Raw genomic sequence first — 922,746 nt, forward strand, 5'->3', positions numbered from 1 at the left:
GTGTCACTTTCGCTTTGGCAGCAGTGTCTTGCCCGATTGCAGGATGAGTTACCAGCCACAGAATTCAGTATGTGGATCCGCCCGTTGCAGGCGGAACTGAGCGATAACACGCTGGCTTTGTATGCGCCAAACCGTTTTGTGCTCGATTGGGTAAGGGACAAGTACCTTAATAACATCAATGGACTGCTGAATGATTTCTGCGGGTCAGATGCCCCGCAGCTGCGCTTTGAAGTAGGCACAAAGCCGGTTACCCAGACGGTGCGCGAAACCGTAAACGTGGCAGCGCCTGCTCAGGCGGCACCCGCTCCGGCTCCTCGCGTTGCTCCTGCTGCACGTCCGGGTTGGGATAATGTGCCTGCCCCGGCAGAACCGACCTACCGCTCTAACGTTAACGTCAAACACACCTTCGATAACTTCGTGGAAGGTAAATCGAACCAGCTGGCACGCGCGGCGGCTCGCCAGGTGGCAGACAACCCCGGTGGAGCCTATAACCCGCTGTTCCTCTATGGCGGCACGGGTCTGGGTAAAACGCACCTTCTGCACGCGGTGGGTAACGGCATTATGGCGCGCAAGCCAAATGCGAAAGTGGTGTATATGCACTCCGAGCGCTTCGTTCAGGACATGGTAAAGGCCCTGCAAAACAATGCGATCGAAGAGTTTAAACGCTATTATCGTTCTGTTGATGCGCTACTGATCGATGACATTCAGTTCTTTGCGAATAAAGAACGATCGCAGGAGGAGTTTTTCCACACCTTCAATGCGCTGCTGGAAGGTAACCAGCAGATCATTTTGACCTCGGATCGTTATCCAAAAGAGATCAACGGTGTGGAAGATCGTCTGAAATCCCGCTTCGGCTGGGGCCTGACCGTGGCGATCGAGCCGCCGGAGCTGGAAACCCGCGTCGCGATCCTGATGAAAAAAGCCGATGAGAACGACATTCGCCTGCCGGGTGAAGTGGCGTTCTTTATTGCCAAGCGTCTGCGTTCCAACGTTCGTGAGCTGGAAGGGGCGCTGAACCGCGTCATCGCCAATGCCAACTTTACCGGCCGCGCGATCACCATCGATTTTGTGCGTGAAGCGCTGCGCGATCTGCTGGCACTGCAGGAAAAACTGGTCACTATCGACAACATTCAGAAGACGGTGGCCGAGTACTACAAAATCAAAGTGGCAGATTTACTGTCTAAACGTCGTTCCCGCTCGGTGGCGCGCCCGCGTCAGATGGCGATGGCGCTGGCAAAGGAGTTAACCAACCACAGTCTGCCGGAGATCGGCGATGCGTTTGGTGGCCGTGACCATACGACCGTGCTGCACGCTTGTCGCAAGATTGAGCAGTTACGCGAAGAAAGCCACGACATAAAAGAAGATTTTTCCAATTTAATCAGAACATTATCATCGTGACGCTATGAAATTTACCGTTGAACGTGAACATTTATTAAAACCGCTGCAACAGGTGAGTGGCCCATTAGGTGGCCGCCCAACGCTGCCTATTCTCGGAAACCTGCTGCTTCAGGTCGCGGACGGTACGCTGTCGCTGACCGGCACAGACCTGGAAATGGAAATGATCGCGCGCGTTACGCTGACTCAGCCGCATGACGCAGGCGCGACCACGGTTCCGGCACGTAAATTCTTTGATATCTGCCGCGGGCTGCCGGAAGGCGCAGAGATCGCGGTGCAGCTGGAAGGCGACCGCATGCTGGTGCGTTCTGGCCGCAGCCGTTTCTCCCTCTCCACGCTGCCTGCTGCGGACTTCCCGAACCTGGACGACTGGCAAAGTGAAGTCGAATTCACCCTGCCGCAGGCGACGATGAAGCGTCTGATTGAAGCCACGCAGTTCTCTATGGCGCACCAGGATGTTCGTTACTATTTAAACGGCATGCTGTTCGAAACCGAAGGGGAAGAGCTGCGTACCGTGGCCACCGACGGCCACCGTCTGGCGGTCTGTTCCATGCCAATTGGCGACTCACTACCTAACCATTCGGTGATCGTGCCGCGTAAAGGCGTAATTGAGCTGATGCGTATGCTCGACGGTGGCGACACGCCGCTGCGCGTGCAGATCGGCAGCAACAACATCCGCGCTCACGTGGGCGATTTCGTCTTCACATCCAAGCTGGTTGACGGTCGTTTCCCGGATTATCGCCGCGTATTGCCGAAGAACCCGGACAAAACGCTTGAAGCGGGTTGCGATAGCCTCAAGCAGGCGTTTGCCCGCGCGGCCATTCTCTCGAACGAGAAATTCCGCGGTGTGCGCCTGTACGTAAGTGAAAACCAGATCAAAATCACCGCCAACAACCCGGAGCAGGAAGAGGCAGAAGAGATTCTGGACGTCACCTACGCCGGGGCTGAGATGGAAATCGGGTTTAACGTCAGCTACGTGCTGGACGTGCTGAATGCACTGAAATGCGAGAACGTTCGCATTCTGCTGACTGACTCCGTTTCGAGCGTACAGATTGAAGATGCCGCATCACAGTCGGCTGCGTATGTTGTTATGCCAATGAGACTGTAATGTCGCTCACCCGTCTGTTGATCCGCGACTTTCGCAATATCGAAAGCGCGGATCTCGCTTTATCCCCTGGCTTTAACTTCCTGGTTGGCGCGAACGGCAGCGGCAAAACCAGCGTGCTTGAAGCCATCTATACGCTCGGCCATGGCCGGGCGTTTCGCAGTTTGCAGATTGGTCGCGTGATTCGCCACGAACAGGAATCCTTTGTCCTGCACGGGCGTTTGCAGGGTGAGGAGCGGGAAACCGCCATTGGCCTGACCAAAGACAAGCAGGGCGACAGCAAGGTGCGCATCGACGGTACCGACGGCCACAAAGTGGCGGAGCTGGCGCTGCTGATGCCGATGCAGCTGATCACGCCGGAGGGGTTTACTTTACTCAACGGCGGCCCCAAATACAGAAGAGCGTTCCTCGACTGGGGATGCTTTCACAACGAAGCCGGTTTCTTTAACGCCTGGAGCAACCTGAAGCGTCTGCTTAAGCAGCGTAACGCCGCATTGCGCCAGGTCACGCGCTACGCCCAGCTGCGCCCGTGGGACATGGAATTAATTCCTCTTGCGGAACAAATCAGCCGCTGGCGTGCCGAATACAGCGCAGGCATCGCCGAAGATATGGCCGACACCTGCAAACAGTTTTTACCTGAATTTTCTCTCACCTTCTCCTTCCAGCGCGGCTGGGAAAAAGAGACGGATTATGCCGAGGTGCTGGAGAGAAACTTCGAGCGCGACCGTATGTTGACCTACACCGCGCACGGCCCGCACAAGGCGGATTTCCGCATTCGTGCTGACGGTGCGCCGGTAGAAGACACCCTGTCGCGCGGGCAGCTCAAGCTCCTGATGTGCGCGCTGCGCCTGGCTCAGGGGGAGTTCCTCACCCGCGAAAGCGGGCGACGCTGCCTGTACCTGATAGATGATTTTGCCTCGGAACTTGACGACGCGCGGCGCGGGCTGCTTGCCAGCCGCCTGAAAGCCACGCAGTCGCAGGTTTTCGTCAGCGCCATTAGCGCTGAACACGTTATGGACATGTCGGACGAAAATTCGAAGATGTTTACCGTGGAAAAGGGTAAAATAACGGATTAACCCAAGTTGAAATGAGCGAGAAACGTTGATGTCGAATTCTTATGACTCCTCCAGTATCAAAGTCCTGAAAGGGCTGGATGCGGTGCGTAAGCGCCCGGGTATGTATATCGGCGATACGGATGACGGCACCGGTCTGCACCACATGGTATTCGAGGTGGTAGATAACGCTATCGACGAAGCGCTCGCGGGTCACTGTAAAGACATTATCGTCACCATCCACGCCGATAACTCCGTTTCCGTACAGGATGACGGTCGTGGTATCCCGACCGGTATCCATCCGGAAGAGGGCGTGTCTGCTGCAGAAGTGATCATGACCGTTCTGCACGCAGGCGGTAAATTTGACGATAACTCCTATAAAGTCTCCGGCGGCCTGCACGGCGTAGGTGTTTCCGTGGTAAACGCCCTGTCGCAGAAACTGGAACTGGTTATCCAGCGCGAAGGCAAAATTCACCGCCAGATCTATCAGCACGGTGTGCCTGAAGCGCCGCTGGCCGTGACCGGCGATACCGAAAAAACCGGTACCATGGTGCGTTTCTGGCCGAGCCTCGAAACCTTCACCAACGTCACCGAATTCGAGTACGACATCCTGGCAAAACGCCTGCGTGAACTGTCGTTCCTGAACTCCGGCGTCTCAATTCGTCTGCGTGACAAACGCGACAACAAAGAAGACCACTTCCACTATGAAGGTGGTATCAAAGCGTTCGTTGAATACCTGAACAAGAACAAAACGCCAATTCACCCAAATATCTTCTATTTCTCTACTGAAAAAGACGGTATCGGCGTGGAAGTGGCTCTGCAGTGGAACGACGGTTTCCAGGAAAACATCTACTGCTTCACCAACAACATTCCACAGCGTGACGGTGGTACGCACCTTGCGGGCTTCCGTGCGGCGATGACCCGTACCCTGAACGCCTACATGGACAAAGAAGGCTACAGCAAAAAAGCGAAAGTCAGCGCCACCGGTGATGACGCCCGTGAAGGCCTGATTGCTGTTGTCTCCGTGAAAGTGCCGGATCCGAAGTTCTCCTCACAGACCAAAGACAAGCTGGTCTCCTCTGAGGTGAAATCGGCGGTTGAACAGCAGATGAACGAACTGCTGAGCGACTACCTGCAGGAAAACCCGAACGACGCGAAAATTGTTGTCGGTAAAATTATCGATGCGGCGCGTGCCCGTGAAGCGGCGCGTAAAGCCCGTGAAATGACCCGCCGTAAAGGCGCGCTGGACTTAGCGGGTCTGCCGGGCAAACTGGCTGACTGCCAGGAACGCGACCCGGCGCTGTCCGAACTGTACCTTGTGGAAGGGGACTCCGCGGGCGGTTCTGCGAAGCAGGGCCGTAACCGTAAGAACCAGGCCATCCTGCCGTTGAAAGGTAAAATCCTCAACGTTGAGAAAGCGCGTTTCGACAAAATGCTCTCTTCTCAGGAAGTGGCGACGCTGATCACCGCGCTGGGCTGCGGCATTGGTCGTGACGAATACAACCCGGACAAGCTGCGCTATCACAGCATCATCATCATGACCGATGCGGACGTCGACGGCTCGCACATCCGTACGCTGCTGTTGACCTTCTTCTACCGTCAGATGCCGGAAATCGTTGAACGCGGCCACGTCTACATTGCACAGCCGCCGCTGTACAAAGTGAAGAAAGGCAAACAGGAACAGTACATCAAAGATGACGACGCGATGGATCAGTACCAAATCGCGATCGCACTTGATGGTGCGACCCTGCATGCGAACTCCAGCGCTCCGGCACTGGCAGGTGAGCCGCTGGAGCGTCTGGTATCTGAGTTCAACGCCACGCAGAAAATGATTGGTCGTATGGAGCGTCGCTATCCGAAAGCGCTGCTGAAGGAGCTGATCTATCAGCCAACCCTGACTGAAGCCGATCTGAGCAACGAGCAGGCGGTGACCCGCTGGGTGAACGCGCTGGTGAGCGAGCTGAACGAGAAAGAGCAGCACGGTAGCCAGTGGAAGTTCGACGTTCAGCAGAACGCGGCGCAGCAGTTTGAGCCGATTATTCGCGTGCGTACCCACGGCGTCGATACCGATTACCCGCTGGAGCACGAGTTTGTGACCGGCCCGGAATACCGTCGTATCTGCACTCTTGGCGAGAAGCTGCGTGGTCTGATTGAAGACGATGCGTTCATCGAACGTGGCGAACGTCGCCAGCCGGTGGCCAGCTTCGAACAGGCGCTGGAATGGCTGGTGAAAGAGTCCCGTCGCGGCCTCTCAATCCAGCGTTATAAAGGTCTGGGCGAAATGAACCCGGATCAGCTGTGGGAAACCACCATGGATCCGGAAAGCCGTCGCATGCTGCGCGTTACCGTTAAAGACGCGATTGCTGCCGACCAGTTGTTCACGACCCTGATGGGCGATGCGGTTGAACCTCGTCGTGCCTTCATCGAAGAGAACGCACTGAAAGCGGCGAATATCGATATTTAATCGTTGTTATACAGCACGACTCAGGCCGCGCATTTAGCGCGGCTTTTTTTTGGCTCAGGCATATCCAGCGACAGCACTGACGGTAAACGGCTGGCAAGCGTATCGATGGCAATTCTGACTCTGAGTGGCAGATGCGGCGTCTGTTGCCAGACTGCATGAACGTCGAAGCGTACGTCCGGCGCCTGCTTTAAAAGCGGGATGAGTTTCCCCTGCTGTATTTCTCTGCGGGCCATCCAGCAGGGCAACCATGCAATGCCGTATCCTGCCAGCGCTGCGTCGCAAATCGCCTGTAAATCATCCATATTGAGGGATGAGCGGGGAGTAAAGGTGTGCGATCTCCCTTCGTTATCCATCAGCTGCCAGGGTAACACTCTGCCTGCTCGCAGATAGTTAATGGCAGTATGGTGGGGTAAATCAGCAACGGTGTCTGGCTGACCGCTTTTTTGCAGATATTCTGGCGCAGCACAGAGCACCATGCGGTGTTCTCCCAGCCTTCTGGCGACCAGAACGCTACTGTCCTGCAGCGTGCCGTTGCGCACCGCCATATCAAACCCTTCCTCTACGAGATCCACCACGCGGTCGCTGAATGACATTTCCAGTTCAAGACCGGGATGTTCCTGCGCCAGTTCTATCAGCAGTGGCGCGACGCACTGGCGACCAAACAGCACCGGCATGGCCACACGCAGGCGGCCGCTGATCTGCTGCTTCCCCGTTTCCAGCAGCGACTCCGCGCCCCTAATCTCCTCCAGCGCACGCAGGCAGCGCTCGTAAAAAAGCGCCCCGTTATCGGTCAGGCTTTGGCTGCGGGTGGTGCGGTGAAACAGACGGACTCCCAGCCGCTCTTCCAGGCGAGCGATGCTTTTTCCCACCGCGGAGCGCGACAAATGCAGGCGGATCGCGGCCTGCGCAAAACTGCCCGCCTCCACGGCGGCCACGAAAACGGGAATATCCTTCAGCGTACTGGTCATGGATTGTTTCCATTATGGCGTCAATAGTGGGAAAAGTTATCGCCACTGGCAACAAGGAGTCAACGGTAGACTGTCGATACTGAAGCTTATTTAACGGCAGGAGAAAAAAGATGGCAGAGACAATGCAACGCTGGTCAATGAACGCTCTCGGACGGGAGAATCTTAAACTCACCCAGGAACCTGTTCCGAAGCCCGGTCCAGGCGAAGTGCGCGTGCGGGTGAATGCCGTTGCGCTCAACTATCGCGATAAAATGGTGATTGAAGGCATGATGCCGATCCCGCTTTCCTTCCCGTTCACACCGGCGTCTGACATGGCCGGCGTGGTGGACAGCATTGGTGAAGGCGTGACGCGTTTTCAACCCGGCGATCGCGTCATCTCGACGTTCTTCCCGGAGTGGATCGACGGCAGACCGCAGGCGGATGCCCGTCATTTGCCCTATAAAACGAGCGGAGGGTACTTCCCGGGGATGCTGGCTGAGTACGTGATCGTGAATGAAAACGGGCTGGTGGCCGCTCCGGAAACCCTGGATGACGTTGAGGCCAGCACATTACCTTGTGCAGGGCTAACCGCCTGGTTTGCGCTGGTGGAGCGCGGGAACTTGCGAGCCGGACAATCGGTGCTGGTACAAGGCACCGGCGGGGTGGCGATTTTCGCACTGCAAATTGCAAAAGCACTCGGTGCAGAGGTTTACGTGACCTCGGGGAGTGATGAAAAGCTGGCGCGGGCCAAAAAACTGGGAGCCGATCGGGGTATCAACCGGCTGAAAGGCGACTGGGCTGAAGCGCTTTTAACGCTGACTCAGGATCGCGGCATTGACCACATTATTGAAACCGTGGGGGGAGAAAACCTGCAGCACTCCCTGCGTGCCGTTGCCGTTCATGGACGCATCTCGGTGATTGGCGTGCTGGCCGGGAGCGAGATTACGCTATCAGCGGGTGAGTTGTTGCTGAAATCCCCGGTTATTCAGGGGATTGGTGTCGGGCATCGCCGTGCGCTGGAAGAGTTTGTCCGCGCCGTGGAGGTGACAGGGCTGAAACCGGTCATTGAGCAGCGCTACCGTTTTGACCAGCTGGAGCAGGCGCTGGAACACCTCGATCGCGGCGCGTTTGGTAAAATCGTCCTCACCCGCGAGTGAGTCAACGTTCCCCGGGATTGCGGAAAAAGGGGTTTTCTGTTGCGCAATGTAGCTCTATTTTTGTGTGCTTAATCGCGTTAGCATGAGGTAGCACTCATTTATCCCGGGGACCTCATGGCTATCAAACTCATTGCAATCGATATGGACGGCACGCTGCTGCTGCCAGACCACACTATCTCTCCAGCCGTTAAAAATGCAATCGCCGCGGCGCGCGCAAAGGGCGTGAATGTGGTACTGACCACCGGGCGTCCGTATGCGGGCGTGCACAGCTACCTCAAAGAGCTACACATGAATCAGCCGGGTGATTACTGCATCACCTATAACGGCGCGCTGGTGCAGAAAGCGGCGGACGGCAGCACGGTTGCGCAAACCGCGCTGAATTATGATGACTATCTGTTCCTGGAAAAACTGTCCCGTGAAGTCGGGTCCCACTTCCACGCGCTCGATCGTACAACGCTCTACACCGCTAACCGCGACATCAGCTATTACACCGTGCACGAATCGTATGTCGCCACCATTCCGCTGGTGTTCTGTGAAGCAGAAAAAATGGATCCGAACACTCAGTTCCTGAAAGTAATGATGATCGATGAGCCTGAGGTCCTCGATAAAGCCATTGCGCGCATCCCGGCGGAGGTCAAAGAGAAATACACCGTGCTGAAAAGCGCACCGTACTTCCTCGAAATCCTCGATAAACGCGTCAATAAGGGCACCGGCGTGAAGTCGCTTGCCGACGCGCTGGGCATTAAGCCTGAGGAGATCATGGCCTTGGGCGATCAGGAAAACGACATCGCAATGATTGAATACGCGGGTATGGGCGTGGCGATGGAAAACGCCATCCCGTCAGTGAAAGAAGTGGCGAACTTCGTTACCAAATCTAACCTGGAAGACGGCGTGGCTTACGCGATTGAGAAATTTGTCCTCTCCTAACAGTCGCCCTTAATCATCAGCCTCGGTTATCAACCGGGGCTTTTTTTGGCCCTGAGTTTATTGAATTGTTCTTTTTGTGATCTGGATTGTAGTACAACATTAACTGATTGTACTACATTATCACCACAGCAAAGGCGAAAGGCCTCACGTTTGTACTGCAAAAGTGAGGCGAAATTCAGCGGTCGCGGTAAAGTAGTGATGGACTTACAGAGCACAAGGACTCTCCATGAAACTCAATAAAACCGATCGCATTGTCATCACGCTGGGTACACAGATTGTGGGTGGCAAATATGTTCCCGGCTCGCCGCTGCCGGCAGAGGCAGAACTGTGTGAGGAGTTTGAAACCTCCCGCAACATCATCCGGGAAGTGTTCCGCTCGCTGATGGCGAAGCGGCTGATTGAAATGAAACGCTATCGCGGCGCGTTTGTTGCCCCGCGCAACCAGTGGAACTACCTCGATACCGATGTTCTGCAGTGGGTACTGGAAAACGATTACGACCCGCGGCTGATTGGCGCCATGAGCGAGGTACGAAACCTGGTAGAACCGGCTATCGCCCGCTGGGCGGCAGAGCGCGCCACCTCAGGTGACCTGGCGCAGATTGAGTCGGCGCTGAACGACATGATCGCCAATAACCAGAACCGTGAGGCATTTAACGAGGCGGATATTCGCTACCACGAGGCGGTACTGCAGTCGGTGCATAACCCGGTTTTACAGCAGCTTAGCGTGGCGATCAGCTCGCTACAGCGAGCAGTATTTGAACGTACCTGGATGGGTGATGAGGCCAATATGCCAAAAACGCTCCAGGAACATAAAGCGCTGTTCGATGCGATACGGCATCAGGACGGCGATGCGGCAGAGCAGTCGGCGCTCACCATGATTGCCAGCTCGACACGAAGGCTGAAGGAAATCACATGACATCACGCTACATCGCAATTGACTGGGGATCGACCAATCTGCGCGCCTGGCTGTACCAGGGCGAGCAGTGCCTGGAGAGCAGGCAATCAGAAGCAGGCGTGACGCGTCTGAACGGAAAATCCCCCGAGGCGGTGTTAGCAGAGGTGACACAAAACTGGCGCGACAGCGCCACGCCCGTGGTGATGGCGGGGATGGTGGGCAGCAACGTGGGCTGGAAAATCGCGCCTTATCTGCCTGTTCCTGCCCCTTTCTCCGCCATTGGCGAGCAGTTAACGTCCGTTGGCGACAATATCTGGATTGTTCCCGGTTTGTGCGTCTCGCGCGACGATAACCATAACGTGATGCGCGGTGAAGAGACACAGCTGCTCGGTGCGCGCACGCTTTCTCCTTCTTCTGTCTACGTCATGCCCGGCACGCACTGCAAGTGGGTCCAGGCAGATGCAGAGCATATCCACGATTTTCGCACCGTAATGACCGGCGAATTGCATCATTTGCTGCTCGCTCATTCGCTGGTAGGGGCGGGTCTGCCAGAGCAAGCGCCCTCGGCAGCGGCGTTTTCTGCCGGTCTGGCGCGTGGGATCGCTTCTCCTGATGTTTTGCCGCAACTTTTTGAGGTTCGCGCCTCGCACGTGCTGGGAAATCTCCCGCGCGAGCAGGTCAGCGAGTTTCTTTCTGGCCTGCTGATTGGCGCAGAAGTCGCCAGCATGCGTGAGTTCGTCGGGCGCGAGCAGGCTGTCACGATTGTCGCTGGTGCAGCGCTGACGTCGCGTTACGAGCAGGCGTTTCGCGCGATTGGCCGTGATGTATCAACGGTATCCGGCGACACGGCATTTCAGGCAGGAATAAGGAGCATCGCTCATGCAGTGGCAAACTAGTCTTCCCCTTATCGCAATCTTGCGCGGCATTACCCCCGATGAGGCGCTGGCGCACGTCGGTGCCGTTATTGACGCCGGATTCGACGCGGTGGAAATCCCGCTCAACTCTCCTGAGTGGGAAAAAAGTATTCCGACAGTGGTGGATGCCTTTGGTGATAAAGCGCTGATCGGCGCAGGAACCGTGTTACAGCCGGAGCAGGTGGAAAGGCTGGCGAAGATGGGCTGCAAACTCATCGTCACCCCCAACATCAACCCCGAGGTGATCCGCCGCGCGGTAAGCCATGGGATGACCGTTTGTCCGGGATGTGCGACGGCTACTGAAGCCTTTACCGCCCTCGATGCGGGTGCGCAGTCACTCAAAATTTTCCCGTCTTCAGCCTTTGGTCCTGACTATATCAAAGCACTGAAAGCAGTATTGCCTGCCAGGGTGCCGGTCTTTGCCGTGGGCGGCGTGACGCCAGAAAACCTGGCGCAGTGGATTAACGCAGGTTGTGTGGGTGCGGGGCTGGGCAGCGATCTCTATCGCGCCGGACAGTCCGTTGAGCGTACTGCGCAGCAGGCGGCAGCATTTGTGAAAGCGTATCGAGAGGCAGTGCAATGAAAATAACCAAACTCACCACGTACCGTTTACCCCCGCGCTGGATGTTCCTGAAAATTGAAACCGATGAAGGCGTGGTTGGCTGGGGCGAACCGGTGATAGAAGGGCGCGCGCGCACCGTGGAGGCCGCGGTGCATGAGCTGGGGGAATACCTGATTGGACAGGATCCGGCACGCATTAACGACCTGTGGCAGGTGATGTACCGGGCGGGCTTTTATCGCGGCGGTCCAATCCTGATGAGCGCCATCGCCGGTATTGACCAGGCGCTGTGGGATATCAAAGGCAAAGTGCTGAATGCCCCGGTCTGGCAGCTGATGGGCGGCCTGGTACGCGACAAAATCAAAGCCTACAGCTGGGTGGGTGGCGACCGCCCTGCGGAAGTGATCGACGGCATTACGCAGCTGCGCAATATCGGCTTCGATACTTTTAAGCTTAACGGCTGTGAAGAGATGGGCGTGATTGACAACTCGCGCGCGGTGGACCGGGCGGTGAATACCGTGGCGCAAATCCGTGAAGCTTTCGGTAACGAGATTGAGTTTGGTCTGGACTTCCACGGACGCGTCAGTGCGCCAATGGCCAAAGTGCTGATTAAAGAGCTGGAGCCCTATCGTCCGCTGTTTATTGAAGAGCCCGTCCTGGCCGAGCAGGCGGAGTACTATCCGAAACTGGCTGAACAGACCCATATTCCTATCGCCGCAGGTGAGCGTATGTTCTCGCGCTTCGAGTTCAAACGCGTGCTGGAAGCAGGCGGTATTGCCATCCTGCAACCGGATCTCTCCCATGCGGGCGGTATCACCGAATGCTACAAAATTGCCGGGATGGCAGAAGCCTACGATGTGGCGCTGGCACCGCACTGTCCGCTGGGGCCCGTTGCGCTGGCGGCCTGCCTGCACGTGGATTTTGTCTCCCGCAATGCCGTGTTCCAGGAACAGAGCATGGGTATTCACTATAACAAGGGCGCGGAATTGCTCGACTTTGTGAAAAACAAAGAAGACTTCAGCATGGAAGGCGGTTTCTTCAAACCATTAATGAAGCCGGGCCTTGGCGTAGACATTGACGAAGCCAAAGTCATTGAGCTCAGTAAAAATGCGCCGGACTGGCGTAACCCGCTGTGGCGCCTTGAGGACGGCTCCGTAGCCGAGTGGTAAATCGCCGGATGGCGCTACGCTTATCCGGCCTACTCTCCCGTAGGCCCGGTAAGCGAAGCGCCACCGGGCAAAAAAAACGTACATAGAAAAAATATAACCCTCTGTAAATTACAGGGCATGGTGAGCGGCTTCGCTATGCCCAAAATCTGGAGACAGATTGCGATGGATATTCCAGTTACTGCTACAAAGACCGGGCGTCGCCGCTACCTGACGCTAATCATGATCTTTATTACCGTGGTCATTTGCTATGTTGACCGCGCCAACCTTGCCGTGGCCTCGGCCCATATTCAGGAAGAGTTTGGGATCACCAAGGCGGAAATGGGCTACGTCTTCTCGGCGTTTGCCTGGCTCTATACGCTCTGCCAGATCCCGGGCGGCTGGTTCCTCGACCGCGTGGGGTCGCGTCTGACCTACTTCATCGCCATTTTAGGCTGGTCCGTGGCGACCCTGTTCCAGGGCTTCGCCACCGGGCTGATGTCGCTGATTGGCCTGCGTGCTATCACCGGCGTTTTCGAGGCACCCGCGTTCCCCACCAACAACCGTATGGTCACCAGCTGGTTCCCGGAGCATGAACGTGCCTCTGCGGTGGGCTTTTACACCTCCGGGCAGTTTGTCGGCCTGGCGTTCCTGACCCCGCTGTTAATCTGGATCCAGGAGCTGCTAAGCTGGCATTGGGTGTTTATCGTCACTGGTGGGATCGGCATTATCTGGTCCCTGATCTGGTTCAAGGTCTATCAACCGCCGCGTCTGACAAAAAATATCACCAAAGCGGAACTGGACTACATCCGCGACGGTGGCGGCCTGGTAGACGGCGATGCGCCAGTGAAAAAAGAGGCGCGTCAGCCGCTGACCCGCGCGGACTGGAAGCTGGTCTTCCATCGTAAGCTGGTGGGGGTTTATCTCGGTCAGTTTGCGGTTACGTCGACGCTGTGGTTCTTCCTGACCTGGTTCCCGAATTACCTCACCCAGGAAAAGGGGATTACCGCGCTGAAGGCGGGCTTTATGACCACCGTGCCGTTCCTTGCCGCATTCTTTGGCGTGCTGCTCTCGGGCTGGCTGGCGGATAAGCTGGTCAAAAAAGGCGTCTCATTAGGTGTTGCGCGTAAAACGCCGATTATCTGCGGGCTGCTGATCTCAACCTGTATCATGGGCGCCAACTACACCAACGATCCGGTGTGGATTATGACCCTGATGGCGCTCGCGTTCTTCGGCAACGGTTTTGCCTCTATCACCTGGTCGCTGGTGTCGTCTCTGGCGCCGATGCGTCTGATTGGCCTGACCGGTGGTGTGTTCAACTTCGTCGGTGGACTCGGCGGGATTACTGTGCCGCTGGTCATCGGCTACCTGGCGCAGGACTACGGCTTTGGCCCGGCCCTGGTCTACATCTCTGCCGTGGCGTTGATTGGCGCGCTCTCCTACATCCTGCTGGTCGGCGACGTGAAACGAGTAGGCTAATCCCTTCGGATGTTTTACCCTGATGCGATAACTGCGCATCAGGGTATCCCATGAAACAAATCACCTTTGCTTCCCGCAACCACCAGCTCACCAATACCAATACCTGGACACCGGACAGCCAGTGGCTGGTCTACGATGTGCGCCCGTCCGGGGCATCGTTCACCGGCGAAACCATTGAGCGGGTAAACGTCAGTACGGGCGAGGTTGAGGTGATTTATCGTGCCACGCACGGCGCGCATGTTGGGGTGGTGACCGTTCATCCTGCACAAGACAAATACGTCTTTATCCACGGCCCGAAAAACCCGGATGCAGACTGGCAATACGATTTTCACCATCGCCAGGGCGTGATTGTCCATAACGGCCAGGCGAGCAACCTCGATGCCATGGATATCACCGCGCCCTATACCGCAGGCGCACTCCGTGGCGGTAGCCATGTACACGTCTTTAGCCCGAACGGGCAGTTCGTCAGCTTCACCTATAACGACCATGTGTTGCATGAGCGCGATCCAAAGCTCGATTTACGTAACGTTGGCGTCGCCGCACCCTTTGGCCCGGTCATCCCGCAGGGCAACCATCCTCATGAATATCCGGGCACCTTCTGGAGCGTGCTGGTAAGCCGCACGACGCTGAACCCACAGCCGGGCAGCGATGAGATCAACCGCGCCTATGAAGAGGGCTGGGTGGGCAACGGCAGGCTGGCGTTTATTGGCGATACCCTGTCTGTGAAAGGCGAAAAAGTGCCTGAACTGTTTATTGTCGATCTGCCCAAAGACGAGCAGGGCTGGAAACAGGCAGGCGATGCGCCATTGCAGGGCACGCCAGAGACGATGCCAGCACCGCCTGCTGGCGTGCTGCAGCGCCGTCTGACTTTCACCCATCAAAAGGCGTATCCGGGGCTGGTGAACGTGCCGCGCCACTGGGTGCGCAGCAACCCGCAGGGTACGCAGATTGCTTTTCTGATGCGTGATGACAACGGCATTGTCCAGCTGTGGCTGATCTCACCGGAGGGGGGCGAGCCGCGTCAGTTAACGCATACCGAAAGCGGTATCCAGTCGGCATTCAACTGGCATCCTTCGGGCGACAGTCTGGGATTTGTGCTGGAAAATCGTATCGCCTGCTGCGATGCGCAGACCGGAGAGGTCACGTTTTTGACGTCCGATCACGGCAATCCGCCGTCTGCCGATGCGGTCGTCTTTTCCCCGGACGGGCGCGCTATTGCATGGATGGAGGAGAAAGAGGGTTTCCGCCAGCTGTGGCTAACGGAAACCGTACAGGATTAGCGTCGCGGCATCTCGGCGGGCGGGATAACGGCGTTGGTTGCCAGATTTTGCTGCTCGCTTTTCTCAACGCGCGAGCGTACGGAGCTGTCCGTGCGGAACATATCCCAGGGCAGCAAAAGCGTATCGGCCACTGCCGTGAACGGCATATCGAGGATCACCAGGGATTTGGTGCCCCAGTTCGTGTCATCATCGGAGATCATCGCCGCGCTGGCGCGCGTCCCCGGATATGTTCCTTCTTTACCGCCGGTGTGAGACATCACGCTCGAACACCCGCAAAGTAAAACCACCCCGCTGAACGTCGTCAGCTTAATCAGAACATTTTTCATCATCACTCAGTCATCGTTAATGGCACTGCATAGACCTGCAACTCTGGGTTATAGCGAGCCTTGTTGAAAATGAATAGCCCAATAACCCCGCACTGTGGCAGCCATCGCAATTTAACCCTTTGTGCTGTTGTCCCAGTCTAAGCGAGAAGCACAAAAGTGCAAAAAAAAGTGCGAACGTCGCGGTTGAAAACACCGGTTCCAGACCCATTTTAAGAATGTAACCCGATAACGAGCACGCCTGATGGGTGTTCGGGGGCGCAATGGCCTGTCCATGGTGGAAGGCTAAAATTTCTCGCTGATTTCAGGAGCTTTTATTTATGCGTAACTTCGATCTTTCCCCGCTATACCGTTCTGCAATTGGTTTTGACCGCCTGTTTAATCATTTAGAAAATAACCAAAGCCAGAGCAACGGCTACCCTCCATACAATGTTGAGCTGGTTGATGAAAACCACTACCGCATTGCGATTGCTGTCGCCGGTTTTGCAGAGAGCGAACTGGAGATCACCGCGCAGGACAACCTGCTGGTGGTGAAAGGTTCACATACGGCTGAGCAGAAAGAACGTACCTACCTTTACCAGGGCATTGCCGAGCGCAACTTTGAACGCAAGTTCCAGTTAGCGGAGAACATTCACGTTAAAGGCGCGAACCTGGTCAACGGTCTGCTGTTTATCGAGCTGGAACGTGTGATTCCGGAAGAGAAAAAACCGCGCCGTATCGAAATTAATTAATGCCGCGGGTCGCGTCAGCGGCCCACTCAGAATTGCTTGCCGAACCGGGAGCATATGCGAATCCACAAGGATTTGCAGGAACAACTGTGCACAAAAATAAACTGTGCCGAACTCGCTTCTCAGAAGGAGATTTAGTATGCGTAACTACGATTTATCCCCCCTGCTGCGTCAGTGGATTGGTTTTGACAAACTGGCTAACGCCCTGCAAAGCACCACTGAGCACCAGACGTTTCCGCCGTATAACATCGAAAAAAGCGACGATAACCACTATCGCATCACGCTGGCGCTGGCCGGGTTCCGCCAGGACGATCTGGATATCCAGCTCGAAGGCACGCGTCTGACCGTGAAAGGGTCGCCGGAAAAACAAGAAACCGAGACCAAATGGCTGCATCAGGGGCTGGTGACTCAGCCGTTTAGCCTGAGCTTTACCCTGGCAGATCATATGGAAGTCTCCGGCGCGACCTTTACCAACGGGTTGCTGCATATTGACCTGGTCCGTAACGTGCCGGAAGCCATCGCGCCACAGCGTATCGCCATTAGCGAGCGGCCGGCGCTGAACAGCTAATGCTGTGCGGGCTGGTGCCCTCACCCCCAGCCCTCTCCCACAGGGAGAGGGTGAAAAGATAAAGCCCTGCCCCGGCAGGGCTTTTTTGTGCGCCATCACCCATACAACGCCCTTCACCTCTGAGAGAATCCTTAACATAACTAAGGTTATGCAAGGAAGTGGATCATGAGTGATATCGCGTTAACCGTCAGCGTGTTGGCCCTGGTCGCTGTTGTTGGATTATGGATTGGCAACATCAAAATCCGTGGCGTCGGGTTTGGGATCGGTGGGGTGCTGTTTGGCGGCATTTTTGTCGGGCACTTTGCTGACAAACTCGGGCTGGTTCTCAGCGCCGATATGCTCCACTTTACGCAGGAATTCGGCCTGATCCTCTTCGTCTATACCATCGGCATTCAGGTCGGGCCGGGCTTTTTTGCTTCCCTGCGGGTTTCCGGATTACGCCTCAATCTGTTTGCCCTCGGCATCGTCGTAATGGGCGGGCTGGTCACCGCTATCCTGCATAAACTCTTCGCCATTCCGCTGCCCGTGGTGCTGGGCATTTTCTCCGGGGCCGTGACTAACACGCCCGCGTTGGGGGCGGGCCAGCAAATTCTGCGCGATTTAGGTATCGAACCCGGCATTGTCGACCAGATGGGGATGAGCTATGCGATGGCTTATCCGTTCGGGATTTGCGGCATTCTGCTCTCCATGTGGCTGGTTCGGGTGCTCTTTCGCATTAACGTCGACAAAGAGGCGAAGGACCACGAAACCACGCTCACCAACGGCCATATGCCGATCAAAACCATCAACATTCGCGTCGATAACCCCAATCTGAACAACATGGCGATTCAGGACGTGCCGATCCTGAACAGCGCCAATATCATCTGCTCGCGCCTTAAACGTGACGAGATGCTGATGGTGCCCGCGCCTGGCACCATTATCCGGCAAGGCGATCTGCTGCACCTTGTCGGGCAGCCCGGGGATTTAAACAACGCGCGGCTGGTGATTGGTCAGGAAGTGGATACCTCGCTCTCTACCCGCGGCACCGACATGCGCGTGGAGCGTGTGGTGGTAACTAACGAGCACGTTCTGGGCAAGAAAATACGCGATTTGCAGGTAAAAGAACGTTACGACGTGGTTATCTCTCGTCTCAATCGCGCCGGTGTTGAACTGGTCGCCAGCCCGGAAGCCAGCCTGCAGTTCGGCGATATTCTTAACCTGGTCGGGCGTCCGTCGTCCATTGACGCCGTGGCGGATATGGTCGGTAACGCTCAGCAAAAACTGCAGCAGGTCCAAATGCTGCCGGTGTTTATCGGTATCGGGCTGGGCGTGCTGCTTGGCTCCATTCCGCTGTATATACCGGGGTTCCCGGTGGCCCTCAAGCTGGGTCTGGCGGGCGGGCCGCTGATTATGGCGCTGATCCTTGGGCGAATCGGCTGTGTCGGTAAGCTCTACTGGTTTATGCCGCCGAGCGCCAACCTGGCGCTGCGCGAGCTGGGCATTGTGCTGTTTCTGGCGGTCGTCGGGCTAAAATCCGGTGGCGATTTTGTCGATACCCTGGTCAGGGGGGAAGGGATGAGTTGGGTCGGCTACGGCATCTTCATCACCGCGATCCCGCTGCTGACGGTCGGCATACTGGCGCGAATGTTCGCGAAAATGAACTATCTGACGCTCTGCGGCATGCTGGCGGGGTCAATGACGGATCCACCGGCGCTGGCCTTTGCCAATAGCCTGCACGCCACCAGCGGCGCGGCGGCGCTGTCGTACGCTACGGTCTATCCGCTGGTCATGTTCCTGCGCATCATCACCCCGCAGCTACTGGCGGTGCTGTTCTGGGGGATGAGTTAGCAGGTCGTCCGGGTGGATGCGCCGCAGATGGTAGTCCACCTGGTAATCACTGGTATTTCGGAACATCACGGAATAGTTAAGGAACTCGCCGCTGTCGCTGTAGGAGAGAGAGGTAATGCGCAGCAGCGGCGTTTGCTCCGGCAGGTTCATGTAACCAGCGAGTTGTTTATCGGCCAGTACCGGCGTCAGGCTCTCGTAATTGCCGCTGATTGTAATTCCGCACTCCTTCTCGATGTAATCAAACTTTGACCCTTCCAGATGCGCCAGCGAGAGGTTGCGAAACAGCTTCACGGGCATAAAGCTGTCCTCCAGCATCAGCGGTTTTCCGTCCACGTAGCGCACCCGGCGGGAAAAGTAGATCCGCTCATCCACCTGGATCCGCAGCTGGCTGGCGATGGCGGGCGGGGCGGGCATCACTTCAAACTGCAACACCTTGCTCTGTACCTCTTTGCCCTGCTGACGCAGTACCTCCACCAGCCCGGTGAGGTTGGTGGTTTCATGGTGCACATCTTTGCGTGCTACAAACGTCCCGCTGCCGTGCCGCCGCTCAACCAGCCCCCAACTCACCAGCAGATCCAGCGCCTTGCGAATGGTCATGCGCGCCACGCCAAACTCCTGCGCCAGCGCTTTCTCACCCGGAATGGGGCTGCCGATGTTGTAGTCCGATGAATTCAGCCGTAGCCGTAATCGGTCGGCAATGGATTTGTAGATCACCAGTAGACCTCTCTGCCCGTATCAGGGCGTGGATTGCATCCTGACATGTCCATATTTACAGCGAAAAGTAGACTTGATTGGTCAAAATAAAACCATGAATGCGATCACGAATCGCAGCGGCACGCCATGTTCGCGCATCAGTAACTTCTTATGCTCACCTCAGGCCAGCACAAAACCATAAAGGCCTCTCTCCCCTACAGGTTGTTACGTGAGGATTTAAAGATGCTCAGTCAAATACAACGTTTTGGTGGTGCCATGTTTACCCCGGTGTTGCTGTTTCCCTTTGCCGGGATCGTGGTGGGAATCGCCATCATGCTTCGCAATCCGCTTTTCGTGGGCGAAGCCTTAACGGCTCCTGATAATCTGTTCGCGCAGATCGTGCACATCATTGAAGAGGGCGGCTGGGCGGTATTCCGCAATATGCCGTTGATTTTTGCCGTTGGCTTACCGATTGGTCTGGCGAAACAGGCGCAGGGCCGCGCCTGTCTGGCGGTGCTGATCAGCTTCCTGACCTGGAACTACTTCATCAACGCGATGGGGATGACCTGGGGCCACTTCTTTGGCGTCGACTTTTCCGCCGAACCGACGGCGGGAAGCGGGCTGGCGATGATTGCCGGGATCAAAACCCTTGATACCAGCATTATTGGGGCGATTGCGATTTCCGGTATTGTCACTGCGATCCATAACCGCTTTTTCGAGAAACCACTGCCGGTTTTCCTGGGCATTTTCCAGGGCACCTCGTTTGTGGTGATTATCGCGTTTTTCGTCATGATCCCCTGCGCCTGGCTGACGCTGCTGGGCTGGCCGAAAGTGCAGATGGGCATTGAGTCCCTGCAGGCGTTCTTACGCTCCGCCGGTGCGCTCGGTGTCTGGGTGTATACCTTCCTGGAACGCATTCTGATCCCAACCGGGCTGCACCACTTCGTCTACGGTCCGTTTATCTTTGGCCCGGCCGCCGTTGAGGGCGGGATTCAGGTCTACTGGGCGCAGCATCTTCAGGCGTTCAGCCAGAGCACGCTGCCGCTGAAAACCCTGTTCCCGGAAGGTGGTTTCGCGCTGCACGGTAACGCTAAGGTGTTTGGATCGGTCGGGATTGCGCTGGCGATCTGGTACACCGCCTCACCAGAAAACCGCGTCAAGGTCGCGGGCCTGCTGATCCCGGCCACGCTTACCGCCGTGCTGGTGGGGATTACCGAACCACTGGAGTTTACTTTCCTGTTTATCTCGCCGTTGCTGTTTGCCATTCACGCCGTGCTGGCGGCCACCATGGCGACGGTGATGTACACCTTTGGCGTGGTGGGCAACATGGGCGGTGGCCTGCTGGACCAGTTCCTGCCGCAAAACTGGATCCCCATGTTCCATAACCACGCTTCAACGGTATTCACCCAGATCGGCATCGGCGTCTGCTTTACCGGCCTTTACTTCGTGGTCTTCAAAACGCTGATTGAGCGTCTGAACCTCAAAACCCCGGGTCGTGAAGAGAGTGAAATCAAACTCTACAGCAAGGCGGACTATAAGGCGGCGCGCGGACAAACCACCGCCCCGGCTGCCGCCAGCCAGCAGGTCGGCCAAGCCGCCGGATTCCTGCAGGCGCTGGGCGGCGCGGCCAACATCGAAAGCATCAACAACTGCGCCACCCGCTTGCGTATCGCGCTGGTCGACATGGCGCAAACCCAAAGCGATGAGGTGTTCAAAGCCCTCGGCGCACACGGCGTAGTGCGACGCGGCAACGGCATACAGGTGATCGTTGGCCTGCACGTTCCGCAGGTGCGCGACCAGCTGGAATCGCTGATGAAAACCCCTTTAACGAATGAACAAACCACCCTGACAGAGGCTATATCATGAAAAAATTCTCAGTTGTCATTGCAGGCGGCGGCAGCACCTTTACGCCTGGTATCGTCCTGATGCTGTTAGCCAACCGTGACCGTTTCCCGCTGCGTGCCCTGAAGTTTTATGACAACGATGGCGCACGTCAGGAAACCATCGCCGAGGCGTGCAAAATTATCCTTAAGGAACAGGCACCGGAGATTGAGTTTAGCTACACCACCGATCCAAAAGCGGCGTTTACCGATGTGGATTTCGTGATGGCGCACATCCGCGTGGGCAAATACCCGATGCGCGAAAAAGACGAGAAAATTCCGCTGCGTCACGGTGTGCTGGGTCAGGAAACCTGCGGCCCGGGTGGGATCTCTTACGGCATGCGCTCCATCGGCGGCGTACTGGAACTGGTGGATTATATGGAGCAGTACTCCCCGAACGCGTGGATGCTGAACTACTCCAACCCGGCGGCGATTGTGGCGGAAGCGACGCGCCGCCTGCGTCCGCATGCCAAAATTCTCAACATCTGCGATATGCCAATCGGTATTGAAGGGCGCATGGCGCAGATTGTGGGCCTGAAAGACCGCAAACAGATGCGCGTGCGTTACTACGGCCTGAACCACTTCGGCTGGTGGACATCGATTGAAGATCTGAACGGTAACGATCTGATGCCGAAACTGCGCGAATACGTGGCGAAACACGGCTATGTTCCGCCTTCGGAAGATGCGCATACCGAAGCGAGCTGGAACGATACCTTCGCCAAAGCCAAAGACGTGCAGGCGCTCGATCCAGATACCATGCCAAACACCTATCTGAAGTATTACCTGTTCCCGGACTACGTGGTCGCGCACGCCAACCCGGAGCGGACCCGCGCCAATGAAGTTATGGATCACCGTGAGAAGCATGTATTCAGTTCGTGCCGGGCGATTATAGAAGCCGGAAAATCCTCTGCCGGGGAGCTGGAGATCGACGAACATGCCTCCTACATCGTCGATCTGGCGACGGCGATTGCCTTTAATACCCAGGAGCGGATGCTGCTGATTGTGCCAAACAACGGGGCCATTCATAACTTTGATGCCGACGCGATGGTGGAAATTCCGTGTCTGGTGGGCCATAACGGGCCGGAGCCGCTCACCGTGGGCGATATCCCGCACTTCCAGAAAGGGCTGATGAGCCAGCAGGTGGCGGTGGAAAAACTGGTGGTGGATGCCTGGGAGCAACGCTCGTACCAGAAACTCTGGCAGGCAATCACCCTGTCAAAAACCGTACCGAGCGCGTCGGTCGCGAAAGCGATTCTGGATGACCTGATCGAGGCCAATAAGGATTACTGGCCAGAGCTGCATTAACCCTCCTGACCGGCATCGCCTGATGCCGGTCTCCTTGTCCTGGCCGATTTACGCTATGCTGAAGCCTGCCTGCAGCATGACAAGGAGCCTTCATGAAAATTTCCCGCCTCGGTGAAGCCCCGGACTACCGCTTCTCGCTGGCCAATGAACGTACATATCTGGCGTGGATCCGTACCGCGCTGGGCTTTCTGGCCGCCGGCGTCGGTCTTGATCAGCTCGCGCCCGATTTCGCCACGCCGTTGATTCGTGAAGTGCTGGCACTGTTGCTGTGCCTGTTTGCGGGCGTACTGGCGATTTACGGCTATCTGCGCTGGCTGCGTAACGAAAAGGCGATGCGCCTGAAGCAGGATCTGCCCTATACGCGTGGGTTACTGATCATCAGTGCGATTTTGCTGACAGTGGCGGGCGTGGTGATGGTGCTGGTGGTGTATGGCGGATAGTCGCAAAGCGCGGCGCGAAGCGGACCCCGGCCTGCAGCCGGAGCGGACGTCGCTGGCGTGGCTGCGCACGCTGCTGGGGTATGGCGCGCTGATTGCCCTGGCGATTAAGCACAACTGGCACCGCACGGGGCTACCCTTCTGGATCTCACTGGTTGTGCTGGCGCTGGTGGCCATCATTTTATGGCGCTATACCCGCAGCCGTAACGTGATGGACGTGGCGCAGGACGATTTTGTGCAGCCGAAGGCGGTGCGGGATAAGTTCCTCATCGCCCTGGCCGTGCTGTCGCTATCACTGCTGTTTGCGGTAACCCACATTCAACAAATTGTGCACCTGTAGGCCGGGTAAGGCGCAGCCGCCACCCGGCATAATTACTTCCCTTTCGCCAGATACTTCGCCATCTCGTCTTCCGGCACCATGCCGCCGCCGGTCGCCCACACCAGATGGGTGACGTTGGCATCAGCCTGAACACGCAGCGGCCCGGCCATGCCCGCCAGCGCCGATGGCTCCAGACGAATCCCTTCCTCCTGCGCCAGCCAGCCGAGCATGTCGTACATGCTTTGATCGGAAAGGGTATAGAACCCGTCGAGCAGACGTTCCATCGCGCGGCCGACGAAGCCCGACGCGCGTCCGACCGCCAGCCCGTCCGCTGCCGTCACGTTGTCGATACCCAGATCCTGCACGGCAATCTCATCGTGCAGGCCGGTATAAACCCCCAGCAGCATGCACGGGGAGTGCGTGGGCTCGGCAAAGAAGCAGTGAACGTTGTCGCCAAACGCCAGCTTCAGACCAAACGCCACACCGCCAGGACCCCCGCCAACGCCGCACGGCAGATAGACATACAGCGGGTGCTCTGCATCCACCACACGGCCCTGTTCGGCAAACTGCGCCTTCAGGCGCTCGCCGGCAACGGCATAGCCCAGGAACAGGGTGCGGGAGTTTTCATCGTCGATAAAGAAGCAGTTCGGGTCGTTTTCCGCCGCTTTTCGCCCTTGTTCCACCGCCACGCCATAATCCTGCTCATATTCCACGACGGTAACGCCATGGCTGCGCAGTTTGGCTTTCTTCCACTCGCGGGCGTCGGCGGACATATGTACCGTCACCTTAAAGCCGATGCGTGCGCTCATGATGCCGATGGACATCCCCAGGTTGCCGGTTGAACCCACCGCAATGCTGTACTGGCTAAAGAAGTCTTTAAAGCGCGGTTCCAGCAGGATGCTGTAGTCATCTTCAGTGCTCAGCAATCCCGCTTCCAGCGCCAGTTTTTCCGCGTGGGTCAGCACCTCGTAGATGCCGCCGCGCGCTTTAATCGAGCCGGAGATGGGCAGATGACTGTCTTTTTTCAGCAGCAGCGTTCCGGGAAGAGCCTTGCCAGATTCTCTCTCCAGCCGTTTTTTCATGGCCGGAATAGCAACCAGCTCAGATTCGATAATCCCGCCCGTTGCCGCGGTTTCCGGGAAGGCTTTCGCCAGATACGGCGCGAAGCGGTTGAGGCGCGCATGCGCGTCGTCCACGTCGGCTTTGGTCAGCCCGACATAGGGCAGCCCTTCTGCAAGCGAAGTGGTTCGCGGGTTAAGCCACGTTGTCTCTTTCAGAGCCATCAGATCCTCAACCAGAGGAAACTGTGCGGTTAAAGCAGTGATAGTTGCGTTTTCCATAATACGTCTCGTCGCGCTCAGATAATGAAAGAAAGCAGGAATGTGCCGCCAAGTGCAAGCACCGAGGCGATAAACGTCGCCGTCGTATAGTATTTGAAGGTCTCATTCAGGGTCGCGCCGCAGTATTGCTTGACCAGCCAGAAGAGCGAATCGGTCACGATCGTGCAGCCAATAGCGCCGGAACCGATGGCAATGGTGATGATCTCCGGGCTTACGTTCGGGTAGAGCGGCAGCATCGGCGCCACTATTGCGGTCGCACCCATCATCGCGACCGTAGCGGAGCCTACAGCGGCATGCAGCACCAGCGCCACCAGCCAGGCGAGCAGGATCGGATGCATGTGCAGGTTCGAGAGAATATGCGCCAGCGAATCTGCCAGCCCGCTGGTTTTGAGAATAGCGTTGAACGCGCCACCGGCACCAATAATCAACAATATGTTCGCGATAGAGCCAAAGCCGTGCTCCGTATGGGTCAGCATTGCGCCCATGCCCATATGCTGGCGGATCCCCAGCAGGTAGTAGGCGACAAATACAGCGATAAACATTGCCGTGATCGGGTTGCCGATAAACTCCAGCAGGGTATACAGCGTGCCTTCCTTCGCCATATTGAGCTCAGCGAGGGTCTTCACCAGCATCAGAACAATCGGCAGCAGCACCGTAAACAGCGTTGCCCCCAGCGACGGCAGGGTATGCTCCTCCCGCACCTTCAGGTCGGAAAATTCTGCCGGAACCGGTTTATACGGCAGACGGTTGCCGAGCAGTTTCAGGAACAGCGGGCCACCAACCAGAGATGCCACCAGACCCACCAGCAGGCCGTAAACAATCACCGTTCCGACGTCCGCACCTAATTTGTTGGTGACAAACAACGCAGCCGGATGCGGCGGTACCACGCAGTGCACCGCCATCAGTGCAGTACAGAGCGGAATGGCAAGCTTAAGCAGCGACGTATTCGTCTTTTTGGCGATGGAAAACGCCAGTGGGATCAGCAGTACCACGCCCACTTCCACGAACAGCGTAATACCGCAGATAAGACCCACCAGCACCATAATGACGTCCGCTGACAGCCAGCGGCAGCGCTGTAGGGTGATCCCGATGCGCTCCGCCGCACCGGAGACTTCCATCATCTTACCCAGAATGGTACCCAGGCCGATGACTGCTGCCAGGAAGCCCAGCGTACCGCCAATCCCGCTTTCAATGGCATTCACCATATCCAGCGGGCTCATCCCCATCATCGCGCCGACGAAAAAGCTCGCCAGCAGCAGCGCAAGGAACGGGTGAAACTTCAGTTTTACGATGGTTAAAACAATCAACACAATGCTGACAAGCAGCGTTACCACAACCCAGACCGGCGATCCCATATCTCACCTCACCCTTATGTCATCTGTGGGTATTGGACGAAAAAACGGCGTGAGCTGACAAACGATAAAAATTGCCGTTCAGGTGAGCCAGATTGGATCAACTGAGTGACTGAACTCAAAAAAGCGCACTTATTTCGCTGTTGGTTCACATAAATTCATGCCTGGGCGGTATGCTGGGCGCAGAAATAACGTGTGAGAATTGTGATGACCGATGCGAATGAAGTCAGAAACCGGCTGCTAAATGGCTGGCAACTGTCAAAAATGTACACTTTTGAAGTGGCTGCCCGGCATGAATCCTTCGCGCTGGCGGCGGCGGAACTGTCGCTCAGCCCCAGCGCGGTGAGCCACCGCATCAACCTGCTGGAAGAGGAACTGGGCATTCAGCTGTTTGTCCGCTCGCACCGTAAAGTTGAGCTGACGCAGGAGGGAAAGCGCGTTTACTGGACCCTAAAATCATCCCTCGACACCCTGAATCAGGAGATCCTGGATATTAAAAACCAGGCGCTGTCCGGTACGCTGACGGTGTATTCCCGGCCGTCAATCGCCCAGTGCTGGCTCGTCCCCATGCTGGGGGATTTTACCCGCCGCTATCCGTCGATATCTCTCACCATTCTCACCGGTAATGAGTACGTCAATATGCAGCGAACCGGCATCGATTTAGCCATCTATTTCGACGATACGCCGCCAAACTACCTTTCTCATCATTTCTTGATGGACGAGGAGATTTTGCCCGTCTGCTCGCCCGCATATGCCCGCGAGCATGCGCTGTTGAAAAACCCCGATAACCTCAGCCACTGCACGTTACTGCACGACCGTCAGGCCTGGAGTAATGATTCCGGTACGGATGAGTGGCTCTGCTGGGCGCAGCATTTTGCGATGAATATGCCGTCATCATCGGGTATTGGCTTCGATCGTTCCGATTTAGCGATAGTGGCAGCCATGAATCATGTGGGCGTGGCGATGGGGAGAAAGCGGTTGGTGCAAAAGCGCCTTGAGCGGGGCGAGCTCATCGCCCCGTTTGGCAACAAGACCCTCAAATGCCATCAGCACTATTACATCTCAACGCTTACCGGCCGTCAGTGGCCGAAAATTGACGCCTTTATTGGCTGGCTAAGAGAACTGGCAGGCTGAAGAATTATTACGCTTTGACGCTACACCAAATGCGAGAAAGCGTGCTAAATACAGGTAATGCTTTTGATTTATCCAGGGTAAGCCGTGTTAAAGCCTCTTATTGCGACCGCGTTACTTCTCTCTTCCGGCTGGGCGATAGCCGCCGAGCCGCCGCTGACGGCTGCGCTTTATGCGCAAAAGCTGGGTGTGGGTATGGACGTGGACTGGGCGCGCACCGAGCGCGGGATACGGGAATTCGACCCGCTGGTGGTACGCGACTTTCGCGCGAAAGGCATCAGCCATGTGCGTATTCGTGTGGCCGATGAGCCGACCGAAGCACGGCTGATCCACCTGCGCAAGCTGGTGGAAGCCTGCGAGCAGTACGGCGTGATCCCGATTATCGCGTATCAGGCGGACAGCTATAAAAACGATCCGAAAGCCGATAACGAAAAAGAGGTTACCGACTGGTGGATTGCCGTGGCGCACTATTTCGGCAAACGTTCGCCGCTGCTGGGCTTTGACCTGATTTATGAGCCTGCGGACAAGCTCAACCACAACGCAGCCTCGCTCAACCGGGTGTATGAAAAAACCATCAAGGTCATCCACAGCATTGATGCGGACCGGATGATCTTCATCGCTCCCCGCCTGCGTGCGGCCCCCGAAGATCTTCCCAGCCTCAAGCTGCCTGCGCACAGCCAAAACTTCCTGCTGGCGGAGTGGCATATCTTTCCGTGGGGGCCGCTGAAAAATAACGGCAAATACCCGTGGACCTCCGGTACGGCGGCGGAGAAAGCGGCGATTCACAATCGCATCGCGACGGCGCTGCGCTGGCAACAAAAAACCGGACACGTCAGCTGGGTCGGGGGCTGGGGCGTGGGGGAGTCAAACCGTTTTACACCCACCGCGTCGCAAATGGCCTTTGCCACGTTTATGGCCTGCGAGCTGCAAAAGGCGAAAATACCCTACGCGATTAACGCCGATTTCCAGTTTTATGACGGAGAGGAGGGGGCCTGGCGGCCAGCGCCAGAGCCGCTGCTGGAGGCGATGATTGCCCCGGCGTGTGAAAAGCCCGGCGAGAAGCCGGGCCATCATGCGGTTAAACAGGCTGCTCGTGGTGGGGAACACGCGACGCCAGCGGCAGCCAGCACAGCAAAATCAGTAGCCCCATCAGCGTCATCAGTAAACCCAAACTAGCCTGCCCGGTTTGCGGCATCATGGCGGAGAGCCAGGCCAGCGCGCCGGAACCGATGTTTTGCAAACCGCCCACCAGTGCACCCGCCGTACCCGCGAGGAACGGGAACGGCTCCATGGCGCCGCTGGTGGCAAGCGGGAACAGCATCCCCGCGCCGAAGAAGAACAGCGCCGCCGGGATCAGCAGCGTCCAGACGGTCATTATGCCAAACAGACCCGGGATCCACATCATCAGGCCAGCCAGCAGGCAGCTGATAACAGACTGCCACATCAGCGTTGAGAAGCGTTTGTTCTGACGTCCGGCGAACCAGGCCCCAAAGAACGCCGCCGGGATCGGCAGGATAAACAGAATACTTACCACCATGCTGCTCAGGCCAAGCCCCGCTCCCAGCAGTACGCCGGAGCAGGCTTCGAACACCGCAATGCCCGCCAGACCGCCGATCAGCATCAGCAGGTAACAGGTAAAAGCCCCGTTGCCGAACAGCGTTTTGTAGCTGGCGAGAAGCTTCGTGCGCGGTGCGTCCTGGGGACGGGTTTCCGGCATCCAGCGCGCCATGCTGAAGGTGACAATCACGCACAGCACCAGCAGGAAGGCATAGCAGGCGCGCCAGGACCACATTGTGTCCAGCAGGCCGCCAATCAGCGGTGCCAGCAGCGGGCTGACCAGAATACCCATATTCAACAGGCTGTTGGCATGGCGGAGTTGCGTGCCCTGATACATATCGCGCGGTAAGGTACGCGCCATCACCCCACCGACGCCCGTGCCTACCCCCTGCAGCGCGCTGGCGGCAATCAGTACGGTCAGGCTATGGGTGGTAATAGCAATCACCGTCGCGACCATGAAAATGCACATGCCGGTCAGAATGACCGGACGGCGGCCAATGCGGTCGGATAATGGCCCGTAGAACAGCTGCGAAACGCCATAGGTCAGCAGGTAGGCGGCCATCACGCTTTGTACCGCGCCCTCGCGGACGTTAAGTTCCTTTGCCATGTCGGCAATCGCCGGAATGTAGATGGTTTGCGCCATCTGACCGACGGCCACCAGTAACACCAGCATCAACAATAAGTTAACGTTCCTTTGTTTTTTCATGTCGCTGAATACTTTTGCCAAAAGAGAAAAATGAAGAATAAGTGACTACGCATTCCCATAAATGCGCGAGGAATCTACCACAAAGAGATGACAAATTAAGCATTGTCATGATGAATGAAGAAGAGGATTAAGGCAGGTTTTGTAAACAAGAACGGCAACTAATGTTGCCAGTGAATTACGCCAGACGCAGCAGGATCGCACCGGCTGCAATACCCAACGCGGCAGCGATACGCAGACCGGCAACCTTTTCTTTTAAAAGCACAAAAGCGATCAGCGCACCGAAGAGTATGGAGGTTTCACGTAGCGCAGCGACAACCGCCAGCGGAGCCTGCGTCATCGCCCATAAGGCCAGGCCATACGAGCCCATGGTTCCCACCCCGCCGAGCAACCCCTTTTTCCAGTGCAAACGCAGGTAGCTGGAAGCTTCGCGGCGTCTCGCCACCATTGCCCAGCACAGCAGGCAGAAGCCGTTCATAAAGAAGGTCCACAGCGTATAGCCCAGCGCGGTATCCGATAAACGTACGCCCGTTCCGTCCACCAGCGTATAACCGGCGATAAAGCAGGCGTTCAGCAGTGCCAGCCAGATCCCTTTGCGGGACTGCAGTCGGCCATTTATCGCCATCGCGAGGATCGACAGGCAGATTACTCCGATGCCCGCCCAGGCGAGCCAGGAGAGGCTATCCCCGAGCACCAGCACGCTGATCAGCGCCACCAGCAGTGGGGCTGTTCCGCGCATCAGCGGATAGGTCTGGCTCATGTCTGAGACCTGATACGTCTTCGCCACCAGTACCGTATACACCACCTGCAGCGCGCAGGAGACCACTAAAAATGGCCAGCTGGCTACAGAGGGTTGAGGAGAAAATGGCAATAAAACCAGTGCAATGAGTGTGGCGGAGCCGCTAACGCTGATCGCCGAGTAAAGCTTATCCGTTCCGGCTTTGACAATGGCGTTCCAGCTGGCGTGCAGCAGTGCGGCGAACAGCAAAATACAGAAAACGGAGAGGGTCATGGCGTCTTTGGCGGTGAATTGTCACTCAACTGTAACATTCACGACCTGATGTCGCCAGCCAGCTACACCGCGCAAAAGAGACGATGGGTAACCCGTGGCTCGTCTGACACCAGTCTGAAGCCTGCCCGACGGTAGAAGCCGCAGGCCGTATCGGGGGCATGGGTATTGAGGAAATCAAACCAGATGCTGGCATCGGCCATCACCACCGTTAACAGCTGTTTACCAATGCCCAGACCGCGGCACTTCTCGCTGACATAAAGATGGCGAATACGTCCGGCACGCGGCTGCTGGCTGAACGGATCGCGGTTAAGGCCGCAGACGCCCACCAGCTTGCCGTTTAAAAAGGCACCCAGCAGCTTTTCACCCGGCGCGTTAAAGCGGTTTTCACCACGCTGCCAGTTCTCTTCCAGCCTGCGCAGCATATTGAAATTCGCCGCGATGCTTTCGGCTTTCAGCGCTATATACCCGGGCTCTTCCGGCGTGATGGGTTCAATTAACAGACGCGACATAGCATTCCCTCGTTATTAAAGAGGGGCGGTTGCCCGCCCCTCTCAGGTGCGACTTGAACCTGAATCACCGAAGGTATTTCAGGACAGCATCAAGCAGTTGCAGAACAGCAACAATGAGTTTGAGGATAAGTATCACCATATCCACTACGCTCATACGCGTCTCCTTTTGGTAAAAAGGAGCACGATGCTGGCGTACCTTTCCGCCGCCTGTTGCCAGCACCTCGATTGACGTAACACAGTGTGCTCACTTCAGAGGGTTAAGGCACTGACGGCACCACCCGTTTCAGCCAGGACTTCGTTGCGCCGGTAGAACTGCGGCCCCCTCGCTCACTGCGAACATCCTCAGTATAGATAAATACTGTATGCATGAACAGTATTTTGTGGACAAAATTCGAAACCCATTCCATACTCAAAAACGTCAAAATCCGTGCCGGAATTGCGCGTTCGTCTTCGATCGCATATACTTCGTGCGTTGACGTAACACAGTGTGTTCTGCGGCAACCAACCGCAAAACCCTGAAAAAACCTCGCTCCGGCGGGGTTTTTTGTTTTCTGCTTTCTGTACCGAACGGGATGTTTGTTGACTTATTGGCAACGTACCCGGCAGAAATAAGGTACATATTAATGTTTCAGTTAATAATCCTTAAATATAGATTATTTAAATAAAATTAAGTCTGTTTATTTTTAACGTGAATGAGTATTTAAATAAAATTAACGGATTTGAATTGCCCGGTTTTTCAACGTATATTCACATAACCATAAAAACAGTATGGATACGTTATGCAAGCATCTGATTACTTGAAGATGAAGTTCCAGAGCGACAGGCAGTTAGCTATTTATGGACAACAAGGCGTTGCTGGGACATGGAAAGCATTAAAGGGGATCGGTTCTGATATTTACTCAGGAATGGAGCGTGTTAGTTGGTATTCATCATGCTTAATCCCCAGCTATCATGATGTGTGTGAAGAGTTACTCTCAGAAGAAAAAAGGATGTATCTCTCAATTGTGTCTATTTACCGTTATCGCAATGTAATAGCACACATGCTCTATCTTTATTTTGAAAGCATTATGACTGATTCTGAAAATGGGAATGAAAAAAATCGCGTTCGCAAGACGGATTCAAACGTAACCGGCCTTGTTAAAAACATCCCGGCAAGCAAGGCAGCGCGTTTAGCGATAGCATGGACGCTGGCCAAATCCCTTTCGGAATCCGGCTTACTTTCAGAGATCGTCGTCGAACGGCTTGCGCGCCGTGTACCCAATGTTGTTATGGCTCTGCAGCTGATGGGTACGGACCAGAAGTGCGCTCTTGCTGCCCGTCGTCTGAAAGTGTTGGATCCTAATTATTACGCCACCCTTTATGCCGCACAACTGGAGATGCTTTACTACTTTTTTGAACCATTCCTGGCTGAAATCATTAAGAAAGTGCAAACGGGATTCTACAAGGATTTTGATGCGATCTATAACGACTTAAAGGATAAGTAGCATGTTTAAGAGTCTGCTATCCATTCTTTTTACAGATGTTTTATTCCCCGTTTATATTTTTGCTTGCGCCTCTTTGTTTCTCTGGCTGGTGCCCAACCACTGGGTATTATTAACATTCATTGCTATCGTCGTATTTATTATTGTTCATCCGATAATTTTCGGCCGCTTTGATAAGTACGATTGAGTTTTATAAAAAGGAGTTTGTATGTCAAATCCGGCTTATTTGTTTCTGACAGATGAAAATGGTTCGCCAATGGTAGGGCCCTGCCTGGTGTCAGGGCGTGAAGGCGCAATTGAACTTAAATCGTTCACTCATAATGTCAATATCCCGGTCGACGGGAATACCGGGAAATTGACGGGCACGCGCATACATATGCCCGTCATGTTCCAGAAGGAATTTGATCGTGTCACTCCGTTTTTATTTCGGGCGTTGAGTACGGGGAGAACGCTTCAGTCAGCCACCATAAAGATGTATCAGATTAATGAGGCTGGTTTAGAGCAGGAGTATTTTAATATCATTATGGAGAATGTAAAAATAACTTCTATTACACCCGATTTGTATCCAGGTGCCAACACCGGAACACACCTCGAAACGGTTCTCATACGCTATGAGAAAATCACCTGGAAGCATTGCGACGGAAATGTCATCTATAGTGACGCCTGGAATGAGCGAGCAACATACTAAAACGTGATCCCTGACGCATTTTTGCGCAGATGAAAATATTTCCATTGTCACGCCCGAAAACCTGTGTTTGTATAAATTCAATCAATGATTCCAAACACAGGTCCCCCATGACTGCATCCATGAACACCGCGACCCTACTAAAAACTGCGCAACCAGCCGCAGTGGTCGTCGTGCGTGTGGTGGTGGTCGTCGGCAATGCGCCGTAGGGACTGGATCAACACACGAATCCAAAACCCCGCCGGCGCAAACCGGGCGGGGTTTTTCGTTTAGGACCCCTCCCCGGAAAGTCGGCCCATAAAAGGACTGGAGCATGGCAAGTTCGGGCACAACATCCACCAAGACGCGTTTTACGGGCGCGCAGCTGATTGTTCATTTACTGGAACGACAGGGCATCACCACGGTTGCGGGTATTCCGGGCGGTACGGTGCTGCCGCTGTATGACGCATTAAGCCAAAGCACGCAGATCCGCCACGTGCTGGCGCGTCACGAGCAGGGAGCGGGTTTTATCGCTCAGGGCATGGCACGTACGCAGGGTAAACCGGCAGTCTGTATGGCCTGTAGCGGTCCGGGGGCGACCAACCTGGTAACCGCCATCGCCGACGCGCGTCTCGACTCCATTCCGCTGATTTGCATTACCGGCCAAGTGCCGTCCTCAATGATCGGTACCGATGCGTTCCAGGAAGTGGATACCTACGGCATCTCTATCCCCATCACCAAACATAACTATTTAGTTCGCGATATTACCGAGCTTCCTCAGGTTATCAGCGATGCGTTCCGCATTGCGCAGTCCGGTCGCCCAGGCCCGGTGTGGATAGACATTCCTAAGGATGTCCAGACCGCAGAAATTGAGATCGACGTCCTGCCGGAGCCGGGCGAGCGGGCACCTGCGCCAGAATTCAGCGCTGAGAGCGTGCGCGATGCCGCGGCCATGATCAACGCCGCGAAACGTCCGGTGCTCTATCTGGGCGGCGGGGCAATCAATGCCGCAGATGAAATCCGTCAGTTCGCTGAAAAAGCCAACCTGCCTACCACCATGACCCTGATGGCGCTTGGCATGCTGCCCAAAGCGCATCCGCTGTCATTAGGAATGCTGGGCATGCACGGCGCACGCAGCACCAACTACATCCTGCAAGAGGCGGATTTGCTGATTGTGATGGGCGCGCGTTTTGATGACCGGGCGATTGGTAAAACCGAGCAGTTCTGCCCGAACGCAAAAATCATTCACGTGGATATCGACCGCGCCGAGCTGGGTAAAATCAAACAACCGCACGTGGCGATTCAGGGAGACGTGGCCGACGTGCTGGCACAGCTGATCCCGCAAACGGACGCAACTGACCGCGCCGACTGGCGTCAGATGGTGGCGGATCTGCAACGCGAGTTCCCGGGCGCGATCCCAACCGAAGGCGACCCGCTGAGCCACTACGGGCTGATTAACGCCGTGGCCGCCTGCGTGGACGACAGCGCGATTATTACCACCGACGTTGGGCAGCACCAGATGTGGACCGCCCAGGCCTATCCGCTGAACCGTCCGCGTCAGTGGCTGACCTCCGGTGGCCTGGGAACCATGGGCTTTGGTCTGCCTGCGGCAGTTGGTGCGGCGCTGGCGAACCCGGACCGCAAGGTGATTTGTTTCTCCGGTGACGGCAGCCTGATGATGAACATTCAGGAGATGGCCACCGCGGCCGAAAATCAATTAGACGTTAAAATCATCCTGATGAACAACGAGGCGCTGGGGCTGGTACATCAGCAGCAGAGCCTGTTCTACAAGCAGGGGGTGTTTGCGGCGACCTATCCGGGGATGATTAACTTCATGCAAATTGCCGCCGGTTTTGGCCTGCATACCTGCGATCTGAACGCAGAAGAGGACGCCCACGCAGCGCTGCAGGCGGCGATCTCTCGTCCGGGCCCGGCGCTGATCCACGTCCGTATCGACCCTGAACAAAAAGTGTATCCGATGGTGCCGCCGGGTGCGGCAAATACTGAGATGGTGGGGGAATAAGCCATGCAGAAACAACATGAAAACGTCATTCTGGAACTCACCGTCCGCAACCACCCTGGCGTCATGACCCACGTCTGCGGGCTGTTTGCCCGTCGCGCGTTTAACGTCGAAGGCATTCTCTGTCTGCCGATTCAGGGCAGCGAGCACAGCCGCATCTGGCTACTGGTCAATGACGATCAGCGTCTGGAGCAGATGATGGCCCAGATCGACAAGCTGGAAGACGTCACCAGAGTGGCGCGCAACCAGTCCGATCCCACCATGTTTAACAAAATTGCGGTGTTCTTCGAATAGATCGCTTAAGGTAAGCGTCTTTCGCTCTTGTAGGCCGGATAAGCGCAGCGCCATCCGGCGTTTTCAGACCGCAGGAACAGACATGACCACCATCGCTCTCATCGACGACCACCTTATCGTTCGCTCCGGCTTTGCCCAGCTTCTAAACCTCGAACCGGATTTTCAGGTGGTGGCAGAGTTCGGCTCGGGGCGCGAGGCGCTGGCAGGCCTGCCGGGGCGTGGCGTACAGGTCTGTATCTGTGACATCTCAATGCCGGATCTCTCCGGGCTGGAGCTGCTAAGTCAGTTACCGAAAGGGATGGCGATTATCATGCTCTCGGTTCATGACAGCCCGGCGCTGGTGGAGCAGGCGCTCAACGCGGGGGCGCGCGGGTTTCTCTCTAAACGCTGTAGCCCGGACGAGCTGATTGCCGCCGTGCGTACCGTCTCGACGGGCGGCTGCTACCTGACGCCGGATATCGCCCTCAAGCTGGCGGCCGGACGTCAGGATCCGCTTACCCGGCGTGAGCGTCAGGTGGCAGAAAAACTCGCTCAGGGGATGGCGGTGAAAGAGATTGCCGCCGAACTGGGTTTGTCGCCCAAAACCGTGCACGTTCACCGCGCTAACCTGATGGAAAAACTTGGCGTCAGCAACGATGTCGAGCTGGCGCGCCGTATGTTCGATAGCTGGCAATGAACCCGTTGATTTCGCGGCTGATCGCCGTTGTTGCCAGCTTTTTTATCTTCTCTGCCGCCTGGTTCTGCCTGTGGAGCATCAGCCTGCATCTGGTGGAACGCCCGGAGCTGGCGGTGCTGCTGTTTCCCTTTGGCCTGCGTCTGGGGCTGATGTTGCAATGCCCGCGCGGCTACTGGCCGGTTTTGTTGGGCGCAGAGTGGTTGATGCTGATCTGGTTGTCGCAGGAAGTCGCCCTCGCGCATCTGCCCTTATTGATGACCGGAAGCCTGCTCACGCTCCTCCCGGTTGCGTTGATTTCCCGCTATCGTCACCAGCGCGACTGGCGCACGCTGCTGCGCCAGGGGGCGGCGCTGATTGCCGCCGCGCTGCTGCAATCCCTGCCGTGGGTAGGCGAAAAGGAGATGCTTAACGCCCTGCTGCTGACCCTGACCGGCGGCCTGACGCTGGCACCCACCTGTCTGGTTTTCTGGCACTATCTCACCAGCACTGTCTGGCAGCCGCTCGGGCCATCGCTGGTCTCCCAGCCGGTTAACTGGCGCGCCCGGCATCTCATCTGGTATCTGCTGCTGTTTGTGGTGAGCCTGTGGCTGCAGCTTGGCCTGCCTGCTGAGCTTTCCCGTTTTACCCCGTTTTGTCTGGCGCTGCCGATCATTGCTCTCGCCTGGCATTACGGCTGGCAGGGGGCGCTGATCGCCACGCTGATGAACGCCATCGCGCTGATTGCCAGCCAGACCTGGCACGATCACCCGGTCGATTTACTGCTCTCTCTGCTGGCGCAGAGCCTGACCGGGCTGCTGCTCGGGGCAGGTATTCAGCGCCTGCGTGAGCTGAACCAGTCCCTGCAAACCGAACTGTCGCGCAATCGCCGCCTGGCAGAACGCCTGCTGGAGACCGAAGAGAGCGTGCGCCAGGAGGTAGCGCGCGAACTGCACGACGACATCGGCCAGACCATTACCGCCATTCGCACCCAGGCGGGTATCGTCCAGCGCCTGGCGGCGGATAACGCCGGGGTGAAGCAGGGCGGGGCGCATATCGAACAGCTCTCTCTTGGCGTGTACGATTCGGTGCGTCGCCTGCTGGGCAGGCTCCGTCCGCGCCAGCTGGACGATCTCTCTCTGGAACAGGCTGTGCGCTCCCTGATGCGCGAGATGGAGCTGGAAAGCCGCGGAATTGTCAGCCATCTCGACTGGCGCATTGATGAATCATTGCTGAGTGAAGGCCAGCGCGTCACGCTGTTCCGCGTCTGTCAGGAAGGGCTGAACAATATCGTCAAACACGCCAACGCCAGCGCGGTGACGCTGCAGGGCTGGCAGCAGGATGAAAGCCTCAGGCTGGTGATTGAGGACGACGGCTGCGGCCTGCCGCCGGGCTCGGGGCAGCAGGGGTTTGGCCTGGCGGGCATGCGCGAGCGCGTGAAGGCGCTGGGCGGCACGCTGAATATCTCCTGCACCCACGGGACGCGCGTCAGCGTCAGCCTGCCGCTAAGGAGCCATCATGTTTAAAACCCCCGCAAACGCCGCGCCGATAGGCAACAAAGCGGAGATCGACGCCCGCTACCGCTACTGGCGTCGTCATATCCTGATCACTATCTGGCTCGGCTACGCGTTGTTCTACTTTACCCGCAAAAGTTTCAACGCCGCCGCGCCGGAAATCCTTGCCAGCGGCGTGATGACGCGCACCGATATCGGCCTGCTGGCGACGCTGTTCTACATCACCTACGGCCTGTCGAAGTTCTTCTCCGGCATCGTCAGCGACCGCTCCAATGCCCGCTATTTTATGGGTTTTGGGCTAATCGCCACCGGCGTGGTGAACATTCTGTTTGGCTTTTCCACCTCGCTCTGGGCCTTTGCCCTGCTGTGGGCGCTGAACGCCTTTTTCCAGGGCTGGGGCGCGCCGGTCTGCGCCCGCCTGCTCACGGCGTGGTATTCGCGCAACGAGCGCGGCGGCTGGTGGGCTATCTGGAACACCGCGCATAACGTCGGTGGCGCGCTGATCCCGATGGTGGTCGGTGCCGCGGCGCTGCACTACGGCTGGCGCGCGGGGATGATGATTGCCGGTGGCCTGGCGATCCTGGCCGGGTTGTTCCTCTGCTGGCGGCTGCGCGACAGGCCACAAACCGTGGGGCTGCCCGCGGTGGGCGACTGGCGGCACGATGAAATGGAAGTGGCGCAACAGCTTGAGGGGGCGGGGCTGACGCGCAAAGAGATCCTCACCAAATACGTGCTGTTAAACCCGTATATCTGGCTGCTGTCGCTTTGCTACGTGCTGGTCTACGTGGTGCGCGCGGCCATCAACGACTGGGGTAACCTGTACATGTCCGAGACGCTGGGGGTGGACCTGGTGACCGCCAACTCGGCGGTGACGATGTTCGAGCTGGGCGGGTTTATCGGCGCGCTGGTGGCGGGCTGGGGTTCGGATAAGCTCTTCAACGGCAACCGTGGCCCAATGAACCTCATCTTTGCGGCAGGAATTTTACTCTCCGTCGGTTCGCTATGGCTGATGCCGTTCGCCAGCTACGTGATGCAGGCGGCGTGCTTCTTTACCATCGGCTTCTTCGTGTTTGGCCCGCAGATGCTGATCGGCATGGCGGCGGCAGAATGCTCGCATAAAGAGGCGGCGGGTGCGGCGACGGGCTTCGTCGGGTTGTTCGCCTACCTGGGCGCGTCCCTCTCCGGCTGGCCGCTGGCGCGGGTGATCGACATCTGGCACTGGAGCGGTTTCTTTGCCGTGATCGCCATCGCGGCGGGGATATCGGCCCTGCTGCTGCTGCCGTTTTTGCATGCGCAGGCGCCGCGTGAAGCCAGTGTGATGTGATGCGCCTCACCTTTTCACCCCGAGTGGCGCAAAACTAAGAAATTTTCCCGGTTTTACCTGGACGCTGTCTCAGGCATCTCTCCTGGCTGATTTTTACAATGCCTGCCATTCGCAGGTAAAAATCAGCTCAGGAGCAAACCATGCTGGCCTTCCTTAATCAGGTGCGCAAGCCGACCCTGGATCTGCCGCTCGACGTGCGGCGCAAAATGTGGTTCAAACCGTTCATGCAGTCCTATCTGGTGGTCTTTATCGGCTACCTGACCATGTACCTGATCCGCAAAAACTTTAACATCGCGCAGAACGACATGATCTCCACCTACGGGCTGAGCATGACGCAGTTGGGGATGATTGGCCTGGGCTTCTCCATCACCTACGGCGTGGGCAAAACCGTTGTCTCGTACTATGCAGACGGCAAAAACACCAAGCAGTTCCTGCCGTTTATGCTGATCCTCTCCGCCATCTGTATGCTCGGCTTCAGCGCCAGCATGGGCGCGGGCTCCGTCAGCCTGTTCCTGATGATCGCCTTCTACGCCCTGAGCGGTTTCTTCCAGAGTACCGGTGGGTCGTGCAGCTACTCCACCATCACCAAATGGACCCCGCGCCGTAAGCGTGGTTCATACCTTGGTATGTGGAACATCTCCCACAACCTCGGCGGGGCGGGTGCGGCAGGGGTGGCGCTGTTCGGTGCTAACTACCTGTTTGACGGTCACGTCATCGGCATGTTTATCTTCCCGTCGATTATCGCCCTGATTGTCGGCTTTATCGGTCTGCGTTTCGGCAGCGACTCTCCGGAATCTTATGGCCTCGGCAAAGCCGAAGAGCTGTTCGGCGAGGCGATCAGCGAAGAGGACAAAGAGACCGAAGAGAACGAGATGACAAAATGGCAGATCTTTGTTGAGTACGTGCTGAAAAACAAAGTGATCTGGCTGCTCTGCTTCTCCAACATTTTCCTGTACGTGGTGCGCATCGGTATTGACCAGTGGTCGACCGTGTATGCCTTCCAGGAGCTGAAGCTCTCTAAAGAAGTCGCGATTCAGGGCTTCACCCTGTTTGAAGTGGGTGCGCTGGTCGGTACGCTGCTGTGGGGCTGGCTCTCTGACCTCGCCAACGGTCGTCGTGCGCTGGTGGCCTGCGTCGCGCTGGCGCTGATTATCGCTACCCTGGGCGTCTACCAGCACGCCAGCAACCAGTACGTTTACCTGGCGTCTCTGTTTGCGCTCGGCTTTCTGGTGTTTGGTCCGCAGCTGTTGATCGGCGTAGCGGCGGTAGGTTTTGTACCGAAAAAAGCGATCGGCGCCGCCGATGGGATTAAAGGCACCTTCGCTTACCTGATCGGTGACAGCTTCGCCAAGCTGGGTCTGGGGATGATTGCCGACGGCACGCCGATTTTCGGCCTCACCGGCTGGGCAGGCACCTTTGCGGCGCTGGATGCCGCCGCCATCGGCTGTATCGTCCTGATGGCAATGGTTGCGGTGCTCGAAGAACGTAAAATTCGCCGTGAAAATCGTGTGCAGAAATTAAAAGCAGCCTGAGTGTGCAGGTGACTTCTTTGCCCGGTGTGTGATGCCGGGCTTTTTTGTTTTAAATTCCAGTTTTTACCCCGCTTTACACAATCGCCCCTCTCCTTGCTCTACAGTTTTTTTGCTGCCGCCTTTCGCGCAGCCTTATTCCTTTTGCTATGGGAGAGCTTGCATGTTGACCCGACGATTATCCTGCCTGGCGCTGTTGATGGCGCTGGCAACTCCCGCAATGGCTACGGATGCGCCCACCTACAGCGAGAAGCTGGAAGGTTTCGACTACGGCTGGCCGGTAAAACACTTTACGTTTACCTCCCAGGAACAGTCTCTGGATATGGCTTATCTGGACGTGAAGCCGGAAAAACCCAACGGCCGCACCGTGGTGCTGATGCACGGCAAAAACTTCTGCGCCGGTACCTGGGACGGCACTATCCGTGCGCTCTCAGCCAGCGGTTATCGGGTGATCGCTCCCGACCAGATTGGCTTTTGTAAATCCACCAAACCGGAGCACTATCAGTACACCTTTCAGCAGCTGGCGGATAACACCCACGCCTTGCTGAAAACGCTCGGCGTCGATCGCGTGACGGTTATCGGCCACTCGACCGGAGGGATGCTGGCGACCCGCTACGCGCTGATGTGGCCGCAGCAGGTGGAGCAGCTGGTGATGGTCAACCCAATTGGTCTGGAAGACTGGAAAGCACGCGGTGTGCCGCATATTACGGTCGATCAGTGGTACCAGCGCGAGCTGAAGGTCAGCGCCGACGGCATTCGTCAGTACGAGAAAAATACCTACTACGCCGGAGAGTGGAAGCCGGAGTACGAGCGTTGGGTCACCATGCTTGCCGGGCTGAACAACGGGCCGGGAAAAGAACGTGTGGCCTGGAACTCGGCGCTGCTTTACGACATGATTTACACCCAGCCGGTGATCTACGAATTTAGTGAACTAAAGATGCCGGTATTATTGATGATCGGCACGAAGGACAACACCGCCATCGGGAAAGATCTCGCCCCGCCTGAGATCCGCAAAACGCTCGGCAACTATGCGGTGCTGGGGAAGGAGACGGCGAAACGCATCCCGCACGCGACGCTGGTCGAGTTCAACGACATGGGGCACGCGCCGCAGATGCAGGATCCTGCACGCTTCCACGAGGCACTGCTGAAAGGGCTTCAGGCGCGCTGACAGGTTTCCAGCAACAACCCGCGCAGCCACATCTGCGCGGGATTACGGTGTGTTCTGGCGTGCCAGGCCATGCACTTGGTGAAACCCGGCACCGGAACCGGTGTGTCGCAGACAAACATTCCTGTCTGGTTTTCCGCTATCCGTGACGGTACCACGGCGATCATATCGCTTATCGCCAGTACATCCGGCAGTACCAGGAAGTTGCTCACCGATAACCCCACGTGCCGCGTCCGGCCCATTTTTTCCAGCGCGCCATCCGTCACGCCGCGAAAACTGTCACCCTCATAAGAGACCAGCACGTGCTCAAGGGCGCAAAAGCGCGCCAGAGAGAGCGGTTTGCCCGCGTCCGGGTGGTCGGCACGCATCATGCAAACGTACCGTTCATCATAAAGCGCCCGGCTGTGCAGGTCGTCTGGCGTGGTGTGGGGCGTGATCAGCGCCACGTCAACGTTCCCGCGTTCAAGCTGGTTCATCATCCGCTCGGAATCGACAGGTATAACCCGCACGCGTATTGCCGGTGCCCGCACCTTCAGTGCCGCGATAAACGGCACCGCGATCGCGCGGAGCGCGTAATCGGTGGCAGCAAGCGTGAAGGTGAGGGTGGCCTGCAATGGGTCAAACGCCACCGGCTGCAGCAGGAGATCGATATCTGCCAGGATGCGCTTCACCGGCGCGGCCAGCTCTTCCGCACGCGTCGTGGGTACGATGCCGTGGGGCGCACGGATAAACAGCGGGTCGTCGAAGTAATCCCGCAGGCGGTTCAGCATGCCGCTGACTGCCGGCTGGGTCAGGGCCAGACGCGCCGCCGCGCGGGTGACGCTGCGTTCATCCAGCAGGGCGTCGAGCGTTTTCAGCAGGTTAAGATCCAGCGTGCGCAGATCCGTTTTCATGACGATGTTCTACCTTTTTTCAGTTCACTATTATGGCCGTGCCCGCTGTCGATACCCTGCGTTTCCCGCTATGATGAGCGGCTATTCAAAGGAGAACGCATGGTCTGGATAATGCTGGCAACGCTTGCCGTGGTGTTTGTGGTTGGGTTTCGTGTCCTGACCTCGGATTCCCGCCGCGCCATCAAACGCTTGAGCGAACGGCTGGGTATCACCCCGATGCCGGTCGAGTCGATGATCGACCAGTTCGGTAAAACGCCCGGCAATGAGTTTATCCGCTATCTTGAACGCCCGGACGAGGCGCATCTGCAAAACGCTGCCCAGGTGCTGCTCATCTGGCAGGTCTGTATCGTCGACGGTAGCGAAGAGAATCTCCACACCTGGCACCGCATGCTTCGTAAAGCCCGTCTGGCCGCGCCGATCACCGATGCGCAAATCCGCCTCGCCCTCGGCTTTATGCGCGAGATGGAGCCTGATCCGCAGGAGCTGAACGCTTTCCAGCTGCGTTACAACCAGCTTTTTCTGCCGGAAGAGGGAGTGTTTTACCTGCACTGATATCACGAACCGTGATGATGAGTATAAGGCATCATCATTAGATTTATACCACTCACGGGCGCACCATCACCTCATCCACTCACGATGAGGTGAACCATGAAACAATCCGCCATTATCTGGCCAGACGATTACCTGCCAGGCACCACCGATAACTTTGCGTCCAACGAAATCATTGTCGCCGGGCTGAGCGCAAAAGAGATTTGGGCGCAGCTTAACGACACTACCCTGTGGCCGAACTACTACAGCAACGCCGAAGATATTCGTTTTCACGACGGCAGCGGTCCGGAACTGAGCGCCAACGCCCGCTTCCGCTTCACGACCTTTGGCTTTCCGGTTGAGGCGCAGGTGACGGAGTATGTTCCGCCGGTCGATGGCGAGGCGGCGCGTATCGCCTGGCACGGCTGGGTGGAAGGGGAGGAGAGCGCGCGTCTGGATGTGATCCACGCCTGGCTGTTTGAAGACTTACCGGGTAACCGCGTCCGTATTTTGACTCAGGAGTCGCAGAAAGGCGTTCCGGCACAGGAATTAGCACGTACCCTACCGAACCCGATGATCAACGGGCATCAGGAGTGGATCGTCGGACTGGCGAAGGCGGCGATGCAAGGAAAGTTGTCGAAACGTTAAATTCGTCACACTTTTGATGATAAACTGCGCGACTTTCCCGCACGTTTTTATCTCAGGTGACACCATGACAGAACATATCCAGCCCACGACCAGACCGCAGACCAAAGAGGTTTCTCGCCCCAACTGGTCGGCGGTTTTTTCCGTGGCGTTCTGTGTCGCCTGTCTTATTACCGTGGAGTTTTTACCGGTCAGCCTGCTGACGCCGATGGCGCAGGATCTGGGCATTTCCGAGGGCGTAGCAGGACAGTCCGTTACCGTGACCGCGTTTGTGGCGATGTTTGCCAGCCTGTTTATCACGCAGGTTATTGGCGCGATTGATCGCCGCAAAGTGGTCATTCTCTTCAGCGTGCTCCTGACGCTCTCCTGTCTGCTGGTCTCTTTCGCGGAGAGCTTCACCCTGCTGCTGCTCGGCCGCGCCTGTCTGGGTCTGGGGTTGGGCGGTTTCTGGGCAATGTCCGCCTCGCTCACCATGCGTCTGGTGCCGGCACGCACCGTGCCGAAAGCCCTCTCCGTTATCTTTGGCGCGGTCTCCATCGCGCTGGTGATTGCCGCGCCGCTGGGGAGTTTCCTTGGCGGAATCATCGGCTGGCGTAACGTCTTTAACGCCGCAGCGGTGATGGGTTTTCTCTGCATTCTGTGGGTTTGGAAAGCGCTGCCGTCCCTGCCGGGAGAAGCGGCGCACCACAAACAGAACATGTTCAGTCTGCTTAAGCGCCCCGGCGTGCTGGCGGGGATGACCGCCATCTTCATGGCCTTTGCCGGGCAGTTTGCCTTCTTTACCTATATACGCCCGGTCTTTATGACCATGGCGGGCTTTGACGTGGATGGCCTGACACTGGTGCTGCTCAGCTTCGGTATCGCCAGCTTTGTCGGCACCTCGCTGTCGTCTCAGTTCCTGAAGCGCTCCCTGAAAGTGGCGCTTGCTGGCGCCCCGCTGGTACTGGCTGTCAGTGCCGTCGTGCTCATTCTGTGGGGCAGCGACAAATGGGTTGCCTCGGCGATTGCGATTATCTGGGGCTTTGCCTTTGCGCTGGTGCCGGTGGGCTGGTCGACGTGGATCACCCGCTCGCTTGCCGATCAGGCTGAAAAAGCCGGGTCGATTCAGGTGGCGGTGATCCAGCTGGCGAACACCTGCGGCGCGGCGGTGGGCGGCGTGGCGCTCGACCACCTGGGGCTGACGTCGCCGCTGGTCATCTCCGGCACGCTGATGCTGCTGACCGCGCTGCTGGTGGCAGGGAAAGTGAAGACGAAGTAATGCTTTTCTCCCTCTCCCGTGGGAGAGGGCTGGGGTGAGGGCAACAGGCTACTCCGGGGCTTTCACCCGTTTTCTCGAATCCATCGAAATCAACACCACCGACGACACGATCAGCAGCGTGCCCAGCCAGTCCGGCAGGGTAAACGCCACGCCCAGTAAAATCACCGACAGTAACGCGCTGCTTAGCGGCTCGGCGCAGCTCAGAATGCTTGCCTTCGGCCCACCGATCATCTGCGCGCCTTTCAGGTACAGGCTGAAGGTCAGCGCCGTGCCGATCACCACCAGGTAGAAAAACGCCAGCAGCAGGCTGCCGTCAATGACAAACGCGGTGCCGCGTCCGGCGTAGAACGGCGTCAGCGTTAAGCCGGCGATCAACATACTCCAGCCGACAATCGGCAAGGTGCCGTAACGGGCGATCAGGGTTGACGGATACGTCGTGTAAAACGCCGCGGCAAAGGCCGAGGCAATGCCAAAGAACAAAGCCGCAGGCGAGATGGAGAGTGAAGTGGGGTCGCCGTGGGTGACCAGCAAAAATGTCCCCACCAGTGAGGTCAGGATCGCGGAAAGCACAAACAGACCCGGCCGCTTTTTCCGCGCCAGCGCAAACCACGCCACGATAATCGTCGGAGACAGAAACTGCAGCACGGTGGCCGTAGCCGCGTTGGATTTCTCGATTGTCACCAGGAAGGTGAGCTGCACTGTGAGCGCGCCAGCCAGGGAGAAAAACAGCAGGCTGAGGGCGTCTTTGCGATGTTTGATGACCGAGAAAATTTTGTCGCCGTGAACGAAGGAAAGCGTCAGCAGGATCAGGCCGGTAAACAGCAGGCGAACCATGGTCAGATACGGTGACGAGATCTGGCTTTTCTCCATGATGTACTGCGCGCAAACCCCTGAGCTGCCCCATAAAACGGCGGCAATCAGGACGTTCAGCATCCCTTTACGTGTGGAACCCATGTTCTCCCCTGCGATGTTGTCGTTAATTCGGTCAACAGCATAGCATGGTTGTGTGCGGCCTGACGCCCTCACCCTGACCCTCTCCCACGGGGCTGAGGGTTCCTCATAAATAATGCCTGCACAGACGGCCCCCTCTCCCTTTGGGAGAGGGCTGGGGTGAGGGGGAACATACGGCTGTGGAGGTCATTCCGTTCACTTTATGTTCCTTGCTATTCTGTAACGGCATGGCTTGTGAACGTGCCAGGGCGGCTCAATCGCCGCCGCCCTGGCGACCCGGGCTCCCGGCGGTAAATCGCCGCTTCGCGGTGCCTTCGGCTTATTCCTTCAGGCTTATCGGGGACGGGCGGATGTAACGTCCCTGTAAAGCCGCCCTCTCGGCGCATCCATGCGCCTCGCCCCGGCCTGCAGGAAACGCCTCAGCGATTTACAGCCGGACCAGGGCGTCGCTGTACGTCATTCATTTTCCTGAAGAAACATTCGTCGCTTTCGGTAAAAAAATTACTGGGGCCCCCTCTCCCACAGGGCTGAGGGATCCCCAGTAATATGGTCATGCCACCATGACCATATTACTGTACTCTTTTCCCAGCTTTTTCATCTCGTTAACTATATTCAGGCGACTTACTTTCCCGGGCTCATGCCGGATGACTTCTTCTGCCAGACTCAGGTATGACAGAACCCGTCTGTGCCTGATGCTGCTTGCCTGATAGTGCCAGTGTAAACACTGCCTTTCTGCCCTGTAACCTGCCAGCCACATCACCAGGCTTGCCATTGCCGCGACCATATTCAGCACTTCCAGTCGCCCTTTTCCCTGACTCCGGCTCAGCCTCAGACCGAACCCGAAGCGTGGACTTTTGTCGTCCCGGAAGTTTTGTTCTATCTGCATTCTGCGGCTGTACAGGGCCATTATCTGGTGCGGCTCCAGTCCCTCTGCATTACTGAACAGCAGCCAGGGCTCCCGCGCGCTACTGCGGTGTTCCCGCTGTGTTTTCGGCATCCCCCCTTTTCCCTGACGCCCTGCGTCAGGGCGCTTATGCAGATAGAACCGGCCGTAACAGGGCGTTCGTGGTTTACGGGACAGGACACCGTAACCCACGCAGACCGGTTGTCCGGTAGCCTCAAGCTCACTGATTTTCATCCACTTTTTATCTCCATCCAGCCGGAAGCTGATGCAGCCCCTGACCCTGCCGGTGAAGCTCCAGCCCAGCTGGCTGACATGCCGGAACCAGTCTGTCCGGAAGCCTGCATCCGTAATGATGGTGACGGCTTTATCTTTCGGGATGGCATCATGCAGGCGGTCAAGGAAGCGGCACTGTACATCGCTGTTCTGCGCCAGCTCTGCGGGGACAACCTCACTCATAAGCGGCAGTGAGCGACCATTACAGACCAGGCTTGCCCGCAGAAGATACCAGTTCCTGTCATGCCAGCCTGTCCAGTCGACAGCAATCACACAGAAGGGCATCAGGGAGGTGATGGTATGTGTGAGCAGGTGCTGAATACGGGGAATATCCCGGTGAAGGGCGGTATTACCCAGGGCACGGTCAACACGTTTAATTTTATTTTTGACGTGCGCCCTGCCGGGAAGAGTGCGACCAAGGCTGGTCAGGGTCAGATCCGCACCGTGCGTGAGGGCAACGGCCATGGAAACAAGGACATTAATCCGGAAGCTGTGAACGTCCGGTAAAGACGCGGAGAAAAATTTCTGGCAGACTGTCTGTAAAGGCACGATGAGGTCTCTTCTGATTTGTTAGCGCAACCAGTAGATCACACTTCATCGTGCTTTTCATTTTTCTGGGGAACCCTCAGCCCACAGGGAGAGGGAGCAAACACTAAAAACGGCAACTCTCGTTGCCGTTTTGCTTTTACCTTAGAACCACGCCTCCCACATCGCGCCGACGTTGAAGTCGTCCAGCGTTTCGTCTTTGGTATTGTTCACGCGGGCGGTGCGCTCGTTATCCACTTTGCCGCCGGTGACGTAGAAGCGCAGCATCGGACGGAACTCCGGCCCCATGGCGATAGACATGTTCTGCGACAGGGTCAGCTTCCAGCCCTTGTTGTCGCCGCCGTTGTCGTAATCCACATGCTGCCAGCCTGCTTCCAGCCAGGTGGAGTGAACGTCGTTCCACCAGTGCATCGGACGTACAATGGCGTTGTAGTTCTTACGGTTGTCGGTCTTATCACGGCTGTTGTCGTAGTCGTGGAAGGCGAGGATGTACTCCACCTGCGTGGCCTGGGTGAATTTGTACAGCCCTTCGAAGCTGGCATAGACCGTGGTCAGATCCTCGGTTTTATTGAACACGCTGTTGTCCGCGTTATCAGAGTAACGGGCAATCACCTTGTTCACGCCGCTGTCGTTGGTGTGGCTCAGCACCACGCCGCCCTGCCAGGCATTCAGACGCTCATCGCTCTCCACCGCTTTTGAATCAAAGCCGTAGTTGGCGTACAGCTCCAGATCCAGCGGACCGACCTTCATGCCGTGGATTTTCGAGGTGGCCGCGTAGTTACCTTTGTCGCCCGTGCCGGACCCGCCGGTACAGGTGATGCGTGACGGGTTGGCTTCATCCTCCATGACTTCCGGGCTACAGGATTCCACCGCCGCCACCGCGGCCACGTCAAACTGCACGCCGCCGATGTCGAAGTTCTTCACCCCGGCGCCCTGGCCGTCGTGGTTCATCCAGAAGTAATCGTTGATGCCCTGCTGCGGACGCTGGTGGAAGTCACGACCGGCCCAGAAGTAGGCGTTCGGGTTGGAGGCCATAATGTTGGTCACCCCCGCGTAGGCTTTTTTCAGGTTAACTTCATCGCCCCAGTGGTCGATCATCACGTTGATGTCCCAGATGGCGCCGTTGTCACCCTTGAAGGCCTTGGAGAGCTGGAATTCACCGCCGTTGCCTTCGTTACCCAGACGACCGATGGCAGATGCCCCGTTATAGGAACCGTCCACCGCCACGTATTTCTGGTCAGCGGCCTGGAAGTGCGCGCCGTAACGGGCATAACCGGTAAATTTAATGCCGAACGGAATAGCCATATCCGGGGATTGCGCCGCGCTTTGCGGCTCCGTCACCACGTCGGCTTTTTTCGCGACCGCGGCATCCATTTTGGCCTGACGCTCCGCGAGGGCTTTATCCACCGCTTTTGCCACAATGGCGTCGATTTGTTCCTGGGTAAATTCCTGTGCGAGTACAGAAATTGGGCAAAGCGCGGCGATAACCGCCATGGTTAATGGAAGTTTTTTTAGGGTAGTCATGGTTATCTCAATATAGTTTAATTTTATTCAGACAATAACCATCCCGCTCCGATCTGACAGAGTATGTCGCTATCATCAGAACAAGTGGATTTCTATTTAAGGTACAGAGGTATTACTCGTTATTTCGCCATAGATTATCTCTGATATAAATGAATAATTTCTTCGGATAATTCACGCGCCAGTAATGAATTCATTAAATGATCTTGCGCGTGCACCATAATTAACGTCATCGGCTGACGGGCTTCACCCGCATCCTGCTCAATGAGTTTGGTCTGCATCTTGTGCGCCTGGCGCGCGTAGCCATCGGCTTCGCGCAGCAGGCTTTTGGCTTCGTCAATGTTGCCCTGCCGCGCAGCGTGCAGTGCTTCAAAGCACAGGCTGCGCGACTGACCCGCATTGACGATGATTTCCATCACGGCTTCTTCCAAGGCAATCATCGTCTTTCTCTCTATTTCTCGAAACTATTATGTAAAGAGGTGGCAGCAAACCACTCTCCGCTCTTTTTAATGGTGCGCTGTTGCGTAGTTAAATCGAGCTGAATAAAGCCATAGCGGTTTTTATACGCATTACACCACGACCAGTTATCAATAAACGTCCACATATGGTAACCAAGACAGTGACACCCTTCGCTAATACCTTTATGCAGCCAGGCTAAATGTCCGGAAATAAAATCGATGCGGTATTGATCGTTGATTTGGCCATTTTCAATAAAACGCTGTTCATTTTCGACGCCCATTCCGTTTTCAGAAATAAAACAGCGTGGGTTGCCGTAATTGTCGCGCAGATTAACCAGAATATCGTAAATACCCGGCTCGTAAATTTCCCAGCCACGGTACGGGTTCATCTTGCGGCCCGGCATCTCGTAGTTATCAAAGAACCACTCCGGCATAAACGGCGCCTGCGGGTTCACCGCGCTGTCGCGACACTTCACGCGACGCGGCTGGTAATAGTTAATGCCGAGCAGGTCGATTTTCCCTTCCGCGATCAGGAAACTGTCCTCCGGTTTACAGGCGGGCAGCTGGTCGTAAGATTTCAGCAGCGCCACCAGATCGGCCGGGTATTCGCCGCGCAGAACCGGGTCCAGGAAGCTGCGGTTAAACATCAGATCCGCAATGTGCGCCGCCTTCACGTCCGCCGGGTTTTGCGAGCGCGGGTAGGACGGCGTCAGGTTGAGCACGATGCCGATCTCACCTGCGTAATGTCCGGCGCGGTAGGCCTGGACAGCCTTCGCGTGGGCCAGCACGGTGTGATACGCCACGGTGGCCGCCCGACGGAAATCCACCACGTTGGGGTAGTGGAAATCGTACAGATAACCGCCTTCAACCGGGACAATCGGCTCGTTGAAGGTAAACCAGTGCAGCACGCGGTCGCCAAACAGGTCGAAGCAAATCTGCGCATAGCGGGCGTAAGCGTCCACCACCTCCCGGTTTTCCCAGCCGCCAATCTCCTGCATCGCCATCGGCATGTCGAAATGGAACAGGGTGATAAACGGCGTAATGCCCTGCTCGATCAGCTCATCAATGACCTGGTTATAAAATTCGACCGCCTTTGGATTCACTTCACCGATACCGTCGGGGATCAGGCGCGCCCAGCTTATAGAAGTGCGAAAGCTGTTGTGGTTCAGCTGCTTTAACAGCTGAATGTCCGTTTTCCAGTGCCGATAAAACGTGGAGGTATGCTGCGGCCCCACGCCGTTGTGAAAACGGTTCGGCTCGCGGGCAAACCAGTAATCCCATGTGGTTTCACCCTCTCGTGTCCCTTCGGTCTGGAGAGCAGAGCTTGCGCTGCCCCACCAGAAATTATCGGGAAATGTATATTTCATGACGCTTCCTCTTTGACTTAATTGCTTGCGGTCTCAGCGGTACCGACGGTTGCCTGAGCTTTCTGCTCTTCGTTTTTCATCAACGTACGCTCGTAAGCACGCAGGAACGGCAGGTACATCAGCGCTGACATCACCATACAGATGAGACACATCACCACCGGGCTCAGCGCCCAGTTGGCGGCCCATGAGGCGCCAATTGGTGCGGGCGTGGTCCACGGCGTTAACGATACCACCTGTGCCAGCCAGCCCAGTTTGGTTGCCGCGTACGCCAGGCACGCATTCACCAGCGGAACACACACGAACGGGATAAACAGCATCGGGTTCATGATAATGGGGGCGCCGAACAGGATCGGTTCGTTGATGTTAAAGAAGCTTGGCACAACGCCCATTTTGCCGATGGTGCGTAAGTGCGTTACCCGGCTACGCAGCAGCAGGAAGGCCAGCGGCAGTGTGGAGCCTACGCCGCCAATCAGCAGGTAGTGATCCCAGAAGCCCTGCAGGTAGACGTGCGGCAGCGCCGCACCGGCCGCCAGAGCCGCCTGGTTTGCCGACAGGTTCGCCATCCAGAACGGGTTCATGATGCCGGTGACAATCAGCGAGCCGTGGATACCGGCGAACCAGAAGATCTGGCACAGCAGCACGGAGAGCAGAATGGCAGGCAGCGAGTCAGACGCAGAGACCAGCGGTTCCAGCAGGTGCATAATCGCCTGCGGGATGATCATGCCGGTCTGCGCCTCGATAAACAGGTTCAGCGGATGCAGGGTGCCAATCACCACCATCACCGGGATCAGGATCTCAAACGAACGCGCCACGCCGGTCGGAACTTCCTTCGGCAGACGAATGGTCACGTTGTTCTGCTTCAGCCACGCATAGACGCGGGTGGCGTAGATGGCGGTGATCAGCGCAGTAAAAATCCCCTGACCAGACAGATACTGGGTGGAGATCTTACCGTCCGCATATGGCGCGGCGACCAGCAGGAAGGCCATAAAGGCCAGCAGGCCGGACATCACCGGGTCGAGATTAAACTGACGCCCCAGGCTCGCCCCGATCCCCACCGAGATGAAGAAGGTCATCACGCCCATGCTGAGGTTAAATGGCAGCATCAGCTGTTCGCGATAAGTCTGGGAGAAATCCAGCCAGCCGCGGGCAAAGCTGTTGGTGGTATCCGCCGAGAACGGCGGGAAGATGAACACCAGCATAAACGAGCCGATGATCATAAACGGCAGCGCGGCAGTAAAGCCGTCGCGGATGGCAATCACATACTTTTGCTGGCCGAGCTTCGCGGCCAGCGGGGTAATTGACTGCTCAATCACCGCGACCATGGATTGATATAACGAACTCATGTGAACACCTTTTAGTGTGCCGCTTCGATGAGCGACAGAGCATAGTCCAGTACTTTATCGCCACGCTGCATGCCGTAGTCCATCATATCGATGGGCTGGACCGGAATGCCTTTTGTGGCCGCCTTGTCTGAGAGTGTCTGTAACATGTATTTCACTTGCGGTCCGAGAAGCACCACCTGATATTGCGGAAACTGCGTATCAAATTCGGAAACGCCGTACGCATCAATTTTTACCGCCAAACCGCGTTCTTTCGCCACATCGACCATTTTGCTGACCAGCAGGCTGGTGGACATCCCGGCAGAGCAGCAGAGCATAATCTTGAACATCGACAACCATCCTCAAAATGTAAATAGATATTGCGGTAATGATTGGATATCAGATGGAAACCGGTTTCCATTTATAAAAGACAGAAGTGTGACAACCATCAAGATCCCTTATATATGAGGCTAATTAACCCGATGTGCGTCACAGAATTTGGCTGTTTTGACATCATTTTGAGTGGAAACGGAAAATCGGTTTCCATGGAAAACGGAAACGGATATACTCCTTACTGGCTATAATGTGAGCCGTAGCGGTAATGGAATTTGCAGGCGCGAGGTAAGCCTGTCAGGGGAAAAAGATGTCGACAATCAATGATGTATCACGTCTTGCCGGGGTGTCGAAAGCCACGGTATCGCGAGTGTTGAGTGGGTCGCGTGGCGTAAAGGAAGCCAGCCGTCAGGCCGTTCTGAAAGCGGTAGATGAACTGAACTACCGGCCCAATGTGATTGCGCAGTCGCTGCTGAGCCAGTCGACGGGGTGTATCGGGGTGATTTGCGCGCAGGAGAATATTAACCAGACGACCGGTTATCTGTACGCGCTGGAAAAACAGCTCAGCCAGCATCAAAAACACCTGCTGCTGCGCTTCGCCCATAGTAAAGCGGACGTGCTGCACGCCCTGGAAGAGCTCTCCTGTGGGCTTTGCGATGACATTCTGGTGATTGGCGCGCGTTTTCCACTGGATATCGACATGGATAACGTCATCCTGGTTGACTGTATGGGCTCAGAAAATCCCAACAGCATCCAGTTCGATCACGCCTTCGCCGCCGAAACCGCCTGTAACTACCTTACCAGCCAGGGACGCCGCCAGATTGCCCTGATCCATCCGCACGGTAGCGGCTTTGCCGATCAGGTGCTGCTGGGCTACAAACATGCGCTGGAAAAAAATTTCCTGCCCTTCAACCGCAACCTCGTGTTTATGGACGCGACCTCCTCGTCCGTGGCGCTGCAGGAGCTGCTGAATAACGCCAGCACGCTGAATTTCAATGCATTACTGGTTGCGGACGAGCAGGAAGCGCAGCGGGTGATCCCGCAGTTGCAGGCGTTTAATAAATCGGTGCCGGAGGACATCATGGTCTTCAGCCTTGCCGGATCGCTGCATCTGCCAGGCATTCCGGTGATCCCGGCCATTGAGTATTCCATGGATGCCATGGCGGCGCGCATCGTGAGCTGGTTGACGGAAAAAACACAGATGCTCGGGTCGTACGTGCTGCGCGGGGATTTGATCATTCCGGATGTGCGTAAGCGTTAAAAATGTTGTGCAGGCCGGGTAAGGCACAGCCGCCACCCGGCGAGAAGCACGTTTCCAGCCCTCAATAATCCTCCATACAATCCACCTGACTCACCGCGTCCCAGTAGGCCTCCAGGTTGTCACGCTTCACGGCCGTGATGGCGTTTTTAATCAGCAACTGGTTGGCCTCGGACGATAAAATCATGGCCTGCCAGGCTTTATCGCTCTGTTTTTTCTGGGGTGTGCAGGCTTTTTTCACATCTTTGAGTACCTGCTGCTTGATTTGAGCCTCCCGCGCCGGGTCGTCCTTTTCCTGAGCATGGGCAAACGCGGCGAACAGCAGGCAGACCAGCAGACAAACCAGGTGTGCAGATTTCATCGAAACCTCCATTAAGAGACACATGCTTCCCCAGAAATATATCGTTACATTCAGTGTAGCGACGCCAGCCGAAAGTATGAATTTTCTCTTCACCGCATATCCGGATTGCCCCGCAAGCGTTACTCAATCCCACCCCCCAGCGACTGCCACAGGGTGATGCGGTTTTCCAGGTCGGTTTGCTGCAGCGATATCAGTGATTCCTGCGCCGACCACAGCGACCGCTGCGCGGTCAGTACCGTCAGATAATCCCCGGCACCCGCCTGATAGCTGCGGGTCGCCACATCAAGCGTTTTTTGCTCGGCCGCAACGTATTCACGCTGGGCATCAAGCTGCTCGCTGAGCGTTTCACGGCGTACCAGCGCATCGGCCACGTCTTTAAACGCGCTCTGGATGGTTTTCTCGTAGGTGGCGATCAATCCCTTCTTCTCCGCTTCCGCGTAGCGCAGCTGGGCCAGATTGTTGCCGCCGCTGAACAGCGGCAGGGTGATGGACGGTGCGAATGACCACACCTTCATCCCGTGGCTGAACAGGGACGAAAGCGAATCGCTGCCGACGCCCGCACTGGCGGTCAGTGAAATGGTCGGGAAGAAGTTGGCGCGCGCGGCACCGATATTGGCGTTGGCGCTCAGCAGGTTGTGCTCCGCCTCCTTAATATCCGGGCGACGCAGCAGCGCGCTGGAACTGACACCCGCCGGGATCAGCGTGATGGCGTTATCGCTCAGGCTCTCCAGCGTACCCGGCAGCAGAGTGTCCGGCACCGTGTCACCCGCCAGCAGATTAAGGGCGTTTTTGTCCTGCATTACCTGCGTTTGATAGCTCGCCACGCTGGCTCGCGCCTGCTGGTAAACCGCCATCGCCTCGCTGACGTCCGTAGCCGCCGCCACGCCGACCTGCTGCTGACGCTTCACTATCCTGAGCGAGCTGGCGGCGCTCTCCATCGTCGATTTTGCCAGCGCCAGGTTGCTGTTATCGGCCGCCAGGGTCACCCAGGCGGTGGTCAGTTCGCTGACCAGCGTCAGGCGCGTGTTCTGCGCGGTAAATTCACTGGCAAGCCAGGTTTCACGTGCTGCACGCGACAGGCTCTGGTTGCGGCCAAACAGATCCAGCTCGAAGCTGGAGACCGTGCCGTTGGCCTCATTGCTGGTCGCGACACCGCTTGCCAGCGTGCGGCTGCGGGTGTGGCTCAGCTCCGCGTCCACCGCCGGGAACAGGGACGATCGCGTTTCGCCGTACTGGGCGCGCGCGGCGTCAATATCGGCAATTGCTTTTTGCAGGTCGCGGTTGCTGTTGAGCGCCATCGTCACTACGCCTTTCAGGCGCGCATCGTTCATCACCTGTTGCCACTGACTCACCACGGCGGTGGCTTCGCCGTGCGCACCCGGTAACGTCGCCGGGACGGGCGCAGCCGGGCGCTGATACGTGGGATCTAAAGAGACGCAGCCCGCGCTCATCAGCGCTAACACGAAAACAGATAAACGAAACATTATGACCTCCGGTTGCTGTGTTTACCGGAGAACAGACGTTTCACCAGTACAAAGAATAACGGAACGAAGAAGATCGCCAGCAGCGTGGCGGCCAGCGTCCCACCAATAATGCCGGTACCGATCGCCACCCGGCTGTTGGCCCCTGCACCAGTGGCAATCGCCAGCGGCGTCACGCCTGCAATAAACGCCAGCGAGGTCATGATGATGGGGCGCAGACGCGTCTGGGCAGCACGCAGCGCCGCACGTGTCAGGGAGTAGCCTTCGGCGACTTTCGCCTCGGCAAATTCAACAATCAGAATGGCGTTCTTCGACGACAGGCCGATGGTGGTCAGCAATGCCACCTGGAAGTAGACATCATTGTTCAGGCCGCGCAGGGAGGCGGCAATCGCCGCGCCCAGCACCCCAAGCGGGATCACCAGGATGACGGAAATCGGTACTGACCAGCTCTCATAAAGCGCCGCCAGACACAGGAACACCACCAGGATCGAGAGGGCATACAGGCTCATGGCCTGGCCGCTCGCCAGTTTTTCCTGTAAGGACAACCCGCTCCACGCCCAGGTGCTGCCGGACGGCAAATTATTCGCCAGCTGCTCCATTTTGCTCATCGCCGTACCGGAACTGGCGCCACTGGCGTTCTCGCCCTGAATTTCATACGCCGCCGAGCCGTTGTAGCGCACCAGGCTTTCCGGGCCATACTCCCAGCGGGTGGTGGCAAAGGCGGAGAACGGGGTCATGGTGCTGTCGCTACCGCGCACATACCATTTGTTGAGATCGGACGGCACGGCGCGATAGTCGCTGTCGCCCTGGATATAGACCTTCTTCACGCGGCCGCGATCGATAAAGTCGTTCACATAGGTGCCGCCCCATGCGCTGGAGAGGGTGTCGGTGACGTCGCTCAGGGAGAGCCCCAGCGACACGGCTTTATTGTTGTCGATATCCACCTGAAGCTGCGGCATCTGCGGCAGATCGTTGGCGCGCACCGCGTGCAGGGAGGCATCCTGATTCGCCTCGCCAATCAGCTGGTTACGCAGCTTGAGCAGCGTGTCGCGGTCGGTGCCGCCGCTCGCCATCAGCTCAAAGGTAAAGCCATTGCTCTGGCCCAGGCCGTCCACCGCCGGTGGCGTCATGGCAAAGATGGTCGCATCGCGGATGGTGCTCAGCTCCTGCGTGGCGCGCAGGGCAATGGCCTGAGCGGTGTTTTCATCCCCCTTACGTTCGGACCAGTTTTTCAGGGAGACAAACGCCATCCCGGCGTTCTGGCCGCTGCCGCTAAAGCTGAAGCCCTCAATGGTGAAGATAACGTTGGTGTTGGCTTTCTCTTTGGTGAGGAACCACTCGCGCACCTGGCGGCTGACTTCGGCGGTGCGTGTCGATGTTGCGCCGGCTGGCAGGGTGTACTGCACCATGATTTCGCCCTGGTCTTCCGTCGGCAGGAAGCTGCCCGGCAGTTTCAGCATCGCGAACCCCATCGCGCCGCAGAGCAGGGCGTAGATGACCAGCATGCCGCCGGAACGGCGCAGGGCGCGCAGCACCTTGTTCTGGTAACCCTGCTCGGTCTTGCTGTAGAAGCGGTTAAACGCGCCGAAAAAGCCCTTCTTATGTGGGGCGGTGTGGCTCAGAATCGAGCCGCACAGCGCAGGCGTCAGGGTTAATGCCACCACCACGGAAAGGAGCATCGCCGAGATAATGGTGACCGAGAACTGACGGTAAATCACCCCGGTGGAGCCGCCAAAGAAGGCCATCGGCAGGAACACCGCAGAGAGCACCAGGGCAATCGCTACCAGCGCACCGGAAATTTCGCCCATCGATTTTTCCGTGGCTTCCCGGGCGGGCAGCCCTTCGTCACGCATAATACGTTCGACGTTTTCCACCACCACGATGGCATCATCCACCAGCAGCCCTATCGCCAGCACCATCGCAAACAGGGTCAGGGTGTTGATGGAGTAGCCGAACAGCGCCAGTACGCCAAAGGTGCCCAGCAGAACCACCGGGACGGCCAGCGCCGGGATCAGCGTGGCGCGGATGTTTTGCAGGAACAGGTACATCACCACGACCACGAGGATAATGGCTTCGAACAGAGTCTGAATGACATCCTCAACGGAGATTTTGATGAACTCGGTGCTGTCTTTCGGGTAGGCCACGTCGTAGCCTTCCGGCATCGACTTTTTGAACTCGGCGATTTTCTCTTTCACCGCCGTGGCGGTATTGAGCGCGTTAGCGCCCGGTGAAAGCATCACCGCCATCCCCGCGGCCGGGTGGCCGTTCAGCTTCGCGGTGGAGGTGTAATCTTCGCTGCCCATCTCCACGCGTGCAACATCGCTGATGTGTACCACCGCGCCGTTAGACTGGCTCTTAACGATGATATTTTTGAACTGATCCACCGTCTGCAGACGCGACTGGGCGCGCACGGTCGCGGTCAGCTGCTGGGCGTTCGACGAGGGCAGCGCGCCGATTTTACCGGCGGAAACCTGCACGTTCTGCGCTTCAATCGCACTTTGCACATCTGACGGCATCAGCGAGTAGGACGCCAGCTTCGCCGGGTCGAGCCAGATACGCATCGCGTATTCCGCGCCAAACACCTGCAGACTCCCGACGCCATCCACACGCGCCAGCGGATCCTGCATATTACTGACCAGCCAGTCGGCGATATCCGAGCTGCTGGCGGTGTCGGTTTTGTCGTACACCCCCATGATCAGCAGGAAGTTGCTCTGCGATTTCTCGACGGTGATCCCGGACTGCTGTACTTCAGTCGGCAGGCGTGATTCCGCCTGCTGGACTTTGTTCTGCACCTGGACCTGCGCGGTGTCCGGGTCGGTCCCCTGTTCAAAGGTGACGGTAATGCTCACCGAGCCGTCCGAACTGCTGGTGGAGGTGAAGTAGAGCAGGTTATCCAGCCCGGTGAGCTGCTGTTCGATCACCTGCGTCACGCTGTTTTCCAGCGTCTGCGCGGAGGCACCGGTGTAGGTGGCGGAGATCTTGATCGACGGCGGGGCGACGTCCGGGTACTGCGCAACCGGCAGCGTGCGGATCGCCAGTATCCCGGCGAGCATAATCAGAATGGCGATCACCCAGGCAAATACCGGGCGACGCACGAAGAAACGGGAAAACATCAGGCATTCCCTCCGCTGGATTTCATCTCTTCGGCCTTCACCTGTTGGCCGGCGGTGACTTTGTCAGTGCCTTCCACAATCAGCCTGTCACCCGCCTTCAGACCGCTCAGCACCAGCCATTTATCGCCGTAGGTGTCACCCGTTTCCAGCTGACGTTGCTCCACCTTGTTGCTGGCGTTCACCACCAGCGCGGTGGCTTTGCCTTTGGCATCGCGGGTAATGCCCTGCTGAGGGGCCAGGATCGCGTCATCCATGATGCCCTCGTCCACGCTGGCGCGGACAAACATCCCCGGCAAAAGCTGATGCTGTGGGTTCGGGAAGACGGCGCGCAGGGTGACCGAGCCGGTCGATTCATCCACCGCCACTTCGGTCAGCGCCAGACGACCCTTTTCGCTGTAGGTGCTGCCGTCTTCTAGCTGCAACGTGACGCTGAGCGTATCGCTGTTCGAGGCGAGGGTTTGTTTGCGTAATCGCAGCAGATCGGCACTCGAACGCGTTAAATCGACATACATGGTGTCCAGCCCGCGAATGGTGGCCAGCGCGGTGTCCTGCTGAGCGGTCACCAGCGCGCCGGGCGTGACGGAAGAGATGCCGATGCGTCCGGCAATCGGCGCGGTGACGGTAGTCCAGTTGAGATTAATGCGCGCGCTCTCCTGCGCGGCTTTCTTTGACTCGACGCTGGCCTTGTCCTGCGCGCAGGTGGATTTCGCGTCTTCCGCATCCTGGCGCGACACGCCGTCGTCTTTCACCAGCTGCGCATAGCGCCGGGCTTTCTGGCAGTCGGCCTGCACCAGCGCTTGCGCCTGTTTCAGCGCCGCGGCGGCTTCATCAAACGCGGCGCGGTAGCTGGAGGGATCGATCTGATACAGCGCTTGTCCGGCTTTCACGGTATCGCCTTCGGTGAACAGCCGCTTCTGAATAATGCCGCCCACCTGTGGGCGAACCTCGGCACTCATTGCGGCGGTGGTACGCCCGGTCAGTTCACTGACGACGGACACCGGCTGGCTCATGAGTGTGACAATCCCCACTTCCGGAAGAGGACGTTGGGGAGCAGATGTTTGCGCATTATCACACCCTGTCAGGAGGAGTAATGCGGCGATGGAGGTTGTTATCTTTTTCATCATCTTTTTCCAGGGTGAACGATGCCCGCCCTGTTAATGGCTTAACAAGGAGGAGGGCGTTTTAAAGGCACAGCGATACCGTATCTCTGGCAGAACCAGAAATGGTAAACCGGGAAATTACCTGTTCCCGTTAATTATTCACATGCGATTACTTCGCAGTGAAAAGCATATTTAAAATATTCTGATAAATCGGCTCTAATTGTTCTGACGGCACGTTTAAAGGCGTAAGCCGACGGTAAATTGTGCCTTCGATCATCACGGCGGTAATCTCCACGCAGCAGCGAATATGTTCATCACTTAAATGAGGAAACTGCTTTTTCAGGTGCGCACAGGCGTTGCTAAACATACGGGCCTCGGCTGCGGTTAACATGGCGGCCACCTGCGGATTACGCGTCGCCTCGGCGGACATTTCGAGCATCAGCGCATCGTCGTCTTCGTTAATCGTCTGACGCCAGGCGAGCGCATGCGGCATGCCTTCCACCACCGTTTTGTCCTGCATTCCCTCGATACGGGAATCGATAATACGGCGGATCATCTCTTCAATAATCGCATCTTTGTTACTGAAATAACGGTAAATTTGCCCGACGCTGAGTTTCGCCTCGCTGGCGATTTGCGACATACTGGCCGCATGAAATCCACTGGCGCGAAAGCAGCGGCGCGCGGCGGTGATGATCTCGTCCTGACGTTGTTTCTGCCGTTCTTCCAGCTTTGTGCTCATCGTCGATTACCGGGTAAAAAGTGAGAATGATCGTTCTCATTATACGTTTTGGGTGCGTATTGGAAAGGCTTTTTTTATTTACATATTGAATGAATATTTCAGGATTTAAAAAATGGAGGAAATAAGGAGTTTTTATGAAGGTTAACCTGTGAGATATTCAGATTGCGTGGAAAATAAGGAGAAGAATATGCACCTGAGCATAACAGAAAAAGTCACACCCGCAGAAAAAGAAGAGTTATTTGTGGGATTAAGAGCTTACAACGCCCAGTTTTTAGATATGACGAACTTTAGTGGTGATATTGGCGTTTACATGCGAGACGAAAAGGGCGTCATGCTGGGTGGATTAATCGGCGTGCGAAAAGGTGAATGGCTGAATATTGATTATCTCTGGGTGAGCGATACCGTGCGGGGAACCGGCGTGGGCAGCCAGCTTATCAAAACGGCGGAAGAAGAAGCCCGACGTAAAGGCTGCACACATGCCCTGGTCGACACGGTCAGCTTCCAGGCGCGTCCGTTTTATGAAAAACAGGGGTACCAGCTGCAGATGTCTTTGCAGGATTACCCGTATCCAGGCATGCAGCGTCATTATCTGACGAAAGCGCTTTAGGCCCGGCAAGCATCGAGATTCATCGCCCGGTGGCGCTACGCTTACCGGGCCTACACATCCTCCGTCAGGTAGGCCGGGTAAGCTCAGCGTCACCCGGCAATAGACCGCATATAACCTATCCTTCTTATTGATTCCTTTTCGGTTTTTATTTCACCGCCTCGTTGCCGATATAGTCACTGAAACGTTCATCAAAAGGATAGGTCTTGTGAAACTTCGATTGGGTGCTCTGGTTCTCGCGGGTCTGCTGCTGGCAGGATGCGATCAAAGTGGCAGCGATGCCAAACACATTAAAGTCGGCGTAATCAACGGCGCGGAGCAGGATGTGGCTGAAGTCGCTAAAAAAGTGGCAAAAGAGAAATACGGTCTGGATGTGGAGCTGGTCGGGTTTAGCGGTTCGCTGCTGCCCAACGATGCCACCAACCAGGGAGAACTGGATGCTAACGTCTTCCAGCATCGTCCGTTCCTTGCAGAAGATAACAAGGCGCATAACTACAAACTGGTTGCCGTAGCGAATACCTTCGTCTTCCCGATGGCCGGTTATTCCCGCAAAATCAAATCCGTGTCTGACCTGAAAGACGGGGCGACCATTGCCATCCCTAATGACCCCACCAACCTCGGTCGCGCGCTGCTCCTGCTGCAAAAAGAGAAACTGATTACCCTGAAACCGGACGTGGGCCTGCTGCCAACCGCGCTGGATATCACCGCTAACCCGAAAAAACTGAACATTATGGAGCTGGAAGGGGCGCAACTGCCGCGCGTGCTGGATGACCCGAAAGTGGATGTTGCCATCATCAGTACCACCTATATCCAGCAAACCGGGCTTTCCCCGGTGCATGACAGCGTCTTTATCGAAGATAAAAACTCGCCGTACGTGAACATCGTGGTGACGCGCGAAGACAATAAAGACGCAGAGAACGTAAAGGAATTTATCCAGTCCTATCAGTCACCGGAGGTGGCGAAGGCGGCGGAGACCATTTTTAACGGCGGAGCGGTGCCGGGCTGGTAATGCCCGCGGGATTTACACCGTCACGCTGGCATCTATCCGGCTTTCCGGCCAGAGGAAACCCTGGCCAAACCGTGCTCCTGAGACGCAGGCTCGCTGTAAGTCCTGCGCGGTTTCAATGCCTTCGACGACAACAGCCCGGGCAATCTTCTCTCTGACGAAGTGAACCAGTGCGTCAAAGCGGGCGGGAGAGCTCAGCTCTGAGCGGTCCAGCTTGATGCCATCTACCGGCAGAGCAAGACGCGCATAGTCGTCTGCCAGTTCCTGAGTCAGATCATCCAGCCAGATTTTCCAGCCCGCCGCCTTAAGCTGAAGCAGGGCGTGATGGATGCCGCGTTGCTCTGCGGCACTCATGCGGGTCACGGTTAACGGATCCTGAATTTCTATCGTTAAGCGCTGCTGGTGACGTAGCGCAAGCAACAGGTCGATGGCTTTAGCATCAAGCAGCTGGTCTGCCGGGAGATTAAGCCAGTACTGACCTTTGTCCGGCATCTGCAGCAGCGTATTGGCCTGCCAGAAAAAAATTTGCAGCGCGTTGCGGGTGGGCAGTGAAGCGAAGAGTGCGTCAAGATTCACGTTGTGGATCTCCACCAGAACCTCATGCGCCACCGCCTGGCCGGAATGCAAATCGACTAAAGGCTGAAACCGCAATCCGGTGATGGCATGCAGCAGGGGAGAGGGAAGCACGGTGTACATGACAAGACCTGCAGAAAAAAAGGTTCCCGCGGACACGGGAACAAAGGCAAACGACACACGGTCGGGAAGTTAATTCAGGATCCAGCGAATGCTCTGATAGAACGAGGGGCCCCGCACGGCCTTCAGCTTATTCATGGCATTGTTTTTGTAGAAATAAACCAGCCTGACGTTGCAGCCGAGCTGACGGGCAATTTGCTTGGTTTTCAGGTTACATGAGTAGCCCCGCAGCACGCTCGCTTCCTCGTTGGAGAGCCTTGCAGGGCGCTGCCGCGTCGTAATGCTCACGTTGTAATGGTTTAACGCTTTTGGCGTCTGGCTCATCAGGATTTGCCACATCGCCTTGATATCCCCCAGCGACACGCGCTTATTGATGACCCCATCCACATGCTTAAATTTCAGAAAACCGACGGATAACGAATAGATATAGATCCTCGCCGCTGGCTGTTTTTCTTTAATGCGCAGAATATCTTCATTGGGCGTAATCATAAAACTGCCGATATTCAGTGGATCATAAATGACGATGTCCCAGGTTCGTTCGCTGAGGAGAAAATCTTCAATATTGCTGAACCCATGGAAAATAACATCCCGATGCGCGTCAGGTTCACGGTTGCCAAGATATTGCAGGCCAATCATTGTGAACTCACAACTATCAATAACGGCCACATGTATTGTTTCTTTCATGGTCATTCTCCTTTAGTTGGGCACCCGGTCCGTGTAAGAGAAACAGTAATTTGAATCGTGCGGTCACCCATGCCTTTGTCGCGAGACATGGCATAAAATGTATGCCAGGAGAATGTATTGCGTAAAGCCAATCCCTTTTATTATCGAAAGATAAAATTCAAAAAATATTTTAAGGTGAGATCTAATGTTTTTAATCTTCTTATAATATTAGAGATAGATTTTTATCCTGAGAAATGGCGTTTGTTAAGGTTTGATATGGATAACACGCTCTTTTTATGGGGTTTTTAGGCGGGGTTTTAGCACGTTTTGGGTGTTGGTTCGCCACTTGTGTTGCTTCGCCAGGAATTTTAGCCACCCGGGCGTTAAAATCCTGGTGGGAATAAGTTGTGAGCATGGGCTTATTACACTACTATCAGTCTCCTTTTATCGTGTTAATAATGAAATAATATGATTTTTTCTGAATTCACTCTCAGGATTATTGTGTTTTATCGGGTTAATATTCTGCAGGAGATGATAAGCGATGCGCTGCGTAAATTACTGCCTGAATATTCTCTGCAAATATCAATAGTGGAATCAACAGAACAGCTCTTTGATGCCATTAGCGACGGTCAGGTCGATATTGTTATGGCCGAGTTCAGTTATCTGTTTAACCATAAATCGTGGAGCGTACAGACCAGTAACCGGCTCAATATGTTATGTCATACGCACCACGTTAAGCGTGTACTTTTTGTGCCTGAATTACAGTACGGATTATTAAAAAGGGTGCTGGAGATGAAATACGAGCTGACCCTTTCCCTGCAGGACGAGCCCGGCGAGCTGAAAAGAGAATTACAGGCGCTGCTCAGAGCAGAAGAGGCCAGGCCGCGTGTCTCATCGTATCTGAAGGGAATGATGCGCGCCGGCGCGCGCTCGCGTTCGGTGCTTTCTGCCCGGGAGTGGGAGGTGCTGCATCTTCTGGTGGAAGGCTACACCGTGACCGAAATTGCCCAGCTGCGAAGCCGCTCGGCCAGTACCATCGCCACCCAAAAGCACAATGCGATGAAAAAACTCAACCTCACCAACCACAGCGAACTCATCAAATACCTGCAGATGGCGGGCCGGATCGGGAGTTAAGCATCGATTCGCCGGAACGACAGCGTCCCGGCAGATGCGCATCAGGGGTAGATAATATTCAGCGTCGCCGTCGTATTGAGTTTGCCCTGACTGACCTTCGCCGGTGCCCAGACATAATAGGACGCCGCCATGGGCAGGGTGAACGTCTTGCTCAGTGCCCCGCCCGCCGCCACGTTGAACAGCAGCGTGGCATTTCCGCGGCTGGTGGTAGAGGTCGAGAAGATGACCGGCTGTTGCGGGTTATTCCGCTGAATCAGCCGCAGCCCCACGCCCTGTGCGGCACCGCTGCTGGTATCAACCAGTACGGAACTGTCGGTCGACAGCAGTTGCGTGCTGGAGAGGAACATCTCAATCGCCCGGTCAGACGTCCCGTTTGTCCCCAGATTCTGACAGCTCATATTGAGCGTAAAGGGCGTCAGCCCTGGCTGGGCAGAGGCACTCAACTGTGGGATACCCAACGTAGGTAAATGAACCGTCAGCCCCGCGTTGTCGAAAGAGCAGGTGGTCAGCTTCGGCGCATATTTGATGGTCATCGGCTGGCCAAACATATCCCGGTTATCGTATGGCCACTTAAAGCCGTTAAACAGCCACTGCACGATTTTCACCAGCTGATTGATCGGCCAGGTAATGATCTCCCAGAACGACATGCCGCTCATATCGCTGACGAACAAGACATCGCTCATGGTCGCCGTGTCCCCCGAGAGGGTCGTACCACTCTGATCAACCAGCGTAAAGCGCACGGTAAACGGCGTATTCAGTTCTGAAGCCGTATGGTTACCGCTCGCGCTCAGCGTCTTGTTGGGATGCGTGCTGGTGATCTCCGCCCGCACCCTGTATTTGTCATTGCTGAAGCCCAGAATGGTGGCGTACTTACTGTCGGTCGAGAGGATCGGCGTGTAAGAAAACTCGCTGTTGCCGGTTGAGCAGTTAAACGAGCCGCTGTACTGGGTGCTGAAGCTCCCGGTCCAGGTCGGCGTGGCGGGCGTCAGCTTATCCGACAGATCGACGCTGATTGGCGGGCCATAGGAAATACTGCCCCCGGAACAGGTGGCATAGCTTGCCCCGCTGACGCAGGCGAGAAACAGAAAGGTCAGTAACCGTATCATGTTGATGTTCCGTTAGTAATGGCAAACAGAGGACGGGCTTTCCAGCCCCCACGCCGGTGCGGCGATAGTGCAATTTCCACCACGCAAATGAACGCTAAGCTCACGTGGTGGTTGTTCCGCGCGAATGTAGAGCACGCTGGCCTGGCCGACATAACCCACCGACTCGCCGCGCTCGTTCAGCACTTCGGTACCAAACGGCAACGGTGCCCCGTCCGGGCGGGTGGCGCGCAGCATCCAGGACTGGCGCTGGTCGGTATCGAAGCGGATATAGTTCACCGCGCCATCGTAAGGGGCGACGTTAGCGATGTTGCCCAGCACTTCTGCCCCGCGGCTGTTCGCCGTTTCGGACAGGGTGATGGCATTTTTACGGTACGGCGTGGCGTAAGGGACTAGCGCCACGCCATCACGGTTGGTCACGATACTTTCGTCGCCGTTAACCATCAGCCCTTCCGCCTGCGGCGCATCGACAATGGTCATGGTGGAGCCGGTTTCGTTGGAGGCAAGCAGATGCCACGGCACGGCCACCAGGCTGCCGCGCCCGTTCAGCCCCATCTGGCGGTAGTCGGAGGATTCACTGTAGGAGCCGCCAAGCGTCGCGAAGTTTGCCCGGTATGCGGTGTTCACGCTGGCGGTGTTGTTCCCGCCCCGCGCATTGCTGCCGGAGAGCGTATAGCTCAGGCGGTTCGACGCCAGCGCGTTGCCGCTCATGCTGATATTGCTCTGTTCATAATGCGAGTCGCTGGCCGTCAGGCTGGAGGTGACCCACGCGTTGTTATCAAACAGCGAGAAGGGCAGGCTGAGGGAGAGGTAAAAACGCGTCTCTTCTTCACGCTCGCTGTTGCGCACCCGGCTGGCGGAGACGGTATAGCTGGCCCGGCCGATGGCGTTGGAGTAGCCGGCCTGATATTCGCGCGAGGTTTGGCGGGAATTCCAGTAGTCGCGCTGTGTACCCGAGATAAACACCGTGCCCCAGTTGTCGGGCAGACGCTGGTTCAGGTTAAGCGTGAAGGTGTTTTTAGGCTGTGCGGCGCGCAGGGCATCCCAGGTGCTCATCGTCATCTCCGGGGCGACCCCGAAGCGATCTTCATACTCGTCATACTGCGTTTTCAGGCGTTGATACCCTTCCCGGGAGTAAAGCGCGTCGCTAAAGCTGTAATAGCCTTTTGTGGAGTAGCGGTAGGCCGCCAGCGTGAAGTTGGTGGCTGTGGTATCGATAAATTTACTGTACGACACGCGAAAGCTTTGGCCGCTGTCGGTTCTGTCCTGCAGCGTGGTTTTGGCGTGGGTGACATCCACGGATACCGCGCCAAAGGGCAAATTCCAGCCGGTGCCGATAAGCCCCGCCTGATAATTATCGCTCACGATCGTGCCCGTATAGCCGGTCATCAGGTTATTAAAGCCATAGCGCAGCGTGGCCTGCAGGAACGCCGGGTCCGCCTCAAGGGTGTTTTGATGAACCTTTCCCGCCACCACGCTGTACTCGCTCACACCCTCTTTGAGCATGCCGGGCACGGCAGAGAAAGGCACCGTGAATGATTGCTGGGAACCGTCCGCTTCGCGCACGACCACCAGCAGGTCGCCCGCTGAACCGGTCGGCTGAATGCTGTCGAGGGTGAACTGGCCCGGCGGAACGTTTTCCTGATAGATGACGTTACCGTTCTGCATTACCTTCACCAAAGCGTTAGTGCGCGCCACGCCGTGTACCACCGGTGAAAAGCCCTGCTGCGAGTTAGGGCGCATTTTCATATCGGAGGCCAGCGACACGCCGCGCACACGAAGGGAATCAAACAGATCGCCGGGAATATAAAAGTCGCCCAGCGTCAGGTTGGATTTCAGCGCTGCCAGCGGGCGGCGCAGGTAGCGGGTGTTATTCTGCCAGCTGCTGTCACCGCTGGCGGATTTGCGCCAGGTACTGCTGTCGCGAAACTGCCAACCGAGCAGGTTGGCACCGGAATCCAGCCCGGCGTAAAAATCATCGTTGGTCTCTTTGGCGGAGCCTTTCGTTCGCGTGTTGTACCAGGTGGTGTTCCAGGAGAGCATCAGCGCCGGGATCCCTTCGTCCCAGAACTGAGGGGCAACATAGCCCTCTTCGGTACGTAAGACGGCCGCCTGTGGCACGGTGAGTGCCAGACTCAGCGTGCTGGTGTCCGTTTTTACCTCGCCTCCCTGAACCAGATCGTGCAGCTGCACCTGGCCGTCAGTAATGGCGGGGGCCGGAATCGCTTTGGTGTTGATCCCCAGCATAAGCGCGTCTTTCCAGGCAAGGCGAACGTCATCCTGTTGCTCGCCGTAGGTCACCGTATAGCGCCCCTTCCAGTCTCCGTTGACGTAAATATCCATCTCCTGGGGACCGGCTGGCATGGCGTTGTTTTCGTAAAAGCGTGACAGATCGGACTCACCGGATGCGCCAGCAAGCAGGGAGGTATCAAACGTTACCGCACCTGATTTATGCGAAAGCAGAAGCGAGCAGACAGCCAGCATGCAGAGCCTGTTTTGTTTCATTTTCATGGTGAGTCTTTCCGATCACTGGCTGGTGAGCGTGCGGGTTTTATACGCACCCAAATCATCCACATACATCAGCTGGTAGGTTTGGCCGTGTTTCACCGCGTTTTTTGTTGCGACGGTGAGTTGACCAAATGGCGCGACCATCGGTGATTCCTGCAGTAATTTGGTTTTGCCCTCGGAAATATTGGCAACCGTAATATGGAAAGGGCTGTCATTAACGATGCGGAACTGTTTACCGCTGGCAATCAGCGTCAGTTTCCCCGTTGCGTTATCCAGCGTGCCAGTTAACGAGGCCGGGCGATAAAACATTTTGATGCGTGATTTAATCGCCAGCTGAACGGTATTCTGGTTTTGTATATTTTCCGGCTTTGGCGGAATGTCGAGTACGTTCAGGAAAAAGACCGATTCGCGATCGCCCGGTAAATTCGCTGGCAACTTTTTTATCCGCAATTGCTGACCATTATGTTCGCTGACCTTCACCACCGGTGGCGATAACAGAAAAGGAACGTTTGCCGTTTCCGGGGTGGAGTTAATATTGCCGTCATCAATCCAGGATTGCACCAGCGCAGGGGCATCACCCGTATTGATTAACTGAACAATGACCTCTTTGTTATTCTCAGGATAAAGAACACGCGTGCCATTAATCACAATATTGGCCCATGCGTTGCCCGCGCTGAGCAGCAGAGATGCCAGCATAATAATCTTACGCATATTGGTAACCTTAAATACAGGCTTCGCCGGGACGAAGCCTGATTAACTGAAATTACAGGTAGGAAATGGTGTAGGTCACGTTAGAGCTCAACGCACCGACCGTTGCAGCAGCGGCGTTGGTTTTATAGTAATAAACGTCCAGCGTCAGCGTTTCTGAATCTGGCGCCGCTGAGGTACCCATAATGCTGGTGGTGTAAGCCTGGTTCAGCGTAACCGGTGTAGATTTACCTGGTTCAACTAAGGCGAAACCGACATTACGCGCCACGCTGGCGTCGTTTTCATTAACGCTGTTATTCAGCAGGTATTTGCCGTCGGTAGAAATATTATCGGCGCTGGAGAAATACACTTTCAGCGGCGTACCGGTCGTACCTGCTGCTGGCGTACAGCCAGAGAAGGTTAACGAAATGGATTTTTTATTTTTTGTAATCAGGCCAACCGTTGTTCCGGCATCCTTAACCGAAATGGGGGAGAGGGCGACGGTCATATCCGCGCTTTTCCCGCCATTAATCGTACAGGTGGTATCGGTAATAGCACCGGTAAAGTTAATTACGCCACCCGCTGAGTTATCTGCGGCAATGGCGTGAGTAGAGGCAATGGCTGCGCCAAGCACAGATACGGTCATGATCGTTTTGAACATGATAAACTCCATAATATTTTGTTTTATCTAAGAAAGAATGTTTCCCGGCTGCGCAACACACTGTGACAGGCTTACGCGCATCGCGACCTGAGTACGAGCCTTGACGATATTATGTTGCATCAAAAAGATACATAACAAAACATTATTCCGTTAATATTAAAATAATGAGATTATAATCTTGCTATAACGTTCTTTTAAGGATCATAACCTAAATGCCTTCATTCGAAGGTCTTAATTAATGAATTAATAATTGTTAATTTATGAAGTTTTCTATGCGGCGTGCTCAAATAATATTTGATGACTTGACCACACCCTCTTTAGACCTATTATTGCCAGGGAAATACAGTCGTTTATAACAGTGGTGTAACAATCATATGAAGTATCTTATTGATCTCGCAATGCTTTATGAAGTGGACTCCGGTGTGATCATGATAAATGGAGAAGAGGAATCTTCCATTAAGTTATCAAATCAGGCGGCACGTTTGTTATATGAACTCATCATTAATAATGGTAAAACCCTCGACAGGGACGACCTGATTAAGAAAGTCTGGGAAGACCGGGGTTTTTCCGGCTCCTCGGTCAGTCTTAATGTTGCCATAAGTGAAATTAGAAAAGCTTTTCGGAGTTTAGGACGTGACCCGCTACTGATTAAGACCATTCGTGGAAAAGGTTTTAGTCTGGCCGCGCATATTGAACATCATACCGTCAGGCCGCCCGTGGCCGCTCCGGAAAAAATGGTGGCGGAAACCGTTGATATTGTGACGCAGCAGCGAGACCCGCCTGAAGGTTTGCGTCGTCGGGACAGCGGCTTTACCACCCTGTTCGTGATGGCGCTGGTGGCAATAATGGGTATTGCCGCGCTGCTGTTCTATCAAAATATGCGCGTCGCCGATCGTCCGAAGGAGTCCGATATCTATCGGCTGGGCAAAATTGACCGCTGTACGGTTTATCTTATTGATAAGAACATGTATCAGCCGCTGCAGGTCTATCTTAACCGCGCTAAAGAGGCGATCGCCCGTCAGCATATCGACTGCGAACATCAGGACGCTGATGCCTATTATTCAAAATTTAAAAAGTCACAGCTGGAAAATGATTTTTTGGCCGTCTGTTATCTGCAGGATAGCGGCGATAGCTATAAAAATTGCATCTCTTACAGAAATCTGACAGGGAGTTAAGATCATGTCGAAGAGACAGATGGGTATATTATTGGGCGTGGTACTGCTGCTTTCCGTTATCGTCATTGTCTTGCTTTACCCGAAAAGAACCCAGGAAGAGGGATTTGGCTGTCAATCTGATACGGTTTCCAGGAAAAACTATTCCACGGGGGAGACGACCGGCCTGGCGTTAACCACGCTATTTCTGTTTAACAGCAGCGATATTGTCACCGTGATCCATAAAGGCGTATTCATCCGTGGCGACAAACGTTATTTAATTGACCGCAACTATGTCCTCAATGTAGAGAAAGTTGCAGGCAGTGATATTTACTATATTAAAGGAAAAAAGCTGCACAAATCTGATGATGATGTTGCTCCGGACGGCATTGTCAATGAACTGCTGCTGGATAATCTCGACTTCTTTTATGTCACTCGACTTAAGCATCGCGCATGGCTAATTAAAGGGCTAGTATTACCTGTAATGATGTGTCTGGCCGTGCCCACATCCTGATATTCATCAAACTAATAAGAATAGATATTTATCTATTCATCAAAAAGTCTCAATTTTATTCATTATGTAACAACAAGATGCAAAAGCAGGCGGAAATTTTTTCATCTTTTGCTTTAAAGGGAATGAAATTTTCTGTATTGCCTCGTTATTTTTCGGGTGACTATACTTCGCCCCGAAAAAGGGGCTCCCCTTTTTTAAACATCTGGATTCTTTTTTGAAGGACTAAATAAATGAATAAACTGAACGCTATCGTTCTGGGCTCACTGCTGTCTCTTTCTGCCCTGAGCGTTGCTCATGCAGCGGAAACTACCGCTTCTGCAACCTGGCAAGCTTCTGCAACGAAAGACAGCGATTCCGATCTGGTTGTCACGCCGACGCGTGCCCTTAACTTCGTTTATAGCGCAAGCTCGAAAGCCTTTAACACCGACACCGGTCTGTTTGATGTGGCTATTCGTGGTGACCACTCTTCAGCGACCAGCTTCAAACTGGAAGCGATTGTTGACGACTCTGACAACACCCTGTTCAGCGTTGGCGGCGAATCAACCAAGCTGAAAGTGGGCGCGCGCTTTGGCGGGACCGATCTGGGCTCAATCGGTGGCACAGTGGGTGCGAAATCAACGGCATGGACGACCCTGGTTGACTCTTCAAACAACACCGGCGTCTCTTCTGGCCTGTGGAACCTGACCACCAGCGCAGGCGCGGCGGCGAATACCGAAGTGACCGGCCAGGACAAATTTGTGTTCTACGTCGATTCTGCACAGGACAGCACCGGTGCGGCGAAAGAGTTCAAAGACCTGACCAACAGCCTGTGGGAAGGTACTGTGTCCGTTGCGTTCCGCGCAACCTGGGGCTAAGAGCTGACAGTTACAGGGGCGTAAGCCCCTGTTTAGGGAAATATCATGTTTAGCCTCAAACCCATCTTCTTCTTTTTACTCTTTGTCTCTTCCTCCGCGCTGGCAATTAATGTGGGCAAAGTCACCACCATTATTCCTGCCGATGCCGACTCCACCGCCAAGGAATTAAAAAACGAAGCGGACAGCGTGCGCATTATTTCCATCAGCGCCCAGCGTATCAGCAGCCCGATGGATGAAGGCATTGTCATTAACCCGGAGAAAATCGACGAACTGCTGCTGACGCCCACGCGCATGGTTATGCCCGCCGGCACCAGCAATATCGTCAAATTTTACTACCACGGCAAGGCCGATGACCGGGAGCGCTACTACCGCGTGACCTTCATTGATGAAGGGGTCAGCGAAGATCTTGATAACGGCTCGCAAAAGAATGGCAAAGGGATGACCCGCGCCGTGGTGAGCACCATTCTGGTGGTACAGCCCCGGAAGAAGAACGTCGATTACGTCTACGTGGCCGGAAAAATAACCAATAAAGGCAATACCGCGTTTCGCGTGAATGCGAGCGGGACGTGCCTGAAACCCAACCCGGAATCACCGACCACGCCGTGCGTTAAAAACTTCTACCTGATGCCGGGTACCTCACGCGCGATCGACGATATCAACGTTACGGACAGCCATTTTCATCTCGGAATTTGGGACCTGAAACAGTTCATTCCTGTTAAGTAAGGATGCATGGTGAAAAATAAATTAGTGTTGCCGGTGATGATGGCGTGCACATCCGGCCTCCTGCCCGCGTATGCGCATGCTGCCTCCAGCTCCGTGGTTATCGCTAATTACCGTTTTCCCGACTCGCTCTATGCTCTGCTGGAGCAGGGGATCAAAATCCCTGTTTATTTGGTCAATACCCGCCCGAATGCCGCGCAAACGGCGAGCGGCGCGCGTGACGTGAGCGAATATGTCCGTATTGGCGACGTGACGATTTACGCGAAAGATCGGCTGCTCGGGCTGCGCGACGTGCAGGTCCAGGAGTCTGATAACGGTATTCGTCTGTCGAAAGAGATGCGGACGTTGCTGCAAAGCATCAGCGGCAAACAGTTCGACGAGCAAATGCGTATTCCGGTGAGCGCCGGGTCGGCGTTTGAGCTGGACCAGAAAAAGATGCGTCTGCTGCTGAACCTCTCCCAGCGCGATTACGGGGTCAACATTCGTCCCCGTGAAGTGGATATCGATGCCCCTGAATCAGACGATCTGAGCGGTACGCTCTCCTATAACCTTGGCGCGTATCATACCGAGAGCGGCTACGGCGACAGCTGGTCGTCCGGCTATCTCAACGCCAAAAGCTGGATCTCGATGGGGGTCGATCACCTGCTGGTCGATGGCTCTGGCTACGTTAACGAAAGCAGCAGCGACACCCAGATGAACGCGGTGATGTGGGAACGTGACTATCAGGGCATGCGCTACGCCGCCGGGATGCTGAACGGCTGGGCGATGCAGTCGCTGGCCAGCGTCAGCGGTATTTCCGGTGGTGAAGTGTACGGCGTGTCGGTGGGCAACCAGGCTAACTCGCGCAAGCGGGACAATACCCTCTCCCTGACGCCGGTGGTGGTCTATTTCCCGACGGCCGGGGAAGCCCGTATTCGCCGCGACGGCCAGCTTATTGGCATTCAGCGCTTTGACGTGGGTAACCACGAAATCGATACCAGCGCGCTGCCCTACGGTATCTACAGCGTGGAAGTGGAAGTGGTCAGCGGCAGCCGCACCGTGTCGCGCAGCATGTACACGGTGAACAAACCCTTCAGCAATAACGTGTCGGAGTCTCTGCGCTGGCAGACGTGGGGCGGTATTTATAGCCGCGACAAATCCGTCGTCAACTACAAGAAGTATGCCAAACGGAAAAACGAGCAGGACAACAGCTACTACTACGATTACGACACTAAGCACAAAGACACCATGTCGCTGGTCGGCACCTCCTTCAGCAAGCGCAGCGGGATGGTCGACTGGAACGCGTCCGGCTACATGATGCGCGAACACGTGGTCAGCGAACTGTGGGCCTCCCTGAACCTGACCGGGTATTTCTCGGTGAACACCCAGACGATGGCCGCCTCGGACGGCACGTACCGCGCCAACTACGGGGCTAACGTCAGCCTGCCGTGGAATATCGGTTCGGTCTGGTACTCCCACGAGCAACTCTCCAGCGGCAAGTTCCTCGATATCTATGAAAACAAAGGCAACACGTGGGGCGCGTCGTTCAGCCTGCCGTCGTTTGGCCTGCCTTCCGCCGGTAACCTGAGCCTGATGCGGCAGGAAGACGACGTATACCGCTATAAACGCTATCAGATTGACTACTCCCAGGGGCTGTACGCCGGTCGTTACGGCACGGCGCGCCTGCGGGTGGGCATGTCGCGCAATAAGTACGAAGGGTACTACGAAGAGAAAGACCGCTACGTGATGCTCGATTTCTCGATCCCGCTGGGTAACACCGTCTCCGTGGGCGTGTCGCATAACCGCGATACCGGCACGGCGCTTAACGTCAGCGCCAGCCGCCAGTTCGAAGGGGATTACCTGAAGTCGGTCACCGCCAACGTCTCAAGAGCCTTCAGCAGCAACCAGGATCGCACGGTGAGCGGCGGCGGCAGCGTCAGCTTCGACACGCCGTGGAACAGCAACATCCTCAGCGTGCAGAGCGGCACCAGCAAGGGCTGGAACTCCACGCTGACCAGCGACGGCAGCGTCGGCTGGTCAAAAGAAGCGATAGCGGCAGGTAAAGGGACCGACAGCGCAGGGGTGATTGTCAGCACCGGACTGAAGTCCGACGAGTCGCTCACGCTGAAGCTGAACGGCCGCACGGAGCGCATTAAGGGCGATAAAACCTGGCTGTCGTTGCCGGCCTATCAGGCCTATGACCTGGAGGTGATGAACAGCGAAACCGGGACCGAAAGCTATGACATCGGCGCGAATGCCCGTCGGCATATCACGGTCTACCCGGGTAACACGGTGGTGATGAAGCCGCAGGTGAAAAAAATCGTCACCCTGTTTGGTCGCCTTGTCGATGCCAGCGGCAATCCGGTGAGCGCCACGCAAATCAAAAACCACGTCGGGCTGACCCGCACGGAAAACGACGGTCGCTTCGTGATTGACGTGGACAAGAATAATCCGGTGCTCAGTATTGCCACGCCGGACGACAGCGTCTGCGAGGTGCGTCTGGATATCGAGTCCAACCGCGGCGCGCTGTGGCTTGGGGACATCTCCTGCGATAAGGGCGATTTCGTCTGGCAGGAAGCAAAAGGAACGCGGGAACGTGAAGATGAAAAAGATATTCGCTCTTAATCTGCTGCTGATTAGCGCGGCTGCGCAGGCGCAGCAGATGCCCTATTTTGCGATCAACAACCCGGACAACAACGGGACGGGCAACACGGCGGCGCTGTTTAGCCTGAACAGCACCTCAACCGCGTTTTTACACGGATCGCGCGAGTGGCCGACCCTGAGCGCCAAAACCAACAACGGGATTGCCAGCTACATTCCGGACAACAGCTTTACCGGCCCTGCGGGCAGCGCGCTGACCATCAACTTCAGCGTCACCGGCTCCAGCGCCTCGCCGTTCTTTAAGGGCACCGCGTGCTCTTCAAGCTGCGGCACCACGGGCTATACCGCGGCGACAAGCTATACCGACACCGCTATGGTGGTAAAACCGCCAATCGTCGAACCCGGCACCTCCTATGGCCGCTGGGTGCTGGGGGATCCGTTCTTTAACTATCTGCTCAATGCGGCTCCCGGCAACGAGGTGACCATTACCTCCACGCCGCAGATCACCTCTATCAATAAGGTGACCACCACCAACACGCTGCACAAGGTGGGGACGTTGACCATGACCAACTCGCGGGCGCTGGATCTGGGGATAGACCCGATCAGCGGCGAGGTCACGATTGTGGATGGTTCCACCGGGGCGACCTGCACCAAATACACCCGCAATACGGTGTCGGGCGTGCTCTGTTCGCTGCTGGAATATACCTTCGTTGGCGAAGATATCACCGGCTATAACCCGGGCCTGGCGCTGACGTCATCCCGCGTAAACGGCGTGCTGCAGTCGCACATGAGCGGCGGAACGGGTCTGGCGGCGGAAATCACCTTCGACGAGAGCAACTGGTACAGCATCTCCGGCGGTATTTTGAGCGATACCCGCGTGCTGGCGAATACCTTCCTCGCCGCGCCGCAAAAAAACGGCGGCAAGGCCAACCTTAAAATCTTTTTACCGAAGGCGCTGATTTTGAGCGTGGCGCAGGCGGGGGATGGCAGCAACATTGGCAATATCGTCAGCCTGTGCCTGACGCCGGGCAACAGTTCGCTGGCGGCGGATTTCTGCTTCCAGCCGGGCGGAGGGCTGGTCATTAACCCTATCCAGCCAGGACTGGCGATTGTGCCGGATAGCCCGGACTACACCCTCGACCCTAACGGCCTTGGCGGCTCCGGAAAAGGAACAATTGGCGAGGCGCCGATTGAGATCCCCTACACCATTACCTACAGCGGCGCGCAGAAAGACGCGGCGATTGCGGTAACGGTGAAGGTCACCGGGCCGACGCAGAGTCTGAACGGCGTGGATTACTGCGCCTTTAGCGGCAACGGCTTCACCGTGCCGATCCCCGGCAACGTGCTGGTGGGCAAAAGCCAAACGCTGAAGGCGCATAACTGCAAGGGCGAAGCGCTGTCCATTCCCGCGCCCGCCACCCATGCGGAAGAGTGGGACAAGATAAGCTCCGGTGTGACGGACATGTGGCTGTGGAAAACGCCGCTGGTGTTGCAGTTTGTGATGAATAACCCGGTATCGAAAACCACCTATGACGGTAATAACTGGTTTGGCGAAGTGACGGCCCAGGGTCGAATTGATGTCAGCGCTTCCTGGAATTAAACGATGATGACTGGAAAATTCCTGGCTATTTTCGCAATAAATTGCTTCATTTCTGCAAGCGCAAATGCTTTAATTATTGAAAGTCTAAATATTGATTTTCTACCCGAAAAAGAAGTTGTTTTTCAGCCAATAAAAAACGATACCAGCGTTCGACAGAATTATACTGTTTCGCTTATTCAGGTCGATATTCCTAAAGAGCACGGAAAAGAGACTGAAATAAAAGACGGCGAGGTAATGTTCTCGCCTAAACAGTTAACGCTGGAGAGCGGCGAGCAGGCCGGTTTTAAGTTTTATTACACCGGTCCGCACGACAGCAAAGAGCGCTATTATCGCGTTAAATTCACCGAGACGCCGCTCCAGGCGCGGGTTGTGATGAGCAAAGGCCAACGCATCCAGTCGGATGTGGTGGTTTCGCTTGAGGCTATTTTAATTGTCCGCCCATGGACAAGACATTTTGATTATGCGTTTAGCAACGGGGTGGTGAGTAATACCGGGAATACCTGGTTTAAATATGTCTCCTCACAGGGGTGTAGCTCACAATATAACGATTCAAAATATCTTCCGCCGGGTCAACGGCTGGAAATAGATAATTACGCGCAGCCAGCAAGGCGGATGATTATTTATGGGAATAAAATCATTCCGCTTTCGAGCTGCCCGTAACAACCGCTTTCCTTCATAAAAGGAAATTAACCTTTGGCGCAAGCTAAAGATTTACAACTACAGGAGAATAAAATGAAAGCGATTTCATTCGTAGAAGCGAAAGACATTATCGGTGGTGCATTAAACCCGTTTGCTGGCCTCGTTAAGGGCGCACAGCTGGGTTACGACACCGGTGCAAGCATCATGGGCATGGTAGGCGGTGTGGTTGGCGGAATTCTGGGTGGCGCGATGGGCTTCCTGGGTGCGCTGGTTGGCAGCTACAACTAATTCAGATTAACAGGAAGACAATCATGCAAGTTATCGATTTCAAAAAAGCACAGGCCATCATCGGTGGTTGGGATCCGTTTGCTGCTGCCATTCAGGGCGCGAGCGCGGGCTATAACGCGGGCAGCCAGATGTTAGGCGCGCTGGGCGGCACCATCGGCGGCGTGTTTGGCCTGGTGGGCGGCTTCATCGGCGGCTTCTTCAGCGCATAAGTTATTGACCTATGCACCTATGGCCCGCATTGCCGGGCCATTTTTTTATTTCAGCCACGGATAATTATGTTTTCGCTTTTTCAGTATAAAAAAAAGGGTAAGACACCCGTTATTCGCCAGCATGAATTTACCGAATGTGGGCTGGCCTGCCTGGCGATGGTGCTGGGGCACTACGAACACCATGTCTCCGTCAGCCAGCTGCGCAGGGAGATTTCGGTTTCTGCCGACGCGGGAACCTCGATGGCGGAATTAATGACCCTCGCCAGCGATAAAAATATGACGGGCCGGGTGCTAAAGGGCGAAATCACTGAAATTGAAAGTGCCGAACTGCCGCTCATCGCCTTCTGGCGCGGCAATCACTTCGTGGTTATCGTGAAGGTCGACGGCCGCAGCGTGACGGTCCACGACCCGGCCAGCGGCGTGCGTCGCTACAGCCTCAAGGAGGCGCAAAAACTCTTTTCCGGCTACGTGCTGGAGCTCAAGCCAACGCCGCGCTTCGACAAAAAATCGCCCGACGAGACGCTCACGCTGGGGCGGCTGGCCAATAAATCCCCGAGCTTATTTCAGCGGCAGGTGCTGCTGTTTGTGCTCTCGATTTTTACCCTCATCACCATGCTGGCCAGCCCCACCTACGTGCAGCTGATCATGGACGAGGCCATCTCGCGCAACGACAACGATCTGGTGATCTTACTCACCGCCATTTTCGCTATCGTCTTTATTTTTGAAGTCATTGGTAAGTTCCTCAAGCAGCTGCTTGAGATCCTGATGCGTAACATTGCCTATGACGACCTCAGCCAGTCGGTTCGCCGCTATATGCTGCGTACCCAGACCGGCTGGTTCCGCAGCCGCCCGCCGGGCATTGTGCTGGCGATTGAAAAATCGCTGCATGCCTGTGCGGAGTTCATCAGCAATGGCTATGTGCAGATCCTCTTTTCCAGCCTGATCGCCTTCACCAGCCTGCTGTTTATGCTGCTGTATAACGTGAAAATCGCCGTGCTGACGATGCTGCTGATGGGGGTGTTCTTCCTGATCCGCTTTTCGCTGATCGGGCCTTACCAGCGCGCGGTGGACGACTCCATCGAGCGCACCGCAAAGTATGAGTCGCTGCTGGTGGAGACGCAGAAGGGGATCATCACCCTGAAGGCCAACAACATGGAGCAGGCCCGGGACGCGGTGATGGACAAATCCCAGCGTGAGCACATCGCCGGGCTGATGCGCAAAGAGCGCCTGCTGGCCCGCTTTGATGTTGCCTCGCTGCTGGTGATCAACGCCGAGCAGCTGCTGGTGGTCTGCTTTGGCGCGTGGCTTATCCTGGAAGGGCAGATGAGTATCGGGATGCTCTACGCCTACATCAGCTACAAACGCTATTTCTCCGACGCGATGGTACAGGTGGCGCAAAAGCTGCTGGACAAAAATGCGCTGAAAGGGCCGCTGGATCGCGTGGGCGACCTGCTATTTGCCCCCTCTGAAGCCAGCCAGTTTGGCCGGAAGATTGTGACCTCACCCGTCAGTCTGGCCTTTGAGGATGTCTCTTTTGCTTATCCGGGACGTGAGGCGACCCTGCAGCACATCAACATGACGCTCAAGCAGGGCGAAGAGGCGGTGATTGTCGGCCAGAGCGGCTCCGGGAAAACCACGCTGCTGCGTCTGATCTCCGGGATGTTGCTCTCCACATCGGGCAGTTTGCGGATCAATGCGATCCCGATCACCGAGTGCGATCTCTCCTCTTTGCGCCAGCATATTCGCATTGTGCATGCGGACGATATTCTCTTTACCGGCTCCATTCTGGATAACCTCTCCTGCTTTGATAGCGCGCCGGACAAAGAGCGGGTGATTGCTGCCTGCCGCCTGGCGGAGATTGACCACGTGGTTGCGCGTCTGCCGCACGGATACGAAACGGAGCTGCTGCCGGGAAATACCTTTTTCTCCGCCGGCGAGATGCAGCGTCTGGTGCTGGCGCGCGCGCTGTACAGCCAGCCGAAGCTGCTGCTGTGCGATGAAGTGACGGCAAACCTCGATAAAACCACGGCGCAGAAGGTGCTGGCGAACCTGCGTGGCCTGGGGATTGGTCTGGTGTTTGTCACCCACTCGCCGGAGGTGGTGGGCTGTCACGGACGGCTCTACACCATGGAAAACGGCACGCTGCGGGAGAGTGAGCAATGATGTTTCTGCCCCGTCTCTACGCCCGACTTTGCGCCCGGCAGGCCGGACGCACGCTGCTCGCAAGCCGGATCACGCAAAACTACAGCCAGTTTATGCGCTGCCCGGAGGCTGACGTCCCACCCGATTTTCTGCGCCAGAACGCCCTGGAGATGAGCGGCTTTCATTTTGTCGAGCAGATCTTCCCGCCCGCGCTGTGGCGGCGCAACGTGCGTTTCGATCTCCACGCCCGGGTGGCGGCATTTACCCGCGAGCAGGATTTCTATTCTCAGCCCCGCACCCTGCTGCTGGGCATGCGCTGGGCCGGATTTGGCCTGATCGCGGATGCGCTGCTCGCCACCGCGCCAGACGACGTGCGCTTTCAGTTTGTTACCCGCCTTCCCGCGCTGCACAAGCTGATGGCGGCGCACGAGGAGCGGCGGGCAGGGGTGTTTTTCGCCCCGCACCGGCTGGTGACCGTGCTGCTGGTGGATGAGCGCCTCCCGGATGCGCCGCTGTTCATGACCCAGGCGGGCGACCAGAAAGCGTGGTTAACGGACGTGTCGACGCGCTTTTTAACGCGCTATGGATATGTGATTCGTACGCTGCTGCCCGGCTGTTCGCTGCACTCGGCGGAATTTGCGCTGGAGAGCCAGACCTATGCCCCTGCGGAGTACCGTCAGGCCGCCACCGCCACGCTGAACGCGTTGCGTAAAACCCCCACGCTCTGGAGTGCATGGGACGATCTTTCAGTGATTTATCATGGATGACATGTCGTGAAATTAAGAAACCGAAACCGACAACGTCGGGCGCTGATCCCGCACCATTTTTCAAAGAGCTACGAGATCAACGCCCCGCGGCTGAAAGGCGTGTTAACGCTGTTTATCTCCTTTTTTCTCTGTCTGCTGGTCTTTTCGATCGTCTTTAACTTTTCGGAAACCACGCTGGCGCGCGGGGTGCTGATCCCGGCCCAGGGGGATGTGGAAGTGCGTGCCAGAGAGTCCGGCACCATCGTGGATTTTGCCGTACGTCCAGGCCAGTACGTGAAAGAGAATGACCCGCTTTTTACCGTGTCGCAGGACTACGGCGGCAAGCAGGGCTCGGTGGTGCAGTTCGATCGCCAGCAGATGGAGGCGGAGAAAAAGCGCAGCGAGCAGCGCGTGCAGACCATTGAAGATTCTATCGCCACCTACCGGAAAAACCTGGCGCAGCAGCTGGATATTGCCGACCGGCAGATTGTGGTGTCCCGCGACAAAGTGAAAAAGCTGCGTGCGTTGCTCAAAAACAGCACCGATACCTATGAGGCGTGGAAAGCGATATCCGGGAAAGGCTATGTGTCGAAGGTCGATCTGGATAAAAGCCACAACGACGTGCTCAACGCGCAGCTTAACCTGACGCTGGAGGAGAGCAGTATCCTCGATCTGGAGGCGCGCAAAACCAGCCTGACCGACAGCACTCAGTCGCAAATCGACTCCCTGAGCCAGGAGCTGCTGTACGTGAAAAACCGGATCAGCGAAATTGACCGCAACCTTTCCAGCCGGGGCAGCTCTACGATGGCCATGCTGGCCCCTGCCGATGGCTACGTGGTAGCGATCAACTTCCCGCCGGGCCGGGCCATTACGCAAAACAGCGAGGTGGTGGTGGTGATCCGTAAAAACACCGCCGCGTCGATGGAGGGGTACCTCTATGTGCCAGCTACGGGCGTGGGCCGGGTGGCGAAAGGGGATAAGGTGAAGCTGCGCTTTGACTCCTGGCCGGTGGATAAATATGGCTCGGTGGAGGCCACCCTGTCTGATTTTTACGAGGTGAATATTGATGCGCATTCGGCGCTTATCCCGCTCCAGGAGGGGCAGAACTACTATCTTGCCAAGGTGCGGGTGCCTTCCTGGTTTACCGATCCGGACAACAAAAAGCGTCTGCTGATGGGCGGGATGACGGTTAACGCCGATATCGTTATCGATCGCAAACCGCTTATCAATCTGCTGATTGCGCCGCTGGAGCGGGTGCGTAAACGGTTTATCGATTGACCCGATTTCATCGTTCATCGCCCATTAGCCCACAGGCTAACGCCGGGTCGCGGGCTATTCTCCTTATCACACGCACAGGAGAATAGCCCATGAACATCACTCATATTCGCAATGCCACCCAACTGATCACGTATGCCGGTAAACGCTTTTTGATCGACCCGATGCTGGCCGCAAAAGACGCTTATCCCGGTTTCCCCGGCACGGCGCGGGCCGAGATCCGTAACCCAATGGTTGAACTGCCCGTTGACGTCAGCACGCTGCTGGACGCCGATGCGGTGATCGTCACCCACACCCATGACGATCACTGGGATCGCGCGGCGGTGGAACTGATCGCCAAAGACAAACCGATCTATGTGCAAAACGATCGTGATGCCGCGCTGCTGCGAAGCCAGGGTTTTGATAACCTCACGGTTATGACCGACGAGACCACCTTCGGTGATATCCGCATCGCGAAAACCCACGGCGGCCAGCACGGTACCGATCGCGCGTACGCGGTGCCGGAGCTGGCAGAGCGTCTGGGCGAAGCCTGCGGTGTGGTTCTGCGCCACCCGGACGAGAAAACGCTCTACATCGCGGGCGATACCGTCTGGCGTGATGCGGTGGCGGCCGATCTGCAAAAACACCAGCCGGATGTGGTGGTGCTTAATGCCGGATACGCGCATGTGATCGGTTTCGGGCCCATCATTATGGGGGAACAGGATCTGCTCAACGTTCACTTCCTGCTGCCGCAGGCAAAAATTGTGGCGGTCCATATGGAAGCCATTAACCACTGCCTGCTGAGCCGCCGCGCGCTGCGGGAATACGTGGAAGCGAACCAGATCGGTGATGCGGTGAGCATTCCCCAGGACGGCGAAACCGTTATATTCTGAGCACCAAAAAGGGAAGGAGAGACAGATGCCACTTATCAACGTCGCGATTGTCGCGGTGGACGGGTTTAGCCCGTTCCACTACTCCGTTCCCTGTATTCTGTTTGGCGACGCGGTTTCCGGCGAAAAGCGCTTTAAGGTGACGATCTGCGCCGAAAAACCCGGCGTTCTCACCTCTAAAGAGGGCTTCGCCCTCAACGCGACGCAGGATTTTTCAGCCATCGCGCAGGCGGATATTGTGGTGGTGCCCTACTGGCAGCACGTGCTCGATCGCCCGCCTCAGGTGCTGCTCGATAGCCTGGTGCAGGCAAGAGACAACGGCGCGGAAATCGTCGGGCTGTGTCTGGGGTCGTTTGTGCTGGCGTATGCGGGCATTCTCGACGGCAAGCGCGCGGCCACCCACTGGGAGTTTGAACATCACTTCCAGTCGCTTTTTCCGCGCGTCCAGCTTGATATCAACGCCCTCTATGTGGATGACGACAATATTATTACCTCCGCCGGGACCGCCGCCGCGCTGGACTGCTGCCTGTATATCATCCGTCAGCGCTTTGGCAGCGTGGTTGCCAACCAGATCGCCCGTCGGATGATTGTGCCGCCGCACCGCGAAGGCGGTCAGGCGCAGTTTATTGCCCAGCCGGTGCCGAAGGACACCCGCGACGCGCGGATTAACTGCCTGATCGACTACCTGCAGCAACACATTACCGAGCCGCATAATCTCGACTCGCTGGCGAAGGTGGTCTCGATGAGCCGCCGCACGCTGACCCGCCATTTTGTCAACGCCACCGGCATGACCGTGGCCGACTGGCTCACCGCCGAGCGCCTGCGGCGCAGCCAGATCTTACTGGAAGCCGGCAATATGCCGGTTGAACGCGTGGCCGAGCTGGTGGGGTTTAACTCTGCGGTGACCTGGCGACAACAGTTTAAGGCGCGTTTTGGCGTCAGCCCGACGGAGTGGCGCAAGACGTTTCGTATTCAGCCGTCTGTAGCCAGGCATGATGCGACATGAAGTAACACCGTCTTTTAGGCCGGGAGACCCGGCCTGCGGATGCTTTTAACTCACAACACCTTACTGAACAATCACGCGGCCGTTCAGAGGCTGAAGCGGACGGTTATTGCTGTGCTCAAGCGCTTGCTTAAACATCTCCAGCTGCTTTTCTGACAGGGTGACGGTGTTTTTCATCACCAGCCAGCGCAGCCCTTCGGTGCACGGTGGGGTGGTCAGCGAGCCGCTGAAGCGATAGTAGTGCAGGTCAGCCGGGAACAGCGGACGAAGATCGAGGTGTTTATCAATCGAGATTTCGTGGTCCTTTTCCTTTGGAAGGCGCGCCAGCAGCGGGTTGAGTGCGCTGTTTTCCGGGCCGACCTCAAACATAACGGCAAGCACCGCGACGTCGCCCTCTTTGCTGGCATGAACAAAGTGCGCTTCCAGCGGGAAGGATTTGCCGTTGATCCGGTTTTCGCTCGGGGTGTGGAAATGGTACTGGCGCAGGGTAAAGGTCTGATCGTCCAGACGGAATTCATCTTCGTCGCTGGCGGTCACCTGCAGGGTGTGGCCGTTGTTCACCAGCTTTTCGGCGGCGGTATGGAAATTCATCTCCAGCGGCGGCAGCGTGGCGTTATAGGCGTTACGGATATCGATGGGCGACTGGAATTTGCCGGTATTGCAGGTGGCAAACTCGTCGCTGAGCTCGCCCCAGTTTTCCGGACCACTCTTGCCTTCATACGTCCAGTGTGGGGCAGACCCCGCAAAGACAGAGGCAGATAAGGCGAATAAGGATGCGGTCAGAATGTGTTTCATGTTGTGTCTCTCAGAATAAGAAATGCGCGTTAATATACTGATGGCATTGTACTCTTTTCCAAAAGACCAGTCTTATATTGTGGTTATTTGCGTTAAAGAAAATGAAAGCCCCTTCTTACCCCAGCTTCTCCATCTTCGTCTCTCCCTCCGTCATTGACAGCTGATACAACGAAAACGATCGGTGCTTCTCAATCAACGTCGCCAGCTCCGGCGAGTGGCTGGTAAGCCAGATCTGCGAGTAGCGACTGGCCTCGGCAATCAGGCTTGCCAGTGCGGGCAGCATCTGCGGATGCAGGCTGTTTTCCGGTTCGTTGAGGGCGATAAACGCCGGTGGGCGCGGGCTTAACAGTGCCACCGCCAGGCACAAAAAGCGCAGCGTGCCGTCAGAGAACTCCGCCGGTTCCAGCGGGCGGCTTAAGCCCTCACGCTGCATCATCATGCGAAAACGTCCGCCGGTGTTGTCGCTGTAAAACACGCAGCCGGGGAAAGCCTGATCAAGAATGCGCATCAGCAGCAGTTCATCGCCAATCTCGACAATGGTCTGGAATGCCGCCGCGAGGTTGGCGCCGTCGCTCGCCAGCACCGGAGAGCGGAAACCCACCTGCGGGGCACGCATCATGGAGCCGCTTGCAACGGAAAACTCATGATAAAATCGCCAGTTACGCAGGGACTCGCGCATCTGCGACACTTCCGGGTAAAGGTGCGGTTCGCCGAGCTGTCCGAATACCGATTCGTTCTCGTACAGCGTGCCGCTGTGGGTCACTTTCTCGTGATGGACGTTATTCAGGAAAACCGCCTGATTTCTGCGCTTCATCAGCTGAGCCGACGGGCGGCGGTGCTGGCCGCTCAGCCAGAGCGACTCTTCCTTGATCACCGGATCGAGCTGAAACTGCGAGGGATAGGGCAGCTTCTCAACAAAGCCTACCTGCAGCTCGTATTCGTAGGTTTCGGTTTCTACCGCCAGGTTCATCCGTCGCAGCTGGTCGCTGCGGGTTTTACCCGCCCAGAACACTTTCAAAATCCCGCCTTCATTCGCCAGAGCCTGAGAAAACTGCCCCTGCGCGGCGCTGTGCATCAGGTGTATCGCCTTGTAAATATTTGATTTTCCGGTGCCATTCGGGCCGAAGACAATGTTGAGCTGTTCCAGCTCCAGCGACATATCGCGAATTGAGCGGTAGTTTTGAATGTGCAGGGTGTTAATCACAGGCTGATCCCTTTTTTGCGTTATAACCTGTATATATTTACAGCCTTTCAGGCGAAATGCAAAAAAGAGACGACAGTGAGGATGTCGTCTAAACGGGCTACTGCTTCGGGCCCCTGAGGGTCAATGGGGGCCTTCGCCTTATTGATTATTTAACGGCCAGACGCAGACCCAAATCATCAGGATAGGGATCAAAGTAGTTTTGCGTCATCAGATACTGATCCGGGTATTCGGCCAGGTAATGTTTTAGCAGCGTGATCGGCGCAAGAATGGGCAGAAGCCCTTCGCGGTAATGCAGGATCACGTCACGAAGCTCACCCCGCTGGCGGCTGTTAAGCTGATTGCGAAAATAGCCCTGAATATGCATCAGCACGTTGGTATGATTTTTCCGCGAGGCGGGCTTTTTCAGGATGGTCATCAGTTTTTCGCGGTACGCCTCGAAGAACGCGTCCAGATCGTCCCATTCATGCAGCGAGGCGACAAACGGACCAATCTCACGGTAACCCGCCTGATGGTGTGCCAGCAGCTGCAGTTTGTAGCGGCTGTGAAAATCCAGCAGCGCGCGGCGCGTCAGGCCATTTTTACGCAGCGTGTTCAGTTCGTGCAGCGCAAAAACGCGCTCGACGAAGTTTTCCCGCAGCACCGGGTCGTGCAGACGGCCATCCTCTTCTACGGGCAGCCACGGCCAGGTTTCAAGGAGCGCGGCGGTGAACAGCCCGACGCCCTCCTTGCGGCCCCGGTTGCCGTTTTCATCGTACACGCGCACGCGTTCCATGCCACAGCTGGGGGATTTTGCACAGACGATAAACCCGGCGAGATCGCCGATCTTTGGCAGATAACTGGCCGTAAAGTCGGCCATTTTCTGCGTGACGTCATCATGCGGCGGATGGCTAAAACGCATCTGCGTGTCGCCGCCGGTCGTCATGATCAAACGCAGCGCAGGGCGTGGTGTAGGCAGGCCGATGGCCATTTCGGGGCAAACGGGTCGGAAATTCACCCACTGGGCCAGCTCATCCATGACGAAACCCATACGCTTATGCCCGCCGTCAAAGCGAACGGCGGACCCGGTCAAGCAGCCGCTAATACCCAGCACAGGTTTCGTTGTCATGGTATGTTCCTCCAGAGCCAATACTTAAAACTTACACAATCTTGCTTATTTGTCCAAGTATTGGCGGAGGTATTTTTTATTGCCGTTTAAAATCAACAGGTTTTAACTGCCCTTGTAGGTTGAATAACCGTACTGGCTCAGCAGAAGTGGAATGTGCAGTTTCTCGTTGGTCCGGGTGACGGTAAACAGCACCGGCACTTCCGGGAAGAATGTCTCCAGCTTTTTAGCGTGGAAATAGTCTGCGGTTTTGAAGGTCACTTTATACACGCCAGGCTGCATGTCCTGTTCCTGGGGATAGAGCGATTTGATACGTCCGTCATGGTCGGTTTTGCCGCTGGCAACCGGGATCCATTTGTCCTGCTGCTGCTTTTCCAGGGTAACGGTGACATCCGAAGGCGGCATGCCGGTTTGCTGGTCGAGAACGTGTACGCTCAGCGTGCCGGCAGGGGCACTGAAGGCGGCAGGGGCAAAAGCCATGGAGGCCAGGATCAGCAGAGGGGCAGTTTTTTTCATGTTGTTTTCCTGTGAAGTTGTCAGTCACAGGAAAACGTTAGCATCTGCGGCGCGGAAAAATATTCAACTTTTCGTGAAGATTCCCGCAGGAGAAAATCATTAGAGGATAATGACCTCAAGGGAAAGCTGCTGCTGCCACTGCGCCACCTGTTTTTTCCGCGCGGCGGTCAGTTTACCGCTGGTGACCAGCAACCATTTGCGATCGGGAAATATCTCCGGTGCCAGCGTGGCAGGGGGCGTGGGTAATACGTCGATGCGGTGACCCTGACCGGTCCGCGACAAGGCTTCGAGCCAGATTTCACACGGGTCGTTCAGATACCAGCCGCTGAGCAGAATGTTATCGCCCGGCGCTTTTTTATCGCCTTCGAGGCAAAACGAGGTGTAGGCGATGAGGATGCCGTCAAGGATCGCGCGCAGGGTCATGGCGGCGGCGACGTTGGCGGACACCTGGCTGCGCAGCGGACGCAGCACGTTGGTCACCAGCTCAGGTCTGGGGTATTCGCGGCCCGCGTCGTAAATCATCTGGCGCAGGGACTCGATTTTGCCCCCCTGCAGGCGTTCCAGCATGTTCTGCTGTAGCGTTTGCCAGTTGTTGGTCCGGCGGGGTACAGGGCGCTCAAGCAGGGGTTTTACCTGGCCAATGGGCACGCCTTTTTTCACCCAGTCGAGGATTTTCAGCGCCTGCTGAACGTCTTCATCGCTGTACTGGCGGTGGCCGCCCTCCGTGCGCTGTGGCTTGAGTAAACCATAACGACGCTGCCACGCCCGCAGCGTGGTGGCGGTGATGCCGCTAAGTCTGGCGAATTCGCCGATGGAGTAAGCCATGTCCATGTCCAGAGTGGAGGAATACTCTCAATATACTACGAATTTTTCAGAACGGGATGAAGCGCCGAAAGGGTGCACTACACTTAACATCCAACCGTGCAAATGAAAGGAATTCTCATGAAGCTATGGCCTGTTGTCACCGGGGTTGCCATTGCGCTGACCCTTGTAGCCTGTAAATCCCCCACGCCGCCGAAAGGCGTGCAGCCTATTTCCGGTTTTGATGCCAGCCGCTATCTCGGCAAGTGGTATGAAGTCGCCCGCCTGGAGAACCGCTTTGAACACGGGCTGGAGCAGGTGACGGCCACCTACGGCCAACGGAGCGATGGCGGAATCAGCGTGCTTAACCGGGGTTACGACCCGGTGAAGAACAAATGGAACGAGAGTGAAGGCAAAGCGTACTTTACCGGCGCGCCAACCACCGCCGCGCTGAAGGTTTCGTTCTTCGGCCCGTTCTACGGCGGCTATAACGTCATCAAGCTGGACGATAAGTACCAGTACGCGCTGGTCAGCGGCCCGAACCGCGACTACCTGTGGATTTTGTCGCGCACGCCAACCGTGCCGGACGCGGTGAAGCAGGATTACCTGAACACCGCGCGCAGTCTGGGCTTCCGGGTCGATCAGCTGGTGTGGGTAAAACATTAACCCCTACTGGTACGAGAACGTAATGCTTGCCAGCGCGTTCGCCGAGCCGGGGACAAGTTCGCCGGTTCGGATGTATTGCGCCTGGAACGGCAGCGACAGGGTTTGTGCCGCAGTGGTGCTCTGGATAAAGAACTGATTGGTTGTGCCCGCCGCCGAGCTGTCCGGCCCCATCATCAGCGGGCCGGTACCGTTATAGAAAAACTGCACCCCTACGCCGGACGCGGTGGAGTCGCCGGTCAGCGTCACCACCGACGAGGTGTTTGACGGCGTGGTCTGATCGGTCATCACCGCGCTCACCGCGACGTTCGCGTCACAGGTCAGGCTGACGTTAAACGCACCCGAAGGCGATGTACTGCCCACGGTGGCCAGCGTGCGGATATCGATCGTACCCAGATCGACGTTCGCGCTTTTGGTGCCCACCGTACAGCCGCTCGCCGTCACGGTGATGGTGGTGGGGTTAATGATGACCTTTGCCGTTTTGACCTCGTTGTTATAGGCGGTTAACACCGCGGCGTTGATAGTCGGAATTTGATATACGCCGGATTTCAGGGCGACGCCGGTTTTTATGAAGGTGACCTTTGCCGACCACCCCAGATCCTGGGTGCTTGTACTGGTGCCTTCTGCCGGATAGCTCTGCGTCACACCGGTTTGCAGGGGAATGTATTTGGTCCCATTAAAATCCTTCAGCCCGATGATATAACCCACGCCTGGAACGCCGGTTTCAAAAATGGTGTAGTTCACCCCGTCGACGGTGACCGTCATCCCGCTTGAGATCGCGCTGCTGCTCGGCTCCAGCGTGCTTTTGGTGCAGTGAAAAACAAACCCACACCAGAACACCTGTTGCACGCTGACGGAGGCGCTCCAGGTGGAGCCGATAATGCTCCCCGGCATAACTGAATCTGCCGGGCCGCTGTAGGTCATCGGCTGCGGGGAGAGGGTGATATCTGATTTCCATTCCATCGCCTGTGCGCTGGCGCAGAGCAGTAATCCGCTAATAAACAAGAATAAACGCATCATTGATACTCCGTAGTCCAGGTGGCAAAGGCGGAGACGTCTCCGGCATTCACCGGCGCGCCCGTGGCGGCCAGCCGAGCGTAGAAGGTCATCTCTACGCTGTCATCGCCCGGCGTGCCCCGGGCGGTGGTTTGCGTGTCGAGGGGGATCAGCCCGCCGTCTTTATCGAGGATCTGCACCGCCACGCCGGTGGCGCCGCCGTCGGCAATTTTCAGCAGCTGCGGGTTGTCGTTATCCGGCGTGCCGCTGAAGCGGATTTTGACCCCGGCAAAGGTTGGCCCGCACGCTTCAAGCCTGATTGTGAAGGGCGTTTTGATATTGCTGACCGCGCCTGCACGGGGGAATTGTTTAATCCCGATGGTGCCCAGCGGAACGTCCTGCTCTTTAGAGTCCGCCGCGACAACGCAGGTGTTGCCGATCAAATTCCCGGTGACGGAAACCAGCACGTCATAGCCGCGAACCGGGAACGTGAAGATCAGCAAAGCGATGCTGAACGTCCGAAGCGTTACTGACATACCACCTCCTGTGAATAGAGCCCGGTGCGGGCGTTATAGCTCTGCTTGTTCAACGCGTAGTTGATGGTGCAGCGCTGGTCGCTGTTGCGCCCCCATACGGCACTCAACGTGCCCTGCTCGGTTAACCCCGACAAATACAGGCTGCCGCCGTCGCCGACGATGCCGCTGGTTTTGTCATCGTTCAGTGAGACCAGCGTGCCGAAGGGCAGCACGTCGTTGCCGCGGCGCACGACAAACATCGCTTTTTTCCCCTGGCGTGTGACAAGGGTGGCGCGAACCAGCGCGCCGTCGGTCGGCGTTTTGTTGACGATGGCATTCTCCAGCTCCACGTCATTACCTGCGGTTGTGACATCCAGCGCGACCTGGTTCACGCGGTACGGCGTGGCGTAGGGGATCACCGCGTAGCCCCGGCTGTCGGTTTTGATACCCTTGTGGTTAAGCACGGCAACGTCGCTGGCGCCCGGGGCTTTCACCAGAATGTTGGTGTTGCCGAGCGGCTGGCTCAGCGTCAGACCATCTTCATGCAGCACCGCGCCGCCGCTCATCCCGTAGCTGAGGTTGCGGGAATCGCGGGTATAGCTGTAGCCCAGGTTGTAGTCTCCTTTTGCGCCTTCGTATTGCAGTGTGGCGTCGCCGCCGTAGTGCTGCTGCGCGCTATAGCGCTGGTTGACGCTGTAAAACAGGTTCTCCTGGCCCGGCAGATAACCGCTCACGCCGGTACTGGCCGTAGTGCCGGTAGAATCCGCATGGGTGGTGGTAAAGCGGGCGCGGGTCGACAGCGCCGGGTTGCCCAGCGGCACCGAAAGTGACATCGCCAGCACGTTATCTTTTTTGTCGTCATACAGGCTGGCGCTGCGCTGAACGCTGACGCCAAGCGACACGTGACGAAACGTGGCATTCCACGCGAACTGCAAACTTTGCGTGGTTTTCGACGTGTTCCAGTAGGTTTGCTGATCCCACGACAGCGACAGCGAACCGTATTGCCCCATCGGCTGTGACAGCAGCAGCTGGTTTTTGGCCTTACGCGACATGCGCAGGTTATATACCGTGTCGTAGTGGGTGGTGACGGTGCCATCGTCTTCCACAATCTGCTTTGGGGATCCGCCCGCCATGCCCTTGTACGTGGTATCGCTCAGGGTATAAAACCCTTTCGTTGAGTAGCGCAGCGAGAAAAAATTAACCCGCGTGCCGATATCATTCAGCAGCTTGCTGTAACGCAGGCGCACGGAATCGCCGGTGTAGTGCTGGTCGTCCGCCAGCTGGCTGCGGGCGTGGGTCAGGTCGATGGAATACGCGCCAAAGCGCCCCAGGTTCTGCCCAATCCCGAAGGCCAGACCGTTATAGCGATCGGCAAACTGCGCCCCACCGTAAAACGTCAGGCCATAACGCCAGCCGTAGAACAGCTCGCCCTGCGCGAAAGAGGGCGTATCCTGATGGCCCATCGGACGATATTTTCCTGCTCCCAGGGCATATTTCAGCTGTCCGTTACGCACCAGGTTTGGCACGCTGGCATACGGAAGCGTGTACTGCGTCTTGCTGCCGTCGTTCTCCTGGATTGTGACCGCGAGATCGCCCCCGGAAGAGGTCGGGTAGAGATCTTTCAGCACAAACGCCCCCGGCGGCACTGAGGTTTGATAAATGATGTTGCCGTTCTGGCGAACCGTCACCGTGGCGTTGCTGCGGGCGATGCCGCGCACTTCCGGCGCATAGCCGCTCAGGCTGGCAGGCAGCATATTGTCATCGGTTTTCAGGGCAATGCCGCGCAGGCCCACGGCGTCGAACACCTGGGCGGAGGTATACGTTTCCCCGGCGTAAACCTGCGCGTTCAGGGCGGGAATATCCCGCTGCAGCCAGGTCTGCACGTGGGTGAGTTCGTTAGTATCTTTGGTCCACGTGGTGAAATCACGCAGCCGCCACGCGCCGAGATTGATGCCGCTGTTCAGGCTCGCAAACAGCTGCTGGTCGCGCGTGCGCGTCTCGCCCTGATAGTCATTGTTCGAGCCGTTTACCACATAGTTCAGCCACGCGGCAGGAATGCCCGCTTCCCAGCTTTCCGGGCTGACATACCCGCGCGGCAAATTGCGCATCGCGCTCTGCGGTACGGTGAAGCTGAGGGAGAGCGTCTGCTGGTCAAAATCAAACCGGGTATCGGCAAACGCCTCCGTCAGAAAAATGCAGCGCTGCGCGAGCGGCAGTGCGCCGCCTTTCGCCTGCTGGCTGTCGATGCCCAGCGCCGCGATCTGTTCAGGCGTGAGGCATGGCAGGGCTTCCCCTGTATTTTCAGCGGTGCGGAACGTGACATTGCCGGTGAACGCATAGTTGTTATTGATATACACGTTGAGGTTGTGATCGCCCGGCGGCAATGCGCTCCCGGCGTTGACCCAGGCGAGATCGGCGCTGTTGGCGCTCTCACCGTTGAGGAACGCAGGGTTAAATTGCAACGCGCTTTCAGCCGCCATGGCCTGCCGAATTACCAGGGAGATCACCGTGGCACACAGGATTTTTCTTTTCACGTGGTCACGCCTCACAGTCGGGATTATTGGGACAATGCCGCGCGTGTCGCGGGCGTCCATGCGCCGTAATCGTTAATGGTCTGGTAGCTCACGCTGCTGGCGTGGCTGAAGGTTTCGCCCAGCGTTACGCTGGATTTCGGCGGCACCATCACCGGCTGTACCGGCATGCCATCGATTTTCAGGTTGATGGTGGTGAGGTAGTACGGCGTTGGGTTGCTGAGCGTGACCTTTCCGCCGCGATAGGCTCCGGTCAGGCTTTTCCAGGCGTCCCCTGCGCCTTGCCCAAGGCTCTCCGGGCGATAAAACACCTTGATGCGGTTTGCCGAAGCAAACTGCAGCGAATTGCCGGAACCGCTTTTGGTCTGCTGCGGGATGGCTTTCACCGTCATCCAGTAGAGCGTTTCGCGATCCTCTGGCAGGGCTTTACCGTTAAACATGATTTTCACCGCGCTTTCGCTGGCCGGTTTCATGACGAACAGTGGCGGCGTAATAACGAAGTCGTTGGTTTTTTGCCCTTTTTCGTTTTCCATCCATGACTGGATCAGGAACGTGGCGTCGGGATGCGTGTTCCTGACCTACAGCATGGACTGGTTGGTAGTGCTGGAGTAAACCATTCGCGTGGCGCCCAGCCCTACGCCGCCTGCATATGCGGCGGATGAACATAATGAAATAGCCAGACAGATCCCTGCTTTTGCGCGCATGGTGCGTCTCCTTAAAGCTGAGTCAGGCCCGGCCAGCGAACCGGGCCTGAAAATTACGAGTAGGTAACGGTGTAGGTTGCAACCGCGCTGGCATCACCCGCCGTGGCGTTGCCCTGCGGTGAGTAATATTTCGCGCTGAAGTTCAGGGTGTTGGCCCCCGCACGCAGAGGAATGGCGGCGGCAGGTTCACCCAGCTTCACCACTTTGCCCTGCTCGTCGTACAAGCGAATCGCAACGTGCTGCGCCGAGTTAGCGCCGCCGTTTGCGCCAACGGCCAGGCTGTTGGCATCGGCCGCATCCGGCGTACCGGTGAAGGTCACGGCCACGGTGGTGGCGGCAATCGGATTGTCTTCCGTTGAGGCGGAGGTATCGGCGATTTCGCAATCTTCCAGGGTGATGGAGAAGGCTTTCGCGGTGCTGGCTTCGCTGCCTGCCGCGGCCAGCGTGGCGGTACGCACTTCGCCCATGTCGACATCAATGTTGGCGCTGCCAGCACTGATGGCGCAGGCCGACGTCACCACCTTGCCGCTGAAGTTCACCGTACCGCCGCTGGTGGTTGCAGCGAACGCCGACCCTGCTGGCAGTACTGCCGCAACGGCGACGGCAAGCAGTGTTTTCGTTTTAAATTGAGCTTTCATTGTCCTGATTCCATGTTGTCGTTATGTCGGGTTGTGCTCTTGGTCGACAGATCTAACTGGTTAAAAAGACCAGCAAATCTGTCTTATTTCTGAGCCCAAGTTTTCTTATCGCTGAGCTTTTTAACGCGCTGACGCGGCGGTAAGAAAGCTGCTCTGTTTCGGCGATATAACGCATATCCAGACCTTTTCGCAGATCCTTCAATACTCGCCATTCGCCCGGCGTCAGCGATAACGCCGTGGGTTTCTTTTTTGGGCGATATCGGCTATCGACCATTTTTAATAAGCTGGCTCGCCAGTGATAAAGTGGCTCCTGCAGCGAGATATAGGCATCTATATCGCCGCGTATCCACAGCCAGGAATTGGCTGGCGCGGAATACATACAAATAAGGACGTCAGGCTGGCGGGATTTGATGTTTTTTATATATTTCAGGCAATCAAATCCCGCGTGATACTTTTCCGTGCCGGATAAAAAAATGACATCAACGGGGGTGGTTAAAAACACGGTTTCCATTAATGAATAATCATCGCTTGATGCTATTACCTGCATTTCAGGAACCATGTTTTTTAATACCGCGGCGATCCCCTGACGTGAAAAGTGATCGCCTCCCAACAGTGCGGTTGTTAAATGACGTTTATTTCCGGTTTTATTCGCCATGTTATTCCCTCGATTTATAATTGTAATGAGGCTCGCCCGTCTGGCAGAACGATGCCTGTATTTTCGAAGCAATTAAGCATTGCACGGTATGGAGTCACTATACGGATAGTGCGAAACAGGTAATCTGAATTAATCTTAATTTGTATTAAGTTGAGCTAAACGGATTTCTTCATTATCTCCCTGCCGTACCGGCTGCCTCATATTTGCCTGTAATTAATCATACCGACACTTTTTAATGAAAAGTTGGCTTTACTAAATGTTTTGTAAGGAAATTGTCTGGTGATGTCAGGTATTCCGCCTTGTTACTTACTTCTGATAACAATTTCAGGGTGAAACTGTTAATTATGACGGGGCTTTTAGACGAGTTTGAGATGACTGAAATTGCCTACAGGCCGCGTCTTGTCTGGTTTCCTCGGAAAAAGTGAATAAAGGTCTCTGAATAATTCAGACACGGATGGCCGAAGCGTTCAATTCGCCGTTTTGTCGAGTTTTGTCAGTGTCAAGTCCGCGTGGGGAAAGGTAGCATGAGGCATTTTCAGGTGCTTTGCCAGATCTCATATGGCCAAAAAGGCGGTTAAGAGAACTTCAGATAAGCGGTTAAGAAAAAATAAAAATAAGATTTTTCGCCAGGCGCCAGGATATACAGACGCGGGTTTATCGGTCACATTAATCCTTAAACCGGCGTTTACAGGAGGTATTTAACGAGTCTTATGCATAAGTATTATATCATTAATGGCATCGTCGAGTTTCATCCTGCGGCCAGCACATTACGCGACCTCAATAATCCTGAACAGGTGGTGGTATTAAACTCGCCTGCCGGACGTTGTTTGCTGTTATTGATTGAAAGAGCCGGGAGTATTGTCACTCAACAGGAGTGTATGGACATTGTCTGGCAACGTCGGGGAATGATGGTGTCGCCGAATACCTATTACCAGAATATCTCTATTCTGCGTAAGGGGCTGAAAAAAGCCGGGTTTGAAACCGATCCAATCGTCACGATCCCCCGTATTGGCCTGACGCTGGCAAGCGATACGCAAATTACGATTAAAGAGGCGCAGTTGCCCTCGGCAGAGCCAGAAGTACCGGTCCAGACCGTTCAGGAAGAGGCTGGCGTGCCGCAGCCCGTGGCTCCTGTCACTCCCGTTGCTCCGGTTGCGAAACGACGCTTCTGGCTGGGGGGCGCACTGCTGGCGCTGCTGTTAATCATTAGCGTGAGCGTCATCAGCTATAGCCGGCCGCATGACAACTATTTTGTGGACGGTTACCGCTTCACGACAATGATGGGAGAGTGTCGGCTCTATTTTGCCCGCGATATCGAGACGCCGCAGGACAGGGAAAAAGCGCTGGCCTATGCTGCGCCATTTAAAGATGAATGCAGCAGCTATCCCTGGATCTATATCAGTGGATATAGCCTGTTGCCGCGTGCTTCGGTGATCCGCTGCGACCGGGCAATGACGGAACCAAACCGTTGTATGTCAGATTACTTTATTCAGGATCATTAATATGGCTCGTTACCGTCAAACGCTGTTAACGCTCTGTTTGTGCCTGCTGGTGGGGGCGTTAGCCGCTGGTTATTATCTGTGGCAGCGTTATTACATTCACCCTTTTGCCTGTCAGGTGAACTTTATTCAGCACCATCCTGAAGAGACACTGACCCTGTGGCTAAATTATACGGTGGACGGTAACAACGGCACGCTCAGCATGAACGGTCGGGTGAAGAGCGATCCGGGTAAGACCTTTAATCGTAAAATATTCTTTCAGGTAGAGCGCAAAGATAATGTCTATTACATGCGATCTGTCCGCAATATCAAATTCCCCGATGATGACGTGAGCGACAGCTGGCTGGAGAAGTACGAACCGTTATTTTTCATCTACCCCAACGAGAGTATTTATATGCGAATTAAGAAACAGCAGAATGATAATTATTTATTCATTCTGGGGACGTTACCGACCTATGTGTGCCACCCCTCAAAAACGGAGGGCTGAACGGGAAAAGCGTTGCTGTTTTGTGGTCATCATTTATACTTTATTGAACCGCTAAGAAATATCTTAGAGTAATATAAGAGCAACACAATATGTTGCGATAATGTAATTAATATTTTTTGGCAAGGTAATGAAAACTTTAATTGATGACTCATGCAGGCGTGGTTCTGCGCGAAATAAACCCCTGCATATCGGTTTATTTCTGTGGCCCCATTTTTCGTTATTAGCCTTATCGGGGTTAATGGAGGCGTTACGTACGGCGTCCTGTGTACAAAAATCCAGACAGAAAATCGCGTTCAAACTCAGTCTGATAAGCACCCGGGCGGAATTGCCCATCACCAGCAGCGCCGGTATTAGCGTGCAGCCTGAAGCCGCGCATCTTACTCCGGGGGAATACGACTATATTGCCGTGATTGGCGGAAGCTTGGAGGATCTGGATAAGGGGCTCCAGGACGACCGGGCATTTCTTGCAGAGGCGCATCACAACGCCATTCCGCTGATCGGTATTGGCACCGGGAGCTTTATCCTGGCGGAAGAGGGGATCCTCAATGAACGGCGCGCCTCGATCCATCCTTATCATCATGACGTCTTCACGCAACGGTTTCCGCAGGTTTATGCCGAGCAGGGGCTGGATTTTATCGATGAAGGCGATGTGCTGACCTGCCCGGGCGGGATCTCGACGCTGACGCTAACCACGGCGCTGATTCGCGCCCATGCGGGCGACGATATTGCCGCCACCACGTCACGGCGTTTATCGCTCTCACCGCACGCTGTTACTACCCCGCGGCCTGCCAATATTGCGCTGATCCCGGACTCGCGGCTGCGCAGAGCGGTCATGATCATCGAACAGTACCTGACACGCCCGCTTAGCGCCGCCGGGCTGGCCCAGGACGTCAAGCTGAGCGAGCGTCAGCTTAATCGCCTGTTTCACGCCGAGTTTGGTAAAACGGCACGTGAATTTATCCGCAGCGCCAGACTGCGCTATGCCTGCTGGCTGTTGAAGAACTCGCAGCAAAGCGTCACGGACATTGCGCGGCGGATGGGCTTTAGCGACTGCGCCCATTTTATTCGTCATTTCCAGCTTGAGTACGGCTGTACGCCTGGGGTGTGGCGCACGTCGCAGAGCTAATGCCCCGATTTCGTGCTTTCTTCGTAGGGTATTACTGGTTTGCCTGGATACACTTCCGTTAAAAGCCCAACGGGGGGACGATGACATGAACTGGCAGCCTTTTCGCGGCAGCGCACCGGGGAATATGACTATTTTCAGCGCCTCATTTCCTGATGTCAGCGACCAGTGGCCGATGAAAGACGAGACTGCCCGGGAGATCAACGCGCTTAACCAGGCCCTGAAAGCCGACCCGGCGCTTCGCCCTCCGCTGATTGAATACGAAGAGGGCGGGCAGGCGGTGTTTGTCCCGCAGAACCGTCACTCCGAACAGGCTTTTCGCAACCGGCCTGCGCTTCTCGCGTGGCGTGCCCGGCTGGTTCCCACTGCGCTGGCGCTGTTTGTGGTGCAAAATCCGCTGGAGGAGCGCCTCCCCGAAGGCACGAAAATGGACAGCGACAGCCGCCAGTGGTTTATTCACGCTAACGACGCCATCGGCGTGCGCTCCCGCGCAAAAGTGCTGGCTGCGCTGGTAGAGAAGTACATCCATAACGAGAGCGAGAACAACTGGGTGAGCCTGGCCAGCGGGGCGGCCATTCCCGTGCTTGAGGCGCTGCGCAACGCAAAGCTCGACGGTCAGCAGGTGTACCTGACGCTGGTTGATAAAGACCCCGTCGCGCTGAGCTGGGCCGAGACCATGGCCGCGCAGGAGGGGCTGGTTGTGGGCGAACAGCTGACGCTGCTCAGGCGCAACCTGCTGCATACGCTGGTGCGTAACGACGATTTACTGCTGGAGCTGGGCGAGCATCAGGCCGAACTGGTCGACGCGCTGGGTATATTTGAGTACTTCGACGATACCGATGCGGTGACTTTCCTGCAGCGCGCGCTGCGGCTGGTGAAGCCCGGCGGGGCGGTGATTGTGTCGAATATGCTGACCAGCAGCCCGCAGATCGACTTTGTGCTGCGCGGTATTGGCTGGGAGGACATTCACCCCAGGTCGTTGCAGCAATTGCAGGATATCCACCTCGCGGCGGGCGTGCCGGTGGAGAATGTCACCGTGGTGGTGCCAAAGGATGGGGTGTACGCGGTGATGGAGGTGAAGGTTTAGCGCGATCGGTTCCCTCTCCTTTGGGTTGAGGGGGAGCAGCACGCACAGAGTGACTTGCATTAGTTCGGTTTTCCAAACATGATCCCCTCATGAAAATAGAAACCGCACATCCCTCACACTTCGAACGCCTGGTCGCAATCTGGGAATCCTCCGTTCGCGCCACCCATCACTTTTTACAGGAAAGCGATATCGCGGCTCTGCGCCCACTATTGCTCAACGCGTATCTGCCAAACCTCAACGTCGTGATAGCCCGCGATGATGCAGGTGTTATCCACGGCTTTTTAGGCGTGGATGAAAACCGCATTGAAATGCTGTTTGTTGATGATGCGAGCCGAGGAAAGGGCGTGGGGAAATTACTGCTGCACTATGCCATCGCAGAGTTTGGCGTAAACGAAGTGGATGTGAATGAGCAAAACCCGCAGGGCGTCGCGTTTTATCGCCATATGGGGTTTGTGCAGGTCGGCCGCTCAGAGGTTGATGGGCAGGGGAATCCGTTTCCGTTGCTGCATATGCGGTTGAATAGGGATTAGCGCTTAGCCTGCTTATCCCATTTTAATAAGCCGACAATATCTTTCTCTCCCTCGGCTTCTTTTAGCAGGCGCTGCTTCTTTTCATACTCAATGTATTCTGAGCACGCCTTTTCATCCGCCGCTTTTTTGCTGATTTTGCCTGCGCCTTCTAAAACGTCCCGGTCGTTAAATTGCAGGAACTGATCGAGTTTGGTTTGCCAGTCTCGTAAAAATACCTGCTTGCGGCGTTTGGCCTGATCTTCAGCAAAGTCGAGCCACATATTAACGACACGATTTAGTTCGCTGACTTCATCCTGAGACAGATAATTTTTTGCTGTGGTGACATCGCTTTTACGAACTTCTTCACCTTTATAGCTGGTCAGCCCCATATACGGTTGCGTGGCGTCCGCACGCTGGTGAATCAACTCAGCGGCGGTAAGGCCGGTGCAGGCAAAATGCAGTTTATTCTGGATGGTCTGGAAGAATTGCGTGGTTTCTTTGAGTGACGGCTGATAGTCAGCGGCTAATGCAAAAATCTCCCTCACACGGAGATAAACCCGGCGTTCGCTGGCCCGTATATCGCGAATGCGTTCCAGCATTTCATCGAAATAGTCAGGTACGGCGGATGATCCCACAGGCGGGTTTTTCAGGCGCTCGTCGTCCATAACGAAGCCTTTTACCAGATATTCCTGCAGCGTTTGGGTGGCCCACTGGCGGAACTGTATCCCTCGCGTGGAGCGGACGCGATAGCCGATGGCGAGAATGACGGGCAGGCTAAAATATTGAACGTTATATACTTTACCATCGCTGGCAGTTGTTCGGTAAAACCGAACAACTGAATTTTCGACCAGCTCACCCTCATCAAAAATATTCTTGATATGCCCACTGATCGTTGCTTTGGCTTTGCCGTATAACTCACAGATCGTAGCCTGTGAGAGCCACAAAGTATCGCTTTCGAAGCGGCATTCAATGCGAACTTTTCCATCCTTGCTGGCAAACATGACGAACTCACCGGCTGGTGAATTGATTAATTCTTCATATGTCATGCTGCCCCCACCCTATAAGGTTGATGTCGATAAGTTCGTAGTATGCCAGAAACAGCCGCTAAGCCAGGTGGTTTGTATTTGTTTTTGCGAGGCGCTTTCCAGCACGCGGAGTTTGGATGGCTGTAAGCGCGTTCTCTATCTCAATAAGCTTTGCTTTCGTCCGTTTATAATCATCCTGCAACCTCTGCTCCTGCTCGTTATACGCCACCAGAACGATGCATCCTTTCATGACTTTTATCGTGACCTGCTGCCCAGTATCAAAACCCGCCGCGCGCAGCCACTTGCCGGAAAGGATGATTTTCGGCGTGGATTTGTCGAAAACCTTCGGGCGGTATCCCACAATTAACGAACGCTCGGTTCCGGATTGGTCGGTGTCTGGGGTAGAATGCGAATCAGCCATAATCAACTCCTTGATAGTTGGTGAGGTTAGACGCCCTTTAGTGCTCCAACACTGCTGGGCGTTGTTAGAATTCCGAATCCATGTGGTAGGTACCACATGCGGATAAACTAACCGAAGTGGTACCTACCATGCAAGAGAAAAAGAAACCAAATTTTGACCGTACCAAGAGCACGATGAAGAACATCCGGTTTGAGGATGAGCTTTTGGAGCAGATTGAGAAGGCGGCGGGGAAAGGGAATTTTAGTAAGTGGGTGAAAGAGGCTTGTTTATTCCGTTTGAATAAAAAAAATGATCTTAGTTGACATAAAAATTATCTAAGAATATTTTGAGTATTGAAGTTCCGCTGGTTTAAATTTATTGATGTATATTGAAGTATTCATTCGGTGAATCATTCATAATCAACGATAATTGGCGTTAAAACAATGCAAGCTATTTTTCAATTGATTAAAGATCCTTATGAAAGAAAGGCCCGATTAATTCCTGGGCTTTTAGTCGCTCTGCCATTAATAGTACCTATGATTTGTGTGTATGGCGCTAAAAATCCGATACTTACGAGTGTTATTGGCTTATTAAGCAGTTGTGGTGCAATGTTCGCATTGGCGAATATATCTCGTGGTTTAGGTAAAAAACTTGAACAGAAGCTCATAGTCAGGTGGGGGGGAATGCCAACAACATTGGTATTAAGGCATCGTGATGATCACTATGATTTTGTAACAAAGAGTAGGTACCATCAAGCAATAACCGCAAAGTTAGGTATACAAATCCCGTCACCATCAGAGGAGATAGGTGATCCTAAAAAGGCAGATGAAATATATATAGGTATTTCCAGAAGATTAAGAGAGTTAACTAGAAATAAAAAAGTATTACTTTTTAATGAAAATATATCCTATGGATTTCATCGGAATATGACGGCAATGAAAATTATTGGATTATCAACAAGTTCATTAGGCATTATATACGGATTGATTATTGCTAAAGTATTAACAATAATACCACCGCATATAGAAATAATACATTTTGCTAATCCAGGATTACCAGCCTCATTGACTTTGATTATTTCCTGTATTCTCATTTTTTCTTGGGGTTTTTACTTTAACGAAGAATCTGTTAAGAGAATTGGTTATGTATATGCCGAACGTTTATATGAAAATTTACTTAGTGTGAAAGTAAGTACGTCAAAAAGAAGAGTAAACTCTGCTCAGTAACTTATTGGATTATCGAGCGATGTTATTAATAAAATGATTGTTTACTGGAGTAATATTAATGGCTATTGTCAAAAGCTTTTCCGTTGGTAATGGAGATATGTGTTACATTCAACATAACTCAGATAACTTTTCAATAATTGATTGCGATATTTCAAGTGAAAATCAACAGAGAATAATTTCTGAAATAAAAGAAAAGTCAGCTTCTAAACGGATTACAAGATTCATATGCACACATCCTGATGATGATCATTTTGGCGGGATTGAATATCTTGATGCAGTATTAGGTATTACTAATTTTTATGTGGTAAAAAATAAGGCTATAAAGAGTCATGAGACACAATCTTTTAAACATTACTGCCGCTTAAGAGATGATAAAAATAAAGCTTTTTATATATATAAAGATTGTAAAAGAAAATGGGCAACTCATGGTGATGATGTTAGAGGTAGTTCAGGTTTAGAGTTTTTATGGCCTGATACAGAAAATACCCACTTTAAATCAGCTTTATTAGAAGCGGAAATAGGATTAAGTTATAACAATACATCAGCTGTGATAAGATATAGTATTATAAATGGACCTAGTTTTCTTTGGATCGGTGATTTAGAAACCGATTTTATGGAAAACATTAGCAACGATATTGAGCTTAAAAAAACTACAATTGTTTTTGCTTCGCATCATGGAAGAGTATCAGGAAAGATACCGGATTCCTGGCTGGAAAAGCTAGATCCTCAAATAATAGTTATAGGTGAAGCACCTTCTCGCCATCTAACTTACTATACTGGCTATAAAACTATAACTCAAAATAGATGCGGGGATATAACTATGGAATGCGAAGGTAATAAGATTCATTTTTATTCTTCAAATGAAAATTATGTGAATACACATTTAGATGATGAACAAAAAAATACATTTTCTAATTATATAGGCACTATTACAGTAGAAGCTGAGTATACTATTGAATAGTTATTTTTCTGAGCCAGCTTTTTTAATGAGTAATTTTCTTAAGAAGAAAAATTAACTTATTTGAAGGGATGGATACTCCATTTGTAACTGACCATAACAATGTGGCTCGGTTTGGGATAGGATAGGAAAGCATTTTTGGCGGAAGATCACAGGAGTCGAACCTGCCCGGGAACGCTGGCGTCCCCAACTGGATTTGAAGTCCAGCCACCTCACCGGAGATGACGATCTTCCGCGCCTGCATTGCTACATGGAGGCGGGGCGCATTATAGCTACTTTCAGACATTTACCACATACCCCGACACACTTTTTTCACCTCTCTTTTGACCTGAACACCCCCATTTCAGTTAATTCTTAAGAAAATCCTCAGGTTAGCATTTCGTGCTCCGCGACATTTACCCCGATCACAAAAAACAAGAAACGTAATTTGCTAACCAGAAAACGCAATACTCGCTCCTGAAACAATGGTTTAAAACCTCTGTAACCGGTCTCAGTGCCCGTATCGCCACACGGCAGGCACCTGACGGCCAGCAAAGGATTACAGAACCAGGAGGACGAAAGTATGAAAATCAGTGATGGAAACTGGCTTATTCAACCTGGCCTGACCGTGACGTATCCGGTCCAGGTGTTCGATGTGGAGCAGCAGGGCAATGACCTGGTGGTGTATGTGGCACCGCGCGACGTCCGCGAACGCGCGTGGCAACTCGATACGTTGATGTTCACCGTCCGGCTCTTCGCACCGCAGGAAGGGATTGTCGGGGTGCGCATCGAGCACTTCCAGGGGGCGCAGGACAAAGGCCCGCACTATCCGCTCAACGTGCTGAAGGACGTAAGGGTCGAGACGGTAAATAACGCCGAATACGCCGAGCTGAAAAGCGGTAATCTCAGCGTGCGCGTCACCAAAGGCGAGTTCTGGGCGCTCGATTTTCTGCGTAACGGCCAGCGGATCACCGGCAGTGAACTGAAAAACAACGGCTACGTGCAGGACAGCAACACGAATCGCAACTATCTGTTCGAACGTCTGGATCTGGGCGTCGGGGAAACGGTTTATGGCCTCGGTGAGCGCTTTACCGCCCTGGTGCGCAACGGTCAGCAGGTCGATACCTGGAACCGCGACGGCGGCACCAGCACCGAGCAGTCCTACAAAAATATTCCGTTCTATCTCACCAACCGCGGCTACGGCGTGCTGGTCAACCATCCGGAAAATGTGTCGTTTGAAATCGGCTCGGAGAAGGTCTCCAAAGTGCAGTTCAGCGTCGAGGGCGAATATCTGGAGTATTTTGTGATCGACGGCCCGACGCCGAAAGCGGTCCTGGACCGCTACACGCAGTTCACCGGTCGTCCGGCGCTGCCGCCAGCGTGGTCCTTCGGCCTGTGGCTCACCACCTCGTTTACCACTAACTACGACGAAGCGACGGTGAACAGCTTCATCGACGGCATGGCCGAACGCGACCTGCCGCTGCACGTCTTCCATTTTGATTGCTTCTGGATGAAGGCCTTCCAGTGGTGTGATTTTGAGTGGGACCCGGTGACCTTCCCCGATCCAGAAGGGATGATCCGCCGCCTGAAAGAGAAAGGGCTGAAGGTCTGCGTGTGGATCAACCCGTACATCGGCCAGAAATCGCCGGTGTTTAACGAGCTGAAAGAGAAGGGCTATCTGCTGAAGCGCCCGGATGGCAGCGTGTGGCAGTGGGACAAATGGCAGCCCGGGCTGGCGATTTACGACTTCACTAATCCGGACGCGTGCCGGTGGTACGCCGACAAGCTGAAGGGCCTGGTGGAGATTGGCGTGGACTGCTTCAAAACCGATTTCGGCGAGCGTATCCCGACGGATGTGCAGTGGTTTGACGGTTCCGATCCGCAGAAGATGCACAACCATTACGCCTTCATCTATAACGCGCTGGTGTGGAACGTGCTGAAAGAGACGGTAGGCGAGGAGGAGGCGGTGCTGTTTGCGCGCTCGGCGTCCGTCGGCGCACAGCAGTTCCCGGTGCACTGGGGCGGCGACTGCTATGCCAACTATGAATCCATGGCGGAAAGCCTGCGCGGCGGCCTGTCGATTGGTCTGTCCGGCTTCGGGTTCTGGAGCCACGATATCGGCGGTTTCGAAAACACCGCCCCGGCGCACGTCTACAAACGCTGGTGCGCGTTCGGGCTGTTCTCCAGCCACAGCCGCCTGCATGGCAGCAAATCCTACCGGGTGCCGTGGGCGTACGATGATGAGTCCTGTGACGTGGTGCGTCACTTTACGCAGCTGAAATGCCAGCTGATGCCGTACCTCTATCGTCAGGCGGCACTGGCACGGGAGTGCGGCACGCCGATGCTGCGGGCGATGATGCTGGAGTTCCCGGACGATCCGGCGTGTGACTATCTCGACCGTCAGTACATGCTGGGGGATGCCTTGATGGTAGCACCGGTGTTCTCCGAGGCGGGTGAGGTGCAGTTTTACCTGCCGGAAGGTCGCTGGACGCACTTGTGGCACAACGATGAGGTTCAGGGCTGTCGCTGGCATAAGCAGCAGCACGATTTCATGAGCCTGCCGGTTTATGTGCGCGACAATACCCTGCTGGCGCTGGGTAACAACAAGCACAAACCGGACTACGCCTGGAATGAGGGCACGGCCTTCCAGCTGTTTAACCTGGATGAGGGCGCAACAGCGGTGAGTGTAGTGCCTGCGGCTGACGGTTCGGTGGCGTTTACGCTGAAGGCGTCACGCAAGGGCGACACCGTGACCCTTACCGGCGCGGGTGAAGCGCGGAACTGGTCGGTATGCTTGCGCAATGTGCAGAAGGTGAGTGGTGTGAAAGGTGGCTCATACGCGGGCAGCGAGTGGGGCGTGGTGGTGAACGCGGAGGGGGATGAGGTGGTGGTTCACCTTTAATTCCCCTCACCCTAACCCTCTCCCCATAGGGGCGAGGGAATGGTTTACTCCCTCTCCCTTTCAGGGAGAGGGCTGGGGTGAGGGTGGTGTTGAAACCACACCACCCGTCATGGTCTGCTGAACCTGCTGTTTATCCATATTTACCGCGCTCAGCTTGCCATTTACCGTTGGCTTCAGTGGGGCATTCGCCTGCACACTCCCGCTGGCAGTCAGCTGAATATTGCCGTCGCCGCTCACCGGCAGCGCGGGCCAGCCCCACTGCTGCAGGATGTTGAGCGGCACGCCGCGCCCGTTCAGGCTCACCGTGGTCTGTCGTTGCGCAAGCTGAGAAACCGTCGCGGTGGCTTCCAGAATGCCTTTCTCGGTAAAGGCGCTCAGATCGGTGATATTGACCGTGGCGGCGTTAGCGTTCAGCGCCAGCGACGGGCGTCGCACGTCCACGCGGTTAAAGGTGGCTGCTGCGCCGTTTAGCGTGGCGCTGCCGCCCCATACGCCCCATTTGTGGTCCTGCGCCAGCTGCAGGTTAGCCCCATAGCCATCAAGAGAAGTGATCTGCCACGGGAACGCGGGATCAATGTCGATCACCAGGTTGCGGCTCAGGCCGAATTTCTTCAGCGTCACGCTGTTCAGCCATTCCGGCAGCGGATCCATCCACAGCGTTTTCCAGTTCTGCGGCAGGGTGTACTCCAGCCCGGCGACGGCGACATCGTCCAGTACCAGCGCTTTACCGTCGCGCAGCCAGTTGCCGGAGGTGCGCACCATGCCCCCTTCCCAGCGGGAGGTGAACTGGCGCAGCGCCACGCCCTGCGGAGAGAATTCCGCATTCAGGATCGGGTCGAACAGATGCAGCGAGCCGTAAATTAATTCGCTGGCATTCATGGATAAACGCCCGTCCTGGCTCTGCCAGTCTCCTTTGCTCAGCGTCAGGTTGCGCAGGCTGAGATCCAGATCGGTTACGGCCCAGTCTGGCCCCTGCAGGCGCGCATCGGTGACCTCAAGGCGGCCAATCTGCAAGGAGGGGATGGTATTGAGCGGCGCGAAGAAATCCAGCAGCGATTTATCGCTCTGCAGGCGGATCTCGTTCAGGCGCATGGTGTCGATAACCCAGCTTCCGTCGGCGTTGCGCAGGGCGGAGCCGGTAAGCGAGCCGCGCGCCATATCGGCGCCGATGGTGTTCAGCACCACCTCCTTGCCGTTCAGCTGGCCCTGGATCAGCACGTTAGTGGCCGGTACCCCGTTCAGGGTGAGCGAACCCGCGCTCATCTGGATCTGCGCATTTTTGCCCAGCACGTTACCCGCTTCTGGCTGCCACGGACTGACGCCGCCCGTCACTTTTTGCGCGCTTAAATCCCACTCCGTGTTGGGGCTGTTGAAGGCCATGTTGTTTAGCTGCAGACGGTCTGCCTGGAAGGGCATCGGCGCGGTCTGCGGAGAGAGGTTCAGCGTGCCATCGACCAGGGTGATGGTGTCCATATGCAGTGGATCGGTGAGCTGTCGGCTGCCAAGACCAATATCGACTTTTTTAGCCACCAGCGTGGCGGGCTGACCGTCGCGGCCAAAGGTGACGTTTTCCAGAAGGATGTGGGAAGGCGACGAAAAGCGGTGGTCCATCAGGTCGAAACTGAGTTCGTAATCGGTGTTCACCGTTACCCAACTGCTGACCTGTGACGCACCCCAGCGGGTCTGAAGCAGAAAATAGAGTGCCAGCAGCACAAGGAGCAGGGCTACCAGAAGATAGACGAGCAGCTTTCCAATAAATTTCATGGTCTTCCTTCCCGCGAAACGTACATAAAGGAGTTATGCACGATTTATGCGCAATGCTCAAGGCGGGAATGGTGTAAAGAGATGTCACGGCAGGCATTGACAGCCTGCCGTGAGGACAATCAGTTTTTCTCTGGCGGGAAAACGAGGTTCAGCACGATAGCGGTGATACCGCCAGCGGCGATGCCGGAAGAGAGCAGGTTTTTCACCCAGTCCGGGGCAAACTGCAGGATCAACGGCTGCTGAGAAACGCCCAGACCCACGGCCAGCGACAGGGCAATAATCATGATCGCGCGGCGGTTCAGTGGCTCGCGGGAGACGATTCGCACGCCCGAGGCCGCGATAGTACCGAACATCACCAGCGTTGCTCCGCCCAGAACCGGCTCAGGGATGTGCTGTACAAAGCCACTCACGGCCGGGAACAGGCCAAGGATAATCAGCATCAGCGCCACCACAAACCCGACATAACGGCTGGCCACGCCGGTCAGCTGGATCACGCCGTTGTTCTGCCCGAAGCAGGAGTTCGGGAATGTATTAAACACGGCAGAGACAAAGGAGTTCAGACCGTTTGCCAGCACGCCGCCTTTCAGACGCTTCATGTACAGCGGGCCGGACACTGGCTGCTCCGAGACGTCGGAGGTGGCGGTGATATCGCCGATGGTCTCCAGGGAGGTGATCATAAAGACCAGCATCAGCGGCAGCAGCAGACCCCAGTCAATGCCCAGGCCGTAGTACAGTGGAGTAGGAACGGTGATCAGCGCGCTGTTGGTCGGCGCGGTGTTTTCCGGCAACATGCCCAGCGCCCACGCCAGCAGGTAACCGGCCGCCATGGCGATCACCAGCGAGGCCACGCGCAGATACGGGTTACGCTGACGGTTGAGCAGAATAATGATGGCCAGCACCACGCCAGCCAGCAGCAGGTTTTTTGGTGCGCCAAAGGTGTGGTCGCTCATTGCGGCATAACCTCCGCCGATGGAGGTCAGCCCCACCTGGATCAGCGACAGACCGATAATCATCACCACCACGCCCGAGACCAGCGGGGTGATGACGCGGCGAGCCAGATGCAGAACACGGGAGATCACCATCTCCGTGCAGCTGGCCAGCATCAGCGTGCCGAACAGCGCCGCCATCATGGTCGGGACATCCGCCCCGCCGGTTTTTAACGCCGTACCGCCCATGATCAGCGGTGCCACAAAGTTAAAACTGGTACCCTGAATCGACAGCAAGCCAGATCCCACCGGACCCCAGGCTTTAATTTGAATAATTGAGGCTACGCCAGAGGCAAAGAGGGACATGCTGATGATGTGCTGCGTATCCTGAGCCGGTAAACCCAGCGCCTGGCAGATCAACAGCGCCGGGGTGATCACCGCAACAAACATGGCCAGAAGATGCTGGCAGGCAGCGAAGAGCGTCTGCGGAAGCGGTGGGCGGTCTTCAAGACGGTAAATCAGTTCGCTATTTTGCTTCTGCGCAATCGGTTGCGCATCAGGAGACTCTATGCTGTTAACGGACATCGACGGTAATCCCACGGTGGAAAAGCGGGCATTTTATCTGACCACCTGGTAAAAGCAAACGATTGCCAGCAAAAAAAACAGAGAAAATCTGCCGGTATGAGCAGGTTTTCTACAACGTGGAGGAAAAAAAAATTACACTTTTCGCGCCGGTGGCTCATGACGAGCATAAGCCGGCCCAGGATAACGCCGCGTGTGTATGGAACACGCGCATAACAGGAGCCTCTTATGATTCATCTCGATACGTTGTCGACCCTTGTTGCCGCAACGCTGGTTCTTCTGCTTGGTCGCAAGCTGGTACACAGTGTTTCCTTTCTGAAAAAGTACACCATTCCTGAACCTGTTGCCGGTGGGTTGCTGGTGGCGCTGGCCCTGCTGGTGTTGAAAAAAAGCATGGGCTGGGAAATCGATTTCGATATGTCCCTCAAAGATCCGCTGATGCTGGCCTTCTTTGCCACTATCGGCCTGAACGCCAACCTGGCGAGCCTGCGCTCGGGCGGTAAGGTGCTGGGCGTGTTTCTGATTGTCGTGGTTGGTCTGCTGCTGATGCAAAACGCCATCGGCATCGGTATGGCGTCTCTGCTGGGGCTGGATCCGCTGATGGGTCTGCTGGCTGGCTCCATCACTCTGTCCGGCGGGCACGGTACCGGGGCGGCGTGGAGTAAGCTGTTTATCGAGCGCTATGGCTTTGAAAACGCAACGGAAGTGGCGATGGCCTGCGCGACCTTTGGTCTGGTACTTGGCGGTCTGATTGGCGGCCCGGTAGCGCGCTACCTGGTGAAGCACTCCACCACGCCAGACGGCAGACCGGACGATGAACTGGTCCCCACCGCGTTCGAAAAGCCGGACGTTGGCCGCACCATCACCTCGCTGGTGATGATTGAAACCATCGCCATGATCGCCATCTGTCTGACGCTGGGTAAAGTGGTTGCGCAATGGCTGGCGGGCACGGCCTTTGAACTGCCGACCTTTGTTTGTGTGCTGTTTATCGGGGTGATCCTGAGCAATGGTCTGGCCCTGATGGGCTTTTACCGCGTGTTTGAACGTGCGGTCTCGGTGCTGGGTAACGTCTGCCTGTCGCTGTTCCTGGCGATGGCCCTGATGAGCCTTAAGCTGTGGGAACTGGCGTCGCTGGCGCTGCCGATGGTGGCCATTCTGGCGGTGCAGGCGCTGTTTATGGCGCTCTATGCCATGTTCGTTACCTGGCGCATGATGGGCAAAAACTACGATGCCGCGGTGCTGGCGGCGGGGCACTGTGGGTTTGGTCTGGGTGCCACGCCAACGGCAATCGCCAATATGCAGGCAATCACCGAACGTTTCGGGCCTTCGCACATGGCGTTTCTGGTGGTACCGATGGTTGGGGCATTCTTTATTGATATCGTCAACGCGCTGGTGATCAAGCTGTACCTGATGCTTCCGATGTTCGCCTGAGATCAGGCGTTGGAGTAGCGCTCAGTTTCCGGCATCCAGCGCTCAATTAACGCTGCCGCCTGTTCGGGGTAGCGTTCATGAATATGGCGGGCAAGGCGCTGAACTTCAGGGATCATGGCCTGATCCCGCAGCAAATCTGCCACTTTGAATTCAGCATTCCCGGTCTGACGTGTGCCCAGGAGCTCGCCCGGGCCACGGATCTCCAGGTCTTTTTGCGCAATGACGAATCCGTCATTGCTGTCACGCAGTACCTGCAAACGCATCTGCGCGGTTTTTGAGAGCGGGGCTTTGTAGAGCAGAACGCAATGTGAGGCCACCGCACCACGGCCCACGCGGCCACGCAACTGGTGTAACTGCGCAAGCCCCAGACGTTCCGGGTTTTCGATGATCATCAGGCTGGAGTTTGGCACATCCACGCCCACTTCAATCACCGTTGTGGCGACCAGCAAATGCAGCTCGCCCTGTTTGAAGGATTGCATGACGGCCTGTTTTTCTGCGGGCTTCATGCGACCGTGCACCAGGCCCACCTTCAGTTCCGGTAGCGCCAGCTTCAGCTCTTCCCACGTTGCTTCTGCGGCCTGCGCTTCAAGCAGGTCAGACTCCTCAATCAGCGTGCAGACCCAGTACGCCTGACGTCCTTCATGGGTGCAGGCGTTGCGCACGCGATCGATGATGTCGCTGCGGCGGGTATCCGGGATGGCCACCGTCGTGACCGGCGTACGGCCCGGCGGCAGCTCGTCAATGGTGGAGGTGTCCAGATCGGCGTAGGCGGTCATCGCCAGGGTTCGCGGAATAGGCGTGGCGGTCATGATCAGCTGGTGCGGATGGAAGCCCTGCTGCAGCCCTTTTTCCCACAGCGCCAGGCGCTGATGCACGCCAAAGCGGTGCTGTTCATCGATGATCACCAGCGCGAGGCCGTTAAACTGCACCTGCTCCTGGAAGATGGCATGGGTGCCGACAATCATCTGCACCTCACCGCGAGCGATGGCGTCCTGTTGCGCAAGACGCGCTTTGCCCTTTTGTTTTCCGGCAAGCCAGCCCACCTCAATGCCCAGCGGGGCGAACCAGGCGCGGAAGTTATTCGCGTGCTGCTCCGCCAGCAGTTCCGTCGGCGCCATCAGCGCCACCTGCTTGCCGTGGGCAATGGCGCGCAGGGCTGCCAGGGCAGCAACCAGCGTTTTACCAGAGCCTACATCTCCCTGCACCAGGCGCATCATGGGCACATCAAGCGCCATATCGCGTTCGATCTCGGCGGTGACGCGCGCCTGGGCACCGGTAGGTTTAAACGGCAGGGAGGCCAGCAGCTTATCCTTGAGCTCATCACGCGGGCTTAAGGGCTGGGCATGAAAACGCTGCGCACCGGCGCGCAGCGCCAGCATGCTCAGGTTATGCGCCAGTAATTCCTCAAGGATAAGACGCCGTTGGGCAGGGTGTTTGCCGCTTTCTAAATCGCTGAGCTGCAGCGTGGGCGGCGGGCGATGCAGCGTACGCAGCGCTTCCGGCAGGCTCATCATTCCCTGCGCCAGCTCAGGCGGCAGCAGTTCGGTGATGGCGCAGGTATCGAGTAACTCCAGTGCCTGGTCGGTGAGCTTACGCAGCGTCGCCTGTTTGATACCTTCCGTTGTCGGGTAGACCGGAGTGAGCGTCTCCTGCAGCTCCGGCGTGCTGAGATCGCCCTGCACGCGGTACTCCGGGTGGATCATCTCTGCGCCATATTTCCCGCGTTTGGCTTCGCCATACGCCAGCACCCGGCGGCCTGTTGCAAGGCTGTTTTTCATCGCCGCGTTGAAGTTGAAAAAGCGCATGGTGAGAATGCCGGTCCCATCGCTGATTTGACAGGTCATCATCCGGCGGCCGCCAAAGGTGATGTTGCAGTTCAGCACCTCGCCCTCAACGGTGGCGTAAATCGCGGGCAGCAGATCGCCAATCTTATAAAGTTGCGTGCGGTCTTCATAACGCAGGGGGAGGTGGAGCAGGAGATCCTGCACGGTGTGCAGGCCAATTTTGCCCAGTTTACTGCGTTGTGCCGCGCCCACGCCCGTCAGGCTATTGAGCGGGATGGCATCCAGCAGGCGGCCTTTCATCGGTTACCCTGCGTACTGCATGGTGGCCCACCACCCGGCATCGGCTTCAATTTCGCCCTGCGCGTTGACGTGGGGGTAAGGCAATTTTTTCTGCTTTGCAACACGAGCCAGCACCGGGTAACCGCCTTCAAACAGCAGGCGCTGCTGTTCGTCTTCCGGCAGCATGCTGTTGCTGCGCTCGTACATCCCGGCGTTCTGACGCTGGCGCTGGGCTTCATACAGAATGAGCGCGGAGGCCACAGAGACATTCAGGGACTGTACCATGCCGATCATGGGGATGATGATGTCCTGATCCGCCAGATCCAGCGCTTCCTGAGTTATCCCGGTTTTCTCCTGACCCATCAAAATACAGGTCGGGCGGGTGTAGTCGATCTCGCGGAAATCGACCGCTTTGGCAGACAGGTTGGTGGCAAGAATCTGCATACCGCGACCTTTCAGGTGCGATACGGCTTCTCCGATGGTCTGATGGGTTTTGACGGACACCCAGCTGTTACTGCCTGCGGCTGTCGACGCCATGGTGCGCATGCGGGCACCGGGCCAGACGGCGTGCACTTCATGCACGCCGACGGCGTCTGCGGTACGGACAATGGCAGAGACGTTATGAGGTTTATGGACCTGCTCCATGCAGACCGTCAGATCAGGCTGACGCCTGGCGAGCATTTCGCAGATACGTGCATAACGTTGTGCATTCATAAAACTAGTTTCGGTTTCGGGTGACTTTAATGACGTCCGGCATGACGCGGATCTTGCGCATAATATTTGCCAGATGCACGCGGTCGCGGGCGGTCAGACGAATAAAGGCGCTGTACACGCGGCCATCTTTTTCTTCCGTATTCAGGCTCTGAATGTTGGAAGAGGCCGTGTTGATCGCTGCCGTCAGGTTCGCCAGGGCACCCTGGTGGTTGAACATATCCACCTTAATTTCGGTGATAAATTCCTGCGCCGTCTCTTTATCCCACTCGACCGCCATAAACTTCTCCGCCTCTTTTTGATAGCCGCGGATGTTACGACAGGATTCATGGTGGATAACCAGCCCTTTGCCCGGGCTGACGTGCGCAATAATCGGATCGCCAGGAATTGGACGGCAACACTTCGCAAAGGTGATAAGCACCCCGTCCGCGCCTTTGATCGGCAGATGCGCGTGGCCGGATGCGCCAGGTGCGGAAGGTATTGCTTCGCCCTGCTGCAGATTTTTGGCCACCACGACGCTCATGGCGTTACCCAGCCCAATTTCCGCCAGCAGATCGTCCAGAGAGGTGAGCTTCATCCGGTCGAGTTCACGCTGGATATGTTCTGGTGGGATCTCTGCCAGCTTACGGCTGCCACCCAACGCATGGTTGAGCAGACGACGCCCAAGGCTGACGGAGTCATCACGCTTGAGGTTTTTCAGCAGCTGACGGATTTTGGCGCGCGCTTTGGAGCTCACAACAAAGTTCAGCCAGGCCGCGTTTGGACGTGCGCCCGGTGCGGTGATGATTTCGACAGTCTGGCCGCTGGCGAGCGGTTGAGACAGCGGATAAGGCTGTCTGTCAACGCGTGCGCCTACGCAGGCGTGGCCGATATCGGTATGCACGGCATACGCGAAGTCGACCGGGGTCGCGCCCGCAGGCAGTTCGACAATACGCCCTTCAGGCGTGAAAACGTAAATCTCATCCGGGAAGAGATCGGATTTTACGCTCTCGATAAATTCAAACGAGCTACCCGCACTCTGCTGCAGCTCCAGCAGGCTCTGCATCCAGCGCTGGGCGCGGATTTGTGCCGTGGTGCTGCTTTCACCACCGTGCTCTTTATAGGCCCAGTGTGCGGCGACACCCATCTCCGCCATCTGGTCCATGTCTTCTGTGCGGATCTGCACTTCAACAGGGACGCCGTGCGGGCCGATCATCGAGGTATGCAAAGATTGATAGCCGTTCGCTTTTGGTATGGCGATGTAATCTTTCATGCGCCCTGGACGCGGCTTGTAGAGGCTGTGCATCTGCCCCAGAACGCGATAGCAGGTGTCGGCATCGTGGACGATCACGCGGAACGCGTAGATATCCATGATCGAGTGAAAACGCTGCTCTTTGAGCACCATTTTGCAGTAAATAGAGTACAGGTGTTTTTCGCGACCGCTCACGCGGCAGGGAATGCCCGCTTCCTGTAAACGTCCTTCAATTTCCGAGAGGATCTTTTGAATCATCTCTTTACGGTTACCGCGGGCGGCTTTCACCACCTCTTTAATGACGCGATAGCGGTTCGGGTACAACGCTTCAAAACCCAGCTCTTCCAGCTCGGTTTTAATGTGATGGATACCTAAACGGTGCGCCAGCGGACTGTAGATTTCGAGAGTTTCACGGGCAATGCGGCGACGTTTGTCCGGGCGGAGTGAGCCCAGCGTGCGCATGTTGTGGGTACGGTCAGCGAGTTTGATGAGAATGACGCGGATATCCTGCACCATCGCCATAATCATCTTGCGAAAGTTTTCGGCTTGCGCCTCTTTCTTGTCGCGGAAGTTCAGCTTATCAAGCTTGGACACCCCTTCCACCAGTTCGGCAACGCTTTTGCCAAACAGCTGTTCCATATCCTGGTAAGTGGCAGGGGTATCTTCGATCACGTCGTGCAGCAGAGCGGCCATCAGCGTTTCATAGTCGAGTTTCATCTCGGCCAGAATACAGGCCACCGCTACCGGGTGCGTGATATAGGGTTCACCGCTTGAACGTGTCTGGCCCTCGTGAGCGTCACGTGCAACGAGATAAGCCTGCTGAAGACGCTTAATCTGGTCTTCAGGCAGGTAGGTTTGAATCAGTTGATTCAGGCTTTCAAACAGATACAAGGGCGACCCGCAGGTTTAATTAACGACGACCTTCAGCAATGGCGGTTACGGCCTGCAGTTCTGCGGCTTCCTGCTCTTGCTGCTCCTGGCGCTCACGCACGTCGAGGATCTGGTTGTTGATCAGACCTTCTTCGATTTCGCGAAGTGCAATTACGGTGGTTTTATCGTTTTCTTCCGGTACCAGCGGATCTTTTCCGCCTACCTGCATCTGACGAGCGCGACGCGCGGCGACCAGCACCAGGTCAAAACGGTTACCAATTTTCTCTACAGCGTCCTGAACAGTTACGCGTGCCATACTTAAAATGCTCCACAGGTGAAGAAATGACTGGGCATAATACTGAAAGTGGGTTCAGTCTGCCAACAGTTTGGTGATTAATGCGTCATGTCGCTGCTTCTGGCGGCTCATACGCAGACGTTCTGCGCGAAGGATGGTTTTGAGATCGCTCAGTGCGGCATCAAAATCATCATTCACAATAAGGTAATCATATTCGGCGTAATGGCTCATTTCTGCAACTGCCTGTTCCATACGCTTTGCAATGACCTCTTCGCTGTCCTGACCGCGTCCACGCAGGCGGCGATCCAGCTCATCTTTCGACGGCGGTAAAATAAAGATACTGCGCGAATCAGGCATTTTCTTGCGAATTTGCTGTGCGCCCTGCCAGTCGATATCCAGGAACACATTCACGCCGGTTGCCAGAACCTGCTCAATGGTTTCACGCGAGGTACCGTAGTAGTTCCCGAAAACTTCTGCGTGTTCAAGAAACGCATCTCGGCCAATCATCGCTTTAAATTCGTCGTGATCGACAAAGAAATAGTGTTCACCGTGCACTTCACCCGGACGCGGTTTACGCGTGGTGTGTGAAACAGAAACCTGAGTGTCATACAACGGTTGGGTTTTTAACAGTGCCTGAATAAGGCTGGATTTACCCGCGCCACTAGGGGCAGAAACAATATAAAGCGTGCCTTGAGCCATGAGAGTCTTTTGTATGTGTTAACGAAGAAGTCCTACATACGGGCTTATTATACACGTCGCCGCTGTGTGACGTAGCCTTTGTCACACTTTTTCCCCTGGATTATTGCATTTTGCGTGTCGTTTTCAGGTTTTACCTGTGTTTTGCAGCAACATAAATTCACTCTGGATAGCGCCTCGCAAAGCGCAATGTTGCCATTAGCGTGGTTTTCGTCGCCGGGTTATACCTCCAGCAACGTAAAGGAGGGGTAGCGATGTGGCGATGGATAAGCGGCTTCATGCTGTTGTGGTGTGGTTCTGCGGCGGCGGTGTGCCCGGTGTGGTCTCAGGCGAGGGCGGAGAAAGAGATTGCGACGTTAAGTGCGCAAATCAAACGCTGGGATGACGCCTACTGGCAGCAGGGTATCAGCGAAGTGAACGATGAAGTGTATGACCAGCTCAACGGGCGGTTAAAACAGTGGCAGCACTGTTTTGGGCATGCATCACCTGACGCAGCACTTCCCGCCCTGACGGGACGTATCAAACACCCCGTCGCCCATACAGGGGTTCATAAGGTGAGCAGTAAAGAAGAGCTTGGCCAGTGGATACATGCCCGGCGCAATCTCTGGATACAACCCAAAGTTGACGGTGTAGCGGTAACGCTGGTGTATCGGGGGGGAACATTGGCTCAGGCCATTAGCCGTGGCGATGGGTTAAAAGGTGAAGACTGGACATCGCAGGTGCGTTTAATACCGTCGGTGCCACAACATCTTTCCGGCGCGCTGGCAAACAGCGTGTTACAGGGGGAGCTTTTTTGGCAGCGTGAAAATCACATTCAGCAGCAGATGGGCGGAATGAATGCACGCGCAAAAGTCGCAGGTGCGATGATGCGCCAGCAGGATAACGCGTTTTTGAGAGAGGTTGGGGTATTCATCTGGGCCTGGCCAGACGGGCCAAAAGAGATGAAAACCGCACTGGCGGAACTGTCTGACGCGGGGTTTACCCTGACGGCGCGCTATACCTTGCCCGTAGAGCATATTGAGGCCGTCGAAAAGCAGCGCTCAGCGTGGCACACCGCAGCATTACCCTTTGCCACGGACGGCATTGTGGTTCGCTCGGCGGATGAACTGCCGGGTGAAAACTGGCTGCCTGGAGAGGGCAGTTGGGTTGTTGCCTGGAAATATCCCCCTGTCGCGCAGGTTGCTGAAGTACGGGATATTCACTTCACTGTGGGCCGAACGGGGAAAATTGCCGTTGTGGCGGGGCTGGAGCCAGTACGGCTGGATGATAAACAGGTGCAGCGGGTTAGCCTGGGATCCGTTGGCCGCTGGCAAAGGCTGGATATCGCGCCGGGCGATCAGATCCAGGTAAGCCTGGCCGGACAGGGGATCCCCCGATTCGACAAAGTCGTCTGGCGAGGGACCGACCGGCAAAAACCAGAACCTCCAGTCCCGCAGTACCATTCTCTCAGCTGTTTTTACGCTTCACCGGAATGTATGGAGCAGTTCTTTGCCCGGCTGACGTGGCTCAGTTCTAAGCAGGGGCTGGATATTGCCGGTTTAGGCGAGTCAGGCTGGCGGGCGCTCTGGCAGGCACATCGCTTTGAACATATTTTCTCATGGCTGTTGTTAACCCAGGCGCAGCTGCAAACCACGCCGGGGTTTTCGGCTGCACGCGGACTGGCGCTCTGGCATCAGTTTAATCTGGTGCGAGAGCGTCCTTTTATTCGTTGGATCATGGCGATGGGTGTTCCGCTGGCTCAGGCGACCCTGAAAGCCGCCGGAGAGCTATCATGGCAGACCATGCACCAGCGTAGCGCTATGGACTGGCAGACCTTGCCGGGGACCGGAGAGGAGAAAGCGCGGCAAATCGTTAACTGGCTCCACGCGCCGGAGGTGGATGTGCTGGCAAAGTGGCTGGCTGAACAGCGCATCAAGGGATTCTGAAATTAGTGAGCGCTGTGTTTGTAGTGAAACACCGGCAGGCCGAGCTTAAGTCGCAACGCCAGCATGCGGGCCGTAAAGCCGAACAGCAGCGTGGAGATGACCACCACATCATGGTTCGAAACATAATGCTGCAGGGCAATATAGAGCACCGCTGCCGCGAAGGAGATGCCGGCATACAGCTCTTTTTGAAAGACCAGAGGAATACGTTTGCAGAACATATCGCGCAGCACGCCTCCAAACACCCCGGTCACCACGGCGGCAATGGTGGCGATAACTGGCCCTTCACCCATATCGAGCGCGATTTGTGCGCCAATGATGGAAAAGACAATCAGCCCGAGCGCATCAAGCACCAGAAACAGGCGACGCAGATGGGTCATAACGGGCGCGACAATGGTGGTTACTACGGCGGCGGTCGCCACAATAATCACGTACTCGGGGTTTTTCACCCAGCCCAGCGGGTAATGGCCCAGCAGAATATCGCGCACGGAACCGCCGCCCAGCGCGGTCGCTGTGGCAATAATGATCACGCCGAAGGTATCCATTCGGCGACGACCGGCTGCAAGCGCGCCAGTCATGGCTTCTGCAGTGATGCCAATGAGATAAAGAGTGTGAAGCAGCATATAACCTCCGGTGTGAAGCCGGGAAGGTTAACGTTTTGTGCGCACGATCACGATTGAGATTTTCTAAAGTGAGCAGGTTTGCCCTATAAAATTTTATCAACCCATAGTGGAGAAGGTTGATTGGTGTCGGCAAAGCGAGAAAAGACGGGTTAAAATGGATTAGAAATAATAATGGGTGACGTCGGTCGACGCCACCCGAATAGTATTACTCAATATTCTGGATCTGCTCGCGCATCTGCTCAATCAGTACCTTGAGCTCAATGGCGGAATTCGTCACGTCGGCATTGATTGATTTAGACGCCAGGGTATTCGACTCGCGGTTGAACTCCTGCATCATAAAGTCGAGACGACGACCAACGGCTTCTTTCTTCTTCAGAATGTTGTAGGTCTCTTTAACGTGTGCTTCCAGACGGTCCAGCTCTTCGGCCACGTCAACGCGCTGCGCCATCAATACCAGCTCTTGTTCCAGACGGTTATTTTCCAGCTGAACTTCCGCTTCTTCCAGTTTGGCAACCAGACGCTCGCGCTGCCACTGCAGCACTTCCGGCATATGGGTACGTACTTTTGCCACTTCGGCGCTGACGCCTTCAAGGCGCTGTTCAATCATCGCTTTCAGCGCCTGGCCTTCGGTTTCGCGAGCAACGATAAAGTCATCGAGCGTGCTGTCGAGGGCGGCAAGGATTTCAGCGGCAATTGCATCCAGATCCTGCTCTCCGGCAGCCATGACGCCAGGCCAGCGCAGAATATCAACCGGATTAATTTCGCCTTCGTCGCTTTGCATTTTGACCCAGTTCGCCGCATTGACGAGCTGTTTTGCCAGTTTTTCGTTGAGGATCAGTTCGCCCTGCGCGCTGGCATCCGGCTCAAAACGCAGGTTACATTCCACTTTGCCGCGCGTCAGACGCGTACGGATACGCTCACGCACCACAGGCTCAAGGCTGCGGAACTGCTCCGGCATACGGAAATAGGTTTCCAGATAGCGCTGGTTTACCGAACGCATTTCCCAGGTAGCGCTACCCCAGCTACCCTTGATTTCACGCCGGGCGTAGGCGGTCATACTGCGGATCATAGATATTCCCGTTTTTAAAGGAGAGATGGGGGGATTATAGCTTTCAGGGGCTTCTCAGGATAGGAATAAGCGTCCTTTATCCGTATAATGCGCAGCCACATTCGTTTCAAGCCGGAGAATTCATCATGCGTCCAGCAGGTCGTAGCGCCAATCAGGTGCGTCCCGTCACCCTGACCCGTAACTATACAAAACACGCTGAAGGCTCCGTTCTGGTTGAGTTTGGTGACACCAAAGTGCTGTGCACGGCTTCCATTGAAGAAGGCGTTCCGCGCTTCCTGAAAGGTCAGGGCCAGGGCTGGATCACGGCTGAATACGGCATGCTGCCGCGTGCAACGCATACCCGTAATGCCCGTGAAGCGGCAAAAGGTAAGCAGGGCGGCCGTACCATGGAAATTCAGCGCCTCATCGCGCGTGCTCTGCGCGCCGCTGTTGATCTGAAAACGCTGGGCGAATTCACCATTACTCTGGACTGCGACGTCATTCAGGCTGACGGTGGCACGCGTACCGCATCGATTACCGGTGCCTGTGTAGCGCTGGCTGATGCCCTGAATAAACTGGTTGCGGCCGGTAAGCTGAAAACAAACCCAATGAAAGGGATGGTTGCCGCGGTGTCCGTCGGTATCGTTAACGGTGAAGCGCTTTGCGATCTGGAATACGTAGAAGACTCCGCTGCCGAAACTGACATGAACGTGGTGATGACCGAAGACGGACGTATCATTGAGGTGCAGGGCACCGCAGAAGGCGAACCGTTTACCCACGAAGAACTTCTCACCTTGCTGGCTCTGGCCCGAGGGGGAATTGAATCTATTGTAACGACGCAGAAAGCGGCGTTAGAAAATTGATTTTAAAGGCGACCAATGAGTCGCCTTTTTTTTGCCTGTAAGACAGAAAAGACAAAGGAGCGAATCCATGAAACCGTATCAGCGCCAGTTTATTGAGTTTGCGCTTAACAAGCAGGTCCTCAAGTTTGGCGAGTTTACGCTGAAATCCGGGCGCAAGAGTCCCTATTTCTTCAATGCCGGGCTGTTCAATACCGGGCGCGATCTGGCGCTGTTAGGCCGTTTCTATGCCGAAGCGCTGGTGGATTCAGGGATTGATTTCGACCTGCTGTTTGGCCCGGCCTATAAGGGCATTCCGATTGCGACCACCACCGCGGTTGCGCTGGCAGAACACCATGACCGCGACGTGCCGTACTGCTTTAACCGTAAAGAGGCCAAAACCCACGGTGAAGGCGGCAACCTGGTCGGCAGCCCACTGCAGGGGCGCGTGATGCTGGTGGACGACGTCATCACCGCGGGTACCGCCATTCGCGAATCCATGGAGATTATCCAGGCCAACGGCGCGACGCTGGCTGGCGTGTTGATTTCTCTGGACCGCCAGGAACGGGGTCGTGGTGAAATCTCGGCCATTCAGGAAGTTGAACGTGATTACAGCTGCAAAGTGACGTCAATCATCAATCTGAAAGACCTGATTGCGTATCTGGAAGAGAAGCCAGAGATGGCGGATCATCTGGCTGCGGTGCGGGCATATCGCGAAGAGTTTGGCGTGTAATGGAATTGCCCGGTGGCGCGTCGCTTGCCGGGCCTGCGCAATTTGTGGGCCGGATAAGGCGTAGCCGCCATCCGGCAACGACGTTACTGCAACTGTGCCGCCACTAACGGCCAACGGGCGTCGAAATCGTCCGTTGGGCTGTATTTGAACTCACTGCGTACAAAACGGGAGAGCATCCCTTCGCAAAACGCCAGGATCTGGCTTGCCAGCAGCGTTTCATCCGTGCTGTAACCTTCGCCTTCACGCATTTTCTTTTCACGCAGTACCTGGCGCAGCTGCGCTTCAATACGTTCGAAAAGCTGGTTGATGCGACCCTGCAGTCTGTCCTGCTCAAACATCAGCGCATGGCCAGTCAGAATACGGGTCAGGCCCGGGTTACGTTCTCCAAATCCCAGAATCAACTGCACAATCAGACGCAGACGCGCGGTGGTGTCTTTTTCGTCTTTCAGAATCAGGTTGATGCGCGTGATCAGACTGTCTTCGATAAACTCGATCAGGCTGTCGAACATCCGGGTTTTGCTCGGGAAATGACGGTACAGCGCCGCTTCAGACACGCCTACAGAGGCGGCCAGTTTTGCGGTGGTGATGCGTTGACTGCCATCGCTGGATTCAAGCATCAGAGCCAGAGATTGAAGTATTTCTTCGCGACGGTTCCTTTTCGCGGTTTGTTTTTCTGCCATGTTGCAAAATACCCCTGAAAATAAGCACTTGTCAGGCTGGCATCCACACAGCGACCGCAAACTGGCGTTTGCGGTTTGTTATGACATTATGGCGCTGTGAGATGCGTGTCTGTCGGGCGGTTATTTGCGCCCGGAATGGCCGAAGCCGCCTTCGCCACGGTCGGTGGCATCAAAGTCTGCCACCAGGTTAAATTCTGCCTGCACCACAGGTACAAAGACCATCTGCGCGATACGCTCGCCCGGTTCAATGGTGAAGCTGTCCTGACCCCGGTTCCAGACGGAGACCATCAGCTGGCCCTGGTAGTCAGAGTCGATCAGGCCGACCAGGTTACCCAGCACGACACCATGCTTATGACCCAGGCCTGAACGTGGCAGGATCACCGCCGCCAGTGAAGGGTCAGCAATGTGAATCGCCAGGCCCGTTGGGATCAGGGTGGTCGCACCCGGAGCCAGTTCTACGGCGTCATCGAGACAGGCGCGCAGGTCAAGACCGGCAGAGCCGGAGGTGGCATAGGTTGGCAGCGGGAATTGCTCGCCAACACGCGGGTCCAGAATCTTAACGTCGATTTTTTTCATCATAACGGGTAACGATCTCGTCCAGTAATTGTTGGCCCAGGAGTTCCTTGCGCTCAAGCGGTAAGATTTTATCTCCATCCTGCCAGAAAAGGTGCAGTGCGTTGCTGTCGCTGTTAAATCCTTGCGTGGCCAGCGATACGTCATTCGCGCAAATCAAATCGAGGTTTTTGCGGGTACGTTTTTGCCGGGCATATTCTTCCACATTATTTGTTTCTGCGGCAAACCCAACAACGTAAGGACGATGGGTTTTCAGCGCGGCGACGCCAGCAACGATATCCGGGTTTTTCACCATTTTTAGTGTTAATTCATCGCCTTGCTTTTTGATTTTGGCATCAGAAATGGTCTCTGCGCGGTAGTCCGCGACGGCAGCACAACCGATAAAAATCTGCTGGTTTTGCGCATGGGCCTGTACCGCGGCCTCCATTTCCAGCGCGGTGGTGACATCAATACGCTGCACAAAAGGCGGCGTAGGTAAGGAGACCGGGCCACTGACCAGCGTGACGTTCGCGCCGCGTTTCGCCGCTGCGGCCGCAATCGCAAAGCCCATTTTACCGGAGCTGTGGTTGGTAATGTAACGTACCGGATCCAGCGGCTCGCGCGTTGGGCCGGCTGTAATCATGATGTTGAGATGTTGCAGGTCGTTGACAGGCGAAAAATGGGCCGCGGCCATATCGACAATAGTCAATGGATCAAGCATACGGCCTGGGCCAACATCGCCACAGGCCTGGCTCCCGCTGTCCGGCCCCCAGATCAGCAGGCCGCGTGAGGTCAGCGTCTGTAGATTATGCTGGGTCGCGGCATTGCGATACATCTGCTGATTCATGGCCGGCACAACGGCAACAGGGGCGGGCGTGGCCAGACAAATGGTCGAAACCAGATCGTTCGCCATCCCGGCGGCAACGCGGGCAATTAAATCGGCCGTGGCGGGGGCAAGGATAACCAGGTCTGCCCATTTCCCAAGCTCAATATGGCCCATCGCGGCTTCTGCGGCAGGGTCAAGCAGGCTGTCAGATACCGGGTATCCTGAAACGGCCTGCAGGCTCAGAGGAGTGATAAAGGCTTTTCCACCTTCGGTTATCGCGACCCGTACGTCGGCCCCGCGCTCGCGCAGACGGCGCACCAGTTCCGGTGTTTTATAAGCTGCAATGCCGCCGCTAACGCCAAGAACGATTTTTTTACCGGCCAGGCTCATCATGATTCTTTCCTGTTGGGTTTCACCAGAGAGCGGGCATTTTATCACAATCCCAAAAACGGGGTGATCTTGTCCTTCGGTCACTTTGCGAGGCGTTACGCAAGAACGAGACGCGAGAGTCAGGTACCTGAGTAGCCTATGGCAAGATGGGCAAAAAACAGGGAGAAAAAGCATGGAAGACGAGGATGAACTGCTCTTACCGCGCGAAAAATTGCTGCGCTATGGCGTCACTTTGCTAAAAGATGAGGAACTGCTGGCGCTTTTTTTGCGCACCGGTACGCCGGGCAAAACGGTCTTTACGCTGGCAAAAGATCTGATAGGCCATTTTGGCTCACTCTACGGTTTGATGACGGCGGAACTGGCGGAGTTTGCGCATGTGGAGGGTATCGGTGTGGCGAAATATGCCCAGCTCAAGGGGATTGCCGAACTGGCCCGCCGTTTTCAGTGTGTTCGTATGCAGGAAGAGGACCCGATACTGACTCCTGCGATGACGCGCGAGTTTCTGCAAAGTCAGTTAACCGATATTGAACGCGAGATCTTTATGGTGATCTTTCTCGATAACCGGAACCGGGTGCTCAAGCATAGCCACCTTTTCTCGGGCACGCTAAGCCATGTAGAGGTTCATCCGCGTGAAATTGTGCGCGAAGCAATAAAATTGAATGCAGCCGGCGTAATACTCGCGCATAATCACCCTTCTGGCTGTGCAGAACCAAGCAGAGCTGACAAAGAGATCACCGACCGCATTGTCAAATGCTGTCAATTCATGGACATTCGTGTGCTGGACCATCTGATAATTGGCCGCGGAGAGTACCTTTCTTTTGCAGAACATGGCTGGATTTAGGCTATTTCTCGCGATCCATCGGGATCTTTGTCTGTTCGGGACTTGAGCACACCGCCGAGTCAGCGTATACTACGCCACCTTTGAGAATCTCGGGTTTGGCATTTGGGCCTGGCAATCGAGAGTTCAATAGAACTATGCGATGACCGGGCTGTAAAGCCTGACGAGGCGCCGATACCCCATACGAAGCTCGAGCTAATTTGATTTTTGGAGAATAGACATGTCCCGAGTCTGCCAAGTTACTGGCAAGCGTCCGGTGACCGGTAACAACCGTTCCCACGCACTGAACGCGACTAAACGCCGTTTCCTGCCGAACCTGCACTCTCACCGTTTCTGGGTTGAGAGCGAGAAGCGTTTTGTCACCCTGCGCGTATCTGCTAAAGGTATGCGTGTAATTGATAAGAAAGGCATCGATACAGTTCTGTCCGAACTGCGTGCCCGTGGCGAAAAGTACTAAGTACTTAAAGAGGAAATAAATCATGGCTAAAGGTATTCGCGAGAAAATCAAGCTGGTTTCTTCTGCTGGTACAGGTCACTTCTACACCACCACGAAGAACAAACGTACTAAGCCGGAAAAACTGGAACTGAAAAAATTCGATCCAGTTGTACGCCAGCACGTAATGTACAAAGAAGCTAAAATCAAATAATTTTAGCCGCCTTGTATTGAAAAAACCCCGCAACTGCGGGGTTTTTTGCATTCTGCATCTTACTACGGAGGAATCATGCCTGAATTACCTGAGGTGGAGACCAGCCGCCGCGGTATTGAGCCGCATCTGGTCGGCGCGACTATTCTTCATGCTACCGTGCGTAACGGCCGCCTCCGTTGGCCGGTTTCTGATGAGATCCATGCGTTAAGCGATAAACCGATCCTCAGCGTCCAGCGCCGCGCGAAATATCTGCTCCTGGAGCTGCCCGATGGCTGGATCATCATCCATCTTGGCATGTCCGGCAGCCTGCGGATCCTCACTGAAGAGCTGCCTGCGGAAAAGCATGACCATGTCGATCTGGTGATGAGTAACGGCAAAGTGTTGCGTTATACCGATCCCCGCCGCTTTGGCGCATGGTTGTGGACCAAAGAACTGGAAGGACATAGCGTACTGGCACATCTGGGGCCAGAGCCGCTTTCAGAAGCGTTTAACGCGGAATACCTGAAAGCGAAGTGTGCGAAAAAGAAAACCCCGATTAAACCCTGGCTGATGGATAACAAACTGGTGGTCGGCGTGGGGAATATCTATGCCAGCGAATCGCTGTTTGCGGCCGGGATCCATCCCGATCGGTTGGCCTCTTCGCTGTCGGCGCAGGAGTGTGAGCTGCTGGTGCGAGTGATTAAAGCGGTACTGCTTCGCTCAATTGAGCAGGGGGGAACGACGCTGAAGGACTTCCTGCAAAGCGACGGTAAGCCAGGCTATTTTGCTCAGGAGCTACAGGTGTATGGCCGCAAAGGCGAGCCGTGCAGGGTGTGTGGAACGCCGATTATCGCAACAAAGCATGCCCAGCGCGCCACATTCTATTGCCGTCAGTGCCAGAAATAGCGCTACTTTAGCTTGTCCATCAACGCCTGGTGGACGTTAACCGGCAGGAAATGGGTAACGTCCCCGTGATGACGCGCCACCTCTTTCACCAGCGTGGAAGAGATGAACGACCACTCCTTGGATGGCATCAGAAATACGCTTTCCAGCTCCGGCATCAAATGACGGTTCATATGCGCCAGCTGCATCTCATACTCGAAGTCTGCCACCGCGCGTAAGCCACGGATCAGAATCGTCGCCTGCTGAGCGCGGGCAAAATTGGCCATCAGATCGCTGAAGCCCACCACCTCCACGTTCGGCAGGTGCGCAATGGCCTCGGTGGCAAGCGCGACACGCTCGTTCAGGTCAAACATCGGTTTTTTACTGGGGCTGGCAGCAATCGCCAGAATCACCTTGTCGAACATGCACGCCGCACGGGTGATGATATCAAGATGACCATTGGTGATCGGATCAAAGGTACCTGGATAAATCGCTTTTGTGCTCATGGCTCACGTTTTCTCTGAGTAGCCGCGGCTGAGCGCCCACAGCTCGGTGTATTTGTTGAAAGTATACTGGGCATTTACCACGGCCAGTAACCAGCCCTGTTTACCGTCCAGCACGCCGCCACGCAGCAGCAGCGTTTTCAGAAACGCCCCCAGCGTATGGGTGAAGATACCTGTCAGCGTGGCCTTCTTGCCGCGCTGATGGCGCTCCTGTGCCCAGGCGGTGGCATAGTTGAGCTGTTTACGCTGGAAGCTGGCGAAATCCCGGCAGGTCAGGTGCAAAAGATCGCCCGTCAGAGGGACGACAGGCGCACTGTCGCAGGCCAGGGATTCATGGACCAGATTAGCATTGTACTGATACCGCTCGCGCTCGTAGAGGCGCGTGACCCGGTCGGGGTACCAGCCGCTGTGACGCATAAAACGGCCAAGGAAATAGTTACGACGCGCAATGCTGTAGACCGTGCCCGGCGTTGGTGCGGCGAGCACCGCCTGAATGGCCTGACGCAGCTCCGGCGTGATGCGCTCGTCTGTGTCGAGCATCAGTACATAATCACCGGTGGCATATCCCTGCGCGCGCTGGCGCTGGATGCCATAACCTTGCCAGTCGGTGTTGGTATAGACTTTTGCACCCGCTGCGTGGGCAACGTCCGCCGTGTTGTCTTCACTGCCGGAGTCGAGCAGGATAATTTCGTCAGCCCAGGCAACGGAGGCCAGGCAATCCGGAAGCAGGTCGGCAGCGTTTTTGGCGATCAGAACGACCGACAGGCGCGTTGACATTAGTGGCTCCGCTGCGGCAGATAAGGTTGCAGAAGCTGCAGCAGACGGGTGAGGGCACCCTGGTTCTGATGCAGCACTTCGACGGCATGACGACCGTACCACAGGCGGTAATCTTCGTCGGTCAGCAGAGTCGAGACCTCTTTGACCACCGAATCCGCATCGGTCACGGTAATTAGCCCTTCCGCTTGCTGCAATTTCGCACAGATATCTTTGAAGTTGAAGGTATGTGGACCCATCAGCACGGGAATGGCATGGGCCGCTGGTTCCAGCGGGTTATGGCCACCACGCTCCACCAGGCTGCCGCCAACAAAGGCCAGGTCAGCAATGCCATACAGCAGCATCAGCTCACCCATGGTATCGCCAATAACCACCTGCGTGCTGGTGGAGGGGATCTCACCGCTGCTGCGCAGGGTGAAGCTGAAGCCGCCTTTTTGCACCATTTCACGGGCGTCTTTAAAACGCTCGGGATGGCGAGGTACCAGAATCAGCAGCAAATCGGGGAATTTCTCCAGCAGCTTACGATGCGCCTGCAGGATAATCGCCTCTTCGCCATCATGGGTGCTGGTCGCAATCCAGACCTGGCGACGCGGTGCCCACTGGCGGCGCAGCGTGATAGCACGGGCCGCAAGTTCAGGCGTGACGGAGATATCGAATTTCAGGCTGCCTGTCACCGCCAGCTGGTTGCGTTTCAGGCCAAGCGAGATAAAGCGCGCTGCGTCTTCTTCGTTTTGCGCAGCAATCAGTGTGATCTTGCTGAGCAGGCGGCGCATAAATTTCCCCAGCTTGCCGTAGCCTTTCGCCGACCGCTCAGACAGACGCGCGTTCGCGATCACCAGTGGAATCTTACGGGCATGCAGAGCGGAAATCATATTCGGCCACAGCTCGGTTTCCATCACGATCACCAGTTTAGGGCGAACGGTTTCCAGAAAACGGTTCATGGCGCAGGGAAGGTCGTAGGGCAGATAGACGTGATGCACGTCTTTACCGAAGGCGGACATCACGCGCTCAGAGCCGGTCGGGGTCATGGTCGTGACGGTGATCGGCAGTGACGGATAACGGTGACGCAGGGCGCGAACCAGCGGGATCGCTGCCAGCGTTTCGCCAACAGAAACGGAATGCAGCAAAATACCGTCCGGGGCAACTTTATTGCGACAGAAGCCATAGCGTTCAGCCCAGCGTTTTCGGTACGCAGGCGCTTTACGGCTACGAAGCAGCAGTCTCAGCCACACCAGTGGCTGAATGATATAGAGCAGGGCGGTATACAACAATTCCAAGCGATTATCCGTCTTTTTAGTTTCGGCGGGCAAATTCTAAGCATTTGGGCCAGGTAAAGCTATCTCTTATGCCACATAGCGCTTCAAACGGAAGTAACGACGGCCCAGTCGCCAGCGTAGTCGGGGACTTTTTGCATTTTTCCAGATGAGTTTCCAGATCCCTTTATCGAAAAACTCTTTGATAATAAATGCCTTTTTCTGCTCATCTTTCATGTTGTCGAAAGTATGAATGATGCCCAGCCCTTCTTTGGCAATTTGCCAGTGGCAAGCAGGGATCCCTTTCACTTTATCGGGGTAGCGCTGATTAATGGCATCGAGCATCTGCAGGATTTTCATGTAGTGACGCGCCGAGCGAATGAGCGTGTCGTCATTGTCCGGCATATGAGACACCGACGCAGAGTGAATGTAGTAGTCGTAGTAACGTTCACTGGTGTACTGCACCCGCTCCGCCGCCAGCAGTACTTCTGTGGTCCACGGAATATCCTGATGGCGCAGCCCCGGTTCAAAGTGAAAACCGTGCTCGCGAATAAAGTCATGACGATAGATGTTCAGCCAGGTCACGTGCAGGAACTTACGGGAGTCGAGCGCCATTTTGAGCCATGCAGGGCCGGACATGACGCCCGTTGATGCCAGTTTGTCTTCAGGGAAAATAGGGCGTGAAGGCTTCTTATTATTTTCCCAGACGTAGTTGCCGTTACAGGTAGCGACATCAAGACGTTGCGTAACAGCCATATCAAGCAGGTGCTGATACATGCCGGGTTTAAAGACATCATCAATATCAGGGAAAGAAAGATATTGGCCCGTCGCGACGGCCAGACCGGTATTACGCGCGATGGATACGCCCTGATTTTGCTGCTCAATAACCTGCATCTGCGGCAGCTTTTCGCGCCAGTTTTCGACGATCTGCATCGAACGGTCCGTGGAGCCGTCATTGACGATGATGACTTCCATGCTGTCGATGCGTTGATCCACAAGGCAGGTAAAGAACTGATCCAGGAACGCTTCACCGTTATAAACGGCTACCACCACGCTTAATAATGGCGCTGAATTTTGCATAAGAAACCTGATTATTTTTGATTGTCGACCAAAGCAATATATTGCTGGCAAATGGCCTTGATACCGAACGATGCAATGGTTGCGCGATCAACGACCGGTGGAGAGGTATAAATATCCGCCAGCGTTTTTGCCAGAGACTCGTCATTCATCTCTGCCAGACCGCGGGATAAGTCTCCCTTGAGGATTTCGGCGGGGCCACCTGGACAATGTGTACTGACGGGTGGCGTCTGGCAGATAATGGATTCAACCAGCACATTACCAAAACCTTCGCAGTCAGAACTTAACACTAAAAGGCGTGCCCCTTTAATCCAGGGATAAGGATTAGGTTCGAACGGACGGAAAACCGTTTTGTCTTCAATGCCCAGTTCGCGGGCAAGCTGCTTAAGCTTTTGAATTTTAGCCTCAGAGCCATTGCCCATCATAACCAGCGTGGTATTGAGCTGACTCAGCGCGAACGCCCGTAGCAGGCGATCGTGACGCTTGTGTTCATGGAAGCGTCCGACGTGAATGATGTAATCCTTTCCCTGCATCTCAAAGGGGGCGTCCGCCAGACGCTGGATTTCAGGAATATCAAAAGGATTATGGATTACCGCCGTGCGTCGGAGATTCAGGGCCAGCGTTTCTGAAAGATCTTTCAACACGGCGCCTGAGACGGCGACCACGTTGCGGTTTTCGTAGGTATGGCGAATCTTAGTGTGTTTAAACCAGCGTGAAAGCCCACGGCGATGGCGAAGGTAGGAGAATGAGAACATGCCATGCACGCAGAACCACACTTTATCGCGCTCCAGGGCGCGGCAGTGCGCCACGATGCGGTCAGTTTTGTGCAGATGCGAGAACACCACATCAAATTTGCCGCTGCGCTCCGCCCGCTCGATAGCCTGATCCAGCAGCCTGGCGCGGCGTGGGATCTCCGTTAGCTTCCGCCACGGTTTTTTGCAGGTATCCTGAACGACCTGATAATCGATGCCTTCCGGAATGGCGTAGTCGCACACTTTCCGCAGCGAGAAGAGAGAGACCTGATGCCCCATCTCTGTTAATCCGCTGGAGAGTGTAAGAACCGTTTTTTCAGCTCCTCCACCGGGTAAACCATCAATAATCATTAGGATGCGCATTTTTAATCCAGTAATTTTTGATAAAGCGAAATAAGCTGACTTGACAGTTTTTCGGGGGTGGCGTCTTTTACACGTTCACGTGCCGCTCGTCCCATATCGTTATTTTTTTCCAGCGAAGGGGTGGCCGCTACCGCCTCCTTCAGGGTGCTGATATCAAGTGCGTCACAGTAAAATCCGTTCTGGCCTTGCTGAATAAATTCTGCCCCACCGCAACTCTCTGATGTAATGACCGGCAAACCGCAGGCCATCGCTTCAAGAATGACGTTAGGGAAAGGATCATACAGCGTTGGTAGCAGTAAACCATCAGATAGCTGATAAAATGGCAGCGTCTCTTTTTGCATCCCCAGAAAACGGATTTGCCCCTCGCAGCCTAATGAACGGGCGAGGTCGCGATAGCGACGTTCTGCTTTATCCTGCCCAACCACAATCAGCCATGCCGCAGTACCCGCAACGGCGCGTATAGCGCTGGCCAATCCTTTTCGTTCAAATCCTGACCCTACGAAGCAGAAAATGACGGCATCGGTCGGCAAACCAAACTGCTGACGCAATGCAATACGTTGTGCCTCTTCTGCCGGAACGAAACGGGTGGAGTCAATTGAATTATAAATCACATGAATTTTTTTTGCGTCAATATCAAAGTCTTCGACGATTTCGCGCTTGATCATCTCCGCATTACAGATAACCGCCTTTAACTCCGGCGCCTGGTACATTTCACGTTCGGCATTCATCACGTAGCGGTGATAGCGATCATGCATCAGCAGTTTTGCACGCCAGGCAGGCAGAATGCGTGCGCGCTGCAGGAGCCAGCGTCGGTGTACGCCGTCGCCTGCACGATAAATGTCACAGCCCGGAATGCGCTCGTGGCTTTGCACAATATCAAACTGCTGCTGCTGCCAGAGCGCACGTGCGGCATGCGCAAATCCGCGCTCGCGGCTGATGCGGCCCCATTTGCGCGGATCGCAAATATGAATATGCCAGTCGTCCTGCTTCTCACCCTGCCACTCGCGCGTGATGACGTTGAGCTCGAGATTTTGGTTGCTCAGCGCGGTAAGGGCGCGAGACACGAAGCGTTCTGCCCCGCCATCCGGGCGATACTTTTGGCGAACAATCGCCAGGCGATGGTGTTTCATGACAGATATCTCCTTGCGGCGGAGACGACAGCATCAACGGGAATGGCGTCGAGATAGCGTTCTTTTGTTTTGGTATCAATGGCGTCTGGATCGGGCAGTGGGCCGTAATCACCTGCCCAGATGACTTCCCCATTAACCTGCCAGGGTGACCAGAAGGTAAGTTTTGATGGGCCAAACAATGCCACACAGGGGGTCTGAAGCGCAGCGGCCATATGCATCGGAACGGAGTCAACGCCAATAAACAGAGACGCATGATCGATAAGCGAAGCCAGTTGACGCAACGTGAGCTGACCTGCCAGCGAGACGACTCCCGTCGCTGGCGAGGCGGCGAGAATGCGATCGATCATCGCCAGCTCTTTTTTATCCGGCCCGGCGGTGAGGACGACAGTGTGGCCATCCTGCTGCAGCGCCGTGATGGTTTGCGCCATTTTGCCTTCGTCCCAGCATTTAAAGAACCAGCGCGACGTAGGCTGAATCACGATGAAGTTGTCTCCCACACCGTTTTGCATCAACTTTTGGTGAGCCTCGTGCCAGTCTTCAGCATGGTAGGCCATGGTCACGGCAGGTTGAGCGGTGACCGGTAATGGCGACAAAATAGAGAGGTTCTGTTCGACAGTGTGCAACGCGTTGTGCCCGGCCACAGAGACCAAATCGCTATGGCAAAACCGCCAGAATGCGTTGTTGCGCTTGTTAAAAGCGAACCCGAGTCGTACTGGTGCGCCGGTGAAACGGGTAACGATAGCGCTGCGCCACTGATCGGCAAGATTAATCACCAGGTGATAATGCTGTTTCCTTAACGCACAGAGCAACTGCCACTCTTTTTGCAGATGTTTCAGCGTGCCCAGCTGCTTCCATTTACGGTCGATCCCGTAAACAGTACCGATCGCCGGGTGTGCGGCGAGCATATCGCGGGTTTCTTCATACAACAGCACATCAATCTGTGCCTGCGGCCATTTTTGACGTAACGAATCAATGACGGGAGTGGTCAGTAACATGTCGCCATGATGGCGGAGTTTGATAAGTAAAATGCGCAAATCAGGCGTGTCAGGTAAGTTATTCATCATCATCTTATTGGCGTTGTACTGTTGGCAATTCTAATAGACCTGATAGCGACTTGCACTCTTTCTCCATAATCTCAGGAAATTCCCTGGAAGGGTTTACTCATGCTTCGGTGAGTGCGTAACATAGCGCTAACTTTCCTGTCTTGCGGACTCATTATGAAAAAACCAGCGTTTATCATCACGATTGATACTGAAGGCGATAATCTCTGGCAAAATCACCGCGTCATTAAAACGGAGAATGCGCGCTATCTGGCGCGATTCCAGACGCTTTGTGAGCGTTTCGGTTTCAAACCCGTATGGCTGACAAATTATGAGATGGCGATTGAGCCGGTTTTCATTGAGTTTGCCAAAGATGTGATCGCCCGCGGTCAGGGTGAAGTCGGGATGCACCTTCACGCGTGGAATAGCCCTCCTGAACACGATCTCACCGGAGATGACTGGCGCTGGCAGCCGTATTTGATTGAATTTTCAGATGAGGTGATGCGCGAGAAAGTAGTGTTCATGACCCGTCTGCTGGAAGAGACCTTCCAGACCAAAATGTTAAGCCATCGCGCCGGGCGCTGGGCCTTTGATAGCCGTTACGCCAGACTGCTGATCGAACTGGGCTACCAGGTTGATTGCTCTGTTACGCCGCGCGTGAACTGGCGTAACGCGAAAGGCGCACCGCAGGGGAATGGCGGAACCAATTATCAGCACTTTCCAGACCACGCCTACTTTATTGATACAGACGATATCTCACGAGCGGGCAATAGCCCCTTACTCGAAGTGCCGATGAGCATCCAGTATAAGCATCCGGCCTGGTTGAACACCGTCAAACAGGGCTACGATCGCCTGCGCGGTAAATATCGTTCACCGTCCGTAAACTGGTTGAGACCGTCCGGTGGTAATGCGTCGCAGATGATTCAGGTCGCACAGCAATGCCTGTCTCAGGGACATGACTACGTAGAGTTTATGCTGCATTCCTCGGAATTTATGCCGGGCGGAAGTCCTACGTTTAAAGATGAGGCGGCAATTGAAGGGTTGTATCAGGATCTGGAAGTGCTCTTTAGCTGGTTATCCGACAAGACGGTAGGGATGACGCTGGCGGAGTTTTATTCCCATAAAAAAAGCGCCGATTAATCGGCGCCTCTGGAATTATTTTTGCAGCGCGGTTTTTACCGGGGTGCTGAAAATAATGGCAAGTGGAAGCCAGAATAGCACCCAGTATTCTCGCGGATTGCTGATTACGAACATGCCCTGGGTAACATAGAACATCAGCGCAAAGACAATAACCGCAATCTCTGCTTTGTGATTAGCAGCAAGGTGGCGAAGACATTGTCTGCCCGCAAAGAGAATCATACTCAAAAGCAGCAGAAGCCCCACAATACCGCCCTTCAGGAAAGTCGCTAAATAAAGGCTATGCGTTGTGGTAACAGGTTGACCATAGCCGTTAATGAATTCAAGTTCTTTATTGAAACCCCAGCCGAAAATCATTTTTTGCTTCGCCACTTCAAAAGCATGCTGCCAGATGCCGAAACGGACAGAGCCTGCACGGGAAGATTCTTCCGCGCGTTTGATGAATATATCGAAGAAGCCGCTGAAATAGAGGATGGAGCCAATAACTATCAATACGATCAGCGAGCCCGCTAACAGCTTAAAATTCCATTTCGGTTTACACAGAAACGCAACGATAGCGGCGACAATCATCGAAAGGAAAGGCCCACGGCTTTGGGTCAGAATCAAGCAGACCAGCAGCAGGGGAACGGGAATATAGAACCAGTAGTTACGTGTTTCGCGAACCAGAATGGCGCTCAACAAAATACCCAGCGCCATGTATCCCCCAAGATCAATGACATTGTCCGGGGAGAACGGGAATGCACGCGATAGTCGGTTTTGAAATATGTGCTCTTTATTGACATAAACCAGCGTTAATATCGTCAGTGCCACGATACCGAGATAGGCTGCGCCAATGATGTATTTTTTTCTTTCCTGTAACTCACACTGACGATAAAGGCACAGGAAAATAAATAAATAAAAGGAATGGCTGATGGCTGAGCTAAGATGTGAAGATTCCGCCCACAAATTCGAGAGTGAAAAATAGAGCAAAAAAGCACCGGTCATCCCCAGTGCAGGAAGGAAGTCACGATCGTTGATAAAACGGGTGCGTGTCTCACTATTGATAATCATAGTGATGATAAACAGAGCCAGCGTGATATGGAATAAGATATTTACCCGTGAGACACCGCAAAAAATCATGCTCAAAAACATAAAGAGCACAAAAGGATAGAACAGGTAGCGTTGCAAATTAATTGAAGACATCACTAAAATCCTTTCTGGGAAAAACGGAGTCAGGGATAGCGCTTTGAGGAGAGAGATTGATAACTGAAATGTTATCATTTTTGAAAATGGTGCTTGCCAGCGTTAGCGCGGGGATCACAACATTATGCACTTTATCCTCAAGAAATGAGGGCAACATCGTATCGTTGCTTTCATAAAAACGTGGCTGGTTGAAATTATTCATATCAAGACCGGCAATGTAAATTTTTTTGAATCCCAGAAAGTAAATTATCTGGAGCGCCCAGTATACCACGGTGCCAGCATCCACCACTCCATGTCGCACATCACGACTAAAAGCAATATTCGGATGCGTATCAGAGAAAACGATTTCTGGTGTGTCTGTTAAAGCTTGTCGCAGATTATCCTGTTTAATTGAAGGTTTGTAGGTCTCATAACAAATATCTTCAATAATACAAATCTCGCACTGAATGTTTTCGTAGGAGAAACGCTTTATAAGCTTGACGATCCCCATAACGGTAGTAAATAAAATAACATTTTTACAGCCGGTTAATCGTTTCAAAAGCGCCGTTTGGCGGTCGATAAACGTCATGTCGACAATGAAATAAAGACTAAAATTGAGCTGGTGATTAAGATGCCAGGCGCCATTCACGCCAGCGGTCGCGACCGATGTCGGCAATTTTGAAAAATTAATATGTTTGATTGAGGGGCCTGTCGCCGCAATCAGAATCTCACCATTGAATCGGTGGTGAAGTGAGGATAAGGAAGTCAGTTTGATATCCAACCCCTTATATTTTAAATCACATATTTCACCGGTTTCATTGCGGGATAATTTAATAAATGGCCATAAATTCTCATTATGTCGCATATTACGCTTATGCGTATATCGATACAGTTGCTTGGTCAAAGAGCCCATTTCACGCCTCAAGTGATTCTTTTTTGTTTTTATTCACGGTCGTTAATAAACTGGCAATCTTATCCAGTTCGGTTTCACCTACGGCAAACAGCTCTTCTTTTGGTTGGCTGAAATAGTAACGTGTTTCAAATACGTATGAGTTAATATTTTCGTCATTGCCAATTAACAGAACATTGCCGAGAGGGCGTTGTTCGTAATGGCAGCACGGGCCAAACAACATGACGATAGGCACACCCACTGCATCGGCAATGTAAATATTCCCGGAATCAGACGCGATATAGCAATCCATCTTTGAAATAGCCCACGGGAGTTCTTCCAGCGTGATCTTCCCAATCAGACTGATCAAGTTAGGAATATCACCGTAAGCGCGGGTGATATCGTCCAGCCACGACTGTTCATCAGGGGCGCCAAACACATAAAACTCGCAGGGCAGGTCGGCGAGACGATCAATAATTCGCTTCCAGATGACCGGCGGCACCGTTTTGGCTTTATTACCTGCGGCAATGCTGATGCCGATGCGGATCACATCAGGTTTGTCGAGAATTGCCGGGTAGGTCGCCGGTTTGAACAGCGGCTTTGTGGCGTGCTTGGGCGAGTCCTGCCACGTCAACGAACGGTCGGCCAGCTTCAGGTAATTGGTCACTGATAGCGTTTTTTTGCCGTGCTCAACGGTACCGTCGGCGGTGAGATAGAAAATCCCGTGATACCATCTGCGGGTGTAAATGCTTAAAAATTGTTTGTTTTTGGCATTACAGACGGCGGCAAAAAAGAGATTTACGCTGTTGGGTTGCAGCAGATAGACGTTGTCGTAGCGGTTCATGATGCGGCAGGCAAAGCTGAGCTTACGCCACAGGCTACGCTTATGCTGCTCGATAAAAAAAATCTCTTCGATCGTTTCGTCATGCTTCGCCAGCGCACCTACGCTGCGACTGATAAGCACATCACTTTTTTGCAGGTATGCCAGCAGGGGCGTCGCATTAACAAAATCACCGATTTTGGCTGTCTGAATGACCAGGTTTTTACCTGTATCTTTGCGGAACAGCTTCCGGATAAGCTTCACCGGAAGGAGTAAAATCAGCAGAAATACGTAACTCATTCGTTAGATATCCCTGTCGGAAAGCCAGTGGCTGTTCTGTAAAAATGAAAAAATGGCATCTGCGCTAATGTCCCTCGTTTGTTGAGTCGGGCTGACCATTTGATGCTGGTTTTTACCGTAACCCCCAATCAAACCGGGATCGGTCGGGCCAAAAATCGTGATGTTTGGACGATCCAGCGCCGCGGTTAAATGGCTTAAACCCGTATCAACGGAAACGACAGCTTTAGCTCCGGCCAGCTCTGCAGCAACTTGCGCCAGCGTGAGTTTAGGTAAAACCTCGACGTGCGAAAAACCGGCTGCCAGACGTTCAGCACGCTGGCGCTCATGTTCAGCACCCCACGGCAGTTTAATATGGATGCCGGCAGGTTGCATTAGTTCAATGAGTCTTCGCCAGTGCGTTTCCGGCCAGTGCTTATCATCGCGCGTTGTGGCATGCAGGAAGACCAGCCAGGGCTGCGCAGGCTTCTCTGCATCACGCAGAAAATGCTGCGAAATCGCGTAATCACCCTGCGTTTCCGGCTTTGTGTAACCGAGACTTTTTGCGAACAGCTCGCGGGTGCGTTCCACTGCGTGCTGCTGCTTTGCAATATGGTGACGACGGTTATAGAACAGGCTGGCGAGTGGTTCGCGAGCGGTTTGCCAGTCCATGCCGTGCTTTACACCGTGTGCCAGGCGCGTGACCAGCGCGGCGCTTTTGACCAGCCCCTGCGCGTCGATAATGGCGTCGTAACGCTGCGCCTGCACCGCATCGCGGAAGGCTTTGCGCTCGGCTTTAATCGGTGTGGAAAACCACGCTTTACGCCAGCGGCGGATGGCCACCGGGATCACGCGGTCGACCGCTTCGTGCCAGGTAGGGATCTGCGCGAAGCCCTCTTCCACCACCCAGTCAAAACGAATGCCTGGAATGGCCCGCATGGCGTCCGTCAGCGACGGAAGCGTATGCAACACATCACCCATCGAAGAGGTTTTAACGATCAGTACCCGCATTCGTTATCCTTCTTCGCTCAGCAGCAGTTCGTTGAGTTCTTCGAGAACGCGCTGCGGCGTGATGTCGATCAGGCTCTGGTGATAACCTTGCGCGGCATCGCCTTTACGCACCTTATGGTAACCCGTGATCAGACGAATAACGCGCGCCTTATTTGAGAGCGGCGGCGTGAAGTCCGGGCTACTTGGACCGTACAACGCAACCAGCGGGCGGTTGAGCGCGGCGGCGACGTGCATCAGCCCGGAGTCGTTGGTGACTACGGCTTTACAGGCAGCAAGTAAAATCACCGCCTGCTCAAGCTGGGTTTCCCCGGCCAGGTTGCGGCACCAGGCCTGCTGTTCTGTGCTGAGGGCTGCAAGAATTTCGTTCCCCGCCTCGTGGTCTTTGGCCGAGCCGAACAGAACGATCTGATAACCTTCGTCAATCAACTGCTTTGCCAGCTCTGCGTAGTGATAGTGCGGCCAGCGTTTTGCCGGGCCGAATTCCGCGCCCGGGCAGAAGCCAATCATCGGCCGTTCAGAGGAAAGACCAAACGCGTTACAGGTCTGGGATTTTTCACCCTCGCTGACCTGTAGCTGTGGCCATAGCAGCGGCTGCGGCAGGTCTTTTGCGCTGCGCATCACGCCTTTGTCGTAGGCCAGCGCCACATAGCGCTCCACCATTAATGGCCAGGCCTCTTTATCCAGCACGCGTGCGTCATTCAGCAGACCGTAGCGCATCTCACCGCGCCAGCCGGTACGGTGCGGCACACCGGCGAAGAAGGGCACAAGCGCGGATTTAAACGAATTGGGTAACACGTAAGCGCGGTCATAACGCTTCTCGCGCAGACTGTGACCGAGTTTACGGCGTTCGCCAATTTCCAGCGCCCCGTGGCCGAGCGGCATTGGGATGGCTTCATTCACTTCCGGCATACGCGATAACAACGGACGGCACCATGCGGGTGCCATCACGTCGATTATCGCCTGGGGATAACGCGCCTTGAGCGTGCGATAGAGACTTTGCGACATCATCATGTCGCCCACCCATGACGGGCCGATCACCAGAATTCTCATACTTACGCGTCGCGGTTCAGCCAGGCCATATATTCCGTTACGCCTTCGGCAACGGTCTTGAACGGCTTGTCATAACCCGCTGCGCGCAGGTTGGTCAGATCGGCCTGGGTGAATGCCTGGTAGCGGCCTTTCAGTTTGTCCGGGAAAGGAATGTACTCAATGCTGCCTTTCTTGTGATACGCCAGCGTTGCGTCAGCCACGGCCTGGAAAGACTCCGCGCGGCCGGTGCCAAGGTTGAAAATACCGGATACCCCATTTTCCCAGAACCACAGGTTCACGGCGGCAACGTCGCCTACGTAGACGAAGTCACGCTTAAAGCCGTCGCTGCCTTCGAACAGTTTTGGACTTTCGCCGTTATTCAGCTGAGTGTTCAGATGGAACGCCACGCTCGCCATGCTGCCTTTGTGGCCTTCGCGCGGCCCGTAGACATTGAAGTAGCGGAAACCAACGATCTGGGAGTTCGCTTCTGGCAACACCTGACGCACATACTCGTCGAAAAGGAACTTGGAGTAACCGTAGACGTTCAACGGCTGCTCATATTCGCGGGATTCAATGAAATCAGAGGTACGTCCGCCGTAGGTGGCCGCCGAAGAGGCATACAGGAACGGAATTTCACGCTCCAGACAGTAGTGAAGCAGCTCTTTAGAGTACTGATAGTTGTTGTCCATCATGTACTTGCCGTCCCACTCTGTGGTGGAGGAGCATGCCCCTTCGTGGAAGATGGCTTCGATCTCGCCGAACTCTTCACCTGCCATAATCTGGATAAGGAAGTCTTCTTTATCCATGTAGTCAGCGATGTTCAGATCCACCAGGTTGACGAACTTGGTGCCGTCTTTCAGGTTGTCAACCACCAGGATGTCGGTGATGCCTTTGTCATTGAGAGCTTTAACAATATTGCTGCCGATAAAGCCCGCGCCGCCGGTAACGATGATCATAACTGTAACCTTTGAAGTGTGGAGTCCGGGGACAATCCCGGACGCTAATGGTTCTATCATATCATTAGTATGGCTGCCCTTCAGCCATTCACCGACATAGCGCAAGGGTACACGTGATTTATGCTGCAAAAACGAGAAGAGATAATGTGTCATCTCGTCATGAACTATAGGTTTGGGTAATATGTGCCGAAATTTGCCGAGTCTGGAGAATTGCAATGCGTGGTGATTTTTACAAACAGTTAAACAGCGACCTTGAGACCGCGCGTGCGGAAGGGTTGTTTAAAGAAGAGCGTATTATCACGTCTGCTCAGCAGGCGGACATCACCGTTGCCGATGGCAGCCATGTGATCAACTTTTGTGCGAACAACTACCTGGGTCTTGCGAATCACCCTGAGCTGATTGCTGCGGCGAAAAGCGGTATGGACACCCACGGTTTTGGTATGGCCTCCGTACGCTTTATCTGCGGCACGCAGGACAGTCACAAGCAGCTTGAGAAAAAGCTGGCGAACTTCTTAGGCATGGAAGACGCAATTCTGTACTCCTCCTGCTTCGACGCCAACGGCGGTCTGTTTGAGACGCTGCTGGGTGCAGAAGATGCCATTATCTCCGACGCCCTTAACCACGCTTCTATCATTGATGGTGTGCGCCTGTGTAAAGCGAAGCGTTTCCGCTATGCCAATAACGATATGGTTGAACTGGAAGCACGCCTGAAAGAGGCGCGTGAAGCGGGTGCTCGCCATGTGCTCATCGCCACCGACGGCGTGTTCTCTATGGACGGCGTGATCGCCAACCTGAAGGGTGTGTGCGACCTGGCGGATAAATACGATGCGCTGGTGATGGTCGATGACTCGCACGCGGTCGGTTTTGTGGGTGAAAACGGCCGTGGCTCGCATGAATACTGTGACGTGATGGGCCGCGTGGACATCATCACCGGTACGCTGGGTAAAGCGCTTGGTGGCGCGTCTGGCGGTTATACCGCTGCGCGTAAAGAGGTGGTGGAGTGGCTGCGCCAGCGCTCCCGTCCGTACCTGTTCTCCAACTCCCTCGCGCCGGCCATTGTTGCCGCCTCCATCAAAGTGCTGGAGATGGTGGAATCCGGGGCTGAACTGCGCGACCGTCTGTGGTCCAACGCGCGCCTGTTCCGCGAAAAAATGAGTGCGGCAGGGTTTACCCTGGCCGGTGCTGACCACGCCATTATCCCGGTCATGCTGGGTGATGCCGTCGTGGCGCAGAACTTTGCCCGTGAGCTGCAAAAAGAAGGCATTTACGTGACCGGGTTCTTCTTCCCGGTCGTACCAAAAGGCCAGGCGCGTATCCGCACCCAGATGTCCGCGGCGCATTCGCCTGAACAAATTGAACGTGCGGTGGAAGCCTTTACCCGCATCGGTAAACAGCTGGGCGTAATTGCCTGAGGACGTGTGATGAAAGCGTTATCCAAACTGAAAGCGGAAGAAGGGATTTGGATGACCGACGTGCCGGAGCCGGAAGTCGGTCATAACGATCTGCTGATCAAAATTCGTAAAACCGCCATTTGCGGCACTGACGTTCATATCTACAACTGGGATCAGTGGTCGCAAAAAACCATTCCGGTACCCATGGTTGTCGGCCACGAATACGTTGGTGAAGTGGTTGGGATTGGTCAGGAAGTGAAAGGTTTTAACATTGGCGACCGCGTCTCGGGTGAAGGACACATCACCTGCGGCCACTGCCGTAACTGCCGCGGTGGGCGTACGCACCTGTGCCGTAATACCATTGGCGTGGGCGTGAATCGTCCGGGTTGCTTTGCCGAGTACCTGGTGATCCCGGCCTTTAACGCGTTCAAAATTCCGGACAACATTTCTGACGATCTGGCCTCCATCTTTGACCCGTTCGGCAACGCGGTACATACGGCGCTCTCTTTCGACCTGGTCGGCGAGGATGTGCTGGTCTCCGGCGCGGGCCCTATCGGGATTATGGCCGCAGCGGTGGCGAAGCACGTGGGTGCACGTAATGTGGTGATTACCGACGTGAACGAATACCGTCTGTCGCTGGCCCGCAAGATGGGCGTCACCCGTGCGGTGGATGTCTCTAAAGAGAGCCTGGCCGATGTGATGGAAGAGCTGGGCATGACCGAAGGGTTTGACGTGGGTCTGGAGATGTCCGGCGCACCACCGGCGTTCCGTACCATGCTGGATACCATGAACCACGGCGGTCGTATTGCGATGCTGGGTATTCCGCCGTCGGATATGTCTATCGACTGGAATAAAGTTATCTTCAAAGGGCTGTTCATTAAAGGCATCTATGGCCGTGAAATGTTTGAAACCTGGTATAAGATGGCGGCATTAATTCAGTCAGGTTTGGATCTGTCCCCGATTATTACACATCGTTTCTCCGTTGATGATTTCCAGAAAGGCTTTGACGCGATGCGTTCGGGCCAGTCCGGGAAAGTTATTTTGAGCTGGGATTAAACCTGCCAGCTGGCACCCGTATAAACGGGTGCCAGTGCTAATTATGGTAGTTTGACTTTTCGGAATTTTCTTGTTACTTTTCAATAAGATACCAATCTTTCTTCTCCACGCGTTTATTAATAATAATTACGTCAGGAAGACACTGTCAGGCTTGTCAAAACATTATGTCCACGCACCTTTCGCTGAAGCTGGTTGATACAACTTCACGGTTTACCTCTTTTTTAAATCTGGCGATTTCTCTTTTAATACTTATGGCTGTAAATATTTTACATGCCCGATATAATTTGGTAATTAACAGAGCGTTTGTTTTTTTATTGATGTTGTTGATGCTCAAGTGCATAGACAATAAATTAATACGCAATGTACTGGCGATTGTACTCCTCATTCCAGTTGCGGCAGATATTTCTCTCCAGCTCCACGCATGGAGAAATTTCGATTCTGCGTTTAGTTATGGGTTTGCAATGAGCATAATCCACTCTACACCGGATGAAGCAAGTTCAATGCTCAGCGTGTACTGGCGTGAATGCATTATTTTTATCACACTCTCTGCTTTTTTTATTTATACCGCAAATACGGGTGCATGGCCCGTTGCACCGCGATTTCGTCGCTGGCCTGCCATTGTGCTTGGTGTGACGTTGTTGGCTTTCTATGGTCAGGCACTACAGCACCAGCTCAGGAAAAGCAGCGTCGAAAGTCTGGCGCAGCGCGTGGTTCAGGCGACACCAGTCAGTACGGCAAAAGTTTTCATGCAGGCTATTGAAGATAACGCGGTCATTGCCAATATCGGTAACAACATTCCTGATTACAAACTCACGCTTTCGGATACCGGTATTGAGAACTACGTGCTGATTATCGGTGAGTCTGAGCGAGCGGCGAATATGGGCATCTATGGTTATCAACGAGATACTACGCCGGAGCTGGAAAAGCAGAAATCGCAGCTCTTGCTGTTCCGTAATGCTGTAGCGCCAGCGCCGGTCACGATTATGGCCGTACCGTTGGCCATGACCGCTGATAAAGTGAATATTCGCGATCCAAAAAAATATGGTGATAATGTTATTAATATTGCCAATAAAGCAGGCTATGAAACTTATTGGTTTAGTCATCAGGGTAAAGGCGGGGCGCATAACAACGTCATCACCGGGATTGCGATGAATACGAAACAGCATGAATGGCTCGAAGGCGGTTACGATGAAGATCTTCTACCTCTGTTGCAAAATGCATTAAAAGCCCCGGGTAAAAAAGTGATCGTCTTGCATTTATACGGCAGCCATGAACCATCCTGTACGCGCTTTCCGGCAAACCAGGCGGTGTTACATGGTACCAATGAGGCCGATGACTGTTATGACAACTCGGTACGGTATACAGACACATTGATGGGCAAGATGTTTAGTATGCTGGCCAACTCGCGTTCTTCGGTTATGTATTTTTCCGATCATGGTTTGATTCGTGATCCGCAACGCGCTGTCGTTTACTCTCACGGTAATGTGAACCCTCCACGAGAGGCTCTGCACATCCCTGTGTTTATCTGGTATGGGCAACAGGTTGATAAAGCCAGGCAATATACAGGAGACTATTACACCGTCTGGTCTGCTGATGATGTTAATACGCTTGCTGAATTGTGGTTGGGGATCCATCGTCAGGGTCAACCTGTCCAGTCGGTAAACTCATGGCTTGCCGGTTACGATAAAAATGTTTCAGTACTGGATACCACAGGTAAGACCTATTACTGGAGTAATATACGTTAGCCCGGACGTGTGATATCTACTGCACATCAAGGTAACGTAAAGTAATAAAAGGGTTTGAGGCTTGAGGGCTCTCCAGAAACATCGGTAATACATCAACATGATGTATCGATAGGCCCTCGCCATATCTGTGTATATCCTGTGCCCTTTTTTACTGTTTATTTTTCGTCAGTCAGATAAAGCACTTTACGCGAGTCATCCTGACCTTCGATTAATAGCGTATCATCAGTTCACGGCAGATACGTGTGCCATTTCGACAGGAGGAAAACGTCTGGGAGATTTTAACATCCTGTTCTGATTAGGTTATTGCGCGCCAAGCACGGCTTCGACACCGCTGACATAATTTTCAATGGCATAGTTACGACAAACATTTTGCCTGGCTGCTGCAGCCAGTCGAGCCCGCAGGTCAGCATCCGTCCAGATACTATCCAGATGTTGCGCTAGTTGTGAAACATCGCTCCAGGGGAAAAGCAATCCGGTAGAGGCATGGTCAATGAGTTCAGCTGTGCCGGTCACCTGGGATCCAATAACGGGGATATTGAGCAGCATCGCTTCCAGCACTACGCGAGGAAGGCCTTCACTTTTAGAGGCGAGGATAAATGCGTCAAACGTGGCGAGGTAATCAAAAGGGGTATTCTGAAAACCAGTGAAGATCACGTGACTTGCAATACCCAGGTTTTGGGCCTGTGCTGCTAACGCATCACGCTCAGGGCCTTCACCGACCAGCACCATTTTCCACTTCGCTTCGGGATGCTTCAGACTGAACTGCGCCAGTGCTTCAAGCGTATGGTGGTTAGCTTTACGTGGGATCAATGAGCCAATGCTGCCAAACACAAAGGTCTCGTCATCTATGCCCAGTCGCTGACGCATTGCGCGGCGATCCGGTAAAGGCTGGTAGATGTCGATGGCATTGTTAACGGTCGTACACAGATCGGGTCGGATACCATGCTGCAGCAGCACCTGTTCAACGCCATGCGAGACCGCGATGATCTTTGTGGCATGCGCATTGACCAGTTTCACCAGTGGTGGGGACAGAACAGGTTCAATACGGCAGTGCTGAATTAATCGCGCCTGTAGTTTCGCCGCCGCGAGATAACCTTCCTCGTTCGAGCCAGGTTGGTTATTCATATAGAGCGTATCGAAACCACCATGCGAGAAAAGCGTTTCGATTTTGCTGACATTGGGCCTGATACGCCACAGAGTATCGACGTGTCGTGTAAACGCTTTACGGGCATTGCGCGAGAAAAACAGCAGACCACGTCCTGCTTCTTTCAACAATTTTGCCCATGCCGGTTGCTTATGTTGAGGAATGACGATCAGCGGGATCCCAATGCTGTTTAGCACCTGGCCTATGGTTTGACCACCAGCACGACTATAATCGTTGTAAAAACAACAAGTAATGTCGAATTTGTCGCGATCAATTCGCTTCAGAAGCTCAAGCATACTGTTGGTGCCTCCCCCCCATTCTTTGCCTGTGTCCAGGAGGAGGATTTTACGTTTTTGCGGCATGTCTGAATCCATGTGCTACCCTTGATCTGACCGCATTATAAAGAATCTGTTGAAATAAAATAGATTTTTCTATTGTGATAGTTTTTTCTGTAAGATAAATTTTCAAACACGATTATTTTAAAAGTGTGATTTAAGACTTTAATCGTCTCTTCTCATTTAGATAGTATTAATGAAAAAATTTATGCTGTTATTGAGTGAGTGGAAAAATGTTTAAAATAACGGTCTGCTTATTAACTTTCAACTCAGAAAGGTTGTTACGTGACGTAATTCCGCCTCTTTTAAAAATAGCGGATGAAATCGTCATTGTTGATTCCGGAAGCACAGATAATACACTACATATTTGCCAGAGTTATGGTTTGTCGCCGGTCTACAAAAAATATGGCTGGCATGGCGAGCAGATGAACCATGCCGTGTCATTAGCGAGTCATGACTGGGTCCTGTGCATCGACAGTGATGAAATTCTCGATTCAGACACTGTTGATGCTATTTTAAAATTAAAAAGGGGTGACGAACCCGATCCTGCAATGGCATGGCGGATATGTCGTCACTGGTATGTTTTGGGCGAAAAAGTCCGAACATTATATCCTGTCTCTTCTCCTGATTTCCCGGTACGACTTTTTAACCGTAAGCAGGCACGATTTAATAACAGACCCGTAGACGATAAGGTAGAAGGTTTTCGCCACTCTGAACGCATTCCCGGTTACGTCAGACATGATACATTTCACACATTGCATGAACTTTTTAGCAAATTGAATGGTTATACAACCCGCCTGGTTCAATATCAAACGATACGCCCCTCTATCGGTCGAGGTGTGATCAGCGCCATCGGCGCCTTTTTCAAATGGTATCTGTTCAGTGGTGCCTGGCGTCAGGGAAGAGTGGGGGCAGCAACAGGCTTGTATGCCACGGCCTACAGTTTTTTGAAGTATTTCAAAGCCTGGTATCAATATCAGGAAAGAAAAGAGCCCGTTACAAAAGAGCAAACGGACTCTCACATTACAGAATAAGCGTTAGCCGATCAGGCTTTCTTACCCCAGCCCTGCCACTGATGTTGAAAATATTGCACCAGCGTACTCTGGCTGATGCTTTCACCAATCACAGAGAAGAACCGGGTCGCATAAACCGGTTCAGGGGCATGTTTCGGCACACAGCGTTTTACGCCGCGGAACGGGTTACGCGGCGTTGATAACCCTGGTTTCCCCTGGTTCGGCGTCGACGTATCAACCTGTGGTTCGTTCAGGAGATCGCTCGGGCGGACCAGCGTGATATCCGAAGGCAGTGTCGGCAGCATTTGCTGCAGGACGCGAACGGTCGACGGATGCGGGTGGCCGATGGCAATCGCGGAGCCATTGCGGCGGGCCAGCTGCACAGCGCGATTAAACTGCACGCGAATGTCTGCTTCGTTCTGCGTATCGTCAAGGAACACCTTGCGCTTAATCACCTTCACCCCCGTTCCCTGCGCGGCACGCATCGCCTGACTGTTGCCGATGGTCATGCTATCGAGGAAGTAGAGGTTGTAACGCTCCAGCGCCTGCATCACTTTGAGCATCCCGTACAGGCTGGATGTCATCGCGCTGCCCATATGGTTGTTTAACCCCACGGCATACGGCACTTTGTTGTAAGCGTCGCGGATAATGCGATCGATCTCATCGCTGCTCATCTCAGGGCGCAGAGTATCTTTTTCCAGCGGTTGTTTGCTGATGGGGGCCATCGGCAGATGGATCAAAACCTGGTGGCCGCTGTTGTGGGCCTTGGTCGCCATCTCACGCGCGTGTGGTGCATTGGGGAGGACGGCGACAGAAATGGCTGCCGGCATCGCCAGCACCTGATTTTCATAGTGCGGACGATAACCGAAGTCATCAATCACAATGGCGAGTTTACCGGCGTATACCGGTGCGACCAGCGCCAGTGCGCTGGCGACGGAGAGAACAATTCGACGAAATTGAAGCAAAACTTATCTTCCCAACCACGGCTGTGGATTGACCGCCTGACCCTGGCGACGAATTTCGAAATAGAGTGACGGGCGGCCCTGACCGCCACTGCTGCCCACAAGGGCGATGGGTTGACCGGCGCGCACCTGAGTGCCAACGCTGACCAGTGCGCTCTGGTTGTAACCGTAGAGGCTCATGTCGCCTTTACCGTGTTCAACCACTACCACAAGCCCGTAACCCTGCAGCCAGTCGGCCAGGATCACGCGGCCATCGGCGATGGCTTTCACTTCGCTACCTTCAGACGCACCGATAACTATCCCTTTCCAACGTAGTTCACCCTGCAGCTGTTCGCCATAACGATGCAGAATTGAACCGCGAACGGGCCAGTAAGCCTGACCGCGCGGGGAGCCCAGGCCACCGGTTCGTGACATCAATGAGCGTTCGCTTTCGCTTGGTTTATAGGTCGTGCCTTTACGGGAGGCTTCCTGCTGCTTATCGCGAACGGCCTGCGCCTCGCGAGCCTCTTTTTCGGCGCGGGCTTTTGCCGCGGCCTCCGCTCGGGCGATGCTGTTACGCAGCTTCGATTCGTTGGCGCGCATTTCGCTCAACTGGCTCTGACCAGCCTGAATGGAGGATTCAAGCCCGGAAAGGGTTTTCTTACGTTCGTTGCGAGCCTGCTCGAGCTTTGCCTGCTGGGCCTGCTGTTCGTAGAGCAGCGTCTGCTGCTGGCTCTGCTTCTCTTCCAGCTCGGCTTTTTGCGTGGTGACCTCTTCGCGCGTCTGTTTTAGCTGTGCGATAGTCTCCTGACGCGCCTGGTTCAGATAGCCGAAATAGGCCTGCAGGCGCTGACCGCGCTGGCTCTCTTCACCGCTGAGGATCAGCTGAAGGCCGGTGTGTTCACCCTGGCGGAATGCGGCATCAAGTTGCGCCGCAAGATTACGTTCCTGCGCATCGCGCTGACGTTCCAGCTTGGCAATTGACGCGTTCATCTCGTCGATCTGTTTATTCAACTGGGAGAGGGTGTTTTGTGTTTCGCGGAGCTTACGTGCGGCGGCGGAGATCGCCTCTTCCTGCTGCTTAAGCTGAGCAAGCAGCGACGCGCGTTGCTGTTGCTGCTGACGTACCGCACGCTCTTTGGCGGCGATATCGGCCTGAATGGATTTCAGCTGGTCGCGATCATCCGCGTGGGCGGATGCGGCGCACAGCAATACGCCAGCGCTGAGTGCGCTGGCGTAAAACAGAGGTCTGACTGATAACCTAAGCGGTTTCACGACCCATGTGATTGAAAAAATCGCCTTTCCCCTCATGGGGAGCGATTATTCCACGATGAACAGCGGCTTACCAGTCATCTCTTCAGGGATCGGCATACCCATCAGCGACAACATGGTTGGCGCGATGTCAGAAAGCTTGCCGCCTTCCACTGCTTTCAGTGCTTTATCACCTACATAAATCAGCGGAACCGGCAGGTTGGTGTGGGCGGTGTGCGCCTGTCCGGTTGCCGGGTCGCGCATCTGTTCTGCGTTACCGTGGTCAGCGGTAATCAGCAGCTGGCCGCCAACGGATTCAACCGCTTTGGCAACCTGCTCAACGCAGTGATCCAGCGCTTCAACCGCTTTAATAGCCGCTTCCATCACCCCGGTATGACCCACCATGTCACCGTTTGGATAGTTACAGATGATGGTGTCGTATTTGCCGCTAACGATCGCCGCAACCAGTTTTTCGGTCAATTCCGCAGAGCTCATCTCTGGCTGCAGGTCATAGGTAGCGACTTTTGGTGAATTAATCAGAATGCGATCTTCGCCTTTGAACGGCTCTTCTACACCGCCGTTAAAGAAGAAGGTGACGTGGGCATATTTCTCGGTTTCGGAGATACGCAACTGCGTCTTATCGTTTTTCGCCATCCACTCACCGAAGGTATTGGCCAGTGAAGCTGGTGGGTAAGCGCATGGGGCGTCGATGTCAGCGGCGTATTCGGTCAACTGGATGAAGTTGATGTTCACCGCTTTCTTACGGGCGAAACCGTCGAAATCGCTGTTAACGAATGCGCGGGTGATTTCACGCGCACGGTCAGCACGGAAGTTCATGAAGATCAGCGCGTCGCCATCTTCCATGGCGGCATCAGCCTGGCCTTCTGCGCGAATGACGGTCGCTTTCACGAATTCGTCGTTTTCATCGCGCGCGTACGCGGCTTCAAGGCCCTCAACGGCAGTCGCAAACTGGAACTCGCCTTTTGCCAGCGTCATCAGGTCATAGGCCTGTTCCACACGATCCCAGCGATTATCGCGATCCATGGCGTAGTAGCGACCAATAATAGATGCCACGCGGCCTTTGCCCAGTACGGCAAATTTCTCTTCGAAGGCTTCCAGCGAACCTTTAGCGCTACGCGGTGGCGTATCGCGGCCATCCAGGAACGCGTGCAGGTAGATTTTTTCCGCACCGCGCTCAGCGGCCAGTTCAACCATCGCCATAATATGATCTTCATGGCTATGAACGCCGCCGGCAGACAGCAGACCCATGATATGCACGGCTTTGCCTGCGGCAACGGCTTTATCCACCGCACCGCACAGCACAGGGTTGGCGAAGAAGGTGCGTTCTTTGATTTCAACATCCAGACGCGTCAGATCCTGATAGACAATGCGCCCGGCGCCCAGGTTGACGTGACCGACTTCAGAGTTACCCATCTGACGGTCCGGCAGACCCACTTCCAGGCCGGATGCGTCAATCAGAGTGTGGGGACGTTTCGCCCACAGCGCATCCATGACCGGGGTTTTAGCGTTGAAAATGGCGTTATCCTGTTGATCTTCACGGTAGCCATAGCCATCCAGAATCACCAGTACCATAGGTTTTTTAGAAACCGACATTGCGACAACCTCATGCTCAAGAGTCAAAAATTTGCGTAATTTTACTACAGCTGAATCGTTCAAATAGCCGCAGAAGATCAAAGAAAGGGCAGGGGCAAGATGCTTCTCCGACCATTTTGAGGCATTTTTTTAGGTGGCATGCCGCAGAAAATGGATTAGCTTAGGGTCGCTGGCTGTATTTGCCACAACGCACAGGTATACTCCTGTCCTGGTTTTTTTAATCACTAAGTCGGGAGTAGTTACCCTCCATGCAAGAAATTATGCAATTCGTTAGCCGCCATCCGGTTCTGAGCATCGCGTGGATTGGCCTGCTGGCCGCTGTGCTGTTCACCACATTTAAGGGCCTGACGTCTAAGATTAAGGTTATCACCCGTGGTGAAGCGACGCGTCTGATTAACAAAGAAGATGCCGTCGTGGTCGATCTGCGTCAGCGTGACGATTTCCGCAAAGGGCACATTGCAGGCGCTATCAACCTGCTGCCAGCTGAAATCAAAGCCAACAACGTGGGCGAGCTTGAGAAGCATAAAGCCCAGCCGATTATCGTTGTTGACGGTACCGGCATGCAGGCGCAGGAATCTGCTAGCCTGCTTCATAAAGCAGGCTTCGAAAACGTCTCTGTACTGAAAGAAGGTATTTCCGGCTGGAGCGGAGAAAACCTTCCTTTGGTGCGCGGTAAATAAGGAGTTCAGTGATGGCCAATATCGAGATCTACACCAAAGCGACCTGCCCGTTCTGTCACCGTGCGAAAGCGCTGCTGAACAGCAAAGGCGTAACGTTCCAGGAACTGCCGATCGATGGTGACGCGATAAAACGCGAAGAGATGATTCAACGTAGTGGTCGCACGACGGTTCCGCAGATTTTTATTGATGCGCAGCACATTGGCGGCTGTGATGACTTGTATGCGCTCGACGCCCGTGGTGGACTCGATCCCCTGCTGAGCTAAGAGACTTTAGGACAATTTAAAAAGGGTTTTTCCATGTCAGAACAAAACAACACCGAAATGACTTTCCAGATCCAGCGTATCTACACCAAGGATGTCTCTTTCGAAGCGCCAAATGCGCCACATGTTTTCCAGAAAGATTGGCAGCCAGAGGTTAAACTTGATCTGGATACCGCATCAACCCAGCTGGCTGATGACGTGTATGAAGTCGTACTGCGTGTGACCGTGACCGCCTCTCTGGGCGAAGAAACTGCATTCCTGTGTGAAGTTCAGCAGGGCGGTATCTTCTCCATCGGCGGTATTGAAGGCAACCAGATGGCGCATTGCCTGGGTGCATACTGCCCGAACATCCTGTTCCCGTATGCGCGTGAATGCATCACCAGCCTGGTTTCTCGCGGTACATTCCCGCAACTGAACCTTGCGCCAGTTAACTTTGATGCGCTGTTCATGAACTATCTGCAGCAGCAGGCTGGCGAAGGTGCTGAACAACATCAGGATGCCTGATGAGCACTGTTAATGCGTCAATGACTGTGATCGGTGCCGGCTCTTACGGCACCGCTCTTGCCATCACGCTGGCAAGAAATGGTCACGAGGTGGTCCTGTGGGGCCACGACCCAAAACATATCGCAACGCTGCAGCACGACCGCTGCAACGTGGCGTTCCTTCCTGACGTTCCGTTCCCTGACTCCCTGCACCTGGAAAGCGACCTTGCGACCGCGCTGGCAGCCAGCCGCAATATTTTGATTGTGGTGCCGAGCCATGTGTTTGGCGACGTGCTACAGCAGATCAAGCCGCTGATGCGCCCGGATGCACGCATTGTGTGGGCAACGAAGGGGCTGGAAGCCGAAACTGGTCGTCTGTTGCAGGACGTTGCCCGCGAAGTGCTGGGTACCGAGATCCCGCTGGCGGTTATCTCCGGCCCAACGTTTGCCAAAGAGCTGGCCGCTGGCCTGCCAACGGCAATCTCGCTGGCCTCTACGGATCCTGTTTTTGCGGACGATCTTCAGCACCTGCTGCACTGCGGCAAGAGTTTCCGCGTCTACAGCAATCCCGATTTTATCGGCGTGCAGCTGGGCGGTGCGGTGAAGAACGTCATCGCCATTGGCGCCGGGATGTCCGACGGCATTGGCTTTGGTGCCAATGCACGTACTGCGCTGATTACCCGTGGGTTAACCGAGATGTCCCGTCTCGGGGCGGCACTGGGTGCCGATCCGGCCACCTTTATGGGGATGGCGGGTTTAGGCGATCTGGTGCTGACCTGTACCGACAACCAGTCGCGTAACCGCCGCTTTGGCATGATGCTCGGTCAGGGCATGGATGTAAAAGGCGCGCAGGAGAAGATTGGTCAGGTGGTTGAAGGCTACCGCAATACCAAAGAAGTCCGCGAATTGGCGCACCGTTTTGGTGTCGAAATGCCAATAACCGAGGAAATTTATCAGGTATTGTATTGCGGAAAAAATGCGCGCGAGGCAGCATTGACCTTATTAGGTCGTGCGCGCAAGGACGAGCGCAGCAGTAACTAGTCGGAACCATTGTCACCTGAATGACCCAGCCAGCGCAGAACTGGCTGGTCATTATACTATCGTCTGGAGTAAGCAATGCCGTGTGAAGAACTGGATATCGTCTGGAATAATATTAAAGCCGAAGCCCGGGCGTTGGCCGACTGTGAGCCGATGCTGGCCAGTTTCTACCATGCAACGTTACTCAAGCACGAAAACCTCGGTAGTGCCCTGAGCTATATGCTCGCCAACAAGCTGGCGTCTTCAATCATGCCCGCCATCGCCATTCGTGAAGTGGTGGAAGAGGCCTACGCCGCAGACCCGGAAATGATCGCCTCTGCCGCCTGTGATATTCAGGCCGTGCGCACGCGTGATCCAGCGGTCGATAAATATTCTACGCCGCTGCTGTACCTGAAGGGTTTTCATGCCTTACAGGCGTACCGCATCGGCCACTGGTTATGGAAGGAAGGCCGCCGCGCGCTGGCAATTTTCCTGCAAAACCAGGTTTCTGTGACCTTCCAGGTTGATATTCACCCGGCGGCCAAAATTGGCCGGGGGATCATGCTCGACCATGCCACCGGGATTGTTGTCGGTGAGACGGCGGTCATTGAAGATGACGTGTCGATCCTGCAGTCGGTTACCCTGGGCGGTACCGGCAAAACCAGCGGCGATCGCCATCCGAAAATTCGTGAAGGGGTGATGATTGGCGCGGGTGCCAAAATCCTCGGCAATATCGAAGTGGGCCGCGGCGCGAAAATCGGCGCGGGCTCTGTGGTGCTGCAGCCCGTGCCGCCGCACACCACCGCCGCTGGCGTACCGGCGCGCATCGTCGGTAAGCCAGACAGTGATAAACCATCGATGGACATGGATCAGCACTTCAACGGCATTCACCATACGTTTGAGTATGGTGACGGCATTTAACTTCTGAGAATGGCGCCCGGATACCCCAGCTGGCGCCAGGCTTCATACACCACCACGGACACCGCGTTCGACAGGTTCATGCTGCGGCTGTCCGGCATCATCGGAATACGGATTTTCTGCTCAGCGGGCAGGGCGTCCAGAATCGTGGCCGGCAGGCCGCGGGTTTCCGGGCCAAACATCAGATAGTCACCTGCCTGGTAGCTCACGGCGCTGTGCGCGGGCGTGCCTTTGGTCGTCAGGGCAAACATGCGCTCTGGCTTTTCGCTTTCCAGAAACGCGGCGTAATCATGATGGCGAACCACCGCGGTAAATTCATGATAATCCAGCCCCGCACGACGCAGGCGTTTGTCATCCCACGTAAAACCCATCGGCTCGATAATATGCAGGCGAAACCCGGTGTTGGCGCACAGGCGGATAATGTTGCCGGTATTAGGCGGAATTTCTGGTTCGAATAAAACGATGTTAAGCATGCTGCCCCCTTAATTGCGGGGGCAGCATAGCAGAAATGACGGGCACTACGCGACGCCGGGTTCCTGTGGGCGGCAGCGCAGCATTTTATAGACGGTGGCACCTGCAGCCACCAGCGCGGGCAGGCTGAGGATCATCAAAATACTGTCTGCCTGCCACTGCATGGAGAGAAGCTGCGCGCTGGTCATGGTACCCGCCACGCCACCAAAACGGCCAATTCCCTGCATCCACGCGATACCCGTCGCGCGGCATTCGGTTGGGTAGAAGGTGGCGGCCAAAGTTTGCATCCCTGATTGCGCGCCGTTCATGGCGATCCCCATCAGGAAAATCAATCCGCCAAACAGGGCGATGTGATTATGCTCCATGCCGAGCAGCAGGATGAGCGCCATGGTCAGCATAAACCCACCTGCCACCACCCTGTGCGCCTCCCAGCGGTCCATCATCCACCCGGCGAGAAGAATGCCTGCGGTACCGCCGAAGGTGAACAGCGAGGTGAGCCAGGCAGATTCCGCCAGCGGATAACCCATCCCCAGCATCAGCGTCGGCATCCAGCTCAGCAGGACGTAATAAATCACCAGCCCCATAAAGTAGGTCACCCACAGCATCAGGGTGCCGGGCAGCCAGGGCATAGAAAACAGCTGTGCCACGCTCCCTTTCTTAGACGCGACCCGCTCCTCCGCCAGGAAAAAGCCGGTCACGCCATCCAGCGTGCCGCGGGCGAAGCGGCTGGCGATACGGCGGATCTGCATCACGTCTCTTCCACGCTGAACCAGAAACTTCACCGACTCCGGCAAAAACAGCGCCAGCAGCAGCGTCAGGATCAGCGGGGCAATTGCGCCGGTCAGCAGTACGCTTCGCCAGCCGTGGTGAGGAATCAGCCAGGAGGAGATTGCCCCACCCCCCGCCGCGCCCAGAGGAAAACCGCAGTACATGGTATTGATCGCCATGGCGCGACAGCGCTTAGGGGCAAACTCTGAGATCAGCGTGATGGCGTTAGGCATTGCCGCACCCAAACCCAGGCCGGTGAGAAATCGCCACAGCGTCAGGGTGTTCAGGGTTTGCGCCCAGGCGGCGCCCAGGCTTGCAAGACCAAAGAATAAACACGAAAAGACCAGCACGCGCTTGCGGCCCATCCGGTCCGATACCGGACCTGCGATCAGCGCACCCAGCGACAGTCCCAGCAGCGCGGCACTCAGTACCGGCCCCAGATCCTGTTTGTGGATCCCCCATTCTGCCGAGAGTGTCGGGGCAATATAGCCCATTGCCGCTGTATCGAAACCATCGATTGCCAGCACCAGAAAGCCCAGCACAATGAGTAGCCAGTGAAACCATGAAAAGGAACTGTCGTCGATTACCTGCTGAATATCCACCTTACCTGAATAGGCCATACGCTCCTCTCTGATGTGATGTTGTTTTTGTGTTCTTGTATTTGCTTGTCTATACAATTGCGTGTGGCAGGGGATGTCAAATATTCTTATCTAATATGTTATCTAGATGTTATTTGTGGCACAAAAACGCGCCCGATGGAGGAGATCGGACGCGTGAGTAAGGTTGGTTAAGGGGAGGGGGTCAGGCCGCGTCTCCGTGGGTAAGCGGTGCCAGTGCCGCAGGGATCTTGCTCAGCTCCTGCACCAGAGAATCCTTGCTGATCTCGCCGATTGTTTTCGCCCCGGTGAGAGTCATTGCAACCTTCATCTCTTTCTCAATCAGGTTGAGCAGGTTTGCTACCCCTGCCTGGCCGCTGGTGGCCAGCGCGTAAAGATAAGCGCGTCCCAGCAGTACGTTGTCGGCACCCAGCGCAATCATACGCACCACGTCCAGCCCGTTACGAATACCGCTATCGGCGAGGATAGCGATGTCGCCTTTAACCGCATCGGCAATCGCCGGAAGGGCGCGTGCGGATGAGAGCACGCCATCAAGCTGACGTCCGCCGTGGTTCGAGACCACTATCCCGTCTGCGCCAAAACGCACCGCGTCGCGGGCGTCGTCCGGGTCGAGGATCCCTTTGATCACCATTGGGCCGTCCCAGAATTCGCGGATCCACTCCAGGTCTTTCCAGGAGATGGACGGATCGAAATTGTTCGCCAGCCAGCCGATATAATCTTCCAGCCCGGTAGGTTTACCGAGATAAGCCGAGATGTTACCCAGATCGTGTGGACGGCCATTCAGGCCCACGTCCCACGCCCACTGCGGATGTGTTACCGCCTGCCAGTAACGACGCAGGGTAGCGTTCGGGCCGCTCATGCCGGAGTGGGCATCACGGTAGCGCGCGCCGGGGGTGGGCATATCAACGGTAAAGACCAGCGTGGAACAGCCCGCCGCTTTGGCGCGCTCCAGCGCGTTACGCATAAAGCCGCGATCGCGCAGGACGTATAGCTGGAACCACATCGGGCGCTTGATGGTCGGGGCCACCTCTTCAATCGGGCAGACAGACACGGTGGAGAGGGTAAACGGGATGCCTTTGGCATCCGCCGCCGCAGCGGCCTGCACTTCACCGCGACGGGCGTACATGCCACACAGCCCGACCGGGGCAAGCGCTACCGGCATGGAGAGCGTTTCGTTAAACAGTTTCGTCTCAAGGCTCAGATCCGACATATTCTTCAGCACGCGCTGACGCAGAGCCACCTCCGACAGATCTTCCACGTTACGGCGCAGGGTATATTCGGCATAGGCCCCGCCGTCGATATAGTGGAACAGGAACGGCGGCAAAATACGCTGCGCCGCGGCGCGGTAGTCACTGGCTGCTGAAATAATCATGCTTTGTTCTCCCTGGATATATCACTTTCGCCAGGCAGACGGGTAATACGCGCCTGTCGGGCCTGATCTTCATCAAATCGTTTAATGGTGGTGTGGACGAAGCCCAGATGCGCCATCATCGCCTTGCGTGCGGCCTCGGCATCACCGGCCAGAATGGCGTTGAGCACCGCCTCGTGCTGTTCGGTCAGTTGAGCAAAGACCGGCGGGACCAGATACATGCGCTGGCGGCTCTGCTTCACGGAGGATTGCAGCAGGTCGAAAAAACCGCGCATGGTCTGGAGCAGCACCACGTTGTGCGATGCCTCGGCAATCGCCAGGTGAAAGCGGACATCCGCCTGCGAAGCGATATCCGGGTCGCTGCTTTGCGTGGCGTCGAAGCAGGCCCTGAGCTTCTCTTTGTCGGCCTCGGTTGCCCGCATGGCAGCATGCCAGGCGGTACTGGTTTCGATGGCGTGACGGGCTTCGAGGATGTCGAAGCTGTAGTCCGGGTCATTCTCCATCAGGGTTTTGAGCGGCTGGACGATGTTTTGCTCGGACCAGTCGTCATGTTGCCAGCGCACAAAGGTGCCGCCGCCGCGACGGCTTACCAGTACTCCTTCGCTGACCAGCGTCGCCAGCGCTTCACGCAGGGAATTGCGCGACACGCCAAGCTGGGCGGCGAGTTGACGTTCGGCGGGCAATTTCATGCCTGCTTCCAGCTGTTGTTCTTCAATCAGCGCCCGCACGCGAGAGGCAATCTCGTCGGACAGGCGTCTGGGCATGACTATCATGGGATCATCCAGGTTAAGACATAGGCCTGCAGGGTGGTGATCACCCCGACCATGCAGGTGAATATCAGGCTGTGTTTCACGGTAAAACGGAACAGGTCGGACTCTTTACCCACCAGCCCTACCGCCGCACAGGCAATGGCGATGGACTGCGGAGAGATCATCTTCCCGGTCACGCCGCCGGTAGTATTCGCGGCCACCAGCAGCACGTCAGAGACGCCAATCTGCTGAGCCGCCGTCGCCTGCAGGGCGGCGAACAGGGCGTTAGACGAGGTATCTGAACCGGTCAGGAATACCCCCAGCCAGCCGAGGAACGGCGAGAAGAAGGTGAAGGCGTGGCCGGTATGGGCCAGCGCCAGTGCCAGCGTTGATGACAGACCAGAGTAGTTTGAGATAAACGCGAACGCCAGCACCATGCCGATGGAGTAGATCGGCAGCATCAATTCTTTAATGGTCGCCGCAAAGGTCTGTACCGCGGCGGCCGGTTTCATGCGCAGCCACACCACAGAAAGGAGTGCGGCAAACAGGATGGCCGTGCCGGTGGCGGAGAACCAGTCAAACTTAAACACTGCCGCGTACGGCGTGGCGTTGTGCACCACTGGCGGCATACGGGCGACCATCTTGTCGAGGAACGGCACGGAGATGTTAATCACCATGTCGTACAGCGCACCACCCGGGGCAAACAGGGCCTTAAACGGCGGGATGCTCCACAGCGTTACGGTGGCGGTCAGGAACAGGAACGGTGACCAGGCGCGAACGATCTGCCCTGCGCTGTAGCCGGTACGCGCCAGGGTTTGATCCACGTGCGACGCGCCCATATCGGCGAAGCGGAAAATACGTACCGGCTGCCAGCGTTTCAGGAACAGCGTCAGACAGACCAGCGACACCAGGGAAGAGATAATGTCCGGCAGCTCCGGGCCAAGGAAGTTCGAGCTGAGATACTGGGCAATCGCGAACGAACCGCCCGCCACCATCACCGCAGGCCAGGTCTCCTTCACGCCGCGCCAGCCGTCCATAATCGCCATGATCCAGAACAGCACGATAATGGTCAGGAACGGCAGCTGGCGGCCAACCATCTGACCAATTTCGAAGCTGTCCAGGCCAGTCACCTGGCCTGCGACCAGAATCGGAATACCCATCGCACCAAACGCCACCGGCGCGGTGTTGACGATCAGGCAAAGACCGGCGGCATAGAGCGGATTAAAGCCCAGCCCCACCAGCAGCGCGGCGGTGATTGCCACCGGCGCACCAAACCCTGCCGCCCCTTCCAGAAACGCCCCGAAGGAGAAGCCAACAATCAGCATCTGCAGGCGCTGGTCCGGCGTGATGGAGAGAATCGACGAGCGGATGATGTCGAACTGCCCGGTTTTGACTGAGATTTTATAGACAAACACTGCGGCAATGATGATCCACGCAATCGGCCACAGGCCGTAGAAGAAACCGTAGACAACGGATGCCAGCGCGCGATCGATCGGCATTTTGTAGAAGAACAGCGCCACCAGCAGCGCGATGGCGACGGTGTACGTCGCGGCGAGGTAGCCCTTCAGCTTGAGCTTAATCAGCGCAAAGAAGAAGAACAGGATCGGCAGCGATGCGATCAGGCTGGACAGCCAGATATTCCCGGCCGGGTCGTAGTTTTGTTGCCAGAGGCTCATGCAGGTCTCCTGGGGACCAGACAGCCTATGCTGCGGGTGAGTCTCCGCTCATCTCTGCGTCACAGTCTGTGTAAAAGTGGTCCTGCCAATGTTGTGTTGTAGGGGTAATGACAACAAATGGTTAACCAGATGTTATGGGCTGGCAATGGTTTTGTGAGCGGAAATAATGGATTTGTGAGCCACGGAAGAAAGAAAGGGGGGATTGGTTGGGCCAATTTTGAAGCGGGGCTGGCCGTGACCAAGCTAACCCCGCGTTCGTCAAACAACAGCCAACTGTTAAATGAGCCCTTTTTGGGAAAAAGTAATCAGAGTGGCCTCGTTTAAGTCCATGTTTTTAAGTTTATCAGGGCTAACCCAGGTTATTTCCTGAAATTCTTCATTGAAGGTAACATTCCGGTTAGCACTCATGCAGTCAAAGATAAGATAAATCATGTAAATTTCTTCGGTAGTGCCATCCTGATACGTTTTAGTACGGATATCGTCACGAAATGCCCATGGTTGAATGTCTGTGATATTAAGTTCTTCACCTAACTCTTCCATGATTTCTCGCCTCAGTGCGGTTTCCATCGTCTCACCCGGTTCAATACCGCCACCTGGTAGCGCCCACTGTCCTGGAAAAACTCCACGGTCCGGTGCCATTTTACAGAGCAGATACTCTCCGTTGTTTTGGATAACAGGGCACACAATTACTCTCTGGCGCATTTTATCTCCTTAAAAAAATAGCTTTCTGAATAATCATATCAGAAAAGACTTCAATATCATCAGGACGATTACAAACTAGTACGCGCTGGCGAAGATGATCTGGAAGATTTTCGATATAATTTTGGTATTCTGCATGCCAGCCTGTTATCCATTTAATTTTCATCTCCTCATCCGGAAACTCTTCTGGCCTTATACCATGCATTTCATCGTTCTTTAGGTGAGCAAGTGAATACTCTACTGGATAATCAATGAAAGCTATGATATCGGGTTCTGCTAGTAATTCACTTATTCTTTCCCAGAGTTGAATGTAAGAGTCGTGCTGAGTCCTATTAATATAGCCAGCTTTAAACATGAAATTAATAAAAATATAATCCTCAATATGGGAACGCTCCATTATTAGATTGTATCCCTTATCCAGCCATGATTTTATGATCAACGCTCGCTGTATCATAAAGTTGATCTGAATAAGATAGCCGTAGTTTTTTGTATCATTGAAAAGGTAAGGAAGAAGAGAATGGTGAACACTTTTTTCATCTACAGCGATTGTATATGAATCCTGCTTAAAAAGATGAGTAGACAATTTCTTCAGAAGCGTGCTTTTACCCACCCCTGAGTTACCTGATAAACATATATATAGAGGGCATCTGTCCTTGTTATATACTTGCTTATCTGCCGACCAGGGATCCATGTAAAGAAAATTATATCTCATGCAGTATATTCCCTATTCTCAAGCCAGAATCGGTTGTTCTCGCATTTCCTCATGATCTCTTTATTTCCAAAAATGGAATGAATGATTTTATCTGGTGAGTCGGTTAGCATATTCCCCAGCAAAGTATATTTTTCACCATCAGGTATGATGATGTCGAAATTGGGTTCCATAACAACATTTGCTTTATCTCTCTCTTCGAAAGTAGCCCAACTAATGGGCATATTAGGATGTTGCTTTTCAAGTATATTCATTTTATATAAAAACAATTCTGTGTTAATTTCTAATTTATCCCTTTTTTCTTTTCCTACACCCAAAGGGCAAAATTGATAAAATCTCCATGCTTGTATTTTATAGGGAAGATTTTCAACCCAATTAACGATGTCACCCAGTATGTTAATATTTGCTTGAGAAACTACAGTGGTAAGTTTGATATTAATCTGATTGTTATTTGGAAGCCATGATAATATATTTTTTACAACTCTGTGCTGATTACTCATTTTATCACTGCGAATATCTGCATTGACCAGTTTATCTATACCATCAATCGGTATCCCCACCCAGTCCAGAATCGAATTTAAACGCTCATGATCTATCGTAAAGCGATGTCCGACGGTTGAGAGATAGGTCATAAAACCCATCTGTTTCGCATATTCAATTAAATCAATGTAGTCCGCTCTTGACGTCGGTTCACCACCTGTAAAACCAATACGACGGAAACCTATTTTATACATACGTTCAATGACATTAAGGGCGCTGGAGAGAGGGGAGTCGTTAATTCCAGGGTTACGGAAGCATAGATCACATCCGAGATTGCAGTGTGAGGTTATCCTAAAATCCAGAAGCAATGTGCTAATGTCCATTATATTTCCTCAGATTTGTTGGTTGAAAGCCAATAACCACTCATATTGCATGGTTATTGGTAAGCATACTCTTTGGCTGGTTAAATTAAAAGCAAATCTGTCCATTTATTGCGGCTAGCCTTATCACCAATTTTGAGTTTTGTGGTTGCAATGCTTGTAATGGCTGTGCTTACTCATGGAAGGAGTTTGATATGACAGATAAACTTTATTCGAATCGAAAATGGAATGAGTTAGATAAAAACCCAATGCATTCTTGTTATGAATGCATTGGCCAAGATAATTTAGCTTCGGATTATCAGAACGCCGTCTTACAAAAACCCGTCATCTCTTTCAGGCCCATCTCGCGGCCAAGCTCGGTCATCGGGTGGACCACCACCAGACCCCGTACGCTTTTCTTCAGCTTGCCCATATCGGCCTGCTCTTTTTTGGTAATGGCGCGGCGGTGCGGCATATTCATCAGCTTCTGCGCTTCTTTACTCAGCTTCTGGCTTTTCACTTCGCGCAGGCGCTCGATCTCCGCTTCCAGCTTCGCGGTCTCTTTCTCAAGCTCGGCGTACTTCTCGGCGGAGTCTACCAGCGAGAGACCGGCCATCTGATGGCGGATCAGATCCAGGCGGTCGCTCAGGCGTTTAATTTCGTTCTTTTCGACTTCTTTCATGACAAATAACTCTGAAAACGGGGAATTTAGAGGGAAGGATACACCAATGTGAGCAGGCTTACTTCTGAAACGCTTTTTTTAAGCTGATTCGGGAAATCAGCTCAGTCAGGGAAAGAACCATCGTGGAACGGACAACCTGTTGATAACGCAGCTTTTGCATGGCGTACAGTTCCGGGTCGCTGTTATCAAAATGGGGGGCAGGGGGGAGCGCGGTAACGCAATGCAGCTCGCCGAAGGGGCCAAGGATCTCGTCATCGGTAAAGGTGTACTCATTACCGTCATGATTGAGCTCTTCGCGCAGCGCCATCAATAGCTCCGCATCTTCATACTCTTGCCGGTTCAGCACGCCAAGACCATAAATCAGCTTCAGACGCACGGATAAATCGCCCAGCGGTCCGTCGCCGTCCAGTAACGGTTCTACAGCATATTTTACCGCGTAGTCGTCTTTGCGAAACACCTGAAGTACCAGGATATTCACCGCCTCGGTTAACAACTCGACGGCGGTAATCAGGAAACTTCGTACGGTTTTGCCAGCATTCAGACGCTCAAGCACACGATTTTCAAAGGCCTGGGTTTGTTCCATTATTGCCTGCATATCTGACAATCTGTAATCAGGGCGCAGGATCACCTGCGCCTCACTGTGCATCATTTGGTTGCGTTATATGCGTTAACCGCCTCCGCAACCACGTCGCTGTTGGCGTCCAGACCGGAAATCTGCGCCAGCGCAGCCTGTGCGCCCTGGTCATCAATCAGCTGAGCCAGCTCCTGCGCCTGCGGATCCTGCTCGCTGCGGTAGTGCATCGCGGCGGCAATCCCTTTCACCAGGTTGGCGTGCGGCAGGCCGTATTCCAGCGTACCCAGCAGCGGCTTAATCAGGCGATCGCCCGCGCTCAGCTTACGCAATGGCTGGCGGCCCACGCGCTCAACGTCATCTTTCAGATACGGGTTTTCAAAACGACCGAGGATTTTCTGGATGTATGCTGCGTGTTTATCAGCATCAAAACCGTAGCGTTTGATCAGCACCGCGCCGCTCTCTTCCATTGCCCCTTTTACCACCGCGCGGATCTTCTCGTCGAGGATCGCATCACGAATAGTCTGATGACCGGCCAATTTTCCGAGGTACGCGGTTATAGCATGACCCGTGTTCAGCGTGAAGAGTTTACGTTCCACAAATGCCATCAGGTTATCCGTTAATTCCATACCTGGAATGGTCGGCAGCGCGCCTTTAAATTGGGTTTTGTCCACGATCCACTCGCTGAAAGTTTCTACCGTCACTTCCAGCGGGTCGTTAGTTGCAGATTCTGACGGCGGAACGATACGGTCAACGGCAGAATCCACGAAGCCAACGTGCGCTTCAACCCAGGCTTTGTCTTCGTCCGCAACGGCGGCCAGAACGTGGCCTTTCAACTGCGTGGTGCCACGCACCATATTTTCACAGGCAATGATGTTCAGCGGGGTATCGATGCCCTGCGCTTTACGTTTTGCCAGGCCTTTTGCGACCGCAGGCGCGATGCGCTCAAGTACCACCGGGCCCACTGCGGTGGTCACCAGGTCAACGCTGGCGATGAGGTCGATAACATCGTCGCCAATGCTGCTTACCGCGTTGACGCCAGAGACCGTTTCAACCTGCTCGTATTCTCCCACCACGTGTACCTGGTAGCTATGACGGGCATTCAGGGCATCCAGAACGACCTGATTCACATCGGCGAATGTCAGCGTAATGCCCGCGTCTGCCAGCAGTTTGCCGATAAAGCCACGACCGATATTACCTGCGCCAAAATGTAATGCTTTCATAGTGTTAACCTTTATCAATGTTTTTACCCGAGAGGGCTGGGGTGAGGAACGTATACCCCTCACCCTAGCCCTCTCCCTTAAGGGGAGAGGGAAGATACGCTGTTATTTGTTGAGGAGTGCCAGCACTTCTTCAACGCTTTCAGTCTGTGCCAGACGCTCGATGACGGACTCATCATCCAGCGCATTGGTCAGGCTGGTAATCACCTGGATGTGCTCGTTATTGCGAGCGGCGATACCAATCACCAGACGGGCAATGTCGTCTTCTTCTTCACCGAAGCGCACGCCATCAGGATACTGGCAGAACACAACGCCGGTTTTGAGCACGCGGTCTTTCGCTTCCACCGTACCGTGCGGCACCGCGATGGATTCGCCCAGGTAGGTTGGCGTCAGTTTTTCGCGTTCCAGCATCGCGTCGACATATTCAGGCTGAACGTAGCCGCCTTTCACCAGCTGCTCACCGGCAAAGCGAATTGCCTCTTCTTTGGTGCTCGCGGTACGACCGAGGAAGATATTCTCCGCGCCCAGCTTAAACAGGTGAGCATTGCTCTCGTCAAAGCTGTCCTGCAGGCTGGTCCGCACTTTCACTTCGTTGTCTTCGTGACGCTGTGCGGCCACCAGACGTTCAGTCAGGCTGGTGTACAGGCCGCTGTCGAGGAAGTTGGTCAGCGAAATATGCTGTGCCTGCGGTACCTGGCGCATGGCGCGTTCGGTCAGGTCACGGTGCGTAATCACCAGGTCAACATCCGGTGGCAGGCTGTTAATGGCGCTGTTGGTCACTGAGATATTGGTCAGGCCTGCATCCTGCACTTTCTTACGCAGCACGCCGGCACCCATTGCGCTGGAACCCATACCGGCATCACAGGCAACGATGATTTTACGCACGTGGCTCAGGTCGTTAGAAACATCACCCGCTGACAGCGGCGTTGCGCCTTTGGACTCGGCTTTCATGTCGTGCATACGACGGGTGGCCGCTTCGATATCGTCATCTTCTTTCACTTTGCTGGTTTTCAGCAGGATAGAAGCGACCACGAAGGAGACTGCCATTGCCGCACAGATAGCCGCGATGTTAGCAAAATAGGCACCTTTCGGCGTCATCGCCAGTACCGCCAGGATAGAGCCCGGAGACGCCGGAGAAACCAGACCACCGTTCAGCACGCTCAGAGTGAACACACCGGTCATACCGCCGAGGATAACGGCCAGGATCAGACGTGGGTTCATCAGCACGTACGGGAAGTAAATTTCGTGAATACCGCCCAGGAAGTGAATGATAGCCGCACCGCCAGCAGACTGCTTCGCGCTGCCGCGACCAAAGAACATGTACGCCAGCAGAACGCCCATACCCGGACCCGGGTTCGCTTCAATCAGGAAGAAGATGGACTTGCCGAGGTCATGAGACTGCTGAATACCCAGCGGTGAGAAGATACCGTGGTTAATGGCGTTGTTCAGGAACAGGATTTTCGCCGGTTCAACAAAGATAGACGCCAGAGGCAGCATGTCGTGCGCCACCATGAAGTTAACGCCCGCCGCCAGAATCTTGGACAGGACTTCAACTGCCGGGCCAATGCCGAGGAACGCCAGAATCGCGAGGATCATACCGATGATGCCCGCAGAGAAGTTGTTCACCAGCATCTCGAAGCCGGATTTGATTTTGCCATCAACCCAAACGTCGAATTTCTTAATCGCCCAGCCACCCAGAGGACCGGCGATCATCGCACCGAGGAACATCGGCATATCCGCACCGACGATAACACCCATGGTTGTGATGGCACCCACTACGCCACCACGGTCACCGCCCACCAGACGACCACCGGTATAACCGATGAGCAGCGGCAGCAGGTAAGTAATCATTGGGCCAACAAGTTTCGCCAGCGTTTCGTTAGGCAACCACCCTGTCGGAATGAATAATGCAGTGATGATGCCCCACGCGATAAACGCGCCGATATTTGGCATCACCATATTGCTGAGGAAACGACCAAAGCTTTGAACTTTGATCTTGAAATCGGATGACATAAAACACCCCTTCTTCTGTTTACGCTTAGGCTTGCGGCCCGAGGTTTATTGTTAATGAGGCGGCAGAGGTAGCCGGGCCCTGTTCTGATGCTGTGAAATCTGGCACTGAATCGTTCAACTGTCCAGACAGCGAAAAATTGTGTGATCACAATCACGTAAATGCAGGGGGTGTGGCGGGAAAAGAGGTGATCTGAATCACAAAACCACAGTCTAAAAAAAACACAATGGGGAGAAAATCGGCAAAACACCCCTGTTTTTGTGATATGTGTCACATTTAGTTGTCGCGAGTTTGTTTCTGAGTTGTGATTTAATTCACAAAAAATTTTTATACGGATTTCTCCGGCTGTGATCGGCGGCAAATTCTGCCTGACGAATGAGCGTCACGATGGCTCTGGGCAACGCGCAAAGCTAAAAAACCACTTTTCATGTGTGGTATGGCGAAAAGCGAAAACGTGGATTACGCTCATAATGTAAGGTTAAGTATATTATTATTCAGGATATATTTTGACACGTTTATAAACTTGCATGGAGATATTATAAAAACCGATACTCCCCGGCTCTGAAATAACCAGTCTACCTTTTATGTTTAAAAATAAATTAATTAGGTTGCGTACTGTTTTATTAATTTAATGAGTTGACGTTGTTTAAGTGAGGAGAATATGTTTCTCAACTATTTTGCGCTGGGCGTATTGATTTTTGTTTTTCTGGTTCTGTTTTACGGAATCATCGCCATTCATGACATCCCCTATAACATGGCCAAAAAGCGTAATCATCCCCATGCCGATGCAATCCACACGGCGGGCTGGATTAGCCTGTTTACGCTCCATGCCATCTGGCCGTTCCTGTGGATCTGGGCCACTCTGTACCGGGAAGATCGCGGTTGGGGCATGCAAAACCACATCACCAAACCTGATGAGGTGCCGGGTATGGATGCGCTGGCCAAACGCGTGGCCGAATTAGAACAAAAGCTGGCCGCGGTACAGCCCACTGCTGATACGAAAACGCTGGAGCGCTAATTATGGATCTGTTGATTATTTTGACCTACGTGGCGTTTGCCTGGGCGATTTTTAAAATATTCCGTATTCCGGTCAACCAGTGGACGCTCGCCACCGCCACATTAGGTGGGGTATTTATTGTGGCGGGCCTCATTTTATTAATGAACTATAACCACCCGTATACGTTTACGGCGCAAAAAGCGGTTATTTCCATTCCGATTACGCCGCAGGTGACCGGCGTGGTCAGCGAAGTCACTGATAAAAATAACCAGCTTATTAAAAAAGGCGAAGTGTTATTTAAACTTGACCCGGGCCGCTATCAGGCACGGGTCGACAGACTGCAGGCCGACCTGGTGACCGCGACGCACAATATCGACGTGCTCAAAGCGCAACTGTCGGAAGCAGTAGCCAACACCACGCGCGTGTCCGCCGAGCGGGACCGTCTGTATAAAGATTACCAGCGCTATCTCAAAGGCAGCCAGGCGAAGGTAAACCCGTTCTCTGAGAGCGATATCGACAACGCGCGGCAGAACTATCTGGCTCAGGACGCGCTGGTAAAAGGCTCAGTGGCGGAACAGACGCAGATCAAAAGCCAGTTAGACAGCATGGTGAACGGCGAACAGTCGCAGATTGCCTCTTTACGCGCCCAGCTGGCCGAAGCCAAATACAACCTGGATCAGACCGTGGTGCGTGCGCCGAGCAATGGCTACATCACCCAGGTGCTGATTCGCCCGGGAACGTATGCCGCCGCGCTGCCGCTGCGCCCGGTCATGGTCTTTATTCCTGAACAGAAACGCCAGATTGTGGCCCAGTTCCGTCAGAACTCGCTGCTGCGTCTGAAGCCGGGCGATGAAGCGGAAGTGGTGTTTAATGCCCTGCCGGGGCAGGTCTTCTCCGGCAAGCTCACCAGCATTCTGCCGGTGGTGCCAGGGGGCTCATATCAGGCGCAGGGGGCACTGCAATCGCTAACGGTAACACCGGGAACGGATGGCGTGCAGGCGCTGATAGAACTGGAGCCTAACGCCGACGTTGATGCGTTGCCGGACGGTATTTACGCGCAGGTGGCGGTCTATTCCGACCATTTCGCGCACGTCTCGGTGATGCGTAAAGTCCTGCTGCGCATGACCAGCTGGATGCACTATCTCTATCTTGATCATTAATCCTCGCCGGGCAGGAATGCGACATGCATACCTGCCCTTTTTTCAGCGCTTGATCCATACTGACTTTTTCTGGCATCAAGGATCAGGCAATGAAACTCATCGGCAGCTACACCAGTCCCTTCGTGCGAAAGATCTCGATTCTCCTGCTGGAGAAAGGGATTGAATTTGAATTCGTTAATGAACAGCCCTATAACGCCGAAAACGGCGTTGCGCAGTACAACCCGCTGGGGAAAGTCCCGGCGCTGGTAACGGACGAGGGCGAATACTGGTTTGATTCCCCGATTATCGCTGAGTACATCGAACTGCTCGGCGTTGTGCCAGCCATGTTACCGGCAGATCCGAAGGCGGCCCTGGCAGTGAAGCAAATTGAAGCGCTGGCCGATGGCATCATGGATGCGGCGTTAACTTCCGTGCGCGAGCAGGCAAGGCCCGTTGCTCAGCAGTCGGAAACGGAGCTGCTGCGCCAGCGTGAGAAAATCAGCCGCAGCCTGGACAGGTGCGAGCAGCTCATCCAGGAGGGCAAAATAGCAACGGATAGCCTGAATCTGGCGACGATCGCTATCGCCTGCGCCATTGGTTATCTCAACTTTCGTCGCGTCTCCCCTGGCTGGTGCGTCGACCGTCCGCTGCTGGTGAAGCTCGCCGAAACGCTCTTCCAGCGCGAGAGCTTCGCCCGTACCGAACCGCCAAAGGCTTGACGCGGGTTATAACACTTCGCGTCAGGAGGCGGTACAATCCCTCCACATGTTAACTCCCTCTCCCGTCGGGAGGGGGGATGATATTTACTCGCCAGGCGCTTTCATGACTACTCATCACTCCCTGTACAGCCAGATCCCCGCTACCGACCGACTCCTTCGTGAACCCCTTATTCATTCCGCTGTCGAGCGGTTCGGCCATACCGCGACGGTTGAGATGTTACGTCTGCTTCAGGACGAGGCCCGGCGCCATATTCAGGCAGAAAATGCCTTGCCCGGCTGGTGCGTGGCGTGGGAGCAGGAGCTGGAACAGAGGCTGGTTGAGAAAGGGCAAAGCGCGTTGCGCCCGGTGATTAACCTGACGGGGACTGTCCTGCATACCAATCTCGGGCGTGCGCAACAGGCGGAAGAGGCGGTAGATGCCGTAACGCAGGCCATGCGTTCGCCTGTCACGCTGGAGTACGATCTCGACGGTGCAGGACGCGGGCATCGTGATCGGGCCCTGGCGGATCTGCTTTGTCAGCTCACCGGTGCTGAAGATGCCTGCATTGTGAATAACAACGCGGCGGCGGTCCTGTTGATGCTGGCAGCGACCGCCAGCGGCAAAGAGGTGGTCGTCTCGCGCGGCGAACTGGTGGAGATTGGCGGCGCGTTTCGCATCCCGGACGTGATGCGCCAGGCGGGCTGTACCCTGCATGAAGTGGGTACCACTAACCGGACCCATGCGAAAGATTACCGTGCGGCGGTTAATGAAAACACCGCCCTGCTGATGAAGGTCCACACCAGTAATTATCATATCGAAGGGTTCACTAAAGCCGTTGAAGAGGCCGAGCTAGCGGCGATAGGCCAGGAGCTGAATGTGCCGGTCGTTGCCGATCTCGGCAGCGGCTCGCTGGTGGATCTGAGCCAGTATGGTCTGCCGAAAGAGCCGATGGTGCAGGAGATGATTGCGGCGGGCGTTAGCCTGGTCAGTTTTTCCGGTGATAAGCTGCTGGGCGGGCCGCAGGCCGGGATCATCGTCGGTAAGCGTGAATTGATTGCGAAACTGCAGCAGCATCCGCTGAAGCGCGCCCTGCGTGCCGATAAAATGACGCTTGCCGCGCTGGACGCGACGCTGCGGCTCTATCTCCACCCGGAGAAACTGGCGGAACGCCTGCCAACGCTGCGTCTGTTAACGCGTGATGCCGCCTCGATTCGCGCGCAGGCCGAGTTACTGTTGCCGAATGTCGCGTCGCATTACGCCGATTTCGACGTGCGCATTGAGCCCTGCCAGTCGCAAATTGGCAGTGGCTCGTTACCGGTGGATCGGCTGCCCAGCGCGGCCCTGACCTTCACCCCGCGCGATGGCCGCGGCAGCAGGCTTGACGCGCTCTCTGCGCGCTGGCGTGCCCTGCCAACGCCGGTTATCGGGCGAATTTACGATGGCCGAATGTGGCTGGATCTACGCTGTCTTGAAGATGAAGAGCGATTTCTGGAGATGCTGTTGAAATGATTATTGCCACCGCCGGTCATGTTGACCACGGAAAAACCACCTTGTTGCAGGCCATCACGGGCGTGAATGCCGATCGCCTGCCGGAAGAGAAAAAGCGCGGTATGACCATCGATCTGGGTTATGCCTACTGGCCGCAGCCCGATGGCCGCGTGCTGGGCTTTATTGACGTCCCCGGACACGAAAAGTTTCTTTCCAACATGCTGGCGGGGGTCGGAGGTATTGACCATGCCCTGCTGGTGGTGGCATGTGATGACGGCGTTATGGCGCAAACGCGTGAACACCTGGCGATCCTGCAGTTGACGGGCAACCCACAGCTAACCGTGGCGCTGACCAAAGCCGATCGTGTGGACGCGACGCGTATTAACGAAGTGCGCGAGGCGGTGCAGGCCACGTTGCGCGAATATGGCTTTACCGATGCTGCGCTGTTTGAAACAGTCGCCACAGAAGGGCGCGGGATCGACGCACTTCGCCACCATTTGCAGCAGCTTTCGTCGCGGGAACATGCCAGCCATCATCGCTTTCGTCTGGCCATCGACAGGGCGTTTACCGTTAAAGGTGCGGGTCTGGTGGTGACCGGTACTGCCCTGAGTGGAGAAGTGAAGGTGGGCGATACCGTATGGCTGACGGGTATTAACAAGCTGATGCGGGTGCGTGGGTTGCATGCACAAAACCAGCCCGTTGATCATGCCCATGCCGGGCAGCGTATCGCCCTCAATATTGCCGGCGATGCGGAGAAAGCGCAGCTAAACCGCGGCGACTGGCTGCTGTCTGAGGCGCCGCCAGAACCGTCTGAGCGGGTGATTGTCTCCCTGCAGACGCATATCCCGCTCAGTCAGTGGCAGCCGCTGCATATCCACCATGCGGCCAGCCATATCACCGGGCGCGTGTCGCTGCTGGAAAACGATCTCGCTGAACTGGTTTTCGATACGCCACTCTGGCTGGCAGATAATGACCGTCTGGTGCTGCGTGATATTTCGGCGCGAGAAACGCTGGCCGGGGCGCGGGTGGTGACGCTCAACCCGCCGCGTCGCGGGAAGCGTAAACCGGAGTATTTGCAGTGGCTGTCGGCACTGGCGCAGGCCAGTAACGACAAGGCTGCGCTGGAGGTGCATCTTGAACGCGGTGCGGTGAACCTGACCGACTTCGCCTGGGCACGACAGCTCAGCAACGAAGGCCTACTCCCGCTGACCCAGCAGCCGGGATTTATCCAGGCCGGTAATAACCTGCTGAACGCGCCGGTTGCGGCGTGCTGGCAGCGTAAGGTGTTAAACACGCTCGCCACCTACCATGAACAGCATCAGGATGAGCCTGGCCCGGGGCGCGAGCGCCTGCGTCGTATGGCGCTGCCAATGGAAGACGATGCGCTGGTGCTGTTGCTGATAGAAAACATGCGTGAAAGCGGCGTGATCAAAAGCCACCACGGCTGGCTGCATCTGCCGGAACACAAAGCCGGATTCACCGCAGAGCAAGAGGCAATCTGGCAAAAAGCGGCCCCTCTGTTTGGCGATGAGCCCTGGTGGGTTCGCGATCTCGCCCGTGAAACGAATACCGACGAGCAGGTGATGCGCCAGGTATTGCGCCATGCCGCGCAGCAGGGGCTCATCGTTGCGATCGTGAAAGATCGTTATTACCGCAACGATCGTATCGTCGCGTTTGCCAGCCTGATCCGCGAACTGGATCAGGCGCGAGGCTCCACCTGTGCGGCTGATTTCCGCGATCGTCTGAACGTGGGGCGAAAGCTTGCCATTCAGATCCTGGAATATTTCAACCGCATCGGTTTTACCCGCCGTCGCGGTAACGACCATTTATTACGGGATTCGTTGCTCTTTCCAGAAACAGCGTGACCCCTGTCGTAAACAACACTCCCGGCTGGCGATAAAATCACCAGCCGGTACTACCCTTGTTGTACACCAACAGCAAGGAGACGGTCATGACAAACAATCCTCCCTCTTCACGCATTCAGCCAGGCGAGTACGGTTTCCCTCTCAAGCTAAAACCCCGTTATGACAACTTTATTGGCGGCGACTGGGTGGCACCCGTCGACGGCGAATACTATTCCAACCTGACTCCCGTCACCGGCCAGCCGCTGTGCGAGATAGCCAGCTCAGGCAAGCGCGATATCGATCTGGCGCTGGATGCGGCGCATAAAGCCAAAGATAAATGGGGACAGACTTCCGTGCAGGACAGGGCGGCGATCCTGTTCAAAATTGCCGACCGGATGGAGCAAAATCTTGAGCTGCTGGCGACGGCAGAAACCTGGGATAACGGCAAGCCGATCCGTGAAACGATGGCGGCCGATGTGCCGCTGGCGATTGACCACTTTCGCTATTTTGCCTCCTGTATTCGTGCTCAGGAGGGGGGAATCAGTGAAGTCGATAGCGACACCGTGGCGTATCACTTCCACGAACCGCTGGGCGTGGTGGGGCAGATTATCCCGTGGAACTTCCCGTTGCTGATGGCGAGCTGGAAAATGGCGCCCGCGCTGGCGGCCGGGAACTGCATTGTGCTGAAACCGGCCCGCTTAACGCCGCTTTCAGTACTGCTGCTGATGGACATTATCGGTGACCTGCTGCCCCCGGGGGTGATTAACGTGGTCAACGGGGCCGGGGGGGAGATTGGGGAATATCTGGCGACCTCAAAACGCATCGCCAAAGTGGCGTTTACCGGCTCGACGGAAGTGGGTCAGCAGATCATGCAGTACGCCACCCAGAACATCATTCCGGTGACGCTGGAGCTGGGCGGAAAATCCCCAAACATCTTCTTCGAGGACGTAATGGCGGAAGAGGACGCCTTCTTCGATAAAGCGCTGGAAGGGTTTGCGCTGTTTGCCTTTAACCAGGGCGAAGTCTGCACCTGCCCAAGCCGCGCGCTGGTGCAGGAGTCCATCTATGAGCGCTTTATGGAACGGGCCATTCGCCGCGTGGAGTCGATCCGCAGCGGTAACCCGCTAGATAACGTGACGCAGATGGGCGCGCAGGTGTCGCATGGACAGCTGGAAACCATCCTTAATTACATTGATATCGGCAAAAAAGAAGGGGCGGATGTCCTGACCGGTGGACGCCGTAAAGTGCTCGGCGGCGATCTGCAGGAAGGGTATTACCTTGAGCCGACCATTCTGTCTGGCAAAAACAACATGCGCGTTTTCCAGGAGGAAATTTTCGGACCGGTGCTGGCCGTGACCACCTTCAAAACGATGGAGGAGGCGCTGGAGATTGCTAACGATACGCCGTATGGCCTGGGGGCGGGCGTCTGGAGCCGCAACGGCAATCTGGCGTATAAAATGGGCCGGGGGATCCAGGCCGGACGCGTATGGACCAACTGTTATCACGCCTACCCGGCGCACGCGGCCTTTGGGGGCTATAAGCAGTCAGGCATCGGGCGTGAAACGCACAAAATGATGCTGGAGCATTATCAGCAGACGAAATGCCTGCTGGTCAGCTACTCCGATAAACCGCTGGGGCTGTTCTAGTCATCCAGCTCAGGCCGTCCGTGGGCGGCCTGAGCTATTTGCTGGCGAAGATTATTCAGGACGCCATCCAGAACATATTGCACGCGCCATGGCTGGTATTCACGCTTGCGGAAGATGGCCGTCAGATCCAGCCACCACTCTTCCTGATGCGGGAAGCAGGGAACCAGTGAACCGTTTTTTAACTCTTTTCTCAGGCTCTCTTTCGGCGCAAAGACGATACCGAGATTATTCCTCGCCAGCTCCAGGGCAGTTTGCGTATTGTCGCAAATATAATTCCCGGTAACCCGGTAATCCTGTACATCATCACTGCCATGAACGCGGAACCGCCAGATGTTAGCATCATCCACCAGCATGGAGTCGATTAAAATACAGGAGTGATGAATTAAATCTTCCGGGCCGTTTAACGGGTGCTGATTTAAATACTCTTCGGTCGCGAAGGCGGTAACGGAATATTGGGTTAATACACTTGCGACCAGACTTTCATCTTTCGGCTGAGCATAGGTAATTAAAATATCGCAGTCATCCGGAAAGGTCACCCCCTCAGAAAATTCATTGCGATCCAGATTGTATGTTTTCAGCGAAATACGAATATCGCCAATATCTTTTATCTGGTGGATCACATGACGAGAGAGATAGGTCACGATGCCTGTCGGGGCGTAAATCGTCACCTTTCCACGCTTTTCATGCTTATAATCGGCAATAAAATTAATAAGCTGACTATTTTTATCCAGCGTGGCGTTCACGTAAGGAAGCAAGGCCTCACCAAACTGCGTTAGCGCAAGCTGACGGGTGGTGCGTTCAAAGACCTTGAGACCGACTCGTGTTTCAAAATCAGAGAGATATTTACTGACGTTGGCCTGTGCCATGCCCAGCAGGGCGGCGGCGTCGCCAATGCTGTGGGTGGCGGCGATGACGGAAATTATTTTTAATTCACGGGGTTTTAGTTGTAATTTATTCATCATGCCCACCCATCTATATGATTTTATATATAATATTATATAAACAGCGGCGTTGCATACGCAAATTTGTAACCATTATTATTCGCCTCGCTTGTTCGGCGTTTAAATGGATTACATGGAATGACTATTAAAAACAATTTACTCATCGCTGCCACGTTATTTGCGACCTCATCCGCAATGGCCGGTGACTTTTCACTTGGCGCGGGGGCTGTATTTAATGAGTCACCTTATAAAGGGTATAATGAAAATACCACCGCGGTTCCGTTAATTAGCTATGAAGGTGACCGATTCTATGTGCGCCAGACCACAGGTGGATGGATCCTGTGGAAAGACGAAAAAAATGAATTTAGCCTGACCGCGTCGTGGATGCCGCTGCATTTTGATCCCGACGATAACGACGACCCTCAGATGAAACATCTGGATGAGCGTAAAGCGTCTGCTTTCCTGGGGGGCGCCTATTACCGCCATGAAAATTGGGGCTCGCTGAAAGTGGCCGTTTCCGGCGATGCGATGGATGAAAGCGGTGGCGTAGTCGGTGAGATTTCGTACTTCCGCCCCATCCGCATGGAACGCCTCACGCTGACGCCATCTGTGGGCATTTTCTACAGTGACGAGAGCTATAACGACTACTACTACGGGGTTTCCGGCAGCGAGTCTCGCCGCTCGGGTCTGAATGAATACGCCGCCGGTGACAGCTGGACGCCATACGTGGGTCTGGCGGCAAAATATCAGTTAACCCAGAACCTGTTCCTTAACGCCAGCGCGGTTTATACCGTATTGCCTGACGACGTGAAGAACAGCCCGATGATCGACCGCGACGACAGCTTCGCGCTGATGACCGGGCTGAGCTGGCGCTTCTGATGCTGTAAAGCCGGGTGGCGGCTTAGCCTTACCCGGCCTACGTGGACTGCCATCTTAGTTTTACGTAGGCCCGTGCAAGCGAAGCGCCGCCGGGCATTATTTGATAGCACTGATTTACCGTTTTTCTTTACCGTAATGACTTCCTCATTAATATTTCTGATACGCTAACGTGATCCGATCCATCAAAAAGCGTGTGTATCATGTGTATAATTCTTAAAAGAAAATTAAACCCGGCACCCTCGCGCAAATCTGGCGGCAGGCGGGAATCAAACACTGGTATCAGGAGTAGTTATGTTTTATCCGGCTTACATTCATTCTGATCCCGACGGTAGCGCCAGCGGTTTTTTTCCTGACGTTCCTGGTTGTTTTTTTGCCGGCAATTCTCTGGATGATGCTTTTCAGGATGCACGTGATGCACTGACAGCTCACTTCGAAGCGCTATTTGAAATGGATGAAGAGTTACCTCTCCCTGGCAATGTTGAAGCACATCTTGAAGCCACACCGGGTGATTTTATCGGCGGACAATGGTTGCTTGTAGATATCAATATGAAGCAATTCGACGGTAAGGCCGAGCGTATCAATATCACCCTGCCTCGTCGATTGCTGGTGAAAATTGATTCTTTTGTGAATGAGCATCCGCAGTTTAGTAACCGAAGCGCTTTTCTTGCTGAGGCAGCGCGTCGCGTGCTGCCTTAACGATCCCTCTCCCGTGGGAGAGGGTTAGGGTGAGGGCATCAGGCCGCAGATATTCAGTCCTCATCCACCCAAATGCGCATTTCCCCTTCTCCCCGGTTAGCCCAGCTAAACCACGGAATAAAGGTCAACGTTTTGGGTTGACGTTGCACCGCAGGACGGTCGTATTGCCATAACGCCTCCGATCCCGCTTCTGCGGCGTCATGCGTGACACCTTCCGCCTGAATCAGCATCTTATGAGCGAAAATTCCTTTACCCTCGAAAACCCGGAATTCACTGTCGGCAGGCAGGGCAAGATTATGCAGGTTGGCGCCATTGTCGGCTTCTTCAAGGCAGTAGACCAGCGGACCGCGCTGCAGCGCGACCTTTCCGGCCTGCTGACGAACCTGTGGGTGACCGTACACGCGGCGGACCGGCATCGGTAAGGTTAGCGTGAGCGTATCGCCCTCCTGCCAGCGACGGGTGAGGTGAAGATAGCCCCGTGATACCTCGCCCGTCATGCCTTCTCCGTTCAGCGACACGTGAGGATTTGCGCACCAGTCCGGCAGTCGCAGGGCCAGGGTGTGCGTTACCGGTACGGGCGAGGCGATCTCAATGTTGACCTCTTCCTGCCACGGATAATTACCGCTGATCCGCAGCTTAAGCGTCTCATCGCCCACAGGGATGGTGACCTCATTCCCTACGTAGAGATTAATGAAAAGCGCATCCGGGCGAACGGTGTAAATGTAATGCCCCAGCGACGTCAGCACGCGGGCGATATTCGGCGGGCAACAGGCGCAGCCGAACCAGCGCTGACGAACCGGTTTGACGTGGTCGTAGATGTGGTTAAAGGCCAGCGTCCTGGGGTGCACTTCCAGCGGGTTAACATAGAAGAAATGCTTACCGTCCAGCGCCATGCCGCCCAGCACCGTGTTGTACAGGGCGCGCTCCATCACGTCGGCGTAGCGGCTATCCGCTTCCATCTCCAGCATCCGACGGGCAAACATCATCAGGCCAATCGAGGCGCAGCTTTCGGCATACACCGTATCGTTGGGCAGATCGTAATCGCTGCTGAAGGCTTCACCGCTACTTTGCGAACCAATCCCGCCGGTAATGTACAACTGGCGCTGCGCCATGTTGTTCCACAGGCGTAAGCAGTCCTGACGTTTTGCGTCGTCTTTGCTCAGACGGGCCAGGTGTGCCATACCCGCCATCAGGTAGACAAAACGCACTGCATGGCCAATCGCTGTTTGTTGTTCAGCAAGCGGTTGATGCGCCTGGCTGTAAGCTTTGTCCTTGACCATCCATGCCGGGCCGTAGGTGTGCCAGTACGATGTTCTGCCGCGCTTCTCGTATTCGATATCATAGAAGTGAGGCTGCGTACCGCGCGCCTCGATGAAGTATTTCACCAGGTTCAGGTAGCGTGGCTCCTGAGTAACGTCGTACAACCGCATCAGGGCCAGTTCGATTTCCGGGTGGCCCGGATAGCCGTGAAGCTGGCCTTCCCGGGGGCCGAAAACGGTGTCGATATGATCTGCCAGTTTACACACCACCTCCAGCAGTCGGCGTTTTCCGGTGCCCTGAAAATACGCCACGCCAGCTTCGATCATATGCCCCGCGCAGTAAAGCTCGTGGCACTCGGCCAGATTTGTCCAGCGTTCGTCGGGCGCTTTGACGGTGAAGTACGTATTGAGATACCCATCTTCACACTGCGCCGCGGCGATCAGTTCAATCACCTCATCGGCGGTTTTTTCCAGTTCAGCATCGGGTTTCTGACACAGCGACCACGCCACGGCTTCCAGCCATTTCGCCACGTCACTGTCCTGAAAGACCATGCCGTAGAACTCACCTTCTTCAAGACCTGCCGCAATGCGGAAGTTGGTGATGGCATGACTGGGCTCGGCTTCTGCCACGCGATCGTTGAGCGCATCCCACTGATAGGGGATGACCACATCACGCACCAGCCGCTGATACTGGCCAAGAAACGGATCGTTGATTTTCAGGTTATGCAGGTCGGCTTCCATTATGGACATCACGTTCTCCTCAGGACGGTACATGACGCTGGCGCAAATCGGTGGCAATGCGCGACATCATAGGATTGTTGAGTCTGCACCAGCGGATTGAGACCGCCAGCAGCAGGTGGAAAAGGGCAGGGAGCAGCGTCTCCATGGCGGTAATGCCCTGCAGCGAGGCGGGCGTCTGGTTACCCGCTCCCGGCTGATAGGCGACGGCGATAAACACCAGGCTGATGATCCCGGCGCTGGAGGCCCACGCCAGCTTGATGAAAAACAGGTTGAAGGCGAAGTTCATGCCCGACGATCGCACGCCGGTCTTCCACTCGCCGTAGTCGTCGGCAAAAGCCATCAGCGAGAAGTGCAGCGGCAGGGTAAAGCCCAGGATGACGCCGTTACTCAGAATTACGATCAGCCATAGCGTCTGATGCGCCGGGCCGCCGGGCAGGAACCACATGCCAGCCGCGATCGCGGCGAGCACCAGGTTGGTGTAGTAGTAGAGTTTGACCGTATCAATACGGCGAGAGAGGGGGCTGACGATCACCGCCCCAAGGATCGCTGCGAAGGTCACCATGGTGAAAAACAGCGAGGTGTAGGCGGTGCTGCCCTGAAGCACATAGGTGATGAAGTACATGTATCCGCCGCCACGGATATTGAAGACGTTGATCAGCAAAAACGACATCACCAGCATCAGCAGCAGCTGGTCATTTTTACGCAGCCCTGCCAGGTGTTCGCGCAGGGTGAATTTACCCATCAGCGCCAGTGGGACGCGTTCACGGACCCAGAAGAAGCAGCAGAGAAACATCACCACGGCGAGGGTGCACAGGACGCCAACGCCCAGCTGATAACCCCGGGCGGCGTTGCCTTGCCCCAGCGCTGCCACCAGCCACGGCAGGCCGACGGAGACCAAAAATCCCGCAACGCCGCACAGCACAAAGCGCCATGACTGGCAGGATATGACCTCGCTGTGGCGGGTGGTCATGGTGTTGATCAGCGCACAGTAGGGCACGTTGATGGCGGTATAGCCGACGGACAGCAGCAGGTAGGTGCCGAATGCCCACGCAATTTTCACGCCCATGCTGGCTTCAGGTACGGTGAAGGTCAGCACGCCGATAATGCCAATAGGGAATGCCACCCACAGCTGCCAGGGACGAAAACGCCCCCATCGGCTTTGGGTGCGGTCAGCAATCACGCCCATGACAGGGTCAGAAATCGCGTCAAATACGCGCAGGGCAATAAACAGCGTGCCGACAAGCGCCGGGGTCAGGCCAAAAATATCGGTATAGAAAAAGGTCAGGAAATTCATTATCAGACAGGTAATGACCGTGCCGCCCGCGTCGCCCAGGCCGTAGCCAATTTTTTCGCGAACGGACAAACGTTCTTCTCTCACCCGTTGTGCAACGTCAGACTCGGTAATCGGTGTGGAAGTCATGAGATAACTCCTCGGTAATCGATTTTTATCGTATTTGTGCAAGGTACCTCATTCATTCTGCACTGAACGAAAAGGGCAACAAGGGAAGGGAAAAGTATAAAAAGATGACGATTCCGACCTGATGAAGAAAGTGTGAGTTTGATCGGGCAGCTATAACGTTAATTGTTAATAATCAATGGATAAGTCAATTAAATGCGGCAATAAAAGCGGAATGGTGAATATCCATGCTCGAATTATCCATAGCGCTTCCGATTAAAGTGCAAAACGGCGGATTGTTTATTTCGCGGGGCGTGGGTCGCCACCCGGCGCGTAAATTAACGTCGTGGGAAATCATTTTCGTCGAAAAGGGGACATTAACGATCCAGGAGGAGAACCGTCTTTTTGAGGTGAAGGCGGGGGAGAGTTTATTGCTCTGGCCGAAGCGGCGGCATGTGGGTACAGAAGATTTTCCGGCCGATCTGCGATTCTACTGGCTGCATTTTGAGGTGAAACCTGGGCCTTCTGCTTTGCCGGAGGCTTCTCCGCTGACCATTGAACAACACTGCTGCGTGAGGGATGTCCCGTCGGTGATTGCGCTTTTTCGCCAGTTCCTCAGCGAGCAGGAAAAATTACAGCGCAGCGTAGCGCTGGAAATGCTTTTACTACTGATTTTGCAGCAAATATCCCTCTCAGCAGGGTATGAGGACCGCCCCGATGAGGCCGGTGCAGCTCTGGCCTGGAAGGCAAAACAGCTTATTCGCACGCAGTTTCATTTACCGCTCTCCACCTCGCTGCTGGCAAAATCGCTGCACTGTAATGCCGATTACCTCGGGCGCGTGTTTCGTCGGACATTTCATTTAACCCTGACGGAGGCGATTCATCGCCAGCGCGTCAGGGCGGCAGAAAAAATGCTGCTGAATGACTCAGCGTCATTAACGGAAGTGGCCACCCGCTGCGGTTTTAACGACGTGGGGTATTTCCGGCAGATATTTTCGAAGCATACCGGGTTAACGCCCGCCGTCTGGAAACGGCGGTACTGTAAAGAACACATTAATTCCGGTTGATCACTGCCCGTAATAGGCATGCGCACCGTGCTTGCGCAGATAATGTTTGTCGAGCAGTTCCTGCTGCATAACCGGAAGCTGGGGCGCAAGCTGGCGCGAAAACAGGCCCATGTACGCGCACTCTTCCAGCACCACGGCGTTGTGTACCGCATCGGCGGCATCTTTACCCCATGCGAACGGTCCGTGGGAGTGCACCAGCACTGCCGGGATCTGCATGGGGCTGATGTCGCGCTCTTCAAAGGTTTTGATGATCACTTCACCGGTCTGATACTCGTAGTCTCCTGCGATCTCCGCCGTGGTCATCCGCCGCGTGCAGGGGATCGCGCCGTAGAAGTAGTCCGCGTGCGTCGTGCCCCATGCGGGCAGATCCTGACCTGCCTGAGACCAGATGGTGGCATGGCGGGAATGGGTATGGACGATGCCGCCAATGTCCGGGTAGCGACGGTACAGCGCAAGATGGGTAGGCGTGTCTGACGACGGTTTCATGCTGCCCTCGACCACCTCACCGGTGGCGATATTCACCACCACCATATCCTCCGCCGTCATCACGTCATACTCCACGCCGGACGGTTTGATCACCATCAGACCGTTGACGCGATCCACCGCGCTGACGTTACCCCAGGTGAAGGTCACCAGCTGGTGGGCGGGCAGTGCCAGGTTGGCTGCCAGCACCTCGGCTTTGAGTTGTTCTAACATGTCATGCCTCCTTCCTGCATACGGGCTTCAATCCAGCGGCGCGCCTGGATAATCTCCAGCACCGGCTCTTTTGCTTTTTCGGTCCACATTTCAATCAGAAACGCGCCGCGGTAGTTCAGCTTATTGAGGGTATTAAACACGCCAACGAAATCGACGCAGCCCTCGCCAAACGGCACGTCGCGGAACTGTCCTGGGCTTTGTGCCGTGACGGGCTGGGTATCTTTCAGGTGAATTGCCGCGATGCGGTCAATGCCCAGCGTCAGTTCGGCGGCCACATCGTTACCCCACGCGCTGAGGTTGCCGACATCCGGGTAAACGCTAAACCACGGCGAGGCCAGCATCTCGTCCCACTTTTTCCATTTGCTGATGGAGTTCATAAACGCGGTGTCCATGATCTCAACGGCCACCATCACCTGCGCGGCGGCGGCCTGCTCGACTGCCCATGCCAGCCCTTCGGCGAAGCGTTGCCGGGTGCCTTCATCATGCTCTTCGTAATACACGTCATACCCGGCCAGCTGGATGGTGCGAATACCCAAATCACGCGCCAGTTTAATGGCGCTGGACATGATCTCCCGGGCGCGGGCGCGCACGGTTTCATCCCGGCTGCCAAACGGGAAGCGGCGGTGGGCAGACAGGCACATGGAGGGGATCGACACACCGGTCTCCAGCATCGCTTCCACCAGCGATGCACGCTGTGTGGTGCTCCACGCCAGGCGCGACAGGCGTTCGTCCGTTTCATCTACCGACATTTCAACAAAATCAAAGCCACAGCTTTTTGCCAGCACCAGGCGCTCCGGCCAGGTGAGGGATTTCGGCAGCGCTTTTTCGTAAATACCTAATGGATGCTGACGCATGATTACGCTCCCCAGATGTCGCGGATTTGCGAATGGAAGGCCTCGGCCACCTGCGGTGGATTGGCAGCGCCTGCCAGTGCGCGACCGGCGATAAAGGCTTTGACGTTGATCTGCTTAAACAGCGGCAGGTCGGCCGGGGTGATGCCGCCGGTGACGGACAGCTGCAAACCAATGTCGGAGAGCGCTTTCATTCGGGCGAGATCTGCCTCACCCCACTGCTGACCGCTGGCCTGCGCGTCGCGTCCCCGGTGGTAGATGGCCTGCTTCACACCGATGCGGTGCCAGGCGCGGGCATCGTCCAGCGTCCAGTTGCCAAACAGCTCCATCTGAATTTCCCCACCGCAGCGCAGCGCCACCGCGTGACCTTTTTCAACCGTGGCCAGCGGCGCGGCGCAGATGATGGTCATCCAGTTCGCGCCTGCGCCAAACGCCTGCTCTGCCAGCGTTTCTCCGGCATCGGCCACCTTCCAGTCCGCCACGAGGGTTTTCCCTGGACACTGCTCGCGCAGCGCACGCACGGCGTTAAGCCCTTCGGTCAGACATAAAATGGTGCCCGCTTCGATAATATCGACGTGATCGGAAAGCCTGGCGACATCGCGCTGGGCAGCCTGAAGTGAGGTGTGGTCGAGCGCCAGCTGCAGTAATGGTCGGCTCATAGGTCGTGCTCCTTAACACGGGCGTGATAACCCTGTAGTGCTGAAATCAGTAACTGGTAGCGCTGATACTTGCGCTGATAGGCCGCATGGGCGTGCATGTCGGGTTCAATGACCCGAATGTCGTGTCTGAGCGCGCACTGCGCTGCGTAAAAATCGGGATAAACGCCGGTGCCGACCAGGGCGGCCAGCGCCGCGCCGGAACAGCCAGTCTCTTCTACCTGCGGAAGCGCAATCGCCAGACCGCTGACATCCGCCAGCATCTGCATCCATACGTCAGAGTGGGTCGGGCCGCCGGTGACGCGCAGTGCCTGTACGTCGGTAAAGCGTTCGAGCATGCGGTTTAGATGGGTCATATGGCTGAACACCACGCCTTCGTAAACTGCCTGCAAAAGATGCGCGCGAGTATGCAGCGCCTGCATGCCGTAGAAGCCGCTCGTCATCTCCAGCCCGGCGTTGCTGCCATAGAGAAACGGCAGAAAGAACAGATCGCTTTCGGCTTTCGGCAGGCTGGCCACGGCGCGGTTGATCTCGCTGAAAGACATTTCTCCCCACTGGGCGGTCAACCACTCAAGGTTGCCGGAAGAGGTGGGGCTGGCTTCGTGGACAATGTACTGCTGCGGGTGGACGTAACGCCCATAGACATAGGGATGCGGTTCGTCGTCCCGAAGCGCATTGGCAATCCCGCTGGTGACGGCCCAGGTGCCCATGACGGCGTTCAGCGTATGTTCGTCGTGCAGTCCGGCACAGATCGCGGTGGAAACCACATCAAACAGCCCACCAACGACGGGGGTTCCCGCCGCGAGACCGGTAAGTGCGGCAGCCTGAGCGGTGATTTCCCCGCAGATTTCTGCTGAACCGACAACGGGTGGCAGAGCGTTGTCGACTTCACTGATACCCAGCCAGCGCGTGAGCTGCGGATCGTACTGGCCGGTGTTCATGTTGTAGAGATTGGATTCAGAGATGTTGCTCTCTTCGCAGCCTTTTACGCCGGTGAGGCACCAGCGAAGGTAGTCGTGCGCCATCATCACGCAGCCAATCTGCTGATAGCGTTGTGGCTCATTCTCTTTGACCCAGCGCAGAAGAGAGGCCGGATGCCCGGTCCAGAGCGTCTGACGCGTGTGCGGATAGAGCTTTTCGGGAATACCGTCCTGCTGCCAGCGCTGCACGATGTCCAGTGCCCGACGGTCTGAGGAGAGCATCGCATTGCCCAGAGGACGATCCTGTTTATCGAGAAGAAACAGCCCCTTGCCCTGCGCTGAAATGCCCACGCCTTTGATCTGCTCGCCGCTAACCCGGGCGTTGTTGAGCAGAAGAGCGACGGTGGTGTGACACTGCTGCCACAGCTGGTTCATGTCCCGCTCCGCATAGCCTGCTCGCGGGCTGAGCGTGGCAACCGTGCGGCGTTCAATACAGACCTCTTTGCCCTCGCGGGTGTATAAACCGGCTTTCAGATAAGTACCGCCACAATCGATACCCAGCCAGAAGGGTTCTTTTTCACTCATCTTTGACTCTCTCGTCTTGCTCCCTCTCCCCGTGGGAGAGGACTGGGGTTCTCGTCTTGCTCCCTCTCCCTGTGGGAGAGGGCCGGGGTGAGGGCATCAGGCCGCACGCTTATGCGAGTTCACCGTAGGATTAGGCTCCGCACCAGCATCGCACTTCGCCGGTAGAAGCAGGGCCAGCAGAGAGGCCAGTGCCAGTGACACCGCCAGGCAGTAAACTCCCGCATCTTTGCTGTACAAGGTGATCAGCACGCCGACCGCATAAGGGCCACAGAACCCGCCGAGGTTACCCAGGGCGTTAATTACCCCCCGCGCGCCGCCTGCCATCTCCGCGCTGAACAGGCGTGCCGGAATGGTCCAGAACACGCCCGCCGCCGACTGCAGGAAGAACCCACACCCCACCAGCGCGGCGTAGGCCAGCCAGGTATGCTCTTTCAGCGCCACGGAGAGGAACATGCAGAGCGCAAAACCAATCAGCGGCAGGGAGACAAACAGCTTGCGTTTACCGGTACGGTCAGAGAGCGAAGAGAAGAGGAACATACCCGCAATGGCCCCGATATAAGGCAGGATCGCGAGCACGCCTACCTGGCCGATGCTGGTGTGCGTGAGCTCTTTGAGAATGGTGGGTAGCCAGAGGGTGTAACCGTAAATGCCGGTCTGGTAGAAGAAGTTCAGGGCAATCAGCTGCCACATGGTTTTGTCGGACAGCACCGCGCTCAGCGAGGCGTTTTTCACCTCTTTACCGGCAATGGCCTGCTGTTCTGCGGCCAGGGTTTTGACCAGATAGTTTTTTTCCGCTTCAGAAATCCAGCGTGCTTCCTGCGGGCGGTCGTACACCGTGAAGGCCCACAGCACCAGTACAACGATGGACATCAGCCCTTCAATGATGAACAACCAGCGCCAGTCGAGTGCGGTAATAATCCAGCCCGACAGGGGCGCGGTGATGATCCCGGCAATGGGGACGAACATAATTACAATCGCATTGGCACGACCGCGTTCGGCGTCAGGGAACCAGTTACTGATCATCGTCAGCACAACCGGCAGCATCCCGCCTTCTGCTACCCCGAGTAAGAAACGCAGCACCAGCAGTTGATACTGGCTGGTGACGAGCCCGGTCAGGACCGAAATCACCGCCCAGGCGACCAGCGACCAGCCGATAAATTTCTTCCCGCTGCCATGAACGGCAATCTTGCCGCCAGGCACCTGCAAAAACAGATAGCCAATAAAGAAGATCCCACCCGCCAGGCCTGCCATGGTGGCAGAAATACCTAACTCTTCATCCATACCGCCGGGCATGGCAAAAGCAATATTCACACGGTCCATATAAGAAATAATGCAGGCGATAAGAATCGGGGGAATAATTCTTAGCCAGCGCTGGCGCGGAATGTCCGCATGTAGAGCTTGAGTAGACGTATTCATATTTAATATCTCAGTGTAGGTAACCGGAATAAGATTTTTTTATTGTTATTGCGTTGCTTTTTTCATTTGGCTAATGCCGTCTCGCAAAATAGCGATGCGATGGCTGATATCAGCATTAGCATTTATTTCCAGTAATTTAATACCGGAAAATTTCAATGTTGCGGCGCTCGCCGCAGTAAAGAGTGCTTTTGCATGTTCAGTGGTCATCAAACTGTCGGCACAGTACGATGAAAACGGTGCGTGCAGATCCTGCCATTCACCGTACTCTCCGCGGATGGTGGTGCCGGAGAACATCAGCGCGGCCAGTTTTCCGGCCTGAAGGGCGGTCTGAACGTGCTCAACCGGAAGCGTGGTGTTGCGCCCTTCAATGGCTGAGCGCGCCCAGTTAATACAGATGCTGATATCTGTCTCTTTTATCACCTCCAGCACCTGCTCTAAGGGTAAAAATCCCTTACGCGGTGCGGGACCGGTCATGGCATCGCAGTGTTCAAGCACCAGATCGCAGGACCAGTCCCAGCCCGCGATTTCACGAATGGAACGGGCGAACGCCTCGATAGCCTGCTCGACTGAAGCATTGCCCGCCTGCGGTGCGGCCTGCATCTCCAGGGCAATGACTTTCCCGGGATAACGGGCGTTAACCGCAGCAATCTTCTGCTGCAGATGGCGGTAATATTCCACGCACGCTTTACGCTGATCTTCATCGGCGGAGGCCAGGCCAAACGCACCGTTTGTGCCGCGGCGGCGCATGGTTTCCATCACGGCGGTCACCACGATTTGCCATTCACCCGGCGTATGGCGGAACAGCCATTCATCCCCATAAGGATGGATATGTTCAAGGCAGGGTTGTTCCAGCCCGCGAATGTGTGGCGTGTCAGAAAGTTCCCGCCAGAAGGTTTGTTCTTCTTGTTCCCCTTTCTGGTGAAACGAGGGTGCGCAGGGGTACGCACCAATAATAAAACCGGTGTTGGTCATTTCGCGTTCCTGTATTTATACCCGTCATACTTCAAGTTGCATGTGCGTTGGCTGCGCTCGTTCACCCCAGTCACTTACTTATGTAAGCTCCTGGAGATTCACTCTCTTGCCGCCTTCCTGCAACTCGAATTATTTAGGGTATATCAGAAAATTAATCTAATTCGCTGATTGCCACTTTCACCACAATTTTGCGAATTGCGGTTTCCTTGTTTTTAATACAGGCAGGACGGTGTACATCCTGCGGGAAAAATATGGCATAACTGCCAGGTACCATTTCAATGAACGACTCATTTTCACTGTTGTGATAAAAAATAATATCCCGTTGTTCCAGTAATGATTCGCTGATGTTGTTATTTCCGGTATCGATAGCAATACCGATTTTTTCTTCACCCCAGGCCAGAAATTGAATATCAAGATAGCGGCGATGTACTTCGGGGCGATTTTCGTGCTGTTCCCGGGTGGTGAGATCAAGCACCTGGGCAAAGATGGTGTGTCCCTCAATTTCAACGACACCCGGCTTTAGCATGCTGAAATCCGTGGTACGCAGAAAATCTAACGCTTTTTCAATCGCCCGCGGCAGGCGACACGGATTTGGCTGTGAAATATGTCCGAATATCATGGCCCACTCCTTACAGCGCCTGGATTTTCGCCCACACGCTGTCATCAATGGTGATGCCGTTGCGGCGGTTCTCTTCAAGCAGTCGCGTAAATTCATGCCCCGGCAGACGGACAGCGACGTTTTCGTCTGCCCGCTCGGCGGTGGTGATGAAGTCCATAATACGCTGCAGTTTGGCATCGCGGGTTGGGCCGTCGATCAGGCGGTCGACCTCGATGGCGATAAAGATCTGCGACACGCCATACTCGTCGCTGTTGTCCTGGGTAACTTCCGCCACGGAGGAGCCGTTAGAGAGCAGGGTGGCGATCATGTCGAGCACAATCGATAAGCCGGAACCTTTCCAGTAGCCCATCGGCAGAATGCGGCGGTTTTTCTCAATCACGCCAGGCTCTTTGGTCAGATTGCCCTCGTCGTCGAATCCGCCGTCGACCGGTAACGTGCGTCCGGCCAGTCGGTTCACTTCCAGCATGCCGTAGGAGAACATCGACATCGACATATCGACCATGGTAATTGGGGAGGAGGGGATCGCCACGATAAGTGGGTTGGTGCCGATGCAACATTCTTTTGACCCCCACGCGGGCATCACCGCAATAGAGTTGGTCCAGCAGATCCCGATGTAGCCCTTCTCTGCGGCTTGCCAGCCATAGCTCCCTCCGCGCATCCAGTGGTTAGCGTTACGCAGCGCAACCAGACCGATACCGTGATCGGAGGCCAGTTCGGTGGCGCGATCCATCATTTTTTTCGCCGTCAGGTTACCGATGGCGCGTTGGGCATCCCACTGTTCGATGGCCCCTAATGTGGTCACCCGTTTTGGCTGGGCATCAGGAATGATGTCGCCCGCGTCCAGTTGCTGAATAAAACGCGGGAAGCGGTTCACGCCGTGGGAATAGACGCCAGATTCCGTGGTGCGGGCAAACATCTCCGCGCAGGCATCCGCCGTTTCTGCTTTTACACCGCGATCGAGCAGAACCCGATTGAACGCTGCTTTCAACTCTTCGAATGTCACTTTCATCCCTGTTCTCCTGTTCTTCGTAGGGGCAAGTGCGAGTGCTTTTTTATCGCTAAATTTCACTATGCGAAATCTGATTTCAAATATAGCGATCAAATTTTGCCAGATCAACGACATTCATGATTTTCAAAATCGATTAAAATCAACTGGTTGTGTTTTTTCTGTTGAGATCGTGAACTGAACCACACTTTGCGCTACCATCAGGGCGCGATAAAAGGAGCCATGGGATGAGCATGAAAGAGAGCGACATGACGCAAGAAAAAGAGAGGCCAGCAGGTAGCCAGAGCTTGTTTCGCGGTCTGATGCTGATTGAGATCCTCAGTAACTATCCGAACGGCTGTCCTCTGGCCCATTTATCGGAACTGGCCGGGCTGAATAAAAGCACCGTGCACCGGTTACTGCAGGGATTGCAGTCGTGCGGGTACGTCACCCCGGCACCGGCGGCGGGCAGCTATCGCCTGACCACCAAATTTATCGCCGTCGGGCAAAAGGCGCTGTCGTCGCTGAATATCATCCACGTGGCTGCTCCGCATCTTGAGTCGCTGAATATCGCCACCGGCGAGACGGTGAACTTTTCCAGCCGCGAAGACGATCACGCGATCCTGATTTATAAGCTTGAGCCGACCACCGGTATGCTGCGCACGCGCGCCTATATCGGCCAGCATATGCCGCTTTACTGCTCGGCAATGGGCAAGATCTACATGGCATTCGGTCACCAGGACTATGTGGCGAGCTACTGGGAAAGCCACCAGGATCAGATCCAGCCGCTGACCCGCAACACCATCACTGAACTGAGCGCGATGTATGACGAGCTGGCGGAAATCCGCGAGCACAGCATGGCGATGGATAAAGAAGAGAACGAGTTGGGGGTCTCCTGTATCGCGGTGCCGGTGTTTGATATTCATGGCCGCGTGCCGTATGCGATCTCAATTTCGCTGTCGACCTCCCGCATGAAGCAGATTGGCGAAAAAAATCTGCTTAAACCTCTGCGTGAAACGGCGGACGCGATCTCCAGAGAGCTGGGTTTTAACGTGCGCGAGGGATAACAGATGAACCGGTTCATCATGGCGGATTCGGCAAAATGCATCGGCTGTCGCACCTGCGAAGTGGCGTGTGTCGTGTCGCATCAGGACGCCATCTCAACAGACGCCTTTACGCCCCGCATTCGGGTAGTCAAAGGGGACGCTTTCACCACGGCGGTGGGTTGCCATCAGTGTGAAGATGCCCCTTGCGCGAATGTCTGCCCAACGCAGGCGATTCGCCGTGGCGAGGGAGCCTGGCAGGTTGAGCAGGCGCGGTGTATTGGGTGTAAACGCTGTATGGTGGCGTGCCCGTTTGGGGCGATGCAGGTGCAATGGGCAGGAGATACGCTTCAGGCGCTGAAATGCGATTTATGCGCGCATCGCGCGGACGGACCGGCCTGTGTGGAAGCCTGCCCGACCCACGCGCTGAGCTGTGTCGATCCCGCCAGATTACGCACCGAGCGGTTGCGTCATCTGGCGTAGGTTCTTACTGGGCGTCTTCGCGCCAGGCGAATTCGATCTCTTCGGCGAGAATTTTTACCCCGGCTTCGATTTTTTCCGGATCGGGCACGTAGTTCATACGCATACATTGATGCGTATGCGGCCACGGCTTGTCCAGCCCCGGGAAGAAGTAATCTCCCGGCACCATCAATACGCCTCGCTTCTTCAGGCGCTGATAAAGCAGTTCGGTGGTGATCGGCAGATCTTTAAACCACAGCCACAGGAAAATTGCCCCTTCAGGTTTGTGGATCAGGCAGCGTTCTTCCGGTAAATAGCGGCGAAGTATGGCAATCGTCTCCTGAACGCGCTGATAGTAGAACGGCTTAATCACGTCATTAGACAGGCGCAGCAGATCGTTGCGTTTAATCATTTCGCACATCATCGCGGGGCCAATACCACCAGGAGAAAGGCTGATAATGCCGTTCATGTTGGTAATGGCGGTGATGATTTTTTCATTGGCGACGATGATCCCGCAGCGGCTGCCCGGTAGGCCGAGCTTGGAGAGGCTCATACACAGGACGATGTTCGGGTTCCACAGCGGACGTGCTTCGCTGAAGATAATGCCCGGGAACGGCACGCCATAGGCGTTATCGATCACCAGCGGGATGCCATGCTGATTTGCCAGCGCATCCAGTTTCATCAGCTCGTCGTCGGTGATGACGTTGCCCGTTGGGTTGGTTGGACGTGATACGCAGATCATGCCCGTCTCTTCACCAATGTGCAGATGTTCAAAATCGACGTGGTATTTGAACTGACCTTCCGGCAGCAGCTCAATGTTCGGGCGCGCGGAGACGAACAGATCCTCTTCCAGACCGGAATCGGCGTAGCCGATATACTCCGGTGCCAGCGGGAACAATACTTTTTTGGTGGTGCCGTCGGCGCGACGTCCTGCGAAAAGGTTAAACAAGTAGAAAAACGCGCTCTGACTGCCGTTTGTTAGTGCAATATTCTGCGGTTCGATATCCCAACCCAGCTCTTCACGCAGCATGTCGGCGAGGAGTTTCAGCAGTTCGGTTTTACCCTGAGGGCCGTCGTAATTGCAAAGCGCATCGGTTGCTTTGCCGTTTTCCAGCATCTGAGCGAGCAGCGTCTGGAAATAGGTATTCATCTCCGGGATTTGAGCCGGGTTTCCGCCGCCGAGCATGATGGCGCCCGGTGTGCGCAGCCCGTCGTTGAGGTCCTCCATCAGGCGGGTAATGCCTGAATGGCGGGTAAATTTGTCGCCGAAAAGTGAAAACGTCATAGCAGGTGATCTGTCGAGCTTGTTTTGAAAGTGGGTAACCATAACGCTAGCACCGTGCGGGTGCAAATCGGCTGGTGTGGTCGGATTTGTGGTTTTATGTGGTGGATGTGGATTTTTGTAGTGATTAGTTCTGGTGAGTGCCCCTCACCCCGGCCCTCTCCCTAAGGGTTGAGGGATCCCCATAAAATAATGCCTGCACGGAGGACCCCCTCTCCCTTGAGGGTGTACGGTCCGGGGACATAGTGAACACTTGTTCGGGGACATGGTAGACACTTACAACTAAGGCATAAGAACCCGTTTATGGAGTCGCTTATGCCCTGGGATGCGAGAGATACCATGTCATTACGTACTGAGTTTGTTTTGTTCGCCTCGCAGGACGGGGCGAACATCCGTTCCCTCTGCCGTCGCTTCGGCATTTCACCTGCCACCGGCTACAAGTGGCTTCGCCGCTGGAGGGAGGAAGGGGCCGCCGGCCTTCAGGACCACCCGCGCATACCGCACCATTCCCCGAACCGCTCGTCTGACGACATCACTGCCCTGCTGCGTATGGCCCATGACCGCCATGAACGCTGGGGCGCACGCAAGATAAAGCGCTGGCTCGAAGACCAGGGGCACCGTATGCCCGCCTTCAGCACCGTTCATAACCTGATGGCCCGTCACGGCCTGCTGCCGGGCACTTCTCCGGGCATTCCCGCCACGGGGCGGTTCGAACATGACGCGCCGAACCAGCTCTGGCAGATGGATTTTAAGGGCCACTTTCCCTTTGGCGGTGGCCGCTGCCATCCGCTCACCCTGCTGGATGACCACTCCCGTTTTTCCCTGTGCCTGGCGCACTGTACCGATGAACGGCGTGAGACCGTGCAGCAGCGGCTGGTCAGCGTGTTTGAGCGTTACGGCCTGCCGGACCAGATGACGATGGATAACGGCGCCCCGTGGGGAGACACCACCGGCACCTGGACGGCGCTGGAGCTGTGGCTGATGCGCCACGGTATCCGGGTGGGACACTCCCGGCCGTATCATCCGCAGACGCAGGGCAAGCTGGAGCGTTTTCACCGCAGCCTGAAGACGGAGGTGCTGCAGGGTAAGTGGTTCGCGAACGAGGGCGAACTGCAGCGCGCCTTCGACCACTGGCGGACGGTCTATAACCTTGAACGCCCGCATGAGGCGCTGGACATGGCGGTACCGGGCTCGCGGTATAAGCCGTCTGCACGGCAGTACAGCGGTAACATAACGCCCCCGGAATACGACGAGGGTGTGATGGTCAGGAAAGTGGATATCAGCGGAAAGCTGAGCGTGAAAGGGGTAAGTCTGAGCGCGGGCAAGGCGTTCAGGGGAGAACGGGTCGGGCTGAAGGAGATGCAGGAAGACGGCCGCTACGAGGTGTGGTGGTACAGCACAAAAGTGGGGGTGATCGACCTGAAGAAAAAGTCGATCACCATGGGTAAAGGATGTTAAAAAGTGTTCACCATGTCCCCGAACACCTGTCTACCATGTCCCCGGACTGTACAGAGGGAGAGGGCTGGGGTGAGGGGGAACATATGGCTGTAGAGGTCATTCCGTTCACTTTATGTTCCTTGCTACTCTGTAACGGCATGACTTGTGAACGTGCCAGGGCGGCTCAATCGCCGCTTCGCGGTGCCTTCGGCTTATTCCTTCCGGCTTATCGGGGACGGGCGGATGTAACGTCCCTGTAAAGCCGCCCTCTCGGCGCATCCATGCGCCTCGCCCCGGCCTGCAGGAAACGCCTCAGCGATTTACAGCCGGACCATGGCGTCGCTGTAAGTCATTTATTTTCCTAAACAACATTCATCGCTTCCGGTAAAAAATTACTGGGGATGCCTCAGCCCTAAGGGAGAGGGAGAAAACCGCGATGAGGGGGCTATTGGTTCCCCGCCCAGACGACCATGACTTTATCGCCATCATGTTCACGTACGAATCCATACCCCTCTTTCAGCGAAAGCGTGGTTTGCTTGCCTTCACCTATCGCCGGATGGCGGGCGCGGAACTGACCCAGCGTTTGCCAGTGGGCGACGGTTAACGCCTGTTTGCCCGTTACATCCTGCCAGTTCATATCCGAGCGTGTTCCCTGCAGAGGGTCGGAACCCGTCGGCCCGAACGGACGCTCTGATTCATCCCCATAATAGATTTGTACGCTGCCTGGCGCTAACAGCAGCAGTTCCGCCGCGCGCTGGCCCCCTTCGCGGAACAGGCGGGTGTCATGCGAGGAGAGATAGCTCAGGACGTTAAAGCTTTGCAGTTTTTCCGCCATCTGCTGCCAGGTCAGATCGATATCGGCCAGGCAGTTCACCGCTTTTGCCGCCTGCTCCTGATAATCGAAGTTAATCATCGCATCGAAGCCGTGGCGGTAATAATCGCTCTGCATGACCCCGTGGCCCCAGGATTCACCCGTCATCCAGAACGGCGCATTGTCGAGTTTTTTGTCCGGGTGAGCACCTTTCCAGGCCGCCAGCGCCTGGCTTGCCTGGTCCTTCAACTGCTGCCAGGCCGCCAGCTCCACGTGTTTTGCCGTATCAACACGGAAACCGTCAATGCCATACTCGCGTACCCACTGGCTGAGCCAGTGGGTCAGGTAATCGCGCGGGGTGTATCCCGGGATAGCTTTTGCCTGGGTATCGGGCTTGTGCTGATAAAAGTTTGGCAAACCGGACGGCGTGGTGGATTCCGTTTTCAGGTCGGGTAAAAACGCCAGTGACATGGTCAGGTCGTCAAAGCCCGGGTTGTCGTAATCGCCAATATCGGTGCGGATCCATTTTTTACCCCACCATTTTTCCCATGCGGCTTTATCGCTGAAGTTGATGTAATCATTAAAGCTGTGCCAGCTTTGTCCCGTCCCCGGTTTCCAGTCAGTCCAGCGTGCACCCAGCGTTTTCTTCAGCTCATCACCTTGCAGATAGAGCGCGCCAAACTGGTACTCCTGCATGTCGGCAAGCGTTGCGTAACCCACATGGTTCATGACGATATCGAACAGAATGCGGATGCCGCGCTTGTGCGCTTCATCGACGAGATGACGTAAATCATCTTCGGTGCCCATATTGGCATCAAGCCTGGTCCAGTCCTGCGTGTAGTAGCCATGGTAGGCATAGTGGGGGAAATCCCCTTTAGTGCCACCGCCGACCCAGCCATGGATCTGCTCCAGCGGGGAGCTTATCCAGAGCGCGTTTACCCCCAGTTGCTGCAGATAATCAAGCTTGCTCGCAAGCCCTTTCAGATCGCCGCCGTGGAAAGTGCCAATCTCCTGCATGCCGTCTTTGTGGCGGCCATAGCTATTGTCATTCGTGGGGTCACCATTCACGAAGCGGTCGGTCAGCACGAAATAGACCGTAGCGTTTTGCCAGCTAAACGGCGCGGGTTTGTCGGTTTCGGCGCGCTCAAGCAGCAGCAGGCCGTTGCTGTTGGCGGCAGGCTGAAGGGTAATTTTTCCCTGCTGCACCGTCGCGGTTTGTTTGCTGTAGAAGTCTCGCACCACGGAGCCTTCCGGGAAGGTGTTTCCTACCTCCAGCGTCAGGGGTTTTCCATCCCATTTTGGGCACTGGCGGATAACGTCTGCCACCGGTTGTTCTGCTGCGCTCTTGATGGTCAGCATCAGGGTTGGCGTGCCGGAACGGGTATCGACACGCATCTGGTACTCTCCGTCGCGGAACAGACGCCACTGCGGCGGCGTGCCGTCACACGGTTTGAGTGACAGCATCTCGTTGAGTTTTATCGCTTCTGTTGGCTGCCAGCACGTGTTGTCAAAACTCACTGTTAAAGGACGCGTACCCTTCGCAAGCTTTGCCTGGCTGGTGAACATTCCGGTGCCTTCGGCGCTGAACGCGTTAAATCCCGGCGATGACCAGTCAGCGTGTGCCAGTGCGGGTAACATCAGAAAAGCTACGGCGGTGCGTTTCATTCCATCTTCCTGTCGCGGCATTTTTGACCAGTGTGCCATCAGGTGAGGCGTAAAAACTCATCCCCCGGCGCTTTCTGCAAGGATGACGCGAGAGGATGAGTGATCCCGCGCAAAATTAGGCAGTTATCTGCGAGATCGCACACAAATTTTCAGAATTGATGCTTAAGTGAGCACGTTTCAGGTGACATAGTTTCGGAATTGGACTATTTCTATACGTGCTCTTGAAGTCTATTTTTGATATGATTTGAGATTCCGCTCTCAAATTTGTGAAAAAATAAGGTGTTGGAATGTTTATATCCGACCAGGAGACCTAATGATATCGACTCCCATTCGACGATATGGGGCCGCGATACTCATGTTACTCACCACGACATTTTCGGGTGGGGTGCTTGCAAAGACGCACACGGATACAACGAGTAAGAAAGCCCACGTAATAAAGACGACAAGCAGTAAGGTTAGCAGTAAACAAGAGTATTCTCGCAATAGTGCAAAGAGTAGTTCACTTCCTGATTTGCGAAAATACCCTTCCGGAACACCAAGGAAAAAAGCGTTTCTCCGGACAGTAATGCCTTACATCACAAGTCAAAACGCCGCGATTACGGCAGATCGTAACTGGTTGATCGCCAAACAGTACGATAGCCGCTGGACGCCGTCTGAGCGCGCGCGCCTGAAAGATATCGCAAAGCGCTACAAGGTAAGCTGGAACGGTAACACCCGTCGTGTGCCGTGGAACTCGCTCCTTGAGCGTGTCGACATCATCCCGGGCAGCATGGTTGCGACAATGGCTGCAGCCGAAAGTGGCTGGGGAACCTCGAAGCTGGCGCGCAACAACAACAACCTCTTCGGCATGAAGTGTGTGAAGGGACGTTGTAAAAATGCACCGGGCAAGGTGAAGGGCTACTCGCAGTTTGAATCGGTGAAAGATTCAGTAAATGCCTATGTGGTAAACCTGAACACCCATCCGGCCTACTCGTCGTTCCGTAAGTCACGCGCACAGCTGCGTAAAGCGGATCAGGAAGTGACGGCCAGTACGATGATCCACAAGCTGAAAGGTTATTCCACCCAGGGTCAGCGCTATAACAACTATCTGTTTGCGATGTACCAGGATAACCAGCGACTTATCGCCGCCCATATGTAATCCCAATAACGCCTTCCACTGGAAGGCGTTTTCTTTTCTACATCATGACTTCGCTGTGGCGTTCCCGATACTCTTTCGGTGTGTTGTCATACTCTTTACGGAACACCGAATAAAAATACTGCAGCGACGGGTAGCCGCACATCTGCGAGATTTCGTTGATCGACAGCGACGTGGAGATGAGCAAACTGCGCGCTTTCTCCAGCTTCTCTGCGTGAATGACCGCATGAATGGTTTCGCCCACTTCCTCTTTAAAACGCTTCTCCAGATTTGAACGGGAAATACCCACGGAATCCAGCACCTGATCGACCTTGATACCTTTGCAGGCGTGGTTGCGGATAAAGTGCATCGCCTGAATGACTGCCGGGTCGTTTAAGGAGCGGTAATCCGTTGAGCGACGTTCTACCACGCGGACCGGGGGAACCAGCAGGCGCTGAAGTGGCAGGGATTCGTTATCCAGCAGACGATGCAGTAATTTTGCGGCCTGATACCCCATCTGTCGGGTGCCCTGTGCCACAGAGGAGAGAGCCACGCGAGAAAGGTAGCGGGTGAGCTCTTCGTTATCGATGCCAATCACGCACAGCTTCTCCGGCACCGGAATGTGCAAATGTTCGCAGACCTGCAATACGTGGCGCGCACGGGCGTCCGTCACGGCAATAATGCCGGTTTGCGGCGGCAGCGTCTGCAGCCAGTCAGCCAGACGGTTTTGCGCGTGCTGCCAGTTTTCCGGCGCGGTTTCCAGCCCCTGATAGACCACGCCGCGGTATTTCTCCTGGGCGACAAGCTGACAAAAGGCGTGTTCGCGCTCAACGGCCCAGCGCTTGCCGCTGGAGGCTGGTAAACCATAGAACGCAAAGCGATGGACGCCTTTCTCCTTTAAATGCAGAAACGCGCTTTCGACCAGCGCATGGTTATCGGTGGCGATATAGTGGACGGGAGGATAGTGCTCGGGCGAATGGTAAGAGCCGCCGACGCCCACAATCGGGACGTCGACGTCAGTCAGTAATTGCTCAATGACCGGGTCGTCATAGTCAGCGATGACGCCATCGCCCAGCCAGTCTTTGATGTTCTCGAGTCGGGTGCGGAAATCCTCTTCGATAAAAATATCCCACTCAGATTGCGACGCCTGCAAATATTCACCAACGCCCTCTACCACCTGTCGGTCGTAAGCTTTGTTGGCATTGAATAACAACGTAATGCGGTGACGCTTTTCAAACATGGCTCGCTTCCCAAATAAGTCACAATACGGTTATCAGGTACGCCGCTTGGTGGCAGAGTCCATCCAGACTGCCAGCAAAAGAATGGCCCCCTTGACGATATACTGCCAAAACGTCGGGACGTCCATCATACTCATCCCGTTATCCAACGAAGCCATGATAAATGCCCCCATCACCGCGCCCGCCACGCTGCCGACACCGCCTGCGAGGCTGGTACCGCCAATGACGCAGGCGGCGATAGCATCCAGCTCGGCAATGTTCCCGGCAGACGGCGAACCCGCCCCGAGACGCGAGCTGAGGATCAACCCTGCGATAGCAACCATCAGGCCGTTAATGGCAAAGACCGCCAGTTTGGTGCGCTCTACGTTAATGCCTGACAGACGGGCGGCCTCAAGGTTACCGCCGATGGCGTAAATACGGCGGCCAAACGCGGTGCGCGTGGCCATAAACATGCCGCCCAGCAGCAGGAGGGCCAGCAGGAGAACTGGCGTAGGCACGCCGCGATAGTCATTCAGGAGCCAAATCGCGCCGAGCACGATCACCGCTGTCAGTGCCTGACGTCCCACCACGGATGTTGATGGGGAGGAGGCCAGCCCCAGCGACTGACGGCGCATACGGCCACGCCACTGCCAGGCCACGAACGCCAGCAGCCCGACCACGCCGATGGTAAAGCCCACGCTGTCGGAGAGGTAGCTCTGACCAATCTGTGACATGGCGGCGCTGGTGGGAGAGACGGTGGTGCCGTTGGTGATGCCAATCAATACGCCGCGGAAGGCCAGCATTCCTGCCAGAGTAACAATGAACGACGGGACCTTCCGGTAGGCAACCCACCAGCCGTTCCAGGCACCCAGCACCAGACCTAATACCAGCGTCACCGCCACGGTCAGCGGCAGCGGCCAGCCGAGCCAGACGTCAAAAATGGCCGCGACGCCGCCGAGCAGGCCCATCATCGACCCCACCGACAGGTCGATTTCCGCCGAAATAATGACGAAGACCATGCCCACGGCCAGAATGCCGGTGATGGCAGTCTGGCGCAGCAGGTTAGAGACGTTACGCGCGCTCAGGTAGGAGCCATCGGTCATCCAGGTAAAAAACAGCATGATGGCGATAATGGCCGCGATCATCACGAATACCTGCAGGTTCAGCGCTTTTAACCCCGCGAATGCACCGGGCGTCTGAACAGCGACTTTGATATCAGACGGATTGCTTTTCGACATGACGTTCGCTCCTTAAAGCGGCTTCCATCACCTGCTCCTGCGTCAGGTTCTGGTTAATCAGATTGGCTTTCAGTTTGCCCTCGTGCATGACCAGCACACGGTCGCTCAGGCCGAGCACTTCGGGTAATTCAGAGGAGATGACAATGACGGCGATCCCTTGCTGTACAAGCTGATTAATCAGTTTGTAGATTTCGTACTTTGCACCGATATCAATGCCGCGCGTCGGCTCATCCAGGATCAAGATGCGTGGATTGAGGAGCAGACAGCGCGCCAGAATGGCTTTTTGCTGGTTGCCTCCGCTCAGGCGTCCAATGGCCAGTTCCGGTGAGGTTGTTTTCACTTTGAGGCGGGCGAGAGATTGCAAAATGCACTGCTGCTCTGCGGCATCATCAAGGCTGCTCAGCGCGCCGGAGAACTGATCGAGTGCCGCGAGCGTGATGTTTTTACCCACCGCCATTACCGGCACGATGCCGTCTTTTTTGCGGTCTTCCGGCACCATGGCAATTCCGTGGGCAATTGCCTGCTGGCAGTTGTCGATTTTCACCGGCTTGCCATCAATATAAACCGTGCCTTCCCAGCGCCCTGGCCAGACGCCGAACAGGCACTGCACGGCTTCAGTACGTCCGGCGCCGACGAGCCCGGCAACACCGAGAATTTCACCCCGGTGCAGGGAAAAGGAGATGTTGTTTACGCGTTTGATATGGCGATTTACCGGGTGCCACGCGGTCAGGTTTTCTACGCGTAACACTTCATCACCCGTTGTGTGAGGTTCATTCGGGTAGAGCGCCGTCAGTTCGCGGCCCACCATCATGGTGATGATGTCATCCTCGCTCATGCCTTCGGCTTCGCGTGTGCCGATGTGTTGACCATCGCGGATCACGCAGATGGTGTCCGAAATGGCTTTGACCTCGTTGAGTTTGTGAGAAATGTAGATGCAGGCGATACCGTGGTTTTGCAGATCGCGGATGATATCCAGCAGGACGGCCGTTTCCTGTTCGGTGAGAGAGGCCGTGGGTTCGTCGAGGATCAGCAGCCTGACCTGTTTGTTCAGCGCCTTAGCGATTTCAACCAGCTGTTGCTGCCCCAGACCCAGGTCTCCCACGCGGGTATCCGGCGAAATGGCCAGACTGACCTGCGCCAGCAATTTTTCACAGCGTAGCGTCATGGTGTCGTAATCCAGCACGCCGTGGCGCGAAATTTCGGCCCCGAGGAAAATGTTCTCCAGCACGGTGAGATGCTTCACCAGCGCCAGCTCCTGGTGAATGATGGCGATACCCTTACGTTCAGTATCGCGAATGTGGGTGGCCTGAATGACCTCGCCGGCAAAGACAATTTCACCTTCGTAGCTGCCATGCGGATAGATCCCGCACAACACTTTCATCAGCGTCGACTTACCCGAACCGTTTTCGCCGCAGAGCGAAACCACTTCACCAGGATTTAGCCGCAGGCTCACGTTATCGACCGCTTTCACCGCGCCAAAACGCTTGGTGATGCTCTTCATTTCAAGTAAATAAGGCATAACTGCTCCACATGACCCGAGGTAAAAACAGTACAAGTCGATGCGCCCCCGCAGGGCAGGGGCTGCGCTGGATTACAGTTCACTCTTCTTGTGGAAACCGTCTTTGATAACGGTGGCGTCAATGTTCTCTTTATTGACTTCAATTGGCGTGAGCAGGCGTGCCGGTACATCTTTCAGACCGTTGTTCAGCGTCGCGTCGGCTTTCGGTTGTTTACCGTTCCCCAGCTCTACGGCGATCTCTGCAGCCGTGTTGGCCAGTTCAGTGATGGGCTTATACACCGTCATGGTCTGGGTGCCCGCAATGATGCGTTTTACACCGGCGAGATCCGCATCCTGGCCTGAAATGGCCACTTTCCCGGCCAGCCCCTGCGCGCTCAGCGCCTGAATGGCACCCCCGGCGGTGGCGTCGTTGGAGGCGACGACGGCATCAATTTTGTTATTATTCGCGGTTAGCGCGTTTTCCATAATTTTCAGCGCGTTTTCAGGCAACCAGCCGTCCGCCCACTGATCGCCAACCACTTTAATCTTGCCGCTGTCGATATACGGCTTGAGGACTTTCATCTGACCTTCGCGGAACAGTTTGGCGTTGTTATCCACCGGTGAGCCGCCCATCAGGAAATAATTGCCCTGCGGCACTTTATCGACCAGGCTTTTTGCCTGCAGTTCACCCACTTTTTCATTGTCGAACGAAATATAATAATCAATGTCCGCATTATTAATCATGCGATCATACGCCAGAACTTTAATCCCTTCTTGCTTCGCTTCTTTCACGACGTTACTTAATACCTGGCCGTTATAAGGGATAATGACCAGTACATCAACGCCACGGTTAATCATATTCTCAATTTGCGACATCTGCGTTTCTTCGTTGCCATTTGCAGACTGCACAAACACACTTGCGCCAAGTGATTCCGCTTTTTTAACAAAAATATCGCGATCTTTTTGCCAGCGCTCCAGACGCAGGTCGTCAATCGCCATGCCAATTTTGACCTCTTTGGCATGTCCTGCAAAGCTTGCTAGGAGGAGAGTAGTGCAGAGCGTTAGGGTCAGGTTCTTTATCTTCATAATTATTAGGCCTTTTGTAGGGGTATGTGTTGCTGAGATAAAAGAAACATTCACTGCTTAGACGCAGCAAATTTTTAACGCGGAAAGGCGGGCTGGCAATTACAGATTTTTATCTTCTCATTACGATATTTGGTTTATTTCTGAATTTATGACCGCGATCGGATTTTAAAATACGTAAGGTCTTAATTACATTTGATTATGGAATCTGCGCCGAAAAATAGTTTGCTTGCGCATTATTTTGCGAGCCAGCGCACAGTTGCGCATTCTCTCAATAGCAGTGTGAAATAACGTAATTGAGCAACCCAAAATGTCTATTCACTATTACTCCTGTATCAACGACTCGCCGCATACCCTGATTATGGAGCTCAATATGCAAGCTTATTTCGACCAACTCGATCGTGTTCGTTACGAAGGCCCGAAAACGACCAATCCTTTAGCATTTCGTCACTACAACCCGGATGAGCTGGTGCTGGGTAAGCGCATGGAAGATCATCTGCGCTTTGCCGCCTGTTACTGGCATACCTTCTGCTGGAACGGCGCCGATATGTTCGGTGTGGGTTCCTTTGACCGTCCGTGGCAACAGCCGGGAGAGGCTATCGAGCTGGCGAAGCGTAAAGCGGATGTGGCATTTGAATTCTTCCACAAGCTGAACGTGCCGTATTACTGCTTCCATGACGTGGATGTGTCGCCGGAAGGCGCATCGCTGAAAGAGTACCTGAACAACTTTGCGCAGATGGTGGATGTGCTGGCGGCGAAGCAGCAGCAAAGTGACGTGAAGCTGCTGTGGGGCACGGCCAACTGCTTCACGAACCCTCGCTATGGTGCCGGGGCAGCAACTAACCCGGATCCAGAAGTGTTTAGCTGGGCGGCCACGCAGGTCGTGACCGCAATGAACGCCACGCATCAGTTGGGCGGCGAGAACTATGTTCTGTGGGGCGGCCGTGAGGGTTATGAAACCCTGCTGAATACCGATCTGCGTCAGGAGCGCGAGCAGATTGGCCGCTTCATGCAGATGGTGGTTGAGCATAAGCATAAAATCGGTTTCCGCGGCACGCTGCTGATTGAACCGAAGCCACAGGAACCAACCAAGCACCAGTACGATTACGACGTCGCGACCGTGTACGGCTTCCTGAAGCAGTTCGGCCTGGAAAAAGAGATTAAAGTTAACATTGAAGCCAACCATGCCACCCTGGCGGGCCACTCTTTCCATCACGAAATTGCGTCTGCCATTGCGCTGGGCATCTTCGGCTCGGTCGATGCTAACCGTGGTGATGCGCAGCTGGGCTGGGATACCGACCAGTTCCCGAACAGCGTGGAAGAGAATGCGCTGGTGATGTATGAAATCATCAAAGCGGGTGGTTTCACTACCGGCGGCCTGAACTTTGACGCCAAAGTGCGTCGTCAGAGCACCGATAAATACGATCTGTTCTACGGCCACATTGGCGCGATGGATACCATGGCGCTGGCGCTAAAAGTCGCTGCGCGCATGATTGAAGACGGTGAGCTGGATAAACGTGTCGCGAAGCGTTATAGCGGCTGGAACAGTGAGCTGGGTCAGCAAATTTTGAAAGGCCAGTTATCGCTTGCGGAAATCGCGAAGTACGCTGAACAACATCAGCTGGCGCCGCAGCATCAGAGCGGACACCAGGAACTGCTGGAAAATCTGGTTAATCACTATTTGTTCGACAAGTAAAAACATAGGCCCGGTAAGCGGAAGCGCTACCGGGCATTTCTGTCAAAGGAGCCACCACAATGTATATCGGGATTGATCTTGGCACATCGGGTGTGAAAGCCATCCTCTTAAGCGAGCAGGGTGATGTGTTGGCAACGCAGACTGAAAAACTGCAGGTTTCGCGTCCGCATCCGTTATGGTCGGAACAGGATCCGGAGCAGTGGTGGCAAGCGACGGATCGCGCAATCAAGGGGTTAGGTGAACAGCACAGTTTGCGTGAGGTCACCGCGCTGGGTATCGCCGGACAGATGCACGGCGCTACGCTGCTGGACAGCCAGCATCGCGTGTTGCGCCCTGCGATCCTCTGGAACGATGGCCGCTGTGCGGAAGAGTGCGCGCTCCTGGAAGAGCGAGTGCCTGCGTCCCGTGACATCACCGGCAACCTGATGATGCCCGGCTTCACCGCGCCGAAGCTTCTCTGGGTGCAACGCCATGAGCCGGAGATTTTCCGTCAGGTGGCGAAGGTCTTACTGCCAAAAGATTATCTGCGTTTTCGCATGACGGGGGATTTTGCCAGCGACATGTCCGACGCCGCTGGCACCATGTGGCTCGACGTGGCGAAACGCGACTGGAGCGAGGCGATGCTGGATGCCTGTCATCTCACCCGTGAGCATATGCCCGCACTCTTTGAAGGCAGCGAAATTACCGGCACCTTACAGTCCGCCGTTGCGGAACGCTGGAACATGCCTGCTGTGCCGGTGGTGGCTGGCGGCGGGGATAACGCGGCGGGCGCCGTGGGTGTCGGCATGGTTGATGCGGGCCAGGCCATGCTGTCTCTCGGCACCTCTGGCGTCTATTTTGCCGTCAGCGACGGATATCGCAGCAACCCGGAAAGCGCGGTGCACAGTTTCTGCCATGCGCTGCCAGGAAAATGGCATTTGATGTCGGTGATGCTCAGTGCAGCTTCTTGCCTGGACTGGGCGGCGAAGCTGACCGGGATGGCCGATGTTCCGGCATTGATTACCGCAGCACAGCAGGCGGATGAAAACGCTGGTACCGTCTGGTTTTTACCGTATCTCTCCGGTGAGCGTACACCGCACAACAACCCGGAAGCGAAAGGGGTATTTTTTGGCTTAACCCATCAGCACGGTCCTGCGGAACTGGCGCGTGCGGTTCTGGAAGGCGTGGGCTATGCGCTGGCGGATGGAATGGACGTGGTCCATGACTGCGGCCTGAACCCAGCAAGCATCACCCTGATCGGCGGCGGCGCACGCAGCAACTACTGGCGCCAGATGCTCTCTGATATCAGTGGATTGCAGCTGGACTATCGTACCGGGGGCGATGTGGGCCCGGCGCTGGGTGCCGCGCGGCTGGCGCAGATAGCCATGAACCCGGACAAACCGCTTTCGCAACTGTTGCCACAGCTCACGCTGGAACAGGCCCATCTACCCGACGCAACTCGCCACGCGCGATATGCTGAAAGGCGCGATGTGTTCCGCAAAATCTATCAGCAGTTGCTGCCGCTGATGTCATAAGCGAGATTGTCTGTCAGAGGCATGAGGATGTCCTTTTTTGGTCTGTCCGCGTGCCTGTTTCCTCGCCAGTATGTATTTATACCCACTGGCGAGGAGCACCATCATGTCACGTATTGCATTAATCAACATCGATACCCAACAGTCTTTTCATCACCGCGATTACTGGCAGGAGCAAGATGTTCCGGCCTTTCAGCAGGCAATGCTGGGGCTGACAGAAGGCTGCCAGTCGCGCGGTATTCCTGTCGCCGATATTTTCCATGTGGATGAAAAAGGCCCTTTCTCACTGCAAAGCGGCTATGTCAAACCGATGGCCTTTTTACGTCATCAGCCGGATGTGGTTTTCCAGAAACATGTACATAATGCCTTCACCGATACGGGCCTGGATCGCTGGCTGCGCGAGCGTGATATCAACCAGCTGATCCTATGCGGTATTCGCACTGAACAGTGCGGCGAAACCACCGCACGGGTGGCATCCGATCTGGGTTATGCTGTGACCTTTGTTAGCGAGGCAATGCTCACGTTTCCTATGACGTACAAGGGCGTAACCCTTAGCGCTGCGGAAATTCGTCATCGTACCGAAACGGTACTGTCAGGGCGATTTGCCGCGATTAAAACGGTAGCGGAGACGCTGGAGTCACTGTAATGCGCATCGACGTTTGGTTCGTTATGTTGCCCGGGGTGTTGTCATTAGACATGACTGGCCCGGCAGAAACCTTTGTCCTGGCAGGCGATGCGTTTTGTCTGCATTACATTGGTCCGCAACCTGAGGTGCAAACGTCGATTGGTTTGATGATGAGCGGTATCGCGCCATTACCGGAAAGGCTTCCGGAAGGGAGCCTGCTGGTTCTGCCTGGTGTAAGCGACTCCCGCGTTCAGTTTTCTACGCCGCAGGCGATGCAGATCCAGCACTGGCTGATGCGCCTGCAGCCGGCTATTCAGCGTCAGGATATCACCGTGATGTGCGTCTGCTCAGGGGCTTTGCTGGCAGCAAAATCAGGGCTGCTGAACAACCGGCAGTGCACAACGCATCATGAGGTTATCGGCCGTTTACGCGTTGCCGCCCCCACGGCGACGATCAAAGAGAACCGGATATTCGTGCAGGATGAGAATGTCTGGACCAGCGCAGGGATCACCTCGGGTATCGACCTGGCGCTGCATATGATTAACCGTCTGTGCGGGCCAGAAAAGGCGCTGGCCGTGGCACGCGAGATGGTGGTCTGGTTCCGCCGGTCCGGGGACGATCCGCAGCTATCGCCATGGTTACGCTATCGCAATCATCTTCATCCGGCTATCCACCGTGCTCAGGATGCGCTAACCGCAGACCCGCAAAAAGCGTGGAACGTGCCGGATATTGCCGCGCTGGCGCATGTCAGCCCGCGCCATTTAACCCGTCTTTTCCAGACGCATTTGGGGATAAGCGTTCGCGATTACCTGGAGCAGTTGCGTCTGGCGGTGGCGGAGCAGTGGCTATTGCAGGGGCGCGGCGTGGAGCAGGCCTCACTGGCGGCAGGGTTTTCCTCCCCGCGCCAGTTTCATCGGGCCCGACAGCGCGTCGTTAACTGACGAAGCGGCGGGTGTCTAGCTTCTGTAGCAGCATCGACAGCAACAGGCTCACGACCAGTGTGGCGGAGAAAATCCAGACGATGTCCAGCACTGGCCAGCTTTTGAGTTCAACGCCTCTCGTGCGTAGTGCGTGGATCACCAGCGCGTGAAAACCATAAATCCCCAGCGAGTGCCGCGAGATAAAACCCAGCACGGGAAGAGGGCGCGCGTTCAGGGTGTTTTTAACGAGCGTCAGCAGGGAAACGGCACAAATGAAGACCATCGGCCCGCAGTACAGGTACCATGTATCGGCAAAATTGCCGCGCCATTGCAGCTCATGCAGCGTCCCGCGTGAAATGATAATCACCCCGATGATAAACAACGCGCCACATAGCCAGCTGATACCCCGCTTTTGGGTATCCATCATCCCGATGGCGCGCCCCAGCATGCCGTAGAGCACGTAGTAAAACGTATCGCCATTGATGTAGAGGTTTACCGGTAGCCACTCAAAACCGTCGATTTTCTGTGAGACGGTATTCGGATTGGCGATGATTCCTATCACCACCATCAGCGCCAGAAGCATCTTTCCGCTGACGTTTTTTACCTGAATCAACGGTGATACCAGGTAGATAACGATAATGGCGAAGAAAAACCACAGGTGGTAAAACACCGGCTTTTGCAGCAGATATTTGAGTGACAGACCGGGGCTAATGGAGGTAAACAGCGTGATGTAAATTAGCGCGACGGCGCTATAAAACCCGAGACACGCGGCGATACGAATAAAATGTCGCGGTTGCGCGCTACGCTCGCCAAAAAAGAGAAAGCCGGAAATCATAAAGAACAGCGGAACGCTGACACGCGACGCGGAGTTGAGAATATTCGCGACATCCCAGTTAACAGGGCTGATACTGTGTGCGTTCGTAACATACCAGGTCGTCGTGTGGATCATCACCACCATCAGACACGCTATTCCTCGCAGATTATCAATCCAGCTAATTTTTGACTGCATCAGTTCCTCTTTTTCCCTGTAAATAGAGTGTGACTGCTATTGTGTAAAAGTCTTTCCTTGGAAAAATCTGAGTTTTATAACGCGGACTTGTCTGGCCATCGCGAGATTCGCAGAATGCCAGACCGTAATCTATAAAAGCTTTGCTACTAAAAATAACAGCCACTGACCGGGTCGGTAATAAAAATGATGATGAAGCGTGTGGGGTCACTCTTTCTGCTGGTGGTACTGGCCGGATGCAGTACGCCTCAGGAAGCACCTGCGCAAAAAGCGCAGCAGGGCAAAATGAGCCCGGAACGTTCGTTGAATATGGAACAGCTGTGTAAAGATCAGGCGGCTCACCGCTATAACCTGGATACCCAGAAAATTGATGTCACCGGCTTTGAGCGTTTTCAGGGCAGCTATGAGCTTCGGGGCCATACCTCTCGTAAAGAGGGCTTTGTCTGCTCGTTTGATGCGGACGGCCAGTTTTTACATCTCTCCATGCGCTAATTTGCTCGCATAATCGACAGCCAGACGCTCGCCGCGTTCTGGCTCGAACGCTTATTTCCCAATTTTCCCTAAACAACCCCGTTTCGTACTGTATATCTTGCAGCCAGCGGGTATACTGGTCCCTTCCATTTAAAACCACACGTATCCAGCACGAAATACTATGCAAAAGTTTGATACCAAGACCTTCCAGGGCCTGATCCTGACCTTACAGGATTACTGGGCTCGCCAGGGCTGCACCATTGTTCAACCTTTGGACATGGAAGTCGGCGCAGGCACCTCACACCCGATGACCAGCTTACGCGCGTTGGGGCCAGAGCCAATGGCGACTGCTTATGTGCAGCCTTCCCGTCGTCCGACCGATGGCCGTTACGGCGAAAACCCAAACCGTCTGCAGCACTACTATCAGTTCCAGGTGGTCATTAAGCCATCGCCAGACAATATTCAGGAACTGTACCTTGGGTCACTGAAAGAGCTGGGTATGGATCCGACCATTCACGACATTCGTTTCGTGGAAGATAACTGGGAAAACCCAACGCTGGGTGCCTGGGGTCTGGGTTGGGAAGTGTGGCTTAACGGTATGGAAGTGACGCAGTTCACCTACTTCCAGCAGGTTGGCGGACTGGAATGTAAGCCGATCACCGGTGAAATCACCTACGGTCTGGAACGTCTGGCAATGTACATTCAGGGCGTAGATAGCGTTTACGACCTGGTCTGGAGCGACGGCCCGCTGGGTAAAACCACTTACGGCGACGTGTTCCATCAGAACGAAGTGGAACAATCCACCTATAACTTCGAATACGCGGACGTGGACTTCCTGTTCACCTGCTTCGAGCAGTACGAGAAAGAAGCGCAGCAACTGCTGGCGCTGGAGACTCCGCTGCCGCTGCCTGCCTACGAGCGTATTCTGAAGGCCGCCCACAGCTTCAACCTGCTGGACGCCCGCAAAGCGATCTCCGTGACTGAACGTCAGCGCTACATTCTGCGTATTCGTACCCTGACCAAAGCCGTTGCAGAAGCTTACTATGCGTCCCGTGAAGCCCTTGGCTTCCCGATGTGCAACCGAAACAAATAAGAGGCGGCCATGTCTGAGAAAACTTTCCTGGTGGAAATTGGCACCGAAGAGCTGCCACCAAAAGCCCTGCGCAGCCTGGCTGAATCTTTTGCTGCGAACGTGACTGCCGAGCTGGATAACGCTGGCCTGGCGCACGGTAAAATTGAGTGGTTTGCTGCTCCGCGTCGTCTGGCGCTGAAGGTAGCAAATCTGGCGGCATCTCAGCCGGATCGTGAAGTGGAAAAACGTGGCCCGGCGATTGCCCAGGCGTTCGATGCGGAAGGCAAGCCAAGCAAAGCGGCAGAAGGCTGGGCGCGTGGTTGCGGTATTACCGTTGACCAGGCCGAGCGTCTGACCACTGACAAAGGCGAATGGCTGCTGTATCGCGCTCACGTAAAAGGTGAACGCGTAGAAGCACTGCTGCCAAACATGATCGCCACTTCGCTGGCTAAGCTGCCCATTCCTAAGCTGATGCGCTGGGGCGCGTCCGACGTACACTTCGTGCGTCCGGTACACACCGTGACCCTGCTGCTGGGCGACACCGTTATTCCGGCGACCATTCTGGGCGTGGCGTCCGATCGCGTCATTCGCGGCCACCGCTTTATGGGCGAGCCAGAGTTCACCATCGACAATGCCGACCAGTATCCGCAGATCCTGCTGGAGCGCGGTAAAGTCATTGCTGACTACGAACAGCGTAAAGCCAAAATCAAAGCCGATGCAGAAGAGGCGGCGCGCAAGATTGGCGGTAACGCTGACCTGAGCGACAGCCTGCTGGAAGAGGTCACCTCGCTGGTGGAATGGCCGGTTGTGCTGACCGCGAAGTTCGAAGAGAAATTCCTCGCGGTTCCGGCAGAAGCGCTGGTGTACACCATGAAGGGTGACCAGAAATACTTCCCGGTTTATGCCAACGATGGCAAGCTGCTGCCAAACTTTATCTTCGTGGCGAACATCGAATCGAAAGATCCGCAGCAGATTATCTCCGGTAACGAGAAAGTGGTGCGTCCACGTCTGGCGGATGCGGAGTTCTTCTTCAATACCGACCGTAAAAAACGTCTGGAAGATAACCTGCCGCGCCTGCAGACCGTGCTGTTCCAGCAGCAGCTGGGTACGCTGCGCGACAAGACCGACCGTATCGCGGAGCTGTCCGGCTGGATCGCCCGTGAAATTGGCGCGGACGTTAACCATGCCACCCGTGCGGGTCTGCTCTCCAAGTGCGACCTGATGACCAACATGGTGTTCGAGTTTACCGACACCCAGGGCGTTATGGGTATGCACTACGCGCGTCACGATGGCGAAGCGGAAGATGTGGCGGTCGCCCTGAACGAACAGTATCAGCCGCGCTTTGCTGGCGATGAACTGCCGTCTAACCCGGTTGCCTGTGCGGTCGCGATTGCCGATAAAATGGATACCCTGGCGGGGATCTTCGGTATCGGCCAGCATCCGAAAGGGGATAAAGACCCGTTCGCGCTGCGTCGTGCGGCGCTGGGCGTGCTGCGTATCATCGTTGAGAAGAACCTGAACCTCGATCTGCAGACTCTGACTGAAGAAGCGGTGCGTCTGTACGGTGACAAGCTGACCAATGCCAACGTGGTGGATGACGTGATCGACTTTATGCTCGGTCGCTTCCGCGCGTGGTATCAGGACGAAGGTTACACCGTGGATACCATTCAGGCGGTGCTGGCGCGTCGTCCAACGCGTCCGGCTGACTTCGATGCGCGTATGAAGGCGGTTTCTCACTTCCGTACGCTTGAAGCGGCATCTGCCCTGGCGGCGGCGAACAAGCGTGTCTCCAACATTCTGGCGAAATCTGACGAAACGCTGAACGAGCGTGTGAACGCCGCGACGCTGAAAGAGCCGGAAGAGATCGCCCTGGCGATGCAGGTTGTGGTGCTGCGTGACAAGCTGGAGCCATACTTCGCAGAAGGCCGTTATCAGGAAGCGCTGGTAGAACTGGCGGAACTGCGTGACGTTATCGACGCCTTCTTCGAAAAAGTGATGGTCAACGTGGAAGATAAAGATCTGCGTATTAACCGTCTCTCTATGCTCGAAAAACTGCGCGAGCTGTTCCTGCGCGTGGCGGATATCTCGCTGCTGCAGTAATGGGCCCGCCGGGCATGTACAGGCTAAAAACCCGCTTCGGCGGGTTTTTTTATGGCGTGCGGGTGAAAATTTAATCTTGAAATGGTCAACATATTACCGCTATCCTTATCGGCGTTAACTTTCTCCCTCAGGAGCGCATTCCGAAAATGAACAAACACGACTGATGAATTTCGATCCTTGCTAAACGCGACCGCGTCGGCAGGGGATGTTTTGATTTCATTCAGGAGTGCTTATGGCTCATTTTGCGCAGTCCCCTTCTTTTATTTTGCATCAGGTCACCTGTCAGTTTGCGACGGGCGATATTCTTTTTGGCCCGCTGAACCTCTCTCTGGAGACATCCCTGTGTGCGCTCGTTGGTCGTAATGGCAGCGGGAAAACGCGTCTGCTGCGCATGCTGGCGGGGCTGGATGAACCTGCCAGTGGTCATATTGAGCGTTTTGCCTCACATGTCTATGTGGCACAACAGCAGGATATCTCCCCACAGACAACGCTTGCTGAACTGCTTGGTTATGACGCGATTTTTGCAGCGCGTAAGCGCATCGATCGCGGCGATTACCAGCCTGACGATCTGGATACGCTCGACGGCTACTGGGATTTAGCAGAACGCCTGAACGAGGCGTTTCTCCAGGCGAAACTGCCACCGTTTGACCCCGATAAACCTGCCGCCGAATTCAGCGGTGGCGAGCGGATCCGTGCCCTGTTGTGCGGTGCATTTACGGCTGAGGCGAATTTCCTGTTGCTGGATGAACCCACCAACCATCTGGATCGACAAGGCCGGGCGTGGTTTTACGACCAGTTGAGCCGTTATCAGGGCGGCGTGCTGGTTGCCTCTCACGATCGTGAGCTACTGGCGCAGGTGCCACGTATTCTTGAGCTGAGCGCCTCCGGGCTGCGCAGCTACGGCGGCAATTATGCAGACTATAAACAGCAACGGGATGCTGAACAGCAGGCTGCCCGCGCGGCGCTGGAGCATGCGGCAACGGAGCGCAAACGCATCCGCGCGCGAATGCAAAAAGAGCATGATGACAGCCAGCGGCGTTCGGCGAAGACCATACGCACGGTCGATACCCTGAATATCGCGTCGTTTGAGCGGGTCAAATATAAAGCGGCGGCAAAAGAGCGTATCGGCTCGTGGAAAAAACAGCACAGCGATCAAAACGATGCGCTGAATGCCGCGGTAAACAAGGCGCGGGAACGGGTTGAAGAGGACGCCCCGATCATGTTTACCCTGCCGGGAAGCCAGATTGCTGAGGGAAAACAGGTGCTGGTGCTGGAGGAACTGCAATTGCCGCATGTCTCACTTCCGCCAATGAACTGGCGGATGGACGGCCCGATGCGCGTGGCGCTCAGGGGGCCCAATGGCTGCGGTAAATCAACGCTGTTAAAAGTCATCCTCGGTGAAACCGCACCCCGTGCAGGCAGTTGTAAGGTATCGGTGACGTGTGCGTATCTCGATCAGCACCTGTCGCAGCTGGATCTGACGCAGTCGGTGATGGCACATCTCAATCTGAGCAATACGCCGCTGGAAGAGGGGACGCTGCGCACCCGCCTGGCACAGCTTCAACTGGGGGCGGATAAAGTCTCACTGCCGCTGGCAGAGTTGAGCGGAGGTGAGCGTCTGAAAGCCGCCCTGGCCTGCGTGTTGTGGCGCGAGCACGCCACGCAGCTTTTACTGCTTGATGAACCGACCAACCATCTGGACCTGGCATCGGTCCAGGCGATTGAAGCGGCGCTGGCCGGTTTCCCCGGAGCACTGCTGGTGGTGTCCCATGATGAAAGCTTTCTGCAAGGGTTGGCGTTAACGCATGAACTGGTGTGGGAGGAGACGGGCTGGCGTTGTGAAGGCCTTTAAAACACAAACCCCCGCAAAGGCGGGGGCGGTAATTCACGGTACTGCATCACGCTATCTGTTTGCTGAGTGCAGGGTTGGCCTGAATCAGGCGCATCAGCTTTAACTCGGTTGGCGTGGGTTTCTCTCGTTTCGACTCCCACTCCAGCACCATCGCTACGCTGACACCCATCGCTCTGGCGAATTCATCTGTTTTTAAACCTGTCCCTTTGCGCAATTGCTCATATTCTGTAAAGGGATTGGATTTCTGTTGCAGGGTCACTGTCTGCGGTACATCTTTAAAAATAATCTGTTCCAGGCTGCTCAGCAGCTCAAACTCAGGATCTTTATATTCCATTGAGAACTCCTCTTAAATCACACACCGGGATCAAGAACATCAGAGAGCCCATTAAGAATAGTCCCTAATACAAACGAAGGATCATCACGCTTGTGATTAATCGTGCGGTAACGATCGCTTTATCCGTTTCAGCTATGCGGATAGTTATGCTAATTACCTGATTAACCATATGTCGGCTTCGCCAGGTATTTTTTTGTAAAGAGTTAAGAAATAAAATGGCAATAGCCGTTTTGCATGAAAAGAGTATCTTGCAGCGCTGACCTGGACTATCCTTGTCAGCGTTGGGCACGCGTGTGCCGATGTGCGCTTTTTTGGGTGAAAGGAGTAATGAAATGGCGACAGGAAAGTCCTGCTCTCGCTGGTTTGCGCCTATTGCGGCGTTGTTGATGGTTGTTAGCCTGAGTGGGTGTTTTGATAAAGAAGGCGATCAGCGCAAAGCGTTTATCGATTTTCTGCAGAATACAGTGATGCGCAGCGGCGAGCGTTTGCCGACGCTGACTGCGGATCAGAAAAAACAGTTTGGCCCCTTCGTGTCTGATTACGCCATTCTGTATGGTTATTCACAGCAGGTAAGCCAGGCGATGGACTCCGGCATTCGTCCGGTTGTGGATAGCGTTAACGCCATCCGTGTCCCGCAGGATTATGTCACCCAACGTGAACCGCTTCGCCAGTCTAACGGTGCGCTCGGCGTGCTGAGCCAGCAATTGCAGAACGCGAAAATGCAGGCTGACGCGTCACGTTCCGCGCTGAAACAGGGCGACGATCTCAAACCGGTCTTCGACAAAGTGTATGAGAAAGTGGTGACCAAACCTTCGGATGCCCTGCAACCGCTGATCCCCGCCGCGCAGATCTTCACGCAGCAGCTGGTTCAGGTAGGGGATTTTATCTCCCAGCAGGGAACGCAGGTGAGCTTTGTTGCCAACGGTATTCAGTTCCCAACCTCGCAGCAGGCGAGTCAGTACAATACGCTGATTGGGCCGCTGGCCTCTCAGCACCAGGCCTTTAGTCAGGCATGGAGCGCAGCCGTCGCTGCCACAGAATAAACCGAAAAAACCCCGCTTCAGGCGGGGTTTTTTACTTATGACTAAAATAACGCTTGTCATTCCTCTACCACATCGGTATAACTGTTCACGTCGGTTTGTTACACAGACCTAAAGCAGTTTAGTAAAGCAGTCCAGATTGTTATCCATAGATACCCTTCGTAGTGACCCTTCCTTCATCGCTTAAAAATCTGTAACGCAACCCATCAAGCCGGAAGGCACAATATATTTGTTAATTAAGGTAATTCTATGTCTGCTAAAATGACTGGTCTGGTAAAATGGTTCAACGCTGATAAAGGTTTCGGCTTCATCACTCCTGACGATGGCTCTAAAGACGTGTTCGTACACTTCTCTGCTATCCAGAACGATGGCTACAAATCTCTGGACGAAGGTCAGAAAGTGTCCTTCACCATCGAAAGCGGCGCTAAAGGCCCAGCAGCTGGTAACGTTGTAAGCCTGTAAGCTTCCAACGCAGTAGCAAAGAATTTAAAAAAACCCGCCTTCTGGCGGGTTTTTTCGTTTCTACTGTTGAACCTGTGGATTGACGCAGTTTTTCTCCACGTTTCCGTTCAGCGCGGCGATCAGATTATCCACCGCGGTGGCCGCCATGTTGTAACGCGTCTCGTGCGTCGCAGAACCAATATGGGGCAGCGCGACCACGTTAGGCAGCGAAAGCAGCGGCGAATCCACCGGCAGCGGCTCCTGTTCAAACACGTCCAGACCGGCCGCATGGATCTCACCGTTTTGTAGCGCCTCAATTAACGCCTTCTCATCCACGACCGGGCCACGACCCGCATTGATGAAAATGGCGGATTTCTTCATCTTTTCAAACGCCGCTTTGCCAATCAGATGCCGGGTTTCGTCCGTCAGAGGCAGGATCAGACAGACAAAATCCGCTTCCTGCAACAGCGTATCCAACTCGCAATAGCGGGCGTTGAAGCGTTCTTCGGCTTCGCTGTGATGGCGACGTGCGTTATACAGAATCGGCATGTTAAAACCGAAATGCGCACGCTGCGCCAGCGCCAGGCCGATCCGGCCCATGCCAACAATCCCCAGCGTTTTGCCATGAACATCCACACCGAACCAGTCCGGGCCGATGCTTTTTGTCCACTCGCCCGCTTTGACGCGCTCGGCCACCTCCACCACGCGGCGGGCAGTGCTGAGCATCAGCGCCATCAGCGTGTCGGCCACGGTCTCCGTCAGGGCATGTGGCGTATGCATCAGCAGGATGTTGCGCGCGTTGAGGGCGTCCACGTCAAAATTGTCGTAACCCACGGAAACGGTTGAGGTAGCACGAAGCTTCGGCATTTTTTCCAGCAACGCGACATCCACTTTTTCGCTTGAACCCAGCAGGCCTTCGGCCCGGGCGAACGCCCCGGCGTGTTGTGCCACCGTCTCCGGGCTTAGATTCTTCACCTGCGTGACGGCGAAGTTTTCTTCCAGGCGTTTTTGCAGATCATCAGGCAGTGCTTTATACAAAATGACGGACGGCTTCATGCTTATCTCCGTTGATTTTTAATGATTCAGGCGTGGCGTGCGCCGACGGGGAGTTGTTGATTATTAGCAGGCTTAACAATCAGAGTAAGCCATACTGAGGCGAAAAGCGCCACTCCCATAAAGATGTATGAGGCTGACGGGCTGCCGGTTGCACCGTTCAGGTAACCGACGAACCAGGAGCCGCAGAACGAACCGAGCGCACCCATACTGTTAATCAGTGCCATCGCGCCGCCTGCCACATTACGCGGCAGCATCTCCGGGATGATGGCGAAGAAGGGACCATACGGGGCGTACATCGCCGCACCGGCAATCACCAGCAGCGTATAGGAGACCCAGAAGTGGTTTGCGCCCACGGCCCAGGAGCCGATGAAAGCAAAGGCAGCGATCAGCAGCAGTGGCCAGACAAACAGCTTACGATTTTGCAGTTTGTCCGATGCCCAGGAGACGATGATCATCGCGATAGTTGCCGCCAGATAGGGCACGGAGGAGAGCCAGCCGACTTCCACCATACCGAGATTTTCCCCGCCGCTGCGGATAATTGACGGCAACCACAGTACGAAACCGTACACGCCAATACTCCAGGTAAAATACTGCGCGCACAGCAGGATCACGTTGCGGGAGCGGAAGGCTTCGCCATAGTTACGCACCGCCTTCAGCCCTTGCTGCTCTTTATCCAGCTGCGCCTGCAGTGCGGCTTTTTCATCTTCGGAGAGCCATTTCGCCTGAGCAGGCTTATCTTTTACCAGCACCCACCAGCAGAAGGCCCAGATGATTGCCGGCACCCCTTCGATGATAAACATCTCACGCCAGCCGAAAGACTGGATCAGGTAGCCGGACACCACTGACATCCACAGTACGGTGACCGGGTTACCGAGGATCAGGAAGGTGTTCGCACGGGAACGTTCAGATTTGGTAAACCAGTTGCTGATGTAGATCAGCATTGCGGGCATCACCGCCGCCTCAACTACCCCAAGGATAAAGCGAATAGCGGCCAGGGCAGGGATATTATTGACCACGCCGGTAAGCGACGCGCAGGCGCCCCACAGGATCAGACAGACGAAGATCAGCTTACGCACGCTGCGGCGTTCGGCGTAGATCGCGCCGGGGATCTGGAAGAAGAAGTAGCCCAGGAAGAAAAGGGCGCCCAGCAGAGATGAAATACCTTTGGTGATCCCAAGGTCTTCGGTGATCCCCGCGGCGGATGCGAAACTGAAGTTGGCACGATCAAGGTACGCCAGGCTGTACGTGATAAACACGATTGGCATGATGTACCACCAGCGTTTTACTGCATTGGTCGAACTGTTCATAGGCTTGCCTCTGTTGTTGAGGTTGTTACCGCCGTTGTCTGTAGGGTACACGGTGGTTTAATTATATGTGCGGGTCGTTGCCCTCACCTTGGCCCTCTCCCACGGGAGAGGGGATTTACTCGTTAAGCTGCGCGCGCGTCGGCAATCCTTCACTGTCGCCCTGCACCTGAATGGCCAGCGAGCCGATCCAGTTGCCCCGGGCGATGGCCTGCGGTAGCAGCTTGCCTTCCAGCAGGGCGCTAATGACCCCGACAGCAAAGCCATCGCCCGCGCCGACGGTATCGACTACGTTCTCAACCTTCACGGCCGCGACCGCGCCCTGTTCACCATCCGCGGTTTTAAACCATGCGCCATCGGCACCTGTTTTCAGTACCACCGCTTTTACCCCTTTATTCAGGTAAAAATCGGCAATCCCTTCCGGCGTATTTTCACCGGTGAGGATCACGCCTTCTTTCACCCCCGGCAGAACCCAGTCCGCCTGGAATGCCAGACGGTTCAGCTTCTCGACCATCTCCGCCTCGCTTTTCCACAACACCGGGCGCAGGTTAGGATCGAAAGAGATCGTTTTCCCCTGAGCCTTCATGGTGGTCGCGGCATGATCGAGCAGCTCATACGAGCTGGCTGACAACGCGGCTGCCACACCGCTCAGGTGCAGATGGCGTGCACTCGCGAAGTAGTCGGCGTGATAATCTTCCACCGAGAGATGGCTTGCCGCCGACCCTTTGCGGAAGTATTCCACGATGGGATCGGTTCCATTTTCGACTTTAGATTTAAGCTGAAAGCCGGTCGGGAAGCGTCCATCGAGCGTTACGCCTGCGGCATCAATCCCCTCTTTTTTCAGCGAATCAAGAACGAAGTGACCAAAGCTGTCGTCACCCACGCGGCTGACCCAGCCTGTTTTCAGGCCGAGGCGTGCCAGCCCCGTTGCCACATTCAGCTCTGCGCCTGCCACGCGTTTGATAAAGTGCTCAACCGTGCTCAGCTCACCGGTTTCGGTAGCGACAAACATCCCCATGGCTTCACCGATAGTGATCACATCCAGTGTCTTGTGCATGGTTTACTCCTCGCGCAGCAGGTTAACGTAATGCCGTGTGACAGCGGTTAAGTCCGCCCCTTCCAGCGGGAACTCGATCCCGCGTGGGGCATCGGCAGGCAACTGACTGAGCAGGGCCAGCCAGCGCGCATCGGCGCGATCCGGCGCGACGGCGCGGAACTGTGCTTTATGCGGTACGGCGGCTTTCACATGGATATAGCTGACCGCCGGAGCCAGACGGGTTGCCGCTTCTTCCGGCGAGTCGCCGACCCACAGCCAGTTACCCATGTCGAAGGTCAGCGTGACGGGGAGCGCCATTTCCCGGCAGGCGGCCTGGAAGCGCTGCATCGGCGCAAGCTGGCCGCAGTCGGTCTGGTCGTTTTCCACCACCAGTGCCATGCCGCTCTCATTGAGCAAAGCGCGCAGGGCGGTAAGCGGCCGGGTGCCGCTGAAATGACCCAGGGATACCTTAAGCCACAGCGCGTTGAGCGTGCTGGCTTCGGAAAGGTAGCTGGGAAGGTCGGGGTTGAGGGTACCGTCGGGCATAAACAGGGGGGCGGGGGCGGAATAACACGCCAGCAGGCCCAGCAGCTCAATGGATTCACCCAGCGCAGGCAGCGCCTGTAGCTCTTCGCTGTTGAACAGCTCCCGGCGGATCTCTACGCCATCGGCACCCGCACCGGCAATCACGGGCAGCATCGCCCGTTGGCCGCCAGCCTGTCGCACCTGATCCGCACCATACGCGGCGGTGACCACCATTATTTTTCTGCCCATTCAGGAACTCCATCAAACGTACATCGATACTATTACGCTAGATGGAACCGGTTCCAAAGAAAAGTTCAGGATGTTGAATTTATGATCGTCATCACAAGGGGAAATTAACGGGCGGTGGAGCCGCGGACAATCAGCTCGCCAGAAAAGACCTGCTCGCGTACAGCATCGCTGATCCCTTCAATGCGACGAACCACTTGTTCAACAGCGGCATAGCCGATTTGCCAGGTCGGCTGTTTGAGCGTGGTGATGCCTACCCCGGCCAGTTCTGCCCACTCCAGTTCATCGAAGCCCAGCAGGCCGATATCGCTGCCCCAGTGCAGGCCAATGCGTTTGAGCGAGCGGGCGACCTGAAGCGTCAGCGCCCCATTGGCCGAAATCACAGCTTTGCGCATCCCGCGATGGCGCGTGTGGAACTGACGCAGGGTATTGTCGAGCTGGTCGGCTTCATGAAGCGGAGTTTCGGCGTTTTCGGCGATCACTCCGGGATAACGCTCCAGGGTGGCACGAAATGCATTCAGGCGCTCGCGACGGGTATTCACCATGCCCAGCGGCTCGCTCAGGAACAGAATTGCTTCGAAGCCCTGTTCGATCAGATGCTCGGTTGCAGTCGTGGCCGCCTGGGTATTATCCAGCCCGACGACGTCGCAGGCGAACTCCGGGATTTTACGATCGATGAGCACCATCGGCAGGGAAGACTGTTGCAGCCGGTTTAACCCTTCCTCACGCATACCTACGGCATTGACCACGATACCTTCCACCTGGTAGCTGCGCAGCAGATCGAGATAATGCAGCTCCTGGTCCACCTCGTTGTTGGTATTACAGACCAGCGGGGTAAAACCTTTCTCGCGACAGGCGGCTTCGATACCGCTCAGCACGTTTACCGAGTAGGGGTTGGTAATATCGGCGATGATAAGCCCAATAAGGCGGGTACGGCCACGTTTAAGTCCGCGCGCCATGATGCTGGGGCGGTAGTCGAGATCGGCAATGGCCTGCTCAATACGTGCCAGCAGCGCATCGGAAAGCAGGTGTTTCTCGCCGTTGAGATAGCGTGAAATACTGGTTTTACCGGTTCTGGCGGCTTTCGCCACGTCGCTGATGGTGGCCCGCGTTGGTTTGCTCATCGCTGAATTCCCTGACTTTAGTGAGAATACCTTAGCGGGAAAATCAACGATGGCAAGTGGTTCATGTCGGGGTGTGCGGTCTGATGCCCTCACCCCGACCCTCTCCCACTGTACGGTCCGGGGACATAGTGAACACTTGTTCGGGGACATGGTAGACACTTACAACTAAGGCATAAGAACCCGTTTATGGAGTCGCTTATGCCCTGGGATGCGAGAGATACCATGTCATTACGTACTGAGTTTGTTTTGTTCGCCTCGCAGGACGGGGCGAACATCCGTTCCCTCTGCCGTCGCTTCGGCATTTCACCTGCCACCGGCTACAAGTGGCTTCGCCGATGGGGGGAGGAAGGTGCCTCCGGCCTTCAGGACCGCCCGCGCATACCGCACCATTCCCCGAACCGCTCATCTGACGACATCACCGCCCTGCTGCGTATGGCCCATGACCGCCATGAACGCTGGGGCGCACGCAAGATAAAGCGCTGGCTGGAAGACCGGGGGCACCGTATGCCCGCCTTCAGCACCGTTCATAACCTGATGGCCCGTCACGGCCTGCTGCCCGGTACTTCTCCGGGCATTCCCGCCACGGGGCGGTTCGAACATGACGCGCCGAACCGGCTCTGGCAGATGGATTTTAAGGGCCACTTTCCCTTTGGCGGTGGCCGCTGCCATCCGCTCACCCTGCTGGATGACCACTCCCGTTTTTCCCTGTGCCTGGCGCACTGTACCGATGAACGGCGTGAGACCGTGCAGCAGCGGCTGGTCAGCGTGTTTGAGCGTTACGGCCTGCCGGACCAGATGACGATGGATAACGGCGCCCCGTGGGGAGACACCACCGGCACCTGGACGGCGCTGGAGCTGTGGCTGATGCGCCACGGTATCCGGGTGGGACACTCCCGGCCGTATCATCCGCAGACGCAGGGCAAGCTGGAGCGTTTTCACCGCAGCCTGAAGACGGAGGTGCTGCAGGGTAAGTGGTTCGCGAACGAGGGCGAACTGCAGCGCGCCTTCGACCACTGGCGGACGGTCTATAACCTTGAACGCCCGCATGAGGCGCTGGACATGGCGGTACCGGGCTCGCGGTATAAGCCGTCTGCACGGCAGTACAGCGGTAACATAACGCCCCCGGAATACGACGAGGGTGTGATGGTCAGGAAAGTGGATATCAGCGGAAAGCTGAGCGTGAAAGGGGTAAGTCTGAGCGCGGGCAAGGCGTTCAGGGGAGAACGGGTCGGGCTGAAGGAGATGCAGGAAGACGGCCGCTACGAGGTGTGGTGGTACAGCACAAAAGTGGGGGTGATCGACCTGAAGAAAAAGTCGATCACCATGGGTAAAGGATGTTAAAAAGTGTTCACCATGTCCCCGAACACCTGTCTACCATGTCCCCGGACCGTACACCCACGGGGAGAGGGGGAAATGCGATTACTGAATTGGACTCAACGTAATCTCAACGCGGCGGTTCTGCGCTTTGCCTTCCGCCGTGCTGTTGCTGGCGATAGGGTTTGCCGGGCCCATACCGCTGGTGCGGATACGGTTCGCTTCAACGCCCTGGGTGATCAGCGAGCTGGCCACGGAATCCGCACGCTGCTGAGACAGACGCATGTTCAGCTCCTGGCTGCCGGTGCTGTCGGTGTAGCCAATCACATTCACGGCGGTCTTGTTGTACTCTTTTAGCACCATCGCCACGCCGGTCAGGGTATTCGCACCGGCAGGTTTCAGCGTTGCGCTGCTGCTGTCGAAGGTCACATTGTTAGGCATATTCAGGATGATGTTGTCACCGCTGCGCGTGACGCTCACGCCTGTGCCTTTCATTTTGTCGCGCAGCTTCGCTTCCTGCACATCCATGTAATAACCCACGCCGCCGCCGAGTGCTGCGCCTGCCGCTGCGCCAATCAGCGCGCCTTTACCGCGGTCTTTTTTGGAGGAGGAGAGCGCACCTACACCCGCCCCGACCAGTGAACCGATACCCGCGCCGATGCCGGATTTACCCGCTTCGCGTTCACCGGTGTATGGGTTTGTTGTGCAGCCAGAAACCGCCAGTGCACCGCTCACCAGAGCGGCAATAACGAGTACGCGTTTTTTCATCTTCTTTCCTTAATCCTTTTTATTCTTTGCCACGACGGACGTGGCAGTTGATTATGACGTCCGGATACGGAGAAAATTCCGGGGATAACTCTGAAATTTGTGACAAACCATAAACGGCCTCAATAACAAGACCGTAAACCTGCACGCAACCAGGAGCGCACGCTTTGAGCACCTCAACAAAAACCATTCTGACCGCCGCCCACTGGGGGCCGATGCTGGTCGAAACCGACGGCGAAAATGTCCTGTCTTCCCGTGGGGCATTGCCAACACAACACCCTAACTCTTTACAGACCGTCGTTCGCGATCAGGTGCACAGCAAAACCCGTGTGCGCTGGCCGATGGTGCGTAAAGGATTTCTGGCTTCGCCGGACAAGCCGCAGGGCATTCGTGGTCAGGATGAGTTTGTGCGTGTGAGCTGGGATGACGCGCTGGCGCTGATCCACGCCCAGCACAAGCGCATCCGCGACAGCTATGGGCCTGCATCCATTTTTGCCGGCTCTTACGGCTGGCGTTCTAACGGCGTACTGCATAAAGCATCGACATTGCTGCAGCGCTACATGAGCCTGGCCGGCGGCTACACGGGTCATCTGGGGGATTACTCCACCGGCGCGGCGCAGGCGATCATGCCGTACGTCGTCGGCGGTAATGAGGTTTATCAGCAGCAGACCAGCTGGCCGCTGGTACTGGAGCATACCGAGGTGGTGGTGCTGTGGAGTGCCAACCCTCTCAACACGCTAAAAATTGCCTGGAATGCTTCCGACGAGCAGGGTATTGGCTATTTTGATGCGCTGCGCAAGAGCGGTAAGCGCATCATCTGTATTGACCCCATGCGCTCTGAAACCATGGATTTCTTTGGTGACAGTGCCGAATGGCTCGCCCCGCATATGGGTACTGACGTGGCGATGATGCTGGGTATCGCCCACACGCTGGTAGAGAAGGGCTGGCACGACGCCGACTTCCTCGCGCGTTGCACATCGGGCTTCGACAAATTCGCCGATTATCTGACGGGTAAAACGGATGGTGTTGCCAAAACGGCAGCGTGGGCAGCCGATATTTGTGGCATTCCGGCTGACAAGCTCCGTGAACTGGCCGCGTTGTTCCATGAAAACACCACGATGTTGATGTCCGGTTGGGGCATGCAGCGCCAGCAGTTTGGCGAGCAAAAACACTGGATGCTGGTAACGCTTGCCGCGATGCTTGGGCAAATTGGTACGCCGGGCGGCGGGTTTGGGCTCTCTTATCACTTCGCCAATGGCGGCAACCCCACCCGTAAAGCCGCCGTGCTGGCCTCCATGCAGGGATCGGTGAAGGGCGGCGTTGATGCCGTGGATAAAATTCCGGTGGCGCGTATTGTTGAAGCCCTGGAAAACCCGGGCGGATTTTATCAGCATAACGGTCTGGACCGCCATTTCCCGGATATTAAGTTTGTCTGGTGGGCGGGTGGGGCGAATTTCACGCACCATCAGGATACCAATCGTCTTATCCGCGCCTGGCAGAAGCCGGAGCTGGTGGTGATTTCGGAATGCTTCTGGACCGCCTCCGCCAAACATGCCGATATCGTGCTGCCGGCCACGACCTCGTACGAGCGTAACGATCTCACCATGACCGGTGACTACAGCAACCAGCATATGGTGCCGATGAAGCGTGTGGTCGCACCGCGGGATGAAGCGCGTGATGATTTTGACGTATTTGCGGAACTGAGCGAACGGTGGGAAGCAGGCGGTCGTGAGCGTTTCACCGAAGGGAAAACCGATCTTGAGTGGCTGGAAACGTTCTATCAGATTGCCGCTCAGCGCGGTGCGGCCCAGGGGGTGACGCTGCCGCCGTTTGCGGAATTCTGGGAAGCGAACGCGATTTTCGAAATGCCGGAGAGCGAGCAGAACGCGCAGTTTGTCCGTTTCGCCGATTTCCGTCGCGACCCGGAGAACCATCCGCTGAAAACCGAGAGCGGAAAGATTGTGATTTACAGTGAACGCATTGCCCGCTTTGGGTACGCGGATTGTCCTGCGCATCCCACATGGCTTGAACCGGATGAGTGGCACGGCAATGCCCAGCCGGAGCAGCTCCAGGTGTTATCCGCGCACCCCGCGCATCGCCTGCACAGCCAGCTTAACTATTCGTCGCTGCGCGAGCAGTATGCGGTCGCCGGGCGGGAGCCGATCACGCTTCATGCTGAAGATGCGAAAGCGCGCGGGATTGCGGATGGCGATCTGGTGCGCGTCTGGAACCATCGTGGGCAGGTGTTGGCCGGAGCGGTGGTGAGCGACGGAATCAAACCAGGCGTGATCTGCATCCACCAGGGCGCGTGGCCGGACCTGGACGAGAGCGGTATTTGTAAAAACGGTGCCGTTAACGTACTGACCAAAGATCTCCCCAGCTCGAAGCTGGGGAATGGCTGCGCAGGCAATACGGCGCTGGCATGGGTTGAGAAATATCAGGGCCCCGAGCTTACTCTGACGGCGTTTGATCCGCCTGCCAGCTCATGATCCACGTCGGGTGTTGGGTGTCATCCTGCCAGGCGCTGTCTTCGATACGAAAGCCCTGAGCATGGTAGAAATTCACCGCCCGGACATTTTTTTGATACACCTCCAGGCTTAAGTGCGGGAAGCGCTGTTGAACGTGGTTCAGCAGCGCGCGTCCGATGCCTTTGCCGATGTACGCCGGTGCGACAAATAGTGCGCCGACAAACTGAGACTGCATCACGCTGATAAACCCGTAAGGTTCGCCATCCTGTTCCCAGACCCAGGTTTCGGCCGACGGCAGATAAACGTCCCGCACCATGGCTTCGTTCTCTTTCCAGTAGCTCGCCTCAATAAACGGATGCGCTTCCGTGGTACTTTCAAGCCATAGGCTCAACAGCGACGCGGTATTCTCACTTTGCCATTTGCGGATCATGATGGCCTCCCGGATGACAGAAGCAGCCGGTAACATGGTCATTGACCAGGCCACAGGCCTGCATAAAGGCGTAGCAGATGGTGGAGCCGACAAACTTAAAGCCGCGTTTTTTCAGCGCTTTCGAGAGTGCGTCCGAGGCCGGAGTCGAGGCGGGAATTTCCGCGAGCGTGGCGGCCTGCGTGATTTGCGGATCGTTATTCACAAATGTCCAGACAAACTCTGAGAACGATTCACCGTTTTGTTCCATTGCCAGGTAAGCGCGTGCGTTACCGATAATGGCCTGGATCTTACCGCGATGGCGGATGATGCCTGCATCCTGCACCAGTCGCTCCACGTCGTCGTCGGTCATCGCGGCGACCCGGACGGGATCGAACTGATGAAAGGCATTGCGGTAGTTTTCGCGTTTCTTCAATACCGTAATCCATGACAAACCCGCCTGCTGACCCTCCAGGCAGATCATCTCGAAAAGTTTTTTGCCGTCCGTTTCCGGCACGCCCCATTCCCGATCGTGATAGTCGATATAGAGCTGATCCTGGCTTACCCAACCGCAACGTTGCATCGGTTATCTCCCTTATGACACGGTTATCGCAAAAATTTCATTCCGTCAGGCTTGACGTGTGACCTGTAAAGACAATAGTTAATACAGGGCCATAAGCCCTAAAAACCTCTTCCTGAACAATGATAAAAATCGCCGAATTCGGCTCTCTCTGGAGTCGCTTTGATGATAAAAAAAATCAGTGGTCGCCATGCTGTTTCTGGCCTGGTGGGGATTTCAGCCTGTCTGCTTTCTGGTCACTCAGCATTTGCCTGGCAACAGGAATATATCGTTTCAGACCCGCAAAGTAATACGGCGGAACGCTATACATGGGATGCGGATCACCAACCGCGTTATGACGATATCCTGGCGGAGCGCATCCAGTCTTCGCAAAATGCGCCGGGGCTGGCTCTGAATCTGCCCTCTGGCTCGACCTCCGCGGGGGCGATGAGCGTCGGCTGGAATTTTCCGCTGGCGGGTCATGTCACGACCGGCCCGGTGGTGGCGTGGCGTTATGACGGCACCACGCCCATGATGATTAATGAGTTTGGTGATAGCGTGACAACCCAGGCGCTGACCGATCCCCTGTGGCATGCCAGCGTGAGTACGCTAGGCTGGCGCGTGGATACGCAATATGGCGAACTTCGTCCCTGGGCGCAGATTAGCTATAACCAGCAGTATGGTGAAAATCAGTGGAAATCCCAGTTCGGGATGCCGCAAACGCCTGCCCCGGCTCAAAATGGCAACTGGATGGATTTCACCGTAGGCACCGATATTCCTTTCACCTCGCACATGGCGGCGTATGCTTCCTTAGCGCAAGGGGAGGACAGCACGACGGGAGAGCAGTTTTTGTACACGCTGGGCGTAAGTGCAAATTTCTAACGTTGTTACTATTTTAAACGTCACGTTAACATCTTGAATACAATAACCGTGGGTGTTGTAGCGATAGCGGGCACTAACATTCTGTCGCTTCACTCCCCGGCAAGGTCGTTCATTCCCGATTCCAGGCATTTCATTCCGTTTCTCCTGCATCTCATGCCGTTTTCCCCCAGCTGGATCAGGGTTTTGTTTATCGTTGTCCTCAGCAAATTCCCTTACTTTCTCTTGCAGGACAACTGCCATGAATACATCTTCCTACAATCGTACACGCTGGCTGACGCTCTTTGGCACCATCGTCACCCAGTTTGCGTTGGGCTCGGTCTATACCTGGAGCCTGTTTAACAGTGCCCTTTCCGACAAGCTCGGCGCGCCGATCAGTCAGGTGGCGTTCTCTTTCGGTTTGCTAAGCCTTGGGCTGGCGCTGTCCTCTTCGGTTGCGGGCAAATTGCAGGAGCGGTTCGGCGTGAAACGCGTCACTATGGCCTCGGGGATCCTGCTGGGATTGGGCTTTTTCCTGACGGCGTATTCAAACAACCTGATGATGCTCTGGCTGAGCGCCGGGGTACTGGTCGGTCTGGCGGACGGTGCCGGTTATCTGCTGACCCTGTCGAACTGCGTCAAATGGTTCCCGGAGCGTAAAGGGTTAATCTCCGCGTTTGCCATCGGTTCTTATGGCCTGGGCAGCCTCGGATTTAAATTTATCGACTCTCATCTGCTGGCGTCGGTTGGCCTCGAAAAAACCTTCATAATCTGGGGAGTTATCGTCCTGGTGATGATCCTGTTTGGCGCGACGCTGATGAAAGACGCACCGCAGCAGGAAGTGAAAACCGTTAACGGCGTGGTGGAGAATGACTTCACCCTGGCTCAATCCATGCGTAAACCCCAGTACTGGATGCTGGCGGTGATGTTCCTGACGGCCTGCATGAGTGGCCTGTATGTGATTGGTGTGGCGAAAGATATCGCGCAGGGCATGGTTAAACTGGATGCCATGACGGCGGCAAATGCGGTGACCGTGATCTCTATCGCTAACCTGTCTGGTCGTCTGGTGCTGGGTATCCTGTCCGACAAGATTGCCCGTATCCGCGTGATTACCCTTGGACAGGTGGTTTCACTGGTGGGTATGGCGGCTCTGCTGTTTGCGCCCCTGAATGAAGCGACTTTCTTTGCTGCGATTGCCTGCGTGGCCTTTAACTTCGGCGGCACCATCACGGTGTTCCCGTCACTGGTGAGCGAGTTCTTTGGTCTGAACAACCTGGCGAAAAATTACGGCGTGATTTACTTAGGCTTTGGCATCGGCAGCATTTGCGGCTCGTTAATTGCCTCGCTGTTCGGCGGATTCTATGTCACCTTCTGCGTAATATTCGCCCTGTTAATTATTTCGCTGGCCCTGTCGACGACGATTCGGCAGCCGCAGCGCGAAGTGTTTAATGAAGCACATGCTTAACCTAAATTAAAGAGGCCTTAACGGCCTCTTTAACTTTTATTTGATATGCTTCCAGACTTGTTATTTTGTAAAAATTTGCACCGATCACATTCTCCGCTGCCACTTTTCTCTCCCGCTGTGGTCTACTTACGGCGCTTGTAGACGTTTCTGATAACGCTTTCTTACGCATTTACTTACTCTGTCCGCTTTCTCACTGAGATTCGGCGGGTCTTTATACCCCTTCCCCCAGGGTTGTTTGCATGAAATACATTAGGTCTATTACCCAGCAAAGATTGTGTCTGATGCTGGCTGTCTATATCGGATTATTTCTGAATGGCGCGGTGCTGTTCAGACGAGTGGAAGGTTATTTCGAAGACCTCACCGTAAGAAATGGAATTTTTGCCGCTATTGAAGTGTTCGGCTCCGTCCTCGCGACATTTTTCTTGTTACGCCTGTTATCTCTCTTCGGCCGTCGCACGTGGCAAATTCTGGCCTCGCTGGTGGTAATAATTTCCGCCGCCGCCAGCTATTACATGACCTTTATGAACGTAGTCATTGGCTACGGTATCGTTGCGTCGGTAATGACCACTGACATTGACCTCTCGAAAGAGGTTGTGGGTAAAGGCTTTATCGTCTGGACAATTTTAACCTGTCTGCTCCCACTCTTCTTTATCTGGAGTAATACCTGCCGCTATACGTTGTTACGCCAGTTGCGCACTCGTGGACAGCGGATCCGCACTGTCGCCGTGGTCCTGCTGGCTGGTTTGCTGGTATGGGCGCCTATCCGCCTGATGGAAAAACAGCAAAGAAAAGTCGAAAAAGTGACGGGCGTGGATATGCCAAGCTACGGCGGCGTAGTCGCCAACTCTTATCTGCCGTCCAACTGGCTGTCGGCGTTAGGTCTTTATGCCTGGGCGCAGGCGGACGAATCCAGTGATGTGAAATCGCTGGTTAACCCGGCCAAAAAATTCACTTACCAGGCTCCTGCTGATGGGCTGGATGATACTTACGTGGTTTTTGTTATCGGCGAAACGACGCGCTGGGATCATATGGGCATTCTCGGTTATGACCGCGATACCACCCCAAAACTGGCGCAGGAAAAGAATCTGGTGGCTTACCGCGGCTACTCCTGTGATACCGCTACGAAGCTGTCCTTGCGCTGTATGTTTGTGCGTGAAGGTGGTGCGAGCGATAACCCTCAGCGTACCCTCAAAGAGCAAAACGTGTTTGCTGTGCTGAAGCAGCTTGGCTTTAGCTCCGATCTGTTCGCCATGCAAAGCGAGATGTGGTTCTATACCAACACGTTGGCGGATAACATCGCGTATCGCGAGCAGATTGGCGCCGAGCCACGTAACCGTGGAAAGAGTGTCGATGATATGTTGCTGCTCCAGGAAATGTCACAGTCTCTAAAAAATCATCCAAAGGGAAAACATCTCATCATTCTGCATACTAAAGGATCACATTACAGCTATTACCAGCGTTACACGCGAGATTTCGCGAAGTGGCAACCGGAGTGTGTCAGCATTAATGCGAGCTGTAGCAAGGAAGAGTTAGTAAATGCTTTCGATAATACTGTTCTGTATGTGGATACGTTCCTGAGCCGTGTGATTGATGAGTTGCGTGATAAGAAAGCGATTGTCATCTATGCGGCAGACCACGGTGAATCCATTAACGAAAAGGAACATTTGCACGGTACGCCGCGTAAGCTGGCGCCGCCGGAGCAATTCCGTGTACCGATGATTATGTGGATGTCAGATAAGTACCTGGAGAACCCTGACAAAGCCAAAATGTTTGCTCATCTGAAACAGCAGGCAGAAATTAAGGTACCGCGCCGTCACGTTGAGTTGTACGACACCATCATGGGGTGCCTGGGTTATACCTCTCCGGACGGGGGGATTAACGAAAATAACAACTGGTGCAAACTGCCTGAAAGCAGCCAGAAAGCCGCGCAGTAGCTTGCCTGGCGAGTTTATCGCCAGTTGGATGGCTTTTTTAAATTAAGGGATTGACGGGGGCGCACCTCAGCAGTAAGATGCGCTCCGCATTCGGCGAGTAGCGCAGCTTGGTAGCGCAACTGGTTTGGGACCAGTGGGTCGGAGGTTCGAATCCTCTCTCGCCGACCACATTCAAAAAAGGGCTAACCGCAAGGTTAGCCCTTTTTGCATTAACGCTTTATTCGTCCAGATTAGCCAAAACACCTCGTAGTCCTGCTTCTTCCTGCCTGTTCGTGATTTTGTGACATAATCCATTGTATTTTTTTATATATGGATTGATCTTTTTTCGCGTTGCTTATGGATAACCTCAGCATTTTTCGCTGTGCGTTTTAACGTTCGCGGTATTTAGTGCTCAGATAATCACCGTTCTGCAAGAAAATTTACCCATTCTGAATAAAAGTTAATCACTGATTGTTGCGAAATATGAAGATATTTGTGCTGCAACATGACGAGTAGCATAAATTTCCCTGCTGAAAACTGGCGTACATAGTTTTTTTAATCTTTGTTTGCGGTTTCTCACACTCAGCGTAAATCCCCGTCACCTGTATTGACGTTTTCACATTCTGTTGACAGATTGTAGGGCACGAGGGGCATTTCAGGGACGATCTGCGCTGCAACTCCAACGCTCTTCTGAAAGGATTCTCCATCCCTTTAACGCCTTCGGGCATCACCGACCGGACCGGGTAAAAAATAAATAAAGGTCAGGCGGCGTAACACAACAAAGCAAAACATCACATTGGAGCAGAATAATGAGTATTTCCTTGAAGAAGTCAGGGATGCTGAAGCTTGGTCTGAGCCTGGTGGCTATGACCGTGGCAGCAAGCGTACAGGCAAAAACCCTGGTTTACTGTTCTGAAGGCTCGCCGGAAGGCTTTAACCCACAGCTCTTTACCTCTGGTACGACTTACGACGCAAGCTCTGTGCCGATCTATAACCGTCTGGTTGAATTCAAAACCGGCACCACGGAAGTGATTCCTGGCCTGGCGGAGAAGTGGGACGTCAGCGAAGACGGTAAAACCTATACCTTCCACCTGCGCCAGGGCGTGAAGTGGCAGGACAGCAAAGAATTCAAACCAACGCGCGACTTCAACGCCGATGACGTTGTGTTCTCCTTCGATCGTCAGAAAAACGCTCAGAACCCGTACCACAAAGTGTCCGGCGGCAGCTATGAGTACTTCGAAGGGATGGGTCTGCCAGACCTGATCGCTGAAGTGAAAAAAGTGGACGATAAAACCGTTCAGTTCGTGCTGACTCGCCCGGAAGCGCCATTCCTGGCGGACCTGGCCATGGACTTCGCCTCTATCCTCTCTAAAGAGTACGCGGACAACATGCTGAAAGCCGGCACGCCGGAAAAAGTGGACCTGAACCCAATCGGTACCGGTCCGTTCCAGCTGCTGCAGTACCAGAAAGACTCCCGTATTCTGTACAAAGCGTTCCCGGGCTACTGGGGTACCAAACCACAGATCGACCGTCTGGTCTTCTCCATCACGCCTGACGCGTCTGTGCGTTACGCAAAACTGCAGAAAAACGAATGCCAGGTTATGCCATACCCGAACCCGGCTGATATCGCCCGCATGAAGCAGGACAAGAATATCAACCTGATGGAGCAGGCTGGCCTGAACGTGGGCTATCTCTCTTTCAACACCGAGAAGAAACCGTTTGATGACGTGAAAGTGCGTCAGGCGCTGACTTATGCGGTGAACAAAGAAGCGATCATCAAGGCCGTTTACCAGGGCGCCGGCGTTGCGGCTAAAAACCTGATCCCACCAACCATGTGGGGCTATAACGATGACGTTAAAGACTACACCTACGATCCAGAGAAAGCGAAAGCGCTGCTGAAGGAAGCAGGGCAGGATAAAGGCTTTACCGTTGAACTGTGGGCGATGCCGGTACAGCGTCCGTACAACCCGAACGCACGCCGTATGGCTGAAATGGTTCAGGCTGACTGGGCGAAAATCGGCGTTCAGGCCAAGATTGTTACCTACGAGTGGGGCGAGTATCTGAAGCGCGCCAAAGCGGGTGAGCATCAGGCAGTGATGATGGGCTGGACCGGTGACAACGGGGATCCGGACAACTTCTTCGCCACCCTCTTCAGCTGTGCGGCGGCAAAAGACGGCTCTAACTACTCTCGCTGGTGTTACAAGCCGTTTGAAGACCTGATCCAGCCGGCACGTGCCACCGACGATCACAACAAACGTATTGAACTCTACAAGCAGGCACAGGTTGTTATGCACGATCAGGCTCCGGCTCTGATTGTTGCTCACTCCACTGTGTACGAGCCAGTGCGCAAAGAAGTGAAAGGCTACGTGGTTGATCCGCTGGGCAAACACCACTTCGAAAACGTATCTGTTGAATAATCAGTAGGGCGTTCTCCCTCTCCCTGTGGGAGAGGACAGGGGTGAGGGGCTTGCATGCTAGCCCTCACCCTAACCCTCTCCTGCGGGAGAGGGAATTTACATTTGTGAGCAATACAGACGCCACGCCACTGGTCGTGCGTCTTCAGAGAGAATCCGGGTTATGTTGCAGTTCATCCTCCGACGTCTGGGACTTGTCATCCCCACGTTTATCGGTATCACCCTTCTCACTTTTGCCTTCGTCCATATGATCCCCGGCGACCCGGTAATGATTATGGCGGGCGAGCGTGGTATTTCCCCTGAACGTCATGCGCAGCTGCTGGCTGAACTCGGCCTCGATAAGCCGATGTGGCAGCAGTACCTCCACTATATCTGGGGCGTTATGCACGGTGACTTAGGGATTTCACTAAAAAGCCGTCTTCCGGTGTGGGACGAGTTCGTGCCGCGTTTTAAAGCGACACTGGAGCTTGGCATCTGCGCCATGATTTTTGCCACTGCGGTGGGTATCCCTGTCGGGGTGCTGGCTGCCGTTAAACGTGGCTCTATTTTTGACCATACCGCCGTGGGCCTGGCGCTGACCGGCTACTCCATGCCGATCTTCTGGTGGGGCATGATGCTGATTATGCTGGTCTCGGTGCAGCTTAACCTGACGCCGGTCTCCGGACGCGTCAGCGATATGGTCTTCCTCGATGATTCCAACCCGTTGACCGGCTTTATGCTGATTGATACGGCGATATGGGGCGAAGAGGGCAACTTTATTGATGCGGTCGCGCATATGATCCTGCCGGCAATGGTGCTTGGCACGATCCCTCTGGCGGTGATCGTGCGTATGACCCGTTCGTCAATGCTGGAAGTGCTGGGCGAGGATTATATTCGTACCGCGCGTGCCAAGGGCCTGACGCGTATGCGAGTCATCATCGTTCATGCGCTGCGTAACGCCATGCTGCCGGTGGTGACCGTTATCGGTCTGCAGGTGGGTACGCTGCTGGCAGGGGCGATCCTGACCGAAACCATCTTCTCCTGGCCGGGCCTTGGCCGCTGGCTGATTGACGCGCTGCAACGCCGTGACTATCCGGTCGTGCAGGGCGGTGTATTGCTGGTCGCGACGATGATTATTCTCGTCAACCTGCTGGTCGATTTGCTGTACGGCGTGGTGAACCCGCGTATTCGTCATAAGAAGTAAGGGGCCATCATGTCACACGTTTCTGAAAATAAAGTGGTTGCTGCACCGGTTCCAATGACGCCGCTGCAGGAATTCTGGCACTACTTCAAGCGCAATAAAGGCGCGGTAGTGGGGCTGGTCTATGTCTCTGTCATGATCCTGATTGCCGTGTTTGCAAACGTGCTTGCACCGTATAACCCGGCGGATCAGTTCCGTGACGCGCTGCTGGCCCCCCCTGCATGGCAGGACGGCGGGAGCCTGGCTCACCTCTTGGGTACCGATGATGTAGGTCGCGACGTGTTGTCGCGTCTGATGTACGGCGCGCGTCTGTCGCTGCTGGTGGGCTGCCTGGTGGTGGTGCTGTCCCTGATCATGGGGATCATCCTCGGCCTGGTTGCGGGTTATTTTGGTGGCATTGTTGATAACATCATCATGCGTATCGTCGACATCATGCTGGCGCTGCCAAGCCTGCTGCTGGCCCTGGTGCTGGTGGCGATATTTGGCCCGTCGATCGGTAATGCCGCGCTTGCGCTGACCTTCGTGGCACTCCCTCACTACGTGCGTTTAACCCGTGCGGCAGTGCTGGTGGAAGTGAACCGCGACTACGTCACCGCGTCCCGCGTGGCCGGTGCCGGTGCGATGCGTCAGATGTTCGTCAATATCTTCCCGAACTGCCTTGCGCCGCTGATTGTTCAGGCGTCGCTCGGCTTCTCTAACGCCATTCTTGATATGGCCGCTCTTGGCTTCCTGGGCATGGGTGCGCAGCCGCCAACACCGGAGTGGGGCACGATGCTCTCCGACGTGTTGCAGTTCGCACAAAGCGCCTGGTGGGTTGTCACCTTCCCGGGTCTGGCAATTCTGCTGACGGTGCTGGCATTTAACCTGATGGGTGATGGTCTGCGCGATGCACTTGATCCCAAACTGAAGCAGTAAGAGGCACGAGATGGCGTTATTAAATGTAGATAAATTATCGGTGCACTTCGGCGATGAAGGCACCCCGTTTCGCGCCGTGGACCGCATCAGCTACAGCGTAAATCAGGGCGAAGTGGTTGGCATTGTTGGGGAATCCGGTTCCGGTAAGTCCGTAAGCTCACTGGCGATTATGGGGCTGATCGATTATCCGGGCCGCGTGATGGCGGAAAACCTGCAGTTCAATGGTCAGGATCTGAAGCGCATTTCCGAGAAACAGCGCCGCCAGCTGGTGGGCGCGGAAGTGGCGATGATCTTCCAGGACCCGATGACCAGCCTGAACCCCTGCTACACCGTGGGCTTCCAGATTATGGAGGCGATCAAGGTCCATCAGGGCGGTAACAAGAAAACCCGTCGTCAGCGGGCGATCGACCTGCTGAACCAGGTGGGGATCCCTGACCCGGCATCGCGCCTTGATGTCTACCCGCATCAGCTTTCTGGCGGGATGAGTCAGCGTGTGATGATCGCGATGGCAATTGCCTGTCGGCCAAAACTGCTGATTGCCGATGAGCCGACCACAGCGCTGGACGTGACCATCCAGGCGCAAATCATCGAGCTGCTGCTGGAACTGCAGCAGAAAGAGAACATGGCGCTGGTGCTGATTACGCACGACCTGGCGCTGGTGGCTGAAGCAGCACACAAAATCATCGTGATGTATGCAGGACAGGTGGTGGAGACCGGAAGTTCGCACGATATCTTCCGCGCACCGCGTCATCCGTATACCCAGGCGCTTTTACGTGCGCTGCCGGAGTTTGCCCAGGATAAAGCGCGTCTGGCGTCGCTGCCGGGTGTGGTACCGGGTAAATATGACCGTCCGCAGGGCTGCCTGCTGAATCCGCGTTGCCCGTATGCGACGGATAAATGCCGTGCAGAAGAGCCTGAGCTCAACCAGCTGGCTGACGGTCGTCAGTCGAAATGCCACTACCCACTCGATGATGCCGGGAGGCCAACACTATGAGTACGCAACAGGCCACCACGCAACAACCGCTGTTGCAGGCTATCGACCTGAAAAAACACTACCCGGTGAAGAAGGGGATTTTTGCCCCTGAGCGCCTGGTGAAAGCGCTGGACGGCGTCTCCTTTACCCTCGAACGTGGTAAAACGCTGGCGGTGGTCGGGGAGTCGGGCTGCGGCAAATCAACCTTAGGCCGTCTGCTGACGATGATTGAAACGCCTACCGGCGGCGAGCTCTATTATCAGGGGCAGGATCTGCTTAAGCACGATCCGCAGGCGCAGAAGCTGCGTCGCCAGAAAATCCAGATTGTGTTCCAGAACCCGTACGGTTCATTGAACCCGCGCAAGAAAGTGGGGCAGATTCTGGAAGAGCCGCTGCTGATTAACAGTAATCTCAGCAAAGAGCAGCGTCGTGAAAAAGCGCTGGCGATGATGGCGAAAGTCGGCCTGAAAACCGAGCATTACGATCGCTACCCGCATATGTTCTCTGGCGGCCAGCGCCAGCGTATCGCCATCGCCCGTGGCCTGATGCTCGATCCGGATGTCGTGATTGCCGATGAACCGGTCTCAGCGCTCGACGTTTCCGTGCGCGCACAGGTGCTGAATCTGATGATGGATCTGCAGCAGGAGCTGGGGCTGTCTTACGTATTTATCTCCCACGACCTGTCGGTGGTAGAGCATATCGCTGATGAAGTAATGGTAATGTATCTGGGGCGCTGCGTGGAGAAGGGGACGAAAGATCAGATCTTTAATAACCCTCGCCACCCGTACACCCAGGCGCTGCTCTCTGCGACACCGCGCCTGAACCCGGACGATCGTCGCGAGCGTATTAAGCTGACCGGTGAACTGCCAAGTCCGCTGAATCCACCTCCGGGATGTGCATTCAACGCCCGTTGCAGTCGCCGCTTTGGCCCTTGCACCCAGCTACAGCCGCAGCTGAAAGATTATCGCGGTCAGCTGGTCGCCTGCTTTGCGGTCGATCAGGATGAAAACGGCGAAAAGCCGCAGGCGTAAACAAAAAAACCGGCGTTAAGCCGGTTTTTTAAGTCTGCTAACCTATTTCCGCAAACGAATCTGGTCGACAGCGTGTTTCTCGCTCTTGGTGAGGATCAGGCTCGCCCGCTCGCGGGTAGGGAGAATGTTCTCTTTCAGGTTTACGTAGTTGATCTCGTTCCACAGACCTGTCGCCACCTTCACCGCCTCTTCTTCAGAAAGCTGGGCGTAGTGATGGAAATAGGAGTCCGGGTCAGTGAACGCCCCTTCGCGGAACTTCAGGAAGCGGTTGATATACCAGCTTTGCAGCAAATCTTCCGGTGCATCGACATAAATAGAGAAATCGACGAAGTCAGAGACAAACACGTGATGCGGATCGTGAGGGTAATCCATCCCGCTTTGCAGCACATTTAACCCTTCCAGAATCAGAATGTCTGGCTGCACCACCGTTTTGTCTCCGCCCGGAATGCGATCGTAGATCAGGTGCGAATAGACCGGCGCCGTGACGTTAGGCACGCCGGATTTCAGGTCAGAGACAAATTTCACCAGACGGTGCATGTCATAAGAGAGCGGGAAGCCCTTCTTCTTCATCAGCCCGCGTTCTTTTAGCACCTCATTGGGGTGCAGAAAGCCGTCGGTGGTGATCAGCTCCACGCTGCGGTGTTCTGGCCAGCGGCTCAGGAGAGCCTGCAAGACACGCGCGGTTGTGCTTTTACCTACCGCCACGCTGCCAGCAATACTGATGATATAAGGAATGCGTTGACCATTGGTTCCAAGGAACTGCTCCAGCACCGCCTGACGGCGCAGGTTGGAACTGATATAGAAGTTAAGCAAGCGTGAGAGGGGGAGATAAATTTCTGCCACTTCTTCCAGGGACAGATCTTCGTTTATCCCTTTTAACCGTGCGATTTCACCTTCCGTCAGCGTCATAGGGACGGAATCACGCAGGGCAGCCCACTGGCTGCGGTTAAAGTGAAGATAAGGCGTCATTAACGTTTGCTCTTTTTTGCTCATAAGCATGCTTCAGTGAGCCAGCATCACACTGCCGGATCATGGCTCATCACACAGTTAATTTTGGACAATGGGCAGGAGGTTAACACCAGATGACAGGAATAATAAGAAAAAAGATGGAAAGCGCTGCGTTACGCGGAAGCCGTCACGCTACGGTGTATGCGATGCAATTCGCTCATATATGTTGAATATTTGACCGTGAATGACTACTTTAACAGCGCTTGATGCGTGGTTAGCATAAAATGTGAGCGAAAGAACGTTTTATGCAAATTTTTAGTTGCATGACCGCGCAGGTATCCATAGAATGCGCGCTACTTGATGCCGACTTAGCTCAGTAGGTAGAGCAACTGACTTGTAATCAGTAGGTCACCAGTTCGATTCCGGTAGTCGGCACCATCAAGTCCGGTGGGGTTCCCGAGCGGCCAAAGGGAGCAGACTGTAAATCTGCCGTCACAGACTTCGAAGGTTCGAATCCTTCCCCCACCACCACTTTCTGGCAGCGTATAAATGCCGCCGGAGCTGGTTTAAAAGCTGAATCAGCTCGAACTTAAAAAGAGAGAAATCTCTTTTTTTGTTACAGAAAGAACTGGGTAGCCGAGTTTCAGGATGCGGGCATCGTATAATGGCTATTACCTCAGCCTTCCAAGCTGATGATGCGGGTTCGATTCCCGCTGCCCGCTCCAATACGTGCTGATATGGCTCAGTTGGTAGAGCGCACCCTTGGTAAGGGTGAGGTCCCCAGTTCGACTCTGGGTATCAGCACCACTTCACTTCTCCTTCCCGTTTCTCTCTGTTTCAATTTTACTTGATTCAACAGTTCAGGCATTTCGCCTGGTTGATGTGGTGATATCACCGATTTATCCGTGTCTTAGAGGGACAATCGATGTCTAAAGAAAAGTTTGAACGTACAAAACCGCACGTTAACGTCGGTACTATCGGCCACGTTGACCATGGTAAAACAACGCTGACCGCTGCAATCACTACCGTTCTGGCAAAAACCTACGGTGGTTCTGCTCGTGCATTCGACCAGATCGATAACGCACCAGAAGAAAAAGCTCGTGGTATCACCATCAACACCTCTCACGTTGAGTATGACACCCCGACTCGCCACTACGCACACGTAGACTGCCCAGGCCACGCCGACTATGTTAAAAACATGATCACCGGTGCTGCGCAGATGGACGGCGCGATCCTGGTAGTAGCTGCGACTGACGGCCCAATGCCTCAGACTCGTGAGCACATCCTGCTGGGTCGTCAGGTAGGCGTTCCTTACATCATCGTGTTCCTGAACAAATGCGACATGGTTGATGACGAAGAGCTGCTGGAACTGGTAGAGATGGAAGTTCGTGAACTGCTGTCTCAGTACGATTTCCCAGGCGACGATACCCCAATCGTTCGTGGTTCCGCGCTGAAAGCGCTGGAAGGCGACGCAGAGTGGGAAGCAAAAATCATCGAACTGGCTGGCTACCTGGATTCTTACATCCCAGAACCAGAGCGTGCGATTGATAAGCCATTCCTGCTGCCAATTGAAGACGTATTCTCCATCTCCGGTCGTGGTACCGTTGTTACCGGTCGTGTAGAGCGCGGTATCATCAAAGTGGGTGAAGAAGTTGAAATCGTTGGTATCAAAGAGACTGCGAAGTCTACCTGTACTGGCGTTGAAATGTTCCGCAAACTGCTGGACGAAGGCCGTGCTGGTGAGAACGTTGGTGTTCTGCTGCGTGGTATCAAACGTGAAGAAATCGAACGTGGTCAGGTTCTGGCGAAGCCAGGCTCAATCAAGCCACACACCAAGTTCGAATCTGAAGTGTACATCCTGTCCAAAGACGAAGGCGGCCGTCATACTCCGTTCTTCAAAGGCTATCGTCCACAGTTCTACTTCCGTACAACTGACGTGACCGGTACCATCGAACTGCCAGAAGGCGTAGAGATGGTAATGCCAGGCGACAACATCAAGATGGTTGTGACGCTGATCCACCCAATCGCGATGGACGACGGTCTGCGTTTCGCAATCCGTGAAGGTGGCCGTACCGTTGGCGCGGGCGTGGTTGCTAAAGTTCTCGGCTAATTGCTGATAACATTTGACGCAATGCGCAATAAAAGGGCATCATTTGATGCCCTTTTTGCACGCTTTCACGCCAGAACCTGGCTCATCAGTGATTATTTTTGTCATAATCATTGCTGAGACAGGCTCTGCAGAGAGCGTATAATTCGAAAAGCGAATTAGCATTTCGATTTGGTTTGCCTCGCGATCGCGGGGTGAAAATGTTTGTAGAATACTTCTGACAGGTTGGTTTATGAGTGCGAATACCGAAGCTCAAGGGAGCGGGCGCGGCCTGGAAGCGATGAAATGGGTAGTGGTAGCCGTTCTGCTGATCGTAGCGATCGTCGGCAACTATCTTTATCGTGACATTATGCTGCCGCTACGCGCGCTTGCAGTGGTAATTCTGATTGCTGCAGCGGGTGGTGTCGCGCTGTTGACGACAAAAGGCAAAGCGACTGTCGCTTTTGCCCGCGAAGCGCGTACCGAAGTCCGTAAGGTAATTTGGCCGACTCGCCAGGAAACATTGCACACCACGCTGATCGTAGCGGCGGTAACCGCTGTAATGTCACTGATCCTGTGGGGACTGGATGGTATTCTGGTTCGCTTGGTATCCTTTATCACTGGCCTGAGGTTCTGAGATGTCTGAAGCCCCTAAAAAGCGCTGGTACGTCGTTCAGGCGTTTTCCGGTTTTGAAGGCCGCGTAGCAACGTCGCTGCGTGAGCATATCAAATTACACAACATGGAAGAGTTATTTGGCGAAGTTATGGTTCCGACCGAAGAAGTGGTCGAGATCCGTGGTGGCCAACGCCGCAAAAGCGAGCGTAAATTCTTCCCGGGTTACGTGCTGGTTCAGATGGTTATGAACGACGCGAGCTGGCACCTTGTGCGCAGCGTACCGCGCGTGATGGGCTTTATCGGCGGCACGTCTGACCGTCCGGCGCCAATCAGCGACAAAGAAGTTGATGCGATTATGAACCGCCTGCAGCAGGTGGGTGATAAGCCGCGTCCGAAAACGCTGTTTGAACCGGGTGAAATGGTTCGTGTTAATGACGGTCCGTTTGCTGACTTTAATGGCGTGGTCGAAGAAGTGGATTACGAGAAATCCCGCCTGAAAGTTTCTGTTTCTATCTTCGGTCGTGCGACCCCGGTAGAACTGGACTTTGCCCAGGTAGAAAAAGCCTAAGCAGCGATCAAAAAAGCGGCGATTTAATCGTTGCACAGGGCGCGAGATTGGAATACAATTTCGCGCCTTTTGTTTTTATGGGCCACGGCCTGTAAAACGATTTTATTCACGGGGAGCCTCGCTGAGGCGCTATCACCCAATCAGAGGATTTTAGAATGGCTAAGAAAGTACAAGCCTACGTCAAGCTGCAGGTTGCAGCTGGTATGGCGAACCCAAGTCCACCAGTTGGTCCAGCTCTGGGTCAGCAGGGTGTGAACATCATGGAATTCTGTAAAGCGTTTAACGCCAAAACTGAATCCCTGGAAAAAGGTCTGCCAATCCCAGTTGTAATCACTGTTTACGCTGACCGTTCTTTCACTTTCGTTACCAAAACCCCTCCTGCAGCAGTTCTGCTGAAGAAAGCGGCTGGTATCAAGTCTGGTTCCGGTAAACCGAACAAAGACAAAGTGGGTAAAATTTCCCGCGCTCAGCTGCAGGAAATCGCGCAGACCAAAGCTGCCGACATGACTGGTGCCGACATTGAAGCGATGACTCGCTCTATCGAAGGTACTGCACGTTCCATGGGCCTGGTAGTGGAGGACTAAGAAATGGCTAAACTGACCAAGCGCATGTCCGTGATCCGTGACAAAGTTGATGCGACCAAACAGTACGACATCAACGAAGCTATCGCTCTGCTGAAAGAACTGGCTACCGCTAAGTTCGTTGAAAGCGTTGACGTTGCTGTTAACCTGGGCATTGATGCTCGTAAATCTGATCAGAACGTTCGTGGTGCAACTGTACTGCCACACGGTACTGGCCGTTCCGTTCGCGTAGCTGTATTTACTCAGGGTGCAAACGCAGAAGCTGCTAAAGCTGCTGGCGCTGAACTGGTAGGTATGGAAGATCTGGCTGACCAGATCAAAAAAGGCGAAATGAACTTTGACGTTGTTATCGCATCTCCAGATGCAATGCGCGTTGTTGGCCAGCTGGGCCAGGTTCTGGGTCCACGCGGCCTGATGCCAAACCCGAAAGTGGGTACTGTAACCCCTAACGTTGCTGAAGCGGTTAAGAACGCTAAAGCAGGTCAGGTTCGTTATCGTAACGACAAAAACGGCATCATCCACACCACCATCGGTAAAGTGGACTTCGACGCTGACAAACTGAAAGAAAACCTGGAAGCTCTGCTGGTTGCGCTGAAAAAAGCAAAACCAACTCAGGCGAAAGGCGTGTACATCAAGAAAGTTAGCATCTCCACCACCATGGGTGCAGGTGTTGCAGTTGACCAGGCTGGCCTGAGCGCTGCTGCAAACTAATGCCTTTACGTGGGCGGTGATTTTGTCTACAATCTTACCCCCACGTTTGCTAACGAAAGTTAGCGGCTAAAAGAATTGTTCGTTGGAGCCTGGCCTAATCCAGGCCTCCGTCGAAGACCGCAGGTGTTTCGCAAGAGACTTAATCCCCTGCGTAGACGGTGACAGAACGCTAAGATTATTTTTGGATATTCTGGCTTGTTTCTGCTCACCGTATTAAGACGCTCTTTCCGTTGGGAAGAGTGAAGTGAGTTCCGGAACATGAGTTCCGGCAAACATCCAGGAGCAAAAGCTAATGGCTTTAAATCTTCAAGACAAACAAGCGATTGTTGCTGAAGTCAGCGAAGTAGCCAAAGGCGCGCTGTCTGCAGTAGTTGCGGATTCCCGTGGCGTAACTGTAGATAAAATGACTGAACTGCGTAAAGCAGGTCGTGAAGCTGGCGTTTACATGCGTGTTGTTCGTAACACCCTGCTGCGCCGTGCTGTTGAAGGTACCTCTTTTGAGTGCCTGAAAGACACGTTTGTTGGTCCGACCCTGATTGCATACTCTATGGAACACCCGGGCGCTGCTGCTCGTCTGTTCAAAGAGTTCGCGAAAGCGAATGCAAAATTTGAGGTCAAAGCCGCTGCCTTTGAAGGTGAGCTGATCCCGGCGTCTCAGATCGACCGCCTGGCAACTCTGCCGACCTACGAAGAAGCAATTGCACGCCTGATGGCAACCATGAAAGAAGCTTCGGCTGGCAAACTGGTTCGTACTCTGGCTGCTGTACGCGATGCGAAAGAAGCTGCTTAATCGCAGTTATCTTTATAAAGCATCTGCTTACGTATAAACTTATTCTGATATTCAGGAACAATTTAAATGTCTATCACTAAAGATCAAATCATTGAAGCAGTATCCGCTATGTCCGTAATGGACGTTGTTGAGCTGATCTCTGCAATGGAAGAAAAATTCGGTGTTTCTGCTGCTGCTGCTGTAGCTGTTGCTGCTGGCCCAGCTGCTGACGCTGCTGAAGAGAAAACTGAATTCGACGTAATTCTGAAAGCTGCTGGCGCGAACAAAGTTGCAGTAATCAAAGCTGTTCGTGGCGCTACCGGTCTGGGTCTGAAAGAAGCTAAAGACCTGGTAGAATCTGCTCCAGCTGCGCTGAAAGAAGGCGTGAGCAAAGACGACGCAGAAGCACTGAAAAAATCTCTGGAAGAAGCTGGCGCTGAAGTTGAAGTTAAATAAGCCAACTTTTCTGGTTGCAGCCTAAGTAATTAGGCTGATGGCTGGTGACTTTTTAGTCACCAGCCTTTTTGCGCTGTAAGGCCTCGGTAGCATTTCACACTGTTTGACTATCGATGTGTCTTTCAATGCTTGTTTCTATCGACGACTTAATATACTGCGACAGGGTGCTCGCTCTGTGTAAATCGCAATGAAATGGTTTAAGCGTGATAGCAACAGGTATTGCGGAAAGTATTCAATTTTCCGGTCCACAAAATGGTGTTGCACAAACTGTCCCTTCGTCGGACAGATGGGTCGACTTGTCAGCGAGCTGAGGAACCCTATGGTTTACTCCTATACCGAGAAAAAACGTATTCGTAAGGATTTTGGTAAACGTCCACAAGTTCTGGACATTCCATATCTCCTTTCTATCCAGCTTGACTCGTTCCAGAAGTTTATCGAGCAAGATCCTGAAGGGCAGTACGGTCTGGAAGCAGCCTTCCGTTCCGTGTTCCCAATTCAGAGCTACAGCGGTAACTCCGAGCTGCAGTACGTCAGCTACCGCCTTGGCGAACCGGTGTTTGACGTTCAGGAATGTCAGATCCGTGGCGTGACCTATTCCGCACCGCTGCGCGTAAAACTGCGTCTGGTGATCTACGAGCGCGAAGCGCCGGAAGGCACTGTTAAAGACATTAAAGAACAAGAAGTCTACATGGGTGAAATTCCACTCATGACAGACAACGGTACTTTCGTTATCAACGGTACTGAGCGTGTTATCGTTTCCCAGCTGCACCGTAGCCCGGGCGTCTTCTTCGACAGCGATAAAGGTAAAACACACTCTTCCGGTAAAGTACTGTATAACGCGCGCATCATTCCTTACCGTGGTTCATGGCTGGACTTCGAGTTCGATCCAAAAGACAACCTGTTTGTCCGTATCGACCGTCGTCGTAAACTGCCTGCAACCATCATTCTGCGCGCACTGAACTATACCACTGAACAGATCCTGGACCTGTTCTTTGAAAAAGTGATCTTTGAAATCCGCGACAACAAGCTGCAGATGGAGCTGGTGCCGGAACGTCTGCGTGGTGAGACCGCGTCGTTCGACATCGAAGCCGACGGCAAAGTGTATGTGGAAAAAGGTCGCCGTATTACCGCGCGCCACATCCGTCAGCTGGAAAAAGATGATATCAAACACATCGAAGTTCCGGTTGAATACATTGCAGGAAAAGTAGCCGCGAAAGATTACGTTGATGAATCAACTGGCGAGCTGATCTGCCCGGCTAACATGGAGCTGAGCCTGGATCTGCTGGCTAAGCTGAGTCAGGCTGGCCACAAACGTATCGAAACGCTGTTCACTAACGATCTGGACCACGGTCCGTACATCTCTGAGACTGTACGCGTCGACCCAACCAACGATCGTCTGAGCGCGCTGGTAGAAATCTACCGCATGATGCGTCCTGGTGAGCCACCAACTCGCGAAGCGGCTGAAAGCCTGTTCGAGAACCTGTTCTTCTCTGAAGACCGCTACGATCTGTCTGCGGTTGGTCGTATGAAGTTCAACCGCTCTCTGCTGCGCGATGAGATCGAAGGTTCCGGTATCCTGAGCAAAGACGACATCATCGAAGTGATGAAGAAGCTCATTGATATCCGTAACGGTAAAGGCGAAGTGGACGACATCGACCACCTCGGCAACCGTCGTATCCGTTCCGTAGGCGAAATGGCGGAAAACCAGTTCCGCGTTGGCCTGGTGCGTGTAGAGCGTGCGGTGAAAGAGCGTCTGTCTCTGGGCGATCTGGATACCCTGATGCCTCAGGATATGATCAACGCCAAGCCGATTTCTGCAGCCGTGAAAGAGTTCTTCGGTTCCAGCCAGCTGTCTCAGTTTATGGACCAGAACAACCCGCTGTCTGAGATTACGCACAAACGTCGTATCTCTGCACTCGGCCCAGGCGGTCTGACCCGTGAACGCGCAGGCTTCGAAGTTCGAGACGTACACCCGACTCACTACGGTCGCGTATGTCCAATCGAAACGCCTGAAGGTCCAAACATCGGTCTGATCAACTCCCTGTCCGTGTACGCACAGACAAACGAATACGGTTTCCTTGAGACCCCGTACCGTAAAGTGACTGACGGTGTTGTTACCGACGAAATTCATTACCTGTCTGCTATCGAAGAAGGCAACTACGTTATCGCTCAGGCGAACTCCAACCTGGATGACGAAGGCCACTTTGTAGAAGATCTGGTTACCTGCCGTAGCAAAGGCGAATCCAGCTTGTTCAGCCGCGACCAGGTTGACTACATGGACGTATCCACCCAGCAGGTGGTATCCGTCGGTGCGTCCCTGATCCCGTTCCTGGAACACGATGACGCCAACCGTGCATTGATGGGTGCGAACATGCAACGTCAGGCCGTTCCAACTCTGCGTGCTGATAAGCCGCTGGTTGGTACCGGTATGGAACGTGCTGTTGCCGTTGACTCCGGTGTTACTGCAGTGGCTAAGCGTGGCGGTACCGTTCAGTACGTTGACGCATCCCGTATCGTTATCAAAGTTAACGAAGACGAGATGTATCCGGGCGAAGCGGGTATCGACATCTACAACCTGACCAAATACACCCGTTCTAACCAGAACACCTGTATCAACCAGATGCCTTGCGTATCTCTGGGTGAGCCAGTTGAGCGCGGCGACGTGCTGGCAGACGGTCCGTCCACCGACCTCGGTGAACTGGCGCTCGGCCAGAACATGCGCGTAGCGTTCATGCCGTGGAACGGTTACAACTTCGAAGACTCCATCCTCGTCTCCGAACGTGTGGTACAGGAAGATCGTTTCACCACCATCCACATTCAGGAACTGGCCTGTGTGTCCCGTGACACCAAGCTGGGGCCAGAAGAGATCACCGCTGACATCCCTAACGTGGGTGAAGCTGCGCTCTCCAAACTGGATGAATCCGGTATCGTTTACATCGGTGCGGAAGTGACCGGCGGCGATATTCTGGTTGGTAAGGTAACGCCGAAAGGTGAAACCCAGCTGACGCCAGAAGAGAAACTGCTGCGTGCAATCTTCGGTGAGAAAGCGTCTGACGTTAAAGACTCTTCTCTGCGCGTACCAAACGGTGTTTCCGGTACGGTTATCGACGTTCAGGTCTTCACCCGTGACGGCGTTGAGAAAGATAAACGTGCGCTGGAAATCGAAGAGATGCAGCTCAAACAGGCTAAAAAAGACCTGTCTGAAGAACTGCAGATCCTCGAAGCGGGTCTGTTCAGCCGTATCTATGCGGTGCTGGTTGCCGGTGGCGTTGAAGCTGAGAAGCTCGACAAACTGCCACGCGATCGCTGGCTGGAACTGGGCCTGACCGACGAAGAGAAACAAAATCAGCTGGAACAGCTGGCTGAGCAGTATGACGAACTGAAACACGAGTTCGAGAAAAAACTCGAAGCGAAACGCCGCAAAATCACTCAGGGCGACGATCTGGCACCAGGCGTGCTGAAGATTGTTAAGGTGTATCTGGCTGTTAAACGTCAGATCCAGCCTGGTGATAAGATGGCAGGTCGTCACGGTAACAAGGGTGTTATCTCTAAGATCAACCCGATCGAAGATATGCCGCACGATGCTAACGGTACGCCGGTAGATATCGTACTGAACCCGCTGGGCGTACCGTCTCGTATGAACATCGGTCAGATTCTGGAAACCCACCTGGGTATGGCTGCGAAAGGTATCGGCGACAAGATTAACGCCATGCTGAAACAGCAGCAGGAAGTCGCGAAACTGCGCGAATTCATCCAGCGTGCCTACGATCTGGGTACCGATGTGCGTCAGAAAGTCGACCTGAACACCTTCAGCGATGAAGAAGTGCTGCGTCTGGCAGAGAACCTGCGCAAAGGTATGCCAATTGCAACGCCGGTATTCGACGGTGCAAAAGAAGCTGAAATTAAAGAGCTGCTGCAACTGGGTGGTCTGCCAACGTCTGGTCAGATTACGCTGTTTGACGGCCGTACCGGTGAACAGTTCGAGCGTCCGGTAACCGTAGGTTACATGTACATGCTGAAACTGAACCACCTGGTCGACGACAAAATGCACGCTCGTTCTACCGGTTCTTACAGCCTGGTTACTCAGCAGCCGCTGGGTGGTAAGGCACAGTTCGGTGGTCAGCGCTTCGGGGAGATGGAAGTGTGGGCGCTGGAAGCATACGGCGCAGCATACACCCTGCAGGAAATGCTCACCGTTAAGTCTGATGACGTGAACGGTCGTACCAAGATGTATAAGAACATCGTGGACGGCAACCATCAGATGGAACCGGGCATGCCAGAGTCCTTCAACGTACTGTTGAAAGAGATTCGTTCGCTGGGTATCAACATCGAACTGGAAGACGAGTAATTCTCGCTCAAACAGGTCACTGCTGTCGGGTTAACGCCCGACAGCAGAGTGTGCTAACTCCGACGGGAGCAAATCCGTGAAAGACTTATTAAAGTTTCTGAAAGCGCAAACTAAAACCGAAGAGTTTGATGCGATCAAAATTGCTCTGGCTTCGCCAGACATGATCCGTTCATGGTCTTTCGGTGAAGTTAAAAAGCCGGAAACCATCAACTACCGTACGTTCAAACCTGAGCGTGACGGCCTTTTCTGTGCACGTATTTTCGGGCCAGTAAAAGATTACGAGTGCCTGTGCGGTAAGTACAAGCGCCTGAAACACCGTGGTGTGATCTGTGAGAAGTGCGGCGTTGAAGTGACCCAGACCAAAGTGCGCCGTGAGCGCATGGGCCACATCGAGCTGGCGTCTCCGACTGCTCACATCTGGTTCCTGAAATCTCTGCCGTCCCGTATCGGCCTGCTGCTGGATATGCCGCTGCGCGATATCGAACGTGTTCTGTACTTCGAATCTTATGTGGTTATCGAAGGCGGGATGACGAACCTGGAACGTCACCAGATCCTGACTGAAGAGCAGTATCTGGACGCGCTGGAAGAGTTCGGTGACGAATTCGACGCGAAGATGGGTGCGGAAGCTATTCAGGCCCTGCTGAAGAGCATGGATCTGGAGCAAGAGTGCGAGCAGCTGCGTGAAGAGCTGAACGAAACCAACTCCGAAACCAAGCGTAAAAAGCTGACCAAGCGTATCAAACTGCTGGAAGCGTTCGTTCAGTCTGGTAACAAGCCAGAGTGGATGATCCTGACCGTTCTGCCGGTTCTGCCGCCAGATCTGCGTCCGCTGGTTCCGCTGGATGGTGGTCGTTTCGCAACGTCCGATCTGAACGATCTGTATCGTCGCGTGATCAACCGTAACAACCGTCTGAAACGTCTGCTGGATCTGGCTGCGCCGGACATCATCGTACGCAACGAAAAACGTATGCTGCAGGAAGCGGTAGATGCCCTGCTGGATAACGGTCGTCGCGGTCGTGCGATCACCGGTTCTAACAAACGTCCTCTGAAATCTTTGGCCGACATGATCAAAGGTAAACAGGGTCGTTTCCGTCAGAACCTGCTCGGTAAGCGTGTTGACTACTCCGGTCGTTCTGTAATCACCGTAGGTCCATACCTGCGTCTGCATCAGTGCGGTCTGCCGAAGAAAATGGCACTGGAGCTGTTCAAACCATTCATCTACGGCAAACTGGAGTTGCGAGGCCTCGCCACCACCATCAAAGCCGCTAAGAAAATGGTTGAGCGTGAAGAAGCTGTCGTTTGGGATATCCTGGACGAAGTGATCCGCGAACACCCGGTACTGCTGAACCGTGCACCAACTCTGCACCGTCTGGGTATCCAGGCATTTGAGCCAGTCCTGATCGAAGGTAAAGCTATTCAGCTGCACCCACTGGTTTGTGCGGCGTATAACGCCGACTTCGATGGTGACCAGATGGCTGTTCACGTACCGCTGACGCTGGAAGCCCAGCTCGAAGCGCGTGCGCTGATGATGTCTACCAACAACATCCTGTCTCCAGCGAACGGCGAGCCAATCATCGTTCCTTCTCAGGACGTTGTATTGGGTCTGTACTACATGACCCGTGACTGTGTTAACGCTAAAGGCGAAGGCATGGTGCTGACTGGCCCGAAAGAAGCTGAGCGTATTTATCGCGCTGGCCTGGCCTCTCTGCATGCGCGCGTTAAAGTGCGTATCACTGAATACGAAAAAGATGCTAACGGCGAATTCGTTGCGAAAACCAGCCTGAAAGACACGACTATCGGCCGTGCCATTCTGTGGATGATCGTACCGAAAGGTCTGCCTTTCTCCATCGTCAACCAGGCGCTGGGTAAGAAAGCGATCTCCAAAATGCTGAACACCTGTTACCGCATTCTGGGTCTGAAGCCGACCGTTATCTTCGCTGACCAGACAATGTACACCGGCTTTGCTTATGCAGCGCGTTCAGGTGCATCTGTTGGTATCGATGACATGGTCATCCCAGAGAAGAAACACGAGATCATCTCTGAAGCAGAAGCTGAAGTTGCGGAAATCCAGGAGCAGTTCCAGTCTGGTCTGGTAACCGCGGGCGAACGCTACAACAAAGTTATCGATATCTGGGCTGCGGCGAACGATCGTGTATCCAAAGCGATGATGGATAACCTGCAAACCGAAACCGTGATTAACCGTGACGGCGTAGAAGAGCAGCAGGTTTCCTTCAACAGCATTTACATGATGGCCGACTCCGGTGCGCGTGGTTCTGCAGCACAGATTCGTCAGCTGGCAGGTATGCGTGGTCTGATGGCGAAGCCAGATGGCTCCATCATCGAAACGCCAATCACCGCGAACTTCCGTGAAGGTCTGAACGTACTCCAGTACTTCATCTCCACGCACGGTGCGCGTAAAGGTCTGGCGGATACCGCACTGAAAACAGCGAACTCCGGTTATCTGACGCGTCGTCTGGTTGACGTTGCGCAGGATCTGGTGGTGACCGAAGACGATTGTGGCACCCTTGAAGGTATCACCATGACCCCGGTTATCGAGGGTGGTGATGTTAAAGAGCCACTGCGCGATCGCGTACTGGGTCGTGTTACCGCGGAAGACATTCTGAAGCCGGGTACCGCAGACATTCTGGTTCCACGCAACACGCTGCTGCACGAACAGTGGTGTGACCTGTTGGAAGCGAACTCTGTTGACTCCGTGAAAGTGCGTTCAGTTGTATCCTGTGACACCGACTTTGGTGTATGTGCGCACTGCTACGGTCGTGACCTGGCACGTGGCCACATCATCAACAAAGGTGAAGCCATCGGCGTTATCGCGGCACAGTCCATCGGTGAGCCGGGTACACAGCTGACGATGCGTACGTTCCACATCGGTGGTGCGGCATCTCGTGCGGCTGCTGAATCCAGCATCCAGGTGAAAAACAAAGGTAGCATCAAGCTCAGCAACGCGAAATCGGTTGTGAACTCCAGCGGTAAACTGGTTATCACTTCTCGTAACACCGAACTGAAGCTGATCGACGAATTCGGTCGTACCAAAGAGAGCTATAAAGTGCCTTACGGTGCTGTTATGGCGAAAGGTGATGGCGAGCAGGTTGCCGGCGGTGAAACCGTTGCAAACTGGGATCCACACACCATGCCAGTTATCACCGAAGTGAGTGGTTTCATCCGTTTCACTGACATGATCGACGGCCAGACCATTACTCGTCAGACTGACGAGCTGACCGGTCTGTCTTCTCTGGTGGTTCTGGATTCTGCTGAACGTACTACCGGCGGTAAAGATCTGCGTCCTGCACTGAAAATCGTTGATGCTCAGGGTAACGACGTTCTGATCCCTGGTACCGATATGCCTGCGCAGTACTTCCTGCCTGGTAAAGCGATTGTACAGCTGGAAGATGGCGTACAGATCAGCTCTGGTGACACCCTGGCGCGTATTCCTCAGGAATCCGGCGGTACCAAGGACATCACCGGTGGTCTGCCACGCGTTGCGGACCTGTTCGAAGCACGTCGTCCGAAAGAGCCGGCAATCCTGGCTGAAATCAGCGGTATCATCTCCTTCGGTAAAGAGACCAAAGGTAAACGCCGTCTGGTTATCACCCCGGTAGATGGCAGCGAGCCGTACGAAGAGATGATTCCTAAGTGGCGTCAGCTCAACGTGTTCGAAGGTGAACGCGTAGAACGTGGTGACGTGGTTTCCGACGGTCCAGAAGCGCCGCACGACATCCTGCGTCTGCGTGGTGTGCATGCTGTTACGCGTTACATTGTTAACGAAGTACAGGACGTATACCGTCTGCAGGGCGTTAAGATTAACGATAAACACATCGAAGTTATCGTTCGTCAGATGCTGCGTAAAGCGACCATCGAGAACGCGGGCAGCTCCGAGTTCCTGGAAGGCGAGCAGGTTGAGTACTCACGCGTCAAGATCGCTAACCGCGAACTGGAAGCGAACGGCAAAATCGGTGCGACCTTCTCGCGCGATCTGCTGGGTATCACCAAAGCGTCTCTGGCAACCGAGTCCTTCATCTCTGCAGCATCGTTCCAGGAAACCACTCGTGTCCTGACCGAAGCCGCTGTTGCAGGTAAACGCGATGAACTGCGCGGTCTGAAAGAGAACGTTATCGTGGGTCGTCTGATCCCAGCGGGTACCGGTTATGCGTACCATCAGGATCGTATGCGTCGTCGTGCTGCAGGCGAACTGCCAGCTGCACCGCAGGTGACTGCTGAAGATGCATCCGCGAGCCTGGCAGAGCTGCTGAACGCAGGTCTGGGCGGTTCCGACAACGAGTAATCGTTGATGCCGTAAATAAAAAACCCGCCTCGGCGGGTTTTTTTACAGCTGTAGCTTTTAATTCAGCAACGGTATGCGTCGATAAAGCTCAATCATATCGCCCGCCAGATCCTGGATGACCATCGCGTTCATCAGGTGATCCTGAGAATGGACGGTAATCAGGTTAACCGGAAGCTTCCCGGTGCCTTCATCAAGACCAATAAGCTGTGTCTGGATGGTGTGCGCATGCTTCACATACTCGCGCGACTCTTCCATCGCCTTTTCGGCCCCGTCAAAGTCACCTTTACGCGCCATCTGTAATGCCGTCAGGGCAGCACTGCGCGCCGCACCCGCGTTGACCAGCAGTTCCATGATTGTCGTTTCTAAGTCTTCCATTATGACTCCAGCAGTTTGAGCGCTTTTTCCAGTACGGCATCACCTTTCATCATGCCGTAATCCATCATGTCGATCACCGCGACCTTTTTACCCAGCGGCTCGGCCTGGGCCTGAAGTTTCGCCTGCTCGTATTTAACCTGTGGCCCCAGTAATACGATGTCGGCCGTCGCGATGTTGTCTTTAAATTCCGCGACCGGAACGGCTTTAATGGTGACTTCAACCCCTTTTTTCTGCGCAGCGTCTTTCATACGTTGAACCAGCATGCTCGTTGACATTCCCGCTGCACAGCATAAAACGATGTTCTTCATAATCAGCCTCGATCTACATGTGTTTATTGATAATTATCCCGTGCAGACTGCTTCAACAACCGCTTTACCGTGATTGTGTGTCAGGCATCACAAAGAAATCGGCATTTTTCTGAAACCGGTTACAATTTCGCGCCGGGCAGCGAAAATCAGCTGACAGACGTTCGAATAATGCGGTTTTTTCCCTGTTGTTTCGCGCTGTAGAGGGCGTTATCTACGCTCCCCACCAGTTCTTCCAGCGGTTCGAAATGCCATTCTCCCAGACCGGCACTGAACGTTACCCGCAGGTTTTCTTCCCGCCAGACGCGTTTTTCAACGGCGGTACGCCACGCGTCCAGTAACGAGAATGCGCTAGCGATCTGGTCAGCCTGGAAAATCACTGCGAACTCTTCTCCACCGTAGCGGTAAACCGAGACGTTATGCGGCTGCATTACCTGGATCCCTTCACGCGCCACGTTACGCAGGACAATATCACCGCTCAGGTGACCCCAGGTGTCGTTAATCGATTTAAAGTTGTCGATGTCAATCAGCGCCAGGGCGAAAGGCTGGTGGGCACTGAGTAGCTCATCCACATCGCTATCAAATGCCCGGCGGTTTTTGCAGCCGGTGAGTGCATCATGGGTGGCCTGGCGCACATAGGCCATCTCACGCGCTTTATTGGACTGGATGGTATGGCTAAGCATCGCTTCCAGACGCGGAGCCTGGTTGACGTCGCCGGTTTTGATGGCGTTGATAATCGTCATCAGCACGGTACGCGACTCATGGCGCAGGTACAGACCGAAGAGGATGATAATGATGGCCGCCAGCGCAAAACCCCAGCCGACGATAGTGGTCTCATGGCGGGTAATGTCGGTGAGCGTTGCGCCCGAAACCCGGTAGATGACAAACCAGTCCGGGTTGGTGAAGGAGTAGTAGTAATACCAGGCTTTGGTTTTTTTATCATACAGATGGCCTTCGCCGCTGGTCATTTTGTCCATCAGCGCTTCGCTCACGTACTGCTTGAAGAGCGCGCCCGGATCAGGATGAAGCACCACGGCACCGTCGCGTTCGACAACAAAGAATTCCCCTTGTACAGGCGCTACCATCTGACGAAGGGTAAACCCCATGGAGGTCAAATCGAGATGAAATGCTATTGTACCCTTGAGCCGTCCTTCCGGCGAGATCAACGGCTTATAAAGAGTGACCGTGGGATGCCCGGTAAAATAGTCCATGTAGGGGCGGGTATAGTGGCTGAAGATGCTGGCTTCCGCCTGGGCGATGAACCATGGACGCGTCCGGGGATCGAAGGTTTTGCTCTTTTCCGTGGGAAGTACCTCCGGCGCGCGCAGATAACGGCCCTGGGTGTCTGTCAGAGAAATGGAAGAGACGGTCGGCATCAGGTTCTGTAGATGCATCAACATCTGTAAACCCTGCGACGGATTGACGTTCAGCATCTCGTTCAGCGTGTCGTTGCGTGAAAAATAGAGCGCCGAACGCCCAAGGATATAGTCGTTTTCACGCAGGATAGATTCGGTGTAGTTCACCGCCAGGTTGTGGGTGAAGTTACCATTAATCTTATGATAATCCTCAAGAAAATCTTTTTGTTGTGAAAGGGTAACCACGACCGCGATCAGCGCAAAACTGCACAGGATCCCCGCAAAGCTGAGCATAATGGGTCGGGTAAAAGAGAGCTTTCTGCTGTGAAGTGCCATGAGTTGTACATCAATCCTGATGGTGAGTTTTTCGTCTGCCGATATCCTCTCAGCATAGTCGCTGTCCTGCGGTTAGCTGTGAATTATACGGAACACAGTTTCAGATGAGATGATTTATCTTAAGAAGCATTAAGAAAATACTCATTCACTGGCGGGCGGCGTGTGCAATGAATCAGAGGCAGGGCGAAACGAGGAAGAAGCTTTTCGCCCTGGTCAGCTTCCGTTGCTGACGGCATGACAATAAAAAACCGGACGATAGATGACAATCGTCCGGTTGTGACTCTCCAGAGCGCCTCGACAATTTTTTAACGGCTTGCAGTGCGTTTCAACGCATTTGCGAGGCTCTTCCCAGCCAACTATCCCAGTCTTTCCAGACCGGTTGTAACCCCTGCGCGGTCAGGGCGGCGGCAACTGCTTCTGGCCGTCGACTATCATGTGGCGCAAATTGTTCCAGCTCCGGATGGTCATCGGCGTAGCCCCCTGGCTGCGTTTTGGAGAACGCACTGACGTTGTTAATCGCAAGCGGGATCACGCGGTCACGAAACGCAGGAGATTCACGCGTCGAGAGGGATAATTCAACCTCCGGGGCAAGCAGGCGAAACGCACAGATGGCCTGGACCAGCTGACGTTCGTCCATTACCGAGGCGGGTTCAACACCTCCCGTACATGGCCGCAAGCGTGGGAAAGAGATGGAGTAACGGCTTTGCCAGTAGTGCTGCTGCAGCCATAGCAGGTGTTCCGCTACCATGTAGCAATCCACTCGCCAGCTATCTGACAGCCCAATCAGCGCACCCAGACCGATTTTGTCGATCCCGGCCCGGCCCAGTCTGTCCGGGGTCTCCAGCCGGAAGAAGAAATCCTGTTTCTTTCCCTTCAGGTGATGCCGGGCATACGTCGCCTCGTGGTAGGTTTCCTGATACACCATCACTCCGTCCAGCCCGAGGGTTTTAAGCTCCGCGTATTCCTCCTGCGACAGGGGTTGAACCTCCATCTGTAGCGACGCGAACTGACGGCGAATGGCCGGAAGGTGCTGTCGAAAATAGTCCATCCCGACTTTGCTCTGATGTTCACCCGTGACCAGCAGGAGATGCTCAAAACCCATTTCACGGATAGCGGCACACTCACGGGCGATTTCACTCTCATCGAGTGTTTTCCGCTTGATGCGGTTGCTCATGGAGAAGCCGCAGTAGGTGCAGTCATTCGCGCACAGGTTAGAGAGGTAGAGCGGTACGTAAAAGCTCACCGTGTTGCCAAAACGCTGGCGGGTGAGCCTCTGAGCTCGCTGGGCCATCGGCTCAAGAAAGGTGCTCGCCGCCGGAGAGAGCAGGGCCATCATATCGTCGCGGGACAGGTGACGGGCTTGTAAGGCGCGCTTCACATCAGCCTGCGTTTTACTGTTGATGCGCAGGGCAATATCGTCCCAGTTAAGCTGCCGCCAGCGGTCGGTAAAGGTGGTCATGAGAGCGCCTCCAGAAAGCCGGTCAACGGGCTGGTGGCCTGTGCCTGAAAACTGCGCGTTCCCGGGCCAGACTCTCGTGCCAGCAAGCCGCCCTCCACGGCCATGCGGAACGCACGAGCCATCATGATCGGGTCGTCGGCGACCGCAATGGCTGTGTTCACCAGCACGGCACTTGCTCCCATCTCCAGCGCCTGGGCGGCATGGCTGGGCACGCCAATGCCTGCATCCACCACCACCGGCACGGTGGCTTGCTCAATGATGATCTCCAGCATGGCGCGGGTCTCCAGGCCCTGATTAGAACCAATTGGGGCGCCCAGCGGCATGACGGCAGCGCAGCCGACCTCTTCCAGCCGTTTACACAGCACGGGATCGGCCCCGCAGTAGGGCAGAACGGTAAAGCCTTGCTGCACCAGCTTTTCGGCCGCTTTTAACGTTTCGATGGGGTCAGGCAACAGCCAGCGTGCATCCGGATGTATTTCCAGTTTCAGCCAGTGGGTACCCAGCGCTTCACGGGCCAGCTGAGCCGCAAAAATCGCCTCTTCAGCCGTTTTCGCACCGGAGGTATTGGGCAGCAGGGTAACGCCAGCATCCAGCAACGGTGCCAGAATGGCGTCGCTGTGATGGCGCAGATCGACGCGCTTGAGCGCCAGCGTCACCAGCTGGCTGCCGCTTTCACGGATGGCATCCACCATCAGCTGCGGCGAGGCGAATTTTCCGGTCCCGGTAAACAGATGTGAATCAAAGACTTTATCAGCAATACGTAACATCTCAGCCCCCGGCGATAACCTGAAACAGCAGGATCTGGTCGCCTTCGCTCACCTGCTGATGTTCCCACTGCTCACGCGGCAGGATCTGTTGATTAAGCGCCAGCGCCGTTCCCGGCTTGAGCTGGCGCAGCTTCTCGAGCAGCGCGGCAACGGTGAGACCGTCATCGCATTTCATCGGCTCATCATTAAACAGAATGCGCATTGCGGCCTCCGCACACCGGACAGTGGCTGGCGCGGTGCAGTGCCAGATGACGCCAGCCGCTGGAGCGGGCATCAAACAGCCGCAGCGTATTGCGCTCTGTTTCCATACCGCTGAGCAATTTGATGGCTTCCAGCGCCTGCAGGGTCCCCATCACGCCCACCACCGGGCCCAGTATGCCCGCGGTGCGGCAGTTGCGCTCCGGCTCGGCATCATCCGGCCACAGGCAGCGATAACAGCCCTGCGCCCAGGGCGGGGTCAGCACCATCATCTGCCCGCCGAAACCGACCGCACTGGCGGTGATAAGCGGCGTATTCTGTGCCACGCAGGCGGCGTTAATGGCCTGGCGGGTCGCCATATTGTCGGTGCAGTCCAGCACCGCATCAGCAAGGGCGACTTCGCGCTGCAGAGTGTCGCCGTGGAGTCGCTCCTGGTGCGCGATGAGCGTGATGTCCGGGTTCAACTGCTTCAGCCTTTTGCGGGTGATTTGCGCTTTGGGCTGGTTAACATCCTCCGTGGTGAAGAGGATTTGTCGCTGCAGGTTACTGATATGTACCTCGTCGTCATCGGCCAGAACCAGCGTGCCCACGCCCGCGCCTGCCAGATAGAGCGCGGCAGGAGCGCCTAATCCGCCCAGACCAACAATCAGGACCCGGCTGGCGAGCAGCTTTTGCTGCCCGTCAATGGCAATATCCTCCAGCAGGATCTGGCGGCTGTAGCGCATAAAATCACGATCATTCATCGCCTGCTCCTGCCAGCTTTAACAGCTGTGCGGTGGCGGCCTGCCAGTCTGCCGCCTGGGTAATGGCGCTGACGACAGCGATACTGCCGACACCGGTATCCAGCACGGCAGGAGCGCGTTCCAGGCTGATCCCACCGATCGCGACGGTAGGGTAATCGGCAAGGCGTTTAACGTGCGCCGCCAGCTGCGTCAGCCCCTGTGGGGCAGAGGGCATCTGTTTGGTCTGCGTCGGAAAAACATGGCCAAGTGCGATGTACGAAGGGCGAGCCGCCAGCGTCACGTCGATCTCCATGTCGTCGTGTGTTGACACCCCCAGTCTTAATCCAGCGTCCCGGATAGCGCTCAGGTCCGTTGTTTCCAGGTCCTCCTGACCCAGATGCACACCGTACGCCTGGTGCTTAACGGCCAGTCGCCAGTAGTCGTTGATAAACAGGCGCGCGTCGTAGCGACGCCCCAGCGCGATGGCGGCGACCACATCGGCCTCCACCTCGTCATCACGTTTATCCTTGATGCGCAGCTGGATTGTGCGAACGCCGCACGCCAGCAGGCGTTCGATCCACGCTACGCTGTCCACCACCGGATAGAGCCCTAAACGGAAGGGAACGCAAGGGAAATCAGGCTGATACATTACGCCTCCTCTTTTTTGAGGTAGATTTCGCCGCCCTTCGCGCGGAAGGTTTCTGACATATCCTCCATACCCACTTCAATGGTTTGCACGGCGGCGTAGTCACGCACTTCCTGGCTGATTTTCATCGAGCAGAATTTTGGCCCGCACATGGAGCAGAAGTGCGCCACTTTGCCCGACTCCTGCGGCAGGGTTTCATCGTGATACGCGCGGGCAGTGAAAGGATCGAGCGCCAGGTTGAACTGGTCTTCCCAGCGGAATTCAAAGCGCGCCTTCGACATGGCGTTGTCGCGGATTTGCGCGCCAGGGTGGCCTTTGGCCAGGTCCGCGGCGTGGGCGGCAATTTTGTAGGTGATCAGCCCCTGCTTCACATCCTCTTTGTTGGGCAGGCCGAGGTGCTCTTTCGGCGTCACATAGCAGAGCATGGCGCAGCCGAACCAGCCGATCATTGCCGCACCAATCCCGGAGGTGAAGTGGTCATAGCCCGGAGCGATATCCGTGGTCAACGGCCCCAGGGTATAGAATGGCGCTTCGTGGCAGTGCTCCAGCTCTTCGGTCATGTTGCGGCGGATCATCTGCATTGGCACGTGTCCCGGGCCTTCAATCATCACCTGCACGTCATACTCCCAGGCGATTTTGGTCAGCTCACCCAGGGTATGCAGTTCGGCAAACTGCGCTTCGTCGTTGGCATCACGAATGGAGCCCGGACGCAGGCCGTCGCCCAGCGACAGGGAGACATCGTACGCGGCACAGATTTCACAGATCTCGCGGAAGTGTTCGTAGAGGAAGTTTTCTTTATGGTGCGACAGGCACCATTTGGCCATGATAGAGCCGCCGCGCGAGACAATACCGGTCAGACGCTTCGCCGTCATCGGCACGTAGCGCAGCAGCACGCCCGCGTGAATGGTGAAGTAGTCGACTCCCTGTTCAGCCTGCTCCAGCAGCGTGTCGCGGAAGGCTTCCCAGGTGAGGTCTTCGGCAATACCGTTCACCTTCTCCAGTGCCTGATAAACGGGCACCGTTCCGATAGGCACCGGGCTATTGCGCAGGATCCACTCGCGGGTTTCGTGGATGTAACGCCCGGTGGAGAGATCCATCACCGTGTCCGCGCCCCAGCGTGTCGACCAGACCAGTTTTTCCACCTCTTCTTCGATGGAGGAGGTCACGGCCGAGTTGCCGATATTGGCGTTGACCTTCACCAGGAAGTTGCGGCCAATGATCATTGGTTCAGATTCGGGGTGATTGATGTTGGCAGGGATAATCGCGCGGCCAGCGGCCACTTCATCACGCACAAACTCCGGCGTGATGTTTTCCGGCAGACGTGCCCCGAAGCCTTCTCCCGGATGCTGATGGCGTAACACCTCGCTGCGGATACGCTCGCGACCCATGTTTTCACGAATGGCGATAAACTCCATCTCCGGCGTGACGATGCCCTGGTGGGCATAGTGCAGCTGGGTAACGCATTTACCCGCTTTCGCGCGTTTCGGCGTCAGCAACCCGGCGAAGCGCAGCTCATCAAGACCATCGTCCGCCAGACGCGCTTTGGTGTACGCCGAGCTGCGGTCAGAGAGCTCTTCGCAGTCGTTACGCGCGTCAATCCACGGCTGGCGCAATTTCGCCAGACCCTGCTGAACGTTAATGGCAACCGCAGGATCGCCGTACGGACCGGAGGTGTCATACACCGGAACGGCTTCGTTATCTTCATACTGCGGGTGTGCTTTGCTGCCACCGATAAGGGTCGGGCTAAGCTGGATTTCACGCATTGGCACGCGGATATCCGCCTGTGAACCGGTGATGTAAATGCGTTTTGAGTTCGGGAAAGCGGTGCCTTCCAGAGTGTCGATGAAGTGTTGGGCTTGTGCCCGCTGTTCGCGGCGGGTCAGTTTTGTTGTAGACATAGCTCATTCCAAAAGTGAAGGACATGGCTTGTCAGACGACGGATGAAGCAAGAGAGGATCGCCCTGGGGGCGATACAACAGCAGTGTGACTCTTGTTCCCTTCGCAGGTATTAGCCTGATCAGGTTCCGCGGATCCCGAATTAACGGTCTCAGCCCGTGCTTGCACACTGGGCACTCCGACAAGAAAAATCCCCCTCCGCAGAGGGGCGAATGGTTGTAAATTACTCGTTAACGATTAAGAACTCAAGCAGGTCGCGCGACGTTATCTTCGTGGCTCACATCCAGGCCGTGATCCAGGGCGAGGGCGATCAGCTTATCTTCCAGCGTGAATCGCTCTTCCAGCGCTTCGCCGAGGTCGGAAAGCGCCTGCTGAAACTCAAGATAGTTATCGTGATCGATAGCGTTCTCAAGCGTGGAATCGTAGTAATCCATGATCTGCTGGGTGTTAGCTTCCAGCAGCGGATAGAGTTTGCTGGCCGCTAAATACGGTGTAGTCCCTTCCATTTCGCGGATAATGCGTTCATAAATATTGAAATGGCCGTCGGACAGATAGTCGACCAGGCTCTGACAAAAATCATCCAGCGCTTTTTCATTCAACCGCATAAACGATTCTTTGCCAGGCTTAATACCGACCAGATTGTAATAAGCCACGAGTAGATGCTTGCGCACATGTAGCCAGCGATCCACCAGTTTGTTACTTCCTCTAACGCGCTCAGTCAGGCTCTCTAGCTGGTTTAACATGGTTGACTCCGCAAGGTTGAGAATTGAATCTGCTTATCCAAAATGTAACCACAATGCTAACAACATGTCAGTGAAGCGAAGGTAGTGCAATAGATATGGATCGTATTATTGAAAAATCAGATCTGGGTTGGTGGATCGTCAGTCACGAACAAAAATTATGGTTGCCTGCCGGGGAAATACCCTATGGCGCAGCAGAAAAATTCGATCTTGTCGGCCTGCCCGCGCTGAAGATCGGGGAATGGCAGGGTGAACCCGTGTGGTTGATCCAACAGCCACGCCGCAATGACATGGGATCGGTTCGTCAGGTGCTGGATCAGGATGTGGGTTTGTTCCAGCTGGCGGGTCGGGGTGTGCAGCTGGCTGAGTTTTACCGTTCGCATAAGTACTGCGGCTACTGTGGTCACACCATGCACCCCAGTAAAACCGAGTGGGCGATGCTCTGCAGCCACTGCCGTGAGCGCTACTACCCGCAAATTGCGCCGTGCATTATCGTCGCTATCCGTCGTGACGATTCCATCCTGCTGGCGCAGCACACCCGCCACCGCAACGGCATTCATACCGTGCTGGCCGGGTTCGTCGAGGTGGGCGAAACGCTGGAACAGGCGGTGGCGCGTGAAGTGATGGAAGAGAGCGGGATTAAGGTTAAAAACCTGCGCTATGTTACCTCCCAGCCGTGGCCGTTCCCGCAGTCGCTGATGACGGCCTTTATGGCCGATTATGACAGCGGCGAGATTGTCATCGACCAGAAAGAGTTGCTGGAGGCGAACTGGTATCGTTATGACGATTTGCCGCTGCTGCCACCGCCAGGCACCGTCGCCCGTCGGCTGATAGAAGATACCGTAGCAATGTGTCGGGCTGATGCTGAGTGACATGTTACACTGAGGCCATGACGCTTAAGGAACTGCAAAAATGACCGAACTGAAAAACGATCGTTATCTGCGTGCGCTGCTGCGCCAGCCCGTTGATGTCACCCCGGTGTGGATGATGCGCCAGGCGGGACGCTACTTGCCAGAGTACAAAGCCACGCGTGCGCAGGCGGGCGATTTTATGTCGCTGTGCAAAAATGCCGAGCTGGCGTGTGAAGTCACGCTCCAGCCGCTGCGCCGCTTCCCGCTGGATGCCGCCATTCTCTTTTCGGACATTCTGACCATTCCGGATGCGATGGGCCTTGGGCTCTATTTCGAAACCGGCGAAGGCCCGCGTTTCACTTCCCCAATCAAAAGCAGAGCGGATGTTGATAAGCTGCCCGTTCCCGATCCTGAACAGGAGCTGGGCTATGTGATGAATGCCGTGCGCACCATTCGTCGTGAACTGAAAGGCGAAGTCCCGCTGATTGGCTTCTCCGGCAGTCCGTGGACGCTGGCGACCTATATGGTTGAAGGCGGCAGCAGTAAAGCCTTTACCGTGATCAAAAAGATGATGTATGCCGAGCCGCTGGCCCTGCATGCGCTACTCGATAAGCTGGCGAAAAGCGTCACCCTCTATCTGAACGCGCAGATCAAAGCGGGTGCGCAGTCGGTGATGATTTTCGATACCTGGGGCGGCGTGCTGACCGGGCGCGATTATCAGCAATTTTCGCTCTACTACATGCACAAAATCGTTGATGGCCTTCTGCGTGAAAATGAAGGCCGCCGTGTGCCGGTCACGCTGTTCACCAAAGGCGGCGGCCAGTGGCTGGAAGCCATGGCGGCGACCGGCTGCGATGCGCTGGGTCTCGACTGGACCACCGATATCGCCGACGCGCGCCGTCGCGTGGGTGACAAAGTGGCGCTGCAGGGCAATATGGATCCGTCCATGCTCTACGCGCAGCCTGCCCGTATTGAAGAAGAGGTGGCGTCTATTCTGGCTGGCTTTGGCCAGGGGGAAGGGCACGTGTTTAACCTCGGGCACGGTATCCATCAGGACGTTCCGCCAGAGCACGCTGGCGCGTTTGTGGAGGCGGTGCACCGACTTTCTGCGCAATATCACAAATAAGGAGTGGTTATGGATCTCGCGTCATTACGCGCTCAACAGATAGAACTGGCTTCATCCGTGATCCGCGAGGATCGTCTGGATAAGGATCCCCCGCAGTATATAGGCGGTGCGGATGTCGGGTTTGAGCAGGGCGGTGAAGTGACGCGGGCGGCGATGGTGCTGCTGAAGTATCCCTCACTTGAGCTGGTGGAGTACAAAGTGGCGCGTATCGCCACCACCATGCCGTACATACCGGGCTTTCTCTCCTTCCGTGAATACCCCGCGCTGCTCGCAGCGTGGGAGCAACTCTCACAAAAACCCGATCTGCTGTTTGTTGATGGACACGGTATCTCTCATCCGCGTCGCTTAGGCGTTGCCAGCCACTTTGGTCTGCTGGTGGATGTACCCACCATCGGTGTGGCCAAAAAACGCCTGTGCGGTGCATTTGAGCCGCTTTCCGCCGAGCCGGGCGCGCTGGCGCCGCTTATCGATAAGGGTGAGCAGCTGGCATGGGTCTGGCGCAGTAAAGCGCGCTGTAACCCGCTGTTTATCGCAACCGGGCACCGTGTGAGCATGGACAGCGCCCTGGCCTGGGTGCAGCGTTGTATGAAGGGTTACCGGTTACCTGAGCCCACGCGTTGGGCAGATGCGGTGGCCTCTGCTCGTCCGGCTTTTGTTCGTTGGCAGGAAATTCAGTGATGAATCAGGTAAACTGCGGCTAATTTTCGATTCGAGATCTCATCATGCTACAAAACCCGATTCACCTGCGCCTTGAGAAGCTGGAAAGCTGGCAGCACGTCACCTTTATGGCTTGCCTGTGCGAGCGCATGTATCCGAACTACGCCGCGTTCTGCAAGCAGACGGAGTTTGGTGATGGCCATATTTATCGCCGGATCCTCGACCTCATCTGGGAAACGCTGACGGTCAAAGACGCAAAGGTGAACTTCGACTCTCAGCTGGAAAAACTCGAAGAGGCTATTCCGGTGGCGGATGATTTTGATCTGTACGGTGTCTATCCGGCAATTGATGCCTGCGTAGCGTTAAGCGAACTGATTCACTCTCGTCTGAGCGGTGAAACGCTGGAGCACGCTATTGAAGTCAGTAAGGCATCCATTACGACCGTAGCGATGCTCGAAATGACCCAGGCAGGCCGTGAAATGACCGACGAAGAACTGCGGGCTAACCCTGCGGTTGAACAGGAATGGGATATTCAGTGGGAGATTTTCCGCCTGCTGGCAGAGTGTGAAGAACGCGATATTGAGCTGATAAAAGGGCTGCGTGCGGACTTGCGCGAGGCCGGCGAGAGTAATATTGGTATAATTTTTAACCAATGAGACAACAAAACGTGATTTAACGCCTGTTTTGTCGCACCTCGACTCTTCCCTTCTGCCCCCCGTCTGGTCTACATTTGGGGGGCGAAAAAAAGTGGCTATCGGTGCGTGTATGCAGGAGAGTGCTATTTTGGCATTTTCGTCGCACTCGATGCTTAGCAAGCGATAAACACATTGAAAGGATAACTTATGAACAAGACTCAACTGATTGATGTAATTGCGGACAAGGCTGATCTGTCTAAAGTGCAGGCTAAAGCTGCTCTGGAATCTACCCTGGCTGCTATTACTGAGTCTCTGAAAGAAGGCGATGCTGTACAACTGGTTGGTTTCGGTACCTTCAAAGTGAACCACCGCGCTGAGCGTACTGGCCGCAACCCGCAGACCGGTAAAGAAATCAAAATCGCCGCAGCTAACGTGCCGGCATTTGTTTCTGGTAAAGCACTGAAAGACGCAGTTAAGTAAGACGCGTGGCAGTGAACAGTTTTAACGAAGGGGCGGCAACGCCCCTTTTGTCATTCTGGCGTGGCGCGCTTGCGCTGGCGGGCGTGTTACTGCTTTCCGCCTGTAGCCATGACACCTCTTTACCACCGTTTACCGCCAGCGGTTACGCTGACAACCAGGGAGCGGTGAGGATCTGGCGTAAAGATTCTGGCGGTGAAGTGCATCTGCTTTCCGCTTTTAGCCCGTGGCATAACGGCAATACATCGACCGCAGAGTATCGTTGGCAGGGAGACGACCTGTCATTCATCGAACTCAATATCTACGGCAAAACCCCCGAACATGTAAAAGTGCGGTTTGATGACCACGGCGAGCTGAGCTTTATGCAGCGTGAAGTCAACGGTCAAAAACAGCAACTCTCCAGCGATCAGGTTGCTCTCTATCGTTATCGTGCCGGACAAATCCGCCAGACCAGCGATGCGCTGCGTCAGGGACGCGTGGTGCTGCGCCAGGGGCGCTGGCATACCGATGGTACGGTCACTACCTGCGAAGGACAGACAGTCAAACCTGATCTTGAATCCTGGGCAACCGAACATATACAGCGCCGTCAGCGTCATTCATCGATGGAAGTGAGTGTGGCGTGGCTTGAAGCGCCTGAAGGCTCTCAGCTGTTGCTGGTGGCGAACGAAGATTTCTGCACCTGGCAGCCGACAGAAAAGAGTTTTTGACGTAAATCCCCTCTCCCTTCAGGGAGAGGGTTAGGATGAGGGGGGATTACTCCCCCTGCTCACGTGCAATCGCACGATAACCGATATCCTGACGGCTAAAGCTACCGTTCCAGTGGATATCCGCCATCAGGGCATAGGCGCGCTTCTGCGCTTCGGCAACGGTATGACCCAGCGCGGTGGCACACAGCACGCGGCCACCATTGGTCAGTACGCGATCGTCGTCAGCCAGTTTCGTTCCGGCGTGGAACACCTTGGCACCTTCGGTTTCTTCCAGCGGCAGGCCATGGATCTCATCTCCGGTGTTGTAGTGGCCAGGATAACCGCCCGCAGCAATCACCACGCCCAGAGACGCGCGTTCGTCCCACTCTGAGGTTTTCTCATCCAGCTTGCCGTCGCATGCGGCCAGGCACAGCTCCACCAGGTCAGATTTCATGCGCAGCATGATTGGCTGAGTTTCTGGATCGCCGAAGCGGCAGTTAAATTCGATCACCTTCGGATTGCCCTGCTTGTCAATCATCAGGCCCGCATAGAGGAAACCGGTGTAAGTGTTACCCTCGGCAGCCATTCCTTTTACGGTTGGCCAGATGATACGGTCCATGGTGCGCTGATGCACTTCATCCGTCACCACAGGGGCAGGAGAGTAAGCGCCCATACCGCCGGTATTCGGTCCGGTATCCGCATTGCCCACGCGCTTATGGTCCTGGCTGGTGGCCATCGGCAGAACGTGTTCGCCATCCACCATCACGATAAAGCTCGCCTCTTCGCCATCAAGGAACTCTTCAATCACGATGCGGTGGCCCGCGTCGCCAAAGGCATTGCCTGCCAGCATATCCTGTACGGCTGCTTCGGCTTCTTCGAGCGTCATCGCGACGATAACACCTTTACCGGCAGCCAGACCGTCGGCTTTGATCACAATCGGCGCGCCTTTTTCACGCAAGTAAGCCAGCGCGGGCTCGACTTCGGTGAAGTTCTGGTATTCCGCCGTCGGGATGTTATGACGCGCAAGGAAATCCTTGGTAAAGGCTTTAGACCCTTCCAGTTGTGCAGCGCCTTCCGTCGGACCGAAGATTTTCAGCCCTGCAGCACGGAACGCGTCAACGACGCCAATCACCAGTGGCGCTTCCGGGCCGACGATGGTGAGATCGATTTTCTCGTTCTGGGCAAAGCTCAGCAGCGCGGGGATATCGGTCACGCCGATGGCGACGTTCTGCAGCGCAGGTTCCAGCGCCGTACCCGCATTACCCGGAGCCACAAAAACGGTTTCAACCAGCGGAGACTGCGCCGCTTTCCACGCCAGCGCGTGCTCGCGCCCGCCGTTACCAATCACTAATACTTTCATTTTCTGCTCCGGGAATTAATGACGGAAGTGACGCATATCGGTAAAGATCATCGCAATGCCGTGTTCGTCGGCAGCGGCAATGACTTCGTCGTCACGGATAGAACCGCCAGGCTGGATCACACAGGTGATACCCACAGCGGCGGCCGCATCAATACCATCACGGAACGGGAAGAAGGCGTCAGATGCCATGGCAGAACCTTTTACTTCCAGGCCTTCGTCGCCTGCTTTGATACCGGCAATTTTCGCAGAGTAAACGCGGCTCATCTGGCCTGCACCTATCCCGATGGTCATGTTCTCTTTGGCATAGACAATGGCGTTGGATTTCACGAACTTCGCCACTTTCCAGCAGAACAGCGCATCACGCAGTTCCTGTTCGGTTGGCTGACGTTTGGTGACGACGCGCAGGTCAGCGGCTGTCACCATGCCCAAATCGCGATCCTGAACCAGCAGCCCACCATTTACACGTTTGAAATCAAGACCCGGCACGCGCTCTGCCCACTGGCCGCAAACCAGCACGCGCACGTTCTGTTTCGCGGCGGTGATTCTCAGCGCTTCTTCAGACGCAGATGGCGCGATGATCACTTCTACAAACTGACGAGAGATAATGGCCTGCGCGGTTTCGGCATCCAGTTCACGGTTAAACGCGATAATGCCGCCGAAGGCAGAGGTTGGGTCAGTTTTATAGGCGCGATCGTAAGCGTCCAGGATAGAGGTACTGACCGCTACGCCGCAGGGGTTCGCATGCTTCACAATAACGCAGGCAGGCTCATTGAACTCTTTCACACACTCCAGTGCGGCATCGGTATCGGCAATATTGTTATAAGAGAGCGCTTTGCCCTGAACCTGCTGGGCGGTAGCGACAGAAGCTTCTTTTACCTCTTCTTCTATATAGAAGGCTGCCTGCTGGTGGCTGTTCTCGCCATAACGCATATCCTGCTTCTTGATGAAGTTCAGGTTCAGCGTGCGTGGGAAGCGGCCGGAAGGATCTTTGCTTTCGCCGTGGTAAGCCGGCACCAGGCTACCGAAGTAGTTGGCGATCATGCTGTCGTACGCGGCGGTGTGTTCGAATGCTTTAATCGCGAGGTCGAAACGGGTGTCCAGAGTCAGTGACCCTTCGTTCGCATCCATTTCATTAATAATGGCGGAGTAGTCGCTGCTCTTCACCACAATGGCCACGTCTTTATGGTTCTTGGCCGCGGAGCGCACCATCGTCGGTCCGCCGATATCAATATTCTCTACGGCGTCTTCCAGAGAGCAACCTTCACGCGCCACGGTTTGGGCGAACGGATAAAGGTTAACGACAACCATATCAATTGGCGCGATATCATGCTGTTCCATAATGGCATCATCCTGACCGCGACGACCCAGAATGCCGCCGTGGACTTTCGGGTGCAGGGTTTTGACGCGTCCATCCATCATTTCCGGGAAACCGGTGTAATCGGACACTTCGGTTACCGGCAGACCTTTATCTGCTAACAGGCGTGCGGTACCACCTGTGGACAGCAGCTCTACACCACGTGCAGAAAGTGCCTGAGCGAATTCGACGATACCGGCTTTATCAGAAACACTGAGCAGAGCGCGGCGGACTGGACGACGTTGTTGCATGGTAAATCCCCTGGATTTCACGATTACAGAGAGCGTTAGATGAATTTTCCAGCGAAAAACTCATCTAACACACCTGACGAGGCATCCTTGTTAAGCGCGAGCATTTTAACGAAAACGTTTGCGCAACGCTCGCGAATTTTCACTTTTTCGCATCGCTGTGGATAACTCTGTGTGTAAAAAGGTATAAGGCGGGGTTTTGCTGGGGAATGCAGCAGTCAGTCATTTTTCTGTCATTTAGCGGTTGCGGCCTGCGGAGAACTCCCTATAATGCGCCTCCATCGACACGGCGGATGTGAATCACTTCACAAACAACCCGGTCGGTTGAAGAGAAAAAATCCTGAAATTCAGGGTTGACTCTGAAAGAGGAAAGCGTAATATACGCCACCTCGCGACAGAGCGCTGAAGCGCGTCGCAACTGCTCTTTAACAATTTATCAGACAATCTGTGTGGGCACTCAAAGTGACATGGATTCTTAACGTCGCAAGACGAAAAATGAATACCAAGTCTCAACGAGTGAACACGTAATTCATTACGAAGTTTAATTCATTGAGCATCAAACTTTTAAATTGAAGAGTTTGATCATGGCTCAGATTGAACGCTGGCGGCAGGCCTAACACATGCAAGTCGAACGGTAGCACAGAGAGCTTGCTCTCGGGTGACGAGTGGCGGACGGGTGAGTAATGTCTGGGAAACTGCCTGATGGAGGGGGATAACTACTGGAAACGGTAGCTAATACCGCATAACGTCGCAAGACCAAAGAGGGGGACCTTCGGGCCTCTTGCCATCAGATGTGCCCAGATGGGATTAGCTAGTAGGTGGGGTAACGGCTCACCTAGGCGACGATCCCTAGCTGGTCTGAGAGGATGACCAGCCACACTGGAACTGAGACACGGTCCAGACTCCTACGGGAGGCAGCAGTGGGGAATATTGCACAATGGGCGCAAGCCTGATGCAGCCATGCCGCGTGTATGAAGAAGGCCTTCGGGTTGTAAAGTACTTTCAGCGGGGAGGAAGGTGTTGTGGTTAATAACCGCAGCAATTGACGTTACCCGCAGAAGAAGCACCGGCTAACTCCGTGCCAGCAGCCGCGGTAATACGGAGGGTGCAAGCGTTAATCGGAATTACTGGGCGTAAAGCGCACGCAGGCGGTCTGTCAAGTCGGATGTGAAATCCCCGGGCTCAACCTGGGAACTGCATTCGAAACTAGCAGGCTAGAGTCTTGTAGAGGGGGGTAGAATTCCAGGTGTAGCGGTGAAATGCGTAGAGATCTGGAGGAATACCGGTGGCGAAGGCGGCCCCCTGGACAAAGACTGACGCTCAGGTGCGAAAGCGTGGGGAGCAAACAGGATTAGATACCCTGGTAGTCCACGCCGTAAACGATGTCGATTTGGAGGTTGTGCCCTTGAGGCGTGGCTTCCGGAGCTAACGCGTTAAATCGACCGCCTGGGGAGTACGGCCGCAAGGTTAAAACTCAAATGAATTGACGGGGGCCCGCACAAGCGGTGGAGCATGTGGTTTAATTCGATGCAACGCGAAGAACCTTACCTGGTCTTGACATCCACAGAACTTTCCAGAGATGGATTGGTGCCTTCGGGAACTGTGAGACAGGTGCTGCATGGCTGTCGTCAGCTCGTGTTGTGAAATGTTGGGTTAAGTCCCGCAACGAGCGCAACCCTTATCCTTTGTTGCCAGCGGTTAGGCCGGGAACTCAAAGGAGACTGCCAGTGATAAACTGGAGGAAGGTGGGGATGACGTCAAGTCATCATGGCCCTTACGACCAGGGCTACACACGTGCTACAATGGCGCATACAAAGAGAAGCGACCTCGCGAGAGCAAGCGGACCTCATAAAGTGCGTCGTAGTCCGGATTGGAGTCTGCAACTCGACTCCATGAAGTCGGAATCGCTAGTAATCGTAGATCAGAATGCTACGGTGAATACGTTCCCGGGCCTTGTACACACCGCCCGTCACACCATGGGAGTGGGTTGCAAAAGAAGTAGGTAGCTTAACCTTCGGGAGGGCGCTTACCACTTTGTGATTCATGACTGGGGTGAAGTCGTAACAAGGTAACCGTAGGGGAACCTGCGGTTGGATCACCTCCTTACCTTAAAGAACCTGCCTTTGCAGTGCTCACACAGATTGTTTGATAAATGAATAATTTCAAAATGTACTGTTAAGTGCATTGTGAAATTTTGCTCTTTAAAAATCTGGATCAAGCTGAAAATTGAAACGACACACAGTTAATGTGTGTTCGAGTCTCTCAAATTTTCGCAATCAGAAGTGAAACATCTTCGGGTTGTGAGGTTAAGCGACTAAGCGTACACGGTGGATGCCCTGGCAGTCAGAGGCGATGAAGGACGTGCTAATCTGCGAAAAGCGCCGGCGAGGTGATATGAACCCTTGACCCGGCGATGTCCGAATGGGGAAACCCAGTGCAATCCGTTGCACTATCGTTAACTGAATACATAGGTTAACGAGGCGAACCGGGGGAACTGAAACATCTAAGTACCCCGAGGAAAAGAAATCAACCGAGATTCCCCCAGTAGCGGCGAGCGAACGGGGAGCAGCCCAGAGTCTGAATCAGCTTGTGTGTTAGTGGAAGCGTCTGGAAAGTCGCACGGTACAGGGTGATAGTCCCGTACACGAAAGCACACAGGCTGTGAACTCGAAGAGTAGGGCGGGACACGTGGTATCCTGTCTGAATATGGGGGGACCATCCTCCAAGGCTAAATACTCCTGACTGACCGATAGTGAACCAGTACCGTGAGGGAAAGGCGAAAAGAACCCCGGCGAGGGGAGTGAAAAAGAACCTGAAACCGTGTACGTACAAGCAGTGGGAGCACCTTCGGGTGTGACTGCGTACCTTTTGTATAATGGGTCAGCGACTTATATTCTGTAGCAAGGTTAACCGTATAGGGGAGCCGAAGGGAAACCGAGTCTTAACTGGGCGTTAAGTTGCAGGGTATAGACCCGAAACCCGGTGATCTAGCCATGGGCAGGTTGAAGGTTGGGTAACACTAACTGGAGGACCGAACCGACTAATGTTGAAAAATTAGCGGATGACCTGTGGCTGGGGGTGAAAGGCCAATCAAACCGGGAGATAGCTGGTTCTCCCCGAAAGCTATTTAGGTAGCGCCTCGTGAACTCATCTTCGGGGGTAGAGCACTGTTTCGGCTAGGGGGCCATCCCGGCTTACCAACCCGATGCAAACTACGAATACCGAAGAATGTTATCACGGGAGACACACGGCGGGTGCTAACGTCCGTCGTGAAGAGGGAAACAACCCAGACCGCCAGCTAAGGTCCCAAAGTCATGGTTAAGTGGGAAACGATGTGGGAAGGCACAGACAGCCAGGATGTTGGCTTAGAAGCAGCCATCATTTAAAGAAAGCGTAATAGCTCACTGGTCGAGTCGGCCTGCGCGGAAGATGTAACGGGGCTAAACCATGCACCGAAGCTGCGGCAGCGACACTCTGTGTTGTTGGGTAGGGGAGCGTTCTGTAAGCCGTTGAAGGTGGCCTGTGAGGGTTGCTGGAGGTATCAGAAGTGCGAATGCTGACATAAGTAACGATAAAGCGGGTGAAAAGCCCGCTCGCCGGAAGACCAAGGGTTCCTGTCCAACGTTAATCGGGGCAGGGTGAGTCGACCCCTAAGGCGAGGCCGAAAGGCGTAGTCGATGGGAAACAGGTTAATATTCCTGTACTTGGTGTTACTGCGAAGGGGGGACGGAGAAGGCTATGTTAGCCGGGCGACGGTTGTCCCGGTTTAAGCATGTAGGCGGAGGTTCCAGGTAAATCCGGTACCTTTTAACGCTGAGGTGTGATGACGAGGCACTACGGTGCTGAAGTAACAAATGCCCTGCTTCCAGGAAAAGCCTCTAAGCATCAGGTAACATCAAATCGTACCCCAAACCGACACAGGTGGTCAGGTAGAGAATACCAAGGCGCTTGAGAGAACTCGGGTGAAGGAACTAGGCAAAATGGTGCCGTAACTTCGGGAGAAGGCACGCTGATATGTAGGTGAAGCCCCTGCGGGTGGAGCTGAAATCAGTCGAAGATACCAGCTGGCTGCAACTGTTTATTAAAAACACAGCACTGTGCAAACACGAAAGTGGACGTATACGGTGTGACGCCTGCCCGGTGCCGGAAGGTTAATTGATGGGGTTAGCGGCAACGCGAAGCTCTTGATCGAAGCCCCGGTAAACGGCGGCCGTAACTATAACGGTCCTAAGGTAGCGAAATTCCTTGTCGGGTAAGTTCCGACCTGCACGAATGGCGTAATGATGGCCAGGCTGTCTCCACCCGAGACTCAGTGAAATTGAACTCGCTGTGAAGATGCAGTGTACCCGCGGCAAGACGGAAAGACCCCGTGAACCTTTACTATAGCTTGACACTGAACACTGGTCCTTGATGTGTAGGATAGGTGGGAGGCTTTGAAGCGTGGACGCCAGTCTGCGTGGAGCCATCCTTGAAATACCACCCTTTAATGGCTGGTGTTCTAACGTAGACCCGTAATCCGGGTTGCGGACAGTGTCTGGTGGGTAGTTTGACTGGGGCGGTCTCCTCCCAAAGAGTAACGGAGGAGCACGAAGGTTAGCTAATCCTGGTCGGACATCAGGAGGTTAGTGCAATGGCATAAGCTAGCTTGACTGCGAGAGTGACGGCTCGAGCAGGTGCGAAAGCAGGTCATAGTGATCCGGTGGTTCTGAATGGAAGGGCCATCGCTCAACGGATAAAAGGTACTCCGGGGATAACAGGCTGATACCGCCCAAGAGTTCATATCGACGGCGGTGTTTGGCACCTCGATGTCGGCTCATCACATCCTGGGGCTGAAGTAGGTCCCAAGGGTATGGCTGTTCGCCATTTAAAGTGGTACGCGAGCTGGGTTTAGAACGTCGTGAGACAGTTCGGTCCCTATCTGCCGTGGGCGCTGGAGAATTGAGGGGGGCTGCTCCTAGTACGAGAGGACCGGAGTGGACGCATCACTGGTGTTCGGGTTGTCATGCCAATGGCACTGCCCGGTAGCTAAATGCGGAAGAGATAAGTGCTGAAAGCATCTAAGCACGAAACTTGCCCCGAGATGAGTTCTCCCTGAGACTTAAAGTCTCCTGAAGGAACGTTGAAGACGACGACGTTGATAGGTCGGGTGTGTAAGCGCAGCGATGCGTTGAGCTAACCGATACTAATGAACCGTGAGGCTTAACCTTACAACGCCGAAGATGTTTTGGCGAAGAGACAGATTTTCAGCTTTGATTCAGAGTCCGAAGGATTTTGCGCTGAGACAAGGCGGCAAGCGAAGGAAAGGAAGGAGCATACTGAGGTATGTGACTGACTTTACGAGAGCAGCCAACGCAGTATCAGCCCAAAAGACACAGGACAGAGCACAGGAATTTGCCTGGCGGCTTTAGCGCGGTGGTCCCACCTGACCCCATGCCGAACTCAGAAGTGAAACGCCGTAGCGCCGATGGTAGTGTGGGGTCTCCCCATGTGAGAGTAGGGAACTGCCAGGCATCAAATAAGAAGAACCCCGTACCGTAAGGTGCGGGGTTTTTTGCTTTTGTTTTCTCCCTCTCCTTGAAACTTTCTCACCTTAAGCTTGCAGACTCGACATTCACACCAATTCTGGGTATCGTTGGCTGTCTGGATGTCTAAACGTTTATACGTATGCTGTGAGGATACAAGGTTATGCCGATTCGGGTGCAGGACGAGCTACCAGCCGTCAATTTCTTACGTGAAGAAAACGTCTTTGTGATGACCACTTCACGCGCGACAGGTCAGGAAATTCGCCCGCTGAAGGTGCTCATCCTTAATCTGATGCCGAAAAAGATCGAAACAGAGAATCAGTTCCTGCGCCTGCTTTCTAACTCTCCGCTTCAGGTGGATATTCAGCTGCTGCGGATCGATGCCCGTGAGTCGCGTAACACGCCTTCTGAGCATCTGAATAACTTCTACTGTAACTTCGACGATATCCGCGAGGAAAACTTCGACGGACTGATTGTCACCGGTGCGCCGCTGGGCCTGGTAGAATTTAATGATGTCGCCTACTGGCCGCAGATCAAACAGGTACTGGAGTGGGCAAAAGATCACGTCACGTCCACGCTGTTTGTCTGTTGGGCAGTACAAGCTGCGCTGAATATCCTCTACGGCATCCCCAAACAAACCCGTACCGAAAAACTCTCCGGCGTATACGAACACCACATTCTTCACCCTCATGCCTTGCTGACACGCGGGTTTGATGATTCGTTCCTGGCCCCGCATTCGCGCTACGCCGATTTCCCGGCGCAGCTGATTCGCGACTACACCGATCTGGAGATCCTGGCCGAAACAGAAGATGGCGATGCTTACCTGTTTGCCAGCAAAGATAAGCGTATTGCCTTTGTAACCGGGCATCCTGAATACGATCCACACACCCTCGCGGCAGAGTATTTCCGTGATGTCGAAGCGGGTCTCAATCCGGATGTGCCGTATAACTACTTCCCGAAAAACGATCCCAAGAACAAACCGCGAGCCACCTGGCGCAGTCACGGGAATTTGCTGTTTACTAACTGGCTCAACTATTACGTCTACCAGATAACGCCATACGATCTGCGTCACATGAATCCGACGCTGGAGTAATCTTCTGCATAAAACGATCCTAAAGCGTTTCAGCTATTCACATCAGGCACCTACGGGTGCCTTTTTTATTTCCGAAATTAAACTCAACATGCAATAAAACTTTAAATTCATAGTAATCAATAAGTTGAAGTTAAATTGAATTTAAAATGGAAATTGTTTTTGATTTTGGAAAAAATAGAGATAGTCTTAATTCTGCTGAGCGAAAACTACACAACGATCTTTCGTTCGCATTGGGGATGTGAATTTGGATCTTTGATGAGGAGCAGAGTGATGACTCAACAGGCAACAACGGTCGATGAACTGGCCTTTACCCAGCCTTATGGCGAGCAAGAACAGCAAATTTTGACGGCTGAGGCGGTTGAATTCCTGACTGAACTGGTAACCCGCTTTACGCCGCAGCGCAATAAGCTGCTGGCTGCACGCATTCATCAACAGCAGGAAATTGATAATGGCAAGCTGCCTGGGTTTATTTCGGAAACCGCTTCCATTAGACGCGGCGACTGGAAAATCCGCGGCATCCCTGAAGATTTGCAGGATCGTCGCGTTGAGATCACTGGTCCGGTAGAGCGCAAAATGGTGATCAACGCCATGAACGCCAACGTCAAAGTCTTTATGGCGGATTTTGAGGACTCCCTGGCCCCGGACTGGCGTAAAGTGATCGACGGGCAGATCAACCTGCGCGATGCCGTTAATGGCACCATCAGTTATACCAACGAAGCCGGTAAAATTTATCAGCTGAAACCCAATCCGGCGGTTCTGATCTGCCGCGTACGCGGCCTGCACCTGCCGGAAAAACACGTCACGTGGCGCGGAGAAGCGATTCCGGGCAGCCTGTTTGATTTCGCCCTCTATTTCTTCCACAACTACAAAAACCTGCTGGCAAAAGGCAGCGGCCCCTATTTCTACCTGCCGAAGACCCAGGCCTGGCAGGAAGCGGCCTGGTGGAGTGAGGTGTTCAGCTACGCGGAAGATCGCTTCAACCTGCCGCGTGGCACCATTAAAGCCACCCTGCTGATTGAAACGCTGCCTGCCGTATTCCAGATGCATGAAATCCTGCACGCTCTGCGCGATCACATTGTGGGTCTGAACTGCGGACGCTGGGACTACATCTTCAGCTATATCAAAACGTTGAAAAACCACCCCGATCGCGTACTGCCGGATCGCCAGGTTGTCACCATGGATAAACCGTTCCTCAGCGCCTACTCGCGCCTGCTGATTAAAACCTGCCACAAGCGCGGTGCCTTTGCCATGGGCGGCATGGCGGCCTTTATTCCGAGCAAAGACGCTGAGCGTAACAATCAGGTGCTCAACAAGGTGAAAGCTGACAAGGAGCTTGAAGCGCGTAACGGTCACGACGGTACGTGGATCGCCCATCCAGGCCTGGCCGATACGGCAATGGAAGTCTTTAACCACGTACTCGGTGACAACAAAAACCAGCTGTTTGTCACCCGTGATGACGATGCCCCAATCGCAGAAGAGCAACTTCTGGCGCCGTGCTCGGGTGAACGCACGGAAGAGGGCATGCGTGCCAATATCCGCGTGGCCGTGCAGTACATCGAAGCGTGGATCTCCGGTAACGGCTGTGTGCCCATCTACGGTCTTATGGAAGACGCGGCGACGGCAGAAATCTCCCGTACCTCTATCTGGCAGTGGATCCACCATCAGAAAACGCTCAGCAACGGCAAGCCGGTGACCAAATCCCTGTTCCGCCAGATGCTGGCCGAAGAGATGCGCGTCATTCAGGACGAGCTGGGCGAACACCGCTTCAGCAGCGGACGTTTTGATGATGCCGCCCGCCTGATGGAGCAAATCACAACCTCAGATGACTTAATCGACTTCCTCACCCTGCCAGGCTACCGCCTGCTTGCGTAAATCCACCACATAACAATATGGAGCATCTGCACATGAAAACCCGTACCCAACAAATCGAAGAACTGAAGAAAGAGTGGACACAGCCGCGCTGGGAAGGTATCCGTCGCCCGTACAGCGCTGAGGAAGTGGTGAAACTGCGTGGCTCGGTCAATCCGGAATGCACGCTGGCGCAAAATGGCGCGGCGAAGATGTGGCATCTGCTGCATGGCGGCTCCAAAAAGGGCTACATCAACAGCCTCGGTGCACTGACCGGCGGTCAGGCGTTGCAGCAGGCGAAGGCCGGTATCGAAGCCATTTATCTTTCCGGCTGGCAGGTCGCGGCGGATGCCAACCTGGCCTCCAGCATGTATCCGGATCAGTCGCTCTATCCGGCAAACTCGGTGCCGTCGGTGGTGGATCGGATCAACAACACCTTCCGCCGTGCGGATCAGATCCAGTGGGCGGCAGGTATTGAGCCAAACGATCCGCGCTTTATTGACTACTTCCTGCCAATCGTCGCGGATGCAGAAGCCGGTTTCGGCGGCGTGCTGAACGCCTTTGAGCTGATGAAATCGATGATTGAGGCCGGTGCAGCGGCCGTACACTTCGAAGATCAGCTGGCCTCGGTGAAGAAATGCGGACACATGGGCGGCAAAGTGCTGGTCCCGACCCAGGAAGCGATTCAGAAGCTGGTCGCTGCGCGTCTTGCCGCTGACGTGCTCGGCGTGCCGACGCTGGTGATTGCCCGTACCGACGCGGACGCGGCTGACCTGATCACCTCTGACTGCGATCCATACGACAGCGAGTTCATTACCGGCGAGCGCACCAGCGAAGGATTCTATCGTACCCATGCTGGCATTGAGCAGGCCATCAGCCGTGGCCTGGCGTATGCACCGTACGCGGATCTGGTCTGGTGCGAAACCTCCACGCCGGACCTGGCGCTGGCAAAACGCTTTGCCGATGCTATCCACGCCAAATACCCGGGCAAACTGCTGGCCTATAACTGCTCGCCGTCCTTCAACTGGCAAAAGAATCTGGACGATAAAACCATCGCCAGCTTCCAGCAGCAGCTGTCAGACATGGGCTACAAGTATCAGTTCATCACCCTGGCGGGGATCCACAGCATGTGGTTCAACATGTTCGACCTGGCGCACGCCTACGCGCAGGGTGAAGGCATGAAGCACTATGTCGAGAAAGTGCAGCAGCCGGAGTTTGCCGCGGGTAAAGAGGGCTATACCTTTGTTTCTCATCAGCAGGAGGTGGGAACCGGTTACTTTGATAATGTGACCACGATTATTCAGGGCGGCGCCTCCTCCGTCACTGCCTTAACGGGGTCAACAGAAGAAGCACAGTTCTAATCTTTTCCCCCTCTCCCCTCTGGGGAGAGGGTTGGGGTGAGGGGGAATCTATGTCGCGTGGTCTGGAATTACTGATTGCACAGACTATTTTGCAGGGCTTCGATGCCCAGTATGGTCGTTTTCTGGAAGTCACCTCCGGCGCGCAGCAGCGCTTTGAGCACGCCGACTGGCATGCGGTCCAGCAGGCCATGAAGCAGCGTATTCACCTCTACGATCATCACGTGGGTCTGGTGGTGGAACAACTGCGCTGCATTACCGACGGTAAAAGCCCTGACGCGGCATTTTTACTGCGCGTTAAGGAGCACTACACCCATTTGTTGCCAGACTACCCGCGCTTCGAGATTGCGGAGAGCTTTTTCAACTCCGTGTATTGCCGGTTATTTGACCACCGCTCATTATCTCCTGAGCGGTTATTTATTTTTAGCTCCCAGCCGGAGCGCCGTTTTCGCACCATTCCGCGCCCGCTGGCGAAGGATTTTTTCCCCGACCACGGCTGGGAGAAGCTCCTGCACCGCGTGTTAACAGATTTACCGCTGCGTTTGCCGTGGGAGAATAAAGCCCGCGATATTGGCTTTATCATCGCCCATCTCCACGAATCCTTTGGCGAAGAGGCTCTCAGCCACTGCCATTTGCAGGTCGCCAACGAGCTTTTCTACCGCAATAAAGCCGCATGGCTGGTGGGCAAGCTCGTGATGCCCTCCGCCACCGTGCCGTTTCTGCTGCCCATACACCGTACCGATGACGGCGAACTGTTTGTCGATACCTGCCTGACCACCAGCGCCGAGGCCAGCATTGTGTTTGGCTTCGCCCGCTCCTATTTTATGGTCTACGCTCCGCTGCCTGCCGCCCTGGTGGAATGGCTGCGCGAGATCCTGCCGGGCAAAACCACCGCCGAGCTGTATATGGCGATTGGCTGTCAAAAGCATGCCAAAACGGAAAGCTACCGGGAGTATTTGCGTTATGTCACCACCGCCGATGAGCAATTTATCGAAGCGCCCGGCATTCGCGGCATGGTGATGCTGGTCTTTACGCTGCCGGGATTTGACCGGGTGTTTAAGGTCATCAAAGATACATTCGCGCCGCAGAAAGAGATGACCGCAGCGCATGTTCGTGCCTGCTATCAGCTGGTGAAAGAACACGATCGCGTCGGACGTATGGCGGATACGCAGGAGTTTGAAAATTTTGTGCTGGATAAGCGGCAGATCGATCCGGCTTTAATGGCCCTGTTACTGCAGGAAGCACCGGCAAAAATCACCGATTTGGGCGACAAAATAGCGATTAGCCATCTGTATATCGAGCGCCGTATGGTGCCGCTGAATATCTGGCTGGAACAGGCCGACGGTCAGGCCTTAAAAGATGCCATTGAAGAGTACGGCAACGCGATTCGTCAGCTTGCCGCCGCCAATATCTTCCCTGGCGACATGCTGTTTAAAAACTTCGGCGTGACCCGACACGGGCGGGTAGTGTTCTATGATTACGATGAAATTTGCTACATGACCGAGGTTAATTTCCGCGATATCCCGCCGCCCCGTTACCCGGAAGATGAACTCTCCGGCGAGCCGTGGTACAGCGTCTCACCGGGCGATGTCTTTCCCGAGGAGTTTCGCCACTGGCTGTGCGCCGACCCGCGTATTGGGCCATTGTTTGAAGAGATGCATGCCGATCTGTTTCGTGCCAGCTACTGGCGCGGGCTGCAAACGCGGATCAAAAACGGGCATGTGGAAGATGTGTACGCCTACCGTCGTAAGCAGCGGTTTTGCATCCGGTTTTCTCCCTCTCCCTATGGGAGAGGGCCGGGGTGAGGGCAACAGACCGCACTCAATCCTAGCGAATCCCACCATACGCCAGGGTGACCTCTTTCGCCGCCTTAATCACCAGCGCACCCAGCTCGGTGACGCGATCGTCGGTCATACGGGAAATCGGCCCCGAGATGGAGATAGCGGCAAACGGTTCGCGATGCTCGTCAAAGATACAGGCCGCAATGCAGCGCAGGCCCAGGGCGTGCTCCTCGTCGTCAAACGAATAGCCGCGCTTACGGGTCAACGCCAGATCTTCTTTCAGATGTACCGGTGAAACCAGCGTGGCGTGGGTATAGGCGTGCAGCCCTTTACGGTGCAGCAGCCCCGTCACCTGTTCCTCGCTCAGCTGCGACAAAAAGGCTTTCCCCGCGCCGGACGCGTGCATAGGCAGCTTACCGCCAATGGGGGCTGACATACGCATCAGCTGGGTACACTGTACCTGGTCAATGATGATCGCCTGATGGTCGCTCTGATCGAGCACGGCCAGATTCACGGTCTCGCCCGACTCTTCCATTAATTTGCGCAGGATAGGATGCACAATCGCCAGCAGGTTGCGGCTTTGCAGGAAGCTGCTGCCGACGATGAACGCATGGGCGCCGACTGCCCAGTGCCCCAGCTCGCCAACCTGACGCACAAAGCCAAGCTGTTGCATGGTGGTCAGCAACCGGTGCGTAGTGGAGTTCGGCAAACCAGCCTGCTGGGCCAGCTCCGTCAGGGCCACGCTGCTGTGCGACTCGGCTATCCATTCCAGCAGCTTCAAACCGCGTGTAAGCGATTGAACCTGTCCACCCTGTTGTGCGGCGGGGGTGGCAGCAGGTTTTCTGCCGCGTTTCGCGGGAACGGTCGTGACCATGACGATCTCCTTTTTCTGTATCGTGGAAATCATTTTCGTTTTATTTGGTGATTTTGCAACCGTTATCCTGACTGATCGGATGAGTGATAATGAACATGTCTCATGTTACCGCCGTGTGACTTTTCCACCCTGCAAGATTGTGCCAGTATGGACCGCAGCCTTTTGGCCTGGTTGAGCGTTGTCGGGAGCAAGTGTGAGCAGCAAAGTAGAGCAACTGCGTGCGCAGTTAAATGAACGAATTCTGGTGCTGGACGGCGGCATGGGCACCATGATCCAGAGCTATCGCCTCAGTGAAGACGATTTCCGTGGCGAACGTTTTGCGGACTGGCCATGCGATCTCAAAGGTAACAATGACCTGCTGGTATTAAGCAAACCGCAGGTGATTGCGGATATCCACAACGCCTACTTCGAAGCGGGTGCGGATATCGTTGAAACCAACACCTTCAACTCGACAACCATCGCCATGGCGGATTACCAGATGGAATCCCTGTCGGCGGAGATAAACTATGAGGCGGCGAAGCTGGCCCGCGCCTGTGCCGATGCGTGGACGGCGCGCACGCCGGATAAACCGCGCTACGTTGCCGGGGTGCTGGGCCCAACCAACCGCACCGCCTCTATTTCACCGGACGTAAACGACCCGGCGTTTCGTAACATCACCTTTGACCAGCTGGTGGCAGCCTACCGTGAATCAACCAAAGCGCTGGTGGAAGGCGGTTCCGACCTGATCCTGATTGAAACGGTTTTCGATACCCTCAATGCCAAAGCCGCGATTTACGCGGTGAAAGAGGAGTTCGAGGCGCTGGGCGTCGAGCTGCCAATCATGATTTCCGGCACCATCACCGATGCCTCTGGCCGTACTTTGTCCGGGCAGACCACCGAAGCGTTTTATAACTCCTTGCGCCATGCGGAAGCGCTCTCCTTCGGCCTGAACTGCGCGCTGGGTCCGGATGAGCTGCGCCAGTATGTGCAGGAACTGTCACGTATTGCGGAATGCTACGTCACCGCACACCCGAACGCCGGTCTGCCAAACGCCTTTGGCGAATATGATCTGGATGCGGACACCATGGCGGCGCAGATCCGCGAATGGGCCGAATCCGGTTTCCTGAATATCGTTGGCGGCTGCTGCGGCACCACACCAGAGCACATCGCCGCCATGAGCAATGCCGTGGCCGGTCTGCCGCCGCGTAAACTGCACGAGCTGCCGGTTGCCTGCCGTCTCTCCGGCCTTGAGCCGTTGACTATCGGCGATGACAGCCTGTTTGTGAACGTTGGGGAACGTACCAACGTCACCGGTTCCGCTAAATTCAAACGCCTGATCAAAGAAGAGAAGTACAGTGAAGCGCTGGACGTTGCCCGCCAGCAGGTAGAAAGCGGCGCGCAGATCATCGACATCAACATGGATGAGGGGATGCTCGACGCCGAGGCGGCGATGGTACGTTTCCTCAACCTGATCGCCGGCGAGCCGGATATCGCTCGCGTGCCGATCATGATTGACTCCTCCAAATGGGAAGTAATCGAAAAAGGGCTGAAGTGCATTCAGGGCAAAGGTATCGTCAACTCCATCTCAATGAAAGAAGGGGTCGATATCTTTATTCACCACGCGAAGATGGTGCGCCGCTACGGCGCGGCCGTGGTGGTGATGGCCTTTGATGAAGTGGGCCAGGCGGACACCCGCGAGCGCAAAATTGAGATTTGCCGCCGCGCGTACAAGATCCTGACCGAAGAGGTAGGCTTCCCGCCGGAAGACATCATCTTTGACCCGAACATCTTCGCCGTCGCCACCGGGATTGAAGAGCACAATAACTACGCCCAGGACTTTATCGGCGCGTGTGAAGACATCAAACGTGAGCTGCCGCATGCGCTGATCTCCGGCGGTGTCTCGAACGTGTCGTTCTCGTTCCGCGGCAACGACCCGGTACGTGAAGCGATCCACGCCGTATTCCTCTACTACGCCATCCGCAACGGGATGGATATGGGGATCGTCAACGCCGGACAGCTGGCGATTTATGACGATCTGCCCGCAGAACTGCGCGACGCGGTGGAAGATGTGATCCTCAACCGCCGTGACGACGCCACCGAACGGCTGCTCGATCTGGCAGAAAAATACCGCGGTAGCAAATCGGACGACGCTGCCAACGTCCAGCAGGCCGAGTGGCGTAGCTGGGATGTCAAGAAGCGGCTGGAATATTCGCTGGTAAAAGGCATCACCGAATTTATCGAGCAGGATACCGAAGAGGCGCGCCAGCAGGCCGCCCGGCCCATCGAGGTTATCGAAGGGCCGCTGATGGACGGTATGAACGTGGTGGGCGATCTGTTCGGCGAGGGCAAAATGTTCCTGCCGCAGGTGGTCAAGTCCGCGCGCGTAATGAAGCAGGCCGTGGCGTATCTGGAGCCGTTCATCGAAGCCAGCAAAGAGCAGGGCTCCAGCAACGGTAAAATGGTTATCGCCACCGTGAAGGGCGACGTGCATGACATCGGAAAGAACATTGTCGGTGTGGTGCTGCAGTGCAATAACTACGAGATTATTGACCTTGGCGTAATGGTGCCGGCGGATAAAATCCTCAGGACCGCGCGCGAAGTCAATGCTGACCTGATTGGCCTTTCCGGGCTGATTACCCCGTCGCTCGACGAGATGGTTAACGTGGCGAAAGAGATGGAGCGTCAGGGCTTCACCATTCCGCTGCTGATTGGCGGGGCGACCACCTCAAAAGCGCATACTGCGGTGAAGATTGAGCAGAACTACAGCGGCCCGACGGTCTATGTACAGAACGCCTCTCGCACCGTGGGCGTGGTCTCAGCGCTGCTCTCTGACACCCAGCGCGATGACTTTGTGGCCCGGACCCGCAAAGAGTACGAAACCGTCCGCATTCAGCATGCCCGCAAGAAACCGCACACCCCACCGGTGACGCTTCAGGCGGCGCGCGATAACGATCTGGCGTTTGACTGGGCGAGCTATACGCCGCCGGTTGCCCATCGCCTGGGCGTGCAGGAGGTGACCGCCAGCATCGAAACGCTGCGCAACTACATCGACTGGACACCATTCTTTATGACCTGGTCGCTGGCGGGCAAATATCCGCGCATCCTGGAAGATGAGGTTGTCGGCGAAGAGGCGAAGCGCCTGTTTAAAGACGCTAACGACATGCTCGACAAACTCAGCGCCGAGAAAGCCCTTAACCCGCGCGGCGTGGTGGGGCTGTTCCCGGCTAACCGCGTGGGCGACGACATCGAAATTTATCGCGATGAGACGCGCACCCACGTGCTGACCGTAAGCCATCACCTGCGCCAGCAAACCGAAAAGGTCGGGTTTGCCAACTACTGTCTGGCCGATTTTGTTGCGCCGAAGCTGAGTGGTAAAGCCGACTACATCGGTGCCTTCGCCGTGACCGGCGGTCTGGAAGAGGACGCCCTGGCGGATGCCTTTGAAGCGCAGCACGATGATTACAACAAAATCATGGTCAAAGCGATTGCCGATCGTCTGGCGGAAGCGTTCGCAGAGTATCTGCATGAGCGCGTACGCAAGGTTTACTGGGGCTACGCGGCGAATGAAAATCTCAGCAACGAGGAGCTGATCCGCGAAAACTACCAGGGGATCCGCCCGGCCCCCGGCTACCCGGCCTGTCCGGAACATACCGAAAAGGGCACCATCTGGCAGCTGCTGGACGTTGAGGCCCATACCGGAATGAAACTGACCGAATCTTTCGCGATGTGGCCTGGGGCATCGGTATCCGGCTGGTACTTCAGTCATCCGGACAGCAAATACTTTGCCGTGGCGCAGCTGCAGCGCGATCAGATTGAAGATTATGCACTGCGTAAAGGCATGAGCGTCTCTGAAGTGGAGCGTTGGTTAGCGCCGAATCTCGGCTACGACGCCGACTGACCGTCACTTTTCCTTACAACTAACAGGGCGCTCATTGAGCGCCCTGTCTCTTTCTTACGTTTAAACCCTTATACTGACCTAAGGAAAATGAATAACGATAAGGAGGATAACCTTCCGTGCTGACCCTGTTACATCTTCTCTCGGCAGTCGCACTGCTGGTCTGGGGCACCCATATTGTCCGTACCGGCGTGATGCGCGTGTTTGGCGCACGTTTACGTACCGTTCTCAGCAGCAGCGTGGAGAAGAAACCGCTCGCCTTCTGCGCGGGCATTGGCGTAACGGCGCTGGTTCAGAGCAGTAATGCGACCACATTGCTCGTGACATCGTTTGTCGCTCAGGATCTGGTGGCGCTGGCCCCTGCACTGGTTATTGTGCTGGGCGCTGACGTGGGTACCGCGCTGATGGCACGTATCCTGACTTTCGATCTCTCCTGGCTGTCGCCGCTGCTGATATTTATCGGGGTCATCTTTTTCCTTGGACGTAAGCAGACGCGCGCTGGTCAGCTTGGACGCGTGGGGATTGGCCTCGGGCTGATTCTGCTGGCGCTGGAGCTGATTGTGCAGGCGGTCACGCCCATTACCGAAGCCAACGGCGTGCAGGTTATCTTCGCCTCGTTAACCGGCGATATTATGCTGGATGCGCTCATCGGCGCGGTGTTTGCCATCGTCAGTTACTCCAGCCTGGCGGCGGTGCTGCTGACGGCCACGCTCACCGCCGCAGGGGCGATCTCCTTCCCGGTCGCACTGTGTCTGGTGATCGGGGCTAACCTCGGCTCGGGCCTGCTGGCGATGCTCAATAACAGCGCTGCCAATGCTGCCGCCCGCCGCGTGGCGCTCGGCAGTCTGCTGTTTAAGCTGGTGGGCAGCCTGATTATTCTGCCGTTTGTGCACCCACTGGCGAACCTGATGGACAACCTCTCTCTGCCGAAGGCCGAGCTGGTGATCTACTTCCACGTCTTCTACAACCTGGTGCGTTGCCTGGCGATGGTGCCGTTTGCTGAACCAATGGCGCGCTTCTGCGAACGGCTTATACGCGATGAACCGGAGCTGGATGCGCGCCTGAAACCGAAGCATCTGGATACCTCCGCGCTGGATACTCCTGCACTGGCGCTGGCCAATGCCGCCCGCGAGACGCTGCGCATGGGTGATGCCATGGAAACCATGCTCGAAGGCCTGCAAAAGGTGATGCACGGCGAGCCGCGGGAAGAGAAAGAGCTGCGCCGGCTGGCAGATGATATCAACGTGCTTTATACCGCTATCAAGCTCTATCTGGCGCGCATCCCGCAGGATGAACTGGCGGAAGAGGAGTCCCGCCGCTGGGCGGAAATCATTGAGATGTCGCTTAACCTTGAGCAGGCTTCGGATATTGTGGAGCGGATGGGCAGTGAAATTGCTGACAAATCTTTGGCTGCCCGCCGTGCGTTCTCCGTCGAAGGGCTGAAGGAGCTGGAAGCCCTGCACGAACAACTTCTTAGCAACCTGAAGCTGGCGATGCTGGTCTTCTTCTCAAGCGATGTGCCGAGCGCACGCCGTCTGCGCCGCAACAAGCATCGCTTCCGTATCCTCAACCGCCGCTACTCGCACGCCCACGTTGAACGTCTGCACCAGCAGAACGTGCAGAGTATCGAAACCAGCTCCCTGCACCTGGGGCTGCTGGGGGATATGAAACGCCTTAACTCATTGTTCTGTGCGGTGGCGTACAGCGTGATGGAACAGCCGGATGAAGATGACGAGCGGGATGAGTATTAATCCCCGGCGGGTTTGATTGTGAGCCCAAGACCCAATGCTTTCATGACCGCCAGCGTGGTTTTAAGCGTTGGGTTCCCCTTATCACTAAATGATCGGTACAGTTGCTCCCGTGACAGGCCAGTTTGCTGTGAAATGGTCGACATCCCTTTCGCTCGCGCGATGACGCCCAAAGCTTTAGCAATATACGCTGAGTCACCAGTTTCTAATGCATCAGCCATAAACACGGCTATTTCCTCATCATCCACCAACGCGATGGCTGGATCGTAGGGTGTTAATTTATGCATGCTCATTCACTCCTGCCCTTGGGATACATTGCTCAGCAATTTTGCCATAAGTATGTCTCTGGCCTGGCTGCTTTTGTCACCACCACACAACAGCACGATGATGCAATTGCCCTGGTCTTTAAAATAGATTCTGTAGCCCGGACCAAAGTGGATCCTCAGCTCGCATATACCTTCCCCCACGGGTTTTATGTCGCCCGCTAAGCCATTTGCCAACCGAAAGAGGCGGGACGCGATAATGGTCCTTGCTCGCCGATCTTTTAAATTTTGCTCCCAGCGTCGGAAGGATTCTGTCTGAACGATCTCCTTCATATTACTCCCTGTGATTTATAAACTACAAATAAATGTATGTGGGGAGTAAAGCTAAAAGGAGTTAGCTCAAGGATAAATGGCCTGACGCTAAATCCTGAAAGTGTCTCGCAAACTAAAAACCCGTCTCAGTTACCGTCGGCTAATCTTTTTTTCCTGCCCAGACCTAAGGTATATTTCGCCCTTCACAGGAGAAACTATGCTGCCAACTCAATCAACCCGATTAAACAAATACATTAGCGAGAGCGGGATCTGCTCACGTCGCGAGGCGGACCGTTACATCGAACAAGGTAATGTGTTCCTCAACGGCAAACGCGCCACTATTGGTGACCAGGTGATGCCTGGCGACGTGGTCAAAGTGAATGGTCAGCTCATCGAACCGCGTGATGCAGAAGACCTGGTGTTTATCGCGTTGAATAAACCGGTTGGGATTGTCAGCACCACAGAAGATGGCGAGCGGGACAACATCGTTGATTTCGTTAACCACAGCAGCCGTATCTTCCCGATTGGCCGTCTGGATAAAGATTCGCAGGGGCTGATTTTCCTCACTAACCACGGCGATCTGGTGAATAAGATTCTGCGTGCCGGTAATGACCACGAGAAAGAGTATATCGTGACGGTGAATAAACCGGTCACCGACGAATTTATTCGCGGCATGGGCGCCGGTGTACCCATCCTCGGTACCGTCACGAAAAAGTGTAAGGTGAAGAAAGAAGCGCCGTTCGCGTTCCGCATTACCCTGGTGCAGGGCCTGAATCGTCAGATCCGCCGTATGTGCGAATACTTCGGTTATGAAGTGACGAAGCTGGAACGCACGCGCATCATGAACGTCAGCCTGTCCGGTATCCCGCTGGGCGAGTGGCGCGATTTAACCGATGATGAACTGATCGAGCTGTTTAAGCTTATCGAGAACTCCTCGTCTGAAGCAAAGCCGAAGGCCAAAGCCAAACCGAAAACTCAGGCGATTAAACGCCCGGTCGTGAAAGCACCGCAGTCGGAAGAGAAAGGGCGAGGCAAGCCCGCAGGTAAACGCTTTACTCAACCGGGACGTAAAAAGAAGGGGCGTTAAGCCCCTTTTTTCCCCGGCTTGCGCGTGCGGAGAGTGTAGGTCGGGTTAGCGTAGCGCCACCCGACTGTTAAAGACGATATTCATCTGTTTTCTGTGGTTTTTCTTCTATCGGTTTGCCGGACCAGTATCCCGCCAGCAGCGAACCGGACAGGTTATGCCAGACCGAGAAGAGCGCACCAGGCAGAGCCGCCAGCGGCGAGAAGTAAATTTTCCCGAGTGCCGCTGCCAGACCGGAGTTCTGCATCCCTACTTCAATTGCCAGCGTCCGGCAGGTTGATTCATCGAAGCCAAACAGTTTCCCGCCCCAGTATCCGCCCAGCAGGCCAATGGTGTTATGCAACACTATCGCGATAATCACGACAAAGCCCACGGATGCAATGTGCGACGCAGAACCGGCCACCACGGCGCTGATGATGGCCAGAATACAGACCATCGAAAACGCAGGCAGATAGGGCTCAACGGCTTTTACCACGCGCGGGAACAGGTGGTGAATGACCAGGCCCAACGCGATCGGAATCACCACGATTTGCAAAATGCTCAGCAGCATTCCCATCACGTCCACCTGAATATGGGCGTCAACGTACAGGCGTGTTAGCAGCGGCGTGGCAATCACACCCACCAGCGTGGATACCGAAGAGATGGTCACGGAGAGCGCCACATCGCCTTTTGCCAGATAGATCATGACATTGGAGGCGGTTCCGCTGGCCACGCTGCCCACCAGCACCATCCCGGCGGAGAGGTCGGGTGGCATCTTAAAGGCCATTGCCAGCAGCCAGGCCGCAAGGGGCATCACCAGGTAGTGCAGGAAAATCCCTGCAGCAACCGGAGCCGGGCGCGAGAGCACGCGTTTAAAGTCGTCGATTTTTAGATGCACACCCATGCCGAACATAATCAGCATCAGCAACGTGGTCACCCACGGACCAATGCCCGTGAACGTAGTGGGGGTGTAATACGCGAGTATGGAGAGCAGCAGCGCCCATAACGGGAACAGCCGGGTGATGGCGGATAACATAGATATTCCTTGCAGTATTGTCGTGTTGTTTAGTTATAAAAAAGCCGGGTCTGTGCCCGGCTTATAGATATTGTTTATCGTGCTAACGAATTTTATTCAAACAAATTCTGATGAAGTTTCTGCACCACCTGTTCTGCCTGTTCAGCAGGCACCAGGAAGCAGAGGTTGTAGCTGGAGGCACCGTAGCAAATCATGCGGATATTGAACGGGTCGAGCACACCGAAGACCTCTTTGCCCACGCCACAGGCGCGCGACAGCTTATTACCGATGATGGCCACCAGCGCCAGGTTTTCTTCTACTTCCACGCGGCACAGTTCTGACAGCTCAATCAGCAGTGACTGCGTCAGCAGGGTGTCACCCGTTGAGGTTGAACCGGTGGTGTCCAGCGTCAGTGCGATACTCACTTCGGAGGTGGTGATCAGATCCACGGAGATGTTATGACGCGCCAGGATGCCAAACACTTCCGCCAGGAAGCCGCGCGAGTGCAGCATATTATGGCTGTGCAGCGTAACCAGCGTTTGCTTACGGCGCAGGGCCAGCGCGCGGAACAGCGGTGGATTTTCGGTTTTCTTGCACACCAGCGTACCGCCCGCTTTCGGATCTTTACTTGAACCGACGAAGACCGGGATATCACTACGCACGGCAGGCAGCAGCGTTGCCGGGTGCAGCACTTTCGCACCGAAGGTCGCCATTTCCGCCGCTTCTTCAAACGCAATCACATCAATACGTTTTGCCGCAGAGACGACGCGTGGATCGGTGGTGTAAATCCCCGGGACGTCAGTCCAGATATCCACACGGGTCGCATGCAGCGCTTCACCCAGCAGCGCCGCGGTGTAATCACTGCCGCCACGGCCAAGCGTGGTGGTGCGTCCTTTGGCTTCGCTGCCGATAAAGCCCTGGGTGATCACGATACCCTCATCCAGGCGTGGAACCAGTTGCTGATTGGTCAGCTCGGCCAGCGCTTCCACGTCCGGCTCGGCGCGGCCAAAGCGATCGCTGGTGCGCATGATTTTACGCACGTCGAACCACTGTGCCTGAACGTTACGTTCACGCATGATTTCAACAAACAGCAGGGTGGACATGAGCTCACCGTGGCTGACCAGCTCATCGGTCAGGGCGGTGGAGGTGGCCAGAGAAGCCGCTTCTGCCAGCGTGGTGATATTTTCCAGCAGACGCTCCACTTCTTCGCGGATCACGTTCGGGTTCTGCAGACGTTCAAGGATGTCGAACTGAATTTTGCGCAGTGCGTCCAGCTTAACGAAGCGCTCGGTGGCCTCCAGCCCTTCAGACAGAGAAACCAGCAGGTTCGTCACGCCAGCAGAGGCAGAAAGCACTACCAGGCGGGTATTCGGATCGGCCAGCACCACATCGGCGCTGCGGTTCATGGCATCGTAATCTGCCACACTGGTGCCGCCAAACTTGGCGACCACAAAACTCGTCATAACAACCTCGTGTCAGGGAATGAATAAAGCGACCATGGCACAAGAATGAAACGAAAACAGGTGCAGGCGCAAAATACGGCCCTATAAATAAAATGCGGGGGAGGTCCTGTCAATGCCGGGATTATGCGGATTTTTCATGGGGGGGTACCCCTGAGAAACAGGACTTATAACAGGGCCATATTTTATGCTTCGTTTTCCCCGGTTTTGACCGACATTTCGCCGCCACGGGTGGGCGCGTCAGCAGCTATACTTTTCGGGTCTTTTCACCTGCGTTTGATGCAGGCCAGGGCAATGGCATAAAAACCATCACAATTTTTATTTGCAGGCGCTACAATCGACCGCAGTCACAATTCTCAAATCAGAAGAGTATTGCTAATGAAAAACATCAACCCAACGCAGACCGCTGCCTGGCAGGCACTACAAAAACATTTTGATGAAATGAAAGACGTCACCATCGCGGAGCTGTTCGCGAAAGATGCCGATCGTTTCAACAAATTCTCCGCGACCTTCGATGATCTGATGCTGGTGGATTTCTCCAAAAACCGCATCACCGAAGAGACGCTGGCGAAACTGCAGGATCTGGCGAAAGAGACGGAACTGGCAGACGCCATCAAATCCATGTTCTCCGGTGAGAAGATCAACCGTACCGAAGACCGTGCCGTGCTGCACGTGGCTCTGCGTAACCGTAGCAATACGCCAATCATCGTTGACGGCAAAGATGTGATGCCAGAAGTGAACGCGGTGCTGGAAAAGATGAAAGCCTTCTCTGAAGCAATCATCTCCGGAAGCTGGAAAGGCTACACCGGCAAAGCCATCACCGACGTGGTGAACATCGGTATCGGCGGTTCTGACCTCGGCCCGTTCATGGTCACCGAAGCGCTGCGTCCATACAAAAATCATCTCAACATGCACTTTGTCTCCAACGTCGATGGTACTCACATCGCCGAAGTGCTGAAGAACGTGAACCCGGAAACTACACTGTTCCTGGTGGCCTCTAAAACCTTCACCACCCAGGAAACCATGACCAACGCCCACAGCGCACGCGACTGGTTCCTGAAAACCGCAGGTGACAACAAGCACGTGGCGAAACACTTCGCAGCGCTGTCCACCAACGGTAAAGCGGTTGGCGAGTTCGGTATCGACACCGCGAACATGTTCGAGTTCTGGGACTGGGTTGGTGGCCGCTACTCTCTGTGGTCTGCGATCGGTCTGTCCATCATTCTCTCCGTGGGCTTCGACAACTTTGTTGAGCTGCTCTCCGGCGCGCACGCGATGGACAAACACTTCTCCACCACCGCACCTGAGAAAAACCTGCCGGTGCTGCTGGCGCTGATCGGTATCTGGTACAACAACTTCTTCGGCGCAGAGACCGAAGCGATCCTGCCGTACGACCAGTACATGCACCGCTTCGCGGCCTACTTCCAGCAGGGCAATATGGAATCCAACGGTAAATACGTTGACCGTAACGGCAACGCGGTGGATTACCAGACTGGCCCAATCATCTGGGGTGAGCCAGGCACCAACGGTCAGCACGCGTTCTACCAGCTGATTCACCAGGGGACCAAAATGGTACCGTGCGATTTCATCGCCCCGGCTATCACTCATAATCCACTGTCTGATCATCATCCTAAACTGCTGTCTAACTTCTTTGCTCAGACCGAAGCGCTGGCGTTTGGTAAATCCCGCGAGGTGGTAGAGCAGGAATACCGTGACCAGGGTAAAGATCCGGCCACCCTGGAACACGTTGTGCCGTTCAAAGTGTTCGAAGGCAACCGTCCAACCAACTCCATCCTGCTGCGTGAAATCACGCCGTTCAGCCTGGGTGCGCTGATTGCCCTGTATGAGCATAAGATCTTCACGCAGGGCGCAATCCTGAACATCTTCACCTTCGATCAGTGGGGCGTTGAGCTGGGTAAACAGCTGGCGAACCGTATTCTGCCTGAACTGGGCGATGACAAAGCGATCAGCAGCCACGACAGCTCGACAAATGGTTTGATTAACCGTTATAAAGCATGGCGCGCGTAATTAAATCGTCATAAAAACGTGCCGGCGATATGCCGGCATTTTTTTATCAGACAATTCCTGATGTCTGTTATTTAACTCAAATTCCCGTTATGAGTTTTATCCGAAAATACCTTTTAACCCGTTAATGAGTGCGGTTTATTTTAGGATTATACGGAGAGTTCTTTTTGTCTTGTGTAATTATATCTTTTTGATTTTTAACATATAATTTATTAGTTAATTATTCTTATACTTCACATTTATCCAATAGTCCGAAAACCCTTCCTCTATTTATCCGTACGGCAAACCCTCTGCTTTAGTTGTGTATACTCGAATCCGCCTGAATTTCTTTTCGGGCAAATCTCCATTCATTCATTGAAGGGAAATTGTTATGAAGAAAGTACTGTATGGCATTTTTGCCATATCTGCACTTGCGGCGACATCTGTCTATGCAGCTCCGGTCCAGGTCGGGGAAGCAGCAGGGTCGGCAGCGACGTCTGCGTCTGCGGGGAGTTCTACCGCGGCCAGCACCAGCACCGTAAGTTCAGCCGTGGGTGTCGCGCTGGCGGCAACCGGTGGCGGTGATGGCTCCAATACCGGAACCACGACCACTACGACGACCAGCACCCAGTAATTCCGGGTGTTTTAATCATAACCACACTTCGGTGTGGTTATTTCGCCCCTTCGGAGAAGAGTCGTGAAGCGACCTGCAATCATCCTGATTTGCCTGCTGTTGCAGGCGTGCTCGGCCACCACCAAAGGGCTGGGCAACTCACTGTGGGACAGCATATTCGGTACGCCGGGTGTGCATTTGACCGATGATGAACTTCAGAACATGCCGTATGCCAGCCAGTACATGCAGCTCAACGATGGTCCGCAACTGTTTGTGGTGCTCGCTTTCGATGAAAACGGGCAGCAGAAATGGGTGACGCAGGATCAGGCCACCATCGTGACGCAACATAGCCGTATTGTGAAAACCCTGCTCGGTGGCGATAACCTTCTTGAGGTCAACAACCTTGCGGCCGATCCGCTCAGCAAACCGAACCAGATCACCGACGGGGCAAGCTGGACACGGACAATGGGCTGGACGGAACACAAGCAGGTGCGTTACGCCACCGCCCGCTCTACCTTCCGCTGGGACGGTACGGACAGCGTCAGGGTAGGCAGCGACGAAACCCGGGTTCGCGTACTGGATGAAGAGGTCACGACCGATCGGGCAAGATGGCATAACCGTTTCTGGGTGGATGATGAAGGGCAGATCCGCCAGTCCCTGCAATATTTGGGTGCCGGATTCTTCCCGGTTAAAACCACGCTGATCAAGGCCGCGAAATCATGAAAACACTTATTCGCGTTGCGCTGATCGCAAGCTTTGCCACACCGCTCGCCTGGTCTGCCGGGACGGTGAAGGTCTACACACCGGACAACGCGCAGCCCAAAACGTTGACGAACGCCGGGCATCTGATTGATCTCGTCGGCCAGCCAAGACTGGCAAACAGCTGGTGGCCAGGGGCGGTGATCGGTGAGCGGCAGGCAACGGTTGAGGCGGAACAAAAACATAAGGCGCTGCTCGCCAGGTTAACCGGGTTAGCAGAGCAGGAAGACGGTGACGATGCGGCAGCCATTAACAGCCTTCGCCAGCAGCTTCTGGCGCTGAAGGTCACCGGAAGACAAAAGGTCAATCTCGATCCGGATGAAGTCCGCGTGACGGAAAAAGGCAATCCGGCACTCGAGGGCGACTACACGCTCTGGCTCCCCGCGCAGCCTACCACCATCACTGTGATGGGGCTTATCAGCAGTCCGGGGAAAAAGCCTTTTACCCCCGGCCGCGACGTGGCGAGCTATCTCGACGAGCAGAGCCTGTTGAGTGGTGCGGATAACAGCTACGCCTGGGTGATTTACCCTGACGGGAACACGCAAAAGGCGCCGGTTGCCTGGTGGAACAAGCGGCATATCGAACCTATGCCAGGCAGCATAATTTTTGTCGGTTTTGCCGACCACTTCTGGACGAAGGCGTATGACGGGCTGAATGCCGATATCCTTCATTCCCTGACACAGCGGATACCGGAATAATGAAAAAGACCTATCTCTACAGCATGCTGGCACTGTGTGTGAGTGCCGCCTGTCATGCAGAAACGTATCCGGCACCCATTGGCCCGTCTCAGTCAGACTTCGGTGGCGTCGGTTTACTGCAAACCCCTACCGCGCGTATGGCGCGAGAAGGGGAAATTAGCCTTAACTATCGTGATAACGACCAGTACCGCTACTATTCTGCATCCGTACAGCTGTTCCCATGGCTCGAAACCACGCTGCGCTACACCGACGTACGGACGAAACAGTACAGCAGCGTGGACGCGTTCTCCGGCGATCAAACCTACAAAGATAAAGCCTTCGACGTAAAACTGCGTCTGTGGGAAGAGAGCTACTGGATGCCGCAGGTTTCCGTGGGGGCGAAAGATATCGGCGGTACCGGCCTGTTCGACGCGGAGTACATTGTCGCCAGTAAGGCCTGGGGGCCGTTTGACTTCTCACTGGGGCTTGGCTGGGGCTATCTCGGTACCAGCGGCAACGTGAAAAACCCATTCTGCACTTACAGCGACAAATTCTGCTATCGCGATAACAGCTATCAGAAAGCGGGTTCCATTAACGGTGACCAGATGTTCCATGGCCCGGCGTCCCTGTTTGGCGGCGTGGAGTATCAGACGCCGTGGCAGCCGCTGCGCCTGAAGCTGGAGTACGAAGGAAACGACTACTCGCAGGACTTCGCCGGGAAAATTGAGCAGAAGAGCAAGTTTAACGTCGGCGCCATTTACCGCGTCACCGATTGGGCCGACGTTAACCTCAGCTACGAGCGCGGCAATACCGTCATGTTCGGCTTTACGCTGCGCACGAACTTTAACGATATGCGACCGCACTATAACGACAACGCGCGGCCTGCATACCAGCCGGAGCCGCAGGATGCCATTCTGCAGCACTCCGTGGTGGCCAACCAGCTGACGCTGCTGAAGTACAACGCCGGTCTGGCGGATCCGAAAATCCAGGTGAAAGGCGATACGCTGTACGTGACCGGTGAGCAGGTGAAATACCGCGACTCGCGGGAAGGGATCGAACGTGCCAACCGGATCATCATGAACGATCTGCCGGAGGGGATCCGCACGATCCGCGTAACGGAGAACCGCCTGAATCTGCCGCAGGTGACGACGGAAACGGACGTGGCCAGCCTGAAGCGCCATCTGGAGGGCGAGCCGCTGGGGCATGAAACCGAGCTGGTACAAAAACGCGTTGAGCCAATCGTGCCGGAGACGACCGAGCAGGGCTGGTATATCGATAAATCGCGCTTCGATTTCCACATCGACCCGGTGTTAAACCAGTCTGTCGGCGGGCCGGAAAACTTCTACATGTACCAGTTGGGCGTGATGGCAACGGCGGATCTGTGGGTGACCGACCACCTGCTGACCACCGGCAGCCTGTTTGGCAACATTGCCAACAACTACGACAAGTTCAACTACACTAACCCGCCGAACGACTCGAAGCTGCCGCGCGTGCGTACCCGCGTGCGTGAGTACGTGCAGAACGATGCTTACGTCAACAACCTGCAGGCCAACTACTTCCAGTACTTCGGCAATGGCTTCTACGGCCAGGTCTACGGCGGTTATCTGGAAACCATGTATGGCGGCGCGGGGGCGGAAGTGCTTTATCGTCCGGTGGACAGCAACTGGGCGTTTGGTATTGATGCTAACTACGTTAAACAGCGTGACTGGCGCAGCGCGCAGGACATGATGAAGTTCACCGACTATAGCGTGAAAACCGGCCACCTGACGGCCTACTGGACACCGTCGTTCGCCCAGGACGTGCTGGTGAAAGCCAGCGTGGGCCAGTACCTGGCGGGCGATAAGGGCGGCACGCTGGATATCTCCAAACACTTCGACAGCGGAGTGGTGGTCGGTGGTTACGCCACCATCACCAACGTCTCGCCGGACGAATACGGGGAAGGGGACTTCACCAAAGGGGTGTATGTGTCGATTCCGCTGGATCTGTTCTCATCCGGTCCAACCCGCAGCCGTGCGGCCATTGGCTGGACGCCGCTGACGCGCGACGGGGGCCAGCAGTTGGGTCGTAAGTTCCAGCTATATGACATGACCAGCGATAAGAACATTAACTTCCGCTGATGCTTCACGCCGGGCGGCACTGCGTTTGCCCGGCCTACGATTTTGTAGGCCCGGTAAGCGCAGCGCCACCGGGCGAATCAAAGACGGCGCAGCAGCTTCGCCGGGTTTCCCGCATAAACGCCTTTCTCGGTGATGGATTTGGTCACCACGCTCCCCGCACCAATCACCACCCCGTCACAGATGGAGACCGCCAGGATGGTCGCCCCGCTGCCTATCGACACATCATTTCCCACAGTAATGCGTCCCCAGCTGTTCCGGTCAGCATTGGGTTTGCCGTCGCGAAACATATCGTTGGCAAACATCACCCCATGGCCAATGAAACAGCGTTCGCCCAGGGTGACGTACTCGCAAATGAAGGTGTGCGACTGAATTTTGCTCTCGTCGCCAATGCGCGTATTGCCCTGAATTTCAACAAACGGGCCGATAAACACACCGTTGCCAAGCACGCAGTCATAGAGATTGCAGGGCTCATACAGGGTGACATTTTCACCACAGGTTACGTTGCGAACCCCGGTAGGTCTGCGCTCCATTCGTTACCTCCGTACATAAAACATAATTAAAAAATATAGATCCATGTCACATTTTTGCGTTATACAGGAACCTCGCCCTGGAGAATGAGGTGCTGTATGACATCCCTGACTCGCCCGCGCGTTGAGTTCATCTCAACTATCCTCCAGACCGTGCTGAACCTCGGTCTGCTGAGCCTTGGCCTGATCCTGGTCGTCTTTTTGGGTAAAGAGACGGTGCATCTGGCGGATGTACTGTTCGCCCCCGAGCAAACCAGCAAATATGCGCTGGTGGAAGGCCTGGTGGTCTACTTTCTCTACTTTGAATTTATCGCCCTGATTGTGAAGTATTTCCAGTCAGGCTTTCACTTCCCGCTGCGCTATTTTGTCTACATTGGGATCACCGCGATAGTGCGGCTGATCATCGTCGATCATAAATCTCCCCTTGATGTACTGATCTACTCGGCGGCGATCCTGCTGCTGGTGATCACGCTCTGGTTGTGTAATTCGAAGCGGCTGAAGCGCGAATAGGCGCTCTGACGCGGAAGAGATGCGGTCAAAATGTGATCTATATAGATTTAATTTAAAACTATATAGTTTTAAATGTGTGGCAGTTCAGGCATACGCGGTACTGAAATTAACTGCCACATACTTAATCTATTCGACAGGTGATCTGCATGGCCCACTCTTCAATACTGGAGCGGATAACTGACGTCTCGCAAAAGCTGGCATCAGAAGTCCATCTTCGAAGTCTACGGGACAGTTTTATTATTACTGTTCCGTTCCTTGTCCTGGCTGGACTCTTCATCATGCTTAATTATGTTTTTCTCGATCCGAAAGGCATATTGAGCGGTCTGTTATCCACTGACACCCTGGTACAGCTACGCAATATTGGCGAGCGCGTTCTTAACGGAACAATGAATATTTTATCGCTGATGCTGGTGATATTAATTGCGTATCATATTGCCAGTAAGAAAAAACACCCTACGCCAGTCATACCCGCTATGGTTGCGCTGGCGGTGTTTTATGCATTAATGCCCATTGAAACCGTGCAAACTCTGGCCGATGGTCAGCAGGCTCGGCTTACCGGGATGGTCTCCTATGGCAGTACCAATGCTGGCGGTGTCTTTCTGGCAATACTAACGGCGGTGTTATCAACAAATCTTTTTTTATGGATTTCGAAAAATAAAAAATTACAGATCCGGCTAGGAGATGATGTGCCTTCCATGGTGGTACAATCCTTCCAGTCGATGTTTTCCATTATGTTAACCGTCGCTATTTTCGCGCTGGTTGCATTTAGCGTTAATCTTTTCCTTCATACTGAAATCCCGGCGCTGATTCAGCATCTCATCCAGGCGCCGCTGGTACATTTAACGACTAATTTATCCGGTTTTCTGGTGTTAACGACCCTGACAAATCTTCTCTTTTCGTTGGGGATACATCCGGGTGGGATTATTAATCCCATTCTTGAACCTCCCTTGCTGGTAGCGATGCAGGAAAACATGTCCGCCTTTGCCAGCGGGCAGATCCCACCCCATATTATCGTTCTGCCATTTCGCGATCTGTATGGTCATATGGGAGGAACCGGGAGCACGCTGGCCCTGCTGCTGGCAGTGTTTGTTCGAAGCCATATGTCCAGCCACCGTAACTTTTCCAGAACGGTGATTGCCCCAGGCATTTTTAATATTAACGAGCCGGTCATTTTTGGTTTCCCGGTACTCTACAACCCGTTAATGATGATCCCTTTTATCCTTTATCCGCAGATTAATTTCACAATCGCGTACTTTGCAACCACCTGGGGGTGGGTCTCAAAAATTGTTGCCTACGTTCCCTGGTCAGTGCCTCCGCTTATTTCTGGCTGGCTCGGATCCGGCGGTGATTTTCGTAATGTCATTTTGCAGATCCTGCTATTAGCGCTTGGAGTCGTAATCTATTTACCTTTTTTAACCGCCTATGAGCGTTCGTTAATCAAACGCAGCAATGAAACGATAATTAATACTCTCGCCTCTGAGTCAGAAATAACGCTGCAGGAGGACAATGATATTCATCGGTTGGATGGGAAAACCATTATTCTGGCCTGCAATGAAGGCATGTCGACCTCTTTGATGGCCAGCAAAATGCGAAAATATTGCGAAAGCCAGAATTGTACACTCAATGTGTATGCCGTGAATGCAGGTAAACTGGTCGATGAATATAAAAACGCCCAGCTTATTTTGCTGGGTCCGCAAATCGCGTATCTCCAGGAAACCATTCTTCAGGATATCAATCACCACTGCCCGGTGATCCCCCTTGACCCTCAGCACTTCAGCAAACTTGATGGACCGGCGGTAATTCATGCCGCCCTGCCATACTTTAAAAAGGAATCCGTATGATTAACTGCGCCTATATTGGCTTTGGTAAAAGCGCCACGCGCTATCATCTCCCTTATGTTTTATGCCGCAAGGATAAATACAACGTAAAGCGTATTTATGATATTGCGCGTAAGCCAGAGATTGAAGCGCAGCCGCACTATCAACACATCTGTTTTACCTCCCGGCTGCAGGATATTCTGGAAGACAATACGCTTCAGCTGGTGGTTATCTGCACCCATCCTGATAGCCATTTTGAGTATGCCCGGCTATGTCTGGCACATGGCAAAAACGTGCTGGTCGAGAAACCTTTTACAACCACCCCAGAAGAAGCGAAAACGCTGTTTGCTCTGGCGAGAGAAAAGGGCTTAACCGTCTCTCCGTTTCAAAACCGACGTTTTGATAGCTGTTATTTGACCATGAAACAGGCGATTGAGAGCGGTAAACTGGGGGAAATTGTCGAGATCGAAAGCCATTTTGACTATTTTCGCCCGGCGTCGGAAACCTGTCCCGGCAGTTATTTCGACGGCGCGTTTTATGGCCTTGGCGTGCATACGCTCGATCAAATTATCGCCCTACTGGGGCGTCCGCAGCAGGTCGGGTACCATCTTCAGCGCCAGAGAAACCCGCTCAACCCTGACGACGCCTTCACCGTTCACCTCTATTACCCGAAGACGACCGCGATCGTGAAAACCAGCCATCTGGTGAAAATACCCGCGCCGAGATTCACGGTACACGGTACGCGAGGCTCGTTTATTCGCTATGGTATCGACCAGCAGGAAACCAGCCTGAAGGCGGGCATTATGCCTGGGGACCCAGGGTTTGGTGAAGATCGTGAATGCGCGGTGCTGGAGTATATCGATGACGCAGGATGTTCTGTCCGGGAAGAACTGCCGGCGGTACCCGGCGACTACGGACGCGTTTATGACGCGCTTTACGACACACTCTCCTCAGGCAAGGCCAACTATGTCAGCGAGCAAGAAGCGTTAACCAATCTCGACATTTTGCAAAAGGCATTTCAACAGCCAACGCCTGCCATCGTTTCTCTCGAAGAGGAGGCGTAAAGATGAAACGGCTTCTGAATTGCCGGGCCAGCGACTTTCGTGGCCCCATTACCGGCGATAGCTTACGAGATGCCATCAGCGCCAGCGAAGGGCGCGTCATTATGGCCGAAATTGCCGTGCAGGCGCCCCCGCTGTTTGCAGAGGTGACGAATGCGGAATTGTTGTGCGCGTTTGGCGCCGACCTTCTGCTGCTCAAGGGGATCCATTTTCAGCGGCCCGCATTGAACGGCGGAGAAGAACGTTTTGGCGCCGATCCTGTCAGCCAGGTGAAATGTCTGACGGGGCGTTTAACAGGCGTCAATTTTGAAGTCCTGCCCGCAGACGATCTCTCCAGCCCCGGCGCTTTTCTGCCTGCGCATCTGGAGGCAGTGCGGCATGCGGATTTTTACTGCCTGACCGGCTATGACAAGCCCGGGGTGACGGCCGGGCGTATGTGTCAGGCGATAGCGGCGCTCAGGGCGCAAACCGATAAACTGATTCTGGCCGCGAAATTTTATAATTCCGGGCTGGCGCAACCCCAGGAGTATGCTGGCTATATCAGTGCAGGCGCAGATGGCGCTATCTTTTCGGCACCAGGCGGATGCCGGGGGGCATCGGAAGGACGCGTCAGCCACATTGCGCAGGCAGTGCAGTCGCTGGGAGGGCTTGCCATCACCACGCTGAGCAGTAGTCAGGAAGGTGCGGATTGTGCTACGGTGCGCGACATTGGCCTGGCCAGTAAACGTTGCGGTAGCGACATGCATAATTTTGGCGACGCAGGGATGGCAGGCATGGCCGACCCGGAAGCGCTGAATGCCTTATCCCTCGCTATCCGTGGCCGACGGCACACCTGGGTGCGTATGGCTGCATCCCTGTCTCGTTAATTTGAGTCGGCCCTGTAAGGGGCCGTTTGCGGAGAGCGTTATGCCTAAGTATATGGAGATCTACCATGAAGTGCGGCGGCGCATTATGGTGGGCATCTATGCTCCCGACAAAAAATTGCCCGAAGGGGCAAGGCTCGCCGCTGAATTTGGATGTAGCGAGCTAACCATCACCAAAGCGCTGGATTTGCTCGTCCGCGAGGGACTGGTGTTGCGCAAGCGTGGGCTAGGCTCGTTTGTTAAGCGCCAGGTTTCTGCGGCAAGCAACTCACACCTGATAGGCACCGCGCAGCGCTGCGCCACTCAGGGAAAAACCCTCACCACTCGCGTGCAGCTATATACCGCCGTGCCTGCCTCTGCCGATATCGCGCAAAAATTGCAAATCCCTGAGGGTGAACTGGTGCATGAAATCCACAGGGTACGCGTCATAGCGGAGATCCCTTCCATCGTGGAGTACACATGGATGCCTGTCGCGCTGTTTCCTCGTCTGGCTCTGAGCCATGTTCAGCATTCCATTTACGCGTACATTACCCATGAACTGGGGTGTACCGTCCATAGCGCACATATGAAAGTCACCGGGCGAAACGCCAGCGAGCAGGAAAGGGTGTGGCTGGAGCTGACCGAACCTACCACGCTTATACAGGTGGAACAGACGGCATTTCTCGATAACGGCAAGCTGTTTGAATACTCCTGCGCCCGCCATCTCTGGCATACCTTTAACTTTGAGACTGACTTTGTGCGTGTCTGACCCATAAAAAAATGGCGCTCCGAAGAGCGCCTAACAACAGTCACAAGTTGGGTTAATACAATACGTCTAAAGTTGAGGGTTGCAGTGGCATAACAGATGAAACTTAACCTTTCACACCGCCCGCCGTCAGGCCGTTGACCAGCCAGCGCTGCGCCAGCAGGAACACCACGGTAATCGGGATGGCAGAGAGTACGGCCGCCGCGGCAAAGTCGCCCCACAGGTAGTTTTGCGGGTTGAGGTATTGCTGCATACCCACGGCCAGGGTGTAACTATTCACATCACGCAGTAACAGAGACGCGACCGGCACTTCGGTGATGGCGGCGATAAACGACAGGATAAACACCACCGCCAGGATAGGCACCGACAGTGGCAGCAGAACCAGACGGAACGCCTGCCATGGTGTCGCGCCATCCAGCGCCGCCGCTTCTTCCAGCGAGCCGTCGATGGTTTCGAAATAACCTTTGATGGTCCACACATGCAGGGCGATACCGCCAAGATAGGCGAAGATCACGCCGCCGTGGGTGTTCAGGCCGATAAACGGCACATACTGGCCCAGGCGGTCAAACAAGGCATACAACGCGACCAGAGACAGTACCGCCGGGAACATCTGGAAAATCAGCATCCCTTTCAGCAGTGAGGCCTTGCCCGGGAACTTCATACGGGCGAAGGCGTACGCACAGGTGGTGGAGAGCGTCACAATGCCGATCGCGGTGATGGTCGCCACTTTCACCGAGTTCCACAGCCACAGCAGTACCGGGAACGGCGGCGGGGTAACGCGGCCATCGGCATGCTCTACGCTGAAGCCCAGCGCAAGCTTCCAGTGCTCCCAGGAGATTTCGTCCGGGATCAGGCTGCCGGTAGCGAAGTTACCCGAACGCAGGGAGATGGCGATGACCATCAGCAGCGGGAACATGATCGCCGCAATAAAAATCAGCAGCCCTAAATGCGTCGCCAGGAGGCGCAGTTTCTGAGATTTGGGTTGTACCATAGCCATGATCGATGCCCTCCTTAGTCAAATTTCATACGTGTGGCTTTCAGGTTCACTATCGCCAGCGCGCCAACCAGCAGGAAGATCAGGGTGGCAATCGCTGCCGCCAGACCAAAGTCCTGACCGCCGCCGCCTTCAAAGGCGATGCGATAGGTGTAGCTCACGAGCAGGTCGGTATAGCCGGCTGGCGTGGTGGTACCGAGACGATCCGGGCCACCGTTGGTCAACAGCTGAATCAGCACGAAGTTGTTAAAGTTGAAGGCAAAGCTGGCAATCATCAGCGGAGTCAGCGGCTTGATGAGCAGCGGCAGCGTAATCTTAAAGAAGTTCTGGAACGGACCCGCGCCATCCATTGCCGAGGCTTCGTACAGGTCGTCGGGGATAGCCTTCAGCAGGCCCATGCACAGGATCATCATGTACGGATAACCCAGCCAGGTGTTGACGATGATAATCATCGAACGGGCGGTGGTCGGGTCGCTGAACCAGGCCGGTTTGATGCCGAACAGCGCGCTCAGCATCATGTTGATTTCACCGAAGCTCTGGTTAAACAGCCCTTTGAAAATCAGAATTGAGATAAACGACGGTACGGCATACGGCAGGATCAGCAGCACGCGGTAGATCGCTTTGCCTTTCAGGGCTTCCCACTGCACGAGGCAGGCCAGCACCATGCCCACGGCAACGGTCAGGAGTACCGTCAATACGGAGAAGACCACCGTCCAGACGAAGATAGCAAAGAACGGCTTCTGGATCCCTTCGTCGGTAAACACGCGGGTAAAGTTGTCCCAGCCGATGGTCACGGTATAGCCCGGGCTGAGTTTGTCATCGCCCCAGCTGCCGTCGGCGTTTACAGACTGATAGAAACCAATATCATTGTTCGGACGGTACTTCACGCCGCTCTGGTTATTCGTCAGCGTGCCGTCATCCGCCAGGGTATAGAGTGGCTGCGTGCCGGAAAACTGGCGCAGCGAGCTCATGGTCACTTTGCTTTCATCTGGCAGCACGGCGGTGAGCTGAGTCAGTGCCTGACGGTTCTGGGTAATGATACGCAGGTTAGCGCGTTCGCCTTCCGGCAGGGCAGGGGCCTCTTTTAAGGCCAGCTTCTGCTCGCCACCAAATTTGAAAGCGTCGGAAATATAGGTTTTGCCGCTCTCGCCGTCAGTCAGTGCTAATTTCCATTCGTCACCCGCAGGATACAAACCAAAGTTGAAGGTCTTGCCTGCCTGATAAGAACGGTCCAGAAGCACCTGAGTGGCGCGCTCTTGCGCGAGCTGGTTGGTGCTGCTGTAGTTAGTAAATGCGATAGCGATAGTACAGATCAGCGGGAACAGGACAAACAGCCCCATCCCGGCCACGCCCGGATAGACATAACGCCAGGCATATGCCTTACGGTTGGCGAAAATATACAGGCCAGCAGAGCTTAAAATCAGCGTCATGATGGCGAACAGATATTCCCCTTGTACGTACATTAAAACAACAAGGTAACCCACCAGCAGACAGAGCAGACCGATCGCTGACCACTTCAGCACGTCGCTTTGCCACCAATGTTTCTTTTTAATGACATCCATGGGGTTCTTCCTCTACAACGTTTGATCTTTTCTCCCTCTCCTGGGGGAGAGGGCCGGGGTGAGGGCGTGCGGATAGCGACAACCCTCACCCTAACCCTCTCCCAGAGGGAGAGGGGACTACGGCATTACTTAGTAATACGACCCTGCGCATCTTTCAGCGCGGCATCGACAGTCTGACGACCGCTTGCGGCGTTAATCACCGCAGTACGGGTGGCATACCAGAACGCGGCCATCTGTGGGATGTTCGGCATGATTTCGCCTTTCTGGGCGTTATCCATGGTTGCCGCGATGCGTGGGTCTTTCGCCAGCTGATCCTGGAAGGATTTCAGCGCAACGGCACCCAGCGGTTTGTCCTTGTTCACTTCATCCAGACCCTGATCGGTCAGCAGGTAGTTTTCGAGGAACTCTTTCGCCAGCTCTTTGTTCGGGCTGGCGGCGTTGATACCTGCGCTCAGCACGCCGACGAACGGTTTAGACGGCTTGCCGTTGAAGGTTGGCAGCAGCGTCACGCCGTAGTTGATTTTGCTCTTGTCGATGTTGGTCCAGGCCCACGGACCGTTGATGGTCATCGCGGTTTCGCCTTTGTTGAACGCCGCTTCCGCGATGGAGTAATCGGTATCCGCGTTCATGTGTTTGTTCTTGATCAGATCGACCAGGAAGGTCAGACCCGCTTTCGCACCCGCGTTGTCCACGCCCACGTCTTTGACGTCATATTTGCCGTTTTCAAACTTGAACGCGTAACCGCCATCGGCAGCAATCAGCGGCCAGGTGAAGTACGGCTCCTGCAGGTTGAACATCAGCGCGCTCTTACCTTTCGCTTTCAGCTCTTTATCCAGTTTCGGGATCTCTTCCCAGGTTTTCGGCGGGTTAGGCACCAGGTCTTTGTTATAAATCAGAGACAGGGCTTCCACTGCGATTGGATAAGCGATCAGCTTGCCGTTATAGCGAACGGCGTCCCAGGTGAACGGGAACAGTTTGTCCTGGAAGGCTTTATCAGGCGTGACTTCCGCCAGCAGGCCGGATTGTGCATAACCCCCGAAACGGTCATGCGCCCAGAAGATGATGTCCGGGCCGTCACCGGTTGCCGCAACCTGCGGGAATTTCTCTTCCAGCTTGTCCGGGTGTTCTACGGTGACTTTGATACCGGTGTCTTTTTCGAATTTTTTACCCACTTCGGCCAGGCCGTTATAGCCTTTGTCGCCGTTAATCCAGATAACCAGCTTACCTTCTTCAATTTTGGCGAGAGCCGGTGCGGAAATCATCATTGCTGCAAGGGCGGACAATGCGAAAACGCGTGCGCCAGTCTTGATCTTCATATCTGCCATCCTTTTTTGGTGATGTGCTCGTGGATACATAAGGTGGTTCAACGTCACTCAGTCTCCTTATTTGACATCCTCTTTCCATCCTCCCAACCCCTACGCCCCACCCCCGGTTTGTGTGATCTGTGTTGCATAAATTTAAGTTATGAGTGCTGGCGCACATAAAAACACGCTGAATTTTGCAGGTGGCTTCACGAATTTTGCCTCAGCCCGCCAGCTGCGGTCGCAGAGCCTGCTCTCTCATCCTCCCGCCTCCTCCCCCATAAAAAAGCCGGGGGGTGGAGGATTCGCGAAAGTAATGGATACCCCATAGTGAACTTATCTTGAATGTTTCTGTCGGTGACAGGTTGTAACGAAGGGAGAAGGGCATGGCGAGCGTACAGCTGCGTAATGTAACGAAAGCCTGGGGCGACGTAGTGGTGTCAAAAGACATCAATCTCGACATCCACGAAGGTGAATTCGTGGTGTTTGTTGGCCCATCTGGCTGCGGTAAATCAACTCTGCTGCGTATGATTGCCGGTCTTGAAACCATCACCAGCGGTGATTTGCTGATTGGTGATACCCGAATGAACGACATTCCGCCTGCCGAACGTGGCGTTGGCATGGTGTTCCAGTCTTATGCACTTTATCCCCATCTCTCCGTCGCCGAGAACATGTCCTTTGGCCTGAAGCTGGCGGGGGCGAAAAAAGAGATGATTAACCAGCGCGTCACGCAGGTGGCAGAAGTGTTACAGCTGGCACACCTGCTGGAGCGTAAACCGAAGGCGCTTTCCGGTGGTCAGCGTCAGCGCGTCGCGATTGGCCGTACGCTGGTTGCCGAACCACGCGTCTTCCTGCTGGATGAACCGCTTTCTAACCTGGATGCCGCGCTGCGCGTCCAGATGCGTATCGAAATCTCCCGTCTGCATAAACGTCTTGGCCGCACGATGATTTACGTCACCCACGATCAGGTCGAAGCGATGACGCTGGCCGACAAAATTGTGGTTCTGGACGCAGGCCGCGTGGCACAGGTGGGTAAACCGCTGGAGCTGTATCACTATCCGGCAGACCGCTTTGTTGCGGGCTTTATTGGCTCGCCAAAGATGAACTTCCTGCCCGTCAAAGTCACGGCGACAGCCATTGAACAGGTACAGGTGGAGTTGCCAAACCGTCAGCAAGTCTGGCTGCCGGTCGACAGCGCCAACGTACAGGTGGGGGCCAACATGTCCCTCGGTATTCGTCCTGAGCATTTACTGCCGAGCCACATCGCCGATGTGACGCTGGAAGGTGAAGTTCAGGTCGTCGAACAACTTGGTCACGAAACACAGATTCATATCCAGATCCCCGCCATCCGTCAGAACCTGGTCTACCGCCAGAATGACGTGGTGTTGGTAGAAGAGGGTGCCACATTCGCTATCGGTTTGCCGCCAGAGCGTTGCCATCTGTTCCGCGAGGATGGCACTGCATGTCGTCGGCTGCACAAAGAGCCAGGCGTTTAAGCAATCCCAAAAGAAGACACGAAACCGACAGGTCAAGTGTTCAAAGAAAAGCAATGATCTCAGGAGATAGAATGATGATTACTCTGCGCAAAGTCCCTCTGGCACTCGCCATTGCGGCAGGCATTATGTCTGCCCAGGCAGGCGCTGTAGACTTTAAAGGTTATGCTCGTTCCGGCATTGGCTGGACCGGGAGTGGCGGTGAACAACAATGTTTTGCAACGACGGGTACTGGCGGTACTAAATATCGTCTCGGTAACGAATGTGAAACCTATGCTGAATTGAAACTGGGCCAGGAAGTGTGGAAAGAGGGCGACAAGAGCTTCTATTTCGACACTAACGTAGCGTATTCCGTTTCTCAGCAGAACGACTGGGAATCCACCAGCCCGGCCTTCCGTGAAGCTAACGTGCAGGGTAAAAACCTGATTGAGTGGCTGCCAGGCTCCACCATCTGGGCCGGTAAGCGCTTCTATCAGCGTCATGACGTTCACATGATCGACTTCTACTACTGGGACATCTCAGGTCCTGGTGCCGGTATTGAAAACATCGATCTGGGCTTTGGTAAACTCTCTCTGGCAGCTACCCGCTCTTCTGAATCAGGTGGTTCTGCAACCTTCGCCGATCGTGATGAAAACGGCGATCGCGTTTATGACAACATTGTACCTAACGACGTCTTCGACGTGCGTTTAGCCGGTCTGGAAACTAACCCGGGCGGTACGCTGGAGCTGGGCGTTGACTATGGTCACACCAACATTCCTGACGACTACTACCTGCAGCCTGGCGCTTCTAAAGATGGCTGGTTGTTCACTGCTGAACACACCCAGAGCATGATGAAGGGCTTCAACAAGTTCGTACTGCAGTACGGTACGGATTCCATGACCTCTAACGGCAAAGGTATTCCACAGGGTGGCAGCGTTGATAACGACGGCTCCATGTGGCGTGTGCTGGACCACGGTGCAATCACCCTGGCAGACCGTTGGGACCTGATGTACGTCGGTATGTACCAGAACATCGATCGTGACAACAACAACGGTACCGAGTGGTGGACTGTGGGTGTTCGTCCGATGTTCAAATGGACGCCAATCATGAGCACCCTGCTGGAAGTGGGCTACGACAACGTCAAATCTCAGAGAACTGACGAGAAAAACAGCCAGTACAAAATCACCCTGGCACAGCAATGGCAGGCTGGCGACAGCATCTGGTCCCGTCCGGCTATCCGTGTCTTCGCAACCTACGCGAAGTGGGATGAGAAATGGGGTTACGCAAACAACAGCGACACTGGCTACACCTCCGGTGTGGCTTACAGTGACACCTCTGCGAAAACCTTCAGCCGTGGCGACAACGATGAGTGGACCTTCGGCGCCCAGATGGAAATCTGGTGGTAATTCGTTAGACCTGACGTAATGACCTGAAAAGAGGGGCGTAAGCCCCTCTCTCCTTAGGGTACTGCGCGCTATTGCCTGGCCACCGCAGTGCTCACGCTATCAGAGGTAATAACAATGAAAATGAAGAAAAGTCTCGTCGCGCTGTGCCTCTCTGCGGGGCTGTTAGCCTGTGTTCCGGCCGTCTCCCTGGCAGACGTGAATTTCGTGCCACAAAATACCAGTGCTGCGCCGGCTATCCCGGCAGCGGCACTCCAGCAACTGACATGGACGCCGGTTGATCAATCCAAAACGCAGTCAACCCAGCTCTCTATGGGTGGCCAACAGCTGAATGTGCCGGGGATTTCTGGCCCCGTTGCGGCTTATAGCGTACCGGCGAACATTGGTGAATTGACCCTGACGCTGACCAGCGAAGTGAACAAACAGACCAGCGTGTTTGCGCCAAACGTCCTGATCCTCGATCAAAACATGACGCCATCGGCGTTCTTCCCGAGCGACTATTTTAGCTATCAGGAACCGGGCGTGATGAGTGCAGATCGGCTGGAAGGTGTTATGCGCCTGACGCCTGCCCTGGGTCAGCAAAAAATTTATGTTCTGGTATTCACGACCGAGAAAGATCTGCAGCAGACAACAAAGCTGGTTGACCCGGCGAAAGCTTATGCCAAAGGCACCGGTAACTCTGTCCCGGATATTCCGGATCCGCTTGCCCGTCATACCACTGATGGTCTGGTCAAACTGAAAGTTTCCACCAACAGCGCTTCCAGCGTACTCGTTGGCCCACTGTTTGGCTCGTCTGGTCCAGGTCCGGTGACCGTGGGGAATACCGCTGCACCTGTTTATACCGCGCCAGCGGCTACGGCAGCCGCGACCGCAGCCCCTGCTCCGGCGAAAAAAGCTGAGCCGGTACTGAACGACACCGAAGAATACTTCAACAACGCCATTAAGCAGGCGGTGAAGCGCGGCGATGTCGATAAAGCGCTGAAACTGCTTGATGAAGCCGAACGTTTAGGTTCAACCACTGCCCGTTCCACCTTTATCAGCAGTGTAAAAGGCAAGGGGTAACCGTTTCCCCACAGTGCTGATTTGTTAGTAGTTTAGTGCGCCTTAACGGGCGCACTTTTTTTGGCCACTACTCAGGGGCAATCTGTTCAGAACGCATTATCCCTGACGCGGAAAGAACGAATGATGCGATCCCAGATTTCCACCAGTTCAGCGTCGCTGTAATCCGGTGGGGGCAGGGTATGATTGCTCATTGTCACATCGATAATTGGATGCCGAAAATCGACCACTTTTTCATTAGCTATCACGTTAAAAAGCAACTGCCCGGACGGGTTGCCCGGAGATTTTTCTGATGGTGCGGTATTGAGCCATTCATCAGCCTCAAATCCTGCAATTTCTGTTTTTGCCTTACGCAGAGTCTTCGCATTGATCCGGGTCAGGTAGGGCTGAATCTCATCACTTCGCTCCAGCATACTCGCTGGATCGCCAAGATAGGTATTAGTGGAAACCGACAGGGAAAAGACCGGGTTATGTGGATATACAAAGGTAATATCTTCCTTAGGCTTGCCGTTTCCGTCGCGGATAAACCCTTGCGGAATACAGGTGCCGGGCACGGAAGGAATATCCTCATTCTGCCGTCCGCTCAGCCGGGACATGAGGTCCTGTAATTCCGTCAGTTTCTGAGGTTTATCATTCGCCATCCAGTCAGGTCTTCCCGCCTCCTTGCGCAGATAAAACGCTCGCTCTTTAGCGAAGCGCGGATCAGAATAATCGGTAATCTCCTGCATGAGGATAAACGCCACTCCGTCAACGTAGAGATGACCCTCCAGAACGCGCCCAAATCCCGCCACACTCTCATTTTCATTACGGTCAAAAATGACAGCATTATCACTCAGCTTGTATATCTGCTTGAGAAATGGCTGATCTACAGGGTCCACGGTAGCGCTGTTTTTCAGTTTCTGTTCCCGCAACCGGATACGCTGCTCAAATGCCGGGCGGTAGAGCCGCTTGCTGCTGATGCGGATCTCATTAATCTGTGCCCGGTCAGTCAGGGTATTTTCGATTGAGGCCGGAACCTCGAACACATAGCGCCCCACGCACTGGGATTTGGTGGTGGCAAAAAGGGTATTAACCATACGTTTTTCCTTGTTCGTTAACGCCGGGGGTGCATGCACGAATGTCACATAGTTATGGATGTAATATCCTGCCGCCAGCAACAGGAGCGTCAGCGTGACAATCAGGGGGGAGGTGTCTTTTTTCATGGGGCGGGAACCTGCTGCACAATTTTCACCACCGAGCGAACCGTGAATACCAGTGCGTCGGAGAGATCGCTGTATACCGAGCGGGAGCGATCGACAGGATCGACAGCATAAGCTCCTTCATGATCGACATCTGTCGCCAGGACGCCCTGAATACGTGAAGAGGAGGTGTAGACGGAGGTGATCGGCACGGTCCCATCGCCGGGGCTTGCGGATGAAATTAGTTGATGGGACCTTAACGGGGACAGTTCAAAAGAGTTACCTGCATTCATCCTGTACCTCTGCGCTTCCTTGACGCTCTGGGGGATCCGCTCTTCCCATGTCAGGAACCCATCGGACGGGTTGCATTTGCTGGCTCCGTAAAATAGCCAGGTCTGGGGGTGGTATTTGCCGTTTAACTTCTCAATAAATTTTTTAACGATATTACTTATTGTTTTCTCATATTTATTCCATTCGACTCTGGTATCATCCAGCAGCAAATCCTGCTCACATAGCCGCCACCAGGCTGTTTTGTTTAGATAAATTTCCTCATACGGATCGGCCACCGGGAGGGAAAGTTGAGTCTCTTTACTGTTGATTTTCAGCCATCCCGGACCATAAGCCATGCCCGGCAGAAGCTGTAACGGACCGGGAGACTGTGCCAGCACCGGCATCAGCTTTTCTGCACTGTCCCCGATAATCATTCCAGTGATGCCACGCTCACCGATCTTCATGCGGCGATAAGCTGCCGGTGAGCCGAGATCCGGCATAACGCCGTGTACAATGCCCAGGATTGAGTCTTGTCCGCCCATATTTTCCGAGTAATGGCGGGCGACCAGTCCGCCCATCGAATGGGTGATCAGGATGACCTTGTTGACTGCCAGGCGTCCGTGGTACGCACTCAGCACCTTACGGATATATTCGCCCAGCAACGCCGCAGAGTCCGCATTCGATTGCAGCCAGTTGTAACCAAAAACGTGCAGCGGGAATAAGAACTTGTGCCCGTGAGCCACTTCTTCTTCGCTCAGCACCTGCTCCTGAGGCTCGTCACCGATTCTGACACCGATAAAACGCTGCCGTGCCGTTTGCAACTGTGTCTCCCGAAAGTAATTATCCATCAGGATATCGTCGTCGCTGAGCAGATATTGCAGCCGGTCAAGCGCCTCTCCGTAGCTAATGTAAAACGCACTTCCCCATCCGCGGGCGCGACGGGACGGGAATTTTTTGCCATCCGCACCGTCGTTTAAAATTTCCCCGGAGTCATCGACGACGGTGGTCGTCGGATCAAGCAGTTGCTTTCTTTTTTTTGCATTGGCTAATGGCAATTTCACGAGCGAAGCTGCACTGAACTGCCAGACTTCACCATCCTCATTTTTTAAGTTTGACCCCATCACCCCAGGAATAAAAATCACCGGGATCACTTTTGTAGGCGGCACAAGGCAAACCGACGTGTGGTTTTTGTCCTTTGGCTGAGGAACAAGCTTATAATGAAACGTGCCATCGTCATCCCAGATGGGACGATGATAAGACCGATTAGGGGGGCTATTTTTATTGTCATCCATGTATTAAGTTTCTGATATTCCTTCCCAAGAGCTGCATTAGCTCACAATTTATCCGCGCGATACTTAACCAAAATCAAGTTCTGCTGTTGCTGCCACGAACATTTCTCCCGCCTTGTTGCGCCCCTGTTGCGATAGTGATCGTTAAATTTTGTTTGTCCGTCCTCATTTTGCCAATCTGCGATACAATGCTTTTACGTTATGTATCGGAGAGTCCGGCATGTCACACCCCGCGCTAACGCAACTGCGTGCGCTGCGCTATTTTGACCAAATACCTGCGCTTGACCCGCAGCAGCTTGACTGGTTGCTGCTGGAAGATTCCATGACTAAACGTTTTGAGCAACAGGGCAAGACGGTTACGGTGACGATGATTCAGGAAGGGTTTGTCACCTCTGCTGACATTGCCAGTGAGCTGCCGCTGTTACCTAAAGAAGAACGCTACTGGTTGCGTGAAATTCTGCTCTGCGCGGATGGTGAGCCGTGGCTCGCCGGGCGAACCGTGGTGCCTGAATCCACCCTTTCCGGGCCAGAGCTGGCACTGCAACGGCTGGGAAATACCCCGCTCGGGCGGTATCTTTTTACCTCGTCTGAACTTACCCGTGATTTTATTGAAATTGGACGCGATGCCGAACTGTGGGGACGTCGTTCCCGTCTTCGCCTGAGCGGTAAACCGTTAATACTGACGGAGCTTTTTTTACCGGCATCGCCGTTGTACTGAGAGGAAGAAAAAAATGGAGTGGAGCCTGACGCAGAACAAGCTGCTGGCCTATCACCGCTTAATGCGTACCGATAAACCCATCGGCGCGCTACTGCTGTTGTGGCCGACATTATGGGCGCTATGGGTGGCGACGCCGGGCGTTCCACCGCAGTGGATCCTGGGCGTGTTTGTGGCCGGTGTCTGGCTGATGCGTGCGGCGGGCTGTGTGGTCAATGACTACGCCGATCGTAAATTCGACGGACATGTGAAACGGACAGCCAATCGTCCGTTACCCAGCGGGCAGGTCACAGAGAAAGAGGCCCGCGTGCTGTTTATCGTGCTGGTGCTGCTCTCCTTCCTGCTGGTGTTAACCCTCAACACCATGACCATCCTGCTTTCCGTTGCGGCTCTCGCGCTGGCATGGGTCTATCCGTTTATGAAACGCTATACCCATCTGCCGCAGGTGGTGCTCGGCGCGGCGTTTGGCTGGTCGATCCCAATGGCGTTTGCGGCGGTCAGCGAGTCGGTACCGCTGAGCTGCTGGCTGATGTTCCTGGCGAACATTCTCTGGGCCGTGGCTTATGACACGCAATATGCGATGGTCGACCGCGATGACGATCTGAAAATTGGCATTAAATCGACCGCCATTCTGTTTGGTCGTCACGACAAGCTGATTATCGGTATCCTGCAGGTCGCCGTGCTGGCGCTGATGGTGGCGATTGGCCGCCTGAACGGGCTCAACTGGGAGTTTTACTGGTCAGTGCTGGTGGCGGGGCTGCTGTTTGCATATCAGCAAAAGCTGATCGCAAAGCGTGAGCGTGACGCCTGTTTTAAAGCGTTTATGAATAATAACTACGTGGGCCTGGTGCTGTTTTTAGGACTGGCGATGAGTTACTTTGGCTAAAAAGAAGCCCGGTGGCGCTAGCGCTTACCGGGCCTACATGTCATGCAGGATCGTAGATACTGTTATGCCACGCAAGCATTTTTCTCGTGCAGTGTGGCATCGAACGGGCGTCCTGATTTCAGGACGCCATACGCCACCTGCGCCAGCTTACGCATCATTGCTCCGATTATCAGCTTCGCACCCTTACCGTTATTTTCCAGACGACTCCTGAACGCTTTTCCCCACTCCGTTTTGTACAGCGCCACCATCGCGGGCATATACAGCGCTCTGCGAAGCGAGACATGTCCAGCCTTACTCATCCTGCTTGCCCTGTTTATGCTGCTTCCGGATTCATGCTGACGCGGTGTCAGCCCCGCGAACGCCGCGAACTGCCTCGCCTGACCGAACCTGTCCTTCAGCCCCACATACGCCAGCAGCACGGCGGACGTTTTTTCACCTATACCCGGTATACTGTCCAGCAGTTTTCGCCGGTGCTTCATATCCGGGTCATCATCCGTCAGGTCCTTTATCTGTTTCTCCAGTCGCTTCAGCTCCGCTTCCAGCCACAGAAGGTGTGCATCGATGCTCGGCAACTGCACTTCCCGCGCCGTCTCCCGGCGGTTCAGCTCCTGCGTGTGCATGTCCGTCAGGGACTGATGCCGCAGTACCAGCGCCCGTAACGCGCGCTCCAGCGGATGCGGTGCCTCCCAGACTGCCGGGCGCTTCTGCCGGCAGAACTCTGCCAGCATACGGGCATCCACAGCATCGGTTTTACTGCGCAGACCTTCGCTCTGCGCAAAGGCTTTACCCAGCGCAGGATTGATGATGGAGACGGTGAAACCGGCATCACTGAGGCAGGCCGCGGCGTCTTCCATATAGGTGCTGGTCGCCTCCATGCAGATATGGGCTGGTGCCACGCCGTGATTATGAAGCCAACTGAGCAGCTCATTGTGGCCTTTAGGGGTGTTAGCAAACTTTTTGCTGCGGTGACGGCCATCAGGTCGCAGTACATCGACATCCAGCTTAGCTTTGGAGACATCGATACCAATAAAGTGAAGTTCCTGTTCCATAGTGAAACCAACCTTGTGAATGCGGATTACCGGGAAAACCGGTCCATGATACTGTCCGGTTTGTCACTTGTGGAGAAGGGGCAGTCCACTGCAGGGATCTACAATACAGGCTCGTGGCCTAAGGCCGGGTACGGCATGTGGACTGCCTGACAGAAAGAACTGGCCGGTTCTTTCTGTACGGGAGGATAATACAAGGCCGGGTAAGCGCAAGCGCCACCCGGCTTTTTCACATCACTCGCCCTGCGTCGCACTCTCAATCGTCAAACGCACGTCGGAGGTAATCAGCTCTGCCAGCATCTGATACACCTTCAGCGTCTCTTCCGGCTCGGCATCGCCCGTGTCGCTAATGAAGCCTTCATCACGCAACGTCAGTACCAGTGAACTGAAGACCGCTTTGTCGAAGAATTCCGGGGCGTTAATGCCGTGCAGAACGGAAAGGCGCTGTGCCAGCGTCCGGCTCTCTTTCTCCAGCGTACCGCGGTTAATGGATGGGTTCGCGCTCAGCAGCCAGAAGGTGATAGCGTAGCGCTGCAGCGTTTCTCGCGCACCCGCCGCCAGCAGTTGCAGCGTACGGGAGCGTGACGGATTGATATGCAGCTCGTCGTTAACAACGGTAATTAGCCCCTGACGACGCAGCTCCTCGGTCATTTTATCCAGCTCAATCGCCAGCTCATCCTTGCTCCAGCGCAGGAACAGCTCTGCTTTCAGCATCGGATAGAGCGTCTCCACGTGACGCAGCAGTTCCTGACGAGAAATACGGCGATGCTGGGTAATGATCGCTGCCATCAGCGACGGCAGCATCAGCATATGCGCGATATTGTTACGATAGTAGGTCATCAGCACCGCCTGCTCGCGCGGGAGAATGATGATGTCGCCAATCGTATCTTTCTCGACTTCAAACTTGTTCATCTGCAGCGCATGGTCGATCAGCTCGCTCGCCGTGCTGGCAGGCGTCGTTGAATCCACCGAGTAGGGAACGTTGCGCATCAGATCAAGATAGCAATCCAGCTGCTCCGTAAGCTGCTCACGGGTCAGCGAGCGTTGACGTGACGCCAGCAGCGCCGTACAGCAGAGGTTCATGGCGTTTGCGGCGCCAGCGTTGTTAATACGCACCATCAGCTCAGCCGCGATACCGTTAACCGTTGGCGTCAGCCAGGCTGGACGCACCGCTTCGATAGGATCGATAGACTCGCGCCAATCGGGAACATGGTTGTTCAGATACGTCATCAGCGGCATCGGCTCGCCGAAGTTTACGTAGCCCTGACCAAGATTGCGTAGCTTGCTCAGCCCGCGCAGCATCTGCGGCAGGCTCTCTTTCTCTTTAGTCGCCCCGCGTAGCTCTTTGGCGTAAGTCCCCACTTCCATGACGTGCTCATAGCCAATGTAAATGGGCACCAGCGTGATGGGACGGGTGCCGCCGCGCAGCATCGCCTGGATGGTCATCGACAGCGTGCCGGTTTTCGGATCCAGCAGACGGCCGGTTCGTGAACGTCCCCCCTCCACGAAGTACTCAACGGAATAACCGCGGCTGAACAGCTCGCCCAGATATTCACGGAATACGGTGGAGTAGAGCTTGTTGCCCTTAAAGGTACGACGAATGAAGAACGCCCCCAGGCGGCGGAAAATCGGGCCTGCTGGCCAGAAGTTCAGATTGATACCGGCTGCGATGTGCGGTGGCACCAGCCCCTGGTGATAGAGCACATACGAGAGGAGCAGGTAGTCCATGTGGCTGCGGTGGCAGGGCACATAAACAATTTCATGCCCGTCATGCGCCAGTTGGCGAACGCGCTCGGCGTTATGGACGTTAATGCCCTGATAGAGGCGGTTCCATGTAAAGCCCAGGATGCGGTCAGAAAGACGGATCATCTCATAAGAGAAGTTCGCGGCAATCTCTTCCATCAGCGCAATGGCGTTCTGCTGTGCTTTTTCATGAGAAATCTTTTTACTGCGCGCTTCGTCTTCAACAGCACGGGCGATCGCTTTGGAAGCCAGCAGCTTGTTGAAGAGATCCTGACGCGCCGGAAGGCGAGGGCCAACGGCGGCCAGACGCTGACGAGCGAAATGCATGCGCGCCACGCGCGCCAGTTTTTGCGCGATGATCTTATCGGTGCCGTGCTCGTCGGCCATCCGGCGTAGCGAGACGGAAGGGGAGAAGCGCACAAAGCTGTCGCGCCCCAGCCAGGAGACGGCGAAGAATTTCTGGATGCCATTAAGCATGCGTAACGGTGGGTTCTCTTCCCCTTTTTCGCGGCCCGGACGACGACCAAACATCACCGACACCGGCACCATCTGCACATCCAGATCGGGATTGCTGCGATGCAGGTCGAGATAGTCGTGGAACAGCTTAATGGACTCTTCTTTTGGCGTGTAATAGGTAAACACGCGTGGCCCACCGTGAATGAACACGTATCGCGGCAACAGCGTACCGTCGACTTCTAACGGTTCAAGCGGGTCAGGTAAATCATGCGCCAGACACTGGGCGCGAAGCGTCAGCAAGTCTGCCTTCGAGTTATAAGGCAAAACATACATAATAGGGCGCGACGTTTCGAGCCCCAATTCCAGCGCGGGTTCTGCTGGGATAGACTTACTTTTTACCAGGACGCTTAATGGTAAATTAAGTAATTTGTAGTAAATTCGTGGCCAGCCAGACATAAACGATGTAAAGCCTCTGGTTAATAATGCAATTGCGGCGCAAGGATAACAGAAAGCGCGCGAAATTACTGTTGTTACCCGTCATACTTCAGGCTACAGCGCAACACGTTGCGCCTCCTGTTATTGACGCTATTTCAAATAAAAGGTTCTTTTAATGGCCAATAATACCACTGGGTTAACCCGTATCATTAAAGCTGCTGGCTATTCCTGGAAAGGTTTTCGCGCCGCATGGGTCAACGAAGCCGCGTTTCGCCAGGAGGGTGTCGCCGCGATTGTCGCGGTGATTATCGCCTGTTTCCTTGATGTTGATGCCATTACCCGCGTGCTTCTGATCGGCTCCGTGCTGTTGGTGATGATAGTGGAAATTCTTAATAGCGCTATTGAGGCCGTTGTGGACCGTATTGGCTCTGATTTTCACGAACTTTCTGGCCGGGCAAAAGACATGGGCTCTGCTGCCGTGTTGCTGGCGATTATCACTGCGGTCATCACCTGGGTCACGCTGCTTTGGTCACATTTCCGATGAGCCTCGAGGAATAATTAAGTCCCTGGTTTTTTGTGCAGTTTTTGGTTCCAAAATCGCCTTTGACTGTATATACTCACAGCATAACTGTATATACACCCAGGGGGCGGAATGAAAGCGTTAACGACCAGGCAGCAAGAGGTGTTTGATCTCATTCGGGATCATATCGGCCAGACGGGTATGCCACCTACGCGTGCGGAAATCGCGCAGCGTCTGGGCTTCCGTTCTCCGAACGCTGCCGAGGAACACCTGAAAGCGCTGGCGCGTAAAGGCGTAATTGAGATTGTATCGGGTGCTTCACGCGGTATCCGCCTGCTGGTGGAAGAAGAGACGGGCATTCCGCTGGTGGGGCGCGTCGCGGCAGGTGAACCTCTGCTGGCGCAACAGCATATTGAAGGCCACTACCAGGTTGATCCCGGCATGTTCAAGCCGAGCGCGGATTTCCTGCTGCGCGTAAGCGGTATGTCCATGAAAGACATCGGTATTCTTGACGGCGATCTGCTTGCGGTACATAAAACGCAAGACGTGCGTAACGGCCAGGTTGTGGTGGCACGCATCGATGATGAAGTCACCGTTAAACGCCTGAAAAAGCAAGGTAATACGGTTCAGCTACTGCCGGAAAACAACGAGTTTTCCCCCATTGTGGTAGACCTCCGCGAACAAAACTTCTCTATCGAGGGGCTGGCGGTAGGGGTCATTCGCAACGGAGAATGGCTGTAATCTCATCCTGACAGGCTACGGATCTGCCGTGGCCTGATTCCTTATCCACTCCCGGTATTTTTTCATGTCACTGCTTACGGCATCCGATAAGGTATTGTGGCGTCTTGCACTGCCGATGATTTTTTCCAATATCACCGTTCCTCTGCTGGGGCTGGTGGATACGGCAGTTATTGGTCACCTTGATTCACCCATCTATCTGGGCGGTGTGGCGATTGGCGCGACGGCGACCAGCTTCCTTTTTATGCTTCTGCTCTTTTTGCGCATGAGTACCACCGGGCTTACGGCGCAGGCGTACGGTGCTAAAGATCCTTTGCGTCTGGCGCGCGCGCTGGTTCAGCCGTTAATCCTGGCGCTTGGGGCAGGCGCGTTAATCGCTATATTACGTACCCCACTGATTGATCTGGCGCTGCATATCGTTGGCGGCAGCGAGGCGGTACTGGAGCAGGCACGACGCTTCCTTGAAATTCGCTGGCTCAGCGCGCCCGCGTCGCTGGCTAATCTGGTTCTGCTGGGGTGGTTACTCGGCGTGCAGTATGCCCGCGCGCCCGTAATCCTGCTGGTGGTAGGCAACCTCCTCAATATCGTGCTCGATCTCTGGCTGGTGATGGGCCTGCACATGAACGTGCAGGGTGCGGCACTGGCGACGGCGATTGCCGAATACGGGACGTTTATCCTCGGTCTGTGGATGGTCTGGCGGGTGCTTGTCATGCGGGGGATTTCCCTTGCTCTGCTCAAGAGTGCATGGCGAGGCAATATCCGCACCCTGCTGGCGCTTAATCGCGACATTATGCTGCGCTCATTGCTGCTGCAGCTCTGTTTCGGCGCACTGACGGTCTTTGGCGCCCGGCTTGGGCCAGATATCGTCGCGGTGAATGCCGTTCTGATGACGCTGCTGACCTTTACCGCCTATGCACTGGATGGCTTTGCCTATGCTGTGGAAGCGCATTCCGGCCAGGCATACGGCGCACGTGAAAGTGGTCAGCTGCGGGATGTCTGGCGGGCGGCCTGTCGACAGTCGGGGCTGGTGGCGCTGGCGTTCGCGCTGATTTACGCCTGTTTTGGCGAACAGATTATTGCGTTACTCACCTCCCTTCCTGCACTGCGCGAGCTGGCAAGCCATTACCTTATCTGGCAGGTCATTTTGCCGGTGGTGGGGGTCTGGTGCTATCTGCTGGACGGTATGTTTATTGGCGCGACGCGAGGAGTGGAGATGCGTAACAGCATGGCGGTGGCGGCGGCTGGTTTTGCCCTGACGCTGCTCACGCTCCCCTGGCTGGGTAACCATGGTTTATGGCTCTCCCTGGCGGTCTTTCTCGCGTTGCGGGGCCTGTCACTGGGCTTTATCTGGCACCGGCACTGGCAAAACAATACCTGGCTTCCTTCCCGCAATGATATATCGTGACGGTTAAACATTCCGAATATAAAATCAACTGCCGAATCCTTAACTACAATTATTATCACGTCCAGCAGAAAAGAACGTAACGGACGTTACGACCCGACGCTTAACTAAGAGGACACGATGATGAATAAAGACGAAATCGGCGGCAACTGGAAGCAGTTCAAAGGTAAAGCGAAAGAACAGTGGGGTAAGCTGACGGATGACGATATGACGGTCATCGAAGGTAAACGCGATCAGCTTGTCGGTAAAATTCAGGAACGCTACGGTTACGAGAAAGACCAGGCGGAAAAAGAGGTCGGCGACTGGGAAAAACGCAACGACTACCGTTGGTAACCGTGTGATACCCGACAGTACAAGGAAGTACTCCCTGAGGGCGGCCATGGGCCGCCTTTGTTTTGGCTGTTAACGCGGCTTTTTCTTTACGAGGATAGAGTGGTCATGGTGGCACGCGTCCTGATGCCGGCAGGCCTCCACTTCTACACACGCAGAGCATAATCCGTGTGCTTCAATGACGTTATGGCGCAAAGCAAAGCCCATTCTGGCCGCCAGCGTATGCATAATATCTTCTACGCCTTCCGCCCCTTCTTCTTTCACCACGCCACAACGGTCGCAGATAAACATGGCCGACGTATGGGTTGGCTGGTCAAAAAGATGACACAACACATAACTGTTTGTGGATTCGACCTTGTGTACAAACCCTTGTTCCAGCAGAAAATCTAGCGCACGATAGACCGTAGGCGGTTTAGCCTGTGGCTCGCTTTCGCGCAGCAGGTCGAGCAGGTCGTATGCGCTGATGGCGCCCTGCTGCAGGGTCATCAGACGCAAGACTTCAAGGCGCTGCGGAGTCAGGCGCACATTGCGTTGCGCGCACAGCTTCTCTGCCTGCGCTAACAGCTCTTTTGTGGACTTATCCATTTAGCACCTCGGATGTTATAGGCTGGAAAACCCTCACTTTACCATGTTCTGGTAAAAACGCCGAGATCCGCCAGGCTGTGCTATACCTGACCCATCGCAAACCGGGAAATTAATGATGAAAAAACCTGACTGTATTCGGCACTGGCGAGACGTGGAAGAGCCAGATAATTCAACCTATCCCGACAGCAACGAGCTTTTCTCCATCGGTGCACCGCTGGCTCGTCACCTGGGGCTCAGGCGAATCGGTATTCACCACGAGCGTTTGCCGCCCGGGCGTCGAACCTCCTATCCCCACGCGGAAAGCGACGAAGAGGAGTTCATCTATGTGCTGGAAGGGTATCCGGAAGCCTGGATTAACGGCTATTTGTGGAAGCTTGAACCCGGCGACAGTGTAGGCTTTCCCGCTGGTACCGGCGTCTGCCATACCTTTATTAATAACACCGAAGAAGAGGTGCGATTACTGGTCGTTGGCGAGGCTAACAAGAAGCACAACCGAATCTACTATCCGCTTAATCCGGAGTATGCCGCCACGCGTGAAGATCGCTGGGTTGATCATCCCCCTCAGTTCTTTGGGCCGCACGATGGAAAACCTGGGAAAAAATAATTTCCTCTTCTATAAATATTGAGGGCCGTCACAAATAACAACAGGCCTGTCCGGAGTTTTACTTAAGGAAATAGCGGGTCTTTTTGTACTTATTCACAGCAATAGTTCGTTCCTGTTTGGGTGATAACAGACAGGGTGATGTTATTAACGACAATAAGACGAGCATACTGTGAAAAAACATTTTAAATTTTCGGTGGTTAGCATCGCTGTCTCCCTGTTTATGGCAAATCAGGCGGGAGCAGCCAATACCTGGACAGAATCACGTAGCGACGCAATGGGTGGCACGGGCGTCGCTTCGGGCAGCTATGGCAGCGGGGCGTTAATCAACCCTGCATTGTTGGCAAAGGCGAAACCGGACGATGATGTGACGGTTATTTTACCGTCCGTCGGCGTGCAGGTGACGGATGAAGACAATCTTCAGGATGAGATTGATACCATCAACGATAAAATCAATCACTATAAGGATGTGGTTGATAGCCTGACCCCCATCGAAGTGATTACCAACCCGCTGGGCTCAATCAATCAGTTCCAGGGAGCGGCAAAAGATCTTGCCGATGAACTGGACTATCTCAAAGGCAAAACCGCACGCGCTACGGCAGGCGCGGGGATTGCGGTGAGTATCCCTAACGATGTGCTCTCCGTGGCCTTTATGGCGAAAGGCTATGCCCACGGGCGCGTCAGCTCTTCTATCGATCAGCAAGATATTGATTACCTGCGCAGTATCCAAAACAGCGATGCGGTGGCGGCGGGCGTGGCACTGGATGCGGCGCTAAACGGTACCGATCAAATCACGAAAAACCTTAACTCTACGGCGTCTGGCCGGGCGGCAATTGTCTCCGATTATGGTGTTGCCATTGCCCGTCAGTTCGATGTGGGTGGCGTCCCGGTTTCCCTTGGCGTCACGCCAAAACTGCAGAAAACCTGGATCTACAACTACACCACCTCAATTTACGATTACGACAGTAACAAGTGGAACGACAGCCGCTACCGGAAAGACGATACCGGCTTTAACGTGGATGCCGGTATCGCGGCCGATTTCGGCGAGCACTGGACGGTCGGGGTGAGCGGGCAAAACCTGATGTCGCGCGATATCGACACCAAGGACATTCGCATCCGCAACGGGCGCACGGGGGAAGTGGTGAGCTATAAAGACACCTATCAAATCCGTCCGCTGGTGACGGCCGGTGCCGCCTGGCACAACGATCTGGTGACCCTGACCGCCGATGGCGATCTGACAGAAACCAAAGGCTTTAAAAGCGAAGATACCTCGCAGTATGTTGGCGTGGGTGCGGAAGTGACGCCGCTAAGCTGGCTGGCCGTGCGGGCGGGTTATCGTGCCGATATGAAAGGGAATGACAGTAACGTCTTTACCGGTGGTGTTGGTTTTGCACCGTTTAACACGGTCCACGTCGACCTGATGGGGCTCTACGGTGAAGATGAAACCTGGGGCGCAGGGGCGCAGTTGAGTATGACGTTCTAAAGGGCACCGGAGGCGTTGCGCCTCCGGCTTTTCTTTATGCTATAGTAGCGCCCCTTTTCCACCAGATGCTTAAAACTTCGCCATGTCGTCAGAACACCAGACTGCCTTTCCTGCACACCGTTTCTCCATTGCGCCTATGCTCGACTGGACGGACAGACACTGCCGCTATTTCCTGCGCCAGCTCTCCCGACATACGCTGCTGTACACCGAAATGGTCACCACCGGTGCAATTATTCACGGTAAGGGCGACTATCTGGCGTACAGCGAAGAAGAGCATCCGGTTGCCCTGCAGCTGGGGGGCAGCGATCCGGCTGCGCTGGCGCACTGTGCGAAGCTGGCAGAAGAACGTGGCTACGACGAAATTAACCTTAACGTTGGCTGTCCGTCCGATCGCGTGCAAAACGGCATGTTCGGCGCCTGTCTGATGGGGAACGCACAGCTGGTAGCGGACTGCATCAAGGCGATGCGTGATGTGGTCTCCATTCCGGTGACGGTGAAGACCCGTATCGGTATTGATGACCAGGACAGCTACGAATTCTTGTGTGATTTCATCAATACGGTTGCCGGAAAGGGTGAGTGCGAGATGTTTATCATCCATGCGCGTAAAGCCTGGCTCTCTGGCCTTAGCCCGAAAGAGAACCGTGAAATTCCGCCGCTGGACTACCCGCGTGTGTATCAACTGAAGCGGGACTTCCCGCACCTGACCATGTCGATCAACGGTGGTATCAAGTCGCTCGACGAGGCCAAAACACATCTGGCGCATATGGATGGTGTGATGGTCGGTCGCGAGGCATATCAGAATCCGGGTATTCTGACGACGGTCGATCGCGAGATCTTCGGCGTTGAAGGCGCAGACACCGACCCGGTTGCCGTGGTGCGGGCCATGTATCCGTACATTGAACGTGAGTTGAGTAACGGCACTTACCTCGGCCATATCACGCGTCATATGCTTGGCCTGTTCCAGGGGATCCCGGGCGCACGCCAGTGGCGTCGCTATCTGAGCGAGAACGCGCATAAAGCTGGCGCGGATATCGAAGTGCTGGAACAGGCGCTACGCCTGGTTGCAGATAAACGATAAATCTCGCTAAAAATTCGTCAAATTCACCACGCCCCGCACAGCCTTGCGGGGCGTTTTGCTTTTATAACAACACGTTAGTGTTGGCATGGATCTTGTAATGGTTGCGACATCATTCGGGAACTCGTGGGAGAGAACCATGCTGGAACTGCTTTTTGTGATTGGCTTTTTTGTCATGCTGTTAGCCACCGGCGTGTCGCTGCTCGGCATTCTGGCAGCGCTTGTGGTGGCGACAGTGGTCATGTTTATTGGTGGATTATTTGCCCTGACGATCAAACTTCTGCCGTGGCTGCTGCTGGCCGTTGCGGTGGTGTGGGTTATTCGGGCGATTAAATCACCAAAACTGCCCACTTATCAGCGTAATAACCGCTTTCGTTACTAAGGTATTGAGGGGTTCGTCACATACCTGCAACTTTTCCGGCGGCATTGCTTAGAACGGAATAGGATTTACTTATCGAATCTGTCACTATGGCTGCCGCTAAAGAATTCATCGAGCTGTACCCTACATACAGCCGAACTAAAAAAAGAAAGGGCTTCCTCAGGGAAGCCCAATTTCTTTTATGGGATCAGGGAATTAACAGGCTTGACCCCTGCGTTGACCGGCTCTCCAGCACCTCATGCGCACGTTGTGCATCGCTTAGCGCGTACTTCTGCGCATCTGCCACATCCACTTTGATGACCCCGCTGGCAATCAGCGAGAACAGTTCGTTACTGGCTTCGAGCAACTCTTCGCGATTGGTGATGTAGCCCTGCAGGGATGGACGAGTGACATACAGCGAGCCTTTCTGATTCAGAATACCCAGATTCACACCGGTCACCGCGCCTGACGCGTTACCGAAGCTCACCATCAGACCGCGGCGCTGCAGGCAGTCCAGAGACGCTTCCCAGGTATCTTTCCCTACTGAGTCATATACCACGCGCACTTTCTTGCCGCCGGTTACCTCTTTTAAGCGTTCAACGATGCTCTCTTCCCGGTAGTTAATCACCTGCCAGGCGCCGGCCTGCAGCGCGCGCTGGGCTTTTTGCGCGCTCCCCACGGTGCCGATCAGTTTTGCGCCTAACGCTTTGGCCCACTGGCAGGCGATGAGTCCTACGCCGCCCGCAGCCGCATGGAACAGGAACTGCTCGTCGGGTTTGATTTCATAGGTTTTGCGCAACAGATAATAGACCGTCAGCCCTTTAAGGAAGGAGGCCGCGGCCTGTTCAAACGAAATGGCATTGGGCAGGAGGGCAACTTTGTCAGCCGGAACGTTGTGCACGGAGCTGTAAGCCCCCAGCGCCGATTGCGCATACACCACGCGATCGCCTTCTTTAACATGCTTAACGGCGCTGCCCACTTTGCTGACCACGCCCGCCGCCTCGGTACCCAGACCGCTCGGCAGTGACGGCGGTGGATAAAGACCGCCGCGAATATAGGTGTCGATGTAGTTAATGCCGATGGCTTTATTTTCAACCTGCACTTCATTTTCGCCAGGCGCGGCGGGGGTAAACTCCACCGCGTTGAGTACGTCAGGGCCACCATGCTTGTGAAATTCAATACGTGTTGCCATGCTTCCTCCAGAATGTGGTAATCTTTCGACCCACTCTTTATCTCGGTAACTCCATTCACTATGGCAGGAAACAAACCCTTCAACAAACAGACTGAACCTCGTGAGCGTGATTTTCAGGTCGCCGGGTTAAAAGTCCCGCCGCACTCGATTGAAGCGGAACAGTCGGTGTTGGGCGGTTTAATGCTGGATAACGAGCGCTGGGACGACGTCGCCGAGCGCGTCGTGTCCGACGATTTCTACACCCGCCCGCACCGCCACATCTTCACCGAAATGGCGCGCCTGCAGGAGTCCGGTAGCCCGATTGACCTGATTACGCTCGCGGAATCGCTGGAGCGGCAGGGGCAACTGGACAGCGTTGGGGGTTTTGCTTATTTAGCAGAACTGTCGAAAAACACGCCAAGTGCAGCGAACATTAGCGCTTATGCGGACATCGTTCGCGAACGCGCCGTTGTTCGTGAGATGATCTCGGTCGCGAATGAAATCGCCGAAGCGGGCTTTGATCCGCAGGGTCGCACCAGCGAAGACCTGCTCGATCTCGCGGAATCCCGCGTCTTTAAAATTGCTGAAAGTCGCGCCAATAAAGACGAAGGCCCGAAAAACATCGCCGATGTGCTCGATGCCACCGTCGCCCGTATTGAACAACTCTTCCAGCAGCCGCACGATGGCGTAACCGGAGTTAACACCGGCTATGACGATCTCAATAAGAAAACCGCAGGCCTGCAGCCGTCGGATTTGATTATCGTCGCCGCGCGTCCGTCGATGGGTAAAACCACCTTTGCGATGAACCTCGTCGAAAACGCGGCGATGTTGCAAGATAAACCGGTCTTAATCTTCAGTCTGGAGATGCCATCTGAGCAGATCATGATGCGTTCTCTGGCGTCGCTTTCTCGTGTGGATCAGACCCGTATCCGTACAGGTCAGCTCGACGATGAGGACTGGGCGCGTATCTCCGGGACCATGGGGATCCTGCTGGAAAAACGTAACATCTATATCGATGACTCCTCCGGCCTGACGCCGACAGAAGTGCGCTCCCGTGCGCGCCGTATCGCCCGCGAGCATGGCGGTATTGGCCTTATCATGATCGACTACCTTCAGCTGATGCGCGTGCCGTCGCTCTCCGACAACCGTACGCTGGAGATTGCGGAAATTTCCCGCTCGCTCAAGGCATTAGCCAAAGAGCTGCATGTGCCTGTCGTGGCGCTCTCGCAGCTTAACCGCTCCCTGGAACAACGTGCCGACAAACGCCCGGTCAACTCCGACCTGCGTGAATCCGGCTCCATCGAGCAGGATGCCGACTTAATCATGTTCATCTACCGTGATGAGGTTTATCACGAGAACAGCGACCTGAAAGGGATCGCCGAAATTATTATCGGTAAACAACGTAACGGCCCTATCGGTACGGTACGTCTGACCTTTAACGGACAGTGGTCGCGTTTCGACAACTATGCCGGTCCTCAATATGATGATGAGTAATTTCTAAGGAAATCAAATGCAAGCGGCAACTGTTGTGATTAACCGCCGCGCTCTGCGACACAACCTGCAACGTCTGCGTGAACTGGCTCCTGCCAGTAAACTTGTTGCAGTCGTGAAAGCGAACGCTTACGGACACGGTCTTCTTGAGACCGCGCGAACGCTCCCCGATGCCGACGCCTTTGGCGTTGCCCGTCTTGAAGAAGCCCTCCGCCTGCGCGCGGGGGGGATCACCCAACCGATTTTGCTGCTCGAAGGCTTTTTTGAGGCTGCAGACCTGCCGACCATTGCAGACCAGCATCTGCACACGGCGGTACACAACGAAGAACAGCTTTCCGCCCTCGAAACCGCTGAGCTGAGCGAGCCAGTCACCGTCTGGATGAAGCTCGACACGGGCATGCACCGTCTGGGCGTACGTCCGGAACACGCGCAGGCGTTTTATCAGCGTCTGTGCCAGTGCAAAAATGTCCGCCAGCCGGTAAATATTGTCAGCCATTTTGCCCGGGCTGATGAGCCTGACTGCGGCGCTACTGAACAACAACTCGACATCTTTAACACCTTCTGCGAAGGCAAGCCGGGGATGCGCTCTATCGCGGCCTCCGGTGGCATTCTGCTGTGGCCGCAGTCGCACTTCGACTGGGCGCGTCCGGGGATTATTCTTTACGGCGTATCACCGCTGGAGAACAGACCCTGGGGGCCGGACTTTGGCTTCCAGCCGGTGATGTCCCTGGTGTCTAAGCTGATTGCGGTGCGTGAGCACAAGGCGGGGGAACCGGTGGGTTACGGCGGCACCTGGACCAGTGAGCGTGACACCCGGCTGGGTGTGGTGGCGATGGGGTATGGCGACGGTTATCCACGTGCTGCGCCGTCCGGTACGCCGGTTCTGGTCAATGGCCGCGAAGTGAAGATTGTCGGTCGCGTGGCGATGGACATGATTTGCGTAGATCTAGGCCCCGATGCCCAGGATAAAGCGGGCGACGATGTGGTGATGTGGGGTGACGGTTTGCCCGTCGAACGCATCGCGGAAATCACGAAAGTGAGTGCTTACGAACTAATAACGCGCCTGACATCAAGGGTGGCGATGAAGTACATCGATTAAACTGCTGTGAATGCCGGGGGGCAGCGTTGCCTGACCCGGCATGGAACAGGTTAAACGCTCGATCTTCTGTCATATCCGGTTTATTGTTGAATTCCCTGCCTCATCGAATTCCGGAGAACCATCGCGTGTTTCAGAAAGTTGACGCCTACGCCGGCGACCCCATTCTCTCCTTAATGGAGCGTTTCAAAGAAGATCCTCGCAGCGACAAAGTGAATCTCAGCATTGGTCTGTATTACAACGAGGACGGCATTATTCCTCAGTTGAAAGCCGTTGCTGAAGCGGAAGCGCGTCTTAACGCCGCCCCGCACGGTGCTTCTCTTTATCTGCCGATGGAAGGGCTCAATACTTACCGTAACGCCATCGCGCCGCTGCTGTTTGGTGCCGATCACGCGGTGCTCGCACAAAAACGTGTTGCAACCATCCAAACCCTGGGCGGTTCAGGTGCGCTTAAAGTGGGTGCGGACTTCCTGAAAAAATACTTCCCGGATTCAGGGGTATGGGTCAGCGATCCCACCTGGGAAAACCACGTGGCGATTTTTGAGGGTGCTGGCTTTAAGGTGGCGACCTATCCATGGTTCGACAGTGAAACCAACGGCGTGCGCGTTGACGCGCTGCTGGAAAAACTAAATACCCTGCCAGAGCGCAGCATAGTGCTGCTGCACCCGTGCTGCCACAACCCGACCGGGGCAGATCTCACCAACGCCCAGTGGGATGCGGTGATTGAGGTGCTGAAAGCGCGCAACCTCATCCCCTTCCTCGACATCGCCTATCAGGGCTTTGGCGCAGGGATGGAAGAAGATGCCTATGCCATCCGTGCCGTGGCCAGCGCCGGTCTGCCTGTTCTGGTTAGCAACTCGTTTTCAAAAATCTTCTCCCTGTACGGCGAGCGCGTGGGTGGCCTCTCTGTGGTGTGCGAAGACGCCGAAGCGGCAGGTCGCGTACTGGGGCAACTGAAGGCGACCGTGCGCCGCATCTACTCCAGCCCGCCAAACTTTGGCGCGCAGGTGGTGGCGACTGTGCTGGGAGACGAACAGTTAAAAGCCAGCTGGCTTGCAGAAGTGGAATCCATGCGTAAGCGTATTCTGTCGATGCGTCAGGAGTTGGTTAACGTGCTGAAAGAGGCCGTACCGGGGCATAACTTCGACTATCTGCTTAAACAGCGCGGGATGTTTAGCTACACCGGGCTGAGCGCCGCACAGGTTGAACGTCTGCGCGAAGAGTTCGGCGTCTACCTGATTGCCAGCGGACGTATGTGCGTGGCGGGTCTGAATGCCAGCAACGTTCATCGCGTGGCGCAGGCATTTGCTGCAGTAATGTAAGTACTTACTCACTATCCCTCTCCCCGTGGGAGAGGGCCGGGATGAGGGCATCAGGCCGCACAAACAGGTTGCCCGGCATTCTGTGATCTTCTTCTTTTTATCCAACCTCATAAGCAAAAACTCCTTCCCTTCATCTCCCGCTGGGGTTATGGTCGGATAGATTTTTGACCAGTCGCTCAAATTAAAACGATAACAAACTGAATATTCAGGGGAAAATATGCGCAAGATCACACTGGCGCTCAGCGCCGCCTGCTTATTGTTCTCGCTTAACAGTACGGTCGTCGCGCGCGCTTCCGCACCGACGCCGCTTTACACCGGCACTACCGCCGCTATTCTGGCTGAACAAGCCCCCATTCACTGGGTCTCTGTAGCCCAGATTGAAAACAGCCTGATGGGCCGCCCGCCAATGGCCGTGGGCTTTGATATTGACGATACCGTCCTCTTCTCCAGCCCCGGGTTCTGGCGCGGTAAAAAAACATACTCGCCGGACAGCGAAGCGTATCTGAAAAACCCGGAATTCTGGGAAAAGATGAACAACGGCTGGGACGAATTCAGCATCCCGAAAGAGGTGGCCCGCGCGCTTATCGCCATGCATGTAAAACGCGGCGACAGCATTTACTTCGTTACCGGACGCAGCCAGACCAAAACGGAAACCGTCTCTAAAACCCTGCAGGATGATTTCCTGATCCCGGCGGCCAGCATGAACCCGGTGATTTTCGCGGGTGACAAACCGGGACAAAACACCAAAACCCAGTGGCTGGAGCAGAAACATATCAAAGTCTTCTACGGTGATTCAGACAACGATATCAGCGCCGCGCGTGATGTGGGAGCCAGAGGGATCAGGGTGTTACGCGCCTCAAACTCGACCTATCGCCCGCTGCCAATGGCCGGGAAGTTTGGCGAAGAGGTTATTGTGAACTCAGAGTATTAAACCGTTGGCGGCGAGTTTGGCTCTTTTTTAATCAAATCTCGTCGCTGCGGGTTTTACCTTTCGTCTTCTTGCTGCACACTTAGAAAGATTCACTTTCATAACGGAGCAGCACATGTGGTACCAACAAACCCTGACCTTAAGCGCTAAACCTCGCGGATTTCACCTGGTGACGGATGAAGTTATCGGGCAGATCCGCGATCTGTCGCGCGTCAAAACGGGTTTGCTGCATCTGCTGCTTCAGCACACGTCGGCCTCTCTCACGCTTAATGAAAATTGCGATCCCACCGTCCGGTCTGATATGGAGCGGCATTTTCTGAAAACCGTTCCGGACAACGCCTCCTACGAGCATGACTATGAGGGGGCGGACGACATGCCTTCGCATATCAAATCTTCTTTGCTGGGCGTATCGCTAATGCTGCCGGTACACAACGGGCGGCTTCTGCTGGGAACATGGCAAGGGATCTGGCTGGGAGAACATCGCATTCACGGTGGTTCGCGTAAAATTATCGCAACGCTACAAGGGGAATAAAGATGACAATTTCGGAGCTACTGCAGTACTGCATGAGTAAGCCAGGCGCGGAGCAGAGCGTTCACAGCGACTGGAAAGCCACGCAGATTAAAGTGGGAGATGTGTTGTTTGCGATGGTGAAAGAGGTGGAAGGCCGTCCGGCGGCGTCGCTTAAAACCAGCCCGGAGCTGGCGGAGCTATTACGTCAGCAGCACGATGATGTCCGGCCGAGCAAACATCTGAACAAAGCGCACTGGAGTACGGTCTATCTCGACGGTTCGCTCCCGGGATCGCAGATTTACTACCTGGTAGACGCGTCTTATCAGCAGGCGGTTGAGCTGCTGCCGGAAGCGACCCGACAGCAACTCTCCGTGTGACAATTACAGCAACGGTTTAAGGAAGCGCGCGGTGTGCGAGGCTTCGCACTCTGCAACGGTCTCTGGCGTACCGGAGACGAGGATTTCACCGCCGCCGCTGCCGCCTTCCGGGCCGAGATCGACAATCCAGTCCGCGGTTTTAATCACGTCCAGGTTGTGCTCAATGACCACAATGGTGTTGCCCTGATCGCGAAGCTGATGCAGAACGTCGAGCAACTGCTGGATATCCGCAAAGTGCAGACCGGTGGTCGGCTCATCGAGAATGTACAGCGTCTGCCCGGTACCGCGTTTGGACAACTCACGCGCCAGCTTCACGCGCTGCGCTTCACCTCCAGAGAGCGTGGTCGCTGACTGCCCCAGACGAATGTAGGTCAGGCCTACGTCCATCAGCGTCTGCAGCTTACGCGCCAGCGCAGGAACGGCATCAAAGAACTCGCGCGCCTCTTCGATGGTCATGTCCAGCACTTCGTGGATGGTCTTGCCTTTGTACTTAATCTCCAGCGTTTCACGGTTATAGCGTTTGCCTTTGCACTGGTCGCACGGCACGTAGATATCCGGCAGGAAGTGCATCTCAACCTTGATCACGCCGTCGCCCTGACACGCTTCACAGCGGCCGCCGCGAACGTTAAAGCTGAAACGTCCTGGCGTGTAGCCGCGCGAACGCGCTTCCGGTACACCCGCGAAGAGTTCACGGACGGGCGTGAAGACGCCGGTATAGGTCGCCGGGTTGGAACGCGGCGTACGGCCAATCGGGCTTTGGTCGATGTCGATAACTTTATCGAAATGTTCCAGCCCCTGAATGTCGCGGTACGGTGCAGGTTCGGCCAGCGTCGCGCCGTTCAGCGCCGTCTGCGCAATCGGGAACAGCGTATCGTTGATCAGCGTCGACTTACCGGAACCGGATACGCCGGTGATACAGGTAAACAGCCCGACGGGCAGCGTCAGCGTCACGTCTTTCAGGTTGTTGCCGCGAGCGCCGGTGAGCTTAAGCACTTTTTCCGGGTTCGCCGCCACGCGCTGTTTCGGCACCTCAATTTTGCGCTTGCCGCTCATGTACTGACCGGTTAACGACTCTGGCACCGCCATGATGTCTTTCAGGGTGCCTTCCGCGACCACCTGGCCGCCGTGCACGCCCGCGCCCGGGCCGATGTCGATCACATGGTCGGCAGCACGGATCGCATCTTCGTCGTGCTCGACCACAATCACCGTGTTGCCGAGGTTACGCAGATGAATAAGCGTTCCGAGCAGACGCTCGTTGTCTCGCTGGTGCAGGCCGATGGACGGTTCGTCCAGGACATACATGACGCCCACCAGGCCCGCGCCAATCTGGCTGGCCAGACGGATACGCTGGGCTTCACCGCCGGACAGCGTCTCTGCGGAGCGGGAGAGCGTCAGGTAGTTCAGGCCGACATTCACCAGGAATTTCAGACGGTCGCCGATCTCTTTCAGCACTTTTTCGGCAATCTTCGCACGCTGGCCGGAGAGCTTCAGGTTGTTGAAGAAGTCCATTGCGTGACCGATGCTCATGTCTGAGATGGTCGGCAACGCCGTGTTTTCGACAAACACGTGACGCGCTTCGCGACGCAGACGCGTGCCGTCACAGGTGGCGCAGGAGCGGTTGCTGATGAACTTCGCCAGCTCCTCACGCACCGCGCTGGATTCAGTCTCTTTGTAGCGCCGCTCCATGTTGTGCAGCACCCCTTCGAACGGGTGGCGACGTACGGAGGTGTCGCCGCGATCGTTCATGTATTTGAACTCTATGTTCTCTTTACCGGAACCGAACAGGATCACTTTGTGCACGTTCGGGCTCAGGCTGGCCCACGGGGCTTCTACATCGAACTTATAGTGCTCTGCCAGCGATTTGAGCATCTGGAAGTAGTAAAAGTTACGCTTATCCCAGCCGCGGATCGCACCGCCAGCCAGCGACAGTTCAGGATTCTGGATCACCCGATCCGGGTCGAAATACTGCTGTACGCCCAGACCGTCACACGTCGGGCAGGCACCCGCCGGGTTGTTGAAGGAGAACAGACGTGGCTCCAGCTCGCGCATACTGTAGCCGCAAATCGGGCAGGCAAAGTTGGCGGAGAAGAGCAGTTCTTCCGCGTTCGGGTCGTCCATATCGGAGACCACCGCCGTACCGCCAGAGAGTTCCAGCGCAGTTTCAAAGGATTCCGCCAGACGGGTCGCCAGATCGTCACGCACTTTAAAGCGGTCAATCACCACTTCGATGGTGTGTTTTTTCTGCAGCTCCAGCTTCGGGGGATCGGACAGGTCACACACCTCGCCGTCGATACGGGCGCGGATATACCCCTGGCTTGCCAGGTTTTCCAGCGTTTTGGTGTGCTCGCCCTTACGCTCTTTAATGATTGGGGCAAGCAGCATCAGGCGTTTGCCTTCTGGCTGCGACAGCACGTTATCCACCATCTGGCTTACGGTCTGCGCCGCCAGCGGGACGTCATGATCCGGGCAGCGCGGCTCTCCTACGCGGGCATACAGCAGACGCAGGTAGTCATGAATTTCGGTAATGGTACCGACCGTTGAACGCGGGTTGTGGGAGGTGGACTTCTGCTCAATAGAGATAGCAGGCGAAAGCCCCTCGATATGGTCTACATCCGGTTTTTCCATCAATGACAGGAACTGGCGCGCATACGCAGAGAGTGATTCAACGTAACGGCGCTGTCCTTCGGCATACAGGGTGTCGAAAGCCAGTGAGGATTTGCCAGACCCCGAAAGCCCGGTCACGACGATGAGTTTGTCGCGAGGGATTATGAGGTTGATATTCTTGAGATTGTGGGTGCGGGCGCCCCGAACTTCGATCTTATCCATTCACCTTTCCCGGTTGGAACACGGATTGCCTGGTTTGTTTGAAGGACAAACGGCTGTCAGAAACGGCTAATTATGACACAATTTAACCTGTTTGAATATACAGTATTGGAATGCATTTTCTAAATAGCTGTGTAACAATGCCGAGTTCGCGAGAGATTTCTGAACCCGCCACGCAACTATGCAAATTGACGCGTGGAAATGGTACACTCGCGCGTTTACACTATTAAGAAACGTATTCAGGAGACACGAACATGGCCAGCAGAGGCGTAAACAAGGTGATTCTCGTCGGTAATCTGGGCCAGGACCCGGAAGTACGCTACATGCCGAGTGGTGGCGCAGTTGCCAACATTACGCTGGCTACTTCCGAATCCTGGCGTGACAAAGCGACCGGTGAGATGAAAGAGCAGACCGAATGGCACCGCGTTGTGCTGTTTGGCAAACTGGCAGAAGTGGCCGGTGAGTATCTGCGTAAAGGCTCTCAGGTGTATATTGAAGGCCAGCTGCGTACCCGCAAATGGACCGATCAATCCGGTCAGGAAAAGTACACCACTGAAGTGGTGGTAAACGTTGGCGGCACCATGCAGATGCTGGGTGGCCGTCAGGGCGGTGGCGCACCAGCAGGTGGCGGCCAGCAGCAGGGCGGTTGGGGCCAGCCTCAGCAGCCACAGGGCGGCAACCAGTTCAGCGGCGGCGCGCAGTCTCGTCCGCAGCAGCAGTCCACTCCGGCACCGTCTAACGAACCGCCAATGGATTTTGACGACGACATCCCATTCTGATTGTCTTCAGCACTAAAGAAAGCCCTGCTGTTGCAGGGCTTCTTGTTTAATTCTCATCACGTTATATTTGGTGCCTGACCCATCTCATCCGCGAGGAGCTATGCCACAACAACTCTTTGATCCCGCAGACGTTCAGAAGACATTCGCAATGCTCACGGTGGACAGCCATAATACGACGTTGCTGAATGAAATTTCCCTTCGTGCGTCAGTCGATGACGAGCTGAGTTTTGGCCCATTCCCTCCAGGCTATCATTTTGTCAGGGCGGAAAATCGTATTGCAGGTATTCCTAACGAGCATTTTGAACTGGCCCTGGTGAATGAAATCACCAGGGAGATTGTTTACTACAATCGCGTGATTTATCAGAAAGATGCTTTTTTGAACTACATGCCGGTTACGCAAATCCTGATATGGCGGTCACCTAAACCATCGCACCGTGGCGTGTTGCGCGATTTGCCAGGAAAAGTGTTTTCTCAGTATTTGCTGGAAAAATACAATGTCATCATCACAGACCGTCACCAGACACGTGATGGTATGAGTTTCTGGCAATCACGTCTGTATGATGCTATCGCCAGCGGCTATCATTTGTACGCCTATGACATGATTACCTGTGAAATGAGACCGATAATGAAAGACAGCGATATCGGCAATCAGGTTGATTGGCTATGGGGCGATGAGGAGCATCATCAGAACCGGCTGGCGATCATCAGTAAACTCCCGCTGCCTGCTGTGGATTGATGCCTTGAAAATAAAAAAGCCTCGTAAGAGAGGCTTTTAACATGCTGTTATGAAACGACCATCAGGTAATCACCATCGGCCAGTCTGGTGGCGTATGGCTCATTGCCTCAACCATCACTACTTTAATATTTTCCCAGACGGCGGCAATATCCAGCAGGGTGATACCAAGCAGACCCGTTGCAAACCAGCAAGCCGCGCCCAGTCCTAACAGCGTACTGATGACCGCAAGACCCGCGTAGTCAGATTTACGAAACTGAATGTTCAGCGTGCTGGCTAAAAACATCAGTACCGCACTCAACAAAGGCCAGCGCAGGAGAACCATGCTGGTCGTAATGGTTGCCATAAAACCCATCCTCTCCAAAACAGACGAACTGAATGAAACAGTGTTTCTCGTTACATGATATGTGTGAACTATATCACATTTGTTGATTTATTCGCCAGTGCCTGTGCGAGCAGATTGGGGATTTTATTACGCTGAAAAAGAGAGGCGGCAGGATGGGGTTGCCTTCGACATCGGCGGATGCGAACCCACCACGTGCCGGGAGCAACCTCCTTTGGTCGAGTAGAGGAGGGCAACGGCGTTCCCAGCGATGCCTTTTTATAAATGAAGCCTTATTCTCTGCTGATCCTGGAAATAATGTGGTAATAGCAGAACGTTTATAAAACATTGATCAAAATACACCCGTTCAGGCTGGATAAATATTTTCCTTAATAGAAACGGAACGAATACTTTTAGTTTAGCTTACGGACAAATATTATCGTCATAACGAAATTTAAGATTTTTAATACTAAAAGTCAGTTGCTAACTTCGCATGATTCATGCAACGTAATCACCTGTTTATCAAAGCATCCGGCCTTCATTACTACAGGCGTACAACATGCAGGGATATAGGGCGGAAAATGAATCGTAGCGCGCGGCGCAAGATGCTCAGAGTGGTAGGGATCATCATGGTAGTTATGCTGCCGGTGATGCTTGCGCTATGGTTTGCCCAGCTAAGAGCGGTGTCGGAAACAAGCGCGCAGTTACGCACATTTGCTGAACTGGCTTTAGACAAAACTGAACTGGTTATTGAACAGGTTGATCTGGCCCGGGCCGAAGCGGAAAAATATCAGGGTAAAGTTTGTACGCCGTCACATCGGCAATATATGTTGAACGTGGTTCGCGGCCGTCTGTTCATCGCTGATTTAATTTATGCCGAAGGCCAGAATTTTCGTTGTTCATCCATTTTTACTCCGGATCGGCCCTATGCGATCTCCCCCGCTAATTACATCCGTAAACCCGATATCGCTATCTATTATTACCGTGATACGCCATTTTTCACTGGCTATAAAATGACATATATGCAGCGCGGGAATTATGTCGTGGTGGTTAATCCGCTCTCGTACAGTGAAGTGATGTCCACCGATCACTCTCTCTCATGGGGCGTGTACGATACGGTAACGAATGCCTTCTTTTCCGTCAGTCAGAAAGCCAACGTTTCTTTATTAAACTCGATGATTCGGGATAAGGACGTGGTATTTCAAAAAGATGACCGTTTTTATACGGTGGTAAAATCGGATAAACGTCCGATTGCCGCCATCGTTTCAACGTCGAATAAACGCTTCTATGAAACGCTCTACCATCAGGCGACGTTGACGCTGCCGCTGGGAATGATCTGTAGCATCATTATTTTGCTGGTCTGGTCGCGCACCCACCGTGAGCTGAACTCCCCAGGACGATTGCTGCATCGGGCGCTGAATAAACGTCAGCTTTGTGTCCATTATCAGCCAATCATCGATATCAAGAATAATCAGTGCGTGGGGGCAGAGGCGTTGTTACGCTGGCCTGGTTTTAACGGGCCTGTCATGAGCCCGGCGGAATTCATCCCGCTGGCGGAAAAAGAGGGGATGAGTGAACGCATCACGGATTATGTTGTAGAAGAGGTCTTCAGCGATCTGGGCCATTTCCTGGCCGCGCATCCTGACCTCTATATTTCGATCAACCTGTCGGCGACGGATTTTCACTCTTCGCGGCTGATCGCCATGATATCCGACAAAGCGCGGCACTATGCCGTGCGTGCGCAGCAGATCAAAATCGAAGTGACGGAGCGCGGATTTATTGATGTGCCGAAAACTACGCCGGTTATCCAGGCTTTTCGTCAGGCGGGTTATGAAGTGGCAATCGACGATTTTGGTACAGGTTACTCGAACCTGCATAATCTCTACTCGCTGAATGTCGATATTCTGAAAATCGACAAATCCTTTATCGACACCCTAACCACCAACAGCACCAGCCATCTTATCGCCGAGCATATTATCGAGATGGCGCAGAGCCTGCGGCTCAAAACCATTGCGGAAGGGGTAGAAACTGCCGAGCAGGTAAGCTGGTTGTTGAAGCGCGGCGTACAGTTCTGTCAGGGATGGCACTTCGCGAAAGCGATGCCGCCCCAGGAGTTTATGACCTGGCAGCAGCAACCTTTGCACTGATAAACCTTAATTCAACTGGTGACGGTAATCGCTTGGCGTGCGGTCAAACTCGCGGCGAAACACGCGGGAAAAGGTTTGTTGCGACACATACCCCAGATCCATCGCGATATCAAAAATAGGCCGCTGCGTAGAGCGTAACGCCTGCGCTGCCAGTAGTAACCTGCGCTGACGAATGTACTCACCCAGCGTCTGGTGCATTACGGTCCGGAACATTCTCTGTAAATACCATTTCGAATAGCCCGACTTTTTCGCGACCACATCAATGTTCAACGGTTGGTCGATATGTTCATCAATCCATTCAATAAGTGTCTGAATAATTTGCTGATGCGACATAAGGTTGCCCTCTGTAGATACAACTTTCCTGGTTGATTCGTCGTTTTCTCTGTGGGGGAGTATAATTCCTCAAGTTAACTTGAGGTAAAGAGGTTTTATGGAAAAGAGATTGCCGAGGATAAAAGCGCTTTTGACCCCGGGTGAAGTGGCTAAGCGAAGCGGTGTGGCAGTATCGGCGCTCCACTTCTATGAAAGTAAAGGGTTAATCAAAAGCATTCGTAACGCCGGAAACCAGCGGCGCTACACCCGTGACGTGCTCCGCTACGTGGCGATTATTAAAATTGCGCAACGAATCGGAATTCCCCTGGCCACCATCGGTGAGGCGTTCGGCGTGTTACCGGAAGGCCACACGCTGAGTCCGAAAGAGTGGAAAGAGCTGTCATCCCAGTGGCGAGAGGAGCTGGATCGGCGTATTCATACGCTGGTGGCGCTGCGTGACGAACTGGACGGGTGTATCGGTTGCGGCTGTTTGTCGCGCAGCGATTGCCCGTTACGCAACCCCGGTGACAAACTGGGCGAACAGGGGACGGGGGCGCGGCTGCTGGAAGAAGATTGAGATCTGTTTGCCGGGTGGCGGCTGCGCCTTACCCGTCCTACAAAACCGAGAACGTAGGCCGGATAAGCGAAGCGCCATCCGGCAAAAAGCATAATAAAGAACTAAAGCGCCACATATGGGCGCTTTAGTTTTTTCCGGTCTTTGTCTTTCTCTCTATCCCGCTGGCTCACGGGAGGGTTTCCCCCGACATCAGCACCCCTCATGTCGAGCTGGTTGAGGAGGTTCCGGTTTGTGCTGACACTTTAATTCTATGTAAGGGCCGCTTTTTCGCCAGTCACCGGGGCCGCTTTTTTGGCGAATATTTTTCGCGGTGTTGTTCAATTTTCTATAGTTAAAAAGTATGAATAACAGGAGACCTCTATGCTCACGGTACATCACCTTAACCAGTCGCGCTCACACCGCGTGATCTGGGCTCTGGAAGAACTTTCTCTGCCCTATGAGATTGTTCACTACCAGCGCGAAAAAACGATGCTGGCTCCCGAGTCCCTTAAACGCGTGCATCCGTTGGGCAAGTCACCGGTCATTGAAGACAACGGACTGATCCTTGCTGAATCCGGTGCCATTCTGGATTATCTGCAGGAAACCTACGACGCAGAATCGCAGCTTAAGCCGCTGGATCCTGCCCACAAGGTGCAATACCGCTTCTGGCTACACTATGCCGAAGGTTCTCTTATGCCGCTGCTGTTAATGAAGCTGGTATTTAGCAGCCTCGGTAAACCGCCCGTGCCGTTTGGAATACGCACGCTGGGGAAAGCGCTGGGTCAGGGCGTGCAAAAAGCCTATCTCAACCCCCAGCTCGAAACCCACGCGCGTTTTATTGAATCTCACCTGGCTGAAAATAGCTGGTTTGCCGGAGAGACTCTCAGCATGGCCGATATTCAGATGAGTTTCCCGATTTTTGCCCTGCTGGCACGTGGCGGTGTCGAGGATCTTCCGCACACCCATGCCTGGAAGAAAAAGGTCGAAAATCGTCCTGCCTGGCAGAGAACCCTGGAACAAGGTGGGCCGTTAACGATCCCTGGCGAGGCGTAATTTGTAACCCCATTGCGCATAAACGATAACGTTTGCGCATCCTCTGCTTATTTCTTCATCGTCATAAGCGAAATTTAGCGAAAAACGAGAAAGTTCAGTTGAAAAGGGCGGTGATTAGGCTGGATAATCGTTTGCCTAAATTTGACCACCCGTTTTGTAAGCGCGGAGCTAAACGTTTGCTTTTTTTGTGACGCCCCTTTTCGTCGCAAACGCAGCACAAGGATTTGACGTTTTGCTGGCAGTGGAGTCTCCACCACGCTTACGGACTTTCTATAAAAACTCTCAGGGGATGTTTTCTATGTCTACGCCATCCGCGCGTACCGGCGGTTCACTTGACGCCATCTTTAAAATTTCTGCTCGCGGCAGCACCGTGCGCCAGGAAATCGTTGCCGGTCTGACAACGTTTCTGGCAATGGTGTACTCCGTCATCGTTGTGCCGGGCATGCTCGGTAAAGCAGGCTTCCCACCGGCAGCGGTCTTTGTTGCAACCTGTCTTGTCGCCGGTGTCGGCTCCATCGTAATGGGGCTGTGGGCGAATCTGCCGATGGCGATTGGCTGTGCCATTTCCTTGACCGCCTTCACCGCGTTTAGCCTGGTGCTGGGCCAACACATCAGCGTACCGGTTGCCCTGGGCGCCGTCTTCCTGATGGGCGTGCTGTTCACCATTATCTCGGCAACCGGCATTCGTAGCTGGATTTTGCGCAACCTGCCGCACGGCGTGGCGCACGGCACCGGTATCGGTATCGGTCTGTTTCTGCTGCTAATTGCCGCCAACGGCGTGGGTCTGGTCATTAAGAACCCGCTGGACGGTCTGCCGGTGGCGCTGGGTCACTTCGCCAGCTTCCCGGTGATCATGTCCCTGATTGGCCTGGCGGTGATTATTGGTCTGGAAAAACTGAAAGTCCCAGGCGGCATTCTGCTGACCATTATCGGTGTGTCCATTGTTGGCCTGATTTTCGATCCGACCGTGCATTTCTCCGGTATTTTTGCCATGCCGTCACTGAGCGATGACAACGGTAACTCCCTGATTGGCAGCCTGGATATTGTCGGCGCGCTGAACCCGGTGATCCTGCCAAGCGTGCTGGCGCTGGTGATGACGGCGGTGTTTGATGCCACCGGTACCATCCGTGCGGTGGCCGGTCAGGCGAACCTGCTGGATAAAGATGGTCAGATTATCGACGGTGGCAAAGCGCTGACCACCGACTCCCTGAGCAGCGTCTTCTCGGGTCTGGTAGGGGCTTCTCCGGCTGCGGTCTATATTGAGTCTGCTGCGGGCACCGCGGCAGGCGGTAAAACTGGCCTGACCGCCATTACCGTTGGTGTGCTGTTCCTGCTGATCCTGTTCCTCTCTCCGCTCTCTTATCTGGTGCCAGCCTACGCTACGGCTCCGGCACTGATGTACGTCGGCCTGCTGATGCTGAGCAACGTGGCGAAAATTGACTTTGCGGACTTTGTGGACGCGATGTCAGGCCTGATCACTGCGGTATTTATCGTGCTGACCTGTAACATCGTGACCGGCATCATGATCGGCTTCGCGTCGCTGGTGATTGGTCGCCTGGTCTCCGGTGAGTGGCGCAAGCTGAACATCGGCACCGTGGTTATCGCCGTTGCGCTGGTGGTGTTCTACGCGGGCGGCTGGGCAATCTAAATTGTCCTTTGATGCGAAAACGGGTGGCTCAGGCCGCCCGTTTTTATTTTCAGGACTCATCCCGTTGCCTTTTGCGTTACTCTGGGGAAGATAGAATAAAAGGCACGACGCCTTCCGTAGTACATAAGTAACACAGCAAACAGGGAACGCATGGAAATCTTTTTCACAATACTCATCATGACCCTTGTGGTCTCATTATCCGGGGTGGTTACACGCGTACTGCCCTTTCAGGTCCCCCTGCCATTAATGCAAATTGCCATCGGCGCGCTGCTGGCGTGGCCGACGTTTGGCCTGCACGTTGAGTTCGACCCGGAACTGTTCCTCGTGCTGTTTATCCCGCCACTGCTGTTTGCTGATGGCTGGAAAACACCCACGCGCGAGTTTCTGGAACATGGGCGCGAGATCTTCGGTCTGGCACTGGCGCTGGTCGTCGTGACCGTGGTCGGGATTGGTTTCCTGATCTATTGGGTGGTTCCGGGGATCCCGTTAATCCCCGCTTTTGCGCTGGCCGCAGTCCTGTCGCCAACCGATGCCGTGGCGCTGTCCGGCATAGTGGGTGAAGGGCGGATTCCGAAGAAAATCATGGGCATCTTACAGGGAGAGGCGCTGATGAACGACGCCTCCGGTCTGGTTGCCCTGAAGTTCGCCGTGGCCGTCGCAATGGGGACGATGATCTTTACCGTGGGTGGCGCGACCCTGGAATTCTTTAAGGTTGCTATTGGCGGTATCCTGGCGGGCTTCGTGGTGAGCTGGCTGTATGGCCGCTCGCTGCGCTTCCTCAGCCGCTGGGGCGGTGATGAACCCGCAACACAGATCGTACTGCTGTTCCTGCTGCCGTTTGCCTCCTATCTGATTGCCGAACACATTGGTGTGTCGGGCATTCTGGCAGCGGTAGCGGCAGGGATGACCATCACCCGCTCCGGCGTAATGCGCCGCGCGCCGCTGGCCATGCGTCTGCGTGCAAACAGCACCTGGGCAATGCTGGAATTTGTCTTTAACGGCATGGTCTTCCTGCTGTTGGGTCTGCAGCTGCCGGGCATTATGGAATCCTCTCTGGTGGCGGCGGAGGCCGATCCGAACGTTGAAGTCTGGATGCTCTTTACCGACATCGTGCTGATCTACATGGCGCTGATGCTGGTGCGCTTCGGCTGGCTGTGGACGATGAAAAACTTCAGCGTGCGCTTCCTGAAGAAAAAGCCGATGGAGTTTGGTTCGTGGACCACGCGTGAGCTGCTGATTGCCTCCTTTGCGGGGGTACGCGGGGCGATTACCCTGGCCGGTGTGCTCTCCATTCCGTTGCTGTTGCCGACGGGCGATGTCTTCCCGGCGCGTTATGAACTGGTCTTCCTGGCGGCGGGCGTGATCCTGTTCTCACTGTTTGTCGGTGTGATTATGCTGCCGATTTTGCTGCAGCATATCGACGCCGGGGACGCCACGCAGCAGCATAAAGAGGAGCGGATTGCCCGCGCTGCCACTGCCGAAGTGGCGATTGTCGCTATTCAGAAAATGGAAGAGCGCCTGGCCGCCGATGCCGAAGAGAACATCGACAACCAGCTGCTGACGGAGGTGAGCTCACGCGTGATTGGTAATCTGCGTCGCCGGGCTGACGGCCGTAACGATGTGGAAAGCTCGCTGCAGGAGGAGAACCTGGAGCGCCGGTTCCGTCTGGCGGCGCTGCGCTCCGAGCGTGCCGAGCTGTATCACCTGCGCGCCACGCGGCAGATCAGCAACGAGACGCTGCAAAAGCTGCTGCACGATCTGGATCTGCTGGAAGCGTTGTTGATAGAGAATCAGTAACGCTGTTTTTTGCCCGGTGGCGCTGCGCTTACCGGGCCTACGTGCTCGATCGGTTCCCTCTCCCTGTGGGAGAGGGTTAGGGTGAGGGCACCCAAAATCCCTCACAACATTGCAGCCACGCCTGGGCGCTGTGCGACAAATATATCCCTTCTCGCCAGATCATCCCCAACTGCCAGTGCAAATCGCTTTCGAGTGGGATCCAGCGCAGCGTGTTTTTATCCAGACGCTCGCAAATCGGCTGCGGCAGAATGGCAATCCCCACGCCTGCCTGCACCATCGCTGCCAGGAAATCCCACTGGCCGCTGCGCACCGCAATGCGCGGCTTCACGCTATGTTGATTAAACAGCGTCATCAGCTGGCGGCTGAGGGCGAAATCTTCGTTGTAGATCAGCAGAGGGTATTCGCCGAGCAGTTCAGGTTTCACTGAGTCTCGCTTCAACCAGTCGCCGGAGCGGGGAACCAGCACGCACAGCGGATGGCTAAAGAGCGGAAGCGTCGCCAGACCGCTCTCTTCCTCAACGGGGAGGGCTGTCATGGCGACGTCCAGCTCGCCGTTGGTTACGGCCTGCTGGACGGTTAATCCACCAAACTCCGAAATTTTGAGTTCAACGCCGGGGTAACGCTGGCGAAACAGGCTAATCGGCCCGGCCATCATCATCCCGACCATCGGCGGAATACCAAGGCGCAGCACCCCTTTGGTCAGGTGGTTAATATCGTCTAGCTCCGCTTCCAGCTGACGAAACTCGGCCAGGATCGCCAGGCCACGTTCAAACACCACGCGCCCGGTATCGGTAAGCAACAGCTTGCGTCCGTCGCGGATCAGCAGGGTACAGTTGAGTTCATCTTCGAGGTTTTTCAGCATTTTGCTGATGGTGGGCTGGGTAACAAATAACTTCTCCGCTGCGCGGGTAAAACTCTGCTGGCGAACCACTTCGACAAAATAGCGCAGCGTTCTTATGTCCATGATTATTCCTCGAAACTATACCTTCGATGATTTTAATTCATTTCAGTCCATACCGTGCGCTCACTATACTGGCGCCTCGTCTCATTTTTGAGGAAAACCCCCATGGCCGTGGCGTTAAGCCGTGTTACGCCTGCCGTTGTGCAACGACTCCAGGTACCGGTTCAGGTACTGCTCTACGCGGGACTGTTTGTTTTTGCAGAATATCTTGTCGGCTGGCTGCATCTGCCGCTGCCTGCCAACCTGGTGGGGATGGTGTTGATGCTGACGCTCATTCTCTGCCGCGTTATCCCCCTTAGCTGGGTGCGTGCCGGCGCGCGCTGGCTGCTGGCAGAGATGTTGCTGTTCTTTGTTCCTGCCGTGGTGGCAGTGGTGAACTATGCGCAACTGCTGATGGTGGACGGCTGGCGGATCTTCGCGGTCATCGCCCTGAGCACGCTGATGGTGCTGGGCGCCACCGCCTGGGTGGTGGACAAGGTTTATCGCTTCGAGATCCGCAGGCAAAAACATGACTAACTTCCAGATAAGCGTGCTGTGCCTGATTGCCACGCTGGTTATCTACTTTGCCAACAAGCGCCTGTATCGTCGCTTTCCCGCGCTGCCGCTGATGCCGCTGGTCTTCACGCCGATCCTGCTGGTGCTGATGCTGGTTTTTGGCCATATCTCCTGGCAAAACTACATTGGCGAATCCCACTGGTTGCTGTGGCTACTGGGGCCGGCCACCATCGCCTTTGCGGTGCCGGTGTACGACAACCTGAATATCATTAAACGTCACTGGATGTCGCTCAGCGCGGGGGTGATTACCGCCACGGTGGTGGCGGTCTGTAGCTCCGTCTGGCTGGCGCGGCTGTTTACGCTGCCCGATGAAATTCAGCGTAGCCTGGCCGTGCGCTCGGTAACGACGCCATTTGCGCTGGCAGCCGCTAAACCGCTCGGCGGACAGCCGGATCTGGTGGCGCTGTTCGTGGTTGTCACCGGTGTCTTCGGTATGGCGGTAGGCGACATGCTATTTCTGCGGCTTTCTATCCGTGAAGGGTTGGCAAAAGGGGCGGGATTTGGCGCGGCGTCACACGGCGCGGGAACGGCACGCTCTTATGAGTTGGGTCAGCAGGAGGGGGTTGTAGCAAGCCTGGTGATGATGCTTTCCGGCGTGTTGATGGTGCTGATTGCGCCGCTGGTGGCGTGGGTGATGTTCTGAACTCCCCGGCCCGAAGGCCGGGGATCAAGACTCAGTGTGCGCGGCCTTGTTCCACGCCCAGGCCGGTTTGCGAGCGAATAAACTGGGCGCGGAATTTCTCACGCTCCAGGTTCCCCTCCGGCGAGTTGTCGGTTGCAGAGAAGATCCAGATACCGATAAACGCCACGGCGATTGAGAACAGCGCCGGGTACTCATACGGGAAGAGCGCCTTTTCGTGACCGAGGATCTGCACCCAAATCGTCGGGCCGAGGATCATCAGGATCACCGCGGTCAGCAGCCCCAGCCAGCCGCCTACCATTGCGCCACGGGTGGTCAGTTTAGACCAGTACATGGAGAGCAGGATGATAGGGAAGTTACAGCTCGCCGCAATTGAGAAGGCCAGCCCCACCATGAAGGCAATGTTTTGCTTCTCGAAGAGGATCCCCAGCAGGATCGCCACCACACCCAGAATCAGTACGGTGATTTTGGAGACTTTGAGCTCTTCACGCTCGGTTGCGCCTTTGCGGAACACGTTCGCGTACAGGTCATGCGACACCGCAGATGCACCGGCAAGCGTAAGCCCGGCAACCACGGCAAGGATGGTGGCAAAGGCCACCGCTGAGATAAAGCCGAGGAACAGATTGCCGCCTACCGCATCCGCCAGATGCACTGCCGCCATGTTATTCCCGCCAATCAGCGCGCCCGCCGCGTCTTTAAATGCCGGGTTCGCTCCCACCAGCATGATGGCGCCGAAACCGATGATAAAGGTCAGTATGTAGAAGTAACCCATAAACCCGGTGGCGTAGAAGACGCTCTTGCGCGCTTCGCGGGCATCGCTCACGGTGAAGAAACGCATCAGGATATGTGGCAAGCCTGCGGTACCAAACATCAGACCCAGACCGAGTGAAAGCGCGGATATCGGGTCTTTCACCAGCCCGCCCGGGCTCATGATCGCTTCCCCTTTCGGGTGGACAGCCATTGCTTCGGTAAACAGGTTGTTGAAGCTAAAGCCGACGTGTTTCATCACCATAAAGGCCATGAAGCTCGCACCGAACAGCAGCAGAACCGCTTTGATAATTTGCACCCAGGTGGTTGCCAGCATGCCGCCAAACAGGACGTACATCACCATCAGCACACCCACCAGCACCACCGCGACGTGGTAGTTCAGGCCGAACAGAAGTTCGATCAGTTTGCCTGCGCCAACCATCTGGGCGATCAGATACAGCGCCACCACCACCAGCGAACCGCAGGCGGAGAGAATACGAATCGGACCCTGCTTCAGGCGATACGAAGCCACGTCAGCAAAGGTGAAACGCCCCAGGTTGCGCAAGCGTTCGGCGATCAGGAACAGAATGATCGGCCAGCCCACCAGGAAGCCGAGAGAGTAGATCAGACCATCGTAGCCGGAGGTGTAAACCAGCGCGGAGATCCCAAGGAAAGACGCGGCAGACATAAAGTCGCCCGCAATCGCCAGCCCGTTCTGGAAACCGGTAATATTACCGCCCGCAGTGTAGTAATCATTACGGGAACGGACGCGTTTCGACGCCCACCAGGTGATATACAGCGTCAGCACCACGAAAATCAGGAACATGATAATCGCCTGCCAGTTGGTTGGCTGGCGCTGAACCTCGCCGGTAATGGCATCTGCGGCGTGTGCCGCAAAGGGAAGTGTGGCGGCAAGCGCCGTCAGGACTCTCTTCATGATGCTTTTACCTCACGCAGTACCGCTTTATTAAGACGATCGAATTCGCCGTTCGCGCGCCAGACGTAGACGCCGGTCAGCACAAACGAAATCACAATCACGCCAATGCCAATCGGGATGCCCCGTGTGACGCTGGTGCCCTCATGCAGCGGCGTACCCAGCCAGTGCGGGGCAAAGGCGATAAGCAGAATAAAGCCGACGTAGATAATCAGCATGATGATGGAAAGTAAGAAGGCAAACCGTTGCCGTTTATCAACGAGCTCCCTGTAGTGCGCACTGTTCTCTATCTGCTGACAAATATCGTTATTCATCACAGAGTTCTCCAGAAGTAAGGTTTGTTTTATCCCCTCTCCCCTATGGGGAGAGGGTTAGGGTGAGGGGAGGAAGGTGCGGTCTGATGCCCTCACCCCGGCCCTCTCCCACAGGGAGAGGGAGAAAAGATTATGAAGGCATTGCGATGGACTGCTTCTCTTCGAGCAGTTTTTCCACCACGCCCGGATCGGCGAGCGTTGAGGTATCACCAAGGTTGCTGGTGTCCCCTGCCGCGATTTTGCGCAAGATTCGGCGCATAATTTTGCCGGAACGAGTTTTCGGCAGCGAGTCAGTCCAGTGCAGTACATCCGGCGTGGCAAGCGGGCCAATCTCTTTGCGGACCCAGTTGCGCACGTCGGCATACAGTTCTGGCGATGGCTCTTCACCGTGGTTCAGCGTCACGTAGGCGTAAATCGCCTGGCCTTTAATGTTGTGCGGGATCCCCACAACGGCGGCTTCGGCAATCTTCGGATGCGATACCAGCGCGGATTCAATCTCCGCGGTGCCCAGACGGTGGCCGGAGACGTTCAGCACATCGTCCACACGCCCGGTGATCCAGTAATAGCCATCCTCGTCGCGACGCGCGCCGTCACCGCTGAAGTACATGTTTTTAAAGGTTGAGAAGTAGGTCTGCTCGAAGCGTTCGTGGTCGCCAAAGAGCGTACGTGCCTGGCCCGGCCAGGAATCGACGATCACCAGGTTGCCTTCGGTGGCACCATCCAGCGGATTGCCTTCGTTATCCACCAGCGCAGGCTGGACGCCGAAGAACGGTTGGGTCGCTGAACCGGCTTTTAAGCGGGTCGCACCCGGCATTGGGGTGATCATGAACCCACCGGTTTCGGTCTGCCACCAGGTGTCCATTACCGGGCATTTTTCGTTGCCGATCTTCTTCCAGTACCACTCCCAGGCTTCCGGGTTGATAGGCTCGCCGACGGAGCCGAGGATGCGCAGGGAAGAGCGGTCAGTGCCTTCTATCGCTTTATCCCCTTCCGCCATCAGCGCACGGATCGCCGTTGGCGCGGTGTACAGAATGTTGACCTGGTGCTTATCGACCACCTGGCACATCCGCGCCGGGGTTGGCCAGTTTGGTACACCTTCAAACATCAGCGTTGTTGCACCGCAGGCCAGCGGGCCGTACAGCAGATAGCTGTGACCGGTGACCCAGCCCACGTCGGCAGTGCACCAGTAGATATCGCCCGGATGGTAGTCGAAAACGTATTTAAAGGTGGTGGCCGCATAGACCAGATAGCCACCGGTGGTATGCAGTACGCCTTTCGGTTTGCCGGTGGAGCCGGAGGTATAGAGGATAAACAGCGGATCTTCCGCGTTCATCTCTTGCGGTTGATGCTGGTCGCTCGCTTTTTCAATCAGGTCGCTCCACCACAGGTCACGTCCTTCATTCCAGTCGATCTTGCCACCGGTACGCTTAAGGACGATAACGTTACTGACGGTTTTGACGTTCGGGTTTTTCAGCGCTTCGTCGACATTTTTCTTCAGAGGAATACCGCGCCCGGCGCGCACGCCTTCATCGGCGGTGATCACCAGTTTCGAACTCGAGTCGACAATACGCCCGGCAACCGCTTCCGGCGAGAACCCGCCAAAGATAACGGAATGGATCGCGCCGATGCGCGCGCTGGCCAGCATCGCCACCGCCGCTTCCGGCACCATCGGCATATAGATGGCGACCACATCGCCTTTTTTAATGCCCTGGTCCAGCAGCACGTTAGCGAAGCGGCACACGTCGCGGTGCAGCTCTTTATAAGAGATATGTTTGCTCTGAGAGGCGTCGTCGCCTTCCCAGATAATGGCCGTTTCGTTACCGCGTTCGGCAAGGTGGCGATCGAGGCAGTTCGCCGCAAGGTTTAGCGTGCCGTCTTCATACCATTTAATAGAAACGTTACCCGGCGCAAAGGAGGTGTTCTTCACCTTCTGGTAAGGTTTGATCCAGTCAAGAATATGGCCCTGCTCGCCCCAGAAAGCGTCAGGATCAGAGACAGATTGCTGATACTTCTCGTGGTACTGCTCCGGGTTGATCAGGCAACGGTCCGCAATGTTAGCGGGAATGTCGTGTTTGTGTATTTGGCTCATGGCTTTTTTTCTCCTTGTAAGATGTTAATAATATGTCGCAAAAACGTTAATAGTAGGGGCTTTACAAGCTTTGTTTATTATTTGGGCGGCAGATCACGCATTGTTTGAAGCGTATGAAAAATGAGCGAATGAAACTTTGAAGAAAAATAATTTACCGGACGGATTATTCACATTTGCGCATAAAAAATCGTTTTTATAACAAATGGTTATTTATAAGAATTATCGTAAACTCGCGTCATAACGGCTTTTCGTAGTGAAATGCGTTGTTCTTTAAGGCTTGCGCAACACACCGCGCAGATGATACTCATACGCCGCGTTAAAAAATCCCATAAACCAACGCAACACAATTCATACCCTTTCAGTATGTCTCCATATTCATGCAGTCTGCATGAATAGGGCGCTTCATTGAGGAAGTCAGTTTCTATGAAAAACGTTAAAGTCAGCCTGGCCTGGCAAATCCTGCTGGCCCTTGTGCTGGGTATCCTGCTGGGTAGCTATCTCCATTATCACAGCGACAGCCGCGAGTGGCTGATTGCGAACTTGCTCTCCCCGGCGGGCGATATCTTTATTCATTTGATCAAAATGATCGTGGTGCCGATTGTCATCTCGACGCTGGTGGTCGGTATTGCCGGAGTCGGTGATGCAAAACAGCTGGGCCGCATCGGTGCAAAAACCATTCTCTATTTCGAAGTGATCACGACGATTGCCATCATCCTTGGCATTACCCTGGCGAATGTCTTCCAGCCAGGTTCCGGGATCGATATGTCGCAACTTGCGACGGTGGATATTTCGAAATACCAAAGTACGACCGCTGAAGTGCAGAGCCATGCACACGGCCTGATGGGTACCATCCTGTCGCTGGTGCCGACTAACATTGTGGCGTCGATGGCGAAGGGCGAGATGCTGCCAATCATCTTCTTCTCGGTGCTTTTTGGTCTGGGTCTTTCCTCTCTGCCTGCCACGCACCGTGAACCGCTGGTCACCGTGTTCCGCTCCATCTCTGAAACCATGTTTAAAGTGACCCACATGGTGATGCGTTACGCGCCGGTTGGGGTGTTTGCGCTTATCGCGGTAACCGTGGCGAACTTCGGTTTTGCCTCCCTGTGGCCGCTGGCGAAGCTGGTAATTCTGGTGCATTTCGCCATCCTGTTCTTCGCGCTGGTGGTACTGGGCATTGTGGCGCGCCTGTGTGGGCTGAGTATCTGGATCCTGATCCGCATTCTGAAAGATGAGCTGATTCTGGCGTACTCCACGGCCAGCTCTGAAAGCGTGCTGCCGCGTATTATTGAGAAGATGGAGGCCTATGGTGCCCCGGCTTCTATCACCAGCTTCGTGGTGCCAACCGGCTACTCCTTTAACCTGGACGGCTCGACGCTGTACCAGAGCATCGCAGCCATCTTTATTGCCCAGCTGTACGGCATTGATCTGTCGCTGTGGCAGGAAATTGTGCTGGTGCTGACGCTGATGGTGACCTCAAAAGGGATCGCGGGCGTGCCGGGTGTCTCCTTCGTGGTGCTGCTGGCGACGCTTGGCAGTGTCGGTATTCCGCTGGAAGGCCTGGCGTTTATCGCCGGTGTTGACCGTATCCTCGATATGGCGCGTACGGCGCTGAACGTGGTTGGAAACGCGCTGGCGGTGCTGGTTATCGCCAAGTGGGAACACAAGTTCGACCGTAAAAAAGCGCTGGCGTATGAACGCGAGGTGCTGGGTCGTTTTGATAAGACGGCTGACCAGTAACATCCTAAGCCCGGTGGCGCTGCGCTTACCGGGCCTACGGGTTTTGTAGGCCGGGTAAGGCGAAGCCGCCACCCGGCACGTTATTCTCCACTCAACGCATCAAACTCTTCACATCCCGTATCAAACCCTTCCGTACAGCTCAGGTTCAACCAGTAGAGCGCCTTCTGTTTATTGGGCGTGATAAAGCCTTTCTCGCCCTGCTGGAACAGCATCCCTGCCCAGTATTCGGCATAGCCGGTGCGTGACAGAGACGAGCTGCGCTTAAACCATGATGCCGCCAGAGCGTCGTCCTGGGCCACTTCTACACCGTTGGCATAAATCAGACCCAGCAGCATTTGCGCATCTACCGCAGAGTCGTTGTCGATATCTTCAGTGGCCGTCTGCAGCAGTTTGATGGCCTGCGGGTAGTCTGTTTTGCCACCCTGGGTATTCACCAGAACGCGTGCCAGCATAATGGCGCCACGCTTGCTGCCCGCAATCGTGGCCTGCTGTGCCAGCGCTTTAGCCTGAGCGTAATCGCCCTGAGTAAAGTGGATCTGAGACAACAGGGCCATGGCATCGATGTCGCCCCCTTTTGCCGCTTTCTCTGCCCACATTGCCGCCTGCTTGCTGTCGCCGGAGCTGAACCAGGTGTCGGCGAGATAATACTGAGCGCGTGCATCGCCCGCCTCCGCCTGTGCTTTGTACTGGCTGCCAATCTCATCGGCATGGACGAACGACGTAAAAATTAATAACAACAGTAAAAATGGTTTCATGGATTCTTATCATCTGGGTACACGCCGCGCAGTATAATCGCGGCCATAGAATAAAAAAACGGGTGCGTTAAGACCTCAGCATCCTGCAAGCCGGGCGGAACTGTCGTTCCGCCCGCAGAGGTTAGCCTGCAACGCAGGCTAATTTCGCCGCCACCTCCTGATGTTCACTCTTTATTGTCAGTTCGCATAACTTTCCGCGAGTAATAAAGGTAAAGATCACTATCGTCAGGCAGATAATAAAGACAATGCCTAACGCAGTTTTTAATGGCGTCATGCCTTTTACTCCTTGTCAAAAAAAGAATAAGAGGCTACTCTCAACCTGTAGGTTGTTGGGGGTAGCCTCGGGTAAATTAATATTTCCCGGGGCTTTCCACTTTCTGTCCCTCAACAATGCTCAAGACAGAAAGTCTTAAGCACCCGCTGCGCATCTTATCCATTTGAATCAAAATGCAAAGATGTAATTCTTTTTCGTGCAATTTACATTATTTCTGCGAGCAGTTTTCCAGATTAATAATTGATATTTTTAATGAGTTAAGCAGAAATAAAAAGGGAGTGAATATTTCACTCCCTTTATTCATCAATTAAATAATATCATTATCCCATCGCACTTTCGCGCAAGCGGGCTTTCAGCTTGTTATATTCGTCGATCACATACTGTTCCGCAGCGTGCTGATCCGCAATCGGCTCCACGCGTACGGCGCAGTACTTATACTCCGGCGTTTTGGTTATCGGGCTTAAGTTCTCCGTCACCAGTTCGTTACAGGCGCCAATCCACCACTGGTAGGTCATGTACACCGCCCCTTTGTTGGGACGATCGCTGACCTGCGCACGGGTAATGATCCTGCCTTTACGCGAGTTCACCCATACCAGCGCTTCGTCTTCAATGCCAAGACGTTCAGCGTCGGCGGTGTTGATCTGCGCATAACCAGGTTCGTCCGCCAGCGCTGCCAGCGCCGCGCAGTTGCCGGTCATCGAACGACAGGAGTAGTGGCCCACTTCACGTACGGTGGAAAGCACCATTGGATACTCATCGGTGAGTTTATCAATGGGGGCAACCCAGTCGCAGGTGAAGAACTGTGCCAGCCCATTTGGGGTGTCGAATTTCTCTTTAAAGAGATACGACGTGCCCTGGTCGGCCTCAGACTCATCCCGGCACGGCCACTGGATATACCCCAGTTCACCCATTTTTTCATAGGTTGCACCGTTGAAGTCCGGACACAGATGCCGCAACTCGTCCCAGATCTCCTGAGTGTTGTTGTAGTGCATCGGATAACCCATGCGGGTGGCAATTTCGCTGATGATTTGCCAGTCGGTTTTCAGATCCCACTTCGGCTCCACCGCTTTAAAGAAGCGCTGGAAGCCACGGTCTGCCGCCGTGTAAACCCCTTCATGCTCGCCCCAGGACGTTGAAGGTAAAATCACATCCGCCGCTGCCGCGGTTTTGGTCATAAAGATGTCCTGAACAATCACCAGCTCCAGATCCTCAAACCCTTTACGCACCGCAGAGAGCTCGGCGTCGGTCTGGAGAGGATCTTCGCCCATGATGTAAGCCGCCCGCACTTCACCATGTGCCGCCCGGTGCGGCAGCTCGCTGATGCGATACCCGGTGTGCTCCGGCAAACTTTCCACGCCCCACGCTTTGGCAAACTTCGCGCGGTTTTCCGGGAACTTCACGTACTGATAGCCCGGATAGGTGTCCGGCAGCGCACCCATATCGCAGGCACCCTGCACGTTGTTCTGACCGCGTACCGGGTTCACCCCGACGTGTGCCTTGCCAAGGTTGCCGGTCAGCATGGCGAGGCTGGTCAGGGAACGCACGGTTTCCACGCCCTGATAGAACTGGGTCACGCCCATGCCCCACAGAATGGCGGCGGTTTTCGCTCCGGCGTACATCCTTGCTGCCTGACGGATCTCCTGCGCGCTGACGCCGGTGATCGCTTCGACAGATTCTGGCGTATAGCCTTCGACAATTTTCCGATACTCTTCAAAATCTTCCGTACGGGTGGCGACAAACGCCTGGTCGTAGAGGTTCTCCTCAATAATGACGTGCCCCATGGCGTTCAACAGCGCGATGTTCGAGCCGTTTTTCAACGCGATGTGCATATCTGCAATACGTGCCGTTTCGATTTTGCGCGGATCGCAGACGATGATTTTCGCCCCGTTCTGTTTGGCGCGAATAACGTGGTTCGCGACAATCGGGTGAGAATCCGCCGGGTTATAGCCGAAGATAAAGACGAGATCGGTGTTGTCTATCTCGTTAATTGCATTACTCATTGCGCCGTTTCCGACCGACTGGTGCAGACCTGCAACCGATGGGCCGTGTCAGACGCGAGCGCAGCAGTCGACGTTATTGGTTCCAATAACGGCGCGCGCGAATTTTTGCATTACATAGTTGGTTTCGTTACCCGTCCCGCGTGATGACCCGGTGGTCTGGATCGCATCCGGGCCATATTTAGCCTTAATGGCGCTCAGGCGGGTGGCGACGTAGTCCAGCGCCTCGTTCCACGAGACGGCTTCCAGTTTGCCACCGCGTTCACGGCGGATCATGGGGGTTTTCAGGCGCGGGGTGAGGATTTGGGTATCGTTAATAAAATCCCAGCCGTAGTACCCTTTCAGGCACAGCGTGCCCTGGTTGGTTTTCCCCTGTGCGGCCTCCGCCCGGACGATTTTGCCGTTATCGACCACCAGGTGGATCTTGCAACCTGAGGCACAATAAGGGCAAACCGTGACGACTTTTTTCATCAGTCTGCTCCAGTTAATCATTTCGCAGCCATAATGCAGCTTTTATGCCATGTTTTCAGTGTGGGTATCACTCGACTTTACGGGCGTTCTCCTGGCAAAACCCTGACGAAAAGCAGGCAATCGTCAAAATTGACGTGTCGAAAAGGCAGCGGATGTGACATGGGTTGTAATTCCGTCACGTAAAAATCCATTTGGCTGGAGCCGACGGCAGAATAGTTCAGACTTAACATAATCCCCTGACGGAAGCATGCGATGAAACCGGCGATTCTGGTGGTTGATGACGATACGGCAGTGTGCGAGCTGCTGCAGGATGTGCTCAGCGAGCACGTCTTTACGGTGCTCGTCTGCCATAACGGACAGGACGCACTGAACCGGGTTCATCAGGAACCGGGAATTGCCCTGGTCCTGCTGGACATGATGCTGCCGGATATCAACGGCCTGCAGGTCCTGCTGCAGTTGCAAAAGCAACGCCCGGAACTGCCGGTAGTGATGCTTACCGGGCTGGGCAGTGAGTCTGACGTGGTGGTAGGGCTGGAGATGGGGGCCGACGATTACATTGGCAAACCGTTTAATCCGCGTGTGGTGGTCGCCCGGGTTAAAGCCGTGCTCAGGCGTACCGGAGCGCTGGCGGCTGACACGTCCGCGCCACGAGTCGCGGGCATTGCTTTTAATGGCTGGACGCTGGATACCACCCGCTGCGAACTGATCGATCCGCAGCGTAACCCCGTACCGTTGACCCAGGGTGAATACGGCCTGCTGCTGGCGCTTACCCAGAACGCCCGCCGGGTACTGAGCCGCGAGCAGCTGCTTGAGCTGACCCACAGCGAAAGTGCCGATGTGTTTGACCGCACCATCGACGTGTTGATCATGCGCCTGCGCCGGAAAATCGAAGCCAATCCGCACCAGCCCGCATTAATCAAAACGATCCGCGGGCTGGGCTACGTCTTTGCCGCCGATGTCTGTCATCCCGATAGGGCGGCGTAAGTGCTTACGTTATGGCAGCGACAATAAGCGCGGCGAAAATCGCCGTGATGACCAGGTACTTCAGTGCGTAATAGAGCTTCCGATTGCGCTTTTTCAGACGCTGACCGCGTTCTCGCCCGGCGTGCACATATTTGAAGATACGGTTGATTCCCCCGGTGCGGTCGTTATCGTCATTGGGGGAGCTGGCCGCTGACATCAGCGTTGTCCCGACCCAGTGGTTAACCGCCTGCGCCCAGCGCCATTTCATCGGACGTTCGATATCGCAGAAGAGAATAATCCGCGTGTGATCCGATTTATTCTCCGCCCAGTGCACGTAAGTTTCATCAAAGATGACAGCCTCACCGTCACGCCAGCTGTGGCGCTGCTGGTCAACCTCTATAAAGCAGCGATCGTCATTTGGCGTGACCAGGCCTAAATGGTAACGAACCGAGCCGGCGTAGGGATCGCGATGCTTGCCGAGCTTCGCGCCCGCCGGGAGTTCGGCAAACATTGCCGCTTTCACGGATGGGATCTCACTCACCAGTTGTGTCGTAACGGGGCACAGGGTCTGAGCCGAGGGATGCGCATCGGCATACCATTTGAGGTAAAACCGTTTCCAGCCGCGTTTAAAGAAGGTGTTAAAACCGGCATCGTTATGATTTTGTGCCGCCTTAATATGATCCTGCAAACGCAGCGCCTCTTCGCGAATGACCTCCCAGTTTTCCGTCAGTTTATTTAATTCCGGAAAGCGCTCGGTTTCAAAAAAGGCCTGTCTGGCGGGCAGCGAAGAGAACGCCGTCATAAACATATTGATAGGCGCCATAAAGGTGGAGTGGTCGAAAAGTTGACGGGAAAGCGTCTGTTTTTCTTTGCCGCGCGAATGCGCATAAATAACACTGATAATAAATATAGCGATGATAATTGCTGCGAACATTTTTCCTTGTCCTCTGTATCTCTCATTTCGGAAAAGCGTGTGGGCAATATGTTGCCCACGCCGAATGTGCCAGACGCAGAGAGTGTAGTTCGGCTATGCAAAATTCATAGAACTGTAATCAAAAATCGCAATTTTTGTTAATTTAGGCGCTGCTCTCCTGAATAAAGCGCGTCAATTCCTCCAGCGTTTTTGCTCCATCAATGGCATTCGCGGCCAGCAGGCTTGCCCGGGCGCAGGCATGCGCCAGGTAAATACTCTCTGCCAGCGGCAGCGATTCATGACAGCCATATAAGAAACCGGCACAAAAGGCGTCGCCCGCGCCGACGCTGCCAATAATCTCCTCCTGAGTCAGCCTCCATGAGGGGATCCAGCGTCCTTCTTCGTTTGCGGCTTCTCCCCAGGCACCTTCCGGGCAGTGGATCACCACCCGCTGCCGGACGCCTGCCGCCAGCAGCTGCGCGGCGGCTTCAGCGATGTGGGCAACGTGCGGTGCGTCGTTGCCGTCGCGCATCTCAAGGCCGCTAAATTCTCCGGCTTCCAGTTCGTTAATGACCAGATAATCGAGATGACGCAGGGCAGGGAGGACCAGCGGCTGATAGCGCGGATCGCCCTTACGGGAGACCAGATCGAGCGAGGTTTCATACCCCTGCTCGCGCATCTGCGCCAGCAGCCGTGCGCTGCGGGTGCCGTATTCGTCATCTGGCATATCCAGACTGTCGAGCAGCAGCAGGTAGCCGAGGTGGAAGATCTTCATTGTGCCGTCGAGACGGTCAAACGCGGGGAGATCCAGCAGGCGGTTGGCCCCGGGAGAGTGGAAAAAGGTGCGCTGTCCGCTGGGGTCGGTCATCACCTGCGACATGGAGGTTGGCGCAAAGGTGGTGCGCTGTACGCGCTGTCGATTGACGTGATACTGGTCGAGCATTGCCAGAATGTAGTCCCCGTCGCTGTCTTCGCCAATCAGCCCCACCGCCTGCAGCGGCAGGCCGACGTGCATTTTCGCCAGCGTCAGCAGGACGTTAAGCGGCGCTCCGCCGGTGGAACGCTCGCTGTGGGTAATTTCTGCCAGCCAGCCGCGTTCCGGCCATTGCACGATCTGGTGAACGTGATCCACCAGCATATTGCCCGCGGCGATGATCCCTTTGCGTTCCATTATGCCTGCCCCGCGCTGCCAAAGATGCGCATCTGTTCGGCGACCGTATCGGTAATCGCCTCTTCTATGCCCAGCAGCAGCTCGGCAAACTCATCGTACAGCGGCTGGCGGTTGGCCATACGCTGCTCAACGGCGGAAAGCGCGGCCTGGGACATGCCGGTATAGAAATTGATTTTATGAATACCAAGTTCAATGGCGCGACGAAAATCAGCATCGCTGATCCCGGAGCCGCCGTGCAGCACCAGTGGCAGGCCGGTCTGCTGGCGAATGGCGTCCAGACGGGGGAAATCGAGTTTTGGCTCGCCCTTGTATTTGCCGTGTGCGTTGCCAATGGCGACGGCCAGCGCGTCAATGCCGGTTGAATCGACAAATTCCCGTGCCAGTTGCGGGTCGGTAAAGTACGCTTCATCCGCATGGCCGTAGAGCGCTCCGCCTTCATCGCCACCGACGGCACCTAACTCTGCCTCCACCGACACGCCCACCGCGTGACACATCTTCACCACTTCACGCGTCTGACGAATATTCTCCTCGTAGCTCAGTGTCGAGCCATCGAACATCACGGAGCTGAACCCTAAGCGCAGGGCGCGCACCACGGCGTCAAAGTGCAGGCCGTGGTCGAGGTTGAGTACCACGGGGATCGCGTGGCGGGCGGCTTCGTACTTAACCGCTTCGACAAGCGACTCCAGCGACACGTATTTAAAATGCACTTCGGCGATGTTGATGATGAAAGGCGAGCGCTCCTGCTTCGCCGCGGCAAACAGGGCGCGCAGGAAGTGGGTGTCGAGAACGTTGAACGCGCCCAGCGCGTAGCGATGTTGCCTGGCGTGCGCAAGACCGTCGGCAAGAGAAATCAATGGCATCATTTACCCCCTTATATCCGAAACAGGTTGTACTCGTTGCACAGTACCAGCACCGCCGGTTCGTCTTCTTCGATGTTGTTATAGCGGGCAACGGGCTGCAAAAAGTGGTTGTCGTGTTCATCGTCATTGACCGATGAGACTTCGCCCACCAGCACGTCGCCAAAACCGCGTTCACCCCAGAAACTGTGGTACAGGCCGGGCGTCAGACAGATGCTCTCCCCTGGTGTAAGGCGCAGCTGGCTGCCGGGGGCGTGGGTCTGCTGGCAACCGTCTATCGTGACGGTGACGTCCGTGTTTTCGGTCTCTGCATGTGCACCGGCATTCCATAACTCAATAATGAGATTTCCACCGCCGCGGTTGATGATGTCCTCCCGTTTGCGCCAGTGAAAATGCATGGGCGTGAGCTGACCGTCGCGTACGTGCATGATTTTTTCGGCGTAGCATTTTTCATACGGCGTGCCGTTTGGTGAGCCGTTGCGCAGGGTAAACAGCGTGAGCCCCTGCGCGGCAAAGCTGCTGCCGCCAAAGGCCGTTACGTCCCAACCGAGCTTAAGGTCAAACACTTCCTGCCAGGCGGCCTGATCGAGCTGTTGCCATTTTGTGGGTGGGAAGCTGGCAAAAGGGGGGAGATGCACGTCGTGCATGGAGAAAAACTGCCGCGTGTGGCCGAGGATTTCGTTGATTTCGGAGCGTTTCATGGGGACTCCTTGTGTTTTTTGCACAACCTTTCCCCTCACCCTAACCCTCTCCCCAGAGGGGAGAGGGAACTTGAACACCCTCTCCCCTCTGGGGAGAGGGCAGGGTGAGGGGGTTACTTAACCGTCCACCCCTTATACGTGCCGACGTTCTTTTTATCGATCATCGTCACCGGGATCAGCACAGGCTCTTTCGGCGCCGGTTTGCCCTGTAGAATGTCATAGCCGATCTCAACCGCTTTTGCCGCCATGACCTGCGGATCTTGTGCCGGCGTCGCCACAAACAGAGAGTTTTCCCGCTTCAGGGCTTCTTCGCCGTCCGGGCTACCGTCCACACCAACGATAAAGAACTCGTTGCGTTGCGCTTGTTTCGCCGCCAGATCGGCACCGATCGCGGTCGGATCGTTAATCGCGAAGACGCCATCGATCTTCGGATTGGCCGCCAGCAGCGAGGTCATGACTTCCAGACCCCCTTCGCGGCTGCCCTTGGCGTTCTGGTTATCGGAGAGCACTTTGATATCCGGGTGTTTTTTGAACTCTGTCTGGCAACCTTCCACACGGTTCTGGACGGCAGAGACCGGCGGTCCGTTGATGATCACCACATTGCCTTTGCCGTTCAGGCGGTCGGTGATGTACTTACAGGCCATTTCGCCCGCCTGGGTGTTATCGGAGGTGATCGTCGCGTCTGCACCTTCTGCCGCCACGTCAACCGCGACCACCACGATCCCGGCCTCTTTCGCGCGTTTCACCGCCGGGCCGATCCCTTTAGAATCTGCGGCGTTGAGGATGATCATGTCCACTTTGGCGGCAATGAAGTTGTCGATCTGCGCCACCTGCTGGCCCAGATCGTACCCGCTGGAGACCAGCGTCACTTTGACGTTATCCCCCGCCAGCTTGCGCGCCTCCAGCTCGGCACCTTTGGTGATCTGCACGAAGAACGGGTTGGCCAGGTCACCCACCGTTACGCCGATGGACTTCAGATCTTTCGCCTGCGCAAACGGTGTTGCGGCAAGCAGCGCGCCAGCACAGAGCGCGGTCACTAAGGGCTTCAATCTCATGCTCTCTTCCTCACGTAGGGTTTCCCGTCATCCTTCTGGGCGCAGATGCGTTGGCTGCGCTCATTCACCCGAATCACTTACTACAGTAAGCTCATCGGGATTCACTCACTTGCCGCCTTCCTGCGACCAGAATGATTTAGGGAAATATTGTTGTTATGCACTTTGATGGTGTCGGGTACGGTATTTGTCGATCAGCACCGCAATGATGATCACCGCCCCTTTGATCACCAGTTGCCAGAAGTAGGAGACGCCCATCAGCGTCATGCCGTTGTTGAGGGTGGCGATAATCAGCGCTCCCACCAGCGTGCCGGTGATCGTGCCGATCCCGCCAACGAAGCTGGTGCCGCCGAGGATCACCGCCGCAATCGCATCCAGCTCGTAACCCATGCCCAGGTTTCCGTTGGCGCTGTAGAGGCGCGACGCGCTCATCACACCGCCTAACCCGGAGAGCAGGCCGCTCATGCCATACACAAACAGCAACACCAGCCAGACTTTGATGCCCGTTAAGCGTGCCGCCTGCATGTTGCCGCCTACCGCATAGATGTGAACGCCAAGCGTAGTGCGACGCAGGATAAACCAGCACACCACAATCACCGCCAGGGCAATCACCACCAGCCACGGCACGGGGCCAAGATAGTTATTGCCTATCCACTCAAAATTGATGTTCGAGTTAATTACCGTCGTGCCATCGGCCAACAGGTACGCTGCGCCCCGCAGAGCCGTGTAGGTGCCGAGGGTGACAATAAACGGCGGTAGTCCGGCAAAGGCCACCAGCGCGCCGTTGAACAGCCCCAGCACCAGTCCGAGCATCAGCGCGGCGGGAATAGAGAGCCCGGCGAATTCCGGTATTAACGACACCACCATCGCGGCGACCGCCGTGGTACCCAGAATAGACCCGACGGAGAGGTCAATCCCCCCGGTCAGGATGATGAAGGTCATCCCTGCCGCCAGCACGATGTTGATCGACGCCTGTCGGGTAATGTTGAGCAGGTTGCTTTCGGTAAAGAAGTTAGGGGCGATAAAGCCAAAAACCGCCACGATCAGGATGAGAATGGGCAAAATGCCGACCGTTTGCATCAGATCGCTCATCAGCATTTTTTTGGCGGAGGCAGATTTTGCCACCTGCTGCGGATGGGTTGGAGTTGTCATAGTTGCACCGCCTGATGATGTGAGTCGTTCACGCCGGTTGCCAGCGTCATGATGTTTTCCTGAGAGATGTCGTGTCCGTGGAGCTCCCCGGCGATGCTGCCTTCACGCATGACATAGACGCGGTCGCTCATGCCCACCACTTCCGGCAGTTCGCTGGAGATCATCAAAATCGCCACGCCCTTGCGCGCCATCTGGTTCATGATGCGGTAGATTTCGCTTTTTGCGCCGACATCGACACCGCGCGTCGGTTCGTCGAGGATCAGAATACGCGGACCAATCGCCACCCAGCGGGAGATCAGCAATTTCTGCTGATTACCGCCTGACAGACCGCCCGCGCGGACCTGTGCGTGAGGCACGCGGATATTCAGCAGGGCGATGGCATCGTCAGAAATGGACTGCGCTTTTTTGCGGTTAAGCATGCCGAAGGTGGCGTCGCGCTCCAGCGTCGCCATGGTGATGTTCTCCTGCGCCGCCAGCTCCAGGAACAGCCCCTGCTCCTTGCGGTTCTCGGTAAGAAAACCGATCCCGTTTTCTATGGCCGCGCGCGGGGAGTGGATCACCACCGGCTCGCCGTCCACTTCAATCATTCCGCCCGTGGCTTTACGTACGCCAAAGATGAGCTGTGCCAGTTCGGAGCGACCGGCACCGACCAGCCCCGCCAGGCCGACGATTTCCCCTGAGCGCACCTGCAGGCTGCAGGGCTGGACTTTTTTACCGTCGGTGAGGTGATGCACGTTAAGACGCGGGTTGCCGAGCGGGATATCGCGCTCTTTGTTGAACAGATCGCTTAAGGGGCGACCCACCATCATTTTCACCAGCTCAGATGCGTTCAGTTTGTCGCGCGTCAGGCTACCGACGTATTGCCCGTCACGCAGGACGCTGACCCGGTCAGAGAGTTCGTACACTTCCGCCATGCGGTGGCTGATATAGATGATCGCCATCCCTTCATCCCGCAGGCGCAGGATCAGCTCAAACAGACGATGGGTTTCACGCGAGGAGAGGGCGGCAGTGGGTTCATCCATCACCAGAATGCGGCTGTTACGGTGCAGCGCGCGGGCGATTTCCACCTGCTGTTGTTCAGCGATAGTCAGCTTCATCACCAGGTCGGTGGCGTTGAAGTTTGCACCCAGACGGTCGATGACCGCCTGAGCCTGAGCGGCCATCTCTTTACGCTGCACCAGTCCGCCGCGCGAGAGTTCGCTGCCAAGAAAGATGTTTTCCGCAACCGTCAGGTTGGGGGCGAGTTGCATCTCCTGATAGATCAGGGTAATGCCTGCGGCCAGCGCATCCTTCGGGCCTTTAATGTGATACGGCTGACCGTCAATCAGGATCTCGCCGCTGGTCGCGGTGTAGGCGCCCGCGAGGATCTTCATCAGCGTGCTTTTTCCCGCGCCGTTTTCACCCATCAGCGCGTGGATCTCACCGGGAAAGACCGTCAAATCCACACCCTTGAGCGCGTGGAAGTTGCCAAACGTTTTGGCAATGCTGCGCATCTCCAGTACCGGGGTTCTGCTCATGGCGGATCTCCTGTGAAGGTTGATATCTGCACTTCATCACAGGTGCGTAAATGCAAAATGTCAGAAGCCGTTCATATTTGTCATAGTTATGAATAGCTAATCGCCGTCACATTTCTCTTTTCCCTCTGCCTGTGGGAGAGGGCCAGGGTGAGGGCACCCATTTGCAGAGGAGCCCAATCCCATGCCATCACGCTCGCCGTTCTTCGCCAGCGCCCGCGGTCGTCTGCTGATCTTTAATCTGTTGGTGGTGGCGGTGACGCTGATGGTCAGTGGTGTGGCGGTGCTGGGTTTTCGGCATGCCAGCCAGATCCAGGAACAGGTACAACAGCAGACGCTGGATGACATGACCGGCAGCATGAATCTCGCCCGCGATACCGCCAGCGTGGCAACCGCGGCGGTACGGCTTTCGCAGGTGGTGGGGGCGCTGGAATACAAAGGAGAGGCCGAGAGGCTGAAGCAGACCCAAATGGCGCTGCGGCACTCGCTGGAACAGCTCGCAGATGCGCCCTTAGCGCAGCAGGAGCCGGGGCTGGTGGCGCGCATTATTCGTCGCAGTAATGAGTTACAGCAAAGCGTGACGGGCATGCTGGAGCGCGGACAGCGGCGCCATCTGCAGCGTAACGCGCTGCTTAGCTCGCTGTATCAAAGCCAGAGCTATTTACGCCATCTGCAGGATATTAACCGTCGGTTTGGCAGCAACATCCCGGATGCGCAGCAGCTTGCGGAAATGGACAGGCTGATTCTCGCCGCCATCGATACCCCCTCACCGCGCGCCACCCTACAGCAGCTGGACGCCGTTACCGCAACGTTGCCCCATCGCGCGACGCAGCCCGTGGTGAATCTTGTTCTGCCCGATTTCAACGACGAGCTGCGCAGGCTTGCCCCGCTGTCAAAGCAGCTTGAAGAGAGCGACCTGGCGATAAGCTGGTATATGTTCCACATCAAGGCGCTGGTGGCGATATTAAATAGCGATATCAATCGGTACGTTGAGCAGGTAGCGGAGGCTTCCCGGCTGCGTACGGCCCAGAGTCATCAGGAGCTGCGGTCCATCAGCGTGTTTATCAGCATATTCGCCGTACTGGCGCTGATCATCACCGGCTGCGCCTGCTGGTATATCTACCGCAATCTGGGCTCCAACCTGACGGCGATCTCCCGGGCGATGTCGCGTCTTGCCCATGGCGAGCAGGACGTTTCGGTGCCCGCGCTGCAGCGGCGTGATGAGCTGGGAGAGCTGGCTCGCGCGTTTAACGTCTTTGCCCGCAATACCGCCTCGCTGGAGCACACCACCCGCCTGCTGAAAGAGAAAACCTCCCAGATGGAGATCGACCGCATCGAGCGTCAGGGACTGGAGGAGGCGCTGCTGCACAGCCAGAAGATGAAGGCCGTTGGTCAACTGACGGGCGGGCTGGCACATGATTTCAACAACCTGCTGGCGGTGATAATCGGTAGCCTGGAGCTGACCGATCCCGACTCCAGTGATGCCCCACGTATCGCCCGCGCGCTCAATGCTGCCGAGCGCGGTGCGTTGCTGACCCAGCGTCTGCTGGCTTTTTCCCGCAAGCAATCCCTGACTCCGCATGCGGTAGAGATGAAACCGCTGCTGGAGAATCTCAGAGAGCTGATGCGCCACTCCTTGCCCGCCACCCTGAGCCTGGAGATAGAGGCTCAATCCCCGGCCTGGCCGGCGTGGATAGACGTTGGCCAGCTCGAAAACGCCATTATCAACCTGGTGATGAACGCCCGCGACGCGATGGAGGGGCAGACGGGCGTGATTAAGATCCGCACGTGGAATCAGCGCGTCACTCGCAGCGACGGACGCAGGCAGGATATGGTGGCGCTGGAGGTGATCGACCGCGGCAGCGGTATGACGCAGGAGGTCAAATCCCGGGTGTTCGAGCCGTTCTTCACCACCAAGCAGACCGGCAGTGGCAGTGGTTTAGGGCTGTCGATGGTGTACGGTTTTGTGCGTCAGTCCGGCGGCCGCGTCGAAATTGAAAGCGCGCCGGGACAAGGCACCACCGTGCGGCTCCATCTGCCGCGCTCAACGCTGCCCGTCGTCCCTGAAGATGAAACGCACTCTGCCACCGCATCCGCTGAAAACGAACGGCTGGTGCTGGTCCTGGAAGATGAGGCCGATGTTCGTCAGACCCTGTGCGAGCAACTGCATCAGCTTGGCTACCTGACCCTTGAAGCGGAAAGCGGTGAGCAGGCACTGAACATGCTGGCGGCCTCGCCGGATATCGGCATGTTTATCAGTGATCTGATGCTGCCGGGCAGCCTGAGCGGGGCGGAGGTGATTAACCACGTGCGCAGCCACTACCCGCAGCTGCCGGTGTTGTTGATCAGCGGTCAGGATTTACGTCCGACGCACAACCCGCAGCTGCCGGATGTAGCGCTACTGCGCAAACCGTTTACCCGCGTACAGCTGGCGCAGGCGCTGCGGAAAATCAGCGCTTAAACAGCGAATTTAGGATTTCATCAAGAGCCTGAGTAAAGTCGGCGATGCTAATCTGCGCAAAATTTAGCGGATTAAGATATAAAGGGAATTATGCCGGTACTCACAAGAGGGGACTCACAAATGATCGTGATGCCTACAACGTACAGCCCGAATACGGTTGCCAGGTCATTTACGCTCGTAGATGAATTTGAACTCTCCGGCCGGGTGTTACATGTCATTTATGATAGCCAGACGCCCCGGGCTGCAATTATTGAAGCAGATATCGAAACCTTTGATGGCGTTCCCCGACATCGGGTTGTTGCTGCTCTGGATTTACAGCATAAAGCCCATCTGGGAAAGGACATTATCGCAGTCGAACGATGCTGGGAAGATACTCGCGTTGTCCAGGTAGAAGGCATTTGCGTCGATCCTGCCGAACGAGACAAAGGGCTGGCGACTCGTCTCTATGAAGCGTTGGTCTTACATTGCGGCGTGACCTTAATCAGCGACTTCGAGCAATATGAGGGTGGAAAGATGCTCTGGCAGAAAATAGCCCGTGAATCCGACCAAATCGCTGTTTTTGTACTCGACACAGAGCAGGGAGCATTCTGGCCTTATGATGGCAGCAAGGTGATATATGACGGAGGATGTATTCCTGAAGACCGCATCTGGAGTCATTCTCCGGACCAAAAATGCTCCGGGATTGTGCTGGTCGCAGAGAATAAACAGCGAGTGCGTCAAATAATGGAAGCGTCGCCTCGCTAAAGAATTTGAGATTCCTCCGCTACCTCTCCCGTTTGCGGTTAATTACCGTAAGGCCAGTTCACCTGCGAGTCTGGCCTTATGAAACGTTACTCTACCGCTCTGTTATTTGGTCTGCTGTCACTCTCCAGCCAACTGGCGCATGCCGATGTGATTGATGATGCCATTGGCAACATTCAGCAGGCGATCAACGATGCCTATAACCCCGGCAGCAGCCGTAGCAACGATGATGACGATCGTTATGACGATGACCGTCGCATTGATAGCCGTCAGTATGACGACCGCCGTCGGCAGCTTGAAGACAGACGCCGCCGTTTAGACGAGCGCCAGCGCCAGCTTGATGACGACAGACGACGCCTGGAAGAGGATGAGCGGCGGTTAGAAGACGATTACGATCGCGGTTAAGTGCGGCCTGTTGCCCTCACCTCAACCCTCTCCCACGGGAGAGGGAGAAAACCTAATCCAGCACCAACACCATGCCGTCATATCCCGCTTCGATGCCGTCCGGCAGCGGGTTATCCATCATCCACTCGTCAAACTGATGGCTGATATGGGTCAGGATCACCTGCGGGCAGCCAATCACCTCGTTCAGTGCCACCACGGTGTTTAAATCGCAATGGTTGCGCGGCGTCTGCGGGCGCGGTTCATGGCTACAGTCGATGATCATCGCCTGTGGCTGGTTGTTGAGCAGAAATTTCACCGTTTTCTCCGGCAATCCGGCAGTATCAGAAAGCCACGCCACGCGGCTGTGGGCGGACTCCAGCAGATAACCAAAGGTGAGCTTCGAGTGGTTGAGCGGCAGCGGCGTCACCCGCAGGCCCTGCAGCTCAAACATAACAAACGGCTCCAGCGTATGGCTGAAATCCAGAATGCCCGGGTGTTTGAAGAGATCGTCACATCCGGCTTCATCCGGCGGGCCGTAAACGGGGATCGTCGCGCCAACGCCCCAGCGCAGGGGAAACAGCCCCTGAACGTGATCCATATGGTAGTGGGTCAGCAAAAACTGCTGAAAGCTGCCGGCTGGCCAGTCGTCCATCAGGTGCGGAATACCCGCGTCCAGTAGCGTCACCGCGTCATTGAATTTGACGGCCGCGCTACAGGGCCGACGACGATAATTCTCCTGCAGACGTGCCCGGCGGCATGCCGCGCAATCGCAGCCAAAGACCGGGACCAGCTGGGCACTGCCGGTGCCCGTTAACGTGATGGTCAGACTCATCGTGCACCTCTACAACGGTTTGGTGAAACGAAAATGGCTCTGCGTATACCCTTCACGAACATAAAAACGGTGGGCGTCCAGCCGCCGGACGCTGGTGGAGAGCTCCGTCAGTTCCGCGCCCGCCTGGCGCGCGGTGTCCTCTGCCCATGCCAGCAGTTGGCTCCCCACTTTAAGACCACGCGCCTCGGGCATCACCACCAGCTCCTGGATTTCGCCGATCCATCTGGCGTGGTGCAGGTGAAACTGCATATGCAGGCCAATCATACCCACCACCTGTCCATTCAGCTCTGCCAGCTGATAACGCATATTGTGGTCCTGCAGATTGGCCAGATACCCGGCGTGGAACGCCTGATGATCAAATTCGGCCTGTTTTAACTCGCAGATCAGCGCGTAAACGATTTGCGCATCATCGGCGGTGGCGGGGCGAAGCGTGCAGTCAGGCATGCTGTTTCTCCTTCTGACGGATAAGCGATAAAACGTTATCGACTGACTGTAGCAAACTTCCGTCGTTGTTGAGGATGTGGCAATCCGCCGGGGTATAGCGCGCTGCGCGTTCGAGCCGCTGCGCGATCTCTTTTTCGCTTTCGCGTCCGCGGCTTTGCAGGCGGCTGCGCAGGACATCCGGCGAAACCTGCAGACAGACCGGCAGCAGCGCCGAGGCATACCTGGCGCGTGCCTGGGGCAGATGCGCACGGGAGCCGTTGACCAGCACGTCAAAACCCGCGTGTAGCCACAGGTCGATCTCAATGCCGATCCCGTAGTAGTAGCCGTTGGCGTGCCAGCTGAGCGCCAGCAGATTCTGCCCGGCGCGAGTGAAAAATTCCTGTTCGCTCAGGGCGATATGGTTTTCACTACCGGCATTCGCCGCCCGGGTAATATAGCGATGTGCGACCAGCAGCCGCGGGTGTTCCCGCTGCCGTAAGGCGGACAGCAGGCTGTCCTTCCCGGAGCCGGAGGGCCCCATTAACCAGATGACTCTTCCCATCAGAACACCCGTTTTCCCTGACGCCAGACGTGGTCGATATGGATGTGCTCGCCCTTACGGTGGGCCAGCACCAGATCCGCCCGTTTTCCTTCGGCTATCTCGCCCCGGTCGTGAAGATTAAGCGCCGATGCCGGGTTCTTCGTTACCAGGCGAATTGCCTCCGGCAGCGTGAAGCGGTTGCTGTCGTCATCCGCGACGCGGAAGGCGGCGTCCAGCAGGCTGGCGGGGTAGTAGTCGGAAGAGAGAATATCCAGTAGGCCGAGCGAGGCGAGTTTGCTTGCCGCCACGTTGCCGGAATGCGAGCCGCCGCGCACAATATTCGGTGCCCCCATCAGCACGTTCATGCCGTGTGCGCGGGAGGCTTCTGCCGCCTCAAACGTGGTAGGAAATTCAGCGATCACGCTGCCAAGCTGGTGGGATTCGCGGACATGATCGTGCGTGGCATCATCATGGCTGGCCAGCGCGATGCTACGGTCCCGGCACATTGCGGCAATCGAAACACGGTTCGGCTGTGACCACTGTGCCGCCAGCGCCAGCTGCTCTTCCTCGTAGCGCGCCATCTCCACATCGTTAAGTGAATATTTGCCCTGGTAATACTCGCGGTATTTTTCGAGGCTGGCGAACTGGCGCTGCCCCGGCGAGTGGTCCATCAACGAGACCAGCGACACTGGCTCGCGGTCTACCAGCTTTTCAAACAGCGGCAGGGTGGTATGATGCGGCAACTCGCAGCGCAGGTGCAGGCGATGTTCGGCGCGGTTAAGACCGCGCTTTTGCGTCTCTTCCACGGCGTTGATCATCTTTTCCAGATTCTCCAGCCGATCGCCGCCGTCGCGTACGTCACCAATCGCCACCGCATCCAGCACGGTGGTGATGCCGCTGGCAACCATCAGCGCGTCGTGGCTGCTCATTGCCGAATGGGCGGGCCAGTCCACCTTCGGCCGTGGGGTGAAGAATTTATCCAGATTATCGGTGTGCAGCTCAATCAGCCCTGGCAGCAGCCAGCCGCCTTCGCCGTCCATCGCTTCGGGCAAATGGCTTCGGGTTTCGGCATACGCGCGGATCGCGCCGTCGCGGATCTCAATCGAGCCGTCGATGACCTCATCTTCCAGCACCAGCCTGACGTTATTGATAATCATACGTTTGTCCCCATCGGGTGCAATCTGTCCGCCACGCGGTTGCGAACGCTCTCGTCGTGGAAGATCCCGACGATCGCCGCGCCGCGCGCTTTGGCCTGTTCGATCAGTTCCACCACTGCCGCGCTGTTTTTGCTGTCGAGCGAAGCGGTGGGTTCATCAAGAAGTAAAATCGGGTAGTCGACGATAAACCCGCGAGCGATATTCACGCGCTGCTGCTCGCCGCCGGAAAAGGTCGACGGGGCAAGATGCCAGAGGCGCTCGGGCACATTGAGGCGCGTCAGCAGGCTGGCGGCTTTGGCGGCGCAGGTTTCGCGCGGCACGCCGAGATCCAGCAGCGGCTGCATGACCACATCCAGAGCGGAGATCCGCGGGATCACCCGCAGAAACTGGCTCACCCAGCCGATCGTCGAGCGGCGAACTTCCAGCACCTTACGCGCGGGGGCCTGAACCAGGTCGACCCATTCATCGGCGTGGCGAATATGAATGTGCCCCTCGTCCGGCAGATAGTTGGCGTACAGGGAGCGCAGCAGGGTGGATTTTCCGCTGCCGGAGTGGCCGTGCAGCACCACGCATTCGCCGCTGTTCACCTTCAGAGAGGCATTTTGCAGCACCGGCAGACGCACGCCGTTTTGCTGGTGGAGCACAAAGGTTTTACTTACGTTTTCTACGTGGATCATTTTGGCCTCGTGGCGTTTTCTTGCCGGGTGGCGCTTCGCTTACCCGGCCTACAAGGTACGGCGTTCGTTTTACCGGGTGGCGCCCTCAATTCTGCAACACGGATGACACCAGCAACTGGGTGTAAGGATGGAGCGGATCGTCGAGCACGCGGTCGGTTAACCCACTTTCCACCACCTGACCCTGCTTCATTACCAGCAGACGGTCTGCCAGCAGGCGAGCGACGCCCAGATCATGGGTGACAATCACCACCGCCAGGTTTAGCTCCACCACCAGACCGCGCAGCAGGTCGAGCAGGCGCGCCTGCACGGAGACGTCCAGCCCACCGGTGGGTTCATCCATAAACACCAGCTTCGGGTGGGTGACCAGGTTACGGGCGATCTGCAGGCGCTGCTGCATGCCGCCGGAGAAGGTGGTGGGCAAATCGTCGATGCGCGAGGCGGGGATCTCCACATCGGTCAGCCAGCGCTGTGCGGTTTCCCGGATGTTGCCGTAGTGCCGCGCGCCGGTCGCCATCAGCCGTTCGCCGATATTGCCTCCCGCCGAGACCTGACGACGCAGCCCGTCCAGCGGATGCTGATGTACCACGCCCCATTCGGTGCGCAGCAGGCGGCGACGTTCAGCCTCACTCATGCCATAGAGGGAGGCACCCTCATACAAAATCTCGCCGTTCTGCGGGGCCAGGCGCGCGGAGATGGACTTCAGCAGGGTGGTTTTGCCCGAGCCGGATTCACCGACAATTCCCAGCACCTCGCCCGGCCACAGCTCGAACGAGACGTCGCTGAAGCCTTTGCCCGGCGCGTAAAGGTGGGTCAGGTTGTTCACTGAAAGCAGCGGTTTCATTGGCTGTTCGCCTCGCTCTGTTGGCGGCAGTAATCGGTGTCGGAGCAGACAAACATTCGTTTGCCCGTGTCATCCAGCACCACTTCATCCAGATAGCTGTGCTTCGAGCCGCAGATGGCGCACGGCTCGTCCCATTCCTGCACCGTGAACGGGTGGTCATCGAAATCGAGACTCTCCACGCGGGTGTAGGGCGGGACGGCGTAGATACGCTTTTCGCGCCCGGCACCGAACAGCTGCAGGGCAGGCATCATGTCCATTTTCGGGTTGTCGAATTTCGGGATCGGCGACGGATCCATCACGTAGCGCCCGTTGACCTTCACCGGGTAGGCGTAGGTGGTGGCGATATGGCCGAAGCGGGCGATATCTTCATACAGCTTCACCTGCATCACCCCGTACTCTTCCAGGGCGTGCATGGTGCGGGTTTCGGTTTCGCGCGGCTCGATAAAGCGCAGCGGCTCCGGGATCGGCACCTGGAAAATCAAAATCTGATCTTCAGTGAGCGGCGTTTCGGGAATGCGGTGGCGGGTCTGGATAAGCGTCGCATCTTCGGTTTTTTCGGTGGTGTTGACGCCCGTCACGCGCTTAAAGAAGTTGCGAATCGACACGGCGTTGGTGGTGTCGTCGGCTCCCTGGTCGATGACCTTCAGCACGTCTGACTCACCGATGACGCTGGCGGTAAGCTGAATGCCCCCGGTGCCCCAGCCGTAAGGCATCGGCATTTCACGACCACCAAACGGCACCTGATAGCCGGGGATAGCGACCGCTTTCAGGATGGCGCGGCGGATCATGCGTTTGGTTTGCTCGTCCAGATAAGCAAAGTTGTAGCCGCTTAGGTTAGCCATTTTCACGCTCCCGTTGCAGACGTTTCAGCAGTTCCAGTTCGGCCTGGAAGTCAACGTAATGCGGCAGCTTGAGGTGCGAAACAAAGCCCGCCGCCTCGACGTTATCCGCATGGGCCAGCACGAACTCTTCGTCCTGTGCCGGGCCGGAAATCTGTTCGCCGTAGTCCGGCGCCTGCAGGGCGCGGTCAACCAGCGCCATCGCCATGGCTTTACGCTCGCTCATGCCAAAGACCAGCCCGTAACCGCGGGTAAAGTGTGGGGTGTCGTCGTCAGGTGCGACAAAACCATTCACCATTTCACACTCGGTCATTAGCAGTTCACCGACGTTCACAGCAAAACCCAGCTCTTCGGGGATGATTTCGACGTCGAGATAGCCGCTGCGGATCTCCGCTGCAAACGGGTGGTTACGCCCGTAGCCGCGCTGCGTTGAATAGGCCAGCGCCAGCAGATAGCCTTCGTCCCCGCGCATCAGCTGCTGCAGGCGAGACGAGCGTGAACAGGGGTAAACGGGAGGCGTGCGGGTGATGTCGTCGGGTTGTGCTCCGGTCTCTTCTTCGGCCTTTGCCAGACCCTGCTTCGCCAGCAGGCTAAAGACGTGCGGAGACGCTTCCTGCCCGGTCTCCGTGGTGCTGAGCGGCGGCGTTTCGCCGTTCGCCAGCAGGGTGAAATCCAGCAGGCGGTGGGTGTAATCGTACGTAGGGCCAAGGAGCTGGCCGCCGGGAATATCTTTATAAACGGCGGAAATTCGCCGCTCCAGGCGCATTTCTGCCGTATTGACCGGCTCGCTCACCGCCAGGCGGGGAACGGTGGTGCGCCAGGCGCGCAGCAGAAAGATGGCCTCGACGTTGTCGCCGCTGGCCTGCTTCAGCGCCAGCGCCGCCAGCTCGCGGTCGGCCACGCCGCCTTCGGTCATCACCCGATCCACTGCCAGGTTCAACTGCTGCTCAATCTGGGCGACGCTCAGCTCGGGAAGCTGTTCATCACCCCGTCGTCTGTGCGCCTGCAGCGCATGGGCGGCGGCGATGGCCTTCTCGCCCCCTTTGACGGCAACGTACATCAGCACACCTCCACGTGGGTGGTTCGCGGGATCGCCAGCAGGCGCTCGCCGCAGGTCAGGATCAGATCAATGCCCAGCGGGAACGGATGCGGGCGTTCGGTCAGTTCATGAATAATGCACTCCGGCAGCTGTGGCGCGACCATGCGTTCGTCGGCAATCCCCGCCCCGGTCAGGCGCAGCATGCGACCACCGCTCAGGCTGGCGACCTGCAGGATCAGCGTGGCGCTGGTCTCCGGTGCCACCGCGCTGCCTTCACTCAGGGCATTGAGCTGCTCATGGCTGATTTGCTCATCGGCAACGGCAAACACTGCCTGACGGGGCTGCTCAACCAGCGGGGCGTTAGTGTGAAAACGCAGATTCTGGCTGGCGATGTCATTGGATAACGTCCCCGAAAGCCACACCGGCGTATCGTTGTCGGCGAGAGTCAGCAGTACGCTGGTGGTCGCCAGGTTCAGCGGCAGCCAGCCCTGGGAGAGCTGATGCAGGGAGACAATCACGCCAGGCTCGCTCATGGCTTTCAGCAGGCGACGAAAACTGTGTTGGGCATCCTGGACAGCCAGGGTAAAAGCGGGTTGAAGCGTCATGCGTTATCTCCGCGAACAAGCGTAAAGAAGTCGACCCGGCTGGTATTGACTTGCGCCTGACGTGCGGCAGTGCGCGCGGCGAGGTCGGCTTCCAGCGGGGCAATCAGGGTTTCCATCAGGGTCTGGAAATGGGGTTGTTCCTGCAGCAGGGCGTCGATCACCGCGCAGCGCTCGGCGTGCGGTTTATCGCGACCGAGCACGTAGCTGTAACCCAGCGTGCCGCTGCTCAGACGAATGACCGCGCGGGTGAGGGCGGCATCACCGGCGAAAAAGCGCTCCCCGGTGCCGCCCATTCTTGCCTGGATCTGTACCAGGCCGATTTCCGGCGCGCGGAGCGTTTCATAGTCTGGCGTCAGGTTAAGCGCGTTCATGCGGCTCGCCAGTGCAGCAGGCTGGCTATGGGCCAGGACGCGCATCCAGCGCTGACGGGTGGAGGTGTCGAAATGCATTCAGTGCTCCATGGTGAATTCAATCATGTCGGCGCGGGTCAGGCTGACGGAGTACTCCGTCGCGTTGATCTCGCCGTCACGGTGGTTGAGGGTACGCACGCAGAGCAGCGGAGCCATGTTGGGGATCTCCAGCACCTTGCTCTCTTTCGCCTGCGCGCGGCGGGCGCTGATACGCGTCTGGGTACGTTTGAGCACAAGACCCGTGGCGTCCTGCAAAAAGTCATGCAGTGAACCGCTGGAGAAGTGTTGCAGCACCGGCCAGAGGCTCAGGTCGCTGAAGTAGTGATCTATCTGGCAGACCGCCACGCCATTGACCCGGCGCAGGGTGCGCAGATGCACAACGTTGTCGCCCTCCTGAATACCCAGCGCATCGGCTACATGGCTGGAGGCCGGACGCAGCACGGAGAGCAGTTTTTCGCTGGTGGGATGGCTTCCCTGGTCGAGCAGGTTCTGACTAAAGCGCGCCTGGGCATTGAGCGGGTAATCGAACGGGCGCATCAGCACCAGCACGCCGACGCCCTGACGGCGCTGTACCCATCCACGCTCAACCAGCTGATCGATGGCGCGGCGCAGGGTGTGGCGATTCACTTCATAGCGGTCTGCAAGCTGCTGTTCGGCTGGCAGGTAGTCTCCGCAGCGATAATGGGTGCGCAGCTCCACTTCGAGCTTTGCTGCAATCTCTTGCCAGCGGGTAGGATAACTGGTCGGATGTCTGGATAAGTGCATACCAATCAAAGCCTCGCTTCTCAGATGAAGTGCTTACGCAAACGTTGAGAGAGGAAATCCAGCAGGCTGACGGTGATGATGATGAGTACCATCAGGGCGCAGGTTTGCTGGAACTGGAAACCGCGGATCGCCTCCCACAGAGTGACGCCAATGCCGCCTGCGCCGACCATGCCGACGACGGTGGCGGAACGGACGTTAGATTCGAAGCGGTAGAGCGAATAGGAGATCAGCAGCGGCATGACCTGGGGCAGCACGCCGTAAAGGATCTCTTCAATTTTGTTGGCGCCGGTGGCGCGAATACCTTCGACCGGGCCGGGTTCAATGGCTTCCACGGCTTCGGAAAGCAGCTTGGAGAGCACGCCGGTGGTGTGGATGAACAGCGCCATCACCCCCGCAAACGGCCCCAGACCCACGGCGACCACGAACAGCATCGCGAACACCATTTCGTTAATGGCGCGGCAGGCGTCCATCAGGCGGCGCATCGGCTGATAAATCCACCACGGAACGATGTTTTCCGCGCTCATCAGGCCAAACGGAATGGAGAGGATGACGGCCAGGGCGGTCCCCCAGACGGCGATTTGCAGGGTGACAGCCATTTCGCCGAGATAGTCCTGCCACTGGCTAAAATCGGGCGGGAAGAAGTCGGCAGCGAAGGTGGCCATGTTACCGGCGTCTTTAAACAGCAGCAGCGGATCCATCTCCGCGCCCTTCCAGGAGATAACCAGCACCGCCAGCAGGATGGCCCAGCTAAATAGCGAGAACCAGCTGCGTTTCGGCGGTGGGAGGGTGATGGTTTGCATGTTGACTCCTTTGTGTATTCTCCCTCTCCCCGTGGGAGAGGGCCGGGGTGAGGGCATCAGCGTGCGCATTTCCCCCTCACCCTAACCCTCTCCCTCAAGGGAGAGGGGACTTTAGTTACTGCACCGCTTTATTCACACTGGTCATTGCACCGAGCGCGGCGGTCAGGCGGTCCAGGTCTTCCAGCTGGGCCTGAATAGCTGCCACTTTGCTGGTCTTCTCCTCGTCTTTAAGCCCCTTGTTGTCCTTCACGCCCTGCATCTCTTTAAACAGCGCCAGCTGGCGAATCGGGACCAGCTGCAGGTCGCTCGACGGGCGGAACGGTGCCCAGCCCAGACGCGTCAGCACGGCTTTCTCTTCCGGCGTTTTGCCGTAGGTCATAAAGAAGTCGTACACCTTGTCCTTGGTGCCTTCAGAGAGGTTTTTGCGCCAGACAATCGGGTCTCCCGGGATAAGAGGGGATTTCCAGATCACCTTCAGCTCTTTTAGCTTGTCCGGTGCGGAGGTCTTCAGCTTGTCGAGGTTTTCGGTGTTGTTGGTGGCGACGTCCACCTGCTTGTTGGCCACGGCCAGGGCGTTGGTTTCATGGCTGGCATTGACGGTGCGCTTGAAGTCGCTGGCAGAGGCATTGTTTTTGGCGAAGACGTAATAGCCCGGCACCAGGAAGCCTGAAGTGGAGTTTGGATCGCCGTTGCCGAAGGTCAGTTCTTTGCGTTTGGCGAGCATATCGTTGAGGTTATTGATCGGGCTGTCTTTGTTGACGATCAGCACGCTCCAGTAACCCGGAGAGCCATCTGCAGCAACGGTCTGGGCAAAGACCTGGCCGTTTGCACGATCCACCGCTTCCATGGCGGAGAGGTTGCCATACCAGGCGATGTCCACTTTGTTAAAGCGCATCCCCTGGATGATGCCCGCGTAGTCCGGGGCGAAGAAGGCGTTTACTTTGATCCCCAGTTTGGTTTCCATATCTTTCAGGAAGGGTTCCCACTGAGGCTTCAGGTTCTGCTGTGATTCCGTCGAAATAATGCCAAAGTTCAGCGCTTTTTCCTGCTCCTCGGCGTACGCAGGGCTTAACAGGGTGCTGATGCTGAACATGCTGGTGAAAGCCAGCGCGGCAACCGTTTTATAGCTCATTTCCATTCCTCGTAGTGGGGACGTTATGCAGCCTTCGCGTTCTCTTCGACACGGTTAATGCTGCGGTAGAGATGGTCAAAACGTTCGTTATCAAACTGGTGGCTTGCGCCATCAAAGAACACATGTCCCTGACGCAGGGCGACAATGCGCTCGCAGTAGCGCAGGGCGTAATCCACCTGATGCAGCGTCACCACCACGGTGATGCCGTCGTTCTGGTTAATGTCATGCAGGGTTTCCATCACGATGCGGGCGGATTCCGGATCCAGCGAGGCGATGGGCTCGTCGGCAAGGATGATTTTCGCTTTCTGCATCAGGGCACGGGCGATGGCCACGCGCTGCTGTTGTCCACCGGAGAGGGTGGAGACGCGCTGATGGGCGAAGTGCGCCATGCCTACGCGGGTGAGTGCCCGCAACGCCTCTTGCTTCTGTAATGGGGAGAACCAGCGCAGACAGGTGCGCCAGAATGGGGTGCTGCCGAGCGCGCCAATCAGCACGTTCTCCAGCACCGTCAGTCGATTTACCAGATTAAATTGCTGGAAGATGCAGCCTGTCTGCGCGCGGCTTTTGCGGATATCCCGCGCCAGTCGCCCTGCGCGCTGTACGGTGTTGCCCAGCAGTTCGACGTGGCTTTCCGGGATGCTATCGCCGGTAATCAGGCCGCTTAAGTGACGCAGAAGGGTGGATTTACCTGAACCGGATGGCCCCAGCAGCGCTACCATGTCGCCCTGCTGGACGGTCAGATCAACGGCGTGCAGAGCCTTGTTGTGATGAAAGGTCTTGCTCAGTTTCTCGACGCGGATGACGGTTTGCATATGCTGGGCCTCACAATAAATGTGGCCTCATGCTGGCGCATCAATATGACATTTGGGTTAAGTGCAGGTTGCGGGAGTTTGAAGAGTTGAAGTGAAAACGATGACAATCTTTCCAGGCCCGGTCAGCGCAGCGCCACCCGGGGTTGTTGCCGGATGCGCTGCGCTTATCCGGCCTACGAACTTTGTTGCTTCACGACGTTAATCATCCACGGCACGCCGTATTTGTCGGTGACCTTACCGAAACCGTGCGCCCAGAAGGTCTCCTGCCAGGCCATTTCAATATTTCCGCCATCCGCGAGATTGTCGAACCAGCGTTTGCCTTCATTGACATCCTGTGTGTCGAGAACTAGCGTGAATCCGGCATACTGCGCCTTACTGCCCGGCGGCAGGCCATCGCTCATCATGATATCGCTGCCCGCAATGCGAACGTTGGAGTGGGCTATAGCGGAGTCCGGGAACTGCATGCCAGACGGGCAGCCTTCTTCGCTGCTCTCGCTTTTTGGCATTTCGCCGAAGGTGATTTTATAGAGGAGTTCTGCGCCGACGGCCTGCTGATAAAAGGCGGTTGCCTCTGCACAGTTGCCGGCGAAAGAGATGTAGGGACTTAACGGCATAATCTTTACCTCACGTAAGAAAAGCCCATTAAGTGTAGTGGGTGTGTGCCCGGTAAGCGAAGCGCCACCGGGCGGGTAAATCAGTTCTTTTTCACAAACTCAGATTTCAGTTTCATTGGACCAAAACCGTCAATTTTGCAGTCGATATTATGATCGCCTTCAACCAGACGGATATTCTTCACTTTGGTCCCGATCTTCAGCATGGAAGAGCTGCCTTTAACCTTCAGGTCTTTGACGACGGTGACGCTGTCGCCATCTGCCAGCAGGTTACCGTTAGCATCTTTTACAATCAGCACGTCAGCATCCTGTGACGGCTCTGCGTCGTTCCATTCGTGGGCGCATTCCGGGCAAATGAACATGCCATTATCTTCATAGGTGTATTCAGAATTGCATTTCGGGCAGTGTGGAAGTTGCATCGGGGGTATCCTCAAAAAAGTGCTTAACACGCTGGAAAGTGCCAGCAAAATGACGGCAGAGCGCCGAAAAAGAGGGCAAGTATAACGCAAATCCACACGATTGTCGGTGATATTGTTTAATAAAAAAAAACCGAAAAGCGTGTGGCGGGTGACACTTTCTGTCAGTCGGTTAAGCGATGCTAACGCCATTAACGTGTTGGGAAGAATTGACACTGAATATATCGAATATTTTATTGCGGCAAATTGCTACGTTCCGCCATTTCGGATAAGGTGAAGCGACACATTGTTATTTATCGCCGGTTTTCGTCGTCGTACATCTGTTATGACGCTGAACCATTCCCTCTCTTTTTAGGTGGGTAAATAATGATGATATATCCTGAAGTTTCTTAAAAATGGGCTACGCTTTTTATCTTTTGACTATCAGGTCAGGAGAAAAGCTTTTCACGCCATGCAAGGATAGCGATTTATTTCTGATTGTCTTCAATCAGTTATATTTCGGTGAACATGTTTTCCACACGTGATCATATAAGCCGAAAAACATAATTAAAACCCGGTGGCTTAATAAAAGTAATAAATTTGCGTTAAGGAAAGGCTTTTATCATGCACACACAGACAATTTTTGAATTAAGCCAGGAAGCAGAACGGTTGCTACAACTCGCCCTGCAAAACCTTGATACCTTGAAATCAATGCCGATAGCGATGCTGGAGAGTACCGCGACGGCCATTACGGGTGAAAAGAACAACGTTTTACCTTTGCATTTTAGCGCGCGTGGTGTCGAAGCACAGCAGGCGATGCTGAATAGTGAATTGCGCAAAATAACCCGTCTGGAAATGGTGCTGGCTATTGTTGGAACCATGAAGGCGGGGAAATCGACCACCATTAATGCGATTGTAGGCACCGAAGTGTTGCCCAACCGCAACCGTCCGATGACGGCGCTTCCGACCCTTATTCGTCATACGCCGGGCCAGAAAGAGCCGGTACTGCATTTTACGCATGTCTCTCCCATTGATGATTTGATCCAACTGCTACAGAAAAAGCTCTGCGATGACGATCGCGGTAAGCTGGCGCAGCGTCTGGAAATCGATAAAGACATGAATACGTTGCTGGAGAGAATTGAAAGAGGCGAGGCTTTCGAGAAGCACCACCTTGGGGCGCAGCCGATATTTCATTGTCTGAAAAGCCTGAACGACCTGGTGAGGCTCTCTCAGGCGCTGGACGTGGCCTTCCCATTCTCAGAGTACGCGGCGATAGAACATATACCGGTGATTGAGGTGGAGTTTGTGCATCTTGCGGGTCTGGATGCGCACCTGGGGCAGCTGACGCTGCTGGACACGCCTGGGCCAAATGAAGCCGGGCAGCCCCATCTGCAAAAAATGCTCACCGAACAGTTGTCCCGCGCCTCCGCTGTGCTGGCGGTGATGGACTATACCCAGCTCAAATCGATTTCTGATGAAGAGGTTCGTCAGGCCATTTCGGTAGCGGGAAAATCGGTGCCTTTGTATGCGCTGGTGAATAAATTCGACCAGAAGGATCGCAACAGCGACGATGAAGAGCAGGTCAGGGCGATGATCTCCGGGACCTTAATGAAAGGGAACATCTCTCCGGGACAAATTTACCCTGTTTCGTCGATGTGGGCCTATCTGGCAAACCGCGCCCGCTATGAGATGGCGAACCATGGGCAGCTACCGGATCACCAGGAACAGCGCTGGGTACAGGACTTTGCCGAGGCCGCGCTGGGGCGTCGCTGGCGTACGGCGGACCTGGATGATATCGAACATATTCGCCATGCGGCTGATTTGCTGTGGGAAGATTCGTTATTTGAACAACCTATCCGCAAACTGATTTACGCCGCCTATGCCAATGCGTCGTTATTTGCGCTGCGTTCGGCGTCGCATAAGCTGCTCAACTACGCCCAAAATGCCAGAGAGTATCTCGATTTTCGCTATCAGGCCCTGACGGTGGCCTTTGAATCGCTGGAGCTAAATATTACGCGTCTTGAAGAGGATATGGCTCTGTTGCAGACACGGCAGCGCGTGGCCAGCGAAGAAGTCAAACACGAAGTGGAGCAGGCCCTCCACGCCACTGACGATTTTATGGCGTTGCAGAAAGGAGCCCTTCAGCAGGCGATTGGCCATATCTTCAACGGCCACACGCTACTTGATTTGGCAGGTATTGATCCGCTGAATCATCGGCAGGATGCACCGGAGGCGCTGACGCAGCTGGTGCTGGATGATGAGAGGCAGGCGCAAACGGTACTGAACAGCATCCGCTCCGCCTGCGAGCAGGTCATGCTGGACGCACAGACGAAAATCAGCCGGGAGCTGGCGCTTCGCTTCGATCAGCTGGAGTCTACGCTGGCGCGTTCGCTGAATGAGGCGATGCGGCCCATTGAGCTGCGTATTAAAGAGCAGCTCAGCCATGCCGGTTTCCGGGCGCGGATCAGTTTCCCGGCATTTCAGGCAAATCAGCTGAACTTCAATACGCGGGCGCTGTTTACTGATGCCATCGCGGAGGATACCCGTCCGGCAGGCCAGCCATCGGCTGCGGGAAGTGTACGGGAAACGGTGTCGCGCTGGCTGAACAATCCTGGCTGGGGCTGGGAAGATTATGTGGCGACGCGCACGCGATACGTTATCGATATTGCGCAGCTACATGACAAGTTTATGCAGCATATTGATCAGTTTTATGAACAAATCCGTAAAGCTTTAACCGCGCAGGTCGATGTCTCTGTTACGGCGGGTATGGCAACGTTCTTTGCAGAATTTTCGTTATGCCTTGCCGGGTTACAGGAAAGCTTGCGTGATAGCCTCGCAGTCCGTCAGCAAAATGAGCATTCGACCCGATCGCTCAGCCAGCTGTTGAAACAAAGTATCATGACTGCGACGTGGATTCAGGAAGATACCCGACTGTTACGCGATGATATTCAAACTCTTTTCGCGGCAGAGCAACCATGACAACACAGCTACTGGACGGTCCCGGGCGGATGCTGGAGTGTATCCATCCTAAATTTATGGTCGATCTGGTCCAGGGGGTAGACGCGCCGCGTCATACCCATCTGGGGCCGCAACAGCTGCAGTTTCGTGAGCGTTTGACGCAGGAGATCATGACGCACACCCGGCTGCGACCGTGGGCAATGGCGGGAATGCTCAACGAAAATGCGGCTCTGCGCCTGGGGCTGGCGGAAAAGCTGGCCGGCATGCTGGATCCGGGGCATCTCGCGCTGACGCGTATGGCCGATAAACTGGTTGCCCTTCGCCAGCAAACCTCTCTGCGTACGCAGCCCTCGCCGGGCCTGGTTCAGCAGTACGCTGAACTCTCTTCCCATTTTCTTCAACGCGCGGCCTATAAAGAAAAGGCGTTGTCCCAGCGTGGGTTAACGGTGCAGGCGGGCGATCATAGCGAGCAGATTTTCACCCGCTGGCGGGCCGGACACTATGATGGCTGGTCGCTGGCCGGGCGTTGCTACATTGTGCTGGAAGAGCTGCGCTGGGGAGCATTTGGCGATGCCTGTCGTCTGGCGAATGCGGACGTGGCGGCAATGCTCAAGGATAACCTGCGCAGCATGGCGGCAAATTATCTGGCGCAGGGGATCAATGCTTCTCCCACTACCCGCCATTTTTATCACCAGTGGCTCACAACCCCCTCTACGCCGGGGAGCATCGATCATAAAGATATGCTGGGCTGGCTGGGGGACTGGTGTCAGGCGGACAGCCACCCGGTGAGCTGGTCAGTAACCCAAAACTGGCAAACGGTCGCGCTGGGTATGCCGAGACTCTGTTCGGCAAAGCGGCTGGTGGATGGGATGGTGGAAGAAATTTTTGGTTGAACCCCTCACCCGGTGGGGAGAGGGGGGTCTTATGCGGTGCGTTAATGATGAAGCTCTACCGCTTTCGGTTCTGTATCCGGCTCGGGGAGATTGCCGAAGCGCTTCGCATACAGGGCCGTGATGATGGGCACCAGAATGGCGGTGACGATCACGCTGGCGGCAACCAGCGCCGTTGCCGAGGCCGCAACCGGTTCGAAAGCCGGGTTAATCTGGGCAATGATCACCGGATTCGCCACGGCGGCCCCGGCGGCTGAAGAGGCGGCTACACCTGCCGTTCCGTTTCCTCCGCCAATTACGCGATCGGCAATGATCAGCGGAATGCCGGTGATAATGATAACAGCCACGCCCAGGACAATACCCAGCAGACCGGTATCGAGGATCACCTTCAGGTTAATGGTATTCCCCAGCGCGAAGCCGAAGAACGGGATCAGCACCGGCGTGGCTTTGCTGAAGAAATCGCGCAGATCGTGGTCCAGATTCCCCAGCGCAAAACCGATCAGGAAAGGCAGGATCGCGCCGACAAAGTGGTGTGGTTCAAACGAGGCCAGCCCCGCCGAGCCCAGAATCAACATCGTCATCAGCGGACCGGACTCCAGAGACATCAGCACAAAGGCGCCAGACTCCTCTTTTGTGCCGTACTGGTTCATCAGGCTGGCATAGAGCCCACCGTTAGTCATATCCATCGCGGAGACAATGGCCAGAACGGATAATCCGGCGAAGAATCCGGTCTGAATGCCATTCTCCGGAATGAACAGTGCACAGACCATTGCCACAACCCAGGCAACCGCAATTTTCGTTATAACCAGCGTTCCGGATTTACGTAATACGGTACCCGTTGCCCGCAGGTTAATAGATGCTCCAATACAAAAGAACCAGACGGCCAGAATGGGCACGGTTCCCGTAATCATTCCTTTTGTGAAACCACCAAAATAAGCACCGGTATCAGGTGCCAGGGTATTCAGAATGGCGCCAAGCACCAGAGGAACCAGCATCATCCCGCCGGGGATGCGTTCTATTGTGGCTTTAATCTTCATGTACAACCCTCACATCGTGTCCCGCGTGGCGGACGGAATGCTATCGAAAATAAAATCAACAAATTCAGTTAATTGAAAGGATGCTTAGCCTGGCGCTTCGTTATCCTTTCAGGGAAATTAATCGCGCGCTCTTGATTCATGCCGCTCAAAAGCCCGCTGGACGTTGCGTTCGGATTTATCATGCGATCTTTGGAATGATGATTCAATGAAAATAAAACAGCGTTTTAGTTATCTCTATCACATATTCGGCGTAAATATTCGAACCGCGTTTTAATATTTAAAATTTATGTAAATCTGATGTGACGCAGTATGGTTTTGAGAATTGTTGTTCAGGCGATAATAACGTGCGTGAGCATGTTCTTTTTTGGTGGATAAGAAAGAGCTGATGGGCGGAAATTGACAAATATTGAACTCAGTTGACGATATGGAAAAATATATGTGAAGTTGATCACAAATATAAACGCTGGTAGGGTAAAAAGGTCATTAACTGCCCAGACAGGCGTCAACAGGTTCGGTTGTATCGACGTAAAACGTCAATGTAAGTAAACCTGCTACGCTTGAATAAGGCGATTCGCATGGAGCGGATCCCCGTTTCACGGTTCACCAGATGGCCGGTGAAATGGACAGGGCTGAGTCTACGAGGAAAGCTATGCTTAGAAGGAAAAAGATTAAACCCATCACGCTTCGCGACGTCACCATCATCGATGATGCAAAACTGCGTAAAGCGATCACTGCCGCCTCGCTCGGTAATGCGATGGAATGGTTCGATTTTGGTGTCTACGGCTTCGTGGCCTATGCGTTAGGTAAAGTGTTCTTCCCCGGCGCTGACCCCAGCCTGCAGATGATTGCCGCGCTGGGTACGTTCTCGGTTCCCTTCCTCATTCGCCCGCTGGGTGGTCTGTTCTTCGGTATGCTTGGTGATAAATATGGTCGTCAGAAGATCCTGGCCATCACCATTGTCATTATGTCGATCAGTACATTCTGTATCGGCCTGATCCCGTCTTATGCTTCGATTGGCATCTGGGCGCCAATATTGCTGCTGCTCTGTAAGATGGCTCAGGGATTCTCCGTTGGGGGAGAATATACCGGTGCCTCGATCTTCGTTGCAGAGTACTCCCCGGACCGTAAACGTGGCTTCATGGGAAGCTGGCTGGACTTTGGTTCCATTGCCGGGTTCGTCATGGGTGCGGGCGTGGTGGTGCTGATTTCAACCGTGGTTGGTGAGGCGAACTTCCTTGAATGGGGCTGGCGTATTCCGTTCTTCCTCGCGCTGCCGCTGGGGATCATTGGCCTGTACCTGCGTCATGCGCTTGAAGAGACGCCTGCGTTCCAGCAGCACGTTGATAAGCTTGAGCAGGGTGACCGCGAAGGTCTGCAGGATGGCCCGAAAGTCTCCTTTAAAGAGATCGCGACTAAACACTGGCGCAGCCTGCTGGTCTGTATCGGCCTGGTGATCTCCACGAACGTGACTTACTACATGCTGCTGACCTACATGCCGAGCTATCTGTCGCATAACCTGCACTACTCGGAAGACCACGGTGTGCTGATCATTATCGCCATCATGGTGGGTATGCTGTTTGTGCAACCGATTATGGGGCTGTTGAGTGACCGCTTTGGCCGTCGACCGTTCATTATTCTGGGTAGCGTTGCGCTGTTTGCCCTTGCTATTCCGGCATTCATTCTGATTAACAGCAATGTGCTGGGCCTGATTTTTGCCGGCTTGCTGATGCTGGCGGTGATCCTCAACTGCTTCATCGGGGTGATGGCCTCTACACTACCGGCCATGTTCCCGACGCATATTCGCTACAGTGCGCTGGCGGCGGCCTTTAACATCTCGGTTCTGATTGCCGGTCTGACGCCGACGCTTGCCGCCTCTCTGGTGGAAAGCACGCAAAACCTGATGATGCCCGCTTATTACCTGATGGTTATCGCGGTGATTGGTTTGATTACGGGTATTACCATGAAGGAGACGGCGAACCGTCCTCTGAAAGGGGCGACGCCTGCGGCATCGGATATTCAGGAAGCGAAAGAGATCCTGCGCGAGCATTACGATAACGTCGAGCAGAAGATTGAAGATATTGACGCAGAGATTGAAGAACTGCAGAAAAAACGCTCCCGACTGGTGGACCAACATCCACGCATCAACGAGTAATCAAAAAACCCGCCGCTGGCGGGTTTTCTTTTATTAGCATCCTGCTGCGATGTAATCGCCATTGGCGCTGATGGGGATCACCGTCAGGAACAGGATGGTCGCAAACAGGATCAGAACAATCCCGCCAGCAATCTTGACCGCCGGAACCAGCCACTTCAGCGAGGCGCCGCCGCCAAACCAGGCGACCGTGCGCTCGCGGGCGTAACGCACGGCCAGCGATAGCCCCATAATCGACAGCGCGGTTCCCAGCGACATGGTCATTACCGCGGCCATTCCCCAGGTGACGATGCCCAGCGCATTCGAAAACATCAGGATCATAATGGCCCCACTGCACGGACGCGCGCCGATCGCCAGAATTACACCCAGACGGGTTTTCCAGTCACCCTGCGCAAGGTCTGCCCCTACGCCGTGATGGCCGCAGCCACAATGTTCATCATGCTGGTGAAGGGGCGTGATGGCGGAGATTGCCATCCTGCGCGGGCGCAGGCTTTTCAGCGCCTGGTAAATGATAAACGCGCCGAATGCGCCAATGAGGACCGCGCTTATCTTCTCGACATACCAGCGGCTGGTACTGATATCCCCGGACGCCAGGTTAAAGCCCACCGCCAGAATAAAGACAAACAGAATGGCGCTGACGCCCTGCAGCATACTGCCAAAAAAAGGCACGACCCGGGCAGCCAGTTCGCTCTCTTTATTTGTACTGAGATAGGTAGTGACAATGAATTTGCCGTGCCCCGGCCCGATAGCGTGAAGTACGCCATAGAAGAACGCGCCGGTTAATAGCCATAAGCCACCGCTGTACTGATGGTTATTAAGCTGCAACAGGTACATCACCAGATAACGGTGCAGGGTGATTTGCGTAGCAAGACACCATTGGATGAAAGCCCCCCAGTGTGCGTGCAGAGTGAAGCCCGCAATAAGGAGTAGCAGCGTCATGAGGCCAGCGCCAGGAATGCGCCAGTCTCGGGTGAGGCGTTGTGTGATCATGGATATTGTCTGTCAGGGAAAATATTTGCCAATAGTATAGTTGATTATCCCCCTCAATCCGTGGGTTCTTATGAAGCTTACGCGTTGTATTGTGGATAAGTCTGTGTGTAAAAGGGTATAAAGCGGGGTTTTGCTGGGGAATACAGCAGTCAGTCATCTTTTTGCAACTTTTCGGTTGCGGTCGCTCGGGAACTCCCTATAATGCGCCTCCATCGACACGGCGGATGTGAATCACTTCACAAACAGCCCGGTCGGTTGAAGAGAAAAAATCCTGAAAATCAGGGTTGACTCTGAAAGAGGAAAGCGTAATATACGCCACCTCGCGACAGAGCGCTGAAGCGCGTCGCAACTGCTCTTTAACAATTTATCAGACAATCTGTGTGGGCACTCAAAGTGACATGGATTCTTAACGTCGCAAGACGAAAAATGAATACCAAGTCTCAACGAGTGAACACGTAATTCATTACGAAGTTTAATTCATTGAGCATCAAACTTTTAAATTGAAGAGTTTGATCATGGCTCAGATTGAACGCTGGCGGCAGGCCTAACACATGCAAGTCGAACGGTAGCACAGAGAGCTTGCTCTCGGGTGACGAGTGGCGGACGGGTGAGTAATGTCTGGGAAACTGCCTGATGGAGGGGGATAACTACTGGAAACGGTAGCTAATACCGCATAACGTCGCAAGACCAAAGAGGGGGACCTTCGGGCCTCTTGCCATCAGATGTGCCCAGATGGGATTAGCTAGTAGGTGGGGTAACGGCTCACCTAGGCGACGATCCCTAGCTGGTCTGAGAGGATGACCAGCCACACTGGAACTGAGACACGGTCCAGACTCCTACGGGAGGCAGCAGTGGGGAATATTGCACAATGGGCGCAAGCCTGATGCAGCCATGCCGCGTGTATGAAGAAGGCCTTCGGGTTGTAAAGTACTTTCAGCGGGGAGGAAGGTGTTGTGGTTAATAACCGCAGCAATTGACGTTACCCGCAGAAGAAGCACCGGCTAACTCCGTGCCAGCAGCCGCGGTAATACGGAGGGTGCAAGCGTTAATCGGAATTACTGGGCGTAAAGCGCACGCAGGCGGTCTGTCAAGTCGGATGTGAAATCCCCGGGCTCAACCTGGGAACTGCATTCGAAACTGGCAGGCTAGAGTCTTGTAGAGGGGGGTAGAATTCCAGGTGTAGCGGTGAAATGCGTAGAGATCTGGAGGAATACCGGTGGCGAAGGCGGCCCCCTGGACAAAGACTGACGCTCAGGTGCGAAAGCGTGGGGAGCAAACAGGATTAGATACCCTGGTAGTCCACGCCGTAAACGATGTCGATTTGGAGGTTGTGCCCTTGAGGCGTGGCTTCCGGAGCTAACGCGTTAAATCGACCGCCTGGGGAGTACGGCCGCAAGGTTAAAACTCAAATGAATTGACGGGGGCCCGCACAAGCGGTGGAGCATGTGGTTTAATTCGATGCAACGCGAAGAACCTTACCTGGTCTTGACATCCACAGAACTTTCCAGAGATGGATTGGTGCCTTCGGGAACTGTGAGACAGGTGCTGCATGGCTGTCGTCAGCTCGTGTTGTGAAATGTTGGGTTAAGTCCCGCAACGAGCGCAACCCTTATCCTTTGTTGCCAGCGGTTAGGCCGGGAACTCAAAGGAGACTGCCAGTGATAAACTGGAGGAAGGTGGGGATGACGTCAAGTCATCATGGCCCTTACGACCAGGGCTACACACGTGCTACAATGGCGCATACAAAGAGAAGCGACCTCGCGAGAGCAAGCGGACCTCATAAAGTGCGTCGTAGTCCGGATTGGAGTCTGCAACTCGACTCCATGAAGTCGGAATCGCTAGTAATCGTAGATCAGAATGCTACGGTGAATACGTTCCCGGGCCTTGTACACACCGCCCGTCACACCATGGGAGTGGGTTGCAAAAGAAGTAGGTAGCTTAACCTTCGGGAGGGCGCTTACCACTTTGTGATTCATGACTGGGGTGAAGTCGTAACAAGGTAACCGTAGGGGAACCTGCGGTTGGATCACCTCCTTACCTTAAAGAACCTGCCTTTGCAGTGCTCACACAGATTGTCTGATGAAAAGTAAATAGCAAGGCGTCTTGCGATTGAGACTGTACGTCCCCTTCGTCTAGAGGCCCAGGACACCGCCCTTTCACGGCGGTAACAGGGGTTCGAATCCCCTAGGGGACGCCACTTGCTGGTTCGTGAGTGAAAGTCACCTGCCGTCATATCTCAAAACTGACTTGCGAGTCATGTTTGAGATATTTGCTCTTTAAAAATCTGGATCAAGCTGAAAATTGAAACGACACACAGTTAATGTGTGTTCGAGTCTCTCAAATTTTCGCAATCAGAAGTGAAACATCTTCGGGTTGTGAGGTTAAGCGACTAAGCGTACACGGTGGATGCCCTGGCAGTCAGAGGCGATGAAGGACGTGCTAATCTGCGAAAAGCGCCGGCGAGGTGATATGAACCCTTGACCCGGCGATGTCCGAATGGGGAAACCCAGTGCAATCCGTTGCACTATCGTTAACTGAATACATAGGTTAACGAGGCGAACCGGGGGAACTGAAACATCTAAGTACCCCGAGGAAAAGAAATCAACCGAGATTCCCCCAGTAGCGGCGAGCGAACGGGGAGCAGCCCAGAGTCTGAATCAGCTTGTGTGTTAGTGGAAGCGTCTGGAAAGTCGCACGGTACAGGGTGATAGTCCCGTACACGAAAGCACACAGGCTGTGAACTCGAAGAGTAGGGCGGGACACGTGGTATCCTGTCTGAATATGGGGGGACCATCCTCCAAGGCTAAATACTCCTGACTGACCGATAGTGAACCAGTACCGTGAGGGAAAGGCGAAAAGAACCCCGGCGAGGGGAGTGAAAAAGAACCTGAAACCGTGTACGTACAAGCAGTGGGAGCACCTTCGGGTGTGACTGCGTACCTTTTGTATAATGGGTCAGCGACTTATATTCTGTAGCAAGGTTAACCGTATAGGGGAGCCGAAGGGAAACCGAGTCTTAACTGGGCGTTAAGTTGCAGGGTATAGACCCGAAACCCGGTGATCTAGCCATGGGCAGGTTGAAGGTTGGGTAACACTAACTGGAGGACCGAACCGACTAATGTTGAAAAATTAGCGGATGACCTGTGGCTGGGGGTGAAAGGCCAATCAAACCGGGAGATAGCTGGTTCTCCCCGAAAGCTATTTAGGTAGCGCCTCGTGAACTCATCTTCGGGGGTAGAGCACTGTTTCGGCTAGGGGGCCATCCCGGCTTACCAACCCGATGCAAACTACGAATACCGAAGAATGTTATCACGGGAGACACACGGCGGGTGCTAACGTCCGTCGTGAAGAGGGAAACAACCCAGACCGCCAGCTAAGGTCCCAAAGTCATGGTTAAGTGGGAAACGATGTGGGAAGGCCCAGACAGCCAGGATGTTGGCTTAGAAGCAGCCATCATTTAAAGAAAGCGTAATAGCTCACTGGTCGAGTCGGCCTGCGCGGAAGATGTAACGGGGCTAAACCATGCACCGAAGCTGCGGCAGCGACGCTTATGCGTTGTTGGGTAGGGGAGCGTTCTGTAAGCCGTTGAAGGTGGCCTGTGAGGGCTGCTGGAGGTATCAGAAGTGCGAATGCTGACATAAGTAACGATAAAGCGGGTGAAAAGCCCGCTCGCCGGAAGACCAAGGGTTCCTGTCCAACGTTAATCGGGGCAGGGTGAGTCGACCCCTAAGGCGAGGCCGAAAGGCGTAGTCGATGGGAAACAGGTTAATATTCCTGTACTTGGTGTTACTGCGAAGGGGGGACGGAGAAGGCTATGTTAGCCGGGCGACGGTTGTCCCGGTTTAAGCATGTAGGCGGAGGTTCCAGGTAAATCCGGTACCTTTTAACGCTGAGGTGTGATGACGAGGCACTACGGTGCTGAAGTAACAAATGCCCTGCTTCCAGGAAAAGCCTCTAAGCATCAGGTAACACGAAATCGTACCCCAAACCGACACAGGTGGTCAGGTAGAGAATACCAAGGCGCTTGAGAGAACTCGGGTGAAGGAACTAGGCAAAATGGTGCCGTAACTTCGGGAGAAGGCACGCTGATATGTAGGTGAAGCCCCTGCGGGTGGAGCTGAAATCAGTCGAAGATACCAGCTGGCTGCAACTGTTTATTAAAAACACAGCACTGTGCAAACACGAAAGTGGACGTATACGGTGTGACGCCTGCCCGGTGCCGGAAGGTTAATTGATGGGGTTAGCGGCAACGCGAAGCTCTTGATCGAAGCCCCGGTAAACGGCGGCCGTAACTATAACGGTCCTAAGGTAGCGAAATTCCTTGTCGGGTAAGTTCCGACCTGCACGAATGGCGTAATGATGGCCAGGCTGTCTCCACCCGAGACTCAGTGAAATTGAACTCGCTGTGAAGATGCAGTGTACCCGCGGCAAGACGGAAAGACCCCGTGAACCTTTACTATAGCTTGACACTGAACACTGGTCCTTGATGTGTAGGATAGGTGGGAGGCTTTGAAGCGTGGACGCCAGTCTGCGTGGAGCCATCCTTGAAATACCACCCTTTAATGGCTGGTGTTCTAACGTAGACCCGTAATCCGGGTTGCGGACAGTGTCTGGTGGGTAGTTTGACTGGGGCGGTCTCCTCCCAAAGAGTAACGGAGGAGCACGAAGGTTAGCTAATCCTGGTCGGACATCAGGAGGTTAGTGCAATGGCATAAGCTAGCTTGACTGCGAGAGTGACGGCTCGAGCAGGTGCGAAAGCAGGTCATAGTGATCCGGTGGTTCTGAATGGAAGGGCCATCGCTCAACGGATAAAAGGTACTCCGGGGATAACAGGCTGATACCGCCCAAGAGTTCATATCGACGGCGGTGTTTGGCACCTCGATGTCGGCTCATCACATCCTGGGGCTGAAGTAGGTCCCAAGGGTATGGCTGTTCGCCATTTAAAGTGGTACGCGAGCTGGGTTTAGAACGTCGTGAGACAGTTCGGTCCCTATCTGCCGTGGGCGCTGGAGAATTGAGGGGGGCTGCTCCTAGTACGAGAGGACCGGAGTGGACGCATCACTGGTGTTCGGGTTGTCATGCCAATGGCACTGCCCGGTAGCTAAATGCGGAAGAGATAAGTGCTGAAAGCATCTAAGCACGAAACTTGCCCCGAGATGAGTTCTCCCTGAGACTTAAAGTCTCCTGAAGGAACGTTGAAGACGACGACGTTGATAGGTCGGGTGTGTAAGCGCAGCGATGCGTTGAGCTAACCGATACTAATGAACCGTGAGGCTTAACCTTACAACGCCGAAGATGTTTTGGCGAAGAGAGACGATTTTCAGCCTTGATACAGATTAACAGAATTTGCCTGGCGGCTTTAGCGCGGTGGTCCCACCTGACCCCATGCCGAACTCAGAAGTGAAACGCCGTAGCGCCGATGGTAGTGTGGGGTCTTCCCATGTGAGAGTAGGGAACTGCCAGGCATCAATCAGGAAGAACCCCGTACCGTAAGGTGCGGGGTTTTTTGCTTTGCACGCCAGAAAACATGCCGCATGGCGGCTTCGCCTTATCCGGCCTACAAAACCTGTAGGCCCGGTAAGCGCAGCGCCACCGGGCATGGCAGATCGCACGATCCCACGGTAAAGAGAAACAAGAATACTAAAGAAGGGATTTATAAATGCAGAAAAGCAAAAACCCAGCCATAGGCTGGGTTCTTTAAATAGTGGTGCCCGGACTCGGAATCGAACCAAGGACACGGGGATTTTCAATCCCCTGCTCTACCGACTGAGCTATCCGGGCAACGGAGCGCATTAAACCGCAATCCTGCCCGAGCGTCAACATTATTTAGGGAAAAGCTGTTCAACTGCTTAAGTTTGCGGCAATCTGTCGGTTTATGCGACGAAAGTGCACAAATCTTCCAGACAGAACCCGTTCACTGCAGCAATGCTGATAGTAAGAGGAGGCAGTATGGCGAACGACTGGCTTGAGCTGCGTCAGCATGCAGAGACGGGCATTGAGACGATTAAAGCGCACTTCGAAGGGCATGCCTACGATCCGCACTGGCACGACAGCTATCTGGTAGGGATCACCCTTTCGGGTACTCAACAGTTTCACTGCCGCCGCGTGCGTCATCGTAGTCAACCGGGGGATGCGTTTTTACTGGAACCGGGTGAGATCCATGATGGTGACGCACCTGTAGAAGGCGGCTTTACCTATCTTACCTTTTATCTGGATGAGCAGTGGCTAACACGTACGCTGCGCGGATTATATGACGCTACGCCTGACAGCTATTCACTGCACTTTTCTCAAACGCTGACGCGCGAGCCACGGCTGGTACGTAGCATCGGTGAGACCTTTGCCACACTGCATAACGCGGAGATGAAAATCGTTCAGCAGAGCGCGATGGATAATCTGCTCTCTCAGATCACCGCCCACAGCCACTGGCGTAAGCGGCTCCCGTCTCAACGGCAAAGCGCTGCCGTCGCGCATCGTGCACGCGATTACCTCTACGCGCATATGGACGAAAACGTCGGGTTGTCGGATCTGGCACGTGAGACGGGAACCGACCGCTTCACGCTGACGCGCTGTTTTAAACGCGAGTTTCACCTGGCACCGCATGCGTGGCTTATTCAGCTACGCCTTGCAAAAGCTCGCCAGTTGCTGGCTCATGGTGAGCTGCCCGTGGATGTGGCATCGGCGGTAGGCTTTGCCGACCAAAGCCACCTTGGACGCTGGTTCCAGCGAGCATACCGTATATCGCCAGCCTATTACCGTCGGCTGTGCACAAACCTTCCAGACGTTTCCAGAAAATAGCGGCACATTGATGGCTCTGATAATAAGGAGCCACCTGTGAGTACAATACCTTTTCTGCTGTTTGCCTTTGTCGCTTCGATAACGCCAGGGCCGACCAATATCCTCATTCTCACCAACAGCCAGCACTTCGGCATCAAAAAAACCGTTCCGGCCATTCTTGGAGGATGCATGGCGGCGAGCATGATTGTGCTGGTTTCAGGTGCCGGTGCAGGGGAAGTGCTTCGCCAGTATCCCCTGATTCGCCAGATGATGAGCTGGGCAGGGGTGTTATGGCTAAGCTGGATGAGCTGGCAGCTATTTAACGCGCCTGCAGCAAACCTCTCTGCGAAGACGCAGACCCGTTTTACCGCGCAAGCTGCAGCCCTGTTGCAGATCGTAAATCCGAAAACCTGGATGATGGCGCTGGCGGTTGTCAGCCTGTTTGCCCCTGCAAGCGAGCACGCGCTGCGGGATATAGCGCTGATGGCGCTGTGGTTTCTGGCCATCTCGGTGGTGTGTCTGATGTGCTGGGCGTGGCTGGGGAAGGCGGTAAATCAATTCTTTCGCACCACCGTGGCGATGGTGCGATTTCAGCGGCTGATGGCGTTGTGCCTGCTTGTCTCAGCCTGGGCTGGGGTGCTGGCTTAGGTCAACGCGCCGCCCATGCGGCACTGGGCAAAGCGCAGGATGTCCTCTGCCAGGCGGTGAGCGGTATCCACATCGGCCTGGCTACGATTTACCAGCATACGGCTCAGGCAGCCTTCCAGCACCAGCTCCATCTGCTTTGCCACCATTGCCGGATCATCCACTTCAAGCGTTGTCAGCAGTTCGTGGGTGAAATCGTGCGCCGCCCGTTTTTGCTGATCCGCCAGCTGATGGATCGGATGGCCTGGATCGGGGTAGTACGTGCAGGCGGCGATAAACAGACAACCCGGATAGCGGTTGTTACTTACACATTCCGTCAGCGCGGTATAGCGCGCCAGCAGCTTCTGTTCGGCGGTCAGCTCTTCATTCAACATCAGCTGCCTGCGCCAGATATCAACCTGCTGGCTGAGGTAGCGCAGGGCATCATAAAGTAGCGCCTCTTTATCGGGCCAGAAGCGCGTAAGCTCATCCAGAGGGTAATCGATACGGTCGGCTACCATCTCAAGCGTGGTGCTGGCGATCCCTTGAATCTCAAGTAATTGCAGGGCTTGTCCCAGTACGTCTTCGCGTTGCACGGTTCTCTCCTCCGTTATTCCCAACGGTTGTCCCGTTTAAAGTGTTGTTTACGGTTGGCGATCGCGCAAATGCGCGCTGAAAGCCGCCGCGTCCATAAACCCGGTCACACGCTGCCCTGGCTGTTCTTCACCCTGTTGATTGAAGAACAGAATGGTCGGCAGCCCGAGCACGTTAAGTTGCTTCAGCAGGGCTTTATCCTGCGCATTGTTGGCGGTCACGTTTGCCTGAAGCAGAACGGTCCCGTTTAGCGCACCTTGCACCTGCGGGTCGCTAAAGGTGTACTTTTCAAACTCTTTGCAGGCAACGCACCAGTCTGCGTAGAGATCGAGCATCACCGGTTTGCCGCGCGCCTGGGCCAGAGCCTGGTTAAGATCATCCACGTTCTTAATCTGGATGAAATTCAGATGCGCCTGGTTCTGAGCCACTGGCGTGCCAAATGCCCAATCCTGAAGTGGACGCACGCTCACCAGCGCAGCGGCGAGCAGGACGATTTGTACCAGACGCATCCACGCGCTTTTTGCCCCCAGACTGACGATAAACGCCCAGGAGAAGAACGCTACGCCGAGCATCGCCCACAGGCGCATCCCCCAGACGTCACCGACAATACGCTCCAGCAGGAAGACCGGCAGCGCCAGAATGACAAAGCCAAACGCGGTTTTCACCGTCTCCATCCACGGCCCGCTCTTCGGCAGCAGGCGGTTGCCAAATACCGTGACCAGGATCAGCGGCAGACCCATCCCAAGCGCGTAGAGGTACAACGTACCGCCGCCAAGCCACATATTACCGCTCTGGGCGATATAGAGCAGAATCGCGCTAAGCGGTGCGGTGGTGCAGGGCGAACAAATCAGCCCGGCGATAGCTCCCATCGCAAACACGCCACCCGCTGACCCCCCCTGTTGGCGGTTGCTGAGCAGCGTTAAGCGGGTTTGCAGGGAAGACGGCAGTTGCAGGGTGAACAGGCCAAACATCGACAATGCCAGCAGGATAAACACCACCGACAGGCCGATAAGGACATAAGGGTGCTGAAGAGCCGCCTGGAACTGTAAGCCGGCCGCCGCAACCACGAGGCCGAGTGCCGTATAGGTTAACGCCATTCCCTGCACGTAAATAAAGGCAAGCAGTAGCGCGCGGGCGGTGCTAAGACGCTGTTTTCCGCCCAGCACTATCCCGGAGATCAACGGGTACATTGGCAGTACGCATGGCGTGAAGGCGATGCCGATACCAATCAGCAAGGCCCAGAGTGCGGAGAAAGGGAGGTCTGACGCAGGCTCACCTTCACGCTTGACCTCTGCAGGAAGAGGAGCAACGTTGGCGGCAGACGCTTTAACTTCACTAAGCGGAACGACCCTGGTTTCTGGGGGATAGCAGAAGCCTGCATCGGCACAGCCCTGGTAAGTGACGGTGAGCGTAGCGCCTTTGTCTGCCTGTTGCACCGTTACGGGCACGCTTAAGTGCTGGCGATAAATCTCGCTTTTGCCGTAAAACTCATCCTCGTGCCATTCTCCCGCAGGCAGTTGCAGCGCGCCCACGCTTGCCTGAGCGGGTGTGATACTGACCTGCTTACGATACAGGTAATAGCCCTCTTTCACCTGCCAGGTGAGGTTGAGGTCATGCTGGTTTTGCTGGAAATCGAAAACAAATGCCTGATCGGCAGGAATAAAGTTCGAACGACCGGGCGCGTCAAACAACCCGGCAAAGACTGACGTGCTGCACAGCAGCAGGATCAGCGTAAGGAAACGTTGAGCCATGAGAGATAATCGTTATCACCGTGGAGCACTGGCAATACCAGCAGTTCCGGAGTTTGGTAAGGATGATGAGATTTGAGGCAGTCAAGAAGCGCCTGCTGGTTTGCCGGGTTGGTTTTGAGCAACATCTGGACTTCGTACTCCTGCTCCAGTTTGCCTTCCCAGTAATAAAGGGAGGTCGCTCCGGGGAGGAGGGTTACACAGGCAGCCAGTTTTTCGGCCAATACTTTGGCGGCGAGATCCTGGGCGGAAGCTTCATCAGGGGCGGTACACAATACGACAACAGCATCAGGCGTGTTCACAAGTCGACCTCCTCATCACGAAAGTGGTCACTATATCACGCAAGACGATTGGTCATTAATGAAACGGGCCGCAGAGCGGCCCGATTTTAACTATTTTTACAACCCGAAACGGTTTACAGCACGACGCCGCCGATGATAAAACCGAGGATCACGCACAGCGTAATCGCGACCACACCCGGGATCAGGAACGCATGGTTAAACACATACTTACCGATGCGGGTTGAACCGGTGTCATCCATTTCAACCGCCGCCAGCAGGGTTGGATAAGTGGGCAGAACGAACAGGGCAGAAACGGCAGCAAACGAGGCAATGGCTGTCAGTGGCGTTACGCCCAGCATCAGAGCCGCAGGCATCAGCGCCTTGGTCGTGGCAGCCTGAGAATAAAGCAGGGTAGCGGCAAAGAACAGTACCACCGCCAGCAGCCATGGGTAGTTGTGCAGCAGGTCACCCGCAACGGTCTGGATATCGCTAATGTGCGCTTTTACGAAGGTATCACCGAGCCATGCCACACCCAGCACGCACACGCAGGCGCTCATACCGGATTTAAAGGTGCTGGCATTCAGCACTTCGCTGGTATCGATTTTACAGGTGATGCTGATCAGGGTTGCGATGGTCAGCATGAATACCACAATCGCTTCGTTACGCGGCAGAACCGGGTTCTGGATGAGGCCTACTGTGTCACTGATGGCCGTCGCGTAGAACATCACCGCCACGATACCGATCAGGAACAGCACCACGGAGCGTTTCGCATGCGGCTTCAGTTTGAAGACCTGGCTACCGCGCAAGCTCACTTCGCCCTTGGCCAGACGTTCCTGATAAACCGGATCGTCTTTCAGTTCAGCACCGAGGAAGTTACACAGCACGGCGGTGATCATGACTGCAATCAACGTTACCGGAATACAGATCGCCAGCAGCGTCAGATAGCTCACACCCATGGGTTCCAGGATACCGGCGAAGAACACCACTGCCGCGGAGATAGGCGAGGCGGTAATCGCAATCTGGGAGGCCACCACCGCAATAGAGAGCGGGCGAGATGGACGGATACCCTGTTCTTTCGCCACTTCGGTAATCACCGGCAGCGTGGAAAAGGCAGTGTGACCGGTACCGGCGAGAATGGTCATGAACCAGGTCACCAGCGGGGCAAGGAAGGTAATGTATTTAGGATGACGGCGCAGCATACGCTCCGCCAGACTCACCAGGTAGTCCATACCGCCAGCCACCTGCATGGCGGCGATAGCGGCAATAACTGCCATGATGATTTCGATAACGTCAAACGGGATTGCGCCGGGTTTAATCTGAAAGATAAGGGTAAGAACGAGCACCCCGAGACCGCCGGCAAAACCGATGCCGATACCCCCGAGTCTTGCTCCCAAATAAATCGCCAACAGGACGATGACGAGTTCTGCTCCAAACATAAGGACCTGCCTTGCTTATTAACAAGTTGATATTGAATTGTTGTATTTTGGTAACGCCTAAAAAGAAAAAAGGCACGTCACAAGTGACGTGCCTTTCGGAAGCTTAGCCTGAACGGTTACTGTTCGCTTTCATCGGTGTATCGTTTCGCTTTATATGCCGGGTGCATCAGGTTCTGGGCGGAGAAGATATCGTCCAGCTCGGCTTCGGTCAACAGTCCGCGCTCCAGTACGACTTCACGCACGCTCTTACCGGTTTCGGCGCAAATCTTACCGACGATGTCGCCGTTATGGTGGCCAATGAACGGGTTGAGGTAGGTGACGATCCCGATGGAGTTGTACACGTAACCTTCGCAGACTTCTTTATTCGCGGTAATGCCGTTGATGCATTTTTCCAGCAGGTTATAGCAGGCGTTAGTCAGGATGTGGATAGATTCGAACATCGCCTGGCCAATCACGGGCTCCATGACGTTCAGCTGCAGCTGACCGGCTTCAGAGGCCATGGTTACGGTCGTATCGTTACCAATAACCTTGAAGCAAACCTGGTTCACCACTTCTGGCACTACCGGGTTCACTTTCGCTGGCATGATGGACGAACCGGCCTGCAGTTCTGGCAGGTTGATTTCGTTCAGGCCAGCGCGTGGGCCGGAAGAGAGCAGGCGCAGGTCATTACAGATTTTGGACAGTTTCACCGCCAGACGTTTCAGGGCGCTGTGTACCATGACGTAGGCGCCGCAGTCGGAGGTGGCTTCAATCAGGTCTTCCGCAGGCACCACCGGCAGGTTAGAGACTTCAGCCAGTTTCTGAACCGCCAGCTGCTGATAGCCATCCGGGGTGTTCAGACGCGTACCGATGGCGGTGGCGCCCAGGTTCACTTCCAGCAGCAGCTCGGAAGTGCGCAGCAGGTTTTTGGTTTCTTCGTTCAGCAGCACGTTAAACGCGTGGAATTCCTGACCGAGGGTCATTGGCACCGCATCCTGCAGCTGGGTACGCCCCATTTTCAGAATGTCCTGGAACTCAACCGCTTTGCGCTGGAAACCGTCGCCCAGCTGGTTGATGGCGTCGACCAGTTTCACAACGGAGGCATAAACCGCGATGCGGAAGCCGGTTGGGTAGGCGTCGTTAGTGGACTGACATTTGTTGACGTGATCGTTCGGGTTCAGGTACTGGTATTCACCTTTCTGGTGGCCCATCAGCTCCAGGCCGATATTTGCCAGTACTTCGTTGGTGTTCATGTTGACGGAGGTGCCCGCGCCGCCCTGATAGACGTCAACCGGGAACTGGTCCATGCATTTGCCGTTGTTCAGCACTTCATCGCAGGCCGCGATAATCGCATTTGCCGCGCTTTTAGGAATGGTTTGCAGCTCTTTGTTTGCCAGCGCTGCTGCTTTCTTCACCATCACCATGCCACGGACAAACTCAGGAATGTCGCTGATTTTGCTGTTGCTGATGTAGAAGTTTTCAATCGCTCTCAGAGTGTGGACACCGTAGTAGGCATCCGCTGGAACTTCCCTGGTACCCAACAAGTCTTCTTCGATACGAATGTTGTTTAACATGTGAACCTTCTTTTCAAGCTGCCGATGGATTGTACTAAACACACAGTATTTATGTGGTTTTGAATATTTTCTGACCGACGATTATTCCCTCAATCGGCCAATTGCTCGAGATCATATGCTGATGATAGCGAATTGCCGTAAGCTGGATCACTTATTATGGACCCGATTCCATGATAATTATTAATCTGTGAAATGGGTCACCGCTTTAATATTTCCAAAAAAAATATCCGTGCAAACCGATTGAATTTTAGCTAACCGTCCTCATCTCTTACAGACGCGTGTCGCGAACACATTCAGACAGGGGCCAAAAGGCACCTGCCACACAGGAGATGCCAGTGCGCTGGATACCGTTTATTGCTTTCTTTCTCTATGTTTACATTGAGATTTCAATTTTTATCCAGGTCGCCCATGTGCTGGGCGTCCTGCTGACGCTGATTCTGGTGATTTTCACCTCCGTCATCGGCATGTCGCTGGTGCGTAATCAGGGTTTCAAAAATTTCCTGTTAATGCAGCAGAAGATGGCCGCAGGCGAGAGCCCGGCGGCCGAGATGATCAAAAGCGTATCGCTGATTATTGCTGGTCTGCTGCTGATCCTGCCGGGCTTCTTCACCGACTTCCTCGGTCTGCTGCTGCTGTTGCCGCCGGTGCAAAAACACCTGACCATGAAGCTGCTGCCGCATCTGCGCTTTAGCCGGATGCCGGGCGGCGGATTCAGCACCGGCCCGGGTGATACGTTTGAAGGGGAGTACCAGCGTAAGGATGACCAACTCGACCGTTTGGATCATAAAGACGATCGGTAATGTTTTTGCCCGGTGACGCTTCGCTTACCGGGCGCGACTAAAGCGCCACCCACAGCCCTGCCAGCATGACGACAGCGTACATACTCTTCCATCCCACCATCATCAGCAACAGCAGGCAAAGCACTCCCCCGACAACGGCCAGTGCTTTATAGCGACCCTTCAACAGACGACAACCCGCCAGCATGCACAGCAGGTAGATCATAATAAATATGCCGTTGGCATAGATGATTAGCGCATCCAGATTGATCTTAAGCGCGTAAATGCACAACGTGCTCACAACGCAACTTCCCAGCACGAGATTCAGCGCATTCACCGGCAGCTGACGCTTAGACAACTGCGCAAGACGGCTCTGCGGTTTATTGCGCGCCTGAGACCACACCAGCCGCGCAAAGCTCTGGATGTAAATATTGAGGCTGGCAAAACAGGCCAGATAGCCAATCACACAGGCCACCCATAGCGCTTTTACGCCAAACAGTTGCACCACGATACCCGGCAGCGAAGCGGCGGCTGCTTTATCTGCGCCAAAGGCGTCGAAGTGCAGCACCAGCACAGTACAGGCCCAGTAAACCGTGCCTGCGACCAACAGGCCAATCATCAGGGCTCGCGGAAAATCGCGCTCGGGATGCTTAAACTCCGACGCCAGATGGGCGAACGCTTCCAGACCGACAAAACACCAGAACATGACTGACAGCGCAGCGAAGAGCTGCGCATGATCGATATCGGTGATGGCCGGGAATGGGATCTCCTCGACGCGAATATCACCCGCCCACCAGATAGCGGCGATGAGCGCGACAATCAGCACCGCGACGATCGTCTGCAGGTTAGCGCTGGAACTGGCCCCGCGTGAGCCCACCCACCAGACGATGGCCAGCGTACCCAGTTCAGCCAGCAGCAGTGCTTCGTCATGCCAGCCGAAGAGCGCTTGCCCAAAGCCGGTTGCGATATGCAACGCCGCAGGCAGACCAACCGGAATGACGGAAAGGAACAGCCAGCCGGTGACGCGCTCCAGTCGTGGGCCAAACGCCATGCCGACAAAGTGCGCCACGCCACCCGCGCTGGGAAAATGCCTTCCCAGAATGGCGAACACGATCGCGACCGGGAACACCAGCACAATCAGCACCGGCCACGCCCACAGGCTGTTATTTCCGGCAACCAGCGCCGCCAGTGCGGGCACCGCAAACACCCCTGTTCCTAACAAGGAGGTTGAGAGCAGACCTACCCCCTGCGCCAGCCCCAACTCCTGTTTGAGTCCACTCATTGACATCGTCCCGCCACCATTCAAAGAGAGCCGATGGTAACACTTTCGCAAATTTTTTTTCGACTCCCCCTTGAAGGGGTAAAAAGCTATCCCCATCTCTCAGGGCACTAGCCGGAAAACCGTGTGCGGCCCGGCGTCATCCATAACTGATAATGACTTTCTCAAAGGAGAGCTATCAATGAGTATTCGTCCGTTACATGATCGTGTGATCGTCAAACGTAAAGAAGTTGAAACCAAGTCTGCTGGCGGCATCGTTCTGACGGGTTCTGCAGCAGCAAAATCAACGCGTGGCGAAATCATCGCTGTCGGTAAGGGCCGCATCCTGGAAAACGGAACTGTGCAGCCACTGGACGTTAAAGTTGGTGACATCGTCATTTTCAACGATGGCTACGGCGTGAAATCCGAGAAGATCGACAATGAAGAAGTGTTGATCATGTCCGAGAGCGACATTCTGGCAATTGTTGAAGCGTAATTAACGCACGAAACTGTACGAATTTGAGGAAATAAGAACATGGCAGCTAAAGACGTAAAATTCGGTAACGACGCTCGTGTAAAAATGCTCCGCGGCGTAAACGTACTGGCAGACGCAGTTAAAGTCACCCTGGGCCCGAAAGGCCGTAACGTAGTGCTGGATAAATCCTTCGGCGCGCCAACCATCACCAAAGATGGTGTTTCCGTTGCACGTGAAATCGAGCTGGAAGACAAGTTCGAAAACATGGGCGCGCAGATGGTGAAAGAAGTGGCCTCTAAAGCGAACGACGCTGCGGGCGACGGTACCACCACCGCGACCGTACTGGCGCAGGCAATCATCACTGAAGGTCTGAAAGCCGTTGCTGCGGGCATGAACCCAATGGATCTGAAACGTGGTATCGACAAAGCTGTCGCGTCCGCTGTTGAAGAACTGAAAGCGCTGTCTGTACCATGCTCTGACTCTAAAGCGATTGCTCAGGTAGGTACCATCTCCGCTAACTCCGACGAAACCGTAGGTAAACTGATCGCTGAAGCGATGGACAAAGTCGGTAAAGAAGGCGTGATCACCGTTGAAGACGGTACCGGTCTGGAAGACGAACTGGACGTGGTTGAAGGTATGCAGTTCGACCGCGGTTACCTGTCCCCATACTTCATCAACAAGCCAGAAACTGGTGCTGTTGAGCTGGAAAGCCCATTCATCCTGCTGGCTGATAAGAAAGTTTCCAACATCCGCGAAATGCTGCCAGTGCTGGAAGCCGTTGCGAAAGCAGGCAAGCCACTGGTTATCATCGCTGAAGACGTTGAAGGCGAAGCGCTGGCGACCCTGGTGGTTAACACCATGCGTGGCATCGTGAAAGTGGCTGCGGTTAAAGCACCTGGCTTCGGCGACCGTCGTAAAGCTATGCTGCAGGACATCGCTACCCTGACCGGTGGTACCGTAATCTCTGAAGAGATCGGTATGGAGCTGGAAAAAGCGACCCTGGAAGACCTGGGCCAGGCGAAACGTGTTGTGATCAACAAAGACACCACCACCATCATCGATGGCGTGGGTGAAGAGTCCGCTATTCAGGGCCGTGTTGCTCAGATCCGTAAGCAAATTGAAGAAGCAACGTCTGATTACGACCGTGAAAAACTGCAGGAGCGCGTAGCGAAACTGGCAGGCGGCGTTGCGGTAATCAAAGTCGGTGCGGCTACCGAAGTTGAAATGAAAGAGAAAAAAGCACGCGTAGACGATGCCCTGCACGCGACCCGTGCTGCGGTAGAAGAAGGCGTGGTTGCTGGTGGTGGTGTTGCGCTGGTGCGTGTTGCCGCCAAACTGGCTGGCCTGTCCGGTCAGAACGAAGACCAGAACGTGGGTATCAAAGTTGCGCTGCGCGCGATGGAAGCGCCTCTGCGTCAGATCGTTTCCAACGCCGGTGAAGAGCCATCTGTTGTTACCAACAACGTGAAAGCGGGCGAAGGTAACTACGGTTACAACGCGGCAACAGAAGAATACGGCAACATGATCGACTTCGGTATCCTGGATCCAACTAAAGTGACCCGTTCTGCTCTGCAGTATGCGGCATCTGTAGCTGGCCTGATGATCACTACCGAGTGCATGGTGACCGACCTGCCTAAAGGCGACGCACCTGACTTAGGTGCTGCTGGTGGTATGGGCGGCATGGGTGGTATGGGCGGCATGATGTAATTGCCCCCTTCGCCCGGCAGCCATCAGGCGTTGGGCGTATCTACCTCTTAATAAAAAACCCCGGGCATCGCTGTCCGGGGTTTTTTGTTTTAGAACAGCAGTTGCATGACCCACATAGAGAGCAGAGCGTTAATTACGCAGACGCCAATAATATGCGGATAGTATTTAGGGTTTACCCCTGCCGTACCGAGACAGCGGCCGGTGTTTTGCACCGGATTACCCATCAGATAGATAGCCGGAAGCAGTACGGTGGCGTCATGCCCGCTGAGCGACCCTGCCACCACCAGGCTTGCGCAGACGCCCACGCCGCCGCCCATGCTCATCACCGACGCCAGCAACACGGTGGCGGCTTCTCCGGGCAGCCCCCACAGCGCCATAATCGGCTCGCAAACGCGGCCAACGATATCCAGCAATCCTGTTACCTTCAGCGCCTGGATGATCACAAAGGCCATTACGACGTTTGGCAGCAGGCTGGTGGTGGCGATGGTAAAGCCACGGCGAGCGCCGTCGATAAAGAGATCCATCAGGTTTTTACGCACTTCGGCGGTCATCTTCTCTCTCCTTGATCTGACGGGTTTCCATGTGCGCAATCCATGCTCTGAGAAAATTGGCACCTATAAATTTAAAGACAAGAATCACTGCCAGCGGGGTGATAACCGGCACGGTGATGCTGGTGAACAGCGCCGCGCCGGACGAGAAGTAATTGGTGATAATTGCGCTACCGCTGGTCTGAAAGGTGGCGAAAATCGCTCGTTCCCTGTCGCTGATAACGCCTTCATCGGCGAGCTCTTTGGTCATACCTGCAGCCGCATCGGTGTTTTGCAAATTGGCGATAAGCGCCAGAGAACAAATGCCTGGAATGCCCAGCAACGGTTTCAAAACGGGCGTCATCAATTGCTGTGCCGCCCGCAGCCCGCCCAGCCCTTCGGTCACTGAAATGATGCCCAGCGATAAAATAACAGACGGTGCCAGTTCCAGCGCAAACAGAAAGCCATCTTTTGCGCCGGTACCGCCTGTGCCGCGAAAAGAGACGCTTACGGCGCCTTCGCCATTAACCTGGCCAAATGTGCCGTTCAGCACGGTGAAATCAAAGACTCGCCACCATTCGGTGGCTTTGGCGAAAAAGCCAGAAAAGAAAATGATGGTTAGAAAGAAAGCGAGATACCCTACCCACGTCACTTTCCCCTGATTCGGGGATACTTCACTCATGTTGCCTCCTGTTTTTATGTTTCCCTGTCACCACACGCGCAAAAAATAAGCCGGTGGCCTGTCACTAAAAACGAAAAAGCACAAAAAAACGATATCCGCGGGGTGATTATCAGAATTCATTTAGGGGAGGCGAAGGCACCATTCGTGCTTGATATCTCGCAGAAACGCACGGAGGTTTTTCTTTTGGTCATCTTTTTAGTATAAGGTTTACACACGGACAACTACTGTCCAGCTTATTGAAAACGAGGAATAACATGCGCGTAAAAGTCTGTGCAGGGATTGTAGGAGCAGCATTGCTGCTGGCGGGTTGTAGCTCCAGCAATGAGCTGACTGCAGCGGGTCAGGGCGTTCGCTTTGTGGAAGATAAGCCGGGTAACGAGTGCCAGTTTTTAGGCACGGCAACCGGTGAGCAAAGCAACTGGATGTCGGGTCAGCACGGCGAAGAGGGCGGCTCTATGCGTGGCGCGGCCAATGCCCTGCGTAACCAGGCCGCGGCGATGGGTGGCAACGTGATTTACGGAGTAAGCAGCCCGACGCAGGGAATGTTATCCAGCTTCGTGCCAACCGCCAGCCAAATGAATGGCCAGGTCTATAAGTGCCCGAACTGATTGCCTTTTTCCCTCTCCCACCGGGAGAGGGTTAGGCTGAGGGGAAACTAGCTCTGTCTTAGCTGCAAATCCAGCGGCGTCTTGCTCGGTTCACCGCCAATCTCACGCGCCAGCTTCGGCACCATATAGCCTGACACCAGCGTTAACAGTTCACGCACGATCTGCCGGGCTTCTTCATCCGTCACCATGAAATGGGCCGCACCCTGAACGCGATCCAGCACGTGCAGGTAATAGGGCATCACTCCCGCATCAAACAGCGCATTGCTGAGGTCCGCCAGCACGCGGGCATTATCATTTACGCCGCGCAGCAGCACGCTCTGGTTCAGAAGCGTCACGCCTGCCTTGCGTAAACGCACCATTGCCGCACGAAATGCATCATCAATTTCATTGGCGTGATTGATATGGTTCACCAGCAGCACCTGCAGGCGGGACTGCTCAAGGCGTGAGACCAGTCCGTCAGTGATACGTGCCGGAATAACAATCGGCAGACGGCTGTGTATGCGCAGGCGCTTAATATGCGGAATGGCTTCAAGCTGGGTCAGCAGCCAGTCCAGCTCATGATCTTTCGCCATCAGCGGGTCGCCACCGGAAAAAATGATCTCATCCAGCTCAGAATGGGCGGCGATATAGTCCAGCGCGACCTGCCAGTTGCGTTTATTGCCCTGATTTTCGGCATACGGGAAGTGTCGACGGAAGCAATAACGGCAATTTACCGCACAGCCACCTTTCACCAGCAGCAGCGCACGGTTCAGATACTTGTGCAGCAAACCGGGTACCACGCTGTTCTGCTCTTCCAGCGGATCGGTGCTATAGCCGGGTGCCGTAATGAACTCTTCCTGTGCGGTAAGCGTCTGTTTTAATAATGGATCGTCAGGATTGCCTTTCTCCATACGGGCAACAAACGCGCGGGGAACGCGCAGGGCGAAAAGCCGCTTCGCCTCCCGGCCGGCCAGCAAATCGGTATGCTGTTCGAGCTCAAGAAGACGCAGTAATTCATCAGGACTGGTGATTACATCGGCAAGTTGCGATAACCAATCTTCTCTGGACGGGGTGTTTAGGGTTACAATATGCGCCATTTTGTGGCTTAGCTACCAATTAACAAATTTAGAGGGCCTTATGGCAACGTACTATAGCAACGATTTTCGTGCTGGTCTTAAAATCATGTTGGACGGCGAACCGTATGCGGTTGAAGCCAGCGAATTCGTTAAACCAGGTAAAGGCCAGGCATTTGCACGCGTTAAGCTGCGCCGCCTGCTGACCGGTACCCGTGTCGAAAAAACCTTCAAGTCTACTGACTCCGCTGAAGGCGCTGATGTTGTCGATATGAACCTGACTTACCTGTACAACGACGGTGAGTTCTGGCACTTCATGAACAACGAAACGTTCGAACAGCTGTCTGCTGACGCTAAAGCCATTGGCGATAGCGACAAATGGCTGCTGGATCAGGCTGAGTGCATCGTGACCCTGTGGAACGGCCAGCCTATCGCGGTTACCCCACCGAACTTCGTTGAACTGGAAATCGTTGAAACTGACCCAGGTCTGAAAGGTGACACCGCCGGTACAGGTGGTAAGCCAGCGAAACTGTCTACCGGTGCCGTGGTTAAAGTGCCACTGTTCGTACAGACTGGCGAAGTGATCAAAGTGGATACCCGCTCCGGCGAATACGTATCTCGCGTGAAGTAAGTGTTAAGGCGCAGCGTTGCTGCGCCTGATTTTTGCAGGCAGGGATGATGAAACGCACCGTTAAAATTCTGCTTCTGTTAGCGCTGTCCAGCGCGTTGCTTTCCGGCTGTAATACCACACGTGGAATGGGGGAGGATATCCAGGATCTCGGCCATATCATTTCTCACGCCGCCAGCTAATCCCGTCTAATTTTCCTAAAAATGCTTCCTTTTCCGTCAACTGGCGGGATCTTGTCTATTCTTAAGTTGCTATACACAAAACAACTCTGGCTATAAAAGGAAGATATTATGGTTAAGAAGACAATTGCAGCGATCTTTTCAGTTCTGGTACTTTCTTCAGTATTAACGGCCTGTAATACCACGCGCGGCGTTGGTCAGGACATTTCTGAAGGCGGTAGTGCAATCTCCGGCGCGGCAACAAAAGCTCAGCAGTAATTTAAAAACGGTACGGGCCCGGACGGGTTTCGTACCGTCAGTTTTCTGATTCCTGCAGAGATAAAAACGGGGAAAAGCGCGTATCCATATGCAATTTCATGCGGATATTTCGCTTATAGGTATAGACCGTTTTTCCATTGATACTCAGGTGAGTGGCAATCTTCTGATTGCTTGCGCCATCCATCCACAGCGTCAACACCTTCTCCTCCTGGCGAGTGAGCAGAGGGGCCGCGACCGCAGGGATCTCAACGCTTGCGCGAGTCGTCAGGGCGTCGTTGATGACCGTCGCCAGCGTCTCCAGTCCGGCATTTTTGGTAAGCGAAGCCCATATCGGAAATTGGGACAGAAAGCCTGCCATCTCTTTATCTTCCCCCGACTGCAGCAAAATGAAAGGCACTTTTTCACTGGCGTTCAGCAGGGAAGAAAGCTGCTGGAAATGGTGAATGTCCTGCATAAAGCCGTGCAGATCGGCGATAACCACCGATGGATCCCACTGCATAATATGCTCTCTGGCGAGGATGAGATTATTCAGCCCGGTCACGACGAAGTGCCCGGGAAACAAACCGGAATGATTGAGCCATGCTTCAAACCCCGCGCGGGTGAAGTGACATCGGTCAATCAAAAGAATTTTGAACATAATAGATTCGCAGTCGGCTAGTGGTTTGGCTTCCTGCCATCAGAAAGCACATCATGATAGAGAAGTCGGATGAGTGATAAATGCCTGAACTACGCGCCATACTGAGGCTATTTCTTGCCTTAACAGGTTCAGCACAAAGGGATTGAAAAAAAATCGTTCGTTAACCAAAATAAGTGACCTAATCTATGCCTTACGGGACGACCCGTAAGCGTTTCGTTCACCGGGGACGGCCCCAACTTGCAGTTAAGTTAAGGAGCCTGAAATGTCCTGGATTATTCTTGTTATCGCCGGTCTGCTCGAAGTGGTTTGGGCAATTGGTCTGAAGTACACCCACGGATTTACCCGCCTGACACCCAGCGTGATTACCGTTACCGCCATGATTGTGAGTATTGTGCTGCTCTCCTGGGCGATGCGCTCTTTGCCGGTGGGGACGGCCTATGCTGTCTGGACGGGCATTGGTGCAGTGGGCGCGGCGATTACCGGGATTTTGCTGCTGGGAGAGTCGGCGAGTCTGGCGCGTATCGCCAGCCTCGCGTTGATTGTGTGCGGTATTATTGGGCTGAAACTCAGCGCCCACTAATGCGGTTGTTCTACCCAGATGAGTTTTGACACATCAAACCCTTGCCGGGTCGCAACGTCCAGCATCTGCTGTTTCATCTCTGACGAAATGGTTGGCGTGCGGGAGAGTATCCATAAATAGTCGCGATCCGGCCCGCAGACCAGCGCATGGCGGTACTCTCTGTCGAGGGCGATGACATTGTACCCGCCATAGAACGGGCCAAAGAACGAGACTTTTAGCGCGGCCCGGCGCGGGTCGCCGGTAAAGTACGCTTTTCCCGTCGACTGTTGCCACATCTGCCGATCCGGATTGTATCCACGGTTTATCACCTGAATACCCCCGTCGTCCATCGAACTGTAATGTGCTGTGACTTTCTCTAACCCCCGCTCAAACCGATGGTCGAGCCGGGCGATTTCATACCAGGTTCCGAGGAAACGTTGAGCGTCGAAATTACTTACAACAGTGACGCCGGAGGGAGGGGTAGGGGAACTGCAGGCAACCACTAAAAACGCGGCTGTCACCGCGGCGATAACAGGCAGAATGCGCATAGGAGTTTCCTTACTGTTTTTTGTTAAGTGTAGATGACAGCAGGGAAATTGCGGAAGATTGTGCAGCGTGTTTCGCCGGGTGGCGCTGCGCTTACCCGGCCTACACAACGCGTAAATTTTGTAGGCCGGGTAAGGCGAAGCCGCCACCCGGCAATGGTTTACTGTAGCGTCTCGAGAATACGGTAAGCCGTTTCCACCCGTACCGGGTTCGGATAGCTTTTATTTGCGAGCATCACAATACCGATCTGCTTTTCAGGAATAAACGCCACGTAGCTGCCAAACCCACCCGTAGAGCCCGTTTTATGCACCCAGGAGGCTTTTACTGGCGGAGCCGGAGGATTCACTTCTGCGACCGGCAACGGCGCCAGTGCGACCTTATTGTCGCTGCCATCCACCACGGTTTTGGCGTCGACCGGCCAGTTGAGCATCTCCCAGCCTAACCCTTGATACATGGCACCCACGCGCCAGTAGCGAGACTGCGCCAGCGCAATACCCTGCTGCAGAGTGGACTGCGAGAGTGTCTCAGGTGCCATATTGGCCATCACCCAGCTCGCCATATCTTTGACGTTAGATTTCACGCCATAGGCTTCTGCATCCAGCATACCAGGCGAAACGTGGACCGCTTTTCCCTCACGATAACCCCATGCGTAGTGCGGCTCTTCAGCGTGTGGAACGTTTATCCACGTATGGTTGAGTTTCAGGGGCTTAAAGACCCGCTCCGCCATGGCCTGCTCGAAGCGCATGCCGGACGGTTTGACGGCCAGTGAGCCAAACAAACCGATGCTGGTGTTGGCGTACAGACGCGTGGTACCCGGGGCCCACTTTGGCTGCCAGGACTGGTAGAAACGCAGCAGAGAGACGTTATCGGTGACATCATCCGGTACCTGCAACGGCAATCCGCCTGCGGTATAGGTTGCCAGGTCTAGCAGGCGAATGCTTTGCCACTGCTTGCCCGTCAATTCAGGCCAATATTTCGTGACCGGGTCGGCCAGCGAAATCTCTTTGCGGGCAATGGCATCGCCACCCAGCACGCCGGTGAAGGTTTTGCTGACGGAGCCCAGCTCAAATAAGGTTTGCGGCGTGACGGGCTTATTCGCCGCGACGTCTGCTTTACCGAAAGTAAAATAGTGTGGCTGGCCCTGATAAATGACGGCCACGGCCATTCCGGGTATGGCCTGCGCCTTCATCAGGGGCGTAACGGTACGTTCCACGACGTCAGCCAGCTGTTTTTTTGACATCGGCGCGGCAAAAGCAGAGCAGGCAACGCTGAGCAGCAGCGCGCAGCTTAGGGATTTTTTCATCATCAGTTATCTTCCGTAATAGCGAATCAAGGGGATGTCCGGGCCCGTCAGACGTTCGTAGTCTGGGTGATTTGACTGAGGCTGACAAACGGTTAAATTTAGCATTAGCTGTTAATTTTTCTAACGGAAGGAACCATGACACGCAGCTATCTCCCTCTTAATTCGCTTCGGGCGTTCGAAGCCGCCGCCAGGCACCTCAGTTTTACTCATGCCGCGATTGAGCTGAATGTGACCCATTCCGCGATTAGCCAGCACGTGAAGGCGCTGGAGCAACACCTTAACTGCCAGTTGTTTGTCCGCGTTTCGCGCGGGTTGATGTTAACCACCGAAGGCGAGAATCTGCTGCCGGTGCTGAATGACTCCTTCGATCGTATCGCAGGCATGCTGGATCGCTTTGCTAACCATCGGGCGCAGGAGAAGCTGAAAATTGGCGTGGTGGGGACCTTTGCCACTGGGGTGTTATTCTCACAGCTGGATGATTTCCGTCGCAGTTATCCGCATATCGATCTTCAGCTTTCCACGCACAACAATCGCGTCGATCCGGCAGCGGAAGGGCTTGATTACACCATTCGCTACGGAGGGGGAGCGTGGCACGGCACGGAGGCGACGTTCCTCTGTTCAGCGCCGCTGGCACCACTTTGCACACCGGACATTGCAGCCGCGCTGCACACCCCTGCCGATATCCTGAAGTTTACCCTGCTGCGCTCTTACCGGCGCGATGAGTGGACAGCCTGGATGCAGGCCGCCGGAGAAAACCCGCCTTCACCCACGCATCGGGTGATGGTGTTTGATTCGTCGGTCACTATGCTGGAGGCCGCACAGACAGGCACAGGCATTGCTATCGCCCCTGTCGATATGTTTACCCATCTGCTGAACAGCGAGCGCATTGTGCAGCCGTTTACGACGCAGATTGATCTTGGCAGTTACTGGCTAACGCGGCTGCAGTCACGCGCCCAAACCCCGGCAATGCGTGAATTTGCTCAGTGGCTGGTGGGGAAGATGCAGAAATAACAGGCCCGCCGGAGGGCGGGCCTGGTGTGTCAGATAGTGACTACGGCAATCAGTGTTACCACGGTCAGGATGGTTGCCAGACCGTAGAACACCCATTTACCGCTCGGTACGTGGATCTTCAGATCATGCATCGCATGATGGATACGGTGCAGGCCGCACCACAGCGGCAGGACAATCATCAGGAAGATGAATACCCGACCAATAAAACTACCTGCAAATGCCAGGACGCGCTCATAGCTCAGCGCATCACCGGGGAACAGACCCAGCGGCAGCATAATGCCGACCAGCAGGATAATGACAGGCGCAATGATGGCACTCCACATGCCGCCTGCGCCAAAGAGGCCCCAGAAGACCGGCTCGTCTGAACGTTTTGGATTTGGATTGATCACAATAGTCTCCTTACCAGAACAGTGCGACAAACAGGATGACCACAGAGACCACTGCCGTCACTGCCCAAAGCCCTTTAATGACCGGCTCTGGCCCCATTTTCTCGCCTTTTACGATAATATTCGCCGCTTTTGGCGCCAGTTCAAACCAGGTTTTGGTATGAAGCAGGGCGGCTGCGAGCACAATCAGGTTCAGGATCACGATGATCGGGTTTTGCAGGAACCCGACAAAACTGGCCCAGGTTTCAGGACCATGTTTGAGGGCAAAAACGCCATACATCAGTTCAAGGCTGAACCAGACCGCAGGCACCGCAGTGCCTTCACGCAGCATATAGAAGCGATAAAACGGCAGTTTCTTCCACCAGGTGGACGGCATCGGCCGCACGTAGGCTTTGCGTTTAGTCGTCATCATGCACTCCTTAGCGTGGTTTCAGGGTGGCGATAAGAAAGTCTTTCGAGCTTTCCACTTTACCCTGCTGAATAGCGGCGGCCGGGTCGACGTGCTTCGGACAGACTTCGGAGCAGTAGCCCACAAAAGTACAGCTCCAGACGCCGTTCTGGCTGTTAAGCTGCGGCATACGTTCTTTTTTACCGTGGTCGCGGCTATCCTCGTTGTAGCGGTGCGCCAGCGTGATCGCCGCCGGGCCGATGAACTCAGGGTTCAGGCCAAACTGTGGACACGCGGCGTAGCAAAGACCGCAGTTGATGCACCCGGAGAACTGATGGTATTTCGCCATCTGGGCGGGTGTCTGGGTATTCGGTCCCTGATCCGGCGTGCGCGGGTTGCCAATGATGTACGGCTTAATGGCTTCCAGGCTTTCGATAAAGTGGGTCATATCGACCACCAGATCGCGCTCAATCGGGAAGTTGCCCAGCGCTTCAACCTTGATGCCTTTGGTGTAATCACGCAGGAAGGTTTTACAGGCCAGTTTCGGTACTTTGTTCACCATCATGCCGCAGGAGCCGCAGATGGCCATGCGGCAGGACCAGCGGTAGCTCAGGTCCGGTGCCAGGTTATCCTTGATATAGCCGAGCGCATCCAGCAGAGAGGTTTGCTCGTCATAAGGCACTTCATAGAAAGCGCTGTGTGGCGCGGTGTCCACTTCCGGGTTGTAGCGCACCACTTCAACTTTCAGTGTTTGCATCTCAGCCATTCGCCTTCTCCTTCTTCTCGGCGGCTTCTGCTTCTGCGCCGTAAACGCGTTTAGCCGGTGGCAGCGTTGTGATCTTCACGTCGCTGTAGTCCAGACGAGTGGTGCCATCCGCGTCGCGCCAGGCGAGGGTGTGTTTCAGGAAATTGACGTCGTCACGCTCGGTGCAGCCCTCATCAAGACGCTGATGCGCCCCGCGTGACTCTTTGCGCGCCAGCGCAGAGTGCGCCATACATTCCGCGACGTTCAGGCCGTGACCGAGCTCGATGGTATAAAGCAGGTCGGTGTTGAACACGCTGGAGGTGTCGGTGATGCGCACGCGTTTGAAACGCTCCTGCAGTTCCGCCAGCTTATCGACAGTTTTCTGCATCAGCTCCGGTGTACGGTAGATACCGCAGCCCTCTTCCATCGACATGCCCATTTCGTCGCGGATTTTCGACCAGTTTTCGTTGCCTTCCTGGTTGACCAGATCCTTCAGCCGTTTCTCAACATCAGCGACCTGCGCGTCCAGTGCTGCGCCGTTGGCTTCGCCCGCCGTTGCGGCACGCTCCATCGCGCGTTCGCCCGCCATGCGGCCAAAGACAACCAGCTCCGCCAGCGAGTTTGACCCGAGACGGTTAGCACCGTGCAGGCCGACAGAGGAGCATTCGCCGACGGCGAACAACCCTTTGATGCGCGTTTCACACTGCTGGTCGGTTTCGATCCCACCCATGGTGTAGTGCGCTGTTGGGCGTACCGGAATCGGCTCTTTCACCGGGTCGACACCCACGTAGGCTTTTGCCAGCTCGCAGATGAACGGCAGACGTTCCAGCAGTTTCTTCTCGCCGAGGTGACGCAGATCGAGGTAGACCACATCGCCACGCGGCGTGGAGATCGTGTTGCCTTTGCGCCACTCATGCCAGAAGGCCTGAGACACTTTGTCGCGCGGGCCGAGCTCCATGTATTTGTTTTTCGGCTCACCGAGCGGCGTTTCCGGGCCCATGCCGTAATCCTGCAGATAACGGTAGCCATTCTTGTTGACCAGAATACCGCCTTCGCCACGGCAACCTTCCGTCATCAGAATGCCGGAACCCGGCAGGCCGGTAGGGTGATACTGGACAAATTCCATGTCGCGCAGCGGTACGCCGTGGCTGAGCGCCATGCCCATACCGTCACCGGTGACGATGCCGCCGTTGGTGTTGTAGCGATAAACCCGGCCCGCGCCGCCCGTTGCCATCACTACCGCGTTAGTGCGGATCTGCACGAGCGTGCCTTCCATCATGTTCATCGCCACCAGACCACGCGCGTGACCGTCATCGACCAGAATATCGAGGACAAAATGTTCGTCAAAACGCTGGATTTGTGGGAACTGAAGGGAGGTCTGGAACAGGGTGTGCAGCATGTGGAAGCCGGTCTTATCGGCGGCAAACCAGGTGCGTTCAATTTTCATTCCGCCGAAGCGACGAACGTTGACGCTGCCGTCCGGACGGCGGCTCCACGGGCAGCCCCACTGTTCAAGCTGGGTCATCTCCGTTGGACAGTGGTGTACAAAGTAGTCAACGACATCCTGTTCGCAAAGCCAGTCGCCCCCTGCAACCGTGTCGTGGAAATGGTATTCGAAGCTGTCATGATCCTGCGCAACGGCGGCGGATCCTCCTTCTGCGGCAACCGTGTGGCTGCGCATCGGATAGACTTTTGAAATCAGTGCGATTTTAGCGTTGGGATTAGCCTGTGCTGCAGCAATCGCAGCACGTAATCCCGCTCCGCCAGCGCCTATTACGGCAAGATCGGCTTGAAAAGTTTGCACGACATTCCTCCAGATTTTTGTTATTTCGCAACGCGATAAACTAAAGGTAGCCCACCTGTCCGCAAGGACGATTGCGAAAGCGTTTCCACTGCTCCTTTATGGGTAAAGAAGTATAACCGCGCGAACGGCAGGGAAATTTGACGTGTTCGATTTTTTTGCTGTTCTGTGCGGTGATTTATCATCGTGAATGATGAATTCCGTCACGTGATAGTTGCCCTAAATGAAATGCGATTTTTATTGCGCAAAATTTGTCTCTGTCCGTGCTAACGAGTAGACTTCGTGCCCTTGTCTGAAATCGGAGAATTACCCATGAGCGAAACGGCCACCTGGCAGCCGAGCGCATCCATCCCCAATCTGCTGAAACGCGCTGCAATTATGGCGGAGATTCGCCGCTTCTTTGCCGACCGCGGAGTCCTTGAGGTGGAAACGCCGTGCATGAGTCAGGCTACGGTAACGGATATTCATCTGGTGCCGTTTGAAACCCGTTTTGTTGGCCCCGGCCATTCACAGGGCATGAACCTCTGGCTGATGACCAGCCCGGAATACCACATGAAACGCCTGCTGGCGGCAGGGTGTGGCCCGGTGTATCAGTTGTGCCGCAGCTTCCGTAATGAAGAGATGGGGCGTCACCATAATCCGGAATTCACCATGCTGGAGTGGTACCGTCCGCATTACGATATGTACCGCCTGATGAACGAGGTAGACGATCTGCTGCAGCAGGTTCTCGACTGCTCAGAAGCGGAAACGCTCTCTTATCAGCAGGCTTTCCAGCGTTATCTGGAAATTGATCCACTGTCAGCGGACAAAACCCAGCTGCGCGAAGTTGCGGCAAAACTGGATCTGAGCAACGTGGCGGATACTGAAGAAGATCGCGACACGCTGCTGCAACTGCTCTTCACCTTTGGGGTTGAACCGCAGATTGGCAAAGATCGTCCGACTTTCGTCTACCACTTCCCGGCAAGCCAGGCTTCTCTGGCGCAGATCAGCACTGAAGATCACCGCGTGGCGGAGCGTTTTGAGGTCTATTACAAGGGCATTGAGCTGGCGAATGGCTTCCACGAACTGACCGACGCCCGCGAACAGCAGCAGCGTTTTGAGCAGGATAACCGCAAGCGCGCCGCGCGAGGTCTGCCGCAGCAGCCTATTGATACTAACCTGCTGGAGGCCCTGAAAGCGGGTCTGCCGGATTGTTCTGGCGTGGCGTTGGGTGTGGATCGTCTGGTGATGCTGGCGCTGGGCGCAGAACAGCTGGGCGATGTGATTGCTTTTACCGTCGATCGAGCCTGACGGCAGTCCCCCCTCTCCCACGGGAGAGGGGGGACTGGCTGGCTTACAAACTCCCCGCCGGGCGTTTACGCGCCGCAGAGGTTAATGTTTTTCCTGTCTTAAGTCCGTCCAGGCTTTCCAGACGCATCTGGAACGGTGGGAACGGCATATCAATACCGTGCTCACGGAAGCCAGCCAGAATCAGCTGGTGGATCTCATGGCGCAGCGGCATACGGTGCCCCATTTCGGCGGCGTAAATACGCAATTCGAAAATCTGGATACCCTGCTGGAGATCGACCAGGAACACTTCCGGCGCCGGGTTATCAAGGACCAGCGTGCAGCGTTCGGCGGCGGTATAGAGGATCTGTGTGACCTCTTCACTGTTGGCATCCGAGGGCGCCGGTACCGTCAGCACCACACGCGTGACGGAGTCTGACAGCGACCAGTTGATAAACTGCTCGGTGATAAACGCCTTGTTGGGCACGATGATCTCTTTGCGATCCCAGTCGCTGATCGTGGTGGCGCGGGTGTTGATTTTGGTGATGCTGCCTGTCAGATCGCGGATCGTCACCGTATCGCCAATACGAATCGGTTTTTCAAACAGGATAATCAGGCCGGACACAAAGTTAGCGAAAATCTCCTGCATGCCAAAGCCCAGACCAAACGTCAGCGCGGCAACCAGCCACTGCAATTTAGACCACTCAATACCAATCATGGAGAATCCAACCATCCCGCCAAAGAGCAGAATCAGGTATTTGGTGATGGTGGTAATGGCATAGCCCGTACCGGGGGTTAAATCCAGGTGCTGCAACAGCGCCAGCTCCAGCAGTGCCGGGAAATTACGCACCAGCTGCGTGGTGATGATCAACACCAGAATGGCAATCAGCACCGCACCTAAGGTTATGGGCTCCAGGCTCTCCACACCCTGCACCGTGGACGTCACATCCCACAGCGAGATGTTCTCCAGGAAACCAAACGCGGAGTGGATTTCTGACCACAGGAAGATCACCGACAGCAGCGCAATCAGCATCAGGATGGAGCGTACCAGACGCAGAGACTGGGTGCTGATAGCGTCGAGATCCAGCTCAACCTCGTCCGCATCTATCGTGCCTTCGGTGCTGTTGACGTGGTTTGGCTCATCCTCGCCTCGCGCACGCTGGGCGAGGATCTCTGCCCGACGGTGCTTGGCGCGGTCAAACGCCAGACGGCGTCGCTGGATCAACATCCCCCGGCGGATGACGTGATAGATCACCAGCAGCAGGAACCAGATGGCAACGGAGGTTTCCAGTCGCGCCAGCAGTGCCTGCGAGGTCGCCAGGTAACCCACCGCCGCTGCCAGCATGGCAACCAGGGGGGCGCACAGCAGCAGGTTCCAGAGCATGCGGTTGAACATGTTGTCGCCGCTGCCGGTTTTATCCAGATAGAGCGGTATACCAGCCCGTTTCAGGCTGAGCGTGACGATGGCCAGCGCACCGCATATCAACATAAAGCAGAGACGGCCCAGCGAGCCCGAAAACTCCCGGTCATTGAGATTATCAAACATGATCAGCGCCATAATCAGCGGCACAATCAGCCCGATGCTCATCAGGTAGTAACGCATGGCGCGCGCCACGCGGTTACGCGGCCAGCCAAAGTGAGCAATGAACAGACCATTCGGTCGCGCAAACGTGGCGCAAATCATCACTACCCACAGCAGGGGGACGGTAGCGGTCACGCCATCGCCAATGGCGACCGCGAGCGGGTAGGGCCAGGCCTCCCTCAGGCCATAACCGAGCGTCATCCACAGGACCGGCAGCGGCGAGGCGACAAGTATTGACCAGAACACGGTACGCAGCGTCAGCCAGAAGTGATCCTGCGTAACCTTACCCACCCGGGCGCTGGAGCGTTCCAGGAAGCGGGTGAAGTGTCTGCGTGAGTAAATGCTAAAGCCCACCAGAATCAACGCGCCCAGAAGAGGGAAAATGGTCTCTTTGCTGGTGAGCATCATCACGCTGGCTTTTCCAAGCTGGCTAAAGGTATCCAGCGAGATCAAACGGCGCAGATCCTGAACGATCTCGATTGGCCATGAGAAGGTCATTGGGCGCACGTCAGAGGTCCAGAAGAGATAACGGTGCGTTGCCTCGTTCACCTCTTTCAGCGCATCTTCCAGCTGACTGTTGGAGACCTTCAGCTTGGTCAGCTCCAGAATCAGCGTATCCCCGCCCTGTAACAGGGAGTTCAGCAGCTCGCGCTGGGTCCGCAACTGGGCTTCCAGAATACGGTTTTGCTCGCTGGTGAGAGGCTGCCCATCGGCCTGACGGATCTGGCGGATTTGCGGCTGTTTATTGAGAAGATCTTCATAGTGCAGGCGTTGAACACGCAGTTGCGCCATCTCGGTATCCAACTGCTGCGGTTTTGGCATCTCTGGCAGGCGTGAAACCTGGGCGCGTAATGCCTCTCCCAGCAGGTTGGACGAGCCCAGCCACTGAGACTGCTCGCGCAGGGTGTTGAGCGCCTGGCGAACCTGAAGGGTTTGATTGGTGGCCTGACGTTGCTGGGACGCCACCAGATCCATACGCTGCGCCTGCTGATTCAGTGCAGCAGAGAGCTCACGGTTAACCTTAAACTGGTCAACGATGCCCGCTGGCAGGTTATCGCTGTTTTCTGCCAGCAGCTCGGTGCTTTCCAGCGCGCGCTCAGCTTCACGCTGGCGCTGGCTGTTAAGTTGATTACGTAAAGCCTGCAGGTAAGCATCGAGCTGTTCGCTCTGCTTTTGCGCCAGTTCGGAGCGCATCCGCGACAGCTCCTGGCGGTTGTTTGCCGAGAGCTGCGCCAGCTCCAGTTCATCGACCAGTGCTTTAAGTCTGGCTGATTCAGCCTGAAGCGACAGATTTTGCGCCTGGTTCTGCGGTGTGTTACCCGTTTGGGTACCGATACGGCGCTCAACCTCGTTGAGCTGACGGCGGGCATCGGTTTGCTGTTGCGGAAGCTGGCTCAGCGAGTCGGCGATTTCACGTGCGCGTTCCTGCTCCTGCTGTGCCAGACGACTCTTTTCCAGAAGCTGACTGCTAACCTGCAGGATCTCCTGATTCAACGCGTCAGAGGTCATGCCAGCAGGCACATCGCGCGGTTCATCGCGCAGATTGCTCAACTGATTGCGTAGCGTTTGCGAGAGTTTGGGGAAGTTGTCGATAACCTGCTGATATTGCTGAGCGCGCTCAAGGGAGCCTTTCCGCTCCTCAAGCGCATTCAGTGCAGACTGGAGCGACTCAACGGTCTCTGGCTGAGCGGGTTTTGCCGCTTTCGCCTGCTCCAGTTCCTGGGTTATCTGTTTTGCGTCGGGGGCTGTCGCTGCGTACGCCCCCATGCTGAGGCACCAGGCCATCAGTAGTACGATAATCGGGCGCACGTCAGCGTTCCTTCTGTTGTTAGCCTTCGTCTTTTTTGTCGTCAACCAGCGGGCTGGCGTCAAGTTCGGCCTTGATCTCTTCTTCCGGGAGCGGTGCAGGCTCTGCGTCCGGCGTCACGAAAGGTTCAGTCGAGACCGCCAGCGGCTGGCCGAGTTTGGTGACTGACAGGCTCTGGAGCTGTTCAGCCAGCTTCACTTTGCCAGGGGCAAAGAGGTTGATAACCGTGGAACCCAGCTTGAAGCGACCCATCTCCTGGCCTTTCAGCAGAGCGACTGCGCCTTCTTCTTCACCGGCAGGCCAGGTCCAGCGTTTGATCACGCCTTCACGTGGTGGGGTGATGGTTCCAGCCCAGACCGTTTCGATGCTGCCGACAATCGTTGCACCCACCAGAATCTGCGCCATTGGGCCAAATTCAGTATCAAACAGGCAGATGACGCGTTCGTTACGCGCAAACAGGTTGGGAACGTTTTGCGCGGTCAGGTGGTTCACGGAGAACAGATCGCCCGGCACGTAGATCATTTCACGCAGGATCCCGTTGCACGGCATGTGCACGCGGTGATAGTCACGCGGAGAGAGATAGGTGGTGGCGAAGGTACCGTTGCGGAACAGATCCGCCATCAGGTAGTTACCCGCCAGCAGCGCTTCCAGGCTGTAGTTGTGGCCTTTTGCCTGCAGGATTTTGTCGTCTTCGATGTTACCCAACTGGCTAATTACGCCATCCGCAGGCATGACCAGCACGTTAGGATCGGTATCAACCGGGCGGACTTCGTCGCGCAGTGGGCGCACGAAGAATTCGTTGAAGGTGCGATAGCTGGCGGTATCTGGCTTCTGCGCCTCTTTCATGTCGACCTTGTAATATTTTACGAAAAGGTCGATGACCAGTTTGGTCAGCCAGCCCGCTCGTTTGCTCGCGCCCCAGCCCGCCAGGCGAGTGAGCCACAGTTTTGGCAGTATGTATTGAAGCGAAAGTTTAAATGCGTTTAACAAGGTAGCCTCCAGGCCATTTTTTGTCGTTCCTGATCCGGCTGTAATCAGCCGGAACCTGAAAAAAGGGGACGATTTTAGCGATGCTTAGCTTAGTTGTCAGTTATCAGAATCAGAAAAGTTTTTACGCGTTTTTACCTGATCCATGCTCTCAAGAATGCGGTGGTAGTTATCAAAGCGGGTCTCCGCAATCTCACCTTTCTCGACCGCTTCGCGGATGGCACAGCCCGGGTCGTTATCGTGTTTACAGTCCCGGTATTTACAAGCCCCTAAATAGTCATGGAATTCGACAAATCCGTTGAAGATTTGTTCCGGCTCAAGGTGCCACAAACCGAATTCGCGCACGCCCGGAGAGTCAATCACATCGCCGCCATGCGGGAAGTGGTAGAGACGAGAAGCGGTAGTGGTGTGCTGGCCCAGGCCCGAGACATCAGAGACATCGTTAGTCAGAATTTCTTGCTGGAGACCGAGAAGATTATTCAGCAGGCTGGATTTCCCCACGCCGGACTGACCCGCAAAGATACTGATGCGCCCGGTCAGCGCTTCTTCTAAGGGTTTCAGGCCATCTTTGGTGTAGCTGGAGACCATCAGCACGCGATAACCGATCTTGCGGTAGATATCCATCTGCTCATTCACGAAGTCCATACCTTCATCATCCAGCAGATCGATCTTGTTCAGAACAATGATTGGCTCAACCTGTAACGTTTCGCAGGCAACAAGGTAGCGGTCGATAATATTGAGCGACAGCTCGGGCAAAATCGCCGAGACGATGACGATCTGGTTGATATTGGCGGCAATGGGTTTTACCCCGTCGTAGAAATCGGGACGGGTAAGTACCGACGTGCGCTCGTGAACCGCTTCAACGATACCTTTGACCGTTACGCCTTCCGCCGCCTCTTTACCTGGACGCCAGACAACGCGATCGCCGGTGACCAGCGAACGAATAGTCCGTCGAATGTTGCAACGGTGGATCTCACCGTCGGCGGATTCCACGTCGGCATGCATACCGAAACGGCTGATGACGACGCCTTCCGTCGGCTCACCAAACAGGTTGTCGTCGTAATCGACCTTCTCCGAAGTGGTTTTAAGGCGGCGCTGGTGATTGGCATTCACGCGGCGCTGCTGCCCTTTGGAGAGTTTATTTTTACTCAATCGCGCTGGCTCCTGGTCGCCCGTAAGGGGCAAAACCTCTATGATACACTCTAATTAATACTAGTTAACCTGCTACAGCCGGTTATGCGAGAAGGGTGGAAAATAACATGAGCGCGGATGAAAACAACCTGATTTGGATCGATCTTGAAATGACCGGGCTGGATCCCGAGCGCGATCGCATTATTGAGATTGCCACGCTGGTCACCGATGCAAACCTGAATATTCTGGCGGAAGGGCCAACCATTGCGGTGCACCAGTCCGACGATCAGCTGGCGTTGATGGATGAGTGGAACGTGCGTACCCACACCGGCAGCGGGTTGGTTGAACGGGTGAAGGCGAGCACGATGGGCGACCGCGAGGCGGAGCTGGCGACGCTTGAGTTTCTGAAACAGTGGGTCCCGGCGGGCAAATCCCCTATCTGCGGTAATAGCATTGGCCAGGATCGTCGTTTCTTGTTTAAGTACATGCCGGAGCTGGAGTCTTACTTCCACTACCGTTATCTGGACGTGAGCACCCTTAAAGAGCTGGCGCGCCGCTGGAAACCCGAAATCCTCGATGGCTTTAAAAAGCAGGGTACGCATCAGGCGATGGACGATATCCGTGAGTCCGTCGCGGAGCTGGCGTACTATCGCGAAAACTTTATTAAGCTGTGATTTTGAGACCTGGCGCCTTGCGTGGCCGGGTTTTTGTCGTTAAATTGTTCAGCTTGCCGATTAAATAAGCACTTGAACTGATTTTCGAAAAAATCGCGTTGAGGGGGGTTGCAGCTAAAAGGATTTCTCGTATAATGCGCCTCCCGTAACGACAGAGAAATACGCGTTACGACAGCAACAAAAGCAGTACAAATTTGCGGGAATAGCTCAGTTGGTAGAGCACGACCTTGCCAAGGTCGGGGTCGCGAGTTCGAGTCTCGTTTCCCGCTCCAAAATTTGAAAAGTATCGCAAGATACGCCAGCACCAGAACGCCCAAGCGGGAATAGCTCAGTTGGTAGAGCACGACCTTGCCAAGGTCGGGGTCGCGAGTTCGAGTCTCGTTTCCCGCTCCAAAATTTGAAAGTATCGCAAGATACGCACAGCTTCAGAACACCCAAGCGGGAATAGCTCAGTTGGTAGAGCACGACCTTGCCAAGGTCGGGGTCGCGAGTTCGAGTCTCGTTTCCCGCTCCAAATTCTTCTTGATATCAAAAATATCCACAGCGATAAGATGCGTTGGGGACGTTTTCTATTACTTCCGAAATACTCTTGTAAACAGAGTTATCCACAGATTTTGGGTATGACCGAAACCGTGTGAAAAGTTAGCAGGGTGAATAGTATCTCTGTAACTTACTGTATATGCTTGAGAAAATTTGATTTCAAAATGTTATTGAGATCACTTGACCTCATCTCCAGCCCTGATGCTGCTTGAGTTTGTAATTTTATTCACAGGCTGTGAATAGTTCACGCATCCCGCGGAAGCCCTTTTTCTATCACCCTCACCAGGCGTTGTTTTTGCGGTGGTTGTACCTCAACCACGCAGGCATTTCGCTTCTCGATTTGCTGCGCAATCGCCCACTCTATGTGTTCATCGAGAAGTGGGTGCTCACCTCTACGGCTCTCAAGCGCCCGGATATTCGCTTCATCCCACGGGGCATTTCCCAGCGCAACGGCGACATTACGCAGCCAGCGAAGATGGCCAATACGACGAATGGCCGAACCTTCCGTCACTTTCAGGAACCAGGCTTCACTCCATGCGAACAGTTCAATGAGCTGTGGCGCATGCAGCGCCTTACGCGGGCTAAAATCTTCTTCGTCCGTGAGCTGCGAGTAGCGGTTCCACGGGCAAATTAACTGGCAGTCGTCGCAGCCGTAGATGCGATTGCCAATAAGTGGTCGGAATTCTTCAGGGATCGCCCCTTCCAGTTCGATGGTGAGGTAAGAGATGCAGCGTCGGGCATCCACCGTATAGGGCTCAACGATAGCGCCGGTTGGGCAGATAGTCATACAGGCCACGCAGCGCCCACAACCTTCTTCTACCGGGCCGTCTACCGGCAGCGGTAAATCAATCAGCAGTTCACCAAGGAAAAAGAACGATCCGGCGTCGCGGCTCAGAATAAGTGAGTGCTTACCAGTCCAGCCAAGCCCGGCTTTTTCAGCGATAGGGCGCTCAAGAACAGGCGCGGAGTCGACAAACGGTCTAAAATTCAGCGAAACACAGTGCTGCTGAATAGTTTCGCCGAGTTTTTTTAGTCGGTTACGCAGAAGCTTATGGTAATCACGCCCCAGGGCATACCGGCTAACGTAACCGAGAGAGGGATTTTTTAACGTACGCGCAAAAGCCGCGTTGGCGGGAAGATAATTCATGCGTACGCTGATAACGCGTAACGTACCCGGCAACAGCTTGTGTGGACGGGCCCGCATCATGCCGTGACGCGCCATCCACTCCATTTCGCCGTGGTATTGTTTATCCAGCCAGGCCTGCAGTTTTGGCTCGCTGGCGGAGAGATCGGTGTCGGTGATCCCCACCTTCTGGAAGCCCAGTTCAGCACCCCACTGTTTTATTTTTTGCGCTAACTGATTGAGATCGAGGGGCTGTGACATGACGGACCATACTGTGAAGAAAAACCCCGCAAGTATACCACATTCCATCTGGCATGCGGATGACCTCAGACGCGCCGAAAAAGAGGCTGCAGACAGTCTTGGCATTACCCTTTATGAGCTCATGCAGCGGGCGGGCGAGGCGGCATTCAACATTGCCCGTAGTGCGTATCCGCAATCCGGCCACTGGCTCATTTTATGCGGACACGGCAATAACGGCGGCGATGGTTACGTTGTCGCCCGGCTGGCGGTCGCGGCAGGTCTCCGCGTTACGTTACTGGCGCTGGAGAGCGATAAGCCGCTGCCGGAAGAAGCCAGCGCCGCGCGGGAAGCCTGGCTGAATGCAGGCGGAGTGATTCATGCATCCGATATCGTCTGGCCAGAAGATGTTGATCTGATTGTTGATGGTCTGCTGGGCACGGGGTTACGTAGTGCGCCCCGTGATAACGTAGCCGCTCTGATTGCGCGCGCCAATGCCCATACCGCGCCGGTGGTGGCGCTGGATATTCCCTCTGGTCTGATGGCAGAAAGCGGTGCGACACCGGGAGCGGTGATCCAGGCCACGCATACCGTCACGTTTATTGCCCTGAAGCCCGGGTTACTCACCGGGAAAGCGAGGGATGTGGTGGGCTCGTTGCACCATAACGCCCTGGGGCTGGAGAGCTGGCTTGCCGGGCAGGAGACACACCTTTCCCGCTTTGATGCTACTCAACTTAGCCACTGGCTGCCGCCACGTCGGCCAACGTCGCACAAGGGCGACCACGGCAGGCTGGTCATCATTGGCGGCGATCACGGCACGGCCGGCGCTATCCGGATGACGGGGGAAGCTGCGTTGCGTAGCGGCGCGGGGCTGGTCCGGGTGCTGACGCGCAGTGAAAATATCCCGCCCATTATTACGGCCCGACCAGAGCTGATGGTGCATGAGCTTACGCCGCAGACCCTTGAAGAGAGTCTTGAGTGGGCGGATGTGGTGGTGATTGGCCCGGGACTCGGGCAACAGGCCTGGGGTAAGCAGGCGCTGCAAAAGGTCGAGAATTTTCGTAAACCGATGCTCTGGGATGCCGATGCGCTGAACCTTCTGGCAATCAACCCGGATAAGCGTCACAATCGCATCCTGACGCCACACCCCGGCGAAGCCGCGCGGCTGCTTAACTGCAGCGTGGCAGAAATTGAAAGCGATCGCTTACTTTCTGCTCGCCGTCTGGTAAAACGTTACGGAGGTGTTGCCGTTCTCAAAGGGGCGGGAACCGTCATCGCAAGCGATGAGGCACTGGGCATTATTGATGCCGGAAATGCGGGCATGGCGAGTGGCGGAATGGGCGATGTGCTTTCAGGCATCATCTGCGCATTGCTCGGGCAGAAACTTCCCCTTTATGATGCAGCCTGTGCCGGCTGCGTGGCTCACGGTGCGGCGGCTGACAGCCTGGCTGCACGGTATGGCACACGCGGTATGCTGGCCACCGATCTTTTTTGCACGCTGCGGCGTGTTGTTAACCCGGATGTGATTGACGTAGAAAATGACTAATCGAGCGATTCCTTTACCTGATGAACAAGCCACTTTAGAACTCGGCAAGCGCGTGGCGCAGGCCTGTCAGGGGGCGACTGTCATTTATCTTTATGGTGATTTAGGTGCGGGTAAAACCACCTTCAGCCGGGGTTTTCTGCAGGCGTTAGGCCATAACGGGAATGTGAAAAGCCCAACCTACACGCTGGTAGAGCCGTACACTCTTGAAAATCTCATGGTGTATCACTTCGATTTATACCGACTTGCGGATCCTGAGGAGCTGGAATTTATGGGGATCCGTGATTATTTTGCCAATGATGCCATCTGCCTGGTGGAGTGGCCGCAACAAGGTGCGGGTGTGTTGCCTGACCCGGATGTCGAAATTCACTTAGATTACCAGGCACAAGGGCGTGAGGCGCGCATCAGTGCTGTTTCCTCATCAGGCAGTTCCTTACTGGCGCGTTTAGCCGGTTGAGCGTAGGGATGACGGGATGATAAATCGCGTTAAAGGTTGGTTATTGGCTGCCACGGTGCTGCTGTGCGCGCAGGCTGGTGCGGCAAGCCTCTCGGATATTCAGGTGTCGAACGGGGAGAGTCAGGCCCGGATCACGTTCAGTTTTATGGGCGACCCTGAATATGCTTTTTCTCAACCAGACAGCCGCAGCGTGGCGCTGGATATCAAACAGACGGGTGTGATCCAGGGGTTGCCCTTGCAGTTCAGCGGTAACAACCTGGTCAAAAGTATTCGTTCCGGCACGCCAAAAGACAGTCAGTCATTGCGCCTGGTGGTCGATCTGACCGAAAAGGGTAAAACGCGGGCGGTGAAGCAGCAAAACGGCGCGAATTATACGGTGGTCTTTACCATCAATGCCGATGCGCCTCCGCCACCGCCGCCGGTTGTGGCGAAACGGGTGGAAGAGCCGGTTTATACCCCGCGCCCGTCTGAACCTGCGCGTAATCCGTTTAAAACCGACAACGATCGCATCACCGGCGTCACCAGCAGTAATACCGTGACGCGCCCGGCGGCCAGCGCGCGTCGGGTGGTCAGCGGTGATAAAGTGATTATCGCCATTGATGCCGGTCATGGCGGGCAGGATCCTGGTGCAATTGGTCCAGGTGGTACGCGCGAGAAAAACGTGACCATCGCCATTGCCCGTAAGCTACGGACGCTGTTGAACGATGACCCGATGTTTAAAGGCGTATTGACCCGTGACGGCGATTATTTTATCTCCGTGATGGGACGCTCAGACGTGGCGCGTAAACAAAATGCTAACTTCCTGGTCTCCATTCATGCGGATGCCGCACCAAACCGTAACGCCACGGGGGCATCGGTGTGGGTGCTGTCAAACCGTCGGGCGAACAGTGAAATGGCTAACTGGCTTGAAGAGCATGAGAAGCAGTCCGAACTGTTGGGTGGTGCGGGCGATGTGCTGGCCAACAGCCAGTCTGACCCGTATCTCAGCCAGGCGGTGCTCGATTTACAGTTCGGTCATTCTCAGCGCGTCGGGTATGATGTCGCCACCAACGTACTGAATCAGCTACAAGGCATCGGGGCATTGCATAAACGCCGTCCGGAGCATGCGAGCCTTGGGGTTCTGCGTTCGCCGGACATTCCATCGATCCTCGTGGAAACGGGCTTTATCAGTAATAACAGCGAAGAGCGTTTGCTGGGCAGCGACAGCTATCAGCAGCAAATTGCCGAAGCGATTTATAACGGTCTGCGTAAATACTTTGAGGCTCATCCGCTGCAGTCTGCGCCGCAGGGCGGTGCAGCCCAGACGGCCAGCGCTGTGCTGCCGGGTGAGATGACCGCGACCAACTAAGGAGAATTCATGCCGATTCAGGTTCTACCGCCGCAGCTTGCGAACCAAATCGCCGCCGGTGAGGTGGTGGAGCGCCCTGCGTCGGTGGTGAAGGAGCTGGTCGAAAACAGTCTTGATGCGGGAGCTACCCGCATCGATATTGATATCGAACGTGGTGGCGCAAAGCTGATTCGCATTCGGGACAACGGGTGCGGTATCAAAAAAGAGGAGCTGGCGCTGGCGCTGGCGCGTCACGCGACCAGTAAAATCGCCTCTCTGGACGACCTGGAAGCGATCATCAGCCTCGGGTTTCGCGGCGAGGCGCTGGCCAGTATCAGCTCGGTTTCCCGTTTAACGCTAACCTCCCGTACGGCCGAACAGCAGGAAGCCTGGCAGGCCTATGCCGAAGGGCGCGATATGGACGTCACGATTAAACCTGCGGCGCATCCTGTTGGCACGACGCTCGAAGTATTGGATCTCTTCTACAACACTCCCGCCCGCCGTAAGTTTATGCGCACCGAGAAGACCGAATTCGGCCATATCGATGAGATCATCCGCCGTATCGCGCTGGCGCGTTTCGATGTCACCATCAACCTCAGCCACAACGGCAAGGTGATGCGCCAGTACCGCGCAGTAGCGGAGGGCGGGCAGAAAGAGCGTCGTCTGGGGGCAATCTGCGGTACGCCGTTTCTGGAACAGGCGCTGGCCATTGAATGGCAGCACGGTGATTTGGCCTTACGCGGTTGGGTTGCCGACCCGAACGCCAGCAGCGCCGCCTTCGCGGAGATCCAGTATTGCTACGTAAACGGCCGCATGATGCGCGACCGTCTGATCAACCACGCCATTCGTCAGGCCTGTGAAGATAAGCTCGGCGCGGATCAGCAGCCTGCGTTTGTGCTTTATCTGGAAATCGACCCGCATCAGGTTGATGTTAACGTCCATCCTGCCAAGCATGAAGTTCGGTTCCATCAGTCGCGGCTGGTGCACGATTTCATCTATCAGGGCGTGCTGAGCGTTTTGCAGCAGCAGGTTGAACCCACGCTGCCGCTGGAAAAAGAAGAGCCCGCTCCGCGTCCAATACCGGAAAACCGTGTTGCGGCGGGGCGTAACCATTTTGCCGAGCCCGCTGTCGCGCGTGAACCGGAAGCGCCACGTTTCTCGTCGGCAGGAAGCGCGCCGCGACCCACCGGTGCGAACTATCCCAACGCTCAGCCCGGCTATCAAAAGCAGCAGGGGGCGTTGTACCGTAAACTGCTGGAAACCCCCGCAGTCACGCGTAAAGAGCACAGTGAGGTACAAGCGCCTTCGCTGGAAGGGCATAGTCAGAGCTTTGGCCGGGTGCTGACGATTATTGCGCCGGATATGGCGTTACTCGAACGCGAGGGCAAGCTCATGCTCCTGGCCCTGCCGGTTGCTGAACGCTGGCTAAAACAGGTGCAACTGACCCCAGGAGAAAACGCGGCTTGTGCGCAACCGCTTTTGATCCCGGTTCGACTAAAAATATCCACTGAAGAAACAAGGGTACTGCAGCGCGCAGAGGCCCAACTGGCGCAGATGGGGATTGAAATGGTACTGGAATCACAGCATGTGACAATTCGCGCAGTGCCTTTACCCTTACGCCAACAAAATTTACAAAACTTGATTCCTGAACTGATAGGCTACCTGGCGCAACAAACAACGTTTGATGCCGCCAACACCGCGCAGTGGATCGCCCGCCATTTGGCCAGCGAACATACACCGTGGAGTATGGCGCAGGCGATTAGCGTGCTGGCAGAGGTGGAACGCCTTTGCCCGCATCTGGTGAAAGCACCGCCGGGTGGATTATTACAACCTGTTGATTTACAAACGGCGATGACTGCCCTTAAAGATGATTGATGTCAGTAAGGCGAGCCTGCCTAAGGCGATTTTTTTGATGGGCCCTACGGCCTCCGGCAAAACGGCGTTAGCCATTGAGCTACGTAAAGTTTTGCCCGTAGAGTTGATTAGTGTCGATTCTGCCCTCATCTACCGAGGAATGGACATTGGCACGGCGAAGCCCGACGCAGCCGAACTGCGCGCGGCTCCGCATCGTTTGCTGGACATTCTCGACCCGGCGCAGGCCTACTCCGCAGCGGATTTTCGCCGCGATGCCTTAGCCGAGATGGCCGAGATAACGGCGGCGGGACGTATACCGCTGTTGGTTGGCGGCACCATGCTCTATTTCAAGGCGTTGCTGGAGGGGCTCTCTCCTCTGCCATCGGCGGACCCTGAAATAAGAGCAAAAATTGAACAGCAGGCGGCAGAGCAGGGATGGGACGTTTTGCATCAGCAACTGGCAGAGATTGACCCGGTTGCCGCAGCACGGATCCATCCAAATGATCCGCAAAGGCTTTCCCGGGCACTGGAAGTTTTTTTCATTTCGGGTAAAACTTTAACGGAACTGACGCAAACGTCAGGAGACGCTCTGCCGTATCAGGTGCATCAGTTCGCTATCGCCCCGGCGAGCCGTGAACTGCTCCATCAACGAATTGAGCAGCGTTTTCATCAGATGTTGGCTTCAGATTTTGAAGCAGAAGTGCGGGCGTTATTTGCCCGTGGAGATTTGCATACGGACATGCCTTCCGTTCGTTGTGTGGGATACCGCCAGATGTGGTCATATCTTGAAGGCGAGATTTCATATGATGAAATGGTTTATAGAGGTGTTTGCGCCACGAGACAGTTAGCGAAGCGCCAGATCACCTGGTTGCGCGGTTGGGAAGGGGTTCACTGGTTAGACAGCGAAAAACCGCAACAGGCGCTAAACGAAGTGATTGAGGTTATTGGTGATATCGCTCACTGAATGTGTACAATTGAGACGTATCGTGCGCAATTTTTCAGAATCGCAAGGTTCTAAGTACAAAACAAGCATATAAGGAAAAGATAGAATGGCTAAGGGGCAATCTTTACAAGATCCGTTCCTGAACGCATTGCGTCGGGAACGTGTTCCAGTTTCTATTTATTTGGTGAATGGTATTAAGCTGCAAGGTCAGATTGAGTCTTTCGATCAGTTCGTGATCCTGTTGAAAAACACGGTCAGCCAGATGGTCTACAAGCACGCTATTTCTACTGTTGTTCCGTCCCGTCCGGTATCTCATCACAGCAATAACGCTGGCGGCGGCACTGGTAGTAACTACCATCATGGCAGCAACGCGCAGGGTTCTTCTGCTCCTGCGCAGGACAGCGACGAGACCGAATAAGGTTTCGCACTGTTATCCACACGGGGAGCCAGGGATCCTGCGTTCCCCGCTGATATTTTTAGAGGGTTTTACGCTTGTTTGACCGTTATGATGCCGGTGAGCAGGCGGTGCTGGTACACATCTATTTTTCGCAAGACAAAGATATGGAAGACCTCCAGGAGTTTGAATCTCTGGTCTCTTCCGCCGGTGTCGAAGCAATGCAGGTGATTACCGGTAGCCGTAAAGCGCCGCACCCAAAGTATTTTGTTGGTGAAGGTAAAGCAGTAGAAATTGCGGATGCCGTAAAAGCAACCGGTGCGTCAGTCGTGTTGTTTGATCATGCGCTGTCTCCGGCTCAGGAGCGTAACCTGGAAGCGCTTTGCGAATGCCGTGTTATCGATCGCACGGGGTTGATTTTAGATATTTTTGCTCAGCGTGCACGTACCCACGAGGGTAAGCTGCAGGTTGAGCTGGCGCAGCTGCGCCATCTGGCCACGCGTCTTGTACGTGGCTGGACCCACCTTGAACGACAAAAAGGCGGGATTGGTTTGCGCGGTCCGGGTGAAACCCAGCTCGAAACCGACCGCCGTTTGCTGCGCGGCCGTATTACTCAGATCCTCTCTCGTCTGGAAAGAGTCGAGAAACAGCGTGAGCAGGGACGTCGGGCGCGTACGAAAGCCGACATCCCGACGGTGTCGCTGGTGGGGTATACCAACGCCGGTAAATCCACCCTGTTTAACCAGATTACCGAGGCCCAGGTCTATGCCGCAGACCAGCTGTTTGCGACCCTGGACCCAACGTTGCGTCGTATCGATGTGGCGGATGTGGGTGAAACCGTGCTGGCGGATACCGTAGGGTTTATCCGCCACCTGCCGCATGATCTGGTGGCCGCGTTTAAAGCCACCCTGCAGGAGACGCGTCAGGCGACCCTGCTGCTGCACGTGATTGATGCTGCAGATGTCCGCGTGCAGGAAAACATCGACGCGGTGAATGTGGTGCTCGAAGAGATCGAGGCCCACGAGATCCCAACGCTGTTGGTGATGAACAAGATCGACATGCTGGATGATTTTGAGCCGCGTATCGATCGTGATGAAGAGAACAAACCAATTCGGGTCTGGCTTTCCGCCCAGACCGGTATTGGCGTGCCACTGCTTTTCCAGGCTTTGACAGAACGTCTTTCCGGTGAGGTAGCCCAGCACACGCTGCGACTGCCTCCACAGGAAGGCAGGCTGCGCAGCCGGTTTTATCAGCTTCAGGCGATAGAAAAAGAGTGGATGGAGGATGACGGCAGCGTGGGGATGCAGGTGCGTATGCCGATCGTTGACTGGCGTCGCCTCTGTAAACAAGAACCTGCGCTGGTCGACTATATCGTCTGATCGGAAAGGGGATGCCTGAATAATTCGCCCTTGCATAACAAATATGGAGCATATACATGGCGTGGAATCAGCCCGGTAATAACGGACAGGACCGCGACCCGTGGGGAAGCAGCAATAATCAAGGCGGCAACTCTGGGGGAAATGGCAACAAAGGTGGTCGCGATCAGGGGCCGCCGGATCTGGATGATATCTTCCGCAAGCTAAGCAAGAAGCTTGGTGGGCTTGGTGGAGGAAAAGGGTCTGGCTCGGGTGGCAATTCTACCCAGGGCCCGCGCCCGCAAATGGGTGGTCGCATCGTGGGCATTGTGGCCGCTGCCGTGGTCATCATCTGGGCTGCCAGCGGGTTCTACACCATTAAAGAAGCCGAGCGCGGCGTGGTCACCCGTTTTGGTAAGTTCAGCCATCTGGTTGAGCCGGGCCTGAACTGGAAACCGACCTTCATTGACGACGTCACTGCTGTGAACGTGGAGTCGGTGCGTGAGCTGGCCGCTTCCGGCGTGATGCTGACCTCTGATGAGAACGTAGTGCGCGTTGAGATGAACGTGCAATATCGTGTTACGGACCCAGAACGTTATCTGTTTAGCGTGACCAGTGCCGATGACAGCCTGCGTCAGGCGACCGACAGCGCCCTGCGTGGTGTGATCGGTAAATACACCATGGACCGCATTCTGACTGAAGGTCGTACCGTTATTCGTAGCGATACCCAGCGTGAGCTGGAAGAGACCATTCGTCCGTACAACATGGGTATCACCCTGCTGGACGTCAACTTCCAGGCTGCTCGTCCGCCGGAAGAGGTGAAAGCCGCGTTTGATGACGCGATTGCCGCGCGTGAGAACGAACAGCAGTACATCCGTGAAGCGGAAGCGTACGCCAACGAAGTTCAGCCACGTGCTAACGGTCAGGCGCAGCGTATTCTTGAAGAAGCACGCGCGTATAAGACCCAGACCATCCTGGAAGCGCAGGGTGAAGTGGCACGTTTCGCGAAAATCCTGCCGGAATATAAAGCGGCTCCGGAAATTACCCGCGAGCGTCTTTATATCGAAACCATGGAAAAAGTGCTGAGCCATACACGTAAAGTGCTGGTTAACGACAGCAAAGGTGGAAACCTGATGGTACTGCCGCTGGATCAGATGCTGAAAGGCGGTTCTGCACCGGCAGCAAAAGACAACAGCGGTGCGAATAACCTGCTGCGTCTGCCACCTGCATCGTCCGGTAGCTCCAGCGCAACAACCACGCCTTCTTCGAACGATGGTGACATTATGGACCAACGCCGTGCTAACGCGCAGCGTAACGACTACCAGCGTCAGGGGGAATAAGGATGCGTAAGTCAGTTATTGCGATCATCGTCATCGTACTGGTCGTACTTTATACCTCTATCTTTGTGGTGAAAGAGGGCGAGCGCGGGATTAAGTTCCAGTTCAGCAGCGTCGTCCGTGACAGTGACAAGCGTCCGGTGATTTATGAGCCGGGTCTGCACTTCAAGGTTCCTTTTATCCAGTCAGTGAAGACGCTTGATGCGCGTATCCAGACCATGGATAACCAGGCCGACCGTTTCGTGACTAAAGAGAAGAAAGACCTGATCGTTGACTCTTATATCAAGTGGCGTATCAGTGATTTCAGCCGTTACTTCCTGGCAACGGGCGGCGGTGATGTTTCTCAGGCGGAAGTGCTGTTGAAACGTAAATTCTCTGACCGTCTGCGTTCTGAAATTGGTCGTCTGGATGTGAAAGACATCGTGACCGACTCTCGTGGTCGTCTGACGCTGGAAGTGCGCGATGCGCTGAACTCCGGCACCGCGGGTACGGAAGACGAAGTTGAAACGCCAGCAGCGGACGATGCAATTGCTAAAGCGGCGGAACGTGTTCAGGCTGAAACCAATGGTAAAGTGCCTGTAATCAACCCGAACAGTATGGCTGCGCTGGGTATCGAAGTGGTGGATGTGCGTATTAAGCAGATCAACCTGCCGGCGGAAGTGTCTGAGGCGATCTACAACCGTATGCGCGCCGAGCGTGAAGCGGTAGCCCGTCGTCACCGTTCACAGGGTCAGGAAGAAGCGGAAAAACTGCGTGCGGCCGCGGACTACGAAGTGACCAAGACGCTGGCGGAATCTGAGCGTCAGGGCCGTATCCTGCGTGGTGAAGGTGATGCGGAAGCCGCGAAACTGTTCGCCGATGCGTTTAGCCAGGATCCAGACTTCTACGCCTTTATCCGTAGCCTGCGTGCTTACGAGAATAGCTTCCAGAGCAACCAGGATGTGATGGTGCTCAGCCCGGACAGCGATTTCTTCCGTTATATGAAGACGCCGACTAACGCAACGCGATAAACTCAGTCTCGTTTGAGTATTCAAACCACCGCTCTTAACGGAGCGGTGGTTTTCTTTTATAAGGATTAAAAATGAATTCAACGATCTGGCTGGCACTGGCGCTGGTTTTAGTCCTGGAAGGCCTGGGCCCGATGCTCTATCCGCGCGCCTGGCGTCGCATGATCGCCACCCTGAGCCAGTTGCCGGATAATATTTTGCGCCGATTCGGCGGCGGTCTTGTGGTTGCTGGCATTGTTATCTACTACATGTTGAGGAAAACGATTGGCTGATCAAAAAGTGATCGGTTTTGGCATATTTTGGGGTCAAAAAGTGCTGTATATCTGAAAAAGCGATGGTAGAATCCATTTTTAAGCAAACGGTGATTTTGAAAAAAATGGGTAACAACGTCGTCGTACTGGGCACCCAATGGGGTGACGAAGGTAAAGGGAAGATTGTTGATCTTCTGACTGAACGGGCTAAATATGTTGTACGCTACCAGGGCGGTCACAACGCAGGCCATACTCTCGTAATCAACGGTGAAAAAACCGTCCTCCATCTTATTCCATCAGGCATTCTCCGCGAAAACGTCACCAGCATCATCGGTAACGGCGTAGTGCTGTCTCCGGCTGCGCTGATGAAAGAGATGAAAGGTCTGGAAGACCGTGGTATCCCGGTTCGCGAGCGTCTGCTGCTCTCCGAAGCCTGCCCGCTGATCCTTGATTATCACGTGGCGCTGGACGTTGCGCGTGAAAAAGCGCGTGGCGCGAAAGCGATCGGCACCACCGGTCGTGGTATCGGCCCGGCTTATGAAGACAAAGTGGCTCGTCGCGGCCTGCGCGTGGGCGACCTGTTCGATAAAGCCACCTTCGCTGAAAAACTGAAAGAAGTGATGGAATATCACAACTTCCAGCTGGTCAACTTCTACAAAGCAGACGCTGTTGACTACCAGAAAGTGCTGGATGATGTCATGGCGATTGCAGACATTCTGACCGGCATGGTAGTTGATGTGTCCGATCTGCTGGACCAGGCGCGCAAGCGTGGCGATTTCGTCATGTTCGAAGGTGCGCAGGGTACGCTGCTGGATATCGACCACGGTACCTATCCGTACGTAACCTCCTCTAACACCACCGCAGGTGGCGTGGCGACCGGCTCTGGCCTGGGTCCACGTTATGTGGATTACGTTCTGGGCATCATCAAAGCGTACTCCACTCGCGTGGGTGCGGGTCCATTCCCGACCGAACTGTTTGATGAAACCGGCGAGTTCCTGTGCAAGCAGGGTAACGAGTTTGGCGCGACCACCGGTCGTCGTCGTCGTACCGGCTGGCTGGATGCAGTGGCTGTGCGTCGTGCAGTGCAGATCAACTCCCTGTCTGGCTTCTGCCTGACCAAACTGGACGTCCTGGACGGCCTGAAAGAGGTGAAAATCTGCGTCGGCTACCGCATGCCAGATGGCCGTGAAGTGACCACCACTCCGCTGGCTGCTGACGACTGGGAAGGTATCGAGCCAATCTACGAAACCATGCCAGGCTGGTCTGAGACCACTTTCGGTGTGAAAGAGCGTAGCGGCCTGCCACAGGCAGCGCTGGATTACATCAAGCGCATTGAAGAACTGACCGAAGTGCCGATCGACATTATCTCTACCGGCCCGGATCGTACTGAAACGATGATCCTGCGCGACCCGTTCGACGCATAATCTTCGTGACTGCTGGCCTGCGGGGAAACCCGTAGGCCGGATAAGCGTAGCGCCATCCGGCGACCGCTCCTGGATATCCGCTTTTTCGCCCCGTCTGTCAAATAAATTAGCCCCTAACTATCTGGCTGGTTTATCATCATTAATGAATATCTCTGCGGTTTTACCGCGTTTTCCCTTTTTTCCTGAGGTTGATGTGCAGTTAACAAGTTTCACCGATTACGGCTTACGCGCGCTAATCTACATGGCGTCGTTACCCGATGGGAAAATGACCAGTATCTCTGAAGTGACAGAGGTCTACGGCGTGTCCCGTAATCATATGGTCAAAATAATCAATCAACTTAGTCGTGCCGGATACGTTGCTGCCGTCCGCGGGAAAAATGGTGGGATCCGTCTCGGTAAACCGGCGCAAAGTATTCGTATTGGGGATGTGGTGCGTGAACTGGAGCCTTTGTCTCTGGTGAACTGCAGCAGTGAGTTCTGCCACATTACACCCGCTTGTCGCCTGAAACAGGCGCTTTCTCTGGCCGTGCAAAGTTTTCTTAAGGAACTGGATAACTACACGCTGGCCGATTTGGTTGAAGAGAATCAACCGCTTTATAAATTATTGCTGGTGGAATGAAGAAAATTTCCACCGGAGCTGACAACGGAGGAACCGATATGTCACATGATCCTTTCCAGGAACGCGAAGCTGAAAAATACGCGAATCCTATCCCCAGCCGCGAGTTCATCATTGAACACTTAACAAAACGCGAAAAACCCGCCAATCGTGAAGAACTTGCTGTTGAATTAAACATTGAAGGTGAAGAGCAAACTGAAGCCCTTCGCCGCCGCCTGCGCGCCATGGAGCGCGACGGGCAACTGGTCTTTACCCGCCGCCAGTGCTATGCGCTGCCAGAACGCCTCGACCTGTTGAAAGGGACCGTCATTGGTCACCGCGACGGTTACGGTTTTTTGCGCGTAGAGGGCCGTAAAGACGATCTCTACCTCTCATCCGAACAGATGAAAATGTGTATCCACGGCGACCAGATCCTGGCGCAGCCGCTGGGTGCCGATCGTAAAGGCCGTCGCGAAGCACGCGTGGTTCGCGTGCTGGTGCCAAAAACCAGCCAGATCGTTGGCCGCTACTTTACCGATGCCGGTGTAGGCTTTGTGGTACCGGATGACAGCCGTCTGAGCTTCGATATTCTGATCCCGCCTGAAGAGGTGATGGGCGCGCGCATGGGCTTTGTGGTAGTAGTGGAGCTTACCCAACGTCCAACGCGTCGCACCAAAGCGGTAGGTAAAATCGTCGAAGTGCTGGGCGATAACATGGGTACCGGCATGGCTGTTGATATGGCCCTGCGTACGCATGAGATCCCTTACATCTGGCCAAAAGCGGTTGAAGAGCAGATTGTGGGTCTGAAGGAAGAGGTGCCGGAAGAGTCCAAAGCGGGACGCGTGGATCTCCGCAGTTTGCCGCTGGTCACCATTGATGGTGAAGATGCCCGCGACTTCGATGACGCCGTATACTGCGAGAAAAAACGTGGCGGCGGCTGGCGTCTGTGGGTTGCTATCGCCGACGTGAGCTATTACGTTCGTCCCCATACGCCGCTCGATAACGAAGCGCGCAGCCGTGGTACGTCGGTTTACTTCCCGTCTCAGGTGGTACCGATGCTGCCGGAAGTGCTTTCCAACGGCCTCTGTTCCCTGAACCCGCAGGTTGATCGCCTGTGTATGGTTTGCGAGATGACCATCTCCAGTAAAGGTCGCTTAACCGGTTATAAATTCTACGAAGCGGTAATGAGCTCCCATGCGCGTCTGACCTACACCAAGGTATGGCATATGCTGCAGGGCGATCAGGATCTGCGTGAACAGTATGCGCCGCTGGTGAAGCACATCGAAGAGTTGCATAACCTCTACAAAACGCTGGATCAGGCGCGTGAAGAGCGTGGCGGGATCTCGTTTGAGAGCGAAGAGGCGAAGTTCATTTTCAACGCTGAACGCCGCATTGAGCGTATTGAACAGACCCAGCGTAACGATGCGCATAAGCTGATCGAAGAGTGTATGATCCTGGCGAACATCTCGGCGGCCCGTTTTGTCGAGAAAGCTAAAGAGCCGGCGCTGTTCCGTATCCACGATAAACCGTCGACGGAAGCCATTACCGCGTTCCGCTCCGTACTGGCTGAACTCGGTCTGGAGCTGCCTGGCGGTAACAAGCCAGAGCCGCGCGACTATGCCGAGCTGCTGGAATCCATTGGCGATCGTCCGGATGCAGAAATGCTGCAGACCATGCTGCTGCGCTCCATGAAGCAGGCGATTTACGACCCGGAAAACCGTGGTCACTTCGGTCTGGCGCTGCAGTCTTACGCGCACTTTACATCGCCGATCCGCCGTTATCCGGACCTGTCTTTGCACCGTGCGATCAAGTATCTGCTGGCGCAGGAGCAGGGCCGTAAAGGAAACACGACTGAAACCGGCGGGTACCACTATTCAATGGAAGAGATGCTGCAGCTTGGCCAGCACTGTTCCATGACCGAACGCCGTGCCGATGAAGCGACGCGCGAAGTCTCTGACTGGCTGAAATGCGACTTTATGCTGGATCAGGTCGGTAACATTTTCAAAGGTGTTATCGCCAGCGTGACCGGGTTTGGTTTCTTTGTTCGCCTTGACGAGCTGTTTATCGACGGTCTGGTGCATGTCTCCAGCCTCGATAACGACTATTACCGTTTCGACCAGGTTGGACAGCGCCTGATTGGTGAATCGGGTGGACAGACCTATCGTCTTGGCGACCGGGTGGAAGTGAAAGTCGAAGCCGTCAACATGGACGAGCGTAAGATTGACTTCAGTCTGATCTCCAGCGAGCGCGCGCCGCGCAACGTAGGTAAAACCGCGCGTGAGAAGGCGAAAAAAGGCGGTAACGGCAACGCGAGCGGCAAACGTCGTCAGGCGGGCAAGAAAGTGAACTTCGAGCCAGACAGCGCCTTCCGCGGTGAGAAAAAGCAGAAGCCAAAAGCGGCGAAGAAAGAGGCTCGCAAGGCGAAAAAGCCGTCCGCGAAAACACAGAAAATTGCTGCTGCGACCAAAGCGAAGCGCGCAGCGAAGAAACAGCAGGCGGAGTAAATTCTCCCCTCACCCTGACCCTCTCCCCACTGGGGAGAGGGGGAAATACCTTTTATGAGAATCATCAATGAGTGAAATGATTTACGGCATCCACGCGGTGCAGGCCCTGCTGGAGCGCGCACCGGAGCGTTTTCAGGAAGTGTTCATTCTGAAAGGGCGTGAAGACAAACGTCTGATGCCGCTGATCCACGCACTGGAAGCGCAGGGCGTGGTGATCCAGCTGGCCAACCGCCAGTTCCTGGATGAGAAAAGTGAAAGCGCGGTTCACCAGGGGATTATTGCCCGCGTGAAGCCAGGCCGTCAGTATCAGGAAAACGATCTGCCGGATTTGATCGCTGCACTGGATAACCCGTTCTTCCTGATCCTTGATGGCGTGACCGATCCGCACAACCTCGGCGCGTGCCTGCGCAGCGCCGATGCGGCGGGCGTGCACGCGGTGATCGTACCGAAAGATCGTTCTGCACAACTGAACGCAACGGCGAAGAAAGTGGCCTGCGGTGCAGCGGAAAACGTTCCGCTGATCCGCGTCACCAACCTGGCGCGCACCATGCGTATGCTGCAGGAAGAGAATATCTGGATCGTCGGTACCGCCGGTGAAGCGGATCATACTCTGTATCAGAGCAAAATGACCGGCCGTCTGGCGCTGGTAATGGGTGCGGAAGGTGAAGGTATGCGTCGCCTGACGCGTGAGCACTGCGACGAGCTGATCAGCATCCCGATGGCGGGCAGCGTGTCGTCTCTGAACGTTTCTGTTGCAACGGGTATTTGCCTGTTTGAAGCGGTACGTCAGCGCGGCGAATAAACAGCAAGGCCGTCCTGTGGACGGCCTTTTGTGTTTTATCTCTCTCCCGGTGGGTGAGGGCACCAGACGGTGACAACCTTACTCCTCCAACGTCCGCAAATGGTCATCCTTCCTGAGCGTCATCAGCGCCACAATACTCACCACCGCCGTCGCCATCACGTAATATGCCGGAATGTCGAGGTTTCCCGTCTCCTTAATCAACCCGGTAATAATAAGCCCCGCACACCCCGAGAAAATGGCATTCGACAAGGAATACGCCAAACCAAGCCCGGTATAGCGCACACGCGTCGGGAACATCTCTGAGAGCATTGCCGGCCCTGGACCTGCCAGCATGCCCACCAGACCGCCAGCTATCAATACCACCATCGCTTTTACCGCGAGGGTACTGGACTCCGCCTGCAGAATTTTCAGCAGCGGCAGGGCGAGGATCAGCAGTAACGCGGTGGCGATAATCATCACCGTGCGGCGGCCAATCCTGTCGCTCAGGATCCCCGACGGAATAATGGTGAGTGCAAAGCCGACGTTCGAAATCACGGCTATCAACAGTGCCTGGTTAAATCCGGTGTGCAGTGCCGATTGCAGATAGGTCGGCATAATCACCAGATAGGTATATCCCGCCGCCGACCAGACCATCACCCGGCCAATTCCCATCACGATCGCTTTAATTGTGGCGACGGTACTGGCCTGCGCGATCAGCGGTTTTTCCTGCTGCTGCACGAAGCTCGGCGTCTCTTCCATACTCACCCGCAACCAGAGCGCCACCCCCCCCATAGGCAGGGCCAGGAAAAATGGGATACGCCAGCCCCAGTCATACAGGGCTTCCGGTGTCAGTAAGGCAGAAAGCAAGGCGACAATACCCGCGCCCGCTAATAGCCCCAGCGCCACCGTGAACGATTGCCATGCGCCATACAGACCACGTTTACCGCGTGGTGCAAATTCCGTCATCAAGGAAACCGCACCACCGTACTCACCCCCCGCGAACAATCCCTGCAGGATGCGCAGCAACGTAACGATCAGCGGCGCAGCGATACCGATGCTGGCATAGACTGGCACAACACCGATGGCGGCGGTGGCGAGCGTCATCAGCACCAGCACAATAATCAGCGTCGGTTTGCGGCCAATCCGGTCGCCGATGCGGCCAAATACCACCGCCCCCAGTGGGCGGAAAAAGAAAGCGATGGCAAACGAGGCGTAGGTGAGGATTAGGCTGGTCAGCCCCGACTCGCCTTCAAGCTGGAAGAAGTTTTTCGCAATCACGGTGGCCAGAAAGCCGTAGACCGCAAACTCATACCACTCGATGAAATTACCAATGGAGCCTGCAATTAACGCACGCTTATGCGCATTCGGTTGCATAACTTTCCTCACTGAAAGGGGTAAGAATAAATTATTCAATAAAAGTGAAGTGATGAAATAGTTTATTCTTATGTTCTGTGAGCTATTTCACGAATGATATCAGCGGGATCGCTACCGTGTGACCTTACTCCCATGCAGCGTGCACAGGGTCTGTCCATACTTATCTTCATTGCCACTGAAGGAGGGAGACAGCATGCACTGGCAAACACATACCGTTTTTAACCAACCCGCACCGCTTTCGAACAGCAACCTTTTTCTCTCTGATTGTGCCCTGCGTGACGCGGTGGCCCGCGAAGGCGCGGAGTGGGATAGCGAGTTGCTGGCTAGTATCGGCCAGCAGTTAGGTACGGCGGAGTCGCTGGAGCTTGGCAGGCTGGCGAACGTCAATCCGCCGGAGTTACTTCGCTATGACCCCACCGGTGAGCGGCTGGATGATGTCCGTTTTCACCCCGCCTGGCATCTTCTGATGCAGGGGCTGTGCGCTAACCGGGTGCATAACCTGGCGTGGGAAGAGGAGGCGCGTAAAGGCTCCTTTGTCGCTCGCGCCGCGCGCTTCGTGTTGCATGCTCAGGTTGAGGCCGGAACGCTGTGCCCCGTGACCATGACGTTTGCCGCCACGCCGCTGCTGCAACAGGCGCTCCCTGAACCTTACCAGAACTGGCTCACGCCGCTACTGAGCGATCGTTATGATCCTCACCTTGCCCCTGGAGCCCAAAAGCGCGGCCTGCTGATCGGCATGGGGATGACGGAAAAACAGGGCGGCTCGGACGTGCTCAGCAACACTACCAAAGCAGAAAAGTGCAGCGACGGCAGCTACCGGCTGGTGGGTCATAAGTGGTTTTTCTCTGTGCCACAAAGCGATGCGCATCTGGTGCTGGCACAGGCGAAAGGCGGGTTGTCCTGCTTTTTTGTTCCTCGCTTTTTGCCTGACGGGCAGCGCAACGCCGTGCGCCTGGAGCGGCTGAAAGACAAGCTCGGCAACCGCTCTAACGCCAGCAGTGAAGCGGAGTTTCTGGATGCGTCCGGCTGGCTGTTAGGGGAAGAGGGGGAAGGGGTACGACAGATCCTCCGCATGGGCGGGTTAACGCGTTTTGACTGCGCTCTGGGCAGCCATGGGTTGATGCGTCGGGCATTATCCGTGGCGCTGTACTACGCCCATCAGCGGCAGACGTTTGGAAAAAACCTCATCGATCAGCCGCTGATGCGCGACGTCCTGAGCCGCATGGCGCTGGTGCTGGAGGGGCAAACGGCGCTGCTGTTTCGTCTTGCCCGGGCGTGGGATAAACGCGCCGATCCGCTGGAGGCGGCCTGGGCGCGGCTTTTCACACCAGCCGCGAAATTCAGCGTCTGCAAAGCGGGTATCCCGTTCGTGGCAGAGGCGATGGAGGTGTTGGGCGGCATCGGGTACTGCGAGGAGAGTGAACTCCCCCGTCTGTATCGCGAGATGCCGGTGAACAGCATCTGGGAAGGCTCAGGGAACATCATGTGTCTGGATGTTCTGCGCGTTCTGGCGAAGCAGCCGGGTATGTTCGATCTGCTGGCAGAGGATTTTGCGCAGGTGAAAGGTCAGGACAGACACTTCGATCGCAGCTGGCGGCAGTTGCAGCAAAAACTGCGTAAACCGCAGGAGGCGCAGGGGCGGGAGATTGCGCATCAGCTATTCCTGCTGGGCGCCGGAAGCCAGATGCTGCGGCACGCCTCTCCGCCCGTCGCGCAGGCGTGGTGCCGCATGATGCTGGATACCCGTGGCGGCACGCTGATGACAGAGCAGGTTCAAAGCGATCTTCTGCTACGCGCCACGGGCAGGGTAGGCTAGTTTTTAAGCTGGAACAGGCTCACCAGTTGAGTGAGGTGCGACCCTTTCTCGCGCAGTGATTGTGCGGTTTGCTCGCTGCGCGAGACGCGATCGGCGTTGATGTGGGAGGCTTCACCAATATGGGTCATGGCCAGATTCACCTGACGGATCCCCGCCGACTGTTCGCGGGATGCATGGTTAATCTCGGTCACCAGTTGGTTGATGTTATCGATGTGCGCGATGATGGCATCCATCGCCAGACGCGTCTGCTCTGAGAGCGCATGGCCTTCACTCACCTTGTTCAGCGTGTCGCCAATCAACTGCTCAATCTCTTTCACCGCATTAGCGCTGCGTGCCGCCAGGGCGCGCACTTCCTGCGCGACCACAGCAAACCCTTTTCCGTGTTCGCCGGCGCGTGCTGCTTCAACCGCTGCATTAAGCGCCAGAATGTTAGTCTGGAAAGCAATCGACTCAATCACGCGCGTGATGTCCTCGATGCGCTTTGAGGCGTCGCGAATATCGTCCATGGTGGAGACTGCGTTCGTCACCGTCTCGCCCCCCTGATGGACCGCGCGTGAGGTTTCCCCCACCAGCTGCTGCGTCTGTTCCATATTGGCCGCGTTTTGCTGCACGGTTGCGGCGAGTTGTTCCATACTCGCGGAGGTCTCTTCAACGCTACTGGCCTGTTTGTTGATCTGCTCTGAGATCTCACCGGTATCAGAGGCCAGGGCGTTAGTGCCCAGATGGATCTCGCCTGCGGCCTCGCGTACCTGCAGGACAATCTTTTGCAGACCGCCGCCGATCCCGTTGATGGCGTCGATAAGCTGGCCAACCTCATCCTGGCGGGTAACGGACAGGCTGGCACGCAGATCGCCTGCCGCATATTGTCGGGCAAGGTGAATGACGTTACGCAGCGGACGCGTCAGCATGCGACGAATGATGATGACAAACAGCGCGGCAAACAGGACTGACAGCGCCACGCCTGCCAGCAGGAAGCGATCCCGCATCGTGGTGACGCTTGAGAGCAGCGCCGATTTATCCACTTCCCCCACAATGGTCCAGTTCCAGCCTGGCAGCGGCGTATAGGCCATTTTCAGTATGCGACCATCCTCACTTGCGCGTTCCAGCGTGCCCGGGGTATTGCTCAGCAACTGCTGCTGGGTGGCGCTGTCCCACTCAGGAAGCTGGCCTTCCCGGTTCGAGTGGAAAAGGAACTGTCCGCGCGTTTTACCGTTGCTGCGATCCAGCACGAAGAAGTGTCCGCTGTCACCTAAACGACGATTGAGAATTTTTTCGCGCATCACGTTCCAGGAGTGGGTGATATCCACACCAACAAAAATGATCCCAATGACCTGGCCTTCTGCGTTTTTGAACGGCTGATACTGGGTGATATAGCGCTTACCGAACAGCAACGCCAGACCGCGATAGACCTCGCCTTTAGTGACGGCCGCATAGGCCGGGCTGGCAGTGTCCAGAACGGTACCCATTGCCCGATCGCCGTTCTCTTTGCGCAGGGAGGTGGCGACACGGACAAAGTCATTACCGCTGCGCACAAACAGGGTCGAGATTGCCCCTGTACGCGTCAGGAAGTCGTCAGAAAGTGCATTGTTTTCATGCAGGCCTGTTTCACCCCCTTTCAGAAGGGGAACGCTAAGCCCGTTAATGGTCTGGAGTTGACTGCTGTCGACGCTCAAAGGCTGCGGTAAAAAGGTGGTGAACAGCCGGGTATAGCTCTCGACCTCTTCGCTCAGACTGGTGTTAAACATCTGTACCATATCAACCATACCGGTGGACTGGTTATGCAGGTCTTCTACCGCAAGGGCTTCAAGCTGCTGGCTGGCTTTATGGCTGAGCAGAAAAGTGAAAAGCAGAAACAGCGTGGCGACACTCACGCCGGTAAGAAGCGATAGCTTTGCGCCCAGACCCGCACGGCGAAAAAAGGTGATCATAAATTGCTCATTATTGAAAAGGTATGGCTTTTCAACGGCAGGACAGAGCTAACATTTACTTAAATAATGTAACAAAATGTTATCAGGTTGTTTTTAATAGGGTTGAAAGAAGATAAAAAATTTGCAAAAACGAAAAGCCACTAAAAATAAGTGGCTTTTATCGGAGGTGATTAGACGTAGAGAATAGCCTGTACGCGCCAATGATCGCTGCGGTTATCTTCCTGCATCTGAATAATTCGATACCAGGAAGCGCCCTGTTCATCGGCTTTTAGTGCCACGACACGTTCAACATCTTGCGGGCTCCCCGAAATGTTATTGACGGAGATCTGGCCAATTTCATTAAGGCCAGTGACGCAATCAGCACTGGCGAATTCTGCTGACTGTGCAGTCGTGCTCACAAGGCCTACTGAGAGCAACAGAGAGGTCAAAGCAAGAGTTCGTTTCATTGTCAGCTCCATTTCACATTTCTCCGGTATCCGCCGGGCACTCCTTCGCAAATAAACTCACTTCCATTGTCGCGGGCATGGAGTTTATTGTGGACAGGAAAATGTCTATGGACGCAAAGCAGTGTAAATGTCGTTCAAATGAAGATCGTTATTTACGGTACAAAATAGCCTGTGAATACCACTGTCCCGTAATGATGGTTTCATCGATCATAATGATGACGTAATAATCTGCTTTGGCGGCGGCAGCTTGCGCCTTTATTGACTCCTCTGCGTCATCCGGGGATCCGCGAACCAGCGCGGAGACGGTACCCATTCGTTGTAATCCTTCCGTCTGATTACGACGAATCTCCTGCGGATGGTCGGCGACCGGGGGAGCGGGTTGCGGTGTCCCCTGTAGTGCACTACAGCCACTGAGCAGAACCAGCAACAATAAAGTAGCAAACCTGCGCATAACCATATCTCGTTTCCTGATAGCCATAGTGTAGTTGTCTGCGAATTTAGTTTTGGGGGAATGTTCCCGAAGTGTTATCTGGTACGTATATTTCGAATGAAAATATCGTGAAAGCGTAATCCAGTTCTCAACATTATGAATCATTCATCAGCACAGGGTCGACAATGATTGAAATTGAAACTCGCCGCCTCGGCAATCATGAAATATTACACGCTATCCCTGCGGGAAAAAGTGCACACCCGCTGCCTGTTGTGGTTTTTTATCATGGCTTTACTTCATCGAAGCTGGTTTACAGCTACTTTGCGGTGGCGCTGGCGCAGGCCGGTTTTCGGGTAGTGATGCCGGATGCGCCCGATCACGGTGCACGTTTTACCGGTGATGAACAGGTGCGACTTGGGCAGTTCTGGCAGATTTTGCACGGTAGCCTTACCGAATTTGCCGGGCTGCGCGATGCGCTTTACCAGGCGGGGCTGGTGGCGGATCAACGGCTGTCGGTGGCCGGCGCATCGATGGGGGGAATGACGGCGCTCGGGATCATGGCCCGCCACCCTGAGGTGAGCTCCGTGGCGTGCCTGATGGGCTCGGGCTATTTTACGTCATTGTCAAAAACGCTGTTTCCACCGCAAGACGCGACGGAGATTGATGCGTTGCTGGCCGAATGGGAAGTGACCCGGGCGTTATCGCGTCTGGCCGATCGCCCGTTGCTGTTGTGGCATGGTGACGCGGATGATGTGGTGCCCCCTGGCGAAACCTTCCGTCTCCAGCAGGCACTACAGCGCGAAGGGCTGGACGGCAACCTGACCTGCCTGTGGGAAGCGGGGGTTCGCCACCGTATCACGCCAGCGGCGCTGGACGCGACGGTGGACTTTTTCCGCCAGCATCTTTAAACGCGCAGAATTTTGACGCCCTGATCTTCCAGCTTCTGGAGGATCTCTGGATTGGCATGTTTGCCGGTGATCACCATGTCAATCTGTTCGGCGCGGCTGAACAACATGCCAGCTCGCTCGCCGACTTTGCTGCTGTCGACCAGTACGACGAGCTTGCCCACGACGTTAAGCATATTTTGCTCTGCCATCGCGGTTAACATGTCGGTTTTGTAGAGCCCGTCCGCGGTCAGGCCTTTGCCGCTGGTAAACATCCAGTGCCCGGCATAGAGGCTGTTTTCGCTATCCTGGGGACTGAGGGTAATGGATTGGCTCTTATTATACTGGCCGCCCATGATCACCACGCTTTCATGTTCCTGATCGATAAGATAGTTAGCCAGCGGCAGATAGTTGGTGATGATTTGCACCGGTTTACCGCACATCTCGCGGCCCAGCAGAAATGCCGTGGAGCCGCAGTTGATCACCACGCTCTCACCCGGGTTGACCAGCTGTGATGCGGCTCTGGCAATGCGCACTTTTTCATCGTGGTTTTGCGCCTGATGGATGTTCATCGGCGTCCAGCGGGGGCGCTGCTGGCTGATGGCTTCCGCGCCGTTACGGACTTTTTTCAGCTTACCGCTCTCATCCAGCTTGTTGATATCTCGTCGTGCCGTCGCGGGTGAAATCCCTAAACGTTCGATCACTTTCTCGACGGTGATAAACCCTGTTTGCGCCAGGAGTTCCAGTAATATTTGATGCCGTTGCGCTTCCGTCATGAGCTATTCCGATAAGAATTGATTTGAAAAGATGATATTTGAAATAGCGTGAAATTACTAAAATAAATATGAAATCGCCAGACGCAAGGTCTGGCGATGGGGGTTCACAATCAGAGGAATGACTTGAACGGCAGGTCTGGCTCAATGGTGAAGCAATCATCGAAACCGCGTGGGTAGTGATACTCGAGATTGTCTTTGTCCAGCGGCCAGGTGAACTTGCCGCCTACCTGCCAGATAAATGGCTTGAAGCCATACTTCAGACGGTCTTTTTTCATCTCCCACAATACGCGGATTTCCTGCGGATCGGCCTGGAAGTTTGACCAGATATCGTGGTGGAAAGGAATCACTACTTTGGTGTTCAGTGCTTCCGCCATGCGCAGCATATCGGCGCTGGTCATTTTGTCGGTGATGCCGCGTGGGTTCTCGCCGTAGGAGCCCAGCGCCACGTCAATCTGATGCTCGTTACCATGCTTCGCATAGTAGTTGGAGTAGTGAGAATCACCGCTGTGGTACAGGGAACCGCCAGGGGTTTTAAACAGATAGTTCACTGCTCGCTCATCCATGCCGTCTGGCAGGACGCCTGCGGCTTTCTGGTCAGCAGGCAGGGTGATCAGCGCGGTGCGGTCAAAGGCGTCCAGCGCATGGATTTCAATGTCTTTAATTTTCACCACGTCGCCTGGCTTCATGACGATGCAGCGCTCTTTCGGCACGCCCCAGCCAATCCAGAGATCCACGCAGGTCTGCGGCCCGATAAACGGCACGTCGTCCGCGCAGTTTTGCATCACCGCTGCCGCCACGTTTACATCGATGTGATCGTTATGATCGTGGGTGGAAAGGACGGCGTCGATCTGGCGAATGGCAAAAGGATCAAGAACAAACGGCGTGGTACGCAGGTTCGGCTGCAATTTTTCGACACCTGCCATGCGCTGCATCTGATGACCTTTTTTCATCAGCGGATTGCCGTGGCTCTGTTTGCCGGTACCGCACCAGAAATCAACGCAAATATTGGCGCTACCCTCGGATTTCAGCCAGATGCCGGTGCAACCCAGCCACCACATTGCAAACGTACCAGGAGCAACCTGTTCCTGCTCAATCTCTTCATTCAGCCAGCTGCCCCATTCCGGGAAGGTGCTCAGAATCCATGATTCACGGGTGATGGTGTTCACTTTACTCATCGTTTTGACTCCTGGTTTAATCAAAAGTAATCATTTGGTGATTTGTTGTGATTAATGCTGGCACTCTTTGAATCGGTTTGCAACGAGTAAATTGAGGAAATTTATCTTCGCCATGTCACAGATAATCTATTTCTACGTTGTTAGAATATCCGCTATCAATGATTAATTGTATGAATTATAAGAAATAATTTATGCGTGGGAATCGATAGTGAAAATCATTACTAACACCATGGAAATAATTTGCGTGATACGTCACAAATAATCAAATGCAATCTTGTGGTGATTATTTGTGATTAATAGAGTGATGGCACCAACCGAACAGGGATTACCCCCTCGTGTTCTCATTTCTGGAGAGAGTTATGGAGATCCTCTACAACGTCTTTACCGTTTTTTTTAATCAGGTAATGACTAACGCCCCGCTTTTGCTGGGTATCGTGACGTGCCTGGGCTACATCCTTCTGCGCAAAAGCGTCAGCGTCATCATCAAAGGCACAATCAAAACCATCATCGGTTTCATGCTGCTGCAGGCGGGTTCAGGCATTCTGACCAGCACCTTTAAGCCTGTGGTTGCGAAGATGTCGGAGGTGTATGGCATCAACGGCGCCATCTCTGACACCTACGCGTCGATGATGGCCACCATTGACCGCATGGGAGATGCCTACAGTTGGGTAGGGTACGCGGTACTGCTCGCGCTGGCGTTGAACATCATTTACGTTCTGCTGCGCCGCATTACCGGCATCCGCACCATCATGCTGACTGGCCACATTATGTTCCAGCAGGCCGGGCTGATTGCGGTGTCTCTCTATATCTTCGGCTACCCCATGTGGACCACGATTATCTGCACCGCCGTGCTGGTATCGCTCTACTGGGGTATCACCTCCAACATGATGTACAAGCCGACGCAGGAGGTCACCGACGGCTGCGGTTTCTCTATCGGCCATCAGCAGCAATTCGCCGCCTGGCTCGCTTACAAGGTCGCACCGTACCTGGGTAAAAAAGAGGACAGCGTAGAAGATCTCAAGCTGCCGGGCTGGCTGAATATCTTCCACGACAACATCGTTTCAACCGCCATTGTGATGACCATCTTCTTCGGCGCCATTCTGCTCTCCTTCGGGATTGATGTGGTGCAGGCGATGGCGGGGAAAACGCACTGGACGGTTTATATCCTGCAGACCGGTTTCTCCTTCGCGGTAGCCATTTTCATCATTACCCAGGGCGTCCGTATGTTTGTTGCCGAACTGTCTGAAGCCTTTAATGGGATCTCCCAACGCCTGATTCCTGGTGCGGTGCTGGCCATTGACTGTGCGGCTATCTACAGCTTTGCGCCAAACGCGGTGGTCTGGGGCTTCATGTGGGGCACCATCGGCCAGTTGATTGCGGTAGGCATTCTGGTCGGCTGCGGCTCATCCATTCTGATTATTCCTGGCTTTATCCCAATGTTCTTCTCCAACGCCACCATTGGCGTCTTTGCTAACCACTTTGGCGGCTGGCGCGCGGCGCTCAAGATCTGTCTGGTGATGGGCATGGTGGAGATCTTCGGTTGCGTGTGGGCGGTCAAGCTCACCGGTATGAGCGCCTGGATGGGCATGGCGGACTGGTCAATCCTGGCACCGCCAATGATGCAGGGCTTTGCGTCCGTCGGGCTGGTCTTTATGGCCGTCATCATCCTGATTGCTCTGGCTTATATGTTCTTCGCTGGCCGTTCTCTGCGAGCTGAAGAAGATGCGGAAAAACAAACAGCAGAAGTTTCTGCTCACTAAGGAGTTTCGATTATGACCGTACGTATCCTGGCTGTGTGTGGCAATGGGCAAGGTAGCTCCATGATCATGAAGATGAAAGTGGACCAGTTTTTAACCCAGTCAAACATTGACCACACGGTGAACAGCTGTGCGGTGGGTGAATACAAAAGTGAACTGAACGGCGCCGATATCATCATCGCGTCTACCCATATCGCCGGTGAAATTAGCGTTTCTGGCAACAAGTATGTCGTGGGGGTACGCAATATGCTCTCCCCTGCGGATTTCGGCCCAAAACTGCTGGAAGTGATCAAAGCGCACTTCCCGCAGGACGTGAAGTAAGGACGCCACATGAAACTACGTGATTCGCTGGCAGAGAATAACTCCATCCTTTTACAGGCCGAGGCCAGCACCTGGCAGGAGGCGGTCAAGCTGAGCGTGGATCTGCTGGTTAAGGCTGATGTTGTCGAACCGCGGTATTACCAGGCCATTCTTGATGGTGTGGCGCAGCATGGTCCTTATTTTGTCATCGCGCCAGGCCTTGCAATGCCGCACGGTCGCCCGGAAGAGGGCGTGAAGAAAACCGGCTTCGCGCTGGTAACGCTGAAAACGCCTTTGGTGTTTAACCATGAAGATAACGACCCGGTCGACATCCTGATCACCATGGCGGCCGTCGATGCCAATACCCATCAGGAGGTTGGCATCATGCAGATCGTTAACCTGTTTGATGACGAAGCGAATTTTGATCGTTTACGCGCCTGCCGCACTGAGCAGGAAGTGCTGGATTTAATTGATAACGCCACAGCGGCGGCAGTTTAAGAAGGAATTGAAAATGTCATTACCAATGTTGCAGGTCGCGCTGGATAACCAGACTCTGTCCGATGCGTATGAAACCACCCGCTTGATTGCGGAAGAGGTGGATATTATCGAAGTTGGCACCATTCTGTGCGTAGGCGAAGGCGTGCGCGCCGTTCGCGATCTGAAAGCGCTCTACCCGCATAAAATCGTGCTGGCCGATGCCAAGATTGCCGATGCAGGCAAAATTCTCTCCCGCATGTGTTTTGAAGCCAATGCCGACTGGGTCACTGTGATCTGCTGTGCAGATATCAACACCGCGAAAGGCGCGCTGGATGTGGCGAAAGAGTTCAACGGCGATGTGCAGATTGAACTGACCGGTTTCTGGACCTGGGAACAGGCCCAGGCGTGGCGCGATGCTGGCATTCAGCAGGTCGTTTATCACCGCAGCCGTGATGCGCAGGCCGCCGGCGTAGCGTGGGGAGACGCGGATATCAGCGCCATTAAACGTCTTGCTGACATGGGCTTTAAAGTGACCGTTACTGGTGGCCTGGCGCTGGAAGATCTGCCGCTGTTTAAAGGTATCCCTATTCACGTCTTTATCGCGGGTCGCAGCATTCGTGATGCCGCGTCTCCGGTGGAAGCGGCACGTCAGTTCAAACGTTCAATCGCTCAGCTTTGGGGCTAAGGAGCGGGTATGTTGTCTAAACAGGTCCCGCTTGGCATCTATGAAAAGGCACTCCCTGCGGGGGAGTGCTGGCTGGAGCGGCTGAAACTGGCGAAACAGTTGGGCTTCGATTTTGTCGAAATGTCCGTGGATGAGACCGATGAACGTCTTTCTCGCCTCGACTGGAGCCAGGAGCAGCGTCTGGCGCTGGTGAGTGCGGTCGCCGAAACGGGCGTGCGCGTGCCGTCTATGTGCCTCAGTGCCCACCGCCGTTTTCCGCTTGGCAGTGAAGATGATACGGTGCGCGCGCAGGGGCTGGAGATCATGCGTAAAGCCATTCGTTTTGCGCAGGATGTGGGTATTCGCGTGATACAGCTTGCGGGGTATGACGTTTACTATCAGGAAGCCAATGACGAAACGCGTCGTCGTTTTCGTGATGGCCTGAAAGAGAGCGTTGAAATGGCTAGCCGCGCGCAGGTGACGCTGGCGATGGAGATCATGGACTATCCGTTAATGAACTCGATCAGCAAGGCGTTGGGCTACGCGCATTACCTGAACAATCCGTGGTTCCAGCTCTATCCTGATATCGGCAACCTGTCGGCGTGGGATAACGACGTACAAATGGAACTGCTGGCGGGGATGGGCCATATCGTCGCGGTTCATGTCAAAGATACGCGTCCTGGGGTATTCAAAAACGTTCCGTTCGGCACCGGGGTGGTGGATTTCGAACGGTGCTTCCAGACGCTCAAACAGGCGGGGTATTGCGGACCTTACCTGATTGAGATGTGGAGCGAAACGTCAGATGACCCGGCAGGTGAAGTGGCTAACGCTCGCGACTGGGTACGGGAACGTATGGCACGGGCCGGCTTACTGGAGGCTGAATATGCTTAAGCTTAAGCAGCAGGTCTTTGACGCTAATATGGATCTCCCGCGCTATGGGCTGGTGACCTTCACCTGGGGAAACGTCAGTGCTATCGACCGAGAGCAGGGACTCGTAGTGATTAAGCCTAGCGGCGTGGCATATGACGCCATGAGCCCTGACGATATGGTGGTGGTTGATCTTGAGGGTAACGTTGTCGACGGCAAATGGCGCCCTTCTTCAGACACAGCCACCCATCTGGCGCTCTACCGGCGTTACCCTTCTCTGGGCGGCGTAGTGCATACGCACTCTACGCATGCCACAGCCTGGGCGCAGGCGGGGCGGGCCATTCCGGCTCTGGGAACCACGCATGCGGACTACTTCTTTGGTGACATTCCGTGCACGCGGGCACTCACGCAGACAGAAGTGGAAGGCGAGTACGAGCTCAACACTGGCAACGTCATTATCGAAACGCTGGGTGAGAGCGAACCGCTGCATACGCCGGGCATTGTGGTCTATCAGCACGGTCCGTTCGCCTGGGGAAAAGATGCGCATGACGCTGTCCATAACGCGGTAGTCATGGAGGAGGTGGCACGCATGGCGTGGATTGCTCGCGGCATCAACCCACAGCTTCAGGGCATTGATGATTACCTGATGAACAAGCATTTCATGCGCAAGCACGGTCCAAACGCCTATTACGGACAGAAGTGAATAAGTGCTCTGGAATACCGAAAACAGTTGTAACCGGTGGTATTTCAGAGCCATTCATAAAAAAAAGCCCCCGGGCAGGGGGCAAGTAAAACGATGGCTATATTCTTTTTGTTGGCTTTCCTGGTGCTAGCGTCAAAGCGTTATCGGTAAATATCTGCACTGGCGTGCATGTTGCCGTTGCTGCCGGGCTCACGCATCAGAATAACGTGGTAGTAATTTGCCCCCTGAGCATCGGTTTCTTTATTAAGCGCCTGATCTGCTTCGCTCTCTGTGGCGAAATGGTGATTGATGTAAATAACGCCTAAGCTCTGCACATCATCCATGTTTCTGGCCTGTCGGCTGTCTATCTTGATGGCTGCCATCGCGTTTGCACTGAGCAAAAGCGCAGCCATTACGGCAATTGCGATTTTTTTCATGATATGCGCTCCACGACTGCGTGCTGTGAGACGGTTGTTTGCTCCCCTCCGGTATTTATATGGTCTCTGATTAAAGTGTAATCACTTATCCGGCGAGGATGCGTGACCATTTCTGATGCAGTTGTTCAAAAAAACAACGCTTCCTGATGTGGTTAATTTTAAATCACCCACTTAGACCAGCTTTGCGGTTTGTGCGAATTATTTGTGCAATCAGCTTGAGTTTCCTGGGGGGCGCAAGTATTATGACGCGTCAATTTTTCAGCCGACCTTTAACACGTTCCTTGCCTCCCCGGGCCTCGGCTGACCCAGACAGGAGGCTGAATAATCCGTAAGGAGCAATTCGATGCGTCATTACGAAATCGTTTTTATGGTCCATCCTGACCAGAGCGAACAGGTTCCGGGTATGATCGAGCGTTACTCTGCTGCCATCACTGGTGCAGAAGGTACGATCCACCGTCTGGAAGACTGGGGCCGCCGTCAGCTGGCTTACCCGATCAACAAACTGCACAAAGCACACTACGTTCTGATGAACGTTGAAGCTCCGCAGGAAGTGATCGATGAGCTGGAAACTACCTTCCGCTTCAACGATGCCGTTATCCGCAGCATGGTTATGCGTACCAAACACGCAGTTACCGAAGCATCTCCGATGGTTAAAGCGAAAGACGAGCGCCGTGAGCGTCGCGATGATTTCGCAAACGAAACCGCAGATGATTCTGATGCTGGGGATTCTGAAGAGTAATTTCTGATGACCAACCGTCTGGCGTTGTCCGGCATCGTATGCAGGGCTCCCCTTCGAAAGGTCAGTCCATCAGGAATTCCGCATTGCCAGTTCGTGCTTGAGCATCGTTCTGTGCAAGAGGAAGCCGGGTTTCACCGGCAGGCGTGGTGCCAAATGCCCGTTATCATTAGCGGACACGAAAACCAGGCCATTACTCACAGTTTAACGGTCGGTAGTGCAGTAATCGTTCAGGGGTTCATCTCTTGCCACAAGGCAAAGAACGGTCTGAGCAAAATGGTTCTGCATGCCGAGCAGATTGATTTGATAGATTCTGGAGACTAGCCATATGGCACGTTATTTCCGTCGTCGCAAGTTCTGCCGTTTCACCGCGGAAGGCGTTCAAGAGATCGACTATAAAGATATCGCAACGCTGAAAAACTACATCACCGAAAGCGGTAAGATTGTCCCAAGCCGTATCACCGGTACTCGTGCAAAATACCAGCGTCAGCTGGCTCGCGCTATCAAACGCGCTCGCTACCTGTCTCTGCTGCCGTACACTGATCGTCATCAGTAATCGGGCACGGTCCATTAATACGACTTTAAGAGGATAAGGTAATGCAAGTTATTCTGCTTGATAAAGTAGCAAACCTGGGCAGCCTGGGTGATCAGGTAAACGTTAAAGCGGGCTACGCTCGTAACTTCCTGGTTCCACAGGGCAAAGCTGTTCCTGCTACCAAGAAAAACGTAGAGTTTTTCGAAGCACGTCGTGCTGAACTGGAAGCCAAACTGGCTGACGTTCTGGCGGCTGCTAACGCTCGCGCTGAAGCAATCAACGCACTGGGCACTGTTACCATCGCTTCCAAAGCTGGCGACGAAGGTAAACTGTTCGGTTCCATCGGTACCCGCGATATCGCTGATGCAGTTTCTGCAGCAGGCGTTAAAGTGGCTAAGAGCGAAGTTCGTCTGCCGAACGGCGTTCTGCGTACCACTGGTGAGCACGAAGTTGACTTCCAGGTTCACAGCGAAGTGTTCGCTAAACTGGTTGTTAACGTTGTAGCTGAGTAATTTTTTACTCTGCTCGCGTCGAAGCGCCGGCCTTGTGCCGGCGTTTTGCTTTTTAAAACCTGACGAACCTCTCTTTTAGCTTGTATGGTCGCGATTCCTGACGCATTCTCTGATAATAAAATGAAACGCAATTTTATCTTTGAGATTTGCCATGGAAACCGCTCTGTCTACGCCTGTCTTTGCCCGTCGCAATGTGGCCTACGCCTGCGCCACACTCTGCTGTCTGCTCTGGGGTAGCTCTTACCCGGCCATTAAAAGTGGCTATGAACTCTTTCAGATCGCAACCGATGATATCCCGTCAAAAGTCGTCTTTGCCGGATACCGTTTTCTGTTTGCCGGAGCATTGCTGCTGCTGTTTGCGCTGGCACAGCGTAAACCCATCGCCAGGCTCACGCCCACGCAGTTTGGCCAGCTTACGATCCTGGGACTGACGCAGACCACCATTCAGTACACCTTCTTTTATATCGGGCTGGCATACACCACGGGCGTTAATGGCTCGATCATGAACGCCACCGGCACATTCTTCAGCGTACTGCTGGCGCATTTTATCTACCACAACGACAAGCTCAGCTATAACAAAACGCTGGGCTGTATTCTGGGGTTTGCAGGGGTGATGCTGGTGAATTTCCACAGTGGTATTCGTGATTTCCGCTTTGTCTGGAATGGCGACGGGTTTGTGGTGCTGGCGGCGTTCATCCTCTCCGCCGCCACGCTTTACGGCAAACGGATTTCCCAGACGGTTGATCCCACGGTGATGACCGGCTGGCAGCTGGGCATTGGTGGTCTTGCGCTGGTGGCAGGGGGATATGCAACGGGCGGGACGCTGGAGGTGCATAGCCTTACCGCGGTGGCGGTATTAGGGTATCTGACGTTGCTCTCATCCGTCGCCTTCGCCCTGTGGAGCGCGCTACTGAAAGTGAACCGCGTCAGTATGATTGCCCCGTTCAACTTTGTGATTCCCGTCGCCGGGACGGTACTGTCCGCTATTTTCCTCGGCGAAAACATCCTTGATATTAAATACGCGATTGCGCTGGTGCTGGTCTGCTCGGGGATCTGGTGGGTGAATAAACGGAGTGCCTGAGAACAAAAGTGCCGGGTGGCGGCTTCGCCTTACCCGGCCTACGCCATTACCGTGCTCTGATAAAACTGCCGTCTGGCTGGCGGGTAAACAGCACCTGTTGGCCATTACCCGTATCAATCGTTAGCCCGGTGACCACGCCGCTGGCATTCTGGCGGATCTGCACCATCTGGCCGTTCTGCAGGTTACTGAGCGGCTTGCCCGCACCTTCTACCTGGGCCATCGCATAGACATCGGTTGGCGGCAGGTTATGGTCGCGGAACAGCTGGGCAAGTGTTTTGCCCGCCTCCACGCGGTAGGAACGCCATTGCTGCTCAATGCCGGTTGGCTGCTGCGTCTGGGGTTCAGATGGGGCTGCGGCCTGCTCCTGCGGCTGTTCTTCCTGAATAGGCTCTGGCTCAACCGGTGCAACCTGTCCCGGATCGTTAGACGGCGTCACAAGCTGTGTCTGCATGGGCTGCGCATCAGGCTGCGGGCGCGTTTGTGACTGAAGATCCAGTTGCGCATTGCGGGTGACCGGTGCGGTGTCGACATCATCGCCGCCAGAAGGGAGCAGGAAACCGACGATCACCAGCAGCGCGCCTATGATAATCCCTCTGCGATGCAGAGGAGGTAGCGGGTCCATAATGCGAAAATTGTCCGGCGCATGCCAGATTTTCGCCAGGGTAGGTTTCAGTTCAAATCGCCCGGGCATGGCTCTCCTCCTGCTCCGCGTCTTTTTTATCCTGTGCTCCGAAGTATAGTTCGCTAACTGCCTGAACGGCGTAGCAAACCCGACATCCGTGACATCCATTCGGGATTAATCCTGGTTACCTCTATTGTTTCTGTTTCGTCGCAGTTTGTCACCTTAACTTCAGACAAAGTTTTACCCATAAGGGCATGGCTGCTATGCTGCCCGCTACTTTAAATGTGATGGAAGGAAAACCCATGACCACCCCGACTTTTGACACTATCGAAGCGCAGGCAAGTTACGGTATCGGCTTGCAGGTAGGACAGCAACTGAGCGAATCCGGCCTGGAAGGTCTGTTACCAGAAGCGCTGGTGGCGGGTATCGCTGACGCGCTGGAAGGCAAACAGCCAGCCGTTCCGGTTGATGTTGTGCACCGTGCGCTGCGTGAAATCCACGAACGTGCGGACGCTGTGCGTCGCGCACGCTTCGAAGAGATGGCGGCAGAAGGCGTGAAATATCTGGAAGAGAACCGTGAGCGTGAAGGCGTGAACAGCACCGAGTCTGGCCTGCAGTTCCGCGTGATCAACCAGGGCGACGGCGCTATCCCGGCACGCACTGACCACGTTCGTGTGCACTACACCGGTAAACTGATCGACGGTACCGTGTTCGACAGCTCTGTTGCACGCGGCGAACCGGCTGAATTCCCGGTTAACGGCGTTATCGCAGGCTGGATTGAGGCTCTGACCCTGATGCCAGTCGGCTCCAAATGGGAACTGACTATCCCACACAACCTGGCGTACGGTGAGCGTGGCGCTGGCGCGTCCATCCCACCATTCAGCACCCTGGTGTTTGAAGTCGAGCTGCTGGAAATCCTGTAATCGGCTTTTCTTATTTCCTCTCTCCGTCCGGGGAGAGGAAAATAGTGTTAAAACCTATAGTTACGACGGAATCAATATTTTATCTTGCAAACGAAACTGTTGCGTGTATTTTTGTGAGCTGTTTCGCGCTGTATGAGTGATATGACACTCACTTCCAACATATTATTAACATAATATCTAAATCATAGTATTCATCCCGCCGATTCTTACCTAATATCGATAAACCCTTACAAAGGGACCGTCATTTATTTGACGTTTTTAAAGGCCAGTAGAGCCTTAACAACACAGACAGGCATAAACAGGAAAATTACATGGTAGATCAGGTCAAAGTCGCCGCGACAGAAGAGGCGACGTCTGAACAGTCGCTACGGCGCAATCTCACAAACCGTCATATTCAGCTTATCGCCATCGGGGGTGCCATCGGTACCGGGCTGTTTATGGGCTCAGGCAAAACCATCAGTCTTGCCGGGCCGTCGATCATTTTCGTTTATATGATCATCGGTTTTATGCTCTTTTTTGTGATGCGTGCAATGGGTGAATTGCTGCTCTCCAACCTCGAATACAAATCTTTCAGCGATTTTGCTTCCGACCTGCTCGGTCCCTGGGCGGGTTATTTCACCGGCTGGACCTACTGGTTCTGCTGGGTCGTAACCGGCATGGCGGATGTCGTCGCCATTACTGCCTATGCGCAGTTCTGGTTCCCGGGGCTGTCGGACTGGGTCGCCTCGCTGGCGGTGATTGTTCTGCTGCTGAGCCTCAACCTCGCCACCGTTAAGATGTTCGGTGAGATGGAGTTCTGGTTCGCGATGATCAAGATTGTCGCTATTGTGGCGCTGATTGTGGTGGGCCTGGTAATGGTGCTGACGCACTTCCAGTCGCCAACCGGCGTACAGGCTTCGTTTACCCATCTGTGGAATGACGGCGGCTGGTTCCCGAAAGGCATCAGCGGCTTCTTTGCCGGCTTCCAGATTGCGGTATTTGCCTTTGTGGGGATTGAACTTGTCGGAACCACCGCTGCGGAAACCAAAGACCCGGAAAAATCCCTGCCGCGTGCAATCAACTCCATTCCGGTTCGTATCATCATGTTCTACGTCTTTGCGTTGATCATTATTATGTCCGTGACGCCGTGGAGCTCGGTTGTGCCAAGCAAGAGCCCATTTGTTGAACTGTTCGTGCTGGTGGGACTGCCTGCGGCAGCGAGCCTGATTAACTTCGTGGTGCTGACATCTGCAGCGTCATCGGCGAACAGCGGAGTGTTCTCAACCAGCCGCATGCTGTTTGGCCTGGCGCAGGAAGGCGTTGCGCCGAGCGCGTTCGCGAAGCTCTCTAAGCGTGCTGTTCCGGCGAAAGGGCTGACGTTCTCCTGCATGTGCCTGTTGGGTGGGGTGGTAATGCTCTACGTAAACCCGAGCGTTATCGGTGCGTTCACCATGATCACCACCGTTTCGGCGATCCTGTTTATGTTCGTCTGGACGATCATCCTTTGTTCGTACCTGGTGTATCGTAAACAGCGTCCGCATCTGCATGAGAAATCGATCTATAAGATGCCGCTGGGCAAGCTGATGTGCTGGGTGTGCATGGCGTTCTTCGCGTTCGTTCTGGTTCTGCTGACGCTGGAAGATGACACCCGTCAGGCGCTGATCGTCACGCCGCTGTGGTTCATTGCCCTGGGATTGGGCTGGCTGTTCATTGGTAAGAAACGAATGGCAGGCGTAAGGTAAAAGCAAAACGGCAACTTCGGTTGCCGTTTTTAGTTTTTGCACCCTCTCCCCGTGGGAGAGGGCCGGGGTGAGGGCATCAGGCTTCATTGGCCTTTTTATTCACCCGCTAATGCACGCGGGAACAGAACGTTATTCTCAAGACTGATGTGTTCCATCAGGTCATCGATCATCTCGTTAATGCCGTTGTACATCGCTTTCCATGTGGTGCAGGCTTCTGGCGGCGGCGTGACGTTATTGGTCGTGTGTTTGATGACTTCCAGCAGTTCACCCGCGTCGTCATGTTCGCTTTCCATCACGCTAATTGGCCCCATCGCCTGGCTGCCCATTCCCTGTTTAATCATCGGGAAGAGGATCTGCTCTTCTTTCATCATGTGGCTGGTGAGTTCTTCATGCAGCATGGTCAGGTATTTCGCCAGGCCGCGCGGCACGGAAGGCTTGTCGGCATGAACGCGCTCCACTTTGGTGGCCTGCAGGATCAGCTCCGGCAGTTGTTCACGGTGGCGGTCGTGGTAACGCACGATAATGTGGTCGATGATTTCGGCAAGCGGGGCCGTGCGCCACTCTTTGTCGATGGGTTGCTCTGCCAGCAGGGCCAGCTCCGCTTCAATAACCTCTACATCCAGCTCTTTGCGCGAGGCAGCACGTGCCAGAGTTTGCTTACCGCCGCAGCAGTAATCCATGTCGTATTTACGAAACAGCGCAGAAGCGCGAGGGATGGAGAGCGCCAGCTCGCCGAGTGGTTGGTCGCGGAAGGCCATAGCAGTTACCTCATCATCAAGAATATAAGATGCATATTAAATGCATCTTTAAGGCGGCGCTATAACCCTTTAGAGGCAAGGGTGAAAATGAGATGTAAGTCACAAAAAATTAGCGTGTTTAACTCACTGAATGAATGCAGAAAATAACTTTAGAAACTTTTTTAACGTGGAGAAACAGTAAACAACCCGCCGCGCCTGCCGATATATCCACGTCAGACAAACCTGCATATTACAAAGGCAACGCATGTTTAAACGTATAAAAGTCATTACCCTTTTGATTTCGGTGCTGCTTGTGCTCGGCATCATGCAACTCGTTTCCGCCGGTATCTTTATCAACGCGCTGAATAACGATAAAGACAATTTCACCGTGTCGCAGCTATCCAGCAAGAACGTGGCGGAGTTTACCGATGCATGGATCAGCCTGAACCAGGCGCGCGTCACCCTGAACCGCGGCATGCTGCGTCTGCAAAGCAGCATGGCATCGCAGATTAACGGCGGACAGCTCAATGAGCTGGTAAACACGGCGAAAAACCTGCTGGCCAATGCCCAGTCTCATTACGACAAATACTATGCTTTGCCGAATACCCCAGGGCTGGATCCCAACCTGGCGAATCGCCTGGAAGAGCAGTACCGCAATTACTCCGCGACGCTGACCCAAATGAACGTTTTGCTCTCTCAGGGCAATCTGGAAGAGATGTTCAAGCAGAATGCAGAGCAGAAACAGACCGCGATGCAAAACGTTTACCGGGAATGGCGTGAAGCCCAGGCCGTACTTACGGATAAAGGGATCAAAGATAACGAAAGTGATTACAAGCGTATCCTGTGGATCCTCTCTGCGGTCATGCTGTTGGTAATTATCGTGATTATCTCCAGCTGGATTGCCATGCGCCGCGTGCTGCTGTTGCCGCTGCAGGATGTGATAAGTCATATCCGCGCCATTGCCGCCGGTGATTTAACCCAGCCGATCCATGCAGAGGGTAAAAACGAGATGGCCGTGCTGGCGCAAAACGTCCAGGAGATGCAAACCGCGCTGGCAAACACCGTGGGCGTGGTTCGTGAAGGTGCGGATACCATTTACACCGGTGCGGGGGAAATCTCTGCGGGCAGTAACGATCTCTCTTCCCGTACCGAGCAGCAGGCTGCCTCGCTGGAAGAGACGGCTGCCAGCATGGAGCAGCTGACGGCAACGGTGAAACAAAACGCCGACAATGCCCGTCAGGCTTCCCGTCTGGCGCTTGATGCCTCTTCAACGGCGAAGAAGGGCGGTAACGTTGTAGAAGGCGTGGTGCGCACAATGGACGAAATCGCCACCAGTTCCAGCAAAATTGCGCAAATTACCAATGTCATTGACGGCATTGCCTTCCAGACGAACATCCTGGCTCTTAACGCGGCAGTTGAAGCGGCGCGCGCAGGTGAGCAGGGGCGTGGCTTTGCGGTGGTAGCCGGAGAAGTGCGTACGCTCGCTCAGCGCAGCGCCCAGGCGGCGAAAGAGATTAAAGCGCTGATTGATGACTCTGGTGAGCGAGTTAACGCAGGCTCGCAACTGGTGAACGAAGCCGGGGCCACTATGGCGGAGATTGTTAACGCTGTTACTCGCGTCACCGACATTATGGGTGAAATTGCCTCTGCGTCTGATGAGCAGAGCCGCGGGATCGACCAGGTGGGCCAGGCGGTGGCAGAGATGGATCGTGTTACCCAACAGAACGCCTCGCTGGTGGAAGAGTCTGCGGCCGCAGCGGCCGCGCTGGAAGACCAGGCGGCACGCCTGAACGACGCGGTGGCGGTGTTTAAAATTGCCCGCAGCCAGGCGGTGAAGGCGGCTCCGGCGAAAACCTATGCGCCAAAAGCGCAGCCCGTCGCTTCTGCGTCTGAAGCCAACTGGGAAACGTTTTAAAAGCTTGCCCGGAGGCGGCTACGCCTGACCGGGCCTACGTTTTTGCAGGCCCTGCAAACGCCTCACATCTCCGACGCCGGAACGACCATCGGTTTTTCCGGCTTCGCTCTTACCGCCATCACTACCCCCATCACCAGCAGCACTATTCCACAGGCCGTTAACAGCGGCGGTACGCTCTGGCGCATCAGGAAGGTGTACAGCAACCCGGCCAGCGTTTCGAAGACAATCAGCGGCCCTAAGATCACCGTGGGCAGTTTCTGGCTGGCGATATTCCAGCACAGCGCACCCACCCAGGAACAGAGCACAGCGATAGCGATCATCAGCCCGACAAAGACCCACGGCCGCGGCCCGAAAGGGAGGGCGAAGTCCGGTTGTTGCTGCGCAGACCAGAGGCACGCCCCGGCATAGCCCACCAGCGAGACCGGCAGCGTCACCAGCGCCTGTGCCGTTGCCCACATCATCGGATGTTTATCCGGGTTCTCCCGCAACCATCGCGCGTTACGCAGGGCATACCAGGCCCAGCAGGCGACGGAAATAAACGCTAAACCGATCCCCGAACCGTAACGCCAGACGCTGAAATCAGCGAGCCCGTGGCGAAGCTCGGCAATATTCACACAGACCAGCCCGACGCCCGTGCAGATCAGCGCGGGTACCATTTTTGACCATGCCAGTTTGCCATCGCGCTGGCTGTACAGCAGGTTCGCAAAGACGGGGATAACGACAGGCAGCGTGCCGATAATCATGGTCGATACCGGCGCGCCGGTACGCTGAATGGCGCTCGCCAGGCAGACGTAATAGATAAGGTTGCCCATCATGGTCAGCGCCAGCGCGGTCATCCAGTCCTGGCGGTTGAGCTGACGTAAACGCGTACGACCGAGCCAGGCCAGCGGCAGGGCAATCAGCCCCAGCGCCAGATAGCGTCCGGTTGACTGCAGGGCCGCCGGATACTCGGGCACAATCAGCGGGCCGACAAAAATCAGCCCCCACATCAGCCCTGCCAGCAGGGCATACAACACGCCACTAATCATTATTCCATCCACATCAATTGACTTTGTACTCAGTGTAGAAAGGGGGATTGCGCGCGTATTGTATGAGATTGCGCATCAGCGCCCGATAACTTGTTTCTGGTAGCGGACGGGCGTAATCCCGTAGCGGCGGGTAAACGCGCGGGTTAAATGCGACTGGTCGGTCAGCCCGGTCGCGGCGGCCACTTCGGCGGCGGGCATGCCGTGCGTAAGGAAGCCTTTGGCGCGCCACAGGCGAATAGCCATCAGCATCTGGTGCGGCGTGACGTGGAAATGGGCTTTAAACTGGCGCTGAAAATGGTAAGGGCTGAGAGAAACCACGTTGGCCAACTCGTCCAGCGTCACGGCGTGCATGTAGTTGTCGTGCAGATATTCGCGTACCCGTTCGAACCGGTGCGCGCCTTCCTTAATTATTGGGGCGTGATGGGCCAACGGTTGGAAGGTCTCAATCAGATCCAGCAGCAGTCCTTTTTGCGCAAGCGGGTCCTGGGTATGCCACAGGCCGTAGATCAGCTGGCCGATTTGCTGCGAACGCAGCGGGTCGTGGCGGGTCACGTCGCTGAACCACCAGTGGCGCAGGCCAGTCACCTCTTCCAGTAAAGCGGGTTCGATGTAGACCATCCGGTAGCGCCAGCCGCCTTCGGCGGCCGATTCACCGGTGTGGATCTCGTCCGGGTTCATGGTGACAACGGATTTTTCAGCGGCCAGGTGCTGAGTACCGCGATAGCGAAAGCGCTCGGCACCGGTTTCGATGGTGCCGATGCCGAAGGCTTCGTGCGTGTGAGGCTCAAAGGCGTAGTCAGCGATATGCGCGTGATAAAGTTCCAGACCCGGCAACTGCGCCAGATGGCGAAAGCGCGCGCTGTCTCTCTCATCGCTAAATTGTTCCGGTACGCCTTGCACGGTGAGCCTCCTCGTGGGTCATCGCTTCATTATCAGAGATGACCCGAGGGGATGCCACAAAAAATAACCAATCCGTAACAATTACAGGATGGCCTTGACGCTCTCCGCCAGAGAGGTCGTTGGTCGCCCAATCAGTTTGCTCAGCGTATGGCTATCGTCAAAGAGCCCGCCTTTAGATGCGCCCACATCAGAGTCCGCCAGCATATCCGCCAGCCCGGCAGGCAGGCCGACACTCTTCAGCGCAGCGGCGAAATCCGCTTCGCTCATGTTCTGATAAACCACCGGTTTACCGCTCTGCTTGCTCAGTTCAGCCGCCAGTTCGCTCAGCGTCCACGCGCTGTCGCCTGCCAGTTCATAGACCTTGCCAGCGTGGCCCTCTTCCGAAACCACTTTTGCCGCCGCCGCCGCGTAATCCGCACGGGTGGCTGAGGCGATTTTGCCTTCACCTGCGGCACCGATAAACACGCCGTGTTCCAGCGCAGGCGGCGCGCTCGCCAGATAGTTTTCGGTATACCAGCCGTTGCGCAGCAGGGCATAAGGAATGTCGGATGTTGCCAGCGCTTTTTCCGTAGCAACATGCTCAACGTGCAGGCCCAGCGGTGAGTTATCCGCATGCAGCAGGCTGGTGTAGGCGATAAATGTCACGCCAGCCGCTTTGGCAGCGTTGATGACGTTCTGGTGCTGCGTGGCGCGCTGACCCACTTCGCTGGATGAGATCAGCAGCAGTTTCTCCACACCCTTCAGCGCCGTGGTCAACGCGGCCTGGTCGGTGTAATCGCCCTGACGAACCATAATACCCTGCTGGCTCAGGGCTTCCGCTTTCGCCGGGTTACGCACAATGGCGACAATCTGGTTTGCCGGGACGGTTTTTAACAGCTGTTCGATAACGAGGCGGCCAAGCTGGCCGGTAGCGCCGGTAATCGCGATCATGATCAATCTCCTTCGTGTTTGTCTGGTGTTGTGGCACACTAGCACCATAACTAACTTTTAGTAAGTACGTACAAAAAGGTAAGTATTAAATGACGATACCGACACTCAGCGAACAAATACGCGATGGCAATCTCTTCGCGGAGCAGTGCCCGTCCAGAGAGGTGCTCAAACATGTCACCAGCCGCTGGGGGGTTCTGATCCTGGTGGCGCTACGTGAGGGAACGCACCGCTTCAGCGATCTGCGCCGTAAAATGGGCGGCGTGAGCGAGAAGATGCTGGCCCAGTCGCTGCAGGCACTGGAGCATGACGGTTTTGTCGATCGCGTTTCGTATCCTGTTGTACCGCCGCACGTTGAGTATAGCCTGACGCAGCTTGGCGTAGAGGTGAGCGAGAAAGTGGCAGCGCTGGCGGATTGGATAGAGGTGAATACGCCAAAAGTAATGGCGAACCGGGATGAGCGGGCAGCGTAATAGCCGGGAATGTGCGGTCTGATGCCCTCACTCTAACCCTCTCCCACAGGGCTGAGGGTTCCCCAGTAATTTTTTACCGAAAGCGATGAATGTTGTTTCAGGAAAATGAATGATTTACAGCGACGCCCTGGTCCGGCTGTAAATCGCTGAGGCGTTTCCTGCAGGCCGGGGCGAGGCGCATGGATGCGCCGAGAGGGCGGCTTTACAGGGACGTTACATCCGCCCGTCCCCGATAAGCCGGAAGGAATAAGCCGAGGGCACCGCGAAGCGGCGATTTACCGCCGGGAGCCCGGGTCGCCAGGGCGGCGGCGATTGAGCCGCCCTGGCACGTTCACAAGTCATGCCGTTACAGAGTAGCAAGGAACATAAAGTGAACGGAATGACCTCTACACCCATATGTTCCCCCTCACCCCAACCCTCTCCCTCAAGGGAGAGGGGGTCCTCCGTGCAGGCATTATTTTATGGGGATCCCTCAGCCCACAGGGAGAGGGAATAAACACTAAAAACGGCAACGTGCGTTGCCGTTTTGCTTTTACTTACTTAAATCCACCTGATAAATGGCGAACCCGATATCATCCGTCGCAACCTTCTTCATAGGATACTGCGCCTTCTCCTTAATAAACGCCGCAGCCTTATCCGACGGAGACGTTTCAATGCGAATATCCAGTGGGGTATCGCTGTGGATCGGGGCCAGACGCCAGTTGTTATCGACCGCCGGATGAATTTCTCCCGCCTTTTTCGACTCTGCGCTGATCCAGGCGGCCAGCACTGAGCGGTTCTCATCCGGAGAAGCAAAGGCAATGTGGCTATCGCCGGTGCCGGCAAATTTGCCGCCATACGCGCGATAGTTATTGGTCACCACCAGGAAGGTGGCCGCCGGATCGACAGGCTTGCCCTTGAAGGTCAGGTTTTTGATGCGCTCTGCCTGCGGGTTAATCGCCTGGCACTCACCGTCATATTTCGCCGGCTGGGTGACATCAATCTGATAATCCACCCCGTCGATAACGTCGAAGTTATAGGTGCGGAACCCGTCCCAGTTAATCAACGACTGCGGCTTGCTGCTCTTCGGATCGATCTGGTTAAACTGCCCGGCGGAGCATTCCAGCCACTCTTTCACCTCTTTACCCGTTGCTTTAACCACGACCAGCGTGTTCGGGTAGAGATAGAGATCGGCGGCGTTACGGAACGTCAGCTGGCCTTTTTCCACTTCAACATAGCTGGCCGGGTCATTTTTACGTCCGCCCACTTTGAACGGTGCGGCGGCGGAAAGCACCGGCAGGTTGGCTAAGTCCGGATCGCCCTGAACAAAATGTTCGGCATAGGCTTTCTGCGCCATATTGACCACCTGAACGGTCGGGTCATCCTGTACCAGCGCCAGATAGCTGTACATGTTGTCGGCGGATTTGCCGATCGGCTTGCTAACGAACTCGCGTGTGGCGTCGTGGTCATGTTTGAGCACGTCGAGGAGTTTTTGGTCTTCAGCCACCAGTGATTTTTTGGCGGCAGCATCGTAGATGGGGCGCGCTTCGGCTTTGGATCCGGTCACCTTCCAGCTGCCGCTGTCGTTATTGAGCACCAGATCCACCACGCCAAGATGGTCGCCCCACATGCCGGGCATTACCGCCGGCACGCCGTTGAGCGTTCCCTTGTCGATATCTGCCCCTTTGATGCTGGCAAAATCCTTACCCGGGAAGACCGCATGAGCGTGGCCGAAGAGGATCGCGTCCACGCCCGGCACTTCGCTCAGGTAGTAAACCGAGTTTTCCGCCATCACCTGGTACGGATCGGCAGAGAGGCCCGAGTGGGCGACAACGACCACAACATCCGCCCCTTTTTCACGCATCTCCGGTACGTATTGACGCGTCGTTTCGGTGATGTCGTTAACGGTGACTTTGCCGGTGAGATTGGCTTTATCCCAGGTCATGATCTGGGGCGGTACAAAGCCGATGTAGCCAATTTTCAGCGTCTGCTTTTTACCGTCCTGATCAACAACCTCGGTCTCTTTAATCAGATAAGGGGTGAAAAGCGGCTTTTTGGTCTTAACGTCGATAATATTGGCGTTAACGTACGGGAATTTTGCGCCTGCCAGCGCATCGTGCAGGTATTTCAGACCATAGTTGAATTCGTGGTTACCGAGGTTGCCGACGGTATAATCCAGGGTGTTCATCGCTTTATACACCGGGTGGATCTCGCCTTTTTTCAGCCCCTTTGCCGCCATGTAGTCACCCAGCGGACTCCCCTGAATCAAATCACCGTTGTCGACCAGCACGCTATTTTTCACTTCATTGCGGGCGGCATTGATCAAACTTGCCGTGCGTACCAGTCCGAATTTTTCCGTAGGGGTATCTTTGTAGTAATCGAAGTCCATCATATTGCTGTGCAGGTCGGTGGTTTCCAGAATACGGAGATCGACCGTCGCCGCCTGTACGCTCGCTGCAATCAGCGTCGCCAGGAGCGTTGCGCTAAACTTAATCATCAGAGGAGTCCTTTTTTCGATCCAGGCCACAAAAGAATATGTATCTATCTTTTGTTGCTTACAGAAGTGTGAATCCTGCCAGAAAAAAGGGCGATGAAACCGGAATTGCTTCACAGATAGCGGAATTGTTCACATTACGATATAAATAAAACAAAGAGTTATACCCACTGCGTTAACGAAGAGGTGGAGAATGTTAGATAAAATTTGTCAGCTCGCACGGGATGCGGGCGATGCCATCATGCAGGTGTATGATGGCGCACAACCGATGAACGTTGTCAGCAAGGCGGATGATTCCCCGGTCACGGCGGCGGATATCGCGGCGCATGGCGTGATCATGAAAGGGCTACAGGCACTCACGCCAGAGATCCCCGTGCTCTCCGAAGAAGCGCCGCAGAGCTGGGATGAGCGTCAGCACTGGCAGCGTTACTGGCTGGTCGATCCTCTGGACGGCACCAAAGAGTTTATCAAGCGTAACGGTGAATTCACCGTGAATATCGCCCTGATCGACAAGGGCAAGGCGGTGCTTGGGGTGGTCTACGCGCCGGTGATGAAAGTGATGTACAGCGCCGCAGAAGGCAAGGCCTGGAAGGAAGAGTGTGGTGTCCGCAAGCCGATCCAGGTGCGCGATGCGCGCCCTCCGCTGGTGGTCATCAGCCGCTCGCACAGCGACAGCGAGTTGGAAGAGTACCTGCAACAGCTGGGCGAACATCAGACGACCTCGATTGGCTCCTCGCTGAAATTCTGTCTGGTGGCGGAGGGGCAGGCGCAGCTCTATCCTCGTTTCGGGCCGACGAACATCTGGGACACGGCAGCCGGCCACGCGGTAGCCGCGGCCGCGGGTGCGCATGTTCATGACTGGCAGGGCAAGCCGCTGGACTACACCCCGCGCGAATCATTCCTCAATCCAGGCTTCCGGGTCTCTCTTTACTGAGCCAGCAGCTTGTGCAGCAGATCAACCACCTGCTGCACCTCTTCCTGGGTTAACGCCCCGTCTTTTACCCACTGCACCTGGCCGTTTTTATCCAGCACGATAATCGCGGAACTCTCTTCCTCAAGCCGCCAGGCTTTGCGCGTCACGCCGTTGCTGTCGACAATAAACTGCGACCACGGGTAGAGCTTTTTGTTGCTCTCAAGGCTTGAGCGCACAAACATCCCGGAGCCAGGGATGGCATCGTCGGTGTTCACAATGGTGGTGGTCTGATAGCGGTCATGCGGGAATTTTGCGGCCTTGATCGCTTCCACCAGGTTTGCGTTTTTCTCTTTTGCAGATGTACGACCGGCAATATGTTGTACAACTCTCACTTTGCCCGCCAGTTGCGCGCTATTCCACGGTTTGTAGCTAAACTTATCGTTGTCGAGAATCAATTCTCCCCGGTCAGCAATGCCGACTGGCGGTACGCGTTGTCCTTTTTCAATGTTGTGGGCACTCGCCCACAGGGGCAGGAGCAGGCATGCGGCTGCAAGAATGCTACGTAGGGTCATGGTGTTTCCTTATTGTATGCAGGTGATCCGACCACTTGGTCTTACGCTTTTAATCATAAGTGCGATCAATGGGCTTTTCCCGCAATCCCGATGCCAGTTTGCGGGCGAACGCACATATCCATAAAAAAACGACGGCTTATACTGCCTGTAGTCACAGTTTGAAAAGATTATTCTGAATAATTGTAATCAAACGGTAAATAAACTTATGCACACTGGGTAACTACGTAGTTCTGGTCTATAGTCATTGGGCAACAAAATTTGCGCTCAGAACAGTCGGGCCGATTGTGGCGCCGCAAGAGCGTATGATTCGCAGGAGATACAAGAATGAAAATTTTCCAACGCTACAACCCGCTTCAGGTGGCGAAGTACGTGAAGATCCTGTTCCGTGGACGGTTGTATATCAAGGATGTTGGCGCTTTTGAGTTTGATAAGGGCAAGATCCTTGTCCCAAAAGTGAAGGACAAACAGCACTTGTCTGTGATGTCCGAAGTCAACCGTCAGGTTATGCGTCTGCAAACTGAGATGGCTTAACCTACGTGCTATGCAGTAGTTAAAAAAACGGCTCCCGATGGGAGCCGTTGATGTTTGTGAGGCAGGAATCTTACGCCGACACCTTCTCTTCCGCATCCGGCAGTTTCGGCACCAGCACGGTCGGTTTGTTATCAATACGCGTCACCAGCAGCTGGTCGATGCGGTAGTTATCAATATCCACCACTTCAAACTTGTAGCCGGAGAACTTCACCGAGTCGGTGCGCTTCGGGATTTTACGCAGCATAAACATCATAAAGCCGCCGATGGTCTCGTAGTTGCCTGACTGCGGGAACTCGTCGATATCCAGCACGCGCATCACGTCGTCGATTGGCGTTGCGCCGTCAATCAGCCATGAGTTCTCATCACGCGCCACAATCTGCTCTTCCAGACCCTGGCCGACCAGGTCACCCATCAGCGTGGTCATGACGTCGTTGAGGGTAATGATGCCCACCACCAGCGCGTATTCGTTCATGATAACGGCGAAGTCTTCACCGGCGGTTTTGAAACTTTCCAGCGCTTCAGAGAGCGTCAACGTGTCCGGTACAATCAGGGTATTGCGGATCTGCACGCCGCTGTTAAGCGCCAGGCTTTGGTTCGCCAGCACGCGGTTCAGCAGATCTTTGGAGTCCACATAGCCGATGATGTGGTCGATATCTTCATTACAGACCAGGAATTTAGAGTGCGGGTGCTCCGCGACTTTATTCTTCAGGCTCTGCTCGTCTTCATGCAGATCGAACCAAATCACGCTTTCACGGCCCGTCATGGAAGAGGGCACGGTACGGGATTCTAGCTCGAACACATTTTCGATCAGCTCATGCTCTTGCTTGCGCAGCACCCCGGCCAGCGCACCGGCTTCTACCACGGCGTAGATGTCGTCGGAGGTGATGTCATCTTTACGCACCATCGGCAGTTTAAAGATGCGGAAGATGACGTTCGCCAGGCCGTTGAAGAACCACACCAGCGGACGGAACACGAACAGGCAGAAGCGCATCGGGTTGATGATACGCAAAGCCACAGCTTCTGGCGCAATCATACCGATGCGTTTCGGGGTCAGGTCAGCGAACAGGATGAACATCCCGGTGACCAGCGAGAAGGAGAGAATAAAGCTCATCTGCTCGGCAAGTTCGGCGGACATGTACTGCACGAACAGGCTGTAAAAGGCCGGAGAAAACGCTGCATCCCCCACGATACCGCCGAGAATAGCGACCGCGTTCAGGCCAATTTGTACCACGGTGAAGAATGTTCCAGGATTTTCCTGCATCTTCAGGATACGGGAAGCATTGATATTGCCTTCGTCGGCAAGCAGCTTAAGTTTGATTTTACGGGACGCGGCCAGCGAGATCTCGGATATCGAGAAAAATGCGCTGACGGCTATCAGACAAAGTATTACTAAAATACTGTTTAACATAGTTTATCCGGCTTCTCGCCAGATCCTCGGAAGGGAAGTTGATACCATTTGTGTGGAAACACATTGAATGTCAGCTCGTAGCGTTGAGCTGATTATTTCAGCGGGTAGTATAGCGTAAAGAGATGTAAACCTGCCAGAGGTCACATTTTGAGGCGAAAAGAGGCCGGGCAGGTGGGGAACCGGCCCGGCGAGACGCGCTATTTTGCGGCCGATAACCCGACGTTGTTCACTGCACGACGGGCAGCATCGCCTCCCCACACCTGATCGTACTCATAGCCTGTGAGCTGTTTTATCACCACACGGGTATTGGCATCGCAGTCGCGGTAATCACCGCCCAGCTTACGGCGGGCAATCTCCTTGAGAAGCAGTTTATGCGTCTCGCGGGTGAGCTTGAACTTATAGGTAGTGAAGAAGCTCACCGCCAGCAGGGCTGCCGTCGCGAAGATCATCAGGCCTATAATCGCCCCCAGCGCGCTTTCAGGCTGTGCGCCGCCGCCCTTCACAAAGCCGGACTCCTGCAGGACCAGGCCAATAATCATGATGGCGATCGCCACGGTACTTTTGCGGGTCAGGACCATTACCCCGGCAAAAATCCCTTCGCGGCGCTGCTGCGTCACCATCTCGTCAATATCAGGAATGAAGCTGTAGATATTCCACGGTATGTAATAGAGGCCCGCGCGGGTGGCGCCCAGCAGGATAAAGACCGCCGTGAACAGCAGCGTGGGCACCTGGGTTTTGGTCAGGTAAACCGTAAACAGGAACACCAGCACGAAGAAGATCCCGCCGTAAGAGAGGCGCAAAGCGGCAGAAGGGGAGACATTCAGCCTGTTCAGCAACAGCATAAATCCATATGTGCCAGGTACCGAGGCGAAAGCCGCAATGCTCAGCCAGCCGGAGACGGCTGCCGCATCCTGGCTCAGACAATACACGACATAATAGGTAAAGACCGAACCGAATACGTCCATCGCCGTAAATGAAAAGATATAAATAATAATATGCAGGCGGAACGCGCGAATACGGAAAGAGGAAAAGAGATCCAGCACCAGATATTTCAGGTGATTAATTAATCCGCTGCTGCGCTGTTTATCTACTTTAAACGTGGATGGCTGTTGCACATCTTTCGCTTCCCAGGTGGTATACCAGGTAATAAATACCGCAATACAGAATACGCAGGAGAATATCAGCCCGGTAAGAGTATAGGTAAACGGATTATCTTTCCCCGTGAACTGCATAATGACGCCGGGAACGGAAACCGCAAGAAAGCCGCCGAGCTGAGAGCAGATCATACGCACGCCGGAGAGACGGCTACGCTCTTCATACCGGTTAGTCATCTCAGCGGCCAGGGTTTCCCAGGGCACCAGCACCATCGCCGACAAGAGCTCAATAGAGAGGTAAGTGCCAAGGTAATACCAGTAACCCATGTCCGTAAGCCACAGCAGGGCATACAGAAACATTAAGGGCGAACTGAGTAATAAAAAGAAGCGGCGACGGCCAAATTTACGCCCGAGCCAGGTATCACCGAAATTATCAGTGATATAACCCATAATTGGGCTTAATAACGCATCAATGACGCGGGCAATAGCAAATATCGAACCCGCTTCGACGACAGAGAGCCCGCAATAGGTGGTGTAAAAAAATAAAAGCCAGGTGCCGATAATGGCGAAAGCGCCTCCGCCAAACAGATCGGTTATACCGTAGCCGAGCGCCACGCCATAACCCACTCTACGTTCAGTTGGTTTGACCATAATAATATCCAGTGTAGGGTAATGATTAACCCGATCTGTCGGGTCGTTTTTTATTTACTGCTGGAATACAAATTACGTTCTATTAATTGATTTCTATCCATTGCCTTAATTGAGATGATCGATAAATAGCCTCCACAAGGGTGAGTGATTTCCCGGCTTCATGGATATCGGTGTAATCCGTGTAACCGGGGTGAGTGATAGCCTGATAAAAACGACGGATCGCCTGCTGGTGGCCCAGCCCCCAGTAGCTTTTGACCGAACCGTCCGGGGAGTCGTCGCAGGTGAGCCTGACGCGCTCACCCGGCGTCACGCGCCAGAGCGTGTTGTCGTTGAGCAGCAGCGAGCCCTGCTCGCAGTGGATCTCCATCAGAAGCGGGGAATCGGTGGTATTGCAGTTGCTGGCGTAAAACAGGCCGCGCGCGCCGTTAGCAAAGTGCAGCGTGGCCATCGCGCTGTCTTCACCTTCCGTCACGTCCGCCAGCTCACCGCTATCCACCACACCTTTCACACGCGTCACGCCGCCGGCGAACCACTGCATCAGGTCGAGGGTATGAATGGCCTGGTTGATCAGCAGGCTGCCTCCTTCCGTAGCCAGTCGCCCACGCCACGGACTTTGGGTGTAGTACGCGCCCGAGCGTGCCCACGTCAGCACCGCTTTGATACTGAGCATTTTTCCCAGCTCGCCTTCGTCCAGTGCCTGGCGAATGCGCAGGCTGGTGGGGTTGAGCCGGTTCTGATAACACACGCCGAGCAGACCCGACGCCTTGTCAGCGGCGCGGGTGATATCCACCAGTTCGCTGCTGTTCATGCCCACCGGTTTTTCGCAGAAAACATGCTTTCCGGCGGCGAGGGCCGCCAGAATCATGCTTTTATGCTCAAAGTGCGGCGTGCAGATATGGATCACATCGATGGCATCATCCAGCAGCATCTCCCGGTAATCCTGATAGAAGCGGCACTGATAGCCCAATGCCAGCTTCAGTCCTTTGACGCTGTCGATATCTGCCAGCGCGCGCAGCGCAACGTTGGGGAGCTGGCGCAGCGCATTCACGTGGCAACCGTGAATCGTTCCGGCGCCGATCACCGCCGTGTTCAGGAGCTTCATTGTCGCCTCCCGTTATGCCGTTGCGTTGGCCAGCATCTGTGCCTTCACGCAGAGCTCCGCCGCCTTAAAGGCGTGAGCCTGAGTCATGGCATGTTCAGTACGATGCAAACAGTCGAGGATCAGTTCGCCAAAGAACGGGAATCCGACCTGGCCGGCGACCGGATAACGGAACTCCCCCTCGTTATTGACGAGATACACCACGTCCTGTTCACCACGGGTGAGATCGACATATTTGCGGATCTCGATATAGCCTTCGGTGCCCAGCAGCGTCAGGCGGCCATCGCCCCAGGTCGAGAGCCCGTCAGGGGTAAACCAGTCGCAGCGGAAATAGCCGCTGGCGCCGTTTTCCCCTTTCAGCATGGCATCGCCAAAATCTTCGAAGGCGGGGTACTGGGGGTGTTTAACGTTCCGTACCTGGCTTGCCACCACGATGGCGTCACTGTTGCCGGTATAAAACAGGAACTGCTCAATCTGATGGCTGCCGATATCGCACAGAATGCCGCCGAAGTAGCGCCGATCGTAGAACCAGTCCGGGCGGCCGGTCCCTTCCCGGTGCGGGCCCGTTCCCAGCGTTTGTACGACGCGGCCAATGGCCCCTTGCTGCACCAGCTGTCCGGCAAAGACCGCGCTCTCAACATGCAGGCGTTCGCTGTAATACACGGCGTATTTTCGGCCCGTTTTTTCCACCATGGCTTTGGCATCCGCCAGTTGTTCAAGGGTGGTAAGGGGGGCTTTATCGGTGAAGTAGTCTTTGCCTGCGGCCATCGCTTTTAGCCCCAGCGCGCAGCGCTCGGCGGGAATGGCGGCGCCAGCTACCAGACGCACCTCATCGTCGGCGAGTATGACATCCAGGGAGTCTGCAACCCTGGCCTGCGGATACTGCTGAATGAATTTATCCACTTTTGCCGGATCGGGGTCGTAGACCCATTTCAGCGTGGCGCCCGCTTCAATCAGGCCGTTACTCATGCCGTAGATATGGCCGTGGTCGAGCGCGGCAGCGGCAAAGACAAACTCTCCTTCCCTGACAACGGGCTGAGGTTTACCCACTGGCGCGTAGTTCATGCCGTCATTTTTGTTCATGGTGTTACTCCTTCATCCAGATCTTTGCCCAGGGGAATCGCACCGACTTCGCTGAAGTTGGCGACGCTTGCGGATTTTTCATAAAAACGGGGGGCGAGGGCGTTAGTCCCGCCGGTACGGTAAAACGGATCGTCGCGTTGAATCGGCAGCGAAACCACGGAGCGGGTGATGGCGGATTTATAGATCGCGGTTATCAGCTCCAGCGAGCGTTTGCCCTGCAGACCATCCACTAACGTCGCCGTGCCGTGCTCAATGGCATACAGCAGGTCATTAATCTGCCCGGTGTGCAGCGTCCATTCGAGCTTCGGCGTCTCGTGAAAAACGGCGTTAAGCTGCGCTTCCCGTTGCCGGTCCCGATCCTCCTGGGGGAAGCCGTTATCAGCGCTGACACTGGCAAAGGCCTGCCACGGTGCGGAGATGCGCGCCTTTTCACCCTGGATAATGATTTTCTGATCTTCGCCGTGGTGCACGACCGAGGCGGTTAGCTGAGTGAGTGCGCCGCTGGGGTATTTAAATATTGCCGCGCTGAGATCTTCGACTTCAGCGTTGTCGTGCGCCACGTTGGTCATCATGGCCACCACTTCAGACGGGAAACCCAGCATCCACTGAATAGCGTCTATGTGGTGAACCGCGTGGTTAAGGGTGCAGCCGCCGCCCTCTTTTTCCCAGGTGCCGCGCCACCACAGGTCGTAGTAGCAGTGTCCGCGCCACCAGAGCGAGTCCACCTGGGCATGGCACACCTTGCCAGCAAGGCCCGAATCCAGCGCAGTTTTTAAACGCCAGAAGGCATCGGTAAAGCGATTTTGAGCGATGATGGCGAGCAATTTCCCGCTGGCCTGTTGTGCGGCGATCATGGCGTCGCACTCCTCCAGCGAGGCGGCCATCGGTTTTTCGCACAGCACATGGCAACCCGCATTGAGGGCATCAATGCTTATCTCTGCATGAACGTAGGGCGGTGTGCAGACGTCGACGATATCGATATCTGGCTCTGACGCCAGCATCTGCTCGTGGCTTTCATACACGCGTGCGTCCGTCAGGTTGTAGCGTGCTTTTTTCTCGTGGGCTTTTTCCGGGTAGATATCGACCAGCGCGACGATCCGGCAGCGTTGGCCAAACTGCAAATAACCCTGAATATGGTTATGCGAGATATTTCCTGTTCCCACGATAGCGACATTTAACATCGTTTCTTCTCCTGAGTTACCAGGTGCCGGAGGCATCCAGCGTGACGCTGGCGGTCTCTTTAGCCACTGAGGTGCTGATACGCTGTTGAAGCAAGCGCAGATACTGTTTCTCATTGAGCGGGAGGTCGACCCAGTCGTCGGTCCAGGTGGAGAGGTGCATGGCGTTGGAGAGCGTTAACCCGTGGATCCCTTCCAGCCCCGGGGCAATGAGCGGCTCGCCGCGCAGGATGGCGCCGCAGAAATTGGCGGTAATGACGTGGTGTTCGCTGCATTCCGGGCCGACGGGAAGCGTGACCTCCCAGCATTCCGGTTCACCAAAGCCGTTTTGCCAGCGGGCGTTGAAGGCGGTTTCAGATTCCCGCAGCCGCCAGTAGCGCAGTTTCCCTTCTTCGACGACCACCTTGCCGCGATCGCCGACGATCTCCAGCCGGTTGGTCCCCGGCGTTTCAGCCACGGTCGTGATAAATACGCCCGTCGCACCGTTGGCGTATTCGGCGTAGGCGGTGACCTCATCTTCCACTTCAATGTCGCGATGCTTACCAAACTGGCAAAACGCGCGCAGACGGATCGGCATACCAACCAGCCACTGCCAGAGATCGAGCTGATGCGGGTCCTGATTGAGCAGTACGCCGCCGCCTTCTCCTTTCCAGGTGGCGCGCCAGCCGCCGGAGTTGTAGTAGCTCTGCGAGCGATACCAGTTGGTAATGATCCAGTTGGAGCGGCGGATCTCACCCAGCTCGCCGCTGTCGATCAGATCTTTCACCTTCTGGTAGAGCGGGTTCGGGCGCTGGTTGTACATGATGCCGAACACCACATCGCAGGTCCGGGCACAGGCGTTCATCTCCTGCACCTGCGCCGTATACACGCCGGCCGGTTTTTCGCAGAGCGTGTGGATGCCGTGGCGCATTGCCAGCATCGACAGACGCGGATGCTCGTAGTGCGGTGTTGCGACAATCACCGCGTCGATAAGCCCGCTCTGGAGCATCTCCTGCGCATCGCTGAAAAGGGGGAGGGAGCCGACCAGCTGGCGAATGGCCGGATGCTTTTCCGGTGCATTATCACAAACCGCCGCCAGGCATGCGTCACTGACCGTACCCGCCAGTAAATAACGCGCGTGGACCGTACCGATATTACCTATTCCGATAATGCCAAAACGTACCTTCTCCATGTCACACCTTAATTTCAGTTGAAATGAGGGATGACCGGAAAATAGGAAAGGGGAGCCGCAGCGACAATGTGTTTTTGTGAGAATACTCGCAAGCTGTTTAAGTAATCTCCAGGCTCTCTGAAATTTGGTTTTAAAATCAAAGCGCTGTTTCTGCAAATATTTGCAAAAACTGATTGAGAGCGAGGTCACACTATGCCGGGCAGGTTAAAAATGGAGGAGATTGCGACCCTGACGGGGTATTCCGTCAGCACGGTTTCGCGGGTATTAAGCGGCAAGTCTTATGCCAGCGATAAAGCCCGTGACGCGATCGTTCGCACCGCGCGCGAATTAGGTGTACTGGAGGCAATGGCAAGCGGAAGGCTGTTAATTAACGGTATCGCTGTCTTTGCCCCGGAAAGAACCTTTCAGGGGCGTGGAGACATTTTTTATCTGGAAGTGACCAAAGGCATTGCTGAAGCGTGCGCCCCGCATAACGTGTGGGTCAGTTGCTGCGGATTAGAAGAGCAGCACGCCGACGTGAAATTGTTTATGGAAAAGGCCAGCCATAAGAATATCAACGCAATAATAATTATTGGGACTGATGATTCCACCATCTTTAAACTGGCGAGCACGCTGAATAAGCCCTGCGTATTGATTAACTCCGTTGATCGGGATCGGGTGCTGGACGCCGTGTCACCCGATCACCGGGCGATTGGTTTCACCGCCATGCAGTACCTTTTTGAGCAGGGGCACCGCCGTGTGCTCACGCTCACCTGCCTGCGGCGTGAGACGCTGTATGCGCGTCTGGACGGCATTAAAGAGGCGTACCGCCATTTTCACGTGGCCTTTGATCCCCAGCGTGATTTGCTGGTGACGGAGTGGTTTACGGCAGAGGAGGCTGAGCGGGCGTTGGATGCATGGCTGTTAAGTCATGACAGATCGCAGTGGCCAGAGGTGATTTTCCCGAACAGTACCAGCATGACGGAGGGGGTGATCAGGGCGCTAACGCGCCACGGGCTGCGCATTCCGGAAGACATTTCGCTCATTACGACCGATTTTGCATGGAATTTAGCGCACCGTCTGGAAAAGCCGATCACGGGCGTCACGGTGCCCTGCCGTGAACTGGGGATAGAGGCCGTACACCTGCTGCAAACGCGGCTCAACCGACCTCAGGCACCGGTCTATAACCTGCTGTTGCAGGGCAAAGTCATGGATTACGGCTCAGTCAGTAATGCCACGCGCCACGCGGCTCGCGTGGCGCTGGATCAGTAATCAGGCAAGCTGCGGCGGCAGGCACACGCCGATGCCACCAATTCCGCAGTAGCCGTACGGATTTTTGTGCAGATACTGCTGGTGGTCGTCCTCGGCATAGTAGAACGGTTTCGCGGTGGTGATTTCCGTTGTCACCTCGCGCGTATCACCTGCGTCGCGCATGGCCTGCTGGAAACGCTCCTTACTGGCGAGTGCGGCGGCTTCCTGCTCAGGCGTGAGCGGATAAATCGCCGAACGATACTGGGTGCCATGGTCATTACCCTGACGCATACCCTGCGCCGGGTCGTGGTTTTCCCAGAACACCTGCAGCAGCTGTTCATAGCTGATGACGGACGGGTCGTATACCACGCGTACGGCTTCAGCATGGCCGGTCTCGCCGGAGCAGACTTCGCGGTAGGTGGGGTTTGGCGTATATCCGCCCGTGTAGCCCGCCGCGGTGCTGTAGACGCCAGGCAACTGCCAGTAGAGGCGTTCCACGCCCCAGAAGCAGCCCATGGCAAACAGGGCGATTTCCATGCCTTCAGGTACGTTGGTCATGGAATGGCCATTCACGGCGTGTAAGGTTGCGACTGGCATAGGGGTGTTGCGTCCCGGTAATGCATCTGCTTGTGAAACCAGATGCTTTTTGTCGAATAAACTCACGATGGGGCCTCCCGGGGTGCGATGTTTCGGTTAAGGTTGTCACGAAGCGTTTAATTGAACACAATAAATGCGCTGAATGAGTCTAGATTTAATCATAAGAAATATTTGGGTGTTACACCCTTTTTCAACCCGAGAATTGGGTTTTTTGGCCAACAGGCCGTATTTTGCCGCGGAGCGGCACTTCATTTGCTTCCAGGGTGGAAACAGGGATATTCAGGAGAGAACGTGACAAAAATCCGCCAGTTATGTTTGGTCAGTGTCTTGCTGACAAGCGGGGTTGCCAGCGCGGCGAATGTCCGTTTGCAGGTTGAGGGGTTATCCGGGGCGCTGGAAAAAAACGTGCGTGCACAGCTGTCGACGATTGAAAGTGACGAAGTGACGCCGGACCGGCGTTTTCGTGCACGCGTGGATGACGCGATACGCGAAGGGCTAAAAGCCCTGGGATATTACGAACCCACCATCGATTTCGATCTCCGCCCACCGCCAAAAAAGGGGCGGCAGGTGCTTATTGCCCGCGTCTCGCCGGGTGAGCCGGTGCTGATAGGCGGCACCAATGTGGTGTTACGCGGCGGCGCGCGTACCGATCGCGATTATCTGGATCTGCTCAGTACGCGGCCTAAAATTGGTACCGTACTGAATCACGGTGATTACGACAGTTTCAAAAAATCGCTGACGAGCGTCTCCTTACGCAAGGGCTACTTCGACAGCCAGTTCAATAAAAGCCAGCTGGGCATTGCGCTGGGCAGACGCCAGGCTTTCTGGGATATCGACTATGACAGCGGCGAACGCTACCGCTTTGGCGACGTGACGTTCGAAGGCTCGCAAATTCGTGAAGAGTACCTGCAAAACCTCGTGCCGTTCAAAAAGGGTGACTACTACCATTCACGCGATCTGGCCGAGCTGAACCGCCGCCTGTCGGCAACCGGGTGGTTTAATTCGGTGGTCGTTGCGCCGGAGTTTGAAAAGGCCCGCAAAACCAAGGTATTACCACTGCACGGTGTGGTGTCGCCACGCACCGAAAACACCATTGAGACCGGGGCTGGCTATTCAACGGACGTGGGGCCGCGCGTGAGGGCGACCTGGAAAAAGCCGTGGATGAACTCGTACGGCCATAGCCTGACCACCAGCGCCAGTATCTCAGCCCCGGAGCAACAGCTCGACTTCAGCTACAAAATCCCGTTGCTGAAGAACCCGCTTGAGCAGTATTACCTGGTCCAGGGGGGCTTTAAGCGTACCGATCTGAACGATACCGAGTCGGATTCCACCACGCTTGCCGTATCCCGATTCTGGGATCTCTCCAGCGGCTGGCAGCGCGCCATTAACCTGCGCTGGAGTCTTGACCACTTTACCCAGGCCAACGTCACCAACACCACCATGCTGCTCTATCCGGGGGTGATGATCAGCCGTACCCGTTCGCGCGGCGGCCTGATGCCGACCTGGGGCGATTCCCAGCGTTACTCTATCGATTACTCCAACACCATGTGGGGTTCCGATGTGGATTTCTCGGTGATTCAGGCGCAAAACGTCTGGATCCGCACGCTGTATGACAAACACCGCTTTGTGATGCGCGGGAACCTCGGCTGGATTGAAACCGGCGACTTCGACAAAGTCCCGCCCGACCTGCGCTTCTTCGCCGGGGGCGACCGCAGTATCCGCGGCTACAAATACAAATCCATCGCGCCTAAAGATGATGACGGCAAGCTGATCGGGGCCTCCAAGCTGGCGACCGGCTCGCTGGAGTACCAGTACAACGTCAGCGGAAAATGGTGGGGCGCCATGTTTGTGGACGGCGGCGAAGCGGTGAGCGATATCCGCCGCAGTGATTTCAAAACCGGCGCGGGCGTGGGCGTGCGCTGGCAGTCGCCCGTCGGGCCCATCAAGCTCGACTTCGCTGTGCCGGTGGGTGACAAAGAAGAACACGGTTTACAGTTTTACATCGGTCTGGGGCCTGAATTATGAGTTTATGGAAGAAGATAAGCCTCGGAGTACTGATTTTTATCGTGCTGCTGCTCGGTACGGTGGCGTTTCTGGTGGGCACGACAACCGGTCTGCATCTGCTGTTTAACGCGGCGAACCGCTGGGTACCCGGGCTGGAAATCGGCCAGGTGACGGGCGGCTGGCGCGATCTACGTCTGAAGAATATTCGCTACGAGCAGCCTGGCGTTGCGGTCAACGCGGGCGAGTTTCACCTTGCCGTCAGGCTGGGTTGCCTGCGGGACAGTAAGCTCTGCGTCAACGATCTGTCGCTAAAAGATGTGAACGTGGCGATTGATTCGGAGAAAATGCCGAAATCAGCGCCGGTTGAAGAAGAGGACAGCGGCCCGCTGAATCTCTCGACGCCGTACCCGATTGCGCTTTATCGGGTGGCGCTGGACAACGTCAATGTCAAAATCGATGACACCACCGTATCGGTGATGGATTTCACCTCCGGCCTGCGCTGGCAGGAGAAAAACCTCACCCTGACGCCAACCACCCTGCAGGGATTGCTGATCGCGCTGCCGAAGGTGGCGGACGTGGCGCAAGAGGAGATCGTCGAGCCGAAGATCCAGAACCCACAGCCGGAAGAGAAACCGCTGGGTGAAACGCTGAAAGATCTGTTCTCGAAGCCCGTCCTGCCGGAGATGACGGACGTGCACCTGCCGCTGAACCTGAATATCGAAGCGTTCAAGGGCGAGCAGTTGCGTCTGACTGGCGACACCGATCTCACGGTCTATAACATGTTGCTGAAGGTCAGCAGCATCGACGGCAACATGAAGCTCGACGCGCTGGATATCGACACCAACCAGGGCTCTGTCAATGCTTCGGGTCATGCCCTGCTGCGTGACAACTGGCCGGTGGATATTACCCTGAACAGCGCGCTCAACATCGACCCGCTGAAAGGCGAAAAAGTGAAGGTTAAGGTGGGCGGCGCACTACGCGACAAGCTGGATGTCGGGGTGAATCTCTCCGGCCCGGTGGACATGGTCCTGCGCGCGCAAACCCAGCTGGCGGAAGCCGGACTGCCACTTAACCTTGAAGTGGTCAGCAAGCAGCTGTACTGGCCGTTCACCGGCGAAAAACAGTTCCAGGCCGATGACCTGAAGCTGAAGCTGAGCGGCAAGATGACCGATTACACGCTGTCGTTCCGTACCGCCGTGAAGGGCCAGGACGTGCCACCCGCCACGATCACGCTGGATGCAAAAGGGAATGAACAGCAGGTTAATCTCGACAAACTGACCGTTGCGGCGCTGGAAGGCAAAACCGAGCTGACCGCGCTGCTCGACTGGCAGCAGGCGATCAGCTGGCGCGGTGAGCTGAAGCTCTCGGGGATTAACACGGCGAAAGAGGTGCCGGACTGGCCGTCAAAACTGGACGGTCTTATCAAAACCCGCGGCAGCCTGTATGGCGGCACGTGGCAGATGGATGTCCCGGAAATCAAGCTCACCGGTAACGTGAAGCAGAACAAGGTTAACGTAGAAGGTTCGCTCAAAGGCAACAGCTACCTGCAGTGGGTGATCCCGGGTCTGCACGTGGCGCTGGGCCGCAACACGGCGGATATCAAAGGTGAACTGGGGGTGAAAGATCTGAACCTCGACGCCACTATCGATGCGCCGAATCTGGATAACGCCCTTCCGGGGCTTGGCGGCACGGCGAAGGGGCTGCTTAAGGTGCGCGGCACGGTGGATGCACCGCAGTTGCTGGCGGATATCACGGCCAGTAACCTGCGCTGGCAGGAGCTGTCCATCGCCCGCGTTCGCGTTGACGGGGATGTGAAATCCACCGATCAGATCGGCGGTAACCTGAACCTGCGCGTGGAGCGCATTTCTCAGCCGGACGTGAACATTAATCTGGTGACCCTGGACGCCAAAGGCAACGAGAAGCAGCACGACCTCCAGCTGCGCGTGCAGGGCGAGCCGGTTTCCGGGCAGCTTCACCTGACGGGGAGCTTCGACCGCAAGGCGGAGCGCTGGAAAGGGACGCTCGACAATACCCGTTTCAACACCCCGGTAGGGCCACTGGTGCTGTCACGCGCTATTGCCCTGGACTACCGCAATGCCGAACAAAAGATCAGCATTGGCCCACACTGCTGGACCAACCCGAATGCGGAGCTGTGCGTGCCGCAGACCATCGACGCGGGAGCGGATGGGCGCGCGCAGATCACCCTCAATCGTTTTGATCTGGCGATGTTAAAACCGTTCATGCCGGATACCACTCAGGCGAGCGGCGTCTTTAGCGGAAAGGCCGATGTGGCCTGGGACACCACCAAAGAGGGGCTGCCACAGGGCAGCGTGACGCTTTCTGGGCGCAACGTGAAGGTGACACAGGATGTCAACAACGCGCCGCTGCCGGTGGCGTTTGATACCCTGAACCTGAGCGCCGACCTGCACAACAACCGGGCCGAGCTGGGGTGGCTTATCCGCCTGACCAATAATGGCCAGTTCGACGGTAAGGTGCAGATTACCGACCCACAAGGGCGACGTAATCTGGGCGGGAACGTCTCTATTCGCAACTTCAACCTGGCGATGGTTAACCCGATTTTCTCGCGCGGTGAAAAAGCGGCGGGGATGCTCAACGCGAACCTGCGGCTGGCGGGCAACGCGCAAAGCCCGCAGCTGTTCGGTCAGATGCAGCTAAACGGTGTGGATATCGACGGCAACTTTATGCCGTTCGATATGCAGCCAAGCCAGATTACGATGAACTTCAACGGGATGAGCTCAACGCTGAACGGCTCGGTGCTGACCCAGCAGGGGCAAATCAACCTCAGCGGTGACGCCGACTGGAGCCAGCTTGATAACTGGCGCGCCCGTATCGCCGCGAAAGGCAGCAAGGTGAGGATCACCGTACCGCCGATGGTACGCCTGGATGTCTCGCCGGATATCGTCTTTGAAGCAACGCCGAGCCTCTTTACCCTCGACGGGAACGTGGACGTGCCGTGGGCGCGCATCGTGGTTCACGAGGTGCCGGAAAGCGCGGTGGGCGTCTCCAGTGATGAAGTGATGCTCGACGATAACCTCAAGCCGATTAATCAGCAAAGCGCGGGCATTCCGATCAACAGCAATCTTACCGTGCATGTGGGGAATAACGTTCGTCTGAACGCGTTTGGGCTGAAGGCACGCCTGACGGGTGACCTGAAAGTGGCGCAGGACAGACAGGGGCTTGGCCTGAACGGGCAGATCAACATTCCTGAAGGGCGCTTCCATGCTTATGGTCAGGATTTGATTGTGCGTAAAGGTGAACTGCTGTTCTCCGGTCCGCCGGATCAGCCGCTGCTCAACATTGAAGCGATTCGTAACCCGGAAGCGACAGAAAACGACGTGATTGCGGGCGTGCGCGTCACCGGTTCGGCCGACGAACCGAAGGCGGAGATCTTCTCCGACCCGGCGATGTCCCAGCAGGAAGCACTCTCTTACCTGCTGCGTGGTCAGGGCCTGGATAGCGGCCAAAGCGACAGTGCAGCGATGACCTCAATGTTAGTGGGTCTGGGGGTTGCACAAAGTGGTCAGGTTGTGGGTAAAATCGGTGAGACGTTCGGCGTAAGCAATCTGGCGCTGGACACCCAGGGCGTGGGTGACTCCTCGCAGGTGGTGGTCAGCGGCTATGTACTGCCGGGTCTGCAGGTAAAATATGGCGTGGGGATCTTTGACTCGCTGGCAACTCTCACGTTACGCTATCGCCTGATGCCTAAGCTATATCTGGAAGCAGTGTCCGGCGTAGACCAGGCACTTGATCTGCTCTATCAGTTTGAGTTTTAGCAATGCGAATATTTGTCTACGGCAGTTTACGAACCAAGCAAGGCAACAGTCACTGGATGACCAATGCCCTGTTGCTTGGGAATTACAATATCGAAAACTACCAGTTGTACAGCCTGGGCCACTATCCAGGCGCGGTTCCCGGCGAAGGAACAGTACACGGTGAAGTTTATCGTATTGATAACGCGACACTTGCCGAACTTGATGCCTTGCGCACCAGGGGCGGTGAATACGCGCGCCAGTTGATCCAGACGCCGTACGGAAGTGCGTGGATGTACGTCTACCAGCGTCCGGTCGAAGGGTTAACGCGGATTGTAAGCGGTAACTGGTTAGACAGAGACCAGTACTGAAAAAACAACGCCACCGTGAGGTGGCGTTGTCTTTTGTGCCTCTTGCCGGGTAAGCGTAGCGCACCCGGGCGAAACTCTCCAGCCACAAAAAAGCCCCGACCAGCGGGGCTTTATCGATGTGTGGTAAGAATTACTTCTTAGCAGCGCGTTCGAAGGAGGCGATGATTTCTGCTTTCGCCGCTTCTGCGTTGTCCCAGCCGTCAACTTTAACCCACTTGCCTTTTTCGAGGTCTTTGTAGTGCTCGAAGAAGTGAGTGATCTGCGCTTTCAGCAGTTCTGGCAGGTCGTTCACATCTTTGATGTGATCGTACTCTTTGCTCAGCTTGGTGTGCGGTACCGCAACCAGTTTCGCATCTTCGCCGGATTCGTCGGTCATTTTCAGCACGCCAACTGGGCGGCAGCGAATGACTGCGCCTGGCTGCAGTGGGTATGGCGTTGGTACCAGCACGTCAACCGGGTCACCGTCCAGAGACAGGGTGTGGTTGATGTAACCGTAGTTGCATGGGTAGAACATCGCGGTAGACATGAAACGGTCTACAAACAGCGCACCGCTCTCTTTGTCCACTTCGTATTTGATAGGATCTGCGTTAGCCGGGATTTCGATAACAACGTAGATGTCTTCTGGCAGTTCTTTACCCGCAGGGACGTTGAGTAAGCTCATGTCTGTGTCCTTTAAAATGGATGGTAAACAAGTGGCAGGTATTATAGCCAACTGGCGCTGAATGTCTCCGCCTGTTTTCGTCTTCTCACCGCGTTCGTCTCACTTTTCAGACCGATTCCATGGCAGAAAAATCCATAAACTCAGCCGCATTTTTCATGGAGAAATGAAAGCGATTACAAACTTGTGATTAACGTTTTATTCACTTTTCTGAAGTGTGATGTAACGCAATTCGTTACATATTTCATTGGCTATAGTCATTTCGCAGAACATCTTTTAACCAACAATAACTCACCCTACGAGGACGTTCATATGTGGAAGCGCTTACTTCTTGTCACAGCAGTTTCGGCAGCCATGTCGTCTATGGCGATGGCCGCACCTTTAACCGTAGGATTTTCGCAGGTCGGCTCTGAATCAGGCTGGCGTGCGGCAGAAACCAACGTGGCGAAAAGCGAGGCCCAGAAACGCGGCATCACGCTGAAGATCGCCGATGGCCAGCAAAAACAGGAAAACCAGATTAAAGCCGTGCGTTCGTTTATTGCGCAGGGTGTGGATGCCATCTTTATTGCGCCCGTTGTGGCGACCGGCTGGGAGCCGGTCCTGAAGGAAGCGAAAGACGCTGAGATCCCGGTCTTCCTGCTCGATCGTTCCATCGATGTAAAAGACAAATCTCTCTATATGACCACCGTGACCGCCAACAACGTTCTTGAAGGGCAATTAATTGGTGACTGGCTGGTGAAACAGGTGGATGGCAAGCCGTGTAACGTCGTTGAGCTGCAAGGTACGGTCGGCGCGAGCGTGGCCATCGACCGTAAGAAGGGGTTTGCTGAGGCCATCGCCAAAGCGCCAAACATTAAAATTATCCGTTCTCAGTCCGGCGACTTTACCCGCAGTAAAGGTAAAGAGGTCATGGAGAGCTTTATCAAAGCTGAAAACAACGGCAAGAACATCTGCATGGTTTACGCCCACAACGATGACATGGTGATCGGGGCGATTCAGGCCATTAAAGAAGCGGGCCTGAAACCGGGCAAAGATATCCTCACCGGCTCTATCGACGGCGTGCCGGACATCTACAAAGCGATGATCGACGGCGAAGCCAACGCCAGCGTGGAGCTCACGCCAAACATGGCCGGTCCGGCATTCGATGCGCTGGAGAAATTCAAGAAAGACGGCACGATGCCTGAGAAGGTGACGGTCACAAAATCCACCCTCTACCTGCCGGATACCGCGAAAGAAGAGTTAGAGAAGAAGAAAAATATGGGCTACTAAGCTCAGCCCCCTCACCCTAGCCCTCTCCCCGGAGGGGAGAGGGAAAAGGGCAGTTTGGGCAGAAAATTAAAGACTGGCACGAATAGTCCCCTCTCCCCTCCGGGGAGAGGGTCAGGGTGAGGGGGAAAACCATGACCACTGAACAACACCAGGAAATCCTCCGCACAGAGGGCTTGAGTAAATTCTTCCCCGGCGTAAAAGCGCTGGATAACGTTGATTTTAGCCTGCGACGCGGCGAGATCATGGCGTTGCTGGGCGAGAACGGTGCGGGGAAATCGACGCTGATTAAAGCCCTGACCGGGGTTTATCACGCCGATCGCGGCACCATCTGGCTGGAAGGTAACGCCATATCACCCAAAAATACCGCCCATGCGCAGCAGCTGGGGATCGGGACGGTCTACCAGGAGGTAAACCTGCTGCCGAACATGTCGGTCGCGGATAACCTGTTTATTGGCCGGGAGCCACGACGCTTTGGCCTGCTGCGCCGCAAGGAGATGGAAGCGCGGGCGACAAAACTGATGGCGTCTTACGGCTTCTCTCTCGACGTACGCGAGCCGCTGAACCGTTTTTCCGTCGCCATGCAGCAGATTGTCGCCATTTGTCGCGCTATCGACCTCTCGGCAAAAGTGCTGATCCTTGATGAGCCCACCGCCAGCCTCGATACCCAGGAAGTGGAGATGCTCTTTACCCTGATGCGCCAGCTGCGCAATCAGGGCGTAAGCCTGATCTTCGTCACCCATTTCCTCGATCAGGTGTATGAGGTGAGCGATCGCATTACGGTGCTGCGCAACGGCAGTTTTGTCGGCTGCCGCGACACCCGCGAGCTGCCGCAGATTGAACTGGTCAAAATGATGCTCGGCCGCGAGCTGGAGTCCAATGCGCTCCAGCGTGCCGGCCGTACGCTGCTGAGTGAGAAACCGGTCGCCGCGTTCAGTGATTTCGGCAAGAAAGGGGTGATCTCGCCGTTTAACCTGGAGGTGCGCCCCGGTGAAATTGTCGGCCTGGCGGGCCTGTTAGGCTCGGGCCGTACCGAAACCGCCGAGGTGATCTTCGGGATCAAGCCTGCAGACAGCGGCACCGCGCTGATCAAAGGTAAACCGCAAACCCTGCGCTCGCCACATCAGGCCTCCTGTCTGGGTGTGGGTTTCTGCCCGGAAGACAGAAAAACGGATGGCATTATTGCCGCCGCCTCGGTGCGGGAAAATATCATTCTGGCCTTACAGGCGCAGCGCGGCTGGCTGCGGCCGATCCCACGGAAAGAGCAAAACGCCATTGCCGAGCGCTTTATTCGCCAGCTCGGTATCCGTACCCCGAGCGCAGAACAGCCGATAGAGTTCCTCTCCGGGGGCAACCAGCAGAAGGTACTGCTTTCCCGCTGGCTGCTGACCAAACCTCAGTTCCTGATCCTCGATGAACCGACCCGCGGCATTGACGTGGGGGCGCACGCCGAAATTATCCGCCTTATTGAAACCCTGTGCGCGGACGGGCTGGCGCTGCTGGTCATCTCGTCTGAACTGGAGGAGCTGGTGGGCTATGCCGATCGCGTCATCATCATGCGCGATCGCAAGCAGGTGGCAGAGATCCCGCTGGATAAACTGTCCGTTCCGGCAATCATGAATGCCATCGCGGCGTAAGGAGTGAATCGTGATGTCTCGTTCGCTTTCGCAAACTGGCGAAACAAAACGCCGCTTCAACTGGCCGACCGGCACGCCGCAAATCGCCGCGCTGCTGGTGGTGTTGCTGGTCGATAGCCTGGTCGCACCGCATTTCTTCCAGATAATCGTGCAGGATGGCCGCCTGTTCGGCAGCCCGATCGATATTTTAAACCGCGCCGCGCCGGTGGCGCTGCTCGCCATTGGTATGACGCTGGTGATCGCCACCGGCGGGATCGACCTTTCTGTTGGCGCGGTGATGGCCATTGCCGGGGCGACGGCAGCCTCAATGACCGTGGCCGGACATAGCCTGCCGGTGGTGCTGCTGGCGGCGTTGGGCACCGGCGTGCTGGCCGGACTGTGGAACGGCGTTCTGGTGGCGGTGCTCAAAATCCAGCCGTTTGTTGCCACGCTGATTTTGATGGTGGCCGGGCGCGGTGTCGCACAGCTCATCACCTCGGGGCAGATTGTTACCTTCAACTCGCCGAATCTGGCGTGGCTCGGGAGCGGCAAGCTGCTCTTCTTCCCCACGCCGGTGATCATTGCGCTGGTGACGCTGGTGGTGTTCTGGATCTTTACCCGCAAAACGGCGCTGGGCATGTTCATTGAAGCGGTCGGGATCAACATCCGTGCGGCGCGCAACGCCGGGGTCAATACGCGGCTGATGGTGATGCTCACGTACGTATTGAGCGGCGTGTGTGCCGCCATCGCCGGGGTGATCGTCGCGGCAGATATTCGTGGGGCTGATGCCAACAACGCCGGGTTATGGCTGGAGCTGGATGCGATCCTGGCGGTGGTCATTGGCGGCGGATCGCTGATGGGCGGGCGCTTTAACCTGCTGCTCTCGGTAATTGGTGCGCTGATTATTCAGGGGATGAACACCGGGATCCTGCTTTCCGGGTTCCAGCCGGAACTCAACCAGGTGGTGAAAGCGGTGGTCGTGCTCTGCGTGCTGATCGTCCAGTCACCGCGCTTTGTCAGCATCATTAAGGGGATCCGTGGCCATGATAAAACGTAATTTACCGTTAATGATCACGCTGGGCGTGTTTGTGCTGGGCTATCTCTACTGCCTGACCCAGTTCCCGGGGTTCGCCTCGACGCGTGTGATTTGTAACATACTGACGGATAACGCCTTTTTAGGCATCATCGCGGTCGGTATGACCTTTGTGATCCTCTCCGGGGGGATTGATCTCTCCGTCGGTTCGGTGATCGCCTTTACCGGCGTGTTTCTTGCCAAAGCGATCGGTTTCTGGGGCATCTCGCCGCTGGTGGCGTTTCCGCTGGTGCTGGTGATGGGCTGTGCGTTTGGTGCCTTTATGGGGCTTCTGATTGACGCGCTCAAGATCCCGGCCTTTATCATTACGCTTGCCGGAATGTTCTTCCTGCGCGGCGTGAGTTATCTGGTGTCTGAGGAGTCGATCCCGATCAACCATCCGGTGTACGACACGCTCTCCAGCCTGGCGTGGAAAATCCCCGGCGGGGGCCGCCTGAGCGCGATGGGGCTGCTGATGCTGGGCGTGGTGGTCATTGGTATCTTCCTTGCCCATCGCACCCGGTTTGGTAATCAGGTCTACGCTATTGGCGGCAACGCGACCTCGGCCAACCTGATGGGGATCTCCACCCGCAACACGACCATCCGCATCTATATGCTCTCCACCGGGCTGGCGACGCTGGCGGGGATTGTCTTCTCCATTTACACCCAGGCGGGTTACGCGCTGGCCGGGGTTGGCGTTGAACTGGATGCGATTGCCTCTGTGGTGATTGGCGGCACGCTGCTCAGCGGCGGGGTGGGAACGGTACTGGGAACACTGTTTGGCGTGGCAATCCAGGGGCTGATCCAGACCTATATCAACTTTGACGGCACGCTCAGCTCCTGGTGGACGAAAATCGCCATCGGCATTTTACTGTTTATTTTTATTGCCCTGCAGCGCGGTCTGACGATGCTCTGGGAGAACCGCCAGAGCTCGCCTGTTACCCGCGTGAACACATCAGTAACAGAGCGATAACATGCTGAATTTGCTTAAAGTCTAAACATTTTCCGGTAGCGGCCGATACTCTTTTTTTATGCCCAGAAATATCTCGCTACCGGAAATAACATCATGCTTAAAACGCTATCGATTCGTACCGGCTTGCTCTCTTTACTGGCCGTTATGACCCTTCTGCTGCTGATTGTCAGCGGCATTGGCATTTATGCCCTCACACAGAGTTCTTCGTCACTTCAGCGCATCAACCACCTTCAGGGTGAGCAGATGGTGCAGCTCAATTCTGGCTATACGCTGATCCTTCGTGCGCGCAACGAGGCGGGCCAGGCTGTCAGAATGATGGAAATTGGTCTGCTGGACGATGCCGCGAAATCGGTGAAAAGCATTAATCAGGAGATCGCCCTGGCGCAAAAAACGCTGAAAGGCGTGATCGACGCAGGCGTGGCCGATCCCCAGGGACAGCAGTTGCTGGATAAGGTGGCGGTCAGTCTGGCGGCCTATAACCAGCAGGGGATCAACCCAATGTTGAAAGCGCTGAACGAACAGAGCGCAGACAGCTATTACGATCTGCTGGAGAGTAGGCTCATTCCGGTAGCAAAGCAGTTTGATAACGATATGCAGGCGTTCCAGATGTGGAGCGACGCGCGCGGGAAAGCGGAAGTCAGCGCCGTGCAGTCGAGCAAAACGCGGGTTCTGGTCCTGATCGTTGTCGCGGCGCTGCTGACGGCAGGCATCATTGTGCTGGCCTGGCTGGTGCTGCGCCACATGCTGCTCAAGCCGCTCTCGGCGTCGATTGCGCAGCTGGAAAACGTCGCCGCGGGGGATTTAACCCACACGCTGAATGCCCCGGCGAGCCAGGAGTTCAACCGTCTGAACGCCGCCATCGAAGGCATGCGCCAGTCGCTGATGCACTCGGTGCTGCGGGTCCGCGATGCCAGCTCGCAAATTGATACCGGCAGCCGCGAGCTGACGGCGGGAAACAGGGATCTTGCCGAGCGCACGGAGTCCACCGCGACCTCGCTGGAGCAGACCGCCGCCAGCATGGAAGAGATCACCGCCACGGTGAAACTCAACGCGGATAACGCCGAGCAGGCGCACCAGCTGGCGAAATCTGTCTCGGATACTGCCGATCACGGCAGCGAAATGGTCTGCTATGTGATCGAGAAAATGCGCGATATCTCCGGCAGCTCGGCGCGCATTGCCGACATTCTGAGCGTTATTGACGGCATTGCCTTCCAGACCAACATTCTGGCGCTGAACGCCTCCGTGGAAGCGGCGCGTGCGGGCGAGCAGGGGCGCGGTTTTGCCGTCGTTGCGGGCGAGGTGCGCAATCTTGCCAGCCGCAGCGCCGATGCGGCAAAAGAGATCCGTTCACTTATCAGCGACTCGCAGACCCACGTTAATGAGGGCAGCGAGCTGGCGCAGCAGGCGGGCGAAACGATGGATGAGATCGCAACCGAAGTGCTGCGCATGACTAAACTGATGCGCGAAATTGCCACCGCGTCTCAGGAACAGAGCCGCGGCATTGAACAGGTGAATATTGCGGTAAATCAGATGGATGAAACCGCGCAGCAGAATGCGACGCTGGTACAGCAATCCTCTGCCGCGACGCGCTCGCTGGAAGAGCAGTCACGCCAGCTGATGGAAGCCATGTCATCATTTAAACTGACGACGCAGAGTGTCGCATAATATTCCCCGACCCTGGTACATTCTGTACCAGGGTATTATTCTCGGACAAATTAATCGCGCTAATATTATCGTGAATATTACCGAGTAATATTTCCAGCTGGTGAGTTAAGGTTAACGCTTTTTCCGTCGGTTCAAGATATAACCCTTTACGGATAAATAGCGGTTCAGCAAAAAGCTGGCTAAAGCGCTTCAACGCCAGGCTCACGGCCGGGCGTGACATCTCCAGCCGGACAGAGGCCTTCGCCATGCTGCCGCAGCGGACCACTTCAATAAAGACAGGAATAAGATTTAAATCGATGCCGGTATTGGCACGGGAATAGTTTTTCGACACGGGTACGCTCCAGGAAATATCTGTCAAACTGTTATGGAAATAATGCAGGAGCGAATCTGAATATTAAAGCGCGTTTTTTATAAACACTTATACGGTAAATTATATAAATGTATTGGGGAGCCAGAGCGGCTCCCCGGGAGAGGGATTACGCGTCCGGATACTCACGGATAAAACGTTCAACGTCTTCAACCATATGGTTGTTGCCGACGAAGAAGGAACGACGCTGGTGCAGACTTTCTGGCACGATGTCCAGAATGCGCTCTTTACCATCGCTCGCCTTGCCGCCCGCCTGTTCCGCCAGGAACGCCATCGGGTTGCATTCATACAGCAGACGCAGCTTCCCGTCCGGGTGGCTGGCGGTGCTTGGGTAGAGGTAAATGCCGCCTTTCAGCAGGTTACGGTGGAAATCCGCAACCAGGGAACCGATATAGCGGGAGGTGTAAGGGCGCTGCGTCGCTTTATCTTCTTCCTGGCAGAATTTGATGTACTTCTTCACGCCAGTCGGGAACTTGATGTAGTTACCTTCGTTGATGGAGTAGGTGTTGCCCTTCTCCGGGAAGCGCATACGTTCCTGACACAGGCAGAACACGCCCAGAGACGGATCGTAAGTAAAGGCATGCACGCCACAGCCGGTGGTGTAGACCAGCATGGTGGAGGAGCCATACACGACATAACCGGCAGCAACCTGCTGACTGCCAGGCTGCAGGAAATCTTCTTCTGTCACCGGCGTGCCAACAGGCGTGACGCGGCGGTAGATGGAGAAAATGGTACCGACAGAAACGTTAACGTCGATGTTGGAGGAGCCGTCCAGCGGATCCATCAGAACAACGTATTTCGCGTGTTCACACCCTTCGAATACGACAATTTCATCTTCTTCTTCAGAGGCGATACCCGCAACGATGTCGCGCGCGCGCAGTGCAGCTTTCAGTTTTTCATTTGCGAACAGATCGAGTTTCTGCTGAACCTCGCCCTGAACGTTCTCGGCACCGCTGGCACCCAGGATATCGACCAGACCGGCCTTGTTGATATCACGGTGGATGATCTTAGCGCCCAGCTTTATTGCCGACAGCAAAGCAGTGAGTTCACCGGTAGCATGAGAGAACTCGTGCTGCTTTTCGACAATAAATTCACCTAACGTTTTCATAACACTTTCCCTGCATCTTTGTGAGTAGAGCGATTGTATGTTCACTAAAACGACTAATGCCCAACAATCTTAACAAATATTCAAATAGTAGCGCAGAGGTGAATCGCGCCAGCAATATACGGATTTACCTGAAATGCGTTTCACACCCGCTAACATGTGAGTAAAATGTGCGCCACATTGAAGAAGGATAGTGACGTATGCGCATTCATATATTGGGGATTTGTGGCACTTTTATGGGCGGACTGGCAATGCTGGCGCGCTCGCTGGGCCATGAAGTGACAGGTTCGGACGCCAATGTGTATCCGCCGATGAGCACGCTCCTGGAAAAACAGGGCATCTCTCTGATTCAGGGTTATGATGCCAGCCAGCTGGATCCCGCGCCGGATCTGGTGATCATTGGCAACGCCATGACGCGAGGTAATCCGTGCGTTGAGGCGGTACTGGAACGCAATATTCCGTTCATGTCTGGCCCACAGTGGCTGCATGATTTCGTCCTGCGCGACCGTTGGGTTGTTGCCGTGGCCGGTACGCACGGTAAAACCACCACCGCCGGTATGGCGACCTGGATCCTTGAAGCCTGTGGTTACAAGCCTGGCTTTGTCATTGGCGGCGTTCCGGGCAATTTCGACGTGTCTGCGCGTCTGGGGGAGAGCCCGTTCTTTGTGATCGAAGCCGATGAGTACGACTGTGCGTTCTTCGACAAGCGCTCCAAGTTTGTACACTACTGCCCGCGCACGCTGATCCTCAACAACCTTGAGTTCGATCATGCGGATATCTTTGACGATCTGAAAGCCATTCAGAAACAGTTCCACCACCTGGTGCGCATCGTTCCGGGTCAGGGCCGTATCATCCTGCCGGAGAACGACATCAATCTTAAGCAGACCATGGCGATGGGCTGCTGGAGCGAGCAGGAGCTGGTGGGTGAGCAGGGTCACTGGCAGGCGAAAAAACTCAACGTGGATGCCTCGGAGTGGGAAGTGTGGCTCGACGGCGAGAAAGTGGGTGAGGTGAAATGGGGCCTGGTTGGCGAACACAACATGCACAACGGCCTGATGGCAATCGCTGCCGCACGCCATGTGGGTGTTCAGCCTGCGGATGCGGCGAATGCACTGGGTTCATTTATCAATGCCCGTCGCCGTCTGGAGCTGCGCGGTGAAGCCCACGGCGTAACCGTGTATGACGATTTCGCGCACCACCCAACTGCTATTCTGGCGACGCTTGCAGCGTTACGCGGCAAGGTCGGCGGTACCGCGCGCATTCTGGCGGTGCTGGAGCCACGCTCTAACACCATGAAAATGGGCATCTGCAAAGACGATCTCGCGCCATCCTTAGGACGTGCCGACGAAGTCTTCCTGCTGCAGCCACAGCATATTCCGTGGCAGGTAGCTGAAGTGGCCGATGCCTGCATTCAGCCTGCGCACTGGAGTGCGGATGTTGATGCTCTGGCGGATATGGTGGTGAAAGCCGCTCAGCCGGGTGACCATATTCTGGTGATGAGTAACGGCGGTTTTGGTGGGATCCATCAGAAGCTGCTGGACGGTCTGGCGAAAAAGGCTGAGGCCGCAGAGTAAAAAAAAGCCCGGTGGCGCTAGCGCTTACCGGGCCTACATTACTCTTCTCCCTCTCCCCTATGGGGAGAGGGCTGGGGTGAGGGGGGAACAGGCGGTTCGATATTACTCTTCGTTCTCAGACAGCTCGCGCAGATACTGGAAAATCAGACGCGCGGACTTCGGCGGCTTATTCCCTTCTTTCTCTTTCTTCGCGTTGCGGATCAGTGAACGCAGCTGCTGGCGGTCGGCATCCGGCCACAGGTTCAATACTTCCGGTACCGCATCATCACCCTGTTCAATCAGACGGTCGCGGATCTGCTCCAGCTTGTGGAACAGCGCAACCTGCTGGTTGTGGCGGTTTTTCAGTTTATCCAGCGCCTGGCGGATCGGATCGACGTCGCGCTGACGCAGCATTTTACCGATAAGCTGAAGCTGGCGACGACGGCCTTCTTTTTTGATTTTCTGTGCCAGTTCAATGGCATCACGCAGATCCTGGTCGAGCGGGATCTTATCCAGCGCGTTTTTGCCCAGTTCCACCATTTCTGCGCCAAGCTGTTTTAACTCTTCGGCGTCGCGTTTAATTTCACTTTTACTGACCCAGATGATCTCATCATCTTCGTCTTCGATGTCATCACCGGGAACGTCGTCGAGCCAGTCTTCGGGCTGCTTAGTCATGTCAGGCTCCTTAAAAAAAGAGGCTAATGTTACCAGTTAAGACGCGCACTGAAAAACGGTTCTCTGTTAGACTTCAGTTAACTCTCTCTTACAGTATGGCATTTGCGATGAAAGTAACCTCACAAGTTGAAGCGCAGCGTAAGATTCTGGAAGAAGCCGTCTCCACCGCGCTGACGCTCGCTTCAGGTAAATCAGATGGCGCCGAAGTGGCGGTCAGCAAAACCACCGGCATTAGCGTGAGCACCCGCTATGGCGAAGTGGAGAATGTAGAATTCAACAGCGATGGCGCACTGGGGATCACGGTGTATCACCAGAACCGCAAAGGCAGCGCGTCGTCTACCGATCTCAGCCCCGATGCCATTGCCCGTACCGTGCAGGCGGCGCTGGATATTGCGCGTTACACCTCACCGGATCCTTATGCAGGCGTTGCGGATAAAGATCTGCTGGCGTTTGATGCCCCGGATCTCGATCTTTTCCACCCGGCGGAAGTCACCCCGGACGAAGCCATTGAGCTGGCCGCGCGTGCCGAACAGGCGTCTTTGCAGGCGGATAAACGCATCACCAATACCGAAGGCGGCAGCTTCAACAGCCACTACGGCATCAAAGTCTTCGGCAACAGCCACGGAATGCTGCAGGGCTATTGCTCAACCCGTCACTCGCTCTCAAGCTGCGTGATCGCCGAAGAAAACGGCGATATGGAGCGGGATTATGCTTACACCATCGGCCGCGCGCTGGGGGATTTACAGTCCCCTGAGTGGGTGGGCAAAGCGTGTGCTGAACGCACGCTGTCTCGCCTGTCACCGCGTAAGCTCTCCACCATGAAAGCCCCGGTCATTTTTGCCAATGAAGTAGCGACCGGCCTGTTTGGCCATCTGGTGGGCGCTATCGCGGGCGGCTCAGTTTACCGTAAATCGACCTTCCTGCTCGACTCGCTGGGCAAACAGATCCTGCCGGAATGGCTGACCATTGAAGAGCACCCGCACCTGCTTAAAGGTCTGGCCTCCACGCCGTTCGACAGCGAAGGCGTGCGCACGGAACGCCGCGATATCGTTAAAGACGGCATTCTGACCCAGTGGCTGCTGACCAACTACTCCGCGCGCAAGCTGGGGCTGAAAAGCACCGGACATGCGGGGGGCATCCATAACTGGCGCATTGCCGGACAGGGCCTGAACTTCGAGCAGATGCTGAAAGAGATGGGCACCGGCCTGGTGGTGACAGAATTGATGGGCCAGGGCGTGAGCGGCATTACCGGAGACTACTCTCGCGGTGCGGCAGGCTTCTGGGTCGAAAACGGCGAGATTCAGTATCCGGTGAGCGAAATTACCATCGCCGGCAACCTGAAGGACATGTGGCGCAATATCGTTACGGTCGGTAACGATATTGAAACACGTAGCAATATACAGTGTGGTTCTGTATTACTGCCGGAAATGAAAATCGCCGGCCAGTAATACCCGAAAAGCGTTTTAATAATAAAAAAGGAAGTGAGCAATGCGTAAACACCTGTTAGCGATCGTCGCGGCTTCAACGCTGGTTCTTGGCTCTTCTGCGTTTGCTGCCGATCTCGAAGACAACATGGACATCCTCAGTCAAAACCTGAAGGTCGTTCAGAAAACGGACAATGCGGCAGAAATGAAAAGCGCATTGACCAAAATGCGTGAAGCGGCGCTGGACGCGCAAAAAGCGACGCCGCCAAAGCTGGAAAGCAAAGCGGCAGACAGCGCAGAGATGAAGGACTATCGCCACGGCTTTGACGTGCTGGTCGGTCAGATTGACGGCGCGCTGAAGCTCGCTAACGAAGGCAAAGTGAAGGAAGCCCAGGCGGCAGCAGACCAGTTTGTCGCGACGCGTAACACGTATCACAAAAAGTATCGTTAATTGGGTGCCTGAGCTGTACGTCCTTTCCCGTATGCGGGGGCGCAGTTAGCGCCCCCGCATCTTTGCTCCCTACTGGCCAGAGCGACACTCCATCCGCGCTGTCACTTCAAGCGAGCCGTTTCGAAAACGGATCTCGCACAGTGTTTTCCTCGTCACCAGCGTTAAGATGATTATTGTCAAAGCAATAATCATCAAAACCCGGATAATTGGGGATTGGCGTTTCATGGATGCCTCCTTGCTTTAAAGCGGGCGAGGTAGCGAACTCCACGGTCCGACGTGTCGTTTCGAGCCCCCGCCCTGATTTTTTATCAGGCGGGGCTTTCCACTTTCCGTCCCATGCCTGAGACGGTCAGTCTCAAGCACCCGCCGCCACTCTAGCGAATCCCCATAAGAAAACCTTATCCACGTCACATTTCTACGAGTCGGCTCGTAATCTTTTCCGCTTCGCTCTTCCCATATTTGCCGTCAGATAACGTGATATTCATCACGTAAATACAGCGATTTATCCAGATTCAGCCTATTTATGTGGCACAGATCACTGCTGCGGCTCGCCTTTCCACTTCGAAGTGGAAAACAACTCGCTACAAACCCGCCATCGCCAACGTTAGTTTTATTCCAGAGCCATTAACGGGGTAAGACCAGTGAGTAACGGAGCGGTAATGAACGACGTTGGGGATCAGGCGGAGCAAACAGAAAAGCTCGCGAACACCATGCTGCAGCAGGTTTATGCCCTGCTGGCCCGGCACAACATCATCCCCAATGCAGTACAGGAACAGATGCTCACCTCCCATGTCCGCGCGATGGCGCACCGGTCCGTGACCGGCGAGCCGCTGCCGGAAGTGGAGGCAGAGCTGTTCGACGAAATTTCACCGGATTCAATGCGGCTCGCCCGTGAAGTGGTAGCGCAGTTTGGCAACCTTCCTGATGAAGAAGCCTGGCTGCTCTCCGTTCACTTTGAAGTCGCGAAAGACAACCTTTAAGGAGCAACACATGGAACAGATTACAGTCGTGATTGGCGATCGCCTGGGTAAAGGCCAGAAAGTGGCTGCCGGTGTGGAAAAAGCGGGTGGACGTGCGGTTGTCGTGCCGGGTATGGCGGCAGATATGAAACTCGGCGACGTCATGAAAGCAGAAAATGCCACCTTCGGCATCTCCTTCTGCGGCAGCGGCGGCGCGGGTGCCATCACGGCGCAAACCAAATATGGCTACAAAGCGAAATACGGCATGCGCTCCGTGGATGAGGGGGTGACCGCCATCAACGAAGGCTGCAACGTGCTGGGCTTTGGCTTTATGGATAAAGAAGAGCTGGGCGAGCGTCTGGTGCAGGCGTGGCAGAAGAAGCACGGCGCATAAGCATGAAAGAACAGTTCACAACCACGGTGAGAGTGAAGGGGAAGGGCGACGCCAAAGCGCGCGCCTTTGCCGACGCACTCAACCACGTTCAGGCCGCGGTGATGAAAGCCTCACCGCATATCTTACTGCGTATTGAGCCACAGGATGTGCAGGTCGTTCAGGCGCAAGAAGCGGTGCGTAAAGAAGCGTTTCTGTTCTTCTTTTTGCGCCGGGAAAGACGCACCTACAGCGTGGAGCTGGATGTGACCGTCAACGTGACCGCCATCAATCTCGACCAGGTGGATTTCGTCACGCAACGCTGATTATTCATAAAAGGGCAGACTGATGTTCTTAATTATATTAATAAAATCGCTCATCATTGGCGGCCTGGTAGGCGTCGGTGTTGGAGCCGGGGCTGCACGCATGTTTCATGCGCCTACCACTCAGGGTATGGGCGCGTTTCGTACGTTGGGGGAACTGAACTCCTGCGAAGGGGATCCGGCTTCTCACTTCTCCTTTGGGTTAGGCTTCTTCTTTAACGCCTGGGCCTCTTCCGTGGCCGCAGGTGCCTTCACACAGGACGTAGACCACCGCATCATCCCAAACTGGGGTGCTGCAGCCTTGATGATCAAAAACCGTAACGTCGGCGAAACGCTGCACGATCCCCGCAAGATGGCGATTGCCTGCGGCATCATCGGCATGATTGTCGTCACCTTCCTTAACCTGACTGCCTCGTCTGTTCCGGCCGCACTGCAGGTCACCGCCGTGAAGGTGCTGGTACCGGCGGCAAACCTGCTGGTGAACACCGTGATGCCGGTGATCTTCTGGCTGGCGGCCATCGACGCGGGTAAAAAATCCGGCTTCTGGGCGACCATCTTCGGCGGCGCGGCGCAGTTGATTATGGGTAACGCCGTACCGGGCCTGGTACTGGGGATCCTGATCGGTAAAGGCGTGGAAGAGAGCGGCTGGAACCACGTCACCAAAGTGATGATGGCGGCCATCGTTCTGCTCTTCGTGCTGAGCGGCTTCTTCCGCGGCTTCGACATGAAGATGATTGAATCCTTCCATCTGACCGTGCCGAACTGGCTCGACATGATCCACAACTCGCTCAGCGGTAAATAACAGGAGCCTCTACATGGAACAGAATAAAGGTTTTTGGTATGCCGACTGGTCGTTCCCGATCTTCGTTGGCCTGCTCTCCTCCGGCGTGTTTGCCGGGACGCACATGTACTACCTCTACGGCATCGGCGCGTTTAACGAAGTGGCCTTCGTGGCGATGCTGAAGGCGGGAATTGATACCGGCGTATACGGCGCAGTGGCGGCGTTCGGCGCAAGCTTCCTGTTCGCCCGTATCATCGAAGGATCGCTGGTAGGGATCCTCGACATCGGCGGGGCTATCCAGACCGGCGTGGGTCTGGGTGTGCCAGCACTGCTGCTGGGCGCGGGGATCATGTTCCCGGTGACCAACTTCATTGCCTCGCTGATTACCGGCCTGGTGATTGGTCTGGCGATCGGCTACGTCATCATCCTGGCGCGTAAGTTCACCATCAACCAGAGCAACTCCACCTACGGGGCGGACGTGATGATGGGCGCGGGCAATGCCTCCGGTCGTTTTCTGGGGCCGTTGATTATCCTCAGCGCCATGACCGCTTCCATTCCGATTGGCGTCGGTTCCCTGCTGGGCGCGCTGCTGTTCTACATCTGGCAGAAGCCGATCACCGGCGGTGCCATCCTTGGCGCCATGATTTTAGGCTGGTTGTTCCCGGTCGCCCTTTAATACCTGCGGGCGCGCTGGCGCCCGCCTTATCAGGAGAACCCCATGTTTGATTTACTCCTGCGCCGTGCGCGCCTTAGCGACGATACCCTGACCGATATCGCCATTCAGGACGGGAAAATTGCCGCAACAGGCGACATAGATGCTCCCGCCCGCAAAACGGTGGAGCTGAACGGTGACGTGTTCGTCAGCGCAGGCTGGATCGACTCCCACGTCCACTGCTACCCGAACTCCCCTATTTACCACGACGAACCGGACAGCGTGGGTATTGCCACCGGCGTCACCACCGTGGTGGATGCGGGCAGTACCGGTGCCGACGACGTGGACGATTTCTACGAAATCACCCGCAAAGCCTCAACCGAGGTCTTTGCCCTGCTGAATATCTCCCGCGTGGGGCTGATTGCCCAGAACGAGCTGGCCAATATGGCGAATATTGATGCCGATGCCGTGAAGCAGGCGGTGAAACGCCACCCTGACTTTATCGTCGGGCTGAAAGCGCGCATGAGCAGCAGCGTGGTGGGTGAAAACGGTATTACGCCGCTGGAGCGTGCGAAAGCCATTCAGAAAGAGAACGGCGACCTGCCGCTGATGGTGCACATCGGCAATAACCCGCCTAACCTCGACGAAATTGCCGAGCTGCTGAGCTCGGGCGACATCATTACCCACTGCTACAACGGCAAGCCAAACCGCATTCTGACGCCCTCCGGCGAGCTGCGTGCCTCCATCACCTCCGCTCTGAAACGCGGTGTGCGGCTGGACGTAGGCCACGGTACGGCGAGCTTCAGTTTTGAAGTGGCGAAACGCGCCATCGCGATGGGCATTCTGCCGCACACCATCAGCTCGGATATCTACTGTCGCAACCGCATCAACGGCCCGGTGGGCTCGCTTTCGAGCGTGATGTCGAAATTCCTCGCCATCGGCATGTCATTGCCGCAGGTGATTGACTGCGTCACCGCCAACGCCGCCGACGGCCTGCGCCTGACGCGCAAAGGGCGTATCGAACCCGGTCTCGACGCCGACCTGACGCTGTTCACCCTTAAACGTCAGCCGACGGTGCTGACGGATGCTGAAAACGACAGCCTGCAGGCTGAACACATTCTGGTGCCGCTTGCCGCGATCCGCGCGGGCAAGGGCTACATGACCGAACAAGGGAGCACGGAACATGCCTTCGATTTATGAGAAGTACAACTTAAAGCAGGTTATCAACACCTCCGGCCGCATGACGGCGCTGGGTGTCTCCACGCCACGCCCGGAAGTGGTGCAGGCGGCGATGGACGGCATGAATCACTATTTCGAGATGAAAGATCTGGTCAATAAAACCGGGGAATACATCGCGAAGCTGCTGGACGTGGAGGGCGCGACGGTGGTCTCCTGCGCATCCGCGGGCATCGCCCAGTCCGTGGCGGCGGTGCTGGTGAAAGACAGCGACTGGCTGCTGGAAAACCTGCACGTCACTCCAGTTGAGAACAACGAAATCGTGCTGCCGAAAGGCCACAACGTTAACTTTGGCGCGCCGGTGGGCACCATGGTGGCGCTGGGCGGCGGCAAGCTGGTGGAAGCGGGCTACGCTAACGAATGCTCAGCCGAGCAGCTGGCGGCGGCCATCACCCCGCGCACCGCGGCGATCCTTTACATCAAATCGCACCACTGCGTGCAGAAAAGCATGCTCAGCGTTGAGCAGGCAGCGGTCGTGGCGCGCAAACACGATCTGCCCCTGATCGTCGATGCCGCAGCGGAAGAAGATCTGCATACCTATTACCGCTCCGGCGCCGACCTGGTGATCTACAGCGGCGCGAAAGCGATCGAAGGGCCCACCAGCGGCCTGGTGATCGGCAAGACCCAGTACGTTGAGTGGGTGAAGCGCCAGACGGCGGGCATTGGCCGCGCCATGAAGGTGGGTAAAGAGGGCATCCTCGGCCTGACCTGCGCCATCGAACACTACCTGACGGCAACCAAAGAGAGTGGGGCGGAGATGGTGGCAAAAATGACGCCGTTTATCGACGCGCTCAACACCCTGAACGGCGTTACCGCGCGCGTGGTCTGGGACAGCGCCGGTCGCGATATCGCGCGTACCGAGATTAAGTTTGACGAAGCCGTAACCGGCATCGGCACCGGCGAGCTGGTGAATGCCCTGAAGCAGGGCGAATACGCCATTTATTTCCGCGGCTACAAGGCCAACGAAGGGATTATCGAAGCGGACGTGCGCAGCGTGAACGCTGACCAGCTGAACATTGTGTACCGCCGCATAAGCGAAGTGTTAGGACAGGAGAAAAAGGCATGAAACTGACTCCCAATTTTTACCGTGACCGCGTCTGCCTGAACGTGCTGGCAGGCTCAAAAGCGAACGCCAGCGCCATTTACGAGGCGGCGGAAGGTCATGTGCTGGTGGGCGTGCTCTCCAAAAATTACCCGGACGTGCCCAGCGCGGTTGCCGATATGCGCGAGTACGCGGCGCTGATTGATAACGCGCTCTCGGTAGGCCTGGGGGCGGGTGACCCGAACCAGTCGGCGATGGTGAGCGAAATCTCCCGTCAGGTGCAGCCGCAGCACGTTAACCAGGTTTTCACTGGTGTAGCCACCAGCCGTGCGCTGCTGGGGCAGAATGAATCGGTGGTCAACGGACTGGTCTCACCGACCGGCACCGTCGGGATGGTGAAAATCTCCACCGGCCCGCTGAGCAGCGCGGCACCGGACGGCATTGTGCCGGTTGAAACGGCGATTGCCCTGCTGAAGGATTTCGGCGGCAGTTCGATTAAGTACTTCCCGATGGGCGGCCTGAAGTGCCGTGACGAATACCAGGCCGTGGCGGAAGCCTGCGCCCGTCACGACTTCTGGCTGGAGCCGACCGGGGGTATCGATCTGGATAACTTCGAGGCGATCCTGCAGATCGCCCTGGACGCGGGCGTGAGCAAAATCATTCCGCATATTTATAGTTCGATTATCGACAAAGCCAGCGGCGATACGCGTCCGGAAGATGTGCGTACGCTGCTTGCGATGACGAAGAAGCTGGTGAAGTAAAAACTGCCCCTCACCCCAGCCCTCTCCCCAAAGGGGAGAGGGTGTAATCGTCCCCTCTCCCCTTTGGGGAGAGGGTTAGGGTGAGGGGGGAACACACCGCATAACCCCAAAGGAGCCATCATGCACACCCGTACCCTGCTTGTCGCTTCACTCTCTTTACTGGCTAACGCCGCTATCGCCCAGCCGCAGTACGCCTGGGTGGGTACCTATAACCCCAGCGGGGAAGGGCTGTACCGCTTTACCATTGACCCGCAAAGCGGCGCGCTCGGCAATAAAACGCTGGTGAGTCAGCTGCCGAACGCCGCGCAGCTGGCCGTCTCGCACGATGGCAAAACGCTGTATCTGGCAAGCGAAGTGGAGCAGGGCGTGGTGCAGGCGCTGCGGATAGATGATAACGGCGAGCTGAGCGAGCTGAATCAGGTCTCCTCCGGCGGTGCGGGGCCGGTCTATCTTTCGCTCACGCCGAAGGGTCAGCATCTGCTGGTGGCGAACTACGTAAGCGGATCGATCGCAGTGCTGCCGATCAAAGCCGATGGCAGCCTGGGTGACGCCACGGATCGGCACCAGGATCAGGGTGAGCCAGGCGCTGCGAAACCGGAGGCGGCAGCAGAAGGCAGTTTTGCCATCAGCGATCATAATGGTCCTCATGCGCACATGATCGCCGCCGATCCGAGCGGGAAATATGTGTTTTCCACCGATCTGGGGCTGGATCGTATCTATCAGTACCGCTTTGACGATCGAGCCGGCAAGCTGACGCCGAACGATCCGCCGTTTATCAGCGCCTCCTCAAAAGGGGCCGGGCCGCGGCACTTTGTCTTTACGCCGAAGGGGGATGCGCTGTGGCTGATTAACGAAGAGGCGTCTACGCTCACCCATTATACGCTGGACAGCAACGGCAGGCTGAAAGAGGGCAAAACGCTCTCCGCGCTGCCAGAAGGTTACAAAGGCACCAGTTTTGCGGCCGGACTGGCGCTGAGTGCAGATGGTAAACAGCTGTACGTGGCTAACCGTTTGCATAACAGCATCGGGCACTTTACCGTAACAGCGGAGGGCACGCTGACGCATCAGGACGATGTCTGGACGCGTGGCGACTACCCGCGCACCCTGACGCTCGATAAACAGGGGCGCTGGCTGTACGTCATGAACCAGCGCAGCGACAACATTACCCGTTTCCGCGTCGGTCAGGACGGCAAGCTAAGCTTTGAGTCAGACTACACCCCGGTCGGCAGCCCATCCCAGATGGTCATTTCACCCTGAGCAGTAAGAGGACAACGACGTGCGATTTCCGAACCAACGTTTAGCGCAACTTTTTGATCTGTTGCAAAACGAGACGCTGCCGCAGGACGAGCTGGCGCAGCGGCTGTCGGTCTCCACGCGAACCGTCCGGGCGGATATTTCCGCCCTGAACGCGCTGCTGGCAAGCCACGGCGCGCAGTTTATTCTCAGCCGCGGCAATGGCTACCAGCTCAAAATTGACGATGCGGTACGTTATCAGCAGCTACAGGCTTCCCATCCGCGTGCGCTGCGCATTCCCCGTACCGGGCCGGAGCGCGTGCATTATCTGGTGGTGCGTTTTCTCACCTCGGCGTTTTCACTCAAGCTGGAAGACCTGGCCGATGAGTGGTTCGTCAGCCGCGCCACGCTGCAGAGCGATATGGTGGAGGTGCGTGAGTGGTTCCACCGCTACAACCTGACGCTGGAAACGCGTCCACGCCATGGCATGAAGCTGTTTGGCAGTGAGATGGCGACCCGCGCCTGTCTGACCGATCTGCTCTGGGAACTGGCCCAGCAGGACAGCCTGAACCCGCTGGTGACCGACGTGGCGCTCAATGCCGGAGTAGCAGAGCAGATGGTGCCCGTACTGCACGAGGCGCTGACGCGGCATCACATCCGCCTGACCGACGAAGGCGAGCTGTTCCTGCGACTCTACTGCGCGGTGTCGGTGCGCCGCATCAGCGAGGGGTATCCACTGCCGGAATTCCACGCCGAAGATGTGGAAGAGAATGTGCGTGACGCGGCGAAAGATATCGCGGTGACCATTCAGCAGCTGGCGGGCAAAGCGCTTTCCCCTTCGGAAGAGAGCTGGCTGTGCGTGCATATCGCCGCGCGGCAGATCCAGGATATCGCGCCGAGTGCCATCAATGCGGATGACGACGAAGCGCTGGTCAACTACATCCTGCGCTATATCAACACCCACTATAACTACAACCTGCTCAGCGACGAGCAGCTGCATGCGGATCTGCTTACCCATATCAAAACCATGATCACCCGCGTGCGGTATCAAATCATGATCCCGAATCCGCTGCTGGATAACATCAAGCAGCACTATCCGATGGCGTGGGATATGACGCTGGCGGCAGTCTCAAGCTGGGGCAAATACACGCCGTATGTGATCAGCGAAAACGAGATTGGCTTCCTGGTGCTGCATATTGGCGTCGGGCTGGAGCGCCACTACAACATTGGCTACCAGCGCCAGCCGCGCGTGCTGCTGGTGTGCGATGCCGGTAATGCCATGGTGCGCATGATTGAGGCGGTGCTGCAGCGCAAATACCCGCAGATTGAGGTCACACGCACGCTTACGCTTCGCGAGTACGAGCAGACGGAATCCATTAACGAAGACTTTGTGATCTCAACTGCCCGCGTCAGTGAAAAGTCTAAGCCGGTGGTGATGATCGCCCCGTTCCCGACGGACTACCAGCTGGAGCAGATTGGCAAGCTGGTGCTGGTGGACAGAACCCGTCCGTGGATGCTGGACAAATACTTCGACGCTGCGCATTTCCGTATTCTCAACGCCCCTGTGGACCAGCAAACGCTGTTCCGCGAACTCTGCGTCCAGCTTGAAGAGGAGGGCTTTGTGGGGGCTGAGTTCCTCGACTCGGTCGTTGAGCGTGAAGCCATCGTCAGCACCATGCTCGGCGACGGCATCGCGCTGCCGCACTCCCTTGGCCTGCTGGCACAGAAAACGGTGGTCTACACCGTACTCGCCCCGCACGGCGTCCAGTGGGGCGACGAAACCGCCCACGTTATCTTCCTGCTCGCCATCAGCAAAAGCGAATACGAAGAGGCGATGGCGATCTACGATATTTTCGTCACCTTCCTGCGCGAACGTGCGATGTCACGACTCTGTAGCTGCGGAAATTTTGCCGAGTTTAAGGCGGTGGCGATGGAGAGTTTGAGCCGGTTTTGAGAGGCGTTATCCAGAATTCGATGTAATGCGAATGTAATGCTAAACTGCATTACACATTCGATTCTCCTGGAGGCATAATGGCTACGCTTAACGTCCGTCTGGATGACAAACTCAAAAACGAGGCTTATGCCGTGCTGGAAAAACTCAATATCACCCCAACAGAAGCCGTGCGACTCCTGTTTCAGTACGTTGCGGAGACGGGACGCATGCCGGTGAAAACGGTCACGATTAGCGACAGCGAAGATGCGCTGATACAGACAGTCCGGGAGCGACTGGCTAATCCGCAAAAGGGAATTAAGGTTAGTCTGGATGACTTATGAACTGGAATTTGACCCGAGGGCGTTAAAGGGAATGATAGTGAAAAAAGAGAAAGCAGCCGTTTATCATGATGCAAACAAACGGCTCTAATGCTCACCGCAAATGATGCACTACCTGGTTACTGCTGCCGCGCCAGATAAGCGCCGGGTCTTTTAAATCCTGTACAAATTTGCCGTCGACCAGCACGTTAATCAGATCCACCACTTCCCTTTGCTGCGCGTTCAGCTCGTCCAGCTTATAGCCCGTCCAGACCCAAATATCTTTTCCTGCGCACTCGCGGCGAATGCGTTTCACCAGCTTCAGGATCTCCGGCACGTTTTGCGGGTGCAGCGGATCGCCGCCGGAGAGCGAAATCCCCTGGCGTTTGATGCGGGTGTCGTTGAGGTCGTTAATGATCCGGTCTTCCATCCCGGCGGTAAACGGCATGCCGGAATTGAGCCGCCAGGTGCTTTTGTTGTAGCAGCCAGGGCATTCGTGCACGCAGCCTGAGACAAAAAGAGTGCAGCGGGTGCCGGGGCCGTTAACGATGTCGACGGGGTAGTACTGGTGATAGTTCATAGCGTTAACCTGATGCCCTCACCCCGGCCCTCTCCCACGGGGAGAGGGAGAAAACCGGAGTCAGGCTTAGCAATGTGCTCGATCGGTTCCCTCTCCCTTGAGGGAGAGGGCTAGGGTGAGGGGGAGAACACGGAACTTACCCGATCTGCCCATTCCCTAAATGCTTCACGCGGCGCTTCACCTCTTCCTGCTTCCCGGCGTTAAACGGACGCGCATCCGGGCTGCCAAGATAGCCGCACACGCGGCGGGTTACCGATACGCGGGCCGCATCGTGGTTGCCGCATTTCGGGCAGGTAAAGCCTTTACTGGTACACTCAAACTCGCCGGTAAAGCCGCACTCGTAGCACTCGTCGATAGGCGTGTTGGTGCCGTAATACGGCACGTGCTGATAGCTGTAATCCCACACGTCTTCCAGCGCTTTAAGGTTGTGCTGGATGTTCGGGTATTCGCCGTAGCAGATAAAGCCGCCGCTGGCGATAGGGGGATAGGCCGCTTCAAAGTCAATTTTGTCGTACGGGTTAACCTTTTTCTCCACGTCCAGGTGGAAGCTGTTGGTGTAGTAACCTTTATCAGTCACCCCTTCCACAATACCGAACTCGGCGGTGTCCAGACGGCAGAAACGGTCACACAGGTTTTCGCTCGGCGTACTGTACAGGCTAAAGCCGTAGCCGGTCTCTTCTTTCCACTGGTCAACGGCGTCGCGCAGGCGCTGAACAATGGCGATGCCTTTCTCGCGCAGCGCGTCGCTGTCATACATATGCGTGTTGCCAAACAGGGCGTTGATGGTTTCGTGAATGCCGATATAGCCCAGCGAGATCGACGCACGACCGTTTTTGAAGATCTCAGACACATCGTCGTCCGCTTTCAGACGTACGCCGCAGGCCCCTTCCATATAGAGGATCGGTGCCACGCGTGCCTTGACCCCTTCCAGACGGGCGATGCGGGTCATCAGCGCTTTACGCGCCAGCTGTAAACGTTCATCCAGCAGCGCCCAGAAGGCGTCTTCATTTCCTTTGGCTTCCAGCGCGATGCGCGGCAGGTTCAGGCTGATCACGCCCAGGTTGTTGCGGCCGTCATGCACCTGCTCACCATTTTCGTCCTCATACACGCCGAGGAAGCTGCGACAGCCCATCGGGGTTTTAAACGAACCGGTGACTTTCACCACCTGGTCGTAGTTAAGAATGTCCGGATACATGCGCTTGCTCGCACACTCCAGCGCCAGCTGTTTAATGTCGTAGTTCGGGTCACCAAACTTATGGTTCAGACCGTCGCGGATGGCGAACACCAGTTTCGGGAACACCGCCGTTTTGCGGTTTTTGCCAAGACCGGAGATACGGTTACGCAGAATGGACTGCTGAATCAGACGCGACTCCCAGCTGGTTCCCAGACCAAAGCCGAACGTGACAAACGGCGTCTGACCATTCGCGGTATGCAGCGTGTTCACCTCGTACTCCAGCGACTGGAACGCGTCATAGCACTCTTTCTCGGTGCGGGAATGGGCGTAGCCGTCAGCATCGGGGATCTGCCACTCTTCCGCCGTTTTACGGTGCTTCTTAAAGCTTGCAGTAACAAACGGGGCCAGCACTTCATCAATGCGGTTAATGGTGGTGCCGCCGTAAATGTGGCTCGCGACCTGGGCGATAATCTGCGCCGTGACGGCCGTCGCCGTGGAGATAGACTTCGGCGGCTCAATCTCGGCGTTACCCATTTTAAAACCGTGGGTCAGCATGCCTTTGAGGTCGATCAGCATGCAGTTAAACATCGGGAAGAACGGCGAGTAGTCGAGATCGTGGTAGTGGATCTCTCCGCGCTCGTGCGCCGATACCACGTCGCGCGGCAACAGATGCTGACGGGCGTAGTGTTTAGCCACGATACCGGCCAGCAGGTCGCGCTGGGTTGGGATCACCTTGCTGTCTTTATTGGCGTTTTCATTGAGCAGGGCGGAGTTGGTCTGCTCGACCAGACCCCGGATTTCCTGATTCAGGCGGCCGCGTTTTTCACGCTGGACGTCGCGGTCGTGGCGGTACTCAATATAAGCGCGCGCTAACTGCTTGTAAGGACCAGACATCAGCTGGTTCTCAACCGCAGTCTGGATCTCGCTGATATCCACCTGGCTGCGTTCGTTCATCTGGCGGCTAACGACGTCTGCGACGGTGGCGCAGTAATCTGCGTCATCGACTCCCGCTGCTTTAGCTGCACGCAGAATGGCTTCCTGAATGCGCTCTGATTTAAACGGCACTTTACAGCCATCACGTTTCATCACATGCGGTGTCATGATCACTCCATTTTAAAAACAGGTTATCCACAGAGGTGGGGAAGTATGCACCAGGTGGATTATCAGCCAGCCCAATGACTTCCCGCGTTCCCGACCCTTGTTATCCACAATCCCGGAGAGCGGAGTCGCCGTGTTGTTGTTGGAATAGTAGACGATAAATACAAGATGTTGGGTCGGCCAGCATTTTAAGTGCTACATATAGTGATTTGCATCAAACATGTTTGCGATTTTTTTGATTCAGAACAAAGTAAAAAGACGAGAGTACAAACGGCGGGCGCTGGAGCGAATGTAAATCCGCAAAGGAAAAATCTGATTAATTATTCAACAAAAACAGTAAAGTAAGCCGGGCGCTGCTGTTACGCCCGGCGGGAGATTACGCCTGTAGCCACCAGACGGCTTCAAACGGACGTAGCGTGGCGGTATGTGGGGCCGGGTAGTTACTCATTACGGCCTGCCACTCACCGCTGAGAACGCCTGATTCCCATTCATGAGACTGATGGCTAAGGTTAGCCACTACCACCAGGGTTTGCCCCTGCCACTGGCGGCGATAACACCACAGGAACGGATGTTCCGGCAGCAGATCCTGATAATCGCCCCACGTCAGCACCGGCAGGGTTTTGCGCAGGCGAATCAGCGACTGGTAGGTATAAAACACCGAATCGGGATCGTCCAGCGCCGCGCGGGCGTTGACCGTCTCGTAGTTGTCGCAGACGCCAATCCACGGCTCACCTTCGGTAAAGCCCGCATTGTGCGAGGCATCCCACTGCATCGGCGTGCGCCCGTTATCGCGCGACTTACTCGCCAGAATCGCCAGGAGTTCGTTCGGATCGCGGCCGTTAGCCCGCAGTTCGGCGAACATGTTCAGGCTTTCCACGTCGCGGTAATCGGTGATGCGGCTGAAGTGCGGGTTGGTCATGCCAAGCTCTTCACCCTGATAGATATACGGCGTGCCCTGCATCCCGTGCAGCACCATGCCCAGCATCTTCGCCGCCGGTACGCGGTATTCGCCTTCATCGCCAAAGCGCGACACAATGCGCGGCTGATCGTGGTTACACCAGAACAGCGCGTTCCACGCTTTGTTATGCATCCCCTGCTGCCAGTGGTTGAAGAGGGTTTTCAGCGCCACGAAATCCGGTTTTGCCAGCGTCCATTTTTCGCCGCCGGGGTAATCCACCTTCAGATGATGGAAGTTAAAGGTCATCGACAGCTCGCGCCCGTCGAGAGACGCATACTGCTGGCAGTTCTCCAGCGAGGTGGAGGACATCTCGCCCACTGTCATCAGATTACGCGGCGTAAAGACGTCGCGGCTCATCTCCCGGAGATATTCATGAATGCGCGGCCCATCGGTGTAGAAGCGGCGACCGTCGCCAATATCGTCATTCGGGAAAGCCTGGTCTTTCGAAATCAGGTTAATCACATCCAGACGCAGGCCGTCCACGCCGCGATCGGCCCAGAACTCGCACACCTTTTTCAGTTCAGCGCGCACGGCCGGATTCTCCCAGTTGAGGTCCGCCTGCTCCGGGGCGAAGAGGTGCAGATAATACTGCTCGCTCTCGGCGTGCCAGCGCCAGGCGTTGCCGCCGAATTTGGAGCGCCAGTTGTTGGGAAGCTGCTCCGGCGTGCCGTCGCGCCAGATATAAAACTGGCGGTACGGGCTGGCTTTATTCAGTGATTCACGGAACCAGGCGTGCTGGGTTGACGTGTGGTTAAACACCATATCCAGCACGATGCGAATGCCGCGTTCATGCGCCCGGGCGACCAGCTCGTCAAAGTCATCCAGCGTGCCGTACGCCGGATCGATGGCGGTGTAATTCGCCACGTCGTAGCCGTTATCCACCTGCGGGGAGATGTAAAACGGCGTCAGCCAGATGGCGTCAATACCGAGGGTTTTCAGGTAGTCCAGCCGCTGCGTCACGCCGCGCAAATCGCCGGTGCCGCTGCCGGTCGTGTCCTGAAAACTTTTTGGGTAAATCTGATAGATGACCCCGTTCTGCCACCAGTGAGGAAGGGTATTCATAATGCGTTCCTGCAAATGCGAAGGGGCGCAACTGCGCCCCGAAAGATGAAGTTAAACAATCTGCAGCGCGCCCTGACGGAACTTACGCTGGTAAACCACGGTGGTGAGCGCCATAGGGACGATGATCGCAATGGCCATCGCCAGGGCAAACACCTGCCAGAAGGCGGGCTGAATGGAGAGAATACCCGGCAGGCCACCAACGCCGATGCCGTTCGCCATCACGCCGTTGAGACCACACACCAGACCCGCCAGACCCGAGCCGATCATGGCGCAGAGCATCGGGAAGCGGTATTTCAGGTTGATACCGTACATCGCCGGTTCGGTGACGCCGAGATACGCGGAGATGGCGGCCGGAACGGAAATTTCACGCTCGTTATGCTTACGGCTGACCAGAATAATGCCCGTTACGGCAGATGCCTGAGCGATGTTAGACAGCGCGATAATCGGCCAGACCGGCGTGCCGCCAAGGCTCTGGATCATCTGCATATCAATCGCCAGCGTGGTCTGGTGTACGCCGGTGATCACCAGCGGGGCGTACAGGAAGCCGAACAGTGCGGCACCAATCGGCGCGAAGCTGCCGGTCATCAGGTGACGGACGGCAAAGGCCACGCCGTCGCCGATCATGCGGCCAAACGGACCGATAAAGGCGTGCGCCAGGAACACCGCCAGGATCAGCGAGCAGACCGGCACCACCACCAGATAGAGGTAATCTGGCACGATGCGTTTCAGGCGCGTCTCAATAAAGCCCAGCGCCAGACCCGCCAGCAATGCCGGGATAACCTGCGCCTGATAGCCCACTTTGGCGATGGTGAACAGGCCAAAGTTCCACACTTCCGGCGCCTGCTGGCCAAGTAAGTAAGCGTTCATTAACTGCGGAGAGACCAGCGTTACGCCGAGTACGATACCCAGAATCGGGGTACCGCCCATTTTGCGTACGGCGGACCAGCAAATCCCCACCGGCAGATAGAAGAAGATCGCTTCGCCAATCAGCCACAGGAAGTCGTAAATGGTTTTCAGCGCCGGGTACATCTGCGCCAGGGTTTTGCCGTCGCTCATCGGCACATCACCGATGACGTTACGGAAGCCTAAAATTAAGCCCCCGCTGATCAGCGCCGGCAGCAGCGGGAAGAAGATCTCTGCGAAGTGGGAGATAAGCTGCTCGTGCCATTTCATATTCTGGCGCGCGGCCTTTTTAGCCTGCTCTTTATCCGCTGCGCTGTGCCCGGTAGTGGCGAGCAGAGCCTGATAGTAATCGCCCACTTCGGTACCAATAACCACCTGGAACTGCCCGGCGTTGGTGAAGCAGCCTTTCACCATCGAAAGCGCTTCAATCGCTTTCGGATCGGCTTTAGCCGGATCGTTCAGCACGAAGCGCAGGCGGGTAATGCAATGGCTGACCGTCGCGATGTTTTCGCGACCGCCCACCAGGACGATCAGTTGATCGATATCTGCTTGTTTGACTTTACTCATCATGAAACCTCATGACAGATGGGAGGGGTGTAATGACCTGAGCGCAAGCCTACTCCTTCAGCGGGACGGCGAAAATGGGAACGTTCCCGAAATCGGGCGAAGATCACAATAAACCGATTTATGGGGGTTATGAAAGATGGACTGGAATGACGATTTGGCGGGGTTCTGCGCGCCCGTTGATCTGCTCAATCAGCTGTGCGGCCGCCTGACGGCCGGACTCGGCGTAGCCCGGATCGACGGTGATGATCTCCGGGTGCAGGAACTTCATCAGCGGGGTACTGCCTACGCTGGCAACCTGCAGGTCGTCGATGCGCTGTTCCTGTAAATATTTGCTCGCACCCAGCGCCAGGGTATCGGTCGCGCACACCAGCGCGGTGGTCTGCGGGGTCAGCACGCTGGCGACCTGTTCATAGCCCTGCTTCATGCCAAGCCCGGGCAGGGAAGCTACGGCAGAGAGGTTGTGCTTTTTGCAAAACGCCAGATAGGCTTCGTGACGGCGTTTGCCGGTGGTGACGTCCGCGTGCGGTACGCCAAGATAGCTGATATGACGATGGCCTTTATCGTACAGACGCTGCATCAGGATAATAATCGCCCCTTCATCGTCATAGCAGACGGACGCAAATCCGTGGGCATCGCGTGCCAGCAAGACCAGCGAGGGTTGCCAGGGTTTGAGCATCTCTTCTTTAATGCCGGTAAAGCCAAACAGGACCACCCCGTCGATGTTGCGTCGCGCCAGCATCCCCAGATGCTCTTCCACCAGCTGTGGTGAGAACTGGCTCTCCATCATGATTGGATCGTAACCCTGCTCATAGAAGGCGGGCAGCATGGTTTGTACGGCGAGATTTTCAGAGAGAGAATCCAGACGCGAGACAATAATGGCGACCACTTTATCGCTCTGTCCGCGCATGGCGCGTGCGGAACGGGAAGGGGAAAACCCGTGCTGATTCATCACCGCCTCGACGCGCTCGCGCGTGCGTTCGCTGACACCGCTCTCGTTGTTCAGCACGCGCGACACGGTGGATTTCCCCACGCCGCTTAAACGCGCAATGTCTTTAATCGTAAGGCGGTTTTGCATGCTGTATTCCCTGTAACAACGATAACGGTGTCAAATGAGCCTAATGCTATAGCGCTAATTCGCTATGGGCAAAGTCTGGTTTACGTTCGGTTTATTTGAGGGTGGGTATAATACCGCCCGACGCGCCGCTTAGGGTACGGTTAAATCCTTATACTGCGCGGCGTACCCCTTATTTTTACTTACCGGAGGCGACATGGATCCCGATCCCACACCTCTCCTGATCAGGAGAACCCCTTCTTTCCGGTAAGCCAGCCTTGTGCTGTCTCACCGGTGATGTGAGGCAGCAACGTTCTGAACGTTCCTGCTTGAAAATTTAAGTGCCTGTCAGGTACGGCTTTGCCACGCCTGCAGGAATGACTGCGTCCGCCCAGGCGGATGCGGGGGAATGACTATGTTTAAAAATATCACCCGGCAGCTGCAGGCGCTGCTGAGCCGCCACCTGCCACACCGTCTGGTTCAGCGCGATCCGCTGCCAAACGGCAAAAATTTCTCCGGCGCCACTATTCCCGCCAGCCTGACCGAGCGTTGCCTTAACGTGGCGGCGATGGATGAGAACGAAGTCTGGCGCGCCTTTAACGGACACCCGGAAGGGCTGAATGCGGCTGAAGTGCAAAAAATCCGGGCCGTGCATGGCGATAACCTTATCCCGGCGCAAAAACCGGCACCGTGGTGGGTGCATCTGTGGATCTGCTACCGCAACCCCTTCAACCTGCTACTGACGGTGCTGGGCATTATCTCTTACGCCACTGAAGATCTGTTTGCCGCGGGCGTTATCGCCCTGATGGTGGGGATCTCCACGCTGCTGAACTTTATCCAGGAAGCGCGCTCCACCAAAGCGGCGGATGCCCTGAAGGCGATGGTCAGCAACACCGCGACCGTGTCGCGAGTCATTAACGATCTGGGTGAAAACGCCTGGGTCGAACTGCCCATCGACCAGCTGGTGCCGGGCGATCTGGTGAAGCTCGCCGCCGGGGATATGATCCCGGCGGATTTACGCATCATCCAGGCGCGCGATCTGTTCGTGGCCCAGGCCTCGCTCACCGGGGAGTCCCTGCCGGTGGAAAAGGTGGCGCGAACTCGCGATCCGCAGCAGATGAACCCGCTTGAGTGCGACACCCTGTGCTTTATGGGCACCACGGTGGTCAGCGGCACGGCGCAGGCGATTGTCACCGCCACCGGCGGCAATACCTGGTTTGGTCAGCTTGCCGGACGTGTGACAGAGCAGGAGAGCGAGCCGAATGCGTTCCAGAAAGGGATTGGCCGCGTCAGCATGCTGCTGATCCGCTTTATGATGGTGATGACGCCGATTGTGCTGCTGATCAACGGCTACACCAAAGGCGACTGGTGGGAAGCCGCGCTGTTTGCGCTCTCCGTGGCGGTTGGCTTAACGCCGGAAATGCTGCCGATGATTGTCACCTCCACCCTGGCGCGCGGGGCGGTGAAGCTGTCAAAACAGAAGGTGATCGTCAAACACCTCGACGCCATTCAGAACTTTGGCGCGATGGACATTCTCTGCACCGACAAAACCGGCACGCTGACGCAGGATAAAATCGTGCTGGAGAACCACACCGATATCGCCGGTAAAACCAGCGAACGCGTGCTGCACAGCGCCTGGCTGAACAGCCACTACCAGACCGGGCTGAAAAATCTGCTCGATGTTGCGGTGCTGGAAGGGGTGGATGAAGAGTCTGCCCGCTCACTCTCTGGCCGCTGGCAGAAGGTGGATGAGATCCCGTTCGATTTTGAGCGCCGCCGGATGTCGGTGGTGGTCAGCGAGCAGCCGGATGTACATCAGCTGATCTGCAAAGGCGCGTTGCAGGAGATCCTCAATGTTTCCACCCAGGTGCATTACAACGGCGACATCGTGCCGCTGGACGACACCATGCTGCGCCGCATCAAACGCGTCACGGATAACCTGAACCGTCAGGGGCTGCGGGTGGTGGCGGTGGCGAGCAAATTCCTGCCTGCGCGCGAGGGGGACTATCAGCGTATCGACGAATCCGATCTGATCCTCGAGGGTTATATCGCATTCCTCGATCCGCCGAAAGAGACCACCGCTCCGGCGCTGAAAGCGCTGAAGGCCAGCGGGATCACCGTGAAAATTCTTACCGGCGACAGCGAGCTGGTGGCCGCCAAAGTATGCCACGAAGTGGGGCTGGACGCGGGTGACGTGGTGGTAGGCAGCGATATCGAACACCTCAGTGACGACGAGCTGGCTCAGCTTGCCCGGCACACCACGCTGTTTGCCCGCCTGACGCCGATGCATAAAGAGCGCATCGTCACCCTGCTTAAGTGCGAAGGGCACGTGGTGGGCTTTATGGGCGATGGTATCAACGACGCGCCCGCGCTGCGTGCGGCGGATATCGGTATCTCCGTGGACGGGGCGGTGGACATCGCCCGCGAAGCGGCAGACATCATCCTGCTGGAAAAGAGCCTGATGGTGCTGGAAGAGGGCGTGATCGAAGGGCGTCGGACCTTTGCCAACATGCTGAAATACATCAAAATGACCGCCAGCTCCAACTTCGGTAACGTCTTCAGCGTGCTGGTGGCGAGCGCGTTTCTGCCGTTCCTGCCGATGCTGCCGCTGCATCTGCTGATCCAGAACCTGATGTACGATGTCTCTCAGGTGGCGATCCCGTTTGATAACGTCGACGACGAGCAGATCCAGAAGCCGCAGCGCTGGAACCCGGCGGATCTGGGGCGTTTTATGCTCTTCTTTGGCCCGATCAGCTCCATCTTTGACATTCTGACCTTCTGCCTGATGTGGTTTGTGTTCCACGCCAATACGCCGGAACATCAGACCCTGTTCCAGTCCGGCTGGTTCGTGGTGGGGCTGCTGTCGCAAACGCTGATTGTGCATATGATCCGCACACGTCGTATTCCGTTCATCCAGAGCCGTGCCGCCTGGCCGCTGATTGTGATGACGGGGATTGTGATGGCGCTCGGCATTGCGCTGCCGTTCTCACCGTTGGCCAGCTACCTGCAGCTGCAGGCCTTACCGCTGAGCTACTTCCCGTGGCTGGTGGCGATCCTCGCGGGCTATATGGTGCTGACGCAGATGGTGAAAGGGTTTTACGCGCGTCGGTATGGGTGGCAGTAAAAACATCCCCTCTCCCCTTTGGGGAGAGGGCCGGGGTGAGGGGACTGGCTTTCCTCTCAAATTCAACAACCTGTGATCTCCGTCGGCGCATTCGCTTGACGACAAATTGAGCGCATGTTAACAGAATGTTTTGCCTTTATACCCTAAATAATTCGAGTTGCATGAAGGCGGCAAGGGAGTGAATCCCCGGGAGCTTACATAAGTAAGTGACCGGGGTGAACGAGTGCAGCCAACGCACAGGCAACTTGAAGTATGACGGGGATATTTGGCCCGTCAGATAAGGAACATTCATGTTACGGTACAGCCTCTTAACCGCCGGGCTGCTGCTCGGCGCGTCAGCGTTTGCCGCCCCGGCAGGCGATCTTCCCCTGATGCCCTGGCCTGCGAAGGTTGAACGCCCGACCACTCAGGGCGCGCTGGTGCTTAATAATCAACTCTCCGTAAGCGTCAGCGGAGACGATCTCGGTGACGCCGTTAACCGCCTGCGCCAGCGCATTGCCCTGCAAACCGGCTGGACGCTGCAGCCGCAGGCCGACAAACCCGAAAAACCGACCATCCGCATTGCCATCGCCAAAAAAGTGAAGCCGCAGCCGCTGCCGGACAGCGACGAAAGCTACAGGCTGTCGGTGGATGCCAACGGCATTGATATATCTGCCAACACGCGCTTCGGCGCGCTGCGCGCCATGGAAACGCTGCTCCAGCTGGTGCAAAACGGCGCGGAAAACACCTCTGTACCGTGGGTGACCATTGAAGATTCCCCGCGCTTCCCGTGGCGCGGGCTGCTGCTGGACTCGGCGCGCCACTTTATCCCGCTGGCGGATATCAAACGCCAGATCGACGGTATGGCCGCGGCAAAACTCAACGTGCTGCACTGGCATTTAACCGACGATCAGGGCTGGCGTTTCAGCTCAAAGCGCTATCCTAAGCTGACCCAGCTTGCCAGCGACGGGCTGTTCTACACGCCAGAGCAGATGCGCGAGATTGTCCGCTATGCTGCCGAGCGCGGTATCCGCGTGGTGCCGGAGATCGATATGCCGGGCCACGCCTCGGCCATTGCCGTGGCCTACCCGGCGCTGATGAGCGCGCCGGGGCCGTACGAAATGGAGCGCCACTGGGGAGTCTTAAAGCCGGTGCTGGATCCGACCAAAGAGGCTACTTACGCCTTTGCTGACGCGATGGTCAGCGAACTGGCGGCGATCTTCCCCGATCCTTATCTTCATATCGGTGGCGATGAGGTGGACGACAGCCAGTGGAAAGCGAATCCGGCCATTCTGCAGTTTATGCGCGACCACAAGCTGGCGGACAGCCACGCGCTGCAGGCGTATTTCAACCGCAAGCTGGAAACGATCCTTGAAAAACACCACCGGCAGATGGTGGGCTGGGATGAGATCTACCATCCCGATCTGCCCAAAAGCATTCTGATCCAGTCCTGGCAGGGGCAGGATGCGCTGGGACAGGTGGCGCAGAACGGCTACAAAGGGATCCTCTCGACGGGCTTCTATCTCGATCAGCCGCAGTCCACCGCTTACCACTACCGCAATGAGATCGTGCCGCAGGCCTTAAACGGCGTGGACGTGATTGCCGACACCGACAGCGCCCAGAGCTGGGCCTTCTCCATGCCGCGTCTGAAAGGCAAGCCGGTCGAAGGCAGCTTTACGCTGGTGAAAGGGGAGTCCGGCTGGCGCGGATTTATTGATTTTGCCGGCAAGTCCCGCCGCGCGGTGGATAACATTGCGTGGCGCGATGACAATCAGGTGACGTTTACCGTTGATACCTGGATGGGCGAAACGCGCCCGGTGGTGTCGGTTGATAACGATAAGCTCACGGGTTATTTCCTGGTGGGGAATGTCCGCTACCCGATCAGCGGCACGCGTCTGGATGAGGTCCCTAAAGGCACTCCGCCGGTGGTGCCGGATATCGCGCATCAGGTTAATCTGCTTGGCGGAGAAGCCGCGCTGTGGGCGGAAAACATGGTGGCACCGGTGCTGGATATCCGTCTGTGGCCGCGTACCTTTGCGGTGGCGGAGCGGTTATGGTCCGCGCAGGATGTTACCGATGTCGACAACATGTACACCCGCCTGCAGGCGATGGACAGCTGGTCGACGGTCTCGGTCGGGCTGCAGCAGCACACCCAGCAGCAGGTGCAGTTCACGCGCCTTGCCGGGAATGCCGATACGCTGCCGCTGCAAATCCTCGCCCAGGCGGTGGAGCCTGCGCAGTATTACACTCGTCAGCATCTCAAATTCCAGGCCGGAAACTACCATCAGTTTGAGCCGCTCAACCGCTTCGCGGATGCGCTGAACGCCGAAAGCGCCACCGTGCGCCAGATGAACAAATGGGCCGACCGTCTGGTAAGCGACGCCGAGGATACCGAAAGTGCCGACGCGCTGCGCCATGTGTTTAACCGCTGGCAGAGCAATACCAGCGACGCGCTGGCACTGAGTGAAAACAGCTATCAGCTGAAGGCGATCAAGCCGGTGATTCAGGAGGTGGACAAGCTGGCCTCGATTGGCCTGAGGCTCACCGATCTGGTGGCGCGTCAGGGCACGCTGGACGATAAAGAGATCGCCTCAATTCAGAGCGAGCTGGATAACGCGGCGAAGGTTCAGGACGAAGTGGTGATTGCGGCGGTGTACCCGCTGGAGACGCTGCTGCGCGCGACGCGGAATTAGTAGGAAAAACCCCCTCACCCCAACCCCTCTCCCCAAAGGGGCGAGGGGCTCGATCGGTTCCCTCTCCCCTTTGGGGAGAGGGTTAGGGTGAGGGGACTAGTGCTTAAGCACCCACGCCTCTTTCCAGTGTGAACCGGTGCCCGGCTCAAACTGGGTCGCATACTTGCTCCACTGCACGCAGTAGCCGCTGTACGGGAAAGGCTTACACTGGTAGGTTTTACCGTCTTTTGGCTGCAGCACCACGGTGCCTGCTTTGTACGACGCGATGTTATCCGGGAAGATGTAGTCATGCTGACCGGTGCTGTTGTCCGCCGCGGCTTCCTCTTCCAGCATCAGGTTCAGCACATCCTGCGCAAACAGCGTGCCGTCTTTATTGGTGGCGTAGTACTTCAGCATGTGGTGACCCGCCTCAATGCCGGTCAGCGTCAGGGTGACGTCCTGATTCACGTTATTCATCTCCTGCTTCAGGTACCCTTTTTCCGCCCCGTGATGGTTCATGACGTGGGCTTCGAAATCGACGTTACCGTGGGTATTCACATGGAAGGTGACGGTCGCATTGCCGTTCTCGATTTTGCTGTAGTGCAAATTGCTGACGGCGATGGTTTCATTGACCTCTGCCTTCTGCTCTTCGTACGAAATCGCAACGGACTGCAGGGCGCTGCCCTCTTTGACGAATACGCTGTTCGCGCCATGGACCGGGCTAATCTCGCCGCCCTCATCCTTCACGCCGACGCGAATGTCCTGGTGCGCGGTGTTAATTTTCTGCGCCAGATCGTACGACCACTGGTTAGCATCCCCCTGCGCGGCCGTGGCGATCGTTATTTCCGTGCGCAAGGACGTCACTTCACCGTGCGCATCGAAGAAGCGGGCAATGACCTTATCGCCGACGTTCAGGTTATTTCCTGCAATCTGGCCGCTGAGGACCTTGCTCCACTCTGATTCGATGCTGGCACCGTCATCCGGGGTAACATTGCCGCCGTTACCAAAATCAACGTCAATGGCCTGGTAGAAACTGTTTGAGGTATCCGCTATTTCCCAGACGCCATAAATCACCTGGTAACCCGTTCGCGCAGGTACATTACAGGTCATGGCTTTGCGCATCCCGGGGGCCTGGCCATTTCCATTCACGGTACAGAACGGGGTTAATTCAAACTGATCGCGGGTCAGCGGTTTATTCGGATCCCAGTTTTGTTTGGTGATGTAGTAACGCCAGTTGGTGGTTTTGTGCGGCGCGGTGTGATACCAGACAAACTCATGCGGGCCGGCGGTCATGGGGCTTTTCGTCCACGCGTTCAGGCTCTGTTTATCCAGCTGGGAGTAATTCGCAATCCCCGCGCTGGCAAGCTGGCCGTCTGGCGGCATCGCACCGCCCGGGAAGCCGGAGGTTTTCTCCACGCTCTGCGGTTCATACTGAACGGAGCCACAGTCAATGTTTTGACCGAGCTTGCACATATAAGCGCGGCTGGCAGGAGACTCAATATATCCGTGCGCTAAAGCGGATGAGGCAACGGTCAGGGTCGCCATCGCAAGGGCAATCTTTGATAATTTCATTGTTAGTCCATTAATAATAAATACGCAGGGTGATGTTATTAATGGCGGGTGGGGCAGTCATGCGTTGGTGAGAGGAAAAATAACCAAAAAAAATGGACAGCCGAAGCCGCCCATTCTCTGCTGCTATCAATCAGCGACGTACGGCAATCGCTTCGATTTCAATTTTCACGTCTTTTGGCAGACGAGCCACTTCCACGCAGGAGCGCGCCGGGAAAGAGGCGTTATGCTCGGTGAAGAACGCTTCATAAGTGGCGTTAACGGTGGCGAAATCGTTCAGATCTTTCACGAAAACGGTGGTTTTCACGATGTCGCCCACTTTCAGGCCTGCGGATTCCACGATCGCCTGCACGTTTTCCAGCGACTGACGCGCCTGCGCCGCTACGTCGGCTGGCACTTCACCGGTCTTCGGGTTCACCGGGATCTGGCCAGAGGTAATAATCATGCTACCCAGATCAACGCCCTGAACGTATGGGCCGATAGCCGCTGGTGCATTTTCCGTCGCGAGTACTTTGGTCATGATTTCTCCAGAATAACAGCTGATTTAAGAGTCCCGGCCATTATAGGGAGGCCGGGATCCTTTACCAACCTCAATTAGTTGGCCAGCACCACATAATGAGAAAACTCTTTTTCGCAGTATTTGCATTTGAGTGCGATGTCATCGGCGCGTTTTTTCACTGCGAAGCTGGAGGAGACCGGCTCCGCGTGGCTGATGCAGTTGCTGTTCGGGCAAACCAGCACGCTCTCAATCCGCTCCGGCAGGCTTGGGCGTGATTTGCCCACCACGTCGTAATTGTCGATGCGGTTAACGGTGGCGTCCGGCGCGTACAGCGACAGCTGGTTAACCTGCTCGTCGGTCAGGAAGGTATTCTCGATCTTGATCAGGTCCTTGCGGCCCATTTCGCCTGACGGCAGGTTCAGGCCGATGGTGATGCGCTGGTCGGTTTCGGTCAGTTTGAACAGCGTCAGCAGCTTAAAGCCGACCTGCGCAGGGATGTGGTCAATCACGGTGCCACGTTTGATGGCTTCAACCTGGAGTTTGTTATCGTGTGTCATTGTCGTTTCCCCTTACAGAGCCAATTCGCGATTCAGAACCAGTGCCAGTAACGCCTGGCGGGCGAAGATGCCGTTTCCGGCCTGCTGGAAGTACCAGGCGTGCGGCGTTTTATCCACGTCTGTGGTGATCTCATCGATGCGTGGCAGCGGGTGCAGCACCTTCATGTTGTCGCGCGCGCCCTCGAGGTCGCTGGCGCGCAGCACAAACTGCGCCTTCACGTTGGCGTACTCGGACGGATCCAGACGCTCTTTCTGAACGCGGGTCATATACAGAATATCCACGTTGCCCATCACCTCTTCGATGCTGGCGTGAAGGCTCCACGGAATGCCTTTTTCATCCAGCATGTCGAGAATATACTGCGGCATCGCCAGCGCGTCCGGGGCGATGAAGAAGAAGCGGTTGCCGTTGAATTTCGCCAGCGCCTGGGTCAGGGAGTGAACCGTGCGGCCATATTTCAGGTCACCTACCATGGCGATGTTCAGGTTTTCCAGACGGCCCTGGGTCTCCTGAATGGTGAACAGATCCAGCAGGGTTTGCGTTGGATGCTGGTTGGCACCGTCACCGGCGTTCAGCACCGGAATACCGCCGGAGAACTCGGTCGCCAGACGGGCCGCGCCCTCCTGCGGGTGGCGCATTACAATCGCGTCAACGTAGGTGCTGATCACTGAAATGGTATCCGCCAGGGTTTCGCCTTTTTTACCCAGCGACGTGTTGCTGCTGTCTGAGAAGCCCACCACGCTCGCACCCAGGCGGTGCATGGAGGTTTCAAAGGAGAGGCGGGTGCGGGTCGAGGCTTCAAAGAAGCAGCTCGCAATCACCTTGTGCTTCAGCAGCTCCGGTTGCGGATTGGCCTTCAGTTTTGCCGCGGTTTCCAGAACCAGTTCCAGCTCTTCGCGGCTGAGGTCGTTTATGGAAATGATGTGTTTTTGATAAAGCGGATTCATGTTTATCTCCTGACGCCGGGCAAAAAAAAGCCCCTCAAATGAGGGGCTCTGGGAATAGGTTTAGCAACGGGAAGAAAAACGGCAGGCCAGCGTCTGATTTCAGACGCGGTAAGACGTTATGTCGAACACGCTTGACCATGCTTCCTCCCGGCAAATTGTCGGGCATTATACGCACCCCGATGTCCGGATCAAGCAATTTAATGCACGCTTTACTCAATGCAAACGGTTCTTTATGAATATTAATGCGTTCTGAGTAAATAATTAATTTGCTTATGCACCAGCGCGGTACGTTTCACCACCCGGGGTGCGACCCAGACAATACTGCTTCCGGCAACCACGCCTAAAATTTCCGGTAACTGGTGATAATCCAGAATGCGCGCCACCGCGCGGCCATATCCGGCCACGGTATGAATAAGGATAAATTCGCTATTATGCTCCACGCTGACCACCATTTCGGAAACGGTACGCGCGGCGTCGGGGGCAGGGCGCAGAAGAGGATTCAACGAATAAATCTTTAGCCCTTTGGCATTTCGAATTTTTATGACACCAAGCAACTTGAGCAGACGTGAAACGGTGGACTGGCTGATGGTCTCAAAACCACGCTCCTGCAAATCGCGGCGAATCTCTTCCTGGGAGAGATAGCTTTTTTCTGCGATCAGGCGCTGACAGACCGTCAGCTGTAGCTGTTCTTTTGGAGAGTAATCACCATATTCCGTCATAACTATTTCCCATGTAAGTGGCTGAAACAAAACGCCCGGTGGCGCTACGCTTACCGGGCCTACAACGTCAAAACATCACAATACTGCCCCCAGGCTTAACGCCACCATGATCACCACCGTGAGTATCCCCAGCAGCGGTGCCACCCATTTCAGGTAGCGCACATAGGGCACGCGGGCGATAGCCAGCCCGCCCATAACCACCGCGGAGGTGGGCGTCACCAGGTTAACGATACCGGAGGCTGACTGGTAAGCCGTGACTACCAGGTCGCGGTTGACGTTAGCGAAATCGGCAAGCGGTGCCATGATCGGCATCGTCAGAACGGCCAGGCCGGATGAAGAAGGCACAAGAAACGACAGCACCACCTCCAGCCAGTACATCACGTTGATAAACGCCACCGTGGATAACCCGCTGACCAGCCCTTCCGCGCTGTGCAAAATGGTGTGGGTAATCATGCCCTTATCCATGATGACTACGATACCGCGGGCAATGCCGATAATCAGCGCGACGCCCAGCAAATCTCGTGCGCCGTTAATAAACGTTGAGGTCAGCTCCTCTTCGCTCATGCGGGCGATAAGCCCCACGATAATAGCGCTGGCGAGAAACACCGCCGAGATCTCCGCCATCCACCAGCCCAGCACCGCCACGCCGTAAATCATCACCGCGAAGGCGAGGGCGAAAATGACCAGGATGATTTTGCGTACCGGGGTAAATTCCAGCGTCTGTGCGTCTTTGTTACCGAGGAAATGGGCGCGGTTCTCTTCCTGTTTGTCTGCAACGATGGAGAGAGACGGATCCTGGCGTACCTTACGGGCGTAACGCATTACCCACGCCACGCAGATGATCCAGCCGATGACCAGCAGCGCCACGCGCAGGGCGATCCCGTTGGTGAAGGGGATCCCGGCGGCGTTGGCGGCGATCACCGTGGCGAAGGGGTTGATGGTAGAGCCGAGCGTGCCGATCCCCGCGCCGAGCAACACGGTGGAGGCCGCGACAACCGGATCAAAACGGGCGGCCAGCATTACCGGCACCAGCAGGGTGTAGAACGGCAGTGACTCTTCGGCCATGCCGTAGATGGTGCCGCCTGCGGCGAACAGCGCCATCAGGATCGGGATCATCCACTCTTCACGCCCGCGTAATCGCGTGGTGACGCGCTCGATCCCGGCGTCGATCGCCCCGGTTTTGGTGACGATCCCGAGAAATCCCCCGATGATCAGGATAAACAGCGCTACGTCGATCGCCCCGGCCTGGCCGGACTCCGGATCGTACAGCCCGGCAATGGGAGCCATCAGTACGGAAACCAGCCCCTGCGGGTGGGCCACCACGTGCGCGTAGGTCCCGGCAACCGGCACGTCCTTGCCGAGCGCCTCGTTCATTGCCATATGGTACTGTCCGGCCGGAATAATCCACGTCAGCACGGCCACGACGGCAATCAGAAAAAAGAGAATGGTGTAAGCGGAGGGAAACTTAAACTTGCCCATGATGTTCTCCTGAACCCCGGCGCACCCCGTGGCGCGCCGGGCGGTGATTAGTCGCCGAGTGTCGCCACCATGACGGCTTTTATGGTGTGCATACGGTTTTCTGCTTCGTCGAAGACAATAGAGTTTGGTGATTCAAAGACCTCTTCCGTCACCTCCAGCCCTTTCAGGCCGTAGGCCATCTCAATTTCGCGGCCCACTTTGGTGTGTTCGTTGTGAAACGCGGGCAGGCAGTGCATAAACTTGACGTTCGGGTTGCCGGTGGCCTTCATCACCTGCGCATTGATTTGATACGGCTTCATCAGGCTGACGCGCTCGGCCCAGGCTTCCTTCGGCTCGCCCATGGAGACCCACACGTCGGTGTAGAGGAAATCGGCCCCCTGCACGCCTTCTTCTACGTCGTCGGTAAGGGTGATGCGTGCGCCCGTTTCTTTTGCGATGGCGCGGCACTGCTCAACCAGCCCCGCTTCCGGCCAGAAGGACTTTGGTGCCACCAGGCGGATATCCATTCCCATCTTGGCCGCACCGACCATCAGCGAGTTGCCCATGTTGTTGCGCGCGTCGCCCAGATAGGCAAAGCTCAGCTCCGGCAGGGTTTTGCCCGGCGAGTGCTCCAGCATGGTCATCAGATCGGCGAGGATTTGGGTGGGGTGGAACTCGTCAGTCAGGCCGTTCCATACCGGCACACCCGCGTACTCGCCCAGCTCTTCAACGATGGCCTGGCCGTAGCCGCGATACTCGATGCCGTCATACATGCGGCCCAGCACGCGGGCGGTGTCTTTCATCGACTCTTTATGGCCAATCTGCGAGCCGCTTGGGCCGAGGTAGGTGACCTGCGCGCCCTGGTCAAATGCGCCCACTTCAAAGGCGCAGCGGGTACGGGTGGAGGTTTTTTCAAAAATCAGGGCGATGTTTTTCCCGACCAGGGTTTGCTTCTCACGTCCGGCTTTTTTGGCGGCCTTCAGTTCGATGGCGAGGTCGATCAGGTACTGGATCTCCGCCGGGGTATAGTCCAGCAGTTTGAGGAAGTTGCGGTTTTTCAGGTTGATGGTCATGGGTAAATCCTTTTTAAATCGTTAGCTGTCTGATGCCCTCACCCCGGCCCTCTCCCACGGGGAGAGGGGGGCTTACATTCCCTCTCCCTCCGGGAGAGGGTTAGGGTGAGGGGAAACGGGTGCTCAATTACGAATCAACGTGCCTTTCTCGCCCGCGAGGATCTCCGCGCCGTCAGCCAGCGCGCCGATCCCGGCAATCCCGTTGCAGGCCTCAACAAATTCGCGGCAGGCGGCCACTTTCGGCCCCATTGAACCGGCGTCGAACGCCATGCCCTTGAGCAGTTCCGGCGTCACCTGTGCCAGCGGACGCTGGGTTGGTTTGCCCCAGTCGAGGTACACCGCGTCGGCATCGGTGAGGATCAGCAGGGCATCCGCCTCAATCTGGCGCGCCAGCAGGGCGGCGGAGAGGTCTTTGTCGATCACCGCCTCAATGCCGTGATAGCCATTGGCGTTTTCCACCACCGGTACGCCGCCACCGCCGTTGCAGATCACCAGGTGGTCGCGCTGGATCAGCGCCGCGATGGCATCGCTCTCAACGATGCGTTTCGGCTGCGGAGAGGGCACCACGCGGCGGAAGTAACTGCCGTCGGCCTTGAACACCCAGCCTTTCTCTGCCTGTAGCGTTTTTGCCTGGGCTTCGCTGTAGACCGGGCCGATGTACTTGGTCGGGTTGCTGAAGGCCGGGTCGGCGGCGTCCACCTCCACCTGGGTGAGCAGCACGCTCACCTCGCGCTGGGGCAGGCTGTTTTTTAGCGCCTGCTGGAGCATGTAGCCGATCATCCCCTGGCTTTCGGCGCCGAGAACGTCCAGCGGGTAGGGGGCGACTTTGTCGTAGGCGCTGTTCTGCAACGCCAGCAGCCCGACCTGCGGCCCGTTGCCATGCACCAGCACCACGCACCACTGCGCCGTCAGCCCGGTGATGGTACGGGCCGCGAGATCGATGTTTTTACGCTGGATCTCGGCTTCTAGCGGCTCGCCGCGTTTGAGCAATGCGTTGCCGCCCAGGGCCACAACCAGAGTGGGTTTTCGTTCCATAGTGGCTCCTTAAATTCCGTCGCGTTCCAGTGGGCAGCTCATGCAGCGCGCGCCGCCGCGACCGCGTCCCAGCTCGTCGCCCGGGATAGGCAGCACGGTGATCCCCGCTTTGTCGTATTTCTCGTTGGTCCAGACGTTGCGCTCGTAGCCGATCACCACGCCCGGGCGGATGGTGAGCACGTTGTTGGCGTCGTTCCACTGCTCGCGCTCGGCTTCAAAGGCGTCGCCGCCAGTGGTGATCAGGCGTACCTGATTAATGCCGAGCGCTTTCTCGATGGCGTGCAGCAGGTCGGTTTCCTGGGTGCGCAGCAGGCCGCCGCGTCCGTCCGGGGTGAGCGTCCAGCACTGGGCGTCTTTACGCACCACTTCCGGGTAGACGGAGAAGGTGTCCACGTCGATGTGGGTCATGACGGTGTCGAGGTGCATGCAGGAGCGGTGTTTTGGCAGCTCAACGGCAATCACGCGCTCGGCCTGGCGATGTTTAAACAGGCTGTTAGCGAGGAACTCCACGCCCTGCGGGGTGGTGCGTTCAGACATGCCAATTAATACCGCGCCGCGGCCAATCACTAATACGTCGCCGCCCTCCAGGGTGGCGTGGTCATAATTAATATTCTCGTCTCCGAAATACTTAATAAATTCGCCATCGGCGAATGCCGGGTGCCAGCGATATATGGCTCGCAGGTTATTGGTTTCACGCTGGCGGGCCGGTTTGGCCATCGGGTTAATGGAGACGCCGTTATAAATCCAGCACGAGGTATCGCGGGTAAATAAATGGTTTGGCAGCGGCTTCATAATAAAATCATTCGCCGTGTGGGTATCCACCACCATATTTTTAATCGCCGCCGGAATTTCACCGTAGGTTAATCCGCCGCTCAGTCTGCGCGCCAGTTCCCGGTGCGGCATATCTGCCAGCCAGCCGCGCACGTCGCTGGCAAAGGTTGGGCCGAGACGGTAGTCGGAAATTTGCGTCTCCAGCAGCCAGGCTTTCGCCTCTGCAATATCAAGCGTTTGAGTGAGAAGGTCGGTCAACAGCAGGACTTCCACACCCTGCTCGCGCAGCGTGTTTGCGAAAATGTCATGCTCCTCACCCGCCCGCTCAACCGAGAGCACATCATCAAATAACAGCTCCTGACAGTTTGATGGCGTTAAGCGTTTAAGACTTAAATTAGGGCGGTGCAGCATCACGCTACGCAATTGACCAATTTCAGAACCGACATAATGCTTTTCCATAATTATTCCTTTAACTGTTTTTCAGAATAAAAAGGGCATGCGCCATATTCGTGTAATGATATGGCGGCTAAGCTCAATTGATTTCGTGGTCAATAGTAGGCGCTTAAATAAACCGTATTGTGACGTTGCTCACGTGAAATTAGGTATTGAGTGGTTTGTTTTCATTTGCATGATTCGCATCAGATAATGATTAATTTGATATTATTAGCCGGTGAATAGCTAAGCAGGATCTGTTGGCATTATTTGAGGTTGTTATTATTTTGTAGAATTTAATGTTTTGACATATTTGGTTATGCTATTGATTTTAAATGATTTTATTTCCTGTGCGGAATGGCTATGCAGAATAGCCAATTAACTATTTTTGACTTAAGAAAAATCAATAAATAATTATGGAATTTAATAGCAAATAATCAAAATGATAAAGTGTGAAGCTGGCGCGAGTTTTATGATGAAGGCAGAACAATCAATGAGTTAGCGTCACGGCATCGTCACGACGCGCTGAGGTTATGCATAACAACTGCATAAATGCCTGTGAGGGATTAACAGCAGATTAACACCTTTCCCGATAAACATGCGTTCGCGCAACTCTCCGCGAAAAAGGGCTGGTATGGCAGTTTAAATTCTCGTATAAAAGATAAAAATGAAACGGTGTTTTATTATGAGGGTTTAATTATGATTATCGGCAACATCCACCATCTGCAAGCCTGGCTACCGGAACCCCTGCGTCAGGCCATCGAGCACGTTAAGGCCCACGTCACCGACGCCACCCCGCCGGGCAAGCATGACATCAACGGCAACAACCTGTTTTATCTGGTCTCCGAAGACATGACCCAGCCGTTTGCCGAGCGCCGCGCGGAGTACCATGCGCGCTATCTGGACATTCAGATAATTATGAAAGGCCAGGAAGGAATGACCTTCAGCACCCTGCCGCCCGGCACGCCGGACACCGACTGGCTGGCGGATAAAGATATCGCGTTCCTGCCGGAAGGCGAGCAGGAGAAAACCGTGGTGCTGAGCGAAGGGGATTTCGTGGTGTTCTGGCCGGGTGAAGTACATAAGCCGCTGTGCGCGGTGGGGGCGCCTGCTAAGGTCAGGAAAGTGGTTGTTAAGATGCTGATGGAGTAACCCTTACCCCTCACCCTAACCCTCTCCCCAAAGGGGAGAGGGGACTGCACCGAGCCATCTTTTCCCCCTCGCCCCTTTGGGGAGAGGGCCGGGGTGAGGGGCAATATGTGATCCAGCTTAAATTTCCCGCACTCCCTCTTCCCTTCTCATTTACCTGCGCTTTTTCTGCGTCATAGTATGATCGTTAAATTAATGAACGCCGTTCTATAATGTAGAACAAAATGATTCAGCAAGGAGATCTCATGCCGCAGTCCGCGTTGTTCACGGGAATCATTCCCCCTGTCTCCACCATTTTTACCGCCGATGGCCAGCTTGATAAGCAGGGCACCGCCGCGCTGATCGACGATCTGATCGCGGCAGGCGTTGACGGCCTGTTCTTCCTGGGCAGCGGCGGTGAGTTCTCCCAGCTCAGCGCCGAAGAGCGTAAAACCATTGCCCGCTTTGCTATCGATCACGTCGATCGTCGTGTGCCGGTGTTGATCGGCACCGGCGGCACCAACGCCCGGGAAACCATTGAACTGAGCCAGCATGCCCAGCAGGCGGGGGCGGACGGTATCGTGGTGATCAACCCCTACTACTGGAAGGTGTCGGAAGCGAACCTGATCCGCTATTTCGAGCAGGTGGCCGACAGCGTCACGCTGCCGGTGATCCTCTATAACTTCCCGGCGCTGACCGGGCAGGATCTGACGCCGGCGCTGGTTAAAACCCTGGCCGACTCGCGCAGCAACATCGTCGGCATTAAAGACACCATCGACTCCGTGGCGCATCTGCGCAGCATGATCCACACCGTCAAAGCCGCCCATCCGCACTTCACCGTGCTGTGCGGCTACGACGATCACCTGTTTAATACCCTGCTGCTCGGTGGCGACGGGGCGATCTCGGCCAGCGGCAACTTTGCTCCGCAGGTGTCGGTGAATCTTCTGAAAGCCTGGCGGGATAAAGACGTGGCGAAAGCGGCTGAGTATCATCAGACCTTACTGCAAATACCGCAGATGTATCAGCTGGATACGCCGTTTGTGAACGTCATTAAAGAGGCGATTGTGCTCTGCGGCCGCCCGATTTCTACCCACGTGCTGCCGCCCGCCTCTGCGCTGGACGAGCCGCGTAAGGCGCAGCTGAAAACCCTGCTGCAACAGCTCAAGCTCTGCTGAGCCGGACGATAACCATGACCATCGAGAAAATTTTCACCCCGCAGGATGATGCGTTTTATGCCGTCATCACCCATGCGGCGGGGCCGCAGGGCGCGCTGCCGCTGACCCCGCAGATGCTGATGGAATCTCCCAGCGGCAACCTGTTCGGCATGACCCAGAACGCCGGGATGGGCTGGGACGCCAACAAGCTGACCGGCAAAGAGGTGCTGATTATTGGCACCCAGGGCGGCATCCGCGCCGGGGACGGACGACCGGTTGCGCTGGGCTACCACACCGGGCACTGGGAGATCGGCATGCAGATGCAGGCCGCGGCGAAGGAGATCACCCGCAACGGCGGGATCCCGTTTGCGGCCTTCGTCAGCGATCCGTGCGACGGGCGCTCGCAGGGCACACACGGGATGTTCGACTCCCTGCCGTACCGCAACGATGCGGCGATTGTGTTTCGTCGTCTGATTCGCTCCCTGCCGACGCGCCGGGCGGTCATTGGCGTGGCGACCTGCGATAAAGGGCTGCCTGCCACCATGATTGCGCTGGCCTCGATGAACAATCTGCCGACCATTCTGGTGCCGGGCGGGGCGACGCTGCCGCCGACCGTGGGGGAAGACGCGGGCAAGGTGCAGACCATCGGCGCGCGCTTCGCCAACCATGAACTCTCCCTGCAGGAGGCCGCCGAGCTGGGCTGTCGCGCCTGCGCGTCGCCGGGCGGCGGATGTCAGTTCCTCGGCACGGCGGGCACCTCGCAGGTGGTGGCCGAAGCGCTGGGTCTGGCGCTGCCGCACTCCGCGCTGGCGCCGTCCGGGCAGGCGGTGTGGCTGGAAATTGCCCGCCAGTCGGCGCGGGCGGTGAGCGAGCTGGATAACCGCGGCATCACCACGCGCGATATCCTCACCGATAAAGCCATCGAAAACGCCATGGTGATCCACGCGGCGTTCGGCGGCTCCACCAATCTACTGCTGCACATCCCGGCCATCGCCCACGCGGCGGGCTGCACTATTCCGGACGTAGAACACTGGACACGCGTCAACCGCAGGGTGCCGCGCCTGGTCAGCGTGCTGCCCAACGGCCCGGACTATCACCCAACCGTGCGCGCCTTCCTTGCGGGCGGTGTGCCGGAGGTGATGCTCCACCTGCGCGATCTCGGCCTGCTGCACCTGGATGCCATGACCGTCACCGGCCAGACGGTGGGCGAGAACCTCGACTGGTGGCAGGCGTCCGAGCGCCGTAAGCGCTTCCGTCAGTGCCTGCGCGAGCAGGACGGCGTGGATCCGGATGACGTGATCCTGCCGCCCGAGAAGGCAAAAGCGAGAGGGCTGACCTCAACGGTCTGCTTCCCGACGGGCAACATCGCGCCGGAAGGCTCGGTGATCAAGGCCACGGCCATTGACCCGTCGGTGGTGGGTGACGATGGCGTTTACCGTCATACGGGCCGGGCGAGGGTGTTTGTCTCGGAAGCTCAGGCCATTAAGGCCATCAAGCTGGAAGAGATTAAACAGGGCGATATCATGGTGGTGATCGGCGGTGGGCCGTCCGGTACCGGCATGGAAGAGACCTACCAGCTCACCTCTGCGCTGAAGCATATCTCGTGGGGCAAGACGGTGTCGTTAATCACCGATGCGCGCTTCTCGGGGGTGTCGACGGGCGCCTGCTTCGGCCACGTGTCGCCGGAAGCGCTGGCAGGCGGGCCGATTGGCAAGCTGCGCGACAACGACATCATTGAGATTGCCGTGGATCGCCTGACCCTGACGGGCAGCGTCAACTTTATCGGCACCGCAGAAAACCCGCTGACGCCGGAAGAGGGCGCGCGCGAGCTGGCAGTAAGACAGACGCACCCGGACCTGCACGCTCACGACTTTTTGCCGGATGATACCCGCCTGTGGGCGGCATTGCAGTCGGTGAGCGGCGGCACCTGGAAAGGCTGTATTTATGACACCGATAAAATTATCGAGGTAATTAACGCCGGTAAAAAAGCACTCGGACTTTAATTATTTTCTGAGCGATACCGTCTACGGGAAATATCCCGTGGACGGTTTTCGCGTATCTTAAATTTATCAATATAAACAATGTGTTGTGATATATCGGTGGCGTCACAAAAGCAAAATATCGTAATTCGGAAATAAGATATGACCATTGCTGGTTAATTGAGCAGCTCATTACACTCCATTAACACGATGTTGTGAAATCAGCATACGAAAATAAAGGTGCGATGATGATGCAATTAACCATGAAAGATAAAATTGGCTACGGGCTGGGTGACACCGCCTGCGGCTTTGTCTGGCAGGCCACTATGTTCCTGCTGGCCTACTTTTATACCGACGTGTTTGGCCTGTCGGCGGGCATTATGGGCACGCTGTTTTTGGTCTCCCGCGTGCTCGACGCCGTGACCGACCCGCTGATGGGGCTGCTGGTGGACCGCACCCGCACGCGCTACGGCCAGTTCCGCCCGTTCCTGCTGTGGGGGGCGATCCCGTTTGGCATCGTCTGCATGCTGACCTTCTACACGCCGGATTTCTCTGCGCAGGGCAAAATCATCTACGCCTGCGTAACCTACATTCTGCTGACCCTGGTCTACACCTTCGTTAACGTGCCGTACTGCGCCATGCCGGGCGTGATTACCGCCGACCCGAAAGAGCGTCACGCCCTGCAGTCGTGGCGTTTCTTCCTGGCGGCGGCGGGCTCGCTTGCCATTAGCGGCATCGCGCTGCCGCTGGTGAGCATCATCGGCAAAGGGGACGAGCAGGTGGGCTATTTCGGCGCCATGTGCGTGCTGGGGCTGACCGGCGTGGTGCTGCTCTACGTCTGCTTCTTTACCACCAAAGAGCGTTACACCTTTGAGGTGCAGCCGGGCTCGTCGGTGGCGAAAGACCTTAAGCTGCTGCTGGGCAACGGCCAGTGGCGGATCATGTGCGCGTTCAAGATGATGGCGACCTGCTCTAACGTGGTACGCGGCGGGGCGACGCTCTACTTCGTCAAATACGTGATGGATCACCCGGAGATGGCGACCCAGTTTTTACTCTACGGCAGCCTCGCCACCATGTTCGGCTCGCTCTGCTCCTCCCGTCTGCTGGGCCGCTTCGACCGGGTAAAAGCCTTCAAGTGGATCATCGTCGCCTACTCGCTGATCAGCCTGCTGATTTTCGTCACCCCGGCGGAGCATATTGCCCTGATTTTCGCCCTCAACATCCTGTTCCTGTTCGTCTTTAACACCACCACGCCGCTGCAGTGGCTGATGGCCTCTGATGTGGTGGATTACGAAGAAAGCCGCAGCGGGCGACGCCTCGACGGGCTGGTGTTCTCCACCTATCTGTTCAGCCTGAAGATTGGCCTGGCGATTGGCGGGGCGGTGGTGGGCTGGATCCTTGCGTACGTCAACTACTCCGCCAGCAGCAGCGTGCAGCCGGTTGAGGTGCTGACCACCATCAAAATTCTGTTCTGCGTGGTGCCGGTGGTGCTCTACGTGGGCATGTTCATCATGCTGTCGTTCTATAAGCTCACCGATGCCCGCGTAGAGGCCATCAGCCAGCAGCTGATCAAACACCGCGCGGCGCAGGGCGAGGCCGTTCCCGACGCTGCGACAGCCGCATCCCATTAACCGGAGGCAATATGGAAATCACCAACCCAATACTCACCGGCTTCAACCCGGACCCGTCTTTATGCCGTCAGGGCGAGGACTACTACATCGCCACTTCGACCTTCGAGTGGTTCCCGGGCGTGCGCATCTATCACTCCCGTGACCTGAAAAACTGGTCGCTGGTTAGCACCCCGCTGGACCGCGTGTCGATGCTGGACATGAAGGGCAACCCGGACTCCGGCGGCATCTGGGCGCCGTGTCTGAGCTACGCCGACAGCAAATTCTGGCTGCTCTACACCGACGTAAAGATTGTTGATTCGCCGTGGAAAAATGGCCGCAACTTCCTCGTCACTGCGCCGTCCATCGAAGGGCCGTGGAGCGAGCCGATCCCGATGGGCAACGGCGGGTTTGACCCATCCCTGTTCCACGACGACGATGGCCGTAAGTACTACCTCTACCGTCCGTGGGGGCCGCGCCACCACAGCAACCCGCACAACACCATTGTGATGCAGGAGTTTGACCCGCAGACCGGCACCCTCTCGCCCGAGCGCAAAACGCTGTTTACCGGCACGCCGCTCTGCTACACCGAAGGCGCTCACCTGTATCGCCACGCGGGATGGTACTACCTAATGGTCGCCGAAGGCGGCACCAGCTACGAGCACGCGGTTGTGGTGCTGCGTTCAAAAACCATCGACGGGCCGTACGAGCTGCACCCGGAGGTGACGATGATGACCAGCTGGCACCTGCCGGAGAACCCGCTGCAGAAGAGCGGCCACGGCTCGCTGCTGCAGACCCACTCCGGGGAGTGGTACATGGCCTATCTCACCAGCCGCCCGCTGCGCCTGCCCGGCGTGCCGCTGCTGGCCTCCGGCGGACGCGGCTACTGTCCGCTGGGCCGCGAGACCGGCATCGCCCGCATTGAATGGCGCGACGGCTGGCCGTACGTGGAAGGCGGCAAGCACGCGCAACTAGCCGTAAAAGGCCCGCAGGTAGCGGAACAGCCTGCATCCGTTCAGGGCAACTGGCGGGAGGACTTTGACGGCAGCACGCTTGACCCGGAACTGCAGACCCTGCGCATCCCATTCGACGACAATCTCGGCTCACTCACCGCGCGCCCCGGCTATTTACGGCTCTACGGCAACGACTCGCTCAACTCCACCTTCACCCAGTCGACCGTGGCGCGCCGCTGGCAGCACTTCACCTTCCGCTCCGAAACGCGGATGCAGTTCTCGCCGGTTCACTTCCAGCAAAGCGCCGGACTGACCTGCTACTACAACAGTAAAAACTGGAGCTACTGCTTTGTGGACTACGAGGAGGGGAAGGGGAGAACCATCAAGGTTATTCAACTCGACCACAATGTGCCGTCATGGCCGCTGCACGAGCAGCCGATTCCGGTGCCGGAGAGCGCGGAGAGCATCTGGCTGCGGGTGGATGTGGATACGCTTGTCTACCGCTACAGCTACTCGTTCGACGGCGAGACGTGGCACACCGTGCCGGTAACGTATGAGGCGTGGAAGCTGTCGGACGACTACATCGGCGGGCGCGGCTTCTTCACCGGCGCGTTTGTGGGGCTGCACTGCGAGGACATCAGCGGCGACGGCTGCCACGCGGACTTCGACTACTTCACCTACGAGCCGGTTTAACGGCTCAGGCCGGGTAGCCCAGCGCGCGTGAGAGCTGGAGCCCGGCCTGCTGAAGCTGCTCGCGGAAATCAGCCAGCCCGGCATCGTCCACGCGCGAGGTCAGCGTCGACAGGCTCAGGGCGGCAATCACGCGGGATTCATGGTTCCACACCGGCACCGCCACGCAGCGCACGCCCTGCTCGTTCTCTTCGCTATCCAGGGCATAGCCCTGCTCGCGGGTCTGCGCCAGAGCGGCCATTAATGCTTCGCGAGAGGCGAGGGTGGAAGGGGTATAGGTGGTGTACTGATAGCCCTCAAGCAGGGCGTTCAGCTCGGTCTCGCCCAGCCAGGCAATCAACACCTTGCCGATGGCGGTGGCGTGAACCGGCAGACGGCGGCCAATGCGCGAATAGGCGATGGCGGCCAGCTTGCCTTCAATCTTCTCGATATAAACCCCTTCACGCCCGTCGAGGATCCCCAGATGGGTGGTCTGCCCGGTCCGCCGGGACAGCTCCGTCAGCCAGCCTTTCGCCTTCTGACGAATATCGATGGAGCCCACGACGAAATGACCGCGCTCGACCAGCTTCATGCCGAGGCGATATTTGCCGTTCTCCGGGTTCTGATCGATATAGCCATGAAGCTGCAGGGTTTTCAGCAGCGAGTGGAGGGTACTCTTGCTCAGCCCCATCAGTTTGCTGATGTCGGTGATCTTAAGCTCGGTGGCCTGCTCGTTGAACAGGTCGAGGATCTGCAACGCACGTTCAACAGACTGAATAATCGGCATAATGCTGGTATGTCCACGCTGGAATTAAGGCGAAAACGTACCTTTTTCGGGGTGAAAAATCAATGAAATGGAGGTAAAAGCAAAAACGACAACCCTGTTGTCGTTTTTTAGTGTTTTCCCCCTCTCCTCGTGGGAGAGGGCCGGGGTGAGGGCACCAGACCGCAGAGGACTCAACCCCCAAGCGTCGCCACCATCACCGCCTTAATCGTATGCATCCGGTTTTCCGCCTGGTCAAACACGATGCTCGCCGCCGACTCAAACACCTCGTCCGTCACTTCCATCCCGCCGTGCAGGTCGAACTCTTTCGCCATCTGCTTGCCGAGCGTGGTCTGGTCATCATGGAACGCGGGCAGACAGTGCAGGAACTTCACGTTCGGGTTGCCGGTAAGCGCCATCATCTGCGCGTTCACCTGATACCCACGCAGCAGCGCAATCCGCTCCGCCCACTTCTCTTTGGCTTCGCCCATCGACACCCACACGTCGGTATAGATAAAGTCTGCGCCCTTCACGCCCGCCGTCACGTCTTCCGTCAGGGTGATTTTGCCGCCGTGCTTCTCTGCCAGCGCGCTGCACTCCGCCACCAGACTCTCTTCCGGCCAGCAGGCCTTCGGAGCCACCAGACGCAGATCCAGCCCGGTCAGCGCCGCCGCTTCCAGCATTGAGTTGCCCATGTTGTTGCGCGCGTCGCCCGCGTAGACCAGCGTCATCTCGTTAAACGCCTTGCCCGGCAGGTGCTCCTGCATGGTCAGCAGGTCCGCCAGCAGCTGCGTTGGGTGGAACTCGTTCGTCAGCCCGTTCCACACCGGCACGCCCGCGTACTGCGCCAGCGTCTCGACCACTTCCTGGCCGTGACCGCGATACTGAATGCCGTCGTACATCCGCCCGAGCACGCGCGCGGTGTCCTTAATTGACTCTTTATGCCCAATCTGGCTGCCGCTCGGCCCTAAATAGGTAACGCGCGCGCCCTGGTCAAATGCGGCAACTTCGAAAGAGCATCGTGTACGGGTTGAGTCTTTTTCGAAGATGAGCGCGATGTTTTTGCCAGTAAGCTTTTGTACTTCCTTGCCATTTTTTTTATCGGCTTTGAGCTGTGCGGCAAGTGTCAGCAGAGAAGTGAACTGTGCAGGGGTAAAGTCGAGCAATTTCAGAAAGTGTTTCTTGTACAGATCAGACATTTTATCCTCACATGGCGAACGCCACTTATTGAATTAAAATTCACTTTATATGTGTAATTATTCATTTGCAACCCCGTTTAACAAATCTTTCTTACAAAGGTGGAGGCAAACACGTCCGTGTGTGAAAATAGAAGTATCTGCCGCACTTTAAAGAGGAATGACCCATGGCAAACCCGGAACACCTGGAAGAGCAACGCGAAGAGACGCGTCTGATTATTGAAGAACTGCTGGAAGACGGTAGCGATCCGGACGCGCTGTACACCATCGAGCACCATTTCTCTGCGGATGATTTTGACGCGCTGGAAAAACTGGCGGTGGAAGCCTTCAAGCTGGGCTACGAAGTGACCGAGCCGGAAGAGCTGGAAGTGGAAGAGGGCGACACCGTCATCTGCTGCGATATCCTGAGCGAAGGCGCGCTGAAGGCGGAGCTGATCGACGCGCAGGTAGAACAGCTGATGAACCTGGCCGAGAAGTTTGAAGTGGAATACGACGGCTGGGGAACCTACTTCGAAGATCCGAACGGTGAAGACGGCGAAGAAGGCGACGACGAAGATTACGTCGACGAAGACGACGACGGCGTGCGTCACTAAGCGTTTCAGGCGGTGGCGCGCGCCACCGCTTTTTCAAGGCAGAACCATGGATTACCCGCAGATACTCGCCCCCGTACTTAACTTCCTCCAGTGCCCGACCCCGCAAGCATGGATTGATAAAGCCCGCGACCCGGCGAACCTGCCGCTGCTGCTCACCGACCACATGGTGTGCGAGCTCAAGGCCGCCCAGACCGCGCTGCTGCTGGTGCGTAAATACGTCGCCGACGAAAGCGGTGCCGACGCGCTGCTCGACTGGCTCAAGCCCTACGAACTGTTCACCTTCCGCGACGGCCCGGAGCCGGACTTCATCGCCCTGCACAGGCAGATTGGCAAAAGCGTGATGCCCAAGACCGACGACCCGTGGGGCCAGGCGCTCATCGACAGCATGGTGCTGCTGATTAAAGAGGAGCTGCACCACTTCTGGCAGGTGCGCGAGGCGATGCTGGCCCGCGACATTCCGTACGTCAAAATCACCGCCAGCCGCTACGCCAAAGGGATGCTGAAGGACGTGCGCACCCACGAACCGCTGACGCTAATCGACAAGCTCATCTGCGGCGCCTACATCGAAGCCCGCTCCTGCGAACGCTTCGCCGCGCTGGCCCCGTTTCTCGACGACGACCTGCAGAAGTTCTATCTCTCGCTGCTGCGCTCGGAAGCTCGCCATTATCAGGACTACCTGACGCTTGCCCGGCAGGTGAGCGACGACGATATCTCACCGCGGATAAAGCTTTTTGGCGAAATTGAAGCCACACTTATCTCGACACCGGACAACGAGTTTCGCTTCCATAGCGGCGTGCCGGTGTAAACCGGCATAACTCAAGGATAAGGATGCGAGATGAATAAAAAGTGGACCCGTATTGTGATTGTCGTCATTGCGGCTGCCGCCGTGGCGTTCTGGGTGTTTTTCGACAGGCAGCGCGCCCCGGAGCGGCAGATGGATAGCGCCCTCAACGCGATGCCCGCCTGGCAGGTGATTAAGGAGCAGGAGCCCGCGCTGCATCAGCGCATCCTCGACCAGATGGCCGCCCTGCAAAAAGCGGGCGAGCCGGAGCAGCAGATTATCGACACCATCCAGCCGCAGATCCTGCATCTGCAGATGACGCGCCTGCAAAACGCCCCGGACGCCAACGTGGTGAACTACATGACCATCAATATGGAGCAGACCGCCGCCATCCAGAAGGTGAGCGACGACGCCTGCTTCCGCTTCCTCTACCCGATGGTGAAGGGCGGCATCAACCCGATGCGCATGCTGGATAAAGACCTGATGGCGCGGCGCATGCAGGCCGACGCCGACATGATGCGCGCGGCCTACGGCAAAAACCGCCATACCGTGACGCCTGCCGAGCGCGAGGCGGCCGTCGAGGATGTGCGGCCGATTATGAAGGCGCTTGCTGACAAGTACGGCGAGGACATCCAGCTGCTGCAGATGCCGGAAAAGGCGGCGGGCAAAGAGAAGCTCTCCTGCGATATGGTGCAGGAGATGTGGGCGAAGGTGCTGGCGCTGCCGGAGCAGAAGGCGGCGAGGGTGATTCGGCTGGCGGTGTCTGAGCTGGACTGACGAAGGACGCTGGTTTTTTGGACACTTAGCGCGGGTTTCGCGCGTCGTCGCTTGCATGGCGGCGCGCGACAGGTATAATCCACAACGTTTCCGCATCCCCTTCAGTGCCGAAGTGGCGAAATCGGTAGACGCAGTTGATTCAAAATCAACCGTAGAAATACGTGCCGGTTCGAGTCCGGCCTTCGGCACCATACAAAGCTTTTTCAAGTCTACTATCGACTTTAACCCTGTAATAGTTTCGGTTCACTACAGTGTTTATATAGCTGACTTTCACTAACGTATCTCTTATCCAAAATATTACTGCTAACCATATAAATTCATTTTATATTGTTATTACCTATATTAGGTAATAACATGTGAGTAAAAGTTAATTTTTTAAGATTTTTAATATGCCGACTTTATTGATTTTTCTGACTCTGAAGTAACATTATTTCGTTGTTTATAAACTGTCTTCTTTGTTCTTGCGACTTAATTTCTTCGGATAATGAGTCAAGCTTCGCTTTTGAACTTGATGAGTGTTCACATATATTGCTGTGATAACTTTCCCCACGTTTCTCACATTCTTTAACCGAATAACCATACTCTGAACTTAATTGAGAATGAGCCAAGTAAAGATTGTTTATATTCTTTTGTACTGAAATCAATTCTTGCTTGAGTTGGATAATCGTTTCTTTATTCATTTTATATATTTCCATTTTTTCGCTACTATTACATTTGGCTAGTTGCAAAGTTAACTCATCGCGTTCATCACTTAACTCTTTGAGCTTAATATTTTTTTCAGAGATAATTCCATCATACAATGCTTTAATACTAGTGGATCGCTTCTCAATCTTTGAATCTTCATTATCAACCTGCTTCTCTAGTCGTGTTTGAAGTGTTTCTAATTGATTTGTAAGGTAGTTTTTGTCATAAGTCAATTCATCTATTCGGGAGGTTTTTTCTTTAATTATTATGTTATCTATAATTAGATAAGTACATAAAGCAGTCAAGGGTAGCATTGTTAATAAGCTAATTAATATTGGCTTTATATTCTTGCTATCTTTAAGGTAAATAATAAAAGATTCAAATAGGTTCATTTATATCTCCATTAAAATATGGGCTTATTATAAAATCACTATGTATTTTATAATATTATTGATGGGGCAGTAAAGGTTTTTATCATTATCATCTGTAAATCAAGAAAAATAATGGAAGCTTGAGTATCTGTACTTCATTGAGTTAGCCCTTTCTTGTGTCAATTAATATTAAATGCGTTATAGCTAATTAATTATTATTTAAATCAAGAAGTAGAGGTTTTTATGATTCTAATGGTTTTTAGTAACTTACTAAAAATATATATATTATATATTTGCCTGACATTATAGGTGCTGAACTGTGCCATCTTTCCTCGATTACATTGGTATAGAATCCAGTCTCACTGTGATTACTCAAGAAAAACACCTTATACCATGTGCCACTAACAACTCTTTGGAGCCTCTACGTGTTAACAGCATGTAAACTTCTGAGTGCTCTCCGGTACATGCGGCTTAGTATAACTTGGGAAAACCTTTGTTTTATATAAGGATAACCAACATTGTTTTGATAACATTCCCTCAGATGCTAGCACCCTGTGACATATCAATTAAATAGTGTATCCTCTTTTCCATAGGAAGAATCTGGATAAAATTGTTGCTTGTTGTGATTATTACTTTTGGAAGGTAATGGCAATGTGCGAAAGGATGTATAGAAAAGATATTTTTTCTGAATGGGTTATACGCAGTAGCCTCTATTGGATGACCCCGCTTACTCATTGGAAGCTCTGTGAGGATATGTCCTCTTGGACAATCTCTTTTGAAATCGATAGCCCTGAATGTCTCTATGAATTCGAGAGGCTACTGAATGATTACACTTTGCGAGAAAAGCTACATCATAAGACTGGGGCGTTGAGAGATTCTATTGTCCACAAAGTGCTTCGCAGTATCGATGAAAGGCTTTCGTAATGGAATTGATGCCATTCAATTTTGACAGATTGCCTAATGGACAGGTGTTTATAAGCAACCTCGCTGGCTTTCATCACTTCATTAATGAGCAAGAGCTGCTTGATCTTTCTTATGAGCAAATCAGTGCGGAACAATCAAAGGCACTCGAAAGCAAGCTGTTCATAACCAACGAAAGCTCATCGGCTATAACTCCCTATGCTTTAAGTTCTGCTTTTGCAAAACGATTGATGAATGAATTGGCGATCAGGCCAATTTTCATGATTGTGCCCACATTACGTTGCGACCATACCTGCAAGTATTGTCAGGTCAGTAGAGCTTCCGTGAACGCCTCTGGTTATGATCTAGATCCCGCTCTCATCCCTGATATCATTTCAACTATTAAAAAACTATCGACACCACCTTACAAGATAGAGATACAGGGTGGAGAGCCACTCTTGCGGTTCGATTTAATTCAATCTATCTATGAGCAATGTGCTGAAACGCTGGGAAGCACCGATTTTGAGATGGTTGTAGCATCAAGCCTGTCTGTCTTGAATGAGGATATGCTTGAATGGACGAGAGATAGGAACATAACGTTCTCTGTTTCGCTTGATGGTGAGGAAGTTGTTCACAACAGTAATCGAATTCTTGGTCATGGGCTTGCTTACAGTAGAACAGTGTCAGGGGTAGAGGCTATCAAACGGTCTTTAGGCGCTGGTCGCGTTGCAACGGTTACTACAGTTACTAAAGATCTCATTAGGCATCCTGAATCAATTGTCCAGGCTCACTTGTCTCTTGGCCTCAAGGACATGTTTATCCGACCTGTTAGTCCCTATGGGTTTGCACAAAAAGCATCGTTCACATTTTCTATGGAGGAATACTTCAGTTTCTATGCCTCGTTGATAGATGAAATCCTTAAGATGAATAATGAAGGGATAAGGGTTGTGGAACATTCGGCCTCCATTCATCTGAAAAGGATCTTCAATCCCGGCTTTAGTGGTTATGCGGATTTAAAGTCGCCAAGCGGGGTCGTGCTTAACAGTATTCTTTTCAATTATGACGGTCGAGTATATGGTAGCGATGAGAGCCGTATGTTGCAGAAGGTGAACCCTGAAACGGAGTTCAGTGCGGGTGAAGTTAAAACGCTATCATTTTCTAAGAGTCCTTACTATAACGCAGTGTTGAGTTCATCGTTCAATTTTGCTCTGCCAGGTTGTGATACATGTGCATATCAACCATTTTGCGGTGCAGATCCATGCCAGAACATAAGTGTACAGGGTGAGCCTGTTGGTGATAGGAGTCGTTCAACGTTTTGTCAGTATCACAAGGGGATGTTCAGGTATCTGATGAACTGCATCTCAGAAGGTGGTCCGAAGGCTGAGATGCTAAAAGGATGGGCATATGTCTGAGGTTATTAGGAACGATATCTTTCATTTTGCTTCAAAAAAGAATGTGCCCACGGGGTTCTATCGGTTATGCAAACAAAAACCAATGAACCCTTTATTCTTTTTACCCAATTTACTGGTAGTTGCTGAAGGCAATAATGATGCCATTCAACCATGCTTTGATTTCTCTGTTATTAGCACTGAATTATATGAGTCAATTGAAGATGGAGATATTGGGATAATCAACAATGGCAATATGATACGCGTAATTCTGTCCCGCAGAGCCAATCATAATACTGTCTTAGTAACGGAACGCTGCAATAACTTGTGTCTGTTTTGTTCGCAGCCACCAAAGAAATCAAATGATGACTGGCTACTTACCCAATCAGCTCTTGCTATAGCTTCATTTGGTTTGGATGGAGTTGTTGGGGTCAGCGGTGGAGAACCTTTGCTGTATGGAGATGATTTCCTTCACTTCATTGATTTTATTATCGAGAATTCACCAGATACTGCTTTGCATGTTTTAACAAACGGACGCAAATTTGCTGATATCAACTTTACTCAGGAAATGGCAAAGCGAAGCAAAAAGATCAAAATCACCTTTGGTATCCCGCTCTACTCATCAAGACCACTTGTGCATGATCATCTGGTAGGGAGTGATGGCGCATTTAATGAAACGGTTAAGGGGTTAATCAATGCAGGAAACTCAGGGATTAATATCGAACTTAGAGTTATTCCGACACTGGCTAACTATACAGAATTGGATGATATTGTAGAGTTCGTTGGCCGAGTGTTCTCCAACATTAATCAGATTTCCCTTATGGGGCTGGAATCTATCGGTTGGGCACGAAAGAACTGGTCAACAATCTTCATTGAGCACAGCAGTTATAATGAGAAAATAACCTCCGCCATAGACACTGCACACAGGTCAGGCATACCTCTAACAATTTTTAATTATCCTTTGTGTCATCTTCCTGAAAGAGCTTGGGAGCTTGCTGCTCAGTCGATCTCTGATTGGAAAAATTACTATCCGAAAGAATGTGATGAATGCACTCAGAAGTCTTCCTGTGCTGGTTATTTCAGTTCCTCAACAGGCCGTTTTCATCAACCACCGAGACCAATTTTATGAAAAAATTTAATTTTGCTGCTCTACTTCCGGGATTTTTGGCACTTAATAATTCTGTATGGGCAAGTGATTCATCTACCGGAGCAAGTGATTTGCCTGGTATGACTCTTAATGAACATGATTTAGTGATAGCACCACTTAACACCGAAGTTCCATTCTACATTGCAGGGCATCGCAGTCATAGCTCCCATCGGAGCCATAGTTCTCACCGATCATCATCAGGCGGCGGGTACTATGGTGGCAGCACTCCTTATTATCCAAAAACATACAGCTCACCAAGCTCATCTGGGTCTTCAAGTTCAGGAACAAGTTCCTCATCGTCCTCTTCTGCGCGTTCGCTTCGTTCTTACGACAATAATAACTCTACTACTACGAATTCAGTTGGAACTACAGAAGCTAACCGTGCAAGTAATGGGCTGACTTCTGGTACAGAGAAGCGTAAGCGCTTAATCATGCGAGTTCAATTCGCTTTGCTGGACAACGGTTATTACAACGGGAATATTGACGGCATAATGGGACCCTCCACAAGGCAGTCTATAAAAAAATACCGAATCGCAAAGGGACTACCAACGCCTGCAACTGAAACACTCGATCCTCAATTATTGAATTCATTAAATATTCTGGCTCGGTGATAAGTGCATTTTAAGTTTAAAAAGGAACGGGTATGTGGTCTGATGTTGAATCAAGTGTAGACTATTTGAACTTTGGAGAAGTCTCAAGTTTGGCTGTGGATATTTTAAAGTCAAATAATATGCTTCCAGTGTCTATTGGGATCTTTGGAAACTGGGGGGCAGGCAAGTCATCATTATTAAAAATAATAGAAAAACAGATCAGTGAAGAAGATGGTGAAGATATTTTAGTCGTAAACTTTGATGCTTGGCTTTATCAAGGTTATGATGATGCTAGAGCTGCTTTATTAGAAGTGATTGCAATAAAATTGAATGAAGCAGCTCAAAGTGATGAAAATATTGTTAAAAGGACATTCAATCTCTTTAATCGCGTAGATAAAGTCAGAGCTTTAGGGCTAACAATTGAAGGCATTGCACTGGCACATGGAATTCCAACTGGTGGGATAGTTTCACGGGGATTAAACGCAATTAAAGATGTCTTTAATAATGGCATCAATGAAGGTAATTATAAAGAGTCTATTGATTCAGGTAAGGAAATAGCCAAGGTTGGATTAATTAGAGAAAAGGAGATAGCTACTCCTCCCCAGCAAATAAATTTATTTAGAGAAGAATATAGTAGTATACTTAAAGACTTAAATAAAAATCTGATTGTATTTATAGACAATTTAGACCGCTGTTTACCTCAAAATGCCATTCAAACTCTTGAAGCTATAAGGCTATTTTTATTCCTTCCAAAAACAGCTTTTGTGATTGCTGCTGATGAAGATATGATTCGAACTTCGGTTTCTGAATACTTTAAAGGTACATCTGCAAGACACCATATTGATTATTTGGATAAACTTATTCAGGTACCTATAAGAGTGCCGAGAACAGGTCTTCTGGAGATTAGATCATATCTTTTTTTACTCCATGCAGTAAATGCAGGAATAGAGGAAGATTTAATTGAAGATCTACGACTGGCTTTAGAGAAATCTTTACAAGAGTCATGGCATGAAGATCCGATGAAGAAAGAAGATGCTCTTAAGGTTCTAAAATGTGAAGGAAACATAGAGTTAGCTATTGCTTTTGACCAAGTTGATCGAATCGCACCTATTTTCGCAACATCTCCTATAATCCATGGTAATCCACGTATTGTAAAAAGATTACTCAACATAGTTAAGATGAGATCAAATATTGCTAAGAGAAGAAAGATTTCGCTTGATGAAAATGTTATAACAAAACTTGTTATATTTGAACGTTGTGCTGGCGAGGAAGCCGCAAATGCACTCTATTCCATGATCGATACAAATAAAAATTTCAAAAAGATAATTAGCGAATTAGAACGTAAAAAATTAGATGAACTTCCTGATTCAGTGCCTTCGGTATGGAGGAAAGATGATACAACAAGTGATTTTATTCTTAAATGGCTTGAGCTTGAACCAAAATTAAGTGATAAGGATTTACGTGCGGCCGTATATCTTTCTCGTGAGACTATGCCTGCGGGACATTATGTTCTTGGTCTTTCGCCAAAAGCAAGGGAGGCATTGAATATTTTGGTAGCAACCAAAAGAAAAAGCTCACAAGCGGCTTCTAGAGCTTTGAAAGATATTTCTAACGAAGAATTCATTCCGGTAATGGAAGGGATAATTGAACATCTTAGAAATATAACAGAATGGAGCAGCCAGCCAGATGGTTTTGCTGGAGCCATATTAATCGCTGACAATAATATAGATGCAGCTAAAATACTTAAAAGATTCATCGCTGGTATCAATGAACAACCTCATTGGATGAAAATGCTTATAAAAGACAAAACATGGAATAAATAAAGGGGGCAGAAATGGGTACATCTCAGTCAAGTAAAGGTCCTAAAAATGGAAACGAACTCGTACCACCTTGGGCTGATCAAACAAAAAATGGGACAAACCAAAATCTAAGTGGATTTAGAACTTTATTTGGTAGGTTTGCTCGTAATAGAGATTCTGTCGCATTGAAAGGGGCTTTGTCTCGTTATGCAAGACAAGTAACTGGAGGTTCTGAATCAGCTAATGCTCGTTTAGGAAATATTATAGGCGCTGGTGGGGGATTATTTGAATTATTGAATGAAGGTATTACCAATGATTCTGGTCTGAAGCCACTGGTAGATCTTGATAGTCTTAAAGGACTACCCTGCGAAGATGTGATTGCTAAAATATCACATTCATTGTCTGATGGTAGTGAAGATGCAGACAAAATACAAACTGCCATGAATGATGCGTTAGTTGAAGCATTGAACGGTAAATCCACCTTTGACCCATCCGATATAACAGACGATGTGATTATTGAGACAATGATTTGTTATTTGACTGACAGTATTTTTTTGCAGATTACTATGGATGCCGGTAAAGCATGGAATAATGCTCAAAATGCAAAAGAATTACAGGTGGCTGAAAATTCTTTGCATGAGTTGATTAGTGCGACTGTAGATAATATCATGGAGCCCAAATTAAGTAAAAATATAAGATCTTTTTCAAAAACTGATTTTATAATTATCCAAAAGGATGTTATCACAGAAGTTTGGAATGAATGGAAAGGATATGAATAATGAATATTTATGTTGAATATGATCATGCAAAATTACCATTGGCGGATGAAAAAACTGTTTCTGTGCAGATTTATTCGCGTGATGGTGTAGTTATTAAAAATGGCATTAAGCCTAGAGATGATATTGCAACTATAGGTAAGCCAATATTTGATGCTATAAAAAGACTGGGAGTAAGTATATCAGATGAAGTTATGGACTTTTTAACTATCTCTCTTGCAGTAACTGCTGCCGATACATTTATTATAAGAGATAATTGTTTTGATGGCTGGACAAGAAATATAAATCTATTTGTTTCATTAAATAACCCAGCAATTTGGAAAAAAAACAAACCACTTTTAGAAAAAACTTTACAATTTTTGAGTGGTGATGTATGGAATTTCAATTTTAAAGGTGATGGTCCTAAGCCACCGCAACCATTCAAAGCTGTTAATGGACGAAAATTGATTAATTTAGAGGGGTTAGATTGTGTGTCATTATTTTCTGGAGGTCTTGACAGTGCTATAGGTGTTATAGATTTTTTATCTTCGGGAAGAAAACCTTTGCTAATCAGCCATTCGTATAAAGGGGATAAAACTAAACAAGATCAAATAGCCCATAAAATTCGTGAGAAGGGCACCTTTTCAAGACTTCGTTCAAGTGCCAACCCTATTGGCAGGGGGATGACAAGAGACATTACTATGAGAACGCGAAGTTTAAACTTCTTAGCGTTTGCACTTGTAGGTGCATGTGCGGTAAAACAGATTAATAATCATAAGGATCTATCAATATTTGTTCCTGAAAATGGTTTTATCTCTTTGAATGCACCATTAACGCATCGGAGAGTTGGCTCGCTTAGTACCCGGACAACACATCCGTATTTTATTGAAATGATTCAAGAACTTTTTAATAATCTTGGCTTCGGTGTAAGATTGATTAACCCTTATCAATTCATGACCAAGGGGCAAATGGTGAGTAATTGTAAAGATTCTAAGATGCTTTCTGAAATTGTGGATCTAACCGTTTCATGTAGTCATTGGAAAAGGAAAAATCAACAGTGTGGATATTGTGTTCCATGTATGATTAGAAGAGCAGCTTTAATGAAAGGTACTCTAAAAGAATCTATAAGTTATCATCATGCCTTATATCCAACCCTACGTGATTTTGTTAAAAACAAACAAGATGGTCGTGATGATGTTATCGCAGTATCAGTAGCCTTAGATAAATCTAAAAAAATAAATTTAAAATCATGGGTATTAAAGTCGGGAAAGCTTAAATTTGAGGATCTTGATAAGTATGAACAAGTGTTTTCAGATGGCTTACTTGAAGTTGAAGATTTCTTGAAAAAGGAAAAGGTGATTTGAAGCTTGATATGCACTGTCATTTGGATCTTTATAAAGATCCAAATGATATTATCCAAAAGTGTACAGAGAAAGGACTTTATGTCCTTTCTATTACAACTACACCTAATGCCTATATTGGCACTCATCGACTGTCTGCTAACAACAGTAGAATCAGAACGGCATTAGGTCTCCATCCTGAACTAGCCCATCTAAGATACCATGAGTTAGATATTTTCGATATTTTACTCCCACAAGCTAAATATGTTGGAGAAATCGGACTTGATGGTGGGAAAGATTATAAAGAGCATTCGAAAGTACAGCTTAAAGTATTTAAACATATACTTAAAAAGGTACATAACCAAGGTGGCAGGATTATGTCAATACATTCAAGGGGTAGTGCTGAAGAGGTTGTTGAGCAACTTAAAGGAATTGATGGGATTCCTGTATTTCATTGGTTTACGGGTTCAGAATCTGAATTAAGGAGCGCTATTGATATTGGTGCATGGTTCTCTGTTGGCCCGGCGATGTTAAACTCTATTAAAGGACGACGGATATTACAATTGATACCTAAAGATAGATTATTAACTGAAACTGATGGGCCATTCTCAAAATACGCTGGCAAACAGCTATTTCCTTGGGATGTAGATATAGCCATTGAGGGGATTTCGAAAATATGGGGATGCAACTCAGAGTATGTAGAATATAAAATAGAAGAAAACTTCAGGAAAATTCTTCAGTTATGATGTTTTACATAAAATGTTTTTCATATATCTAAGTATCCATAATTAAATAACCATAAATAGCAATATGGTTATTTAAATACTCACACTTTCGAAAATTATTGTTGAGACATCAAAAGGATGTAAGTTTTTATTTGAAATCAAATTTAAAACTAATATTATAAAAAATTGTTGTGTATAAATATATAATCCTTAGGGTTTTATTTAACAGAGGTAAAGATATTTTAGGTAACTTAAATAGAACTTTTGAGAATTTAACTGTTTTGTAAAGCCATTAAATAAGTGAGGAGATAAAATATCACACATGATGTAAATAGTTTAATTGATTTGATTATTTAGGATTTAATGATCTTTCGCTCATTGATTATATTATTTGGCTTTTTATATTCGTCTATCTAAACTATTTTTCAAGTGCATTGACTATGATCGGAATAGATTTTACACCACCAATTCGAAATGACTAATACAGTCTGTTCGATTATCACCAATAGGACTGATGGTATCAATATAGGTATCATGTACAATGTAATAATTTTTTATCTCTTAAGATCATAAGGATAGTTGCGATGTTCGAGTCCGGCCTTCGTACTCATCCTCTAAACACCTCCCTACGATGCCACTCCACAAACCCCTCCCTTGGATAATTCCCTTTTACCATCGGCAGCGCAATTTGCTTCCCTGCAAAATCCCAGAACAGCCGCCCAACAATCCCGCCCCCATTCACCGCCTCAGACACCAGCACCCGCATACTTTCATCTAGCCCAATCGATCCCTTGTCAAACGCCCTATGATGAATCGCACACAGCGCCAGTCCGTTGGGGATCTCACACGGTCCGCCAAACTGCTTCCACTTGATATGCGCGGCTTCGAGTCCAACGGAGGCGTTATCATGTCGCATGTTGAATCCGCAGATGGCACATTCATAGTTATACGCACGCAACACCTGCTGGCGGAACAGCGGATCGCGAACCTTACGGATCTGCTTAATATCAAAACCCATCTCATCCGCGATCTCTTCCTGGATGCTTTCCGGAAAGTGCGCTTCAAGGATCTGCTGCGCCAGCGAGCCGATCAGGTTTTTGTTCTTGCTCAGCAGCGCAAAGTGTTCTTCATCAAACCCGCCTGCGACGTTATGTTCCACAAGTTCTTTAACAGGCGGTTGCTTACTGCCAGTGGTCGAACAGAACTCAGTATTCTTCAGATCCCAAAATCCATCCCCTTTGAGCCGCCAGAAAGGCATATTCGGGTAATGCGCCTTCCTCTGTGGGCCAAAGTGTTCTAACAGGCTAAGCAGCTGCTCGTGGACCTCGGTTCCATAATCAAACAGTCGCGCATGCCCCTGCTGATAGTTCGCCAGCACATACAGAAGCAATAATGGCTTATGCGGCGCACGCTGTTCGCCTTTGCGCCAGATGGTGATGTCGGCAATTGCCTGTTCGAGAGTTTTGCGGGAAGCCATCGCGTTACGGAAGAAGGTAAATAATTGCGATGATGCTCGCAAAACTCAGACCAATCAACCCACAATCAACAAAAACATGAGCTTACCGCACACAACCCTATTTCCTGAATCCCCCTCGCAAATTCCAAATTTACCCCACACCAAACCGCTGTATTTATATTCAGCACGGTATAATAGCCACCAGAAATTACGCCGAACGGCAAAGGAAATATTGAAGAATATTTAAAGAAGAATTCGCGATATGAAGGTGCTGCAACACCCCCATACCGCTAACCACTACCAACTACTGAGGAGTTGAAAATGGCTGCGACGAATTTTAAGCCAGAGTTTACTGTTTGCAAAACAGAATCAGACGCTTTCACCGGCATGATTGAAAACCGCGAGCTGGTACGCAAAAACAGTGCCCGCCGCCTTCACGGCAACCCGCCCAACGCGGCACCCGTTCATCCCCGCGCGGAAACGCCGCAGGACAGTGCAGCCTGCTGCGAACTGTATGCACGCATAGACATGAAATACCTTCTTTTGGGCGGCGACTGGTTAACCCGTGCAGGCTTTATCAACGGCATGCCCGTGAAAATCCGCGCCATGAAAGACTGCATTGTGATTACACCGCAGCATACAAGAGAATTATGGGGATGCCTGGAAGGTATGAGCGTGGTGAATATAAATAAGCAGAAAGTCGCGCAATGGTTGAAGACGTTTCCGGGAGCGCTGAATGATACAGGCGATATACCGGCTGTTAAGCGTGGAACAGGGCAGGCGATGTCGGAGTAACCGTGCTTCCCACCTCATGTAATACTTGAAGCAATAAAACGATACGGGCATATTATCCCATGCCCGTAATCTTCAGAAATCACTCGTGCTTTACCTGCTCTTTCACAGCCTTAACCAGCACAGCGTGAAGTTCGCCAACGGTTAAATCGCGTATCACAGGTTCGGGTATGCCACGCACCCAGCGGATAAATCGACAGATGCCAAAAAAATCTATGCCTTCACCCGTAAACAGATACTCGTTCTCAGCAAGAGCGAACGTTTTCATATAGCCGTCTTCTTCCGTGGCTAACTGAACGCCAAAAGCTTCTTCGCAGTCTTCCAGTAGGTCTTCGCCATCGATACCGCAAATATGCAAATCGGCCTCAATCCAGGTGTTGCTATCAATAGGTTTACGATGTACCCCAGAGGACTCACGTACGACCTCAATAACTTGTGCGAGAGTAGGTTCCATTTACAAAAAATTCCGTATTCGTTAGATTCAATTGGCTATCCGGAACTTAACAATCACCCGCTATTAGATAAGGTGTGAAGTAGAGTACTGGTCCAGAAAGCGTAGTTATCTTTGCTATGGTTTGAAACCGGGTGCCCTAGTGGTCTTAGGCGGAACACATCCTCCCAGGTGACCAAAAGTGCTGTGGACCCATTCGCGAGGCATATGCTGGTGAAGAGGGGTTGGACGAACGTTTGGAAAGTTGCATTTGGAATTCTCCCTTTTGCGAATTTTAAGGTTTATCTCAACAGGGGCTTGTGCTTCTCTTAAAAACTTAAATTGATGCCTTCTATCTCCATGTTCAGGTGCTTGTTCACAGAGCCCGAATGCCCCTTTGGACATGTTTTTCTTGAAATAAATCCTGCATCTGCTAATTCGATATGACTTTTCCCAAAATATTCAATCATTGCCTCAATGTTTATAGTTGCATTTATAGTTCAATTCTATGGTTTAATAGTAAATCAGCTCATTCGTTCCGTGCATTTGAACCACGAATTACCGACCAGATGAGTCTCCTTAAACTCTGTCGAGATGAAAAAAGGGGGCATGGATATTTAGTTTTGTTAAATCTTCCCTCCTGAAATCTGAAAAGTTAAATCTTCTGAGTAGAATGATCTTCCTATGAGTTTTTCTAAGAGATATGCCTGATTTTTGTTTATATTATAAACACCGATGCCATAGGAGAAGTCGGCTTTATCTTCATCTGAAATACCCATAATGTCATACAGCGCAGCTACATTTTGTTGAGAGATTATGATTTCATAAAGAAAAAGTTCATCTTTTTTACTGTATACATCTATAGAGTAAACGATCATTGTTTTAATCCTAAAGAATCACTCAGACTTGAAGCAAGGTTTACCACGACGCTGACGCCACTCTTTTACTTCCTGGACAACGCCTTCTGGGCTATCATCTTTTCCATCTTCGGGATAAAAAATAAGATCTGCACCAGAGGGATGCTCTGCAAGCCGTTCGAACTCTCTAACCTGACAATTACCATCTTCCTCTGTTTCACAATCGGCAGGGCATATTTTTTGTACTAAAGATAGAAATTCACTTTGAGTATAATCGCTTAATTTCTTCATACTTTCATCTTATTAAATTTTTTGCATACAATCCGCGCCCGAAAGCGCGGTATTGTTATTGGTTGTTATTCCTTAAATCCGGGTTTTCCATTTTCTCTGCGCCATTCCTTCACTTCTCTAACAATACCTTCCGGACTGTAATCTTTACCTTTCTCTGGATAAAAAATAACATCAGATCCATTAGGATGTTCAGAAAGACGTTCAAACTCTAAAACCAATAAACTTCCTTCTTCTTCTGTATCACTTGCGGCAGTACATATTTTTCTTACTAAGTCTAAAAATTCTTTTTCAGTATAATCGCTGATGGTTTTCATCCTAATTTCCTCGATGTATATCAATATGATGTTTAGGAGTTGTTATGCTCATATTATCTAGATCATATACAGCACCACCCTGACTTATAGGATTAATGTGATGTATCTCATACCGATTCCTTTTACCGACTTTATCTATTGCTGGGGTAAAAGGAGAAGCTCCGCTCTGAATATTTGATTGATTGTTAATGTTAAATTGCTCCAGCAGTACCGGATCCCTCGACACCTCCAGCCAAAACGCCTTACGAAACTGGTCAAAGTCCGTAAATGTCTGCCCACGTAACCGATCCGCTATCTGGCTCGGAATGGGAGACCCATTACCCGCATTCGCATCAGATAACCAAATGCCGCTAATTTTCTGCCCCTTGCCTGTGACCTGTCCGGGATTGTGGCGGATATAGACATAAATCGGCGGCACCCCGCCCACCGGCAGAATCAGAATATAATCCGCAAACGTCTTCTCTTCCGGTGTCGGGCTGGTCGTTGCACCAATCCCCGTATCCTCCGGCAGCGGATCAACCACAACCGGGGTCGGTATCCGTACCGGGTTGTGATTGCCCGTATCCCACGGCTTACTCTCTCCGGTGCGGTCCGGTGTCCAGATGAGGGTGATGCCAGGGTCTTCTTCGGTGGTAAAGGTATACGCCTTGCGTCGGCTATCCCACTCCATCCTGCGAACGCGCACGCTGTCCTTGCCGGGCGGCGTATGCCAGCCTCGCGGTGTCGGGTTGCCGCTGGCGTCGTTCTCCCAGGTGAAGCGAACGCGGGTAGGGGCTTCCCGCATCTGCTCGGCGCGCATCCTGTCGATAAAATCCTGCTCGCCATCGTTCAGCTTGCCGGGATACATTCCTATCAGCAGCCCTGCGACAGGGGCACCAAGGCCTCCCGTGGCCATCTCGCCAAGTGTGGCGCCGCGAACTGCCCATGTGCCGGAAGTGACTGTGCGTCCGCTAACCAGTGCGAGTTCGCTGGCATCGGCTATCGCGTTCCGCGCGGTCCAGGCCCTTTCTTCGGCTGCAACTGCAGCCTGATAGTCCATCTCCTCGTGATGCCCATTCCACCAGAGATAAAGCGCGCTGCGTTGCTTTGGTTTTGGGATCGCCTTACGCTTTGCCGCCTGGGCGTGTTGCGGGGCATTGTTGGGTATGGCCTGGTAAAACGCCATCTCAGCGAAGTTGGTGTGCGGCTCACTTCCGGTGCCTGCATCGTTACAGCCTTCACCGCGCAGGCACGATTTCGCAAAGACCCGGTTGCGATCGCGTTCTTCTGCCTGTCGCTGCGCTTCGGCCTCTTGCTCTTTTCGGCGTGCTGCGAGCATGGCCTGATGCTTTTCCTGTGCGATCTGTTCAGGAGAGGGACCGGAGCCGAGCCACTCTCCCGATGGGGCGATCACGCGGTTAGTTCCGTGCGGGCAGCCACAAATGACGACAGAACCATCGACGGCTGAGGTTTGTCCCATCCAGTTAACCCGAGGTTCGCCGTCTGCAACAACGCCCTGCTTGCCGCATTTAGGGCATGCCGTAGTTTTATCGCCAACGCGGATAACGCCGCGCCCGTGCTCGGTGCAGTTGGGCAGGGTGCTACAACATATTGCGCCGGTGGTCGTTCTGTCGCCGTGCAGCGCCTGACCGCGGCCGTAGTTCGTGGAACGGTAGCCCATGGCCTATTCTCCGGGCCAGGTTAAAAAATCCTCTTGAGGTGGAATACCTTCGCGGGTGACCAGATAAGTACTGCCGAGCGGTGTGCTGATAATCTCGTCATCGTTATCAAGCAGGCTGCCGACCAGCGCAACGCCGTATCCTTTCCACGTAAACGCGGTTCCTGATGAAGTCATAATCGTGGCGAGCGTACCATCCGGATAGGCCACACAATCCCCTTCGACAATCACGCTGGTGTAACTCCCATCGTCCATGAGCATTGTGGCTTCACGATCGACGGGAAGTACCATGCCGCCCATTCGGGTCTGGCTGCCAGCCGTGGCAATCCGCCAGATGGCGGTGACGGGATGTAGTCGATGAAAGGCTTCCTGTTCAGCAATGATGGCGCGCGCCTTCTCAGGCATGGCGGCCAGTTGTTCATCGGAAAAAGGCGAACGATCTATTTCCGCTTTCAACTCAGCGGTAAATTCATTGGTATAAAGCTGCATGACAATTCCTTGTAGGGGCAGAAGAGTAAATGCAGCAATGCTAGGCTTTAGCCTGTAAGGCGAATATACATAAAGTGGTTAATAAGTCGGGCTAAAATCCGAAATAAATATCCAGATTGATATTGGTCATCTTTTAAAGAAGGGATAGTAATGGTTCCTGTTAATTATAATTGTAATATTCGCTGAATTGCCGATAAATAATATTATGCAGCGCATGTATTGTTTGAATACATACGCTGCATGACGTTATTTCAAAACACCGGCACCCCCAGCCCAACCTTCACCTCCCTCAACGTCTCCTGCGTCACCCCCTGCGCCCGTTCCGTCCCGCGCTTCAGCATCGCCATCAGTTCCCCCTTATCCCGCATATACATCGCCCTCCGCTCCCGCATCGGCGCAATCAGCTCCTGCAAACACGCCTCCAGCTCGTTCTTACAAACCCGGTCGCCCAGCCCGCCCGCCTGATAGTGCGCCTTCATCGCCGCCACTTTGGCTTTGTCCGGATGAAACGCATCGAGGTACGTAAACACCACGTTCCCCTCAATCTGCCCCGGGTCGCTCACCTTCAGGTGGTTCGGGTCGGTGTACATGGCGCTGACCGCGCGATGGATGGTCTCTTCGCTGGCAGAAAGGTGCAGCGTGTTGCCCAGCGATTTCGACATCTTGGCGCTGCCGTCGATGCCGGGCAGGCGGCTGGTGTCGCTCAGCATCGCCTTGCAGTGGCGCAGCACCGGGGCGGGCAGCAGGCTGTTCATCTTGTGCACAATCTCGTTGGTCTGCTCAATCATCGGCAGCTGGTCGTCGCCGACGGGCACGCACTCGGCCTTAAACGCGGTGATGTCCGCCGCCTGGCTGATGGGGTAGGCCATAAACCCGACCGGCAGCGAGCGGGCGAAGCCTTTCTGCACAATCTCGTTTTTCACCGTCGGGTTACGCTCCACGCGGGCGACGGTGACGATGTTCATATACAGCATCGTCAGCTCGGCGAGGGCGGGCAGGGCGGACTGCAGGCAGATAGTGGTCAGGTTCGGGTCGATGCCGGCGGCGAGATAGTCGGCCAGCACTTCGGGAATGTTGTCGCGAATTTTCTGCGGGTTGCTGCCGTTGTCGGTCAGCCCCTGCAGGTCGGCAATCAGCACAAACTGGTTGTGCGTCTGCTGCAACACCACGCGCTGGCGCAGCGATCCGACGAAGTGGCCAAGGTGCAGCGGGCCGGTTGGGCGGTCGCCGGTGAGGATGGTTGGTGCGTTCATAAAGACTCCTTAACGTTGTAATGCCGAAAGGGGTCTGATATGTGAGAAAGCCGCCTTTCGGCGGCTATCTGAAAATGTGGAAAACTACTCCGTGCCGCCTTTAAGAAGGCAGCCACCAGCGGTTTACGGTGAGCACGGCGTGGTTTATGTTCATGCTTTTACCGTATCACGTCCGGCGCAAAAAACAAAAGGGCACGTCATGCTGCAATCACTCAACCACCTGACCCTCGCGGTCAGCGACCTGCAAAAAAGCGTCACCTTCTGGCACGAGCTGCTGGGGTTAGCGCTGCATGCCCGCTGGAATACCGGGGCCTACCTCACCTGCGGCGACCTGTGGGTCTGCCTGTCGTACGACGAGGCGCGCAGGAACGTGCCGCCGCAGGAGAGCGACTACACCCACTACGCGTTTACCGTCGCGGAAGAAGATTTTGAACCGTTCTCGCACAGGCTCGAGCAGGCGGGCGTCACCGTCTGGAAGCAGAACAAAAGCGAGGGGGCGTCGTTCTATTTTCTCGACCCGGACGGGCACAAGCTGGAGCTGCACGTGGGCAGCCTCGCCGCGCGGCTGGCGGCGTGTCGCGAGAAGCCCTATGCGGGCATGGTGTTTACCTCAGACGGGGCTTGAGGCGCGTACCTTCAGCCTGCCCGCCAGCGTTACGTGCGTGGCGGCATCTTCCTGATTACACAGGTACTCCACCGCCAGCCGTCCCAGCTCGCTGTAGGGCAGCTGGATACTGGTCAGCGGCGGGGTGAGCTGCTCGGAGATCTTCTGGTCGTCGTAGCCCGCCAGCAGCATGTCCTGGGGGATGCGCACGCCGTTCACCGCCAGCGCCTGATAGCAGCCAATCGCCAGCCAGTCGCTGGCGCAGAAGATGGCATCCGGGCGCTCGGCCAGTTCCAGCAGGGAAGCCGTCGCGGTAAAAGACTCGCTGAACTGCCAGTTGGTCTGGCGTACCAGGCCGTCGTCGCACGCGAGTCCGGCCTGCTGCAGCGCCGCCTGGTAGCCCGCCAGACGCTGGCGGGAGGCCTCCATCCAGCTCTCGCCGGTGATGTGGGCGATGCGCGTGGCCCCGCAGGCGATGAGATGTTTCGTCACCTGGAAGGCGTTGGCGTAGTCGTCCGGGATAAACGACGGCAGCAGCGGCGAGCCGGGGTCGCGCTGGTTGAGCAGCACCAGCGGGATGCGGGTGCAGTCCTGGAATGCCGTCATGTCCACCAGCGTGGTGACCGGGGAGGCGAGAATAATCCCGATGCAGTTGCGCTTCTCCAGCTGGCGGATGATGTTCAGCGCCAGCTCGATGTCGTCGCCGTAGTCGTAGACGGTGAGCAGGGTCTCGTTGCGCCACGCCGCTTCCCGCGCCTGGCTGATGGCGTCGATAAACGGGTCGAAGCTCTGCATGGAGCTCACCAGCAGGGCGATCTCTTCCTGGTTGCGCGGCGCGTGAACGGCGGGGAGGCGGTCGTAGCCGAGCTCAGTGGCCACGTTAATCACCCGCTGGCGGGTGTCGTCGCTGAGCTTGATGTTGCGGGACTGGTTAAGCACCAGTGATACCGTCGCCTGCGACACCCCTGCCGCCCGCGCGATATCGTTCATCGTCACTTTCGTTTTTCGCTTCATCCGTCCTCTCCCTTTCGCGATTTCGCATCATACCCTAACCGCACGCTTTAGCGCCGTCGATCACGTTTCTCATTCATCGAAGCGTGAACTTTGTGAGGGCCGTCGCTTTTCTAAACGCCGTGATTTGCGCATTTATCCCGCGGCTAATATTTATTAGCTAAATATTATCAGTAAGAGGACGCGTAATGAAAGAGCAGTGGAGCAGGGAGCAGGCACAGGCGTGGTATCAGCAGAAAGGCTGGCTGTGCGGGTTTAATTACCTGCCGTCGACGGCGGTGAACTGGACCGATATCTGGCAGGAAGAGACCTTCGATGCCGCCACCATCGATCGCGAGCTGGGCTGGGCGGCGGAGGCGGGTTATAACACCCTGCGCATTAATCTGCCGTTTATCGTCTGGGAGCACGACCGCGACGGGCTGATGGCGCGCATCGACCGCTTTTTGACGATTGCCGACAGTCGCGGCTTCAGCACCATGCTGACCCTGATGGATGACTGCGGCTTCTCCGGCGACGAGCCGTACCTCGGCCCGCAAAAGCCGCCGGTACCGGGCAAGCACAACAGCCAGGCGGCGGCGAGCCCGGGGCGCGACAAGGTGTGCGATCCCGACTGCTGGCCGCAGATTGAGCGCTATATCCGCGACGTTGTCCGCCAGTTCCGCGACGATAAGCGCGTGCTGCTGTGGGATCTCTATAACGAGCCGGGCAACCGCGGCATTTTCGCGACGGGCACGCAGGAGGTGCAGTACGACGCGAAGCTGGAGACCTGCGCGCACGAGTTGATGAAGCTGGCGTTCCAGTGGGTGCGTGAAGAAGACCCGACCCAGCCGCTCACCGTCTGCGCGTGGCGTCTGCCGCCGGAAGAGGAGGGCGAGACGTTCTTCCAGCATCCGCTGGACCAGACCGCACTGGCACTCTCGGACGTGGTGAGCTTCCACGCCTACACCCACAGTGGCCGCATGACGGCGATTATTCAGCAGCTGCAACAGCTTGGTCGGCCGCTGTTCTGCACCGAATGGCTGGCGCGCCACGTGGGCAGCACCATCGAGGAGCAGCTACCGCTGATGTACGCGGCGAAGGTCGCACCGTATCAGTGGGGGCTGGTGCGCGGCAAAACCCAGACGTGGCTGCCGTGGCCGGTGGTGATGAAGGAGTCCACGGACTACTGCCGCCTCTGGTTCCACGACGTGTTCGAGGAGAACGGCATTCCGTTCTCACGCCGTGAAATCGCCCTGATGCAGCAATTGCGCAAGATAGCCCCGAAAGTCCAGGGCTAATAATATCGACCCGGCGGCCGACCGCCGGGCAACCAGGCAGGCATATAACAATGGCAATGACAATGAAAATACCGTCTCGCGAGTTGTGGTCTTATTTTGGCTATGGTTTAGGTCAGTGTTTTAGCTTTGGTTTAGTAGGTTCGTTTATTAACTATTTTTACACCGACGTGCTGGGGATCTCGGCGCTGGCGGCGAGTACCATCTTCCTGATTGCCCGCGCGTGGGACGCGGTTCACGATCCGCTGTTTGCCAGCATTATGGACACCATTAACAGCCGGTTCGGCAAGTTTCGCCACTTTTTGCTGATTGCGCCTTTGCTGATCACCGGCGTCACGCTGCTGTCGTTCTATAAAATCGAAGCAGACATGACCACCAAAATCCTCTACGCCGGGGTGACGTATATCCTGTGGGGGACGTTGTACGCCATCTCCGATATCCCGTTCTGGTCGATGTCGTCGGTGATGACCAACGACTCCGCCCAGCGCACCCGCGCGGTGACGGCGGCGATGCTCGGGGTGAACGCGGGGATTGCCTGCGCCAACATCTTCTTCCCGAAGCTGGCGGCGTTCTTCGCCCAGTACAGCAATGATAAAGGCTACTTTATGGCGGCGCTGGTGATGATGCTGGTGGGCCTGCCGCTGATGCTCAACGGCTTTATGCAGATCAAAGAGCGCGTGCCGCCGAGCCCGGAAAAGGTGACCATCCGCGACACCTTCCACAACCTGCGCCAGAACAAGCCGCTGTTTATTGTCCTGCTGTCGTTCTTTTTCTGCGTGTTCCACAACGTGGCGGGCGGGCTGTATATCTACTTCTTTATCAATAATCTGGGCGACGGCAGCCTGCAGATGGCGATTGGCGTGATGGGGATTGTGGCGGCGGTGCTGTGCCTGGTCGCCCCGATGCTGACGCGCCGGATGCAGAAGCGGAAGCTGTTTATGATCCTCTGCGGGCTGGACGTGGCGGTGCGCGTGGTGATGTGGTTCATCGGCTATCAGCAAGTGACGATGCTGTTCATTCTGCTCGGCCTGAGCACGCTGTTCGTGATGATGACCAACATCCTCACCTCGTCGATGATTGCCGACACCATTGAGTACGCGGAGTACCACACTAACAAGCGCTGCGCGGCGATCACCTTCTCCGGACAGACCTTTACCGGCAAGATGTCGGTGGCGGTGGGCGGTGGGCTCATCGGCGTGTTTCTGACGATGATCGGTTACGTGCCGCAGGCGCAACTTCAGAGCGAAGGCGTGCTGTCGGGGCTGTTCTTCGGGATTTGTTTGTTACCGGCGATTGGTTCGTTGATCCGCATGGGCTTTATGTCGCGCTTTACCTTTACCGAGGAGAAGCATGCGGAGATTTGTCGGCTGCTGGCGGAGCGGAACGCGTCTGCGAAAGCGCCGGGTGGCGGCTGCGCCTTACCCGGCCTACAGGACCAGCCCTTGTAGGCCTGATAAGCGAAGCGCCATCAGGCTTCGCGTAATGACTTACAGCGACTTCACAAACACCAGCAGATCTTCGTTGAGCTGGTCCTGGTGGGTCAGTGCGAAGCCGTGCGGCGCGTTGTCGTACACCTTCAGCGTGGCGTTTTTGATCATCTCTGCCGCCAGCTTGCCGGTGCTTTCAAACGGCACGATCTGGTCGTTGCTGCCGTGGAGCACCAGCGTCGGCACGTCGAATTTGGCCATAACGCGGTGAGCCCGGGCAGAAGCATGATCCTCCGCTTACGGTGAATTGATTAAGTAGCGCCCGCGCTGCGGGCGTTTCTTAAAAAGCTACTTGATATCATGAAGCAACTTTAATAAAAGGCTATCACCGGTAGATTTAATTTTCTGAAAATAAACAGGTTCAGCTATAGGCGAATCCCATTGGTGTATCTCATCCTTCTTAAACGGGATACATTTCATAGCGGTGTTTTTTAACCGTTTTATGCGAAGGTCATATTCGTCAAAGTTGTCTGGCGTAGTTTTCAGGCTCAGCGATCTGGCATGATTGATTTGCGTAGGGCAAATAAGCTGAATGTTTCCAAGCGAGAAAATGTTTACGCCGGTGATAAAGAATCTCGAAGGGATATCTTTATAGTAACGTGTGTTCCATGTTAAACCATCAAACATCGCTGGCGGGTGAGTTTGAGTATCTATGTAATATTGATGTGTGCGCCAGTCGCTAATGCCGGAAAGGTTCATGGTCATGTTAATGATCATATTGGGGGTGGGGCGGAAAATCATTGTCAGGACAAGCATGCTGACAGGAATAATGATTAGTGTATAAATGATTATTTGCAATAAATTTTTATTTTTCTTTTCGTTTATCAGGATCATTCCTGGGAAGATACCCACAATAATCATCGCGACCGAGAGTGCAAGGAAAATGATAACCTGTAAGAACGTATTACTTTCTTCGTTAAAATCTAGCTGACCCGCGATAAAAATGAGTGGGAAGATTTGTGTAAAAGCAGGGGCAATCAATAACAGAGGCAGCCAGTTCCTGACGGCGTTTTTCTGAAAATATTTTACATCACGCGTATCATCAACATCCTTATATGATTGAACGTTGAACATAAGCTTGTAGCATAAGCCATACGATGCGGCCAGTATTATTGCTATCGCTAAGGCAAGAACGATAAAACCATTTACATGCAGAAAAAATTGTAAGCAGAACGCTCCGATAAGCACAACGCACATCACAACGCTATTACCAAAACAGACTGAGGTAAAGCTATGTGTCAAACCTTCGTATTTAACAAACTCTTTCTCATGTGCAGTGTAAATTAAGTAAGCAAGGAAAGATGAGATAAAAATGACAAGGCTGAAGCCAAGTAGTGAGACAAGGGTAAACCCAAATATTATTCCTACTGCACTACTCACGCTCAACGCATCATATAAAATATCAAGCCGGTCAATATTCGCAAGATAGAACCATATAACGCTAAATGTACAGGCTGTGACAAATGAAGAGGATGTTAAAATAGCGATGATAAACTTTCGAGTTAGCCGCTTATGAAACTGGATATTCATCTTATGTAGTCTCCCTTCGAAATGAAGGAATACTAGTCACAAGGGAGAGGGAGTTCTACGCTCAAATTTGGTATGTCCGGAAGTGCATCTTCAGGCTGACGCCTTCTGGCGTCAGCCCCGGGAACTTACAGCGACTTCACAAACGCCAGCAGATCTTCGTTGAGCTGGTCCTGGTGGGTCAGCGCGAAGCCGTGCGGCGCGTTATCGTACACCTTCAGCGTGGCGTTTTTGATCATCTCTGCCGCCAGCTTGCCGGTGCTTTCAAACGGCACGATCTGGTCGTTGCTGCCGTGGATCACCAGCGTCGGCACGTCGATTTTCGCCATATCCGGGCGGAAGTCGGTTTCGCCGAACGCGGTCACGCAGTCGATGGTGCTCTTCAGTGACGCCAGCAGGGCGATGTTCAGCGTCTGGGTCAGGGCACCGGCAGAGACGGTCTGCCCGGCATTGATGCCGTAGAACGGGGTGGCGAAGTCGCTGATGAACTGGGCGCGATCTTTACGCAGTCCGTCGCGAATGCCGTCGAACACGCTCTGATCCACACCCTGCGGGAAGGTATCTGATTTACCGAAGATCGGCGTGACCGCGCCCAGCAGCGCCAGACCGGCTACGCGCGCGCTGCCGTAGTTGTTAATGTAGCGGGTCACGTCGCCGCCGCCCATGGAGAAGCCCACCAGCGTCACGTCCTGCAGGTCCAGGGTGGTAATCAGGTCGTTGATGTCGGACGCAAAGGTATCGTAGTCGTAGCCGTTCCACGGCTGATCCGAGCGGCCAAAGCCGCGACGGTCAAAGGCGATGGCGCGGAAACCGCGCTCGGCCAGGTAGTTCAGCTGGCTGTCCCACATGTCGCCGTCCAGCGGCCAGCCGTGGCTGAAGAGAACCGGTTTGCCCGCGCCGCAATCTTTGTAGTAAATCTGCGTGCCGTCTTTTGCCTTAAACGTTGCCATAGTGTGTTCCTGTGCAGGTGATGATTATGGTTATACCGGCGCGACCAGGTAGCGTATTGCCGGTGATGTTGTGCCCTGATGAAAAGCCAGAACGCGGCTCTGCAGCAGGAGGTCATTCATGGTGTGGCGCTCCTGCTGGCGCAGATGCTCAATCCACGAGCCCATCAGGAAGGTCTCGATAAACAGGCCGGGGCGCTCGATATCTTCGTATACCGCCCAGCTCATCGCCCCGGCGCGGCGGCGCACCCGGCGCAGCTCGTGGACCGCCTCGAGGAAGGCCTTCGCGTTGTGCGGGTCGATGATGTACTCGTGCGATACCAGCACTGGGCCGCGCTCGTTCGGCAGGTCAATCTCCACGCCGTCCAGCGGCTGGCCGCTCAGGTCGAGGTTCAGGTCCGGATCTTTGCCCAGCTTCCAGCGGAACACGGTGGCGCTTGCCAGCACCATCCCCAGCGTGGCGACTACCAGCGAGGTCGGGGTGCCGAACCGGGAAGCGATCTGCCCCCAGATGGCGCTGCCCGTGGTCATCGAGCCAAAGAACACCGTCAGGTAAACCGCCAGCGCGCGGGCCTTCACCCAGCGGGCGGCGCTGCGCTGCGCGCCGAGGTTGAGGGTCGACAGCACCGCAATCCACGCGAAGCCGGTGAAAAACTCAAACAGATTCAGCAGCCAGAAGTGGCGTACGAACGCCAGCGCCAGCATGGTGAGAGCAAAGGTCAGGCTGGCGGCCACCATCAGGCGGTCGGCGTTCAGCCGCTGGCGCAGACGGGGCAGCAGGATGGCCCCGGCAATCGCCCCCAGACCAATGCACGCCAGCATCACGCCGTAGCCCGCCGGGCCTAAGCCCAGCTCGCGGCGCGCCACCAGCGGCAGCAGTGCCCAGCCCGCGCTGCCGAAAACGAAGAAGGCCACCGTGCGCACCAGCACGTTGCGCAGCACCGGCGCGGCGTGCACGTAGCGAATCCCGGAGCGCACCGCAGAGAAGAAGTGCTCCGGCGGCAGGCGCTGTATGGACGGGGCCGGACGCCAGCGCCACAGCACCCACGCCACGCCGACCACGGACAGCGCGTTGAGGGCAAACACCATCCACGGCCCGGCGAGCGACATGAGAAAACCGCCCAGCGCGGGGCCAATCGCCCGGCTGATGTTCACCCCGAGCGAGTTGAGCGCCACGGCGGCGCCCAGCTCGGGCTTGCTCACCAGATCGGGCACCACGGCCTGGAACGGCGGCGAGCTCATCGCCGCCCCCACGCTCAGCAGAAACGTCGCCACCAGCAGAACGGTGGGGGTGACGTGTCCGGTGAAGGAGAGCACCGTCAGCCCGGCGGCGGCGATGAACACCCACAGCTGGGAGAAGAGCAGGTATTTACGTCGGTCGACGATGTCCGCCATCACCCCGGACGGCAGGGCGAAGAGGAACATCGGCAGGCTGCTGGCCGCCTGTACCAGCGCGATATCCAGCGGATCGGCGCTCAGGGTCAGCATGCTCCAGTTGATGCCGACGTCGCTCATCCATGAGCCGACGTTAGAGACCACCGTGGCGATCCACAGCATGCGGAACACCGGCTGGCTCAGCGGCTGCCAGGGTGAAACCGTTGGTGCGGGCGTCGTCTCGACGTGTGCGTCGCGAACGTCGTTAACCTGGGTCATGCGAATCTCTCCGTTACCTTACGCTGCAGCCGCCACTGGCCCGGCCCGGTGAGGGCAAGGGTGGTGAAGATAATCAGCAGCAGCCAGCCAAACTGCCCTTCGGCAATCGACCAGTTCGGGTGGACGGCCAGCATCGCCACCAGCAGCACGGCGATAATCGGCAGGCACGCCAGGCGGGTGTAGACGCCCGCAATGATAAACAGCGGGCAAATCACCTCGGCGACAATCGCCGGGATCAGGCTCGCCCAGGGCCCGAAGCCGAACGGATCTTCAATGCGCGTCAGCTCTTCGCTGAAGTGCAGCACCTTCGGCAGGCCGTGCACGTACAGCAACAGCAGGCTGCCGGTCAGACGCAGGAAAAACAGCCCCAGGTCGACCCGGGGCGGAGCAAAGGTGTTTTTCATCAGAATGCAAAGCAGCTGCAGCCCAGCGCCCCCCAGAATGCGTTATCGTCCGACACCGGTATCTCTGACGTGCGCGCAAAATCATGCTGGTGGCTGTGCACCCCGCACGGGCCGCTGCAGTGGTGGACGGCGTTCATACCCACGCGTGTGGCCTGCGGCGGCGCGCTGCGGTAGTGGCCCGGCACCTTCACCACCGGGGACCACTCAGGCAGGACCGGAATGGCAGGCGGGGCCAGCGGGCCAAAGCTGCCTGCGGCGTAGACGATATCGCCGTTGACCACCGTCAGGACGGATTCGATGCCCTTGATCTCCTCTTCCGGCACGCGGAAGTAGTCTTTGCTCAGCACCGCCAGGTCGGCGAGCTGGCCGACTTTGATCTGCCCCTTCTGGTTTTGTTCGCTGGAGAACCACGCGCTGCCCTGGGTCCAGAGCATCAGGGCGGTGTCGCGGTCCAGACGGGCGCTGTGATCGTACATCTGCATCCCGCCGACGGTGCGGCCAGAGACCAGCCAGTAGAGGGCGGTCCACGGGTTATAGCTCGCCACGCGGGTGGCATCGGTGCCTAAGCCCACCGGTACGCCGGTCTCCAGCATTTTTGCCACCGGTGGCGTATGGCGGGTGGCTTCGATGCCGTAACGCTCGGCGAAGTATTCGCCCTGGAAGGCCATGCGGTGCTGGACGGCAATGCCGCCGCCCAGTTCTTTGATGCGGTCGATGTTGGCCTGGGTAACGGTTTCAGCGTGGTCGAAGAACCAGTGCAGGCCGTTGAACGGAATGTCGCGGTTCACCTTCTCGAAGACGTCCAGCATGCGGCTGATGGATTCGTTATAGGTGGCGTGCAGGCGGAACGGCCAGCGGTGCTCCACCAGATGGCGCACCACGCGCTCCAGCTCGTCTTCCATGCCCGGCGCGAGGTCCGGGCGCGGTTCGAGGAAGTCTTCAAAATCGGCGGCGGAGAAGACCAGCATCTCGCCCGCGCCGTTGTGGCGGAAGAAGTCGCTGCCCTGGCCCGGCGTGAGCATGTCGGTCCATTTTTCAAAGTCTTCCAGCTCGTGGCCCGGACGCTGGGTAAACAGGTTATAGGCGATGCGGATGGTCATCTGCTTTTTCTCGTGCAGCTCGGCAATCACCTCGTAATCTTCCGGGTAGTTCTGGAAGCCGCCGCCCGCGTCGATGGCGCTGGTCAGCCCCAGACGGTTCAGCTCGCGCATAAACTGGCGGGTGGAGTTAACCTGCTGCTCCAGCGGCAGCTTCGGCCCTTTGGCCAGCGTGGCGTAGAGGATCATGGCGTTCGGACGGGCGATCAGCATCCCGGTCGGGTTGCCGTTGGCGTCGCGCTGGATCTCGCCGCCCGGCGGGTTTGGCGTGTCTTTGGTGTAGCCGACCACCTTCAGCGCGGCGCGGTTGAGCAGGGCGCGGTCGTAGAGGTGCAGGATAAAGACTGGGGTATCCGGCGCGGCGTCGTTAATTTCATCCAGGGTTGGCATGCGGCGTTCGGCAAACTGGAACTCGCTCCAGCCGCCCACCACGCGCACCCACTGGGGCGATGGCGTGCGCAGGGCTTGTTCTTTCAGCATCCGCAGGGCATCGGCCAGAGACGGCACGCCTTCCCAGCGCAGCTCGAGGTTGTAGTTCAGCCCGCCGCGAATGAGGTGCAGGTGGGAGTCGTTCAGGCCGGGGATGGCGGTGTGGCCTTTTAAATCCACCACTTTAGTGCCGTCGCAGTGGTGTTGCATCACCTCGGCGACGGTACCCACTTCCAGAAATTTTCCGTCGCGCACGGCGACGGCTTCCGCCACAGGATTCTCGCGATCGACGGTGTGAAACTGGCCGTTAACCAGAATGAGATCGGCTTTTCCAAGGGTAACCATAACTGCTCCTGACTGAGAGGGGAATGGTCAGGATTATGGGAACCGGTTTCGGCAAAGATCCAGTTATACAATAGGATAGGTATACCAAAGTATAACTATACCTAAGGTTAACTATACGAAGAGATAATTACGCACAGGCGCAGAAGGCCGCAGGATGGGGGCGACTTTATCGGCGTGGCACTCACGGCGATTTCACCCTTAACCACTGGAAAATGCTATGACCTCTTCAAAGCTCGAAGTATTAACCCCTGCGAACTGTCAGATTATTTTCATCGACCACCAGCCACAGATGGCGTTTGGCGTGCAGTCTATTGACCGCCAGGTGCTGAAAAACAACACCGTGGCGCTGGCGAAAGCGGCCAAAGTGTTCAACATCCCGACCATCATCACCACCGTAGAGACTGAAAGCTTCTCCGGTAACACCTACCCGGAGCTGCTGGACGTGTTCCCGGGCCAGGACATTCTGGAGCGTACCTCCATGAACTCCTGGGATGACCAGAAGGTGCGCGACGCGCTGAAAGCCAACGGCAAGAAGAAGGTGGTGGTTGCCGGTCTGTGGACCGAAGTGTGCAACAACAGCTTTGCCCTGTGCGCAATGCTGGAAGGCGACTACGAAATTTATATGGTGGCGGACGCGTCCGGCGGTACCACCAAAGAAGCCCACGACTTCGCCATGCAGCGCATGATCCAGGCGGGCGTGATCCCGGTGACCTGGCAGCAGGTGATGCTGGAGTGGCAGCGCGACTGGGCGCGTAAAGAGACCTACACCGCGGTGATGGATATCGTGCGCGAGCACTCCGGCGCGTACGGCATAGGCGTGGATTACGCTTACACCATGGTGCACAAAGCGCCGTCTCGCCAGAAGAGCGAGCACCGTACCTTAGCGCCGGTCCCGGCCCGCTAAGTCCCGGCGGCAGGCTGGTCCCTCATCCGGCCTGCCACTGACTGCTTTCTGGAGTTCTCTATGAGTACAGGGTTGATATCCCTTGCGGCAGGCGTGTTGATCGGCCTGATGTATGCCGCGCTGAAGGTACGCTCCCCCGCGCCGCCCGCGCTGGCGCTGATTGGCCTGCTGGGGATGCTGGCCGGGGAGCAGGCGACGCGCCATCTGTTAGCCCGCGACAGCGTGGCCAGCGTTCCGGCAGTGGTTCACCATCCGGCAGGAGAGTCATCATGAAGGCCTGGATAATTTCGCTGGTGTGCGGCGTGCTGGCTGGGGTAATTTACGCTCTGCTCAACGTCCACTCTCCGGCACCGCCGGTTGTCGCCCTGCTTGGCCTGTTTGGCATGCTGGTGGGCGAACAGCTGATCCCGGTGGGACGTCGCATACTGAATCGCGAACCGCTGACTCTGGCCTGGTTTCGTCACGAGTGTGTGCCGAAAATCAGCGGCACGGCGCCTCCCGCGCCCGTGAAGGAAAACCGCGACGTTTAATGATTTTTTGAGGAATAACAGCATGACGCTGCCGTGGCGCATTGCCATCATTGATGACGAACGTTCTGTCCGCAGCGGGCTGAGTAACCTCCTGGAGTCGGAAGGGTATGCGACCGACACGTTTGATTCGGCAGAGGTGTTTCTGAGCCACCCGTTCGCCCTGTCCGGCGCGGCGCTGGTGATCACCGATATCAAGCTGCGGGGCATGAACGGCCTGGAGCTGTTTGAAAAGCTGCGGCTGTTGGCTGCCCCGCCTCCCCCCGTACTCTTTATCTCCGGTCATGCTGATGAAAATATGCAGCGGTACGCTCTTGATTTGGGCGCCGCTGCATTTTTGCGTAAGCCTATTAACATCGATATTCTGCTGGATCATATTCAGCGGGAGCTGGCCCGCCGACAATAAGGATCGCGGATGAACGAAAACGAGCTGCCTGCATTCTGGCCCGCCCAGGGAAATCTCCATGATGGGCGGGTTTTTGTCCTTAAAGAGGATGTCATTTTTACCGTGCTGGCGCAGGAGGGCGGGATCTCCTGGATGAACGCCCGACATCCCCATTCTGGCGGCTCCTTTATCATTGCCACCGCGGTCAGCGACGAAGAGGAAGAGCGGGCCACCCGGCTGCTCAAAAATGAGTTTGCGTTGCGCGATCACCTTCAGGACAGCTGGGCCATTCGCGCCGTGGCCTCCACCCAGTACCGGGGGCGTTTTGCACTGGTGTATGCGCCATTTTCGTTTGAGCTGCTGGCGCGACGCGCGGGCAGGGCGATCTCGGGGATCGCCCGGTTTATCGAGCTGGCGATCCAGATCAGCACGCCGCTGCGTCAGATGCACCTGCAGAACCTGATCCACGGCGATATCAAGCCCGGCAATATCTTTGTTCATCACGATTCAACCTGCCGTCTGGGCAGCTTTGGCCTCTCATGCAGTATCTCCGGGGCCTTTTCCCAGACCCGGCTGGCCGTCTCTGGCGGTACGCCCGCCTATATGTCCCCGGAGCACACCACCCGCACACAGCGGGCCGTCGATTGCCGCAGCGATCTCTACAGCCTGGGCATTGTGCTTTATGAGCTCCTGACCGGACGCCTGCCGTTTGAGCTCGGCGAGAACGAGCAGACCAACTGGGCGCATTACCACATTGCCTCTGAGCCGCTCTCTCCCGCCGTGTTGCGCCCGGATGTGCCCGACATGCTGTCGACCATCATCCTCAAGCTGCTGGAGAAGCAACCCGATAACCGCTACCAGACCGTCGACGGGCTGATTGCCGATCTTCGACGCTGTCAGGCGACGTTAACCTCCGAAGGCGAGATCGTCGCCTTTACGCCAGGCCAGCAGGACCGGACGCCGGCGATCCATCTGGCGGACTCCCTGTTTGCGGCGCATCCGCAGGCAAACGACGTCATCGCCGCGTTTGAGCGGGTGGGGCAAAACATTGTGCCGGAGCTGGTGACGATCGGCGGGCCGTCGGGGATCGGTAAATCCTCGATTATCGCCACGGCGCTAAAAACGTTGCAGCAGCGCAGGGTGCTGCTGGCGGTGGGCAAGGTCGATCAGTTTTCGCCGACGTTACCCTACGGCGTATTAAGCTCGGCGTTTCGCACCCTGACGCTGCACCTGCTCGGGCTGCCTGCGGAAGAGGTGGCGAAGTGGAAAATCCGCCTCTCGCGCGCCCTGGAAGGATATGAAGAGCTGGCCGTCAGCCTGGTGCCCGAGCTGGGGTTGCTGCTGGAGTGTAAACCTCGCTTCTCGGCAGATACATTTTCCATTGATGCCCGGGCCCGCTTCAGCCATATGGTGCTGGCGCTGGTTAAAACCTTTGCCTCGCAGGGCTGTCCGCTGGTCTTGCTGCTTGACGATCTGCAGTGGAGCGACGCCGCCAGCCTGCAAACGTTGAAGCACCTGCTGGCGACCTGCGGTGCCATTCCGCTATTGCTGGTGGTGGCGCACCGGGACATCGCCTCGTTGTCCGATCCCGCGTTACAGCAGCAGCTCGCGAGCCTGCCGGCGTCGGCGCAACACGCCATCGAGATTATCCCGCAGCCGCTGACGGTGAAGGCGGTAGCACGCTGGCTGGGCACGCTGTTTCGCGTGCGCAGCGCCACAACAACCGATCTCGCCACGCTTATCCACGAAAAAACCGGCGGCAACCCGCTGTTCGTGCATGAGTTTTTCCGCCGCATTGTTGATGACGGGCTGGTGGTGCATAACAAGTATCAGGACAAATGGCAGTACGATCTGCAGGCGATCCGCGCCCGGCATTACACCGAAAATGTCGTCACCCTGGTGCTGGAAAAGCTTGAAGAGATGCCCGACGAGACGCGTCGTCTGCTGGGCAGCATTGCCTGTCTTGGCGGCACGGGCGAGCTGGAGATGTTGTGCCGCGTGGTCGGGATGTCGGTGGCGGAAATCCGTTATGCGCTGCACCCGGCGGTGATGGCGCAGCTGATTGTGCTGACGGAAAAAGCGTATGCCTTTACCCACGACAGGGTGCAGGAGGCTGCTTTCGCACTGCTGGATCAGCGTGAGAGGAGCCACCTGCACCTGACCACCGCCAGCCTGCTGGCCGAGGCCGCGCGTCAGGCGGCGGGGAACGAACTGCTGTTCCGCGCCGTGCACCACGTGACGGCCGCGCTGGACAGCATTCAGCCTGCGCCGCAGCGCCAGATGTTCCGCGAACTCAGCCTGCTGGCCGCACGGCGGGCGAAGCGCACCGGCGATTATCATTCGGCCCTGAGCTACATTCAGACCGCCAGAGCGCTGGGCAATGCCGGGAAGGTGTCTGACTTTATGCTCGACATCGAAGAGGCGGGCTGTGAATTTGCGCTCGGCCACCTGGAGCGAACCCGCGAGCTGTGTGACGCGATCCTCGGCTGCCCCGGCGGGCTGACTGAAAAAGCGCTGGCGGCTAACCTGCTGGTGGAAGTCTACATTCGCCAGTCCGACAGCCGTCTGGCGCTGGAGGCGGCGCTGTGCTGGCTGGGGATTTTTGGTATCCAGATCAGCCACTACCCGGAAGACGTCGAGTGCGACGAAGCCTGGAAACACTTCTGCAACCGCGTGGGTGAGGCGCCGCAACAGTATTTTGTCCAGCTCTCGCAAATGGACAACCCGCAAACCGAAGCGGTGATGAACCTGCTGTATAGCGCCAGCATTTGCGCCAGTTTTATCTGTCCGCGCCTGCACTTTTTGCTGCTCTGTCGCATGATGCACCTGACCCTCGACCACGGTATCACCGGCGCCTCCACCACGGCGATGGCCTGGTTTGGGGTGTTGATTGGCCAACGCTACGCCGAGTATCGCCTTGGTTTCCAGTACGGCACGCTGGCCCGCGAGCTGGTAAACCGTCACGGCTACGATGCCTTTGAAGCCAAAACCCTGCTGCCGCTCGATCAGCTCAGCGTCTGGACCCAGCCGCTGTCGTTCACCATCGAGTGCGCCAAGGCCTGCTTTACCGCCGCCGTCACTCACGGTGATATGACGGTGGCCTGCTTTGCAGCCTGCCATCAGGTGATCAACTTCCTCTCGCGGGGCGATCATCTGGACGGGGTGCTGACCAGCATCGATCGCGGTCTGGCCTTTGTCCGTAAAACCCACTTCCAGGACATCGAAACGATTTTGATGCTCCAGCGCGGCTACGTTGAGTTTCTGCGTACGCCGGTCATCGGCACCTGGAGCGCCGCGCAGGTGCTGCCTGAAGCGATGCTGCCAGCGGCGCCTGAGCAGGCCCCGGAGCAGACCTCGACCATGCTGTTCTGGTACTGGCTATACCGTGGGATGGCGCACTTTACCTGCGGGGAGTATGCCGCCGCGCAGGCGGAGCTGGAGCAGGCGGGCTGGTTCGCGTGGTCTGCGCCTGGCCACATTCACCTGCTGGATTACCATCTCTACAGCGCCCTGTCGCTTTCCAGACAGCTTACGCCGGAGACCTTCTCGGCGAATCACCGTCGCAGCATTCACGCCCACTACGACAAAATCGCCCTCTGGGCACGGATTAATCCGGGCACGTTTGCCGACAAAGAGGCGCTGATTTACGCCGAAATCGTGCGTCTGGACGGGATGAACAGCATTGCGCTTGAGCAGTATGAGAAAGCGGTGCGCCTCTCGCGGGAGGGTGGTTTTAATCCGCTGAACGCGCTGGCCCACGAGCTGGCAGGGCGCTTTGCCCTTGCCTGCGGCTATCCGACCGCCTCGGACGCCCACTTCCGCGGGGCGATCGCCGCCTGGGGCCGCGCCGGTGCACAGGCAAAAGTGCGCCAGCTTGAGCAGGATTTTCCGCATCTTCTGAGCTCCGCCCAGGCCAGCGCGTACGACACGGTGGCTTTCGCGCAGAATGAAGTGATTCGCGATCTGCAAAGCGTGATCAAGGCGTCACGCGCGCTGTCTGAAGAAATTAACCTTGAGCGGTTGATTGAAAACCTGATGACGCTGCTGCTTGAACGGGCCGGGGCGCAGCGCGGTCTGCTGCTGCGCGTGAGCGACAACCATATCCCGGAGATCGAGGCCAGCGCGTGGACCAGTACCGACGGCGTGCGGGTGCGGATCCTGAAAGAGGTCCCGATGGCGACCGATATGCCGCTGTCGGTGCTGGCGGCGGTGATCCGCACCGGACAGGAGATCCGCACCGGCAAGCCGGAAGAGTTCCACCCCTTTAGCCAGGATCCTTATCTCGTGACCTCGGGGGCGGCCGTGATGTGCGTCCCGATGTTCAAACAGGCGCGGCTGGTGGGCGTGCTCTACCTGGAAAATCGCCTGATGCCGGAGGTCTTTACCGCCGAGCACTCCCGTGTGGTGAGCCTGCTGGGGGCGCAGGCGGCGGTCTCGCTGGAGACGGCGCGCCTGTATGCCGAGCTGCTGGCGGAAAACATCCAGCGTCGTCGCGTGGAGAAAGAGCTGCGATCCAGCCAGACCTCGCTGATGCTGGGCGAGCAGATCAGCCACACCGGCAGCTGGCGCTGGGAGCTGGAGCAGGATCTGATGTTTATCTCTGAGGAGTACGCCCGAATCCTCGGCCTGCCTGAACAGCAAAAGAAGATCTCCATGGCGGAGTTTTTGACCTTTGTGCATCAGGATGATTACGCCCGGATCAGTACCATCGTCACCCAAAGCGTACGCGAAGGGCTCTCCATGCGGGCGGAGTTCCGCATTAACCGTACCGATGGCTCAACCCGCTATATTCTCGGGATTGGCGATCCGGTGGGCGTGGGCAGCGAGGTGAACGAGTATTACGGCATCATCACCGACATTACCAGCCAGCGGGCGGCGGAAGATGCGATGCGGGTGGCGCAGGCAGATCTGGCGCGCGTTTCCCGGGCGACCACCGTTGGGCAATTGACCTCTTCCATTGCCCATGAGATCAACCAGCCGCTGATGTCGATCGTCTCCAACGCCGGGGCGAGCCTGCGCTGGCTCAACCGGGAGCCAGCCCGGCTGGATAAAGTGCGTGAAGGGCTGGAGGAGATCGCCGCTGAAGGGGCGCGGGCGGGGGAGATCATCCGCAGCATTCAGTCCCTGACGCGCAAGCAGGATCCGACCTTCTCACGCATCGATCTGCACTACCTGGTCCACCATATCATTGCGCTGTCGCGCAGCGAGCTTGAGCAGCGACACATTAGCGTCGATTACCTTTTGCAGGCGCAGGACAGCTTTATCACTGGCGACAGCGTGCAGATCCAGCAGGTGCTGCTCAACCTGGTGATGAACGCGGTAGAGGCGATGGCCGAGGTGAAAGATCGCTCTTGCACCATCACCATCAGCACCAGCAATGCAGAAGGGAGAGTGCTGGTGGAGATAGCCGATACCGGCAGCGGCATAGAGCCTGAGCGGCTGGAGAAGATTTTTGACTCGTTCTATTCCACCAAAGCGCAGGGCATGGGGATGGGGCTGACCATCAGCGCCAGCATCATTGAGCGGCACTGCGGGAAACTGAGCGCGCGCCGCCGGGAGCCGCACGGCACCGTCTTTGCCTTTAGGCTGCCACTTGCGGCACAGGAAGGGTAACGGCTATTCCGTTGGCAGACTTTTGCTCAGGCGTTCCACGACCCTGACCAGTTCTGCCACGGAGCGCACCTGCATCTTCTCCATCACGCGGCGGCGATGGACTTTCACCGTGATTTCGCTCACCCCAAGCTCGGCGGCGATCTGCTTGTTCAGCAGGCCGCTTATCGCCAGCTGGAGCACTTCATGTTCGCGCGGGGTAAGAGACATATGGCGCTGCTTCAGGGCGTAGTGCTCTTTATTACGCACGGCGTTGTTTTCCGCCAGCCGGAGCGCGGATTCAATGGCGTCGATAAGCGCGGCGGATTCAACCGGTTTGGTCAGAAACTCATAGGCCCCGCCTTTGATGGCACGAACCGACATCGGGATGGTGCCGTGGCCGGTGAGGAAAATAATCGGGATCTCACGCCCGCTGTCCCTGAGGGCATCAGCCACCTCAAAACCGGAGATGGTGGGCATTTGCATATCGAGGATCACGCACGAAGGCAGATCCTCGAAGCGGTGCTGAAGAAATGCTTCTGCCGATGAAAAGCCGATAGCGTTCAGGTCTGCCGATTCCAGTAGCCCGGTCACGGACTGCCTGACGGCGTCATCGTCATCAACCACATACACAATGTGTTCCATTCACCGCCCCGGTGCTGATTTAAATGTCGAGGATGCAAACCGTCCCTTTGGTTACGTAAGAGACTGTTTATGCTGACTTTCATCTTAACACATTAAATATCATTATCATTTAACAATATGATAACCATATGAAGTATAGCGAGCCGGAGCAGGGGCGGTGAAGGAACGAAACGCTGTTTTTATGCACCGACAAGCTCAATGCGATTGCCGTCCGGGTCCGCGATTACCGCTTCATAGAAGCCGTCCCCGGTCATACGCGGGGCGCTAAGCAGCGTGCCGTTTGCCCTGGCCAGTGCCGCCATGCTGTCCACCTGTGCTTTTCCGCCGACGTTGATGGCGATATGCGCCCAGCCGATAAATTCCGGGTGGGCAGGCGCGTCGGGCAGATCCGGAATGGTCATCAGCTCAATCGTCGGCCCCTCGTCCAGGGTAATAAAATGGGACTCAAAGCCCGGACGATTTTTACTGACGTAGCGTGCGTTGCTGCGGCCATTAAACACCGTTTCCCAGAACTGAACCTGGGCGTTAAGGCTGCGGGTCCAGAGTGCGACATGTGCAATATTCATTGTAACCCTCGTTGTTTGTGTTGCGCGGTTATGCAACATTATGCGCATTGATACTCGATTAGAATTTTTAAAGGACTTTCAATGCTCGATTATGCAGCTTTTCCTGAACAGCGACAAGCGCGGATCCGCCAGATCCTTCAGAAGAGCGGAAGGGTGGTCTGTACCGAGCTGGCGAGCCAGATGAACGTATCCGAGCACACTATTCGCCGTGATTTACATGAACTTAGCAAAGAGGGCTATTGCAAAAAGGTCTACGGCGGCGCGGTGCTTCAGCTTCCGGATGCGGGTAATTTTTTAAGCCGCGAGCAGAAAATAAGTGCAGAAAAGCACACAATCGCGCAGAAAGCAGCAACGCTGGTTCAGGCGGGCGGGTGCATTTTTATCGACGCGGGGACAACAAACCTGGCGCTGGCGAAAGCGCTCCCGGCGGATCTCAACGTCACGGTGGTGACCAACTCCCCGGCCATCGCCACGGAACTGCTGCGCCATCCCCTGTGCGAGGTGATCATCACCGGCGGGCAGATCCAGCGGGCATCAGGCGGGTCGGTGGGTGCCACGGCCGCGGGTCAGATCCAGGGCATTATCTTCGATCAGGCCTTTATTGGCGGCTGCGCGATGGATCCGCAAATGGGACTCACCGGCTTTGACTTTGCCGACTGCGAATTCAAAAAGGCGGTTATCGCCCAGAGCAACCAGACCATCGTGGCCCTGACGGCAGACAAACTTCCCGGCGTGGCGCGCTTTGTGGTGGCGACGTGTCAGGACATTGATGTGCTGGTGGTAGAAGAGGCGCTGGAACAGGGCGTTGTCGACGCGTTTGCGGCCCAGGACATTCGCATTGTGTGCGCCTGAGGACTTTCACGGGTAAAACAGGCTACACTCTGGTTTTGAGCGCTAAATGCTGAGGACATAACAATGCACTACACACTGAAAGACGGCGATAAGGATAAAGCGGAAGGGACACAGAGCGCACTGCAGCAGAAGCTGCTGGAATCCCGCTCGATTGTTATCTCCGGTGAAATCAACCAGGCGCTGGCAGAGAAAGTCATCACCCAGCTGATCCTGCTGCAAAGCGTGAGCAACGATCCGATCAAACTGTACATCAACAGCCAGGGCGGTCACGTGGAAGCCGGTGATACCATTCACGACTTCATCAAGTTCATCCGCCCGGACGTGCACGTGATCGGTACCGGCTGGGTGGCGAGCGCCGGGATCACCATCTTCCTGGCGGCGAAAAAAGAGCATCGCTACTCGCTGCCAAACACCCGCTTTATGATCCACCAGCCGCTGGGCGGCGTGCGCGGTCAGGCGACGGATATTGAGATTGAAGCGCGCGAGATCATCCGCATGCTGGACCGGGTAAACAAACTGATCGCCGACGCCACCGGCCAGCCGCTGGAAAAAGTGAAAAAAGACACCGACCGCAACTTCTGGATGTCTCCGGCCGAAGCGCTGGATTACGGCATTGTGGGTAAACTGATTACCCATTATGACGATCTGAAGCTGGATTAAGTTTTTAACGCCGTGTACGTGTCGGGTGGCGGCTACGCCTTACCCGACCTACGCGTGCTGGTTTGACCCATGACAAGTTCCCCCTCTGCCTTCTTGCCTATAATCGCGCCTGTTTCCCCTCTCACTGGTGCTATCCATGGCGTATCAACTGAACCTGAACTGGCCGGAATTTATTGAGAAATACTGGCAAAAAAAACCCGTTGTGCTGAAAAATGCCTTCCCGAATTTTGTCGACCCGATTACCCCGGACGAGCTGGCAGGCCTGGCGATGGAGCCGGAGGTCGATAGCCGTCTGGTGAGCCATTTCAACGGCAAATGGCAGGCCAGCAATGGTCCGTTTGAGCACTTTGACGGCCTGGGCGAAACCGGCTGGTCGCTGCTGGCGCAGGCGGTGAACCACTGGCACATGCCGGCGGCGGAGCTGGTGCGCCCGTTCCGCGTGCTGCCGGACTGGCGTCTGGATGACCTCATGATCTCCTTCTCCGTGCCGGGCGGCGGCGTGGGCCCGCATATCGATCAGTACGATGTGTTCATCATTCAGGGGATGGGCAGCCGTCGCTGGCGCGTGGGTGACAAGCTGCCGATGCGTCAGTTCTGCCCACATCCGGCGCTGCTGCACGTGGATCCGTTTGAACCGATCATCGACGAAGATCTGGCGCCGGGCGATATTCTCTACATTCCACCTGGATTCCCGCACGACGGCTTCACCCATGAAACCGCGCTGAACTACTCTGTGGGTTTCCGGGGGCCAAACGGCCGCGATCTGATCAGCAGCTTTGCCGATTACGCGCTGGAAAACGATCTGGGCGGAGAGCATTACAGCGATCCGGATCTGACCTGCCGCGAACACCCTGGGCGCATTGAGCAGTACGAGCTCGATCGCATTCGCCAGATGATGATCGACATGATCGGTAAGCCGGATGATTTCACAAAATGGTTCGGTAGCTTTGTCTCCACGCCGCGTCACGAGCTGGATATCGCCGCCGCCGAGCCGCCGTATGCGCCCGAGGAGGTGCTGGACGCGCTGCAGGGCGGCGAGAGATTGTCTCGCCTGAGCGGCCTGCGCGTGCTGAATATCAACGGCAGTTTCTTTATCAACAGCGAACAGCTCGAGACAGTCGACGCGAAGGCGGCGGACGCGCTGTGCCGCTACACTGAGCTGGGCCAGGCCGAGCTGGGCGATGCGCTGAACAACCCGGCGTTTGTCGAGGAGCTCACCGGGCTGATTAACCAGGGGTACTGGTATTTCGACGAGTAGTGCGGCCTGTTGCCCGGTGGCGCTGCGCTTACCGGGCCTACAACGGCAAGAGCGTAGGCCGGGTAAGGCGAAGCCGCCACCCGGCAAAAAACCGCACTATTCCTCCATCGCAATCACAATCGCTTCACCCATCTTCTTCAATGCCTCGCGATGCTTATCCGTCGGCGGTAATGCCACGTTAATCCGCAGGCAGTTGCGGTACTTTCCGGAGGCGGAAAACAGCGACCCGGCCGCGGCCTGGATCTTCAACCGGCACAGCTGCTTGCTGACGCACACCATGTCGACCTTCTCCGGTAGCTCCACCCACAGCAAAAAACTGCCCTGCGGGCGCGTCACGCATATGTCTGCCGGAAAATATTGCCGTACCCAGCAGGTATAGGTTTCCATATTCTGCTGATAAATCTGGCGCATACGGCGCACGTGGCGATGATAATGGCCGTCGCGGATAAACGCCGCCACCGCCATCTGCGTGCCCGGCACGTTAAACCCGCCCGCGGCGTATTTCATGTGCATCACCCGGTCGTAGTAGCGTCCCGGCACAATCCAGCCGACGCGTAACCCTGGCGCCACGGTTTTGGTAAACGAACTGCAGAGGATCACGCGGCCATCAATATCCATGGAGTGAATGGTCCGCGGGCGCGGGTATTCCGCTGCCAGCTCGCCGTAGATATCATCCTCGACGATCACGATATCGTGCCGCTGGGCCAGGGCCAGCACCTGCTTCTTACGCGACTCCGGCATGATAAACCCAAGCGGATTATTGCAGTTGGGCACCAGGATGACTGCTTTGATGGGCCACTGCTCCAGCGCCAGTTCTAATGCCTCAATGCTGATCCCGGTTTGCGAATCGGTCGGAATTTCTATCGCCTTGATGTCAAACCCGCGCAGCATCTGCATGGTGCCGTGGAACGACGGCGACTCCACCGCCACAATGTCTCCTGGTTTACAGACCGACAGCAGGGCGATGGAGAGCGCGCCGTGGCAGCCGTTGGTGATCACAATCTCGTTCGCCGCCACGGTGGAGCCCCCGTCGAGCATCAGCCGGGCGATCTGCTCGCGCAGCTCAAGGCGCCCGTCGAGTACGTCATAGCTCAGCATTTCGGCGGGGTTGTGCTGTGCGATGCGGCTCATCTCACGCCACAAGGGCTTCAGGCTCGGCTGGTTAACGTCTGGCGAACCGCCGCCAAAGGAGATCATCTCTTTGTCGGCGCGGGCATCCAGCAGCATCATCACCTCATCCCACTGGGTGACGTCCACCGGGCGCTGCACCGGGCGCGTCATGGCCGGCACCGGCGGCTGGGCCTTGCGCTTAGACACAAAATAGCCGGAACGCGGCTGGGGAGTGATGAGCTGCAGGTTTTCGAGGATCTGATAGGCCTGCTGTATGGTGCTGATGCTCACGCCGTGCTCCTGGCTCAGCGCGCGTACCGACGGCAGACGTTCACCGCTGCGATACAGCCCTTGTTCAATGCGTTCTGCCAGTAGATTGGCCAGATGTTGGTAGCGCGTCATGCTGTATCCTTTGTTGTCACCATACAGATTACAAAACCAGTACAGATTGCCGCAAAAAACGGCATGCAGATACCGTTTTAGCGGATCTGTATGTTAAACAAAAGTTGTTTTTGAGTCTGTATTGCTAAAGCCGTTTTCCACGATCATAGCCCCACAGACACGGTGAGGAGAGCATCATGGAATTCTACGAAAATCGTTCAAAACGTCCGTTTATTGTCTTCGTCTGGATCGGAAAAACGATCTGCAACTGGTATCGCATCAACCGTACCCGCCGCATTCTGAGCCAGATGAGCGACGAGCAGCTCAAGGACGTTGGATTGTCGCGGTATGATGTGTGAGTCACGTCGCCGCCGGGTGGCGGCTGCGCCTTACCCGGCCTACTCGATCCCGTAGGCCCGGTAAGCGTAGCGCCACCGGGCGATGTTTAGCTCAACAGCGTAAGTGTCTGCCGCTTCGGTCTTTCCAGCAAATCCACCGCCTCCTGATATGACCGCACGTTGTTATAGCCCATCACCAGCCCGTAGCGTTTGCCCGACCCGCGATACCACTCTGAAAGGGCATTCACCTGCAGCTGCTGCGCTTGCCAGCAGCACGCCACCTCCCGATCGTTGCTGCCTTTCGCCAGAAACGCCACGATATGCATTCCGCCGTCGTTCTGCTCGGTGAAAAACAGATCGCCATATACCTCACGCAGGGCGGCAATCATCCACTCCCGGCGGGTCTGGTACAGGGCGCGCATCTTCTTGAGATGACGGAAAAAATGGCCCTCGTTGAGAAAGGTGGTGAGGATTTTTTGCGTCAATACCGGCTGGCCGCTGGCGACGATGTCCGCGCAGTCGGTAAATGCCTCAACCGTGCTGGCGGGCATCACGATGTAGCCCATGCGTAAGGAGGGCATAATGGTTTTACTGAAAGTGCCCATAAAGATCACCCGATCATGACGATCGAGGCTTTTCAGCGACGGCAGCACCTTGCGGGTATAGTGAAATTCTCCGTCGTAATCATCTTCAATAATCCACGCCCCGTTCTGGCTCGCCCAGTCGAGAAGCTGCTGTTTACGCGGCAGAGAGAGCGTTACCGCCAGGGGGCTCTGGTGAGAGGGCGTCACGATAGCAAAACGGGCGTCGCGGTGATGGTGCAACAGGTACTCCGTGTCGATGCCGCAGCGATCGACCGGCACGGTGTGCAGACGTGGCACAATCCACTTAAGCAGCTGCTGGCCCATGAAATAGCCTGGGTCTTCAAACACCACTTTGTCGCTGCGGCTGGCGAGCGTATCGAGGATCAGGCGCAGACTGCCGCTGTAGCCGCTGGTGATCAACACCTGTTCGGCGGTACACGAGAGCCCGCGGGAGATATTCAGATAGCGGGCGATGGCCTGGCGCAGGGGATACCAGCCCAGCACCGGCGGATTGAGCATCTCTTCCGGGCGCATCGAGCGCGTCGCCTGGCCTGCCAGCAGTAACCATTTTTTATAGGGGAAGCTGTCGAGGGAGGGAATGCCGGGGCGCAGAAAACCCGCTCGTTCACGCTGGCTGATAAGCGATGCCGGGAGTGTACCGGTGGTGTGATCCGCTGGAGCCGGCGTCGCGGGCAGCAAGAGATCGGGATTGACCCGCGTGCCGCGTGCGCCCTGGCTCACCAGGTACCCTTCGCCGATTAAAATAGCATACGCCGTTTCGACGGTTTTGCGCGCCACCTTGAGCTCTTCGGCCAGTACGCGAATGGCGGGCACCTTATCGCCAGGCTTCAGCACGCCGCGCGTAATGTTGTCGCGATAGCGGGTGTAAATGTCGTGATAGCCCGGCTTCATGTCCTACCTCATTTTATGTTTTTTGTATCTTTTTACTATGTCATGACCCGCGTAGATTGTCCTCATCGCATGACACATACCGTGTAAATAAGAGGAAAGACAATGAGCACTCGCGTAAACCACCATAAAGTCACTCCAGCCCTTGCCAACGCGCTGTCCGCCCTGAGCATGGAAGTGGCGAAAACCTCTATCGACCCGGCGCTGAAGCACCTGATCGACATTCGCGTTTCCCAGCTGAACGGCTGTACCTTCTGTCTGGATATGCACTCCAAAGAGGCCAAAATTGCCGGGGAGCGCGAACTGCGCCTTTACCACCTGGCGGCCTGGCGCGAATCTCCGCTGTTCAGCGCTCGCGAGAAAGCGGCGCTGGCCTTCGCCGAAGCGTTGACCCAGATTGGCGTTCACGGGGTGAGCGACGCGTTGTACCGCAGCGTGGCGGAACACTTTTCTGACGTGGAGATTTCAGAGCTGAACTTCGCCATCGTGGCGATCAACGCCTGGAACCGTTTAGGCATTACCTCGCGCATGGCCCCCGGCTCGCTGGACGCAGCTTACGGACTGAACAAGGCTAACCTGGAATAATCCCGCGCTCGCGGATCATCGCCACCAGCGCCCGCAACCCTGGCGGGACGTGGCGATGGCCTGGATAGTAAAGACGCAGCCCGGCAAACGGCTGCGTCCAGTCGTTTAACACGCTCACCAGTTCCCCGCTTTTCAGCTCATCACGGATATAGAGTTCCGGTAAAAAGCCAATCCCCAGCCCCGCTTTGACCGCGCGGATCGAGGCAAAAAGATCGGATGTCGCAAAACGCGGCGGCACGGCCAGCGCATACTGGACTCCCCGACGGGCCAGCTCCCAGCGGTAGATCCCACCGTGGGCCATGCGCATCCCGATCCCCTGATGCAACAGCAGATCCTCCGGCGTTTGCGGGATACCGTGGCGGGCAAAATAGTCCGGTGTGGCGGTCACGAGCTGGCGGATCTCTCCGGTCAGCGGTACGGCGATCATATCCTGCGGCACCGCTTCTTCAAGGCGGATCCCGGCGTCGTAGCCTTCGGCGACGATATCGATCATTCGCGCCTCGCTCACCGTTTCCACGCGCATTTTCGGGTAGCGGATCATAAAGTCGATCAGCAGCTGGTCCAGAAACAGGGAGCCAATATTGTTCGGCACGTTCAGGCGCAGGGTGCCTGCGGGTTCGCCGGTGTCGCTGTGGATCTCTTCCCCGGCCTGACGAATTTCCTGCAGCGCCGGACCGATGCGCGCCACATAACGCTGCCCGGCGTCGGTGAGCGCCACGCTGCGGGTAGTGCGGTTAAAAAGACGCGTCTCGAGGCGGCTCTCCAGCCCGGCGATGGCGTTACTCACCGCCGTGGCGGACATACCCAGCTCCTGGGCGGCACCGCGAAAGCTGCCGCGTCGTACCACCGCCATCACCACTTCCAGCTCTGTCAAACCTGAACGATGCATAGATTATCCTGAAAATCGAAACAACCCTTGCAGCATAGCGTGGATTATCGCAACGGAGTAGTCGTGCCAGACTGTGTCCACACAGCCTGAGGAGGTTTATATGCACCACATCGAACAGATTTTTATCAACGGCGAATTTGTAACCCCGCACGGCACCGAGCGTTTTGATTTATACAACCCGGCGACGGCACAGGTCATAGGGCAGGTGCGTCTGGCAGATGAGGTCGACGCTGAACGCGCCATTGCGGCCGCCAAAGTGGCGTTTCCGGCGTGGTCGCAAACCACAAAACAGGAACGGATTGCTGCGTTAACACGTATGCATGCCGCTGTTGCCGCCCGTCATGACGAACTGCTGGAGGCGATAATCGAAGAGTACGGCGCACCGGCTGCGCGCTCGGCGTGGATGGCCAGTTATCCGGCCGATGTCATTGCCCAGGCGATTGAGGCCCTGGAGGGGTTTGAATTTTCATTTTCAGCGGGGGCGGCATCGGTGCAGATGACGCCGCTAGGCGTAGCGGGCCTGATCACGCCGTGGAACAGCGATGCGGGGTTTATCTGCGGCAAACTGGCGGCGGCGCTCGCGGCGGGCTGCACGGCGGTGATCAAACCCAGCGAAATGAGCGCCCTGCAAACGCAGATTATTACCGAGGCGCTGCGTGATGCCGCATTGCCAGCGGGCGTGTTTAATATCATCACCGGGCGCGGTGAGACGGTGGGGGAGACCATTAGCCGCCACCCGGATGTGGCGAAAATCTCGTTTACGGGGTCGACGAATACCGGCAAAGCGATCCTGCGTAACGCGGCGGAGAGTTTTAAGCGCGTCACGCTGGAGCTAGGCGGTAAATCGCCGACGATTTTGCTGGATGATGTCGATCTTGCACGGGCGATCCCGCTGGTGATTCAGGCCGGGTTTATGAACAGCGGGCAGGCGTGCGTGGCCGGCACGCGTATTCTGGTGCCGCAGTCGCGCAAGGCCGAGATGGAAATCGCCCTGGCGCAGGCGGTGGCGGCGGTGAAATCCGGCGACCCGCGCGAAAGCGCGACAGAGATTGGCCCGATGGTCAGCGAAAAGCAGTGGCTGCGGGTGCAGGGATATATTCGCAAAGGGCTCGACGAAGGCGCGAGACTGCTGGCGGGCGGCGAAGGGCGACCGGACGGGACGCGGGACGGCTGGTTTGTGCGCCCGACGCTGTTTACTGATGTGAACAACCAGATGACCATCGCGCGTGAGGAAATTTTTGGCCCGGTGCTGTGCATTATTCCTTATCAGGACGAGGCAGAGGCTGTCGCGATTGCCAACGATACCGAGTACGGCCTGAGCGCGATGGTGCTGGGGCGTGACACCGGGCGTGCGCGTCGCGTGGCGCAGCAGATTGTTTCCGGGCGCGTGCTGGTAAACACCCTCGCGCATGAGCCAAAAGCCCCGTTTGGCGGGTTTAAACACTCCGGCGTGGGACGCGAGATGGGCGAATGGGGAATTGGAGCGTTTATGGAGCCGAAGTCGATTGTGGGTTAAACCCTGCCCGGTGGCGCTACGCTTACCGGGCCTACAAAAACCGTAGGCCGGATAAGCGCAGCGCCATCCGGCACAACACTTCGCTCCATACCGAAGCATCCTTGTCATCTGTCCTGCATTCTCTTCACACCATCACAACGGAGAGACCTTCATGATCGCAGTCATTTTCGAAGCTAAAGCCGCGCCGGCGCATCAGGCGCGCTACCTGCAGCTCGCGGCCGAACTTAAACCCCTGCTGGCGGATATTGACGGTTTTATCGATATCGAACGTTTCCAGAGCCTGACCACCGACGGCAAAATTCTCTCGCTCTCCTGGTGGCGGGACGAAGAGGCTATCCGCAACTGGAAGCAGAACGTTTTTCATCAGGCCGCGCAGGCCGAGGGGCGGGAGTCGATTTTTACGTACTACCGCATTCGGGTGGCACAGGTGGTGCGGGAATACAGCGCCGAAAACGGAGGGCACGCGGATGTATGATGTTCATGTGATTTTTAACGATACGCCGGGTGAACTGGCACGCTTTGGTCAGCTGTTGGGCAGTAAGGGGATTGGACTGGAAGGCGGTGGCGTATTCGGCGTTGAGGCACATTTTCTGGTGGAAGACGGCGAAAAAGCCCGCCATGTTCTGCTTGAGGCCGGATTTAACCTGAAAGCGGTTCGTCGGCCCATCATCAGAAAACTGCGGCAGGAACGCCCCGGCGAACTGGGGGAGATAGCTGCCGCACTGGCGGCTCGCGGGGTGTCTATTCTTACCCAGTACAGCGACCATGCGAATCACCTCATTCTGCTGACGGATAATGATAAGCTGGCCGCAGCAATCACCGAACACTGGGCAACCTATGTTAAAGACGAGCTTACCGCCAGATAACAGCGCAGCGCTGGAGCAGGCCATTGCCGCAGTAGCAGCCGCAATGGCCGATCCGTCGCGCGTGAAAATGCTTTGTGCGCTGATGGACGGGCGGGCGTGGACGGCCACCGAGCTGAGTGCGGCGGCGGATGTGGCGCCGTCTACCGCCAGCGGGCACCTTGCGCGGCTGCTGGACGGAAAGCTCATTACCTGCCTGTCGCAGGGGCGCCATCGCTATTATCGCCTGGCAGGTCATGACGTAGCGGAGCTGGTGGAGCAGATGATGGGGCTGTCGTGGCACCGCATTTCTCCGCCGGAAACCAGCGCGCCAAAAGCCCTGCGTGAAGCCCGCACCTGCTACGACCATCTGGCGGGCGCGGTGGCGGTGCAGATCTACGATTTCATGCAGGCCGAAAGTTGGCTGGAGCCAGACGGTTCGGCACTGACCCTGTATGGCCGGGAGCAGTTTCTGAAACTCGGTATCCCGTTAAGCACTCATCCCCGGCGAAAGGCCTGTTGCGCCTGTCTGGACTGGAGCGAGCGGCGGTTTCATCTGGGCGGTGAAGCCGGTGCGGCGTTGCTCATGCATCTGGAAAGCAAGGGCTGGATCCAGCGGGTAGCGGGGTATCGGGAAGTGGTGCTTACGGCTTCGGGGAAGGGCGCCATTACCCGACATTTTAGCCGCTAAACTCCGCTGCGGGCTGTACCCTCACCCCAACCCTCTCCCTTAAGGGAGAGGGGGGCCTCCGTGCAGGCATTATTGTATGGGGAACCCTCAGCCCGCCGGGAGAGGGAGATATCCTTTCGCAATTCCTGCTCTTTCGCCTCGCGTTTCTTGATACTTACCCTGATAACTATTATCTTGACGACGTGTTTCGAGAGGTTCCCCCATGAGTGAAGAACAACTGTTTTGCCGCAGGCCGATGGGCATGCGGATGGCGATGATTGTGCGCCAGTGGCGCGCCGTTATTGACGACGCCATTCTCGATACCGGGTTAACCCAGTCGAGCTGGACGGTAATGATGCAGCTTCATCAACTGGGGGATAACGTCTCGGTGAGTGAGCTGGCGGAGGTGCAGGGCATTGAACTGCCGCCGCTGATGCGCACCCTGACACAGCTGGAAAAGCAGGGATACCTGCTGCGCACCGTATCGCCTTATGACAAGCGCATCCGGCTTCTGACGCTGACGCCTGAGGGAAAAGCCATCCTAAAAAGGCTCACCCAGGTGATTGAGACGTACCAGACGCGCGTATCGCAAAACATCGCGCCTGAGCATATCGAAATTTTCAGCGCCACCTTGAATCAAATCGCCTGCAATTTGCGGACAATCCGCGAAGAAGATAACAAGACCGAAAAATAATGACTCCTGAACAAAAGTTTGCCCGCTGGGTAAGGGTGAGTATTGCCTCTTTCCTGCTGATGTTTGTCTACTTTGTCGTCGCCGATATCTGGATCCCGCTGACGCCGGACTCCACCGTCATGCGCGTGGTGACGCCGGTTTCTCCGCGCGTCTCCGGGTATGTGTCGGCCGTGCACGTACACAACAACAGCCAGGTGAAGCGGGGCGACCTGCTGTTTGAGCTGGATGACACGCCGTTTCGCAATAAAGTGGAAGCGGCGCAAATCGCGCTTGAGCAGGCACGCCTGTCCAATGAACAGCTGGACGCGCAGATCGCCGCCGCCCAGGCCAGCCTGAAAACCGCCGTGCTGACCGCGCGTAACGACAAAGTGACCTTTGACCGCTACCAGAAGCTGAGCACGTTACAGAACGTCTCGCAGGCGGATCTGGATAAGGTCCGTACCACCTGGCAGAGCAGCGAGCAGTCCGTGAGCTCGATTCAGGCGAACATCCATAACCTGCGCATCCAGCGTGGCGAGCGGGAAGAGCACCGCAACGTGACGCTGCAAAAATACCGTAACGCGCTTGATGAGGCGGAGCTCAACCTCGGCTGGACGAAGGTTTACGCCCAGGCGAACGGCACGGTCAGCAACCTGCAGCTAAGCCCCGGGTTTTATGCCTCGTCCGGTTCGGCGGCGCTGGCGCTGGTGAATAATCAGACCGATATTGTGGCCGATTTTCGTGAGAAGAGTCTGCGCCATACCCATCAGGGGACCGATGCCGCCGTGGTATTTGACGCCTTTCCGGGACAGGTTTTCCGCGCCCACGTGACCAGCAGCGATGCGGGGATCCTTGCCGGACAGGAGGCGGTGAGCGGCGAACTGTCCGCGCCGGAAACCTCCAACCGTTGGGTGCGCGACGCTCAGCGAATGCGCATTCACGTGGCGCTGGATGAGACGCTGCCGAAACCGCTCCCGACCGGCGCTCGTGCCACCGTGCAGCTCTACAACAGCGAAGGGCCGTTTGCGCGCTTCTTCTCCGGGATGCAAATCCACCTGGTGAGCCTGCTCCACTATGTCTATTAGCACGCTGGCGCGGGTCTTTACCCCGCACGGCAACATCGTCTATACGGCCAATGACTTTCGCCAGACCCTGCGCATCGTCTTTGCCGGGATGATCGCGCTGAGTATTTCAAGTTTCTATAACACCAGCTACGGCGTGTTTTATGTGGTCTACCCCATCATGCTGCTGTCGCTGGTGCCGGTCTTTAACCGCCATGTGGCGAAGCAGTTTATCTTCAGCGCATCGCTAAACTGCGTCGAAATGGTGGTTATTATCGGCTATCTGTCCCAGTGGCCGGTGATCATGACGCTGGTAGTTTTTGCCCTGTATGTCATGCGTTTTCGCTTTATGAGTAAGGGGCCGCTGTTCCTGTTCGGGTCGATGGGCGTGGTGTGCCAGAGCGTGATGCTCAACTTTATGAGCTATCCCACCACCGACTGGCACACGCTGCTGTTTTCCAACATTGAAGCGAGTGTGATGGCGGTATGCCTGAGCGCGCTGATGAACTACCTCCTGCCGGACGTTGAGCCACGCAAGCCGCCGCCGCTGATCGAGAAAGATGATGCCCGCGTGCGGCACGAGTCTCTGCTCTCCGGCACCGTTGCGACGATGATTTTTGTTATCTTCCAGATAAGCGATTTAAGCGATTCGCTTTCGGCGCTGATGGCCGGTGTGTTGATTCTCTTCCCGATGCACTATCGCGGCGCGGTGATGAGCTCTATCTGGCGCGTGGCTGGCGTGGTGCTGGGCTGTCTCTATATTCTGGTGGTGCAGCTTATCCTCTACGATCACAGCAGCCACATGCTACTGATGATGCCGCTTATCGGCCTCGGGCTGGCGTTTGGTGCGCGTCTGCATGTGATGGAGAAGGTGGGAGCCGGCGTTGGGTTTGCCAGCATCACCACCATCGGGATTATGTTCGGTCAGAACATGCACCCGGACAGCGACCTGGTGTTCAGCGATCTCTACCGCATCACCTCGGTGACCTTTTCTCTGGTGGCGACGCTGACGATGGTGTTTCTGGTGCACTTAATCCTCAATCGCTTTGAGGCGACGCGCTACGTCATTGCACCACCCAAAACGGAGTAATGCGCAAGCACGGCGGGCAGTTGCGAAAGTAAAAACAGCATCAGGCCAATCGTCCCGCCCACCAGGGTGCCGTTGACGCGGATAAACTGCAGATCTTTGCCGATATTAAGCTCGATCTGGCGGGACATATCTTTGGCGTCCCAGCTTTTTACCGTGTCGCTGATATGACGGGTGAGAAACGCAGCGAAATCCGGTGCCACGCGGTGTGCCGCCTGCTCGAGATGCTCATTGAGCGATGCCCGCAGGCTGTCGTCACCGAGTAGCGTTTCACCAAACCACTGCCCGGCGTTGGCGATGCGCTGCTTCACGCGGGAATCCTCACGTTGCATATCCGCCTTCAGCCACTGGCGCAGGTCAGCCCACATCTCACCCAGATAGCGGTTGAACGCGTCGTCGTTCTTCAGGTAATGCTTGATGTTCTCTGCCTTTGCGGCCATCTCCGGATCGTTTTTCAGGTTGTCGATAAGCTTCAGCGTGGCGCGGTCGAACGCCTGGCGGATCTGGTGGGTGCGGTCATGACTGACGTCGTCCAGCAGGGTATTCACCGCGTTCGACACCATCTCCGCGCTCTGATCGCCCAGCCACTCGGTGGGCAGCACCATCGCCTTGCGCGGATGCTCGGTTTTAAGCCAGTGGACGATCTGGTCTGAAATAAATTCCCGCGTGCTATCGCGTTGAATCAGGGTGATCAGGCGGTTGATGATGGCGTCCAGCAGTACCTGATGCCGGTTGTTTTTGGTCATGCTCTCCAGCATCACTGCGCTGGTTTCGGTGAAATCGACCTTGTCGATGGCCTTATGCACCGCGCGTTTGAGCAGGCGCTGAATACGCCCGTCGTCGGTCAGCTCAAGAAAACCGCCCATCACCTGAATCAGATGCTGTCCGACACGCTGGGCATTGTCGGGCTTGCTAAACCAGGTGCCAATCATCTGCGCCGGCTCATAACGGCGGATCAGCGCCACCAGCGACTGGGTGTCGAGAAACTTCTCCTGCATGAACTGGCCGAGATTATCGCCAATCCGGTCTTTATTGCGCGGGATAATCGCCGTATGGCGCGAGATAAACGGAATGGGCACCCGGCGAAACAGCGCGACGACCGCAAACCAGTCCGCCAGCGCACCAACCATCGCCGCCTCGGCAATGGCCTTCACGCCGCGCACCCAGAAGGTTTGCGGCAGAAACAGGGTAGTGATAAACGCCGCGACGGCAATCAGCAGCAGCGACAGCGCCAGCAGCTTGGCGCGTTTGAGTTCAGCAATTTTTTCCATGGGTTAAGGATAGAGGGAGACGGGGGGAAAGTGCAAAGACGGGAGCGTTACACCATCTTCGCTTCTGGAATCTGCCTTCCGAAATTAAACACCGCTTTTGCTTAATGGGTTTAATCCTTGCGCAGTTTGTATATGCTTTTTTGTATATACAATCAGGGAAGGGTACACTATGCCAACGGAGTATGAGTGGGATAGCGATAAGGCGAAAAGTAACCAGCAAAAACATGGCATACGCTTTGAGGATGCGGTTCTGGTTTTCGACGATCCTTATCATTTGTCTGTTCAGGATCGCTATGAGAACGGTGAGTTTCGCTGGCAAACCATCGGCCTTGTGCAAGGCGTCATTGTTATCCTGGTCGCACATACGGTACGTTTCGAAAGCGGAGGCGAAATTATTCGTATCATTAGCGCACGTAAGGCGGACCGTAAAGAGAGGAACCGTTATGAGCATCGTTAAACATAAACGAGGTAGTTCGCCTGAGGTTAGCGCTCGTCGTGACGCTGAGCTAAAAGCATTAGCTGAAAAACCAGAAGCAGAAATCGATTACAGCGATATTCCTGCCACGGACGATAAACAGTGGTCCGGGGCGGTGCGAGGGAAGTTCTATCGGCCACTTAAAACGCAGGCATCTGTACGCATTGACGCCGACGTGATGGAGTGGCTGAAACGGCCTGGAAAGGGTTACCAGACGCGGCTAAACGCCATATTGCGTGAAGCGATGCTGCGCGATCAAAACAAAAAATAGACCACGGGCAGCGTTGGGCTGCCCCTTATTTCAGCTTATCAGCTCCAGCAGTCGCCACAGTACCCACCCGCCAAACCCCATTAGTACAACCCCCGCCGCCCGCTCAATTAGCCACAGCGAACGGCTGAGCCTCTGTTGCACCGCGGGCAGCCCCATCAGTGATACCAGCGCCAGATCCCACACCAGCACTACCAGCACCATCCAGACGCCGCAGGTCGCCTGCTGAAGCAGCGTGACGTTTGGCCCCAGTAGCGCCGTCATCAGCGCCAGATAGAACAGGGCGTTCTTTGGATTTAACAACGCCGAGCCGAGTCCCAGCAGGATCTGCTTACGCAGTGAAGGGAAGCGCTGGTGGGTTTCATTCAGCGCCAGTGCTTGCGGGCGGCTGCGCACCAGATGCGAACCGATCCACAGCAGATACAGCGCCCCGCAAAGCTCGATAAGGGTAAACAGCCACGTAAACTGGCGCAGCGCGCTCCAGCCAATAATCACCAGCAGGATATACAACCCGTTGCCCGCAGCGATGCCGAGGCACAGCCCGGCGCTGCCGCGGACCCGGTAGCGCGCCGCGTAGCCCACCAGCAGGAAGAAATCCGGGCCCGGGCTTAACAGGGCGACAAAATGCGCCAGCGCCAGAGCGAGAAAAGCGGAAGGGAATAACAGTTCCATAGCAACCTCTGTGTAAAAAACCGAGGTCAGACTACGGCGATGCAAACGCTATTTATTGTCCGATATTGATCGGCCCGTGGCGTACTGGCGCGGCGTGGCGGCGGTATAGCTCACAAAGGTCTTATGAAAATGGCTCTGATCGGCAAATCCGCTCTGGTAGCCGACATCGGCAATATCATCCCCGGCACGCAGCCGCGCTTTGGCGTATTCCACGCGGGAGATGTTGAGAAAGCTGCCCGGCGTCAGGCCAGTGTCCTGCCTGAAGGTGCGGATCAGCGTCTCTTTGCGCAGCGAGAAGCGGTGGGCAAGGTCGTCGAGTGACGGCGGGCTGGTTAAATCGGCAAGAAACGCCTGCTGGATGTGCTGGCTGGTTGTACGTAGTTCACCCGTGCGGCTGGCGCAGAGCGGAAGGGCAGAAATCAGCATGTTCAGGGAATTAGCCGACATGTTCTCAACAACGTTCTGGTAAAGAGCAAACAGCGTGCTGTCGCGAATGACCTGTTCTGCCAGGGGATAATCCGTGTCGATATAGAGCATGTGATAGCTGCGGGGCTGGCCCGCAACGGGGTTGCAGCTGTGCGGCACATGCGCCGGGATCACGATGAGATCGCCGGGGTGGAGGATGTACTGCGTGTCGTTGCACCGGCAGCAGGTCTGGCCTTCCACTATCGCGCCAATCGAGAGTTGGGGGTGACAATGACGTTTATACGCCACGGTACTCTGCCACGTGCTGCGCAGCTCAAGGCCCGGAAGGCGGTTAAAGGTCTGGCGGATGTGTCGGGTATGGGTCATAGGCGCTCCTGTCACGACATTTTTATACCATGCCCTGGCCCTACTAAGAACCTTCCGGATATACCCAACTTTACGTCCATCACCCGTCATGTTGTCTACCCTTACTACCCTAAGCGGTAAAACATGGAGATTCGATATGGCTTATCAGACAGTAAATCCTGCCACCAACCAGCTCATCAAAGAATATCCCTCTCATACCGACGCGGATATCGAAGCGGCGCTGAAAGCGGCCGACGCCCTTTACCATTCGCAGTGGGCGAAAGGCGACATTGAACAGCGCCTGCCGGTGCTGCATAAGCTTGCTGACCTGATCGACGAACGCACCGAGGAGCTGGCTAAAATTGCCAGTCAGGAGATGGGTAAGCTCATCGAACAAAGCCGCGGTGAGGTGAAGCTGTGCGCGCAAATCGCCCGCTACTATGCCGATAACGCGAAGCAGTTCCTGGCCCCGGTGAAGTACCCGTCTGAACTCGGAGAAGCGTGGGTGGAGCATCACCCCATCGGCGTGCTGATGGCCGTGGAACCGTGGAATTTCCCGTATTATCAGCTGATGCGTGTTCTGGCACCTAACCTGGCGGCGGGTAACCCGGTGCTGGCTAAACATGCCAGCATCGTGCCGCACTGTGCCGAAACCTTTGCTCATCTGGTGCGTGAGGCAGGGGCGCCGGAAGGGGCATGGACCAATCTCTTTATCTCGTCTGAGCAGGTGGCGAACATCATCGCTGACGATCGCGTACAGGGGGCCGCGCTAACCGGCTCTGAGAAAGCGGGCAGCGTGGTGGCCGCGCAGGCGGCGAAGCACATCAAGAAATCCACCCTTGAGCTGGGCGGTAACGACGTTTTCGTGGTGCTGGACGACGCGGATCTTGATAAAGCGGTGAAGACAGGCGTGAACGCGCGACTTAACAACGCCGGTCAGGTCTGTACCGCAGCGAAGCGCTTTATCCTGCATGAGAAAATTGCCGATGCCTTCCTGAGCAAATTCACCGACGCCTTTAAGCAGGTGAAAATTGGCGACCCGCTGGATGAAAGCACCACGCTTGGGCCACTGTCGTCTAAAGATGCGCTCGAAACGCTGACAAAACAGGTCAACGAGGCGGTGAAAAAGGGCGCGACGTTACACTATGGTGGTAAACCGGTGCAGCGCGACGGGAGCTTCTTCGAGCCGACGATCCTGACAAATATCTCCCGCGACAACCCGGCGTACTTCGAGGAGTTCTTCGGCCCGGTGGCGCAGATGTATGTGGTGAAAAACGATGACGAGGCGGTCGCCCTGGCGAACGACTCCCACTACGGACTGGGCGGTGCGGTGTTCAGTCAGGATATTGAACGCGCGAAGAAAATGGCGTCACGGATTGAGACCGGGATGGTGTATATCAACTGGCTCACCGATACCGCGCCAGAGCTGCCGTTTGGCGGCGTGAAGCGCTCCGGTTACGGACGCGAGCTGTCGGATCTGGGGATCAAAGAGTTTGTGAACCAGAAGCTGGTGGTGGTGCGTAAGTAAGCAGCAATAAAAAACCTGCCAGTAGGCAGGTTTTTTAGAGATTATTGCACTTCAATTTTATCCCAGCCGCTTTTGAACATGCAGCTGTCTACGAGGGTCGCCCTGCGATCCTCATTGGCGTCTTCAACCGTGTAGCTCGTGGAAATATCCTTTTTCTTGTTCTTCAGATCCGTTTTTTCCGAGTCCGAACCGGTTACGACGTTATCCGGGGGCAGATCGATCAGCGCCTGCGCTTCACATTCCGTGAGCTTTTTGTTCATTTCAGCGTCGCTGACGCCCGGTTTCACCCATTTGTACTGGACGCAGCCGGTGAGCAGAAGCGTGAGGCTCAGAACGCAAAGCGCGGTAATGCGGTGTTTCATCAGAAGGTGACTCCACCGCCAACATACGCACCGTCAATCAGGGTGTGGCCTGGACGACCGTCTTTACCATCAACGCTCACGTGGCGGTAACCCACTTTCAGGGTCACAGGTGTAACTGGCGTCCAGCTTACGCCGCCGTTGGCTTCAACGTAGTTTTTCACGCTGTTGTTCATCCCTTCTGGTGCCACGTAGCCTTCACCATACAGATGAATGCTGTCGGTCAGGGCAACGTTTACGCCGCCACCGATCGGGAACGCCACGCCGTTATCGCCTTTTTTCGGGCCGATATAGATAGCTTTTGCACCCGCGTTCAGCATGACCGGGCCAAGACCCAGGTTATAACCTGCACCCACACCGCCGGTCTGCGTACCGTCATCGGTGTTTTTCAGCCAGTTGCTTTCCACATACAGGCCGGATGAGGATTTACCCATCTCCAGGTTGAGGTTGGTAAAGTTTTTACCCTGCTCAACGCTGCCACCCAGAGCCAGTGCAGAACCCGATACAGCAGTCAACGCAGTCAGCAGAAGGATATTCAGTTTTTTCATCTCATATGCCTCGTCATCAATTTAATCTGGGCGCACCTTAACAAGCGATGTTAATGACTGCAAATGTGATGAAAGTCGCCGTTTTATGCTGGTTTTGTTAATTTTTTAATTTGGTGGTGTTGCGAGAGTGTTGGGTTGCGAGGTCGTCAACGGGTAATGATTTGGCGTTTAGAAAGTGTTTATTTTTTTAGCTAAACATAATCTGAACGAGAGCAGAAAGAGTGGTTCGCAGCGAATTAATTGGGTTTCTAATAATTTCCAGAAATGTTTCCGCTGTTACAGATTACAACAGAGCTTTACATTTCTTTGGCGCTCCGGCCCGCGCAATGTTGCCATTCGATGTCATTTTCCTGACACGTTTCTTCTTTACGGTGTGAGCTTCACTTTATGGATGCTAACAATATGAAAAGAAAAATTATTCCTGTGCTAATCGGTTGTGTGCTCTCTTTCTCTGCCCTCGCGGCGCAGCCTACGGCTGAGCGCTATGTCGTCAGTTTTCCAGAAGGCACACACGTGAACTACACCGGCGCATTTGCCAGTGCATTCCCGAACGGCCTTCCGGTTGGGATAGGTTCTGGCCTGCTGTTCACCGGGAAACAGGGCGATGCCCTGACCTTCGCCACCATTACCGATCGCGGTCCGAACGCGGATTCACCGAAAGTGGGTAAAAACGAAGCCAAAATTTTCGTTACGCCAGATTTCGCGCCGCTGCTGATGACGATTCGTGTACAAAACGGCAAAGCGGAGGCCATTGATGCCCGTCCTCTGCATGACGATAAAGGCGCGATCAACGGTCTGCCGCTGGAAAGCGACGTGATTGGATCCACCAATGAAGTGGCCTTCAGCGACACGTTAAAGAGGCTGAAGGGGGATAATCGCGGGCTGGATACGGAAGGGATCACCCCGGACGGTAAAGGCGGTTACTGGCTGTGCGATGAGTATGGCCCGTTCCTGATTAACATCGACAGTAAAGGGAAAATCCTGGCGATCCACGGTCCGCAGGCGGCGGAAGGGGAAAAAGCAATTGCGGGCGGTTTGCCAAATATCCTCAAATGGCGTCAGGCGAACCGCGGCTTTGAAGGCCTCACCCGTATGCCGGACGGGCGTATTATTGCCGCCGTGCAAAGTACGCTGGATATCGACGGTAAGAGCAAGAAAAAGGCGCTGTTTACGCGTCTGGTGAGCTTTGACCCGGCAAGCGGAAAAACCGCGATGTACGGTTATCCCATCGACAGCGCGGCTTACAGCAAAAACAGCGACGCTAAAATCGGCGACATCGTGGCGCTCGATAACCAGCACATCCTGCTGATCGAACAGGGAAGTGATAAAAACGACGGAATGCGTAACCTGATTTACAAGGTCGATCTCAGTAAGGCGAGCGACCTGTCAGGTTTCGACAAGCCGGGCGAGTATCCGGAGTTTGATGATGAGAAAACCCTGGCACAGCGCGGCATTACCCTTGCGCAGAAAACGCAGGTTGTTGATCTGCGCGCCCTGGGCTGGCAGCAGGAAAAGGCTGAAGGGCTGGCGCTGATCGACAGCAAAACGCTGGCGGTGGCGAACGATAACGATTTTGGCGTGAAGGTGGCGATGCAACATCCGGTCGAGGGCAAGAAGCTCAAGGATTATCGGGTGAACGCGGAAGGAAAGCTGACGCTGGATGATAAGCCGGTTAAAACGACCCTCAGCGTGAAGCCGCTGGAGAAACCGGAGTCTGACAGTGAGCTGTGGATTGTGACGCTGCCGGAGGCGGTGAAATAAGTTTATCTCTTACCCCTCACCCTAACCCTCTCCCAAAGGGAGAGGGAATGCCGGGCGGTTATCTCTTCAGCCCCGCAAACGCCGCCCGGATTTCCTCTTCCGGCAGCTGGATACCGATAAATACCATCACGCTGCGCGGTGTCTCGTCGCCCCAGGGTCTGTCCCAGTCCGCGCTGTACAGCCGCTGTACGCCCTGGAACAGCAGGCGGTTTGGTTCGCCGTCGATCCACAGCATGCCTTTGTAGCGCAGCAGTTTATCGGCAAACGACAGGAGCAGGTTCTCCATCACGCGGGAGACCTCGCTGATGTCTACCGGGTAATCCAGCTCCACCACAATCGACGCTACGTCGTTCTGCTTATCCGCCATAAAGTGAAAACGCGGTTTTGAGGTGACATGCTCTTCCAGCATAAAACCGTTGGTGTTGAACAGCTGAGACAGGTCGATATCGCCGTGCGTCACGGTGTATACCGGTGCGCGGGCGTTGATGCGTGCCAGGCGCTCGCGCAGTTTAACGCTCTCGCCCGCCACGTCGGTTTTGGTCAGCAGGATGCGGTCGGCGTAGCCCACCTGAGACTGGGCGATGGTGAACTGGTTCATCTGATCGTCGGCGTGAACCGCGTCGACCAGGGCAATCACGCCGTCCAGCAGGTAGCGCTGGCAAAGGATGTCATGCGAGAAAAAGGTCTGAATAATCGGGCCGGGGTCGGCCATGCCGGTGCATTCAATCACCAGGCGGTCGAAGTGGATGTCCCCACGATCGCGGCTGTCGAGCAGGTCCAGCAGGGCATCTTCCAGTTCGTTAGAGCGGGTACAGCAGATGCAGCCGTTGGTCAGGGTTTTGATCTGCGTGGCGCGATCGCCAATCAGCTGGTCGTCAACGGAGACTTCGCCGAACTCGTTTTCGATCACGGCGATTTTGAAACCGTGCTGCGCGTTGAGAATGTGGCGCAGCAGGGTGGTTTTACCGGCGCCGAGGAAACCGGTCAACAGGGTGACGGCAATCGGGGTCATGGTCTCTCCTTTAGCAGCAGCGGACGCCGCCTTCTCCACTTCCGCCGTAGCGCGCTTCCTGACGCTCGCGGAAGAATTCAGTGTAGGTCATGTAGGGCTTATCCGGGTGGTTGGTTTTCATATGCTCAACGTAGTTGTCATAGTCCGGAATGCCAATCAGCATTTTCGCTGCCTGACCGAGGTATTTTTTTGCTTCGCCTAAGTTACCAAACATTGTGGATTCCAGACAGGAAAAGCCCCTCACCCTAACCCTCTCCCCATAGGGGAGAGGGAACTTTTACACCCTCTCCCCTATGGGGAGAGGGCTGGGGTGAGGGGTATTAGTAGATTAATGGTGCGAAGAGGTCTTCACGCCGCCTTCCGGTACCGGCACGTACGGGGTCTCTTTGTCCGTTCGACCTTCAGCGTTACGCACTTTCATCCAGGTTTTGATGCCGTAGAAGATAATGCTGTACACCACCACCAGGAACAGAATGCTCAGACCCGCGTTGGTGTAGTTGTTCACCACGATATGGTTCATGTTGGCAATCTGCTGGGCGGTGAGATCCGCGCCACCGGCGGCAATTTTCGCTTTGTACTGGTTAGCCATGTAGAAGAAGCCTTCCAGCTGCGGGTTGCTGCTGAACAGTTTCAGACCCAGCGCCCAGGTGGTGCAGAGCAGCAGCCACAGCGCAGGCACAACGGTGACCCAGATGTATTTGGTGCGTTTCATCTTCACCAGTACCACGGTGCCGAGCACCAGGGCAACGGCGGCCAGCATCTGGTTAGAGATACCGAACAGCGGCCACAGGCTCTTCACGCCGCCGAGTGGGTCAACAACGCCCTGGTACAGCAGGTAACCCCACAGGCCAACGCAGCCCGCAGTACCCAGCACGCCCGCCACCAGCGAGTCGGTTTTCTTCAGGAACGGCACGAAGTTACCCAACAGATCCTGCAGCATAAAGCGGCCTGCACGGGTACCGGCGTCCAGCGCGGTGAGGATGAACAGTGCTTCGAACAGAATACCGAAGTGGTACCAGAAGCCCATGTCCGCCCATGGCAGCACTTTGTGGAACACGTGTGCAATACCTACCGCCAGCGTCGGTGCGCCACCGGCGCGGTTCAGCACGGACGGTTCGCCGATGTCTTTCGCGGTCTGCATGATCTGCTCAGGCGAAATCACAAAGCCCCAGGAGCTGACGGTCGCCGCCGCGTGGGCGCTGGCGTCCTTCAACTGCGCCATAATCAGCGCCGCGTTGTCACCGCCCATCTCATGCAGGTTTGGCATGGTGATGCCCAGGCCTGCCGGCGGGGTGTTCATCGCGAAGTAAAGACCCGGTTCGATGATAGACGCAGCCACCAGCGCCATGATCGCCACGAAGGATTCCATCAGCATGGCACCGTAACCGATGAAACGCGCGTCGGTTTCGTTGGCCATCAGCTTCGGCGTGGTGCCGGAGGAGATCAGCGCGTGGAAGCCAGAAACGGCACCACAGGCGATGGTGATAAACAGGAACGGGAACAGGGCGCCTTTCCACAGCGGACCGGTACCGTCAATGTACTGGGTCACCGCCGGCATTTTCAGTTCAGGGTTGATGATCACAATACCGATCGCCAGCCCGACGATGACGCCGATTTTCAGGAAGGTCGCCAGATAGTCACGCGGAGCCAGAATCAGCCATACCGGCAGAAGGGCAGAAATAAACGCGTAACCAATCAGGGCAAAGGTGATGGTGGTGTCTTTAAAGGTCAGCGCCGGACCCCAGTACGGGTCGTGCGCAATCACACCGCCGAAGTAGATAGAGGCAACCAGCAGCACGATACCAATGACCGACACCTCGCCGACGCGGCCAGGGCGCAGGAAGCGCATGTAGATCCCCATGAACAGCGCAATCGGCACGGTAGAGCAGACGGTAAAGACGCCCCACGGACTTTCAGCCAGCGCTTTCACCACGATTAATGCCAGCACCGCGAGGATGATGATCATAATCAGGAAGCAGCCGAAGAGGGCGATGGTACCCGGCACGCGGCCCATCTCTTCTTTGATCATCTCACCCAGCGACGAACCGTTACGGCGCGAGGAGATAAACAGCACCATAAAGTCCTGCACTGCACCCGCCAGCACTACACCAGCGAGCAGCCACAGGGTACCCGGCAGGTAGCCCATCTGCGCGGCCAGTACCGGGCCGACCAGCGGGCCAGCGCCTGCAATGGCGGCAAAGTGGTGACCAAACAGCACATAGCGGTTGGTTGGCACGTAGTTCAGGCCGTCATTGTTAATGACCGCCGGGGTGGCACGCGTCGGGTCGAGTTTCATGACCTTCTGCGCGATGTATAAGCTGTAGTAGCGATAAGCCACAAGGTAGACGGAAACCGACGCGACCACGATCCACAGGGCGCTTACGTGTTCGCCCCGGCGTAATGCGACAACCGCCAGACAGAAAGCGCCGAGGATCCCGAGTAAGGCCCAGGGCACGTGCTTCAGTAGTTTTTTAGTATCCATAGTAAGACCTGGTTTTTTATGTAAAGAAAAAAGGGTCAGGGTTCGTTGTGAGGAGGTATTGAGTAATGCTGGAGCGATCGTGCCAGAAGCTTGCGCGCGTAAAGGGAAGAAAATGGGTGAGTGGTTGAAAGTGCCTGGTGAGCGGTCAAAGGGGGCGGCGAGTGGTTCAGGCTCGCCGCCAGCGGGAGAAATAATGTGATACAGATCACCCGGTTACCGTGGCTGCGCTCCCCGCCAGGTAGCCTTCCAGCGTTTTAACCAGCTTTTCCTTAAGCCAGGCTGGCTCCAGGATCTGAATGTTGGGTAACCAGTAGAACAGCAGCGGCAGGATCTGGTTTTCATGTGCTGCCTGACAGCGCAGCGTCACGCCGTCGTGTTGCTCCTCCAGCAGCTCTTGTGCCGGGAGGAGATCGCGGCGCAGGAAGTAGTGTGAAATATTATCCTTAATAAATATTTTCACCTCGAAAGTATCTTCCGATACCCACGGATCGAGGTTGTTTTCCAACAGCCCGATCACATTTTCGTCCGGCGTAAAGGTGCGTTTCTGAATATCAAGCCAGCGAATCTGACTCAATGAGAAGGATTTTAACCGGCTATTTTCGGTAGCTTGTAAATACCATATATTTTTTTTGTTAATGAGTTTATAGGGGTTAATCAGCCGGGTTTTGCCTTTATAAACGATCTGGCAAACATTACAGTTTTTAATCGATTTTTCAATGTTGGATAAATGGCGACGAATATCACGTTCCGCCGTGTGCTCCGCCTCGTTGGCGAGAATAAGAATATGATTTTCGTCAACGCGGTTTTCGAGTTTCTCCCAAAACTCCGCGTTTCTTTCGGGGAAAAAGCTATCAGCATTCAGGAAGTTAGCAAGGGTATGGTGTAATCCTTGTCCGCCGGGCGATTGAGCGGAATGGATCAGTCGATATAGCCCGTTTCCGGTATGTTCCACAATCGGGGAGAGCGCATTTAAATCCCGGTAGACGGTACGCTCGGTAATATTAAATTTCTCCATCAGCGCACTGCGGTTTATCACACCGTTTAAATGTAGCTCAAGGAGAATATCGACCAGACGTTCAGCCGAGCGGCTCCGCGTCGTTTTAGCCATAAGGTCTTCCTGTATATTAGGGTATGCGCTGAATGATGCGGGTAGCACTGACACAGCGTGTCAGTATTCAGGCACAGAAAATTTCTCTTATGGCTATATAACGGCGTGATTTAGCGGAAACCTTAGGAATTTTTGCAGAAAGGCGCGCTGGCCTCAGGAGGGCCAGCGCGAGAGGGGATCATACGGCTGCTTCCGGCTCCATCATTACCGGGTGGAAACGGCGTTTGAAATAGATCAGGCCGTGGCCCTCTTCACTGAGGATGATATTTTTAATTTCAACAAGATAAACCAGATGCGTGCCGATGGTTTGCACCTGACTTATCTCGCCTTCCAGGCTTGCCAGCGCCCCTTTCAGCACCGGTTGCGCCAGCAGACCTTTCTGCCAGCAGGAGAGGGTAAAGCGCTCCTCCATGGCCATCCCGGTCATACCGGCGAAGTGGCGAGCCATGATCTCCTGCTCGTGGTTGAGCACATTCACGCACAGTTTGCCGTTGCCCTGAAACACCGGGTTCATGGCGCTGTTGGCGTTGATACAGACCATAATCGACGGCGGGGAATCCGTTACCGAGCAGACGGCAGTGGCGGTGATCCCGCAGCGTCCGGCATCGCCCGCCGTGGTGATGACATTCACCGCGGCCGACAGGCTGGCCATGGCGTCGCGAAAACGCAGGCGTTGTTCATCTGAATGCATTGAAACCTCCCGCTGCGTTATTTCAGCAGCTTGTCCAGCATGTTGATATCGCTGTTGTTGTGCAGGTGTGGCACCGTCCAGCCGTGTTGGTCGTACTCAGACATGCAGCGGTCGACCATCGCCATCATTTTGTCCATGTTGCCGGAGCTTTGCGCCTGGCGCAGACACTGCAGGCGAATTTCGTCCTGGCTGCCGGAGTAATTGATCTCATACAGCTCGTGACGGCCGCCAAATTCGCTGCCGATGGCATCCCACATCAGCTTCAAAATCTTGATGCGTTCGACGTGATCCATGCCGTTGGAGCCGCGCACGTACTTCGCCAGATACTGATCGATCTGCGGGTTGTTCAGATCCCGTGCGCTGGATGGCAGGTAGATCAGCCCGCTGGTGACGTTGCGTTCGATGATGTTTTTAATCTTCGCGTAGGCCATTGGCGCCATCACGCGATAGGTTTGCAGCGCCGCGTGATCCGGCAGGTACGCGCCATTCACCCACGGCGTGGCTTCGGAACACATGGAGTCGCTCAGCGCCCAGAACATATTGCGCCAGGCGACCACTTCGCCGAGATCTGCCTGCACGCCGCGGAACTCCAGGGTGCCGGTACACTCCAGCGATTTTTTCAGCAGGGCGGTGATGAAGTCGAGCTTCACCGCCAGACGCACGCAGGCCTGCAGCGGGTACATGCGGGCAAAACCGCCTTCCATGGTCCAGCGACGGCAGCGGTCGAAATCGCGGTAGATCAGCACGTTTTCCCATGGGATCAGTACATTATCCATCACCAGGATCGCGTCGTTCTCATCAAAACGGCTGGAGAGCGGGTAGTCGTACGGCGAGCCGGTAGCGCCAGCCACCATCTCGTAGGAGGCGCGGGAGATCAGCTTCACCCCTTCGGCGTCCATTGGCGCGACGAACATGAGCGCAAAGTCCGGGTTTTCGCCCATCACCTGCGCGGAGCCAAAGCCGATCATGTTGTAGTGGGTCAGCGCGGAGTTGGTGGCAACCACTTTGGCGCCGCTGACGATGATCCCGGCGTCGGTCTCTTTTTCCAGCTTGATATAGACGTCTTTCACCTCGTCCGCCGGTTTGTGGCGGTCGATAGGCGGGTTGACGATAGCGTGGTTAAAGTACAGGCCGGTTTCCTGAATGCGGGTATACCAGTTACGGGCATTTTGCTCGAACTGGCCGTAGAAGGCCGGGTTTGCGCCGAGCGCGCAGCCGAACGCGGCTTTGTAGTCCGGCGTGCGTCCCATCCAGCCGTAGCTCAGGCGAGACCACTCGGCGATGGCGTCCCGCTGCTGACGCAGGTCGTCGGCGCTTTTCGCCACGCGGAAGAACTTATGGGTGTAACCGCCGCTGCCGGTGTCGGTGCCCCAGCACAGCGTGTCCTGCATGTCCGGTTTGTGCAGCGCGTCGTACATCTGCGCGATGGAGGCCGCCGCATTGCGAAACGCCGGATGGGTGGTGACGTCTTTAACGCGCTCGCCGTAGATATAAATCTCGCGGCCATCCTGCAGGCTTTTTAAATACTCTTCGCCGGTTAACGGGCGTTTGGTATCAGCGCGGAACTCTTCAGGCTTCATAGGGACCTCGTATCGGAATTGATTTGTTAAATTTATGTTTTGTTTTTGTTGTTTAATTGAAGCGTGAGAGGGGCGGAACGTGAAGGGACGATTGGGACAACGGCAGGTACTTTTCGGGTGAGATGTGGTTTTGTGATCTGTGCGGCTTTTAGGCGGGTGGCGCTACGCTTACCCGCCCTACGGACCGTAGCCCCGGTAAGCGTAGCGCCACCGGGGGATTACGACACCGGTACTTTCTGCGCCCGATACGCGCTGGGCGAGCAACCCGTCAGGCGATTGAAAAAGCGGGCAAAATAGGCCGGATCCTTAAAGCCCAACTGCCACGCAATCTCGCTGACCGTACTGTCGGAAAAGAGCAACAGCCGTCTGGCTTCGCGCAGCTGGCGGTCAAATATCAGCCGCTTCGGCGGACGGTTGGCGAAGCGGCGGCAGATATCGGTCAGGCGGGATTCGGTCAGGTGGAGTTCACAGGCGTAGTCCGGCACCGTCCAGTGCTGGTGATAGTGGGTGTCAATCAACTGGGTAAAGCGCTGGAACAGTTTTAACTCACCGCGCATGCCGCCTGAAGCGTGGTCGTCGAGCCTGGCGTTACGCAGCAGCAGGGTAAAGACCGCCTGCGCGAGCAGCACCAGGGTATGCTCGCGCCCAGGAAGTTGCCCGGTGGATTCCCTGGCAATCAGCTGCCAGTAGTGCCTGAGCGCCGCCAGCTCCTCGGGCTTATCGGCCAGCGACAGGCAGATCCCCGGCAGGCCAAACGCTTCTCGCGTGCCGGGGTAGAGCACCTCCAGCAGCGGCCAGATGAGATCCTCGCGTACCGTCAGAACGTGGCCATCGCTGTCGGATTCGGTGATAAACGCGTGTGGCACCGACGGCGGGGTAATGACGAACAGCGGAGCCTGCACCGAGTAGCGATGATCGTCGAGCTGGAGTTCTATCTGCCCGGTATCAAGAAAGTGCATCTGAAAATACTGGTCGTGACGATGCGCCTGCATGTCGCGGCCAAAAAAGGCCGCCATGCGGGCGAACGACTGATAGTGCACATCGTCGGTGCCCAGACTTTCGTCGTACTCTTTGCTGATATCGATATTGGCGACGGGGCTCTGGCACATAGCTCCTCCTCAGTGGATCTTCTGTGCCGCCATCCCCGGATCGCGCCCGAGGCTGTCCTGGCGGGTCATTGGGATCCGCGTCAGCACCAGCGCGCCCACCACCAGCAGCCCGGCGACGAACCACAGCCCGGAGCTGAAGCTGCCGGTGGCATCACGCAGAATGCCGATCAGCAGCGGGCTGACGGCGGATCCGACGTTGCCGATAGCGTTGATCACCGCCAGCGCCACCGCACGGGACTGCAGGCTAATAACCTGATCCGGCGTGGTCCAGAATATCGCCATGGCGGTAAACGATCCGGTTGAGGCCATGATGATGCCAAGCAGCTGGATCAGGCTGTGATCGGTGGCCGAGGCCAGCATCCATCCCGCCGCCGCGAAGAGATACGGCAGGATGGTGTGCTTTTTTCGCTCTTTCAGCCTGTCGGAGCGACGGCTCCACCAGATCATGCCGAGGATGGTGCAAAACTGCGGGATCGCCGCCAGCAGGCCGATCACAATGTTGCTGCTGCCGGTGTTGAAGCTTTGCAGGATCTGCGGCGTCCAGATGTTGATCGCACTCAGCGTGTTCGTCAGGCAGAAATAGGCCAGCGTATAGAGCAGTACCGCCGGAGTCAGGACTTCACGCAGCGTTGAACGCGGCGTGGCGGCATGCGCCACCGCCAGCTCTTGTTCACGGGCGATCATGGTTTTCAGCGTTTGCTTTTCTTCATCATCCAGCCAGCTGGCCTGATCCGGGGTGTCGTTAAGGTAGAACCAGGTCACCACGCCGAGCACCACCGACGGCAACCCTTCCAGCAGGAACAGCCACTGCCAGCCTTTCAGGTTCCACAGCCCGTCCATCGCCAGGATGTAGCCGGAAAGAATAGAGCCGAGCATCATGGTTACCGGCATGGCAATCATAAACAGCGCGTTGGCGCGGGCGCGGTGATAGGCCGGGAACCACCAGGTGAGATAGACCAAAATCCCCGGCAGGAAGCCAGCCTCGGCAATGCCCACCAGCATGCGCAGCACATAGAGCGTTTCCGGGCTGGTGGCGAACATGGTGCAGGTGGACGCGATCCCCCACACCACCATGATCCCGGCGATCCAGCGCCGGGCGCCGATCTTCGCCAGCATGATGTTGCTCGGGATCCCGCACAGCACGTAGGTGACATAAAAGAGCGTCGCGGCCAGGCCAAACATCGTGGAGGTGAGGCCCAGATCTTTGCCCATCGTCAGCCCGGCAAAGCCAATGTTGATGCGATCGAGAAACGAGAAGACAAACAGGATGAAGAGAAACACGATCAAACGACGGAACAGCTTATTTATAACGCGATGTTCAACAGCTTTATTATCTTGCAGGGTAGAGGTCGTCATGGTGCGCTCCAGATCTTACGTTTAGTAGACGGATTTATTGTTATTAACTGACGTAACCGGGTGATCGATAAAACGTGCCGCCAGCGCTTCGGCGCTGCGGGCGAGCAGGGTGGTGTCGACGCCGACGGCGACAAACAACGCACCGAGTTCGAGATAGCGTTTTGCCAGCTGCTCGTTGGCCATCAGGATGCCGGGCGCTTTGCCGGCGCTCAGGATCTGCGCGATCGCCTGTTCAATGGCCGCCTGCACTTCCGGGTGCTGAGGATTACCGGCAAAGCCCATGTCGGCGCTCAGATCCGCCGGGCCGATAAACACCCCGTCGACGCCGTCCACATCCAGGATCTGCGGCAGGTTTTTTAGCGCCTCGCGGGTTTCGATTTGCACCAGCACGCACATGGCGTCGTTGGCCTGGTGCAGGTAGTCCGGGATGCGGTTCCAGCGTGAGGCCCGCGCCAGGGCGCTGCCCACGCCGCGAATACCCGCAGGTGGATAGCGCGTGGAACGGACCGCCAGACGGGCTTCTTCGGCGTTTTGTACCATCGGTACCAGCAGGGTTTGCGCGCCCACATCCAGCAGCTGTTTGATCTGCACCGGATCGTTCCACGACGGGCGTACCACCGGCTGGCTCGGATAAGGGGCGATGGCCTGCAGCTGGGTTAAGACGGTCTGCACGGTGTTCGGCGCATGTTCGGCGTCGATCAGCAGCCAGTCGAAACCAGCCCCCGCCAGCAGTTCGGCGCTGTAGCTGCTGGTCAGCCCCAGCCATAAACCAATCTGCGGCTTTCCGGCTTTCAGCGCCGTTTTGAATGCGTTTTGCATGGTTATCTCCTAGACAAAGCGGCAGCTGATGGAGCCCATGTTGCCGTAGTCCACGTGGAAGGTATCGCCTTTGCTGGCCGCGACCGGACGGGTAAACGAACCGCCGAGAATGATCTGGCCTGGCTCAAGCTGAACGTCGTAGGGGGCAAGTTTGTTGGCCAGCCACGCCACGCCGTTAGCCGGGTGGTTGAGCACGCCCGCGGCAACGCCGGTCTCTTCGATCACGCCGTTGCGATAGAGCAGGGCGGAGATCCAGCGCAGATCCAGCTCGTCGGGCTTAATCGGACGGCCGCCGAGGATCACGCCCGCGTTGGCGGCGTTATCGGAGATGGTGTCGAACACCTTGCGCGGGCGCTGGGTTTCCGGGTCAACGTTGTGGCAGCGGGCGTCGATCAGCTCCAGCGCGGGGATCACGTAATCCGTGGCGTTGTAGACGTCGAAGATCGTGCAGTTGGGGCCGCGCAGCGGTTTTGCCAGCACGAAAGCCAGCTCCACCTCAATGCGCGGGACGATAAAGCGATCGACGGGGATGTCGCTGCCGTCATGGAAGAACATATCGTCCAGCAGCGCACCGTAGTCCGGCTCGCTGATCTGCGAGCTGGCCTGCATCGCTTTTGAGGTGAGGCCGATCTTGTGGCCTTTCAGCACGCGGCCTTCGGCGATTTTCAGGTTCACCCATTCGCGCTGTACGGCGTAGGCGTCTTCAATCGTGATCTCCGGGTACTCCAGCGAGATCGCGCGGATCTGCTCCCGGGACTGCTCCGCCTGATGCAGGCGGTGGGCGATCAGGGTATGGGTGTGTTTGTCGAGCATGGCGATATCCTGTTTTATGTTTGTTTTCTCCCTCTCCCAGTGGGAGAGGGACGGTATTACGTAAACAACGCGTGCACGTTGTTTTGCTTGTAATTGAGCGTCGGGTGCAGTTCGTCGAGCTCAAACGACAGCGCCAGATAGCGGCTCGCCATGAGGTCGGCAAAATGCGCTTTGATCAGCGCAAACAGCATCTCCCCCACGGCCTCGCGGCTCTCCAGGCTGCGCCCGGCACCAATCTTCAGCGTCATATGCACAAAGGCGTAATCCTGCTTGCCGTCCGCCATCTGCCAGGTATCCAGCCAGTGGGCGCGGCTGCGGATACCGCCGATGGGGAAAATGCCGGTGGCGGCCAGCGCCTCGTTCACTTTGGCGAACAGCCCCGGCAGGTCGGCCTGCTCGCGGATGTTGTCGGTACATTCAGCGATAAAATGCGGCATGGTGGCTCCTTACGCGGGCAGCGGGAAAACGGCGTTAACCTGGCCGGTACCGGAGCTGGCGAACAGCTCGGTGAGGAATTCAACCTTGCCGTCGTATTTGTCCCAGCCGAGCATGCCCAGCAGCATCACCGTGTCGTGCATGTTGCCCTCGCCGTAGCAGTAATCGGCGTACTCCGGCAGCATGCTGCAGAACTCTTTGAACTGGCCTTCGCGCCATAGCTTCACCACCCGTTCGTCCATCTGGCGGTCGAACTCGCGGGTGTAGCTGTTCATCCCTTCTTCCGCACGCTGGTCGTCGATAAAGCGGTGCGACAGTGAGCCGCTGGCGAGCACCGCCACGGTGCCGTCATACTTTTCAATGGCGCTGACGATGGCCTCGCCCAGCCTGCGGCTGTCGGCGAAGTCGTGAACCGTGCAGAACGCCGAGATGGAGACCACTTTGAAGTGCTTATCCGCGTTCATGTAGCGCATCGGCACCAGCGTGCCGTACTCCAGCTTCAGGCTCGGGATGTTGTGCGCTTTGGCGCGCACGCCAAGCTTGACCGCCTCGTCGGCGATCAGCTGCCCGAGCTCCGGGTTGCCGTCGTAGTCGTAGGTCATGTCGCGGATAAAGTGCGGCAGCTCGTTACTGGTGTAGATGCCTGAAAAATGGTCCGCACAGTTGATGTGATAGGCGCTGTTCACCAGCCAGTGGGTGTCGAAGACGATGATGGTATCGACGCCCAGCTCGCGGCAGCGCTTGCCGATCTCTTTGTGCCCGTCGATGGCCCCCTGACGGCAGCCGTGGTTTTTACCCGGCAGCTCAGAGAGATACATTGACGGTACGTGCGTGATTTTTGCCGCTAACGCTAACTTTCCCATTTTAGATCCCCCATTTTGGAATCGGATGGTCGCCCATGGAGATGCAGACGTTCTTCATCTCCGCGAACACCTCAAAGCTGTACTCGCCGCCTTCGCGCCCGGTGCCGGAGGCCTTCACGCCGCCAAACGGCTGGCGCAGATCGCGCACGTTCTGGGTATTCACGAACACCATGCCCGCTTCGATATTGCGCGCCAGACGCAGCACTTTGCTGACGTCCTGGGTCCAGATGTACGACGCCAGGCCGTACTCCACGTCGTTGGCCAGGCGTAGCCCTTCCGCTTCGTCCTTGAACGGCAGCAGGCATGCTACCGGGCCGAAGATCTCCTCCTGCGCCACGCGCATGCGGTTGTCGACATCCGCCAGCACCGTCGGGCGCAGGAAGTTACCGCCTTTCAGGTGCGCAGGCAGGTCGGCCGGTTTGTCCGGGCCGCCCGCCAGCAGGGTCGCGCCCTCCTCAATGCCCAGGCGGATATAGCCGGAGACTTTCTCCCAGTGCTGTTGGCTAATCAGTGCGCCAATCTGGGTGTTCGGATCGGTCGGATCGCCCACGCGCAGGCGGTTGGCGCGCTCGGCGAAGCGTTTGACGAATTCCGGGTAGATGCTCTGCTGGATGAAAATGCGCGAGCCCGCGGTGCAGCGCTCGCCGTTGATAGAGAAGATGGTGAACAGGGCGGCGTCCAGCGCGCGCTCAATGTCGGCATCTTCAAAAATCAGCACCGGGGATTTGCCGCCCAGCTCCATGGAGTATTTCTTCAGCCCGGCGTTTTTCATGATATTGCGCCCGGTGGCGGTGCCGCCGGTGAAGGAGACGGCCCGCACGTCGTGATGGCGCACCAGCGCATCGCCTGCCGTGGCGCCATAGCCCTGCACCACGTTCAGCACGCCCGCCGGAATACCCGCCTCCAGTGCCAGTTCGCCCAGACGGTCGGCGGTCAGCGGCGAGAGTTCAGACATCTTCAGCACGGCGGTATTCCCCAACGCCAGGCATGGGGCGACCTTCCAGGTGGCGGTCATAAACGGCACGTTCCACGGCGACACCAGCGCGCAGACGCCCACCGGCTGCACCAGGGTGTAGTTCAGCATCTTGTCGTCAACCGGGTAGGTTTTGCCGTTCATCTGCTGGCACACTTCGGCGAAGAACTCGAAGTTGTGCGAGGCGCGCGGGATAAGCACGTTTTTGGTCTGGTGGATGGGCAGGCCGGTGTCGGCGGTTTCCATCGCGGCAATGTCCGGCACGTTCTGGTCAATCAGATCGCCCAGGCGACGCATCAGACGCGCACGCTCTTTCATCGGCAGGTTGGCCCACTTTGGGAAAGCCTCTTTTGCTGCCGCCACGGCCTGATGGATTTCCGCTTCCCCGCCGGCGGCGACTTCTGCCAGCACCTCGCCGGAGGCCGGGTTGGTAGTGTCGAAGTAGTCGCTTCCCGCCACGTTTTTGCCGTTGATCCAGTGGTTAATCTTTTTCATTTTGCCGTCTCCTCACTCACAATCCGGTTTACCAGGCGACCCACGCCTTCCACTTCCACCACCACTTCATCCCCCGGTACCACGTCGGACAGTCCTTTTGGCGTGCCGGTGGCGATCATGTCGCCCGGCTGCAGAGTCATGAATTCGCTCAGGTATGCAATCAGGTATGGGATGCTGAAGATCAGATCCGCCGTGGTCCCTTCCTGACGTAATTCACCGTTGACGAAGGTGCGCAGGGTTAAGTTATGCGGATCGGGAATGGCTGCTTTTGGCACGATGTTGGGGCTGATGGGGGTTAACCCGTCGCGGCTTTTGACCCGCAGATTCGGGCGGTAGTAATTTTCGAGATAGTCGCGAATGGCGTAGTCGTTACAGACCGTGTAGCCCGCAACAAAATCCATCGCCTCGGCTTCACTGACCTTACGCGCGGTTTTGCTGATGACCACCACCAGCTCCGCCTCGTAGTGCATGTACTCAACGTTGTCCGGGCGTACCGAGGTCTGGTTGTCGCCGTTGAAGGTATTGGGCGCTTTGATAAATACCAGCGGCTCGGTCGGTGGCGTGAATGCCAGCTCGCTGGCGTGATCGGCGTAGTTCAGGCCGAGGGCGAACAGCGTGGGGTGAGGGTGCGCGCCCTGAGCCATCGCCACGTCGCGTTCATCCACCACCGGGTTTTCCAGTGCCGGGAACCCTTCCGCCAGAATGCGTACCCGATCGCCCGGGCGGATCTCGACGCGGCTTTGCGGCGTGCCGAGCAAGATCGCATCGCCCGGATTCAGGGTCGCGAACTCGCTCAGGGCGCTCAGCAGTTCGGCGGCGTTGCGCTGTAGCCCGGCGGTGTTCCAGTGGTCCGCTTCACGGCCGTTGATTTCAGTGATGATAGTCAGGTTATCCACGTTGTCGACGGCGACCAGCTCACCCAGCGGACAAAACCCGTCCCGGCATTTGGCTTTGATTGCCGGGCGATAAAAGCTCTCTTCCGGCAGGCTTACCTCGTTGGCCAGTGCGTACCCGGCGATGTAGGCCGCTGCGTCCTCCACGCGAACTTTGCTGGCCGTTTTGCCCACCACCAGCGCGACGGTTGCGCCGCTCAGCACCGTCTCACCCAGCGGGAATGGGATGGGTTCACCTGCGCGGATCACCGTGTTGTGTGGCTTGATAAACCACACCGCGGTTTTTGGCGGGGTGTTGTAGGGGGCTTTTTCAAATGCCTCAGCCCAGGCGTCGCGCTGGCTTTGGTGGTTCAGCGCCACGGCAAAAACGGTACCTTTCATTGACATACTCCTCAGGCCGGAACACCGGCGTTGATTTTGTTAATATGTTAATGATCTGGTTTTATGCTTTTGCTGATTATTTCGCAATCAGAAGTGAAATATTTGTGATATGAATAACAATAAATTTACATTTTCGTTTAAAATGATATATTTATCATCGTGTTAATAAAGTGCTGTTGTTTCTGTTAGACTTTTCTATGGTCAAAAAGCAGTTGATTAAAACAGCGATTTTGAATTGTTTACTTGTTAACAATAAGCGGGAGTGGCTATGCATGATTCTTTAACTATCGCCCTGTTGCAGGCGCGGGAAGCGGCGATGTCCTACTTCCGACCAATTGTGAAGCGGCATAACCTGACCGAGCAGCAGTGGCGCATTGTGCGTGTACTGGCTGAACATCCCTCGATGGATTTTCACGATCTGGCGTTTCGGACCTGCATATTGCGCCCGAGCCTGACGGGCATTCTGACGCGCATGGAGCGCGACGGTCTGGTGCTGCGCTTAAAACCGGTCAATGACCAGCGCAAGCTGTACGTGTCGCTGACCAAAGAGGGCAACGCGCTGTACGAGCACGCTCAGGCGCAGGTGGAAGAGGCGTACCAGCAGATAGAGGCGGAATATACGCCGGAGAAGATGAAACAGCTGACGGCGCTGCTTGAGGAGTTTATCGCGCTGGGAAACCGCCATAACGCAGCGCGTGACGAAGAGTAAAAACCACAAATTAAAGGATGATTTTCGTAAAGTTTTCCCTTTCCAGGCCGAAAATTCTGTATCTGTCTGAAGGAAGAGAAAACATGTTAAACCGTATCAAGATTGTCACCAGCTTAATGCTGGTTCTAGCGATATTTGGCCTTTTACAACTGACCTCCGGTGGTCTTTTCTTCAATGCCCTGAAGCATGACAAAGAGAATTTCACCGTCCTGCAAACCATTCGCCAGCAACAATCCACGCTGAACGCCAGCTGGGTGGCGTTGCTGCAAACCCGTAACACCCTGAACCGCGCGGGCATCCGCTACATGATGGATCAGAACAATATCGGCAGCGGCGCGACCGTGAACGATCTGATGCAAATTGCCTCTGTGTCACTGAAACAGGCGGAAAAAAACTGGGCCGCCTACGAAGCCCTGCCGCGCGATCCGCGTCAGAGCGACGCTGAAGCGATGGAAATTAAGCGTAACTACGATATTTATCACGGCGCGCTGGCGGAGCTGATTCAGCTGCTGGGGGCAGGCAAAATTAACGCTTTCTTCGATCAGCCTACCCAGAGCTATCAGGATGGTTTTGAGAAGCAGTATGTGAACTATCTGCTGCAGAACGACAAGCTGTATCAGATGGCGGTGGAAAACAGCAACAGCTCTTACAGCCAGGCGATCTGGGTGCTGATCAGCGTGCTGATCGTAGTGCTGGTGGTCATCGTGGGCGTGTGGCTGGGTATCAAGCAGGCGCTGATCTCTCCGCTGACCCGTCTCATCGACAACATCCGCCATATCGCCAGCGGCGATCTGGTGAAGCGCATTGAAGTGGAAGGCGCTAACGAGATGGGTGAACTGGCCGACTCGCTGCGTCATATGCAGAGCGAACTGGTACGTACCGTTGGTGACGTGCGTAACGGCGCAAACGCCATCTACAGCGGCGCGAGCGAAATCGCGATGGGCAATAACGATCTCTCTTCCCGTACTGAACAGCAGGCCGCTTCCCTGGAAGAGACCGCAGCCAGCATGGAGCAGCTGACGGCGACCGTGAAGCAGAACGCCGAGAATGCCCGCCAGGCGAGCAACCTGGCGCTGAGCGCGTCTGAAACCGCACAGAAGGGCGGGAAAGTGGTGGATAACGTGGTGCAAACCATGCGCGACATCGCGGGCAGTTCGCAGAAAATCGCCGATATTATCAGCGTGATTGACGGTATTGCCTTCCAGACCAACATTCTGGCACTGAACGCGGCGGTTGAAGCTGCACGTGCGGGTGAGCAGGGTCGCGGATTCGCCGTCGTGGCAGGTGAAGTACGTAACCTGGCCCAGCGCAGTGCCCAGGCTGCCCGTGAGATCAAGAGCCTGATTGAAGACTCCGTCGGTCGTGTGGAAGTGGGCTCAACGCTGGTGGAAAGCGCCGGTGAAACGATGGGTGAAATCGTTAATGCGGTGACCCGCGTGACCGATATCATGGGCGAAATCGCCTCTGCCTCTGATGAGCAGAGCCGCGGTATCGATCAGGTTGGTCTGGCGGTGGCGGAGATGGATCGCGTGACTCAGCAGAACGCCTCGCTGGTGGAAGAGTCTGCTGCTGCCGCTGCGGCGCTGGAAGAGCAGGCGAGCCGCCTGACGCAGGCCGTCGCGGTGTTCCGTATTCAGCAGGAGCAGATGAAAGCACGTGAGTTTGCCGCTGCCAAAAGCGTTGCTGCACCGGTGGTGATGCGTAAACCGGCGACCGCGGATGCGGGCGATAACTGGGAAACCTTCTAACGCCGTATGTGGTGCCGGGGGGCGGCTACGCCTTACCCGGCCTACGCAATGACGGTGCGCCGTCGGGCGATATTACAGAGGCAGGCGCATGGCACAGCGAGCGTCATGCGCTAAACCGTGCGCCGTCTCTTCTTCGCGTTTTTCACGCAGTTCAGGCGTCAGCGTCGTTATCATTTCAAACCCCAGCCGCGCATAGAACGGCGCATTCCACGGCACGTCCCGGAAGGTTGTCAGCGTCAGCGATGCCAGCCCCCTTTTGCGGGCCTGGTCAGCGACACAGGCGATGAGCCGTCGGCCGATCCCTTTTCCCTGCCAGTCCAGATGCACCGAAAGCTCCACGATGAACAGCGACGAAACGTGCAATTCTGCGAGGATAAAACCGACCGGCTGGTCGTTGGCCAGCGCCAGCCAGCTCAGTCCGCGTTCGGCGTAGTCGAGATGCTGCTCAGCGGAAATGACATCGCCCTCTGCAAGCCAGGCGAGTTCCGGGTAATCCCGGAAACGCTCGCCCGCCGCGCGTTCTATGGCGGGCAGGGCGGTGACGTCACCGGGGCGTGTTGGGCGAACGGTGATGTTAAGGCCGACACGCATTAGCCTGCGTTACCCACGATTTTAATTTCGACCATGCCAATCCCGAGCTCGCGCGGTGAGTGGCCGAGAATATTGCCTTCATTGGTGGATTGCGGCTCTGGCGGCACAATCACCAGGGTATTACTCCGTGAAGGATTATCGAAATGCAGCGTGGTGGTGCTGACTTCGTTGCCAAGGGTCAGCGTTTGCTCGCTGTCGCCCACCCGTACCGGAACAGGGCGGTTAGCATTAGCGCCATACGCTTTGGCGGTGATCACCAGGTCGAATTTCTGCGGCAAGGGGTGGGCATACTCAATTTTTACCTCATTGCCCAGCTGTGCGTTGGACCAGCGTCCCCAGGACTCCGGACGAGAGATACCGCTGAACTGTTTAACCTCTTCCGGCGCACCGGCGACGTTGAAGATAAAGCTGTCGGCTTTATAGCGAATATCGTTATCGACGATTTTCAGCATATCAATGTTGCGCTGATAGCGGGCGGTATCGATAACCGTATCCCTGAAGGCGGTTTTGCCCTTCCATACTGGCTTATCTACGTGCTGCACGGTTTGCTCCCCGCCTAGCTGCCCCTGAGAGACGCACCAGTCCGTCGACAGCGCCAGCGGCGGCGACCAGAGTTGGCCCATTTTGTAGCACTTATCGACCCAGACAAAGTTATCACGCGGGGCAAACTCCGCCAGCTGGAAGCGCAGCGGCGCCGAGTATTCGCTTTCGGGCAGCGGCTCAACGCGGTTATCCGACACGCGCAGCAGCAGCGGCAGCCGGAAGTGGCTGCCTGAGAAGGCGATCGTTTTTTTATCCTGATCGATAGTGAAGTCTTTCATCTCTTTCGGGAAGTTCCACAGACGAATGATATCCGGCTTCCAGGCGAGGATTTTTTCCTTCATGTTGAGGAACACTTCGGACAGCGATTGTCCCGACAGCGTGCTGCGGCCCAGACCAATAAAGTTATCACCGCCAAGAATATCCAGCACCGTGGCGCCGTTATCCATCGAATTACGCTTGGTGGCGATTACCTCCTGCTGCGGTGTGTCGCCGCGCAGAACGAAGAATAGATTGCTGCGATCCTGTTTGTTCAGCTGATCCCACGCGCTGTTTTTCATCGCCAGATGGTCTGAAGAGACCACGATCACCGTGTTTTTGAACCAGGGGGAGGTTTTGATTTTCTGAACAAGGGCGGCGATATGCTCCTGGCTACAGGTGACGGCGCTGAAGGATTTATTATCTTTGCCGTCAATGTCGTAGCGTTTGCGCTTGCAGGTGCGCGAGACGAAACCGTCAGGATGGTGAGTATCTACCGTCAGGGCAAAGAGGGAGAAGCGTTTCCCGGCGCGGGACAGTTCTTCGAATTTTTTCCAGGTCTCCTCCAGCACGGTATCGTCGTAGAAGCCCCAGTCGTTGCGGTAAGTGGGGTCGGCGACGGTCGTTTTTAACTCTTCTGAGCCGTACAGATGATCAAACCCGTGTGATTTCAGGAACACATCTTTCCCGGCAAAGCGCAGGTTGGCCCCCTGGACAAAATAGTTCTCGTAACCGGAGTTTTTCAGGATGTCGCCCAGGCAAATATTCTGCGGGAAGAAGCTCGACATTGAAGCTGAGGCGTTGCCTTCAAAGGGGGCAAACAGAGGAATGCCGCACTGGGAGGCAACCATTCCGGCAATGGTGTAGTCGGTGCCGGGCAGCTGCATGGTGTGACTGAAGTCGAGGCCTTCGTTTTTCAGCGCGCCCAGATCCGGCGTCAGGTTCGGGAAGGCGTCGTTATCGAAATAGGTCCTCTCCAGACTCTCGCCGTAGATGTACACCAGATTAAGCTTCGGGTTGGCTATCGTTTTCGATGGCTCTTTATAGTACGCCACGAAATCCGGGTCACCGTCGCGCGACTGGGATTTCACCAGCTCGGTGATCTGATGAAATGCCGGGCTGGCATCCACGGAGGCCAGCGCAAGGAAAAGCGCCAGCAGGCTGTAGCCATGGTGGTGTGGAAGATGACGGCGGCGCAGCACCCAGGCGAGCGCGCCAAAAATGGTCACCAGCGCCAGCACCAGGCCCAGACCGGGGAGGATATATTTACCCACGCCCGCGCCCGTCAGGCTATTGGTCAGGGTGTAGAGCACCGCATCGTTTATCCCGTCTCCGGTAAAGTAATCGCTGGCGTAGAGCGTAATGTTTAAAACAATAAAAATGCCGAGCACCACCAGCGTGGCGATAAACCACCAGGTGTTACGGCCAGCTTTCCAGGCGTAAACGCCGATGGAGGCCAGAAAAAGGGCAAGGGACATTAACTCTGACAACAGCATATCCTCATGACGCCAGGTGCTTCGCTGGCTAATTGATTATTTTTTGGGTAATACAATGTAATGGCGATGTCGCTAAGCTGCAATTTTAGTGTCACGAAAGTGTGCCGTTGTTAGGAATTGGTTTAGAAAATCGTTTTTTTGAAGGCGGTCGCATCCTGCTGTACGGATGCTGAGACGAGGGCAGAAGGGGAAAATGCCGGTTTCACGCCGCGTTGCAAGACTAACGTATTAAACGCGGCGTGTTGTGGCAGGAAATGGGGCCGATCAGGAGATGAAATTAACGCCTTGTTTCAGCACCAGATCGCAGGCTTTGGTTTTCACCTGTTTCGCCAGAGATGAGTTGCCAAGGGTGCTCAGATTCAGCTGCTGACCATTTTGCGCGTTCAGCAGACCCTGAATGCCGTCCATGTAGTTGGTGTCGGCTTTCTGCTCCTGGGTATCCAGACCCAGCTTACCGAGCACCTGGTTTTTCACATTTTGCGCATCGGTCACGGAAGCCAACTTTTGCTTCGCACAGTATTCCAGGATGCCTGCTGCGTTGTTCATGGTGCCGGCACTCAGACTCTGGGAGCTATTGCCCAGCAGGCTGGTGAGGGAAGAGGCTGACAGCCCGCCCTGAGTGCTGCCGCTCTCTTTGCTGAGTTCGCTGGCGGCGCTGGAGAGGGACTCCTGCCATGACGCGGCATGGGCCATGCCGGTGACCAGCAGGGCGCCTAAAAGTGTGCTGAAAAGAATCTGTTTTTTCATAATGGCTTTCTCAAAAAGGTCCGTTTTGGGCCGGAAGGGGTCCAGTATATACCTCCGCTCCGGCGGCGATTCCTGGAACTGTCTTAATACTCTTTACCGGTGACGCGGCTGCGATAGCTTTCCCAGTCAAAGATGACGTAGAGGCTGTTGCCCAGCTTCATGCGATCCATCACGCGCTCGCCCAGTAAGCGGGTCATCTCGTCGATATTGTGGTTGGTCAGCATGCCGGTGGGACGCTTGGAAGAAGAGCGGCGATCGACAATCTGGTTAATGATCACCTTTTCATAGCGGGATTCGGTTTGAACACCGATCTCGTCAATAACCAGCAAATCCACATTGCTCAGATCGTTAAGCAGCTGCTCTTCGCTGGTTTCACGGTTGCTGAAGGTATCTTTCATGGCAGACATGATATCGGCCACGGTAATGATTAACACCGATTTCCCGCGCAGAAGCAGTTCGTTGCAGATGGCGGCGGCCAGGTGATTTTTACCGGTGCCGGGCTTACCGCTGAAGATAAAGCTGGCGATGTTGCCGTCGAATTCGTCCACGTACTGCCGGGCGGCGGCCAGGGCGTTCATCTGCCCGTTGGTCTCAATTTTATAGTTATCGAATGAGCAGTTCTGATGCAGGGGGCGAATACCGGAGCGGTTAAAGGTACGCTGCATTTTCATCGCCCGGTTTTCGCGGGCGAGGGCGGCAGCGCGGATCTCTCCCTGTTCTTTTTGCCACGCCAGAAGTTCTTCACCCGTTGTGAAGGCTGGTTTCACATTGGCTGGCATCATCTTTTGCAGTCGTTTCATCAGGTCGCCGACGTTTTTCATTTCGCACCTCGGAATCCATTAGGGATCTGTTTATCCGGTTCTGAAAAAGCGTTGATATCGCGTTTTGGCTGGCCGTTATTGCTGGCGCGGTTAATTTGCAGATGGCGGGCGAGCTTTTGCTGCCACTGAATGTGGGTGAAGACTTTGCCTTCTGCCTGCCACCAGGCAATAAAGGCGGCAAGCTCCTCAGGGGTAGCCGGTTGCGTCAGCGCAATGCCCCACAATGCCGCCTGCCGCTGGAAATCCACATCCGGATGCCAGCCCGCGTACAGGGCAAATTTCCCCATCGGCACCGTGACGGGGGCGTTACCCGGCTCTTCAAAGAACTGGTTATCGAGCGTGACGTCACTTGCCGGGCGCGACAACCGCGCTTCTATCTCCAGAAGCTGCGCCAGACGCTCCGGGGTGAGGGCGTAAAACGCCGGGGCGTTGTCGGCCAACACTGCAAGCGTGCCGCCTTCGGCGTGCGTCAACACACCGCGGGGATCGCGCATAAAGGCATCAATACCAGCAATGCTGGTGGTCAGAATTCTGGAGGACATAACGCTTTCTCTACTGATTACTACGGGCGTGATATGGGCTTATGGTAGCACAGAGAGGATGAGGGAATGGAGGGGATTTCCCCGGTGGCGCTGCGCTTACCGGGGCTACAGTCGTAGGCCTGATAAGCGCAGCGCCATCAGGCATTTATCACGCGATGATATTCAGGGTCACGTCGATGTTGCCGCGGGTCGCGTTAGAGTACGGGCATACAATGTGCGCGGCATCCACCAGTTTTTTGGCTTCTGCAGGATCCATGCCTTCAACGTGAATGTTCAGTTTGGCTTCGATACCAAAACCGGTTGGCAGTGGACCAATTCCCACTTCACCTTCAATGAAGGCCTCTTTTGGCAGCGTAAATTTGTCGCGCGCAGCCACAAATTTCATCGCCCCCAGGAAACAGGCAGAGTAGCCGGCAGCAAACAGCTGTTCAGGGTTGGTCACTTCGCCACCCATGCCGCCCATCTCTTTTGGCACACCCAGTTTGACGTCCAGGACGCCATCGGAAGAGGTTGCGCGGCCGTCACGGCCTCCGGTCGCTTTTGCTTTGGCAGTGTAGACAACTTTTTCTAAAGACATGGCAGGTTCCTCATCTTACGTTTGTGTGTGCTATTAAATAGCACGCGATGTATTTGGGTAAATAAATACGCGTAAAGTATAGCCTTACGCGTGATGTAACTGATGTCGCAAAAGTTCAAGCTGCTGCTTGAGTGCCAGCATGGTGTCAGTGTCACATTGCGCTGCGCATCCCACCGCGTGAGGGATCCCGGAGGCCTGCTGCTGCAGCTCACGTCCCGCATCGCTCAGCGTGACGGCAACCTGGCGTTCGTCTTTACGCGAACGCTGACGGTTGATCAGCCCGGCGCTTTCCAGACGCTTCAACAGCGGCGTCAGGGTGGCAGAGTCAAGGAACAGCCGCTCACCGATGTCCGACACCGTAATGTCATCCTGCTCCCACAGTACCAGCATCACCAGGTATTGCGGGTAGGTCAGGTTAAGCGGCGCCAGCAGTTGCCGGTACAGCTTGTTAAGCGCCAGGTTTGCCGAATAGAGGGCAAAACAGAGCTGGTTATCCAGCAGAAGCGCGTTGGTGGTGTCGTTCGTTTTTGCGTTCATGAGTTGAATATAGATAGTGCGCGATATAATTGCAAGCAATTTTATGGGCAGGTATAACGAAGCGCCACCTGAACGGCCATTTTCCGGTAGTGCTGGCGCTGAGCCTGCTCGTCTGCTCCCTCTTCAAACAGCAGCGTAAAGGTGTAGCTATTGGCAACATAGTGGAAGCTGAAGCTGCTGATCAGGCGGTGAAGATCCCGCGGGTCAACCGACTGGCTGAACAGCTGCTTTTCTTTTCCGCGCCGCAGGATATCGTCGAGCAGGTCGAGCGCGCTGCGGTTGACCTGGCGCAGGTAGCTGGATTGCTGCATAAAGCGACCACGCTGCATGTTCTCCATGCAGATAATACGAATGTAATCCGGGTGGTCTGCGTGGTAGTCAAAGGTGGCTTCCACCAGGTGCACCAGCGCTTCAACCGGCGGTATGTCTGCAAGGCTGAGCGCTTTTTCACTGGCGCGGATCCGGGTGTAGACGTACTCAAGAACGAGAAGGTACAGATTTTCTTTGTTCTTAAAATGGTAAACCACCATCCGTTTAGTGGTGCCTGCTTTCTCTGCGATCTGCTCCATGCGGGCGCCGTTCAACCCATATTCGGCAAAAAGGGCGATAGCGCTCTGAAAGATTTTTTCCTTCAGGCTGGATTCTTCACTGTGCTCCGGGAGTTCGCTGCCAGGGTTTGCCACATCCTTTCCTTATCGTCACTAAACGGAATAGAAAGATTATCCCCATGGCAGCGAAATAACACAAACATCAAACGCGCGGGCGTTTGCGGTAAAGCCACAGCCCCGGGATCGACAACCCGATCGAGAGCGCGCCAACAATAGATGAGGCCTTAAGAAAGTTGCTCAGAAGCAGGATCATCTGTGGCTCGGTGTAGCCAAAGTGGCTGATTTTTACCGCTGAAATCATGGCCGTATAGGCTGAAATGCCAGGGAACATCGGGATGACGGCCGCGACGGTGAACACCTTAGGGTGCGCCAGATACCAGCGCGACCACTGAATACCAATGCTGCCGACCAGCATGGAGGCCATAAAAGTTGACCACTCGATGTTAAAACCAGCGGTCATCATGATCATTCTCGAGCCATGACCGATGGCGCCCAGCAGCGCACACCATGGCAAAGCGCGCTGCGGGACGTTGAAGACCATCGCAAAGCCGACGGCGGGAATGGCGGCCAGGATCATGTCCTGCATCAGTACCAGCAGAAACGTTATTATGCCCATCCGCGTAACCCCCACAGCGTCATGGCCATCACTACGCCGATACAGGTTGCCAGCGTAAGCAGGCTGGCAATCGCCCAGCGCGCCAGACCGGTATTGATGTGCCCTTTAAACATATCGGCAACGGCGTTAATCAGCGGGAAGCCCGGAACCAGCAGGAGCACGCTGGCGGCCATGGCGATGGTGGGCGTGTTGGCAAACTGCGGCAGGCGCAGCAGCAGCCCCGACACCGTGGTGGCAACAAACGCGGTGATGCAGAAGTTAATTTGTGGGTGCAACTGCCGGTGCGTCAGTACCTGGCGTACATACATGGCGATGCTGCTGGCGCAGAAGGTCACGAACGCGCCGTCCCAGCCCCCTTTATTGAGCTTACAAAAACAGGCGCACGATAACCCCACCATCAACACCACCAGCCAGCGCGGATAACGTAGGGGTTTAATTTGGTTGAACCGTTTTTCTATCTCTTTCAGGTCGAGCAGCTTATGTTCAGCCAGAATGACGATGTGCTGCACTTCGGTTACCACATGCATATTAATGCCGCGGTCGTGGTTTTTACGGGTAGAGGTGAGGCACTGGCCATCTTTGATGGTGGTCAGCACGATAGCGTTCGATGAAATCGCGCTTTCGACGCTATCCATCCCCAATGCCAGCCCCAGACGCGTCGAAAGCTCCTCGACCAGGGCGCTTTCCGCCCCGTGCTGGAGCAGGAAAAGTCCGCACTGAATACACAGCCGCGTGGTGGCACGCTGCATCGATATTTTTGCCTGCATGTAGTGTCCCGAAGTGTTGGTGAGTCGCTTGCCTGTTGGCCCCTGATGCTTACTTTTAGCACAGAGTGCGGTATCCCTTGCTCTGGGTCAGATCAAGATTCCTGCAAACAGTTGCAGCCCGGTTCGCGAAAGAGAATGCGGTTTAGATATAAATGCGATGAATTTGTATGAGTCGAAATATAGAATATTTATATTAAGTTATTCTTATTTTATATTTTCATTATTTTAATGCTCTTGCAATTAAATTTAATTGCGCTTTGTGAGATATTAGCGTTGTTTTAGGCCTTTCTTAAGCTAAGAACATATCTCATCTTCTGCTTGTATTAATCAGTCTACACTCAGGGACGAAAAAACATAAATCTTGATGCGTTTAAACGCTACTCATCAAATGAAAAATGGACACGGAGGGTCTATGTTGTCATTGAATGGTAAACATGGCGTAGTTATTAGCAGGGTACCTGTTATGCAAAACGGGTTAGGCAGCGTTATGGCAAACCATTTCCCAGAATTTGAATTGACTTATTGTCGTTCGCTGCAGGAGTTAACGTTACTTCAGCTTCGCCGGGCTAATGTCATTATTGCTGATATTTCAGGTGAATACAGGAAACCCCGGGGAACGTTAGAAGAATATTACAACTTACTGAACCAATACCGGGATATTCACTGGATTTTTATGGTCTCTCGTCCCCTTTATCCCATTGCAGTGGAACTGCTTATGCGCCCGGAAAGCACGTTGCTTTCTGAAATGGAGCCGATTGAAGGCGTGATTAATGCTATTCGTGCAGGTAGCGAGCGGGCGGAGCGGATAAGCCAGACGTTATTGTCTCCTGAACCCGCCGAGGCGGAAACCGAAGACGAACCGTTTGTTGCGCTTACCCACTCTGAACGCAAAGTGTTACGCCTGCTAGGTAAGGGCTGGGGAATTAACCAAATTGCTACCTTGCTCAAGAAGAGCAACAAAACGATCAGTGCGCAGAAAAACAGTGCGATGCGACGGTTGTCGCTGCGCAGCAATGCCGATATGTACGCCTGGATTAACAGTGCACAGGGAATGAGAGAGCTGAGTTTAATGTCAGCCTATGGAGAGTATGAGGAATGGAAAAAACCGATACACCAGGACATATCGCTGTCATCGAAAATTGCACAATGAGTGCCGTTGGGCTGCAGCATCTTTTTGCGATGCCGATGCTCAGCCATTATCGACTGCACCTCTTCAGTCAGTTCGAAAGCTTTAAAAAGGCGCTGACCAATATCTCTTTTTTCTCGGTGATCTATTCGCTCTCGGATGCGCGTGAAGAGCGTCGTAACTGCCTGGCTTCCCTGCGGGATCTCGCTTTCACCCATAGCGATATTCAGCGAATTGTACTTGCGTCTGATGACATGGAAGCGCGCCTGATAAGCCATCTGTCGCCTTCTCGTCTGCATGGCATTGTGAGTAAATCGGTACCGCTGAGCCACCTGCAGGAGGAGCTGGTGGTGCTATTGAGAGAGACGCATCATATCAATGACAATATGCTGAACCGCTGGTATGTCAATCAAAACAGATTGTTAAGCCCAACGGAGCGGGCGATATTGCGGTATATGTCTTTCGGGTTTTCCATTCCTGAAATCGCGACACAACTTGAACGCAATATTAAAACCATCCGCGCGCACAAGTTTAATGTGATGGTGAAACTGGGGGTGAATTCTGACGTAGGGTTGCTTGATGCGGCGGATATTCTTACTCATCTTCCGGTAAGAGACATGCGCTGTTCGGTGTCGGGCTCGCCGGCATTTTTATAATCGGTGATTTTTTGATGCGCCAGATACATTCTGGCACATCAACTAAATGCATACATCGACCCACTTTGCGGATGTCAGCTCAGCCATCCGGTCGGGTGAAATGCGTACGGCGCTGTGGATGGCACCTGCGGCGGGCAGCACTTCCGCGTACTGTTTTAACGAAATATCGCAGTAAACAGAAAGTGGGTTTTCCAGCCCGAACGGACAGACTCCCCCCACGGGATGGCCTGTAATCGTCACCACTTCATCACTACTGAGCATGCGCGCTTTTGCACCAAAGGTATCTTTCAGTTTTTTGTTGTCCAGACGCGCATCGCCTTTCGCCACTACCAGAATCACCTCATTTTTTACTTTGAGCGATAACGTCTTGGCGATTTGTCCCGGCTCAACGCGATGAGCGGCAGCAGCCAGCGCAACGGTCGCGGTACTCTGACTCAGTTCAATGATTTCTATATCCGGCGCGTTGTCGGCAAAAAACTGCTGTACAGACTGCAAACTCATTGTTTCCTCCTGACAAATATCCTGCGTAATCTGTCATAAGAATTTATCTGCTGTAAATATCTCTTAAGTAACAAATATCCTACATGGCCGATTTCTGGATCGCCTTCACATTCACGGAAACCGGTTACAGTAACCGGTTGCAGAGCGTGAATCAGAGATTAATACTGAGGACGTAACGTCCCCTGTATCCAATAATAAGAGCACATTATGAAACCATTCCGTCTGAGCAGTACCGCTGGTACACGAGCCAGCAAGGTTGTGAAGCTGATTTATGGAACAACGTGTGGCGTGAAAACGCCCGTATCGAACGTCTGACAGGAGATCTGCTATGTCTGCCAACCATGCTGCGTTTAATCTGATATTCCGTTTCGTTGAAAATTACGTTAGTCCCATTGCCGGGCGGATCTCTTCCCAGCGTCATGTTATGGCTATCCGCGACGGGTTTATCTCCGCGATGCCCTTCATGATTGTCGGTTCATTTTTGTTAGTGTTTGCTTACCCACCGTTTTCGCCAGACACCACCTGGGGCTTCGCGCGCGCCTGGCTGGACATGGCAAAGCAATTTGAAGGCCAGATACTGACGCCGTTCGATATGACGATGGGCATTATGTCCATCTATATTTGTGCGGCCATTGCCTATAACCTCGGCAAACACTATGTGAAATCGCATCAGTTAGATCCGTTCATGTGCGCCATGCTGTCGCTGATGGCGTTTCTGTTGGTGGCTGCACCTAAGACCAAAGGCACGCTGCCCGTAGACAGCCTGGGAGGCACGGGGATCTTTACTGCGATTTTGGTAGCAATCTACTGCGTTGAGATGATGCGTTTCCTCAAAGCGCACAATATCGGTATCCGTCTGCCGGACCAGGTTCCTCCGATGATCAAAAACTCCTTTGATCTGCTGATCCCGGTGCTGGTGGTTGTACTGACGCTCTATCCGCTGAGTTTGTTGATTCAGTCTCAGTTTGGCATGCTGATCCCGCAGGCCATTATGTCAATCTTCAAACCGCTGGTTTCCGCTGCGGATTCTCTGCCTGCCATCCTGCTGGCGGTGTTGATTGGTCATTTACTGTGGTTCGCAGGGATCCACGGGGCGGCAATTGTCTCAGGAATGCTGCAGATGTTCTGGCTGACCAATCTCGGGGCTAACCAGACCGCCCTGGCGGCAAGCCAGCCTCTTCCCCATATCTTTATGGAAGCGTTCTGGACGTTCTTTATCGTGATTGGGGGCTCGGGGGCGACAATGGGGCTGGTGTTCTGCTACCTGCGCAGCCGTTCAGCGCATCTGCGCTCAATCGGGCGTCTGAGCGTGGTGCCGAGCATCTTTAATATCAACGAACCGGTCATTTTTGGTACGCCGATCGTCATGAACCCGGTGTTCTTTATTCCGTTCCTGCTGGCACCGATGGTCAACGCCGTGCTGGCCTGGGCGGCAATGAAGTTTGATTTGATAAGCCGCGTGATCTCTGTTGTGCCATGGACAGCACCCGCACCTGTGGGCGCCGCATGGGCGCTGGGCTGGGATTTCCGCGCGGCCATTCTGGTAGTGGTGCTTGCGTGTGTCTCCGCCATCATCTACTTCCCGTTCTTTAAAGTGTACGAGAAGCAGCTGCTGGAGCAGGAAGCGGAAGAAGCGCAGCGTAATGCGGAAGCGGAAAATCAGCAGGTGGCCTAGGTAAAAGCAAAACGGCAACATAAGTTGCCGTTTTTAGTGTTTGTTCCCTCTCCCTGTGGGCTGAGGGTTCCCCAGTAATTTTTTAACCATAAGCGATAACGCTGCTCTCAGAATGACTGAGAACATTCAGCGATGCCCTGGTCCGGCTGTAAATCGCTGAGGCGTTTCCTGCAGGCCGGGGCGAGGCGCAGGGATGCGCCGAGAGGGCGGCTTTACAGGGACGTTACATCCGCCCGTCCCCGATAAGCCGGAAGGAATAAGCCGAAGACAAAATTGCCGGGAGCAATTTTGGACAGCGCTTGCGCTGGCCCCAAAGGGGTGAGCCCCAGGGATGGGGCGAACAATCCGCGAAGCGGCGATTTACCGCCGGGAGCCCGGGTCGCCAGGGTGGTGGCGACTGAGCCACCCTGGCACGTTCACAAGTCATGCCGTTACAGAGTAGCAAGGAACATAAAGTGAACGGAATGACCTCCACAGCCGTATGTTCTCCCTCACCCCCGCCCTCTCCCAAAGGGAGAGGGGGCCGTCTGTGCAGGCATTATTTATGGGGATCCCTCAACCCTGTGGGAGAGGGTCAGGGTAAGGGCATCAGGCCGGTCCTGACTACTTCAGCGTACAATCCCCGCACTGCTGAACGTCCGGCAGGCGATAGCGCTGGCAGCAAGTGCGGCGCACCAGAAGCCCGTCACGCGGCACCACGGTACGGAATAACGGGTTATCGCGGCCATCCGCAAGCTGTTTCGTAAAGAACAAGGACTGACGCAGGGCATCCACCTTCTCATCACCGAGCAGGGGCTTCATTTCCGTCAAATACCAGTGGATTAAATAGCCGGTATTACTCCAGATAAGCTTCCCGTTGATCTCACCTGTCTCTTCCAGAGCATTCACTACCGGCATCAGGGCGCGGGTCACGAGCCGCTCCATCCGCTGCGTGGCAGAAAGATGCATGGCCGTTGGGTCTTCGTGAAGATCGATCCAGAAGCAGGCCGCACGCCCCGTCTCGTGGAATTCAACGTGAAAATACTCCGGGGAGAGATCCAGCATGGTCTCCTGGGTGAGCAATGCCAGCATAAGCGGAGGCGCCATCAGGCCGATATACCATTGCGCCCAGAGAGAGAGCAGGGGCTTATTTTCCCGCGTAAGGGTGGGTTGATTGCGATAGATATGGTCAGAATAGGTTGCCAGCAGCGACTGGCGTTTTGCCGGCTGCTGCCACTGTGCCAGTGTCATGGCGTGGTGCGGATGCGGCTCATCCAGTTTGATAAAGTCCAGCAGATGGGCACGGGTTGCCGCTATCTTTTCGCGTATGGCTTCCGCAAGCGAAGAGTCTCCCGTGGTGAGACGGGCTCGCCAGAGGAGGGGGTCAACAGTCTGTACGGTATGAGTGGCCATAATAGATAGAAATCTAAATGATAATGATTGCCAATCCTAACTATTGCTCATACCGATGGCAAGACTTTTGTCCTGGAGAGAGATGCTGTGCTTAAACCGCCTGTAGTTCTTCGCTGAGCAGAATGTTATTCCGCCCAAGATGCTTTGCTTCGTAGAGGGCTTTATCTGCTTTTTCCAGCGCGCCTTCTGCGTCTTCATTCTCAAAAATGGCAATACCAATGCTGATGGTGACGTTAGTCGCGACGCGCTCATTGAACATGTGGGGGATTTTTAAGTCGTACACTTTCTGACGAATGCGCTCTGCCGTCTGGCGGGCATGTTCCAGCGAGATGTTCGTCAGCAGTACCATAAACTCTTCCCCGCCAAACCGCGCCACAATATCCCGCGAGCGTACGGCATCACGAATGGCTGCCGAGACACGGATTAACGCCTGGTCACCCATCATATGGCCGTAGTGGTCGTTATAGGCCTTGAAGTGATCGATATCCATTAGCAGGACAAAGTGTTCGCCGTTTTCTACCGCAGGCAGATTCTCCAGTCGGCTTTGCAAGCCGCGACGGTTATACAGGCCGGTAAGTGGATCCATCATGCTGAGATCGGTCAGCGTTTCTCGTTCTTCCAGTAACCGGGAGAGGAGTTCCTGAGCGAAGCGATCGTTACGCCTTTGTAGTACGTGGTGAACGCTGATAGCCACGACCGGAAGAATGAAAGAGTAGATCATTCTCAACCAGTGTTCAGAGGGGCTTAACCACAGGCAGACAATAAATGCGGGTAATGAGTGGAGCGTAAACGCTTTGATATTAATGGCGAATGCCAGCGAACCGATAAAAAGCACCGTTAATAGCGCCATGATCAAATATGTCGCCCGATCGTGCGTAATTAACGAAAATTTTGAGGCGATTTGCCAGGCCCATAAAATACCGAATATCGCTGAAACCACAGGAATATTTATCTTGCGGGTACACTTTTGCCAGTGCCAGAGCAGCAATCCGGTGCTGAGCGTAAAAATAGCCAGCAGGGGGAAAGATAACAGCTGAACAGAATAGAGCGGATTTGTTACCGAGAACACCGCTGAGGTTGCGTTCAAAAATAAAAATAAACGTAACGATAATTGATATTTGCTGTTGACCAAAGACCGCCAGGATTGTGATGTCATAGTAGTGCGTTTTTATTAAAATTTAATTAAAACAGATAAATGGGTGTTGTTTCGCAATAATGGAAGCAAAAAAAATCAACGAGTAATTATCAGAGAAACTTTATGAGTAGTTAACAGGTGGGCAATTTATCACCTTAAACAATGCCTGTCATTACGGGAAAGGTAAACGGCCACGGTTTTTAATTATCGGTGCTGACAAATGATAATGCTTGTCATATGATATTGGTTATCATTATCGATTCGAAAGGGCAAACCATGTTGAACCGGGTGTTAGGAAGTGGTTGGGGGGTATTACTGCCGGGAGCCATCCTCGGCGGTCTGATGTTTGCCGATCTCTCCATTGAACTCTGGAAAGCCATCATCGTGTCAGGGCTGCTGATGACCTCAGCGATGATCTGGCATAAGCAATTACGGCACTTTGTTTTGTTGCCATCATGCGTCGCGCTGGTCAGTGGAATTCTGGTGATACTGATGAGTTTGAAATAACAGGGAATAACATGAAGGACTTCAGAGGGGATACAAGATAATTGGTGCGAGGGGGGGGACTTGAACCCCCACGTCCGTAAGGACACTAACACCTGAAGCTAGCGCGTCTACCAATTCCGCCACCTTCGCACAGTTATCTTACTTTTTGATATCGCCTCGTTGGTGCGAGGGGGGGGACTTGAACCCCCACGTCCGTAAGAACACTAACACCTGAAGCTAGCGCGTCTACCAATTCCGCCACCTTCGCCCAGTGCGAGCAATATCAACGTGATTTATGGTGCGAGGGGGGGGACTTGAACCCCCACGTCCGTAAGGACACTAACACCTGAAGCTAGCGCGTCTACCAATTCCGCCACCTTCGCATACCATCGATACTGTAAAAGTATCGTAACCACGGAGGCGCATTCTAGATGTTTTGAGCTTTACGTCAATAGAAAAATGCGCGCGTTGTTTTGATTGCTGCAAAAATGGCCGGAGGGGGATGGCACTTCTCCGGCAAACAATACCCGTGGATTACTTTTTAGCCTGACGCGTCATCACGGTACGGTAGACCTTAAAACGGCCCGTTTGCGCGATAACTTCATGGAAGCCGAAGGTTTCATCCAGCACTTTCGGGTACGGCAGAAACGCGTTGGCGACGATCCTCAGTTCACCCCCGCTGTTCAGGTGACGTACTGCGCCACGGATCAGCGTTTGCGCTGCTTCAAGGCTGGTTTCGATGCCATCGTGGAACGGCGGATTTGAAATAATCATGTCGAACCGACCGGTAACGTCCGAGAAGACGTTGCTGGCGAAGACATCCCCTTCGAAGCCGTTTGCGGCAAGCGTCGCACGGCTGGCTTCAACTGCTGGCGCGCTGACGTCACAGAGCGTCAGGCGGACTTTTGGTGAGTGGCTTGCCAGCACCGTGGCCAGTACCCCTGCACCGCAGCCTACGTCCAGCACTTTGCCTTTGGTGTGCGGCGTCAGCGTGGAGAGCAGCAGCTTACTGCCCACGTCCAGCCCGTCACGGCTGAAAACGCCCGGCAGGGTTTTAATGGTCAGGCCATCAAGCTGATACGCATCCCAGTATGTCCCGGCATCAAAGGAAGGCTGGTTTTCCAGACGACCATGATACAGGCCGCAGCGACGGGCGCTGTCGACTTTATTGAGCGGGGCGTACGCTTCCAGCATCTGCTCTGCGCTTCGCACGCCGCTGCGGTTCTCACCGACCACGAAAATATCGCACCCGACCGGCAGCAGAGAGAGCAGATTCATCAGCTGGAACTGCGCTTCCGGTTTGTTCTTCGGCCAGTAGTAGATCAGCGTGTCGCAGTCAGCGACATCACTCTGTTCCGCCACCAGGCTAAAGCGTGCGCGCTCGCCCATCTGGCGGCTCAGCACCTGCCAGTGGTGGTAGTATTGGGTATGGGCACGGCTTTCAGCACAGTCGAAACGCGCGGGCAGGTCATCCTGCATATCTCCGGCAAACAGAATACGGCTTTCTTCGAAATCATCACTGTGACGCAGCAAGACTTCACTTGCCGGGGTAAATGCAGACATGAATTGTTCCTCAATAAACTCAGGCGGGGATTATAGTAGGTAGATGGCGCACTTTCGACACATTTGCTATATTTGCGCGCCTGAGAGACAGGAGTTTTCGCTATGACATCCCGACGTGACTGGCAGTTGCAGCAGCTGGGTATCACCCAGTGGGCCTTGCGTCGCCCGACGGCGTTGCAGGGTGAAATCGCTATCGCCATCCCTGCGCATGTGCGTCTGGTGATGGTGGCGGAAGAATTGCCTGCCCTGAATGATGCCCTGATTGGTGATGTCCTTCGCAGCCTGAAGCTGACGGCCGACCAGGTTTTACAGCTGACGCCGGACAGGGTCGCCATGCTTCCTCCTGACAGCCATTGCAACTGCTGGCGAATGGGCGAGACAAACGACATATCCCTTTCCGGGAGCCAGATCAGCTCCCCCGTGCTGGAAGAGCTGAAAGCCAACCCAAAAGCGCGAAGCGCGCTATGGCAACAAATCTGCGAATATGAACACGATTTCTTCCCTCACGACGCCTGATCTGCCTGCGGCGTATGCGATTGAAACACGCGCCCATGCGTTTCCGTGGAGCGAAAAGACACTCGCCAGCAATCAGGGCGAACGGTATCTGAATTACCGCCTGGACGTTGACGGCACCCTGGCTGCATTTGCGATAACCCAGGTCGTTCTGGATGAGGCCACGCTGTTTAATATCGCGGTGGATCCCGCGTTTCAACGCCGTGGGCTGGGAAGAGAACTGCTTACGCATCTCATTCGTGAGCTCGAAACCCGTGACGTTTTCACCCTGTGGCTGGAGGTGCGCGCGTCAAATGTCGCCGCCATCGCGCTCTATGAAAGCTTAGGCTTTAACGAGGCGACAATTCGCCGTAACTACTACCCGACCGCAGAGGGACGTGAAGACGCCATTATTATGGCTCTGCCGATTGGATAACGAAAAATAAGGTTGTAACGATGAAATGGGACTGGATTTTCTTTGACGCCGACGAAACGCTCTTTACGTTCGATTCGTTCGGTGGTCTACAGCGGATGTTTTTGGACTATAGCGTGACCTTCACCGCTGAAGATTTTCAGGACTATCAGGCGGTGAATAAACCGCTGTGGGTGGATTACCAGAACGGTGCCATCACCGCGTTACAACTGCAGCACCAGCGTTTCGATGTCTGGGCCGAACGGTTAAATGTAAGTCCAGGCGCGTTAAACGAGGCATTCCTCAATGCGATGGCCGATATCTGCGCCCCGCTGCCGGGGGCGGTTTCCCTGCTTGATTCGCTGAAAGGCAAGGTCAAACTGGGGATCATCACCAACGGTTTTACCGCGCTGCAGCAGATTCGCCTTGAGCGCACGGGCCTGCGCGATCATTTCGACGCGCTGGTGATCTCAGAAGAGGTGGGCGTGCCGAAGCCGGATCCACGTATTTTTGATTATGCACTGGCGCAAGCCGGCAACCCCGATCGCGACCGTGTGCTGATGGTAGGTGATACCGCAGAGTCGGATATTCTGGGCGGCATGAATTCTGGTCTGTCCACCGTCTGGTTGAATGCGCATGGCCGCGTGAAGCCAGAAGGTATTGAGCCAACCTGGACCGTAACGTCGTTGAACGAACTGGAGCAGCTCCTGTGTAAACAATGATTGCCTGCCCCCCATTGATGGGTAAAATAGCCGCATTTTTCGTATTCCATGATGCGCGGCCTGCTGTCGCGCTTATATAAGAAGATTTGATTATGACGTTGTCTCCTTATCTGCAAGAGGTGGCCAAACGCCGCACTTTTGCCATTATCTCGCACCCGGATGCCGGTAAAACCACCATCACCGAGAAGGTGCTGCTTTTCGGACAGGCCATCCAGACCGCCGGTACCGTAAAGGGCCGTGGCTCCAGCCAGCACGCAAAATCTGACTGGATGGAGATGGAAAAACAGCGTGGTATTTCGATTACCACCTCCGTGATGCAGTTCCCGTATCACGACTGCCTGGTGAACCTGCTGGACACCCCAGGCCACGAAGACTTCTCCGAAGATACCTACCGTACGCTGACGGCGGTGGACTGCTGCCTGATGGTGATCGACGCCGCAAAAGGTGTAGAAGACCGTACCCGTAAGCTGATGGAAGTGACCCGTCTGCGCGATACGCCAATCCTCACCTTTATGAACAAACTCGACCGTGACATCCGTGATCCGATGGAGCTGATGGATGAAGTGGAAAACGAGCTGAAGATTGCCTGTGCGCCCATCACCTGGCCAATTGGCTGCGGTAAGTTGTTTAAAGGTGTTTACCACCTTTATAAAGACGAAACCTATCTGTATCAGACAGGTAAAGGCCACACCATTCAGGAAGTGCGCATCGTGAAAGGTCTGGATAACCCGGATCTGGACGCCGCGGTGGGTGACGAGCTGGCTGCACAGCTGCGTGACGAGCTGGAGCTGGTGAAAGGCGCATCTCATGAGTTCGATAAAGAGCTGTTCCTGAGCGGCGAAATTACCCCGGTCTTCTTTGGTACCGCTCTGGGTAACTTCGGCGTCGACCATATGCTCGACGGTCTGGTGGAGTGGGCGCCGCAGCCGATGCCACGTAAAACCGACACCCGTGAAGTGGAAGCGAAAGAAGAGAAGTTCACCGGCTTCGTCTTTAAAATTCAGGCCAATATGGACCCGAAACACCGTGACCGCGTGGCCTTTATGCGCGTGGTGTCCGGCAAGTATGAAAAGGGTATGAAGCTGCGTCAGGTGCGTATCGGTAAAGATGTGGTGATCTCCGACGCGCTGACCTTCATGGCGGGCGACCGTTCGCACGTGGAAGAAGCGTATCCGGGGGACATCATCGGTCTGCATAATCATGGCACCATCCAGATCGGTGATACCTTCACGCAGGGCGAAATGATGAAGTTCACCGGGATTCCGAACTTCGCGCCAGAGCTGTTCCGCCGCATTCGCCTGAAAGATCCGCTGAAGCAGAAACAGTTGCTGAAAGGGCTGGTGCAGCTTTCCGAAGAGGGTGCTGTGCAGGTCTTCCGTCCAATCGCGAATAACGATCTGATCGTGGGTGCGGTGGGTGTGCTGCAGTTCGACGTGGTGGTTGCGCGTCTGAAGAGCGAATACAACGTGGAAGCGATTTACGAATCGGTCAACGTGGCGACCGCGCGCTGGGTTGAATGTGCTGACGTGAAGAAATTCGAAGAGTTCAAGCGTAAGAACGAAGTTCAGCTGGCGCTGGATGGCGGTGATAATCTGACCTATATCGCCCCAACCATGGTTAACCTGAATCTGACGCAGGAACGTTATCCTGACGTACAGTTCCGCAAAACGCGCGAACACTAATCCCCTCTCAGAGCACGGCAGCCGCCGTGCTCTTCTTTATTTCCTGTCTTATTAGTCCCTTGCGGAATGTTCTTAATTCATCGCATTTTCGCGCTTTTTGCTCGTTTTTTGCCCGAAACTGAAAGCACCTCTGTGAGAGTGATCTATATTTAACTCAGTGTTTAGCTCCGGGCGTGGATGAATAAACTGTTCAATGCATGACTTTAGGTTCTCCGTTTTGCCCGTGAGTCTATTCGCAATATATAAAACTACTAAGGAAGTATGTAGCCCGAATAACGGGCAAAACACAGGAATACATCGATGAATATGACAAGACTGAAGATTTCTAAAACTCTGCTGGCGGTGACATTGGGTAGCGTTCTGGTAAGCGGCTCCGCTCTGGCGGAATCCAGCACCATGGATAAAGCGCAAAACACCGCTAATACCGCAGGGGAAAAAATCGATAGCTCTATGAATAAAGTCGGTAATTTCATGGATGACAGCTCAATCACAGCAAAAGTGAAAGCCGCGCTGGTAGATGATGAAGCTATCAAGAGCACCGATATTTCCGTAAAAACCGAGCAAAAAGTCGTCACCCTGAGCGGCTTTGTTGAAAGCCAGGCCCAGGCCGAACAGGCCGTCAAAGTGGCGAAGGGTGTTGAAGGCGTTGCGTCTGTAAGTGACAAACTGCACGTCCGTGACAGCAAAAACGCGTCGGTGAAAGGCTATGCAGGCGATGCCGCTACGACCAGCGAAATCAAAGCTAAACTTTTAGCTGACGACATCGTGCCATCGCGTAAAGTCAAAGTGGAAACCACCGACGGTGTGGTTCAGCTTTCCGGTACGGTAGATTCTCAGGCGCAAATTGACCGCGCCGAATCCATTGCGAAAGCAATTGATGGTGTGAAAAGCGTTAAAAACGATCTGAAAACGAAGTAAACCTGCACGATTCGCCCGACAGGCCAGCCCTTCGGGCGAAATAAAAATGACTCTGGAAAAACGCCGGTGAGTGACCTGAGCGCTCATATTTAGCGGCCGACATTAACTATGGTAAAGGAGAGGCTTATGTTTCGTTGGGGCATTATATTTCTGGTTATCGCGTTAATTGCCGCCGCTTTGGGCTTTGGCGGACTGGCGGGTACAGCGGCCTGGGCAGCTAAAATTGTCTTCGTTGTCGGTATCATCCTGTTCCTGGTGAGCCTGTTTACGGGACGCAGACGTCCGTAGCAAACGCAATATTCCTTAAACAAAAAAAAGCCAGTCGTGATGACTGGCTTTTTCTTATTTGCGTTGCTGGTCGGGTGCGTTACTGTGGAGAGAGAAAATAATCAAAACAGGAAAGCAGAGGTGGGGCAACGAATTCCCGTTACGCTCGGCAATATTGCGCCGCTGACGTTAAAACCGTTTCGTGCTGGTCAACTTGCGCTGGTTTGCGAGGGGGGCGGGCAGCGCGGCATTTTTACCGCCGGCGTGCTGGATGAATTTATGCGCGCGCAATTCAACCCGTTTGACCTTTACTTCGGCACGTCTGCCGGGGCGCAGAACCTGTCTGCCTATGTCTGTAACCAGCCTGGCTACGCGCGAAAAGTCATTATGCGCTACACCACGGCGAAAGAATTTTTTAACCCGGTGCGCTTCGTGCGCGGCGGCAACCTGATCGATCTCGACTGGCTGCTGGAATCCACCTCCAGCCAGATGCCGCTGGCGATGGATACCGCCGCACGCCTGTTTGATAGCGGCAAAGCGTTCTGGATGTGCGCCAGCCGGGGCGATGATTATTCCCCGGGCTATTTCTCTCCGCAAAAAGAGAACTGGCTGGATATCATCCGCGCCTCCAGTGCCATTCCCGGCTTTTATCGGACCGGCGCGCTGCTGGACGGCATCAGCTATCTCGACGGCGGCATCAGTGACGCGGTGCCGGTACAGGAAGCGGCCCGGCGGGGGGCAAAAACCATTGTGGTGATCCGCACTGTGCCGTCGCAAATGTACTACACGCCGCAGTGGTTTAAACGGATGGAGCGCTGGTTGGGCGACAGCAGTTTGCAGCCGCTGGTGAATATCGCGAAACAGCATGAAACTACCTACGGCGCGATGCAACGCTTTATCGAAAAACCGCCGGGTAAGCTGCGTATTTTTGAAATTTATCCGCCGAAACCGCTGGTGAGTATGGCGCTCGGCAGCCGTGTTCCCGCGCTGCGTGCAGATTATAAAACGGGGCGACTGTGCGGACGCTACTTCCTGGCGACGGTTGGAAAAATGCTGGCAGAGCAACCGCCGCTGCACCGGCACAAACACATTATTACGCCGCCTGCGATTGTGGCTAACGATCCGCTGACTGTGCCGCTGGTGGATGTCCCGCAGGCGAATGACGCTTTACTGGATAACGAGGATCTGGCGTGACGCACCGTTTTGTTGATACCCACTGCCACTTTGATTTTCCGCCGTTTACGGGGGACGAGACGCAGAGCATTGAGCGCGCCGCTCAGGCGGGTATCCACGCGATGATTGTGCCCGCGATCGAAGTGGACAGATTCGAGCGCGTGCTTGATCTCGCCCGCCGCCATGATGCGCTGTACGCCGCGCTGGGTCTGCATCCTATAGTGATAGAACACCATTTGGACGAACATCTTGACGTACTGGATGCGGCGCTGCAAACCCGCGAAAACAAACTGGTCGCGATGGGTGAGATCGGCCTCGATCTCTATCGCGATAATCCGCAGTTTGAACGCCAGCAGACGATCCTTGATGCCCAGCTCAGGCTGGCAAAGCGTCACGATCTGCCGGTGATCCTCCACTCACGACGTACGCACGACAAACTGGCGATGCACCTGAAACGCATCGATCTGCCGCGAAAAGGGGTAGTGCACGGTTTCTCCGGTAGCCTGCAGCAGGCGCAGCGTTTTATTGAACTGGGCTATAAGATTGGCGTGGGCGGTACCATTACCTATCCCCGGGCCAGCAAAACGCGCGACGTAATGGCACAGTTACCGCTGTCTGCTCTGTTACTGGAAACGGATGCTCCTGATATGCCGTTAAACGGTTTTCAGGGGCAGCCGAACCGCCCGGAACAGGCGGCACGCGTGTTTACCACGCTGTGTGAACTGCGTGAGGAGCCGGAAACGGAGATTGCAGATGCGCTGCTGGAAAATACCCGCGCGCTGTTTGGCATCACGCTATAGGTAAAGTGCCGGGCGGATCACCGTGATGTGCTGTTTTTCGAGCGCCAGCGCCAGCGGCTCGATGTCCTCCGGTGTAGCGCTGCGCCATGACGCCGCCTCGCCGTAAACCCCGTGCGCGTGAAACGCGTTAATGCGTACCGGCACATTCCCCAGCCCGAGGATAAATGTTGTCAGGGGCTTAAGATGCTCCAGATAATCGCACTGCTCAGGGATCACCAGTAAACGCAGTTCCGTCAGCCGCTGATGCTGCGCCAGCCAGCGAATGCTCTGCTTAATCTGCGGGTTTTCGCGTCCGGTCAGCACGCGGTGATGTTCGTTTCCCCACGCCTTGAGATCCACCATCGCGCCATCCAGTACCGGCAGCAGTCTTTGCCAGCCGGTTTCCCCCAGCAGACCGTTGCTGTCCACCAGACACGTCAGGTGGCGCAGGGCGGGATCCGTTTTGATCGCCGTAAACAGGGCGATCAAAAACGGCAACTGGGTAGTGGCTTCGCCGCCGCTCACGGTAACCCCTTCAATAAAAGGGGCGGCTTTATGGACCTGCGCGAGGATCTCTTCCACGCTCAGGCGCTGCGCCATTGGCGTTGCCTGCTGCTGGCACAGATGCAGGCAGGTATCGCACTGCTGGCACTGACTCTCCTGCCACCAGACGCGCCCGGCCTGAATGTTCAGTGCATCGTGCGGGCAGTGGGGCACGCAGTCGCCGCAGTCGTTGCAGCGCCCGATGGTCCACGGGTTGTGGCAGGTTTTACAGCGCAGGTTACAGCCCTGCAGGAAGAGGGCCAGGCGGCTGCCCGGCCCGTCCACGCAGGAGAAGGGGATAACCTGACTAACTAAAGCGCATCTGCTGTTCATGGCTAATCACGCGCGGCTGACGATCCAGAATGCGGGTATTGCGTGCGGCTTCTTCGCCAAGCCAGGTGGTATTGGTGCGCGATCCGGCTTCGCGATACTGTGCCAGATCTGACAGCCGCACCATATAGCCGGTCACGCGCACCAGATCGTTACCGGCTACGTTGGCGGTAAATTCCCGCATACCGGCCTTAAACGCCCCCAGGCACAGTTGCACGACCGCCTGCGGATTGCGTTTTACCGTCTCATCCAGCGTGAGAATGTCGCTGATCCCGGCGGAGTAGTGCGGGTGATGCGGCGCCACGGCCAGCAGATGAGTGATGGGATCCGGCTCGTCGCCGTACGGCAGACGCGCACCCGGAGTGGTACCGACATCTGAACTTATTCCCGACTGTGCATGGAGCATCGCACGCTGTTTCCAGCCGTATTTCACCGGCGTGTTTTCCACAAACGCCGCCAGCTGCTCGCTGATGCGATAGCCCAGCGCGTTAGCCTGCTCGCTCTTACCGTAACGGCCGTCGATACCCGCTTTTTCGCAAAGCGTATTCACCGCCTCTGCCATGCCGTACATGCCAAACATCGGTACAAAGCGATCGGCATCAATCAGCCCCTCTTTCACCAGGAAGCTATTCTCAAAGAAGCCGGATTGTTGATAGAGAAACGCGCAGCGGGCATCAATGATGGCCATTTGTTGCTGGCAGTAGTGCGGCAACATACGCGTGAAGAAATCGTCGGGTGACGCGCTGTGTTCAGCAATCGTCCGCAGATTGAGGCGGACCAGCGTACTGCCGCCGCCCGCCAGCGGCAGCGAGTTGTAACAGCTCACGATGCCATAGCGGCCTTTTGTGAAAATTTTATCATTCACCGGGCCATGGGAAATATGTGGTTTGCTGCATTCACAGATATTTTTTGCCACCTCAAGCAGGAGATCGTCCGGCGTCACGTCCGGGTCATAAATAAACGTCAGATTCGGTGCAGCCTGCTTCAATTCTGCATCGGCACGCAAAATGGCGCGGGTGATGGGGGTATCTGCCGGACCAATGTTGACGTGCGTAAAGGCGTCCGGCAACGTTCTGTCGAGATAGCGCCAGAAACGTTTTATTCGGCTATCGATCGCTTCTTGTGTTAGAATTCTAACATAGGGTTGCAGTAAGGCATCAAGGTGACCGAGATAGACCGGCATTGATGTTACTGAAGGCACATGATGGTAGAGAATGGTTAACAGCGAGAGCGCGTCATCCAGATCTTTCGCCCCCTCCAGCTCCAGCCATTCTGAACCTTTAGCCAGAAACGTTGCGTAATCCGGCAGAACATAACGGGGTTTATAGGGCGCGTGGCCTTCAAACATGTCGCAGATAAACCCCTTGTCCAGCGCGGCACGAGCCGCCTCAGGAAGTGCCGGATAAGGCAGATTGTTTTCCGCTTCCAGCGCCAGAAAATGACGCTTCTGTTCCGGGGTTAATACCGGGCTTGTCACAATGTGCTGGCAACGTTGTTGCAGGGCGTCGGGGCTGGCGTGGGGCATGTTCGCTTCCTTGATTGTTCTGCGGATGATGAACGGATTGTAGGAAGCCATCCCGTCAGGGCTTTTGATCTGACGAGGGGAATCGCTGCATTCGTCAGCAGTTCACGCATTAAAATTTGAAGCAGATCTCATTACAGTAATGCAAATTTGTACGTAGTTTTCATTAACTGTGATGAATGTCGAAGTGTGAATGCGGGTGGATGTTAGAATACTCACAGACCCGCAAGGTAAAATTGATACGGCACCGCCGTTGGAGAATGTTATGACCGATTTAACTACAAGCAGCCTGCGCGCGTTGAAACTGATGGACCTGACCACCCTGAACGATGACGACACCAATGAAAAAGTCATCGCCCTGTGTCATCAGGCGAAAACGCCAGTGGGCAACACTGCCGCTGTCTGCATCTATCCGCGCTTTATCCCGATTGCCCGCAAAACGCTGAAAGAGCAGGGTACCCCGGACGTGCGCATTGCAACCGTAACTAACTTCCCGCATGGCAACGACGATATCGAGATCGCGCTGGCGGAAACCCGCGCGGCGATTGCCTACGGCGCAGACGAAGTTGACGTGGTATTCCCGTACCGTGCGCTGATCGCGGGCAACGAGCAGGTGGGCTTTGACCTGGTGAAAGCCTGTAAAGACGCCTGCGCGGCGGCAAACGTGCTGCTGAAAGTGATCATCGAAACTGGCGAACTGAAAGAAGAAGCGCTGATTCGTAAAGCGTCCGAAATCTCCATCAAAGCCGGTGCGGATTTCATTAAAACCTCTACCGGTAAAGTGCCGGTGAATGCGACCCCGGAAAGCGCGCGCATCATGATGGAAGTGATCCGCGATATGGGCGTGTCCAAAACTGTGGGCTTTAAACCGGCGGGCGGCGTGCGTACTGCGGAAGACGCGCAGCAGTTCCTGGCGATTGCCGACGAGCTGTTCGGCGAAGAGTGGGCGGACTCACGTCACTACCGCTTCGGCGCGTCCAGCCTGCTGGCAAGCCTGCTGAAAGCGCTGGGTCATGGCGACGGTAAGAGCGCCAGCAGCTACTAAGTTTGAATTGCCGGGTGGCGCTACGCTTACCCGGCCTACAGGATCGTGGTCGGGTATATCGTACCCGCCATCATTCACCCGATTCCTCATGGGGGTTACCGTGTTTCTCGCACAAGAAATTATTCGTAAAAAACGTGATGGTCATGCATTAAGCGACGAAGAGATCCGCTTCTTTATCAACGGCATTCGAGATAACACCATCTCAGAAGGGCAGATTGCTGCCCTGGCGATGACCATCTTCTTCCACGATATGTCGATGCCTGAGCGTGTCTCGTTGACCATGGCGATGCGAGATTCAGGAACCGTACTGGACTGGAAGAGCCTCAACCTCAACGGTCCGATTGTCGACAAACACTCCACCGGCGGCGTAGGCGATGTAACGTCTCTGATGCTCGGCCCCATGGTGGCGGCCTGCGGCGGTTATATCCCGATGATCTCCGGGCGCGGCCTGGGACACACCGGCGGTACGCTCGACAAACTGGAAGCCATTCCGGGCTTCGATATCTTCCCGGATGACAACCGCTTCCGCGAAATTATTAAAGACGTTGGCGTGGCGATCATCGGCCAGACCAGCTCGCTTGCCCCGGCAGACAAGCGCTTCTACGCAACCCGCGATATCACCGCAACCGTTGATTCTATCCCGCTGATCACCGCCTCTATTCTGGCGAAGAAACTGGCAGAAGGGCTGGACGCGCTGGTAATGGACGTAAAAGTGGGTAGCGGCGCGTTTATGCCAACCTATGAACTCTCTGCTCAGCTTGCTGAAGCGATCGTTGGCGTCGCCAACGGCGCAGGCGTGCGCACCACCGCATTGCTGACGGACATGAATCAGGTGCTGGCCTCCAGCGCCGGTAACGCCGTCGAAGTGCGCGAAGCCGTTCAATTCCTGACAGGCGTTTACCGCAACCCACGGCTGTTCGACGTGACCATGGCGCTGTGCGTCGAGATGCTGATTTCAGGCAAACTGGCGAAAGACGACGCTGAAGCGCGCGCGAAACTGCAGGCGGTGCTGGATAACGGCAAAGCGGCAGAGATCTTTGGCCGCATGGTGGCGGCGCAAAAAGGCCCGACCGACTTCGTGGAAAACTACGCGAAATACCTGCCGACCGCGACGCTCAGCAAAGCCGTTTATGCCGATAGCGAAGGTTTCGTCTCTGCTATGGACACCCGTGCACTGGGTATGGCGGTGGTCTCGATGGGCGGCGGCCGTCGTCAGGCATCGGACACCATTGATTACAGCGTTGGCTTTACCGATATGGCCCGTCTGGGCGACAGCGTTGACGGAGAACGTCCGCTGGCGGTGATCCACGCCAAAGACGAAGCCAGCTGGCAGGAGGCGGCGAAGGCGGTGAAAGCGGCTATTACGCTTGCGGATAAAGCACCAGAAAGCTCGCCTTCGGTCTATCGTCGTATCACCGAATAGCGGTATACTGATCTGATCAATCATTTTTAGCACTACGTACGGAGAACAATTATGAAACGTGCATTTATTATGGTGCTGGACTCATTCGGCATCGGCGCAACCGAAGATGCAGAACGTTTTGGTGACGTGGGTTCCGATACCATGGGTCACATCGCGGAAGCCTGTGCGAAAGGCGAAGCGGACAACGGTCGTAAAGGCCCTCTGACTCTGCCCAATCTGACCCGCCTCGGTCTGGTGAAAGCGCATGAAGGTTCTACCGGTAAAATCGCTGCCGGTATGGACGGCAACGCGGAAGTGGTGGGCGCTTACGCCTGGGCGCATGAGCTCTCTTCCGGTAAAGACACCCCATCTGGACACTGGGAAATCGCCGGTGTGCCGGTTCTGTTTGACTGGGGCTACTTCTCCGATCATGAGAACAGCTTCCCGCAGGAGCTGCTCGATAAGCTGGTGAAACGCGCCAATCTGCCGGGCTACCTCGGTAACTGTCACTCTTCCGGTACCGTGATTCTGGATCAGCTCGGCGAAGAGCACATGAAAACCGGTAAGCCGATTTTCTACACCTCTGCTGACTCTGTATTCCAGATTGCCTGCCACGAAGAGACGTTTGGCCTGGATAAACTGTACGAGCTGTGCGAAATCGCCCGTGAAGAGCTGACCGAAGGCGGCTACAACATTGGTCGTGTTATCGCGCGTCCGTTTATCGGCGACAAAGCGGGTAACTTCCAGCGTACCGGTAACCGTCACGACCTGGCCGTTGAGCCACCGGCACCTACCGTGCTGCAGAAACTGGTTGATGAGAAAGGCGGTCACGTGGTTTCCGTGGGTAAAATCGCCGATATCTACGCCAACTGCGGTATCACCAAAAAGGTGAAAGCCACCGGCCTGGATGCGCTGTTTGACGCGACCGTCAAAGAGATGAAAGAAGCGGGTGATAACACCATCGTCTTCACCAACTTCGTCGACTTCGACTCCTCCTGGGGCCACCGTCGCGACGTGGCGGGTTATGCGGCCGGTCTGGAGCTGTTCGACCGTCGTCTGCCAGAACTGATGGAGCTGGTGGGTGAAGATGACATTCTGATCCTGACCGCTGACCACGGCTGTGACCCAACCTGGACCGGTACTGACCACACCCGTGAGCACATTCCGGTGCTGGTGTACGGCCCGAAAGTGAAACCGGGCTCGCTGGGTCACCGTGAAACCTTCGCGGACATCGGCCAGACGATTGCGAAATATTTTGGAACGTCTGACATGGAATATGGCAAGGCGATGTTCTGAGTTATGTTGGGTGCGGCCTGATGCCCTCACCCCAACCCTCTCCCACGGGGAGAGGGCGAATTTACAATGAAAAGGAACTGAAGATGGCAACTCCTCACATTAACGCAGAAATGGGTGATTTCGCTGACGTCGTATTGATGCCGGGCGACCCGCTGCGCGCGAAACACATTGCAGAAACTTTCCTGGAAGACGTGCGTGAAGTGAACAACGTTCGCGGCATGCTGGGCTTCACCGGAACGTACAAAGGCCGCAAAATCTCCGTGATGGGCCACGGTATGGGTATCCCATCCTGCTCCATCTACACCAAAGAGCTGATCACCGATTTCGGCGTGAAGAAAATCATCCGTGTTGGCTCCTGCGGCGCGGTGCGCATGGACGTTAAACTGCGTGATGTGGTGATTGGTATGGGTGCCTGCACCGATTCCAAAGTCAACCGTATGCGTTTCAAAGATCACGACTTCGCGGCGATTGCTGATTTCGGCATGGTGCGTAACGCGGTTGACGCGGCTAAAGCGCTGGGCGTTGATGCTCGCGTGGGTAACCTGTTCTCTGCGGATCTGTTCTATGCGCCGGACGGCGGCGAGATGTTCGACGTGATGGAAAAATACGGCATCCTGGGCGTGGAAATGGAAGCGGCGGGCATCTACGGCGTCGCGGCTGAGTTCGGTGCGAAAGCGCTGACCATCTGCACCGTCTCTGACCACATCCGTACCCACGAGCAGACCACGGCTGCTGAGCGTCAGACCACCTTCAACGACATGATCAAAATCGCGCTGGAATCCGTTCTGCTGGGCGATAAAGAGTAATTCTGTCTCTTCCAACCCTCTCCCTGTGGGAGAGGGTTGGGGTGAGAGCACCAGGTCGCACCTAGCGCACGGCCCGTGCAATCCACGCTGACAACTCCCTCAGCTCATTTTCCTGCCCCGGGAAATCCCCGATCAACGCATCGCATTCCTGCTGCAGCATATCCGCCCGATACAAACAGCCCTGCAAACGAGCCGCCAGCGCCTCTAACGGCGCCGGGTTAAGGCTGTCCGTAAACACCTGCGTGCGGGTGATATGACCTTTCTCTACGTCAAAGTGCAGCTCCACGCCGCCCCAGGTAAAGCGTTCGTCCAGCAGATGCGAAAAGGCAGGCGCCTGGCCAAAGTTCCACTCCCAGCTGCTCTGACGGGCAAAGGTTTCGGCGAAATTGGGCAGATCCGGGGTTTTATCCGGGGAGATCACCTCTGCCTCTACGCGCTCACCGTAATGGGCAAAGAAGGCTTCCTGGATCGCCTCGCAGATTTGCGCGTGAGTGATGTCCGGCAGAAGCTCAACCAGGTTGGCCACGCGCCCCCGCACGGAAGTGATCCCTTTGGCCTGCAGTTTTTTCTTGTCGGGATTCAGGTAGTTCGCCAGACGGCTGAGATCGGCGTTAAGAAGAAGGGTGCCGTGGTGGAAGCCGCGATCCAGTGTTTCGCGATAGGCTGAGCCTGACACTTTGCGATCTCCATCGGGCGTTTTGACCACCAGGTCGTTACGCCCGGAGGCTTCTGCCGTCACGCCGAGCGAATTGAGCGCGTTAAGAACAATGGACGTTGAGATGGTCTTGTCGTATTCCGGCTTACCCGCCATAAAGGTAAAGCAGGTATTGCCCAGATCGTGGAATACCGCACCACCGCCGCTGCTGCGGCGTGCCAGACGGACGTTGTCCTCTTCCATACGCCGGGTGTTACACTCTTTCCACGGATTCTGCGCGCGGCCAATGACCACCGTGTCGGCATTGCGCCAGAGAAACAGCACGCGTTGGGTGGCCGGCATCTGGCGGAAGATGCACTCTTCCACCGCAAGATTAAACCACGGATCGTAAGAGTCAGAGAGCAGCAGGCGTAACGTCGTCATGGCAGAGTTCCTTTTCCGAATCATCAGCCTACTTTATCACTAATCTTTCTTTTCGCTCTCTTCGTCTTCAGGAACAGATTTGCTGGCGGTCAGCAGGAAGGGCGACTGCTGCCAGCGGGTGCGCTTGCCCTGCAGCAAGGTGCGGGCCAGTACCACGCCAATGGCGAGGGAGAGCAGGAGCATCAGACGGAGTATATTGGTGGTGTTATCCACCTGTTTGGCTTCCGTGGGCAGGGTATGGGTGTCGAGCGTCAGGCGCAGATACCCCAGCGGACCATTTTTGCCCTGAATAGGTTCGACGATCTGCTGGTTAAAGTAGCCCCCGGCTTTTTTACCGTCCAGCGCCAGCCTGTCGCGTACGTCGACATGCTCGCCCGCGCGGGCAATCAGATCGCCTTTTTCATCGTAGACACCGGCATCCAGGATACGGCTGTTCTCGGTTAACTGACGCAAAACCTGGCTGATGCGTTTGTCATCCGGCGTTTCGGTACGCATAGCGGGCGCGACGTTAAGCGTAACCTGACGCGCCAGCGTGCGGGCCAGCTCCTCAAACTGCGGATTCCGTTGCCGTTGATGATTCTGGCTAAACCACGACGCCCCTTGCATCAGCACCACTAACAGGGCGAGACAGAAAAGGACGATCACGGCACGATGAAGCCGGAATTTCAGTTTTGCGCGAGCCATATTCCACCTGCTGAAAATTTACGGCTTAATGTTGCCAGAAGTGATGGTTACAGGGTAGCCTCATGCGTTATTTTCCCTCTGGAACCTTCCGGCGCGAACGAAATTACAGGAGCTTCAATGCCGAACATTACCTGGTGCGACCTGCCAACGGATGTCTCTTTATGGCCAGGATTGCCGCTCTCTTTAAGTGGCGATGAGGTGATGCCTCTGGATTACCACGCTGGCCGTAGCGGCTGGCTGCTGTACGGACGCGGCCTGGATAAGCAACGCCTTACCCAATATCAAACTAAACTGGGTGCGGCGATGGTGATTGTCGCCGCCTGGTGTGTGGAAGATTATCAGGTCATTCGCCTGGCCGGTTCCCTGACGCAGCGCGCGACGCGTCTGGCGCACGACGCCGGGCTGGACGTTGCCCCGCTGGGTAAAATCCCCCATCTGAAAACGCCGGGTCTGCTGGTGATGGATATGGACTCTACCGCCATCCAGATTGAGTGTATCGATGAGATTGCCAAACTGGCGGGCAGCGGCGAGCTGGTGGCGGAAGTGACCGAGCGCGCGATGCGCGGCGAGCTGGATTTTACTGCCAGCCTGAGACAGCGCGTGGCGACCCTCAAAGGGGCCGATGCCAATATCCTGCGTCAGGTGCGCGATGAACTGCCGCTGATGCCCGGGCTGACGCAACTGGTGCTGAAGCTCCAGTCGCTGGGCTGGAAAGTGGCGATCGCTTCCGGTGGCTTTACCTTCTTCGCGGATTACCTGCGGGAAAAACTGCATCTGACCACCGTGGTCGCCAACGAGCTGGAGATCATGGACGGTAAGCTGACCGGGCAGTTGCTCGGCGATATCGTGGATGCGCAGTATAAAGCCAATACGCTGAGCCGACTGGCCGAGAAATATGAAATTCCGGTTGCCCAGACCGTTGCCATTGGCGATGGCGCAAACGATCTGCCCATGATCAAAGTTGCCGGTCTTGGCATTGCTTACCATGCCAAGCCAAAAGTGAATGAAAAGACGGAAGTGACAATCCGTCACGCTGACCTGATGGGGGTGTTCTGCATCCTCTCCGGCAGCCTGAATCAGAAATAACGGTATGCGATTGTAGGCCGGGTAAGCGTTAGCGCCACCCGGCGCGCAGGCCGCACTGAAATAACGAGGTAAACCGTGGCTAAAGCCCCAAAACGCGCATTTGTCTGTAATGAATGTGGTGCGGATTATCCGCGCTGGCAGGGGCAATGCAGCGCCTGTCATGCCTGGAACACCATCACCGAAGTGCGTGGTGTGGCGGCTTCGCCGAGTGTGGCCCGCAATGAACGCCTGAGCGGCTATGCGGGTAATGCCGGTGTGGCAAAAGTCCAAAAACTGTCAGAAATCAGTCTGGAAGCGTTGCCGCGCTTCTCCACCGGCTTCAAAGAGTTTGACCGCGTGCTTGGCGGCGGCGTGGTGCCGGGCAGTGCGATCCTGATCGGCGGTAACCCGGGAGCGGGTAAATCGACCCTGCTGCTGCAAACGCTCTGCAAGCTCGCCGAGCAGATGAAAACCCTGTACGTCACCGGCGAAGAGTCCCTGCAGCAGGTGGCGATGCGAGCACACCGTCTGGGGTTACCTACCGGCAATCTGAATATGCTGTCGGAAACCAGCATTGAGCAGATCTGCATGATTGCCGAAGAAGAGCAGCCGAAGCTGATGGTGATTGACTCCATCCAGGTGATGCACATGGCGGATATTCAGTCCTCGCCGGGCAGCGTGGCGCAGGTGCGTGAGACCGCCGCGTATCTGACGCGTTTTGCCAAAACCCGCGGCGTGGCGATTGTGATGGTCGGCCACGTTACAAAAGATGGTTCCCTGGCGGGGCCAAAAGTGCTTGAGCACTGTATCGACTGCTCCGTGATGCTGGACGGCGACGCAGACTCCCGCTTCCGTACCCTGCGCAGCCACAAAAACCGCTTTGGTGCGGTGAATGAACTGGGCGTATTTGCCATGACCGAGCAGGGGCTGCGCGAAGTCAGCAACCCGTCGGCCATCTTCCTGAGCCGGGGAGATGAAGTCACCTCCGGCAGTTCGGTGATGGTGCTGTGGGAGGGGACGCGCCCGCTGCTTGTTGAAATTCAGGCGCTGGTGGATCACTCGATGATGGGTAACCCGCGGCGCGTGGCGGTCGGTCTGGAACAGAACCGTCTGGCGATCCTGCTGGCGGTGCTACACCGTCATGGTGGCCTGCAAATGGCCGATCAGGATGTCTTCGTCAACGTGGTCGGGGGCGTGAAAGTTTCAGAGACCAGTGCCGATCTGGCGCTGCTGCTGGCGATGGTCTCCAGTCTGCGCGACAGACCGCTGCCGCAGGATTTGGTGGTCTTCGGCGAAGTGGGGCTGGCCGGGGAGATCCGCCCGGTGCCCAGCGGCCAGGAGCGCATCTCCGAGGCGGCGAAACATGGCTTCCGCCGGGCGATTGTGCCGGCGGCCAACGTGCCGAAGAAGATCCCCGAAGGGATGCAGGTCTTTGGCGTTAAAAAACTCGCAGATGCGTTAAATGTCTTTGACGACTTATAATTACGTATTCGATTTTGCAGGAGGCACCGTAATTTATGTCATCATTTGACTACATCAAGACCGCAATCCGTCAGAAAGGCTGCACGCTACAGCAGGTGGCTGACGCCAGCGGCATGACGAAAGGCTATCTTAGCCAGTTGCTGAACGCCAAAATCAAAAGCCCCAGCGCGCAAAAGCTGGAAGCGTTACATCGCTTTCTGGGGCTTGAATTCCCGCGTATGCAAAAGAACATCGGCGTGGTGTTTGGTAAGTTTTACCCGCTGCATACCGGCCATATCTACCTGATCCAGCGCGCCTGTAGCCAGGTCGACGAGCTGCACATCATCATGGGTTACGATGAAACCCGTGACCGTCAGCTGTTTGAAGACAGCGCCATGTCGCAGCAGCCGACGGTGCCGGATCGCCTGCGCTGGCTGCTTCAGACCTTCAAATATCAGAAAAACATTCGCATTCATGCCTTTAACGAAGAGGGCATGGAGCCGTATCCACACGGCTGGGACGTGTGGAGCAACGGCATTAAAGCGTTTATGGAAGAGAAGGGCATTGCGCCCAACTGGATCTACACCTCTGAAGAGTCCGACGCACCGCAGTTCCGCGAGCATCTGGGCATTGAAACGGTGCTGATCGATCCTAAGCGTACATTCATGAACATCAGCGGGGCGCAGATCCGCGAAAACCCGTTCCGCTACTGGGATTACATCCCGACCGAAGTGAAGCCGTTCTTTGTGCGCACAGTTGCGATTCTGGGCGGTGAATCCAGCGGGAAATCGACGCTGGTTAACAAGCTGGCAAATATCTTCAATACCACCAGCGCGTGGGAATACGGACGTGATTATGTCTTTTCCCATCTGGGGGGAGACGAGATGGCGCTGCAGTATTCTGATTACGATAAAATCGCGCTAGGCCATGCTCAGTATATTGATTTCGCGGTGAAATACGCCAACAAAGTGGCCTTCATCGACACCGATTTTGTCACCACACAAGCCTTCTGTAAGAAGTATGAAGGACGCGAGCACCCGTTCGTACAGGCGCTGATCGATGAATATCGCTTCGACCTGGTGATCCTGCTGGAAAACAACACGCCGTGGGTCGCCGACGGGATGCGCAGCCTCGGTAGCTCAGTGGACAGAAAAGAGTTCCAGACGATGCTGGTGGAGATGCTTCACGAGAACAACGTGGAGTTTGTCCACGTTGAAGCGTCTGATTACGACACCCGTTTCCTGCGCTGCGTCGAGCTGGTGAAGGAGATGATGGGGGAGCAGGGGTAAATTCACAGGTTTGCCCCTCACCCTAACCCTCTCCCCCGTGGGGAGAGGGCAGGGTGAGGGGGAATTATCCACTCAGAACGCAACCACCACCTTCCCGCGCATATGCCCGTCCAGCACTTTGCGGTGCGCCTCGGTAATGCTTTCCACGCTCAGCCCGTGCAGCGTTTCGCTGAGCGAGCTCTCCACTACGCCGTTATCTACCAGCTTCGCCACCTCGTTTAAGATCTCACCCTGACGCGCCATATCGGCAGTCTGGTACATGCTGCGGGTATACATGAATTCCCAGTGCAGGGCGGCGGATTTGGATTTCAGCTTGTCCTGGTTCAGCGGGTGCGCATTTTCGACGATGGAGCAGATGTGTCCCTGCGGCGCAATCAGTTCGCTGACCGCATCCCAGTGGCCATCGGTATCATTGAGGATGAAAATATAATCCACAAAGGTAATGCCCTGTTTGGCCAGTTCACCTTGCAGATCGCGATAATTCACCACCAGATCCGCGCCGCGATCGCGACACCATTGGGCTGAGTCTTCCCGCGACGCGGTGGCGATGACCCTGACCTTGCTGTTGTGCTTCGCAAACGGGATAGCAAGGGAGCCTACGCCGCCGGCACCGCCGATGATCAGCAGCGTTTTGTCCGACCCGGCATCCTGAATATTCAGGCGTTCAAACAGCCCTTCCCAGGCGGTGAGCGCGGTCAGCGGCAATGCGGCAGCGGCATCCCAGCCAAGGCTTGTCGGTTTGTGTCCGACAATACGCGCATCAATCAGCTGGTGCGTGGCATTACTGCCCGGACGGGTAATATCACCCGCGTACCACACTTCGTCGCCCGGTTTGAAGCCGGTGACGCTTCTCCCCACCGCTTTGATGACACCGCTGGCATCCCAGCCGAGAATGCGTGCCGCCTGCAGGCCGTTTTTAACAAGACTCGCATGCACTTTGGTATCGACCGGGTTGATGGAAACGGCTTTTACTTCCACCAGCAGATCGTGTTCACCGGGCTGTGGCATCGGTTGGGTGATCTCAATAAAAGCTGCGGGATTTTCAGGATTAACGGCAATGGCTTTAACAGACATGATCAACTCCTCAATGGAATGCGTTTTGTTGAGGCTAGTCTATTAAGTGGCCATGCGCATGATAAGATGGACAATCAAGAACGGAGTGTTCGTATAGGGTGAACAATCATGTTTAAACAGCTTCAGGATATGGCGCTGTTTGCGCTGGTGGCGGAGATGGGGAGTTTTACCGCCGCAGCGCAGAAAGCAGACCTGCCGAAATCCAGCGTTAGCCAGCGGATTAGCCAGCTTGAGCAGCAGGTGGGGATCCGCCTGCTGAACCGCACCACGCGCAGGCTGAATCTGACCTTTGCGGGGGAGCACTATCTGGTGCATTGTCGCGAGATGCTGGCGGCCAGCGAAAGGGCGGAGTATGCCATTCAGCGGCTGCGTGAAAACCCCAGCGGGCGGCTTCGTATCACCTGCCCGGCGGGCATTGGCGCGACGTTACTGGCACACCTGAATGCCGAGTTTCAGCTCCGCTATCCTGACGTTTCGCTGGATGTCTCTATTTCTGACGATGTGCTCGATCTGGTGGAGTCTGGTTTTGACGTGGCGCTGCGTACCGGTAAACCGCAGGACTCCTCGCTGATTGGCCGCATGATTGGCCACTGCCCACGCTATATGCTGGCCTCACCGGAATACCTGGCACGCCGGGAGCCGCTGCACCATCCCCGCCAGCTCGTGGATCACCGCTGTATTACCCACAAGGCCTGGTCTGAATGGCTCCTGCAAAGCGAGAGTGAGGATTACCGTTATCTGCCGGACAATGCGCATATGACAGATAATCTGGTGTATGCCCGTAAGTGCGCGGTAGCTGGTGCGGGGATCACACTCTTACCCGCTTTTTTGCTGGAAGATAAAATTGAAAAAGGGGCGCTTGTGCAGGTGCTACCGGAGTGGAACGTCGAAGGAAACGATCTCTGGCTGGCCTATCCGAGCCGTAAGCTCAATTCGCCTGCGCTGATGAGCTATATCGACTTTGCGATGCAGTGTGATGAGGTGAAGCGGTTTTACGTGGGGGAGTGATTATGTGTGGCCTGATGCCCTCACCCTGACCCTCTCTCACGGGAGAGGGAACAAAGATAAAAAACGGCAACCGAAGTTGCCGTTTTACTTTTATTTCGCAATACGCTTGTACTTAATACGCTTCGGCTCCAGCGCGTCTGCGCCCAGCGTGCGTTTCTTGTACTCTTCGTATTCGGTGAAGTTACCTTCGAAGAACTCCACTTTCCCTTCATCCTGGTAGTCCAGAATGTGGGTGGCGATACGGTCAAGGAACCAACGGTCGTGCGAGATAACCATGGCACAGCCCGGGAACTCCAGCAGGGCGTTTTCCAGCGCGCGCAGGGTTTCGATGTCGAGGTCGTTGGTTGGTTCATCGAGCAGCAGTACGTTACCGCCAACCTGCAGCAGCTTCGCCAGATGCAGACGACCACGCTCACCACCGGACAACTCGCCGACGCGTTTACCCTGATCGGTACCTTTGAAGTTAAAGCGGCCAACGTAGGCACGGCTTGGCATCTCGGTGTTGCCGATACGCATGATATCCAGACCGCCGGAGACTTCTTCCCACACGGTTTTGCTGTTATCCATTGCGTCACGGAACTGGTCAACGGACGCCAGTTTCACCGTTTCACCCAGGGTGATAGAGCCGCTGTCAGGCTGCTCCTGACCGGACATCATACGGAACAGGGTGGATTTACCCGCGCCGTTCGGACCGATGATACCGACGATGGCACCCTTCGGTACGGAGAAGGAGAGATCGTCGATCAGCACGCGGTCACCGTAAGATTTACGCAGGTTGCTGACTTCGACCACTTTATCCCCCAGACGCGCGCCAGGTGGAATAAACAGTTCGTTGGTTTCGTTACGTTTCTGGTATTCGGTGTTGTTCAGCTCTTCGAAGCGTGCCAGACGGGCTTTGCCCTTAGACTGACGGCCCTTCGTGCCCTGACGTACCCACTCCAGCTCTTTCTCAATAGACTTACGGCGTGCTGCTTCAGCTGACGCTTCCTGCGCCAGACGCTGATCTTTCTGCTCCAGCCAGGAAGAGTAGTTGCCTTCCCATGGGATACCCTCGCCGCGGTCCAGCTCCAGGATCCAGCCCGCCACGTTGTCGAGGAAGTAACGGTCGTGGGTGATCGCCACCACGGTGCCTTCGAAGTCGTGCAGGAAGCGTTCCAGCCACGCCACGGATTCCGCATCCAGGTGGTTAGTGGGTTCGTCGAGCAGCAGCATGTCTGGTTTTTCCAGCAGCAGACGGCACAGCGCCACGCGGCGACGCTCACCACCGGAGAGGTTGGCAATTTTCGCATCCCAGTCTGGCAGACGCAGGGCGTCAGCGGCGCGCTCCAGCTGCACGTTCAGGTTGTGACCGTCGTGCGCCTGGATAATCTCTTCAAATTTGCCTTGCTGAGCGGCCAGTTTATCGAAGTCCGCATCTGGCTCGGCGTATTTGGCATACACTTCATCCAGACCTTTCAGCGCGTTAACCACTTCGGATACCGCTTCTTCAACCGATTCACGAACGGTGTGTTCAGGGTTCAGCTGAGGTTCCTGCGGCAGGTAGCCAATTTTGATGCCAGGCTGCGGACGGGCTTCACCTTCGATGTCTGTATCGATGCCGGCCATGATGCGCAGCAGGGTGGACTTACCGGCACCGTTGAGGCCCAGAACACCGATTTTTGCGCCCGGGAAGAAGCTCAGCGAGATATTTTTAAGAATATGACGTTTCGGCGGTACCACTTTGCCGACACGATGCATGGTATAAACGAATTGAGCCACGTTGGACTTCGCCTCTTTTATCGTGATGAAAAGGAATTTCAGCCTCGAAGTGTAGCCTTTTTCCCGCCCTAATCCCAGCCAGGAACGTCGGGAGTGTTAAAACGCGCAGGAAAGGTAAAAAAGTGTCCGTAACGTGGCGCGTTCCGGGATGCCTGGTTAGCATAAGTTAATTAGACTTTGACGTGGCAAGACGCTGCAATTGACGAAAAAACAATGAGGAAGAGCTTGTGGAAAAAGCCAAACGGGTGGTCTGGCGTCTGCTGGCGGCCAGCGTATGCGTAATGGCGGTAAGCCAGGCGGTGCATGCCGATTCACTGGATGAACAACGTAACCGCTACGCCCAGATTAAACAGGCGTGGGACAACAAACAGATGGATACTATGCAGGCGTTGATGCCGACGCTGAAAGACTATCCTCTCTATCCCTATCTGGAGTATCGCCAGATTACTGACGATCTCATGAATCAACCCACGGTCACCGTGAATAACTTCATTCAGGCGAACCCGACCCTGCCGCCCGCCCGGAACCTGCAGTCTCGTTTTGTAAACGAGCTGGCGCGTCGTGAAGACTGGCGCGGACTGCTGGCGTTCAGCCCGGAAAAACCGAACACCACGGAAGCCCAGTGTAACTATTACTATGCAAAATGGGCCACCGGTCAGCAGGAGGAAGCCTGGGCCGGGGCAAAAGAGCTGTGGCTGACCGGGAAAAGCCAGCCTAACGCCTGTGATTCGCTCTTTGGTGCCTGGCGTGCTTCCGGTAAACAGGATCCGCTGGCTTACCTTGAACGTATCCGTCTGGCGATGAAAGCCGGAAACACGCGTCTGGTGATGGCTCTGGCGGGTCAAATGCCGTCGGATTACCAGACCATTTCCACGGCCGTGATGTCGCTGGCAAATGACCCCAACAGCGTTCTGACCTTTGCCCGCAGCACGGGAGCGACCGATTTTACCCGACAGATGGCGGCGGTGGCCTTTGCCAGCGTGGCGCGTGACGATGTCGAAAACGCGCGGCTGATGATCCCGCAGCTGGTGCAGGCACAGCAGCTCAATGAAGAGCAAACCCAGGAACTGCGCGACATCGTGGCGTGGAGACTGATGGGCTCGGACGTAACCGACGAACAGGCCCGCTGGCGGGACGATGCCATTATGCGCTCCAACTCCACGTCGCTGGTGGAACGTCGCGTGCGCATGGCGCTGGGGACGGGCGATCGTAAAGGCCTCAATACCTGGCTTGCGCGTCTGCCGATGGAAGCCAAAGAGAAAGACGAATGGCGCTACTGGCAGGCGGATCTGCTGATGGAGCGGGGACGCGATGACGAAGCCAAAGAGATCCTCCACGCGCTGATGCAGCAGCGAGGCTTCTACCCAATGGTGGCCGCGCAGCGTCTGGGTGAGGAGTACACCTTCCGCATTGATAAAGCGCCGGGTAACGCCAGCCCGGCGTTGACCCAGGGGCCGGAAATGGCGCGCGTGCGCGAGCTGATGTACTGGAATATGGACAACACCGCCCGTAGCGAGTGGGCGAATCTGGTCACCAGCCGCACAACGAATGAGAAAGCCCAGCTTGCCCGTTACGCCTTTGATAACCACTGGTGGGATCTGAGCGTTCAGGCGACGATCGCTGGCAAGCTGTGGGATCATCTCGAAGAACGTTTCCCGCTGGCCTACAAAGATCTGTTCGATCGCTACACCAGCGGTAAAGATATTCCGCAAAGCTATGCCATGGCGATTGCCCGTCAGGAGAGCGCCTGGAACCCGAAAGTCCGTTCCCCGGTAGGGGCCAGCGGCCTGATGCAGATTATGCCGGGCACGGCGACGCATACGGTGAAGATGTTTAATATCCCGGGATACAGCAGTCCATCACAGCTGCTGGATCCGGATACCAACATCAACATTGGTACCAGCTATCTGCAGTACGTCTATCAGCAGTTTGGTAACAACCGCATTTTCGCCTCTGCGGCGTATAACGCGGGCCCAGGGCGTGTGCGTACCTGGCTGGGTAACAGCGCCGGACGCATCGACGCCGTGGCGTTTGTCGAGAGCATTCCGTTCTCAGAAACGCGCGGCTACGTGAAGAACGTGTTGGCGTATGATGCCTATTACCGTTACTTCATGGGGCAAAAAGATACCCTGATGAGCGATGCGGAGTGGCAGAGACGTTACTGATTGGGATGGGTTGTGTTATGCTGTACTCGTTAATGAGTACAACAGGCGGCATAACATGACCCAGCATTCCCCGTATTCCTCGGCACTGGCCGAACAACGTCATCAGGAGTGGCTTCGTTTTGTGGAGTTGCTCCGCCAGTCTTACGACCAGGATCTGCATTTACCCCTGCTGCAACTGATGCTGACGCCGGACGAGCGTGAGGCGTTGGGCACGCGCGTGCGGATCATCGAAGAGTTACTGCGCGGTGAGATGAGCCAGCGTGAGCTCAAAAACGAGCTGGGCGCGGGGATCGCGACGATCACCCGCGGTTCAAACAGCCTGAAGTCTGCGCCGGTTGAGCTGCGTCAGTGGCTGGAAGCGGTATTGCTGAAAAACGCCGGATGACGGCTGCGCCTTATCCGGCCTACACGTTCAACGATAAATGGCGTTATGGAACGGGCTTAACGCCAGGATCACTGCCTGATGGTAAACGCTTGAGCGCGTAAGCGCGCCAGCAGTAAAGACGCCAATCGCTCCTTCTTTACGGCCTATTTCATCAATGCCGGTGTATTGCGACATCACTGGCCCGAGCGCTTCGCCTGCGCGCACTTTTTCCAGAATGATGTCCGGCAGCGGCAGGGTGGCCGAGCGTGCTTCACCGCGCTGTTCACGGCTTTCGATAACCACCCAGCTAAACGTCGCGCCCTCGTCAATTCCCGCTTCAATGGCGACCCAGAAGTCGGCATCGGGTGCGGCCGCTTTCGCATTTAACACGCGATTTCGTGCGCCAGCGCGCGTTTCTTCGCTGCCAAACGGCTGTTCAGGAACGCCACTCTCGACGCCGACGGCATCAATATGGCAGGATCCTTCGCCGAAAATCTCTTCAAATGCCCTTAGAATTGCCTGAATTTTGGCAGGATTGGTGGTAGCAGAGACAACATGGTGCATAATTAAGCTCGATTCAAAAAAACTCATCGCAGTATAACGGAAAAAAAGCATGTTACAGGTATACCTTGTTCGCCACGGTGAAACGCAGTGGAACGCCGAGCGACGTATTCAAGGCCAGTCCGACAGTCCTCTCACTGAAAAGGGTGTGCAGCAAGCGTGGCAGGTGGCAGAACGTGCCAGAACGCTGGGCATTACCCATGTCATCACCAGCGATCTAGGTCGCACGCAGCAGACGGCGCGCATAATTGCTGATGCCTGTGGTTGTGATGTGCTGCTTGAACCGCGCCTGCGCGAGCTGGATATGGGGGTGCTCGAAAAACGCCATATCGATACGCTGACGGAAACGGAAGAGGGCTGGCGCCGCACGCTGGTTAACGGTACCGAAGATGGCCGTATCCCTGAGGGCGAATCCATGCAGGAGCTGAGCGTGCGTATGCATGCTGCGCTGGCGGAATGCCTGAAGCTGCCCGCCGGAAGCCGTCCACTGCTGGTGAGTCACGGGATTGCGTTGGGATGTCTGGTCAGCACCATTCTGGGGTTACCGGCCTATGCGGAGCGCCGTTTGCGTCTGCGCAACTGCTCTATTTCCCGTATTGATTATCAGGAAAGCGCGTGGCTGGCGTCGGGATGGGTCGTTGAGATGGCAGGGGACATTTCGCATCTTGATGCCCCTGCACTGGATGAACTGCAGCGCTAACGACGGATCGGGATTAAGAATTCCATCCGCAGATTAATGGGGCCTTCTTCCGGTTTCGCATCGCTTGCCGGGTAGTAGCGCTCAATATCCTGACCTTTACGGCGATTCAGGTTCAGCATAGGCATGCATGTTCCGTAAACGGTCAGGATGAATTCCTGTACGCCCGTTCCCAGCCCTTCGTAGGAGAACATCACATACTCTCCGCCTTCCAGCACGACCGGTTTAGAGCCCTGAATATAGCCATTGGCCATCTCCGGCGTTAACGCGGTGGTGTAGAACACCTCCTGCTCGTCGTCTTTTTCCTGGCTTGGATGCGTTTCGTTGAGACCATACAGGATAGGCGGGATCGCCGGGGCATGGCTCAGGAAGTCGCGCCAGAACTGAACGCGCATTTGATGGCGGAACTCAGAAATCTGCTCCAGAGAACAGGTGTAGCTCTGTGTCGTACCGATCAAATGGGTTTCCGGCAGGGTAATGATTTCGTACTTCGGCATGGCGAACTCGCCCAGACGCAGCGGCGGGCGCATACCGTATGAGCTCCAGTCCGGTGAGCGGCGATAGAGTGCCGGTGTCAACGAGAACTGTTTTTTAAAGGCTCGGGTGAATGTTTGTTGCGAGTCGAAACGATACTGCAGGGCAATATCAAGAATGGGCCGCGCGGTCAGGCGTAAGGCCACCGCAGATTTAGATAAACGACGTGCGCGAATATAGGCACCGATAGCATGACCGGTGACATCCTTGAACATCCTTTGCAGATGCCACTTGGAATAGCCTGCTTTAGCCGCCACATTATCCAGTGACAAAGGCTGGTCAAGATGACCTTCCAGCCAGGTTAGCAGGTCGCGAATAATTCCAGCCTGATCCATATACTATCCTCATCCTTAAAACAGCAGGTGCCTGATAACAGGTTAGCGGATAATAGCATTTTTTGATGTTTTAGCATTCAGTGTTTTTTTTGCTCATTAATGCTTTTTGTCCTGCGTTTTGGGTGAATATATTCTAATCCTGTGATCTTGCTACATTTTTGTCTAACGTGTTGAATAATCGCTCAACGTAATATTAAGAAATGGTAACAATATGAAATATAAGACATTGCTCTTAACAGCCTTACTGCTGATAGCGGGCCGCGCGGCGCAGGCGGAACAGATTGGTTCTGTCGACACCGTGTTTAAAATGTTTGGGCCGGACCACAAAATTGTGGTAGAGGCGTTTGACGATCCGGATGTGAAAAACGTCACCTGCTACGTTAGCCGGGCTAAAACCGGGGGGATTAAAGGCGGTCTGGGGCTGGCCGAGGATACATCCGATGCGGCCATCTCCTGCCAGCAGGTCGGGCCGGTTGAACTGAGCGAGAAAATCAAAAACGGCAAAGCGCAGGGGGATGTGGTGTTCCAGAAACGGACGTCGCTGGTCTTCAAAAAGCTGCAGGTGGTGCGTTTTTACGATGCTAAACGTAACACCCTGGCCTACCTTGCCTACTCCGACAAAGTAGTGGAAGGCTCACCGAAAAACGCGATTAGCGCGGTGCCGATTATGCCATGGCGGGAATAAAAAAAACGGCGCTTTCGCGCCGTTTTTTATGGTGCTGACTGCAGGATCACTCCTGCAGGTCACCGCAGAAACGATAGCCTTCGCCGTGAATTGTGGCGATGATTTCCGGCGTATCTGGCGTAGATTCGAAATGTTTACGAATACGACGGATGGTCACGTCTACAGTACGGTCGTGTGGCTTCAGCTCACGGCCGGTCATTTTCTTCAGCAGTTCTGCACGGGACTGAATTTTGCCCGGGTTTTCACAGAAGTGCAGCATCGCGCGGAATTCACTGCGCGGCAGTTTATACTGCTCACCGTTCGGGCTGATCAGTGAACGGCTATTGATATCGAGTTCCCAGCCGTTGAATTTGTAGCTGTCTACGCTACGACGCTCTTCGCTGACGGTGCCCAGGTTCATGGTGCGGGACAGCAGGTTGCGTGCACGAATGGTTAACTCGCGTGGGTTAAACGGTTTGGTGATGTAGTCATCCGCACCGATTTCCAGGCCAAGGATCTTATCAACTTCGTTATCACGGCCTGTCAGGAACATTAATGCGACGTTCGCCTGTTCACGCAGTTCGCGCGCCAGCAGAAGGCCGTTTTTACCTGGCAGATTGATATCCATAATGACCAGGTTGATATCATTTTCAGAAAGGATCTGATGCATCTCTGCGCCATCGGTCGCTTCAAAGACATCGTAGCCTTCTGCTTCGAAAATGCTCTTCAACGTGTTGCGTGTTACCAACTCGTCTTCAACGATAAGAATGTGCGGGGTCTGCATGTTTGCTACCTAAATTGCCAACTAAATCGAAACAGGAAGTACAAAAGTCCCTGACCTGCCTGATGCATGTCGCAAATTAACATGACCGGGCTAACGTGACTAAAGTACGTAATTGCGTTCTTGATGCACTTTCCATCAACGTCAACAACATCATTAGCTTGGTCGTGGGTACTTTCCCTTTGGACCCGACAGTGTCAAAAACGGCTGTCATCCTAACCATTTTAACAGCAACATAACAGGCTAAGTGACACCTGACACCCAATAAAACTACGCTTCGTTGACATATATCAAGTTCAATTGTAGCACGTTAACAGTTTGATGAAATCATCATAGCTAAATGCTAGCCTTTGTCACAATTTTTCAATAAACCAACTAGTTGCGGATCTTGATTGATAAACGTTACGAATCCAACTTAAATCGCGTATTCACCCTGTCATTATCATTATAAAACATAAGGATAATCAGGTTCTGTTAACATTCTAAATGATTGTTCAGCTACAAAATAGTTTAGCGCTTTTAATTTGTTATGAAACGCTATTTCGGTGATTTGTGTTGCAAAATTGTAAATTCGCGCCGCGTAATATGTTGACGCGCATCACATTAATCCCCGCTAACTGATTAAAAAGAGAGCATAAATGCATCTGTCGATTGTACTGGTCGCGCCAGCCAGAGCTGAAAATATAGGCGCTGCGGCGCGTGCCATGAAGACCATGGGGTTCACCGATTTGCGTATTGTGGACAGCGTCGCTCACCTGGAGCCCGCGGCGCGTTGGGTGGCGCACGGGTCGGGCGATATTCTTGATAATATAACCACTTACGACACGCTCGCCGACGCGCTGCACGATATTTCGTTTACCGTTGCGACCACGGCGCGCAGTCGGGCGAAGTTCCACTATTACGCCACGCCAGCGGAGCTGGTACCGATGCTGAGCGAGAAAAGCCAGTGGCTGGAAAAAGCGGCGCTGGTGTTTGGGCGGGAAGATTCAGGATTAACAAACGACGAACTGGCGCTCGCGGATGTGCTGACGGGGGCTCCGATGGTCGCGGATTACCCGTCCCTGAATTTAGGCCAGGCGGTGATGGTCTATTGCTATCAATTAGCGTCCTTAATACAAATTCCTCAACCGCCAGCGGTGGGTACCGACGAAAACCAACTGGCCGCGCTGCGTACGCGCGTTGACAACCTGCTGATGCAACTTGGCGTGGCGGATGACCAAAAAATGGCTGACTGGCTGCAGCAGCGTCTTGGGCGCCTGGAGCAGCGCGATACGGCAATGCTGCACCGTTTGCTGCACGATATCGAAAAAAAATTAGCCGAGTAAAATGCTGCCATAAGTTTTTACTATGGCGTAAGCGTCTGACGTTAAGGGTTGCCTCTGGCGGAATCGGATGAAAATAAATCTGCACGCAGCGGGACGTAAGAATACGCTGAATTGTGATCAAATTAAAAATTCATTGACTTAAGGTGCCCGATCCTTTAACCCTAAAAGAATACAGCACAGACAGATAATAATGACAGAGTACACAACATCCATGAAACGCATCAGCATCACCACCATTACCACAACCATCATCATTACCACAGGTAACGATGCGGGCTGACGCGTACAGGAAAAACAGAAAAAAGCCCGCACCTGAACAGTGCGGGCTTTTTTTTCGGCTAAAGGAAACGAGGTAGAACCATGCGAGTGTTGAAGTTCGGCGGTACATCAGTGGCAAATGCAGAACGCTTTCTGCGTGTTGCCGATATCCTGGAGAGCAACGCCAGGCAGGGACAGGTCGCGACCGTTCTCTCTGCGCCGGCAAAAATCACTAACCACCTGGTGGCGATGATTGAAAAGACCATTGGCGGTCAGGATGCACTTCCGAACATTAGCGATGCCGAGCGTATCTTCGCCGAGCTGCTGCAGGGACTGGCGGAGGCACAGCCAGGTTTCCCGCTCGTACAGCTGAAAGCCTTCGTAGAACAAGAATTTGCCCAGATTAAACATGTGCTGCACGGTATCAGCCTGCTGGGTCAGTGCCCGGACAGCATCAACGCGGCGTTAATTTGCCGCGGTGAGAAACTCTCTATCGCCATCATGGCGGGCCTGCTGGAAGCGCGCGGGCATCACGTCACGGTGATTGATCCGGTTGAAAAACTGCTGGCGGTGGGCCACTACCTCGAATCCACCGTTGATATTGCTGAATCAACCCGCCGCATCGCTGCGAGCAAAATTCCTTCTGACCATATGATCCTGATGGCGGGCTTCACCGCCGGCAATGAAAAGGGTGAACTGGTGGTGCTGGGCCGTAACGGCTCTGATTACTCTGCTGCCGTGCTGGCCGCCTGTTTACGCGCGGACTGTTGCGAGATCTGGACTGACGTTGACGGCGTATACACCTGCGACCCGCGCCAGGTACCGGACGCCAGGCTGCTGAAGTCGATGTCTTACCAGGAGGCGATGGAGCTTTCCTACTTCGGCGCGAAAGTGCTTCACCCTCGTACCATCTCCCCCATTGCCCAGTTCCAGATCCCTTGCCTGATTAAAAATACCGGTAACCCGCAAGCGCCTGGCACGCTGATTGGCGCCAGCACAGACGAAGATGGCCTGCCGGTGAAAGGCATCTCCAACCTCAACAACATGGCAATGTTCAGCGTCTCCGGGCCAGGTATGAAAGGGATGGTTGGCATGGCGGCGCGCGTGTTTGCCGCAATGTCACGCAATGGGATCTCTGTGGTGCTGATCACCCAGTCCTCATCGGAATACAGCATCAGCTTCTGCGTGCCGCAGGGTGACTGTCTGCGCGCCCGTCGTGCGCTGGAAGAAGAGTTCTATCTGGAGCTGAAAGAAGAGCTGCTGGAGCCGTTATCCATTCAGGAACGTCTTGCGGTTATCTCCGTGGTTGGCGACGGTATGCGCACGCTGCGCGGTATCTCCGCCAAATTCTTTGCCGCGCTGGCGCGTGCCAATATTAATATCGTGGCGATTGCCCAGGGCTCATCCGAGCGTTCTATTTCGGTGGTGGTTGATAACGATGACGCGACTACCGGCGTACGCGTGGTTCATCAGATGCTGTTCAACACCGATCAGGTGATTGAGCTGTTCCTGATTGGCGTGGGCGGCGTTGGCGGTGCGCTGCTGGAGCAGGTGAAGCGTCAGCAGGAGTGGTTGAAGAAGAAGCATATCGATCTGCGCGTCTGCGGGATCGCCAACTCAAAAGCGCTGCTGACCAACGTTCACGGGCTGAACCTGGAAAACTGGCAGGCCGAGTTGAACGAGGCAAAAGAGCCGTTCAACCTTGGGCGTCTGATCCGTCTGGTGAAAGAGTATCACCTGTTGAACCCGGTGATTGTCGATTGTACGTCGAACCAGGCGGTTGCCGATCAGTACGCGGACTTCCTGCGCGAAGGCTTCCATGTGGTCACGCCGAACAAAAAGGCCAACACCTCGTCGATGGATTACTATCACCAGCTGCGTCTGGCGGCGAGCAAATCGCGCCGCAAGTTCCTGTACGACACTAACGTGGGGGCGGGCCTGCCGGTTATCGAAAACCTGCAGAACCTGCTGAACGCGGGCGACGAACTGCAACGTTTCTCCGGCATTCTCTCCGGCTCGCTGTCCTTTATTTTCGGTAAGCTGGATGAAGGGATGAGCCTCTCAGAAGCAACCCGCGCCGCGCGTGAACTGGGCTACACCGAGCCGGATCCGCGTGACGATCTCTCCGGTATGGACGTGGCGCGCAAACTGCTTATTCTGGCGCGCGAAACGGGCCGTGAGCTGGAGCTTTCCGATATCGTGATAGAACCCGTGCTGCCGGCTGAATTCGACAGCAGCGGTGACGTCAGCGCCTTTATGGATAATTTACCGCAGCTGGATGATGCTTTTGCCGCACGCGTGGCGAAAGCCCGTGATGAAGGTAAGGTATTGCGCTATGTTGGCAACATTGAAGAAGATGGCGTGTGCCGGGTGAAGATTGCCGAAGTCGATGGCAACGATCCGTTGTACAAAGTCAAAAACGGCGAAAACGCCCTGGCGTTTTACAGCCACTATTATCAGCCATTGCCGCTGGTGCTTCGCGGCTATGGCGCAGGGAACGATGTTACGGCGGCGGGTGTGTTTGCCGATCTGCTGCGTACCCTGTCATGGAAGTTAGGAGTTTAACATGGTCAAAGTTTATGCCCCGGCTTCCAGCGCCAATATGAGCGTCGGGTTTGATGTGCTGGGTGCGGCGGTGACGCCGGTGGACGGTTCACTATTGGGCGATACGGTCACGGTGGAAGCGGCAGAAAGTTTCAGCCTGAATAACGTGGGACGTTTTGCCAGCAAGCTGCCGTCCGAACCGCGCGAGAATATTGTCTATCAGTGCTGGGAGCGCTTCTGTCAGGAGATCGGGAAAAACGTGCCGGTCGCCATGACGCTGGAAAAAAGTATGCCGATTGGCTCTGGCCTGGGGTCAAGTGCCTGCTCTGTTGTGGCCGCGCTGGTGGCGATGAATGAGCACTGTGGCAAACCCCTGAACAATAGCCGTCTGCTGGGGTTAATGGGTGAGCTGGAAGGCCGCATCTCTGGCAGCATCCACTACGATAACGTCGCGCCGTGTTTCCTCGGCGGTATGCAGTTGATGATCGAAGAAAATGGCATCATCAGCCAGCAGGTGCCAGGGTTTGATGAGTGGCTGTGGGTCCTGGCCTACCCGGGTATCAAAGTGTCTACCGCGGAAGCGCGTGCGATCCTGCCTGCGCAGTATCGTCGTCAGGACTGCATCGCCCACGGACGTCACCTGGCAGGCTTTATTCACGCCTGTTATACCCGTCAGCCACAGCTGGCGGCGAAATTGATGAAAGATGTGATTGCCGAACCGTATCGTACGAAGTTGCTGCCTGGCTTTAATGAGGCGCGACAGGCATCGCTTGATATTGGCGCGCAGGCGTGCGGCATCTCCGGCTCCGGCCCGACGCTGTTCGCCCTGTGCGATAAGCCAGACACCGCGCAGCGCGTGGCGGACTGGCTCTCTAAACACTACCTGCAAAATCAGGAAGGCTTTGTTCATATTTGCCGTCTGGACACGGCTGGCGCACGAGTACTGGGATAACGAATGAAACTCTACAATCTGAAAGATCATAACGAGCAGGTCAGCTTCGCGCAGGCGGTGACTCAGGGACTGGGCAAAAATCAGGGGCTGTTCTTCCCTCACGATCTCCCTGAATTCCAGCTGACCGACATTGATGAGCTGCTGAAGCAGGACTTTGTCACTCGCAGCACAAAAATTTTGTCTGCGTTTATCGGCGACGAAATCCCGCAGGAGTTGCTGGAAGAGCGCGTACGTGCGGCGTTCGCCTTCCCGGCACCGGTTCAGCAGGTTGAGCCGGATGTGGGCTGTCTGGAGCTGTTCCACGGCCCAACGCTGGCGTTTAAAGACTTCGGCGGCCGCTTTATGGCGCAGATGCTTACCCACATCAGCGGCGACAAGCCGGTCACCATTCTGACCGCCACCTCCGGGGATACCGGTGCCGCCGTGGCGCATGCTTTTTACGGTCTGAAGAATGTCCGCGTGGTGATCCTCTATCCGAAAGGCAAGATCAGCCCGCTCCAGGAAAAACTGTTCTGCACCCTCGGCGGTAACATTGAAACCGTGGCGGTAGATGGCGACTTCGATGCCTGTCAGGCGCTGGTGAAACAGGCCTTCGATGATGAAGAACTGAAGGCCGCGCTGGGGCTCAACTCTGCTAACTCCATTAACATCAGCCGCCTGCTGGCGCAGATTTGCTACTACTTCGAAGCGGTTGCCCAACTGCCGCAAGAGGCGCGTAATCAGCTGGTGGTTTCGGTACCGAGCGGAAACTTTGGCGACCTGACCGCGGGCCTGCTGGCGAAATCCCTCGGGCTGCCGGTGAAACGCTTTATTGCTGCGACCAACGCCAACGACACCGTGCCACGCTTCCTGAAAGACGGTAAATGGGCGCCGAACGCGACCCAGGCGACGCTCTCTAACGCGATGGACGTGTCACAGCCAAACAACTGGCCGCGCGTGGAAGAGCTGTTCCGCCGTAAAGTGTGGCGTCTGGGCGATCTGGGCTATGCGGCGGTCACCGATGAAACCACCAAAAGCACTATGCGTGAGCTGAAAGCGGTGGGGTATACCTCTGAACCGCATGCGGCGATTGCTTACCGTGCGCTGCGCGACCAGCTGAATCCTGGCGAGTATGGCCTGTTCCTGGGGACGGCGCATCCGGCAAAATTCAAAGAGAGCGTGGAAGAGATTCTGGGTGAAACGCTGCCGCTGCCGAAAGAGCTGGCGGATCGCGCTGACCTGCCGCTGCTCTCTCATGAGCTGCCGGCGGATTTTGCCGCGCTGCGTAAGCTGATGATGACTCGAGCGTGATTTTTTGCCCGGTGGCGCTGCGCTTACCGGGCCTGCAACAATCTCAATCGTAGGCCGGGTAAGCGAAGCGTCACCCGGCTTTTTTGTGAAGAAAATAAGGAGAAAAATAGCAGGGAAAAAGCAGAAATTCCCAATAAATGCGGTCACTTAGCGTTTAGGATTGCAGAGAATAACATCCCCGGTTCCCCTCACGTAATCTCCTTACATCGGCCCACGTTGGGTAAGAATCATAAGGAGTCACCGATGTCTAAACTGAAACCTGCGCTGATTGCGCTTTCACTGATGCTGGTCGCTCCCATGGCGGTACAGGCATCCGAAATCACCCTGGTTCCGGCGGTCAAACTGCAGATTGGCGATCGGGATAATAACGGCCATTACTGGGACGGCGGCCGCTGGCGCGACCATGACTGGTGGAAGGCGCATTATGAGTGGCGCGATAACCACTGGCGTCCACATGATGAGCATCGCGATCGTGACGATCGTCATGACCACCGCCACGACGATCACCGACCAGGCCCGGACTGGAAGCATCACTAATACAAACCCCGCCAGCAGGCGGGGTTGTTTTTTTACTGTTCGTGGCGCTTAAACACCAGTTCCCCTTTCCCTGACGCTTCCTCGTCAAAGAAATACCCCTCGCTGTTGAAGCCGGTGAGCTGCTCTGGCTTCGTCAGGCGGTTTTGAATGATGTAGCGGCTCATCAGGCCACGCGCTTTTTTGGCATAGAAGCTGATGACCTTAAACTTGCCGTTTTTCTCATCAAGGAAGACCGGTTTAATAATTTCCGCATTGAGCTTCTTCGGCTTCACCGATTTGAAGTATTCATCGGAGGCGAGGTTAATCACCACGTTATCCCCCTGCGCGTGCAGGGCTGCGTTCAGCTTATCGGTGATAATGTCGCCCCAGAAATGGTACAGATCTTTGCCTTTGGCGTTTTCCAGGCGGATGCCCATCTCCAGACGATAGGGCTGCATCAGATCCAGCGGGCGCAGCACGCCGTACAGGCCTGAAAGCATACGCAGATGCTGCTGGGCAAAATCGAAATCGGCTTCGCTGAACTCTTCTGCCTGCAGGCCGGTATAGACATCGCCCTTGAAGGCCAGAAGCGCCTGGCGCGCATTCGCAGGAGTAAAGTCAGGATGCCACTCATGGAAGCGGGTCGCGTTGAGATCGGCGAGCTTATCACTGATGCTCATCAGCGAGGCGATTTGCGGCGCGGAGAGCTTACGCGCCTCGTGAATCAGCTGTTGCGAGTAGTCCAGCAGTTCAGGCTGGGTATAACGCTCGGTCGCGAGCGGGCTCTGGTAGTCGAGCGTTTTTGCAGGTGAAATCAGAATCAGCATATCCAGTCCTTGCAGGAAATTTAAGGCGACTTTAGCAAAAAATCGCCCTGAATTGATCGATAGCTGTTATTGCCGCGGCAAATCATCCCACGTGCCGGGCGCAATCTGCGACTTGATTTCGGGATAGCGCGAGGCGTCAAACACCGGCGGAATCCCCAGCTTGCGCTGGCGAAGGTAGTCCCGGGCGATGAGGGTGACTACGGGCGAGAGCAGCAAAATCGCCGTCAGGTTGGTGATCGCCATCAGCGCCATAATCACGTCCGCCAGTTGCCAGACCACCGGCATGCTGAGCAGAGAACCCACGATGACCATCAGCAACATGCCCAGGCGCAACAGGTTGAGCATGGGGCGAGAGTTGAGCTTCAGGAAAATGAGGTTGTTCTCGGCGTAAAGGTAATTGACGACCATTGAGCTGAAGGCGAACAACAGCAGAATGAGCGAAACAAATCCCGCTCCCCAGCCACCGGTAAGGTTCACCAGCGCCTGCTGAAGAAGCTGTATCCCGGCGGCTTCCGTTGAGTGAGAGATTGGGCCTGCCAGCAGCAAGATCATGGCGCTGGAGGAGCAGATAATAATCGTGTCCGTGAAGACCCCAATCATTTGCACAATGCCTTGCGCGGCCGGGTGAGGGGGCCAGGAAGCGGCCGCCGCCGCGGCATTGGGGGTAGACCCCATTCCGGCTTCGTTAGAGAACATACCGCGCTGAAAACCCGCCATCAGCGCCTGGCTAAAGGTATAGCCCAGCGCACCCGAAGCCGCTTCACGCCAGCCAAAGGCGCTGCTGAAAATGGTCGCAATCACATCCGGCACCTGGTCGATATGCAACGCAGCGACAAGCAGACTGGCCGCAACCCAGAGCAAGGCCATAACAGGAACCAGCCACTGCATCAGGCGGGCTGTACCCTTAAGACCGGTAGAGATGGTCAGCAGTATGCAGAGGGCTAACCCCGCGCCGGTGAGCCATTCCGGACAGGCGAAGGCATAGCGCAGGGCATGGGCGACAGAATTGGCCTGGACGGTGTTGAAAATCAGGCCATAGGCGACGAGCAAGAAAAGTGAGAACAGCACGCCCATCCAGCGCATTCCTAAGCCGCGCGCCATGTACCAGGCAGGGCCACCGCGAAACTGGCCATGATGATCTTTTTCTTTATAGAGCTGGGCGAGAGAGCATTCGGCAAAGGACGTTGCCATGCCGATAATTGCCGTCACCCACATCCAGAAAACCGCCCCCGGCCCACCGGCGCTGATAGCCAGCGCGACCCCCGCCAGGTTACCGCTGCCAAGCCTTGCCGCAAGGCTGGTGCACAGCGCCTGGAACGAGGTTAATCCACCGGGTTGTGGCGTGACGCTGTTTTTCAGACTTCTGCCAAATTTGCGGATATAACGAAACTGGATAAAACCGCTGCGTAACGTAAACCATATACCTGCTGCCAGAAGCAGGTATATCATTATCGAACCCCAGAGCACTTCATTAATAAAGAAAAAGAAATCAGGCATTAACGTCCCTCATGTTGATGCCAGGATAAGGATGTAAGCGCTACCACATATTGGGCGTACTGTTACGTAGCTGCCTCTTAATATTCCGAGTTTATCATACATTGGCTAAGCGCACTGTCTGCGGTTGCGCTACCCCTCTGGCGTGTTATCATCAGGGCAGACCGGTTACATCCCCCTAACAAGTAAACCTGTCATTTTTCCGCTGCAGGCATGCTGTCGGTAGCGTGAATTATCCAGGGCACGTTAAAAGAGAAACACTATCATGACGGATAAATTGACCTCCCTTCGTCAGTTCACCACTGTCGTAGCTGACACCGGAGATATCGCGGCAATGAAGCTGTACCAGCCGCAGGATGCCACAACTAACCCTTCTCTGATCCTTAACGCCGCGCAGATCCCTGAGTATCGCAAACTGATTGACGACGCTGTGACCTGGGCGAAAGCACAGAGCAACGACCGCGCGCAGCAGGTTGTGGATGCCACTGATAAACTGGCAGTGAACATCGGTCTGGAGATCCTTAAACTGGTTCCTGGCCGCATCTCTACCGAAGTGGATGCGCGTCTCTCCTACGACACCGAAGCGTCTATCGCGAAAGCCAAACGTCTGATCAAAATGTATAACGATGCGGGTATCAGCAATGACCGTATCCTGATCAAACTGGCTTCTACCTGGCAGGGTATCCGCGCTGCTGAACAGCTGGAAAAAGACGGTATTAACTGTAACCTGACGCTGCTGTTCTCCTTCGCGCAGGCGCGTGCATGTGCGGAAGCGGGCGTATACCTGATTTCTCCGTTCGTGGGTCGTATTCTGGACTGGTACAAAGCCAATACCGACAAGAAAGAGTACGCCGCGTCTGAAGACCCAGGCGTGATTTCCGTGACTGAAATCTACGAATACTACAAACAGCACGGTTATGAGACCGTTGTTATGGGCGCAAGCTTCCGTAACGTCGGCGAAATCATCGAACTGGCTGGCTGTGACCGCCTGACCATCGCACCAGCGCTGCTGAAAGAGCTGGCTGAAAGCGAAGGTACCATCGAGCGTAAACTGTCTTACACCGGTGAAGTGAAAGCGCGTCCAGAGCGTATCACTGAATCCGAGTTCCTGTGGCAGCACAACCAGGATCCAATGGCGGTAGACAAACTGGCTGACGGTATCCGTAAGTTTGCTATTGACCAGGAAAAACTGGAAAAAATGATCGGCGATCTGCTGTAATCATTCTGCGTGACCGGGCTCCCGGTCACGCGACTTCTTCCGTACTCTGTCTGAAATTCCCCTCTGCGTGTATCATTCCCTTTAATCAGTACTTTTTGAATGGAATGGATATGAATACCTTACGCATCGGCTTAGTGTCGATTTCTGACCGCGCCTCAAGCGGTGTTTATCAGGACAAAGGCATCCCTGCTCTTGAAGAGTGGCTGGGTAGCGCGCTGACCACCCCGTTTGAAATCCAGACCCGCCTGATCCCGGACGAACAGCCGATCATCGAGCAGACGTTGTGTGAGCTGGTGGATGAGATGAGCTGCCACCTGGTGCTGACCACCGGCGGAACCGGTCCTGCACGTCGTGATGTGACACCAGATGCTACGCTTGCTATAGCTGACCGTGAAATGCCGGGCTTCGGTGAACAGATGCGCCAGATTAGCCTGCACTTTGTTCCAACGGCGATCCTCTCCCGTCAGGTGGGGGTGATTCGCAAGCAGGCGCTGATCCTGAATCTGCCGGGCCAGCCTAAGTCGATCAAAGAGACGCTGGAAGGGTTAAAAGCGGATGATGGCAGCGTGATCGTCCATGGGATCTTTGCAAGTGTACCGTATTGTATACAGCTGCTGGACGGGCCGTATGTCGAAACCGACGACAAAGTAGTAGCAGCATTTCGTCCTAAAAGCGCACGCCGCGAAACAATCTCCTGAAAATAATCATTATGTGACATTAGCTGAAGCTGCTGTGGTGTGCTAAAAGTTTTACGGTATAGTAATTTTTTCTTTACGATAGCTGTAATAATAATTCCACAACACACGCTAAATGGTTCGCTATGTCACATAACACCCGACCTCTGAATCGACAGGACTACAAAACTCTTACGCTCGCGGCCCTGGGCGGCGCGCTGGAGTTTTACGATTTCATCATCTTTGTTTTCTTTGCCGCCGTGGTGGGGGAGTTGTTCTTCCCGGCGGATATCCCGGAATGGCTGCGTCAGGTGCAAACCTTCGGTATTTTTGCTGCCGGGTATCTGGCGCGTCCTCTTGGTGGGATTGTGATGGCGCACTTTGGCGATCTTGTCGGGCGCAAGAAGATGTTTACCCTCAGTATCCTGCTGATGGCCGTGCCGACGTTGGCCATTGGTCTGCTGCCAACCTACGCCTCGATGGGCATTCTCGCCCCGTTATTGTTGCTGCTGATGCGTATTCTTCAGGGGGCGGCCATCGGCGGTGAAGTGCCGGGGGCGTGGGTGTTTGTCGCGGAGCATGTTCCGGCGCGCCGCATTGGTATCGCCTGCGGAACCTTAACCGCGGGGCTAACGGTGGGGATTTTGCTCGGTTCCGTGGTCGCGACAATTGTGAATACAAGCATGACGCAACAGGCCGTACACGACTGGGGCTGGCGTCTGCCGTTCCTGCTGGGCGGGGCGTTTGGCCTGGTGGCGATGTACCTGCGCCGTTGGCTCCAGGAGACACCGATTTTCCTCGAAATGCAGCAGCGCAAAGCGCTGGCACAAGAGTTGCCCGTTAAAGCCGTCGTGGTGCGTCATAAAAAAGCGGTGGTGCTGTCAATGCTGCTTACCTGGTTGCTCTCGGCAGGCATTGTGGTGGTGATTTTGATGTCGCCGGTCTGGCTGCAAAAGCAGTACGGCTTTGCCCCGGCGGTGACCTTACAGGCGAACAGTATCGCCACGGTTATGCTCTGCTTCGGCTGCCTGGCCGCCGGGCTGGCTGCGGATCGTTTCGGTGCCAGCGTAACCTTTATCGTCGGCAGCCTGTTACTGGCGGGCTCAAGCTGGGCGTTTTACCATCTGGCCGGTAGTCATCCTGAACAGCTGTTCCTTTTATACGGCGTGGTAGGGCTGTGCGTTGGCGTGGTGGGGGCGGTGCCTTATGTGATGGTTCGGGCCTTCCCGCCAGAAGTCCGCTTCACCGGGATCTCATTCTCATACAATGTTTCATATGCCATCTTCGGTGGACTGACGCCGATTGCGGTTACGGTATTGATGGGCGTGTCACCGCTGGCACCTGCCTGGTATGTGCTGGCGTTGTCGCTGATGGGGCTGGTGTTGGGGATTTGGCTTCGCCAGATGGGAGAATGTCGTGCCCGCGAGGCGGACACGACAGAGGGATCAGTGTTTTTCACCAATCGGTAAAATGGTGCGGTCAAACTGCTCGTTCAGCACTTCACCCATTGCCAGGTAGATAGCGCTTGCGCCGCAAACCAGACCAATCCAGCCTGCAACGTGAACGATGCCTTCGTTGTCCACCAGATGACCAATCGCCAGCAGGGCGAACAGCACGGTCAGGCTCAGGAAGACAAACTGCAGTGTGCGGTTACCCTTGAGGGTGCCAAAGAACATGAACAGGGTGAAGACACCCCACAGGCCCAGGTAAACGCCCAGGAAATGGGCGTTTGCCGCCTCTGCCAGGCCCATTTTAGGCATCAGCAGAATGGCGACCAGGGTCAGCCAGAAGGAACCGTAAGAGGTAAAGGCGGTTAAGCCGAAGGTATTGCCTTTCTTATATTCCAGCAGGCCCGCGAAGATTTGCGCGATACCGCCGTAAAAAATGCCCATCGCCAGGATAATGCCGTCCATCGGGAACATCCCGATGTTGTGCAGGTTCAGCAGAATGGTGGTCATGCCAAAACCCATCAGGCCCAGCGGAGCCGGATTAGCCAACTTAGTGTTGCCCATAAGTCCTCAAAAAAATCATCATTAATATGGTGAAATGGTTAAACCCGCGACAGTACTCCCTGAAGGGGCGCGGCATCATAATGGGCGCAAACGATGCCGTCTATGATCTCGTCAGGGTGAAATTAAAATTTTTTTTATCCTTCCCCCCTTGATGGATGACGTTGCGACCCCATCTTGTAAGCAACCGCAGTGTGTGGACCTGAAAAAAATCAAATCTGGGCAGTTGAAAAAGCACGTTCTGCCCTTATTACAGGTACACAACCACATGTTGACTGAATTTTTAGTGGAGACGTTTAGATGGGTAAAATTATTGGTATCGACCTGGGTACTACCAACTCTTGTGTAGCGATTATGGATGGCACTACTGCACGTGTGCTGGAGAACGCCGAGGGCGATCGCACCACGCCTTCTATCATTGCCTATACCCAGGATGGTGAAACTCTGGTTGGTCAGCCGGCTAAACGTCAGGCAGTGACGAACCCGCAAAACACCCTGTTTGCGATTAAACGCCTGATCGGCCGCCGCTTCCAGGACGAAGAAGTTCAGCGTGACGTTTCTATCATGCCTTACAAAATCATCGCAGCAGATAACGGCGATGCATGGCTTGATGTGAAAGGCACTAAAACAGCACCACCTCAGATCTCTGCTGAAGTGCTGAAAAAAATGAAGAAAACCGCAGAAGATTACCTGGGTGAGCCGGTAACTGAAGCTGTTATCACCGTTCCTGCGTACTTCAACGATGCTCAGCGTCAGGCAACCAAAGATGCTGGCCGTATCGCAGGTCTGGAAGTAAAACGTATCATCAACGAACCAACCGCTGCTGCTCTGGCTTACGGTCTGGATAAAGAAGTTGGCAACCGTACTATCGCGGTTTACGACCTGGGTGGTGGTACCTTCGATATCTCTATTATCGAAATCGACGAAGTAGACGGCGAAAAAACCTTCGAAGTTCTGGCAACCAACGGTGATACGCACCTGGGTGGTGAAGACTTCGATACCCGTCTGATCAACTATCTCGTTGACGAATTTAAGAAAGATCAGGGCATTGACCTGCGTAACGACCCGCTGGCTATGCAGCGCCTGAAAGAAGCCGCTGAGAAAGCGAAGATCGAACTCTCTTCCGCTCAGCAGACCGACGTGAACCTGCCGTACATTACTGCAGACGCGACCGGTCCTAAGCACATGAACATCAAAGTGACCCGTGCGAAACTGGAAAGCCTGGTAGAAGACCTGGTGAACCGTTCTATCGAGCCACTGAAAGTTGCACTGCAGGATGCTGGCCTGTCCGTGTCTGATATCAACGACGTTATCCTCGTTGGTGGCCAGACCCGTATGCCGATGGTTCAGAAGAAAGTGGCTGAATTCTTTGGTAAAGAACCACGTAAAGACGTTAACCCGGATGAAGCAGTGGCAATTGGTGCTGCGGTTCAGGGCGGCGTGCTGACCGGTGATGTTAAAGACGTTCTGCTGCTGGACGTTACCCCACTGTCTCTGGGTATCGAGACCATGGGTGGCGTAATGACGGCGCTGATCAGCAAAAACACCACCATCCCAACCAAGCACAGCCAGGTGTTCTCTACCGCTGAAGATAACCAGTCTGCGGTAACCATCCATGTGCTGCAGGGTGAGCGTAAGCGTGCGTCTGATAACAAATCTCTGGGTCAGTTCAACCTGGATGGTATTAACCCGGCACCACGCGGCATGCCGCAGATCGAAGTGACCTTCGATATCGATGCTGACGGTATTCTGCACGTTTCCGCGAAAGACAAAAACAGCGGTAAAGAGCAGAAGATCACCATTAAGGCCTCTTCCGGTCTCAACGAGGAAGAGATCCAGAAAATGGTTCGTGAAGCGGAAGCCAACGCGGAATCTGACCGTAAGTTCGAAGAACTGGTTCAGACCCGTAACCAGGGTGACCATCTGCTGCACAGCACCCGTAAGCAGGTTGAAGAAGCAGGCGATAAACTGCCAGCGGAAGACAAAACTGCTATCGAAGCTGCACTGAGCGCGCTGGAAACGTCTCTGAAAGGCGAAGACAAAGCGGATATCGAAGCGAAGATGCAGGAGCTGGCACAGGCTTCTCAGAAGCTGATGGAAATCGCTCAGCAGCAGCATGCCCAGCAGCAGGCAGGCGCTGACGCTTCAGCGAACAACGCGAAAGACGACGACGTTGTCGACGCTGAGTTCGAAGAAGTTAAAGACAAAAAATAATCGCCCTGATGCAGGGTAATTAATCGGCACGGGCGTAGGAGAACTCTCCACGCCCGTGCTCGCATGTTAAGGGGCTTAAAAAAACCAATGGCAAAGCAAGACTATTACGAGATTTTAGGCGTTCCGAAAACTGCGGAAGAGCGTGAAATCAAAAAGGCGTATAAGCGCCTGGCCATGAAATTCCACCCGGATCGCAACCAGGGTGACAAAGAGGCTGAAGCTAAATTTAAAGAGATCAAAGAAGCCTACGAAGTCCTGACCGATGCACAAAAACGTGCGGCCTATGACCAGTACGGTCACGCAGCCTTTGAACAGGGCGGCATGGGTGGCGGTGGATTCGGTGGCGGCGGCTTTGGCGGCGGCGCTGATTTCAGCGATATCTTTGGCGACGTTTTCGGCGATATCTTCGGTGGTGGCCGCGGTCGTCAACGCGCAGCGCGTGGTGCGGATCTGCGCTACAACATGGAGTTGACGCTGGAAGAGGCCGTTCGCGGTGTCACCAAAGAGATCCGTATCCCGACGCTGGAAGAGTGTGACGTTTGCCATGGCAGCGGTGCGAAAGCGGGTACGCAGCCACAAACCTGTCCAACCTGTCACGGTTCCGGTCAGGTGCAGATGCGTCAGGGCTTCTTCGCCGTCCAGCAGGCGTGTCCGCACTGTCATGGTCGTGGGACGCTGATTAAAGATCCATGCACCAAATGCCACGGCCACGGTCGCGTTGAGAAAACCAAAACCCTGTCCGTTAAAATCCCGGCTGGCGTAGATACGGGTGACCGCATCCGTCTGGCAGGTGAAGGCGAAGCAGGTGAGCACGGCGCACCAGCAGGCGATCTGTACGTTCAGGTGCAGGTGAAACAGCACGCTATCTTTGAGCGTGAAGGCAACAACCTCTACTGTGAAGTCCCGATCAACTTTGCTATGGCAGCGCTCGGTGGCGAAATTGAAGTGCCTACACTGGATGGGCGCGTGAACCTGAAAATCCCAGGCGAAACGCAGACCGGTAAGCTGTTCCGCATGCGCGGTAAAGGCGTGAAATCCGTTCGCGGTGGTGCGCAGGGCGACCTGCTGTGCCGCGTGGTGGTTGAAACCCCGGTTGGCCTGAACGACAAGCAGAAGCAGCTGTTAAAAGAGCTGCAGGAAAGCTTTGGCGGCCCGACGGGTGAGAAAAACAGCCCACGCTCCAAAAGCTTCTTCGATGGCGTCAAAAAATTCTTCGATGATTTGACCCGCTAAATCGTTAGCTGGTAACTATCCTTTAAAAACCCGGAAGCGATTCCGGGTTTTTTGTTTCTTGTTCGAAAGCTCGGTTAAACTGAGTATATATTCAATATTAATCTGTTTTTACCGATTTGTTTGCGCTGATATTATGGTTTTATCGAGGTATTGTTGTAAAAGAGAGAATTAACGTGAAATTACTACACCGTTTCTTTAGCAGTGAAGCATCCGGCGGCGTGATCCTGATTATTGCTGCTGCGGCCGCGATGCTGCTCGCCAACATGGGCATGACGCGCGATCTCTATCACGCATTTCTGGAAACGCCCGTCGAGCTTAAGGTCGGCGCGCTGGAAATTAACAAGAACATGCTGCTGTGGATCAACGATGCGCTGATGGCGGTGTTCTTCCTGCTCGTGGGGCTTGAGGTGAAACGTGAGCTGGTGATGGGCTCGTTAGCCAGCCGCCAGCGTGCAGCGTTTCCGGTGATCGCCGCCATTGGCGGGATGGTTGTTCCGGCGCTGCTCTTCCTCGCGTTTGCCTGGCAGGATCCTGTCGCGCGTGACGGGTGGGCGATCCCGGCGGCAACGGATATCGCGTTTGCGCTTGGCGTTTTAGCGTTGCTCGGGAGCCGGGTTCCGGTTGCACTGAAAATCTTCCTGATGGCGCTGGCGATCATTGATGACCTGGGGGCTATCGTCATTATCGCACTGTTCTACACCAGCGATCTGTCGATTCTGTCGCTGAGCGTGGCAGCAGGGGCGATTGCAGTCCTGGCGCTGTTGAACATTTTCAATGTCCGTCGCATTGGAATTTACATCCTTGTGGGGATGGTGTTGTGGACGGCGGTGCTGAAATCGGGTGTCCATGCCACGCTGGCCGGGGTGATCGTCGGCTTCTTTGTGCCGCTTAAGCCGCAGGAGGGTAAATCACCGGCCAAACAGCTGGAGCATGTGCTGCACCCGTGGGTCGCCTTTATGATCCTGCCGCTGTTTGCGTTTGCCAACGCGGGTGTTTCCCTGGGAGGGGTTACGCTGGAGGGGCTCACTTCCGTGCTGCCGCTGGGTATTATTGCCGGGCTGTTTATTGGTAAACCGCTGGGGATCAGCCTGTTCTGCTGGCTGGCGCTGAAGCTTAAGCTGGCATCGTTGCCGAACGGCACAACATTTGGTCAGATTATGGCGGTCGGCGTGCTGTGCGGTATCGGATTTACCATGTCGATCTTTATCTCGACGCTGGCGTTTGGTGCAAACGCGCCTGAGCTGATTATCTGGGCAAAACTCGCCATTCTTATCGGTTCATTACTGGCTGCAGTTATTGGTTATACCTTATTGAAGGTGAAGTTGTCCGGGCAGGCCGTCCAGGCATAACGGAAAACCGGGAGGAGGTTATTCTTCTCCCGATACACTCAGGGAGAGAAGACGCGATGTCTCATTTGAATTACAACCATCTTTATTACTTCTGGCATGTTTACAAACAAGGCTCGGTGGTAGGGGCGGCAGAAGCTCTTTTTCTGACGCCACAAACTATCACCGGGCAAATCAAGGCTCTGGAAGAACGTCTGCAAGGCAAGCTGTTCAAGCGTAAAGGACGTGGCATAGAGCCAAGCGAGTTGGGTGAACTGGTTTTTCGCTATGCGGACAAGATGTTTACCCTGAGCCAGGAGATGCTGGATATCGTCAACTACCGCAAAGAGTCTAATTTGCTGTTTGACGTGGGCGTGGCGGATGCCCTCTCGAAACGGCTGGTGAGCGGCGTGCTGGATGCGGCGGTGGTTGAAGACGAGCAGATCCATTTGCGCTGTTTTGAATCCACACACGAAATGCTGCTGGAGCAGTTGAGCCAGCATAAGCTGGATATGATTATCTCGGATTGCCCCATCGACTCCACGCAGCAGGAGGGGCTGTTCTCGGTCAAGATTGGTGAATGCGGGGTAAGCTTCTGGTGCATTAACCCGCCTCCGGAAAAACCGTTCCCTGCCTGTCTGGAAGAACGCCGCTTGCTGGTGCCGGGAAGGCGCTCCATGCTGGGGCGTAAGCTGCAGAACTGGTTTAACTCTCAGGGGCTGAACGTGGAGATCCTGGGTGAGTTCGATGATGCAGCACTGATGAAAGCGTTTGGTGAGGCGCACAACGCAATCTTTGTTGCGCCGACGCTGTACATGCATGATCTCTATTCGGATAACAAGATTACCGAGATTGGCAGAGTCGATAACGTCATGGAGGAGTACCACGCCATCTTCGCCGAAAGGATGATTCAACACCCGGCGGTGCAGCGTATCTGTAACCGCGACTATTCGGCGCTGTTTACCCCGCCGGCAAACTGAAGATATAAAAAAACCCGCGTTAAGCGGGTTCTTTAAACAAGCAACAACAAGCGGCGATTAAGCCAGTTTGTTGATCTGCGCGGTCAGGTTTGCTTTATGACGCGCTGCTTTGTTTTTGTGGATCAGACCTTTAGCAGCCTGACGATCCACGATTGGTTGCATTTCGTTAAATGCGTTCTGCGCTGCAGCTTTGTCGCCAGCTTCGATTGCTGCGTATACTTTCTTGATGAAAGTACGCATCATAGAGCGACGGCTTGCGTTGTGCTTACGAGCCTTTTCAGACTGAACGGCACGTTTCTTAGCTGATTTGATATTAGCCAAGTCCAACTCCCAAATATGATCTATGTGGACAATTCAAAGGCCGAGGAATATGCCCTCTTTGCCTTCTTTTGTCAATGGATTTGTGCAAATAAGCGCCGTTAATTAGCGACGCTACGTTACGTAGTGATGGCGCAGGATTCTACCAGCTTGTCTTTCGTGAATACAGCTTTTCGGCACAAAAATCGCAGTTCCCGGACAGATTTTTTTGCTGTGAAAGGTCAGCATGATGAAATCATTACGGCTTTCTGTTTTGTGCAGACAATCGTCGGTTAACCTTAATCGCTGTACAAGGTATACTTTGGCGATTTTCACTGTTTTGAGCCAGACATGAAGCTGATACGCGGCATACATAATCTCAGCAAAGCCCCCCACGGGTGCGTGCTGACCATTGGTAATTTCGACGGCGTGCATCGTGGGCATCAGGCGCTGTTGCAGGGATTGCGTAAAGAAGGGGAGGCACGTGGCCTGCCCGTGGTAGTGATGATTTTCGAGCCGCAGCCGCTGGAACTGTTCGCGGGCGATAAATCGCCTGCCCGACTTACTCGCCTGCGCGAGAAGTTGCGCTATCTGGCACAGTCCGGTGTGGACTACGTATTGTGTGTCCGTTTTGATCGTCGTTTTGCCGCGCTGACAGCACAAAATTTCGTCAGCGACCTGTTGGTCAAGCGCCTTGGCGTGCAGTTTCTCGCCGTGGGTGATGATTTCCGCTTTGGCGCTGGTCGTCAGGGCGATTTCTTGCTATTACAGAAGGCTGGCCTGGAATATGGTTTTGACGTCACCAGCGCGATGACCTTTTGCGAAGGTGGCGTGCGCGTCAGCAGTACGGCGGTTCGCCAGGCGCTGGCCAATGATGAACTGGAAACCGCAGAGAATTTGCTGGGGCATCCGTTTACCATTTCTGGTCGTGTGGTTCATGGCGATGCGCTGGGCCGTACGATAGGTTTCCCGACGGCGAATATACCGCTGCGTCGTCAGGTCTCCCCGGTTAAAGGGGTATATGCGGTGGAAGTGGCTGGACTGGGCGAGAAACCTTTTTACGGTGTCGCCAATATTGGCACACGTCCTACGGTCGCCGGTGTGCGGCAGCAGCTGGAAGTGCATCTGCTGGACGTTGTAATGGACCTCTACGGTCGCCATATAGATGTCATACTGCGTAAAAAAATACGCAATGAGCAGCGATTTGCCTCGCTGGATGAACTAAAAGCGCAAATCGCGCGAGATGAATTAACGGCCCGCGAGTTTTTTGGGCTTTGAACCCGGCTTAAATGCCTACGTGATAAATACGGAACCGAGAATCTGATGAGTGACTATAAATCAACCCTGAATTTGCCGGAAACAGGGTTCCCGATGCGCGGCGATCTCGCCAAGCGCGAACCGGGAATGCTGGCGCGTTGGACCGATGATGACCTGTACGGCATCATTCGTGCAGCCAAGAAAGGCAAAAAAACCTTCATTCTGCATGATGGCCCTCCATATGCGAATGGCAGCATTCATATTGGTCACTCTGTAAACAAGATTCTGAAAGACATTATCGTGAAGTCCAAAGGACTCGCGGGATATGACTCGCCTTACGTTCCGGGTTGGGACTGCCACGGTCTGCCGATTGAACTGAAAGTTGAGCAGGAATTTGGTAAGCCGGGTGAGAAATTCACTGCGGCGGAATTCCGTGCGAAATGCCGTGAATACGCGGCCACTCAGGTTGACGGCCAGCGTGCAGACTTTATTCGTCTGGGCGTGCTGGGCGACTGGTCGCATCCGTACCTGACCATGGACTTCAAAACCGAAGCCAACATCATCCGTGCGCTGGGTAAAATCATCGGCAATGGCCACCTGCACAAAGGCGCGAAGCCGGTGCACTGGTGCGTGGACTGCCGTTCTGCGCTGGCAGAAGCAGAAGTTGAGTATTACGACAAAACCTCGCCTTCAATCGACGTGGCCTTCGAAGCGGTCGATCAGGATGCGATCAAAGGTAAATTCGGCCTGCCGGGCGTAAGCGGCCCGATCTCGCTGGTTATCTGGACCACCACCCCATGGACGCTGCCTGCTAACCGTGCAATCTCCCTCTCCGGTGAGTTCGAATATGCACTGGTTCAGATTGACGGTCAGGCGCTGATCCTGGCGAAAGATCTGGTGGAAAGCGTGCTGAAACGCGCGAACATCACCGACTACACCGTGCTGGGCACCGTGAAGGGCGACGCGCTGGAGCTGATGCGCTTCAAACACCCGTTCCTGGACTTCGACGTTCCGGCGATCCTGGGCGACCACGTGACGCTGGAAGCCGGTACCGGTGCAGTACATACCGCCGGTGGTCACGGTCCTGACGACTACAACATCAGCCTGAAATACGGTCTGGAAATCGCGAACCCGGTTGGTCCGGACGGCTCATACCTGCCTGGTACGTATCCATCTCTGGATGGTATCAACGTCTTCAAAGCGAACGACATCATCGTGGAGATGCTGCGTGAGCGCGGCGCGCTGTTGCACGTTGAGAAAATGCAGCACAGCTACCCGTGCTGCTGGCGTCACAAGACGCCGATCATCTTCCGTGCGACCCCACAGTGGTTCGTCAGCATGGATCAGAAAGGCCTGCGCGAGCAGTCTCTGAAAGAGATCAAAGGCGTGCAGTGGATCCCGGACTGGGGCCAGGCGCGTATTGAATCCATGGTGGCTAACCGTCCTGACTGGTGTATCTCCCGTCAGCGTACCTGGGGCGTGCCGATGTCGCTGTTCGTGCATAAAGAGACGCACGAACTGCACCCGAACACGCTGGAACTGATGGAAGAAGTGGCGAAGCGTGTTGAAATCGACGGCATTCAGGCGTGGTGGGATCTCGATGCCCGCGATATCCTGGGCGCTGACGCGGACAACTACGAGAAAGTGCCAGATACCCTGGACGTATGGTTCGACTCCGGGTCTACTCACGCCTCCGTGGTTGACGTGCGCCCTGAGTTTGCCGGTCATGCGGCTGATATGTATCTGGAAGGTTCTGACCAACACCGTGGCTGGTTCATGTCATCTCTGATGATCTCTACCGCCATGAAAGGTAAAGCACCTTACCGTCAGGTACTGACCCACGGTTTCACCGTCGATGGTCAGGGCCGCAAGATGTCCAAATCTATCGGTAATACCGTTTCTCCGCAGGACGTGATGAACAAACTGGGCGCAGACATTCTGCGTCTGTGGGTGGCATCTACTGACTATACCGGCGAAATGGCGGTATCAGATGAGATCCTGAAACGTGCTGCCGACAGCTATCGTCGTATCCGTAACACCGCGCGCTTCCTGCTGGCGAACCTGAATGGTTTCGATCCGGCAAAAGACATGGTGAAACCGGAAGAGATGGTGGTGCTGGATCGCTGGGCGGTAGGCTGTGCGAAAGCGGCGCAGGAAGATATCGTTAAGGCATACGAGTCTTACGATTTCCATGAAGTGGTGCAGCGCCTGATGCGCTTCTGCTCCATCGAGATGGGCTCGTTCTACCTCGACATCATCAAAGACCGCCAGTACACCGCGAAAGCGGACAGCGTGGCGCGTCGTAGCTGCCAGACTGCGCTGTATCACATCGCAGAAGCACTGGTGCGCTGGATGGCGCCAATTATGTCCTTCACCGCGGATGAAATCTGGGGCTACCTGCCAGGTGAGCGTGAGAAGTATGTCTTCACCGGCGAGTGGTACGAAGGTCTGTTCGATCTCTCCAGTACCGAAGCGATGAACGATGCCTTCTGGGACGAGCTGCTGAAAGTGCGTGGCGAAGTGAACAAGGTCATTGAACAGGCGCGTGCTGACAAGAAAGTCGGTGGTTCTCTGGAAGCGGCAGTGACCCTGTACGCAGAACCTGAGCTGGCGGCCAAACTGACGGCGCTGGGCGATGAATTACGATTTGTCCTGTTGACCTCCGGTGCGAAAGTTGCGGATTATGCCGACGCTTCTGCTGATGCTCAGCAGAGCGAACTGCTTAAAGGACTGAAAGTCGCACTGAGCAAAGCCGAAGGTGAGAAGTGCCCGCGCTGCTGGCACTACACCACCGATGTCGGCCAGGTGGCGGAACACGCAGACATCTGCGGACGCTGTGTAAGCAACGTCGCCGGTGACGGCGAAAAACGTAAGTTTGCCTGATGAGTAAAACTCTCTGTTCAACAGGACTGCGCTGGCTGTGGCTGGTTGTGGTGGTGCTGATTATTGATCTGGGCAGCAAGTTCCTGATCCTCCAGAACTTTGCTCTGGGGGATACGGTTCCGCTGTTCCCGTCGCTTAATCTGCACTATGCGCGTAACTATGGCGCAGCGTTTAGCTTCCTTGCTGACAGCGGTGGCTGGCAGCGCTGGTTCTTTGCGGGTATTGCTATCGGTATCTGTGTGGTGCTGGCGGTGCTGATGTACCGTTCGAAAGCGACACAAAAGCTGAACAACATCGCCTATGCGCTGATCATTGGCGGCGCGTTAGGTAACCTGTTCGATCGCCTGTGGCATGGCTTTGTGGTCGATATGATCGACTTCTACGTCGGCGACTGGCACTTTGCGACCTTTAACCTCGCCGATAGCGCAATTTGTATCGGTGCGGCGTTAATCGTGCTGGAAGGTTTCTTGCCGAAACCCGCCGCGAAAGAGCAGGCTTAATTGTAAATGCCGGGTGGCGCTGCGCTTACCCGGCCTACAGAATTTGTGGCCTCCCGTAGGCCCGGTAAGCGCAGCGCCACCGGGCAACAGGTGACCCAAAACAAGCGAGCAATTTGCATGTCTAAATCCGTACAAAGCAATAGCGCGGTTCTCGTTCACTTCACGCTGAAACTGGATGACGGCTCAACGGCCGAATCCACCCGCAATAACGGCAAACCAGCCCTGTTTCGTCTTGGCGATACGTCGTTATCTGAAGGTCTGGAGCAGCAGCTTCTGGGTCTGAAAGAGGGGGAGAAGAAGGCGTTTTCGCTGGAGCCGGATGCGGCGTTTGGCGTGCCAAGCCCGGATCTTATCCAGTACTTCTCTCGTCGTGAGTTTATGGATGCAGGCGAACCGGAAATCGGGGCGATTATGCTCTTTACCGCTATGGATGGCAGCGAAATGCCTGGCGTGATCCGCGAAATCAACGGCGACTCCATCACCGTAGATTTCAACCATCCGCTTGCCGGGCGCACCGTCCATTTTGATATTGAAGTGCTGGAGATCGATCCGGTACTGGAGGCCTGAAATGCAGATCCTGTTGGCTAACCCGCGCGGCTTCTGCGCCGGTGTAGACCGCGCTATCAGCATTGTTGAAAACGCGCTGGAGATTTACGGCGCGCCGATTTACGTGCGTCACGAAGTTGTACATAACCGTTACGTGGTCGACAGCCTGCGTGAACGCGGTGCAATCTTCATTGAGCAGATCAGCGAAGTGCCGGACGGCGCGATCCTGATTTTCTCCGCACACGGTGTCTCCCAGGCGGTACGTAACGAAGCGAAAAACCGTGATTTGACGGTGTTCGACGCCACCTGTCCGTTGGTAACCAAAGTGCATATGGAAGTGGCGCGCGCCAGCCGTCGCGGTGAAGAGTCGATCCTGATTGGTCATGCGGGTCATCCGGAAGTCGAAGGCACTATGGGCCAGTACAGCAACCCGGAAGGGGGGATGTATCTGGTGGAGTCGCCAGAAGATGTTCTTACGCTGAACGTGAAAAACGAAGCCCGTCTGTCGTTCATGACGCAGACCACGCTTTCAGTTGATGATACGTCGGATGTGATTGACGCATTGCGCCAGCGTTTCCCGAAAATCGTCGGGCCGCGTAAAGATGATATCTGCTACGCAACCACTAACCGCCAGGAAGCGGTGCGTGCGCTGGCTGAACAGGCGGACGTGGTGCTGGTGGTCGGCTCGAAAAACTCCTCTAACTCCAACCGTCTGGCCGAACTGGCGCAGCGCATGGGCAAGGCGGCGTTTCTGATTGACGACGCGACGGACATTCAGGAAGCATGGGTGAAAAACGCGGCCTGTGTCGGTGTCACCGCAGGGGCTTCCGCGCCGGATATCCTGGTGCAGAACGTGATCACCCGTCTGCAGGAACTGGGTGGTGGTGAAGCCGTTCCGCTGGAAGGCCGCGAAGAAAACATCGTCTTCGAAGTCCCGAAAGAGCTGCGTATTGATGCACGTGAAGTGGAATAATCACCCCCTTTGAAAAAACAATGCCAGACTACATGTCTGGCATTTTTTTATGGTCTAAAGAGGCACCCACGACGTTACGCCATAATGCTCCCGCTTCATCGGTCCACATGAGCAGTAATAACGACGCAAAGCGTTCTGCTGCGGCGGAAAGAGGGCGGTTTTTTACGCGGATCATGCCTAACGTACGTCTGATCACGGGCTCAACAAGCGGTACGCTGACGACAGTACTATTCCCGCTATGAGGCATTGCCAGACAGGGGACTGCTGAGACCCCAAGCCCCGCTTCCACAAGTCCAAGGGATGTAGATAAATGTCTGACCTCGTAAAACCAGTCCAGTTTCCATGGTTTATCTGCCAGGCTTCTTTCGATCAATTGTCTATTGCCGCTGGATTTTCGCACACCAATTAACGTTTGTGTCACAAGCTCTCGCCATTCTACTAACTTCCTGCTCGCCAGGGGATGATCCTGTCGGCAAGCCAGCACGAATGGTTCATTCACCAGAGGAATAAAATCGACGTCTGGATATGTGACCAGGTTCATGTTTATTCCAAAGTCGACATCCCCTTTACGCACTGAGTCCATACACGTTTCTATACCTTGCTCATAAATTCGCACTTTAATATTGGGGTAGCGCTGATTAAATTGAACGATCGCTCGGGGTAGAAAGTAAAAGACTGCCGTCGGAATACAAGAGAGCGTTACCGTATCATGCAAATTTGAGTTGAGATCGCTGATATTGATAATGGCAGCGTCGAGGCTGGAGAGTAAAGACTTTGCCTCCGGAAGAAGCAGTTTCCCTGCTGGCGTAAGCGAGACTTTCCGTGTCGTTCTCTCGAACAGGCAAATATTAAGGTTGCCCTCTATTTTTTTTATTTTTCTGGTTAATGCAGGTTGCGTAAGATTCAGCACTTCTGCCGCTTTGCTAAATGAGCCAAGCTCTGCGATGGTGACGAAGGCTTTCATTCCAGACAGTTCATTTTTCATTATTACTCCGTAACCAGTAATAAAAATCATGCTTATAAAATAACATGACAATAGCAAAAAAAGAGCCAGTCTCGTATTCGTTCCGAAATGGTATAAGTCTTATGATTTAATTTTATCAATCGCTGAAATCCTTGCAAGTAGAATTGATACAAAGCCCGCATGGTGTGTTTTTTTGTTGGGTGTTATTTAGGTAAATAAAAAACTTAAAAAACATAAAAATCACCATGTCTGTTTTATTTAATTTTATTCAATTCTCATTTTTTAAGGAAAATAGCATGCAGCGTATTCCCTGTGTATTAATGCGTGGAGGAACCTCTAAAGGTGCCTTCCTGTTAGCGACAGATTTGCCCGAAAATATTCAAGAACGCAATGAAGTTCTGTTAACCATAATGGGGTCGGGTCATGAACTGGAAATAGATGGGATTGGCGGGGGAAGCCCACAAACCAGCAAAGTGGCTATTGTGAGTAAATCCAAAAATCCGGATGCGGATATTGATTATCTTTTTGTACAGGTCATTGTCAACGAGCGTCGGGTTGATACCACCCCAAACTGTGGAAATATGCTATGTGCCGTTGGTGGGTTTGCTATTGAACATGGATTAGTTGAGCCATTATCTCCGGTAACACGTGTGCGTATACGAAATGTTAACACTAATACATTTATTGATGCTGATATTCAAACGCCGAATGGAAAGGTGGTTTACGACGGAGATACAAAGATTGATGGTGTGCCAGGCTATGCCGCCCCTGTTGGTCTGACCTTCTTAAATGCCGCGGGAGCTAAGTCAGGACACCTTTTCCCAAGTGGCAATCGGGTTGATGTTTTTGATGATATTCGTGTTACCTGTATCGATATGGCAATGCCCATGGTGATTATTCCCGCGCAGAGTCTGGGCAAAACGGGTTACGAATCTGCCAGCGAGTTGGATCAGGATAACGCTCTGTTTCAACGCCTTGAGTCTATTCGTAAACAAGCCGGTGCCGCGATGGGATTTGGTGATGTTTCGGATAAGGTGATCCCAAAACCGGTTCTAATTTCTCCTGCTCAACGGGGGGGGACCGTCAATGTCCGTTATTTTATGCCGCATAATTGTCATAAATCACTCGCGATAACGGGGGCAATTGGACTTGCAAGTTCCTGTATTATTCCAGGAACCATCGTTAACGAGCTTACTCAGATATCAGAATATGGCGTAATTAAAGTTGAACACCCAAGCGGTGGCATTGACGTTAATTTAAGTAACGATGGTGAATATCCTGAAGATATCCGCGCTTCGGTGATTCGTACTGCGCGTAAGATCCTGTCCGGAACGGTTTATCTTCCCAATAGTTATTAAATGTAAAAACAGCGAAGGCATTTCGCCAGGTGAGTGTGCAGTACATGCATACTTAAATAGCGGATGCGGCTAAGGATTGGAAATGCAACGGAATATTTTATGGAAGCTGCTTTTTTTAATAGCGATACCAGTAATGATGGGGTTGTGTCCGACACCGGAAGGATTAACGAAACTTGCCTGGGTTTTGTCTGGTATTTATCTTGCGGCGATTGTCGGGTTAGTTATAAAACCATTTTCTGAGCCTGTCGTATTATTGATTGCCGTTGCGGCATCAATGGTTATTGTGGGTAATTTGGGGGATGGTTCGATAAAAGCAGCAAGTGTTTTAAGTGGTTACTCATCAGGGACGACATGGCTCGTCTTCTCAGCTTTTACGCTGAGTGCGGCGTTTGTGATTACCGGTTTAGGTAAGCGTATTGCCTATATCCTTATCGGAAAAATTGGCAGCACCACGCTGGGGTTAGGTTATGTTACTGCTTTTCTTGATCTGATTCTGGCTCCAGCAACACCTTCCAATACTGCTCGTGCTGGCGGTATTGTTTTACCGATTATCAACAGTGTTGCGGTAGCATTGGGTTCTGAACCCGAGCAAAGCGCAAAACGCGTTGGTCATTATCTGATGATGAATATATATATGGTGACAAAAACCACCAGTTATATGTTTTTCACCGCAATGGCCGGGAATATCCTTGCTCTCAAAATGATTGAGGATATTTGCAATATTAAGTTGAGTTGGGGCGGTTGGGCACTGGCAGGCGGATTGCCAGGTATTGTTATGCTTTTACTGACGCCGTACATAACGTACAAGATAAACCCACCTGAATTGAAGAGAGTCGACAATAAAAAAATAGCGAAAGCGGGCATTGACGCTTTGGGACCCATGACGTTGCGTGAAAAAATGTTGAGCTGCCTGTTTGTTATGGCGCTGGGAGGATGGGTTTTTAGTAAATCACTGGGAGTGAATGAGTCAACTGTCGCCATTTGCGTAATGACATTGATGCTGGTGTTAAAAATCGTTACCTGGGATGATGTTATAAAAAACAAAGGCGGCTGGAATACCCTTATCTGGTATGGTGGTATTATCGGTTTGAGTTCATTGCTGTCAAAAGTGGGTTTTTTCTTATGGTTGGCTGATGTACTGGAGAAAAATATTTCTTTTGGCGATCATGGCATTGTCGCATTTATCATTATAGTGACATTGAGTATTCTGGTTCGGTATTTCTTTGCATCTGGTAGTGCTTATATTGTGGCAATGATCCCTGTCTTTGCAATGCTAGCAAATGCCTCTGGCGCACCGCTAATGCTCACTGCTCTGGCGCTGCTGTTTAGTAATTCCTATGGTGGTATGGTTACCCATTATGGTGGCGCAGCCGGTCCGGTTATATTTGGTGTAGGCTATAACGATATTAAATCCTGGTGGCTTACTGGCGGTATATTGGCACTCCTCACTTTTATTGTGCACATTACCTTAGGTGTGTGGTGGTGGGAACTGCTGATCTCATGGAAGGTAATCTAATATTTTAAAATAAACTGGGCGGCAATGGTCGCCCGGCTTCCCAGTAATTACTTGTCAACAACGACATAACAAGGTGCAATATATTTATGTCTCCAGTAGCAATCACATTATCACTATTGGTTTTTTCGATTGTAATGTTTGTTTGGGAGAAAATACCCTTAGCGGCAACCGCAATGATTGTATGCATTACATTAGTCGTTACCGGTGTTTTTGATGTCAAAACAGCCTTTTCTGGTTTTATTAATCAGAATGTCATTTTATTCGTGGCAATGTTTGTGGTGGGAGGCGCGCTGTTTGAAACAGGCGTTACGGATGAAATTGGTAGCATAGTTACCCGTTATGCGCGATCGGAAAAACAGTTGATCGTTATTATCATGTTAGTTTGTGGTCTCCTTTCTGGCTTTTTATCCAATACCGGAACCGCTGCGGTTTTAATTCCGGTCGTGATTGGGGCCGCCGTGAAATCAGGGTATGCGCAATCCCGTCTTCTTATGCCATTAGCTTTTGCATCTGCGCTAGGTGGAAATCTTTCTCTGATTGGTTCACCCGGTAACCTCATTGCCCAGTCGGCACTAGAACACGTTGGACAGCGTTTCGGTTTTTTTGAGTATGCCAAACTGGGTGTTCCGATGCTGTTGTGTGGCATCCTTTATTTTCTGACCATTGGATATAAAATTTTACCGGGCAATAATATTATTGCCAATCAGAGAGGGAAAAGTATCAAAAAAGTAGAATGTCCAAAATATAAGAAAGTCATTGCACTTTCAGTGTTGGTGTTTACCGTATCAGGAATGATCTTTGAAAATAAAATCGGTTTACCGATCGCCATCATCGGCGCTATCGGTGCGCTGTCATTAATCGTCACTCGTGTGATCACTGAAAAACAAGCTTATCAGTCTATCGATTCGCAAACGATTTTTCTTTTTGGCGGTACATTAGCGCTGGCGAGGGCGCTTGAGACAACGGGGGCGGGCGAAATCATGGCCCGATCAATTATCGATCTGCTTGGTCAGCAGGCGTCACCGTTTTTACTTTTAAGCGCGGTATTGGTAATTTCCTGCGCATTGACAAATTTCATGTCAAATACGGCAACTGCGGCTTTATTAATTCCTATTGGGTTGTCGATTGCTAATACCATGGGAGCAGACCCTCGAGCAGTATTAATGGCGATAGTGATCGGATGTTCATGTGCCTATGCGACACCTGTCGGAACACCGGCGAATATGATGATATTTTCTGCTGGCGGTTATAAATTCACTGATTATGTAAAAGTCGGTTTACCACTTATCGTTATCTCAGGAATCGTTAGTTTTATTTTGTTACCTGTGTTTTTCCCGTTTTATCCATAAGCGATATTGTTCGTGGATATTAACGAGTAGCAAGTTGAGTCAATATTTTTTCTAAATCTAAGGATGTATATGATTAAGCTATATGAGCAGGGGATCTATCTGTCCCATCAGCATGGTATTATTCCAGAAAATAAATGTTCAATCACAATGAATAAATGTGATGCGCGTAAACGAACAATATCATGGTCTATTTTGTCATCGCATAACACGTCAGGAGATGAAGATAAGTTAAAAATAAAGTTTGATTCAATGGCCTCACACGATATCACCTTTGTGGGGATTATCCAGACTGCAAAAGCCTCTGGAATGGAACGCTTTCCGTTACCTTATGTACTGACCAACTGCCATAATTCATTATGTGCTGTTGGTGGTACCATTAATAGCGATGATCATATCTTTGGTTTGTCGTCTGCCCAGAAATATGGCGGGATCTATGTTCCTCCGCATATTTCTGTCATCCATCAATACATGCGCGAGATGATGGCCGGAGGAGGAAAAATGATCCTCGGCTCAGATAGCCACACGCGTTATGGCGCGTTGGGTACGATGGCGGTTGGTGAAGGCGGGGGAGAGTTGGTTAAGCAACTGCTGGGCGATACCTGGGATATTAACTATCCTGATGTTGTTGCTGTTTATTTAACCGGAAAACCGGCTCCTGGCGTTGGGCCTCAGGATATTGCTCTGGCGATCATTGGGGCGGTTTTCAGGCGTGGTTACGTTAAGAATAAAATCATGGAGTTTGTGGGGCCAGGTGTGGCAACGATGTCCACTGATTTCAGGAACAGCATCGATGTGATGACGACCGAAACCACCTGCCTCTCTTCAATCTGGCAAACGGATGAAGAGACGAAAAGATATCTGCAGGCGCATGGAAGAGAAAAAGAGTATCTGGCGCTGTCGGCAAAAGATATGGCTTACTATGATGGTTGTATTGAGGTGGATTTAAGCAGTATTAAACCAATGATTGCCTTGCCGTTTCATCCTGCAAACGTTTATGAAATTGATACGCTTAATGAGAATTTACAGGATATCCTGCGAGACGTTGAAATCGAGTCCGAAAAAATGTCGCTGGGGCGCGCAAAGCTCTCCTTATTGGACAAAATTGAAAACGGAAAATTACGGGTTCAGCAGGGGATCATTGCCGGTTGTTCAGGGGGGAACTATGTCAATGTGGTGGAAGCCGCCAATGCCCTGAAGCATCATTCCTGTGGCGACAATATTTTCTCCCTTTCGATCTATCCGTCATCTCAGCCGGTGATGATGGCGTTAACGAAAAAAGGGATGATTAGCGATCTCATGAGTGCTGGCGCAGTTATCCGTACCGCCTTTTGCGGTCCGTGTTTCGGTGCAGGTGATACGCTGATGAATAATGGGCTGAGTATTCGTCACACCACGCGTAACTTCCCGAACCGTGAAGGCTCCAAACCTGGCAATGGCCAAATGTCGGCTGTGGCCCTGATGGATGCCCGCTCAATTGCGGCGACGGCTGCCAATGGCGGTTTACTGACATCGGCCTCTGAACTCGATTGTTGGGGGACTATTCCAGAATATGAATTTGATGTGTCACCCTATACAAACCGCGTTTATCAAGGGTTTATTAAAGGGGCTAGCCAGCAACCTTTGATCTATGGTCCTAATATCAAGGACTGGCCGGAGATGAGCGAATTAATGGATAACATTCTGTTGAACGTGACCTCGAAGATCATGGATCCGGTGACGACCACTGACGAACTTATCCCTTCCGGCGAAACGTCATCGTTTCGTTCTAATCCATTGGGACTTGCAGAGTTCACGCTTTCGCGCCGCGATCCCGGCTATGTAGGGCGTAGCAAAGCGATTGCGGCACTGGAACAACAGCGCGTGGCGGGTGAAGACCCTTGTAAGCTGGATCCGGAACTGGGGAATATTTTCGCGCAGATCCGTCAGCTACCGGGACAAGAGAATGTCACTGTGCAACAAACGGGAATTGGCAGTATGGTCTATGCGGTAAAACCTGGCGATGGTTCTGCGCGAGAACAGGCGGCCAGCTGTCAACGCGTCATTGGTGGTCTGGCAAATATTACGCAGGAGTATGCCACCAAGCGTTATCGTTCGAACGTAATTAACTGGGGGATGTTGCCGCTGCAGATGAAGGAAGCGCCAGATTTTGAAGTGGGTGATTTTATCTATATTCCTGGAATAACTTCCGCATTAGATTCCGACCTCAGTGATATTACGGCTTATGTCATCCGCCATGCCGGGCCCGTTAAACGGATTTCGCTTTATATGGAGGCATTGACGCCATCTGAACGTGAGATAATCAAGGCAGGGAGTTTGATTAATTACAACAGGCAGCAACTGAAAAAAAGTATTGCCTGATAAGCGTAACGAAACGGGATGCTATAGCATCCCGTTTTTTACTGAAGGCTAAACCCATCTCAGGCTTTACCACGATAGATACGTTCCGGTCTGCCCACTTTGCCATAGCTGATTTCCGCTTCGAGTAAATCATTCTTGACCCCTTGTTCCAGATAGCGGCGTGCGGTGGTCTTACTGCTGCCGAGGATGCGGGCCAGAGAATCGGCGGTATGCACAGTATCCGGGAGGGAAAACAGCTGCAACATACGGTTAAACGTGTTTTCGTCAATACCGCGCAGCAACGTATTGGCTGGCTCGGTTTGTTCACGAGCCTGAATATTAAACAGCGTATCCACATGGGTTTGGCTGGCTTGTTCACTGGAGCGCAGTGAGCTGCGATAGCGAGCGAAACGCTCAAGAGTATGTTGCAGGCGTTGATAATGAACGGGCTTAATCAGGTAATCGAATACACCTAAACGTAACGCTTCGCTGATGGTGTCCATATGGTTATCAGCGGTGATGAAAATAATGCGCCCTTTGTAATTCATGTTAACAGCGTGGCGAATCAGATCTGGCCCCTTGCCATCCGGCAGAAAATTATCCAGTAAAATGAGTTGGGGCTGATAGAGGCGAAGCAGTTTTTTTGCGCTTTCCAGTTTGTCCGCAATGCCAACTACGCTGAACTGGGGAAATTGTTTGATGGTATCCACCAGGATTTCCGCCAACAAAGGCTCGTCTTCAACGATAAGGGTAGTGATGCTATCCATGATGTTCATCTCTGGTAAGGGGAATATAAAGGGTAAAAATGGTGCCAAAAGGAATATTGTTCTCGACGACAATACTGCCGCCAGCTTGTTCGACGTAACTATGCACCAGCCATAATCCAATACCGTGGTCGCCACTGTCGCTGCTGGTGACGCCACGTTCAAAAATGCGATCGCGGAGTGTTTCATCAATCCCACATCCCTGATCGGCTATTTCTATGATCACTTCGTGCCCGTCGCAGCTGATCAGACATTCAATCTGCCGCGATCCGCCTTCGTGGCGTAACGTGGCGTTATAGGCGTTATCCAGCAGATTACCGACGATCGAAATCCATTCGCTGGGGGATAGCACCGTCGGTAATGTCGAATCAACGTAGCAGGCAGGGTCGAAAACAAGCTCCAGCCCCAGCTCTTTGGCTCTGTAGTACTTGCCGATCAGCAACCCCGCAAGATGGCTGTCTCTGAAACAACGCGTAATAAAATCCAGCACTTTCTGGTGGCTTTCTGATTGCTGGTGAATCAGAGCCAGCGCGTGGTCATAGCGTTTCAAATACAGAAACCCAGCGATGGCTGAGATGAGGTTGCGATGTTCATGCTGTACGGCTCGCAGGTTGTCGGCATATTGCCGCACCTGGCTGAGTTGCAGACTCAGGGTGTTAATATCATCTTTGCTGCGAAAGCTAATCACCCACCCCTGAGGCTGGTTGTTCAGGATCACCGCCATACGGCTGGCAATGACCTTAATGTCGTTGAACGTGACAATCTCATCCTTTTTATTTTTCTGTGGCGCATCATAGAAAAACGCTTCGGGGGTGACGACGCTGGCAATAGCATTGCCGATAAGCTCGGCTTCGGGCTGGCTAAGATTAAGCATACGGCGAGCCGTTTGATTAATCGCGGTGATGTGGTAAAGCGAGTCAATGGCGATAAGCCCTTCAAATACGGACTCGAACAACACGCTCTGTTGGATCAGCAACTGCGAAAGTTGCTGAGGTTCCATATTGAGCATCTGCTTTTTAATATGCAGGGAAAAGCGTCGGGCGCAGTAGAGGAGCAGAAGTAATAAACTGACCATGGGCATCATTAATGAACCCGTTTGCAGATTAAGCCAGTTATCCAGCTGTTCAATCGTATACCCGACAGAAACAATGCCGATGACTCTCCCCTTACTGTCCTGGATAGGGGATTTTCCGCGTAGCGATGAACCCAGCGAACCTTTCCGCACTGAGACATAGCTTTTGGCGTTCAGGAGTGCATCATCATTGTCACCGCCTTCCATGGCTTTCCCAATCTCATTGGGATTAACGTGATATAAGCGACGTCCTCTTTCATCACCCACAGTAATATATGTCGCATCGGAAAAGGAGCGCATAGGATCAATCAGAGCTTTGATCCGCGCGCCGTCGTTATGCTGTACGGCCTCAACGAGTCCAGGCATCGCAGAAATTTGCATGGCCTGGATAAGCGCTCGCTGGCCAACCTGATAGTGCAGTCGATCTTTTGTGATGTTAGTGAGGTACCAGGACATGGCAAGCATGACCATTGTTGATGTGAATAGAATCAGCAGAAAGATGCGATTCTGAAAGGAGCGCAGGGAAAACCACTGTGTAGTTTTTGGAATAGGCATACGTAAAGAAAGATTAAAAAAAGGAATTGTTAGGTATCCGGCGAAATCAATGTCTGCGCCAGTTCATAGTTATCATTTTTTTAGAAAATATTTAGGGTTTAGATGGGCATGGGATACGGTGCGCGTACCCCATACATTGTCACATTGCCAGCACGTATTTCAGCATCACACCTGCGGCGATAGCGGAGCCAATTACCCCAGCAACGTTAGGTCCCATCGCATGCATGAGCAAGAAATTCTGCGAGTCCGACTCCAGACCTACCTTGTTGGAGACGCGAGCCGCCATCGGTACCGCAGAGACACCGGCCGAGCCAATCAGTGGGTTAATTGGATTCTTGCTGTACCTGTTCATTAGCTTCGCCATCAGCACGCCTGCGGCAGTACCGATGCCAAATGCGATCACCCCCAGCAGCAAAATACCCAACGTTTGCGGCTGCAGGAATTTATCAGCCACCAGCTTCGCTCCGACAGAAAGACCGAGGAATATCGTCACAATATTGATCAACCCGTTTTGTACGGTGTCACTCAGACGCTCCACCACGCCGCTTTCACGCATCAGGTTGCCAAAGCAGAACATCCCCAGCAGCGGTGCTGCGTCCGGCAGCAGCAGCGCCACCAGCAGCAACAACAGCACCGGAAACAGGATCTTCTCCCGCTTGCCCACCGTACGCAGTTGCACCATGCGGATATTGCGCTCTTTTTCCGTGGTCAGCGCCTTCATAATCGGCGGCTGAATCAGCGGTACCAGCGCCATATAGGAGTAGGCTGCTACCGCAATCGCCCCGAGCAGTTCCGGTGCCAGCTTGCTGGAGAGGTAAATCGCAGTTGGACCGTCCGCACCGCCGATGATGCCGATTGCCGCTGCCTGTGGCATGTTGAAGTCGATGAACCCGAAGTAGTTCAGCGTCAGCGCCCCCAGTACGGTGGCGAAGATACCGAACTGTGCCGCCGCGCCCAGCAGCAAGGTACGCGGGTTTGCCAGCAGCGGGCCGAAATCGGTCATTGCCCCGACGCCCATGAAGATAACCAATGGCGCCACGCCGGAGCCAATCGCCACTTTATAGAACAGCGCCAGTACGCCTGACGAGTAACCCATATCCACCGCCAGATTTTCCATCTGGGCTTGGACGGACGGCAGCGCCAGCGCTAATGCCTCTTTAATCGCGTGTGCGTCCGGGGCGCAGTTCAGCTTTGCAGCGATGACCGCCAGCTGCCCGGCATCGTGGTGTGCCAGCAGATTTTCGAGCGCAGTTAGCGCCAGTCCGGCTTCCGGGATATTGGAGAGCAGACCACCGAAGCCAATTGGCAGCAGCAGCAGGGGTTCGAACTTCTTCGAAATCGCCAGCCACAGCAGCAGCAGGCTCACCAGCAGCATGATGGCCTGGCCAATGCTGAGGTTCATTAGCCCCATCCCCTGAATCAGGGCATTCAGACTTTCCATTTCTTCCGTTCCTTACGCCAGCATCATCAGGGTATCACCTACTGCCACGGCATCTCCGGCTTTCACCGTGATATTGCGGACGGTTCCGGCTTGTGCGGCGCGAATCTCGGTTTCCATCTTCATGGCTTCCAGAATCAACAGTACGTCACCTTTATCAACGGCCTGTCCTTCTGTCGCAATGACCTTCCAGATATTGCCTGCCAGCGGCGCGGTTACCGGGGTGCCTGCACCTGCCGGCGCGGGGGCTGCAGAAGGAAGAGTGGCAGACGGCGCGAACGGGTTAATATCGCCGCCGTTACTCACTTTCACGACAAAGGCTTTGCCTTCTACTTCCACCGTGTAGATGCCGGACGCCGCCGCTTTTTCTGCTTTTTCGGCCGATTTTCTCTCCACCACCTGCTGTACCGGCTCAAATGCCGCCGGATTATTACGATTCTCCAGGAACTTCATCCCAGGCTGCGGGAACAGCGCGACGGTCAGCACGTCGTCGATAGCATTGTCAGCAAGCGTGATGCCCTTTTCCTGCGCCTGGCGTGTGATATCCCCTTCGAGTTGCGCCAGCTCAGGCTTCAACAAATCCGCCGGGCGGCAGGTAACTGGCTGAGCACCTTTCAGTACTCGTGCCTGCAGGGCGGCATTGACCGGGGCTGGTGTATGGCCGTACTCACCTTTCAGAATGCCAGCGGTCTCTTTCGCGATGGTTTTATAGCGTTCTCCGGTCAGCACGTTGAGCACCGCCTGGGTGCCGACAATCTGTGATGTTGGGGTGACCAGCGGGATAAAGCCGAGATCCTCGCGAACGCGGGGGATCTCCGCCAGCACCTGATCCAGTTTGTCCGCCGCGTTCTGCTGCTTTAGCTGGCTCTCGAGGTTGGTGAGCATGCCGCCAGGAACCTGGGCGACCAGAATACGGCTGTCATAGCCTTTAAGCTGGCCTTCAAAGGTGTGGTATTTTTTGCGCACGTCGCGGAAGTATGCGGCGATGTTCTCCAGCTTATGGATATCCAGCCCGGTGTCATGTTCCGTTCCGGCGAGCGTGGCAACCAGCGTTTCGGTTGCCGGATGGCCGTAGGTAGCGCTCATTGATGAGATAGCCGTATCGACGCTGTCGACGCCCGCCTCAATAGCCTTCAACAGCGTCATTTCCGCCATGCCAGTGGTGGCATGCGCATGCAGATGCAGGCGGACGTCATAGCGCTTTTTGATTTCACTGACCAGTTCATATGCCGCTCCCGGCGTCAGAATGCCGGACATATCCTTTATGGCAATCGAATCGACGCCGGTCTCCAGCAGTTGTTCGGTCAGATCCAGCCAGGTCTGTAAGGTGTGGGCCGGGCTGGTGGTGTAGCTTAGCGTGCCCTGGGCGTGCGCGCCGTGGCTGCGAACCGCCTGCAGGGCGGCCTTCATGTTGCGCGGGTCGTTCATGGCATCGAAGACGCGGAACACGTCCATGCCATTCTTCACTGCCCGCTCCACAAAGCGTTCCACCACGTCATCAGCGTAGTGGCGGTAGCCGAGCAGGTTCTGGCCGCGCAGTAGCATCTGCAGCGGGGTTTTCGGCATTGCTTTTTTCAACTCACGCAGGCGAACCCACGGGTCTTCGCCGAGAAAGCGAATGCAGGCGTCAAAGGTGGCTCCGCCCCAGCATTCGAGAGAGCCGTAGCCGACGTCATCGAGGGCGGCGGCAATGGGCAGCATGTCGTCAAGACGAAGGCGGGTGGCGAACAGGGACTGGTGGGCGTCGCGCAAGACGACATCGGTAATAGCAACGGTCATGGATTCCTCCTTGAAATTAAGCGTGATAGCGGTGATGGTGAATGGCTGCGGCAATCACCGGCTTTAAGCGGGTGAAGTCGTCCAGTGCGGGCGCGGATACCGGCGCCGGAACAGCAACAGGTTCAGGAAAGAAGCGGTTAATCACCGTGGACATTCCCCGTATGGCAAGGATCAGCAGTAACAGGAACGTCATGACGAATCCCATACCGAGAAGCATCAGGGTTAAGCCTTCACCCAACAGAGCTGCATCAGACATCAATGTTTTCCAGAGTAGAGGCACGGCGATGCCTTTGACCGCAAACCTCCAGGTGTATCCGGCTAAGGGGTAGAGTGGATTTCCTTCTGCCGCTCCCGGCGCTGGCCTCTACTTTTCACCTGGTTGTTTGCGCTAAATACCCGTCATACTTCAAGCTGCATGTGCGTTGGCTGCGTTCGCTCACCCCAGTCACATAGTTACCTATGCTCCTGGGGATTCACTCTCTTGCCGCCTTCATGCAACTCGAATTATTTTGGGTATACACCGCCGTGCGTATTTTTTACGCCATCATGCTAAACACGATGCTTGCGATAACAAGCACAATACCGCCGCCCAGACGAGAGGAGATTTGTGCATAAGAGATAAGATTCATACGGTTGCAGGCGGAAAGGACTTCCAGATCGCCGGAGCCACCCCGGTTTGCCATACAAAGCCCCGCAGTAATGGAGGATTCAATGGGGTAGAAGCCAATCAGCCACCCGCCGATAGCTGCACCCACCACAGCACCGACAACGATGATGGCGGCGATAACCACGTTCGCAAACGTCAGGGCATCGATAATTTCCTGCAAGTCGGTGTAACACACGCCGACACCGACCATCAGGACCCACAGCAGCTGTTTTGAAAAGAAATCTGACAGGCGTTTCGCCCCGGCTTTAATTTCCGGTGAGCAAAGACCTGATGCGTTCAACGCTGCGACGATCAGCACCATCCACGCAAAGTAGTGAATGGAGACGCCACCGATGCTCGGCAGAATTTTTTTCGCCACAACATAGGCCAGCAGGAAGCAGGTAGTGGCCAACACCAGACCCACTGCTGTTTCTCTGTGGGTAATCTGGCCAGCTTTTTCATCGTCTTCCGTTTTAAAGGACGCTTTACGCACCAGCTCACCTTCACCGCTGAGCCAGGCGTATTTTTTTCCGACGATATCGAGTACCGCGGCGAAAATAATCGCGAAGATATTGGCAATGGTCAGAATAGCGATAGCGGTTGAGTAGTACTCTTCGCGAGAACGACCCGTAACGGAATGGTAGATTTCTGAAAGCGGAACGGCCCCTGCACCGTTGCCACCGCCCATAATCGGCAGGACGTACAGCATCATGATGCGGTCTACCGGAATACCAAAGCACAGGCCAATGGCGATACCGAAAAGTGATGCGCCGATAATCCCTGTCAGAATGGTGGGGATATAGCCCAGCAGCGATTTCAGCAGCAATTTACGGTTAACTGACAGGATCGCGCCAGTAATCAATACTGCGATAAACAGGTTAAGAAAGTTACTTTTATCCATGACGTTGCTGATAGCGTCGATTTCTTTCTGGGTGAATACCCCTGCATAAACGAACCAGGCAGCAACCAGAAATATCATCACCGGCGCACCGCCAATGTATTTGTTGAAAATGGGCAGGCGTTTACCTATCTCCCCAAACATAGCGCCAATAATAAACATGATGGCAAATCCGCCAACCACGTCAGTAGGCAATGCATTATAAAAATGAGAAAGTAATAAAGTAATTAACGCGAAAGCGTAAAGCGGTAGCGACATACCAAATATTTTAAATCCCAGTAAATCGCTAACCCCCTTCCTTTCCGCCGCTGGGGCTTGGGTCATGTTAGTCATACACATCATCCTGTATTGATAAGTAGCAAGGTTGGCGCATATTAATAAATTAAACCTGAGTCGAGTTGTGACTCTCTTCACTGAATGATGGTGTTTTTAATTGATTTAATTTATTTAACGTTCTCTAGTTAATTAAAAAAATAAAAGTCATAAACACAATAAAGGCAGCGGGAAAAATGTGATGTCTATTCCAGACGGATAATATAAACGCTGGCGAAATATGTGCCGTGATTTGCTGAAGGACGCAGAATAGTGAATTTGATATTTAAGCGTGTTTATTTACAAAAGGATGTATCACGCCGCAAGGCGGTGATGACCTTCCTGCAAGAGGCCGGACTTTCTCTGGAACGTGATTGCGAAATAGCGGTATGTGCAGAATGGCAGGGAGTGCTTGTGGGATGTGGCGCGCTTGCCGGAAATGTCCTGAAATGCATCGCTGTCTCACCCACCCTACAGGGTGAAGGGCTCAGTCTGAAGCTGCTGACCGAGATGCTGACGCTGGCATATGAGTTAAACCGCAGCGAGCTTTTCCTGTTCACAAAACCCGAAAATCGCGTGCTCTTTTCAGGCGCGGGATTCTGGCCCATTGCTCAGGCGGGTGAACGGGCGGTGTTAATGGAAAACAGCAGCGAACGGCTGGCGCGTTTTTGCCGTCAACTGGCGCTCTATCGCCAACCGGGAAAGAGGATTGGCGCTATCGTGATGAATGCGAACCCTTTTACGCTGGGTCATCGCTATCTCATCGAGCAAGCCGCAGCCCAGTGCGACTGGTTGCATCTGTTTGTCGTCAAAGAAGACGCTTCATTTTTTTCTTATACCGACCGTTGGGCGCTGATGGAGCAAGGGATTGCCGGTATCGACAATGTCACGTTGCATCCAGGTTCGGCTTACCTGATCTCCCGTGCGACGTTTCCAGGTTATTTCCTCAAAGAACAAGGCGTGGTGGACGACTGCCATTGCCAGATCGATCTGCAACTTTTCCGCGAACACCTGGCCCCGGCACTGGGGGTAACCCATCGTTTTGTTGGCAATGAGCCGTTCTGCCCACTGACCAGCGCCTATAACCAGCGGATGCACGACATCCTGGGTGACCCAAATCGTCGTGGATCCGCCATCAAGGTTGTTGAGGTTGCGCGCATGGAGAAAAACGGTGCCCCCGTCTCTGCATCCCGCGTCAGGAAGCTGTACGCCAAACGTGACTGGCAGGCAATACGCGCGCTGGTACCTGCTGGCACGCTGGCATTTTTACAGCACCTGGCGGCCGAACACACTGAAACCGTATGACGTAGTACCGTTAACAAGGAACATAACTCATGGAAATCATTAAGGATGCCCTGGCAGGCACGCTGGAATCCAGCGATGTGATGATCAGGATTGGCCCCTCATCTGAACCCGGAATCAGGCTGGAGCTGGAGAGTCTGGTGAAGCAGCAGTTCGGCGCGGCGATCGAGCAGGTTGTACGGGAGACGCTGGCAAATCTTGGTGTCAAGCACGCGCAGGTTAGCGTAGATGATAAAGGTGCGCTGGAGTGTATTTTGCGCGCCAGAGTGCAGGCGGCGGCGCTGCGTGCGGCAGATCAAACGGAAATTCAATGGAGCGCATTATGAAACCTCGTCGCAGTATGCTGTTTATTCCCGGCGCTAATGCGGCCATGTTGAGCACCTCGTTTGTCTACGGCGCAGATGCGGTGATGTTTGATCTCGAAGACGCCGTATCGCTGCGCGAAAAAGATACCGCCCGTCTGCTTGTCCATCATGCGTTACAGCATCCTTTCTATCAGGATGTGGAAAAAGTGGTGCGCATTAATCCACTGAACACACCCTTTGGTCTGGCCGATCTTGAAGCGGCGGTGCGCGGCGGCGTGGATATTATTCGTCTGCCAAAAACCGATAGCAAACATGATGTGCTGGAGCTGGAAGCCCAGGTTGAGCGCGTCGAGCGCGAGTGTGGACGCGAAGTGGGAAGCACAAAACTCATGGCCGCCATTGAGTCAGCGAAGGGGGTGGTTAACGCCGTGGACATTGCGACCTCAAGCCCTCGCATGGTCGCGATTGCGCTGGCTGCGTTTGATTATGTGATGGATATGGGCACCTCTCGCGGCGACGGAACAGAGCTGTTTTATGCCCGCTGCGCCGTGTTACATGCGGCGCGAGTCGCCGGCATTGCCGCGTATGATGTCGTCTGGTCGGATATTAATAATGAAGAAGGATTCCTGAAAGAAGTTCAGTTGGCGAAAGGGCTTGGATTTAACGGCAAGTCGTTAGTTAATCCCCGTCAGATTGAGCTTTTGCATCAGGCTTATTCACCGACGCGCAAAGAGGTCACTTACGCGCTGGAGGTGATAGCCGCCGCGGAAGAGGCCGAGTCTCGTGGGCTGGGCGTTGTATCGCTCGATGGAAAAATGATTGACGGTCCGATTATCGACCACGCTCGCAAAGTGGTGTCGCTGTCGGCTTCCGGTATTCGTGACTAAGGAAGGAACCATGAAAGAGACTGTAACAATGCTGAACCAGCACTATGTCGTACCGGAAGGATTACATCCTTATGAAGGGGTAACCACCAACAGCCCGTGGCTGGCCAGTGAAACAGAAAAGCGCCAGCGGAAGGTTTGCGACACTCTTGAAGAGGCTATCCGCCGTTCCGGGCTTAAAAACGGCATGACCGTATCCTTCCACCATGCGTTTCGGGGGGGCGACAAGGTGGTCAATATGGTGATGGCGAAACTGGCGGAAATGGGGTTTCGTGACCTGACATTAGCGTCCAGTTCCCTGATCGATGCCCATTGGCCGCTGATTGAACACATTAAAAACGGTGTGGTTTGCCAGATTTATACGTCCGGATTGCGTGGCAAACTGGGGGAGGAGATCTCAGCTGGCCTGATGGAAAACCCGGTGCAGATCCACTCCCACGGCGGTCGCGTAAAACTGATTCAGAACGGTGAGCTGAGTATCGATGTCGCATTCCTTGGCGTACCTTGCTGCGATGAGTTCGGTAACGCTAACGGCTTTAGCGGTAAGTCCCGCTGCGGCTCTTTGGGCTATGCGAAGGTTGATGCGGAATATGCCAAATGCGTTGTACTGCTAACGGAAGAGTGGGTGAATTACCCAAACTATCCGGCAAGTATTGCGCAGGATCAGGTGGATTTGATTGTACAGGTTGAAGAGGTTGGCGATCCCGCGAAAATTACGGCGGGGGCAATCCGTTTGTCCAGCAACCCCCGAGAGCTGTTAATCGCCCGTCAGGCGGCCAACGTGATTGAACACTCGGGTTATTTTAAGGACGGCTTTTCACTACAAACCGGTACCGGTGGGGCATCGCTGGCGGTTTCCCGCTTCCTGGAAGACAAGATGCGTCGCCAGAACATTACCGCAAGTTTTGGCCTGGGTGGGATCACGGGCACAATGGTGGATCTACATGAGAAAGGCTTGATTAAAGCGCTTCTGGATACGCAATCTTTTGACGGTGATGCCGCACGCTCGCTGGCACAGAATCCGCATCATATCGAAATTTCTACCAATCAATACGCCAACCCCGGTTCTAAAGGCGCGGCCTGCGAACGCCTGAACGTGGTAATGCTCAGTGCGCTGGAAATTGACGTTAATTTCAATGTAAACGTGATGACCGGTTCGAACGGTGTTCTACGTGGCGCATCTGGCGGCCATAGCGATACGGCGGCAGGCGCTGACCTTACCATTATTACCGCTCCGCTGGTTCGCGGCCGTATTCCTTGCGTAGTGGAGAAAGTCCTGACTACCGTCACGCCGGGGGCCAGCGTTGATGTACTGGTCACCGATCATGGTATTGCGGTAAACCCGGCGCGCCAGGATCTCATCGACAATTTACGTGACGCAGGCGTGGCGTTGATGACCATTGAGCAACTTCAGCAGCGAGCCGAGGTGCTTACAGGCAAACCGCAGCCGATTGAATTTACCGATCGGGTGGTGGCTGTAGTGCGTTATCGCGATGGTTCGGTCATTGACGTGATTCGCCAGGTAAAACGCTGATGAAAGGCGCAGACCTGCTATCCCAGGGGCAGCCTGTCACGCTCGAGGAGATGCTGCAGGCGCGGGATAAACGCATGACCCGGCAGCATCAGGCTTTGAGCTGCTACCAGTTGCCACTGATCTCTTTTTCACTTGTATCTCCGGGGGCCTTAAAAAATTCCCCGGTGTGGCAGCGTGTTGCAGGCTATGCCCGGCGAGAAATCACGGCACTCTGCCAGAAAATGGAATGGGTCAGCGTGTGGGAAAAGCAAGTTGATGCCCGCAGCGGCCCGGAATGGATGATGGCGGTCTGCGCCCCGGCAAAAGCACTGAAACAACAGCTGTTGATGTTAGAGCTGCAGCATCCGTTAGGAAGGTTGTGGGACATTGATGTGATTGATAGCGATGGGCAGTTGCTCTCCCGGCGTGAATTAGGGGTCTCCCCTCGGCGTTGCCTTATTTGCGATCGGGAGGCCCATATTTGCGCACGGGCTCGACAACATTCCCTCGATCTCTTGTTGGATGAAATTGCACGAAGGATTGAATGCTATGAGCGAGAGTATCTTAATTGAACAACGTGCGCCGGTGCGTTTGAAGTTTGAGGCGGACGATATAAGTGGTCTGGTTGAGCGGGCGTTGCTGGCGGAAGTACGGCTGACGCCGAAACCGGGTCTCGTCGATATTCGTAATTCGGGCGCGCATCACGATATGGATCGAGCGGCGTTTGAGCGCAGCACTGCTGCAATTGCTCCATGGATGGCGAAATTTTATACCATGGGACGCAACACAGCGAAGCTGGAGGCGGAAAGCGTGCTGCCCATGGTAAGGCCATTAGGGATGGCGTGTGAAAGCGATATGTTGCAGGCGACAGGGGGAGTCAATACGCACCGTGGGGCGATTTTCGCTTTTGGCCTGTTAAGTACGGCTATCGGTCGGAGTGTGGCTGTCGGAGAGATGCCAGAACAGAACCGTCTCTGTATGCAAGTGGCACGCTTGTGCCGAAATATTGTTGCGCGTGAACTGTCGTCGAATGCCCAGAAAGAACCCAGTAAAAGTGAAGCGCATTTTTTGCGCTATGGCTTCGCAGGTGCGCGCGGAGAAGCGGAAAGTGGTTTTCACACCGTCAGAACGCAAGCGTTACCCGTTTATAACCGGGTTTTGCAGGAGTATGGCGACTCGAACCTGGCATTACTGCAAACGCTACTACATCTTATGGCGTGGAATGATGACACCAATCTTGTCTCACGCGGTGGGCTGGAAGGGCTTTATTACGTTCAGCATCAGGCGCAAAAGCTGTTATGGCAGGGGGGCGTCCTCAAAAAGGGTGGCATTGAGGCGCTTCAACGGCTTGATGATGACCTCATTAACCGCCATCTCAGCCCTGGCGGTAGCGCGGATTTACTGGCGGTAACCTGGTTTTTAAGTCATTTCCCGGCTGGCAAACACTTTTCCGAATAAGATCCGATGATTCATCCTGCGGGATGAATCATGTCTTTTACTGATACTCCTCTCTGTTTATCATTAAATTCTAATTATTGGCGTTTTCGGCTGGCGACTCTTCATTATGCTGGTTAATCTGAAAACGGTTTACATCATTTTAACGTAAGAGAATAACTATGCATGATGCACAGATCCGTGTCGCTATTGCGGGCGCGGGTGGACGTATGGGTCGCCAGCTCATTCAGGCGGCACTTCAGATGGATGGCGTAGCGCTGGGCGCAGCACTGGAGCGTGAAGGTTCATCGCTTCTTGGGGCCGATGCCGGTGAACTGGCAGGCGCGGGCAAGACGGGCGTTACCGTTCAGAGCAGCCTTGATGCGGTGAAAGATGATTTTGATGTGTTTATCGATTTCACCCGGCCAGAAGGCACACTGACCCATCTGGCATTTTGCCGCCAGCACGGCAAAGGCATGGTGATTGGCACCACCGGGTTTGATGAAGCCGGTAAACAAGCCATTCAGGATGCGTCCCATGAGATTGCTATTGTCTTCGCTGCTAACTTTAGCGTGGGCGTCAACGTTATGCTTAAGCTGCTGGAGAAGGCCGCAAAAGTGATGGGCGATTATACCGACATTGAGATTGTCGAAGCTCACCACCGTTACAAAGTCGATGCTCCCTCCGGCACGGCGCTGGCAATGGGCGAAGCGATTGCGCATGCACTGGATAAAGATTTAAAAGACTGCGCGGTATATACCCGCGAAGGCCATACGGGCGAACGTGTTCCGGGAACGATTGGTTTCGCAACCGTGCGTGCGGGTGACATCGTCGGGGAACATACTGCGATGTTCGCCGATATTGGAGAACGTGTAGAGATCACGCATAAAGCATCCAGCCGCATGACATTTGCGAATGGTGCCGTTCGCTCCGCTTTGTGGCTGAAAGACAAAGAAAATGGTCTTTTTGCTATGCGTGATGTGCTCGATCTCAACAATTTGTAAGAGATATTACCCATCGTGATGTGGTTATTGCAGTCGTAAATTTTTGATTGCATAGGGCAATAATTTATTGCCCTTTTATTTTATCCATTCCATGTTTAGTTTTGTCTTTTTTGACTAAAAGTAGATATTATCCCGCCATTTTGTGTTGCTAGTATGTAAATTTTGACCGTTTGGTCCACTTTTTATTATCTGCGTACCAGAAATTCCAATAAACTTGCCACGCAAGCGTTTTCTGTCGTGATTTACCTGATCTTTTTGCCGCTTAACATCTTTTCAGGCCTCCAGGCTTGCAAAAGGATAATTAAAATATCCGTTTTGAGTTGACTTTTACCTGGCAAATCTCCAGAATGCCGCCGTTTGCCAAAAATCCGCTGGCAACACATTTGCATTGATTTATGACATGGTTGTGAATTAATATGCAAATAAAGTGAGTGAATATTCTCTGGAGGGTGTTTTGATTAAGTCAGCGCTATTGGTTCTGGAAGACGGAACCCAGTTTATCGGTCGGGCCATAGGGGCAACGGGTTCGGCGGTTGGGGAAGTCGTTTTCAATACTTCAATGACCGGTTATCAAGAAATCCTCACTGATCCTTCCTATTCTCGCCAAATCGTTACTCTTACTTATCCTCATATCGGCAATGTCGGCACCAATGCTGCTGACGAAGAATCTTCTCAGGTACATGCGCAAGGCCTGGTCATTCGCGACCTGCCGCTGATTGCCAGCAACTTCCGCAATACCGAAGACCTCTCTTCCTACCTGAAGCGCCATAACATTGTGGCGATTGCCGATATCGATACCCGTAAGTTAACGCGTCTGCTGCGCGAGAAGGGTGCACAGAACGGCTGCATCATCGCAGGGGACAACCTCGATGCGGCGCTGGCGCTGGAAAAAGCGAAAGCCTTCCCGGGCCTGAATGGCATGGACCTGGCGAAAGAAGTGACGACCACTGAAGCATACAGCTGGACGCAAGGTAGCTGGACGCTGTCAGATGACCTGCCGGAAGCGAAAAAAGAGAGCGAGCTGCCGTTCCACGTGGTCGCCTACGATTTCGGCGCCAAGCGCAATATCCTGCGCATGCTGGTTGATCGCGGCTGCCGTCTGACGGTAGTGCCGGCGGAAACCTCTGCCGAAGACGTACTGAAGATGAACCCGGATGGCATCTTCCTCTCTAACGGACCTGGCGACCCGGCACCGTGCGATTACGCTATCGATGCCATCAAGTCCTTCCTCGAAACCGATATTCCGGTATTCGGCATCTGCCTCGGCCATCAGCTGCTGGCGCTGGCGAGCGGGGCGAACACCATTAAGATGAAGTTCGGTCACCACGGTGGTAACCACCCGGTGAAAGACATCGACAACAACACGGTGATGATTACGGCACAGAACCACGGCTTCGCAGTAGACGAAGCGTCAATGCCGGCTAATCTGCGCGTGACGCACAAATCCCTGTTCGATGGCACCCTGCAGGGGATCCATCGTACCGATAAGCCAGCGTTCAGCTTCCAGGGACACCCGGAAGCCAGCCCGGGGCCGCACGATGCCGCACCGCTGTTCGATCACTTCATCGAACTTATCGAGCAATACCGTAAGACCGCTAAATAATCAGGAGCCGAGAAGACCATGCCAAAACGTACAGACATAAAAAGCATCCTGATCCTTGGCGCTGGCCCGATTGTTATCGGTCAGGCCTGTGAATTTGACTACTCCGGTGCACAGGCGTGTAAGGCCCTGCGCGAAGAGGGTTACCGCGTTATCCTGGTAAACTCTAACCCGGCGACCATCATGACCGACCCGGAAATGGCGGATGCAACCTACATCGAGCCGATTCACTGGGAAGTGGTACGTAAAATCATCGAGAAAGAGCGTCCGGATGCGGTTCTGCCGACCATGGGTGGCCAGACTGCGCTGAACTGCGCACTGGAGCTGGAGCGTCAGGGCGTGCTGGAAGAGTTCGGCGTGACCATGATTGGTGCGACCGCCGACGCGATTGATAAAGCAGAAGACCGTCGTCGCTTCGACGTGGCGATGAAAAAAATCGGCCTCGACACCGCGCGTTCCGGTATCGCTCACAACATGGAAGAGGCACTGGCCGTAGCGGCTGAAGTGGGTTATCCGTGCATCATCCGTCCTTCCTTCACCATGGGCGGCACCGGCGGCGGTATCGCCTACAACCGCGAAGAGTTTGAAGAGATTTGCGAGCGCGGCCTGGATCTCTCCCCAACCAAAGAGCTGCTGATTGATGAATCGCTGATTGGCTGGAAAGAGTACGAGATGGAAGTGGTGCGTGATAAAAACGACAACTGCATCATCGTCTGCTCCATCGAAAACTTCGATGCGATGGGTATCCACACCGGCGACTCCATTACCGTTGCGCCAGCGCAAACGCTGACCGACAAAGAGTACCAAATCATGCGTAACGCCTCGATGGCGGTACTGCGTGAAATCGGCGTCGAAACCGGTGGTTCTAACGTGCAGTTCTCGGTGAACCCGAAAACCGGCCGTCTGATTGTTATCGAAATGAACCCGCGCGTGTCCCGCTCCTCCGCGCTGGCCTCTAAAGCGACCGGCTTCCCGATTGCGAAGGTGGCGGCGAAACTGGCGGTCGGTTACACCCTTGACGAGCTGATGAACGACATCACCGGGGGCCGCACGCCTGCGTCCTTCGAACCGTCTATCGACTACGTTGTGACCAAAATTCCACGCTTCAACTTCGAGAAATTCGCTGGCGCGAACGACCGTCTGACCACCCAGATGAAATCTGTGGGTGAAGTGATGGCGATTGGCCGCACGCAGCAGGAATCCCTGCAGAAAGCGCTGCGCGGCCTCGAAGTGGGCGCGACAGGCTTCGATCCGAAAGTGAGCCTGGACGACCCGGAAGCACTGACCAAAATCCGCCGCGAGCTGAAAGACGCGGGCGCAGAGCGTATCTGGTATATCGCCGACGCCTTCCGCGCAGGCTTGTCCGTGGACGGCGTGTTCAACCTGACCAACATCGACCGCTGGTTCCTGGTGCAAATTGAAGAGCTGGTGCGTCTGGAAGAGAAAGTGGCGGAGCTGGGCATCAATGGCCTGGACGCTGACTTCCTGCGCATGCTGAAGCGCAAAGGCTTTGCCGACGCGCGTCTGGCAAAACTGGCCGGCGTGCGTGAAGCGGAAATCCGCAAGCTGCGCGACCAGTATGACCTGCACCCGGTCTACAAGCGTGTTGATACCTGTGCGGCAGAGTTCGCGACCGATACGGCTTACATGTATTCCACGTATGAAGACGAGTGTGAAGCGAATCCGTCCGTTGACCGCGACAAAATCATGGTACTGGGCGGTGGCCCAAACCGTATCGGCCAGGGCATCGAGTTTGACTACTGCTGCGTACACGCCTCTCTGGCGCTGCGCGAAGACGGTTACGAGACCATCATGGTCAACTGTAACCCGGAAACGGTCTCTACCGACTATGACACCTCTGACCGTCTCTACTTCGAACCGGTAACTCTGGAAGACGTGCTGGAAATCGTGCGCATCGAGAAGCCAAAAGGCGTGATCGTGCAGTACGGCGGCCAGACTCCGCTGAAACTGGCGCGCGCGCTGGAAGCCGCAGGTGTGCCGGTTATCGGTACCAGCCCGGATGCCATTGACCGTGCAGAAGACCGCGAGCGTTTCCAGCAGGCGGTTGACCGTCTGAAGCTGAAACAGCCGGCAAACGCCACCGTGACTGCGATTGAACAAGCGGTTGAGAAGGCGAAAGAGATTGGCTACCCGCTGGTGGTGCGTCCTTCTTACGTGCTGGGCGGCCGCGCGATGGAAATCGTCTACGACGAAGCCGACCTGCGTCGTTACTTCCAGACGGCAGTCAGCGTGTCCAACGATGCGCCGGTGCTGCTGGATCGCTTCCTCGACGATGCGGTTGAAGTGGATGTGGATGCTATCTGCGACGGCGAAATGGTGCTGATTGGCGGCATCATGGAGCACATCGAGCAGGCGGGCGTGCACTCAGGCGACTCCGCCTGTTCTCTGCCAGCGTACACCCTGAGCCAGGAAATTCAGGACGTGATGCGTCAGCAGGTGCAGAAACTGGCCTTCGAACTGCAGGTTCGCGGCCTGATGAACGTCCAGTTCGCCGTGAAAGACAACGAAGTCTACCTGATTGAAGTGAACCCGCGTGCGGCACGTACCGTACCGTTCGTCTCTAAAGCGACCGGTATTCCGCTGGCAAAAGTGGCGGCGCGCGTGATGGCCGGCCAGACGCTGGCTCAGCAGGGCGTCACAAAAGAGATTATCCCGCCGTACTACTCGGTGAAAGAGGTGGTGCTGCCGTTCAACAAATTCCCGGGCGTTGACCCGCTGTTAGGGCCAGAGATGCGCTCTACCGGGGAAGTGATGGGCGTGGGCCGCACCTTTGCAGAAGCGTTTGCTAAAGCGCAACTGGGTAGCAACTCCACCATGAAGAAATCTGGCCGTGCGCTGCTCTCTGTTCGCGAAGGTGATAAAGAGCGCGTGGTTGACCTGGCTGCCAAGCTACTGAAACAGGGCTTCGAGCTGGATGCAACCCACGGTACGGCGATTGTGCTGGGTGAAGCGGGAATCAACCCGCGTCTGGTGAACAAGGTGCATGAAGGTCGTCCGCACATTCAGGATCGCATTAAGAATGGCGAATACACCTATATCATCAACACCACTGCGGGCCGCCAGGCGATTGAAGACTCCAAGCTGATTCGCCGCAGCGCGCTGCAGTACAAAGTGCATTACGACACCACCCTGAACGGCGGTTTCGCAACAGCCATGGCGCTGAACGCGGATGCCACCGAGAAGGTGATTTCGGTCCAGGAAATGCACGCCCAGATTAACAAGTAAGACAAATTGCCCGGTACCGTTCGGCTACCGGGCATTCTTCCCCTCTTCAGAACCTTCTGGTTTTCCATCCGCATTCAGTCAGTTAGCCTAAAATGGTTAGGTCGATAATGAAATTCAACTGAGAGCAGGGGAAAACACCATGCAAAATAAACTACTGATCGCTTCCGTTCTGGCTGCCACTGCAATGTTCACCGTAGCGGGGTGTTCATCTAATCAGGCGGTAAAAACCACCGATGGCCGCACCATCATTACGGACGGCAAACCGCAGGTGGATGACGATACCGGTCTGGTGTCGTATAAAAATGCGGAAACTGGTCAAACCGAGCAGATTAACCGTGACCAGGTTAAATCCATGGGTGAACTGGATAATTAAAAAAAGCAGTGGCATCTGCCACTGCTTTTTTGCTTGATGCGGATGGGTTACCAGCGGTGGTTTAACAAAATATGACCGCCGTAAGCGGCATAGTTGTTTTCACCCCATTCGCCGCTGGCGCGAAGTGAAATTGTCGTGGTCTCGTTAAGATTGCCGGTAATACCCAGCTCTACCTGACCACGATCCTCCGGCGTATCATTACTTACGGTTTCGTCGTTGAAGGCCAGATCGTTTTGACCTGCACCCTTCAGCCAGTTCACCGCAACGTATGGCTGCCAGGCCGTGACGTCCTTTTGCTGGAAATAGCTGGATTTCACACCCAGACGACCGAAGACGCTGTCGTTATCCAGAGTCGTCACCCGGACGCCATCGCGGTCCGTATGATTTTCCTGATCAAGATAGCTGTAGATCACCTGCGCCTGAGGCTCGATCTTCCAGGTACGCTCGTTTTCAGATGGGATAACCCACGCATGGCCGACTTCAACAGACGCGGCAAAACCTTCGCTGTTGTAATCTTCATCGTTGCGGTTGCTGGTCACTTTGTTGTTGTACCAGCTGTAGGCGGCCCAGGTATCAATGTAGCTGCCCAGGCGTAATTTCTGATCTTCCTGCCAGGTGGCGTAGAGCCCAACGTTGAAGCCATCGACTTTACCCTGTGCGTCACGCACGTTGTGTTTCGCATCTGAGTGGGTCTTCGCCTGGCCTGCACCAAACATGCCACCGGCACGCAGGATACCGCTGTCCATTGGCTTGCTGAGAAAATCGCTGCCGACTTGCAGAACGGTGGTCGTGGTGTCGTAGCTGACTTTATCGCCGCCTGCATCATTTTCATGGTAACGACCTTTAACATACATCCAGGTATTCAGATCGTCTTCGTTACGGAAAGTGAGCTGATCGCGATCGTCACGTTTGTGCAGGAACATACTCTGAGCCGCCAGATAGTTGCCTAAATACGCGCCCACTTCAGGTGCCATCACTTCTGGTGCTGGGGTATTGCCGCCGCCGTTATCGCTATTATCACCACCGTCGCCGTTATCATTACCGCCGCTGTTGCCGCCATTGTCGGTATTGCTGCCATTGTCACTGTTACCGCCATCGTCGGTATTGCCACCGTTGTCGGTATTATCACCGTCATCGGTATCATCTGTCGGATCGACAGGTGGCGTGGCCTTCGATTCCAGGTACCAGTTCCCGTCACTATGCTGGTAAAGAGAGTATTCGTATGCGCCTGCCACAACCGGTTTGGCCAGCGTCAGCTGTGCTTCAGAGCTGCCGGCGACGCTGACAATCTCCATGCCGTTCACGGTCTGTGCGCCAAGTCCACCAATGTTGCTGACGGTCACACCGGACTGGCCAAAACTGCTGCCGGTTATTGTGAGATGATCGGTAGGTGCCGTGTCAGTACCCAGCTCGCTGTTTAACACAATCTGGCTACCTTCTGCGCCGGTATAGTCACCAGTGATGGTAAAGTCATTACCCACGCTGTGGTCGGCTGCACTGAGCAAAAGCGTGCCGCTGTTGGTCACGTTGCCGTTAATGGTATCAATGCCGACGTCTCTGAGGGTTGTGTTGCCCTCAATTGCATTCCACGCTGCCAGCGTACCGCCGCTGAGAATAGTGATATTGTTGTAGACGGTTCCTGCGGTGGCAAACTTTGCCCCGTTCTGCACGGTGAGAGTGGCATTGCTGTTTTCAACACCTAACGTTGCGCCTGCCGCTACCAGCGTTGTGCCGTTTCGCAGGGTCGTATCGCCGGTATAGCTGTTGTTGCCGGTTAGCGTCAGCGTATTCGCATCAACTTTCTCTACGTTTCCGCTGCCGGTCATGTCGGTAGAAAACGTGAAATTGCCTCCCTGGTTAAAGATAACCGTACCATTGTTGGTTAGGCCACCGCTGAGACTTGCCATACCTTCGCCATTGCCCAGCTGGAGCGTGGCTTCATTCGCCACCAGCGTATTGCCAGCATTGGAAACGGTACCCGCCAGGGTCAGGTTGCCGCTATTCACCTGCAGTGAATCACCGGCACCAATGATGTCGACGTTACCCGTCAGCGTCCAGTCTTCACCGTTCATTTTGACAGAGGCGAAACCATCGCCTTCGTTCAGCCCGATAAAATTGCTGTCTTCTGTACCGGTGCCTACCAGGGTCAGGGTGTTACCGGTTGAAAGAGTGGAAATGACATCGCCAGACAGGTTTGAACCTGTGTTGAGGGTGAGGGTATTATATTTGTTACTGGCGAACATTATAGCTGTCTTGCCACCGCCAATTGAGCCATTGTTAATGATGTCAGCCTTCGCGGTATCCGTTACGTTGATACCATTCTGATCACCCTGAATGGTGCCGGTATTGATGATTTTGGTTCCACCACCGCTGAGTTTGATACCATCTTCGCTTGTGCCGATAATCGAGCCATTATTATCAATCACAATTCCGGCGTCAGTAGCCAGACCTGTATTGCCTTTAATGATGCCTCTTTCCGTATTTGATATGCTAATTGCAGAGGAATCTTCATTAACAAAAATACCCTTTTCAAAGCCGGTTATGTTTCCTTTGTTGGTTAAACTACCCTGCATCGTGACTATGTTTACAGCGTTCTTTGTTGCGGAGGAAATGGTAGCGCCAGCATTATTATTAATATCGAGTGGCTGCGCGCTAGTGTTTATATCAAGTCCATTCGAAGTGCCGGAAATATTCCCATTGTTTGTTATTGAACTGACTTTAAATCCTGAGGCGGAAACAGCGGCTAAATCGCCAGACGATGACACAGTAATATCTTTATTGATGACGTATTCGGTATCGGCGGAGAAGTCTTGCGGGGCAGAGGTTGACTGGTCGATGGTGCCTGCAGAACTGATTATTGGTGTAAAAACAAGCAGGGCGGGAAATAATCTCCCCAGTAACTGGGTGGTCCTGTTTAATTCCAGACGTTTTACTTTCATATTCACATCCATTTAAAAGGAAATTCGAAGTGAAGAAAAATATTCTCTTTCAGGTTTTAAAGAAAAGCGTTGAGAGGAGTGGGTTGAAATTATTATGTTTTCAATGTGTTATGTATACTTCGATTTATTAAAATGCAAATTTAATAAATCTAAATATGACACGGTTATAAATAATGCAGTGTCAATTATTTGTGAGAGGAATCTATTTGCAGGTGTTCAAATAAGTACTGGAAAACCCCTGCGAACTGGCACTCAAGAGTAGCAATACTTGCGTTTTGCTCCCGACGCGTCACTGAACGCTTTCAGCGGGCGGGTTAACTGTCTACACTCACATCTACAAGAGAGAAGACAGTCAAAACAGGCCGATTCATGATTCTGATAATTTATGCGCATCCCTATCCGCATCACTCCCATGCGAATAAGCGCATGCTTGAACAGGTAAGGACACTCGACAACGTAGAGATACGTTCCCTCTATCAACTTTATCCTGATTTTAACATCGACATCGCCGCCGAACAGGAGGCGCTCACTCGCGCCGATCTGATCATCTGGCAACACCCGATGCAGTGGTACAGCACACCTCCGCTCCTCAAATTGTGGATCGACAAAGTCTTTTCCCACGGCTGGGCGTATGGTCACAACGGGCATGCGCTGAAGGGAAAAAGCCTGATGTGGGCTGTGACCACCGGTGGTGGAGAAAGCCACTTCGATATTGGCTCTTTCCCGGGTTTTGAGGTGCTGGCACAACCGCTTCAGGCGACAGCACTCTACTGTGGTCTTACCTGGCTTCCTCCATTTGCTATGCACTGCACATTTGTTTGTGACGATGAGACGTTGCAGGCGCAGGCTCGTCATTATAAACAACGCTTACTTGAGTGGCAGGAGACGCACAATGGATAGCCATACGCTGATACAGGCGCTGATTTACCTTGGCGCGGCGGCGCTGATTGTGCCCGTGGCGGTTCGCCTGGGGCTGGGCTCCGTGCTGGGCTACCTGATCGCCGGGTGTGTTATCGGACCCTGGGGATTCCGCCTGGTCACCGACGCGGAGGCGATCCTGCATTTCGCCGAAATTGGTGTCGTACTGATGCTGTTTGTCATTGGTCTGGAACTTGACCCGCAGCGTTTGTGGAAGCTGCGCGCCTCAGTGTTTGGCGGCGGGGCGCTGCAAATGGCAGCCTGTGGTCTGCTGTTGGGCGGCTTCTGTATTCTGCTGGGAATGGACTGGAAAGTGGCAGAGCTTATTGGCATGACGCTGGCACTCTCTTCGACGGCGATTGCCATGCAGGCAATGAACGAGCGAAACCTGACCGTTTCACAGATGGGACGCAGTGCGTTTTCGGTGCTGCTGTTTCAGGATATCGCGGCGATTCCTCTGGTGGCGATGATCCCGCTGCTGGCCGCAAGTGGGGCCTCCACCACGCTCGGCGCTTTTGCCCTCTCTGCGTTGAAAGTGGTCGGTGCGCTGGCACTGGTTGTCCTGCTTGGCCGGTATGTAACACGTCCGCTGCTTCGATTTGTCGCCCGCTCGGGGTTGCGGGAAGTGTTCAGTGCCGTGGCGCTGTTCCTGGTGTTTGGTTTTGGTCTGCTGCTGGAGGAAGCCGGGCTGTCGATGGCGATGGGAGCCTTCCTCGCGGGCGTTCTGCTGGCCAGCTCAGAGTACCGGCACGCGCTTGAAAGTGATATCGAGCCATTTAAAGGACTGCTGCTGGGGCTGTTTTTCATCGGGGTCGGGATGTCTATCGACTTTGGCACGCTGGTCACGCATCCACTGCGGATCCTCATCCTGCTGGTCGGTTTCCTGGTCATCAAAATGGTGATGCTGTGGCTGATCGCCCGTCCGCTTAACGTGCCTGGCAGACAGCGTCTTTGGTTCGCCGTGCTGCTCGGACAGGGAAGCGAATTCGCGTTTGTGGTTTTCGGCGCGGCGCAAATGGCCAATGTGCTCGATCCCGAGTGGGCGAAAGCGTTGACGCTGGCGGTCGCGCTGTCGATGGCGGCAACGCCGATCCTGCTGGTGCTGCTGACGCGTCTGGAAAAAAACGGCAGCGAACAGGAACGCGAAGCCGATGAGATCGATGAGGAACAGCCGCGGGTCATCATCGCCGGATTCGGTCGCTTTGGGCAGATCACCGGTCGTTTACTGCTCTCAAGCGGGGTAAAAATGGTCATCCTCGATCACGATCCGGACCATGTGGATACCCTGCGTAAGTTCGATATGAAAGTCTTCTATGGCGATGCAACACGTGTCGATCTGCTGGAATCAGCCGGGGCAGCGAAAGCGGAAGTCCTCATCAACGCGATTGACGATCCCCAGACCAGTATGCAGCTGGTTGAGCTGGTGAAGGAGCATTTCCCGAACCTGACCATTATCTCCCGCGCGCGCGATGTGGATCACTATATCCAGCTGCGACAGGCGGGGGTGGACGCACCCGAGCGTGAAACCTTCGAAGGTGCGCTTAAGTCTGGCCGCATGGCGCTGGAAAGTCTGGGCCTGGGCGCGTATGAAGCGCGTGAGCGTGCGGACCTGTTCCGCCGCTTCAATACCGATATGGTGGAAGAGATGGTGGCGATGGCGGGCAGTACGGCCACAGAGCGTGCGGCGGTGTTTAAACGCACCAGTGCGATGCTGACAGAGATCATTAACGAGGATCGTAATCATCTGTCGCTGGTGCAGCGTCATGGCTGGCAGGGAACGGAGGAGGGCAAGCATACCGGCGATCCGGCGGACGAACCGGAGAGTAAACCTTCCGCGTGAAGTGGAGTTGCCAGCAATATTAAAAAATTTCTCTCTCTTTACCATGCCGCCAGTCGACGAAAGATTAAGCTTTCCGTATAGTGGCGGCAATTTTTTGCATCCGGGAAATTTTCAATGATCAGTCTGATTGCAGCGCTGGCGGTGGACCGTGTTATCGGTATGGAAAATGCCATGCCGTGGAACCTGCCTGCCGATCTCGCATGGTTTAAACGTACGACGTTAAACAAGCCGGTAGTGATGGGCCGCCTGACCTGGGAGTCGATTGGTCGTCCATTGCCGGGCCGTAAGAATATCGTGATCAGTAGCCAGCCAGGCACTGACGATCGCGTCGAATGGGTGAAATCCGTGGACGAGGCGATTGCCGCGTGCGGTAACGCCGAAGAGATCATGGTGATTGGTGGTGGGCGTGTATATGAGCAGTTCCTGCCAAAAGCGCAAAAGCTCTATCTGACGCATATTGATGCGGAAGTGGAAGGCGATACCCATTTCCCGGACTACGATCCGGACGAGTGGGAATCGGTATTCAGCGAATTTCACGACGCGGATGCGCAGAACTCACACAGCTACTGCTTCGAGATTCTGGAACGTCGCTAGTTGATAGACCCTCTCCCGGCCGGGAGAGGGAATTCACTCTCAGGAGGCGACTGCCTCGCCTTCCCCCAGGTCCAGCTGTCGGTTGGACGGCTGCACGAAGTATGTTTTATCTTCCCAGCGTAAGCAGGTTAAATCCCCGCCCCAGCAACAACCGGTATCAAGACCGTAGATCCCTTCCGGCGTGCCTTTCCCTTCTAGCGCGGCCCAGTGGCCAAACACCACGCTGTACTCACTGGTGACCGGCCCGGGAATCGCAAACCACGGTTTAAGCGGTGCAGGTGCGCTCTCCGGCGTCTCTTTTGAGTACATATCCAGTTGCCCGTTCGGGAAGCAGAAACGCATCCGTGTGAACGCGTTCGTGATAAAACGCAGGCGCGCCAGACCGCTCAGATCTTCACTCCAGTGATTTGGCATGTCGCCGTACATGGCATCAAGGAAGAAGGGGTAGGAATCGCTCGCCAGCACGGCTTCTACGTCACGCGCGCAGGTTTTGGCCGTCTCAAGATCCCACTGTGGGGTGATCCCGGCGTGTGCCATGACCAGTTTTTTCTCTTCATCGATCTGCAACAGGGGCTGACGACGCAGCCAGTTGATCAGTTCGTCGGCGTCTGGCGCCTCCAGCAGCGGGGTGAGACGATCTTTCGGCTTATTGCGGCTGATGCCGGCAAAGACGGCGAGCAGATGCAAATCATGGTTCCCCAGCACCATGCGTACGCTGTCGCCCAGCGATTTTACGAAGCGTAAAACCTCCAGGGAGCCTGGCCCACGCGCCACTAAATCGCCCGTCAGCCAGAGAATATCCCGTCCTGGCGTAAAGTCGACCTGTTTTAATAATGCGATCAGTTCATCGTAGCAACCGTGAACGTCGCCAATCAGATATGTAGACATTAGATTAATGAATGAGTGTTGTAACGGCGAGACGGAACACAGGAATAGCAACGCGGAACACATTGCCATCGACGTCGACCATTTCATAATGGCCTTGCATGGTACCCAGCGGTGTTTCAATTACTGCACCGCTGGTGTACTGATACTCTTCGCCAGGGGCGATGTGGGGCTGTTCACCAACCACACCTTCACCCTGAACTTCGATTTCACGGCCATTGCCGTTAGTGATAAGCCAGTAACGCCCGAGCAGTTGCACAGGCATCCGCCCCAGGTTGCGAATGGTCACGGTGTAGGCGAAAACAAAACGTTCTTCGTCGGGTGAGGACTGCGACTCAACGTAAACGCTTTGTACCTGGACACAGACGCGGGGCGAATCAATCATGGCTTAACTCTCCTTCGGCGGCGCATTTTCGCTAATGTAATTAGCCAGTTTACAGTACTGCTCAACAGAGATGTTTTCTGCTCGCATTGCCGGGTCAATGCCCAGTTCGGCCAGCACGTCAACGGTGAACAGATTGCCGAGGCTATTACGGATCGTTTTACGGCGCTGGTTAAAGGCTTCTGTGGTGATGCGGCTCAGTACACGCAGGTCTTTGACCGGGTATGGCATCGTTTTATGCGGCACAAGGCGCACAACCGCAGAGTCGACTTTTGGCGGCGGCGTGAAGGCAGACGGCGGCACTTCGAGTACCGGGATCACATTGCAGAAATATTGTGCCATCACGCTTAAACGACCATACGCTTTACTGTTCGGCCCTGCAACCAGACGGTTTACCACCTCTTTTTGCAACATGAAGTGCATGTCGGCAATGGCATCAGTATAGCTAAAGAGGTGGAACATCAGCGGCGTGGAGATGTTATAGGGCAGGTTACCGAATACGCGCAGCGGCTGACCCATTTTTTCCGACAGCTCGCCAAAATTCATGGTCATGGCATCTTGCTGATAAATCGTCAGCTTCGGCCCAAGGAACGGGTGCGTTTGCAGACGAGCAGCGAGATCGCGGTCGAGTTCGATAACGGTCAGTTCGTCCAGACGTTCGCCGACGGGTTCAGTCAGTGCTGCCAGACCGGGGCCGATTTCAACCATCGCCTGGCCTTTTTGCGGATTAATGGCCGAGACAATACTGTCGATCACGAACTGATCGTTGAGGAAGTTTTGCCCGAAGCGTTTACGGGCTAAGTGGCCCTGATGGACTCGATTAGTCATTGAGTATTAACAATCATTTTGATGGCGAGATTAAGCGCCGTAATAAAACTGCCGTCATCCGCTTTTCCCTGGCCTGCCAGATCCAGCGCAGTACCGTGGTCAACGGACGTTCGAATAAAAGGTAAACCGAGGGTGATATTCACACCGCGGCCAAAGCCCTGGTATTTTAGCACGGGCAGGCCCTGATCGTGGTACATCGCGAGCACGGCATCGGCATTATCCAGGTATTTGGGCTGGAAAAGGGTATCGGCAGGCAATGGCCCGCTCAGGTTCATCCCTTTCGCCCGCATTTCATTCAGCACCGGAATGATGGTGTCGATCTCTTCAGTCCCCATATGCCCGCCTTCCCCGGCGTGTGGGTTCAGGCCACAGACCAGAACGTGCGGCTGTTTAATGCCGAATTTGGTCTGCAGATCGTGATGCAGTATCCCGATGATCTCCCGCAGCAGTTCAGGGGTGATGGCGTCAGGAATGGCCTTAATCGGCAGATGGGTTGTTACCAGAGCCACCCGCATCGCTTCAGTCGCCAGCATCATCACCACTTTCGGGGTGTGCGATCGCTCTTCAAAAAACTCGGTATGTCCGGTGAACGGAATACCGGCTTCGTTAATCACCCCTTTATGCACGGGGCCCGTAATCAGGGCAGCAAATTCACCCTTTATGCAACCATCGCAGGCGCGCGCCAGGGTTTCGACAACATAGTGGCCGTTTTCAGTGCTGAGCTGACCCGGAATAACAGGAGTACGAAGAGGGACGGGAAGAAGCGTGAGCGTTCCGGCTTGCTGCGGTGCAGGCTGCTGGCCTTCAACGTAGGGGATAAGCGTTAAAGGCAGACCGAGCAGTGAAGCCCGGTCTTGTAACAGTGTTGCATCAGCACAGACGACCAGTTCCACCGGCCAGCTACGTTGGGCAAGCTGGACCACGAGGTCAGGCCCAATCCCGGCGGGTTCGCCGGGGGTGATCACAACACGATGCTGTTTCATTAGTTGCTCAGAACTTTCACGTAAGCGCTGGCGCGTTGTTCCTGCATCCAGGTTGCCGCTTCTTCAGAAAACTTACGGTTGAACAGCATACGATAGGCTCTGTCTTTCTGCGCCGCGTCGGTTTTATCAACGTTGCGGGTATCCAGCAGTTCGATCAGATGCCAGCCAAAGGAGGAGTGTACCGGTGCACTCATCTGGCCCTTGTTCAGTTTCATCAGCGCATCGCGGAATGCCGGATCGTAGATATCCGCCGCCGCCCAGCCCAGGTCGCCGCCCTGGTTAGCTGAGCCAGGATCCTGAGAGAACTCTTTTGCGGCATTCGCAAACGACGTTTTTCCGCTCTTAATGTCCGCAGCAATCTGTTGCAGCTTCGCACGCGCCTGATCGTCCGTCATGATCGGTGACGGTTTCAGCAGAATGTGGCGAGCATGAACTTCGGTGACGGAGATGTTCTGGCTCTGACCACGCAGGTCATTGACTTTCAGGATGTGGAAGCCAACACCTGAACGGATTGGACCCACGATGTCGCCTTTCTTCGCCGTGCTCAGCGCCTGGGCAAAGATGGATGGCAGTTCCTGAATACGTCCCCAGCCCATCTGGCCGCCTTTCAGCGCCTGTTGGTCGGCAGAGTAGGTAATGGCCAGCTTGCCAAAGTCACTGCCGTTACGTGCCTGCTCAACGATAGCGCGCGCCTGGCTTTCCGCTTCTGCGGCCTGGTCAGACGTTGGGTTCTCTGGCAGCGGGATCAGAATATGGCTCAGGTTCAGCTCGGTGCTGGCATCGTTCTGGTTGCCCACCTGTTTTGCCAGCGCGTCGACTTCCTGCGGCAGGATGGTGACGCGGCGACGAACTTCATTATTACGCACTTCTGAGATCAGCATCTCTTTACGGATCTGATTACGGTAGGTTGAATAGCTGATGCCATCATAGGCCAGACGACTACGCATCTGATCCAGGGTCATATTGTTCTGCTTAGCGATGTTAGCGATCGCCTGATCGAGCTGCTCGTCAGTGATCTTCACGCCCATTTTCTGCCCCATTTGCAGGACAATCTGATCCATGATCAGACGTTCCAGGATCTGATGGCGCAGCGTTGCGTCATCCGGAAGTTGCTGACCCGCCTGGCCCGAATTGAGCTTCACAGATTTCATCAAACCGTCAACGTCACTTTCGAGCACGACACCGTTGTTAACCACAGCGGCGACCTTATCAACAACCTGGGGGGCCGCGAAGCTGGTATTCGCAACCATAGCGACACCGAGCAGCAGCGTTTTCCAGTTCTTCATACTTTTTCCATTTCAATTAACCGCAAAGCGGATTACGTTGCAAAACAAGCACATTACAAGGAACTGCGGTACGGCAGAATGTTCGAGCGCAGCATCTGCTGCGTGCCCAGGCCGTAGTTGGAGCTCAGGCCGCGCAATTCGACATTAAAGCCAATCACGTTATCGTATTTGCTCTGATTGTTTTGAGTATCCCAGCCGTTAAGCTTGCGTTCGTAGCCGACACGCAGCGCGTAACAGCAGGAGTTATATTGCAGACCAACCATCTGGTCAGCAGGCTTGTTGGCGTTAGTGTCAAAGTAGTAAGCGCCCACAATTGACCAGCGGTCAGCGATTGGCCAACTGGCTGCACCACCCACCTGCGAAATCCCGTCTTTATACTGTTCACTGGTGGCGTAGTTCGGCAATGTTGCCTGAATATATTCCGGGCTGGCGTAACGATAGGTCAACTGCACCATACGATCTTCATCGCGACGGTACTCGACGGCTGCACTGCTGGTCGCAATATTGTCGAGACGCGTATCGTACTGCAGACCCCCGCGTAAGCCCCAGCGATCGGTCATGCGCCAGTAGGTATCGCCCGCCCACACCAGCGAACCTGTTTTGTTGTCTTTCTCCCAGTTGATATTGTCATCACCGGTACGAGACTCGGTGAAATAGTAGATTTGACCAACAGAAACGTTAAAACGTTCAACGGCAGATTCATCATAAACGCGCGTTGTGACGCCGGTCGTTAACTGGTTCGCGGAAGCAATACGGTCGAGACCGCCGTAGGTACGGTCACGGAACAGGCCGCTGTAGTCAGACTGCAGGAAAGCGGAATCATAGTTTTGGATTTTGCTCTGATCGCGATAAGGCACGTACAAATACTGCATACGTGGCTCAAGCGTCTGCGTATACCCATCCGCCAGCAGACCCATATCGCGCTCGAAGATCAGCTTACCGTCCATTTTAAATTGTGGAAGAACGCGGTTCACGGATTCGTCGAGGTCGGTGCCATAACGGTTGTTATACCAGTCCACATTTTTCTGCTGGTAATGGGTCGCCATCAGTTTGGCTTCGGTATTCAGACTCGACCAGTTGTTCGACAGCGGTAAATTGATCGTCGGTTCTAAATGTACACGCGTGGCTTCCGGCATGTCCGAGTTGGTATTGACGAAATGCACTGCCTGAGCGTAGACGCGGGTATCGAATGGACCAACATCGTTCTGATACCAGTTCACATCCAGCTGCGGTTCTGCACCGTAAGTGCTTCGCGTCTGGCTATCAAACACCTGGAATTGCTTCGTCGACACCGTAGCGTTGAAGTTCTGAATGGCATAGCCAACGCTAAATTTCTGCGTGGCGTAGCCATCGGTACTGGAACCGTACTTGGAATCGAAGTCGTTGAAGTAGTAAGGATCGCTGACTTTGGTGTAGTCGACGTTAAAACGCCAGACCTGATCCATGACACCAGCGTGGCGCCAGTAGTACATCCAACGGTGTTTATCACCTTCTGTTGGGTGCTCATCCTGGAAGACCTTATCTGATGGCAGATAATCCAGTTCCATCAAACCGGTACCCGCCTGGGTCAGATAGCGGAACTCGTTTTCCCACATGACGTTGCCGCGCTTATGGATATAGTGCGGCGTGATCGTGGCGTCCATGTTGGGCGCGATGTTCCAGTAATACGGCAGATAGAACTCAAAATAGTTCGAGGTGCTGTATTTGGCATTTGGGATCAGGAAGCCTGAACGACGTTTGTCGCCCACGGGAAGTTGCAGGTACGGGCTATAGAAAACCGGCACCGGGCCGAGTTTAAACCGGGCGTTCCAGATTTCTGCGACCTGTTCTTCACGGTCGTGAATTACCTCACTTCCGACCACGCTCCAGGTATTCGAACCCGGCAGACAAGAGGTGAAGGAACCGTTTTCCAGAATCGTATAGCGGTTTTCACCGCGCTGTTTCATCAGATCTGCTTTACCACGCCCCTGACGACCTACCATCTGGTAATCACCTTCCCAGACGTTCGTATCTTTGGTGTTCAGGTTTGACCATGCTTTCGGACCTTTCAGGATGACCTGATTGTCGTCATAGTGCACATTACCCAGCGCATCCACCGTTCGTACCGGTTCGGCCGCACCTTCCGGCTGCTTCTGGTGCAACTGCACTTCATCTGCCTGCAGGCGGCTATTGCCCTGATTAATATCCACACTGCCCGTAAAAGTGGCATTGTCAGGATAAGTTCCTTTAGAACTGTCGGCAGTAATGGTTACCGGCAAGCTATTGGTATCGCCACTCACCAGTGGGCGATTATAACTTGGGACGCCAAGCATACACTGCGAGGCAAGATCGGCCGCCAGCCCCTGTTGACTGTACAGGGCGGTGCCAATCATTGTGGCCAGGAGGGTGGGGATACGTTTTTTCATACGTTATATTTTAGTGTTCCGTCATCAGTGGCTACGGCTTACAAACGCTCAGAGACTATCTTACTCATCAGCGCAGTACCAGCGTTAATCCTGCCCGTTTGCGTGCCAGAGTGTTAGGCTCGCTATCGAATGACGAGTATGATAATGCAAATTATAGGCGATGTCCCTCAATTGACCGTGGCTCGACCACTGTAATGATGGCGTTGCGTCGACAAGGGACATGACTATCCGGGGAGTATATGCAGTATTGGGGTAAAATCATCGGCGTTGCGTTCGCCATCATCATGGGTGCCGGGTTTTGGGGCATCGTACTTGGCCTGATTATTGGCCATATGTTCGATAAGGCACGCAGCCGCAAAATGGCGTGGTTCGCCAACCAGCGCGAGCGTCAGTCCCTCTTTTTCTCCACCACCTTTGAGGTGATGGGGCACTTAACCAAATCAAAAGGGCGGGTGACGGAAGCCGATATTCAGATTGCCAGCGTATTTATGGACCGCATGAATCTGCACGGGGAATCTCGTGTGGCGGCGCAAAATGCGTTTCGCATCGGTAAATCGGATAACTATCCGCTGCGCGAAAAAATGCGTCAGTTCCGCAGTATCTGTTTCGGCCGTTTTGATTTAATTCGGATGTTTCTGGAGATCCAGATTCAGGCGGCGTTTGCCGACGGGTCTCTTCATCCGAATGAACGCGATGTGTTATACGTGATCGCCGAAGAGCTGGGGATCTCCCGCATGCAGTTCGACCAGTTCCTGCGCATGATGCAGGGCGGCGCACATTTTGGTGGCGGCTATCAACAGCATCAATCCTCTGGCGGCGGCTGGCAGCAGGCGCAGCGTGGCCCGACGCTGGAAGACGCCTGTAACGTGCTTGGCGTGAAACCTTCGGATGATGCAACAACCATCAAGCGTGCCTATCGTAAGCTGATGAGTGAACATCACCCGGATAAACTGGTCGCGAAGGGCTTACCGCCAGAGATGATGGAGATGGCGAAGCAAAAAGCGCAGGAAATCCAGAAAGCGTACGAGCTGATAAAAGAGCAGAAAAATTTCAAATAAAAAATGGCCCGACACAGTCGGGCCATTTTTTTTAGAAGTCCACCGGGGCTTTAAACGTCATTGCGTTGCCAAACGCCGGGTGGGTGATGGTGAGCGTCTGGGCATGAAGCTGCAGACGCGGCGCTGAAGCCAGCGCCTCCGGGGGGGCGTAAAAACGGTCTCCCAGAATCGGATGCCCCAGTGCGAGCATATGCACACGCAGCTGATGTGAACGCCCGGTAATGGGCTTAAGCAGCACGCGTGCGGTGTTATCCGGCGCGTACTCCAGCACTTCATACTCGGTTTGCGCGGCCTTGCCCGTCTCATAGCACACCTTCTGCTTTGGTCGATTTGGCCAGTCGCAAATCAGCGGCAGATCCACCAGCCCTTCCGCCTGCGCGGGATGGCCCCAGACGCGTGCGACATATTGCTTTTTCGGCTCACGCTCGCGGAACTGACGTTTGAGTTCACGTTCAGCCGCTTTGTTCAGCGCCACCACAATCACGCCGCTGGTTGCCATGTCCAGGCGATGAACGGACTCCGCCTGGGGATAATCACGCTGAATACGTGTCATCACGCTGTCTTTGTGCTCATCCAGACGCCCCGGCACGGACAACAAGCCGCTTGGCTTGTTGACCACCATAATGTGTTCATCCTGATAAAGGATAACCAGCCACGGGTCTTGCGGCGGATTGTAAGGCTCCATCACCATCTTGTGCTCCGTTTACTGATGCGTCACAACAATAAGACGCAGGGCATCCAGACGCCAGCTTGCCTGATTCAGGCTTTCCAGCACCTGCTGACGGTTGCTCTCAATCGCGGTCAGTTCGTCATCACGGATGTTTGGGTTCACCGCTTTTAACGCTTCCAGACGAGACAGCTCTGCAGACAGTTTCTCATCGGCTTCCTCGCGAGCGGCATCAATCAGCGTCCTGGCCGCTTTTTCGATCTGCGTTTCACCCAACTGCAGAATGGCGTGCACGTCCTGTTGTACGGCGTTGACCAGTTTGCTGCCCGTGTGGCGGTTTACTGCGCTCAGCTGGCGGTTGAAACTCTCGAATTCAACCTGTGCAGCCAGGTTGGTGCCGTTTTTATCCAGCAGCAGACGCACTGGCGTTGGCGGCAGGAAGCGGGTGAGCTGCAGCTGTTTCGGCGCTTGCGCTTCCACAACATAGATCAGCTCAACCAGCAGCGTACCAACGGGTAATGCTTTGTTTTTCAACAAGGAAATCGTGCTGCTACCCGTGTCGCCGGAAAGGATCAGGTCGAGGCCGTTGCGGATCAACGGGTGTTCCCAGGTGATGAACTGCGCGTCTTCGCGAGACAGCGCCACGTCACGCTCAAAGGTGATGGTGCAACCATCCTCCGGCAGGCCCGGGAAATCCGGAACCAGCATATGATCGGATGGGGTCAGCACGATCATGTTCTCGCCGCGATCGTCCTGGTTAATCCCGACGATGTCGAACAGGTTCATGGCGAAGCTGATCAGGCTGGTGTCGTCATCCTGCTCCTCAATGCTTTCGGCAAGCGCCTGCGCTTTTTCGCCACCGTTGGAGTGGATTTCCAGCAGGCGGTCACGTCCCTGCTCCAGCTGCGCTTTCAGAGCCTCATGCTTTTCGCGACAGGATTTGATCAGCTCATCAAAACCGTCCGTATTTTCCGGCGCTGCCAGGTAACCGATCAGATCCGTATGCACCTGATCGTAAATGGTGCGTCCCGTCGGACAGGTATGTTCGAACGCGTCCAGACCTTCGTGGAACCAGCGTACCAGCACCGACTGAGCGGTTTTTTCCAGGTAAGGGACGTGGATCTGAATATCATGCGCCTGACCGATACGGTCCAGACGGCCGATACGCTGTTCCAGCAGGTCTGGGTTGAACGGCAGATCGAACATCACCAGGTTGCTGGCGAACTGGAAGTTACGCCCTTCAGAACCGATTTCAGAGCACAGCAGAACCTGTGCGCCGCTGTCTTCTTCACTGAACCAGGCCGCGGCGCGGTCACGCTCGACAATGGACATGCCCTCGTGGAACACGGCGGCTCGAATACCTTCGCGCTCGCGCAGAACCTGCTCCAGCTGCAGCGCGGTGGCCGCTTTGGCGCAGATCACCAGCACTTTCTGTGAACGATGAGCCGTTAAGTAACCCATCAGCCATTCAACACGCGGGTCGAAGTTCCACCAGGTTCCGGTATCGCCTTCAAATTCCTGATAAATCTGCTCCGGGTAGAGCATGTCGCGCGCACGTTCTTCCTGGCTTTTGCGCGCCCCCATAATGCCGGAGACTTTTATTGCCGTCTGATACTGCGTCGGCAGCGGCAGCTTGATGGTATGCAGTTCGCGTTTCGGGAAGCCCTTCACGCCGTTACGGGTGTTACGGAATAGCACGCGGCTGGTGCCGTGGCGGTCCATCAGCATATCGATCAGCTCTTTACGCGCGGATCCCGCGTTGTCGCTGTCACTGTTGGCTGCCTGCAGCAGCGGCTCAATATCCTGTTCGCCAATCAGATCGCTCAGGGTGTTGAGTTCGTCATTCGAGAGGCGTTTGCCCGCCAGCAGCATGGCGACAGCATCGGCAACCGGGCGGTAATTATTCTGTTCTTCGACAAACTGCTCAAAGTCATGGAAACGGTTTGGATCGAGCAGGCGCAGACGGGCGAAGTGGCTCTCCAGCCCCAGCTGCTCCGGCGTAGCGGTCAGCAGCAGGACGCCCGGCACGCGCTCGGCAAGCTGTTCAATCGCCATGTATTCACGGCTCGGTGCCTCTTCGCTCCAGACCAGGTGGTGCGCTTCGTCGACCACCAGCAGATCCCACTCTGCGTCGCACAGATGCTCAAGACGCTGCTTGCTGCGGCGCACGAAGTCCAGGGAGCAGATGACCAGTTGTTCGGTTTCAAACGGGTTGTCTGCGTCATGCTGGGCTTCGGCGTAGCGCTCGTCGTCAAACAGCGAGAAACGAAGGTTAAAGCGGCGCAGCATCTCAACCAGCCACTGGTGTTGCAGCGTTTCCGGTACCACGATCAGCACGCGCTCGGCGGCGCCAGAGAGCAGTTGTTGATGCAGGATCATACCGGCTTCAATGGTTTTACCGAGGCCCACTTCGTCTGCCAGCAGTACGCGAGGCGCATGACGACGGCCAACGTCATGGGCGATATTCAGCTGATGAGGGATCAGGCTGGTGCGTTGACCACGCAGGCCGCTCCACGGCATGCGGTACTGTTCACTCTGGAATTTACGTGCGCGATAGCGCAGGGAGAAGCGATCCATACGGTCGATTTGCCCGGCAAACAGGCGATCCTGCGGCTTGCTGAAAACCAGTTTGCTGTCGAGCAGCACTTCACGCAGGATGACATTGCTCTCGTCAGTGTCGAGGCGAGTCCCAATGTAGGCGAGCAGACCATTCTCTTCTTTTACGTCTTCAACCTTTAGCTGCCAGCCGTCGTGGCTGGTCACGGTGTCACCTGGATTGAACATCACGCGGGTAACAGGGGAGTCATTGCGAGCGTACAGGCGGTTTTCACCGGTAGCAGGGAAAAGGAGGGTGACCATGCGTGCATCGACTGCAACCACGGTTCCCAATCCAAGTTCGCTTTCTGTATCGCTGATCCAGCGTTGACCAAGTGTAAAAGGCATATATGTTCGGCTCTAATCTTTAATTGCAGGCAATAGTTCAACCACCGTCAAAAAAGACGGTCATCGAAAAATGGGTCCGGGAGTGGAAAGGGCGCTATGGTACTGGATGGCAGCGATTTCGTCACGTGTCAAAATAGGCCAAGTTGCCCTGTCACTAGTGTAGCAAAATCGTCGTCAATGAACGGCAAAATTCCATCCGCGACGGGCTGAAGCTGGCGCGTCAGGTAGTGGTCGTAGTCCAGCGCAGAGTGTTGATAATCCACGGGCTCTGGCCCGTTTGTCGTCCAGACATACTTAATGGTGCCCCGGTTCTGATACTGCGGGGCGCGCCCCCGACGGACGTTCTCTTCATCCGCCAGACGCGCGGCGCGGACGTGTGGCGGAACGTTACGCTGATACTCGGCCAGCGGGCGGCGCAGGCGTTTGCGATACACCAGCTGGTTGTCGAGCTCGCCGGCCATCAGGCTGGCTATCGTCTCGCGGACGTAGTCCTGATAAGGCTCATTACGAAAGATCCGCAAATAGAGCGTTTGCTGGAACTGCTGAGCCAGCGGAGTCCAGTCTGTGCGCACCGTCTCCAGCCCTTTAAACACCATGCGTTGCTTTTCACCTTCCTGAATCAGTCCGGCGTAGCGTTTCTTGCTGCCCTGATCGGTTCCACGGATAGTGGGCATTAAAAAGCGGCTGAAATGGGTTTCATACTCCAGCTCTAACGCACTGGTTAACCGCTCTTTTTGCAAATGCGCTTGCCACCAGTCGTTCACGAAGGCCACCAGCTGTTTGCCAATTCGCGCGGCTTCCTCTTCGGCGTGCGCGCCCTTCAACCAGACGAAGGTGGAGTCGGTATCGCCATAGATCACTTCATAGCCCTGGGATTCGATCAGCGCCTTTGTCTGGCGCATGATCTCATGCCCGCGCATGGTGATAGACGAGGCGAGACGCGGGTCGAAGAAGCGACAGGCGCTGGTGCCCAGCACACCGTAAAAGGCATTCATGATAATTTTCAGCGCCTGAGAAAGCGGCTTGTTGCCGTGGCGCTTGGCCTCGTCGCGCCCGTGCCAGATCTGCCCCACGATCTCCGGCAGGCAGTGTTTCTCCCGTGAGAAACGCGCCCCCAGAAACCCGCCGGTGCTGTGCGTATCGTCCGGCTGCGCCATCCCCTCTACCAGCCCCACCGGATCAATCAAAAAGGTGCGGATAATCGAGGGGTAGAGGCTTTTGTAGTCCAGTACCAGCACGGAGTCATACAGTCCCGGCCGGGAATCCATCACGTAGCCGCCAGGGCTTGCCTGCGGCGGCACGTCCCCCAGGTTCGGTGCGACGTAGCCTGCCCGGTGCATGCGGGGAAAGTACAGATGGCTGAATGCCGCCACGGAACCGCCGTGCCGATCAGCGGCAAGACCGTTCACTGTGGCGCGTTCCAGCAGAAAAGGCATGATCTCGGTTTTGTGGAAAATCTGCGTAACCAGCTCACAATCTTTCAGGTTATAGGTGGCAAGTGCCGGTTTGTCTTCGTTGAAGCGGCGGTCGATCTCATCCATTCGGTCCCACGGATTATCGATGGATTTCCCTTCCCCCAGCAGCTCCTGCGCCACTGCCTCCAGCGAGAAGGAAGAGAAATTCCAGAATGCGGATTTCAGCGCCTCGATGCCGTCGATAATCAGGCGACCGTTGGCCTGTGCGAAGAAGACGCCGTTTTTGAAACCGTGCTCGCGCCATTCCAGTTCGCTATGACCCCGCCCAAGCATGAGCGGGATGCGGTAACGCTCGGCGTGTTTTTGCAGTACCCGCAGGTCGAACTGCACCACATTCCAGCCGATCAGGACATCGGGATCGCGATCGGCAAACCACTGGTTCAGTTTTTCCAGCAGTTGTGGCCGGCTGTTGACGTACTCCAGTCGGAAGTCCAGCGCGGAGGCATCACCATTCGGTGGCCCGAGCATATAGACAACCCGGTCGCCGCAGCCTTCAAGACCAATACAGTACAGTTCACCGTGACGGGTGGTTTCGATGTCCAGTGAGACCCATTTCAACGGCGGACGGTAGTGCGGGTTGGGTTTCAGACGGGCGTTAATCAGCCCGCCGTTGTGCGCTGTGCCATCAACCCAGACAGGGGCGGTAATAAACCGCTCCATCAAGAAACGTTCCGGGGGACGAATATCGGCTTCGTACAGGGTGACGCCCGCCTCGCGCAGCAGTTTTTCATAGCGCATCAGCTGGCGATGGGCGCGACAATAGAGGCCAGAAACCGGCTGGCGATGGAAATCCTTCAGCCCAAGTGGCGTGATGCGCCAGTTGTTTTCACCGCGCAGTAGCTGCTTTACTTTGTCGATGTGGGCTTCAGGAATAAATGCCACGGACTCCTGTGGCGGCAGGGTAACGCGCAGCGGGCCGTTGTCCGTCGCCAGCCAGAACTCCACCTCTGTTCCCTGAGGCGTATCCCGCCAGTGTCGGGTCAGTAAAAAACCTTCTTGCGCCTGCGTCACGCCGTTATCCCATAAAACAAAACCAGGCCTGATTATAGCCTGGTTAGCGGTTTTATGCTGGGTTTATATACAGTTTATTGCCCGTAATAGGCTTTTGCACCGTGCTTGCGCAGGTAGTGTTTGTCCAGCAGCGTCTGTTGCATATCCGGCAACTGTGGTGCCAGTTGACGACAGAAGATGCCCATATAGGCTACCTCTTCCAGCACAATCGCGTTATGCACTGCATCCTCCGCATTTTTGCCCCACGCAAACGGGCCGTGAGAATGCACCAGCACCCCAGGCATCTGTGCTGCGTCGATTCCCTGTTTTTCAAAGGTTTCGACAATCACATTGCCGGTTTCCCACTCGTACTCACCGTTGATTTCCGCATCGGTCATCAGGCGGGTGCACGGGATGGTGCCGTAAAAGTAGTCTGCGTGCGTGGTACCGGTAGCCGGGATGGACTGGCCTGCCTGCGCCCAGATAGTCGCATGACGCGAGTGGGTATGCACAATGCCGCCGATGGTCGGAAATGCCTGATACAGCAGGCGATGGGTGGGGGTATCGGAGGAGGGTTTTTTCTTCCCTTCCACCACTTCACCGGTTGCAATGCTGACCACAACCATATCGTCAGCGGTCATCACCGTATAATCCACGCCGGAAGGCTTGATGACGAACACCCCTTTTTCGCGGTCAACGGCGCTGACGTTGCCCCAGGTCAGGGTCACCAGATTATGTTTAGGCAGCGCCAGGTTGGCTTCGAGTACCTGGCGTTTGAGATCTTCTAGCATTGTTGTCTCCCGCCGGATGGCGCTTCGCTTATCCGGCCTACACAATCGTAGGCCCGGTAAACGCAGTGCCACCGGGCACGTCGTACTTAACGTTTCGAACCGTAATAGACTTCATTCCAGCGCAGCGCGTCTTTAAACGCGGGCAGGCGGGTATCGTTATCGATCACGGTCAGTTCGATATCGTGCAGTTCAGCGAACTGACGCATATCGTTGAGATCCAGCGCGTGACTGAAGACGGTATGGTGTGCACCACCGGCGACGATCCAGGCTTCGGAGGCGGTTGGCAGATCGGGCTGCGCTTTCCACAGGGCGTTGGCGACCGGCAGTTTTGGCAGCGCGTGTGGCGTTTCAACCGCATCCACACAGTTCACCAGCAGGCGGAAACGATCGCCCAGGTCGATCAGGCTGGCGTTGATGGCCGGGCCGGTACGGGTGTTGAAGATCAAACGTGCCGGATCCGCTTTGCCGCCAATGCCGAGATGCTGCACGTCGAGGATCGGTTTCTCTTCGACGGCAATGGACGGGCACACTTCCAGCATGTGTGAACCGAGTACCAGGTCGTTGCCATTTTCGAAGTGGTAGGTGTAGTCCTCCATAAAGGAGGTGCCGCCCTGCAGACCGGTTGACATCACTTTCATGATGCGAAGCAGAGCGGCAGTTTTCCAGTCGCCTTCGCCCGCGAAGCCGTAGCCCTGCTGCATCAGACGTTGTACTGCCAGACCCGGCAGTTGTTTCAGACCATGGAGATCTTCAAATGTCGTGGTAAAGGCGTGGAAGCCACCCTGTTCCAGGAAGCGTTTCATCCCCAGTTCAATGCGCGCCGCGTCCAGCACGTTCTGGCGTTTGTCACCCTTCACCTGCGCCGCTGCGGTGAGGCGGTAGCTGCTTTCGTATTCGTCAACCAGCGCGCTCACGTCGCCATCGCCGATCTCATTGACGACCTGCACCAGGTCACCCACGGCCCAGGTGTTCACGGAAAAACCGAACTTGATCTGCGCGGCAACTTTATCACCGTCGGTGACTGCCACTTCACGCATGTTGTCGCCAAATCGCACCACTTTCAGATGGCGGGTATCCTGTTTGGAAACGGCCTGACGCATCCAGGAGCCGATGCGTTTCTGCGCATGTTGATCCTGCCAGTGTCCGGTCACTACGGCGTGCTGCTGACGCATACGGGCGCCGATGAAGCCGAACTCACGGCCGCCGTGTGCGGTCTGGTTCAGGTTCATAAAGTCCATATCAATGCTGTCCCATGGCAGGGAGGCGTTGAACTGGGTATGGAATTGCAGCAGCGGTTTGTTGAGGATAGACAGACCGTTGATCCACATTTTGGCGGGTGAGAAGGTGTGCAGCCACACCACCAGACCCGCGCATTTATCGTCGTAGTTCGCGTCACGGCAGATATGGGTGATCTCATCCGGCGTCGTGCCCAGCGGCTTCAGCACCAGTTTGCATGGCAGTTTGGCCTCAGCATTCAGCGCGTTCACGACGTGTTCCGCATGTTTCGTCACTTGTTGCAACGCTTGCGGTCCGTATAAATGCTGGCTGCCAATCACAAACCACACTTCATAATTATCAAAAATGGTCATCGTCGTGTCCTTAATGGGTCAGGGTTGCCGTCGTATCCGCGGTGTGTTTTGACGGGGCGGCGACAGGGAGATAGTGAAGTTCGGCGCTTTTTGCCCATTGCTGGTAGCGCTGATAAAGCTGTTCAAAGCGTTGCGCCTGTTGAGCACGCGGCTGAAGGGTATTTTCGACCGCGCTTGCCATATGCTGCTGTGCAGTCGGGATATCGGCGTGTACGCCCGCGGCAACGGCGGCGAAAATAGCCGCACCCAGCGCGCAGCATTGATCGGACGCGACAATCTGCAGCGGACGGTTCAGCACGTCGCAGCAGGCCTGCATGATCACCGGGTTTTTACGGGCGATACCGCCCAGCGCCATGACGTTATTGACGTCAATGCCCTGTTCGGTGAAGCACTCCATAATCGCGCGCGCGCCAAAGGCGGTAGCTGCAATCAGGCCGCCAAACAGGGCCGGGGCATCGGTCGCCAGATTGAGATCGGTGATAACACCTTTAAGACGCTGGTTGGCAAATGGCGTACGGCGGCCGTTGAACCAGTCGAGCACCACCGGCAGGTGTTCAAGAGACGGATTTTTCGCCCACGCGGCGGTGAGCTGGGGCAGCAGCTGTTTCTTACTCTCGGCAATCTGGGTTTTCAGTTCCGGGTGCGCGGTCGCCAGCTGGTCCAGCGGCCAGCCCAGTACCCGACCAAACCAGGCGTAAATATCGCCAAACGCAGACTGCCCGGCTTCCAGACCGATAAAGTCCGGCACCACGCTGCCGTCGACCTGTCCGCAGATACCTTTCACTGCGCGGTCACCGACGATGGCCTTATCCGCCGTCAGGATGTCGCAGGTGGAGGTGCCGATCACTTTCACCAGCGTATTGGGTTGGGCGCCAGCGCCCACCGCGCCCATATGGCAGTCAAACGCACCGCCGGAGATTGCCACGTTTTGCGGCAGGCCCAGGCGTGTTGCCCACTCTTCACAGAGCGTGCCCACCGGAATATCGGCGGTAAAGGTGTCGGTAAAGAGCGGGTACTTCAGGCTCTTGTTGATAATCGGATCGAGTTCATCGAAGAAGGCTGCCGGTGGCAGACCGCCCCAGCTTTCATGCCATAGCGATTTATGCCCGGCGCTGCAGCGGCCGCGGCGAATATCCTGCGGGCGGGTGGTACCCGAGAGCAGGGCAGGAACCCAGTCACACAGTTCAATCCACGATGCGGCTGCCTGTGCAACCGCTGCGTCAGCGCGGGTGACATGCAGGATCTTGGCCCAGAACCATTCACTGGAATAAATTCCGCCGATGTAGCGCGAATAGTCGGTTTTGCCCGGCTGGTGGCACAACCGGGTGATGGCTTCGGCCTCTTCGACGGCGGTATGGTCTTTCCACAGCACAAACATGGCGTTCGGGTTGTCGGCGAACTCAGGACGCAGCGCCAGCACCCGGCCTTCCGCATCCACTGGCGCGGGGGTAGAACCGGTGCTGTCTACGCCAATCCCAACCACCTCTGCACGCTGGGCGTCAGTCAATTCTGCCAGCACGGTTTTGATTGCCGCTTCCATCGACTCGATGTAGTCGCGTGGATGGTGACGGAACTGGTTGTTTGGCGCATCGCAGTAGCGCCCCTCTTGCCAGCGTGGGTACCACTCAACGCTGGTTGCTATCTCCTGGCCGGACGTACAGTCCACTGCCAGGGCGCGAACCGAGTCGCTGCCAAAATCGAGGCCAATCGCAATTGCCATGGTGTTGCTCCATCAGAAAACAGGTATGAGAGAACATTAGAGACTGGGGGCGAAAATCGTCAGGCAGGATCCGCTAATCTTATGGACTAAATTGCTGTTGAGATGGAAAGTGTGACGCCGTGCAAATATTCAATGTGGACATTTCTGCCGCACTTATAGACACTTTTGTTACTGCTTATCTGCCCACTCTGGCGGAGAAATCAGGGGGGAAGGCTGAAACATGGCGGACGTAAAAGAGACGTGATGCTTTTTGGATCTCGTCGCAGGCCATTTTTATACGGCTTTTAACGATATGGACAATTGGTTTCCTTCAGTACCGTCGGGAGAACTGAATCTATGGCCGAAACGCAAAACGATCCCTTACTGCCGGGTTATTCGTTTAACGCCCACCTGGTGGCGGGGCTGACCCCTATCGAGGCTGAGGGATATCTCGATTTTTACGTTGACCGTCCGCTTGGGATGAAAGGGTACATTCTGAACCTGACCGTGCGTGGGGAAGGGATAATCAAAAACAACGATCAGCAGTTCGTCTGTCGTCCCGGTGATATGCTGCTGTTTCCGCCTGGCGAGATCCACCATTACGGGCGTCATCCGGATGCCAAAGAGTGGTATCACCAGTGGGTCTACTTCCGCCCCCGCGCCTACTGGCAGGAGTGGCTTTCGTGGCCAGCCATTTTTGCACACACCGGTTTTTACCGCCCGGACGACGCTCATCTGGCCCAGTTCCGCGAGCTGTTTGCCCAGATCATAGAGGCAGGGCAGGCCGGTGGGCGCTACGCTGAGCTGCTGGCGATTAATTTGCTTGAACAGGTGTTACTGCGCCGGATGGAGGCGATTAACGCGTCGCTTAATCCGCCGCTGGATAACCGTGTGCGTGATGCCTGCCAGTACATCAGCGACCACCTGGCCGACAGCCAGTTTGATATCGCCAGCGTGGCCCAGCATGTCTGCCTGTCGCCGTCGCGGCTATCGCATCTGTTCCGGCAGCAGTTGGGTGTCAGCGTGCTGAGCTGGCGCGAAGATCAGCGCATCAGCCAGGCGAAACTGCTGCTCAGCACCACCCGGATGCCCATTGCCACCGTCGGGCGCAATGTGGGCTTTGAAGATCAGCTCTATTTTTCCCGCGTATTTAAAAAATGCACTGGTGCCAGCCCCAGTGAATTCCGGGCGGGATGTGAATAAACGGTAAAAAAAGATAAACAAGCAGGTGAACAACGGAAGCAACCTGTAAACTATTCAGACAATTGTTGTCTTGACGCGGTGCAGGGCGCTAAGCAGAATCCCTGATTCGTTTTCTGACCGGAATAGTTATGCAGGCATTGCTGGAACATTTTATTACCCAGTCCGTTATGTATTCGCTTATCGCCGTTGCGCTGGTGGCGTTTCTGGAATCGCTGGCGCTGGTTGGGCTGATCCTGCCTGGTACGGTGATGATGGCGGCGTTGGGCGCGTTGATTGGCAGCGGTGAGGTCAATTTCTGGCAGGCATGGCTGGCCGGTATGATCGGCTGCTTACTGGGCGACTGGATCTCCTTCTGGCTGGGCTGGCGTTTCAAGAAGCCGCTGCACCGCTGGTCTTTTATGAAGAAGAACAAAGCGTTGCTGGATAAAACCGAGCATGCGTTGCATCAGCACAGCATGTTTACGATCCTCGTCGGACGCTTTGTCGGGCCAACGCGTCCGCTGGTGCCGATGGTCGCCGGGATGCTGGATCTGCCCGTCGCAAAATTCGTTTTGCCGAACATTATCGGCTGCGTCTTCTGGCCGCCGTTCTACTTCCTGCCGGGGATCCTGGCGGGGGCGGCAATTGATATTCCTGACGATGTGCAGAGCGGTGGCTTTAAATGGTTATTGCTGGCAACAGCGCTGCTGTTATGGCTCGCTGCATGGTTGTGCTGGCGGCTATGGCGCAGCGCGAAAGCGAATGTCGATCGTCTGACGCGCTATCTGCCTCGCTCGCGCTTGCTGTGGCTGGCGCCGCTGACGCTGGGCGTTGCCATCGTGGCGCTGATCGCGCTGATTCGCCACCCGCTGATGCCAGTGTACGGTGAGATCCTGTTGAAGGTGGTCAGCCGTTAAGGATCCCCAGCAGGTGCGACGCGCTTGCTTTACCACTCATCAACTCTTCGGTTTCACCATCCCACACGATCCGACCCTCCGCGATCACCACCGATCGCGGGGCGATGCGTGCGGCATCTTCAATACTGTGTGACACCATCAGCATCGTCAGTTGCTGACGCTGGCAGACCTCCTGTACCAGGGCGAGCATCTCCTGACGCAGCGCGGGATCGAGTGCAGAGAAGGGCTCATCCAGCAGCAGTATCGGCTGCTCGCGAACCAGACAGCGAGCCAGCGCCACGCGCTGACGTTGTCCGCCAGAGAGCTCTCCGGGGAGCCGGTCAATAAACGTGGTAATGCCCATCTGCCCGGCAATAATTTCCAGCTTCTGGCACTGTGCGTCGTTCAGTTTCAGCCCCGGATCCATACCCAGCGCGATGTTTTGCCGCACCGTCAGATGGGTGAATAGGTTATTTTCCTGGAACAGCATCGAGACCGGACGCCTGGCGGGCGGGGTGTAGGTATGGTCGTTGTTTTCAATCATTATCGACCCGCTTGCCGGTTGCAGAAAACCGGCAATCAGATTGAGTAAGGTACTTTTCCCTGCCCCGCTTGGGCCAAGCACGGCAATCATCTCACCCGGGCTTACCGACAGGCTGAAACGCATAGGCAGGTGTTGGTAGAGCCAGGTGACATCAGTCAGTTTTAACATTGCGCCCCGGAAGTTTTTCGATAACGGTAAATAAGGCAAAGCACAGCAACAGCAGCAACAGCGCCGTGACGGCCCCCTCCTGGCTGCGGTAGGAGCCGATCTGCTGATACAACCAGTATGGCAGCGTGCGGAAATCTTCATTGCCAAAGAGCGCCACCACACCAAAGTCACCAATGGAGAGCACACAAGCGAAGGCCAGCGCCTGAGCAAGCGGGCGTTTCAGCGCTCGCAGTTCAACCACCTTTAACCGGCGCCAGCCCTGTATACCAAGCGACTGACACAGCAAAGCGTAACGGCTGTTAACGTCGCGCATGGGGTTTTCCAGCACCTTCAGCGCATAGGGAATGGCCATCAGGGCGTTGGTAAAAATCACGATTCCGTCGGCGCTTTCCGGCAGACCAACCGTACTGTTGAACAATAAAAAGAAGCCGGTTGCCAGGACGATGCCCGGCATTGCGAGGATTAACATCCCCGTCAGCTCCAGCGCTTGTCCGGCTTTGCGCGCCTGGCGCGCATAAAGTTCGCGACTGCTCCACAGCAGCATCATGGTCAGCACGACACACAATAGCCCGGCAGCCAGTGCGATGCGCAAGGATGTCCAGGTCGCCTGCCAGAGGACGGGCTGTTGCAACACGGAGACGAGGTTAAGGTTAACGCCATCGACGATGACGGCCATCAGCGGTGGCAGAAGCAACAGCAGGGCCAGTACGATCAACATCACATCCGCGATTCGGCTGTGCAGGCTGTCCTGTGGATCGCGCCAGCCTGTAATCTGATGACTGCCCGGTGGAATGGCTTTGCTCAGACGCTGACTCAGCAGGACCAGCACAAGACAGCACAGCATCTGTACCAGAGCCAGAAGCGCAGCGCGGCCGGGGTCGTAGTCGTAACTCAGCGCCTGGTAAATCGCCAGTTCGATGGTGGTCGCCTGTGGTCCACCACCAAGAGAAAGCACGGTGGCGAAACTGGCAAAACAGAGCATGAAGATCAGCGCCGCAACCGGAGGGATTTGACGGCGCAGCCACGGCCATTCGACAAAGCGGAAGAATGACCAGCCGCGCATACCCAGCTGTGCCGCAAGCTGACGCTGCTCGCCGGGGATAGCCTCCAGCGCCTGTAAAAAAAGCCGGGTCGCCATGGGCATGTTGAAAAAGATGTGCGCCAGCAGAATACCTTTGAGTCCGTAAGGGGAGAAGGTCCACTCCAGACCAAGCAGGTTAAAGAGGGCGGCCAGCCAGCCCTGACGACCATACACGCTCAGGATCCCAAATACCGCCACCAGGACGGGCAGGATCAGCGTCATGGCACACAGTCTCAACAGCGCCTCCCTGCCGGGGAAGCGTCTGCGGTAGAGCGCCCGCGCAAGAAAAATGGCCGGGATCACCGACAGCAGGGCAGAGAGAAACGCCTGCCAGAAAGAGAACCGGATGACGTGCCAGAGATAGCTGTCGTGCCAGAGAGAGAGCAGATCACTCTCCGGCGCGTTAAACCACAATGCCAGAAAAGCACCCAGACTGACCGCCACCATCACTACCGCGGCGAGCAGTCCGGGAAATAACCAGCCGGGAATTAGCGGCTGACGGCGCGTTGCCATTCACTTACCCATGTTGCTCGCTGCGCGGCGACCTGCTGCGGCGTAAACTCCAGCGAGGTTTGCGGTTTGGTCAGTTGCTCAAAGCCAGCAGGTAGCGTCACGTTGGTCACCGGATACATCCAGTTACCCGTTGGGATCGCATTCTGGAACGCCGGGGAGACCACGAATTTCAGGAACTTCTCGGCCAGTTCCGGCTGCTTGCTGGCGGCAGTGCGGGCAGCCACTTCCACCTGCAGATAATGACCTTCAGCGAAATCAGCGGCGGCGTAATTGTCTTTCTTCTCGGCGATAATGTGATAAGCCGGGGAGGTGGTGTAGCTCAGCACCAGGTCGCTCTCCCCTTTCAGGAACAGGCCATAGGCTTCGCTCCAGCCTTTGGTGACGGTCACGGTTTTGGCGGCCAGCTTCTGCCACGCCTCCGGCGTTTTATCACCGTATACCTTCTGCATCCACAGCAGCAGCCCCAGACCCGGCGTGCTGGTGCGCGGATCTTCATAAATCACGCGCCATTTCTGGTCGCTTTCCACCAGCTCCTTCAGGCTTTTCGGCGGATTCTTCAGCTTGTTTTTGTCATAAACAAACGCAAAATATCCGTAATCGAACGGCACAAAGGTGTCGTTTTTCCAGCCGCCCGGCACGTTAACCGCATCTGCCGCTACGCCGCTTTTGGCGAACAGTTTCGTTTGCGAGGCCGCATCCAGCAGGTTGTTATCCAGGCCGAGTACCACGTCGGCCTTGCTGTTTTTACCTTCCATACGCAGACGGTTAAGCAGCGAGACGCCATCTTCCAGCGCCACGAATTTCAGTTCGCAGTTGCAGTCGGCTTCAAAGGCTTTTTTGACGACCGGGCCTGGGCCCCAGTCGGCTGAAAAGGAGTCGTAGGTGTAGACCGTCAGGACGGGTTTTGCGAAAGCAGGTAGCGCAAACAGCGCCAGCAGGGGAAGCACTTTTTTTAACACTTTGCACCTCAAGGTTGAGTGGCAAAGGATTTTGAGCGACAGCCTCAAATCCCTTCGCCGGCGTTATCCGGATCAGGTTCGACGGGTATTATCTCAGCGCACATCAGTGATGCAGCACCCCGTTGAGAACGGCGCTATTGTAATGATTTGGCGAATATTACGAAAGTGTTATGGCTCTGGTGGCGCAAACCAGGCGGATTTAAAATCAAACCAGCCCAGCGTATTCATCCGTAGCCCCCGCATACTGCGCTGGCCCTGGATCATCAGCCAGTGGTGGATCAGCGGCACGATTGCCTGTTCGGCCAGCAGCGCCTGACACCAGGTGGCCAGGTTCATCTCACCCGCGCGCCACTGCGCCGCATCCTGCTGCCAGTCCCGATCGATACAGTGCTGGATCAGCGGGACTTCATACAGGTGTGAGAAGAGCGAGAAATCGAGCGGCAGGGTGAAGTTGGCGCTGTTCAGCCAGATATCGCTGGTCAGTTCCCCCTGGTGCCATTCGTCATAGTCCACTTCCCTGATGTCCAGCCGGACGCCTTCTGCAGCCAGCAGTCTGGTCATGATCCTGGCGATAAAACGGTGTTCCACGTGCTCGCGGTAGTAGGTCAGGGTAACAGACTCCAGCCCTGCCGGTTTGTCACAGTGGGCAGGCCGGGCATGATGCCAGCGAGGAAGCAACCCGTACGCCGGGAACCAGTACGTCTGATACTGTTCTTCCGCATGGTAAATCAGATTGGAAGGAGATAAGACATGGCTGATCCATTTGCGTACCGCCTGATTGGCCCCGCGGTGGGTGCGGCTGTCAAACAGCAGGTAGTAGCAGCCCTCCTCAAGGCGGCTTTCCACCGCCTTTTCGCCCGTTGTGGGGCCTTCAAGCGTCAGCCCGGCGCTGAGCTCTTCATTGAGATCCGGTAATACCCAGACGTTCACTTCGTCGATCAGCGCACGGTAGCCAAAATAGTCATCAAACGCGCGAATTTTCAGCTGGTTATTGGTGTTACGCGACACGGCATAGGGCCCGGTGCCAATGGGCTGGCTGGCAAAATTGTGCAGCGATTCCCACTCTCCTGGCAAAATCATTGATGGGACATACCCCAGCAGCCAGGGGAGCCATTTATCCGGCTGAGACAGTTCAATATCCAGCGTCCAGGCGGTGGGGGAGTGAACGCGTGAAATATGCGAATAAAGCGGAAGCTTGCGGGCACGTTCCAGTGAGGCGATGACATCGCGCATTTCCAGCTCGCGGCCGTGGTGAAAGTGGATGCCTGGACGTAAGAAAAAGCGCCAGTGACGTGGGGAGAGTTGCTGCCAGTGGTGCGCAATATCAGCTTCCAGTTCCCCATTTTCCTCATTTATTCGCGTCAGGCCGCTGAATATTTGTCGCGCCATATGGGTTTCTGAGCGGCGTAAGGCCGTGCCGGGGAGCAGATTCTTCATCGGGCGATAGTAGAGCACCCGCAGAATGTGGCGGCCCTGACGAAAACTCCGCCCAAGATGGGAGACCAGCATCTGACGTACTGCGGCTTTATCGCCTACCAGTTGCACCAGCTGATCGATTCTGTCCTGTTCCAGCAGGTCTTCTGCTCGCTGTTGCTGCAAGGCCAGCCCGGTATAGAGAAAGGTCAGGCGTGAGCGTTTGCCGCGTCCCGCTTCGGCTTCCCAGTTTAACCAGCCCTGTTGCTGCATGCTGTTAAGCAGCGTGCGCATATGACGTCGGGAGCAGTTAAGGAGTTCAGCCAGTTCGTTAAGCGTGGTCTCCTGCGATTGCCCTTCGCAGCACTGCCAGAGGCGGATGAATTGTTGTTGCAGACGACCAGAAGGCATAAAAGGGGAACTCCTGACAAAAAATCAGCAATTTATTAATCCCTATATTAAGCCAATAATGATTCCCGATGAAGTGAGGAGGTACATTATGAAGAGGTCTACCGCTCGTCAGTTTTATCAGCAGTACTTTTCAGCGACAAAAGGAACGTCCTGGCTGGCCCGTCAGTGTGCTGAGCAACGGCTGAAAATGTTAGAAGAACTGATGCAGTGGGACGTTACGAAACCGACCTCTTCTCGCTAACTCGCCTCGATCATGTGTGACTGAGTATTGGTGCTTATCACCCGCCAGCAAAATGTTTTTTGCTGGCTTTTTTCGTTTATTCTTTCACCCAATTTCGATTCGCTTTCACAAGGACTTGCAGATGCTCTGGTTAATGACGATGGGGCGACGCCTGAACGGCGTGTATGCCGCTTTTATGCTGGTGGCCTTTATGATGGGCGTGGCGGGGGCGCTGCAGGCACCGACGCTGAGTCTTTTTCTCAGCCGGGAGGTGGGGGCGCAGCCGTTTTGGGTCGGCCTGTTTTATACCGTGAACGCCATCGCCGGGATCCTGGTGAGCCTGGGGCTGGCGAAACGATCCGACAACCAGGGCGATCGCCGCAAGTTGATCCTCTTTTGTTGCGCCATGGCTGTGGGTAACGCACTGCTGTTTGCCTTTAATCGTCACTACCTGACGCTGATCACCTGCGGCGTGCTGCTGGCTTCACTGGCGAATACCGCCATGCCGCAGCTGTTCGCGCTGGCCCGGGAATATGCCGACAATTCGGCGCGGGAAGTAGTGATGTTTAGCTCGGTGATGCGTGCGCAGCTCTCTCTTGCATGGGTTATTGGTCCGCCGCTGGCCTTTATGCTGGCGTTGAATTACGGATTTACCGCCATGTTTTCCATCGCTGCGGGGATTTTTGCCATTAGCCTGGCACTGATTGCCTTTGTGCTGCCGTCAGTGGCGCGTGTCGAACAGACAGCGGATAAACCGATTACTCAGGTGAGCGGCTGGCAGGATAAAAACGTCCGTATGCTGTTTATCGCCTCCACGTTGATGTGGACCTGCAACACCATGTATATCATCGATATGCCGCTGTGGATCAGCAGCGATCTGGGGCTGCCGGATAAGCTCGCGGGGATCTTAATGGGGACGGCCGCCGGGCTGGAAATTCCGGCGATGATTCTGGCGGGATACTACGTCAAACATCTCGGGAAACGCCGGATGATGCTGATAGCCGTAGCGGCCGGAGTGCTTTTTTACCTGGGGCTGATTTTCTTCCATTCACGAGAGGCGTTGCTGGCGCTGCAGCTGTTTAATGCTGTGTTTATCGGGATCGTGGCCGGGATAGGGATGCTCTGGTTCCAGGATTTAATGCCCGGGCGGGCAGGGTCGGCGACCACACTCTTTACCAACAGTATCTCTACGGGGGTAATTCTGGCGGGGGTGATTCAGGGGGCGTTGTCGCAAAGCTATGGACATGGGTCGGTGTACTGGATGATTGCACTAACGTCGATTGTCACGCTGATGCTGACCTGGCGCGTAAAAGACGTCTGATTCTGGAAGGCGCCTTCACGAAATGAAACGATTTTCTGACAGGGTTTAAGAAGACAAATAGAGTGCGTGGCGGGTGCTTGAGGCTGTTTGCCTCAGGCTTTCGCAAGAGGCAAACAGTGGAGAGTCCCACATCAAAAAACTGATGGGGAGACCAACTTCACAACCAACATTGCGAGGTTAGTCTCTTCATTGCCGAAAAGCAATAAGGAGGCTGGAATGCCAAAACGTACTCTGCTGTTAGGTTTGTTTCTGATCTGTACAACGCTGTTGATCTTCACCTGGATGGTGCGTGATTCACTGTGTGAACTGCATTTCAGACAGGAGAAAACAGAGCTGGCAGCAGTGTTGGCTTACGAAGCAAAACGTTAGCGGTATGGGCGGGGAAAGTTCCCCGCCTCTCCAGAGTGGTTGAGCCTCAACGCACCCTTATCAATGGCCCGCATCGTGCGGGCCATTGCCTTTAGCCCATAAACGCAGGCTGTTTTTTCTCGTATGCGGAGATGGCGTCTTCATGCTGAAGCGTCAGGCCAATGCTGTCCAGACCGTTCAGCATGCAGTGGCGACGGAAGGCATCGATGCTGAAGCTGTAGGTCTTATCCCCGGCTTTCACCACTTCCGCTTCCAGATCCACTTCAAACGACATGCCCGGATTTGCCTTAACCAGCGCGAACAATTCATCCACTTGCTCGTCACTCAGCGTCACCGGCAGCAGCTGGTTGTTGAAGCTGTTGCCGTAGAAGATATCCGCAAAGCTCGGGGCGATCACCACTTTAAAGCCGTAGTCGGTCAGCGCCCATGGTGCGTGCTCACGTGAGGAGCCGCAGCCAAAGTTTTCCCGTGCCAGCAGAATGGAGGCGCCTTTATATTCCGGGAAATTCAGCACAAATTCCGGGTCAGGTACCTGACCTTTATCATCCAGAAAACGCCAGTCGTTAAACAGATGAGCACCAAATCCGGTGCGGGTGACCTTCTGCAAAAATTGCTTCGGGATGATCGCATCAGTATCGACGTTAGCGGCGTCCAGAGGGACAACCCGGCCTGTATGTTGGGTAAATTTCTCTGCCATGATTGTCTCCTTATTTCAGGCTGCGAATATCGGCGAAATGGCCGGTAACTGCCGCAGCGGCGGCCATCGCCGGGCTGACCAGATGGGTGCGTCCACCGCGGCCCTGACGACCTTCAAAGTTACGGTTACTGGTGGAGGCACAACGTTCGCCCGGATTCAGGCGGTCATTGTTCATGGCCAGACACATGGAGCAGCCAGGCAAGCGCCACTCGAAGCCTGCTTCGATAAAGATCTTATCCAGGCCTTCGGCTTCCGCCTGCGCTTTTACCGGACCAGAGCCTGGTACAACCAGCGCCTGTACGCCGGGTGCCACTTTACGGCCTTTGGCGATCTCCGCCGCAGCGCGTAAATCTTCGATACGCGAGTTGGTGCAGGAGCCGATAAAGACTTTGTCGATGGTCACATCGGTCAACGGCACACCGGGTTTGAGACCCATATACGCCAGCGCTTTTTCAGCACTGGCGCGTTCGACCGGATCGGTAAATGAGGCCGGATCGGGAATGGTGTCATTCACGGAAATGACCTGACCCGGATTGGTTCCCCAGGTCACCTGCGGGGCAATCTCCTCCGCCTGCAAGGTAACAACGGTATCAAAAACCGCGTCATCATCGGTTTTCAGGGTTTTCCAGTACGCGACGGCGTCAGCGTAATCCTGACCTTTTGGTGCGTGCAGACGCCCTTTTACATAGTTGAAGGTGGTTTCATCCGGTGCCACCAGGCCTGCTTTGGCCCCCATCTCGATGGCCATATTGCACAGAGTCATACGACCTTCCATGCTCAGCGCCTGAATAGCGTCACCGCAGAACTCAACAACGTGCCCGGTGCCGCCGGCACTGCCCGTTTTACCGATGATGGCCAGCACGATGTCTTTCGCGGTGATCCCCGGCGCGGCTTTGCCTTTCACTTCAATCTTCATGGTTTTGGCTCGGCCCTGTTTAAGGGTCTGCGTAGCCAGAACATGCTCAACTTCAGAGGTGCCAATACCGAACGCCAGTGCACCAAACGCGCCGTGCGTTGCGGTATGGGAGTCGCCGCAGACGATGGTCATGCCGGGCAGGGTGATCCCTTGCTCAGGTCCCATCACGTGAACGATACCCTGATACGGATGGTTCAGATCGTAGAGCTCGACGCCAAACTCGTTACAGTTCTTGATCAACTCCTGCATCTGGATACGCGCCATTTCGCCCGACGCATTGATATCTTTGGTCTGGGTGGAAACGTTGTGATCCATTGTCGCGAAGGTTTTACCCGGCTGACGTACCGGGCGTTTGTGCGCACGCAACCCATCAAATGCCTGTGGGGAGGTCACTTCGTGTACCAGATGCCTGTCGATATAGAGCAGTGGGGTTTCGTTTGGTGCCTCATAGACAACGTGTGCATCAAACAATTTTTCATATAACGTCTTCGCCATGATTACACCCCTTCAGCGACATAGCGGGCAATGATGTCGCCCATTTCATCGGTACTGACTGCCGCCGTGCCGCGTGCTAAATCACCGGTACGGACGCCTTCTTCTAACGCGCGATTAATGGCGTTCTCAATTGCGGTTGCCGCATCGCCTGCATCCAGGCTGTAGCGCAGCAGCAGAGCCAGGGAGAGGATCTGCGCAATCGGGTTAGCGATGTTTTTACCTGCGATATCCGGCGCGGAGCCGCCAGCAGGCTCGTACAGGCCAAAGCCTTCTTCGTTCAGGCTCGCTGACGGCAGCATGCCCATAGAGCCGGTGATCATCGCGCACTCATCCGAGAGGATATCGCCGAACAGGTTGGAGCACAGCAGCACGTCAAACTGGGACGGATCTTTAATCAGCTGCATTGTCGCGTTATCGATGTACATATGCGACAGCTCAACGTCAGGATAATGCTTAGCAACTTCGCTGACGATCTCACGCCATAAGATGGAAGACTGCAGCACATTCGCTTTGTCGATAGAGGTGACTTTATGGCGGCGTTTGCGTGCTGACTCAAAAGCGATATGGGCGATACGTTCAATTTCGAAACGGTGATAGACCTCGGTGTCGAACGCTTTTTCATGCTGGCCGCTGCCTTCACGGCCTTTTGGCTGACCGAAATAGATCCCGCCGGTCAGCTCACGCACGCACAGAATGTCGAAGCCGTTAGCGGCGATATCCGCGCGCAGCGGGCAGAACTCTTCCAGACCCTGATACAGCTTAGCCGGACGCAGGTTACTGAACAGCTTGAAATGTTTACGCAGCGGCAGCAACGCGCCGCGCTCTGGCTGCTCTGCGGGTGGCAGGTGTTCCCATTTCGGGCCACCCACGGAACCAAACAGGACGGCATCGGCGTTCTCGCAACCCTCTACCGTTGCTTTTGGCAGCGGCGTACCGTGATTATCGATAGCTATACCGCCCACGTCGTAGTGGCTGGTGGTAATTTTCATCGCAAAACGCGAGCGAACGGCTTCCAGTACTTTCAGCGCCTGTGCCATCACTTCCGGGCCAATACCGTCACCCGGCAACACAGCAATATGGTAATTCTTCGACATTACACGGTTTCCTTGTTGTTCTCTTTATTCTGAGCTTTGCGTTGCAACTCTTTTTCGACTTCAGCGGCACGCCAGATATTGTTCAGGACATGTACCATCGCTTTCGCAGAGGATTCGACGATATCGGTCGCCAGACCCACGCCGTGGAAGCGACGGCCGTTATAATTGACCACGATATCCACCTGACCGAGTGCATCTTTGCCATGGCCTTTGGCCGTCAGGTCATATTTGACCAACTCCACGTCGTATTCGGTGACGCGGTTAATCGCCTGGTAGATAGCATCGACAGGACCATTGCCGTTTGCCGCTTCCGCTTTTATCTCATCCCCGCAGGCCAGCTTGATGGATGCCGTGGCGATATCGCTGGAGCCGGACTGCACGCTGAAGTAATCCAGACGGAAATGCTCTGGCTCTTCCTGCTGTTTATTAATGAAGGCCAGTGCTTCCAGGTCATAGTCGAACACCTGACCTTTTTTGTCGGCCAGCTTCAGGAACGCGTCGTACAACTGATCCATGTTGTAATCGCTGTCCTTGTAACCCATCTCTTCCATACGATGTTTCACTGCCGCACGGCCGGAGCGGGAGGTCAGATTCAACTGAACCTGGTTCAGACCGATCGATTCCGGGGTCATGATTTCGTAGTTTTCGCGGTTTTTCAGTACGCCATCCTGGTGGATACCGGAAGAGTGCGCGAATGCGCCGGTACCGACAATCGCCTTGTTGGCGGGGATCGGCATGTTGCAAATCTGGCTGACGGTCTGGCTGGTACGCCAGATTTCATTGTGATTGATGCTGGTATTCACGTTCATGATGTCTTTGCGCACTTTGATCGCCATGATCACTTCTTCCAGGGAACAGTTGCCTGCGCGTTCCCCGATACCGTTCATCGCACCTTCTACCTGACGGGCACCGGCGTGAACAGCGGCGATGGCGTTGCCGACCGCCAGGCCTAAATCGTCGTGGGTATGAACAGAGATAATTGCCTTATCAATGTTTGGCACACGATCATACAAGCCAGTAATGATGTTGGAGAACTCAAACGGCATGGTGTAGCCGACGGTATCCGGGATGTTGATGGTTTTGGCCCCGGCATTAATGGCGGCTTCCACCACGCGCGCTAGATCCTCAATTGGCGTGCGGCCTGCGTCTTCACATGAGAATTCAACATCATCCGTGTAGTTGCGCGCGCGTTTGACCATGTAGACCGCGCGCTCAATCACCTCGTCGAGGGTGCTGCGCAACTTGGTGGCAATATGCATGGGGGAGGTGGCAATAAAAGTATGAATACGGAATGCTTCAGCCACTTTCAGTGACTCGGCGGCAACGTCGATATCTTTCTCAACGCAGCGTGCCAGACCACAGACGCGGCTGTTTTTGATGGTACGGGCGATGGTCTGTACCGATTCGAAATCACCCGGAGAAGAGACCGGGAAACCCACCTCCATCACGTCGACACCCATACGTTCGAGAGCCAGCGCAATCTGCAGCTTCTCTTTCACACTCAGGCTCGCCTGTAATGCCTGTTCACCGTCACGTAAAGTGGTATCAAAAATAATGACTTGCTGGCTCATGGGTTAGGTCCTTGTCAGTCTTAGGGCGCCTTGCTACGAGCATAAAAAAACCCGCGCAGTGGCGCGGGTTTTTAGTCTTACTGGTGACGATTCAACGCTGAATTTCGCCCGCCAGTCTACCGCGCACAGAGGATGCGTTTAGTAGTAGTAGACCGGTGAAACGAATGGTGCGAATCATGAATCGTGCTCCGTTAAATTCAATATGCTTTTAGTGGTACTGGATATGGGGGTTGATGTCAACCCCTGACAACAAAAACGACCCCGATCGCACGATGTTCCAGAGAATTTTATTTAGCTAATTGTGCTGGTTTTTATCTTTCATGCCTTTTGAAAAGTCTATTTTTGGACTGGAGATTCATCTCCGGAACGATTTAAATATAATTAGTATCAATTCAACATACGTCTGCAATGGATGAGCCCTGAGAAGAATTGTTTTTAATTTCATTGATTTATTAGTGCTGCAAATAAAACTGCAGTAAATAAAGCGTGAGCAATGATGCGAGTTTGTTAATTGTTTGGCATGGCTCACGTGAATAGTTTAATAATACTTAAGTTATCATTAACCGAAGGGCGATTGTGTATTTGTCTTGATTATGGTTTCATGCAAACCATAATGTCATTGATATCATTTATGCCGAATTTCATCTCACCATCAATGACCTGGGCGAAGTCACCCTTTTGATGATGCGCTCTTTATATTTTCCGAATTTTAAACAATTCTCTTTCGCTGGTTGTATCTGCATGGTAAATCATATTTTTCGAAATTATTACTGTAATTTGGCAAAGGGAGTTTAGCGTGACAGTGGAGCCAGGAGTGCCAGAAAATAATATTAATCAACCTCAGGGTTATAATGGGGTTAAACCTCAGTTACGCACCGTGGATCTCAATCTGTTGACCGTGTTTGACGCGGTGATGCAGGAACAGAATATCACGCGGGCAGCGCAGTCTCTGGGGATGTCGCAGCCTGCCGTCAGCAATGCGGTATCCCGGCTTAAAGTGATGTTTAATGACGAATTGTTTGTTCGTTATGGCAGGGGGATTCAACCCACGGCGCGTGCATTTCAGCTGTTTGGCTCTATCCGCCAGGCGTTACAGTTGGTGCAAAATGAGCTGCCGGGATCGGGTTTTGAGCCCTTAAGCAGTGAGCGTGTTTTCCATCTTTGTGTATGTAGCCCGTTAGATAATTATTTGACGTCCGTGATCTACAATAAAGTGGAAGAAATTGCGCCCAATATTCAGCTGGTATTTAAATCTTCTCTTAATCAGAACACAGAACATCAGCTTCGATATCAGGAAACAGAATTCGTTCTGGGATACGAAGAGTTCCGTCGTCCGGAATTTTCCTGTGTGCCGCTATTTAAAGATGAAATGGTATTGGTCGCCAGCAAAAAACATCCACGAATGAATATGCCGCTGCGCGAAAGTGATGTTTATAACGAGCAGCATGCTGTTGTTGCCCTCGACCGATACGCCTCATTTAGTCTGCCGTGGTATGACACTGCGGATAAACAGGCGAGCGTGGCTTATCAGGGAATGGCCATGGTCAGCGTCTTAAATGTGGTTTCCCAGACCCATCTGGTCGCTATTGCCCCGCGTTGGCTGGCAGAGGAGTTTTCGGAACCCTTAAATCTGCAAATCCTGCCGTTGCCGCTCAAGCTCAATAGCCGTACCTGTTATCTTTCCTGGCATGAAGCCGCAGGCCGGGATAAAGGCCATCAGTGGATGGAAGAGCTGCTTATTAGCATTTGCCGCCGATAAGCGCGTCAGGATAAATCACATCGGCGTGTGTGGTTTATCCTGCGTATTTTTTCATTTGCGGTATTTTGTGCTGTTGTTATTTTTTCTGGCTGCTGCCAGCTTCGCAAAAATAGATGATTTCCTGAAAGGTTGCGCTTTTCAGCGATGATTTATCACCTCACGAACGAATCACAGTGTAATTAACCATATCCTCCCTGTAACGCTGCTTTTTGTGCTTCTGACCCCGTTTGCCACGTCCTGTTTGCTAATTGCCTGCCTCAAAACGAGCGGTTAAGGTAACGATCACTCTGCAATATATAAGATCGGTTCATCACGATCGTAAGACGGTGTGGAAATGAATTCTGCAGTCCGTCTATAACACAATGCCTGGAGGCAAAGCATGGAGATGTTGTCTGGCGCGGAAATGGTCGTCCGATCGTTAATCGATCAGGGCGTTAAGCAGGTGTTCGGCTACCCTGGAGGCGCAGTTCTGGATATTTATGATGCGCTTCATACGGTAGGCGGCATTGACCATGTTTTGGTGCGCCACGAGCAGGCGGCGGTGCACATGGCTGACGGACTGGCGCGTGCGACGGGTGAAGTGGGCGTGGTATTGGTCACCTCCGGCCCCGGCGCGACGAATGCAATTACCGGCATTGCGACAGCCTATATGGACTCCATCCCGCTGGTCATTCTATCCGGGCAGGTCGCAACGTCACTGATTGGCTACGATGCATTTCAGGAGTGCGACATGGTGGGGATTTCACGCCCCGTAGTGAAGCACAGTTTCCTGGTGAAGCAAACCGAAGACATTCCCGGCGTACTGAAAAAAGCCTTCTGGCTGGCAGCCAGTGGGCGTCCTGGTCCTGTGGTGGTCGATCTGCCAAAAGATATTCTTAACCCGGCAAACAAGCTGCCGTATGTCTGGCCGGAAACGGTAAGCATGCGCTCCTACAACCCAACGACACAGGGCCACAAAGGCCAGATCAAACGTGCGTTACACACGCTTCTGGCTGCGAAAAAGCCGGTGGTCTATGTCGGCGGTGGCGCGGTTAACTCAGCCTGTGAAGCGCAACTGCGTGAGCTGATCGAAAAATTGAATCTTCCTGTCGCCTCGTCACTGATGGGACTGGGCGCCTTCCCGGCAACGCACCGCCAGGCTCTGGGTATGTTGGGCATGCACGGTACCTATGAAGCTAACATGACGATGCATCATTCGGATGTGATCTTTGCCGTTGGCGTGCGCTTTGACGATCGCACGACCAACAATCTGGCGAAGTACTGCCCGAACGCCACCGTGCTGCATATTGATATCGATCCTACGTCTATTTCGAAAACGGTACCGGCGGATGTGCCGATCGTTGGGGATGCACGACAGGTTCTGGAGCAAATGCTGGATGTGCTATCGCAGGAAACCCCTTCACAACCGTTGGATGAGATCCGCGACTGGTGGCAACAGATCGAGTTGTGGCGAGCACGTCAGTGTCTGAAATACGATACCCAAAGCGAAAACATTAAGCCGCAGGCGGTGATCGAAACCCTCTGGCGTCTGACGAAAGGTGAAGCCTATGTCACCTCTGATGTAGGTCAGCATCAGATGTTTGCCGCGCTTTATTATCCGTTTGATAAACCACGTCACTGGATTAACTCTGGTGGTCTGGGGACAATGGGTTTTGGGTTACCTGCCGCGCTGGGCGTGAAGCTTGCGCTGCCGAATGAAACCGTCGTTTGCGTGACGGGAGACGGCAGCATTCAGATGAATATCCAGGAACTCTCCACCGCGTTGCAATATGAACTGCCGGTCCTGGTTCTCAACCTGAATAACGGTTATCTCGGTATGGTGAAGCAGTGGCAGGATATGATCTACTCTGGCCGCCATTCTCACTCCTACATGAAATCGCTGCCGGATTTTGTTCGTCTGGCCGAAGCCTATGGTCATGTCGGGATGCGGGTGACCGAGCCGGCAGAGCTGGAAGCGAAACTTGCTGAAGCGCTTGAACACGTCAAAAATAACCGCCTTGTTTTCATGGATGTCATTGTCGATGGCACAGAGCACGTTTATCCGATGCATATTCGCGGTGGTGGTATGGACGAAATGTGGTTAAGTAAAACGGAGAGAACCTGATATGCGCCGGATATTATCTGTATTACTGGAAAACGAGTCTGGTGCACTGTCACGCGTTATTGGACTCTTTGCACAACGCGGCTACAACATTGAGAGCCTGACCGTTGCCCCTACCGAGGATCCTACGCTGTCGCGCATGACGATTCAGACCGTCGGCGACGCCAAGGTGCTTGAGCAGATCGAGAAACAGTTACACAAACTTGTCGATGTTCTGCGCGTGAGCGAACTGGGGCAAGGGGCCTATGTAGAACGTGAGGTCATGCTGGTGAAAATTCAGGCCAGTGGTTACGGCCGTGAAGAGGTTAAACGCAACGCGGATATCTTCCGTGGGCAGATTATTGACGTCACCCCTTCTTTATATACGGTTCAGCTGGTGGGAACGAGTGACAAGCTGGATGCATTCCTGGCGTCCGTAAGGGATGTAGCAAAAATTGTTGAAGTTGCGCGGTCGGGCGTTGTCGGTCTTTCGCGCGGCGAGAAAATCATGCGTTAGCAGGCAATAAGGTTCGCCTCTTTCAGCCCGGTCACCAAAGCCGGGCTTTTTTTTGCGTAATACGCCGATAACACAGATAAAAGCGGTTGCCGCGAAAGCTATTCTGCGTTTAGATGTTAAAAGATTTAACCATAACCTTGACAGGGCCATGGACTCTTTTCTTTTTTTAAGGGGCAATTGTGAAACTGGATGAAATCGCCCGGCTAGCCGGCGTGTCACGAACTACGGCCAGCTATGTGATTAACGGTAAAGCAAAGCAGTACCGTGTCAGCGACAAAACCGTTGAGAAAGTCATGGCGGTGGTTCGTGAGCACAACTACCACCCGAATGCTGTCGCAGCGGGATTACGTGCCGGGCGCACCCGATCGATTGGTCTGGTGATCCCCGATCTGGAAAACACCAGCTACACCCGCATCGCTAACTATCTTGAACGTCAGGCTCGCCAGCGGGGCTATCAGCTCCTGATTGCCTGCTCTGAAGATCAGCCTGATAACGAAATGCGCTGTATTGAGCATCTGCTCCAGCGTCAGGTTGATGCGATCATCGTTTCGACCTCCTTGCCACCCGAGCATCCCTTCTATCAACGCTGGGCGAACGATCCGTTCCCAATCGTTGCACTGGATCGCGCCCTGGACAGAGAGCATTTTACCAGTGTCGTTGGTGCCGATCAGGATGACGCGGAAATGCTGGCCGCGGAGCTGAGAACCTTCCCGGCTGAAACCGTGCTCTATCTTGGGGCGTTGCCTGAGCTTTCTGTGAGTTTCCTGCGTGAGCAAGGCTTCAGAACGGCGTGGAAAGACGACCCGCGCGAGGTTCACTACCTTTATGCCAACAGTTATGAACGCGAAGCCGCTGCGCAGCTGTTCGAGAAATGGCTGGAGACGCACCCGATGCCTCAGGCGCTGTTCACCACTTCATTTGCATTGCTGCAGGGGGTGATGGATGTCACTTTGCGTCGGGATGGTAAGCTGCCTTCCGATCTCGCTATCGCCACCTTCGGTGATAACGAACTGCTCGACTTCCTGCAATGTCCGGTCCTGGCCGTCGCGCAGCGCCATCGTGATGTGGCGGAGCGCGTGCTGGAGATCGTTCTCGCGAGCCTTGATGAACCACGTAAACCGAAGCCGGGGCTGACGCGCATCAAACGTAATCTCTACCGTCGCGGAATTTTAAGCCGCCATTAATGAAATGAGACGGGGCAGCGAAAACTGCCCCCTCTTTTTTCTGGATAATTCGGTCAAATAATTCCCGGAGAAAAATTAGGACGATTCCTTAGGAATCAGAACCTGCTATTTTTTTTATTCTTTCAGGCGTTTTAAAATGCCTTTGAAAGAACATTTATACGATTTATAAAGCCTGTCTTTGTATTGTTTTGTTACAAAGCTGCCCGGTCGATGAATATTCAGACGTTTTTCCCCTGCTCCAGCGTGCTTGCCTGCCAGCCGGTTCGTTCATTGCGCATTGTGGTGAATGTGGCGCTGTTATCCCCTGTGAATATGTCTTAAAATGCTGCCCGCGTCGCAAACTGACACTTTATATTTCGATGCGATGATATTGAGTGAGCCTTAACGCTAGTGTGCATATTCGGTTTTTTTCTTACAAATATTCATAACGTTAATTTTGCCTCGCCAGTTGTGCAGTTATTAACCAGGACTGTTTATCTCTGTAAATAGAGCCCTTTCGGGTTCGTATAGAGAGAGTCCTGGCTTGACAAGCTTTTCCCTCGCTCCGTAAACTCCTTTAGGTGGGAATTTGTGGGTTAAAGTGGTGAGGAGGGGTGAGACTGGCATGTTCCGTGGAGCAACGTTAGTCAATCTCGACAGTAAGGGGCGTTTATCGGTACCAACCCGATACCGCGACCAGCTGATCGAGAACGCTTCGGGTCAACTGGTTTGCACCATTGACATCAACTCCCCCTGCCTGCTGCTTTATCCTTTACCTGAATGGGAAATTATTGAGCAAAAGCTGTCGCGACTGTCGAGCATGAACCCACAGGAACGCCGCGTGCAGCGGTTGTTATTGGGGCATGCCAGTGAGTGTCAGATGGATAGTGCAGGGCGATTACTGATTGCGCCCGTGCTGCGGCATCATGCCGGTCTGACCAAAGAAGTGATGCTGGTCGGTCAGTTCAACAAGTTTGAACTGTGGGACGAAACGACCTGGTATCAACAGGTCAAGGAAGATATCGACGCTGAGCAGTCTGATTCCGCTACCTTGTCGGAACGGCTGCAGGACTTGTCTCTATAAATATGATGGAAAATTATAAACATACAACGGTGTTGCTGGATGAGGCCGTCAACGGCCTGAATATTCGTCCGGACGGCATTTACATTGATGGCACTTTTGGTCGCGGTGGCCACTCGCGTTTGATCCTCTCCCAGCTTGGAGCGGAAGGACGTCTGCTGGCAATTGATCGCGATCCGCAGGCGATAGCTGTTGCGCAAACCATCGATGACCCACGCTTTTCCATCGTGCATGGACCTTTCTCTGCGCTGGCGGATTACGTAGCTGAGCGCGGCCTGACGGGCAAGATCGACGGGATTCTTCTCGATCTTGGCGTCTCTTCACCCCAACTTGATGATGCTGAACGCGGCTTCTCCTTTATGCGCGACGGCCCGCTGGACATGCGCATGGATCCCACGCGCGGTCAGTCTGCCGCCGAGTGGTTACAGACCGCAGATGAAGCCGATATCGCCTGGGTGATTAAAACCTTTGGCGAAGAACGTTTTGGCAAGCGCATCGCGCGCGCCATTGTTGAGCGCAATCGTATTGAGCCGATGACCCGCACGAAAGAGCTGGCCGAGGTGATTGCGGCGGCAACACCGGTGAAGGATAAACACAAACATCCCGCGACCCGTACCTTCCAGGCGGTTCGCATCTGGGTAAACAGTGAACTGGAGGAAATAGAGCTGGCGCTAAAAAGCTCGCTCGACGTGCTGGCCCCGGGAGGGCGGTTGTCCATCATCAGCTTCCATTCGCTGGAGGACCGTATTGTGAAACGCTTTATGCGTGAACAAAGCCGCGGTCCACAGGTGCCAGCAGGGCTGCCGATGACGGAAGAACAACTCAGGAAGCTGGGCGGTCGTCAGTTGCGAGCATTAGGCAAGTTGATGCCGGGCGAAGAAGAGGTGGCAGAGAATCCACGCGCCCGTAGTTCAGTGCTGCGTATTGCAGAGAGGACGAACGCATGATCGGCAGAGTGACAGAGACCCTAAGCAAAGTTAAGGATTCGTTAGGAAGCAACGAGCGCCATGCCTTGCCTGGCGTGATCGGCGACGATCTTTTGCGGTTTGGGAAGCTGCCACTCTGCTTGTTCATTTGCATCATTGTGACGGCAGTAACGGTGGTGACGACAGCCCACCACACACGTTTATTGACTGCGCAACGCGAGCAGATGGTACTGGAACGCGATGCGCTGGATATTGAATGGCGAAACCTGATCCTTGAAGAAAACGCGCTCGGCGATCACAGCCGGGTCGAGCGGATCGCAACAGAAAAGCTGCAATTGCAGCATGTTGATCCTTCCCAGGAAAATATCGTAGTACAAAAATAAGGGAAAACGCGACGCATGAGAGCAGCGGCAAAAACGCTAAAACCAAAACGTCAGGAAGAACAGGCCAACTTTATCAGTTGGCGTTTTGCGTTGCTTTGCGGCTGCATTTTACTCGCGCTGGGCTTCCTGCTGGGGCGTGTGGCGTGGCTACAAATCATCGCGCCTGACATGCTGGTGCGCCAGGGCGATATGCGCTCTCTGCGCGTACAGGAAGTCTCCACATCTCGCGGGATGATCACCGATCGTTCCGGTCGTCCGCTGGCGGTGAGCGTACCGGTGAAGGCGATCTGGGCCGATCCGAAAGAGCTGCACGATGCCGGTGGTATCACGCTCGACAACCGCTGGAAAGCGCTGTCTGACGCCCTGAAAATGCCGCTGGATCAGCTTGCCTCCCGCGTTAATGCCAACCCGAAAGGGCGCTTTATCTATCTGGCGCGTCAGGTTAACCCTGACATGGCCGATTACATCAGAAAACTGAAGCTCCCGGGTATCCATCTGCGCGAAGAGTCCCGCCGTTACTATCCTTCCGGCGAAGTAACCGCTCACCTCATTGGTTTTACCAACGTCGACAGCCAGGGGATTGAAGGGGTTGAAAAAAGCTTCGATAAGTGGCTTACCGGTCAGCCGGGTGAGCGAATCGTGCGTAAAGACCGCTATGGTCGCGTGATTGAAGATATCTCTTCCACAGACAGCCAGGCCGCGCATAACCTGGCGTTGAGCATTGATGAACGCCTGCAGGCGCTGGTGTATCGCGAGCTGAACAATGCCGTGGCCTTTAACAAGGCGGAGTCGGGCAGCGCCGTGCTGGTGGATGTCAGCACTGGCGAAGTGCTGGCGATGGCCAACAGCCCGTCCTACAACCCGAACAACTTTACCGGTACCGCCAAAGATGCAATGCGTAACCGGGCCATTACCGACGTGTTCGAACCTGGCTCCACGGTGAAGCCGATGGTGGTGATGACGGCGCTGCAACGCGGCATCGTCAATGAGAACACGGTTCTGAACACGATCCCTTACCGAATCAACGGCCACGAGATTAAAGACGTGGCGCGCTACAGCGAATTGACCCTGACCGGGGTATTACAGAAGTCGAGTAACGTCGGTGTTTCAAAGCTGGCGTTAGCGATGCCGTCCTCAGCGTTAGTAGAGACTTACTCACGTTTTGGGCTAGGAAAGGCGACCAATTTGGGGTTGGTCGGAGAACGCAGTGGCTTATATCCTCAAAAACAACGGTGGTCTGACATAGAGAGGGCCACCTTCTCTTTCGGCTACGGGCTAATGGTAACCCCGTTACAGTTAGCGCGAGTCTACGCAACGATTGGCAGCTATGGCGTCTATCGCCCGCTGTCGATTACCAAAGTTGATCCACCGGTTCCGGGCGAGCGTATCTTCCCGGAATCTATCGTTCGTACCGTTGTGCATATGATGGAAAGCGTGGCGCTACCTGGCGGTGGCGGCGTGAAGGCGGCGATCAAAGGCTATCGCATCGCCATTAAAACCGGTACGGCGAAAAAAGTGGGGCCAGATGGCCGCTACATCAACAAATATATTGCCTATACCGCAGGCGTTGCGCCTGCAAGCAATCCGCGTTTTGCGCTGGTGGTCGTCATTAACGATCCACAGGCGGGTAAATACTACGGCGGCGCCGTTTCAGCGCCTGTGTTCGGCGCCATCATGGGCGGCGTATTACGCACCATGAACGTTGAACCGGACGCGCTGGCAACGGGCGAAAAAAGTGAATTTGTAATTAATCAAGGCGAGGGTACAGGTGGCAGATCGTAATTTGCGCGACCTTCTCGCTCCGTGGGTGCCAAACGCACCTGAGCGAGCGCTACGGGAGATGGTACTGGACAGCCGTGTGGCTGCTTCCGGCGATCTTTTTGTGGCTGTAGTTGGTCATCAGGCGGACGGGCGTCGATATATCCCGCAGGCGATTGCGCAAGGTGTAGCTGCCATTATTGCTGAGGCTAAAGATGAGGCAACCGACGGTGAAATCCGTGAAATGCACGGTGTGCCGGTTATCTACCTTAGCCAGTTGAATGAGCGACTCTCCGCACTGGCGGGACGTTTTTATAACGAGCCTTCAGACCAGCTGCGTCTGGTGGGCGTGACGGGTACTAACGGAAAAACGACGACCACCCAATTGATGGCGCAATGGGCGCAGCTGCTGGGAGAAACCGGCGCCGTAATGGGCACCGTGGGGAATGGGCTGCTGGGTAAAGTGAGCCCGACGGAAAACACCACCGGCTCCGCGGTTGACGTACAACATGTAATTGCTGGTCTGGCAGGGCAGGGTGCGACCTTTGCCGCGATGGAAGTCTCCTCTCATGGTCTGGTACAGCATCGTGTGGCGGCGTTGAAATTTGCTGCCTCCGTTTTCACGAACCTGAGTCGCGATCATCTTGATTATCATGGTGATATGGAGCATTACGAGGCCGCGAAATGGCTGCTCTTCTCCACGCATCACTATGGACAGGCCATCATCAACGCTGATGACGAAGTGGGGCGCCACTGGCTTGCGAAGCTGCCGGATGCGGTTGCGGTGTCGATGGAAGACCATATCAATCCGAACTGCCATGGCCGCTGGCTGAAGGCGGTTGAGGTTAATTATCACGACAGCGGCGCGACGATTCGCTTTGCCTCTTCCTGGGGTGAAGGCGAAATTGAAAGCCGCCTGATGGGGGCGTTTAACGTCAGCAACCTCCTGCTGGCGCTGGCAACGCTGCTGGCGTTGGGCTATCCGATGGCCGAACTGCTCAACACCGCAGAGCGTCTGCAGCCCGTCTGTGGCCGTATGGAAGTGTTCAGTGCACCAGGTAAACCGACCGTTGTTGTCGATTATGCCCACACGCCGGATGCGCTGGAAAAAGCGCTTGAAGCGGCACGTCTGCACTGCGCCGGTAAGCTCTGGTGTGTGTTTGGCTGCGGGGGCGATCGTGACAAGGGCAAGCGTCCGTTGATGGGTGCCATCGCCGAACAGTTCGCGGATATTCCGGTTGTGACCGATGACAACCCGCGTAATGAAGAGCCGCGCGCCATTATCAACGATATCCTGGACGGTATGCTGGACGCAGGACGTGCCCGCGTGGTGGAAGGCCGTGCGGAAGCCGTGACCAACGCCATCATGCAGGCGCAGGAGAACGACGTCGTGCTCCTGGCGGGTAAAGGCCATGAAGATTATCAGATTGTTGGCAATCGTCGTCTGGACTATTCGGACCGTGTAACGGCAGCGCGTCTGTTGGGAGTGGTGGCATGATCAGCTTAACGCTCGGCAAGGCGGCAACCCTCCTGCAGGGGACGCTGCATGGTCAGGATCTGACCATCGACGCCGTGACGACAGATACCCGCAAAGTGACCGCCGGGTGCCTGTTTGTGGCGCTGAAGGGCGAACGTTTTGACGCCCACGATTTTGCTGAACAGGCGAAAGAGAATGGTGCGGGTGCGCTGCTGGTGAACCGCAAACTCGATATCGATTTACCGCAGATTGTGGTGAAGGATACGCGCCTTGCCTTTGGTGAACTGGCAGCATGGGTTCGTCAGCAGGTGCCAGCTCGCGTTGTTGCTCTGACGGGGTCTTCGGGCAAAACGTCAGTAAAAGAGATGACGGCGGCGATCCTCAGTCAGTGCGGTAACACACTTTACACCGCAGGCAATCTAAATAATGACATCGGCGTGCCGATGACATTGCTTCGCCTCACCAAAGAGCATGACTTTGCGGTGATTGAATTAGGGGCAAACCACCAGGGTGAAATTGCCTGGACGGTCAGCCTGACGCGTCCGGAGGCTGCGCTGGTGAACAACCTGGCCGCCGCGCATCTGGAAGGTTTCGGTTCACTTGAAGGCGTGGCGAAAGCCAAAGGTGAGATCTATACCGGCCTGCCGGATAACGGTATCGCCATTATGAATGCCGATAATAACGACTGGTTGAACTGGCAGAGCATCATCGGTTCACGTAAGACGTGGCGCTTCTCGCCTAATGCGGCAGACAGTGATTTTACCGCGACCCATATCCATGTGACTTCGCATGGCACGGAATTCACGCTCAATACCCCAACGGGAGGCATTGAGGTTCTGCTGCCGCTGCCGGGTCGCCATAACATCGCCAATGCGCTTGCTGCCGCGGCGCTGTCGATGGCCGTCGGCGCGACACATGACGCGATCAAAACTGGCCTTGCGAATTTAAAAGCCGTACCGGGACGTCTGTTCCCAGTCCAGCTTGCAGAAAACAAACTGCTGCTGGATGACTCCTACAACGCGAACGTCGGTTCGATGACGGCAGCCGTACAGGTGTTGTCCGAAATGCCAGGCTATCGCGTGATGGTGGTTGGCGATATGGCCGAGCTGGGCGATGAGAGCGAAGCCTGTCATACCCAGGTGGGTGAAGCCGCGAAAGCGGCCGGGCTGGATTGCGTACTGAGCGCAGGAAAACTGAGCCAGGCGATTAGCCATGCCAGCGGTGTTGGCGAACATTTTGCCGATAAAGCCGCACTGATTGAACGTCTGAAGACGTTGATTGCTGAAAAACAAATTGTGACTGTGTTAGTGAAAGGTTCACGTAGTGCCGCCATGGAAGAGGTAGTGCACGCATTACAGGAGAACGGGACATGTTAGTTTGGCTGGCCGAACATTTGGTCAAATATTACTCAGGCTTTAACGTCTTTTCCTATCTGACGTTTCGCGCCATCGTCAGCCTGCTGACTGCGCTGTTCATCTCGTTGTGGATGGGCCCGCGCATGATTGCCCGTCTGCAAAAACTCTCTTTCGGCCAGGTTGTGCGTAACGATGGTCCGGAATCGCACTTCAGCAAGCGCGGTACGCCAACCATGGGCGGGATTATGATCCTGACCGCGATCGTGGTTTCCGTGCTGCTGTGGGCCTATCCATCCAACCCGTACGTCTGGTGTGTGCTGACTGTGCTGGTGGGCTACGGAATCATTGGGTTTGTTGATGATTACCGCAAAGTGGTACGTAAAGACACGAAAGGTCTGATCGCCCGCTGGAAATATTTCTGGATGTCGGTAATTGCGCTGGGCGTGGCCTTCGCGCTGTATCTGGCCGGAAAAGACACTCCCGCTACCGAGCTGGTGGTGCCGTTCTTTAAAGACGTCATGCCGCAACTTGGGCTGTTCTACATTCTGCTGGCGTACTTCGTGATTGTGGGCACCGGTAACGCGGTGAACCTGACCGATGGTCTGGATGGCCTGGCCATTATGCCAACGGTCTTCGTGGCCGCAGGTTTCGCGCTGGTGGCGTGGGCGACCGGCAACATGAACTTTGCCAACTATTTGCACATTCCTTATCTGCGTCACGCGGGCGAGCTGGTGATCGTCTGTACGGCCATTGTCGGGGCGGGGCTGGGCTTCCTGTGGTTCAACACCTATCCGGCCCAGGTCTTTATGGGTGACGTCGGTTCACTGGCTCTGGGCGGCGCGCTGGGTATTATTGCCGTGTTGCTGCGCCAGGAGTTCCTGCTGGTGATCATGGGCGGGGTATTCGTGGTTGAGACCCTGTCGGTGATCCTGCAGGTCGGTTCCTTTAAGCTGCGCGGCCAGCGCATCTTCCGTATGGCACCGATTCACCATCACTATGAACTGAAAGGCTGGCCAGAGCCGCGCGTCATCGTGCGCTTCTGGATTATTTCGCTGATGCTGGTGCTGATTGGCCTGGCAACGCTGAAGGTACGTTAATCATGGCAGATTACCAGGGCAAAAAAGTCGTTATCATCGGGTTGGGCCTTACTGGCCTGTCCTGCGTGGACTTTTTCCTTGCGCGCGGCGTGACGCCGCGGGTGATGGATACGCGTGTTTCTCCGCCGGGTCTGGACAAACTGCCGGAACAGGTTGAACGCCACCTTGGTGGTCTGAATGATGACTGGCTGGTGGCAGCCGATCTGATTGTGGCCAGCCCCGGTATGGCGCTGGCGCACCCTTCACTGAGCGCCGCAGCCGATGCGGGCGTTGAGATTGTCGGTGATATCGAGCTGTTCTGCCGCGAAGCGCAGGCGCCTGTTATCGCCATTACCGGCTCTAACGGAAAAAGCACCGTCACTACCCTGGTGGGTGAGATGGCGAAAGCGGCGGGCAAAAATGTCGGCGTTGGCGGCAACATTGGTTTGCCTGCGCTGATGCTGCTGGACAAAGGCTGCGAGCTGTACGTGCTGGAACTCTCCAGCTTCCAGCTGGAAACCACCTCCAGCCTGCATGCTGCCGCGGCCACAATCCTGAACGTGACCGAAGATCATATGGACAGGTATCCGTTTGGTCTACAGCAGTATCGCGCAGCCAAACTGCGTATATATGAAAATGCCAAAGTCTGCGTCGTTAACGCCGATGATGCCCTGACCATGCCGGTACGCGGTGCCGATGACCGCTGCATCAGCTTTGGTATCACCATGGGTGATTATCATCTGAACCGTCAGCTGGGTGAAACCTGGCTGCGGGTGAAAGGTGAGAAAGTGCTGAACGTGAAGGAGATGAAGCTTTCCGGTCAGCATAACTACACCAATGCGCTGGCTGCGCTGGCGCTGGCGGATGCCGTCGGTCTGCCACGCTCCTCCAGCCTGCAGGCCCTAACCACCTTTACCGGACTGGCGCACCGTTTCCAGCTGGCGCTGGAGCATAACGGCGTACGCTGGATCAATGATTCCAAAGCTACCAACGTAGGCAGTACAGAGGCCGCGCTGAATGGTTTGCAGGTGGAAGGTACTCTGCATCTGCTGCTGGGTGGCGACGGTAAGTCCGCCGATTTCACCTCCCTGAAGCAGTATCTTTCCGGCGATAACATCCGTCTCTACTGCTTTGGTCGTGATGGCAGGGAACTGGCGGAATTGCGTCCTGAGATCGCCGAGCAGACCGAAACCATGGAACAGGCAATGCGCCTGATTGCTCCTCGCGTGAAGCCGGGCGATATGGTGCTGCTCTCTCCGGCATGCGCCAGCCTCGATCAATTCAAGAATTTCGAACAGCGTGGTGATGTCTTTACCCGCCTGGCGAAGGAGTTAGGCTGATGCGTTTATCTCTCCCTCGCCTGAAAATGCCGCGCTTCCCAGGATTTGGTGTCCTGGTGTGGTTGTTTGCGGCACTGAAAGGCTGGGTGATGGGCTCTCGTCAGAAAGATAACGACAGCCTGATCATGTACGATCGCACGCTCTTCTGGCTCACCCTGGGGCTGGCGGCGGTCGGCTTTATTATGGTGACGTCAGCATCAATGCCCGTCGGGCAGCGACTGGCGAACGATCCTTTCCTGTTTGCCAAGCGTGATGGTCTGTACATCATCCTGGCGTTCTGTCTTGCGCTGATAACCTTACGTCTGCCAATGGCGTTCTGGCAGCGACACAGTACCGCGATGCTGATCGCCTCGATCATCATGCTGCTGATCGTGCTGGTGGTGGGGAGTTCCGTAAACGGGGCATCGCGCTGGATCGCCTTTGGTCCGCTGCGTATTCAGCCTGCAGAATTTACCAAACTGTCCCTGTTCTGCTACCTGGCGAACTACCTGGTGCGCAAAGTAGATGAAGTGCGTAACAACCTTCGCGGCTTCCTGAAACCGATGGGCGTGATTCTGGTGCTGGCGGTCTTACTGCTGGCGCAGCCTGACCTCGGTACCGTGGTGGTTCTGTTTGTGACGACGCTGGCGATGCTGTTCCTGGCGGGGGCGAAACTGTGGCAGTTCATCGCCATTATCGGGATGGGTATTTCAGCGGTTGTCCTGCTGATCCTTGCTGAACCATACCGTATCCGCCGTGTGACCTCGTTCTGGAACCCGTGGGAAGATCCGTTTGGCAGTGGCTATCAGCTGACGCAGTCACTCATGGCGTTTGGCCGCGGTGAAGTCTGGGGACAAGGCCTGGGCAACTCGGTTCAGAAACTGGAGTATTTACCCGAAGCGCATACTGACTTCATCTTCTCCATTATTGCGGAAGAACTGGGTTATATCGGTGTGGTATTAGCGCTATTAATGGTATTCTTCGTCGCTTTCCGCGCCATGTCGATTGGGCGGAAAGCGCTGGAGATCGATCACCGCTTCTCAGGTTTCTTAGCCTGTTCAATTGGTATCTGGTTTAGCTTCCAGGCATTGGTTAACGTCGGGGCCGCAGCGGGTATGCTGCCGACCAAGGGCCTGACGTTGCCGTTGATCAGTTATGGTGGTTCCAGTCTGTTGATCATGTCGACGGCCATCATGATGTTGTTACGTATAGATTATGAAACGCGTCTGGAAAAAGCCCAGGCGTTTACACGAGGTTCACGATGAATCAACCGAAGCGGTTAATGGTGATGGCAGGCGGTACCGGTGGACATGTGTTCCCGGGGCTGGCGGTTGCGCACCATTTAATGGATCAGGGCTGGCAGGTACGCTGGCTGGGAACCGCAGACCGCATGGAGGCCGACCTGGTACCGAAGCACGGTATTGAGATCGATTTTATTCGTATTTCTGGCCTTCGTGGCAAAGGCATTAAGGCCCAGCTTCTGGCGCCGGTGCGCATTTTCAACGCATGGCGTCAGGCACGCAGCATCATGAAGCGCTTTCAGCCGGATGTGGTGCTGGGCATGGGCGGTTATGTTTCCGGTCCGGGCGGACTTGCCGCGTGGTCGTTGGGCATTCCCGTTGTACTGCATGAGCAGAATGGTATTGCCGGACTGACCAACAAGTGGCTGGCGAAAATCGCCACCAAAGTGATGCAGGCATTTCCTGGTGCGTTCCCGAAAGCGGACGTCGTCGGAAACCCGGTGCGTGTGGATGTGCTGGCGCTACCGTTGCCGGATACCCGCATGGCTGGCCGTGAAGGCCCTGTTCGCGTGCTGGTCGTCGGCGGATCGCAGGGCGCACGCATTCTGAACCAGACGATGCCGCAGGTTGCCGCAAAGCTGGGTGATGCCGTGACCATCTGGCATCAAAGCGGAAAAGGCGCTCAGCAGACCGTTGAGCAGGCTTATGCGGCAGAAGGTCAGCCGCAGCACAAAGTGACGGAATTTATCGACGATATGGCGGCAGCGTACGCCTGGGCCGATGTCGTGGTCTGTCGCTCCGGTGCATTAACGGTGAGTGAAATTGCCGCCGCGGGTTTACCGGCTCTGTTTGTGCCGTTCCAGCACAAAGATCGTCAGCAGTACTGGAATGCGCTGCCGCTTGAAAAAGCCGGTGCCGCGAAAATATTCGAGCAGCCACAATTTACCGCCGATGCGGTCGCCACCACCCTGGCGGGCTGGAACCGGGAAACATTAATGGAGATGGCGCAACGCGCACGTGCGGCGGCCATTCCTGATGCAACGGAGCGGGTGGCAAAAGAAGTGAGCCTGGCAGCCCAGGCTTAACCCTCGCAGCGCGTGTTGCGCTGCACGATTTTTTTAAGTAGTCGATGGCGTTTAGAGAATGAATACACAACAACTGGCAAAACTGCGTTCAATCGTGCCCGAGATGCGTCGCGTCCGGCACATTCACTTTGTTGGCATCGGTGGTGCTGGCATGGGCGGTATTGCCGAAGTGTTAGCTAACGAAGGCTATCAGATCAGCGGGTCTGACCTGGCGCCAAACCCTGTAACGCAGCAACTGGCGTCGCTTGGGGCGACTATCTATTTCAACCATCGCCCGGAAAACGTGCGCGATGCGAGTGTGGTGGTGGTATCCAGCGCCATCTCCTCTGATAACCCGGAAATCGTGGCCGCGCATGAAGCGCGTATTCCGGTGATCCGCCGCGCGGAAATGCTGGCAGAGCTGATGCGTTTTCGTCACGGGATTGCGATTGCCGGGACGCACGGTAAAACCACGACCACGGCGATGGTTTCCAGTATTTATGCCGAAGCGGGTCTCGACCCGACGTTCGTCAACGGCGGTCTGGTAAAAGCAGCAGGTGTGCATGCGCGTCTGGGCCACAGCCGTTATCTGATTGCGGAAGCGGATGAGAGCGATGCGTCGTTCCTGCATCTGCAGCCGATGGTGGCGATTGTCACTAACATCGAAGCTGACCACATGGATACCTACCAGGGCGACTTCGAGAACTTAAAGCAGACCTTTATCAACTTCCTGCATAACCTGCCGTTCTATGGACGCGCGGTAATGTGTGTGGACGATCCGGTCATTCGCGAGTTGTTGCCGCGGGTTGGTCGTCAGATCACCACCTATGGCTTCAGCGAAGACGCGGATGTTCGCGTGGAAGAGTACAAACAGATTGGTGCGCAGGGGCATTTCACCCTGGCGCGTCAGGACAAAGAGCTGCTGCACGTGACGCTGAACGCACCAGGTCGTCATAACGCCCTGAACGCAGCCGCGGCGGTGGCCGTCGCGACGGAAGAAGGCATTGATGACGATGCGATCCTGCGTGCGCTGGAAAGCTTCCAGGGAACCGGGCGTCGTTTCGACTTCCTTGGCGAATTCCCGCTGGATGCGGTAAACGGTAAACCGGGTACTGCCATGCTGGTAGACGACTATGGCCACCATCCAACCGAAGTGGACGCGACCATTAAGGCCGCACGTGCGGGATGGCCAGAGAAGAACCTGGTGATGATCTTCCAGCCACACCGTTTTACGCGTACGCGCGATCTGTATGACGATTTCGCCAGCGTGCTGTCCCAGGTGGACACATTGCTGATGCTGGATGTTTATTCTGCAGGTGAAACGCCGATCCCAGGCGCGGACAGCCGTTCTCTGTGTCGAACCATTCGCGGACGCGGTAAAGTAGACCCTATTTTGGTTTCGGATCCTGCTCAGGTCGCCGAAATTCTGGCGCCGGTACTGACAGGTAACGATTTGATTCTGATTCAGGGCGCGGGAAATATCGGCAAAATCGCCCGTACCTTAGCTGAAATCAAACTGAAGCCGCAAACTCAGGAGGATGAGCATCATGGCTGATAAGATTGCTGTCCTGTCTGGCGGCACCTCCGCCGAGCGCGAGGTTTCCCTGAATTCAGGCGCTGCGGTACTGGCGGGCCTGCGTGAGGCTGGCGTTAATGCACATCTGGTCGATCCGAAAGAGGTCGATGTAACGCAGCTGAAAGCAATGGGCTTCGATAAAGTCTTTATTGCTCTGCACGGTCGTGGGGGAGAAGACGGTACCCTGCAAGGGTTGCTGGATCTCATCGGTATGCCCTACACCGGCAGCGGCGTGATGGCCTCCGCCCTCTCAATGGATAAACTGCGCAGTAAACTGCTGTGGCAGGGGGCGGGTTTGCCGGTTGCGCCGTGGGTTGCGTTGACGCGCCGCGAATTTGAAATGGGCCTTCAGGATAGCGTTAATGCACGCATTGCTGAGCTGGGCTTACCGGTTATTGTAAAGCCCAGCCGTGAAGGGTCGAGCGTTGGGATGTCCAAAGTTGATAAAGCTGACGATTTATCGTCTGCTTTAGCGCTGGCATTTCAACACGATGAAGAAGTTCTGATTGAAAAATGGCTCAGCGGGCCGGAATTTACCGTGGCGATGCTTGGTGAAGAAATTTTACCGTCGATTCGCATCCAACCTGCTGGCGTCTTCTATGATTATGAGGCGAAGTATCTCTCTGACGAGACGCAATATTTCTGCCCAGCAGGTCTTGAAGCAGAACGTGAAGCGGATTTACAGTCCCTGGTGCTTAAAGCCTGGCATATTCTTGGTTGCAGTGGCTGGGGACGCATTGATGTGATGCTCGACAGCGATGGGCAATTTTATTTGCTGGAAGCGAATACTTCTCCAGGCATGACCAGCCACAGCCTTGTGCCGATGGCCGCGCGTCAGGCGGGGATGAGCTTCTCGCAGTTAGTCGTACGTATTCTGGACCAGGCGGGCTGATATGTCTCAGGCTGCATTGAACACGCGTAACCGCGATGACGAGGAAGAATATTCTTCTTCACGCCGGAGTAATGGAACGCGTCTTGCAGGGATTATTTTCCTGCTCGGGGTGCTGTGCACCGTGTTTATCAGCGGCTGGATGGTACTGGGCTGGATGGAAGATGCGCAGCGGTTGCCGCTGTCGAAGCTGGTGGTCACCGGTGAACGCCACTACACGCGTAACGATGATATTCGCCAGTCGATTCTGGCACTGGGGTCGCCTGGCACCTTTATGACGCAGGATGTCAACATTATCCAGAGTCAGATTGAACGTCTGCCCTGGATAAAACAGGCGAGTGTAAGAAAGCAATGGCCTGATGAATTGAAGATTCATCTGGTTGAATATGTGCCCATTGCGCGTTGGAATGATCAGCACATGGTTGACGTAGACGGAAATTCCTTCAGCGTCCCGGCCGATCGTGTCAACAAGCAAAATTTACCGATGTTGTATGGTCCTGAAGGCAGCGAAAACGAAGTGTTACAGGGTTTTCGCGAGATGGGGCAAGTGCTGGCGAAGGACAGGTTTACGTTAAAAGAAGCTGCGATGACGGCGCGCCGTTCGTGGCAGCTCACCTTAACGAATGGCATTAAGCTCAACCTTGGCCGCGGCGACACGATGAAGCGTCTGGCGCGTTTTGTAGAACTTTACCCGGTTTTACAGCAGCAGGCACAGACTGACGGTAAACGGATAAGCTACGTTGATTTGCGCTATGACTCAGGCGCAGCAGTCGGTTGGGTACCGGCTCCGGTCGAGGAACCTAATCAGCAACAGAATCAGGCACAGGTACAGGCAGAACAACAATGATCAAGGCGACGGACAGAAAACTGGTAGTTGGACTGGAGATTGGCACCGCGAAGGTTGCCGCTTTAGTAGGGGAAGTTCTGCCCGACGGTATGGTCAATATCATTGGCGTGGGCAGCTGCCCGTCCCGTGGTATGGATAAAGGTGGGGTAAACGATCTTGAGTCGGTGGTGAAATGCGTACAGCGCGCCATCGATCAGGCTGAATTAATGGCAGATTGCCAGATTTCCTCTGTCTATCTGGCCCTCTCTGGTAAGCATATCAGCTGCCAGAACGAAATCGGCATGGTGCCCATTTCTGAAGAAGAAGTGACGCAGGAAGACGTTGAAAACGTAGTGCATACGGCGAAGTCCGTGCGCGTGCGCGATGAGCATCGCGTGCTGCACGTGATCCCGCAGGAATATGCGATCGACTACCAGGAAGGGATCAAGAACCCGGTTGGTCTGTCTGGCGTGCGTATGCAGGCAAAAGTGCACCTGATCACATGTCACAACGATATGGCGAAGAACATCGTAAAAGCCGTTGAACGTTGTGGCCTGAAAGTTGACCAACTTATTTTCGCCGGTCTGGCGGCAAGCTATTCCGTGCTGACCGAAGATGAACGTGAACTGGGCGTCTGTGTGGTCGATATTGGTGGTGGTACAATGGATATGGCCGTGTATACCGGCGGTGCCCTGCGCCACACCAAAGTGATCCCTTACGCGGGGAACGTGGTGACCAGCGATATTGCCTACGCGTTTGGTACGCCGCCAAGCGATGCAGAAGCGATTAAAGTGCGCCACGGTTGTGCGCTGGGGTCTATCGTTGGCAAAGATGAGAGCGTTGAAGTGCCAAGCGTGGGCGGCCGTCCGCCGCGTAGCCTGCAGCGCCAGACGTTGGCAGAGGTGATTGAGCCGCGCTATACCGAGCTGCTCAACCTGGTCAACGAAGAGATTTTGCAATTACAGGAACAGCTTCGCCAGCAGGGCGTAAAACATCATCTTGCGGCGGGGATTGTATTAACCGGCGGTGCAGCGCAAATTGAAGGTCTTGCGGCCTGTGCGCAGCGTGTGTTCCATACGCAGGTGCGTATTGGCGCACCGCTGAATATTACCGGTTTAACGGATTATGCCCAGGAGCCTTACTATTCAACGGCTGTGGGCCTGCTCCACTACGGGAAAGAATCCCATCTCAGTGGTGAAGCAGAAGTGGAAAAACGCGTCTCAGTGGGGTCGTGGGTCAAACGACTGAACAACTGGCTGCGAAAAGAGTTTTAATTTTTTTAAGAGACCGGAGAGAATTAACGGTCTCGGGCGACAGGCACAACGGAGAGAGAAATTATGTTTGAACCTATGGAACTGACCAACGACGCGGTGATTAAAGTCATCGGCGTCGGTGGCGGCGGCGGTAACGCCGTAGAGCATATGGTGCGCGAGCGCATTGAAGGTGTTGAATTCTTTGCGGTTAACACCGATGCACAGGCACTGCGTAAGACGGCAGTCGGCCAGACTATCCAGATCGGTGGTGGCATCACCAAAGGTCTGGGCGCAGGAGCTAACCCGGAAGTAGGTCGCAATGCGGCTGAAGAAGATCGTGAAGCGTTACGCGCTGCACTGGAAGGTGCGGACATGGTCTTCATCGCAGCAGGTATGGGTGGCGGTACAGGTACCGGCGCAGCACCTGTTGTGGCTGAAGTGGCTAAAGATTTAGGTATCCTGACCGTTGCTGTCGTGACCAAGCCTTTCAATTTTGAAGGCAAGAAACGTATGGCCTTCGCGGAGCAGGGTATCACCGAGCTGTCCAAGCATGTGGACTCGCTGATCACCATCCCGAACGACAAACTGCTGAAAGTGCTGGGTCGCGGTATCTCTCTGCTGGATGCCTTTGGCGCAGCAAACGACGTGCTGAAAGGCGCGGTTCAGGGTATCGCTGAACTGATTACCCGTCCTGGCCTGATGAACGTTGACTTTGCTGACGTTCGCACCGTGATGTCCGAAATGGGCTACGCGATGATGGGCTCCGGCGTGGCGAGCGGTGAAGACCGTGCGGAAGAAGCGGCTGAAATGGCTATCTCTTCTCCGCTGCTGGAAGATATCGATCTGTCGGGTGCGCGTGGCGTGCTGGTCAACATCACCGCTGGCTTCGACCTGCGTCTGGATGAGTTCGAAACCGTGGGTAACACCATCCGTGCGTTCGCCTCTGACAACGCGACCGTGGTAATCGGTACCTCCCTTGACCCGGAAATGAACGACGAGCTGCGTGTAACGGTTGTTGCTACCGGTATCGGTATGGACAAGCGTCCTGAAATCACGCTGGTGACGAACAAGCAGACTCAGCAACCGGTAATGGATCGTTACCAGCAGCACGGTATGTCTCCTCTGACTCAGGAGCAAAAACCGGCCGCGAAAGTGGTTAATGACCCAACGCCGCAAACGGCGAAAGAGCCAGATTATCTGGATATCCCGGCGTTCCTGCGTAAGCAAGCTGACTAAGAATTGGCTGGAATTTGGGGATTTCCGCTCTTTGTGCTAAACTGGCCCACCGTTAGTGATATACACTCTCGGTTGGATAGTTAATTTGGCGAGATTATACGATGATCAAACAAAGGACACTTAAACGTATCGTTCAGGCGACAGGTGTCGGTTTACATACCGGCAAGAAAGTCACCCTGACGTTACGCCCTGCGCCGGCCAATACCGGGGTCATCTATCGTCGCACCGACTTGAATCCACCGGTAGATTTTCCGGCCGATGCCAAATCTGTGCGTGATACTATGCTCTGTACTTGTCTGGTGAACGAGCATGACGTGCGGATTTCTACCGTAGAGCACCTGAACGCCGCCTTGGCGGGTCTGGGTATCGACAACATTATTGTTGAAGTCGATGCGCCAGAAATCCCGATCATGGATGGTAGTGCTGCTCCGTTCGTTTATCTGTTGCTGGATGCCGGCATCGAAGAACTGAACTGCGCGAAGAAATTTGTTCGCATCAAAGAGACCGTTCGCGTCGAAGATGGCGACAAGTGGGCTGAATTCAAACCGTACAATGGTTTCTCGTTGGACTTCACCATCGATTTTAACCATCCGGCGATTGATGCCAGTACCCAGCGCTATGCGATGAACTTCTCTGCTGATGCGTTTATGCGCCAGATCAGCCGTGCTCGTACTTTCGGCTTCATGCGTGATATCGAATATCTGCAGTCCCGCGGCCTGTGCCTGGGCGGCAGCTTCGATTGTGCCATCGTTGTTGACGATTATCGCGTACTGAACGAAGACGGTCTGCGTTTCGAAGATGAATTCGTTCGCCACAAAATGCTTGATGCAATTGGCGACCTGTTCATGTGTGGTCACAACATTATTGGTGCATTTACCGCGTTCAAATCCGGTCATGCGCTGAATAACAAACTCTTGCAGGCCGTCCTGGCAAAACAGGAAGCCTGGGAGTATGTGACCTTCGAAGACGAAGCTGAACTGCCGCTGGCCTTCAAAGCCCCTGGCCTGGTTCTGGCGTAACGGTTCAAGCCGTTTCGTAAAAAATCGACTGGTTAACCTGGTACTCTCTCCGACCAGGGAAACCAGTCGTTTTTATTTTTACCTTTCTTCATTTTGCCCCAGCTTCCCCTTTCGCTTAGCAGGCGTAGAAAATCTGTGCGTTAGCTGCATTCTTGACCGTTTTTCCCCGCTGCAGTACGTCATTCCTGCTGCTGTGTATTGGCTTTAGTGGTAATATCTGGGCGCTTAAAAGAATAACTGAACTCAGCCTGTGTAAGACGGGCTTATGTGGTGGAGCAAGTGAGCGGAATTCTGACGCGCTGGCGACAATTTGGCAGACGTTACTTCTGGCCGCATCTCTTATTAGGGATGGTCGCGGCGAGTTTCGGCTTGCCTGCGCTCAGCAACAGCGCCGAAGCTGCCACACCGGCAAAGACGTCAACCACTAAACACGATCTCACCGCGCGCGTTAACTTCACCAATCTTGCGTGGCTTGAAGCCAGCCGCCGTCCTAACTTTTCGGTAGATTACTGGCAGCAGCACGCCATCCGCACGGTTATCCGCCATCTGTCATTTGCAATGGCGCCGCAGGCCATACCGGTTGCTGAAGAGACGCTGCCGGTTCAGGCGCAACACCTTGCGCTGCTGGATACGCTCAACGCGCTGTTGACGCAGGACAGCCAGCCAGCTGTTAGCGTTCCGCAGACAGCGCAATCCGTCGTTGTTTCACCCGCCACATTCTCTGTCTCGACGTGGATAAGCCAGGTTCACGGCATCCGCGCCGGGCCTCAGCGCCTCAGTTAAATTAACCGTTTTCAATACCTTAATTTATCTGCCCGTTATGGGGCGTTTGAGAATTTATTATGCTAATCAAATTATTAACCAAAGTTTTTGGTAGTCGTAACGATCGTACCCTGCGCCGTATGCGCAAAGCTGTCGCTGTCATCAACGGTATGGAACCGGCGATGGAAAAGCTGTCTGATGACGAGCTGAAAGCGAAAACCGCAGAATTCCGCGCACGCCTGGAAAAAGGCGAAACCTTAGAAAGCCTGATCCCGGAAGCCTTCGCGGTTGTGCGTGAAGCGAGTAAACGTGTATTCGGCATGCGTCACTTCGACGTGCAGCTGCTGGGCGGTATGGTGCTCAACGAGCGCTGCATCGCGGAAATGCGTACCGGTGAAGGTAAAACCCTGACCGCGACGCTGCCTGCCTACCTGAATGCACTGACCGGTAAAGGCGTGCACGTCGTGACCGTCAACGACTATCTGGCACAGCGTGACGCCGAAAATAACCGTCCATTGTTCGAATTCCTGGGGATGACCGTCGGCATCAACATGTCCGGTCTTCCTGCGCCAGCCAAGCGCGAAGCGTATAACGCCGATATCACCTACGGTACCAACAACGAATACGGCTTCGACTACCTGCGTGACAACATGGCGTTCAGCCCTGAAGAACGTGTGCAGCGTAAATTGCACTATGCGCTGGTGGATGAGGTGGACTCCATTCTGATCGATGAAGCGCGTACCCCGCTGATCATCTCCGGTCCGGCCGAAGACAGCTCTGATATGTACCGTAAAGTCGACAAAATCATTCCACACCTGCTGCGTCAGGAGAAAGAAGACTCCGATACCTTCCAGGGTGAAGGCCACTTCTCCGTTGATGAAAAAGCGCGCCAGGTGAACCTGACCGAACGTGGTCTGGTTAAAATTGAAGAGCTGTTAGTGGCTGAAGGCATCATGGAAGAGGGCGAGTCTCTTTACTCCCCGAGCAACATCATGCTGATGCACCACGTGACTGCCGCACTGCGCGCCCATGCGCTGTTCACTCGCGACGTCGACTACATCGTCAAAGACGGCGAAGTCATCATCGTTGATGAGCACACCGGCCGTACCATGCAGGGTCGTCGCTGGTCTGACGGTCTGCACCAGGCCGTTGAAGCCAAAGAAGGCGTGGATATTCAAAACGAAAACCAGACGCTGGCGTCTATTACCTTCCAGAACTACTTCCGTCTGTACGAGAAGCTGGCAGGGATGACCGGTACAGCAGATACCGAAGCGTTTGAATTCAGCTCCATCTACAAACTGGATACCGTTGTCGTTCCAACCAACCGTCCAATGATCCGTAAGGACATGCCAGACCTGGTCTACATGACCGAAGCGGAAAAAATTCAGGCAATCATCGAAGATATTCGCGAGCGTACAGCTAAAGGCCAGCCGGTTCTGGTGGGGACCATCTCCATCGAGAAATCCGAAGTGGTGTCTAATGAGCTGACCAAAGCGGGTATCAAGCACAACGTACTGAACGCCAAATTCCACGCCAAAGAAGCAGATATCGTTGCGCAGGCGGGTTATCCGGCGGCTGTGACCATCGCCACCAACATGGCGGGTCGTGGTACCGATATTATGCTGGGCGGTAGCTGGCAGGCCGAAGTGGCTGAGCTGGAAAACCCAACGCCGGAACAGATTGCGCAGATCAAAGCCGACTGGCAGGTGCGTCATGACGCGGTTCTGGCATCTGGTGGTCTGCACATCATTGGTACCGAGCGTCACGAATCACGTCGTATCGATAACCAGCTGCGTGGTCGTGCAGGTCGTCAGGGGGATACCGGTTCTTCCCGCTTCTACCTGTCGATGGAAGATGCGCTGATGCGTATCTTCGCCTCTGACCGTGTTTCCGGCATGATGCGTAAGCTGGGGATGAAACCTGGTGAAGCCATTGAGCACCCATGGGTGACCAAAGCGATTGCCAACGCGCAGCGTAAAGTGGAAAGCCGCAACTTCGATATTCGTAAGCAGCTGCTGGAATATGACGACGTCGCCAACGATCAGCGTCGTGCTATCTATACCCAGCGTAACGAACTGCTGGACGTATCCGACGTGAGCGAAACCATCAACAGCATTCGTGAAGATGTGTTCAAAGCGACTATCGATGCGCACATTCCGCCTCAGTCTCTGGAAGAGATGTGGGATATCGAAGGCCTTCAGGAGCGCCTGAAAAACGACTTCGATCTCGACCTGCCAATCAAAGAGTGGCTGGATAAAGAGCCTGAGCTGCACGAAGAGACCCTGCGCGAGCGTATCTACGAAACCGCGCTGGAGGTATACAAGCGTAAGGAAGAGGTTGTTGGCGCTGAGATGATGCGTCACTTCGAAAAAGGGGTGATGCTGCAGACGCTGGACTCACTGTGGAAAGAGCACCTGGCGGCGATGGACTACCTGCGTCAGGGGATCCACCTGCGTGGCTATGCGCAGAAAGATCCTAAGCAGGAGTACAAGCGCGAATCCTTCTCGATGTTTGCCTCCATGCTGGAGTCGCTGAAATATGAAGTTATCAGCACCCTGAGCAAAGTGCAGGTGCGTATGCCGGAAGAAGTGGAAGCGATGGAGCAACAGCGTCGTGAGGAAGCCGAGCGTCTGGCACAGATGCAGCAGCTCAGCCACCAGACTGACGATAGCGAAGCCGCTGCGGCAATCGCCGCGCAAACTGGCGATCGCAAAGTGGGGCGTAACGATCCGTGCCCATGCGGTTCCGGTAAAAAATATAAGGCGTGCCACGGCCGTCTGAGCTAAGTTCATAAAAAACGAAAAGGCGCAGAAATCTGCGCCTTTTTTATGGAAGTGACAATATGAAAATACTGCAAATTGCTGTCGGGATTATTCGCAACCCGCAAAACCAAATCTTCATCACGCAACGTGCCGCTGACGCCCACATGGCAAACAAGTGGGAGTTTCCTGGCGGGAAAATCGAGTCCGGTGAAACGCCGGAGCAGGCGCTGGTGCGTGAGCTTCAGGAAGAGGTCGGCATTACTCCGATTGGCGTAACGCTGTTTGATAAGCTGGAATACCAGTTTCCGGATCGTCACATCACGCTGTGGTTCTGGCTTGTGGAAAGCTGGGAGGGGGAACCCTGGGGGAAAGAGGGTCAACCGGGTGGCTGGGTTTCGCTTCACGCGAGTGATGCCGAAAAATTTCCTCCGGCAAATGCGCCCGTTATATCCCGGCTAACGGGCAACCTGTAGGCCTGCTAAGCGAAGCGCCAGCAGGCTTTGAACTCTACTGCTGGTTCTCGCTCCAGTCATCGCTGTCCGAGAGATCGCCTTCACTTGGAATGCGTTTCTCTTCCGCCGCCCATTCGCCCAGGTCAATTAACTGACAGCGCTTACAGCAGAATGGGCGAAACGGACTCACCTCTCCCCAGACAACAGTTTTGCCACAGGTTGGGCAGTTTACGGTGGTTACATCAGACATAGGCACTCCTTAACAACAGGCCAGTTCAAAATCGAGGCGTTCCGGCACGGTGCCATTTTCACTATCCAGCGGCATAAAGCGAATCGCAAAACGACTCTTATGCCCGGAGATTTGCGGGTAAAGCTGTTCACCTAAAGAGAGGTTAAGACGCAGCAGATCCGCATCATCACCGTTGTCCTGGTAGAAACCGTTCAGGCTGGTTTGCTTGCGGAATGGCGCCGAGTTACGGATGAGATCCAGGATCAGGGATAACGTCTGATGCATTGGCTCCAGGCTGTCCAGCCAGCTTTTCACCTGTGCATCACGCTGGAGCTGCGGCATATGTAACCACATATGCAGTGTCGGCAGGTCAAAGCTGCAGCAGCCGCCCGGGATACTCAGGCGCTGGCGCACCAGCCCGATTAAGCGGTCTTCGCGCAAAAACTGTCCAACGCGGGGAGCGGCCATCAGCGTACTGCTGCTGTTTTTAAGCTGTTGACGGAGTGAATCAATGCGGCTCTGGTCAACGCCCGGTACTTCGGCCCAGGCCTGTAGTTTACGCTGCTGGCGCTCCAGCTCTTTCAGTAGCTCGGTGCGAACGTCGCCTCGCTCAATCACATCCAGAAGATCGCCCACATTGCGGAAGAAGTGCAGCGCCGTCGCATGATCGTTGATGGGCAAATGTTGTGAGAGTTGTTGAATCAGAAATTCGATACGCAGCCAGGTACGCATTTTTTCGTTGAGCGGATGCTCAAAAAGGATGTGGGTCGACATTATGGTTTTTCCTGTGCAACGGCCTGCGCGGCATACGTCAGATACTGCGCGTGCAGGCGGGCAACATCCGATGCAATGGCATCTGGTGCGCCGTTATTATCAATAACATCATCCGCAACGGCAAGGCGCTGAGCGCGCGTGGCCTGAGCGGCAAGAATTTGTTCAGCCTGTTCGCGCGAGACATGGTCGCGCGCCACGGTGCGCTGGATTTGCGTTTCGGGTGAGACATCAATGACCAGTACCCGGTCCGCTTTATTGTGCAGTTGATTCTCTACCAGCAGCGGAACCACCCACAGAACATACGGCGAGCGGGCTGCGGCAATCTGACGCTGGGTTTCCTGGTGGATAATGGGGTGGAGCAGAGCATTAAGCCAGGCCTTTTCTGAAGAATCAGAAAAAATGCACTCACGAAGCTTGCGGCGATTTAGCGTGCCATCCGCGTTGATAATTGCCTGACCAAAATGTGCCTTAATGGCGTTTAGTGCGGGTGTATCTGGCTCTACCACCTGACGGGCAATGATATCGGCATCGATTATGGTGATACCCAGACGAGAAAATGCGTCCGCAACGGTACTTTTCCCGCTACCGATGCCGCCGGTTAATGCGACGATATACCCCATTAAATCAAATCCTGGGAATTATTCATTATTAAAATCAGTTGGTTAAAATTCAAACGTGCGCCAGCCACTGTTTGGCTCTCTTTACCGGCTTTTTACCAGGTAAATTTATAGGATTGTAGCGTAAAAAAAGAGAATTTCGCAGTCTTGCGGAGCAGGTATTAGTGCGTATGATAACGTCACTGGAGTTGTGCTTTTAACATATTTGCCTCTAACCCCAGGAATCCGCACATGCGTATCGAAGAAGATCTGAAGTTAGGTTTCAAAGACGTTCTTATCCGCCCTAAACGCTCTACACTGAAAAGTCGCTCAGACGTTGAACTCGAACGTCAATTCACCTTTAAACATTCCGGTCAGACCTGGTCTGGCGTGCCGATCATCGCAGCCAATATGGATACGGTGGGAACCTTCGAGATGGCAACCGCGCTGGCGAAATTCGATATCCTCACCGCTGTGCATAAGCACTACAGCCCGGAAGAGTGGAATACCTTTATCGCCTCTGCATCGGACGATGTGGTGAAGCATGTCATGGTTTCCACCGGTACCTCCGATGCCGATTTCGAGAAGACCAAACAGATTCTTAACGCTAACCCGGCGCTCAATTTTGTCTGTATTGATGTGGCAAATGGTTACTCCGAGCACTTCGTGCAGTTTGTCAGCAAGGCGCGTGAGGCCTGGCCCAGCAAAACCATTATCGCGGGCAACGTGGTAACCGGTGAAATGTGTGAAGAGCTGATCCTTTCCGGTGCAGACATCGTAAAAGTGGGCATTGGCCCGGGTTCCGTGTGTACCACGCGTGTGAAGACCGGTGTGGGTTACCCGCAACTTTCTGCGGTGATTGAGTGTGCTGATGCCGCGCACGGTCTGGGCGGCCAGATCATCAGCGACGGCGGTTGCACCATGCCGGGTGATGTCGCGAAAGCCTTTGGCGGTGGCGCGGATTTCGTGATGCTCGGCGGCATGCTGGCGGGTCATGAAGAGAGCGGCGGTACCGTGGTTGAAGAGAACGGCGAGAAGTTCATGCTGTTCTACGGCATGAGCTCAGAATCAGCAATGACTCGTCACGTAGGTGGCGTTGCAAAATACCGTGCTGCGGAAGGCAAAACCGTGAAGCTGCCCCTGCGTGGCCCGGTCGAAAACACGGCTCGTGACATCCTGGGCGGCCTGCGTTCCGCATGTACCTACGTTGGGGCATCCCGTCTGAAAGAGCTGACAAAACGTACGACGTTTATCCGCGTTCAGGAGCAGGAAAACCGCGTTTTCAATAGCCTGTAATGTTTTCGCTGGCGTATGTCCGTACGCCAGCGTTATCCCGCGCTCATTGCATCCCCGAGATGGAAAATGGGCAGATACATCGCCACCACCAGCGTACCGATAATCACCCCCGTCACAATCAGCAGCACTGGCTCCAGAAGCGCGGCTAGATTATCTGCCAGTTGAAAGGTTTGCTCCGTATGATGGCGGGCAAGGTTTTCCAGCATAATATCGAGTGACCCAGAGACCTCTCCGGTGCGTATGAGTTGAATGCACAGCGGGGTAAAGACGGCCGCTTTCTGAAATGAAGACCAGACGGTAAAGCCTTGTTCAATGTCCCCACGAACGCTGCGCAATATGCCTTGCCAGTACCGGCTATCAACAGTTTCTTCTGCGCTCTGTAATCCCTGTAAAAAGGGGATGCCCGCCTGCTGGGTGAGTGACAGTACGGTAAAGATCTGCCCCAGTTTTTGCCCTCTTGCCAGCCTTCCCGTCACGGGAATATGCATCAGGATATGTTGCCAGCGTGGATCCTGTCGCAGCGCCCAGGCGATGGCCACGGGAATAAGCAACAGCACGAACAGGGCGATGGCGTATGTCTGGATAAACGCCGACAGGCCCATGACCATTTGTGTCAGCAGCGGCAGGGGAGTATTAAACGTTTTGTAGATGGCCGCGAACTCCGGCAAGACCAGGGTGACCATGGCCAGAACGACAAGAATGGCCAGCGCCAGGATGATCGTCGGATAGCGCAACGCCTTCTTCACTTTTGCCGTGAGTTGCTGCTGGGATTGTTGCTGCTGAGCGAGCTGGCGGCAGCACGTTTCCAGCTTCCCCGTTAGCTCCCCTGTTTTTACCATCGAGACATACAGCGGGCTAAATACCGCAGGCCATCGCTTCAGCGCCTCTGAAAAGGCGCATCCCTCGCTCAGATCATCATTCATGTTTTCCAGCAGCGCCTGCCAGTGTTTGACAGGATGCTGCTCGGCCAGCATTTGCAGACTTTGCGATAACGTCAGGCCAGCCTGCAACAGCGTGGCAAGCTGGCGAAACATCTCATAGCAATGATGGGGTCGCCAGCGGTGCGTCAGCGAGCATCGGGTGAGCGAAAGTGGGTGTAACTCTTTACGCATCAGCCTGACGAAGGCCGTTTCGCGATCTGGCGCCCACAGCACCCCACACAGAGATTCGCCTTCACTGGATAGCGCCCGCCAGCGCCAGAGATGATTAACACTCATTGGGCATTCCCAGCACGCGCAGCAACTCTTCGAGCGTGGTCAGTCCTTGCTCTACGGCCAGACAACCCTGCTCAAATAACGATGTCATTCCCGCCTGACGAGCGCTGGCTTCGATGACCTCTATCGAGGCGCCACTGGCGATGGCCTGCCGGAGCGTGGTGTCGATGGCGAGGACTTCAAAAATAGCGACGCGGCCATAAAAGCCGTGATAGCAGCGATCGCAGCCGCCAGGTTGCCAGCGAGGAAGCGGCCGGGGCCATACGGTGCGCGGTAATTCTGCGCGGCTGTTGGCTTCCTGCCGACAGTGAGGACACAGACGACGCACCAGTCGCTGGGCAATCACCAGCGATAGTGCAGAGGAGATCATCCAGCGTGCGACCCCCATCTGCTGCAGGCGAATGACGGTTTCCGTCGTGGAGTTGGTGTGCAGCGTCGACAGCACCAGATGCCCGGTCTGTGCGGCGTTAATGGCGATCTCTGCCGTTTCACTATCGCGGATTTCGCCTACCATAATGATGTCCGGATCCTGGCGCAGGAGCGCCCGCAGAACGCTCTGAAAGGTTAAGCCCGCACGGGGATTAATCTGCGTTTGGTTCAGCCCCGCAAGCGGGATCTCGATCGGATCTTCCACGCTGCAGATGTTAACGTCAGGGGTATTACGCGCCTGCAATGCGCTATAGAGCGTGACCGTTTTTCCGCTGCCAGTGGGGCCCGTGACCAAAATCAGCCCCTGCGGTTGATGGAGGATCTCGTTAAAGCGGGCCAGCTGTTTCGCACTCATTCCCAGTTTTTCGGGTTCCAGCGCCTGATGAACCTGATGCAGCAGGCGCAGCACAATTTTCTCTCCGCCGCTGCAGGGAAGCGTGGCGATGCGAAAAGAGACCGGCTCGCTTGCCAGTTCAATCGTAAATTGACCATCCTGCGGTAAACGGCGCTCCGCAATATCCAGTTGGCCCAGCACTTTTAAGCGAGCGGTGAGGGTATTTGCCACCGCTGCAGAAAGCGGTGGCAGCGGGCAAAGCACACCGTCAACACGCAAGCGGACCTGACAGATATCCCCCATCGGTTCGATATGAATGTCAGATGCGCGCTGGTTGATCGCCTGCTGCAGGGTGTGGTTGAGAATATCCACCGTGTTGTGCGGCGTTAAAACAACCGGGAGGTGTGATTGCGCGGTTAACTGCCGGTGTTTTTCCATGCGCTCCGCTGTCCAGCATTCAATATCAATACGTTTTTGCGTGGCGAAACGCAGCGCTTCCATCATTTCAGCGGCGGGATTGCCCACGACGGCGATGCTAATCATGTCGGCGTCGCTGGTCAGCAACAAAGCATGGTGGCGCTGGCACAGGGTGACGAGTTGGTCTGAATTCATTGTCCGTTCCTGTCAGTTACTGTCGAATCGGAATACATCTTCGCAGGCCTCTTTGAGCGCACCGTCGTTGCTGATATTGCAGCTACGTTTCCAGCCCGTCATACCGTTGCCACTACTCCATTGCGGCGTCACCACCACCTCAAGTCCGTTAAGGCTCTCCTGGCCGGTTAACGACACGACGCCCTGCGTCACGCTCATTCCCGAGACATAGCGTGTTGTCGTTGGAGAAGGGATACCGTTACTGCCGCCGTCGCAGCTCGTCACGCCGCCATGTTCCAGGGCACAAAGTTCAATCGCCGTGCGATAGGGCACGAACGTTTGCAGCATGTCGGTCAGGGCCGCTTTTCGCAGGTAGTTCTGGTAGGCGGGAATACCAATGGCGCTCAGGATGGCAATAATGCCGATTACCACCATCAGCTCAATGAGCGTGAAGCCTTGTTGTCTGTTCATATCTGCTCCTCAGGATTAAGTGGCGCTACTCTGACAGCGGGGAAAAAAGCAGACGAGGGGCAAAAAATGGAACGTGAAGCGGCGTTCAGGGAATTTGTACTTACTTGCAGAGAAGAACAGAGAGATTGCGAGGAGGGCTGAAATTTCCCCTCTCCAGGCAGAGAGGGGAGACGACGTTATTTGAAGCGCATGGAGAGATCGAGGGCGCGAACGTGCTTGGTCAGCGCCCCGACAGAAATGTAGTCCACGCCGGTTTCGGCGAATTCACGGATCGTTTCGAAGGTGACGTTCCCTGAAACTTCGAGCTGTGCCTGGCCGTTGGTGAGCTTCACCGCCTCGCGCATCTGTGCTGTTGCAAAGTTATCGAGCATGATGATATCGGCACCGGCCTTGATGGCCTGCTCCAGCTCTTCGAGGTTTTCAACTTCCACTTCAACCGGCACATCCGGGTGCAGCCAGAAGGCTTTCTCCACCGCCTGACGCACGGAGCCAGAAGCAATAATGTGGTTCTCTTTAATCAGGAAGGCGTCGGACAACCCCAGACGGTGGTTGGCTCCCCCGCCACAAAGCACCGCGTACTTTAATGCCGTGCGCAGACCCGGCAGCGTTTTACGGGTGTCCAGCAGTTGCGTATGGGTACCGGCCAGCAGGTCAACGTAACGACGCACTTCGCTTGCCACCCCTGACAGGGTCTGCACAAAGTTAAGCGCGGTACGTTCACCGGTCAGCAGCACGCGGGACGGGCCTTCAAGCTCAAACAGCGGCTGGTTTGCGGTAATGGCGTCACCGTCTTCAACATGCCAGGCGATTTGCACCTCATCGCCAGCCAGTTGAGTAAAGACCTCTTCAACCCAGCGCTTGCCGCAAAACACGCCATCTTCACGGGTGATGATCACGGCGTGTGAGCGTGTCTCTTTTGGCAATAATTGTGCGGTAATATCGTTGTCCGCGCTGACGTCACCGCCCAGATCTTCTTTCAAAGCATGGGCAACGCTTGCCGGAATATCCATATTAATACGTTCCAGAAGCGCTTCACGTCGGTGGTCGGGGTTGTAGCGGCGAGGCGGCATGATAAAACTCCAAATTGGTAACGAATCATAATATTGAAACATGCTACTCTGAACCGAGTAACAGCACCATACATAAGGAGTTCCAGCATGTTGTTAGAAGACGGATGGCTGGTGGATGCGCGGCGTGTACCCTCGCCGCACCACGATGGCCGCCCGGAGGATGAAAAGCCCACACTGCTGGTGGTTCATAACATTAGTCTCCCGCCGGGTGAGTTTGGCGGTCCGTGGATCGATGCGTTATTCACGGGAACGATAGATCCCGATGCCCATCCTTTCTTTGCTGAGATTGCGCATCTGCGCGTATCGGCGCACTGCCTGATCCGTCGCGATGGCGAAGTGGTTCAGTATGTTCCTTTTGATAAGCGCGCCTGGCATGCGGGTGTCTCGATGTATCAGGGGCGCGAGCGTTGCAATGACTTCTCTATTGGGATTGAGCTGGAAGGCACGGACACCACCCCTTATACCGATGCACAGTACCAGCGGTTGGTGGATATCACCCAAACGCTCATCAGGCTTTACCCTGCGATTGCAGAGAACATTACGGGACACTGTGATATCGCCCCGGCGCGAAAAACCGATCCTGGCCCTGCATTTGACTGGCCCCGGTTTCGCGCCATGCTTACCGCGTCGTCAGAATAAGGAGATAACATGACGTTGTTTACCATGCTGCTGGTCATCATCGCAGAACGCTTGTTCAAACTCGGTGAGCACTGGCATCTGGATCACCGGCTGGAGGTGCTTTTCCGCCGGATTAACCATTTTTCCATGCTGCGTACGCTGCTGATGACCGCGGGCGTGATGGTGATTACGTTCTTGCTGCTGCGCTCGTTATACGGCCTCTTTTTCAACGTGCCGCTACTGGTGGTGTGGATCCTGCTCGGCGTGCTGTGTATTGGCGCAGGCAAGGTGCGTATGCACTATCACGCTTATCTGAAAGCCGCTTCCCGTGATGATGCGCATGCACGTAGCGCCATGGCCAGCGAGCTGACGATGATCCACGGCGTGCCGCCGGATTGCGATGAACGCGAGTTCCTGCGTGAACTGCAGAATGCGCTGCTGTGGATTAACTTCCGCTACTACCTGGCGCCGCTGTTCTGGTTTGTGGTGGGTGGCCCGTGGGGGCCGGTACTGCTGATGGGATATGCGTTCCTGCGCGCCTGGCAGACCTGGCTTGCCCGCTATCTCACCCCGCATGAACGTTTGCTTTCCGGCATTGATGCGATCCTGCACGTGCTCGACTGGCTTCCGGTTCGTCTGGTGGGTGTGGTCTATGCGCTTATTGGCCACGGCGAAAAAGCGCTCCCGGCGTGGTTCGCGTCGCTTGGCGACCGTCATACCTCGCAGTACCAGGTGCTGACACGCCTGGCACAGTTCTCTCTGGCGCGTGAGCCGCATACCGACAAGATAGAAACGCCGAAAGCGGCGGTCTCGATGGCGAAGAAAACGTCGTTTGTGGTGGTCGTTATCGTAGCGTTGCTAACCATTTACGGCACGCTGGTCTGAACCCGCGTGCCGTAGCGGTTACGGCGTATCTGCAGGCGGGATGCCAAAATCAGGCATCCCGTTTTCGTGCCAGCGGACGAGCTTCAGGCGGGTATGACGATTGGGATCATAAAGCGGATCGCCTTCAATTTCGGTGTAATTTCGCGCGTGATACACCAGCACATCTTCTCCTTCCGGCGTTTGCGTAAAGCTGTTATGGCCTGGCCCATACTGGCGGTTTTCGTAGCTGGTGACGAAGACCGGGCGCGAGGCCTTGTGCCAGTTCGCAGGATTTTGCGGATCGGCATTGATCTCTGTCCACAGCAGCCCCATGCAGTAGTTCTCGTCGGTCGCGCTGGCGGAGTAGCTGATAAACAACTTGTCGCCGTGGAACAGCACCGCCGGGCCTTCGTTGACCCAGAAGCCCCGGCACTCCCAGTCATATTCCGGTTTACTGAGCATCACCGGCTCGCCTTTCAGCGTCCACGGGTTCTCCATTTCACATAAATAGAGATTGGAGTTGCCGGAGATATCCGGGGCTTTTTGCGCCCACAGATACCAGCGTTTCCCCTGATGCACGAACGTGGTAGCGTCCAGCGCAAAGGTGTCGAAGGGCGTTTTTACCTGGCCTTTTTCAGTCCACGTGCCGGTTAGCGGGTCGCGGTCGGCACACTCCAGCATAAACATGCGGTGCTGGAACATGCCCAGACCATCCAGCGCCTGGGTGTGCGCGGCGGCAAAATAGATGTACCACTTACCGTCGATATGATGCAGTTCCGGTGCCCAGATAAGCTGGCTCATTGGGCCGGTCTCCGGTTTGCGCCATACGACCACCTCGTCGGCACTGCGCAGCCCTTCCAGCGACGCTGCCCGGCGGATCGCCAGTCTGTCGTATTGCGGCACGGAGGCGATAAAATAATATTGCCCTTCATGACGCAGAATGTATGGGTCGGCGCGTTGTTCTATAAACGGGTTAGGCCAGTTATGCATGCGGCGTTCCTTCTTTTGTTTCGGCTCTCGTTTCCTGCCAGGCGTTCAGTTCGCTGTAGTTGGTGCGGCGTTTCTCCAGGTCGAGCTGGATCTGTTTCATGGTTTCCCGATCCACTTTCAGCAGTCGTACTACGCCCGCAGTGATCAAATACCCCACCCCCGGGATCACGGTAAACAGCAGAACGATCCCGTTAATGGCCTCTGCGCTTTGCGCTTTCGCACCGGCGTCGTAGCCATACCAGGAGAGCAGGAAGCCCACCATCGCGCCAGCAATCGCCAGCCCCAGCTTGAGGAAGAAGATATTGCCCGAGAAGCTGATCCCGGTGATGCGTTTACCGGTTTTCCACTCGCCATAGTCGTCCACATCGGCCATTAGCGACCAGTGCAGCGGAGATGGGATCTGGTGAAGAATGTTAAGCAGGAAGTAGAGCGCCACGATGGTGACGGTCGCTTTCGGGTCGAAGAAATAGAACGCGCAGGAGAAAAGCGCCAGCACGATGTTGGTCCAGAAGAACACTTTCAGTTTACACCAGCGGTCGGTCAGCACTTTCGCCAGCATACTGCCGAGCATCATTCCCACCACGCCCAGGCTGATAAACAGGGTGGCAAAGTGAGTGCTCTGGCCCATTACCCAGGTGACGTAATACATGGTGGCCGCCATGCGGATAAAGCCCGGGCAGACGTTGCAGAGCGTCAGCAGCAGAATGCGTACCCACTGGTCGTTTTTCCACACGTCCTTCAGATCGTTTTTCAGCTCATCATGGGTCTGCACCGCCGGACGTACGCGCTCGCGCACGGTGGCGAAGCAGAACAGGAACATACAGGTACCAATCAGCGCCAGCACGGTCATCGCCATCTGGTAGCCTTTGGCTTTGTTATCGCCACCAAACCAGTCCGCCATCGGCAGGAGCGTGAGCGACAGTAAAAGCGTGGCAATACCCACCATCACAAAGCGATAGGACTGGCAGGCCACGCGCTCTTTTGGGTCATTGGTGATCACGCCGCCCAACGAGCAGTAGGGAATGTTGATGGCCGTATAGGTTAACGAGAGCAGGAAGTAGGTCACAAAGGCATAGATAACTTTGCTGTTATAGCTCCAGTCTGGCGTGGTGAACATCAGGATACTGAATAGCGCATAGGGGAACGCAATCCACAAAAGCCATGGACGAAACCGCCCATATTTACTGCGGGTACGGTCCGCGATGGCCCCCATGATCGGGTCCGTAACGGCATCTATAACGCGCACGGACAGCAGCAACACGCCGACCAGCGCAGGTGCCAGCCCAAAAATATCGGTATAAAAATAATTAACAAACAACATGATGGCGCCGAAGATGATATTGCATCCTGCATCGCCCATCCCATAGCCGATCTTCTCTTTTACTGACAGTTTATTGTTATCCATTGACTGCTCTCCGGGTGACGGTATGGAGAGAATTATTTGCTGGCTAATCGATATATGCGTTGCAGTATCAGGGCGGTGATATGGATAAAGCGGCTGACGAGGTGAATTTGTGAGGAAGGTAACAAACGCTCAGCACCCGCGAAACGAGTGCTGAGCTGGAGGGCTATTAATGTGCTTTTACGGTTTTACCGTTTTTCTGTTTTACCAGATACCCCACGCCGAGGATCGCAATCCAGACCGGGATCAGGTAAACGGAAATCGCCATGCCTGGGGTGAGCAGCATAATCACCAGCACGCCCGCCATAAACAGCAGGCAAACCCAGTTACCCAGCGGATAGAGCAGGGCAGGGAAGCGGGTGGTTACGCCCTGCTGCTGTTTAGCGCGGCGGAACTTGATGTGCGCCAGGCTGATCATCGCCCAGTTAATCACCAGAGCCGAGACCACCAGGGCCATCAGCAGGCCAAACGCCGATTCGGGGGCCATGTAGTTAATCAGCACGCAAAGTGCCGTCACGATAGCCGAAACAATGATGGTATTGACCGGCACGCCGCGCTTATCGACGTTCAGCAGGGCTTTTGGTGCGTTACCCTGCTGCGCAAGGCCGAACAGCATGCGGCTGTTGCAGTACACGCAGCTGTTGTAGACGGAAAGCGCCGCCGTCAGCACGACGATATTGAGCGCATTCGCCACGAAGGTATCGCCCAGTTCGTGGAAGATAAGGACGAACGGGCTGGTGTCGGCCGTGACGCGTGTCCACGGCAGCAGCGAGAGCAGAACGGCCAGTGAACCCACATAGAAGATCAGAATTCGGTAGATAACCTGATTCGTCGCTTTCGGGATGCTTTGCTCCGGGTTGTCGGCTTCAGCGGCGGTGATCCCCACCAGCTCCAGCCCCCCGAAGGAAAACATAATGATGGCCATCATCATCACCAGACCGGTCATCCCGTGAGGCAGGAATCCACCTTGCTCCCAGAGGTTACGCACCGTGGCCTGTGGGCCACCGTTGCCGCTGAACAGCAGCCAGCCGCCAAAGATAATCATCGCCACCACGGCAATGACTTTGATGATGGCAAACCAGAACTCCATCTCACCGAACACTTTTACGTTGGTCAGGTTGATGGCGTTGATAATGACGAAGAACGCTGCCGCAGAAACCCAGGTTGGGATCTCGGGATACCAGAACTGAATGTATTTCCCCACGGCGGTCAGTTCTGCCATGGCCACCAGAACGTAAAGCACCCAGTAGTTCCAGCCGGAAGCGAAACCGGCAAAACTGCCCCAGTATTTGTAGGCAAAGTGGCTGAACGAGCCTGCAACCGGCTCTTCAACAACCATCTCACCTAACTGGCGCATAATCAGAAACGCAATAAAACCTGCGATAGCGTAACCCAAAATAATGCCTGGACCGGCCGACTGGATGACGGATGCGCTTCCCAGAAACAGGCCTGTGCCGATAGCACCACCCAATGCGATGAGCTGTATATGGCGGTTTTTAAGGCCGCGCTTTAGCTGATCGCCGTGCTGTTGAGCTTCCATTTGAAACCTCGTGTGTGGTTGTTATGTTCACGCTGTGCGTGTGTAATTATGAATATCCGTTTTCTGTATTTATTTCTTTACGGTTAATGAGACCGAAAAAAGCGGAGATGTCTTCCGTAAGCGCAAGAATAGTGGTAAGCGCCTGTGAATGCACCTGCTTTATGAAGGGCTGATGACGAGTTGAATAAAAAGAAAGCATTTGTAAATCGCACCGTTAATTCTTACTACCCCAACCTATAGAATAGAAATGCCTCAAAAGTGGGCGAATTTTCATTATTTGCTTTGTTGAATCGCTTCAGATTGCAAAAACCCTCGTTTCATTATGGTTAAAACTCCCTCTTTAGTAGTAATCAACTCATTTGTGCAAAGTTACATTTCTGAAACGTTATTTCTGTAAGGTTGTTAAAATGTGCAGGGTTTACTGATTTCAATCAAAACCAATATGGACAGAAGGTGAATACTTTGTTACTTTAGCGATACGAACTTGAAATTGGTAAGACCAATTGACTCCGGGCAAAAAGGCGTAAGACAGGGAATATGGCCTACAGCAAAATTCGCCAACCAAAACTATCCGATGTGATTGAGCAGCAGCTGGAGTTTTTAATCCTCGAGGGGACACTGCGCCCGGGTGAGAAACTTCCGCCAGAACGCGAGCTGGCTAAACAGTTCGACGTATCCCGCCCCTCTCTGCGTGAGGCGATTCAACGCCTCGAAGCAAAGGGCTTGCTGCTTCGTCGCCAGGGCGGCGGAACCTTTGTTCAAAACAGCCTGTGGCAGAGCTTCAGCGATCCGCTGGTAGAACTTCTCTCTGACCACCCAGAATCCCAGTTTGATCTGCTTGAGACCCGTCACGCGCTTGAAGGTATCGCGGCCTATTACGCCGCCCTTCGCAGCACTGATGAAGATCGCGTGCGTATCCGCGAACTGCATCAGGCCATTGAACGGGCACAGCAGTCCGGCGATTTAGACGCCGAGTCCAATGCCGTCGTCCAGTATCAGATTGCCGTCACCGAAGCGGCACACAACGTAGTGCTCCTCCATCTGCTACGCTGCATGGAGCCGATGCTGGCCCAGAACGTTCGTCAAAATTTTGAATTGTTGTATGCCCGTCGGGACATGCTCCCGCTGGTAAGCAACCATCGCACCCGAGTATTCGAGGCGATAATGGCCGGGGAACCGGAGCAGGCGCGCGAAGCGTCGCACCGACATCTGGCTTTCATTGAGGAAATCTTGCTGGACCGCAGCCGAGAACAATCGCGTCGCGAACGTTCATTACGCCGCATACAGCAACGAAAGGATTAAGCGCCAGGTACTTTTAGAGCGCGGCAACTAAACGCAGAACCTGTCTTATTGTGTTTTCTGACGAAAATACAATGGGACAGGTTCCAGACAAATCAACGTATTAGATAGATAAGGAATACCCCCATGTCAGAACGTCTCCAAAATGACGTGGATCCGATCGAAACTCGCGACTGGCTACAGGCGATCGAATCGGTCATCCGTGAAGAAGGTGTTGAGCGCGCTCAGTATCTGATTGATCAGCTGCTTTCTGAAGCCCGCAAAGGCGGCGTGAAGGTTGCTTCAGGTGCAGGGGCTAGCAACTACGTAAACACGATTGCCGTTGAAGACGAACCGGAATACCCGGGCAATCTGGATCTGGAACGCCGTATCCGTTCTGCCATCCGCTGGAACGCCATCATGACCGTTCTGCGTGCGTCCAAGAAAGATCTGGAGCTGGGTGGCCACATGGCGTCCTTCCAGTCCTCTGCGACCGTTTACGAAGTGTGCTTCAACCACTTCTTCCGTGCTGCTAACGAGAAAGACGGCGGCGACCTGGTGTACTTCCAGGGCCACATCTCTCCGGGCATCTATGCACGTGCATTCCTGGAAGGTCGTCTGACTGAAGAGCAGATGAATAACTTCCGTCAGGAAGTTCACGGTAAAGGTCTGTCTTCTTACCCGCACCCTAAACTGATGCCTGAATTCTGGCAGTTCCCGACCGTATCCATGGGTCTGGGCCCAATTGGTGCAATCTATCAGGCGAAATTCCTGAAGTACCTGGAACACCGCGGTCTGAAAGATACCTCTGAGCAAACCGTTTACGCCTTCCTGGGCGACGGTGAGATGGATGAGCCAGAATCTAAAGGTGCGATCACCATCGCTACCCGTGAGAAGCTGGACAACCTGTGCTTCATCATCAACTGTAACCTGCAGCGTCTGGATGGTCCGGTAACCGGTAACGGTAAGATCATCAACGAACTGGAAGGCATCTTCGCAGGTGCTGGCTGGAACGTTATCAAAGTAATGTGGGGTTCCCGTTGGGACGAACTGCTGCGTAAAGACACCAGCGGTAAACTGATCCAGCTGATGAACGAAACCGTTGACGGTGACTACCAGACCTTCAAATCCAAAGACGGTGCCTACGTTCGTGAGCACTTCTTTGGCAAATATCCTGAAACCGCCGCACTGGTTGCAGACTGGACTGACGAGCAGATCTGGGCGCTGAACCGTGGTGGTCACGATCCGAAGAAAATCTACGCAGCACTGAAAAAAGCGCGCGAAACCAAAGGTAAAGCGACTGTAATCCTGGCCCACACCATCAAAGGTTACGGCATGGGTGATACCGCAGAAGGTAAAAACATCGCTCACCAGGTTAAGAAAATGAACATGGACGGCGTGCGCTACATCCGCGACCGCTTCAACGTGCCAGTGACCGATGAGCAGGTAGAAAACCTGTCTTACATCACCTTCCCGGAAGGTTCTGAAGAGTACAAGTACCTGCACGAACGTCGTCAGGCGCTGAAAGGCTACCTGCCAGCTCGTCAGCCTAACTTCACCGAGAAACTGGAACTGCCAGCGCTGGAAGACTTCTCTCAGCTGCTGGAAGAGCAGAACAAAGAGATCTCCACCACTATCGCTTTCGTTCGTGCCCTGAACGTGATGCTGAAGAACAAGTCGATCAAAGATCGTCTGGTGCCAATCATCGCTGACGAAGCGCGTACTTTCGGTATGGAAGGTCTGTTCCGTCAGATCGGTATCTACAGCCCGAACGGCCAGCAGTACACCCCGCAGGACCGTGAGCAGGTTGCTTACTACAAAGAAGACGAGAAAGGTCAGATCCTGCAGGAAGGTATCAACGAGCTGGGCGCAGGCGCATCCTGGCTGGCTGCTGCGACCTCCTACAGCACCAACAACCTGCCGATGATCCCGTTCTACATTTACTACTCCATGTTCGGGTTCCAGCGTATCGGTGACCTGTGCTGGCAGGCAGGCGACCAGCAGGCTCGCGGCTTCCTGATTGGTGGTACTTCCGGTCGTACGACCCTGAACGGTGAAGGTCTGCAGCACGAAGATGGCCACAGCCACATTCAGTCTCTGACTATCCCTAACTGTATCTCTTACGACCCGTCTTACGCGTACGAAGTGGCAGTCATCATGCATGACGGTCTGCAGCGCATGTACGGCGAAGCGCAAGAGAACATTTACTACTACATCACCACCCTGAACGAAAACTACCACATGCCGGCAATGCCAGCAGGTGCCGAGGAAGGTATCCGTAAAGGTATCTATAAACTCGAAACCATTGAAGGTAGCAAAGGTAAAGTTCAGCTGCTGGGCTCCGGTTCTATTCTGCGTCACGTTCGTGAAGCAGCGCAGATCCTGGCGAAAGACTACGGTGTGGGTTCCGACGTGTACAGCGTGACCTCCTTCACTGAACTGGCGCGTGATGGCCAGGATTGTGAGCGCTGGAACATGCTGCACCCAATGGAAACCCCACGCGTTCCGTACATCGCTCAGGTGATGAACGACGCGCCAGCGGTGGCGTCTACTGACTATATGAAACTGTTCGCTGAGCAGGTTCGTACTTACGTTCCAGCTGATGATTATCGCGTACTGGGTACTGACGGCTTCGGTCGTTCTGACAGCCGCGAAAACCTGCGTCACCACTTCGAAGTTGATGCTTCTTACGTGGTTGTAGCAGCACTGGGCGAACTGGCTAAACGTGGCGAAATCGATAAGAAAGTGGTTGCGGACGCAATTACCAAATTCAACATCGATGCAGAAAAAGTTAACCCGCGTCTGGCGTAAGAGGTAAAAGAATAATGGCTATCGAAATCAATGTACCGGACATCGGGGCTGATGAAGTTGAAATCACCGAGATCCTGGTCAAAGTAGGCGACAAAGTTGAAGCTGAACAGTCGCTGATCACCGTAGAAGGCGATAAAGCCTCTATGGAAGTCCCGTCTCCTCAGGCTGGCATCGTTAAAGAGATCAAAGTCTCTGTTGGCGATAAAACCGAGACTGGCAAACTGATCATGATTTTCGATTCCGCCGACGGTGCAGCAGCTGCTGCACCTGCGCAGGAAGAGAAGAAAGAAGCTCCGGCCGCCGCTGCTCCAGCAGCTGCCGCGGCAGCGAAAGAAGTTAACGTGCCTGACATCGGTGGTGACGAAGTTGAAGTCACTGAAATCCTGGTGAAAGTGGGCGATACCGTTGCAGCTGAGCAGTCTCTGATCACCGTAGAAGGCGATAAAGCGTCTATGGAAGTGCCGGCGCCGTTCGCGGGCACCGTTAAAGAGATCAAGATCAACACCGGTGACAAAGTGTCTACCGGCTCTCTGATCATGATCTTCGAAGTGGCGGGTGCTGCACCTGCCGCTGCGCCAGCTCAGACTGCTGCTCCGGCTCCTGCGGCTGCACCAGCAGCAGGCGGCGTGAAAGACGTTAACGTTCCTGACATCGGCGGTGACGAAGTCGAAGTGACCGAAGTGATGGTGAAAGTGGGCGACAAAGTTGCCGCTGAACAGTCACTGATCACCGTTGAAGGCGACAAAGCCTCTATGGAAGTGCCTGCGCCGTTCGCGGGTACCGTTAAAGAGATCAAAATCAGCACCGGCGACAAAGTCTCTACCGGCTCTCTGATCATGGTCTTCGAAGTGGAAGGCGCTGCGCCTGCTGCCGCTCCGGCTGCCGCAGCTGCTCCAGCACCGGCTGCTGCTCCGGCTCAGGCTGCTAAACCAGCGGCACCTGCTGCAAAAGCGGAAAGCAAATCTGAGTTCGCTGAAAACGATGCTTACGTCCATGCGACTCCGCTGATTCGTCGCCTGGCGCGCGAATTCGGCGTGAACCTGGCGAAAGTGAAAGGGACTGGCCGTAAAGGTCGTATCCTGCGCGAAGACGTTCAGGCTTATGTGAAAGACGCGGTGAAACGCGCTGAAGCTGCACCAGCTGCAGCCGCAGGCGGCGGTATCCCGGGCATGCTGCCATGGCCGAAGGTGGACTTCAGCAAGTTCGGTGAAATTGAAGAAGTGGAACTGGGCCGCATCCAGAAAATCTCTGGTGCTAACCTGAGCCGTAACTGGGTCATGATCCCGCACGTTACGCACTTCGACAAAACCGATATCACCGATCTGGAAGCGTTCCGTAAACAGCAGAACGCCGAAGCTGAGAAGCGTAAACTGGACGTGAAATTCACCCCAGTGGTCTTCATCATGAAAGCCGTTGCCGCTGCCCTGGAGCAGATGCCTCGCTTCAACAGCTCCCTGTCCGAAGATGGCCAGAAGCTGACGCTGAAGAAATACATCAACATCGGTGTTGCGGTTGATACGCCAAATGGTCTGGTTGTTCCGGTCTTCAAAGACGTGAACAAGAAGAGCATCACTGAGCTGTCCCGTGAACTGACCACCATCTCCAAAAAAGCGCGTGATGGTAAGCTGACTGCCGGCGAAATGCAGGGCGGCTGCTTCACTATCTCCAGCATCGGCGGCCTGGGTACTACCCACTTCGCACCGATTGTTAACGCGCCGGAAGTGGCTATCCTCGGTGTGTCCAAGTCCGCGATGGAGCCGGTGTGGAATGGCAAAGAGTTCGTGCCGCGTCTGATGATGCCAATCTCTCTGTCCTTCGACCACCGCGTGATCGACGGTGCTGATGGTGCGCGTTTCATCACCATCATCAACAACATGCTGAGCGACATTCGCCGCCTGGTGATGTAAGTGAAAAGCCGGCCAGTCGGCCGGCTTTTTTCTGTTAATCTCATGTGGTTTGTGAGGTTATTGGCGAAAGCGACAATTCGTGAGCCGTTTGTTGTTTCAAAATTGTTAACAATTTTGTAAACTGCGAGCGGATAGAACGTCCCGGTGGATGAAGGGCGACAAGTACCTGGACCGCCGGAAATCAATAAGAGGTCATGATGAGTACTGAAATCAAAACTCAGGTCGTGGTACTTGGGGCAGGTCCCGCAGGTTACTCTGCAGCCTTCCGTTGCGCTGATTTAGGTCTGGAAACCGTCATCGTAGAACGTTACAACACCCTTGGTGGTGTTTGTCTGAACGTAGGTTGTATCCCTTCTAAAGCGCTGCTGCACGTAGCGAAAGTTATCGAAGAAGCCAAAGCGCTGGCTGAACACGGTATCGTCTTCGGCGAGCCGAAAACCGATATCGATAAAATCCGTACCTGGAAAGAGAAAGTTATCACTCAGCTGACCGGTGGTCTGGCTGGCATGGCGAAAGGCCGTAAAGTGAAAGTGGTTAACGGTCTGGGTAAATTCACCGGCGCGAACACCCTTGAAGTGGAAGGCGAAAACGGCAAAACCGTAATCAACTTCGACAACGCGATCATCGCGGCGGGCTCTCGTCCAATCGAACTGCCATTCATTCCACATGAAGATCCACGCGTGTGGGATTCCACCGATGCCCTGGAACTGAAAACCGTTCCAAAACGTCTGCTGGTTATGGGCGGCGGTATCATCGGTCTGGAAATGGGTACCGTGTACCATGCGCTGGGTTCAGACATTGACGTGGTTGAAATGTTCGACCAGGTTATCCCGGCTGCGGATAAAGACATCGTTAAAGTCTTCACCAAGCGTATCAGCAAGAAATTCAACCTGATGCTGGAAACCAAAGTGACTGCCGTTGAAGCGAAAGAAGACGGTATTTACGTTTCCATGGAAGGTAAAAAAGCGCCATCCGAACCACAGCGTTACGACGCCGTGCTGGTGGCGATCGGCCGTGTGCCGAACGGTAAGAACCTCGACGCGGGCAAAGCTGGCGTGGAAGTGGACGACCGTGGCTTCATCCGCGTTGACAAACAGCTGCGCACTAACGTGCCGCACATCTTTGCTATCGGCGATATCGTCGGTCAGCCAATGCTGGCGCACAAAGGTGTTCACGAAGGTCACGTTGCCGCTGAAGTTATCGCCGGCATGAAACACTACTTCGATCCGAAAGTGATCCCATCTATCGCGTACACCGAGCCAGAAGTGGCATGGGTCGGTCTGACCGAGAAAGAAGCGAAAGAGAAAGGCATCAGCTACGAAACCGCCACCTTCCCGTGGGCTGCTTCTGGCCGTGCTATCGCTTCCGACTGCGCAGACGGTATGACCAAACTGATCTTCGACAAAGAGACTCACCGCGTTATCGGTGGTGCGATTGTCGGTACCAACGGCGGCGAACTGCTGGGTGAAATCGGTCTGGCGATCGAAATGGGTTGCGACGCGGAAGACATCGCGCTGACCATCCACGCTCACCCAACTCTGCACGAGTCCGTGGGCCTGGCGGCAGAAGTGTTTGAAGGTAGCATCACCGACCTGCCAAACGCGAAAGCGAAGAAGAAATAAGTTTCTTCAGACAAAAAAAGCGGCCTGTGGCCGCTTTTTTTATGTGCTGGATTCAGGGAGCCACAGGCTGCCAGGTTTTATCCGGATTATAGGTAGTTAACGCCCGGGCTTTCTGCTCAGAGTCATTGCCGAGATCGGCCTGGTACACTTTGTCATCCTGGTTTATGACAAAGCTCATGACGCCTGTCTGGCCATAGCTGACGGGCCATGCCACCATCGCAAAGCCTTTCTCATCAGGCAGGATACGGAACCGATAGCCGTGATAGCCTGCACCGGGCTCTTTGGGGCTGAAGGCCGGCCCCAGCGGGCTGGGGGCTTCACCCGGCGAAACGGGCCAGTAGAGACCATCTTTTTTCCCTTCAGAGCTGACAATTTTCTGCGCGTATTTTTGATTCATGGCGAAATAGCTCTGCTGGGCATCCACATAGGCATGTAATGCTTCGATGGCGGCAAGCTCGTTACGCCCGATCTCGCGGGTCAGGATCTCCTCGGCGCCCTCCTTGATATCGAATTGCCATCCGGCAGCGGTTTTGACAACCGGGATGGGCAACTGCCAGTCGTTATTTCCGACGACCAGATGCGCCGTATTACCATCGATAACCGTGTTGTGCCGCACCTTCCAGTCGCGCAGGAAACGATCGACGGCATCAGGATCGACCCCTTCTGGCGGCAGAAAATCGCGCCAGTTCTCTCCAAGCAGATTGTTCATCGCCGTTTCATTCTGCTCACTGATGGCATGCGCCAGCGCATCGGTCGCCTGAGCGGGCGTGCTGAAGGATTGCTGTGCCATCGCAGCGGCGGACATCATGAACAACACCATTCCACAGACAAGATTCTTTTTCATGTTGGCTCCCTTAACGATGACGGAATTCACGGTGTTCAGCACGTCCGGCAGGGGCCTGACGCGGCTGCTGATGACGGGCAGCCAGTTGTCTGCTTTGCGCCCCCCGTTGCTGCTGGGCTTGCCAGTTGGCAGAGCGGCTGTCGTTGCCGCTCAGGGCATTTGCGCGAGGCTGGCTGGTTCGCTGCGGGATATGGCGTTGCTGAGCAGGCTGCGCGATCCGTTTCTCCTGTCGCTGGGTTACGGCAGGGTGATTATCACGCTGCTGCGAGGTGGTTCGCTTTGCCGTTTGCGGTCTGGTGTCGTAGCCACGGTAGTTGTTGCGCTGGGATATCTGCTTCAGCTGTTCGCCTGAAGCCTGGCGCTGTGCATCTCTGGTTCCCGGACGCGCGGTTTGCGGGAAGGTTTTACCCGTCGATTTCTCCATCTGGCTCAGGGCCGCCTGACGCTGGCTGTCGCGGTTAACCGGTTTTTGCTGCGTAGAACTGAGCCCCGTTACCGTGTTAGTGGAATGGAAGCGGTTATTAAGCTGGCTGGTGGGGTAGGGCACACCTTCCCGATACGCCGGGTTATGCTGCCAGGTGCGGTTGGCATCCGTCAGGCGTTGCCCACTGATTTTGTTGAAGTTCTCAACGTTGATATTGATATTGTTATCACCGTTGCGGTTATAGCCGCCGTGATTCCAGTCATCGTCATGATGGTGGTCCCAGTCGTCGTCATCATCCCAGTCGATGTTGCTGAAGATGGCGTAGGTTGTCGCCACGCCCAGGCTGAAGCCTAAGCCTTTGACCAGACTATCCGTAAACTGCTCTCCCGGAGAAGGAGGAAGATAGGTTGGCGGGTAAGCCGTGTTTGGCCAGGTACCGTAAACGGTATTGGGGTTATAGGTGGGGACGTATACGACCTGCGGATCCGCGGATTCAATTTTGATCACCGTCGGGGCAGGCGTGGTGGAAGTCGTCGATTCGCTGGTGGCCGATTTGGCCGGGGCAGGTTTCGTCACGGTGGTGACCGTCTGCTGAGGCGTTGATTGTAAGGCGCCGGTCTTTTGAGCCAGCGCGCGCAGGCGTTGGACGGAATCCATGACATCCTTCGGTTGCGCGAGAAACGCATCCCCCAGATTTTGTACCCACGGCGGGTTTTCACCCATCAGCGACATCAGTTGAGGAAACGCGACCAACGATTTTACGCTGGGATCCCAGGGCTGGCTGGCAACGGCCTGGATAGCGGCGTCTCCTTCCATTTTAGGGTTGTCTTTGGACCACTGCGCCGCCTGGATGACGTTGGCCGGGTAGGTCGAGGCCATTAAAATTTGTGACAGCAGGGCATCCGGATAGAGCGCGATGGGAGCAACCCACTGATCGATTTGCGCGGCCGTATAGGCTGGGGAGACGACAGAGGCGGGTTGCGCTGCTGCGGGGGTTACCGGTTGTTGTGCGACGGGAGCGGGGGCGACAGGCTCTGTCGCCCGACTTTTGACAAACATGACGCCTGAGGCGGCAAACAGCCCGGCACTGCACAGAAGAACAAGCAGATGGGGTTTAAAGGGCAACTTCATAAAATGACTCCAACGAGACAAGCGCTGTGCCGTGAGGCGTTACGGTTGGCGTGAGTATTATTCACTCGCCTTTTACTGTTTTGACTTTTGTTGGGGAACTGCCGGTACGTCCGGATAAAGAGTGTGAGTATTTATTACACAATTATATGTGATAGCTGAAAAGCCGCTGGATTTCAGAAGGCCGCTCTTGCGAGCGGCCAGCAGCTAGTTGCCGAGGTTGACAACAAACAGCACCGTGATGTCGGATATGTTCCAGCCACCGTGCAGTGCCGTAAGCAGTAAACCGAGCGCAACGATCAGCGCAGTGATTCGCATCTCCATTGCGTGCGTTCCTGTACAGGCTACGCGGGTTCATTCTTCACCGGGAAAGGCAGAACCTGGCAAGTTGATGTTGCCGCGTAGATGAAGGAACTGCTCCCGGGCCCGGTGACTGGTTGCTACACCAGCGGAGCAGGCCGCGGAGAAGAATAGTCAATTCAATGGATCTGAAGAAGGCAAAAAATGCAATTACATGGGCTTTCATACGAAATGGGAAGGCGCTACGCAAAATCGTGATAGCAGCTTGCAAGCCCACAGGGAGTGATGCACAATATTTCACGTTGGTGTTGCCGCAAATCTGCCAACCCGGTGTGCTACCACCGCAAGGCAACAAATAAACCGCTTTCAGGCGGTTTTTTTGTTGCCAAAATTCCCCCCGTCAGCCCTCTACACCATGCTTAACGATTCAGCAAATTTTTTAATGTTGCTTTTTTGTAAACGGATTAACACTGTGCAGAAATCCTGCTATGCTGCCCGACGCGGTATCGGGCATTTACCCTACAAACTGCTGTCTCACAGGAGCGTGAAGAGAACGCCCGCCGCATATGACAATGAGAGCGAGGAGAACCGTCGTGCTAGAAGAATACCGTAAGCACGTAGCAGAACGTGCCGCCGAGGGAATTGTACCCAAACCGTTAGATGCAACCCAAATGGCCGCGCTCGTCGAGCTGCTGAAGAACCCGCCTAAGGGCGAAGAAGAATTCCTGTTAGATCTGCTGATCAACCGCGTACCGCCTGGCGTAGATGAAGCTGCCTACGTAAAAGCCGGATTCCTTGCTGCTATCGCCAAAGGCGAAGCCACCTCCCCACTGGTTACTCCTGAAAAAGCCATTGAACTGCTCGGCACCATGCAGGGTGGTTATAACATTCATCCGCTGATTGACGCGCTGGATAACGACAAGCTGGCACCGATTGCCGCTAAAGCGCTCTCTTCAACGCTGCTGATGTTCGATAACTTCTACGATGTGGAAGAAAAAGCCAAAGCAGGCAACGTCTATGCGAAGCAGGTGATGCAGTCCTGGGCCGATGCCGAATGGTTCCTGAACCGTCCTGCGCTGGCTGAAAAAATTACCGTTACCGTATTCAAAGTCACCGGTGAAACCAACACTGATGACCTCTCTCCGGCACCGGATGCATGGTCTCGCCCGGATATCCCGCTGCACGCTCTGGCGATGCTGAAAAACGCCCGTGAAGGCATTGAGCCGGATCAGCCAGGCGTTGTCGGCCCGATCAAACAGATCGAAGCGTTGCAGAAAAAAGGGTTCCCGCTGGCTTACGTCGGTGACGTAGTCGGTACCGGTTCTTCCCGTAAATCCGCCACTAACTCCGTCCTGTGGTTTATGGGTGACGATATTCCGCATGTGCCGAACAAACGCGGTGGCGGCCTGTGCCTGGGCGGTAAGATTGCCCCAATCTTCTTCAACACCATGGAAGATGCTGGCGCACTGCCAATTGAAGTGGATGTCTCTAACCTGAACATGGGCGACGTGATTGACGTTTACCCGTATAAAGGTGAAGTCCGTAACCACGACACCAACGAGCTGATGGCGAGCTTCGAGCTGAAAACCGACGTACTGATCGACGAAGTGCGTGCCGGTGGCCGTATCCCGCTGATCATCGGTCGTGGCCTGACCACCAAAGCGCGTGAAGCGCTGGGTCTGCCGCACTCAGACGTGTTCCGTCATGCGAAAGACGTAGCAGAAAGCAATCGTGGCTTCTCGCTGGCGCAGAAAATGGTTGGCCGCGCGTGCGGCGTGGCCGGTATCCGTCCTGGCGCTTACTGCGAGCCGAAGATGACCTCTGTGGGCTCTCAGGACACCACTGGCCCAATGACCCGTGACGAGCTGAAAGACCTGGCGTGCCTGGGCTTCTCGTCCGATCTGGTCATGCAGTCCTTCTGTCACACGGCGGCGTATCCGAAGCCGGTTGACGTAACCACGCACCACACGCTGCCAGACTTCATCATGAACCGTGGCGGCGTCTCTCTGCGTCCGGGCGACGGCGTTATCCACTCCTGGCTGAACCGTATGCTGCTGCCGGATACCGTGGGTACCGGCGGTGACTCCCATACCCGTTTCCCGATTGGTATCTCCTTCCCGGCGGGCTCCGGTCTGGTGGCGTTTGCCGCAGCGACCGGCGTGATGCCGCTGGATATGCCGGAATCGGTACTGGTGCGCTTCAAAGGTAAAATGCAGCCGGGTATCACCCTGCGCGACCTGGTTCACGCTATCCCGCTGTATGCCATCAAACAGGGCCTGCTGACCGTTGAGAAGAAAGGTAAGAAAAACATCTTCTCTGGCCGCATCCTGGAAATTGAAGGGCTGCCGGACCTCAAAGTTGAGCAGGCGTTCGAGCTGACCGATGCGTCTGCAGAGCGTTCCGCCGCGGGTTGTACCATCAAGCTGAACAAAGAGCCGATCATTGAGTATCTGAACTCTAACATCGTCCTGCTGAAGTGGATGATTGCGGAAGGCTACGGCGACCGTCGTACGCTGGAGCGTCGTATTCAGGGGATGGAGAAATGGCTGGCGGATCCGCAGCTGCTGGAAGCCGATGCTGACGCAGAATATGCGGCGGTGATCGACATCGATCTGGCAGACATTAAAGAGCCAATTCTCTGTGCGCCGAACGATCCTGACGATGCGCGTCTGCTGTCTGACGTGCAGGGCGATAAGATCGACGAAGTGTTCATCGGTTCCTGTATGACCAACATCGGTCACTTCCGTGCTGCCGGTAAACTGCTGGATACTCATAAAGGCCAACTGCCAACCCGCCTGTGGGTAGCGCCACCAACCCGTATGGATGCGGCGCAGCTGACTGAAGAGGGTTACTACAGCGTGTTTGGTAAGAGCGGTGCGCGCATCGAAATCCCGGGCTGTTCCCTGTGTATGGGTAACCAGGCGCGCGTGGCAGACGGTGCGACGGTGGTCTCCACCTCTACCCGTAACTTCCCGAACCGTTTAGGTACCGGTGCGAACGTCTACCTGGCGTCTGCTGAGCTGGCGGCGGTTGCGGCGCTGATTGGCAAACTGCCAACGCCGGAAGAGTACCAGACCTTCGTTGCTCAGGTTGATAAGACGGCGGTGGATACCTATCGCTATCTGAACTTCGACCAGCTCTCTCAGTACACCGAGAAAGCTGACGGGGTGATCTTCCAGACGGCGGTATAAAAGCAAAACCGTCTCCACGAGACGGTTTTTAGTGTTTGCACCCTCTCCCGTGGGAGAGGGCCGGGGTGAGGGCATCAGGCCGCAGGGCCTTGCTCTCACCTTTTTATTTTCATTCCTCCCACCTCACACGCTTTTTTTCTTCCTCTCTGCTGCGATAATTACCGTAATGGCTTTGCAGAGGAAAACACTATGGATTACGAATTTCTGCGCGACATCACCGGGGTGGTGAAAGTGCGTATGTCGATGGGCCACGAAGCCGTTGGACACTGGTTTAACGAAGAAGTGAAAGAAAATCTTGCGCTTCTTGATGAAGTTGAACAGGCGGCGAATACGATAAAAGGCAGTGAACGCTCCTGGCAACGTGCGGGTCATGAATACACGCTGTGGATGGATGGCGAAGAGGTGATGGTGCGGGCCAACCAGCTGGAATTCTCGGGCGACGAGATGGAAGAGGGGATGAGCTATTACGACGAAGAGAGCCTGTCGCTGTGTGGCGTGGAGGACTTTCTGCAGGTCGTGGCGGCGTACCGGGAGTTTATGAAACAGAAATAAATGAAATTCCCTCCGAAGCGTGTCGGAGGGAATTCGCTGGTTTCGCTCTACAGCAAAAATCTCACAAAATTAGCGGTCGGGTTGGTCGCCGCAACGGGTGACGCCCCCCTGGCGCTGAACGACCACGCCTGACATTGGGAAACGCCTGGCATACCATCGTTGCGTACAAGGAATTGTACGCCGCCAGGGTTTTGCGGCGGATCGCCAGCCGGCATTCCGCAGGCTATCAGGAAATCAATGTCACTGTGTTTACTCCGCAGCTCCGCTACCCGCTGTTCCCAGCCCGCCGGGCGAACACCGTTCTGGGTAAAATAATCCAGGCAGATATCAATGCTAAATGGCTTATCGTCAGCATAAGTATTGGTGAAGTAATCGGTGATGACGATCCCATGCACTGATTCTGCCGACACTTCACTGCTGCTGCCAATATGAATGATTTGACCATTCGGCAATTGGGCTGAAATATGACCTGGGATCGCGTGACCGTTCACCTGAGGAAAGAAATCAATTGTGGAAACGTAGCGTTTTGGCCACATCGTCAGAGATTTATCGCTACGGGTATTCTGCCCGCACAGCAGCCAATTCACAGCGTGAAAAACGGGATCGTGGCAGGGCGTCTTCTCACTCTCTTTATCGTCGCGGTAGAGGATGGCACATGTTCCCGCCAGAAACGTGATGGCAGAAGAGGGATCCCCGGAACGGGCCGGGAAGGCACCAATCAGCCTGTTAACGTAGTCGCTGACATGGTCCATGTAGAAGTCACCGAGTTGCATGAGTTCATCTTCACTGAGCACATTACTCCAGCGGGTATTCCAGAAAAATTCCGGAAGCGTGACAAAGGTATGGTCCCAGCTACCGGTGTCAGTTTCCAGCACCGCTTTGAGCTCAGCAATAACCTGGCTCAGACGAAACTCCATCCGCTCTTTGGCGTGAGTCAGAAGATCGTTATCCGCACTTCGCAGGTCGTCTGCCTCATGCATAAAGGAGTCAGCACGCCAGGAAAGAATTCGAATTGTCATTTTACACCTCGTGATTGATCAGGATAAAAAAAGAGTTTTTTCAGCGTTACGACGTGCTGTCAGGCCCGCCAGGACCTGACCACCCGCATGGTTCCATTTCAGAAATTCGTCGGCGGCGCCGTTAACGTCTCCGCTGTTCACTTTGCGTAACAGGGTTGAACTCTTCAGATTGGCCGGGCCCAGATTGAAGGCGAAGCTCACCAGAGCATCGAACTGGTTCTGCGTCACCTCCACAGTCAGCATGTTGTTAACCTCGTGCTCAAAACGCTGCAGGTCATCACGAAGGAGCTGTTCTGCGGCTTCTGCGGTGATGGTCCGCGTGCCGCCTGGCGGGACCGGGTTTTCGACGTGACCATAACCGATAGTCGGAATACCGACTGCGTCTTTGTAGGTGGTTAAACGCAGGCCTTCGTACTGTTTGATAAGGGCAATGCCGCCATTGCCGGTTGTTTTCAAGGCATTACTCATGGCTATTCTCCTTTACGGGGACGGGGGTCATACGGTGGATAAATTCATCAAGCAGGCGCAGCACCGCTTCCGGCGGTTCCTGAGCGACAAAATCAATTTCAATATCAATGTTCTGGCTGTCCGTTTTGCCCTCATGGGGCTGGGGCGCCATCGTGACGTGGAAGTGACCCCGCTCTCCCTGTCCTGTCAGCGTGCTGATGGCTTCTGTGGCATCACCGCGAACGGTCAGGCGCATCTTCATTCTCTCCATTGACAGATTGCGCGGTGGAGCAAGTGTCACCAGCGGTACGTTCAATCGATGCCCGTCATCCAGCTGAAGCTCGGCATAGTCGGGTTTGTAGCTGCCGTCCGGGGCCTGCTCAAATAGCTGCGAGAGCACGGCAACGTACTGATGGGCCATATACTGGTTGGCGCTAAAGGCGGCGTGCTGGAGCCCTTGTACCAGGGCATCTAATCCCATCGCGTGGTTGCCCTTGTTGCCGGCAGGGGGCGGCGGCGTTCCGTCATCGCCCCCGCCGCCACCTCCGTCATTGCTTCCGGCGTTCTCCTCCTCCCCGGCGGGAGAAGGAGACGGAGTTGCGGCAGAGGGGGGATCTGACGATACCGTCGTCGGTTTATCTGCCGGGGGTTCGGTACTGGCTTCAGGCTTTACATCGCCGGGCGTTTTACGGCTGAACCAGAATCGACGTGAATCAGGCATATTTTTTCTCCATCAGGCAGGTGCCCGTTAACCGGACACCTGTAAGGGGTAATAAATGCGTTTAAATGCGTTGTACGGGTTAGCCGTTACCCCCCTGGGCAGGCGCGGCTGGGGCGGGTGCTGGTGTAATCAGACCTGAACTGTTGGTTGCAGGCAGTTCAGCGGGTTGATCTCCAGCGCGTTGTGCCGGTTTGGTAGCAGCATTGGTCAGATAATCGACCACGCGGCTAAGTGCTTCCGGCATCGGCTGACGTTTAACGGAGGTGTGGATGGAGTATTTGGCACGGGTATCGGTCGAACGGGTCTGTTCTGACTTATGGCTCACGCTGCCCTTGACGCTAACGGAGAATGGACCCCAGCCGATTTTGCCCTCCAGGGAGCCTTCCTGGCTGCTGCTTTCATTGCTGGCTGCGCTCTGATGGATCTCAAGCTCGAAGTCGATGGTCCCTTCTTCGATACAGATGATGGGGTGCACCACTGCCGCCAGCAGAGGAATACGCATGACTTTGGTTTGCGTACCGGTCGTCACGCCTTTCTCATCGACGAGGGTCTCCTCATAATCAAACTGTACCGAAACGGCTTTGCCATCTTTAATACAGACGCTTAATAAGAAATCGGTATAACTTTTGGCTGCCTGGGTTTGGGCTTTAATCATTGCCTGTAATGGCGCGGAAATCATACTGTCTAGCGGCAATGAACTAATAACTGAACCAATAAATCCGGCATCAACATTTGCATCTGGCATAATTCATTCCTCGATGTTTGGGGGGAGCAGAATATGTCTGTCCATTAATCATGGATATCGATTAAAAAAGCATCTATGCGCTTAAAGTTATGTTTTCGGAAATCATTGTGTCTGTATGGAATGGTCTGTATCGAAAGTTACATGGCGAAATGAGACGGGCTGTGCTTAATAAATTAAACCGGCATTACTCCTGCAATTGAAAGTTTCTCCTGGTGTTATTACTTTTCATCCCGCAGCAACCGTTGTTTTAGGTTTGTTTGAAGGGTTTAAGTGCCGCTAACAAGATAACGATTATTTAAGTGGGACGACAATGAATATACTTATTTATGATGAATTGCCGCTGTTCATTCATGGCATCCGATGCCGTTGGGCGGAACTTGCGCCCGCATTACACATCACAGCAGCACATACCGAAGATGAGGTCTGGAAAGGTTTAATAAAAGTCAGGACGGATGTTGTTATTCTGGATGCGGATTATGAAATAGAGAAAAAAAGAGCGTTATTAACCCAGTTAAAATCGCAGGCGGACACTATTTTAGTGTTGATGAATTTTTCACGGCTGGATAATGTCAACCCGATTTATTTTCTGGAATGTGGTGCGGCAGGGATTTTAACCAAGAAAATGGAGTCGGAAGAGTTATTGCAGGCAATTGAATGGGTGCGGCAAGGGAGAATATATTTACCGGATAGTTGCCTGCGCGAACATAAATTAATACGCATGCAGAATTATCCATCCCCGCTGTGCACACTATCACCCCGACAACGTGAGATTCTGCATCTTGTTGTTCAGGGAAATAGCAATAAGCAAATTTGTCGTGTACTCGGGATTGCGGAAGGGACGGTTAAAAATCACCTTCACGCCCTGTTTCGTCAACTGGGAGTCAGAAACCGCACGGAAGCGGCGATGATACTGGCCCAAACGACTGTTTAGGAAAATAACCAGCATGATAAAGAAGGAAAAATCATCACTTTTCCTTCTTTGTCTGCTTACCTGCGTCTTACACGGCCGGAATATTGCGGCCGTAGTAGATTTCGCGCATCTCTTTCCAGAGCAGGTCGGTAATGACCTTACGCTCTTCTTCGCTTAAATCTTCTGGCTTTGTGTGGAACATGTAGTGCTTAAGGTCAAACTCCTTAAGCAGCATCTTGGTGTGGAAGATGTTCTCCTGGTATACGTTCACGTCCATCATGTCGTACAGCGATTTCATGTCCTCGGACATAAAGTTCTGAATGGAGTTGATCTCGTGATCGATAAAGTGCTTCATACCATTGATATCGCGCGTAAAACCACGCACACGATAATCAATGGTGACGATATCGGATTCCAGCTGGTGAATTAAATAGTTCAGCGCGTTTAGCGGGGAGATCACGCCGCAGGTGGATACTTCGATATCGGCGCGGAACGTACACAGGCCGCCTTCCGGGTGGCTCTCCGGGTAGGTGTGCACGCAGATATGGCTTTTATCAAGGTGGGCGACAACCACTTCAGGCAGCGGGCCCGGGTGCTCGGTTTTGTCGATAAGCTTAGGATCGACCGGCTCTTCGCTGACCAGAATGGTCACGCTGGCGCCCTGAGGTTCATAATCCTGGCGGGCGATGTTCAGAATATTTGCGCCGATAATAGAGCAGGTTTCCGACAGGATCTCGGTCAGTCGGTTGGCATTGTAGAGTTCATCGATATAGGCGATGTAGCCATCGCGCTCTTCCGCTGTTTTGGCATAGCAGATATCGTAAATACAAAAACTCAGGCTTTTGGTCAGGTTGTTAAAGCCATGCAGTTTAAGCTTTTTCAATTAGTTCACCCCCTGGGAGGACAGTGCATCTTGCAGGTACTGCGGCAAGGCGAAGGCTGCGGTATGGACCGCCGGATTGTAGTAACGGCACTGGAGACCTGCCTGATGGAAGCGCGCCTGGATAATCTCCGTGGAGAGATGACGCAGGACGTCGTTATCCGTCGCCCAGGCAAAGGTCATGATCCCGCCGTAGTAGGTCGGAATGGCAGCCTGATAGAAGCTAACATCGCCAAAATAGGTGCTCAGTTTGCGGTGGCTGTCGAGCGCTTCATCCTGCTGCAGGAAGCAGACGCCATTTTGCGCCACGAAGATACCGCCAGGGTTCAGACAACGCTTGCAACCCTCGTAGAACGATGAGGTAAACAGCGAGGCGCCCGGGCCGATAGGGTCGGTACAGTCGGAGATAATGACGTCAAACGTCTGAGTTGTCTGGTTGACGAAGTTCACGCCATCGTCAATCACCAGCTTAAAGCGCGGATCGTCGTAGCTACCCGCGTTATGGTTAGGCAGGTACTGACGACAGAATGAGACCACGCCCGCGTCGATCTCTACCATGGTGATGGTTTCAATGGACTGGTGGCGGGAGACTTCGCGCAGCATCGCCCCGTCGCCGCCGCCGATAATCAGCACGTGCTTCGCGTGGCCATGGGCCAGCAGCGGGACGTGGGTCATCATCTCATGATAGATAAACTCATCTCGCTCGGTGGTTTGCACCACGCCGTCCAGCGCCATCACGCGGCCAAAAGCGGCATTCTCGAAGATGATCAGATCCTGATGATCGGTTTTCTCATGATAAAGCACGTTATCAACGGCAAAGTACTGACCAAACTGGTCATGCAGTGTTTCATGCCACAACGTGTGGTCGGCCATACGCGGACTCCTCTTCGTTAACATCCGTTACACTCACGAAAAATGAGCGAAACATGATAGCTAACTATAACCGTGGTTGCACGGTTCCAGGCGAAACAAGAGGCGTCGGGAAGGTTATTTCACGTAGGCGAGCAGGCTAAGCGAATCGCGGGCCAGCGCTTTGCATTTTTTTGCCGTTGGGATGCCAATACCGCTTAAATCACGGTAACTGTCTTCACCGAGCGCTTTCATGTCGAAGCTGTCGTAGTTGCTGAGGTCCCATTGGTTCTGCTGGGCAAAAAAGACCAGTGCGCGACGAATTTGCCCGTTGGGTAAATTCTGGTAGCCACAATCATTTTTCAGGAACACAAAAACCGCCGTCAGATCGGCCATATCTTCCGCTTCATTTTCACTGAGCGCATAGCTGTTCGCACACATTGCCATCAGGCTGGTGAACAAAATTGTCCTGAAAAACGTCTTCATTGCTTCTACCACTGCATCACGGAAAATCAACGTTAGCATATTTGGTGCCAGTGCGACGATCTTTATTATTGCCGCGTTACTTGACCTTCCGGTAAGGGGAGGGTTTATGCTCAAAAGATCGTCTGCACGAAATAAGGAAATGAATATGCAACGTCGTGAATTTCTAAAATATTCCGTTGCGTTGGGGGTTGCCAGCGCATTACCACTGTGGAGTCGCGCGGTTCTGGCGGCTGACAGACCTGCCTTACCCATTCCTGATTTATTGACCGCCGATGCCCGTGGCCGTATCCAGCTGGTGGTTCAGTCCGGTAAAACGGCGTTTGGTAAAAATAACGCCACCACCTGGGGCTATAACGGCAATGTGCTTGGCCCGGCGTTGCAACTGCGCAGAGGAAAAGCCGTCACCGTTGATATTCATAACACGCTGACAGAAGAGACGACGCTGCACTGGCACGGGCTGGAAGTGCCGGGCGAGGTCGACGGCGGCCCGCAAGGGATTATAAAAGCGGGCGGGAAGCGCACCGTGACCTTTACCCCCGAGCAGCGGGCGGCGACCTGCTGGTTCCACCCGCATCAGCATGGTAAAACGGGCCATCAGGTGGCCATGGGGCTGGCAGGTCTGGTGCTGATTGAAGATGACGAAAGTCGCCTGCTGCGTCTGCCCAAACAGTGGGGTATCGACGATGTGCCGGTCATTGTGCAGGACAAAAAATTCTCCGCAGATGGTCAGATTGATTATCAGCTGGATGTGATGACCGCGGCGGTAGGCTGGTTTGGCGATACGCTGCTGACTAATGGCGCGATCTACCCCCAGCACGCTGCACCAAAAGGCTGGCTGCGGTTACGTCTGCTCAACGGATGCAACGCGCGCTCGCTGAACTTTGCCACCAGCGATAATCGTCCGCTGTACGTCGTGGCGAGCGACGGAGGACTGCTGCCTGAGCCGGTCAAAGTGAATGAACTCCCTGTGCTGATGGGCGAGCGCTTTGAGGTGCTGGTGGACATCAGCGACGGTAAGTCATTTGACCTGGTGACGCTCCCGGTCAGCCAGATGGGGATGGCCGTTGCGCCATTCGATAAGCCACACCCGGTTTTACGTATTCAGCCGCTGCAGATCACCGCCTCCGGTACGCTGCCGGACACCTTAACCACGCTGCCGGCGCTTCCATCGCTGGCTGGGCTTACGCAACGTAAGCTGCAGCTCTCCATGGATCCGATGCTCGACATGATGGGCATGCAGGCGCTGATGAAAAAGTATGGCGATCAGGCGATGGCGGGGATGCACCACGGGCAGATGATGGGCCATATGAACATGGATCACGGCAAGATGGGCGGTATGAATCACGGCGGTCACGGGTTTGATTTCCACAATGCCAATATGATCAACGGCAAAGCGTTCGATATGAACACGCCAATGTTTGCTGCTACAAAAGGGCAGTATGAGCGCTGGGTGATTTCAGGCGAAGGCGACATGATGCTGCATCCGTTCCATATTCACGGCACCCAGTTCCGTATTCTTTCAGAGAACGGCAAAGCGCCGGATGCGCATCGCGCGGGCTGGAAAGATACAGTGAGAGTGGAAGGCGGCGTCAGCGAGGTGCTGGTGAAGTTTGACCACGAGGCGCCAAAGGAGTTTGCCTATATGGCGCACTGTCATCTGCTGGAACACGAAGATACGGGGATGATGCTTGGTTTTACCGTATAAAAAAGCCGGGTGGCGGCTTCGCCTTACCCGGCCTACATTTCGCAGGTGCGGCCTGATGCCCTCACCCTGGCCCTCTCCCGGTGGGAGAGGGAACAAACATAAAAAACGGCAACCGAGGTTGCCGTTTTGCATTTATTTTGCGTCATCCGGCAACGCATAGGCGACAATATAGTCGCCCATCTTCGTGCCAAACGAACCGTGACCGCCCGCAGAGATGACAACGTACTGCTTGCCATTCACTTCATAGGTCATCGGCGTTGCCTGTCCACCGGCTGGCAGACGGCCTTGCCACAGTTTCTCACCGTTGGTCATGTTGTACGCGCGCAGGTAGTTATCTGCGGTTGCCGCGATGAACAGCACGTTACCGGCGGTGGAAATTGGGCCACCCAGCATTGGCATACCCATGTTGAACGGCACCGGAACCGGCATCGGGAACGGCATGCTGTCCTGCGGGGTACCAATACGTTTTTTCCACACGATCTGGTTGGTTTTCAGATCCAGACCGGAGATATACCCCCAGGCAGGCTGTTTACACGGCAGACCAAACGGAGACAGGAACGGATTCAGGGTCACGCCAAACGGTACGCCATACTGCGGCTGAATACCGGCTTCGGTACCGCTGCCTTTCGCGTCTTTCGGCTGCTCCATCGGGTTACCCGGACCACGTGGGATCAGTTTAGAGACAAACGGCAGCGCCATCGGGTTGGCGATCGCTACCTGGCGGTTAGGGTCAACGGAGATCCCGCCCCATTCGAACATCCCAAGGTTACCCGGGAAGACCAGCGTGCCCTGCTCAGAAGGCGGGGTAAAGATGCCTTCATAGCGCAGCTGATGGAACATTACGCGGCACACCAGCTGGTCAAACATGGTGGCACCCCACATGTCTGCGCCGCTGAGGTCTTTCTTCGGACGGAAGCTCAGTTCGGAGAACGGCTGTGTTTTCGTGACGTAATCGCCTTTTGCCGCACCCTGAGGAACCGGTTTTTCCGGTGCAGGTACAACCAGCTCGCCGTTACGGCGGTCCAGTACGAAGATGTTACCGGTTTTCGCCGGAGCATAAATCACCGGAACGGTTTTGCCGTTAACGGTAACGTCCGCCAGCGTTGGCTGGGACGGCATATCCATATCCCACAGATCGTGGTGTACGGTCTGGTAGCTCCACGCCAGTTTACCGGTGGTCGCGTTCAGCGCCAGAATGGAGCTGGCATAACGTTCCTGCTCAGGGGTACGGTTACCGCCCCAGATATCAGGCGTGGTCACGCCCATTGGCAAGTAGACCAGATCCAGCTTCGCATCATACGCAGCCGGTGCCCAGGAGTTTGGCGAGTTGAAGGTAAAGGTGTGTTCATCAGACGGGATCGCATTAGGATCTTTCGCGCCCGGATCGAAGGCCCACAGCAGTTTACCGGTATTCACGTCGAAACCACGGATAACGCCAGAGGTTTCGCGGGTAGAGAAGTTATCCGTGACCGAACCAGCAATCACGATGGTTTTATCGGTGATGATTGGCGGTGAGGTGGGTTCATACAGACCCGGCGTGGTGTCCGGCATGTTGGTCTGCAGGTTCAGGATACCTTTGTTGGCGAAGGTTTCGCACAGCTTGCCCGTTTCGGCGTTAATCGCGAACAGGCGGCCATCGTTCACCGGCAGCATAATGCGGCGAGGACAGTCGGCAATGACGTCCGGGCTGGCATTATCCGCACGCGCTTCGTGGTAAGAGACACCGCGGCAGGTGATGTGCTGGAACGACGGGTTGGAGTTCAGCTGCGGATCGAAGTGCCATTTCTCTTTACCAGTGGCCGCGTCGAGCGCGAACAGACGCTGGTGCGCCGTACACAGATAAAGCATGTTGCCCACTTTAATTGGCGTCACTTCGTTGGTCAGTTCACCCGGATCGTTTGGCATCTTCAGATCGCCGGTACGGAATACCCAGGCTTCTTTCAGGTTTTTCACGTTGTCCGCGTTGATCTGCTTCAGCGGGGAGTAGCGCTGACCTTCCTGGTTACGGCCATACGCTGGCCAGTCGCCGTCAGCCACCTGCGAGATAGCCGCCGCAGGGGTGGATTCCGCATTCAGCGTACCGTTGATCTCCTGCGGGTCGTTAAAGCCAGCCCAGGTCAGGATACCGCCACTGATTAGCAGAGCGACAAGCAGCGCCGCAACGGCACCGCTGGAAGGCACAATCAGGCGACGCCAGACGAACGGCAGGATCAGCCAGATACCGAAGAAGACCAGAATGTCGCTGCGTGGCGTCAGTGCCCAGAAGTCGAACCCGACTTCCCAGACGCCCCAGATCATGGTTGCGAGGAGTAATGCCGCATAAAGCCACAGTGCGGATTGTTTTCTACGCCAGAGCAGAACAGTTACGCCAAGCATAACCAGGCCCGCAATGGGGTAGTACCAGGAGCCGCCAATTGCGACCAGCCAGACGCCACCGATTAACAGGTACAGGCCGCAGAAGGCGGCGAATAACGCTGTTAGTGTCACCAGTAGACGCGGCTGTTTAGAGTTTGTTTCAGCCATAGAAAGTGTACTCGTCAGTTTTTGTTAATAATTTGCTAGCAACTAATTATAGGTATTAACAAGTGTGATCGGAATCACAATATTTGCTTTTTATAACTCATACGCCAGGCTTAGCCATTTGCTGATATAATGGCTGGCTTGCGTATCGATGCCGGAATAACATTCATCCGCATTGAGAGATTTTCATTAAAATCATATGGTTAGTAATATGAAACATACTGTTGAAGTGATGATCCCGGAAGCCGAGATCAAAGCGCGTATCGCCGAACTGGGTCGTCAAATCACCGAACATTACAAGGACAGCGGCAGCGAAATGGTGCTGGTTGGTCTGTTGCGTGGCTCTTTCATGTTCATGGCAGACCTGTGTCGTGAAGTGCAGGTGTCGCATGAGGTCGATTTTATGACCGCCTCCAGCTACGGCAGCGGCATGTCCACAACCCGTGATGTGAAAATCCTGAAAGATCTGGATGAAGATATTCGTGGCAAAGATGTGTTGATCGTCGAAGACATCATCGACTCCGGTAACACGCTTTCTAAAGTGCGCGAGATCCTGAGCCTGCGTGAGCCGAAATCCCTGGCCATCTGTACTCTGCTGGATAAACCAGACCGCCGTGAAGTGCAGGTACCGGTGGAGTTTGTTGGTTTCTCTATTCCGGACGAGTTCGTTGTCGGTTACGGTATTGACTACGCGCAGCGTTACCGCCATCTGCCGTATGTTGGGAAGGTTGTGCTTCTGGACGAGTAGTGCGGCCTGGTGCCCTCACCCCAGCCCTCTCCCACAGGGAGAGGGCGAAAATCCCCGCTTTATTTATGGTTCACATGCTTAAGCTTGAGGTTGGCAATGCCCGAACGGTAACGCTGCTCCAACGTTTCGCGGTTGGTGGCGGTCACTTCCAGATTGCGCAGCAGGCCGTCGTGAATGCCGTACGCCCAGCCGTGGATAGAGACCTTCTGCCCGCGCTTCCACGCTGACTGCATGATCGTTGAATGACCCAGGTTATACACCTGCTCCATCACGTTCAGTTCACACAGCGTGTCCATTCGGCGCTCCTGCGGCATTTCACCCAGCAGTGAGCTATGTTTGAACCAGATATCGCGGATGTGCAGCAGCCAGTTATCGATGAGCCCCAGTTCCGGGTTTTCCACAGCGGCCTGCACGCCGCCGCAGCCGTAGTGACCGCAAATAATGATGTGCTCGACCTCCAGGACGTCTACGGCGTACTGAACGACAGACAGGCAGTTGAGATCGGTATGAATCACCAGGTTGGCAACGTTACGGTGAACAAACAGTTCGCCGGGCTCAAGGCCCGTCAGTCGCTCAGCCGGAACACGGCTGTCGGAACATCCAATCCAGAGAAAGCGTGGATTCTGCGCTTGCGCGAGCTTTCCAAAAAAACCGGGGTCTTCCTCCACCAGCATTTTTGACCATAGTGCATTGTTGCTGATGAGTGTATCTATGTTGTTCATGGAGGTTAGCGACCTGTAACCAAGTGATTGCGTTGCGCTACTATAGGGTAACCCGACTTTTAATGAAACCACACAACGTGTGTCAGAACCTAAGGTAAGTTTAATTCATGGCGATTGCACTGGAGCTTGAGCAGCTTAAAAAAACCTATCCGGGCGGCGTTCAGGCGCTACGCGGGATAGATCTCAAAGTAGAAGCGGGGGATTTCTATGCGCTTCTGGGGCCGAACGGCGCGGGGAAATCGACGACCATCGGCATTATCAGCTCGCTGGTCAATAAGACCTCTGGCCGGGTCTGCGTGTTTGGCTACGATCTGCAAAAAGATGTGGTCAACGCCAAACGTCAGCTCGGTCTGGTACCGCAGGAGTTCAACTTCAACCCGTTTGAGACGGTGCAGCAGATCGTCGTCAACCAGGCGGGCTACTACGGCGTTGAGCGAAAAGAAGCGTTAGCTCGCAGCGAAAAGTACCTGAAGCAGCTTGATCTATGGGAAAAACGTAACGAACGTGCGCGTATGCTGTCTGGCGGCATGAAGCGCCGTCTGATGATTGCCCGTGCGCTGATGCATGAGCCAAAACTGTTGATCCTCGACGAGCCCACCGCCGGGGTAGATATTGAGCTTCGTCGCTCAATGTGGGGGTTCCTGAAAGATCTCAACGACAAAGGCACCACCATTATTTTGACGACGCACTACCTTGAAGAAGCGGAAATGCTGTGCCGCAACATCGGCATCATTCAGAACGGCGAGCTGGTGGAAAACACCTCAATGAAGGATCTGCTCTCGAAGCTCAAATCAGAAACGTTCATTCTGGATCTGGCGGCAAAAAGCGCGCTGCCGAAGCTTGAAGGGTACCAGTATCGCCTGGTCGACACCTCCACGCTGGAGGTGGAAGTATTGCGGGAGCAGGGCATTAACAGCGTCTTCTCCCAGCTGAGTGCCCAGGGCATTCAGGTTTTAAGTATGCGTAACAAAGCGAACCGACTGGAAGAGCTGTTTGTCTCTCTGGTGCAGGATAAACAAGGAGACAAGGCATGACGCATCTTTATTGGGTCGCGCTGAAAAGCATCTGGGCGAAAGAGATTAACCGCTTTATGCGCATCTGGGTACAAACCCTGGTGCCGCCGGTGATCACCATGACGCTCTATTTCATCATCTTCGGTAATCTGATTGGTTCCCGCATTGGTGAGATGCATGGCTTTACCTATATGCAGTTTATCGTTCCGGGTTTGATCATGATGGCGGTGATCACTAACGCTTACGCCAACGTGGCTTCGTCTTTCTTTAGCGCTAAGTTCCAGCGCAACATTGAGGAGCTGCTGGTGGCACCGGTGCCAACGCATGTAATCATCGCGGGTTACGTTGGCGGTGGTGTGGCGCGCGGCCTGTGCGTCGGGATCCTGGTGACGGCTATCTCCTTGTTCTTCGTGCCGTTCCAGGTGCACTCCTGGCTGTTCGTGGGGCTGACGCTGCTGTTGACGGCGATCCTGTTTTCGCTTGCCGGTCTGCTGAACGCGGTGTTTGCCAAAACGTTTGACGATATCAGCCTGATCCCGACCTTTGTGCTGACGCCGCTGACCTATCTGGGTGGGGTGTTTTATTCCCTAACGCTGCTGCCGCCGTTCTGGCAGGCGTTGTCGCACCTGAACCCGATTGTCTACATGATCAGCGGTTTCCGCTTCGGCTTCCTCGGCATTACTGACGTACCGCTGTTCACTACCGTTGCGGTGCTGGTGGTGTTTATCGTCGCCTTCTACCTGCTGTGCTGGTACTTAATCCAGCGCGGACGCGGACTGCGCAGCTAACCTTCCGCCCGGTGACTTTCTGGTTGCCGGGCCTTTTCTTTGACTGTTATCACCGTAAGCTAATCTTCACTTCGCTAAACTACTCGCCTGCTAAGGAGAGAGTTATGCTGGGATGGGTCATTACCTGCCACGATGAACAGGCGCAGGAGATGTTGATAAAGCTTGAAGCCAGGTTTGGTCCACTGGCGCAGTGTCGTGCGGTGAATTACTGGCAAGGTCTGAGCACCAACATGCTGAGCCGGATGATGTGTGATGCCCTGCATGAAACCGACACTGGCGAAGGCGTTATCTTTCTCACCGATAAATCTGGCGCAGCGCCGTATCGCGCGGCCGCTTTGTTGAGCCACAAACACGACTGCTGCGAAGTGATCTCCGGTATTGATCTTCCCCTGCTTGAGTTAATGTATCCACGGCGTGAATTATTAAGCAGCGCAGAGTTTCGCGATGCCATCGTGGCGCAGGGTGAGCCGGGCGTCAGCAGCCTGTGGCATCAGCAGCAGAAAAATCCCCCCTTCGTTCTTCTTCACGACCTGTATAAGAATTAAACATTGGTATTGATGGTGCATTTGTTACAATGGCACCAGTTTATTCGTACCGATATCACATACATGTTCACGCGTATTTTGTTCCTGTGCCTGCTGGTTCTCTCTGGCGGGGCATCAGCCAGTTTATTAAGTCAGCAAGGTCTTCCAGCCCAGTACATGCAAACCACTGAAGATGCGGCTATCTGGGCGCAGGTGGGAAACGAGGTCGTTAACGTCGGCCATGTCAGGGCCGGACAGATCCTTGCCGTTGTGCCTACCGCTGCGGATTATTACGAGTTTCGCTTCGGCTTCGGGACGGGATTTATCGATAAAGGCCATCTGGAGCAGGTGCAGGGAAAGCAGCGCGTTGAGGACAGCCTTGGCGATCTTAATAAGCCGCTCAGTAATCAAAACCTGATCACCTGGAAAGACACACCGGTCTACAACGCGCCGTCCAGCGGCAGTGCGCCATTCGGTACGCTGAGCGCCAATCTTCGGTATCCGGTTTTAAGCAAACTCAAAGACCGCTTAAACCAGACGTGGTACCAGATCCGTATCGGCAACCGACTGGCATGGATCAGCAGCCTGGACGCGCAGGAAGATAATGGCCTCCCGGTGCTGACCTACCATCATATTCTGCGTGATGAAGAGAACACGCGCTTCCGGCATACCTCTACTACCACCAGCGTGCGCGCGTTCAATAACCAGATGGCCTGGCTGCGTGACCAGGGGTATACCACCCTGACAATGTATCAGCTGGAAGGGTATGTACGTAACAAACTGAACCTGCCGGCCAAATCGGTAGTGATCACGTTTGATGACGGACTGAAATCCGTAAGCCGCTATGCTTACCCGATTCTGAAAGAGTACGGGTTTAACGCCACGGCGTTTATCATCTCATCCCGCATTAAGCGGCATCCGCAGAAGTGGGATCCGAAATCACTGCAGTTTATGAGCGTTCAGGAGCTGAAGGGCATCCAGGACGTGTTTGATATTCAGTCCCACACGCACTTCCTGCACCGCGTGGATGGTAACAAGCACCCGATTCTACTGAGCCGCAGCTACCACGTGATTTTGTTTGATTTCGAACGCTCGCGCCGGGCGCTGGCGCAGTTTAACCCGCGCGTGCTGTATCTCTCTTATCCGTTTGGTGGCTATGACAATAAAGCCATAAAAGCCGCGAATGACGCCGGTTTTCACCTCGCAGTGACAACGGTAAAAGGGAAGGTCAAGCCGGGGGATAATCCGTTCTTACTGAAACGCCTGTACATCTTAAGAACGGATTCGCTGGAGACTATGTCGCGGCTGATCAGCAACCAGCCGCAGGGGTAATGCTTAGGCAACCTGTACCGGAATCGCCTTTGCGGTGCGTTTCATCTCGTTGTCGCCTTCAAAATAGGCGACTTTAGGCTGCCAGCGGCGCGCCTCTTCGTCGGACATCATGACGAAGCTCGCGATGATCACAATATCCCCTACGTCTGCACAGTGCGCGGCGGCACCGTTAACGGAGATAATCTTAGACCCGCGCTCTGCGGCAATCGCGTAGGTGGAGAAGCGTTTGCCGTTGTTCACGTTCCAGATATCAATCGCTTCGTTTTCAAGAATACCCGCCGCGTCGAGAAAATCCTGATCGATCGCGCAGGAGCCTTCATAGTGCAGGTCGGCCTGCGTGACTTTCACACGGTGAAGCTTACCTTGCAGCATTTTGCGAATCATTACGTGTACCTTTAATCATGCGTTAACCCCTCCTGTAAGAGGGGAGGGTAAGAAGGTTATGCCAGTTCAACCACTTTGTTGTCGATAAGGCGCGCCTGGCCGAGCCATGCAGCCACCAGAATAACCGCGCGCTTGCTGGCGTCGGTTAACTCAAGCAGCGTGTCAGCATCACGGATTTGAATATCGTCAGCGCGGAAGCCTTTATCGTTCAGCGCTTGTTCAGCCAGGGCCACGATCTCTTCGGCGGTCAACTCTTTCGCCAACAGTTGCTCTGCCATGCTATTCATGACTTTGCTTAATCCTGGGGCAATCTTACGCTGGTCAGCGGTCAGATAACCGTTACGGGAGCTGAGCGCCAGACCGTCTTTGGCGCGTACAATCGGCACGCCCACGATCTCGATATCATAACCCATGTCGGCAACCATCTTACGGATCAGCGCCAGCTGCTGGAAATCTTTCTCACCAAAGCAGGCAACGTCCGGCTGCACCAGATTGAACAGCTTGCTGACGATGGTGGACACGCCGCGGAAGTGGCCTGGACGGCTGGCCCCTTCGAGCATGGTCGAAATGCCCGGGACATCAACGTACGTGGACTCTTCCGTACCCTGAGGGTAGACATCTGCAGGTGCCGGCGCAAAGACGAAGTCCGCATGGCGCTTTTTCAGCTTCTCGCAATCTTCCTGCAGCGTACGAGGATAGCGCGCCAGGTCGTCCGCGCGGTCAAACTGCATCGGATTAACGAAGATACTGACCACCACGATATCTGCACGGGCTTTCGCTTCGTCGACCAGTTTCATATGGCCGTCATGCAGGTTACCCATGGTCGGGACCAGTGCGATACGTTTACCTTCCTGTCGTGCACGGCGAATATGCTGGCGAAGCAGCGGCAGGGTTTCAATGATTAGCACAACGAGACTCCTTAATGGAAACTGTGTTCTTCACCCGGGTAAACACCGGATTCGACGTCGGCAATATACTGCCTGACCGCGGCGCGCATGTCGCCCGCTTCAGTAAGGAAATTTTTGGCGAATTTCGGGATATGGCCGCCGGTGATGCCAAAGGCGTCGTGCATCACCAGAATCTGACCGTCGGTCACGTTGCCAGCCCCAATCCCGATGACCGGAATAGACAGCGCGTCGGTGATGCGTTTTGCCAGCTCAACCGGTACACATTCCAGCACCAGCAGCTGTGCGCCCGCCGCTTCCAGCGCGAGGGCATCGTCAAACAGCGCCTGCGCGGCATCACCGCGGCCCTGCACCTTGTAACCGCCAAAGATATTGACGGACTGTGGTGTGAGGCCCAAATGTCCGCACACCGGCACGGCGCGTTCGGTGAGCATTCTTACCGTCTCCACCAGCCAGGCGCCGCCTTCGATTTTGACCATATTAGCACCGGCGCGCATCACGGCCGCCGCATTGTCGAAAGCCTGCTCCGGCGTGGCGTAGGCCATAAACGGCAGATCGGAAAGCAGAAGGCAGGCAGGTGCACCACGGCGCACGGCTCGGGTGTGGTAAGCAATATCCTCGACCGTGACCGGCAGGGTAGAGTCATGTCCTTGTACCGTCATCCCTAACGAGTCCCCGACCAGCATGACGTTGATCCCCTCTTCGGCAAACAGTTTGGCGAAGCTGTAGTCATATGCGGTGATGGTGGCGAAGCGTCTCTTTTCCTGTTTGCATTTCTGCAGTAAGGAGATGGTGGTTGGTTTCATACTGTTTCCTGATAACCCAAAGCGAATCTTTGCGCATTCTAACAGTAACATTCGAGGGAACAATGATTTTAGGTCGTCTATTAGCCACAATTATTTTGTGGCTAATGCGCGGGGGCACAGGCTTACCAGCGAGCGGGTTTTTCTGCGTGGAGGTTGTCCAGGATCTCCCTGAGCGGGATGCCGTCCGGGAAGGTGAGATCGGGGGCGACTTCAAACAGCGGCCAGAGCATAAATCCGCGATTTTTCATGTCGTAATGCGGCACCGTCAGGCGTGAAGTGTTAATCACCTCATTACCAAACAGCATGATGTCGAGGTCAAGGGTACGTGGCCCCCAGCGCTCTGCTTTACGCACGCGACCCTGTTGCAGCTCAATGCGCTGGGTGTTATCAAGCAACGTTTCGGCATCCAGTGCGGTGTCCAGCACCACGGCGGCATTCAGGTAATCAGGCTGATCCTGCGGGCCGAGCGGCGGTGTACGGTAAAACGAGGAGATCGCCACAATGCGGCTCTGGGGGATCTCACCCAGCGCCTGAACGGCAGCATTAACCTGCTCCAGAGGAGAGGCCAGATTGCTGCCGATAGCGATATACGCGAGGGTCATGCCGTGCCTTCGCGACGCGGTGCGCGCTTGCGCGGACGACGGTGACGACGACGCGGCGCCGGCTCTTCATCAAGGCCAGTGAGCATATCTTTCTGCTCCGGCGGTGCGGAGACCTGGAACTCGGCCCACCACTGCGCCAGACGCTGCAACTCCTGGTTGCGTTCAATTTCAGCACGCAGAGAGAGCAGATCAAAGGCCGCGCGGAACTTAGGATGCTCCATCAGCTTCCAGGCGCGTTTGCCCTGACGACGGGACATACGCAGCTGAAGCTGCCAGATATCACGCACCAGCGTGGTAATACGTTTCGGAATGGCCAGCGTACGGCAGCCTTCGTCCAGTACGTCGTTTGCCGCCAGGGCGAAAGCGTCATAATAGGCGAGGCCGCTTTCCTGGGTAATACGCTGAGCCGTTTCCAGCAGCGGATACCAGAACATCGCCGCAAACAGGAACGCCGGGTTCACGCGCATATCGTTGCGGATACGGGTGTCGGTATTCTTCAGCACCTGCGCAATCATGCGTTCCATTGGGCTGTCACCATTTTCGGTGAAGTAGCGGGTAATGGACGGGAATAACGGCTGGAAAAGGTTGTATTCGCGCAGCAGGTTATAGGTGGCAAATCCGTGACCGGCTTGCAGCAGTTTGAGCGCTTCTTCGAACAGGCGGGCTGGCGGTACGTCATTGATAAGCGTCGCCAGACGCGGGATCGGCTCTGCCGTCTCCGGGCTGATGCGCATATCCAGCTTGGCGGCGAAACGCACGGCGCGCAGCATCCGCACCGGATCTTCGCGATACCGGGTTTCCGGCGTGCCGATCAGGCGAATCAGGCCCTCTTTCAGATCCTGCATGCCGCCGACGTAATCACGCACGGTGAAATCCGCCACGCTGTAGTAAAGGCTGTTGATGGTGAAATCGCGACGCTGGGCATCTTCTTCGATAGAACCGAAGATGTTGTCGCGCAGTAGCATACCGTTCTGGCCGCGCTGGGAAGTTGTGCGATCGGATGCGCCCGCTTCGTGGTGACCACGGAACGTCGCCACCTCAATAATTTCCGGCCCAAACATGACGTGTGCCAGACGGAAACGGCGGCCAACGAGACGGCAATTGCGGAATAATTTACGCACCTGTTCGGGCGTGGCGCTGGTCGTCACGTCGAAATCTTTGGGTTTTTTGCCCAGCAGTAAATCACGTACTCCACCGCCAACGAGATAGGCCTCGTAGCCCGCTTTATTCAGACGATAGAGCACCTTGAGGGCATTTTCACTGATATCTTTGCGGGAAATATTGTGCTGCTCACGCGGGATAACCGACATCTGTGGTTGCGCAATAGCGTCATTCGCCATGCTCTCTTCGCGGCTTAGCACTTTACGGCAAAAATTAGCGACTCGGGTAAAAATGGTACACCTCGTAGTGTGTTTTGTTATGAAAAAAGCGGCTAATCATAGCTCAGCGCAACGCATTTGAGAATGCTGGATTTTTGGCACGCTCGTGAGCGACCAGGTGGCAACGGCCTGTTTCAGCAATTCGTCAATGGAAAGATCCTGCCATTCTTTGGTTACATTCTGGTTGAGAAATCGTAACGCGTCGATCAAAACGGGGCGTGGATCGCCATCTGGCAGGGCGGGGGCGTGGTTTTGCTTCGACAGCTTATCGCCCCGCTCGTTGACGGCCAGCGGCAGATGAATGTAATCCGGCGCCGTCCAGCCAAACTGGTGATACAACGCTATTTGCCGCACCGTAGGTTCAACCAGATCGGCTCCGCGCACAATTTCGGTAACGCCCTGAAAGTGGTCATCCACCACCACCGCCAGGTTATAGGCAAACAGCCCGTCACGGCGGTGGATAATAAAATCCTCCCGCGCCAGCCGTTCATCCGCATGAATGTCGCCAGAGAGCAGGTCGTTAAAGTGGAGCACAGGGGCACGCTGGATCAGACGAACGGCGGCGTTTTCCGGGCCGTGGTTGAGCGTGCGGCAGTGGCCGTCATAGACGCCCCCCACGCTCTGTATGCGCGCGCGGGTGCAGGTGCAGTTATAGGACAGCCCCTGCTCCGCGAGCCAGGCCAGACGTTCCCGGTAGGCGTCGCGACGTGTTGATTGCCAGACAACTTCGCCGTCCCAGTGAAGACCGTAATGTTCCAGCTGACGCAGAATGGTGTCTGCTGCACCGGGAACTTCACGTGGAGGATCAATATCTTCAATGCGGACGAGCCATTTACCCAGGCGTGCGTGGGCCTGCAGGTAGCTGCCGAGAGCGGCAATTAACGAGCCGAAATGTAATTCACCGGAGGGGGATGGCGCGAAGCGCCCGATATAGTGAGATTCAGACATATCAACAGTAATAAGGCGGGAGAGACTCCCGCCTTTGGAGTGGGTAAACAGGACCGGGATTAACCCGCCATCTGTTTTTCGCGGATTTCTGCCAGCGTTTTACAGTCGATGCACAGATCGGCGGTCGGACGCGCTTCCAGGCGACGAATGCCAATTTCAACACCACAGGATTCGCAGTAGCCAAAATCTTCGTCCTCGACCTTCTTCAGCGTTTTTTCGATCTTTTTGATCAGTTTGCGCTCGCGGTCACGGTTACGCAGTTCAAGGCTGAACTCTTCTTCCTGAGCGGCACGGTCTACCGGATCCGGGAAGTTAGCCGCTTCATCCTGCATATGACTAACGGTGCGATCGACTTCATCCCTGAGTTGATTACGCCATGCTTCAAGAATACGCTTGAAGTGCGACAGCTGGGCTTCATTCATATACTCTTCGCCCGGTTTCTCTTGATACGGCTCCACCCCAGCGATGGCGAGAATACTCAGGGACGATGTTTTACGGTTTTGCCCTTCTTGCATGTTGCTTCTCCTTAACACGCACTATCGATCCCCGTGTTGGGGGAAAAATCAGGTCGCTATAAATAGCAGATGCTTTTCCGTATGGCAATTATCTAAACGTAACACTTGACAAGCCTGTGAGGAAAAGCGTATTTGCGCACGCGGCCAGAACACTTATTCATCAATCGTCTATTCCCTTATAAGACAATGGGAAGAGAGGATCTCAGAGTCATATTATCGGCAGAAAGTTCCGCTTTATAAGCCAAAACCTCTACCCCCTGCTTTTGTGCCTCATTCAACAATTGCGCGTATTTGAGATCAATATGGCGGGCTGGAGAAAACCGTTCAATGGCTGAGTGCAAAACCGCAAACAGCAGTACGGCGCGTTTGCCCGCCGCCGCAACACTCATCAGCTCCCGCAGATGCTTTTGTCCCCGTAGCGTGACTGCATCCGGGAAATAGCCATTTTCCTGATCCGCTAACGTGACTGATTTGACTTCAATATAGCACTCGGGACGGTCTTCCGCCTGTAACATAAAGTCAATTCTGCTGCCTTCATCGCCATATTTCACTTCAGATTTATGGGTGCCATAACCCACCAGTTCGGGAAGGGTTCCGTTCGTCAGAGCCTCCTTAACTAATTGATTCGCGCGCAGGGTGTTTACGCAAATAAAAGCCCCTTGTTGGGTTTGCGTCATTTCCCAGGTGTGAGGATATTTGCGTTTAGTATTTTCTGAAGTGGAATACCAGACCGTGTCACCCGGTGTCGCACATCCCGTCATTGCCCCGGTATTGGGGCAGTGCAGCGTTAACGGCTCTCCCTCGGGGGTGACGACATCAGCGAGAAAACGCTTGTAGCGTTGAATAAGCGTGGCGTGTTGCAGTGCAGGACTAAACTTCATCAGAATTCCTTAGGGTATCGCCCAGCGTCCAGCGCTGGAGCGGCGTATAGCGGGTGCGTCCTTGTGAAAAAACAGATTCGTACAGCGCGAAAGAGGTCACCGGAAAGGCCCAGTGAAAGCCCGGTGGCGGGATAGCAACGGCCTGACCGGCATCGCGCAGTAGCGTAATGTGAGGATGAAACGGCTGCGGACTCTGGTAACAGCCGCTACGTGCCGCCTGGGCGCGCAGCATATTTGCAAGCTGTAATAATCCGCGCGGCGGCTGGCGCGTGCCCAGCCAGACGACGCGGGAGCGGAGCCACTGCCCCGCATCGTCAAGGGTCAGCGTAAATCCCGGCTGGGAAATCCGACCGGCCATCGCCGCCAGGGCGCGCTGTTTCTCGCCGCTGACCTCGCCCAGAAAAGCCAGCGTCAGGTGGAGGTTTGCCGCAGCAACCGGGCGGCCCGCTTCGGGCGGGAAATGTTCGGCGCGCCAGCGAACAATTTGCCGTTGGATCGGTGCGGGCAGCTCAATGGCGAAAAACAGTCGTTTCGACTCAGACATACAGGGGACTCGGTAATGATATGCGCCGATGCTACAATGTACGCCGACTAATGTTAACCCTCTGGAGCTGTTAGTGTCCTCATTGCCGGTCGCCGTCGTCCTTCCTGAACTGCTCGCTGCCTTGCAGGATGCCCCGCAGGTTTTACTTAACGCCCCTACGGGTGCCGGTAAATCCACCTGGCTACCGCTGCACATTCTCAACGCAGGCATTATCAGCGGGAAGATTATCCTGCTGGAGCCGCGCAGGCTGGCCGCGCGCAACGTGGCGCAGCGCCTGGCGGAACTGCTAAATGAAAAACCGGGCGAGACGGTAGGCTACCGTATGCGCGCCGAAACCTGCGTCGGCCCGTCCACGCGGCTTGAAGTGGTGACCGAAGGGATCCTCACCCGTATGCTGCAAAACGATCCGGAACTGTCCGGCATCGGGCTGGTGATTCTGGATGAGTTCCACGAGCGCAGCCTGCAGGCGGATCTGGCGCTGGCGCTGTTGCTGGACGTCCAGCAGGGGTTACGGGACGATCTCCGACTACTCATCATGTCGGCCACGCTGGATAACGAGCGGCTACAGCAGACGTTACCGGATGCGCCGGTCATCACCTCCGAAGGGCGCGCGTTTCCGGTTGAGCGCCGCTATCAGCCGCTTCCTGCCCATCAGCGTTTCGATGAAGCGGTGGCGATCGCCACGGCTGATTTGCTTCGTCAGGAATCCGGTTCGCTGCTGCTGTTTTTGCCGGGCGTTGGCGAAATCCAGCGGGTGCAGGAGCAGCTCGCCGCCCGCGTGGGCAGCGACGTATTGCTCTGCCCGCTCTACGGCGCACTGTCGTTGAGTGACCAGCGCAAGGCCATCCTTCCCGCGCCGACGGGGCAGCGTAAAGTGGTACTGGCCACCAATATTGCCGAAACCAGTCTGACCATTGAAGGCATTCGCCTGGTGGTGGACAGCGCCCAGGAGAGAGTAGCCAGTTTTGACCCGCGCACCGGGCTGACAAAGCTGCTGACGCAACGCATCAGCCAGGCGTCGATGGTTCAGCGAGCTGGCCGTGCCGGGCGTCTTGAGCCGGGCATCTGTTTACATCTCATCAGCGCAGAACAGGCCGAACGCGCGGCTGTGCAGAGCACGCCGGAAATTTTACAAAGCGATCTTTCGGGGCTGATCATGGAACTGTTGCAGTGGGGCTGCCCCGATCCCGCGCAGTTAACCTGGCTCAATGCGCCTCCCGCGGTAAACCTGGCGGCGGCGCGCGCGTTGCTGACCCAGCTCGGGGCGCTGGACGGCGAAAGGCTATCATCACGTGGGCAGAAAATGGCCGCGCTGGGTAACGATCCCCGGCTGGCGGCGATGCTGGTGGCCGCTCAGGGGGATGATGAAATTGCCACGGCGGCGAAACTGGCGGCTATCCTTGAGGAGCCGCCTCGTGGTGCAAATTGCGATCTGGTGCAGGCCTTTTCACGTAATCAGGGGAACTGGCAGCAGCGCGCGCAGCAGCTCTGTAAACGGCTTAACAGTCGTGGTGGTACGCCGGACGCTGACAGCATTGCGCCTCTCCTGGCGCAGGCATTTGCCGACAGGATTGCGCGTCGTCGCGGGCTGGATGGACGCTACCAGCTGGCAAACGGCATGGGTGCGATGCTGAACAGCGATGACGCCCTGACGCGCCATGAATGGCTGATTGCGCCGCTCTTGTTGCAGGGTAGTCACTCGCCCGATGCCCGAATTTTGCAGGCCGTGGCTGTGGATATTGATGCCCTCACGCGCGCATGTCCGCAGCTGCTTCAGCAGTCCGACATCGTCGAGTGGGATGATGCGCAGGGTACCCTGAAGGCATTTCGTCGTAGCCAGATAGGTAAACTGACCCTGGGGACGAAGCCGCTGGCAAAGCCATCGGAAGAGGAGTTGCACCAGGCAATGCTGAACGGTATTCGCGAAAAAGGTTTAGGTGTTCTGAACTGGACCCCGGAGGCCGAACAGTACCGTATTCGTCTGCACTGTGCCGCGCGCTGGTTGCCGGAGTATGTCTGGCCGGCGGTGGATGATGACTCGTTACTTGCGTCGCTGGAAACCTGGCTCCTGCCGCAAATGAGCGGTGTACACTCGCTGCGGGCGTTAAAAGCGCTTGATGTTAAGGTCGCGTTACAGAATTTACTCGACTGGTCGTTACGTCAACGTCTGGATAGTGAACTGCCAGGGCATTACACTGTGCCGACCGGCAGCCGGATTGCCATTCGTTATCACGAGGATAATCCACCGGCGCTGGCGGTACGGATGCAGGAGATGTTTGGCGAGGCGACCACGCCATCCATTGCCGAAGGGCGCGTGCCCGTGGTGCTTGAGCTGTTGTCACCTGCGCATCGCCCGCTGCAGATTACCCGCGATCTGGGCGCATTCTGGGCGGGGAGCTACCGTGAAGTGCAAAAAGAGATGAAAGGGCGTTATCCCAAACATGTCTGGCCGGACGATCCGGCGAATACGGCACCGACACGGCGGACGAAGAAATATTCGTAAAGGGGAGTGCGGCCTGATGCCCTCACCCCGACCCTCTCCCACAGGGAGAGGGAGAAAAGCAATTTTGAGAGATTTCTTCTTTCACAGGTCAGTGGAAGAAATGAGAATCGGGCCTTTGCGCCTGAACGTTGCGGAGAAAAAGCATGGCGGGGAATGACCGCGAGCCAATTGGGCGTAAGGGAAAACCAACGCGTCCGGCCAAAGAAAAGGTGAGCCGTCGTCGCCTCAGAGATGAGGACTATGACGATGACTATGAAGACGATTATGAGGATGAAGAACCGATGCCGCGTAAAGGAAAAGGCAAAGGGCGTAAGCCTCGGGGTAAACGCGGCTGGTTCTGGCTGCTGCTGAAGCTGTTCATTGTTTTTGTTGTACTGATGGCGATCTACGGCGTTTATCTGGATCAGAAGATCCGCAGCCGTATCGACGGAAAAGTCTGGCAATTGCCTGCGGCAGTGTATGGCCGCATGGTAAACCTTGAGCCTGACATGTCGATCAGTAAGAACGAGATGGTGAAACTGCTGGAGGCCACCCAGTATCGTCAGGTGTCGAAAATGACGCGTCCTGGCGAATTTACCGTGCAGGCGAAAAGCATTGAGATGATCCGTCGTCCGTTCGATTTCCCGGACAGCAAAGAGGGGCAGGTGCGTGCGCGTCTGACCTTTGACGGCGATCGTCTGGAAACCATCGAGAACATGGATAACAACCGCCAGTTCGGTTTCTTCCGTCTCGATCCGCGTCTTATCACCATGCTCTCTTCGGCGAATGGTGAACAGCGTCTGTTCGTCGCCCGTAACGGTTTCCCGGACCTGCTGGTGGACACGCTGCTGGCAACCGAAGACCGTCACTTCTATGAGCACGATGGTATCAGCCTCTACTCCATTGGTCGTGCGGTGCTGGCCAACCTGACGGCGGGCCGTACGGTACAGGGGGCAAGTACGCTTACCCAGCAGCTGGTGAAGAACCTGTTCCTCTCCAGCGAGCGCTCTTACTGGCGTAAAGCCAACGAAGCGTACATGGCCGTGCTGATGGATGCGCGTTACAGCAAGGATCGTATCCTTGAGCTGTATATGAACGAGGTCTATCTCGGTCAGAGCGGTGATAACGAAATCCGCGGTTTCCCGCTGGCGAGCCTGTACTACTTTGGCCGTCCGGTGGAAGAGCTGAGCCTGGACCAGCAGGCGCTGCTGGTGGGTATGGTTAAAGGGGCGTCCATCTATAACCCGTGGCGTAACCCGAAACTGGCGCTGGAGCGTCGTAACCTCGTGTTGCGTCTGCTGCAACAACAGCAGGTGATTGACCAGGAGCTGTACGACATGCTGAGCGCACGTCCGCTTGGCGTGCAGCCGCGCGGCGGTGTGATTTCGCCTCAGCCTGCGTTTATGCAGCTGGTGCGTCAGGAGCTGCAGAGCAAGCTCGGTGATAAAGTGAAAGATCTCTCCGGCGTGAAGATCTTTACCACCTTTGACTCCGTGGCGCAGGATGCGGCAGAAAAAGCGGCCGTTGAGGGTATTCCAGCGCTGAAGAAACAGCGTAAGCTGAGCGATCTGGAAACCGCGATGGTGGTGGTTGACCGTAACACGGGTGAAGTCCGTGCGATGGTGGGCGGGGCTGAGCCGCAGTTTGCAGGTTACAACCGTGCTATGCAGGCGCGTCGTTCGATCGGTTCACTGGCGAAACCAGCAACCTATCTCACTGCCCTGAGCCAGCCAAATCTGTATCGCCTGAATACCTGGATTGCCGACGCGCCGATCTCCCTGCGTCAGCCTAACGGCCAGGTCTGGTCACCGCAGAACGATGATAAACAGTTCAGCGGCCAGGTAATGCTGGTGGATGCGTTGACCCGCTCCATGAACGTGCCGACGGTAAACCTTGGGATGGCACTGGGTCTGCCTGCGATAGTTGACACCTGGCAGAAACTGGGCGTCGCTAAAGATCAGCTGCACCCTGTACCAGCCATGATCCTGGGGGCGTTAAACCTGACGCCAATCGAAGTGGCACAGGCGTTCCAGACCATTGCCAGCGGTGGTAACCGTGCACCGCTGTCAGCCCTGCGCTCGGTGATTGCCGAAGATGGCTCCGTGCTGTATCAGAGCTTCCCGCAGGCGGAACGCGCCGTTCCGGCGCAGGCAGCCTACATGACGCTGTGGACGATGCAGCAGGTTGTGCAGCGTGGTACCGGCCGTCAGCTGGGGGCGAAGTATCCGGGCCTGCATCTGGCGGGCAAAACCGGGACGACCAACAACAACGTCGATACCTGGTTTGCCGGTATCGATGGTCGTGAAGTGGTGATCACCTGGGTGGGCCGCGACAACAACCAGCCAACCAAACTGTATGGTGCGAGCGGGGCGATGTCGATTTACCAGCGTTATCTGGCGAATCAGTCTCCGGTGCCGCTAAACCTGGTTGCACCGGAGGATATCGTGGATATGGGCGTGGACAGTTCCGGAAACTTTGTCTGTGGCGGCGGTATGCGTACCTTGCCTGTCTGGACCACCAACCCGGACTCCCTGTGCCAGCAGAGCCAGCCAGAGCAGCCGACGGGCAACCCGTTCGACCAGTCTTCTCAGCCTCAGCAGCCGCAGCAGCAACAACAGCCGCAGCAGCAGAACGAGAAGAAAGACAGCGACGGTGTCGCGGGCTGGATTAGAGATATGTTCGGCGGTAACTAACCGTTCAAGGTCCCCCCGAAAGGGGGGATTTTTTTACCCGTTTTCCCCATTTTATTAACCCTCGTTTTAATTCTGATTAACCCTTCGTTTTCTCCTGGTTATTTCTTAAACCCTTAATTCTCGTAGGGCCGCTTCCTGCTTGCTATGCAGCCAACGTTTCGCCTATTATGCTGCGGTCATAATAATAATTCTCGTTTACGTTATCATTCACTTTTCTATCAGAGATACACCATGGCGCTTTCCAATACTGCTCAGCCAATTAACACGTCGCTGCGTAAAATCGCAGTTGTCGTAGCCACAGCGGTTGCCGGCATGTCTGCTTATACCCATGCTGCCGAAACCCCGAAAAAAGAAGAAACTATCACTGTCACTGCCGCTCCGGCTGCACAGGAAAGTGCCTGGGGGCCTGCACCAACGATTGCGGCGAAACGTACCGCAACGGCAACCAAGACCGATACACCTATAGAAAAGACGCCGCAGTCGATTTCCGTCGTCACGCGTGAAGAAATTGACATGAAGCAGCCGGGAACGGTGAAGCAAGCGCTGGCTTATACGCCGAGCGTTTTTGCCACCCGCGGCGCCTCAACGACATATGATGTGGTGTCGATTCGTGGTTTCACCACTTCCAGCACCGTGAATACCAACCAGTATCTCGATGGGATGAAGCTGCAGGGCGATAACTATTCTGAAGCGTCCATGGATCCGTACTTCCTTGAGCGCGTGGAGCTGCTGCGTGGCCCAACATCTGTACTGTACGGCAAAAGCCATCCGGGCGGTGTTGTGAGCATGGTCAGCAAGCGACCGACCACTGAGCCGCTGAAAGAAATTCAGTTCAAGATGGGCACCGATAACCTGTGGCAGACCGGGTTCGATTTCAGCGATGCAATTGATGATGACGGCGTGTGGTCATACCGCCTGACCGGTCTGGGCCGTAGTGAAAATGCGCAGCAGGAGATGGCCAAATCCACCCGCTATGCCATTGCACCGGCTTTCAGCTGGCGTCCTGACGATAAAACCGATTTCACTTTCCTGAGCAACTTCCAGAGCGATCCGGATGCGGGCTATTACGGCTGGCTGCCGCGGGAAGGTACCGTTGTGCCTTACTATGATGCCAACGGTAAAGCGCACAAGCTGCCGACCAATTTCAACGAAGGGGAAGAGGATAATAAGATCGCCCGTCGCCAGAAAATGGTGGGATACAGCTTCTCGCATGCGTTTGATGACACCTTTACCCTGCGTCAAAACCTGCGCTACACCAAAATCAACACGCTGTATCGTTCCGTCTACGGCAACGGCTATATTGCCCCGGCGCAAATCAGCCGCGCGTATGTACGTTCAGACGAAGATCTCAACTCGTTCACCGTGGATACTCAGCTCCAGTCAAAATTCGCGACCGGCGCTGTGGATCATACCCTCTTAACCGGGGTCGATTACCTTCGTATGCGTAATGACATCAACGCAGACTACGGTACTGCCGATCCGATCAGCATGACAAAGCCTGCGTACGGCAATCCGAACGTCGATGTTTACTACCTGTACAAAGTGCTTAATCGTCAGGAACAAACAGGTCTGTACGCTCAGGATCAGGCTGAGTGGGATAAGTGGGTACTGACAATGGGTGGTCGCTATGATTTTGCGAAAACCTCTGCGCTGACCCGTACTACCGGTACTACCGCGGAAATTAACGATCAGGCATTCACCTGGCGCGGCGGGATTAACTACCTGTTCGACAACGGTATCACGCCGTACTTCAGCTATAGCGAATCATTCGAACCGATTTCGGGTACCACTCAGGGCGGAAAACCGTTCGATCCGGCACGCGGCAAGCAGTATGAAGCCGGTGTGAAATACGTACCGAAAGATCTGCCTGTTGTGGTCACGGCAGCGGTGTATCAGCTGACCAAAAACAATAATCTGACGGCCGATCCGGCCAACCCGACCAGCGGCTTCAGCGTACAAGGGGGCGAAATTCGTTCCCGTGGTGTTGAGCTGGAAGCGAAAGCGGCCGTATCAGCCAATGTGAATGTGACTGCCTCGTACAGCTTCACCGATGCGAAATACACTCACGATACCTGGTTTGAAGGCCGCCGCCCGGCGGAAGTGCCACGTAACATGGCCTCTCTGTGGGCGGATTACACCTTCCACGAGACGGCACTGAGCGGTCTGACGCTGGGGGCGGGTGCGCGCTATATCGGCAACACCGTTTCCTACTACTCCTCAACGTCTCCGAAAGCCTACGAATCGTTTAACGTCGCGGGTTACGCGCTGGCGGACGCGACGGTGAAATACGATCTGGCGCGTTTTGGGCTGCCAGGCTCTTCAGTTGGCGTTAACGTGAACAATATCTTTGACCGCGAGTACGTTTCCAGCTGCTATAGCGAATACGCATGCTACTGGGGAGCAGGACGTCAGGTTGTGGCTACCGCGACCTTCCGCTTCTAATCTCTCTTCGGGCACGGTTCGCCGTGCCCTTTTTATTTAAGTTGGCTGATATGCAGGATAATAAAACGCAATCCGATACCACCTTTACGCTCAATCAACTCTCCTTTCGTGTTCCCGGGCGCACCTTGCTGCATCCGCTCTCGTTGACGTTCCCCGCAGGTAAAGTTACCGGCCTGATTGGTCACAATGGTTCCGGTAAATCGACGTTACTTAAAATGCTGGGCCGTCATCAGCCGCCTTCTGAAGGGGATATTTTGCTGGACGAACAGCCTCTGGAGAGCTGGAGCAGTAAAGCCTTTGCGCGCAAAGTCGCCTATCTGCCGCAGCAATTGCCCCAGGCAGAAGGGATGACGGTGCGTGAGCTGGTGGCAATCGGGCGTTATCCGTGGCATGGCGCACTCGGGCGCTTCGGTGTCGCCGACAGAGAGAAAGTGGAAGAAGCGATTGCGCTGGTGGGATTAAAGCCGCTGGCGCACCGTCTGGTCGACAGCCTTTCCGGGGGCGAACGTCAGCGCGCGTGGATTGCGATGCTGGTCGCGCAGGACAGCCGCTGCCTGCTGCTCGACGAACCCACTTCCGCACTGGATATTGCTCACCAGGTTGATGTTCTCGCGCTGGTTCATCGCCTGAGCCAGCAGCGTGGCCTGACGGTTATCGCGGTGCTGCACGATATCAACATGGCGGCGCGCTACTGTGATTATCTTGTCGCCCTTCGCGGCGGGGAGATGATTGCCGAGGGTTCGCCGTCTGAACTGATGCGGAGCGAAACGCTGGAACACATCTACGGTATTCCTATGGGGATCCTGCCTCATCCTGGCGGGGCTGCTCCGGTGAGCTTTGTTTACTGATGCTGAATTCTACCTTGTTGAGCCGCCGTCGCCTGCTGACGGCCATGGCACTTTCACCGCTGCTGTTAAAGATGAACCTCGCGCGGGCTGCTGCCGTCGATCCGCACCGTATTGTGGCGCTGGAGTGGCTGCCTGTTGAACTGATGATGGCGCTGGGCGTCACGCCGTATGGCGTGGCCGATATTCCCAACTACCGGCTGTGGGTGAACGAGCCGGCGCTACCCGATTCGGTCATTGACATTGGTCTGCGTACGGAGCCTAACCTTGAGCTGCTGACGCAGATGAAGCCGTCATTTCTGTTCTGGTCCGCGGGGTATGGCCCGTCAGAAGAGACAATGGCGCGTATTGCCCCTGGGCGGGGGTTCTCCTTCAGTGACGGTAAAAAACCGCTGACGATGGCGAAAAAATCCATCAACGAGATGGCGCATTTCCTCAACCGTGAGGCGGAAGCCAAACAACATTTCGCTGAGTTTGATGCTCTGATTGACTCCCTGAAGCCGCGTTTTGCCCATCGCGGAGACCGCCCGCTGCTGATGGTGACGCTGCTGGATGCGCGCCATATGCTGGTCTTCGGCAAAAACTGTCTGTTCCAGGAAGTGCTCGATAGCTTTGGCATTCCTAATGCCTGGGAAGGGGAGATGACCTTCTGGGGCAGCACCGCCGTCGGTATCGACCGTCTGGCGGCGTTCCGCGATGTGGACGTATTGTGCTTCGATCACGGCAACGAGCGTGAAATGCAGGCGCTGATGGCGACACCGTTGTGGCAGGCGATGCCGTTCGTGCGTGAGCAACGCTTTACGCGTGCACCGGCGGTCTGGTTCTACGGCGCGACGCTGTCGGCCATGCACTTCGCCCGGGTGCTGGATAACGCGCTGGGGGGAAAAGCATGAGTACGCGTATTGCCCGTTTCCCGGCGCTGTTGCTGGCTCTGATTTTCCTGACCGCGCTGGCTTTGACCTGGTTTAACCTCTCGACCGCCTTACCGCGCGGGCAGTGGGGCGCGGCCCTGGCTGCGCCGGATATCGATAATATTCAGCAAATGCTGTTCCACTACAGCCTGCTGCCGCGTCTGGCGATTTCGCTGCTGGTCGGGGCCGGGTTAGGGCTGGTGGGCGTCCTGTTCCAGCAGGTTTTGCGTAACCCGCTGGCCGAGCCTACAACGCTTGGCGTCGCGACCGGCGCCCAGCTTGGGATCACGGTGACCACGCTGTGGGCACTGCCTGGGGCGTTAACCTCGCAGTTTGCCGCGCTTGCGGGCGCGTGCGTGGTAGGCGCGCTGGTCTTCGGCGTGGCGTGGGGGAAACGCCTCTCGCCAGTGACGCTGATCCTCGCAGGGCTGGTGGTGAGCCTCTACTGTGGGGCAATCAACCAGCTGCTGGTGCTGTTTCATCACGATCAGCTGCAAAGCATGTTCCTGTGGAGTACCGGCACGCTGACCCAGACCGACTGGAGTATTGTGCAGCGCCTGTGGCCGCAGCTTGTTGGCGGCGCCATGTTGACGCTGCTGTTGTTACGTCCGCTGACGCTGATGGGGCTGGATGACGGCGTAGCCCGTAATCTGGGGCTGGCGCTCTCCCTGGCGCGTCTGGCGGCGCTGACGCTGGCGATTGTCCTCAGCGCATTGCTGGTTAATGCGGTTGGGATTATCGGCTTTATCGGGCTGTTTGCCCCGCTGCTGGCAAAAATGCTCGGTGCGCGTCGCCTGCTGGCGCGACTGCTGCTGGCCCCGCTAATTGGAGCGCTGATCCTCTGGCTTTCCGATCAAATCATTCTCTGGCTGGCGCGCGTCTGGATGGAAGTCTCTACCGGGTCGGTAACGGCACTGGTTGGCGCGCCGCTGTTGCTGTGGCTGTTGCCACGTCTGCGCAGCATGAGCGCTCCCGCGATGGACGCGGGGGATAAAGTTTATGCCGAGCGTCAGTCGGTGCTGTGGTTCAGCCTCGCCGGGCTGGCGGTGCTGATCATCGTCTCGTTTGTGGCGCTTGCTTTCGGGCGCGATGCGACGGGCTGGCACTGGGCAACGGGCGATTTGCTCCATGAGCTGCTGCAGTGGCGCTGGCCGCGGATCCTCTCGGCGTTGATTGCCGGGGTGATGCTGGCGGTCGCGGGCTGTATTATCCAGCGCCTGACCGGCAACCCGATGGCCAGCCCGGAAGTGCTGGGTATCAGTTCGGGAGCCGCGTTTGGCGTGGTGCTGATGCTGTTCCTTGTGCCGGGAAATGCCTTTGGCTGGCTGATGCCTGCCGGAAGCATCGGGGCGGCGATGACGCTGATGATCATTCTGATTGCGTCAGGCCGCGGCGGGTTTTCGCCTCACCGGATGCTGCTGGCCGGGATGGCGCTCAGCACCGCCTTTACCATGCTGCTGATGATGCTGCAGGCGAGCGGCGATCCGCGGATGGCGAAGATCCTGACCTGGATCTCCGGCTCAACGTACAACGCCACCGGCAGTCAGGTGGTGCATTCCGGGATCGTGATGATCGTGCTGCTGGCGATTGTGCCCCTGTGCCGCCGCTGGATGACGATCCTGCCGCTGGGGGGCGAAACCGCACGTGCGGTCGGCATGGCGTTAACGCCAACGCGCGTCGCGCTGTTACTGCTGGCGGCGTGCCTGACGGCCACGGCCACCATGACCATTGGTCCACTGAGTTTTGTTGGGTTGATGGCGCCGCATATCGCCAGAATGATGGGATTCCGTCGGACAATGCCGCATATCGTGATGTCTGCCCTGACGGGCGGGGTGATGCTGGTGGTGGCGGACTGGTGCGGAAGAATGGTGCTGTTCCCGTATCAGATCCCGGCGGGTTTGCTGTCGACCTTTATCGGCGCGCCGTATTTTATTTATCTGTTGAGAAAGCAGAGTCGGTAATAAAAGTAAACGTCAATCCTAAGATTGACGTTTTAGGGTTTGCTCCCTCTCCCTGTGGGAGAGGGCCGGGGTGAGGGCATCACGCCGCACGTGCTTACAACTTCGCAAACACCTTACGCGCCGCGTCGATGGTGTTATTGATATCCTCTTCGCTGTGCGCCACGGACATAAAACCAGCTTCAAAAGCAGACGGCGCCAGGTAGACGCCTTCTTCCAGCATCAGGTGGAAGAAACGCTTGAAGCGTTCAACGTCGCACTTCACCACGTCCTGATAGCTTGTCACGGTTTGGGCTTCCGTGAAGAAGATCCCGAACATCCCGCCCACGTGGTTTACCACCAGCGGAATACCCGCCTCTTCTGCCGCTTCCAGCAGACCGTTTGCCAGCTGCGTCGTGCGCTCAGTCAGGGTTTCGTGAATGCCCGGCTGGGAGACTTCTGTCAGGCAGGCGAAGCCCGCCGCCATAGCAATCGGGTTACCGGAGAGCGTACCCGCCTGGTAAACCGGCCCCGTTGGTGCCAGGGCTTCCATCACATCCTTGCGCCCCCCGAACGCGCCCACCGGCATACCGCCGCCGATGATTTTGCCGAGACAGGTCAGATCCGGCTCTACGCCATAATATGACTGGGCACCCGCGAGCGCGACGCGGAAACCGGTCATCACTTCGTCGATAATCAGCAGCGCGCCAAATTCATCGCACAGGGCGCGCAGGCCCGGCAGGAAATCGGGCTGCGGTGGAATGCAGTTCATGTTGCCCGCAACCGGCTCAACGATGATGCAGGCGATCTCTTGTGGATACTGCTCGAATGCCGCACGAACGGTGTTCAGATCGTTATAGGTGCAGGTGAGGGTGTGTTTCGCGAAATCAGCCGGTACGCCCGGGGAGTTTGGCTGGCCAAGGGTCAGTGCGCCGGAACCCGCTTTCACCAGCAGGCAGTCCGCATGGCCGTGGTAGCAGCCTTCAAACTTGATGATTTTGTCGCGACCGGTAAAGCCGCGCGCCAGACGAATAGCGCTCATGGTGGCTTCGGTACCGGAGTTCACCATACGCACCATGTCCATGGTTGGCACCAGCTCGGTCACCAGCTCCGCCATTTTGACTTCCATCTCGGTAGGCGCGCCGAAGCTCAGGCCGCGCTGGGCCGCTTCAATCACCGCATTGCGGATGGCTGGGTGGTTGTGACCCAGCACCATCGGGCCCCAGGAGCCGACGTAATCGATATAGGCCTTGCCGTCGACATCAAACAGGTACGCGCCATCAGCACGTTCAATAAACAGCGGCGTTCCGCCTACGCCGGTAAAGGCGCGAACAGGCGAGTTCACGCCGCCCGGGATAAGCTCGCGGGCTGCACTGTAGAGGTTTTCAGACTTGCTCATGGCGTCGTTCCTGGTTCGTATAAAATGATTAAGCACACTATTCTAAGTGATCCGCGGAAGGTAATGAAATTTTTGCCCCCTTTCATTGCTAAACAATTTTTAAGTATTTTTCACGGGACGACCTGACGCACTCTGGTAAAATCCCTGCGGCGATTTGTATGACGAAAAGACATGTTAATGAAAGCAGACTCTCCCTCTTTTGAAGAACAACAGTTCCGGCGCGCGCAACACCGGATCAGTATCCGGCGCTTGCTTAACCGCGATAAGACACCGCTGGCAATTTTACTGGCCGCCGCTGTAGTCGGTACGCTCGCCGGGCTGGCGGGCGTCGCCTTTGAAAAGGCAGTCAATGCGGTGCTGAACTGGCGTATTGGTACGGTGGCCGGTTTCGCCGACAAAGGATGGCTGGTCTGGGTCTGGGCGTTCGGGTTGTCCGCGCTATTTGCCATGGTGGGCTACTTTCTGGTGCGTAAATTTGCGCCGGAAGCGGGCGGTTCCGGGATCCCTGAAATTGAAGGCGCGCTGGAAGAGCTGCGCCCGGTGCGCTGGTGGCGCGTCATCCCGGTGAAGTTTATCGGCGGCATGGGAACGCTTGGTGCGGGTATGGTACTGGGCCGAGAGGGGCCAACCGTGCAGTTGGGCGGGAACGTCGGGCGCATGGTGGGGGATCTGTTCCGGATGCGCAGCGCGGAAGCGCGCCATACGCTGCTGGCGACAGGTGCCGCTGCGGGGCTTTCGGCGGCGTTTAACGCGCCGCTGGCGGGGATCCTGTTTATCATCGAAGAGATGCGCGCCCAGTTCCGTTACAACCTTATCTCGATCAAAGCGGTCTTTACCGGTGTGATCATGTCGAGCATTGTGTTTCGCATTTTCAATGGCGAAAGCCCGGTGATCGAAGTGGGCAAACTGACCAATGCGCCGGTCAACACGCTGTGGCTGTACCTGATCCTCGGCATGATATTCGGCATTGTCGGCCCGCTGTTTAACACTTTTATTCTGCGTATGCAGGATATGTTCCAGCGCATCCACGGCGGGAATACCACGAAGTGGGTGTTGATGGGCGGTCTGCTGGGCGGCCTGTGCGGCGTGCTGGGGTTCATTGAACCGAACGCGGCGGGGGGCGGGTTCGGGCTGATCCCGATTGCGGCTGCGGGCAACTTCAGCGTGGGTCTGCTTCTGTTTATGTTTATTTCTCGCGTCATCACGACGGTGCTCTGTTTTTCCTCCGGTGCGCCTGGCGGTATCTTTGCACCGATGCTGGCGCTGGGGACGCTGCTTGGTACTGCCTTTGGCATGGCCGCTGAGGTCGGTTTTCCGGCATACCATCTGGATGCGGGCACCTTTGCCGTTGCCGGAATGGGGGCGCTGCTGGCGGCCTCCCTGCGCGCGCCGCTGACCGGCATCGTGCTGGTGCTGGAGATGACGGATAATTACCAGCTCATTTTGCCAATGATCATTACCTGTCTCGGCGCGACACTATTAGCCCAATTCCTGGGTGGAAAACCGCTATACTCCACCATTCTTGCACGCACCCTGGCGAAGCAGGAGGCAGAACGGGCCGCAATGCAGAATACTTGAATGAATTACCAGGGTATTAGATAATGACAAAAAGAATTGGGTGAATTTTACCCAATTGCAGTAGCAGTATTCATGGGAGCATAAGATGAGTGATGACGTAGCGTTGCCGCTGGAGTTTACCGAAGCAGCAGCCAACAAAGTGAAAACCCTGATTGCCGACGAAGACAATCCGGATCTGAAACTGCGTGTCTATATTACCGGTGGCGGCTGCAGCGGCTTCCAGTATGGTTTTACCTTTGACGACCAGGTTAACGACGGCGATATGACTATCGAGAAACAGGGCGTCGCGCTGGTGGTTGACCCGATGAGCCTGCAATATCTGGTGGGCGGTTCGGTAGATTACACAGAAGGTCTGGAAGGTTCACGCTTTGTGGTGACGAACCCAAATGCCACCAGCACCTGCGGGTGTGGGTCTTCGTTCAGTATTTAAGCGGGGGCGGGCTGATGCCCTCACACCGGCCCTCTCCCACAGGGCTGAGGGTTCCCCAGTAATTTTTTACCGAAAGCGATGAATGTTGTTTCAGGAAAATGAATGATTTACAGCGACGCCCTGGTCCGGCTGTAAATCGCTGAGGCGTTTCCTGCAGGCCGGGGCGAGGCGCATGGATGCGCCGAGAGGGCGGCTTTACAGGGACGTTACATCCGCCCGTCCCCGATAAGCCGGAAGGAATAAGCCGAGGGCACCGCGAAGCGGCGATTTACCGCCGGGAGCCCGGGTCGCCAGGGCGGCGGCGATTGAGCCGCCCTGGCACGTTCACAAGTCATGCCGTTACAGAGTAGCAAGGAACATAAAGTGAACGGAATGACCTCTACACCCATATGTTCCCCCTCACCCCAACCCTCTCCCTCAAGGGAGAGGGGGTCCTCCGTGCAGGCATTATTTTATGGGGATCCCTCAGCCCACAGGGAGAGGGAGAAAAGATTAAAAACGGTAACCTTGCGGTTACCGTTTTGCGTTTATCTTCCATTCTCATCCAGCGCGAACGTCGGCAATTTAAGGTGCCAGCGTATCGCCGCCAGACGTATCGCCAGCGTCACCACCATTCCCAGCATGGCTGAATTTTCCAGCGGTATCGCAAAGGTATAGTACGCCGTGGCGTGTACAATCCCGCCAATAATGCAGGCCGTAGCATAGATTTCGGTACGCAGGATCATCGGCACTTCTCGTGCCAGAATATCGCGAATAATCCCGCCGCCTACGCCAGTCAGCACGCCCATGCAGATGGCAACCATGGGCCCTGTACCCGCATTAAAGGCTTTATTCACCCCAATGCCGACAAACACAGCCAGCCCGACGGCATCCAGCACCGGGAGGATCCATTTTGGTAAGCGGCGGGGCTGACGAACCAGCACGATGGTTAACAGGCAGGTGACCATCGCCACCACCAGATCGGTGGGATCTTTCACCCAAAACACCGGGCCATTATCCAGCGCCATATCACGGATCGTTCCACCGCCTACGGCGGTCACCACGCCAAGCACCAGCACGCCAAACGGATCCATGCGCAGCTTTCCGGCGAGCAGGACGCCGGAGATAGCAAAAACGGCTGTGCCAAGAATATCCAGCCAATAAACGAGCATCGTTAAATCCTCGAAGGGGGTCTTATGTTAATGACTCTCGGCCAGTGCGGCACAGAGTTGTTTTGCGGCGAGGATAATACGCGGGCTGGCGCGTTCAAACCAGTCGCTGGTGAGGGGGATCACCGGAATTTTTAGCTGGCTTTGCCAGAATTGTTCAATTTTAGGAATCTCGCTCGCATTTCCGACCACAACGATCGCCTGTGGTCGGCGAGCCAGAACCTGTTCCCGGCTGACCTGAGGCCACGGTATCCGGCTGGCCGCAAAGATATTTTCTCCGCCGCACACTTCCAGGACCTGATTCTGAATGGAGCCTTTCCCGGTGGTGAACAGCGGCTGGCTGCCAAACTGCAGAAAGATGCGCTTTTTAACGGGGGTATCGTATTTTGCTTTTAGTGCCGCATAGTCGCTGAGCAGTTGTTTTGCCGCATCCTCGGCTTTGGCCGGGGTTGGGCTGTAGGGCGCCAGAGCGCGTAACGCCTGCGCGACCTGCTCAATGCTCACGGCATCCACCCACATGACCTTGATCCCAAGCGACGTCAGTTGATTAACCTGCCGCTCTGCATTGCCGCCACGCCAGGCGAGCACGAGATCGGGCTTAAGCGCCACGATGCGCTCAAGGTTCATCCCTTGCCAGGTTGCGACCTGTTCAATTTGTGCGGCCTGCGGTGGGTAATTGGAAAAGCTGCTTACACCAACGGGGGTGATGCCGGCGGCAAACGCCAGTTCGGTGTTAGCGGGGGAGAGGGTAATCACACGCGGCGCGGCGCAGAGCCAGGCCGGTGCGAGCAGAAGCAGGGCGACCAGCGCCCTGATGGCATGTTTAGCCACGAGCCAGTTTCTGCACAAGGCTCTCCACCATCACGGTGGACTGTTTTGCCGCGACAACCAGGAATTCGTCGAAGCTGATATGAGACTGCTGATCGGCCACGTCAGAGATGGCGCGGACCACCACGAACGGGACGTTGAAATTATGGCAAACGTGGGCAATCGCGGTCGCTTCCATCTCAACGGCGATAGCCTGCGGGAAGTTGTGACGGATTTTTGCCAGGCCGACGGAGCCATTGATGAAGGCATCACCGCTCACAATCAGGCCGCGTACGGCGTTGAGGTTCAGCTCAGCAATGCACTCTTCTGCCGCCGCAACCAGCTTATCGTCGGCCTTAAAGCCGGCCGGACAACCCGGAAGCTGACCGTATTCGTAGCCGAATGCGGTAACGTCTGCATCGTGGTAACGCGCTTCATCGGAGACGACGATATCACCCACTTTCAGGGTCGGTGCCAGACCGCCTGCAGAGCCGGTGTTAACGATCACGTCTGGCTTACAGCGCTCAAGCAACAGCGTTGCGCCCAGCGCAGCAGCAACCTTACCGATGCCTGATTTCAGCAGAGCCACGTCAACACCGTTCAGTTGACCGGTATAGATCTCACAACCCCCCAGAGAGAGAGTCTGACGGTTCTCAATTTTGTCACGCAGCAGCGTAACTTCTTCTTCCATTGCACCAATAATGCCGATTTTCATAGATTTACTCGCGATGTGCCTTGTTAAGATGCATAGTCTATCATGCGCTTAAGGGGAAACGCATTCTCACGCGGGGGAGCACATGTCACAGATCGATTTTCGCACCAAAATTAACTGGCACCGACGTTTCCGTTCGCCGCAGGGTGAAAAGAGCGAACATGAGATCCTGCGTATCTTCGAAAGCGATCGCGGGCGGATCATTAACTCGCCTGCCATTCGTCGTCTGCAGCAAAAGACCCAGGTGTTTCCGCTTGAGCGTAACGCTGCCGTGCGCACACGCCTTACCCACTCAATGGAAGTTCAGCAGGTGGGGCGCTACATTGCCAAAGAGATTTTAAGCCGTCTCAAAGAGCAGCGCTTGCTGGAAACCTACGGTCTGGATGAGTTGACCGGGCCCTTTGAAAGTATTGTTGAGATGGCCTGCCTGATGCACGACATCGGCAATCCCCCGTTTGGTCACTTTGGTGAGGCGGCGATCAACGACTGGTTCAGGCAGCGACTCTTCCCGTCGGATGCCGTCAGCCAGCCACTCAGTGATGACCGCTGCGTGGTGCGGGATTTACGCTTGCGTGAAGGCGAAGATGGGCTAAACGATCTGCGTCGTAAGGTGCGTCAGGATCTCTGTCATTTTGAAGGCAATGCGCAGGGGATACGACTGGTGCACTCCCTGATGCGCATGAATCTGACCTGGGCACAGGTGGGATGCATCCTCAAATATACCCGTCCCGCCTGGTGGATGGGCGAAACGCCCGCTTCGCACAGCTATCTGATGAAAAAGCCGGGCTATTACCTCTCCGAAGAGGGCTATATTGAGCGGTTACGTAAAGAACTTTCATTGACTGCAAATGGCCGCTTCCCGTTGACGTGGATTATGGAAGCCGCCGATGACATCTCCTATTGCGTTGCTGACCTGGAAGACGCGGTTGAAAAAAGAATATTTAGCGTCGAGGAGCTTTATCAGCATCTTTATGATGCATGGGGGAAACATGAAAAAGGTTCGCTGTTTGCCCAGGTGGTCGAAAATGCCTGGGAAAAATCGCGTGCAAATACATTAAGCCGGAGCACCGAAGATCAGTTCTTTATGTATTTGCGGGTCAATACATTAAATAAACTGGTGCCTTACGCCGCCTCGCGCTTTATTGATAATTTGCCGATGATTTTTAGCGGCGAGTTCAATCATGCCTTGCTGGAGGATGACAGCAGCTTCAGCCAGTTGCTTGAGTTATATAAACATGTCGCGATGCGTCATGTATTCAGCCACCCCGATGTCGAACAGTTAGAGCTACAGGGATACCGGGTAATCAGCGGCTTACTGGAAATATATCGCCCTCTGCTGCAATTGTCGGTCGATGAATTCAGCGAGCTGGTGGAACAAGAGCGCGTGCGACGAATACCGATTGAGTCCCGGCTTTATCAGAAACTTTCTACCCGTCATCGTCTGGCTTACGTTGAAGCCATCGGCAAACTGGATCGCCACTCACCGCAGTGGCCGGTGCTCGAATATTATTATCGCTGTCGTCTCATCCAGGACTATATCAGCGGAATGACCGATTTGTATGCCTGGGATGAGTACCGCAAGCTGATGGCGGTGGAATAATCCCGGAGTTTTGTAAAGACGACCAATAAATTTTTACTTTTTCCATAAACTTATCGCCGGAACTAAGCGGTATAAAACGAATCTGAGTTACACAGCAATTTTGCGTTATCTGTAAATCGAGATTGAGAAACATGAAAAAAACCACATTAGCAATGAGTGCACTGGCTCTGAGTTTAGGTTTAGCGCTGTCTCCTCTGACTGCTACTGCAGCCGAGACCGCGTCATCGGCAGCAACCGCGCAGCAGATGCCAAGCCTGGCACCGATGCTCGAAAAAGTGATGCCATCGGTGGTGAGTATTAACGTTGAGGGCAGCACGACCGTCAATACGCCGCGTATGCCGCGTAACTTCCAGCAGTTCTTCGGCGATAACTCGCCGTTCTGCCAGGACGGTTCGCCATTCCAGAGTTCTCCGTTCTGTCAGGGCGGTGGCGCAGGGGATGACGGCCAGGGCGGCGGCCAGCAGCAGAAATTCATGGCGCTTGGCTCGGGGGTTATTATTGATGCCGCGAAAGGGTATGTCGTTACCAACAACCACGTGGTGGATAACGCCAACAGCATTAAGGTTCAGCTGAGCGACGGGCGTAAATTTGACGCCAAAGTGGTGGGCAAGGACCCACGCTCTGATATCGCACTGATCCAGATTCAGGATCCTAAAAACCTGACGGCGATTAAAATTGCCGACTCCGACGCGCTACGTGTCGGTGACTACACCGTGGCCATCGGTAACCCGTTCGGTCTGGGCGAAACCGTGACCTCGGGGATTGTTTCAGCGCTGGGCCGTAGCGGCCTGAACGCGGAGAACTATGAAAACTTCATCCAGACGGATGCGGCGATCAACCGCGGTAACTCCGGCGGTGCGCTGGTGAACCTGAACGGTGAGCTGATTGGTATTAACACTGCCATCCTGGCACCGGACGGCGGCAACATCGGTATCGGTTTTGCTATCCCAAGTAATATGGTGAAAAACCTGACCGCGCAGATGGTGCAGTACGGCCAGGTGAAACGCGGTGAGCTGGGTATCATGGGTACCGAGCTGAACTCTGAGCTAGCGAAAGCGATGAAAGTTGACGCCCAGCGCGGCGCGTTCGTGAGCCAGGTTATGCCGAACTCCTCCGCAGCAAAAGCGGGGATTAAAGCCGGGGATGTGATCACCTCCCTGAACGGTAAACCGATCAGCAGCTTTGCCGCCCTGCGTGCCGAAGTGGGCTCAATGCCAATTGGCAGCAAAGTCACCCTTGGCCTGCTGCGTGACGGTAAGGCGGTTAACGTGAGTCTGGAGCTGCAGCAGAGCAGTCAGAATCAGGTTGATTCCAGCACCATCTTCAGCGGTATTGAAGGGGCGGAGATGAGCAACAAAGGTGCAGATAAAGGCGTGGTGGTGAATAACGTGAAAGCGAATTCCCCGGCAGCCCGTATCGGCCTGAAAAAAGGTGATGTGATCATGGGTGCTAACCAGCAGCCGGTGAAAAACATCGCTGAACTGCGTAAAATTCTCGACAGCAAACCATCCGTGCTGGCGCTGAATATTCAGCGTGGTGATACCTCTATCTATCTTCTGATGCAATAATCCTCGTAAGCCCCTGCGTGATGTAAGCAGGGGCTTTTTTGTTTCTGTGACCCTTCCCACAAGTCCATACTTCACTGCCTGATTTTGTGCATTCGCACAATGCGACCGTAACCGAACTCCCCTATGCTTGAGCTCTGCTCACAGGAGGGTTACATGGCTGGCTGGCATCTTGATACCAAAATGGCGCAGGATATCGTGGCGCGCACCATGCGCATCATCGATACCAATATCAACGTAATGGATGCCCGCGGGCGCATTATTGGCAGCGGCGATCGCGAGCGTATTGGGGAATTGCACGAAGGTGCACTGCTGGTGCTTTCCCAGGGGCGGGTCGTGGATATCGATGATGCCGTGGCGAAACACCTGCACGGCGTCCGTCAGGGCATCAATTTACCGCTGCGCCTTGAAGGGGAAATTGTTGGCGTAATAGGCCTGACCGGTGAACCCGAATCACTGCGTAAATATGGCGAGCTGGTCTGCATGACGGCGGAGATGATGCTGGAGCAGTCGCGCCTGATGCACCTGCTGGCCCAGGACAGCCGTCTGCGCGAAGAGCTGGTGATGAACCTGATTCAGGCAGAGGAGCATACGCCTGCGCTGAGCGAGTGGGCGCAGCGTCTGGGTATTGACCTGAACCAACCGCGCGTCGTGGCGGTGATTGAGGTGGATAGCGGCCAACTGGGGGTCGATAGCGCGATGGCTGAATTGCAGCAGCTACAAAACGCGCTGGCAACGCCGGAGCGCGACAACCTGGTGGCGATTGTATCCCTGACGGAAATGGTGGTGCTCAAGCCGGCGCTTAACGCGTTCGGTCGCTGGGATGCGGAAGATCACCGTCGTCGTGTGGAGCAGTTAATTTCCCGTATGAAAGAGAATGGTCAGCTGCGTTTTCGCGTCGCCCTGGGGAATTACTTTACCGGGCCTGGCAGTATCGCCCGCTCATGGCGTACGGCGCGTACCACGATGATGGTGGGTAAACAGCGAATGCCGGAAAGCCGCAGCTATTTTTATCAGGATCTGATGCTGCCGGTACTGCTCGACAGCCTGCGCGGTGGCTGGCAGGCCAATGAGCTGGCGCGTCCGCTCGCGCGTCTGAAAGCGATGGACAACAATGGCCTGCTGCGCCGGACGCTACAGGCGTGGTTCCGGCATAACGTGCAGCCGCTGGCGACGTCGAAAGCGCTGTTCATTCACCGCAACACGTTGGAGTATCGGCTCAACAGGATTTCGGAGCTGACAGGGCTGGATCTGGGAAGTTTTGACGACAGACTGCTGCTGTATGTGGCGTTGCAGCTGGATGAACAGCGATGATGCTGTTTGCCGGGTGGCGGCTTCGCCTTACCCGGCCTATATGATGGTTTTCTCCCTCTCCCTGTGGGAGAGGGCCGGGGTGAGGGCATCAGGCCCGCACCCAACTTATTTGTTACGCGTTAATTTCTCAAGATCCGCTTCAATCTCGCTGATCTTATTAGTCACAACGCTTTCAAGGTGACGCAGATCGTCAAGGATCTTACGCTTGAGATCGACTTCGGTACGGTCGCGCTGGCAGATCTGATCGAGTTCATCGATCACATAGCGCAGGTTGGGGCTGATTTCCTGAACCTCTTTGTATCCCTGTCCTACACCGTCTGCGACGACGGTCTTACGCTGGCGTGGATATTTAAACTTCACGCTCTTGGCGAAAAACTCTCCTTTGTCCTTGTGAAAATAGATTTTTAAAATGTCGTTGTTGGCTTCCTGGCGAAGGCTGTAACGATCAATTTCATCAGGATTGGTAATGCCCAGACTTTTCAGATTATCGTACATAGCGGTACCTTTGATCTCAACATAACCTTTGAATAATTAACGAAAAAATCTATTTTCGCCACCCTCAGATATGAAAAAAGCGGGGTTGCCCCCGCTTTTTGTTATATCCGATTAATCGATGGTGCGCAGCAATTCGTTGATGCCCACTTTACCGCGGGTTTTCGCGTCCACTTTCTTCACGATAACCGCACAGTACAGGCTGTACTTACCATCTTTAGACGGCAGGTTGCCGGAAACAACCACGGAGCCTGCCGGAACACGGCCGTAATGGATTTCGCCGGTTTCACGGTCATAAATACGGGTGCTCTGACCGATGTAAACGCCCATAGAGATTACTGAGCCTTCTTCAACGATCACGCCTTCTACCACTTCAGAGCGCGCGCCGATGAAGCAGTTGTCTTCGATGATGGTTGGGTTAGCCTGCAGGGGTTCCAGTACGCCACCGATGCCGACGCCGCCGGAGAGGTGAACGTTTTTACCGATCTGCGCGCAGGAGCCCACGGTAGCCCAGGTATCCACCATGGTACCTTCGTCTACATAGGCACCGATGTTTACGTAGGATGGCATCAGTACGGTGTTACGGGCGATGAACGCGCCCTGACGCACCGCAGCAGGTGGCACTACGCGGAAGCCTTCTTTCTGGAAACGCGCTTCGTCGTAATCAGCGAATTTCATTGGCACTTTATCGAAGTAGCGGCTTTCAGCTCCGTCGATAACCTGGTTATCGTTGATACGGAAAGAGAGCAGCACGGCTTTCTTCAGCCATTGATGAGTGACCCACTGACCGTCGATTTTTTCTGCTACACGCAGCGCGCCGGAATCCAGCAGAGAAATCACCTGGTTAACCGCTTCGCGGGTAACGGTATCCACATTTGCCGGGGTAATCTCGGCGCGACGCTCAAAAGCGGACTCAATAACGTTCTGTAACTGCTGCATTGTTTACTCTTTCCATTTCACTAAAAAACACGTCACCCTTTATCGTTTGGATTGAGGGCTGCTGTCAACCGTTGTTGCACTTCAAGTTGCAGGTCATTATTAAGGGCACGCCGGTCCGCTGTTGCGATTATAAATAAATCTTCTACTCGCTCGCCAATGGTTGTAATTCGGGCCCCGTGGAGCGAAATTCCCAGATCGGCAAAGACCTGGCCGACGCGGGCGAGCAGACCTGGCTGATCCAGCGCAATGAGCTCCAGGAACGATTTACGATCGGTGTGGGTCGGCAGGAAATTGACCTCGGTATCGACGGTAAAGTGGCGCAGTTTCGCGGGCTGACGACGCGGCTGCGGCGGCTGCCAGCTGCGCTGAGTGATGGCCTGCTCCAGACCAAAACGTATCCCCTCATGACGATCCGACGACAGCGGGCTGCCGTCTGGCTCCAGCACAATAAAGGTGTCCATCGCCATGCCGTCCCGGGTGGTGAAAATCTGCGCGTCGTGCACGCTCAGGTTTCGTCTGTCCAGTTCAGCGCATACCGCAGCAAACAGATAAGGGCGGTCCGGGCTCCAGATAAAGATCTCGGTACCGCCGCGCGTCGCCTGCGGGCTGAGCAGGATCATCGGCTGCGACAAATCATGCTGCAGCAGATGCCGCGCATGCCAGGCGAGTTGGTTTGGGCTGTGACGGACAAAGTAGTTGGCACGACAGCGGGCCCAAATCTGATGCAACGCCTCTTCATCAATGTTGTCCATCCGCAGCAGGGCCAGAGCCTGCAACTGATGGTGGCGCACGCGCTCACGCATGTCCGGCGTGTTTTGCATTCCGCGGCGCAGCTGTTTTTCGGTCGCAAAGTACAGTTCACGCAGCAGGCTCTGCTTCCAGCTGTTCCACAGCGTTTCGTTGGTGGCACAGATATCGGCCACCGTCAGGCAGACCAGATAGCGCAGACGGTTTTCTGTTTGTACCTCTTCTGCAAACTGCTTGATTACTTCAGGATCCTGAATGTCACGACGCTGTGCGGTGACTGACATCAGCAGATGATGGCGCACCAGCCAGGCCACCAGCTGTGTTTCACGTGAGTTCAGACCGTGCAGTTCGGCAAACTTCAGCACGTCCTGCGCGCCGAGCACCGAGTGGTCCCCCCCGCGACCTTTGGCGATATCGTGGAACAGGGCGGCAATCAGGATCAGCTCCGGATGGGTCAACCGTGGCCACAGCTCAACGCACAGCGGGTGGCGGGAGCGCGTCTCTTCTTTCGCAAAACTCTCCAGCTTGAGCATGACGCGGATCGTGTGTTCATCCACCGTATAGGCATGGAACAGATCGAACTGCATCTGCCCGACAATGTGCGACCATTGCGGCATATAGGCCCACAGTACGCTGTGACGGTGCATTGGCAGCAGCCCGCGACTGACGGCGCCCGGATGGCGGAGCATGCTCAGGAACAGCGAACGCGCTTCCGGGATATAGCACAGCGGCTGCGTCAGATGGCGGCGCGCATGGCGCAAATGGCGCAGGGTGGTGGAGTAGATCCCGGTGATCGTGCTGTTGCGGACCATGGTGTAGAACATCCGCAGGATCGCTTCCGGCTCGCGCATAAACAGCGTTTCGTCACGCAGATCGATAAGCGTACCGCGTAGCTGAAACTCGTCATCAATGGGGCGCGGTTTTTCGTCGGCCGTCAGCGCCAGAATAGCTTCGTCGAACAGCTGCAATAACATCTGGTTGAGTTCGGTAACGCGTCGGGTCACGCGGAAGAAATCCTTCATCATGTGCTCAACCGGTTCGTTACCTTCGCCGCTGTAGTGAAGGCGCTGGGCCACGCTGAGCTGGCGGTCGAACAACAGACGGTTATCGTAGCGATTAAGTTCAAGATGAAGGGCAAAACGAATGCGCCACAGTAGATGCAGACACTCGTTGAGCTCGTTTCGCTCGGCCTCGGTTAAAAAGCCAAAACCCACCATTTCATCCAGCGAGGTGGCGCCAAAGTGGCGACGGGCTACCCACTGTAATGTGTGGATATCGCGCAGGCCGCCGGGGCTGCTTTTGATATCCGGTTCAAGGTTATAGCTTGTGCCGTGATAGCGCTGGTGGCGCTGATTTTGTTCCTCGACCTTAGCGGCGAAGAACTTTTCTGATGGCCAGAAGCCGTCGCTGAATATGTGTTTTTGCAGTTCCAGGAACAGCGCGACGTCGCCGATCAGCAGGCGGGTTTCAATCAGGTTGGTGGCAACGGTCAGATCCGATAGTCCCTCCAGCAGGCACTCTTCCAGGGTGCGTACGCTGTGGCCGACTTCCAGCTTCACATCCCAGAGCAGCGTCAGCAATTCGCCAATCTTCTGCGCCTGTTCGTCCGGCAGCTTTTTGCGGCTTAAGATCAGCAGGTCAATATCGGAAAGCGGATGCAGCTCACCGCGGCCATAGCCCCCGACGGCAACCAGCGCCACGTCGCTGACCTGCCCGAACCCGTACTCAATCCACAGGCGTTGCAGAAGCTGGTCAATAAATTCGGTGCGCGCTTCAATGAGCTGTTCGGCGGAAATGCCCGCATCAAACGCGCTTCCCAGCCAGCGCTGGAAGACATCCATATGAGCTTTGATGCCGGCACAGCTCAGCTCGTGCTGCGCCCAGACGCCCGGGTTATCGGGCTGGTCGGGAAGGGTGGGAAGTGCTGTGTTAGCATACTGTTCGGGTAATAGATTACTCATCGTGCGCCACCCATAAGAAAAAGCTATCGCCATTAAAAAAGCCGGCATTTGCCGGCTTTTTTATCATTCATCGTGCGTCAGTATTGCCGGGATAGTGTCATCCTTGCGCAACGTCATAATTTCGCAGCCGTTGTCTGTTACCACAATAGTATGCTCGTACTGTGCAGACAAGCTTCTGTCTTTGGTTTTCACCGTCCAGCCATCTTTCATGGTACGGATACGGTAGTCACCCGCGTTGACCATCGGCTCGATGGTGAAGGTCATCCCTTTTTGCAGCACCACGCCGCCGTCATCCGCATCGTAGTGCAGAACCTGCGGCTCTTCGTGGAAGACGCGGCCAATGCCGTGACCACAATATTCGCGAACCACGGAGAAACCTTCCGCTTCGACAAACTTCTGGATAGCGGCACCAATGGTGCGCAGGCGAATGCCCGGTTTCACCATCTTCAGCGCCAGGTAGAGGCTCTCCTGCGTCACTTTACACAGGCGCTCACCCAGGATGGTTGGCTTGCCCACGATAAACATCTTCGAGGTGTCACCGTGGTAATCATCTTTAATGACGGTGACGTCGATGTTGACGATGTCGCCATCTTTCAGCAGTTTTTCGTCATCCGGAATACCGTGGCACACCACTTCATTTATAGAAATGCAGACGGATTTCGGGAAACCGTGGTAGCCGAGGCAGGCGGAGACCGCGTGCTGCTCGTTAACGATATAGTCGTTACAGATGCGGTCCAGTTCGCCGGTGCTGACGCCCGGTTTCACGAACGGCTCGATCATTTCCAGCACTTCCGCGGCCAGACGACCGGCGACGCGCATCTTTTCAATTTCTTCAGGGGTCTTAATAGAGATAGCCATGTAATCTGTCCATCGGTGTCGATTTTTTCGACAATACTAGTCTTAGTACCGTCAATGGTATCAGTCAGGCGCACCCCGTGCCAAACTGAGAATCATTAACAGCACACTACGCCAACAATTATTGGTTTCTGGTCGTGATTTGTGGTATAAAGCGCGCCGGACTTCCGATCCATCTCAGATACACAGGCTGGACGGGAGCGATATATCTCACTTTGTGTAACAACACACACGTATCGGCACATATTCCGGGGTGCCCTTCGGGGTCGGTAATATGGGATACGTGGAGGCATAACCCCAACTTTCAATATAGAGGTTTTAAACATGGCAACTGTTTCCATGCGCGACATGCTCAAGGCTGGTGTTCACTTCGGTCACCAGACCCGTTACTGGAACCCGAAAATGAAGCCTTTCATCTTCGGCGCGCGTAACAAAGTTCACATCATCAACCTTGAGAAAACTGTACCAATGTTCAACGAAGCCCTGGCTGAGCTGAACAAGATCGCTTCCCGTAAAGGTAAGATTCTGTTCGTTGGTACTAAGCGCGCTGCAAGCGAAGCTGTGAAAGATGCTGCTAACAGCTGCGACCAGTTCTTCGTGAACCATCGCTGGTTGGGCGGCATGCTGACCAACTGGAAAACTGTTCGTCAGTCCATCAAGCGCCTGAAAGATCTGGAAACCCAGTCTCAGGACGGTACTTTCGACAAGCTGACTAAGAAAGAAGCGCTGATGCGCACTCGTGAGCTGGACAAGCTGGAAAACAGCCTGGGCGGTATCAAAGATATGGGCGGCCTGCCAGACGCGCTGTTCGTAATCGATGCAGACCACGAGCACATCGCAATCAAAGAAGCTAACAACCTGGGTATCCCGGTATTCGCTATCGTTGATACCAACTCCGATCCGGACGGTGTTGACTTCGTTATCCCGGGTAACGACGACGCAATCCGTGCTGTTAGCCTGTACCTGAGCGCTGTAGCTGCTACCGTTCGTGAAGGCCGTTCCCAGGATCTGGCTTCTCAGGCGGAAGAAAGCTTCGTAGAAGCTGAATAATAAGGTTTCACCCCTTATTAGTACCGTGTATGAATAGGGGCCCATTATCGGCCCCTTTTTTCAATTTATACTGTTTGGCCGCAGGCCGGGCAGTTCACATCTCCCGAGGATTTAAGAATGGCTGAAATTACCGCATCCCTGGTAAAAGAGCTGCGCGAGCGTACTGGCGCAGGCATGATGGATTGCAAAAAAGCGCTGACTGAAGCGAACGGCGACATCGAGCTGGCAATCGAAAACATGCGTAAATCCGGTGCGATCAAAGCAGCTAAAAAAGCAGGCAACGTTGCTGCTGACGGCGTGATCATCACTAAAATCGACGGCAACTACGGCATCATTCTGGAAGTTAACTGCCAGACTGACTTCGTTGCTAAAGATGGTGGTTTCCAGGCGTTTGCTAACAAAGTTCTGGACGCAGCTGTTGCTGGCAAAATCACTGACGTTGAAGTTCTGAAAGCACAGTTCGAAGAAGAACGTGTTGCGCTGGTTGCTAAAATCGGTGAGAACATCAACATCCGTCGCGTAGCGTCCCTGGAAGGCGACGTTCTGGGTTCTTACCAGCACGGTGCGCGTATCGGTGTTCTGGTTGCGGCTAAAGGCGCTGACGAAGAGCTGGTTAAACAGCTGGCAATGCACATCGCTGCAAGCAAACCAGAATTCGTTAAGCCAGAAGACGTGTCTGCTGAAGTGGTAGAGAAAGAGTACCAGGTTCAGCTGGACATCGCGATGCAGTCTGGTAAGCCAAAAGAAATCGCAGAGAAAATGGTTGAAGGCCGCATGAAGAAATTCACCGGCGAAGTTTCTCTGACTGGCCAGCCTTTCGTTATGGATCCAAGCAAATCCGTTGCTCAGCTGCTGAAAGAGCACAACGCTGACGTAACTGGCTTCATCCGCTTCGAAGTGGGCGAAGGCATCGAGAAAGTTGAGACTGACTTCGCAGCAGAAGTTGCTGCAATGTCCAAGCAGTCTTAATGATGAAAAAGGAGCCGCCTGAGGGCGGCTTCTTTTTGTCACCCGTCAGACGAAAATCAGACAGGATCCCGTATCGCTGTGCTGGTATGCGACATACTATGTCGCCAGAATTAACCCCCATCTTAATCGTTGACAGTCTCAGGAAAGAAACATGGCTACCAATGCAAAACCCGTGTACAAACGCATTCTGCTTAAGCTGAGTGGCGAAGCGCTGCAGGGATCGGAAGGCTTCGGTATTGACGCAAGCATTCTCGACCGCATGGCACAGGAGATCAAAGAACTTGTCGAACTGGGTATTCAGGTCGGCGTGGTCATTGGCGGTGGCAACCTTTTCCGTGGTGCTGGTCTGGCGAAAGCGGGGATGAACCGCGTTGTGGGCGACCATATGGGTATGCTGGCAACCGTGATGAACGGTCTGGCAATGCGTGATGCGTTGCATCGTGCCTATGTGAATGCCCGCCTGATGTCCGCTATTCCTTTGAATGGCGTTTGCGATAACTACAGCTGGGCAGAAGCGATCAGCCTGCTGCGCAACAACCGCGTGGTGATCCTCTCCGCCGGTACGGGTAACCCGTTCTTTACAACCGATTCCGCTGCCTGCCTGCGCGGTATCGAAATCGAAGCCGATGTGGTGCTGAAAGCAACCAAAGTGGATGGCGTGTTTACCGCCGACCCGGCAAAAGATCCCTCTGCCACCATGTACGATCAGCTGTCCTACAGCGAAGTGCTGGAAAAAGAGCTGAAAGTGATGGATCTTGCCGCCTTCACGCTGGCTCGCGACCACAAACTGCCGATCCGTGTCTTCAATATGAATAAGCCTGGCGCACTGCGCCGCGTGGTCATGGGCGAAAAAGAAGGCACATTGATCACGGAATAATTTCCGTCGGCGATAAATACAGGTAAGATTCCGCTTTATTTTGAAGTGGTATCTTACCCGGACGCGCCATTGGCGTTGTCATGAATTAAACGCGACTATACTTAGCACACCTGTAGCACTGTGCTGGCGGATAGTCTGCCTGAGACAAGTTTTCAAGGATTCGTAACGTGATTAACGACATCAGAAAAGATGCTGAAGTACGCATGGAAAAATGCGTAGAAGCGTTCAAAACCCAAATCAGCAAAATCCGTACTGGCCGTGCTTCTCCAAGCCTGCTGGATGGCATCATCGTAGAGTACTACGGTACGCCTACCCCTCTGCGCCAGCTGGCGAGCGTGACCGTAGAAGATACCCGCACGCTGAAAATCAACGTGTTCGATCGCTCTATGGGCCCGGCGGTTGAGAAAGCGATCATGGCATCTGACCTCGGTCTGAACCCAAGCTCTGCGGGTGCTGATATCCGTGTTCCACTGCCTCCACTGACCGAAGAGCGTCGTAAAGACCTGATCAAAGTCGTGCGTGGCGAAGCTGAGCAGGGTCGTGTTTCCGTGCGTAACGTCCGTCGCGACGCTAACGATAAAGTGAAAGCGCTGCTGAAAGAAAAAGAGATCAGTGAAGATGACGATCGTCGTTCACAGGACGACATTCAGAAAATGACTGACGCTGCCATCAAGAAAATTGATGCGGCGCTGGCAGATAAAGAAGCGGAACTGATGCAGTTCTGATTTCTGTCTTACACTGATAAACGCCGTTCAGAGGGACTTCGGGTCTTGCTGGCGGCGTTTTGCTTTTATCTGGTCTAACTTTTTCGGGCATCTCATGAAGCATTTAACTCTCCTTGGCTCAACCGGATCTATCGGTTGCAGCACTCTCGACGTTGTACGCCACAACCCTGCGCTTTACACCGTGACAGCACTGGTGGCCGGGAAGAATGTGCAGCGAATGGTTGAGCAGTGTCTGGAGTTTACGCCCCGCTATGCGGTAATGGATGACGAAGAGAGCGCCCGCCAGCTGAAAGCCGTTCTGCAAGAGAAGGGCAGTCGTACTGAGGTTCTGAGCGGGCAGCAGGCTGCCTGTGAGATGGCCGCGCTGGATGAGGTCGATCAGGTGATGGCCGCCATTGTTGGCGCGGCCGGGTTGCTGCCGACGCTGGCCGCCATCGATGCCGGTAAAGATGTTCTGCTGGCGAATAAAGAGTCGCTGGTGACCTGCGGACGCCTGTTTATGGAGGCGGTTAAGCAGCGCGGAGCACGACTTTTGCCGGTCGACAGCGAGCACAACGCCATTTTTCAGAGTTTACCGCAACCTTTTCAGCAGAACCTGGGGTACGCTGACCTGGAGCAGAATGGGGTTGTATCGATTTTGCTTACCGGGTCTGGTGGCCCGTTCCGTGAAACGCCACTGTCTGAACTGAGCGCAATGACGCCGGATCAGGCGTGCCGTCATCCGAACTGGTCAATGGGGCGTAAGATCTCCGTTGACTCTGCCACTATGATGAACAAAGGTCTGGAATACATTGAAGCTCGCTGGCTGTTTAACGCGTCGGCGAAACAGATGGAAGTGCTGATCCACCCGCAATCGGTGATTCACTCGATGGTGCGCTATCAGGACGGCAGCGTGCTGGCACAGCTGGGAGAGCCGGATATGCGTACGCCAATTGCACATGCAATGGCATGGCCTGAACGCGTGAAATCTGGCGTGAAGCCACTCGATTTTTGCAAGCTGAGTTCCCTGACGTTTAGTGAACCTGACTACGATCGTTATCCGTGTCTTAAGCTTGCAATGAATGCCTTTGACCAAGGGCAGGCGGCGACGACGGCACTCAATGCAGCCAATGAAATTACCGTTGAAGCATTTCTGAATCAGCAGATCCGTTTCACCGATATCGCTATGCTGAATTTGTCGGTACTGGAGTTGATGGATCTGCGCGAACCACAAAGCGTGGAAGAGGTGCTGGCGGTGGATGAGCAGGCTCGTATTATTGCGCGCAAACAGGTGACACGTCTCGCAAGCTGGTGATAAAGCAAGCACTAGTCGTCGTGCTATTTGTTAGCGTTGGGCTTCGGTGATATAGTCTGCGCCACCTGATCGCAGGTATTTGACTTTAAGTGGTCAGGTAAGCCGTGGTTTGACACGGCTTTTTTACGTATAGGCTTCAGTATTCCTGAGTACCGTTAAATCCTTTTCAGGGACTAAAAACGCGTTATGTTGTCTGCGAATCAACCAATAAGCGAAAACTTGCCAGCTCATGGCTGCCGTCATGTAGCAATCATCATGGATGGCAATGGCCGCTGGGCGAAAAGACAAGGGAAGATACGAGCCTTTGGGCATAAAGCTGGGGCGAAATCTGTTCGCCGCGCCGTCTCTTTTGCCGCCAATAACGGCATTGATGCGTTAACGCTCTATGCTTTTAGCAGTGAAAACTGGAATCGACCTGCGCAGGAAGTGACTGCGTTGATGGAGCTGTTTGTGTGGGCGCTCGACAGCGAAGTAAAAAGCCTGCACCGCCACAACGTGCGCCTGCGTGTCATTGGCGAAACCAGTCGTTTTAACTCACGTTTGCAGGAACGGATTCGTAAAGCAGAAGCGCTGACTGAAAATAACACGGGTCTGACGCTGAATATCGCGGCGAATTACGGTGGACGCTGGGATATTATCCAGGGAGTTCGGCACCTGGCCGAACAGGTTCAGGAAGGGTTGTTGAGACCCGACCAAATTGATGAAGACGCGCTGAGCAAGCAAATCTGCATGAATGAACTGGCACCTGTGGATTTGGTAATTAGGACAGGGGGAGAACATCGCATAAGTAACTTTTTGCTGTGGCAAATTGCCTATGCCGAACTTTACTTTACGGATGTGCTTTGGCCCGATTTTGATGAACAAGACTTTGAAGGTGCGCTGCATGCCTTTGCCAATCGAGAGCGTCGTTTCGGCGGCACCGAGCCTGGTGGCGACAAAGCCTGATGGGGGTAGCTTTTGCTGAAGTATCGCCTGATTTCCGCTTTTGTATTAATACCCATTGTCATTGCGGCGCTGTTTTTACTGCCCCCGGTGGGATTTGCTATTGTCACGCTGGTGGTGTGTATGCTGGCCGCGTGGGAATGGGGACAGTTTAGCGGCTTTACGTCGCGCAGTCAGCGGGTATGGCTGGCGGTACTCTGTGGCTTGATCCTGGCCCTGATGCTGTTTACCTTGCCGGAATATCACCATGATATTCACCAACCACTGGTTGCCGGGTCCCTGTGGGTATCGTTGGCCTGGTGGATCGCCGCCCTTGTTTTGGTGCTTTTTTATCCAGGCTCCGCGGCGTTATGGCGCAACTCAAAAGTGCTGCGCCTTATATTTGGTCTTCTTACCATCGTGCCTTTTTTCTGGGGCATGGTGGCTCTGCGCGCCTGGCACTACGACGAAAACCACTACAGCGGTGCGATTTGGCTGCTTTATGTGATGATTCTGGTCTGGGGGGCTGACTCTGGGGCCTATATGTTTGGTAAACTGTTCGGCAAACATAAACTGGCTCCGAAGGTGTCGCCTGGTAAAACCTGGCAAGGATTCATCGGCGGCCTGTTTACGGCAGCGATTATCTCCTGGGGCTATGGCGTCTGGGCGAATCTGGACATTGCACCGTCAATACTGCTGGTGTGTTCGATTTTTGCCGCGCTGGCCTCGGTACTCGGTGATTTAACCGAAAGTATGTTCAAGCGAGAAGCAGGGATTAAGGACAGCGGACACCTGATTCCAGGGCATGGCGGGATACTGGATCGCATTGACAGCTTGACAGCGGCTGTTCCCGTGTTTGCTTGTCTGCTTTTACTGGTATTCGGGACGATTTAACGGAAGGTTTTATGCTGAGCATTCTCTGGAATCTGGCGGCGTTCATTGTTGCACTGGGTGTACTGATTACCGTGCATGAATTTGGCCATTTCTGGGTTGCTCGCCGTTGCGGTGTGCGCGTAGAGCGGTTCTCCATCGGTTTTGGCAAATCACTCTGGACGCGTACTGACCGTCACGGCACGGAATTTGTCATCGCCCTTATCCCGCTCGGTGGCTACGTCAAAATGCTCGACGAACGTGTTGAGCCTGTGGCCCCTGAGCTTCGACACAGCGCGTTTAATAACAAAACCGTTGGACAACGTGCCGCCATCATTGCTGCCGGACCGGTAGCCAATTTCATCTTTGCTATCTTCGCTTACTGGCTGGTGTTTATCATCGGCGTTCCGGGCGTGCGTCCGGTTGTCGGTGAAATCGCCCCCAATTCCATCGCGGCGAGTGCGCAAATTACGCCGGGGATGGAACTTAAAGCGATTGATGGTATCGAAACCCCTGATTGGGATGCCGTGCGACTGCAACTGGTAGCCAAAATCGGTGATGAGCAGACCACGGTCAGCGTGTCGCCGTTTGGTTCTGACCAGCGACAGAATAAAGTGCTGGATTTGCGTCACTGGAGTTTCGAACCAGACAAAGAAGATCCCGTCTCTGCGCTGGGGATTCGCCCACGTGGTGCGCAGATCGAACCGATATTAGCCGAAGTTCAGGCAAATTCGGCGGCGAGCAAAGCGGGTTTGCAAGCTGGCGACAGGATCGTTAAAGTCGATGGTCAGCCATTAACACAGTGGATGACCTTTGTTACTCTGGTGCGCGATAATCCGGGTACGTCGCTCGCGCTGGAAGTTGAAAGGCAGGGTAGTCCACTCTCGCTGACGCTGATCCCGGATAGCAAATCGGTCGGCAAAAAGGCAGAAGGGTTTGCAGGCGTTGTGCCTAAAGTGATCCCGCTGCCTGATGAGTACAAGACAATACGCCAGTATGGGCCGTTTAGCGCCATCCTTGAAGCCACGGATAAAACATGGCAACTGATGAAGCTGACGGTAAACATGTTGGGGAAATTGATAACCGGTGATGTGAAACTGAACAACCTCAGTGGGCCAATTTCGATAGCTCAGGGGGCTGGGATGTCAGCGGAGTTCGGGGTGATTTACTATCTCATGTTTCTCGCGCTCATTAGCGTGAACCTTGGGATCATCAACCTGTTCCCGCTTCCCGTTTTAGACGGGGGTCATCTGCTGTTTTTAGCGATTGAAAAGCTAAAAGGCGGGCCGGTATCCGAGCGAGTTCAAGACTTTAGTTATCGCATTGGCTCGATTTTGCTGGTGCTGTTAATGGGGCTTGCACTTTTCAATGATTTCTCTCGGTTGTAAGAGAGTTAGTTAGGAAGAACGCATAATAACGATGGCGATGAAAAAGTTGCTCATAGCGTCGCTGCTGTTTAGCAGCGCCACCGTATACGGTGCTGACGGGTTCGTAGTGAAAGACATTCATTTCGAAGGCCTTCAGCGTGTCGCCGTTGGTGCGGCCCTCCTCAGTATGCCTGTGCGCCCCGGCGATACGGTTAATGATGATGACATCAGTAACACCATCCGTGCTCTGTTTGCCACCGGCAACTTTGAGGATGTCCGCGTCCTGCGCGATGGTGATACGCTGCTGGTTCAGGTAAAAGAACGTCCAACGATCGCCAGTATCACTTTCTCCGGTAACAAGTCGGTGAAAGATGACATGCTCAAGCAGAACCTTGAAGCATCCGGTGTTCGTGTGGGGGAATCTCTGGACCGCACCACCCTTTCAGACATTGAAAAAGGTCTGGAAGATTTCTATTACAGCGTCGGTAAGTACAGCGCCAGCGTGAAAGCGGTGGTGACTCCGCTGCCGCGTAACCGTGTTGACCTGAAGCTGGTCTTCCAGGAAGGCGTCTCGGCGAAGATCCAACAGATCAACATCGTCGGGAACCACGCGTTCACTACCGACGAACTGATCTCCACCTTCCAGCTGCGTGACGAAGTGCCGTGGTGGAACGTGGTGGGCGATCGCAAATACCAGAAACAGAAACTGGCGGGCGACCTCGAAACCCTGCGCAGCTACTATCTGGATCGCGGTTATGCCCGTTTCAACATCGACTCGACTCAGGTGAGTCTGACCCCGGACAAGAAAGGGATCTACATTACGATTAACATCACAGAAGGCGATCAGTACAAGCTTTCGGGTGTTGAAGTAAGTGGCAACCTGGCGGGGCATTCTGCCGAGATCGAATCGCTGACCAAAATTCAGCCAGGCGATCTGTACAGCGGTTCTAAAGTAACCAAAATGGAAGACGGCATTAAAAAGCTGCTCGGCCGTTATGGTTATGCCTATCCGCGTGTGCAAACTCAGCCGGAAATCAACGACGCGGATAAAACCGTTAAGCTTCACGTTAACGTTGATGCAGGCAACCGTTTCTACGTGCGTAAGATCCGCTTCGAAGGTAACGACACCTCCAAAGATTCCGTTCTGCGTCGCGAAATGCGCCAGATGGAAGGGGCATGGTTGGGTAGCGACCTCGTTGACCAGGGTAAAGAGCGTCTGAACCGTCTGGGCTATTTTGAAACGGTTGATACCGATACCCAGCGTGTGCCGGGCAGCCCGGACCAGGTGGATGTCGTATACAAAGTGAAAGAGCGTAATACCGGTAGCTTTAACTTCGGTGTGGGCTACGGTACTGAAAGCGGCGTGAGCTTCCAGGTTGGCGTTCAGCAGGATAACTGGCTGGGTACGGGTTACTCGGTGGGTATCAACGGTACCAAAAACGACTACCAGACCTACTCTGAGTTCTCTGTCACTAACCCATACTTCACCGTTGACGGTGTGAGCCTGGGCGGTCGTATCTTCTATAACGACTTTAAAGCAGACGACGCGGATCTGTCCTCGTACACCAACAAGAGTTACGGTGTAGATGGTACGCTTGGATTCCCGGTTAACGAATACAACACCCTGCGTGCGGGCTTAGGTTACGTGCATAACGACCTGTCCAATATGCAACCGCAGGTGGCAATGTGGCGTTATCTCGACTCTATCGGCCAGTCGGCGAGCACCTCCAGCGATAACAACGGTTTTGCGGCGGATGACTTCACCTTCAACTACGGTTGGACGTATAACCGCCTTGACCGTGGTTACTTCCCAACGGAAGGTTCTCGTGTCAACCTGAATGGTAAAGTGACTATTCCTGGTTCTGATAACGAGTTCTACAAGTTAACGCTCGATACTGCCTCGTACTTCCCGATCGATGACGATCATAAGTGGGTGGTTCTGGGTCGTACCCGTTGGGGCTATGGCGATGGTTTAGGCGGCAAAGAGATGCCGTTCTATGAGAACTTTTACGCCGGTGGTTCCAGTACCGTTCGTGGCTTCCAGTCCAACAACATTGGTCCGAAAGCGGTTTATTACGGCGGTAATGACGAAGATAACTGCGCAAGCCGGGATCCAAAACAGGTTTGTAGCTCTGATGATGCGGTAGGCGGTAACGCCATGGCCGTGGCGAGCCTTGAGTTCATCACGCCAACGCCATTCATCAGTGATAAATACGCGAACTCAGTCCGTACGTCCTTCTTCTGGGATGCCGGTACCGTGTGGGATACCAACTGGGAGAACACTGCCCAGATGCGTGCGGCAGGTGTTCCAGACTACAGCGATCCGGGCAATATTCGCATGTCTGCAGGTATCGCATTACAATGGATGTCACCGCTGGGGCCGTTGGTCTTCTCTTACGCCCAGCCGTTTAAGAAATATGATGGAGATAAGTCGGAGCAATTCCAGTTTAACATTGGTAAAACCTGGTAATTCTCCGCGGCAAAGTAATGCGTTGGCAGTGTAGCGCTGACAACCGGCGATCGGTAAAACGATCGCCTTGCCACGCAAAGAACGGTACCTTCTGGTGCCAATGGGATGGTAAGGAGTTAATTGTGAAAAAGTGGTTATTAGCTGCAGGTCTCGGTTTAGCGATGGCAACTTCTGCTCAGGCAGCAGACAAAATTGCAATCGTCAACATGGGTAATTTGTTCCAGCAGGTTGCACAGAAAACTGGCGTTTCTGCGACTCTGGAAAACGAATTCAAAGGCCGTGCAAGCGAACTGCAGGGTATGGAAAACGATCTTCAGTCCAAAATGCAGCGTCTGCAGCGTGATGGTTCTACCATGAAATCAAGCGAGCGCAGCAAACTGGAAAAAGACGTAATGGCTCAGCGCCAGACGTTCTCCCAGAAAGCGCAGGCTTTCGAGCAGGATCGTCAGCGTCGTTCTAACGAAGAGCGTGGCAAGCTGGTGACTCGCATTCAGACTGCTGTTAAAGCAGTTGCTGCCGATCAGAACATCGATCTGGTTGTTGATGCGAACGCCGTTGCTTTCAACAGCAGCGATGTTAAAGACATCACCGCTGATGTTCTGAAACAGGTTAAATAAGTAATGCCTTCAATTCGACTGGCTGATTTAGCTCAGCAGTTGGATGCAGAATTACACGGTGATGGCGATATCGTCATCACCGCTGTTGCGTCCATGCAATCTGCTAAAGCTGGCAATATTACCTTCATGGTAAGCCCTAAGTACCGTGAACATCTGGCTCAATGCCAGGCGTCGGCTGTTGTTCTGACGCAGGACGATCTTCCGTTTGCCACTGGTGCGGCACTGGTAGTGAAAAATCCCTACCTGACGTATGCTCGCATGGCACAAATTCTTGATACCACGCCGCAGCCGGCGCAAAACATTGCTGCCAGTGCAGCAATCGATCCGACGGCTCAGCTGGGTAACAACGTAGCAGTCGGCGCAAATGCCGTGATCGAGTCTGGCGTCGTACTGGGCGATAATGTCGTCATCGGCCCGGGCTGCTTCGTTGGGAAAAAAACAAAAATCGGCGCCGGGACCCGTTTGTGGGCCAATGTGTCCGTCTACCACGAAGTTGAAATCGGCGAAAATTGCCTCGTTCAGTCCAGCACAGTGATTGGTTCTGACGGTTTTGGCTACGCTAACGATCGTGGTAATTGGGTTAAGATCCCGCAACTTGGTCGCGTTATCATTGGCGATCGCGTTGAGATCGGAGCCTGCACCACCATTGACCGTGGTGCGCTTGACGACACCATTATCGGCAACGGTGTTATTATCGATAATCAGTGCCAGATTGCGCATAACGTTGTGATTGGCGACAATACCGCGGTTGCAGGTGGCGTCATCATGGCAGGCAGTCTGAAAATTGGCCGTTACTGCATGATTGGCGGTGCCAGCGTGATCAATGGTCATATGGAAATATGCGACAAGGTCACCGTGACGGGAATGGGCATGGTAATGCGTCCTATCACTGAGCCAGGCGTCTATTCCTCAGGCATCCCGCTGCAACCTAACAAGGTATGGCGTAAAACAGCAGCTCTGGTGATGAATATTGATGATATGAGCAAGCGACTCAAGTCCCTTGAGCGTAAGATCGATCAACAAGACTAAGCGTTCATCTTTTTAACGCTTAATTTCCCGGCCTGTCGGCTTTCTTTTAAACCGGCAGGCCGTGTTATTATTGCTAATCAGTACATTTTGACAGGAAGAGTATTTTGACTACCGACACTCATACTCTGCATATTGAAGAGATTTTAGAACTTCTGCCGCACCGCTACCCGTTTTTGCTGGTAGACCGTGTGCTGGATTTTGAAGAAGGTCGTTTTCTGCGCGCAGTGAAAAATGTCTCCGTTAACGAGCCATTCTTCCAGGGGCACTTCCCTGGTAAACCCATCTTCCCGGGTGTGTTGATCCTGGAAGCGATGGCACAAGCTACCGGTATTCTTGCGTTTAAAAGCGTAGGCAAACTGGAGCCGGGTGAACTGTACTACTTCGCGGGTATCGATGAAGCGCGCTTCAAGCGTCCTGTCGTGCCTGGTGATCAGATGATCATGGAAGTCACTTTTGAAAAAACGCGTCGTGGCCTGACTCGCTTTAAAGGCGTAGCGCTGGTTGACGGCAAAGTTGTTTGCGAAGCGACGATGATGTGTGCTCGTAGCCGGGAGTCCTGATACGTGATTGATAAATCTGCCTTTATTCATCCTACCGCCATTGTGGAAAACGGCGCCATTATTGGTGCTAATGTCCACATTGGCCCGTTCTGTATTGTTGGTCCCCATGTCGAAATTGGTGAGGGTACAGTACTGAAATCTCACGTTGTCGTGAATGGTCATACGACCATTGGCAGCAACAATGAGATCTATCAGTTCGCCTCCATCGGCGAAGTTAACCAGGATTTAAAATATGCTGGTGAGTCGACCCGTCTGGAAATTGGCGATCGTAACCGTATCCGCGAAAGCGTCACCATTCATCGTGGAACAGTACAGGGTGGTGGGTTGACGAAGGTGGGCAGCGATAACCTGTTTATGGTTAATGCGCACATCGCGCACGACTGTACCGTAGGTGACCGCTGTATTCTTGCCAACAACGCAACGCTGGCAGGACACGTATCGGTTGATGATTTCGCAATTATTGGCGGTATGACCGCAGTCCATCAGTTCTGCATCATTGGTGCACATGTGATGGTCGGCGGATGCTCCGGTGTGGCGCAGGACGTCCCACCGTATGTAATTGCACAGGGCAACCATGCCACGCCATTCGGCGTGAACATCGAAGGCCTCAAGCGTCGTGGCTTTAGTCGCGAAGCGATTACGGCTATCCGCAACGCGTATAAGTTACTGTACCGTAGCGGCAAAACGCTGGAAGAGGCGAAGCCGGAAATTGCCGAACTGGCGGAAAAGCACCCTGAAGTGAACGCGTTCATGGAATTCTTTGACCGTTCCACAAGGGGTCTGATTCGTTAATGGTCGACAGTCGTCCGCTTACGATAGCCCTGGTCGCCGGAGAAACCTCCGGCGATATTCTTGGTGCCGGTCTTATCCGCGCGCTTAAGGCTCGCGTACCTGATGCTCGCTTTGTTGGCGTTGCAGGCCCGCTAATGCAGGCTGAAGGCTGCGAAGCCTGGTACGAAATGGAAGAGCTGGCCGTGATGGGCATTGTTGAGGTGCTGGGGCGACTGCGTCGTCTGCTGCATATCCGCGCCGATCTTACCCGCCGCTTCACCGAGCTCAAACCCGATGTCTTTGTCGGTATCGATGCGCCTGACTTCAACATTACCCTCGAAGGGAATCTGAAAAAGCAGGGCATTAAAACCATTCACTACGTCAGTCCGTCCGTCTGGGCGTGGCGACAGAAACGCGTTTTCAAAATCGGACGGTCAACCAATCTGGTGCTGGCTTTCCTGCCTTTCGAAAAAGCGTTTTACGACAAATTTAACGTTCCGTGCCGTTTTATCGGGCATACCATGGCGGATGCGATGCCGCTGGATCCGGATAAAAACGCAGCGCGTGACGTGCTGGGGATCCCTCACGATGCGCACTGTCTGGCTCTTCTGCCGGGTAGCCGTGGCGCAGAAGTAGAGATGCTTAGCGCGGACTTCCTGAAAACCGCGCAAATTCTGCGCGATACCTATCCCGATCTCGAAGTGGTTGTGCCGCTGGTGAACGCCAAGCGCCGGGAGCAGTTTGAGCGTATCAAAGCCGAGGTTGCACCGGATCTTCACATCCATCTGCTGGATGGAAAAGGCCGTGAGGCGATGGTCGCGAGCGATGCCGCGCTGCTGGCCTCCGGTACGGCAGCCCTGGAGTGCATGCTGGCGAAATGTCCGATGGTGGTAGGCTATCGCATGAAACCGTTCACCTTCTGGCTGGCCAAACGCCTGGTGAAGACGGAGTACGTTTCGCTGCCAAACCTGCTCGCCGGGCGTGAACTGGTGAAAGAGCTTCTGCAGGACGAGTGTCAGCCTCAGGCGCTGGCCGATGCGCTGCTACCGCTGCTTGCCAACGGCAAGACCAGCCACCAGATGCATGATACGTTCCGCGAACTGCATCAGCAGATCCGCTGTAATGCCGATGAGCAAGCGGCTGATGCGGTGCTGGAGTTAGCAAGATGATGGAATTTATTTATCCTCACACCCACCTTGTTGCGGGTGTGGACGAAGTGGGCCGTGGCCCGTTAGTGGGCGCTGTTGTGACCGCGGCGGTGATCCTCGATCCTGCCCGTCCGATTATCGGGTTGAATGACTCCAAAAAGCTTTCAGAAAAGCGCCGACTGGCGTTATTTGATGAGATTCAGGAAAAAGCATTAGCCTGGAGCCTTGGGCGTGCTGAACCGCATGAAATTGACGAGCTGAACATCCTGCATGCCACAATGCTGGCGATGCAGCGTGCGGTGGCGGGGCTGAAAATTGCCCCGGAGTATGTTCTTATTGACGGCAACCGTTGCCCTGCATTACCAGTGCCTTCCATGGCGGTAGTAAAAGGGGATAGCCGGGTCGCGGAAATCAGTGCGGCTTCTATTATTGCCAAAGTGACTCGCGATGCTGAAATGGCCGCGCTGGATCTCACTTACCCTCAGTATGGCTTCGCTCAGCATAAAGGGTATCCTACAGCCTTCCACCTGGAAAAGCTGGCTGAACATGGCGCAACCGAGCATCACCGGCGCAGTTTTGGCCCGGTGAAACGCGCGCTGGGACTGGTGTCCTGAATCAATACGCAAGCAATTAAGTAACGCGGAATCTGAAGATGGCTGAACCACGTTTCGTACACCTGCGGGTGCATAGCGACTACTCCATGATCGATGGGCTGGCGAAAACCGGGCCGCTGGTAAAAAAGGCGGCCTCACTGGGTATGCCTGCGCTGGCGATCACCGATTTTACCAACCTGTGTGGTCTGGTGAAGTTCTACGGAACGGCGCATGGCGCGGGGATGAAACCCATCGTCGGAGCTGATTTTCATGTGCAGAGCGAACTGCTCGGCGACGAAATGACGCAAATTTCCGTGTTAGCGATGAACAACACGGGTTATCAGAATCTCACCCTGCTTATCTCCAAAGCCTACCAGCGAGGCTACGGCGCCCTGGGGCCATGGATTGACCGGGACTGGCTGGCGGAGCTGAACGAAGGGTTATTGCTGATCTCCGGCGGCCGCATGGGTGATGTGGGCAAATGCCTGCTGCGCGGCAATAGTGCGCTGGTGGATCAGTGCGTATCATTCTACGAAGAGTACTTCCCGGATCGTTATTATCTGGAGCTGATCCGCACCGGTCGCCCGGATGAAGAGAGTTATCTCCATGCTGCCGTGGCGCTTGCGGAAGCGCGCGGGCTGCCCGTGGTGGCAACCAACGATGTACGCTTCCTTGAGGCCGGGGATTTCGACGCTCACGAGATTCGCGTGGCGATCCATGATGGCTTCACCCTCGACGATCCGAAGCGCCCGCGTAATTATTCTGCTCAGCAGTACATGCGCAGCGAAGAGGAGATGTGTGAACTCTTCTCTGACATCCCGGAAGCGCTGGAAAACAGCGTTGAAATCGCCAAGCGCTGTAACGTTACCGTGCGTTTGGGTGAGTATTTCCTGCCGCAGTTCCCGACCGGGGAAATGACCACGGAAGACTTCCTGGTCATGAAATCCAAAGAAGGTCTGGAAGAACGTCTTGAATTCCTTTTCCCGGATGAAGAAGAGCGTAAAAAACGTCGTCCGGAGTATGACGAGCGCCTGGATATTGAACTTCAGGTTATCAACCAGATGGGCTTCCCGGGCTACTTCCTGATCGTAATGGAGTTTATCCAGTGGTCGAAGGATAACGGCGTGCCGGTTGGTCCAGGACGTGGTTCCGGTGCTGGGTCACTGGTGGCCTATGCGCTTAAGATCACTGACCTCGACCCGCTGGAATTTGACCTGCTGTTCGAACGTTTCCTTAACCCGGAACGTGTTTCCATGCCCGACTTCGACGTCGACTTCTGTATGGAAAAACGTGACCAGGTTATTGAGCACGTGGCGGATATGTATGGCCGTGACGCGGTATCGCAGATCATTACCTTCGGTACGATGGCGGCGAAAGCGGTTATCCGCGACGTGGGCCGCGTGCTGGGGCATCCGTACGGCTTCGTCGATCGCATCTCTAAGCTGGTGCCGCCCGATCCGGGGATGACGCTGGCAAAAGCGTTTGAAGCCGAGCCGCAGCTGCCGGAAATCTACGAAGCTGACGAAGAAGTCAAAGCGCTGATTGACATGGCGCGTAAGCTGGAAGGCGTCACGCGTAACGCCGGTAAACACGCGGGTGGTGTGGTTATCGCCCCGACCAAAATTACCGACTTTGCGCCGCTCTATTGTGACGAAGCGGGGCAGCACCCGGTTACCCAGTTTGATAAGAACGACGTTGAATACGCCGGGCTGGTGAAGTTCGACTTCCTCGGTCTGCGTACGCTTACCATCATCAACTGGGCGCTGGAGATGATCAACGCCCGCCGCGAGAAGAACGGCGAGCCGCCGCTGGATATCGCGGCCATCCCGCTGGATGACAAGAAAAGTTTCGACATGCTGCAGCGCTCGGAGACCACCGCGGTCTTCCAGCTTGAATCCCGTGGCATGAAAGATCTGATTAAACGTCTGCAGCCTGACTGCTTCGAAGATATGATCGCACTGGTGGCGCTGTTCCGTCCGGGACCGCTGCAGTCGGGGATGGTAGATAACTTTATCGACCGTAAGCATGGTCGGGAAGAGATTTCCTACCCGGACGTTCAGTGGCAGCACGAAAGCCTGAAGCCGGTACTGGAGCCAACCTACGGCATTATCCTGTATCAGGAACAGGTCATGCAGATTGCTCAGGTGCTCTCCGGCTATACCCTCGGCGGCGCGGATATGCTGCGTCGTGCAATGGGTAAGAAAAAGCCGGAGGAGATGGCCAAGCAGCGCTCTATTTTTGAAGACGGCGCGAAGAAAAACGGCATTGACGGCGAACTGGCAATGAAAATCTTCGACCTGGTGGAGAAATTCGCCGGGTACGGATTTAACAAATCGCACTCTGCCGCCTATGCTTTGGTGTCGTATCAAACCCTGTGGCTGAAGGCGCACTATCCCGCTGAATTTATGGCGGCGGTAATGACCGCCGATATGGATAACACCGAGAAGGTGGTTGGCCTGGTGGATGAGTGCTGGCGCATGGGACTGAAGATCCTGCCGCCGGACATTAACTCGGGTCTTTACCATTTCCACGTTAACGACGACGGGGAGATCGTGTACGGGATCGGCGCGATCAAAGGCGTAGGTGAAGGGCCGATCGAGGCAATCATCGAAGCGCGTAATAACGGTGGTTATTTCCGCGAGCTGTTTGATCTGTGCGCCCGCACCGATACCAAAAAACTGAACCGCCGCGTGCTGGAAAAACTGATCATGTCCGGTGCGTTCGACAGGCTGGGGCCGCACCGCGCCGCGCTGATGAACTCGCTTGGCGACGCGCTGAAAGCCGCGGATCAGCATGCAAAAGCGGAAGCCATTGGCCAGGCGGACATGTTCGGCGTGCTGGCGGAAGAGCCAGAGCAGATCGAGCAGTCTTACGCCAGCTGTCTGCCGTGGCCAGAACAGGTGGTGCTGGATGGTGAGCGTGAAACGTTAGGCTTGTACCTGACGGGGCATCCGATCAACCAGTACATCAAAGAAATTGAGCGCTATGTCGGAGGCTACAGGCTGAAAGACATGCATCCGACAGAACGTGGTAAAATCACCACGGCTGCGGGGCTCGTGATTGCTGCAAGGGTTATGGTCACCAAGCGCGGCAATCGTATCGGCATCTGTACCCTGGATGACCGTTCCGGGCGTCTGGAGGTGATGTTATTCACCGACGCGCTGGATAAATACCAGCAATTGCTGGAAAAAGACCGCATACTTATCGTCAGCGGACAGGTCAGCTTTGATGACTTCAGCGGGGGGCTTAAAATGACCGCCCGCGAAGTGATGGACATTGACGAAGCCCGGGAAAAATATGCTCGCGGGCTTGCTATCTCGCTGACGGACAGGCAAATTGATGACCAGCTTTTAAACCGACTCCGTCAGTCTCTGGAACCCCACCGCTCGGGGACAATTCCAGTACATCTCTACTATCAGAGGGCGGATGCACGTGCGCGGTTGCGCTTTGGTGCAACGTGGCGTGTCTCTCCGAGCGATCGTTTACTGAACGATCTCCGTGGCCTCATTGGTTCGGAGCAGGTGGAACTGGAGTTTGACTAATACAGGAATACTATGAGTCTGAATTTCCTTGATTTCGAACAGCCGATTGCTGAGCTGGAAGCGAAAATCGATTCTCTGACAGCGGTAAGCCGTCAGGATGAAAAACTGGATATTAACATCGACGAAGAAGTGCATCGTCTGCGCGAAAAAAGCGTAGAACTGACGCGCAAAATCTTTGCCGATCTCGGCGCATGGCAGATCGCCCAGTTGGCGCGTCACCCACAGCGTCCGTACACCCTGGATTATGTCCGCCTGGCGTTTGACGAATTTGACGAACTGGCAGGCGACCGCGCTTACGCTGACGATAAAGCTATCGTCGGCGGTATCGCTCGTCTGGATGGACGTCCGGTGATGATCATTGGCCATCAGAAAGGCCGTGAAACCAAAGAGAAGATCCGTCGTAACTTTGGTATGCCGGCACCAGAAGGCTACCGTAAAGCCCTGCGTCTGATGGAGATGGCTGAGCGTTTCAATATGCCCATCATCACCTTTATCGACACCCCGGGTGCTTACCCAGGCGTGGGCGCGGAAGAGCGCGGTCAGTCTGAAGCCATCGCACGTAACCTGCGTGAGATGTCTCGCCTGAAGGTGCCTGTCATCTGTACCGTCATCGGTGAAGGTGGTTCCGGTGGTGCGCTGGCGATTGGCGTGGGCGATAAAGTGAATATGCTGCAGTACAGCACCTATTCCGTTATCTCTCCGGAAGGGTGTGCCTCTATCCTGTGGAAGAGCGCCGATAAAGCGCCTCTGGCTGCAGAAGCGATGGGCATCATTGCCCCACGCCTGAAAGAGCTGAAGCTGATCGATACCGTCATCCCTGAACCTCTGGGTGGTGCGCATCGTAAGCCGGAAGTGATGGCCGCTTCCCTGAAAGCGCAGCTGCTGGCCGATCTGGCGGACCTGGATGTGCTGAGCAAAGAAGATCTGCTCAATCGTCGTTACCAGCGTCTGATGACCTACGGTTACGCGTAAGCTTCACAATTATCTGAAAAGCCGCACACTGTTGCGGCTTTTTTTATACCTGCGGTTTACCCTGGCTATGCTTAGCTAATGTTTTTTAAGGAGGAAGCCCGTGAATATTATTGCCATTATGGGGCCACACGGCGTCTTTTATAAAGATGAGCCTATCAAGGAGCTGGAGCAGGCCCTGCAGTCACGTGGCTATCAGCTGATCTGGCCGCACAACAGCGCTGACCTGCTGAAGTTCATTGAGCACAACCCGCGGATCTGTGGCGTGATCTTCGACTGGGATGAGTACGACCTGGAGCTGTGCAGCGATATCAACAAACTGAATGAATATCTCCCGCTGTATGCGTTTATCAATACCCACTCGACCATGGACGTCAGTGCCCAGGATATGCGGATGGCGCTGTGGTTTTTCGAATACTCACTCGGCGTGGCCGAAGATATTGCGGCCCGCATTCAGCAATATACCGGCGAGTATCTGGATAACATCACGCCACCGTTTACCCGGGCGCTGTTTACCTATGTGAAGGAAGGGAAGTACACCTTTTGCACGCCAGGTCATATGGCGGGGACGGCTTATCAAAAAAGCCCGGTTGGCTGTCTGTTTTATGATTTCTTCGGCGGCAACACCCTGAAAGCGGATGTGTCGATTTCGGTTACCGAGCTTGGCTCATTGCTGGATCACACCGGTCCACATCTGGAAGCCGAAGAGTACATTGCCCGCACCTTTGGGGCCGAGCAGAGCTATATGGTGACCAACGGTACGTCGACGTCAAACAAAATCGTCGGCATGTATGCCGCCCCGGCCGGAAGTACGTTACTCATCGACCGTAACTGCCATAAGTCGCTGGCACATCTGCTAATGATGAGTGATGTCGTACCGCTCTGGCTGTCACCCACGCGTAACGCGCTGGGGATCCTGGGGGGAATTCCACGCCGTGAATTCACCCATTCAGCCATAGAAAATAAGGTGGCGGCGATCCCCGGCGCAAGCTGGCCGATCCATGCGGTGATCACCAACTCCACCTATGACGGATTGCTGTATAACACCAACTGGATCAAACAGACGCTGGATGTTCCCTCGATCCACTTTGATTCCGCGTGGGTTCCTTATACCAATTTCCACCCCATCTACGCGGGTAAAAGTGGAATGAGTGGCGAACGCGTGCCGGGCAAAGTGTTTTTCGAAACGCAATCGACGCACAAAATGCTGGCTGCGTTTTCACAGGCCTCGCTTATCCATATCAAAGGTGACTACGACGAAGAGACGTTTAACGAAGCGTTTATGATGCACACCACCACCTCACCAAGTTATCCGCTGGTGGCCTCCATTGAAACGGCAGCGGCGATGCTGCGCGGCAATCCGGGTAAACGTCTTATCAATCGCTCTGTAGAGCGCGCGCTGCATTTCCGCAAAGAGGTTCAGCGGTTAAAAGATGAGGCTGAGGGCTGGTTCTTTGATATCTGGCAGCCGGAAGAGATTGATGAGGCGGAGTGCTGGCCAGTCGCGCCGGGTGAAGAGTGGCACGGCTTCCGTGATGCCGATGCCGACCACATGTTCCTCGACCCGGTAAAAGTGACCATCCTGACGCCGGGCATGGATGAACAGGGTAACATGAGCGACGAAGGTATTCCGGCCGCGCTGGTGGCGAAATTCCTTGATGAGCGCGGCGTGGTGGTGGAGAAAACCGGACCGTATAACCTGTTGTTCCTGTTCAGCATTGGGATTGATAAAACCCGCGCGATGGGTCTGCTACGTGGGCTGATGGAGTTTAAGCGTGCGTACGATCTGAACCTGCGCGTGAAGAACATGCTGCCGGATCTCTATGCGGAGGATCCTGATTTTTATCGCAATATGCGTATACAGGATCTGGCCCAGGGGATCCACAAACTGATCCGCCAGCACGATCTGCCGCGCCTGATGCTGCAGGCGTTTGACGTCTTGCCTGAGATGAAACTGACGCCGCACAAAGCCTGGCAGCGACAGGTGAAAGGGGAGGTAGAAACCGTTGAGCTGGAAAATCTGGTGGGACGCGTCTCGGCCAATATGATCCTGCCTTATCCACCGGGCGTCCCGCTGCTGATGCCGGGAGAGATGATCACCGAAGAGAGCCGTGCGGTGCTCGATTTTCTGCTGATGCTCTGTTCTGTGGGGCGTCACTACCCGGGCTTCGAGACGGATATCCACGGTGCGAAACGTGATGAAAATGGGGTTTACTGGGTGCGAGTCCTAAAATAAAGGTGGCTGCTTGCCAGGGGCGGGTTTTCGGTTGTAACGTTCAGGCATCATAAAAAGGAGAAGCTATGCTGGGTTTAAAACAGGTTCATCATATTGCGATCATTGCCACCGATTACGCCAAAAGTAAGGCCTTTTATTGCGACATTCTGGGCTTTACGCTGTTAAGCGAGGCCTATCGTGTGGAGCGCGACTCCTGGAAAGGCGATCTGGCGTTAAACGGGCAGTATGTGATTGAACTGTTCTCTTTTCCTTTCCCGCCTGCGCGTCCGTCCCGTCCGGAAGCCTGCGGCCTGCGCCATCTGGCTTTTAGCGTGGATGATCTTGACCGTGCGGTAAAACATCTTGAAGAGCATGGCGTGAAGTGCGAAGCGATTCGTGTCGATCCGTTTACCGACAAGCGTTTTACTTTTTTCAACGATCCGGACGGTCTTCCGCTGGAGCTTTACCAGCAGTAAGCGCCATCCTGTGTGATAATGCCCGCTCTGTTCGGGCATTTTTTATGTGTAATTCTCTATGACCCTACCCGCTATTGCGCAAGCCGTTTCACCGTACCGCCAGCTGCTGGTGGGATTTAGCGGTGGCCTGGATTCCACGGTGTTGCTCCATCGCCTCAAGCTCTGGCGCGATCAGCAACCTGACGTTCAGCTCCGGGCTATGCATATCCATCATGGGCTGAGTCCTCATGCCGACGCCTGGGTTGCGCACTGTGACGCGGTGTGCTCGGCCTGGGCGATCCCGCTTGAGATTAAACGGGTGGTGCTCAGAGATGAAGGGCTCGGTATTGAAGCGCACGCGCGTAAAGCGCGCTATGACGCGTTTACCGCGACATTACAGCCCGGCGAAGCGCTGGTCACGGCACAGCACCTTGACGACCAGTGCGAAACCTTTTTGCTGGCGTTAAAACGGGGAAGTGGTCCGGCGGGGCTCTCCGCCATGCCTGAACGCTCTGATTTTGCCGGGACGCAATTATTGCGTCCGCTGCTTGGCGAGTCGCGCGCATCGCTGGAAGCCTGGGCGCAGCAATATCAGCTGAGCTGGATTGAAGATGAGAGCAATCAGGACGATGGCTACGATCGTAATTTCCTGCGTCTGCGTGTTTTGCCGTTACTGACCGCACGCTGGCCGCACTTTGCAGACGCAACAGCACGAAGCGCCCTGCTGTGTGCCGAACAGGAGAGCCTGCTGGATGAACTGCTGAGTGAAGAACTGGCTGAACTGATTTCGGTAAACGGGGCGTTGGCGATCGCACCGCTGGAGGCAATGAGTCCGGTTCGTCGGGCCGCGCTGCTGCGCCGTTGGCTGGCCTCTCACCGTGCAACGATGCCATCGCGTGCCATGCTGGGACGTATCTGGGACGAAGTCGCCCAGGCGCGGGAGGATGCAACGCCGTGCGTGCACCTGAACGGTTTTGACGTCAGGCGCTATAAAGGCCAGCTGTGGTGGGTGAAATCGACCCCCTCGCTTGCAGATGTGGTGCTCGGCTGGCCATCGCCTGCGAAACCGCTGCTGTTGCCCTGGGATATGGGAAGCTTGTCTCTGGAGACGCCAGGCCATGTGCGTTTACCGAAAGCCGATGAACCGGTCACCGTGCGCTTTAAGGCCAGCGGTATGCTGCACATTGTCGGACGTAACGGTGGAAGGAAGCTCAAAAAAATCTGGCAGGAGTGCAATGTGCCGCCCTGGTTGCGCGATACCACGCCGTTACTTTTTTACGGTGAAACGCTGATTGCGGCGGCAGGGGTGTTCATTACAGAAGAGGGCTGGGCAGAATCGGGCGTGAGTCTGGAGTGGAAAGCGTAACGGGCAGCCAGGCTGCCCGTTAGTGTCATCAGGATTCGCTCACCACGACGGTGCCGATTTGCGGGTGGCTGAAGCTGGCAATTTTGTCCAGGCGTAGCTCACGCGTCGCACCGGCGTCTTCCACTATCAGATATTCCACATTCTTACGTGAAACCAGGTCGCTGGCTTTCGCTTTCAACACTTCGCCATCTTTTAACTCCAGCGTCAGTATTAAATGATGCTGGCAGGCGAGTTCGAGGTTGTCATAGTCATCACAATTGATGGGTTGATAAGTATCATTCATCGACATAATCGCTCACCAGTAAATTCGCCGCAGCATACGCTGCTTTTTCCCTGACCGATTCTGAAAGGCTCTCATCAGAGGCCACTTCATTAAGCACTTTCAATACACAGCCCAACGCATCCGGGACATATCCCAGATCTCCGCTGGCGATTTCCGCATACCGTTTGCGAATTAGCTCACAATAATTATTCACATCCCCTCCCGCCAGCGCACTGACTTACTGTGAGATATCATTAAGCCTACGAAGATAAACTCGGTTTAGCAAGGTGACTATACCATACTCATTTAAGCAATATCAGAGCCTTGATGGCGCCGTATTCATCACGGCGTAACAGCCTTTTGCTGCTGTTTTCGCTACAATGTGCGCCTGATTCGAAAGGAGTTCTCCCATGGCGCTGAAAGCGACAATTTATAAAGCGGTGGTCAATGTGGCTGACCTTGACCGCAACCAGTTTCTGGATGCGTCACTGACGCTGGCGCGTCACCCCTCTGAAACCCAGGAGCGCATGATGCTGCGCCTGCTGGCGTGGATTAAATATGCCGACGAGCGTCTGCAGTTTACCCGTGGCTTAAGCGCAGAAGACGAGCCGGAAGCCTGGCTGCGTAACGATCATCTGGGTATCGATTTATGGATTGAACTTGGTCTGCCGGATGAGCGCCGCCTCAAAAAGGCGTGTACCCAGTCTGCGGAAGTGGCGCTATTCGCGTACAACCAACGCGCTGCGGAAATCTGGTGGCAGCAAAACAAGAGCAAGTGCGGTCAGTTTAAAAACCTTACGGTCTGGTATCTGGATGATGAACAACTGGCGCAGCTGAGCGAATTTGCCAGCCGGACGATGACTCTGCAGGCGACGATCCAGGACGGCGCAATCTGGCTTTCTGACTCTCAGAATAATCTGGAAATTCATCTGACGGCGTGGCAGCCTGCTTCATGATCGTGTTGTCCCGAAACGTCAGCATCCCGGACAATGAGCTGGAGATCACCGCCATCCGTGCGCAGGGGGCGGGGGGACAGCATGTTAACAAGGCTTCAACCGCTATCCATTTGCGCTTTGACATTCGGGCCTCAAGCCTGCCAGAGTATTATAAGGAAAGTCTGCTCGCTGCCAGCCATCATCTGATCACCAGTGACGGTGTCATTGTGATCAAGGCGCAGGAGTACCGTAGCCAGGAGTTAAACCGGGAATCGGCTATGGCCAGACTGGTGGCGGTGATAAAAGAATTAACTGCGGTGCAAAAAAGCCGTCGGGCAACGCGGCCAACCCGCGCATCGAAAGAGCGTCGGTTGTCGTCAAAGGCTCAGAAATCCACAGTGAAAGCACTACGCGGTAAAGTTCGTCGCCCTTTGGATTGACGAAAAGGAACACTATTTCATAAGGAATTCATTGTGAAAAAAGCATTATGGTCAGCGTTGGCAGTGAGTACGCTCTTTGCGCTTTTCGGATGTAACAACCGTTCGGAAACGCAGGTCCTGCAGCCAACGCAGAATGAAGAGTTAAAGCCAATGCAGCAGAGCTGGCGCGGCGTACTGCCTTGTGCCGACTGTGAAGGTATTGAGACGTCGCTGTTCCTGCAAAAAGACGGTACGTGGGTCATGAATCAGCGGTATCAGGGCGCGAAAGAACCCTCCTCTTTTGCGACTTACGGGACATGGGCACGCACGGCCGAGAAGCTGGTGTTGACCGATACGAGCGGTGAGAAAACGTATTTCCGCGCCAAAGGCGAGGGGATGGAGATGCTCGACCGTGAAGGCAACCCGATTGAATCCCAGTTCAACTACACGCTGGCTCCGGTGAAAGCGGCGCTGCCGGCCACGCCGATGCCGATGCGGGGCATGTATTTCTATATGGCTGACGCGGCCATCTTTACAGATTGCGCAACGGGTAAGAAAGTGAGCGTGGCGAACAATGCCCAGCTGGAACGGGATTATGCGGTCGCACGCGGAAATGACAGTAAGCCGGTATTATTGACGGTCGACGGTCACTTTACGCTGGAGCCAAACCCGGATAGCGGCGAGTTGGTGAAAACCCTTGTGGCAGATAAAGATGCGAAGTTCGCGGCAGGCAAAGACTGTAACAGTAAATAACGCTGGGCTTTGCGACATGAAAAAACCCCGCCTGAGCGGGGTTTTTTATTTAACCTTTGATGGCTTTTACCAGGTAATCAAGGATATCACCGGTCTTGATCATCTGTTTTTCGCCGCTACGACGGTATTTATATTCAATCTCGTCGCTGTCGAGGTTACGGTCACCGATAACGATGGTATGAGGAATACCAATCAGTTCCATATCAGCAAACATCACGCCCGGACGTTCTTTACGGTCGTCCATCAGCACTTCGATACCCTGCGCGCGCAGCTCTGCGTACAGTTTCTCAGCCAGCTCCTGCACACGGTAAGACTTGTGCATGTTCATTGGCAGGATAGCCACCTGGAACGGCGCGATGTTATCCGGCCAGACAATGCCACGCTCGTCGTAGTTCTGCTCAATCGCCGCAGCCACCACGCGCGTGACCCCGATACCGTAGCAACCCATGGTCAGGATCTGGTTACGGCCATCTTCACCCTGAACGGCAGCGTTCAGCGCACGGGAATATTTATCGCCCAACTGGAAGATATGGCCCACTTCGATGCCGCGTTTAATCATCAGGGTGCCCTGGCCATCCGGGCTTGGATCGCCTGCAACAACGTTGCGAATATCCGCCACTTCTGGCGTTGCCACATCGCGATCCCAGTTGATGCCAAAGTAGTGTTTACCATCAATGTTAGCGCCTGCAGCGAAGTCGCTCATCGCCGCAACCGTGCGGTCAATCACAACAGGCACAGGCATATTCACCGGACCCAGAGAGCCTGGGCCTGCGTTTACGACGGCGCGGATTTCTGCTTCCGTTGCGAAGGTCAGTGGGCTGGCAACCTGTGGCAGCTTCTCAGCTTTCACTTCGTTCAGCTCGTGATCACCACGTACCAGCAGGGCAACCAGCGGATATGTACTGCCTTCAGTGGATTTCACCAGCAGCGTTTTAACGGTTTTTTCGATCGGCAGCGCAAACTGCTCAACCAGCTCGGCAATGGTTTTGGCATTTGGCGTGTCAACCAGCGTCATTTCCTGGGTTGCCGCGCCGCGTGGTTCTTTTGGTGCCAGTGCTTCAGCAAATTCAATGTTTGCCGCGTAGTCAGAGGAGTCAGAGAAGATCACATCGTCTTCACCGCTCTGCGCCAGAACCTGGAACTCATGGGACGCGCTACCACCGATAGAGCCGGTATCGGCCTGCACAGCACGGAAATCCAGACCCATGCGGGAGAAGATTTTGCTGTAAGCCTCGTACATTTTGTCGTAGGTCTCTTGCAGAGATTCCTGAGAAGTATGGAAAGAGTAAGCATCTTTCATCAGGAATTCGCGAGAACGCATAACGCCGAAACGTGGGCGAACTTCGTCACGGAACTTGGTCTGGATCTGGAAGAAGTTCAGCGGCAGCTGTTTGTAAGAGCTCAGCTCATTGCGAATCAGATCGGTGATCACTTCTTCATGCGTCGGGCCGAGGACGAACGGACGCTCGCCACGGTCAACGAAGCGCAGCAGTTCAGGGCCATATTGCTCCCAACGGCCGCTCTCCTGCCATAGATCAGCGGGCTGAACCACGGGCATGGACACCTCGATAGCACCGGCGTTATTCATCTCTTCACGCACGATGTTTTCGACTTTTTTCAGGACGCGCACGCCGGTCGGCAGCCAGGTGTACAACCCGGAGGCCAGCTTGCGGATCATCCCGGCGCGCAGCATCAGCTGATGGCTGATGACTTCGGCGTCGGCAGGTGTCTCCTTCAGTGTGGAGAGCAGATATTGGCTAGTACGCATGTTGTTACGGTTCCATTTCGACGATTGGAACAGGCTGAAACGCCAGCCTGACACAAAAAAGTGGTTTAGTTTACCAGTGTGGCAAAGATGCCAAAAGAGAGGAGAAGAAAATTACCTGGGTTCCAGGGCAAACACTTCAAAACCGGTCTCTGTCACGCGCCAGCGGACATTAAAATCCAGCAGCCAGACGGCGTAGGTTTTCCCGGCTTCCTCTTCTTTACGGTAGGCTGGACGCGGATCCTGCGCCAGAACGTCTACGATAAAGTCCCGCAAACGGGGATAGCGCTTTTCCAGTTGGCCAAATTGCGTAAGCAGCTCTGGCGTAAAGTGAACAGGCATATCCGCCTGCGGTGCTTGCTGGGCGTAGCTGGCCCTGGCATCTGGCAACGCTTCGGCAAAAGGCAGATAGGGTTTAATGTCGATAACCGGGGTACCATCAACCAGGTCAAGGCTGCCTAACTCCAGTATCACCTGATCTTTCTGACAGCGTATTCCTTTCAGTTCAACCAGCGACATGCCGATCGGGTTTGGACGAAAGGTTGAGCGAGTCGCGAATACCCCCATCCGGGCATTTCCGCCCAGACGAGGAGGGCGCACCGTAGGACGCCAGCCACCGTCCATCGTCTGGTGAAACACAAAAACAACCCATAAATGGCTGAACGCCTCAAGCCCGCGCACCGCATCGGCCTGATTATAGGGCGCAATCAAGTGAAGTTCACCGCTGCCGCTGGTGACCAGACCCGGCTGGCGTGGCACGGCAAACTTCTCTTTGTAAGGAGAGCGGATAACGCCTATCTGTTCGAAATGAAAGGCACTCATTTCGCCGAAATGGTCAGCGCCGAACCAATACACACCGCCTGACGATAGCAGCCGGGTGTCCCGCTGGTGACTTCACAGCTGTGCAACAGTACCGCGTTAGCTTTCATTTTGGCCGCGTTGATCTGCATACGTTTACGGGCTGTCGGAATGTTGGGTGGGGAGTCCTGATTGGTAGCCTGACAGGATTCACCGCTCACATCACCGAGCTCACGGAAAGGCTTGCCCACGAGGTCGTCGGCTTTGGTAATGATACGTACCGGCGCAGGGCGAGGCGCTTTAGGTTTAACGGGCTCTGCTTTTGGCGGGGTTGCAGTGCTTTGAACGGGTTCAACTGGAGATCTGCTTAGCATAGAACAGCCGCTCAGCATCAGTGCTAAAAGACAGATCGGTAAAGCACGCATAATAATTCCTCAGTGGATAATCAAAACGTCAGATATTGAATCAGTTGACTGCACAAATGACAAGACGGGCAGAAGCCCGTCTTGATGATATTACACTGAGGTCAGATTACCAGCCTTTAACCGCGCCGCCGTTAAACACTTTGTTGGCTTCCTGGTAAACTTCTTCAGACTGATAAGCCTGAACGAATTTCTTCACGTTTTCCGCGTCTTTGTTGTCTTCACGGGTCACGATCAGGTTAACGTACGGGGAATCTTTGTCTTCAACAAAGATGCCGTCTTTTGCCGGGGTCAGGCCAATCTGGCTGGCGTAGGTAGTGTTGATAACAGCCAGGGCGATCTGCGCATCGTCCAGAGAGCGTGGCAGCTGTGGCGCTTCCAGCTCAACAATTTTCAGATTTTTCGGGTTCTCGGTCACGTCGAGAACGGTCGGCAGCAGGCCAACGCCGTCTTTCAGTTTAATCAGGCCCACTTTCTGCAGCAGCAGCAGGGAGCGGCCCAGGTTAGTTGGATCGTTTGGCACAGCAACCTGAGAGCCTGGCTGCAGTTCGTCCAGCGATTTAATCTTCTTGGAGTAGCCCGCGATTGGGTAAACGAAGGTGTTACCCACCGCAACCAGTTTGTAGCCGCGATCCTTAATCTGCTGATCCAGGTACGGTTTGTGCTGGAAGGCGTTGGCGTCAATATCGCCTTTGCTCAGCGCTTCGTTCGGCAGAACGTAATCGTTGAAGGTCACCAGCTCAACATCAAGGCCATACTTCTCTTTTGCCACTTTCTGAGCGGTTTCAGCAACCTGTTGTTCTGCACCCACGATAACGCCCACTTTAATGTGGTTTGGATCTTTTTCGTCCTGACCACAACCCACCAGTGCCAGAGAGCCGATCAGCGCGCCTGCTGCAGCAAAGGTCTTTAATTTAAACGCCATGTTTTTATCCTTAACTCGTCGAGTTTGTGTTGTGTGTAACGTTATTTGTGCGTAACAGCCCGGACGATGCGATCGCCAGAGAACTGGATGAGATAAACCAGTACAACCAGCAATACCAGAACGGTATTCATTACGGTAGCGTTATAACCAATATAGCCGTACTGGTAACCAATCTGGCCTAAACCGCCAGCGCCAACGGCACCGCCCATCGCGGAATAACCGACCAGGGTGATAAGCGTAATGGTTGCCGCATTCACCAGGCCTGGCAGTGCTTCCGGCAGCAGAACCTTGCGCACGATCTGCATCGGCGTGGCGCCCATTGCGCGGGAAGCTTCGATCAACCCGGTTGGAATTTCAAGCAGGGCGTTTTCCACCATACGCGCGATAAACGGCGCGGCGCCAACCGTCAGGGGAACAATGGCCGCCTGCAGACCAATAGAGGTGCCGACAATCACGCGGGTGAATGGAATCATCCATACCAGCAGAATAATAAACGGGATAGAACGGAAGATATTCACCAGCGCAGAGAGCGTACGGTACAACTTCGCGTTCTCAATGATTTGACCCGGACGCGTCACGTACAGCAGTACGCCGACCGGCAGGCCAATCACAAAACCAAAGAAACCGGATACAAAGGTCATTGCCAGCGTTTCCCAAACGCCGCGAACCAGCAGCCACATCATCGGCTCAGACATAACCCAGTACCTCTATTTTTACGTGATGTTCTTGCAGCCAGGCAATTGCCGCCTGGGTTTCTTCTTGTGTGCCGTGCATTTCCGTCAGCATGATGCCGAACTTCACGCCACCGGCGTAATCCATCTGCGCGCTGATGATGTTGTTGTTCACATTGAAGCGGCGCGCGGTTTCGGAAAGCAGCGGGGCATCAACGGACTGACCGGTGAACTCCATTCGCAGCATCGGGACGCTGTCCGTCGTAGGTTCGGTTTTCAAACGCTCCAGATAATCTTCCGGAATATCCAGATGCAGTGTGGACTGAATAAATTGCTGCGCCAGCGGGGTCTTAGGATGTGAAAACACTTCACTTACCGTGTCCTGCTCAATCAGTTCACCGTTGCTGATCACGGCAACACAGTCACAGATGCGTTTTACGACATCCATCTCGTGGGTAATAAGGAGGATCGTCAGGCCGAGACGACGGTTAATGTCTTTCAGCAGTTCCAGAATAGAACGGGTGGTGGCCGGGTCTAATGCGCTGGTGGCTTCATCGCACAGCAGCACTTTGGGATTGCTTGCCAGCGCACGGGCAATGGCTACACGCTGTTTTTGTCCGCCAGACAGATTGGCCGGGTAGCTATCATGTTTATCACCCAGACCCACGAGATCCAGCAGTTCGGTTACGCGACGCTTAACCTCATCTTTAGGCGTGTTGTCGAGCTCCAGCGGTAAGGCGACGTTGCCGAACACCGTGCGTGACGCCAGCAGGTTAAAATGCTGGAAGATCATGCCAATCTGGCGACGCGCTTTAGTCAGTTCTTTTTCTGAGAGCGCGGTCAGTTCTTGTCCGCCAACTTCTACGCTGCCCTGGGTTGGGCGCTCAAGCAGGTTAACACAACGGATCAGTGTACTTTTACCTGCACCCGATGCGCCAATGACGCCATAAATCTGACCAGCAGGAACATGCAGGCTGACATTGTTCAGCGCCTGAATGGTTCGGTTCCCCTGCTGGAACACTTTGGTGATATTGGAAAGTTTAATCATTAGATTATTTTTATCGTATGTAAGTTAGCCGTGGCATTTTCGTCTGCCAGATACGGGTGATGCCCGTAAACAAAACGGATGTTAAGGCATCCAGACGTCTAAATCAATCCAACTCTGTGCGATGAGCACTTTATTGCGCTGCGATTCATGAGATACTAGCTGAACACGCCTTTTTCAGGAGCAAACCGGTGGCAAAATCAGTACCCGCAATTTTTCTCGATCGTGATGGCACTATTAATGTGGATCACGGTTATGTTCACGAGATTGACGAGTTCGAATTTATCGAAGGCGTTATCGATGCCATGCGCCAGCTAAAAGAGATGGGCTATGCGCTGGTGGTTGTCACCAACCAGTCTGGTATCGCGCGTGGCAAATTTACCGAAGCGCAATTCGAAACGCTGACGGAATGGATGGACTGGTCTCTTGCCGACCGCGGTGTTGATCTTGATGGCATCTATTATTGTCCTCATCACCCGCAGGGAACGGTAGAAGAGTATCGCCAGACCTGTGATTGCCGTAAGCCGCACCCGGGGATGTTTATCTCGGCGCAGGAATTTCTGCATATTGATATGGCCGCTTCTTATATGGTGGGCGATAAAATGGAAGATATGCAGGCGGCAACCGCGGCGGGTGTGGGTACCAAAGTATTAGTTCGCACCGGCAAACCCGTGACGCCAGAAGCAGAGACTGCAGCGGATTGGGTGATTAATAGCCTGGCCGAGCTGCCTGAAGCGATCAAAAAGCACCAAAAATAGGCTTTTTGGTGAAAAGATGAGCGGTTGAAATAAAAATGCATATTTCCGCTTGTCATTCCCCGGAGGCCCCCTATAATGCGCCTCCATCGACACGGCGGATGTGAATCACTTCACAAACAGCCCGGTCGGTTGAAGAGAAAAAATCCTGAAATTCAGGGTTGACTCTGAAAGAGGAAAGCGTATTATACGCCACCTCGCGACAGAGCGCTGAAGCGCGTCGCAACTGCTCTTTAACAATTTATCAGACAATCTGTGTGGGCACTCAAAGTGACATGGATTCTTAATGTCCTCGGACAATAAATGAATACCAAGTCTCAACGAGTGAACACGTAATTCATTACGAAGTTTAATTCATTGAGCATCAAACTTTTAAATTGAAGAGTTTGATCATGGCTCAGATTGAACGCTGGCGGCAGGCCTAACACATGCAAGTCGAACGGTAGCACAGAGAGCTTGCTCTCGGGTGACGAGTGGCGGACGGGTGAGTAATGTCTGGGAAACTGCCTGATGGAGGGGGATAACTACTGGAAACGGTAGCTAATACCGCATAATGTCGCAAGACCAAAGAGGGGGACCTTCGGGCCTCTTGCCATCAGATGTGCCCAGATGGGATTAGCTAGTAGGTGGGGTAACGGCTCACCTAGGCGACGATCCCTAGCTGGTCTGAGAGGATGACCAGCCACACTGGAACTGAGACACGGTCCAGACTCCTACGGGAGGCAGCAGTGGGGAATATTGCACAATGGGCGCAAGCCTGATGCAGCCATGCCGCGTGTATGAAGAAGGCCTTCGGGTTGTAAAGTACTTTCAGCGGGGAGGAAGGTGTTGTGGTTAATAACCACAGCAATTGACGTTACCCGCAGAAGAAGCACCGGCTAACTCCGTGCCAGCAGCCGCGGTAATACGGAGGGTGCAAGCGTTAATCGGAATTACTGGGCGTAAAGCGCACGCAGGCGGTCTGTCAAGTCGGATGTGAAATCCCCGGGCTCAACCTGGGAACTGCATTCGAAACTGGCAGGCTGGAGTCTTGTAGAGGGGGGTAGAATTCCAGGTGTAGCGGTGAAATGCGTAGAGATCTGGAGGAATACCGGTGGCGAAGGCGGCCCCCTGGACAAAGACTGACGCTCAGGTGCGAAAGCGTGGGGAGCAAACAGGATTAGATACCCTGGTAGTCCACGCCGTAAACGATGTCGATTTGGAGGTTGTGCCCTTGAGGCGTGGCTTCCGGAGCTAACGCGTTAAATCGACCGCCTGGGGAGTACGGCCGCAAGGTTAAAACTCAAATGAATTGACGGGGGCCCGCACAAGCGGTGGAGCATGTGGTTTAATTCGATGCAACGCGAAGAACCTTACCTGGTCTTGACATCCACAGAACTTTCCAGAGATGGATTGGTGCCTTCGGGAACTGTGAGACAGGTGCTGCATGGCTGTCGTCAGCTCGTGTTGTGAAATGTTGGGTTAAGTCCCGCAACGAGCGCAACCCTTATCCTTTGTTGCCAGCGGTTAGGCCGGGAACTCAAAGGAGACTGCCAGTGATAAACTGGAGGAAGGTGGGGATGACGTCAAGTCATCATGGCCCTTACGACCAGGGCTACACACGTGCTACAATGGCGCATACAAAGAGAAGCGACCTCGCGAGAGCAAGCGGACCTCATAAAGTGCGTCGTAGTCCGGATTGGAGTCTGCAACTCGACTCCATGAAGTCGGAATCGCTAGTAATCGTAGATCAGAATGCTACGGTGAATACGTTCCCGGGCCTTGTACACACCGCCCGTCACACCATGGGAGTGGGTTGCAAAAGAAGTAGGTAGCTTAACCTTCGGGAGGGCGCTTACCACTTTGTGATTCATGACTGGGGTGAAGTCGTAACAAGGTAACCGTAGGGGAACCTGCGGTTGGATCACCTCCTTACCTTAAAGAACCTGCCTTTGTAGTGCTCACACAGATTGTCTGATGAAAAACAGCAGTAAAAACCTCTACAGGCTTGTAGCTCAGGTGGTTAGAGCGCACCCCTGATAAGGGTGAGGTCGGTGGTTCAAGTCCACTCAGGCCTACCAAATTTTCCCTGATACTGCGTTGCGGCAACGCTCACATACTGATGTATGCGTCGCGTTACCACGCCTTGTCTCAGGAAAAATTACCGGTACAGAGGTTTGCAAACGATGGGGCTATAGCTCAGCTGGGAGAGCGCCTGCTTTGCACGCAGGAGGTCTGCGGTTCGATCCCGCATAGCTCCACCATCTTTTACTGCGAACACAAGAAAACTTCAGAGTGAACCTGAAAAGGTGCACTGCGAAGTTTTGCTCTTTAAAAATCTGGATCAAGCTGAAAATTGAAACGACACACAGTTAATGTGTGTTCGAGTCTCTCAAATTTTCGCAATCAGAAGTGAAACATCTTCGGGTTGTGAGGTTAAGCGACTAAGCGTACACGGTGGATGCCCTGGCAGTCAGAGGCGATGAAGGACGTGCTAATCTGCGAAAAGCGCCGGCGAGGTGATATGAACCCTTGACCCGGCGATGTCCGAATGGGGAAACCCAGTGTGATTCGTCACACTATCGTTAACTGAATACATAGGTTAACGAGGCGAACCGGGGGAACTGAAACATCTAAGTACCCCGAGGAAAAGAAATCAACCGAGATTCCCCCAGTAGCGGCGAGCGAACGGGGAGCAGCCCAGAGTCTGAATCAGCTTGTGTGTTAGTGGAAGCGTCTGGAAAGTCGCACGGTACAGGGTGATAGTCCCGTACACGAAAGCACACAGGCTGTGAACTCGAAGAGTAGGGCGGGACACGTGGTATCCTGTCTGAATATGGGGGGACCATCCTCCAAGGCTAAATACTCCTGACTGACCGATAGTGAACCAGTACCGTGAGGGAAAGGCGAAAAGAACCCCGGCGAGGGGAGTGAAAAAGAACCTGAAACCGTGTACGTACAAGCAGTGGGAGCACCTTCGGGTGTGACTGCGTACCTTTTGTATAATGGGTCAGCGACTTATATTCTGTAGCAAGGTTAACCGTATAGGGGAGCCGAAGGGAAACCGAGTCTTAACTGGGCGTTAAGTTGCAGGGTATAGACCCGAAACCCGGTGATCTAGCCATGGGCAGGTTGAAGGTTGGGTAACACTAACTGGAGGACCGAACCGACTAATGTTGAAAAATTAGCGGATGACCTGTGGCTGGGGGTGAAAGGCCAATCAAACCGGGAGATAGCTGGTTCTCCCCGAAAGCTATTTAGGTAGCGCCTCGTGAACTCATCTTCGGGGGTAGAGCACTGTTTCGGCTAGGGGGCCATCCCGGCTTACCAACCCGATGCAAACTACGAATACCGAAGAATGTTATCACGGGAGACACACGGCGGGTGCTAACGTCCGTCGTGAAGAGGGAAACAACCCAGACCGCCAGCTAAGGTCCCAAAGTCATGGTTAAGTGGGAAACGATGTGGGAAGGCCCAGACAGCCAGGATGTTGGCTTAGAAGCAGCCATCATTTAAAGAAAGCGTAATAGCTCACTGGTCGAGTCGGCCTGCGCGGAAGATGTAACGGGGCTAAACCATGCACCGAAGCTGCGGCAGCGACACTCTGTGTTGTTGGGTAGGGGAGCGTTCTGTAAGCCGTTGAAGGTGGCCTGTGAGGGTTGCTGGAGGTATCAGAAGTGCGAATGCTGACATAAGTAACGATAAAGCGGGTGAAAAGCCCGCTCGCCGGAAGACCAAGGGTTCCTGTCCAACGTTAATCGGGGCAGGGTGAGTCGACCCCTAAGGCGAGGCCGAAAGGCGTAGTCGATGGGAAACAGGTTAATATTCCTGTACTTGGTGTTACTGCGAAGGGGGGACGGAGAAGGCTATGTTAGCCGGGCGACGGTTGTCCCGGTTTAAGCATGTAGGCGGAGGTTCCAGGTAAATCCGGTACCTTTTAACGCTGAGGTGTGATGACGAGGCACTACGGTGCTGAAGTAACAAATGCCCTGCTTCCAGGAAAAGCCTCTAAGCATCAGGTAACACGAAATCGTACCCCAAACCGACACAGGTGGTCAGGTAGAGAATACCAAGGCGCTTGAGAGAACTCGGGTGAAGGAACTAGGCAAAATGGTGCCGTAACTTCGGGAGAAGGCACGCTGATATGTAGGTGAAGCCCCTGCGGGTGGAGCTGAAATCAGTCGAAGATACCAGCTGGCTGCAACTGTTTATTAAAAACACAGCACTGTGCAAACACGAAAGTGGACGTATACGGTGTGACGCCTGCCCGGTGCCGGAAGGTTAATTGATGGGGTTAGCGGCAACGCGAAGCTCTTGATCGAAGCCCCGGTAAACGGCGGCCGTAACTATAACGGTCCTAAGGTAGCGAAATTCCTTGTCGGGTAAGTTCCGACCTGCACGAATGGCGTAATGATGGCCAGGCTGTCTCCACCCGAGACTCAGTGAAATTGAACTCGCTGTGAAGATGCAGTGTACCCGCGGCAAGACGGAAAGACCCCGTGAACCTTTACTATAGCTTGACACTGAACACTGGTCCTTGATGTGTAGGATAGGTGGGAGGCTTTGAAGCGTGGACGCCAGTCTGCGTGGAGCCATCCTTGAAATACCACCCTTTAATGGCTGGTGTTCTAACGTAGACCCGTAATCCGGGTTGCGGACAGTGTCTGGTGGGTAGTTTGACTGGGGCGGTCTCCTCCCAAAGAGTAACGGAGGAGCACGAAGGTTAGCTAATCCTGGTCGGACATCAGGAGGTTAGTGCAATGGCATAAGCTAGCTTGACTGCGAGAGTGACGGCTCGAGCAGGTGCGAAAGCAGGTCATAGTGATCCGGTGGTTCTGAATGGAAGGGCCATCGCTCAACGGATAAAAGGTACTCCGGGGATAACAGGCTGATACCGCCCAAGAGTTCATATCGACGGCGGTGTTTGGCACCTCGATGTCGGCTCATCACATCCTGGGGCTGAAGTAGGTCCCAAGGGTATGGCTGTTCGCCATTTAAAGTGGTACGCGAGCTGGGTTTAGAACGTCGTGAGACAGTTCGGTCCCTATCTGCCGTGGGCGCTGGAGAATTGAGGGGGGCTGCTCCTAGTACGAGAGGACCGGAGTGGACGCATCACTGGTGTTCGGGTTGTCATGCCAATGGCACTGCCCGGTAGCTAAATGCGGAAGAGATAAGTGCTGAAAGCATCTAAGCACGAAACTTGCCCCGAGATGAGTTCTCCCTGAGACTTAAAGTCTCCTGAAGGAACGTTGAAGACGACGACGTTGATAGGTCGGGTGTGTAAGCGCAGCGATGCGTTGAGCTAACCGATACTAATGAACCGTGAGGCTTAACCTTACAACGCCGAAGATGTTTTGGCGAAGAGACAGATTTTCAGCTTTGATTCAGAGTCCGAAGGATTTTGCGCTGAGACAAGGCGGCAAGCGAAGGAAAGGAAGGAGCATACTGAGGTATGTGACTGACTTTACGAGAGCAGCCAACGCAGTATCAGCCCAAAAGACACAGGACAGAGCACAAGAATTTGCCTGGCGGCTTTAGCGCGGTGGTCCCACCTGACCCCATGCCGAACTCAGAAGTGAAACGCCGTAGCGCCGATGGTAGTGTGGGGTCTCCCCATGTGAGAGTAGGGAACTGCCAGGCATCAAATTAAGTAGTAAGCCGGTGCATAAATCCGGTGGTTACAGCAGTCTTCGGTGGAGCGGTAGTTCAGTCGGTTAGAATACCTGCCTGTCACGCAGGGGGTCGCGGGTTCGAGTCCCGTCCGTTCCGCCACTTATTAAAAGCCCTGAGTTAACGCTCAGGGCTTTTTTCTTATCTGCTTCCCAATTATTGCTAAATCAGCAAAAATCCTCTGCGTTTTACGACCTTTTTCAGCATAACGCCAGCAGCGATAATCTTCCTCAGTTAACGAACATTACGAATAACGAGGAATGACATGACTATCCCTGCATTAGGCCTGGGCACTTTCCGCCTGAAAGACGACGTTGTTATCGCATCGGTCAAAACCGCCCTTGAGCTTGGCTATCGCGCAATTGATACTGCGCAGATTTATGAAAATGAAGCTGCGGTTGGCCAGGCGATTGAAGAAAGCGGTGTACCGCGTAACGAACTGTTTATCACCACCAAAATCTGGATCGAGAACCTCAGTAAAGACAAGCTGATCCCAAGCCTGAAAGAGAGCCTGAAGAAGCTGCGTACTGACTATGTTGATCTGACCCTGATCCACTGGCCATCTCCGAATGATGCCGTTTCTGTAGAAGAATTCATGCAGGCGCTGCTGGAAGCGAAAAAGCAGGGCTTAACCCGTCAAATTGGTATTTCGAACTTCACCATTCCGTTGATGGAAAAAGCCATTGCTGCCGTTGGCGCAGAGAACATTGCGACCAACCAGATTGAGCTCTCCCCTTATCTACAAAACCGCAACGTGGTGGCGTGGGCCAAACAGCACGGGATTCACATCACTTCTTACATGACGCTGGCATACGGTAAAGCGCTGAAAGATGAGGTCATTGCACGTATTGCAAATAAACATAACGCAACGGCTGCACAGGTGATCCTGGCCTGGGCGATGGGTGAAGGTTATGCCGTTATTCCATCTTCAACGAAGCGTGAAAACCTGGCCAGCAACCTGTTAGCTGTGGATCTCCAGCTGGATGACGAAGACAAAAAAGCGATCGCTGCCCTGGAGTGTAACGATCGCCTGGTGAGCCCGGAAGGTTTAGCGCCAGACTGGGATTAATATTGACCTATCCTCTGTACGCTTAACCCTCACACAGCTCCTTCGGGAGCTGTTTTTATATGCTCGCTCAGGAAGTCGATAAAGGCACGGATACGCGTGCTCACCGCTCTGTCACTGTAGTAAACCGCACTGAAGGGCATCTCTACCGGCAGACGCTTGTCCGCCATTAACTCCACGAGCTCACCGCGCGCAATTTCTTTATCAATCATGTAATCAGACAAACAGGCGATCCCATTTCCTTCAAGACACAGCTGCTTCAGCGTTTCCCCGCTGTTGGACGACAACCCGCAGGTGATCTCATGCAACTGACCGTCAGGGCAGGCGACAGGCCAGGTATTCAGTGATAACGGCTCGGTGAAACCCAGACACAGATGCTGCTTCAGCTCTTCAACGGTTTCAGGTTTGCCGTGTTCAGCGATGTATTGTGGTGAGGCGATGATTTTACGGTAGCTGGCAAACAGAGGACGCGCGCGCAAGCTTGAGTCCGTCAGGGTTCCCGCCCGGATCGCCACATCGACTTTACGTTCGATAAGATTGATAAAGGTCTCGGAGGAGACCAAAGAGAGCGTCATCTCCGGATAGCGTTCACGGAAAGGTTTAATCAGCGGCATCAGAAAGTGCAGAACTACCGGTGTGGCCGCATCAATACGCAATAGCCCACGTGGTGTGCTGCGCGTTTCCATGATCTCGGTCTCTGCTGCAGCCATCTCCTGTAAGACAGACTGCACCCGGCGGAAGTACCGTTCACCTTCTTCCGTCAGGCTCAACTGCCGCGTCGTGCGGTTGAGAAGACTCACCCCAAGCTTCATCTCAAGCTTTTTCACTGAGCGGCTTACAGCAGAGTTTGCCTGCCCTAACTGCTCTGCCGCGCGGCTAAAACTGCCACTTTCGACGACGGCGACAAAGATTGTCAGCTCTTCCGAGGTTGCTTTCATTGTTGCACCACCTGCAAAATTCTATTGAGATTTTGACCATTTTTGTTATTTAACCACTGGCGCATACTGCCTGTCATCTTAATCCTGATGATACGGAGTATTTTATGCCACTGGCGCTACTTGCCCTGACGATCAGTGCCTTTGCAATTGGCACGACCGAATTTGTTATCGTAGGACTGGTTCCTACCATCGCTAACCAGCTTGCTATCTCATTACCTTCAGCCGGGCTGTTGGTCTCCATCTATGCTTTGGGTGTCGCTGTCGGCGCACCCGTCCTGACGGCATTAACCGGGCGATTCCCGCGTAAGCAACTGCTGGTCGCGCTGATGGTGCTCTTCACGGCCGGCAATATACTGGCCTGGCAGGCGCCGGACTACACGACGCTGGTCATTGCCCGCCTACTGACTGGCCTTGCTCATGGGGTGTTCTTCTCGATTGGCTCCACCATTGCAACCAGCCTGGTACCCAAAGAGAAAGCCGCATCAGCCATTGCTATTATGTTTGGCGGATTGACCGTCGCACTGGTCACCGGCGTACCATTAGGGACGTTCATCGGGCAACATTTCGGCTGGCGTGAAACCTTCCTCGCCGTTTCTTTACTGGGCGTGATTGCACTGGTGGCCAGTCTGCTGCTGGTACCGTCGAATATTCCCGGCCGTACAAGTGCAAGACTGAGCGATCAGATTAAGGTGCTCACACATCCTCGTTTGCTGCTCATCTATGCCGTTACGGCGCTGGGCTACGGCGGCGTGTTCACGGCATTCACCTTCCTCGCTCCAATGATGCAGGATCTGGCCGGCTTCTCTCCTGCAGCGGTAAGCTGGATTTTACTGGGGTACGGTATCTCTGTGGCGATTGGCAACATCTGGGGAGGTAAGCTCGCGGATAAGCATGGTGCTGTACCAGCGCTTAAGTTTATCTTCGCGGCACTGGTGATTCTGCTGATGCTCTTCCAGTTCACGGCATCGATTCAGTACGCCGCGCTGGTAACGGTACTGGTCATGGGCATCTTTGCCTTTGGTAATGTACCCGGCCTGCAGGTCTACGTGGTGCAAAAAGCCGAACGCTATACGCCAAATGCGGTGGACGTGGCTTCTGGTCTGAACATTGCCGCCTTCAACATTGGTATCGCGATCGGTTCTATCGTTGGCGGGCAGACGGTGGAGCACTTTGGGTTAACCCAAACCCCGTGGATTGGTGCCGTTATTGTGCTCGTTGCCTTCCTGCTGATTGGTCTGAGCGGGCGCCTTGATAAACCCTCTCGCGTAGCGCTTGGTTAAACCTCAGTAAGTGCTTGCTTACAAAACTGGAAAGAGGTTTCTCAGTAATTGCGTTGAAAGTGTGACCTAAAATCCCTATAACATTAGAACCAGTCCGTTTTCCGGGCTGGTTCATGTTACAGAGGTTGTTTCCAAAAGTGCGAAAAAATACCTATGCCATGCGTTATGTTGCCGGAATGCCCGCGGAGAGGATCTTGCCTCCCGGGTCGTTTGCGAGCATCAGCCAGGCATTACCTGCCGGTACACCGTTAAGCAGCGATGAAAAAATTCGGGTGCTGGTATGGAATATCTTTAAACAGCAGCGCGCGGATTGGTTATCCGTCCTCAAGAACTTTGGTAAAGATGCCCATCTGGTTCTGCTGCAGGAGGCGCAAACCACGCCTGAGCTGGTAAGGTTTGCGACCACTAACTATCTCGCCGCCGACCAGGTGCCCGCATTTGTATTGCCGCAACATCCCTCTGGCGTGATGACCCTTTCTGCCGCGCATCCGGTTTACTGCTGCCCGCTGCGCGAACGCGAGCCTATCCTGCGACTGGCAAAATCGGCGCTGGTGACGGTCTACCCACTGCCTGACACGCGGCTACTGATGGTCGTGAACATCCATGCGGTAAACTTCAGTCTGGGCGTGGATGTGTATAGTAAGCAGTTACTTCCTATTGGTGACCAGATAGCCCATCACAGTGGGCCTATTATTATGGCCGGGGATTTCAATGCCTGGAGCCGTCCACGCATGAACGCGCTGTATCGCTTTGCGCGGGAGATGTCGCTGCGTGAAGTTCGTTTTAGTGATGACCAGCGCAAGAAAGCGTTCGGTCGTCCTCTCGATTTCGTTTTCTATCGTGGTTTGAGCGTGCATGATGCCTCTGTTCTGGTCACTCGCGCCTCCGATCACAACCCGCTACTAGTGGAATTCAGTCCCGGCAAACCTGATTAATATGGTGAGTCAGGTCTGCCGTGGGGCAGGCCGGTTGAGTGCTGCCCTTTACTTTAACCAACGCAAGGACAGTACAATGACAACAACACACTCTCATCACGACAACGTCGAAAAACAGTTTGGTTCCCAGGCAAGCGCCTATCTGACCAGCGCCGTACATGCTTCTGGCCGCGATCTGGTGCGTCTCGGCGAGCGTCTCTCGGCGTTTCCGCAGGCGACGGTGCTGGATTTAGGCTGCGGAGCAGGGCATGCCAGCTTTACAGCAGCGCAGCATGTGGCTCAGGTTACGGCGTATGATTTATCCAGCCAGATGCTGGAGGTAGTGGCGGAGGCGGCAAAAGCCAAAGGGCTCAACAATGTCGATACGCGCCAGGGCTATGCCGAATCCTTACCTTTCGAAGAGGCGTCGTTTGACGTTGTTATCAGCCGTTACTCCGCGCACCACTGGCATGATGTCGGTCAGGCATTGCGGGAAGTCAAACGCGTGCTGAAGCCGGGTGGAACCGTCATCATTATGGACGTCATGTCCCCGGGTCACCCTGTACGGAACATCTGGCTGCAGACGGTTGAAGCGCTGCGTGACACCTCGCACGTGCAGGATTATTCCAGTGGGGAGTGGTTAACGTTTATCACTGAGGCCGGTTTAATTTCACGTTCACTGATAACCGATCGCTTACCGCTGGAATTTAGTTCGTGGATCGCCCGTATGCGCACCCCGGACGCGTTAAGCCAGGCCATCCGGTTGTATCAGGACAGTGCTTCCTCAGAGGTGAAGGCCTACTTTGAATTGCAGGATGACGGTTCGTTTACCAGCGATACCATCATGGTTGAAGCGCAAAAAGCGAAGTAAAAAAAAAGCACCGAGGGGAATCGGTGCCTTTTTATCTTTGTATCGTGTAATCAGGAGTCTGGCGTGGCGCTGTTTTTCACAAACAGTGTCAGCTGGTCGCCTGGTTGCAGATTGTCAGTATCATTATTCCAGCGCATCACATCCTTAATGTTCACGCCGTGTCGTTTTGCGATACTGGACAGTGAATCGCCTTTACGCACGCGATAGGTAATGCTATCGCTGTTATTGGCGAGACGCTGTGCGCTGCTACCCGCACCCACCGTCAGTGTCTGACCCACTCTCAGGCCTGAGCTGCGCAGGTTATTCCACTGCTGCAGATCTTTTGCTGTCACGCCAAGACGTGATGCAATGCCCGAAAGCGTATCACCGCTACGAACCTTATAGCTGCGGCTGTTGACTGATGATGCATCCGCAATCAGCGTTGACTGAACGGCGGCAATTTCACCAGACGCTAAAGACTCACGTAACTGTTCAGCATGTTTCTGCGGAACCATCACATACTGTGGGCCACTCGCCCCCAGCGTTGAGCCTTTAACACCCGCGTTAAAGGTTTTCAGTTTACTTACCGACATACCCGTCATATCGGCAACCTGTTGAATATCAACCGGGTTGCTGAGGCGAACGCGCGCCAGTGCACGACTTTCGTCTGGTGTTGGCAGTTGTACACCGTAACGCTTGCTGTTTTTGAGAATATCACTCAATGCCAGCATCTTCGGTACGTAAATCTTCGTTTCCTGTGGCAGTGAGAGCGACCAAAAATCGGTGGATTTACCCCGTGCTTTATTCGCTTTCATTGCCTTCAGTACACGACCTTCGCCACTATTATACGCCGCAACAGTTAACAACCAGTCGCCGTCAAACATCTTGTTCAGACGTTGCATCATGTCGAGAGCGGCTGTCGTGGAAGCGACAACATCGCGACGCGCATCATAGTTACGGGTCTGTTTCAAACCGTAATTTCGCCCGGTGCTCGGAATGATCTGCCAAATACCTGCGGCATTGGCGCCAGACGTCGCGTGTGGGTCAAAAGCGCTCTCCACTATGGGTAGGAGTACCAGCTCCATAGGCATGTTACGTTTCTTAACTTGCCCGGCTATCCAGTACATATACGGCTCTGCCCGTAACGTTACATCGTGGAGATAGCTCTTATTTCTTAAATACTTCTGTTTCTGTTCGCGAATCCGGCTGTTTTCCGGAATTCCCATCTTTAGCTCGTCGCCAATAGAGGTCCACAAGTTTTGATCCTGCGCGAAAGATGTCCCATCGTCCAACCAACGCGCTGAGCTTGTAAACTTCCCTGCTTCCCCTTGACCAGCTGCAGAAAGGCTCTGTGCGTGCTGTTGTACGTTGCTGCCGTTCTGCGACTGGCAACCAACAAGCAGGACAGAGGCGAGTAAGATCGCTTTTGCCTTCATGTGTGTGTCAATAGTTGCTTAAAAGACGAGCGATGATAACGGCGAAATTTTGAAAAGGCAACCCGCAATTATCTGAAGTTATCTTTCTTTGACCTTAACCATGCAAATCGCTGTTCTGGTTGTTGCAATTTTGTTTCTTGGTTAATTTTATTAATTAAATCAATGTCATCTGTTCTAAGAAATAAATTAATTTTACGCTCGTTTTTCAGAATTACGGGTAGTGTTTTTTGGTTTTTTGCACGTAACTCCTTCACTTTCTGATAGTAATCCTGAATCGCACGATCCTCAGGTAAAATGCTGGCAGAAAACTTCATATTTCCTAATGTATACTCATGCGCGCAACAAATTACAGTATCGTCAGGCAGGGCATTAATTTTTTGTAAAGATTGGTACATCTGGGTTGGCGTGCCTTCAAACAGTCTTCCACAGCCGCCAGAAAACAGCGTATCGCCACAAAACAGATAAGGTTTGCTGTAGAAACACAGATGTCCCAAAGTGTGACTTGGTGTAGCAAATACGGAAAACTCCCACTCACGTATGAGGATATTTTTGCCTTCTTCGACTACTTGCGTGATTCCCTTATCTTGTGCCTCTGCCGGTCCGTAAACCACCAGATGCGGGAACCGGGCGCGCAGCTCAGGCACACCGCCGGTATGATCGTGGTGATGGTGGGTCAGGAGGATGGCTTCAGGCTGCCAGCCACTCTCTTTTATTGCCTGCAGAACCGGGGCGGCCTCTCCGGGGTCGACAATGACGCATCGACGCGCGTCATCGACTAAAACCCAGATGTAATTGTCCTCAAAGGCAGGAATACTGATAAGATTCATACATTACCTCTTATAGCGTGGCGGGTGTTTTGATGAAACCGGCAAGGATACCTCAGACTGTCGCAGCACCGGAACGTTGGGCGGAATTGCCCTGGGGTGAATACTATCGCGAGGCATTAGAACTACAGCTTAAGCCCTGGCTCGCGAAAATGTATGGCTTTCACCTGCTTAAGATTGGCAATCTCAGCGCGGAAATCAATACCGAAAGCTGCGCTATCTCACATCAGGTCCATGTCTCTCTCGGCGGATCGCCCGTTCAGGTGAAGGCAGACCCTTTACATCTGCCGTTTGCGGAAAAGTCGGTTGATGCGTGCCTGCTGGCGCATACGATACCCTGGTGCAGCGATCCTCATCGCATGCTGCGTGAAGCCGATCGCGTGCTGATAGATGACGGCTGGCTGGTGATAAGCGGGTTTAATCCGCTGAGCCTGATGGGGCTACGCAAGCTGGTGCCCGTATTACGCCGCACTCCTCCTTATAACAGCCGGATGTTCACCATGATGCGCCAGCTGGACTGGCTTTCGCTGCTGAATTTTGAAGTGCTCAGCTACGGCGGATTTCAGGTACTGCCCTGGGCCAGAAAAGGGGGCGTTTTGCTGAGTACCCATTTGCCCGCATTAGGCTGCATGCAGTTTATCGTTGCGCGTAAGCGAACCATTCCCCTGACGCTTAACCCGATGAAGCAGAGCAAAACCAAAACGCCGATCCGCCAGACCGTGGGGGCCACGCGGCAGTACAGAAAACCGTAATCAGGATTCAGGCTGATAGCCCGCGTCCTCATGTGCCGGGTTAGCGGCCGCCGTCCGCGCCAGTTCATCGCAGCGCTCGTTTTCCGGGTGGCCGGCATGGCCTTTTACCCATTCCCACTTAATATTATGCTGGCCCAGTGCCGCATCCAGTCGTTTCCAGAGATCGACATTCTTGACGGGCTTCTTATCTGCCGTCTTCCAGCCGCGTTTTTTCCAGTTGTGGATCCACTGGGTGATCCCCTGGCGCACGTACTGGCTGTCGGTACTGAGCACCACGTCACAATGTTCTTTTAAGGCTTCCAGCGCCACGATGGCCGCCATCAACTCCATGCGGTTGTTGGTGGTCAGGAAATACCCTTCACTAAAAGTTTTTTCGTGCTGACGATAGCGCATAATCGCGCCATAGCCGCCAGGCCCTGGGTTACCGAGACAAGATCCATCGGTGAAAATTTCTACCTGTTTACGCATCTCTGGTAGACTTCCTGTATTTGAAACGTTCAGTTAAACGATAAGTCTGACATAAATGACCGCTATGAGCACTGCAATTACTCGCCAGATTGTTCTTGATACCGAAACCACTGGTATGAACCAGATCGGCGCGCACTACGAAGGGCACAAAATCATTGAGATCGGTGCTGTTGAAGTGGTGAACCGTCGTCTGACGGGGAACAACTTCCACGTCTATCTCAAACCCGATCGGCTGGTGGATCCAGAAGCGTTCGGCGTTCATGGTATTGCCGATGAGTTCTTGCTGGATAAACCGACCTTCGCGGAGGTGGCGGACGAATTTCTGGACTACATCAAAGGCGCAGAGCTCGTCATTCACAACGCCTCGTTCGATATCGGCTTTATGGACTACGAGTTTAGTAAGCTCCAGCGCGATATCCCCAAAACGAACACCTTCTGCAAGGTCACTGACAGCCTGGCGCTGGCCAGGAAGATGTTCCCCGGCAAGCGTAACAGCCTCGATGCGCTCTGTTCACGTTATGAAATAGACAACACCAAGCGAACGCTGCACGGGGCATTGCTCGATGCCCAGATCCTGGCGGATGTCTATCTGGCGATGACCGGCGGTCAAACGTCAATGAAGTTCAGCATGGAGAATGAATCTCAGCAGACGCAGGGCGAAGCGGGAATTCAGCGTGTTGTTCGTCAGGCCAGCCGCTTGCGGGTTGTTTTAGCGAGTGATGAAGAGCTTCTCAACCACGAATCTCGTCTGGATCTGGTCCAGAAGAAGGGCGGAAGCTGTATGTGGCGTGCGTAAGGCATGCCAGAATGCCTGTAAAATCACCGTTCGGGTGATTTTTGCAGCAAACGATTCAAAACGTGAGAAAAAGCGTTGACGAGTTCAGAGGCAAACCGTAATATGCGCCTCGTTCCCAAGGGAACACAGCGGAGCGGTAGTTCAGTCGGTTAGAATACCTGCCTGTCACGCAGGGGGTCGCGGGTTCGAGTCCCGTCCGTTCCGCCACTATTCAAAAGGCCTGAATCAGAAATGATTCAGGCCTTTGTCGTTTGGACATCCTCTTCATATCACACTTCCTTTTTGTTAATCAAAAGTTATATTTTATGGTGCAATTAATTAACATTTGCACAACTTAAGTGCATAATTCGCACTAGGTTTGTGCATTCTTTCACCGTGTTATCTTTTGCCTTCCCGTCAGATTGTGTCTAGTTGTAAATATAATTATCACAAAATCATTCATTTGCCTGTGTTGTTCATAAAAGCTCATGAACCAATATTATATTGGTTCGTTTATTGCTTAATCATTAGCACGATAAGTAGCGCCTCATATCAATAACTTATCGTTAATAACAATAAAGTCATGATGAAAGCGAGCGAACCAATATGGAAAAACCGTCACGGTTTCTGGCAAATTCCAGCACCGCGCTTGAACAATTGCGCGGTCTTATTCACCAGCACGAGTCAACACCAGGCCTTCCGCTGCCCACGGAACGTGAGCTGTCGGAAACTCTCGGCGTAGGACGACGTGAAGTACGTCGTGCGCTGGATGTGCTGGAAGAAGAGGGGCGGATCTGGCGTAAGCAGGGCAAAGGCACTTTTATTGGTCCTGCTGCGCCTGTGGAACCGCTGGCCCTTCAGGGATTGGTTCAGCAAACCAACCTTCTGGAAGTGATGGAAGCTCGTCTACAGCTCGAACCCGGCTTAGCCCGGCTTGCGGCACTGCGTGCCACCAGGGAAAACCTCGCGCTCATGCAGCGCATGCTGGAACGCATCGATAAGGTCAGCCCGGACGACCGCGATCTGAATGAACTGTGGGACAGCGCCTTTCACCGCGCCATTGCGGAGGCCGCAGGCAATCGCCTGATGCTCGGTCTTTTTGATGCCATTGATGCCGTCAGGCGTGAGCCAGGCTGGCAGCATTTGCGTGAGCTTGCCCGAACCCCCGAACGGGTCGATGTCTACAACGACCATCATCATAAAATCATGTCCGCGATTATCCATCGCCAGCCCAACGAAGCAGCGGCCGCCATGCGCGAACATCTGCTTAGCCTGCAAAACGCCCTGATACAGGCGATCCACCTTGAGGACGACATCACGCTATGACGACGATTCCGTTTAAGGAAGCCACTCCGGTACTGCGCCTGCAAAACCTCAACGTTAAGTTCGCCGGATCGCCGGTGAGTGTGCTTGACGGTATCTCGCTGACGGTCAAAGCGGGTGAAACGCTGGCGCTGGTGGGGGAGTCCGGCTGCGGGAAAAGTATCACCTCCTTAGCGCTGATGGGGCTATTACCCGCCAGCGCGCAGATTGTCAGCGGCGATATGCAGTTTCGTCGCCACGATCTGCGAAAGCTCTCCCCGCGGGAATATGCCGATCTCCGCGGTAACGAGCTGGCGATGATTTTCCAGGAGCCGATGACGTCGCTCAACCCCGCCTTTACCCTTGGGGACCAGCTCAGCGAAGCGGTTATGCGCCATCAGAACGTTTCGCGTGCACAGGCGATGAATACCGCGCTGCAAATCCTGGAGAAGGTGCAGATCCCGGCGGCAGAGATGCGTTTGAAAGCGTATCCGCACCAGCTTTCCGGCGGCATGCGCCAGCGCGTGATGATTGCGATGGCGCTGATTAACCATCCGCGTTTGTTGATTGCCGACGAGCCGACCACCGCGCTGGACGTCACCATTCAGGCGCAAATCCTCGCACTGCTCAACACCTTAAAAGAGGAGACCGGTACGGCGGTGCTGATGATCACCCATGATTTAGGCGTGGTGGCGGAAGTGGCGCAGCAGGTGGCGGTGATGTATGCCGGGCAGGTGGTGGAGCAGGGGAGCGTCGAGGCCATCTTTGCCGATCCGCAGCACCCGTACACCATTGGTCTGATGGGCTCTATTCCGTCCGCGGGCGCGCGTAAAGGGCCGCTCGCCACCATTCCCGGCGCGGTTCCCCTGGCGGAATCCATGCCGAAAGGTTGCCGCTTCGCGACCCGCTGCCCCTTCGCGCAAACGCGCTGCCATAACGAAAAACCGTCGCTCACGGCGCAAGGGGCTGACCATCTGGTCGCCTGCTTCCGCGTGCCGCTGGAACAACACATTGCGCTGGGAGAGATTGCATGACCACGCCCATTCTTGAAGCCCGTGACCTGAGCAAGCGCTTCCCCGGCCCGAAGAAGCTTCTTACTCCAGCCCGCTTTGTGACGGCGGTGGATCGCGTCTCCCTCTCCGTGATGCCCGGCGAAACGCTGGCGATTGTCGGGGAGTCCGGGTCCGGCAAATCCACGCTCGGCCGTCTGCTGCTGCGTTTGCTGGCTGCCAGCGAAGGACGCGTGTTTTATCAGGGGGAAGAGATCACACACGCCTCAGGAGCTCGTCTCAACCAGCTGCGCCGGGAATTACAGATTATTTTTCAGGATCCTTTTGCGTCGCTAAACCCGCGCATGACGGTTGAGCAGATTGTGGGTGAGCCGCTGTGGCTGCATCAGGAAATGAAAAAAGCCGATCGTCACTATCGCGTTGCGGAACTGCTTAAAACCGTGGGTCTGCCTGCCGCCTGGGCGGCGCGTTTTCCGCACGAGTTTTCAGGTGGGCAACGCCAGCGCATTGGTATTGCGCGTGCGCTGGCCTCCGGGCCAAAACTGCTGCTGGGTGACGAGCCCGTCTCGGCGCTGGATGTTTCCGTGCAGGCGCAGGTGATCAATCTGCTGGAAAGCCTGAAGCATCAGCTGGGGCTAACGATGGTGATTGTTGCCCACGGCCTGGCGGTCATCCGCCATATGAGCGACCGCGTGGCAGTGATGTATCTCGGGCAGATCGTTGAGCTTGCCAGCGTCGACGAGATCTTTGACGCGCCTCTCCATCCTTACACCCAGGCGCTCATCGCCTCTGCACCGCAGATGCAGCCGGGCGCCCGACGCGCAGCCCCGTTGCTGCAAGGGGATTTACCGAACCCGGCCGATCCCCCGTCCGGGTGCCGATTCCATACCCGTTGTCCGTATGCCACGGATGAATGTCGCCTTGCCGAGCCCATTAACCAGGTGCTGGAAGGCGGACGCCAGATTGCCTGCCACCGCTGGCAGGAGATTAACCGCGATCGCAGTGTTATCCAGATAGCACCGCCGTCTGCCGCCTTTCTGCGCCGCCGCGCGCTGTTTGAACACGCGGCCTCTCACTCCTCCCTTCCTTCAAGGAACTCATGATAATGACAATGCGTAATTCTCTTTTGACCGTACTGGGAAGTGTTATGTTGCTCGGCGCGGCGCTGCCCGCCCAGGCTGAAAGCGTGCTGCGAGTAGGTCTGGGTGCAGACCCGGATATGCTCGATCCGCATCTGGCGCGCACCTATTATGGCCGCTTCGTTTTTGCCTCCCTGTGCGACAGGCTGGTGGATGTGGACGAAAACCTGAAAGTGGTGCCGGGTCTGGCGAAAGAGTGGACCTGGAGCGAGGATGGCAAAACCCTGACCTTCAATTTGCGTGAGGGCGTCACCTTCCATGACGGCGAAAAATTCGATGCGGCAGCGGCAAAATACAACCTCGACCGGGCGCTGACCTTAAAAGGCTCTCTGCGTAAAAGTGAAATATCGTCCGTGGAGTCCGTTGAGGTCACCGGCCCGATGCAGATCGCCCTGCACCTGAAAACCCCCGATGCTGCCCTGTTAATGCAGCTCACCGACCGCGCCGGGGCGATGATGGCCCCCGAAGCGGCGAAAAAGCCGGACTTTGCCGCCCATCCCGTCTGCTCCGGTCCTTATAAATTCGACAGCCGCGTCTCCCAGGACCGCATTGTTCTGACTCGTTTCGACAACTACTGGAATAAAGACGCTTACCACTTCGACAAGATCATCTACCTGCCGATCCCGGATGCCTCCGTGCGTCTGGCGAACCTGCGCGCGGGCGATCTCGATCTGACCGAGGGCATTGCTGCCAGCGACGTTAAAACCGTCGAAGCCGACAGCAAGCTGGCGCTGGCGAAGGTGACCGGCCTCGGGTATCAGGGCATCACCTTCAATATCAATAATGGCAAGGTGCCAGCGAACGATCCGTTCAAGGACGCCCGCGTGCGTGAAGCGTTCTCTCAGGCCATTGACCGCGATGCGCTCAATCAGGTGGTCTTTGAAGGACTCTATACGCCTGCCAACCAGCCGTTTTCGACGGTAAGCCCGTATCACGTCAACCTGCCGGTGCCCCCGCGTGACGTCGACAAGGCGAAAGCGCTGCTTAAAGCCGCAGGCGTCGCGACGCCGCTGAATGTGAATCTGCTGGTGCCGAACAACCCAACCTCGCAGCAGGTCGGCCAGGTATTGCAGGCGATGGTGGCTGAGGCGGGCTTTACCCTGAATCTGCAGATGACCGAGTTCGCCACGCTGCTCGATCGCCAGCAGAGCGGTGATTACCAGCTGAGCTTCTCCGGCTGGTCAGGACGCCCGGACCCGGATGGCAGCATCTACGGTTTTATCCACAGCAAAGGGACGCTTAACGACGGCCGTTACAGCAATGCGCAGGTCGATGAGTGGCTGACCCAGGCGCGTCTCAGCAACGATAAAGCCGTTCGCCAGCCGCTGTACGACAAGGTAGTGAAGCAGCTGCAAACCGACATGCCTGTTGCCTACCTCTACTTCGAGCCGCGCATTTTCGGCCTGAACAAAAGCGTGCAGGGCTTTAAGCCGTACCCGGACGGCATCGTGCGTCTGGCCGGTGTGACGCTGGCGAAATAACCGTCCCGAGGAGAGACCATGCTGGAACTGATTTGCAAACGGCTGCTGCTGGCCATTCCGACGCTATTGCTGGTGAGTATGATGGTGTTCGGGCTGCAGAAGCTGCTGCCCGGCGATCCGCTCATCGCCATAGCGGGCGAAGAGCGCGATCCGGCGGTGATCGCCCAGCTGCGCGCTGAGCTCAATCTGGATGCGCCCATCCCGGTGCAGTATTTCCACTGGCTGACGCGCGCGCTGCAGGGCGATCTAGGGGTCTCCTTACGCACGCACGAACCGGTGACCGAGCTTATCGCCAGCAAACTGCCGGTCACGCTGGAGCTGTCGCTGCTGGCGATGATCATCGCCCTGGTGTTCGGCATCAGCATGGGGATCCTCGCGGCGGTGAACAAAAACAGCTGGGTCGATCACGGGGCGAACTTTGTGGCGATCTCCGGGATCTCGATACCGCACTTCTGGCTCGGGATCCTGCTGATACTGGTCTTTTCGGTCAATCTGCAGTGGCTGCCAGCGTCCGGGTTTGTGCCGTTTAGTGAAGATCCGGTGCAGAACCTGCGGACGTTGCTGCTGCCTGCCGCCGTGCTCGGCACCGGGCTGGCGGCCACGCTGATGCGCCATACCCGCGCCTCCATGATCGCCGTGCTCAAAGCTGACTACATCCGCACCGCGCGGGCCAAAGGGCTGCTGCCAAAAGCCGTCATTATCAAGCATGCGTTTCGCAACGCGCTGGTACCGGTGATCACGCTTACCACGCTGCTGTTCGGCGAGCTGCTGGGCGGCGCGGTGCTGACCGAGCAGGTCTTCACCATTCCGGGATTTGGCAAAATGATCGTCGACTCGGTGTTTAACCGCGACTACGCGGTGGTGCAGGGCGTGGTGCTGATCGTGGCGATTGGCTTCCTGCTGCTGAACCTGCTGGCCGATGTGCTGTACGTTCTCATCAATCCGAAAATGCGAGGTTAACCATGGCGGAACTGACAACTCAAACCGTTGCGCCGGTTCTGCCCCGCGCGCAGAACCGGGTGCTGAAAAAATTTCTCGCCAATAAAAGCGCGGTGATCGGCGCGGTGATTGTGGGCTTCTTTGTGCTGGTGGCGCTGCTGGCGCCGTGGATCGCGCCGTTCGATCCGGTGAAGGCGAATTTCCTCGCGGTGCGTAAAGCGCCCTCGGCGATGTACTGGTTCGGTACCGACGAGCTGGGGCGCGATATTTTATCCCGCATTATCTGGGGAGCCAGAACCTCGCTGATGGCGGGGTGTATGTCGGTAGTCATCGCCGTGGTCATCGGCGTGCCGCTGGGGCTGGTGGCTGGTTACTTTCAGAAGATGTGGGATGGGGTGATCTCACGCGTTATCGAAGCGCTGCTGGCCTGTCCGTTTCTGATCATGGCGATCGCCCTCGGGGCGTTTTTAGGGCCAAGCCTGACCAACGCCATGATCGCCATTGGCCTTTCCGCGATGCCGATCTTCGCCCGTCTCACGCGCGGCCAGGTGATCGCCATTCGCAACGAAGAGTACATCGACGGCGCGCGGGCAATTGGCCTGCCGGATCGCTGGATCATCATCAAATATGTCCTGCCGAACGTCATGTCACCCATTCTGGTGCAGGCCACGCTGGCCATTGCCTCGGCGATTATCGCCGAAGCCAGTCTCTCGTTTCTGGGTCTGGGGCAGCAGCCGCCAAACCCCTCCTGGGGCTCAATGCTTAACACCGCCAAAGGCTTCCTTGAGCAGGCGCCCTGGATGTCCGTCTTCCCCGGCGTGGCGATTTTCCTTGCCGTGCAGGGCTTTAATTTACTCGGCGACGGGCTGCGCGATGCGCTCGATCCGCGCCACGACTAAGGAGTCATGATGACCAAAGCGCTTGATTTTACGTCCGGTTACGCTTCACGACGCCCGCCGATGATGGGCCATAACGCGGTAGCCACCTCGCAGCCGCTGGCGGCGCAGGCGGGGATGAAGATGCTGCAGCTGGGCGGCAACGCCGTTGATGCGGCTGTCGCCACCGCGATGGCGCTGACGGTGGTTGAACCCACCGGTAACGGGATTGGCAGCGATGCCTTCGCCATCGTCTGGGATGGTGAAAAGCTCCACGGCCTGAACGCCTCTGGCCGTTCGCCTGCGAGCTGGCATGCAGATCTGTTCGCTGGCAAAACGGCGATGCCGGAAATCGGCTGGGATGCGGTAACCGTGCCCGGTGCGGTATCGGGCTGGGTGGCGCTGGCGGAACGTTTTGGCACGCTGCCGCTGACCACGCTGGCGCAGCCTGCCATTGAGTATGCGCGTAACGGTTTCCCGGTCTCGCCGCTGATTGGCCATCTCTGGCAGCGCGGTTATAACAAGCTCAAAGACCAGCCGGGCTTTAGCGCCTGCTTCGCACCGGAAGGCCGCGCCCCGCGCGTAGGGGAGATCTTTCGTAACCCGGCGCAGGCGAACTCGCTGGAGCTGATTGCAAAAACCAACGGCGAGGCGTTTTACCGGGGCGAGCTGGCGCAGAAAATTGCCGCCTTCGCCAAAGCGCACGGCGCACATCTGACGGCTGAGGATCTGGCGAACCATCGTGTGGACTGGGTGGATCTGTTGTCGCGTGACTTTGCCGGCGGTTCGGTGCAGGAGCTGCCGCCGAACGGGCAGGGGATCGCCACGTTGATTGCGCTCGGCATTCTGGAGCAGTGCGGCATTGAGCACCATCATCCGGACTCCGTGCAATCCCTGCATTTATCCATTGAGGCGATGAAGCTGGCGCTGGCGGATCTCGACCGCTACGTGGCGGATGAAGCGCACATGGAGTTTGCGGCTAAAGAGCTGCTGAGCGACCATTATCTGAAATCGCGCGCGGCGCTTATCGACCCTGATAAAGCCTCGGATTTTGAGTACGGTTCGCCGACGCAGAGCGGCACGGTCTACATCAGCACCGCGGATGCCAGCGGGATGATGGTTTCGTTTATCCAGTCCAACTATATGGGCTTTGGTTCAGGGATTGTGGTACCGGATACCGGCATCAGCCTGCAAAACCGCGGCTGCGGATTTGTGCTGGATCCGAAGCACCCGAACGCGCTGGCGGGCAGCAAGCGTCCGTTCCACACCATCATTCCGGGTTTTGCGATGGACGGCAACGGCCAGCCGCTGATGTCTTTTGGTGTGATGGGTGGGCCAATGCAGGCGCAAGGGCATATGCAGATGGCGCTGCGGATCATGCTGCACGGGCAAAACCCGCAGGCGGCAATCGACGCCCCGCGCTGGCGCGTGGTGCAGGGCCGGGAGGTGATCGTCGAATCGACGTTCGATCGCAACACCATTGCTGCCCTGCGTGAACGTGGCCACCACATCGTCGTGGAAGATCCGCTCCAGGAGTATAACTTTGGCGGTGCGCAGGTGATTTACCGGATGCCGGAAGGGCACTACGTGGCCGCGACGGAGAGCCGCAAAGACGGGCAGGCGCTGGTGAGTTGATCTTTTATCCTCCCTCTCCCTTTGGGAGAGGGTTGGGGTGAGGGGAAAATGTCACCCAATACTAAACGGATCCGCATCCTGCCACGCCGGAAACTTCTCGCGATACTCCTTTAGCGCCGTCAACGACAGCTCGGCATCAATGCGCGTCGCCTGATGCGGTTCGGCGGTGGCGATGATCTCGCCCTGCGGATTCACCACCCGGCTATCGCCCCGGTAGTGATGTCCGTTGCCGTCTGTTCCCACGCGGTTACACCCCACCACGTACGCCTGGTTTTCAATTGCGCGTGCCACCAGCAGCGACTGCCAGTGCAGGGAGCGCGGCGCAGGCCAGTTGGCGACATACAGCGCCAGGTCGTAATCGTTGCGGTTGCGCGACCAGACCGGGAAGCGCAGGTCGTAGCAGACCAGCGGCAGAATACGCCAGCCGCGCCATTCAAACACCACACGTTCATGACCTGCTTCGTAGTGATGATGCTCATCGGCCATGCGGAACAGGTGGCGCTTATCGTAAAAATGGACCTTCCCCTCCGGCTCAACCAGCAGGAAGCGGTTCACCGGGCCGCGTTCCGTTTGCAGGGCGGCACTCCCGGCGATTAGCGCGTTGGTCTGCTGCGCTTTGGCGTGCATCCAGGCGACCACCTCATCCTGCGGCATCGACTGTTGTGCGGCTTCCATCGCGAAGCCCGTGGTGAACATCTCCGGCAGGACAATCACATCGCGCCCGGTAATGCCTTCCAGTTGACGATCAAAGTGGCGCAGGTTGGCAGGGCCATCCATCCACACTAAAGGTTGCTGCAAAATAGAAATCTTCAGACCAGGCACAATTCAGACTCCTCAAACGACCCTTTTTGACACTGTAGCACGACATAAAGAGAAAAGATGGCAATAAAAAACCCCGCACGTGGCGGGGTTTTTCAGGACGAAACGCGTTAAGCGGCTTCAGGTTTGCGGTGTTTCTCCGGCAGCTTTACCGGCTGTGTCGCCAGCTCATCCGGTTCGAAATCATCGACGTTAATGCTGCGCAGACGGCTCTCTTCGGCTTTCACCAGGAGTGCGGCTTCGCTGTTGTCAATGATGCCACCCGCCAGCGCCTGTTTCGCCAGTTCATCCAGGCGGGTAAACGGCAGGTTTTTGCCCAGCTGTTTACAGATCTTCTGGTGAATCGGGTCGGCGGTCATCACGTCCAGCAGCGCCTCTTCCAGCAGACCCACCGGGTTATGTGGCGTTGGCGCCAGATACTGACCGCGGCCGATACGTGAGCGGGTTGCGCTCGGTACCTGCAGGATCTTCGCCACTTTATGATCCAGCTTGTCAGACGGCGCCAGATGATGACGACCGGTCGGGAAGATCGCCACGCGCAGGGCACCTGCCACCAGACGGTTAGGGAAGTTCACCAGCAGATCGTCAATCGCCTGCTCGGCCTGATACAGCGCATCCTGCACCCCCCAGTGCACCAGCGGCAGATCCGCTTCCTGACGGCCTTCGTCGTCGTAGCGTTTCAGTACCGCAGAAGCCAGGTAGAGCTGGCTCAGCACATCACCCAGACGGGCAGAGATGCGCTCGCGACGCTTCAGGCTACCGCCCAGCACTGCCATGGAGACGTCGGACAGCAGCGCCAGGTTGGCGCTCAGCCGGTTCAGATGCTGGTAATAACGTTTTGTCGCATCATGGGTTGGCGTGGCGCTGGTCAGCCCGCGGGTCAGACCCAGCCAGAAGCTGCGCACTTTATTGCTGCCTACATGACCGATGTGTTTGAACAGCAGCTTGTCGAAGGCATCCACGTCGTTGTTCTGCGCGGCGGCCATCTCTTCCAGCACGTACGGATGGCAGCGAATCGCCCCCTGGCCGAAGATCATCATGCTGCGGGTCAGGATGTTTGCCCCTTCTACGGTGATGGCGATCGGTGCGCCCTGATAGCCACGCGCCAGGAAGTTGCCTTCGCCGAGCATAATGCCTTTACCACCTGCGATATCCATTGCATCAATGATCGACTGCTGTGCGCGGTGGGTGCAGTGGTACTTCACAATCGCGGACAGTACGGCCGGTTTTTCACCCAGCATAATGCCGTAGGTAATTAACGACGCGGCGGCATCCATCACGTAGGCGTTGCCTGCGATACGCGCCAGCGGCTCTTCGATCCCTTCCATCTTGCCGATGGAGATTTTGAACTGACGACGGATGTGCGCGTAGGCACCAATCCCCATCGCCACCGATTTCAGCCCGCCGGTTGAGTTCGACGGCAGAGTAATGCCGCGACCAACGGACAGACATTCCACCAGCATACGCCAGCCCTGACCGGCCATTTTCGGCCCACCGATGATGTAATCAATCGGGACAAAGATATCCTGACCGCGGGTCGGACCGTTCTGGAACGGCACGTTCAGCGGGAAGTGGCGACGACCAATTTCAACGCCCGGGGTAGAGGTGGGGATCAGCGCACAGGTAATGCCCAGATCTTCTTCACCACCCAGCAGTTTTTCCGGGTCGGAGAGTTTAAACGCCAGGCCCAGCACGGTAGCGACAGGCGCGAGCGTAATGTAGCGTTTGTTCCAGGTCAGGCGCATACCCAGCACCTGTTCGCCCTGCCATTCGCCCATGCAGACCACACCGGTATCCGGGATGGCGCCTGCATCGGAACCCGCTTCCGGGCTGGTCAGTGCGAAGCATGGAATTTCCTGACCGCGTGCCAGACGCGGCAGATAGTGATCTTTCTGCTCTTTTGTACCGTAATGCTGCAGCAGTTCGCCCGGGCCTAAGGAGTTAGGTACGCCCACGGTGATCGCCAGGATCCCGGAGACGCCAGCCAGTTTTTGCAGCACGCGAGCCTGAGCGTACGCGGAGAATTCCAGACCGCCATACTCTTTTTTGATGATCATCGCGAAGAAGCGATGCTCTTTCAGGTATGCCCACAGTTCCGGCGGCAGGTCGGCCATTTCATGGGTGATGGCAAAGTCATTGGCCATACGGCAGGCTTCTTCTACCGGGCCGTCAATAAAGGCTTGTTCTTCCGCTGTCAGACGCGGTTGCGGGTAGTTATGCAGTTTTTTCCAGTCCGGGTTGCCCTGGAACAGATCGCCTTCCCACCAGGTGGTACCGGCGTCAATCGCTTCTTTCTCGGTGCGCGACATCGGTGGCATCACTTTGCGGAAACCTTTGAATACCGGCGCGGAGATCATCGACTTACGCATCGGGGCAAAGTTAAACGGCAGAAGGATGATGGCCAGCGGCACTAAAAGCCAGATATTCCAGAGACCTGCGACGCCAAGCGCAGCCGTCCAGGCCAGAAGAATCAGGCTGCTCAGGAATAAACTTACACGGTGATAGAACAGCACACCGAGCAGGACAACGGTTGCGAGAATGCTCAAAATCATCATAAAGAAAAGCTCCCTTGCTTGTAGGAGGTCTGACCACTTGTGATGATATGGTTGTAGTTGATGTTATTTCCTTTAGCAATGTGTTTACAAAATAATTACAACCTGGTTCACATTGTTCGTTTGTTTGCCGGCACGAAAACACAAAACGTCAGACGATTCGCATGCCTTTAGCTTCTCGCTTTTATTGCTATCCGGTACACTCCACTGTGTTATCTCATCAATACTGAAGGATTATCCTCATGTACCAGGATCTTATTCGTAACGAACTGAACGAAGCGGCGGAAACGCTGGCTAACTTTCTGAAAGATGATGCCAATATTCACGCTATTCAGCGCGCGGCGGTCCTGCTGGCCGACAGTTTCAAAGCCGGTGGCAAAGTGCTCTCCTGCGGTAACGGGGGGTCCCACTGCGACGCTATGCACTTCGCAGAAGAGCTGACCGGGCGTTATCGTGAAAACCGTCCGGGCTACCCGGCGATTGCGATCTCCGACGTGAGCCACATCTCCTGCGTGGGCAACGATTTCGGTTACGACTACATCTTCTCCCGCTACGTTGAAGCGGTTGGTCGTGAAGGTGACGTGCTGCTGGGTATCTCCACTTCGGGCAACTCTGGTAACGTGATCAAAGCGATTGCGGCGGCGCGTGAAAAAGGGATGAAAGTCATCACCCTGACGGGCAAAGATGGCGGTAAGATGGACGGTACCGCGGACGTTGAAATCCGTGTTCCGCACTTCGGTTATGCTGACCGCATTCAGGAAATTCACATCAAAGTGATCCACATCCTGATCCAGCTGATCGAAAAAGAGATGGTTAAGTAAGGCTTCGCTGGGGGGCACCGGTGCCCCCCGCAGTTGTGGAGTGGAGGTAATCTATGTGCGAACTGCTCGGGATGAGCGCCAATGTGCCAACCGATATCTGCTTTAGTTTCACCGGGCTGGTACAGCGCGGTGGGGGAACCGGGCCGCATAAAGACGGCTGGGGTATCACCTTCTACGAAGGCAAAGGGTGTCGCACGTTCAAGGATCCACAACCCAGCTTTAACTCACCGATTGCCAAACTGGTGCAGGATTACCCCATTAAATCCTGCTCGGTAATCGCCCATATTCGTCAGGCAAACCGCGGCGAAGTGGCGCTCGAAAACACCCATCCGTTTACCCGTGAGCTGTGGGGCCGTAACTGGACCTACGCGCATAACGGGCAACTTACGGGCTATAAGTCGCTGGAGACCGGTAATTTTCGCCCGGTTGGCGAAACCGACAGCGAAAAAGCCTTTTGCTGGCTGCTGCATAAGCTAACAGAGCGTTATCCGCGCACCCCTGGCAACATGGCTGCGGTATTTAAATACATTGCGTCGCTGGCGTCTGAACTGCGCGAGAAGGGCGTGTTTAACATGCTGTTGTCTGACGGGCGCTATGTGATGGCGTTCTGCTCGACGAACCTGTTCTGGATCACCCGCCGTGCACCGTTTGGCGTGGCAAAACTGCTCGATCAGGATGTGGAAATTGATTTTCAGAAAGAGACCACACCAAATGATGTGGTCACTGTTATCGCCACGCAGCCGCTGACCGGCAACGAGACCTGGCAGAAGATTATGCCAGGCGAGTGGGTATTATTTTGTCTCGGGGACCGTGTAATTTGATGCCAGCTGTGGGTGGACAACTTCGTGGCTTAGTGGTTTGCTGACCACATAACGGCCATCCACAACCGAGACGACAGGCGGCTTGTGCGTCTGCTCGAAATAGTCATAGCCCGGTTTTAGCTGTTTCCAGAAATCCGCGTAGTAAGAGTACTTGTGACGCGCCATGTTGGCATCGGTCATGCGGAACGGATAGATGCTGACCTGAACGTTTGGCTGACCAAAGACCAGTGCGCCCGTGACAAACTGGAAAATCTCATCAATGCCGGAATCGGTCATCGCGTAACAGCCGATGGACACACAGGCACCGTGGATCATCAGATATTTACCTTCGTAACCGTGCGCACGGTCAAAGGCATTCGGGAAGCCGATATTAATCGCTTTATAGAAACGGCTATCCGGTTTTAGCTGGTTACGCTGAACGTTGTAAAACCCTTCCGGGCTTTTGAAATCGCCCTGACGCTGTTTTGGCCCCAGACCACCGGAGTAGTTACAAATCTTGTAGCTGTCGAGCAGCTGATATGTCTCACCCATTTTTACAAACAGGTCGAGTGTGCGTTCTTCCTTGAAGATTTGAATATAAACGGGGGATCCCATTAGCTGCTGTTTATATTCTTTGCTCACAGGCGTGGTTGAACTGTTGCTGCTGAGCAGCCCGGCAAACGACACGCACGGAATCAGGAGCATCGCAATGAACAATGCGATTTTACGCATACTACAAGTTCCTTGATAAAACTAAGACCAACTTGCCAGAACGGCAAAAGAGACCCGAAATCAGATTAATCTGTTAGGAGCGCTCACATTAGCACCGCTATAGATTTTCGCAAGAGCGGAGCTGTTAGTTTACAAATTAGTTTTACTTTATAACCCATCAAAATCGCGCTGGCTCCAGGAACTTTGCGTATCAGTTCGCAATTTGACACCTGCAGCGGCGTTTTATCTGCCCGGAAAACGCCGGAAATGGTACACTTCACGCCCTCAGAATAGTTGTTCACGGAAACTTGCTAACCACATGTTTAAAATAAGAAAAGGACTTGACCTGCCCATCGCAGGCGTGCCCGAACAGCACGTTTCGGCAGGCGCAAGCGTTCGCCATGTTGCCATTCTGGGCGACGATTACGTGGGGATGCGCCCCTCAATGCTGGTCCAGCAGGACGATCGCGTCATTAAAGGGCAGGCGCTCTTCGAAGATAAAAAAAATCCCGGCGTGATGTTTACCGCCCCTGCCAGCGGCACCGTTGTGGCGATCAACCGTGGCGAACGTCGCGTGTTGCAGTCGGTAGTTATCCGCATTGAAGGGGATGAACAGCGTGAGTTTGCCCATTATGAGGCCGCAGACCTCGCGGCGTTGAGCCGTGAAACCGTTCAGGCGCAACTGCTGGACGCCGGTTTGTGGACCGCATTTCGCACACGCCCTTTCAGCAAAACGCCTGTGCCTGGCACGGTTCCGGCCGCTATCTTCGTTACGGCAATCGACACCAACCCACTCAGTGCAGACCCGCAGCCGGTTATTCTGGCACAACGTCAGGCTTTTGATGCCGGGCTGACCGTTCTCACGCGGCTGACGCCCGGGAAAGTCCACGTGTGCCAGGCCAGTGCCGGTAAACTTGGCGGCCATCCGCAGGGACAGGTGACGTTTAATGAATTTGCAGGCCCGCATCCGGCGGGGCTGGCGGGAACGCATATTCACTTCCTTGAGCCGGTCAGCCTGACAAAACAGGTCTGGCACCTTAACTATCAGGACGTGATTGCCATCGGCAAACTCTTTACCACCGGTAAGCTCTGCACAGAGCGAGTGATCGCGATTGGCGGGCCGCAGGCGGCAAACCCGCGCCTGGTGACAACGCTGTTGGGTGCGGATATCAATGAACTGCTGGACGACGAAACCAAAGCGGGTGAAAACCGTCTGATTTCCGGTTCGGTACTCAGCGGCCGTCATGCCGTTGGGCCGCAGGCCTATCTGGGGCGCTTCCATCTGCAGGTGAGCATTGTGCTGGAAGGGCGTGAGAAAGAGCTCTTCGGCTGGGTGCTGCCAGGTGCAGAAAAGTATTCCGTCACCCGCACCACGCTCGGCCACTTCCTGCGTCATAAGCTGTTCAACTTCTCCACCAGCACAAACGGCGGTGAGCGTGCCATGGTGCCGATTGGCAACTACGAGCGTGTAATGCCGCTCGATATTCTGCCCACCGTGCTGCTGCGCGATCTGCTTGCCGGGGACACCGACAGCGCCCAGGCGCTGGGTTGCCTGGAGCTGGACGAAGAAGATCTGGCGCTCTGTACCTATGTCTGTCCGGGAAAATACGAATATGGACCGGTATTGCGCGAGGTGTTAACCCGCATTGAGCAGGAAGGATAACCATGGGCTTAAAACACCTCTTTGAAAAAATAGAGCCGCATTTTACCGAGGGTAAACTGAAGAAGTACTACCCGCTGTATGAAGCGACGACGACCATTTTCTACACGCCAGGTCTGGTGACGAAAGGCGCGGCGCACGTTCGTGACGCCATCGACCTGAAGCGAATGATGATTCTGGTCTGGTTTGCCGTCTTCCCGGCAATGTTCTGGGGCATGTACAACGTGGGGCTGCAGACCATTCCGGCGCTGCATCATCTGTACGATGCTCAGCAACTGGCGCAGGTGATCCAGTCTGACTGGCATTACCGTCTGGCACAGTCGCTTGGCGTAAGTTTTGCCCCAGACGCGGGCTGGATCAGCATGATGACGCTGGGGGCGGTGTTCTTCCTGCCGATCTACATCACGGTATTTATCGTGGGTGGGTTCTGGGAAGTGCTGTTTGCCATTATTCGTAAACATGAGATCAACGAAGGCTTCTTTGTTACTTCCATTCTGTTTGCCCTGATTGTCCCGCCAACGTTACCGCTCTGGCAGGCCGCGCTGGGGATCAGCTTTGGT

The 922,746-nt window shown here is 55.1% G+C and carries 836 protein-coding genes, 19 tRNA genes, 9 rRNA genes, 5 pseudogenes, 2 riboswitches and 2 other annotated features (1 of these 873 only partly in view); of the genes and pseudogenes, 478 read left to right on the plus strand and 391 right to left on the minus strand.

What is annotated here, in order from left to right:
• The 4 genes from dnaA to gyrB all read left to right on the plus strand — a co-directional run.
• On the plus strand, positions 1-1,398 hold a 1,398-nt coding region (dnaA, locus tag ACQG2G_RS00005; RefSeq protein ID WP_235172482.1), incomplete at its 5' end, for a chromosomal replication initiator protein DnaA.
• Between the two features lie 4 nt (positions 1,399-1,402).
• Entirely contained in the window at positions 1,403-2,503 is a 1,101-nt protein-coding gene (gene dnaN / locus ACQG2G_RS00010) for a DNA polymerase III subunit beta (protein ID WP_008500170.1), read from the plus strand.
• Positions 2,503-3,576 carry a DNA replication/repair protein RecF gene (gene recF / locus ACQG2G_RS00015; RefSeq protein WP_013094779.1) on the plus strand — a complete coding sequence of 358 codons (1,074 nt, stop codon included), beginning with the start codon at positions 2,503-2,505 and terminating at the stop codon, positions 3,574-3,576. The genes dnaN and recF overlap by 1 nt, the downstream gene beginning before the upstream one ends.
• A 28-nt stretch (positions 3,577-3,604) precedes the next feature.
• Positions 3,605-6,016 carry a DNA topoisomerase (ATP-hydrolyzing) subunit B gene (gene gyrB / locus ACQG2G_RS00020; RefSeq protein WP_013094780.1) on the plus strand — a complete coding sequence of 804 codons (2,412 nt, stop codon included), beginning with the start codon at positions 3,605-3,607 and terminating at the stop codon, positions 6,014-6,016.
• 20 nt (positions 6,017-6,036) lie between these two features.
• Here the strand turns inward: gyrB and ACQG2G_RS00025 are convergent, their stop codons facing one another.
• Positions 6,037-6,984 carry a LysR family transcriptional regulator gene (locus tag ACQG2G_RS00025; protein WP_061772936.1) on the minus strand — a complete coding sequence of 316 codons (948 nt, stop codon included), beginning with the start codon at positions 6,982-6,984 and terminating at the stop codon, positions 6,037-6,039.
• A gap of 110 nt (positions 6,985-7,094) precedes the next feature.
• Here ACQG2G_RS00025 and ACQG2G_RS00030 point away from each other — a divergent pair, with 110 nt between their 5' ends.
• From ACQG2G_RS00030 to ACQG2G_RS00065, 8 genes are all read left to right on the plus strand, one after another.
• Positions 7,095-8,120, plus strand: a complete 1,026-nt coding sequence (locus ACQG2G_RS00030) for a zinc-dependent alcohol dehydrogenase family protein (RefSeq protein WP_048972008.1) — start codon at positions 7,095-7,097, stop codon at positions 8,118-8,120.
• A 114-nt stretch (positions 8,121-8,234) separates the two neighbouring features.
• Positions 8,235-9,047 carry a sugar-phosphatase gene (yidA, locus tag ACQG2G_RS00035; RefSeq protein WP_013094783.1) on the plus strand — a complete coding sequence of 271 codons (813 nt, stop codon included), beginning with the start codon at positions 8,235-8,237 and terminating at the stop codon, positions 9,045-9,047.
• Between the two features lie 226 nt (positions 9,048-9,273).
• Positions 9,274-9,963, plus strand: coding sequence for a D-galactonate utilization transcriptional regulator DgoR (gene dgoR, locus ACQG2G_RS00040; protein WP_061772937.1), 690 nt, complete (start codon positions 9,274-9,276; stop codon positions 9,961-9,963).
• Positions 9,960-10,838 carry a 2-dehydro-3-deoxygalactonokinase gene (locus ACQG2G_RS00045; protein WP_094084249.1) on the plus strand — a complete coding sequence of 293 codons (879 nt, stop codon included), beginning with the start codon at positions 9,960-9,962 and terminating at the stop codon, positions 10,836-10,838. The genes dgoR and ACQG2G_RS00045 overlap by 4 nt, the downstream gene beginning before the upstream one ends.
• The gene (locus tag ACQG2G_RS00050) at positions 10,822-11,439 is read left to right on the plus strand and encodes a 2-dehydro-3-deoxy-6-phosphogalactonate aldolase (protein ID WP_014830035.1); all 618 of its coding nucleotides are present in this window, start codon (positions 10,822-10,824) and stop codon (positions 11,437-11,439) included. Before ACQG2G_RS00045 ends, ACQG2G_RS00050 begins: the two co-directional genes overlap by 17 nt.
• On the plus strand, positions 11,436-12,584 hold the full coding sequence (dgoD, locus tag ACQG2G_RS00055) for a galactonate dehydratase (protein ID WP_094084250.1): 1,149 nt from the start codon (positions 11,436-11,438) through the stop codon (positions 12,582-12,584). The genes ACQG2G_RS00050 and dgoD overlap by 4 nt, the downstream gene beginning before the upstream one ends.
• A gap of 117 nt (positions 12,585-12,701) precedes the next feature.
• The gene (locus tag ACQG2G_RS00060; protein ID WP_161496901.1) at positions 12,702-14,039 is read left to right on the plus strand and encodes an MFS transporter; all 1,338 of its coding nucleotides are present in this window, start codon (positions 12,702-12,704) and stop codon (positions 14,037-14,039) included.
• Between the two features lie 50 nt (positions 14,040-14,089).
• A complete protein-coding gene (locus ACQG2G_RS00065) occupies positions 14,090-15,319 on the plus strand; it encodes a DUF3748 domain-containing protein (RefSeq protein WP_094084251.1) in 1,230 nt (409 codons plus the stop codon).
• On the opposite strand, the gene ACQG2G_RS00070 is transcribed toward ACQG2G_RS00065, so the two are convergent.
• On the minus strand, positions 15,316-15,648 hold the full coding sequence (locus ACQG2G_RS00070; RefSeq protein ID WP_029883588.1) for a YceK/YidQ family lipoprotein: 333 nt from the start codon (positions 15,646-15,648) through the stop codon (positions 15,316-15,318). The genes ACQG2G_RS00065 and ACQG2G_RS00070 overlap by 4 nt on opposite strands.
• 248 nt (positions 15,649-15,896) lie before the next feature.
• Positions 15,897-15,969, plus strand: a sequence feature (ROSE (Repression Of Heat Shock gene Expression) occurs in the 5'-region of heat shock genes and acts as an RNA thermometer to modulate expression.).
• Between ACQG2G_RS00070 and ibpA the strand changes: the two genes are divergently transcribed.
• The 3 genes from ibpA to ACQG2G_RS00085 all read left to right on the plus strand — a co-directional run bounded on the left by ibpA (position 15,963) and on the right by ACQG2G_RS00085 (position 18,765).
• Positions 15,963-16,373: a small heat shock chaperone IbpA gene (gene ibpA, locus ACQG2G_RS00075; RefSeq protein WP_006177605.1), complete on the plus strand. Its 411-nt coding sequence runs from the start codon at positions 15,963-15,965 to the stop codon at positions 16,371-16,373. (Overlaps the previous feature by 7 nt.)
• Positions 16,374-16,509: 136 nt before the next feature.
• Complete coding sequence (ibpB, locus tag ACQG2G_RS00080; protein WP_013094790.1) at positions 16,510-16,938, plus strand: small heat shock chaperone IbpB; 429 nt, start codon at positions 16,510-16,512, stop codon at positions 16,936-16,938.
• A gap of 165 nt (positions 16,939-17,103) precedes the next feature.
• A complete protein-coding gene (locus ACQG2G_RS00085; RefSeq protein WP_013094791.1) occupies positions 17,104-18,765 on the plus strand; it encodes a putative transporter in 1,662 nt (553 codons plus the stop codon).
• On the opposite strand, the gene ACQG2G_RS00090 is transcribed toward ACQG2G_RS00085, so the two are convergent.
• Positions 18,733-19,479 carry a GntR family transcriptional regulator gene (locus tag ACQG2G_RS00090; protein WP_013094792.1) on the minus strand — a complete coding sequence of 249 codons (747 nt, stop codon included), beginning with the start codon at positions 19,477-19,479 and terminating at the stop codon, positions 18,733-18,735. The genes ACQG2G_RS00085 and ACQG2G_RS00090 overlap by 33 nt on opposite strands.
• Positions 19,480-19,701: 222 nt before the next feature.
• Between ACQG2G_RS00090 and ACQG2G_RS00095 the strand changes: the two genes are divergently transcribed.
• The 4 genes from ACQG2G_RS00095 to ACQG2G_RS00110 all read left to right on the plus strand — a co-directional run bounded on the left by ACQG2G_RS00095 (position 19,702) and on the right by ACQG2G_RS00110 (position 23,420).
• Positions 19,702-21,324 (plus strand): alpha-glucoside-specific PTS transporter subunit IIBC, encoded by a 1,623-nt coding sequence (locus tag ACQG2G_RS00095; RefSeq protein ID WP_013094793.1) that lies wholly within the window; start codon positions 19,702-19,704, stop codon positions 21,322-21,324.
• A complete protein-coding gene (locus tag ACQG2G_RS00100) occupies positions 21,321-22,643 on the plus strand; it encodes a 6-phospho-alpha-glucosidase (RefSeq protein WP_013094794.1) in 1,323 nt (440 codons plus the stop codon). Before ACQG2G_RS00095 ends, ACQG2G_RS00100 begins: the two co-directional genes overlap by 4 nt.
• Before the next feature lie 92 nt (positions 22,644-22,735).
• The gene (locus tag ACQG2G_RS00105) at positions 22,736-23,083 is read left to right on the plus strand and encodes a YidH family protein (protein ID WP_013094795.1); all 348 of its coding nucleotides are present in this window, start codon (positions 22,736-22,738) and stop codon (positions 23,081-23,083) included.
• Entirely contained in the window at positions 23,073-23,420 is a 348-nt protein-coding gene (locus tag ACQG2G_RS00110; RefSeq protein ID WP_013094796.1) for a DUF202 domain-containing protein, read from the plus strand. Before ACQG2G_RS00105 ends, ACQG2G_RS00110 begins: the two co-directional genes overlap by 11 nt.
• A gap of 32 nt (positions 23,421-23,452) precedes the next feature.
• Here the strand turns inward: ACQG2G_RS00110 and dsdA are convergent, their stop codons facing one another.
• Positions 23,453-24,739, minus strand: a complete 1,287-nt coding sequence (gene dsdA / locus ACQG2G_RS00115) for a D-serine ammonia-lyase (protein WP_013094797.1) — start codon at positions 24,737-24,739, stop codon at positions 23,453-23,455.
• A gap of 17 nt (positions 24,740-24,756) precedes the next feature.
• Positions 24,757-26,094 carry a D-serine transporter DsdX gene (gene dsdX, locus ACQG2G_RS00120; protein WP_029881850.1) on the minus strand — a complete coding sequence of 446 codons (1,338 nt, stop codon included), beginning with the start codon at positions 26,092-26,094 and terminating at the stop codon, positions 24,757-24,759.
• A 204-nt stretch (positions 26,095-26,298) separates the two neighbouring features.
• Here dsdX and dsdC point away from each other — a divergent pair, with 204 nt between their 5' ends.
• Positions 26,299-27,225 (plus strand): DNA-binding transcriptional regulator DsdC, encoded by a 927-nt coding sequence (dsdC, locus tag ACQG2G_RS00125; protein WP_248766707.1) that lies wholly within the window; start codon positions 26,299-26,301, stop codon positions 27,223-27,225.
• A gap of 84 nt (positions 27,226-27,309) precedes the next feature.
• On the plus strand, positions 27,310-28,398 hold the full coding sequence (locus ACQG2G_RS00130; RefSeq protein WP_032618344.1) for a glycoside hydrolase family 5 protein: 1,089 nt from the start codon (positions 27,310-27,312) through the stop codon (positions 28,396-28,398).
• Here ACQG2G_RS00130 and emrD read toward each other — a convergent pair.
• The 4 genes from emrD to tisB all read right to left on the minus strand — a co-directional run bounded on the left by emrD (position 28,301) and on the right by tisB (position 31,157).
• The gene (emrD, locus tag ACQG2G_RS00135) at positions 28,301-29,485 is read right to left on the minus strand and encodes a multidrug efflux MFS transporter EmrD (RefSeq protein ID WP_038420858.1); all 1,185 of its coding nucleotides are present in this window, start codon (positions 29,483-29,485) and stop codon (positions 28,301-28,303) included. The genes ACQG2G_RS00130 and emrD overlap by 98 nt on opposite strands.
• Positions 29,486-29,660: 175 nt before the next feature.
• Entirely contained in the window at positions 29,661-30,494 is an 834-nt protein-coding gene (locus ACQG2G_RS00140) for an EamA family transporter (protein WP_029881854.1), read from the minus strand.
• A gap of 62 nt (positions 30,495-30,556) precedes the next feature.
• Positions 30,557-31,003 (minus strand): GNAT family N-acetyltransferase, encoded by a 447-nt coding sequence (locus ACQG2G_RS00145; protein ID WP_013094803.1) that lies wholly within the window; start codon positions 31,001-31,003, stop codon positions 30,557-30,559.
• A 64-nt stretch (positions 31,004-31,067) separates the two neighbouring features.
• Positions 31,068-31,157: a type I toxin-antitoxin system toxin TisB gene (tisB, locus tag ACQG2G_RS00150; protein WP_020684667.1), complete on the minus strand. Its 90-nt coding sequence runs from the start codon at positions 31,155-31,157 to the stop codon at positions 31,068-31,070.
• Between the two features lie 625 nt (positions 31,158-31,782).
• On the opposite strand from tisB, the gene ACQG2G_RS00155 reads away from it, so the two are divergent.
• From ACQG2G_RS00155 to ACQG2G_RS00200, 10 genes are all read left to right on the plus strand, one after another.
• Positions 31,783-32,487 carry a hypothetical protein gene (locus tag ACQG2G_RS00155; RefSeq protein WP_058678976.1) on the plus strand — a complete coding sequence of 235 codons (705 nt, stop codon included), beginning with the start codon at positions 31,783-31,785 and terminating at the stop codon, positions 32,485-32,487.
• A gap of 205 nt (positions 32,488-32,692) precedes the next feature.
• Entirely contained in the window at positions 32,693-33,172 is a 480-nt protein-coding gene (locus ACQG2G_RS00160) for an Hcp family type VI secretion system effector (RefSeq protein WP_013094807.1), read from the plus strand.
• A 107-nt stretch (positions 33,173-33,279) separates the two neighbouring features.
• Positions 33,280-33,378, plus strand: coding sequence for an ilvB operon leader peptide IvbL (gene ivbL, locus ACQG2G_RS00165; RefSeq protein ID WP_071830013.1), 99 nt, complete (start codon positions 33,280-33,282; stop codon positions 33,376-33,378).
• Between the two features lie 104 nt (positions 33,379-33,482).
• Complete coding sequence (gene ilvB / locus ACQG2G_RS00170; RefSeq protein ID WP_040021106.1) at positions 33,483-35,171, plus strand: acetolactate synthase large subunit; 1,689 nt, start codon at positions 33,483-33,485, stop codon at positions 35,169-35,171.
• A gap of 3 nt (positions 35,172-35,174) precedes the next feature.
• A complete protein-coding gene (gene ilvN, locus ACQG2G_RS00175) occupies positions 35,175-35,462 on the plus strand; it encodes an acetolactate synthase small subunit (RefSeq protein WP_001171659.1) in 288 nt (95 codons plus the stop codon).
• Between the two features lie 82 nt (positions 35,463-35,544).
• Complete coding sequence (gene uhpA / locus ACQG2G_RS00180; RefSeq protein ID WP_013094809.1) at positions 35,545-36,138, plus strand: transcriptional regulator UhpA; 594 nt, start codon at positions 35,545-35,547, stop codon at positions 36,136-36,138.
• Positions 36,135-37,640, plus strand: a complete 1,506-nt coding sequence (gene uhpB, locus ACQG2G_RS00185; RefSeq protein ID WP_013094810.1) for a signal transduction histidine-protein kinase/phosphatase UhpB — start codon at positions 36,135-36,137, stop codon at positions 37,638-37,640. The genes uhpA and uhpB overlap by 4 nt, the downstream gene beginning before the upstream one ends.
• A complete protein-coding gene (locus tag ACQG2G_RS00190) occupies positions 37,633-38,952 on the plus strand; it encodes an MFS transporter (RefSeq protein WP_013094811.1) in 1,320 nt (439 codons plus the stop codon). The genes uhpB and ACQG2G_RS00190 overlap by 8 nt, the downstream gene beginning before the upstream one ends.
• Before the next feature lie 140 nt (positions 38,953-39,092).
• Positions 39,093-40,484 carry a hexose-6-phosphate:phosphate antiporter gene (gene uhpT / locus ACQG2G_RS00195; protein WP_013094812.1) on the plus strand — a complete coding sequence of 464 codons (1,392 nt, stop codon included), beginning with the start codon at positions 39,093-39,095 and terminating at the stop codon, positions 40,482-40,484.
• Between the two features lie 160 nt (positions 40,485-40,644).
• Positions 40,645-41,649 (plus strand): alpha/beta fold hydrolase, encoded by a 1,005-nt coding sequence (locus ACQG2G_RS00200; RefSeq protein ID WP_248766708.1) that lies wholly within the window; start codon positions 40,645-40,647, stop codon positions 41,647-41,649.
• Here the strand turns inward: ACQG2G_RS00200 and ACQG2G_RS00205 are convergent.
• Positions 41,637-42,539, minus strand: coding sequence for a LysR family transcriptional regulator (locus ACQG2G_RS00205; RefSeq protein ID WP_045293109.1), 903 nt, complete (start codon positions 42,537-42,539; stop codon positions 41,637-41,639). The genes ACQG2G_RS00200 and ACQG2G_RS00205 overlap by 13 nt on opposite strands.
• 99 nt (positions 42,540-42,638) lie before the next feature.
• Between ACQG2G_RS00205 and ACQG2G_RS00210 the strand changes: the two genes are divergently transcribed.
• The 3 genes from ACQG2G_RS00210 to nepI all read left to right on the plus strand — a co-directional run bounded on the left by ACQG2G_RS00210 (position 42,639) and on the right by nepI (position 44,970).
• Positions 42,639-43,091 (plus strand): DUF1198 domain-containing protein, encoded by a 453-nt coding sequence (locus ACQG2G_RS00210; RefSeq protein WP_014830062.1) that lies wholly within the window; start codon positions 42,639-42,641, stop codon positions 43,089-43,091.
• 96 nt (positions 43,092-43,187) lie between these two features.
• Positions 43,188-43,715, plus strand: coding sequence for an SRPBCC domain-containing protein (locus ACQG2G_RS00215; protein WP_248766709.1), 528 nt, complete (start codon positions 43,188-43,190; stop codon positions 43,713-43,715).
• A 64-nt stretch (positions 43,716-43,779) separates the two neighbouring features.
• Positions 43,780-44,970 carry a purine ribonucleoside efflux pump NepI gene (nepI, locus tag ACQG2G_RS00220; protein ID WP_023620618.1) on the plus strand — a complete coding sequence of 397 codons (1,191 nt, stop codon included), beginning with the start codon at positions 43,780-43,782 and terminating at the stop codon, positions 44,968-44,970.
• Between the two features lie 48 nt (positions 44,971-45,018).
• Here nepI and ACQG2G_RS00225 read toward each other — a convergent pair whose 3' ends face one another.
• The 7 genes from ACQG2G_RS00225 to ACQG2G_RS00255 form a co-directional block, all read right to left on the minus strand.
• Entirely contained in the window at positions 45,019-45,924 is a 906-nt protein-coding gene (locus tag ACQG2G_RS00225) for an EamA family transporter (RefSeq protein ID WP_013094818.1), read from the minus strand.
• Positions 45,925-46,471: 547 nt separating this feature from the next.
• Positions 46,472-47,647, minus strand: coding sequence for an IS4 family transposase (locus ACQG2G_RS00230; protein WP_369118551.1), 1,176 nt, complete (start codon positions 47,645-47,647; stop codon positions 46,472-46,474).
• Positions 47,648-47,788: 141 nt separating this feature from the next.
• Positions 47,789-49,168: a carbohydrate porin gene (locus ACQG2G_RS00235; protein WP_013094819.1), complete on the minus strand. Its 1,380-nt coding sequence runs from the start codon at positions 49,166-49,168 to the stop codon at positions 47,789-47,791.
• A 134-nt stretch (positions 49,169-49,302) separates the two neighbouring features.
• Entirely contained in the window at positions 49,303-49,605 is a 303-nt protein-coding gene (locus ACQG2G_RS00240) for a PTS lactose/cellobiose transporter subunit IIA (RefSeq protein WP_008500136.1), read from the minus strand.
• A gap of 11 nt (positions 49,606-49,616) precedes the next feature.
• On the minus strand, positions 49,617-50,990 hold the full coding sequence (locus ACQG2G_RS00245; RefSeq protein WP_248766710.1) for a glycoside hydrolase family 1 protein: 1,374 nt from the start codon (positions 50,988-50,990) through the stop codon (positions 49,617-49,619).
• A gap of 17 nt (positions 50,991-51,007) precedes the next feature.
• The gene (locus ACQG2G_RS00250) at positions 51,008-52,333 is read right to left on the minus strand and encodes a PTS cellobiose transporter subunit IIC (RefSeq protein WP_013094821.1); all 1,326 of its coding nucleotides are present in this window, start codon (positions 52,331-52,333) and stop codon (positions 51,008-51,010) included.
• An 11-nt stretch (positions 52,334-52,344) separates the two neighbouring features.
• Positions 52,345-52,659, minus strand: a complete 315-nt coding sequence (locus ACQG2G_RS00255; RefSeq protein ID WP_013094822.1) for a PTS sugar transporter subunit IIB — start codon at positions 52,657-52,659, stop codon at positions 52,345-52,347.
• A gap of 293 nt (positions 52,660-52,952) precedes the next feature.
• Here ACQG2G_RS00255 and ACQG2G_RS00260 point away from each other — a divergent pair, with 293 nt between their 5' ends.
• Positions 52,953-53,903, plus strand: coding sequence for a LacI family DNA-binding transcriptional regulator (locus ACQG2G_RS00260; RefSeq protein ID WP_013094823.1), 951 nt, complete (start codon positions 52,953-52,955; stop codon positions 53,901-53,903).
• Positions 53,904-53,964: 61 nt separating this feature from the next.
• Here the strand turns inward: ACQG2G_RS00260 and ACQG2G_RS00265 are convergent, their stop codons facing one another.
• The 5 genes from ACQG2G_RS00265 to ACQG2G_RS00285 form a co-directional block, all read right to left on the minus strand.
• The gene (locus ACQG2G_RS00265) at positions 53,965-54,261 is read right to left on the minus strand and encodes a YicS family protein (protein ID WP_013094824.1); all 297 of its coding nucleotides are present in this window, start codon (positions 54,259-54,261) and stop codon (positions 53,965-53,967) included.
• Between the two features lie 119 nt (positions 54,262-54,380).
• Positions 54,381-55,745, minus strand: a complete 1,365-nt coding sequence (locus tag ACQG2G_RS00270; RefSeq protein WP_248766711.1) for an efflux transporter outer membrane subunit — start codon at positions 55,743-55,745, stop codon at positions 54,381-54,383.
• On the minus strand, positions 55,745-58,855 hold the full coding sequence (locus ACQG2G_RS00275) for an efflux RND transporter permease subunit (protein ID WP_129253062.1): 3,111 nt from the start codon (positions 58,853-58,855) through the stop codon (positions 55,745-55,747). The genes ACQG2G_RS00270 and ACQG2G_RS00275 overlap by 1 nt, the downstream gene beginning before the upstream one ends.
• A complete protein-coding gene (locus ACQG2G_RS00280; RefSeq protein WP_029881864.1) occupies positions 58,855-59,976 on the minus strand; it encodes an efflux RND transporter periplasmic adaptor subunit in 1,122 nt (373 codons plus the stop codon). Before ACQG2G_RS00280 ends, ACQG2G_RS00275 begins: the two co-directional genes overlap by 1 nt.
• A gap of 148 nt (positions 59,977-60,124) precedes the next feature.
• Positions 60,125-60,694 (minus strand): TetR/AcrR family transcriptional regulator, encoded by a 570-nt coding sequence (locus tag ACQG2G_RS00285; protein WP_248766712.1) that lies wholly within the window; start codon positions 60,692-60,694, stop codon positions 60,125-60,127.
• A gap of 187 nt (positions 60,695-60,881) precedes the next feature.
• Between ACQG2G_RS00285 and ACQG2G_RS00290 the strand changes: the two genes are divergently transcribed.
• Positions 60,882-61,301 (plus strand): GNAT family N-acetyltransferase, encoded by a 420-nt coding sequence (locus tag ACQG2G_RS00290; protein ID WP_020686446.1) that lies wholly within the window; start codon positions 60,882-60,884, stop codon positions 61,299-61,301.
• A gap of 205 nt (positions 61,302-61,506) precedes the next feature.
• Positions 61,507-62,307: a lipoprotein NlpA gene (gene nlpA / locus ACQG2G_RS00295; protein WP_029881865.1), complete on the plus strand. Its 801-nt coding sequence runs from the start codon at positions 61,507-61,509 to the stop codon at positions 62,305-62,307.
• Between the two features lie 12 nt (positions 62,308-62,319).
• On the opposite strand, the gene ACQG2G_RS00300 is transcribed toward nlpA, so the two are convergent.
• Positions 62,320-63,000, minus strand: a complete 681-nt coding sequence (locus tag ACQG2G_RS00300) for an EAL domain-containing protein (protein ID WP_346720998.1) — start codon at positions 62,998-63,000, stop codon at positions 62,320-62,322.
• Positions 63,001-63,069: 69 nt separating this feature from the next.
• Positions 63,070-63,681 carry a helix-turn-helix transcriptional regulator gene (locus ACQG2G_RS00305; RefSeq protein ID WP_013094832.1) on the minus strand — a complete coding sequence of 204 codons (612 nt, stop codon included), beginning with the start codon at positions 63,679-63,681 and terminating at the stop codon, positions 63,070-63,072.
• Positions 63,682-64,161: 480 nt separating this feature from the next.
• Between ACQG2G_RS00305 and ACQG2G_RS00310 the strand changes: the two genes are divergently transcribed.
• The gene (locus ACQG2G_RS00310; protein WP_224085144.1) at positions 64,162-64,794 is read left to right on the plus strand and encodes a LuxR C-terminal-related transcriptional regulator; all 633 of its coding nucleotides are present in this window, start codon (positions 64,162-64,164) and stop codon (positions 64,792-64,794) included.
• A gap of 41 nt (positions 64,795-64,835) precedes the next feature.
• Here the strand turns inward: ACQG2G_RS00310 and ACQG2G_RS00315 are convergent, their stop codons facing one another.
• From ACQG2G_RS00315 to ACQG2G_RS00330, 4 genes are read right to left on the minus strand one after another with little or no spacing between them, the layout of a single operon-like run.
• On the minus strand, positions 64,836-65,900 hold the full coding sequence (locus tag ACQG2G_RS00315; protein WP_013094835.1) for a fimbrial protein: 1,065 nt from the start codon (positions 65,898-65,900) through the stop codon (positions 64,836-64,838).
• Between the two features lie 12 nt (positions 65,901-65,912).
• Complete coding sequence (locus ACQG2G_RS00320; protein ID WP_346720999.1) at positions 65,913-68,408, minus strand: fimbria/pilus outer membrane usher protein; 2,496 nt, start codon at positions 68,406-68,408, stop codon at positions 65,913-65,915.
• Positions 68,409-68,423: 15 nt separating this feature from the next.
• Positions 68,424-69,116, minus strand: a complete 693-nt coding sequence (locus ACQG2G_RS00325; RefSeq protein ID WP_250181764.1) for a fimbrial biogenesis chaperone — start codon at positions 69,114-69,116, stop codon at positions 68,424-68,426.
• Between the two features lie 52 nt (positions 69,117-69,168).
• The gene (locus ACQG2G_RS00330; RefSeq protein ID WP_013094838.1) at positions 69,169-69,753 is read right to left on the minus strand and encodes a fimbrial protein; all 585 of its coding nucleotides are present in this window, start codon (positions 69,751-69,753) and stop codon (positions 69,169-69,171) included.
• Between the two features lie 374 nt (positions 69,754-70,127).
• Here ACQG2G_RS00330 and ACQG2G_RS00335 point away from each other — a divergent pair, with 374 nt between their 5' ends.
• From ACQG2G_RS00335 to ACQG2G_RS00400, 14 genes are all read left to right on the plus strand, one after another.
• Positions 70,128-70,928 (plus strand): winged helix-turn-helix domain-containing protein, encoded by an 801-nt coding sequence (locus ACQG2G_RS00335; RefSeq protein WP_348595959.1) that lies wholly within the window; start codon positions 70,128-70,130, stop codon positions 70,926-70,928.
• Positions 70,929-70,932: 4 nt separating this feature from the next.
• Entirely contained in the window at positions 70,933-71,418 is a 486-nt protein-coding gene (locus tag ACQG2G_RS00340) for a hypothetical protein (protein WP_080453025.1), read from the plus strand.
• A gap of 230 nt (positions 71,419-71,648) precedes the next feature.
• Positions 71,649-72,272 carry a common pilus major fimbrillin subunit EcpA gene (locus ACQG2G_RS00345; RefSeq protein WP_061771470.1) on the plus strand — a complete coding sequence of 208 codons (624 nt, stop codon included), beginning with the start codon at positions 71,649-71,651 and terminating at the stop codon, positions 72,270-72,272.
• 45 nt (positions 72,273-72,317) lie between these two features.
• Positions 72,318-72,995, plus strand: a complete 678-nt coding sequence (locus ACQG2G_RS00350; RefSeq protein ID WP_059310292.1) for a fimbria/pilus periplasmic chaperone — start codon at positions 72,318-72,320, stop codon at positions 72,993-72,995.
• Between the two features lie 6 nt (positions 72,996-73,001).
• Positions 73,002-75,596 carry a CS1-pili formation C-terminal domain-containing protein gene (locus ACQG2G_RS00355; protein WP_061771469.1) on the plus strand — a complete coding sequence of 865 codons (2,595 nt, stop codon included), beginning with the start codon at positions 73,002-73,004 and terminating at the stop codon, positions 75,594-75,596.
• Positions 75,574-77,172, plus strand: coding sequence for a hypothetical protein (locus ACQG2G_RS00360; RefSeq protein ID WP_059310294.1), 1,599 nt, complete (start codon positions 75,574-75,576; stop codon positions 77,170-77,172). The genes ACQG2G_RS00355 and ACQG2G_RS00360 overlap by 23 nt, the downstream gene beginning before the upstream one ends.
• A gap of 3 nt (positions 77,173-77,175) precedes the next feature.
• Positions 77,176-77,832, plus strand: a complete 657-nt coding sequence (locus ACQG2G_RS00365; RefSeq protein WP_235836459.1) for a hypothetical protein — start codon at positions 77,176-77,178, stop codon at positions 77,830-77,832.
• A gap of 72 nt (positions 77,833-77,904) precedes the next feature.
• The gene (locus tag ACQG2G_RS00370) at positions 77,905-78,099 is read left to right on the plus strand and encodes a hypothetical protein (protein ID WP_013094846.1); all 195 of its coding nucleotides are present in this window, start codon (positions 77,905-77,907) and stop codon (positions 78,097-78,099) included.
• Between the two features lie 23 nt (positions 78,100-78,122).
• Positions 78,123-78,308 (plus strand): hypothetical protein, encoded by a 186-nt coding sequence (locus ACQG2G_RS00375; RefSeq protein ID WP_001196016.1) that lies wholly within the window; start codon positions 78,123-78,125, stop codon positions 78,306-78,308.
• Between the two features lie 66 nt (positions 78,309-78,374).
• Entirely contained in the window at positions 78,375-80,471 is a 2,097-nt protein-coding gene (locus ACQG2G_RS00380) for a peptidase domain-containing ABC transporter (protein ID WP_061771468.1), read from the plus strand.
• Positions 80,468-81,217, plus strand: coding sequence for a hypothetical protein (locus ACQG2G_RS00385; RefSeq protein ID WP_061771467.1), 750 nt, complete (start codon positions 80,468-80,470; stop codon positions 81,215-81,217). Before ACQG2G_RS00380 ends, ACQG2G_RS00385 begins: the two co-directional genes overlap by 4 nt.
• 6 nt (positions 81,218-81,223) lie before the next feature.
• Positions 81,224-82,474 carry an HlyD family secretion protein gene (locus ACQG2G_RS00390; protein WP_013094850.1) on the plus strand — a complete coding sequence of 417 codons (1,251 nt, stop codon included), beginning with the start codon at positions 81,224-81,226 and terminating at the stop codon, positions 82,472-82,474.
• 89 nt (positions 82,475-82,563) lie between these two features.
• Positions 82,564-83,343 carry an MBL fold metallo-hydrolase gene (locus ACQG2G_RS00395; protein WP_061771466.1) on the plus strand — a complete coding sequence of 260 codons (780 nt, stop codon included), beginning with the start codon at positions 82,564-82,566 and terminating at the stop codon, positions 83,341-83,343.
• Between the two features lie 25 nt (positions 83,344-83,368).
• Entirely contained in the window at positions 83,369-84,346 is a 978-nt protein-coding gene (locus tag ACQG2G_RS00400) for a GlxA family transcriptional regulator (RefSeq protein WP_248078861.1), read from the plus strand.
• 60 nt (positions 84,347-84,406) lie between these two features.
• On the opposite strand, the gene ACQG2G_RS00405 is transcribed toward ACQG2G_RS00400, so the two are convergent.
• The 5 genes from ACQG2G_RS00405 to ACQG2G_RS00425 form a co-directional block, all read right to left on the minus strand.
• Positions 84,407-85,138 carry a carbonic anhydrase gene (locus tag ACQG2G_RS00405; RefSeq protein WP_061771713.1) on the minus strand — a complete coding sequence of 244 codons (732 nt, stop codon included), beginning with the start codon at positions 85,136-85,138 and terminating at the stop codon, positions 84,407-84,409.
• 115 nt (positions 85,139-85,253) lie between these two features.
• Complete coding sequence (locus ACQG2G_RS00410) at positions 85,254-86,342, minus strand: AAA family ATPase (protein WP_013094854.1); 1,089 nt, start codon at positions 86,340-86,342, stop codon at positions 85,254-85,256.
• Positions 86,343-86,487: 145 nt separating this feature from the next.
• On the minus strand, positions 86,488-87,447 hold the full coding sequence (locus tag ACQG2G_RS00415) for a YbgA family protein (RefSeq protein ID WP_029881877.1): 960 nt from the start codon (positions 87,445-87,447) through the stop codon (positions 86,488-86,490).
• A gap of 102 nt (positions 87,448-87,549) precedes the next feature.
• Positions 87,550-87,960 carry a hydroxyisourate hydrolase gene (gene uraH, locus ACQG2G_RS00420; RefSeq protein ID WP_013094857.1) on the minus strand — a complete coding sequence of 137 codons (411 nt, stop codon included), beginning with the start codon at positions 87,958-87,960 and terminating at the stop codon, positions 87,550-87,552.
• A gap of 99 nt (positions 87,961-88,059) precedes the next feature.
• On the minus strand, positions 88,060-88,785 hold the full coding sequence (locus ACQG2G_RS00425) for a MerR family transcriptional regulator (RefSeq protein WP_020686466.1): 726 nt from the start codon (positions 88,783-88,785) through the stop codon (positions 88,060-88,062).
• A gap of 117 nt (positions 88,786-88,902) precedes the next feature.
• On the opposite strand from ACQG2G_RS00425, the gene ACQG2G_RS00430 reads away from it, so the two are divergent.
• On the plus strand, positions 88,903-89,427 hold the full coding sequence (locus ACQG2G_RS00430; protein ID WP_061771712.1) for a lipocalin family protein: 525 nt from the start codon (positions 88,903-88,905) through the stop codon (positions 89,425-89,427).
• A gap of 3 nt (positions 89,428-89,430) precedes the next feature.
• Here ACQG2G_RS00430 and ACQG2G_RS00435 read toward each other — a convergent pair whose 3' ends face one another.
• The 6 genes and pseudogenes from ACQG2G_RS00435 to ACQG2G_RS00460 all read right to left on the minus strand — a co-directional run bounded on the left by ACQG2G_RS00435 (position 89,431) and on the right by ACQG2G_RS00460 (position 95,463).
• Positions 89,431-90,441: a fimbrial protein gene (locus ACQG2G_RS00435; RefSeq protein ID WP_058650615.1), complete on the minus strand. Its 1,011-nt coding sequence runs from the start codon at positions 90,439-90,441 to the stop codon at positions 89,431-89,433.
• On the minus strand, positions 90,441-90,956 hold the full coding sequence (locus tag ACQG2G_RS00440) for a fimbrial protein (protein WP_061771711.1): 516 nt from the start codon (positions 90,954-90,956) through the stop codon (positions 90,441-90,443). Before ACQG2G_RS00440 ends, ACQG2G_RS00435 begins: the two co-directional genes overlap by 1 nt.
• Entirely contained in the window at positions 90,947-93,469 is a 2,523-nt protein-coding gene (locus ACQG2G_RS00445) for a fimbria/pilus outer membrane usher protein (protein WP_061771710.1), read from the minus strand. Before ACQG2G_RS00445 ends, ACQG2G_RS00440 begins: the two co-directional genes overlap by 10 nt.
• A gap of 23 nt (positions 93,470-93,492) precedes the next feature.
• Positions 93,493-94,170: pseudogene (locus tag ACQG2G_RS00450) on the minus strand (fimbrial biogenesis chaperone).
• Positions 94,171-94,223: 53 nt separating this feature from the next.
• Positions 94,224-94,808 carry a fimbrial protein gene (locus tag ACQG2G_RS00455; RefSeq protein ID WP_013094864.1) on the minus strand — a complete coding sequence of 195 codons (585 nt, stop codon included), beginning with the start codon at positions 94,806-94,808 and terminating at the stop codon, positions 94,224-94,226.
• A gap of 52 nt (positions 94,809-94,860) precedes the next feature.
• Positions 94,861-95,463: a LuxR C-terminal-related transcriptional regulator gene (locus ACQG2G_RS00460; protein ID WP_013094865.1), complete on the minus strand. Its 603-nt coding sequence runs from the start codon at positions 95,461-95,463 to the stop codon at positions 94,861-94,863.
• 710 nt (positions 95,464-96,173) lie between these two features.
• Here ACQG2G_RS00460 and ACQG2G_RS00465 point away from each other — a divergent pair.
• From ACQG2G_RS00465 to ACQG2G_RS00485, 5 genes are all read left to right on the plus strand, one after another.
• On the plus strand, positions 96,174-96,965 hold the full coding sequence (locus ACQG2G_RS00465; RefSeq protein WP_061771709.1) for a winged helix-turn-helix domain-containing protein: 792 nt from the start codon (positions 96,174-96,176) through the stop codon (positions 96,963-96,965).
• A 1-nt stretch (position 96,966) separates the two neighbouring features.
• Positions 96,967-97,449: a hypothetical protein gene (locus ACQG2G_RS00470; RefSeq protein ID WP_013094867.1), complete on the plus strand. Its 483-nt coding sequence runs from the start codon at positions 96,967-96,969 to the stop codon at positions 97,447-97,449.
• Between the two features lie 238 nt (positions 97,450-97,687).
• Positions 97,688-98,575, plus strand: coding sequence for a GlxA family transcriptional regulator (locus ACQG2G_RS00475; RefSeq protein WP_061771708.1), 888 nt, complete (start codon positions 97,688-97,690; stop codon positions 98,573-98,575).
• A gap of 85 nt (positions 98,576-98,660) precedes the next feature.
• Positions 98,661-99,659: a class I SAM-dependent methyltransferase gene (locus tag ACQG2G_RS00480; RefSeq protein ID WP_061771707.1), complete on the plus strand. Its 999-nt coding sequence runs from the start codon at positions 98,661-98,663 to the stop codon at positions 99,657-99,659.
• Between the two features lie 89 nt (positions 99,660-99,748).
• Positions 99,749-100,189 (plus strand): acetyltransferase, encoded by a 441-nt coding sequence (locus ACQG2G_RS00485; protein WP_061771706.1) that lies wholly within the window; start codon positions 99,749-99,751, stop codon positions 100,187-100,189.
• On the opposite strand, the gene ACQG2G_RS00490 is transcribed toward ACQG2G_RS00485, so the two are convergent.
• Both ACQG2G_RS00490 and ACQG2G_RS00495 read right to left on the minus strand, forming a co-directional pair.
• Positions 100,186-101,214: a virulence RhuM family protein gene (locus ACQG2G_RS00490; RefSeq protein WP_061771705.1), complete on the minus strand. Its 1,029-nt coding sequence runs from the start codon at positions 101,212-101,214 to the stop codon at positions 100,186-100,188. The genes ACQG2G_RS00485 and ACQG2G_RS00490 overlap by 4 nt on opposite strands.
• 58 nt (positions 101,215-101,272) lie before the next feature.
• Complete coding sequence (locus ACQG2G_RS00495; RefSeq protein ID WP_061771704.1) at positions 101,273-101,614, minus strand: SymE family type I addiction module toxin; 342 nt, start codon at positions 101,612-101,614, stop codon at positions 101,273-101,275.
• A gap of 128 nt (positions 101,615-101,742) precedes the next feature.
• On the opposite strand from ACQG2G_RS00495, the gene ACQG2G_RS00500 reads away from it, so the two are divergent.
• From ACQG2G_RS00500 to ACQG2G_RS00510, 3 genes are all read left to right on the plus strand, one after another.
• Positions 101,743-101,916, plus strand: a complete 174-nt coding sequence (locus tag ACQG2G_RS00500) for a YlcI/YnfO family protein (protein WP_065187088.1) — start codon at positions 101,743-101,745, stop codon at positions 101,914-101,916.
• A gap of 120 nt (positions 101,917-102,036) precedes the next feature.
• Positions 102,037-102,819: a hypothetical protein gene (locus tag ACQG2G_RS00505; protein WP_348595958.1), complete on the plus strand. Its 783-nt coding sequence runs from the start codon at positions 102,037-102,039 to the stop codon at positions 102,817-102,819.
• Positions 102,820-102,877: 58 nt separating this feature from the next.
• Positions 102,878-103,780, plus strand: a complete 903-nt coding sequence (locus tag ACQG2G_RS00510) for a hypothetical protein (protein ID WP_071830009.1) — start codon at positions 102,878-102,880, stop codon at positions 103,778-103,780.
• Between the two features lie 136 nt (positions 103,781-103,916).
• Here ACQG2G_RS00510 and ACQG2G_RS00515 read toward each other — a convergent pair.
• A tRNA-Sec gene (locus ACQG2G_RS00515) sits at positions 103,917-104,011 on the minus strand.
• Between the two features lie 328 nt (positions 104,012-104,339).
• Between ACQG2G_RS00515 and yicI the strand changes: the two genes are divergently transcribed.
• Positions 104,340-106,658, plus strand: a complete 2,319-nt coding sequence (gene yicI, locus ACQG2G_RS00520) for an alpha-xylosidase (RefSeq protein ID WP_248078858.1) — start codon at positions 104,340-104,342, stop codon at positions 106,656-106,658.
• Positions 106,659-106,718: 60 nt separating this feature from the next.
• Here yicI and ACQG2G_RS00525 read toward each other — a convergent pair whose 3' ends face one another.
• Positions 106,719-108,422, minus strand: coding sequence for an AsmA family protein (locus ACQG2G_RS00525; RefSeq protein ID WP_061772114.1), 1,704 nt, complete (start codon positions 108,420-108,422; stop codon positions 106,719-106,721).
• Between the two features lie 119 nt (positions 108,423-108,541).
• Complete coding sequence (locus ACQG2G_RS00530) at positions 108,542-109,933, minus strand: nucleobase:cation symporter-2 family protein (RefSeq protein ID WP_013094877.1); 1,392 nt, start codon at positions 109,931-109,933, stop codon at positions 108,542-108,544.
• Between the two features lie 225 nt (positions 109,934-110,158).
• Here ACQG2G_RS00530 and gltS point away from each other — a divergent pair, with 225 nt between their 5' ends.
• Entirely contained in the window at positions 110,159-111,361 is a 1,203-nt protein-coding gene (gltS, locus tag ACQG2G_RS00535) for a sodium/glutamate symporter (RefSeq protein WP_013094878.1), read from the plus strand.
• Positions 111,362-111,363: 2 nt separating this feature from the next.
• Here gltS and recG read toward each other — a convergent pair whose 3' ends face one another.
• Genes recG through gmk form a run of 5 tightly spaced genes read right to left on the minus strand, consistent with a single transcriptional unit; the run spans position 111,364 to position 117,230 of the window.
• Positions 111,364-113,445, minus strand: a complete 2,082-nt coding sequence (gene recG, locus ACQG2G_RS00540) for an ATP-dependent DNA helicase RecG (protein ID WP_061772115.1) — start codon at positions 113,443-113,445, stop codon at positions 111,364-111,366.
• A 3-nt stretch (positions 113,446-113,448) separates the two neighbouring features.
• Positions 113,449-114,138 (minus strand): tRNA (guanosine(18)-2'-O)-methyltransferase TrmH, encoded by a 690-nt coding sequence (gene trmH / locus ACQG2G_RS00545; protein ID WP_020686483.1) that lies wholly within the window; start codon positions 114,136-114,138, stop codon positions 113,449-113,451.
• A 4-nt stretch (positions 114,139-114,142) separates the two neighbouring features.
• Positions 114,143-116,257 (minus strand): bifunctional GTP diphosphokinase/guanosine-3',5'-bis pyrophosphate 3'-pyrophosphohydrolase, encoded by a 2,115-nt coding sequence (spoT, locus tag ACQG2G_RS00550; RefSeq protein ID WP_013094882.1) that lies wholly within the window; start codon positions 116,255-116,257, stop codon positions 114,143-114,145.
• A gap of 19 nt (positions 116,258-116,276) precedes the next feature.
• Positions 116,277-116,552, minus strand: a complete 276-nt coding sequence (gene rpoZ / locus ACQG2G_RS00555) for a DNA-directed RNA polymerase subunit omega (protein ID WP_000135058.1) — start codon at positions 116,550-116,552, stop codon at positions 116,277-116,279.
• 54 nt (positions 116,553-116,606) lie between these two features.
• Positions 116,607-117,230 carry a guanylate kinase gene (gene gmk / locus ACQG2G_RS00560; protein WP_013094883.1) on the minus strand — a complete coding sequence of 208 codons (624 nt, stop codon included), beginning with the start codon at positions 117,228-117,230 and terminating at the stop codon, positions 116,607-116,609.
• A 251-nt stretch (positions 117,231-117,481) separates the two neighbouring features.
• On the opposite strand from gmk, the gene ligB reads away from it, so the two are divergent.
• Positions 117,482-119,152: an NAD-dependent DNA ligase LigB gene (gene ligB / locus ACQG2G_RS00565; protein ID WP_248078855.1), complete on the plus strand. Its 1,671-nt coding sequence runs from the start codon at positions 117,482-117,484 to the stop codon at positions 119,150-119,152.
• Between the two features lie 2 nt (positions 119,153-119,154).
• Here the strand turns inward: ligB and ACQG2G_RS00570 are convergent, their stop codons facing one another.
• Both ACQG2G_RS00570 and ACQG2G_RS00575 read right to left on the minus strand, forming a co-directional pair.
• Positions 119,155-119,772 (minus strand): trimeric intracellular cation channel family protein, encoded by a 618-nt coding sequence (locus ACQG2G_RS00570; protein ID WP_013094886.1) that lies wholly within the window; start codon positions 119,770-119,772, stop codon positions 119,155-119,157.
• Between the two features lie 205 nt (positions 119,773-119,977).
• Positions 119,978-120,841: a YicC/YloC family endoribonuclease gene (locus ACQG2G_RS00575; protein WP_013094887.1), complete on the minus strand. Its 864-nt coding sequence runs from the start codon at positions 120,839-120,841 to the stop codon at positions 119,978-119,980.
• Between the two features lie 125 nt (positions 120,842-120,966).
• Between ACQG2G_RS00575 and rph the strand changes: the two genes are divergently transcribed.
• Together rph and pyrE are read left to right on the plus strand one after the other, a co-directional pair.
• A complete protein-coding gene (gene rph, locus ACQG2G_RS00580; protein ID WP_013094888.1) occupies positions 120,967-121,683 on the plus strand; it encodes a ribonuclease PH in 717 nt (238 codons plus the stop codon).
• 67 nt (positions 121,684-121,750) lie between these two features.
• Complete coding sequence (gene pyrE / locus ACQG2G_RS00585) at positions 121,751-122,392, plus strand: orotate phosphoribosyltransferase (RefSeq protein WP_013094889.1); 642 nt, start codon at positions 121,751-121,753, stop codon at positions 122,390-122,392.
• Between the two features lie 83 nt (positions 122,393-122,475).
• Here pyrE and slmA read toward each other — a convergent pair whose 3' ends face one another.
• The 3 genes from slmA to coaBC all read right to left on the minus strand — a co-directional run bounded on the left by slmA (position 122,476) and on the right by coaBC (position 124,840).
• Complete coding sequence (gene slmA / locus ACQG2G_RS00590) at positions 122,476-123,072, minus strand: nucleoid occlusion factor SlmA (RefSeq protein ID WP_013094890.1); 597 nt, start codon at positions 123,070-123,072, stop codon at positions 122,476-122,478.
• Positions 123,073-123,192: 120 nt separating this feature from the next.
• Positions 123,193-123,651, minus strand: a complete 459-nt coding sequence (gene dut, locus ACQG2G_RS00595) for a dUTP diphosphatase (RefSeq protein ID WP_015570042.1) — start codon at positions 123,649-123,651, stop codon at positions 123,193-123,195.
• Positions 123,629-124,840 carry a bifunctional phosphopantothenoylcysteine decarboxylase/phosphopantothenate--cysteine ligase CoaBC gene (gene coaBC / locus ACQG2G_RS00600; protein WP_094915772.1) on the minus strand — a complete coding sequence of 404 codons (1,212 nt, stop codon included), beginning with the start codon at positions 124,838-124,840 and terminating at the stop codon, positions 123,629-123,631. The genes dut and coaBC overlap by 23 nt, the downstream gene beginning before the upstream one ends.
• 172 nt (positions 124,841-125,012) lie before the next feature.
• Here coaBC and radC point away from each other — a divergent pair, with 172 nt between their 5' ends.
• The 4 genes from radC to mutM all read left to right on the plus strand — a co-directional run bounded on the left by radC (position 125,013) and on the right by mutM (position 127,210).
• Entirely contained in the window at positions 125,013-125,681 is a 669-nt protein-coding gene (radC, locus tag ACQG2G_RS00605) for a RadC family protein (protein WP_013094892.1), read from the plus strand.
• Positions 125,682-125,898: 217 nt separating this feature from the next.
• The gene (gene rpmB / locus ACQG2G_RS00610) at positions 125,899-126,135 is read left to right on the plus strand and encodes a 50S ribosomal protein L28 (protein WP_002436699.1); all 237 of its coding nucleotides are present in this window, start codon (positions 125,899-125,901) and stop codon (positions 126,133-126,135) included.
• 22 nt (positions 126,136-126,157) lie between these two features.
• Complete coding sequence (rpmG, locus tag ACQG2G_RS00615; RefSeq protein ID WP_013094893.1) at positions 126,158-126,325, plus strand: 50S ribosomal protein L33; 168 nt, start codon at positions 126,158-126,160, stop codon at positions 126,323-126,325.
• Between the two features lie 75 nt (positions 126,326-126,400).
• Positions 126,401-127,210, plus strand: a complete 810-nt coding sequence (gene mutM, locus ACQG2G_RS00620) for a bifunctional DNA-formamidopyrimidine glycosylase/DNA-(apurinic or apyrimidinic site) lyase (protein ID WP_013094894.1) — start codon at positions 126,401-126,403, stop codon at positions 127,208-127,210.
• Between the two features lie 2 nt (positions 127,211-127,212).
• On the opposite strand, the gene coaD is transcribed toward mutM, so the two are convergent.
• The 7 genes from coaD to rfaQ all read right to left on the minus strand — a co-directional run bounded on the left by coaD (position 127,213) and on the right by rfaQ (position 134,105).
• On the minus strand, positions 127,213-127,692 hold the full coding sequence (gene coaD, locus ACQG2G_RS00625) for a pantetheine-phosphate adenylyltransferase (protein WP_013094895.1): 480 nt from the start codon (positions 127,690-127,692) through the stop codon (positions 127,213-127,215).
• A 3-nt stretch (positions 127,693-127,695) separates the two neighbouring features.
• Positions 127,696-128,466: a glycosyltransferase family 2 protein gene (locus tag ACQG2G_RS00630; RefSeq protein WP_057071982.1), complete on the minus strand. Its 771-nt coding sequence runs from the start codon at positions 128,464-128,466 to the stop codon at positions 127,696-127,698.
• Positions 128,466-129,740 carry a lipid IV(A) 3-deoxy-D-manno-octulosonic acid transferase gene (waaA, locus tag ACQG2G_RS00635; RefSeq protein WP_013094897.1) on the minus strand — a complete coding sequence of 425 codons (1,275 nt, stop codon included), beginning with the start codon at positions 129,738-129,740 and terminating at the stop codon, positions 128,466-128,468. The genes ACQG2G_RS00630 and waaA overlap by 1 nt, the downstream gene beginning before the upstream one ends.
• A 66-nt stretch (positions 129,741-129,806) precedes the next feature.
• Positions 129,807-130,796 (minus strand): glycosyltransferase, encoded by a 990-nt coding sequence (locus ACQG2G_RS00640; protein ID WP_013094898.1) that lies wholly within the window; start codon positions 130,794-130,796, stop codon positions 129,807-129,809.
• 11 nt (positions 130,797-130,807) lie between these two features.
• The gene (locus tag ACQG2G_RS00645; RefSeq protein ID WP_029881896.1) at positions 130,808-131,908 is read right to left on the minus strand and encodes a glycosyltransferase; all 1,101 of its coding nucleotides are present in this window, start codon (positions 131,906-131,908) and stop codon (positions 130,808-130,810) included.
• Between the two features lie 2 nt (positions 131,909-131,910).
• A complete protein-coding gene (locus tag ACQG2G_RS00650; protein ID WP_013094900.1) occupies positions 131,911-133,038 on the minus strand; it encodes a glycosyltransferase family 4 protein in 1,128 nt (375 codons plus the stop codon).
• Positions 133,035-134,105, minus strand: a complete 1,071-nt coding sequence (gene rfaQ / locus ACQG2G_RS00655) for a putative lipopolysaccharide heptosyltransferase III (RefSeq protein ID WP_080453031.1) — start codon at positions 134,103-134,105, stop codon at positions 133,035-133,037. Before rfaQ ends, ACQG2G_RS00650 begins: the two co-directional genes overlap by 4 nt.
• A gap of 150 nt (positions 134,106-134,255) precedes the next feature.
• Here rfaQ and ACQG2G_RS00660 point away from each other — a divergent pair, with 150 nt between their 5' ends.
• The gene (locus tag ACQG2G_RS00660) at positions 134,256-135,218 is read left to right on the plus strand and encodes a polysaccharide deacetylase family protein (protein WP_038418346.1); all 963 of its coding nucleotides are present in this window, start codon (positions 134,256-134,258) and stop codon (positions 135,216-135,218) included.
• 15 nt (positions 135,219-135,233) lie between these two features.
• On the opposite strand, the gene ACQG2G_RS00665 is transcribed toward ACQG2G_RS00660, so the two are convergent.
• Genes ACQG2G_RS00665 through rfaD form a run of 6 tightly spaced genes read right to left on the minus strand, consistent with a single transcriptional unit; the run spans position 135,234 to position 141,357 of the window.
• Complete coding sequence (locus ACQG2G_RS00665) at positions 135,234-136,397, minus strand: O-antigen ligase family protein (RefSeq protein ID WP_061771543.1); 1,164 nt, start codon at positions 136,395-136,397, stop codon at positions 135,234-135,236.
• Complete coding sequence (locus tag ACQG2G_RS00670; protein WP_426723036.1) at positions 136,384-137,241, minus strand: sugar glycosyltransferase; 858 nt, start codon at positions 137,239-137,241, stop codon at positions 136,384-136,386. Before ACQG2G_RS00670 ends, ACQG2G_RS00665 begins: the two co-directional genes overlap by 14 nt.
• 49 nt (positions 137,242-137,290) lie before the next feature.
• Positions 137,291-138,385: a glycosyltransferase family 9 protein gene (locus ACQG2G_RS00675; RefSeq protein ID WP_061771541.1), complete on the minus strand. Its 1,095-nt coding sequence runs from the start codon at positions 138,383-138,385 to the stop codon at positions 137,291-137,293.
• A gap of 3 nt (positions 138,386-138,388) precedes the next feature.
• The gene (rfaC, locus tag ACQG2G_RS00680) at positions 138,389-139,372 is read right to left on the minus strand and encodes a lipopolysaccharide heptosyltransferase RfaC (protein ID WP_057072839.1); all 984 of its coding nucleotides are present in this window, start codon (positions 139,370-139,372) and stop codon (positions 138,389-138,391) included.
• Positions 139,373-139,375: 3 nt separating this feature from the next.
• The gene (gene rfaF / locus ACQG2G_RS00685; protein WP_013094907.1) at positions 139,376-140,422 is read right to left on the minus strand and encodes an ADP-heptose--LPS heptosyltransferase RfaF; all 1,047 of its coding nucleotides are present in this window, start codon (positions 140,420-140,422) and stop codon (positions 139,376-139,378) included.
• A 2-nt stretch (positions 140,423-140,424) separates the two neighbouring features.
• Positions 140,425-141,357: an ADP-glyceromanno-heptose 6-epimerase gene (gene rfaD / locus ACQG2G_RS00690; protein WP_013094908.1), complete on the minus strand. Its 933-nt coding sequence runs from the start codon at positions 141,355-141,357 to the stop codon at positions 140,425-140,427.
• Positions 141,358-141,572: 215 nt separating this feature from the next.
• On the opposite strand from rfaD, the gene kbl reads away from it, so the two are divergent.
• The 3 genes from kbl to ACQG2G_RS00705 all read left to right on the plus strand — a co-directional run bounded on the left by kbl (position 141,573) and on the right by ACQG2G_RS00705 (position 145,549).
• Positions 141,573-142,769: a glycine C-acetyltransferase gene (gene kbl, locus ACQG2G_RS00695; protein WP_013094909.1), complete on the plus strand. Its 1,197-nt coding sequence runs from the start codon at positions 141,573-141,575 to the stop codon at positions 142,767-142,769.
• Between the two features lie 9 nt (positions 142,770-142,778).
• Complete coding sequence (gene tdh / locus ACQG2G_RS00700; protein ID WP_029881902.1) at positions 142,779-143,804, plus strand: L-threonine 3-dehydrogenase; 1,026 nt, start codon at positions 142,779-142,781, stop codon at positions 143,802-143,804.
• A 164-nt stretch (positions 143,805-143,968) separates the two neighbouring features.
• Positions 143,969-145,549 (plus strand): phosphoethanolamine transferase, encoded by a 1,581-nt coding sequence (locus tag ACQG2G_RS00705; protein ID WP_061771540.1) that lies wholly within the window; start codon positions 143,969-143,971, stop codon positions 145,547-145,549.
• A gap of 300 nt (positions 145,550-145,849) precedes the next feature.
• Here the strand turns inward: ACQG2G_RS00705 and ACQG2G_RS00710 are convergent, their stop codons facing one another.
• Entirely contained in the window at positions 145,850-147,055 is a 1,206-nt protein-coding gene (locus tag ACQG2G_RS00710) for a glycosyltransferase (protein WP_061773032.1), read from the minus strand.
• A 206-nt stretch (positions 147,056-147,261) separates the two neighbouring features.
• Between ACQG2G_RS00710 and ACQG2G_RS00715 the strand changes: the two genes are divergently transcribed.
• Positions 147,262-148,062 carry a glycosyltransferase family 2 protein gene (locus ACQG2G_RS00715; RefSeq protein WP_058678537.1) on the plus strand — a complete coding sequence of 267 codons (801 nt, stop codon included), beginning with the start codon at positions 147,262-147,264 and terminating at the stop codon, positions 148,060-148,062.
• An 11-nt stretch (positions 148,063-148,073) separates the two neighbouring features.
• Here ACQG2G_RS00715 and ACQG2G_RS00720 read toward each other — a convergent pair whose 3' ends face one another.
• The 3 genes from ACQG2G_RS00720 to gpmM are packed head-to-tail and all read right to left on the minus strand — an operon-like array spanning position 148,074 to position 151,847.
• Positions 148,074-149,006, minus strand: a complete 933-nt coding sequence (locus ACQG2G_RS00720) for a divergent polysaccharide deacetylase family protein (protein WP_038982549.1) — start codon at positions 149,004-149,006, stop codon at positions 148,074-148,076.
• Positions 149,007-149,009: 3 nt separating this feature from the next.
• Positions 149,010-150,269 carry a murein hydrolase activator EnvC gene (envC, locus tag ACQG2G_RS00725; protein WP_028028031.1) on the minus strand — a complete coding sequence of 420 codons (1,260 nt, stop codon included), beginning with the start codon at positions 150,267-150,269 and terminating at the stop codon, positions 149,010-149,012.
• A 33-nt stretch (positions 150,270-150,302) separates the two neighbouring features.
• Positions 150,303-151,847 carry a 2,3-bisphosphoglycerate-independent phosphoglycerate mutase gene (gene gpmM / locus ACQG2G_RS00730; RefSeq protein WP_057072707.1) on the minus strand — a complete coding sequence of 515 codons (1,545 nt, stop codon included), beginning with the start codon at positions 151,845-151,847 and terminating at the stop codon, positions 150,303-150,305.
• Between the two features lie 248 nt (positions 151,848-152,095).
• Between gpmM and ACQG2G_RS00735 the strand changes: the two genes are divergently transcribed.
• From ACQG2G_RS00735 to cysE, 5 genes are all read left to right on the plus strand, one after another.
• Entirely contained in the window at positions 152,096-152,527 is a 432-nt protein-coding gene (locus ACQG2G_RS00735) for a rhodanese-like domain-containing protein (RefSeq protein WP_013094920.1), read from the plus strand.
• A gap of 11 nt (positions 152,528-152,538) precedes the next feature.
• Entirely contained in the window at positions 152,539-152,790 is a 252-nt protein-coding gene (grxC, locus tag ACQG2G_RS00740; RefSeq protein WP_010426371.1) for a glutaredoxin 3, read from the plus strand.
• A 33-nt stretch (positions 152,791-152,823) separates the two neighbouring features.
• Positions 152,824-153,291, plus strand: a complete 468-nt coding sequence (gene secB, locus ACQG2G_RS00745; RefSeq protein WP_003860835.1) for a protein-export chaperone SecB — start codon at positions 152,824-152,826, stop codon at positions 153,289-153,291.
• Positions 153,291-154,310, plus strand: coding sequence for an NAD(P)H-dependent glycerol-3-phosphate dehydrogenase (gene gpsA / locus ACQG2G_RS00750; RefSeq protein WP_020686508.1), 1,020 nt, complete (start codon positions 153,291-153,293; stop codon positions 154,308-154,310). The genes secB and gpsA overlap by 1 nt, the downstream gene beginning before the upstream one ends.
• Positions 154,311-154,385: 75 nt before the next feature.
• Positions 154,386-155,207: a serine O-acetyltransferase gene (cysE, locus tag ACQG2G_RS00755; protein ID WP_013094922.1), complete on the plus strand. Its 822-nt coding sequence runs from the start codon at positions 154,386-154,388 to the stop codon at positions 155,205-155,207.
• On the opposite strand, the gene trmL is transcribed toward cysE, so the two are convergent.
• The 12 genes from trmL to ACQG2G_RS00815 form a co-directional block, all read right to left on the minus strand.
• On the minus strand, positions 155,204-155,677 hold the full coding sequence (gene trmL, locus ACQG2G_RS00760) for a tRNA (uridine(34)/cytosine(34)/5-carboxymethylaminomethyluridine(34)-2'-O)-methyltransferase TrmL (protein ID WP_013094923.1): 474 nt from the start codon (positions 155,675-155,677) through the stop codon (positions 155,204-155,206). The genes cysE and trmL overlap by 4 nt on opposite strands.
• 45 nt (positions 155,678-155,722) lie before the next feature.
• Positions 155,723-157,063 carry an MFS transporter gene (locus ACQG2G_RS00765; RefSeq protein ID WP_020686509.1) on the minus strand — a complete coding sequence of 447 codons (1,341 nt, stop codon included), beginning with the start codon at positions 157,061-157,063 and terminating at the stop codon, positions 155,723-155,725.
• Positions 157,064-157,244: 181 nt separating this feature from the next.
• Positions 157,245-158,432 carry an FMN-dependent L-lactate dehydrogenase LldD gene (gene lldD, locus ACQG2G_RS00770; RefSeq protein ID WP_061772537.1) on the minus strand — a complete coding sequence of 396 codons (1,188 nt, stop codon included), beginning with the start codon at positions 158,430-158,432 and terminating at the stop codon, positions 157,245-157,247.
• Complete coding sequence (lldR, locus tag ACQG2G_RS00775; protein WP_248766722.1) at positions 158,429-159,202, minus strand: transcriptional regulator LldR; 774 nt, start codon at positions 159,200-159,202, stop codon at positions 158,429-158,431. Before lldR ends, lldD begins: the two co-directional genes overlap by 4 nt.
• A complete protein-coding gene (lldP, locus tag ACQG2G_RS00780) occupies positions 159,199-160,854 on the minus strand; it encodes an L-lactate permease (RefSeq protein ID WP_248766723.1) in 1,656 nt (551 codons plus the stop codon). Before lldP ends, lldR begins: the two co-directional genes overlap by 4 nt.
• A 276-nt stretch (positions 160,855-161,130) precedes the next feature.
• Complete coding sequence (gene nudI, locus ACQG2G_RS00785; RefSeq protein WP_047024108.1) at positions 161,131-161,556, minus strand: nucleoside triphosphatase NudI; 426 nt, start codon at positions 161,554-161,556, stop codon at positions 161,131-161,133.
• Position 161,557: 1 nt separating this feature from the next.
• Positions 161,558-162,265, minus strand: coding sequence for a deoxynucleoside kinase (locus tag ACQG2G_RS00790; protein WP_061772535.1), 708 nt, complete (start codon positions 162,263-162,265; stop codon positions 161,558-161,560).
• Entirely contained in the window at positions 162,262-163,125 is an 864-nt protein-coding gene (locus ACQG2G_RS00795) for a radical SAM protein (RefSeq protein WP_061772534.1), read from the minus strand. The genes ACQG2G_RS00790 and ACQG2G_RS00795 overlap by 4 nt, the downstream gene beginning before the upstream one ends.
• A 295-nt stretch (positions 163,126-163,420) precedes the next feature.
• Positions 163,421-163,783 (minus strand): YibL family ribosome-associated protein, encoded by a 363-nt coding sequence (locus tag ACQG2G_RS00800; protein ID WP_023621173.1) that lies wholly within the window; start codon positions 163,781-163,783, stop codon positions 163,421-163,423.
• A gap of 58 nt (positions 163,784-163,841) precedes the next feature.
• Entirely contained in the window at positions 163,842-164,432 is a 591-nt protein-coding gene (gene mtlR, locus ACQG2G_RS00805; protein WP_013094931.1) for a mannitol operon repressor MtlR, read from the minus strand.
• Positions 164,429-165,577, minus strand: a complete 1,149-nt coding sequence (gene mtlD / locus ACQG2G_RS00810; RefSeq protein WP_061772533.1) for a mannitol-1-phosphate 5-dehydrogenase — start codon at positions 165,575-165,577, stop codon at positions 164,429-164,431. The genes mtlR and mtlD overlap by 4 nt, the downstream gene beginning before the upstream one ends.
• A gap of 102 nt (positions 165,578-165,679) precedes the next feature.
• Positions 165,680-167,587 (minus strand): PTS mannitol transporter subunit IICBA, encoded by a 1,908-nt coding sequence (locus ACQG2G_RS00815; RefSeq protein ID WP_013094933.1) that lies wholly within the window; start codon positions 167,585-167,587, stop codon positions 165,680-165,682.
• A gap of 659 nt (positions 167,588-168,246) precedes the next feature.
• On the opposite strand from ACQG2G_RS00815, the gene ACQG2G_RS00820 reads away from it, so the two are divergent.
• The 6 genes from ACQG2G_RS00820 to exaC all read left to right on the plus strand — a co-directional run bounded on the left by ACQG2G_RS00820 (position 168,247) and on the right by exaC (position 175,398).
• Positions 168,247-168,603, plus strand: coding sequence for a DUF3302 domain-containing protein (locus ACQG2G_RS00820; RefSeq protein WP_013094935.1), 357 nt, complete (start codon positions 168,247-168,249; stop codon positions 168,601-168,603).
• A 2-nt stretch (positions 168,604-168,605) separates the two neighbouring features.
• The gene (locus ACQG2G_RS00825) at positions 168,606-169,742 is read left to right on the plus strand and encodes an HlyD family secretion protein (protein WP_013094936.1); all 1,137 of its coding nucleotides are present in this window, start codon (positions 168,606-168,608) and stop codon (positions 169,740-169,742) included.
• An 89-nt stretch (positions 169,743-169,831) separates the two neighbouring features.
• Positions 169,832-170,440: a glutathione S-transferase gene (locus tag ACQG2G_RS00830; protein ID WP_061771399.1), complete on the plus strand. Its 609-nt coding sequence runs from the start codon at positions 169,832-169,834 to the stop codon at positions 170,438-170,440.
• Positions 170,441-170,543: 103 nt separating this feature from the next.
• Positions 170,544-171,929 (plus strand): L-seryl-tRNA(Sec) selenium transferase, encoded by a 1,386-nt coding sequence (selA, locus tag ACQG2G_RS00835; RefSeq protein ID WP_061771398.1) that lies wholly within the window; start codon positions 170,544-170,546, stop codon positions 171,927-171,929.
• Positions 171,926-173,773 carry a selenocysteine-specific translation elongation factor gene (selB, locus tag ACQG2G_RS00840; RefSeq protein WP_061771397.1) on the plus strand — a complete coding sequence of 616 codons (1,848 nt, stop codon included), beginning with the start codon at positions 171,926-171,928 and terminating at the stop codon, positions 173,771-173,773. Before selA ends, selB begins: the two co-directional genes overlap by 4 nt.
• An 86-nt stretch (positions 173,774-173,859) precedes the next feature.
• Positions 173,860-175,398, plus strand: a complete 1,539-nt coding sequence (gene exaC / locus ACQG2G_RS00845) for an acetaldehyde dehydrogenase ExaC (RefSeq protein WP_020686520.1) — start codon at positions 173,860-173,862, stop codon at positions 175,396-175,398.
• On the opposite strand, the gene ACQG2G_RS00850 is transcribed toward exaC, so the two are convergent.
• Positions 175,395-176,360, minus strand: coding sequence for a LysR family transcriptional regulator (locus tag ACQG2G_RS00850; RefSeq protein WP_061771396.1), 966 nt, complete (start codon positions 176,358-176,360; stop codon positions 175,395-175,397). The two genes, exaC and ACQG2G_RS00850, sit on opposite strands and share 4 nt — an antisense overlap.
• A 117-nt stretch (positions 176,361-176,477) precedes the next feature.
• On the opposite strand from ACQG2G_RS00850, the gene ACQG2G_RS00855 reads away from it, so the two are divergent.
• Positions 176,478-177,218: a MipA/OmpV family protein gene (locus tag ACQG2G_RS00855; RefSeq protein ID WP_013094942.1), complete on the plus strand. Its 741-nt coding sequence runs from the start codon at positions 176,478-176,480 to the stop codon at positions 177,216-177,218.
• Between the two features lie 291 nt (positions 177,219-177,509).
• Complete coding sequence (locus ACQG2G_RS00860; protein ID WP_013094943.1) at positions 177,510-177,914, plus strand: type II toxin-antitoxin system HicB family antitoxin; 405 nt, start codon at positions 177,510-177,512, stop codon at positions 177,912-177,914.
• A gap of 53 nt (positions 177,915-177,967) precedes the next feature.
• On the opposite strand, the gene ACQG2G_RS00865 is transcribed toward ACQG2G_RS00860, so the two are convergent.
• Positions 177,968-179,923, minus strand: coding sequence for a glycoside hydrolase family 127 protein (locus ACQG2G_RS00865; protein ID WP_161670310.1), 1,956 nt, complete (start codon positions 179,921-179,923; stop codon positions 177,968-177,970).
• A 10-nt stretch (positions 179,924-179,933) separates the two neighbouring features.
• Positions 179,934-181,334: an MFS transporter gene (locus ACQG2G_RS00870; protein ID WP_020686524.1), complete on the minus strand. Its 1,401-nt coding sequence runs from the start codon at positions 181,332-181,334 to the stop codon at positions 179,934-179,936.
• A gap of 224 nt (positions 181,335-181,558) precedes the next feature.
• On the opposite strand from ACQG2G_RS00870, the gene ACQG2G_RS00875 reads away from it, so the two are divergent.
• A complete protein-coding gene (locus ACQG2G_RS00875) occupies positions 181,559-182,377 on the plus strand; it encodes a helix-turn-helix domain-containing protein (protein WP_020686525.1) in 819 nt (272 codons plus the stop codon).
• Here ACQG2G_RS00875 and araD (ACQG2G_RS00880) read toward each other — a convergent pair whose 3' ends face one another.
• The 8 genes from araD (ACQG2G_RS00880) to yiaK form a co-directional block, all read right to left on the minus strand.
• The gene (gene araD / locus ACQG2G_RS00880; protein ID WP_040020980.1) at positions 182,378-183,073 is read right to left on the minus strand and encodes an L-ribulose-5-phosphate 4-epimerase; all 696 of its coding nucleotides are present in this window, start codon (positions 183,071-183,073) and stop codon (positions 182,378-182,380) included.
• Positions 183,067-183,927: an L-ribulose-5-phosphate 3-epimerase gene (locus ACQG2G_RS00885; RefSeq protein WP_020686527.1), complete on the minus strand. Its 861-nt coding sequence runs from the start codon at positions 183,925-183,927 to the stop codon at positions 183,067-183,069. The genes araD (ACQG2G_RS00880) and ACQG2G_RS00885 overlap by 7 nt, the downstream gene beginning before the upstream one ends.
• Before the next feature lie 2 nt (positions 183,928-183,929).
• Complete coding sequence (ulaD, locus tag ACQG2G_RS00890; protein WP_038418390.1) at positions 183,930-184,583, minus strand: 3-keto-L-gulonate-6-phosphate decarboxylase UlaD; 654 nt, start codon at positions 184,581-184,583, stop codon at positions 183,930-183,932.
• Positions 184,580-186,085, minus strand: a complete 1,506-nt coding sequence (locus tag ACQG2G_RS00895) for an FGGY-family carbohydrate kinase (protein ID WP_061772195.1) — start codon at positions 186,083-186,085, stop codon at positions 184,580-184,582. Before ACQG2G_RS00895 ends, ulaD (ACQG2G_RS00890) begins: the two co-directional genes overlap by 4 nt.
• A gap of 96 nt (positions 186,086-186,181) precedes the next feature.
• Entirely contained in the window at positions 186,182-187,501 is a 1,320-nt protein-coding gene (locus ACQG2G_RS00900; RefSeq protein WP_013094951.1) for an MFS transporter, read from the minus strand.
• Positions 187,502-187,546: 45 nt separating this feature from the next.
• A complete protein-coding gene (locus ACQG2G_RS00905; protein WP_045294612.1) occupies positions 187,547-188,473 on the minus strand; it encodes a DUF4862 family protein in 927 nt (308 codons plus the stop codon).
• Between the two features lie 151 nt (positions 188,474-188,624).
• Positions 188,625-189,092, minus strand: coding sequence for a YhcH/YjgK/YiaL family protein (locus ACQG2G_RS00910; RefSeq protein ID WP_061772194.1), 468 nt, complete (start codon positions 189,090-189,092; stop codon positions 188,625-188,627).
• Positions 189,093-189,102: 10 nt separating this feature from the next.
• Positions 189,103-190,101 (minus strand): 3-dehydro-L-gulonate 2-dehydrogenase, encoded by a 999-nt coding sequence (gene yiaK, locus ACQG2G_RS00915; protein ID WP_013094954.1) that lies wholly within the window; start codon positions 190,099-190,101, stop codon positions 189,103-189,105.
• 224 nt (positions 190,102-190,325) lie between these two features.
• On the opposite strand from yiaK, the gene yiaJ reads away from it, so the two are divergent.
• Both yiaJ and ACQG2G_RS00925 read left to right on the plus strand, forming a co-directional pair.
• A complete protein-coding gene (gene yiaJ / locus ACQG2G_RS00920) occupies positions 190,326-191,144 on the plus strand; it encodes an IclR family transcriptional regulator YiaJ (protein WP_061772262.1) in 819 nt (272 codons plus the stop codon).
• 3 nt (positions 191,145-191,147) lie between these two features.
• Positions 191,148-191,603, plus strand: coding sequence for a 4Fe-4S dicluster domain-containing protein (locus ACQG2G_RS00925; RefSeq protein WP_013094956.1), 456 nt, complete (start codon positions 191,148-191,150; stop codon positions 191,601-191,603).
• A 4-nt stretch (positions 191,604-191,607) separates the two neighbouring features.
• On the opposite strand, the gene avtA is transcribed toward ACQG2G_RS00925, so the two are convergent.
• Positions 191,608-192,864 (minus strand): valine--pyruvate transaminase, encoded by a 1,257-nt coding sequence (gene avtA / locus ACQG2G_RS00930; RefSeq protein ID WP_020686533.1) that lies wholly within the window; start codon positions 192,862-192,864, stop codon positions 191,608-191,610.
• Between the two features lie 312 nt (positions 192,865-193,176).
• Here avtA and ACQG2G_RS00935 point away from each other — a divergent pair, with 312 nt between their 5' ends.
• Positions 193,177-194,319: an IS481 family transposase gene (locus ACQG2G_RS00935; protein WP_426723975.1), complete on the plus strand. Its 1,143-nt coding sequence runs from the start codon at positions 193,177-193,179 to the stop codon at positions 194,317-194,319.
• Between the two features lie 424 nt (positions 194,320-194,743).
• Here ACQG2G_RS00935 and ACQG2G_RS00940 read toward each other — a convergent pair whose 3' ends face one another.
• On the minus strand, positions 194,744-196,774 hold the full coding sequence (locus ACQG2G_RS00940) for an alpha-amylase (RefSeq protein WP_061771948.1): 2,031 nt from the start codon (positions 196,772-196,774) through the stop codon (positions 194,744-194,746).
• Positions 196,775-197,087: 313 nt separating this feature from the next.
• Here ACQG2G_RS00940 and ACQG2G_RS00945 point away from each other — a divergent pair, with 313 nt between their 5' ends.
• Entirely contained in the window at positions 197,088-197,912 is an 825-nt protein-coding gene (locus ACQG2G_RS00945) for a protein bax (RefSeq protein ID WP_014830204.1), read from the plus strand.
• 37 nt (positions 197,913-197,949) lie between these two features.
• Here ACQG2G_RS00945 and xylR read toward each other — a convergent pair whose 3' ends face one another.
• The 4 genes from xylR to xylF all read right to left on the minus strand — a co-directional run bounded on the left by xylR (position 197,950) and on the right by xylF (position 202,927).
• On the minus strand, positions 197,950-199,128 hold the full coding sequence (xylR, locus tag ACQG2G_RS00950; protein WP_014830205.1) for a D-xylose utilization transcriptional activator XylR: 1,179 nt from the start codon (positions 199,126-199,128) through the stop codon (positions 197,950-197,952).
• 33 nt (positions 199,129-199,161) lie between these two features.
• Complete coding sequence (xylH, locus tag ACQG2G_RS00955; RefSeq protein ID WP_020686536.1) at positions 199,162-200,343, minus strand: xylose ABC transporter permease XylH; 1,182 nt, start codon at positions 200,341-200,343, stop codon at positions 199,162-199,164.
• On the minus strand, positions 200,321-201,862 hold the full coding sequence (locus ACQG2G_RS00960) for a xylose ABC transporter ATP-binding protein (RefSeq protein ID WP_061771929.1): 1,542 nt from the start codon (positions 201,860-201,862) through the stop codon (positions 200,321-200,323). The genes xylH and ACQG2G_RS00960 overlap by 23 nt, the downstream gene beginning before the upstream one ends.
• Before the next feature lie 72 nt (positions 201,863-201,934).
• Positions 201,935-202,927 (minus strand): D-xylose ABC transporter substrate-binding protein, encoded by a 993-nt coding sequence (gene xylF, locus ACQG2G_RS00965; protein WP_013094963.1) that lies wholly within the window; start codon positions 202,925-202,927, stop codon positions 201,935-201,937.
• A gap of 370 nt (positions 202,928-203,297) precedes the next feature.
• Here xylF and xylA point away from each other — a divergent pair, with 370 nt between their 5' ends.
• The 4 genes from xylA (at position 203,298) to ACQG2G_RS00985 (ending at position 207,697) form a co-directional block, all read left to right on the plus strand.
• Entirely contained in the window at positions 203,298-204,620 is a 1,323-nt protein-coding gene (gene xylA, locus ACQG2G_RS00970) for a xylose isomerase (protein ID WP_226836498.1), read from the plus strand.
• Positions 204,621-204,679: 59 nt separating this feature from the next.
• Positions 204,680-206,134: a xylulokinase gene (gene xylB, locus ACQG2G_RS00975; protein WP_061771930.1), complete on the plus strand. Its 1,455-nt coding sequence runs from the start codon at positions 204,680-204,682 to the stop codon at positions 206,132-206,134.
• 103 nt (positions 206,135-206,237) lie between these two features.
• A complete protein-coding gene (locus tag ACQG2G_RS00980) occupies positions 206,238-206,777 on the plus strand; it encodes an isochorismatase family protein (protein ID WP_061771931.1) in 540 nt (179 codons plus the stop codon).
• The gene (locus tag ACQG2G_RS00985; protein WP_040020961.1) at positions 206,777-207,697 is read left to right on the plus strand and encodes a GlxA family transcriptional regulator; all 921 of its coding nucleotides are present in this window, start codon (positions 206,777-206,779) and stop codon (positions 207,695-207,697) included. The genes ACQG2G_RS00980 and ACQG2G_RS00985 overlap by 1 nt, the downstream gene beginning before the upstream one ends.
• Here the strand turns inward: ACQG2G_RS00985 and ACQG2G_RS00990 are convergent.
• Entirely contained in the window at positions 207,690-208,685 is a 996-nt protein-coding gene (locus tag ACQG2G_RS00990; RefSeq protein ID WP_029882714.1) for an acyltransferase, read from the minus strand. The genes ACQG2G_RS00985 and ACQG2G_RS00990 overlap by 8 nt on opposite strands.
• A 183-nt stretch (positions 208,686-208,868) precedes the next feature.
• On the opposite strand from ACQG2G_RS00990, the gene ACQG2G_RS00995 reads away from it, so the two are divergent.
• From ACQG2G_RS00995 to ACQG2G_RS01010, 4 genes are all read left to right on the plus strand, one after another.
• Positions 208,869-209,174 carry a YsaB family lipoprotein gene (locus tag ACQG2G_RS00995; protein WP_023620070.1) on the plus strand — a complete coding sequence of 102 codons (306 nt, stop codon included), beginning with the start codon at positions 208,869-208,871 and terminating at the stop codon, positions 209,172-209,174.
• A gap of 160 nt (positions 209,175-209,334) precedes the next feature.
• The gene (gene glyQ, locus ACQG2G_RS01000) at positions 209,335-210,246 is read left to right on the plus strand and encodes a glycine--tRNA ligase subunit alpha (protein ID WP_003860141.1); all 912 of its coding nucleotides are present in this window, start codon (positions 209,335-209,337) and stop codon (positions 210,244-210,246) included.
• Positions 210,247-210,255: 9 nt separating this feature from the next.
• On the plus strand, positions 210,256-212,325 hold the full coding sequence (glyS, locus tag ACQG2G_RS01005) for a glycine--tRNA ligase subunit beta (RefSeq protein WP_061771932.1): 2,070 nt from the start codon (positions 210,256-210,258) through the stop codon (positions 212,323-212,325).
• A 232-nt stretch (positions 212,326-212,557) separates the two neighbouring features.
• Complete coding sequence (locus ACQG2G_RS01010; RefSeq protein WP_061772185.1) at positions 212,558-214,177, plus strand: ABC-F family ATP-binding cassette domain-containing protein; 1,620 nt, start codon at positions 212,558-212,560, stop codon at positions 214,175-214,177.
• A 46-nt stretch (positions 214,178-214,223) separates the two neighbouring features.
• On the opposite strand, the gene ACQG2G_RS01015 is transcribed toward ACQG2G_RS01010, so the two are convergent.
• A complete protein-coding gene (locus ACQG2G_RS01015; protein ID WP_013094972.1) occupies positions 214,224-214,511 on the minus strand; it encodes an HTH-type transcriptional regulator in 288 nt (95 codons plus the stop codon).
• A gap of 332 nt (positions 214,512-214,843) precedes the next feature.
• Between ACQG2G_RS01015 and ACQG2G_RS01020 the strand changes: the two genes are divergently transcribed.
• On the plus strand, positions 214,844-215,554 hold the full coding sequence (locus tag ACQG2G_RS01020; RefSeq protein ID WP_013094974.1) for a DUF3053 domain-containing protein: 711 nt from the start codon (positions 214,844-214,846) through the stop codon (positions 215,552-215,554).
• 246 nt (positions 215,555-215,800) lie between these two features.
• On the plus strand, positions 215,801-216,013 hold the full coding sequence (gene cspE / locus ACQG2G_RS01025) for a transcription antiterminator/RNA stability regulator CspE (protein WP_003860775.1): 213 nt from the start codon (positions 215,801-215,803) through the stop codon (positions 216,011-216,013).
• Between the two features lie 60 nt (positions 216,014-216,073).
• Here cspE and ghrB read toward each other — a convergent pair whose 3' ends face one another.
• The 5 genes from ghrB to ACQG2G_RS01050 form a co-directional block, all read right to left on the minus strand.
• Positions 216,074-217,048 carry a glyoxylate/hydroxypyruvate reductase GhrB gene (gene ghrB / locus ACQG2G_RS01030; protein ID WP_061772186.1) on the minus strand — a complete coding sequence of 325 codons (975 nt, stop codon included), beginning with the start codon at positions 217,046-217,048 and terminating at the stop codon, positions 216,074-216,076.
• A gap of 26 nt (positions 217,049-217,074) precedes the next feature.
• Positions 217,075-218,355 carry an MFS transporter gene (locus tag ACQG2G_RS01035; RefSeq protein ID WP_013094976.1) on the minus strand — a complete coding sequence of 427 codons (1,281 nt, stop codon included), beginning with the start codon at positions 218,353-218,355 and terminating at the stop codon, positions 217,075-217,077.
• 115 nt (positions 218,356-218,470) lie between these two features.
• Complete coding sequence (locus ACQG2G_RS01040; RefSeq protein WP_061772187.1) at positions 218,471-219,409, minus strand: sugar kinase; 939 nt, start codon at positions 219,407-219,409, stop codon at positions 218,471-218,473.
• A gap of 3 nt (positions 219,410-219,412) precedes the next feature.
• Positions 219,413-220,162, minus strand: coding sequence for a sugar phosphate isomerase/epimerase family protein (locus ACQG2G_RS01045; protein ID WP_061772188.1), 750 nt, complete (start codon positions 220,160-220,162; stop codon positions 219,413-219,415).
• A 104-nt stretch (positions 220,163-220,266) separates the two neighbouring features.
• Positions 220,267-221,283 carry a LacI family DNA-binding transcriptional regulator gene (locus ACQG2G_RS01050; RefSeq protein ID WP_013094979.1) on the minus strand — a complete coding sequence of 339 codons (1,017 nt, stop codon included), beginning with the start codon at positions 221,281-221,283 and terminating at the stop codon, positions 220,267-220,269.
• A 198-nt stretch (positions 221,284-221,481) separates the two neighbouring features.
• On the opposite strand from ACQG2G_RS01050, the gene ACQG2G_RS01055 reads away from it, so the two are divergent.
• Entirely contained in the window at positions 221,482-222,624 is a 1,143-nt protein-coding gene (locus tag ACQG2G_RS01055; RefSeq protein ID WP_426722954.1) for an IS481 family transposase, read from the plus strand.
• A 78-nt stretch (positions 222,625-222,702) separates the two neighbouring features.
• Here ACQG2G_RS01055 and ACQG2G_RS01060 read toward each other — a convergent pair whose 3' ends face one another.
• Positions 222,703-223,365, minus strand: a complete 663-nt coding sequence (locus ACQG2G_RS01060; protein ID WP_013094980.1) for an OmpA family lipoprotein — start codon at positions 223,363-223,365, stop codon at positions 222,703-222,705.
• A gap of 164 nt (positions 223,366-223,529) precedes the next feature.
• Between ACQG2G_RS01060 and ACQG2G_RS01065 the strand changes: the two genes are divergently transcribed.
• Positions 223,530-225,851 (plus strand): molybdopterin guanine dinucleotide-containing S/N-oxide reductase, encoded by a 2,322-nt coding sequence (locus tag ACQG2G_RS01065; RefSeq protein WP_013094982.1) that lies wholly within the window; start codon positions 223,530-223,532, stop codon positions 225,849-225,851.
• On the opposite strand, the gene ACQG2G_RS01070 is transcribed toward ACQG2G_RS01065, so the two are convergent.
• Together ACQG2G_RS01070 and tag are read right to left on the minus strand one after the other, a co-directional pair.
• A complete protein-coding gene (locus tag ACQG2G_RS01070) occupies positions 225,814-226,260 on the minus strand; it encodes an N-acetyltransferase (protein WP_013094983.1) in 447 nt (148 codons plus the stop codon). The two genes, ACQG2G_RS01065 and ACQG2G_RS01070, sit on opposite strands and share 38 nt — an antisense overlap.
• On the minus strand, positions 226,238-226,819 hold the full coding sequence (gene tag / locus ACQG2G_RS01075) for a DNA-3-methyladenine glycosylase I (protein WP_020686549.1): 582 nt from the start codon (positions 226,817-226,819) through the stop codon (positions 226,238-226,240). The genes ACQG2G_RS01070 and tag overlap by 23 nt, the downstream gene beginning before the upstream one ends.
• A gap of 159 nt (positions 226,820-226,978) precedes the next feature.
• Here tag and ACQG2G_RS01080 point away from each other — a divergent pair, with 159 nt between their 5' ends.
• The 9 genes from ACQG2G_RS01080 (at position 226,979) to dppF (ending at position 237,544) form a co-directional block, all read left to right on the plus strand.
• Positions 226,979-227,677, plus strand: a complete 699-nt coding sequence (locus ACQG2G_RS01080; RefSeq protein WP_061772962.1) for an autotransporter domain-containing protein — start codon at positions 226,979-226,981, stop codon at positions 227,675-227,677.
• Between the two features lie 238 nt (positions 227,678-227,915).
• Positions 227,916-229,118, plus strand: coding sequence for an L-lactate MFS transporter (locus tag ACQG2G_RS01085; RefSeq protein ID WP_040020946.1), 1,203 nt, complete (start codon positions 227,916-227,918; stop codon positions 229,116-229,118).
• Positions 229,119-229,357: 239 nt separating this feature from the next.
• Positions 229,358-231,052 carry a kdo(2)-lipid A phosphoethanolamine 7''-transferase gene (eptB, locus tag ACQG2G_RS01090; RefSeq protein WP_058661794.1) on the plus strand — a complete coding sequence of 565 codons (1,695 nt, stop codon included), beginning with the start codon at positions 229,358-229,360 and terminating at the stop codon, positions 231,050-231,052.
• A gap of 91 nt (positions 231,053-231,143) precedes the next feature.
• Positions 231,144-231,220 (plus strand) — tRNA-Pro (locus ACQG2G_RS01095).
• A 620-nt stretch (positions 231,221-231,840) separates the two neighbouring features.
• Entirely contained in the window at positions 231,841-233,448 is a 1,608-nt protein-coding gene (dppA, locus tag ACQG2G_RS01100; RefSeq protein WP_023620080.1) for a dipeptide ABC transporter periplasmic-binding protein DppA, read from the plus strand.
• A 160-nt stretch (positions 233,449-233,608) separates the two neighbouring features.
• Positions 233,609-234,628 carry a dipeptide ABC transporter permease DppB gene (gene dppB, locus ACQG2G_RS01105; RefSeq protein WP_014830232.1) on the plus strand — a complete coding sequence of 340 codons (1,020 nt, stop codon included), beginning with the start codon at positions 233,609-233,611 and terminating at the stop codon, positions 234,626-234,628.
• Between the two features lie 9 nt (positions 234,629-234,637).
• Positions 234,638-235,540 (plus strand): dipeptide ABC transporter permease DppC, encoded by a 903-nt coding sequence (dppC, locus tag ACQG2G_RS01110; protein ID WP_020684504.1) that lies wholly within the window; start codon positions 234,638-234,640, stop codon positions 235,538-235,540.
• A 10-nt stretch (positions 235,541-235,550) separates the two neighbouring features.
• Positions 235,551-236,534 carry a dipeptide ABC transporter ATP-binding protein gene (gene dppD, locus ACQG2G_RS01115; RefSeq protein WP_013094994.1) on the plus strand — a complete coding sequence of 328 codons (984 nt, stop codon included), beginning with the start codon at positions 235,551-235,553 and terminating at the stop codon, positions 236,532-236,534.
• Entirely contained in the window at positions 236,531-237,544 is a 1,014-nt protein-coding gene (dppF, locus tag ACQG2G_RS01120) for a dipeptide ABC transporter ATP-binding subunit DppF (RefSeq protein ID WP_014830234.1), read from the plus strand. The genes dppD and dppF overlap by 4 nt, the downstream gene beginning before the upstream one ends.
• A 42-nt stretch (positions 237,545-237,586) precedes the next feature.
• Here dppF and coaA read toward each other — a convergent pair whose 3' ends face one another.
• A complete protein-coding gene (coaA, locus tag ACQG2G_RS01125) occupies positions 237,587-238,537 on the minus strand; it encodes a type I pantothenate kinase (RefSeq protein WP_013094996.1) in 951 nt (316 codons plus the stop codon).
• A gap of 317 nt (positions 238,538-238,854) precedes the next feature.
• Between coaA and ACQG2G_RS01130 the strand changes: the two genes are divergently transcribed.
• The 13 genes from ACQG2G_RS01130 (at position 238,855) to rpoC (ending at position 252,927) form a co-directional block, all read left to right on the plus strand.
• Positions 238,855-238,930: transfer RNA gene (locus tag ACQG2G_RS01130), tRNA-Thr, on the plus strand.
• Positions 238,931-238,938: 8 nt separating this feature from the next.
• A tRNA-Tyr gene (locus ACQG2G_RS01135) sits at positions 238,939-239,023 on the plus strand.
• A 119-nt stretch (positions 239,024-239,142) separates the two neighbouring features.
• Positions 239,143-239,217: transfer RNA gene (locus ACQG2G_RS01140), tRNA-Gly, on the plus strand.
• A 6-nt stretch (positions 239,218-239,223) separates the two neighbouring features.
• A tRNA-Thr gene (locus tag ACQG2G_RS01145) sits at positions 239,224-239,299 on the plus strand.
• 118 nt (positions 239,300-239,417) lie between these two features.
• Positions 239,418-240,602, plus strand: coding sequence for an elongation factor Tu (tuf, locus tag ACQG2G_RS01150; protein WP_013094997.1), 1,185 nt, complete (start codon positions 239,418-239,420; stop codon positions 240,600-240,602).
• Between the two features lie 229 nt (positions 240,603-240,831).
• On the plus strand, positions 240,832-241,215 hold the full coding sequence (gene secE, locus ACQG2G_RS01155) for a preprotein translocase subunit SecE (protein ID WP_013094999.1): 384 nt from the start codon (positions 240,832-240,834) through the stop codon (positions 241,213-241,215).
• A 1-nt stretch (position 241,216) separates the two neighbouring features.
• Positions 241,217-241,762 carry a transcription termination/antitermination protein NusG gene (gene nusG, locus ACQG2G_RS01160; RefSeq protein ID WP_003862341.1) on the plus strand — a complete coding sequence of 182 codons (546 nt, stop codon included), beginning with the start codon at positions 241,217-241,219 and terminating at the stop codon, positions 241,760-241,762.
• A 155-nt stretch (positions 241,763-241,917) separates the two neighbouring features.
• Complete coding sequence (gene rplK / locus ACQG2G_RS01165; protein WP_008503452.1) at positions 241,918-242,346, plus strand: 50S ribosomal protein L11; 429 nt, start codon at positions 241,918-241,920, stop codon at positions 242,344-242,346.
• Between the two features lie 3 nt (positions 242,347-242,349).
• Positions 242,350-243,054: a 50S ribosomal protein L1 gene (rplA, locus tag ACQG2G_RS01170; RefSeq protein ID WP_013095000.1), complete on the plus strand. Its 705-nt coding sequence runs from the start codon at positions 242,350-242,352 to the stop codon at positions 243,052-243,054.
• A 292-nt stretch (positions 243,055-243,346) separates the two neighbouring features.
• Positions 243,347-243,844 carry a 50S ribosomal protein L10 gene (gene rplJ, locus ACQG2G_RS01175; RefSeq protein WP_013095001.1) on the plus strand — a complete coding sequence of 166 codons (498 nt, stop codon included), beginning with the start codon at positions 243,347-243,349 and terminating at the stop codon, positions 243,842-243,844.
• Positions 243,845-243,910: 66 nt separating this feature from the next.
• Positions 243,911-244,279, plus strand: a complete 369-nt coding sequence (gene rplL, locus ACQG2G_RS01180) for a 50S ribosomal protein L7/L12 (protein ID WP_013095002.1) — start codon at positions 243,911-243,913, stop codon at positions 244,277-244,279.
• 319 nt (positions 244,280-244,598) lie between these two features.
• On the plus strand, positions 244,599-248,627 hold the full coding sequence (gene rpoB, locus ACQG2G_RS01185; RefSeq protein ID WP_008503453.1) for a DNA-directed RNA polymerase subunit beta: 4,029 nt from the start codon (positions 244,599-244,601) through the stop codon (positions 248,625-248,627).
• 76 nt (positions 248,628-248,703) lie between these two features.
• Positions 248,704-252,927, plus strand: a complete 4,224-nt coding sequence (gene rpoC, locus ACQG2G_RS01190) for a DNA-directed RNA polymerase subunit beta' (protein ID WP_013095003.1) — start codon at positions 248,704-248,706, stop codon at positions 252,925-252,927.
• A 57-nt stretch (positions 252,928-252,984) separates the two neighbouring features.
• Here rpoC and ACQG2G_RS01195 read toward each other — a convergent pair whose 3' ends face one another.
• From ACQG2G_RS01195 to ACQG2G_RS01240, 10 genes are all read right to left on the minus strand, one after another.
• Positions 252,985-253,302 (minus strand): PTS lactose/cellobiose transporter subunit IIA, encoded by a 318-nt coding sequence (locus ACQG2G_RS01195; RefSeq protein ID WP_020684626.1) that lies wholly within the window; start codon positions 253,300-253,302, stop codon positions 252,985-252,987.
• Positions 253,302-253,610 carry a PTS sugar transporter subunit IIB gene (locus ACQG2G_RS01200; protein ID WP_023334100.1) on the minus strand — a complete coding sequence of 103 codons (309 nt, stop codon included), beginning with the start codon at positions 253,608-253,610 and terminating at the stop codon, positions 253,302-253,304. Before ACQG2G_RS01200 ends, ACQG2G_RS01195 begins: the two co-directional genes overlap by 1 nt.
• A 146-nt stretch (positions 253,611-253,756) precedes the next feature.
• Positions 253,757-255,298, minus strand: a complete 1,542-nt coding sequence (locus ACQG2G_RS01205) for a sensor domain-containing diguanylate cyclase (protein WP_248766730.1) — start codon at positions 255,296-255,298, stop codon at positions 253,757-253,759.
• Positions 255,299-255,623: 325 nt separating this feature from the next.
• Positions 255,624-256,757 (minus strand): 2-iminoacetate synthase ThiH, encoded by a 1,134-nt coding sequence (gene thiH / locus ACQG2G_RS01210; RefSeq protein WP_061772613.1) that lies wholly within the window; start codon positions 256,755-256,757, stop codon positions 255,624-255,626.
• Positions 256,754-257,524: a thiazole synthase gene (gene thiG, locus ACQG2G_RS01215; protein ID WP_061772612.1), complete on the minus strand. Its 771-nt coding sequence runs from the start codon at positions 257,522-257,524 to the stop codon at positions 256,754-256,756. The genes thiH and thiG overlap by 4 nt, the downstream gene beginning before the upstream one ends.
• Position 257,525: 1 nt before the next feature.
• Positions 257,526-257,726: a sulfur carrier protein ThiS gene (thiS, locus tag ACQG2G_RS01220; RefSeq protein ID WP_013095009.1), complete on the minus strand. Its 201-nt coding sequence runs from the start codon at positions 257,724-257,726 to the stop codon at positions 257,526-257,528.
• Complete coding sequence (locus ACQG2G_RS01225; RefSeq protein WP_013095010.1) at positions 257,710-258,465, minus strand: HesA/MoeB/ThiF family protein; 756 nt, start codon at positions 258,463-258,465, stop codon at positions 257,710-257,712. Before ACQG2G_RS01225 ends, thiS begins: the two co-directional genes overlap by 17 nt.
• On the minus strand, positions 258,458-259,093 hold the full coding sequence (gene thiE, locus ACQG2G_RS01230) for a thiamine phosphate synthase (protein WP_061772611.1): 636 nt from the start codon (positions 259,091-259,093) through the stop codon (positions 258,458-258,460). Before thiE ends, ACQG2G_RS01225 begins: the two co-directional genes overlap by 8 nt.
• Positions 259,093-260,988 (minus strand): phosphomethylpyrimidine synthase ThiC, encoded by a 1,896-nt coding sequence (gene thiC, locus ACQG2G_RS01235; protein ID WP_369118553.1) that lies wholly within the window; start codon positions 260,986-260,988, stop codon positions 259,093-259,095. The genes thiE and thiC overlap by 1 nt, the downstream gene beginning before the upstream one ends.
• Before the next feature lie 79 nt (positions 260,989-261,067).
• A riboswitch (TPP riboswitch) is annotated at positions 261,068-261,177 on the minus strand.
• A 54-nt stretch (positions 261,178-261,231) separates the two neighbouring features.
• Positions 261,232-261,729: an Rsd/AlgQ family anti-sigma factor gene (locus tag ACQG2G_RS01240; protein ID WP_013095013.1), complete on the minus strand. Its 498-nt coding sequence runs from the start codon at positions 261,727-261,729 to the stop codon at positions 261,232-261,234.
• Between the two features lie 95 nt (positions 261,730-261,824).
• On the opposite strand from ACQG2G_RS01240, the gene nudC reads away from it, so the two are divergent.
• From nudC to ACQG2G_RS01270, 6 genes are all read left to right on the plus strand, one after another.
• Entirely contained in the window at positions 261,825-262,598 is a 774-nt protein-coding gene (nudC, locus tag ACQG2G_RS01245; protein ID WP_013095014.1) for an NAD(+) diphosphatase, read from the plus strand.
• 40 nt (positions 262,599-262,638) lie between these two features.
• Positions 262,639-263,703 carry a uroporphyrinogen decarboxylase gene (gene hemE / locus ACQG2G_RS01250; RefSeq protein WP_038418433.1) on the plus strand — a complete coding sequence of 355 codons (1,065 nt, stop codon included), beginning with the start codon at positions 262,639-262,641 and terminating at the stop codon, positions 263,701-263,703.
• Positions 263,704-263,712: 9 nt separating this feature from the next.
• Positions 263,713-264,381, plus strand: a complete 669-nt coding sequence (nfi, locus tag ACQG2G_RS01255; protein WP_013095016.1) for a deoxyribonuclease V — start codon at positions 263,713-263,715, stop codon at positions 264,379-264,381.
• Positions 264,382-264,425: 44 nt separating this feature from the next.
• The gene (locus ACQG2G_RS01260) at positions 264,426-265,016 is read left to right on the plus strand and encodes a YjaG family protein (RefSeq protein ID WP_013095017.1); all 591 of its coding nucleotides are present in this window, start codon (positions 264,426-264,428) and stop codon (positions 265,014-265,016) included.
• Between the two features lie 186 nt (positions 265,017-265,202).
• Positions 265,203-265,475, plus strand: coding sequence for a nucleoid-associated protein HU-alpha (gene hupA / locus ACQG2G_RS01265; RefSeq protein WP_002445246.1), 273 nt, complete (start codon positions 265,203-265,205; stop codon positions 265,473-265,475).
• A gap of 11 nt (positions 265,476-265,486) precedes the next feature.
• Complete coding sequence (locus tag ACQG2G_RS01270; protein WP_023621286.1) at positions 265,487-266,179, plus strand: DUF1481 domain-containing protein; 693 nt, start codon at positions 265,487-265,489, stop codon at positions 266,177-266,179.
• Between the two features lie 46 nt (positions 266,180-266,225).
• Here ACQG2G_RS01270 and purD read toward each other — a convergent pair whose 3' ends face one another.
• Positions 266,226-267,518: a phosphoribosylamine--glycine ligase gene (gene purD / locus ACQG2G_RS01275; RefSeq protein WP_013095019.1), complete on the minus strand. Its 1,293-nt coding sequence runs from the start codon at positions 267,516-267,518 to the stop codon at positions 266,226-266,228.
• Positions 267,519-267,533: 15 nt separating this feature from the next.
• Positions 267,534-269,123: a bifunctional phosphoribosylaminoimidazolecarboxamide formyltransferase/IMP cyclohydrolase gene (purH, locus tag ACQG2G_RS01280; RefSeq protein ID WP_094084037.1), complete on the minus strand. Its 1,590-nt coding sequence runs from the start codon at positions 269,121-269,123 to the stop codon at positions 267,534-267,536.
• 563 nt (positions 269,124-269,686) lie between these two features.
• Between purH and ACQG2G_RS01285 the strand changes: the two genes are divergently transcribed.
• From ACQG2G_RS01285 to aceK, 7 genes are all read left to right on the plus strand, one after another.
• A 16S ribosomal RNA gene (locus ACQG2G_RS01285) occupies positions 269,687-271,226 on the plus strand.
• Positions 271,227-271,424: 198 nt separating this feature from the next.
• Positions 271,425-274,327, plus strand: a 23S ribosomal RNA gene (locus ACQG2G_RS01290).
• Between the two features lie 187 nt (positions 274,328-274,514).
• Positions 274,515-274,630 (plus strand): 5S ribosomal RNA (rrf, locus tag ACQG2G_RS01295).
• The 16S, 23S and 5S rRNA genes sit together here, the layout of an rRNA operon.
• 175 nt (positions 274,631-274,805) lie before the next feature.
• Complete coding sequence (gene metA / locus ACQG2G_RS01300; protein ID WP_061771804.1) at positions 274,806-275,735, plus strand: homoserine O-acetyltransferase MetA; 930 nt, start codon at positions 274,806-274,808, stop codon at positions 275,733-275,735.
• Between the two features lie 270 nt (positions 275,736-276,005).
• Positions 276,006-277,607, plus strand: coding sequence for a malate synthase A (gene aceB / locus ACQG2G_RS01305; protein WP_061771805.1), 1,602 nt, complete (start codon positions 276,006-276,008; stop codon positions 277,605-277,607).
• Positions 277,608-277,639: 32 nt separating this feature from the next.
• Positions 277,640-278,944 (plus strand): isocitrate lyase, encoded by a 1,305-nt coding sequence (gene aceA, locus ACQG2G_RS01310; protein WP_020686610.1) that lies wholly within the window; start codon positions 277,640-277,642, stop codon positions 278,942-278,944.
• Between the two features lie 50 nt (positions 278,945-278,994).
• On the plus strand, positions 278,995-280,746 hold the full coding sequence (gene aceK / locus ACQG2G_RS01315; protein ID WP_248079160.1) for a bifunctional isocitrate dehydrogenase kinase/phosphatase: 1,752 nt from the start codon (positions 278,995-278,997) through the stop codon (positions 280,744-280,746).
• Positions 280,747-280,768: 22 nt separating this feature from the next.
• On the opposite strand, the gene iclR is transcribed toward aceK, so the two are convergent.
• Positions 280,769-281,596, minus strand: a complete 828-nt coding sequence (gene iclR, locus ACQG2G_RS01320) for a glyoxylate bypass operon transcriptional repressor IclR (RefSeq protein ID WP_013095025.1) — start codon at positions 281,594-281,596, stop codon at positions 280,769-280,771.
• A gap of 193 nt (positions 281,597-281,789) precedes the next feature.
• On the opposite strand from iclR, the gene metH reads away from it, so the two are divergent.
• Together metH and ACQG2G_RS01330 are read left to right on the plus strand one after the other, a co-directional pair.
• Positions 281,790-285,473, plus strand: coding sequence for a methionine synthase (metH, locus tag ACQG2G_RS01325; RefSeq protein ID WP_248766732.1), 3,684 nt, complete (start codon positions 281,790-281,792; stop codon positions 285,471-285,473).
• Between the two features lie 116 nt (positions 285,474-285,589).
• Positions 285,590-287,221, plus strand: a complete 1,632-nt coding sequence (locus ACQG2G_RS01330; protein ID WP_013095027.1) for a Na/Pi cotransporter family protein — start codon at positions 285,590-285,592, stop codon at positions 287,219-287,221.
• On the opposite strand, the gene ACQG2G_RS01335 is transcribed toward ACQG2G_RS01330, so the two are convergent.
• Positions 287,218-287,505 (minus strand): addiction module antidote protein, encoded by a 288-nt coding sequence (locus tag ACQG2G_RS01335; RefSeq protein ID WP_013095028.1) that lies wholly within the window; start codon positions 287,503-287,505, stop codon positions 287,218-287,220. The two genes, ACQG2G_RS01330 and ACQG2G_RS01335, sit on opposite strands and share 4 nt — an antisense overlap.
• Positions 287,506-287,511: 6 nt before the next feature.
• A complete protein-coding gene (locus ACQG2G_RS01340) occupies positions 287,512-287,814 on the minus strand; it encodes a type II toxin-antitoxin system RelE/ParE family toxin (RefSeq protein WP_061772075.1) in 303 nt (100 codons plus the stop codon).
• Between the two features lie 196 nt (positions 287,815-288,010).
• On the opposite strand from ACQG2G_RS01340, the gene rluF reads away from it, so the two are divergent.
• Positions 288,011-288,880, plus strand: coding sequence for a 23S rRNA pseudouridine(2604) synthase RluF (gene rluF, locus ACQG2G_RS01345; protein WP_023621411.1), 870 nt, complete (start codon positions 288,011-288,013; stop codon positions 288,878-288,880).
• Positions 288,881-288,947: 67 nt separating this feature from the next.
• Here rluF and panS read toward each other — a convergent pair whose 3' ends face one another.
• A complete protein-coding gene (panS, locus tag ACQG2G_RS01350; protein ID WP_013095031.1) occupies positions 288,948-289,892 on the minus strand; it encodes a ketopantoate/pantoate/pantothenate transporter PanS in 945 nt (314 codons plus the stop codon).
• A gap of 92 nt (positions 289,893-289,984) precedes the next feature.
• Entirely contained in the window at positions 289,985-291,334 is a 1,350-nt protein-coding gene (gene lysC, locus ACQG2G_RS01355; RefSeq protein ID WP_013095032.1) for a lysine-sensitive aspartokinase 3, read from the minus strand.
• A gap of 375 nt (positions 291,335-291,709) precedes the next feature.
• Here lysC and pgi point away from each other — a divergent pair, with 375 nt between their 5' ends.
• The 5 genes from pgi to ACQG2G_RS01380 all read left to right on the plus strand — a co-directional run bounded on the left by pgi (position 291,710) and on the right by ACQG2G_RS01380 (position 297,501).
• Complete coding sequence (pgi, locus tag ACQG2G_RS01360; protein WP_020686615.1) at positions 291,710-293,359, plus strand: glucose-6-phosphate isomerase; 1,650 nt, start codon at positions 291,710-291,712, stop codon at positions 293,357-293,359.
• A gap of 367 nt (positions 293,360-293,726) precedes the next feature.
• Positions 293,727-293,969 carry an exopolysaccharide production protein YjbE gene (gene yjbE / locus ACQG2G_RS01365; RefSeq protein ID WP_013095034.1) on the plus strand — a complete coding sequence of 81 codons (243 nt, stop codon included), beginning with the start codon at positions 293,727-293,729 and terminating at the stop codon, positions 293,967-293,969.
• Between the two features lie 63 nt (positions 293,970-294,032).
• Positions 294,033-294,671: a YjbF family lipoprotein gene (locus ACQG2G_RS01370; RefSeq protein ID WP_061772076.1), complete on the plus strand. Its 639-nt coding sequence runs from the start codon at positions 294,033-294,035 to the stop codon at positions 294,669-294,671.
• Positions 294,668-295,405 carry a capsule biosynthesis GfcC D2 domain-containing protein gene (locus ACQG2G_RS01375; RefSeq protein WP_080453050.1) on the plus strand — a complete coding sequence of 246 codons (738 nt, stop codon included), beginning with the start codon at positions 294,668-294,670 and terminating at the stop codon, positions 295,403-295,405. Before ACQG2G_RS01370 ends, ACQG2G_RS01375 begins: the two co-directional genes overlap by 4 nt.
• Positions 295,405-297,501 carry a YjbH domain-containing protein gene (locus ACQG2G_RS01380; protein WP_094085116.1) on the plus strand — a complete coding sequence of 699 codons (2,097 nt, stop codon included), beginning with the start codon at positions 295,405-295,407 and terminating at the stop codon, positions 297,499-297,501. Before ACQG2G_RS01375 ends, ACQG2G_RS01380 begins: the two co-directional genes overlap by 1 nt.
• A gap of 77 nt (positions 297,502-297,578) precedes the next feature.
• Here the strand turns inward: ACQG2G_RS01380 and ACQG2G_RS01385 are convergent, their stop codons facing one another.
• The gene (locus ACQG2G_RS01385) at positions 297,579-298,031 is read right to left on the minus strand and encodes an acyltransferase (RefSeq protein WP_029882649.1); all 453 of its coding nucleotides are present in this window, start codon (positions 298,029-298,031) and stop codon (positions 297,579-297,581) included.
• Positions 298,032-298,127: 96 nt separating this feature from the next.
• On the opposite strand from ACQG2G_RS01385, the gene psiE reads away from it, so the two are divergent.
• The 5 genes from psiE (at position 298,128) to ACQG2G_RS01410 (ending at position 303,027) form a co-directional block, all read left to right on the plus strand.
• Positions 298,128-298,538 (plus strand): phosphate-starvation-inducible protein PsiE, encoded by a 411-nt coding sequence (gene psiE / locus ACQG2G_RS01390; protein WP_000202963.1) that lies wholly within the window; start codon positions 298,128-298,130, stop codon positions 298,536-298,538.
• Between the two features lie 146 nt (positions 298,539-298,684).
• On the plus strand, positions 298,685-300,379 hold the full coding sequence (locus ACQG2G_RS01395) for a PTS transporter subunit EIIC (protein WP_248079157.1): 1,695 nt from the start codon (positions 298,685-298,687) through the stop codon (positions 300,377-300,379).
• Positions 300,376-301,419 (plus strand): oxidoreductase, encoded by a 1,044-nt coding sequence (locus ACQG2G_RS01400; RefSeq protein WP_061772204.1) that lies wholly within the window; start codon positions 300,376-300,378, stop codon positions 301,417-301,419. The genes ACQG2G_RS01395 and ACQG2G_RS01400 overlap by 4 nt, the downstream gene beginning before the upstream one ends.
• 2 nt (positions 301,420-301,421) lie before the next feature.
• Positions 301,422-302,282: a hypothetical protein gene (locus tag ACQG2G_RS01405; protein WP_058678459.1), complete on the plus strand. Its 861-nt coding sequence runs from the start codon at positions 301,422-301,424 to the stop codon at positions 302,280-302,282.
• Positions 302,283-302,322: 40 nt separating this feature from the next.
• Positions 302,323-303,027, plus strand: a complete 705-nt coding sequence (locus ACQG2G_RS01410) for a GntR family transcriptional regulator (RefSeq protein WP_029882653.1) — start codon at positions 302,323-302,325, stop codon at positions 303,025-303,027.
• 103 nt (positions 303,028-303,130) lie between these two features.
• Here the strand turns inward: ACQG2G_RS01410 and malG are convergent, their stop codons facing one another.
• The 3 genes from malG to malE form a co-directional block, all read right to left on the minus strand.
• Entirely contained in the window at positions 303,131-304,021 is an 891-nt protein-coding gene (gene malG, locus ACQG2G_RS01415; protein ID WP_013095043.1) for a maltose ABC transporter permease MalG, read from the minus strand.
• 14 nt (positions 304,022-304,035) lie between these two features.
• Positions 304,036-305,580: a maltose ABC transporter permease MalF gene (malF, locus tag ACQG2G_RS01420; RefSeq protein WP_020686620.1), complete on the minus strand. Its 1,545-nt coding sequence runs from the start codon at positions 305,578-305,580 to the stop codon at positions 304,036-304,038.
• A gap of 125 nt (positions 305,581-305,705) precedes the next feature.
• A complete protein-coding gene (malE, locus tag ACQG2G_RS01425) occupies positions 305,706-306,896 on the minus strand; it encodes a maltose/maltodextrin ABC transporter substrate-binding protein MalE (RefSeq protein ID WP_014830274.1) in 1,191 nt (396 codons plus the stop codon).
• Positions 306,897-307,267: 371 nt separating this feature from the next.
• On the opposite strand from malE, the gene malK reads away from it, so the two are divergent.
• From malK to malM, 3 genes are all read left to right on the plus strand, one after another.
• A complete protein-coding gene (gene malK / locus ACQG2G_RS01430) occupies positions 307,268-308,377 on the plus strand; it encodes a maltose/maltodextrin ABC transporter ATP-binding protein MalK (protein ID WP_061772203.1) in 1,110 nt (369 codons plus the stop codon).
• Between the two features lie 71 nt (positions 308,378-308,448).
• Positions 308,449-309,759 carry a maltoporin gene (locus tag ACQG2G_RS01435; protein ID WP_058680837.1) on the plus strand — a complete coding sequence of 437 codons (1,311 nt, stop codon included), beginning with the start codon at positions 308,449-308,451 and terminating at the stop codon, positions 309,757-309,759.
• A gap of 114 nt (positions 309,760-309,873) precedes the next feature.
• A complete protein-coding gene (gene malM, locus ACQG2G_RS01440) occupies positions 309,874-310,818 on the plus strand; it encodes a maltose operon protein MalM (RefSeq protein WP_014830277.1) in 945 nt (314 codons plus the stop codon).
• Between the two features lie 86 nt (positions 310,819-310,904).
• Here malM and ACQG2G_RS01445 read toward each other — a convergent pair whose 3' ends face one another.
• Both ACQG2G_RS01445 and ACQG2G_RS01450 read right to left on the minus strand, forming a co-directional pair.
• On the minus strand, positions 310,905-312,017 hold the full coding sequence (locus ACQG2G_RS01445) for a T6SS immunity protein Tli4 family protein (RefSeq protein WP_061772125.1): 1,113 nt from the start codon (positions 312,015-312,017) through the stop codon (positions 310,905-310,907).
• Entirely contained in the window at positions 312,014-313,555 is a 1,542-nt protein-coding gene (locus ACQG2G_RS01450; protein ID WP_061772126.1) for a hypothetical protein, read from the minus strand. The genes ACQG2G_RS01445 and ACQG2G_RS01450 overlap by 4 nt, the downstream gene beginning before the upstream one ends.
• A gap of 217 nt (positions 313,556-313,772) precedes the next feature.
• Here ACQG2G_RS01450 and ubiC point away from each other — a divergent pair, with 217 nt between their 5' ends.
• A complete protein-coding gene (gene ubiC, locus ACQG2G_RS01455; RefSeq protein WP_061772127.1) occupies positions 313,773-314,270 on the plus strand; it encodes a chorismate lyase in 498 nt (165 codons plus the stop codon).
• 13 nt (positions 314,271-314,283) lie between these two features.
• On the plus strand, positions 314,284-315,153 hold the full coding sequence (gene ubiA / locus ACQG2G_RS01460) for a 4-hydroxybenzoate octaprenyltransferase (protein ID WP_061772128.1): 870 nt from the start codon (positions 314,284-314,286) through the stop codon (positions 315,151-315,153).
• 62 nt (positions 315,154-315,215) lie between these two features.
• On the opposite strand, the gene ACQG2G_RS01465 is transcribed toward ubiA, so the two are convergent.
• Together ACQG2G_RS01465 and plsB are read right to left on the minus strand one after the other, a co-directional pair.
• On the minus strand, positions 315,216-316,202 hold the full coding sequence (locus ACQG2G_RS01465) for an IS110 family transposase (protein ID WP_061772820.1): 987 nt from the start codon (positions 316,200-316,202) through the stop codon (positions 315,216-315,218).
• Between the two features lie 231 nt (positions 316,203-316,433).
• Entirely contained in the window at positions 316,434-318,854 is a 2,421-nt protein-coding gene (gene plsB, locus ACQG2G_RS01470) for a glycerol-3-phosphate 1-O-acyltransferase PlsB (RefSeq protein ID WP_061771759.1), read from the minus strand.
• A 154-nt stretch (positions 318,855-319,008) separates the two neighbouring features.
• On the opposite strand from plsB, the gene ACQG2G_RS01475 reads away from it, so the two are divergent.
• The 5 genes and pseudogenes from ACQG2G_RS01475 (at position 319,009) to ACQG2G_RS01495 (ending at position 321,826) form a co-directional block, all read left to right on the plus strand.
• Entirely contained in the window at positions 319,009-319,377 is a 369-nt protein-coding gene (locus ACQG2G_RS01475) for a diacylglycerol kinase (RefSeq protein ID WP_013095052.1), read from the plus strand.
• A 108-nt stretch (positions 319,378-319,485) separates the two neighbouring features.
• A complete protein-coding gene (gene lexA, locus ACQG2G_RS01480) occupies positions 319,486-320,094 on the plus strand; it encodes a transcriptional repressor LexA (protein ID WP_013095053.1) in 609 nt (202 codons plus the stop codon).
• Between the two features lie 64 nt (positions 320,095-320,158).
• The gene (gene dinF / locus ACQG2G_RS01485) at positions 320,159-321,496 is read left to right on the plus strand and encodes an MATE family efflux transporter DinF (RefSeq protein WP_061771758.1); all 1,338 of its coding nucleotides are present in this window, start codon (positions 320,159-320,161) and stop codon (positions 321,494-321,496) included.
• A pseudogene (locus tag ACQG2G_RS01490) lies at positions 321,493-321,567 on the plus strand (hypothetical protein); the annotation flags it as partial. The gene dinF and the pseudogene ACQG2G_RS01490, both read left to right, overlap by 4 nt.
• A gap of 49 nt (positions 321,568-321,616) precedes the next feature.
• The gene (locus tag ACQG2G_RS01495; protein WP_020686626.1) at positions 321,617-321,826 is read left to right on the plus strand and encodes a CsbD family protein; all 210 of its coding nucleotides are present in this window, start codon (positions 321,617-321,619) and stop codon (positions 321,824-321,826) included.
• Between the two features lie 69 nt (positions 321,827-321,895).
• Here ACQG2G_RS01495 and zur read toward each other — a convergent pair whose 3' ends face one another.
• A complete protein-coding gene (gene zur, locus ACQG2G_RS01500) occupies positions 321,896-322,408 on the minus strand; it encodes a zinc uptake transcriptional repressor Zur (RefSeq protein WP_013095057.1) in 513 nt (170 codons plus the stop codon).
• A gap of 115 nt (positions 322,409-322,523) precedes the next feature.
• Between zur and ACQG2G_RS01505 the strand changes: the two genes are divergently transcribed.
• From ACQG2G_RS01505 to pspG, 4 genes are all read left to right on the plus strand, one after another.
• On the plus strand, positions 322,524-323,012 hold the full coding sequence (locus ACQG2G_RS01505) for a cupin domain-containing protein (RefSeq protein ID WP_023620296.1): 489 nt from the start codon (positions 322,524-322,526) through the stop codon (positions 323,010-323,012).
• Positions 323,013-323,232: 220 nt separating this feature from the next.
• Positions 323,233-324,492: a conjugal transfer protein TraF gene (traF, locus tag ACQG2G_RS01510; protein WP_284147944.1), complete on the plus strand. Its 1,260-nt coding sequence runs from the start codon at positions 323,233-323,235 to the stop codon at positions 324,490-324,492.
• An 82-nt stretch (positions 324,493-324,574) separates the two neighbouring features.
• Positions 324,575-325,570 carry a tRNA dihydrouridine(20/20a) synthase DusA gene (gene dusA / locus ACQG2G_RS01515; RefSeq protein WP_013095060.1) on the plus strand — a complete coding sequence of 332 codons (996 nt, stop codon included), beginning with the start codon at positions 324,575-324,577 and terminating at the stop codon, positions 325,568-325,570.
• A gap of 136 nt (positions 325,571-325,706) precedes the next feature.
• Entirely contained in the window at positions 325,707-325,949 is a 243-nt protein-coding gene (pspG, locus tag ACQG2G_RS01520; protein WP_013095061.1) for an envelope stress response protein PspG, read from the plus strand.
• Positions 325,950-326,133: 184 nt separating this feature from the next.
• Here the strand turns inward: pspG and ACQG2G_RS01525 are convergent, their stop codons facing one another.
• Positions 326,134-327,117, minus strand: coding sequence for a quinone oxidoreductase (locus ACQG2G_RS01525; protein ID WP_013095062.1), 984 nt, complete (start codon positions 327,115-327,117; stop codon positions 326,134-326,136).
• A 60-nt stretch (positions 327,118-327,177) separates the two neighbouring features.
• On the opposite strand from ACQG2G_RS01525, the gene dnaB reads away from it, so the two are divergent.
• The 6 genes from dnaB to ACQG2G_RS01555 all read left to right on the plus strand — a co-directional run bounded on the left by dnaB (position 327,178) and on the right by ACQG2G_RS01555 (position 332,821).
• Positions 327,178-328,590 (plus strand): replicative DNA helicase, encoded by a 1,413-nt coding sequence (gene dnaB, locus ACQG2G_RS01530; protein ID WP_013095063.1) that lies wholly within the window; start codon positions 327,178-327,180, stop codon positions 328,588-328,590.
• Between the two features lie 16 nt (positions 328,591-328,606).
• On the plus strand, positions 328,607-329,686 hold the full coding sequence (gene alr, locus ACQG2G_RS01535) for an alanine racemase (RefSeq protein ID WP_038418463.1): 1,080 nt from the start codon (positions 328,607-328,609) through the stop codon (positions 329,684-329,686).
• A 125-nt stretch (positions 329,687-329,811) separates the two neighbouring features.
• Positions 329,812-331,005 (plus strand): aromatic amino acid transaminase, encoded by a 1,194-nt coding sequence (gene tyrB, locus ACQG2G_RS01540; protein WP_038418465.1) that lies wholly within the window; start codon positions 329,812-329,814, stop codon positions 331,003-331,005.
• A gap of 217 nt (positions 331,006-331,222) precedes the next feature.
• Positions 331,223-331,936: an acid phosphatase AphA gene (aphA, locus tag ACQG2G_RS01545; protein ID WP_013095066.1), complete on the plus strand. Its 714-nt coding sequence runs from the start codon at positions 331,223-331,225 to the stop codon at positions 331,934-331,936.
• A 112-nt stretch (positions 331,937-332,048) separates the two neighbouring features.
• Complete coding sequence (locus ACQG2G_RS01550) at positions 332,049-332,465, plus strand: secondary thiamine-phosphate synthase enzyme YjbQ (protein WP_013095067.1); 417 nt, start codon at positions 332,049-332,051, stop codon at positions 332,463-332,465.
• 2 nt (positions 332,466-332,467) lie between these two features.
• Positions 332,468-332,821, plus strand: a complete 354-nt coding sequence (locus ACQG2G_RS01555) for an MmcQ/YjbR family DNA-binding protein (RefSeq protein ID WP_013095068.1) — start codon at positions 332,468-332,470, stop codon at positions 332,819-332,821.
• Between the two features lie 3 nt (positions 332,822-332,824).
• Here ACQG2G_RS01555 and uvrA read toward each other — a convergent pair whose 3' ends face one another.
• Complete coding sequence (uvrA, locus tag ACQG2G_RS01560) at positions 332,825-335,647, minus strand: excinuclease ABC subunit UvrA (RefSeq protein ID WP_061771754.1); 2,823 nt, start codon at positions 335,645-335,647, stop codon at positions 332,825-332,827.
• 251 nt (positions 335,648-335,898) lie between these two features.
• On the opposite strand from uvrA, the gene ssb1 reads away from it, so the two are divergent.
• Both ssb1 and ACQG2G_RS01570 read left to right on the plus strand, forming a co-directional pair.
• A complete protein-coding gene (gene ssb1, locus ACQG2G_RS01565) occupies positions 335,899-336,423 on the plus strand; it encodes a single-stranded DNA-binding protein SSB1 (RefSeq protein WP_347480623.1) in 525 nt (174 codons plus the stop codon).
• Between the two features lie 100 nt (positions 336,424-336,523).
• Complete coding sequence (locus ACQG2G_RS01570) at positions 336,524-337,159, plus strand: hypothetical protein (protein ID WP_248079026.1); 636 nt, start codon at positions 336,524-336,526, stop codon at positions 337,157-337,159.
• A gap of 61 nt (positions 337,160-337,220) precedes the next feature.
• On the opposite strand, the gene ACQG2G_RS01575 is transcribed toward ACQG2G_RS01570, so the two are convergent.
• A complete protein-coding gene (locus tag ACQG2G_RS01575) occupies positions 337,221-337,502 on the minus strand; it encodes a YjcB family protein (RefSeq protein WP_008503385.1) in 282 nt (93 codons plus the stop codon).
• A gap of 557 nt (positions 337,503-338,059) precedes the next feature.
• Between ACQG2G_RS01575 and ACQG2G_RS01580 the strand changes: the two genes are divergently transcribed.
• Complete coding sequence (locus ACQG2G_RS01580) at positions 338,060-339,625, plus strand: EAL domain-containing protein (protein WP_023622182.1); 1,566 nt, start codon at positions 338,060-338,062, stop codon at positions 339,623-339,625.
• A 6-nt stretch (positions 339,626-339,631) separates the two neighbouring features.
• On the opposite strand, the gene soxS is transcribed toward ACQG2G_RS01580, so the two are convergent.
• Complete coding sequence (gene soxS / locus ACQG2G_RS01585) at positions 339,632-339,958, minus strand: superoxide response transcriptional regulator SoxS (protein ID WP_013095071.1); 327 nt, start codon at positions 339,956-339,958, stop codon at positions 339,632-339,634.
• A 97-nt stretch (positions 339,959-340,055) separates the two neighbouring features.
• Between soxS and soxR the strand changes: the two genes are divergently transcribed.
• The 4 genes from soxR to ACQG2G_RS01605 all read left to right on the plus strand — a co-directional run bounded on the left by soxR (position 340,056) and on the right by ACQG2G_RS01605 (position 344,991).
• Positions 340,056-340,514, plus strand: coding sequence for a redox-sensitive transcriptional activator SoxR (soxR, locus tag ACQG2G_RS01590; RefSeq protein WP_013095072.1), 459 nt, complete (start codon positions 340,056-340,058; stop codon positions 340,512-340,514).
• 360 nt (positions 340,515-340,874) lie between these two features.
• The gene (locus ACQG2G_RS01595; RefSeq protein WP_061772109.1) at positions 340,875-341,546 is read left to right on the plus strand and encodes a glutathione S-transferase family protein; all 672 of its coding nucleotides are present in this window, start codon (positions 340,875-340,877) and stop codon (positions 341,544-341,546) included.
• Between the two features lie 298 nt (positions 341,547-341,844).
• Complete coding sequence (ghxP, locus tag ACQG2G_RS01600; RefSeq protein ID WP_013095074.1) at positions 341,845-343,194, plus strand: guanine/hypoxanthine transporter GhxP; 1,350 nt, start codon at positions 341,845-341,847, stop codon at positions 343,192-343,194.
• Between the two features lie 150 nt (positions 343,195-343,344).
• On the plus strand, positions 343,345-344,991 hold the full coding sequence (locus tag ACQG2G_RS01605) for a Na+/H+ antiporter (protein ID WP_013095075.1): 1,647 nt from the start codon (positions 343,345-343,347) through the stop codon (positions 344,989-344,991).
• A 76-nt stretch (positions 344,992-345,067) separates the two neighbouring features.
• Here the strand turns inward: ACQG2G_RS01605 and ACQG2G_RS01610 are convergent, their stop codons facing one another.
• Positions 345,068-345,955 (minus strand): LysR family transcriptional regulator, encoded by an 888-nt coding sequence (locus ACQG2G_RS01610; protein WP_013095076.1) that lies wholly within the window; start codon positions 345,953-345,955, stop codon positions 345,068-345,070.
• Between the two features lie 102 nt (positions 345,956-346,057).
• On the opposite strand from ACQG2G_RS01610, the gene ACQG2G_RS01615 reads away from it, so the two are divergent.
• Both ACQG2G_RS01615 and ACQG2G_RS01620 read left to right on the plus strand, forming a co-directional pair.
• Positions 346,058-346,468, plus strand: a complete 411-nt coding sequence (locus tag ACQG2G_RS01615) for a CidA/LrgA family protein (RefSeq protein WP_020686648.1) — start codon at positions 346,058-346,060, stop codon at positions 346,466-346,468.
• On the plus strand, positions 346,461-347,150 hold the full coding sequence (locus tag ACQG2G_RS01620) for an LrgB family protein (protein ID WP_061772110.1): 690 nt from the start codon (positions 346,461-346,463) through the stop codon (positions 347,148-347,150). The genes ACQG2G_RS01615 and ACQG2G_RS01620 overlap by 8 nt, the downstream gene beginning before the upstream one ends.
• 31 nt (positions 347,151-347,181) lie before the next feature.
• Here the strand turns inward: ACQG2G_RS01620 and actP are convergent, their stop codons facing one another.
• The 3 genes from actP to acs form a co-directional block, all read right to left on the minus strand.
• The gene (actP, locus tag ACQG2G_RS01625) at positions 347,182-348,831 is read right to left on the minus strand and encodes a cation/acetate symporter ActP (RefSeq protein ID WP_013095079.1); all 1,650 of its coding nucleotides are present in this window, start codon (positions 348,829-348,831) and stop codon (positions 347,182-347,184) included.
• Positions 348,828-349,142, minus strand: coding sequence for a DUF485 domain-containing protein (locus ACQG2G_RS01630; RefSeq protein ID WP_013095080.1), 315 nt, complete (start codon positions 349,140-349,142; stop codon positions 348,828-348,830). Before ACQG2G_RS01630 ends, actP begins: the two co-directional genes overlap by 4 nt.
• A gap of 130 nt (positions 349,143-349,272) precedes the next feature.
• On the minus strand, positions 349,273-351,231 hold the full coding sequence (gene acs, locus ACQG2G_RS01635) for an acetate--CoA ligase (protein ID WP_248079029.1): 1,959 nt from the start codon (positions 351,229-351,231) through the stop codon (positions 349,273-349,275).
• A 423-nt stretch (positions 351,232-351,654) separates the two neighbouring features.
• Between acs and gltP the strand changes: the two genes are divergently transcribed.
• Entirely contained in the window at positions 351,655-352,968 is a 1,314-nt protein-coding gene (gene gltP / locus ACQG2G_RS01640) for a glutamate/aspartate:proton symporter GltP (protein ID WP_013095082.1), read from the plus strand.
• 80 nt (positions 352,969-353,048) lie between these two features.
• Here the strand turns inward: gltP and ACQG2G_RS01645 are convergent, their stop codons facing one another.
• The 3 genes from ACQG2G_RS01645 to fdhF form a co-directional block, all read right to left on the minus strand.
• Entirely contained in the window at positions 353,049-353,723 is a 675-nt protein-coding gene (locus tag ACQG2G_RS01645) for a tetratricopeptide repeat protein (RefSeq protein WP_029883707.1), read from the minus strand.
• Between the two features lie 121 nt (positions 353,724-353,844).
• Positions 353,845-353,997, minus strand: coding sequence for a Hok/Gef family protein (locus tag ACQG2G_RS01650; protein WP_013095084.1), 153 nt, complete (start codon positions 353,995-353,997; stop codon positions 353,845-353,847).
• Positions 353,998-354,317: 320 nt separating this feature from the next.
• Positions 354,318-356,465, minus strand: coding sequence for a formate dehydrogenase subunit alpha (gene fdhF / locus ACQG2G_RS01655; protein WP_080453125.1), 2,148 nt, complete (start codon positions 356,463-356,465; stop codon positions 354,318-354,320).
• A gap of 252 nt (positions 356,466-356,717) precedes the next feature.
• Here fdhF and ACQG2G_RS01660 point away from each other — a divergent pair, with 252 nt between their 5' ends.
• Positions 356,718-357,449, plus strand: a complete 732-nt coding sequence (locus ACQG2G_RS01660; protein WP_061772757.1) for a response regulator — start codon at positions 356,718-356,720, stop codon at positions 357,447-357,449.
• A 4-nt stretch (positions 357,450-357,453) separates the two neighbouring features.
• Here ACQG2G_RS01660 and lpxO read toward each other — a convergent pair whose 3' ends face one another.
• From lpxO to ACQG2G_RS01695, 7 genes are all read right to left on the minus strand, one after another.
• Positions 357,454-358,362 (minus strand): lipid A hydroxylase LpxO, encoded by a 909-nt coding sequence (lpxO, locus tag ACQG2G_RS01665; protein ID WP_040023656.1) that lies wholly within the window; start codon positions 358,360-358,362, stop codon positions 357,454-357,456.
• 142 nt (positions 358,363-358,504) lie between these two features.
• Positions 358,505-359,512 carry a carbohydrate kinase family protein gene (locus ACQG2G_RS01670; RefSeq protein ID WP_047351897.1) on the minus strand — a complete coding sequence of 336 codons (1,008 nt, stop codon included), beginning with the start codon at positions 359,510-359,512 and terminating at the stop codon, positions 358,505-358,507.
• A complete protein-coding gene (locus ACQG2G_RS01675) occupies positions 359,512-360,372 on the minus strand; it encodes a ketose 1,6-bisphosphate aldolase (RefSeq protein WP_044159019.1) in 861 nt (286 codons plus the stop codon). The genes ACQG2G_RS01670 and ACQG2G_RS01675 overlap by 1 nt, the downstream gene beginning before the upstream one ends.
• Positions 360,373-360,383: 11 nt before the next feature.
• Complete coding sequence (locus tag ACQG2G_RS01680; RefSeq protein ID WP_013095092.1) at positions 360,384-361,070, minus strand: D-lyxose/D-mannose family sugar isomerase; 687 nt, start codon at positions 361,068-361,070, stop codon at positions 360,384-360,386.
• A 113-nt stretch (positions 361,071-361,183) separates the two neighbouring features.
• Positions 361,184-362,125 carry an ABC transporter substrate-binding protein gene (locus ACQG2G_RS01685; protein WP_013095094.1) on the minus strand — a complete coding sequence of 314 codons (942 nt, stop codon included), beginning with the start codon at positions 362,123-362,125 and terminating at the stop codon, positions 361,184-361,186.
• A 153-nt stretch (positions 362,126-362,278) separates the two neighbouring features.
• Positions 362,279-363,274, minus strand: a complete 996-nt coding sequence (locus ACQG2G_RS01690) for an ABC transporter permease subunit (protein WP_013095095.1) — start codon at positions 363,272-363,274, stop codon at positions 362,279-362,281.
• Positions 363,271-364,791: a sugar ABC transporter ATP-binding protein gene (locus tag ACQG2G_RS01695; protein WP_038418478.1), complete on the minus strand. Its 1,521-nt coding sequence runs from the start codon at positions 364,789-364,791 to the stop codon at positions 363,271-363,273. Before ACQG2G_RS01695 ends, ACQG2G_RS01690 begins: the two co-directional genes overlap by 4 nt.
• Before the next feature lie 181 nt (positions 364,792-364,972).
• Here ACQG2G_RS01695 and ACQG2G_RS01700 point away from each other — a divergent pair, with 181 nt between their 5' ends.
• The 3 genes from ACQG2G_RS01700 (at position 364,973) to yjdP (ending at position 368,395) form a co-directional block, all read left to right on the plus strand.
• Positions 364,973-367,249 (plus strand): hybrid sensor histidine kinase/response regulator, encoded by a 2,277-nt coding sequence (locus ACQG2G_RS01700; protein ID WP_061772756.1) that lies wholly within the window; start codon positions 364,973-364,975, stop codon positions 367,247-367,249.
• Between the two features lie 120 nt (positions 367,250-367,369).
• Positions 367,370-367,993 (plus strand): GNAT family N-acetyltransferase, encoded by a 624-nt coding sequence (locus ACQG2G_RS01705; RefSeq protein ID WP_013095098.1) that lies wholly within the window; start codon positions 367,370-367,372, stop codon positions 367,991-367,993.
• Between the two features lie 78 nt (positions 367,994-368,071).
• Complete coding sequence (yjdP, locus tag ACQG2G_RS01710) at positions 368,072-368,395, plus strand: DDRRRQL repeat protein YjdP (RefSeq protein WP_029882896.1); 324 nt, start codon at positions 368,072-368,074, stop codon at positions 368,393-368,395.
• Positions 368,396-368,447: 52 nt separating this feature from the next.
• On the opposite strand, the gene phnP is transcribed toward yjdP, so the two are convergent.
• The 16 genes from phnP to ACQG2G_RS01790 form a co-directional block, all read right to left on the minus strand.
• Positions 368,448-369,206 carry a phosphonate metabolism protein PhnP gene (phnP, locus tag ACQG2G_RS01715; RefSeq protein WP_057072552.1) on the minus strand — a complete coding sequence of 253 codons (759 nt, stop codon included), beginning with the start codon at positions 369,204-369,206 and terminating at the stop codon, positions 368,448-368,450.
• 9 nt (positions 369,207-369,215) lie between these two features.
• Complete coding sequence (gene phnO, locus ACQG2G_RS01720) at positions 369,216-369,650, minus strand: aminoalkylphosphonate N-acetyltransferase (RefSeq protein WP_013095101.1); 435 nt, start codon at positions 369,648-369,650, stop codon at positions 369,216-369,218.
• Positions 369,643-370,194, minus strand: a complete 552-nt coding sequence (gene phnN / locus ACQG2G_RS01725) for a ribose 1,5-bisphosphokinase (RefSeq protein WP_214554410.1) — start codon at positions 370,192-370,194, stop codon at positions 369,643-369,645. The genes phnO and phnN overlap by 8 nt, the downstream gene beginning before the upstream one ends.
• Entirely contained in the window at positions 370,191-371,327 is a 1,137-nt protein-coding gene (gene phnM, locus ACQG2G_RS01730; protein WP_045294838.1) for an alpha-D-ribose 1-methylphosphonate 5-triphosphate diphosphatase, read from the minus strand. The genes phnN and phnM overlap by 4 nt, the downstream gene beginning before the upstream one ends.
• Positions 371,324-372,004 (minus strand): phosphonate C-P lyase system protein PhnL, encoded by a 681-nt coding sequence (phnL, locus tag ACQG2G_RS01735; RefSeq protein ID WP_013095104.1) that lies wholly within the window; start codon positions 372,002-372,004, stop codon positions 371,324-371,326. Before phnL ends, phnM begins: the two co-directional genes overlap by 4 nt.
• 85 nt (positions 372,005-372,089) lie before the next feature.
• Positions 372,090-372,845, minus strand: coding sequence for a phosphonate C-P lyase system protein PhnK (phnK, locus tag ACQG2G_RS01740; RefSeq protein WP_013095105.1), 756 nt, complete (start codon positions 372,843-372,845; stop codon positions 372,090-372,092).
• Positions 372,842-373,687: an alpha-D-ribose 1-methylphosphonate 5-phosphate C-P-lyase PhnJ gene (gene phnJ, locus ACQG2G_RS01745; RefSeq protein ID WP_013095106.1), complete on the minus strand. Its 846-nt coding sequence runs from the start codon at positions 373,685-373,687 to the stop codon at positions 372,842-372,844. Before phnJ ends, phnK begins: the two co-directional genes overlap by 4 nt.
• Complete coding sequence (locus ACQG2G_RS01750; RefSeq protein ID WP_038980855.1) at positions 373,680-374,744, minus strand: carbon-phosphorus lyase complex subunit PhnI; 1,065 nt, start codon at positions 374,742-374,744, stop codon at positions 373,680-373,682. The genes phnJ and ACQG2G_RS01750 overlap by 8 nt, the downstream gene beginning before the upstream one ends.
• Complete coding sequence (gene phnH / locus ACQG2G_RS01755; RefSeq protein WP_014830323.1) at positions 374,744-375,328, minus strand: phosphonate C-P lyase system protein PhnH; 585 nt, start codon at positions 375,326-375,328, stop codon at positions 374,744-374,746. Before phnH ends, ACQG2G_RS01750 begins: the two co-directional genes overlap by 1 nt.
• Positions 375,325-375,777 (minus strand): phosphonate C-P lyase system protein PhnG, encoded by a 453-nt coding sequence (phnG, locus tag ACQG2G_RS01760; protein ID WP_061772754.1) that lies wholly within the window; start codon positions 375,775-375,777, stop codon positions 375,325-375,327. The genes phnH and phnG overlap by 4 nt, the downstream gene beginning before the upstream one ends.
• Positions 375,778-376,503 carry a phosphonate metabolism transcriptional regulator PhnF gene (phnF, locus tag ACQG2G_RS01765; protein ID WP_013095110.1) on the minus strand — a complete coding sequence of 242 codons (726 nt, stop codon included), beginning with the start codon at positions 376,501-376,503 and terminating at the stop codon, positions 375,778-375,780. It abuts the gene before it with no gap.
• A gap of 20 nt (positions 376,504-376,523) precedes the next feature.
• Complete coding sequence (gene phnE, locus ACQG2G_RS01770) at positions 376,524-377,303, minus strand: phosphonate ABC transporter, permease protein PhnE (RefSeq protein WP_013095111.1); 780 nt, start codon at positions 377,301-377,303, stop codon at positions 376,524-376,526.
• 115 nt (positions 377,304-377,418) lie between these two features.
• Positions 377,419-378,435: a phosphonate ABC transporter substrate-binding protein gene (gene phnD / locus ACQG2G_RS01775; protein WP_038980858.1), complete on the minus strand. Its 1,017-nt coding sequence runs from the start codon at positions 378,433-378,435 to the stop codon at positions 377,419-377,421.
• A 23-nt stretch (positions 378,436-378,458) separates the two neighbouring features.
• A complete protein-coding gene (phnC, locus tag ACQG2G_RS01780; RefSeq protein WP_013095113.1) occupies positions 378,459-379,247 on the minus strand; it encodes a phosphonate ABC transporter ATP-binding protein in 789 nt (262 codons plus the stop codon).
• A gap of 173 nt (positions 379,248-379,420) precedes the next feature.
• Entirely contained in the window at positions 379,421-379,861 is a 441-nt protein-coding gene (gene yjdN / locus ACQG2G_RS01785) for a VOC family metalloprotein YjdN (RefSeq protein WP_061772753.1), read from the minus strand.
• Positions 379,862-379,941: 80 nt separating this feature from the next.
• Positions 379,942-380,277: a zinc ribbon domain-containing protein YjdM gene (locus ACQG2G_RS01790; RefSeq protein WP_013095115.1), complete on the minus strand. Its 336-nt coding sequence runs from the start codon at positions 380,275-380,277 to the stop codon at positions 379,942-379,944.
• A 600-nt stretch (positions 380,278-380,877) separates the two neighbouring features.
• Between ACQG2G_RS01790 and crfC the strand changes: the two genes are divergently transcribed.
• Together crfC and ACQG2G_RS01800 are read left to right on the plus strand one after the other, a co-directional pair.
• Positions 380,878-383,232, plus strand: a complete 2,355-nt coding sequence (gene crfC / locus ACQG2G_RS01795) for a clamp-binding protein CrfC (protein ID WP_061772752.1) — start codon at positions 380,878-380,880, stop codon at positions 383,230-383,232.
• A complete protein-coding gene (locus ACQG2G_RS01800; RefSeq protein ID WP_369118555.1) occupies positions 383,229-384,104 on the plus strand; it encodes a diguanylate cyclase regulator RdcB family protein in 876 nt (291 codons plus the stop codon). Before crfC ends, ACQG2G_RS01800 begins: the two co-directional genes overlap by 4 nt.
• Before the next feature lie 41 nt (positions 384,105-384,145).
• Here the strand turns inward: ACQG2G_RS01800 and kdgT are convergent, their stop codons facing one another.
• On the minus strand, positions 384,146-385,138 hold the full coding sequence (gene kdgT, locus ACQG2G_RS01805; RefSeq protein WP_013095118.1) for a 2-keto-3-deoxygluconate transporter: 993 nt from the start codon (positions 385,136-385,138) through the stop codon (positions 384,146-384,148).
• Between the two features lie 649 nt (positions 385,139-385,787).
• On the opposite strand from kdgT, the gene proP reads away from it, so the two are divergent.
• Positions 385,788-387,290 (plus strand): glycine betaine/L-proline transporter ProP, encoded by a 1,503-nt coding sequence (gene proP / locus ACQG2G_RS01810; protein ID WP_013095119.1) that lies wholly within the window; start codon positions 385,788-385,790, stop codon positions 387,288-387,290.
• A 33-nt stretch (positions 387,291-387,323) separates the two neighbouring features.
• Here proP and ACQG2G_RS01815 read toward each other — a convergent pair whose 3' ends face one another.
• The gene (locus tag ACQG2G_RS01815; protein ID WP_038418498.1) at positions 387,324-388,277 is read right to left on the minus strand and encodes a nickel/cobalt transporter; all 954 of its coding nucleotides are present in this window, start codon (positions 388,275-388,277) and stop codon (positions 387,324-387,326) included.
• Between the two features lie 497 nt (positions 388,278-388,774).
• Between ACQG2G_RS01815 and ACQG2G_RS01820 the strand changes: the two genes are divergently transcribed.
• The 4 genes from ACQG2G_RS01820 to rrf (ACQG2G_RS01835) all read left to right on the plus strand — a co-directional run bounded on the left by ACQG2G_RS01820 (position 388,775) and on the right by rrf (ACQG2G_RS01835) (position 393,742).
• A 16S ribosomal RNA gene (locus tag ACQG2G_RS01820) occupies positions 388,775-390,314 on the plus strand.
• A gap of 84 nt (positions 390,315-390,398) precedes the next feature.
• Positions 390,399-390,474, plus strand: a tRNA-Glu gene (locus ACQG2G_RS01825).
• 182 nt (positions 390,475-390,656) lie between these two features.
• A 23S ribosomal RNA gene (locus tag ACQG2G_RS01830) occupies positions 390,657-393,560 on the plus strand.
• A 66-nt stretch (positions 393,561-393,626) separates the two neighbouring features.
• Positions 393,627-393,742 (plus strand): 5S ribosomal RNA (rrf, locus tag ACQG2G_RS01835).
• A gap of 240 nt (positions 393,743-393,982) precedes the next feature.
• Here the strand turns inward: rrf (ACQG2G_RS01835) and ACQG2G_RS01840 are convergent.
• A tRNA-Phe gene (locus ACQG2G_RS01840) sits at positions 393,983-394,058 on the minus strand.
• Between the two features lie 168 nt (positions 394,059-394,226).
• Between ACQG2G_RS01840 and ACQG2G_RS01845 the strand changes: the two genes are divergently transcribed.
• Together ACQG2G_RS01845 and ACQG2G_RS01850 are read left to right on the plus strand one after the other, a co-directional pair.
• A complete protein-coding gene (locus tag ACQG2G_RS01845; RefSeq protein WP_061771808.1) occupies positions 394,227-395,072 on the plus strand; it encodes an AraC family transcriptional regulator in 846 nt (281 codons plus the stop codon).
• 36 nt (positions 395,073-395,108) lie between these two features.
• Positions 395,109-395,699: a LysE family translocator gene (locus tag ACQG2G_RS01850; RefSeq protein WP_058650682.1), complete on the plus strand. Its 591-nt coding sequence runs from the start codon at positions 395,109-395,111 to the stop codon at positions 395,697-395,699.
• Here the strand turns inward: ACQG2G_RS01850 and ACQG2G_RS01855 are convergent.
• From ACQG2G_RS01855 to aspA, 5 genes are all read right to left on the minus strand, one after another.
• A complete protein-coding gene (locus ACQG2G_RS01855) occupies positions 395,696-396,271 on the minus strand; it encodes a transcriptional regulator (RefSeq protein WP_013095254.1) in 576 nt (191 codons plus the stop codon). The genes ACQG2G_RS01850 and ACQG2G_RS01855 overlap by 4 nt on opposite strands.
• A gap of 48 nt (positions 396,272-396,319) precedes the next feature.
• On the minus strand, positions 396,320-398,020 hold the full coding sequence (locus tag ACQG2G_RS01860) for a protein-disulfide reductase DsbD (protein WP_058680755.1): 1,701 nt from the start codon (positions 398,018-398,020) through the stop codon (positions 396,320-396,322).
• Entirely contained in the window at positions 397,996-398,319 is a 324-nt protein-coding gene (gene cutA / locus ACQG2G_RS01865) for a divalent cation tolerance protein CutA (protein WP_013095256.1), read from the minus strand. Before cutA ends, ACQG2G_RS01860 begins: the two co-directional genes overlap by 25 nt.
• A 113-nt stretch (positions 398,320-398,432) precedes the next feature.
• Entirely contained in the window at positions 398,433-399,734 is a 1,302-nt protein-coding gene (locus tag ACQG2G_RS01870) for an anaerobic C4-dicarboxylate transporter (RefSeq protein ID WP_013095257.1), read from the minus strand.
• Between the two features lie 116 nt (positions 399,735-399,850).
• Entirely contained in the window at positions 399,851-401,287 is a 1,437-nt protein-coding gene (gene aspA, locus ACQG2G_RS01875; protein WP_003855923.1) for an aspartate ammonia-lyase, read from the minus strand.
• 335 nt (positions 401,288-401,622) lie between these two features.
• Here aspA and ACQG2G_RS01880 point away from each other — a divergent pair, with 335 nt between their 5' ends.
• A complete protein-coding gene (locus ACQG2G_RS01880) occupies positions 401,623-402,087 on the plus strand; it encodes an FxsA family protein (protein ID WP_248078799.1) in 465 nt (154 codons plus the stop codon).
• A gap of 37 nt (positions 402,088-402,124) precedes the next feature.
• Here ACQG2G_RS01880 and yjeH read toward each other — a convergent pair whose 3' ends face one another.
• Positions 402,125-403,345, minus strand: a complete 1,221-nt coding sequence (gene yjeH / locus ACQG2G_RS01885) for an L-methionine/branched-chain amino acid transporter (protein WP_097535458.1) — start codon at positions 403,343-403,345, stop codon at positions 402,125-402,127.
• Between the two features lie 178 nt (positions 403,346-403,523).
• Here yjeH and ACQG2G_RS01890 point away from each other — a divergent pair, with 178 nt between their 5' ends.
• Together ACQG2G_RS01890 and groL are read left to right on the plus strand one after the other, a co-directional pair.
• A complete protein-coding gene (locus ACQG2G_RS01890; protein ID WP_003855929.1) occupies positions 403,524-403,817 on the plus strand; it encodes a co-chaperone GroES in 294 nt (97 codons plus the stop codon).
• A 39-nt stretch (positions 403,818-403,856) separates the two neighbouring features.
• Positions 403,857-405,503 carry a chaperonin GroEL gene (gene groL, locus ACQG2G_RS01895; protein WP_013095260.1) on the plus strand — a complete coding sequence of 549 codons (1,647 nt, stop codon included), beginning with the start codon at positions 403,857-403,859 and terminating at the stop codon, positions 405,501-405,503.
• Positions 405,504-405,592: 89 nt separating this feature from the next.
• Here the strand turns inward: groL and ACQG2G_RS01900 are convergent, their stop codons facing one another.
• Both ACQG2G_RS01900 and ACQG2G_RS01905 read right to left on the minus strand, forming a co-directional pair.
• Positions 405,593-406,054: a YjiG family protein gene (locus tag ACQG2G_RS01900; RefSeq protein ID WP_023622425.1), complete on the minus strand. Its 462-nt coding sequence runs from the start codon at positions 406,052-406,054 to the stop codon at positions 405,593-405,595.
• Positions 406,035-406,712, minus strand: a complete 678-nt coding sequence (locus ACQG2G_RS01905; protein ID WP_040020539.1) for a nucleoside recognition domain-containing protein — start codon at positions 406,710-406,712, stop codon at positions 406,035-406,037. The genes ACQG2G_RS01900 and ACQG2G_RS01905 overlap by 20 nt, the downstream gene beginning before the upstream one ends.
• Positions 406,713-406,966: 254 nt before the next feature.
• Between ACQG2G_RS01905 and ACQG2G_RS01910 the strand changes: the two genes are divergently transcribed.
• On the plus strand, positions 406,967-407,320 hold the full coding sequence (locus ACQG2G_RS01910) for a DUF4156 domain-containing protein (protein WP_013095263.1): 354 nt from the start codon (positions 406,967-406,969) through the stop codon (positions 407,318-407,320).
• 47 nt (positions 407,321-407,367) lie between these two features.
• Here ACQG2G_RS01910 and epmB read toward each other — a convergent pair whose 3' ends face one another.
• On the minus strand, positions 407,368-408,396 hold the full coding sequence (epmB, locus tag ACQG2G_RS01915) for an EF-P beta-lysylation protein EpmB (RefSeq protein WP_020688987.1): 1,029 nt from the start codon (positions 408,394-408,396) through the stop codon (positions 407,368-407,370).
• A 40-nt stretch (positions 408,397-408,436) separates the two neighbouring features.
• Between epmB and efp the strand changes: the two genes are divergently transcribed.
• From efp to ecnB, 3 genes are all read left to right on the plus strand, one after another.
• Positions 408,437-409,003, plus strand: coding sequence for an elongation factor P (gene efp, locus ACQG2G_RS01920; RefSeq protein ID WP_014830362.1), 567 nt, complete (start codon positions 408,437-408,439; stop codon positions 409,001-409,003).
• A 47-nt stretch (positions 409,004-409,050) separates the two neighbouring features.
• The gene (locus ACQG2G_RS01925; RefSeq protein ID WP_013095266.1) at positions 409,051-409,182 is read left to right on the plus strand and encodes an entericidin A/B family lipoprotein; all 132 of its coding nucleotides are present in this window, start codon (positions 409,051-409,053) and stop codon (positions 409,180-409,182) included.
• A 108-nt stretch (positions 409,183-409,290) separates the two neighbouring features.
• On the plus strand, positions 409,291-409,437 hold the full coding sequence (gene ecnB / locus ACQG2G_RS01930; protein WP_003025482.1) for a lipoprotein toxin entericidin B: 147 nt from the start codon (positions 409,291-409,293) through the stop codon (positions 409,435-409,437).
• Positions 409,438-409,474: 37 nt separating this feature from the next.
• Here the strand turns inward: ecnB and ACQG2G_RS01935 are convergent, their stop codons facing one another.
• A complete protein-coding gene (locus tag ACQG2G_RS01935) occupies positions 409,475-410,074 on the minus strand; it encodes a response regulator transcription factor (RefSeq protein WP_248766736.1) in 600 nt (199 codons plus the stop codon).
• A 262-nt stretch (positions 410,075-410,336) separates the two neighbouring features.
• Here ACQG2G_RS01935 and sugE point away from each other — a divergent pair, with 262 nt between their 5' ends.
• Positions 410,337-410,654, plus strand: coding sequence for a quaternary ammonium compound efflux SMR transporter SugE (sugE, locus tag ACQG2G_RS01940; protein ID WP_013095268.1), 318 nt, complete (start codon positions 410,337-410,339; stop codon positions 410,652-410,654).
• Here sugE and ACQG2G_RS01945 read toward each other — a convergent pair.
• Both ACQG2G_RS01945 and ACQG2G_RS01950 read right to left on the minus strand, forming a co-directional pair.
• On the minus strand, positions 410,651-411,181 hold the full coding sequence (locus ACQG2G_RS01945) for a lipocalin family protein (protein WP_013095269.1): 531 nt from the start codon (positions 411,179-411,181) through the stop codon (positions 410,651-410,653). The two genes, sugE and ACQG2G_RS01945, sit on opposite strands and share 4 nt — an antisense overlap.
• A gap of 158 nt (positions 411,182-411,339) precedes the next feature.
• The gene (locus ACQG2G_RS01950; protein ID WP_231869641.1) at positions 411,340-412,485 is read right to left on the minus strand and encodes a class C beta-lactamase CMH-7; all 1,146 of its coding nucleotides are present in this window, start codon (positions 412,483-412,485) and stop codon (positions 411,340-411,342) included.
• A gap of 132 nt (positions 412,486-412,617) precedes the next feature.
• On the opposite strand from ACQG2G_RS01950, the gene ampR reads away from it, so the two are divergent.
• Entirely contained in the window at positions 412,618-413,493 is an 876-nt protein-coding gene (gene ampR, locus ACQG2G_RS01955; protein ID WP_013095271.1) for a LysR family transcriptional regulator AmpR, read from the plus strand.
• A gap of 29 nt (positions 413,494-413,522) precedes the next feature.
• On the opposite strand, the gene frdD is transcribed toward ampR, so the two are convergent.
• Genes frdD through frdA form a run of 4 tightly spaced genes read right to left on the minus strand, consistent with a single transcriptional unit; the run spans position 413,523 to position 416,816 of the window.
• Entirely contained in the window at positions 413,523-413,882 is a 360-nt protein-coding gene (frdD, locus tag ACQG2G_RS01960; RefSeq protein ID WP_013095272.1) for a fumarate reductase subunit FrdD, read from the minus strand.
• A gap of 10 nt (positions 413,883-413,892) precedes the next feature.
• Positions 413,893-414,288, minus strand: coding sequence for a fumarate reductase subunit FrdC (frdC, locus tag ACQG2G_RS01965; protein WP_013095273.1), 396 nt, complete (start codon positions 414,286-414,288; stop codon positions 413,893-413,895).
• A 10-nt stretch (positions 414,289-414,298) separates the two neighbouring features.
• Positions 414,299-415,033 carry a fumarate reductase iron-sulfur protein gene (gene frdB / locus ACQG2G_RS01970; protein ID WP_013095274.1) on the minus strand — a complete coding sequence of 245 codons (735 nt, stop codon included), beginning with the start codon at positions 415,031-415,033 and terminating at the stop codon, positions 414,299-414,301.
• Entirely contained in the window at positions 415,026-416,816 is a 1,791-nt protein-coding gene (gene frdA / locus ACQG2G_RS01975; protein WP_061771447.1) for a fumarate reductase (quinol) flavoprotein subunit, read from the minus strand. The genes frdB and frdA overlap by 8 nt, the downstream gene beginning before the upstream one ends.
• A gap of 309 nt (positions 416,817-417,125) precedes the next feature.
• Here frdA and epmA point away from each other — a divergent pair, with 309 nt between their 5' ends.
• Positions 417,126-418,103 carry an elongation factor P--(R)-beta-lysine ligase gene (epmA, locus tag ACQG2G_RS01980; protein ID WP_014830371.1) on the plus strand — a complete coding sequence of 326 codons (978 nt, stop codon included), beginning with the start codon at positions 417,126-417,128 and terminating at the stop codon, positions 418,101-418,103.
• A 43-nt stretch (positions 418,104-418,146) separates the two neighbouring features.
• Here epmA and mscM read toward each other — a convergent pair whose 3' ends face one another.
• The 3 genes from mscM to rsgA all read right to left on the minus strand — a co-directional run bounded on the left by mscM (position 418,147) and on the right by rsgA (position 423,607).
• Positions 418,147-421,470, minus strand: a complete 3,324-nt coding sequence (gene mscM, locus ACQG2G_RS01985; protein WP_029883866.1) for a miniconductance mechanosensitive channel MscM — start codon at positions 421,468-421,470, stop codon at positions 418,147-418,149.
• A gap of 19 nt (positions 421,471-421,489) precedes the next feature.
• Complete coding sequence (gene asd / locus ACQG2G_RS01990; RefSeq protein ID WP_013095278.1) at positions 421,490-422,458, minus strand: archaetidylserine decarboxylase; 969 nt, start codon at positions 422,456-422,458, stop codon at positions 421,490-421,492.
• Positions 422,459-422,554: 96 nt separating this feature from the next.
• Positions 422,555-423,607, minus strand: coding sequence for a small ribosomal subunit biogenesis GTPase RsgA (gene rsgA / locus ACQG2G_RS01995; RefSeq protein WP_013095279.1), 1,053 nt, complete (start codon positions 423,605-423,607; stop codon positions 422,555-422,557).
• Positions 423,608-423,714: 107 nt separating this feature from the next.
• Here rsgA and orn point away from each other — a divergent pair, with 107 nt between their 5' ends.
• The 4 genes from orn to ACQG2G_RS02015 all read left to right on the plus strand — a co-directional run bounded on the left by orn (position 423,715) and on the right by ACQG2G_RS02015 (position 424,774).
• A complete protein-coding gene (gene orn / locus ACQG2G_RS02000; protein ID WP_013095280.1) occupies positions 423,715-424,260 on the plus strand; it encodes an oligoribonuclease in 546 nt (181 codons plus the stop codon).
• Between the two features lie 196 nt (positions 424,261-424,456).
• Positions 424,457-424,532: transfer RNA gene (locus ACQG2G_RS02005), tRNA-Gly, on the plus strand.
• Between the two features lie 45 nt (positions 424,533-424,577).
• A tRNA-Gly gene (locus ACQG2G_RS02010) sits at positions 424,578-424,653 on the plus strand.
• A gap of 45 nt (positions 424,654-424,698) precedes the next feature.
• A tRNA-Gly gene (locus ACQG2G_RS02015) sits at positions 424,699-424,774 on the plus strand.
• A 270-nt stretch (positions 424,775-425,044) separates the two neighbouring features.
• Here the strand turns inward: ACQG2G_RS02015 and queG are convergent.
• Positions 425,045-426,184 (minus strand): tRNA epoxyqueuosine(34) reductase QueG, encoded by a 1,140-nt coding sequence (gene queG / locus ACQG2G_RS02020; protein ID WP_061772277.1) that lies wholly within the window; start codon positions 426,182-426,184, stop codon positions 425,045-425,047.
• On the opposite strand from queG, the gene nnr reads away from it, so the two are divergent.
• The 14 genes from nnr (at position 426,183) to rlmB (ending at position 441,953) form a co-directional block, all read left to right on the plus strand.
• A complete protein-coding gene (nnr, locus tag ACQG2G_RS02025; RefSeq protein WP_248078795.1) occupies positions 426,183-427,706 on the plus strand; it encodes a bifunctional ADP-dependent NAD(P)H-hydrate dehydratase/NAD(P)H-hydrate epimerase in 1,524 nt (507 codons plus the stop codon). The two genes, queG and nnr, sit on opposite strands and share 2 nt — an antisense overlap.
• Complete coding sequence (gene tsaE / locus ACQG2G_RS02030) at positions 427,699-428,160, plus strand: tRNA (adenosine(37)-N6)-threonylcarbamoyltransferase complex ATPase subunit type 1 TsaE (RefSeq protein WP_013095283.1); 462 nt, start codon at positions 427,699-427,701, stop codon at positions 428,158-428,160. Before nnr ends, tsaE begins: the two co-directional genes overlap by 8 nt.
• A 16-nt stretch (positions 428,161-428,176) precedes the next feature.
• Positions 428,177-429,508, plus strand: a complete 1,332-nt coding sequence (amiB, locus tag ACQG2G_RS02035) for an N-acetylmuramoyl-L-alanine amidase AmiB (RefSeq protein ID WP_020688975.1) — start codon at positions 428,177-428,179, stop codon at positions 429,506-429,508.
• 9 nt (positions 429,509-429,517) lie between these two features.
• Positions 429,518-431,362: a DNA mismatch repair endonuclease MutL gene (mutL, locus tag ACQG2G_RS02040; protein ID WP_061772495.1), complete on the plus strand. Its 1,845-nt coding sequence runs from the start codon at positions 429,518-429,520 to the stop codon at positions 431,360-431,362.
• Entirely contained in the window at positions 431,355-432,305 is a 951-nt protein-coding gene (gene miaA, locus ACQG2G_RS02045) for a tRNA (adenosine(37)-N6)-dimethylallyltransferase MiaA (RefSeq protein WP_020688973.1), read from the plus strand. The genes mutL and miaA overlap by 8 nt, the downstream gene beginning before the upstream one ends.
• 85 nt (positions 432,306-432,390) lie before the next feature.
• Entirely contained in the window at positions 432,391-432,702 is a 312-nt protein-coding gene (hfq, locus tag ACQG2G_RS02050; RefSeq protein ID WP_013095287.1) for an RNA chaperone Hfq, read from the plus strand.
• Positions 432,703-432,776: 74 nt separating this feature from the next.
• Positions 432,777-434,057, plus strand: a complete 1,281-nt coding sequence (gene hflX, locus ACQG2G_RS02055) for a ribosome rescue GTPase HflX (protein WP_013095288.1) — start codon at positions 432,777-432,779, stop codon at positions 434,055-434,057.
• Positions 434,058-434,113: 56 nt separating this feature from the next.
• Complete coding sequence (gene hflK, locus ACQG2G_RS02060; RefSeq protein WP_013095289.1) at positions 434,114-435,373, plus strand: FtsH protease activity modulator HflK; 1,260 nt, start codon at positions 434,114-434,116, stop codon at positions 435,371-435,373.
• 2 nt (positions 435,374-435,375) lie between these two features.
• On the plus strand, positions 435,376-436,380 hold the full coding sequence (gene hflC, locus ACQG2G_RS02065; protein WP_013095290.1) for a protease modulator HflC: 1,005 nt from the start codon (positions 435,376-435,378) through the stop codon (positions 436,378-436,380).
• Positions 436,381-436,451: 71 nt separating this feature from the next.
• Positions 436,452-436,649, plus strand: a complete 198-nt coding sequence (locus ACQG2G_RS02070) for a DUF2065 domain-containing protein (protein WP_013095291.1) — start codon at positions 436,452-436,454, stop codon at positions 436,647-436,649.
• A gap of 104 nt (positions 436,650-436,753) precedes the next feature.
• The gene (locus tag ACQG2G_RS02075) at positions 436,754-438,052 is read left to right on the plus strand and encodes an adenylosuccinate synthase (RefSeq protein WP_006178975.1); all 1,299 of its coding nucleotides are present in this window, start codon (positions 436,754-436,756) and stop codon (positions 438,050-438,052) included.
• A gap of 193 nt (positions 438,053-438,245) precedes the next feature.
• Positions 438,246-438,671, plus strand: a complete 426-nt coding sequence (gene nsrR / locus ACQG2G_RS02080; RefSeq protein WP_014830384.1) for a nitric oxide-sensing transcriptional repressor NsrR — start codon at positions 438,246-438,248, stop codon at positions 438,669-438,671.
• Positions 438,672-438,709: 38 nt separating this feature from the next.
• On the plus strand, positions 438,710-441,151 hold the full coding sequence (gene rnr / locus ACQG2G_RS02085) for a ribonuclease R (RefSeq protein WP_061772496.1): 2,442 nt from the start codon (positions 438,710-438,712) through the stop codon (positions 441,149-441,151).
• A 67-nt stretch (positions 441,152-441,218) separates the two neighbouring features.
• Positions 441,219-441,953, plus strand: coding sequence for a 23S rRNA (guanosine(2251)-2'-O)-methyltransferase RlmB (gene rlmB, locus ACQG2G_RS02090; RefSeq protein WP_061772497.1), 735 nt, complete (start codon positions 441,219-441,221; stop codon positions 441,951-441,953).
• A 78-nt stretch (positions 441,954-442,031) separates the two neighbouring features.
• Here rlmB and ACQG2G_RS02095 read toward each other — a convergent pair whose 3' ends face one another.
• Positions 442,032-443,306, minus strand: a complete 1,275-nt coding sequence (locus ACQG2G_RS02095) for an MFS transporter (RefSeq protein ID WP_058683935.1) — start codon at positions 443,304-443,306, stop codon at positions 442,032-442,034.
• A 193-nt stretch (positions 443,307-443,499) separates the two neighbouring features.
• Between ACQG2G_RS02095 and ACQG2G_RS02100 the strand changes: the two genes are divergently transcribed.
• The gene (locus tag ACQG2G_RS02100) at positions 443,500-445,122 is read left to right on the plus strand and encodes an isovaleryl-CoA dehydrogenase (RefSeq protein ID WP_061772498.1); all 1,623 of its coding nucleotides are present in this window, start codon (positions 443,500-443,502) and stop codon (positions 445,120-445,122) included.
• On the opposite strand, the gene ACQG2G_RS02105 is transcribed toward ACQG2G_RS02100, so the two are convergent.
• The 3 genes from ACQG2G_RS02105 to bsmA form a co-directional block, all read right to left on the minus strand.
• Complete coding sequence (locus ACQG2G_RS02105; protein WP_058650672.1) at positions 445,119-447,050, minus strand: methyl-accepting chemotaxis protein; 1,932 nt, start codon at positions 447,048-447,050, stop codon at positions 445,119-445,121. The genes ACQG2G_RS02100 and ACQG2G_RS02105 overlap by 4 nt on opposite strands.
• Positions 447,051-447,220: 170 nt before the next feature.
• Entirely contained in the window at positions 447,221-447,508 is a 288-nt protein-coding gene (gene yjfN, locus ACQG2G_RS02110) for a DUF1471 family protease activator YjfN (protein ID WP_013095298.1), read from the minus strand.
• 136 nt (positions 447,509-447,644) lie between these two features.
• A complete protein-coding gene (bsmA, locus tag ACQG2G_RS02115) occupies positions 447,645-447,974 on the minus strand; it encodes a biofilm peroxide resistance protein BsmA (protein WP_071830088.1) in 330 nt (109 codons plus the stop codon).
• A 137-nt stretch (positions 447,975-448,111) separates the two neighbouring features.
• Here bsmA and yjfP point away from each other — a divergent pair, with 137 nt between their 5' ends.
• Positions 448,112-448,834 (plus strand): esterase, encoded by a 723-nt coding sequence (gene yjfP / locus ACQG2G_RS02120; protein ID WP_058650669.1) that lies wholly within the window; start codon positions 448,112-448,114, stop codon positions 448,832-448,834.
• Here yjfP and ulaR read toward each other — a convergent pair.
• Positions 448,831-449,586 carry an HTH-type transcriptional regulator UlaR gene (gene ulaR / locus ACQG2G_RS02125; protein WP_013095301.1) on the minus strand — a complete coding sequence of 252 codons (756 nt, stop codon included), beginning with the start codon at positions 449,584-449,586 and terminating at the stop codon, positions 448,831-448,833. The genes yjfP and ulaR overlap by 4 nt on opposite strands.
• Before the next feature lie 110 nt (positions 449,587-449,696).
• On the minus strand, positions 449,697-450,761 hold the full coding sequence (gene ulaG / locus ACQG2G_RS02130; protein ID WP_058683938.1) for an L-ascorbate 6-phosphate lactonase: 1,065 nt from the start codon (positions 450,759-450,761) through the stop codon (positions 449,697-449,699).
• A 359-nt stretch (positions 450,762-451,120) separates the two neighbouring features.
• Here ulaG and ulaA point away from each other — a divergent pair, with 359 nt between their 5' ends.
• The 6 genes from ulaA to ACQG2G_RS02160 are packed head-to-tail and all read left to right on the plus strand — an operon-like array spanning position 451,121 to position 455,529.
• Entirely contained in the window at positions 451,121-452,521 is a 1,401-nt protein-coding gene (gene ulaA / locus ACQG2G_RS02135; protein ID WP_013095302.1) for a PTS ascorbate transporter subunit IIC, read from the plus strand.
• A gap of 12 nt (positions 452,522-452,533) precedes the next feature.
• On the plus strand, positions 452,534-452,839 hold the full coding sequence (ulaB, locus tag ACQG2G_RS02140; protein ID WP_004109091.1) for a PTS ascorbate transporter subunit IIB: 306 nt from the start codon (positions 452,534-452,536) through the stop codon (positions 452,837-452,839).
• 9 nt (positions 452,840-452,848) lie between these two features.
• Entirely contained in the window at positions 452,849-453,316 is a 468-nt protein-coding gene (ulaC, locus tag ACQG2G_RS02145; protein ID WP_013095304.1) for a PTS ascorbate transporter subunit IIA, read from the plus strand.
• Positions 453,317-453,329: 13 nt separating this feature from the next.
• Complete coding sequence (gene ulaD, locus ACQG2G_RS02150) at positions 453,330-453,980, plus strand: 3-keto-L-gulonate-6-phosphate decarboxylase UlaD (RefSeq protein ID WP_013095305.1); 651 nt, start codon at positions 453,330-453,332, stop codon at positions 453,978-453,980.
• A 9-nt stretch (positions 453,981-453,989) separates the two neighbouring features.
• A complete protein-coding gene (locus ACQG2G_RS02155; protein ID WP_013095306.1) occupies positions 453,990-454,850 on the plus strand; it encodes an L-ribulose-5-phosphate 3-epimerase in 861 nt (286 codons plus the stop codon).
• Positions 454,843-455,529: an L-ribulose-5-phosphate 4-epimerase gene (locus ACQG2G_RS02160; RefSeq protein WP_013095307.1), complete on the plus strand. Its 687-nt coding sequence runs from the start codon at positions 454,843-454,845 to the stop codon at positions 455,527-455,529. The genes ACQG2G_RS02155 and ACQG2G_RS02160 overlap by 8 nt, the downstream gene beginning before the upstream one ends.
• A 140-nt stretch (positions 455,530-455,669) precedes the next feature.
• On the opposite strand, the gene yjfY is transcribed toward ACQG2G_RS02160, so the two are convergent.
• Entirely contained in the window at positions 455,670-455,945 is a 276-nt protein-coding gene (yjfY, locus tag ACQG2G_RS02165) for a DUF1471 family protein YjfY (protein WP_013095308.1), read from the minus strand.
• A 343-nt stretch (positions 455,946-456,288) separates the two neighbouring features.
• On the opposite strand from yjfY, the gene rpsF reads away from it, so the two are divergent.
• The 5 genes from rpsF (at position 456,289) to ACQG2G_RS02190 (ending at position 458,809) form a co-directional block, all read left to right on the plus strand.
• Positions 456,289-456,684 (plus strand): 30S ribosomal protein S6, encoded by a 396-nt coding sequence (gene rpsF / locus ACQG2G_RS02170; protein WP_003856034.1) that lies wholly within the window; start codon positions 456,289-456,291, stop codon positions 456,682-456,684.
• A gap of 6 nt (positions 456,685-456,690) precedes the next feature.
• Entirely contained in the window at positions 456,691-457,005 is a 315-nt protein-coding gene (gene priB, locus ACQG2G_RS02175; protein ID WP_008502895.1) for a primosomal replication protein N, read from the plus strand.
• Positions 457,006-457,009: 4 nt separating this feature from the next.
• Positions 457,010-457,237, plus strand: coding sequence for a 30S ribosomal protein S18 (gene rpsR / locus ACQG2G_RS02180; protein WP_000135199.1), 228 nt, complete (start codon positions 457,010-457,012; stop codon positions 457,235-457,237).
• Positions 457,238-457,278: 41 nt separating this feature from the next.
• Positions 457,279-457,728 (plus strand): 50S ribosomal protein L9, encoded by a 450-nt coding sequence (gene rplI / locus ACQG2G_RS02185; RefSeq protein ID WP_008502894.1) that lies wholly within the window; start codon positions 457,279-457,281, stop codon positions 457,726-457,728.
• Positions 457,729-457,879: 151 nt separating this feature from the next.
• Complete coding sequence (locus tag ACQG2G_RS02190) at positions 457,880-458,809, plus strand: DMT family transporter (protein ID WP_248766738.1); 930 nt, start codon at positions 457,880-457,882, stop codon at positions 458,807-458,809.
• A gap of 46 nt (positions 458,810-458,855) precedes the next feature.
• Here the strand turns inward: ACQG2G_RS02190 and ACQG2G_RS02195 are convergent, their stop codons facing one another.
• On the minus strand, positions 458,856-459,500 hold the full coding sequence (locus ACQG2G_RS02195; RefSeq protein ID WP_062934798.1) for an OapA family protein: 645 nt from the start codon (positions 459,498-459,500) through the stop codon (positions 458,856-458,858).
• Between the two features lie 233 nt (positions 459,501-459,733).
• Between ACQG2G_RS02195 and fklB the strand changes: the two genes are divergently transcribed.
• On the plus strand, positions 459,734-460,354 hold the full coding sequence (fklB, locus tag ACQG2G_RS02200; protein WP_008502892.1) for an FKBP-type peptidyl-prolyl cis-trans isomerase: 621 nt from the start codon (positions 459,734-459,736) through the stop codon (positions 460,352-460,354).
• 311 nt (positions 460,355-460,665) lie between these two features.
• Positions 460,666-462,075 carry a D-serine/D-alanine/glycine transporter gene (gene cycA, locus ACQG2G_RS02205; RefSeq protein ID WP_013095311.1) on the plus strand — a complete coding sequence of 470 codons (1,410 nt, stop codon included), beginning with the start codon at positions 460,666-460,668 and terminating at the stop codon, positions 462,073-462,075.
• 95 nt (positions 462,076-462,170) lie between these two features.
• On the opposite strand, the gene ytfE is transcribed toward cycA, so the two are convergent.
• On the minus strand, positions 462,171-462,833 hold the full coding sequence (gene ytfE, locus ACQG2G_RS02210) for an iron-sulfur cluster repair protein YtfE (RefSeq protein WP_020684394.1): 663 nt from the start codon (positions 462,831-462,833) through the stop codon (positions 462,171-462,173).
• A gap of 244 nt (positions 462,834-463,077) precedes the next feature.
• On the opposite strand from ytfE, the gene ACQG2G_RS02215 reads away from it, so the two are divergent.
• The gene (locus tag ACQG2G_RS02215) at positions 463,078-464,727 is read left to right on the plus strand and encodes a methyl-accepting chemotaxis protein (RefSeq protein ID WP_013095313.1); all 1,650 of its coding nucleotides are present in this window, start codon (positions 463,078-463,080) and stop codon (positions 464,725-464,727) included.
• 62 nt (positions 464,728-464,789) lie between these two features.
• Here the strand turns inward: ACQG2G_RS02215 and ACQG2G_RS02220 are convergent, their stop codons facing one another.
• From ACQG2G_RS02220 to ACQG2G_RS02230, 3 genes are all read right to left on the minus strand, one after another.
• Positions 464,790-465,755 carry a DMT family transporter gene (locus tag ACQG2G_RS02220; protein WP_023619710.1) on the minus strand — a complete coding sequence of 322 codons (966 nt, stop codon included), beginning with the start codon at positions 465,753-465,755 and terminating at the stop codon, positions 464,790-464,792.
• A gap of 75 nt (positions 465,756-465,830) precedes the next feature.
• Positions 465,831-466,655: an AraC family ligand binding domain-containing protein gene (locus tag ACQG2G_RS02225; RefSeq protein WP_061772057.1), complete on the minus strand. Its 825-nt coding sequence runs from the start codon at positions 466,653-466,655 to the stop codon at positions 465,831-465,833.
• An 81-nt stretch (positions 466,656-466,736) separates the two neighbouring features.
• Positions 466,737-467,585 (minus strand): SDR family oxidoreductase, encoded by an 849-nt coding sequence (locus tag ACQG2G_RS02230; protein WP_061772056.1) that lies wholly within the window; start codon positions 467,583-467,585, stop codon positions 466,737-466,739.
• Positions 467,586-467,674: 89 nt separating this feature from the next.
• Here ACQG2G_RS02230 and ACQG2G_RS02235 point away from each other — a divergent pair, with 89 nt between their 5' ends.
• Entirely contained in the window at positions 467,675-468,055 is a 381-nt protein-coding gene (locus ACQG2G_RS02235) for a winged helix-turn-helix transcriptional regulator (RefSeq protein ID WP_061772055.1), read from the plus strand.
• Positions 468,056-468,587: 532 nt separating this feature from the next.
• Here ACQG2G_RS02235 and ACQG2G_RS02240 read toward each other — a convergent pair.
• Positions 468,588-470,531 (minus strand): bifunctional 2',3'-cyclic-nucleotide 2'-phosphodiesterase/3'-nucleotidase, encoded by a 1,944-nt coding sequence (locus ACQG2G_RS02240; protein ID WP_061772054.1) that lies wholly within the window; start codon positions 470,529-470,531, stop codon positions 468,588-468,590.
• 190 nt (positions 470,532-470,721) lie between these two features.
• Between ACQG2G_RS02240 and cysQ the strand changes: the two genes are divergently transcribed.
• Positions 470,722-471,462, plus strand: coding sequence for a 3'(2'),5'-bisphosphate nucleotidase CysQ (cysQ, locus tag ACQG2G_RS02245; RefSeq protein WP_013095322.1), 741 nt, complete (start codon positions 470,722-470,724; stop codon positions 471,460-471,462).
• Here the strand turns inward: cysQ and ACQG2G_RS02250 are convergent.
• On the minus strand, positions 471,456-472,013 hold the full coding sequence (locus ACQG2G_RS02250; protein ID WP_061772052.1) for a YtfJ family protein: 558 nt from the start codon (positions 472,011-472,013) through the stop codon (positions 471,456-471,458). The two genes, cysQ and ACQG2G_RS02250, sit on opposite strands and share 7 nt — an antisense overlap.
• Before the next feature lie 324 nt (positions 472,014-472,337).
• Between ACQG2G_RS02250 and ACQG2G_RS02255 the strand changes: the two genes are divergently transcribed.
• A complete protein-coding gene (locus ACQG2G_RS02255; RefSeq protein WP_008501430.1) occupies positions 472,338-472,544 on the plus strand; it encodes a DUF1107 domain-containing protein in 207 nt (68 codons plus the stop codon).
• Between the two features lie 70 nt (positions 472,545-472,614).
• Here the strand turns inward: ACQG2G_RS02255 and ACQG2G_RS02260 are convergent, their stop codons facing one another.
• The 6 genes from ACQG2G_RS02260 to ACQG2G_RS02285 form a co-directional block, all read right to left on the minus strand.
• Positions 472,615-473,952 (minus strand): hemolysin family protein, encoded by a 1,338-nt coding sequence (locus ACQG2G_RS02260; RefSeq protein WP_013095324.1) that lies wholly within the window; start codon positions 473,950-473,952, stop codon positions 472,615-472,617.
• A 197-nt stretch (positions 473,953-474,149) separates the two neighbouring features.
• Positions 474,150-475,697 carry an MFS transporter gene (locus tag ACQG2G_RS02265; protein WP_023619690.1) on the minus strand — a complete coding sequence of 516 codons (1,548 nt, stop codon included), beginning with the start codon at positions 475,695-475,697 and terminating at the stop codon, positions 474,150-474,152.
• Positions 475,698-475,779: 82 nt separating this feature from the next.
• A complete protein-coding gene (locus tag ACQG2G_RS02270; protein ID WP_061772210.1) occupies positions 475,780-476,799 on the minus strand; it encodes a Gfo/Idh/MocA family protein in 1,020 nt (339 codons plus the stop codon).
• A 12-nt stretch (positions 476,800-476,811) separates the two neighbouring features.
• On the minus strand, positions 476,812-477,879 hold the full coding sequence (locus ACQG2G_RS02275) for a Gfo/Idh/MocA family protein (RefSeq protein ID WP_045902448.1): 1,068 nt from the start codon (positions 477,877-477,879) through the stop codon (positions 476,812-476,814).
• Entirely contained in the window at positions 477,876-479,060 is a 1,185-nt protein-coding gene (locus ACQG2G_RS02280; RefSeq protein WP_061772211.1) for a Gfo/Idh/MocA family protein, read from the minus strand. The genes ACQG2G_RS02275 and ACQG2G_RS02280 overlap by 4 nt, the downstream gene beginning before the upstream one ends.
• A gap of 16 nt (positions 479,061-479,076) precedes the next feature.
• A complete protein-coding gene (locus ACQG2G_RS02285) occupies positions 479,077-480,228 on the minus strand; it encodes a Gfo/Idh/MocA family protein (RefSeq protein ID WP_013095330.1) in 1,152 nt (383 codons plus the stop codon).
• Between the two features lie 192 nt (positions 480,229-480,420).
• Here ACQG2G_RS02285 and ACQG2G_RS02290 point away from each other — a divergent pair, with 192 nt between their 5' ends.
• Entirely contained in the window at positions 480,421-481,479 is a 1,059-nt protein-coding gene (locus tag ACQG2G_RS02290) for a LacI family DNA-binding transcriptional regulator (RefSeq protein WP_029882373.1), read from the plus strand.
• Here ACQG2G_RS02290 and msrA read toward each other — a convergent pair whose 3' ends face one another.
• Positions 481,480-482,121, minus strand: a complete 642-nt coding sequence (gene msrA, locus ACQG2G_RS02295) for a peptide-methionine (S)-S-oxide reductase MsrA (protein ID WP_014830428.1) — start codon at positions 482,119-482,121, stop codon at positions 481,480-481,482.
• 225 nt (positions 482,122-482,346) lie between these two features.
• On the opposite strand from msrA, the gene tamA reads away from it, so the two are divergent.
• From tamA to ACQG2G_RS02310, 3 genes are read left to right on the plus strand one after another with little or no spacing between them, the layout of a single operon-like run.
• Positions 482,347-484,080 carry an autotransporter assembly complex protein TamA gene (gene tamA, locus ACQG2G_RS02300; protein WP_013095333.1) on the plus strand — a complete coding sequence of 578 codons (1,734 nt, stop codon included), beginning with the start codon at positions 482,347-482,349 and terminating at the stop codon, positions 484,078-484,080.
• Complete coding sequence (gene tamB, locus ACQG2G_RS02305; RefSeq protein ID WP_248078792.1) at positions 484,077-487,853, plus strand: autotransporter assembly complex protein TamB; 3,777 nt, start codon at positions 484,077-484,079, stop codon at positions 487,851-487,853. The genes tamA and tamB overlap by 4 nt, the downstream gene beginning before the upstream one ends.
• A 2-nt stretch (positions 487,854-487,855) precedes the next feature.
• The gene (locus ACQG2G_RS02310; RefSeq protein WP_028027890.1) at positions 487,856-488,200 is read left to right on the plus strand and encodes a gamma-glutamylcyclotransferase family protein; all 345 of its coding nucleotides are present in this window, start codon (positions 487,856-487,858) and stop codon (positions 488,198-488,200) included.
• 130 nt (positions 488,201-488,330) lie between these two features.
• Here ACQG2G_RS02310 and ppa read toward each other — a convergent pair whose 3' ends face one another.
• Positions 488,331-488,861: an inorganic diphosphatase gene (gene ppa, locus ACQG2G_RS02315; RefSeq protein ID WP_008501423.1), complete on the minus strand. Its 531-nt coding sequence runs from the start codon at positions 488,859-488,861 to the stop codon at positions 488,331-488,333.
• 309 nt (positions 488,862-489,170) lie between these two features.
• Between ppa and ytfQ the strand changes: the two genes are divergently transcribed.
• The 5 genes from ytfQ to ACQG2G_RS02340 all read left to right on the plus strand — a co-directional run bounded on the left by ytfQ (position 489,171) and on the right by ACQG2G_RS02340 (position 495,450).
• Positions 489,171-490,127: a galactofuranose ABC transporter substrate-binding protein YtfQ gene (ytfQ, locus tag ACQG2G_RS02320; RefSeq protein WP_014882271.1), complete on the plus strand. Its 957-nt coding sequence runs from the start codon at positions 489,171-489,173 to the stop codon at positions 490,125-490,127.
• Between the two features lie 131 nt (positions 490,128-490,258).
• A complete protein-coding gene (gene ytfR / locus ACQG2G_RS02325; protein WP_038418554.1) occupies positions 490,259-491,761 on the plus strand; it encodes a galactofuranose ABC transporter, ATP-binding protein YtfR in 1,503 nt (500 codons plus the stop codon).
• Between the two features lie 10 nt (positions 491,762-491,771).
• Positions 491,772-492,797, plus strand: a complete 1,026-nt coding sequence (gene ytfT, locus ACQG2G_RS02330) for a galactofuranose ABC transporter, ATP-binding protein YtfT (protein ID WP_248078788.1) — start codon at positions 491,772-491,774, stop codon at positions 492,795-492,797.
• A complete protein-coding gene (gene yjfF, locus ACQG2G_RS02335) occupies positions 492,784-493,785 on the plus strand; it encodes a galactofuranose ABC transporter, permease protein YjfF (protein ID WP_248078785.1) in 1,002 nt (333 codons plus the stop codon). Before ytfT ends, yjfF begins: the two co-directional genes overlap by 14 nt.
• Before the next feature lie 93 nt (positions 493,786-493,878).
• Positions 493,879-495,450, plus strand: a complete 1,572-nt coding sequence (locus ACQG2G_RS02340) for a methyl-accepting chemotaxis protein (protein ID WP_061771927.1) — start codon at positions 493,879-493,881, stop codon at positions 495,448-495,450.
• On the opposite strand, the gene ACQG2G_RS02345 is transcribed toward ACQG2G_RS02340, so the two are convergent.
• Positions 495,422-495,781, minus strand: coding sequence for a helix-turn-helix domain-containing protein (locus ACQG2G_RS02345; RefSeq protein WP_061771928.1), 360 nt, complete (start codon positions 495,779-495,781; stop codon positions 495,422-495,424). The genes ACQG2G_RS02340 and ACQG2G_RS02345 overlap by 29 nt on opposite strands.
• 145 nt (positions 495,782-495,926) lie before the next feature.
• A complete protein-coding gene (gene fbp / locus ACQG2G_RS02350) occupies positions 495,927-496,925 on the minus strand; it encodes a class 1 fructose-bisphosphatase (protein ID WP_013095345.1) in 999 nt (332 codons plus the stop codon).
• 197 nt (positions 496,926-497,122) lie between these two features.
• On the opposite strand from fbp, the gene mpl reads away from it, so the two are divergent.
• Positions 497,123-498,496, plus strand: a complete 1,374-nt coding sequence (mpl, locus tag ACQG2G_RS02355) for a UDP-N-acetylmuramate:L-alanyl-gamma-D-glutamyl-meso-diaminopimelate ligase (RefSeq protein ID WP_013095346.1) — start codon at positions 497,123-497,125, stop codon at positions 498,494-498,496.
• Positions 498,497-498,598: 102 nt separating this feature from the next.
• Here mpl and yjgA read toward each other — a convergent pair whose 3' ends face one another.
• Positions 498,599-499,150 carry a ribosome biogenesis factor YjgA gene (yjgA, locus tag ACQG2G_RS02360; protein ID WP_008501414.1) on the minus strand — a complete coding sequence of 184 codons (552 nt, stop codon included), beginning with the start codon at positions 499,148-499,150 and terminating at the stop codon, positions 498,599-498,601.
• A 95-nt stretch (positions 499,151-499,245) separates the two neighbouring features.
• Between yjgA and pmbA the strand changes: the two genes are divergently transcribed.
• Positions 499,246-500,598 (plus strand): metalloprotease PmbA, encoded by a 1,353-nt coding sequence (gene pmbA, locus ACQG2G_RS02365; protein ID WP_032618803.1) that lies wholly within the window; start codon positions 499,246-499,248, stop codon positions 500,596-500,598.
• Between the two features lie 40 nt (positions 500,599-500,638).
• Positions 500,639-501,025 carry a cytochrome b562 gene (gene cybC, locus ACQG2G_RS02370; RefSeq protein ID WP_013095348.1) on the plus strand — a complete coding sequence of 129 codons (387 nt, stop codon included), beginning with the start codon at positions 500,639-500,641 and terminating at the stop codon, positions 501,023-501,025.
• A 69-nt stretch (positions 501,026-501,094) separates the two neighbouring features.
• Here the strand turns inward: cybC and ACQG2G_RS02375 are convergent, their stop codons facing one another.
• Positions 501,095-501,250 (minus strand): Hok/Gef family protein, encoded by a 156-nt coding sequence (locus tag ACQG2G_RS02375; RefSeq protein WP_020688727.1) that lies wholly within the window; start codon positions 501,248-501,250, stop codon positions 501,095-501,097.
• Between the two features lie 416 nt (positions 501,251-501,666).
• Between ACQG2G_RS02375 and ACQG2G_RS02380 the strand changes: the two genes are divergently transcribed.
• The 11 genes from ACQG2G_RS02380 to ACQG2G_RS02430 all read left to right on the plus strand — a co-directional run bounded on the left by ACQG2G_RS02380 (position 501,667) and on the right by ACQG2G_RS02430 (position 510,656).
• Positions 501,667-502,005, plus strand: a complete 339-nt coding sequence (locus tag ACQG2G_RS02380; RefSeq protein WP_028027887.1) for a glycine dehydrogenase — start codon at positions 501,667-501,669, stop codon at positions 502,003-502,005.
• A gap of 10 nt (positions 502,006-502,015) precedes the next feature.
• Positions 502,016-502,378 carry an SFCGS family glycine-rich protein gene (locus ACQG2G_RS02385; protein WP_006179053.1) on the plus strand — a complete coding sequence of 121 codons (363 nt, stop codon included), beginning with the start codon at positions 502,016-502,018 and terminating at the stop codon, positions 502,376-502,378.
• Between the two features lie 2 nt (positions 502,379-502,380).
• On the plus strand, positions 502,381-502,680 hold the full coding sequence (locus tag ACQG2G_RS02390) for a DUF4312 family protein (RefSeq protein ID WP_006810338.1): 300 nt from the start codon (positions 502,381-502,383) through the stop codon (positions 502,678-502,680).
• 22 nt (positions 502,681-502,702) lie between these two features.
• Complete coding sequence (locus ACQG2G_RS02395) at positions 502,703-503,479, plus strand: DUF4311 domain-containing protein (protein WP_006810337.1); 777 nt, start codon at positions 502,703-502,705, stop codon at positions 503,477-503,479.
• 13 nt (positions 503,480-503,492) lie between these two features.
• The gene (locus tag ACQG2G_RS02400; protein ID WP_013095350.1) at positions 503,493-504,134 is read left to right on the plus strand and encodes a DUF4310 family protein; all 642 of its coding nucleotides are present in this window, start codon (positions 503,493-503,495) and stop codon (positions 504,132-504,134) included.
• A gap of 42 nt (positions 504,135-504,176) precedes the next feature.
• Positions 504,177-505,310: an amidohydrolase/deacetylase family metallohydrolase gene (locus ACQG2G_RS02405; protein ID WP_045902454.1), complete on the plus strand. Its 1,134-nt coding sequence runs from the start codon at positions 504,177-504,179 to the stop codon at positions 505,308-505,310.
• Positions 505,294-506,412, plus strand: a complete 1,119-nt coding sequence (locus ACQG2G_RS02410; RefSeq protein ID WP_061771435.1) for a DgaE family pyridoxal phosphate-dependent ammonia lyase — start codon at positions 505,294-505,296, stop codon at positions 506,410-506,412. The genes ACQG2G_RS02405 and ACQG2G_RS02410 overlap by 17 nt, the downstream gene beginning before the upstream one ends.
• A complete protein-coding gene (gene dagF, locus ACQG2G_RS02415) occupies positions 506,409-507,149 on the plus strand; it encodes a 2-dehydro-3-deoxy-phosphogluconate aldolase (protein ID WP_045902455.1) in 741 nt (246 codons plus the stop codon). Before ACQG2G_RS02410 ends, dagF begins: the two co-directional genes overlap by 4 nt.
• Positions 507,150-507,269: 120 nt before the next feature.
• On the plus strand, positions 507,270-508,406 hold the full coding sequence (locus tag ACQG2G_RS02420; RefSeq protein ID WP_061771434.1) for a lactonase family protein: 1,137 nt from the start codon (positions 507,270-507,272) through the stop codon (positions 508,404-508,406).
• Positions 508,407-508,425: 19 nt separating this feature from the next.
• Positions 508,426-510,336 carry a BglG family transcription antiterminator gene (locus ACQG2G_RS02425; RefSeq protein ID WP_038418562.1) on the plus strand — a complete coding sequence of 637 codons (1,911 nt, stop codon included), beginning with the start codon at positions 508,426-508,428 and terminating at the stop codon, positions 510,334-510,336.
• Positions 510,337-510,413: 77 nt separating this feature from the next.
• Positions 510,414-510,656, plus strand: a complete 243-nt coding sequence (locus ACQG2G_RS02430) for a type II toxin-antitoxin system RelB/DinJ family antitoxin (RefSeq protein WP_008501400.1) — start codon at positions 510,414-510,416, stop codon at positions 510,654-510,656.
• A 91-nt stretch (positions 510,657-510,747) separates the two neighbouring features.
• Here ACQG2G_RS02430 and nrdG read toward each other — a convergent pair whose 3' ends face one another.
• The 5 genes from nrdG to treR form a co-directional block, all read right to left on the minus strand.
• Positions 510,748-511,212: an anaerobic ribonucleoside-triphosphate reductase-activating protein gene (nrdG, locus tag ACQG2G_RS02435; protein WP_014830449.1), complete on the minus strand. Its 465-nt coding sequence runs from the start codon at positions 511,210-511,212 to the stop codon at positions 510,748-510,750.
• A 136-nt stretch (positions 511,213-511,348) separates the two neighbouring features.
• Positions 511,349-513,487 (minus strand): anaerobic ribonucleoside-triphosphate reductase, encoded by a 2,139-nt coding sequence (gene nrdD, locus ACQG2G_RS02440; RefSeq protein ID WP_013095357.1) that lies wholly within the window; start codon positions 513,485-513,487, stop codon positions 511,349-511,351.
• A 373-nt stretch (positions 513,488-513,860) separates the two neighbouring features.
• Positions 513,861-515,504 carry an alpha,alpha-phosphotrehalase gene (treC, locus tag ACQG2G_RS02445; protein WP_061771433.1) on the minus strand — a complete coding sequence of 548 codons (1,644 nt, stop codon included), beginning with the start codon at positions 515,502-515,504 and terminating at the stop codon, positions 513,861-513,863.
• Positions 515,505-515,555: 51 nt separating this feature from the next.
• Positions 515,556-516,974 (minus strand): PTS trehalose transporter subunit IIBC, encoded by a 1,419-nt coding sequence (treB, locus tag ACQG2G_RS02450; protein WP_061773030.1) that lies wholly within the window; start codon positions 516,972-516,974, stop codon positions 515,556-515,558.
• Between the two features lie 127 nt (positions 516,975-517,101).
• Positions 517,102-518,049, minus strand: coding sequence for a trehalose operon repressor TreR (gene treR, locus ACQG2G_RS02455; protein WP_061771432.1), 948 nt, complete (start codon positions 518,047-518,049; stop codon positions 517,102-517,104).
• Positions 518,050-518,440: 391 nt separating this feature from the next.
• Here treR and mgtA point away from each other — a divergent pair, with 391 nt between their 5' ends.
• On the plus strand, positions 518,441-521,149 hold the full coding sequence (mgtA, locus tag ACQG2G_RS02460) for a magnesium-translocating P-type ATPase (protein ID WP_248105064.1): 2,709 nt from the start codon (positions 518,441-518,443) through the stop codon (positions 521,147-521,149).
• A gap of 290 nt (positions 521,150-521,439) precedes the next feature.
• A complete protein-coding gene (locus ACQG2G_RS02465; RefSeq protein WP_061771899.1) occupies positions 521,440-523,821 on the plus strand; it encodes a beta-N-acetylhexosaminidase in 2,382 nt (793 codons plus the stop codon).
• A 96-nt stretch (positions 523,822-523,917) separates the two neighbouring features.
• Here ACQG2G_RS02465 and gbpA read toward each other — a convergent pair whose 3' ends face one another.
• The 10 genes from gbpA to arcA (ACQG2G_RS02515) form a co-directional block, all read right to left on the minus strand.
• Positions 523,918-525,372 carry an N-acetylglucosamine-binding protein GbpA gene (gbpA, locus tag ACQG2G_RS02470; protein WP_061772836.1) on the minus strand — a complete coding sequence of 485 codons (1,455 nt, stop codon included), beginning with the start codon at positions 525,370-525,372 and terminating at the stop codon, positions 523,918-523,920.
• Between the two features lie 130 nt (positions 525,373-525,502).
• Positions 525,503-525,889 (minus strand): 2-iminobutanoate/2-iminopropanoate deaminase, encoded by a 387-nt coding sequence (ridA, locus tag ACQG2G_RS02475; protein WP_006810315.1) that lies wholly within the window; start codon positions 525,887-525,889, stop codon positions 525,503-525,505.
• Positions 525,890-525,963: 74 nt separating this feature from the next.
• Positions 525,964-526,425 (minus strand): aspartate carbamoyltransferase regulatory subunit, encoded by a 462-nt coding sequence (gene pyrI / locus ACQG2G_RS02480; protein WP_013095364.1) that lies wholly within the window; start codon positions 526,423-526,425, stop codon positions 525,964-525,966.
• Between the two features lie 12 nt (positions 526,426-526,437).
• Complete coding sequence (pyrB, locus tag ACQG2G_RS02485; RefSeq protein ID WP_014830458.1) at positions 526,438-527,370, minus strand: aspartate carbamoyltransferase; 933 nt, start codon at positions 527,368-527,370, stop codon at positions 526,438-526,440.
• A gap of 34 nt (positions 527,371-527,404) precedes the next feature.
• Positions 527,405-527,509 carry a pyrBI operon leader peptide gene (locus ACQG2G_RS02490; protein ID WP_022646880.1) on the minus strand — a complete coding sequence of 35 codons (105 nt, stop codon included), beginning with the start codon at positions 527,507-527,509 and terminating at the stop codon, positions 527,405-527,407.
• Between the two features lie 100 nt (positions 527,510-527,609).
• Positions 527,610-528,089: an arginine repressor gene (locus ACQG2G_RS02495; protein WP_013095367.1), complete on the minus strand. Its 480-nt coding sequence runs from the start codon at positions 528,087-528,089 to the stop codon at positions 527,610-527,612.
• 75 nt (positions 528,090-528,164) lie between these two features.
• Positions 528,165-529,568: a YfcC family protein gene (locus ACQG2G_RS02500; RefSeq protein WP_248078777.1), complete on the minus strand. Its 1,404-nt coding sequence runs from the start codon at positions 529,566-529,568 to the stop codon at positions 528,165-528,167.
• Between the two features lie 47 nt (positions 529,569-529,615).
• Positions 529,616-530,620, minus strand: a complete 1,005-nt coding sequence (gene argF / locus ACQG2G_RS02505) for an ornithine carbamoyltransferase (protein WP_013095369.1) — start codon at positions 530,618-530,620, stop codon at positions 529,616-529,618.
• Between the two features lie 123 nt (positions 530,621-530,743).
• Entirely contained in the window at positions 530,744-531,655 is a 912-nt protein-coding gene (gene arcC, locus ACQG2G_RS02510; protein ID WP_061772804.1) for a carbamate kinase, read from the minus strand.
• A gap of 9 nt (positions 531,656-531,664) precedes the next feature.
• Entirely contained in the window at positions 531,665-532,885 is a 1,221-nt protein-coding gene (gene arcA, locus ACQG2G_RS02515) for an arginine deiminase (protein WP_013095371.1), read from the minus strand.
• A 672-nt stretch (positions 532,886-533,557) separates the two neighbouring features.
• On the opposite strand from arcA (ACQG2G_RS02515), the gene ACQG2G_RS02520 reads away from it, so the two are divergent.
• The 5 genes from ACQG2G_RS02520 to ACQG2G_RS02540 all read left to right on the plus strand — a co-directional run bounded on the left by ACQG2G_RS02520 (position 533,558) and on the right by ACQG2G_RS02540 (position 540,372).
• A complete protein-coding gene (locus tag ACQG2G_RS02520; RefSeq protein WP_061772805.1) occupies positions 533,558-534,010 on the plus strand; it encodes a YhcH/YjgK/YiaL family protein in 453 nt (150 codons plus the stop codon).
• Positions 534,011-534,252: 242 nt separating this feature from the next.
• On the plus strand, positions 534,253-535,161 hold the full coding sequence (gene yagE, locus ACQG2G_RS02525) for a 2-keto-3-deoxygluconate aldolase (RefSeq protein ID WP_058662016.1): 909 nt from the start codon (positions 534,253-534,255) through the stop codon (positions 535,159-535,161).
• 14 nt (positions 535,162-535,175) lie between these two features.
• On the plus strand, positions 535,176-537,143 hold the full coding sequence (yagF, locus tag ACQG2G_RS02530) for a xylonate dehydratase YagF (RefSeq protein WP_061772806.1): 1,968 nt from the start codon (positions 535,176-535,178) through the stop codon (positions 537,141-537,143).
• A 224-nt stretch (positions 537,144-537,367) separates the two neighbouring features.
• Complete coding sequence (locus ACQG2G_RS02535) at positions 537,368-538,750, plus strand: MFS transporter (protein ID WP_013095375.1); 1,383 nt, start codon at positions 537,368-537,370, stop codon at positions 538,748-538,750.
• An 11-nt stretch (positions 538,751-538,761) separates the two neighbouring features.
• Positions 538,762-540,372: a glycoside hydrolase family 43 protein gene (locus tag ACQG2G_RS02540; RefSeq protein ID WP_061771503.1), complete on the plus strand. Its 1,611-nt coding sequence runs from the start codon at positions 538,762-538,764 to the stop codon at positions 540,370-540,372.
• A 4-nt stretch (positions 540,373-540,376) separates the two neighbouring features.
• Here the strand turns inward: ACQG2G_RS02540 and xynR are convergent, their stop codons facing one another.
• The 3 genes from xynR to argL form a co-directional block, all read right to left on the minus strand.
• Positions 540,377-541,135, minus strand: coding sequence for a DNA-binding transcriptional repressor XynR (xynR, locus tag ACQG2G_RS02545; RefSeq protein ID WP_061771502.1), 759 nt, complete (start codon positions 541,133-541,135; stop codon positions 540,377-540,379).
• Between the two features lie 170 nt (positions 541,136-541,305).
• Complete coding sequence (gene argF / locus ACQG2G_RS02550) at positions 541,306-542,310, minus strand: ornithine carbamoyltransferase (protein WP_058684233.1); 1,005 nt, start codon at positions 542,308-542,310, stop codon at positions 541,306-541,308.
• Entirely contained in the window at positions 542,280-542,375 is a 96-nt protein-coding gene (gene argL, locus ACQG2G_RS02555; protein ID WP_213014347.1) for a putative translational regulatory protein ArgL, read from the minus strand. The genes argF (ACQG2G_RS02550) and argL overlap by 31 nt, the downstream gene beginning before the upstream one ends.
• Positions 542,376-542,474: 99 nt before the next feature.
• Here argL and rraB point away from each other — a divergent pair, with 99 nt between their 5' ends.
• The 4 genes from rraB (at position 542,475) to ACQG2G_RS02575 (ending at position 544,649) form a co-directional block, all read left to right on the plus strand.
• On the plus strand, positions 542,475-542,900 hold the full coding sequence (gene rraB, locus ACQG2G_RS02560; protein WP_029739283.1) for a ribonuclease E inhibitor RraB: 426 nt from the start codon (positions 542,475-542,477) through the stop codon (positions 542,898-542,900).
• A 46-nt stretch (positions 542,901-542,946) separates the two neighbouring features.
• Positions 542,947-543,705 (plus strand): tRNA isopentenyl-2-thiomethyl-A-37 hydroxylase MiaE, encoded by a 759-nt coding sequence (miaE, locus tag ACQG2G_RS02565; protein WP_048971351.1) that lies wholly within the window; start codon positions 542,947-542,949, stop codon positions 543,703-543,705.
• A gap of 30 nt (positions 543,706-543,735) precedes the next feature.
• A complete protein-coding gene (locus tag ACQG2G_RS02570) occupies positions 543,736-544,458 on the plus strand; it encodes a hypothetical protein (protein WP_061771501.1) in 723 nt (240 codons plus the stop codon).
• Between the two features lie 106 nt (positions 544,459-544,564).
• Positions 544,565-544,649 (plus strand) — tRNA-Leu (locus ACQG2G_RS02575).
• Positions 544,650-544,856: 207 nt separating this feature from the next.
• On the opposite strand, the gene ACQG2G_RS02580 is transcribed toward ACQG2G_RS02575, so the two are convergent.
• Positions 544,857-545,534 carry a hypothetical protein gene (locus ACQG2G_RS02580; RefSeq protein WP_061771500.1) on the minus strand — a complete coding sequence of 226 codons (678 nt, stop codon included), beginning with the start codon at positions 545,532-545,534 and terminating at the stop codon, positions 544,857-544,859.
• 630 nt (positions 545,535-546,164) lie between these two features.
• Between ACQG2G_RS02580 and hxsD the strand changes: the two genes are divergently transcribed.
• Genes hxsD through qatD form a run of 8 tightly spaced genes read left to right on the plus strand, consistent with a single transcriptional unit; the run spans position 546,165 to position 554,178 of the window.
• Positions 546,165-546,437, plus strand: a complete 273-nt coding sequence (gene hxsD / locus ACQG2G_RS02585; RefSeq protein WP_061771499.1) for a His-Xaa-Ser system protein HxsD — start codon at positions 546,165-546,167, stop codon at positions 546,435-546,437.
• A complete protein-coding gene (hxsB, locus tag ACQG2G_RS02590) occupies positions 546,437-547,825 on the plus strand; it encodes a His-Xaa-Ser system radical SAM maturase HxsB (RefSeq protein ID WP_061771498.1) in 1,389 nt (462 codons plus the stop codon). Before hxsD ends, hxsB begins: the two co-directional genes overlap by 1 nt.
• Positions 547,818-548,930 (plus strand): His-Xaa-Ser system radical SAM maturase HxsC, encoded by a 1,113-nt coding sequence (gene hxsC, locus ACQG2G_RS02595; RefSeq protein WP_061771497.1) that lies wholly within the window; start codon positions 547,818-547,820, stop codon positions 548,928-548,930. The genes hxsB and hxsC overlap by 8 nt, the downstream gene beginning before the upstream one ends.
• Positions 548,927-549,559 carry a His-Xaa-Ser repeat protein HxsA gene (hxsA, locus tag ACQG2G_RS02600; RefSeq protein ID WP_071829995.1) on the plus strand — a complete coding sequence of 211 codons (633 nt, stop codon included), beginning with the start codon at positions 548,927-548,929 and terminating at the stop codon, positions 549,557-549,559. The genes hxsC and hxsA overlap by 4 nt, the downstream gene beginning before the upstream one ends.
• A gap of 32 nt (positions 549,560-549,591) precedes the next feature.
• Positions 549,592-551,361: a KAP family P-loop NTPase fold protein gene (locus ACQG2G_RS02605; RefSeq protein ID WP_061771495.1), complete on the plus strand. Its 1,770-nt coding sequence runs from the start codon at positions 549,592-549,594 to the stop codon at positions 551,359-551,361.
• Between the two features lie 11 nt (positions 551,362-551,372).
• The gene (locus ACQG2G_RS02610; protein ID WP_061771494.1) at positions 551,373-552,116 is read left to right on the plus strand and encodes a hypothetical protein; all 744 of its coding nucleotides are present in this window, start codon (positions 551,373-551,375) and stop codon (positions 552,114-552,116) included.
• Positions 552,116-553,456, plus strand: a complete 1,341-nt coding sequence (gene qatC / locus ACQG2G_RS02615) for a Qat anti-phage system QueC-like protein QatC (RefSeq protein WP_061771493.1) — start codon at positions 552,116-552,118, stop codon at positions 553,454-553,456. Before ACQG2G_RS02610 ends, qatC begins: the two co-directional genes overlap by 1 nt.
• On the plus strand, positions 553,453-554,178 hold the full coding sequence (qatD, locus tag ACQG2G_RS02620; RefSeq protein ID WP_080453027.1) for a Qat anti-phage system TatD family nuclease QatD: 726 nt from the start codon (positions 553,453-553,455) through the stop codon (positions 554,176-554,178). The genes qatC and qatD overlap by 4 nt, the downstream gene beginning before the upstream one ends.
• Positions 554,179-554,764: 586 nt before the next feature.
• On the opposite strand, the gene ACQG2G_RS02625 is transcribed toward qatD, so the two are convergent.
• The gene (locus ACQG2G_RS02625; protein WP_061771491.1) at positions 554,765-555,634 is read right to left on the minus strand and encodes a phosphorothioated DNA-binding restriction endonuclease; all 870 of its coding nucleotides are present in this window, start codon (positions 555,632-555,634) and stop codon (positions 554,765-554,767) included.
• A 300-nt stretch (positions 555,635-555,934) separates the two neighbouring features.
• Here ACQG2G_RS02625 and ACQG2G_RS02630 point away from each other — a divergent pair, with 300 nt between their 5' ends.
• Positions 555,935-556,408: a SymE family type I addiction module toxin gene (locus tag ACQG2G_RS02630; RefSeq protein ID WP_080453026.1), complete on the plus strand. Its 474-nt coding sequence runs from the start codon at positions 555,935-555,937 to the stop codon at positions 556,406-556,408.
• Positions 556,409-556,487: 79 nt separating this feature from the next.
• Here ACQG2G_RS02630 and ACQG2G_RS02635 read toward each other — a convergent pair whose 3' ends face one another.
• From ACQG2G_RS02635 to trpS, 8 genes and pseudogenes are all read right to left on the minus strand, one after another.
• Positions 556,488-556,859, minus strand: a complete 372-nt coding sequence (locus ACQG2G_RS02635) for a hypothetical protein (protein ID WP_061771490.1) — start codon at positions 556,857-556,859, stop codon at positions 556,488-556,490.
• Between the two features lie 114 nt (positions 556,860-556,973).
• A pseudogene (locus tag ACQG2G_RS02640) lies at positions 556,974-557,332 on the minus strand (DUF6392 family protein).
• A 129-nt stretch (positions 557,333-557,461) separates the two neighbouring features.
• Positions 557,462-557,713, minus strand: coding sequence for a DUF7683 domain-containing protein (locus tag ACQG2G_RS02645; RefSeq protein ID WP_061771489.1), 252 nt, complete (start codon positions 557,711-557,713; stop codon positions 557,462-557,464).
• An 18-nt stretch (positions 557,714-557,731) separates the two neighbouring features.
• Complete coding sequence (locus ACQG2G_RS02650; protein ID WP_071829994.1) at positions 557,732-557,983, minus strand: bacteriocin immunity protein; 252 nt, start codon at positions 557,981-557,983, stop codon at positions 557,732-557,734.
• 65 nt (positions 557,984-558,048) lie between these two features.
• Positions 558,049-558,297 carry a bacteriocin immunity protein gene (locus tag ACQG2G_RS02655; RefSeq protein ID WP_061771488.1) on the minus strand — a complete coding sequence of 83 codons (249 nt, stop codon included), beginning with the start codon at positions 558,295-558,297 and terminating at the stop codon, positions 558,049-558,051.
• A 1-nt stretch (position 558,298) separates the two neighbouring features.
• Complete coding sequence (locus ACQG2G_RS02660) at positions 558,299-559,957, minus strand: S-type pyocin domain-containing protein (RefSeq protein WP_061771487.1); 1,659 nt, start codon at positions 559,955-559,957, stop codon at positions 558,299-558,301.
• Between the two features lie 3 nt (positions 559,958-559,960).
• The gene (locus ACQG2G_RS02665) at positions 559,961-560,443 is read right to left on the minus strand and encodes a hypothetical protein (RefSeq protein WP_061771486.1); all 483 of its coding nucleotides are present in this window, start codon (positions 560,441-560,443) and stop codon (positions 559,961-559,963) included.
• A gap of 251 nt (positions 560,444-560,694) precedes the next feature.
• The gene (gene trpS / locus ACQG2G_RS02670; protein WP_061771485.1) at positions 560,695-561,696 is read right to left on the minus strand and encodes a tryptophan--tRNA ligase; all 1,002 of its coding nucleotides are present in this window, start codon (positions 561,694-561,696) and stop codon (positions 560,695-560,697) included.
• Between the two features lie 199 nt (positions 561,697-561,895).
• Here trpS and fosA point away from each other — a divergent pair, with 199 nt between their 5' ends.
• The gene (gene fosA / locus ACQG2G_RS02675) at positions 561,896-562,321 is read left to right on the plus strand and encodes a FosA/FosA2 family fosfomycin resistance glutathione transferase (RefSeq protein ID WP_038981720.1); all 426 of its coding nucleotides are present in this window, start codon (positions 561,896-561,898) and stop codon (positions 562,319-562,321) included.
• On the opposite strand, the gene ACQG2G_RS02680 is transcribed toward fosA, so the two are convergent.
• Entirely contained in the window at positions 562,307-563,314 is a 1,008-nt protein-coding gene (locus tag ACQG2G_RS02680) for a LacI family DNA-binding transcriptional regulator (RefSeq protein ID WP_047747932.1), read from the minus strand. The genes fosA and ACQG2G_RS02680 overlap by 15 nt on opposite strands.
• 185 nt (positions 563,315-563,499) lie before the next feature.
• Between ACQG2G_RS02680 and ACQG2G_RS02685 the strand changes: the two genes are divergently transcribed.
• Positions 563,500-564,588, plus strand: coding sequence for a cellulase family glycosylhydrolase (locus ACQG2G_RS02685; protein WP_061772800.1), 1,089 nt, complete (start codon positions 563,500-563,502; stop codon positions 564,586-564,588).
• Between the two features lie 50 nt (positions 564,589-564,638).
• Complete coding sequence (locus tag ACQG2G_RS02690) at positions 564,639-566,033, plus strand: MFS transporter (RefSeq protein ID WP_061772801.1); 1,395 nt, start codon at positions 564,639-564,641, stop codon at positions 566,031-566,033.
• A gap of 39 nt (positions 566,034-566,072) precedes the next feature.
• On the opposite strand, the pseudogene ACQG2G_RS02695 reads toward ACQG2G_RS02690, so the two are convergent.
• The 6 genes and pseudogenes from ACQG2G_RS02695 to ACQG2G_RS02720 all read right to left on the minus strand — a co-directional run.
• Positions 566,073-566,285 (minus strand): annotated as a pseudogene (locus ACQG2G_RS02695) (alpha/beta fold hydrolase); the annotation flags it as partial.
• Between the two features lie 75 nt (positions 566,286-566,360).
• Positions 566,361-567,602: a hypothetical protein gene (locus ACQG2G_RS02700; RefSeq protein ID WP_061772802.1), complete on the minus strand. Its 1,242-nt coding sequence runs from the start codon at positions 567,600-567,602 to the stop codon at positions 566,361-566,363.
• A gap of 125 nt (positions 567,603-567,727) precedes the next feature.
• A complete protein-coding gene (locus tag ACQG2G_RS02705; protein WP_061772803.1) occupies positions 567,728-568,549 on the minus strand; it encodes an alpha/beta fold hydrolase in 822 nt (273 codons plus the stop codon).
• Positions 568,550-568,579: 30 nt separating this feature from the next.
• Positions 568,580-570,199, minus strand: coding sequence for an MFS transporter (locus ACQG2G_RS02710; RefSeq protein ID WP_348595907.1), 1,620 nt, complete (start codon positions 570,197-570,199; stop codon positions 568,580-568,582).
• Positions 570,196-570,603 (minus strand): DoxX family protein, encoded by a 408-nt coding sequence (locus ACQG2G_RS02715; protein WP_248766754.1) that lies wholly within the window; start codon positions 570,601-570,603, stop codon positions 570,196-570,198. Before ACQG2G_RS02715 ends, ACQG2G_RS02710 begins: the two co-directional genes overlap by 4 nt.
• Positions 570,603-572,474: an amidohydrolase gene (locus tag ACQG2G_RS02720; RefSeq protein ID WP_094085394.1), complete on the minus strand. Its 1,872-nt coding sequence runs from the start codon at positions 572,472-572,474 to the stop codon at positions 570,603-570,605. The genes ACQG2G_RS02715 and ACQG2G_RS02720 overlap by 1 nt, the downstream gene beginning before the upstream one ends.
• Positions 572,475-572,691: 217 nt before the next feature.
• On the opposite strand from ACQG2G_RS02720, the gene ACQG2G_RS02725 reads away from it, so the two are divergent.
• From ACQG2G_RS02725 to ACQG2G_RS02745, 5 genes are read left to right on the plus strand one after another with little or no spacing between them, the layout of a single operon-like run.
• A complete protein-coding gene (locus ACQG2G_RS02725; protein ID WP_248766755.1) occupies positions 572,692-573,378 on the plus strand; it encodes a hydrolase in 687 nt (228 codons plus the stop codon).
• A gap of 60 nt (positions 573,379-573,438) precedes the next feature.
• A complete protein-coding gene (locus ACQG2G_RS02730) occupies positions 573,439-573,651 on the plus strand; it encodes a DUF1427 family protein (protein ID WP_029882206.1) in 213 nt (70 codons plus the stop codon).
• The gene (locus ACQG2G_RS02735) at positions 573,648-573,908 is read left to right on the plus strand and encodes a XapX domain-containing protein (protein WP_013095413.1); all 261 of its coding nucleotides are present in this window, start codon (positions 573,648-573,650) and stop codon (positions 573,906-573,908) included. The genes ACQG2G_RS02730 and ACQG2G_RS02735 overlap by 4 nt, the downstream gene beginning before the upstream one ends.
• Before the next feature lie 22 nt (positions 573,909-573,930).
• Entirely contained in the window at positions 573,931-574,311 is a 381-nt protein-coding gene (locus ACQG2G_RS02740; protein WP_013095414.1) for a response regulator transcription factor, read from the plus strand.
• 9 nt (positions 574,312-574,320) lie between these two features.
• Positions 574,321-579,903 carry a trifunctional serine/threonine-protein kinase/ATP-binding protein/sensor histidine kinase gene (locus ACQG2G_RS02745; RefSeq protein WP_348595908.1) on the plus strand — a complete coding sequence of 1,861 codons (5,583 nt, stop codon included), beginning with the start codon at positions 574,321-574,323 and terminating at the stop codon, positions 579,901-579,903.
• A gap of 3 nt (positions 579,904-579,906) precedes the next feature.
• Here ACQG2G_RS02745 and ACQG2G_RS02750 read toward each other — a convergent pair whose 3' ends face one another.
• Both ACQG2G_RS02750 and ACQG2G_RS02755 read right to left on the minus strand, forming a co-directional pair.
• Positions 579,907-580,524, minus strand: a complete 618-nt coding sequence (locus ACQG2G_RS02750; protein ID WP_023620669.1) for a response regulator transcription factor — start codon at positions 580,522-580,524, stop codon at positions 579,907-579,909.
• 179 nt (positions 580,525-580,703) lie between these two features.
• The gene (locus ACQG2G_RS02755; protein ID WP_023620668.1) at positions 580,704-581,090 is read right to left on the minus strand and encodes a VOC family protein; all 387 of its coding nucleotides are present in this window, start codon (positions 581,088-581,090) and stop codon (positions 580,704-580,706) included.
• Between the two features lie 81 nt (positions 581,091-581,171).
• On the opposite strand from ACQG2G_RS02755, the gene ACQG2G_RS02760 reads away from it, so the two are divergent.
• From ACQG2G_RS02760 to ACQG2G_RS02770, 3 genes are all read left to right on the plus strand, one after another.
• Complete coding sequence (locus ACQG2G_RS02760) at positions 581,172-581,942, plus strand: DeoR/GlpR family DNA-binding transcription regulator (RefSeq protein ID WP_013095418.1); 771 nt, start codon at positions 581,172-581,174, stop codon at positions 581,940-581,942.
• Positions 581,943-582,005: 63 nt separating this feature from the next.
• Positions 582,006-582,602 (plus strand): ATP-dependent Clp protease proteolytic subunit, encoded by a 597-nt coding sequence (locus ACQG2G_RS02765; RefSeq protein ID WP_013095419.1) that lies wholly within the window; start codon positions 582,006-582,008, stop codon positions 582,600-582,602.
• A gap of 136 nt (positions 582,603-582,738) precedes the next feature.
• Complete coding sequence (locus ACQG2G_RS02770; RefSeq protein WP_348595909.1) at positions 582,739-583,860, plus strand: cupin domain-containing protein; 1,122 nt, start codon at positions 582,739-582,741, stop codon at positions 583,858-583,860.
• A gap of 96 nt (positions 583,861-583,956) precedes the next feature.
• Here ACQG2G_RS02770 and ACQG2G_RS02775 read toward each other — a convergent pair whose 3' ends face one another.
• Complete coding sequence (locus ACQG2G_RS02775; RefSeq protein ID WP_045902491.1) at positions 583,957-585,372, minus strand: PLP-dependent aminotransferase family protein; 1,416 nt, start codon at positions 585,370-585,372, stop codon at positions 583,957-583,959.
• A gap of 176 nt (positions 585,373-585,548) precedes the next feature.
• On the opposite strand from ACQG2G_RS02775, the gene ACQG2G_RS02780 reads away from it, so the two are divergent.
• Entirely contained in the window at positions 585,549-585,710 is a 162-nt protein-coding gene (locus ACQG2G_RS02780; protein WP_013095422.1) for a DUF1127 domain-containing protein, read from the plus strand.
• An 86-nt stretch (positions 585,711-585,796) separates the two neighbouring features.
• Here the strand turns inward: ACQG2G_RS02780 and ACQG2G_RS02785 are convergent, their stop codons facing one another.
• Complete coding sequence (locus ACQG2G_RS02785; RefSeq protein WP_222169209.1) at positions 585,797-587,185, minus strand: PLP-dependent aminotransferase family protein; 1,389 nt, start codon at positions 587,183-587,185, stop codon at positions 585,797-585,799.
• 102 nt (positions 587,186-587,287) lie between these two features.
• On the opposite strand from ACQG2G_RS02785, the gene ACQG2G_RS02790 reads away from it, so the two are divergent.
• Positions 587,288-587,767: a carboxymuconolactone decarboxylase family protein gene (locus ACQG2G_RS02790; RefSeq protein ID WP_013095424.1), complete on the plus strand. Its 480-nt coding sequence runs from the start codon at positions 587,288-587,290 to the stop codon at positions 587,765-587,767.
• On the opposite strand, the gene ACQG2G_RS02795 is transcribed toward ACQG2G_RS02790, so the two are convergent.
• The gene (locus ACQG2G_RS02795; protein ID WP_023620661.1) at positions 587,754-588,656 is read right to left on the minus strand and encodes a LysR family transcriptional regulator; all 903 of its coding nucleotides are present in this window, start codon (positions 588,654-588,656) and stop codon (positions 587,754-587,756) included. The two genes, ACQG2G_RS02790 and ACQG2G_RS02795, sit on opposite strands and share 14 nt — an antisense overlap.
• Before the next feature lie 100 nt (positions 588,657-588,756).
• On the opposite strand from ACQG2G_RS02795, the gene ACQG2G_RS02800 reads away from it, so the two are divergent.
• The 7 genes from ACQG2G_RS02800 (at position 588,757) to ACQG2G_RS02830 (ending at position 594,508) form a co-directional block, all read left to right on the plus strand.
• Positions 588,757-590,172: an aldehyde dehydrogenase family protein gene (locus tag ACQG2G_RS02800; protein WP_348595910.1), complete on the plus strand. Its 1,416-nt coding sequence runs from the start codon at positions 588,757-588,759 to the stop codon at positions 590,170-590,172.
• Positions 590,173-590,323: 151 nt separating this feature from the next.
• Positions 590,324-590,647, plus strand: coding sequence for an antibiotic biosynthesis monooxygenase family protein (locus tag ACQG2G_RS02805; protein ID WP_062934842.1), 324 nt, complete (start codon positions 590,324-590,326; stop codon positions 590,645-590,647).
• The gene (locus ACQG2G_RS02810) at positions 590,640-591,038 is read left to right on the plus strand and encodes a hypothetical protein (RefSeq protein ID WP_038418619.1); all 399 of its coding nucleotides are present in this window, start codon (positions 590,640-590,642) and stop codon (positions 591,036-591,038) included. Before ACQG2G_RS02805 ends, ACQG2G_RS02810 begins: the two co-directional genes overlap by 8 nt.
• A complete protein-coding gene (locus ACQG2G_RS02815; protein ID WP_038418621.1) occupies positions 591,010-591,705 on the plus strand; it encodes an ArsR/SmtB family transcription factor in 696 nt (231 codons plus the stop codon). Before ACQG2G_RS02810 ends, ACQG2G_RS02815 begins: the two co-directional genes overlap by 29 nt.
• 202 nt (positions 591,706-591,907) lie before the next feature.
• Positions 591,908-592,378: a MarR family winged helix-turn-helix transcriptional regulator gene (locus tag ACQG2G_RS02820; RefSeq protein WP_013095432.1), complete on the plus strand. Its 471-nt coding sequence runs from the start codon at positions 591,908-591,910 to the stop codon at positions 592,376-592,378.
• The gene (locus ACQG2G_RS02825; RefSeq protein ID WP_086528209.1) at positions 592,375-593,442 is read left to right on the plus strand and encodes an HlyD family secretion protein; all 1,068 of its coding nucleotides are present in this window, start codon (positions 592,375-592,377) and stop codon (positions 593,440-593,442) included. Before ACQG2G_RS02820 ends, ACQG2G_RS02825 begins: the two co-directional genes overlap by 4 nt.
• A complete protein-coding gene (locus tag ACQG2G_RS02830) occupies positions 593,432-594,508 on the plus strand; it encodes a DUF2955 domain-containing protein (RefSeq protein WP_038418624.1) in 1,077 nt (358 codons plus the stop codon). The genes ACQG2G_RS02825 and ACQG2G_RS02830 overlap by 11 nt, the downstream gene beginning before the upstream one ends.
• Here the strand turns inward: ACQG2G_RS02830 and ACQG2G_RS02835 are convergent.
• A complete protein-coding gene (locus ACQG2G_RS02835; RefSeq protein ID WP_348595911.1) occupies positions 594,478-595,776 on the minus strand; it encodes a DUF445 domain-containing protein in 1,299 nt (432 codons plus the stop codon). The genes ACQG2G_RS02830 and ACQG2G_RS02835 overlap by 31 nt on opposite strands.
• 169 nt (positions 595,777-595,945) lie before the next feature.
• Between ACQG2G_RS02835 and ACQG2G_RS02840 the strand changes: the two genes are divergently transcribed.
• A complete protein-coding gene (locus ACQG2G_RS02840; protein WP_023620650.1) occupies positions 595,946-596,233 on the plus strand; it encodes a BrnT family toxin in 288 nt (95 codons plus the stop codon).
• Positions 596,220-596,522 (plus strand): BrnA antitoxin family protein, encoded by a 303-nt coding sequence (locus ACQG2G_RS02845; protein WP_023620649.1) that lies wholly within the window; start codon positions 596,220-596,222, stop codon positions 596,520-596,522. The genes ACQG2G_RS02840 and ACQG2G_RS02845 overlap by 14 nt, the downstream gene beginning before the upstream one ends.
• A gap of 30 nt (positions 596,523-596,552) precedes the next feature.
• On the opposite strand, the gene ACQG2G_RS02850 is transcribed toward ACQG2G_RS02845, so the two are convergent.
• Complete coding sequence (locus tag ACQG2G_RS02850) at positions 596,553-597,191, minus strand: LysE family translocator (protein ID WP_048972196.1); 639 nt, start codon at positions 597,189-597,191, stop codon at positions 596,553-596,555.
• A gap of 48 nt (positions 597,192-597,239) precedes the next feature.
• Positions 597,240-597,983, minus strand: a complete 744-nt coding sequence (locus ACQG2G_RS02855; RefSeq protein ID WP_038418627.1) for a helix-turn-helix transcriptional regulator — start codon at positions 597,981-597,983, stop codon at positions 597,240-597,242.
• Positions 597,984-598,119: 136 nt separating this feature from the next.
• Here ACQG2G_RS02855 and ACQG2G_RS02860 point away from each other — a divergent pair, with 136 nt between their 5' ends.
• On the plus strand, positions 598,120-599,490 hold the full coding sequence (locus tag ACQG2G_RS02860; protein ID WP_038418628.1) for an NAD-dependent succinate-semialdehyde dehydrogenase: 1,371 nt from the start codon (positions 598,120-598,122) through the stop codon (positions 599,488-599,490).
• A gap of 41 nt (positions 599,491-599,531) precedes the next feature.
• Here the strand turns inward: ACQG2G_RS02860 and ACQG2G_RS02865 are convergent, their stop codons facing one another.
• Both ACQG2G_RS02865 and ACQG2G_RS02870 read right to left on the minus strand, forming a co-directional pair.
• Positions 599,532-599,852, minus strand: coding sequence for a hypothetical protein (locus ACQG2G_RS02865; RefSeq protein WP_013095439.1), 321 nt, complete (start codon positions 599,850-599,852; stop codon positions 599,532-599,534).
• Complete coding sequence (locus ACQG2G_RS02870; RefSeq protein WP_013095440.1) at positions 599,852-600,397, minus strand: YfaZ family outer membrane protein; 546 nt, start codon at positions 600,395-600,397, stop codon at positions 599,852-599,854. The genes ACQG2G_RS02865 and ACQG2G_RS02870 overlap by 1 nt, the downstream gene beginning before the upstream one ends.
• Before the next feature lie 402 nt (positions 600,398-600,799).
• Between ACQG2G_RS02870 and ACQG2G_RS02875 the strand changes: the two genes are divergently transcribed.
• Complete coding sequence (locus tag ACQG2G_RS02875) at positions 600,800-602,158, plus strand: esterase-like activity of phytase family protein (protein ID WP_062856506.1); 1,359 nt, start codon at positions 600,800-600,802, stop codon at positions 602,156-602,158.
• A 58-nt stretch (positions 602,159-602,216) separates the two neighbouring features.
• Here the strand turns inward: ACQG2G_RS02875 and yjiA are convergent, their stop codons facing one another.
• From yjiA to hpaG, 14 genes are all read right to left on the minus strand, one after another.
• The gene (gene yjiA / locus ACQG2G_RS02880; protein ID WP_038981101.1) at positions 602,217-603,170 is read right to left on the minus strand and encodes a GTPase; all 954 of its coding nucleotides are present in this window, start codon (positions 603,168-603,170) and stop codon (positions 602,217-602,219) included.
• Positions 603,171-603,180: 10 nt separating this feature from the next.
• On the minus strand, positions 603,181-603,384 hold the full coding sequence (locus ACQG2G_RS02885) for a YbdD/YjiX family protein (RefSeq protein ID WP_003856610.1): 204 nt from the start codon (positions 603,382-603,384) through the stop codon (positions 603,181-603,183).
• Positions 603,385-603,498: 114 nt separating this feature from the next.
• On the minus strand, positions 603,499-605,652 hold the full coding sequence (locus ACQG2G_RS02890) for a carbon starvation CstA family protein (protein ID WP_029882188.1): 2,154 nt from the start codon (positions 605,650-605,652) through the stop codon (positions 603,499-603,501).
• Between the two features lie 205 nt (positions 605,653-605,857).
• A complete protein-coding gene (locus ACQG2G_RS02895; RefSeq protein WP_061771703.1) occupies positions 605,858-606,760 on the minus strand; it encodes a helix-turn-helix transcriptional regulator in 903 nt (300 codons plus the stop codon).
• Positions 606,761-606,938: 178 nt separating this feature from the next.
• Positions 606,939-607,451: a 4-hydroxyphenylacetate 3-monooxygenase reductase subunit gene (locus tag ACQG2G_RS02900; protein WP_047352037.1), complete on the minus strand. Its 513-nt coding sequence runs from the start codon at positions 607,449-607,451 to the stop codon at positions 606,939-606,941.
• Between the two features lie 17 nt (positions 607,452-607,468).
• Positions 607,469-609,031 (minus strand): 4-hydroxyphenylacetate 3-monooxygenase, oxygenase component, encoded by a 1,563-nt coding sequence (gene hpaB / locus ACQG2G_RS02905; protein WP_013095447.1) that lies wholly within the window; start codon positions 609,029-609,031, stop codon positions 607,469-607,471.
• Between the two features lie 218 nt (positions 609,032-609,249).
• Positions 609,250-610,140, minus strand: a complete 891-nt coding sequence (gene hpaA, locus ACQG2G_RS02910; RefSeq protein ID WP_047352036.1) for a 4-hydroxyphenylacetate catabolism regulatory protein HpaA — start codon at positions 610,138-610,140, stop codon at positions 609,250-609,252.
• Positions 610,141-610,149: 9 nt separating this feature from the next.
• Positions 610,150-611,496 carry a 4-hydroxyphenylacetate permease gene (gene hpaX, locus ACQG2G_RS02915; RefSeq protein WP_248087397.1) on the minus strand — a complete coding sequence of 449 codons (1,347 nt, stop codon included), beginning with the start codon at positions 611,494-611,496 and terminating at the stop codon, positions 610,150-610,152.
• A 21-nt stretch (positions 611,497-611,517) separates the two neighbouring features.
• Positions 611,518-612,315, minus strand: coding sequence for a 4-hydroxy-2-oxoheptanedioate aldolase (gene hpaI, locus ACQG2G_RS02920; protein WP_038981110.1), 798 nt, complete (start codon positions 612,313-612,315; stop codon positions 611,518-611,520).
• Positions 612,316-612,324: 9 nt separating this feature from the next.
• Positions 612,325-613,128: a 2-oxo-hept-4-ene-1,7-dioate hydratase gene (gene hpaH, locus ACQG2G_RS02925; RefSeq protein WP_013095451.1), complete on the minus strand. Its 804-nt coding sequence runs from the start codon at positions 613,126-613,128 to the stop codon at positions 612,325-612,327.
• A 56-nt stretch (positions 613,129-613,184) separates the two neighbouring features.
• The gene (locus tag ACQG2G_RS02930; RefSeq protein WP_038981113.1) at positions 613,185-613,565 is read right to left on the minus strand and encodes a 5-carboxymethyl-2-hydroxymuconate Delta-isomerase; all 381 of its coding nucleotides are present in this window, start codon (positions 613,563-613,565) and stop codon (positions 613,185-613,187) included.
• 9 nt (positions 613,566-613,574) lie between these two features.
• A complete protein-coding gene (gene hpaD, locus ACQG2G_RS02935) occupies positions 613,575-614,426 on the minus strand; it encodes a 3,4-dihydroxyphenylacetate 2,3-dioxygenase (RefSeq protein ID WP_013095453.1) in 852 nt (283 codons plus the stop codon).
• A 1-nt stretch (position 614,427) separates the two neighbouring features.
• Complete coding sequence (gene hpaE, locus ACQG2G_RS02940; protein WP_045295473.1) at positions 614,428-615,894, minus strand: 5-carboxymethyl-2-hydroxymuconate semialdehyde dehydrogenase; 1,467 nt, start codon at positions 615,892-615,894, stop codon at positions 614,428-614,430.
• Complete coding sequence (gene hpaG, locus ACQG2G_RS02945) at positions 615,891-617,168, minus strand: 4-hydroxyphenylacetate degradation bifunctional isomerase/decarboxylase (RefSeq protein WP_061771699.1); 1,278 nt, start codon at positions 617,166-617,168, stop codon at positions 615,891-615,893. The genes hpaE and hpaG overlap by 4 nt, the downstream gene beginning before the upstream one ends.
• Positions 617,169-617,436: 268 nt before the next feature.
• On the opposite strand from hpaG, the gene hpaR reads away from it, so the two are divergent.
• On the plus strand, positions 617,437-617,877 hold the full coding sequence (gene hpaR, locus ACQG2G_RS02950; RefSeq protein WP_013095456.1) for a homoprotocatechuate degradation operon regulator HpaR: 441 nt from the start codon (positions 617,437-617,439) through the stop codon (positions 617,875-617,877).
• A gap of 83 nt (positions 617,878-617,960) precedes the next feature.
• A complete protein-coding gene (gene tsr / locus ACQG2G_RS02955; protein ID WP_029882181.1) occupies positions 617,961-619,625 on the plus strand; it encodes a methyl-accepting chemotaxis protein in 1,665 nt (554 codons plus the stop codon).
• Between the two features lie 72 nt (positions 619,626-619,697).
• Here tsr and ACQG2G_RS02960 read toward each other — a convergent pair whose 3' ends face one another.
• The 10 genes from ACQG2G_RS02960 to ACQG2G_RS03005 all read right to left on the minus strand — a co-directional run bounded on the left by ACQG2G_RS02960 (position 619,698) and on the right by ACQG2G_RS03005 (position 627,725).
• Positions 619,698-620,216: a GNAT family N-acetyltransferase gene (locus ACQG2G_RS02960; RefSeq protein WP_061771698.1), complete on the minus strand. Its 519-nt coding sequence runs from the start codon at positions 620,214-620,216 to the stop codon at positions 619,698-619,700.
• On the minus strand, positions 620,216-622,504 hold the full coding sequence (gene opgB / locus ACQG2G_RS02965; protein ID WP_061773047.1) for a phosphatidylglycerol--membrane-oligosaccharide glycerophosphotransferase: 2,289 nt from the start codon (positions 622,502-622,504) through the stop codon (positions 620,216-620,218). The genes ACQG2G_RS02960 and opgB overlap by 1 nt, the downstream gene beginning before the upstream one ends.
• Before the next feature lie 270 nt (positions 622,505-622,774).
• Complete coding sequence (locus tag ACQG2G_RS02970; protein ID WP_061771697.1) at positions 622,775-623,257, minus strand: DUF2501 domain-containing protein; 483 nt, start codon at positions 623,255-623,257, stop codon at positions 622,775-622,777.
• 83 nt (positions 623,258-623,340) lie between these two features.
• The gene (gene dnaC, locus ACQG2G_RS02975; RefSeq protein ID WP_013095461.1) at positions 623,341-624,078 is read right to left on the minus strand and encodes a DNA replication protein DnaC; all 738 of its coding nucleotides are present in this window, start codon (positions 624,076-624,078) and stop codon (positions 623,341-623,343) included.
• Positions 624,075-624,620, minus strand: coding sequence for a primosomal protein DnaT (gene dnaT, locus ACQG2G_RS02980; protein ID WP_014830554.1), 546 nt, complete (start codon positions 624,618-624,620; stop codon positions 624,075-624,077). The genes dnaC and dnaT overlap by 4 nt, the downstream gene beginning before the upstream one ends.
• A 148-nt stretch (positions 624,621-624,768) precedes the next feature.
• Positions 624,769-625,197: an organic hydroperoxide resistance protein gene (locus tag ACQG2G_RS02985; protein ID WP_013095463.1), complete on the minus strand. Its 429-nt coding sequence runs from the start codon at positions 625,195-625,197 to the stop codon at positions 624,769-624,771.
• An 84-nt stretch (positions 625,198-625,281) separates the two neighbouring features.
• The gene (locus ACQG2G_RS02990; protein WP_013095464.1) at positions 625,282-625,734 is read right to left on the minus strand and encodes a MarR family winged helix-turn-helix transcriptional regulator; all 453 of its coding nucleotides are present in this window, start codon (positions 625,732-625,734) and stop codon (positions 625,282-625,284) included.
• 41 nt (positions 625,735-625,775) lie between these two features.
• Complete coding sequence (locus tag ACQG2G_RS02995) at positions 625,776-626,417, minus strand: TetR family transcriptional regulator (protein WP_013095465.1); 642 nt, start codon at positions 626,415-626,417, stop codon at positions 625,776-625,778.
• Positions 626,418-626,484: 67 nt separating this feature from the next.
• Positions 626,485-626,958, minus strand: coding sequence for a threonine/serine exporter (locus tag ACQG2G_RS03000; RefSeq protein WP_058651134.1), 474 nt, complete (start codon positions 626,956-626,958; stop codon positions 626,485-626,487).
• Positions 626,949-627,725, minus strand: coding sequence for a threonine/serine ThrE exporter family protein (locus ACQG2G_RS03005; RefSeq protein WP_061771696.1), 777 nt, complete (start codon positions 627,723-627,725; stop codon positions 626,949-626,951). The genes ACQG2G_RS03000 and ACQG2G_RS03005 overlap by 10 nt, the downstream gene beginning before the upstream one ends.
• Before the next feature lie 412 nt (positions 627,726-628,137).
• Between ACQG2G_RS03005 and ACQG2G_RS03010 the strand changes: the two genes are divergently transcribed.
• Positions 628,138-628,875 carry a helix-turn-helix transcriptional regulator gene (locus ACQG2G_RS03010; RefSeq protein WP_020688833.1) on the plus strand — a complete coding sequence of 246 codons (738 nt, stop codon included), beginning with the start codon at positions 628,138-628,140 and terminating at the stop codon, positions 628,873-628,875.
• Complete coding sequence (bglJ, locus tag ACQG2G_RS03015) at positions 628,872-629,507, plus strand: DNA-binding transcriptional activator BglJ (protein WP_369118632.1); 636 nt, start codon at positions 628,872-628,874, stop codon at positions 629,505-629,507. The genes ACQG2G_RS03010 and bglJ overlap by 4 nt, the downstream gene beginning before the upstream one ends.
• Positions 629,508-629,549: 42 nt before the next feature.
• On the opposite strand, the gene ACQG2G_RS03020 is transcribed toward bglJ, so the two are convergent.
• The gene (locus ACQG2G_RS03020) at positions 629,550-630,008 is read right to left on the minus strand and encodes a YbaK/EbsC family protein (protein ID WP_013095474.1); all 459 of its coding nucleotides are present in this window, start codon (positions 630,006-630,008) and stop codon (positions 629,550-629,552) included.
• A gap of 328 nt (positions 630,009-630,336) precedes the next feature.
• Between ACQG2G_RS03020 and ACQG2G_RS03025 the strand changes: the two genes are divergently transcribed.
• Positions 630,337-631,683 (plus strand): PTS cellobiose transporter subunit IIC, encoded by a 1,347-nt coding sequence (locus tag ACQG2G_RS03025; RefSeq protein ID WP_013095475.1) that lies wholly within the window; start codon positions 630,337-630,339, stop codon positions 631,681-631,683.
• Positions 631,684-632,286: 603 nt separating this feature from the next.
• Here the strand turns inward: ACQG2G_RS03025 and fhuF are convergent.
• Both fhuF and ACQG2G_RS03035 read right to left on the minus strand, forming a co-directional pair.
• The gene (gene fhuF / locus ACQG2G_RS03030) at positions 632,287-633,075 is read right to left on the minus strand and encodes a siderophore-iron reductase FhuF (RefSeq protein ID WP_058681500.1); all 789 of its coding nucleotides are present in this window, start codon (positions 633,073-633,075) and stop codon (positions 632,287-632,289) included.
• A 91-nt stretch (positions 633,076-633,166) separates the two neighbouring features.
• Positions 633,167-634,231: a GGDEF domain-containing protein gene (locus tag ACQG2G_RS03035; protein ID WP_061772213.1), complete on the minus strand. Its 1,065-nt coding sequence runs from the start codon at positions 634,229-634,231 to the stop codon at positions 633,167-633,169.
• Between the two features lie 216 nt (positions 634,232-634,447).
• Here ACQG2G_RS03035 and ACQG2G_RS03040 point away from each other — a divergent pair, with 216 nt between their 5' ends.
• Entirely contained in the window at positions 634,448-634,717 is a 270-nt protein-coding gene (locus ACQG2G_RS03040) for a DUF1435 domain-containing protein (protein WP_028028099.1), read from the plus strand.
• Positions 634,718-634,759: 42 nt separating this feature from the next.
• Here ACQG2G_RS03040 and ACQG2G_RS03045 read toward each other — a convergent pair.
• The 4 genes from ACQG2G_RS03045 to rsmC all read right to left on the minus strand — a co-directional run bounded on the left by ACQG2G_RS03045 (position 634,760) and on the right by rsmC (position 636,259).
• Positions 634,760-634,846: transfer RNA gene (locus tag ACQG2G_RS03045), tRNA-Leu, on the minus strand.
• Between the two features lie 31 nt (positions 634,847-634,877).
• A tRNA-Leu gene (locus ACQG2G_RS03050) sits at positions 634,878-634,964 on the minus strand.
• A gap of 28 nt (positions 634,965-634,992) precedes the next feature.
• A tRNA-Leu gene (locus ACQG2G_RS03055) sits at positions 634,993-635,079 on the minus strand.
• Positions 635,080-635,230: 151 nt separating this feature from the next.
• On the minus strand, positions 635,231-636,259 hold the full coding sequence (rsmC, locus tag ACQG2G_RS03060) for a 16S rRNA (guanine(1207)-N(2))-methyltransferase RsmC (protein WP_013095479.1): 1,029 nt from the start codon (positions 636,257-636,259) through the stop codon (positions 635,231-635,233).
• 102 nt (positions 636,260-636,361) lie between these two features.
• Here rsmC and ACQG2G_RS03065 point away from each other — a divergent pair, with 102 nt between their 5' ends.
• From ACQG2G_RS03065 to ACQG2G_RS03100, 8 genes are all read left to right on the plus strand, one after another.
• A complete protein-coding gene (locus tag ACQG2G_RS03065; protein WP_013095480.1) occupies positions 636,362-636,775 on the plus strand; it encodes a DNA polymerase III subunit psi in 414 nt (137 codons plus the stop codon).
• Positions 636,744-637,187, plus strand: coding sequence for a ribosomal protein S18-alanine N-acetyltransferase (gene rimI, locus ACQG2G_RS03070; protein ID WP_013095481.1), 444 nt, complete (start codon positions 636,744-636,746; stop codon positions 637,185-637,187). The genes ACQG2G_RS03065 and rimI overlap by 32 nt, the downstream gene beginning before the upstream one ends.
• A 20-nt stretch (positions 637,188-637,207) precedes the next feature.
• Entirely contained in the window at positions 637,208-637,885 is a 678-nt protein-coding gene (yjjG, locus tag ACQG2G_RS03075; RefSeq protein ID WP_020684451.1) for a pyrimidine 5'-nucleotidase, read from the plus strand.
• A gap of 92 nt (positions 637,886-637,977) precedes the next feature.
• Positions 637,978-639,567: a peptide chain release factor 3 gene (prfC, locus tag ACQG2G_RS03080; protein ID WP_023621922.1), complete on the plus strand. Its 1,590-nt coding sequence runs from the start codon at positions 637,978-637,980 to the stop codon at positions 639,565-639,567.
• Between the two features lie 300 nt (positions 639,568-639,867).
• Positions 639,868-640,485: a molecular chaperone OsmY gene (gene osmY, locus ACQG2G_RS03085; RefSeq protein ID WP_013095484.1), complete on the plus strand. Its 618-nt coding sequence runs from the start codon at positions 639,868-639,870 to the stop codon at positions 640,483-640,485.
• A 126-nt stretch (positions 640,486-640,611) separates the two neighbouring features.
• The gene (locus ACQG2G_RS03090) at positions 640,612-640,773 is read left to right on the plus strand and encodes a DUF1328 domain-containing protein (RefSeq protein WP_003856556.1); all 162 of its coding nucleotides are present in this window, start codon (positions 640,612-640,614) and stop codon (positions 640,771-640,773) included.
• Positions 640,774-640,893: 120 nt separating this feature from the next.
• On the plus strand, positions 640,894-641,946 hold the full coding sequence (locus ACQG2G_RS03095) for a patatin-like phospholipase family protein (protein ID WP_013095485.1): 1,053 nt from the start codon (positions 640,894-640,896) through the stop codon (positions 641,944-641,946).
• On the plus strand, positions 641,943-642,725 hold the full coding sequence (locus ACQG2G_RS03100; RefSeq protein ID WP_023621924.1) for a TatD family hydrolase: 783 nt from the start codon (positions 641,943-641,945) through the stop codon (positions 642,723-642,725). Before ACQG2G_RS03095 ends, ACQG2G_RS03100 begins: the two co-directional genes overlap by 4 nt.
• On the opposite strand, the gene ACQG2G_RS03105 is transcribed toward ACQG2G_RS03100, so the two are convergent.
• Positions 642,720-643,580 (minus strand): YjjW family glycine radical enzyme activase, encoded by an 861-nt coding sequence (locus ACQG2G_RS03105; protein ID WP_061771822.1) that lies wholly within the window; start codon positions 643,578-643,580, stop codon positions 642,720-642,722. The two genes, ACQG2G_RS03100 and ACQG2G_RS03105, sit on opposite strands and share 6 nt — an antisense overlap.
• Entirely contained in the window at positions 643,555-645,102 is a 1,548-nt protein-coding gene (locus ACQG2G_RS03110; RefSeq protein ID WP_061771823.1) for a YjjI family glycine radical enzyme, read from the minus strand. The genes ACQG2G_RS03105 and ACQG2G_RS03110 overlap by 26 nt, the downstream gene beginning before the upstream one ends.
• 262 nt (positions 645,103-645,364) lie before the next feature.
• On the opposite strand from ACQG2G_RS03110, the gene deoC reads away from it, so the two are divergent.
• From deoC to deoD, 4 genes are all read left to right on the plus strand, one after another.
• Positions 645,365-646,144, plus strand: coding sequence for a deoxyribose-phosphate aldolase (gene deoC / locus ACQG2G_RS03115; RefSeq protein WP_038981141.1), 780 nt, complete (start codon positions 645,365-645,367; stop codon positions 646,142-646,144).
• Positions 646,145-646,244: 100 nt separating this feature from the next.
• Positions 646,245-647,567, plus strand: coding sequence for a thymidine phosphorylase (gene deoA / locus ACQG2G_RS03120; RefSeq protein ID WP_032618491.1), 1,323 nt, complete (start codon positions 646,245-646,247; stop codon positions 647,565-647,567).
• A gap of 51 nt (positions 647,568-647,618) precedes the next feature.
• Positions 647,619-648,842 (plus strand): phosphopentomutase, encoded by a 1,224-nt coding sequence (gene deoB, locus ACQG2G_RS03125; protein WP_013095491.1) that lies wholly within the window; start codon positions 647,619-647,621, stop codon positions 648,840-648,842.
• Positions 648,843-648,925: 83 nt separating this feature from the next.
• Positions 648,926-649,648: a purine-nucleoside phosphorylase gene (gene deoD / locus ACQG2G_RS03130; RefSeq protein ID WP_013095492.1), complete on the plus strand. Its 723-nt coding sequence runs from the start codon at positions 648,926-648,928 to the stop codon at positions 649,646-649,648.
• 61 nt (positions 649,649-649,709) lie between these two features.
• Here the strand turns inward: deoD and lplA are convergent, their stop codons facing one another.
• Both lplA and ACQG2G_RS03140 read right to left on the minus strand, forming a co-directional pair.
• A complete protein-coding gene (gene lplA, locus ACQG2G_RS03135) occupies positions 649,710-650,726 on the minus strand; it encodes a lipoate--protein ligase LplA (RefSeq protein ID WP_057071048.1) in 1,017 nt (338 codons plus the stop codon).
• A 39-nt stretch (positions 650,727-650,765) separates the two neighbouring features.
• Entirely contained in the window at positions 650,766-651,410 is a 645-nt protein-coding gene (locus ACQG2G_RS03140; protein ID WP_013095494.1) for a YtjB family periplasmic protein, read from the minus strand.
• A gap of 117 nt (positions 651,411-651,527) precedes the next feature.
• Here ACQG2G_RS03140 and serB point away from each other — a divergent pair, with 117 nt between their 5' ends.
• From serB to nadR, 3 genes are all read left to right on the plus strand, one after another.
• Positions 651,528-652,496, plus strand: coding sequence for a phosphoserine phosphatase (gene serB, locus ACQG2G_RS03145; RefSeq protein WP_061772808.1), 969 nt, complete (start codon positions 651,528-651,530; stop codon positions 652,494-652,496).
• A gap of 75 nt (positions 652,497-652,571) precedes the next feature.
• The gene (gene radA / locus ACQG2G_RS03150; RefSeq protein ID WP_013095496.1) at positions 652,572-653,957 is read left to right on the plus strand and encodes a DNA repair protein RadA; all 1,386 of its coding nucleotides are present in this window, start codon (positions 652,572-652,574) and stop codon (positions 653,955-653,957) included.
• A 35-nt stretch (positions 653,958-653,992) separates the two neighbouring features.
• Positions 653,993-655,225, plus strand: a complete 1,233-nt coding sequence (gene nadR / locus ACQG2G_RS03155; RefSeq protein ID WP_014830583.1) for a multifunctional transcriptional regulator/nicotinamide-nucleotide adenylyltransferase/ribosylnicotinamide kinase NadR — start codon at positions 653,993-653,995, stop codon at positions 655,223-655,225.
• A gap of 72 nt (positions 655,226-655,297) precedes the next feature.
• Here nadR and ACQG2G_RS03160 read toward each other — a convergent pair whose 3' ends face one another.
• Positions 655,298-656,299 (minus strand): zinc-binding alcohol dehydrogenase family protein, encoded by a 1,002-nt coding sequence (locus tag ACQG2G_RS03160; protein ID WP_061772809.1) that lies wholly within the window; start codon positions 656,297-656,299, stop codon positions 655,298-655,300.
• A 108-nt stretch (positions 656,300-656,407) separates the two neighbouring features.
• Between ACQG2G_RS03160 and ACQG2G_RS03165 the strand changes: the two genes are divergently transcribed.
• Positions 656,408-657,307 (plus strand): LysR family transcriptional regulator, encoded by a 900-nt coding sequence (locus ACQG2G_RS03165; RefSeq protein ID WP_061772810.1) that lies wholly within the window; start codon positions 656,408-656,410, stop codon positions 657,305-657,307.
• 90 nt (positions 657,308-657,397) lie between these two features.
• Here ACQG2G_RS03165 and ettA read toward each other — a convergent pair whose 3' ends face one another.
• Positions 657,398-659,065, minus strand: coding sequence for an energy-dependent translational throttle protein EttA (gene ettA / locus ACQG2G_RS03170; protein ID WP_013095500.1), 1,668 nt, complete (start codon positions 659,063-659,065; stop codon positions 657,398-657,400).
• A 227-nt stretch (positions 659,066-659,292) separates the two neighbouring features.
• Between ettA and sltY the strand changes: the two genes are divergently transcribed.
• Both sltY and trpR read left to right on the plus strand, forming a co-directional pair.
• Positions 659,293-661,230 carry a murein transglycosylase gene (gene sltY / locus ACQG2G_RS03175; protein WP_248766769.1) on the plus strand — a complete coding sequence of 646 codons (1,938 nt, stop codon included), beginning with the start codon at positions 659,293-659,295 and terminating at the stop codon, positions 661,228-661,230.
• Positions 661,231-661,285: 55 nt separating this feature from the next.
• Positions 661,286-661,615, plus strand: coding sequence for a trp operon repressor (gene trpR / locus ACQG2G_RS03180; RefSeq protein WP_013095502.1), 330 nt, complete (start codon positions 661,286-661,288; stop codon positions 661,613-661,615).
• A 27-nt stretch (positions 661,616-661,642) separates the two neighbouring features.
• Here trpR and yjjX read toward each other — a convergent pair whose 3' ends face one another.
• Entirely contained in the window at positions 661,643-662,158 is a 516-nt protein-coding gene (gene yjjX / locus ACQG2G_RS03185) for an inosine/xanthosine triphosphatase (RefSeq protein ID WP_029882672.1), read from the minus strand.
• Positions 662,159-662,207: 49 nt separating this feature from the next.
• On the opposite strand from yjjX, the gene gpmB reads away from it, so the two are divergent.
• Positions 662,208-662,855, plus strand: coding sequence for a 2,3-diphosphoglycerate-dependent phosphoglycerate mutase GpmB (gpmB, locus tag ACQG2G_RS03190; protein WP_013095504.1), 648 nt, complete (start codon positions 662,208-662,210; stop codon positions 662,853-662,855).
• On the opposite strand, the gene robA is transcribed toward gpmB, so the two are convergent.
• A complete protein-coding gene (gene robA, locus ACQG2G_RS03195) occupies positions 662,852-663,721 on the minus strand; it encodes an MDR efflux pump AcrAB transcriptional activator RobA (protein ID WP_013095505.1) in 870 nt (289 codons plus the stop codon). The genes gpmB and robA overlap by 4 nt on opposite strands.
• Positions 663,722-663,932: 211 nt before the next feature.
• On the opposite strand from robA, the gene creA reads away from it, so the two are divergent.
• Positions 663,933-664,406, plus strand: a complete 474-nt coding sequence (creA, locus tag ACQG2G_RS03200) for a protein CreA (RefSeq protein WP_013095506.1) — start codon at positions 663,933-663,935, stop codon at positions 664,404-664,406.
• A 46-nt stretch (positions 664,407-664,452) separates the two neighbouring features.
• Here creA and arcA (ACQG2G_RS03205) read toward each other — a convergent pair whose 3' ends face one another.
• The gene (arcA, locus tag ACQG2G_RS03205; protein ID WP_003856501.1) at positions 664,453-665,169 is read right to left on the minus strand and encodes a two-component system response regulator ArcA; all 717 of its coding nucleotides are present in this window, start codon (positions 665,167-665,169) and stop codon (positions 664,453-664,455) included.
• A gap of 95 nt (positions 665,170-665,264) precedes the next feature.
• On the opposite strand from arcA (ACQG2G_RS03205), the gene yjjY reads away from it, so the two are divergent.
• The 7 genes from yjjY to ACQG2G_RS03240 all read left to right on the plus strand — a co-directional run bounded on the left by yjjY (position 665,265) and on the right by ACQG2G_RS03240 (position 672,072).
• Entirely contained in the window at positions 665,265-665,405 is a 141-nt protein-coding gene (gene yjjY, locus ACQG2G_RS03210) for a protein YjjY (RefSeq protein WP_001541509.1), read from the plus strand.
• A gap of 399 nt (positions 665,406-665,804) precedes the next feature.
• On the plus strand, positions 665,805-666,491 hold the full coding sequence (locus tag ACQG2G_RS03215; protein ID WP_013095507.1) for a tRNA/rRNA methyltransferase: 687 nt from the start codon (positions 665,805-665,807) through the stop codon (positions 666,489-666,491).
• Positions 666,492-666,702: 211 nt separating this feature from the next.
• On the plus strand, positions 666,703-666,771 hold the full coding sequence (thrL, locus tag ACQG2G_RS03220) for a thr operon leader peptide (RefSeq protein WP_015572623.1): 69 nt from the start codon (positions 666,703-666,705) through the stop codon (positions 666,769-666,771).
• Positions 666,710-666,827 (plus strand) — a sequence feature (Thr leader region). It overlaps the preceding gene by 62 nt.
• 24 nt (positions 666,828-666,851) lie before the next feature.
• Positions 666,852-669,314: a bifunctional aspartate kinase/homoserine dehydrogenase I gene (gene thrA, locus ACQG2G_RS03225; protein ID WP_013095509.1), complete on the plus strand. Its 2,463-nt coding sequence runs from the start codon at positions 666,852-666,854 to the stop codon at positions 669,312-669,314.
• Position 669,315: 1 nt separating this feature from the next.
• On the plus strand, positions 669,316-670,245 hold the full coding sequence (thrB, locus tag ACQG2G_RS03230) for a homoserine kinase (protein ID WP_013095510.1): 930 nt from the start codon (positions 669,316-669,318) through the stop codon (positions 670,243-670,245).
• A 3-nt stretch (positions 670,246-670,248) separates the two neighbouring features.
• Complete coding sequence (gene thrC / locus ACQG2G_RS03235) at positions 670,249-671,535, plus strand: threonine synthase (RefSeq protein WP_013095511.1); 1,287 nt, start codon at positions 670,249-670,251, stop codon at positions 671,533-671,535.
• 243 nt (positions 671,536-671,778) lie between these two features.
• On the plus strand, positions 671,779-672,072 hold the full coding sequence (locus ACQG2G_RS03240; protein ID WP_013095512.1) for a DUF2502 domain-containing protein: 294 nt from the start codon (positions 671,779-671,781) through the stop codon (positions 672,070-672,072).
• 32 nt (positions 672,073-672,104) lie between these two features.
• On the opposite strand, the gene yaaA is transcribed toward ACQG2G_RS03240, so the two are convergent.
• The gene (gene yaaA / locus ACQG2G_RS03245) at positions 672,105-672,878 is read right to left on the minus strand and encodes a peroxide stress protein YaaA (protein ID WP_045292781.1); all 774 of its coding nucleotides are present in this window, start codon (positions 672,876-672,878) and stop codon (positions 672,105-672,107) included.
• A gap of 66 nt (positions 672,879-672,944) precedes the next feature.
• Complete coding sequence (locus tag ACQG2G_RS03250) at positions 672,945-674,375, minus strand: alanine/glycine:cation symporter family protein (RefSeq protein WP_061772812.1); 1,431 nt, start codon at positions 674,373-674,375, stop codon at positions 672,945-672,947.
• 262 nt (positions 674,376-674,637) lie between these two features.
• Here ACQG2G_RS03250 and tal point away from each other — a divergent pair, with 262 nt between their 5' ends.
• The 3 genes from tal to ACQG2G_RS03265 all read left to right on the plus strand — a co-directional run bounded on the left by tal (position 674,638) and on the right by ACQG2G_RS03265 (position 677,734).
• Positions 674,638-675,591, plus strand: coding sequence for a transaldolase (gene tal, locus ACQG2G_RS03255; protein ID WP_013095515.1), 954 nt, complete (start codon positions 674,638-674,640; stop codon positions 675,589-675,591).
• Positions 675,592-675,701: 110 nt separating this feature from the next.
• A complete protein-coding gene (mog, locus tag ACQG2G_RS03260) occupies positions 675,702-676,289 on the plus strand; it encodes a molybdopterin adenylyltransferase (RefSeq protein ID WP_013095516.1) in 588 nt (195 codons plus the stop codon).
• A 122-nt stretch (positions 676,290-676,411) separates the two neighbouring features.
• Complete coding sequence (locus ACQG2G_RS03265) at positions 676,412-677,734, plus strand: MFS transporter (RefSeq protein WP_094916798.1); 1,323 nt, start codon at positions 676,412-676,414, stop codon at positions 677,732-677,734.
• Here ACQG2G_RS03265 and satP read toward each other — a convergent pair.
• Entirely contained in the window at positions 677,711-678,277 is a 567-nt protein-coding gene (gene satP / locus ACQG2G_RS03270) for an acetate uptake transporter (RefSeq protein WP_061771963.1), read from the minus strand. The two genes, ACQG2G_RS03265 and satP, sit on opposite strands and share 24 nt — an antisense overlap.
• A gap of 297 nt (positions 678,278-678,574) precedes the next feature.
• On the opposite strand from satP, the gene dnaK reads away from it, so the two are divergent.
• The 4 genes from dnaK to nhaR all read left to right on the plus strand — a co-directional run bounded on the left by dnaK (position 678,575) and on the right by nhaR (position 684,026).
• Entirely contained in the window at positions 678,575-680,488 is a 1,914-nt protein-coding gene (dnaK, locus tag ACQG2G_RS03275) for a molecular chaperone DnaK (protein WP_013095521.1), read from the plus strand.
• Positions 680,489-680,575: 87 nt separating this feature from the next.
• A complete protein-coding gene (gene dnaJ / locus ACQG2G_RS03280; protein ID WP_014830600.1) occupies positions 680,576-681,721 on the plus strand; it encodes a molecular chaperone DnaJ in 1,146 nt (381 codons plus the stop codon).
• Positions 681,722-681,894: 173 nt separating this feature from the next.
• Complete coding sequence (gene nhaA / locus ACQG2G_RS03285; RefSeq protein WP_013095522.1) at positions 681,895-683,070, plus strand: Na+/H+ antiporter NhaA; 1,176 nt, start codon at positions 681,895-681,897, stop codon at positions 683,068-683,070.
• A gap of 56 nt (positions 683,071-683,126) precedes the next feature.
• Complete coding sequence (gene nhaR / locus ACQG2G_RS03290; protein WP_020688469.1) at positions 683,127-684,026, plus strand: transcriptional activator NhaR; 900 nt, start codon at positions 683,127-683,129, stop codon at positions 684,024-684,026.
• Between the two features lie 57 nt (positions 684,027-684,083).
• Here nhaR and rpsT read toward each other — a convergent pair whose 3' ends face one another.
• A complete protein-coding gene (gene rpsT / locus ACQG2G_RS03295) occupies positions 684,084-684,347 on the minus strand; it encodes a 30S ribosomal protein S20 (protein WP_003856458.1) in 264 nt (87 codons plus the stop codon).
• 101 nt (positions 684,348-684,448) lie between these two features.
• Here rpsT and ACQG2G_RS03300 point away from each other — a divergent pair.
• From ACQG2G_RS03300 to ispH, 6 genes and pseudogenes are all read left to right on the plus strand, one after another.
• Positions 684,449-684,667 (plus strand): annotated as a pseudogene (locus tag ACQG2G_RS03300) (DUF2575 domain-containing protein).
• 7 nt (positions 684,668-684,674) lie between these two features.
• A complete protein-coding gene (gene ribF / locus ACQG2G_RS03305; RefSeq protein WP_020688470.1) occupies positions 684,675-685,601 on the plus strand; it encodes a bifunctional riboflavin kinase/FAD synthetase in 927 nt (308 codons plus the stop codon).
• A 45-nt stretch (positions 685,602-685,646) separates the two neighbouring features.
• The gene (gene ileS, locus ACQG2G_RS03310) at positions 685,647-688,463 is read left to right on the plus strand and encodes an isoleucine--tRNA ligase (RefSeq protein WP_038981169.1); all 2,817 of its coding nucleotides are present in this window, start codon (positions 685,647-685,649) and stop codon (positions 688,461-688,463) included.
• Positions 688,463-688,963 (plus strand): signal peptidase II, encoded by a 501-nt coding sequence (gene lspA, locus ACQG2G_RS03315; RefSeq protein ID WP_013095527.1) that lies wholly within the window; start codon positions 688,463-688,465, stop codon positions 688,961-688,963. Before ileS ends, lspA begins: the two co-directional genes overlap by 1 nt.
• A gap of 117 nt (positions 688,964-689,080) precedes the next feature.
• Positions 689,081-689,530 carry an FKBP-type peptidyl-prolyl cis-trans isomerase gene (gene fkpB, locus ACQG2G_RS03320; protein ID WP_013095528.1) on the plus strand — a complete coding sequence of 150 codons (450 nt, stop codon included), beginning with the start codon at positions 689,081-689,083 and terminating at the stop codon, positions 689,528-689,530.
• Position 689,531: 1 nt separating this feature from the next.
• On the plus strand, positions 689,532-690,482 hold the full coding sequence (gene ispH, locus ACQG2G_RS03325) for a 4-hydroxy-3-methylbut-2-enyl diphosphate reductase (protein WP_061772706.1): 951 nt from the start codon (positions 689,532-689,534) through the stop codon (positions 690,480-690,482).
• A 28-nt stretch (positions 690,483-690,510) separates the two neighbouring features.
• Here ispH and ACQG2G_RS03330 read toward each other — a convergent pair whose 3' ends face one another.
• Entirely contained in the window at positions 690,511-691,467 is a 957-nt protein-coding gene (locus ACQG2G_RS03330; RefSeq protein ID WP_061772707.1) for a LysR family transcriptional regulator, read from the minus strand.
• A gap of 275 nt (positions 691,468-691,742) precedes the next feature.
• Here ACQG2G_RS03330 and ACQG2G_RS03335 point away from each other — a divergent pair, with 275 nt between their 5' ends.
• The 4 genes from ACQG2G_RS03335 to ACQG2G_RS03350 all read left to right on the plus strand — a co-directional run bounded on the left by ACQG2G_RS03335 (position 691,743) and on the right by ACQG2G_RS03350 (position 698,027).
• On the plus strand, positions 691,743-692,804 hold the full coding sequence (locus tag ACQG2G_RS03335; protein ID WP_061772708.1) for a 4-oxalomesaconate tautomerase: 1,062 nt from the start codon (positions 691,743-691,745) through the stop codon (positions 692,802-692,804).
• Between the two features lie 82 nt (positions 692,805-692,886).
• On the plus strand, positions 692,887-694,320 hold the full coding sequence (locus ACQG2G_RS03340; RefSeq protein ID WP_061772709.1) for an anion permease: 1,434 nt from the start codon (positions 692,887-692,889) through the stop codon (positions 694,318-694,320).
• An 86-nt stretch (positions 694,321-694,406) separates the two neighbouring features.
• Positions 694,407-695,669, plus strand: coding sequence for an SLC13 family permease (locus ACQG2G_RS03345; RefSeq protein WP_061772710.1), 1,263 nt, complete (start codon positions 694,407-694,409; stop codon positions 695,667-695,669).
• A 69-nt stretch (positions 695,670-695,738) separates the two neighbouring features.
• On the plus strand, positions 695,739-698,027 hold the full coding sequence (locus ACQG2G_RS03350) for a hydratase (RefSeq protein WP_061772711.1): 2,289 nt from the start codon (positions 695,739-695,741) through the stop codon (positions 698,025-698,027).
• Between the two features lie 59 nt (positions 698,028-698,086).
• Here ACQG2G_RS03350 and citB read toward each other — a convergent pair whose 3' ends face one another.
• The 6 genes from citB to citS form a co-directional block, all read right to left on the minus strand.
• The gene (citB, locus tag ACQG2G_RS03355) at positions 698,087-698,773 is read right to left on the minus strand and encodes a citrate response regulator transcription factor CitB (protein WP_061772712.1); all 687 of its coding nucleotides are present in this window, start codon (positions 698,771-698,773) and stop codon (positions 698,087-698,089) included.
• Complete coding sequence (citA, locus tag ACQG2G_RS03360) at positions 698,766-700,397, minus strand: citrate sensor histidine kinase CitA (RefSeq protein WP_061772713.1); 1,632 nt, start codon at positions 700,395-700,397, stop codon at positions 698,766-698,768. Before citA ends, citB begins: the two co-directional genes overlap by 8 nt.
• A 139-nt stretch (positions 700,398-700,536) precedes the next feature.
• A complete protein-coding gene (locus ACQG2G_RS03365; protein ID WP_061772714.1) occupies positions 700,537-701,838 on the minus strand; it encodes an oxaloacetate decarboxylase subunit beta in 1,302 nt (433 codons plus the stop codon).
• Positions 701,839-701,850: 12 nt separating this feature from the next.
• Complete coding sequence (gene oadA, locus ACQG2G_RS03370) at positions 701,851-703,614, minus strand: sodium-extruding oxaloacetate decarboxylase subunit alpha (protein ID WP_348595912.1); 1,764 nt, start codon at positions 703,612-703,614, stop codon at positions 701,851-701,853.
• Positions 703,615-703,630: 16 nt separating this feature from the next.
• Positions 703,631-703,870: an oxaloacetate decarboxylase subunit gamma gene (locus ACQG2G_RS03375; protein ID WP_061772341.1), complete on the minus strand. Its 240-nt coding sequence runs from the start codon at positions 703,868-703,870 to the stop codon at positions 703,631-703,633.
• A gap of 280 nt (positions 703,871-704,150) precedes the next feature.
• Positions 704,151-705,491, minus strand: a complete 1,341-nt coding sequence (gene citS / locus ACQG2G_RS03380) for a citrate/sodium symporter CitS (protein ID WP_248078605.1) — start codon at positions 705,489-705,491, stop codon at positions 704,151-704,153.
• Between the two features lie 252 nt (positions 705,492-705,743).
• On the opposite strand from citS, the gene citC reads away from it, so the two are divergent.
• From citC to ACQG2G_RS03430, 10 genes are all read left to right on the plus strand, one after another.
• Positions 705,744-706,775: a [citrate (pro-3S)-lyase] ligase gene (gene citC / locus ACQG2G_RS03385; RefSeq protein ID WP_248766770.1), complete on the plus strand. Its 1,032-nt coding sequence runs from the start codon at positions 705,744-705,746 to the stop codon at positions 706,773-706,775.
• A 29-nt stretch (positions 706,776-706,804) separates the two neighbouring features.
• Entirely contained in the window at positions 706,805-707,098 is a 294-nt protein-coding gene (gene citD / locus ACQG2G_RS03390) for a citrate lyase acyl carrier protein (RefSeq protein WP_061772592.1), read from the plus strand.
• Positions 707,095-707,964, plus strand: coding sequence for a citrate (pro-3S)-lyase subunit beta (gene citE / locus ACQG2G_RS03395; protein ID WP_061773092.1), 870 nt, complete (start codon positions 707,095-707,097; stop codon positions 707,962-707,964). Before citD ends, citE begins: the two co-directional genes overlap by 4 nt.
• Positions 707,965-707,974: 10 nt before the next feature.
• Positions 707,975-709,495 carry a citrate lyase subunit alpha gene (gene citF / locus ACQG2G_RS03400; protein ID WP_061772593.1) on the plus strand — a complete coding sequence of 507 codons (1,521 nt, stop codon included), beginning with the start codon at positions 707,975-707,977 and terminating at the stop codon, positions 709,493-709,495.
• Positions 709,495-710,046 (plus strand): citrate lyase holo-[acyl-carrier protein] synthase, encoded by a 552-nt coding sequence (gene citX / locus ACQG2G_RS03405; protein ID WP_061772594.1) that lies wholly within the window; start codon positions 709,495-709,497, stop codon positions 710,044-710,046. The genes citF and citX overlap by 1 nt, the downstream gene beginning before the upstream one ends.
• Complete coding sequence (gene citG / locus ACQG2G_RS03410; RefSeq protein WP_061772595.1) at positions 710,024-710,932, plus strand: triphosphoribosyl-dephospho-CoA synthase CitG; 909 nt, start codon at positions 710,024-710,026, stop codon at positions 710,930-710,932. Before citX ends, citG begins: the two co-directional genes overlap by 23 nt.
• 158 nt (positions 710,933-711,090) lie before the next feature.
• The gene (gene dapB, locus ACQG2G_RS03415) at positions 711,091-711,912 is read left to right on the plus strand and encodes a 4-hydroxy-tetrahydrodipicolinate reductase (protein WP_248766771.1); all 822 of its coding nucleotides are present in this window, start codon (positions 711,091-711,093) and stop codon (positions 711,910-711,912) included.
• A 454-nt stretch (positions 711,913-712,366) separates the two neighbouring features.
• Complete coding sequence (carA, locus tag ACQG2G_RS03420; RefSeq protein WP_248766772.1) at positions 712,367-713,515, plus strand: glutamine-hydrolyzing carbamoyl-phosphate synthase small subunit; 1,149 nt, start codon at positions 712,367-712,369, stop codon at positions 713,513-713,515.
• An 18-nt stretch (positions 713,516-713,533) separates the two neighbouring features.
• A complete protein-coding gene (gene carB, locus ACQG2G_RS03425; RefSeq protein WP_013095532.1) occupies positions 713,534-716,758 on the plus strand; it encodes a carbamoyl-phosphate synthase large subunit in 3,225 nt (1,074 codons plus the stop codon).
• Positions 716,759-716,897: 139 nt separating this feature from the next.
• Positions 716,898-717,131: a YgdI/YgdR family lipoprotein gene (locus ACQG2G_RS03430; protein WP_013095533.1), complete on the plus strand. Its 234-nt coding sequence runs from the start codon at positions 716,898-716,900 to the stop codon at positions 717,129-717,131.
• Between the two features lie 47 nt (positions 717,132-717,178).
• Here the strand turns inward: ACQG2G_RS03430 and ACQG2G_RS03435 are convergent, their stop codons facing one another.
• Entirely contained in the window at positions 717,179-719,704 is a 2,526-nt protein-coding gene (locus tag ACQG2G_RS03435) for an autotransporter outer membrane beta-barrel domain-containing protein (RefSeq protein ID WP_348595913.1), read from the minus strand.
• On the opposite strand from ACQG2G_RS03435, the gene ACQG2G_RS03440 reads away from it, so the two are divergent.
• The 4 genes from ACQG2G_RS03440 (at position 719,595) to folA (ending at position 723,422) form a co-directional block, all read left to right on the plus strand.
• Positions 719,595-720,086: a hypothetical protein gene (locus tag ACQG2G_RS03440; protein ID WP_248078623.1), complete on the plus strand. Its 492-nt coding sequence runs from the start codon at positions 719,595-719,597 to the stop codon at positions 720,084-720,086. The genes ACQG2G_RS03435 and ACQG2G_RS03440 overlap by 110 nt on opposite strands.
• 353 nt (positions 720,087-720,439) lie before the next feature.
• Positions 720,440-720,970, plus strand: a complete 531-nt coding sequence (gene kefF, locus ACQG2G_RS03445; protein ID WP_023620041.1) for a glutathione-regulated potassium-efflux system oxidoreductase KefF — start codon at positions 720,440-720,442, stop codon at positions 720,968-720,970.
• Positions 720,963-722,828, plus strand: a complete 1,866-nt coding sequence (kefC, locus tag ACQG2G_RS03450) for a glutathione-regulated potassium-efflux system protein KefC (protein ID WP_045902534.1) — start codon at positions 720,963-720,965, stop codon at positions 722,826-722,828. The genes kefF and kefC overlap by 8 nt, the downstream gene beginning before the upstream one ends.
• 114 nt (positions 722,829-722,942) lie before the next feature.
• Entirely contained in the window at positions 722,943-723,422 is a 480-nt protein-coding gene (gene folA / locus ACQG2G_RS03455; protein ID WP_008502023.1) for a type 3 dihydrofolate reductase, read from the plus strand.
• A 39-nt stretch (positions 723,423-723,461) separates the two neighbouring features.
• Here the strand turns inward: folA and apaH are convergent, their stop codons facing one another.
• From apaH to lptD, 6 genes are read right to left on the minus strand one after another with little or no spacing between them, the layout of a single operon-like run.
• Entirely contained in the window at positions 723,462-724,310 is an 849-nt protein-coding gene (gene apaH, locus ACQG2G_RS03460; protein WP_013095538.1) for a bis(5'-nucleosyl)-tetraphosphatase (symmetrical) ApaH, read from the minus strand.
• A 4-nt stretch (positions 724,311-724,314) separates the two neighbouring features.
• Positions 724,315-724,692, minus strand: a complete 378-nt coding sequence (apaG, locus tag ACQG2G_RS03465; protein WP_013095539.1) for a Co2+/Mg2+ efflux protein ApaG — start codon at positions 724,690-724,692, stop codon at positions 724,315-724,317.
• 3 nt (positions 724,693-724,695) lie between these two features.
• Positions 724,696-725,517, minus strand: a complete 822-nt coding sequence (gene rsmA, locus ACQG2G_RS03470; protein WP_013095540.1) for a 16S rRNA (adenine(1518)-N(6)/adenine(1519)-N(6))-dimethyltransferase RsmA — start codon at positions 725,515-725,517, stop codon at positions 724,696-724,698.
• Entirely contained in the window at positions 725,514-726,500 is a 987-nt protein-coding gene (gene pdxA / locus ACQG2G_RS03475) for a 4-hydroxythreonine-4-phosphate dehydrogenase PdxA (protein WP_061772597.1), read from the minus strand. The genes rsmA and pdxA overlap by 4 nt, the downstream gene beginning before the upstream one ends.
• A complete protein-coding gene (gene surA, locus ACQG2G_RS03480; protein WP_013095542.1) occupies positions 726,500-727,786 on the minus strand; it encodes a peptidylprolyl isomerase SurA in 1,287 nt (428 codons plus the stop codon). Before surA ends, pdxA begins: the two co-directional genes overlap by 1 nt.
• Positions 727,787-727,839: 53 nt before the next feature.
• Positions 727,840-730,191 carry an LPS assembly protein LptD gene (lptD, locus tag ACQG2G_RS03485; protein WP_045902536.1) on the minus strand — a complete coding sequence of 784 codons (2,352 nt, stop codon included), beginning with the start codon at positions 730,189-730,191 and terminating at the stop codon, positions 727,840-727,842.
• Between the two features lie 239 nt (positions 730,192-730,430).
• Here lptD and djlA point away from each other — a divergent pair, with 239 nt between their 5' ends.
• Positions 730,431-731,249: a co-chaperone DjlA gene (gene djlA / locus ACQG2G_RS03490; protein WP_013095544.1), complete on the plus strand. Its 819-nt coding sequence runs from the start codon at positions 730,431-730,433 to the stop codon at positions 731,247-731,249.
• Between the two features lie 31 nt (positions 731,250-731,280).
• Here djlA and rluA read toward each other — a convergent pair whose 3' ends face one another.
• The 6 genes from rluA to araB all read right to left on the minus strand — a co-directional run bounded on the left by rluA (position 731,281) and on the right by araB (position 741,424).
• Positions 731,281-731,940 carry a bifunctional tRNA pseudouridine(32) synthase/23S rRNA pseudouridine(746) synthase RluA gene (rluA, locus tag ACQG2G_RS03495; protein WP_020688480.1) on the minus strand — a complete coding sequence of 220 codons (660 nt, stop codon included), beginning with the start codon at positions 731,938-731,940 and terminating at the stop codon, positions 731,281-731,283.
• Between the two features lie 12 nt (positions 731,941-731,952).
• Positions 731,953-734,859 (minus strand): RNA polymerase-associated protein RapA, encoded by a 2,907-nt coding sequence (rapA, locus tag ACQG2G_RS03500; RefSeq protein WP_045292756.1) that lies wholly within the window; start codon positions 734,857-734,859, stop codon positions 731,953-731,955.
• A gap of 128 nt (positions 734,860-734,987) precedes the next feature.
• Positions 734,988-737,345, minus strand: coding sequence for a DNA polymerase II (gene polB / locus ACQG2G_RS03505; protein WP_061772598.1), 2,358 nt, complete (start codon positions 737,343-737,345; stop codon positions 734,988-734,990).
• A gap of 74 nt (positions 737,346-737,419) precedes the next feature.
• Positions 737,420-738,115, minus strand: a complete 696-nt coding sequence (gene araD, locus ACQG2G_RS03510) for an L-ribulose-5-phosphate 4-epimerase (RefSeq protein WP_013095548.1) — start codon at positions 738,113-738,115, stop codon at positions 737,420-737,422.
• An 86-nt stretch (positions 738,116-738,201) separates the two neighbouring features.
• The gene (araA, locus tag ACQG2G_RS03515) at positions 738,202-739,704 is read right to left on the minus strand and encodes an L-arabinose isomerase (RefSeq protein WP_020688483.1); all 1,503 of its coding nucleotides are present in this window, start codon (positions 739,702-739,704) and stop codon (positions 738,202-738,204) included.
• A 10-nt stretch (positions 739,705-739,714) separates the two neighbouring features.
• Positions 739,715-741,424, minus strand: a complete 1,710-nt coding sequence (gene araB, locus ACQG2G_RS03520) for a ribulokinase (protein WP_248078609.1) — start codon at positions 741,422-741,424, stop codon at positions 739,715-739,717.
• A gap of 336 nt (positions 741,425-741,760) precedes the next feature.
• Here araB and araC point away from each other — a divergent pair, with 336 nt between their 5' ends.
• Entirely contained in the window at positions 741,761-742,606 is an 846-nt protein-coding gene (araC, locus tag ACQG2G_RS03525) for an arabinose operon transcriptional regulator AraC (RefSeq protein ID WP_013095551.1), read from the plus strand.
• A gap of 128 nt (positions 742,607-742,734) precedes the next feature.
• Entirely contained in the window at positions 742,735-743,502 is a 768-nt protein-coding gene (locus ACQG2G_RS03530; protein ID WP_057071069.1) for a DedA family protein, read from the plus strand.
• Here ACQG2G_RS03530 and thiQ read toward each other — a convergent pair.
• The 4 genes from thiQ to sgrR all read right to left on the minus strand — a co-directional run bounded on the left by thiQ (position 743,492) and on the right by sgrR (position 748,570).
• Positions 743,492-744,193 (minus strand): thiamine ABC transporter ATP-binding protein ThiQ, encoded by a 702-nt coding sequence (thiQ, locus tag ACQG2G_RS03535; protein WP_061771514.1) that lies wholly within the window; start codon positions 744,191-744,193, stop codon positions 743,492-743,494. The genes ACQG2G_RS03530 and thiQ overlap by 11 nt on opposite strands.
• Positions 744,177-745,787: a thiamine/thiamine pyrophosphate ABC transporter permease ThiP gene (thiP, locus tag ACQG2G_RS03540; protein ID WP_045292748.1), complete on the minus strand. Its 1,611-nt coding sequence runs from the start codon at positions 745,785-745,787 to the stop codon at positions 744,177-744,179. The genes thiQ and thiP overlap by 17 nt, the downstream gene beginning before the upstream one ends.
• A complete protein-coding gene (thiB, locus tag ACQG2G_RS03545) occupies positions 745,763-746,746 on the minus strand; it encodes a thiamine ABC transporter substrate binding subunit (protein ID WP_061771513.1) in 984 nt (327 codons plus the stop codon). Before thiB ends, thiP begins: the two co-directional genes overlap by 25 nt.
• Positions 746,747-746,777: 31 nt before the next feature.
• A riboswitch (TPP riboswitch) is annotated at positions 746,778-746,878 on the minus strand.
• 36 nt (positions 746,879-746,914) lie between these two features.
• Positions 746,915-748,570, minus strand: coding sequence for an HTH-type transcriptional regulator SgrR (gene sgrR, locus ACQG2G_RS03550; RefSeq protein ID WP_061771512.1), 1,656 nt, complete (start codon positions 748,568-748,570; stop codon positions 746,915-746,917).
• Positions 748,571-748,658: 88 nt separating this feature from the next.
• Between sgrR and sgrT the strand changes: the two genes are divergently transcribed.
• The 3 genes from sgrT to ACQG2G_RS03565 all read left to right on the plus strand — a co-directional run bounded on the left by sgrT (position 748,659) and on the right by ACQG2G_RS03565 (position 750,480).
• A complete protein-coding gene (sgrT, locus tag ACQG2G_RS03555; protein ID WP_013095557.1) occupies positions 748,659-748,811 on the plus strand; it encodes a glucose uptake inhibitor SgrT in 153 nt (50 codons plus the stop codon).
• A gap of 121 nt (positions 748,812-748,932) precedes the next feature.
• Complete coding sequence (locus ACQG2G_RS03560) at positions 748,933-750,111, plus strand: sugar efflux transporter (protein ID WP_248078612.1); 1,179 nt, start codon at positions 748,933-748,935, stop codon at positions 750,109-750,111.
• Between the two features lie 216 nt (positions 750,112-750,327).
• Positions 750,328-750,480 carry a Hok/Gef family protein gene (locus ACQG2G_RS03565; protein WP_010427008.1) on the plus strand — a complete coding sequence of 51 codons (153 nt, stop codon included), beginning with the start codon at positions 750,328-750,330 and terminating at the stop codon, positions 750,478-750,480.
• A 91-nt stretch (positions 750,481-750,571) separates the two neighbouring features.
• Here ACQG2G_RS03565 and leuD read toward each other — a convergent pair whose 3' ends face one another.
• The 5 genes from leuD to leuL form a co-directional block, all read right to left on the minus strand.
• Complete coding sequence (gene leuD, locus ACQG2G_RS03570; protein ID WP_013095559.1) at positions 750,572-751,177, minus strand: 3-isopropylmalate dehydratase small subunit; 606 nt, start codon at positions 751,175-751,177, stop codon at positions 750,572-750,574.
• A gap of 10 nt (positions 751,178-751,187) precedes the next feature.
• Positions 751,188-752,588, minus strand: a complete 1,401-nt coding sequence (gene leuC, locus ACQG2G_RS03575) for a 3-isopropylmalate dehydratase large subunit (RefSeq protein ID WP_013095560.1) — start codon at positions 752,586-752,588, stop codon at positions 751,188-751,190.
• 2 nt (positions 752,589-752,590) lie between these two features.
• Positions 752,591-753,682, minus strand: a complete 1,092-nt coding sequence (gene leuB, locus ACQG2G_RS03580; RefSeq protein WP_013095561.1) for a 3-isopropylmalate dehydrogenase — start codon at positions 753,680-753,682, stop codon at positions 752,591-752,593.
• On the minus strand, positions 753,682-755,253 hold the full coding sequence (leuA, locus tag ACQG2G_RS03585; RefSeq protein ID WP_061773061.1) for a 2-isopropylmalate synthase: 1,572 nt from the start codon (positions 755,251-755,253) through the stop codon (positions 753,682-753,684). The genes leuB and leuA overlap by 1 nt, the downstream gene beginning before the upstream one ends.
• Positions 755,254-755,344: 91 nt before the next feature.
• Positions 755,345-755,431 carry a leu operon leader peptide gene (gene leuL / locus ACQG2G_RS03590; RefSeq protein ID WP_071830037.1) on the minus strand — a complete coding sequence of 29 codons (87 nt, stop codon included), beginning with the start codon at positions 755,429-755,431 and terminating at the stop codon, positions 755,345-755,347.
• Between the two features lie 636 nt (positions 755,432-756,067).
• Between leuL and leuO the strand changes: the two genes are divergently transcribed.
• From leuO to mutT, 23 genes are all read left to right on the plus strand, one after another.
• Positions 756,068-757,012, plus strand: a complete 945-nt coding sequence (gene leuO, locus ACQG2G_RS03595; RefSeq protein WP_013095563.1) for a transcriptional regulator LeuO — start codon at positions 756,068-756,070, stop codon at positions 757,010-757,012.
• A 379-nt stretch (positions 757,013-757,391) separates the two neighbouring features.
• A complete protein-coding gene (gene ilvI / locus ACQG2G_RS03600; protein WP_061772066.1) occupies positions 757,392-759,116 on the plus strand; it encodes an acetolactate synthase 3 large subunit in 1,725 nt (574 codons plus the stop codon).
• A 1-nt stretch (position 759,117) separates the two neighbouring features.
• A complete protein-coding gene (gene ilvN, locus ACQG2G_RS03605) occupies positions 759,118-759,609 on the plus strand; it encodes an acetolactate synthase small subunit (RefSeq protein ID WP_008501994.1) in 492 nt (163 codons plus the stop codon).
• Between the two features lie 179 nt (positions 759,610-759,788).
• Positions 759,789-760,793 (plus strand): catabolite repressor/activator, encoded by a 1,005-nt coding sequence (gene cra, locus ACQG2G_RS03610; protein WP_013095565.1) that lies wholly within the window; start codon positions 759,789-759,791, stop codon positions 760,791-760,793.
• A gap of 604 nt (positions 760,794-761,397) precedes the next feature.
• Positions 761,398-761,856: a division/cell wall cluster transcriptional repressor MraZ gene (gene mraZ / locus ACQG2G_RS03615; RefSeq protein WP_061772067.1), complete on the plus strand. Its 459-nt coding sequence runs from the start codon at positions 761,398-761,400 to the stop codon at positions 761,854-761,856.
• Between the two features lie 2 nt (positions 761,857-761,858).
• A complete protein-coding gene (gene rsmH, locus ACQG2G_RS03620) occupies positions 761,859-762,800 on the plus strand; it encodes a 16S rRNA (cytosine(1402)-N(4))-methyltransferase RsmH (RefSeq protein ID WP_013095568.1) in 942 nt (313 codons plus the stop codon).
• Complete coding sequence (gene ftsL / locus ACQG2G_RS03625; RefSeq protein ID WP_008501989.1) at positions 762,797-763,162, plus strand: cell division protein FtsL; 366 nt, start codon at positions 762,797-762,799, stop codon at positions 763,160-763,162. The genes rsmH and ftsL overlap by 4 nt, the downstream gene beginning before the upstream one ends.
• Before the next feature lie 15 nt (positions 763,163-763,177).
• Positions 763,178-764,944 (plus strand): peptidoglycan glycosyltransferase FtsI, encoded by a 1,767-nt coding sequence (locus ACQG2G_RS03630; protein WP_023620014.1) that lies wholly within the window; start codon positions 763,178-763,180, stop codon positions 764,942-764,944.
• Complete coding sequence (gene murE / locus ACQG2G_RS03635) at positions 764,931-766,418, plus strand: UDP-N-acetylmuramoyl-L-alanyl-D-glutamate--2,6-diaminopimelate ligase (RefSeq protein ID WP_061772068.1); 1,488 nt, start codon at positions 764,931-764,933, stop codon at positions 766,416-766,418. Before ACQG2G_RS03630 ends, murE begins: the two co-directional genes overlap by 14 nt.
• Positions 766,415-767,773, plus strand: a complete 1,359-nt coding sequence (gene murF, locus ACQG2G_RS03640) for a UDP-N-acetylmuramoyl-tripeptide--D-alanyl-D-alanine ligase (protein ID WP_020688495.1) — start codon at positions 766,415-766,417, stop codon at positions 767,771-767,773. Before murE ends, murF begins: the two co-directional genes overlap by 4 nt.
• Positions 767,767-768,849 (plus strand): phospho-N-acetylmuramoyl-pentapeptide-transferase, encoded by a 1,083-nt coding sequence (gene mraY, locus ACQG2G_RS03645; RefSeq protein ID WP_008501985.1) that lies wholly within the window; start codon positions 767,767-767,769, stop codon positions 768,847-768,849. The genes murF and mraY overlap by 7 nt, the downstream gene beginning before the upstream one ends.
• A gap of 2 nt (positions 768,850-768,851) precedes the next feature.
• Positions 768,852-770,168: a UDP-N-acetylmuramoyl-L-alanine--D-glutamate ligase gene (gene murD / locus ACQG2G_RS03650; protein WP_061772069.1), complete on the plus strand. Its 1,317-nt coding sequence runs from the start codon at positions 768,852-768,854 to the stop codon at positions 770,166-770,168.
• Complete coding sequence (ftsW, locus tag ACQG2G_RS03655; protein WP_013095573.1) at positions 770,168-771,412, plus strand: cell division protein FtsW; 1,245 nt, start codon at positions 770,168-770,170, stop codon at positions 771,410-771,412. The genes murD and ftsW overlap by 1 nt, the downstream gene beginning before the upstream one ends.
• Positions 771,409-772,473 carry an undecaprenyldiphospho-muramoylpentapeptide beta-N-acetylglucosaminyltransferase gene (gene murG / locus ACQG2G_RS03660; protein WP_013095574.1) on the plus strand — a complete coding sequence of 355 codons (1,065 nt, stop codon included), beginning with the start codon at positions 771,409-771,411 and terminating at the stop codon, positions 772,471-772,473. Before ftsW ends, murG begins: the two co-directional genes overlap by 4 nt.
• Positions 772,474-772,531: 58 nt before the next feature.
• Positions 772,532-774,007, plus strand: a complete 1,476-nt coding sequence (gene murC, locus ACQG2G_RS03665) for a UDP-N-acetylmuramate--L-alanine ligase (RefSeq protein ID WP_013095575.1) — start codon at positions 772,532-772,534, stop codon at positions 774,005-774,007.
• Entirely contained in the window at positions 774,000-774,920 is a 921-nt protein-coding gene (locus tag ACQG2G_RS03670; RefSeq protein ID WP_020688498.1) for a D-alanine--D-alanine ligase, read from the plus strand. The genes murC and ACQG2G_RS03670 overlap by 8 nt, the downstream gene beginning before the upstream one ends.
• A gap of 1 nt (position 774,921) precedes the next feature.
• Positions 774,922-775,764 carry a cell division protein FtsQ gene (ftsQ, locus tag ACQG2G_RS03675; RefSeq protein WP_013095577.1) on the plus strand — a complete coding sequence of 281 codons (843 nt, stop codon included), beginning with the start codon at positions 774,922-774,924 and terminating at the stop codon, positions 775,762-775,764.
• Positions 775,761-777,017, plus strand: a complete 1,257-nt coding sequence (ftsA, locus tag ACQG2G_RS03680; protein WP_006173845.1) for a cell division protein FtsA — start codon at positions 775,761-775,763, stop codon at positions 777,015-777,017. Before ftsQ ends, ftsA begins: the two co-directional genes overlap by 4 nt.
• A 63-nt stretch (positions 777,018-777,080) precedes the next feature.
• A complete protein-coding gene (gene ftsZ / locus ACQG2G_RS03685) occupies positions 777,081-778,232 on the plus strand; it encodes a cell division protein FtsZ (protein ID WP_008501978.1) in 1,152 nt (383 codons plus the stop codon).
• Positions 778,233-778,333: 101 nt separating this feature from the next.
• A complete protein-coding gene (lpxC, locus tag ACQG2G_RS03690; protein ID WP_013095578.1) occupies positions 778,334-779,251 on the plus strand; it encodes a UDP-3-O-acyl-N-acetylglucosamine deacetylase in 918 nt (305 codons plus the stop codon).
• Positions 779,252-779,530: 279 nt separating this feature from the next.
• Positions 779,531-780,034, plus strand: a complete 504-nt coding sequence (gene secM / locus ACQG2G_RS03695) for a secA translation cis-regulator SecM (RefSeq protein ID WP_029882703.1) — start codon at positions 779,531-779,533, stop codon at positions 780,032-780,034.
• A 59-nt stretch (positions 780,035-780,093) separates the two neighbouring features.
• Complete coding sequence (gene secA / locus ACQG2G_RS03700) at positions 780,094-782,799, plus strand: preprotein translocase subunit SecA (protein ID WP_426769204.1); 2,706 nt, start codon at positions 780,094-780,096, stop codon at positions 782,797-782,799.
• A gap of 56 nt (positions 782,800-782,855) precedes the next feature.
• Positions 782,856-783,248 (plus strand): 8-oxo-dGTP diphosphatase MutT, encoded by a 393-nt coding sequence (gene mutT / locus ACQG2G_RS03705; RefSeq protein WP_061771578.1) that lies wholly within the window; start codon positions 782,856-782,858, stop codon positions 783,246-783,248.
• A gap of 34 nt (positions 783,249-783,282) precedes the next feature.
• On the opposite strand, the gene yacG is transcribed toward mutT, so the two are convergent.
• From yacG to coaE, 3 genes are read right to left on the minus strand one after another with little or no spacing between them, the layout of a single operon-like run.
• Positions 783,283-783,477: a DNA gyrase inhibitor YacG gene (yacG, locus tag ACQG2G_RS03710; RefSeq protein WP_003856332.1), complete on the minus strand. Its 195-nt coding sequence runs from the start codon at positions 783,475-783,477 to the stop codon at positions 783,283-783,285.
• Between the two features lie 9 nt (positions 783,478-783,486).
• The gene (gene zapD, locus ACQG2G_RS03715) at positions 783,487-784,230 is read right to left on the minus strand and encodes a cell division protein ZapD (protein WP_047352027.1); all 744 of its coding nucleotides are present in this window, start codon (positions 784,228-784,230) and stop codon (positions 783,487-783,489) included.
• A complete protein-coding gene (gene coaE, locus ACQG2G_RS03720; RefSeq protein ID WP_014830656.1) occupies positions 784,230-784,850 on the minus strand; it encodes a dephospho-CoA kinase in 621 nt (206 codons plus the stop codon). Before coaE ends, zapD begins: the two co-directional genes overlap by 1 nt.
• A 228-nt stretch (positions 784,851-785,078) precedes the next feature.
• Between coaE and ACQG2G_RS03725 the strand changes: the two genes are divergently transcribed.
• Positions 785,079-786,122, plus strand: a complete 1,044-nt coding sequence (locus ACQG2G_RS03725; RefSeq protein WP_094085070.1) for a GMP reductase — start codon at positions 785,079-785,081, stop codon at positions 786,120-786,122.
• 32 nt (positions 786,123-786,154) lie between these two features.
• On the opposite strand, the gene hofC is transcribed toward ACQG2G_RS03725, so the two are convergent.
• The 4 genes from hofC to nadC form a co-directional block, all read right to left on the minus strand.
• Positions 786,155-787,339 (minus strand): protein transport protein HofC, encoded by a 1,185-nt coding sequence (hofC, locus tag ACQG2G_RS03730; protein ID WP_061772144.1) that lies wholly within the window; start codon positions 787,337-787,339, stop codon positions 786,155-786,157.
• The gene (gspE, locus tag ACQG2G_RS03735) at positions 787,329-788,711 is read right to left on the minus strand and encodes a type II secretion system protein GspE (protein ID WP_038418685.1); all 1,383 of its coding nucleotides are present in this window, start codon (positions 788,709-788,711) and stop codon (positions 787,329-787,331) included. Before gspE ends, hofC begins: the two co-directional genes overlap by 11 nt.
• Before the next feature lie 12 nt (positions 788,712-788,723).
• On the minus strand, positions 788,724-789,161 hold the full coding sequence (gene ppdD, locus ACQG2G_RS03740) for a prepilin peptidase-dependent pilin (RefSeq protein WP_023620000.1): 438 nt from the start codon (positions 789,159-789,161) through the stop codon (positions 788,724-788,726).
• A gap of 176 nt (positions 789,162-789,337) precedes the next feature.
• A complete protein-coding gene (gene nadC / locus ACQG2G_RS03745; protein ID WP_094085068.1) occupies positions 789,338-790,231 on the minus strand; it encodes a carboxylating nicotinate-nucleotide diphosphorylase in 894 nt (297 codons plus the stop codon).
• An 87-nt stretch (positions 790,232-790,318) separates the two neighbouring features.
• On the opposite strand from nadC, the gene ampD reads away from it, so the two are divergent.
• Together ampD and ampE are read left to right on the plus strand one after the other, a co-directional pair.
• Positions 790,319-790,870: a 1,6-anhydro-N-acetylmuramyl-L-alanine amidase AmpD gene (gene ampD / locus ACQG2G_RS03750; protein ID WP_020688507.1), complete on the plus strand. Its 552-nt coding sequence runs from the start codon at positions 790,319-790,321 to the stop codon at positions 790,868-790,870.
• Positions 790,871-790,879: 9 nt separating this feature from the next.
• Positions 790,880-791,734 (plus strand): beta-lactamase regulator AmpE, encoded by an 855-nt coding sequence (ampE, locus tag ACQG2G_RS03755; protein ID WP_020688508.1) that lies wholly within the window; start codon positions 790,880-790,882, stop codon positions 791,732-791,734.
• Between the two features lie 18 nt (positions 791,735-791,752).
• Here ampE and ACQG2G_RS03760 read toward each other — a convergent pair whose 3' ends face one another.
• From ACQG2G_RS03760 to aroP, 3 genes are all read right to left on the minus strand, one after another.
• Complete coding sequence (locus ACQG2G_RS03760) at positions 791,753-792,703, minus strand: glycoside hydrolase family 43 protein (protein WP_061771371.1); 951 nt, start codon at positions 792,701-792,703, stop codon at positions 791,753-791,755.
• A complete protein-coding gene (locus ACQG2G_RS03765; protein WP_061771369.1) occupies positions 792,696-794,108 on the minus strand; it encodes a glycoside-pentoside-hexuronide (GPH):cation symporter in 1,413 nt (470 codons plus the stop codon). The genes ACQG2G_RS03760 and ACQG2G_RS03765 overlap by 8 nt, the downstream gene beginning before the upstream one ends.
• Positions 794,109-794,274: 166 nt before the next feature.
• The gene (aroP, locus tag ACQG2G_RS03770) at positions 794,275-795,645 is read right to left on the minus strand and encodes an aromatic amino acid transporter AroP (protein WP_013095594.1); all 1,371 of its coding nucleotides are present in this window, start codon (positions 795,643-795,645) and stop codon (positions 794,275-794,277) included.
• Positions 795,646-796,182: 537 nt separating this feature from the next.
• Between aroP and pdhR the strand changes: the two genes are divergently transcribed.
• The 4 genes from pdhR (at position 796,183) to lpdA (ending at position 803,263) form a co-directional block, all read left to right on the plus strand.
• Positions 796,183-796,947, plus strand: coding sequence for a pyruvate dehydrogenase complex transcriptional repressor PdhR (gene pdhR / locus ACQG2G_RS03775; RefSeq protein WP_013095596.1), 765 nt, complete (start codon positions 796,183-796,185; stop codon positions 796,945-796,947).
• A gap of 123 nt (positions 796,948-797,070) precedes the next feature.
• On the plus strand, positions 797,071-799,734 hold the full coding sequence (gene aceE / locus ACQG2G_RS03780; RefSeq protein ID WP_013095597.1) for a pyruvate dehydrogenase (acetyl-transferring), homodimeric type: 2,664 nt from the start codon (positions 797,071-797,073) through the stop codon (positions 799,732-799,734).
• A 14-nt stretch (positions 799,735-799,748) separates the two neighbouring features.
• Entirely contained in the window at positions 799,749-801,641 is a 1,893-nt protein-coding gene (gene aceF, locus ACQG2G_RS03785; protein ID WP_061771367.1) for a pyruvate dehydrogenase complex dihydrolipoyllysine-residue acetyltransferase, read from the plus strand.
• A gap of 197 nt (positions 801,642-801,838) precedes the next feature.
• A complete protein-coding gene (lpdA, locus tag ACQG2G_RS03790; protein WP_014830669.1) occupies positions 801,839-803,263 on the plus strand; it encodes a dihydrolipoyl dehydrogenase in 1,425 nt (474 codons plus the stop codon).
• 52 nt (positions 803,264-803,315) lie between these two features.
• Here lpdA and ACQG2G_RS03795 read toward each other — a convergent pair whose 3' ends face one another.
• Entirely contained in the window at positions 803,316-804,107 is a 792-nt protein-coding gene (locus ACQG2G_RS03795; protein ID WP_038418689.1) for a DUF2950 family protein, read from the minus strand.
• A 10-nt stretch (positions 804,108-804,117) separates the two neighbouring features.
• Positions 804,118-805,662: a DUF3300 domain-containing protein gene (locus ACQG2G_RS03800; protein ID WP_248078616.1), complete on the minus strand. Its 1,545-nt coding sequence runs from the start codon at positions 805,660-805,662 to the stop codon at positions 804,118-804,120.
• A gap of 890 nt (positions 805,663-806,552) precedes the next feature.
• On the opposite strand from ACQG2G_RS03800, the gene acnB reads away from it, so the two are divergent.
• Together acnB and yacL are read left to right on the plus strand one after the other, a co-directional pair.
• Positions 806,553-809,150, plus strand: coding sequence for a bifunctional aconitate hydratase 2/2-methylisocitrate dehydratase (gene acnB / locus ACQG2G_RS03805; protein WP_061772272.1), 2,598 nt, complete (start codon positions 806,553-806,555; stop codon positions 809,148-809,150).
• A gap of 189 nt (positions 809,151-809,339) precedes the next feature.
• Positions 809,340-809,702 carry a protein YacL gene (gene yacL, locus ACQG2G_RS03810; protein ID WP_013095603.1) on the plus strand — a complete coding sequence of 121 codons (363 nt, stop codon included), beginning with the start codon at positions 809,340-809,342 and terminating at the stop codon, positions 809,700-809,702.
• A 47-nt stretch (positions 809,703-809,749) separates the two neighbouring features.
• Here the strand turns inward: yacL and ACQG2G_RS03815 are convergent, their stop codons facing one another.
• The 4 genes from ACQG2G_RS03815 to ACQG2G_RS03830 all read right to left on the minus strand — a co-directional run bounded on the left by ACQG2G_RS03815 (position 809,750) and on the right by ACQG2G_RS03830 (position 812,634).
• The gene (locus ACQG2G_RS03815) at positions 809,750-810,721 is read right to left on the minus strand and encodes a hypothetical protein (RefSeq protein WP_061772271.1); all 972 of its coding nucleotides are present in this window, start codon (positions 810,719-810,721) and stop codon (positions 809,750-809,752) included.
• Positions 810,722-810,739: 18 nt separating this feature from the next.
• Entirely contained in the window at positions 810,740-811,189 is a 450-nt protein-coding gene (locus ACQG2G_RS03820) for a lysozyme (protein ID WP_023620924.1), read from the minus strand.
• Positions 811,182-811,889: a DUF2589 domain-containing protein gene (locus ACQG2G_RS03825; protein ID WP_045902556.1), complete on the minus strand. Its 708-nt coding sequence runs from the start codon at positions 811,887-811,889 to the stop codon at positions 811,182-811,184. The genes ACQG2G_RS03820 and ACQG2G_RS03825 overlap by 8 nt, the downstream gene beginning before the upstream one ends.
• A 79-nt stretch (positions 811,890-811,968) precedes the next feature.
• Entirely contained in the window at positions 811,969-812,634 is a 666-nt protein-coding gene (locus ACQG2G_RS03830; protein ID WP_040022115.1) for a DUF2589 domain-containing protein, read from the minus strand.
• A 310-nt stretch (positions 812,635-812,944) separates the two neighbouring features.
• Here ACQG2G_RS03830 and ACQG2G_RS03835 point away from each other — a divergent pair, with 310 nt between their 5' ends.
• Positions 812,945-813,565, plus strand: coding sequence for a LuxR C-terminal-related transcriptional regulator (locus tag ACQG2G_RS03835; protein ID WP_013095608.1), 621 nt, complete (start codon positions 812,945-812,947; stop codon positions 813,563-813,565).
• A 67-nt stretch (positions 813,566-813,632) separates the two neighbouring features.
• On the opposite strand, the gene speD is transcribed toward ACQG2G_RS03835, so the two are convergent.
• The 3 genes from speD to ACQG2G_RS03850 all read right to left on the minus strand — a co-directional run bounded on the left by speD (position 813,633) and on the right by ACQG2G_RS03850 (position 815,759).
• Positions 813,633-814,427: an adenosylmethionine decarboxylase gene (speD, locus tag ACQG2G_RS03840; RefSeq protein ID WP_013095609.1), complete on the minus strand. Its 795-nt coding sequence runs from the start codon at positions 814,425-814,427 to the stop codon at positions 813,633-813,635.
• Entirely contained in the window at positions 814,428-815,297 is an 870-nt protein-coding gene (gene speE, locus ACQG2G_RS03845; protein WP_013095610.1) for a polyamine aminopropyltransferase, read from the minus strand.
• Positions 815,298-815,411: 114 nt separating this feature from the next.
• Positions 815,412-815,759, minus strand: a complete 348-nt coding sequence (locus ACQG2G_RS03850; RefSeq protein ID WP_014830675.1) for a YacC family pilotin-like protein — start codon at positions 815,757-815,759, stop codon at positions 815,412-815,414.
• 145 nt (positions 815,760-815,904) lie between these two features.
• Here ACQG2G_RS03850 and cueO point away from each other — a divergent pair, with 145 nt between their 5' ends.
• A complete protein-coding gene (cueO, locus tag ACQG2G_RS03855; protein ID WP_248766779.1) occupies positions 815,905-817,464 on the plus strand; it encodes a multicopper oxidase CueO in 1,560 nt (519 codons plus the stop codon).
• Between the two features lie 132 nt (positions 817,465-817,596).
• Here cueO and ACQG2G_RS03860 read toward each other — a convergent pair whose 3' ends face one another.
• Positions 817,597-819,987 (minus strand): glucose/quinate/shikimate family membrane-bound PQQ-dependent dehydrogenase, encoded by a 2,391-nt coding sequence (locus ACQG2G_RS03860; RefSeq protein WP_047352021.1) that lies wholly within the window; start codon positions 819,985-819,987, stop codon positions 817,597-817,599.
• 208 nt (positions 819,988-820,195) lie between these two features.
• On the opposite strand from ACQG2G_RS03860, the gene hpt reads away from it, so the two are divergent.
• Positions 820,196-820,732 carry a hypoxanthine phosphoribosyltransferase gene (gene hpt, locus ACQG2G_RS03865; protein WP_013095614.1) on the plus strand — a complete coding sequence of 179 codons (537 nt, stop codon included), beginning with the start codon at positions 820,196-820,198 and terminating at the stop codon, positions 820,730-820,732.
• Between the two features lie 59 nt (positions 820,733-820,791).
• Here hpt and can read toward each other — a convergent pair whose 3' ends face one another.
• A complete protein-coding gene (gene can / locus ACQG2G_RS03870; protein ID WP_013095615.1) occupies positions 820,792-821,454 on the minus strand; it encodes a carbonate dehydratase in 663 nt (220 codons plus the stop codon).
• Between the two features lie 107 nt (positions 821,455-821,561).
• Between can and ACQG2G_RS03875 the strand changes: the two genes are divergently transcribed.
• The 4 genes from ACQG2G_RS03875 (at position 821,562) to ACQG2G_RS03890 (ending at position 825,111) form a co-directional block, all read left to right on the plus strand.
• Complete coding sequence (locus ACQG2G_RS03875) at positions 821,562-822,488, plus strand: ABC transporter ATP-binding protein (protein ID WP_013095616.1); 927 nt, start codon at positions 821,562-821,564, stop codon at positions 822,486-822,488.
• Positions 822,485-823,255, plus strand: a complete 771-nt coding sequence (locus ACQG2G_RS03880; protein ID WP_013095617.1) for an ABC transporter permease — start codon at positions 822,485-822,487, stop codon at positions 823,253-823,255. The genes ACQG2G_RS03875 and ACQG2G_RS03880 overlap by 4 nt, the downstream gene beginning before the upstream one ends.
• Positions 823,256-823,359: 104 nt before the next feature.
• Positions 823,360-823,800, plus strand: coding sequence for a PTS sugar transporter subunit IIA (locus ACQG2G_RS03885; protein WP_013095618.1), 441 nt, complete (start codon positions 823,360-823,362; stop codon positions 823,798-823,800).
• Positions 823,801-823,863: 63 nt separating this feature from the next.
• On the plus strand, positions 823,864-825,111 hold the full coding sequence (locus tag ACQG2G_RS03890) for a polysaccharide deacetylase family protein (RefSeq protein WP_029883642.1): 1,248 nt from the start codon (positions 823,864-823,866) through the stop codon (positions 825,109-825,111).
• A gap of 3 nt (positions 825,112-825,114) precedes the next feature.
• Here the strand turns inward: ACQG2G_RS03890 and panD are convergent, their stop codons facing one another.
• The 9 genes from panD to thpR all read right to left on the minus strand — a co-directional run bounded on the left by panD (position 825,115) and on the right by thpR (position 832,075).
• Positions 825,115-825,495: an aspartate 1-decarboxylase gene (gene panD, locus ACQG2G_RS03895; protein ID WP_003856284.1), complete on the minus strand. Its 381-nt coding sequence runs from the start codon at positions 825,493-825,495 to the stop codon at positions 825,115-825,117.
• Positions 825,496-825,551: 56 nt separating this feature from the next.
• Positions 825,552-826,403, minus strand: a complete 852-nt coding sequence (gene panC, locus ACQG2G_RS03900) for a pantoate--beta-alanine ligase (protein WP_029883635.1) — start codon at positions 826,401-826,403, stop codon at positions 825,552-825,554.
• A gap of 11 nt (positions 826,404-826,414) precedes the next feature.
• Positions 826,415-827,206 (minus strand): 3-methyl-2-oxobutanoate hydroxymethyltransferase, encoded by a 792-nt coding sequence (gene panB / locus ACQG2G_RS03905; RefSeq protein WP_013095628.1) that lies wholly within the window; start codon positions 827,204-827,206, stop codon positions 826,415-826,417.
• Between the two features lie 122 nt (positions 827,207-827,328).
• Positions 827,329-827,808, minus strand: coding sequence for a 2-amino-4-hydroxy-6-hydroxymethyldihydropteridine diphosphokinase (folK, locus tag ACQG2G_RS03910; RefSeq protein WP_047352019.1), 480 nt, complete (start codon positions 827,806-827,808; stop codon positions 827,329-827,331).
• Positions 827,805-829,202, minus strand: a complete 1,398-nt coding sequence (gene pcnB, locus ACQG2G_RS03915) for a polynucleotide adenylyltransferase PcnB (RefSeq protein WP_072193776.1) — start codon at positions 829,200-829,202, stop codon at positions 827,805-827,807. The genes folK and pcnB overlap by 4 nt, the downstream gene beginning before the upstream one ends.
• Positions 829,203-829,244: 42 nt before the next feature.
• Complete coding sequence (gene gluQRS, locus ACQG2G_RS03920) at positions 829,245-830,135, minus strand: tRNA glutamyl-Q(34) synthetase GluQRS (RefSeq protein ID WP_248766780.1); 891 nt, start codon at positions 830,133-830,135, stop codon at positions 829,245-829,247.
• Positions 830,136-830,194: 59 nt separating this feature from the next.
• Positions 830,195-830,650 (minus strand): RNA polymerase-binding protein DksA, encoded by a 456-nt coding sequence (gene dksA / locus ACQG2G_RS03925; RefSeq protein WP_013095632.1) that lies wholly within the window; start codon positions 830,648-830,650, stop codon positions 830,195-830,197.
• 176 nt (positions 830,651-830,826) lie between these two features.
• A complete protein-coding gene (gene sfsA, locus ACQG2G_RS03930) occupies positions 830,827-831,531 on the minus strand; it encodes a DNA/RNA nuclease SfsA (RefSeq protein WP_013095633.1) in 705 nt (234 codons plus the stop codon).
• Positions 831,521-832,075, minus strand: coding sequence for an RNA 2',3'-cyclic phosphodiesterase (thpR, locus tag ACQG2G_RS03935; RefSeq protein WP_094916187.1), 555 nt, complete (start codon positions 832,073-832,075; stop codon positions 831,521-831,523). Before thpR ends, sfsA begins: the two co-directional genes overlap by 11 nt.
• A 73-nt stretch (positions 832,076-832,148) precedes the next feature.
• Between thpR and hrpB the strand changes: the two genes are divergently transcribed.
• The 6 genes from hrpB to fhuB all read left to right on the plus strand — a co-directional run bounded on the left by hrpB (position 832,149) and on the right by fhuB (position 843,409).
• Entirely contained in the window at positions 832,149-834,578 is a 2,430-nt protein-coding gene (gene hrpB, locus ACQG2G_RS03940; protein ID WP_262816786.1) for an ATP-dependent helicase HrpB, read from the plus strand.
• A gap of 143 nt (positions 834,579-834,721) precedes the next feature.
• Positions 834,722-837,250, plus strand: a complete 2,529-nt coding sequence (mrcB, locus tag ACQG2G_RS03945) for a bifunctional glycosyl transferase/transpeptidase (protein WP_038981237.1) — start codon at positions 834,722-834,724, stop codon at positions 837,248-837,250.
• Positions 837,251-837,481: 231 nt separating this feature from the next.
• Positions 837,482-839,692, plus strand: coding sequence for a ferrichrome porin FhuA (gene fhuA / locus ACQG2G_RS03950; RefSeq protein WP_038981238.1), 2,211 nt, complete (start codon positions 837,482-837,484; stop codon positions 839,690-839,692).
• A 50-nt stretch (positions 839,693-839,742) separates the two neighbouring features.
• On the plus strand, positions 839,743-840,540 hold the full coding sequence (fhuC, locus tag ACQG2G_RS03955; RefSeq protein ID WP_023620747.1) for a Fe3+-hydroxamate ABC transporter ATP-binding protein FhuC: 798 nt from the start codon (positions 839,743-839,745) through the stop codon (positions 840,538-840,540).
• Positions 840,540-841,430, plus strand: a complete 891-nt coding sequence (gene fhuD, locus ACQG2G_RS03960) for a Fe(3+)-hydroxamate ABC transporter substrate-binding protein FhuD (protein ID WP_058661958.1) — start codon at positions 840,540-840,542, stop codon at positions 841,428-841,430. The genes fhuC and fhuD overlap by 1 nt, the downstream gene beginning before the upstream one ends.
• Positions 841,427-843,409: a Fe(3+)-hydroxamate ABC transporter permease FhuB gene (gene fhuB, locus ACQG2G_RS03965; protein WP_369118560.1), complete on the plus strand. Its 1,983-nt coding sequence runs from the start codon at positions 841,427-841,429 to the stop codon at positions 843,407-843,409. Before fhuD ends, fhuB begins: the two co-directional genes overlap by 4 nt.
• Positions 843,410-843,503: 94 nt before the next feature.
• Here fhuB and hemL read toward each other — a convergent pair whose 3' ends face one another.
• Positions 843,504-844,784, minus strand: a complete 1,281-nt coding sequence (gene hemL, locus ACQG2G_RS03970) for a glutamate-1-semialdehyde 2,1-aminomutase (RefSeq protein ID WP_038981245.1) — start codon at positions 844,782-844,784, stop codon at positions 843,504-843,506.
• 177 nt (positions 844,785-844,961) lie between these two features.
• On the opposite strand from hemL, the gene clcA reads away from it, so the two are divergent.
• Positions 844,962-846,362, plus strand: coding sequence for a H(+)/Cl(-) exchange transporter ClcA (gene clcA, locus ACQG2G_RS03975; protein WP_038418710.1), 1,401 nt, complete (start codon positions 844,962-844,964; stop codon positions 846,360-846,362).
• 85 nt (positions 846,363-846,447) lie between these two features.
• On the plus strand, positions 846,448-846,792 hold the full coding sequence (gene erpA, locus ACQG2G_RS03980; RefSeq protein WP_013095643.1) for an iron-sulfur cluster insertion protein ErpA: 345 nt from the start codon (positions 846,448-846,450) through the stop codon (positions 846,790-846,792).
• 527 nt (positions 846,793-847,319) lie between these two features.
• Here erpA and ACQG2G_RS03985 read toward each other — a convergent pair.
• From ACQG2G_RS03985 to mtnN, 3 genes are read right to left on the minus strand one after another with little or no spacing between them, the layout of a single operon-like run.
• The gene (locus tag ACQG2G_RS03985; protein WP_013095644.1) at positions 847,320-847,943 is read right to left on the minus strand and encodes a TRIC cation channel family protein; all 624 of its coding nucleotides are present in this window, start codon (positions 847,941-847,943) and stop codon (positions 847,320-847,322) included.
• A 27-nt stretch (positions 847,944-847,970) separates the two neighbouring features.
• Positions 847,971-848,771 carry a vitamin B12 ABC transporter substrate-binding protein BtuF gene (btuF, locus tag ACQG2G_RS03990; protein WP_047023380.1) on the minus strand — a complete coding sequence of 267 codons (801 nt, stop codon included), beginning with the start codon at positions 848,769-848,771 and terminating at the stop codon, positions 847,971-847,973.
• Positions 848,764-849,462, minus strand: coding sequence for a 5'-methylthioadenosine/S-adenosylhomocysteine nucleosidase (mtnN, locus tag ACQG2G_RS03995; protein WP_013095646.1), 699 nt, complete (start codon positions 849,460-849,462; stop codon positions 848,764-848,766). The genes btuF and mtnN overlap by 8 nt, the downstream gene beginning before the upstream one ends.
• Before the next feature lie 82 nt (positions 849,463-849,544).
• Between mtnN and dgt the strand changes: the two genes are divergently transcribed.
• The 3 genes from dgt (at position 849,545) to cdaR (ending at position 853,938) form a co-directional block, all read left to right on the plus strand.
• Positions 849,545-851,059, plus strand: coding sequence for a dGTPase (gene dgt, locus ACQG2G_RS04000; protein WP_038418713.1), 1,515 nt, complete (start codon positions 849,545-849,547; stop codon positions 851,057-851,059).
• A gap of 131 nt (positions 851,060-851,190) precedes the next feature.
• The gene (gene degP, locus ACQG2G_RS04005) at positions 851,191-852,627 is read left to right on the plus strand and encodes a serine endoprotease DegP (protein ID WP_013095648.1); all 1,437 of its coding nucleotides are present in this window, start codon (positions 851,191-851,193) and stop codon (positions 852,625-852,627) included.
• Positions 852,628-852,780: 153 nt separating this feature from the next.
• Positions 852,781-853,938: a DNA-binding transcriptional regulator CdaR gene (gene cdaR, locus ACQG2G_RS04010; RefSeq protein ID WP_013095649.1), complete on the plus strand. Its 1,158-nt coding sequence runs from the start codon at positions 852,781-852,783 to the stop codon at positions 853,936-853,938.
• Positions 853,939-854,043: 105 nt separating this feature from the next.
• Here cdaR and ACQG2G_RS04015 read toward each other — a convergent pair whose 3' ends face one another.
• From ACQG2G_RS04015 to map, 4 genes are all read right to left on the minus strand, one after another.
• On the minus strand, positions 854,044-854,433 hold the full coding sequence (locus tag ACQG2G_RS04015; protein WP_008501916.1) for a DUF3461 family protein: 390 nt from the start codon (positions 854,431-854,433) through the stop codon (positions 854,044-854,046).
• Positions 854,434-854,544: 111 nt separating this feature from the next.
• Complete coding sequence (dapD, locus tag ACQG2G_RS04020; protein WP_013095650.1) at positions 854,545-855,369, minus strand: 2,3,4,5-tetrahydropyridine-2,6-dicarboxylate N-succinyltransferase; 825 nt, start codon at positions 855,367-855,369, stop codon at positions 854,545-854,547.
• A 32-nt stretch (positions 855,370-855,401) separates the two neighbouring features.
• Positions 855,402-858,077, minus strand: a complete 2,676-nt coding sequence (gene glnD, locus ACQG2G_RS04025) for a bifunctional uridylyltransferase/uridylyl-removing protein GlnD (protein ID WP_038418715.1) — start codon at positions 858,075-858,077, stop codon at positions 855,402-855,404.
• Positions 858,078-858,140: 63 nt separating this feature from the next.
• Positions 858,141-858,935, minus strand: coding sequence for a type I methionyl aminopeptidase (gene map / locus ACQG2G_RS04030; RefSeq protein WP_013095652.1), 795 nt, complete (start codon positions 858,933-858,935; stop codon positions 858,141-858,143).
• A 321-nt stretch (positions 858,936-859,256) separates the two neighbouring features.
• Between map and rpsB the strand changes: the two genes are divergently transcribed.
• From rpsB to tilS, 20 genes are all read left to right on the plus strand, one after another.
• Positions 859,257-859,982 carry a 30S ribosomal protein S2 gene (gene rpsB / locus ACQG2G_RS04035; protein WP_013095653.1) on the plus strand — a complete coding sequence of 242 codons (726 nt, stop codon included), beginning with the start codon at positions 859,257-859,259 and terminating at the stop codon, positions 859,980-859,982.
• A 117-nt stretch (positions 859,983-860,099) separates the two neighbouring features.
• Positions 860,100-860,951 carry a translation elongation factor Ts gene (tsf, locus tag ACQG2G_RS04040; RefSeq protein ID WP_008501911.1) on the plus strand — a complete coding sequence of 284 codons (852 nt, stop codon included), beginning with the start codon at positions 860,100-860,102 and terminating at the stop codon, positions 860,949-860,951.
• Positions 860,952-861,102: 151 nt separating this feature from the next.
• Positions 861,103-861,828 carry a UMP kinase gene (pyrH, locus tag ACQG2G_RS04045; protein WP_003856194.1) on the plus strand — a complete coding sequence of 242 codons (726 nt, stop codon included), beginning with the start codon at positions 861,103-861,105 and terminating at the stop codon, positions 861,826-861,828.
• Positions 861,829-861,995: 167 nt separating this feature from the next.
• Positions 861,996-862,553 (plus strand): ribosome recycling factor, encoded by a 558-nt coding sequence (frr, locus tag ACQG2G_RS04050; protein ID WP_008501909.1) that lies wholly within the window; start codon positions 861,996-861,998, stop codon positions 862,551-862,553.
• A gap of 94 nt (positions 862,554-862,647) precedes the next feature.
• Positions 862,648-863,847 carry a 1-deoxy-D-xylulose-5-phosphate reductoisomerase gene (gene ispC / locus ACQG2G_RS04055; RefSeq protein WP_047360383.1) on the plus strand — a complete coding sequence of 400 codons (1,200 nt, stop codon included), beginning with the start codon at positions 862,648-862,650 and terminating at the stop codon, positions 863,845-863,847.
• A 186-nt stretch (positions 863,848-864,033) separates the two neighbouring features.
• Positions 864,034-864,792 carry a (2E,6E)-farnesyl-diphosphate-specific ditrans,polycis-undecaprenyl-diphosphate synthase gene (gene ispU, locus ACQG2G_RS04060; RefSeq protein ID WP_028028110.1) on the plus strand — a complete coding sequence of 253 codons (759 nt, stop codon included), beginning with the start codon at positions 864,034-864,036 and terminating at the stop codon, positions 864,790-864,792.
• Between the two features lie 12 nt (positions 864,793-864,804).
• Positions 864,805-865,662 carry a phosphatidate cytidylyltransferase gene (gene cdsA, locus ACQG2G_RS04065; protein ID WP_013095657.1) on the plus strand — a complete coding sequence of 286 codons (858 nt, stop codon included), beginning with the start codon at positions 864,805-864,807 and terminating at the stop codon, positions 865,660-865,662.
• A gap of 11 nt (positions 865,663-865,673) precedes the next feature.
• Positions 865,674-867,026, plus strand: a complete 1,353-nt coding sequence (rseP, locus tag ACQG2G_RS04070; protein ID WP_014830712.1) for a sigma E protease regulator RseP — start codon at positions 865,674-865,676, stop codon at positions 867,024-867,026.
• A 31-nt stretch (positions 867,027-867,057) separates the two neighbouring features.
• Positions 867,058-869,475 (plus strand): outer membrane protein assembly factor BamA, encoded by a 2,418-nt coding sequence (gene bamA / locus ACQG2G_RS04075; RefSeq protein ID WP_013095659.1) that lies wholly within the window; start codon positions 867,058-867,060, stop codon positions 869,473-869,475.
• 122 nt (positions 869,476-869,597) lie between these two features.
• Positions 869,598-870,092, plus strand: coding sequence for a molecular chaperone Skp (gene skp, locus ACQG2G_RS04080; RefSeq protein WP_013095660.1), 495 nt, complete (start codon positions 869,598-869,600; stop codon positions 870,090-870,092).
• A 3-nt stretch (positions 870,093-870,095) separates the two neighbouring features.
• A complete protein-coding gene (gene lpxD / locus ACQG2G_RS04085) occupies positions 870,096-871,121 on the plus strand; it encodes a UDP-3-O-(3-hydroxymyristoyl)glucosamine N-acyltransferase (protein ID WP_248766784.1) in 1,026 nt (341 codons plus the stop codon).
• A 104-nt stretch (positions 871,122-871,225) separates the two neighbouring features.
• Positions 871,226-871,681, plus strand: a complete 456-nt coding sequence (gene fabZ / locus ACQG2G_RS04090) for a 3-hydroxyacyl-ACP dehydratase FabZ (protein ID WP_010426706.1) — start codon at positions 871,226-871,228, stop codon at positions 871,679-871,681.
• A gap of 3 nt (positions 871,682-871,684) precedes the next feature.
• The gene (lpxA, locus tag ACQG2G_RS04095; RefSeq protein WP_094916179.1) at positions 871,685-872,473 is read left to right on the plus strand and encodes an acyl-ACP--UDP-N-acetylglucosamine O-acyltransferase; all 789 of its coding nucleotides are present in this window, start codon (positions 871,685-871,687) and stop codon (positions 872,471-872,473) included.
• Complete coding sequence (gene lpxB, locus ACQG2G_RS04100) at positions 872,473-873,621, plus strand: lipid-A-disaccharide synthase (protein WP_013095663.1); 1,149 nt, start codon at positions 872,473-872,475, stop codon at positions 873,619-873,621. The genes lpxA and lpxB overlap by 1 nt, the downstream gene beginning before the upstream one ends.
• Complete coding sequence (gene rnhB, locus ACQG2G_RS04105; protein WP_013095664.1) at positions 873,618-874,214, plus strand: ribonuclease HII; 597 nt, start codon at positions 873,618-873,620, stop codon at positions 874,212-874,214. Before lpxB ends, rnhB begins: the two co-directional genes overlap by 4 nt.
• Positions 874,215-874,252: 38 nt before the next feature.
• Positions 874,253-877,735: a DNA polymerase III subunit alpha gene (gene dnaE / locus ACQG2G_RS04110; protein WP_013095665.1), complete on the plus strand. Its 3,483-nt coding sequence runs from the start codon at positions 874,253-874,255 to the stop codon at positions 877,733-877,735.
• A gap of 12 nt (positions 877,736-877,747) precedes the next feature.
• Positions 877,748-878,707: an acetyl-CoA carboxylase carboxyl transferase subunit alpha gene (accA, locus tag ACQG2G_RS04115; protein ID WP_013095666.1), complete on the plus strand. Its 960-nt coding sequence runs from the start codon at positions 877,748-877,750 to the stop codon at positions 878,705-878,707.
• Between the two features lie 100 nt (positions 878,708-878,807).
• Positions 878,808-880,940 carry a lysine decarboxylase LdcC gene (locus ACQG2G_RS04120; RefSeq protein WP_248766785.1) on the plus strand — a complete coding sequence of 711 codons (2,133 nt, stop codon included), beginning with the start codon at positions 878,808-878,810 and terminating at the stop codon, positions 880,938-880,940.
• Positions 880,941-881,005: 65 nt separating this feature from the next.
• Positions 881,006-881,395 carry a VOC family protein gene (locus ACQG2G_RS04125; RefSeq protein ID WP_013095668.1) on the plus strand — a complete coding sequence of 130 codons (390 nt, stop codon included), beginning with the start codon at positions 881,006-881,008 and terminating at the stop codon, positions 881,393-881,395.
• Positions 881,396-881,453: 58 nt separating this feature from the next.
• On the plus strand, positions 881,454-882,740 hold the full coding sequence (gene tilS, locus ACQG2G_RS04130) for a tRNA lysidine(34) synthetase TilS (RefSeq protein ID WP_248766786.1): 1,287 nt from the start codon (positions 881,454-881,456) through the stop codon (positions 882,738-882,740).
• A gap of 28 nt (positions 882,741-882,768) precedes the next feature.
• Here tilS and rof read toward each other — a convergent pair whose 3' ends face one another.
• Positions 882,769-883,029 (minus strand): Rho-binding antiterminator, encoded by a 261-nt coding sequence (gene rof / locus ACQG2G_RS04135; RefSeq protein WP_014830722.1) that lies wholly within the window; start codon positions 883,027-883,029, stop codon positions 882,769-882,771.
• Complete coding sequence (locus tag ACQG2G_RS04140; protein ID WP_008501889.1) at positions 883,016-883,216, minus strand: YaeP family protein; 201 nt, start codon at positions 883,214-883,216, stop codon at positions 883,016-883,018. Before ACQG2G_RS04140 ends, rof begins: the two co-directional genes overlap by 14 nt.
• Positions 883,217-883,412: 196 nt before the next feature.
• On the opposite strand from ACQG2G_RS04140, the gene ACQG2G_RS04145 reads away from it, so the two are divergent.
• The 3 genes from ACQG2G_RS04145 to nlpE are packed head-to-tail and all read left to right on the plus strand — an operon-like array spanning position 883,413 to position 885,109.
• Positions 883,413-883,958 (plus strand): YaeQ family protein, encoded by a 546-nt coding sequence (locus ACQG2G_RS04145; protein ID WP_020688556.1) that lies wholly within the window; start codon positions 883,413-883,415, stop codon positions 883,956-883,958.
• Positions 883,955-884,377: an alternative ribosome rescue aminoacyl-tRNA hydrolase ArfB gene (gene arfB, locus ACQG2G_RS04150; RefSeq protein WP_248766787.1), complete on the plus strand. Its 423-nt coding sequence runs from the start codon at positions 883,955-883,957 to the stop codon at positions 884,375-884,377. Before ACQG2G_RS04145 ends, arfB begins: the two co-directional genes overlap by 4 nt.
• Before the next feature lie 33 nt (positions 884,378-884,410).
• Positions 884,411-885,109 (plus strand): envelope stress response activation lipoprotein NlpE, encoded by a 699-nt coding sequence (gene nlpE / locus ACQG2G_RS04155; RefSeq protein WP_013095674.1) that lies wholly within the window; start codon positions 884,411-884,413, stop codon positions 885,107-885,109.
• A 49-nt stretch (positions 885,110-885,158) separates the two neighbouring features.
• On the opposite strand, the gene proS is transcribed toward nlpE, so the two are convergent.
• From proS to metN, 6 genes are all read right to left on the minus strand, one after another.
• Positions 885,159-886,877: a proline--tRNA ligase gene (gene proS / locus ACQG2G_RS04160; RefSeq protein WP_248766788.1), complete on the minus strand. Its 1,719-nt coding sequence runs from the start codon at positions 886,875-886,877 to the stop codon at positions 885,159-885,161.
• A 111-nt stretch (positions 886,878-886,988) separates the two neighbouring features.
• Positions 886,989-887,696 carry a tRNA (N6-threonylcarbamoyladenosine(37)-N6)-methyltransferase TrmO gene (gene tsaA, locus ACQG2G_RS04165; protein ID WP_047352014.1) on the minus strand — a complete coding sequence of 236 codons (708 nt, stop codon included), beginning with the start codon at positions 887,694-887,696 and terminating at the stop codon, positions 886,989-886,991.
• Entirely contained in the window at positions 887,693-888,097 is a 405-nt protein-coding gene (gene rcsF, locus ACQG2G_RS04170) for an Rcs stress response system protein RcsF (RefSeq protein ID WP_248766789.1), read from the minus strand. Before rcsF ends, tsaA begins: the two co-directional genes overlap by 4 nt.
• Before the next feature lie 106 nt (positions 888,098-888,203).
• A complete protein-coding gene (metQ, locus tag ACQG2G_RS04175; RefSeq protein WP_013095678.1) occupies positions 888,204-889,019 on the minus strand; it encodes a methionine ABC transporter substrate-binding lipoprotein MetQ in 816 nt (271 codons plus the stop codon).
• 41 nt (positions 889,020-889,060) lie between these two features.
• Positions 889,061-889,714 carry a methionine ABC transporter permease MetI gene (locus ACQG2G_RS04180; RefSeq protein ID WP_003856130.1) on the minus strand — a complete coding sequence of 218 codons (654 nt, stop codon included), beginning with the start codon at positions 889,712-889,714 and terminating at the stop codon, positions 889,061-889,063.
• The gene (gene metN, locus ACQG2G_RS04185; protein ID WP_023621751.1) at positions 889,707-890,738 is read right to left on the minus strand and encodes a methionine ABC transporter ATP-binding protein MetN; all 1,032 of its coding nucleotides are present in this window, start codon (positions 890,736-890,738) and stop codon (positions 889,707-889,709) included. The genes ACQG2G_RS04180 and metN overlap by 8 nt, the downstream gene beginning before the upstream one ends.
• Before the next feature lie 188 nt (positions 890,739-890,926).
• Here metN and gmhB point away from each other — a divergent pair, with 188 nt between their 5' ends.
• The 8 genes from gmhB to dkgB all read left to right on the plus strand — a co-directional run bounded on the left by gmhB (position 890,927) and on the right by dkgB (position 898,208).
• The gene (gene gmhB / locus ACQG2G_RS04190; protein ID WP_020688563.1) at positions 890,927-891,493 is read left to right on the plus strand and encodes a D-glycero-beta-D-manno-heptose 1,7-bisphosphate 7-phosphatase; all 567 of its coding nucleotides are present in this window, start codon (positions 890,927-890,929) and stop codon (positions 891,491-891,493) included.
• A 371-nt stretch (positions 891,494-891,864) separates the two neighbouring features.
• A 16S ribosomal RNA gene (locus ACQG2G_RS04195) occupies positions 891,865-893,404 on the plus strand.
• Positions 893,405-893,473: 69 nt separating this feature from the next.
• Positions 893,474-893,550: transfer RNA gene (locus ACQG2G_RS04200), tRNA-Ile, on the plus strand.
• Between the two features lie 107 nt (positions 893,551-893,657).
• Positions 893,658-893,733, plus strand: a tRNA-Ala gene (locus ACQG2G_RS04205).
• A gap of 170 nt (positions 893,734-893,903) precedes the next feature.
• Positions 893,904-896,806: ribosomal RNA gene (locus ACQG2G_RS04210) — 23S ribosomal RNA — on the plus strand.
• Positions 896,807-896,993: 187 nt separating this feature from the next.
• Positions 896,994-897,109, plus strand: a 5S ribosomal RNA gene (rrf, locus tag ACQG2G_RS04215).
• A gap of 55 nt (positions 897,110-897,164) precedes the next feature.
• Positions 897,165-897,241: transfer RNA gene (locus ACQG2G_RS04220), tRNA-Asp, on the plus strand.
• 163 nt (positions 897,242-897,404) lie between these two features.
• Positions 897,405-898,208 (plus strand): 2,5-didehydrogluconate reductase DkgB, encoded by an 804-nt coding sequence (gene dkgB / locus ACQG2G_RS04225; RefSeq protein ID WP_100168788.1) that lies wholly within the window; start codon positions 897,405-897,407, stop codon positions 898,206-898,208.
• 29 nt (positions 898,209-898,237) lie between these two features.
• On the opposite strand, the gene yafC is transcribed toward dkgB, so the two are convergent.
• On the minus strand, positions 898,238-899,143 hold the full coding sequence (gene yafC / locus ACQG2G_RS04230) for a DNA-binding transcriptional regulator YafC (RefSeq protein ID WP_020686297.1): 906 nt from the start codon (positions 899,141-899,143) through the stop codon (positions 898,238-898,240).
• Positions 899,144-899,247: 104 nt separating this feature from the next.
• Between yafC and ACQG2G_RS04235 the strand changes: the two genes are divergently transcribed.
• The 3 genes from ACQG2G_RS04235 (at position 899,248) to ACQG2G_RS04245 (ending at position 902,208) form a co-directional block, all read left to right on the plus strand.
• A complete protein-coding gene (locus ACQG2G_RS04235) occupies positions 899,248-900,423 on the plus strand; it encodes an MFS transporter (protein WP_029882849.1) in 1,176 nt (391 codons plus the stop codon).
• A gap of 137 nt (positions 900,424-900,560) precedes the next feature.
• Positions 900,561-901,358, plus strand: coding sequence for an endonuclease/exonuclease/phosphatase family protein (locus ACQG2G_RS04240; protein WP_013095684.1), 798 nt, complete (start codon positions 900,561-900,563; stop codon positions 901,356-901,358).
• Between the two features lie 76 nt (positions 901,359-901,434).
• Positions 901,435-902,208, plus strand: coding sequence for a class I SAM-dependent methyltransferase (locus ACQG2G_RS04245; RefSeq protein WP_013095685.1), 774 nt, complete (start codon positions 901,435-901,437; stop codon positions 902,206-902,208).
• A 50-nt stretch (positions 902,209-902,258) separates the two neighbouring features.
• Here ACQG2G_RS04245 and mltD read toward each other — a convergent pair whose 3' ends face one another.
• Entirely contained in the window at positions 902,259-903,623 is a 1,365-nt protein-coding gene (mltD, locus tag ACQG2G_RS04250) for a murein transglycosylase D (RefSeq protein WP_013095686.1), read from the minus strand.
• 68 nt (positions 903,624-903,691) lie between these two features.
• On the minus strand, positions 903,692-904,450 hold the full coding sequence (gloB, locus tag ACQG2G_RS04255; RefSeq protein ID WP_248766790.1) for a hydroxyacylglutathione hydrolase: 759 nt from the start codon (positions 904,448-904,450) through the stop codon (positions 903,692-903,694).
• Between the two features lie 32 nt (positions 904,451-904,482).
• On the opposite strand from gloB, the gene ACQG2G_RS04260 reads away from it, so the two are divergent.
• Positions 904,483-905,199, plus strand: coding sequence for a class I SAM-dependent methyltransferase (locus ACQG2G_RS04260; RefSeq protein ID WP_013095688.1), 717 nt, complete (start codon positions 904,483-904,485; stop codon positions 905,197-905,199).
• Here the strand turns inward: ACQG2G_RS04260 and rnhA are convergent, their stop codons facing one another.
• Entirely contained in the window at positions 905,200-905,667 is a 468-nt protein-coding gene (rnhA, locus tag ACQG2G_RS04265; protein ID WP_013095689.1) for a ribonuclease HI, read from the minus strand. It lies immediately after the preceding gene.
• 64 nt (positions 905,668-905,731) lie between these two features.
• Between rnhA and dnaQ the strand changes: the two genes are divergently transcribed.
• The 9 genes from dnaQ to ACQG2G_RS04310 all read left to right on the plus strand — a co-directional run bounded on the left by dnaQ (position 905,732) and on the right by ACQG2G_RS04310 (position 914,823).
• Positions 905,732-906,463: a DNA polymerase III subunit epsilon gene (gene dnaQ / locus ACQG2G_RS04270; protein ID WP_013095690.1), complete on the plus strand. Its 732-nt coding sequence runs from the start codon at positions 905,732-905,734 to the stop codon at positions 906,461-906,463.
• A gap of 130 nt (positions 906,464-906,593) precedes the next feature.
• Positions 906,594-906,670, plus strand: a tRNA-Asp gene (locus ACQG2G_RS04275).
• 378 nt (positions 906,671-907,048) lie between these two features.
• Positions 907,049-907,768, plus strand: coding sequence for a FadR/GntR family transcriptional regulator (locus ACQG2G_RS04280; RefSeq protein WP_013095718.1), 720 nt, complete (start codon positions 907,049-907,051; stop codon positions 907,766-907,768).
• Positions 907,765-908,778, plus strand: a complete 1,014-nt coding sequence (locus tag ACQG2G_RS04285; RefSeq protein ID WP_020686305.1) for an ABC transporter ATP-binding protein — start codon at positions 907,765-907,767, stop codon at positions 908,776-908,778. Before ACQG2G_RS04280 ends, ACQG2G_RS04285 begins: the two co-directional genes overlap by 4 nt.
• Positions 908,775-909,857 (plus strand): ABC transporter ATP-binding protein, encoded by a 1,083-nt coding sequence (locus ACQG2G_RS04290; protein ID WP_061771818.1) that lies wholly within the window; start codon positions 908,775-908,777, stop codon positions 909,855-909,857. The genes ACQG2G_RS04285 and ACQG2G_RS04290 overlap by 4 nt, the downstream gene beginning before the upstream one ends.
• A gap of 2 nt (positions 909,858-909,859) precedes the next feature.
• Complete coding sequence (locus ACQG2G_RS04295) at positions 909,860-911,374, plus strand: ABC transporter substrate-binding protein (RefSeq protein ID WP_013095721.1); 1,515 nt, start codon at positions 909,860-909,862, stop codon at positions 911,372-911,374.
• A gap of 18 nt (positions 911,375-911,392) precedes the next feature.
• Entirely contained in the window at positions 911,393-912,334 is a 942-nt protein-coding gene (locus tag ACQG2G_RS04300; RefSeq protein ID WP_061771817.1) for an ABC transporter permease, read from the plus strand.
• Positions 912,335-912,336: 2 nt separating this feature from the next.
• Positions 912,337-913,212, plus strand: a complete 876-nt coding sequence (locus tag ACQG2G_RS04305; protein ID WP_013095723.1) for an ABC transporter permease — start codon at positions 912,337-912,339, stop codon at positions 913,210-913,212.
• Positions 913,213-913,221: 9 nt separating this feature from the next.
• Positions 913,222-914,823 (plus strand): gamma-glutamyltransferase family protein, encoded by a 1,602-nt coding sequence (locus tag ACQG2G_RS04310; RefSeq protein WP_020686309.1) that lies wholly within the window; start codon positions 913,222-913,224, stop codon positions 914,821-914,823.
• Between the two features lie 51 nt (positions 914,824-914,874).
• Here ACQG2G_RS04310 and ACQG2G_RS04315 read toward each other — a convergent pair whose 3' ends face one another.
• Entirely contained in the window at positions 914,875-915,645 is a 771-nt protein-coding gene (locus ACQG2G_RS04315; protein WP_061771816.1) for an amidohydrolase, read from the minus strand.
• Between the two features lie 107 nt (positions 915,646-915,752).
• The gene (gene fadE, locus ACQG2G_RS04320) at positions 915,753-918,197 is read right to left on the minus strand and encodes an acyl-CoA dehydrogenase FadE (protein ID WP_061771815.1); all 2,445 of its coding nucleotides are present in this window, start codon (positions 918,195-918,197) and stop codon (positions 915,753-915,755) included.
• 239 nt (positions 918,198-918,436) lie between these two features.
• On the opposite strand from fadE, the gene lpcA reads away from it, so the two are divergent.
• Positions 918,437-919,015, plus strand: a complete 579-nt coding sequence (gene lpcA, locus ACQG2G_RS04325; protein ID WP_013095727.1) for a D-sedoheptulose 7-phosphate isomerase — start codon at positions 918,437-918,439, stop codon at positions 919,013-919,015.
• A gap of 53 nt (positions 919,016-919,068) precedes the next feature.
• Positions 919,069-919,836, plus strand: a complete 768-nt coding sequence (locus ACQG2G_RS04330) for a class II glutamine amidotransferase (protein ID WP_013095728.1) — start codon at positions 919,069-919,071, stop codon at positions 919,834-919,836.
• On the opposite strand, the gene dpaA is transcribed toward ACQG2G_RS04330, so the two are convergent.
• Positions 919,807-920,547 (minus strand): peptidoglycan meso-diaminopimelic acid protein amidase, encoded by a 741-nt coding sequence (gene dpaA, locus ACQG2G_RS04335; protein ID WP_013095729.1) that lies wholly within the window; start codon positions 920,545-920,547, stop codon positions 919,807-919,809. The two genes, ACQG2G_RS04330 and dpaA, sit on opposite strands and share 30 nt — an antisense overlap.
• A gap of 298 nt (positions 920,548-920,845) precedes the next feature.
• On the opposite strand from dpaA, the gene ACQG2G_RS04340 reads away from it, so the two are divergent.
• Together ACQG2G_RS04340 and ACQG2G_RS04345 are read left to right on the plus strand one after the other, a co-directional pair.
• Entirely contained in the window at positions 920,846-922,189 is a 1,344-nt protein-coding gene (locus tag ACQG2G_RS04340; RefSeq protein WP_020686313.1) for a Na(+)-translocating NADH-quinone reductase subunit A, read from the plus strand.
• A 2-nt stretch (positions 922,190-922,191) separates the two neighbouring features.
• Positions 922,192-922,746, plus strand: partial view of an NADH:ubiquinone reductase (Na(+)-transporting) subunit B gene (locus tag ACQG2G_RS04345; protein WP_013095731.1) — the 5' end (the start) only. Its footprint extends 681 nt past the window's final position; only the first 555 of its 1,236 coding nucleotides appear in the window; its start codon is at positions 922,192-922,194; its stop codon lies beyond the right edge, outside the window.

This window comes from Enterobacter cloacae complex sp. 382A5 (genome assembly GCF_050031095.1).
GTDB classification, from domain to species: Bacteria; Pseudomonadota; Gammaproteobacteria; order Enterobacterales; family Enterobacteriaceae; genus Enterobacter; species Enterobacter cloacae.

Coding starts and splice junctions, on each gene's coding strand:
- ampR (WP_013095271.1), top strand. CDS start 412,618: ATGACACGCAGCTATCTCCCTCTTAATTCGCTTCGGGCGTTCGAAGCC.
- yacG (WP_003856332.1), bottom strand. CDS start 783,477: ATGTCTGATGTAACCACCGTAAACTGCCCAACCTGTGGCAAAACTGTT.
- clcA (WP_038418710.1), top strand. CDS start 844,962: ATGAAAGCAGACTCTCCCTCTTTTGAAGAACAACAGTTCCGGCGCGCG.
- tdh (WP_029881902.1), top strand. CDS start 142,779: ATGAAAGCGTTATCCAAACTGAAAGCGGAAGAAGGGATTTGGATGACC.
- metA (WP_061771804.1), top strand. CDS start 274,806: ATGCCGATTCGGGTGCAGGACGAGCTACCAGCCGTCAATTTCTTACGT.
- dnaN (WP_008500170.1), top strand. CDS start 1,403: ATGAAATTTACCGTTGAACGTGAACATTTATTAAAACCGCTGCAACAG.
- ACQG2G_RS03215 (WP_013095507.1), top strand. CDS start 665,805: ATGCATCTGTCGATTGTACTGGTCGCGCCAGCCAGAGCTGAAAATATA.
- tsaE (WP_013095283.1), top strand. CDS start 427,699: ATGACTAATCGAGCGATTCCTTTACCTGATGAACAAGCCACTTTAGAA.
- pdhR (WP_013095596.1), top strand. CDS start 796,183: ATGGCCTACAGCAAAATTCGCCAACCAAAACTATCCGATGTGATTGAG.
- hflK (WP_013095289.1), top strand. CDS start 434,114: ATGGCGTGGAATCAGCCCGGTAATAACGGACAGGACCGCGACCCGTGG.
- ACQG2G_RS00495 (WP_061771704.1), bottom strand. CDS start 101,614: ATGGCTGATTCGCATTCTACCCCAGACACCGACCAATCCGGAACCGAG.
- ACQG2G_RS02790 (WP_013095424.1), top strand. CDS start 587,288: ATGAGCACTCGCGTAAACCACCATAAAGTCACTCCAGCCCTTGCCAAC.
- thrB (WP_013095510.1), top strand. CDS start 669,316: ATGGTCAAAGTTTATGCCCCGGCTTCCAGCGCCAATATGAGCGTCGGG.
- phnP (WP_057072552.1), bottom strand. CDS start 369,206: ATGAGTCTGACCATCACGTTAACGGGCACCGGCAGTGCCCAGCTGGTC.
- aceA (WP_020686610.1), top strand. CDS start 277,640: ATGAAAACCCGTACCCAACAAATCGAAGAACTGAAGAAAGAGTGGACA.
- ACQG2G_RS02725 (WP_248766755.1), top strand. CDS start 572,692: ATGACCTCTTCAAAGCTCGAAGTATTAACCCCTGCGAACTGTCAGATT.
- thpR (WP_094916187.1), bottom strand. CDS start 832,075: ATGTCTGAGTCGAAACGACTGTTTTTCGCCATTGAGCTGCCCGCACCG.
- ACQG2G_RS00280 (WP_029881864.1), bottom strand. CDS start 59,976: ATGAAAAAGATAACAACCTCCATCGCCGCATTACTCCTCCTGACAGGG.
- ACQG2G_RS02310 (WP_028027890.1), top strand. CDS start 487,856: ATGCGAATATTTGTCTACGGCAGTTTACGAACCAAGCAAGGCAACAGT.
- ACQG2G_RS00895 (WP_061772195.1), bottom strand. CDS start 186,085: ATGAGTGAAAAAGAACCCTTCTGGCTGGGTATCGATTGTGGCGGTACT.
- glnD (WP_038418715.1), bottom strand. CDS start 858,077: ATGAGTAATCTATTACCCGAACAGTATGCTAACACAGCACTTCCCACC.
- ACQG2G_RS02900 (WP_047352037.1), bottom strand. CDS start 607,451: ATGCATTCAGATGAACAACGCCTGCGTTTTCGCGACGCCATGGCCAGC.
- ACQG2G_RS02690 (WP_061772801.1), top strand. CDS start 564,639: ATGGCAATGACAATGAAAATACCGTCTCGCGAGTTGTGGTCTTATTTT.
- phnL (WP_013095104.1), bottom strand. CDS start 372,004: ATGATCCACGTAGAAAACGTAAGTAAAACCTTTGTGCTCCACCAGCAA.
- lldR (WP_248766722.1), bottom strand. CDS start 159,202: ATGATAGTCATGCCCAGACGCCTGTCCGACGAGATTGCCTCTCGCGTG.
- pyrH (WP_003856194.1), top strand. CDS start 861,103: ATGGCTACCAATGCAAAACCCGTGTACAAACGCATTCTGCTTAAGCTG.
- aceE (WP_013095597.1), top strand. CDS start 797,071: ATGTCAGAACGTCTCCAAAATGACGTGGATCCGATCGAAACTCGCGAC.
- lpxB (WP_013095663.1), top strand. CDS start 872,473: ATGGTCGACAGTCGTCCGCTTACGATAGCCCTGGTCGCCGGAGAAACC.
- ACQG2G_RS02780 (WP_013095422.1), top strand. CDS start 585,549: ATGGAATTCTACGAAAATCGTTCAAAACGTCCGTTTATTGTCTTCGTC.
- exaC (WP_020686520.1), top strand. CDS start 173,860: ATGACAAACAATCCTCCCTCTTCACGCATTCAGCCAGGCGAGTACGGT.
- ACQG2G_RS02990 (WP_013095464.1), bottom strand. CDS start 625,734: ATGAACGCAAAAACGAACGACACCACCAACGCGCTTCTGCTGGATAAC.
- ACQG2G_RS03005 (WP_061771696.1), bottom strand. CDS start 627,725: ATGCAGGCAAAAATATCGATGCAGCGTGCCACCACGCGGCTGTGTATT.
- ACQG2G_RS02895 (WP_061771703.1), bottom strand. CDS start 606,760: ATGGCTAAAACGACGCGGAGCCGCTCGGCTGAACGTCTGGTCGATATT.
- panD (WP_003856284.1), bottom strand. CDS start 825,495: ATGATTCGCAAAATGCTGCAAGGTAAGCTTCACCGTGTGAAAGTCACG.
- uhpT (WP_013094812.1), top strand. CDS start 39,093: ATGCTGGCCTTCCTTAATCAGGTGCGCAAGCCGACCCTGGATCTGCCG.
- purH (WP_094084037.1), bottom strand. CDS start 269,123: ATGCAACAACGTCGTCCAGTCCGCCGCGCTCTGCTCAGTGTTTCTGAT.
- glyQ (WP_003860141.1), top strand. CDS start 209,335: ATGCAAAAGTTTGATACCAAGACCTTCCAGGGCCTGATCCTGACCTTA.
- ssb1 (WP_347480623.1), top strand. CDS start 335,899: ATGGCCAGCAGAGGCGTAAACAAGGTGATTCTCGTCGGTAATCTGGGC.
- ACQG2G_RS02395 (WP_006810337.1), top strand. CDS start 502,703: ATGTTCTTAATTATATTAATAAAATCGCTCATCATTGGCGGCCTGGTA.
- ftsZ (WP_008501978.1), top strand. CDS start 777,081: ATGTTTGAACCTATGGAACTGACCAACGACGCGGTGATTAAAGTCATC.
- ibpA (WP_006177605.1), top strand. CDS start 15,963: ATGCGTAACTTCGATCTTTCCCCGCTATACCGTTCTGCAATTGGTTTT.
- nfi (WP_013095016.1), top strand. CDS start 263,713: ATGGATCTCGCGTCATTACGCGCTCAACAGATAGAACTGGCTTCATCC.
- ytfR (WP_038418554.1), top strand. CDS start 490,259: ATGACCACTGAACAACACCAGGAAATCCTCCGCACAGAGGGCTTGAGT.
- ACQG2G_RS01260 (WP_013095017.1), top strand. CDS start 264,426: ATGCTACAAAACCCGATTCACCTGCGCCTTGAGAAGCTGGAAAGCTGG.
- mutT (WP_061771578.1), top strand. CDS start 782,856: ATGAAAATACTGCAAATTGCTGTCGGGATTATTCGCAACCCGCAAAAC.
- phnJ (WP_013095106.1), bottom strand. CDS start 373,687: ATGGCTAACCTAAGCGGCTACAACTTTGCTTATCTGGACGAGCAAACC.
- ACQG2G_RS02410 (WP_061771435.1), top strand. CDS start 505,294: ATGCCTTCGATTTATGAGAAGTACAACTTAAAGCAGGTTATCAACACC.
- ACQG2G_RS01675 (WP_044159019.1), bottom strand. CDS start 360,372: ATGCCATTGATTTCTCTTGCCGACGGTCTTGCGCACGCCAGGCAACAT.
- dkgB (WP_100168788.1), top strand. CDS start 897,405: ATGACTATCCCTGCATTAGGCCTGGGCACTTTCCGCCTGAAAGACGAC.
- bglJ (WP_369118632.1), top strand. CDS start 628,872: ATGAGTGCCGTTGGGCTGCAGCATCTTTTTGCGATGCCGATGCTCAGC.
- ACQG2G_RS03240 (WP_013095512.1), top strand. CDS start 671,779: ATGTCTAAACTGAAACCTGCGCTGATTGCGCTTTCACTGATGCTGGTC.
- treC (WP_061771433.1), bottom strand. CDS start 515,504: ATGAATACCCTTCCTCACTGGTGGCAGAACGGGGTCATCTATCAGATT.
- ACQG2G_RS02625 (WP_061771491.1), bottom strand. CDS start 555,634: ATGGCTTCCCGCAAAACTCTCGAACAGGCAATTGCCGACATCACCATC.
- ACQG2G_RS02155 (WP_013095306.1), top strand. CDS start 453,990: ATGTTGTCTAAACAGGTCCCGCTTGGCATCTATGAAAAGGCACTCCCT.
- nnr (WP_248078795.1), top strand. CDS start 426,183: ATGACGGACCATACTGTGAAGAAAAACCCCGCAAGTATACCACATTCC.
- ACQG2G_RS00225 (WP_013094818.1), bottom strand. CDS start 45,924: ATGGGTTCCACACGTAAAGGGATGCTGAACGTCCTGATTGCCGCCGTT.
- ACQG2G_RS01505 (WP_023620296.1), top strand. CDS start 322,524: ATGAAAAAACCTGACTGTATTCGGCACTGGCGAGACGTGGAAGAGCCA.
- ACQG2G_RS03530 (WP_057071069.1), top strand. CDS start 742,735: ATGCAGGCATTGCTGGAACATTTTATTACCCAGTCCGTTATGTATTCG.
- yidA (WP_013094783.1), top strand. CDS start 8,235: ATGGCTATCAAACTCATTGCAATCGATATGGACGGCACGCTGCTGCTG.
- ACQG2G_RS02860 (WP_038418628.1), top strand. CDS start 598,120: ATGGCTTATCAGACAGTAAATCCTGCCACCAACCAGCTCATCAAAGAA.
- tal (WP_013095515.1), top strand. CDS start 674,638: ATGACGGATAAATTGACCTCCCTTCGTCAGTTCACCACTGTCGTAGCT.
- ACQG2G_RS01945 (WP_013095269.1), bottom strand. CDS start 411,181: ATGCGCATTCTGCCTGTTATCGCCGCGGTGACAGCCGCGTTTTTAGTG.
- ACQG2G_RS03160 (WP_061772809.1), bottom strand. CDS start 656,299: ATGTCTGTTAAAGCCATTGCCGTTAATCCTGAAAATCCCGCAGCTTTT.
- carB (WP_013095532.1), top strand. CDS start 713,534: ATGCCAAAACGTACAGACATAAAAAGCATCCTGATCCTTGGCGCTGGC.
- tag (WP_020686549.1), bottom strand. CDS start 226,819: ATGCAACGTTGCGGTTGGGTAAGCCAGGATCAGCTCTATATCGACTAT.
- ACQG2G_RS02680 (WP_047747932.1), bottom strand. CDS start 563,314: ATGAAGCGAAAAACGAAAGTGACGATGAACGATATCGCGCGGGCGGCA.
- ulaD (WP_013095305.1), top strand. CDS start 453,330: ATGTCATTACCAATGTTGCAGGTCGCGCTGGATAACCAGACTCTGTCC.
- osmY (WP_013095484.1), top strand. CDS start 639,868: ATGAATATGACAAGACTGAAGATTTCTAAAACTCTGCTGGCGGTGACA.
- psiE (WP_000202963.1), top strand. CDS start 298,128: ATGACATCCCTGACTCGCCCGCGCGTTGAGTTCATCTCAACTATCCTC.
- rsmH (WP_013095568.1), top strand. CDS start 761,859: ATGATGGAAAATTATAAACATACAACGGTGTTGCTGGATGAGGCCGTC.
- ACQG2G_RS03140 (WP_013095494.1), bottom strand. CDS start 651,410: ATGGCTCGCGCAAAACTGAAATTCCGGCTTCATCGTGCCGTGATCGTC.
- dgt (WP_038418713.1), top strand. CDS start 849,545: ATGTCACAGATCGATTTTCGCACCAAAATTAACTGGCACCGACGTTTC.
- lldP (WP_248766723.1), bottom strand. CDS start 160,854: ATGAGCCTCTGGCAACAAAACTACGACCCGGCCGGGAATATCTGGCTG.
- queG (WP_061772277.1), bottom strand. CDS start 426,184: ATGTCACAGCCCCTCGATCTCAATCAGTTAGCGCAAAAAATAAAACAG.
- creA (WP_013095506.1), top strand. CDS start 663,933: ATGAAATATAAGACATTGCTCTTAACAGCCTTACTGCTGATAGCGGGC.
- ACQG2G_RS00630 (WP_057071982.1), bottom strand. CDS start 128,466: ATGTCAACGCGCCTGTCGGTCGTTCTGATCGCCAAAAACGCTGCCGAC.
- proP (WP_013095119.1), top strand. CDS start 385,788: ATGCTTAGAAGGAAAAAGATTAAACCCATCACGCTTCGCGACGTCACC.
- rplJ (WP_013095001.1), top strand. CDS start 243,347: ATGGCTTTAAATCTTCAAGACAAACAAGCGATTGTTGCTGAAGTCAGC.
- ACQG2G_RS01050 (WP_013094979.1), bottom strand. CDS start 221,283: ATGAGCAAACCAACGCGGGCCACCATCAGCGACGTGGCGAAAGCCGCC.
- ACQG2G_RS01580 (WP_023622182.1), top strand. CDS start 338,060: ATGAATCGTAGCGCGCGGCGCAAGATGCTCAGAGTGGTAGGGATCATC.
- ACQG2G_RS02745 (WP_348595908.1), top strand. CDS start 574,321: ATGAACGAAAACGAGCTGCCTGCATTCTGGCCCGCCCAGGGAAATCTC.
- ACQG2G_RS03880 (WP_013095617.1), top strand. CDS start 822,485: ATGACGCATCTTTATTGGGTCGCGCTGAAAAGCATCTGGGCGAAAGAG.
- ACQG2G_RS02430 (WP_008501400.1), top strand. CDS start 510,414: ATGGCTACGCTTAACGTCCGTCTGGATGACAAACTCAAAAACGAGGCT.
- ACQG2G_RS00525 (WP_061772114.1), bottom strand. CDS start 108,422: ATGAAATTTATTGGAAAGCTGCTCGTCTATCTTCTGGTAGCCCTGCTC.
- kefF (WP_023620041.1), top strand. CDS start 720,440: ATGATTCTGATAATTTATGCGCATCCCTATCCGCATCACTCCCATGCG.
- ACQG2G_RS02540 (WP_061771503.1), top strand. CDS start 538,762: ATGGAAATCACCAACCCAATACTCACCGGCTTCAACCCGGACCCGTCT.
- ACQG2G_RS02255 (WP_008501430.1), top strand. CDS start 472,338: ATGAAAATTTTCCAACGCTACAACCCGCTTCAGGTGGCGAAGTACGTG.
- ACQG2G_RS01680 (WP_013095092.1), bottom strand. CDS start 361,070: ATGAAACGCTCCGAAATCAACGAAATCCTCGGCCACACGCGGCAGTTT.
- ACQG2G_RS00710 (WP_061773032.1), bottom strand. CDS start 147,055: ATGCCGCAAAAACGTAAAATCCTCCTCCTGGACACAGGCAAAGAATGG.
- zur (WP_013095057.1), bottom strand. CDS start 322,408: ATGGATAAGTCCACAAAAGAGCTGTTAGCGCAGGCAGAGAAGCTGTGC.
- iclR (WP_013095025.1), bottom strand. CDS start 281,596: ATGGTCACGACCGTTCCCGCGAAACGCGGCAGAAAACCTGCTGCCACC.
- yaaA (WP_045292781.1), bottom strand. CDS start 672,878: ATGCTGATTCTGATTTCACCTGCAAAAACGCTCGACTACCAGAGCCCG.
- ACQG2G_RS02215 (WP_013095313.1), top strand. CDS start 463,078: ATGTTTAAACGTATAAAAGTCATTACCCTTTTGATTTCGGTGCTGCTT.
- ACQG2G_RS00705 (WP_061771540.1), top strand. CDS start 143,969: ATGTCCACGCACCTTTCGCTGAAGCTGGTTGATACAACTTCACGGTTT.
- ACQG2G_RS02630 (WP_080453026.1), top strand. CDS start 555,935: ATGGCTGCGACGAATTTTAAGCCAGAGTTTACTGTTTGCAAAACAGAA.
- ACQG2G_RS01815 (WP_038418498.1), bottom strand. CDS start 388,277: ATGATCACACAACGCCTCACCCGAGACTGGCGCATTCCTGGCGCTGGC.
- arfB (WP_248766787.1), top strand. CDS start 883,955: ATGATCGTGTTGTCCCGAAACGTCAGCATCCCGGACAATGAGCTGGAG.
- fhuC (WP_023620747.1), top strand. CDS start 839,743: ATGCAGGATAATAAAACGCAATCCGATACCACCTTTACGCTCAATCAA.
- ACQG2G_RS00925 (WP_013094956.1), top strand. CDS start 191,148: ATGAACCGGTTCATCATGGCGGATTCGGCAAAATGCATCGGCTGTCGC.
- nudI (WP_047024108.1), bottom strand. CDS start 161,556: ATGCGCCAGAGAGTAATTGTGTGCCCTGTTATCCAAAACAACGGAGAG.
- ACQG2G_RS02715 (WP_248766754.1), bottom strand. CDS start 570,603: ATGAAAAACACCTTTGCTCCGCCCCGGGTCGACCTGGGGCTGTTTTTC.
- dnaT (WP_014830554.1), bottom strand. CDS start 624,620: ATGTCCTCCAGAATTCTGACCACCAGCATTGCTGGTATTGATGCCTTT.
- groL (WP_013095260.1), top strand. CDS start 403,857: ATGGCAGCTAAAGACGTAAAATTCGGTAACGACGCTCGTGTAAAAATG.
- djlA (WP_013095544.1), top strand. CDS start 730,431: ATGCAGTATTGGGGTAAAATCATCGGCGTTGCGTTCGCCATCATCATG.
- lpdA (WP_014830669.1), top strand. CDS start 801,839: ATGAGTACTGAAATCAAAACTCAGGTCGTGGTACTTGGGGCAGGTCCC.
- ACQG2G_RS00485 (WP_061771706.1), top strand. CDS start 99,749: ATGAAAATAGAAACCGCACATCCCTCACACTTCGAACGCCTGGTCGCA.
- ACQG2G_RS02870 (WP_013095440.1), bottom strand. CDS start 600,397: ATGAAAAAACTGAATATCCTTCTGCTGACTGCGTTGACTGCTGTATCG.
- ACQG2G_RS03885 (WP_013095618.1), top strand. CDS start 823,360: ATGCTGGGATGGGTCATTACCTGCCACGATGAACAGGCGCAGGAGATG.
- ACQG2G_RS02290 (WP_029882373.1), top strand. CDS start 480,421: ATGCCGGGCAGGTTAAAAATGGAGGAGATTGCGACCCTGACGGGGTAT.
- ilvN (WP_001171659.1), top strand. CDS start 35,175: ATGCAGAAACAACATGAAAACGTCATTCTGGAACTCACCGTCCGCAAC.
- ACQG2G_RS00245 (WP_248766710.1), bottom strand. CDS start 50,990: ATGAAATATACATTTCCCGATAATTTCTGGTGGGGCAGCGCAAGCTCT.
- mutL (WP_061772495.1), top strand. CDS start 429,518: ATGCCGATTCAGGTTCTACCGCCGCAGCTTGCGAACCAAATCGCCGCC.
- fhuD (WP_058661958.1), top strand. CDS start 840,540: ATGCTGAATTCTACCTTGTTGAGCCGCCGTCGCCTGCTGACGGCCATG.
- citD (WP_061772592.1), top strand. CDS start 706,805: ATGGAAATCATTAAGGATGCCCTGGCAGGCACGCTGGAATCCAGCGAT.
- gspE (WP_038418685.1), bottom strand. CDS start 788,711: ATGAATTCAGACCAACTCGTCACCCTGTGCCAGCGCCACCATGCTTTG.
- ACQG2G_RS02685 (WP_061772800.1), top strand. CDS start 563,500: ATGAAAGAGCAGTGGAGCAGGGAGCAGGCACAGGCGTGGTATCAGCAG.
- ACQG2G_RS00145 (WP_013094803.1), bottom strand. CDS start 31,003: ATGTCGCGTCTGTTAATTGAACCCATCACGCCGGAAGAGCCCGGGTAT.
- citX (WP_061772594.1), top strand. CDS start 709,495: ATGAAAGGCGCAGACCTGCTATCCCAGGGGCAGCCTGTCACGCTCGAG.
- ispH (WP_061772706.1), top strand. CDS start 689,532: ATGCAGATCCTGTTGGCTAACCCGCGCGGCTTCTGCGCCGGTGTAGAC.
- ACQG2G_RS01225 (WP_013095010.1), bottom strand. CDS start 258,465: ATGAATGATCGTGATTTTATGCGCTACAGCCGCCAGATCCTGCTGGAG.
- ACQG2G_RS03345 (WP_061772710.1), top strand. CDS start 694,407: ATGTCTCCAGTAGCAATCACATTATCACTATTGGTTTTTTCGATTGTA.
- ACQG2G_RS03040 (WP_028028099.1), top strand. CDS start 634,448: ATGATATTGGTTATCATTATCGATTCGAAAGGGCAAACCATGTTGAAC.
- yagE (WP_058662016.1), top strand. CDS start 534,253: ATGCCGCAGTCCGCGTTGTTCACGGGAATCATTCCCCCTGTCTCCACC.
- ACQG2G_RS00400 (WP_248078861.1), top strand. CDS start 83,369: ATGCCACTTATCAACGTCGCGATTGTCGCGGTGGACGGGTTTAGCCCG.
- ACQG2G_RS00365 (WP_235836459.1), top strand. CDS start 77,176: ATGATGACTGGAAAATTCCTGGCTATTTTCGCAATAAATTGCTTCATT.
- nadC (WP_094085068.1), bottom strand. CDS start 790,231: ATGCCGCCTCGCCGCTACAACCCCGACCACCGACGTGAAGCGCTTCTG.
- fkpB (WP_013095528.1), top strand. CDS start 689,081: ATGTCTAAATCCGTACAAAGCAATAGCGCGGTTCTCGTTCACTTCACG.
- thiC (WP_369118553.1), bottom strand. CDS start 260,988: ATGTCTACAACAAAACTGACCCGCCGCGAACAGCGGGCACAAGCCCAA.
- ACQG2G_RS01925 (WP_013095266.1), top strand. CDS start 409,051: ATGAAACGCACCGTTAAAATTCTGCTTCTGTTAGCGCTGTCCAGCGCG.
- rpsF (WP_003856034.1), top strand. CDS start 456,289: ATGCGTCATTACGAAATCGTTTTTATGGTCCATCCTGACCAGAGCGAA.
- xylF (WP_013094963.1), bottom strand. CDS start 202,927: ATGAAGATAAAGAACCTGACCCTAACGCTCTGCACTACTCTCCTCCTA.
- ACQG2G_RS02095 (WP_058683935.1), bottom strand. CDS start 443,306: ATGCAACCGAATGCGCATAAGCGTGCGTTAATTGCAGGCTCCATTGGT.
- ligB (WP_248078855.1), top strand. CDS start 117,482: ATGTGGCGATGGATAAGCGGCTTCATGCTGTTGTGGTGTGGTTCTGCG.
- ACQG2G_RS01205 (WP_248766730.1), bottom strand. CDS start 255,298: ATGGCACTTCACAGCAGAAAGCTCTCTTTTACCCGACCCATTATGCTC.
- ACQG2G_RS02710 (WP_348595907.1), bottom strand. CDS start 570,199: ATGACCCAGGTTAACGACGTTCGCGACGCACACGTCGAGACGACGCCC.
- xylR (WP_014830205.1), bottom strand. CDS start 199,128: ATGTTTGAAAAGCGTCACCGCATTACGTTGTTATTCAATGCCAACAAA.
- ACQG2G_RS02760 (WP_013095418.1), top strand. CDS start 581,172: ATGCTCGATTATGCAGCTTTTCCTGAACAGCGACAAGCGCGGATCCGC.
- ACQG2G_RS02260 (WP_013095324.1), bottom strand. CDS start 473,952: ATGTTAAACAGTATTTTAGTAATACTTTGTCTGATAGCCGTCAGCGCA.
- ACQG2G_RS00380 (WP_061771468.1), top strand. CDS start 78,375: ATGTTTTCGCTTTTTCAGTATAAAAAAAAGGGTAAGACACCCGTTATT.
- ilvB (WP_040021106.1), top strand. CDS start 33,483: ATGGCAAGTTCGGGCACAACATCCACCAAGACGCGTTTTACGGGCGCG.
- nudC (WP_013095014.1), top strand. CDS start 261,825: ATGGATCGTATTATTGAAAAATCAGATCTGGGTTGGTGGATCGTCAGT.
- ACQG2G_RS02535 (WP_013095375.1), top strand. CDS start 537,368: ATGATGCAATTAACCATGAAAGATAAAATTGGCTACGGGCTGGGTGAC.
- mrcB (WP_038981237.1), top strand. CDS start 834,722: ATGGCGGGGAATGACCGCGAGCCAATTGGGCGTAAGGGAAAACCAACG.
- fadE (WP_061771815.1), bottom strand. CDS start 918,197: ATGATGATTTTGAGCATTCTCGCAACCGTTGTCCTGCTCGGTGTGCTG.
- ACQG2G_RS00435 (WP_058650615.1), bottom strand. CDS start 90,441: ATGCGTTTATTCTTGTTTATTAGCGGATTACTGCTCTGCGCCAGCGCA.
- ACQG2G_RS00290 (WP_020686446.1), top strand. CDS start 60,882: ATGCACCTGAGCATAACAGAAAAAGTCACACCCGCAGAAAAAGAAGAG.
- ACQG2G_RS01380 (WP_094085116.1), top strand. CDS start 295,405: ATGAAAAAGACCTATCTCTACAGCATGCTGGCACTGTGTGTGAGTGCC.
- ppdD (WP_023620000.1), bottom strand. CDS start 789,161: ATGAACAGACAACAAGGCTTCACGCTCATTGAGCTGATGGTGGTAATC.
- ACQG2G_RS01340 (WP_061772075.1), bottom strand. CDS start 287,814: ATGAAGGAGATCGTTCAGACAGAATCCTTCCGACGCTGGGAGCAAAAT.
- speE (WP_013095610.1), bottom strand. CDS start 815,297: ATGGCCGACCACACGTTGTGGCATGAAACACTGCATGACCAGTTTGGT.
- efp (WP_014830362.1), top strand. CDS start 408,437: ATGGCAACGTACTATAGCAACGATTTTCGTGCTGGTCTTAAAATCATG.
- ACQG2G_RS00200 (WP_248766708.1), top strand. CDS start 40,645: ATGTTGACCCGACGATTATCCTGCCTGGCGCTGTTGATGGCGCTGGCA.
- ACQG2G_RS03025 (WP_013095475.1), top strand. CDS start 630,337: ATGTCTGCCAACCATGCTGCGTTTAATCTGATATTCCGTTTCGTTGAA.
- ACQG2G_RS04300 (WP_061771817.1), top strand. CDS start 911,393: ATGCTGGAACTGATTTGCAAACGGCTGCTGCTGGCCATTCCGACGCTA.
- ACQG2G_RS03340 (WP_061772709.1), top strand. CDS start 692,887: ATGCAACGGAATATTTTATGGAAGCTGCTTTTTTTAATAGCGATACCA.
- ACQG2G_RS01620 (WP_061772110.1), top strand. CDS start 346,461: ATGACTAACTTCCAGATAAGCGTGCTGTGCCTGATTGCCACGCTGGTT.
- murD (WP_061772069.1), top strand. CDS start 768,852: ATGGCAGATTACCAGGGCAAAAAAGTCGTTATCATCGGGTTGGGCCTT.
- miaA (WP_020688973.1), top strand. CDS start 431,355: ATGATTGATGTCAGTAAGGCGAGCCTGCCTAAGGCGATTTTTTTGATG.
- ACQG2G_RS02270 (WP_061772210.1), bottom strand. CDS start 476,799: ATGAAGCTCCTGAACACGGCGGTGATCGGCGCCGGAACGATTCACGGT.
- hpaH (WP_013095451.1), bottom strand. CDS start 613,128: ATGCTCGACAAACACACCCATACCCTGATCGCCCACCGCCTGCATCAG.
- leuA (WP_061773061.1), bottom strand. CDS start 755,253: ATGAGCCAGCAAGTCATTATTTTTGATACCACTTTACGTGACGGTGAA.
- ACQG2G_RS00425 (WP_020686466.1), bottom strand. CDS start 88,785: ATGGCTTACTCCATCGGCGAATTCGCCAGACTTAGCGGCATCACCGCC.
- dinF (WP_061771758.1), top strand. CDS start 320,159: ATGTCACTGCTTACGGCATCCGATAAGGTATTGTGGCGTCTTGCACTG.
- ACQG2G_RS02815 (WP_038418621.1), top strand. CDS start 591,010: ATGTTAAAGACGAGCTTACCGCCAGATAACAGCGCAGCGCTGGAGCAG.
- araD (WP_013095548.1), bottom strand. CDS start 738,115: ATGCTAGAAGATCTCAAACGCCAGGTACTCGAAGCCAACCTGGCGCTG.
- murG (WP_013095574.1), top strand. CDS start 771,409: ATGAATCAACCGAAGCGGTTAATGGTGATGGCAGGCGGTACCGGTGGA.
- dut (WP_015570042.1), bottom strand. CDS start 123,651: ATGATGAAAAAAATCGACGTTAAGATTCTGGACCCGCGTGTTGGCGAG.
- ridA (WP_006810315.1), bottom strand. CDS start 525,889: ATGACCAAAGTACTCGCGACGGAAAATGCACCAGCGGCTATCGGCCCA.
- rpoB (WP_008503453.1), top strand. CDS start 244,599: ATGGTTTACTCCTATACCGAGAAAAAACGTATTCGTAAGGATTTTGGT.
- gyrB (WP_013094780.1), top strand. CDS start 3,605: ATGTCGAATTCTTATGACTCCTCCAGTATCAAAGTCCTGAAAGGGCTG.
- dksA (WP_013095632.1), bottom strand. CDS start 830,650: ATGCAAGAAGGGCAAAACCGTAAAACATCGTCCCTGAGTATTCTCGCC.
- rlmB (WP_061772497.1), top strand. CDS start 441,219: ATGAGTGAAATGATTTACGGCATCCACGCGGTGCAGGCCCTGCTGGAG.
- ACQG2G_RS02405 (WP_045902454.1), top strand. CDS start 504,177: ATGTTTGATTTACTCCTGCGCCGTGCGCGCCTTAGCGACGATACCCTG.
- ACQG2G_RS00205 (WP_045293109.1), bottom strand. CDS start 42,539: ATGAAAACGGATCTGCGCACGCTGGATCTTAACCTGCTGAAAACGCTC.
- gluQRS (WP_248766780.1), bottom strand. CDS start 830,135: ATGTCTGAATCTCACTATATCGGGCGCTTCGCGCCATCCCCCTCCGGT.
- ACQG2G_RS00030 (WP_048972008.1), top strand. CDS start 7,095: ATGGCAGAGACAATGCAACGCTGGTCAATGAACGCTCTCGGACGGGAG.
- dapD (WP_013095650.1), bottom strand. CDS start 855,369: ATGCAGCAGTTACAGAACGTTATTGAGTCCGCTTTTGAGCGTCGCGCC.
- malM (WP_014830277.1), top strand. CDS start 309,874: ATGAAAATGAAGAAAAGTCTCGTCGCGCTGTGCCTCTCTGCGGGGCTG.
- ACQG2G_RS00480 (WP_061771707.1), top strand. CDS start 98,661: ATGAACTGGCAGCCTTTTCGCGGCAGCGCACCGGGGAATATGACTATT.
- trmH (WP_020686483.1), bottom strand. CDS start 114,138: ATGAATGCACAACGTTATGCACGTATCTGCGAAATGCTCGCCAGGCGT.
- ACQG2G_RS04280 (WP_013095718.1), top strand. CDS start 907,049: ATGGAAAAACCGTCACGGTTTCTGGCAAATTCCAGCACCGCGCTTGAA.
- dppA (WP_023620080.1), top strand. CDS start 231,841: ATGAGTATTTCCTTGAAGAAGTCAGGGATGCTGAAGCTTGGTCTGAGC.
- ACQG2G_RS02250 (WP_061772052.1), bottom strand. CDS start 472,013: ATGACCCTACGTAGCATTCTTGCAGCCGCATGCCTGCTCCTGCCCCTG.
- kdgT (WP_013095118.1), bottom strand. CDS start 385,138: ATGAAGATTAAAGCCACAATAGAACGCATCCCCGGCGGGATGATGCTG.
- ACQG2G_RS01070 (WP_013094983.1), bottom strand. CDS start 226,260: ATGATCCGCAAATGGCAAAGTGAGAATACCGCGTCGCTGTTGAGCCTA.
- ACQG2G_RS00735 (WP_013094920.1), top strand. CDS start 152,096: ATGCAAGAAATTATGCAATTCGTTAGCCGCCATCCGGTTCTGAGCATC.
- ileS (WP_038981169.1), top strand. CDS start 685,647: ATGAGTGACTATAAATCAACCCTGAATTTGCCGGAAACAGGGTTCCCG.
- gpmB (WP_013095504.1), top strand. CDS start 662,208: ATGTTACAGGTATACCTTGTTCGCCACGGTGAAACGCAGTGGAACGCC.
- folK (WP_047352019.1), bottom strand. CDS start 827,808: ATGACCCTCGCGTATATCGCTATCGGCAGCAATCTGGCCTCTCCTCTG.
- mutM (WP_013094894.1), top strand. CDS start 126,401: ATGCCTGAATTACCTGAGGTGGAGACCAGCCGCCGCGGTATTGAGCCG.
- araB (WP_248078609.1), bottom strand. CDS start 741,424: ATGGCAATTGCGATTGGCCTCGATTTTGGCAGCGACTCGGTTCGCGCC.
- ribF (WP_020688470.1), top strand. CDS start 684,675: ATGAAGCTGATACGCGGCATACATAATCTCAGCAAAGCCCCCCACGGG.
- deoC (WP_038981141.1), top strand. CDS start 645,365: ATGACCGATTTAACTACAAGCAGCCTGCGCGCGTTGAAACTGATGGAC.
- fhuB (WP_369118560.1), top strand. CDS start 841,427: ATGAGTACGCGTATTGCCCGTTTCCCGGCGCTGTTGCTGGCTCTGATT.
- ACQG2G_RS03430 (WP_013095533.1), top strand. CDS start 716,898: ATGCAAAATAAACTACTGATCGCTTCCGTTCTGGCTGCCACTGCAATG.
- rpsB (WP_013095653.1), top strand. CDS start 859,257: ATGGCAACTGTTTCCATGCGCGACATGCTCAAGGCTGGTGTTCACTTC.
- ftsW (WP_013095573.1), top strand. CDS start 770,168: ATGCGTTTATCTCTCCCTCGCCTGAAAATGCCGCGCTTCCCAGGATTT.
- ACQG2G_RS04180 (WP_003856130.1), bottom strand. CDS start 889,714: ATGTCTGAGCCGATGATGTGGCTGCTGGTTCGCGGCGTTTGGGAAACG.
- yjbE (WP_013095034.1), top strand. CDS start 293,727: ATGAAGAAAGTACTGTATGGCATTTTTGCCATATCTGCACTTGCGGCG.
- hxsA (WP_071829995.1), top strand. CDS start 548,927: ATGAAAAAATTTAATTTTGCTGCTCTACTTCCGGGATTTTTGGCACTT.
- secA (WP_426769204.1), top strand. CDS start 780,094: ATGCTAATCAAATTATTAACCAAAGTTTTTGGTAGTCGTAACGATCGT.
- ACQG2G_RS01890 (WP_003855929.1), top strand. CDS start 403,524: ATGAGTATTCGTCCGTTACATGATCGTGTGATCGTCAAACGTAAAGAA.
- araA (WP_020688483.1), bottom strand. CDS start 739,704: ATGACCATTTTTGATAATTATGAAGTGTGGTTTGTGATTGGCAGCCAG.
- ACQG2G_RS01405 (WP_058678459.1), top strand. CDS start 301,422: ATGAAACGGCTTCTGAATTGCCGGGCCAGCGACTTTCGTGGCCCCATT.
- mtlD (WP_061772533.1), bottom strand. CDS start 165,577: ATGAAAGCATTACATTTTGGCGCAGGTAATATCGGTCGTGGCTTTATC.
- ACQG2G_RS00910 (WP_061772194.1), bottom strand. CDS start 189,092: ATGATATTCGGACATATTTCACAGCCAAATCCGTGTCGCCTGCCGCGG.
- hpaD (WP_013095453.1), bottom strand. CDS start 614,426: ATGGGAAAGTTAGCGTTAGCGGCAAAAATCACGCACGTACCGTCAATG.
- rluA (WP_020688480.1), bottom strand. CDS start 731,940: ATGGTGATGGAGCCTTACAATCCGCCGCAAGACCCGTGGCTGGTTATC.
- ulaG (WP_058683938.1), bottom strand. CDS start 450,761: ATGAGTAAAGTGAACACCATCACCCGTGAATCATGGATTCTGAGCACC.
- ACQG2G_RS03365 (WP_061772714.1), bottom strand. CDS start 701,838: ATGGAAAGTCTGAATGCCCTGATTCAGGGGATGGGGCTAATGAACCTC.
- ACQG2G_RS01615 (WP_020686648.1), top strand. CDS start 346,058: ATGGCCGTGGCGTTAAGCCGTGTTACGCCTGCCGTTGTGCAACGACTC.
- avtA (WP_020686533.1), bottom strand. CDS start 192,864: ATGACGTTTTCACTTTTCGGCGACAAATTTACCCGCCATTCAGGCATT.
- emrD (WP_038420858.1), bottom strand. CDS start 29,485: ATGAAAAAACAAAGGAACGTTAACTTATTGTTGATGCTGGTGTTACTG.
- ACQG2G_RS01690 (WP_013095095.1), bottom strand. CDS start 363,274: ATGACAACTCCAACCCATCCGCAGCAGGTGGCAAAATCTGCCTCCGCC.
- kbl (WP_013094909.1), top strand. CDS start 141,573: ATGCGTGGTGATTTTTACAAACAGTTAAACAGCGACCTTGAGACCGCG.
- ACQG2G_RS03890 (WP_029883642.1), top strand. CDS start 823,864: ATGTTCACGCGTATTTTGTTCCTGTGCCTGCTGGTTCTCTCTGGCGGG.
- ACQG2G_RS00960 (WP_061771929.1), bottom strand. CDS start 201,862: ATGCCTTATTTACTTGAAATGAAGAGCATCACCAAGCGTTTTGGCGCG.
- leuB (WP_013095561.1), bottom strand. CDS start 753,682: ATGTCGAAGAATTACCATATTGCTGTGTTGCCGGGTGACGGTATTGGC.
- ACQG2G_RS01335 (WP_013095028.1), bottom strand. CDS start 287,505: ATGCATAAATTAACACCCTACGATCCAGCCATCGCGTTGGTGGATGAT.
- rcsF (WP_248766789.1), bottom strand. CDS start 888,097: ATGCGTGCTTTACCGATCTGTCTTTTAGCACTGATGCTGAGCGGCTGT.
- uvrA (WP_061771754.1), bottom strand. CDS start 335,647: ATGGATAAGATCGAAGTTCGGGGCGCCCGCACCCACAATCTCAAGAAT.
- dpaA (WP_013095729.1), bottom strand. CDS start 920,547: ATGCGTAAAATCGCATTGTTCATTGCGATGCTCCTGATTCCGTGCGTG.
- ACQG2G_RS03440 (WP_248078623.1), top strand. CDS start 719,595: ATGATGCCTCTTTCCGTATTTGATATGCTAATTGCAGAGGAATCTTCA.
- dppB (WP_014830232.1), top strand. CDS start 233,609: ATGTTGCAGTTCATCCTCCGACGTCTGGGACTTGTCATCCCCACGTTT.
- ACQG2G_RS02390 (WP_006810338.1), top strand. CDS start 502,381: ATGAAAGAACAGTTCACAACCACGGTGAGAGTGAAGGGGAAGGGCGAC.
- ACQG2G_RS01870 (WP_013095257.1), bottom strand. CDS start 399,734: ATGTTTGGAGCAGAACTCGTCATCGTCCTGTTGGCGATTTATTTGGGA.
- ACQG2G_RS00270 (WP_248766711.1), bottom strand. CDS start 55,745: ATGTTTCGTTTATCTGTTTTCGTGTTAGCGCTGATGAGCGCGGGCTGC.
- ACQG2G_RS02230 (WP_061772056.1), bottom strand. CDS start 467,585: ATGATCGCGATTACCGGCGCTACCGGCCAGCTTGGCCGCCTCGTTATC.
- ACQG2G_RS00455 (WP_013094864.1), bottom strand. CDS start 94,808: ATGAAAGCTCAATTTAAAACGAAAACACTGCTTGCCGTCGCCGTTGCG.
- ACQG2G_RS00190 (WP_013094811.1), top strand. CDS start 37,633: ATGTTTAAAACCCCCGCAAACGCCGCGCCGATAGGCAACAAAGCGGAG.
- ACQG2G_RS03035 (WP_061772213.1), bottom strand. CDS start 634,231: ATGACATCACAATCCTGGCGGTCTTTGGTCAACAGCAAATATCAATTA.
- ACQG2G_RS00360 (WP_059310294.1), top strand. CDS start 75,574: ATGAAAAAGATATTCGCTCTTAATCTGCTGCTGATTAGCGCGGCTGCG.
- ACQG2G_RS02960 (WP_061771698.1), bottom strand. CDS start 620,216: ATGCGTGTCGGCCTTAACATCACCGTTCGCCCAACACGCCCCGGTGAC.
- secB (WP_003860835.1), top strand. CDS start 152,824: ATGTCAGAACAAAACAACACCGAAATGACTTTCCAGATCCAGCGTATC.
- ACQG2G_RS03630 (WP_023620014.1), top strand. CDS start 763,178: ATGAGAGCAGCGGCAAAAACGCTAAAACCAAAACGTCAGGAAGAACAG.
- phnF (WP_013095110.1), bottom strand. CDS start 376,503: ATGCACTTATCCAGACATCCGACCAGTTATCCTACCCGCTGGCAAGAG.
- ftsA (WP_006173845.1), top strand. CDS start 775,761: ATGATCAAGGCGACGGACAGAAAACTGGTAGTTGGACTGGAGATTGGC.
- ACQG2G_RS00415 (WP_029881877.1), bottom strand. CDS start 87,447: ATGACAACGAAACCTGTGCTGGGTATTAGCGGCTGCTTGACCGGGTCC.
- ACQG2G_RS01950 (WP_231869641.1), bottom strand. CDS start 412,485: ATGATGAAAAAATCCCTAAGCTGCGCGCTGCTGCTCAGCGTTGCCTGC.
- ACQG2G_RS02160 (WP_013095307.1), top strand. CDS start 454,843: ATGCTTAAGCTTAAGCAGCAGGTCTTTGACGCTAATATGGATCTCCCG.
- ACQG2G_RS01020 (WP_013094974.1), top strand. CDS start 214,844: ATGGCGACAGGAAAGTCCTGCTCTCGCTGGTTTGCGCCTATTGCGGCG.
- rraB (WP_029739283.1), top strand. CDS start 542,475: ATGGCAAACCCGGAACACCTGGAAGAGCAACGCGAAGAGACGCGTCTG.
- ACQG2G_RS00850 (WP_061771396.1), bottom strand. CDS start 176,360: ATGATGAATAAATTACAACTAAAACCCCGTGAATTAAAAATAATTTCC.
- aspA (WP_003855923.1), bottom strand. CDS start 401,287: ATGTTAAACAACATTCGTATCGAAGAAGACTTGTTGGGTACCAGGGAA.
- ACQG2G_RS03860 (WP_047352021.1), bottom strand. CDS start 819,987: ATGGCTGAAACAAACTCTAAACAGCCGCGTCTACTGGTGACACTAACA.
- ACQG2G_RS03835 (WP_013095608.1), top strand. CDS start 812,945: ATGAATATACTTATTTATGATGAATTGCCGCTGTTCATTCATGGCATC.
- ytfQ (WP_014882271.1), top strand. CDS start 489,171: ATGTGGAAGCGCTTACTTCTTGTCACAGCAGTTTCGGCAGCCATGTCG.
- ACQG2G_RS00475 (WP_061771708.1), top strand. CDS start 97,688: ATGGAGGCGTTACGTACGGCGTCCTGTGTACAAAAATCCAGACAGAAA.
- cybC (WP_013095348.1), top strand. CDS start 500,639: ATGCGTAAACACCTGTTAGCGATCGTCGCGGCTTCAACGCTGGTTCTT.
- ACQG2G_RS03330 (WP_061772707.1), bottom strand. CDS start 691,467: ATGAAAAATGAACTGTCTGGAATGAAAGCCTTCGTCACCATCGCAGAG.
- lysC (WP_013095032.1), bottom strand. CDS start 291,334: ATGACGAGTTTTGTGGTCGCCAAGTTTGGCGGCACCAGTGTGGCAGAT.
- ACQG2G_RS00110 (WP_013094796.1), top strand. CDS start 23,073: ATGGCGGATAGTCGCAAAGCGCGGCGCGAAGCGGACCCCGGCCTGCAG.
- ACQG2G_RS00385 (WP_061771467.1), top strand. CDS start 80,468: ATGATGTTTCTGCCCCGTCTCTACGCCCGACTTTGCGCCCGGCAGGCC.
- ampD (WP_020688507.1), top strand. CDS start 790,319: ATGTTGTTAGAAGACGGATGGCTGGTGGATGCGCGGCGTGTACCCTCG.
- ACQG2G_RS00050 (WP_014830035.1), top strand. CDS start 10,822: ATGCAGTGGCAAACTAGTCTTCCCCTTATCGCAATCTTGCGCGGCATT.
- ACQG2G_RS03670 (WP_020688498.1), top strand. CDS start 774,000: ATGGCTGATAAGATTGCTGTCCTGTCTGGCGGCACCTCCGCCGAGCGC.
- hpaE (WP_045295473.1), bottom strand. CDS start 615,894: ATGAAAAAGATTAACCACTGGATCAACGGCAAAAACGTGGCGGGAAGC.
- yjfY (WP_013095308.1), bottom strand. CDS start 455,945: ATGAAAAAAATCGCAATTGCCGTAATGGCTGCGCTTTTGCTCAGTGCA.
- ACQG2G_RS04295 (WP_013095721.1), top strand. CDS start 909,860: ATGACAATGCGTAATTCTCTTTTGACCGTACTGGGAAGTGTTATGTTG.
- traF (WP_284147944.1), top strand. CDS start 323,233: ATGGCAAATCAGGCGGGAGCAGCCAATACCTGGACAGAATCACGTAGC.
- ACQG2G_RS01670 (WP_047351897.1), bottom strand. CDS start 359,512: ATGGAACGCAAAGGGATCATCGCCGCGGGCAATATGCTGGTGGATCAC.
- ampE (WP_020688508.1), top strand. CDS start 790,880: ATGACGTTGTTTACCATGCTGCTGGTCATCATCGCAGAACGCTTGTTC.
- aceK (WP_248079160.1), top strand. CDS start 278,995: ATGTCGCGTGGTCTGGAATTACTGATTGCACAGACTATTTTGCAGGGC.
- ACQG2G_RS03250 (WP_061772812.1), bottom strand. CDS start 674,375: ATGCCTGATTTCTTTTTCTTTATTAATGAAGTGCTCTGGGGTTCGATA.
- ACQG2G_RS03000 (WP_058651134.1), bottom strand. CDS start 626,958: ATGGGCATAATAACGTTTCTGCTGGTACTGATGCAGGACATGATCCTG.
- ACQG2G_RS01660 (WP_061772757.1), top strand. CDS start 356,718: ATGAAACCGGCGATTCTGGTGGTTGATGACGATACGGCAGTGTGCGAG.
- ACQG2G_RS02875 (WP_062856506.1), top strand. CDS start 600,800: ATGAAAAGAAAAATTATTCCTGTGCTAATCGGTTGTGTGCTCTCTTTC.
- ACQG2G_RS02285 (WP_013095330.1), bottom strand. CDS start 480,228: ATGGAGAAGGTACGTTTTGGCATTATCGGAATAGGTAATATCGGTACG.
- pyrI (WP_013095364.1), bottom strand. CDS start 526,425: ATGACACACGATAACAAACTCCAGGTTGAAGCCATCAAACGTGGCACC.
- ACQG2G_RS01015 (WP_013094972.1), bottom strand. CDS start 214,511: ATGGAATATAAAGATCCTGAGTTTGAGCTGCTGAGCAGCCTGGAACAG.
- ACQG2G_RS00670 (WP_426723036.1), bottom strand. CDS start 137,241: ATGCGACATAATGAGAATTTATGGCCATTTATTAAATTATCCCGCAAT.
- ACQG2G_RS00820 (WP_013094935.1), top strand. CDS start 168,247: ATGTTTCTCAACTATTTTGCGCTGGGCGTATTGATTTTTGTTTTTCTG.
- alr (WP_038418463.1), top strand. CDS start 328,607: ATGCAAGCGGCAACTGTTGTGATTAACCGCCGCGCTCTGCGACACAAC.
- ACQG2G_RS02235 (WP_061772055.1), top strand. CDS start 467,675: ATGACGATACCGACACTCAGCGAACAAATACGCGATGGCAATCTCTTC.
- xylH (WP_020686536.1), bottom strand. CDS start 200,343: ATGTCGAAAAGCAATCCGTCTGATATCAAAGTCGCTGTTCAGACGCCC.
- fbp (WP_013095345.1), bottom strand. CDS start 496,925: ATGAAAACGTTAGGTGAATTTATTGTCGAAAAGCAGCACGAGTTCTCT.
- rpmG (WP_013094893.1), top strand. CDS start 126,158: ATGGCTAAAGGTATTCGCGAGAAAATCAAGCTGGTTTCTTCTGCTGGT.
- ACQG2G_RS01550 (WP_013095067.1), top strand. CDS start 332,049: ATGTGGTACCAACAAACCCTGACCTTAAGCGCTAAACCTCGCGGATTT.
- ACQG2G_RS03985 (WP_013095644.1), bottom strand. CDS start 847,943: ATGCTCGTTTATTGGCTGGATATTCTTGGCACAGCCGTTTTTGCTATC.
- qatC (WP_061771493.1), top strand. CDS start 552,116: ATGAATATTTATGTTGAATATGATCATGCAAAATTACCATTGGCGGAT.
- metQ (WP_013095678.1), bottom strand. CDS start 889,019: ATGGCGTTTAAATTAAAGACCTTTGCTGCAGCAGGCGCGCTGATCGGC.
- ACQG2G_RS02765 (WP_013095419.1), top strand. CDS start 582,006: ATGCACTACACACTGAAAGACGGCGATAAGGATAAAGCGGAAGGGACA.
- sfsA (WP_013095633.1), bottom strand. CDS start 831,531: ATGAAGTTTAGTCCTGCACTGCAACACGCCACGCTTATTCAACGCTAC.
- ACQG2G_RS01195 (WP_020684626.1), bottom strand. CDS start 253,302: ATGGAAGACTTAGAAACGACAATCATGGAACTGCTGGTCAACGCGGGT.
- ACQG2G_RS01525 (WP_013095062.1), bottom strand. CDS start 327,117: ATGGCAACACGTATTGAATTTCACAAGCATGGTGGCCCTGACGTACTC.
- ACQG2G_RS02805 (WP_062934842.1), top strand. CDS start 590,324: ATGATCGCAGTCATTTTCGAAGCTAAAGCCGCGCCGGCGCATCAGGCG.
- ACQG2G_RS01705 (WP_013095098.1), top strand. CDS start 367,370: ATGATCGTGATGCCTACAACGTACAGCCCGAATACGGTTGCCAGGTCA.
- leuC (WP_013095560.1), bottom strand. CDS start 752,588: ATGGCGAAGACGTTATATGAAAAATTGTTTGATGCACACGTTGTCTAT.
- ACQG2G_RS04340 (WP_020686313.1), top strand. CDS start 920,846: ATGTTTAAAATAAGAAAAGGACTTGACCTGCCCATCGCAGGCGTGCCC.
- glyS (WP_061771932.1), top strand. CDS start 210,256: ATGTCTGAGAAAACTTTCCTGGTGGAAATTGGCACCGAAGAGCTGCCA.
- ACQG2G_RS01200 (WP_023334100.1), bottom strand. CDS start 253,610: ATGAAGAACATCGTTTTATGCTGTGCAGCGGGAATGTCAACGAGCATG.
- thiS (WP_013095009.1), bottom strand. CDS start 257,726: ATGCGCATTCTGTTTAATGATGAGCCGATGAAATGCGATGACGGTCTC.
- folA (WP_008502023.1), top strand. CDS start 722,943: ATGATCAGTCTGATTGCAGCGCTGGCGGTGGACCGTGTTATCGGTATG.
- ACQG2G_RS02750 (WP_023620669.1), bottom strand. CDS start 580,524: ATGGAACACATTGTGTATGTGGTTGATGACGATGACGCCGTCAGGCAG.
- ACQG2G_RS04260 (WP_013095688.1), top strand. CDS start 904,483: ATGAAACCGGCAAGGATACCTCAGACTGTCGCAGCACCGGAACGTTGG.
- ACQG2G_RS02500 (WP_248078777.1), bottom strand. CDS start 529,568: ATGGGCAAGTTTAAGTTTCCCTCCGCTTACACCATTCTCTTTTTTCTG.
- satP (WP_061771963.1), bottom strand. CDS start 678,277: ATGGGCAACACTAAGTTGGCTAATCCGGCTCCGCTGGGCCTGATGGGT.
- ACQG2G_RS02265 (WP_023619690.1), bottom strand. CDS start 475,697: ATGGTCAAACCAACTGAACGTAGAGTGGGTTATGGCGTGGCGCTCGGC.
- yjfF (WP_248078785.1), top strand. CDS start 492,784: ATGATAAAACGTAATTTACCGTTAATGATCACGCTGGGCGTGTTTGTG.
- hpt (WP_013095614.1), top strand. CDS start 820,196: ATGAAACATACTGTTGAAGTGATGATCCCGGAAGCCGAGATCAAAGCG.
- ACQG2G_RS02835 (WP_348595911.1), bottom strand. CDS start 595,776: ATGGAAAAAATTGCTGAACTCAAACGCGCCAAGCTGCTGGCGCTGTCG.
- thiH (WP_061772613.1), bottom strand. CDS start 256,757: ATGACCACCTTTACCGACCGCTGGCGGCAGCTTAACTGGGACGATATT.
- thiG (WP_061772612.1), bottom strand. CDS start 257,524: ATGTTACGTATTGCTGATAAAGTCTTTGATTCACATCTGTTTACCGGG.
- mraZ (WP_061772067.1), top strand. CDS start 761,398: ATGTTCCGTGGAGCAACGTTAGTCAATCTCGACAGTAAGGGGCGTTTA.
- ACQG2G_RS01905 (WP_040020539.1), bottom strand. CDS start 406,712: ATGAGTGAAGTATCCCCGAATCAGGGGAAAGTGACGTGGGTAGGGTAT.
- ACQG2G_RS00940 (WP_061771948.1), bottom strand. CDS start 196,774: ATGAAACGCACCGCCGTAGCTTTTCTGATGTTACCCGCACTGGCACAC.
- ACQG2G_RS04015 (WP_008501916.1), bottom strand. CDS start 854,433: ATGTACGATAATCTGAAAAGTCTGGGCATTACCAATCCTGATGAAATT.
- araC (WP_013095551.1), top strand. CDS start 741,761: ATGGCCGAAACGCAAAACGATCCCTTACTGCCGGGTTATTCGTTTAAC.
- map (WP_013095652.1), bottom strand. CDS start 858,935: ATGGCTATCTCTATTAAGACCCCTGAAGAAATTGAAAAGATGCGCGTC.
- rsmA (WP_013095540.1), bottom strand. CDS start 725,517: ATGACTAATCGAGTCCATCAGGGCCACTTAGCCCGTAAACGCTTCGGG.
- yjgA (WP_008501414.1), bottom strand. CDS start 499,150: ATGACTAAGCAGCCCGAAGACTGGCTCGACGACGTTCCCGGTGATGAC.
- ACQG2G_RS01450 (WP_061772126.1), bottom strand. CDS start 313,555: ATGGATGACAATAAAAATAGCCCCCCTAATCGGTCTTATCATCGTCCC.
- tisB (WP_020684667.1), bottom strand. CDS start 31,157: ATGAGCGTAGTGGATATGGTGATACTTATCCTCAAACTCATTGTTGCT.
- orn (WP_013095280.1), top strand. CDS start 423,715: ATGAGCGCGGATGAAAACAACCTGATTTGGATCGATCTTGAAATGACC.
- ACQG2G_RS03335 (WP_061772708.1), top strand. CDS start 691,743: ATGCAGCGTATTCCCTGTGTATTAATGCGTGGAGGAACCTCTAAAGGT.
- arcA (WP_013095371.1), bottom strand. CDS start 532,885: ATGGAAAAGCATTATGTCGGTTCTGAAATTGGTCAATTGCGTAGCGTG.
- ACQG2G_RS00355 (WP_061771469.1), top strand. CDS start 73,002: ATGGTGAAAAATAAATTAGTGTTGCCGGTGATGATGGCGTGCACATCC.
- actP (WP_013095079.1), bottom strand. CDS start 348,831: ATGAAGAGAGTCCTGACGGCGCTTGCCGCCACACTTCCCTTTGCGGCA.
- fhuF (WP_058681500.1), bottom strand. CDS start 633,075: ATGGCCACTCATACCGTACAGACTGTTGACCCCCTCCTCTGGCGAGCC.
- cdaR (WP_013095649.1), top strand. CDS start 852,781: ATGGCTGGCTGGCATCTTGATACCAAAATGGCGCAGGATATCGTGGCG.
- hflC (WP_013095290.1), top strand. CDS start 435,376: ATGCGTAAGTCAGTTATTGCGATCATCGTCATCGTACTGGTCGTACTT.
- recF (WP_013094779.1), top strand. CDS start 2,503: ATGTCGCTCACCCGTCTGTTGATCCGCGACTTTCGCAATATCGAAAGC.
- hpaG (WP_061771699.1), bottom strand. CDS start 617,168: ATGAAAGGTACCGTTTTTGCCGTGGCGCTGAACCACCAAAGCCAGCGC.
- uhpA (WP_013094809.1), top strand. CDS start 35,545: ATGACCACCATCGCTCTCATCGACGACCACCTTATCGTTCGCTCCGGC.
- phnD (WP_038980858.1), bottom strand. CDS start 378,435: ATGAGCTATAAAACGGTTGCCGCGCTGGCTTTCACCAGCATGTTCAGC.
- treR (WP_061771432.1), bottom strand. CDS start 518,049: ATGCAAAACCGCCTTACGATTAAAGACATTGCGCGTTTAAGCGGCGTG.
- sugE (WP_013095268.1), top strand. CDS start 410,337: ATGTCCTGGATTATTCTTGTTATCGCCGGTCTGCTCGAAGTGGTTTGG.
- cysE (WP_013094922.1), top strand. CDS start 154,386: ATGCCGTGTGAAGAACTGGATATCGTCTGGAATAATATTAAAGCCGAA.
- hemL (WP_038981245.1), bottom strand. CDS start 844,784: ATGAGCAAGTCTGAAAACCTCTACAGTGCAGCCCGCGAGCTTATCCCG.
- hpaB (WP_013095447.1), bottom strand. CDS start 609,031: ATGAAGCCTGAAGAGTTCCGCGCTGATACCAAACGCCCGTTAACCGGC.
- rph (WP_013094888.1), top strand. CDS start 120,967: ATGCGTCCAGCAGGTCGTAGCGCCAATCAGGTGCGTCCCGTCACCCTG.
- ACQG2G_RS00160 (WP_013094807.1), top strand. CDS start 32,693: ATGTCAAATCCGGCTTATTTGTTTCTGACAGATGAAAATGGTTCGCCA.
- cueO (WP_248766779.1), top strand. CDS start 815,905: ATGCAACGTCGTGAATTTCTAAAATATTCCGTTGCGTTGGGGGTTGCC.
- rplK (WP_008503452.1), top strand. CDS start 241,918: ATGGCTAAGAAAGTACAAGCCTACGTCAAGCTGCAGGTTGCAGCTGGT.
- ACQG2G_RS03065 (WP_013095480.1), top strand. CDS start 636,362: ATGACATCCCGACGTGACTGGCAGTTGCAGCAGCTGGGTATCACCCAG.
- ACQG2G_RS00570 (WP_013094886.1), bottom strand. CDS start 119,772: ATGCTGCTTCACACTCTTTATCTCATTGGCATCACTGCAGAAGCCATG.
- ACQG2G_RS01575 (WP_008503385.1), bottom strand. CDS start 337,502: ATGGCAACCATTACGACCAGCATGGTTCTCCTGCGCTGGCCTTTGTTG.
- ACQG2G_RS00315 (WP_013094835.1), bottom strand. CDS start 65,900: ATGATACGGTTACTGACCTTTCTGTTTCTCGCCTGCGTCAGCGGGGCA.
- citS (WP_248078605.1), bottom strand. CDS start 705,491: ATGACTAACATGACCCAAGCCCCAGCGGCGGAAAGGAAGGGGGTTAGC.
- ilvN (WP_008501994.1), top strand. CDS start 759,118: ATGCGCCGGATATTATCTGTATTACTGGAAAACGAGTCTGGTGCACTG.
- ulaB (WP_004109091.1), top strand. CDS start 452,534: ATGACCGTACGTATCCTGGCTGTGTGTGGCAATGGGCAAGGTAGCTCC.
- citG (WP_061772595.1), top strand. CDS start 710,024: ATGAGCGAGAGTATCTTAATTGAACAACGTGCGCCGGTGCGTTTGAAG.
- ACQG2G_RS02840 (WP_023620650.1), top strand. CDS start 595,946: ATGCCAACGGAGTATGAGTGGGATAGCGATAAGGCGAAAAGTAACCAG.
- mraY (WP_008501985.1), top strand. CDS start 767,767: ATGTTAGTTTGGCTGGCCGAACATTTGGTCAAATATTACTCAGGCTTT.
- kefC (WP_045902534.1), top strand. CDS start 720,963: ATGGATAGCCATACGCTGATACAGGCGCTGATTTACCTTGGCGCGGCG.
- amiB (WP_020688975.1), top strand. CDS start 428,177: ATGATAAATCGCGTTAAAGGTTGGTTATTGGCTGCCACGGTGCTGCTG.
- murF (WP_020688495.1), top strand. CDS start 766,415: ATGATCAGCTTAACGCTCGGCAAGGCGGCAACCCTCCTGCAGGGGACG.
- ACQG2G_RS00645 (WP_029881896.1), bottom strand. CDS start 131,908: ATGCGCATCCTAATGATTATTGATGGTTTACCCGGTGGAGGAGCTGAA.
- gbpA (WP_061772836.1), bottom strand. CDS start 525,372: ATGAAATTATCAAAGATTGCCCTTGCGATGGCGACCCTGACCGTTGCC.
- ACQG2G_RS02650 (WP_071829994.1), bottom strand. CDS start 557,983: ATGAAGAAATTAAGCGATTATACTCAAAGTGAATTTCTATCTTTAGTA.
- lexA (WP_013095053.1), top strand. CDS start 319,486: ATGAAAGCGTTAACGACCAGGCAGCAAGAGGTGTTTGATCTCATTCGG.
- ACQG2G_RS00800 (WP_023621173.1), bottom strand. CDS start 163,783: ATGAAAGAAGTCGAAAAGAACGAAATTAAACGCCTGAGCGACCGCCTG.
- accA (WP_013095666.1), top strand. CDS start 877,748: ATGAGTCTGAATTTCCTTGATTTCGAACAGCCGATTGCTGAGCTGGAA.
- yiaJ (WP_061772262.1), top strand. CDS start 190,326: ATGAGCATGAAAGAGAGCGACATGACGCAAGAAAAAGAGAGGCCAGCA.
- ACQG2G_RS03830 (WP_040022115.1), bottom strand. CDS start 812,634: ATGCCAGATGCAAATGTTGATGCCGGATTTATTGGTTCAGTTATTAGT.
- argL (WP_213014347.1), bottom strand. CDS start 542,375: ATGAATAATTACACATATAAAGTGAATTTTAATTCAATAAGTGGCGTT.
- ecnB (WP_003025482.1), top strand. CDS start 409,291: ATGGTTAAGAAGACAATTGCAGCGATCTTTTCAGTTCTGGTACTTTCT.
- ACQG2G_RS00085 (WP_013094791.1), top strand. CDS start 17,104: ATGAGTGATATCGCGTTAACCGTCAGCGTGTTGGCCCTGGTCGCTGTT.
- ACQG2G_RS01395 (WP_248079157.1), top strand. CDS start 298,685: ATGGCCCACTCTTCAATACTGGAGCGGATAACTGACGTCTCGCAAAAG.
- rpmB (WP_002436699.1), top strand. CDS start 125,899: ATGTCCCGAGTCTGCCAAGTTACTGGCAAGCGTCCGGTGACCGGTAAC.
- dsdX (WP_029881850.1), bottom strand. CDS start 26,094: ATGGGATCGCCGGTCTGGGTTGTGGTAACGCTGCTTGTCAGCATTGTG.
- xylB (WP_061771930.1), top strand. CDS start 204,680: ATGTATATCGGGATTGATCTTGGCACATCGGGTGTGAAAGCCATCCTC.
- dusA (WP_013095060.1), top strand. CDS start 324,575: ATGTCGTCAGAACACCAGACTGCCTTTCCTGCACACCGTTTCTCCATT.
- gpsA (WP_020686508.1), top strand. CDS start 153,291: ATGAGCACTGTTAATGCGTCAATGACTGTGATCGGTGCCGGCTCTTAC.
- argF (WP_013095369.1), bottom strand. CDS start 530,620: ATGACCATCAACCTGAAAAACCGCAACTTCCTCAAACTGCTGGACTAT.
- ACQG2G_RS00830 (WP_061771399.1), top strand. CDS start 169,832: ATGAAACTCATCGGCAGCTACACCAGTCCCTTCGTGCGAAAGATCTCG.
- soxR (WP_013095072.1), top strand. CDS start 340,056: ATGGAAAAGAGATTGCCGAGGATAAAAGCGCTTTTGACCCCGGGTGAA.
- ACQG2G_RS03105 (WP_061771822.1), bottom strand. CDS start 643,580: ATGAACAGCAGATGCGCTTTAGTTAGTCAGGTTATCCCCTTCTCCTGC.
- ftsL (WP_008501989.1), top strand. CDS start 762,797: ATGATCGGCAGAGTGACAGAGACCCTAAGCAAAGTTAAGGATTCGTTA.
- ilvI (WP_061772066.1), top strand. CDS start 757,392: ATGGAGATGTTGTCTGGCGCGGAAATGGTCGTCCGATCGTTAATCGAT.
- mtlR (WP_013094931.1), bottom strand. CDS start 164,432: ATGATGCACAGTGAGGCGCAGGTGATCCTGCGCCCTGATTACAGATTG.
- ACQG2G_RS00240 (WP_008500136.1), bottom strand. CDS start 49,605: ATGATTGCCTTGGAAGAAGCCGTGATGGAAATCATCGTCAATGCGGGT.
- ACQG2G_RS00935 (WP_426723975.1), top strand. CDS start 193,177: ATGCCCTGGGATGCGAGAGATACCATGTCATTACGTACTGAGTTTGTT.
- ACQG2G_RS01495 (WP_020686626.1), top strand. CDS start 321,617: ATGAATAAAGACGAAATCGGCGGCAACTGGAAGCAGTTCAAAGGTAAA.
- lpxC (WP_013095578.1), top strand. CDS start 778,334: ATGATCAAACAAAGGACACTTAAACGTATCGTTCAGGCGACAGGTGTC.
- ACQG2G_RS04145 (WP_020688556.1), top strand. CDS start 883,413: ATGGCGCTGAAAGCGACAATTTATAAAGCGGTGGTCAATGTGGCTGAC.
- citA (WP_061772713.1), bottom strand. CDS start 700,397: ATGCCTATTCCAAAAACTACACAGTGGTTTTCCCTGCGCTCCTTTCAG.
- ACQG2G_RS03875 (WP_013095616.1), top strand. CDS start 821,562: ATGGCGATTGCACTGGAGCTTGAGCAGCTTAAAAAAACCTATCCGGGC.
- ACQG2G_RS04290 (WP_061771818.1), top strand. CDS start 908,775: ATGACCACGCCCATTCTTGAAGCCCGTGACCTGAGCAAGCGCTTCCCC.
- yjdN (WP_061772753.1), bottom strand. CDS start 379,861: ATGCCGTTAAGTCCCTACATCTCTTTCGCCGGCAACTGTGCAGAGGCA.
- rfaD (WP_013094908.1), bottom strand. CDS start 141,357: ATGATCATCGTTACCGGCGGCGCGGGCTTTATCGGCAGCAATATTGTT.
- ACQG2G_RS01610 (WP_013095076.1), bottom strand. CDS start 345,955: ATGGACATAAGAACGCTGCGCTATTTTGTCGAAGTGGTTCGCCAGCAG.
- ACQG2G_RS00465 (WP_061771709.1), top strand. CDS start 96,174: ATGCATAAGTATTATATCATTAATGGCATCGTCGAGTTTCATCCTGCG.
- araD (WP_040020980.1), bottom strand. CDS start 183,073: ATGTTAGAACAACTCAAAGCCGAGGTGCTGGCAGCCAACCTGGCACTG.
- argF (WP_058684233.1), bottom strand. CDS start 542,310: ATGTCTGATCTGTACAAGAAACACTTTCTGAAATTGCTCGACTTTACC.
- dppD (WP_013094994.1), top strand. CDS start 235,551: ATGGCGTTATTAAATGTAGATAAATTATCGGTGCACTTCGGCGATGAA.
- ivbL (WP_071830013.1), top strand. CDS start 33,280: ATGACTGCATCCATGAACACCGCGACCCTACTAAAAACTGCGCAACCA.
- dagF (WP_045902455.1), top strand. CDS start 506,409: ATGAAACTGACTCCCAATTTTTACCGTGACCGCGTCTGCCTGAACGTG.
- uraH (WP_013094857.1), bottom strand. CDS start 87,960: ATGAAAAAAACTGCCCCTCTGCTGATCCTGGCCTCCATGGCTTTTGCC.
- plsB (WP_061771759.1), bottom strand. CDS start 318,854: ATGTCTGGCTGGCCACGAATTTACTACAAATTACTTAATTTACCATTA.
- rfaQ (WP_080453031.1), bottom strand. CDS start 134,105: ATGATGATGAATAACTTACCTGACACGCCTGATTTGCGCATTTTACTT.
- phnC (WP_013095113.1), bottom strand. CDS start 379,247: ATGCAAACCGTCATCCGCGTCGAGAAACTGAGCAAGACCTTTCATCAC.
- ACQG2G_RS02665 (WP_061771486.1), bottom strand. CDS start 560,443: ATGCAGCTTTATACCAATGAATTTACCGCTGAGTTGAAAGCGGAAATA.
- ACQG2G_RS00865 (WP_161670310.1), bottom strand. CDS start 179,923: ATGTCCATAATGGAAGCCGACCTGCATAACCTGAAAATCAACGATCCG.
- pgi (WP_020686615.1), top strand. CDS start 291,710: ATGAAAAACATCAACCCAACGCAGACCGCTGCCTGGCAGGCACTACAA.
- ACQG2G_RS01685 (WP_013095094.1), bottom strand. CDS start 362,125: ATGAGATTGAAGCCCTTAGTGACCGCGCTCTGTGCTGGCGCGCTGCTT.
- coaE (WP_014830656.1), bottom strand. CDS start 784,850: ATGGGGTATATCGTCGCATTAACCGGCGGCATCGGTAGCGGGAAAAGT.
- trpS (WP_061771485.1), bottom strand. CDS start 561,696: ATGAACGCACCAACCATCCTCACCGGCGACCGCCCAACCGGCCCGCTG.
- yacL (WP_013095603.1), top strand. CDS start 809,340: ATGGATTACGAATTTCTGCGCGACATCACCGGGGTGGTGAAAGTGCGT.
- slmA (WP_013094890.1), bottom strand. CDS start 123,072: ATGGCAGAAAAACAAACCGCGAAAAGGAACCGTCGCGAAGAAATACTT.
- selA (WP_061771398.1), top strand. CDS start 170,544: ATGACTACTCATCACTCCCTGTACAGCCAGATCCCCGCTACCGACCGA.
- citB (WP_061772712.1), bottom strand. CDS start 698,773: ATGGATAGCATCACTACCCTTATCGTTGAAGACGAGCCTTTGTTGGCG.
- ACQG2G_RS02720 (WP_094085394.1), bottom strand. CDS start 572,474: ATGGTTACCCTTGGAAAAGCCGATCTCATTCTGGTTAACGGCCAGTTT.
- hpaA (WP_047352036.1), bottom strand. CDS start 610,140: ATGTGCCAGAGCCCCGTCGCCAATATCGATATCAGCAAAGAGTACGAC.
- ACQG2G_RS03110 (WP_061771823.1), bottom strand. CDS start 645,102: ATGCCCCACGCCAGCCCCGACGCCCTGCAACAACGTTGCCAGCACATT.
- ACQG2G_RS00985 (WP_040020961.1), top strand. CDS start 206,777: ATGCGCATCGACGTTTGGTTCGTTATGTTGCCCGGGGTGTTGTCATTA.
- ACQG2G_RS00665 (WP_061771543.1), bottom strand. CDS start 136,397: ATGTCTTCAATTAATTTGCAACGCTACCTGTTCTATCCTTTTGTGCTC.
- ACQG2G_RS00460 (WP_013094865.1), bottom strand. CDS start 95,463: ATGGCGAATAAAACCGGAAATAAACGTCATTTAACAACCGCACTGTTG.
- ACQG2G_RS02520 (WP_061772805.1), top strand. CDS start 533,558: ATGATTATCGGCAACATCCACCATCTGCAAGCCTGGCTACCGGAACCC.
- ACQG2G_RS00855 (WP_013094942.1), top strand. CDS start 176,478: ATGACTATTAAAAACAATTTACTCATCGCTGCCACGTTATTTGCGACC.
- ACQG2G_RS02735 (WP_013095413.1), top strand. CDS start 573,648: ATGAAGGCCTGGATAATTTCGCTGGTGTGCGGCGTGCTGGCTGGGGTA.
- yjjG (WP_020684451.1), top strand. CDS start 637,208: ATGAAATGGGACTGGATTTTCTTTGACGCCGACGAAACGCTCTTTACG.
- gmk (WP_013094883.1), bottom strand. CDS start 117,230: ATGGCTCAAGGCACGCTTTATATTGTTTCTGCCCCTAGTGGCGCGGGT.
- sgrT (WP_013095557.1), top strand. CDS start 748,659: ATGAAGAGGTCTACCGCTCGTCAGTTTTATCAGCAGTACTTTTCAGCG.
- coaBC (WP_094915772.1), bottom strand. CDS start 124,840: ATGAGCCTGGCCGGTAAAAAAATCGTTCTTGGCGTTAGCGGCGGCATT.
- ACQG2G_RS00795 (WP_061772534.1), bottom strand. CDS start 163,125: ATGGACATTAGCACATTGCTTCTGGATTTTAGGATAACCTCACACTGC.
- ACQG2G_RS02785 (WP_222169209.1), bottom strand. CDS start 587,185: ATGAAGCCGGGCTATCACGACATTTACACCCGCTATCGCGACAACATT.
- ACQG2G_RS02495 (WP_013095367.1), bottom strand. CDS start 528,089: ATGACGGAATATGGTGATTACTCTCCAAAAGAACAGCTACAGCTGACG.
- dnaQ (WP_013095690.1), top strand. CDS start 905,732: ATGAGCACTGCAATTACTCGCCAGATTGTTCTTGATACCGAAACCACT.
- rseP (WP_014830712.1), top strand. CDS start 865,674: ATGCTGAGCATTCTCTGGAATCTGGCGGCGTTCATTGTTGCACTGGGT.
- ACQG2G_RS02100 (WP_061772498.1), top strand. CDS start 443,500: ATGCACTGGCAAACACATACCGTTTTTAACCAACCCGCACCGCTTTCG.
- phnM (WP_045294838.1), bottom strand. CDS start 371,327: ATGATTATCAATAACGTCAGGCTGGTGCTGGAAGATGAGGTCATCGAC.
- ACQG2G_RS00060 (WP_161496901.1), top strand. CDS start 12,702: ATGGTGAGCGGCTTCGCTATGCCCAAAATCTGGAGACAGATTGCGATG.
- ACQG2G_RS01790 (WP_013095115.1), bottom strand. CDS start 380,277: ATGCAACTTCCACACTGCCCGAAATGCAATTCTGAATACACCTATGAA.
- ACQG2G_RS00340 (WP_080453025.1), top strand. CDS start 70,933: ATGTCGAAGAGACAGATGGGTATATTATTGGGCGTGGTACTGCTGCTT.
- ACQG2G_RS02275 (WP_045902448.1), bottom strand. CDS start 477,879: ATGAACAAAAATGACGGCATGAACTACGCGCCAGTGGGTAAACCTCAG.
- trpR (WP_013095502.1), top strand. CDS start 661,286: ATGACCCAGCATTCCCCGTATTCCTCGGCACTGGCCGAACAACGTCAT.
- lptD (WP_045902536.1), bottom strand. CDS start 730,191: ATGAAAAAACGTATCCCCACCCTCCTGGCCACAATGATTGGCACCGCC.
- ACQG2G_RS03565 (WP_010427008.1), top strand. CDS start 750,328: ATGCCAAAACGTACTCTGCTGTTAGGTTTGTTTCTGATCTGTACAACG.
- panB (WP_013095628.1), bottom strand. CDS start 827,206: ATGAAACCAACCACCATCTCCTTACTGCAGAAATGCAAACAGGAAAAG.
- ACQG2G_RS00235 (WP_013094819.1), bottom strand. CDS start 49,168: ATGACTACCCTAAAAAAACTTCCATTAACCATGGCGGTTATCGCCGCG.
- ACQG2G_RS00305 (WP_013094832.1), bottom strand. CDS start 63,681: ATGAAAGAAACAATACATGTGGCCGTTATTGATAGTTGTGAGTTCACA.
- ACQG2G_RS02605 (WP_061771495.1), top strand. CDS start 549,592: ATGTGGTCTGATGTTGAATCAAGTGTAGACTATTTGAACTTTGGAGAA.
- ulaD (WP_038418390.1), bottom strand. CDS start 184,583: ATGAGCCGACCATTACTGCAGCTGGCGCTCGACCACACCTCACTTCAG.
- ACQG2G_RS00140 (WP_029881854.1), bottom strand. CDS start 30,494: ATGACCCTCTCCGTTTTCTGTATTTTGCTGTTCGCCGCACTGCTGCAC.
- xynR (WP_061771502.1), bottom strand. CDS start 541,135: ATGCCGATTATTCAGTCTGTTGAACGTGCGTTGCAGATCCTCGACCTG.
- lplA (WP_057071048.1), bottom strand. CDS start 650,726: ATGACGACGTTACGCCTGCTGCTCTCTGACTCTTACGATCCGTGGTTT.
- proS (WP_248766788.1), bottom strand. CDS start 886,877: ATGCGTACTAGCCAATATCTGCTCTCCACACTGAAGGAGACACCTGCC.
- ACQG2G_RS02190 (WP_248766738.1), top strand. CDS start 457,880: ATGGAAACCGCTCTGTCTACGCCTGTCTTTGCCCGTCGCAATGTGGCC.
- ACQG2G_RS02075 (WP_006178975.1), top strand. CDS start 436,754: ATGGGTAACAACGTCGTCGTACTGGGCACCCAATGGGGTGACGAAGGT.
- mpl (WP_013095346.1), top strand. CDS start 497,123: ATGCGCATTCATATATTGGGGATTTGTGGCACTTTTATGGGCGGACTG.
- phnG (WP_061772754.1), bottom strand. CDS start 375,777: ATGCATTTCGACACCTCCACCCGTCAGCGCTGGATGCGCGTCCTGGCC.
- secE (WP_013094999.1), top strand. CDS start 240,832: ATGAGTGCGAATACCGAAGCTCAAGGGAGCGGGCGCGGCCTGGAAGCG.
- ACQG2G_RS01630 (WP_013095080.1), bottom strand. CDS start 349,142: ATGAATAACGATATTTGTCAGCAGATAGAGAACAGTGCGCACTACAGG.
- aceF (WP_061771367.1), top strand. CDS start 799,749: ATGGCTATCGAAATCAATGTACCGGACATCGGGGCTGATGAAGTTGAA.
- dppF (WP_014830234.1), top strand. CDS start 236,531: ATGAGTACGCAACAGGCCACCACGCAACAACCGCTGTTGCAGGCTATC.
- ACQG2G_RS03090 (WP_003856556.1), top strand. CDS start 640,612: ATGTTTCGTTGGGGCATTATATTTCTGGTTATCGCGTTAATTGCCGCC.
- ACQG2G_RS03760 (WP_061771371.1), bottom strand. CDS start 792,703: ATGCATAACTGGCCTAACCCGTTTATAGAACAACGCGCCGACCCATAC.
- aphA (WP_013095066.1), top strand. CDS start 331,223: ATGCGCAAGATCACACTGGCGCTCAGCGCCGCCTGCTTATTGTTCTCG.
- ACQG2G_RS01650 (WP_013095084.1), bottom strand. CDS start 353,997: ATGACGCCATTAAAAACTGCGTTAGGCATTGTCTTTATTATCTGCCTG.
- ACQG2G_RS00320 (WP_346720999.1), bottom strand. CDS start 68,408: ATGAAAATGAAACAAAACAGGCTCTGCATGCTGGCTGTCTGCTCGCTT.
- ACQG2G_RS00660 (WP_038418346.1), top strand. CDS start 134,256: ATGAAAAAACCAGCGTTTATCATCACGATTGATACTGAAGGCGATAAT.
- ACQG2G_RS00070 (WP_029883588.1), bottom strand. CDS start 15,648: ATGATGAAAAATGTTCTGATTAAGCTGACGACGTTCAGCGGGGTGGTT.
- phnE (WP_013095111.1), bottom strand. CDS start 377,303: ATGCAAACCATCACCCTCCCACCGCCGAAACGCAGCTGGTTCTCGCTA.
- ACQG2G_RS01375 (WP_080453050.1), top strand. CDS start 294,668: ATGAAAACACTTATTCGCGTTGCGCTGATCGCAAGCTTTGCCACACCG.
- rpsR (WP_000135199.1), top strand. CDS start 457,010: ATGGCACGTTATTTCCGTCGTCGCAAGTTCTGCCGTTTCACCGCGGAA.
- ACQG2G_RS01240 (WP_013095013.1), bottom strand. CDS start 261,729: ATGTTAAACCAGCTAGAGAGCCTGACTGAGCGCGTTAGAGGAAGTAAC.
- dsdA (WP_013094797.1), bottom strand. CDS start 24,739: ATGGAAAACGCAACTATCACTGCTTTAACCGCACAGTTTCCTCTGGTT.
- ACQG2G_RS01040 (WP_061772187.1), bottom strand. CDS start 219,409: ATGCACAAGACACTGGATGTGATCACTATCGGTGAAGCCATGGGGATG.
- ACQG2G_RS02810 (WP_038418619.1), top strand. CDS start 590,640: ATGTATGATGTTCATGTGATTTTTAACGATACGCCGGGTGAACTGGCA.
- murC (WP_013095575.1), top strand. CDS start 772,532: ATGAATACACAACAACTGGCAAAACTGCGTTCAATCGTGCCCGAGATG.
- ACQG2G_RS01045 (WP_061772188.1), bottom strand. CDS start 220,162: ATGGGCAGAAAAATAATGGTGGTCACCGCCGCGTATGGTGCGGATCAG.
- ACQG2G_RS02755 (WP_023620668.1), bottom strand. CDS start 581,090: ATGAATATTGCACATGTCGCACTCTGGACCCGCAGCCTTAACGCCCAG.
- ACQG2G_RS00715 (WP_058678537.1), top strand. CDS start 147,262: ATGTTTAAAATAACGGTCTGCTTATTAACTTTCAACTCAGAAAGGTTG.
- trmL (WP_013094923.1), bottom strand. CDS start 155,677: ATGCTTAACATCGTTTTATTCGAACCAGAAATTCCGCCTAATACCGGC.
- ACQG2G_RS02740 (WP_013095414.1), top strand. CDS start 573,931: ATGACGCTGCCGTGGCGCATTGCCATCATTGATGACGAACGTTCTGTC.
- yiaK (WP_013094954.1), bottom strand. CDS start 190,101: ATGAAAGTGACATTCGAAGAGTTGAAAGCAGCGTTCAATCGGGTTCTG.
- phnH (WP_014830323.1), bottom strand. CDS start 375,328: ATGACGCTTCAACCCGCTTTTACCCTGGCTGTCCAGGATGCCCAACAC.
- cysQ (WP_013095322.1), top strand. CDS start 470,722: ATGTTAGATAAAATTTGTCAGCTCGCACGGGATGCGGGCGATGCCATC.
- ACQG2G_RS01860 (WP_058680755.1), bottom strand. CDS start 398,020: ATGGCTCAACGTTTCCTTACGCTGATCCTGCTGCTGTGCAGCACGTCA.
- ACQG2G_RS00335 (WP_348595959.1), top strand. CDS start 70,128: ATGAAGTATCTTATTGATCTCGCAATGCTTTATGAAGTGGACTCCGGT.
- nusG (WP_003862341.1), top strand. CDS start 241,217: ATGTCTGAAGCCCCTAAAAAGCGCTGGTACGTCGTTCAGGCGTTTTCC.
- hpaX (WP_248087397.1), bottom strand. CDS start 611,496: ATGACGACCTCTACCCTGCAAGATAATAAAGCTGTTGAACATCGCGTT.
- pdxA (WP_061772597.1), bottom strand. CDS start 726,500: ATGAAACAGCATCGTGTTGTGATCACCCCCGGCGAACCCGCCGGGATT.
- ACQG2G_RS03725 (WP_094085070.1), top strand. CDS start 785,079: ATGCGTATCGAAGAAGATCTGAAGTTAGGTTTCAAAGACGTTCTTATC.
- ACQG2G_RS02770 (WP_348595909.1), top strand. CDS start 582,739: ATGGCGTATCAACTGAACCTGAACTGGCCGGAATTTATTGAGAAATAC.
- hofC (WP_061772144.1), bottom strand. CDS start 787,339: ATGAGTGTTAATCATCTCTGGCGCTGGCGGGCGCTATCCAGTGAAGGC.
- pmbA (WP_032618803.1), top strand. CDS start 499,246: ATGGCATTTGCGATGAAAGTAACCTCACAAGTTGAAGCGCAGCGTAAG.
- rfaF (WP_013094907.1), bottom strand. CDS start 140,422: ATGAGAATTCTGGTGATCGGCCCGTCATGGGTGGGCGACATGATGATG.
- phnO (WP_013095101.1), bottom strand. CDS start 369,650: ATGCCTGACTGCACGCTTCGCCCCGCCACCGCCGATGATGCGCAAATC.
- thiQ (WP_061771514.1), bottom strand. CDS start 744,193: ATGTTAAAACTGACTGATGTCACCTGGCTCTACCAACACCTGCCTATG.
- ACQG2G_RS02800 (WP_348595910.1), top strand. CDS start 588,757: ATGCACCACATCGAACAGATTTTTATCAACGGCGAATTTGTAACCCCG.
- fklB (WP_008502892.1), top strand. CDS start 459,734: ATGACCACCCCGACTTTTGACACTATCGAAGCGCAGGCAAGTTACGGT.
- ulaA (WP_013095302.1), top strand. CDS start 451,121: ATGGAGATCCTCTACAACGTCTTTACCGTTTTTTTTAATCAGGTAATG.
- ACQG2G_RS03560 (WP_248078612.1), top strand. CDS start 748,933: ATGCTCTGGTTAATGACGATGGGGCGACGCCTGAACGGCGTGTATGCC.
- malF (WP_020686620.1), bottom strand. CDS start 305,580: ATGGATGTCATTAAAAAGAAACATTGGTGGCAAAGCGACGTGCTGAAG.
- ACQG2G_RS02610 (WP_061771494.1), top strand. CDS start 551,373: ATGGGTACATCTCAGTCAAGTAAAGGTCCTAAAAATGGAAACGAACTC.
- yjfN (WP_013095298.1), bottom strand. CDS start 447,508: ATGGAGCTGACAATGAAACGAACTCTTGCTTTGACCTCTCTGTTGCTC.
- dgoR (WP_061772937.1), top strand. CDS start 9,274: ATGAAACTCAATAAAACCGATCGCATTGTCATCACGCTGGGTACACAG.
- ACQG2G_RS00210 (WP_014830062.1), top strand. CDS start 42,639: ATGGTCTGGATAATGCTGGCAACGCTTGCCGTGGTGTTTGTGGTTGGG.
- ACQG2G_RS02635 (WP_061771490.1), bottom strand. CDS start 556,859: ATGGAACCTACTCTCGCACAAGTTATTGAGGTCGTACGTGAGTCCTCT.
- zapD (WP_047352027.1), bottom strand. CDS start 784,230: ATGTCGACCCACATCCTTTTTGAGCATCCGCTCAACGAAAAAATGCGT.
- ghxP (WP_013095074.1), top strand. CDS start 341,845: ATGTCTACGCCATCCGCGCGTACCGGCGGTTCACTTGACGCCATCTTT.
- ACQG2G_RS01935 (WP_248766736.1), bottom strand. CDS start 410,074: ATGTTCAAAATTCTTTTGATTGACCGATGTCACTTCACCCGCGCGGGG.
- ubiA (WP_061772128.1), top strand. CDS start 314,284: ATGGAGTGGAGCCTGACGCAGAACAAGCTGCTGGCCTATCACCGCTTA.
- leuL (WP_071830037.1), bottom strand. CDS start 755,431: ATGATTCGCACCATTCGTTTCACCGGTCTACTACTACTAAACGCATCC.
- lpxO (WP_040023656.1), bottom strand. CDS start 358,362: ATGTTCGCAGCAATTATCATCGCTATATTTATTATCAGTGTTATTTAT.
- hfq (WP_013095287.1), top strand. CDS start 432,391: ATGGCTAAGGGGCAATCTTTACAAGATCCGTTCCTGAACGCATTGCGT.
- rplI (WP_008502894.1), top strand. CDS start 457,279: ATGCAAGTTATTCTGCTTGATAAAGTAGCAAACCTGGGCAGCCTGGGT.
- ibpB (WP_013094790.1), top strand. CDS start 16,510: ATGCGTAACTACGATTTATCCCCCCTGCTGCGTCAGTGGATTGGTTTT.
- ACQG2G_RS01060 (WP_013094980.1), bottom strand. CDS start 223,365: ATGAAAAAACGCGTACTCGTTATTGCCGCTCTGGTGAGCGGTGCACTG.
- frdC (WP_013095273.1), bottom strand. CDS start 414,288: ATGACGACTAAACGCAAAGCCTACGTGCGGCCGATGCCGTCCACCTGG.
- ubiC (WP_061772127.1), top strand. CDS start 313,773: ATGTCACACCCCGCGCTAACGCAACTGCGTGCGCTGCGCTATTTTGAC.
- thiE (WP_061772611.1), bottom strand. CDS start 259,093: ATGTATCAGCCTGATTTCCCTTGCGTTCCCTTCCGTTTAGGGCTCTAT.
- ACQG2G_RS02340 (WP_061771927.1), top strand. CDS start 493,879: ATGCTTAAAACGCTATCGATTCGTACCGGCTTGCTCTCTTTACTGGCC.
- ispU (WP_028028110.1), top strand. CDS start 864,034: ATGTTGTCTGCGAATCAACCAATAAGCGAAAACTTGCCAGCTCATGGC.
- ACQG2G_RS02890 (WP_029882188.1), bottom strand. CDS start 605,652: ATGGATACTAAAAAACTACTGAAGCACGTGCCCTGGGCCTTACTCGGG.
- tilS (WP_248766786.1), top strand. CDS start 881,454: ATGACCCTACCCGCTATTGCGCAAGCCGTTTCACCGTACCGCCAGCTG.
- ppa (WP_008501423.1), bottom strand. CDS start 488,861: ATGAGCTTACTCAACGTCCCTGCGGGTAAAGAACTGCCAGAAGACATC.
- ACQG2G_RS00500 (WP_065187088.1), top strand. CDS start 101,743: ATGCAAGAGAAAAAGAAACCAAATTTTGACCGTACCAAGAGCACGATG.
- ACQG2G_RS01700 (WP_061772756.1), top strand. CDS start 364,973: ATGCCATCACGCTCGCCGTTCTTCGCCAGCGCCCGCGGTCGTCTGCTG.
- ACQG2G_RS00025 (WP_061772936.1), bottom strand. CDS start 6,984: ATGACCAGTACGCTGAAGGATATTCCCGTTTTCGTGGCCGCCGTGGAG.
- ACQG2G_RS03820 (WP_023620924.1), bottom strand. CDS start 811,189: ATGAGTAATGCCTTGAAAACAACCGGCAATGGCGGCATTGCCCTTATC.
- ACQG2G_RS02645 (WP_061771489.1), bottom strand. CDS start 557,713: ATGATCGTTTACTCTATAGATGTATACAGTAAAAAAGATGAACTTTTT.
- ACQG2G_RS00105 (WP_013094795.1), top strand. CDS start 22,736: ATGAAAATTTCCCGCCTCGGTGAAGCCCCGGACTACCGCTTCTCGCTG.
- ACQG2G_RS00440 (WP_061771711.1), bottom strand. CDS start 90,956: ATGTCAGTAACGCTTCGGACGTTCAGCATCGCTTTGCTGATCTTCACG.
- yafC (WP_020686297.1), bottom strand. CDS start 899,143: ATGAAAGCAACCTCGGAAGAGCTGACAATCTTTGTCGCCGTCGTCGAA.
- ACQG2G_RS02970 (WP_061771697.1), bottom strand. CDS start 623,257: ATGAAAAAACAGATTCTTTTCAGCACACTTTTAGGCGCCCTGCTGGTC.
- dnaE (WP_013095665.1), top strand. CDS start 874,253: ATGGCTGAACCACGTTTCGTACACCTGCGGGTGCATAGCGACTACTCC.
- lpxD (WP_248766784.1), top strand. CDS start 870,096: ATGCCTTCAATTCGACTGGCTGATTTAGCTCAGCAGTTGGATGCAGAA.
- aroP (WP_013095594.1), bottom strand. CDS start 795,645: ATGGAAGCTCAACAGCACGGCGATCAGCTAAAGCGCGGCCTTAAAAAC.
- tsf (WP_008501911.1), top strand. CDS start 860,100: ATGGCTGAAATTACCGCATCCCTGGTAAAAGAGCTGCGCGAGCGTACT.
- epmB (WP_020688987.1), bottom strand. CDS start 408,396: ATGGCGCATATTGTAACCCTAAACACCCCGTCCAGAGAAGATTGGTTA.
- ACQG2G_RS02820 (WP_013095432.1), top strand. CDS start 591,908: ATGAGTGAAGAACAACTGTTTTGCCGCAGGCCGATGGGCATGCGGATG.
- ACQG2G_RS00250 (WP_013094821.1), bottom strand. CDS start 52,333: ATGAGTTCGTTATATCAATCCATGGTCGCGGTGATTGAGCAGTCAATT.
- hpaI (WP_038981110.1), bottom strand. CDS start 612,315: ATGCAAAACGCATTCAAAACGGCGCTGAAAGCCGGAAAGCCGCAGATT.
- ACQG2G_RS01410 (WP_029882653.1), top strand. CDS start 302,323: ATGCCTAAGTATATGGAGATCTACCATGAAGTGCGGCGGCGCATTATG.
- ACQG2G_RS01750 (WP_038980855.1), bottom strand. CDS start 374,744: ATGTACGTTGCCGTCAAAGGGGGCGAGAAGGCCATCGCCGCCGCCCAT.
- soxS (WP_013095071.1), bottom strand. CDS start 339,958: ATGTCGCATCAGCAAATTATTCAGACACTTATTGAATGGATTGATGAA.
- ACQG2G_RS00275 (WP_129253062.1), bottom strand. CDS start 58,855: ATGTTTTCCCGTTTCTTCGTGCGTCGCCCGGTATTTGCCTGGGTGATC.
- rfaC (WP_057072839.1), bottom strand. CDS start 139,372: ATGCGGGTACTGATCGTTAAAACCTCTTCGATGGGTGATGTGTTGCAT.
- ACQG2G_RS01055 (WP_426722954.1), top strand. CDS start 221,482: ATGCCCTGGGATGCGAGAGATACCATGTCATTACGTACTGAGTTTGTT.
- ACQG2G_RS01555 (WP_013095068.1), top strand. CDS start 332,468: ATGACAATTTCGGAGCTACTGCAGTACTGCATGAGTAAGCCAGGCGCG.
- ACQG2G_RS04310 (WP_020686309.1), top strand. CDS start 913,222: ATGACCAAAGCGCTTGATTTTACGTCCGGTTACGCTTCACGACGCCCG.
- leuD (WP_013095559.1), bottom strand. CDS start 751,177: ATGGCAGAGAAATTTACCCAACATACAGGCCGGGTTGTCCCTCTGGAC.
- hpaR (WP_013095456.1), top strand. CDS start 617,437: ATGCATGATTCTTTAACTATCGCCCTGTTGCAGGCGCGGGAAGCGGCG.
- ACQG2G_RS01385 (WP_029882649.1), bottom strand. CDS start 298,031: ATGGAGCGCAGACCTACCGGGGTTCGCAACGTAACCTGTGGTGAAAAT.
- dnaC (WP_013095461.1), bottom strand. CDS start 624,078: ATGAAAAACGTCGGCGACCTGATGAAACGACTGCAAAAGATGATGCCA.
- ACQG2G_RS00765 (WP_020686509.1), bottom strand. CDS start 157,063: ATGGCCTATTCAGGTAAGGTGGATATTCAGCAGGTAATCGACGACAGT.
- degP (WP_013095648.1), top strand. CDS start 851,191: ATGAAAAAAACCACATTAGCAATGAGTGCACTGGCTCTGAGTTTAGGT.
- ACQG2G_RS00945 (WP_014830204.1), top strand. CDS start 197,088: ATGATATCGACTCCCATTCGACGATATGGGGCCGCGATACTCATGTTA.
- dnaJ (WP_014830600.1), top strand. CDS start 680,576: ATGGCAAAGCAAGACTATTACGAGATTTTAGGCGTTCCGAAAACTGCG.
- ACQG2G_RS02490 (WP_022646880.1), bottom strand. CDS start 527,509: ATGGTCAAGCGTGTTCGACATAACGTCTTACCGCGTCTGAAATCAGAC.
- rof (WP_014830722.1), bottom strand. CDS start 883,029: ATGTCGATGAATGATACTTATCAACCCATCAATTGTGATGACTATGAC.
- acs (WP_248079029.1), bottom strand. CDS start 351,231: ATGAGCCAAATACACAAACACGACATTCCCGCTAACATTGCGGACCGT.
- ACQG2G_RS00265 (WP_013094824.1), bottom strand. CDS start 54,261: ATGAAATCTGCACACCTGGTTTGTCTGCTGGTCTGCCTGCTGTTCGCC.
- rsmC (WP_013095479.1), bottom strand. CDS start 636,259: ATGTCTGCATTTACCCCGGCAAGTGAAGTCTTGCTGCGTCACAGTGAT.
- ACQG2G_RS00815 (WP_013094933.1), bottom strand. CDS start 167,587: ATGTCATCCGATTTCAAGATCAAAGTTCAAAGCTTTGGTCGTTTCCTC.
- arcA (WP_003856501.1), bottom strand. CDS start 665,169: ATGCAGACCCCGCACATTCTTATCGTTGAAGACGAGTTGGTAACACGC.
- ACQG2G_RS02195 (WP_062934798.1), bottom strand. CDS start 459,500: ATGCCCGGGCGATTTGAACTGAAACCTACCCTGGCGAAAATCTGGCAT.
- ACQG2G_RS00860 (WP_013094943.1), top strand. CDS start 177,510: ATGTTTTATCCGGCTTACATTCATTCTGATCCCGACGGTAGCGCCAGC.
- dapB (WP_248766771.1), top strand. CDS start 711,091: ATGCATGATGCACAGATCCGTGTCGCTATTGCGGGCGCGGGTGGACGT.
- yicI (WP_248078858.1), top strand. CDS start 104,340: ATGAAAATCAGTGATGGAAACTGGCTTATTCAACCTGGCCTGACCGTG.
- arcC (WP_061772804.1), bottom strand. CDS start 531,655: ATGGAACGAAAACCCACTCTGGTTGTGGCCCTGGGCGGCAACGCATTG.
- ACQG2G_RS01085 (WP_040020946.1), top strand. CDS start 227,916: ATGAATACATCTTCCTACAATCGTACACGCTGGCTGACGCTCTTTGGC.
- surA (WP_013095542.1), bottom strand. CDS start 727,786: ATGAAGAACTGGAAAACGCTGCTGCTCGGTGTCGCTATGGTTGCGAAT.
- malG (WP_013095043.1), bottom strand. CDS start 304,021: ATGGCTATGGTACAACCCAAATCTCAGAAACTGCGCCTCCTGGCGACG.
- hxsC (WP_061771497.1), top strand. CDS start 547,818: ATGTCTGAGGTTATTAGGAACGATATCTTTCATTTTGCTTCAAAAAAG.
- rplA (WP_013095000.1), top strand. CDS start 242,350: ATGGCTAAACTGACCAAGCGCATGTCCGTGATCCGTGACAAAGTTGAT.
- ACQG2G_RS00825 (WP_013094936.1), top strand. CDS start 168,606: ATGGATCTGTTGATTATTTTGACCTACGTGGCGTTTGCCTGGGCGATT.
- malK (WP_061772203.1), top strand. CDS start 307,268: ATGGCGAGCGTACAGCTGCGTAATGTAACGAAAGCCTGGGGCGACGTA.
- hxsB (WP_061771498.1), top strand. CDS start 546,437: ATGGAATTGATGCCATTCAATTTTGACAGATTGCCTAATGGACAGGTG.
- ACQG2G_RS00995 (WP_023620070.1), top strand. CDS start 208,869: ATGATGATGAAGCGTGTGGGGTCACTCTTTCTGCTGGTGGTACTGGCC.
- citE (WP_061773092.1), top strand. CDS start 707,095: ATGAAACCTCGTCGCAGTATGCTGTTTATTCCCGGCGCTAATGCGGCC.
- ACQG2G_RS00345 (WP_061771470.1), top strand. CDS start 71,649: ATGAATAAACTGAACGCTATCGTTCTGGGCTCACTGCTGTCTCTTTCT.
- mtnN (WP_013095646.1), bottom strand. CDS start 849,462: ATGAAAATCGGCATTATTGGTGCAATGGAAGAAGAAGTTACGCTGCTG.
- gltP (WP_013095082.1), top strand. CDS start 351,655: ATGAAAAACGTTAAAGTCAGCCTGGCCTGGCAAATCCTGCTGGCCCTT.
- nrdG (WP_014830449.1), bottom strand. CDS start 511,212: ATGAACTATCACCAGTACTACCCCGTCGACATCGTTAACGGCCCCGGC.
- ACQG2G_RS02420 (WP_061771434.1), top strand. CDS start 507,270: ATGCACACCCGTACCCTGCTTGTCGCTTCACTCTCTTTACTGGCTAAC.
- priB (WP_008502895.1), top strand. CDS start 456,691: ATGACCAACCGTCTGGCGTTGTCCGGCATCGTATGCAGGGCTCCCCTT.
- yjeH (WP_097535458.1), bottom strand. CDS start 403,345: ATGAGTGGACTCAAACAGGAGTTGGGGCTGGCGCAGGGGGTAGGTCTG.
- ACQG2G_RS03795 (WP_038418689.1), bottom strand. CDS start 804,107: ATGAAAAAGAATCTTGTCTGTGGAATGGTGTTGTTCATGATGTCCGCC.
- ulaR (WP_013095301.1), bottom strand. CDS start 449,586: ATGACGGAAGCGCAACGGCATCAAATATTACTGGAACTCCTGGCGCAA.
- ACQG2G_RS01910 (WP_013095263.1), top strand. CDS start 406,967: ATGCGCGTAAAAGTCTGTGCAGGGATTGTAGGAGCAGCATTGCTGCTG.
- sgrR (WP_061771512.1), bottom strand. CDS start 748,570: ATGCCTTCTGGTCGTCTGCAACAACAATTCATCCGCCTCTGGCAGTGC.
- dnaK (WP_013095521.1), top strand. CDS start 678,575: ATGGGTAAAATTATTGGTATCGACCTGGGTACTACCAACTCTTGTGTA.
- ACQG2G_RS01035 (WP_013094976.1), bottom strand. CDS start 218,355: ATGAACAGTTCGACCAATGCAGTAAAACGCTGGTGGTACATCATGCCA.
- ulaC (WP_013095304.1), top strand. CDS start 452,849: ATGAAACTACGTGATTCGCTGGCAGAGAATAACTCCATCCTTTTACAG.
- ACQG2G_RS02070 (WP_013095291.1), top strand. CDS start 436,452: ATGAATTCAACGATCTGGCTGGCACTGGCGCTGGTTTTAGTCCTGGAA.
- pspG (WP_013095061.1), top strand. CDS start 325,707: ATGCTGGAACTGCTTTTTGTGATTGGCTTTTTTGTCATGCTGTTAGCC.
- rluF (WP_023621411.1), top strand. CDS start 288,011: ATGCTGCCAACTCAATCAACCCGATTAAACAAATACATTAGCGAGAGC.
- nhaR (WP_020688469.1), top strand. CDS start 683,127: ATGTCTCATTTGAATTACAACCATCTTTATTACTTCTGGCATGTTTAC.
- ACQG2G_RS02775 (WP_045902491.1), bottom strand. CDS start 585,372: ATGACGCGCTACCAACATCTGGCCAATCTACTGGCAGAACGCATTGAA.
- recG (WP_061772115.1), bottom strand. CDS start 113,445: ATGAAAGGCCGCCTGCTGGATGCCATCCCGCTCAATAGCCTGACGGGC.
- yjiA (WP_038981101.1), bottom strand. CDS start 603,170: ATGACCCCGATTGCCGTCACCCTGTTGACCGGTTTCCTCGGCGCCGGT.
- ACQG2G_RS00980 (WP_061771931.1), top strand. CDS start 206,238: ATGTCACGTATTGCATTAATCAACATCGATACCCAACAGTCTTTTCAT.
- rnhA (WP_013095689.1), bottom strand. CDS start 905,667: ATGCGTAAACAGGTAGAAATTTTCACCGATGGATCTTGTCTCGGTAAC.
- uhpB (WP_013094810.1), top strand. CDS start 36,135: ATGAACCCGTTGATTTCGCGGCTGATCGCCGTTGTTGCCAGCTTTTTT.
- ACQG2G_RS02795 (WP_023620661.1), bottom strand. CDS start 588,656: ATGCATCGTTCAGGTTTGACAGAGCTGGAAGTGGTGATGGCGGTGGTA.
- ACQG2G_RS01475 (WP_013095052.1), top strand. CDS start 319,009: ATGGCCAATAATACCACTGGGTTAACCCGTATCATTAAAGCTGCTGGC.
- ACQG2G_RS03350 (WP_061772711.1), top strand. CDS start 695,739: ATGATTAAGCTATATGAGCAGGGGATCTATCTGTCCCATCAGCATGGT.
- dgoD (WP_094084250.1), top strand. CDS start 11,436: ATGAAAATAACCAAACTCACCACGTACCGTTTACCCCCGCGCTGGATG.
- rnr (WP_061772496.1), top strand. CDS start 438,710: ATGTCACATGATCCTTTCCAGGAACGCGAAGCTGAAAAATACGCGAAT.
- fosA (WP_038981720.1), top strand. CDS start 561,896: ATGCTGCAATCACTCAACCACCTGACCCTCGCGGTCAGCGACCTGCAA.
- ACQG2G_RS02985 (WP_013095463.1), bottom strand. CDS start 625,197: ATGTCTTTAGAAAAAGTTGTCTACACTGCCAAAGCAAAAGCGACCGGA.
- ACQG2G_RS01605 (WP_013095075.1), top strand. CDS start 343,345: ATGGAAATCTTTTTCACAATACTCATCATGACCCTTGTGGTCTCATTA.
- ACQG2G_RS00095 (WP_013094793.1), top strand. CDS start 19,702: ATGCTCAGTCAAATACAACGTTTTGGTGGTGCCATGTTTACCCCGGTG.
- ACQG2G_RS00510 (WP_071830009.1), top strand. CDS start 102,878: ATGGCTATTGTCAAAAGCTTTTCCGTTGGTAATGGAGATATGTGTTAC.
- ACQG2G_RS01465 (WP_061772820.1), bottom strand. CDS start 316,202: ATGGAACAGGAACTTCACTTTATTGGTATCGATGTCTCCAAAGCTAAG.
- ACQG2G_RS03165 (WP_061772810.1), top strand. CDS start 656,408: ATGTTTAAACAGCTTCAGGATATGGCGCTGTTTGCGCTGGTGGCGGAG.
- ACQG2G_RS02845 (WP_023620649.1), top strand. CDS start 596,220: ATGAGCATCGTTAAACATAAACGAGGTAGTTCGCCTGAGGTTAGCGCT.
- xylA (WP_226836498.1), top strand. CDS start 203,298: ATGCAAGCTTATTTCGACCAACTCGATCGTGTTCGTTACGAAGGCCCG.
- ACQG2G_RS03825 (WP_045902556.1), bottom strand. CDS start 811,889: ATGCCTGATTCACGTCGATTCTGGTTCAGCCGTAAAACGCCCGGCGAT.
- ACQG2G_RS02220 (WP_023619710.1), bottom strand. CDS start 465,755: ATGATTAGTGGCGTGTTGTATGCCCTGCTGGCAGGGCTGATGTGGGGG.
- pyrE (WP_013094889.1), top strand. CDS start 121,751: ATGAAACCGTATCAGCGCCAGTTTATTGAGTTTGCGCTTAACAAGCAG.
- phnK (WP_013095105.1), bottom strand. CDS start 372,845: ATGAAACCGCTGCTTTCAGTGAACAACCTGACCCACCTTTACGCGCCG.
- ACQG2G_RS00065 (WP_094084251.1), top strand. CDS start 14,090: ATGAAACAAATCACCTTTGCTTCCCGCAACCACCAGCTCACCAATACC.
- erpA (WP_013095643.1), top strand. CDS start 846,448: ATGAGTGATGACGTAGCGTTGCCGCTGGAGTTTACCGAAGCAGCAGCC.
- lldD (WP_061772537.1), bottom strand. CDS start 158,432: ATGATTATTTCAGCAGCCAGTGACTACCGCGCCGCGGCGCAGCGTATT.
- nepI (WP_023620618.1), top strand. CDS start 43,780: ATGACAGAACATATCCAGCCCACGACCAGACCGCAGACCAAAGAGGTT.
- yjfP (WP_058650669.1), top strand. CDS start 448,112: ATGATTGAAATTGAAACTCGCCGCCTCGGCAATCATGAAATATTACAC.
- rnhB (WP_013095664.1), top strand. CDS start 873,618: ATGATGGAATTTATTTATCCTCACACCCACCTTGTTGCGGGTGTGGAC.
- lspA (WP_013095527.1), top strand. CDS start 688,463: ATGAGTAAAACTCTCTGTTCAACAGGACTGCGCTGGCTGTGGCTGGTT.
- ACQG2G_RS03010 (WP_020688833.1), top strand. CDS start 628,138: ATGTTGTCATTGAATGGTAAACATGGCGTAGTTATTAGCAGGGTACCT.
- hupA (WP_002445246.1), top strand. CDS start 265,203: ATGAACAAGACTCAACTGATTGATGTAATTGCGGACAAGGCTGATCTG.
- ACQG2G_RS02830 (WP_038418624.1), top strand. CDS start 593,432: ATGTCTATTAGCACGCTGGCGCGGGTCTTTACCCCGCACGGCAACATC.
- ACQG2G_RS00990 (WP_029882714.1), bottom strand. CDS start 208,685: ATGCAGTCAAAAATTAGCTGGATTGATAATCTGCGAGGAATAGCGTGT.
- yjdP (WP_029882896.1), top strand. CDS start 368,072: ATGAAACGTTACTCTACCGCTCTGTTATTTGGTCTGCTGTCACTCTCC.
- ACQG2G_RS03020 (WP_013095474.1), bottom strand. CDS start 630,008: ATGAGTTTGCAGTCTGTACAGCAGTTTTTTGCCGACAACGCGCCGGAT.
- ACQG2G_RS03765 (WP_061771369.1), bottom strand. CDS start 794,108: ATGGATAACAATAAACTGTCAGTAAAAGAGAAGATCGGCTATGGGATG.
- ACQG2G_RS00350 (WP_059310292.1), top strand. CDS start 72,318: ATGTTTAGCCTCAAACCCATCTTCTTCTTTTTACTCTTTGTCTCTTCC.
- pyrB (WP_014830458.1), bottom strand. CDS start 527,370: ATGAATCCGCTTTATCAAAAACACATCATTTCCATAAACGACCTCAGC.
- deoB (WP_013095491.1), top strand. CDS start 647,619: ATGAAACGTGCATTTATTATGGTGCTGGACTCATTCGGCATCGGCGCA.
- prfC (WP_023621922.1), top strand. CDS start 637,978: ATGACGTTGTCTCCTTATCTGCAAGAGGTGGCCAAACGCCGCACTTTT.
- ACQG2G_RS00215 (WP_248766709.1), top strand. CDS start 43,188: ATGAAACAATCCGCCATTATCTGGCCAGACGATTACCTGCCAGGCACC.
- thiP (WP_045292748.1), bottom strand. CDS start 745,787: ATGGCAACGCGCCGTCAGCCGCTAATTCCCGGCTGGTTATTTCCCGGA.
- ACQG2G_RS00300 (WP_346720998.1), bottom strand. CDS start 63,000: ATGTACACCGTGCTTCCCTCTCCCCTGCTGCATGCCATCACCGGATTG.
- bamA (WP_013095659.1), top strand. CDS start 867,058: ATGGCGATGAAAAAGTTGCTCATAGCGTCGCTGCTGTTTAGCAGCGCC.
- ACQG2G_RS00505 (WP_348595958.1), top strand. CDS start 102,037: ATGCAAGCTATTTTTCAATTGATTAAAGATCCTTATGAAAGAAAGGCC.
- ACQG2G_RS00325 (WP_250181764.1), bottom strand. CDS start 69,116: ATGCGTAAGATTATTATGCTGGCATCTCTGCTGCTCAGCGCGGGCAAC.
- ACQG2G_RS00900 (WP_013094951.1), bottom strand. CDS start 187,501: ATGAATACGTCTACTCAAGCTCTACATGCGGACATTCCGCGCCAGCGC.
- ghrB (WP_061772186.1), bottom strand. CDS start 217,048: ATGAAGCCGTCCGTCATTTTGTATAAAGCACTGCCTGATGATCTGCAA.
- ACQG2G_RS00640 (WP_013094898.1), bottom strand. CDS start 130,796: ATGCAAAATTCAGCGCCATTATTAAGCGTGGTGGTAGCCGTTTATAAC.
- ACQG2G_RS04330 (WP_013095728.1), top strand. CDS start 919,069: ATGTGCGAACTGCTCGGGATGAGCGCCAATGTGCCAACCGATATCTGC.
- ACQG2G_RS01845 (WP_061771808.1), top strand. CDS start 394,227: ATGGCGAACGACTGGCTTGAGCTGCGTCAGCATGCAGAGACGGGCATT.
- tsr (WP_029882181.1), top strand. CDS start 617,961: ATGTTAAACCGTATCAAGATTGTCACCAGCTTAATGCTGGTTCTAGCG.
- mgtA (WP_248105064.1), top strand. CDS start 518,441: ATGTTTAAAAATATCACCCGGCAGCTGCAGGCGCTGCTGAGCCGCCAC.
- gloB (WP_248766790.1), bottom strand. CDS start 904,450: ATGAATCTTATCAGTATTCCTGCCTTTGAGGACAATTACATCTGGGTT.
- ACQG2G_RS01645 (WP_029883707.1), bottom strand. CDS start 353,723: ATGAAACCATTTTTACTGTTGTTATTAATTTTTACGTCGTTCGTCCAT.
- ACQG2G_RS00255 (WP_013094822.1), bottom strand. CDS start 52,659: ATGTTCAAGATTATGCTCTGCTGCTCTGCCGGGATGTCCACCAGCCTG.
- fhuA (WP_038981238.1), top strand. CDS start 837,482: ATGGCGCTTTCCAATACTGCTCAGCCAATTAACACGTCGCTGCGTAAA.
- ACQG2G_RS00330 (WP_013094838.1), bottom strand. CDS start 69,753: ATGTTCAAAACGATCATGACCGTATCTGTGCTTGGCGCAGCCATTGCC.
- citF (WP_061772593.1), top strand. CDS start 707,975: ATGAAAGAGACTGTAACAATGCTGAACCAGCACTATGTCGTACCGGAA.
- dsdC (WP_248766707.1), top strand. CDS start 26,299: ATGACCGATGCGAATGAAGTCAGAAACCGGCTGCTAAATGGCTGGCAA.
- nadR (WP_014830583.1), top strand. CDS start 653,993: ATGTCATCATTTGACTACATCAAGACCGCAATCCGTCAGAAAGGCTGC.
- ACQG2G_RS02855 (WP_038418627.1), bottom strand. CDS start 597,983: ATGACCCATACCCGACACATCCGCCAGACCTTTAACCGCCTTCCGGGC.
- cspE (WP_003860775.1), top strand. CDS start 215,801: ATGTCTGCTAAAATGACTGGTCTGGTAAAATGGTTCAACGCTGATAAA.
- ACQG2G_RS00370 (WP_013094846.1), top strand. CDS start 77,905: ATGAAAGCGATTTCATTCGTAGAAGCGAAAGACATTATCGGTGGTGCA.
- can (WP_013095615.1), bottom strand. CDS start 821,454: ATGAACAACATAGATACACTCATCAGCAACAATGCACTATGGTCAAAA.
- grxC (WP_010426371.1), top strand. CDS start 152,539: ATGGCCAATATCGAGATCTACACCAAAGCGACCTGCCCGTTCTGTCAC.
- ACQG2G_RS03815 (WP_061772271.1), bottom strand. CDS start 810,721: ATGACAATTCGAATTCTTTCCTGGCGTGCTGACTCCTTTATGCATGAG.
- tuf (WP_013094997.1), top strand. CDS start 239,418: ATGTCTAAAGAAAAGTTTGAACGTACAAAACCGCACGTTAACGTCGGT.
- ftsQ (WP_013095577.1), top strand. CDS start 774,922: ATGTCTCAGGCTGCATTGAACACGCGTAACCGCGATGACGAGGAAGAA.
- ACQG2G_RS02400 (WP_013095350.1), top strand. CDS start 503,493: ATGGAACAGAATAAAGGTTTTTGGTATGCCGACTGGTCGTTCCCGATC.
- ACQG2G_RS02105 (WP_058650672.1), bottom strand. CDS start 447,050: ATGATCACCTTTTTTCGCCGTGCGGGTCTGGGCGCAAAGCTATCGCTT.
- purD (WP_013095019.1), bottom strand. CDS start 267,518: ATGAAAGTATTAGTGATTGGTAACGGCGGGCGCGAGCACGCGCTGGCG.
- ACQG2G_RS01010 (WP_061772185.1), top strand. CDS start 212,558: ATGGCTCATTTTGCGCAGTCCCCTTCTTTTATTTTGCATCAGGTCACC.
- rpoZ (WP_000135058.1), bottom strand. CDS start 116,552: ATGGCACGCGTAACTGTTCAGGACGCTGTAGAGAAAATTGGTAACCGT.
- ACQG2G_RS02700 (WP_061772802.1), bottom strand. CDS start 567,602: ATGAATATCCAGTTTCATAAGCGGCTAACTCGAAAGTTTATCATCGCT.
- ACQG2G_RS03265 (WP_094916798.1), top strand. CDS start 676,412: ATGTCACATAACACCCGACCTCTGAATCGACAGGACTACAAAACTCTT.
- ACQG2G_RS00790 (WP_061772535.1), bottom strand. CDS start 162,265: ATGAGATATAATTTTCTTTACATGGATCCCTGGTCGGCAGATAAGCAA.
- ACQG2G_RS00405 (WP_061771713.1), bottom strand. CDS start 85,138: ATGAAACACATTCTGACCGCATCCTTATTCGCCTTATCTGCCTCTGTC.
- yjjX (WP_029882672.1), bottom strand. CDS start 662,158: ATGCACCATGTTGTCTCTGCTACCACCAATCCTGCCAAAATTCAGGCA.
- ACQG2G_RS02885 (WP_003856610.1), bottom strand. CDS start 603,384: ATGTTTGGTAACTTAGGCGAAGCAAAAAAATACCTCGGTCAGGCAGCG.
- ACQG2G_RS02240 (WP_061772054.1), bottom strand. CDS start 470,531: ATGATTAAGTTTAGCGCAACGCTCCTGGCGACGCTGATTGCAGCGAGC.
- dnaB (WP_013095063.1), top strand. CDS start 327,178: ATGGCAGGAAACAAACCCTTCAACAAACAGACTGAACCTCGTGAGCGT.
- ACQG2G_RS02570 (WP_061771501.1), top strand. CDS start 543,736: ATGAATAAAAAGTGGACCCGTATTGTGATTGTCGTCATTGCGGCTGCC.
- nrdD (WP_013095357.1), bottom strand. CDS start 513,487: ATGACACCGCATGTGATGAAACGTGATGGCTGTAAAGTGCCGTTTAAA.
- lpcA (WP_013095727.1), top strand. CDS start 918,437: ATGTACCAGGATCTTATTCGTAACGAACTGAACGAAGCGGCGGAAACG.
- ACQG2G_RS00260 (WP_013094823.1), top strand. CDS start 52,953: ATGTCGACAATCAATGATGTATCACGTCTTGCCGGGGTGTCGAAAGCC.
- robA (WP_013095505.1), bottom strand. CDS start 663,721: ATGGATCAGGCTGGAATTATTCGCGACCTGCTAACCTGGCTGGAAGGT.
- ACQG2G_RS04245 (WP_013095685.1), top strand. CDS start 901,435: ATGACAACAACACACTCTCATCACGACAACGTCGAAAAACAGTTTGGT.
- thrA (WP_013095509.1), top strand. CDS start 666,852: ATGCGAGTGTTGAAGTTCGGCGGTACATCAGTGGCAAATGCAGAACGC.
- mltD (WP_013095686.1), bottom strand. CDS start 903,623: ATGAAGGCAAAAGCGATCTTACTCGCCTCTGTCCTGCTTGTTGGTTGC.
- ACQG2G_RS00575 (WP_013094887.1), bottom strand. CDS start 120,841: ATGATCCGCAGTATGACCGCCTACGCCCGGCGTGAAATCAAGGGTAGC.
- ACQG2G_RS01800 (WP_369118555.1), top strand. CDS start 383,229: ATGACAACACAGCTACTGGACGGTCCCGGGCGGATGCTGGAGTGTATC.
- ACQG2G_RS02465 (WP_061771899.1), top strand. CDS start 521,440: ATGTTACGGTACAGCCTCTTAACCGCCGGGCTGCTGCTCGGCGCGTCA.
- treB (WP_061773030.1), bottom strand. CDS start 516,974: ATGAGTAAAGTCAAACAAGCAGATATCGATCAACTGATCGTCCTGGTG.
- ACQG2G_RS01400 (WP_061772204.1), top strand. CDS start 300,376: ATGATTAACTGCGCCTATATTGGCTTTGGTAAAAGCGCCACGCGCTAT.
- selB (WP_061771397.1), top strand. CDS start 171,926: ATGATTATTGCCACCGCCGGTCATGTTGACCACGGAAAAACCACCTTG.
- ACQG2G_RS00430 (WP_061771712.1), top strand. CDS start 88,903: ATGAAGCTATGGCCTGTTGTCACCGGGGTTGCCATTGCGCTGACCCTT.
- metN (WP_023621751.1), bottom strand. CDS start 890,738: ATGATTAAACTTTCCAATATCACCAAAGTGTTCCAGCAGGGGAACCGA.
- ispC (WP_047360383.1), top strand. CDS start 862,648: ATGAAGCATTTAACTCTCCTTGGCTCAACCGGATCTATCGGTTGCAGC.
- ACQG2G_RS04125 (WP_013095668.1), top strand. CDS start 881,006: ATGCTGGGTTTAAAACAGGTTCATCATATTGCGATCATTGCCACCGAT.
- ACQG2G_RS02280 (WP_061772211.1), bottom strand. CDS start 479,060: ATGTTAAATGTCGCTATCGTGGGAACAGGAAATATCTCGCATAACCAT.
- apaG (WP_013095539.1), bottom strand. CDS start 724,692: ATGATTGATTCGCCCCGCGTCTGTGTCCAGGTACAAAGCGTTTACGTT.
- ACQG2G_RS00470 (WP_013094867.1), top strand. CDS start 96,967: ATGGCTCGTTACCGTCAAACGCTGTTAACGCTCTGTTTGTGCCTGCTG.
- ACQG2G_RS02850 (WP_048972196.1), bottom strand. CDS start 597,191: ATGGAACTGTTATTCCCTTCCGCTTTTCTCGCTCTGGCGCTGGCGCAT.
- ACQG2G_RS01695 (WP_038418478.1), bottom strand. CDS start 364,791: ATGAGCAGAACCCCGGTACTGGAGATGCGCAGCATTGCCAAAACGTTT.
- ACQG2G_RS04235 (WP_029882849.1), top strand. CDS start 899,248: ATGCCACTGGCGCTACTTGCCCTGACGATCAGTGCCTTTGCAATTGGC.
- ACQG2G_RS00650 (WP_013094900.1), bottom strand. CDS start 133,038: ATGAAACACCATCGCCTGGCGATTGTTCGCCAAAAGTATCGCCCGGAT.
- epmA (WP_014830371.1), top strand. CDS start 417,126: ATGAGCGAAACGGCCACCTGGCAGCCGAGCGCATCCATCCCCAATCTG.
- ACQG2G_RS02930 (WP_038981113.1), bottom strand. CDS start 613,565: ATGCCGCATTTTATCGCTGAATGTACCGACAACATCCGCGAGCAGGCC.
- ACQG2G_RS00675 (WP_061771541.1), bottom strand. CDS start 138,385: ATGAGTTACGTATTTCTGCTGATTTTACTCCTTCCGGTGAAGCTTATC.
- ACQG2G_RS01570 (WP_248079026.1), top strand. CDS start 336,524: ATGCCACAACAACTCTTTGATCCCGCAGACGTTCAGAAGACATTCGCA.
- ACQG2G_RS03375 (WP_061772341.1), bottom strand. CDS start 703,870: ATGTCTGATGCAGCTCTGTTGGGTGAAGGCTTAACCCTGATGCTTCTC.
- oadA (WP_348595912.1), bottom strand. CDS start 703,614: ATGACCGTTGCTATTACCGATGTCGTCTTGCGCGACGCCCACCAGTCC.
- ACQG2G_RS00045 (WP_094084249.1), top strand. CDS start 9,960: ATGACATCACGCTACATCGCAATTGACTGGGGATCGACCAATCTGCGC.
- tamB (WP_248078792.1), top strand. CDS start 484,077: ATGAGTTTATGGAAGAAGATAAGCCTCGGAGTACTGATTTTTATCGTG.
- ACQG2G_RS00155 (WP_058678976.1), top strand. CDS start 31,783: ATGCAAGCATCTGATTACTTGAAGATGAAGTTCCAGAGCGACAGGCAG.
- aceB (WP_061771805.1), top strand. CDS start 276,006: ATGACTCAACAGGCAACAACGGTCGATGAACTGGCCTTTACCCAGCCT.
- ACQG2G_RS02580 (WP_061771500.1), bottom strand. CDS start 545,534: ATGAACCTATTTGAATCTTTTATTATTTACCTTAAAGATAGCAAGAAT.
- mog (WP_013095516.1), top strand. CDS start 675,702: ATGAATACCTTACGCATCGGCTTAGTGTCGATTTCTGACCGCGCCTCA.
- ACQG2G_RS02375 (WP_020688727.1), bottom strand. CDS start 501,250: ATGAAACGCCAATCCCCAATTATCCGGGTTTTGATGATTATTGCTTTG.
- serB (WP_061772808.1), top strand. CDS start 651,528: ATGCCGAACATTACCTGGTGCGACCTGCCAACGGATGTCTCTTTATGG.
- ACQG2G_RS00375 (WP_001196016.1), top strand. CDS start 78,123: ATGCAAGTTATCGATTTCAAAAAAGCACAGGCCATCATCGGTGGTTGG.
- ACQG2G_RS03435 (WP_348595913.1), bottom strand. CDS start 719,704: ATGCAGGGTAGTTTAACCAACAAAGGAAACATAACCGGCTTTGAAAAG.
- ACQG2G_RS03850 (WP_014830675.1), bottom strand. CDS start 815,759: ATGAAGACGTTTTTCAGGACAATTTTGTTCACCAGCCTGATGGCAATG.
- rapA (WP_045292756.1), bottom strand. CDS start 734,859: ATGCCTTTTACACTTGGTCAACGCTGGATCAGCGATACAGAAAGCGAA.
- malE (WP_014830274.1), bottom strand. CDS start 306,896: ATGAAGATCAAGACTGGCGCACGCGTTTTCGCATTGTCCGCCCTTGCA.
- rimI (WP_013095481.1), top strand. CDS start 636,744: ATGAACACGATTTCTTCCCTCACGACGCCTGATCTGCCTGCGGCGTAT.
- ACQG2G_RS01445 (WP_061772125.1), bottom strand. CDS start 312,017: ATGAAAAAAGACACCTCCCCCCTGATTGTCACGCTGACGCTCCTGTTG.
- coaD (WP_013094895.1), bottom strand. CDS start 127,692: ATGAGCACAAAAGCGATTTATCCAGGTACCTTTGATCCGATCACCAAT.
- hemE (WP_038418433.1), top strand. CDS start 262,639: ATGACCGAACTGAAAAACGATCGTTATCTGCGTGCGCTGCTGCGCCAG.
- ACQG2G_RS02655 (WP_061771488.1), bottom strand. CDS start 558,297: ATGAAAACCATCAGCGATTATACTGAAAAAGAATTTTTAGACTTAGTA.
- eptB (WP_058661794.1), top strand. CDS start 229,358: ATGAAATACATTAGGTCTATTACCCAGCAAAGATTGTGTCTGATGCTG.
- ACQG2G_RS03800 (WP_248078616.1), bottom strand. CDS start 805,662: ATGAAGTTGCCCTTTAAACCCCATCTGCTTGTTCTTCTGTGCAGTGCC.
- ACQG2G_RS00870 (WP_020686524.1), bottom strand. CDS start 181,334: ATGACTTCCACACCGATTACCGAGTCTGACGTTGCACAACGGGTGAGA.
- ACQG2G_RS00100 (WP_013094794.1), top strand. CDS start 21,321: ATGAAAAAATTCTCAGTTGTCATTGCAGGCGGCGGCAGCACCTTTACG.
- ACQG2G_RS00530 (WP_013094877.1), bottom strand. CDS start 109,933: ATGTCCGTTAACAGCATAGAGTCTCCTGATGCGCAACCGATTGCGCAG.
- ACQG2G_RS01595 (WP_061772109.1), top strand. CDS start 340,875: ATGCTCACGGTACATCACCTTAACCAGTCGCGCTCACACCGCGTGATC.
- hxsD (WP_061771499.1), top strand. CDS start 546,165: ATGTGCGAAAGGATGTATAGAAAAGATATTTTTTCTGAATGGGTTATA.
- ACQG2G_RS02385 (WP_006179053.1), top strand. CDS start 502,016: ATGGAACAGATTACAGTCGTGATTGGCGATCGCCTGGGTAAAGGCCAG.
- gltS (WP_013094878.1), top strand. CDS start 110,159: ATGATTCATCTCGATACGTTGTCGACCCTTGTTGCCGCAACGCTGGTT.
- frdB (WP_013095274.1), bottom strand. CDS start 415,033: ATGGCTGAGATGCAAACACTGAAAGTTGAAGTGGTGCGCTACAACCCG.
- panS (WP_013095031.1), bottom strand. CDS start 289,892: ATGTTATCCGCCATCACCCGGCTGTTCCCGTTATGGGCGCTGCTGCTC.
- radC (WP_013094892.1), top strand. CDS start 125,013: ATGGAAGACGAGGATGAACTGCTCTTACCGCGCGAAAAATTGCTGCGC.
- gpmM (WP_057072707.1), bottom strand. CDS start 151,847: ATGTCGGTTTCTAAAAAACCTATGGTACTGGTGATTCTGGATGGCTAT.
- thrC (WP_013095511.1), top strand. CDS start 670,249: ATGAAACTCTACAATCTGAAAGATCATAACGAGCAGGTCAGCTTCGCG.
- deoD (WP_013095492.1), top strand. CDS start 648,926: ATGGCAACTCCTCACATTAACGCAGAAATGGGTGATTTCGCTGACGTC.
- crfC (WP_061772752.1), top strand. CDS start 380,878: ATGCACACACAGACAATTTTTGAATTAAGCCAGGAAGCAGAACGGTTG.
- ACQG2G_RS01900 (WP_023622425.1), bottom strand. CDS start 406,054: ATGACCGCCGAAGTGCGTAAAAACCTGATGGATCTCTTTATCGACGGC.
- ytfE (WP_020684394.1), bottom strand. CDS start 462,833: ATGGCCTTCCGCGACCAACCACTCGGCGAGCTGGCGCTCTCCATCCCT.
- ACQG2G_RS04285 (WP_020686305.1), top strand. CDS start 907,765: ATGACGACGATTCCGTTTAAGGAAGCCACTCCGGTACTGCGCCTGCAA.
- ACQG2G_RS02865 (WP_013095439.1), bottom strand. CDS start 599,852: ATGAAACACCGCATTACCGCGCTTTGCGTTCTGAGCCTCACGCTTCTG.
- miaE (WP_048971351.1), top strand. CDS start 542,947: ATGGATTACCCGCAGATACTCGCCCCCGTACTTAACTTCCTCCAGTGC.
- apaH (WP_013095538.1), bottom strand. CDS start 724,310: ATGTCTACATATCTGATTGGCGACGTTCACGGTTGCTACGATGAACTG.
- ACQG2G_RS01435 (WP_058680837.1), top strand. CDS start 308,449: ATGATGATTACTCTGCGCAAAGTCCCTCTGGCACTCGCCATTGCGGCA.
- ACQG2G_RS00905 (WP_045294612.1), bottom strand. CDS start 188,473: ATGACCAACACCGGTTTTATTATTGGTGCGTACCCCTGCGCACCCTCG.
- ACQG2G_RS00885 (WP_020686527.1), bottom strand. CDS start 183,927: ATGCGTCAGCATCCATTAGGTATTTACGAAAAAGCGCTGCCGAAATCC.
- rplL (WP_013095002.1), top strand. CDS start 243,911: ATGTCTATCACTAAAGATCAAATCATTGAAGCAGTATCCGCTATGTCC.
- ACQG2G_RS00490 (WP_061771705.1), bottom strand. CDS start 101,214: ATGACATATGAAGAATTAATCAATTCACCAGCCGGTGAGTTCGTCATG.
- ACQG2G_RS00285 (WP_248766712.1), bottom strand. CDS start 60,694: ATGAGCACAAAGCTGGAAGAACGGCAGAAACAACGTCAGGACGAGATC.
- bsmA (WP_071830088.1), bottom strand. CDS start 447,974: ATGGCTATCAGGAAACGAGATATGGTTATGCGCAGGTTTGCTACTTTA.
- ACQG2G_RS04305 (WP_013095723.1), top strand. CDS start 912,337: ATGGCGGAACTGACAACTCAAACCGTTGCGCCGGTTCTGCCCCGCGCG.
- tsaA (WP_047352014.1), bottom strand. CDS start 887,696: ATGAGTGCCTTTCATTTCGAACAGATAGGCGTTATCCGCTCTCCTTAC.
- ACQG2G_RS00395 (WP_061771466.1), top strand. CDS start 82,564: ATGAACATCACTCATATTCGCAATGCCACCCAACTGATCACGTATGCC.
- dppC (WP_020684504.1), top strand. CDS start 234,638: ATGTCACACGTTTCTGAAAATAAAGTGGTTGCTGCACCGGTTCCAATG.
- ACQG2G_RS02730 (WP_029882206.1), top strand. CDS start 573,439: ATGAGTACAGGGTTGATATCCCTTGCGGCAGGCGTGTTGATCGGCCTG.
- coaA (WP_013094996.1), bottom strand. CDS start 238,537: ATGAGCAAAAAAGAGCAAACGTTAATGACGCCTTATCTTCACTTTAAC.
- yagF (WP_061772806.1), top strand. CDS start 535,176: ATGACCATCGAGAAAATTTTCACCCCGCAGGATGATGCGTTTTATGCC.
- cycA (WP_013095311.1), top strand. CDS start 460,666: ATGGTAGATCAGGTCAAAGTCGCCGCGACAGAAGAGGCGACGTCTGAA.
- ACQG2G_RS02705 (WP_061772803.1), bottom strand. CDS start 568,549: ATGGCAACGTTTAAGGCAAAAGACGGCACGCAGATTTACTACAAAGAT.
- ACQG2G_RS00875 (WP_020686525.1), top strand. CDS start 181,559: ATGCTCGAATTATCCATAGCGCTTCCGATTAAAGTGCAAAACGGCGGA.
- ACQG2G_RS02660 (WP_061771487.1), bottom strand. CDS start 559,957: ATGGGCTACCGTTCCACGAACTACGGCCGCGGTCAGGCGCTGCACGGC.